The 903,205-nt window shown below is 63.1% G+C and carries 867 protein-coding genes, 14 tRNA genes, 10 pseudogenes and 1 riboswitch (2 of these 892 running past the window's edge); of the genes and pseudogenes, 493 read left to right on the top strand and 398 right to left on the bottom strand.

Going from position 1 to position 903,205, the window contains the following annotated elements:
- The 3 genes in view from SLT36_RS20085 to SLT36_RS20075 are tightly spaced (at most 4 nt apart) and all read left to right on the top strand, a layout consistent with a single transcriptional unit that may run on beyond the window.
- On the top strand, positions 1-848 hold the 3' portion of the coding sequence (locus SLT36_RS20085; RefSeq protein WP_432284103.1) for a M16 family metallopeptidase. It extends 526 nt beyond the left edge of the window; only the last 848 of its 1,374 coding nucleotides appear in the window; its start codon lies off the left edge, out of view; its stop codon occupies positions 846-848.
- Between the two features lie 4 nt (positions 849-852).
- On the top strand, positions 853-2,223 hold the full coding sequence (locus tag SLT36_RS20080; protein ID WP_432284102.1) for a M16 family metallopeptidase: 1,371 nt from the start codon (positions 853-855) through the stop codon (positions 2,221-2,223).
- The gene (locus tag SLT36_RS20075) at positions 2,220-3,041 is read left to right on the top strand and encodes a patatin-like phospholipase family protein (protein WP_432284101.1); all 822 of its coding nucleotides are present in this window, start codon (positions 2,220-2,222) and stop codon (positions 3,039-3,041) included. The genes SLT36_RS20080 and SLT36_RS20075 overlap by 4 nt, the downstream gene beginning before the upstream one ends.
- A 23-nt stretch (positions 3,042-3,064) precedes the next feature.
- Here SLT36_RS20075 and SLT36_RS20070 read toward each other — a convergent pair whose 3' ends face one another.
- Positions 3,065-4,495: an MATE family efflux transporter gene (locus tag SLT36_RS20070; protein ID WP_067963352.1), complete on the bottom strand. Its 1,431-nt coding sequence runs from the start codon at positions 4,493-4,495 to the stop codon at positions 3,065-3,067.
- A 145-nt stretch (positions 4,496-4,640) separates the two neighbouring features.
- Between SLT36_RS20070 and SLT36_RS20065 the strand changes: the two genes are divergently transcribed.
- The 6 genes from SLT36_RS20065 (at position 4,641) to lpxK (ending at position 10,257) form a co-directional block, all read left to right on the top strand.
- A complete protein-coding gene (locus tag SLT36_RS20065) occupies positions 4,641-5,984 on the top strand; it encodes a TldD/PmbA family protein (protein WP_432284100.1) in 1,344 nt (447 codons plus the stop codon).
- Positions 5,971-6,777 (top strand): 3'(2'),5'-bisphosphate nucleotidase CysQ, encoded by an 807-nt coding sequence (locus SLT36_RS20060; RefSeq protein ID WP_432284099.1) that lies wholly within the window; start codon positions 5,971-5,973, stop codon positions 6,775-6,777. Before SLT36_RS20065 ends, SLT36_RS20060 begins: the two co-directional genes overlap by 14 nt.
- A 78-nt stretch (positions 6,778-6,855) precedes the next feature.
- Positions 6,856-7,107 (top strand): DUF4170 domain-containing protein, encoded by a 252-nt coding sequence (locus tag SLT36_RS20055; protein WP_067963345.1) that lies wholly within the window; start codon positions 6,856-6,858, stop codon positions 7,105-7,107.
- The gene (locus SLT36_RS20050) at positions 7,107-7,916 is read left to right on the top strand and encodes a lysophospholipid acyltransferase family protein (RefSeq protein WP_067963341.1); all 810 of its coding nucleotides are present in this window, start codon (positions 7,107-7,109) and stop codon (positions 7,914-7,916) included. The genes SLT36_RS20055 and SLT36_RS20050 overlap by 1 nt, the downstream gene beginning before the upstream one ends.
- On the top strand, positions 7,913-9,229 hold the full coding sequence (gene waaA, locus SLT36_RS20045) for a lipid IV(A) 3-deoxy-D-manno-octulosonic acid transferase (RefSeq protein WP_432284098.1): 1,317 nt from the start codon (positions 7,913-7,915) through the stop codon (positions 9,227-9,229). The genes SLT36_RS20050 and waaA overlap by 4 nt, the downstream gene beginning before the upstream one ends.
- Positions 9,230-9,231: 2 nt before the next feature.
- Positions 9,232-10,257 (top strand): tetraacyldisaccharide 4'-kinase, encoded by a 1,026-nt coding sequence (lpxK, locus tag SLT36_RS20040; RefSeq protein WP_432288409.1) that lies wholly within the window; start codon positions 9,232-9,234, stop codon positions 10,255-10,257.
- A gap of 6 nt (positions 10,258-10,263) precedes the next feature.
- On the opposite strand, the gene SLT36_RS20035 is transcribed toward lpxK, so the two are convergent.
- Both SLT36_RS20035 and SLT36_RS20030 read right to left on the bottom strand, forming a co-directional pair.
- Positions 10,264-10,497 carry a DUF2093 domain-containing protein gene (locus SLT36_RS20035; RefSeq protein WP_432284097.1) on the bottom strand — a complete coding sequence of 78 codons (234 nt, stop codon included), beginning with the start codon at positions 10,495-10,497 and terminating at the stop codon, positions 10,264-10,266.
- A 172-nt stretch (positions 10,498-10,669) separates the two neighbouring features.
- Positions 10,670-11,575, bottom strand: coding sequence for a LysR substrate-binding domain-containing protein (locus SLT36_RS20030; protein WP_432284096.1), 906 nt, complete (start codon positions 11,573-11,575; stop codon positions 10,670-10,672).
- Positions 11,576-11,687: 112 nt separating this feature from the next.
- On the opposite strand from SLT36_RS20030, the gene SLT36_RS20025 reads away from it, so the two are divergent.
- Complete coding sequence (locus tag SLT36_RS20025) at positions 11,688-12,587, top strand: DMT family transporter (protein WP_432284095.1); 900 nt, start codon at positions 11,688-11,690, stop codon at positions 12,585-12,587.
- Between the two features lie 246 nt (positions 12,588-12,833).
- Here the strand turns inward: SLT36_RS20025 and mutL are convergent, their stop codons facing one another.
- On the bottom strand, positions 12,834-14,678 hold the full coding sequence (gene mutL, locus SLT36_RS20020; protein ID WP_432284094.1) for a DNA mismatch repair endonuclease MutL: 1,845 nt from the start codon (positions 14,676-14,678) through the stop codon (positions 12,834-12,836).
- 268 nt (positions 14,679-14,946) lie between these two features.
- A complete protein-coding gene (locus tag SLT36_RS20015; RefSeq protein ID WP_432284093.1) occupies positions 14,947-15,849 on the bottom strand; it encodes a LysR substrate-binding domain-containing protein in 903 nt (300 codons plus the stop codon).
- Positions 15,850-15,940: 91 nt separating this feature from the next.
- On the opposite strand from SLT36_RS20015, the gene SLT36_RS20010 reads away from it, so the two are divergent.
- Positions 15,941-17,506, top strand: a complete 1,566-nt coding sequence (locus tag SLT36_RS20010; RefSeq protein ID WP_432284092.1) for a trimethylamine methyltransferase family protein — start codon at positions 15,941-15,943, stop codon at positions 17,504-17,506.
- A gap of 4 nt (positions 17,507-17,510) precedes the next feature.
- Here SLT36_RS20010 and SLT36_RS20005 read toward each other — a convergent pair whose 3' ends face one another.
- Complete coding sequence (locus SLT36_RS20005; protein ID WP_432284091.1) at positions 17,511-18,452, bottom strand: hypothetical protein; 942 nt, start codon at positions 18,450-18,452, stop codon at positions 17,511-17,513.
- 124 nt (positions 18,453-18,576) lie between these two features.
- Between SLT36_RS20005 and SLT36_RS20000 the strand changes: the two genes are divergently transcribed.
- Positions 18,577-18,981, top strand: coding sequence for a nuclear transport factor 2 family protein (locus SLT36_RS20000; protein WP_432284090.1), 405 nt, complete (start codon positions 18,577-18,579; stop codon positions 18,979-18,981).
- Positions 18,978-19,460 carry a hypothetical protein gene (locus SLT36_RS19995; protein ID WP_432284089.1) on the top strand — a complete coding sequence of 161 codons (483 nt, stop codon included), beginning with the start codon at positions 18,978-18,980 and terminating at the stop codon, positions 19,458-19,460. Before SLT36_RS20000 ends, SLT36_RS19995 begins: the two co-directional genes overlap by 4 nt.
- A gap of 23 nt (positions 19,461-19,483) precedes the next feature.
- On the opposite strand, the gene queF is transcribed toward SLT36_RS19995, so the two are convergent.
- Complete coding sequence (queF, locus tag SLT36_RS19990) at positions 19,484-19,945, bottom strand: preQ(1) synthase (protein ID WP_432284088.1); 462 nt, start codon at positions 19,943-19,945, stop codon at positions 19,484-19,486.
- A 113-nt stretch (positions 19,946-20,058) separates the two neighbouring features.
- Between queF and SLT36_RS19985 the strand changes: the two genes are divergently transcribed.
- Complete coding sequence (locus SLT36_RS19985) at positions 20,059-22,101, top strand: FAD-dependent oxidoreductase (protein WP_432284087.1); 2,043 nt, start codon at positions 20,059-20,061, stop codon at positions 22,099-22,101.
- Here the strand turns inward: SLT36_RS19985 and SLT36_RS19980 are convergent.
- Entirely contained in the window at positions 22,091-22,984 is an 894-nt protein-coding gene (locus tag SLT36_RS19980; RefSeq protein ID WP_432284086.1) for a LysR family transcriptional regulator, read from the bottom strand. The genes SLT36_RS19985 and SLT36_RS19980 overlap by 11 nt on opposite strands.
- A 119-nt stretch (positions 22,985-23,103) precedes the next feature.
- Between SLT36_RS19980 and SLT36_RS19975 the strand changes: the two genes are divergently transcribed.
- Both SLT36_RS19975 and SLT36_RS19970 read left to right on the top strand, forming a co-directional pair.
- The gene (locus SLT36_RS19975) at positions 23,104-24,306 is read left to right on the top strand and encodes an acyl-CoA dehydrogenase (protein WP_432284085.1); all 1,203 of its coding nucleotides are present in this window, start codon (positions 23,104-23,106) and stop codon (positions 24,304-24,306) included.
- A gap of 320 nt (positions 24,307-24,626) precedes the next feature.
- Positions 24,627-25,100, top strand: coding sequence for a cupin domain-containing protein (locus SLT36_RS19970; protein WP_432284084.1), 474 nt, complete (start codon positions 24,627-24,629; stop codon positions 25,098-25,100).
- Positions 25,101-25,151: 51 nt separating this feature from the next.
- Here the strand turns inward: SLT36_RS19970 and SLT36_RS19965 are convergent, their stop codons facing one another.
- Positions 25,152-26,267 carry a mandelate racemase/muconate lactonizing enzyme family protein gene (locus tag SLT36_RS19965; RefSeq protein ID WP_432284083.1) on the bottom strand — a complete coding sequence of 372 codons (1,116 nt, stop codon included), beginning with the start codon at positions 26,265-26,267 and terminating at the stop codon, positions 25,152-25,154.
- Between the two features lie 261 nt (positions 26,268-26,528).
- Here SLT36_RS19965 and SLT36_RS19960 point away from each other — a divergent pair, with 261 nt between their 5' ends.
- The 7 genes from SLT36_RS19960 to SLT36_RS19930 all read left to right on the top strand — a co-directional run bounded on the left by SLT36_RS19960 (position 26,529) and on the right by SLT36_RS19930 (position 32,475).
- Entirely contained in the window at positions 26,529-27,008 is a 480-nt protein-coding gene (locus SLT36_RS19960; RefSeq protein ID WP_432284082.1) for a cupin domain-containing protein, read from the top strand.
- Positions 27,009-27,277: 269 nt separating this feature from the next.
- Positions 27,278-28,465 carry a glycine C-acetyltransferase gene (locus tag SLT36_RS19955; RefSeq protein ID WP_432284081.1) on the top strand — a complete coding sequence of 396 codons (1,188 nt, stop codon included), beginning with the start codon at positions 27,278-27,280 and terminating at the stop codon, positions 28,463-28,465.
- 55 nt (positions 28,466-28,520) lie between these two features.
- Positions 28,521-29,555, top strand: coding sequence for an L-threonine 3-dehydrogenase (gene tdh / locus SLT36_RS19950; RefSeq protein WP_310325000.1), 1,035 nt, complete (start codon positions 28,521-28,523; stop codon positions 29,553-29,555).
- A gap of 177 nt (positions 29,556-29,732) precedes the next feature.
- The gene (locus SLT36_RS19945) at positions 29,733-30,185 is read left to right on the top strand and encodes an HPP family protein (RefSeq protein ID WP_432284080.1); all 453 of its coding nucleotides are present in this window, start codon (positions 29,733-29,735) and stop codon (positions 30,183-30,185) included.
- 112 nt (positions 30,186-30,297) lie between these two features.
- Positions 30,298-31,167 (top strand): MBL fold metallo-hydrolase, encoded by an 870-nt coding sequence (locus SLT36_RS19940; RefSeq protein WP_432284079.1) that lies wholly within the window; start codon positions 30,298-30,300, stop codon positions 31,165-31,167.
- Between the two features lie 14 nt (positions 31,168-31,181).
- On the top strand, positions 31,182-31,925 hold the full coding sequence (locus SLT36_RS19935) for a fumarylacetoacetate hydrolase family protein (RefSeq protein ID WP_432284078.1): 744 nt from the start codon (positions 31,182-31,184) through the stop codon (positions 31,923-31,925).
- A 13-nt stretch (positions 31,926-31,938) separates the two neighbouring features.
- Complete coding sequence (locus SLT36_RS19930; protein WP_432284077.1) at positions 31,939-32,475, top strand: DinB family protein; 537 nt, start codon at positions 31,939-31,941, stop codon at positions 32,473-32,475.
- Between the two features lie 106 nt (positions 32,476-32,581).
- Here SLT36_RS19930 and SLT36_RS19925 read toward each other — a convergent pair whose 3' ends face one another.
- The 7 genes from SLT36_RS19925 to aztA form a co-directional block, all read right to left on the bottom strand.
- Positions 32,582-32,812, bottom strand: a complete 231-nt coding sequence (locus SLT36_RS19925) for a type II toxin-antitoxin system Phd/YefM family antitoxin (protein ID WP_432284076.1) — start codon at positions 32,810-32,812, stop codon at positions 32,582-32,584.
- A 94-nt stretch (positions 32,813-32,906) separates the two neighbouring features.
- Complete coding sequence (locus tag SLT36_RS19920) at positions 32,907-33,245, bottom strand: TIGR01244 family sulfur transferase (protein ID WP_432284075.1); 339 nt, start codon at positions 33,243-33,245, stop codon at positions 32,907-32,909.
- A 93-nt stretch (positions 33,246-33,338) separates the two neighbouring features.
- Positions 33,339-34,559 carry a zinc metallochaperone GTPase ZigA gene (zigA, locus tag SLT36_RS19915; RefSeq protein WP_432284074.1) on the bottom strand — a complete coding sequence of 407 codons (1,221 nt, stop codon included), beginning with the start codon at positions 34,557-34,559 and terminating at the stop codon, positions 33,339-33,341.
- Positions 34,560-34,704: 145 nt separating this feature from the next.
- Positions 34,705-35,895 (bottom strand): zinc metallochaperone AztD, encoded by a 1,191-nt coding sequence (aztD, locus tag SLT36_RS19910; protein WP_432284073.1) that lies wholly within the window; start codon positions 35,893-35,895, stop codon positions 34,705-34,707.
- Positions 35,896-36,031: 136 nt separating this feature from the next.
- Entirely contained in the window at positions 36,032-36,967 is a 936-nt protein-coding gene (aztC, locus tag SLT36_RS19905; RefSeq protein ID WP_432284072.1) for a zinc ABC transporter substrate-binding protein AztC, read from the bottom strand.
- Between the two features lie 23 nt (positions 36,968-36,990).
- Positions 36,991-37,857, bottom strand: coding sequence for a zinc ABC transporter permease AztB (aztB, locus tag SLT36_RS19900; RefSeq protein WP_154385512.1), 867 nt, complete (start codon positions 37,855-37,857; stop codon positions 36,991-36,993).
- An 8-nt stretch (positions 37,858-37,865) separates the two neighbouring features.
- A complete protein-coding gene (gene aztA, locus SLT36_RS19895) occupies positions 37,866-38,741 on the bottom strand; it encodes a zinc ABC transporter ATP-binding protein AztA (protein ID WP_432288407.1) in 876 nt (291 codons plus the stop codon).
- Between the two features lie 193 nt (positions 38,742-38,934).
- Here aztA and SLT36_RS19890 point away from each other — a divergent pair, with 193 nt between their 5' ends.
- Entirely contained in the window at positions 38,935-39,279 is a 345-nt protein-coding gene (locus SLT36_RS19890) for a RidA family protein (protein ID WP_115732556.1), read from the top strand.
- 90 nt (positions 39,280-39,369) lie between these two features.
- Here the strand turns inward: SLT36_RS19890 and SLT36_RS19885 are convergent, their stop codons facing one another.
- The 3 genes from SLT36_RS19885 to SLT36_RS19875 all read right to left on the bottom strand — a co-directional run bounded on the left by SLT36_RS19885 (position 39,370) and on the right by SLT36_RS19875 (position 41,975).
- Entirely contained in the window at positions 39,370-39,705 is a 336-nt protein-coding gene (locus SLT36_RS19885) for a hypothetical protein (RefSeq protein WP_432284071.1), read from the bottom strand.
- Between the two features lie 137 nt (positions 39,706-39,842).
- Positions 39,843-40,586 (bottom strand): histidine utilization repressor, encoded by a 744-nt coding sequence (gene hutC / locus SLT36_RS19880; RefSeq protein WP_182573719.1) that lies wholly within the window; start codon positions 40,584-40,586, stop codon positions 39,843-39,845.
- A gap of 36 nt (positions 40,587-40,622) precedes the next feature.
- Positions 40,623-41,975: a formimidoylglutamate deiminase gene (locus SLT36_RS19875; RefSeq protein ID WP_432284070.1), complete on the bottom strand. Its 1,353-nt coding sequence runs from the start codon at positions 41,973-41,975 to the stop codon at positions 40,623-40,625.
- Between the two features lie 91 nt (positions 41,976-42,066).
- On the opposite strand from SLT36_RS19875, the gene hutI reads away from it, so the two are divergent.
- The 11 genes from hutI to SLT36_RS19820 all read left to right on the top strand — a co-directional run bounded on the left by hutI (position 42,067) and on the right by SLT36_RS19820 (position 62,930).
- Entirely contained in the window at positions 42,067-43,299 is a 1,233-nt protein-coding gene (gene hutI, locus SLT36_RS19870; RefSeq protein ID WP_432284069.1) for an imidazolonepropionase, read from the top strand.
- The gene (gene hutH / locus SLT36_RS19865; protein WP_432284068.1) at positions 43,296-44,840 is read left to right on the top strand and encodes a histidine ammonia-lyase; all 1,545 of its coding nucleotides are present in this window, start codon (positions 43,296-43,298) and stop codon (positions 44,838-44,840) included. Before hutI ends, hutH begins: the two co-directional genes overlap by 4 nt.
- Entirely contained in the window at positions 44,837-45,664 is an 828-nt protein-coding gene (gene hutG / locus SLT36_RS19860; RefSeq protein ID WP_432284067.1) for an N-formylglutamate deformylase, read from the top strand. Before hutH ends, hutG begins: the two co-directional genes overlap by 4 nt.
- Positions 45,665-45,677: 13 nt before the next feature.
- Positions 45,678-47,351, top strand: a complete 1,674-nt coding sequence (gene hutU, locus SLT36_RS19855; protein ID WP_432284066.1) for a urocanate hydratase — start codon at positions 45,678-45,680, stop codon at positions 47,349-47,351.
- A 72-nt stretch (positions 47,352-47,423) separates the two neighbouring features.
- Complete coding sequence (locus SLT36_RS19850; RefSeq protein ID WP_432284065.1) at positions 47,424-48,749, top strand: YjiH family protein; 1,326 nt, start codon at positions 47,424-47,426, stop codon at positions 48,747-48,749.
- Entirely contained in the window at positions 48,749-49,318 is a 570-nt protein-coding gene (locus tag SLT36_RS19845) for a HutD/Ves family protein (RefSeq protein ID WP_432284064.1), read from the top strand. The genes SLT36_RS19850 and SLT36_RS19845 overlap by 1 nt, the downstream gene beginning before the upstream one ends.
- Before the next feature lie 115 nt (positions 49,319-49,433).
- Positions 49,434-50,006, top strand: coding sequence for an NADPH-dependent FMN reductase (locus SLT36_RS19840; protein ID WP_067963236.1), 573 nt, complete (start codon positions 49,434-49,436; stop codon positions 50,004-50,006).
- Between the two features lie 350 nt (positions 50,007-50,356).
- Positions 50,357-58,948 carry a GH36-type glycosyl hydrolase domain-containing protein gene (locus SLT36_RS19835; RefSeq protein ID WP_432284063.1) on the top strand — a complete coding sequence of 2,864 codons (8,592 nt, stop codon included), beginning with the start codon at positions 50,357-50,359 and terminating at the stop codon, positions 58,946-58,948.
- Positions 58,949-59,191: 243 nt separating this feature from the next.
- Positions 59,192-60,958, top strand: coding sequence for a glucan ABC transporter ATP-binding protein/ permease (locus SLT36_RS19830; RefSeq protein ID WP_432284062.1), 1,767 nt, complete (start codon positions 59,192-59,194; stop codon positions 60,956-60,958).
- Positions 60,959-61,066: 108 nt separating this feature from the next.
- Positions 61,067-61,831 carry a heme ABC transporter permease gene (locus SLT36_RS19825; RefSeq protein ID WP_432284061.1) on the top strand — a complete coding sequence of 255 codons (765 nt, stop codon included), beginning with the start codon at positions 61,067-61,069 and terminating at the stop codon, positions 61,829-61,831.
- Between the two features lie 22 nt (positions 61,832-61,853).
- The gene (locus SLT36_RS19820) at positions 61,854-62,930 is read left to right on the top strand and encodes an NAD(P)H-dependent flavin oxidoreductase (protein ID WP_432284060.1); all 1,077 of its coding nucleotides are present in this window, start codon (positions 61,854-61,856) and stop codon (positions 62,928-62,930) included.
- Between the two features lie 221 nt (positions 62,931-63,151).
- On the opposite strand, the gene glpK is transcribed toward SLT36_RS19820, so the two are convergent.
- The 15 genes from glpK to SLT36_RS19745 all read right to left on the bottom strand — a co-directional run bounded on the left by glpK (position 63,152) and on the right by SLT36_RS19745 (position 80,537).
- A complete protein-coding gene (gene glpK / locus SLT36_RS19815; protein ID WP_432284059.1) occupies positions 63,152-64,645 on the bottom strand; it encodes a glycerol kinase GlpK in 1,494 nt (497 codons plus the stop codon).
- 91 nt (positions 64,646-64,736) lie between these two features.
- Positions 64,737-66,461: an extracellular solute-binding protein gene (locus SLT36_RS19810; protein ID WP_432284058.1), complete on the bottom strand. Its 1,725-nt coding sequence runs from the start codon at positions 66,459-66,461 to the stop codon at positions 64,737-64,739.
- A 74-nt stretch (positions 66,462-66,535) separates the two neighbouring features.
- Complete coding sequence (locus SLT36_RS19805; RefSeq protein WP_067963213.1) at positions 66,536-66,817, bottom strand: DUF2160 domain-containing protein; 282 nt, start codon at positions 66,815-66,817, stop codon at positions 66,536-66,538.
- A 13-nt stretch (positions 66,818-66,830) separates the two neighbouring features.
- The gene (locus SLT36_RS19800) at positions 66,831-67,718 is read right to left on the bottom strand and encodes a carbohydrate ABC transporter permease (RefSeq protein ID WP_432288405.1); all 888 of its coding nucleotides are present in this window, start codon (positions 67,716-67,718) and stop codon (positions 66,831-66,833) included.
- 49 nt (positions 67,719-67,767) lie between these two features.
- The gene (locus SLT36_RS19795; RefSeq protein ID WP_432284057.1) at positions 67,768-68,634 is read right to left on the bottom strand and encodes a carbohydrate ABC transporter permease; all 867 of its coding nucleotides are present in this window, start codon (positions 68,632-68,634) and stop codon (positions 67,768-67,770) included.
- Between the two features lie 3 nt (positions 68,635-68,637).
- Entirely contained in the window at positions 68,638-69,705 is a 1,068-nt protein-coding gene (locus SLT36_RS19790; protein ID WP_432284056.1) for an ABC transporter ATP-binding protein, read from the bottom strand.
- A 9-nt stretch (positions 69,706-69,714) separates the two neighbouring features.
- Positions 69,715-70,797: an ABC transporter ATP-binding protein gene (locus SLT36_RS19785; RefSeq protein WP_432284055.1), complete on the bottom strand. Its 1,083-nt coding sequence runs from the start codon at positions 70,795-70,797 to the stop codon at positions 69,715-69,717.
- A gap of 37 nt (positions 70,798-70,834) precedes the next feature.
- A complete protein-coding gene (gene glpD / locus SLT36_RS19780; RefSeq protein ID WP_432284054.1) occupies positions 70,835-72,364 on the bottom strand; it encodes a glycerol-3-phosphate dehydrogenase in 1,530 nt (509 codons plus the stop codon).
- Between the two features lie 406 nt (positions 72,365-72,770).
- Complete coding sequence (locus tag SLT36_RS19775; protein ID WP_432284053.1) at positions 72,771-74,063, bottom strand: NCS2 family permease; 1,293 nt, start codon at positions 74,061-74,063, stop codon at positions 72,771-72,773.
- Positions 74,064-74,367: 304 nt separating this feature from the next.
- Positions 74,368-75,465 carry an ABC transporter ATP-binding protein gene (locus tag SLT36_RS19770; protein ID WP_432284052.1) on the bottom strand — a complete coding sequence of 366 codons (1,098 nt, stop codon included), beginning with the start codon at positions 75,463-75,465 and terminating at the stop codon, positions 74,368-74,370.
- Positions 75,462-76,391, bottom strand: coding sequence for a PfkB family carbohydrate kinase (locus SLT36_RS19765; RefSeq protein ID WP_432284051.1), 930 nt, complete (start codon positions 76,389-76,391; stop codon positions 75,462-75,464). The genes SLT36_RS19770 and SLT36_RS19765 overlap by 4 nt, the downstream gene beginning before the upstream one ends.
- Positions 76,392-77,408, bottom strand: coding sequence for an SIS domain-containing protein (locus SLT36_RS19760; protein WP_432284050.1), 1,017 nt, complete (start codon positions 77,406-77,408; stop codon positions 76,392-76,394).
- Between the two features lie 5 nt (positions 77,409-77,413).
- Positions 77,414-78,259: a carbohydrate ABC transporter permease gene (locus tag SLT36_RS19755; protein ID WP_432284049.1), complete on the bottom strand. Its 846-nt coding sequence runs from the start codon at positions 78,257-78,259 to the stop codon at positions 77,414-77,416.
- Complete coding sequence (locus tag SLT36_RS19750; RefSeq protein ID WP_432284048.1) at positions 78,259-79,143, bottom strand: carbohydrate ABC transporter permease; 885 nt, start codon at positions 79,141-79,143, stop codon at positions 78,259-78,261. Before SLT36_RS19750 ends, SLT36_RS19755 begins: the two co-directional genes overlap by 1 nt.
- Positions 79,144-79,301: 158 nt before the next feature.
- Entirely contained in the window at positions 79,302-80,537 is a 1,236-nt protein-coding gene (locus SLT36_RS19745; RefSeq protein ID WP_432284047.1) for an extracellular solute-binding protein, read from the bottom strand.
- A 238-nt stretch (positions 80,538-80,775) separates the two neighbouring features.
- Between SLT36_RS19745 and SLT36_RS19740 the strand changes: the two genes are divergently transcribed.
- From SLT36_RS19740 to SLT36_RS19730, 3 genes are all read left to right on the top strand, one after another.
- A complete protein-coding gene (locus SLT36_RS19740) occupies positions 80,776-81,990 on the top strand; it encodes an ROK family transcriptional regulator (protein WP_432284046.1) in 1,215 nt (404 codons plus the stop codon).
- A gap of 279 nt (positions 81,991-82,269) precedes the next feature.
- On the top strand, positions 82,270-83,622 hold the full coding sequence (locus tag SLT36_RS19735) for an 8-oxoguanine deaminase (protein ID WP_432284045.1): 1,353 nt from the start codon (positions 82,270-82,272) through the stop codon (positions 83,620-83,622).
- 66 nt (positions 83,623-83,688) lie between these two features.
- Positions 83,689-85,023 carry a uracil-xanthine permease family protein gene (locus tag SLT36_RS19730; RefSeq protein ID WP_432284044.1) on the top strand — a complete coding sequence of 445 codons (1,335 nt, stop codon included), beginning with the start codon at positions 83,689-83,691 and terminating at the stop codon, positions 85,021-85,023.
- A gap of 56 nt (positions 85,024-85,079) precedes the next feature.
- On the opposite strand, the gene SLT36_RS19725 is transcribed toward SLT36_RS19730, so the two are convergent.
- The 3 genes from SLT36_RS19725 to gabT are packed head-to-tail and all read right to left on the bottom strand — an operon-like array spanning position 85,080 to position 89,081.
- Entirely contained in the window at positions 85,080-86,327 is a 1,248-nt protein-coding gene (locus SLT36_RS19725; protein WP_432284043.1) for a Zn-dependent hydrolase, read from the bottom strand.
- 1 nt (position 86,328) lies between these two features.
- Complete coding sequence (locus tag SLT36_RS19720) at positions 86,329-87,786, bottom strand: NAD-dependent succinate-semialdehyde dehydrogenase (RefSeq protein WP_432284042.1); 1,458 nt, start codon at positions 87,784-87,786, stop codon at positions 86,329-86,331.
- Between the two features lie 8 nt (positions 87,787-87,794).
- Complete coding sequence (gabT, locus tag SLT36_RS19715) at positions 87,795-89,081, bottom strand: 4-aminobutyrate--2-oxoglutarate transaminase (RefSeq protein WP_432284041.1); 1,287 nt, start codon at positions 89,079-89,081, stop codon at positions 87,795-87,797.
- Between the two features lie 171 nt (positions 89,082-89,252).
- On the opposite strand from gabT, the gene SLT36_RS19710 reads away from it, so the two are divergent.
- The 5 genes from SLT36_RS19710 (at position 89,253) to aguB (ending at position 96,064) form a co-directional block, all read left to right on the top strand.
- Complete coding sequence (locus SLT36_RS19710) at positions 89,253-90,149, top strand: LysR substrate-binding domain-containing protein (RefSeq protein WP_432284040.1); 897 nt, start codon at positions 89,253-89,255, stop codon at positions 90,147-90,149.
- A 138-nt stretch (positions 90,150-90,287) separates the two neighbouring features.
- A complete protein-coding gene (locus SLT36_RS19705; RefSeq protein ID WP_432284039.1) occupies positions 90,288-91,979 on the top strand; it encodes an amidohydrolase in 1,692 nt (563 codons plus the stop codon).
- Positions 91,980-92,097: 118 nt separating this feature from the next.
- On the top strand, positions 92,098-93,600 hold the full coding sequence (locus SLT36_RS19700; protein ID WP_432284038.1) for an aldehyde dehydrogenase family protein: 1,503 nt from the start codon (positions 92,098-92,100) through the stop codon (positions 93,598-93,600).
- 208 nt (positions 93,601-93,808) lie between these two features.
- Positions 93,809-95,167, top strand: a complete 1,359-nt coding sequence (locus SLT36_RS19695; RefSeq protein WP_432284037.1) for an aminotransferase — start codon at positions 93,809-93,811, stop codon at positions 95,165-95,167.
- 15 nt (positions 95,168-95,182) lie between these two features.
- A complete protein-coding gene (aguB, locus tag SLT36_RS19690; protein ID WP_432284036.1) occupies positions 95,183-96,064 on the top strand; it encodes an N-carbamoylputrescine amidase in 882 nt (293 codons plus the stop codon).
- A 255-nt stretch (positions 96,065-96,319) separates the two neighbouring features.
- Here aguB and SLT36_RS19685 read toward each other — a convergent pair whose 3' ends face one another.
- The 3 genes from SLT36_RS19685 to SLT36_RS19675 are packed head-to-tail and all read right to left on the bottom strand — an operon-like array spanning position 96,320 to position 99,939.
- Positions 96,320-97,255 (bottom strand): ABC transporter permease, encoded by a 936-nt coding sequence (locus SLT36_RS19685; protein ID WP_432284035.1) that lies wholly within the window; start codon positions 97,253-97,255, stop codon positions 96,320-96,322.
- Positions 97,252-98,259 (bottom strand): ABC transporter permease, encoded by a 1,008-nt coding sequence (locus tag SLT36_RS19680; protein WP_432284034.1) that lies wholly within the window; start codon positions 98,257-98,259, stop codon positions 97,252-97,254. Before SLT36_RS19680 ends, SLT36_RS19685 begins: the two co-directional genes overlap by 4 nt.
- A 15-nt stretch (positions 98,260-98,274) precedes the next feature.
- Entirely contained in the window at positions 98,275-99,939 is a 1,665-nt protein-coding gene (locus SLT36_RS19675; protein WP_432284033.1) for an ABC transporter substrate-binding protein, read from the bottom strand.
- 211 nt (positions 99,940-100,150) lie between these two features.
- Between SLT36_RS19675 and SLT36_RS19670 the strand changes: the two genes are divergently transcribed.
- Entirely contained in the window at positions 100,151-101,140 is a 990-nt protein-coding gene (locus SLT36_RS19670; protein ID WP_432284032.1) for an ABC transporter ATP-binding protein, read from the top strand.
- Positions 101,137-102,195 carry an ABC transporter ATP-binding protein gene (locus tag SLT36_RS19665; protein ID WP_432284031.1) on the top strand — a complete coding sequence of 353 codons (1,059 nt, stop codon included), beginning with the start codon at positions 101,137-101,139 and terminating at the stop codon, positions 102,193-102,195. The genes SLT36_RS19670 and SLT36_RS19665 overlap by 4 nt, the downstream gene beginning before the upstream one ends.
- Here SLT36_RS19665 and SLT36_RS19660 read toward each other — a convergent pair.
- Positions 102,156-103,112, bottom strand: a complete 957-nt coding sequence (locus SLT36_RS19660) for a LysR substrate-binding domain-containing protein (protein ID WP_432284030.1) — start codon at positions 103,110-103,112, stop codon at positions 102,156-102,158. The two genes, SLT36_RS19665 and SLT36_RS19660, sit on opposite strands and share 40 nt — an antisense overlap.
- Positions 103,113-103,282: 170 nt before the next feature.
- Between SLT36_RS19660 and SLT36_RS19655 the strand changes: the two genes are divergently transcribed.
- Genes SLT36_RS19655 through SLT36_RS19645 form a run of 3 tightly spaced genes read left to right on the top strand, consistent with a single transcriptional unit; the run spans position 103,283 to position 106,249 of the window.
- The gene (locus SLT36_RS19655) at positions 103,283-104,263 is read left to right on the top strand and encodes an agmatine deiminase family protein (RefSeq protein ID WP_432284029.1); all 981 of its coding nucleotides are present in this window, start codon (positions 103,283-103,285) and stop codon (positions 104,261-104,263) included.
- Positions 104,260-105,321 carry an agmatine deiminase family protein gene (locus SLT36_RS19650; RefSeq protein ID WP_432284028.1) on the top strand — a complete coding sequence of 354 codons (1,062 nt, stop codon included), beginning with the start codon at positions 104,260-104,262 and terminating at the stop codon, positions 105,319-105,321. Before SLT36_RS19655 ends, SLT36_RS19650 begins: the two co-directional genes overlap by 4 nt.
- Before the next feature lie 7 nt (positions 105,322-105,328).
- A complete protein-coding gene (locus SLT36_RS19645) occupies positions 105,329-106,249 on the top strand; it encodes a helix-turn-helix transcriptional regulator (protein ID WP_432284027.1) in 921 nt (306 codons plus the stop codon).
- A 117-nt stretch (positions 106,250-106,366) separates the two neighbouring features.
- Here SLT36_RS19645 and SLT36_RS19640 read toward each other — a convergent pair whose 3' ends face one another.
- From SLT36_RS19640 to SLT36_RS19620, 5 genes are read right to left on the bottom strand one after another with little or no spacing between them, the layout of a single operon-like run.
- Positions 106,367-107,152, bottom strand: a complete 786-nt coding sequence (locus SLT36_RS19640) for an ABC transporter permease (RefSeq protein WP_432284026.1) — start codon at positions 107,150-107,152, stop codon at positions 106,367-106,369.
- A gap of 14 nt (positions 107,153-107,166) precedes the next feature.
- Positions 107,167-108,018, bottom strand: a complete 852-nt coding sequence (locus SLT36_RS19635) for an ABC transporter permease (RefSeq protein ID WP_432284025.1) — start codon at positions 108,016-108,018, stop codon at positions 107,167-107,169.
- The gene (locus SLT36_RS19630; protein ID WP_432284024.1) at positions 108,015-109,124 is read right to left on the bottom strand and encodes an ABC transporter substrate-binding protein; all 1,110 of its coding nucleotides are present in this window, start codon (positions 109,122-109,124) and stop codon (positions 108,015-108,017) included. The genes SLT36_RS19635 and SLT36_RS19630 overlap by 4 nt, the downstream gene beginning before the upstream one ends.
- A gap of 29 nt (positions 109,125-109,153) precedes the next feature.
- Complete coding sequence (locus SLT36_RS19625; RefSeq protein WP_432284023.1) at positions 109,154-110,221, bottom strand: ABC transporter ATP-binding protein; 1,068 nt, start codon at positions 110,219-110,221, stop codon at positions 109,154-109,156.
- A gap of 8 nt (positions 110,222-110,229) precedes the next feature.
- Complete coding sequence (locus SLT36_RS19620; protein ID WP_432284022.1) at positions 110,230-111,234, bottom strand: dimethylarginine dimethylaminohydrolase family protein; 1,005 nt, start codon at positions 111,232-111,234, stop codon at positions 110,230-110,232.
- A gap of 187 nt (positions 111,235-111,421) precedes the next feature.
- Here SLT36_RS19620 and SLT36_RS19615 point away from each other — a divergent pair, with 187 nt between their 5' ends.
- From SLT36_RS19615 to SLT36_RS19605, 3 genes are all read left to right on the top strand, one after another.
- Positions 111,422-112,330, top strand: a complete 909-nt coding sequence (locus SLT36_RS19615) for a LysR substrate-binding domain-containing protein (protein WP_432284021.1) — start codon at positions 111,422-111,424, stop codon at positions 112,328-112,330.
- A gap of 143 nt (positions 112,331-112,473) precedes the next feature.
- Positions 112,474-113,922 (top strand): agmatine deiminase family protein, encoded by a 1,449-nt coding sequence (locus tag SLT36_RS19610; RefSeq protein WP_432284020.1) that lies wholly within the window; start codon positions 112,474-112,476, stop codon positions 113,920-113,922.
- 149 nt (positions 113,923-114,071) lie between these two features.
- Entirely contained in the window at positions 114,072-114,785 is a 714-nt protein-coding gene (locus SLT36_RS19605; RefSeq protein WP_432284019.1) for a TorF family putative porin, read from the top strand.
- Between the two features lie 5 nt (positions 114,786-114,790).
- On the opposite strand, the gene SLT36_RS19600 is transcribed toward SLT36_RS19605, so the two are convergent.
- The 6 genes from SLT36_RS19600 to SLT36_RS19575 all read right to left on the bottom strand — a co-directional run bounded on the left by SLT36_RS19600 (position 114,791) and on the right by SLT36_RS19575 (position 121,030).
- Complete coding sequence (locus SLT36_RS19600) at positions 114,791-115,243, bottom strand: hypothetical protein (RefSeq protein ID WP_432284018.1); 453 nt, start codon at positions 115,241-115,243, stop codon at positions 114,791-114,793.
- 176 nt (positions 115,244-115,419) lie between these two features.
- Complete coding sequence (locus SLT36_RS19595) at positions 115,420-117,654, bottom strand: sulfatase-like hydrolase/transferase (RefSeq protein ID WP_432284017.1); 2,235 nt, start codon at positions 117,652-117,654, stop codon at positions 115,420-115,422.
- Positions 117,655-117,718: 64 nt separating this feature from the next.
- Entirely contained in the window at positions 117,719-118,477 is a 759-nt protein-coding gene (locus tag SLT36_RS19590; protein WP_286297171.1) for an ABC transporter permease, read from the bottom strand.
- Positions 118,477-119,259: an ABC transporter ATP-binding protein gene (locus SLT36_RS19585; RefSeq protein WP_432284016.1), complete on the bottom strand. Its 783-nt coding sequence runs from the start codon at positions 119,257-119,259 to the stop codon at positions 118,477-118,479. Before SLT36_RS19585 ends, SLT36_RS19590 begins: the two co-directional genes overlap by 1 nt.
- A gap of 53 nt (positions 119,260-119,312) precedes the next feature.
- Positions 119,313-120,284, bottom strand: a complete 972-nt coding sequence (locus tag SLT36_RS19580; RefSeq protein WP_432284015.1) for an ABC transporter substrate-binding protein — start codon at positions 120,282-120,284, stop codon at positions 119,313-119,315.
- Complete coding sequence (locus SLT36_RS19575) at positions 120,281-121,030, bottom strand: GntR family transcriptional regulator (protein ID WP_432284014.1); 750 nt, start codon at positions 121,028-121,030, stop codon at positions 120,281-120,283. The genes SLT36_RS19580 and SLT36_RS19575 overlap by 4 nt, the downstream gene beginning before the upstream one ends.
- 186 nt (positions 121,031-121,216) lie before the next feature.
- Between SLT36_RS19575 and SLT36_RS19570 the strand changes: the two genes are divergently transcribed.
- From SLT36_RS19570 to SLT36_RS19550, 5 genes are all read left to right on the top strand, one after another.
- Entirely contained in the window at positions 121,217-122,029 is an 813-nt protein-coding gene (locus SLT36_RS19570; RefSeq protein WP_432284013.1) for a formylglycine-generating enzyme family protein, read from the top strand.
- A 138-nt stretch (positions 122,030-122,167) separates the two neighbouring features.
- A complete protein-coding gene (locus SLT36_RS19565) occupies positions 122,168-123,172 on the top strand; it encodes an ABC transporter substrate-binding protein (RefSeq protein ID WP_432284012.1) in 1,005 nt (334 codons plus the stop codon).
- Positions 123,169-124,017: an ABC transporter ATP-binding protein gene (locus SLT36_RS19560; protein WP_432284011.1), complete on the top strand. Its 849-nt coding sequence runs from the start codon at positions 123,169-123,171 to the stop codon at positions 124,015-124,017. The genes SLT36_RS19565 and SLT36_RS19560 overlap by 4 nt, the downstream gene beginning before the upstream one ends.
- A gap of 3 nt (positions 124,018-124,020) precedes the next feature.
- A complete protein-coding gene (locus tag SLT36_RS19555; protein ID WP_432284010.1) occupies positions 124,021-124,845 on the top strand; it encodes an ABC transporter permease in 825 nt (274 codons plus the stop codon).
- Positions 124,846-124,953: 108 nt separating this feature from the next.
- Positions 124,954-127,185: an arylsulfatase gene (locus SLT36_RS19550; RefSeq protein ID WP_432284009.1), complete on the top strand. Its 2,232-nt coding sequence runs from the start codon at positions 124,954-124,956 to the stop codon at positions 127,183-127,185.
- 80 nt (positions 127,186-127,265) lie between these two features.
- Here SLT36_RS19550 and SLT36_RS19545 read toward each other — a convergent pair whose 3' ends face one another.
- Positions 127,266-128,210, bottom strand: a complete 945-nt coding sequence (locus SLT36_RS19545; protein WP_432284008.1) for a LysR family transcriptional regulator — start codon at positions 128,208-128,210, stop codon at positions 127,266-127,268.
- A gap of 237 nt (positions 128,211-128,447) precedes the next feature.
- On the opposite strand from SLT36_RS19545, the gene SLT36_RS19540 reads away from it, so the two are divergent.
- From SLT36_RS19540 to SLT36_RS19530, 3 genes are read left to right on the top strand one after another with little or no spacing between them, the layout of a single operon-like run.
- Positions 128,448-129,278, top strand: coding sequence for a formylglycine-generating enzyme family protein (locus SLT36_RS19540; RefSeq protein WP_432284007.1), 831 nt, complete (start codon positions 128,448-128,450; stop codon positions 129,276-129,278).
- Between the two features lie 15 nt (positions 129,279-129,293).
- Entirely contained in the window at positions 129,294-131,513 is a 2,220-nt protein-coding gene (locus SLT36_RS19535) for an arylsulfatase (protein WP_432284006.1), read from the top strand.
- A gap of 1 nt (position 131,514) precedes the next feature.
- Positions 131,515-132,486, top strand: coding sequence for a nucleoside hydrolase (locus tag SLT36_RS19530; protein WP_432284005.1), 972 nt, complete (start codon positions 131,515-131,517; stop codon positions 132,484-132,486).
- Positions 132,487-132,546: 60 nt separating this feature from the next.
- On the opposite strand, the gene SLT36_RS19525 is transcribed toward SLT36_RS19530, so the two are convergent.
- Entirely contained in the window at positions 132,547-133,263 is a 717-nt protein-coding gene (locus SLT36_RS19525) for a DeoR/GlpR family DNA-binding transcription regulator (protein ID WP_432288404.1), read from the bottom strand.
- Positions 133,264-133,562: 299 nt separating this feature from the next.
- On the opposite strand from SLT36_RS19525, the gene deoC reads away from it, so the two are divergent.
- The 6 genes and pseudogenes from deoC to SLT36_RS19495 all read left to right on the top strand — a co-directional run bounded on the left by deoC (position 133,563) and on the right by SLT36_RS19495 (position 138,861).
- On the top strand, positions 133,563-134,552 hold the full coding sequence (deoC, locus tag SLT36_RS19520; protein WP_432288402.1) for a deoxyribose-phosphate aldolase: 990 nt from the start codon (positions 133,563-133,565) through the stop codon (positions 134,550-134,552).
- Positions 134,553-135,001: 449 nt separating this feature from the next.
- Entirely contained in the window at positions 135,002-135,385 is a 384-nt protein-coding gene (locus tag SLT36_RS19515; protein ID WP_432284004.1) for an aldehyde dehydrogenase family protein, read from the top strand.
- A pseudogene (locus SLT36_RS19510) lies at positions 135,370-136,420 on the top strand (aldehyde dehydrogenase family protein). Before SLT36_RS19515 ends, SLT36_RS19510 begins: the two are co-directional and overlap by 16 nt.
- A complete protein-coding gene (locus SLT36_RS19505) occupies positions 136,339-137,181 on the top strand; it encodes an aldehyde dehydrogenase family protein (RefSeq protein WP_432284003.1) in 843 nt (280 codons plus the stop codon). The pseudogene SLT36_RS19510 and the gene SLT36_RS19505 overlap by 82 nt, the downstream one beginning before the upstream one ends.
- Before the next feature lie 111 nt (positions 137,182-137,292).
- Positions 137,293-137,860 (top strand): annotated as a pseudogene (locus SLT36_RS19500) (nucleoside 2-deoxyribosyltransferase).
- Positions 137,861-137,998: 138 nt separating this feature from the next.
- Positions 137,999-138,861, top strand: a pseudogene (locus SLT36_RS19495) (ribokinase).
- 152 nt (positions 138,862-139,013) lie between these two features.
- Here the strand turns inward: SLT36_RS19495 and SLT36_RS19490 are convergent.
- The 3 genes and pseudogenes from SLT36_RS19490 to SLT36_RS19480 all read right to left on the bottom strand — a co-directional run.
- A pseudogene (locus SLT36_RS19490) lies at positions 139,014-139,403 on the bottom strand (TIGR02186 family protein); the annotation flags it as partial.
- Positions 139,351-139,719: a TIGR02186 family protein gene (locus tag SLT36_RS19485; RefSeq protein WP_432288400.1), complete on the bottom strand. Its 369-nt coding sequence runs from the start codon at positions 139,717-139,719 to the stop codon at positions 139,351-139,353. The gene SLT36_RS19485 and the pseudogene SLT36_RS19490, both read right to left, overlap by 53 nt.
- 22 nt (positions 139,720-139,741) lie before the next feature.
- Positions 139,742-140,651, bottom strand: a pseudogene (locus SLT36_RS19480) (sulfite exporter TauE/SafE family protein); the annotation flags it as partial.
- A gap of 552 nt (positions 140,652-141,203) precedes the next feature.
- Between SLT36_RS19480 and recQ the strand changes: the two are divergent.
- The gene (gene recQ, locus SLT36_RS19475; protein WP_432284002.1) at positions 141,204-143,003 is read left to right on the top strand and encodes a DNA helicase RecQ; all 1,800 of its coding nucleotides are present in this window, start codon (positions 141,204-141,206) and stop codon (positions 143,001-143,003) included.
- 60 nt (positions 143,004-143,063) lie between these two features.
- Here recQ and SLT36_RS19470 read toward each other — a convergent pair whose 3' ends face one another.
- Genes SLT36_RS19470 through SLT36_RS19460 form a run of 3 tightly spaced genes read right to left on the bottom strand, consistent with a single transcriptional unit; the run spans position 143,064 to position 144,240 of the window.
- Entirely contained in the window at positions 143,064-143,552 is a 489-nt protein-coding gene (locus SLT36_RS19470) for an SRPBCC family protein (protein ID WP_432288399.1), read from the bottom strand.
- A complete protein-coding gene (locus SLT36_RS19465) occupies positions 143,552-143,881 on the bottom strand; it encodes an ArsR/SmtB family transcription factor (RefSeq protein ID WP_432284001.1) in 330 nt (109 codons plus the stop codon). The genes SLT36_RS19470 and SLT36_RS19465 overlap by 1 nt, the downstream gene beginning before the upstream one ends.
- Positions 143,882-143,886: 5 nt before the next feature.
- On the bottom strand, positions 143,887-144,240 hold the full coding sequence (locus tag SLT36_RS19460; RefSeq protein ID WP_432284000.1) for a hypothetical protein: 354 nt from the start codon (positions 144,238-144,240) through the stop codon (positions 143,887-143,889).
- Between the two features lie 73 nt (positions 144,241-144,313).
- Here SLT36_RS19460 and SLT36_RS19455 point away from each other — a divergent pair, with 73 nt between their 5' ends.
- Positions 144,314-144,463, top strand: a complete 150-nt coding sequence (locus SLT36_RS19455) for a hypothetical protein (protein WP_432283999.1) — start codon at positions 144,314-144,316, stop codon at positions 144,461-144,463.
- Positions 144,464-144,571: 108 nt separating this feature from the next.
- On the opposite strand, the gene SLT36_RS19450 is transcribed toward SLT36_RS19455, so the two are convergent.
- Together SLT36_RS19450 and SLT36_RS19445 are read right to left on the bottom strand one after the other, a co-directional pair.
- On the bottom strand, positions 144,572-144,892 hold the full coding sequence (locus tag SLT36_RS19450; protein ID WP_432283998.1) for a hypothetical protein: 321 nt from the start codon (positions 144,890-144,892) through the stop codon (positions 144,572-144,574).
- A 203-nt stretch (positions 144,893-145,095) separates the two neighbouring features.
- On the bottom strand, positions 145,096-146,298 hold the full coding sequence (locus SLT36_RS19445) for a succinylglutamate desuccinylase/aspartoacylase family protein (protein WP_432283997.1): 1,203 nt from the start codon (positions 146,296-146,298) through the stop codon (positions 145,096-145,098).
- Positions 146,299-146,524: 226 nt separating this feature from the next.
- On the opposite strand from SLT36_RS19445, the gene SLT36_RS19440 reads away from it, so the two are divergent.
- From SLT36_RS19440 to SLT36_RS19430, 3 genes are all read left to right on the top strand, one after another.
- Complete coding sequence (locus SLT36_RS19440; protein WP_432283996.1) at positions 146,525-147,520, top strand: helix-turn-helix domain-containing protein; 996 nt, start codon at positions 146,525-146,527, stop codon at positions 147,518-147,520.
- 173 nt (positions 147,521-147,693) lie between these two features.
- The gene (locus SLT36_RS19435; RefSeq protein ID WP_432283995.1) at positions 147,694-148,848 is read left to right on the top strand and encodes a helix-turn-helix domain-containing protein; all 1,155 of its coding nucleotides are present in this window, start codon (positions 147,694-147,696) and stop codon (positions 148,846-148,848) included.
- Positions 148,849-148,887: 39 nt separating this feature from the next.
- Positions 148,888-149,151 (top strand): hypothetical protein, encoded by a 264-nt coding sequence (locus SLT36_RS19430; RefSeq protein ID WP_432283994.1) that lies wholly within the window; start codon positions 148,888-148,890, stop codon positions 149,149-149,151.
- A gap of 48 nt (positions 149,152-149,199) precedes the next feature.
- Here SLT36_RS19430 and SLT36_RS19425 read toward each other — a convergent pair whose 3' ends face one another.
- The gene (locus SLT36_RS19425; protein ID WP_432283993.1) at positions 149,200-149,514 is read right to left on the bottom strand and encodes a hypothetical protein; all 315 of its coding nucleotides are present in this window, start codon (positions 149,512-149,514) and stop codon (positions 149,200-149,202) included.
- 197 nt (positions 149,515-149,711) lie between these two features.
- Positions 149,712-150,857, bottom strand: a complete 1,146-nt coding sequence (locus tag SLT36_RS19420; protein WP_432283992.1) for an alpha/beta hydrolase — start codon at positions 150,855-150,857, stop codon at positions 149,712-149,714.
- Between the two features lie 214 nt (positions 150,858-151,071).
- Between SLT36_RS19420 and SLT36_RS19415 the strand changes: the two genes are divergently transcribed.
- The 7 genes from SLT36_RS19415 to SLT36_RS19385 all read left to right on the top strand — a co-directional run bounded on the left by SLT36_RS19415 (position 151,072) and on the right by SLT36_RS19385 (position 159,111).
- A complete protein-coding gene (locus tag SLT36_RS19415) occupies positions 151,072-152,502 on the top strand; it encodes a basic amino acid/polyamine antiporter (RefSeq protein ID WP_432283991.1) in 1,431 nt (476 codons plus the stop codon).
- Positions 152,503-152,819: 317 nt separating this feature from the next.
- The gene (locus SLT36_RS19410; RefSeq protein WP_432283990.1) at positions 152,820-154,253 is read left to right on the top strand and encodes a basic amino acid/polyamine antiporter; all 1,434 of its coding nucleotides are present in this window, start codon (positions 152,820-152,822) and stop codon (positions 154,251-154,253) included.
- A 19-nt stretch (positions 154,254-154,272) separates the two neighbouring features.
- Positions 154,273-155,517 (top strand): arginine deiminase, encoded by a 1,245-nt coding sequence (locus tag SLT36_RS19405; RefSeq protein ID WP_432283989.1) that lies wholly within the window; start codon positions 154,273-154,275, stop codon positions 155,515-155,517.
- Between the two features lie 167 nt (positions 155,518-155,684).
- The gene (locus tag SLT36_RS19400; RefSeq protein ID WP_432283988.1) at positions 155,685-156,188 is read left to right on the top strand and encodes a DUF1269 domain-containing protein; all 504 of its coding nucleotides are present in this window, start codon (positions 155,685-155,687) and stop codon (positions 156,186-156,188) included.
- 110 nt (positions 156,189-156,298) lie between these two features.
- On the top strand, positions 156,299-156,664 hold the full coding sequence (locus SLT36_RS19395; RefSeq protein ID WP_432283987.1) for a Kazal-type serine protease inhibitor domain-containing protein: 366 nt from the start codon (positions 156,299-156,301) through the stop codon (positions 156,662-156,664).
- Positions 156,665-156,734: 70 nt separating this feature from the next.
- Complete coding sequence (locus tag SLT36_RS19390) at positions 156,735-157,760, top strand: AI-2E family transporter (RefSeq protein ID WP_432283986.1); 1,026 nt, start codon at positions 156,735-156,737, stop codon at positions 157,758-157,760.
- Positions 157,761-158,010: 250 nt separating this feature from the next.
- The gene (locus SLT36_RS19385; RefSeq protein WP_432283985.1) at positions 158,011-159,111 is read left to right on the top strand and encodes a helix-turn-helix domain-containing protein; all 1,101 of its coding nucleotides are present in this window, start codon (positions 158,011-158,013) and stop codon (positions 159,109-159,111) included.
- A gap of 79 nt (positions 159,112-159,190) precedes the next feature.
- Here the strand turns inward: SLT36_RS19385 and SLT36_RS19380 are convergent, their stop codons facing one another.
- Positions 159,191-160,102, bottom strand: a complete 912-nt coding sequence (locus SLT36_RS19380; RefSeq protein WP_432283984.1) for a helix-turn-helix domain-containing protein — start codon at positions 160,100-160,102, stop codon at positions 159,191-159,193.
- Between the two features lie 212 nt (positions 160,103-160,314).
- Between SLT36_RS19380 and SLT36_RS19375 the strand changes: the two genes are divergently transcribed.
- The 7 genes from SLT36_RS19375 to SLT36_RS19345 all read left to right on the top strand — a co-directional run bounded on the left by SLT36_RS19375 (position 160,315) and on the right by SLT36_RS19345 (position 168,400).
- Positions 160,315-161,370: an aromatic ring-hydroxylating oxygenase subunit alpha gene (locus tag SLT36_RS19375; RefSeq protein ID WP_432283983.1), complete on the top strand. Its 1,056-nt coding sequence runs from the start codon at positions 160,315-160,317 to the stop codon at positions 161,368-161,370.
- 147 nt (positions 161,371-161,517) lie between these two features.
- Positions 161,518-162,513 (top strand): PDR/VanB family oxidoreductase, encoded by a 996-nt coding sequence (locus tag SLT36_RS19370; RefSeq protein WP_432283982.1) that lies wholly within the window; start codon positions 161,518-161,520, stop codon positions 162,511-162,513.
- 97 nt (positions 162,514-162,610) lie between these two features.
- Complete coding sequence (gene add, locus SLT36_RS19365; protein WP_432283981.1) at positions 162,611-163,657, top strand: adenosine deaminase; 1,047 nt, start codon at positions 162,611-162,613, stop codon at positions 163,655-163,657.
- Between the two features lie 185 nt (positions 163,658-163,842).
- Complete coding sequence (locus SLT36_RS19360; RefSeq protein WP_432283980.1) at positions 163,843-164,793, top strand: BMP family lipoprotein; 951 nt, start codon at positions 163,843-163,845, stop codon at positions 164,791-164,793.
- Between the two features lie 75 nt (positions 164,794-164,868).
- Positions 164,869-166,404 carry an ABC transporter ATP-binding protein gene (locus SLT36_RS19355; protein ID WP_432283979.1) on the top strand — a complete coding sequence of 512 codons (1,536 nt, stop codon included), beginning with the start codon at positions 164,869-164,871 and terminating at the stop codon, positions 166,402-166,404.
- Positions 166,401-167,471, top strand: a complete 1,071-nt coding sequence (locus SLT36_RS19350; RefSeq protein WP_432283978.1) for an ABC transporter permease — start codon at positions 166,401-166,403, stop codon at positions 167,469-167,471. Before SLT36_RS19355 ends, SLT36_RS19350 begins: the two co-directional genes overlap by 4 nt.
- Entirely contained in the window at positions 167,468-168,400 is a 933-nt protein-coding gene (locus SLT36_RS19345; RefSeq protein ID WP_432283977.1) for an ABC transporter permease, read from the top strand. Before SLT36_RS19350 ends, SLT36_RS19345 begins: the two co-directional genes overlap by 4 nt.
- A 270-nt stretch (positions 168,401-168,670) precedes the next feature.
- Here the strand turns inward: SLT36_RS19345 and SLT36_RS19340 are convergent, their stop codons facing one another.
- Positions 168,671-169,471: a hypothetical protein gene (locus tag SLT36_RS19340; RefSeq protein WP_432283976.1), complete on the bottom strand. Its 801-nt coding sequence runs from the start codon at positions 169,469-169,471 to the stop codon at positions 168,671-168,673.
- Between the two features lie 140 nt (positions 169,472-169,611).
- Here SLT36_RS19340 and SLT36_RS19335 point away from each other — a divergent pair, with 140 nt between their 5' ends.
- The 6 genes from SLT36_RS19335 to SLT36_RS19310 are packed head-to-tail and all read left to right on the top strand — an operon-like array spanning position 169,612 to position 175,590.
- Positions 169,612-170,247, top strand: a complete 636-nt coding sequence (locus SLT36_RS19335) for a DUF4129 domain-containing protein (RefSeq protein ID WP_432283975.1) — start codon at positions 169,612-169,614, stop codon at positions 170,245-170,247.
- Positions 170,244-171,452: a DUF4350 domain-containing protein gene (locus SLT36_RS19330; protein ID WP_432283974.1), complete on the top strand. Its 1,209-nt coding sequence runs from the start codon at positions 170,244-170,246 to the stop codon at positions 171,450-171,452. The genes SLT36_RS19335 and SLT36_RS19330 overlap by 4 nt, the downstream gene beginning before the upstream one ends.
- Positions 171,442-172,395 (top strand): AAA family ATPase, encoded by a 954-nt coding sequence (locus tag SLT36_RS19325; protein WP_432283973.1) that lies wholly within the window; start codon positions 171,442-171,444, stop codon positions 172,393-172,395. Before SLT36_RS19330 ends, SLT36_RS19325 begins: the two co-directional genes overlap by 11 nt.
- A complete protein-coding gene (locus tag SLT36_RS19320) occupies positions 172,392-173,705 on the top strand; it encodes a DUF58 domain-containing protein (RefSeq protein ID WP_432283971.1) in 1,314 nt (437 codons plus the stop codon). Before SLT36_RS19325 ends, SLT36_RS19320 begins: the two co-directional genes overlap by 4 nt.
- Positions 173,702-174,721 (top strand): stage II sporulation protein M, encoded by a 1,020-nt coding sequence (locus SLT36_RS19315; protein ID WP_432283970.1) that lies wholly within the window; start codon positions 173,702-173,704, stop codon positions 174,719-174,721. The genes SLT36_RS19320 and SLT36_RS19315 overlap by 4 nt, the downstream gene beginning before the upstream one ends.
- Positions 174,721-175,590 (top strand): RDD family protein, encoded by an 870-nt coding sequence (locus SLT36_RS19310; RefSeq protein WP_432283969.1) that lies wholly within the window; start codon positions 174,721-174,723, stop codon positions 175,588-175,590. The genes SLT36_RS19315 and SLT36_RS19310 overlap by 1 nt, the downstream gene beginning before the upstream one ends.
- A gap of 134 nt (positions 175,591-175,724) precedes the next feature.
- Here the strand turns inward: SLT36_RS19310 and SLT36_RS19305 are convergent, their stop codons facing one another.
- A complete protein-coding gene (locus tag SLT36_RS19305) occupies positions 175,725-176,558 on the bottom strand; it encodes a helix-turn-helix domain-containing protein (protein ID WP_432283968.1) in 834 nt (277 codons plus the stop codon).
- A gap of 162 nt (positions 176,559-176,720) precedes the next feature.
- On the opposite strand from SLT36_RS19305, the gene SLT36_RS19300 reads away from it, so the two are divergent.
- Positions 176,721-177,950: an aminomethyltransferase family protein gene (locus tag SLT36_RS19300; RefSeq protein ID WP_432283967.1), complete on the top strand. Its 1,230-nt coding sequence runs from the start codon at positions 176,721-176,723 to the stop codon at positions 177,948-177,950.
- A 34-nt stretch (positions 177,951-177,984) separates the two neighbouring features.
- On the top strand, positions 177,985-179,037 hold the full coding sequence (locus tag SLT36_RS19295) for a GlxA family transcriptional regulator (RefSeq protein ID WP_432283966.1): 1,053 nt from the start codon (positions 177,985-177,987) through the stop codon (positions 179,035-179,037).
- Between the two features lie 235 nt (positions 179,038-179,272).
- Here SLT36_RS19295 and SLT36_RS19290 read toward each other — a convergent pair whose 3' ends face one another.
- From SLT36_RS19290 to SLT36_RS19260, 7 genes are all read right to left on the bottom strand, one after another.
- The gene (locus SLT36_RS19290) at positions 179,273-180,880 is read right to left on the bottom strand and encodes a GMC family oxidoreductase (protein WP_432283965.1); all 1,608 of its coding nucleotides are present in this window, start codon (positions 180,878-180,880) and stop codon (positions 179,273-179,275) included.
- Positions 180,877-181,365 carry a hypothetical protein gene (locus SLT36_RS19285; RefSeq protein WP_432283964.1) on the bottom strand — a complete coding sequence of 163 codons (489 nt, stop codon included), beginning with the start codon at positions 181,363-181,365 and terminating at the stop codon, positions 180,877-180,879. The genes SLT36_RS19290 and SLT36_RS19285 overlap by 4 nt, the downstream gene beginning before the upstream one ends.
- 118 nt (positions 181,366-181,483) lie before the next feature.
- Complete coding sequence (locus tag SLT36_RS19280) at positions 181,484-183,085, bottom strand: GMC family oxidoreductase (RefSeq protein WP_432283963.1); 1,602 nt, start codon at positions 183,083-183,085, stop codon at positions 181,484-181,486.
- A 13-nt stretch (positions 183,086-183,098) separates the two neighbouring features.
- Positions 183,099-183,848, bottom strand: a complete 750-nt coding sequence (gene cnbZ / locus SLT36_RS19275) for a 2-amino-5-chloromuconate deaminase CnbZ (RefSeq protein WP_432283962.1) — start codon at positions 183,846-183,848, stop codon at positions 183,099-183,101.
- 124 nt (positions 183,849-183,972) lie between these two features.
- Positions 183,973-184,836 (bottom strand): fumarylacetoacetate hydrolase family protein, encoded by an 864-nt coding sequence (locus SLT36_RS19270; RefSeq protein ID WP_432283961.1) that lies wholly within the window; start codon positions 184,834-184,836, stop codon positions 183,973-183,975.
- A gap of 127 nt (positions 184,837-184,963) precedes the next feature.
- The gene (locus tag SLT36_RS19265) at positions 184,964-186,412 is read right to left on the bottom strand and encodes an aldehyde dehydrogenase family protein (RefSeq protein WP_432283960.1); all 1,449 of its coding nucleotides are present in this window, start codon (positions 186,410-186,412) and stop codon (positions 184,964-184,966) included.
- Between the two features lie 16 nt (positions 186,413-186,428).
- Positions 186,429-187,589, bottom strand: coding sequence for an amidohydrolase family protein (locus SLT36_RS19260; RefSeq protein WP_432283959.1), 1,161 nt, complete (start codon positions 187,587-187,589; stop codon positions 186,429-186,431).
- 186 nt (positions 187,590-187,775) lie between these two features.
- Between SLT36_RS19260 and SLT36_RS19255 the strand changes: the two genes are divergently transcribed.
- The 11 genes from SLT36_RS19255 (at position 187,776) to SLT36_RS19205 (ending at position 199,692) form a co-directional block, all read left to right on the top strand.
- Complete coding sequence (locus tag SLT36_RS19255; protein WP_432283958.1) at positions 187,776-189,020, top strand: ABC transporter substrate-binding protein; 1,245 nt, start codon at positions 187,776-187,778, stop codon at positions 189,018-189,020.
- A gap of 46 nt (positions 189,021-189,066) precedes the next feature.
- A complete protein-coding gene (locus SLT36_RS19250) occupies positions 189,067-190,053 on the top strand; it encodes a carbohydrate ABC transporter permease (RefSeq protein WP_432283957.1) in 987 nt (328 codons plus the stop codon).
- Positions 190,046-190,873 carry a carbohydrate ABC transporter permease gene (locus tag SLT36_RS19245; protein ID WP_432283956.1) on the top strand — a complete coding sequence of 276 codons (828 nt, stop codon included), beginning with the start codon at positions 190,046-190,048 and terminating at the stop codon, positions 190,871-190,873. Before SLT36_RS19250 ends, SLT36_RS19245 begins: the two co-directional genes overlap by 8 nt.
- 10 nt (positions 190,874-190,883) lie before the next feature.
- A complete protein-coding gene (locus SLT36_RS19240; RefSeq protein ID WP_432283955.1) occupies positions 190,884-191,963 on the top strand; it encodes an ABC transporter ATP-binding protein in 1,080 nt (359 codons plus the stop codon).
- 74 nt (positions 191,964-192,037) lie between these two features.
- A complete protein-coding gene (locus SLT36_RS19235) occupies positions 192,038-192,646 on the top strand; it encodes a TetR/AcrR family transcriptional regulator (protein ID WP_432283954.1) in 609 nt (202 codons plus the stop codon).
- Positions 192,643-193,740 carry a D-TA family PLP-dependent enzyme gene (locus SLT36_RS19230; protein WP_432283953.1) on the top strand — a complete coding sequence of 366 codons (1,098 nt, stop codon included), beginning with the start codon at positions 192,643-192,645 and terminating at the stop codon, positions 193,738-193,740. Before SLT36_RS19235 ends, SLT36_RS19230 begins: the two co-directional genes overlap by 4 nt.
- Before the next feature lie 412 nt (positions 193,741-194,152).
- Positions 194,153-195,166: an ABC transporter substrate-binding protein gene (locus SLT36_RS19225; protein WP_432283952.1), complete on the top strand. Its 1,014-nt coding sequence runs from the start codon at positions 194,153-194,155 to the stop codon at positions 195,164-195,166.
- Between the two features lie 69 nt (positions 195,167-195,235).
- On the top strand, positions 195,236-196,906 hold the full coding sequence (locus SLT36_RS19220; protein ID WP_432283951.1) for an ABC transporter permease: 1,671 nt from the start codon (positions 195,236-195,238) through the stop codon (positions 196,904-196,906).
- A 6-nt stretch (positions 196,907-196,912) separates the two neighbouring features.
- Positions 196,913-198,001 (top strand): ABC transporter ATP-binding protein, encoded by a 1,089-nt coding sequence (locus SLT36_RS19215; protein ID WP_432283950.1) that lies wholly within the window; start codon positions 196,913-196,915, stop codon positions 197,999-198,001.
- Positions 197,952-198,848 (top strand): inositol monophosphatase family protein, encoded by an 897-nt coding sequence (locus tag SLT36_RS19210; RefSeq protein WP_432283949.1) that lies wholly within the window; start codon positions 197,952-197,954, stop codon positions 198,846-198,848. Before SLT36_RS19215 ends, SLT36_RS19210 begins: the two co-directional genes overlap by 50 nt.
- 52 nt (positions 198,849-198,900) lie before the next feature.
- Positions 198,901-199,692 carry a MurR/RpiR family transcriptional regulator gene (locus tag SLT36_RS19205; protein ID WP_432283948.1) on the top strand — a complete coding sequence of 264 codons (792 nt, stop codon included), beginning with the start codon at positions 198,901-198,903 and terminating at the stop codon, positions 199,690-199,692.
- A 208-nt stretch (positions 199,693-199,900) separates the two neighbouring features.
- On the opposite strand, the gene SLT36_RS19200 is transcribed toward SLT36_RS19205, so the two are convergent.
- Together SLT36_RS19200 and SLT36_RS19195 are read right to left on the bottom strand one after the other, a co-directional pair.
- Positions 199,901-199,974 (bottom strand) — tRNA-Gln (locus SLT36_RS19200).
- A gap of 111 nt (positions 199,975-200,085) precedes the next feature.
- Positions 200,086-201,030: a lysylphosphatidylglycerol synthase transmembrane domain-containing protein gene (locus SLT36_RS19195; RefSeq protein ID WP_432283947.1), complete on the bottom strand. Its 945-nt coding sequence runs from the start codon at positions 201,028-201,030 to the stop codon at positions 200,086-200,088.
- Positions 201,031-201,266: 236 nt separating this feature from the next.
- Here SLT36_RS19195 and SLT36_RS19190 point away from each other — a divergent pair, with 236 nt between their 5' ends.
- The gene (locus SLT36_RS19190) at positions 201,267-202,682 is read left to right on the top strand and encodes a Ppx/GppA family phosphatase (RefSeq protein WP_432283946.1); all 1,416 of its coding nucleotides are present in this window, start codon (positions 201,267-201,269) and stop codon (positions 202,680-202,682) included.
- Positions 202,679-203,401 (top strand): RlmE family RNA methyltransferase, encoded by a 723-nt coding sequence (locus SLT36_RS19185; protein ID WP_154385590.1) that lies wholly within the window; start codon positions 202,679-202,681, stop codon positions 203,399-203,401. The genes SLT36_RS19190 and SLT36_RS19185 overlap by 4 nt, the downstream gene beginning before the upstream one ends.
- On the opposite strand, the gene SLT36_RS19180 is transcribed toward SLT36_RS19185, so the two are convergent.
- On the bottom strand, positions 203,396-204,805 hold the full coding sequence (locus SLT36_RS19180) for an MFS transporter (RefSeq protein WP_432283945.1): 1,410 nt from the start codon (positions 204,803-204,805) through the stop codon (positions 203,396-203,398). The two genes, SLT36_RS19185 and SLT36_RS19180, sit on opposite strands and share 6 nt — an antisense overlap.
- Positions 204,806-205,207: 402 nt before the next feature.
- Between SLT36_RS19180 and guaB the strand changes: the two genes are divergently transcribed.
- Positions 205,208-206,710, top strand: a complete 1,503-nt coding sequence (gene guaB / locus SLT36_RS19175) for an IMP dehydrogenase (protein ID WP_432283944.1) — start codon at positions 205,208-205,210, stop codon at positions 206,708-206,710.
- Between the two features lie 4 nt (positions 206,711-206,714).
- Positions 206,715-207,299 carry a hypothetical protein gene (locus tag SLT36_RS19170; protein WP_432283943.1) on the top strand — a complete coding sequence of 195 codons (585 nt, stop codon included), beginning with the start codon at positions 206,715-206,717 and terminating at the stop codon, positions 207,297-207,299.
- Here the strand turns inward: SLT36_RS19170 and SLT36_RS19165 are convergent.
- Positions 207,296-208,432, bottom strand: a complete 1,137-nt coding sequence (locus SLT36_RS19165) for a hypothetical protein (RefSeq protein ID WP_432283942.1) — start codon at positions 208,430-208,432, stop codon at positions 207,296-207,298. The genes SLT36_RS19170 and SLT36_RS19165 overlap by 4 nt on opposite strands.
- Before the next feature lie 128 nt (positions 208,433-208,560).
- Here SLT36_RS19165 and SLT36_RS19160 point away from each other — a divergent pair, with 128 nt between their 5' ends.
- Positions 208,561-208,980 carry an MAPEG family protein gene (locus SLT36_RS19160; protein ID WP_432283941.1) on the top strand — a complete coding sequence of 140 codons (420 nt, stop codon included), beginning with the start codon at positions 208,561-208,563 and terminating at the stop codon, positions 208,978-208,980.
- 18 nt (positions 208,981-208,998) lie between these two features.
- On the opposite strand, the gene rnd is transcribed toward SLT36_RS19160, so the two are convergent.
- Positions 208,999-210,156, bottom strand: a complete 1,158-nt coding sequence (rnd, locus tag SLT36_RS19155; RefSeq protein WP_432283940.1) for a ribonuclease D — start codon at positions 210,154-210,156, stop codon at positions 208,999-209,001.
- 84 nt (positions 210,157-210,240) lie between these two features.
- Complete coding sequence (locus SLT36_RS19150; RefSeq protein WP_067963033.1) at positions 210,241-211,485, bottom strand: MFS transporter; 1,245 nt, start codon at positions 211,483-211,485, stop codon at positions 210,241-210,243.
- Positions 211,486-211,678: 193 nt separating this feature from the next.
- Here SLT36_RS19150 and SLT36_RS19145 point away from each other — a divergent pair, with 193 nt between their 5' ends.
- A complete protein-coding gene (locus SLT36_RS19145; protein WP_192317030.1) occupies positions 211,679-212,095 on the top strand; it encodes a GNAT family N-acetyltransferase in 417 nt (138 codons plus the stop codon).
- Between the two features lie 138 nt (positions 212,096-212,233).
- The gene (gene aspS / locus SLT36_RS19140; protein ID WP_432283939.1) at positions 212,234-214,024 is read left to right on the top strand and encodes an aspartate--tRNA ligase; all 1,791 of its coding nucleotides are present in this window, start codon (positions 212,234-212,236) and stop codon (positions 214,022-214,024) included.
- A gap of 212 nt (positions 214,025-214,236) precedes the next feature.
- On the opposite strand, the gene SLT36_RS19135 is transcribed toward aspS, so the two are convergent.
- Positions 214,237-215,430, bottom strand: coding sequence for a hypothetical protein (locus tag SLT36_RS19135; protein ID WP_067966715.1), 1,194 nt, complete (start codon positions 215,428-215,430; stop codon positions 214,237-214,239).
- 262 nt (positions 215,431-215,692) lie between these two features.
- Between SLT36_RS19135 and parC the strand changes: the two genes are divergently transcribed.
- Positions 215,693-217,999, top strand: coding sequence for a DNA topoisomerase IV subunit A (gene parC, locus SLT36_RS19130; RefSeq protein WP_182575601.1), 2,307 nt, complete (start codon positions 215,693-215,695; stop codon positions 217,997-217,999).
- A 276-nt stretch (positions 218,000-218,275) separates the two neighbouring features.
- On the top strand, positions 218,276-219,436 hold the full coding sequence (locus SLT36_RS19125) for an AI-2E family transporter (protein ID WP_432288397.1): 1,161 nt from the start codon (positions 218,276-218,278) through the stop codon (positions 219,434-219,436).
- A 43-nt stretch (positions 219,437-219,479) separates the two neighbouring features.
- Here SLT36_RS19125 and SLT36_RS19120 read toward each other — a convergent pair whose 3' ends face one another.
- From SLT36_RS19120 to hemB, 4 genes are all read right to left on the bottom strand, one after another.
- A complete protein-coding gene (locus SLT36_RS19120; RefSeq protein WP_432283938.1) occupies positions 219,480-220,376 on the bottom strand; it encodes a DMT family transporter in 897 nt (298 codons plus the stop codon).
- Positions 220,377-220,428: 52 nt separating this feature from the next.
- Positions 220,429-221,184 (bottom strand): arginyltransferase, encoded by a 756-nt coding sequence (locus SLT36_RS19115; RefSeq protein ID WP_067963014.1) that lies wholly within the window; start codon positions 221,182-221,184, stop codon positions 220,429-220,431.
- Between the two features lie 140 nt (positions 221,185-221,324).
- Positions 221,325-221,795, bottom strand: a complete 471-nt coding sequence (locus SLT36_RS19110) for an RDD family protein (RefSeq protein ID WP_432283937.1) — start codon at positions 221,793-221,795, stop codon at positions 221,325-221,327.
- Between the two features lie 116 nt (positions 221,796-221,911).
- Entirely contained in the window at positions 221,912-222,943 is a 1,032-nt protein-coding gene (gene hemB / locus SLT36_RS19105) for a porphobilinogen synthase (protein WP_432283936.1), read from the bottom strand.
- Positions 222,944-223,086: 143 nt separating this feature from the next.
- On the opposite strand from hemB, the gene SLT36_RS19100 reads away from it, so the two are divergent.
- The 16 genes from SLT36_RS19100 to SLT36_RS19025 all read left to right on the top strand — a co-directional run bounded on the left by SLT36_RS19100 (position 223,087) and on the right by SLT36_RS19025 (position 238,074).
- Positions 223,087-224,124, top strand: a complete 1,038-nt coding sequence (locus tag SLT36_RS19100; protein WP_432288395.1) for an enoyl-CoA hydratase/isomerase family protein — start codon at positions 223,087-223,089, stop codon at positions 224,122-224,124.
- Between the two features lie 26 nt (positions 224,125-224,150).
- A complete protein-coding gene (locus tag SLT36_RS19095) occupies positions 224,151-224,543 on the top strand; it encodes a DUF6163 family protein (protein ID WP_432288393.1) in 393 nt (130 codons plus the stop codon).
- Positions 224,544-224,851: 308 nt separating this feature from the next.
- A complete protein-coding gene (ldtR, locus tag SLT36_RS19090) occupies positions 224,852-225,367 on the top strand; it encodes a transcriptional regulator LdtR (RefSeq protein WP_154385581.1) in 516 nt (171 codons plus the stop codon).
- A 410-nt stretch (positions 225,368-225,777) separates the two neighbouring features.
- Positions 225,778-227,031: a L,D-transpeptidase family protein gene (locus SLT36_RS19085; RefSeq protein WP_432283935.1), complete on the top strand. Its 1,254-nt coding sequence runs from the start codon at positions 225,778-225,780 to the stop codon at positions 227,029-227,031.
- Positions 227,032-227,220: 189 nt separating this feature from the next.
- Positions 227,221-228,522, top strand: a complete 1,302-nt coding sequence (gene glyA / locus SLT36_RS19080; protein WP_432283934.1) for a serine hydroxymethyltransferase — start codon at positions 227,221-227,223, stop codon at positions 228,520-228,522.
- 125 nt (positions 228,523-228,647) lie between these two features.
- The gene (gene nrdR, locus SLT36_RS19075; protein WP_067962991.1) at positions 228,648-229,112 is read left to right on the top strand and encodes a transcriptional regulator NrdR; all 465 of its coding nucleotides are present in this window, start codon (positions 228,648-228,650) and stop codon (positions 229,110-229,112) included.
- Positions 229,113-229,163: 51 nt separating this feature from the next.
- Positions 229,164-230,240, top strand: a complete 1,077-nt coding sequence (gene ribD / locus SLT36_RS19070; RefSeq protein ID WP_269441410.1) for a bifunctional diaminohydroxyphosphoribosylaminopyrimidine deaminase/5-amino-6-(5-phosphoribosylamino)uracil reductase RibD — start codon at positions 229,164-229,166, stop codon at positions 230,238-230,240.
- Positions 230,240-230,857: a riboflavin synthase gene (locus tag SLT36_RS19065; protein ID WP_067962983.1), complete on the top strand. Its 618-nt coding sequence runs from the start codon at positions 230,240-230,242 to the stop codon at positions 230,855-230,857. Before ribD ends, SLT36_RS19065 begins: the two co-directional genes overlap by 1 nt.
- A 127-nt stretch (positions 230,858-230,984) precedes the next feature.
- Positions 230,985-231,449 carry a 6,7-dimethyl-8-ribityllumazine synthase gene (ribH, locus tag SLT36_RS19060; protein ID WP_432283933.1) on the top strand — a complete coding sequence of 155 codons (465 nt, stop codon included), beginning with the start codon at positions 230,985-230,987 and terminating at the stop codon, positions 231,447-231,449.
- An 89-nt stretch (positions 231,450-231,538) separates the two neighbouring features.
- Positions 231,539-231,946 carry a transcription antitermination factor NusB gene (gene nusB / locus SLT36_RS19055; protein WP_331461944.1) on the top strand — a complete coding sequence of 136 codons (408 nt, stop codon included), beginning with the start codon at positions 231,539-231,541 and terminating at the stop codon, positions 231,944-231,946.
- Positions 231,943-233,145, top strand: coding sequence for an MFS transporter (locus SLT36_RS19050; protein WP_432283932.1), 1,203 nt, complete (start codon positions 231,943-231,945; stop codon positions 233,143-233,145). Before nusB ends, SLT36_RS19050 begins: the two co-directional genes overlap by 4 nt.
- Before the next feature lie 239 nt (positions 233,146-233,384).
- Entirely contained in the window at positions 233,385-233,723 is a 339-nt protein-coding gene (locus SLT36_RS19045) for a hypothetical protein (protein ID WP_432283931.1), read from the top strand.
- A gap of 433 nt (positions 233,724-234,156) precedes the next feature.
- Entirely contained in the window at positions 234,157-235,065 is a 909-nt protein-coding gene (gene osmF / locus SLT36_RS19040; protein WP_432283930.1) for a glycine betaine ABC transporter substrate-binding protein OsmF, read from the top strand.
- Positions 235,066-235,181: 116 nt separating this feature from the next.
- On the top strand, positions 235,182-236,396 hold the full coding sequence (locus tag SLT36_RS19035) for an ABC transporter permease (RefSeq protein WP_432288391.1): 1,215 nt from the start codon (positions 235,182-235,184) through the stop codon (positions 236,394-236,396).
- Entirely contained in the window at positions 236,393-237,331 is a 939-nt protein-coding gene (locus SLT36_RS19030) for an ABC transporter ATP-binding protein (RefSeq protein ID WP_067962971.1), read from the top strand. The genes SLT36_RS19035 and SLT36_RS19030 overlap by 4 nt, the downstream gene beginning before the upstream one ends.
- Positions 237,328-238,074 carry an ABC transporter permease gene (locus SLT36_RS19025; RefSeq protein WP_432283928.1) on the top strand — a complete coding sequence of 249 codons (747 nt, stop codon included), beginning with the start codon at positions 237,328-237,330 and terminating at the stop codon, positions 238,072-238,074. Before SLT36_RS19030 ends, SLT36_RS19025 begins: the two co-directional genes overlap by 4 nt.
- A gap of 5 nt (positions 238,075-238,079) precedes the next feature.
- On the opposite strand, the gene SLT36_RS19020 is transcribed toward SLT36_RS19025, so the two are convergent.
- Positions 238,080-238,391, bottom strand: a complete 312-nt coding sequence (locus SLT36_RS19020; RefSeq protein WP_432283927.1) for a hypothetical protein — start codon at positions 238,389-238,391, stop codon at positions 238,080-238,082.
- Here SLT36_RS19020 and SLT36_RS19015 point away from each other — a divergent pair.
- Entirely contained in the window at positions 238,390-238,884 is a 495-nt protein-coding gene (locus SLT36_RS19015; RefSeq protein ID WP_067962961.1) for a DUF2165 family protein, read from the top strand. The two genes, SLT36_RS19020 and SLT36_RS19015, sit on opposite strands and share 2 nt — an antisense overlap.
- 278 nt (positions 238,885-239,162) lie before the next feature.
- On the top strand, positions 239,163-241,310 hold the full coding sequence (locus tag SLT36_RS19010) for a sodium-translocating pyrophosphatase (protein WP_067962958.1): 2,148 nt from the start codon (positions 239,163-239,165) through the stop codon (positions 241,308-241,310).
- A gap of 159 nt (positions 241,311-241,469) precedes the next feature.
- Here the strand turns inward: SLT36_RS19010 and SLT36_RS19005 are convergent, their stop codons facing one another.
- Entirely contained in the window at positions 241,470-242,003 is a 534-nt protein-coding gene (locus SLT36_RS19005; RefSeq protein WP_286298035.1) for an outer membrane protein assembly factor BamE, read from the bottom strand.
- Between the two features lie 113 nt (positions 242,004-242,116).
- Between SLT36_RS19005 and SLT36_RS19000 the strand changes: the two genes are divergently transcribed.
- The 7 genes from SLT36_RS19000 (at position 242,117) to SLT36_RS18970 (ending at position 246,679) form a co-directional block, all read left to right on the top strand.
- Positions 242,117-242,659: a ubiquinol-cytochrome C chaperone family protein gene (locus tag SLT36_RS19000; protein ID WP_432283926.1), complete on the top strand. Its 543-nt coding sequence runs from the start codon at positions 242,117-242,119 to the stop codon at positions 242,657-242,659.
- Between the two features lie 13 nt (positions 242,660-242,672).
- Positions 242,673-243,227 (top strand): YceD family protein, encoded by a 555-nt coding sequence (locus SLT36_RS18995; RefSeq protein ID WP_067962952.1) that lies wholly within the window; start codon positions 242,673-242,675, stop codon positions 243,225-243,227.
- A 105-nt stretch (positions 243,228-243,332) separates the two neighbouring features.
- Positions 243,333-244,400: a phosphate acyltransferase PlsX gene (plsX, locus tag SLT36_RS18990; RefSeq protein ID WP_432283925.1), complete on the top strand. Its 1,068-nt coding sequence runs from the start codon at positions 243,333-243,335 to the stop codon at positions 244,398-244,400.
- 12 nt (positions 244,401-244,412) lie between these two features.
- Positions 244,413-245,384 carry a beta-ketoacyl-ACP synthase III gene (locus tag SLT36_RS18985; protein WP_182575608.1) on the top strand — a complete coding sequence of 324 codons (972 nt, stop codon included), beginning with the start codon at positions 244,413-244,415 and terminating at the stop codon, positions 245,382-245,384.
- Positions 245,385-245,512: 128 nt separating this feature from the next.
- Positions 245,513-245,836 (top strand): integration host factor subunit alpha, encoded by a 324-nt coding sequence (locus SLT36_RS18980; protein ID WP_067962942.1) that lies wholly within the window; start codon positions 245,513-245,515, stop codon positions 245,834-245,836.
- A gap of 117 nt (positions 245,837-245,953) precedes the next feature.
- On the top strand, positions 245,954-246,493 hold the full coding sequence (locus SLT36_RS18975; protein ID WP_067966704.1) for a MerR family transcriptional regulator: 540 nt from the start codon (positions 245,954-245,956) through the stop codon (positions 246,491-246,493).
- A 109-nt stretch (positions 246,494-246,602) separates the two neighbouring features.
- Positions 246,603-246,679: transfer RNA gene (locus SLT36_RS18970), tRNA-Pro, on the top strand.
- 184 nt (positions 246,680-246,863) lie between these two features.
- On the opposite strand, the gene SLT36_RS18965 is transcribed toward SLT36_RS18970, so the two are convergent.
- From SLT36_RS18965 to SLT36_RS18920, 10 genes are all read right to left on the bottom strand, one after another.
- Entirely contained in the window at positions 246,864-247,295 is a 432-nt protein-coding gene (locus SLT36_RS18965; protein ID WP_432283924.1) for an HD domain-containing protein, read from the bottom strand.
- 45 nt (positions 247,296-247,340) lie between these two features.
- Positions 247,341-247,529 carry a hypothetical protein gene (locus SLT36_RS18960; protein WP_432283923.1) on the bottom strand — a complete coding sequence of 63 codons (189 nt, stop codon included), beginning with the start codon at positions 247,527-247,529 and terminating at the stop codon, positions 247,341-247,343.
- Positions 247,530-247,568: 39 nt separating this feature from the next.
- Positions 247,569-247,820 (bottom strand): hypothetical protein, encoded by a 252-nt coding sequence (locus SLT36_RS18955; protein ID WP_310326756.1) that lies wholly within the window; start codon positions 247,818-247,820, stop codon positions 247,569-247,571.
- Positions 247,821-248,118: 298 nt separating this feature from the next.
- Complete coding sequence (locus tag SLT36_RS18950; protein ID WP_432283922.1) at positions 248,119-248,370, bottom strand: DUF1344 domain-containing protein; 252 nt, start codon at positions 248,368-248,370, stop codon at positions 248,119-248,121.
- A gap of 314 nt (positions 248,371-248,684) precedes the next feature.
- Positions 248,685-248,921 carry a DUF1344 domain-containing protein gene (locus SLT36_RS18945; protein ID WP_067962929.1) on the bottom strand — a complete coding sequence of 79 codons (237 nt, stop codon included), beginning with the start codon at positions 248,919-248,921 and terminating at the stop codon, positions 248,685-248,687.
- A gap of 475 nt (positions 248,922-249,396) precedes the next feature.
- Positions 249,397-249,633 (bottom strand): DUF1344 domain-containing protein, encoded by a 237-nt coding sequence (locus SLT36_RS18940; RefSeq protein WP_067962926.1) that lies wholly within the window; start codon positions 249,631-249,633, stop codon positions 249,397-249,399.
- Between the two features lie 233 nt (positions 249,634-249,866).
- Positions 249,867-251,105, bottom strand: a complete 1,239-nt coding sequence (locus SLT36_RS18935; RefSeq protein ID WP_432283921.1) for an O-antigen ligase family protein — start codon at positions 251,103-251,105, stop codon at positions 249,867-249,869.
- A complete protein-coding gene (locus tag SLT36_RS18930) occupies positions 251,102-252,637 on the bottom strand; it encodes an undecaprenyl-phosphate glucose phosphotransferase (RefSeq protein ID WP_432283920.1) in 1,536 nt (511 codons plus the stop codon). Before SLT36_RS18930 ends, SLT36_RS18935 begins: the two co-directional genes overlap by 4 nt.
- A 97-nt stretch (positions 252,638-252,734) precedes the next feature.
- Entirely contained in the window at positions 252,735-253,886 is a 1,152-nt protein-coding gene (locus tag SLT36_RS18925; protein ID WP_432283919.1) for a glycosyltransferase family 4 protein, read from the bottom strand.
- A gap of 6 nt (positions 253,887-253,892) precedes the next feature.
- The gene (locus tag SLT36_RS18920; protein WP_432283918.1) at positions 253,893-254,459 is read right to left on the bottom strand and encodes a polysaccharide biosynthesis/export family protein; all 567 of its coding nucleotides are present in this window, start codon (positions 254,457-254,459) and stop codon (positions 253,893-253,895) included.
- A 217-nt stretch (positions 254,460-254,676) separates the two neighbouring features.
- Between SLT36_RS18920 and SLT36_RS18915 the strand changes: the two genes are divergently transcribed.
- The gene (locus SLT36_RS18915) at positions 254,677-256,893 is read left to right on the top strand and encodes a GumC family protein (RefSeq protein ID WP_432283917.1); all 2,217 of its coding nucleotides are present in this window, start codon (positions 254,677-254,679) and stop codon (positions 256,891-256,893) included.
- Between the two features lies 1 nt (position 256,894).
- On the opposite strand, the gene SLT36_RS18910 is transcribed toward SLT36_RS18915, so the two are convergent.
- On the bottom strand, positions 256,895-258,103 hold the full coding sequence (locus SLT36_RS18910) for a GNAT family N-acetyltransferase (protein WP_432283916.1): 1,209 nt from the start codon (positions 258,101-258,103) through the stop codon (positions 256,895-256,897).
- 90 nt (positions 258,104-258,193) lie between these two features.
- Here SLT36_RS18910 and SLT36_RS18905 point away from each other — a divergent pair, with 90 nt between their 5' ends.
- The gene (locus SLT36_RS18905; protein WP_432283915.1) at positions 258,194-259,243 is read left to right on the top strand and encodes a polysaccharide deacetylase family protein; all 1,050 of its coding nucleotides are present in this window, start codon (positions 258,194-258,196) and stop codon (positions 259,241-259,243) included.
- A gap of 2 nt (positions 259,244-259,245) precedes the next feature.
- Here the strand turns inward: SLT36_RS18905 and SLT36_RS18900 are convergent, their stop codons facing one another.
- Complete coding sequence (locus SLT36_RS18900) at positions 259,246-259,464, bottom strand: DUF2842 domain-containing protein (protein WP_432283914.1); 219 nt, start codon at positions 259,462-259,464, stop codon at positions 259,246-259,248.
- Positions 259,465-259,648: 184 nt separating this feature from the next.
- Here SLT36_RS18900 and SLT36_RS18895 point away from each other — a divergent pair, with 184 nt between their 5' ends.
- Positions 259,649-260,743 (top strand): COX15/CtaA family protein, encoded by a 1,095-nt coding sequence (locus SLT36_RS18895; protein ID WP_432283913.1) that lies wholly within the window; start codon positions 259,649-259,651, stop codon positions 260,741-260,743.
- Here the strand turns inward: SLT36_RS18895 and SLT36_RS18890 are convergent.
- The 3 genes from SLT36_RS18890 to speB all read right to left on the bottom strand — a co-directional run bounded on the left by SLT36_RS18890 (position 260,733) and on the right by speB (position 263,570).
- Entirely contained in the window at positions 260,733-261,587 is an 855-nt protein-coding gene (locus SLT36_RS18890) for an aminoglycoside phosphotransferase family protein (RefSeq protein WP_432283912.1), read from the bottom strand. The genes SLT36_RS18895 and SLT36_RS18890 overlap by 11 nt on opposite strands.
- 2 nt (positions 261,588-261,589) lie before the next feature.
- Positions 261,590-262,528: an N-acetyl-gamma-glutamyl-phosphate reductase gene (argC, locus tag SLT36_RS18885; RefSeq protein WP_432283911.1), complete on the bottom strand. Its 939-nt coding sequence runs from the start codon at positions 262,526-262,528 to the stop codon at positions 261,590-261,592.
- Positions 262,529-262,613: 85 nt separating this feature from the next.
- The gene (speB, locus tag SLT36_RS18880; protein ID WP_432283910.1) at positions 262,614-263,570 is read right to left on the bottom strand and encodes an agmatinase; all 957 of its coding nucleotides are present in this window, start codon (positions 263,568-263,570) and stop codon (positions 262,614-262,616) included.
- A 189-nt stretch (positions 263,571-263,759) separates the two neighbouring features.
- Here speB and SLT36_RS18875 point away from each other — a divergent pair, with 189 nt between their 5' ends.
- Positions 263,760-264,833: a glycerophosphodiester phosphodiesterase family protein gene (locus SLT36_RS18875; protein ID WP_432283909.1), complete on the top strand. Its 1,074-nt coding sequence runs from the start codon at positions 263,760-263,762 to the stop codon at positions 264,831-264,833.
- A 413-nt stretch (positions 264,834-265,246) separates the two neighbouring features.
- Here SLT36_RS18875 and rpsI read toward each other — a convergent pair whose 3' ends face one another.
- The 3 genes from rpsI to SLT36_RS18860 form a co-directional block, all read right to left on the bottom strand.
- A complete protein-coding gene (gene rpsI, locus SLT36_RS18870) occupies positions 265,247-265,723 on the bottom strand; it encodes a 30S ribosomal protein S9 (RefSeq protein WP_067962883.1) in 477 nt (158 codons plus the stop codon).
- Positions 265,724-265,725: 2 nt separating this feature from the next.
- Positions 265,726-266,190, bottom strand: a complete 465-nt coding sequence (gene rplM, locus SLT36_RS18865; RefSeq protein WP_067962880.1) for a 50S ribosomal protein L13 — start codon at positions 266,188-266,190, stop codon at positions 265,726-265,728.
- A 220-nt stretch (positions 266,191-266,410) separates the two neighbouring features.
- Positions 266,411-266,869 (bottom strand): PaaI family thioesterase, encoded by a 459-nt coding sequence (locus tag SLT36_RS18860; protein WP_432283908.1) that lies wholly within the window; start codon positions 266,867-266,869, stop codon positions 266,411-266,413.
- A gap of 181 nt (positions 266,870-267,050) precedes the next feature.
- On the opposite strand from SLT36_RS18860, the gene SLT36_RS18855 reads away from it, so the two are divergent.
- The 6 genes from SLT36_RS18855 to SLT36_RS18830 all read left to right on the top strand — a co-directional run bounded on the left by SLT36_RS18855 (position 267,051) and on the right by SLT36_RS18830 (position 271,978).
- Entirely contained in the window at positions 267,051-267,872 is an 822-nt protein-coding gene (locus SLT36_RS18855; protein WP_432283907.1) for an enoyl-CoA hydratase, read from the top strand.
- A gap of 2 nt (positions 267,873-267,874) precedes the next feature.
- Complete coding sequence (locus SLT36_RS18850) at positions 267,875-268,297, top strand: VOC family protein (RefSeq protein WP_432283906.1); 423 nt, start codon at positions 267,875-267,877, stop codon at positions 268,295-268,297.
- A 71-nt stretch (positions 268,298-268,368) separates the two neighbouring features.
- Entirely contained in the window at positions 268,369-268,890 is a 522-nt protein-coding gene (locus tag SLT36_RS18845; RefSeq protein ID WP_432283905.1) for a CoA-binding protein, read from the top strand.
- Positions 268,891-269,035: 145 nt separating this feature from the next.
- A complete protein-coding gene (locus SLT36_RS18840) occupies positions 269,036-270,319 on the top strand; it encodes an O-acetylhomoserine aminocarboxypropyltransferase (RefSeq protein ID WP_067962865.1) in 1,284 nt (427 codons plus the stop codon).
- A gap of 80 nt (positions 270,320-270,399) precedes the next feature.
- Positions 270,400-270,744, top strand: a complete 345-nt coding sequence (locus SLT36_RS18835; RefSeq protein WP_432283904.1) for a cupin domain-containing protein — start codon at positions 270,400-270,402, stop codon at positions 270,742-270,744.
- Between the two features lie 79 nt (positions 270,745-270,823).
- On the top strand, positions 270,824-271,978 hold the full coding sequence (locus SLT36_RS18830) for a hypothetical protein (RefSeq protein ID WP_432283903.1): 1,155 nt from the start codon (positions 270,824-270,826) through the stop codon (positions 271,976-271,978).
- A 37-nt stretch (positions 271,979-272,015) separates the two neighbouring features.
- Here the strand turns inward: SLT36_RS18830 and SLT36_RS18825 are convergent, their stop codons facing one another.
- Together SLT36_RS18825 and SLT36_RS18820 are read right to left on the bottom strand one after the other, a co-directional pair.
- A complete protein-coding gene (locus tag SLT36_RS18825; RefSeq protein WP_432283902.1) occupies positions 272,016-272,663 on the bottom strand; it encodes a CatB-related O-acetyltransferase in 648 nt (215 codons plus the stop codon).
- 29 nt (positions 272,664-272,692) lie between these two features.
- Positions 272,693-273,295: a class I SAM-dependent methyltransferase gene (locus SLT36_RS18820; protein ID WP_432283901.1), complete on the bottom strand. Its 603-nt coding sequence runs from the start codon at positions 273,293-273,295 to the stop codon at positions 272,693-272,695.
- 296 nt (positions 273,296-273,591) lie between these two features.
- Between SLT36_RS18820 and SLT36_RS18815 the strand changes: the two genes are divergently transcribed.
- The 4 genes from SLT36_RS18815 to SLT36_RS18800 all read left to right on the top strand — a co-directional run bounded on the left by SLT36_RS18815 (position 273,592) and on the right by SLT36_RS18800 (position 278,992).
- Complete coding sequence (locus tag SLT36_RS18815) at positions 273,592-274,224, top strand: ATP-dependent Clp protease proteolytic subunit (RefSeq protein ID WP_067962859.1); 633 nt, start codon at positions 273,592-273,594, stop codon at positions 274,222-274,224.
- Between the two features lie 300 nt (positions 274,225-274,524).
- Positions 274,525-275,799: an ATP-dependent Clp protease ATP-binding subunit ClpX gene (gene clpX / locus SLT36_RS18810; protein ID WP_067966693.1), complete on the top strand. Its 1,275-nt coding sequence runs from the start codon at positions 274,525-274,527 to the stop codon at positions 275,797-275,799.
- A gap of 322 nt (positions 275,800-276,121) precedes the next feature.
- Complete coding sequence (gene lon, locus SLT36_RS18805) at positions 276,122-278,536, top strand: endopeptidase La (protein WP_067962855.1); 2,415 nt, start codon at positions 276,122-276,124, stop codon at positions 278,534-278,536.
- A 183-nt stretch (positions 278,537-278,719) separates the two neighbouring features.
- Positions 278,720-278,992, top strand: a complete 273-nt coding sequence (locus SLT36_RS18800; RefSeq protein WP_018427423.1) for an HU family DNA-binding protein — start codon at positions 278,720-278,722, stop codon at positions 278,990-278,992.
- A gap of 91 nt (positions 278,993-279,083) precedes the next feature.
- Here the strand turns inward: SLT36_RS18800 and SLT36_RS18795 are convergent, their stop codons facing one another.
- The 4 genes from SLT36_RS18795 to SLT36_RS18780 form a co-directional block, all read right to left on the bottom strand.
- Positions 279,084-279,503, bottom strand: coding sequence for a DUF6636 domain-containing protein (locus SLT36_RS18795; protein ID WP_432283900.1), 420 nt, complete (start codon positions 279,501-279,503; stop codon positions 279,084-279,086).
- Positions 279,504-279,653: 150 nt separating this feature from the next.
- A complete protein-coding gene (locus tag SLT36_RS18790; RefSeq protein WP_432283899.1) occupies positions 279,654-280,748 on the bottom strand; it encodes a M24 family metallopeptidase in 1,095 nt (364 codons plus the stop codon).
- Between the two features lie 91 nt (positions 280,749-280,839).
- Positions 280,840-282,432, bottom strand: a complete 1,593-nt coding sequence (locus SLT36_RS18785) for an ABC transporter substrate-binding protein (protein WP_432283898.1) — start codon at positions 282,430-282,432, stop codon at positions 280,840-280,842.
- The gene (locus SLT36_RS18780) at positions 282,432-283,085 is read right to left on the bottom strand and encodes a helix-turn-helix domain-containing protein (protein WP_067962845.1); all 654 of its coding nucleotides are present in this window, start codon (positions 283,083-283,085) and stop codon (positions 282,432-282,434) included. The genes SLT36_RS18785 and SLT36_RS18780 overlap by 1 nt, the downstream gene beginning before the upstream one ends.
- 227 nt (positions 283,086-283,312) lie before the next feature.
- On the opposite strand from SLT36_RS18780, the gene SLT36_RS18775 reads away from it, so the two are divergent.
- The 5 genes from SLT36_RS18775 to SLT36_RS18755 are packed head-to-tail and all read left to right on the top strand — an operon-like array spanning position 283,313 to position 287,298.
- The gene (locus SLT36_RS18775) at positions 283,313-284,305 is read left to right on the top strand and encodes an ABC transporter permease (protein WP_432288389.1); all 993 of its coding nucleotides are present in this window, start codon (positions 283,313-283,315) and stop codon (positions 284,303-284,305) included.
- Positions 284,305-285,210 carry an ABC transporter permease gene (locus SLT36_RS18770; RefSeq protein ID WP_432283897.1) on the top strand — a complete coding sequence of 302 codons (906 nt, stop codon included), beginning with the start codon at positions 284,305-284,307 and terminating at the stop codon, positions 285,208-285,210. The genes SLT36_RS18775 and SLT36_RS18770 overlap by 1 nt, the downstream gene beginning before the upstream one ends.
- Positions 285,207-286,037, top strand: coding sequence for an ABC transporter ATP-binding protein (locus tag SLT36_RS18765; RefSeq protein ID WP_263007358.1), 831 nt, complete (start codon positions 285,207-285,209; stop codon positions 286,035-286,037). Before SLT36_RS18770 ends, SLT36_RS18765 begins: the two co-directional genes overlap by 4 nt.
- Positions 286,034-286,777, top strand: coding sequence for an ABC transporter ATP-binding protein (locus tag SLT36_RS18760; protein WP_067962836.1), 744 nt, complete (start codon positions 286,034-286,036; stop codon positions 286,775-286,777). The genes SLT36_RS18765 and SLT36_RS18760 overlap by 4 nt, the downstream gene beginning before the upstream one ends.
- Before the next feature lie 14 nt (positions 286,778-286,791).
- Positions 286,792-287,298 (top strand): GAF domain-containing protein, encoded by a 507-nt coding sequence (locus SLT36_RS18755; RefSeq protein ID WP_432283896.1) that lies wholly within the window; start codon positions 286,792-286,794, stop codon positions 287,296-287,298.
- A 135-nt stretch (positions 287,299-287,433) separates the two neighbouring features.
- Here SLT36_RS18755 and panD read toward each other — a convergent pair whose 3' ends face one another.
- The 12 genes from panD to SLT36_RS18695 form a co-directional block, all read right to left on the bottom strand.
- Positions 287,434-287,886: an aspartate 1-decarboxylase gene (gene panD, locus SLT36_RS18750; protein WP_067962830.1), complete on the bottom strand. Its 453-nt coding sequence runs from the start codon at positions 287,884-287,886 to the stop codon at positions 287,434-287,436.
- Positions 287,887-287,918: 32 nt separating this feature from the next.
- Positions 287,919-288,902: a beta-ketoacyl-ACP synthase III gene (locus tag SLT36_RS18745; RefSeq protein ID WP_432283895.1), complete on the bottom strand. Its 984-nt coding sequence runs from the start codon at positions 288,900-288,902 to the stop codon at positions 287,919-287,921.
- On the bottom strand, positions 288,899-290,161 hold the full coding sequence (locus SLT36_RS18740; protein ID WP_432283894.1) for an adenosylmethionine--8-amino-7-oxononanoate transaminase: 1,263 nt from the start codon (positions 290,159-290,161) through the stop codon (positions 288,899-288,901). The genes SLT36_RS18745 and SLT36_RS18740 overlap by 4 nt, the downstream gene beginning before the upstream one ends.
- Positions 290,158-290,811, bottom strand: coding sequence for a dethiobiotin synthase (bioD, locus tag SLT36_RS18735; RefSeq protein WP_432283893.1), 654 nt, complete (start codon positions 290,809-290,811; stop codon positions 290,158-290,160). The genes SLT36_RS18740 and bioD overlap by 4 nt, the downstream gene beginning before the upstream one ends.
- Positions 290,808-291,944 carry an 8-amino-7-oxononanoate synthase gene (locus SLT36_RS18730; RefSeq protein WP_432283892.1) on the bottom strand — a complete coding sequence of 379 codons (1,137 nt, stop codon included), beginning with the start codon at positions 291,942-291,944 and terminating at the stop codon, positions 290,808-290,810. Before SLT36_RS18730 ends, bioD begins: the two co-directional genes overlap by 4 nt.
- On the bottom strand, positions 291,941-292,939 hold the full coding sequence (gene bioB / locus SLT36_RS18725) for a biotin synthase BioB (RefSeq protein WP_432283891.1): 999 nt from the start codon (positions 292,937-292,939) through the stop codon (positions 291,941-291,943). Before bioB ends, SLT36_RS18730 begins: the two co-directional genes overlap by 4 nt.
- A gap of 62 nt (positions 292,940-293,001) precedes the next feature.
- Positions 293,002-293,853 carry a carboxylating nicotinate-nucleotide diphosphorylase gene (gene nadC, locus SLT36_RS18720; protein ID WP_432283890.1) on the bottom strand — a complete coding sequence of 284 codons (852 nt, stop codon included), beginning with the start codon at positions 293,851-293,853 and terminating at the stop codon, positions 293,002-293,004.
- A gap of 2 nt (positions 293,854-293,855) precedes the next feature.
- Positions 293,856-295,394 carry an L-aspartate oxidase gene (locus SLT36_RS18715; protein ID WP_432283889.1) on the bottom strand — a complete coding sequence of 513 codons (1,539 nt, stop codon included), beginning with the start codon at positions 295,392-295,394 and terminating at the stop codon, positions 293,856-293,858.
- On the bottom strand, positions 295,391-296,365 hold the full coding sequence (gene nadA / locus SLT36_RS18710; protein ID WP_432283888.1) for a quinolinate synthase NadA: 975 nt from the start codon (positions 296,363-296,365) through the stop codon (positions 295,391-295,393). The genes SLT36_RS18715 and nadA overlap by 4 nt, the downstream gene beginning before the upstream one ends.
- A gap of 82 nt (positions 296,366-296,447) precedes the next feature.
- Positions 296,448-297,392 (bottom strand): NUDIX hydrolase, encoded by a 945-nt coding sequence (locus SLT36_RS18705; protein WP_432283887.1) that lies wholly within the window; start codon positions 297,390-297,392, stop codon positions 296,448-296,450.
- 426 nt (positions 297,393-297,818) lie between these two features.
- A complete protein-coding gene (locus SLT36_RS18700; RefSeq protein WP_432283886.1) occupies positions 297,819-298,991 on the bottom strand; it encodes an ABC transporter substrate-binding protein in 1,173 nt (390 codons plus the stop codon).
- A gap of 297 nt (positions 298,992-299,288) precedes the next feature.
- Positions 299,289-300,224, bottom strand: a complete 936-nt coding sequence (locus SLT36_RS18695) for a LysR family transcriptional regulator (RefSeq protein ID WP_067962799.1) — start codon at positions 300,222-300,224, stop codon at positions 299,289-299,291.
- 226 nt (positions 300,225-300,450) lie between these two features.
- Here SLT36_RS18695 and SLT36_RS18690 point away from each other — a divergent pair, with 226 nt between their 5' ends.
- The 3 genes from SLT36_RS18690 to SLT36_RS18680 are packed head-to-tail and all read left to right on the top strand — an operon-like array spanning position 300,451 to position 303,325.
- A complete protein-coding gene (locus SLT36_RS18690) occupies positions 300,451-301,608 on the top strand; it encodes an FAD-dependent oxidoreductase (protein ID WP_432283885.1) in 1,158 nt (385 codons plus the stop codon).
- 46 nt (positions 301,609-301,654) lie between these two features.
- Positions 301,655-302,443 carry an alpha/beta fold hydrolase gene (locus tag SLT36_RS18685; RefSeq protein ID WP_432283884.1) on the top strand — a complete coding sequence of 263 codons (789 nt, stop codon included), beginning with the start codon at positions 301,655-301,657 and terminating at the stop codon, positions 302,441-302,443.
- 12 nt (positions 302,444-302,455) lie between these two features.
- A complete protein-coding gene (locus SLT36_RS18680; protein WP_432283883.1) occupies positions 302,456-303,325 on the top strand; it encodes an alpha/beta hydrolase in 870 nt (289 codons plus the stop codon).
- A 3-nt stretch (positions 303,326-303,328) separates the two neighbouring features.
- Here the strand turns inward: SLT36_RS18680 and SLT36_RS18675 are convergent, their stop codons facing one another.
- On the bottom strand, positions 303,329-304,240 hold the full coding sequence (locus SLT36_RS18675) for a LysR family transcriptional regulator (protein WP_432283882.1): 912 nt from the start codon (positions 304,238-304,240) through the stop codon (positions 303,329-303,331).
- A gap of 186 nt (positions 304,241-304,426) precedes the next feature.
- Between SLT36_RS18675 and SLT36_RS18670 the strand changes: the two genes are divergently transcribed.
- From SLT36_RS18670 to SLT36_RS18615, 12 genes are all read left to right on the top strand, one after another.
- Positions 304,427-305,860, top strand: coding sequence for an NAD-dependent succinate-semialdehyde dehydrogenase (locus SLT36_RS18670; protein WP_432283881.1), 1,434 nt, complete (start codon positions 304,427-304,429; stop codon positions 305,858-305,860).
- Between the two features lie 38 nt (positions 305,861-305,898).
- Entirely contained in the window at positions 305,899-306,858 is a 960-nt protein-coding gene (locus tag SLT36_RS18665; RefSeq protein ID WP_432283880.1) for a dihydrodipicolinate synthase family protein, read from the top strand.
- Between the two features lie 45 nt (positions 306,859-306,903).
- Positions 306,904-307,449 carry a 3-hydroxyanthranilate 3,4-dioxygenase gene (locus tag SLT36_RS18660; RefSeq protein WP_067962779.1) on the top strand — a complete coding sequence of 182 codons (546 nt, stop codon included), beginning with the start codon at positions 306,904-306,906 and terminating at the stop codon, positions 307,447-307,449.
- 61 nt (positions 307,450-307,510) lie between these two features.
- The gene (locus SLT36_RS18655) at positions 307,511-308,680 is read left to right on the top strand and encodes an ABC transporter substrate-binding protein (protein ID WP_432283879.1); all 1,170 of its coding nucleotides are present in this window, start codon (positions 307,511-307,513) and stop codon (positions 308,678-308,680) included.
- A gap of 13 nt (positions 308,681-308,693) precedes the next feature.
- A complete protein-coding gene (locus tag SLT36_RS18650; RefSeq protein ID WP_432283878.1) occupies positions 308,694-309,668 on the top strand; it encodes an MBL fold metallo-hydrolase in 975 nt (324 codons plus the stop codon).
- Between the two features lie 27 nt (positions 309,669-309,695).
- Positions 309,696-310,859: an ABC transporter substrate-binding protein gene (locus SLT36_RS18645; protein ID WP_432283877.1), complete on the top strand. Its 1,164-nt coding sequence runs from the start codon at positions 309,696-309,698 to the stop codon at positions 310,857-310,859.
- Positions 310,860-310,937: 78 nt separating this feature from the next.
- Positions 310,938-311,852 carry a branched-chain amino acid ABC transporter permease gene (locus SLT36_RS18640; RefSeq protein WP_067962766.1) on the top strand — a complete coding sequence of 305 codons (915 nt, stop codon included), beginning with the start codon at positions 310,938-310,940 and terminating at the stop codon, positions 311,850-311,852.
- 19 nt (positions 311,853-311,871) lie between these two features.
- Positions 311,872-312,870 carry a branched-chain amino acid ABC transporter permease gene (locus tag SLT36_RS18635; RefSeq protein ID WP_432283876.1) on the top strand — a complete coding sequence of 333 codons (999 nt, stop codon included), beginning with the start codon at positions 311,872-311,874 and terminating at the stop codon, positions 312,868-312,870.
- Positions 312,867-313,622: an ABC transporter ATP-binding protein gene (locus SLT36_RS18630; protein WP_154385548.1), complete on the top strand. Its 756-nt coding sequence runs from the start codon at positions 312,867-312,869 to the stop codon at positions 313,620-313,622. The genes SLT36_RS18635 and SLT36_RS18630 overlap by 4 nt, the downstream gene beginning before the upstream one ends.
- On the top strand, positions 313,616-314,317 hold the full coding sequence (locus SLT36_RS18625; RefSeq protein WP_432283875.1) for an ABC transporter ATP-binding protein: 702 nt from the start codon (positions 313,616-313,618) through the stop codon (positions 314,315-314,317). The genes SLT36_RS18630 and SLT36_RS18625 overlap by 7 nt, the downstream gene beginning before the upstream one ends.
- Positions 314,304-315,125 (top strand): aspartate dehydrogenase, encoded by an 822-nt coding sequence (locus SLT36_RS18620; RefSeq protein ID WP_432283874.1) that lies wholly within the window; start codon positions 314,304-314,306, stop codon positions 315,123-315,125. Before SLT36_RS18625 ends, SLT36_RS18620 begins: the two co-directional genes overlap by 14 nt.
- A 376-nt stretch (positions 315,126-315,501) precedes the next feature.
- A complete protein-coding gene (locus SLT36_RS18615; RefSeq protein ID WP_432283873.1) occupies positions 315,502-316,365 on the top strand; it encodes a DUF4118 domain-containing protein in 864 nt (287 codons plus the stop codon).
- Positions 316,366-316,412: 47 nt separating this feature from the next.
- Here the strand turns inward: SLT36_RS18615 and SLT36_RS18610 are convergent, their stop codons facing one another.
- From SLT36_RS18610 to SLT36_RS18555, 12 genes are all read right to left on the bottom strand, one after another.
- A complete protein-coding gene (locus tag SLT36_RS18610; protein ID WP_432283872.1) occupies positions 316,413-317,477 on the bottom strand; it encodes a peptidase C39 family protein in 1,065 nt (354 codons plus the stop codon).
- A 1-nt stretch (position 317,478) separates the two neighbouring features.
- A complete protein-coding gene (locus SLT36_RS18605; RefSeq protein WP_432283871.1) occupies positions 317,479-318,474 on the bottom strand; it encodes a succinylglutamate desuccinylase/aspartoacylase family protein in 996 nt (331 codons plus the stop codon).
- Between the two features lie 2 nt (positions 318,475-318,476).
- Positions 318,477-319,577 carry an ABC transporter ATP-binding protein gene (locus tag SLT36_RS18600; RefSeq protein ID WP_432283870.1) on the bottom strand — a complete coding sequence of 367 codons (1,101 nt, stop codon included), beginning with the start codon at positions 319,575-319,577 and terminating at the stop codon, positions 318,477-318,479.
- Positions 319,574-320,572, bottom strand: a complete 999-nt coding sequence (locus SLT36_RS18595) for an ABC transporter ATP-binding protein (RefSeq protein ID WP_432283869.1) — start codon at positions 320,570-320,572, stop codon at positions 319,574-319,576. Before SLT36_RS18595 ends, SLT36_RS18600 begins: the two co-directional genes overlap by 4 nt.
- Entirely contained in the window at positions 320,569-321,447 is an 879-nt protein-coding gene (locus SLT36_RS18590) for an ABC transporter permease (protein ID WP_432283868.1), read from the bottom strand. The genes SLT36_RS18595 and SLT36_RS18590 overlap by 4 nt, the downstream gene beginning before the upstream one ends.
- Positions 321,444-322,391, bottom strand: a complete 948-nt coding sequence (locus tag SLT36_RS18585; protein ID WP_432283867.1) for an ABC transporter permease — start codon at positions 322,389-322,391, stop codon at positions 321,444-321,446. The genes SLT36_RS18590 and SLT36_RS18585 overlap by 4 nt, the downstream gene beginning before the upstream one ends.
- Positions 322,392-322,503: 112 nt before the next feature.
- On the bottom strand, positions 322,504-324,063 hold the full coding sequence (locus SLT36_RS18580; protein WP_432283865.1) for an ABC transporter substrate-binding protein: 1,560 nt from the start codon (positions 324,061-324,063) through the stop codon (positions 322,504-322,506).
- Positions 324,064-324,270: 207 nt separating this feature from the next.
- Complete coding sequence (gcvA, locus tag SLT36_RS18575; protein ID WP_432283864.1) at positions 324,271-325,233, bottom strand: transcriptional regulator GcvA; 963 nt, start codon at positions 325,231-325,233, stop codon at positions 324,271-324,273.
- 550 nt (positions 325,234-325,783) lie between these two features.
- Complete coding sequence (locus SLT36_RS18570; protein WP_432283863.1) at positions 325,784-326,662, bottom strand: peptidoglycan DD-metalloendopeptidase family protein; 879 nt, start codon at positions 326,660-326,662, stop codon at positions 325,784-325,786.
- 145 nt (positions 326,663-326,807) lie between these two features.
- The gene (locus tag SLT36_RS18565; RefSeq protein WP_432283862.1) at positions 326,808-327,785 is read right to left on the bottom strand and encodes an alpha/beta fold hydrolase; all 978 of its coding nucleotides are present in this window, start codon (positions 327,783-327,785) and stop codon (positions 326,808-326,810) included.
- Between the two features lie 245 nt (positions 327,786-328,030).
- A complete protein-coding gene (locus SLT36_RS18560; protein WP_432283861.1) occupies positions 328,031-328,402 on the bottom strand; it encodes a hypothetical protein in 372 nt (123 codons plus the stop codon).
- 151 nt (positions 328,403-328,553) lie between these two features.
- Positions 328,554-328,629: transfer RNA gene (locus SLT36_RS18555), tRNA-Val, on the bottom strand.
- Between the two features lie 213 nt (positions 328,630-328,842).
- On the opposite strand from SLT36_RS18555, the gene SLT36_RS18550 reads away from it, so the two are divergent.
- Positions 328,843-328,919 (top strand) — tRNA-Asp (locus SLT36_RS18550).
- Positions 328,920-329,271: 352 nt separating this feature from the next.
- On the opposite strand, the gene SLT36_RS18545 is transcribed toward SLT36_RS18550, so the two are convergent.
- Complete coding sequence (locus SLT36_RS18545) at positions 329,272-330,567, bottom strand: M23 family metallopeptidase (RefSeq protein WP_432283860.1); 1,296 nt, start codon at positions 330,565-330,567, stop codon at positions 329,272-329,274.
- On the opposite strand from SLT36_RS18545, the gene SLT36_RS18540 reads away from it, so the two are divergent.
- Positions 330,481-331,008, top strand: coding sequence for a hypothetical protein (locus SLT36_RS18540; RefSeq protein WP_432288532.1), 528 nt, complete (start codon positions 330,481-330,483; stop codon positions 331,006-331,008). The genes SLT36_RS18545 and SLT36_RS18540 overlap by 87 nt on opposite strands.
- On the opposite strand, the gene bcp is transcribed toward SLT36_RS18540, so the two are convergent.
- Complete coding sequence (gene bcp / locus SLT36_RS18535) at positions 330,964-331,431, bottom strand: thioredoxin-dependent thiol peroxidase (protein WP_067962714.1); 468 nt, start codon at positions 331,429-331,431, stop codon at positions 330,964-330,966. The genes SLT36_RS18540 and bcp overlap by 45 nt on opposite strands.
- 103 nt (positions 331,432-331,534) lie before the next feature.
- Between bcp and SLT36_RS18530 the strand changes: the two genes are divergently transcribed.
- Positions 331,535-334,939, top strand: coding sequence for a DUF3971 domain-containing protein (locus SLT36_RS18530; protein WP_432283859.1), 3,405 nt, complete (start codon positions 331,535-331,537; stop codon positions 334,937-334,939).
- Positions 334,940-335,013: 74 nt separating this feature from the next.
- Here the strand turns inward: SLT36_RS18530 and tyrS are convergent, their stop codons facing one another.
- Positions 335,014-336,267, bottom strand: coding sequence for a tyrosine--tRNA ligase (tyrS, locus tag SLT36_RS18525; protein ID WP_432283858.1), 1,254 nt, complete (start codon positions 336,265-336,267; stop codon positions 335,014-335,016).
- Between the two features lie 158 nt (positions 336,268-336,425).
- Between tyrS and SLT36_RS18520 the strand changes: the two genes are divergently transcribed.
- Both SLT36_RS18520 and SLT36_RS18515 read left to right on the top strand, forming a co-directional pair.
- Positions 336,426-336,956 carry a GNAT family N-acetyltransferase gene (locus SLT36_RS18520; protein ID WP_432283857.1) on the top strand — a complete coding sequence of 177 codons (531 nt, stop codon included), beginning with the start codon at positions 336,426-336,428 and terminating at the stop codon, positions 336,954-336,956.
- Between the two features lie 114 nt (positions 336,957-337,070).
- On the top strand, positions 337,071-338,429 hold the full coding sequence (locus tag SLT36_RS18515) for an esterase-like activity of phytase family protein (protein WP_432283855.1): 1,359 nt from the start codon (positions 337,071-337,073) through the stop codon (positions 338,427-338,429).
- A gap of 39 nt (positions 338,430-338,468) precedes the next feature.
- Here SLT36_RS18515 and SLT36_RS18510 read toward each other — a convergent pair whose 3' ends face one another.
- Genes SLT36_RS18510 through SLT36_RS18495 form a run of 4 tightly spaced genes read right to left on the bottom strand, consistent with a single transcriptional unit; the run spans position 338,469 to position 340,730 of the window.
- Positions 338,469-338,927, bottom strand: coding sequence for a GNAT family N-acetyltransferase (locus SLT36_RS18510; protein WP_432283854.1), 459 nt, complete (start codon positions 338,925-338,927; stop codon positions 338,469-338,471).
- A 3-nt stretch (positions 338,928-338,930) separates the two neighbouring features.
- Entirely contained in the window at positions 338,931-339,368 is a 438-nt protein-coding gene (locus tag SLT36_RS18505) for an acetyltransferase (protein WP_067966674.1), read from the bottom strand.
- A gap of 22 nt (positions 339,369-339,390) precedes the next feature.
- Complete coding sequence (locus SLT36_RS18500; protein ID WP_067962699.1) at positions 339,391-340,041, bottom strand: FMN-binding negative transcriptional regulator; 651 nt, start codon at positions 340,039-340,041, stop codon at positions 339,391-339,393.
- 14 nt (positions 340,042-340,055) lie between these two features.
- A complete protein-coding gene (locus SLT36_RS18495; RefSeq protein ID WP_067962698.1) occupies positions 340,056-340,730 on the bottom strand; it encodes an alpha/beta hydrolase in 675 nt (224 codons plus the stop codon).
- A gap of 218 nt (positions 340,731-340,948) precedes the next feature.
- Here SLT36_RS18495 and SLT36_RS18490 point away from each other — a divergent pair, with 218 nt between their 5' ends.
- The 9 genes from SLT36_RS18490 (at position 340,949) to SLT36_RS18450 (ending at position 348,634) form a co-directional block, all read left to right on the top strand.
- Positions 340,949-342,112, top strand: coding sequence for a cysteine desulfurase family protein (locus SLT36_RS18490; RefSeq protein ID WP_432283853.1), 1,164 nt, complete (start codon positions 340,949-340,951; stop codon positions 342,110-342,112).
- A 170-nt stretch (positions 342,113-342,282) separates the two neighbouring features.
- Positions 342,283-343,812: a Fe-S cluster assembly protein SufB gene (sufB, locus tag SLT36_RS18485; RefSeq protein ID WP_432283852.1), complete on the top strand. Its 1,530-nt coding sequence runs from the start codon at positions 342,283-342,285 to the stop codon at positions 343,810-343,812.
- On the top strand, positions 343,812-343,973 hold the full coding sequence (locus SLT36_RS18480; RefSeq protein WP_154385534.1) for a hypothetical protein: 162 nt from the start codon (positions 343,812-343,814) through the stop codon (positions 343,971-343,973). The genes sufB and SLT36_RS18480 overlap by 1 nt, the downstream gene beginning before the upstream one ends.
- 74 nt (positions 343,974-344,047) lie before the next feature.
- On the top strand, positions 344,048-344,803 hold the full coding sequence (sufC, locus tag SLT36_RS18475; RefSeq protein WP_432283851.1) for a Fe-S cluster assembly ATPase SufC: 756 nt from the start codon (positions 344,048-344,050) through the stop codon (positions 344,801-344,803).
- A 10-nt stretch (positions 344,804-344,813) separates the two neighbouring features.
- Positions 344,814-346,079 (top strand): Fe-S cluster assembly protein SufD, encoded by a 1,266-nt coding sequence (gene sufD, locus SLT36_RS18470; RefSeq protein ID WP_432283850.1) that lies wholly within the window; start codon positions 344,814-344,816, stop codon positions 346,077-346,079.
- 67 nt (positions 346,080-346,146) lie between these two features.
- Positions 346,147-347,388 (top strand): cysteine desulfurase, encoded by a 1,242-nt coding sequence (locus SLT36_RS18465; protein ID WP_432283849.1) that lies wholly within the window; start codon positions 346,147-346,149, stop codon positions 347,386-347,388.
- A 5-nt stretch (positions 347,389-347,393) separates the two neighbouring features.
- The gene (locus tag SLT36_RS18460) at positions 347,394-347,792 is read left to right on the top strand and encodes an SUF system Fe-S cluster assembly protein (protein WP_432288387.1); all 399 of its coding nucleotides are present in this window, start codon (positions 347,394-347,396) and stop codon (positions 347,790-347,792) included.
- A gap of 101 nt (positions 347,793-347,893) precedes the next feature.
- Positions 347,894-348,274: a Fe-S cluster assembly scaffold SufA gene (gene sufA, locus SLT36_RS18455; RefSeq protein ID WP_067962685.1), complete on the top strand. Its 381-nt coding sequence runs from the start codon at positions 347,894-347,896 to the stop codon at positions 348,272-348,274.
- 45 nt (positions 348,275-348,319) lie between these two features.
- Complete coding sequence (locus SLT36_RS18450) at positions 348,320-348,634, top strand: TfoX/Sxy family protein (RefSeq protein ID WP_154385529.1); 315 nt, start codon at positions 348,320-348,322, stop codon at positions 348,632-348,634.
- A gap of 2 nt (positions 348,635-348,636) precedes the next feature.
- Here the strand turns inward: SLT36_RS18450 and SLT36_RS18445 are convergent, their stop codons facing one another.
- The 3 genes from SLT36_RS18445 to SLT36_RS18435 form a co-directional block, all read right to left on the bottom strand.
- Positions 348,637-348,936, bottom strand: coding sequence for a hypothetical protein (locus SLT36_RS18445; RefSeq protein WP_154385528.1), 300 nt, complete (start codon positions 348,934-348,936; stop codon positions 348,637-348,639).
- 214 nt (positions 348,937-349,150) lie between these two features.
- Positions 349,151-350,077: a pseudouridine-5'-phosphate glycosidase gene (locus SLT36_RS18440; protein WP_263007338.1), complete on the bottom strand. Its 927-nt coding sequence runs from the start codon at positions 350,075-350,077 to the stop codon at positions 349,151-349,153.
- A gap of 20 nt (positions 350,078-350,097) precedes the next feature.
- Positions 350,098-351,036: a carbohydrate kinase family protein gene (locus SLT36_RS18435; protein ID WP_432283848.1), complete on the bottom strand. Its 939-nt coding sequence runs from the start codon at positions 351,034-351,036 to the stop codon at positions 350,098-350,100.
- Between the two features lie 276 nt (positions 351,037-351,312).
- Between SLT36_RS18435 and recA the strand changes: the two genes are divergently transcribed.
- A complete protein-coding gene (gene recA / locus SLT36_RS18430; RefSeq protein WP_067962672.1) occupies positions 351,313-352,401 on the top strand; it encodes a recombinase RecA in 1,089 nt (362 codons plus the stop codon).
- A 248-nt stretch (positions 352,402-352,649) separates the two neighbouring features.
- A complete protein-coding gene (alaS, locus tag SLT36_RS18425) occupies positions 352,650-355,310 on the top strand; it encodes an alanine--tRNA ligase (RefSeq protein WP_432283847.1) in 2,661 nt (886 codons plus the stop codon).
- 93 nt (positions 355,311-355,403) lie between these two features.
- Here the strand turns inward: alaS and SLT36_RS18420 are convergent, their stop codons facing one another.
- Entirely contained in the window at positions 355,404-355,802 is a 399-nt protein-coding gene (locus tag SLT36_RS18420; protein ID WP_432283846.1) for a VOC family protein, read from the bottom strand.
- A gap of 191 nt (positions 355,803-355,993) precedes the next feature.
- Between SLT36_RS18420 and SLT36_RS18415 the strand changes: the two genes are divergently transcribed.
- Positions 355,994-356,842 carry an AraC family transcriptional regulator gene (locus SLT36_RS18415; RefSeq protein WP_432283845.1) on the top strand — a complete coding sequence of 283 codons (849 nt, stop codon included), beginning with the start codon at positions 355,994-355,996 and terminating at the stop codon, positions 356,840-356,842.
- Between the two features lie 28 nt (positions 356,843-356,870).
- On the opposite strand, the gene SLT36_RS18410 is transcribed toward SLT36_RS18415, so the two are convergent.
- The 3 genes from SLT36_RS18410 to SLT36_RS18400 form a co-directional block, all read right to left on the bottom strand.
- On the bottom strand, positions 356,871-357,653 hold the full coding sequence (locus SLT36_RS18410; protein ID WP_432283844.1) for a hypothetical protein: 783 nt from the start codon (positions 357,651-357,653) through the stop codon (positions 356,871-356,873).
- A 26-nt stretch (positions 357,654-357,679) separates the two neighbouring features.
- Positions 357,680-358,891, bottom strand: a complete 1,212-nt coding sequence (locus tag SLT36_RS18405) for an NADP-dependent isocitrate dehydrogenase (RefSeq protein WP_067962660.1) — start codon at positions 358,889-358,891, stop codon at positions 357,680-357,682.
- 178 nt (positions 358,892-359,069) lie between these two features.
- Positions 359,070-359,414, bottom strand: coding sequence for a TfoX/Sxy family protein (locus SLT36_RS18400; RefSeq protein ID WP_432283843.1), 345 nt, complete (start codon positions 359,412-359,414; stop codon positions 359,070-359,072).
- Between the two features lie 99 nt (positions 359,415-359,513).
- Between SLT36_RS18400 and SLT36_RS18395 the strand changes: the two genes are divergently transcribed.
- The 3 genes from SLT36_RS18395 to SLT36_RS18385 all read left to right on the top strand — a co-directional run bounded on the left by SLT36_RS18395 (position 359,514) and on the right by SLT36_RS18385 (position 361,428).
- Positions 359,514-360,374, top strand: coding sequence for an RNA methyltransferase (locus SLT36_RS18395; RefSeq protein WP_432283842.1), 861 nt, complete (start codon positions 359,514-359,516; stop codon positions 360,372-360,374).
- The gene (gene murI / locus SLT36_RS18390; protein ID WP_432283841.1) at positions 360,367-361,161 is read left to right on the top strand and encodes a glutamate racemase; all 795 of its coding nucleotides are present in this window, start codon (positions 360,367-360,369) and stop codon (positions 361,159-361,161) included. The genes SLT36_RS18395 and murI overlap by 8 nt, the downstream gene beginning before the upstream one ends.
- Positions 361,162-361,239: 78 nt before the next feature.
- A complete protein-coding gene (locus tag SLT36_RS18385) occupies positions 361,240-361,428 on the top strand; it encodes a DUF3008 family protein (RefSeq protein ID WP_432283840.1) in 189 nt (62 codons plus the stop codon).
- Between the two features lie 41 nt (positions 361,429-361,469).
- Here SLT36_RS18385 and SLT36_RS18380 read toward each other — a convergent pair whose 3' ends face one another.
- Entirely contained in the window at positions 361,470-362,105 is a 636-nt protein-coding gene (locus tag SLT36_RS18380; RefSeq protein ID WP_154385523.1) for an NAD(P)-dependent oxidoreductase, read from the bottom strand.
- A gap of 147 nt (positions 362,106-362,252) precedes the next feature.
- Between SLT36_RS18380 and SLT36_RS18375 the strand changes: the two genes are divergently transcribed.
- The 3 genes from SLT36_RS18375 to rpsD all read left to right on the top strand — a co-directional run bounded on the left by SLT36_RS18375 (position 362,253) and on the right by rpsD (position 364,285).
- Positions 362,253-362,663, top strand: coding sequence for a winged helix-turn-helix transcriptional regulator (locus tag SLT36_RS18375; protein ID WP_432283839.1), 411 nt, complete (start codon positions 362,253-362,255; stop codon positions 362,661-362,663).
- Between the two features lie 74 nt (positions 362,664-362,737).
- On the top strand, positions 362,738-363,445 hold the full coding sequence (locus SLT36_RS18370; RefSeq protein ID WP_432283838.1) for a 2OG-Fe(II) oxygenase: 708 nt from the start codon (positions 362,738-362,740) through the stop codon (positions 363,443-363,445).
- Positions 363,446-363,667: 222 nt separating this feature from the next.
- Positions 363,668-364,285: a 30S ribosomal protein S4 gene (rpsD, locus tag SLT36_RS18365; RefSeq protein ID WP_115732354.1), complete on the top strand. Its 618-nt coding sequence runs from the start codon at positions 363,668-363,670 to the stop codon at positions 364,283-364,285.
- A 162-nt stretch (positions 364,286-364,447) separates the two neighbouring features.
- Here rpsD and SLT36_RS18360 read toward each other — a convergent pair whose 3' ends face one another.
- Positions 364,448-365,818, bottom strand: coding sequence for an IS1182 family transposase (locus SLT36_RS18360; protein ID WP_432283660.1), 1,371 nt, complete (start codon positions 365,816-365,818; stop codon positions 364,448-364,450).
- Positions 365,819-365,996: 178 nt separating this feature from the next.
- Between SLT36_RS18360 and ttcA the strand changes: the two genes are divergently transcribed.
- Complete coding sequence (gene ttcA, locus SLT36_RS18355) at positions 365,997-366,845, top strand: tRNA 2-thiocytidine(32) synthetase TtcA (protein WP_432283837.1); 849 nt, start codon at positions 365,997-365,999, stop codon at positions 366,843-366,845.
- Between the two features lie 88 nt (positions 366,846-366,933).
- On the opposite strand, the gene SLT36_RS18350 is transcribed toward ttcA, so the two are convergent.
- The 8 genes from SLT36_RS18350 to SLT36_RS18315 form a co-directional block, all read right to left on the bottom strand.
- The gene (locus SLT36_RS18350; protein WP_432283836.1) at positions 366,934-368,199 is read right to left on the bottom strand and encodes a multidrug effflux MFS transporter; all 1,266 of its coding nucleotides are present in this window, start codon (positions 368,197-368,199) and stop codon (positions 366,934-366,936) included.
- 93 nt (positions 368,200-368,292) lie between these two features.
- The gene (grxD, locus tag SLT36_RS18345) at positions 368,293-368,628 is read right to left on the bottom strand and encodes a Grx4 family monothiol glutaredoxin (RefSeq protein WP_067962632.1); all 336 of its coding nucleotides are present in this window, start codon (positions 368,626-368,628) and stop codon (positions 368,293-368,295) included.
- A 164-nt stretch (positions 368,629-368,792) separates the two neighbouring features.
- On the bottom strand, positions 368,793-369,017 hold the full coding sequence (locus tag SLT36_RS18340; protein WP_432283835.1) for a hypothetical protein: 225 nt from the start codon (positions 369,015-369,017) through the stop codon (positions 368,793-368,795).
- Between the two features lie 77 nt (positions 369,018-369,094).
- On the bottom strand, positions 369,095-369,823 hold the full coding sequence (locus SLT36_RS18335; RefSeq protein ID WP_432283834.1) for a class I SAM-dependent DNA methyltransferase: 729 nt from the start codon (positions 369,821-369,823) through the stop codon (positions 369,095-369,097).
- A gap of 44 nt (positions 369,824-369,867) precedes the next feature.
- A complete protein-coding gene (locus SLT36_RS18330; protein WP_432283833.1) occupies positions 369,868-370,323 on the bottom strand; it encodes a hypothetical protein in 456 nt (151 codons plus the stop codon).
- A gap of 40 nt (positions 370,324-370,363) precedes the next feature.
- Positions 370,364-370,597 (bottom strand): BolA family protein, encoded by a 234-nt coding sequence (locus tag SLT36_RS18325; protein WP_263007320.1) that lies wholly within the window; start codon positions 370,595-370,597, stop codon positions 370,364-370,366.
- Between the two features lie 14 nt (positions 370,598-370,611).
- On the bottom strand, positions 370,612-372,837 hold the full coding sequence (gene purL, locus SLT36_RS18320) for a phosphoribosylformylglycinamidine synthase subunit PurL (protein WP_432283832.1): 2,226 nt from the start codon (positions 372,835-372,837) through the stop codon (positions 370,612-370,614).
- A 131-nt stretch (positions 372,838-372,968) separates the two neighbouring features.
- Positions 372,969-374,384 carry a PLP-dependent aminotransferase family protein gene (locus SLT36_RS18315; RefSeq protein WP_432283831.1) on the bottom strand — a complete coding sequence of 472 codons (1,416 nt, stop codon included), beginning with the start codon at positions 374,382-374,384 and terminating at the stop codon, positions 372,969-372,971.
- 83 nt (positions 374,385-374,467) lie between these two features.
- Between SLT36_RS18315 and SLT36_RS18310 the strand changes: the two genes are divergently transcribed.
- Positions 374,468-374,683, top strand: a complete 216-nt coding sequence (locus SLT36_RS18310; RefSeq protein WP_432283830.1) for a DUF1127 domain-containing protein — start codon at positions 374,468-374,470, stop codon at positions 374,681-374,683.
- A gap of 220 nt (positions 374,684-374,903) precedes the next feature.
- On the opposite strand, the gene SLT36_RS18305 is transcribed toward SLT36_RS18310, so the two are convergent.
- From SLT36_RS18305 to purC, 4 genes are all read right to left on the bottom strand, one after another.
- On the bottom strand, positions 374,904-375,311 hold the full coding sequence (locus tag SLT36_RS18305) for a hypothetical protein (protein WP_432283829.1): 408 nt from the start codon (positions 375,309-375,311) through the stop codon (positions 374,904-374,906).
- A 44-nt stretch (positions 375,312-375,355) separates the two neighbouring features.
- Positions 375,356-376,030: a phosphoribosylformylglycinamidine synthase subunit PurQ gene (gene purQ, locus SLT36_RS18300; RefSeq protein ID WP_432283828.1), complete on the bottom strand. Its 675-nt coding sequence runs from the start codon at positions 376,028-376,030 to the stop codon at positions 375,356-375,358.
- A 1-nt stretch (position 376,031) separates the two neighbouring features.
- Entirely contained in the window at positions 376,032-376,274 is a 243-nt protein-coding gene (purS, locus tag SLT36_RS18295) for a phosphoribosylformylglycinamidine synthase subunit PurS (protein WP_067966646.1), read from the bottom strand.
- Positions 376,275-376,345: 71 nt separating this feature from the next.
- Complete coding sequence (gene purC, locus SLT36_RS18290; RefSeq protein ID WP_115732345.1) at positions 376,346-377,113, bottom strand: phosphoribosylaminoimidazolesuccinocarboxamide synthase; 768 nt, start codon at positions 377,111-377,113, stop codon at positions 376,346-376,348.
- Between the two features lie 286 nt (positions 377,114-377,399).
- Here purC and SLT36_RS18285 point away from each other — a divergent pair, with 286 nt between their 5' ends.
- Positions 377,400-377,720 carry a DUF1476 domain-containing protein gene (locus SLT36_RS18285; RefSeq protein ID WP_067962605.1) on the top strand — a complete coding sequence of 107 codons (321 nt, stop codon included), beginning with the start codon at positions 377,400-377,402 and terminating at the stop codon, positions 377,718-377,720.
- 129 nt (positions 377,721-377,849) lie between these two features.
- Complete coding sequence (locus SLT36_RS18280; protein WP_432283827.1) at positions 377,850-378,620, top strand: HpcH/HpaI aldolase family protein; 771 nt, start codon at positions 377,850-377,852, stop codon at positions 378,618-378,620.
- Here the strand turns inward: SLT36_RS18280 and SLT36_RS18275 are convergent.
- Positions 378,617-379,171 (bottom strand): RBBP9/YdeN family alpha/beta hydrolase, encoded by a 555-nt coding sequence (locus SLT36_RS18275; RefSeq protein WP_432283826.1) that lies wholly within the window; start codon positions 379,169-379,171, stop codon positions 378,617-378,619. The two genes, SLT36_RS18280 and SLT36_RS18275, sit on opposite strands and share 4 nt — an antisense overlap.
- Before the next feature lie 46 nt (positions 379,172-379,217).
- Positions 379,218-379,745 (bottom strand): GNAT family N-acetyltransferase, encoded by a 528-nt coding sequence (locus SLT36_RS18270; RefSeq protein WP_432283825.1) that lies wholly within the window; start codon positions 379,743-379,745, stop codon positions 379,218-379,220.
- 188 nt (positions 379,746-379,933) lie between these two features.
- Between SLT36_RS18270 and SLT36_RS18265 the strand changes: the two genes are divergently transcribed.
- Positions 379,934-380,836 carry a VOC family protein gene (locus SLT36_RS18265; protein WP_432283824.1) on the top strand — a complete coding sequence of 301 codons (903 nt, stop codon included), beginning with the start codon at positions 379,934-379,936 and terminating at the stop codon, positions 380,834-380,836.
- A 99-nt stretch (positions 380,837-380,935) separates the two neighbouring features.
- Positions 380,936-381,226: a putative quinol monooxygenase gene (locus tag SLT36_RS18260; RefSeq protein ID WP_192315868.1), complete on the top strand. Its 291-nt coding sequence runs from the start codon at positions 380,936-380,938 to the stop codon at positions 381,224-381,226.
- A 27-nt stretch (positions 381,227-381,253) separates the two neighbouring features.
- On the opposite strand, the gene SLT36_RS18255 is transcribed toward SLT36_RS18260, so the two are convergent.
- The 6 genes from SLT36_RS18255 to SLT36_RS18230 form a co-directional block, all read right to left on the bottom strand.
- The gene (locus SLT36_RS18255; RefSeq protein ID WP_432283823.1) at positions 381,254-381,979 is read right to left on the bottom strand and encodes a metallophosphoesterase family protein; all 726 of its coding nucleotides are present in this window, start codon (positions 381,977-381,979) and stop codon (positions 381,254-381,256) included.
- An 8-nt stretch (positions 381,980-381,987) separates the two neighbouring features.
- Entirely contained in the window at positions 381,988-383,289 is a 1,302-nt protein-coding gene (gene purB / locus SLT36_RS18250) for an adenylosuccinate lyase (RefSeq protein ID WP_432283822.1), read from the bottom strand.
- A 60-nt stretch (positions 383,290-383,349) separates the two neighbouring features.
- Entirely contained in the window at positions 383,350-383,844 is a 495-nt protein-coding gene (locus tag SLT36_RS18245; protein ID WP_432283821.1) for a hypothetical protein, read from the bottom strand.
- 47 nt (positions 383,845-383,891) lie between these two features.
- On the bottom strand, positions 383,892-384,614 hold the full coding sequence (locus SLT36_RS18240; RefSeq protein WP_432283820.1) for a DUF2259 domain-containing protein: 723 nt from the start codon (positions 384,612-384,614) through the stop codon (positions 383,892-383,894).
- Positions 384,615-384,689: 75 nt separating this feature from the next.
- Positions 384,690-385,712 (bottom strand): P1 family peptidase, encoded by a 1,023-nt coding sequence (locus tag SLT36_RS18235; RefSeq protein ID WP_432283819.1) that lies wholly within the window; start codon positions 385,710-385,712, stop codon positions 384,690-384,692.
- On the bottom strand, positions 385,712-386,785 hold the full coding sequence (locus SLT36_RS18230; protein WP_432283818.1) for a branched-chain amino acid ABC transporter substrate-binding protein: 1,074 nt from the start codon (positions 386,783-386,785) through the stop codon (positions 385,712-385,714). Before SLT36_RS18230 ends, SLT36_RS18235 begins: the two co-directional genes overlap by 1 nt.
- Positions 386,786-386,938: 153 nt before the next feature.
- On the opposite strand from SLT36_RS18230, the gene SLT36_RS18225 reads away from it, so the two are divergent.
- The 7 genes from SLT36_RS18225 (at position 386,939) to SLT36_RS18195 (ending at position 393,487) form a co-directional block, all read left to right on the top strand.
- Positions 386,939-387,433, top strand: coding sequence for a flavin reductase family protein (locus tag SLT36_RS18225; RefSeq protein WP_067966410.1), 495 nt, complete (start codon positions 386,939-386,941; stop codon positions 387,431-387,433).
- Between the two features lie 20 nt (positions 387,434-387,453).
- Entirely contained in the window at positions 387,454-388,380 is a 927-nt protein-coding gene (locus tag SLT36_RS18220; RefSeq protein ID WP_432283817.1) for an AAA family ATPase, read from the top strand.
- 10 nt (positions 388,381-388,390) lie between these two features.
- Positions 388,391-389,626 carry a vWA domain-containing protein gene (locus SLT36_RS18215; RefSeq protein ID WP_432283816.1) on the top strand — a complete coding sequence of 412 codons (1,236 nt, stop codon included), beginning with the start codon at positions 388,391-388,393 and terminating at the stop codon, positions 389,624-389,626.
- 20 nt (positions 389,627-389,646) lie between these two features.
- Complete coding sequence (locus tag SLT36_RS18210) at positions 389,647-389,982, top strand: XdhC family protein (RefSeq protein WP_432283815.1); 336 nt, start codon at positions 389,647-389,649, stop codon at positions 389,980-389,982.
- A gap of 3 nt (positions 389,983-389,985) precedes the next feature.
- Complete coding sequence (locus SLT36_RS18205) at positions 389,986-390,696, top strand: XdhC family protein (RefSeq protein ID WP_432283814.1); 711 nt, start codon at positions 389,986-389,988, stop codon at positions 390,694-390,696.
- On the top strand, positions 390,693-392,303 hold the full coding sequence (locus SLT36_RS18200) for an NTP transferase domain-containing protein (RefSeq protein WP_432283813.1): 1,611 nt from the start codon (positions 390,693-390,695) through the stop codon (positions 392,301-392,303). The genes SLT36_RS18205 and SLT36_RS18200 overlap by 4 nt, the downstream gene beginning before the upstream one ends.
- A 326-nt stretch (positions 392,304-392,629) precedes the next feature.
- Positions 392,630-393,487, top strand: a complete 858-nt coding sequence (locus SLT36_RS18195; protein WP_432288386.1) for an alpha/beta hydrolase family protein — start codon at positions 392,630-392,632, stop codon at positions 393,485-393,487.
- Between the two features lies 1 nt (position 393,488).
- On the opposite strand, the gene SLT36_RS18190 is transcribed toward SLT36_RS18195, so the two are convergent.
- Together SLT36_RS18190 and SLT36_RS18185 are read right to left on the bottom strand one after the other, a co-directional pair.
- The gene (locus SLT36_RS18190) at positions 393,489-394,529 is read right to left on the bottom strand and encodes a DUF1176 domain-containing protein (protein WP_432283812.1); all 1,041 of its coding nucleotides are present in this window, start codon (positions 394,527-394,529) and stop codon (positions 393,489-393,491) included.
- Between the two features lie 66 nt (positions 394,530-394,595).
- On the bottom strand, positions 394,596-394,766 hold the full coding sequence (locus SLT36_RS18185) for a hypothetical protein (RefSeq protein WP_154383983.1): 171 nt from the start codon (positions 394,764-394,766) through the stop codon (positions 394,596-394,598).
- Positions 394,767-395,100: 334 nt separating this feature from the next.
- Here SLT36_RS18185 and SLT36_RS18180 point away from each other — a divergent pair, with 334 nt between their 5' ends.
- The 7 genes from SLT36_RS18180 (at position 395,101) to SLT36_RS18150 (ending at position 399,590) form a co-directional block, all read left to right on the top strand.
- The gene (locus SLT36_RS18180; protein WP_432283811.1) at positions 395,101-395,607 is read left to right on the top strand and encodes a hypothetical protein; all 507 of its coding nucleotides are present in this window, start codon (positions 395,101-395,103) and stop codon (positions 395,605-395,607) included.
- Positions 395,608-395,708: 101 nt separating this feature from the next.
- A complete protein-coding gene (locus tag SLT36_RS18175; RefSeq protein WP_115732322.1) occupies positions 395,709-395,957 on the top strand; it encodes a ParB N-terminal domain-containing protein in 249 nt (82 codons plus the stop codon).
- Between the two features lie 86 nt (positions 395,958-396,043).
- Entirely contained in the window at positions 396,044-396,511 is a 468-nt protein-coding gene (locus SLT36_RS18170; RefSeq protein ID WP_432283810.1) for an SRPBCC family protein, read from the top strand.
- A 442-nt stretch (positions 396,512-396,953) separates the two neighbouring features.
- Positions 396,954-397,886, top strand: a complete 933-nt coding sequence (locus SLT36_RS18165) for an alpha/beta fold hydrolase (RefSeq protein ID WP_432283809.1) — start codon at positions 396,954-396,956, stop codon at positions 397,884-397,886.
- A gap of 242 nt (positions 397,887-398,128) precedes the next feature.
- Positions 398,129-398,593 (top strand): aminoacyl-tRNA deacylase, encoded by a 465-nt coding sequence (locus tag SLT36_RS18160; RefSeq protein ID WP_432283808.1) that lies wholly within the window; start codon positions 398,129-398,131, stop codon positions 398,591-398,593.
- A 247-nt stretch (positions 398,594-398,840) separates the two neighbouring features.
- Complete coding sequence (locus SLT36_RS18155) at positions 398,841-399,068, top strand: hypothetical protein (protein ID WP_067961344.1); 228 nt, start codon at positions 398,841-398,843, stop codon at positions 399,066-399,068.
- A 123-nt stretch (positions 399,069-399,191) separates the two neighbouring features.
- A complete protein-coding gene (locus tag SLT36_RS18150) occupies positions 399,192-399,590 on the top strand; it encodes a GFA family protein (RefSeq protein WP_432283807.1) in 399 nt (132 codons plus the stop codon).
- A gap of 16 nt (positions 399,591-399,606) precedes the next feature.
- Here the strand turns inward: SLT36_RS18150 and SLT36_RS18145 are convergent, their stop codons facing one another.
- Positions 399,607-400,374 (bottom strand): DeoR/GlpR family DNA-binding transcription regulator, encoded by a 768-nt coding sequence (locus SLT36_RS18145; protein WP_432283806.1) that lies wholly within the window; start codon positions 400,372-400,374, stop codon positions 399,607-399,609.
- A 263-nt stretch (positions 400,375-400,637) separates the two neighbouring features.
- On the opposite strand from SLT36_RS18145, the gene SLT36_RS18140 reads away from it, so the two are divergent.
- Positions 400,638-403,937, top strand: a complete 3,300-nt coding sequence (locus SLT36_RS18140; protein WP_432283804.1) for an autotransporter domain-containing protein — start codon at positions 400,638-400,640, stop codon at positions 403,935-403,937.
- A 109-nt stretch (positions 403,938-404,046) separates the two neighbouring features.
- Here SLT36_RS18140 and SLT36_RS18135 read toward each other — a convergent pair whose 3' ends face one another.
- Positions 404,047-404,337 (bottom strand): hypothetical protein, encoded by a 291-nt coding sequence (locus tag SLT36_RS18135; protein WP_432283803.1) that lies wholly within the window; start codon positions 404,335-404,337, stop codon positions 404,047-404,049.
- Positions 404,338-404,914: 577 nt separating this feature from the next.
- Here SLT36_RS18135 and SLT36_RS18130 point away from each other — a divergent pair.
- Positions 404,915-405,400, top strand: a complete 486-nt coding sequence (locus SLT36_RS18130; protein WP_432283801.1) for a GNAT family N-acetyltransferase — start codon at positions 404,915-404,917, stop codon at positions 405,398-405,400.
- Positions 405,401-405,604: 204 nt separating this feature from the next.
- Here the strand turns inward: SLT36_RS18130 and SLT36_RS18125 are convergent, their stop codons facing one another.
- The 5 genes from SLT36_RS18125 to SLT36_RS18105 all read right to left on the bottom strand — a co-directional run bounded on the left by SLT36_RS18125 (position 405,605) and on the right by SLT36_RS18105 (position 409,504).
- Entirely contained in the window at positions 405,605-405,733 is a 129-nt protein-coding gene (locus SLT36_RS18125) for a hypothetical protein (RefSeq protein WP_432283799.1), read from the bottom strand.
- A gap of 58 nt (positions 405,734-405,791) precedes the next feature.
- Positions 405,792-406,685 carry a LysR family transcriptional regulator gene (locus SLT36_RS18120; protein WP_432283798.1) on the bottom strand — a complete coding sequence of 298 codons (894 nt, stop codon included), beginning with the start codon at positions 406,683-406,685 and terminating at the stop codon, positions 405,792-405,794.
- An 18-nt stretch (positions 406,686-406,703) separates the two neighbouring features.
- On the bottom strand, positions 406,704-407,774 hold the full coding sequence (locus SLT36_RS18115) for a YeiH family protein (protein ID WP_432283797.1): 1,071 nt from the start codon (positions 407,772-407,774) through the stop codon (positions 406,704-406,706).
- A 136-nt stretch (positions 407,775-407,910) separates the two neighbouring features.
- Positions 407,911-408,633, bottom strand: a complete 723-nt coding sequence (locus SLT36_RS18110; RefSeq protein WP_432283796.1) for an SGNH/GDSL hydrolase family protein — start codon at positions 408,631-408,633, stop codon at positions 407,911-407,913.
- A gap of 130 nt (positions 408,634-408,763) precedes the next feature.
- The gene (locus SLT36_RS18105; protein WP_432283795.1) at positions 408,764-409,504 is read right to left on the bottom strand and encodes a hypothetical protein; all 741 of its coding nucleotides are present in this window, start codon (positions 409,502-409,504) and stop codon (positions 408,764-408,766) included.
- A 235-nt stretch (positions 409,505-409,739) separates the two neighbouring features.
- Here SLT36_RS18105 and SLT36_RS18100 point away from each other — a divergent pair, with 235 nt between their 5' ends.
- Positions 409,740-410,633, top strand: coding sequence for a DMT family transporter (locus SLT36_RS18100; protein WP_432283793.1), 894 nt, complete (start codon positions 409,740-409,742; stop codon positions 410,631-410,633).
- 102 nt (positions 410,634-410,735) lie between these two features.
- Positions 410,736-411,203 (top strand): DUF1801 domain-containing protein, encoded by a 468-nt coding sequence (locus SLT36_RS18095; protein WP_432283791.1) that lies wholly within the window; start codon positions 410,736-410,738, stop codon positions 411,201-411,203.
- Positions 411,204-411,221: 18 nt separating this feature from the next.
- Here SLT36_RS18095 and SLT36_RS18090 read toward each other — a convergent pair whose 3' ends face one another.
- Together SLT36_RS18090 and SLT36_RS18085 are read right to left on the bottom strand one after the other, a co-directional pair.
- Positions 411,222-412,646, bottom strand: coding sequence for a coniferyl aldehyde dehydrogenase (locus SLT36_RS18090; protein WP_432283789.1), 1,425 nt, complete (start codon positions 412,644-412,646; stop codon positions 411,222-411,224).
- Positions 412,633-413,325 (bottom strand): lysoplasmalogenase, encoded by a 693-nt coding sequence (locus tag SLT36_RS18085; protein ID WP_432283787.1) that lies wholly within the window; start codon positions 413,323-413,325, stop codon positions 412,633-412,635. The genes SLT36_RS18090 and SLT36_RS18085 overlap by 14 nt, the downstream gene beginning before the upstream one ends.
- A 243-nt stretch (positions 413,326-413,568) precedes the next feature.
- Between SLT36_RS18085 and minC the strand changes: the two genes are divergently transcribed.
- The 4 genes from minC to SLT36_RS18065 all read left to right on the top strand — a co-directional run bounded on the left by minC (position 413,569) and on the right by SLT36_RS18065 (position 416,368).
- The gene (gene minC, locus SLT36_RS18080; RefSeq protein ID WP_067961361.1) at positions 413,569-414,273 is read left to right on the top strand and encodes a septum site-determining protein MinC; all 705 of its coding nucleotides are present in this window, start codon (positions 413,569-413,571) and stop codon (positions 414,271-414,273) included.
- Between the two features lie 17 nt (positions 414,274-414,290).
- Positions 414,291-415,106, top strand: coding sequence for a septum site-determining protein MinD (gene minD / locus SLT36_RS18075; protein WP_067961362.1), 816 nt, complete (start codon positions 414,291-414,293; stop codon positions 415,104-415,106).
- Positions 415,103-415,372, top strand: a complete 270-nt coding sequence (gene minE, locus SLT36_RS18070; protein ID WP_067961364.1) for a cell division topological specificity factor MinE — start codon at positions 415,103-415,105, stop codon at positions 415,370-415,372. Before minD ends, minE begins: the two co-directional genes overlap by 4 nt.
- A gap of 240 nt (positions 415,373-415,612) precedes the next feature.
- Positions 415,613-416,368 carry a DUF1868 domain-containing protein gene (locus SLT36_RS18065; protein WP_432283786.1) on the top strand — a complete coding sequence of 252 codons (756 nt, stop codon included), beginning with the start codon at positions 415,613-415,615 and terminating at the stop codon, positions 416,366-416,368.
- A gap of 66 nt (positions 416,369-416,434) precedes the next feature.
- Here the strand turns inward: SLT36_RS18065 and SLT36_RS18060 are convergent, their stop codons facing one another.
- The 3 genes from SLT36_RS18060 to SLT36_RS18050 all read right to left on the bottom strand — a co-directional run bounded on the left by SLT36_RS18060 (position 416,435) and on the right by SLT36_RS18050 (position 418,310).
- Positions 416,435-417,280 carry a lysophospholipase gene (locus SLT36_RS18060; RefSeq protein WP_432283785.1) on the bottom strand — a complete coding sequence of 282 codons (846 nt, stop codon included), beginning with the start codon at positions 417,278-417,280 and terminating at the stop codon, positions 416,435-416,437.
- A 124-nt stretch (positions 417,281-417,404) separates the two neighbouring features.
- The gene (locus tag SLT36_RS18055) at positions 417,405-417,803 is read right to left on the bottom strand and encodes a VOC family protein (RefSeq protein ID WP_432283784.1); all 399 of its coding nucleotides are present in this window, start codon (positions 417,801-417,803) and stop codon (positions 417,405-417,407) included.
- 75 nt (positions 417,804-417,878) lie between these two features.
- A complete protein-coding gene (locus SLT36_RS18050; protein ID WP_432283783.1) occupies positions 417,879-418,310 on the bottom strand; it encodes a hypothetical protein in 432 nt (143 codons plus the stop codon).
- 304 nt (positions 418,311-418,614) lie between these two features.
- Between SLT36_RS18050 and SLT36_RS18045 the strand changes: the two genes are divergently transcribed.
- Positions 418,615-419,055, top strand: a complete 441-nt coding sequence (locus SLT36_RS18045) for a hypothetical protein (RefSeq protein WP_432283782.1) — start codon at positions 418,615-418,617, stop codon at positions 419,053-419,055.
- A 25-nt stretch (positions 419,056-419,080) separates the two neighbouring features.
- Here the strand turns inward: SLT36_RS18045 and SLT36_RS18040 are convergent, their stop codons facing one another.
- Complete coding sequence (locus SLT36_RS18040; protein WP_432283781.1) at positions 419,081-420,121, bottom strand: aspartyl/asparaginyl beta-hydroxylase domain-containing protein; 1,041 nt, start codon at positions 420,119-420,121, stop codon at positions 419,081-419,083.
- A gap of 135 nt (positions 420,122-420,256) precedes the next feature.
- On the opposite strand from SLT36_RS18040, the gene SLT36_RS18035 reads away from it, so the two are divergent.
- From SLT36_RS18035 to SLT36_RS17980, 12 genes are all read left to right on the top strand, one after another.
- A complete protein-coding gene (locus SLT36_RS18035; protein WP_432283780.1) occupies positions 420,257-421,003 on the top strand; it encodes a substrate-binding domain-containing protein in 747 nt (248 codons plus the stop codon).
- 646 nt (positions 421,004-421,649) lie between these two features.
- A complete protein-coding gene (locus SLT36_RS18030) occupies positions 421,650-422,111 on the top strand; it encodes an acyl-CoA thioesterase (protein WP_432288384.1) in 462 nt (153 codons plus the stop codon).
- A gap of 187 nt (positions 422,112-422,298) precedes the next feature.
- Complete coding sequence (locus tag SLT36_RS18025; protein WP_432283779.1) at positions 422,299-422,646, top strand: RidA family protein; 348 nt, start codon at positions 422,299-422,301, stop codon at positions 422,644-422,646.
- A 694-nt stretch (positions 422,647-423,340) separates the two neighbouring features.
- A complete protein-coding gene (locus SLT36_RS18020) occupies positions 423,341-424,162 on the top strand; it encodes a universal stress protein (protein ID WP_432283778.1) in 822 nt (273 codons plus the stop codon).
- A 20-nt stretch (positions 424,163-424,182) separates the two neighbouring features.
- A complete protein-coding gene (locus tag SLT36_RS18015; protein ID WP_432283777.1) occupies positions 424,183-424,689 on the top strand; it encodes a hypothetical protein in 507 nt (168 codons plus the stop codon).
- 161 nt (positions 424,690-424,850) lie between these two features.
- A complete protein-coding gene (locus tag SLT36_RS18010) occupies positions 424,851-425,381 on the top strand; it encodes an Hsp20/alpha crystallin family protein (RefSeq protein ID WP_432283776.1) in 531 nt (176 codons plus the stop codon).
- A 254-nt stretch (positions 425,382-425,635) separates the two neighbouring features.
- Positions 425,636-426,061, top strand: coding sequence for a DUF2267 domain-containing protein (locus SLT36_RS18005; RefSeq protein WP_432283775.1), 426 nt, complete (start codon positions 425,636-425,638; stop codon positions 426,059-426,061).
- 5 nt (positions 426,062-426,066) lie between these two features.
- A complete protein-coding gene (locus tag SLT36_RS18000) occupies positions 426,067-426,729 on the top strand; it encodes a phosphoribosyltransferase (RefSeq protein ID WP_432283774.1) in 663 nt (220 codons plus the stop codon).
- A 145-nt stretch (positions 426,730-426,874) separates the two neighbouring features.
- Positions 426,875-427,711, top strand: coding sequence for a universal stress protein (locus tag SLT36_RS17995; protein WP_432283773.1), 837 nt, complete (start codon positions 426,875-426,877; stop codon positions 427,709-427,711).
- Positions 427,712-427,722: 11 nt separating this feature from the next.
- Complete coding sequence (locus SLT36_RS17990; protein ID WP_432283772.1) at positions 427,723-428,472, top strand: SDR family NAD(P)-dependent oxidoreductase; 750 nt, start codon at positions 427,723-427,725, stop codon at positions 428,470-428,472.
- A gap of 66 nt (positions 428,473-428,538) precedes the next feature.
- Positions 428,539-429,474: a carbamate kinase gene (locus tag SLT36_RS17985; protein ID WP_432283771.1), complete on the top strand. Its 936-nt coding sequence runs from the start codon at positions 428,539-428,541 to the stop codon at positions 429,472-429,474.
- Positions 429,475-429,497: 23 nt separating this feature from the next.
- Positions 429,498-429,959 carry a pyridoxamine 5'-phosphate oxidase family protein gene (locus SLT36_RS17980; RefSeq protein WP_432283770.1) on the top strand — a complete coding sequence of 154 codons (462 nt, stop codon included), beginning with the start codon at positions 429,498-429,500 and terminating at the stop codon, positions 429,957-429,959.
- 61 nt (positions 429,960-430,020) lie between these two features.
- Here the strand turns inward: SLT36_RS17980 and SLT36_RS17975 are convergent, their stop codons facing one another.
- Positions 430,021-430,857: a universal stress protein gene (locus tag SLT36_RS17975; RefSeq protein ID WP_432283769.1), complete on the bottom strand. Its 837-nt coding sequence runs from the start codon at positions 430,855-430,857 to the stop codon at positions 430,021-430,023.
- 163 nt (positions 430,858-431,020) lie between these two features.
- Here SLT36_RS17975 and SLT36_RS17970 point away from each other — a divergent pair, with 163 nt between their 5' ends.
- The gene (locus SLT36_RS17970; RefSeq protein ID WP_432283768.1) at positions 431,021-431,422 is read left to right on the top strand and encodes a c-type cytochrome; all 402 of its coding nucleotides are present in this window, start codon (positions 431,021-431,023) and stop codon (positions 431,420-431,422) included.
- A gap of 51 nt (positions 431,423-431,473) precedes the next feature.
- On the top strand, positions 431,474-433,009 hold the full coding sequence (locus SLT36_RS17965; protein ID WP_432283767.1) for an AAA family ATPase: 1,536 nt from the start codon (positions 431,474-431,476) through the stop codon (positions 433,007-433,009).
- Positions 433,010-433,013: 4 nt separating this feature from the next.
- On the opposite strand, the gene SLT36_RS17960 is transcribed toward SLT36_RS17965, so the two are convergent.
- Positions 433,014-435,740 (bottom strand): GNAT family N-acetyltransferase, encoded by a 2,727-nt coding sequence (locus SLT36_RS17960; protein ID WP_432283766.1) that lies wholly within the window; start codon positions 435,738-435,740, stop codon positions 433,014-433,016.
- 128 nt (positions 435,741-435,868) lie between these two features.
- Between SLT36_RS17960 and SLT36_RS17955 the strand changes: the two genes are divergently transcribed.
- On the top strand, positions 435,869-436,213 hold the full coding sequence (locus tag SLT36_RS17955; RefSeq protein WP_432283765.1) for a hypothetical protein: 345 nt from the start codon (positions 435,869-435,871) through the stop codon (positions 436,211-436,213).
- A gap of 49 nt (positions 436,214-436,262) precedes the next feature.
- Positions 436,263-437,885 (top strand): chaperonin GroEL, encoded by a 1,623-nt coding sequence (gene groL / locus SLT36_RS17950; RefSeq protein ID WP_432283764.1) that lies wholly within the window; start codon positions 436,263-436,265, stop codon positions 437,883-437,885.
- Between the two features lie 130 nt (positions 437,886-438,015).
- Here groL and SLT36_RS17945 read toward each other — a convergent pair whose 3' ends face one another.
- The 5 genes from SLT36_RS17945 to arcD form a co-directional block, all read right to left on the bottom strand.
- Positions 438,016-438,825, bottom strand: a complete 810-nt coding sequence (locus SLT36_RS17945; RefSeq protein WP_432283763.1) for a universal stress protein — start codon at positions 438,823-438,825, stop codon at positions 438,016-438,018.
- A gap of 71 nt (positions 438,826-438,896) precedes the next feature.
- A complete protein-coding gene (gene arcC, locus SLT36_RS17940; protein ID WP_432283762.1) occupies positions 438,897-439,841 on the bottom strand; it encodes a carbamate kinase in 945 nt (314 codons plus the stop codon).
- 1 nt (position 439,842) lies between these two features.
- On the bottom strand, positions 439,843-440,844 hold the full coding sequence (gene argF / locus SLT36_RS17935) for an ornithine carbamoyltransferase (RefSeq protein ID WP_432283761.1): 1,002 nt from the start codon (positions 440,842-440,844) through the stop codon (positions 439,843-439,845).
- Positions 440,845-440,856: 12 nt separating this feature from the next.
- Positions 440,857-442,074, bottom strand: coding sequence for an arginine deiminase (locus tag SLT36_RS17930; protein WP_432283760.1), 1,218 nt, complete (start codon positions 442,072-442,074; stop codon positions 440,857-440,859).
- A gap of 20 nt (positions 442,075-442,094) precedes the next feature.
- A complete protein-coding gene (gene arcD / locus SLT36_RS17925) occupies positions 442,095-443,564 on the bottom strand; it encodes an arginine-ornithine antiporter (RefSeq protein WP_432283759.1) in 1,470 nt (489 codons plus the stop codon).
- Positions 443,565-443,866: 302 nt separating this feature from the next.
- On the opposite strand from arcD, the gene SLT36_RS17920 reads away from it, so the two are divergent.
- The 6 genes from SLT36_RS17920 to SLT36_RS17895 all read left to right on the top strand — a co-directional run bounded on the left by SLT36_RS17920 (position 443,867) and on the right by SLT36_RS17895 (position 450,761).
- Positions 443,867-445,735, top strand: coding sequence for a heavy metal translocating P-type ATPase (locus tag SLT36_RS17920; RefSeq protein ID WP_432283758.1), 1,869 nt, complete (start codon positions 443,867-443,869; stop codon positions 445,733-445,735).
- Positions 445,736-445,761: 26 nt separating this feature from the next.
- On the top strand, positions 445,762-446,178 hold the full coding sequence (locus SLT36_RS17915) for an MgtC/SapB family protein (RefSeq protein WP_432283757.1): 417 nt from the start codon (positions 445,762-445,764) through the stop codon (positions 446,176-446,178).
- Entirely contained in the window at positions 446,085-447,032 is a 948-nt protein-coding gene (locus SLT36_RS17910; RefSeq protein ID WP_432283756.1) for an MgtC/SapB family protein, read from the top strand. Before SLT36_RS17915 ends, SLT36_RS17910 begins: the two co-directional genes overlap by 94 nt.
- Before the next feature lie 61 nt (positions 447,033-447,093).
- Positions 447,094-447,480, top strand: a complete 387-nt coding sequence (locus SLT36_RS17905; RefSeq protein ID WP_432283755.1) for a hypothetical protein — start codon at positions 447,094-447,096, stop codon at positions 447,478-447,480.
- 75 nt (positions 447,481-447,555) lie between these two features.
- On the top strand, positions 447,556-450,159 hold the full coding sequence (gene mgtA, locus SLT36_RS17900) for a magnesium-translocating P-type ATPase (protein WP_432283754.1): 2,604 nt from the start codon (positions 447,556-447,558) through the stop codon (positions 450,157-450,159).
- Positions 450,160-450,173: 14 nt separating this feature from the next.
- Positions 450,174-450,761: an NAD(P)H-dependent oxidoreductase gene (locus SLT36_RS17895; protein ID WP_432283753.1), complete on the top strand. Its 588-nt coding sequence runs from the start codon at positions 450,174-450,176 to the stop codon at positions 450,759-450,761.
- Between the two features lie 115 nt (positions 450,762-450,876).
- Here SLT36_RS17895 and SLT36_RS17890 read toward each other — a convergent pair whose 3' ends face one another.
- From SLT36_RS17890 to SLT36_RS17880, 3 genes are all read right to left on the bottom strand, one after another.
- Positions 450,877-451,089, bottom strand: a complete 213-nt coding sequence (locus SLT36_RS17890; RefSeq protein ID WP_432283752.1) for a hypothetical protein — start codon at positions 451,087-451,089, stop codon at positions 450,877-450,879.
- A gap of 572 nt (positions 451,090-451,661) precedes the next feature.
- Positions 451,662-452,645 (bottom strand): zinc-dependent alcohol dehydrogenase family protein, encoded by a 984-nt coding sequence (locus SLT36_RS17885; protein WP_432283751.1) that lies wholly within the window; start codon positions 452,643-452,645, stop codon positions 451,662-451,664.
- A 23-nt stretch (positions 452,646-452,668) separates the two neighbouring features.
- Complete coding sequence (locus SLT36_RS17880) at positions 452,669-453,316, bottom strand: BON domain-containing protein (protein WP_432283750.1); 648 nt, start codon at positions 453,314-453,316, stop codon at positions 452,669-452,671.
- Between the two features lie 207 nt (positions 453,317-453,523).
- On the opposite strand from SLT36_RS17880, the gene SLT36_RS17875 reads away from it, so the two are divergent.
- From SLT36_RS17875 to SLT36_RS17865, 3 genes are all read left to right on the top strand, one after another.
- Complete coding sequence (locus SLT36_RS17875; RefSeq protein ID WP_432283749.1) at positions 453,524-455,032, top strand: PAS domain S-box protein; 1,509 nt, start codon at positions 453,524-453,526, stop codon at positions 455,030-455,032.
- Complete coding sequence (fixJ, locus tag SLT36_RS17870) at positions 455,019-455,642, top strand: response regulator FixJ (protein WP_432283748.1); 624 nt, start codon at positions 455,019-455,021, stop codon at positions 455,640-455,642. Before SLT36_RS17875 ends, fixJ begins: the two co-directional genes overlap by 14 nt.
- 198 nt (positions 455,643-455,840) lie before the next feature.
- Positions 455,841-456,401, top strand: a complete 561-nt coding sequence (locus SLT36_RS17865; RefSeq protein ID WP_083948563.1) for a helix-turn-helix domain-containing protein — start codon at positions 455,841-455,843, stop codon at positions 456,399-456,401.
- Between the two features lie 20 nt (positions 456,402-456,421).
- Here the strand turns inward: SLT36_RS17865 and SLT36_RS17860 are convergent, their stop codons facing one another.
- Positions 456,422-456,913 (bottom strand): NUDIX domain-containing protein, encoded by a 492-nt coding sequence (locus SLT36_RS17860; RefSeq protein WP_432283747.1) that lies wholly within the window; start codon positions 456,911-456,913, stop codon positions 456,422-456,424.
- A gap of 147 nt (positions 456,914-457,060) precedes the next feature.
- On the opposite strand from SLT36_RS17860, the gene SLT36_RS17855 reads away from it, so the two are divergent.
- Entirely contained in the window at positions 457,061-458,653 is a 1,593-nt protein-coding gene (locus SLT36_RS17855; RefSeq protein ID WP_432283746.1) for an MBL fold metallo-hydrolase, read from the top strand.
- A gap of 323 nt (positions 458,654-458,976) precedes the next feature.
- Here the strand turns inward: SLT36_RS17855 and SLT36_RS17850 are convergent, their stop codons facing one another.
- The 7 genes from SLT36_RS17850 to SLT36_RS17820 all read right to left on the bottom strand — a co-directional run bounded on the left by SLT36_RS17850 (position 458,977) and on the right by SLT36_RS17820 (position 464,431).
- Positions 458,977-460,761 carry a SulP family inorganic anion transporter gene (locus tag SLT36_RS17850; RefSeq protein WP_432283744.1) on the bottom strand — a complete coding sequence of 595 codons (1,785 nt, stop codon included), beginning with the start codon at positions 460,759-460,761 and terminating at the stop codon, positions 458,977-458,979.
- An 80-nt stretch (positions 460,762-460,841) separates the two neighbouring features.
- Positions 460,842-461,174, bottom strand: coding sequence for a TIGR01244 family sulfur transferase (locus SLT36_RS17845; RefSeq protein WP_432283743.1), 333 nt, complete (start codon positions 461,172-461,174; stop codon positions 460,842-460,844).
- 28 nt (positions 461,175-461,202) lie between these two features.
- On the bottom strand, positions 461,203-462,066 hold the full coding sequence (locus SLT36_RS17840) for an MBL fold metallo-hydrolase (protein WP_432288382.1): 864 nt from the start codon (positions 462,064-462,066) through the stop codon (positions 461,203-461,205).
- Positions 462,067-462,105: 39 nt separating this feature from the next.
- Positions 462,106-462,555 carry a DUF6691 family protein gene (locus SLT36_RS17835; protein ID WP_432283742.1) on the bottom strand — a complete coding sequence of 150 codons (450 nt, stop codon included), beginning with the start codon at positions 462,553-462,555 and terminating at the stop codon, positions 462,106-462,108.
- A gap of 3 nt (positions 462,556-462,558) precedes the next feature.
- Positions 462,559-463,008 carry a YeeE/YedE family protein gene (locus SLT36_RS17830; protein WP_263006846.1) on the bottom strand — a complete coding sequence of 150 codons (450 nt, stop codon included), beginning with the start codon at positions 463,006-463,008 and terminating at the stop codon, positions 462,559-462,561.
- Positions 462,996-463,208 carry a YgaP family membrane protein gene (locus tag SLT36_RS17825; protein WP_192315966.1) on the bottom strand — a complete coding sequence of 71 codons (213 nt, stop codon included), beginning with the start codon at positions 463,206-463,208 and terminating at the stop codon, positions 462,996-462,998. The genes SLT36_RS17830 and SLT36_RS17825 overlap by 13 nt, the downstream gene beginning before the upstream one ends.
- Positions 463,209-463,651: 443 nt before the next feature.
- A complete protein-coding gene (locus tag SLT36_RS17820) occupies positions 463,652-464,431 on the bottom strand; it encodes a Crp/Fnr family transcriptional regulator (protein ID WP_432283741.1) in 780 nt (259 codons plus the stop codon).
- 134 nt (positions 464,432-464,565) lie between these two features.
- Between SLT36_RS17820 and SLT36_RS17815 the strand changes: the two genes are divergently transcribed.
- The 9 genes from SLT36_RS17815 (at position 464,566) to SLT36_RS17775 (ending at position 474,298) form a co-directional block, all read left to right on the top strand.
- The gene (locus SLT36_RS17815) at positions 464,566-465,126 is read left to right on the top strand and encodes a Spy/CpxP family protein refolding chaperone (RefSeq protein WP_432283740.1); all 561 of its coding nucleotides are present in this window, start codon (positions 464,566-464,568) and stop codon (positions 465,124-465,126) included.
- A 35-nt stretch (positions 465,127-465,161) separates the two neighbouring features.
- Positions 465,162-465,863 (top strand): response regulator, encoded by a 702-nt coding sequence (locus SLT36_RS17810; RefSeq protein WP_432283739.1) that lies wholly within the window; start codon positions 465,162-465,164, stop codon positions 465,861-465,863.
- A 17-nt stretch (positions 465,864-465,880) separates the two neighbouring features.
- Complete coding sequence (locus SLT36_RS17805) at positions 465,881-467,152, top strand: sensor histidine kinase (RefSeq protein WP_432283738.1); 1,272 nt, start codon at positions 465,881-465,883, stop codon at positions 467,150-467,152.
- Positions 467,153-467,456: 304 nt separating this feature from the next.
- Complete coding sequence (locus SLT36_RS17800) at positions 467,457-468,764, top strand: NAD(P)/FAD-dependent oxidoreductase (protein ID WP_432283737.1); 1,308 nt, start codon at positions 467,457-467,459, stop codon at positions 468,762-468,764.
- 96 nt (positions 468,765-468,860) lie between these two features.
- On the top strand, positions 468,861-469,061 hold the full coding sequence (locus SLT36_RS17795) for a YgaP family membrane protein (protein WP_432283736.1): 201 nt from the start codon (positions 468,861-468,863) through the stop codon (positions 469,059-469,061).
- Between the two features lie 11 nt (positions 469,062-469,072).
- On the top strand, positions 469,073-470,035 hold the full coding sequence (locus SLT36_RS17790; protein ID WP_432283735.1) for an efflux RND transporter periplasmic adaptor subunit: 963 nt from the start codon (positions 469,073-469,075) through the stop codon (positions 470,033-470,035).
- A complete protein-coding gene (locus tag SLT36_RS17785) occupies positions 470,032-473,226 on the top strand; it encodes an efflux RND transporter permease subunit (RefSeq protein ID WP_432283734.1) in 3,195 nt (1,064 codons plus the stop codon). Before SLT36_RS17790 ends, SLT36_RS17785 begins: the two co-directional genes overlap by 4 nt.
- A 74-nt stretch (positions 473,227-473,300) precedes the next feature.
- Positions 473,301-473,690 carry a hypothetical protein gene (locus SLT36_RS17780; protein WP_432283733.1) on the top strand — a complete coding sequence of 130 codons (390 nt, stop codon included), beginning with the start codon at positions 473,301-473,303 and terminating at the stop codon, positions 473,688-473,690.
- Positions 473,687-474,298, top strand: a complete 612-nt coding sequence (locus SLT36_RS17775; RefSeq protein WP_432283732.1) for a DedA family protein — start codon at positions 473,687-473,689, stop codon at positions 474,296-474,298. Before SLT36_RS17780 ends, SLT36_RS17775 begins: the two co-directional genes overlap by 4 nt.
- A gap of 151 nt (positions 474,299-474,449) precedes the next feature.
- Here SLT36_RS17775 and SLT36_RS17770 read toward each other — a convergent pair whose 3' ends face one another.
- The 7 genes from SLT36_RS17770 to SLT36_RS17740 all read right to left on the bottom strand — a co-directional run bounded on the left by SLT36_RS17770 (position 474,450) and on the right by SLT36_RS17740 (position 481,867).
- Positions 474,450-474,659, bottom strand: a complete 210-nt coding sequence (locus SLT36_RS17770; protein ID WP_432283731.1) for a hypothetical protein — start codon at positions 474,657-474,659, stop codon at positions 474,450-474,452.
- Positions 474,660-474,796: 137 nt separating this feature from the next.
- The gene (locus SLT36_RS17765; RefSeq protein WP_432283730.1) at positions 474,797-475,954 is read right to left on the bottom strand and encodes an acetate/propionate family kinase; all 1,158 of its coding nucleotides are present in this window, start codon (positions 475,952-475,954) and stop codon (positions 474,797-474,799) included.
- A 15-nt stretch (positions 475,955-475,969) separates the two neighbouring features.
- On the bottom strand, positions 475,970-478,363 hold the full coding sequence (locus SLT36_RS17760; RefSeq protein WP_432283729.1) for a phosphoketolase family protein: 2,394 nt from the start codon (positions 478,361-478,363) through the stop codon (positions 475,970-475,972).
- Positions 478,364-478,523: 160 nt separating this feature from the next.
- Positions 478,524-478,874 carry a diacylglycerol kinase gene (locus tag SLT36_RS17755; RefSeq protein ID WP_432283728.1) on the bottom strand — a complete coding sequence of 117 codons (351 nt, stop codon included), beginning with the start codon at positions 478,872-478,874 and terminating at the stop codon, positions 478,524-478,526.
- A 57-nt stretch (positions 478,875-478,931) separates the two neighbouring features.
- Positions 478,932-479,618 (bottom strand): ABC transporter ATP-binding protein, encoded by a 687-nt coding sequence (locus tag SLT36_RS17750; protein ID WP_432283727.1) that lies wholly within the window; start codon positions 479,616-479,618, stop codon positions 478,932-478,934.
- Positions 479,615-480,856, bottom strand: coding sequence for an ABC transporter permease (locus SLT36_RS17745; RefSeq protein WP_432283726.1), 1,242 nt, complete (start codon positions 480,854-480,856; stop codon positions 479,615-479,617). The genes SLT36_RS17750 and SLT36_RS17745 overlap by 4 nt, the downstream gene beginning before the upstream one ends.
- A gap of 3 nt (positions 480,857-480,859) precedes the next feature.
- The gene (locus SLT36_RS17740) at positions 480,860-481,867 is read right to left on the bottom strand and encodes an efflux RND transporter periplasmic adaptor subunit (protein WP_432283725.1); all 1,008 of its coding nucleotides are present in this window, start codon (positions 481,865-481,867) and stop codon (positions 480,860-480,862) included.
- A gap of 180 nt (positions 481,868-482,047) precedes the next feature.
- On the opposite strand from SLT36_RS17740, the gene SLT36_RS17735 reads away from it, so the two are divergent.
- Entirely contained in the window at positions 482,048-482,512 is a 465-nt protein-coding gene (locus SLT36_RS17735; protein ID WP_432283724.1) for a host attachment protein, read from the top strand.
- A 122-nt stretch (positions 482,513-482,634) separates the two neighbouring features.
- Complete coding sequence (gene bla, locus SLT36_RS17730; protein ID WP_432283723.1) at positions 482,635-483,597, top strand: subclass B3 metallo-beta-lactamase; 963 nt, start codon at positions 482,635-482,637, stop codon at positions 483,595-483,597.
- A 15-nt stretch (positions 483,598-483,612) separates the two neighbouring features.
- Here the strand turns inward: bla and SLT36_RS17725 are convergent, their stop codons facing one another.
- Together SLT36_RS17725 and SLT36_RS17720 are read right to left on the bottom strand one after the other, a co-directional pair.
- Positions 483,613-484,152, bottom strand: a complete 540-nt coding sequence (locus tag SLT36_RS17725; RefSeq protein WP_432283722.1) for a cytochrome b/b6 domain-containing protein — start codon at positions 484,150-484,152, stop codon at positions 483,613-483,615.
- Positions 484,153-484,155: 3 nt separating this feature from the next.
- On the bottom strand, positions 484,156-484,434 hold the full coding sequence (locus tag SLT36_RS17720; RefSeq protein ID WP_432283721.1) for a PepSY domain-containing protein: 279 nt from the start codon (positions 484,432-484,434) through the stop codon (positions 484,156-484,158).
- A 155-nt stretch (positions 484,435-484,589) separates the two neighbouring features.
- Between SLT36_RS17720 and SLT36_RS17715 the strand changes: the two genes are divergently transcribed.
- Positions 484,590-485,249, top strand: a complete 660-nt coding sequence (locus SLT36_RS17715) for a response regulator transcription factor (RefSeq protein ID WP_432283720.1) — start codon at positions 484,590-484,592, stop codon at positions 485,247-485,249.
- Positions 485,246-486,565, top strand: coding sequence for a sensor histidine kinase (locus SLT36_RS17710; protein ID WP_432283719.1), 1,320 nt, complete (start codon positions 485,246-485,248; stop codon positions 486,563-486,565). The genes SLT36_RS17715 and SLT36_RS17710 overlap by 4 nt, the downstream gene beginning before the upstream one ends.
- Positions 486,566-487,023: 458 nt before the next feature.
- Here SLT36_RS17710 and SLT36_RS17705 read toward each other — a convergent pair.
- The 6 genes and pseudogenes from SLT36_RS17705 to SLT36_RS17680 all read right to left on the bottom strand — a co-directional run bounded on the left by SLT36_RS17705 (position 487,024) and on the right by SLT36_RS17680 (position 496,051).
- Positions 487,024-488,411: pseudogene (locus tag SLT36_RS17705) on the bottom strand (IS1182 family transposase).
- A gap of 188 nt (positions 488,412-488,599) precedes the next feature.
- Positions 488,600-492,379, bottom strand: coding sequence for a vitamin B12-dependent ribonucleotide reductase (locus SLT36_RS17700; protein WP_432283718.1), 3,780 nt, complete (start codon positions 492,377-492,379; stop codon positions 488,600-488,602).
- Positions 492,380-493,009: 630 nt separating this feature from the next.
- Positions 493,010-493,501, bottom strand: coding sequence for an NUDIX hydrolase (locus SLT36_RS17695; protein WP_432283717.1), 492 nt, complete (start codon positions 493,499-493,501; stop codon positions 493,010-493,012).
- Positions 493,502-493,745: 244 nt separating this feature from the next.
- Complete coding sequence (gene gpt, locus SLT36_RS17690) at positions 493,746-494,243, bottom strand: xanthine phosphoribosyltransferase (RefSeq protein ID WP_055970685.1); 498 nt, start codon at positions 494,241-494,243, stop codon at positions 493,746-493,748.
- A gap of 117 nt (positions 494,244-494,360) precedes the next feature.
- On the bottom strand, positions 494,361-495,200 hold the full coding sequence (locus SLT36_RS17685) for a universal stress protein (RefSeq protein WP_432283716.1): 840 nt from the start codon (positions 495,198-495,200) through the stop codon (positions 494,361-494,363).
- Positions 495,201-495,292: 92 nt separating this feature from the next.
- Positions 495,293-496,051, bottom strand: a complete 759-nt coding sequence (locus SLT36_RS17680) for a competence/damage-inducible protein A (RefSeq protein ID WP_432283715.1) — start codon at positions 496,049-496,051, stop codon at positions 495,293-495,295.
- 181 nt (positions 496,052-496,232) lie between these two features.
- Here SLT36_RS17680 and wrbA point away from each other — a divergent pair, with 181 nt between their 5' ends.
- On the top strand, positions 496,233-496,862 hold the full coding sequence (wrbA, locus tag SLT36_RS17675) for an NAD(P)H:quinone oxidoreductase type IV (protein ID WP_067961485.1): 630 nt from the start codon (positions 496,233-496,235) through the stop codon (positions 496,860-496,862).
- 153 nt (positions 496,863-497,015) lie between these two features.
- On the top strand, positions 497,016-497,999 hold the full coding sequence (locus SLT36_RS17670; RefSeq protein ID WP_432283714.1) for an alpha/beta fold hydrolase: 984 nt from the start codon (positions 497,016-497,018) through the stop codon (positions 497,997-497,999).
- Here the strand turns inward: SLT36_RS17670 and SLT36_RS17665 are convergent.
- From SLT36_RS17665 to SLT36_RS17620, 10 genes are all read right to left on the bottom strand, one after another.
- Positions 497,993-498,349, bottom strand: coding sequence for an SH3 domain-containing protein (locus SLT36_RS17665; protein ID WP_432283713.1), 357 nt, complete (start codon positions 498,347-498,349; stop codon positions 497,993-497,995). The genes SLT36_RS17670 and SLT36_RS17665 overlap by 7 nt on opposite strands.
- A 91-nt stretch (positions 498,350-498,440) precedes the next feature.
- Entirely contained in the window at positions 498,441-498,680 is a 240-nt protein-coding gene (locus SLT36_RS17660; RefSeq protein WP_182574111.1) for a DUF2188 domain-containing protein, read from the bottom strand.
- A 634-nt stretch (positions 498,681-499,314) separates the two neighbouring features.
- Positions 499,315-499,399 (bottom strand) — tRNA-Leu (locus SLT36_RS17655).
- Between the two features lie 198 nt (positions 499,400-499,597).
- Positions 499,598-499,810 (bottom strand): hypothetical protein, encoded by a 213-nt coding sequence (locus tag SLT36_RS17650; RefSeq protein ID WP_432283712.1) that lies wholly within the window; start codon positions 499,808-499,810, stop codon positions 499,598-499,600.
- A 183-nt stretch (positions 499,811-499,993) separates the two neighbouring features.
- Complete coding sequence (locus SLT36_RS17645; protein ID WP_432283711.1) at positions 499,994-500,845, bottom strand: alpha/beta fold hydrolase; 852 nt, start codon at positions 500,843-500,845, stop codon at positions 499,994-499,996.
- 105 nt (positions 500,846-500,950) lie between these two features.
- Positions 500,951-502,462, bottom strand: coding sequence for a tripartite tricarboxylate transporter permease (locus SLT36_RS17640; RefSeq protein WP_432283710.1), 1,512 nt, complete (start codon positions 502,460-502,462; stop codon positions 500,951-500,953).
- An 11-nt stretch (positions 502,463-502,473) separates the two neighbouring features.
- Positions 502,474-502,935: a tripartite tricarboxylate transporter TctB family protein gene (locus tag SLT36_RS17635; RefSeq protein ID WP_432283709.1), complete on the bottom strand. Its 462-nt coding sequence runs from the start codon at positions 502,933-502,935 to the stop codon at positions 502,474-502,476.
- Positions 502,936-503,155: 220 nt separating this feature from the next.
- Positions 503,156-504,133: a tripartite tricarboxylate transporter substrate-binding protein gene (locus SLT36_RS17630; RefSeq protein ID WP_192316006.1), complete on the bottom strand. Its 978-nt coding sequence runs from the start codon at positions 504,131-504,133 to the stop codon at positions 503,156-503,158.
- Positions 504,134-504,345: 212 nt separating this feature from the next.
- Complete coding sequence (locus SLT36_RS17625) at positions 504,346-505,701, bottom strand: sigma-54-dependent transcriptional regulator (RefSeq protein ID WP_432283708.1); 1,356 nt, start codon at positions 505,699-505,701, stop codon at positions 504,346-504,348.
- The gene (locus SLT36_RS17620; RefSeq protein WP_432283707.1) at positions 505,698-507,539 is read right to left on the bottom strand and encodes a sensor histidine kinase; all 1,842 of its coding nucleotides are present in this window, start codon (positions 507,537-507,539) and stop codon (positions 505,698-505,700) included. The genes SLT36_RS17625 and SLT36_RS17620 overlap by 4 nt, the downstream gene beginning before the upstream one ends.
- A 122-nt stretch (positions 507,540-507,661) precedes the next feature.
- Between SLT36_RS17620 and ade the strand changes: the two genes are divergently transcribed.
- On the top strand, positions 507,662-509,473 hold the full coding sequence (gene ade / locus SLT36_RS17615) for an adenine deaminase (protein WP_432283706.1): 1,812 nt from the start codon (positions 507,662-507,664) through the stop codon (positions 509,471-509,473).
- 60 nt (positions 509,474-509,533) lie between these two features.
- Here ade and SLT36_RS17610 read toward each other — a convergent pair whose 3' ends face one another.
- From SLT36_RS17610 to SLT36_RS17595, 4 genes are all read right to left on the bottom strand, one after another.
- Positions 509,534-510,130, bottom strand: coding sequence for an imm11 family protein (locus SLT36_RS17610; RefSeq protein ID WP_432283705.1), 597 nt, complete (start codon positions 510,128-510,130; stop codon positions 509,534-509,536).
- A gap of 81 nt (positions 510,131-510,211) precedes the next feature.
- Positions 510,212-510,808: an imm11 family protein gene (locus SLT36_RS17605; RefSeq protein ID WP_432283704.1), complete on the bottom strand. Its 597-nt coding sequence runs from the start codon at positions 510,806-510,808 to the stop codon at positions 510,212-510,214.
- A 149-nt stretch (positions 510,809-510,957) separates the two neighbouring features.
- Positions 510,958-512,073, bottom strand: a complete 1,116-nt coding sequence (locus SLT36_RS17600) for an alpha/beta hydrolase (protein ID WP_432283703.1) — start codon at positions 512,071-512,073, stop codon at positions 510,958-510,960.
- Positions 512,074-512,217: 144 nt separating this feature from the next.
- A complete protein-coding gene (locus SLT36_RS17595) occupies positions 512,218-513,675 on the bottom strand; it encodes a TrkH family potassium uptake protein (RefSeq protein ID WP_432283702.1) in 1,458 nt (485 codons plus the stop codon).
- A gap of 153 nt (positions 513,676-513,828) precedes the next feature.
- On the opposite strand from SLT36_RS17595, the gene ilvA reads away from it, so the two are divergent.
- Both ilvA and SLT36_RS17585 read left to right on the top strand, forming a co-directional pair.
- Positions 513,829-515,085 carry a threonine ammonia-lyase IlvA gene (gene ilvA, locus SLT36_RS17590; RefSeq protein WP_432283701.1) on the top strand — a complete coding sequence of 419 codons (1,257 nt, stop codon included), beginning with the start codon at positions 513,829-513,831 and terminating at the stop codon, positions 515,083-515,085.
- Complete coding sequence (locus SLT36_RS17585) at positions 515,082-515,621, top strand: DUF1697 domain-containing protein (protein WP_432283700.1); 540 nt, start codon at positions 515,082-515,084, stop codon at positions 515,619-515,621. The genes ilvA and SLT36_RS17585 overlap by 4 nt, the downstream gene beginning before the upstream one ends.
- A gap of 54 nt (positions 515,622-515,675) precedes the next feature.
- Here the strand turns inward: SLT36_RS17585 and gloA are convergent, their stop codons facing one another.
- Positions 515,676-516,116 (bottom strand): lactoylglutathione lyase, encoded by a 441-nt coding sequence (gene gloA, locus SLT36_RS17580; RefSeq protein WP_067961516.1) that lies wholly within the window; start codon positions 516,114-516,116, stop codon positions 515,676-515,678.
- Between the two features lie 219 nt (positions 516,117-516,335).
- Between gloA and SLT36_RS17575 the strand changes: the two genes are divergently transcribed.
- The 3 genes from SLT36_RS17575 (at position 516,336) to SLT36_RS17565 (ending at position 518,410) form a co-directional block, all read left to right on the top strand.
- Positions 516,336-516,932: a cold-shock protein gene (locus SLT36_RS17575; protein ID WP_067961518.1), complete on the top strand. Its 597-nt coding sequence runs from the start codon at positions 516,336-516,338 to the stop codon at positions 516,930-516,932.
- 147 nt (positions 516,933-517,079) lie between these two features.
- Entirely contained in the window at positions 517,080-517,598 is a 519-nt protein-coding gene (locus SLT36_RS17570) for a DUF192 domain-containing protein (RefSeq protein WP_432283699.1), read from the top strand.
- Positions 517,599-517,633: 35 nt separating this feature from the next.
- Positions 517,634-518,410 carry an alpha/beta fold hydrolase gene (locus SLT36_RS17565; RefSeq protein ID WP_432283698.1) on the top strand — a complete coding sequence of 259 codons (777 nt, stop codon included), beginning with the start codon at positions 517,634-517,636 and terminating at the stop codon, positions 518,408-518,410.
- Between the two features lie 3 nt (positions 518,411-518,413).
- On the opposite strand, the gene SLT36_RS17560 is transcribed toward SLT36_RS17565, so the two are convergent.
- On the bottom strand, positions 518,414-519,004 hold the full coding sequence (locus tag SLT36_RS17560; RefSeq protein ID WP_432283697.1) for an HD domain-containing protein: 591 nt from the start codon (positions 519,002-519,004) through the stop codon (positions 518,414-518,416).
- A gap of 1 nt (position 519,005) precedes the next feature.
- Complete coding sequence (locus SLT36_RS17555; RefSeq protein ID WP_286290383.1) at positions 519,006-519,788, bottom strand: enoyl-CoA hydratase-related protein; 783 nt, start codon at positions 519,786-519,788, stop codon at positions 519,006-519,008.
- Between the two features lie 130 nt (positions 519,789-519,918).
- Here SLT36_RS17555 and cysE point away from each other — a divergent pair, with 130 nt between their 5' ends.
- Positions 519,919-520,767: a serine O-acetyltransferase gene (gene cysE / locus SLT36_RS17550; protein WP_067961524.1), complete on the top strand. Its 849-nt coding sequence runs from the start codon at positions 519,919-519,921 to the stop codon at positions 520,765-520,767.
- Between the two features lie 127 nt (positions 520,768-520,894).
- Complete coding sequence (locus tag SLT36_RS17545) at positions 520,895-521,098, top strand: DUF3126 family protein (protein ID WP_067961526.1); 204 nt, start codon at positions 520,895-520,897, stop codon at positions 521,096-521,098.
- Positions 521,099-521,143: 45 nt separating this feature from the next.
- Here the strand turns inward: SLT36_RS17545 and SLT36_RS17540 are convergent, their stop codons facing one another.
- The gene (locus tag SLT36_RS17540; protein WP_432283696.1) at positions 521,144-521,869 is read right to left on the bottom strand and encodes a hypothetical protein; all 726 of its coding nucleotides are present in this window, start codon (positions 521,867-521,869) and stop codon (positions 521,144-521,146) included.
- Positions 521,870-522,077: 208 nt separating this feature from the next.
- Here SLT36_RS17540 and SLT36_RS17535 point away from each other — a divergent pair, with 208 nt between their 5' ends.
- The gene (locus SLT36_RS17535) at positions 522,078-522,611 is read left to right on the top strand and encodes a gamma carbonic anhydrase family protein (RefSeq protein ID WP_067961529.1); all 534 of its coding nucleotides are present in this window, start codon (positions 522,078-522,080) and stop codon (positions 522,609-522,611) included.
- A 376-nt stretch (positions 522,612-522,987) separates the two neighbouring features.
- Here the strand turns inward: SLT36_RS17535 and SLT36_RS17530 are convergent, their stop codons facing one another.
- The 3 genes from SLT36_RS17530 to SLT36_RS17520 all read right to left on the bottom strand — a co-directional run bounded on the left by SLT36_RS17530 (position 522,988) and on the right by SLT36_RS17520 (position 525,666).
- Positions 522,988-523,593, bottom strand: coding sequence for a transglutaminase-like cysteine peptidase (locus tag SLT36_RS17530; RefSeq protein ID WP_432283695.1), 606 nt, complete (start codon positions 523,591-523,593; stop codon positions 522,988-522,990).
- 699 nt (positions 523,594-524,292) lie between these two features.
- Positions 524,293-524,910: a PilZ domain-containing protein gene (locus SLT36_RS17525; RefSeq protein ID WP_432283694.1), complete on the bottom strand. Its 618-nt coding sequence runs from the start codon at positions 524,908-524,910 to the stop codon at positions 524,293-524,295.
- A gap of 117 nt (positions 524,911-525,027) precedes the next feature.
- The gene (locus tag SLT36_RS17520; protein WP_192316024.1) at positions 525,028-525,666 is read right to left on the bottom strand and encodes a PAS domain-containing protein; all 639 of its coding nucleotides are present in this window, start codon (positions 525,664-525,666) and stop codon (positions 525,028-525,030) included.
- 381 nt (positions 525,667-526,047) lie between these two features.
- Here SLT36_RS17520 and SLT36_RS17515 point away from each other — a divergent pair, with 381 nt between their 5' ends.
- Together SLT36_RS17515 and SLT36_RS17510 are read left to right on the top strand one after the other, a co-directional pair.
- Positions 526,048-526,779 carry a rhomboid family intramembrane serine protease gene (locus SLT36_RS17515; RefSeq protein ID WP_432283693.1) on the top strand — a complete coding sequence of 244 codons (732 nt, stop codon included), beginning with the start codon at positions 526,048-526,050 and terminating at the stop codon, positions 526,777-526,779.
- 102 nt (positions 526,780-526,881) lie between these two features.
- The gene (locus tag SLT36_RS17510; RefSeq protein WP_067961538.1) at positions 526,882-527,313 is read left to right on the top strand and encodes a CBS domain-containing protein; all 432 of its coding nucleotides are present in this window, start codon (positions 526,882-526,884) and stop codon (positions 527,311-527,313) included.
- A 60-nt stretch (positions 527,314-527,373) separates the two neighbouring features.
- Here SLT36_RS17510 and SLT36_RS17505 read toward each other — a convergent pair whose 3' ends face one another.
- On the bottom strand, positions 527,374-527,631 hold the full coding sequence (locus SLT36_RS17505) for a YjhX family toxin (protein ID WP_067961539.1): 258 nt from the start codon (positions 527,629-527,631) through the stop codon (positions 527,374-527,376).
- 371 nt (positions 527,632-528,002) lie between these two features.
- Between SLT36_RS17505 and SLT36_RS17500 the strand changes: the two genes are divergently transcribed.
- From SLT36_RS17500 to SLT36_RS17480, 5 genes are all read left to right on the top strand, one after another.
- A complete protein-coding gene (locus SLT36_RS17500; protein WP_432283692.1) occupies positions 528,003-528,854 on the top strand; it encodes a MipA/OmpV family protein in 852 nt (283 codons plus the stop codon).
- 78 nt (positions 528,855-528,932) lie between these two features.
- Positions 528,933-529,673 carry a response regulator gene (locus SLT36_RS17495; protein ID WP_432283691.1) on the top strand — a complete coding sequence of 247 codons (741 nt, stop codon included), beginning with the start codon at positions 528,933-528,935 and terminating at the stop codon, positions 529,671-529,673.
- Positions 529,670-531,013 (top strand): sensor histidine kinase, encoded by a 1,344-nt coding sequence (locus tag SLT36_RS17490; protein ID WP_432283690.1) that lies wholly within the window; start codon positions 529,670-529,672, stop codon positions 531,011-531,013. Before SLT36_RS17495 ends, SLT36_RS17490 begins: the two co-directional genes overlap by 4 nt.
- A gap of 144 nt (positions 531,014-531,157) precedes the next feature.
- Positions 531,158-532,660 (top strand): Asp-tRNA(Asn)/Glu-tRNA(Gln) amidotransferase subunit GatB, encoded by a 1,503-nt coding sequence (gene gatB, locus SLT36_RS17485; protein WP_067966460.1) that lies wholly within the window; start codon positions 531,158-531,160, stop codon positions 532,658-532,660.
- Between the two features lie 2 nt (positions 532,661-532,662).
- The gene (locus SLT36_RS17480) at positions 532,663-533,154 is read left to right on the top strand and encodes a GNAT family N-acetyltransferase (protein WP_432283689.1); all 492 of its coding nucleotides are present in this window, start codon (positions 532,663-532,665) and stop codon (positions 533,152-533,154) included.
- 12 nt (positions 533,155-533,166) lie between these two features.
- On the opposite strand, the gene panC is transcribed toward SLT36_RS17480, so the two are convergent.
- From panC to SLT36_RS17465, 3 genes are all read right to left on the bottom strand, one after another.
- Positions 533,167-534,012: a pantoate--beta-alanine ligase gene (gene panC / locus SLT36_RS17475; RefSeq protein ID WP_432283688.1), complete on the bottom strand. Its 846-nt coding sequence runs from the start codon at positions 534,010-534,012 to the stop codon at positions 533,167-533,169.
- The gene (gene panB / locus SLT36_RS17470) at positions 534,009-534,845 is read right to left on the bottom strand and encodes a 3-methyl-2-oxobutanoate hydroxymethyltransferase (RefSeq protein WP_432283687.1); all 837 of its coding nucleotides are present in this window, start codon (positions 534,843-534,845) and stop codon (positions 534,009-534,011) included. Before panB ends, panC begins: the two co-directional genes overlap by 4 nt.
- A 134-nt stretch (positions 534,846-534,979) precedes the next feature.
- Positions 534,980-535,462: a hypothetical protein gene (locus SLT36_RS17465; RefSeq protein WP_432283686.1), complete on the bottom strand. Its 483-nt coding sequence runs from the start codon at positions 535,460-535,462 to the stop codon at positions 534,980-534,982.
- A gap of 157 nt (positions 535,463-535,619) precedes the next feature.
- Between SLT36_RS17465 and SLT36_RS17460 the strand changes: the two genes are divergently transcribed.
- The 3 genes from SLT36_RS17460 to SLT36_RS17450 all read left to right on the top strand — a co-directional run bounded on the left by SLT36_RS17460 (position 535,620) and on the right by SLT36_RS17450 (position 537,209).
- Positions 535,620-536,018, top strand: coding sequence for an NADH:ubiquinone oxidoreductase subunit NDUFA12 (locus SLT36_RS17460; RefSeq protein WP_432283685.1), 399 nt, complete (start codon positions 535,620-535,622; stop codon positions 536,016-536,018).
- Positions 536,019-536,333: 315 nt separating this feature from the next.
- Complete coding sequence (locus SLT36_RS17455; RefSeq protein WP_154384240.1) at positions 536,334-536,765, top strand: DUF2155 domain-containing protein; 432 nt, start codon at positions 536,334-536,336, stop codon at positions 536,763-536,765.
- 69 nt (positions 536,766-536,834) lie between these two features.
- A complete protein-coding gene (locus SLT36_RS17450) occupies positions 536,835-537,209 on the top strand; it encodes a hypothetical protein (protein ID WP_432283684.1) in 375 nt (124 codons plus the stop codon).
- 7 nt (positions 537,210-537,216) lie between these two features.
- Here SLT36_RS17450 and aat read toward each other — a convergent pair whose 3' ends face one another.
- From aat to SLT36_RS17420, 6 genes are all read right to left on the bottom strand, one after another.
- Complete coding sequence (gene aat / locus SLT36_RS17445) at positions 537,217-537,834, bottom strand: leucyl/phenylalanyl-tRNA--protein transferase (protein WP_432283683.1); 618 nt, start codon at positions 537,832-537,834, stop codon at positions 537,217-537,219.
- Positions 537,835-537,846: 12 nt separating this feature from the next.
- A complete protein-coding gene (accC, locus tag SLT36_RS17440; protein ID WP_055970741.1) occupies positions 537,847-539,190 on the bottom strand; it encodes an acetyl-CoA carboxylase biotin carboxylase subunit in 1,344 nt (447 codons plus the stop codon).
- 18 nt (positions 539,191-539,208) lie between these two features.
- On the bottom strand, positions 539,209-539,676 hold the full coding sequence (gene accB, locus SLT36_RS17435) for an acetyl-CoA carboxylase biotin carboxyl carrier protein (RefSeq protein WP_432283682.1): 468 nt from the start codon (positions 539,674-539,676) through the stop codon (positions 539,209-539,211).
- A gap of 29 nt (positions 539,677-539,705) precedes the next feature.
- Positions 539,706-540,140 (bottom strand): type II 3-dehydroquinate dehydratase, encoded by a 435-nt coding sequence (gene aroQ, locus SLT36_RS17430; protein WP_432283681.1) that lies wholly within the window; start codon positions 540,138-540,140, stop codon positions 539,706-539,708.
- 131 nt (positions 540,141-540,271) lie between these two features.
- Positions 540,272-541,066 carry a DsbA family protein gene (locus SLT36_RS17425; RefSeq protein ID WP_432283680.1) on the bottom strand — a complete coding sequence of 265 codons (795 nt, stop codon included), beginning with the start codon at positions 541,064-541,066 and terminating at the stop codon, positions 540,272-540,274.
- Positions 541,067-541,222: 156 nt separating this feature from the next.
- Positions 541,223-542,623, bottom strand: a complete 1,401-nt coding sequence (locus SLT36_RS17420; protein WP_067961565.1) for a M48 family metalloprotease — start codon at positions 542,621-542,623, stop codon at positions 541,223-541,225.
- Between the two features lie 136 nt (positions 542,624-542,759).
- On the opposite strand from SLT36_RS17420, the gene SLT36_RS17415 reads away from it, so the two are divergent.
- The gene (locus SLT36_RS17415) at positions 542,760-543,908 is read left to right on the top strand and encodes a pyridoxal phosphate-dependent aminotransferase (RefSeq protein WP_432283679.1); all 1,149 of its coding nucleotides are present in this window, start codon (positions 542,760-542,762) and stop codon (positions 543,906-543,908) included.
- A gap of 128 nt (positions 543,909-544,036) precedes the next feature.
- Here SLT36_RS17415 and SLT36_RS17410 read toward each other — a convergent pair whose 3' ends face one another.
- The 5 genes from SLT36_RS17410 to SLT36_RS17390 form a co-directional block, all read right to left on the bottom strand.
- On the bottom strand, positions 544,037-545,713 hold the full coding sequence (locus SLT36_RS17410) for a S8 family serine peptidase (RefSeq protein ID WP_432283678.1): 1,677 nt from the start codon (positions 545,711-545,713) through the stop codon (positions 544,037-544,039).
- A 9-nt stretch (positions 545,714-545,722) separates the two neighbouring features.
- A complete protein-coding gene (locus SLT36_RS17405; protein ID WP_432283677.1) occupies positions 545,723-546,694 on the bottom strand; it encodes a phospholipid phosphatase in 972 nt (323 codons plus the stop codon).
- A gap of 48 nt (positions 546,695-546,742) precedes the next feature.
- Positions 546,743-548,530, bottom strand: a complete 1,788-nt coding sequence (locus SLT36_RS17400; protein ID WP_432283676.1) for an SARP family transcriptional regulator — start codon at positions 548,528-548,530, stop codon at positions 546,743-546,745.
- Between the two features lie 386 nt (positions 548,531-548,916).
- Positions 548,917-549,111, bottom strand: coding sequence for a hypothetical protein (locus SLT36_RS17395; protein WP_432283675.1), 195 nt, complete (start codon positions 549,109-549,111; stop codon positions 548,917-548,919).
- A 35-nt stretch (positions 549,112-549,146) separates the two neighbouring features.
- Positions 549,147-549,371 (bottom strand): hypothetical protein, encoded by a 225-nt coding sequence (locus tag SLT36_RS17390; protein WP_432283674.1) that lies wholly within the window; start codon positions 549,369-549,371, stop codon positions 549,147-549,149.
- Between SLT36_RS17390 and SLT36_RS17385 the strand changes: the two genes are divergently transcribed.
- Positions 549,370-550,302: a glutaminase gene (locus SLT36_RS17385; protein ID WP_182574098.1), complete on the top strand. Its 933-nt coding sequence runs from the start codon at positions 549,370-549,372 to the stop codon at positions 550,300-550,302. The two genes, SLT36_RS17390 and SLT36_RS17385, sit on opposite strands and share 2 nt — an antisense overlap.
- Positions 550,303-550,341: 39 nt before the next feature.
- Here the strand turns inward: SLT36_RS17385 and SLT36_RS17380 are convergent, their stop codons facing one another.
- From SLT36_RS17380 to SLT36_RS17365, 4 genes are all read right to left on the bottom strand, one after another.
- Positions 550,342-550,935 carry a hypothetical protein gene (locus SLT36_RS17380; RefSeq protein ID WP_432283673.1) on the bottom strand — a complete coding sequence of 198 codons (594 nt, stop codon included), beginning with the start codon at positions 550,933-550,935 and terminating at the stop codon, positions 550,342-550,344.
- A 167-nt stretch (positions 550,936-551,102) separates the two neighbouring features.
- Positions 551,103-551,855 (bottom strand): hypothetical protein, encoded by a 753-nt coding sequence (locus tag SLT36_RS17375; RefSeq protein WP_432283672.1) that lies wholly within the window; start codon positions 551,853-551,855, stop codon positions 551,103-551,105.
- Between the two features lie 5 nt (positions 551,856-551,860).
- Complete coding sequence (locus SLT36_RS17370) at positions 551,861-552,898, bottom strand: hypothetical protein (RefSeq protein ID WP_432283671.1); 1,038 nt, start codon at positions 552,896-552,898, stop codon at positions 551,861-551,863.
- A gap of 300 nt (positions 552,899-553,198) precedes the next feature.
- Positions 553,199-553,273, bottom strand: a tRNA-Asn gene (locus SLT36_RS17365).
- Positions 553,274-553,475: 202 nt separating this feature from the next.
- Here SLT36_RS17365 and SLT36_RS17360 point away from each other — a divergent pair.
- The 9 genes from SLT36_RS17360 (at position 553,476) to SLT36_RS17320 (ending at position 563,412) form a co-directional block, all read left to right on the top strand.
- On the top strand, positions 553,476-553,739 hold the full coding sequence (locus tag SLT36_RS17360; RefSeq protein ID WP_067961585.1) for a hypothetical protein: 264 nt from the start codon (positions 553,476-553,478) through the stop codon (positions 553,737-553,739).
- A 264-nt stretch (positions 553,740-554,003) separates the two neighbouring features.
- Positions 554,004-554,077 (top strand) — tRNA-Cys (locus SLT36_RS17355).
- Between the two features lie 80 nt (positions 554,078-554,157).
- On the top strand, positions 554,158-554,832 hold the full coding sequence (locus tag SLT36_RS17350) for a protein-L-isoaspartate O-methyltransferase family protein (protein ID WP_432288380.1): 675 nt from the start codon (positions 554,158-554,160) through the stop codon (positions 554,830-554,832).
- Positions 554,833-554,999: 167 nt separating this feature from the next.
- On the top strand, positions 555,000-556,379 hold the full coding sequence (locus tag SLT36_RS17345) for a TolC family outer membrane protein (RefSeq protein WP_432283670.1): 1,380 nt from the start codon (positions 555,000-555,002) through the stop codon (positions 556,377-556,379).
- Between the two features lie 228 nt (positions 556,380-556,607).
- Complete coding sequence (locus SLT36_RS17340) at positions 556,608-557,396, top strand: DUF2497 domain-containing protein (protein ID WP_432283669.1); 789 nt, start codon at positions 556,608-556,610, stop codon at positions 557,394-557,396.
- A 139-nt stretch (positions 557,397-557,535) separates the two neighbouring features.
- Positions 557,536-560,319, top strand: coding sequence for a valine--tRNA ligase (locus SLT36_RS17335; RefSeq protein WP_432283668.1), 2,784 nt, complete (start codon positions 557,536-557,538; stop codon positions 560,317-560,319).
- Positions 560,320-560,686: 367 nt separating this feature from the next.
- Positions 560,687-561,880 (top strand): outer membrane protein transport protein, encoded by a 1,194-nt coding sequence (locus SLT36_RS17330; protein ID WP_432283667.1) that lies wholly within the window; start codon positions 560,687-560,689, stop codon positions 561,878-561,880.
- A 295-nt stretch (positions 561,881-562,175) separates the two neighbouring features.
- Positions 562,176-562,607: a hypothetical protein gene (locus SLT36_RS17325; protein ID WP_432283666.1), complete on the top strand. Its 432-nt coding sequence runs from the start codon at positions 562,176-562,178 to the stop codon at positions 562,605-562,607.
- Positions 562,594-563,412 carry a tetratricopeptide repeat protein gene (locus SLT36_RS17320; protein ID WP_067961595.1) on the top strand — a complete coding sequence of 273 codons (819 nt, stop codon included), beginning with the start codon at positions 562,594-562,596 and terminating at the stop codon, positions 563,410-563,412. The genes SLT36_RS17325 and SLT36_RS17320 overlap by 14 nt, the downstream gene beginning before the upstream one ends.
- Positions 563,413-563,538: 126 nt before the next feature.
- Here the strand turns inward: SLT36_RS17320 and xth are convergent, their stop codons facing one another.
- Entirely contained in the window at positions 563,539-564,330 is a 792-nt protein-coding gene (gene xth / locus SLT36_RS17315; RefSeq protein WP_432288378.1) for an exodeoxyribonuclease III, read from the bottom strand.
- A gap of 5 nt (positions 564,331-564,335) precedes the next feature.
- The gene (locus SLT36_RS17310; RefSeq protein WP_157097079.1) at positions 564,336-564,476 is read right to left on the bottom strand and encodes a hypothetical protein; all 141 of its coding nucleotides are present in this window, start codon (positions 564,474-564,476) and stop codon (positions 564,336-564,338) included.
- Here SLT36_RS17310 and SLT36_RS17305 point away from each other — a divergent pair.
- Complete coding sequence (locus SLT36_RS17305) at positions 564,469-565,953, top strand: nucleobase:cation symporter-2 family protein (protein WP_067961599.1); 1,485 nt, start codon at positions 564,469-564,471, stop codon at positions 565,951-565,953. The two genes, SLT36_RS17310 and SLT36_RS17305, sit on opposite strands and share 8 nt — an antisense overlap.
- A gap of 51 nt (positions 565,954-566,004) precedes the next feature.
- Here the strand turns inward: SLT36_RS17305 and SLT36_RS17300 are convergent, their stop codons facing one another.
- The 3 genes from SLT36_RS17300 to erpA form a co-directional block, all read right to left on the bottom strand.
- Entirely contained in the window at positions 566,005-566,490 is a 486-nt protein-coding gene (locus tag SLT36_RS17300) for a GNAT family N-acetyltransferase (RefSeq protein ID WP_192316197.1), read from the bottom strand.
- A gap of 87 nt (positions 566,491-566,577) precedes the next feature.
- On the bottom strand, positions 566,578-566,955 hold the full coding sequence (locus tag SLT36_RS17295; protein WP_432283665.1) for a VOC family protein: 378 nt from the start codon (positions 566,953-566,955) through the stop codon (positions 566,578-566,580).
- Between the two features lie 2 nt (positions 566,956-566,957).
- Positions 566,958-567,305, bottom strand: coding sequence for an iron-sulfur cluster insertion protein ErpA (gene erpA / locus SLT36_RS17290; protein ID WP_432283664.1), 348 nt, complete (start codon positions 567,303-567,305; stop codon positions 566,958-566,960).
- A 71-nt stretch (positions 567,306-567,376) separates the two neighbouring features.
- Here erpA and SLT36_RS17285 point away from each other — a divergent pair, with 71 nt between their 5' ends.
- The 3 genes from SLT36_RS17285 to SLT36_RS17275 all read left to right on the top strand — a co-directional run bounded on the left by SLT36_RS17285 (position 567,377) and on the right by SLT36_RS17275 (position 573,779).
- Complete coding sequence (locus SLT36_RS17285) at positions 567,377-568,597, top strand: deoxyguanosinetriphosphate triphosphohydrolase (RefSeq protein WP_432283663.1); 1,221 nt, start codon at positions 567,377-567,379, stop codon at positions 568,595-568,597.
- A gap of 72 nt (positions 568,598-568,669) precedes the next feature.
- On the top strand, positions 568,670-570,427 hold the full coding sequence (argS, locus tag SLT36_RS17280; RefSeq protein WP_432283662.1) for an arginine--tRNA ligase: 1,758 nt from the start codon (positions 568,670-568,672) through the stop codon (positions 570,425-570,427).
- A 106-nt stretch (positions 570,428-570,533) separates the two neighbouring features.
- The gene (locus SLT36_RS17275) at positions 570,534-573,779 is read left to right on the top strand and encodes an SPOR domain-containing protein (RefSeq protein ID WP_432283661.1); all 3,246 of its coding nucleotides are present in this window, start codon (positions 570,534-570,536) and stop codon (positions 573,777-573,779) included.
- Between the two features lie 162 nt (positions 573,780-573,941).
- Here the strand turns inward: SLT36_RS17275 and SLT36_RS17270 are convergent, their stop codons facing one another.
- Positions 573,942-575,312, bottom strand: coding sequence for an IS1182 family transposase (locus SLT36_RS17270; RefSeq protein WP_432283660.1), 1,371 nt, complete (start codon positions 575,310-575,312; stop codon positions 573,942-573,944).
- Between the two features lie 141 nt (positions 575,313-575,453).
- Here SLT36_RS17270 and SLT36_RS17265 point away from each other — a divergent pair, with 141 nt between their 5' ends.
- From SLT36_RS17265 to SLT36_RS17215, 11 genes are all read left to right on the top strand, one after another.
- Complete coding sequence (locus SLT36_RS17265) at positions 575,454-575,639, top strand: hypothetical protein (protein ID WP_067961615.1); 186 nt, start codon at positions 575,454-575,456, stop codon at positions 575,637-575,639.
- Between the two features lie 65 nt (positions 575,640-575,704).
- Complete coding sequence (locus SLT36_RS17260) at positions 575,705-576,505, top strand: segregation and condensation protein A (RefSeq protein WP_067961616.1); 801 nt, start codon at positions 575,705-575,707, stop codon at positions 576,503-576,505.
- Positions 576,502-577,236, top strand: coding sequence for an SMC-Scp complex subunit ScpB (scpB, locus tag SLT36_RS17255; protein WP_432283659.1), 735 nt, complete (start codon positions 576,502-576,504; stop codon positions 577,234-577,236). Before SLT36_RS17260 ends, scpB begins: the two co-directional genes overlap by 4 nt.
- 39 nt (positions 577,237-577,275) lie before the next feature.
- Complete coding sequence (locus tag SLT36_RS17250) at positions 577,276-578,379, top strand: ABC transporter ATP-binding protein (protein ID WP_432283658.1); 1,104 nt, start codon at positions 577,276-577,278, stop codon at positions 578,377-578,379.
- A 35-nt stretch (positions 578,380-578,414) separates the two neighbouring features.
- Positions 578,415-578,633, top strand: coding sequence for a twin-arginine translocase TatA/TatE family subunit (locus tag SLT36_RS17245; protein ID WP_115732237.1), 219 nt, complete (start codon positions 578,415-578,417; stop codon positions 578,631-578,633).
- A 32-nt stretch (positions 578,634-578,665) separates the two neighbouring features.
- Positions 578,666-579,370: a Sec-independent protein translocase protein TatB gene (tatB, locus tag SLT36_RS17240; RefSeq protein ID WP_432283657.1), complete on the top strand. Its 705-nt coding sequence runs from the start codon at positions 578,666-578,668 to the stop codon at positions 579,368-579,370.
- The gene (gene tatC / locus SLT36_RS17235) at positions 579,367-580,257 is read left to right on the top strand and encodes a twin-arginine translocase subunit TatC (protein ID WP_067961623.1); all 891 of its coding nucleotides are present in this window, start codon (positions 579,367-579,369) and stop codon (positions 580,255-580,257) included. Before tatB ends, tatC begins: the two co-directional genes overlap by 4 nt.
- 55 nt (positions 580,258-580,312) lie before the next feature.
- Positions 580,313-581,617, top strand: coding sequence for a serine--tRNA ligase (gene serS / locus SLT36_RS17230; RefSeq protein ID WP_432283656.1), 1,305 nt, complete (start codon positions 580,313-580,315; stop codon positions 581,615-581,617).
- A gap of 1 nt (position 581,618) precedes the next feature.
- Positions 581,619-582,377, top strand: a complete 759-nt coding sequence (surE, locus tag SLT36_RS17225) for a 5'/3'-nucleotidase SurE (protein ID WP_432283655.1) — start codon at positions 581,619-581,621, stop codon at positions 582,375-582,377.
- Positions 582,374-583,027, top strand: coding sequence for a protein-L-isoaspartate(D-aspartate) O-methyltransferase (locus tag SLT36_RS17220; RefSeq protein WP_154384054.1), 654 nt, complete (start codon positions 582,374-582,376; stop codon positions 583,025-583,027). Before surE ends, SLT36_RS17220 begins: the two co-directional genes overlap by 4 nt.
- A 178-nt stretch (positions 583,028-583,205) precedes the next feature.
- The gene (locus SLT36_RS17215) at positions 583,206-584,507 is read left to right on the top strand and encodes a peptidoglycan DD-metalloendopeptidase family protein (RefSeq protein ID WP_432283654.1); all 1,302 of its coding nucleotides are present in this window, start codon (positions 583,206-583,208) and stop codon (positions 584,505-584,507) included.
- A 136-nt stretch (positions 584,508-584,643) separates the two neighbouring features.
- Here SLT36_RS17215 and SLT36_RS17210 read toward each other — a convergent pair whose 3' ends face one another.
- On the bottom strand, positions 584,644-585,516 hold the full coding sequence (locus SLT36_RS17210; protein ID WP_154384056.1) for an ATP-binding protein: 873 nt from the start codon (positions 585,514-585,516) through the stop codon (positions 584,644-584,646).
- A gap of 181 nt (positions 585,517-585,697) precedes the next feature.
- Here SLT36_RS17210 and yajC point away from each other — a divergent pair, with 181 nt between their 5' ends.
- The 6 genes from yajC to SLT36_RS17180 all read left to right on the top strand — a co-directional run bounded on the left by yajC (position 585,698) and on the right by SLT36_RS17180 (position 591,340).
- Positions 585,698-586,039 (top strand): preprotein translocase subunit YajC, encoded by a 342-nt coding sequence (yajC, locus tag SLT36_RS17205; protein WP_067961635.1) that lies wholly within the window; start codon positions 585,698-585,700, stop codon positions 586,037-586,039.
- Positions 586,040-586,089: 50 nt separating this feature from the next.
- On the top strand, positions 586,090-588,645 hold the full coding sequence (gene secDF, locus SLT36_RS17200; RefSeq protein ID WP_067961636.1) for a protein translocase subunit SecDF: 2,556 nt from the start codon (positions 586,090-586,092) through the stop codon (positions 588,643-588,645).
- A gap of 3 nt (positions 588,646-588,648) precedes the next feature.
- Entirely contained in the window at positions 588,649-589,035 is a 387-nt protein-coding gene (locus SLT36_RS17195; protein ID WP_067961638.1) for an Mth938-like domain-containing protein, read from the top strand.
- Between the two features lie 34 nt (positions 589,036-589,069).
- Positions 589,070-589,870, top strand: a complete 801-nt coding sequence (locus SLT36_RS17190) for a phytoene/squalene synthase family protein (RefSeq protein ID WP_067966476.1) — start codon at positions 589,070-589,072, stop codon at positions 589,868-589,870.
- An 82-nt stretch (positions 589,871-589,952) separates the two neighbouring features.
- Positions 589,953-590,390, top strand: coding sequence for a hypothetical protein (locus SLT36_RS17185; RefSeq protein ID WP_067961640.1), 438 nt, complete (start codon positions 589,953-589,955; stop codon positions 590,388-590,390).
- Positions 590,390-591,340 (top strand): sterol desaturase family protein, encoded by a 951-nt coding sequence (locus tag SLT36_RS17180; RefSeq protein ID WP_192316220.1) that lies wholly within the window; start codon positions 590,390-590,392, stop codon positions 591,338-591,340. The genes SLT36_RS17185 and SLT36_RS17180 overlap by 1 nt, the downstream gene beginning before the upstream one ends.
- Positions 591,341-591,357: 17 nt before the next feature.
- Here SLT36_RS17180 and SLT36_RS17175 read toward each other — a convergent pair whose 3' ends face one another.
- Together SLT36_RS17175 and trmFO are read right to left on the bottom strand one after the other, a co-directional pair.
- Positions 591,358-591,876, bottom strand: a complete 519-nt coding sequence (locus tag SLT36_RS17175; protein ID WP_192316222.1) for a GNAT family N-acetyltransferase — start codon at positions 591,874-591,876, stop codon at positions 591,358-591,360.
- A gap of 10 nt (positions 591,877-591,886) precedes the next feature.
- The gene (trmFO, locus tag SLT36_RS17170) at positions 591,887-593,296 is read right to left on the bottom strand and encodes a methylenetetrahydrofolate--tRNA-(uracil(54)-C(5))-methyltransferase (FADH(2)-oxidizing) TrmFO (protein ID WP_154384060.1); all 1,410 of its coding nucleotides are present in this window, start codon (positions 593,294-593,296) and stop codon (positions 591,887-591,889) included.
- Between the two features lie 90 nt (positions 593,297-593,386).
- On the opposite strand from trmFO, the gene SLT36_RS17165 reads away from it, so the two are divergent.
- Positions 593,387-593,983 carry a hypothetical protein gene (locus SLT36_RS17165; RefSeq protein ID WP_432283653.1) on the top strand — a complete coding sequence of 199 codons (597 nt, stop codon included), beginning with the start codon at positions 593,387-593,389 and terminating at the stop codon, positions 593,981-593,983.
- Between the two features lie 570 nt (positions 593,984-594,553).
- Here the strand turns inward: SLT36_RS17165 and SLT36_RS17160 are convergent.
- Positions 594,554-594,694, bottom strand: a complete 141-nt coding sequence (locus SLT36_RS17160) for a DUF1127 domain-containing protein (protein WP_018427695.1) — start codon at positions 594,692-594,694, stop codon at positions 594,554-594,556.
- A gap of 50 nt (positions 594,695-594,744) precedes the next feature.
- Complete coding sequence (locus SLT36_RS17155; RefSeq protein ID WP_082496386.1) at positions 594,745-594,885, bottom strand: DUF1127 domain-containing protein; 141 nt, start codon at positions 594,883-594,885, stop codon at positions 594,745-594,747.
- A 223-nt stretch (positions 594,886-595,108) separates the two neighbouring features.
- On the opposite strand from SLT36_RS17155, the gene SLT36_RS17150 reads away from it, so the two are divergent.
- Together SLT36_RS17150 and SLT36_RS17145 are read left to right on the top strand one after the other, a co-directional pair.
- Positions 595,109-596,212 (top strand): DUF2157 domain-containing protein, encoded by a 1,104-nt coding sequence (locus SLT36_RS17150; RefSeq protein WP_432283652.1) that lies wholly within the window; start codon positions 595,109-595,111, stop codon positions 596,210-596,212.
- On the top strand, positions 596,209-596,820 hold the full coding sequence (locus SLT36_RS17145) for a GDYXXLXY domain-containing protein (protein WP_432283651.1): 612 nt from the start codon (positions 596,209-596,211) through the stop codon (positions 596,818-596,820). The genes SLT36_RS17150 and SLT36_RS17145 overlap by 4 nt, the downstream gene beginning before the upstream one ends.
- A gap of 30 nt (positions 596,821-596,850) precedes the next feature.
- Here SLT36_RS17145 and SLT36_RS17140 read toward each other — a convergent pair whose 3' ends face one another.
- From SLT36_RS17140 to SLT36_RS17130, 3 genes are all read right to left on the bottom strand, one after another.
- Entirely contained in the window at positions 596,851-598,422 is a 1,572-nt protein-coding gene (locus SLT36_RS17140; protein ID WP_432283650.1) for a glycosyltransferase, read from the bottom strand.
- 93 nt (positions 598,423-598,515) lie between these two features.
- Complete coding sequence (locus SLT36_RS17135; protein WP_432283649.1) at positions 598,516-599,760, bottom strand: glycosyltransferase family 4 protein; 1,245 nt, start codon at positions 599,758-599,760, stop codon at positions 598,516-598,518.
- A gap of 51 nt (positions 599,761-599,811) precedes the next feature.
- Positions 599,812-599,896: transfer RNA gene (locus SLT36_RS17130), tRNA-Leu, on the bottom strand.
- A gap of 342 nt (positions 599,897-600,238) precedes the next feature.
- Here SLT36_RS17130 and tig point away from each other — a divergent pair.
- Positions 600,239-601,699, top strand: coding sequence for a trigger factor (tig, locus tag SLT36_RS17125; protein ID WP_432288377.1), 1,461 nt, complete (start codon positions 600,239-600,241; stop codon positions 601,697-601,699).
- Positions 601,700-601,805: 106 nt separating this feature from the next.
- Here the strand turns inward: tig and radC are convergent, their stop codons facing one another.
- From radC to SLT36_RS17100, 5 genes are all read right to left on the bottom strand, one after another.
- Positions 601,806-602,558: a RadC family protein gene (gene radC, locus SLT36_RS17120; RefSeq protein ID WP_432283648.1), complete on the bottom strand. Its 753-nt coding sequence runs from the start codon at positions 602,556-602,558 to the stop codon at positions 601,806-601,808.
- Positions 602,559-602,680: 122 nt separating this feature from the next.
- The gene (map, locus tag SLT36_RS17115; protein ID WP_067961656.1) at positions 602,681-603,508 is read right to left on the bottom strand and encodes a type I methionyl aminopeptidase; all 828 of its coding nucleotides are present in this window, start codon (positions 603,506-603,508) and stop codon (positions 602,681-602,683) included.
- A 140-nt stretch (positions 603,509-603,648) separates the two neighbouring features.
- Entirely contained in the window at positions 603,649-604,314 is a 666-nt protein-coding gene (locus SLT36_RS17110) for an SH3 domain-containing protein (protein ID WP_432283647.1), read from the bottom strand.
- A 108-nt stretch (positions 604,315-604,422) separates the two neighbouring features.
- Entirely contained in the window at positions 604,423-604,644 is a 222-nt protein-coding gene (locus SLT36_RS17105; RefSeq protein ID WP_067961661.1) for an alkylphosphonate utilization protein, read from the bottom strand.
- A gap of 459 nt (positions 604,645-605,103) precedes the next feature.
- Entirely contained in the window at positions 605,104-606,135 is a 1,032-nt protein-coding gene (locus SLT36_RS17100) for a LacI family DNA-binding transcriptional regulator (protein WP_192316241.1), read from the bottom strand.
- 275 nt (positions 606,136-606,410) lie between these two features.
- On the opposite strand from SLT36_RS17100, the gene SLT36_RS17095 reads away from it, so the two are divergent.
- From SLT36_RS17095 to SLT36_RS17015, 17 genes are all read left to right on the top strand, one after another.
- Positions 606,411-607,745: an ABC transporter substrate-binding protein gene (locus SLT36_RS17095; protein ID WP_432283646.1), complete on the top strand. Its 1,335-nt coding sequence runs from the start codon at positions 606,411-606,413 to the stop codon at positions 607,743-607,745.
- Between the two features lie 105 nt (positions 607,746-607,850).
- Entirely contained in the window at positions 607,851-608,798 is a 948-nt protein-coding gene (locus SLT36_RS17090; RefSeq protein WP_067961667.1) for a carbohydrate ABC transporter permease, read from the top strand.
- Complete coding sequence (locus SLT36_RS17085; protein ID WP_067961669.1) at positions 608,795-609,736, top strand: carbohydrate ABC transporter permease; 942 nt, start codon at positions 608,795-608,797, stop codon at positions 609,734-609,736. Before SLT36_RS17090 ends, SLT36_RS17085 begins: the two co-directional genes overlap by 4 nt.
- Entirely contained in the window at positions 609,733-609,921 is a 189-nt protein-coding gene (locus tag SLT36_RS17080; protein ID WP_263006987.1) for a hypothetical protein, read from the top strand. Before SLT36_RS17085 ends, SLT36_RS17080 begins: the two co-directional genes overlap by 4 nt.
- A 3-nt stretch (positions 609,922-609,924) precedes the next feature.
- Positions 609,925-611,022 (top strand): ABC transporter ATP-binding protein, encoded by a 1,098-nt coding sequence (locus tag SLT36_RS17075; protein ID WP_432283645.1) that lies wholly within the window; start codon positions 609,925-609,927, stop codon positions 611,020-611,022.
- Positions 611,015-612,010 carry an ABC transporter ATP-binding protein gene (locus tag SLT36_RS17070; protein WP_432283644.1) on the top strand — a complete coding sequence of 332 codons (996 nt, stop codon included), beginning with the start codon at positions 611,015-611,017 and terminating at the stop codon, positions 612,008-612,010. Before SLT36_RS17075 ends, SLT36_RS17070 begins: the two co-directional genes overlap by 8 nt.
- An 11-nt stretch (positions 612,011-612,021) precedes the next feature.
- Entirely contained in the window at positions 612,022-613,641 is a 1,620-nt protein-coding gene (locus SLT36_RS17065) for a dihydroxyacetone kinase subunit DhaK (RefSeq protein ID WP_432283643.1), read from the top strand.
- A gap of 172 nt (positions 613,642-613,813) precedes the next feature.
- Positions 613,814-614,710: a helix-turn-helix transcriptional regulator gene (locus SLT36_RS17060; protein WP_432283642.1), complete on the top strand. Its 897-nt coding sequence runs from the start codon at positions 613,814-613,816 to the stop codon at positions 614,708-614,710.
- A gap of 218 nt (positions 614,711-614,928) precedes the next feature.
- A complete protein-coding gene (locus SLT36_RS17055) occupies positions 614,929-615,438 on the top strand; it encodes a GlcG/HbpS family heme-binding protein (RefSeq protein WP_432283641.1) in 510 nt (169 codons plus the stop codon).
- A gap of 10 nt (positions 615,439-615,448) precedes the next feature.
- Positions 615,449-616,498 carry an alpha/beta fold hydrolase gene (locus tag SLT36_RS17050; RefSeq protein ID WP_432283640.1) on the top strand — a complete coding sequence of 350 codons (1,050 nt, stop codon included), beginning with the start codon at positions 615,449-615,451 and terminating at the stop codon, positions 616,496-616,498.
- Between the two features lie 81 nt (positions 616,499-616,579).
- A complete protein-coding gene (locus tag SLT36_RS17045; protein ID WP_432283639.1) occupies positions 616,580-617,377 on the top strand; it encodes an ABC transporter ATP-binding protein in 798 nt (265 codons plus the stop codon).
- Positions 617,378-617,379: 2 nt separating this feature from the next.
- Positions 617,380-618,213, top strand: a complete 834-nt coding sequence (locus tag SLT36_RS17040; RefSeq protein ID WP_432283638.1) for an ABC transporter permease — start codon at positions 617,380-617,382, stop codon at positions 618,211-618,213.
- A 70-nt stretch (positions 618,214-618,283) separates the two neighbouring features.
- Positions 618,284-619,447: an ABC transporter substrate-binding protein gene (locus SLT36_RS17035; protein ID WP_432283637.1), complete on the top strand. Its 1,164-nt coding sequence runs from the start codon at positions 618,284-618,286 to the stop codon at positions 619,445-619,447.
- A gap of 640 nt (positions 619,448-620,087) precedes the next feature.
- Positions 620,088-620,990 carry an MEDS domain-containing protein gene (locus SLT36_RS17030; protein WP_432283636.1) on the top strand — a complete coding sequence of 301 codons (903 nt, stop codon included), beginning with the start codon at positions 620,088-620,090 and terminating at the stop codon, positions 620,988-620,990.
- Positions 620,991-621,011: 21 nt separating this feature from the next.
- Positions 621,012-621,311, top strand: a complete 300-nt coding sequence (locus SLT36_RS17025) for a DUF982 domain-containing protein (RefSeq protein ID WP_432288375.1) — start codon at positions 621,012-621,014, stop codon at positions 621,309-621,311.
- A 56-nt stretch (positions 621,312-621,367) separates the two neighbouring features.
- Positions 621,368-621,787: a hypothetical protein gene (locus tag SLT36_RS17020; RefSeq protein WP_432283635.1), complete on the top strand. Its 420-nt coding sequence runs from the start codon at positions 621,368-621,370 to the stop codon at positions 621,785-621,787.
- Positions 621,788-622,056: 269 nt separating this feature from the next.
- Positions 622,057-622,542, top strand: a complete 486-nt coding sequence (locus SLT36_RS17015) for a hypothetical protein (RefSeq protein ID WP_432283634.1) — start codon at positions 622,057-622,059, stop codon at positions 622,540-622,542.
- Positions 622,543-622,558: 16 nt separating this feature from the next.
- Here SLT36_RS17015 and SLT36_RS17010 read toward each other — a convergent pair.
- The 3 genes from SLT36_RS17010 to SLT36_RS17000 all read right to left on the bottom strand — a co-directional run bounded on the left by SLT36_RS17010 (position 622,559) and on the right by SLT36_RS17000 (position 625,953).
- Positions 622,559-622,633, bottom strand: a tRNA-Glu gene (locus SLT36_RS17010).
- Between the two features lie 79 nt (positions 622,634-622,712).
- Positions 622,713-623,852: a YcbK family protein gene (locus tag SLT36_RS17005; RefSeq protein ID WP_432283633.1), complete on the bottom strand. Its 1,140-nt coding sequence runs from the start codon at positions 623,850-623,852 to the stop codon at positions 622,713-622,715.
- A gap of 271 nt (positions 623,853-624,123) precedes the next feature.
- On the bottom strand, positions 624,124-625,953 hold the full coding sequence (locus SLT36_RS17000) for a PHA/PHB synthase family protein (protein ID WP_432283632.1): 1,830 nt from the start codon (positions 625,951-625,953) through the stop codon (positions 624,124-624,126).
- Between the two features lie 144 nt (positions 625,954-626,097).
- On the opposite strand from SLT36_RS17000, the gene SLT36_RS16995 reads away from it, so the two are divergent.
- From SLT36_RS16995 to recJ, 5 genes are all read left to right on the top strand, one after another.
- A complete protein-coding gene (locus tag SLT36_RS16995; protein ID WP_246670701.1) occupies positions 626,098-626,442 on the top strand; it encodes a hypothetical protein in 345 nt (114 codons plus the stop codon).
- A 48-nt stretch (positions 626,443-626,490) separates the two neighbouring features.
- Complete coding sequence (locus SLT36_RS16990) at positions 626,491-627,708, top strand: LL-diaminopimelate aminotransferase (RefSeq protein ID WP_067961704.1); 1,218 nt, start codon at positions 626,491-626,493, stop codon at positions 627,706-627,708.
- A 52-nt stretch (positions 627,709-627,760) separates the two neighbouring features.
- Positions 627,761-629,077 carry a homoserine dehydrogenase gene (locus tag SLT36_RS16985; protein ID WP_432283631.1) on the top strand — a complete coding sequence of 439 codons (1,317 nt, stop codon included), beginning with the start codon at positions 627,761-627,763 and terminating at the stop codon, positions 629,075-629,077.
- A 192-nt stretch (positions 629,078-629,269) separates the two neighbouring features.
- The gene (gene glpX / locus SLT36_RS16980; protein ID WP_432283630.1) at positions 629,270-630,244 is read left to right on the top strand and encodes a class II fructose-bisphosphatase; all 975 of its coding nucleotides are present in this window, start codon (positions 629,270-629,272) and stop codon (positions 630,242-630,244) included.
- A 56-nt stretch (positions 630,245-630,300) separates the two neighbouring features.
- Positions 630,301-632,091, top strand: coding sequence for a single-stranded-DNA-specific exonuclease RecJ (gene recJ, locus SLT36_RS16975; protein WP_432283629.1), 1,791 nt, complete (start codon positions 630,301-630,303; stop codon positions 632,089-632,091).
- A 13-nt stretch (positions 632,092-632,104) separates the two neighbouring features.
- Here the strand turns inward: recJ and SLT36_RS16970 are convergent, their stop codons facing one another.
- The 3 genes from SLT36_RS16970 to folE form a co-directional block, all read right to left on the bottom strand.
- Positions 632,105-633,070, bottom strand: coding sequence for a patatin family protein (locus SLT36_RS16970; RefSeq protein ID WP_154384154.1), 966 nt, complete (start codon positions 633,068-633,070; stop codon positions 632,105-632,107).
- A gap of 84 nt (positions 633,071-633,154) precedes the next feature.
- A complete protein-coding gene (gene hisI, locus SLT36_RS16965) occupies positions 633,155-633,610 on the bottom strand; it encodes a phosphoribosyl-AMP cyclohydrolase (RefSeq protein WP_432283628.1) in 456 nt (151 codons plus the stop codon).
- Positions 633,611-633,647: 37 nt separating this feature from the next.
- Positions 633,648-634,289, bottom strand: a complete 642-nt coding sequence (folE, locus tag SLT36_RS16960; RefSeq protein ID WP_214385730.1) for a GTP cyclohydrolase I FolE — start codon at positions 634,287-634,289, stop codon at positions 633,648-633,650.
- Between the two features lie 235 nt (positions 634,290-634,524).
- On the opposite strand from folE, the gene SLT36_RS16955 reads away from it, so the two are divergent.
- The gene (locus SLT36_RS16955; RefSeq protein ID WP_432283627.1) at positions 634,525-634,953 is read left to right on the top strand and encodes an iron-sulfur cluster assembly scaffold protein; all 429 of its coding nucleotides are present in this window, start codon (positions 634,525-634,527) and stop codon (positions 634,951-634,953) included.
- On the opposite strand, the gene SLT36_RS16950 is transcribed toward SLT36_RS16955, so the two are convergent.
- Positions 634,950-635,876, bottom strand: a complete 927-nt coding sequence (locus SLT36_RS16950) for a LysR substrate-binding domain-containing protein (protein WP_432283626.1) — start codon at positions 635,874-635,876, stop codon at positions 634,950-634,952. The two genes, SLT36_RS16955 and SLT36_RS16950, sit on opposite strands and share 4 nt — an antisense overlap.
- Before the next feature lie 94 nt (positions 635,877-635,970).
- Here SLT36_RS16950 and SLT36_RS16945 point away from each other — a divergent pair, with 94 nt between their 5' ends.
- The 4 genes from SLT36_RS16945 to thrS all read left to right on the top strand — a co-directional run bounded on the left by SLT36_RS16945 (position 635,971) and on the right by thrS (position 639,717).
- Positions 635,971-636,135, top strand: coding sequence for a hypothetical protein (locus SLT36_RS16945; RefSeq protein WP_157097083.1), 165 nt, complete (start codon positions 635,971-635,973; stop codon positions 636,133-636,135).
- 95 nt (positions 636,136-636,230) lie between these two features.
- Positions 636,231-636,593: a membrane protein insertion efficiency factor YidD gene (gene yidD, locus SLT36_RS16940; RefSeq protein WP_432283625.1), complete on the top strand. Its 363-nt coding sequence runs from the start codon at positions 636,231-636,233 to the stop codon at positions 636,591-636,593.
- A gap of 147 nt (positions 636,594-636,740) precedes the next feature.
- Positions 636,741-637,586 carry a class D beta-lactamase gene (gene blaOXA, locus SLT36_RS16935; protein WP_432283624.1) on the top strand — a complete coding sequence of 282 codons (846 nt, stop codon included), beginning with the start codon at positions 636,741-636,743 and terminating at the stop codon, positions 637,584-637,586.
- Positions 637,587-637,740: 154 nt separating this feature from the next.
- Positions 637,741-639,717 carry a threonine--tRNA ligase gene (thrS, locus tag SLT36_RS16930; protein WP_432283623.1) on the top strand — a complete coding sequence of 659 codons (1,977 nt, stop codon included), beginning with the start codon at positions 637,741-637,743 and terminating at the stop codon, positions 639,715-639,717.
- A 95-nt stretch (positions 639,718-639,812) separates the two neighbouring features.
- On the opposite strand, the gene SLT36_RS16925 is transcribed toward thrS, so the two are convergent.
- Positions 639,813-640,781 carry a hypothetical protein gene (locus SLT36_RS16925; RefSeq protein WP_432283622.1) on the bottom strand — a complete coding sequence of 323 codons (969 nt, stop codon included), beginning with the start codon at positions 640,779-640,781 and terminating at the stop codon, positions 639,813-639,815.
- A gap of 139 nt (positions 640,782-640,920) precedes the next feature.
- Between SLT36_RS16925 and SLT36_RS16920 the strand changes: the two genes are divergently transcribed.
- Both SLT36_RS16920 and SLT36_RS16915 read left to right on the top strand, forming a co-directional pair.
- Entirely contained in the window at positions 640,921-641,505 is a 585-nt protein-coding gene (locus SLT36_RS16920) for a nitroreductase family protein (RefSeq protein ID WP_432283621.1), read from the top strand.
- A gap of 5 nt (positions 641,506-641,510) precedes the next feature.
- The gene (locus tag SLT36_RS16915; RefSeq protein ID WP_432283620.1) at positions 641,511-642,116 is read left to right on the top strand and encodes a flavin reductase family protein; all 606 of its coding nucleotides are present in this window, start codon (positions 641,511-641,513) and stop codon (positions 642,114-642,116) included.
- 3 nt (positions 642,117-642,119) lie between these two features.
- Here SLT36_RS16915 and SLT36_RS16910 read toward each other — a convergent pair whose 3' ends face one another.
- Both SLT36_RS16910 and SLT36_RS16905 read right to left on the bottom strand, forming a co-directional pair.
- Entirely contained in the window at positions 642,120-643,001 is an 882-nt protein-coding gene (locus SLT36_RS16910; RefSeq protein ID WP_432283619.1) for an HpcH/HpaI aldolase/citrate lyase family protein, read from the bottom strand.
- Positions 643,001-643,456 (bottom strand): MaoC family dehydratase, encoded by a 456-nt coding sequence (locus SLT36_RS16905; protein WP_067961733.1) that lies wholly within the window; start codon positions 643,454-643,456, stop codon positions 643,001-643,003. The genes SLT36_RS16910 and SLT36_RS16905 overlap by 1 nt, the downstream gene beginning before the upstream one ends.
- Positions 643,457-643,603: 147 nt before the next feature.
- Between SLT36_RS16905 and SLT36_RS16900 the strand changes: the two genes are divergently transcribed.
- On the top strand, positions 643,604-644,725 hold the full coding sequence (locus SLT36_RS16900; protein ID WP_432283618.1) for a DUF2336 domain-containing protein: 1,122 nt from the start codon (positions 643,604-643,606) through the stop codon (positions 644,723-644,725).
- Between the two features lie 31 nt (positions 644,726-644,756).
- On the opposite strand, the gene parE is transcribed toward SLT36_RS16900, so the two are convergent.
- Positions 644,757-646,817, bottom strand: a complete 2,061-nt coding sequence (gene parE, locus SLT36_RS16895; RefSeq protein ID WP_432288374.1) for a DNA topoisomerase IV subunit B — start codon at positions 646,815-646,817, stop codon at positions 644,757-644,759.
- Positions 646,818-647,074: 257 nt separating this feature from the next.
- On the opposite strand from parE, the gene SLT36_RS16890 reads away from it, so the two are divergent.
- Positions 647,075-648,250: a diguanylate cyclase gene (locus SLT36_RS16890; protein WP_432283617.1), complete on the top strand. Its 1,176-nt coding sequence runs from the start codon at positions 647,075-647,077 to the stop codon at positions 648,248-648,250.
- A 108-nt stretch (positions 648,251-648,358) separates the two neighbouring features.
- Here the strand turns inward: SLT36_RS16890 and gcvP are convergent, their stop codons facing one another.
- From gcvP to SLT36_RS16850, 8 genes are all read right to left on the bottom strand, one after another.
- A complete protein-coding gene (gcvP, locus tag SLT36_RS16885) occupies positions 648,359-651,169 on the bottom strand; it encodes an aminomethyl-transferring glycine dehydrogenase (RefSeq protein WP_432283616.1) in 2,811 nt (936 codons plus the stop codon).
- Positions 651,170-651,183: 14 nt separating this feature from the next.
- On the bottom strand, positions 651,184-651,552 hold the full coding sequence (gene gcvH, locus SLT36_RS16880) for a glycine cleavage system protein GcvH (RefSeq protein WP_018427756.1): 369 nt from the start codon (positions 651,550-651,552) through the stop codon (positions 651,184-651,186).
- 5 nt (positions 651,553-651,557) lie between these two features.
- On the bottom strand, positions 651,558-652,658 hold the full coding sequence (gcvT, locus tag SLT36_RS16875) for a glycine cleavage system aminomethyltransferase GcvT (RefSeq protein ID WP_432283615.1): 1,101 nt from the start codon (positions 652,656-652,658) through the stop codon (positions 651,558-651,560).
- 149 nt (positions 652,659-652,807) lie between these two features.
- Positions 652,808-652,894, bottom strand: a riboswitch (glycine riboswitch).
- 71 nt (positions 652,895-652,965) lie between these two features.
- Complete coding sequence (locus SLT36_RS16870; RefSeq protein WP_432283614.1) at positions 652,966-653,394, bottom strand: helix-turn-helix domain-containing protein; 429 nt, start codon at positions 653,392-653,394, stop codon at positions 652,966-652,968.
- A 159-nt stretch (positions 653,395-653,553) separates the two neighbouring features.
- Positions 653,554-654,345 (bottom strand): molybdopterin-binding protein, encoded by a 792-nt coding sequence (locus SLT36_RS16865; protein WP_432283613.1) that lies wholly within the window; start codon positions 654,343-654,345, stop codon positions 653,554-653,556.
- A 1-nt stretch (position 654,346) separates the two neighbouring features.
- The gene (locus SLT36_RS16860) at positions 654,347-655,204 is read right to left on the bottom strand and encodes a cytochrome b/b6 domain-containing protein (protein WP_432288373.1); all 858 of its coding nucleotides are present in this window, start codon (positions 655,202-655,204) and stop codon (positions 654,347-654,349) included.
- 135 nt (positions 655,205-655,339) lie between these two features.
- Positions 655,340-655,996, bottom strand: a complete 657-nt coding sequence (locus SLT36_RS16855) for a DUF1345 domain-containing protein (protein ID WP_432283612.1) — start codon at positions 655,994-655,996, stop codon at positions 655,340-655,342.
- Entirely contained in the window at positions 655,993-656,466 is a 474-nt protein-coding gene (locus SLT36_RS16850; RefSeq protein ID WP_432283611.1) for a YaiI/YqxD family protein, read from the bottom strand. Before SLT36_RS16850 ends, SLT36_RS16855 begins: the two co-directional genes overlap by 4 nt.
- Positions 656,467-656,531: 65 nt before the next feature.
- Here SLT36_RS16850 and SLT36_RS16845 point away from each other — a divergent pair, with 65 nt between their 5' ends.
- Positions 656,532-656,876, top strand: a complete 345-nt coding sequence (locus tag SLT36_RS16845; RefSeq protein ID WP_432283610.1) for a cupin domain-containing protein — start codon at positions 656,532-656,534, stop codon at positions 656,874-656,876.
- 6 nt (positions 656,877-656,882) lie between these two features.
- On the opposite strand, the gene SLT36_RS16840 is transcribed toward SLT36_RS16845, so the two are convergent.
- Entirely contained in the window at positions 656,883-657,356 is a 474-nt protein-coding gene (locus tag SLT36_RS16840) for a GNAT family N-acetyltransferase (protein ID WP_432283609.1), read from the bottom strand.
- Positions 657,356-658,483 carry an S-(hydroxymethyl)glutathione dehydrogenase/class III alcohol dehydrogenase gene (locus SLT36_RS16835; RefSeq protein WP_432283608.1) on the bottom strand — a complete coding sequence of 376 codons (1,128 nt, stop codon included), beginning with the start codon at positions 658,481-658,483 and terminating at the stop codon, positions 657,356-657,358. The genes SLT36_RS16840 and SLT36_RS16835 overlap by 1 nt, the downstream gene beginning before the upstream one ends.
- Positions 658,484-658,785: 302 nt before the next feature.
- On the opposite strand from SLT36_RS16835, the gene dnaE reads away from it, so the two are divergent.
- Both dnaE and SLT36_RS16825 read left to right on the top strand, forming a co-directional pair.
- Complete coding sequence (gene dnaE, locus SLT36_RS16830) at positions 658,786-662,235, top strand: DNA polymerase III subunit alpha (RefSeq protein WP_432283607.1); 3,450 nt, start codon at positions 658,786-658,788, stop codon at positions 662,233-662,235.
- Positions 662,236-662,430: 195 nt separating this feature from the next.
- Positions 662,431-663,379, top strand: a protein-coding gene (locus SLT36_RS16825) for an IS630 family transposase (RefSeq protein WP_432283321.1) whose coding sequence is annotated in 2 segments (ribosomal slippage) — positions 662,431-662,766 and positions 662,768-663,379 — 948 coding nt in all. Because the reading frame shifts where the segments join, the coding sequence is not laid out codon by codon here.
- On the opposite strand, the gene SLT36_RS16820 is transcribed toward SLT36_RS16825, so the two are convergent.
- Together SLT36_RS16820 and SLT36_RS16815 are read right to left on the bottom strand one after the other, a co-directional pair.
- A complete protein-coding gene (locus SLT36_RS16820; protein ID WP_432283606.1) occupies positions 663,369-664,598 on the bottom strand; it encodes an RNA polymerase sigma factor in 1,230 nt (409 codons plus the stop codon). The two genes, SLT36_RS16825 and SLT36_RS16820, sit on opposite strands and share 11 nt — an antisense overlap.
- 33 nt (positions 664,599-664,631) lie before the next feature.
- A complete protein-coding gene (locus SLT36_RS16815; protein ID WP_432283605.1) occupies positions 664,632-665,045 on the bottom strand; it encodes a YciI family protein in 414 nt (137 codons plus the stop codon).
- A gap of 182 nt (positions 665,046-665,227) precedes the next feature.
- Here SLT36_RS16815 and SLT36_RS16810 point away from each other — a divergent pair, with 182 nt between their 5' ends.
- The 4 genes from SLT36_RS16810 (at position 665,228) to SLT36_RS16795 (ending at position 668,363) form a co-directional block, all read left to right on the top strand.
- Positions 665,228-666,238 carry a methyltransferase gene (locus SLT36_RS16810; protein WP_432283604.1) on the top strand — a complete coding sequence of 337 codons (1,011 nt, stop codon included), beginning with the start codon at positions 665,228-665,230 and terminating at the stop codon, positions 666,236-666,238.
- A gap of 104 nt (positions 666,239-666,342) precedes the next feature.
- Entirely contained in the window at positions 666,343-667,296 is a 954-nt protein-coding gene (locus tag SLT36_RS16805; RefSeq protein WP_432288371.1) for a glycine betaine ABC transporter substrate-binding protein, read from the top strand.
- An 85-nt stretch (positions 667,297-667,381) separates the two neighbouring features.
- A complete protein-coding gene (locus SLT36_RS16800; protein ID WP_432288370.1) occupies positions 667,382-668,008 on the top strand; it encodes a L,D-transpeptidase in 627 nt (208 codons plus the stop codon).
- 133 nt (positions 668,009-668,141) lie between these two features.
- Positions 668,142-668,363, top strand: coding sequence for a hypothetical protein (locus SLT36_RS16795; RefSeq protein ID WP_432283603.1), 222 nt, complete (start codon positions 668,142-668,144; stop codon positions 668,361-668,363).
- A gap of 93 nt (positions 668,364-668,456) precedes the next feature.
- Here the strand turns inward: SLT36_RS16795 and SLT36_RS16790 are convergent, their stop codons facing one another.
- The gene (locus SLT36_RS16790; protein WP_432283602.1) at positions 668,457-669,785 is read right to left on the bottom strand and encodes a DNA polymerase IV; all 1,329 of its coding nucleotides are present in this window, start codon (positions 669,783-669,785) and stop codon (positions 668,457-668,459) included.
- 67 nt (positions 669,786-669,852) lie between these two features.
- Between SLT36_RS16790 and SLT36_RS16785 the strand changes: the two genes are divergently transcribed.
- Positions 669,853-670,428: a GNAT family N-acetyltransferase gene (locus SLT36_RS16785; RefSeq protein ID WP_432283601.1), complete on the top strand. Its 576-nt coding sequence runs from the start codon at positions 669,853-669,855 to the stop codon at positions 670,426-670,428.
- A gap of 23 nt (positions 670,429-670,451) precedes the next feature.
- Here the strand turns inward: SLT36_RS16785 and SLT36_RS16780 are convergent, their stop codons facing one another.
- Together SLT36_RS16780 and SLT36_RS16775 are read right to left on the bottom strand one after the other, a co-directional pair.
- Positions 670,452-670,997, bottom strand: coding sequence for a DUF924 family protein (locus tag SLT36_RS16780; RefSeq protein ID WP_432283600.1), 546 nt, complete (start codon positions 670,995-670,997; stop codon positions 670,452-670,454).
- 66 nt (positions 670,998-671,063) lie between these two features.
- Positions 671,064-672,911, bottom strand: a complete 1,848-nt coding sequence (locus tag SLT36_RS16775; RefSeq protein ID WP_432283599.1) for a monovalent cation:proton antiporter-2 (CPA2) family protein — start codon at positions 672,909-672,911, stop codon at positions 671,064-671,066.
- A gap of 264 nt (positions 672,912-673,175) precedes the next feature.
- Here SLT36_RS16775 and SLT36_RS16770 point away from each other — a divergent pair, with 264 nt between their 5' ends.
- Positions 673,176-673,442: a hypothetical protein gene (locus SLT36_RS16770; RefSeq protein ID WP_432283598.1), complete on the top strand. Its 267-nt coding sequence runs from the start codon at positions 673,176-673,178 to the stop codon at positions 673,440-673,442.
- A 68-nt stretch (positions 673,443-673,510) separates the two neighbouring features.
- Here SLT36_RS16770 and SLT36_RS16765 read toward each other — a convergent pair whose 3' ends face one another.
- From SLT36_RS16765 to SLT36_RS16750, 4 genes are all read right to left on the bottom strand, one after another.
- On the bottom strand, positions 673,511-674,023 hold the full coding sequence (locus SLT36_RS16765; RefSeq protein WP_245432134.1) for a hypothetical protein: 513 nt from the start codon (positions 674,021-674,023) through the stop codon (positions 673,511-673,513).
- A gap of 114 nt (positions 674,024-674,137) precedes the next feature.
- Entirely contained in the window at positions 674,138-675,217 is a 1,080-nt protein-coding gene (locus SLT36_RS16760; protein WP_432283597.1) for a YcjF family protein, read from the bottom strand.
- Positions 675,214-676,686 carry a YcjX family protein gene (locus SLT36_RS16755; RefSeq protein WP_432283596.1) on the bottom strand — a complete coding sequence of 491 codons (1,473 nt, stop codon included), beginning with the start codon at positions 676,684-676,686 and terminating at the stop codon, positions 675,214-675,216. Before SLT36_RS16755 ends, SLT36_RS16760 begins: the two co-directional genes overlap by 4 nt.
- Before the next feature lie 84 nt (positions 676,687-676,770).
- A complete protein-coding gene (locus SLT36_RS16750; protein WP_432283595.1) occupies positions 676,771-677,274 on the bottom strand; it encodes a SixA phosphatase family protein in 504 nt (167 codons plus the stop codon).
- A gap of 244 nt (positions 677,275-677,518) precedes the next feature.
- Here SLT36_RS16750 and dksA point away from each other — a divergent pair, with 244 nt between their 5' ends.
- Positions 677,519-677,935, top strand: a complete 417-nt coding sequence (gene dksA / locus SLT36_RS16745; RefSeq protein WP_067961780.1) for an RNA polymerase-binding protein DksA — start codon at positions 677,519-677,521, stop codon at positions 677,933-677,935.
- A 76-nt stretch (positions 677,936-678,011) separates the two neighbouring features.
- On the opposite strand, the gene SLT36_RS16740 is transcribed toward dksA, so the two are convergent.
- Entirely contained in the window at positions 678,012-678,749 is a 738-nt protein-coding gene (locus tag SLT36_RS16740; protein ID WP_432283594.1) for a hypothetical protein, read from the bottom strand.
- A 207-nt stretch (positions 678,750-678,956) separates the two neighbouring features.
- Between SLT36_RS16740 and cckA the strand changes: the two genes are divergently transcribed.
- The 5 genes from cckA to SLT36_RS16715 all read left to right on the top strand — a co-directional run bounded on the left by cckA (position 678,957) and on the right by SLT36_RS16715 (position 685,823).
- A complete protein-coding gene (gene cckA, locus SLT36_RS16735; RefSeq protein WP_432283593.1) occupies positions 678,957-681,551 on the top strand; it encodes a cell cycle histidine kinase CckA in 2,595 nt (864 codons plus the stop codon).
- Between the two features lie 101 nt (positions 681,552-681,652).
- A complete protein-coding gene (gene deoD, locus SLT36_RS16730; RefSeq protein ID WP_432283592.1) occupies positions 681,653-682,399 on the top strand; it encodes a purine-nucleoside phosphorylase in 747 nt (248 codons plus the stop codon).
- 212 nt (positions 682,400-682,611) lie between these two features.
- Positions 682,612-682,764, top strand: coding sequence for a hypothetical protein (locus tag SLT36_RS16725; protein ID WP_432283591.1), 153 nt, complete (start codon positions 682,612-682,614; stop codon positions 682,762-682,764).
- A 336-nt stretch (positions 682,765-683,100) separates the two neighbouring features.
- Complete coding sequence (locus SLT36_RS16720; protein ID WP_067961789.1) at positions 683,101-684,489, top strand: DEAD/DEAH box helicase; 1,389 nt, start codon at positions 683,101-683,103, stop codon at positions 684,487-684,489.
- Between the two features lie 104 nt (positions 684,490-684,593).
- Positions 684,594-685,823 carry an MFS transporter gene (locus SLT36_RS16715; protein WP_432283590.1) on the top strand — a complete coding sequence of 410 codons (1,230 nt, stop codon included), beginning with the start codon at positions 684,594-684,596 and terminating at the stop codon, positions 685,821-685,823.
- Here the strand turns inward: SLT36_RS16715 and SLT36_RS16710 are convergent.
- On the bottom strand, positions 685,796-686,617 hold the full coding sequence (locus tag SLT36_RS16710; RefSeq protein ID WP_432283589.1) for an SDR family NAD(P)-dependent oxidoreductase: 822 nt from the start codon (positions 686,615-686,617) through the stop codon (positions 685,796-685,798). The two genes, SLT36_RS16715 and SLT36_RS16710, sit on opposite strands and share 28 nt — an antisense overlap.
- A 217-nt stretch (positions 686,618-686,834) precedes the next feature.
- Here SLT36_RS16710 and SLT36_RS16705 point away from each other — a divergent pair, with 217 nt between their 5' ends.
- The 7 genes from SLT36_RS16705 (at position 686,835) to SLT36_RS16675 (ending at position 692,218) form a co-directional block, all read left to right on the top strand.
- Entirely contained in the window at positions 686,835-687,866 is a 1,032-nt protein-coding gene (locus tag SLT36_RS16705) for a cysteine synthase A (RefSeq protein ID WP_432283588.1), read from the top strand.
- Positions 687,866-688,609: an alanyl-tRNA editing protein gene (locus SLT36_RS16700; RefSeq protein WP_432283587.1), complete on the top strand. Its 744-nt coding sequence runs from the start codon at positions 687,866-687,868 to the stop codon at positions 688,607-688,609. The genes SLT36_RS16705 and SLT36_RS16700 overlap by 1 nt, the downstream gene beginning before the upstream one ends.
- Before the next feature lie 16 nt (positions 688,610-688,625).
- The gene (gene sseA, locus SLT36_RS16695; protein ID WP_432283586.1) at positions 688,626-689,477 is read left to right on the top strand and encodes a 3-mercaptopyruvate sulfurtransferase; all 852 of its coding nucleotides are present in this window, start codon (positions 688,626-688,628) and stop codon (positions 689,475-689,477) included.
- A gap of 2 nt (positions 689,478-689,479) precedes the next feature.
- Complete coding sequence (locus SLT36_RS16690; protein WP_432288368.1) at positions 689,480-690,043, top strand: GNAT family N-acetyltransferase; 564 nt, start codon at positions 689,480-689,482, stop codon at positions 690,041-690,043.
- A 111-nt stretch (positions 690,044-690,154) separates the two neighbouring features.
- Complete coding sequence (locus tag SLT36_RS16685) at positions 690,155-690,712, top strand: OmpA family protein (RefSeq protein ID WP_067961803.1); 558 nt, start codon at positions 690,155-690,157, stop codon at positions 690,710-690,712.
- Positions 690,713-690,812: 100 nt separating this feature from the next.
- Entirely contained in the window at positions 690,813-691,634 is an 822-nt protein-coding gene (dapB, locus tag SLT36_RS16680; protein WP_432283585.1) for a 4-hydroxy-tetrahydrodipicolinate reductase, read from the top strand.
- A gap of 83 nt (positions 691,635-691,717) precedes the next feature.
- Positions 691,718-692,218 carry a DUF1203 domain-containing protein gene (locus tag SLT36_RS16675; RefSeq protein ID WP_432283584.1) on the top strand — a complete coding sequence of 167 codons (501 nt, stop codon included), beginning with the start codon at positions 691,718-691,720 and terminating at the stop codon, positions 692,216-692,218.
- Positions 692,219-692,284: 66 nt separating this feature from the next.
- On the opposite strand, the gene SLT36_RS16670 is transcribed toward SLT36_RS16675, so the two are convergent.
- Together SLT36_RS16670 and ald are read right to left on the bottom strand one after the other, a co-directional pair.
- Positions 692,285-693,598, bottom strand: coding sequence for an outer membrane protein (locus SLT36_RS16670; RefSeq protein WP_432283583.1), 1,314 nt, complete (start codon positions 693,596-693,598; stop codon positions 692,285-692,287).
- Between the two features lie 442 nt (positions 693,599-694,040).
- Positions 694,041-695,156: an alanine dehydrogenase gene (gene ald, locus SLT36_RS16665; RefSeq protein ID WP_432283582.1), complete on the bottom strand. Its 1,116-nt coding sequence runs from the start codon at positions 695,154-695,156 to the stop codon at positions 694,041-694,043.
- Positions 695,157-695,310: 154 nt separating this feature from the next.
- Here ald and SLT36_RS16660 point away from each other — a divergent pair, with 154 nt between their 5' ends.
- Positions 695,311-695,784 carry an Lrp/AsnC family transcriptional regulator gene (locus SLT36_RS16660; protein WP_192316323.1) on the top strand — a complete coding sequence of 158 codons (474 nt, stop codon included), beginning with the start codon at positions 695,311-695,313 and terminating at the stop codon, positions 695,782-695,784.
- Between the two features lie 171 nt (positions 695,785-695,955).
- Positions 695,956-697,932: a bifunctional 2',3'-cyclic-nucleotide 2'-phosphodiesterase/3'-nucleotidase gene (locus tag SLT36_RS16655; protein ID WP_432283581.1), complete on the top strand. Its 1,977-nt coding sequence runs from the start codon at positions 695,956-695,958 to the stop codon at positions 697,930-697,932.
- Positions 697,933-698,000: 68 nt separating this feature from the next.
- Here the strand turns inward: SLT36_RS16655 and SLT36_RS16650 are convergent, their stop codons facing one another.
- Together SLT36_RS16650 and SLT36_RS16645 are read right to left on the bottom strand one after the other, a co-directional pair.
- Entirely contained in the window at positions 698,001-698,981 is a 981-nt protein-coding gene (locus SLT36_RS16650; RefSeq protein WP_432283580.1) for a glycerophosphodiester phosphodiesterase family protein, read from the bottom strand.
- 257 nt (positions 698,982-699,238) lie between these two features.
- On the bottom strand, positions 699,239-700,495 hold the full coding sequence (locus SLT36_RS16645) for a class I SAM-dependent methyltransferase (RefSeq protein ID WP_432283579.1): 1,257 nt from the start codon (positions 700,493-700,495) through the stop codon (positions 699,239-699,241).
- Between the two features lie 602 nt (positions 700,496-701,097).
- Between SLT36_RS16645 and SLT36_RS16640 the strand changes: the two genes are divergently transcribed.
- Positions 701,098-701,385, top strand: coding sequence for a Dabb family protein (locus SLT36_RS16640; RefSeq protein WP_432283578.1), 288 nt, complete (start codon positions 701,098-701,100; stop codon positions 701,383-701,385).
- Positions 701,386-701,446: 61 nt separating this feature from the next.
- Here SLT36_RS16640 and SLT36_RS16635 read toward each other — a convergent pair whose 3' ends face one another.
- Both SLT36_RS16635 and SLT36_RS16630 read right to left on the bottom strand, forming a co-directional pair.
- Positions 701,447-701,908, bottom strand: coding sequence for a MucR family transcriptional regulator (locus SLT36_RS16635; protein WP_432283577.1), 462 nt, complete (start codon positions 701,906-701,908; stop codon positions 701,447-701,449).
- A 165-nt stretch (positions 701,909-702,073) separates the two neighbouring features.
- Positions 702,074-704,956 carry an Rne/Rng family ribonuclease gene (locus SLT36_RS16630; protein WP_432283576.1) on the bottom strand — a complete coding sequence of 961 codons (2,883 nt, stop codon included), beginning with the start codon at positions 704,954-704,956 and terminating at the stop codon, positions 702,074-702,076.
- A 649-nt stretch (positions 704,957-705,605) separates the two neighbouring features.
- Between SLT36_RS16630 and SLT36_RS16625 the strand changes: the two genes are divergently transcribed.
- The 7 genes from SLT36_RS16625 (at position 705,606) to SLT36_RS16595 (ending at position 713,276) form a co-directional block, all read left to right on the top strand.
- A complete protein-coding gene (locus tag SLT36_RS16625; protein WP_432283575.1) occupies positions 705,606-706,871 on the top strand; it encodes an N-acetylmuramoyl-L-alanine amidase in 1,266 nt (421 codons plus the stop codon).
- Between the two features lie 217 nt (positions 706,872-707,088).
- Positions 707,089-709,539 (top strand): penicillin-binding protein 1A, encoded by a 2,451-nt coding sequence (locus SLT36_RS16620; RefSeq protein WP_432283574.1) that lies wholly within the window; start codon positions 707,089-707,091, stop codon positions 709,537-709,539.
- Positions 709,540-709,803: 264 nt separating this feature from the next.
- Positions 709,804-710,274, top strand: coding sequence for a VOC family protein (locus SLT36_RS16615; RefSeq protein ID WP_432283573.1), 471 nt, complete (start codon positions 709,804-709,806; stop codon positions 710,272-710,274).
- Positions 710,275-710,417: 143 nt separating this feature from the next.
- A protein-coding gene (gene prfB / locus SLT36_RS16610) for a peptide chain release factor 2 (protein ID WP_432283572.1) occupies positions 710,418-711,549 on the top strand; the annotation gives its coding sequence in 2 pieces (ribosomal slippage) (positions 710,418-710,483 and positions 710,485-711,549; 1,131 coding nt in all).
- A 133-nt stretch (positions 711,550-711,682) separates the two neighbouring features.
- Positions 711,683-712,018: a hypothetical protein gene (locus SLT36_RS16605; RefSeq protein ID WP_432283571.1), complete on the top strand. Its 336-nt coding sequence runs from the start codon at positions 711,683-711,685 to the stop codon at positions 712,016-712,018.
- 103 nt (positions 712,019-712,121) lie between these two features.
- Positions 712,122-712,490, top strand: a complete 369-nt coding sequence (locus SLT36_RS16600) for a GFA family protein (RefSeq protein ID WP_192316330.1) — start codon at positions 712,122-712,124, stop codon at positions 712,488-712,490.
- A gap of 138 nt (positions 712,491-712,628) precedes the next feature.
- On the top strand, positions 712,629-713,276 hold the full coding sequence (locus SLT36_RS16595) for an OmpA family protein (RefSeq protein WP_067961829.1): 648 nt from the start codon (positions 712,629-712,631) through the stop codon (positions 713,274-713,276).
- Positions 713,277-713,452: 176 nt separating this feature from the next.
- On the opposite strand, the gene SLT36_RS16590 is transcribed toward SLT36_RS16595, so the two are convergent.
- The 3 genes from SLT36_RS16590 to SLT36_RS16580 all read right to left on the bottom strand — a co-directional run bounded on the left by SLT36_RS16590 (position 713,453) and on the right by SLT36_RS16580 (position 716,465).
- Entirely contained in the window at positions 713,453-714,994 is a 1,542-nt protein-coding gene (locus tag SLT36_RS16590) for a DEAD/DEAH box helicase (RefSeq protein ID WP_067961831.1), read from the bottom strand.
- Positions 714,995-715,161: 167 nt separating this feature from the next.
- The gene (locus SLT36_RS16585; RefSeq protein ID WP_432283570.1) at positions 715,162-715,935 is read right to left on the bottom strand and encodes an NAD kinase; all 774 of its coding nucleotides are present in this window, start codon (positions 715,933-715,935) and stop codon (positions 715,162-715,164) included.
- 113 nt (positions 715,936-716,048) lie between these two features.
- Positions 716,049-716,465, bottom strand: a complete 417-nt coding sequence (locus SLT36_RS16580) for a hypothetical protein (RefSeq protein ID WP_067961833.1) — start codon at positions 716,463-716,465, stop codon at positions 716,049-716,051.
- Positions 716,466-716,702: 237 nt separating this feature from the next.
- On the opposite strand from SLT36_RS16580, the gene SLT36_RS16575 reads away from it, so the two are divergent.
- Positions 716,703-717,443 carry a GGDEF domain-containing protein gene (locus SLT36_RS16575; protein ID WP_432283569.1) on the top strand — a complete coding sequence of 247 codons (741 nt, stop codon included), beginning with the start codon at positions 716,703-716,705 and terminating at the stop codon, positions 717,441-717,443.
- 23 nt (positions 717,444-717,466) lie between these two features.
- Here the strand turns inward: SLT36_RS16575 and SLT36_RS16570 are convergent, their stop codons facing one another.
- A complete protein-coding gene (locus SLT36_RS16570; protein ID WP_165915959.1) occupies positions 717,467-717,634 on the bottom strand; it encodes a hypothetical protein in 168 nt (55 codons plus the stop codon).
- A gap of 161 nt (positions 717,635-717,795) precedes the next feature.
- Here SLT36_RS16570 and SLT36_RS16565 point away from each other — a divergent pair.
- Positions 717,796-717,871, top strand: a tRNA-Thr gene (locus tag SLT36_RS16565).
- Positions 717,872-717,878: 7 nt separating this feature from the next.
- On the opposite strand, the gene SLT36_RS16560 is transcribed toward SLT36_RS16565, so the two are convergent.
- Complete coding sequence (locus SLT36_RS16560; RefSeq protein WP_432283568.1) at positions 717,879-718,373, bottom strand: YbaK/EbsC family protein; 495 nt, start codon at positions 718,371-718,373, stop codon at positions 717,879-717,881.
- A 205-nt stretch (positions 718,374-718,578) separates the two neighbouring features.
- On the opposite strand from SLT36_RS16560, the gene SLT36_RS16555 reads away from it, so the two are divergent.
- Positions 718,579-718,902 carry a BA14K family protein gene (locus SLT36_RS16555; protein ID WP_432283567.1) on the top strand — a complete coding sequence of 108 codons (324 nt, stop codon included), beginning with the start codon at positions 718,579-718,581 and terminating at the stop codon, positions 718,900-718,902.
- Positions 718,903-718,956: 54 nt separating this feature from the next.
- On the opposite strand, the gene bhcR is transcribed toward SLT36_RS16555, so the two are convergent.
- Positions 718,957-719,793 carry an HTH-type transcriptional regulator BhcR gene (gene bhcR, locus SLT36_RS16550; RefSeq protein ID WP_432283566.1) on the bottom strand — a complete coding sequence of 279 codons (837 nt, stop codon included), beginning with the start codon at positions 719,791-719,793 and terminating at the stop codon, positions 718,957-718,959.
- Between the two features lie 193 nt (positions 719,794-719,986).
- On the opposite strand from bhcR, the gene gcl reads away from it, so the two are divergent.
- Genes gcl through SLT36_RS16535 form a run of 3 tightly spaced genes read left to right on the top strand, consistent with a single transcriptional unit; the run spans position 719,987 to position 723,535 of the window.
- Positions 719,987-721,768, top strand: a complete 1,782-nt coding sequence (gene gcl / locus SLT36_RS16545; protein WP_432283565.1) for a glyoxylate carboligase — start codon at positions 719,987-719,989, stop codon at positions 721,766-721,768.
- Between the two features lie 18 nt (positions 721,769-721,786).
- Positions 721,787-722,584: a 2-oxo-tetronate isomerase gene (gene otnI / locus SLT36_RS16540; protein WP_432283564.1), complete on the top strand. Its 798-nt coding sequence runs from the start codon at positions 721,787-721,789 to the stop codon at positions 722,582-722,584.
- Between the two features lie 33 nt (positions 722,585-722,617).
- On the top strand, positions 722,618-723,535 hold the full coding sequence (locus tag SLT36_RS16535; protein WP_432283563.1) for a 2-hydroxy-3-oxopropionate reductase: 918 nt from the start codon (positions 722,618-722,620) through the stop codon (positions 723,533-723,535).
- A gap of 109 nt (positions 723,536-723,644) precedes the next feature.
- Here the strand turns inward: SLT36_RS16535 and SLT36_RS16530 are convergent, their stop codons facing one another.
- Together SLT36_RS16530 and rlmB are read right to left on the bottom strand one after the other, a co-directional pair.
- Positions 723,645-723,983 carry a hypothetical protein gene (locus tag SLT36_RS16530; RefSeq protein ID WP_432283562.1) on the bottom strand — a complete coding sequence of 113 codons (339 nt, stop codon included), beginning with the start codon at positions 723,981-723,983 and terminating at the stop codon, positions 723,645-723,647.
- Between the two features lie 423 nt (positions 723,984-724,406).
- The gene (rlmB, locus tag SLT36_RS16525; RefSeq protein ID WP_432283561.1) at positions 724,407-725,264 is read right to left on the bottom strand and encodes a 23S rRNA (guanosine(2251)-2'-O)-methyltransferase RlmB; all 858 of its coding nucleotides are present in this window, start codon (positions 725,262-725,264) and stop codon (positions 724,407-724,409) included.
- 198 nt (positions 725,265-725,462) lie between these two features.
- Here rlmB and SLT36_RS16520 point away from each other — a divergent pair.
- From SLT36_RS16520 to SLT36_RS16490, 7 genes are all read left to right on the top strand, one after another.
- Positions 725,463-725,547: transfer RNA gene (locus SLT36_RS16520), tRNA-Tyr, on the top strand.
- Positions 725,548-725,668: 121 nt separating this feature from the next.
- A tRNA-Gly gene (locus SLT36_RS16515) sits at positions 725,669-725,742 on the top strand.
- Between the two features lie 195 nt (positions 725,743-725,937).
- Positions 725,938-727,113, top strand: a complete 1,176-nt coding sequence (gene tuf, locus SLT36_RS16510) for an elongation factor Tu (protein ID WP_067961853.1) — start codon at positions 725,938-725,940, stop codon at positions 727,111-727,113.
- 123 nt (positions 727,114-727,236) lie between these two features.
- Positions 727,237-728,838 (top strand): hypothetical protein, encoded by a 1,602-nt coding sequence (locus tag SLT36_RS16505; RefSeq protein WP_432283560.1) that lies wholly within the window; start codon positions 727,237-727,239, stop codon positions 728,836-728,838.
- Positions 728,839-728,924: 86 nt separating this feature from the next.
- A complete protein-coding gene (locus SLT36_RS16500; RefSeq protein WP_432283559.1) occupies positions 728,925-729,404 on the top strand; it encodes a group II truncated hemoglobin in 480 nt (159 codons plus the stop codon).
- A gap of 89 nt (positions 729,405-729,493) precedes the next feature.
- Complete coding sequence (locus tag SLT36_RS16495) at positions 729,494-730,003, top strand: metal-dependent hydrolase (protein ID WP_432283558.1); 510 nt, start codon at positions 729,494-729,496, stop codon at positions 730,001-730,003.
- Between the two features lie 152 nt (positions 730,004-730,155).
- A tRNA-Trp gene (locus SLT36_RS16490) sits at positions 730,156-730,231 on the top strand.
- A 21-nt stretch (positions 730,232-730,252) separates the two neighbouring features.
- Here the strand turns inward: SLT36_RS16490 and SLT36_RS16485 are convergent.
- A complete protein-coding gene (locus tag SLT36_RS16485; protein WP_432283557.1) occupies positions 730,253-730,465 on the bottom strand; it encodes a hypothetical protein in 213 nt (70 codons plus the stop codon).
- A gap of 69 nt (positions 730,466-730,534) precedes the next feature.
- On the opposite strand from SLT36_RS16485, the gene secE reads away from it, so the two are divergent.
- The 10 genes from secE to SLT36_RS16435 all read left to right on the top strand — a co-directional run bounded on the left by secE (position 730,535) and on the right by SLT36_RS16435 (position 745,471).
- Complete coding sequence (gene secE, locus SLT36_RS16480) at positions 730,535-730,735, top strand: preprotein translocase subunit SecE (protein WP_067966516.1); 201 nt, start codon at positions 730,535-730,537, stop codon at positions 730,733-730,735.
- Between the two features lie 26 nt (positions 730,736-730,761).
- Complete coding sequence (nusG, locus tag SLT36_RS16475; protein WP_067961861.1) at positions 730,762-731,289, top strand: transcription termination/antitermination protein NusG; 528 nt, start codon at positions 730,762-730,764, stop codon at positions 731,287-731,289.
- A gap of 155 nt (positions 731,290-731,444) precedes the next feature.
- Complete coding sequence (gene rplK, locus SLT36_RS16470) at positions 731,445-731,873, top strand: 50S ribosomal protein L11 (protein ID WP_067961864.1); 429 nt, start codon at positions 731,445-731,447, stop codon at positions 731,871-731,873.
- A gap of 4 nt (positions 731,874-731,877) precedes the next feature.
- On the top strand, positions 731,878-732,576 hold the full coding sequence (rplA, locus tag SLT36_RS16465) for a 50S ribosomal protein L1 (RefSeq protein WP_115732112.1): 699 nt from the start codon (positions 731,878-731,880) through the stop codon (positions 732,574-732,576).
- A gap of 388 nt (positions 732,577-732,964) precedes the next feature.
- Positions 732,965-733,483 (top strand): 50S ribosomal protein L10, encoded by a 519-nt coding sequence (rplJ, locus tag SLT36_RS16460; RefSeq protein WP_067961867.1) that lies wholly within the window; start codon positions 732,965-732,967, stop codon positions 733,481-733,483.
- Between the two features lie 54 nt (positions 733,484-733,537).
- Positions 733,538-733,912, top strand: a complete 375-nt coding sequence (gene rplL / locus SLT36_RS16455) for a 50S ribosomal protein L7/L12 (protein WP_067961869.1) — start codon at positions 733,538-733,540, stop codon at positions 733,910-733,912.
- Between the two features lie 205 nt (positions 733,913-734,117).
- Positions 734,118-738,251: a DNA-directed RNA polymerase subunit beta gene (rpoB, locus tag SLT36_RS16450; protein ID WP_432283556.1), complete on the top strand. Its 4,134-nt coding sequence runs from the start codon at positions 734,118-734,120 to the stop codon at positions 738,249-738,251.
- A gap of 178 nt (positions 738,252-738,429) precedes the next feature.
- Positions 738,430-742,626: a DNA-directed RNA polymerase subunit beta' gene (gene rpoC / locus SLT36_RS16445; RefSeq protein WP_067966519.1), complete on the top strand. Its 4,197-nt coding sequence runs from the start codon at positions 738,430-738,432 to the stop codon at positions 742,624-742,626.
- Between the two features lie 135 nt (positions 742,627-742,761).
- The gene (locus SLT36_RS16440) at positions 742,762-743,856 is read left to right on the top strand and encodes an esterase-like activity of phytase family protein (protein WP_432283555.1); all 1,095 of its coding nucleotides are present in this window, start codon (positions 742,762-742,764) and stop codon (positions 743,854-743,856) included.
- A gap of 199 nt (positions 743,857-744,055) precedes the next feature.
- Positions 744,056-745,471, top strand: coding sequence for an APC family permease (locus tag SLT36_RS16435; RefSeq protein ID WP_432283554.1), 1,416 nt, complete (start codon positions 744,056-744,058; stop codon positions 745,469-745,471).
- Between the two features lie 25 nt (positions 745,472-745,496).
- Here SLT36_RS16435 and SLT36_RS16430 read toward each other — a convergent pair whose 3' ends face one another.
- Positions 745,497-745,778, bottom strand: coding sequence for a transcriptional regulator (locus tag SLT36_RS16430; protein ID WP_115732109.1), 282 nt, complete (start codon positions 745,776-745,778; stop codon positions 745,497-745,499).
- 474 nt (positions 745,779-746,252) lie between these two features.
- On the opposite strand from SLT36_RS16430, the gene rpsL reads away from it, so the two are divergent.
- From rpsL to SLT36_RS16250, 36 genes are all read left to right on the top strand, one after another.
- On the top strand, positions 746,253-746,624 hold the full coding sequence (gene rpsL, locus SLT36_RS16425) for a 30S ribosomal protein S12 (RefSeq protein ID WP_008837709.1): 372 nt from the start codon (positions 746,253-746,255) through the stop codon (positions 746,622-746,624).
- Between the two features lie 76 nt (positions 746,625-746,700).
- Complete coding sequence (gene rpsG, locus SLT36_RS16420; RefSeq protein ID WP_067961877.1) at positions 746,701-747,171, top strand: 30S ribosomal protein S7; 471 nt, start codon at positions 746,701-746,703, stop codon at positions 747,169-747,171.
- Between the two features lie 32 nt (positions 747,172-747,203).
- Positions 747,204-749,294 carry an elongation factor G gene (fusA, locus tag SLT36_RS16415; protein WP_432283553.1) on the top strand — a complete coding sequence of 697 codons (2,091 nt, stop codon included), beginning with the start codon at positions 747,204-747,206 and terminating at the stop codon, positions 749,292-749,294.
- 67 nt (positions 749,295-749,361) lie between these two features.
- Positions 749,362-750,537 (top strand): elongation factor Tu, encoded by a 1,176-nt coding sequence (gene tuf, locus SLT36_RS16410; RefSeq protein WP_067961853.1) that lies wholly within the window; start codon positions 749,362-749,364, stop codon positions 750,535-750,537.
- A 64-nt stretch (positions 750,538-750,601) separates the two neighbouring features.
- Positions 750,602-750,910: a 30S ribosomal protein S10 gene (rpsJ, locus tag SLT36_RS16405; RefSeq protein ID WP_006205468.1), complete on the top strand. Its 309-nt coding sequence runs from the start codon at positions 750,602-750,604 to the stop codon at positions 750,908-750,910.
- 58 nt (positions 750,911-750,968) lie between these two features.
- Positions 750,969-751,679 (top strand): 50S ribosomal protein L3, encoded by a 711-nt coding sequence (rplC, locus tag SLT36_RS16400; protein WP_432283552.1) that lies wholly within the window; start codon positions 750,969-750,971, stop codon positions 751,677-751,679.
- Positions 751,679-752,299: a 50S ribosomal protein L4 gene (gene rplD, locus SLT36_RS16395; RefSeq protein ID WP_055976408.1), complete on the top strand. Its 621-nt coding sequence runs from the start codon at positions 751,679-751,681 to the stop codon at positions 752,297-752,299. Before rplC ends, rplD begins: the two co-directional genes overlap by 1 nt.
- Positions 752,296-752,589, top strand: coding sequence for a 50S ribosomal protein L23 (locus SLT36_RS16390; protein ID WP_067961884.1), 294 nt, complete (start codon positions 752,296-752,298; stop codon positions 752,587-752,589). The genes rplD and SLT36_RS16390 overlap by 4 nt, the downstream gene beginning before the upstream one ends.
- A gap of 22 nt (positions 752,590-752,611) precedes the next feature.
- On the top strand, positions 752,612-753,445 hold the full coding sequence (rplB, locus tag SLT36_RS16385; protein WP_055976411.1) for a 50S ribosomal protein L2: 834 nt from the start codon (positions 752,612-752,614) through the stop codon (positions 753,443-753,445).
- A gap of 15 nt (positions 753,446-753,460) precedes the next feature.
- Positions 753,461-753,739 carry a 30S ribosomal protein S19 gene (rpsS, locus tag SLT36_RS16380; RefSeq protein WP_055976414.1) on the top strand — a complete coding sequence of 93 codons (279 nt, stop codon included), beginning with the start codon at positions 753,461-753,463 and terminating at the stop codon, positions 753,737-753,739.
- A gap of 1 nt (position 753,740) precedes the next feature.
- On the top strand, positions 753,741-754,130 hold the full coding sequence (rplV, locus tag SLT36_RS16375; protein WP_055976417.1) for a 50S ribosomal protein L22: 390 nt from the start codon (positions 753,741-753,743) through the stop codon (positions 754,128-754,130).
- Complete coding sequence (gene rpsC, locus SLT36_RS16370) at positions 754,130-754,849, top strand: 30S ribosomal protein S3 (RefSeq protein ID WP_067961888.1); 720 nt, start codon at positions 754,130-754,132, stop codon at positions 754,847-754,849. The genes rplV and rpsC overlap by 1 nt, the downstream gene beginning before the upstream one ends.
- Positions 754,850-754,876: 27 nt before the next feature.
- A complete protein-coding gene (rplP, locus tag SLT36_RS16365; RefSeq protein WP_055976423.1) occupies positions 754,877-755,290 on the top strand; it encodes a 50S ribosomal protein L16 in 414 nt (137 codons plus the stop codon).
- A gap of 13 nt (positions 755,291-755,303) precedes the next feature.
- Positions 755,304-755,504 (top strand): 50S ribosomal protein L29, encoded by a 201-nt coding sequence (gene rpmC / locus SLT36_RS16360; RefSeq protein WP_018427849.1) that lies wholly within the window; start codon positions 755,304-755,306, stop codon positions 755,502-755,504.
- 11 nt (positions 755,505-755,515) lie between these two features.
- Complete coding sequence (gene rpsQ, locus SLT36_RS16355; RefSeq protein WP_115732103.1) at positions 755,516-755,755, top strand: 30S ribosomal protein S17; 240 nt, start codon at positions 755,516-755,518, stop codon at positions 755,753-755,755.
- A gap of 68 nt (positions 755,756-755,823) precedes the next feature.
- On the top strand, positions 755,824-756,192 hold the full coding sequence (gene rplN, locus SLT36_RS16350) for a 50S ribosomal protein L14 (protein WP_006205457.1): 369 nt from the start codon (positions 755,824-755,826) through the stop codon (positions 756,190-756,192).
- A gap of 12 nt (positions 756,193-756,204) precedes the next feature.
- Positions 756,205-756,519 (top strand): 50S ribosomal protein L24, encoded by a 315-nt coding sequence (gene rplX / locus SLT36_RS16345; RefSeq protein ID WP_115732102.1) that lies wholly within the window; start codon positions 756,205-756,207, stop codon positions 756,517-756,519.
- Positions 756,512-757,069: a 50S ribosomal protein L5 gene (rplE, locus tag SLT36_RS16340; protein WP_115732101.1), complete on the top strand. Its 558-nt coding sequence runs from the start codon at positions 756,512-756,514 to the stop codon at positions 757,067-757,069. Before rplX ends, rplE begins: the two co-directional genes overlap by 8 nt.
- Before the next feature lie 27 nt (positions 757,070-757,096).
- On the top strand, positions 757,097-757,402 hold the full coding sequence (gene rpsN / locus SLT36_RS16335; RefSeq protein WP_067961894.1) for a 30S ribosomal protein S14: 306 nt from the start codon (positions 757,097-757,099) through the stop codon (positions 757,400-757,402).
- 12 nt (positions 757,403-757,414) lie between these two features.
- Positions 757,415-757,813, top strand: a complete 399-nt coding sequence (rpsH, locus tag SLT36_RS16330; protein ID WP_067961896.1) for a 30S ribosomal protein S8 — start codon at positions 757,415-757,417, stop codon at positions 757,811-757,813.
- Between the two features lie 35 nt (positions 757,814-757,848).
- Positions 757,849-758,382: a 50S ribosomal protein L6 gene (rplF, locus tag SLT36_RS16325; protein WP_432283551.1), complete on the top strand. Its 534-nt coding sequence runs from the start codon at positions 757,849-757,851 to the stop codon at positions 758,380-758,382.
- An 87-nt stretch (positions 758,383-758,469) separates the two neighbouring features.
- A complete protein-coding gene (rplR, locus tag SLT36_RS16320) occupies positions 758,470-758,829 on the top strand; it encodes a 50S ribosomal protein L18 (RefSeq protein WP_432283550.1) in 360 nt (119 codons plus the stop codon).
- A gap of 128 nt (positions 758,830-758,957) precedes the next feature.
- Positions 758,958-759,527, top strand: coding sequence for a 30S ribosomal protein S5 (gene rpsE, locus SLT36_RS16315; RefSeq protein ID WP_067961902.1), 570 nt, complete (start codon positions 758,958-758,960; stop codon positions 759,525-759,527).
- 28 nt (positions 759,528-759,555) lie between these two features.
- Positions 759,556-759,753, top strand: coding sequence for a 50S ribosomal protein L30 (gene rpmD / locus SLT36_RS16310; RefSeq protein WP_067961904.1), 198 nt, complete (start codon positions 759,556-759,558; stop codon positions 759,751-759,753).
- Positions 759,754-759,774: 21 nt separating this feature from the next.
- Complete coding sequence (rplO, locus tag SLT36_RS16305; protein ID WP_115732099.1) at positions 759,775-760,248, top strand: 50S ribosomal protein L15; 474 nt, start codon at positions 759,775-759,777, stop codon at positions 760,246-760,248.
- Between the two features lie 133 nt (positions 760,249-760,381).
- Complete coding sequence (gene secY / locus SLT36_RS16300) at positions 760,382-761,722, top strand: preprotein translocase subunit SecY (protein WP_432283549.1); 1,341 nt, start codon at positions 760,382-760,384, stop codon at positions 761,720-761,722.
- Positions 761,719-762,309, top strand: a complete 591-nt coding sequence (locus SLT36_RS16295; protein ID WP_432283548.1) for an adenylate kinase — start codon at positions 761,719-761,721, stop codon at positions 762,307-762,309. The genes secY and SLT36_RS16295 overlap by 4 nt, the downstream gene beginning before the upstream one ends.
- A gap of 187 nt (positions 762,310-762,496) precedes the next feature.
- Positions 762,497-762,865, top strand: a complete 369-nt coding sequence (gene rpsM, locus SLT36_RS16290) for a 30S ribosomal protein S13 (protein ID WP_055976458.1) — start codon at positions 762,497-762,499, stop codon at positions 762,863-762,865.
- A 131-nt stretch (positions 762,866-762,996) separates the two neighbouring features.
- On the top strand, positions 762,997-763,386 hold the full coding sequence (gene rpsK, locus SLT36_RS16285) for a 30S ribosomal protein S11 (RefSeq protein WP_055976460.1): 390 nt from the start codon (positions 762,997-762,999) through the stop codon (positions 763,384-763,386).
- Positions 763,387-763,480: 94 nt separating this feature from the next.
- Positions 763,481-764,491: a DNA-directed RNA polymerase subunit alpha gene (locus SLT36_RS16280; protein ID WP_055976463.1), complete on the top strand. Its 1,011-nt coding sequence runs from the start codon at positions 763,481-763,483 to the stop codon at positions 764,489-764,491.
- 109 nt (positions 764,492-764,600) lie between these two features.
- A complete protein-coding gene (gene rplQ / locus SLT36_RS16275; protein WP_067961913.1) occupies positions 764,601-765,029 on the top strand; it encodes a 50S ribosomal protein L17 in 429 nt (142 codons plus the stop codon).
- A 195-nt stretch (positions 765,030-765,224) separates the two neighbouring features.
- Positions 765,225-766,706 carry a DegQ family serine endoprotease gene (locus SLT36_RS16270; RefSeq protein WP_432283547.1) on the top strand — a complete coding sequence of 494 codons (1,482 nt, stop codon included), beginning with the start codon at positions 765,225-765,227 and terminating at the stop codon, positions 766,704-766,706.
- Between the two features lie 60 nt (positions 766,707-766,766).
- Entirely contained in the window at positions 766,767-768,077 is a 1,311-nt protein-coding gene (locus SLT36_RS16265) for a replication-associated recombination protein A (protein WP_432283546.1), read from the top strand.
- 258 nt (positions 768,078-768,335) lie between these two features.
- Positions 768,336-768,662, top strand: coding sequence for an ArsR/SmtB family transcription factor (locus SLT36_RS16260; RefSeq protein ID WP_432288366.1), 327 nt, complete (start codon positions 768,336-768,338; stop codon positions 768,660-768,662).
- A complete protein-coding gene (locus SLT36_RS16255; RefSeq protein WP_432283545.1) occupies positions 768,659-769,087 on the top strand; it encodes a YeeE/YedE family protein in 429 nt (142 codons plus the stop codon). The genes SLT36_RS16260 and SLT36_RS16255 overlap by 4 nt, the downstream gene beginning before the upstream one ends.
- 2 nt (positions 769,088-769,089) lie before the next feature.
- Positions 769,090-769,518, top strand: a complete 429-nt coding sequence (locus SLT36_RS16250; protein ID WP_432283544.1) for a DUF6691 family protein — start codon at positions 769,090-769,092, stop codon at positions 769,516-769,518.
- Positions 769,519-769,584: 66 nt separating this feature from the next.
- Here SLT36_RS16250 and SLT36_RS16245 read toward each other — a convergent pair whose 3' ends face one another.
- The 13 genes and pseudogenes from SLT36_RS16245 to SLT36_RS16185 all read right to left on the bottom strand — a co-directional run bounded on the left by SLT36_RS16245 (position 769,585) and on the right by SLT36_RS16185 (position 782,075).
- Entirely contained in the window at positions 769,585-770,205 is a 621-nt protein-coding gene (locus SLT36_RS16245; protein WP_432283543.1) for a class I SAM-dependent methyltransferase, read from the bottom strand.
- An 89-nt stretch (positions 770,206-770,294) separates the two neighbouring features.
- A pseudogene (locus SLT36_RS16240) lies at positions 770,295-770,540 on the bottom strand (helix-turn-helix domain-containing protein); the annotation flags it as partial.
- Positions 770,541-770,802: 262 nt separating this feature from the next.
- Positions 770,803-771,618 (bottom strand): MBL fold metallo-hydrolase, encoded by an 816-nt coding sequence (locus SLT36_RS16235; RefSeq protein ID WP_432283542.1) that lies wholly within the window; start codon positions 771,616-771,618, stop codon positions 770,803-770,805.
- 4 nt (positions 771,619-771,622) lie between these two features.
- The gene (locus SLT36_RS16230) at positions 771,623-772,405 is read right to left on the bottom strand and encodes a TatD family hydrolase (RefSeq protein WP_432283541.1); all 783 of its coding nucleotides are present in this window, start codon (positions 772,403-772,405) and stop codon (positions 771,623-771,625) included.
- Between the two features lie 11 nt (positions 772,406-772,416).
- Positions 772,417-773,958, bottom strand: a complete 1,542-nt coding sequence (gene metG / locus SLT36_RS16225) for a methionine--tRNA ligase (RefSeq protein WP_432283540.1) — start codon at positions 773,956-773,958, stop codon at positions 772,417-772,419.
- An 86-nt stretch (positions 773,959-774,044) separates the two neighbouring features.
- Positions 774,045-775,100 (bottom strand): DNA polymerase III subunit delta', encoded by a 1,056-nt coding sequence (locus SLT36_RS16220; RefSeq protein ID WP_432288365.1) that lies wholly within the window; start codon positions 775,098-775,100, stop codon positions 774,045-774,047.
- Entirely contained in the window at positions 775,097-775,768 is a 672-nt protein-coding gene (gene tmk, locus SLT36_RS16215; RefSeq protein WP_432288363.1) for a dTMP kinase, read from the bottom strand. Before tmk ends, SLT36_RS16220 begins: the two co-directional genes overlap by 4 nt.
- A 114-nt stretch (positions 775,769-775,882) precedes the next feature.
- Positions 775,883-777,016, bottom strand: coding sequence for a D-alanyl-D-alanine carboxypeptidase family protein (locus SLT36_RS16210; RefSeq protein ID WP_432288362.1), 1,134 nt, complete (start codon positions 777,014-777,016; stop codon positions 775,883-775,885).
- 150 nt (positions 777,017-777,166) lie between these two features.
- Positions 777,167-778,465, bottom strand: coding sequence for a septal ring lytic transglycosylase RlpA family protein (locus SLT36_RS16205; protein ID WP_432283538.1), 1,299 nt, complete (start codon positions 778,463-778,465; stop codon positions 777,167-777,169).
- Between the two features lie 318 nt (positions 778,466-778,783).
- Positions 778,784-780,160: a sensor histidine kinase gene (locus tag SLT36_RS16200; RefSeq protein ID WP_432283537.1), complete on the bottom strand. Its 1,377-nt coding sequence runs from the start codon at positions 780,158-780,160 to the stop codon at positions 778,784-778,786.
- Positions 780,147-780,824, bottom strand: coding sequence for a winged helix-turn-helix domain-containing protein (locus tag SLT36_RS16195; protein WP_432283536.1), 678 nt, complete (start codon positions 780,822-780,824; stop codon positions 780,147-780,149). Before SLT36_RS16195 ends, SLT36_RS16200 begins: the two co-directional genes overlap by 14 nt.
- A 77-nt stretch (positions 780,825-780,901) precedes the next feature.
- Entirely contained in the window at positions 780,902-781,759 is an 858-nt protein-coding gene (locus SLT36_RS16190; RefSeq protein ID WP_432283535.1) for a COG4705 family protein, read from the bottom strand.
- Between the two features lie 52 nt (positions 781,760-781,811).
- On the bottom strand, positions 781,812-782,075 hold the full coding sequence (locus SLT36_RS16185; protein ID WP_432283534.1) for a hypothetical protein: 264 nt from the start codon (positions 782,073-782,075) through the stop codon (positions 781,812-781,814).
- Positions 782,076-782,452: 377 nt separating this feature from the next.
- Here SLT36_RS16185 and SLT36_RS16180 point away from each other — a divergent pair.
- Positions 782,453-782,542: transfer RNA gene (locus SLT36_RS16180), tRNA-Ser, on the top strand.
- A 43-nt stretch (positions 782,543-782,585) separates the two neighbouring features.
- Here SLT36_RS16180 and SLT36_RS16175 read toward each other — a convergent pair.
- The 3 genes and pseudogenes from SLT36_RS16175 to SLT36_RS16165 all read right to left on the bottom strand — a co-directional run.
- Positions 782,586-783,443, bottom strand: a pseudogene (locus tag SLT36_RS16175) (integrase core domain-containing protein); the annotation flags it as partial.
- 364 nt (positions 783,444-783,807) lie between these two features.
- Positions 783,808-784,290 (bottom strand): SRPBCC family protein, encoded by a 483-nt coding sequence (locus tag SLT36_RS16170; RefSeq protein ID WP_432283533.1) that lies wholly within the window; start codon positions 784,288-784,290, stop codon positions 783,808-783,810.
- Positions 784,283-784,615, bottom strand: a complete 333-nt coding sequence (locus tag SLT36_RS16165; protein WP_246790377.1) for an ArsR/SmtB family transcription factor — start codon at positions 784,613-784,615, stop codon at positions 784,283-784,285. The genes SLT36_RS16170 and SLT36_RS16165 overlap by 8 nt, the downstream gene beginning before the upstream one ends.
- A 371-nt stretch (positions 784,616-784,986) precedes the next feature.
- Between SLT36_RS16165 and SLT36_RS16160 the strand changes: the two genes are divergently transcribed.
- Both SLT36_RS16160 and SLT36_RS16155 read left to right on the top strand, forming a co-directional pair.
- Positions 784,987-785,778: a GGDEF domain-containing protein gene (locus SLT36_RS16160; protein WP_432283532.1), complete on the top strand. Its 792-nt coding sequence runs from the start codon at positions 784,987-784,989 to the stop codon at positions 785,776-785,778.
- A 224-nt stretch (positions 785,779-786,002) separates the two neighbouring features.
- Positions 786,003-786,281, top strand: a complete 279-nt coding sequence (locus SLT36_RS16155) for a DUF2218 domain-containing protein (protein WP_432283531.1) — start codon at positions 786,003-786,005, stop codon at positions 786,279-786,281.
- A 46-nt stretch (positions 786,282-786,327) separates the two neighbouring features.
- Here the strand turns inward: SLT36_RS16155 and SLT36_RS16150 are convergent, their stop codons facing one another.
- The 7 genes from SLT36_RS16150 to SLT36_RS16120 all read right to left on the bottom strand — a co-directional run bounded on the left by SLT36_RS16150 (position 786,328) and on the right by SLT36_RS16120 (position 793,456).
- Positions 786,328-787,098 (bottom strand): exodeoxyribonuclease III, encoded by a 771-nt coding sequence (locus SLT36_RS16150; protein ID WP_432283530.1) that lies wholly within the window; start codon positions 787,096-787,098, stop codon positions 786,328-786,330.
- 4 nt (positions 787,099-787,102) lie between these two features.
- Positions 787,103-787,741: an alpha/beta hydrolase family protein gene (locus tag SLT36_RS16145; protein ID WP_432283529.1), complete on the bottom strand. Its 639-nt coding sequence runs from the start codon at positions 787,739-787,741 to the stop codon at positions 787,103-787,105.
- Positions 787,742-788,830 (bottom strand): tetratricopeptide repeat protein, encoded by a 1,089-nt coding sequence (locus tag SLT36_RS16140; protein ID WP_432283528.1) that lies wholly within the window; start codon positions 788,828-788,830, stop codon positions 787,742-787,744.
- The gene (locus SLT36_RS16135; RefSeq protein ID WP_432283527.1) at positions 788,827-789,696 is read right to left on the bottom strand and encodes a Ku protein; all 870 of its coding nucleotides are present in this window, start codon (positions 789,694-789,696) and stop codon (positions 788,827-788,829) included. Before SLT36_RS16135 ends, SLT36_RS16140 begins: the two co-directional genes overlap by 4 nt.
- A gap of 40 nt (positions 789,697-789,736) precedes the next feature.
- Positions 789,737-792,196 carry a DNA ligase D gene (ligD, locus tag SLT36_RS16130; protein WP_432283526.1) on the bottom strand — a complete coding sequence of 820 codons (2,460 nt, stop codon included), beginning with the start codon at positions 792,194-792,196 and terminating at the stop codon, positions 789,737-789,739.
- Between the two features lie 6 nt (positions 792,197-792,202).
- Complete coding sequence (locus tag SLT36_RS16125) at positions 792,203-792,439, bottom strand: hypothetical protein (protein WP_432283525.1); 237 nt, start codon at positions 792,437-792,439, stop codon at positions 792,203-792,205.
- 105 nt (positions 792,440-792,544) lie between these two features.
- The gene (locus SLT36_RS16120; protein ID WP_263007113.1) at positions 792,545-793,456 is read right to left on the bottom strand and encodes a LysR family transcriptional regulator; all 912 of its coding nucleotides are present in this window, start codon (positions 793,454-793,456) and stop codon (positions 792,545-792,547) included.
- A 199-nt stretch (positions 793,457-793,655) separates the two neighbouring features.
- On the opposite strand from SLT36_RS16120, the gene SLT36_RS16115 reads away from it, so the two are divergent.
- From SLT36_RS16115 to SLT36_RS16085, 7 genes are all read left to right on the top strand, one after another.
- On the top strand, positions 793,656-794,630 hold the full coding sequence (locus SLT36_RS16115) for an ABC transporter permease (RefSeq protein ID WP_432283524.1): 975 nt from the start codon (positions 793,656-793,658) through the stop codon (positions 794,628-794,630).
- Positions 794,627-795,532: an ABC transporter permease gene (locus SLT36_RS16110; protein WP_115732049.1), complete on the top strand. Its 906-nt coding sequence runs from the start codon at positions 794,627-794,629 to the stop codon at positions 795,530-795,532. The genes SLT36_RS16115 and SLT36_RS16110 overlap by 4 nt, the downstream gene beginning before the upstream one ends.
- A 1-nt stretch (position 795,533) precedes the next feature.
- Complete coding sequence (locus SLT36_RS16105) at positions 795,534-796,499, top strand: ABC transporter ATP-binding protein (RefSeq protein WP_432283523.1); 966 nt, start codon at positions 795,534-795,536, stop codon at positions 796,497-796,499.
- A complete protein-coding gene (locus SLT36_RS16100) occupies positions 796,496-797,533 on the top strand; it encodes an ABC transporter ATP-binding protein (RefSeq protein ID WP_432283522.1) in 1,038 nt (345 codons plus the stop codon). Before SLT36_RS16105 ends, SLT36_RS16100 begins: the two co-directional genes overlap by 4 nt.
- 20 nt (positions 797,534-797,553) lie before the next feature.
- Complete coding sequence (locus SLT36_RS16095) at positions 797,554-799,128, top strand: ABC transporter substrate-binding protein (RefSeq protein ID WP_432283521.1); 1,575 nt, start codon at positions 797,554-797,556, stop codon at positions 799,126-799,128.
- Between the two features lie 7 nt (positions 799,129-799,135).
- Positions 799,136-801,073 (top strand): CocE/NonD family hydrolase, encoded by a 1,938-nt coding sequence (locus SLT36_RS16090; RefSeq protein ID WP_432283520.1) that lies wholly within the window; start codon positions 799,136-799,138, stop codon positions 801,071-801,073.
- A 273-nt stretch (positions 801,074-801,346) separates the two neighbouring features.
- Positions 801,347-802,015, top strand: coding sequence for a DUF2161 domain-containing phosphodiesterase (locus tag SLT36_RS16085; RefSeq protein ID WP_432283519.1), 669 nt, complete (start codon positions 801,347-801,349; stop codon positions 802,013-802,015).
- Positions 802,016-802,022: 7 nt separating this feature from the next.
- Here the strand turns inward: SLT36_RS16085 and SLT36_RS16080 are convergent, their stop codons facing one another.
- Positions 802,023-804,059: a protein kinase domain-containing protein gene (locus SLT36_RS16080; RefSeq protein WP_432283518.1), complete on the bottom strand. Its 2,037-nt coding sequence runs from the start codon at positions 804,057-804,059 to the stop codon at positions 802,023-802,025.
- A 274-nt stretch (positions 804,060-804,333) separates the two neighbouring features.
- On the opposite strand from SLT36_RS16080, the gene SLT36_RS16075 reads away from it, so the two are divergent.
- Both SLT36_RS16075 and SLT36_RS16070 read left to right on the top strand, forming a co-directional pair.
- A complete protein-coding gene (locus tag SLT36_RS16075) occupies positions 804,334-807,114 on the top strand; it encodes a caspase family protein (RefSeq protein WP_432283517.1) in 2,781 nt (926 codons plus the stop codon).
- Positions 807,115-807,134: 20 nt separating this feature from the next.
- Complete coding sequence (locus SLT36_RS16070; protein ID WP_432283516.1) at positions 807,135-807,398, top strand: hypothetical protein; 264 nt, start codon at positions 807,135-807,137, stop codon at positions 807,396-807,398.
- A gap of 23 nt (positions 807,399-807,421) precedes the next feature.
- Here SLT36_RS16070 and tssH read toward each other — a convergent pair whose 3' ends face one another.
- Complete coding sequence (gene tssH / locus SLT36_RS16065) at positions 807,422-810,217, bottom strand: type VI secretion system ATPase TssH (RefSeq protein ID WP_432288360.1); 2,796 nt, start codon at positions 810,215-810,217, stop codon at positions 807,422-807,424.
- A 270-nt stretch (positions 810,218-810,487) separates the two neighbouring features.
- On the opposite strand from tssH, the gene tssA reads away from it, so the two are divergent.
- The 17 genes and pseudogenes from tssA (at position 810,488) to SLT36_RS15980 (ending at position 830,792) form a co-directional block, all read left to right on the top strand.
- Positions 810,488-811,654 carry a type VI secretion system protein TssA gene (gene tssA / locus SLT36_RS16060; RefSeq protein ID WP_432283515.1) on the top strand — a complete coding sequence of 389 codons (1,167 nt, stop codon included), beginning with the start codon at positions 810,488-810,490 and terminating at the stop codon, positions 811,652-811,654.
- Between the two features lie 6 nt (positions 811,655-811,660).
- Positions 811,661-812,200: a type VI secretion system contractile sheath small subunit gene (gene tssB, locus SLT36_RS16055; RefSeq protein ID WP_115732040.1), complete on the top strand. Its 540-nt coding sequence runs from the start codon at positions 811,661-811,663 to the stop codon at positions 812,198-812,200.
- A 4-nt stretch (positions 812,201-812,204) separates the two neighbouring features.
- Positions 812,205-813,707, top strand: a complete 1,503-nt coding sequence (tssC, locus tag SLT36_RS16050; protein WP_432283514.1) for a type VI secretion system contractile sheath large subunit — start codon at positions 812,205-812,207, stop codon at positions 813,705-813,707.
- Positions 813,708-813,731: 24 nt separating this feature from the next.
- Positions 813,732-814,211: a type VI secretion system tube protein Hcp gene (locus SLT36_RS16045; RefSeq protein WP_067962033.1), complete on the top strand. Its 480-nt coding sequence runs from the start codon at positions 813,732-813,734 to the stop codon at positions 814,209-814,211.
- A 1-nt stretch (position 814,212) separates the two neighbouring features.
- Positions 814,213-814,958, top strand: a pseudogene (tssE, locus tag SLT36_RS16040) (type VI secretion system baseplate subunit TssE).
- Between the two features lies 1 nt (position 814,959).
- On the top strand, positions 814,960-816,834 hold the full coding sequence (gene tssF, locus SLT36_RS16035; protein ID WP_432283513.1) for a type VI secretion system baseplate subunit TssF: 1,875 nt from the start codon (positions 814,960-814,962) through the stop codon (positions 816,832-816,834).
- The gene (gene tssG / locus SLT36_RS16030; RefSeq protein WP_432283512.1) at positions 816,798-817,862 is read left to right on the top strand and encodes a type VI secretion system baseplate subunit TssG; all 1,065 of its coding nucleotides are present in this window, start codon (positions 816,798-816,800) and stop codon (positions 817,860-817,862) included. The genes tssF and tssG overlap by 37 nt, the downstream gene beginning before the upstream one ends.
- Complete coding sequence (gene tagH, locus SLT36_RS16025; RefSeq protein ID WP_432283511.1) at positions 817,859-819,412, top strand: type VI secretion system-associated FHA domain protein TagH; 1,554 nt, start codon at positions 817,859-817,861, stop codon at positions 819,410-819,412. Before tssG ends, tagH (SLT36_RS16025) begins: the two co-directional genes overlap by 4 nt.
- A gap of 3 nt (positions 819,413-819,415) precedes the next feature.
- Positions 819,416-819,868 (top strand): type VI secretion system lipoprotein TssJ, encoded by a 453-nt coding sequence (gene tssJ, locus SLT36_RS16020; RefSeq protein WP_067962042.1) that lies wholly within the window; start codon positions 819,416-819,418, stop codon positions 819,866-819,868.
- 40 nt (positions 819,869-819,908) lie between these two features.
- The gene (gene tssK / locus SLT36_RS16015) at positions 819,909-821,243 is read left to right on the top strand and encodes a type VI secretion system baseplate subunit TssK (RefSeq protein WP_067962044.1); all 1,335 of its coding nucleotides are present in this window, start codon (positions 819,909-819,911) and stop codon (positions 821,241-821,243) included.
- A gap of 4 nt (positions 821,244-821,247) precedes the next feature.
- Positions 821,248-822,567 carry a type IVB secretion system protein IcmH/DotU gene (icmH, locus tag SLT36_RS16010; protein WP_432283510.1) on the top strand — a complete coding sequence of 440 codons (1,320 nt, stop codon included), beginning with the start codon at positions 821,248-821,250 and terminating at the stop codon, positions 822,565-822,567.
- Between the two features lie 3 nt (positions 822,568-822,570).
- Entirely contained in the window at positions 822,571-826,110 is a 3,540-nt protein-coding gene (gene tssM / locus SLT36_RS16005; protein ID WP_432283509.1) for a type VI secretion system membrane subunit TssM, read from the top strand.
- A complete protein-coding gene (tagF, locus tag SLT36_RS16000) occupies positions 826,092-826,634 on the top strand; it encodes a type VI secretion system-associated protein TagF (RefSeq protein ID WP_432283508.1) in 543 nt (180 codons plus the stop codon). The genes tssM (SLT36_RS16005) and tagF overlap by 19 nt, the downstream gene beginning before the upstream one ends.
- Positions 826,634-827,731, top strand: coding sequence for a DUF2169 family type VI secretion system accessory protein (locus tag SLT36_RS15995; protein ID WP_432283507.1), 1,098 nt, complete (start codon positions 826,634-826,636; stop codon positions 827,729-827,731). The genes tagF and SLT36_RS15995 overlap by 1 nt, the downstream gene beginning before the upstream one ends.
- Positions 827,728-828,753, top strand: a complete 1,026-nt coding sequence (locus SLT36_RS15990; RefSeq protein WP_432283506.1) for a 3-oxoacyl-ACP synthase — start codon at positions 827,728-827,730, stop codon at positions 828,751-828,753. Before SLT36_RS15995 ends, SLT36_RS15990 begins: the two co-directional genes overlap by 4 nt.
- A complete protein-coding gene (locus SLT36_RS15985; RefSeq protein WP_432283505.1) occupies positions 828,750-829,832 on the top strand; it encodes a PAAR-like domain-containing protein in 1,083 nt (360 codons plus the stop codon). Before SLT36_RS15990 ends, SLT36_RS15985 begins: the two co-directional genes overlap by 4 nt.
- Before the next feature lie 39 nt (positions 829,833-829,871).
- Positions 829,872-830,792: a hypothetical protein gene (locus SLT36_RS15980; RefSeq protein WP_432283504.1), complete on the top strand. Its 921-nt coding sequence runs from the start codon at positions 829,872-829,874 to the stop codon at positions 830,790-830,792.
- A gap of 30 nt (positions 830,793-830,822) precedes the next feature.
- Here the strand turns inward: SLT36_RS15980 and SLT36_RS15975 are convergent, their stop codons facing one another.
- Genes SLT36_RS15975 through tssI form a run of 3 tightly spaced genes read right to left on the bottom strand, consistent with a single transcriptional unit; the run spans position 830,823 to position 833,919 of the window.
- Positions 830,823-831,158 carry a hypothetical protein gene (locus SLT36_RS15975; RefSeq protein ID WP_154386515.1) on the bottom strand — a complete coding sequence of 112 codons (336 nt, stop codon included), beginning with the start codon at positions 831,156-831,158 and terminating at the stop codon, positions 830,823-830,825.
- Entirely contained in the window at positions 831,158-831,583 is a 426-nt protein-coding gene (locus SLT36_RS15970) for a DUF6484 domain-containing protein (protein ID WP_067962059.1), read from the bottom strand. The genes SLT36_RS15975 and SLT36_RS15970 overlap by 1 nt, the downstream gene beginning before the upstream one ends.
- Before the next feature lie 11 nt (positions 831,584-831,594).
- Positions 831,595-833,919 carry a type VI secretion system tip protein TssI/VgrG gene (tssI, locus tag SLT36_RS15965; RefSeq protein WP_432283503.1) on the bottom strand — a complete coding sequence of 775 codons (2,325 nt, stop codon included), beginning with the start codon at positions 833,917-833,919 and terminating at the stop codon, positions 831,595-831,597.
- Positions 833,920-834,121: 202 nt separating this feature from the next.
- Here tssI and tagH (SLT36_RS15960) point away from each other — a divergent pair, with 202 nt between their 5' ends.
- From tagH (SLT36_RS15960) to SLT36_RS15905, 12 genes are all read left to right on the top strand, one after another.
- Positions 834,122-835,216: a type VI secretion system-associated FHA domain protein TagH gene (gene tagH / locus SLT36_RS15960; RefSeq protein ID WP_432283502.1), complete on the top strand. Its 1,095-nt coding sequence runs from the start codon at positions 834,122-834,124 to the stop codon at positions 835,214-835,216.
- A 171-nt stretch (positions 835,217-835,387) separates the two neighbouring features.
- Positions 835,388-836,929, top strand: coding sequence for a type VI secretion system protein TssL, long form (gene tssL / locus SLT36_RS15955; protein WP_432283501.1), 1,542 nt, complete (start codon positions 835,388-835,390; stop codon positions 836,927-836,929).
- A 31-nt stretch (positions 836,930-836,960) separates the two neighbouring features.
- Complete coding sequence (gene tssM, locus SLT36_RS15950; RefSeq protein ID WP_432283500.1) at positions 836,961-840,473, top strand: type VI secretion system membrane subunit TssM; 3,513 nt, start codon at positions 836,961-836,963, stop codon at positions 840,471-840,473.
- A gap of 129 nt (positions 840,474-840,602) precedes the next feature.
- On the top strand, positions 840,603-841,370 hold the full coding sequence (locus SLT36_RS15945) for a PP2C family protein-serine/threonine phosphatase (RefSeq protein ID WP_432283499.1): 768 nt from the start codon (positions 840,603-840,605) through the stop codon (positions 841,368-841,370).
- Positions 841,371-841,425: 55 nt separating this feature from the next.
- On the top strand, positions 841,426-841,827 hold the full coding sequence (locus SLT36_RS15940) for a DUF1036 domain-containing protein (protein WP_432288358.1): 402 nt from the start codon (positions 841,426-841,428) through the stop codon (positions 841,825-841,827).
- On the top strand, positions 841,824-844,217 hold the full coding sequence (locus SLT36_RS15935; RefSeq protein WP_432283498.1) for a peptidoglycan DD-metalloendopeptidase family protein: 2,394 nt from the start codon (positions 841,824-841,826) through the stop codon (positions 844,215-844,217). Before SLT36_RS15940 ends, SLT36_RS15935 begins: the two co-directional genes overlap by 4 nt.
- A gap of 137 nt (positions 844,218-844,354) precedes the next feature.
- Positions 844,355-844,693 (top strand): hypothetical protein, encoded by a 339-nt coding sequence (locus SLT36_RS15930; RefSeq protein WP_432283497.1) that lies wholly within the window; start codon positions 844,355-844,357, stop codon positions 844,691-844,693.
- A 195-nt stretch (positions 844,694-844,888) separates the two neighbouring features.
- Positions 844,889-845,584: a TerC family protein gene (locus SLT36_RS15925; protein WP_432283496.1), complete on the top strand. Its 696-nt coding sequence runs from the start codon at positions 844,889-844,891 to the stop codon at positions 845,582-845,584.
- Between the two features lie 199 nt (positions 845,585-845,783).
- Positions 845,784-847,100, top strand: a complete 1,317-nt coding sequence (gene rimO, locus SLT36_RS15920; RefSeq protein WP_432283495.1) for a 30S ribosomal protein S12 methylthiotransferase RimO — start codon at positions 845,784-845,786, stop codon at positions 847,098-847,100.
- 166 nt (positions 847,101-847,266) lie between these two features.
- Complete coding sequence (locus SLT36_RS15915; protein ID WP_432283494.1) at positions 847,267-848,517, top strand: multidrug effflux MFS transporter; 1,251 nt, start codon at positions 847,267-847,269, stop codon at positions 848,515-848,517.
- Between the two features lie 176 nt (positions 848,518-848,693).
- Positions 848,694-849,863, top strand: coding sequence for an ABC transporter substrate-binding protein (locus SLT36_RS15910; RefSeq protein WP_432283493.1), 1,170 nt, complete (start codon positions 848,694-848,696; stop codon positions 849,861-849,863).
- Between the two features lie 406 nt (positions 849,864-850,269).
- Positions 850,270-851,337, top strand: a complete 1,068-nt coding sequence (locus SLT36_RS15905; RefSeq protein ID WP_432283492.1) for a helix-turn-helix transcriptional regulator — start codon at positions 850,270-850,272, stop codon at positions 851,335-851,337.
- A gap of 139 nt (positions 851,338-851,476) precedes the next feature.
- On the opposite strand, the gene SLT36_RS15900 is transcribed toward SLT36_RS15905, so the two are convergent.
- From SLT36_RS15900 to SLT36_RS15855, 10 genes are all read right to left on the bottom strand, one after another.
- The gene (locus SLT36_RS15900; RefSeq protein WP_432283491.1) at positions 851,477-852,616 is read right to left on the bottom strand and encodes an NADH:flavin oxidoreductase; all 1,140 of its coding nucleotides are present in this window, start codon (positions 852,614-852,616) and stop codon (positions 851,477-851,479) included.
- Entirely contained in the window at positions 852,588-853,223 is a 636-nt protein-coding gene (locus tag SLT36_RS15895; RefSeq protein WP_432283490.1) for a nuclear transport factor 2 family protein, read from the bottom strand. Before SLT36_RS15895 ends, SLT36_RS15900 begins: the two co-directional genes overlap by 29 nt.
- Positions 853,224-853,255: 32 nt before the next feature.
- On the bottom strand, positions 853,256-853,714 hold the full coding sequence (locus SLT36_RS15890) for a MaoC family dehydratase (RefSeq protein ID WP_432283489.1): 459 nt from the start codon (positions 853,712-853,714) through the stop codon (positions 853,256-853,258).
- Positions 853,715-853,716: 2 nt separating this feature from the next.
- Entirely contained in the window at positions 853,717-854,517 is an 801-nt protein-coding gene (locus SLT36_RS15885; RefSeq protein WP_432283488.1) for an SDR family oxidoreductase, read from the bottom strand.
- Between the two features lie 20 nt (positions 854,518-854,537).
- The gene (locus SLT36_RS15880) at positions 854,538-855,296 is read right to left on the bottom strand and encodes an enoyl-CoA hydratase family protein (protein ID WP_432283487.1); all 759 of its coding nucleotides are present in this window, start codon (positions 855,294-855,296) and stop codon (positions 854,538-854,540) included.
- A 14-nt stretch (positions 855,297-855,310) separates the two neighbouring features.
- Entirely contained in the window at positions 855,311-856,378 is a 1,068-nt protein-coding gene (locus SLT36_RS15875) for an NAD(P)H-dependent flavin oxidoreductase (protein ID WP_432283486.1), read from the bottom strand.
- 130 nt (positions 856,379-856,508) lie between these two features.
- Positions 856,509-857,273 (bottom strand): SDR family NAD(P)-dependent oxidoreductase, encoded by a 765-nt coding sequence (locus SLT36_RS15870; protein ID WP_432283485.1) that lies wholly within the window; start codon positions 857,271-857,273, stop codon positions 856,509-856,511.
- Between the two features lie 46 nt (positions 857,274-857,319).
- The gene (locus SLT36_RS15865) at positions 857,320-857,853 is read right to left on the bottom strand and encodes a nuclear transport factor 2 family protein (RefSeq protein ID WP_432283484.1); all 534 of its coding nucleotides are present in this window, start codon (positions 857,851-857,853) and stop codon (positions 857,320-857,322) included.
- A gap of 38 nt (positions 857,854-857,891) precedes the next feature.
- A complete protein-coding gene (locus SLT36_RS15860; protein ID WP_432283483.1) occupies positions 857,892-859,067 on the bottom strand; it encodes an acyl-CoA dehydrogenase family protein in 1,176 nt (391 codons plus the stop codon).
- Positions 859,064-860,200, bottom strand: coding sequence for an acyl-CoA dehydrogenase family protein (locus SLT36_RS15855; RefSeq protein WP_432283482.1), 1,137 nt, complete (start codon positions 860,198-860,200; stop codon positions 859,064-859,066). The genes SLT36_RS15860 and SLT36_RS15855 overlap by 4 nt, the downstream gene beginning before the upstream one ends.
- Before the next feature lie 187 nt (positions 860,201-860,387).
- Between SLT36_RS15855 and SLT36_RS15850 the strand changes: the two genes are divergently transcribed.
- Positions 860,388-861,155, top strand: a complete 768-nt coding sequence (locus tag SLT36_RS15850) for an SDR family NAD(P)-dependent oxidoreductase (protein ID WP_432283481.1) — start codon at positions 860,388-860,390, stop codon at positions 861,153-861,155.
- 46 nt (positions 861,156-861,201) lie between these two features.
- Here the strand turns inward: SLT36_RS15850 and SLT36_RS15845 are convergent, their stop codons facing one another.
- Both SLT36_RS15845 and SLT36_RS15840 read right to left on the bottom strand, forming a co-directional pair.
- Positions 861,202-862,062 (bottom strand): SDR family NAD(P)-dependent oxidoreductase, encoded by an 861-nt coding sequence (locus tag SLT36_RS15845; RefSeq protein WP_432283480.1) that lies wholly within the window; start codon positions 862,060-862,062, stop codon positions 861,202-861,204.
- A 37-nt stretch (positions 862,063-862,099) separates the two neighbouring features.
- Positions 862,100-862,513, bottom strand: coding sequence for a nuclear transport factor 2 family protein (locus SLT36_RS15840; RefSeq protein WP_432283479.1), 414 nt, complete (start codon positions 862,511-862,513; stop codon positions 862,100-862,102).
- A 127-nt stretch (positions 862,514-862,640) separates the two neighbouring features.
- On the opposite strand from SLT36_RS15840, the gene SLT36_RS15835 reads away from it, so the two are divergent.
- The 5 genes from SLT36_RS15835 to SLT36_RS15815 all read left to right on the top strand — a co-directional run bounded on the left by SLT36_RS15835 (position 862,641) and on the right by SLT36_RS15815 (position 865,917).
- Entirely contained in the window at positions 862,641-863,129 is a 489-nt protein-coding gene (locus SLT36_RS15835; protein WP_432283478.1) for a nuclear transport factor 2 family protein, read from the top strand.
- A gap of 112 nt (positions 863,130-863,241) precedes the next feature.
- Positions 863,242-864,120: an SDR family NAD(P)-dependent oxidoreductase gene (locus SLT36_RS15830; RefSeq protein ID WP_432283477.1), complete on the top strand. Its 879-nt coding sequence runs from the start codon at positions 863,242-863,244 to the stop codon at positions 864,118-864,120.
- A gap of 5 nt (positions 864,121-864,125) precedes the next feature.
- Entirely contained in the window at positions 864,126-865,007 is an 882-nt protein-coding gene (locus tag SLT36_RS15825) for an SDR family NAD(P)-dependent oxidoreductase (RefSeq protein WP_432288357.1), read from the top strand.
- Positions 865,004-865,165, top strand: a complete 162-nt coding sequence (locus SLT36_RS15820; protein ID WP_432283476.1) for a hypothetical protein — start codon at positions 865,004-865,006, stop codon at positions 865,163-865,165. Before SLT36_RS15825 ends, SLT36_RS15820 begins: the two co-directional genes overlap by 4 nt.
- Positions 865,166-865,179: 14 nt before the next feature.
- The gene (locus tag SLT36_RS15815; protein WP_432283475.1) at positions 865,180-865,917 is read left to right on the top strand and encodes a TetR/AcrR family transcriptional regulator; all 738 of its coding nucleotides are present in this window, start codon (positions 865,180-865,182) and stop codon (positions 865,915-865,917) included.
- A gap of 52 nt (positions 865,918-865,969) precedes the next feature.
- Here the strand turns inward: SLT36_RS15815 and SLT36_RS15810 are convergent, their stop codons facing one another.
- From SLT36_RS15810 to SLT36_RS15770, 9 genes are all read right to left on the bottom strand, one after another.
- Positions 865,970-866,569 (bottom strand): VOC family protein, encoded by a 600-nt coding sequence (locus tag SLT36_RS15810; protein ID WP_432283474.1) that lies wholly within the window; start codon positions 866,567-866,569, stop codon positions 865,970-865,972.
- A 70-nt stretch (positions 866,570-866,639) separates the two neighbouring features.
- Positions 866,640-867,845 carry an acetyl-CoA C-acyltransferase gene (locus SLT36_RS15805; RefSeq protein ID WP_067962115.1) on the bottom strand — a complete coding sequence of 402 codons (1,206 nt, stop codon included), beginning with the start codon at positions 867,843-867,845 and terminating at the stop codon, positions 866,640-866,642.
- Positions 867,846-868,077: 232 nt separating this feature from the next.
- The gene (locus tag SLT36_RS15800; protein WP_432283473.1) at positions 868,078-868,848 is read right to left on the bottom strand and encodes an SDR family NAD(P)-dependent oxidoreductase; all 771 of its coding nucleotides are present in this window, start codon (positions 868,846-868,848) and stop codon (positions 868,078-868,080) included.
- Between the two features lie 12 nt (positions 868,849-868,860).
- Complete coding sequence (locus tag SLT36_RS15795) at positions 868,861-869,931, bottom strand: phosphotransferase family protein (RefSeq protein ID WP_432283472.1); 1,071 nt, start codon at positions 869,929-869,931, stop codon at positions 868,861-868,863.
- A gap of 14 nt (positions 869,932-869,945) precedes the next feature.
- The gene (locus SLT36_RS15790; protein ID WP_432283471.1) at positions 869,946-871,148 is read right to left on the bottom strand and encodes an acyl-CoA dehydrogenase family protein; all 1,203 of its coding nucleotides are present in this window, start codon (positions 871,146-871,148) and stop codon (positions 869,946-869,948) included.
- 62 nt (positions 871,149-871,210) lie between these two features.
- Positions 871,211-872,011 (bottom strand): CoA-transferase subunit beta, encoded by an 801-nt coding sequence (locus tag SLT36_RS15785; protein WP_432283470.1) that lies wholly within the window; start codon positions 872,009-872,011, stop codon positions 871,211-871,213.
- A gap of 11 nt (positions 872,012-872,022) precedes the next feature.
- Entirely contained in the window at positions 872,023-872,889 is an 867-nt protein-coding gene (locus tag SLT36_RS15780) for a CoA transferase subunit A (protein WP_432283469.1), read from the bottom strand.
- Between the two features lie 61 nt (positions 872,890-872,950).
- Positions 872,951-875,044, bottom strand: coding sequence for a 3-hydroxyacyl-CoA dehydrogenase NAD-binding domain-containing protein (locus tag SLT36_RS15775; RefSeq protein ID WP_432283468.1), 2,094 nt, complete (start codon positions 875,042-875,044; stop codon positions 872,951-872,953).
- Complete coding sequence (locus SLT36_RS15770) at positions 875,041-876,051, bottom strand: NADPH:quinone oxidoreductase family protein (protein ID WP_432283467.1); 1,011 nt, start codon at positions 876,049-876,051, stop codon at positions 875,041-875,043. The genes SLT36_RS15775 and SLT36_RS15770 overlap by 4 nt, the downstream gene beginning before the upstream one ends.
- Positions 876,052-876,277: 226 nt before the next feature.
- Here SLT36_RS15770 and SLT36_RS15765 point away from each other — a divergent pair, with 226 nt between their 5' ends.
- Complete coding sequence (locus SLT36_RS15765) at positions 876,278-877,033, top strand: SDR family NAD(P)-dependent oxidoreductase (protein WP_432283466.1); 756 nt, start codon at positions 876,278-876,280, stop codon at positions 877,031-877,033.
- Positions 877,034-877,136: 103 nt separating this feature from the next.
- On the top strand, positions 877,137-878,675 hold the full coding sequence (locus SLT36_RS15760) for a class I adenylate-forming enzyme family protein (RefSeq protein WP_432283465.1): 1,539 nt from the start codon (positions 877,137-877,139) through the stop codon (positions 878,673-878,675).
- A gap of 77 nt (positions 878,676-878,752) precedes the next feature.
- On the opposite strand, the gene SLT36_RS15755 is transcribed toward SLT36_RS15760, so the two are convergent.
- The 8 genes and pseudogenes from SLT36_RS15755 to SLT36_RS15720 form a co-directional block, all read right to left on the bottom strand.
- Entirely contained in the window at positions 878,753-879,538 is a 786-nt protein-coding gene (locus tag SLT36_RS15755) for an SDR family NAD(P)-dependent oxidoreductase (protein ID WP_432283464.1), read from the bottom strand.
- Positions 879,535-880,290 (bottom strand): SDR family NAD(P)-dependent oxidoreductase, encoded by a 756-nt coding sequence (locus SLT36_RS15750; protein WP_432283463.1) that lies wholly within the window; start codon positions 880,288-880,290, stop codon positions 879,535-879,537. The genes SLT36_RS15755 and SLT36_RS15750 overlap by 4 nt, the downstream gene beginning before the upstream one ends.
- Complete coding sequence (locus SLT36_RS15745; protein ID WP_432288356.1) at positions 880,287-881,189, bottom strand: branched-chain amino acid ABC transporter permease; 903 nt, start codon at positions 881,187-881,189, stop codon at positions 880,287-880,289. The genes SLT36_RS15750 and SLT36_RS15745 overlap by 4 nt, the downstream gene beginning before the upstream one ends.
- Before the next feature lie 132 nt (positions 881,190-881,321).
- A pseudogene (locus tag SLT36_RS15740) lies at positions 881,322-882,230 on the bottom strand (branched-chain amino acid ABC transporter permease); the annotation flags it as partial.
- A 5-nt stretch (positions 882,231-882,235) separates the two neighbouring features.
- Positions 882,236-882,949 carry an ABC transporter ATP-binding protein gene (locus tag SLT36_RS15735; protein WP_432283462.1) on the bottom strand — a complete coding sequence of 238 codons (714 nt, stop codon included), beginning with the start codon at positions 882,947-882,949 and terminating at the stop codon, positions 882,236-882,238.
- On the bottom strand, positions 882,942-883,709 hold the full coding sequence (locus tag SLT36_RS15730; protein ID WP_432283461.1) for an ABC transporter ATP-binding protein: 768 nt from the start codon (positions 883,707-883,709) through the stop codon (positions 882,942-882,944). The genes SLT36_RS15735 and SLT36_RS15730 overlap by 8 nt, the downstream gene beginning before the upstream one ends.
- A 45-nt stretch (positions 883,710-883,754) precedes the next feature.
- Positions 883,755-884,039, bottom strand: a complete 285-nt coding sequence (locus SLT36_RS15725) for a DUF1330 domain-containing protein (protein ID WP_432283460.1) — start codon at positions 884,037-884,039, stop codon at positions 883,755-883,757.
- 60 nt (positions 884,040-884,099) lie between these two features.
- Positions 884,100-885,296 (bottom strand): ABC transporter substrate-binding protein, encoded by a 1,197-nt coding sequence (locus SLT36_RS15720; RefSeq protein ID WP_432283459.1) that lies wholly within the window; start codon positions 885,294-885,296, stop codon positions 884,100-884,102.
- Between the two features lie 242 nt (positions 885,297-885,538).
- Here SLT36_RS15720 and SLT36_RS15715 point away from each other — a divergent pair, with 242 nt between their 5' ends.
- The gene (locus SLT36_RS15715) at positions 885,539-887,143 is read left to right on the top strand and encodes a GMC family oxidoreductase (RefSeq protein WP_432283458.1); all 1,605 of its coding nucleotides are present in this window, start codon (positions 885,539-885,541) and stop codon (positions 887,141-887,143) included.
- A gap of 4 nt (positions 887,144-887,147) precedes the next feature.
- On the opposite strand, the gene SLT36_RS15710 is transcribed toward SLT36_RS15715, so the two are convergent.
- The 3 genes from SLT36_RS15710 to SLT36_RS15700 are packed head-to-tail and all read right to left on the bottom strand — an operon-like array spanning position 887,148 to position 889,894.
- A complete protein-coding gene (locus SLT36_RS15710; RefSeq protein WP_432283457.1) occupies positions 887,148-887,603 on the bottom strand; it encodes a nuclear transport factor 2 family protein in 456 nt (151 codons plus the stop codon).
- A 1-nt stretch (position 887,604) separates the two neighbouring features.
- Positions 887,605-888,705, bottom strand: a complete 1,101-nt coding sequence (locus SLT36_RS15705) for an alpha/beta hydrolase (RefSeq protein WP_432283456.1) — start codon at positions 888,703-888,705, stop codon at positions 887,605-887,607.
- Entirely contained in the window at positions 888,686-889,894 is a 1,209-nt protein-coding gene (locus SLT36_RS15700) for an ABC transporter substrate-binding protein (RefSeq protein WP_432283455.1), read from the bottom strand. The genes SLT36_RS15705 and SLT36_RS15700 overlap by 20 nt, the downstream gene beginning before the upstream one ends.
- 222 nt (positions 889,895-890,116) lie before the next feature.
- On the opposite strand from SLT36_RS15700, the gene SLT36_RS15695 reads away from it, so the two are divergent.
- A complete protein-coding gene (locus SLT36_RS15695) occupies positions 890,117-891,265 on the top strand; it encodes an LLM class flavin-dependent oxidoreductase (protein WP_432283454.1) in 1,149 nt (382 codons plus the stop codon).
- A 110-nt stretch (positions 891,266-891,375) separates the two neighbouring features.
- On the opposite strand, the gene SLT36_RS15690 is transcribed toward SLT36_RS15695, so the two are convergent.
- From SLT36_RS15690 to SLT36_RS15680, 3 genes are all read right to left on the bottom strand, one after another.
- Positions 891,376-891,873 carry a flavin reductase family protein gene (locus SLT36_RS15690; protein WP_432283453.1) on the bottom strand — a complete coding sequence of 166 codons (498 nt, stop codon included), beginning with the start codon at positions 891,871-891,873 and terminating at the stop codon, positions 891,376-891,378.
- Positions 891,874-891,974: 101 nt separating this feature from the next.
- Positions 891,975-893,108, bottom strand: a complete 1,134-nt coding sequence (locus tag SLT36_RS15685) for a helix-turn-helix transcriptional regulator (protein ID WP_432283452.1) — start codon at positions 893,106-893,108, stop codon at positions 891,975-891,977.
- Between the two features lie 2 nt (positions 893,109-893,110).
- Positions 893,111-893,914, bottom strand: coding sequence for an SDR family oxidoreductase (locus tag SLT36_RS15680; RefSeq protein WP_432283451.1), 804 nt, complete (start codon positions 893,912-893,914; stop codon positions 893,111-893,113).
- A gap of 195 nt (positions 893,915-894,109) precedes the next feature.
- Here SLT36_RS15680 and SLT36_RS15675 point away from each other — a divergent pair, with 195 nt between their 5' ends.
- On the top strand, positions 894,110-895,696 hold the full coding sequence (locus SLT36_RS15675) for a FadD3 family acyl-CoA ligase (RefSeq protein WP_432283450.1): 1,587 nt from the start codon (positions 894,110-894,112) through the stop codon (positions 895,694-895,696).
- A gap of 189 nt (positions 895,697-895,885) precedes the next feature.
- On the opposite strand, the gene SLT36_RS15670 is transcribed toward SLT36_RS15675, so the two are convergent.
- From SLT36_RS15670 to SLT36_RS15635, 8 genes are all read right to left on the bottom strand, one after another.
- Positions 895,886-896,791 (bottom strand): SDR family oxidoreductase, encoded by a 906-nt coding sequence (locus SLT36_RS15670; RefSeq protein WP_432283449.1) that lies wholly within the window; start codon positions 896,789-896,791, stop codon positions 895,886-895,888.
- Between the two features lie 11 nt (positions 896,792-896,802).
- Positions 896,803-897,405, bottom strand: coding sequence for a gamma carbonic anhydrase family protein (locus SLT36_RS15665; RefSeq protein WP_432283448.1), 603 nt, complete (start codon positions 897,403-897,405; stop codon positions 896,803-896,805).
- Positions 897,406-897,407: 2 nt separating this feature from the next.
- Positions 897,408-898,559, bottom strand: coding sequence for an acetyl-CoA C-acetyltransferase (locus SLT36_RS15660; RefSeq protein WP_432283447.1), 1,152 nt, complete (start codon positions 898,557-898,559; stop codon positions 897,408-897,410).
- A gap of 1 nt (position 898,560) precedes the next feature.
- A complete protein-coding gene (locus tag SLT36_RS15655; RefSeq protein ID WP_432283446.1) occupies positions 898,561-899,616 on the bottom strand; it encodes an acyl-CoA dehydrogenase family protein in 1,056 nt (351 codons plus the stop codon).
- A 14-nt stretch (positions 899,617-899,630) separates the two neighbouring features.
- Complete coding sequence (locus SLT36_RS15650; protein WP_432283445.1) at positions 899,631-900,794, bottom strand: acyl-CoA dehydrogenase family protein; 1,164 nt, start codon at positions 900,792-900,794, stop codon at positions 899,631-899,633.
- 31 nt (positions 900,795-900,825) lie between these two features.
- A complete protein-coding gene (locus tag SLT36_RS15645; protein WP_432283444.1) occupies positions 900,826-901,722 on the bottom strand; it encodes an enoyl-CoA hydratase in 897 nt (298 codons plus the stop codon).
- A gap of 130 nt (positions 901,723-901,852) precedes the next feature.
- A complete protein-coding gene (locus tag SLT36_RS15640; RefSeq protein ID WP_432283443.1) occupies positions 901,853-902,797 on the bottom strand; it encodes an aldo/keto reductase in 945 nt (314 codons plus the stop codon).
- 55 nt (positions 902,798-902,852) lie between these two features.
- On the bottom strand, positions 902,853-903,205 hold the final stretch of the coding sequence (locus SLT36_RS15635) for a GMC family oxidoreductase (RefSeq protein WP_432283442.1). 1,261 nt of this gene lie beyond the right edge of the window; only the last 353 of its 1,614 coding nucleotides appear in the window; the start codon falls outside the window, past its right edge — the gene reads right to left on this strand; it ends in the stop codon at positions 902,853-902,855.

Raw genomic sequence — 903,205 nt, 5'->3', positions numbered from 1 at the left:
AGGAAGTCGAAGCGACGCTGTACCAGAACCAGCCTTACCGCATTCCAGTCATCGGCTGGATGCATGAGATCGAAAAGCTCAACCGCGTCGATGCGACGGCCTTCTACGACCAGTATTACGCCCCCAACAACGCGATCCTGATCGTTGCCGGCGACGTCGAGCCTGAGACGGTCAAGGCGCTGGCCGAAAAGACCTATGGCAAGGTGGCGCGCGGCCCCGAGCTTCCGCCGCGCATCCGCCCGGTCGAGCCGGAGCAGAACACCAAGCGCACCGTCGAACTCACCGACGAGCGTGTCAGCGTGCCGAGTTTCTCCAAGGCCTGGGTGGTGCCGTCCTACCAGACGGCCGAGCCGGGCGAAGCCGAAGCGCTCGATCTTCTGTCGGAGATCCTCGGCGGCGGCAGCCGCAGCCGGCTCTACCAGGGGCTGGTGGTGAAGGACGGCATTGCCTCCTCCGCCGGCGCCTTCTTCGAAGGCACGATGGTCGACGACACCAGCTTCACCGTCTATGGCGCGCCGCGTGGCGAAGCCGGCCTGCAGCAGGTGGAAGCCGCCGTCGACGTCGAGATCCGTCGCATCATCAAGGATGGCGTGACATCGGACGAGCTCGAAAAGGCCAAGGACCGCTTCGTCCGCTCGATGATCTTTGCCCGCGACAACCAGGCCAGCATGGCCAACATCTATGGCAGCACGCTGGCGACCGGGGGCACGGTTGCCGACATCGAACAGTGGCCGGACCGGATACGCACTGTCACCACCGACCAGATCAAGGCGGTTGCCACCAAGTACCTCAATCCCGACCATTCGGTTGCCGGCTATCTGCTGCCGGCTAAATCAGTCGAGAAGTGATCTGATGACCAGGCTCATGGCAATGCGTTTCAAGGCCCCCACTTTCTCGACGAAGCGTGCATCAGCGGCGACGCTGATGCTGGCGCTGGTTTTCCTGGTCCTCCCCGCCATGGTGGCGCGCGCCGAGGTCCGCATCCAGGAGGTCAAGTCCGACAAGGGCATCACCGCCTGGTTGGTCGAGGACTATTCGGTGCCGATCATCGCGATAAAATTCCTGTTCGATGGCGGCAGCACGCAGGACCCTGTCGGCAAGGAAGGCCTCGCCAACCTGATGACCGGGCTTTTCGACGAAGGCGCCGGCGATCTCGACAGCGACGCCTTTCAGATCAAGCTCGACGAGGCCGGCGCCGAAATGGGCTTCAACGAAGGCAATGACGCCGTCGGCGGCGGCATGCGCATGCTGGCCGATCGCCAGGACGATGCGTTCGAACTGCTCAAGCTTGCGGTCGAGAAGCCGCGCTTCGACCAGGCGCCGCTCGACCGCATTCGCTCGCAGATCGTCAACGGCATCGTTGCCAATGCGCGTGATCCCGAAACCCAGGCAGCCCGCAAATGGGCCGAGGCGATCTACGGCACGCATCCTTATGCGCGGCCCGACATGGGCACCGAGGCATCGCTGGCCACGATCACCGCCGATGACCTGCGCGCCTTCCACAAGGCCAATTTCGCCCGCGAGAACATCCATGTCGCCGTCGTCGGCACGATCGATGCCGAAACGCTGAAGAAACGGCTCGACCAGGTGTTCGGCGCGTTGCCGGACAAAGCCGAATTGCGGCCGGTCGAACGCGTCGAGCCCAGGCTCGGCCAGACCATGCATATCGAGTATCCGCTGCCGCAGACCTCGCTGCAGCTGGTCTATCCCGGCGTGCCGCGCGAAGCACCCGATTTCCTCGCGGCAGCGCTGATGGAGCACATTATGGGCGGCGGCACATTCTCGTCGCGGCTGTTCGACGAGGTGCGCGAAAAGCGCGGGCTGGCCTACAGCGTCAGCTCCGCGCTGATCAACCAGGAGCATTCGTCGTCGCTGATCATCGGCACGGCGACACGGTCGGACCGGGCAGCCGAGACGCTCGGCGTCATCCGCGAGGTGATCCGCAAGATGGCGGAGGAGGGCCCCACCGAGGCCGAACTCGACGCGGCCAAGAAATACATGCTCGGCGCCTATGCCATCAACAATCTCGATTCCTCGGGCGCAATCGCCGGCACGCTTGTCGACCTGCAGACCGACAAGCTCGGCATCGACTACATGCAGCGGCGCATCGAGCTGATCAACGCCGTCAAGCTCGACGACGTCAAGGCGGCGGCACGCAAGCTGTTGTCGGTCGAACCGGCGATCATGATCCTCGGTCCGAAATTCGGAGAGAGCAAGGGATGAGCGCCACCTTCGCACTGGCGCTCGGCGGCGGTGGGGCGCGTGGCCTCGCTCATATCCATGTCATCGAGGCGCTCGACGAGCTCGGCATCAGGCCGGTGGCGATCGCTGGTTCCTCCATAGGTGCTGTGATGGGCGCCGGCATGGCCGCCGGCCTGACCGGCAAGGAAATCCACGAGCACTCCCGCGCCGTGCTCGGCCGGCCGGCGGAGGTTGCAAGCCGCATGTGGCGGGCCCGGCCGGGCACGCTGTCGGAGATGGTCGAGACCGGTATCCGGGTCACCCAGTTCAATGTCGAGCGCATCCTCAAATCGTTCCTGCCCGAGGGCGTGCCGGATACCTTCGAGGAGCTGAAGCTGCCCTTGAAGGTGACGGCAACCGACTATTACGGCCATTGCCTGAAGGTGTTCGAGGAGGGCGAGTTGTTTTCGGCGCTCGCCGCATCGGCGGCGATCCCGGCGGTGTTCAAGCCGGTGACGCGCGGCAACATCCTCTATATCGACGGCGGCATCTACAATCCGGTGCCGTTCGACCTGCTCGAGGGCCTGGCCGACCATGTCATTGCCATCGACGTCGTCGGCGCGCCGTTCGAGAACGGACGCAAGCCGCCCAATTCGATCGACCTGATGTTTGGCGCCAGCCAGTTGATGATGCAGTCGATCATCGCCAACAAGCTCGGCCAGAACCCGCCCGACATCTTCCTGAGGCCGCCGGTGTCGCGCTTCAAGGCGCTCGACTTCCTCAAGATCGACCAGGTCATGGCCGAGACGGCGGCGATCAAGGACGAGCTCAAGCACGCCCTTGACGAGATCCTGCGCTAGGCCCGGCGGGCGGCTTTCTCCAGCTATTGCAGCGTCGAAGCCTTGCCGGTGGAGAAGGGGGACTGTGCCGCCGGCGGCAGCGCCGGCACCGGCTCGTCCTGGTGTTGCGGTTCGCGCGCGATCGCGTTGACGACGCGGAAGCAGACGAACATCGAGACGACACCGAACACCACAGCGCCCAGGCCCCAGCCGGCGATGACGCCGATGGCGCCCCAGTAATGCGCGCCGATCCAGACGAAGGGGATGACGCCGAGCGTCGAGCGGCCCCAGTTGAATACGGTCGAATAGGTCGGATAGCCCAGATTGTTGAAGGCAGCGCTCGACACGAAGATCGCGCCGTTGAACAGGAAGCTGCCGGCGGCGAAATGGCAGAAGAACACGATCAGTTCGCGGGCGATGCCGTCGGCGCCGAAGGCGCTGGCGATCGGGTTGGCGAAGATCGCCAGCAGCCCCCACACAGCCAGCACATAGACGATGGTGAACAGCAGGCTGTCGCGCATCGTCGTGGTCAGGCGCTCGAACTTGCGGGCGCCGTAGTTCTGCCCGAGGATCGGCCCGACGGCACCCGACAGCGCGAAGATGACGCCGAAGGCGACCGGCACCAGACGGCCGATGATCGCCCAGCCGGCCACTGCCTGGTCGCCGAAGGCAGCCATTTCGATGGTGACATAGGCGTTGCCGACAGGGGTCGCGACCTGGGTCAGCATGGCCGGCACGCCGATGGCGAAGAAGGGCCTGACGGCCTCGCGCAAGCCGCTCAGATCCGGGAGCTTGATCAGCCGATGCACGACATGGGCGCCGTGCAGGCCGATGGCCAGCATGACGAAACGTGTCAGCACCGTCGAGATGGCGGCGCCGTCGAGGCCGAGGTCGAAGCCGAAGATCAGGATCGGGTCGAGAATGGCCGCGGCGATGCCGCTGCCGAGCGTCACATACATTGCCCGTCGCGCATCGCCGACGCCGCGCAATATGCCTGTCGTGCACATGCCGAGCGCCATGACAGGGAAGGACGGCAGCACGATCTGCAGGAACCGGGTCGACAGGTCGAGCGTCGCACCGGTGGCGCCGAGCAGGGCGAGCAGGGGCCGCAGGAACGGCAAGGCAGCGAGCGTCATCACAAGCGTGGCGACGCCCATGAACACCATCGAGGCGCCGCCCATGGAGCGGGCCTCCTCGCGCTGGCCGCGGCCGAGGCAGCGCGCCACCAGCGCGCCGCAGGCGATGGTGAAGCCGATCGAGATCGACAGCGTGAAGAACAAAAGCGTCGAGGCAAAGCCGATGGCCGCCGCCAGCTCCTCGATGCCGAGCAGGGAAATGTAGAACAGGTTGAGCGCGTCGACGATGAAGATGGCGATCAGCCCGACCGAGCCGGTGCCGGTCATGACCACGACATGGCGCATGGTCGAACCGGTGGTGAATTTTGCCGGTGCCGCCGCCGGAGCCTGTGTGGACATGCGATTTCCCTGGAAATTTCGGCGGCGAAGCACCGCATCAGGGTGGTTTGACCATGCACCCGCCCATTGCACAAGCGGGTTGGGGACAATAGATGGGGTGGTACGGGCCGCGTCCAACGGGCGGCAAGCAATCGGAACATGCCAAATGAACGATACCAACGACGCCGCGAAACTGGCCGACCGGGTGGCGAGCCTCGTCGAGGCGGCAAAGAAGGCCGGCGCTGACGCCGCCGACGCGGTTGCGGTACGCGGCCGCTCGACAAGCGTTTCGGTGCGCCTCGGCAAGGTCGAGGCGACAGAGGCCTCGGAGAGCGAGGACATGTCGCTCAGAGTGTTCGTCGGCCAGCGTGTCGCCAGCGTTTCGGCGACCGCCGCCTCCGACCCCAGGGTTCTGGCCGAGCGCGCCGTGGCGATGGCCAGGGTATCGCCGGAGGATCCCTATCAGGGCCTGGCCGATGCCGCCTTGCTGGCGCAAACGCCGCGCGACCTCGACCTGTTCGACGACACCATCGTCTCGGCCGAACGCCTGAAGGAAGACGCGCTCGCCGCCGAAGAGGCAGCGCTCGCCGTCAAGGGCGTGACCAACTCGTCCGGCGCCGGTGCTGCCGCCGGTCTTGGCGGGCTGGTGCTCGCCACCTCGCACGGCTTCGTCGGCCATTATGTCGGCTCACGCTTCTCGCGCTCGGCCAGCGTCATTGCCGGCGAGGGCACGGCGATGGAGCGCGACTATGATTATTCCTCGCGCATCCACTTTGCCGATCTCGATGCATCAGTCGATATCGGCCGCAGTGCCGGCGAACGCGCGGTCAAGCGGCTCAACGCCCGCAAGGCGGCGACCGGACCCGTCGACGTCGTCTTCGATCCGCGCGTCGCGCGCGGCATCGCCGGCCATCTCGCCGGCGCCATCAACGGCGCCTCTGTCGCCCGCAAGACCAGTTTCTTGCGCGACATGATGGGCAAGCAGGTGGCTTCCGCCGCCATCACCGCCATCGACGAGCCGTTGAAGCGGCGCGGCCAGGCGTCGCGTCCGTTCGACGGCGAGGGCATCGAAGGTGCGACGCTCAAGATGGTCGACAAGGGCGTGCTCAACCACTGGTTCCTGTCGACATCGGCGGCGCGCGAACTCGGCCTCGTCACCAATGGCCGTGGCGCGCGCGGCGGCTCGTCGGTGTCGCCATCCTCGACCAATTTCAGCATCGAGCCGGGCGAGCGCTCGCCCGAGGACATCATCCGCTCGCTCAAGCGTGGCTTCTATGTCACCGAGGTGTTCGGCCAGGGCGTCGACATGGTGACGGGCGAATACAGCCGCGGCGCTTCCGGCTTCTGGATCGAGAATGGCGAGATCACCTGGGCAGTGTCGGAGGTGACGATCGCCTCCAACCTCAAGGACATGTTCCTGCGCATGGTGCCGGCAAGCGACCTCGACCGCAATTTCGGCACTGCCGCGCCGACGCTTCTGATCGAAGGCATGACCCTTGCAGGCGACTGACAACATCGACAATTCCGACCTGAAGGCCGAACTCGACCTGCTGCGTGCTGCTGCCACCGAGGCCGGGCGGATCGCCATGGGCTTTTTCCGGCAGAGCCCGGAAGTCTGGTTCAAGGGCGGCAATTCGCCGGTCAGCGAGGCCGATTACGCCGCCGACCACTATCTGCGCGAAACCCTGACCGCGGCACGGCCCGGCTATGGCTGGCTGTCGGAGGAAACCGCCGACAATCCCGACCGGCTCGGCGCGCGCCGCACCTTCGTCGTCGACCCGATCGACGGCACGCGCGGCTTCGTCGAGGGGCGCACGGCATGGTGCGTCAGCGTTGCCGTCGTCGAGGCCGGCCGCTCGCTCGCCGGCGTGCTCGAATGCCCGGCGCGGCAAGAGACCTTTTGGGCGGTCAAGGGCGGTGGCGCCTTTCTCAACGGCCAGCCCCTGAAGGTGCGCGAACCGGGCGAACGCATGCGTATTGCCGGTCCCAAGCCGATGATCGACAAGATGCCTGTGGACTGGCAGGGCAGGCTCGATCGCGAGACCTACATTCCTTCGCTGGCCTATCGCGTGGCGATGATCGCCAACGGGGTGCTCGATGCGACTTTCGTCAAGCCCAATGCCCATGATTGGGACATCGCCGCTGCCGAGCTGATCCTGACCGAGGCGGGTGGCAAGCTGCTCGACCGGCATGGCAGCCGGCTCGCCTTTGCCGGCAGTGACATCGTTCACGGCGCGCTGATGGCCGGCAGCGGCACGCTGCTCGATGTCATGGCCGGGGTGCTTGCCAGCCACGACGGTTGATGATTTTACCGACTGTTCCAAAACGGCGCGCTTTGGTCTAGATCAGGCGAGCCCTGAGATGATGAATCAAGGAAACAGATGTCCGAAGAAAACGGAAAAAAGCAGCTCCTGCATCTGGTGTTCGGCGGCGAGTTGACCAAGCTCGGCGGAACCGAGTTCCGCGACCTCGATGCGCTCGACATGGTTGGCATCTATCCCGACTACAAGTCGGCCGAGCTGGCCTGGAAGGCAAAGGCGCAGGCAAGCGTCGACAACGCCCACATGCGCTACTTCGTCGTCCACCTGCATCGGCTGCTGGAGCCCGACACGAAGGCTGCCGGTCAGAACTGATGGAGCAACCCCGCATGGCGTCGCCGGCCGTGAGGCCCGCGGCGAAGAAGAAGCGCGTCAAGCAGCCGGCGTCGAAGACGTTCTGGCGCCGCATCCGCGAGCCGCTTGCCAAGTCGCGCTTTGCCAAGGGTGCGGTGGCGAGCCTGTTTGCCGGGGCGATGCGCTTCATCAAGCTGACCAACCCGATGGTCAAGGGCTCCTATGCGCTGGCCGGCGGCAGCCATGCCGACAGCGAGCCGCTGATCGTCGGCCTGTGGCACGGCCAGCATCTATTGGCGCCGGCGCTCTATCCGAGCCAACGCGGCCTGGTGGCGATGGTGTCGCGCAGCGCCGATGCCGAGCTCAATGCGCTTGTCATCAACAAGTTCGGCATCGAGGCCGTGCGCGGCTCGGGCGGCCGCGAAACCAGGCGCAAGCACGAAAAAGGTGGCGCCGTGGCGCTGATCGCCCTGAAAAAGGCGCTCGATGCCGGCAAGAACGTCTGCATGATCGCTGACATTCCGCATGGCACGCCGCGCGACGCCGGCATGGGCATCATCCTCCTGGCCCGGCTGTCCGGGCGCCCGATCGCACCCGCAGCGATTGCCACCAGCCGCCGCAAGGTGCTGGAAGGCAGCTGGGACAAGACCACGATCAATTTGCCGTTCGGTCGCTGCGCCATCTTCGTCGCGCCGCTGATCGAGGTTCCGGCCGACGCCGACGATGCCGAGATGGAGCGCAAGCGCCAGGAACTGACCGCCGCGATCGACCATGCCACCGAGCAGGCCTACCGCCTGGTCGATGGTGGCAAAGGGAGCGGTGGCAAATGAGCGAACGCTGGGCTCGCGCCTTCCTCAGAGCCTATCGTTACGCAGGTGCCGCTGCCTATCCGATGGTCGGCACCTATGTCGCCTGGCGCGCCTCCAAGGGCAAGGAAGACCGCAACCGCCGGCGCGAGCGCTATGGCGTGCCGAGCCGGGAGCGGCCTGACGGGCCGCTGATCTGGTTCCATGCCGCGAGTGTCGGCGAGACGATCGCGGTCGTGCCGTTGATCGAATCCATCCTGGGCTATGGCATCAACATCGTGCTCACCACCGGCACGGTCACCTCGGCGCAGGTCGCCGAGGAACGGCTGGGCGGCCGCATCATCCATCAATATGTGCCGCTTGACCTCAAGCCGGCGGTCAGCCGCTTCCTCGATCACTGGCACCCGGATCTGGCAATCATTGCCGAATCCGAAATCTGGCCGATGACCATCCTCGAACTCGGCGCCCGCCGCGTGCCGCAGATCCTGGTCAATGGCCGCCTGTCCGACCGCTCGTTCAAGTCGTGGAAGAAGCGCGCCTACATCGCCGAGGCGCTGTTCGAAAACATGGCCCATGTGGTGGCGCAGTCGGAGGTCGACGGCGAGCGTTTCCGCGCGCTCGGCGCACGCCCGGTCACCGTCTCGGGCAACCTCAAGGTCGATACCGCGCCGCCGCCGGCCGACGAATCCGCGCTCTACGCCATCCAGCGCCAGATCGGCCGCCGCCCGACCTGGGCTGCGGTGTCGACCCATGACGGCGAAGAGGTGATGGCTGCCGAAGTGCACGCCATGCTGCGCAGCCGCCATCGCAGCCTGTTGACCATCATCGTGCCGCGCCATCCCGACCGCGCCGCGGCCCTGGTGACGGAACTGACCGCCCTGGGCCTGAACGTCGCTCGCCGCAGCAGCGGCGACCGCATCACCCCTGACACCGACATCCTGCTCGGCGACACCATCGGTGAGATGGGACTTTACCTGCGCCTGACCGAGATCGCCTTTGTCGGCCGGTCGATGACCGCACAAGGCGGGCAGAACCCGCTCGAGCCGGCGATGCTAGACACTGCCGTTCTTGCCGGGCGCAACGTGCAGAACTTCCGCGACACCTACCAGCGCCTGATCGACAAGGGCGGGGCCAAGATCGTGCGCGACCGCGACATGCTCGCCGGTGCCGTCAACTTCCTGCTCGGCAACGAGATCGCCCGCCACGACATGATGTTGGCCGGGGCGGCCACCGTCGAGGAAATGCGCGGTGCGCTCGCCCGCACGCTGAAGGCGCTCGAACCCTTCATCCACCCGCTGATCGTGCAGTCGCGCCTCAAGGGCGCGGGCGGGAGGTAGCTCTGGCCAGCGAAGCGCCTCCTTTCTGGTGGGAAAAGCCGGACTGGCGCGCTTACGCGCTCTATCCGGTGTCGGCGCTGTACGCCCTGGTGGCGGGTCGGCGCATGAAGGCGGCGAAGCGCGAAAAGATCGACGCACCGGTGCTGTGCGTCGGCAATTTCACCGTCGGCGGCACCGGCAAGACGCCTGTTGCCATAGCACTTGCCAGGCAGGCCAAACGCATGCAGCTGGTGCCCGGTTTCCTGTCGCGTGGCCATGGCGGCAGTTTTTCCGAACCGCACATCGTCGATCCCCATCATGACAGCGCCAAGCATGTCGGCGACGAGCCGCTGCTTCTGGCCGAACATGCGCTGGTCGCGGTGTCGGCCAACCGGGCCGCCGGCGCGCGCATGCTGATCGAGCGCGGCTGCAATTTCCTGATCATGGATGACGGCTTCCAGAGCGCGCGCATCCACATCGACTATGCGCTGATCGTCGTCGACGCCCGTTATGGCCTCGGTAATGGCCACGTCATCCCCGGCGGGCCGATGCGGGCGCGGCTGATCGACCAGCTCCGCTTCGCCGACGCCGTGCTCAAGATGGGCGAGGGCGAGCGCGCCGATGCTGTGGTGCGCCGGGCGGCGCGTGCCGGCAAGCCGGTCTTTTCAGCTGTGGCGCGCCCACGCGGCAAGAGGGCATTTGCCGGCCGTCGTTTCCTGGCTTTTGCCGGCATCGGCCATCCGGAAAAGTTCTTCGCCACGCTGGCCAAGGCAGGGGCGACGGTGGTGCTGGCGCATCCCTTCGCCGACCATCATTTCTATCTGCCCGACGAACTCGAGGATCTTGTCACTGCCGCGCGCGTCGGCGAGCTCGAGCTAGTCACCACGTCCAAGGATGCCGCCAGGTTGCGCCATGGCGCGGCGTCGCCGGAATTTCTCGAGAACCTGAATGTGCTGGAGATCGACGCCGTCTTCGACGTCGAGAACGCGCCCGAGCGCATCATCGGCGAGACGCTGGAAGCGTGGCGGCGCCGGAAAATATCAGGCTGACGGGCGTTACGTGCGCTTGCGCAGGTCCGGGTTCATGTCGATTTCACGCGACAGCGACACCGCGGCATCGCGGTAAGGTTCCTGGCGCGCGACGCTCCAGTATTTGAGCTCGTCCAGCGGGATGGATTCCCCCGTCACCGCGCAGCGCACGAAGGAACCGGGGCTCGTCACCTGGAAATCGCCGTCGAGATAGCGGATGCGGGCTTCGCGTGCGCCGGGGCCTTCGAAACGGTTCATCATGGGCTTTCGCTCAATCTCCCTGTGCCGGCTGCCGGTCGCCGGCGGCATCGCCTGCCGAAATCTACAGTTTCTTGACCCGGTAAAGAAGGGGGGCCGTCAAGGCAGTCGCCCGTCAAGAACGGCGGCCCGTGCCTTGCCCGGCTTTTACGGTCACAGAACGTCCTGGGTCAAGCTACCTGTCCTCGGCGAGGAAACGTTCGACCGTCTCCAGCGTCAGCCCGGCATGGTGGCCGATGCGCCGCGCCAACTCGGCCGCAGCATGTCGCGGCCGTCCCGCAGGGCGATCGAGCCAGTAGGACACAGGGTTCAGCGCGCGGTGTTCGTCGACCATGACGAGATGGCCCGCCTTGAGCTGGTTTTCGGTCAGCGGCGGCCGCGCCAAAGCGATGCCGAGGCCGTGGCTCGCCGCCGACAGCACCAGATTGTAGTCCTCGAAGCGCCGGTCCTGCGGTCGCGGACGATAGTCGAGGCCGTGCGTGCTGAACCAGGACCGCCAGCTCGACGCGTCGGAATCGTGGATCAGCGGAAAGTCCAGCAGCCTTGCGGCGTCGCCCTTGCCGATGCGGGCCGCAAGCGCGGGTGCTGCGATGGGAAAGCAGTGCTCCTCGAACAATTGCGTCGAGATCCGCCCCGGGATCTTGCCGCGGCCGCAGCGGATGGAGAGATCGATGCCTTCGTCGGCGAGGTCGGCCTGGCGGATGTCGACGTCGAGCACGACGCGCAGCTTCGGCTCGCCCGCTTCGAGCGCGGACAGGCGCGGCATCAGCCACAGCCCGGCAATCGACGGGATCGAGGTCAGCCGCACGACAGCGGCGCCGCGCGGCTCGACCCAGCGGTCGGTGGTGTCTGATATCAGCGAGAACGCCTCATTGGCGCGCAGATGCAGGCGCTGGCCTTCGAGCGTCAGCGTCACGCCGCGCGCCCCGCGCTCGAACAGGCGGAGGCCGAGCCAGTCCTCCAGCTTGGCAACCTGCCGGCTGATCGCGCCATGGGTCATGTTGAGCTTTTCGGCCGCCGCCGAGAAGCTGCCGCTGCGCGCCGCCGCCTGGAAGGCGCGCAAGGTTTCGAGCGGGAGCATCTGTTCTGAGCTGTGATCCATGCTCACAGCTGAGCCTCGATTTATTCGTTTGTCAATCAGCTCGGTGTCGGCGACATCTTGGCGTGTAGACCCAGACTGACGAGGCCCAGCCATGACCGCCCAGACCACCATCCAGACCGGCAATCCGACACAGCGGGCTTCCGCCGTCACCGTGCTTGCGGTGATCGTGACGATCGTCGGCTGGGCCTCGTCCTTTCCGGCCATCCGCGCCGGGCTTGATGCCATCGATCCGATCGAACTCGGCGCGTTGCGCTTCGCCATCGCGGCCGTGCCGTCGGCGATCTACCTGATGATCCTGCGCCCGGCCTTGCCGGCGCTGAACGAGCTTTGGCGTTTTGCCTTTGGCGGCGCGGTCTTCATCGCGCTCTACACGGTGCTGCTCAACTATGGCGAGACGACGGTTTCGGCGGGGGCGGCGAGCTTCATCATCAACGTCAATCCGATCATCACCGCCGTGCTGGCGATGATCCTGCTCGGCGAGCGTTTTCCGGTGCTTGCCTGGATCGGCACCTTCCTGTCCTTTGCCGGCATCGGCATCATCGCGCTCGGCGAAGGGCAGGGGCTGACCTTCAACACCGGCGCCTTGCTGATCCTCGGCTCGGCCTTCTGCACCTCGCTCAGCAGCATCGTCCAGAAGCGCCTGTATATCAGCCACCGGCCGCTGACGGTCTCGGCCTGGAACATGATCCTCGGCGCGCTGTTCCTGGCGCCGGCGCTGCCCAACGGCCTTGCCCAGATGTCGGTCGCCGCATCGGAACCCTTCTGGTCGGTCATCTATCTCGGCATCGTGCCCAGCCTGATCGCCTATGGCAGCTGGTCGGTGGCGCTGTCGCGCCTGCCGGCGTCGCGTGCCTCCAACTTCATGTATTGCGTGCCGCCGGTGGCGGTGGCGATCGGCTATTTCTGGCTCGGCGAGACCCCCGGCCTGTTCGGCGTCCTGGGCGGCGCGCTGGCGCTGGCCGGCGTCGTGCTGGTCAATCTCAAGCGCTGAGGCGGGCGGGCTGCAGCGACTGCCGTCATGGCGCCAGGTGGCAGCACCTGGCGCCATCAATCTGTGAAATGGTCTTCCCCAGGAGTTACGCAAAAACAAGGAGATGGCGAGTTTCCTTGATTCAGGCACAAGTGCTGCGCTCCGGCGCAATTCCAGCAAGGCTGTGCAGCGCTTTTCCGTCCGCGATTGCATAGAAACAAGGAGATAGAGCGGTTTCGCGATTCAGGATGAAAAGCGCGCAACGCCCTAGCGGCGGCCGAACAGCTTCTCGATGTCGGCGAGCTTGAGCTCGATATAGGTCGGGCGGCCGTGGTTGCAGGTGCCCGATCCCGGCGTCGCCTCCATCTGGCGCAGCAGCGCGTTCATTTCCTCAGGCCTGAGACGGCGCCCCGAGCGCACCGAGCCGTGGCAGGCCATGGTGGCGGCGATCGCATGCAGCCGCTCCTTCAGCGTGTCGGCGGTGTCGCTGTCGGCGATCTCGTCGGCAAGGTCGCGCACCAGCTGCGTGACGTCGGTTTCGCCAAGCATGGCAGGGGTTTCGCGCACCGCCACGGCACCAGGGCCGAAACGTTCGACGCCGAGGCCGAAGCGGGCCAGGGTTTCCGAATGCAGCGCCAGCCGTTCGGCGTCTTCTTCGGGCAAATCGACGATTTCGGGCAGCAGCAGCATCTGCGAGGGGATCGGCCGCGCATGCAGCGCGTTCTTCAGCGCCTCATAGACAAGCCGCTCATGGGCGGCGTGCTGGTCGACGATGACGAGCGAGTCGCTGGTCTGGGCAACGATGTAGTTTTCATGCACCTGCGCCCGGGCAGCCCCCAGTTCGGTGCGCAGCAGCGCTTCGACGACCTCAGCCTGGCCGGCGCGGGCATCGGCACTATCAAGCGGCCCGGCGTCGAAGCTCGTCTGTGCCGGCTCGGCAAAGCCCGCATCGAGCGGCCGGAACGGCGAGCGCTGCGGTTCGTAATTGGCCGAGGTGGCGGCACGGAAGTCCGGGTTGTAGGCGCGATGGCCGTTGGCCGGGCCGGGGTGGCCGTAGCTTGTCGGTCCCGGCCGAAACGCCCCCATCATCGCCTGCGTGCCTGTTGTCGCCGGCCGGATACCGGCATTGGCCAGCGCCTGGCGGATGGCGCCGACGATCAGGCCACGCACCAGGCCGGGATCGCGGAAGCGCACGTCGGCCTTGGCCGGATGCACGTTGACGTCGACGATGGCCGGGTCGAGCGTCAGGAACAGCACCGTCACCGCATGGCGGTCGCGCGGCAGAACGTCGGCATAAGCGCCGCGGATCGCCGAGGCGATCAGCTTGTCGCGCACCGGCCGGCCGTTGACATAGGCATATTGCTGCAGCGCATTGCCCCTGGTGTAGGACGGGATCGAGACATGGCCTTCGAGCCGCACGCTCTCGCGCGCGGCGTCGATGGCGATCGAATTGTCGGGGAAGTCATTGCCCATCACCTGGGCGATGCGGGTTAGCCTGCCTTCGACCTCGTCCGAGGTCGCCGACAATTCCAGCGTCGAGCGGTCGGTGCCCGACAGGGTGAAACGCACGGCCGGGAAAGCGATGGCGATGCGCTTGACGGTGTCGGCGATGGCGGTCGCCTCGGCGCGCTCGGTCTTCATGAATTTGAGCCGGGCAGGCGTGGCGTAAAACAGATCGCGCACCTCGACGGTGGTGCCGCGGTTGCTCGGCGCCGGGCGCACGCCCGACACCCGGCCGCCCTCGACAGTGATCTCGGCGCCGCTGTCGGCTGATCTGGTGCGCGAGCGGATGGCAAGCTTCGACACCGAGCCGATCGACGGCAAGGCCTCGCCGCGGAAGCCGAGCGAGCGGATGTCGAGGATGTCGTCACCGAGCTTGGAGGTGCAGTGGCGCGAGATCGCCAGCGCCAGCTCGTCCTCGGGCATGCCCGAACCGTCGTCGACGACGCGGATCAGATTGAGCCCGCCGCCAGCGGTGGCCACCTCGATGCGGCCGGCACCGGCGTCGAGCGCGTTCTCGACAAGCTCCTTGACGACGCTGGCCGGCCGCTCCACGACCTCGCCGGCGGCGATCTGGTTGATCATCGTTTCGGAAAGCTGGCGAATGGGCATGGCGGGACTATAGCGGGATTCGGTTGGGCGGCGACAGGGAGATTGCGCGGGGCAAGGGCATCCACAGCGGATTGGTGACACCGGCATTTTACAGGGGAGGCAGCGCTGCCCATCATTCCCTGCCGGGACCTTCTCCCCGTGAACGGGGAGACGCAGGCTGGCCGCAGCCTTGTCGCTCTTCCTTCTCCCCGTTGACGGAAGAAGGTGCCCGAGGGGCGGATGAGGGGCGGCGCAACGATGCAGACTGGGGACACAGCCGCTGTCCGCCTCACGCCTGCGCCGCCAGCCAGTCGCGCACCTTTTCAGCGCTTTCGCTCAGCACGCGATTCCTGGGCCAGGCGACATGGAACCCCTTGTTTGTCGTCATGACGTGGTCGGACAGCCGGACCAAAAGCCCCGCCGCGATCAGCCTGTCGGTGAGGTGACGCCAGCCGAGCGCGATGCCCTGGCCTTCCATCACAGCCTGGATGACCAGCACATAGTCGTTGATGACCAGCCCGCGCTTGGCAACCGCACCGTTCAGGCCGGCCGACTGGAACCATTCGTTCCAGGTTGCAGCAGGGCGATAGGGCTCTTCGAGGTGGATCAGATGGTGCAGGGTCATCTCGGCCGGTGTCCTTGGCGTGCCGGCGCGCGCGAGATAGGCCGGCCCGGCGACCGGATAGACCTCTTCGTCGGCGATCTGCAAGAGCTCGTAGTCGGGCCAGTCGGCGGCGTCGCCGCCGCGAATGCCGAGCGGAATGCCCTCGGCGACGAGGTCGAGGTCGCGGTCGGCGGTCTGGATGCGCAGGTCGATGCCGGGCAGGTCGTCGCGGAATTTCTGCAGCCGCGGCATCATCCAGAACGAGGCAAAGGCTGTTGAGGCCGACAGCGTCACATGCATGCCGCCGGCCCGTGCCCTGAGCTCTTCCGCCGACTTGCGGATATGCGACAGGCCGAGCGTGACGTCGGCATGAAAACGCTCGCCGGCCTCGGTCAAAAGCACCTGGCGGTGGCGGCGCTGGAACAGCTTGGCACTGAGCTGATCCTCCAGTCCGCGGATGGCGTAGGACACCGCGGCCTGGGTCATGCCGAGCTCGCGCCCGGCGGCGGTGAAGCTCGCCAGCCGCCCGGCGGCTTCGAAGACGATCAGGCTACCGGCCGAGGGCAACAGATGGCGCAGGCTTTGCATAATCCAAGCTTATGCAAGTGATGAGGATTTTCAAGCGTCACAGCATCGGATCCAAAGGCTAGCTTCATGCTGGAACGATTTGGAGCCTGACATGAGCGTCGCCACCGCCGAAGCCCCGAGCGAGCCTGCCAAGCGCCGCGAGCGCGGCGGCCGCAACGCCCGACGCGAGCAGCGCTCGCATGGCCCCGAGGCACATGGCCGGCCCTATATCGTCAGGAACATCCCGACCTACGACATCCTGTCGGAAGAAAACCTGGTCCGCATCGAACAGACTGCCGACAGGATCCTCGCCGAGATCGGCATCGAGTTCCGCGACGATCCTGTGTCGCTGGATCACTGGAGACGGGCAGGGGCCAAGGTCGAGGGCGTGCTGGTCAAGTTCGAGCCCGGCCTGCTGCGCGAGGTGCTGAAGACCGCGCCGGCAAGCTTTACCCAGCACGCGCGCAACCCAGAACGTTCGGTCGAGATCGGCGGCAAAAGCGTGGTGTTTTCGCCGGCCTATGGCTCGCCCTTCGTCATGGATCTCGACAAGGGCCGTCGCTACGGCACCATCGAGGATTTCCGCAATTTCGTGAAGCTGGCGCAGTCCTCGCCCTGGCTGCACCATTCCGGCGGCACCATCTGCGAGCCGGTCGACGTGCCGGTGAACAAGCGCCATCTCGACATGGTCTACAGCCACATCCGCTATTCCGACCGCGCCTTCATGGGCTCGGTGACCTCGGAAAGCCGTGCCGAAGATTCCATCGACATGGCGCGCATCGTCTTCGGCGAGGACTTCGCCGACCGGAACTGCGTCATCCTGGGCAATGTCAACGTCAACTCGCCGCTGGTCTGGGACGCCACCATGACCACGGCTTTGCGCGCCTATGCCCGCGCCAACCAGGCGGCTGTCATCGTGCCCTTCATCCTCGGTGGCGCCATGGGGCCGGTGACCAATGCCGGCGCGATTGCCCAGTCGCTGGCCGAGACCATGGCCGGCTGTGCCCTGACCCAGCTCGAACGGCCCGGCGCGCCCGTCATCTTCGGCAATTTCCTGTCGTCCATGTCGCTGCGCTCGGGCTCGCCGACCTTCGGCACGCCGGAGCCGGCGATCGGCTCGATGGTCATCGGACAACTGGCCCGGCGGCTCAACCTGCCGCTGCGCTGCTCCGGCAATTTCACCACCTCCAAGCTGCCCGACGCCCACGCCATGAACGAAGGCACCATGTCGATGCTGGCGGCGGTGCATTGCGGCGCCAACTTCATCCTGCATTCGGCCGGTTTCCTCGACGGGCTGCTGTCGATGTCCTACGAGAAATTCGTCATGGACGCCGATTTCTGCGGCGCGCTGCACACCTATCTCGACGGCGTGAAGATCGACGACAACCAGCTGGCGCTCGACGCCTTCCGCGAGGTCGGCCCCGGCAACCATTTCTTCGGCTGCGCCCACACCATGGCCAATTACGAGACGGCATTCTGGGATTCGGCCATCGCCGACAACGAGCCTTACGAGAAATGGGAGGCGGCAGGCTCGGCCGACGCGGCTGTCCGCGCCAACCGGCGCTGGAAGACGATGCTCGCCGAATATGAGGCGCCGCCTCTCGATGAAGCCATCGACGAGGCACTCAAAGACTTCATGACGCGCAGGAAGGCGTCGATGGAAGATGCCTGGTATTGATGCTCTATCGATCAGCCAACATGCGCTCCAATGCCAATTCCTCCTCGTGCTCGACTACCAGAGCAAAGGTGTTGGTCGGCCGGAGCGGCATCGGGTCGAAGACCAGTTGCTCGGGCCTTGCGGTCAGCCGGATGCGATTTGAGCCGGCGGCCTGTTCGACAAACGTATCAAAATGCGTGAAGTTGGCCGTGGCGATCTCCAGGACGGGTTCCTGGCTCGCTTCCAGTGTCCGCTTGAAGTCGACGATGCTGCCGGTGCTGGCGAAATACTCGGACAGTCGACGAAACAGCTTGGGCATCATCACATGAGTGTCGGTCAGGTCTGTGATCGTGGCGATCTCGAAGCCTTCGTTAGTGACGTCATTGCCATAGAGGCCGCGTCTGTCGGCACGTGCGCTTGTGACTGCCGCAGTCAGCTCGTCGCGCAGATCGCTGAACAGTCCCCAGTAATAGGTCGCATAGGCCAGGCCTTCGAGCAGGACCCGATGGTTGTAACTGCCGCGGAGATAGGGCGCTTCCAGTCGAAACGACGTGCCATCCGCTGCCGGAGGGTCGCCGAGATAGACAAATGCGACCGGCCGTCCGTTCTTCTCGACCGATCTCGACAGGATGAAGCCACGCGTCCCGTCACTGGCGCTGGCCACCGTCGTTCGCGACGCGTTCCAGACGACATTGGTTATGCCAAGATACTGCAGCAACAGGTCGGTGGCTTGCGTCGCAAACGCCAAGGGCTGGTGAAGCGTACCGCCATTCGCGGGACTGAAATGGGTCTCGAGGGAATCGATGCCTTCAAAGCGAAGCTGGGTATGCCCGCGGGCATTCACCCGAGGTTCGGCGCCGTCGAGGTCAAAGAGCTTTGCAACGTCATCGGCAGCAAAGCGTATCGAATCTCCGTCGGGAGAATAGCCGACTACATGAAACGTTCCAGTGATGATCTGAAAAGGCACGGTAACACCCCGCCGTTAGATTGGAATGCTGAACACGCAATACATTACGCGCCATGATTGCGGGCGCGCAATGGAGTGGCTCATCGGAGGTAGCCTTGATATCGGCGAAATGTGGATGGCACTGATGTCAAACGACAGCACCCTCGCGGCCTTCGATCCCGTCGCCGCGCTGAAGCGCTACCACGCGGCAATCGACGTGCTCGACTTCGCCGCCGTCGAAGCCTGTTTCGCGCCTGACGCCTGTTATGTCTCCGATGGTGTCGGTGACGCCGTCGTCGGCCGCGACGCGATCATGGCGGCGTTTCGCGGCTATTTCGCCTGTTATGGCGACCAGGTCTCCAAGGACGAGCAGGTGGCGGCATTGTCGCCATGCTCCGCCTGGTCGCGCTGGCGGCTGGAGGCGACGCATGCCGTGTCAGGCGTCCGTCTTGTCAGGTCGGGCGAGGAGACGGTGACGTTCGACGCCGACGGCAGGATCATGCGCGTCGAGGTGAAGGATGACGCTGGCGCGCAAGGCAGCGGCCGATGATGCGTGTTATTGAGGGCCATCACGCCAACGCCGAGGCCGCCATGAAAGTCGCTTTTGCAACTGCCATCCTGCCCTTGCTGGTCACGCCTGCCATGGCCGGCACCGCCGTCGAGGCGATCAGGCCGTTCTACGACCATGTCGGGCTCGAACTCGACCCGGCCGAGCGCGGACGTTTCGTCGATCCGGCCAAGGCGGTGCTCGACGCCCGCGACCAGCTCGAGAAATCGGAGCAAGGCGATTGCCTCGATACCAACATGCCGCTCGACAGCACGGCCTATGACAAGGCGGAACTCGACAGGAGCCTGAAGATCATCGGCTCGGAAACAGGCGACACCGCGATCGTGGTCGCGGCGTTTACGGCGGCGGGCGAGCCGCATCGCATGCAGTGGAAGCTGAAGAAGGTCGACGGCGAATGGAAGGTCGCCGATCTGCTGTCGGTGACCAATGAATGGGCGCTCAGCCAGTATCAATGCCAGTGAGCGCCGCTATCCCTTCGATGCGTTCAGCCGCGGCCGCGATAGGGCGCAACACCCGTGTCGGGCAGCCACACGCCTTCCGGCGGCCTGCCGGTCTGCCAGAACACGTCGATCGGGATGCCGCCGCGCGGATACCAGTAGCCGGCGATGCGCAGCCACAAGGGTTTTGTCGCGGCAACGACGCGGCGGCCGATCATCACGGTGCAATCCTCGTGGAAGGCGCCGTGGTTGCGGAACGAGACCATGAACAGTTTCAGCGACTTGGATTCGACCAGCAGCCGGTCCGGGGCATAGTCGATGACGATGTGGGCGAAGTCGGGCTGGCCGGTGACAGGGCACAGCGAGGTGAACTCCGGGCAGGTGAAGCGCACGATGGCGGGCGGACCGCCGAGGCGGTCGTAAGGCACGGTTTCGAGCACGGCGGTCTCGGGCGAGGCCGGCGTCTGCACATGGGTGCCAAGCTGGGTGAGGCTGTCGGTGATGGTCATTGGGCGGCTCTTCTGGATGGGCCTGGCTCAATGCCCGAAAGGCGGCATGCGCCAGACTGCACGGGCCAGATTTTCACGTGGCGTGTATTAGCGCCAGACAATGCGGGAAGGCAATGACCAGCAACGATCCGCTTCTCCAGCCCTACCAGCTCCGGCATCTCACCCTCAAGAACCGCATCATGTCGACGAGCCATGAGCCGGCCTATTCCGAGGACGGCATGCCGAGGGAACGCTACCGGCTCTACCATGCCGAAAAGGCCAAAGGCGGCATGGCGCTGACCATGACGGCGGGCTCGGCCATCGTCTCGCGCGACAGCCCGGCCGCCTTCGGCAACCTGCACGCTTATGACGACGCCATCGTGCCCTGGATGGCCGAGCTGGCGGATGCCTGTCACGAACATGACTGCAAGGTGATGATCCAGCTCACCCATCTCGGCCGCCGCACCGCCTGGAACAAGGCCGACTGGCTGCCGGTGCTGAGTGCCTCGCCGGTGCGCGAGGCCGCCCACCGCACCTTCCCCAAGACCGCCGAGGACTGGGACCTCGACCGCATCGTCGGCGACTATGCCTCGGCTGCCCAGCGCATGCAGGCAGCCGGCCTCGACGGCATCGAGTTCGAGGCCTATGGCCATCTGCTTGACGGCTTCTGGTCGCCGGCGACGAACCATCGCGACGATGTCTATGGCGGCTCGCTCGACAACCGCCTGCGCTTCACCTGGCGGGTGATCGATGCGGTGCGCGCCGCCGTCGGCCCGGATTTCCTCGTCGGCATCCGCATGGTCGCCGACGAGGATTTTGACAAGGGCCTGTCCAAGGCGGAAGGCGTCGAGATCGCCCAGAGGCTGGCCTCGTCGGGAAAGTTCGATTTCCTCAACATCATCCGCGGCCATATCGACACCGATGCCGCGCTGACCGGCGTCATCCCGATCCACGGCATGGCGGCCTCGCCGCATCTCGATTTCGCCGGCGAGGTCAGGGCGGCAACGAAGTTTCCGGTTTTCCACGCCGCACGCATCGCCGACGTCGCCACCGCCCGCCATGCCATTGCATCAGGCAAGCTCGACATGGTCGGCATGACACGCGCCCACATTGCCGACCCGCACATCGCCGCCAAGGTGATGGCCGGCGAAGAGCACCGCATCAGGCCCTGCGTCGGCGCCACCTATTGCCTCGACCGCATCTATGAGGGCGGCGGCGCGCTCTGCATCCACAATGCCGCCACCGGCCGCGAGGCGACGATCCCGCATGTCATTGCCCGCACCGACGGACCTGTGCGGAATGTCGTGGTGGTCGGCGCCGGTGCTGCCGGGCTGGAGGCGGCACGGGTGCTGGCCGAGCGCGGCCACAAGGTGACCGTTCTGGAGGCGGCGAGCCAGGCCGGCGGCCAGATCCGGCTTGCCGCCCAGAACCCGCGCCGGCGCGAGCTGATCGGCATCGTCGACTGGCGCCTGGCCGAACTGGAGCTCGGCGTCGAGATCCGCTACGACATCTGGGCCGGCTTGGACGACGTGCTGGCGCTCGACCCGGACGCCGTGGTGATCGCCACCGGCGGCCTGCCGCAGAACCCGCCGCTCGACGGCGGTGACGAGCTGGTGACCTCGAGCTGGGACATCATCGCCGGCAGCGTCAAGCCGTCCGAAAACGTGCTGCTTTATGACGACAATGGCGGCCACCAGGGCATGACCGCGGCAGAACTGATCGGCAAGGCCGGCAGCAGGCTCGAGCTTCTGACGCCGGAGCGTTTCTTTGCCCCCGAGATCGGCGGCATGAACCACGTGCCCTATATGGAGGCGTTTCACCGCCATGGCGTGAAGATCACCATCAACACACGGCTCAAGCAGGTGCGGCGCGACGGCAACCAGCTGGTGGCAACGCTTGTTTCGGATTTCACCAGGGACTGGAGCGAGGAGCGCCGCGTCGACCAGGTGGTGGTCGAGCATGGCACGCTGCCGCTCGACGAGCTCTATCTCGAGCTCAAGCCTTTGTCGAAGAATTCAGGCGCCATCGACTACACCAGCCTGATCCATGGCGGCGACATCTTCCCTGACAACAATCCGGATGGCCGTTTCCTCTTGCTGCGCGTCGGCGATGCGGTCCAGGCGCGCAACATCCACGCCGCCATCTATGACGGCATCCGCTTCGGCCTCAGGATCTGACGGTCTCCGCCGTCAGCCAGCGCACGAATTCGCGCAGGCCCGGCCGGTCCTCGCTGCCGGGGCGGAAGGCGAGCCGGTAGGGCGCTTCGCCGGCGATGCGGTTGGGCGAGGCCATGACCAGCCGGCCGGTGCCGAGTTCGCGTTCGGCCAGCACCTCAGGCACCAGCGCCACGCCGAGGCCGGCAACCGCCGCCTCGACCACCATCGAGAACTGCTCGAAGCGATGGCCGCGCAAGGTGGTGCGCGGGTCGATGCCGGCGGCCTGGAACCATTGCAGCCACAGCGTCGGCCGCGTCGACTGTTGCAAAAGCGGCAGCGCGGCGAGTTCGGCGTCGTCGAGTGCTGCGCGGCCGTCGAGCAGGGCAGGCGAGGCGACCACCACCAGGACCTCGTCGAACAGCCTGACGATGCCTGCCTGTCCCGCCCCGGCCGGACCGCGCTGGATCGCGGCATCGAAAGCTTCGGTTTCGAAGTCGACGGTTTCCAGCCGCACCGCGAGGTCGATGGCGACATGCGGGTGGGCGGCGTGGAAGCCGGCGAGCCTGGGGATCAGCCAGCGGTCGGCCAATGTCGGCAGCACCGCGATGCTGAGCACGTCGGACTGGCCGCCGAAAGCCATGGTGCGCACCGCCGCCTCATGCAGGCTGTCGAGGATGGCCTCGGCATCGCGGGCAAAGCGCCGGCCGGCATCCGACAAGGCCAGCCGCTGCCTGACACGGTGGAACAGCGCCACGCCGAGCCGGTCCTCCAACTGCCCGATCGAGCGGCTGACCGAGCTCTGCGTCAGGCCGAGCTGATCGGCGGCGCGAATTGTCGTGCCGAGCCCGGCGCAGGCGCGAAACGCCTCAAGCTCTGCAATCGTTGGGACATAGCTGCGGCGCATCGCCTGGCCTTTGACCGAGTTGATCGAATTTACGCATAAACTATGCGAGATTACTTGTTAGCGAAATGTGCCGAAGCGGTCTAGGATGTCTGGGAAATCACCTATTTTCCGGAGGAACCATGAGCGCATCCACACCGGCCGGCGGCGGCAGCTTTGTCTGGGCCGACCCGTTCCTGATCGAAGACCAACTGACTGAGGACGAGCGCATGGTGCGCGACGGCGCCGCGGCCTTTGCCGCCGACAAGCTCGCGCCGCGCATCGAGGAGGCCTATCTCGACGAGAAGACCGATCCGGCGATTTTCCGCGAAATGGGCGAGGCCGGCCTGCTCGGCATCACCGTTCCCGAGGAATATGGCGGTCTTGGCGCCGGCTACGTCACCTATGGTCTTGTCGCCCGCGAGGTCGAGCGCGTCGATTCCGGCTATCGCTCGATGATGTCGGTGCAGTCGTCGCTGGTGATGTACCCGATCTATGCCTATGGCTCCGAGGAGCAGCGCAGGAAGTACCTGCCCAAGCTCGCCTCGGGCGAGTGGATCGGCTGCTTCGGCCTGACCGAGCCGGATGCGGGTTCCGACCCGGGCGGCATGAAGACCCGCGCCGAGAAGACCGCCAATGGCTACAGGATCTCCGGTTCGAAGATGTGGATCTCGAACGCGCCGATCGCCGACGTCTTTGTCGTCTGGGCCAAATCCTCGGCCCATGACAACCAGATCCGCGGCTTCGTGCTCGAAAAGGGCATGAAGGGTCTGTCGGCGCCGAAGATCGGCGGCAAGCTGTCGCTGCGCGCCTCGATAACCGGCGAGATAGTCATGGAAGGCGTCGAAGTCGGCGAAGACGCGCTGCTGCCCAACGTCTCGGGCCTCAAGGGTCCGTTCGGCTGCCTCAACCGCGCCCGCTACGGCATCTCCTGGGGCGTTCTGGGCGCTGCCGAGGATTGCTGGCACCGTGCCCGGCAATACGGCCTCGACCGCAAGCAGTTCAACAAGCCGCTCGCCGGCACCCAGCTCTACCAGAAGAAGCTGGCCGACATGCAGACCGAGATCGCGCTCGGCCTGCAGGCGTCCTTGCGCGTCGGCCGTCTGATGGACGAGCATAAATTCGCGCCCGAGATGATCTCGATCGTCAAGCGCAACAATTGCGGCAAGGCCCTCGATATCGCCCGTATCGCCCGCGACATGCATGGCGGCAACGGCATCCAGATCGGCTACCACGTCATGCGCCATGCGCAGAACCTGGAGACGGTCAACACCTATGAAGGCACGCATGACGTGCATGCGCTGATCCTGGGCCGCGCCCAGACCGGCCTGCAGGCGTTCTTCTAGAGCGTCTTGCGCAATTCCGGACGGAAAACCGCTTCGCAGTTTTCCTGGAATTGCTCCGGGCGTCAGCCGCAACCCGAAATCGCTGAAACGGCCGCGAAGCAAGCGCTTCGCGGCCGCTTTTGTTTGGCGCCGCAAACTGCCCGCTTATGCAGAATGGCTTTCGCTTTCAGGTTTAGGAAGTGCGAATATATTTCGACTTACACGCGAATTGTTTCATTGGCTTGAAACACTGGCGGCGGCTGCCGACCTCAAACGGTTACATCGCGTCGATAACTCCGGACCTCGGCGGCAGTTTCGCCGGGGTGCGGGGAGAACAATCTGTGAGCGATCAGACCAGGGCTGAAAACGCCAACCAGATCTTGTGGTTCGGCGACAACCTGATGACCATCCGCGTGCCGGCCGGCGCCGGCGACGACCAGATCAGTGTCATCGAATGCCGCATGCCGCAGGGCGAAACGACGCCGTTGCACATCACGCTCAGCGGCGACGAAGTCATTCACATGCTCGAAGGCACGATGCAGTTCTTCGTCGCCGGCAAGGACTTCCCTGCCCATGTCGGCCAGACGGTGATGGCGCCCAAGGGGCTGCCGCACGATTTCAGGATCGAATCGACTGACGCCGCGACATGCCTGATCGTCACCCAGAGTGGCGCCTTCGAGCAGATGGTGCGCCAGATGAGCCTGCCGGTGCGGGCGGACGTCCTGCCGTCGAGGGGCGAGCGGGACGCAACCAGGCGCTTCTTCGACAGCTCAGTGCAACGCAACATCGAGGTCGTCGGCGCTCCGCTACCATAGCGCCGACATCAGGCTGGACGGGTGCGGGGGCGTGTCCGTCCAGCCATCTCTTCAAAGGCTGCAGACAAACAGCGGTTCGCCGAACAGGTCAGGCTCGACGTCGAGGCCGAGGCCCGGCCCGCCGGGCAAAGCCATCATGCCGCGTGAAATGGCAAATTCGCCGCTTGCATTGGCCACCGTCACCCAGTTGTGGAAGTCGACCGTGTGCTGCCTGAGATGCTCGGGCGTCGACAACAGCAGGCCCGAATAGGCCGCCGTGTCGATCTGGGCGCCGCCGGTGTCCTCGATCGTGACCTTCAGGTTTTTGGAAATGGCGATGTCGCGCAAAAGTTTTGCGGGCGTGAGCCCGCCCACCCGCGCGAGCTTGATGGTGATGCCGTCGACGAGCCCGTCTGATATCGCGCGGATGAGCACGTCGGCGCCGTCGATGGTCTCATCCAGCACCAGCGGTCGGTCGGTGGCGCGGCGGATGGCGAGGTTTTCCTCATAACTCGCGCAAGGCTGCTCCAGCGTGTAGTCGAGATTTCGTGTCGCCATCAGGAAGCGCCGCGTCTCCGCCGTACCCCAGCTGGCATTGGCGTCGCAGAACAGCACCGTGTCGGTGGGCACCGCTGCCCGCACCGCTTCGAGCCTCGCAATGTCCTCGTTGACGTCGAGGCCGACCTTGACCTGCAGCCGGCGATAACCCTCGGCGATGTATTTTGTCGCCCTTATGGCCATCGCCTCGGGCGCCTGCTGGGCAATCGAGCGGTAGAGCGCAAGCTGCTCGCCCGCGGCGCCGCCTGAGAGCGCAGCCAGCGACAGGCCTGAACGTTTGCCGGCGAGGTCCCAGAGCGCCATGTCGATGGCCGACCTGGCGTAAGGATGGCCCTTGAGCAGAAGCTCCATGCGCCGGTAAAGCGCCTCGATGCCGGATGCCGCACAGCCGAGCAGCTGCGGCGCCAGCTCCTTCATCGCCTCGCGGGCGCCAGCGGCAAAGGCCGGGTCGTAGAAGCTGCCGAGCGGCGCCATCTCGCCATAGCCGCTCGCGCCATCACGGCTGGTGATCTCGACGATTGTCGAATCGAAGCCTTCGGCACTTCGACCGCCGGAGCAGCGATAGGTGCCGTCGCGAAACGGCTGCCATTGCCTGTAGATGCGGATGCCTGAAATGGTCGCGTCGGCCATGTTGTCCCCTGGGCGAAGCCTGATCGTGGCCAAGGATAAACCGGGCAGTCGGCCGCCGGGGCGAAGGAAACGGCGCTTGGCCGCGTCGTTTTCCTGACAGGTCGGGCTCTCCAGTGCAGGGTTCTTTTGCTTTCGTATGAGGCGCGAATTGTTTCAGCTTTCGGATACAGCGTTCGGTTTCGCTGAATTCGAACGGATACGGTCGCCGCTTAGATCGGGGCACCGCGGATTTTCAGACCGCGCTGCTCGAAAGGATGAGAAATGACCATGTATGCGAAGACCGACAGTGACGGCGAGTTGTTGTGGTTCGCCGGCTCTCTGGCAACCATCAAGCTATCGGGTGAGGCGGGAGCCGACACCATCAGCGTCATCGAACATCTGATGCCCTATGGCTCGTCGCCGCCGCTGCACATCCATGTCAACGAAGACGAGGTGTTCCATATCCTCGACGGCGTGATGCGCTTCAATGTCGGCGGCAAGGAGCTCGTGGGTCGCGCCGGCCAGACCATGATGGCGCCGAAGGGTGTTCCGCACAGCTACCGCGTCGAATCCGCCGACGGTGCCCGTTGCCTGACCGTCACCACGCGCGGCGACTTCGAGCGCCTGGTGCGGGAGATCGGCGTGCCCACCGACAAGCCGGAGTTGCCGCCTCAGGTCGCGCCGACGCCTGAGGCCATCGCGGCGCTGACCGAGGCCTGCGCCCGCAACGGCATCGACATCATCGGCGCGCCCTTGTCCTGACCAGTCCTGAAGGGCCTGCCGTCCTGGTCGGCCCTTCTCCTGGTGCCCGTTCGGCCGGCCGCCCGGTCGGCCCTTCTTCTCGTGGCCGTTCGGCCGGCCGCCCGGTCGGCCTTTCTTCTCGTGTTACGTGCCCGTTGCAAGGTGGCCCGCTATGGCCGCATCCTGTGCCAGGGATGATCGACCTCTCGGGTCGTATTTCCTGTAGTATCGGCCCTGTAATATCGGCCAAGTCTTGCCGCATATCAGGCCAACGAACGGGACGTGACGCGATGACAAGTGCTTTCCTCTCCCATCTCCAGACGGAACTGTCCGGCCTCAAAACCGCCGGGCTCTACAAGTCCGAGCGCGTCATCACCTCGACGCAGGGTGCCGAGATCGAGGTCGGCGGCGAAAAGGTGCTGAACTTCTGCGCCAACAACTATCTCGGCCTCGCCGACAGCCATGAACTGCGCGACGCCGCCAAGTCAGCCCTCGACCGTTATGGCTACGGCATGGCCTCGGTGCGCTTCATCTGCGGCACCCAGGAAGAGCACAAGCAACTGGAGGCAAAACTCTCCGGCTTCCTCGGCATGGAGGACACCATCCTCTATTCCTCCTGCTTCGACGCCAATGCCGGCCTGTTCGAGACACTGCTCGGCGAAGAGGACGCGATCATCTCGGATGCCCTCAACCATGCCTCGATCATCGACGGCGTCAGGTTGTCCAAGGCCAGGCGTTTTCGCTACGCCAACAACGACATGGCTGCACTGGAGGACGAGCTGAAGAAGGCCGAAGGCAGCCGCTTCAAGCTGATCGCCACCGACGGTGTGTTCTCCATGGACGGCATCATCGCCAATCTCAAGGGCGTCTGCGATCTCGCCGACAGATATGGCGCGATGGTGATGGTCGACGACAGCCATGCCGTCGGCTTCGTCGGCAGGAACGGCCGCGGCACCCCGGAGCATTGCGGCGTCGAGGGCAGGGTCGACATCATCACCGGCACGCTCGGCAAGGCGCTGGGCGGCGCCTCCGGCGGCTACACCTCGGGCAGACGCGAGGTCGTCGACTGGCTGCGCCAGCGCTCGCGGCCCTATCTGTTCTCCAACACGCTTGCCCCTTCCATAGCAGGCGCCTCGATCAGGGTGCTCGAGCTGATCGCCGAAGGCGCGGACCTGCGCCAAAAACTCTATGCCAATGCCGAGCGTTTGCGCGCCGGCATGGGCAAGCTCGGCTTCAAGCTTGCCGGCGCCGACCACCCGATCATCCCGGTCATGCTCGGAGATGCCACGGTGGCCCAGGAGATGGCGGCGCGCATGCTGAAGCGCGGCATCTATGTCATCGGCTTTTCGTTCCCGGTGGTGCCCAAGGGGCAGGCGCGCATTCGCACGCAGATGTCGGCGGCTCATTCTTCAGCCGACATCGATCGCGCGATCGCGGCCTTCGCCGAGGTCGGGCGCGAACTCGAGGTGATCTGGTAGCACTGCCGGGATTGCGAAAAGCGATTCCGGATCAAGCGATTCCGAGGACAAGACAATGTCGAACATGATGCGCGCACTGGTGAAGGCGAAGGCTGAACCGGGGATCTGGATGGAAGAGGTGCCGGTGCCGGAGGTCGGCCCCAACGACGTTCTGATCAAGGTCAGGAAGTCGGCGATCTGCGGCACCGACGTCCATATCTACAATTGGGACCAGTGGGCGCAGAAGACAGTGCCGGTGCCGATGGTGACGGGACACGAATTCGTCGGCACCGTCGCCGATTTCGGCGCCGGGGTGAAGGACTACAAGGTCGGCCAGCGTGTCTCCGGCGAAGGCCACATCGTCTGCGGCCATTGCCGCAACTGCCGGGCAGGAAGGGGACATCTCTGCCGCAACACGCTCGGCGTCGGCGTCAACCGGCCGGGTTCCTTCGCCGAATATGTCGCCATCCCCCAGCACAATGTCGTGCCGATCCCCGACGACGTCTCCGACGAGATCGCCGCGATCTTCGACCCGCTCGGCAATGCGGTGCACACCGCGCTGTCGTTCGACCTCGTCGGCGAGGACGTGCTGGTGACCGGCGCCGGGCCGATCGGCATCATGGGCGCGCTGGTCGCCCAATGTGTCGGCGCCCGCAAGGTCGTCATCACCGACATCAACCCGACCCGGCTGGCGCTCGCCCGCAAGATGGGCATCCATCACGTCGTCGACGCCTCGAAAGAGAAGCTGCGCGACGTGATGCGCGAGGAAGGCATGACCGAGGGTTTTGACATAGGCCTCGAAATGTCGGGCTCGGCGGTTGCCTTCCGCGACATGATCGACACCATGAACAATGGCGGCAAGATCGCCATTCTCGGCATTGCCCCGACCGGTTTCGAGATCGACTGGAACAAGGTCATCTTCAAGATGCTGCATCTCAAGGGCATCTATGGCCGCGAGATGTTCGAGACCTGGTACAAGATGATCGCGCTGGTGCAGGGGCCGCTCGACGTCAGCGGCCTGATCACCCACCGCATCGGCATCGACGACTATCAGGCCGGATTCGACGCCATGCGCAGCGGCAATTCCGGCAAGGTCGTGATGGATTGGTAGGGGGATTGGCAGGGCGTTTCCATGGAAAGTTTTTTCACTGTGAGGTGAAAAATTCGAACAAAGCGCCGTTGCCAGCCGAAGCCCTGATTTGCTATTGAAGCGGGCCCTTTCGGCCTGGAACCAACGATGCGCCGTCACATACGCACCCTTACTGCCCGGCATGAGCCGAAAGGACAGATGCTCTCGCACGTCAAGTCGGGATCGGGCGCCATTGTCGGCCTGGCGGCTGTCGGAGGGCTTGCCTCTGTCACCGGCCTGCCGATGCTGGTCGCGCCGCTGGGTGCTACGGCTGTGCTGCTGTTCGGCCAGCCGGCCAGCCCGCTGGCGCAGCCGATCAACATCTTCGCCGGTTATTTCATAGCCACGCTGGTCGGTGTCGCCGCCGCCATGGCTTTCCCCGGTCTGTGGGCAGTGTCGGCGGTGGCGGTCGGCGTTTCGATCGCGCTGATGCTGATGTTCCGCGTCACCCATCCGCCGGCAGGTGCCATCCCGCTGGTGGCGACAGCCACGCCCTATCAGGGCAGCACATTGTTCATCGTCGTGCTGCTGAGCTGCATCAGCCTGCTTGTGCTGGCGCTTGTCCATCACTGGATCCCGCCGCGCGCCCAATATCCGCGCCGCGTCGATTGACGCTTTGACCTTGCCTCGGTTGCTGCCGCCGCTCTAGCTTGGGTGGCGGCATGAAGAGGTTTGACATGACATGTGAGTCGCAGATCGCAGCTGTTCGCTCGGGCAGGGGCGCATGAGCGGCCGTCTCGTCCTGCTCGGCACCAAGGGCGGGCCGGCGATCAGGCCGGGCGGCCCATGGCCGACATCGACGCTGCTCGAACTCGGCGGCCGCACTGTTGTCGTCGATTGCGGGCTCGGCGTGACGCGCGGCGTGACCGATGCCGGGCTCAGCCTCAAGGCGCTCGACCTCGTTTTCATCACCCATCTCCATTCCGACCACGTGCTCGAGCTCGGGCCGCTGCTGCACACCGCCTGGACGGCAGGGCTTGCCACACCGGTCACACTTTTCGGTCCGGTCGGATTGAATCGATACTGGCAGAGTTTCGTGCAAGCGCTTGAATTCGACATCGAAATCCGCATCGTCGACGAAGGCCGCCCGGATCTGCGCGAGATGGTCGAGGTCGTCGAGTTCGGCGAAGGTGAGGTGCTTAGCGACGGCGATCTGTCGGTCACCGCCCTGCGTGTCGACCATCCGCCCGTCACCGAGTGTTTCGCCCTGCGCTTCGAGCATCAGGGCACTTCGATCGTCTTTTCGGCCGACACGGCTTTTTTCCCGCCTTTGGCGGATTTTGCCCGTGGCGCCGATATCCTGCTGCATGAGGCGATGCTGGAGGAAGGTGTCGAGCGGCTGGTGGCGCGCACCGGCAACGGCGCGCGGTTGCGCGAACATCTGATGGCAAGCCACAGCCTGGCCGGCGAGGCGGGCACCATTGCGGCGCGTGCCGGCGTCGGTCGCCTTGTGCTCAATCACCTCATTCCGGCCGACGATCCCGACATCGGCGAGGCCGACTGGGTCGAAGCTGTCAGGAAAACATGGAATGGTCCCTTGACGATTGGCCGCGACGGGCTTGTTGTGACTGACAAGGGCGAAGACGCCCCCTAACCGGGAGGACGTGCATGAAACTGGCGACGCTGAAGAACGGTTCGCGTGACGGGAAACTGGTCATCGTCTCGCGCGACCTGACGCGATACACCGACGCCTCGTTCCTGGCACCCAACCTGCAGGCGGCGCTCGACGACTGGCGCCGCATCTCCCCGCATCTCGCGGCTTTGGCCGGCTCGCTCGAAATCGGCGCGGTGCCGTCGTCGCGCTTCCACGAGCATGACGCCCATTCGCCCTTGCCGCGCGCCTACCAGCGGCTCGGCGGCAGCGACGCCTTTGCCGGCCCGCGCGATCCGATCGAACTGCCCGGCAAGATCCGCGATGCAAAAATCGAAGCCGCGGTCGCTGTCATCGTGTCGGACGTTGCCATGGCGGCGACCGAAGAGGCGGCGAAGGAGGCGGTGGCGCTGATCGTGCTCTCCACCGACACGATCCTCGATGGCGGCCAGGCCGGCACTTCGGCGCTGTCGCCTGTCGCGGTCACCCCTGATGAGCTGGGCGGCGGCTGGGACGGGGCCGTGCACCTGCCGCTGATTGCCGGGGCCCGCAACGTCACCTCCGTCTGGACCAGCTTTCCCAAGCTGATTGCGGACGCCGCCGCAACCCGCGCGCTCGGCACCGGGGCCATCGTCAGGGGCGCTGTCGAAACGCTGTCGGTGTCGCTCGGCGACACGCTGCGCGTCGAGATGAAAGACAAGGCCGGCCACTCGATCTTCGGTGCCATCGAACGCCAGGTCGGCAGGTTCGAGCCGGCCTGAGACCGCTGCCCGGATGGAGTTGACCAGCCATTTCAGCCGCATGGCGCGGAACAGTCTGTGGTCCAACGACCGCATTTACCGCGCCGTGCTGGCCTTGCAGCCGGGTGAGTTCGAGGCCGAACGGACGAGCTTTTTCCCTTCGCTCAAGGAGACGCTGAACCACATCCTCGAAGTCGACCTGTTCTATCTCGACATGATCGAGGAGGGCGGCGAGGGCCAGAAACTGTTCGACCGCTTCGTCGCCTTCGACACGGCGCAGGCCCTTGGCGCGGCGCAGGCCGACTTCGACCGGCGGCTGGTCGCCTGCTGCGATGGTCTTAAGGCCGCTGATCTCGACAGGCGGGTGTCGACCGATCGCGGCGAGGCCGGCCAGATCCCCGAGCGCATCGGCGACCTCTTGGCGCATCTGTTCATCCACCAGACCCATCATCGCGGCCAGGTCCATGCGATGCTGTCGGGTAGTTCGGTGGATCCGCCGCAGCTCGACGAGTTCTTCCTCGACTATGATCTCCGCTTCAGGGGAGAAGAGGTCGCGCGGTTGGGGATTTAGACCAGCGCCACGTCGTAGAGTGAGAATGCCGGGACTTCCAAATGACCGGGCGAGAACCCCTGATCGCCGCTCAAGCAGGACATGGGTATCTTGAACAGCCGTGGACTCACTTGATGTAATCGTCCCATTCCGGGCCGAGCCCATCAAAATCGTCCGAAATCCAGATTTTTCCCTTCAGCGCACCAATCCGGCTCGCGTGTGTGGTGTCGGCTTTGGGCGGAGCGGCGATCGTCGCCACCGCCTTGCCGTGGCGCGTGACGATGATTTCCTCGCCGGCTTCCGCCCGCCTGATCAGTTCGGAGAGCTTGGCCTTGGCTTCTGCAGCCGAAACCTTCATGGCTCATCCTTGCGAGCACAATTTTGGCCTTACAACCGCAATTTAGGTCACAACAGGACTTCACGCAAACACATCAGCCCGGTCGCGGTGCCGGTCAGCTCTTGCTCTGCTGGATCGCCATATAGAGATTGGTGCAGCGTGTGCCCGAACGGCAATAGGCGAAAACAGGACCGTCCATCTCGTCGAGCGCGTCGGCCATGTCGGCAACATTGTCGCCGGTCATGGCGCCGCTGATGACCGGGATGTAGCGGAAGGCGAGGCCGGCGGCTTCGACGGCGGCCTTGACGCTGTCGGCGGAGGGCTGGCCGGGCTGCTCGTCGTCGGGCCGGTTGCAGATGACACTCTTGAAGCCGGCGGCCTTGATGGCCGCAACTTCATCAGGGGTGATCTGGCCTGAAACCGAGTAGTCGTCGGTGATCTGACGGTATTCCATCTTGGTCCTCACAGTTTGCTGGCCGCCGCGGCGGCGCGTCGGCGCCAGTCTTGCCACTGCTGGCGCCGCGGGGCAACTGCTGTTGGGCTTGCGTCAGGCGGCCGGGCGCTGCCAGGACGGGAAGGGATCGGCGAGATCGCGCCATTTGCCTGGGGTAAATGACGAGGCGTCGACAAGACAGTGGTCGAGCTCGGCGCGGATTTGCTGCTCGTTCATCGGATCGCAGCCGATGAAGACGATCTCCTGGCGGCGGTCGCCCCAGACCGGGTCGAGATAGGGCTTCATCGCCTCATGCCATTCGGGATGGCAGGGCCATTGCCCGCGCGGCACTGCCGACCACCACAGGCCGCGCTTGCCGGTGCGCACCAGGGCGCCGGCCTGGCTGATCTCGCCGACGAAATCGGACCGCGTGGCGAGCCAGAAAAAGCCCTTGGCGCGGATCGCTCCCGGCCATTGCCGGTTGATGAAGCCGTGCAGTTTCTGAGGGTCGAACGGCCGCCGCGCGCGATAGACGAAGGAGCGGATGCCATATTCCTCGGTTTCGGGGACGTGATCGCCAAAACCGTTCAGCTCCTTGAACCACAAGGGATGCTGTTCGGCCTTGTCGAAATCGAACAGGCCGGTGCCGAGGACGGTGTCCGTCGGCACGCGGCCGAAATCGGTCTCGACCAGCCGGGCATCCGGGTTGAGCGCGACGACGATCTTGCGCGCCGCGTCGCGGTCGGCGGCACTGGCAGTCGAGGCCTTGTTGAGCACGACGACATCGGCAAATTCGATCTGCTCGACGAGCAGGTCGACCAGAGCGCGCTCGTCGCCTGTGCCGGCCTGTTCGCCGCGATCCCTCAGGAAGTCGGACGACGCATAGTCCTTGAGCAGATTGGCGGCGTCGACGACCGTCACCATGGTGTCGAGGCGGGCGACGTCGGACAGGCTTTGGCCGTTCTCGTCGCGGAACTGGAAGGTCGAGGCGACGGGCAGGGGCTCGGAAATGCCTGTCGATTCGATCAGCAGGTAGTCGAAGCGGTTCTGCCCGGCGAGCGCGCGGACCTCCGTGAGCAGATCGTCGCGCAAGGTGCAGCAGATGCAGCCATTGGTCATTTCGACAAGCTGCTCGTGGGTGCGCGAAAGCTCGGCGCCGCCGTCACGGACCAGTGCCGCATCGATGTTGACCTCGCTCATATCGTTGACGATGACGGCGACGCGCAGGCCATCGCGGTTGTTGAGGATGTGGTTGAGAAGCGTGGTCTTTCCTGCACCGAGGAAACCGGAGAGCACTGTCACGGGCAGTCGTGCCGGCTTGTTTGCGACGGGCATTTTTTCTCCCTTCAATGTGGGCTGGTCCGGCGACCGATGCCACCGGTTATGATGTGGGGAATGGTCCGGCAGCGTGCACTGCCGGACCGGCGCCGAAGGTCAAGGTGTCAGGGCGTCTTTTGCGGTCCTGACGAACCCATGGCGCTCAGTGCGTTTCGCCGGAGCCGCCGACGGCAACGAGGTTGAAGGGCTTGCCTTCGAGCGCGATGTCGTCGGCTTGCTTGAAGCTCTCGGCATCGACGACATGCAGCACGCTCTTGAGCGGATCGGAGACGACGATGCGGCTGCCGGCAACCGCGATGCGCGGGCGCGGGTCGCTCCAGTGGCCGTCCATGGAGTAGGGTTCGGTCAGCTTCAGCGAGGCGTCGATCTTGCCCGCGACCACGTCGATGCGGTGCAACTGGCCGTCCTCGGTGAAGACATAGGCGAATTTCGCCCGCACCGGATCGACGGTGAAATGCACCCGGCGCGTCGGCAGCTCGATCAGCCGGAAGGCGTCTTCCGACTTCGGGTCGATCAGCACGACAGCACTTGGGCCATAATTGCCGAGGAAATATTGCAGGCCGCGGCCGCCGACCAAAGTCGTCGATTTGCCCGCGGGCAGGGCCTTGTCATAAGGCAAAAGCTCGATCTTGCCGTCGCCTGAGGTGACAAGAAGCCCTTCGGCGCAGGCAATGGCCACCAGGTTGCCCGAGGATGCTTCGCCATGCAGGTCGGGGCAGGCATGGATATCGCCGACGGTCGCACCGGCGCGATCGACGACACGAATGCCTATTGGCAGCTCGTCGGGTTTGTCCGTGTTGGGCTCCGATATCAGCACGTCGTCGCCAAGGGCGATCGCCACGCCATGGTGGGGAGCGTCGGCCACCACCTCGCGGATGGCCGGCTTGCCGTCCAGAATGTCAGCCTCGCGGGTGACGCGCGCCTTGCCTTCGCCGTCGAAGAACAGGGCGATGTCGCCGTCATGATCGACGAAATGCGACGGCTTCTTGCCCTCGAAGGCGACGTCGAGCAGCCTGGGTGCCTCGACCTTGATGTCGCCGTGGTCGCCATGGTCGCCGAAGGCGATGCCGCTCGACAGCACCGAGATCACGTCGCCCTTGCCTTGCACGGCAAAGATGCTGCGGCCGCTGTCTGAGCGGTAGAGGCTGGTTGGCGCCTTGACGTCGAAGGTTTCGATCGTCTTGCCGGTTTCCATGTCGAGGGCATGGACGACTGAGGCTGCATGGTCGGAGACGAACAGCCGCCATGCCGTCTTTTCCTCTGAAGAGGCGGGGGCGGTGGCGAGGCCGATCAGCATGGCAATTGTCGATGCCGTGGCGAGCAGGTGTTTCATGATGTCCTCATAAATGTTATTACATAACAGATTGTGCCGGGAAAAAAGGCGAGGTTTTGCGCCCCGCCTTCACCAGGCCGGTCGGGTCGTGCGGCAACCCGATCGCGCGGGCCGCCGGTGCTTCGGACGGGCGGGCTTAGCTGCCGAGGATGGCGCCCTTGATGGTGGCGATGTTGGACTTCATCATCTCGATATAGGTCGCGGCAGGGCCGTCGGCCTTGGACAGGGCATCGGAGTAGAGCGTGCCGCCGACCTTGACCCCGGTTTCGGCTGAGATCTGCTCGACAAGGCGCGGATTGGTGATGTTTTCGACAAAGATCGCCGACGCCTTGTCGCCGCGCACCTGCGAGATCAGGGCCGCCACGTCGGCGGCGGAGGCTTCGGCCTCGGTCGAAATGCCCTCGGGGGCCAGGAAGGTCAGGCCATAGGCGTTTTCGAAATAGCCGAAGGCGTCATGCGAGGTGATGACGGTGCGCTTCGCCTCGGGGATCGATGCCACCGCTTCCTTGACCTCGGTCTCGGCCGCGGTGAGTCTGGCCGTATAGGCGTCGGCGTTGCTCTTGTAGGCATTGCAGCCGGCGGCATCCGCCGCGCAGAAGGCGTCGGCAATGTTCTTCACATAGATCTTCGCATTGGCGATCGACTGGAAGGCATGCGGGTCGAGGTCGCCGTGATGGTGGTCATCGCCGCCGGCTTCGGCAGCGTGCTCATGCTCTTCCTTCATCTTGATCGGCTCGACACCCTTGGTCAGCTCGACGACGACAGCCTTGGTGGCGCTGGCCTCGACAAGCCGCTGCAGGAAGCCCTCGAACTGCAGGCCGTTGACCAGCACGACGTCGGCCTTGGACATCTTCACCGCATCGGCGGGCGAGGGTTCATAGACATGGGCGTCGCCGTCGGGGCCGACGAGTGTGGTCAGCTCGATGCGGTCGCCGCCGACATTTTCGGCGAAATCGCCGATGATCGAGAAGCTCGCCACCACTTTCAGCGGTTCGGCTGCGGCCGAAATCGTGGTCAGCGAAGTTAATGTTATAACGCTCATAAGCGAGGCGAAGCCAATTGTTCTGAGCATGTGTCTCTCCATGTTGAAGCGGATCAGGCGGTGCGGTGGCGGTGGCGGCGCAGCTTGGTGTTGAAGACGCCGCGTGTGCCGAAAAGGATGGAGGCGAGATAGATCGCGCCTGAAGACAGGATGATCGCCGGGCCCGAGGGCAGGGAGGCGTGGTAGGAGACCAGCAGGCCGGCGATGCAGGAGATGGCGCCGAAGCCGAAGGCGAGCGCACACATCGGCTCGACGCGCGCCGTCCAGAAGCGTGCCGCGGCAGCCGGAAGCATCATCAGGCCGACTGAAAGCAGCGTGCCGAGCGCCTGGAAGCCGCCGACGAGATTGAGCACGACGAGGCCGAGGAAGATGAAATGGACAGGCGTGCCGAGCCGGCTGACCGAGCGCAGGAACAGCGGATCGAGGCATTCGGCGACGAGTGCGCGCCAGAAGATGGCGAGCGTCAGCAGCGTCAGGCCCGATATCAGCGCGATCAGCGTCAGCGCGTCGTCATTGAGCGCCAGCACGGTGCCGAACAGCACATGCATCAGGTCGACGCTCGAGCCGCGCAGCGACACGATCAGCACGCCGAGCGCCAGCGAGATCAGGTAGAAGGCGGCCATCGAGGCGTCTTCGCGCTGCACGGTGAAGCGTGACACAGCACCTGCGCCGAGCGCCACGATGACGCCGGCGATCAGCCCGCCAATGGTCATCGGCACGATCTGCAGGCCATAAAGCAGGAAGCCGGCGGCAGCACCGGGCAGGATGGCGTGCGCCATGGCGTCGCCGGTCAGGCTCATGCGCCGCAGCATCAGGAAGACGCCGACCGGGCAGGCGCCCAGTGCCAGCATCAGCGAGCCGGCCAGCGCGCGCTGCATGAAGCCGAATTCGACGAAAGGAGCGATCAGGAACTCATACATGGCGAAGGTCACGCTGCCCGGGGGCCGGATTCATGGTCGGGATGATCATGGACCTCGCCATGATCGTGATGGTGATGCCCGTCATGTCCCTTTGTGTGGGAATGCGCGTGGTCATGTCCATGAGCGTGGGAATGCGCATGGCCGTGCCCGTCGTCCGGCTCGCACCAGGGCGCATCGTCATGCCAGGCCTCGTCGAAACGGCGCGCCTTGAGCAGGTTTTCCGGGCGCAGCACCTCGCGCGTTTCGCCCCAGGCGACCGGCCGGCGGGCCAGAAGCAGCGTGTGCGGGAAATGTGCGCGCACCAGTTCAAGGTCGTGGGCGACGACAAGCACCGTGCGGCTTTCGCCATGCCAGCGCTGGATCAGCTGGATCAGGTCGCCGACGGTCTTGGCGTCGACCGCGTTGAACGGCTCGTCGAGCAGGATCAGATCGGCATCCTGCACCAGCACGCGGGCAAACAGGGCGCGCTGCAGCTGGCCGCCCGACAGCGTGTCGATGGCGCGCTTTTCGAAACCTTCGAGGCCGACCGCCATCAGCGCCTTGGAGACGGCATCGCGGTCTTCCCTGGAATAGCGGCCAAGCAGGCCGCGCCTCGGCCACAGACCGAGCGAGACGAGGTCGACGACGCGGGCCGGGAAGCTGCGGTCGAGTTCGGACTGCTGCGGCAGATAGGCGACGCGTTTGCCCGGCGTGACGGTGCAGATGCCGGCCATCGGCTTCAGCACGCCGACGATGCCCTTCATCAAAGTGGATTTGCCCGAGCCATTGGCCCCGATCACGGCGGTCAGCGACCCCGAGCTGATCGAGCCTGTGAGATGGTGCACGGCCGGATGGCTGTTGTAGCCAAGCGTCAGGTCCTTGAATGTCAGGCAGGCGTCGGTCATCGGCTTCATGCTTTGTCGCAGCGAACTGGTCCTTGGATATGTGATGTTATTACATTAGTCAACGAGGTCGGGCGACAAAGCGGTGGATCGGTGCGGCAAAGCCGCTGGCCCACGCAATTCGACCACTGCGGCCTTGCCCGGGGAGGTGGCAAAATCTAAGAAGGCGCCACCCCTAACGGAAGGAGACCCACCCATGAGCGTTCGTCGTATCGATGTCGGCCCCCGCATGAGCCAGATCGTCATCCACAACAACACCGTTTACCTGGCTGGCCAGGTCGGCGCCCCGGGCGAAAGCGTTGCCGCGCAGACCAAGGCCATCCTGGCCGAGATCGACGCGCTGCTCGCCAAGGCCGGCACCGACAAGACCAAGATCCTGCAGGCGATCATCTGGCTCGACGACATGTCGACCTTCGCCGAGATGAACTCGGTCTGGGACGGCTGGGTGCCGCAGGGCAACACGCCGGCGCGCGCCACCGGCGAAGCCAAGCTGGCCGGCCCTGAATACAAGGTCGAGATCATCATCACCGCCGCTGCCTAAGCGACGGCTCTCGGCCCGAGACAAAAAGAACGCCGCGCGTCCCAGGGATGCGCGGCGTTTCTGTTTCCGGAGCTTGTCGGCGTGGGCAAACTAACGGTGTCTGGCAAACAGGTCCCGCTGGGCCTGGCTGACGGAGCCATCGTCCCAATCGATTTCACGCTTCGACGGCGGCATATGGGGGCGTCGATGCTGATTGTCGTAGAACAGGGTGCCATGGATGCCGAGGGCGTCACGCTTCAGGATGGGACGGCCCCAAATCTGCGCCAGGACCGAGTTTGCAGCCTTCTTGCCAAGCCGCTTGATCAGGTCTTCGACCAACTCCATGTCGCGATCGGCCGGGAAGATGGCGGCAAACTCCTCCTCCGTTGCCTGGAACAGGCTGAAGGTGGCGTTCGCAGCGCCGTCGATGATCTGGATGTTTTTCATGGGGCGCAATTTGACACTCGACATGCACGGCGACGATCGAAGCTGATTGGCGTGGGATGAAAGCCTCTATTCAAGACCGCTTGGGCGGGCAGGACTGAGCTGCCTGTTGCCGCCGCCGGATGCTCGCTCAAAATCGCCTAGCCGTCGGACGGCGTGAAGCGCGCCACCACCGCATGCGCGTTGGCCGGATAGGTGAAGCGCACATGGGTGACCGGGCGCTCCGCGCTCCAGGTCCGTCTTTCGATGATCAGGCAGGGCGCGCCGCTGGCGAGGCCAAGGTCGGCGGCCGTCTCGCCATCGGCGGAGGCGGCGCGAATGACATGTTCGGCAGCACTCCATGGCACCTGTCCGATCAGCCACGGCCCGGGCGCCGATTTGCGAAACTCCTGATCGGCGGCTTCGGGCACTGCGGCGAGGCTGATCAGCCGGTCTTCGACGCAGAATGGCCGCACCCCGGCATAATGCAGGCACTGCAAGGCCAGGACCTGGCCTGCAGTCGACGGGCTGGGGCCGAGCCTGTCGCGGTCGACTGTCGTGGCGCGCCGCTTGGTCTGGGCCATCAGCTCGTAGCGATAGGGCAGGCCGAGCGCTTCGACCTCGACGCGGATGTCGTGGATTTCGAGCACCGCCGCCTGCGATTGCGGCCGGCGCACGAAGCTGCCGGAGCGGCGCCGCCTTTCGATCAGCCCGGCCTTGGCGAGCTGCGACAGCGCCTTGTTCACGGTCATGCGCGAGCAGCCATATTGCTCGGTCAGCTCGTGTTCGAACGGAATGCGGTAGCCGGGCTCCCATTCGCCCGAAACGATGCGGTCCCTGATGTCGTTGAGGATGCGCTGGTAGAGCGATGTCGATGCATCGCCGCCAACCGTCTCTTCAACCATCTCCGCTATCGAATCGGACACCCCAGTCTCCCTTTGTTACGCCGCCGTCAGCTCCATCATCACGTTACGAAACCTGGCCGCAATAGCATCCCTGCGGAAATGTGCGCCATCAGTCACGACTTTGCGGCCATTTGCCCAGACACAGTCGACTTTTCCGCCTGCGGCGAAGATCCAGGCATCGAGAATGGCGTCGTCCGACTTGCCGGCAAGCGTCGGGTGGGTGGGGTTGAGCGAGACGAAATCGGCGGCAGCGCCGGCGCCAAGTCCCGCCGTGCCCGCGCCGAGCGCCTGGGCGCCGCCGCCAAGTGCCGCATCGAACAAGGCGCGGCCGGTCGACTGGCCTGAGGTGGCAAGCACATTGCGGGCGCGATGGGCGAGGCGCTGCGAATATTCGAGCATCCTGAGTTCGCCACCGACGCCGATCTCGACATTCGAGTCCGAGCCGACGCCGTATTTGCCGCCATGTTCGACAAACAGCGGTGCGGCAAAGACGCCGTCGCCGAGATTGGCCTCGGTGATCGGGCACAGGCCGGCGACCGCGCCCGACCGCGCCATGGCGATCGTCTCGGCTTCGGTCATGTGGGTGGCGTGGATCAGGCACCAGCGCCTGTCGACATCGGCATGGCTGAGCAGCCATTCCACCGGCCGGGCGCCCGACCAGGCGACGCAGTCCTCGACTTCCTTGACCTGTTCGGCGATGTGGATGTGAACAGGGCCTGACGTCAGCGCGGTGACGATGGCCAGTTCATCAGGGGTTGCGGCGCGCAGGCTGTGCGGCGCAAGGCCGAGCACCGCACCGTCGATGCCCTTCAGCGCTTCGCCGCACCTCTCAAAAAGCCTGGCGAAGCGATTCGTATCGTTGATGAATCGGCGCTGGCCGTCATTGGCGCGCGCGCCTCCGAAACCCGAATGGGCGTAGAACACCGGCAGCAAGGTCAGCCCGATGCCGGTATCGACAGAGGCCGCCGCGATGCGTTCGGCCATCTCGGCGATGTTGGCATAGGGGCTGCCGTCGCGGTCGTGATGGAGATAGTGGAACTCGCCGACGCGGGAAAAACCGGCCTCCAGCATTTCGACATAGAGCTGGGCTGCGACCGCCTCGACCTGCTCTGGGGTCATCGACAGTGCGAAGCGGTACATCACCTCCCGCCAGGACCAGAAGCTGTCCGACGACGGCCCGCGGATTTCGGCGAGGCCGGCCATGCCGCGCTGGAAGGCATGGCTGTGCAGATTGGGCATGCCGGGCAGGACAATGGCGTGGCGCTCGTCGCCGGGATGAGCGGCCGCGCCTGTTTCCACCGTCGCGATGCGACCGCCGGCCAATGTCATCCGCACGTTGCGTTGCCAGCCGTCGGCCAGCAGCGCCTGTTCCGCAAAGATCGTCGCCACCAGAATCTCCTCACCTTTCATGTGCACGATAGCACTTGCATCGCCTTTCTAATATGTATATACATAATCGCAGTTGGAGGAAACGAAAAAGATGATGGCTGGCAACCAATCAGCGACATCGGCAACAATCTGGCGCAATGCGCGGCTGGCGACGCTGGCCGAAGCTGCCGCCGGCCTTGGCATTGTCGAAAACGGCGCGATTGCCGCCCGTGACGGCCGCATCGTCTTTGCCGGCCCGGAAGCCGACATGCCCCAGGCTCTGCGCGACGGTGCCGACCTCGTCGACTGCGAGGGGCGCTGGATCACGCCGGGCCTGATCGACTGCCACACCCATCTCGTCCATGCCGGCAACCGCGCCAACGAGTTCGAGATGCGGCTGGCGGGTGCGACCTATGAAGAGGTGGCGCGGGCAGGGGGCGGCATCGTCTCTTCGGTCAAGGCGCTGCGCGCTGCGAGCCAGGCCGATCTGGTGGCCCAGACCTTGCCGCGCCTCGATGCGCTGGTTTCAGAAGGTGTCACCACCGTCGAAGTCAAGTCGGGCTACGGTCTCGACCTCGACAACGAAGCCAAGTCGCTGCGCGCCGCAAGACAACTGGCCGAACTGCGGCCGGTGACCGTGCGCACCACGTTTCTCGGGGCGCACGCGCTGCCGCCGGAAGCAGGTGGCGACAAGGACGCCTATATCGACCTCGTTGCCGGCCCGATGCTCGACAGGATCGCGGCCGAAGGTCTTGCCGACGCCGTCGACGGCTTCTGCGAGGGCATCGCATTCTCGACCGCGCAGATGACGCGTGTCTTCGACGCCGCGCGCGCCAAGGGCCTGCCGGTCAAGCTCCATGCCGACCAGCTGTCCAATCTCGGCGGTGCGGCCCTTGCCGCACATTATGGTGCGCTGTCGGCCGACCATCTCGAATACACCGATGACACCGGTGCCGCCGCAATGGCTGCGGCAGGCACGGTCGCCGTCATCCTGCCCGGCGCCTTCTATTTCATCCGCGAGACCAAAAAGCCGCCGGTCGAGCTGTTCCGCCGCCACGGCGTCAGGATGGCGGTTGCCACCGACAACAATCCCGGGACGTCGCCGCTGACCTCGCTGCTTCTGACCATGAACATGGCAGCGACCCTGTTTGCCATGACGGTCGAGGAATGCCTCGCCGGCACCACCCGCGAGGCCGCCCGCGCGCTCGGGCTGCTCACCGAGACCGGCACGCTCGAACCAGGAAAATGGGCCGATCTCGCCATCTGGGATATCGAAAGCCCGGCCGAACTTGTCTATCGCATGGGGTTCAACCCGCTCCATGCCCGTATCTGGAGGGGAAAATGACCACGCTTGTATTGAACCCCGGCAATGCCACGCTTGCCGACTGGCGCGCCATTTATCGCGGTGCCGTTCCCGAACTCGATCCGGCCTGCCGCCCGGGGATTAAGGCCAGCGCGGAGACGGTGGCGCGGATCGTCGCCAAGGGCGAGCCGGTCTATGGCATCAACACCGGTTTCGGCAAGCTCGCCAGCGTCCGCATCCCGGCCAACGACCTCGAAACGCTCCAGCGCAACATCGTGCTCAGCCATGCCGCCGGCGTCGGCGAGGCGATGCCGGTTGCCGTGACCCGCCTGATGATGGCGCTCAAGCTTGCCAGCCTGGCGCAGGGCGCTTCCGGCGTGCGCGAACAGACCATCGACCTGTTGCAGCAGATGCTCGCCAAGGGCGTCATCCCGGTCGTTCCGGCGCAAGGGTCGGTCGGCGCCTCGGGCGACCTGGCGCCTTTGTCGCACATGACCGCAACGATGATCGGCGTCGGCGACTGCCACACCCCGCATGGCATCGTGCCGGCCAAGGTCGCTTTCGTCACCCACGAACTCGAGCCGATCACCCTGGGCGCCAAGGAAGGCCTGGCGCTGCTCAACGGCACCCAGTTCTCGACCGCTTATGCGCTGGCCGCATTGTTTGAGGCGGAAAACCTCTATCATTCGGCGCTGGTGACCGGCGCGCTGTCGACCGATGCCGCCAAGGGCTCGGATGCGCCGTTCGACCCGCGCATCCATATCCTGCGCAAGCATCGCGGCCAGATCGAAACCGCCGACACCCTGCGCAATCTGATGGCCGGCAGCGCCATTCGCGAAAGCCACCGCGTCGGCGACGAGCGTGTGCAGGACCCATATTGCCTGCGCTGCCAGCCGCAGGTCATGGGTGCTGCCCTGACCTTGCTGCGCCAGGCCGCCGACACGCTCGGCACCGAGGCCAACGGCGTCACCGACAATCCGCTGATCTTCACCGAGGACGACACCGCGCTGTCAGGCGGCAATTTCCACGCCGAGCCGGTGGCATTTGCCGCCGACATGATCGCCCTTGCGGTCTGCGAGATCGGCTCGCTGTCGGAACGCCGCATCGCCATGCTGGTCGACCCGGCCCTTTCCGGCATGCCGGCGTTTCTGACGCCGAAGCCGGGCCTCAACTCCGGCTTCATGATCCCGCAGGTCACCGCCGCCGCCCTGGTCTCCGAGAACAAGCAGAAGGCCTATCCTGCCAGCGTCGATTCGATCCCGACCTCGGCCAACCAGGAAGACCACGTCTCGATGGCCGCCCATGGCGCCCGCCGGCTGCTCGGCATGATCGAAAACGCCAATGGCGTTCTCGGCATCGAACTGCTTGCCGCGGCCCAGGGCTGCGACTTCCATGCGCCGCTGGCGTCGAGTGGAGCGCTCGAAGCCGTGCGCAAGCTCGTCCGTGCGCAGGTTCCGCATCTCGATGACGACCGCCACTTCCACCCCGACATGGAAAAGGCCATAGCACTTGTCCGCACCGGAGCGATCGTTGAGGCAATTGCCGGCATCGGCCTGCCCGAGATTTCGGGTGGCGCGAGATGAGCGGCACGCCCTGGCTGACGGTCCAGCGCGGCGACGCCCCGCTGCTCGTCAGCATCCCCCACACCGGCATAGACCTTGCCGGGCTCGACGATCTGTTCGTGTCGCGCTGGCTGGCGCGGCGCGACACCGACTGGTGGATCGAGCAGCTTTATGATTTTGCCGCCGGCCTCGGTGCAACGGTGGTGCGCACCACGGTGTCGCGCTCGATCATCGACGTCAATCGCGACCCCTCCGGCACCTCGCTCTATCCCGGCCAGGCGACGACCGAACTCTGCCCGACCACGACCTTCGACGGCGAGGCCCTCTACAACGAAGGGCAGGAGCCCGACGAGGCCGAAGTCGCAAGGCGCCGCGCCACCTATTACGATCCTTATCACGCAGCACTTGAAGGCGAGATCGTCCGCCTCAGGGCCCTGCATCCCGAGGTCGTGCTCTATGACTGCCATTCGATCCGCTCGGTCATCCCCAGGCTGTTCGACGGCAAGCTGCCGCTGTTCAACCTCGGCACCAATTCCGGCAAGAGTGCCGATCCCGCCTTGCAGGAACAGGTCGCATCCCTGATGGCAGCCAGCGGCAGACCCTGGGTGGTCAATGGCCGCTTCAAGGGCGGCTGGATCACCCGCCGGCACGGCCAGCCGGAGCAGGGCGTCCATGCCTTGCAGATGGAACTGTCCTGCCGCGGCTACATGCTCGAGCCGACAGGCAAGGTCGAACCGGCCAACTGGCCGAGCCGCTACGATCCCGAATTCGCCGCGCCGATGCGCGCGACGCTCACCAAGATCCTTGAAACCGCGCTCGCCTGGGCGGGCAGCCGACACTCCTAGGGAGGTTTTCGTAATGACCCAACATTCCCGCATCGACAATGCTCGCGTCATCCGCGCCGCCAAAGGCACCGAGCTCACCGCCAAGAGCTGGCTGACCGAAGCGCCGCTGCGCATGCTGATGAACAATCTCGACCCGATCGTCGCGGAAAAGCCGGGCGAGCTCGTCGTCTATGGCGGCATCGGCCGTGCTGCCCGCGACTGGGACAGCTATGACCGCATCGTCGCTGCCCTGCGCAAGCTTGAAGGCGACGAGACGCTGCTGATCCAGTCGGGCAAGCCGGTCGGCGTGTTCCGCACCCACAAGGATGCGCCGCGCGTGCTGCTCGCCAACTCCAACCTGGTGCCGCACTGGGCCAACTGGGACCACTTCAACGCCCTCGATAAGAAGGGCCTGATGATGTACGGCCAGATGACCGCGGGATCGTGGATCTATATCGGCAGCCAGGGCATCGTTCAGGGCACCTACGAGACCTTCGTCGAGATGGGCCGCCAGCATTTCGGCGGCGACCTCGCCGGCCGCTGGATCCTGACCGCCGGCCTCGGCGGCATGGGCGGCGCCCAGCCGCTGGCCGCGACCATGGCCGGTGCCGCCTGCCTCGCCATCGAGTGCCAGGCGAGCCGCATCGAGATGCGCCTCAAGACCGGTTATGTCGACTTCCAGGCCAAGGATCTCGACGATGCGCTCGCCATCATCGACAGGGCCTGCAAGGACAAGAAGGCGATTTCGGTCGCCCTTCTCGGCAATGCCGCCGAAATCCTGCCCGAACTGGTCAAGCGCGGCGTCAAGCCGGATGCTGTGACCGACCAGACCTCGGCGCATGACCCCGTCAACGGCTACCTGCCGATCGGCTGGACCGTTGCCGAATGGGAAGAAAAGCGCGAGCGCGACCCCAAGGCGGTCGAAAAGGCGGCGCGTGCCTCGATGGCGGTGCACGTCAGGGCGATGCTCGACTTCCACAAGATGGGCATCCCGACCGTCGATTACGGCAACAACATCCGCCAGGTCGCCAAGGAAGAGGGCGTCGAGAACGCCTTCGACTTCCCGGGCTTCGTGCCTGCCTACATCAGGCCGCTGTTCTGCCGCGGCATCGGACCGTTCCGCTGGGCAGCCCTTTCGGGTGATCCCGAGGACATCTACAAGACCGACGCCAAGGTCAAGGAACTCACCCCCGGCAACACCCACCTGCACAACTGGCTCGACATGGCGGCCAAGCGCATCCACTTCCAGGGCGTGCCGGCGCGCATCTGCTGGGTCGGCCTCGGCGATCGCCACCGTCTCGGCCTCGCCTTCAACGAGATGGTCGCCAAGGGTGAGCTCAAGGCGCCCGTCGTCATCGGCCGCGACCACCTCGACTCCGGCTCGGTCGCGTCACCGAACCGTGAGACCGAGGCGATGAAGGACGGTTCGGACGCCGTCTCCGACTGGCCGCTGCTGAACGCGCTGCTCAACACCGCCTCGGGCGCCACCTGGGTGTCGCTGCACCATGGCGGCGGCGTCGGCATGGGCTTCTCGCAGCATTCGGGCGTGGTCATCTGCGCCGACGGCACCGAGGATGCCGCCCGCCGTCTCGAGCGCGTGTTGTGGAACGACCCGGCGACCGGCGTCATGCGCCATGCCGATGCCGGCTACGACATCGCGCTCGACTGCGCCAGGGAGAAGGGCCTCAACCTGCCCGGGATCCTTTGAAACGGATCGACCTTGCGAGGCGGCACCCGGTGCCGCCTCGCATCTTGTTGACTTACTGGGAGGAGGACCCTCATGACCGATATCACCAGCCATGAAGGCGGATCGCGGGCCGGCGCCGGCCTGAAACTTGTACTTTTTAGCCTCATTGGCATAATCTTCTTTTTCGTACCGGTCACGATCGGCACAAAATCCACCATCCTCCTTGATCATGCCGCGACCGCGCTGGCGGTCCAGTTGCGCCCCGTGGCGGTTGCCTTCGTCTGTCTGCTGATCGCCTATGGCGCCATCGGCCCGTTCGTTCGCGGTTCCTGGAACAGGAACGTCACCGAAGCAATCTTTTCGGCCCTGCGTGTTCTCGGGCTCGGGCTCTCGGTCATGTATCTCACCGGGGTCGGGCCGGAGACTTTCTTTGCCCCCGACATGTTGCCCTTCCTGTTCGACAAGCTGGTGCTCTCGGTCGGGCTGATCGTGCCGATCGGCGCTTTGGCGCTCGCTTTCCTCGTCGGCTACGGCCTGCTGGAGTTCACCGGTGTGCTTGTGCAGCCGGTCATGCGGCCGGTCTGGCGGACGCCGGGCTGGTCGGCCATCGATGCGGTTGCGTCCTTTGTCGGCAGCTATTCGCTGGCGCTGCTGATCACCGACCGGGTCTTCAAGGAAGGCAAATACACCGTCCGCGAGGCGGTGATCATCGCCACCGGCTTCTCGACCGTTTCGGCAACCTTCATGATCATCGTCGCCAAGACCCTCGGCCTGATGGGCAACTGGAACCTCTACTTCTGGACCACCTTCGTCGTGACGTTCGTCGTTTCGGCAATCACCGCCCGGATCTGGCCGATCTCCGGCAAGGATCATCCCGCCAACCGCGACCAGCCGCTTGCGGCCGGAAAGTCCCGCATCCAGACGGCGATCGATGTCGGCCTCGACCAGGCCCAGGCGGCTCCGCCGCTGCATTCGCTGCTGCGCGACACCTTCATCGACGGCCTGCGCATGGCATCGATCATCCTTCCCAGCATCATGGCGGTCGGGCTTCTCGGCCTGTTGGCGGCCAAATACACGCCGATCTTCGACATACTGGGTCTGGCGCTGTATCCATTCACCTGGCTGGCGCAGTTTAACGATCCGATGATGGCCGCAAAGTCACTGGCTTCCGGTCTGGCGGAAATGTTCCTGCCGGCGATCCTGCTGAAAGAAGCCGATCTCGGGCTGAGGTTCGTTGCCGCGGTCGTGTCGGTCAGCCAGGTGCTGTTTTTGTCGGCATCGATCCCGTGCGTGCTGGCGACGTCCATCCCTCTGTCCTTCCGGGACCTGATCATCATCTGGTATATCCGCACCGCTCTCAGCATTCTGGTCACCGCTCCGATCGCCTGGCTGGCGATCAGCATGGGCTGGCTGGCGTAATGGCAGCGCGCATCATCCGTCACGCCGACTGCCGCCCGATGCCGTGGAAGAACGGCGGCGGCGTGACGACCGAAATCCTGGCCTGGCCGCCCGCGGCCGGGCTCGACACCTTCGACTGGCGTATCTCCATGGCGCAGGTCGCCGGCGGCGGCCCGTTTTCGGTCTTTGCCAACATCGACCGGACGTTGACCGTTCTGTCGGGCACGATGCAGCTTGCCGCGGGCGATGCCGCACCGGTGGCGTTGTCTCCGCAGTCGCAGCCTTACGCTTTCCCAGGCGATGTCGGCACCGAGGCCGTGCTCATCGACGGGCCGGTGCTCGACTTCAACGTCATGACCCGGCGCGGCCGTGTCAGCCATGCTGTCGAGCGGCTGGAATTTTCGGACCCGGGCGACATCGCGCTGGGGCAGGGCATCAGCCTGGTCTTCGTCGCCTCCGGGTCGGCGCGCATCGGCGGCGAGTTGGTGGCGGCATTCGACACGCTCTATTCTGATGACGGGCCGGCCGCGTTGACGGTCGCGCCGGCCGAACCTCTGTCGCTTCTCAAGGTCTCCATTCGCCTGACATAACAGGGCAATCTCCAAAATCGTCGTGACATCGGCGCGGAACTGGCAAACACTCCCCTTTGGGGACGGGTAGGTCAGGCCGGCGATCCAGATCGCGCGGCGCAGTGGAGTATGTGCCATGGACACCTACAAGGTCGGCTATTTCGTCGGCAGCCTTGCCACAGCTTCGATCAACCGCAAGCTCGCCAAGGCGCTGGTCCGGCTCGCGCCCAAGCACCTCGAAATGGAAGAGATCCCGTTTCGCGACCTGCCGCTCTACAGCTATGACTACGACGCCGACTTTCCGCCGCCGGCGCGCGCCTTCAAGAAGGCACTGGCCGGCGTCGATGCCGTGCTGTTTGTCACGCCCGAATACAACCGCTCGATCCCCGGCGGCCTCAAGAACGCCATCGACTGGGCGAGCCGGCCTTACGGCACCAATTCCTTCACCCGCAAACCGTCTGCCGTCATCGGCACCTCGCCCGGCGCGATCGGCACCGCTGTCGCCCAGCAAAGCCTGCGCAGCGTGCTGAGTTTCTGCAACTCGCCGCAGATGAACGCGCCCGAAGCCTACATCCAGTTCAAGCCAGGACTGATCACCGACGAGGGCGAGGTGACCAATGAAGGCACCGCCGAATTCCTCAAGAACTACATGGCCGAATTCCATGCCTTCGTGGTCAGGGTCTACACCGTGTTGCCCCGCGGCGGCTGAGTGGCGGCTGAGCGGTTCGAAGCCCGTTTGGCCACCGTGGCGGCCTGAAATTCGGCTGAACAAATGCCGGTGTTGCGAAGGTTGACGTGCAGCGCCTGAAATATGGCAAAGATTCATCATGCGAACACGAAAAAGCCCCAATCCTTGCGTTCCGCTCGCGGCCCTGCACTGCTATGAGGCGCGGAGGGAGATTGGCGGCGCCGACGCCATATTTTCACTCAATCCAGGTGCAAGAGCGCTCAATCGACCTGTTGGTTGCATGCAACCAATTCTTGTTTGAAACGGTTTATGTGGCAGGTCCGCGACGCCGGCAGGCGCTGCGGACTTTCTGTCAAACGGAAATGCTGTAGATGAATATTCAGACCGACCCGCGCCGGATCAAAGACGTAGTGCCGAGTTTTCCGGCCGTGGCCGAACAGCCCATCAGGGCGACGGTGCTGCATGAGGACCGGCTGCGCGCGACGGGCGAAAGCATGGCCCGCAAGGAGCTGCGCTCCTATTTCGGTCTCGAAGCCTTCGACTTCCACGCCCGCATCCGCGAGAGCGCCAAGAAGATCCTCCATGTCTATCGCGACACCAATGCTGCGCAGGGCAGGGGCGAGCCGATCACCCCGGCGGCGCAATGGCTGCTCGACAACAACTATCTCGTCGAAGAGACCATCTATCAGGTCAAGCGCGACCTGCCCAAGCGCTTCTACCGCGAATTGCCGACGATCGATCTCGGCAACGGCCAGTCGGTACCGCGGGCGCTGGCCATCGCCTGGGTCTATGTCGCCCATTCCGACAGCACCGTTTCGGCGCATATGTTCAAGGCGATCGTCGAGGGTTACCAGTCGGTCGAGCCGCTGCACATCGGCGAGCTGTGGGCGCTGCCGTCGCTGCTGCGTTTCGTTCTGGTCGAGAATCTGCGCCGCATCGCCGTCCGCGTGAACCGCGCCCGCGAAATGCGCGCAATCGCCAACGACGTCGCCGACCGCCTGCAGAGTGTGCAGGAGCAGGACGACGGCCTTGCCCTGCTCAGGGCCTATGCTGCCCACGCCCGCGACACGACCTTTGCGACGCAGCTGCTCTATCGCTTGCGCGACGGTTCGCAGAACGCCGGCAAGGCGTTGATCTGGCTTGAGAACGAGCTCGAGAAGTCGGGCAGCGACGCCGAAGAGATCATCATCGGCGAGCACCACACGCTGTCTTCCGGCAACGTCACGACCGGCAACATCATTCGTGGCCTGCGCCTGATCAATGACCAGGACTGGACGGTCTGGTTCGAGGATGTCAGCCGCGTCGACACGCTATTGCGCGAGCGCACCAATTTTGCCGAGCTCGATTTCGCCTCGCGCGACCAGTATCGCACCGCAATCGAGGAACTGGCGCGTCACTCCAAGCTGTCGGAGTTCCAGGTCGCCGAACAGGCGACCGATTTTGCAAGCAAGGAAGTCGCCGAACAGGCGACCGACTTCGCGCTGAAGGAAGCGCCTGCTTCATCAGAGGATTCTTCGGGTCTGCAGAAGGAACGCTCCGACGTCGGATTCTTCCTCGTCGGCCCGCGCCGGCAGGAGCTGGAACAGTCGATCGGTTATCGTCCGACCATCGGGCGCATCGCCAACCGCGCCTTCCGCAAGACCAACTGGCTCGGCATCGCCCTTCCGGTCTTTGCCCTGACCGTGCTGCTGCTGTTCCTTGCCGGCAACGCGCTCGCGGCACTTGGCCTGCCGACGGCGGCGGTCGTTGTCATGCTGGTGCTGTTTTCGGTTCCGGCCAGCGAGGGCGCGCTCGCCTTCTTCAACACCATCGTGCTGAAGTTCCTCGAGCCGACCCGCCTCATCGGTTACGAATTCAAGGACGGCGTTCCGGCCGAAGCCCGGACATTGGTCGTGGTGCCGTCTCTCATCGGCTCGCGCGACGATGTCGAGGAGAACATCCGCAACATCGAGGTCCATCACCTCGCCAACATGTCGGGCGAGATCCATTTCGCCGTGCTCTCCGATTGGCCCGACAGCCAGGCCGAGATATCGGCCGGCGACCGCGAGATCTATGATTACGCCCGTCGCGAGATCGCCAGGCTCAACCAGCGTTATCCCAGCGAGGGTGCCGCGCGTTTCTACCTGCTGCACCGCCGCCGCCTGTTCAACCCGTCGCAGGGCTGCTGGATGGGCTGGGAGCGCAAGCGTGGCAAGCTGCACGAGCTGAACCTTTTGCTGCGCGGCGACGGCGACACCACTTTCCTGCCGACCGACACGGCGTTGCCTGACAACATCGTCCACGTCATGACGCTCGACGCCGACACGCGCATGACGCGCGGCGTGGTCACCAAGCTGGTCGGCAAGATGTGCCACCCGCTCAACCGGCCGGAGTTCGACGCAGAGAAGCGCCTGGTGACCTCAGGCTATGCCATCCTGCAGCCACGCGTCACGCCGTCGCTGACGACGGGCGACGAAGCCTCGTTCTTCCAGCGCGTGTTTTCGGCCCATCGCGGCCTCGACCCTTACGTCTTTGCCGTGTCCGATCTTTACCAGGACGTCTTCGGCGAAGGCACCTTCACCGGCAAGGGCCTCTACCATGTCGACGCGATGGAAGCCGCGCTCAAGGGGCGCATCGCCGAAAACACCATCCTTTCCCACGACCTGCTCGAAGGCGCGCTTGCCCGCTCGGCGCTGGTCACCGACGTCGAGGTGGTCGAGGACTATCCGACCCGCTACTCGGTCGACGCTTCGCGCCAGCATCGCTGGGCGCGTGGCGACTGGCAGCTGCTCGGCTACATCTTCGACCCGAAGTCGGGCGTGCCGGCGCTGTCGCGCTGGAAGATGGTCGACAATCTCAGGCGTTCGCTGACGCCGATCTTCTGGGTCATGGCGGCGATTGCCGGCTGGACACTGCTGCCCTTCACCCAGGCCGCGCAATGGCAGGCGCTGCTGATCCTCAGCCTGTTCATGGCGCCGACATTCGACATCATCGACGCCATCCTGCCCAAGAACCGCGAAGCGACCCCGCGCGGCCATTTCAGCGCGCTCGGCCGCGACCTTGCCTTCGGCACCGCGATGGTGGCGCTCAAGGTCGTCTTGATGGCGCATCTGGCCTGGATGATGGGCGATGCGATCATCCGCACGCTCTATCGCCTGTTCGTCAGCCGCGAGAACCTTCTGGAATGGCGCACCGCCTCGCAGGCGCACAAGTCCGGCGGCAACGACCTCGCAGCCTATTACCGCATGATGTATGGCGCGGTGATCATCGCTGCTGTCGGCCTGGTCCTGCCTGTGATGACGGATTCGACCGGCGCCTTCGTTGCCTTCGCCTTCGCCATCTTCTGGGCCGGTTCGCCGGCTTTTGCCTGGCTGATCAGCCGCTCGGCCGAAACCGAAGACCGGCTGCATGTCGCGCCCTGGGACGTCCACACCCTGCGCACCGTGGCACGCCGCACCTGGCACTATTTCGAGACCTTCGTCACGGCGGAGCAGAACTTCCTGCCGCCTGACAATTTCCAGGAAAACCCGACCGGCGTGATTGCCACGCGCACCTCGCCGACCAATATCGGCGTCTACCTCCTGTCGGTCGTCTCGGCCCGCGACTTCGGCTGGATCAGCCTGGCGGACGCCGTATCGCGCATCGACGCCACCGTCTCGACCATCGAAAAGATGGAGCGCTTCCGGGGCCATCTCTACAATTGGTACGACACGACAAACCTCAGGCCGCTCTATCCGCTCTATGTCTCGAGTGTCGACAGCGGCAATCTCGCCGGCCATCTCGTGGCGGTCGCCGCCGCCTGTTCGGAATGGGCGGAAGCCCCCTCGGTCCATCTCCAGGGCGATTTCGAGGGTATTCTCGACATCGTTTCGATCATCGAGGAGAGCGTCGCCGACCTGCCTGACGACCGCCGCCAGCTGAGGCCGCTGCGCCAGCGCCTCATCGACCGCATCGACGGCATGCGCCGGGCCGTGGAAACCATCAAGTCGCAGCCGGAAATGGCCTCGATCCGCACCATCAACCTGGCCGTCTTGTCGGGCGAAATCCGCAAGCTGGCCGGCGCGATCCACACCGAGGCGGCTTCGACCAAGAGCGACGTGCTTGCCGACTGGGCGAGGACGCTGGAAGTCACCTGCGAGGCGCATGTGCATGACGCGCACAGCGACGACCAGGCAGTCGCGGCGCTGCGCAGCAAGCTGATGGAGCTGCGCGAACGCACCCGCAAATTCGCCTTCGAGATGAATTTCTCGTTCCTGATGCGCAACGAGCGCAAGCTTCTGTCGATCGGCTACCGCGTCGAGGAGCACCAACTCGACGAAAGCTGCTACGACCTGCTTGCCTCCGAGGCGCGCCTGACCAGCCTGTTCGGCATCGCCAAGGGCGACATCTCGACCGAGCATTGGTTCCGCCTCGGCCGCCCGATCGTCGAGATCGGCTTCCAGGGCGCACTGATGTCGTGGTCGGGCTCGATGTTCGAGTATCTGATGCCGCCGCTGGTGATGAAGGAGCCGCAGGGCGGCATCCTCAACCAGACCAACAAGCTGATCGTCCACCGGCAGATCCAGTATGGCCGCTCGAAGGGCATTCCGTGGGGCATCTCGGAGGCCGCCTATAACGGCCGCGACCGCGAACTGACTTACCAGTACACCAATTTCGGCGTGCCGGGGCTTGGCCTCAAGCGCGGCCTTGGCCAGAACACCGTCATCGCACCTTATGCAACGGTGCTGGCAGCCCAGTTCCTGCCGAGCGAGGCGACGGCCAATCTCAGGCGCCTGCGCAAGCTCGGCGCGCTTGGCCGCTACGGTTATTACGACGCCGTCGACTACACGCCGCAGCGTGTGCCCGAAGGCACCGACCATGCGGTTGTCTACAACTACATGGCCCATCACCAGGGCATGTCGATCGTGGCGATTGCCAATGCGATCTTCGAAGGCCGCATGCGCGACCGCTTCCACAGCGATCCGGTGATCGAGGCAGCGGAGCTGCTGCTGCAGGAGAAGGCACCGCGCGACATTCCCGTCGCCACCGTCCGCACCGAGGTGGCCGAGCACACCAAGGACGAGACCGCCGATCACAGCGCCGATACGCGCCTGGTGCTCAATCCGATGCGCGCCCTGCGGTCGACCAACCTGATGTCGAATGGCCGCTATTCGGTCATGGTCACGGCAACCGGCTCGGGCTACAGCCGCTGGAACGACATGGCGATCACGCGCTGGCAGCCGGATCCGACCGAGGATCGGCTTGGCACCTATCTGTTCCTGCGCGACACCGAAACCGGCGACTGGTGGTCGGCGACATCGGAGCCGAAGCGCGCCACCGGCGAGCAGACCCAGACCCTGTTCTGCGACGACAAGGCGAGCTTCATCAAGACTGTCGGCACGCTACGCAGCGAGGTCGAATGCATCGTCGTCTCCGAAGGCAATGGCGAGGCCCGCAAGGTCACCATCTGGAACGACGCTGCCGTCGACCGCCACATCGAGGTGACGTCGTTTGCCGAGCTGGTGCTGGCGCCCGAGGCCAATGACAACGCCCATCCGGCGTTCTCCAAGATGTTCGTCGAGACCGAGATCACCCACAATGGCAGCGCCATCCTGGCGACGCGGCGCACCCGCGCCGCCAACGAGCCTTCCGTCGTCGCGGCGCATTTCGTCACCGACCAGTCCGGCTTCGTACGCGACACCGAGGCCGAGACCGACCGCCGCGCCTTCATCGGCCGTGGCCGCACCATATCAGATCCGGCGGCCTTCGATCCGGGTGCCAAGCTTTCGGGCAGCGCCGGCTTCACGCTCGATCCGGTGGCGGCCCTGCGCCGCCGCGTCCGCGTGCCGGCCAACAAGAAGGTCACGCTGACCTATTGGACCATCGTCGGCTCGACCCGCGAAGAGGTCGAAGAGACTGTCGCCAAGCTCGACCACCCCGAAGGCTTCCAGCGCCAGGCCATGCTGTCCTGGACCCGGTCGCAGGTGCAGACGCGCCATCTCGGCCTCAACCTGGCTGATGCCGCAAACGTCCAGAAGCTGGCCCGCTTCCTGATCTATCCCGATCCGTTCCTGCGCCTGTCGGCGGATGCCATCGCCTCCGGCCTCGGCCGGCAGTCGGCGCTGTGGCCGATGGCGATCTCGGGCGATTTCCCGATCCTGGCGATCCGGATCGGCGACGTCGCCGATATCGAGATCGTCGCCCAGGCGCTGCGCTTCCAGGAATATATGCGCGCCCGCGGCCTCGTCGCCGATCTCGTCATCGTCAACGAGCAGGCCTCGTCCTATGTCCAGGACCTGCAGCAGGCGATCGAGCATCTGTGCGAGAACAGCCGCCTGCGCGGCAAGGAACTCGGACCACGCCAGCACATCTTCGCGGTTCGCCGCGACCTGATGGACGAAGGCTCCTACCGCACGCTTCTCGCCGTCGCGCGTGTCTGCCTGCACACCCGCAACGGCACGATCTTCGACCAGATCGAGCGTGCCGAGGCGGCAGCGCTTGCCGCCCGCGATGCCCTTGCAGCCGCTCAGGCGACCGATCGGCCGGAGACCTCCGCGCTGCAGACGTCGCCGTCGCGCAGCGCCCGCAAGAGCGGCGGCGACGGCCTGTCCTACTGGAACGGTTTCGGCGGCTTCGACGCCAACGGTCGCGACTATGTCGTGCGCCTCAATGGGGCACGTTCGACGCCGCAGCCCTGGATCAACGTCATCGCCAATGGCGGCTTCGGCTTCCACGCTTCGGCTGAAGGTGCTGCCTTCACCTGGAGCCGTAACAGCCGCGATTACCAGCTGACGCCATGGTCGAACGATCCCGTCACCAACCGTCCGGGCGAGGCGATCTACATCTTCGATCGCGCCAGCGGCAGGACCTATTCGCCGATTGCCGCTGTGGCGCGTGACGCGGGCGCAAGCTACGAAGCCCGCCACGGCCAGGGTTTTTCGACATTCCGCTCCAAGCGCGGCACTTTGGCCACCGAACTGACGCATCTCGTCGATCCGAACGATCCGGTTCGCATTTCGCGGCTGAAGATCGAAAATTCGGGCGCGGTGCCGGCCAAGCTCAAGGTCTACGCTTACGCCGAGTGGGTGCTGGGCAACAGTCGGGCGAGGACTGCGCCCAACATCGTGCCGTCGCTCGACGAGGCGACGGGCGCGCTGTTCGCCCGCAACAGCTACGGCCTCGATTTTGGCGAGCGTGTCGCCTTCATGACGATGGACGGCAAGGCCAATGCGGTCACCGCCGACCGCAATGAGTTCATCGGCATGGGCGGCACCGTCGAGGCGCCGCGCGCCGTGACGCTGGGTGCCGAACTGAGCGGACGCGTCGAGGCGGGTGTCGATCCCTGTGCTGCGATCTCGAGGGATGTCGAAGTGCCCGCAGGCGGCTCGATTTCCCTGCTCTGGCTGCTCGGCGATGCCGGCTCGGAGGAGGAAGCGAGCGCGCTGGTGAGCCGTCATCTCAAGGTCGATTTCGACAAGAGGCTGGCGGAAAACGAGGCCAACTGGCGTTCGTTCCTCGGCACCATAGAGGTCGAGACGCCCGACAAGGCCCTCGACGCCATGGTCAACAACTGGCTGCCATACCAGAGCCTGGCCTGCCGCATCCGTGCACGCTCGGCCTTCTACCAGGCCAGCGGCGCCTTCGGCTTCCGCGACCAGCTGCAGGACACGCTGGCGCTCCTGATGCACGACGCAAGCCTTGCCCGTGCGCAGATCCTGAACGCCGCCGGCCGGCAGTTTGCCGAAGGCGACGTCCAGCATTGGTGGCTGCCGCGCACCGGCGCCGGCGTGCGCACCATGATCTCCGACGACGTCGTCTGGCTGGCGAGTGCCACCGCGCGCTATGTCACGGTGACCGGCGACGCGGCGATCCTCAACGAGCAACTGCCCTTCATCGAAGGCCAGCCGCTCAATCCGGGCGAACATGACGCGTTCTTCACGCCGGAGCAGTCCAAGAAGAAGGCCTCGCTCTACGAGCACTGTGCCCGCGCGCTCGACCTCGCCATCAAGCGGACGGCTAAGAACGGCCTGCCGCTGATCCTCGGCGGCGACTGGAACGACGGCATGAGCCGCGTCGGCGAGGAGGGCAAGGGCGACAGCGTCTGGCTCGGCTGGTTCCTGCTGCGGACGCTGGGCGAGTTCGCCCCGCTCGCCAAGGCCGAAGGCGATTCAAAACGCGCCAACGCCTGGGACAAGCACGCCACCTCGCTCAAGCGGGCGCTGGAGAATGCGGCCTGGGATGGTGAGTGGTATCGCCGTGGCAGCTTCGACGACGGCACGCCGCTCGGCTCCCGCAACTCCGACGAATGCAAGATCGACTCGATCGCGCAGTCGTGGAGCGTCATTTCGGGTGAGGGCGATCCGGCACGTTCGCGCACGGCGATGGCACAGGCGACCAAAATGCTGGTCGACGACGAGCTCAAGCTGATCAAGCTGTTCACTCCGCCATTCTCCGAAACCGACAAGGAGCCGGGCTACATCAAGTCCTATCCGCCTGGCGTGCGCGAAAATGGCGGCCAGTACACCCATGCCGCGACCTGGTTTGTCATTGCCTTGGCGGAAATGGGGCAGGTCGACGAGGCCTATCGCTGCTTCTCGATGCTCAACCCGGTCAACCATGCGCTCGACGAGGCCGCCGCCGAGACCTACAGGGTCGAACCCTATGTGGTGGCAGCCGACGTCTATGCCGACGCCTCCAAGGCCGGCCGCGGTGGCTGGACCTGGTACACAGGTTCGGCAGGCTGGCTCTATCGCGCGGCGGTCGAAAGCATCCTCGGCATCAGCCAGCGTGGCAACAGACTGGTCGTGGCACCGGCCATTCCCAAGCATTGGGAAGGGTATTCGGCGACGCTCCGTCTGGGTGGTGCCGTCTACAGGTTGCGTGTTGTGAGGGACAAAGCCGCTAAAGCTGCGAAAGCAGAGGTCGATGGCGTGAAGGGCAAGGACGCGTCTTTTGCCATGCGCGACAGCGGCGAAGTCGACGTTGTGATCCGCATCCCGGCCTAGCCGGGATGCCCCTGCGTCAACTTGGTTGCCGGCTTTGTCATCATTTTGCCGCAACGATGCCTTTTTTCGTTAAATCTCAATTCCTTATCGGATCACAGCAGATTACCGGTCGTAGCCATGTGTTGTTCGATTTTTTTGAACTGAGCGGCTATCTGCGCATTGTCTTGCGGACCCATGACCGCTATTTGTCGGCTATGGTGCAGTGCACAATAAAGGGACGAACGGGACTCAAGGGGTACCAAAGTGTCGTTGCTTGAAGTTTATTGGAGAGCCCTCCGCTATCTTGCCGCCGACGGCAAGAAGGTCGGGCTGATTTGCGCAGCCAACGTCGTGTTGGCAATCGTGACCATTGCTGAACCGATCCTGTTCGGGCGTATCATCGATGCAATCGCTGGAAAGACGGAAGTCGTTCCGACAATGGCGCTGTGGGCGAGCTTCGGCGCGTTCAACATCGTCGCCTTCGTTCTGGTCGCGCGCGGCGCCGACCGCCTGGCGCATGCGCGCCGCGGCGAGGTGCTGTGCCAGTCGTTCGAACGCGTCATCACCATGCCGCTTTCCTGGCACCAGCAGCGCGGCACGTCGCATTCGCTGCACACCTTGCTGCGCGCGGTCGAAGCGCTGTTCAGCCTGTGGCTCGAATTCATGCGCACCCATCTGTCGACGGCGGTGGCGCTGGCGCTGCTGATCCCGACTGCTTTTTCGCTCGACGTCCGTATGTCGCTGGTGCTGATCGTGCTTGGCGCGCTTTATCTCGCCATCGGCCGGCTCGTCATGCGCAAGACCAAGGAAGGCCAGGCCTCCGTCGAGCGCCACTATCACAAGGTTTTCTCCCACGTCTCGGACTCGGTCAGCAACGTCGCCGTGCTGCAGAGCTACAACCGTGTCGGCCAGGAAACGGAATCGCTGCGTGCCTATGTCAAGGCTCTGATCACCACGCAGAACCCGGTGCTCGACTGGTGGGCGCTGGCATCCGCCATGCACCGGCTGGCTTCGACGATCTCGATGATGGTCGTGCTTCTGATCGGCGCCTATCTGGTCAGCAAGGGCCAGTTGCGCATCGGCGACATCGTTGCCTTCACCGGTTTCGCCGCCCTGCTGATCAGCCGCCTCGACCAGGTTTCGAACTTCGCCAACCAGATCTTCGACGCTCGTTCGAAGCTCGAGGAGTTCTATCGTCTCGAGGATGCCGCCGGCGAGAACCGCGAGCCGGAAGGCCTGCGTGAACTCGAAAACGTCACCGGCCACGTCCGTTTCGAAAACGTCAGCTTCGAGTTCCCCAATTCGGGGCAAGGCGTCACCGACGTCTCCTTCGAAGTGCGCGCCGGCCAGACCATCGCCATCGTCGGCCCGACCGGTGCCGGCAAGACGACACTGATCAACCTGCTGCAGCGTGTGCATACACCGCAGAACGGCCGCATCCTGATCGACGGCATCGACACCCGCACCGTCACCAAGAAGTCGCTGCGCCACTCGATTGCCACCGTCTTCCAGGACGCCGGCCTGCTCAACCGCTCGATCGAGGACAATATCCGCGTCGGCCGCGCCGGCGCGAGCTACGAGGAAGTGCATGCAGCCGCGACTGCCGCTGCGGCGCAGGATTTCATCCTGTCCAAGAGCGAAGGCTACGACACCAATGTCGGCGAGCGTGGCGGCCAGCTGTCCGGTGGCGAGCGCCAGCGTATCGCCCTTGCCCGCGCCATCCTCAAGAGCGCGCCGATCCTGGTGCTCGACGAGGCGACAAGCGCGCTCGACGTCGAGACCGAAAACCGGGTCAAGGACGCCATCGACACGCTGCGCGACGGTCGTACGACCTTCATCATCGCGCATCGCCTCAGCACTGTCCGCGACGCCGACCTTGTGGTGTTCATGGATCACGGCCATGTCGTCGAGATGGGCGGCTTCAACGAGCTGTCGACCCGCAATGGCCGCTTCGCCGCCCTGCTGCGCGCCGGCGGCCTGCTCAATGACGAGGAAGTCCGCCGCGTCACCCATGTCGAGGCCGCGGCCTAGTCCGTCATCGCATACGGATCCGGACGGGGCGCCTTGGCGCCCCGTTTGCGTTTGCCCGCGACGCTGGTACCGATTGCGAAGACAAGCGCCCAAGGCTATTTAGCGTCCATGACACAGACGACCTCGCAGGCTTGGCGTTTCAGCGACCTGGCCAATCCGACCCGCTTCATCTCGCTGGTCGACAAGATCGTGCCCTGGCTTGGCGGCGCCTCAGTATTGGTGCTGGCGATCGGGCTCTATCTCGGCTTTGCCGCACCTGCCGATTTCCAGCAGGGCATCACCGTCCGCATCATGTATATCCACGTGCCTTTCGCCTGGCTCGCCATGATGTGTTATTCGGTCATGGCCATTTCGGCGCTGGGAACGCTGGTCTGGCGTCATCCGCTCGCCGATGTCGCGCTCAAGTCGGCCGCACCGGTCGGCGCCGTGTTCACCGCGCTGGCTCTGCTTACCGGCTCGATCTGGGGCAAGCCGATGTGGGGCACCTGGTGGGTGTGGGACGCCCGGCTGACCTCGGTCTTTGTGCTGTTTTTGATGTATCTCGGCATCATCGCGCTGACCCGCGCGCTCGACGACCCCGCGCGTTCGGCGCGTGCTGCCGCCGTCATCACGCTTGTCGGCTTCATCAACATTCCGATCATCAAGTTTTCGGTCGAATGGTGGAACACCTTGCACCAGCCGGCCTCGGTGTTCCGCATGGACGGCCCGACCATCGATCCGAGCATGCTCTGGCCCCTCATGACCATGGCGCTTGGCTTTACCCTTCTGTTCTTCACTCTGCATCTAATGGCGATGCGCACCGAGATCTGGCGCCGTCGTGTCACAGCCATGCGCCAGATTGCCGCTCGGAGGGCCGAGCGCCAGCAGGCCTGACGGCTCGAACAAGGAAGACATCATGTGGCCCGATCGTCGAATTCTTGATCTCCTGGGCCTCGAGCTTCCTATCTTCCAGGCGCCGATGGCCGGGCCCGTCGATTCCGAGATGGTGATCGCGGTCTCGGAGGCCGGCGGCCTCGGCGGGCTGCCTTGCGCGCTGATGACGCCCGAAAAGACGCGGACCGAACTCGGCATCATCCGGCAGCGCACCTCGAAGCCGATCAACGTCAATTTCTTCTGCCACAAACAGCCCGAAGACGATCTTGCCCGCGAGGCGGCGTGGAAACAGCGGCTCGCGCCTTATTATCTCGAACTCGGCCTCGACCCCAATGCGCCTGCGCCGCGTTCGGCGCGTGCGCCTTTCGACGAGACCTTCTGCGACATCGTCGAGGAGTTCCGGCCGGAGGTGGTGAGTTTCCATTTCGGCCTGCCTGATGCCGCCTTGCTCGATCGCGTCAAGGCGACGGGCGCCAAGGTGCTGTCGTCGGCGACGACGGTCGACGAGGCGGTGTGGCTCGAGGCGAGGGGCTGCGATGCGATCATCGCGCAAGGTGCCGAGGCCGGCGGTCATCGCGGCATCTTCCTGACCGACGACGTCGCCAACCAGCCCGGCACCTTCGCTCTGGTGCCGCAGGTGGTCGATGCGGTCAAGCTGCCCGTCATCGCCACCGGCGGCATATCAGACGCACGCGGCATCGTTGCCGCCTTTGCCCTTGGCGCTTCGGCGGTGCAGGTCGGCACCGCCTATCTGTTCTGCCCCGAGGCCAAGGTGGCAGCACCGCACAAGGCCGCACTCAAAGCGGCCAAGGACGACCATACCGCGCTGACCAATCTGTTCACCGGCCGGCCGGCGCGCGGCATCGTCAACCGTATCATGCGCGAGGTCGGTCCACTGTCTGAAGACGCGCCGGCATTCCCGCTGGCAGGCGGGGCATTGGCACCGCTGCGAGCGGCGTCGGAACCCAAGGGCTCGGGCGATTTCATGTCCTTGTGGTCGGGACAGGCGGCCCGGCTTGGCCGCGACATGCCGGCTGCCGATCTCACGCGCGCCCTTGCCGCGGAAACACAGGCTCTGCTGTCGCGCTTCGGCCGCTAGCGCAATTCCAGGAAAAGTGTGCAGCGGTTTTCCGTCCGGAATGCGCAAAAACAAAGAAAATAGAGAGATTCCACTTTTCGAAGAAAAGTGGAATCTCTCTAGCCTATGGCTTGATCCCTTGATGTGGTCGCCGGTTTTCGCAAAATATCATGCGAGAACAAGAAGATAGAGCCTCATTCCGATTCATCTGATGAGAATGGGCTCTGGTCGAGGGAAGCCGCCTATTTCGGTGTCAGCGTCCGCCGCACGGCGTCGTGCCAGCCTTTCAGCTTGGCCTTGCGCAGGGCCGGTTCCATGACCGGCTTGAACTGGCGGTCGAGCGCCCAGGCCTTGGAAAACTGTTTGGCCTTCGGCCAGACGCCGGCGCGCGATCCCGCCAGCCAGGCAGCACCGAGTGCCGTGGTCTCGAGCACCGTCGGCCGGTCGACCGGCGCGTCCAGGATGTCGGCCAGGCGCTGCATCGTCCAGTCGGAGGCGACCATGCCGCCGTCGACGCGCAGCACGGTCTTGCCGTTGCCGCCCTTCCAGTCCTTCTTCATCGCGTCGAGCAGGTCGCGGGTCTGATAGGCGACGGATTCAAGCGCTGCGCGGGCAAATTCCGCCGGCCCGGTGTTGCGGGTCAGGCCAAAGATCGCGCCGCGCGCCTCGGCATCCCAATGCGGCGCGCCGAGCCCGACAAAGGCCGGCACGAGATAGACGTCCTGGCTGTCGTCGGCGTCGGCCGCCAGCTTGCCACTTTGCTCGGCCTTGCCGATCACCTTGATGCCGTCGCGCAGCCACTGCACGGCGGCACCGGCGACGAAGATCGAGCCTTCCAGCGCATAGGTCGTCTTGCCCTCCAGGCGATAGGCGATCGTCGTCAACAGCCGGTTCTTCGAGCGCACAATGTCGCTGCCGGTGTTGAGGATGGCAAAACAACCGGTGCCATAGGTCGATTTCATCATGCCTGGTTCGAAACAGGCCTGGCCGATGGTCGCCGCCTGCTGGTCGCCGGCAACGCCGAGGATCGGGATTTCGGCGCCGAACAGCGATTTTTCGGTCACGCCGAAATCGGCGGCGCAATCCTTGACCTCGGGCAGCATGACGGCGGGGATTTTCAGGATGTCGAGCAGCTCGGCGTCCCAGTCGTTCTTCGCGATGTTGTAGACCAGCGTGCGCGAGGCATTGGTGGCGTCGGTCGCATGCAGCTTGCCGCCGGTCAGGCGCCAGATCAGGAAGCTATCGATGGTGCCGGCAAGCAGCTCGCCGCGTTCGGCCTGCTTGCGCGCGCCCTTCACCTTGTCGAGCAGCCAGGCGATCTTGGTACCGGAGAAATAGGGATCGAGCAGAAGCCCGGTCTTGCCAGTGAATTTGGGCTCCAGCCCCTGCTTCTTCAGCCTGGCACAGAGCGGCGCGGTGCGGCGGTCCTGCCAGACGATGGCGTTGTGGATCGGCTTGCCTGTCGCTCTGTCCCAGATGACGACGGTTTCGCGCTGGTTGGTGATGCCGATGGCCGCAATGTCGGCGGCGGTCGCGCCGGCCTTCTTCAGCGCCGCCCTGCAGGTTGTGACGACACTGTCCCAGATTTCCTCGGGGTCATGCTCGACCCAGCCGGAGGCAGGGAAATGCTGGGTGAATTCCTTCTGGCCGACACCGACGGGTTTCATCGTTTTGTCGAACACGATGGCCCGGCTCGACGTGGTGCCTTGGTCGATCGCCAGAATGAAGCCGCTCATCTTCCCCTCCGCAGTCACGTGCATGAAGAGGGGAGACGGCGCTGCGCCGTCTCCCCGGATAGTTGGCCGAGCGGATGATCCGCCCGAACGCTTACTTGCTCCAGCTCTTCACCAGCTCATCGTAGTTGATGGTGACAGGCTTTTCCTTCTCGTTTTCGATCTTCAGCTGCGGCGCGAGATTGCCTGCCTTGACCGCTTCGGCATTCCAGTAGGCGAGATCGTGCTCTTCCGCCATCTTCGGGCCGATGTCGCCCTGGATGCCGGCGCGTTCGAGGCGTTCGAGCACCTTTTCCTGCTCGGCGCACAGCGAGTCCATGGCTTCCTGGGCCGTCTTGGCGCCCGAAGAAGCGTCACCGATCGCCTGCCACCACAGCTGAGCCAGCTTCGGATAGTCAGGCACGTTGGTGCCCGTCGGCGACCACTGAACGCGGGCCGGCGAACGGTAGAACTCGATCAGGCCACCGAGCTGCGGGGCACGGTCGGTGAAGCTCTTGTGGTCGAGCGTCGACTGGCGGATGAAGGTCAGGCCGACATGGCTCTTCTTCACGTCGACGGTCTTCGAGGTCACGAACTGCGCATAAAGCCATGCGGCCTTGGCGCGATCGTCCGGCGTCGACTTCAGGATCGTCCACGAACCGACGTCCTGGTAGCCAAGCTTCATGCCGTCCTTCCAGTAGACGCCATGCGGCGAGGGCGCCATGCGCCATTTCGGCGTGCCGTCCTCGTTCATGACAGGCAGGCCGGGCTTGACCATGTCGGCGGTGAAGGCTGTGTACCAGAAGATCTGCTGGGCAATCGCACCCTGGGCCGGCACCGGGCCGGATTCGGAGAAGGTCATGCCCTGGGCTTCCGGCGGCGCGTAGGCCTTCAGCCAGTCGAGATACTTGACGATCGAATAGACCGAGGCCGGTCCGTTGGTGTCGCCGCCGCGCGCGACGCAGGAGCCGACGGGCTGCGACTTGTCGTTGACCTTGATGCCCCATTCATCGACCGGCAGGCCGTTGGGCAGGCCCTTGTCGCCGTTGCCGGCCATCGACAGCCAGGCGTCGGTGAAGCGCCAGCCGAGCGAGGGGTCCTTCTTGCCATAGTCCATGTGGCCATAGACCTTCTGGCCGTTGACGTCGCGGCCGGTGAAGAACTCGGCGATGTCCTCGTAAGCCGACCAGTTGACCGGAACGCCGAGGTCGTAGCCGTATTTCGCCTTGAAGTCGGCCTTGTTCTTCTCGTCGTTGAACCAGTCGTAGCGGAACCAGTAGAGGTTGGCGAACTGCTGGTCGGGCAGCTGGTAGAGCTTGCCGTCGGGAGCTGTCGTGAACTTCGTGCCGATGAAGTCGGCGATGTCGAGGTTGGGGTTGGTGACGTCCTTGCCCTCATTGGCCATCCAGTCGGTCAGGCTGCGGGCCTGCAGATAGCGCCAGTGGGTGCCGATCAGGTCGGAATCGTTGACATAGGCGTCATAGATGTTTTCGCCCGACTGCATCTGCGTCTGCAGCTTTTCGATGACGTCGCCTTCACCGATCAGGTCATGTGTGATCTTGATGCCGGTGATGTCGCTGAACGCCTTGGCGAGCGTCTTCGATTCATATTCGTGCGTGGTGATGGTTTCCGAGACGACCTTGATCTCCATGCCGGCGAAAGGCTTCGCGGCATCGACGAACCACTGCATTTCGGCTTCCTGGCCGGCGCGGTCGAGCGCCGATTGATCCTTGATCTCGGTATCGAGGAAGGCTTTCGCCTCGTCCATGCCGGCAAAGGCATTGCTTGATCCCAAGAGCAGGGCGATCACGCTTGTAGATGCTAGAATATGGCGTCGCATTAATTTCCTCCCAAACAAGGTTGCATTGCCATTTGGCGCCGCCGCGGGCTTGCGGCGGCCCAACATTTCCCCCTCTAGACGAAGCGGAATACGCCGATCGCGTAGACCACTGCGAGAGCGAGAGCCCACCACAGGTTGGGCCCGATCAGGCCCAGCCATGCGAGATGAATGAAGGCGCTGCCGAGCAGCGAAACGAAAAGCCTGTCGCCCCGGGTCGTTTCGAAGCGGAGGATGCCGACGCGCGGATTGCCGCCGGGCGAGAAATATTCCCACACCCCCATGCCCACGAGCATCAGGAAGATGGTGATGAAGAACGCCGCTGTCGGCAGCGTCCAGGCCATCCATGAAAGGTCCATCACAAACGCTCCCTCAGACGCGGCCCAGGGCAAAGCCCTTGGCGATGTAGTTGCGGACGAACCAGATGACGAGCGCGCCCGGGATGATGGTCAGGACACCGGCCGCGGCGAGCACGCCCCAGTCCATGCCCGAGGCCGAGACGGTGCGTGTCATGATGGCGGCGATCGGCTTGGCGTCGGTGGTGGTCAGGGTGCGGGCGATCAAGAGTTCGACCCACGAGAACATGAAACAGAAGAAGGCGGCGACCCCGATGCCGCTGGCGATCAGCGGAACGAAGATCTTCACGAAAAAGCGCGGGAACGAGTAGCCGTCGATATAGGCGGTCTCGTCGATCTCCTTCGGTACGCCCGACATGAAGCCTTCGAGAATCCACACTGCCAGCGGCACGTTGAACAGGCAGTGCGCCAGCGCAACCGCGATATGGGTGTCGATCAGGCCGAAGGCCGAATAGAGCTGGAAGAAGGGCAGGGCGAACACCGCCGGCGGCGCCATGCGGTTGGTCAGAAGCCAGAAGAACAGGTGCTTGTCGCCGAGGAAGCGGTAGCGCGAAAAGGCGTAGGCCGCAGGCAGGGCGACGGCGATCGAGATCACCGTGTTCATCACCACATAGATGATCGAGTTGATGTAGCCCTTGTACCAGGACGGATCGGTGAAGATCACGCCGTAGTTGCGCAAAGTCGGGCTCTGCGGCCAAAGCGAAAAGGTGCCCAGGATTTCCTGGTTCGACTTGAAGCTCATATTGATGAGCCAATAGATCGGCAGCATCAGGAAGATGATGTAGAGCGTCGGTACCACCCACCAGAAGCGCGATTCCTCGCCGCGCCGCCGCATCCTGCGCGCCAGCGCCTCGTCTGGAGCGCTGCTATGGACAACGCCCGTCGTGGTCACGGCATCACGCATCATCTTGTCCTTGTCGGCGTCCGCGACAGCTTGGCTTGTCCCCGCCATCTCACTTCTCCACGTCGTAATTTGTCATGACGGTGTAGAAGACCCATGACAGCAGCAGCACGATCAGGAAGTAGATGATCGACATCGCCGCCGCCGGGCCGAGGTCGAACTGGCCGACAGCCATCTTGACCAGATCGATCGACAGGAACGTCGTCGAGTTGCCGGGGCCGCCGCCGGTGACGACGAAGGGCTCGGTGTAGATCATGAAACTGTCCATGAAGCGCAGCAGCACCGCGATCAAAAGCACGCGCTGCATCTTCGGCAACTGGATGTAGCGGAACACCGCCCAGCGCGAGGCGCCGTCGATCTTGGCCGCCTGGTAGAAGGCGTCGGGGATCGACACCAGGCCGGCATAGCAGAGCAGCACGACGAGGCTTGTCCAGTGCCAGACATCCATGACGATGACCGTCACCCAGGCGTCGAACGGGTCGTTGACATAGTTGTAGTCGAAGCCGAGCGCATGCAGCGTGTAGCCGAGCAGGCCGATGTCGATGCGGCCGAAGACCTGCCAGATGGTGCCGACGACGTTCCACGGAATGAGCAAAGGCAGCGCCATCAGCACCAGGCAGACCGGCACGCCCCAGCCCTTTCGCGGCATGTTGAGGGCGATGAAGATACCGAGCGGGATCTGGATCGCCAGGATGATCGCCGAGAAGACCAGGTTGCGACCCATCGCCGCCCAGAAGCGGTCGGAATGCAGCATCTCCTCGAACCATTCGGCGCCGGCCCAGAAGAACTGGTTGCCGCCGAACGTGTCCTGTACCGAATAGTTGACGACGGTCATCAGCGGGATGACCGCCGAGAAGGCCACCAGCACCAGCACCGGCAGCACCATGAACCAGGCCTTGTTGTTCCAGGTCTTTTCCACGGGTTACGCTCCCATCTCGACGCGCCAGGACTTGTCGTAGAGGTTGATGCCGGCAGGATCGAAAGTGACGTGCGGATCGGCCGGCACGTGATCGTCCTCGCCGAGGATCGCCGCGATCTCGCGGCCCTCGAGGCTGGCGCGCACCACCTTGTGGCGGCCGATATCCTCGACCTTGCGTATGGTGACGGGCATGCCCTTGGCGCCGAGCCTGACATATTCGGGCCGGATGCCGAGTTCGATGCTTGCGCCTTCGGCCTTGGGCGTGCCGGGCAGCTCGATCACCTGGCCGCCGAGCCTGGCGCGCCGGCCTTCGACCGCCACCGGCATGACGTTCATACCGGGCGAGCCGATGAAATAGCCGACGAAGGTGTGCTTGGGACGCTCGAACAGCTCGGCCGGCGTGCCGATCTGGACGATCTCGCCGTCATACATCACCACCACCTTCTCGGCGAAGGTCAACGCCTCGGTCTGGTCGTGGGTGACATAGATCATGGTGTAGCCGAAGCGGCGGTGAAGCTGCTTGAGCTGCGAGCGCAGCACCCATTTCATATGCGGGTCGATGACGGTCAGCGGCTCGTCGAACAGGATCGCATTGACGTCGGAGCGGACGAGGCCGCGGCCGAGCGAGATCTTCTGCTTCTGGTCGGCGGTGAGCCCGCGCGCCTTGCGTTTGGCCCAGCTGGCGAGGTCGATCATGTCGAGCGTCTCGCGCACCTTGCGGTCGACATCGGCTTCTCCGACGCCGCGGTTGCGCAGCGGGAAGGCGAGATTGTCGTAGACCGTCATGGTGTCGTAGATGACCGGGAACTGGAACACCTGGGCGATGTTGCGCTCCTGGGTGGACAGCCGGGTCACGTCTTTGCCGTCGAACAGAAGCTGGCCGTGCGAGGCATGCAGCAGGCCGGAAATGATGTTGAGCAGCGTGGTCTTGCCGCAGCCGGACGGCCCGAGCAGGGCATAGGCGCCGCCGTCCTCGAAGCCGTAATGGACTTCGCGCAGCGCATAGTCCTTGTCGGACTTCGGGTTGGCGCCATAGGCGTGGCGGATGTGGTTCAGGTCGATGCGTGCCATCTTCCCCTCCTATGCGGCGCGTGACGAGGGTGCGCCGGCGGCGCGACCGGTGGCATCGAAGACCATGACGTGGCGCGGATCGATGAACACCTCGATGGTCTCGTCCGGCTCGAACTGGCGGATGCCATGGGTCAGCATCACCCAGCGCGCGTCGGCGTAGTTGAGGTGGACAAAGCTCTCCGAGCCGGTGATCTCTGTCACCGACACCTTGGCCTTGACGCCGACGGCATCGGTCGTGCGCTTCTCAAAAGAAAGATGGTGGGGCTGGAAGCCGATCGTATAGCTGGCGTCGGCAATGCCGGCGAGGTCGCCTGGCACCGGGAGGTCCACCCCACCATCAAGCTGGAAATTGCGGCCGCTCTTCTTCAACACGATGGTGTTGAGCGGCGGGTCGGCGAAGGTCCGCGCCGTGATCAGGTCGTCCGGCTTGCGGAACACCTCGATCGTCTGGCCGAACTGGGTGATGCGGCCTTCCGACAGCGTGGCCACATTGCCGCCGAGCAGAAGCGCTTCATGCGGCTCGGTCGTGGCATAGACGAAGATCGCGCCAGTTTCGGCGAAGATCCTAGGCAGTTCGGCACGCAATTCCTCGCGCAATTTGTAGTCGAGATTGGCCAGCGGCTCGTCGAGCAGCACAAGCCGGGCATTCTTGACGATGGCGCGGGCAAGTGCGGTGCGCTGCTGCTGGCCGCCCGACAGGTTGAGCGGGGTGCGGTCGAGATAGGGTGTCAGCTTGAGCAGGTCGGCGGCGCGCTTGACCTCCTGTTCGATCCTGGCCTTGTCGGCGCCGGCGACACGCAGCGGCGAGGCGATGTTCTCGTAGACCGTCATCGCCGGGTAGTTGATGAACTGCTGGTAGACCATGGCGATGTTGCGCTTCTGCACCGGCACGCCGGTGACGTCGACACCGTCGAACCAGACCGAGCCCGCGGTCGGCTTGTCGAGCCCGGCCATCAGCCGCATCAGGCTGGTCTTGCCCGACAGCGTCGGCCCCAGCAGCACATTCAGGCTGCCGTGCTGAAGCGCCAGCGAGACGTCGCGGATATGATCCGTGCCGGCCACCGTCTTGGTTACGTTGCGCAGTTCGAGCATAAATCCTCCTCCCAGAGGCAGACGCAGGCGGGCAGGCCTATTCTGCCGCGGCGTTGTGCACGCCTGGGCTCATTCCTTGCAGAAATTCATCGAGTGCCGCGGCCTGCTCCTTGCTGAGCTTCAGGCCCCGCTTGGTGCGCCGCCACAACACGTCCTCGCCGCTCACCGCCCATTCATGGGCGACGAGATAGCGGACCTCGGCCTCGTAGAGATCGGCGCCGAAATTGCGCCCGAGATCGGCTTCCGACTTCGCCAGGCCGAGCAGCGTCCTGGCGCGGGTGCCGTAGAGCCTTGTCAGGCGGCGGGCGAGGCGCATGTCGAGGAAGGGGTAGGCGGCCTTGAGCTTGACCACTTCGGCGTCGAAGCCGGTCGCCTCGAACTCGCCGCCCGGCAGGGCGGCGGTTGCCGTCCAGGCCTTGCCCTTCTTGCCCAGCTGCTTCTCGATGATCTCGAGCATGGATTCGGCAAGACGGCGATAGGTTGTGATCTTGCCGCCGAAGATGTTGACGATCGGCGCGCGGCCTTCGCCGCCATCTGATTTCAGCACATAGTCGCGTGTCGCTTCCTGGGCCTTGCTGGCGCCGTCGTCATAGAGCGGGCGGACGCCGGAATAGGTCCAGACGATATGTTCGGGTTTCACCGGCTCGGCGAAATATTCGCTTGCCGCCTCGCAGAGATAGGTGATCTCGGCCTGGCTGATCCTGGCGGTGTGGGGATCGCCTTGATAATCCTGGTCGGTGGTGCCGATCAGGGTGAAGTCTTCCTCGTAAGGAATGGCGAAAATGATGCGCCCGTCCTTGTTCTGGAAGAAATAGGCGCGCGGATCGTCGAACTTCTTCGCCACCACGATGTGGCTGCCCTGGACGAGCCGCACATTGTGGACGTTGTTCTGGCCGACGGTTTCGGTCAGCACATGGTCGATCCAGGGGCCAGCGGCATTGACGATGAGCCGCGCCTTGACCTCTTCGACCTGGCCGCTGCGCAGGTCCTCGACGCGGATGTTCCAATGGCCGTTGTCGCGGCGCGCGCTCGTCACCTTGGCCCGGGTGCGGATGACAGCACCCCTGTCGGCGGCGTCGCGGGCGTTGAGCACGACAAGCCGCGCATCGTTGACCCAGCCGTCGGAATATTCGAAGGCGCGCGCAAACATCGGCTTCAGCGGCTTGCCGGCGACGTCGCTGTGCATGTCGAGCGTGCGTGTCGGCGGCAACAGCTTGCGGCCGCCAATATGGTCGTAGAGGAACAGGCCGAGCCGGATCAGCCATGCCGGGCGCAGGCCCTTGGCATAGGGCAACACGAAGCGCATCGGCCAGATGATGTGCGGCGCGTTCTTCCACAGCACCTCGCGTTCCATCAGCGCTTCGCGAACCAGGCGGAACTCGTAATGTTCGAGATAGCGCAGCCCGCCATGGATCAGCTTGGTCGAATAGGACGAGGTGCCGGAGGCGAGATCGTTCATTTCGGCAAGGTAGACGGAGTAGCCGCGGCCGACCGCGTCGCGGGCGATTCCGCAGCCATTGATGCCGCCGCCGATAACGAAGATGTCGTGGATTTCGGGTCTGCTCACGCCTTCGCCGCCTTTTCGCACTGCAGCAATTTAAGCACCATTCGAAGCTCGATTTGGATTATTTCGAACTGAAAATGAATGTCAAACGAAATATAGCGCTGATCGCAGGCTGACATGCTGACGTTGTGTCAGGGGCAGGGGCTTGGCGTGTATCCGCCAGTTTAGACGGCTAAAAGCCTATAAATGGGCGGAATCTTCTGTTTTTTGCCAGGCGAAACACTGTTGCCCTTGGGCAATGCAGGACAATTCCCGGTTGTGATCTTCGTTTTCAGCCTTCATTGACCAAAACGAAAGTGGAATTTCCGGTGCATGTCGCGGCGGCAGGCGGCGTCTGTGCAGCCGGCTGTGGACAACAAAAAGCCGGGGCCGCGTCGGCGGCCCCGGCTGCAGATGGGGTTCGGGAAAGTCAGTGGGGGAAGAAGGCGAAGCGGATGACGAACAGGATCGCCACCAGCCAGGTCGCGGCATGGACTTCACCGGGACGGCCGGTGAGCAGCTTGAGCGCGGCGTAGCTGATGAAGCCGAAGGCCAGGCCGTTGGCGATCGAGTAGGTGAAGGGCATCATCAGCGCCGTCAGCGCCGCCGGTGCTGCCTCGGTGATGTCGGCCCATTCGACCTCGACCAGTTCGCGCATCATCAGACAGGCGACATAGAGCAGGGCAGGTGCGGTTGCATAGGCAGGCACCGAGCCGGCCAGCGGCGAGAAGAACAGCGCGGCGAGGAAGAGCACGCCGATGACCAAAGCGGTCAGGCCGGTGCGGCCGCCGGCCTGCACGCCCGAGGCGCTTTCGACATAGGCCGTCGTGCTCGAGGTGCCGAGCAGGGAGCCCGCGACGATGGCCGTGCTGTCGGCCAGAAGGGCGCGGCCGAGGCGGTTGGGCTTGCCCGGCTCGATCAGCCCGGCGCGCTTGGCGACGCCGATCAGCGTGCCGGTGGCGTCGAAGACCTCGACCAGCACGAACACCAGGATGACATGGACCAGGCCGGCATGCAGGGCGCCGACGACGTCGAGCTGCAGGAAGGTCGGCAGGATCGACGGCGGCATTGAGACGATGCCGTTGAACTGGCTGACGCCGAGCGCCATCGAGGCGATGGTGATCACCAGGATGCCGATCAGGATCGCGCCGCGCACCTTGAGCGCGTCGAGGGCCGCGATGATGAAGAAGCCGGCGATGGCAAGCAGCGTCCCGGTCTGGCTGACGTCGCCCAGCGTCACCAGCGTTGCCGGGCTGGCCACGACGATACCCGAGCTTTTCAGCGCGATGATGCCGAGGAACAGGCCGATACCGGCGGCAATGGCGCTGCGCATCGAGTGCGGGATACCGGCGATCAGCCAGCTGCGCACGCCGCTGACGGTCAGGATCAGGAAGATCACGCCTGAAATGAACACCGCGCCCAGCGCCTGCTGCCAGGAAAAGCCCATGGCGCCGACGACGGTAAAGGCGAAGAAGGCGTTCAGGCCCATGCCCGGCGCCATGCCGATCGGCCATTTCGCCACCAGGCCCATGATCAGCGAGCCGATCGCCGCGGCAAGGCAGGTGGCAACGAACACGGCGTTGCGGTCCATGCCCGTCGACGACAGGATCTCCGGGTTGACGAAGATGATGTAGGCCATGGTCAGGAAGGTCGTGACACCGGCGATCACTTCGGTCCGGACCGATGTCCCTTGTTCCTTCAGGTTGAAATACTTCTCAAGCACTCTTTGCTTCCTCCCAGACGGTTAGGGGGCAGCCTGGTCCTGGCGCAGGCTTACCGACGCACCCATGCTTTCCCCGCATGACCGCCGGCGTTTTCCTGCCGAACTCCTGCTGCCCTCTCGTGCCGACCCAGGACGCGTCTTTGCGTCTCCACCCCGGACCGGCTTCCGCCAACAAATGGCGCAAGGCATGATTGCCTGCGCAAACGTGGCCTAAATTCTGCCTGATGCAGCCATCGCACAAGTGGCGGTTGCTTTAAGCAGTTTCGCGTTTTTGTTGATGAATCCGATCCGTTCGGACGATGCCTCAGGCGAGCAGAGCCTGGCCGGTTGCCGGGTCGAACAGGTGCAGCGCGTCGTCGTCGACGGCAAATGCCGCGACGTCACCCTGGCCGACCCTGGCTTTTGGCGCAAGACATGCGGTGAGCTTTTGCTGGCCGATGCGGGCAGTGGCGACAAGCTCGGGTCCGGTCAGTTCGACCACTTCGATCCGCACCGGCAGCACATGGCCACCGGCCTGATTGCCAGCCTGGTCAAGTGACGCCAGCCTCAGCGCCTCCGGCCTAATGCCGAGCGCAAGCCGCGCCTTGTCGCCTATGAGCGTCCTGAAGCGGTCGGGCAGGGGCAAGCGAATGTCGGACCCGACGATTCGTAGTGCGCCATTGTCGACCTCGACATCGATTATGTTCATCGGCGGGGCGCCGACGAAGCCGGCGACATAAAGCGTGGCGGGCTGGTTGTAGATCTCTTCCGGCGTGCCGAGCTGTTCGATGCGCCCGTCCTTCATCACCGCGATGCGTGTCGCCAGCGTCATCGCCTCGATCTGATCGTGGGTGACATAGACGACGGTCGTCTTCAGCATCTGGTGCAGACGCTTGAGTTCGGTACGCATTTCGAGCCTGAGCTTGGCGTCGAGATTGGACAGGGGCTCGTCGAACAGGAACACCTGGGGTTTGCGCACCAATGCCCTGCCGATGGCGACGCGCTGGCGCTGTCCGCCGGAGAGCTGGCTCGGCTTGCGGTCGAGCAAGGGCTCGATCTGCAGCAGGCGCGACGCCTCCGCGACGGCCTTCTCACGTTCGGCAAGCGGCACCTTGCGCATCTCCAGGCCGAAGCCGATGTTCCGGCGCACGCTGAGATTGGGGTAGAGCGCATAGGACTGGAACACCATGGCGATGTCGCGGTCCTTGGGATGGACGCCGAGGATGGACCTGCCGGCGATGCGGATGTCGCCGCTGGTGGCTTCGGCAAGTCCGGCGATGATGTTGAGCAGCGTCGATTTCCCGCAACCCGACGAGCCGAGCAGGACGAGGAACTCGCCGCTCTGCAGCGCGATGTCGATGCCTTTCAGCGTCTCGACCGCGCCATAGCTCTTGCGGATGTTTTCGATGTCGAGCGCACTCATGCAAATTCGTCCCTGATCTCGGGCAACCCGCCATAGAGGCGGGGCAAGGTGGAAACGGCACGCGAGGCGACCTGCACGCCCGCGGTGAGGCAGGCAGCCAGCGGCCGGTCGCCGGCCAGCGCCGCCAGGAAAGCGGCGTTGAAGACGTCGCCGGCGCCGATCGTGTCGATGACCGTGACGACGGGTGCTGTCACCGACACCAGTTCGCCGCCGGGGCCGATGGCGACGGCGCCGTCCGGCCCGCATTTGACGACCAGGATCGCGCCTTCGGGCATGCTGCGCCACAAGGCGACTGCGGCTTCGGCCGGACTGTCGAGGCTTGCAAGCGTCGTTGCCTCGACTTCGTTCAGCAACGCACAGTCGCAATGCGCAAGCCATGTCCGCGTCAAGGCGCAGTTGTGCTCGGTCCAGCCGTCGGGTGGCCAGCCGGTGTCGAGCACGACCGAGATGCCATGGCCATGCGCCCAGTCGAAGAAGGCGTCGTAGTCGCGCGTAAGCTCGGTGGTCAGGAACGCACCACAGAGCAGGGCGTAGCCGCCGGAAAGCTGCGCGCCGTCGAGCACCGACAACACATCGGCCAGGCTGAAGCGGGGCAGGTGGCCATGGGTGGTGAAGAAGGTGCGTTCGCCGTCGGGATGGGTGATGCCGACCGAAAGCGTCGTGCGCTCGGCAGCGACCGGCCATCTGGCGGCCCGATCGCCGAAGGCGTCGCGCAGCCACAGGCCGAACTGGTCGTTGCCGACATTGGCTGCGATCTCGAAGTCGACGCCGAGCGCATCCCAGGCAAGCGCGCTGTTGCCCGCCTGACCGCCGACCCGCAACTCGTCATGGTCGACGATGATCTCCGTTCCTGCCCTCGGCCAGGGTGCTGTCGGCCCCAGGATGAGGTCGACATTGACGTTGCCGATGACAGCAAGTGGCCGCATTCATTCGCTCCGCGTGATCTTGGTCGAGCGCACCGGCGTGCCGGCGTCGTCGACACGGGCATCGGCAAAGGCGATCATCAGCCGCTGCGCCGTCGGCAGCATGGCAAAAATGGCGTCCATGCCGGTTGCCGGCTTGAAGCCAAGCGTGGTTGCCCCCGCTACCGGCGCCTCATCAGAGGAATCGAAGATGACGACGGCAGCACCGGTCTCGACTGCCGACACCGCCATGGCGGTGACAAGAGGTGCCGTCGGGTCCTTGCCGCGGAACAGCACGACCCCGATGTTGGGCCCGAGCATCTCCATCGGCCCATGCCGCAGCTGTCCGCCCTCGAGCGAAAAGCACGGCTGCCGCGACAGTTCGGTCAGGCCAAGCGCCAGCGCCTCGGCGACGCCCTGCAGGCGCCGGCCCGAGGTGACGACGGTGTCGACATCGGCCAAAGCCTTGAGCGCGGGACCGACATCGACGACCTCGGGCAGTTGCAGGGCGACAAGCGCCCCGCCCGGATGTTCGCCAAGCGCGGCGAGAATGGCGAGATGAAGCGAAAGCGTCACCGTCAGGCTGCGGGTCGCGGCAAAGGCGAGCTCGGTGCCGCCGACGCCGACCAGCGAAGGCGCTGTCCGGGCGAGGAACGAGCCGGCCTCCAGCGTCAGCCCGAAAGTCTCGCTGTTGCCGCCCGTCTCGGTGAACCAGCGCAGCACCTCGGCACTTTCGCCCGACTGCGACGTCATGATCACCGTGCGGTCATCGAGTGAAAGCCCCTGGCCGAGCTGCTCCGACAGCGGCAGGGCAATGGCGTCGATGCCGAGCGCGCGATAGAGCGGCTCGACCGCCCGGCCGACGGCGTGCGAGCCGCCCATGCCGAGCAGCAGCAGCCTGCCGGTCCTTTCGAGCGAGGCGGCGACCCGGGCCGCCATTCCGGCGTTTTCGGCGAAGGACGCCAGCGCGTCGCCATTCTGCCGCGCCATTTCGCGGTCGATGGCCAAGAGGCCGGCGGGTCTGGGCTTCGGTGAGGTCATGGTCATCATCCTTTCACGCCGCCGCTGGTCAGGCCCGAAATCAGGGCACGCTGCATGACGAGCCCGATCAGCACCGGCGGCAGGGCAGCCAGCACGCCTGCGGTGGCAATCAGACCGTAATCCGAGACGCGGCCTCCGGCGAGGTCGGCGATGGCGACCGTCAGTGTCTTGGCGCGCAGGTCGGAGGTAAACAGAAGCGCATAGAAGAACTCGTCCCAGGCCAAGAGCAGCGCAAACAGGGCCGACGTCGCGACAACGGGTGCTGCCAGCGGCAAGGTGATGATGCGCAGCGTCTGGAACAGGCTGGCGCCGTCGATCATCGCGGCTGCTTCGATCTCGCGCGGGATGGCGTCGAAGCCCGATTTCATCAGCCAGGTGGTGAAGGGGGCGAGGATGGTGAGATAGACCAGCGCCAGGCCGAAAATGTTGTTGAGCATGCCGAAATAGGCCAGGCCCATATAGAGCGGCACGGCGAGCGCCACCGGCGGCAGCATGTAGGTGGCGATCACCACCGACAGCGACCAGCCGACCTGAGGCGTGCGCGACACCGCCCAGCCGGCCGGGATGGCAAGGGCTATCGCCGCAATCGTCGCCATGCCGGCGATCCTCAGGCTGTTCCAGAGGGAGGCTGTGAAGGCAGCGCCCGCGCTGTTTTCGATTGTCGAAAGCAGCAAGGCGTAGCGGGAAAAGTCGACCTGTTGCGGCCACCAGTGCAACGGCTTGGCCGACAGGTCGGCCGCCGGCGAGATGCTCATGACGAACAGCCACAGCACCGGTGCCAGGATGACGACCGCCAGAAGCAGCGCTGCGGCATGGATGAAGATGGTGAAAGCCAGGCTCCTGCGTTCCATCAGCTCGCACTCCCCGCGGCTTTCCTGACAAGGGCCGCATAGGCGACGGCCAGCACGGTGACCAGCAAGGTGACGATCAGCGCCAGCGACGCGCCCGAGCCGGCGCGCTGGAACGAAAACGCCTCCTGATAGACCAGGATCGACAACGTTCTGGTCGAATTGGCCGGCCCGCCGCGCGTCATCACCCAGATGATGTCGAACACCTTGAAGGCCTCGATGGTGCGCAGCACCAGCGCCACCAGAAGCGGGCCGACGAGATAGGGCAGGATGACGAAGCGGAAGCGCGCGAGGGGCCCGGCGCCGTCGACCATCGATGCCGCGGTGATGTCGCGCGGCACGGTCTGCAAGGCTGCAAGCGCAATGAGGGCGACGAGCGGAAAGTTCTTCCAGCAGTCGGCGACGATCAGCGCCGCGAGCGCGGTGTTGGGCTCGCCGAGCCAGGAGCGGTAGGCGTCGAGCAGGCCTGCCTGGGTCAGTGCCGCGTTCAATGCGCCATATTCGGGATTGTAGATCAGCCGCCACAGCGTGGCGTTGACCACGGTCGGCAGCGCCCAGGGCAGGATCATCAGCGCGCGCAGCACGGTGCGGCCGTAAAACTGCTGGTTCAAGAGCAGGGCGGCGAGCACGCCGAGCACCATCTCCGCCGCCACCGAGACGACCGCGAACCACGTCGTGGTCACGAGCGTGCGCTGGAAGTTCGCGCCGGACAGCATCTTCACGTAGTTGTCGAGGCCGACGAAGCTGCCCTCGGTGCCGACGAGCCTGGCGTCGGTGAAGGACAGGCGGATCGTGTCGACGAGGGGCCAGCCGATGACTGATATCATGACCACGAGCAGCGGCAGCATCAGCAGCCATGCCCGGGTCGTCATCCATGAGCCCGACATGAGGCGACTCTTTTCAGTTGGAACGAAAGGGCCGGGCGACCGGCGCCGTCCGGAAATCACTTGAAGCCAAAGGACCGGGCCGCCGGAGCGGCCCAGAAGTTACTTGAACCGAAAGGGCCGGGCGGCCGGAGCCGCCCGGAAGTTTGGGGCAGTAAAGCTTAGAGACCGCTGTTTTCGGCAGCGCCCCTGAGCGCGTCTTCGGGCTTTGCCTGGCCGAGCAGCGATTCCTGGATCGCCTGCTGCAGCGCCGTCGACAGCTCCTGGTATTTCGGCGTCGTCGGCCGAGGATACATCGCAGCCAGGCCGAGCTTGGCAGCGGCGATCAGTTCTTCCTGGCCCTTGGTCACTTCAGGATCGTCATAGGACGAGGCCCAGATCGGCAGAGACAGCTTTGCATACTGGTTCTGGGTTTGCTGCGAGGTCATGAAGGTGATGAACTTCCAGGCTTCCTCGGGATGCTTGCTGGCGGTGGTGATGCCGAGGCCCATCGAGCCGTTGACCGCCGAGACCTCGCTCTTGCCCGCAACGCCCGGCGCCGGCACGACGCCGACCTTGCCCGCGACCTTGCTGTCCTTGGGGTCGTTGGCCATGTTGTACATGTAGGTCCAGTTGAGCGCGAAGGCGGCTTCGCCGTTCTGGAACACCTTGCGCACATCCTCTTCGAGGAACTCCTTGGAGTTCGGGTTCGTCAGGCCCGAGCTGTAGCTCGTCACCATGTAGTTCAGCGCATCGAGCCCGCCGCCGCTCTGGAAGGCCGGCTTGCCATCCTTGATGAAGTCGCCGCCATAGGCACTGACCAAAGTGGTGTAGTCGCAGATCGCCGCCTCCGCCTGCGACCAGCTCCACGAGATCGGCGTTGCCAACAGGCCCTTGTCCTTGATGATCTTGGCCTGCTCGGCCAGTTCGTCCCAGGTCTTGGGCGGGTTCTTGATGCCGGCCTTTTCCAGGATTTCCTTGTTGTAGAACAGGTATTTGGTGTCGAGAATCCAGGGCATGCCGTAAGACTTGCCGTCATAGTTGACGGTGGTCCAGGCACCAGGAAGCACACCCTTCTTCATCTCCTCGGTGATGCGCGCGGAGACGTCGACGAGCACGTTGTTGGAGGCATATTCGGCCGGCCAGATGACGTCGAACAGCACCACGTCGTAGCCGCCCGACCCCTGGGCCAGCACTGTCTTGTCGTGCAGGCCCTCGTAAGGCACGAATTCGAGATTGACCTTGATGTCGGGATTGGCCTTGGAGAAGGCCTCGGTCATCGCCCGCACGTCGGCCTCGCTATAGGCGGCCTGGGCCATGAACAGCGCGTTGATCGAGGTTTCGGCAAAGGCATGAGGCATGAAGGCGCCACTGATGAAAGCCGCGCCGAGCAATGTCCTGCTAATCGATTTCAACATTTGATCCTCCATTTTTGACTTATGCAAATCCGTCCGGCGGCGCGCTTCACGCTGCCGTCTCGCCTGGGAAAGCACGGGGCCTTTGCCTCGCGATCTGTCGCAAGCGGCTGTCCTGATCGAAAAGTGCGGCGGCTCCAGCCGCCTTTGGTTCCCTGGAACTCTCGCGGTTCCTCATTAAGTCAACTGACTTGACTTATTAGTTCTGCAATTATCTATTGGAGTCAAGAGGGGAAAACAGTTGAGCGACATCAACCCGATCCGCGCCACCAGCGGCACCAACCAGGAGGGCACCAGCGCCCACAATCGCCGTGTCATGATGGACGCGTTGCGGCTCAACGGAGCGCTGTCGCGGGCCGACCTGGCGCGGGCGACGCAGCTGACCAAGCAGGCCGTGTCCAACATCGTCGAGGAGCTGGAACGCGACGGTTTCGTCGTCTCGCTCGACGCGGTGAGAAAGGGCAGGGGCCAGCCCTCGACGCCTTACCGTCTGGTGCCCGAAGGCGCCTTTGCCATCGGCCTGCAGATCGACCGCCACCTGACCCGCGCCGTCGCCGTCGACCTTGTCGGCACGGTTCTGGTGCGCGCCGAGGCCAAGCTGCCGCCCGACGATCCGCATGGCGGCGTAAAAATCATTCTCGGCGTGGTCGAGAGCATCAGGCGCGACCTCGCCGCGATCTCGGCGCTATCCGAAAAGCGCATCGTCGGCCTGGGTGTCGCCATGCCCGGCCCGTTCGGGCTGGAGGAGTTCGGCGACAACAAGTGGATGATGCCGGCCTGGCAGAAATATCCGCTGCTGGAGACGCTGGCCGCCGGCACCGGCCTCGACGTCAGCCTGCAGAACGACTCCGCCGCCTGCGCCATCGCCGAGCGCATGGTGGGGGCCGCGCATGGGCTCGATCACGCCGTCTGCCTCTATGTCGGCTACGGCATCGGCGCCGGCCTGATCCTCAATGGCGAGCTCTACCGGGGCGGCAACGGCAATGCCGGCGAAATCGGCATGGCGCTGCTGTCGCCGCGCGGCAGCGATGGTGCGGTGCTCGAGCACCGGGCCTCGCTGGCCTCGCTCTACCAGCAGCTGGAGCTCGACCCGTCCGAAACCGGCCTCTACGACCATGTCGCGGCGCTGGCCCTGGCCGAAGACCCGGCGCTGATCGCCTGGGTCAGGGACGCGGCCATGGATCTGCGCTGGAGCGTCCAGCTCATCGAAACGCTTTTCGACCCGGAGACCGTGATCCTGACCAGCGGTGCGCCCGAGGTGCTGGCGCGGCTGATCCTCGAAGCGATGCTGCCGCTGCCGCTGTCGATCGCCAATCGCCCAGGGCGGACCTTGCCGCGCCTGCAGCTCGGCATCACCGACCCCTGGTCGATCGCCCTGGGTGCTGCCGCCGAGCCGATCGGCCGCGCCTTCGACCCACGCTTTTCGGCGATCCTGAAGACGCGCTCGGGGGCGTAGGGGTTTGTGCGTCAGTTCCTGATGTGAAAATAATTTGACAGGAAGGCAAATCTGAGTTTGCATCGGCATGCCTGATGATGCGAACGCGCGAGCTTTCGCTCAGGTGGGGAGAGATGCCGCGACAAGGCCGATCTCCCGCAGAGCATGATCAGAGCAGCCCGCTCAACCTACCAGTCGATGACGATCCGGAACTCGCAATTCCAGGGACAGGGCTCATAGCGCGACGAAGCTGACAACCAGCTGCGTCGGAGTGAATGAGAACCGACCTGGAGAAGCTGCATGTCCGTAGACCTGCTCGTCCGTGACGCATATGTGTATGTCGATCGCGGCTGGGAAATCGCCGACGGCTGGATCGCCGTCAAAGACAAGAGAGTTCATTCCGTAGGCAAGGCCGGCGACGAGCCGGTCGCCGCAAGGACCATCTCGGCGCATGGCCGGCTGGTCACGCCGGGACTGATCAACGCCCACCACCACATGTACCAGAACCTGACGCGGTCCTACGCGCCGGTGACCAATGGGTCGCTGTTCGAGTGGCTGACCGGGCTCTACCCGATATGGGCCGGACTGACCGAGGACTCGGTCTATGCCTCCACCTATGTCGCGATGACCGAGCTTTTGATGGGTGGCTGCACCACCTCGATGGACCACATGTATGTCCATCCCAGGCCCAGGCTGATCGATGCCCAGATCCGCGCCAGCACCGATATCGGCTTCCGTTTCTACGCGACACGCGGGTCGATGACGCGTTCGGTCGAGCATGGCGGCCTGCCGCCGGCCTCGGTGGTGCAGCGCGAGGACGACATCCTCGAAGACAGCGTCCGGCTGGTGGAGCGCTACCACGATGCCGGGCCGGGCGCGATGACGCGGGTGGCGCTCGCGCCGTGCTCGCTGTTTTCAGTGACCGAGCGGATCATGTCGGAATCGGCTGGGTTGGCCGACAAATACGATCTCCGGCTGCACACCCACCTCGCCGAGGATCCCGAGGAGGACAGATATTGCGCCGAGGTCTATGGCTGTACGCCGACCGAATATTTCGAGCGTGTCGGCTGGGCCAGCAAGCGCTCCTGGGTCGCACATTTCATCTATCCGACCGATGCCGAGATCGGACGCCTCGCACATGCCGGCGTCTGTGCCACCCAGTGCCCCTGTTCGAACATGCTGATCGGCGGCGGCTCGGCCGACGCCATGGGGCTGCGCGCCCGCGGCATGCGCGTCGGCCTTGGCTGCGATGGCTCGGCTTCGACCGACCATGCGTCGATGTGGCTGGAGGCGCGCACGGCGCTGTTGCTCGGACGCTATCGCAACGGCCCCCATTCGATGTCGGCGCGCGATGCACTCGACATTGCGACGCGCGGTGGTGCTGCCTGTCTCGGCTGGGAGGATGAGATCGGCCATCTCAGGCCGGGCGCCTGTGCCGACCTTGTCGTCTGGAGCATGTCGGATGTGGCGCTTGCCGGCGCCCATAGCGATCCGGTCGAAGCCTGGCTGCGTTGCGGCCCTGCCGTTGCCGGCACCACCGTCGTCGCCGGCAAGGTGCTTGTCGAGGACTGCCGTCCGGTCATGGCCGAACTCGGCGACGTGCTGCGCGAGCATGCCCGCCATTCGCGCCGCATGCAGTGCCTCGAGGCCTGACCGTCACCAGCTCATTTTCACCTGATGCCGCCGAGGCGGCTCATACTTCTGGGAGGAGGTATATCAATGACTGATCATGTTCATGCCCATATGGGCGAGCTTGAAGCTGTCGACGGCGTGGTCGGGGATGTCGAGGAGGTCATCCCCACCAGGCGTCGTTTCGCATTGGGACTGCAGCAGGCGCTCGTGTCGAACGCCTGGCTCGATCCCATCTTCATCGCTTCGGTGGCCGGGTTCTCCGCCACGCTGGCGACAAATCTGGTGACCGCCACCTTCCTTGCCGCAGGCGTGGTGACAGTCATACAGAGCACCAGGCTGGTCCGCCTGCCGGTGGTGCAGGGGCCGTCCTCGGCCTTTTCGCCATTGGCCATCGGCTATTACAAGGCCGGGACGATTTCCGCGGCAAGCCTCGGCCTGATCATCGGCGCGGCACTCGTCTTCCTTGCCGCCGTCTGCGGCCAGTTCGCCAGGCTCAGGCGGCTGCTGTCGCCGGCCGTCTCCGGAACGATCATCACCCTTGTGGGCGTCGCACTGGCGGGTTTCACCTTCATGGAGTTCTTCGGCGGCATCGGCTCGCCAAGCTTTGCCACGGGATCGAGCCTGTTCCTGGCCTGTGTGACGACGGCGGTGGTACTGGTCAGCGCCGCGTTCGGCGGCAGCTTGCGCATGTTCGGCTTCCTGACGGCGCTGATCGTTGGCGACGTGCTGGCCCTTGGCCTCGGGCTGCTCGACTTCTCCGCCGTCGGCCAGGCGCCCTGGCTGGCCTTCCCGAAACTGCTGCCCTATGGCGCGCTGAGCTTCGATCCGGCGATCACCATCACCATGTGCATCGTCTTCGTCGTTGCCGTCGTCGAGGCGATGGGCATGTATGAGGCGACGGCGCGGCTGACAGGCACAGAACTCGACGATCGCCGCGTCAATGCCGGCATTGCAGGCGAAGCCGGCGGTTCGATGCTGGCTGCCCTGATCGGTGGTTTCGGCACCACCGCATACGCCCAGAATCTCGGCGTCATCAGGCTGACCGGCGTTGCCAGCCGCCATGTCGTTCGCGTCGCCGGCTTCATCTTCATCGCTTTGGCATTCCTGCCCAAGGTCGCAGCGGTGCTGGTGGCGACGCCGGCGGCGGTTGTCGGCGGGCTGTTCCTGCCGGCGGCGGCAACCGTGGTCATGACCGGCATCCAGATGGCGAGCCAGGACCGGGGTTCACCTGTCAAGAACATGGTGGCCCCGCTCGGCCTGATGGCGGGCTTGGGCATTCCTGCGCTGGCCGGGGCCCTGTCGGGCGGGCTGCCTGAGATACTGGGCGAGATGCTGACGCATTCGATCGTCGTCGGCGCGGTGACTGTCATCGTCGCCGAGATCGTCCTGGTGCGCCTTCCCGAGCTCCTGCGCGCGCGCTGAAGCCGGAGCGCGACCGGGCAGACCCCCTCGGGACGCGTTCGGACGCGTCCCGGGCGCTACAGGTGGGTGTCCAGCCTGAGCACGGCATTGAGCAGCGTCTGGGCGCCTGCCTGACACTGCTCCCTGGTCGACGATTCCGCTTCATTGTGGCTGAGGCCGTCGCGGCAGGGGATGAAGATCATCGCTGTCGGTGCGACACGGGCGATGTAGGCGGAGTCGTGACCGGCGCCGGAGTGCAGCCTCAGGCTGCTGTAGCCGGCGGCCGCGGCACCCGAGGCAACGGCGTCGATGCAGCTGACGTCGAACTTGACGGCCGGGCTGCGCCAGATCTCGGTCAGGCTGCAGGTCAGGCGTTCGTCGAAACAGGCGTGGATCTTCTGCCGCAGCGTCGCCTCCATGGCATCGAGCTCGTCGTCCTCGGGGTGGCGCAGGTCGACGGTCATGGAGATCTGGCCGGGAATGACGTTGCGCGAATTCGGATGGACTTCGAGGCAGCCGACCGTGCCCATGCTCGACGCATGTGATCTGGCGATGCGCTCGACCAAAAGCACGATCTCGGCCGCCATCACCAGCGCGTCGAGGCGTGCATCCATCGGCGTCGAGCCGGCATGGGCCTCGACGCCCGTTATGACGAGGTCGTACCAGCGCATGCTCTGCACGCCTTCGACGATGCCGATGTCCTTGCCCCGCCGCTCCAGCACAGGGCCTTGTTCGATGTGCAGTTCGAGCATTGCCGCCATTCTGATCGACCCTGCCTGCGCCTTGCCGCGGTAGCCGATCGCATCGAGCGCGTCGCCGAAACTTGTGCCGTCGGTGGCCTGACGGGCGTCGGCATAGGCGCGGTCGAAGACCCCGGCATGCACGCCCGAGCCGAGCATCGCCGGGCTGAAGCGCGAGCCTTCCTCGTTGGTCCAGTTGACCAGCATCAGCGGATGCCGTGTCTCGTAGCCGCTTGCATCAAGGCAACGCAGGATTTCGAGGCCGGCCAGCACGCCGAGGATACCGTCGAATTTGCCGCCGGTCGGCTGGGTGTCGAGGTGACTGCCGATGGCGATAGGTTCGAGCGTAGGCTCGGTGCCGGGGCGGGTGAAGAACATGTTGCCGACCTCGTCGATATCAGTCCGGCAGCCAAGCGCCTCGCATTGGCGAACCAGCCAGTCGCGGACGGCGCGATCTTCTTCGGTCAGTGTCAGCCTTTTGATGCCGCCCTTGGGCGTGCCGCCGAAACAGGCCGTCTCCATCAGCGACTGCCACAGGCGGTCGCCGTCGACGCTGAGGTTCGGCATGGTCACAACGCTGTCCATGTCAGGCCTCCGCGCCGATGCCGCCGATGCAGGCATATTTGAGTTCGGTGAATTCGAGGATGCCGTGATGCGAGCCCTCGCGCGAATTGCCGCTTTCCTTGACGCCGCCGAAGGGTGCCAGTTCCGTCGAGATCAGCCCGGTGTTGATGCCGACCATGCCGAATTCGAGCCGCTCCATCATGCGGAACACCCGCGCCGAATCCCTGGTGAAGACATAGGCGGCGAGGCCGGTCTCGGTGGCGTTCGCGGCCGAAAGCACCTCGGCCTCGGTCTCGAAGCGAAACACCGGCGCCAGCGGGCCGAAGGTTTCGTCCTCAGCCAAAAGCATGTCGGAGGCAGCGCCGGTGATGACTGTCGGCTCGAAGAAGGTGCCGCCAAGCGCGTGGCGCCTGCCGCCGACAGCGATCTCAGCGCCCTTGGCGACGGCGTCGGCGATATGCGCCTCGACCTTGGCGACCGCACGTTCCGAGATCAGCGGACCCTGGACGACGCCGTCGTCGAAGCCGCATCCGATGCGCAGCTGTTTCACCCGCTCGGTCAGCCTGGCGACGAAGACGTCATGGACGGCAGACTGGACGTAGATGCGGTTGGTGCAGACGCAGGTCTGGCCGGAATTCCGGAATTTCGAGGCCATCGCCCCGTCGACGGCCGCATCGACATCGGCGTCGTCGAAGACGATGAAGGGGGCATTGCCGCCAAGCTCGAGCGCGACGCGTTTGACCGTGCCGGCCGCCTGCCGCATCAAAAGCTTGCCTGTCGGCGTCGAGCCGGTGAAGCCGACGAGCCGGACGGCGGGATGCGAGGTCAGCACGCCGCCGATGGCGACCGCATCGCCTGTCACGACGTTGAAGCTGCCGGCGGGGAAGCCGGCGCGGCGGGCCAGTTCGGCCAGGGCAAGGGCGGTCAGCGGCGTTTCCGGCGCCGGCTTGACCACGACGGTGCAGCCCGCCGCAAGCGCTGGGGCGACCTTGCGGGTGATCATCGCGGCCGGAAAATTCCACGGCGTGATCGCAGCGATCACGCCGAGCGGCTGGCGCTGCACCAGGATACGCGCATCGGCGCGGTGCGACGGCAGGATCTCGCCGGCGATGCGCTTGGCCTCCTCGGCATAGAATTCGACATAGGACGCGGCATAGTCGATCTCGCCGAGCGCCTCGGCCAGCGGCTTGCCCTGTTCGCTGGTCAGGATGGTCGCAAGATCGGTGCGTGCGGCCACGATCATTTCGAACCAGCGGCGCAGGATTGTCGAACGCTCCTTGGCCGTTCTGGCTGCCCAGGGCCTGAATGCCCTGGACGCGGCCTCGACAGCATGGGTGGCCGCATCCGCGCCAAGATTGGGGACGTGGGCGATGGTGGCGCCGGAGGCCGGATCGGTGACGGGGGTGTCACCGGACCCGACATAATCGCCGTCGATGAAGGCCTGCGTCTTAAGCAGGCCCTTGTCTTCGAGAGTGCGCATGACGGCTCCTAGGCGTTGGCGGAGACGAGGGCGCGTTCGAGGAGGTCCAGCCCCTCCTTGAGCTGCGCATCGGAAATGGTCAGCGGGCAGAGCAGGCGGATGGTGTTGCCGAAGACGCCGCATGACAAAAGCACCAGCCCGTGGCCGAGCGCTGCCTGCACGACCTTCTTCGTCGTCTCGGCATCCGGCGTATTGGTGCCGCGCTGTGTCACGATGTCGAAGGCGACCATCGCGCCGGGGCCGCGGATCGACGCCATCGGCACGGCGTCGTTGCGCTGCGACATCCGCTCCAGTGCAGCGTGCATCGTCGCGCCGATCTCATTGGCGCGGGCGACAAGGCCTTCGTCCTCGATGACGTCGAGAACCGCAAGTGCGGCGGCGCAGGCGATCGGGCTGCCGGCATAGGTGCCGCCCAGCCCGCCCGGTTCGACAGCATCCATGAGCGCTGCACGCCCGATGACACCCGACAGCGGGAAGCCGCCGCCGAGCGCCTTGGCGACCGTGATGATGTCGGGTTCGATGCCGGAATGTTCGATGCCGAACATCTTTCCGGTGCGCGCAAATCCCGTCTGCACCTCGTCGGCGATCAGCACGATGCCGTGCGTGTCGCAAATCTTGCGGAGTTCCGCCAGAAGCTCGGTCGGGGCCGGCCAGAAGCCGCCTTCGCCCTGGACCGGTTCGACGATGATCGCAGCCACGTCGGATGGCGCGATGTCGGTGCGGAACAGAAGCTGCAGCGCGCGTACGGAATCCGCGACGTCGACATCGAGTGGCGTTGCCGGGAACGGGACGTGATAGACGCCGGCCGGCGAAATGCCGAACTTCTGCTTGTAGGGCGCAACCTTGCCGGTCAGCGCCATGGTCATCGCCGTGCGGCCGTGAAAACTGCCGGCAAAGGCGATGATGCCGGGACGCCCGGTCGCCGCCTTGGCGATCTTGACGGCGTTTTCGACAGCTTCGGCGCCGGTCGAAAACAGAAGGGATTTTGCCTCGCCGGAGAACGGCGCCAGCGCGTTCAGGCGCTCGCACAGCGCGACATAGGGTTCGTAGGGCACGACCTGGAATGCGGTGTGGGTGTAGGCGTCGAGCTGCTCCTTTGCGGCGGCGATCACCCTGGGATGACGGTGGCCGGTGTTGAGCACCGCGATGCCGGCGGCGAAATCGATGTAGCGGCGGCCCTCCATATCCCAGATCTCGGCGCCTTCCGCCTTGCCGGCAAAGACGGGAAAGGCCGTGGCGACGCCGCGCGCGACTGCCGCGGTACGACGGGCCTGCAAGGTGGTGTTGTTTGTCATGGGGTCGATGCTCCGCACAATTTTCGCCGGCAACCTAGCGACAGTTCTTTGCAAGCAGTGCGCGATTGATTTAGATGCTGTGGTGCTTCCTGTGCACCACTCGATTTCGAAAGACAGCCAGTGGCTACCGAACTCCGCAGACGCCGCCCCACCGAACGGAGCGAGCAGCTCATGCCGCCATTGCAGATGGTCCGTGCCTTCGAGGCGGCGGGTCGCATGGGCTCGATGCGGAAGGCAGCTGACGACCTCGGTGTCAGCCACTCGGTGGTCAGCCGCCATGTCAGGAATCTCGAATTCTGGATGGCGGTCAAACTTGTCACTTCCAGCCCGCGCGGGCTTCGCCTCACCCGCGAGGGTGAAATCTTCCATGCCGCCGTTTCAACGGCTTTCGAGCTCATCGCGACGACGACCGAGGAGCTTCGCCCGCCGTCGCATCGGCGCAGCCTGCGGCTGTGGTGCATGCCCGGCCTCGCCACGCGCTGGCTCGGGCCGAGGCTGCCGCAGATTCAGCAGATGCTGGGAGAGACCGAGATCGTGCTGCGCGCGATCGACCGCTTGCCTGACTTTTCCGTCGGCGAAGCGGAAGTGATGGTCGGCTATGGAAAGCCGCAGGACATGCCGATGGGAGCGAGTGAACTCGTAAGCCCCCGCATGTTTCCAGTCGTCAGCCGGGATTGGCTTGCGGCGACGGGTCCGGTCGAGCGCGTCGACGAGCTGGCACGCGCACCGCTGATCCACGAAGAAAACCGCCAGCAATGGGCCGACTGGTTTCGCGCCGCCGGCGTCCATCACGATGCCTTGCGCGGTCCGCGCCTGTGGGACGCGAGCCTTGGCTTCGAAGCCGCGCTCGCCGGCCAGGGCGTGGCGCTGGCGACACGCCTGATCGCCGGCGACGAAATGGCTAGGGGACGTCTGGTCGAGCTGTTCGACACCGACATCCGATTGGGCGCCTATTTTTTCATCGCCGCACCGTCCCGCCGCAAGGACAGGGCGATCCGCAAGCTGCATGACTGGCTTTTGGACGAATTGACACGCTCGGAGGCTGCCGCAGCGTCTTCAGGCAGCTAGTGCCTGAAAGGGCATTGCTGTCTTTCAACAGCCTGAAACCATACCCCCAAAGAGGGACTCCGCAGCGCCGAGATCCCTGGCAATGGACGGCGCTTCCTTTGGTGCCTAACGTTGGGCACCCAGTATGGAGAAGAGCAGATGACATACAGGTCCATGAAGACTGCGGTCGCGGCGCTCCTTGCCGGGGGCATGGTCGCGGTGCCGGCGGCACTGGCGGAGCCGATGGTCCTGACCAATGCCAAGGTTCACACCGTGAACCCGAACGCGCCGTCGGCCGAGGCCGTCGCCATCGACGACAACGGCGTCATCCTGGCGGTCGGGTCCGAAGAGGAGGCGATGGCCGCCGCGGGCAAGAATGCCGATGTCGTCGACCTCCAGGGCATGATGTTGCTGCCCGGCTTCCAGGATGCCCACATGCATCTGATCGAAGCCGGCGTGAACGAGATCCTGTGCGAGTTCGAGCCGTTCGACAAGCTCGACGGCACGCTCGCCACGGTCGAGGACTGCATCAAGTCGAGCAAGACCGAATGGGTGCTTGGCTCGGGCGTCAGCATGACCAATCTGCTCGACCAGAGCGACAATCCGATTGCCCTGCTGGACGAGATCTCGCCTGACCGGCCGGTGCTGATCCTCGACGACATCGGCCATGGCGCCTGGGCCAATTCGGCGGCGATGCGTGCCGCAGGTTACGACACGATGGCCAAGGATCCGCCCGGCGGCATCATCCTGCGCGATAAGAAGACAGGCAAGCCGAACGGAGTGGTGCTGGAGAATGCCCAGCAGAAGCTGCGCAACCTGGCCTTCCCCGACACGCCTGAAAATGTCGAATTCGCTTATGAAAGCCTGTTGCCGACGCTGGAAACGGTGGCCGAGAACGGCATCACTTCGGTCAGCGATGCCGGCGGTTTCTGGCCGCAGGGCCACATCAAGGTCTGGCAGAAGGCGGTCGCCAACGACACGCTGACGGTGCGTGCGTCGAATGCGCTCTACGTCTATCCCGATCTGCCTTTCGACGAGCAGATGGCTTCGCTGAAGCAGCTCTATTCCAACGATCCCACCAGCCTGCTGCGCTTCAACCAGGCCAAGATCTATGTCGACGGCATCCTCGAGCAGCGCACCGGCGCGGTGCTCCAGCCCTATCTTAAGGGCGCCGGCATCGACCATGGTTATGACAGCGGTTTCCTCTATTTCGACGTCGACACGCTGGACCGCTATTCCAGCGAGCTGTCGAAGGCGGGGTTCCAACTGCACTACCATGTCACCGGCGATCGTGGCGCGCGCCTGGCGCTCGATGCCATCGAGCAGTCCGATCCCAAGCCCGGCCCGCACCGCCTGACCCACCTCTATCTGCTCGACAAGGCGGATTTCCCCCGCTTCAAGCAACTCGGCGTGGTGGCCGATTTCCAGCTCGCGCCGAGTTCGCTCGACCCCGCCTACAACACGTTCATCCGCCAGTTCATCGGCGACCGCGCCGACCACATGATGCCGGCGGGCACGCTGGCAAAGATGGGCGCTGACGTGGTGATGAGCAGCGATTTCGATGCCGACGAGCTGTCGCCGCTGGTCAAGATCCAGGCGGCGGTGGCGCGCAAGGCAGACGGCGCGCCCGACGTCGCCACCGCCATCGAATGGATGACCATCAATCCGGCGCGGCTGCTGCACCAGGACAAGACCACCGGCTCGATCGAGGTCGGCAAATCAGCCGATCTCGTCGTCGTCGACCGCGACATCACAGAGATCCCGGTCAAGCAGATCGGCAAGGCCAAGGTGGTGGCGACGCTTTTGCAAGGCGAGGCGGTCTACGATCCGGACAAGATGTTCGACGAATAATCCTACCCCGGAGCGGATGGCGACGACGCGTCCGCTCCGGATACCATCTTTGGGGGACTTTGCCGCGACAGCGTCGGCGGCTTCTGTGGCCGCGAACAATTTCGCGAGGTTTCCCCCGATGTCCACCGCCACAACAGCCCATTGGCACGCCATAGCCGAAACCCTGGTCCCCGAGACACGGCTTTTGATCGATGGCAGGTTTTGCAATGCTGTCGGCGCCGGGCGGCTTGCCTCCTTCAACCCGACATCAGGCAGGCCCGTGGCCGAGCTCGCCTGCGGCACATCGGAAGATATCGAGCTGGCGGCCGACATCGCCGAGCGCCGCTTCCGCCAGGGCGTCTGGTCGCGCATGGCGCTGCGCGATCGCATGGCGGTGATGCTGCGCCTTGCCGATCTGGTTGAAGTCAATGCCGCCACCTTCGCCGCGCTCGACACGCTTGAGATGGGCAAGCCGATCAGCGAGATGCTGTCGATCGACGTGCCCGGCAGCGTGCTCGCCATCCGCTACCTCGCCGAATGCATCGACAAGATCGGCGGCAGCTGTCCGACCACCAACTCGGATGCGCTGCATTACATGCTGCGCCAGCCGCTCGGCGTCGTCGGCTGCATCACGCCGTGGAACTATCCGCTGATGATGGCCGCCTGGAAGGTCGCGCCGGCGCTGGCGGCCGGCAACAGCGTCGTGCTCAAGCCGGCGGAAGACGCCTCGCTGAGCGCCATCCTGCTCGGCAAGCTGTTTCTCGAGGCCGGCGGCCCCGACGGCGTCTTCAACGTCGTGCCGGGCAGGGGCGATGTCGCCGGCAAGGCGCTGGCCCTGTCCGACAAGGTGCACAAGATCGCCTTCACCGGCTCAACCGGCGTCGGCCGGCTGATGTACAGATATTCCGCAGATTCCAACCTCAAGAAGGTTTCGGCCGAGCTCGGCGGCAAGTCGCCCCAGATCATTCTCGACGATGCGGCCGACCTGCAGAAGGTGGCCGACTGGGTGGTCGGCGGCATCTATGGCAACCAGGGCGAGGTCTGCAGCGCCGGCTCGCGCATCCTGGTCGGCGGCAAGCGTCACGACGAATTCGTCGAGCTCTTTGCGCAGACGGCGAGGACGAAATTCCGACCCGGCGATCCGCTCGATCCGGCAACGACGATGGGGCCGCTGGTCAACCGGGCGCATCAGAAGAAAGTGCTCGGTTTCATCGACATAGCTGCGGAAGAGGGCGCGACGCGGGCGCTCGGCGGCGAGGCGCATCTGGAGCGGCCCGACGGCTGCTTCGTCTCGCCGACGCTGTTCACCGGCGTTCGCCCCGAGATGAGCATTGCCAGCCAGGAAATCTTCGGCCCGGTTGCGGCGGTCATCCGCCACGACGGGCTGGCCAATGCGGTGGCGATCGCCAACGACACGCCCTACGGCCTGGCCGCCGGCATCTGGACCAACGACCTCAACAGCGCGCACGCGATCGCCCGCGACCTGGAATGCGGCATGGTTTGGGTCAACGGCTACATGAACGGCGACATGAGCCAGCCCTGGGGCGGCTGGAAAGCCTCGGGGCAGGGCCGGGACAAGGCGATCGAGGCGCTGCTCGAGAACACACAAATGAAGTCCGTCTGGGTCACGTTGAACAGCTAGCTCAACAGGTGGTCGCAGGCGGCGCATCCGGCCCCCGCCTGCGGCGTGTCGGCCGGTAACCCTTAAAGGTGATTTGCGAGCGGGCCTGGTTCCGACAAGGTCGAGCTGGACCGGGCCTGGGCCGACCCGTCGAAGGGGGTGGCAAAGTCCCCCTGTGCCGTCGTCCCGGCACGGACACTCTGACTTTTGTTCAACCAAGGTATCGCAGATGACCATTCTCGAAAGTGCCAGCGCCTGGGCAATGGACCGCGCACATGTGCTCCATCCCTACACCGATTTCTCGACCTTCGCCGAAGAGGGCAGCCAGATCATCGAAAAGGCCAGTGGCATGTATGTCACTGACAGCGATGGCCGCCGCATCCTCGACGGCATCGCCGGGCTCTGGTGCGTCAACATCGGCCATGGGCGCGAGGAAATGGCCGAGGCGATCGCCCGCCAGGTCATAGACATGGACTATTACAACCCGTTCGGCCATTCGTCGAACGTGCCGGCGGCAAAGCTGGCGCACTGGCTGGCCACGAATTCTCCCGGCAATCTCAGCCACGTCTATTACAGCTGCGGCGGCTCGACCGCCAACGACGCCGCCATCCGCCTGGTGCACTACTACTTCTCGATGAAGGGGCAGCACCGGAAGAAGAAGATCATCTCGCGGGTCAACGGCTATCACGGCGCGACCTATGTCGCGGCCAGCCTGACCGGCATCCACGGCACCAAGATCGGCTTCGACCGCATCGGCGAGGACTTCATCCACCACGTCTCTGCCGCCGACCTCTATTCCAGGCCGCGCGACATGAGCGAGGCGGATTATTGCGATTTCCTCGTCAACGAGTTCGAGAACCGCATCCTGCAGCTCGGCCCCGATACTGTCGCGGCCTTCATCGCCGAGCCGATCATGGGCGCCGGCGGCGTGCTGGTCGCCCCCGATGGCTACCACCGGCGCATCTACGAGGTCTGCAAGCGCTACGGCATGCTCTACATCGCCGACGAGGTGGTGACCGCCTTTGGCCGCCTCGGCGAATGGTTTGCGTCCGAAAAACTGTTCGGCTACGCGCCCGACATCCTCGTCTGCGCCAAGGGCATCACCTCGGGCTACATCCCGCTGGGCGCGACGCTGATCTCGTCCGAGATTTACGAGGTGATCAGCCGCCCGCAATGCGAGGGCGGCCTGTTTTCGATGGGATTGACCTATTTCGGCCACCCGGTCGCCTGTGCCGCGGCACTGAAGAACATCGAGATCATGGAGCGCGAGAACCTGCTTGCCAACGCCCGCAGCGCCGGCGCCCATCTGCAGGCGGCTGCCGCATCGCTGATCAACCTGCCTGTCGTCGGCGACGTCAGGGGCAGTCATCTGATGCTGGGCATCGAACTGGTCGCCGACAAGGGCACCAGGGCGCCGCTGCCGAAGGCGGTGGAGATCGCCCGGTCGTGCCTGGAGCGCGGTGTCATGGTCCGGCCGATCGGCAACAAGATCGTCGTCTCGCCGCCCATCACCATCGACAAGGACCAGTGCGACACGATCGTCTCGGCGATCAACGACAGCATCCTCGAATTCGCATCCGGCCGCTGAGCCAGGGAGGGCACAATGCGGAAACTCACAGTGGCTGCGACGCAGATGGCGTGCAGCTGGGATATTGGCGACAACATCGCGAAAGCGGAGGTGCTGGTGCGCCAGGCTGCGCGCGACGGCGCCCAGATCATTCTGCTGCAGGAGCTGTTCCAGACGCCCTATTTCTGCCTGGAGCAGAAGTTCACCCACTACAACCTGGCCCGGACCCTTGAGGAGGACCGTGCCATCCAGCATTTTCGCCGCGTCGCAGTCGAGCTCGAAGTGGTGCTGCCGATCTCCTATTTCGAGAAGGCGGGCACTGCCAACTACAACTCGCTGGCGATCATCGACGCCGACGGCTCGATCCTGACCAACTACCGCAAGACCCACATTCCCCAGGCGCCGGGTTATGAGGAGAAGTTCTACTTCTCTCCCGGCGACACGGGGTTCCAGGTCGTCCAGACCCGCTATGCCCGCCTCGGCTGCGGCATCTGCTGGGACCAGTGGTTCCCGGAGACGGCGCGGTCGCTGTCGTTGCTCGGCGCCGAGGTGCTGATGTTCCCGACCGCGATCGGCGCCGAAAAGGCCAATCCGGCGCTCGATTCCGCCGGCCACTGGCGCCGCACCATGCAGGGCCACGCGGCGGCGAACATCATTCCCGTCATCGCTTCCAACCGCGTCGGCACCGAGACCGACGGCGCCACCAGCTCGACCTTCTACGGCACGTCTTTTGCCGCCGACCACACCGGCGCCATTGTTGCCGACGCCAACCGCACTGACGAGACCTTCCTCGTCGCCGCGTTCGATCTCGACGAGATCGAGGCCTACCGCCAGGCCTGGGGCATCTATCGCGACCGCCGCCCCGAAATGTACGGCGCGCTGCGCACCCTGGATGGCCGCACCACCATCGCCGGCTGAGTACCCCCCGTCCTCCCAAGGACGAACGGCGTGGCCGCCCTGCGGTCACGCCGTTTTCTTTTTTGCGCGGGACTTTGGCGAAGGACGGTGTTCGCCGGGTCCGGCCGGCTGCGATGTGCGGCGCGGATGCGTGGCAGTTGGGATCTGCCGCAGGGACAAACGTCAGACATGGACCAGACGAGGGTCCGCCAAGGGCAACAAAAAACCGGGCCGCTTGCGGCCCGGTCTCGATAAGCTCTGGCGGGACGAATGATGCTAGACGCCGGTCTCGCCCGCGCCGAGTGAAGGATCGAGATAATCGCGCAGACTGTCGCCGAGCAGGTTGAAGCCGACGGCGACCAGGGCGATCGCTGCCCCGGGAAACACCCCGAGCCACCAGGCGCGCGGCTGTTGCGCCAGGGAATCGAAGATCATCGCCCCCCATTCCGGTGCCGGCGGCTGGGCGCCCAGGCCGAGGAAGGACAGGCCTGACGAGGCCAGCATGACAAAGCCGACATCGCTGGTCAGCTGCACCAGCACCAGCGGCCAGACCATCGGCAAGAGCGTGACGAAAATGAGATAGGTCCGGCTGGCACCGAGCGCGCGGGCTGCGGAGACGAATTCCTGCTCCTTCAGCGACAGTACCCGGCTGCGGATGATGCGCGCATACCAGGGCCAGAACACAGCGGCCAGCGCTGTCATCGTCGGCCCCATGCCGCCGCCGAAGGTAGCGGCGATGGCAGCCGCCAGGATGAGGGCGGGGAAGGCCAGGAACAGGTCGGTCACCCGCATCAGAATCTCGTCGACAAGGCCGCCGAAGAAGCCGGCGACGAGGCCGACCGTGGTCCCGATGACAGCGGCAACCGCCAGCACCACCACCGAGATCGACATGGTGATCCAGGCGCCGCCGACGATGCGGGCGAGCGTGTCGCGGCCGATCTTGTCGGTGCCCATCCAGTGGTCGAAGGACGGCGCCTTCAGCGACGCCGCGATGTTCATCTTGAGCGGACTGTAGCTGGTCAGGGTGAAACCGAACACATGGGCGGCAAACGACGCCAGCGACATCGCCACCACGAAGCCGACGATGACGACGGCGATCGTGCTCTGCGGCGAGGACTGGGCAAAAGTGACGATGCCGCGAAGCGCTGATACCACGACGCGGAAACGCCCGGAGGTGAAGGCAGGCTGCTCGGTGCTGGTCATCACTGTCATTTCAGTTCCACCCGGGGATCGAGGAACGCGTAGCTGAGGTCGACGATCAGGTTGATGAGGATGTAGGCCGCCGACACCACAAGCGTGATCGCCATGATCGCGTTGTAGTCGGAGCCGGCGATAGCGTCGGCGGTGTAGCGGCCGAGCCCGGGCAGGTTGAAGATCAGCTCGACCAGCACCGCCCCCGAAATCATCAGGCCCATATTGAGCCCGAACACGGTGACGATCGGCAGCAGGCTGTTGGCGAGTGCGTGGCGCAGATAGACCTTGAACGGTGGGATGCCTTTGGCCCTGGCGGTGCGGATGTAGTCGGCCGACAGCACTTCCAGCATCGTCGTCCGCACGACGCGGATGATGATGGCGGTCGAGGGAATGGCGAGCACGAAGACCGGCAGGATCATGTGATGCAGCGCGTCGGCAAACAGGTCCGGCCGACCGGCCAGCAGGCTGTCCAGACTGAGGAAACCCGTGACTTGCGGCGGCATGGCGACGCCCGTCGACAGCCGTCCGCCGAAGGGCAGGATGCCGAGCACGGAAAAGAACAGCAGCTGGCAGATCAGTCCGGTCCAGAAGTCCGGCACCGACAGGCCGAACACCGAGACGGCACGCACCGAGGCGTCGGCCTTGCCTCCTGATCTGACCGCGGCAACGATCCCGAGCGCCACACCGCAGGCAAGGCTGAGCAGTGACGCCAGGATCACCAGCTCGACCGTCGCCGGAAAGAAGGTCAGGATGTCGGTCGAGATCGGCCGCCGCGTGATGATCGACTTGCCGAAGTCACCTTCTGCAATACCGGAGACGTAGTTGGTGAACTGCTGGATCAACGGCAGGTCGAGCCCGAGCTGGGCCCGGACCGCGGCCACGGCCTCCGGGCCGGCGCGGGCGCCGGCGACGAGACGCGCCGGATCGCCCGGCAGGATGCGGGCCAGCGCGAAGGTCATCACCAGCACACCGGTGAGCAGGACGGCGGTCGAAATGAAACGTCTGATAGCGAAACGCAGCATCGGCTCGCCTCCGCGTCAGGCGGAGCGCGAGAGGTTGTACATGTCGAGCGTGGCGACATAGATCGGGTTGTTGACCATGCCCAGGATGTCGCGACGGGCGATGAACTGGGTCCGCTCCTGCTGGATCGGCAGCCATGCCGGGTCGTCCGATGTCAGGATTTCGGCCAGTTTCCTGACCTTGGCGGCCTGCTCGCCGTCGATGATCTTCTGCCTGAGTTCGCCGATCAGCTTGGTCGCCTCGGCATTGGAATAGCGGCCGGCATTGCCGTTGGCGGCCTTGGTTTCGCCGCTGAACAGGCTCCAGGCGTAGCTGTAGGGGTGGTTCACGTTCGGCCACCAGGAAAAATAGAACAGGTCGGCGCGCTGGTCCGCCGGGGCGTCGCCGAAGAAATCGTCGAGGAAGGCGCTGAACGACTTTTCCTGGAGATTGAGCGTGATGCCGAGCTCGCCCAGCCAGCCCTGCAGCAACTGGCATTCAGTGTCGCCGAAGCCGGCATAATAGGTGATCGTCAGCTCGCTGCCGGCAGGGAAATTCGCCTCTTCCAAAAGCGCCTTCGCCTTTTCCAGGTCGAACGGACGGAGATAGGCGGTGTCGTCGAGACCCTGCATCTGCATCGGGAAGACCGAGCGCGGCTTGTCGGCGGTGCCGAGCACCACGTCGCGCAGATAGGCATCGTGATCGAAGGCGTGGCAGATCGCCTGGCGGATGCGCTTGTCGGCCAGCTTGCCGTCGGTCGCAAAGACCACATATTGCAGGGTTGCAGTCAACGTATCGCTGACCACGAAGCGCGGATCGTTCTTCAGGTCGACGATGTCCTGCGGCTCCATGCGGAGCGCGATGTCGGCTTCGCCGGCTTCGAGCAACTGCCGGCGCGTCGCCGAGACGGGGATGGTCTTGGTGATGATCCGTTCGAAATGCGGATGGTCCCAGCCGCCATGGAAGTCTTCCGACCTGACATAGGTGATGTCCTGGCCCGGATTGAACGCTTCGACCCGGTAGGGGCCCGAGCCGACCGGATGCGATTGCAGGAACTCGGTTCCGACGTCCTCGGGGCCTTTCGAGTTCTTCTCGGCAGCCGTCGGGCTGGCGATCCAGAAGCCATATTGCGACGACACTTCGACATCGAAGAAGGGCCGCGCTTCGGTGAATTTGAATTCGAGCGTGCGGGCGTCCCTGGCTGTCAGCTGCGTGTCGGGATCGGCGATCTGCCAGGCGACGCCGAGGCCGCTCGGATGCTTGATCGTGCGGGTGATCGCTGCCTTGACCGCTGCCGCGTCGCAGGCGGTGCCGTCATGGAACTTGACGTTCTCGGCGAGTTCGAACGTCCAGGTCATCTTGTCCTCGGAAGAGGTGACCGCGCTTGCCAGCGAGCCCTTGACCTTGCTGGTCTCCGCGCCGTCGAGCACGGTCAGCGTTTCGTAGACCGGCCTGAGGCCATAGGCCCATTCGACATTGGTGGCGGGGTCGAGATTTTCCACCGTCGCATCGACGACGACGACGAGGCTCCTGGGATCGCGATTGCCGATCGGCAGCTCGGGTGCGCCAGCCAGCGATATCGGCACGCGGCCGATCGTGGCCAGGCCGAACGCCGCTGCGCCAGCCAGGAAGTGGCGCCTGGGCAGCCGGAATTGCAGATCGTGGTTGGACGCGCCGCCCCGCTTGATGCCGTCGTCGGTCATGTCTTTGGCTCCCATTGTTCTTGATGATGCGTCGGCTTGCGGACGCTGTTTGTTCCCCTCGCATCTTTTTTGCATGGCGGTTCCCTGTCGATACCCCGAAAGGGGCACTACGCGGGCCTGCCCAACTGTACGAACGTTCGTCCGGTCGAAGCCTGGATGCGGTCGGCAGCGGTCTTTGAACTGCTTGAACAGATGGTGAGGTGGACGTCTCTTGGCCCTGCTCGAAGTGCAATATCTTTCAGTCAGCCTGGGTGGCTCGAGCAGCGGGGCGACGATCGTCGAAGACCTCAGCCTGTCGCTCGAAAAAGGCCATTCGATCGGCATCGTCGGCGAAAGCGGCTCCGGCAAGAGCACGGCCGCCCTGTCGATCATGGGTCTGCTGCGCCACAGCAGGCAGATCAGGACATCGGGCGACGTTCTGTTTCAGGGCCGCAATCTGCTGGAAATGGGCGGCAGCGAACTGCGCTCGGTCCAGGGCTCCAGCATCGCGATGATCTTCCAGGACCCCTCCAGCAGCCTCAATCCGGTGATCCCGGTTGGCGACCAGATCGCCGAATGTATTCGCACCCACAGCCGGCTGTCGGCCAAGCAGGTGCAGGCTGAGGTCATCGACGCCTTGCGCCGGGTCGGCATGCCCGATCCGCCTGTCACCATGCGGCGCTATCCGCATCAGCTGAGCGGCGGCCAGCGCCAGCGCATCCTGATCGCCATGGCGATCGCGCTTCGGCCGCAGCTGATCATCGCCGACGAGCCGACGACGGCGCTCGACCTGACCATCCAGGCGCAGATCCTCAGGCTGTTGAAACGGCTGACGGCGGAAATGGGCACGTCTCTGCTTCTCATCACCCATGATTTCGGCGTCGTTTCGGAGATGACCGAAAAGCTGATCGTGCTCTATGCCGGCCGCATTGTCGAAGCCGGCGAGACCAGGCATGTGCTGCGGCAGCCTGCGCATCCCTACACCAGGGCGCTGTTGAAGGCGCACCCGTCGCTGGACGACAAGGTCGCCGATCTCGAACCGATCCCAGGCTCTCCGCCCAGCATCAGGCAGCGGCCGAGCGGCTGCGCGTTCAGGCTTCGCTGTCCACAAGCAAGCGAGATCTGCGCAGCCGCGAAACCGGCATTGACCGCCCTTGATGACGGCGACCACCGGGCTGCGTGCCACAAGCTTGGCTACGACAAGGGAAGGGGCCCGTCATGAACAACGCCGCTGTCGCCGCTGCGTCCACCGCCGCTGCACCGCTGCTCGAGGTCGAGCGGCTCTGTGTCGAGTTCAGAAGCTCCGCCCCGCAGAAACTGTTCGGCAAGCCGACGACCTTCCGTGCCCTCGACGGCATCGACCTGACCTTGCGCCGGGGCGAGACATTGGGGCTGATCGGCGAGTCGGGCAGCGGCAAGTCGACGCTTGGCCGCGCCATCATGGGCCTGACGCGCAGCTCTTCCGGCACCATCCGCTTTCAAGGCGACGACATCGCCCAGCTGTCGCCGAAGGCGCGAAAACCCTATCTGCGCAACCTGCAGATGGTCTTCCAGGATCCCTATTCGTCATTGCATCCGCGCCAGACCATCGCACGCTCGCTGGAGGAGCCGCTGCGCATCCAGGGCACCGTCGACAAGGCGAAGCGTAGGGAGCGGGTCGTCGATCTGCTGCACAGGGTAGGCCTGCAGCGTTCCCATGCCGAGCTCTATCCGCTCAACCTCAGCGGCGGCCAGCGCCAGCGCGTCGCCATCGCGCGCGCCATTGCCAACGATCCGGAGCTGATCATCGCCGACGAGCCGGTCAGCGCGCTCGACGTCTCGATCCAGGCCCAGATCCTCAACCTGCTGCGTGACCTGCAGCGGGAGAGCGGCATGACGATGCTGTTCATCTCGCACGACCTGTCGGTGGTGCGGCATCTCTGCGACCGCATCGCCGTGATGTATCTCGGCCGGGTCGTCGAGGTCGGCCCGACGGAAGAGGTCATCACGCGTCCGAAACACCCTTACACCGCAGCGTTGCTTTCGGCCGCGCCGCGTGTCCACCGCAACGAGGACGAGGCGTCGCCGACCAGGTGCATCCAGCTCGAAGGCGATATTCCGAGCCACGCGCGCATGCCGACAGGATGCGCCTTCCACACCCGCTGCTGGCTCTACAACCAGCTCGGCAAGCCCGCGACTTGCCGCGAAGAAGCGCCGACCCTGGCTTCGGACGTCGACGGGCACCAGGTGCGTTGTGCCTATTCCGAACGTGTCTCGGATGGTGTTTCCACGGCCTGACCTGCCGAAGAATCCCGGTCTGCCTCGCGCACCAGCCAGTCCCACAGCGCCGTAATCTCGGGACGGCGCAAATGGCGTGGATGGGCGACCAGCATGAAGGGTTTGGCAGCGGCCATGCCGCGGTCGCCGACCAGCACCAGTTCGCCTCTGGCCAGGCGCTCGCGGGCGAAGCTGAGGCTGCCGAGGCAGACGCCGAAACCGCGCGCGGCGGCGTCCAGCATCAGACCGGAATCCGAAAAATTCAGGCCCTTGACCAGATCGCTGCGGTCCAGCCCGCCGGCAAGGAACCATTTCTGCCAGTCGCCTTCGCTTTCGCCGTGCAGCATCGGCCATTCGAGCAAGGTGGTTGCGTCGACGACTGAAGGCATTTGCTGGCGCAGCGACGGCGAACACATCGGCCACACCGTATCGGTGAACAGCGCAACCGAGACCATGCCCTCCCAGTTTCCACGCCCCCGCGCCACCATGATGTCGATCTCGGCCTCGGCAAGGTTCATGTCGCGCTCGGTGGTGAACAGCCATGGCTCCATGTCGGGGTGATCGGCTTTCAGCTTCGCCAGGCGCGGCATGTACCAGCCGGCGGCAAAGGCCGGCGGCATGGCCAGCACGATCGATCCGGGCTTGGTGTAGAATCCGAGCCTGCGCACGCCGAGGCGCAAGGTCTCGAGCGCATTGGCCACCGTCGTCTGGAAGTCACGTCCGGCATCGGTCAGCTCGACACGCCGGTTGAGGCGCTTGAACAGCGGCTGTCCGAGATGCTCCTCCAGCGCCCGCACCTGATGGCTGATCGCCGACTGGGTCATGTTCAGCTCGTCCGCCGCCAGCGAGAAACTCTCCAGCCGGGCAGCCGCCTCGAAGCCCGCCAATGCCGCCATCGGGGGCAGGTTTCGGTACGGGTTCACATGAAGATTGCTCATCTAAAACCTGAAGGATTCGCGTTTGTGGTCGCCACATCGGCAGATTACCTATGATCCTATCTCATTTGGTTGGAACTGCGAGCTCCATCGATGAGGAGAATTCATTAAATCAGGGGTAGATAATGCGAGTTGCAGACAACGTGGTTACACCGAAGCAGTCCGGATTTCGGATGCCCGCGGAGTGGGAGCGTCACGAACGCACATGGATGATGTGGCCGACGCGCGTTGGCTTCTGGGACGACATCGCCGCCACCAAGCGCGACTATGTCGCTGTCGCCCATGCCATCAGGGAGTTCGAACCGGTAACCGTGGCTGTTCGGCCTGAGGATGCTGCCGAGGCCCGTTCCATGCTTGGCCGCGACATCAGCCTTGCTGTCACGCCGATCGACGATTCCTGGGCCCGCGACGCAGGTCCGTGCTTCCTCGTGAACGATCAAGGCAAGCGCGCCGGCGTGAACTTCAGGTTCAACGCCTGGGGTGGCAAGTATCACCCGCACGACAATGACGACGCCTTCGCAGCCTTCGCCATCCAGCAGGCCGACGCCAAGATCTTCACGTCGAAGCTGGTCGCCGAAGGCGGCGGCGTCACGGTCGACGGTGAAGGCACCATCATCACCACCGAAAGCTGCTTTCCGAACCTGAACCGCAATCCCGCCATGACGCGCGGGGAAATCGAACGCGAGCTCAAGGAAATGTTGGGCGGCGACAAGGTGATCTGGCTTCCGGGCAACGTCGAGGAAACCGAAACGGACGGCCATGTCGACGGCATTGCGGTGTTTGTCGCGCCAGGGGTCGTGCTGATCGAGGGTGCTGAAGATCCGGCATCGCCGTGGCGGGACATCAATCTGGCGAACATCGCGGCACTCGAAGGCCAGACCGATGCCAAGGGGCGGCGGATCAAGATCGTCACCGTTCCCGAGGCTCTCGAGGCCGTATCGATCGGCGATCGTTTCTGCAGGTCCTATGTCAATTCCTACCTGGTGAATGGCGGCGTGATCATGCCGCACTATGGCGTCCGCAGCGACGACATCGTGCGCGAGACGTTCGAGGCGCTGTTTCCTGACCGTCGGGTGCGTCAGGTGTCGATCAACAACATCGCGGTTGGCGGTGGTGGCATCCACTGCATCACCCAGCAGGAGCCCGCAGCATGAACGCGACCACCGACCTCAACGCCTTGTTCGCCATGGGCAAGACCCCTGGCGAACTCGGCTTCGTCATGCCGATAGAAACCAGCACGCATGCCTGCTGCTGGATGGCCTGGCCGCATGACGATCATCCCGATGCGTGGGGCCGCACCGTCAGCGCGGTGCAGCGGGCCTTCGTCCGTGTCGCCACCGCAATCAGCCGCTTCGAACCGGTTCGGGTGGTTGCCCATCCGGAAGTCGCGGCCGATGCCCGCAGGGCTCTGCCTGCCAACATCGATGTCGTCGGCATCCCGCAGGACGACATCTGGTTTCGCGATACCGGCCCGTTGTTCGTGAAGAACAGCGACAACCAGCTTGTTGCCTCCAATCTTGTCTTCAACAACTGGGGCGGCAAGTTCCATGACAACGAGGCCGTCGATGACGCCGGCGTCGGCGCAGCACTTGCCCGTCATCTTTCCGTTCCGCTCTATGCCTCGCCGTTGTGTGGCGAGGGCGGTGGCATCCATGTCGACGGCGATGGCACGGCGATCACCACCGAGACCTGCCTGCTCAACGCCAACCGCAACGCCGGCATGTCGCGGAAGGATGTCGAAAATGAGCTTTTCCATGCGCTCGGCGTGCGCAAGGTGATCTGGTTGCCCGGTGATGACGGCGAGTGGATCACCGACGGCCACATCGACGGCATGATGACGATCTGCGCGCCTGGCAAGGTGATCTTCGAGAACAATCCGGATTCTTCGAATCCGCGCCATGAGGTGTGCCAGGAAAACCTGCGTGCTTTGCGTGCCCAGACTGATGCCAAGGGCAGGGCGTTCGATATCGGGCTGATCGAAGAGGCCCATATGGTCGAGGCCGCGAACGATCACACGGCGCTGTCATACGTCAACGCCTACATCGCCAATGGCGGGGTCGTCATGCCGGGCTTCAACACGCCCACTGACGACGCGGCCAGGCACATCTTCGAGCGGGGCTTTCCCGGTCGTGAGATCGTCCAGGTGGAGATCCTCGACATCTGCCCCGCGGGCGGCGGGATCCATTGCATCACCCAGCAACAGCCTGCATAGAGGGAGCATGCCGATCGACCTCAAGCCGACGCCTGAAACGCATGGAGCCGTGCACGGGCAAGCTCGTGACGAGGCATTGCCGGGGCTGATCGACGACAAGGTCATCGCCGCGATCGCCGAAGCGATCGCGGCTGTCGGCACGGCGGACTTTCCCCGGGCGATCGCCGCCCTGTGCCTGAAGGCCTCGCATTTCGACAGCGCCTTCATCTGCGCCTTCTTCACCGGCGACAAGCCGCTGCCGCTCTATAGTGACCTGAGCGACGAGCAGGACCGGCGGATCATCGTCCCTTATGTCGGCTCGGCCTACCTGCTCGATCCGTTCTACGATCTTTTCAAGCAGAATGTCGGCGACCGCGTCGTCGGGTTGAACGAGTGTTCACCCGACGATTTCCGCTCGTCGGATTATTATCGAATGTTCTACGCCGATACCGATCTCAACGACGAGATGGGGGTGTTCGTCAGGCTCGGCACCGACGCCAGCATCCTGATGTCGCTTGGCGTGCGCGACGACCGACTCGACCTGTCCCAGCGGTCGAAGTCGACGTTGGAGGCGCTGCTCGGCGTGATTGCCAATCTTTGCCGGCAGCATTGGCCTCGGCTGGCCCCGAGCCCGCAAGCCGGTTCCAGTCGACGCGACAACCATCTCGAAAAGGCCTTCGAGATGTTCGCCACCTCGATGCTCAGCAACCGCGAAAGCGAGATCGTGCGGCTGATCCTGAAAGGCCATTCGAGCAAGTCGATGGCCCGGGTGCTCGGCAACAGCCCGGAGACCGTCAAGGTCCACCGCAAGCGCATCTATGCCAAGATGGGCATCACCTCGCAGGGCGAGCTGTTCTCCATCTTCCTGCGCGCGCTGTCCTGCATGCCGCCGGAGGGGCAGGACGATCCGCTATCCTATCTCGAGGATTTTGCGCCCGCGCCGAGATAGGGCGGGCTAGCGTAGCTGGAACGTTTCCGCTTTTCTTCGAATCGCGGAAACCTCTCATCTTCTTGTTTCTGCGCAATTCCGGACGGAAAACCGCGGCACACTTGTCCCGGAATTGCTCTAGCTCGGTGTCGAATAGCGGTGCCGCACAAGCGCGCGGACGATGATCACTGCTGCCGTGATGACCACCATGACGACCGAGATCGAGGCCACGACCGGGTCGACGTCGAGACGCAGATTGTCCCAGATGCGCTTGGGCAAGGTGACGACCTCGATGCCGCTGGTGAACAGGGTCACCGTGCTCTCTTCCCAGGACAGGATGAAGGTCAGGAACCACGCCGACAGCATGCCGCCCCGGAGGTTCGGCAGCACCACCAGGAAGATGGTCTGCAAGGTCGAGGCGCCGAGATTGCGGGCGGCCAGCTCGAGGTTGCGGTCGAGCCTGGCAAAGGCGCTCAGCATGGCGACGACGGCAAAGGGCAAGGTCATGATGGCGTGGCCGATGACGAGGCCTGTCATCGTGTCGAGCAGCCTGAGCTTGGCGAGCAGGAAGTAGAGGATGATCGCCGAGGTCACCGGCGGCACCACCATCGGCAGCAGCGCGAAGCCGACGAGAACCGCGGCACCGCGCGGCCGGCGGAACCACAGCCCCAGCCCGAACATCGTGGCGAGCACGGTGGCAAGCAGGCTGGCGGCAAGTGCTATGGACAGGCTGGTGCCGATGCTGGACAGCCAGACGCCGTCCTCGAACAGCGCGCGGTAGTGGCGCAGCGACAAGCCGCCGTCGGGCATCGACAGGAAACGCTTGGGGGTGAAGGAAACGGGAATGACCGCAATGAGCGGCAAGAGCAAAAAGGCTGCCGCGAGATAGGCGACTGCGCCGCCGAGTTTCGAACGTCCGAACATGATCTCTTCCCCCCTCAGTCGACGAAGCTGCGAACGCCGAGCAGGCGGTAGGCGACGGCCACCACGGCGCCGATCAGGGCAAGCAGGACCACGCTCATCGCAGCGCCCAGGCCCCAGTTGGTCATCTGGAACATCTGCACGAACACCGCTTCGGCAACCATCACCACGCGGCCGCCGCCGAGGATCGCCGGGGTGACGAAGAAGCCGACTGAAAACACCAGCACCATGACGAAGGCTGCAAAGACGCCGGGCAAAGACAGCGGCAGGAAGATCCTGGCGAACACGGTGGCCGGGCTTGCGCCGAGGCCGTGCGCGGCGAGCAGGATGCGCCGGTCGATCTTGCGCATCACGGTTGCCATCGGGAACACCGAGAACGGCACCATGAAATGCACCATGCCGACGATGACGGCGAATTCGTTGCGGCCGGTGCCGAGCGGCTCCGAGATCAGATGTGTCGCCATCAGCAAGCCGTTGGCGAGGCCGTTGTCGCGCAGGATCACCAGCCAGCCGAAGGCACGCACCAGCACCGAGATCCAGAACGGGATGAAGATGCAGATTTCGAGGATCGTCTGCCTGAGCCGCGAGCCCATGACCCAGTAGTAGCTGAGGCAATAGCCGACCAGCACCGTGACGACGGTGGACACAAGCGAGATGCGTAGCGTGCGCAGGAACACGCTCGATATGTCGCCGCCTTCGACGATCCTGGCGTAGTTACCCAGCCCCGGTTCGGGCTGGGTAACGCTCCATCCGGCGACGCCGAGCAGCGGGATGACGTAGAACCCCAACAGCAGCACCGGCAGCGCCCACATCAGGATCAGGGTGATCGGGTTGGCACCTGCCGTGCCGACTGTCCGGGGCGTTGTCATCCCGCCACCATCGCCAGGTAACGCTCCAGCGCCTTGTCGGAGTTGGCGGCATACCATTCGGAGTCCATCGCCACCTGCAGCGCGCGGTTCTCCGGCGAGCTGCAGTCGAGCCGCTTGAACTTGTCGCTTACCAATGCATGGGCTGCCGGGTTGGCCGGTCCGCTGCCGAGCGCCTCGAGCAGGGCGACCTGCCGCGCCGGATCCTGGCAATAGGCGATGAACTGCATCGCCGCTTCCTTGCCGGCCGGGTTGCCCTTGATGACCGTCCAGCCCGACGCCGCCATGACGCCCTGGGCGTAGGTCCAGGAGACGTCGCCGCCGGTGTCCGTTTCGACCAGATTGGCGCGGGTGTGCCACAGGATCCCCATCGAGGCCTCGCCGTCGCGCATCAGCTGCTGGCTTTCGGCGCCCGAGTCCCAATAGCTGACGATGTGCGGCTTGAGTTCCTCGAGCTTCTTGAAGGCGCGGTCCATGTCGAGCGGATAGAGCTTGTCGGCCGGCACGCCGTCGGCCATCAGTGCCGCTTCCAGGCTGCCCGACATCCATTTGAACATGGTGCGCTTGCCCGGATATTTCTTCACGTCCCAGAAATCGGCCCAGCTCTTCGGCGGATCGCCGGCGAATTTCTTGGCGTCGTAGGCGATGACGTAACTGAAGAAGTAGTTGGCCGGGCTGAACTCGAAGGCAAAGCCGCCTTCGATCTTGGCCTTGTCGACGACGGCATAGTCGACCTGTTCGATCATGCCTTTCTGGCCGAGCGCCTTGGTCGAGCCGGGATCGGCATCACAGACGTCCCAGCGTATGGCGCCGCTTTCGTACTGCGCCCGCATGGCGCCCTTGGTCGGGCCCGAGCCGTCGATCTTGACCGCCTTGCCGGCGCTGTCGCCGAAACCGTCGGCAAAGGCCGACTTGAAGGCCGGCACGGCGTCGCCGCCCCAGTTCGCCACCACCAGCTCACCTTCGGCCGCTCTCAGCCCAGGCGCACCCATGGCCGAGTAGGCGCCGAGCGCCACCAGGCCGGTCAGGAAGGTGCGGCGGTCGATTGCGCCTTCAGCCATCTTGTCCTTGAGGACCAGCAGGCAGTCCCGTTTGAAATGATTGTCCATGTCTCCACCCATTTGTTGTTATCGGTTGATCAGTTCTCAGGAATGATGCGGCCGCGCATGCGCGGCCAGGTGACCCAGAGGGTCTCGCCATGCTCCATGTCAGAGGCTTGCCCGGCGTGGCGGATGGCGGTCAGTTCGGTGCCATTGGCCGCGACTAGCTTCAGCAGCGTGTTGCCGCCCTGGTAGACCTTTTCGCGGACGAAAGCCTCGACGCCGTTTTCGCCCGCGTCGGGGCCAATTTTCCTGACATCGACGAATTCCGGCCGCACCGAGAGCAGGGGGCTTGCGCCCCCGTCCGGCGCCGGCGCGATGATCTTTTGGCCGCAGAAGTCACCGACGACAAAACCGTCGAGCTGGCGGGGATTGTCGAGCTCGAAGATGTTGATCGAGCCCAGAAACTCGGCGGTGAATCTGTCGCGCGGCGCAGCATAGAGCTGTTCGGGCGTATCGACCTGGACAATGCCGCCATTGTTGAAGATGGCGATGCGGTCGGACAGGGCGAGCGCCTCATTCTGGTCGTGCGTGACGAAGACGAATGTCGTTCCGGTCTTGCGGTGCACCTCCTTGAGTTCGAACTGCAATTGCTCGCGCATGTTCTTGTCGAGTGCCGACAGCGGCTCGTCGAGCAGCAGCAGTTCGGGCTTGAACACCAGCGCCCGGGCGAGCGCCACGCGCTGCTGCTGTCCGCCCGACAGGGCCTGCGGCCGCTTGGCCTGATGGTTGGTCAGCCCGACGAGCTCGATCATTTCGGCAACGCGGGCGTCGCGCTCGCGTTTCGCCACACCCCTGATCTTCAAGGGGAAGGCGATGTTGTCAGCCACGCTCATATGCGGGAACAGGGCATAACCCTGGAACACCATGCCGAAGTTTCGCCGGTCGGCCGAAACGCCTGTTATGTCGGCGCCATCCTTGGTCACGGTTCCGGCGGTGGGTGTCTCGAAGCCGGCCAGGACCATCAGCAGCGTCGTCTTGCCCGACCCCGAAGGGCCGAGAAAGGTCAGGAATTCGCCGCGGCGGATGTCCAGGTCGACGCCCTTCAGCGCGTGGAACGCGCCGAAGGTCTTCTGGACGCCGACCATCTCGATGTGACTGGTCATTGGATCTCTCAATCCACACGGTCCCGGATCAGCGGGCAGGTGGAACAATGGATGCCGCCCCCATTGAGCTGCACCTTGCCGTAGTCGATCTCGATGATGTCGACACCGTGGCCTTCGAGTGCTGCCCGCGTCCTGTCCGACAGGCCGCGCGGCATGATCACGCGCCCGGGGCTGACTGCCAGTCCGTTGACCACCCAGCTGTTGTCGTCCTGGTTGATCTCGACGGTCCGGATGTCGAGCTGCTTCAGCCGTTCGAGGAAGGTGAAGGGCAGGCCGCGCGCCGACACCAGTGCGAGATGGGTATCGACCATCAGGAAATGGCCGTCGATATGGATGTCGTAGCCGCAGAGGTCGACGACGATCAGCTCGACACCCTGGTGGCGCAGCACCTCGGTGATCTGGTCGATGCCCTGGTCGTTGACGCGGATGCTGCGGCCGATGACGGCGGTGCTGCTGTTGAGCCAGGCGAAGCTGCCGCCCTCGGCCATCGACGTTCCGGTCAGCGTGCGCAGGATCGGCATGCCGGCCTTCGCCAGCGTGCGGGTGATCGGCAGCTCCTCGCCATGGCGCATCCGGGGCGCCAGGCGGGTGACGATGGCGCCGCCCTTCACCGCAAAGGAGGAGTCTCGGGTGTAGACCGACTTGAATCTGCCGTTGTCGACGCCTTCGACATAGATCACCTCGGCGCCCTCGGCACGCAGCGCGTCGGCCAGCCCGTCATGCTGGGCCTGCAGTTCCGACAGCTCGGGAATGCGGTCGCTCTGCCAGTACCAGCCCTTGTCGACGTCGCCATAGGTGCCGATGGCGTCGATGCGCTTGGAGCGGTCGATGATGCCGAACTCGTCGCCGGGGCGATGCATCAGCACGGCGCGGATCTGGCCGACGTCATTGTCGCAACCCCAGTTGCGCCCCCACAGCGCGGTCAGCCGGTCAGCCGACTCGAACGCCGGTTCCGGCTCGGAGCCGAACAGCTTGATGGTGTCCGAATAGTGGGTCTTGTTCTTCTGTTCCAACGTCTCTGGTCCTCTCCCAAAGTCCCGGTGGGACGCGCGTCATCAGACGCCGCCACCTGCCGCAGGAACGTCTGCCGCCTTCATTCCGGGAACATGAGCGGATCGTAGTATTTGACTTTTTCTCCGACAAACGAAAAGAATTGCAGCTGAAACGGAGAAAAACTCACATGCCAATCTGCGTGTCCGCATGAGCGATCTGCCGCCGCTCAACGCCCTGCGCGCCTTCGAGGCAGCCGGCCGCAACCTCAGCATCTCGCGCGCGGCGGACGAGCTGTTCGTCACCCATGGCGCCGTCAGCAAGCAGCTGAAATCGCTCGAACAGCAGCTCGGCCTGGAACTGTTCGACCGCAAGCGCGGCAACCTCTCGCTGACCTCGGAAGGTCAGGCGCTGCTCGACCAGTTGTCGAAGGCGTTCGACAATCTGTCGCTGGCGGTGCGCAACGTGCGTCGCGGCGAGATCGTCGGTCGCGTCAAGGTGATCTGCATGCCGGCCTTCGCCACCTACTGGCTGATCCCGAAGCTGTCGCGCTTCGTCAACCGTTATGCCGACGTCACGCTGACGATCACCCCGCCGACCGACGACGACCCGTTCCGCGACCCGAGCGTCGATGTCGCCATCATGTTTGGCCGGCCAAGATGGCCGCATCTCGATGTCCGCCTGCTGAAGCAGATGGAGCTTTTTCCGGTCTGCAGCCCTGTCCTGTTGAGCGGCGAACACAAGATCCGCCGCTCGTCGGACCTGCTTCGCCACGTCCTGCTCGACGACCCTGAACAAACACACTGGATCGAGTGGTTCGCGCTGATCGGCAACGCCAGCGCCAAGGGTGCGCGGCGGCTCTGTTTCACCGACTTCAACCACAACCTGGCGGCCGCGCGCGCCGGCCTCGGGATCACGCTCGGTGACAATCTGACCACCGCCGAGGACCTTGCCAACGGCACGTTGGTCAGGCCGCTGAAGGAGGCGTTACGCCCGCAAAACAATGCCTACTACATCCTCGCCCCGGCCGGCGGGGTGATGTCCAAGCCGGCCCAGGCCTTTCTCGAGTGGCTGACCGCGGAAACGACGCGGACCGAGATGCCGTCCACGACGGCCTGACGGCCCCAAACCCCTGGCAGTTCGAGTGTAACCCCAAGGAGTTATTGCGGCGTCCAGGTGAATCCGGTCTCTTCGCGGGGTGATTTGGGTCCGGGCGAGACAACAATAAGAAGACGCCGGACCGCTCCGTGGGGATCGATGTGATGATGACTTCGAGGCGCGGCCTGTTCGGCTGGACGATTGCTGCCGTGGTGATGTCGCGTGGCGGCGTTTCAAACTGGACAGCTGAAGCTGTTGCCCAGTCGAATGACGCAAGCTGTGGCCGGCCCATGCCTGCCGCGGCCCACGGCGGCTTGCTGATGCCGGCGGAATGGGCACCGCACAGCGCGACATGGATGGCTTATGGCGCGACCCCCGGCGCCTGGGGCGAGGATATGGTCACGCCCTTTGGCCGCGACCTGACCAACAGCAGGATCGTTGCCCGCCAGGATCTGATGCGCCTGGCGGCGAACCTGTCGCGCTTCGAGCAGGTCTTCATGCTGGTGAACACGCCTGAGGATGAAGCCGAGGCCAAGGGCTTTCTCACCGATGTCATCGCCCGGAAGTCGCCGAAGGACCAGATCGGCGACACCCTGGACAATTCGGGCCGTATCTACATCGGCAAGCACCGCAAGCCGGCGGACCTGCCTGAGATCGGAAAATTCCCGATCACCTTCCTTCAGGCCGGCATCAACGATCTCTGGACGCGCGACATGGCACCGGTGTTCGCCAGGGACGGTGCAGGCAAGCTTCATGGCGTCGACCTCAATTTTAACGGCTGGGGGCAGTGGCCGATCAGGACCGGTCTCTGCAACTGGGCGAAGGACCCGATGAAGACCGAAAACGGCGTCATGGATCAGCCGATCGATCGCGACGTCACGGTCGCGGCCTTCATCAACAAGCACATTTCCGTTCCCACCGCCGCGACCTGGCTGACGATGGAAGGCGGCGGGCTTGAAGTGAACGGTTCGGGTCTCGCCGTCGCCACCGAAAGCTGCATCGTCAACGACAACCGCAATCCGGGGAAAAGCAAGGCGGAGATCGAAGCCGAGTTGCTTCGTGTCTTCGGCGTCGAGAAGGTGATCTGGATGCCCGGAATGAAGGGTGTCGAGCTCACCGACTGGCACGTCGATTTCACCGCCAAGTTCGTCTCGCAGACGGAGATGGTCTACGCCTTCGACGAGAATTTCGAACCGAAGGACAAGCGCAACGAAAAGGCCCTTCACGCTGCCGTGGCCGAGATCAACGCGTTGCCTGCGGACCTCAAGTCCAAATATCTGGGCAAGCCCGACGCGATGCTGACGCTGCATGCCTTGCCGTTGCCGAGGATCGAGAAGGTTTATGCATCCTTCGGCAAACGTGACGCCGAGCTCAAGATCACCGAGCGGACGCTGGACGAATTCACCTACACCACCGCTCCCGGCTATGTCGGCTTCACCCATGCGAACGGCGCCATCATCCTGGGCCAGTTCGGCGACAGCGAGCACGACCTGCTTGCGTTCGAGACCTTGCAGGCATTGAACCCGGATCAGATCGTGATCCAGATTTCAACCGATGGCCTCGCCAGTGGCGGCGGCACCATACACTGCGCGACACAGCAGCAGCCCGCCTGATCGGGCAGCCGCAGAACGTCATCAGCACTGAATTGCCGGGACGCCTTGAGCGCCAGCGCGTTCGTGCGCCTGCACAGCCCGCGAACTCTCATGACGATGAAAGCCCGGCGGACGAAACAGAAGTAAAAACAAGAGGGGACATTCGTACGATGAGACTATTCACCTTGCTGTCCGTCGCCGGCATTGCCTGCGCGACGACTGCCCATGCCGCCGATCAGATGGCAAATGCAGCGCCTGTCGCGGCGGCGGAGACATCTCCGTTCGATCTCGCCTTCGGCGTCGCCTTCGTTTCCAACTACATTTCGCAAGGCGCGACGCTGACTGAGAACAAGCCGGCAGTACAGGCCTACATCGAGGCGTCCTACGACATGTTCTATGCCGGCACCTGGGTGTCGAACATCAGGGCCGAGGATGTGAAGGATGCCGAGATAGACCTCTATGCCGGCATCAGGCCGTCATTCGGGGCCCTGTCGCTCGATTTCGGCTATGTCCATTATTACTATCCGAAGGACCCGAACAATTATGGCGAGCTCTACGCCAAGGGAAGCTACGCCCTGACGGAGCAGTTCAGCGCCGGCGCTGCCTATTATCACGACGTCTTTGTCGATACAGACTGGCTCGACCTGACCGCGTCGGTGAGCGGACTTCCCTGGGAGACCAGCCTTTCCGGCAAGGTCGGCACCGACTTCGGCAGCCAGGGTTTTGACACCGACAAGGTCGCCTGGGATCTGGGGTTGTCGCGTACTTTCGCCGAGGTGGTCACTGTCGACGTCCGCTACCACGATTCGAACTATGACCCCGGCCGGGTGGTGGCCAAGCTGTCCTTCGACACCAGCTGGTCGGCGCTACAGGGCGGTCAGTAGCCGGATCACTCCGCAGCGCAGCTCTGGACCTTGGCGCATTGCGATTGCAGCGTTGCGGCAATCTCGGCCACGCCCAGCGTATATCTGCCCTTGCTTTCGCGCGAGCAGATGAATTCGAGGTGGTCCTCGAAATAGGTGGTCATCGGACCCTTCCATGCCGGGTCGGATTCGATCATCTGCTCGGCGGTGTAGAACAGATAGTCGACGTAGGCCTCGTAGGCGACGCGCTGGTTTTCATCCGTCATCGCGCAATAGTGGCCGGCGGCGAGCTCCGGCTTCTGCACCGTCAGGTTCAGGAACTCGCGATAGATCTCGCGCGCGGTCTGGTCGCGCTGGATGAGGTCGGCGGAACTGATCTGCAGCGGAATGACGATCAGTGCAACGAGCGCGGCAAGCGCAGTCGCGATCGCCCCCACCGCCTGCACCTTGTCCGTGTTTCTTCCCAGCCAGTTCCACACAGAGCGCCCCTTTCACCACGTCGCAGAAGCGAGCGACTGCTCATCGATGCCATACATCCACGGCTCATGTCACCAGCGTTCGACCCATGCGCGGGAACGAACGGCGACAGGCGAACTCGATCTGGCCGGTCAAAGGAGCAATGGACGTCCTTCGACCGGTCTGGGCGACATGCTGGTCAATCCACGTCGAGGCTCACCGGGGCGACCTCGCGGTCATCTGCGATGGCGTAGTCGATGCGCAGGATGCGGCCCGAAAAATCCGGATTGCTCTGCCTGTCCGGATCGACCGGTTCGGCATTGCTGCGTCCGAACATCAGTGGCGACAATGACAGCCTGAGCAGCGTGCGCTCGAACACATGTTCGCCGGCCGGCTCGCCGTCGATCGTCAGGCTGCCGCGTCCCTTGAGCGTGCCGGTCTTTTCGAAGTCGAACACGACAGCCGTCTTGCCGAGCGGAAGCTCCCGGTCCGAGACGAGGCGGGTGACCTCGAAGCCGGCATAGTTGTAGGTGTAGACCAGCCGGTTCGCGATGATGTCGAGCGCGTAGCCACCATGGCAGCTGCCGAAGCAGACAAGCGCGCCGCCCTGGTTTTTGTCCGTGCGCTCGATCTCGATCGATATGCGGTGCGAGACGTCCTGCGTCATCGGCGCCGCTTCCGCGGGGATAGAGGAGATCGGCGGGAAGTAGCTGCATTCGTTGCGCCAGCGCGGCGCGCCGGGCCTGTAGGGTGGCTTGAACAGCACGTCGCTGTCGTCGAGCGGCATGACGCCGTAGCGGCCGGCTTCCGCCCACCAGCGTTCCTTCATCTCGGCGAGCTTTTCCGGCTTTTCCCCGGAGAGGTCGCGCAGCTCGGAAAAATCCTCGTCGAGATGGTAGAGTTCCCAGCGTTCGCTGTCGAAATCGTCGCCGGCCTTGTGTTGCGTCACCGCTTTCCAGCCGCGATGCCAGATGCTGCGATGGCCGTACATCTCGAAATACTGCGACTGCTTGGCGGTGGCCGCATCGGGCGCGTCGAAGGAATAGGCAAAGCTCTCGCCGTGGATCGGCATCTGCGCCACGCCGTTGATGCTCTCGGGCGCGGTGACGCCGCAAAGCTGCATGATTGTCGGGGTGATGTCGGTGACATGGGTGAACTGGCTGCGCACCTCGCCCTTGTCCGATATGCCTGATGGCCAGGAGAAAATCATCGGATCACGCACGCCGCCGCCATGGGTGAAGCTCTTGTAGAGCTTGAGCGGCGTGTTCGACGCCTGCGCCCAGCCCCAGGGATAGTTGCCCGAGCTGCGCGCCGTGCCGATCTCGGCCAGGCGCTCGCGTGACACGGCATAGTCCTCAGGCAGGCGGTTGAACCAGCGCAGCACGTTTGTCGTGCCGTCGGGATCGCAATCCGTGGAGGCGCCATTGTCCGAAATCAGCACGATGATGGTGTTGTCGCGAATGCCGGTGCGGTCGAGGAAGTCGAGCAGCCTGCCGAAGGCGGCGTCGGTGTGGCCCAGAAGCGCGGCATAGGCCTCCTGCATATGCTCCGACACCTCGCGCTCTTCGGGAGAAAGCTCGGCCCAGGCGCGCACGCCGGGATTCGGTGGCGGCAGTTCGGTGCTTTCCGGCACGAGGCCCATCGCCTTCTGCCTGGCCAGCCTCAAAACGCGTTCTTCGTCCCAGCCATGGCCGAAGCGGCCGCGATATTTGGCCAGCGTCGATGCGGGCGCCTGGTGCGGGAAATGTCCGGCACCGTAGCAGAGATAGAGGAAGAACGGCTTGTCGGGCCAGATCGCCATCTTGTCGGCGATGTAGCGCACGGCGCGGTCCGACAGGTCGTCGGACAGATGGTAGCCCTGTTCAGGCGTCGCCGGTGGCGGAACCTGCTGGTTGTCCTGGCAGAGTTCGGGATGGAACTGGTCGGTGCTGCCGTTCATGAAACCATAGAAGCGCTCGAAGCCGCGGCCGAGCGGCCACTGGTCGAAGGGGCCGGCGGCATTGGCGTTTTCTGTCGGTGCAAGGTGCCATTTGCCGACCGCATAGGTGGCATAACCCTGCAGCTTGAGCATTTCGGCGAGCGTGCCGGCGCGATGGCTGATCGCGCCGCGGCCGGAGGGCCAGCCCATATCGGCATTGGCCAGATAGCGCATGCCGACCGAGTGGTGGTTACGTCCGGTCAGCAGGCAGGCGCGTGTCGGGGAACACAGTGTGGTGGTGTGGAAATTGCTGTAGCGCAGGCCGTTATCGGCGAGGGAATCGAAGTTCGGCGTGTCGATGGACGAGCCGAAACAGCCGAGGTCGGAGTAGCCGACGTCGTCGAGAACGACATAGATGACGTTCGGCTTGCCGGCAGGGCCGCTGGGGATGTCGGCATAGTCGCGCTCGGATTCGTGGTGCGTGCGGCCGATATGGCCGCGAAATTCGGAAGTCATGCTCTGTCCCGATCTTGTGAGATGGTCGCCGGGCCGCAACAGGAGGGCGGCCCGGCCGATTGGATCAATAGCCGGTGACGCCGCGCAGATAACGCTTGAGCAGCGTCCGCCCGAGCAGCCGCCACAGCCGGTCGGTGGCAAAGCCGAGAAGGCCGAGCGCGATGATCGCCGCGAACATCCAGTCGACCTGGAAGTAGAGGCGCGAGGTCCAGATGATGTAGCCGAGCCCGGCATCGGCGGCGAGCATTTCGGCGGCCGCGATGACCAGGAAGGACGAGGCGAGCGCCAGCCGCATGCCGACATAGATCGAGGGCAGGGAGGCCGGGATCATCACCTTGAAGAACACCTGCCGCTCATTGGCGCCGAGGCAGCGGGCGGCGTTCAGCTTGTCCTGCGAGATCGAGGACACGCCGCTGGCCGTGTTGACCATCACGATGAAGGCCGTCGCATAGGCGATCAGGATGATCTTCGACATCTCGCCGACGCCGAACCAGATGATGAACAAGGTCACCAGCGCAATGGCCGGAACGAAGCGGAAGAAGTGGATGAACGGGTCGACCAGGTGACGCGCCACCGGCGAGACGCCGACGGCGAGGCCGATCGGAATGGCAATGGCGCTGCCGAGAAACCAGCCCGAGAGAATGCGCATCATCGACACGAGGATGGACTGGGTGAGGGTGCCCTCGGCCAGCATCTGTCCGGCGCCGTTGAGGACGGCGAGCGGGGCGGGCAGGAACATCGGGTCGACCAGCCAGGTCGAGGCCATCTGCCAGAAGATCACGACGATAGCGACGCTGAGCGCCGACCAGGCGTAGGATGGCATCAGTTTTGCTCCCATTGCGAAGCCGCCTCCCTTTCGATGTCGCCCTCGATCGCCTTGACCGCATCCGCGAAACGGCTGTCGAGGTCGTCGCGCGGATAGGGCAGGTCGATGTCGTAGATGCGGCTGATGTTGGCGCGCGGGCCTCGGCTCATCACGGCGACACGCTGGCCCAGCAGCACGGCCTCGCGAATGTCGTGGGTGACATAGACCATGGTGCAGCCGGTCTCGCGCCAGATCCGCGTCAGCTCCTTCTGCAGCACGCGGCGTGTCAGCGCGTCGAGTGCTGCAAACGGTTCGTCGAACAGGATCAGCTCAGGTTGGGCGGCCAGCGTGCGGGCGATCTGCACACGCTGCTTCATGCCGCCGGACAGCTCATGCGGAAATTTCTGCTCGTGGCCGCGCAGGCCGACGAGGTCGACATAGCGCTGCGCCATTTCAAGGCATTCGGCGCGCGGCTTGCCCGCGACGCTGGGGCCGAAGCCGATATTTTCGGCGACCGTCAGCCACTGGAACAGCGGCTCCTCGATCGACTGGAACACCATGCCGCGCCGCCGGTCGGGGCCGGCGATCGTCTCGCCATTGGCGAGCACGCGGCCTTCAGTCTGCTTTTCGGTGCCGGCAACAATCTTGAGCAAGGTCGACTTGCCCGAGCCGCTGGGGCCGACGAGCACGAAGAATTCGCCTTGCGCGACCGAAACGGAGAGGTCGGCCAGGATCAGCTCGCTGCCCGCCTTCTGGCCGGGATAGGCCATGCCGACCTTGTCGAAGACGACCGCAGGCATGGCAGCTCCGGGCGTGGCCGCGCTTGTTTGAGTGTTTGTCATCGCAGGTCCGCTCAGTTGCTCAGCTTGACCAGGTCGGGGGCGGCTTCGCCAAGGAATTTCGGGTTGACGCCGGTTTCGAAGCTGACCGGCTGGGCTTTCGTCCTGGCCAGGAAGTCGGCGACTTCCTTGAATCCGGCGCGCTCATAGTCGGTCAGCGCCAAGGCGAATTCGTTGTAGTTGAGCAGGTCTCGCACCGTGTCGCGCGGGGCACGCGTGTTCTTGGCGATCAGGGCTGCCGCCTCGTCCTTGTTGGTCGCGATGAACTGGCTTGCCGCGTTGAGCGCGCGCAGCGTCGCAACGGTCAGCTCCGGGTGCTTTTCGGTGAACTCGGTCTGCGCGGCAATGTAGGCGCTGCTGTTGCGCTTGGCTGCGGCATCGTCGGTCAGCACATAGTGTTCGCCGCCGGCGGTCGATTTATCGGTGCCGTCGGCCCAGGTGAAAGCGGCGTCGATGCGGCCGGAGCGGAGCGAAGCGACGATCTCGAGCAGGCTGGTGAAGCCGACGATCTCGACCTTGTCCTCGGCTATGCCGTTCTCCTCGAGATATTTCATCGTGATCAGGTGCTGGGCTGTGCCGGTGGCAATGCCGATCTTCTTGCCGACAAGGTCCTTGGCGTCCTTGATGTCGTTGCCGACCACCAGCTTGTGGAAGCCGGGCTTCGAATGGAAGATGCCGGCAAGCACGGTCAGCTTGCCGCCCTGGATGCGCGAGACGATCGGGAAATCGAGCCCGACAGCCATATCGGCGCGGCCGATCAGCAGCGCATCGATCGCCTCGACGCCGGTGGCGAAGGTGGTGATCTGAGCGTCGATGCCTTCCTTTTCGAAGAAACCTTTTTCCTTGGCGACCCAGATCTGCGAGCCGGTGGTGTAGGCGTCGACACCGAAGCGCACAGGCTCCAGGGTCTGCGCCCCGGCCATCCCGGCCGAGAAGAGCATGAGGCTCGATGCGAGACTCAGGACAATTTTGGTGAGGCGGGTCATTTCGGTTCGTCCTCCGGCGAAAGGGCTGAACTGCCCTGAAAATGAACGGGTGAGAGCGCCATCATCTGATGGCTGGCGAGAAGCTGCGGTACCATCCAGGAGCGCGAGGCCAACGGCACGCTGCCATTGCCCGAATGCACGAGCGCCGTGCTCCACAAAAGCGCGTCGCCTTCGCTGACTTCGAGCAATTGGGCGACGTCTGATGTGGCGTTGATCGCCGAGGTGCGAGTCGACAGCGATGCGCCATCGATGACGGTGAACGGAGCGATGGCGGCGAGCGCGTCGTGTTCCGTGCTCTCGTTGAAGGCGCCTGGTGGCACGCTGCGCGCGAGAAAATGGTCGACGAGAATGCAGGGCTGACCGTTGGCGAGAAACAGCCAGCGCAAACGATGGACTGGCTTCTCGGACGTCAGGCCCAGGATGACGGAGATCTCCTTCGGCGCGATGACCTGGTCGCGCTGGATCTCGCGGAAAGATGCCTTCATTCCGGCATTTTCGATCAGGTTCCAGAAGCCGGCGGAGCCGGTCAAGGCGTTGAGGATCGGCGGGTTGGCGATGAAGGTGCCGACGCCGTGCTTGTTCTTGAGCAGGCCCTTGGCCATCAGGTCGGCATAGGCTTCGCGCAGCGAATTGCGGCTGAGGCCGAGTATCCGGGAAATGTCGATTTCCGCCGGCAAGCGGTCGCCGGCAACCAGCTTTTGCTGGCGAATATACTGCAGGACACGTTCGGTGGCAGTTCCCGACATCGCTCTCTCCTCCAAGAGGTAGGACGTCCTACCTTTACGCAGGATCATGAAAGAGTCAAACTCGGTCGATCCATTTTTCGACAGGAAGGCGCCATGTCGTGTTGTTCTCCGGGCCGATCCCTAGGTGATCATGTTGCCGAGCCACCTGCAGCGACTGCGCCGCTCGATGCCGGCAGCCGGCCTGACATGGCGTTGATACCGGCTGGGCGCTGGCTTCTCGGCGAGGATCGCTCGATCGCCAATGCTGACGACGGCGAAGGTCCGGTGCGCCCAGTCGAACTTCCGGCGTTCCTGCTCGACAAGACTGCGGTGTCCAATCAGGCCTTCGCGGCCTTTGTCGGTGCCACTGGTCACGTGACGGAGGCCGAACGCCTGGGCTGGTCGTTCGTCTTCATGGCCCAGATCCATCCTGACGCGGTGATCGCAACCGACGCCGACGCCAGCGCGCCGGACTGGTGGGCGCCGGTTCGCGGCGCCTGCTGGCATCAGCCCGATGGCACAGGTTCCAGCTGGCGTGACCGGCGCGACCATCCGGTCGTCCATGTCTCATGGAACGACGCCGTTGCCTTCGCAAACTTCGCCGGCAAGCGACTGCCCACCGAAGCCGAATGGGAAGCCGCAGCGCGCGGTGGGCTTGAACGGGCGATCTATGCCTGGGGCGACGAGCTCAATCCCGGCGGCCGCCACATGTGCAACATCTGGCAAGGGCGCTTTCCGCTCAGCAACAGCGCCGAAGACGGCTACCTCGCGACAGCGCCGGCGCGCAGCTTTCCGCCCAATGGCTTCGGCCTCTACAACATGCTCGGCAATGTCTGGGAATGGACCGCTTCGCCCTGGTCGGGCGAGCCGACCGGAATGATGGCCATGCGCGGCGGCTCCTATCTGTGCCACGCCAGCTACTGCAACCGATACCGCGTTGCGGCACGGACCGGCAACCACCACGGCGCGACCTCGAGCCATCTCGGTTTTCGCTGCGCCGGCGACCTTGTCGGGCAGTGATCGACCATGCCTGATCCGAATGGAGATCCATAACCACATGGAATGAGTTCGCCGAAGCATGTTATGGTGTGGAGCCGCGGAACGCGGTCTATCCTCGCAGAAACTAGGTCGTTGGGTTTGTCTGATTGGAGGATATAGATGATCAGCCGACGTTCACTTCTGGCAGCTGCCAGCATCATCTCGCTCGCCTCGCTGGGGCTTGGAGGCGTGGTTCCCGCTTATGCCCAGCAGAAGCAGGTCAAACTGCAACTCGCCTGGCTCTACAATGGCGCCGCCGCCGGCGAAATCGTCGCCTTGAAGAAGGGGTTCTTCGCTGAAAAGGGCCTCGACGTCGAGATCCTTCCCGGTGGCCCGAACTCCAACACGGTGCAGGAGACGCTCTCCGGAGTGGCGCAGATCGCCACCGCCTATGCGCCCGAGATCATGTATGCCGCAAACCAGGGGCTGCCGATCAAGACCTTCGGCGCGGCCTTCCAGAAAGCGCCGCTGACTTTCTATTCGCTCGGCGAATCCAACATCAAGTCGGTGGCCGACTGGAAGGGCAAGCGCATCGGCGCGAGCCAGGGCGCGACCGCGCAGATCAAGGTCGTGCTCGACCATAACGGAATGAAGCTCGACGACATCACCTTCATCCAGGCCCAGATCCCCGGCCTGCTCCAGGGGCAGGTCGACGTCGTCGCCTCCTGGCCGACCAACGTCGCCCAGAACGTGCCGATCGTGCAGAATCCGGGCGGCTACAACACCCAGAGCATCTGGGACAACGGGCTGCAGTTCCAGTCCAACTACTACATCGCCCGCACCGACCTGATCGGCTCCGACAGCGACATGCTGGTGAAGTTCCTCGAGGCCTGCGACAAGGGCTGGGCCTATGCCGCCGACCATCCCGAAGAGGCCATCGACATGGTTGCCTCGATGTCGAGCGCGATCGACAAGGACAAGGAGCTCGCCTCGCTCAAGGTCATCGTGTCGGACTTCATCTACACCGACGAAACCCGCGAGCACGGCTTTGCCAACATCAGCAAGGACCGCTGGAATGCGACGCTGCAGACCTACGCCAGGATCGGCGAGATCAAGTCCGAACTGACGGCGGACGACGTCTTCGACGGAAGCATCCTTGCGGCAGCACAGAGGACGAAGCGGTGAACATGATGGCGACAATCGCTGCTTCCGGGGCCGCCCGTTCCGGCGACGCCCACTCTGGCGATAGCGGTATCTCCCCGGCACGCAACGCCATCGAGATCGACAATGTCGCCGTGACCTTCGGCGGCAGTTCGCGGGCGGTGCGGGCCATCGACAATGTCTCGCTGACCGTTCGCGAGGGCGAGTTCGTCTCGCTGATCGGGCACTCCGGCTGCGGCAAGTCCACCTTGCTGCGCACCATCGCCGACATCATCGCGCCGACGGAAGGCAAGGTCGCCATCTTCGGCGGGACGCCGGCGGCTGCGCGTGCCTCGCGCACGTTCTCCATGGTGTTCCAGCAATCGGTGCTGATGCCCTGGGCCAAGGTGATCGACAATGTCCGCCTGCCGTTCGAGGTGGGCGGGGCCAACCCGAAGGCCGGCAACTTCATGGACCCGCATGAGGCGCTGAAGCTTGTCGAGCTGGAAGGCTTCGAGGATGCCTTGCCGTCGGAGCTGTCCGGCGGCATGCGCCAGCGCGTCTCGATCGCCCGCGCCCTCGTCACCCGGCCGAAGGTCCTGCTCATGGACGAGCCTTTCGGCGCGCTCGACGAGCTGGTGCGCGACACGCTGAATGTCGAGCTGCTGCGGATCTGGAAGCAGAGCGGGATGACCATCGTCTTCGTCACCCATTCGCTGCATGAGGCGGTTTTCCTGTCGCAGCGTGTGGTGGTGATGAGCCGACGTCCATCGCGGATCGGCGGAATTCTCGAAATCGACCTGCCGGAAGAGCGCGACCTTGCCCTGAAGGACGCCCCTGAACTGGGCCGCCACGTCGCCAGGCTGCGCGACATGCTGGGAGCTGGATAAGCCATGAGCGTTGACCGTTCCATCGAAACCGCCACCCCGTTGCCGCGCATCTGGAGCATCCTCCCAGGCCCCGACGTGATGCGAGCGCTCGGCATGGCCGTGCTCGGGCTCTCCCTGACGCTGATCCTGTGGCAGCTCATAGTCACGCTGTTCGGCGTGCCGTCCTATCTGGTGCCCGCGCCGACCGATGTCGCCGGCGCGCTGTCGCGTGACATGCCGCTGCTTATCGAAGCAGCCGTTCCGACAATCACCGAAGCCTTTCTCGGCTTTCTCCTCGGCAACACCATAGCCCTTCTGGTGGCGGTGTCCTTCGTCTACAACAAGGTCGTCGAGGAGATGTTCTATCCCGTCGCGATCCTGGTCAAGACGATCCCGATCGTCGCAATTGCGCCGGTGCTCAAGATCATCCTCGGCAACGGCATCGAGCCGAAGATCGTGATTGCAGCACTGATCTGCTTCTTCCCGACGCTGGTCAATTCGGTCCGCGGCTTCCGCGCCGTCAATCCGCAGTTGCTCGAACTGATGCATGTCCTGTCGGCGTCGAAGACCGAAGTGTTCCTCAGGATCCGCATCTACAGCGCGCTGCCCTACATCTTCTCGGCGCTCAAGATTTCGGTGACGATGTGTGTGCTCGGCGCGATCGTCGGCGAGTGGATCGGCGCCAACCAGGGCATCGGTTATCTCCTGCTGCAAAGCATGTTCGACTTCAACGCGCCGCGGCTGTTTGCGACCATCCTGACGGCGTCTGTCATCGCCATCACCGGCTTTGCCATCGTCTCGATGCTCGAGAAATGGGTCATCCGCTGGGATCCCGGCGCCGCGATGTAATCTTCAAGGACCCGGCCTGCCCTGGGGCAGGCCGGGTTGCGATCGATGCGGCATGGTCTGATAACGCGATGCGGCATCTCCGGTTTGTCCGAATTCCGAGGCGCCCCAATGTCCAACGACCACAATCCAGGCCGTATCGGCCGCACCTTTCACGAGTCGGACAGCTGGTTTGAAGCCAGGCCCATGCCGGCGTCCGGCAGCCCCAACGTCATCTATGTCATTCTCGACGATGTCGGTTTCGCCGACCTGGGCTGCTTCGGTTCGGAGATCCGTACGCCCAATTTCGACCGGCTTGCCCAACAGGGGCTGCGCTACAGCAATTTCCACACCACCACCATGTGCTCGCCGACGCGTGCCAGCCTGCTGACCGGGCGTAACCATCATGCCGTCGGCATGCGCTGCCTGGCCAATTTCGATTTCGGCTACCGCAACGGCCGCGGCTCGATCTCGCATCGGGCAGCGACGGTCGCCGAAATGCTCGGAAGCGCCGGCTACGCCAATTTTGCCGTCGGCAAGTGGCACGTCGCGCAGACCGACGAAATCACCGCCGTCGGACCGTTCGACCAATGGCCGCTCGGCCGCGGCTTTCATCGCTTCTACGGTTTCATGAATGGCAGCACCGACCAGTATTATCCCGAGCTGGTCGAGGACAATCACCCTGTCGCCCAGCCGAAGTCGCCCGAAGACGGATATCACCTGACTGCCGACCTGGTGGACAAGGCGATGGCGATGCTCGGCGCCCATGTCTCGCTCGCCCCTGATAAGCCGTTCTTCCTCAACCTCGCTTTCTCGGCCGGGCATTTTCCCCATCAGGTGCCCAGGGCCTATATGGATCGCTACGACGGCGTCTGGGACTGCGGCTGGGACGTTGTCAGGCAAAGGCGGCTCGAACGGCAGAAGGCGATGGGCCTGGTGCCTGAAAATACCGAATTGCCGCCCGACGCCCCTGGCGTCGAGAACTGGGACCTGCTTTCGGCCGACCGGAAGCGCGTCGCCGTCAGGCTGCAGCAGGCCTATGCCGGCTTCCTCGAATACACCGACGAGCAACTGGGCCGGCTGCTCGATTTCCTCGAGACGACGGGCAGGCTTGATAACACGCTGATCGTCGTCATCTCCGACAATGGCGCATCGATCGATTGCGGACCAGAGGGCACGACCAACGTGCTCAGGCGCTTCAACCAGATTCCGGAATCCTTCGAACGCAATCTGGCAGAGATCGACGAGATCGGCGGCCCCAGGAGCAACAGCAACTACCCCTGGGGCTGGGCCCAGGCCAGCAACACGCCGCTGCGCCTGTTCAAATCCTTCACCCATGGCGGCGGCGTGCGCGACCCGATGATCGTGTCATGGCCCCGGCGCATCGCCGACAAGGGCGCCATTCGCCATCAGTTCCACCACGTCGTCGACATCACGCCCACCGTGCTCGAGGTCTGCGGCGTCACCGCCCCCGAAATCTACCGAGGTGTCGGCCAGATGCCGGTGCACGGCACCAGCTTTGCCTACACCTTCGATGCGCCCGACGCGGAGACGCGCAAGGACGTGCAATATTTCGAGATGTTCGGCCACCGCGGCATCTGGCACAAGGGCTGGAAGGCCGTCACCAAGCACCGGCGCGGCGACGATTTCGAGCTCGACGACTGGGAGCTCTACAAGCTCGACGAGGATTTCAACGAAACCCGCGATCTGGCGAGCGAGAACCCGGCCAAGCTGCGCGAGATGACGGAACGCTGGTGGGCGGAAGCCGGCCGCTACGACGTCATGCCGCTCGACGACCGCGAGGTCCGTTTCCGCGCCAAGGCGAAGCCTGATTCCATCCGTTCGCGCAGCCGCTACGTCTTTTATCCGCAGCTCGAATCGATCCCGTCGTCAGCGGCACCCCTGACCCAGGACACCTCGCACCGGATCACCGCCGAAGTGACAATCGATCCGCAGTCCGAAGGCACGCTGGTCAGCTACGGCAACAATGGCAGCGGTTATGTGCTCTATCTCAAGGATGGCAGGCTGAACTACAGCTACAACCATGTCGGCGAGATCACCCGCCTGGTGTCGGCGCCGCTGACTGAATTCGGCTCCGTTTCCCTCGGCTTCGAATACCGCAAGACCGGCCTTCTCAAAGGCGTCGGCAGCCTTGTCATGAACGGCCAGGCGCAAGCCGGCGAGCGTGAGCACCAGACGCTGCTGCGCATTGCGCTGGCGCCGATGTTCATCGGCCGCAGCGGCTTGCCGCCTGTCTGCGACGGCATCGACGGCGAATTCCGCTTCACCGGCATATTGCACCGGCTGGTGATCGAACTCGGCGATGACCGCGAGATCGTGCCGCCAAGCGGCGAAATCGACTGACGCTCTGTCTTCTTGTTTTTGCGTAATTGTCCAGGGGAAGCCGCTGCGCGGTTTTTCCTGGGATTGCTCCTGGGCGCTGCCTAGTCGGCGGCGTTCTGCGGGCTGCGCAGGCCTCTGTTTTCGAACACCTCGACCATCGCCTTCATCAGTCCGCTATGGGCGGGCAGCCGGTCCATGCCCTGGCGGAAGACGAAGCCCAGATCGTACTGGAAGATCTCCTTGTCGGTCTTGAGCACCTTCAGGCCTTGTCCGATCGGGCTGCCGGCCACCATCGTCGATTCGAAGAACAGATAGTCGCCAGAGCGCGCCAGCTCGGCGCAGGTGAAGAGCGAGCTGGTCTCGAGCAAATAGCGGGCAGGGGGCGCTCCCCGTTCCTTCAACCAGTCGGACAGCATCTTCAGCACGTCCCGGTTCAGGTTGAACGAGACGAACGGGTATTTGACCAGTTCCATCGGGTCGACCGGGCCCTCCACCTTGGCGAGCGGGTGATGTTCGGCGCACATGATGCCGATCTGTGCCTTGGCGACCCGGCGCGAGGTGAAGCCGGGCAGCCGGCTCTTGGCAATGACAGCACCGGCAAAGATGTCGACCCGCCCAAGCCGCAGATCCTCGATCAGCTGGTCGACCGGTCCTGTCTGCACCGACAGCCGATGCCTGGGAAAACGCCGGTGAAAGCGTGACGCCGCCGGCGGCAGGATTGTCGACGACCAGACCGGGCCGGCCGCGACCCTGATCGTGGCGTCCTGCTCGGACAGGAGATTGCGGATCTCCTGCACCGCATGCTCGTATTCGAGCCCGATGATCTGCGCCCTGTTGAAGAAGGCCTGCCCGGTCGGCGTCAGGTCGGCGCCGCTGGAATGGCGTTCGAACAGGCGCGTGCCGAGCATCTCCTCCAGCCGCTTGACATTCTTGGAGAGCGCCGGCTGCGAGATGCGTAAGCGCTTGGCCGCCTTCGATATTCCCTTGTCTTCGGCGACGGTGACGAAGTGCTTGAGCAGCGTCAGATTGGGGACTTCGAACGACATGCCGGGTGCCTGCCTCATAACCTATTGGAATTACCTTCAAGCCTAAATGTATTGGCCCCTGATGGAGCTTTGTCAAATAATCCTGTTATCGCCCGGAGCTGAAGTCACCAGCTGAAGCTCCTGCTATCACCAGGAAACGCCGCGATGTCGTGTTGTTCACCCGTCCGGGTAAGCGAGCCGCAACTGGCCCCTTCACACGAGGCCAGGCCAGCCGCTCGCAAGGCTGATCTCTCCGCCATGTCGGCTGTCCCCGCCGGCGTCTGGCGCATCGGCCATGATGGTCCCGAGGCCTATGCCGAGGATCGCGAGGGGCCCCGGCGGATGGTCGCCAGCCCCGGCTTCCTGATCGACAGGACGGCAGTGACCAACAGCGCCTTCGCCCGTTTCGTGGCTGCGACCAACTATGTCACCGAGGCGGAGCGGATCGGCTGGTCCTTCGTCTTCTACGCCCAGCTTCATCCCCACGCCGAAAAGGATGTGCTTGATCTCGACACCGGCTCGCCGGAATGGTGGCTGCCGGTGCGCGGCGCAAATTGGTCGAGGCCCGACGGCGCCGGCACCGACTGGCGCGACCGCGACGACCATCCGGTCGTGCATATCTCCTGGAACGATGCCACGGCCTATGCCGCCTGGAGCGGCAAGCGGCTGCCGAGCGAGAGCGAATGGGAGATCGCCGCCAGGGGCGGGCTCGAAGACAGGATCTATCCCTGGGGCAACGAGCTGCTGGAGCAGGGCAGGCACCGCTGCAACATCTGGCAGGGGCGTTTCCCCCGGGAGAATACGGCCGAGGACGGCTTCCTCTCGACCGCGCCTGCCGATGCCTTCGAGCCGAATGGCTACGGCCTGTTCAACATGGTCGGCAATGTCTGGGAATGGACGTCGGACAGCTGGTCGCAGAGCCAGCCTCAGCTGAAAGCGATGCGCGGCGGCTCCTATCTCTGCCACCGCAGCCACTGCAATCGTTATCGCGTCTCGGCGCGCACCTCCAACGCCGTCGATGCCGCCTCGAGCCACCTTGGCTTTCGATGCACGGCCGACATGCCGGCGCCATCAGCCGGCTCTTTCTGATTTCGAGGAACTGCAATGAAACATGACAAGTTTCCGGGCCGTGTCGGCCGCACCGTCGCCGAGTCGACGCCCTGGTGGCCGACGAGCCGCAACCACAAGCAGCAGAAACCCAACATCGTGGTTGTCGTGCTTGACGACACCGGCTGGGCCGATTTCGGCTGCTTCGGCTCGGAGATCAACACGCCGACAATCGACAGGCTGGCGGCGCGCGGGCTGCGCTACACCAATTTCCACGTCACGCCGCTCTGCTCGCCGACGCGCACCTGCCTGCTGACCGGACGCAACCATCACGCCGTCGGCATGCGCTTTCTGTCCGACACCGACACCGGCTTCCCCAATTCGCGCGGCTCAATCGACCGCGACGTGGCGCTATTGCCGGCCATGCTGCGCGAGCAGGGCTATGGCAGCTATCTCGTCGGCAAGTGGCACCTGACCCCGTCGCATGAGATCTCGCCGGCCGGACCCTATCACAACTGGCCGCTCGGCCGCGGCTTCGACCGGTTCTATGGCTTCCTTCCCGGCTGCACCGACCAGATGACGCCCGAGCTGTGCGAGGACAACCACCAGGTCGATCGCGAATTTCCCCAGGATTACCACCTCACCGAGGATCTGGTCGACCGGGCGATTTCTTATGTCCGCGACCACACTGTCTTCCGCGACGAGGAGCCGTTTTTCCTGCAACTGGCCTTCGGCGCCACCCATGCGCCGTTCCAGGCGCCGCGTCGCTTCATCGAACCTTATGTCGATGTCTTCGCCAAGGGCTGGGACGCGACGCGGGAAGACCGCTTGCTGCGCCAGAAGGCGCTTGGCATCGCGCCTGAAGAGACCGAACTTGCGCCGCGCAACGAGGAGGTTTCGGCCTGGAACACGCTCTCCGACGATCAGAAACTGCTCTACACCCATCTTCAGGCGGCCTATGCCGGCTTCCTCGAGCACACCGACCTGCATCTCGGTCGGCTTGTCGACGAGCTTGAACGGCTTGGCGAGCTCGACAACACACTGATCATCGTGCTTTCCGACAATGGCGCCAGCCGTGAAGGCGGCAAGGATGGTGCCGTCGACACCAACGCACCCTATAGCGGCCTGCCGCAGAGCGTCGACGAACAGCTCAAGCGCCTCGACCATATCGGCACACGCCACGGCGGCGCCCATTATCCGCAGGGCTGGGCGATGGCCGGTAACACGCCGTTCCGCCGCTACAAACAGCATGTCGATCTCGGCGGCGTGCGCTCGCCCATGGTGGTGTCGTGGCCCGGCGGCATCGCCGCGACAGGCGAGGTCAGGACGCAGTTCTCCCATGTCATCGACCTCGCGCCGACAATCATGTCGCTGGCGGGTCTCGACCATCCGTTGCCCTGTGACGGCCGCAGCATCGCATCGACCTTTGATGCTGCCGATGCACCGGCGCCGCGGGCCACGCAATATTGGGAAAATCTCGGTCATCGCGCGATCTGGCATGAAGGCTGGCGGGCGGTCACCGAGCATCGCCAGGGCGACGCCTATGAAGACGACAGCTGGCGGCTCTACGACACCGAGGGCGATTTTTCGGAATCGCAGGATTGCGCCGGGCAGGAGCCCGACCTGCTCAAGGAAATGATCGGCCGCTGGTGGCAGGAAGCCGAGGCCAACAACGTGCTGCCGCTTGATGACCGTACGCTGGTGCAATTGCTGCGCGCCCGGCCGCCCATCGGGCTGATGTCACGCGACAGGCTGGTCTTCCGCCCGGGCCAGAGCCATGTGCCGATCAGCAGCATGATCGCGGGTTCGGAACGATCCATGGTCGTCACTGCATCGTTTCGCGACCGCGCCGCCGGCGAAGATGGCGTGCTGGTCTCGAGTGGCGACGCGCAAGGCGGCTACGTGCTTTATGTCATGGACGGGCGGCTCACCTTCGAACATGTGCAGCTCGGCCACCGTGTCGTCTGTGTCGCCGATGCCGTCCTGCCCACGGGAACCTGCGAGGCCGGATTTGCTCTCCACAACCGAAACGGCCATTCTGCCGAAATCGTCTTGCTGCACGGCCGCCGGAGGGTAGGGGCGGCACGTATTCCGGTGACCGCCGCACATCTGTCGTTCTGGGGCATCGATGTCGGCACGGATGCGGCAGACAGGGTCTCCAGCGCCTATCCCGCCGACTTCGCCTACCGGGGGCGGTCGTTTGAGACCTTGACCATAGACTTCCTCGACCAGCCGCTGATCGAGGACGTCGCAGAAGCAATGGAAAGCACCGAGTGATATGGCACAAGTCGAAGTTCTGATCGATGTCGATACCGGCGTCGATGACGCGCTGGCGCTGTCATTTGCGGCACTCCACCCTGATATCAACCTGCGGGCGGTGACCTGCGTTGCCGGCAACGCCTCGCTCGACAATGTCTATCGCAACACCCGTGCCGTCCTTGCCGTCGCCGGTGCAGGAAACGTTCCGGTCGCCCGCGGCGCTTCGCGTCCGCTGATCGCCGCCCCGCGCGACGCCGCCCATGTCCACGGCCATAACGGTCTCGCCGGGCTGGAGCTCGATGTCCACGAAGGCGGCAGCGACCTCCATGCCGTCGAGCTCATGCGCCAACAGATTTTGGCCAGCCCGACGCCGCCGACGCTGATTGCGCTGGCACCGCTGACCAATGTCGCGCTTCTGGTGCGCATGTATCCCGAAGTGGCGGCCCGGCTTGCGCGGATCGTCTTCATGGGCGGCAGCGCCAGCGTCGGCAATGCCACGCCGGTCGCCGAATTCAACAGCTGGGCCGATCCGGAAGCGACGGCGATCGTCGTCGACAGCGGCATTCCGACTGTCATGTACGGGCTCGATGTCTTCTACAGCGCGGCCGTGTCGGAAGACGACGTGGCGGCACTCGAAAGGTCGAGCCGGCCGGTGGCGCAGTTGTGCGCCAAGCTGTTCCGGCACATGGCGGTCAAGGATTCCGACCAGAAGCGCATTCCTGCCGGTACCATCGCAGCCCTGGGTGATGCCGGCACGGTCTGCGCCGTTGTCGACCCCGCCGGCCTGACGACGCACAGGTTTCCGGTCAGCGTCTGCACGGACGGATCGCGGTCGCGCGGCCAGACGATCGTCGACCGTCGTTCCCATCGCGGCGAATCCGAGCTGAACGGCGCGAGCCTGGGGCAGCCTGTCGATGTCGCGCTGGCGGTCGATGGCGCCCGTTATGCCCAATTGTTCCGGCGGACGATCCTGGGCTCGCCGGGAGGTTGACGCCGAGATGGCTGGAGCAGTCTCCGTGTCGGCGCAATGGCCGGCGCCGGCCCGGCGATCTCATGACATGGCGCGCTCTGAGATCTCATCCTCACTGCGTTCTGTGACAACAGCGTCGAAGCTGCTGCTTTCGGCGAACAGGACGGAGCGCAGTCTGCCCATCTTGCTCGTGTCGATGACGAGGATATTGCGGCTGGCCGTGACCATGACCTTTCGCTTTATCTCGGCCTCGTGGAAATGTGCGCAGGTCGCGCCTCGCGCCCAGTCGAAACCGGCGGCCGACAACAAGGCCACGTTGATGCCGAGCGATGCGATGGTGGCCAGTGCCTCCGGGCCGAAGAAGGTGGCGGAAGCGGGATAATAGACGCCGCCGAGCATGACGAGCGTCACATTCGGTTTGTGTGCCAGCCGCTCGGCAACATTGAGCGCGTAACAGACAACGGTAAGCGGCATGTCGTTGGGGATGAGGTCGACCAATTCGATGAGCGTCGTGCCGCAGTCGATGAAGATTGTCTCTTCGGCCTTGACGTAACGCAGGGCGGCTTCACAGGCGCGTCGTTTGGCATCGCGCTGCTGATCGGCAGCCATATCAAGAGTGTAGGAGTTCTCCGGTTCGAACATGCCGCGCGGAACGACATAACCGCCGAGATAGCCCAGTTGGTCCGGATTCTGCTGGATGTCGCGACGCACTGTCATTTCGGAGACGTCAAGGAGTTTCGCGACGGCGCTGATGTGCAGCGCCCGGCCTTGTGCCAGCTCTGCCTGGAGGCGCTCCATGCGCTGCGCTTTTGCTGAGCCGGCTTTCGCCACTGGATACTCCCATCGTTGAATGTCAGAGACGTAACAAGTTGGTCCAGGCAGTACAAGTTTGCAGGATATTGTCGGGTTTTTTGTGAGAATTATAACACTTTTATGTTGACATTATCACAGGTATAATGCCCTTTTCAGTCTCGGCGGCTCCATGATCGTGCTCTCGATCGAAGCACAAACATCGTGGTGGCCGCTTGTCCGGTAGCGCTTTGATGGATCTTGTCGTGGGATTGGCAATGGAAATGAATGAGGGCAGCGGCGCGATCATGCGCGTGGTGCGTGCTGCGTCAGATGCCGATGTCGGCCTGCCGCGCAATCCCGGCATGGCGCTGGATCTTGGTTTTCTGGAATCGATGCGCAGCGTCAACCGCTCGGCGCTGGAGCGCAGGGTCGGCACGCTGACCAAACGGCGCTCGATCAAGGCCGACAACCAGGCGGCCTGGTTGCTCAGGTCGGTCTCGCTGATGGACCTGACGACGCTCAATTCCAACGACACCGACGAGCGCGTGCGCCGGCTCTGCGCCAAGGCGCTGAACCCGCTGCGCCGCGACCTGACCGAGGCGCTGGGACTGGGTGAGACGGTGATCCGGCCGGCTGCGGTCTGCGTCTATCATCCGTTCGTCGCCACTGCCGTGGAAGTGGTGAAGGGCTCGGGCATCCATGTCGCTGCGGTGTCGACGGCCTTTCCGCATGGCCTGGCACCCCTGTCGACACGTCTCGCCGAGATCGAGGCGTCGGTATCAGACGGTGCCGACGAGATCGACGTCGTCATTCCGCGCGGACTGGTATTCGGCGCCAGGTGGCAGGAGCTCTATGACGAGATCAGGCAGATGCGTGCTGCCTGCGGCGAGGCGCATCTGAAGGTCATCCTGGGCACCGGCGATCTGGCGACTTTGCGCAATGTCACGCTGGCCTCGATGGTGGCGATGATGGCGGGTGCCGACTTCATCAAAACCTCGACCGGCAAGGAAAGCGTCAATGCGACGCTGCCCGTCGGCCTCGCCATGGTCAGGGCCATCCGCGCCTATCACGAGCAGACCGGTTATCTCATCGGCTTCAAGCCGGCCGGCGGCATCTCGACGGCCAAAGTCTCGCTCGACTGGCTGGTGCTGATGAAGGAAGAGCTCGGCCGGCCCTGGCTCGAACCGGAGCTGTTCCGCTTCGGCGCCTCGAGCCTGTTGACCGACATCGAACGCCAGCTCGAACACCACGTCAGCGGCCGCTACTCGGCCAACCACCGCCACGCCATGGCGTGAGGCGATGGGCGCGAAAGCAACAACGGTGGCGCTTCGCACACACCCCCTCTGGCCTGCCGGCCATCTCCCCGCAAGGGGGAGATTGGCAGCTCCCGCCGCAGTTCATTTCCTCCAGCCTCGATGATTGGCGGCGACGTCAATGGAGGCTGATCTCCCCCTTAAGGGGGAGATGGCCGCCCCTTTGACAGACATGGGCCAGAGGGGGTGTGACGGGCAGTGAGTGCCGAACCCCATTCAAGCCCCGCAAAGTCCGGAGCCTCTCATGAACATTCTCGAACGATACCACGCCATGGATTATGCCCCAGCCCCGAGGCCCGCAGCGAAGCCGATGCCTGGCTTGCGGCCCGCGATTTCTCCAAGGCGCTGTTCATCGCAGGCGACTGGCGCGCCGGCATTGACGGCAAGAGCTTCGACACGTCGATCCCTCTGATGGCAAGCTTCTGGCCAAAGTGTCGGACGCCTCTGCCGCCGACATCGAGGCGGCCGTTGCCTCAGCCCGCAAGGCATTGCCCAAATGGAGCGCTGCCTCGGGTTACGAGCGGGCCAAGGTGCTTTATGCCATCGGCCGCGCCATGCAGCGCCACCAGCGCCTGTTTGCGGTGCTGGAAAGCCTCGACAATGGCAAGCCGATCCGCGAAAGCCGCGACATCGACGTGCCGCTGGCGATCCGCCACTTCATCCACCATGCCGGCTGGGCCCAGTCGCTGGACAAGGAATTCCCCGGCCGCAAGCCGGCCGGTGTCGTCGGCCAGATCATCCGTGGAACTTCCGCTGCTGATGCTGGCCTGGAAGATCGCACCCCCGCTCTTGCCACCGGCTGCACCGTTGCCTGAAGCCGGCCGAGTTCACGCCGCTGACGGCCATTCTCTTCGCCGAGATCTGCGAACGATCAGGTGTGCCCAAGGGCGTGGTCAACATCGTCCAGGGCGGACCCGAGGCAGGGGTGGCGATCGTCAACCATCCCGGCATCGACAAGATCGCGTTTACCGGCTCGTCGGAGGTCGGCAAGATCATCCGCAAGGCAACGGCGGGCAGTGGCAAAAAGCTGTCGCTGGAACTCGGCGGCAAGTCGGCTTTCATTGTCTTCGAAGACGCCGATCTCGACAGCGCCGTCGAAGGGCTTGTCGACGGCATCTGGTTCAACCAGGCCAGGTCTGCTGTGCCGGCTCGCGGCTTCTGGTGCAGGAGAGCGTAGCCGAAGCCTTCATCGCCAAGGTCAAGACACGGATGAGCCGCCTGCGGGTCGGTTCTCCGCTCGACAAGAACACCGACATCGGCCCGCTGGTCGACAAGACCCAGCTCGACCGGGTCAGGCGCCTTGTCGAGGAAGGTGCAAGACAGGGTGCCGTCTGCTGGCAGCCCGACCAGGACATGCCATCATCAGGCTACTACCACCTGCCGACGCTGGCGACGGTGTTGCGCCCGCCAACATCCTCGCCCAGGAAGAGGTGTTCGGTCCGGTGCTCGCCACCATGAGCTTCCGCAACACCGAAGAGGCGGTCGAGCTTGCCAACAACACCCGTTATGGCCTTGCCGCCTCGGTGTGGAGCGAGAACGTCAATCTGGCGCTGCATGTCGCCCCGCAGCTCAAGGCCGGCGTGGTCTGGATCAACGGCACCAACATGTTCGATGCTGCCTGCGGCTTCGGTGGCTACCGCGAGAGTGGCTTTGGCCGCGAGGGCGGGCGCGAGGGGCTGGAGGAATATCTGGCGCCGAGCGAGCCGCATGGCCCTGTCATCAAACAGGCGGCAGCACCGAAACAGACGGCCCGTGAATGGCGAAAGCTATGGCATCGACGCGCACCGCAAAGCTGTTCATCGCAGGCAAGCAGGTGCGCCCCGACGGCAACTATTCGCTGCCGGTTCTGACCTCCAAGGGCAAAAACTCGCGGCGAGGTCGGCTTGGGCAGCCGCAAGGACATCCGCGACGCTGTGACAGCGGCGCGCGCCTGCAAGGCCTGCCGGAGGCGACCGCCTACAACAGGGCCCAGGTGCTCTATTACCTCGCCGAGAACCTGTCGGGCCGTACGGAAGAGTTTGCTGCCCGCATCGCCGAACTGACCGGTGCCGGCCACAAGGCTGCCAAGGCAGAAGTCGAGGCCTCGATCGAGCGGCTGTTCTATTATGCCGGCATGACCGACAAGTTCGAGGGCAGGGTGCACCAGCCGCCGGCGCGCACCGTCACGCTTGCCCTGCATGAACCTGTCGGCGTCATCGGCATCGTGCCCCTGACGATTCACGCGCTGCGGGCTGATCTCGCTGCTCGCCCCGCCCTTGCCATGGGCAACACCACCGTCGTGGTGCCGTCCTCCACCGCCCCGCTCGTGGCAACCGACCTCTACCAGGTGCTCGAGTACTCAGACGTCCCTGCCGGTGCGATCAACATCGTCACCGGGCATACGGCGGAGCTTGCGGCGGTGCTTGCCAAACATGATGACGTCGACGGCCTCTGGGTCGTCGCCGAGGCCGAGATCTGCGCCAAAGCGGAGGCTGAATCTGTCGGCAATCTCAAGCGCGTCTGGACCGGCCGGCCGCAGCCTCGACTGGCCGACAGCCCAGGGCGAAGCCTTCCTCCGCCGTGCCGTCGAGGTCAAGAACGTCTGGGTCCCATACGGCGACTAGGGGAATAGGGGAATAGGGGAATAGGGGAATAGGGGAATAGGGTTCTCGCCTTCCCTTACTCCCTTACTCCCTTACGCCCTGCCTTGCGCAAATCACGTCCAGTCCGAGAGCACGCCTTCATGAAAATCTATCTTGCCGGCCCCGAAGTCTTCCTGCCCAATGCGCGCGAGGTGCTTGATCGCAAGATCGAATTGACCAGGCGCTACGGCTTCGTTCCGGTCTCTCCGGCGATCTCGAAGTGCCGGCGACCGATACCAAAAGGGCGAAAGGGCTTGCCATCAGCTCGATCAACGAACGCCTGATGATGAGCGCCGACATGATCATCGCCAATCTGACGCCATTCCGTGGCATCGCGGCGGATATCGGTACGGCATTCGAACTCGGCTTCATGTGCGCCGCGGCTGCCCCGCCTATGCGTTTTCCAACACGGTTGACGATCACTATGCTCGGTAGCTGTGCTCTATGAGGGGCGCATCGAGGCCGACGCGCAGGGCAGGCCGCGGGGGCCGGATGGACTGGCCGTCGAAGATTTCGAGATGATCGATCGACAATCTCATGCTCGACGGCGGCATCGAGGCGCGTGGCGGTGCGATCGTCACATGCGAGGTTGCGGCCGAGGCGCTGTACACCGACCATCAGGCCTTCGAGCAATGCCTGCGGCTGGCTGCGGCCAGGTTCCCGCGCTGATTTTCGTGTTCGGAATGGGAGACAATGTGATGGATCGTGCCGATATCGTCGTGTGCTTGGAACCTTTGTCGCCGACCTGGCCTTCAAGGCCGAGCGGCTGCGGTTGTCGGCGAGACACTGCTTGGCCAGGGTTTTGCCATGGGTCCCGGCGGCAAGGGCTCCAACCAGGTGATCGCAGCTGCACGCGCTGGCGCGCGGTCCGCAATGATCACCCGTGTCGGGCAGGATTCCTTCGGTGACATGGCCAGGCAGACCTGGTCGCAAGATGGGGTTGATACCTCGCATGTGCTGATCGACGAGGCCGCTCCGACGGGGCGGCGTTCATCTTCGTCTCCTCGAGGACGGGCGACAACGCCATCATCATCGAGAGTGGTGCTGCGGCCAATCTGAGCCCCGCCGACGTCCGCGCCGCGGAAGGGCTGATCAGCGGCGCCAGGGTCTTCGTCACCCAGTTCGAGCAGCCCATCGAAACGGCCATCGAAGGGCTTCGCCTGGCACGCGGCCATGGCGTCACCACCATCCTCAACCCGGCGCCGGCGCTGCCGGTCGACGACGCCATCTACGTCAATTGTGATTTCGTCACCCCCAACGAAACCGAGGCCGCGACTTTGACCGGGATCGACACGGCAACGGACGAGGGCGCCCTGCAGGCGGCAGCCAGCCTGGTCAGGCGTGGAGCCCGCAATGCGCTCATCACACTGGGTGCCAAGGGCGCGCTGCTGCATGGCGAGGCCGGCACGCATTTCGTCCCGGCTTTCAAGGTAACCAAGGTCGTCGACACGACGGGGGCGGGAGACGCGTTCAACGGCGGCTTCGCCGTTGCGATTGCCGAAGGCCGCAGCCCGGTCGATGCCGTCCGCTTCGGTGCGGCGGTGGCCGCCCTTTCTGTGCAGAAGCCGGCACCGCACCGTCCATGCCGACGCGTGCGGACATCGATGCCTTCATCCGCGCCAACGGCTAGAGAATTTCGCCAAGGAAGTCGCGCAAGAATAAGAAGATAGCGCGATTTCTTGATTCGAGAAAAAGCGCTGGCGCCCTGGGGCGATAACGCCTCGGGCGCGCTCGACATGCGCCCATCAATCCTTCCTGAGACGACGATCCTGCCGAGCCAGCCGGTGAGCATGGCCAGCCCGATGGCGAAGAGGCCGTAGCCGAAGCCGTGGTCGGTGGCGAAGCGAAAGATGGTCTGCTCGAAGCCCGACTTGACGATGGCCAGCTGGGCCGAGGTTTCCTTGATGAAGATGCCGTTGCGAAACAGGAAGGCACGCGCCTTGTGGGTGCCGACCGGCACGTTGGGGCAAGGTGCAGCGTGGCGCGGAACAGGCTCTGCGACAGGATGCACGCCGCCGATATTGTCGGAGTAGAGCCCGGTCGCCAGCTTGCGCTCGCGCAGCGCCTCGGTGAACTCCTGGATGGTCAGCGGGCTGTCGCGCTTGTCCTCGGGCTCCATGTAGATGTTGTTGGCGCCCAGTGAGAGCTGGCGGTAGTTGTTAGGATCGGTGATGTCCTGCGGCTGGCGGGTGGTCGCCACCGAATAGGACATCGGCACGTTGACGAAGGTTTCCGACTGGTGTGTTGATCCACATGCCGAGCACGCGGCTCTTGCGCCGCACCACCACCGGCCGCGCCGGACCCTCGAGCACGACATAGACGTCGTAGCGGCCCTGGCGGTTGATCAGCGGGTCGGCGTTTTCGAGCGCCCCGAAGATGGTGAGGTCGGCACCGGCGAAGTCGGCGGTGATGGCGACGCGGTCGGTCGAGAGCCCGATCTGGATGCTTTCGGGATGCGCCGGCTCCTGCGCGCGGGCCGGAAGGGCTGCCGCCAGCATCAGGGCTGCGAGATATGCCGCGACCCGCATCACACAGAAGCCCGCTCACGCCGGTCAGCGAATAGAGGTTCTGCGGCTTGACGAACAGGTCGAAGCCGAGGCGCAAGGCAACCGCCAGCACCAGCAGTGCCAAGAGCGCGCGCAGCTGTTCGCCGCGCAGCTTCTGGCCGGCCTTGGCGCCATACTGGGCACCGGCGACGCCGCCGACCATCAGGACCAGCGCCAGGATGATGTCGACGGTCTGGTTGGTCGAGGAGTGCACCAGGGTGGTGAAGGCCGAGACGACGACGATCTGGAACAGCGAGGTGCCGACGACGACATTGGTCGGCACCTTGAGCAGGTAGATCAGCGCCGGCACCATGATGAAGCCCGCCGCCGACGCCCATGATGGCGGAGAGGAAGCCGATGCCGGCGCCGATGCCGAGCACCGGGATGACCGAGACGAACAGCTTCGAGGTGCGGAAGCGCATCTTGAAGGGCAGCGCGTGGATCCAGTTGTGCTGGCCCGACTTCTTCAGGGCCGGCGGCACGCCGCCCTTGGTCAGGCGCAGCGCATTGACGCTTTCGATCAGCATCAGCCCGCCGACGGTGCCCAGGAAGACGACGTAGAGCAGCGAGATGAACAGGTCGAGCTGGCCGATGGCGCGCAGCAGCGCAAAGACGAAGCCGCCGGCCGCCGAGCCGGCGATACCGCCGATCAAAAGCACCGTGCCGAGCTTGAAGTCGAGCGTGCCGCGCTTGAGATGGGCGAGCGCGCCGGAGAAGGACGAGGCGATGACCTGGTTGGCGCCGGTGGCGACAGCGATGGCGGGCGGGATGTTTGTAGAAGATCAGAAGCGGCGGCGTGATCAGGAGCCGCCGCCGACCCCGAACATACCAGACAGGAAGCCGACCGCCGCACCCATCGCCAGGAGCACGAACACATTGACCGACATCTCAGCAATCGGGAGATAAATGCCCACCCGCGATACTTCTCATGAAATGGCTGCTGGGGGTTCGGCTGGAAGCCCGCTATTCAAGGCTGCTAGGCCTGTTCGGCTTGTCGCGGACCACCTCGAAGCGGCATGTCGGCGGACATTGCCTTGCTCAGCGTGGCGGGGCCGGGGCCGCGCATATAGTGCCGTTCCGGGTGATACCGTTCGCGCATGCATGCGCCGAGCAATTCGGCGAAGATCCTCTTCAGGACGATCAGTTTGTGAAGCGATGGCATCGGACTTTGTCGATCAGTTTGGGTCGATCAGTTTGGGGCGATCAGTTAGGTCGATCGGTTGGGAGTGGGGACACGCTATCAGCATCGAGGGCGCATCACGCATAGCGACTGGGACTAACGGTATTCCAGGAAGGAATGGGAGCTGGGAGAAAAAGCCGGTGCCTGGGGTGGCGGCTTGCCCTGGGGTACAGATGGGCAGGTTGAGGACACCACCAACAGGCTGACCGACAAAAAGGCGCAGCGATGATCGTCAGGGCGGCGAAGCTGCTATGAACGAGGTCAAGATGATTCTCCGTGCTGCCCGATGACCGCCACCGCTCTCGACATCCTCAAGACCGTCTACGGCTATGATGCGTTCAGGGGACCGCAGGCGCGGATCGTCGAGCATGTCATTGCAGGCAACAATGCCTTCGTGCTGATGCCGACGGGCGGCGGCAAGTCGCTCTGCTACCAGATCCCGGCGATCGTCCGTCCCGGCATGGGGCTCGTCGTCTCGCCGCTGCTGGCGCTGATGGCCGATCAGGTGACAGCGCTCAGGCAGGCAGGGGTGCGGGCGGCCGGGCTGAACTCCGACCTGTCGCCCGACGACCGCCGCGCGTTGTGGCGGGATATCCGTTCCGGTGCGCTCGACCTGCTCTATGTCTCGCCTGAAACCTTGCTGCGGCCCGATGTGCTGGAGCTGCTGGAGAGCGTGAAGCTGTCGCTGATCGCCATCGACGAGGCGCACTGCCTGTCGCAGTGGGGGCACGACTTCCGTCCGTCCTATCGCCAGCTCGACGCGCTGGTGGGGCGCTTTGCCGGGGTGCCGCGCATGGCGCTGACGGCGACCGCCGACGAGCCGACGCGCGCGGAAATCCTGTCGCATCTCGACATCGACGCGGATGACGCCTTCATCGCCGGTTTCGACCGGCCCAACATCCGCTACGCCATCGAGGAAAAGGACAATCCGCGCGCCCAGCTCAAGGAGTTCCTCAAGCGCTACGAGGGCGAGAGCGGCATCGTCTATTGCCTGTCGAAACGCCGGACCGAAGAAACCGCCGCCTGGCTCAAGGGCCTCGGCTATGATGCGCTGGCCTATCACGCCGGCATGGACAAGGCGGCGCGCGAGGCCAACCAGATGCGCTTCCAGCATGGCGAGGCGGTGATCATGGTCGCCACCGTCGCCTTCGGCATGGGCATCGACAAGCCGGATGTGCGCTTCGTCGCCCATATCGACCTGCCCGGCAGCATCGAGGCCTATTATCAGGAGACCGGTCGCGCCGGCCGCGACGGCCTGCCGTCCGACACGCTGATGCTCTATGGCTATGACGATATCGCGCTGCGCAGCCGCTTCATCGAGGAGTCTGATGCACCCGACCAGCGCAAGCGCATGGAGCGGCAGAAGCTCGATGCGCTTTTGGGCCTGGCCGAGACGGCAAGCTGCCGGCGGCAGGTTTTGCTGTCTTATTTCGGCGACGAGTGCGAACCGTGCGGCAATTGCGATACCTGTGCTGAGCCGCCGAAATTGTTCGACGGCGCCATTTCGGCGCAAAAGGCGCTGTCATGCATCTACCGCACCGGCGAGCGTTTCGGACAGGCCTATGTCGTCGACGTGCTTCTGGGCGTCGACAACGAGCGCATCGCCCAGTTCGGCCATGACAGGATTTCCACCTTCGGCATCGGCACCGAACATGACAACCGCACCTGGCGGGCGATCCTGCGCCAGCTGATTGCGCTGCGCCTCGTCGACGTCGACCTTTCCGGCCATGGCGGCCTTTCGATTGCGCCCGCCGGCCGCGAATTCCTGCGCGACAAGCCAACGCTGATGCTGCGCGTGCCGGCGCCGGCGCGCGCCAGGCGCGGCAAGGTCGCGCGCAGCGCGGCCCAGGCTGCCGTCAGCGATGCTGACCAGGACCTGTTCCAGGCGCTCAGGCGGAAACGTACCGAGATCGCGCGGGCCCAGAACGTGCCGCCCTATGTCATCTTCCACGACAAGACGTTGATCGAGCTGGCCGCAGCCAGGCCGGCGTCACGCGCTGATATGGCAAATGTGCCCGGTGTCGGCGAAGCCAAGCTCGACCGCTATGGCCCCGCCTTTCTCGAGGTGATCGCAGCACACGAATGACGAGGCGGGGCTCATCCCCGCATCGACCGTCGTCGATAGATGTACCGCGGCGCCAAAAGCCTAGCGGTCCAGCCAGGCGGCGAGGCCGTCCAGCGTCTGCAGCCCGTATTCGACCGCGCCGAAGCCGATGACCTCCTGACGCCGCTTGGCGCTGGGGTGGAGCTGGCGCATGGTCAGCACCGTCTTGCCGTCGCTCTGCTCATCGAAGGTCACGGTGACGCGGAAACGGTCGGGATCCTCTGAAGCGGGCGTACCGTAATCCATCACGATGCGCTCGTTCGGCACGATCTCCAGAAAACGCATCAGGTTGGGGAATCGCTGCTGCTTGCCTTCGAAGACGCCGACCATGTCGAAGTGCCAGACCCCGCCCTCGCGAATATCGGCTTTGTGGCTCTCGATGGCGAGGCCGGCCGGCCCGTACCATTGGGCCAGCGCCTTGGGATCCATCCAAGCAGCAAAGACCTTGTCGCGCGGGTGGTTGAGCAGCTTGACCAGCACGACTTCGCGGTCGAGCGACCAGGTTTCAAACAGCTTTTCCATGTTCTTCATCATCCTTCCGTCTTGTCCAGATAAGTTTCCAGCCGATCCAGGCGCTCGGCCCAGCGCCGGCGCTCTGCTTCCATCCAGTCCGCCGCCTCGTCGAAGCGTGCCGGCACCAGCCGACACCAGCGGCTGCGCCCGCGCTTCTCGCTGACGATCAGCCCGCACTCTTCCAGCACCTTGAGATGCTGGGCGAAGGAGGGCAGGGCCATGTCGAAGGGCTCGGCCAGCACGCTGACCGCTACTTCGCCTGCAGCCAGCCGCGACACCACCGCGCGGCGGGTCGGGTCGCTGAGCGCGTGAAAGGCGAGATCGAGTGGCGTAGAATGGTAAGGCATATACCTTAGTAAATCCGATCGTGGCCTGTTGTCAAGAACACTAAGGCAATTACCTTTGTATTCTCGCGCTGTTCGACCCGGACGACCAAAGCGAGGATTCCGCCCGCGACCGCTTCGCGATCGCCAGCCTCGTCGTCGGGCTGCATGGCGACGACAGGGTGACGAAGCACTATCTCGACAAGTTCGACCAGGAAAAGCCGCTGGCGAGCGCAGTTGCGCATGAGGTGCGGCAGGGCAAGGCCAGCGGTCCCTACGGTGCCTATCCCCAGGGGCCGCTGACGCGGAAAACTGTGACCGGCCCGTCCTACCGCGTCGCCGAGGCGCAGCGAAGATGTCCAGAAACTGCTCGACGAGGGCATCTACACGGATATCGATCCGGCCTGGAACGCCATCTTCGACGCCTCCGCCGCCCTGACCAAGACGCCCCACGGCTTGACCGAAAGCCATATCGACGAGCTGCGCCGGGCCGGCCTGGACGACGTCGCCATTGTCGACGTAATCAATGGTGCGGCCTTCTTCAACTGGGCCATTGGCCTGATGCTGTCACTTGGTGAGCCGACCCCGCCGGCGGCAGCGGCGTGAAATCCTGAACGATGGCGGTTGCTGCCAATCGACGACCGCCATCGATCTTTGAGTTCGGCTGCAGGCGCCAACCATTGCTGGATCCCGGCCTCCCTTGCGCCGAGACGCTCAACCGCCTGTGCAGGCGGATGGCACGGCTCGGCCAACGCCCCATGACAGGCGTCCCTGTATGATGGTCAGCGTCTGCCGACCGTTCGAGTAGGTCGTTCCGTCCTGTCCCAAGGCGGGCAGATCGATCGCGGCCGCGCCGTTGACCGACACCGAGGCACGGTCGCCGAGGAGGCGCACGGCAAGGCGCGTGCCGTCCTCGCAGCTATAGTCGCTGACTGGATAGGGATCGCCTCCACCGATCGCCGCGCCTGACGCAGCATGCCCGAGATTTGTCAGCGTCAGGACGCCTATTGCCGCGATCGCCAGTTCTCTCCACATGATGGTCCTCCATGTCTGACCAGCGCAGGCGAAGTGCCTGCACGAAAGGGAAAATTCCTCAAACCGCGCGATGTCCCAGGTCGCCTTCGCCCATTCGGCCGGGCCAGATGTGCCGGCCATTGCTGTTGATGGTGTTGCCCGGTCGAGTCGTGTCGAGGGGCAGGCCGCAATGCCCGCCGACAGGACGTCGCTCGCTGAGAAGACTATTCGGGATAAATTTCAACACCCTCCTGCGGTGTCTTGTTGAACAGAATGAACAGGAGAGGGTTGCCGGGCTCGGACATTGCATCGCTGCGCTGTCCCGATACCTCCCCGGCCACGCCGGCTGTGTACTCGGCCACCACTTCGCCGAAGCTGTCGCGCTGGATGGCCACCTTTTGTCCGGGTACGACCTTGTCGTTGAGTTTGACCATGTGCTCGACGATGCCACCTGCGGTGGCCAGAACCGGGAAACCGCTATTGCCGACAAAGACAGTCATGCCTTCGGCGGTGCGGCCCATCGGCCCGTCCAAGATCCCGTAATGCTTGAGGACGTTCATTGTCCCTTCGACAAACAATGCGATCATGTCGCGATCCAGGACGCGGGCAGCGCCGATCTCCGGTGCAATCGCCGGGATTCCCGCATCGATGAACGCATTGTGCAAGACGGTGGGATAGGCTGATTTCGGCATGTTGAGGATCTGGCTGACAGGGTAGAGATCCAGCATTGCCTTGACCTCGGGCCTGTCGATCTCGCCGATGTTGAATGCGGTGACCTCGAACCCGGTCGTTCCGGTGTGAAAATCGATCGCTGCGTCGGCGTTCGGCCGCAGCAGCCTGTTGAACAGCAGCCCTGCATGGCGAGTTGCGGCGGTGAGACCGTTCTCATTTCCGGGCCATTCCCGGTTCATGTCGATCAGATCGAGACCTCTGCCCTGGTTCGGCCACCGGCGTTGCATGCTTTCCAGGGCCGGGCGGGATATATCGGTGACCGCCGTCACGGTGCCGGACATCTTCGCCGGATCGAGCTGGTTCATCACCGTATGGACGGTGTGTATGGAACTCATCTCGTCGCCATGCACGCCGCTGGTCAGGACCACACGCTTGCCTGGCTTGGCCCCCTTGGCCACTGTCACCGAGACGTGCCAGTGCTGCCCGGTGGGCGCCTGCACACCCTGAAAATACAGCCGGTGCGTCTGTCCGGCCTCCAGCTCGTTCACGTCGAGCGACGTGACGACCTTCTTTCCGTCGATGACGTCGCCCGTGTAGGCGGTCGCCTGGGTTCCACTCGTTGCCGCAGTTGCCGGCGTCGAGGCCGCTTGCAGCTGCGTCGATCCGGCCACCAGGGCTGCGGCAGCACCGATGGTGGCGGCCGACGCAATCATGAAGCCGCGCCGGTCGAGCTGTTCTCCATTTTCATTCGCCATGGCTATGGTTCCTTGCAAGACGATCGGCCGAGATGGCCGGCCAGATCAGTCGAATCCGATCAGGAACAACAGTCCATCGGGCACTTCATCGAGTACAGCCCGGCAGAAAAGAAATGGACACGGCGCCCAGGATTGGGATGGTATGCAAAGCGGTGCTGGGCCGGACCGAGCGAAGCAAGCGCGTCCGGATCCTTCGAGACCGGTCAATGCTGCCCAGGGGGTGGAGATGCTGGAGGCGCCCAATTGGTACGCACGAAAGTACAATTCCGTCCTGGCCCGCACCCGCGAGACGGATCCTGATGCGGAATTCGATATCCGCCAGACCGGCCGCGAGTTCCATGCATCACGCCTGACGACGATCGACTACGGGGACGCATACGTCCTCGACCTGCGCGACAAGGGCGGCATCTCGATGTCTGGCGCGATCAAGGACGACGCGCTGACGGCCGTGTTCCTGTGGGGCGAAGGTACCCTCTTCAACGGGCAACAGAGCGACGTACCGCGATTGCGGGTCGTCGGTCCGGGAACCGAATTCAAACTGGAGATGCCGGGCAGCTATCGCCTGATGCGGATCGGTCTGCGCGGCGCCTCCCTTGACGCGCTGCATGCGGCATCCGGTCCCGGTCAGGATCGGCGCAACTGGCTCATGCCTGGCGTGCACGAGAGCGGAATTGTCTCGAGAGCCGAGCTGGAGCTTCAACGGATGGTGTTGCGCACCGCCGCCTTCGCCGAAGCCGCCGCGCGGCGTGGCTGCGATCTGGGCGCCAGCTTGGGGGTTGCAGCCAGTGAGGCGGGCGCCGCGCTCGCGCGAACCCTGTTTCAGACGGAGGGACCTCCCGACCGCAGGCTCGGAACCGGCGAGAAACGCAACATCGTCGATGCCACTCTCGCCATTCTCGAGGCGAACCCGCACGGCCCGGTTTCAGTCGGTGCCGTCTGCGACGTGCTCGGCGTCAGCGAGCGAACGTTGGAGCGCGCCTTTCAAGAATGCCTCGCCGTCAGTCCTCGCGCCTTTGAGCGGGAAAGGCGATTGCGGGCAGCGCACGGTCTCATCCTGACGGAGGGAGATCGCCTCTCGGTCACCGATATCGCCATGCGCTTCGGCTTTTGGCATCTGGGTCGCTTCGCCGGGGCCTATTCCTCGCTTTTCGGGTGTTCGCCCAGCGCGACCCGGCGGTTTGTCTGGGGAGGTCTGCCGACATTGTTGAGCCATCCAGCGTGACGCTGCATGGCACGCGACCCGTGCACAGATTGAGCGGTAGCGCCGCGTGTCCGCCTGCCATCATGTTCCTGGATGTTCCATCAACCGTCGTGTCGGAAAGTGGATAGAAATTCGCCAGCCGCAAGGAGACTTTGGCCCGGAAAGGCTTCCTGTCGAAGAATGGAAGGACAGCAATGGACGCCAGGGTTCATGCGGCCGATAGATTGCAATCGATGCGGGGCGATGCCTCCCTCCAACCCGTCATAGACGTCGACACCTCCTCGGTTCCGCTCGCTCGGCAATTCGACTTGTTTCGAAGCTGGAATGAAGGGGTCTGTGAATTCGAGTCCGTCCAGGAGACGTTCCAATCCTTTCCTGCGCGCCAGACGGCGTGGGATCTCGGAACGATGGCAGCACTACGGCTCGGCTTGCCGGGTGAAGGCAGCCGCTATCGCTGGCGTCACCTGAAACGAGCCAAGGTCGACAATTGGTATGTGTTCCTGCCGTTGTCGAGGGATCGTAACGGCGGTGAAAAACGGCGGGCTGCAAAGCCGGTCATGCAGTCCCTGGCCGAACCTTTCGAGTATGTCGGAGAAGACGACGGCTGCGTCGCCCTCATCATGCCCAGCAGCCTCCCGTTCATCGGATCGTCCAACGTTGCGATACGTGACGAGGCAAGCGTGCTCCTGGCCGATTTCATGCTTCTTCTGGATCGTTCCCTGCCCAGTCTCAGGGCCACGGACGTTCCACATATCGTTGCGGCGACGACAAACCTGCTTGCCGCCTGCCTGACTCTGTCGCGTGATCATATCGCCGGTGCTCAGCAGGCGATCGATTCAGTGATCGCCGAACGCGCCTCCAGGATCATCGAGCGGAAGTTGGCCGATCCCGACCTGACGCCTCAAAAGCTCTGTCGGGAACTCGGTGTTGCGCGTTCGGGCCTTTACCGGATTTTCGAGCCTGTCGGCGGCATTTCCAATTTTATCCGCCGCAGACGCCTGCTCAGGACATGCGACATTCTCGCCGATCGTTCGGACGGACGGCCAATCTCGACAATCGCCCATGAATGGGGGTTTTTGGACCCATCGGCATACAGCCGGATGTTTCGCAAAGAATTCGGCATGACGCCCAAGGAGGCGCGGGCGGAAGGTTGGTGCGGCAGGCAACCTGCGCCCCTGCAGCACGGCAGCCTGTCGGGGGATGGGAAAAATGCGCTGGGCAATCTACTGCTGAGGAACTGCTTTGCGTCCGGATCCGGCAGGCCTCTCGCCGTCTCGACTGGTGACTGGCCGGGGCCGGCGCGCCTACCGACGAATGCGTCGCACATCCGTCACGCGTCCGGTGCGTGAACTCAGCGCCAGTTCAAATCGGCTGTTGCCGCGCCGGGCGTGATAGATGAAGAACCGACCGCGACAATCCACGCGCCGGACATCACGGAAACCGCGGTTCTGAAGCAGCCTTTGGCCCTGGCTGCAGGTGATTGCCCTGCCGTGATTGAGACTGGACCCGACCGTGATGTTGATATCCAGAGCCTGAGCCGGAACGGGCGCCGCGAGGGGCGCACCAAGGGCAATGGCAAGACAAAAGGCAAAGAGTTCTCGTTTCATGGGCTGTCCTCGCGCGTGAAACTTGCTGGCTGTCAGTTCAGGTGATGGCGATCGTGTTCCGCCACGCCTGATTGTCCGGATTCCTGTGTCCGATCACCGGCGGCAGGGGGCGAGATAGGTAATCGGTCGACCGTCTCTGTCGAAGACAGGGCGTCCGCGACTATCCAGTCGCTGGAATCTGCATTCGCCAGGAGCAGTTCCCGCTCCGATCATGGCGCCGGCGACACCGCCGATGGCAGCACCCGCCAGGGTCGAGCCGGTGTTGCGGCCGATCGCCTGCCCGACCAGGGCGCCGCCGGCTGCGCCTATTGCACCGCCACTGACAGCGCGCTCCTGTGGCGTGTTACAGCCGCTGACGGCAATCGCCATTGTCGAAAGCGCTGCGACGATAGCCAGGTTTCGTATCATGCCGATCTCCTTCGACCGCGAATTCCCGCCGACTGCCCTCTCACTGAGTTCTAGTCGGTATGGCTCGTGAAACAACCTGACAGGGGTCCCATATCTGTGCTCTGCGTCCATATTTGCGCCGCGGGATGGCAGATGAAGCATGCCGGCGTCTGCGGTGCCGGCCATGGACGATCGAGCGGCAATGACTGCGGCCTGGATTATCGCTGGCTCGCCGCCAATGCCGTGCCAAGGATGCGGCTGGGCAGATAAATCACCAGGGCCGCAGCACCTTCGATGGCCGAGCCGCCATCGGCCAGCATGGTTTCGCCTGCGCTGGCGTCGCCATTTTCAATGAACTGGCGCAGCATGCCGCTTTGGCCGGCGAATGCGATGAGCGCCGGCGAGCTGGCGAAGATGTTGTGTGAGCCGCCATCGACGTCGGAGGCGTCGAGCACCGTGATGTGCTTTTGCTGCAGCAGGGCGATGTCGGAGCCGCTGCCGACCCTCGGGTGACCGCCGGCGATGCGCCTGGAAATGTTGAGCGCCCGGTCGCGGCGCGACACCACGATGGCGAATGGCATCGGCAGGTTGCCGATATCGCGGACCTGGCTCTGGAAGGCGTCGGTGTCGATGTCGGGCGCCGCCAGTACCACGCCGCCGAGGCGCTTGAGGGCGTGGCTGCGGCCGGTCTGCGCCAGCTCCCTCAGCGCCTCCATGACGACATAGGCGCCCATCGAATGGCCGACGAGGATCACGCGGTTGGCCTTGGTCTGGGCCGCGATCTCGATCGTCTCCGCCAGTCCGCCGCGACCGACAACGGTGCTGTCGCGGTCGTAGACATAAAGCGGCAGGGCGCCACCCGATGGCCAGGCATAATGCAGCGTGACCGCGCGCACATTGTAGTCATGGGCGAGCTGTGCGGCGCGGAAGACGCTGTCGGCGAAGTTGTTGTTGTAGCCATGCACGAAGATGAAGATCTCGCGCTGCCGCTGTGGACGCTGGGCGAGGGCGGTGTCGAGTTGGGCAACGAATTGCTTGCGGCCGGCGATCTGCTGGTAGCTTCGCGCCACGAAATGCCTGGCGGGATCGGGCATTCGTCCGGTTTTCTCGACTTCGCCGGGAATATGGTTCCGGGGAATGTCTATGTCGAAGCGAGCGAAGTTGAGTGTCTGCGAGCGCTCGGCCGAAAAGGGCAGGGACAGGTTGTCGGACCGCGCCCGCGTGGTGGCGACATAGACGGGCACCGACGCCGCCGATCCTGCTTGTTCGGTCGCCGCGCCGAGACCGAGCACGGCACGGGGGCCGCCGCAACCGGCGAGCTGCAATGCGATGAACAGACCCAACAACAGACGCTTCGCCGACATGCTCTGATCCAGCAGGCTTACGCGCAATCAGAAGCAGCAAATCCGCTTCGCGACAACGGGCGAGACGAGCCGGGGCCGATGATCGGGACGTCAGGCCTAGTGATGGGATTTCAGGCCAATCACAGGGCCGCCGGGCCCGCGTTAGATTGTCTGCATGGCGGAAGAGACGTTTTGGGGCTGCCGCCGGCCAAGGCAATTGTTGACACGCGATGCGATGAACTCAGCCACGCAGCAGAAATTCTCGGTCTGGACCCTTATGGCGATGGTCGTCGGCTCGATGGTCGGCGCCGGCATCTTCTCGCTGCCGCAGGCCTTCGGTCGCGCGACCGGACCGTTTGGTGCCATGATCGCCTGGGCCATCGCCGGCATCGGAATGCTGATGCTGGCCTTCGTGTTCCAGACGTTGTCGCGGCGCAGGCCGGACCTTGATGCCGGCATCTACGCCTATGCCAAGGCCGGTTTTGGCAACTATCTCGGCTTCCTGTCCGCGCTCGGCTACTGGTCGGCGGCGCTGCTCGGCAACGTCTCCTACTTCGTGCTGATCAAGTCGACGCTCGGCCTGTTTTTCCCGGTGTTCGGCGATGGCAACACAATGACGGCCATTGTCATCTCCTCGATGCTGCTCTGGGTCGTGCATTCGCTGATCTTGCGTGGTGTCAGGGAGGCGGCTGCGATCAACACCATCGTCACCTTCGCCAAGATCATCCCGATCTTCCTGTTCATCGTCTTCGTCATCTATGGCTTCAGCGCCGACATCTTCACAGCCAATTTCTGGGGCGGCGAGGAGGTGAGCCTCCGCGGCGTGGCCGGCCAGGTGCGCGGAACCATGCTGGTGACGGTGTTCGTGTTCGTCGGCATCGAGGGGGCGAGCGTCTACTCGCGCTACGCCAGAAATCGCCGTGATGTCGGCGTGGCAACGCTGCTCGGTTTCCTCGGCGTGCTCTGCCTGCTCGTGCTGGTGACGATGCTGTCCTACGGCGTCATGCTGCGCCCCGATCTGGCGGCGTTGCGCAACCCGTCCATGGCCGGCGTGCTCGAGGCGGTGGTCGGGCCGTGGGGCGCAAAGTTCGTCGCCGTCGGCCTGCTGATCTCGGTTGCCGGCGCGTATCTGTCCTGGGTACTCTTGGCGGCTGAAATCCTGTTCACTGCGGCCCGCCACGAAACAATGCCGCGCTTTCTCGCCCACGAGAACAAGACCGGCGTGCCGTCGAATGCATTGTGGCTCACCAATGCCGTCGTCCAGGCCTTCCTGATCCTGACGCTGTTTGCGCAATATGCCTTCAGGCTGGCGCTCGAGCTGACCAGCTCGATGATCCTGATCCCATATTTCCTTGTCGCGGCCTATGGCTTCAAGCTCGCCTGGACCGGTGAAAGCTACGAAAGCGACGCCGCGGCCCGGCGTGGCGAGTTCGCAATCGCCGCGATCGCGCTGGTCTACACGGCCTTTCTGATCTATGCGGCCGGCGCCACGCACCTGCTTCTCTCGGCCGCCCTCTATGGTCCCGGCACGATCCTGTTCTTCATGGCGCGCATGGAGCAGGGACGGCGGGTGTTCACGCCGGCTGAGACGGCGATGTTCGCCGTCGCTGCGATCGGTGCGGCAGCCGCGATCTACGCCATCGTTGCCGGCATCATCACCGTCTAGACGGCGTTCGCTTGCCTGTTCCAAGCCTGATGCGTCGGCACGTCGATCCGCGTCCAGGGACAAGTCCTGTCGCGGCAGGTTGCAGCGCCATCTCAGCCAGGACGGCATCGGATCAGACCATCTGCTTGTTCTCGTACGATCTTTCCGGATGCGCGGTTCCGTCCCGCGCCCCGCTGCGCCGCACAACTTTGGGACGTGAAGCATAGACATGGGATTCCCTGCTGATCACAGCTCCGCCTCCACGATCCTATACTTCTCCGAGGACTGTTTTCGCAGCCCACCGCGAACCTGGGTTCGCAGACCAGGAGAGGGGAACCATGGCTTCAGGCGAAAATCAGAAGCTGTCGCTGTTTGCACTCACGTCCATGGTCGTGGGCTCGATGGTCGGCGCGGGCATCTTCAATCTGCCCGGTCGCTTCGGTGCTGCGACGGGGCCATTCGGTGCCATCATCGCCTGGGCCATCGCGGCAACGGGCATGTATATGCTGGCACGCGTGTTCCAGGCCCTGGCCGAGAAGAAGCCGGACATCGATTCCGGTGTCTTCGCCTATGCCAAGGCAGGCTTCGGCAACTACATGGGTTTCCTGTCGGCCTTCGGCTACTGGCTCGGCAGTTGCCTGGGCAATGTCTTCTACTGGGTTCTGATCGGCTCGACCTTGGGTCGCTTCTTTCCCGGCATCTTCGGCGACGGCAGCAGCGCCAGTGCAATCATCGTGTCGCTGATCGGCATCTGGGCCTTCCATTTCATGATCCTGCGCGGGGTCGAGCAGGCCGCATTCATCAACACAGTCGTCACCATCGCCAAGATCGTCCCGATCCTGGTCTTCATTCTCATGATGGTTTTCGCCTTCAACTACACGCAGTTCTCCGAGAACTTCTTCGGCGGCGCCGACATGCCGGCCAAGCCGCTGATCGCCCAGGTGCGCGACACCATGCTGATCACGGTCTTCGTTTTTCTCGGCATCGAGGGGGCGAGCGTCTATTCGCGCTTCGCCAAGGAACGCTCGGACGTCGGCAGGGCAACGATCCTCGGTTTCGTCGGCGTCACCGGCCTGATGGTGGCTGTCACCTTGCTGCCCTACGCGGCGATGCCGCAATCGGCGATCGCAGCCGTCCAGCAGCCGTCGATGGCGAGCGTGCTCGAGGCCGTCGTCGGTCATTGGGGTGCCGTCTTCATCTCCATCGGCGTCCTGGTGTCGGTGCTGGGCGCTTACCTCGCCTGGTCGCTGATCTGTGCGGAGGTGCTGTTTGCCGCCGCCAGGTCCAATGACATGCCAAAGCTCTTCGCCATCCAGAACGGCAACCGGGTGCCGGGCAATGCGCTGTGGCTGACGAACATCGTCGTCTCGCTGTTTGTCATCTCCACCTACTGGTCGCGCGACGCCTTCAACTTCATGCTCGACATGACGAGCGTCACGGCGCTGCTGCCCTATCTCCTGGTTGCCGGCTACGGCATCCTGATTGCGCGCAGCGGGGAAGGCTACGAGACATCCCAGGGCGATCGTGGGCGAGACCAGGTCATCGCCTGGATCGCGGCGATCTATACGGTCATCATGTTCATCGCTGCCGGGCTGAAATACGTGCTGCTCGTCGCGGTCCTCTTCGTCCCCGGCACGATCCTCTACGTCTGGGCACGCCGCGAACAGAAACTGCAGCTGTTCACGTCCCCCGAACTCATCGTGTTCGCCGTCACCCTGATTGCCGGATTGGTCGGGCTCTACGGTCTGCTGACCGGCACCATCACACATTGAACGGAAAGGCAGTCACGTCATGACAAACAACACTCCTCTCGGCGTTCATTCCGAAGTCGGCCAGCTTCGCAAGGTCATGGTGTGCGCCCCCGGCCGGGCGCACCAGCGCCTGACGCCTTCCAACTGCGACGATCTCCTCTTCGACGACGTGCTGTGGGTCGACAACGCCAAGCGCGACCATTTCGACTTCATGACCAAGATGCGCGACCGCGGCGTCGAGGTTGTCGAGATGCACAACCTGCTCGCCGAGACCGTTGCCAATCCCGAAGCCAAGAAGTGGATTCTCGATCATCAGGTCGTGCCGAACCAGATCGGCCTTGGCCTGCTCGACGAAGTCCGCTCCTATCTCGAGGGGTTGTCCAACCGCGAACTCGCCGAAACCCTGATCGGCGGATTGTCGACCTACGAGTTTCCCGAGGCCGTCGGTGGTGAACAGCTGGCGCTGATCCGCGACGCCGCCGGCGTCAACGAATATCTTTTGCCGCCATTGCCCAACACGCTCTACACCCGTGACACCACCTGCTGGATCTATGGCGGGGTGACACTGAATGCGCTGTTCTGGCCGGCGCGCCACGAGGAGACGATCCTTGCCACCGCAATCTACAAGTTCCACTCCGACTTTGCCGGCAAGGTCGATGTCTGGTGGGGCGACCCGACCAAGGACTGGGGACTTGCCACCTTCGAGGGCGGCGATGTCATGCCGATCGGCAAAGGCAACGTACTTATCGGCATGAGCGAACGCACCTCGCGCCAGGCGATCAGCCAGGTTGCTTCAGCGCTGTTCGAGAAGGGGGTGGCCGAGCGTGTCATCGTGGCGGCCATGCCCAAGCTGCGTGCAGCCATGCATCTCGACACGGTCTTCACCTTCGCCGACCGCGACTGCGTGCTGCTCTACCCCGACATCGTCAACGGCATCGACGCCTTCTCCTACAGGCCAGATGGCAAGGGTGGCGTCGAACTGCACAAGGACAAGGGCACCTTCGTCGAGACGGTGCGCGACACGCTGGGCCTCAAGAAGATGCGCGTCGTCGAGACCGGCGGCAACGACTACATGCGCGAGCGCACCCAGTGGGACAGCGGCGCCAATCTCGTCTGCGCGTCGCCCGGCGTCGTCTTTGCCTACGACCGCAACACCTACACCAACACGCTGCTGCGCAAGGAAGGCATCGAGGTCATCACCATCACCGGCGCCGAGCTTGGCCGCGGCCGCGGCGGCGGTCACTGCATGACCTGCCCGATCATCCGCGACGCGGTCGACTACTGATCGTCGCTTCGGCCGATCAAGCCTTGACCCGAGGTCGAGGCGCTCGAAATGAAAGCGAATGCAGGCGATCGGGCACATCGCCACCCGGTCTTGCACCAGCCACCCGGTCTCGCAACAGCCACCCGGTTTTGTACCAGCCACCCGGTTCTGTACCAGAAGGAGTTACCATGTCTGATCTCATCGTCATCGTCTATCCGACCGAAGCCAAGGCCGAAGAAGTGCGGGAACGCCTTTTCGAGCTGCAGAAACAGTATCTCATCACCCTCAACGACGCGGTCATCGCAACCAAGAGCGATGCCGGCAAGATCAAGCTGAACCAGCTGGTCAACACGACCGCCGCCGGCGTAGTGTCCGGCAGCTTCTGGGGGCTTCTGGTCGGCGTCCTGTTCCTCAATCCCTTGCTCGGTGTCGCCGTGGGGGCCGCATCGGGCGCGCTCGGTGGCGCACTCAGCGATTTCGGCATCAACGATGCCTTCATGAAGGATCTGTCGGGTAGCCTTCAGCCCGGCAATGGCGCGCTGTTCGTGCTCGTCAAGGAGATGACGGCCGACAAGGTGCTCAAGGAGATCGCGGGCTTCGGCGGCGTGGTCCTCAAGACGTCGCTCGATGAAACCAAGGAACAGGCCTTGCGCGATGCGCTGCAGAAGGCCTCGGCGACGCCGGCCGCGTGATCGGCCTGATCTGATCTGCAGCGGGCCGCATGTCGGCCCCTGCATCCATCGCTGCCCGGTCGGGCGGAGCAGCGGCCTGAAAATGCCCGGCATCGTGGGGAGTTGGCATCATGATCCGTCTGCTTGCAAAGCCTGGCGCACTGCTGCTCTTGGTCTTGTCCGCGCTTGTCGCCTGCGTTCCCCAGTCGCCGGGACCGGGCTCCTCGCGCCCGCAGGCCTGCACCTTCGAATACGCGCCCGTCTGCGGACAGCGCGGCGACACCAGCCGCACCTTCTCCAATTCCTGCATGGCCCGCGCCGACGGCTTCCGTGTAATCCACAGCGGCCAGTGCCGCAGGCCAGAGCAGCCGACCGTCTGTCCGGCGATCTACCTGCCGGTCTGCGCCGTCAGCGGTGCGCGCTGGCGCACCTTCTCCAACAGTTGCCTGGCGCGTGCCGACAATTTCCGGGTCGTGCACCAGGGGCGCTGCCGTTGACGATGGCCTGCCGAAGTGGTCCGATCGGGCCAGGTGAAGTCATGGGCGGCAGGCGCGGGGCAACGGTGGCATGAACGCATATCTGGCCACCGGCATCCTGGTGCTGGCACTGCTGCGGATCGGGGATTCGATCTTCGTTCCGCTTGCGGTATCGCTGTTCCTCATTGCGCTGGTCTGGCCGATCCAGGCGGCGCTCCAGCGTTTCCTGCCGAAGCTGCTGGCGCTTTTCGTCACCCTCGGCATCACGATTTCGGTCGTGCTTGCCGTCGGCTCCTCGGTCGTCTGGGGTTTCGGCCGGCTCGGCCAATGGCTGTTCGTCAATGCCGGGCGCTTCCAGGCGATCTATGTCGACTGGACACAATGGCTGGAGGAGCGCGGCGTGGCCGTCGCAGGGCCGCTGGCCGATCGTTTCGACGTCAACTGGCTCGTCGGCTTCACCCAGGGCATAGCCGGACGCCTCAACAGCTTTGCCGGACTGGCACTGCTGGTTTTCGTCCTCGTCATGCTTGGTCTGCTCGAGGTCGAGGACTTCAACCGGCGGCTCGCATCCCCGGCCGCTCAGCCCTATGGCGCGCGCATCCAAGCTGCCAATCGCGAGATCGGCATCAAGCTGCGTCGCTTCATGGCGGTGCGCAGCTTCGCCAGCGTACTGACGGGGCTCGTGGTCTGGGCGTTCGCGCTGGTGGCCGGGCTCGAACTTGCCGCGGCATGGGGTGCCATCGCCTTTGCGCTCAACTACATTCCGTTCCTCGGCCCGTTCTTCGCCACCATGTTCCCGACGATGTTTGCCATTGCCCAGTTCGAGTCCTGGCAGATGGCCGTCGTCGTGTTCGTCAGCCTCAATCTGATCCAGTTCATCATCGGCAGTTACATCGAGCCGATCCTCACCGGCGCTTCGCTGGCAATCTCGCCCTTCGCGGTCATCTTCGCCATCTTCTTCTGGAGTTTCATGTGGGGCATTTCGGGCGCGTTCATCGGCGTGCCTATCCTGATCGCCTTCACCGTCTACTGCGACCAGGCGCCGTCGTCGCGCTGGATTGCTGCACTTCTGGCCTCGGGCAAGGTGGAGGGGCAGCCGGCGCGAGGCGGCAACTGACACGCTGCATTCTGTCCCGGAGGTCCGATGCCGCCAGGTGGGGCCTGCCAAGTCTTACGGGCGCAGGCTCCACAATTAACCGTCGCCTTGCGACTTCATTGTACGAATTCCTTGCATGCGGTACTTTTGCACGACCGCAAAGGATCATGACTCCCGGTGACTTGGAGCTGCTGGAGTTGCGGCGGGTCTCTGGCCTATGACAACTGAAGACTACCGGGACGCGCATGTCGCATCCCACAGAGGGGTAGGCATGGTTGCAGCAGGTAGACGCCTTGTACCCGAAGGCCCGGACGGCCTTCTTGCGTCGCAAGGCCAGCAAGACGGACCAATTCCGCATTTCGAGTTCTCGACGGACGAACTGTCTCAGGCCGATCAGTTCGACGCCTGGCGTCACAACTTCGCGCCAATGCTCGATCTCACGCCGGTGGCCGACAGGTCCGAGCCAATGGTCGGCCGGCAGGTGATCTGGGATCTCGGCTGCCTGGCCTTCACCTCCATCAGCACGGAGGCACTGCATTTCGCCAGCTTGCCGGGCCGCGTGCGCCGAGATGCGCTCGACCACTGGATGATGACCTTGATCCTGGACGGCGAGGCGAGCACCGTTGCAGGCGAAAGGTCCTTCGAAGGCGGTGCCGGCGAAGTGCAGCTCCACCCCCTGGGGCAGTCCTTCGACGGCCATGTCACCGATAGCCACATGCTGATGCTGCTGATCCCAAGGGATTTCTTCCAGGAGCAAGCCGGCGCCCTGAGCCTGGCGGAGTTCTCGACGCTCGGCGGCGGCATGGGCTTGCTGCTGGCCGATTACATCATCGGGCTCGCCAGACGGTTGCCGACGCTGACGGTCGCTGACCTTCCCGGGATCGCTGCGGCAACGCGCGCCATGATCCTTGCCTGCATCTCGCCGTCGCCCGACCACCTCGACGAGGCGAAGGCACCGATATCGATCATGCTGCTGGAGCGGGCACGCCAATACATCAATGCCAACCTGTACAACCCGAACCTCGACAACGACATGCTCTGCCGCGCGCTCGGCATTTCGCGCACGCGGCTTTATCGCCTGTTCGAGCCGAGTGGCGGTGTGATGCGCTACATTCTCCATCGCCGTCTCCTCGATGCCCATTCAAAGCTTGCCGATCCAACCGAGACCCGGCGCATCTTCGAGATAGCCGAGCAGCGCGGCTTCAATGACGGAGCAGAATTCAGCCGGGCCTTCCGGCGCGAATTCGGCTACAGCCCGAGCGACGTCAGGTCGCGGGGGATGGGGGCGATACCGGCCAGGCCGCTGGCGGATCTGGCTGCGCTGGAGCCGGTCGAACGCCTCGGCCATCTTCTCCGGCGCTTGCAGAGCTAGGTCGCAGGTTTGCATCTGCCGCCGGTCAGAAAGGGTGGCGCGTCGGCACGACAGTCGATCTTGTCCGCCGTACAGCCGTCTAGACTGTGCTGGAAGGGCCTTCGCCCGTCGTCGGTGATGCCTCTAACGGCAGCACTGTCGTGTCGGAAAGCTCCATGCCATAGGCGGTGTCGGCGGCGCCCTCGGCAACGTCGCTCGCCATGCGGTAACCCTTGTTTTCGCGCACCTGGCGCGGCGACAGCCCGAACTGCTCCGATATCTGGCGCGAGAAGTGGAACGGGTTCTTGTAACCGCACTGATAGGCGATGTCGGATATCGGCAGGGCTGTCTGCAGCAGCAGGAAATGGCCGCGCGAGGCTCTGATTTGCCAGAGGTAGCGGACCGGCGTGACGCCGAAATGCTTGCGGAACGACGACACCAGATGCTGCGGCGTGACACCGACGAGCGCCGCGAGACGGTCGACCGTAATTTCCTTGTCGTAGTTCTCGTCGATGTAGAAACGGGCGCGCAGAACAGAACGCGGCGTCAGCCGCTCCTGTTCGGACATCTGCGCTTCATGGAAGTAGGCGAGGAAAATCGACTCTCCCAGCGCGTTGCGCAACTGGTTGAGATTGGAGCTGGAGCCTGCGCCAAGCTCCACGCCAAGGCGCTGGATGCTCTCGATGCGCTGCGGCAGGGGAATCTGCGTCGGCAATGAGCGCAACCGCGAGACAAGCGCCTCGCTGAAGTCTCCGGCATAACCCTCGCACCAGCTCACCCTGGTGTGCCGTCCCTCGCTATATTCCATGGAAATGCTTCGGGCATTGCGGAAGAAGCCGCAACTCCTTGCGCTCAATACCGTCTCCTCGTCGTCGCAGACGATCCTTGCCTTGCCTTCATGGATGATCAGCAAGGTCATGTAGCGGTCTTTCAGCGGCCCATAGAAGCCGCCTGCCGGATATATTGCTTCACCGAAGGCGAAGCCCCGGCCATTGTCGATGAATGCACGCATAGCCAAGGCCTCGCTTGCCGCGTCATGCGTTTTCCTAACACGGCTGAAGGCTTCGGCAAACATCAGAAGAATGCGATCTTAACTGCAGATATGCATTCGGCCGGTGCAGGCATTCCGTAAAAACACGGGCTGCGAAATACTCCGGCTATCAACGGGCGAGCCGGTCACGCCGCCTGGACATGCCAGCAAGACGCATCCTCTGGAGGAAAAACGTGTTTCTGCCAGCCGACCATTCCAAGACGAGAGACGACCTGCCGCGAGGCTGCACATTCGCCGCCAGCGACTGGCACATACTGGCCTCGTTCTGGCATCCGATTGCCTTCGTTCACGACATCGCCGACAAGCCGGTGCGCGCCAAGCTGCTCGACGTCGACCTTGTGATCTACAAGACGTCGGCCGGCATCACTGTGGCCCGCGACCTGTGTCCGCACCGCGGCACCCGCATCAGCGCCGGCTGGATGGCCGACGACCAGATTGTCTGTCCGATGCACGGGCTGCATTTCGGCCATGACGGCGCCTGCTCCAAGATCCCGTCGATCGCCAATTCCGAAGGGCGCATTCCTCCCAAGCTGCGCCTCGAAACCTACGCATCCGTCGAGCGCTACGGCATCATCTGGACGTGCCTGAAGGGCGAGGCGATCTGGCAGTTGCCGGATTGGGAGGGCATCTCCAACCCCGCCCTGCGCAAGGTTTATGTGCCTGAAGGCACTTGGTATGCGGCGGCAAGCCGGCATGTCGAGAACTTCAACGACGTTGCCCATTTCCCCTGGGTGCACACCCAGAGCTTTGGCGGCAGCACGGCCGATCCGATCCCGCCCTACGATGTCGAGCAGACGCCGTATGGCCTGCGTTTCGAATTGCCCTACCATGAAGGCTTCAACCGCTTCGACGATGGCGTTGTGGGTGACGAGCGCGATGTGGTCTACACTTACGAGCTGACCTACCCGTTCTCGACGTTGATCAAGATCGATCCGCAGGGGTCCGACTACGTGGTCTACTTTGCCGACACCGTCTGCCCGGTCTCGGCGCGCGAGACGCGCATCTTCCAGATGATGACCGACACCTCGGGCAATCCTGATACCGACTACTGGGTCAAGGATGCGCTGCTGATCAACGACGAGGACAAGCCCATGGTCGAGGAACAGCATCCAGAGGAACTGCCGCTCGATCTCACCGAGGAGATCCACGTGCCGTCGGATCGCATGTCGCTCGAGTACCGCCGTGGCTTGGTCCGTAAATTTGGCCTCGGTGCGCCGATCGCGAGTTGATCAGATAGCCTCATCGCAACTGCAGATATCAGGAAAGACGATGCTGAGCCGCTTTGAAACCTGCTTCCATCAAAAGGCCGTGCGACGCGCCCGGCCGGGACAGGATGACGGCCGGACAGCCCGGCACTGGAGGAGGGCGTCTTGACCATGGCGTTTTCGACGAACCGGCTCATGCCCGCGACCGCGGCAGCTGATAACAGGCTGCGGTTGCAGGTCGCACGCAAGTGGACCTCTGCCGAAGGCATCGTTGCACTCGACCTCACGGCACATGATGGCGCGCCGCTGCCGGCGTTTACGGCGGGATCCCACATCGACCTGTTCCTGCCCGGCGGCTTCACGCGTCAATACTCGCTCCGCAACGATCCGCGCGAGCGCCACCGTTATGCGATCGGCGTTCTGCGCGAGCCTGGCGGCCGCGGCGGATCGGCCTGTGTCCACGACAGGCTGGATATTGGCGATGCGGTGGAGACGAGCAGACCGCGCAACGCCTTCGAACTTGATGAGGCCGCACCGTTTTCGCTGCTGCTGGCCGGCGGCATCGGGGTCACGCCGATCCTGGCCATGGCCCACCGGCTTTCTGCGCTCGGGCGGGATTTCGAGTTTCATTACTGTGCCCGCAACGCGGACCGGTTGGCCTTTCGCGACGAGATCGAGGCCTCGCCTTTTGCCGGCAAGGTCAGGTTCCATCTCGATGACGGCCCCGAGGTGCAGCGGCTGAGCCTGGACAGGTTGCTGGCCTATCGGCCCGAAGGCGCGCATCTTTATGCCTGCGGTCCATCGGGTTTTCTCGATGCCGTGATGTCGAAGGCCAAGACGGGCTGGCCGGCGGATGCGGTGCATCGCGAATATTTCGCCAATTCCGCGCCCAAGCCGCAGGCCGACCAGCCGTTCAGGATCACGCTGGCGAGCACCGGCTGCAGCTTCGATGTTGCTCCGGGACGGAGCATCGTCGAGGTGCTGGCCGAGAACGGTATCGACATTGCGGTGTCGTGCGAACAGGGCATTTGCGGCACCTGCGTGACGCGGGTGGTGTCGGGCGAGCCCGACCATCGCGATCTCGTTCTGACCGACAGGCAGCGTGCCGACCACATGACCCTGTGCTGCTCGCGCGCCTTGAGCGCCGAGCTGATCCTCGATCTCTAAGCCGGAAGGATGTTGTCGATGCGGCACTGAAAGTCGACCAGGCAGCGAAGCGCGAGGGCTGCTGGCCCGAGAAGGAAAAGCCACCAAAGGGAAAATGATGCAGCTGGAACAATTCGTGCGTAACCTGCCCAAGGCAGAGCTTCATTTGCATCTGGCCGGTGCGGTCAACGCCCGGACCTTCCTCAAGCTGGCGCGCAAGAACAATGTCGCGCTGCCTGACTTCGACGAGGTCGAGGACCTCTATCGCTATGACAATCTTGTCGATTTCCTCGACGTCTACGATCTCGTCGCGCGCTCCGTGGTCGACGCCGACGATTTCCACCTGATCGCCTATGAGGCGCTGGAACATGTCGCCAAGGCCGGCGGCCGCTACACCGAATTCTTCTTCAGCCCGCAGGTGCATCAGGATGCCGGCATCAGCTACCAGACCATGTTTTCCGGTATCCTCCAGGCCATGGACGACGCCGAGCGCGACTTTGGCCTGGTGTCGCGGCTCATTCCCGCGATCAATCGCGAGCTGAGCCTCGATCGCAGCTTCGAGTTCCTTGACCTGGTCCTGCCCTTCCGCTCCGACAAGGTCATCGGCATCGGCCTCGATTATGACGAGGAGCCGTTCCCGCCGGCGCCGTTCAAGCCGGTCTACGACAAGGCGAAGAAGGCGGGCATGCGGCTCACTGCCCATGCCGGCGAGGGCGGTCCGGCGGCCAATGTTCGCGACGCGCTCGACCTGCTCGGCGTCGAACGCATCGACCATGGCTACCGCGTCATGGAAGATCCCGATCTCGTCGCGCGCTGCATCGCCGAGGACATCGCCTTCACCGTCTGCCCGAGTTCGACGGAAATCCTCACCCATTGGCGTGACCTTGCCGCCGCCGACCACCCGATCCGCACCATGCTCGATGCCGGTCTCAAGCTGGTGGTCGACACCGACGATCCGCCCATGCTGCAGACCGACCTGGCCAAGGAATACAGGCTGCTCGCCGAAAAGATGTCTCTCGATCGGGCGACCCTTGCCGGGCTGGCGCTGAATTCGCTCGATGCGGCCTGGCTCGACGACAGCACCAAGCGCGATTGGCGCGCCGAGTGGACCAGGGATATCGACTTGTTGATGGCCGAACCGGAGGAGGCGCACGTCACCAATTGAGACCAGGCCGGCTCGAGGAGGAGGCGGCCCAAGAGCAACAAGAGCAGACAAAGACAGACGGGATAGAACCCGGACAATGACACCAGAGGGAAAGGTACGATCCTATGTTCAAACATCTCGCCAGAAGGCTGGCTGTCTTGGCGCTGCTTGCCATATCAGCCTTGACAGGCAGTCCTGAACGATCAATGGCAGCCGACCCCGACAAGCTCAACATCGCCGTCATCCTGTCGGCCGGCATCGAGAGCGCCTGGGACGGCACCTTGATCGAGGCGCTTGAACGCGCAAAAGCGGCCATGCCGCACGGGCTCGACATCACCTGGAAATATACCGATCCGCTGTGGGGCGACGATGCCGGCGATGCCATGCGGCTTTTTGCCGAAAGCGGCGAATATGACGTCATCTGGGCCCACAGCACCTATTCCGACCAGGTCAAGAAGCTGCGCGAGGAGTTTCCCGACATCCTCTTCGTCGTCGTCGGCTCGGGCAATGAAGGGCTCGGCGGCAACCAGTACTGGGTCTACAAGCGTGTCCACGAACCGGCCTATATGCTTGGATATGCCGCAGGGAAACTCACCAAGTCGAACAGGCTGGGTGCAGTCGGAACCTTCCCGGCGGATGACGTCAATGACGAGATCAACGCCTTCTTCGCTGGAGCCAAGGCGGCAAACCCAGCCGTCGAGCGCACCGTCGCCTTCATAGAATCCTGGTACGACCCGGCCAAGGCAGGCGAATACACCAAGGCGCAGATCGCCACAGGCGCCGACCTGATCTTCCAGCTCACCGGCAATTTCAAGCCGTGCGAGGAAGCCAAAATCCTGTGCTTCGGCAATTTCCAGGACCAGAAATCGTTCTCGCCGTCGACCGTACTGTCGAGTGCGGTGGCGCAGTGGGATCCCGATGTCAGCTGGATCGTCGACGAATGGTGGGCGCACAAGGCGGAGGGAAAGCCTTATCAGGGCAACACCGACAAGCACTGGTTCCCAATGAAGGATGGCGGCTCGGCCGTGGTGCCCAATGCCGAGCTGCAAGGCAACGTGCCTGCCGCCGTCCAGACGGAGCTCGACGCGCTCAAGGCCAAGATCATGGCCGGCAGCTTCGAGGTGCCGGTCGATGTCTCCGATCCGAAAGCTAAGTAGTTCATATTGAAAGCCCGGCCGCGACGGGCGTCCCGCCTGCCGCGGCCTTCGCTCACTCGAAATTGGGTGCCTCCCATGTCCACTGCCTTGCGTGTCGAAGGCCTGACCAAGCGGTTCGCCGGGGTCACCGCCAACGACGATGTCGACTTCGACCTGCGCCGCGGCGAGATCCATTGCCTGTTCGGCGAGAATGGTGCCGGCAAGTCGACGCTTTCGTCCTGCATCTTCGGCTTCTACCGGCCCGACAAGGGCGAGATCCTGCTGCGCGACCAGCCCGTGCAGATTGCCTCGCCGATGGACGCCATCCGTCACGGCATCGGCATGGTGCACCAGCATTTCGTGCTCGTTCCCGAATTCACCGTGCTCGAAAACATCATCGTCGGCACGCAGCGCTCGGGCTGGCGGCTGAATGCCGTCGAGGCGCGCCAGAAGCTGAGGGGCATCTGCGACGGCTACGGCATCGATCTCGACCTCGACGCCTATGTCTGGGAGCTGCCTGTCGGGCGCCAGCAATGGGTCGAGATCCTCAAGGCGCTTTACCTCGATGCGCAGATCCTGATCCTCGACGAACCCACGGCGGTGCTGACGCCGGGCGAGTCGAAGGTGCTGTTCGACATCGTCCGCAAGATGTGCGCCCGCGGCATGTCGATCATCCTGATCACCCACAAGCTGGTCGAGGTGATGCAGTCGGACCGGGTGACGGTGCTGCGCAAGGGCAGGGTGGTGGCGACGCTCGACACGCCCGCGACCACGCCCGACGAACTGGCCAGGCTGATGGTCGGCCGCGACGTCTCCTTCACGATCACCAAGCCCGAACTGGCTCCCGGCGAAACCATCCTCGCCGTTGAGGGCCTGTCGGCGCGCGGCTTCTGGGGCGATGCGGTGCTCAAGGACGTTTCGTTTTCGGTCGCACGGCACGAGATTCTCGGCATTGCCGGTGTCGCCGGCAATGGCCAGAAGGAACTGTTCGAGGTGCTCTGCGGTGTGCGCAGGCCCGCTGCCGGTTCGATCATCTTCAAGGGCGAAGAGGTTGCCGGCATGTCGCCGCGGGCGATGATGGACCGCGGCGTCGGGCACATTCCCGACGACCGGTTCCGCGAGGGACTGGTCCCAGAGTTCAGCGTCGCCGAAAATGTCGTCCTTGGTTGGCAGCGCAGCCCGAAATACTGCAACGGCCCGTTGATGGATCGCGAAGCGATCACCGGCCTGGCCCGCGAGATGATTGGCGAATACCAGATCGCCACGCGCGACGAACATGTTGCGGCCGGCAAGCTGTCGGGCGGCAACGCCCAGAAGATCATCATCGCCCGCGAGTTCCTGCATGCCTCGGGCCTGGTGCTCGCCAACCAGCCGACGCGCGGCCTCGATGTCGGCGTCATCGAATATGTGCAGACGCAACTCTTGAAGAAACGCGCCGAGGGCTTTGCCATCGTGCTCGCCTCCGAAGAGCTCAGCGATCTGTTCAGCCTCGCCGACCGCATCGCCGTGATGTTCAAGGGCGAGATCATGGGTATCGTCGACCCCAGGACGGTCACGGTCGCCGAAGTCGGCGTCATGATGGCCGGCCGCCGTGGGGAAATCGCGGCCAGCAAGGAAAGGGTTTCGGCATGATCGTCTTCGAACGCAGGATGGAGGCGAATGCGCTCTGGACGCTTTTGTCCTTCCTCATGGCCATTGTCGCCGGCCTGGCTGTATCGGCCGTCCTGATCGCCTCGACGGGCGCCAATGTGGCCGAGGTCTTCGGCGCCTTGCTGCAAGGCTCGGTCGGCTCGCCCAAGGCGCTGGCAACGACGCTGGTCAAGGCCGCGCCCCTGATCCTGACCGGACTGGCGACGGTTATCGCCTTCCGCGCCCAGATATGGAGCATCGGCCAGGAAGGGCAGGTCTTCGCCGGGGCCATGGGCGGCTATCTCGGCGCGCAATTGCTTGCCGGCCTGCCGCCGCTGCTGTTTTTCCCCGGCGTGCTTGCCTTCGGCATGGCGGCCGGCATGGGGCTCGGCTGGATCGCGGCGGTGCTGCGCAACCGCTTTGCCGTCAACGAGATCATCTCGACGGTCATGCTCAATTATCTCGTCGTCTACCTGTTGTCATGGCTGCTGCAGGGCGGCCCCTGGGGCGAGACGGGCGGCACCATTGCCTACCACCAGTCGCCGATGCTGCCGGATACGGCCTTCCTGCCGGCGCTTTTCGGCAGCAGCCGACTGCATGCCGGGGTGCTGCTACCTTTCCTCGCTGCCGCCATCTGCGCGCTGGTCATGTCGCGCACGCCTTTGGGCTATGAGATCCGCGGCCTGGGCTACAATCCCGAGGCCTTGCGCCACAAGGGCGTCGACATCGCACGCACGGTGAGCGTGATCATGATGGCGAGTGCAGCACTTGCCGCCCTTGCCGGCGCCATCGAGCTGTTTGGCGTCTCTCACCGTCTGCGCGCCGACAATCTGATTGGCCTTGGCTACGCCGGCATCATCGTCGGCATGATCGGTGGCCTGAGTCCGATCGGCACCGTCTTTGCCGGGTTGTTCTTCGGCGGCCTGGCGAGTGGTGCGGTCTATATGCGGGTGCTTGGTGACGTGCCGGCCTCGCTGGTGCCGGCCATGCAAGGCATCACCTTGTTCTTCTTCCTCTGCGCCGGCGTGCTGGCGCGTTATCGCATCGTCATGAAGGTTGCCGTCCAATGAGCCAGTTGTTCCAGGAAGCGATCATCATCAGCATCCTCGCCTCGACCATCCGCATCATGACGCCTTTGCTGTTTTCGGCGATGGGCGAACTGATCACCCAGCGTGCCGGCATCTGGAACATGGGCGTCGAGGGCACGATGCTGACAGGCGCCTTTGCCGCCTATCTGGTGGCCACGCTGACCGGTTCGTTATGGCTGGCGGTACTTGCGGCAATCGTTGCCGGCGCCTTGATGGGCATCGTCATCGCCTTCATGACCGCAACCCTGCGCGTCGACCATTTCATCGCCGGCCTCGGCCTCAACCTGCTTGCCGGTGGGCTCACGCTCTACTGGTTCCAGAGCTATATCCAGGGCCGGGCGCAGCCGATCTTTTCGGGCTTTCAGGACGTCGACATCCCGCTGCTGTCCGACATTCCCGTCATCGGCCCGGTGCTGTTTTCGCAGCGAGCTCTGACCTATGTCGCCTTGCTGGTCGTGCCGGTCGTCTGGTTCCTGCTCTATCGCAGCCGCTACGGCCTCGAATTGCGCTGCCTGGGCGAAAATCCCAAGGCCCTCGACGTCAAGGGCCTCAGCGTCTCTGTCCGGCAATATGCTGCGGTCATGCTGGGAAGTGCGATGACCGGGCTGGGCGGCGGCTTCCTCATGCTCGGCTTTTCCGACCGCTTCCTGGCCGATTTCACCGCCGGCCGTGGCTGGATCGTCATCGTAGCACTCATCGCCGGCAACTGGCGGCCGAAGGGCGTTCTGATCGCGGTGACGGCCTTTGCTTTCCTGGAGTCGCTCGCGACCCACCTGCAGGTGGTCGGCGCCCAGGTTCCGCACCAGTTGCTGCTTGCGCTGCCCTATCTCGCCTCGATCGGCCTCTTGATGGGCCTGCGCTTCCGCTCGGGCCAGCCGGCGAGGCTCGGCATTCCCTATGCCAGGGAGTAGTCGCCGGCGCATGGCTCACAGAGCCGCATCATTCGGCGCCTGTTGACGCCTCGATCGGGCTCTCTCCTCGGGATCGGCAGCGTCTGGCGAACGCACCCCGCTGTGCTGCCCGGCTTCTCCTGGCTCTGCCTGTCGGCGATGACCGAGCCCGCGCGCCGTGCTGGTCTGCGCGGGTGAGGGCGTCGAAAACCTTCACTCCCGCGCTGGCCAAACGCTAGCCCAAGTGATGTCGCCAAGGGCGACATCACTGAACGGAAGAACTGCCGTGCCTTACGCGAAAATCTCCGCAAGTTCCTTCACGTCGGTACCTTCCTTGACGTAGCGCAGCTCGACATAGCTGACGGCCACGGCGATCGAAATGATGCCCGAGAGAACGGCCGACAGCATGGCCGCCACCCCGGTGGCGACGACGGTTCCGAGCATGGGCACGATCGCCAGGGACAGAAGCCCCAGCACCAATTGCAGGACCCACAACGCCACGAACACGATGACCAGCAAGCCGAGAATGCGCCAACGATTTCCCGCGGTCAGCTCGGAACTGCGCTTCATGCTCGCGAGCACACCAAGTTGCTCTTGTACCAGCACGGGGACCGCGACAGACCACCGGACCAACAGGTAGATTCCCGGAATGAGCAGCAGCATGGAGGCGAAGCCGACGCCCAGATACACCAGGACCGACAGGCCGATGATCGGAACGATCATCGTGACTGCACGGCTGAGCGCGTCGGCGAAAGTCGCCTGTTGCCCGTTCAGGTCCTGGATTGTCGCCCGGACCAGCGCCGCCTGCAGGATCGACGCCAGCACCATGTACACGACGAAGAAAAAGACTCCGGTGAGAACGTAGGTTCCATTGAATTCAGGCGGTGCGACGGCAGCCCCTGATTCGGCGGAGGCAATTGCGGCCTCGACCCGCGACCCGATAAAATACTGATAGAGGAATGTTGGTACACCGGAAAAGATCGCGCCGAGCCCGATGCACAAACCAAGGTTTCTGCCAAGCACGTTGAACGTATCGCCGAACACCCTGCCGATGCGAAACGTCGCCGGCCGGTCGTAACTTACTGTGGTCATGTTGCCCTCTCTCCTTGCGCGGTGTGTCCCCCGCACAGCATTTTCAAGTACAGGTTGCCAATCTCCCAACGTTTCGTCCAGCGTCGCTTGCATTTTTCAGACGCTGTTGTCAGTGATTGTCACGGAACGGCGGGGTGTGAATGGAAGGCAGCGATGCAGCGCTGGACGAGGTCGCGAATGGGCTGGCGGAAGCGCACCGCCGGTTGCTGACCGACGATTCGATCCAGTTCGATCTGCCGGCCTACCAACAGCCGAAGCCTCCCGAGTGGCTGATGCCGCTGACCGATGCGCTGCGATGGCTGGCACCCTACACGATCTATATCTTCTGGACGTTCGTCATTGCGGGTGCGCTGTTCATACTTGTATCGGTGTTCCTCGAGCTCAAGGGCGTCGCCTGGCGTTTTCCCTGGCGGAAGAAGCCCGAAGCCGCCGAGCCGGAGGACAGCTGGCGGCCGGACGCTGCTGCGGCGCGCTCCTTGCTGTCGGAGGCAGACGCGCTCGCCGGGCGTGGCCAGTACGATGAGGCGGTGCACCTGTTGCTGCGCCGCAGTGTCGAGGACATTTCCGACCGCATGCCCTATTTTCTGCGCCCGTCGCTGACAGCGCGCGACATCGCAGGCGCCACGCTGCTGCCGGACATGGCCCGAGCCGCCTTCGCCGAGATTGCCCGCATCGTCGAAGCCGCGCTGTTCGCCAGACGGCCGGTCGGTGCAGAAGGCTGGCACAAGGCCCGCGAGGCCTATGCGCGCTTCGCCTTCAAGGAGGCCTGGGCATGACCAGGCAAGTTCAACTCGTTATGACCGAACAGCCGTTCAACCGGCGCACGGTGTTCTGGGGCGTCCTGGCCAGCCTGCTCGCTGCTGCCGGCTTCGTGCTTCTGTCGACCTATGCGCCTGACTTCCGCATCGGCCAGAACGGCGGGGCCTCGGCACTGTCGAAAAGCGGTACCGGTTTCGCCGGTCTGGTCGAGCTCATGACACTGCTCGGCGATGAACCGGAAACAGCGCGCAGCCTCGATGATCTCGATGCGGACGGGCTGGCCGTCGTCACCATCAACGCGCAAAGCGATCCCGACGCGCTGAAGGAAATCCTCGCTGCGCGAAGCGGGCTCGCGACGCTGTTTGTCCTGCCCAAATGGCGGACGGTTCCCTATCCGGCGCATGAAGGCTGGCAGATCCAGACAGGCAGGCTGTCACCCCACGAGGTCGACCAGTGGCTCGTCCACTTCGCGGAAGTGAAGATCGGCCGCGACAAGGTCAAGGACGAGCGTCTCAAGGTTCGCGACGGCGCCTTCGTCGCTCCGGTGCCGCCCGACCTGCAATGGGCCGCCTCCGAAAATGCAGCGATCTCGGCCGGCGGTGATCGCGCCGTGCTGATCGAAGCGAAGGACGAGCCGTTCTTTGTGCTCACCGATCCCGACATGCTCAACAATTCCGCGCTGAAGGACCCTGCGCGCGCAGCCGCGGCGATCGGCCTGATCGAGATGCTGAGGCCCAATGGCGACCCGGTGCTGTTCGATCTCACCTTGCACGGCGCCAACCGCAAGCACGACCTGATGAAGCTTTTGCTGGAGCCGCCATTCCTGGCGCTGACGTTGTCGATCCTCGCAGCCGCAGCCCTCGCTGTGGCGCATGGGCTCGGACGTTTCGGACCGGCAGAGGCAGACACGCGTGCCATTCCCTTCGGCAAGCGGGCGCTGGTCGAGACCACCGCGCGGCTGATGCGCCGCGCCGGCCGGCTCGACCGCCTGGGGCCGCGCTACGCCGGGCTCATCCGCCGGCGCGCCGCCACGCTGCTTGGCGCTCCGCATGGCCTGCGCGACGAGGCGCTGGACGACTGGATCGCCGGCCGCGACAGGGATGGCAGGGATGGTTATGCGTCGCTGTCGGATGCGGTACGCAAGTCCGGCAGCGAGGCCGAACTGATGTTGTCCGCGCGCCGGCTGCACAAATGGATCGCAAGGAGGTTCCGTGAACGTTGATGATGTGAAGGCGGCCGCCGGCCGCATCAGGGCCGAGGTCGGCAAGGCGATAACAGGGCAGGCCGACACGGTCGACCTGATGCTGACGGCGCTGTTTGCGGGCGGTCACATTCTGCTGGAAGGCCCGCCCGGAACCGCCAAGACCATGATCGCTCGCTGTTTCGCCCAGGCGCTCGGTGTCACCTATGGCCGCATCCAGTTCACCCCGGACTTGATGCCCGGCGACATCGTCGGCTCCAACATCTACAATTTCCAGACCGGCCAGTTCACACTGACGCACGGACCTATCTTCTGCGACCTGCTTCTCGCCGACGAGATCAACCGCACGCCGCCGAAAACCCAGGCCGCCCTGCTTGAAGCGATGCAGGAAAATGCCGTGACCTTCGACGGCACCACCCATTCGCTCGGCAGCAATTTCATGGTTGTCGCCACCCAGAACCCGATCGAGCACCAGGGCGTCTATCCACTGCCCGAGGCGCAGCTCGACCGTTTCCTGTTCAAACACAAGGTGTCCTATCCGAGTGCCGACGAAGAGCGCGCAATCATCGTTCATCACGGCGGCGCTGCCACGCGCAAGATCGAGGATTTCGCGATCGAGGCCCAGCTCGACGGCGACGCACTTCAGGCGGCGCTGGCGACGGTGAGCTCGGTGACGCTGGTCGACGAGGTGGTCGACTACATCGCCCGCCTGGTTCGCGCCACGCGTGCCAGCGCAGAGCTGGAAGTCGGTGCCAGCCCGCGCGCCGGCGTCATGCTGGCGCGGGCCGCCCGCGCCCGCGCAGCACTCGACGGCCGCAGCTACGTCATCCCTGACGACGTGAAGGCGCTGGCCCTGCCGACACTTCGCCATCGCGTCGTCCTGTCGCCGGCCGCACAGATCGACGGGCGCGAGGTCGAGCAGATCGTCACAGGCCTCGTCGACGGCACGGAGGCACCGCGTTGATCTACCCGACGGGCCGTTGCGTCTGGGCGGCCGTCATTGGCGTCGTCCCGGCCTTCCTGGTGGCACTGGCCCTGCCGTCGGTCTGGTATCTTGGCCTGCTGTGGGTCTGCATCCTGCTGGGGTTTCTGGCTGTCGACGCCTCGGCCGGTCCCGGCCGGGCGTCTCTGACCGCCAAGCTCCGGTCTGTTCCCCAGGTCGGCATCGGCGGCCAGTTCCCTGTCTTCGTCAGCGCTTACTTCGCCGGCAAGTGGCCGAGCCGCATCGAAGCACGGCTGGCTCATGACGAGCGCATCGTCCCGCTCGGCGAGGCGGGTGGTGCGCTGTATCCGACGCCCGAAGGCGGTGGGCTGGAACTGCGCTTTCGCGCCGTACGGCGCGGCATGGCGGGCCTCGACCTGTTGTGGCTGCGCTGGCCGGGACCGTTCGGGCTTACCTGGAAACAGGTGGTCCTGCCGATGGACAACAAGGTCGCGGTCCTGCCCAATGTCGCGGGCGTGCGTGACGACGCCATCACGCTTTTGCAGCGCGACGCGCTGGTCGACGGCAAGGAACAGCGGCGTTCCGGCCAGGGACGAGAATTTGAATCGTTGAAAGACTACCAGCCCGGCATGGGGCGGCGCATGATCGACTGGAAGCGCAGCGCCCGCCACGGCAGGCTGGTCGCACGTGAGTTCCGGATCGAGCAGAACAGCAACATCGTGCTCGCCATCGATTCCGGCCGGCTGATGTGTGAGCCGATCGACGGTGTCGCCAAGCTCGACCGCGCCGTCACCGCAGCACTTCTCACCGCCTTCGTCGCGCTGAAGGGCGGCGACATGGTCGGCCTGTTCAGCTTCGACGCCCGCCCGCGCGTCATCGGCAGTGCGGTGCGCGGCATGGCCGGTTTTGCAATGGTGCAGAAACGCGCCGCCGAGATCGACTATTCCAATGAGGAGACCAATTTTACCCTCGCGCTGACAACGCTGTCCGCCCAGCTCGACCGGCGCTCTCTGGTCGTCATTTTCACGGACTTCGTCGACCCGATCAGCGCCAAGCTGATGCTGCGAACCGTCGGCCGTATCGCTGAGCGGCATCTCGTGCTCTTCATGCTGATGAAAGACGAGGAACTGGAGACGCTGTCGGACACCGAACCAGCAAAGGGTGAGGACGTCGCGCGTTCGGTCATTGCCGGCGACCTGTTGCGCGAGCGTGATCTTGTCATTGCACGGTTGCGGCGGCTGGGCGCGCATGTGCTGGAGGCCGACCACCGCCGTCTCGGGCCCGAACTGGTGCAGCACTTTCTCGACCTCAAGCGGGAGAGCCTGCTGTGATCGCCCCGGACTCCTCGGAGGGGATCCGCCAGTCGCTCGCCGGGTTCCGCTCGGAGCGTGAGCACGACTGGAAGGCGTTCGAGGATCTGATCGCACGTGCCGAAAAGCGCTCGCCCAAAACTCTTACCGACGACGAATTGCTGTCCTTGCCGGTGCTTTACCGTTCCACCCTCTCGTCACTGTCGGTGGCCCGCGCCACCTCTCTCGACAGCGCGCTGATCGCCTATCTCGAGGCGCTTTGCCTCAGAGGGTACTTCTACCTCTACGGCGCGCGGCGGGGCCTGATCGAGCGCATCGCCGACTTCTTCGTCCATGATTGGCCCGACGCCATCCGTTCTCTCTGGCGCGAAACACTCGTATCCGTGGCGCTGATGCTGGTCGGCTTCGTCGCCGGCTTTCGGCTCGTGGCCGCCGACAAGACCTGGTACGACGCCATCATCCCTGGCGGCCTCGCCGCTGGAAGAGGCCCTGATGCAACAGCCGAGTGGCTGCGACAAGGGCTCTACGATGGCGGCGACGGTTATCTCTCCACTTTCGCCGCCTATCTCTTCACCCACAATGTCGAGGTGTCGATCCTCGCCTTCGCGCTGGGCTTCGCGCTCGCCGTGCCCACGGTCCTGCTCATCTTGATGAATGGCTGCATCCTCGGCGCGATGTTCTACGTCTTCTGGTCGAAAGGCCTGGGCTACGAATTCGGCGCCTGGCTATCGATACATGGCAGCACCGAACTCTTCGCCATATGCATCGCCGGCGCTGCCGGCATGCGCATCGGCACCCGCATCGTCTTTCCCGGCGCGTTGTCGCGCGTAAAGGCGGCCGCGACGGCCGGCCGTGTCGCGGCCAGCGCGATGGTCGGCGTCGCCATCATGCTGCTGGCTGCCGGCCTGCTCGAAGGTTTCGGCCGTCAGCTCATTACAGCTGATGGCCTGCGCTATCTCATCGGCGCCGTCTTCCTGGCTCTGTGGGGCGCCTATTTCTATCTGGTCCAGGCCGAAACCGGGCATGGGAAGTCCTGATGGCGCGGCGCGAAAGACGGCGGCATGTCGACAACAGGCGTTCACTGGTCACGCCGGAAGGCGTCGACCTCGGCGTCACGCTCGCCGACGCAGGCACACGCGCCGGCGCCTTCCTGCTCGACGCGGTCTTCATCATGTTGGCCGGTATCCTCATCACCATCATCGCAGTGTTCGGCCTGGGTGGGCTCGGCCTCGACAGAGCAGAGCCGATCGCCGTCGTCTGGATCGTGCTCGTCTTCTTCCTGCGCAACGCCTATTTCCTGGCCTTCGAGGCCGGTCGCGGCGCACGCACGCCCGGCAAGCGCATCATGGGCGTGCGGGTTGCCTCCCGCGACGGCTCGGGGTTGGCCATCGACCAGGTGATTGCGCGCAACCTGATGCGCGAGATCGAGGTTTTCCTGCCGTTATCGATGCTTTTGGCGCGCGCCGGCACCGGCGTTGCAGACACGATGACCACGGTGTTCGGTCTGGTCTGGGCACTGATCTTCGCGCTGTTCCCGCTGTTCAATCGCGACCGCATGCGCATCGGCGACCTACTCGCCGGCACCTGGGTGGTCGAGGCGCCGAAGCGGGCCCTGGCCGAGGATCTGGCCCAGAGGTCAGGTTCAAAAGAGGATGATTTCCAGTTCACGACAGCTCAACTGGACGCCTACGGCATCGCCGAGCTTCACAAGCTGGAGGAAGTCCTGCGCGGCGGCAACCAGGCGGCACAAAATACCGTTGCCAAGGCGATCATGGACAAGACCGGTTTTCAGCATCGCAATGTCAGGGCAAAGCCCTTCCTCACGGCTTATTACAGGCAATTGCGGGCACATCTCGAGCGCAAGCTGCTCCTGGGCAAGCGCCAGGTCGACAAACACGACACATGAAGCAATGCGCTGCCCAGGGTCGCGCAAAGCGGTTCAAACGGCTGGGCGCGACAGTCCTGGGCCCCGCCGAAAACGACCCAGCTGTCGGCTTGGACTTGCTCATCAGCGAGGCGGAGAGTTTTGCTCCGGCGATCTCAGAACGCGGTATTGCCGGGGTTTTCCAGCGCGTCGCTCGGCGGGCGATAGCCCTTGTTGGCGCGGATCTCGGTCGGCGTCATCGCGAAATTCTGCCTGATGTGGCGCGAGAAATGAAACGGGTTCTTGTAGCCGCATTGATAGGCGATCTCGGAAACCGACAGGCCGCTTTGCAGCAGCAGGCCCCGGCCGCGATTGGCCCGGATCTGCCAGAGATAGCGCATCGGCGTGACGCCAAGGTGCTTGCGGAACGATGAGATCAGCTGTTGCGGCGACAGGTTGGCGATGGCCGCAAGCGCGCTGACAGTGATGTCCTTGTCCATGTTTTCATCCATGTGCCGTTTCACCCTGAGGACGTGCCTGGGAACGAAGCGGTCGCGTTCGATGAGCCGCGCTTCATGGAAGAAGGCGGTGTAGAGCGCGTAACCAACGGCATTGCGCACGTCGTTGAGGCCGGTGCTCGAGGAAAAACCGAGATCGACCCCGATGCGCAGCAATGCGGCCAGCCTTTCGGTCAGTGCAACCACGGGCGAAACGCCGGCGAGCGGCGAGGGCCCGCTTGCCCAGATCTTGCCGGGCACGCCTTCGCACCATCCCACCCGGTGCAGGACGTCACGCTCCATCTCGATCAGAAACAGCCGGTCATTCCTGAAGAAGCCTGCCTGGCCGCCACTGAGCGTCGTCTTCTCGTCGTCGCAGGTGACCCTGATCAAGCCCTCATGGACGAAGATCAGGCTGACATACTGCTTCGACAACGGCCCGTAGACGCCGCCGCGGGAATAGGTCACCTCGCCAAAGGCGAAGCCGTGCTCGACGTCGACGATGGAGTCCATGGCACCACACCCTTTGTCTCATGCAGGTAAGCAGAATATGGCCGCTGCTGGATAAGTTCCATCCCGGCTTTCATCAGGGATATGCATTGCCGTTGGCGCGGTATTCTCTCCAGGCCCCGCTGGCTGCACAGTCAAGACACTCACGTCAGGAGGAGAAAGACAGTGCAGGACAAGGCTGAACTGGCAGGCAACGGCACACCGTTCCATGCCGCGACGAGTGCCGAGATGCGGACCACCTGGTGGTATCAGTGGGACAAATACATCGTCCCCGACGTCTATACGAGCATGCCGCGGGAGCTTCAGGCGATCCGCAACGCGGTAGCCATGATCGACATGTCGCCGCTGCCCAAGATGGAGCTCCGTGGCCCCGACGCGCATCGCCTCGTCGACCGGCTGATGACCCGCGACATGACGCGGCTCGCGGTCGACCACGTGATGTATGCGCCATGGTGCAACCGCGACGGGCTTCTGGTCGGCGACGGCCTGGTTTTCCGCCTCGCGGACGACTGGTTCATCGTCTCGGGTGAAACAAGCCACGCATGGTTTGCCAGTCAGGCCGGCGGCCTGCAGGTTATGATCCGCAACGCCTCCGACGACTACGGCATCCTCTCTTTGCAGGGGCCGCGCGCCTTCGACCTGATGCAGGCGGCGACCGGCCGCGACTGGTCCGGTCTCAGATTTTCGCAGATCGGACGCGCTGTCATTGCCGGCCATGACATTCTTGTTGCCCGGCAAGGCTTCACCGGCGAACTCGGCTTCGAGCTCTGGGTGCCGAGGGCAGCGGGGGCTGCGGTGTGGCGGGAGCTGCAGGCTGTCGGCCAGCCATTTGGCGTCTTGCCGGCCGGCGAATATGCTGTCGACGTCGCCCGCATCGAGGCCGGCCTGATCCTGGTCTCGGCCGATTATAACGGCGCAGGTCCCGATCCCCGCACCGCGCGCGTCGACGTCACAGACGAATTGAACATCACGCCGATCGAGGCCGGCCTCGGGCGGCTGATCGATTTCGGCAGCGATTTTGTCGGCAAGCAGGCGCTGGAGGCGGCGGCCGCATCGGACGGGGCGGGGCGGCGTTTTGTCGGCCTGCAATATGATGCCAGCGAGATCGTGACCACGGCGGCCGAAAAGAGCGCCTGTGGCACCGCTCTGTCCCGGGCCTACTGGGGCTCCATGCCAGTTTTCCACGCCGGCGAGCCGGTGGGGCGCGCCTCGAGCCTGGCCTTCAGCCCGACGCTGAAGCGGGCCATCAGCTTCGGTTTCCTGCCCGCCGGGCTGTCTTCGCCGGGCACAAGGATCGACGTCGAACTGAAGGACGACGACGGCGCCGGCATCGGGCTGGTCTCGGCCATCGTCGTGTCCTTGCCATTCATCGAAATTCGTCGGTCGAAGAGCTGACAACGGCACACCGAGATCCCGGGAGGAGAGGCACGTGAACATAGCGCACAGGCCCGTGTCGTTTGATCCGGACGACCGGCCTCTTGCCGGCCGGCCTCTCTCCTCCGGCGCATCCACGGCATCGGATGCGGTCGTGTCGAGCTTCCACATCCTGCTGCTGCCGGGTTTCTCCCAACTCTGCCTGGCATCGATGATCGAGCCGCTCAGGCTCGCCAATTCACTGTCGGGCAAGCGCCTGTTCTGCTGGCAGCTGGCGAGCCTCGACGGCCATCCGGTCGCCAGCGCCAGCGACATGTCGTTGGCGGTATCGGGCAACGTCTATGCGCAGGAGGGGACGATCACCGCATGCGGGCGCAGCGCCGTGCTGGTCTGCGCCGGCGAGGGCGTCGAGCATCACGGCACCAGCGATCTGCGCAATTTCCTGCGCCGCATCCACCGCGCCGCCGTGCCGATCTATGCCTTGGGCACCGCGACCTGGCTGCTCGCCGCTGCCAAGCTGCTCGACGGCGCTCGCTGCACCATCCATTGGGGCAAGATGGCGGCGTTGTACGAGACCTTCCATGGCCTTGCCATCGACGATGCGCTGTTCGTCCGCGATGGCGCAATCGTCACCTGTGCCGGCGAGTTCGCTGCCTTCGACCTTGCCATGGAGCTGGTGGGACAGCACTGCGACGTCGAGCTGGTGCGCGACATCTGCCAGCGTCTTGCAGCAGATCGCTGGCGCGACGGGGCAAGTGCCCAGTCGATGCTGCCCGGATTGCGCTTCGGCAGCGCCGGCAAGAAGCTGTCGCGCATCCTGCAGCTGATGCAGACAAACATCGAGGATCCACTGTCACTTCAGGACATCGCCCGAGAGGTTTCGTTGTCGCGACGCCAGATCGAACGTCTGTTCTTGCGGCATTTGTCGACCACGCCACGCCAGCATTATCTCACGCTCAAGCTCCGCCGCGCCCGGCAGCTCATCGAAATGACCGAAATGTCGGTAACCGCCATCGCCATCGCCTGCGGCTTCACCTCCGCCTCCCATTTCTCCAAAAGCTTCAAGGACCATTTTGGCGTCCTGCCGAGCGTGCTGCGCGCACGGTGAGGTTTGTGGGGCAGGGCGAGGGCGGCGCGCTGGGCGTGGGGCAGGGCAGCCAGGCCTTTGATCTTGCTAGGAAATTCGTCTTGCCAAGGCGCCACAATTTGTGTATCACTTGAGTGCCCAGATTTGCGGGCGACGCCAAAGACGTGGTTGGAGAGGCAAAGTTTGCCTGAGGCTAAAGCGCGCCGGCACGTCAGGACTGCGCCGGCGCGGTGTCGGCGCGAATTGCCCTGGAATTTCACGCTTTGGACAATGAAGCGAAGTTGTCGCGGACATAGGCAGCGGTTCGTAGTGCCAGCGCTGAGATAGTCGGGGTCGGGTTCACGGTTCCGCCCGTTGTCAGGACACTTCCGTCAACTATGAAAAGATTGGGCACCTCCCAACTTTGGGCCCAGCCGTTCACCACAGAGTTTTCCGGGTCCTTGCCCATCCGGCAAGTGCCCAGCATGTGCCACGCAGGTGTTCGGTATACACCATCCTCGTCACGGTAGTCCTGGAGGCGGTATTCGACGGCGCCACATGCCTGTGCAAGGTCTTTCAGCCGGTCAAGCATGTAGTTCATCATACGCTTGTCGTTTTCACCTGGAGCATACCGCACCTTTGCCCCAGGCATTCCGTCTGAATCTGTTCGGACGGTGTCAAGCGTCACGCGGTTCTCTGGATTGGGAAGATCATCGCCAATGGCAAACACGCCGATCGAGTGGCCGAAATGGTTTTCGAACCATTGATGATGGCCGGCGCCCCAAGGCGCGCGGGCCGAGGAGAACCATCCGGCCGCCAACTCGCCCGCGGATGGGGTGGAGCTTACACAGTTGAGATTGAAGCCATTCACGAAACCGCGCGATATGTCGGTTTCCGCAAACTCGCGAGAGATAAGAGAGGCGGCAAAGCCGATATGGCCGTCGACGGGGCCGTTGACCCACATTTCGGAGGCGACAAGCGTGTGGTGCAGCAGGTTGCGGCCGACCTGGTCGTTGCCATTGGCCAGGTTGTCGGAGGCCAATAGAAGTCGAGGCGTCCCTATGCCGTTCGCTGCGAGGATGACAATTCGTGCCTTCTGAAACAAGACCTGTCCAGTCTTGCGATCGACATACTGCACGCCGGTGGCGCGGCCATCGGGACCTTTCTCGACCTTGAGAACGCGGGCGTGGGTTCGCAATTCGCACCCGGCGCGGATCGCCTTGGGCCATATCGATGTCGCAAACTCATTCATCGAACCGCGAGGACAGCCGTTGCATACGCCGCAGTTGTTGCAGCCGGGGCGGCCGTCATAGTCTTCGGAGATGACCGAGGCCTCCACCGGCCACCAGTGCCAGTCGAGTTCGTCAAAGCCTGCCGAGAGCCGCCGCGCCACCTCAGACACAGGCAATGGCCGTGTCGGGCAGCTCTCGCGTGGCGGCATTGCCCTGTCGCCTGCCAGTCCCGAGACGCCTATGATCTTGTCGGCAAGTTCATAATAAGGCGAGATGTCGTCATAGGAGATAGGCCAGTCGGGCTGCAATCCGTGCTCGGTGCCCTTGCGAAAGTCCGACGGACGATACCGGGGCCATAGGCCGCCATAAACATTGGTGGACCCTCCCACGGCATTCCACATCAGGATCTGTGACGAGTCGGAATCGACAGGAAAATCATCAGGATGTTCGCGCCTGTTGACGTCAGGGTTCCAGCCGGTGCGTCTTTGCCAGGACCAATCCGCGAGGTGATGTGGCCGGTCGGCATCATTCACCCACGAGCCTTGTTCGAGGCACACCACATCCAGTCCAGCCTGCGCGAGCACCAGCGCTGCCAGAGACCCGGTCGCCCCGGCGCCGACAATCAGGATGTCACAAATACGCTGCCCGCTCATCGTTCCAGCCCCCACTTTGTGGTCTTCACTGTGTCGAGGTCGAGCGACGAAAGGTCGAGCGGCATAACCTCTTCGGTCCGCAAGTAGGACCCACGACCGTGGCGCGGCGTATCGCGTTCGAGGTCAAAGACAGGCATGGCATAACCGCCTTCATGGGAAGATGCGGAGTAGGGGCGTCCACTGGCCCCGATCGCCTCGATAACGGCTGGCATCTCGTAATAGGCGAGCACAGTCGCAGTGCAGATTTGTTCGAACAGAGCCGGTTGCGTCTCGGAAAATCTTTGCACAATCGCCGTACGGTCGGTCGAGGCTGTGCCGGGAAAACCGTCCGGGCTGCGATCGAGCGACGTGGAAAGCTGCTCAAGGATGGGCGATGGCCGCCCGCCAAACAAGCGCAGCACGACCACATCGTGCACCCCTACCTCTGAGGCTGACGGCCATCGCGTGTCGCCCGGAATAAGTTCATCAACCAAGTGCTTGAGCATGTTTTCCTCGACATAGGGGTGAAGTAGCTACGGTCGTTTCAAGATGGACGATGCGTTGCCGTCCCCAGGTGCATGCGGCTGTTGTTCCTTCAGCGCCGCGATCAGCAGGCGAAAGCGCTCACATGATTAGTTGGGCTGCCTTTTCGGCGATCATGACGGCGGCGGCATGGGTGTTGCCTGAGACGATTGTCGGCATGATCGAGCAATCGGCGATGCGCAGCCCGTTGATGCCGCGAACGCGCAATTGTGGATCGACCACAGCCATGTCGTCATTGCCCATGCGCGCCGTACCAACCGGGTGGAATATGGTCGTGGCGATGTCGCCTGCGGCGCGCGCGAGGTCCTCGGGCGCCTGGATATGGACCCCAGGCTTGAACTCCTCGGGACGGAACGAGCTCATGCGCTGTGTTTCCATCAGCCGCCGCGCGATGGTTATCGACGAGGCTGCGACCTCGCGGTCGCTGTCGGTGGAAAGGTAGTTGGGCGCGATTTCCGGATGATCATCTGCCCTGGCCGAGACGATGCGCACATGACCACGCGATTCCGGCCTGAGATTGCAAACCGAAACGGTGATTGCCGGAAAGTCATGCAGTGGCTGGCCGAAGGTGTCGAGTGACAGCGGCTGGACGTGGAATTCGATGTTCGGTGTCTCAAAACGCGCGTTGGACTTCATGAAGATGCCGAGTTGGCTCGGGGCCATGGACATCGGCCCGGAGCGCTTGAGTGCGTATTCGAGCGCGATCATCGCTTTTCCGGCCAGACTTGCCTGGCGCTCGTTGAGCGTGTCCGCGCCCGAAATCTTGAACGCCGTCCTGATCTGCAGGTGGTCCTGCAGGTTCTCGCCGATGCCGGGCAAGTTGTGCACCACCTCTATGCCGTGACGCTGGAGAAGTGGGGCTGGCCCGACGCCCGACAGTTGCAGCAGCTGTGGCGTGCCGATCGCACCGGCGCAAAGTATCAGTTCGCCCTGCACCTTGACGTGGACAGGCTTGCCGCCGACGCGCAGGTCGATCCCTGACACCCTGCGGCCGGAGAAGACGATGCGCTCGGCCTGCGCATGGGTAAGTATCGTGAGGTTCTTACGATGCCGCACCGGCCTGATGAAGGCGCGCACGGCATTGAAACGGAAGCCGGATTTCTGGTTCACCTCGAAGTAGGACGAGCCGAAATTGTCGCCGGTATTGAAATCGTCGACCTGGGGCACGCCGAGTTCTTCCGCCGCTTCGCGCACCGCGTCGAGGATCGGCCAGCTCAGGCGCTGGCGTTCCACCCTGAGTTCGCCGTTCTGCCCGTGAAACGGGCCGGCAAGGCCGTGGTGGTCTTCCGATTTCTGAAACAGCGGCAGCACGTCGTCCCAGCCCCAGCCGGGATTGCCGAGCTGTCGCCAGTGGTCGTAGTCGGCGGCCTGGCCACGCATGTAGATCATCCCGTTGATCGACGAGCAGCCGCCCATCACCTTGCCGCGCGGATAGGCCAGCGAGCGGCCGTTCAGCCCTGGTTCCGACACCGTCCGATAGCCCCAGTCGGTGCGCGGGTTGCCCATGCAATAGAGGTAGCCAACCGGGATGTGGATCCAGTGATAATTGTCCGAACCGCCGGCCTCGAGCAGCAGCACACGCTTGCCCGGATCGGCGCTCAGCCGGTTTGCAAGAGTGCAACCGGCCGAGCCAGCCCCGACGATGACATAGTCGTAGCTGCCGATGTCAGTACGCATGGTCATCCGGCGGACGCTTTCAGACGACATGTTCCGCGGCAACGCCCCGGAGATCCATCTCGTATTCGAGATCCACGACGGGCGGGTTGTTGTAGTGCCAGGTCAGGCCGGCGCGGGCAGCGCCACGCTTGACGATTTCGTCGGCCAGGAAGGGGTACAGATTGTGCACGGTGTAGACCTGGACTGCGGTGGCGTTTTCCCAGCCGAAGCCCAGCGTGCTGGCGCGACGCTCCATCTCCTCCAGCACGAATTGCGCCTTGGTGCGCAAGCCTTCGGGGGACAGATCGCCACGGCTGACGATATGGTCGCGATAGGCGGCATGGCCCTCGGGAACTTCGGCGGAACCTGAAATGACGAAGGACGGGGTGGCGTCGGTGGTCGGCACCGTGAACGAGAATGCATAGATCGACGGCACCTGTGGCGGCGCGATCTGCGGACAGACATTGCTGCGCGCAACGGGATTGTTACCTGTCTCAAGCAGGCCCCACGCCTTCAGCGTCTGCGTGTAGCGGCTGTTGAAGGCGACAAATCCCTCTTCGGAAAAGGGCGCCGGCGAGCGCAGCTCGCATGCGGCGAATGCTGCAAGCGGCCGGCCCGCAGCAGTGATGATCTTTTCGATCTGCGCAAATCCCTCCGCCAGCGGCAGGGGGTGGGCAAAGCGCACCCGCTCGAGGCGAAACCCCGGCAGTGCGGACACGCCGCCCGAATATTGCGAGACGCCCTTGATGAACCGGTAGCCGCCAGACGCAAACTCAATCACTTCGCCCATAAGGTCTCTCCTGGAAATGAACTGCCAGGATGGCCTTGTCGCCACCTGGACTGGGATAAACGAACGTGCCCCTCGCCAAGCGCCACCCGAGCCGCCATGGCAGCGGTGCTGACGCGTATTGCCGCTAGGCGCTTGGCATGATTTCTCGCGCAATCTGGTTGCGCAGCAGGCCGACACTTTCGATGTCGACCTCGACCAGATCGCCGGCCTTCATGAAGAGCGGCGGAACGCGCGCGAAGCCGACACCGCCTGGCGTGCCGGTCACGATCACATCGCCGGCGGCGAGTGGGGTAATGCGTGAGATATAGGCAATCAGCTGAGCGACGGAGTGGATCATCTGACTGGTGCGCGCCGCCTGGACGGTTTCGCCGTTCAAGCGGCAGCTGATCGCAAGGTCCTGCGGATCCGGGATCTCGTCCGATGTGACCAGGAACGGCCCGAATGCGCCCGTTGCCGGGAAGTTCTTGCCCGGCAAGAACTGTGACGTGTGGACCTGCCAATCACGAACCGAACCATCGTTGTAGCAGGAGTAGCCGGCGACATGATCCAGCGCGGTGTCCGCCTGGATGTTGCGGCCGCTTTTGCCGATGACGACGGCGAGCTCCGCCTCGAAGTCGAACTGGGTGGAAACCGACGGCATCAGCATCGGCTCGCCATGGGCGCATTGGGAGTCGGCGAAGCGGGCAAACAACGTCGGATGCTGCGTCGGCGCATGGCGCGTTTCGACCATGTGGTCATGATAGTTCAGCCCGACACAGATGATCTTTCCCGGGTTGGGGATCGGTGCTTGCAGTTCAATGCCGGCGAGCGGTAGCTCGGAGCTGCGGCGGACAGCCTGTCTGCAGATGTCGAGGAAGTCATCTGCGGCGAGAAGACTTGCAAGCGTTGGAAAGCGGTCGCCAAGGACGCTGCCGATATCGATGACGCGGTCGTCGACCACGACGCCATATCCGGCCTGGCCATTGTGGAGATAGCTACAAAGTCGCATCGTTCCTCACTGCGATTGGCTGTGCTTGGGCCCGGGACTCGGGTTCCCGTTCACGGCGGACGCAATGTCGGCCGTGTTGGATTGTCGGTATTGCGAACCGGATGGACGGCGTCCGCCCGGCCTGTTTTCAGCTGATGTCGAACGTGATCGTCTTGACGTCGGTGACTTCGCGCAGCGTGTGCTTGCCGCCGAGCCGGCCGAGGCCACTGGCCTTGCCCGAGGCGCCGCCGAACGGCAGGTGCAGCTCCCAGTAACAGCTCGCGCTGTTGATATTGACGAGGCCCGAACGCAGCTTCTCGCCGAAAGAAAAGGCGCGGCTGAGATCGCGAGTGAACACACTGGCGGCAAGCCCGTGCGATGACGCATTGGCCGTGTCGAGCAGGTCGGCGTCGTCAGCGCAGACCACAAGAGGCGCTACGGGCCCAAAGGTCTCGGATGTGTTGAGCAGCGCATTTCGGTCGACGCGTCCCATGACCGTTGGCTGGTACAACAGGCCCGCTCCCTTTTTTCCGCCGGTGAGCAGGTCTGCGCCGCGGGACAATCCCTCCGCCACATGTTGTTCGATCTTGGTCAGCACCTGGGCATTGTTCAGCGGCCCCATGGTCGTGTCGGCGAGCAGGGGATCACCGAGGCGGATCGTCTCCGCGATGCCTGCGATGCGGGCGGCAAGCGCGTCGTGGTTCTTTTCGGTGACGAGGATTCGCCCGGTGGCGGCGCAGACCTGGCCGGCATTGAAGAAGCAGCCGAAGGCCGCTGCCTGTGCCGCGCGATCGAGGTCTGCGTCATCGAGCACGACGACGGGTCCGTTGCCGCCGAGTTCCAGCAGCATCGGCTTGCCGGCGCCACGCTTGGCGATGGCGTTTCCAGTCTGCGGGCTGCCGGTAAAGCCGATCCCATGCGTGCCGGGGTTCGAGACGATTTCGTCGCCGACAACCGCGCCTGGGCCCATGACAAGGTTTACCGCGCCATCCGGAAGGCCAGCTTCGGCGATGCATTCCATCAGCTTGACGGCACAAAGCGACGTCGTCGGGGCAGGCACCCACACCACCGCATTGCCCGACGCAAGGCAGGGCGCGAGGTACTCGACCGGAATGTTGATCGGGAAATTCCAGGGCGTCACGATCGCGTAGACGCCACGTGCCTGGCGGAAGCTGATGGCCCGCTTGCCGGGTGTCTCGACCGGGATGAATTCGCCTTCGAGCCATTTGATCAGCTCGCCAGCCTCCCTGAAGCCGGTGGCGGCGGCGTCGATCTCGCCATAGGCCTCCGAGACCAGCGGCTTGCCCTGTTCGCGTGCAAGCGTCAGCGCCAGTTCATCGCGGCGCTTGTCAATCACATCGGCGACACGGTTGCAGAGGCGCGACCGATCCCACGCCGACATGTCCGATAGCGCTTTGTAGCCGGCTTCCGCCGCCTTGATCGCATCTTGGGCATCGCTGCGGTCACCCTCGGCAAGGGTTGCCAGGAGTTTGCCGTCGAAAGGGGACCGGGCTTCGAATGTCTTGCCGCTATGAGAGGGCATCCACTTGCCCGCTATGAAATGCTGCGCCTGAACCACGCTGTGTTCCATCGTCATTGTTCCGCTCGGGCTCTTACTGGGGTTGCATTGGGTGGCTGGCGCCCGCCGGGTCGATCTGGCGACCCTTCACGATGAGGCGGTCGCACACCAATCTTCTGGAAACGTCGAGACCTTCGCCGGCCGCGTCCCTGAAGGTCCAGGGTTCGTCCCGCCATTTCAGAACGGCGACATTGGCTTCGTCGCCGACGGCGATACGGCCGAGATCTGGACGGCGGATCACTTTCGCAGGATTGGCGCTGCCGGCAGCCAGAGCCGTCGTCTGGTCAACGCCAAGCGCAATCATCTTGTTGATCGTCGTCAGGAGGTCGTAGGCGGGGCCGTTGACCGAAAGCGAATGGATGTCCGAGCTGATCAGGTCGGGCACGAAGCCTTCGCCCAGCATCTCGCGGCAGACACGAAAAGAAAAGCCGCCCATGCCGTGACCGATATCGAAATGCACGCCGTTCTCGCGTGCCCGCCATACCGACTCGCGGACATGGCCGTTTTCGGTCGCGGCATTCGGATCCGGCCGGCAGCAATGCGTGATGATGTCACCGGGACGCAGTCGCTGCAGGACCTGCTCGATGGAGGGAGGGTCAAGGTCGACGTGGCACATGACGGGCAGCTTCAGGCGCTCGGCCACCTCAAGCGCGACCTCAAGGGCGGCGCCACCGTTTTCACCGGACGCTTTCCGGCCGGCCCGCACCTTGATGCCGACGATTTGCTCCGGGTAGGTCTGCGCGGCTTCGATACAGCTTTCGGCATCGACGAGGCGCATGTCGCAGCATTCACCGACCATCACGCGCTTGGAGAAGCCGAAAATCCCCGGAAACGAGACGTTGAGGAAGGCAAAGGCATGGAAAGGCAGGGGCTCGAAGATGAAGGTTTTCAGGCCTTCGAAGTTTCCTGCTCCAGCCGAACCGGCGTCAACAAAGGTTCCGGTGGCGGATCGATGCGCAACCAGTTCGGGCCGCACGCCCAGGGAAGTGGCGCCCCAATAGATATGCGTATGGATGTCGGTCAGCGCCGGCAAAACGATCATGTCTCGCGCATCGACGACATCATCGCCCTGGCGCGACAATCCTGTGCCGATGGCGGTTATGCGGCCGTCGGCGATGGCAACATCGGCAATTGCAGCTGGCGCGTCGCCGAAGGCCAGGACATGGCCGCCTTGAAGAATTGTCCGTTGTGCCATTGGCGAGCTCGTCTCCGGTAATGGCCCGCGAAGCACCTGATGTTGGCTCGGGCCGTGCAAGATGGACTGGTAGTCTGCACACCAAAAAATCACATACTGACTGGTCAGTCAATATTGACAATGACACAATTTTTAGTCCAGATGGCTGCGTCATTCGACATCTGCAGCACCATTTGGGAGGTACTTATGGGCAAGAAGTTTTTGGCCGCATTGATTGTCAGTACGGCTACTGCGGCAGCATTGCTGCACTCCGGCAGCGCTTGGGCCAAGGATACGGTTCGGGTCCGGGTTGCGGAATACAGCACAAAGACCGGCCCGTTTTTCCAGGGGCTGGCAGAAAAGTTCAATGCTGCGAACCCTGACATCGAGGTTCAGGTCGAGCACCTGCCATGGCCGGAAATGCAGCAGCAGCTGGTGAGCGACATTTCAGCTGGAACCGCGCCTGATATCTCGCATATGGCGACGCGCTGGATGGCGGGATTCGCCAAGGATGGCGCGCTTGCCCCGATCGAAGGGCTGATGTCGCCCGGCTTCGCCGACAGCTTCGTGCCCACTTATCTCGATCTTCAGAAGCAGGGCGACCATACGTGGGGACTGCCGATCGCGGCATCGGCACGCGGCCTGTTCTACAACAAGAAGCTGTTCGAACAGGCGGGAATCGTCAATCCGCCGGCGACCTGGGATGAGGCGTTCGAGGCAGCCAAGAAGATCGACGCCCTGGGCGACGGCGTCTACGGCATCGGCGTCCAGGGCCGGGATCTGGATACCGAAGGCTATTGGTTCTACAGCCTCTGGACCCACGGCGGCAGCATTTTGGGGGCGGACGGCAAGAGCGGGTTCGCCTCGCCTGAAGCTGTGACGGCGACCAACAACTATCTGCGCATGATCAAGGCTGATGTCACCCAGCCGGGCGTTACCGGCTCCAGCCGCGAAGATCTGCAGAACCTCTTCGCTGCTGGAAAGATGGGCATGGTGCTGTCTGGCCCCTGGTTCAATGCGCAGCTCGCCGAGCAGGGCAAGGGTGTCGAATACGGTATCAGCCGGATCCCGGTCGCCACGACCGAGGCGACCTATGGCGTCACCGACACCATCGCCGTGCTTGAATCCTCGAAGGTGAAGCCGCAGGCGATGAAGTTCCTCGAATTTATCTTCAACAAGGAAAACAGGCTTGAGTTCGGTAAGCTCGAAGGTTTCGTGCCGGTGCTGAAGGCGGAATCGACCGAGCCGTTCTTCACCGAGAACCCGAAGATGTCGGTGTTCCTGGAAATGGGGCCGACGGCAAAGTTCGCACCGCTGTTCCCGCGCTGGGAAGAGATGGCGGATGGCCTCAAGACCGAACTGTCGCGAATCTACTCCGGCGAAGTTTCGGCGGAGGAGGGCCTCAAGCAGGCAGCCGCGAAGATGGACGCGATTCTTGCCGAAGAAGAATAAGTCCTGAAATCGTCGCCTCCGCGCGATCCCGTTCCAATCTGGTGGCGTGAAGACCACGCCACCACTCTTCCTCAAAGGTAAAGCGTGTATGCCGGGAATTGAAAATGCCGCTCCCAGGCTGGCCGTAGGCACGGGCCGGTTGAGCAAGGCGGGGCTACCGGGGCCGGCCTTTGCGCTGTTCCTGATTGCGCCTTGTCTGCTGCTTTCGGTCGCCGTGATCGGCTATCCGATATTCGACGTGATCCGCATGTCGCTGTTTGACGTGAGCCGTACCGGTGTTGTCCGCGATTTTTCTGGCCTCGCCAATTTTGCCAAGGCGTTCGCCGACCCGGTTTTTCTGCAGGCCGCACGCCAGACAGTGATCTGGACGGTTTGCGTGGTCGGCGGAACACTGGTGGTTTCAGTGCCGATTGCCTTGATCCTCAATGAGGATTTCTACGGCCGGACAATCGCCCGGACGATCGTGCTTTTGCCATGGGCGATCTCGCTTGCGATGACGGCGGTGGTCTGGCGCTATGTGGTGAACGGTGATTTCGGCACGCTCAACATGACGCTGGCAGCACTTGGTCTGCCATTCGAGAATTATCCATGGCTGGCCGATGCCAGGATGGCGTTCCTCATCGAGATACTGGTCGGTATCCTGGTGTCTGTACCATTCACCGTGACGATCCTTCTCGGGGGACTGACGTCCATCCCGGAGTCCCTGTACGAGGCGTCCGCCATAGATGGAGCAGCACCCGCCAGGAGCTTCTATTACATCACGCTGCCGTTGCTGTGGCCGTTCATGCAGATCGCGCTGGTGCTCAACGTCATCTATGTTTTCAACTCTTTCCCGATCATCTGGATCATGACCAATGGCGGCCCCGCCAACCGGACCGACATTCTGATCACCTACGTCTACAAACAGGCTTTTGCGTTCGGCAAGCTGGGCAACGCAGCAGCTGGCTCGATGGTCATGTTTGCAATCCTTTTGGTCTTTGCCCTCGTCTATCTGTTTCTGACAAAGTCGCAGGGAGCGCGCAACGATGACTAAGGCGAAGAAAAGCCTCCTGTGCTGGGCGCTTCTGTCGCCCTTCCTCCTTGTCGTTCTGTTTCCCTACGCAACGATGCTGTCGACGTCGTTGAAGCAGAAGGACGAGATATTCACCTTCAATCGGACCTGGCTGCCGCGTGAGCTCTATCTCGGCAATTTTGCCGAACTCCTCTTCGAGAAGGGATTTGGACGGGCGCTGGCAAATTCGCTGGCGATCAGCATCGGGGCGACAGTTTTGTCGCTCGCCGTGGCCATACCTGCCGCCTACGCGCTCACCCGGATGAGGGTGCCTGCCAAAGGCGCCCTAACCAACTACCTGCTCATCACCCAGATGATCTCACCGATCGTCTTGATTGTTGGCCTGTTTCGAATGTTTGCCTATTTCGGCCTGGTCAACGGCCTGCTGTCGGTCATCATCGCGCACAGTGCCTTCTTCATGGCCTTTGCCGTGTGGATGCTGCAAAGCTATTTCGCGACAATTCCAAAGGATCTCGAAGAGGCGGCCTGGATTGACGGCGCCGGCCGCTTCAGTGCCTTCGTTCGCGTCTTCTTGCCGTTATGCCTTCCCGGGATCGTCGTCACGGCCATCTTCACCTTCGTCAATTCCTGGAACGAATACGCGATGTCGCTGACGCTGTTGCGCCATGTCAGCCAGCAGACTGCACCCGTTCAGATCGCCTTCCTGACAGGCACACTCTACCAAATTGAATGGCATCTCATCATGGCCGCGACGCTGCTTGCGTCGGTGCCAGTCGCAATCGTCTTTGCATCCATCCAGCGCTATCTCATCGGGGGAATGGCGCTTGGTGGGGTCAAGTAGGAGGAGCTGAGTGGCTTCGATCAATCTCACCAATATTCGCAAGCAATATGGCGCGGTCACCATCATCGACGATGTCAGTATCGCCATCGAGGATCGCGAATTCGTCGTCCTAGTTGGTCCGTCCGGCTGCGGCAAGTCCACGCTTTTGCGCATGATCGCCGGCCTGGAAACGATTTCGGGAGGCACAATCGCCATTGACGGCGAGGTCGTTAACGACGTCGGTCCGCAGAAACGCGATCTCGCGATGGTGTTTCAGACCTATGCGCTCTATCCGCATATGACGACAGCCCAGAACATCGGCTTTCCGCTGAAGCTGCGCGGTTCTTCCAAAGATGACATCGGTCGTGCTGTCGCCGACGTTGCCAACACGCTGCATCTCGATGCGCTTCTCGACCGGCAGCCGCGCGCCCTGTCGGGCGGGCAGCGCCAACGCGTGGCGATGGGCAGGGCGATGGTGCGAGAGCCCAGGGCTTTCCTGTTCGACGAACCGTTGAGCAATCTCGACGCGAAACTCAGGCACCACATGCGCATCGAGCTCCGCCAATTGCACAAGTCCTTGGGCGCCACCTCGATCTATGTCACGCACGACCAGATCGAGGCGATGACCATGGCCGACCGGATTGTCGTGATGAACCGTGGCAAGGTCGAGCAGGTCGGCACGCCGCTGGAACTCTTCGACAAGCCAGCCAACGTCTTCGTCGCCGGATTCCTTGGGTCTCCGACGATCAACTTTGGCAATGCGACGTTGGCAGAGACAGACGGATCGGCCACGCTCGAGTTTCATGATGGTTCTCGTCCGATCAAGATTGCCAACGTGCCGCCGTCGGCCCACAAGGAAGTTGTGGCCGGAGTGCGACCGCAACACCTTGAGGTTGTCTCGCCTGATGGGGCAGGTCTCACTGGGACGGTCGACATTGTCGAGCACACCGGGTGCGAAACGAATGTCGTTCTCTCAGTCGGCTCCGAGACGTGGACGGTCCAGTCCCGGACCCGTCAGCATCTCAAGCAAGGAGAGCGTGTCGGGCTCACCTTCGAGCCGGCCAATCTTCATCTCTTCGCAGCTGAAACGAAGGAGCGTATCCGGTGGTAGCAAAGACAAAACGCGACTCCGAAAGCGAACCAAAGCCGGCTGGCAAAAAGCGAGACCCCGAGCGTACCAGGCTCGTGATCATCGAAGCGGCGCGTGAGGAGTTCGCTGAAAACGGCTACGACGGCGCGCGCACCGACCGCATCGCCATCCGCACCGGCATGAGCAAAGGCGTGCTCTATCACTACTTCAACTCGAAGGATGATCTGTTCGTCGCCGTTCTGGAGGACATCTATCAGGAGCTGCGCTCGCAGAATGAAGCTCTGGTACTTTCAGATTTCGAGCCGGAGGCCGGCATTCGCGAGCTCATCGCGCATACCTACAAATACTTCGTCAAACATCCCGAGTTCATCGTGCTGGTGAACTCGGAAAACCTGATGAAATCCCAACACCTGGAAAAGTCGCAGTCGGTCCGAAGCATGTTTGCGCCGCTGTCGCGGCGCCTTGGCGAACTGATTGGCCGCGGCCAGGAGCAGGGGATATTCCGGGCGAATGTCGACGTGGTCGAGCTCTATATCTCGATCGTCGGCCTCGGCTACTTCTTCTTGTCCAATCGTTGGACTCTGAGCGTTGTCTTCAATCGCGACCTGTTGGCAGAGGGCGCGGAAGAGCGACGGCTCGCGCATATGACCGAGCTCATTCTCGACTATCTGCGCAACGTCAAACCCAAGGATGGCCCGAAATGATCGACAAATCCTCGGAGCTGCCGCCCGCCGGTCCCTTGCGCTGGCGCGATGTCGTTGAAACACCGGCGGTGCTGATCGACCTCGATATCGTCGAGCGCAACATCAGGCGCTGCCAGGATCAGTGCGATCGCCTCGGCGTGGCGATCAGGCCCCATATCAAGACCCACAAATTGCCGCTGCTCGCCCGCGCGCAACTGGCGGCGGGGGCGATTGGCATCACCGCGCAGAAGATTGGTGAAGCCGAAGTGATGGCCGATGCCGGCATCGACGACATCCTGATCACCTACAACATCGTCGGAGACCACAAGCTCGCGCGGCTTCGCCGTCTCGCGGACAGGTGCCGCCTGACCGTGGTCGCCGACAGCGCTGCTGTCGTTGACGGTCTTGCCCGCACCTTCGCAAGCGCGAAGGATGAGATCGGCGTCCTGGTGGAATGCGACACCGGAATGAACAGATGCGGTGTCCTGACGCCGGAGGAGGCGCTCGCACTTGCCCGGCAGGTCGCGAGCTCGGCAGGCCTGCGCTTCGCCGGCCTCATGACCTATCCGGCTCCCGGTCATGGCAACGCGGCCTGCGAATGGCTTGATAATGCCGCAAGCCTGATCCGTTCTGCGGGCATCGACACGCATACCCTATCCAGCGGAGGCACGCCTGATCTCTACGCGATGCAACATCATCCAAGCCTGACCGAATACAGGCCGGGCAGCTACATCTACAACGACCGCTCACTCGTCACCGCCGGCGCCTGCACCGTGGAGGATTGCGCGTTGACGGTTCTGACGACCGTGATCAGCTCGCCCGCTCATGGTCGCGCCATCGTGGACGCCGGAACAAAAGTGCTGACCTCAGACCTTTTCGGCATGAGTGGTTACGGCATGGTGCTGGAGCGCCCCGATAGCACGGTCATCTCACTCAACGAGGAGCATGGACGGATCGAATACACCAGCGAGCTGCCGCCTGCGGTAGGGGATCTTCTGCGCATCGTTCCAAACCACGCCTGCGTCGTCAGCAACATGGTCGACTCAGTGCATCTCATCAGGGGCGAGCACTACGTCCAGGCCGAGCCCGTTGCCGCAAGAGGGCGGATCACCTGATGTCGATTGCTGGGTAAACGCGAGATCCTAAGTGGACTCGGTTGCCCGCAAATCTGGAAAAACAAAAAGCAGGTTTGTCGCCACAATGGGAGGTCACGAGGCCTCGCGATCCCTGCATGGGACTGCGTCCCGCCACTGCTTCGCCCCGGTGCTGAGTATCGACGAGGCCTTCGATCATCCGCACAACCAGGCGCGTGGCATCTATCGGCGAACCGCCTCCGGCGCGATCGAAACATCTGCCGCGCCGCGCTTTTCAGCGCTGTCCTCCGAGGGGGAGCTGCATCGGCGGCGCTCCCGAGGCCCGGGGTGTCCAAAACGATCTTTGTAGTAAAAATTCAGGCATGTTGACTGTTTGTAGTTTTTATTCATATCGTCATGTGCTCCTTATGGAGAACCTAGGTGAGGGGAAAACATGACCAAGGCTCGTTCCATTCTTTTGTCCGCCGTTGCCGCATTGGCGTTCTCGACGGCTGCTACCTACGCGCAAGATCTGACCGCCTATTGCCCGATGTCCGAGGACGACTGCGCCTCGGTTCTCAAGGCGTTTGAGGCCGATTCCGGAATTTCATCAAATTTCGTCCGCATGGGTGCGGGTGAAGTGCTGGCGCGCGTGCGTGCCGAAGCTGCAAACCCACAGGCTGGCCTCTGGCTTGCGGGCACTGCCGACCTCTTCATTCAGGGCGCGGCCGAGGGCCTGCTCGAAGCGCACGCTTCGGCCAGCATCGACAAGGTTGATGCCAAGTTCCGCAGCAAAGACAACAGCTGGACGCCAATGGCCGTTTCGCCGATCGCGTTCTTCTACAACCCGAAATATCTGACCCAGCTTGGCGCCGAACCACCGACCAGTTGGGAGGACTTCGCCAAGCCGGTCTTCAAGGGCGCCGTCGTTCTGACACACCCGGCTTCGTCGGGCACCGCTTCGGTGGTCCTGGCCACCATGGTGCAGATCTATGGTGAAGACAAAGCCTTTGAAATCCTCAAGGCCACCGATCCAAACGTGCTGCAGTATTCGCGTTCGGCTGGCTCGCTCACCCAGATGGTAGCCTCGGGCGAAGTGGCGATCTCGCAAGCCTTCACCCACGGTCTCGAAGCAGCTCTCAAGCAGGGTTTTCCGATCGAAGTGTCGTTCCCGAAAGAGGGCACCGGTTATGAGTTGAACTCGGCGGCGGTTATCGCCAAGGCCCCGGAAGCCCAGCGTGAAGCTGCCAAGAAGTTCCTCGACTGGGTTCTGACCGACGCTGGGCAGAAGGCACTTGGTGCAACCCATCGTGAATCGGTGATTCCGGGTTTCAAAAATCCGGACCTTCAAATCAAGACGTCGGACATCAAGCTGATCGACTATGATTCCAAGTGGGCCGGCGAAAACCGTGGCCGCCTGCTCGAACGTTATGAGGCTGACGTGCGCGCCGCCTCGGCCGCGAAGTAAAGCGTGCTGTGCACCTTGGGAAGGAGCCCAGGCGCCTTCCCACCTTTCCCCATTTGTTGAGAGGCAAGCATGGCTGAGGCTGTTGCGCGGCAACCGCTTTTTGCGGGCGCCAAAAAGTTACTGGCCGACCCCTGGCTGTTTGGCATCTTCGTCCTGCTGACGATTTCGGTGCTGATCTTCGCCATCTTGCCCATTTTGAGCGTCCTGCGCATGGCTGTATCGGGCGCAGATGGCGATGTGCTCGGCACAATTGCCGAACGCCTGACCTCGCCGCTCATCTTGCGGGCGTTCGCCAACACCCTGCTTCTGGGGGCCACTTCGGCCCTGGTGGCCACTGTGGTCGGATTTATCCTGGCCTTTGCGATGACCCGCACCAGCATGTGGGGCAAGCGCGGGGTGCATCTGATTGCGCTGCTGCCGGTGATCTCGCCGCCCTTCGTCATCGCACTGGCAATGATCCTGCTGTTTGGACGTTCGGGCCTGGTCACCAGGGAGCTGCTGGGCATACCCAACAGCAACATCTACGGATTCCACAGCCTGGTGTTCATCCAGGCACTGGCATTCACGCCGATCGCCTACCTCAACATCCGCGGTATGCTGGAGGCAATGGACAGCGCGCTTGAAGATGCGGCCGCCATGCTGCGCGCATCGCAATGGACCATTTTCCGCCGCATCACGCTGCCGCTTTCGATGCCGGCGATCCTGAGCTCGATGCTGCTGGTGTTTGTAAAATCCATTGAGGATTTCGGCAACCCGCTGGTTATCGGCGGGAATTTCAACACCCTGGCGATCGAGGCCTATTCCCAGCTGATCGGCTATTTCAATCTTCAAGCCGGCGCCTTGCTGGCGAGCGTCCTGCTCGTGCCGTCCCTGATGGCCTTCATGGTCCATCGCTATTGGGTCAGCAAGCGCAGCTACGTGACCGTCACCGGCAAGCCAGCGACCCAGGCCATCCGCATCGTCCATCCTGCCATTGTCTGGCCCCTGGCGATGGTGTGCTACGCGCTCGTTGGCATCATCATCCTGCTTTACGGCACCGTAATATGGGTCAGCTTTACCAGGATCCCTGGAATCGACTGGACGCTGACGTTCGAGCACTACGAGAAGATCTTTGCCACCGGCCTGCAGCCGCTTTGGAATTCACTGACGCTCGCAGCCATTGCGACCCCTGTCGTCACCATCGGTGGCGTGTTGATCGCTTATCTTTTGGCGCGCCGCAATTTTCCGGGCAGCTTCATCCTGCGCTTTGGCACGCTGCTGGCCTTTGCGGCACCAGGCACCATCATCGGCATCGGCTACGTGACGGTGTTCAACACCGCACCGCTGCTTTTGACAGGGACCGCGTTCATCATCGTTGCGGCCATGGTGGTCAAAACGCTCCAGGTCGGCATTGAGGCCGGTACCAACCAGATCCGCCAGGTCGATCCAGCAATCGAGGAAGCAGCTTCAGTACTTGGCGCCTCGAACGCAAGGGTGTTCACGCGGGTGACACTGCCGCTGCTCAAGCCAGCGCTGTTTGCGGCAATGTCTTATGCCTTCACGCGTTCGCTCACCACACTGAGCGCGATCATCTTCCTCGTCTCGGCCAATTGGACGCTTATCACCGTAACCATCCTGAACCAGGTGGAAACGCTGAGAATGGGCCTCGCCGCCGCCTACAGCGTCATCCTCATAACAATCGTTCTGACCGTATTGGCGGTCATGCAGCTGCTCCTCGGACGCAGCCACAACAAGAGGTAATCCGCCATGTCTCGCGTCGCGCTCAAAGGCATCAACAAGATCTATCCCGGACGGGGCGGCCGGCCGGACGCCCATGCGGTCAAGGACCTGGACCTGGTCATCGAAGACGGCAGCCTGGTGACGCTGCTGGGCCCATCTGGCTGCGGCAAGACCACGACCCTGCGCATGCTGGCAGGCTTTGAAATTCCCACCACCGGGCAGATTCTGATCGATGATCGCGACATCACCACCACGCCGGTCAACAAGCGCGGCATCGGCATGGTGTTCCAGTCCTATGCGCTGTTTCCGCATATGTCGGTGCGCGAGAACGTGGCCTTCGGGCTCAAGGTGCTGGCGCTGTCATCGGCCGAAGTCGAGCGTAAGGTTGATGACATCCTCAAGGTCATGGATCTGTCCAAACTTGCCGAGCGTCAGCCCTCCCAGCTATCGGGGGGCCAGCAGCAGCGGGTGGCGCTTGCTCGCACTGTGGTGACTGAACCACGCGTGCTGCTGTTTGACGAACCGCTCTCCAACCTTGATGCGCAACTGCGCGAGCGCATGCGCGACGAGTTGCGCCTGCTCCAGCAACGGCTCGGCATCACCAGTCTCTATGTGACCCACGATCAGAATGAGGCCATGGCCATATCAGATCGCGTGGTGGTGATGCGCGACGGGATCATCGAACAGGATGACGCGCCCAATAACATCTACGCCCGCCCAACCACGGCATTCGTTGCCGATTTCATGGGCAAGGCCAACATCATCAAGGTGCGTGCCGAGCGTGTGGCCGCCGACCACATCGTGGCCCAGATTGGTGGCGGCAGCGTTGAGCTCCCCACCAACGGGCTCGAACTGAAAGAGGGCGATCTGATCGACTACGTCATCCGCCCCGAGCAGATGCTGATATCAGGCGATGGTCCGGTGTCATCGGTGATCGAGCGCGTCGTTTATCAAGGCGCCTACACCGAATACCAGGTGAGCATCGATGGCCAGGCCTGCACGGTGGTCGATTACCGTCACCATATGCACGATGCGCGTCCAGTGGGCGCGAGGCTGCCGATCGATCTTGCCTCATCAGTTCCTTGGCCACTTGCGCCCGCGGAGGCGGGAGCCTGACATGACTGCATCTACCGACACATTCATCGCCCAGGTCGCTGAAGCAGCCGCTCGCGAGGCTGGTGCGCTCATCCGCACATCCTTCCTTGAGGCAGCCCGGGGCGCGGTCCTTGGCGTCGAGGAAAAGCATGGCTATGCCGATATCGTCACGATCACGGACAAGCAGTCAGAGCGACTGATCTGGCGCGTTATTCGTGCGCATGTGCCGGACTCGCGCATCCTCGGCGAGGAGAGCGGCTGGCAAGGTGAGGGCGAGGTGGTCTGGTATGTCGATCCTATCGACGGCACCAGCAACTTTGCCTCGGGGCTGCCGTTCTTTTGCGTCTCCATCGCCGCGTTTGGCGCCGATGGCACACCGATAGTCGGCGTCGTTTATGACCCGATGCAGGACGAAATGTTCACCACGCATTCGGGCCAGCTGCTGCTCAATGGCGTAGCGGTAACGCCGGCAGTCCGAGCCCGAAGCGACAGGGACGCCGAACTGCTGACCAACCTGCCGCGCGAGGGCAGCCGCCCGACCGCGGTGGAGCTCGAGCGCTTCGGCGATCTCGTGATGAACTTCAGGGCGGTGCGCCGGCTAGGCTCAGCTGCGCTGCAGCTTGCCTATGTCGCAATCGGGCGCGCTGCCATAAACTACGACGAGGGATGCCACCCATGGGATATCGCCGCGGGCCTGCAATTGGTCGCAGCTTCGGGCGGGCAGCTATTGTGCTGGTCAAAGGAGGATAACCATCTGATCGCCGATCCACTGGCGCGGCTTGAGACGGTGAACAAGTTCGTCGTCACCACACCTGAATACGATCTGAGAAACTCGGCAGTTCTGACCGGGTGGGCTTCGGTTTCTTGACCCGTGGCGCGAAGTGCAGCATGCCATTTCAGGCGGCGGGCAGGGGATGATCATGCTGGGGCAGATACGAGCATCGCTTAACGACATGACGCCGGCCGAACGGCGTGCGGCGGAGACGATCCTGGGCAATCCCCAGGCTACAATCGGCTGGTCACTGGCAGACGCTGCTCGGTTTTCCGGCGTCAGCGAACCTTCGATCATTCGCTTCTGCAGGCGCCTGGGTTTCGACGGCTATTCGGATTTTCGCCTCAAGTTCGCCCAGGCCGTGGCGCTGATCAGACAGGATGATCAAGCTCTTGCCGAGGCTGCCGACGATCCGGTCAAGGCCAGTATTCTGGACAATTGCAATCGAGCTATCGCCGCGATCAATGACCTCGCCCTTGATATCGACAGCGCCGCGGTCGCCAGGGCGGTCGACATTCTGCTCAAATCGCGCCGTGTCGACATCTACGGCCATGGCGGCTCGGGTTTTCTGGCGGGAGAAGGGCAACACAGGCTTGCCCATCTCGGTATCGCAAGTGTCGCCTATTCCGACCCGGCGCTGCAGATGTTCTCGGCACTTGCGCTGGCGCCGGGCGACACGATTATCGCGCTGTCTTTTTCGGGCGTGACCACCCACCTGATGCCGAACCTGGAAATCGCCCGCAATGCCGGTGCGAAGATCATTTCACTGACCCCGACAGGGTCACCCATCGCCAGGATGGCGGACGTCAACATCGCCATCAACGCCTATCGCCAGAAAAAGGGCGCAGGTTTCCTGCCGAGCGAGCGCGTATCGATGTATGTCATGTTCGACGCCCTGATCGGGCTGATCAGTGCCCAAAAAGGATCAGCCGCAACCTGAGAGGTCTTCACCCGGCGATCTTCCGATGACCACGGGGCGCCTTTCGACCTTGGGCATCACGGTTGCTTCTCCAACGGACTGGCGGCCAGGAATGCCGGACAGCAGTCAAGACAGCCGTTGTTGGCGACATGGTGTTGGGCATGTGAAACGATCACCTGACGAAAGGCGATGGCCTCCGCGAATCTCAAAGCTTCTGGCAAAGCGAATTTGGCTGGGGAACCTGGATTCGAACCAGGACTAACGGAGTCAGAGTCCGTGGGTCTACCGTTAACCTATTCCCCAGCAAGGCCGATCTGGTGTCGGCCGCGACGCTGTTGTTCAACGCCGCCGGTGCGCGCCTTTTAGCCGCCGCCGGGAAATAGTCAACCCCACAGGCGGCGGCAATTTCGCATTTCAGCTCTTGTCCGTGTTGCCGCTGCGTCCGAACTGCGAATGCTCGAACCCAAGCACGGCGACGATGCCGAGGATGAGCGGAATGATGAGATAAAACAGGCGGAAAACCAAAAGCGCGGCAAGCACTGTCGCCGGATCCATTTCCGGCAGGCCGGTGAGGAACACCACTTCGAGCACGCCGAGGCCGCCCGGCGCATGTGATGCCTGCGCCACCGCAAACGAGATCAGGAAGATGCCGAGCACGATCAGATAGCCGGGATTGTTCTCGGTGGGCAGGGCGAAATAGATGATCGCAGCGGCTGCCAGGATCTCCAGCGGGCCGATGATCAGCTGGCGCGCGACGATGGGCAGGGACGGGTAATAGAGGCGGAAGTTGCGGATGGCGAGCGGCTTGAGATGCAGCCAGCTGCCGAAGACGTAAGCCGCGACGGCGGTAAGCATGGCGATGCCAAGCGCGATCCACCAGCCCTCATGCCTGCCTTCGGTGTAGCGGTCGAGCAGGCCGGGCTCGAGCAGAATCACCACGGCACCGACAAAGACGCTCGACAGCACGAAGGTGAACCAGCAGATGCCGACGAGCACGCCGACGTCCTGGCCGGTCAGGCCCTTGGTGGCGTAGGCGCGATAGCGGATGACGGCGCCCGAAAACACCGAGCCGCCTATGTTGTGCGACAAGGCATAGGTGGTGAAGGAGCAGACGGTGACGAAGAACCACGACACGCGTTTGCGCAGGTGCAGAAGGGCGATGTGGTCGTAGCCGGCAAGCGCGGCATAGGCGACGACGGAGCTCAGTGCCGACAGGATCCAGCCATGCGGCGGGATGGCGGCAAGCCCGCTCCAGACATCGTCGAGGGAGATTTCACGCCACTCATTGTAGAGCAGCCAGGCAGAAACGGCGACGGCGCCGAGCCCGATGACGGGCCAGATTAAGTCCTTGATTCTCATGCGGCTGCGCTTGCCCACTCCTTTCGGTCTGGCGTTTCGATACCTCGTATTGTGGCTATGCGTCCGCTCGCACGACCGGGTGGGGTTCCAGCTTTGCCCCATCGAAGCCGGCTATTCAACCCGAGCGGCGGTTTTCTGTGCGCAAGCCCGGCGCGTCCGGCATGCCGGGCGGCAAATTACGACGCGGGCGGCCTTGGTGATCGGCGCGCACGCTGATAGTGTGGCCGCAACACAAGATGAGTTGCGCGTGCAGCGTCCGAAAGGTTCGCGCGGCGCCAGAAGGAAGTTGCAAGGTGAAGGACCGCGAGCCCGGCGCTGACGCGTCGGATGCGGGTGTCTCCGGGGATGGGCCGTCGCGTCACAGCGCCGGCCGATCTCAAAAGGGCCGTCAGGCCGCCGCACGACCGGTCAACGGTCACGGCCAAGGGGACGCTGCGCAACACAAGACAAAGACCCGGAAAAGGCGCAAGCGCCGGCGCGGACGCAAGGTTTTTGCACGCGATGGCGCACAACCCGTTGCCGGCGGCGGACAGGCTGAAACAGCCATCCCGCCGGCCGCACTCAAGCCGAACATGCCGCCGGCAAAACCTGGTCCCGCACCCAGGCCGGATCAGGCCGAGCTGGCACATCGCGTGCCGACGGCCGAGCTGCCGGTCTTTGCCGCGCTCGACCTCGGCACCAACAATTGCCGCCTGCTGGTCGCCGTACCAGGCAGGCCCGGCCAGTTCCGTGTCATCGATGCCTTCTCGCGCATCGTCAGGCTGGGCGAGGGGCTGTCGGCATCGGGCCGTCTCGGCCAGCCGGCGATGGACCGCGCGGTCGAGGCGCTCAAGGTCTGCAGCGACAAGCTGCGCAACCGCAAGATCCGGAAGGCGCGGCTGATCGCCACCGAAGCCTGCCGTACGGCTGCCAACGGGGCGGAGTTCATCGACCGCGTCGAACGCGAAGCGGGCCTCAAGCTCGAGATCATCGACCGCCAGACCGAGGCGCGGCTTGCCGTTTCCGGCTGCGGCTCGCTGGTCGAGCGCGACACCGACGGGGTCGTCCTGTTCGACATTGGCGGCGGCTCGTCCGAGATCGCGCTGATCGACGTCTCGCGCCATCGTTCGCCGCGCCTGGCGAATCATATCGTCTCGTGGACCTCGCTGCCGGTCGGCGTCGTCTCGCTCGCCGAGCGATTCGGCGGCCGCACGGTGACGCGCGAGATCTTTGCCGCCATGGTCGAAGATGTCGCGACGCGGCTGCGCGCCTTCGACGGGCGCGACCGCCTGAGCCACATCGTCTCCAGCCCGAAATTCCACCTCTTGGGAACGTCTGGAACGGTGACCACGCTGGCCGGCGTGCATCTCGAACTCGACCGCTACGACCGTCGCCGCGTCGACGGGCTGTGGATGGACGGCTCAAGCGTCGACCGCATGGTCGAAAAAGTGCTCGGCTGGGATTTCCAGCAGCGCGTCGCCAATCCCTGCATCGGTGCCGACCGGGCCGACCTGGTGCTCGCCGGCTGCGCCATTCTCGAGGCGATCCGCGCGGTGTGGCCGTCGGAAAGGCTGCGTGTCGCCGACAGGGGCTTGCGCGAAGGCATATTGAGCGAATTGATGGCCGATGACGGCGTGTGGCGCCGCAACTGGCGAAACGGACAAATGAGATGACCAAGAAGCCGACAAAGCCGGAGGTGGCGGCGGGCGCGACACGCGTGATGCGCACCAAGATCAAGAAGAAGCGCGGCCTCAAGGAATCGTCGCGCCGCTGGCTCGAGCGCCACATGAACGATCCTTATGTCCAGCGCTCCAAGGCCGACGGCTATCGCTCGCGCGCGGCCTACAAGCTGATCGAGATCGACGACAAGCATCATCTGCTCAAGCCCGGCATGAAGATCATCGATCTCGGTGCCGCCCCCGGCGGCTGGTGCCAGGTGGCGGCGGCCCGCACCGGCTCGACCGCCGAGAACCCGCATGTCGTCGGTATCGACTATCTCGAAATGGATGCCGTGCCCGGTGCGCCCGTGCTGCTGATGGATTTTCTGGACGACGCCGCGCCGCAGCGGCTTTCGGAAACGCTGGGCGGCGCCCCAGACGTCGTGCTCTCCGACATGGCGGCGCCGACGACAGGCCACCGCCGCACCGACCACATCCGCACCATGCATCTGTGCGAGGTCGCCGCCGATTTTGCCATTTCGGTGCTCAAGCCGGGTGGCCACTTCCTGGCCAAGACCTTCCAGGGCGGCACCGAGGCCGAGCTCTTGAACCTGCTCAAGCAGAATTTCCGCAGCGTCCATCACGTCAAGCCGCCGGCCTCGCGCGACGAATCGGCCGAGCTCTATCTGCTTGCCAAGGACTTCAAGGGCAGGGCTGCCCCCGATCCGTCATAGCTGTTGCGGCTCTTCGGCTATGGGCCTCTGCCCGCCATGACCTGAAATAGCCTTGCCGGCGTCGGGCGCCAGCCGCGCGAACAAAAGCATCGGCAGGGCCGAGATGACGGCGATGACCAGAAAGGCGAAGGTGAAGCCTGCGCCGCCGATGGCCTGGCCTGTGAACACGCTCCACAATTCCAGCGCGCCGCCGCCGACGGCAACGCCGAGCGCCACCGTGATCTGCTGGGCGGCCGCCGAAATCGCCGTTGCCTGGCCGCTCTGCGCCGGTTCGATGTCGGCGAACACCAGCGCGTTGGACGAGGTGAAGAACATCGAGCGCAGGAAGCCGGCCAAAAACAGCACCGACAGGATCACCAGGTAAGGCGTCTCGGCCGTGAAAAAGCCGTTGGCGGCGATCAGGCAAGCCGAGCCGCCCGCCGCCACGAGAAGCACGGTGCGGAAGCCGACAGTGCGCAGGATGCGCGGCGCCACGAACTTCATCGACAGCGCGCCCGCAGCGGTGGCGAAGGTGATCATGCCGGACTGAAACGGCGTCAGCCCGAAGCCGAGCTGGAACAGGAGCGGCAAAAGGAAGGGTGTCGCGCCGACGCCGATGCGGAACAGCGATCCGCCCGCAATGGCCGTCCTGAACACCGGGTTGGAAAACAGCTTGAGCTGCAGCAGCGGGTAATCCCTGCCCCTGGCGTGCCTGACATAGAGCAGGGCGCTGATCACGCCGATGCCGATGGTCACCACGCCAACGACCGGCGGCAGGGCCGGCAGGCTGACGACCGACAGGCCGAAGACGATGCCCGAGGCGGCGATGGCCGACAGGAAGAAGCCTGTGACATCGAGCGGGCGTGTCGGCTCGGGCGGGATTTCGGGCAGGAAGCGCCCGGACAGCCAGATGCCGATCGCGCCGATCGGGATGTTGATCAGGAAAATCCAGTGCCAGGCAAAGAAAGTGGTGATGAATCCGCCGACCGGCGGGCCGATCAGCGGGCCGATGAGGGCAGGGATGGTCAGCGTCGCCATGGCCGACACCAGCCCGCTCTTTTCCGTGGTCCGCACCAGCACCAGGCGCGCCACCGGCGTCATCATCGATCCGCCCATGCCCTGCAGGAAGCGCGCCAGCACGAACTCGCCTAGGGAACCAGAGACGGCGCAGGCTACCGAGCCCAGCATGAACACGCCGATCGCAACGCGGAAGACCAGCTTGGCGCCGAACCGGTCGGCCATCCAGGCGCTGATCGGGATGAAGATGGCGAGCGAGACGAGATAGGCCGTCAGCGCCAGCTTGAGCGCGATCGGGCTCGTGCCGATGTCGGTGGCGATCGCCGGCAGCGACGTGGCAATGACGGTCGAATCCATGTTTTCCATGAACAGGGCGACGGCAAGGATCAGCGGGGTGGTTCTGTTCACGCGGGGCAAGTCCGGGGGGCAGGAAGTCAGACGCAAGGCGGTCGCTGGTTCAACCGCAATCGAGCGTTATCACGGATGCCTTGATATGTCCGTAGCCAGCACGCTTTGCATTTCAGGGCCAGCTACTCGAGGCGCCGACCTGGCGGGCATAATGCAATATCGCGGCGATGCGTTCCGGGGATGGCGGATGTGTCGACAGGAAGTCGGTTTCATCCCTGTCGCCATATTTGTCGTGCAGGGCACGAGCCGGCCGATCTGCGCGGCGTGCAATTGGCCGTCATCATGCGCTTTTCATCGCTGCGAAGACGTGGTACCAGCCACCGCCAATCCTGAAAGGGAAAAGACGAGTCGACGCTGCATACCAATGGTTCCAGCGTCCCTTCATGCATTCCGAGGTTGGCCATGGCAAAAATCATCGAATCCTCCACCGGCGCTCTGGCGCTGACCTTTGACGACGTGCTGCTGCAGCCCGGCCATTCCGAGGTCATGCCCGGCGAGACCGACATCAGCACGCGCATTGCCGGCGACATCGACCTCAACGTGCCGATCATTTCGGCGGCCATGGACACGGTGACCGAGGCGCGCCTGGCGATTGCCATGGCCCAGGCCGGCGGCATCGGCGTCATCCACCGCAACTTCACCCCGGCCGAACAGGCCGAGCAGGTCCGCCAGGTCAAGAAGTTCGAATCCGGCATGGTGGTCAATCCTGTCACCATCGGCCCCGATGCCACGCTGGCCGACGCGCTCGCCTTGATGCGCGCCAACGGCATTTCGGGCATCCCGGTCGTCGAGAATGGCGGCACCGGCGGTCACCAGACCGGCCGTCTTGTCGGCATCCTGACCAACCGCGACGTCCGTTTCGCCTCCGACCCTTCGCAGAAGGTCTATGAGCTGATGACCCGCGAGAACCTGATCACCGTCAAGGAGACGGTCGAGCAGGACGAGGCCAAGCGCCTGCTGCACCAGCACCGCATCGAAAAGCTGCTCGTCGTCGACAAGCACGGCAATTGTGTCGGCCTCATCACCGTCAAAGACATGGAGAAGTCGCAGCTCAACCCGCACGCCTCCAAGGATGCGCAGGGACGCCTCAGGGCGGCAGCGGCCACCAGCGTCGGCGATGACGGCTACGAGCGTGCCGAACGCCTGATCGACGCCGGTGTCGACCTTCTGGTCATCGACACGGCGCATGGCCATTCGCAGCGCGTGCTCGACGCCGTTGCCCGCGCCAAGAAGATCTCCAACTCCGTCCGCATCATGGCCGGCAACGTCGCCACCGCAGACGGCGCCCAGGCGTTGATCGACGCCGGCGCCGACGCCGTCAAGGTCGGCATCGGACCGGGCTCGATCTGCACCACGCGCATCGTCGCCGGTGTCGGCGTGCCGCAGCTCTCGGCGATCATGTCGGCGGTCCAGGTCGCGCACCGCTCGGGCATCACGGTCATTGCCGACGGCGGCATCAAATATTCGGGCGATCTGGCCAAGGCGCTTGCCGCCGGCGCCGGCGCTGCGATGATCGGCTCGCTGCTTGCCGGCACCGAGGAAAGCCCCGGCGAGGTCTATCTGCACCAGGGCCGCTCGTTCAAGGCCTATCGCGGCATGGGATCGGTGGGCGCCATGGCGCGCGGCTCGGCCGACCGCTACTTCCAGGCCGAGGTGCGCGACACGCTCAAGCTGGTGCCTGAGGGCATCGAGGGCCAGGTGCCCTACAAGGGCCCGGTCGGTGGTGTGCTGCACCAGCTCGCCGGCGGCCTCAAGGCCGCCATGGGTTATGTCGGCGGCCGCACCCTGGCCGACTTCCGCGAGCGCGCCACCTTCGTGCGCATTTCCAATGCCGGCCTGCGCGAGAGCCACGCTCACGACGTGACCATCACCCGCGAAAGCCCGAACTATCCGGGCGGCATGTGATTTGATGGTGCTGCGGCTGCGGCGCCACGCGGCCGCATTATGTGTCGCCACGGCGGCGGTCTTCGCCGTCATGACGATGCTGGAGTTCCTCTATTTCCGCAGCCTGAGCGGCGGCCTGCCGTCGCTCGACCTGCGTTTCCTGGGCTTCTCGGAAAGCGAGGGTTTTGCCTGGATCGCGGCCATGGGGCGGCCGGGCGCCGAGATCATGCTGGTCTGGCACTACCTGACCTTCGACCTGGTCTTCCCGGCACTGCTGTCGGCGACTTTGGTCAGCCTGATGCTGAAATCGGGCGAGCGTCTCAAGCGTTTTTCGAGCTTGTCCGAGACCATGCGCTCGGTCACGGCTTTGACCCTGGTGCTGCCCTACATGATATCAGACTACGCCCAGAACCTGGTCGTGGCGCGTATCCTGTCCGACCCGATATCAGCCGGTTCCCGGTCGATGTCACTGGCCTCAGCCTTGATCGTGACCAAGTTCGCGCTTCTGGCGGTGCCGATCGCCGTCATCGCAGCCTTTGTCCTGGCGGGGCTGAGAAACAGCTCGCCAAATGGCAAAGCAGCCGTCCGCGATCCCAAGCGGTCGGCCTAGAGCCTTATCGAAACCTCGGGTTTCTTGTCGTCGTCGGCCGCGTTGGTCTCAATGAACTCAAGATAGTGCGCAAGCACGCCACGCAGCGTGTCGGATTTCGTTTCCGGCTTGCTCACTTCCTGTGCTGCGACCTTGAGCGTCTCTGCCGCACCCTCTGCTATAGTGATCTTGCCCAGGTTGATTTCCGAATTTGTTTCCGGAGCAGCAACCGCAGCCAACCCAGTCAGCGCCTGGATGGCTGCGGCGGCAATCGCCTGCCCATCGGCGCCCCTCGCATCGCTGTCATTTGCATCGACGTCGCGCAGCGCTTCTTTCAGCGCCTTCTCGACCTTTTCGGGAATGGCCGCCGCCTCGTCGATCTTCTCATTGGCTTGGGCCGCCTTGATGGCCTTCTGGTCCTCGGCAATTGTCTCTTCGTCGACGACGTCGATCGAGGATTTGTTGCGCTGCGCAGCGACTGTGTCTTCGACCGACTTGGGCCCTTCCGTGGCGGCTTCCATCCGCTGCGACGCCTTGCTGCCGGCCTGGCCGGCAAGCCCTTCCGATATCGAATCATAGACCCGTTTGGCGGCATCGCTTTCAGGCTCGATAAACGCATCGAGCAGGTCGGTCACGCTCATGCCGTCAAGACGAAAACCGACAGTGTCTTCCAGAAGCTTCCTGAGGTCCTGGTCGGCGTTCAAATATTCGCTCTTGAAGGTTTCCCGGATCAGCTTGGCGACCGCGCGAAAGCTGACGCCGTTCTCGCCAGGCTTCGGGATCGCGAAATCCTCGGCGGAGCCCACCGCCACAGGCTTCTGCAGCGCCTCGTCGCGCCACTTGTTGCCGGCCTCGACACGCTTTGGATCGCCGTCGCGCCCTTCGCTGAGCTTGTCGTTGAGATAGTCGACCGTTTTCTCGACCAGCGCGAACATGGCTTCAACAGGCGTGACGCTGAGGCCGAAATAATATTCGTTGATCGCCTGCATGTCCTTTGGCGGCGTAGGTGCTGCCTGCGCCATGCCACCGAGCAGCTTCACGCCACCATTGGCGGCCTGTGCTTCCTCGCGCATGGCACGTTCGCGGGCATAGGTCCCTGCCTGGATGACCGAAAGGGCTGGCTGAAAGCGATTGGCGGTTGCGGGAAGCATCATGTTTGGCCGATCATGGGACTGTGCTTTTCGTCCCTAGTCTCGTCCGCGCCAGTAAATTCTCCATTAATCAAGATGAAGTGTTGTGGCGGATGTTCTTGTGATTATTTGCTTTTATTGAGGGGATGCCTATGAACCAGGCTGTGATTTTCTGGCCCATGCTTGCCCAGGTCCTGCTGGTCTACATCGTCTATGCCGTACTTTCGGCCAGGCGCAGGAATGCCGTCCGCTCCGGCGAAGCGCGGATCAATCAGTTCAAGACGCGGTCCACCGAACCTGAGTCCAGCGTCACCGCCGCCAACAACATCATCAACCAGTTCGAACTGCCGGTGCTGTTCTACGCCGCCTGCCTGTCGCTCTATGTGACGTCGGGCGTTTCATATGTGGCGCTGGTGCTCGCCTGGCTGTTCGTGGCGTCGCGCTATGCGCATGCCTGGTTCCACCTGACCGCCAACAGGGTCAAGTATCGCAGCAGGGCCTTCATTCTTGGCGCGCTGCTTCTGGCGCTGATCTGGATCTGGTTTGCGCTGCACCTTGCCGGCGCGGTCTGACCGCGCCGAACAGGCCGTTCAGCTGTTGATCTCGAACACCGAGATCCGGCGCTTGTCGAAGCGGATGGCCAGTTCGCCGCGCACCAGCTTCAGCGCTGCCTCGCCGAACACCGAACGGCGCCAGCCCTGCAGGGCAGGGACATCGGCAGCTTCGCCTTCTGCGGCGATACGGTCGATATCGTCGCCCGAAGCGAGCACCTTGGGGGCGACGCCTTCCTTCTCCGAGACGAGCCGCAGCAGGACCTTGAGCAGCTCGGAGGCGGCACTGGAGCCCTCCGGCGGCTGGAATGTCTTGGGCAGCTTGGGCATCTGGTCGCGCGGAATTTCGAGCGCCGCGTTGACGACGGTGAGCAGCGCCGTCGCCGACGACGAACGTTCCCAGCCCTTGGGCGTGGTGCGCAGTCGGGCAAGTGCGGTGGCATCGCGTGGCGCCTGCTGGGCGACTTCGTAGATCGCGTCGTCCTTGAGCACGCGGCCACGCGGCACGTTGCGCTCGCGCGCCTCGCGCTCACGCCAGGCAGCCACTGCCTGCACGATGGCCAGTTCCTGCGGCTTGCGCAGCCGCATCTTCAGCCGCTTCCAGGCGTCCTCGGGATGCGGGTCGTAGGTCTCGCGTGAGGTCAGGACCTCCATCTCTTCATTGAGCCAGTGGGCGCGATTCTCGCGCTCGAGCTCGGTGACGAGATGCTTGTAGACGTCGATCAGGTGGGTGACGTCGGCCAGCGCGTAGTCGAGCTGCTTTTCCGACAGCGGGCGGTGGCGCCAGTCGGTGAAGCGCGATGACTTGTCGATGCGTCCGCCGGTGATCTTCTGCACGATCTGCTCGTAGGAGACGCTGTCGCCGAAGCCGCAGACCATGGCCGCGACCTGGGTGTCGAACACCGGGTGCGGGATCAGTGCGCCGAGATGGAAGATGATTTCGATGTCCTGCCGGGCGGCATGGAAAACCTTGGTCACCGCCTCATTGGCCATCAGCCGGAAGAACGGCTTGAGGTCGAGGTCGGGCGCCAGGGGATCGACCAGTGCGGAAACGCCGGGCGCTGCCATCTGGATCAGGCACAGCTCGGGCCAGAAAGTGGTTTCGCGAATGAACTCGGTGTCTACCGTGACGAAGTTGGACTTTTCGAGAGCGGCTATGACGGTTTCGAGTTCGTCCTGGGTCGTTATTACATGCATAATATTGCTTTTATCAGAACGCGTTGTCTTTCCATTTCAGCCGAGCGCCCTTTCGTCAAGCACTTGCACGTCCGATCACGGAGTCTAGCCCTCATCGCTGCCGTTTGCAGCGCTGTTTCGGCCTGCAAGCCGGGCAAAGATCGGGGACGTCCTCAACAGGGCGATGAAGCGTCCGCGGTGGCCGGCCGGCACCGGCGAGCGCGAGCCCATGCGGTAGATGATGACGGCGACGAACACGACATAGACGGCTGCACTGAAGCTGAACAGCGAATGCGGGCCGAACTTTTCCATCACCAGTGAGGCGACGAAGGGTCCCGCGATGGCACCGACGGAATAGAACAGCATCAATGCCGCGTTGATCAGCACGAATTCGCCTTTTTCGGCGCGGTCGTTGGCATGAGCTGCCGACAGCGAATAGAGCGGCATGGCGAACGATCCGAAGATGAAGACGAAGACGAAGTTGGCCAGCGGCGAGTTGCCGGCGAGGAAGACCAGCATCAGCGCGGAGGCCATGGCGCCGGCAGTGGTGACGAGCAGCACCTTGCGACGGTCCCACAGGTCGGACATGTAGCCGAGCGGGTACTGGACCAGCGCACCGCCGATGATGCCGACACTGACGAAGGTGACGACGTCGGTCACCGACAGGCCGATCTGCTCGGCATAGATCGGGCTCAGCGTGCGGAAGGCGCTGTTGGTGACGCCGACGAAGATGCAGCCGATGCTGCCGAGTGGCGAAATCTGCCAGGCGCGTTTGAGGTCGAGCTTGACGTCTTCGGGCGGTGTCGGATTGGAGCGGTCGCCCAGCGAGACCGGCACCAAGGACAGTGTGATCATGATCGACATGATGGCGAAGATGGTGAAGCCGCCGGCGCCGAAGACCGGGATCATGAACTGCGCGCCGGTCACCGAGCCGATGTCGATGATGCGGTAGATCGCCAGGATGCGGGCGCGGTCGTGGTTGGAGACGCCTGAATTGAGCCAGCTTTCCATGACCGTGAACAGTCCGGCGAAGCAGAAGCCGGTGGCAAAGCGGATCACCGACCACATGACCGGGTCGATGACGAGAACCAAAGTCAGCGTTGCCGAGGCGGCGATGGCGGCGAGTGCCGCGAAAGCCCGGACGTGGCCGACGGCCTTCATGATGCGTGAGATGAACAGGCAGCCGAGCAGGAACCCGACGAAATAGCACGTCCCCATCAGGCCGATGGTCGAGGCAGTAAACCCCTCCTGTGCGCCGCGCAGCGCAATCAAGGTGCTTTGCAGGCCGTTGCCGCCCAACAGGATGCCGGCGGTGATCAGGAGCGGGATGAGGGGGCGTATGGAGGACATCAGGCAACGCAGTACAAAAGCTGAGGTGGCTACAGTTTGCCCGATCGGTCAATGCCGGACAGCCACTGGTGCGACATATTCCGTCGACTGCGCCAACGTCGCTGCCGCGGCAGCGTCTAGCGTGCGCGCGCGGCCCGGTTCATCCCTGACAAGTGGACCGCTGGCTGGATTGTGAGGGGCAGACGAGGCCGCGATGACGACATTGACAGTGAGCACCAGCATCGACGAGGAAACCGCCCGCTTCATCGGCGAGGGGCTGAACGCCTATAATTTCGACACCGCCGGTCCGCACAACGACCAGGATCTCTGGATCGTCGCCCATGGCAAGGATGGCTCGGTCGCCGGCGGCCTCAAAGGGTCGTCCGAATACACCTGGCTGTTCGTCGAATGGCTGTGGATCAGCAGCGCCCATCGCGGCGAGGGCCTTGGCCAGCGGCTGATTGCCCGGGCCGAGGAGGTGGCACGGCAGCGCGGCTGCATCGGTGTTCACCTCGATTCGTATACGTTCCAGGCGCCGGAGTTCTACAAGCGATTGGGATATGAAGAGTTCGGCCGCATCGACGATTACCCGGCCGGACATTCCAGGGTTTGGCTGAAGAAGCGGTTTTGACCCTGCGCCTGAGCGGTCTTGAAACCGCTTTACCTTGACAAAACCGGGCACCCATGCGCTTTTCGCGCCAAATTTTAGGCCCGGGCGCAGCTGTCGCCCCGGCGTGACGTCCAAACAGCCTGAACCGGAAAATTTGCCATGCATCGTTACCGCAGCCACACCTGCGCTCAATTGAGGAAATCCGACGTCGGCGCCGCCGTTCGCCTGTCCGGCTGGGTGCATCGCGTGCGAGATCACGGCGGCCTGCTGTTCATCGACCTGCGCGACCATTACGGCCTGACCCAGATCGTCGCCGATCCCGATTCGCCCGCCTTCAAGGCCGCCGAGACAGTGCGCGGCGAGTGGGTCATCCGCGTCGACGGCGAGGTCAAGGCGCGCCTGGCGGAAGCCGTCAACGGCAACCTGCCGACCGGCGAGATCGAAGTCTTTGCCCAGGAAATCGAGGTTCTGTCGGCCTCCAAGGAATTGCCGCTGCCGGTGTTCGGCGAGCCGGAGTATCCAGAGGACATTCGCCTCAAATATCGCTTCCTCGATCTGCGCCGCGAAACGCTGCACAAGAACATCGTCGCGCGCACCAAGATCATCGCCGAAATGCGCAACCGCATGACCGGCGAGGGTTTCACTGAATATTCGACGCCGATCCTGACGGCCTCGTCGCCGGAAGGCGCGCGCGACTTCCTGGTGCCGTCGCGTATCCATCCCGGCAAGTTCTTCGCGCTGCCGCAGGCGCCGCAGCAGTACAAGCAGCTGCTGATGGTCGCCGGCTTCGACCGCTACTTCCAGATCGCGCCCTGTTTCCGCGACGAAGACCCGCGTGCCGACCGCCTGCCGGGCGAATTCTACCAGCTCGACCTCGAAATGAGCTTCGTGACCCAGGAAGACGTCTGGAACACGATGGAGCCGGTGATGCGCGGCGTGTTCGAGAAGTTTGCCGACGGCAAGCCGGTCACTCAACAGTTCCGCCGCATTCCTTATGACACCGCGCTGCGCACCTACGGCACCGATAAGCCCGACCTGCGCAACCCGATCGAGATCCAGGAAGTCACCAGCCATTTCGACGGCTCTGGCTTCAAGGTGTTCGCCGGCATGATCGCCTCGAACCCGAAGGTCGAGGTCTGGGCGATCCCGGCCAAGACAGGCGGCAGCCGCGCCTTCTGCGACCGCATGAACTCGTGGGCGCAGGGCGAGGGCCAGCCGGGTCTCGGCTACATCTTCTGGCGCAAGGAAGGCGACAAGCTCGAAGGCGCCGGCCCGATCGCCAAGAACATCGGCGAGGAGCGCACCGAAGCCATCCGCCAGCAGCTTGGCCTGTCCGACGGCGATGCTGCCTTCTTCGTCGCCGGCGATCCCAAGAAGTTCGTCTCGTTTGCTGGTGCTGCCCGCACCCGCGCCGGCGAGGAGCTGAACCTCGTCGACCGCGACCGCTTCGAGCTGTGCTGGATCATCGACTTTCCGTTCTACGAATGGCTGGAAGAAGAAAAGAAGATCGATTTCGCCCACAACCCGTTCTCGATGCCGCAGGGCGGCCTGGATGCGCTGAACAACCAGGATCCGCTGACCATCAAGGCCTACCAGTACGACATGGTCTGCAACGGCTTCGAAATTGCCTCCGGTTCGATCCGCAACCAGCTGCCCGAGCTGATGGTCAAGGCGTTCGAGCTGACCGGCAAGACGCGCGAGGAGGTCGAGGAGCAGTTCGGCGGCCTCTACCGCGCCTTCCAGTACGGCGCCCCGCCGCATGGCGGCATGGCTGCCGGCGTCGACCGCGTCATCATGCTGCTCGTCGGCGCCAAGAACCTGCGTGAAGTGACGCTGTTCCCGATGAACCAGCAGGCGCAGGATCTGTTGATGAACGCGCCGTCGGAAGCCACCCCGCAGCAACTGCGCGAGCTGTCGCTGCGTGTCGCGGTGGCCAAGAAAGAGGCTTAGGCGATCCGCGCAAGCGGCTCTTTTGACTCAACAAACAAGCCCGGCATCGCTGCCGGGCTTTTTCGTTTCCGGCTGTGGCGACCGGGCCAGTGCTGATTTGCTGCGGCAACCAAGAAAGAGGCTCAGGCGATCTCCGCAAGCGACGCTTTCGGCTCAACAAAAAAGCCCGGCATCGCTGCCGGGCTTTTGCGTTTCCGATGTCGCGGCCAGGATCAGTCCTGGTTTGCTGTCACCGTCAGGCCGAGCGTCTTGGGCAGGTCCTTGGGGTTCGACATGCCGCTGGCGGCGAGCAGGGCGAACGGGACCGGCGAGGCCGGCTTGGCGGCGATCTCGATCGACTTGGGCGCGTCGAGATAGGCGGTGACGGCAGCCGTCACCTGGGTCGACAGCTCCGGATTGTTCAGTTCCATCATCAGGAACGGCACGATCGCCTTGGCCTGGTTGGCAATGTCCTTGGCCGTCATGTTCTGCTGCTTGGCGACGTATTCGAGAACCTTGTTGGTCACCGAATCGTCGTCGAAGCGCACGGTTGCGCCATTGAAGGTCAGCTGCTGCATCAGGCCGAGCATGGCCATGCCCTGGGCCGAGTTGTCGGCGCCTTCCGGCTGGGCGGCCATCTTCTTCTGCAGTTCCTGCACCGACTTCAGGAATTCCACGGTGTAGCCGCCGAGGTCGAAGGTCATGCCGAGCGTGCCGGCATTGTCGACGGTGATGTCATAGCTCGACAGCGCCATGCGGCCGTCTGTCGGCTGCCAGGTGCCTTCCATCTGGAAGTCGCCCGAGATGTTCTGGTAGCCGAGCGCCTCGATCGCAGCCTTCGACTGCGGGTCTTCCACCAGGGTCAGGTCGGCGGTGAACTTTTCGGCCGAACCGGTGAACTCCATGGCGTTGCCGTCGGCCGGAGGTGTCACCTCAGCCGCGAAATTGGTCATCTGGAAGGCCTGCTTGTCGCCGACCTTGACGCTGACAGTGTCGAGATTGGCGGTCTCATACATCAGGAACGAGGCCAGGATGTCGGTCGAGTCGGTGGCCGGCAGCGTGACGTTGCCGAGCGTCAGCGGGCTGACCTCGACCTTGGTCGGGCCTTCGTTGAGGCTGTAGGGCTCGGTGGTGATCGTTTCGATCTTGAAACCGCGATTCTCCTCGGTGATGCCGCTGAGCGTGAGCTTGCCGATCGACAGCGGCTTGCCTTCGCCGTCCATGGCGATGGTCGCACCTTCGATGACCGCTTCGGACGCGTCGCCGGTGACGCTGCTCCAGCCAAGCGTCAGGCTCTGGCCGGCCAGCACCGACTTGAGCCGCTCGGCGACAGCGGTGGCATCCTGGGCCATCGCTGCATTGAGCGGAAGCGAGAACAGGAAGGTCGTGAGTGCGAGCTTGCGGAATGCAGAGCGGTGTTGCGTCATCATAGATCCCTGAGACTTTGAAATGATTCAGCCTTACGTCAGCCACGAACTGGACCGGAAGAAGGCGACGTAACGACAATGGCCGCAATTCGATCCAAAAGGCAATCACCGCAGTGCAACACGCGCAAAAATGGTGAATGACCCCCTGATCGCGCGATTGCTACTTTAGCGAGCGGGCAGATTTGTCGCACTCCGACGCCGACAGCTCTTGCATTTGGCGATAAGGCTTGTCGCGAATCGCCCGTTCCGCTAGTCCCAAGCCATGGGAAAAGGGCTTGTGCCGCCCGGAAACGGTGGCGGCGACAATATTGAACCGGTCGATCTGAAGAAGGCGCTCGAAGAGCGCTATCTTGCCTATGCGCTGTCGACCATCATGCACCGGGCACTGCCTGACGTTCGCGACGGACTGAAACCGGTCCATCGCCGCATCATGCACGCCATGCGGCTGCTCAGGCTCAACCCCGACCAGGGATTCGCCAAATGCGCCCGCATCGTCGGCGAGGTCATGGGCAAGTTCCACCCGCATGGCGACCAGTCGATATATGACGCCTTGGTTCGCCTGGCGCAGGACTTTTCCGTCCGCTATCCGCTCATCGACGGACAGGGCAATTTCGGCAACATCGACGGCGATAGTGCTGCCGCGATGCGCTATACCGAAGCACGCATGACCGATGTGTCGGTGTCGCTGCTCGAAGGCATCACCGAGGACGCCGTCGACTATCGGCTTACCTATAACGAAGAAGACGAAGAACCCGTCGTCCTGCCGGGCGCGTTTCCGAATCTTCTCGCAAACGGCTCGTCCGGCATCGCCGTCGGCATGGCGACGTCGATCCCGCCGCACAACGCAGCCGAGCTGTGCAGTGCCGCCCTTCACCTGATCGACAATCCCGATGCCTCGGTCACTGACCTGATGACCTCGCCGGGCGAGTGGGAGCGTATCAAGGACGATGCCGAGCTGCGTTTCGCCTGCAAGGTGCGTGGGCCCGATTTCCCCACCGGCGGCAGCATCGACGACGACTGGGCGGCGATCGTCAACGCCTATGAGACCGGCCGCGGCGGCTTCCGCGTGCGTGCCATGTGGAAACAGGAAGACCAGGGCAGGGGCACCTGGAACCTTGTCGTCACCGAAATCCCCTACGGCGTCCAGAAGGCGCGTCTGATCGAGAAGATCGCCGAGCTTTTGATCGCCCGCAAATTGCCGCTGCTCGAAGACATCCGCGACGAGTCGGCGGAAGACATCCGTGTCGTCCTGGTGCCCAAGAGCCGCACCGTCGATCCGGGCCTGCTGATGGAATCGCTCTACAAGCTCACCGAGCTCGAAAGCCGCTTCCCGCTCAACATGAACGTGCTGTCGCGCGGCAAGGTGCCGAACGTGCTGTCGCTGAAGAGCGTGCTGCGCGAATGGCTCGACCACAGGCGCGAGGTGCTCGTCCGCCGCTCGAAGTTCCGCCTCGGCGAGATCGAAAAGCGCCTCGAAATTCTCGGCGGCTATCTGATCGCCTACCTCAACATCGACGAGGTGATCCGCATCATCCGCGAGGAGGATGAGCCGAAGCGCACGATGATGGCGCGCTGGGACCTGACCGACAATCAGGCCGAAGCCATCCTCAACATGCGCCTCAGGGCGCTGCGCAAGCTCGAGGAATTCGAGATCCGCAAGGAGCATGACGCGCTCAGCACTGAGAAGAAGCAGATCGAGGCGCTCTTGGCGTCCGACGCCAAGCAGTGGGCGACGATCAAGTGGGAAGTGAGCGAGGTCCGCAAGCATTACGGTCCAGAGACCGAGCTGGGTAAGCGCCGTACCGTTTTTGCTGAAGCGCCGGACCATGACCTGACCGACATTCACCACGCCATGATCGAGAAGGAGCCGGTGACGGTCGTCGTCTCCGAAAAGGGCTGGCTGCGCGCGATGAAGGGGCATCTGGCCGACTATTCCCAGCTCACCTTCAAGGAGGGCGACAGTCTCAAGCTGGCGTTCCCGGCCCAGACCACCGACAAGATCCTGGTCTTCACCACGGGCGGCAAGTTCTACACCATCGGCGCCGACCGTCTGCCGGGCGGGCGCGGCCATGGCGAGCCGATCCGCATCATCGTCGACATGGACAACGACCAGGACATCGTCACCGCCTTCGTCCACGAGCCCAAGCGCAAGCTCCTGCTGGTCAGCCATGAAGGCAACGGCTTCACCGTGCCCGAGGAAGAGGTCATCGCCAACACCCGCAAGGGCAAGCAGGTGATGAACGTCAAGGCGCCCGACGAAGCCAAGCGCTGCATCCCGCTGACTGGCGATCATCTCGCCATCGTCGGCGAGAACCGCAAGATGCTGGTGTTCCCGCTCGAGCAGATCCCCGAGATGACGCGCGGCAAGGGCGTCCGGCTGCAGAAATACAAGGACGGCGGCGTGCTCGACGTAAAGACCTTCACGATGGAGGCCGGCCTGAGCTGGCTGGATTCGGCGGAGCGCACCTTCACCCGGTCGCGCGAGGAACTGCTCGAGTGGATCGGCACCCGCGCCACCGCCGGACGCATGGTCCCCAAGGGCTTTCCGCGCACCGGCCGCTTCGGCTAGCGCAAGTCCCGGGAAAGTCGTGCCGCGGGGTTTCCGGGAATTGCGCAAGGACAAGAAATCCCGAATGAGGGCCGGAATGAGGGAATGAACGCGTGCGGTGCGGCAAAGTTTTCGTGCGCGGCACCGCATTAGCCTCTATGATCTCCCCACCGGCGCTGAACCGCGCGCCGGGCATCAATCGGGTCCACTTCAGGGCCGAGGAGATCCAGGCTCTTGAACGTGACCAATCCCCGTAAGCCGGAGCGAGAGCAGAGGCTGTTCGGCCCGGCCCAGCCGATGCGTGCCGCCTTGGTGCCGCCGCTTTCGGCGGCGCGCTGGCTGCTCGTGCTGATCGTCGCTGCGGGCATCTATTTCTTCCATGGCTTCCTGGTGCCGGTGCTGGCAGCACTGGTCATTGCCTTCGCCAGCTGGCCGCTCTACCGCAGGCTGCTCGTCGCCGTCGACGGCAACAGGACCATTGGCGCCACGCTTGCGTTGCTGTTCATCATCGCCTTCCTCGTCGTGCCGATCTCCTTTGCCGCGACTTACGCCGTCAACGAAATCCGCGACTGGGTCGGCTGGGCTGTCGAAACCAATCGCCACGGCGCGACGACGCCGCACTGGATCAACAACCTGCCTGTTGTCGGCGAGTGGCTGAATGAACAATGGACGCGTTATGTTGGGCACCCCGGCGCCATCGGCGAACTGGCGCAACTGCTCAGCGGCGCCAATATCGGCAGCATCTATCGCGGCGTGCTTGCTGCCGGCGGCAGCGCCTTCGGCATCCTCTTGACGCTGCTGTTCATGCTGATCGCTTTGTTCTTCACCTATCGCGACGGCGAACACTTCGTCGGCCAGCTCGACCGGCTCGGCGAGCGCATCCTGCCGATGCGCTGGGAGCGCATTTCGCGCGTCGTGCCCAAGACCATCAGCGCCACCGTCACCGGCATGACGCTGATTGCCATCGGCGAGGGTGTGGTGCTGGGCCTTGCCTATTGGGTGGCCGGCGTGCCGTCGCCGGTGACGCTCGGCGTGCTCACCGGCTTCATGGCGCTGATCCCCGGCGGTGCGCCTTTGTCGTTCACGCTCGTCTCGGTCTATCTGGTTGCCAGCGGCTCGCCGATTGCCGGTGTCGCGCTGTTTGCCTGGGGCTCGATCGAGCTGTTCATCGTCGACAAGACGCTGCGCCCCAAGCTTGTCGGCGGGCCGATCAAGCTGCCGTTCCTGCCCACCTTTTTCGGCCTCATCGGCGGCGTCAAGACGATGGGCTTTCTCGGGCTGTTCATCGGCCCGGTGCTGATGGCGCTGCTTGTCGCGATATGGCGCGAATGGCTGCGCGAGGTCGAGCTGACCGACGAGGCGGCGATGCTGGCTGCAGCCAATGCCTTGCCGGAGAGCGACACGCCGCGCAGCATCGAGGCGATCCGCAACGACGTGCCGACCAAGCAGGCCGGCTAGGGGCGGGCAGTTCTTGCGGTCCCGGTGTTGAAGGGCCGACTGGCTACGCCAGCTGTCGTGCCAGGTTTGCCCGGCGCCTGCGCCCCTCGGACAATTGCCAGGCCGAGTGGGCGATCAGCGTGACGATCAGGATCGCCCCGCCGATCAGGCTGTTGCGGGTCGGCACCTCGGCGAAGATCATCCACACCCAGATCGGCGCCATGACCGTCTCGAGCAGGTAGAACATCGCCACCTCCGGCCCGGAAATGTATTTCGGGCCGTTGGCGAGGCAGAAGAACGAGATCGGCATGATCACCGCGCCGTTGAAGATGATCCACCACGGTGCATCGACCCTGAAGCCGGTTTTGGATACCATATAGGCCGCCACCAGCCCCGGCAGCAGCACGCCGACAAGCGCTGTAAAACCCATGTCCTTGCCGCTGGAGCGGGAGATGGTGATGGCCGAGGCGATGCAGAAGGCCGAACACACCGCCATCAGGTCGCCGAAAAGGTGGCCGGTGCCGATCGAGCTGCCGACGATGATCGACACCCCGCCGACCATCGCCAGCATGGCCAGCAGCGTTGCCGGCCGCGGCTTTTCCCGCAGGAAGATCCACGACAGCACGGCGGCAAATACCGTGTTGAAGGCGAGGATGAACACCAGATTGGCGGTCGAGGTGTTGTAGACGGCGGTGATGAAGGTAATCGAGCCGATGCCGTAGAGGCCGGCGACGAGGAGGCCGGCGCGGCCCGGGATGAGCTGCGGCGCCTTCGGGCTCAGCGCGCGCCAGACCAGCCAGATGATGATGGCGGCGATGAAGGTCGTGCCGCTGCGCATCAGCAGGATCGACCAGTTGTTGCCGTCGGCGAGCTTGATCAGCGGGATGTCGACGGTCAGCGCCAGTCCGCCGATGCCGGTCAGCAGCAGTCCCTTGGAGTGGTTCGATTGGGTGTCCGCCACTGATTTCCCCTGCCAGTTGGTCGACGGCAGCGTGGAAACGGGCCGGACGTGCTCAGATGTCGCCTTCGAAGCGCTCCCAGCCCTTCATGCCGAGATGCTCTTGAGGTGTGAAGCGTACCTTATAGTTCATCTTGCGCGAACCGTTGACCCAGTAGCCCAGATAGACGTGGGGCAGGCCCATGGCGCGCGCGCGGGCAATATGATCGAGGATCATGAAGGTGCCAAGCGAGCGTTCGTCCATTTCCGGATTGTAGTAGGAATAGACCATCGACAGGCCGTCCGACATCTGGTCGGTCAGCGCCACTGCCATCAGCTCGCCCTGGCCCTGGCCGGTGATGAAGGTATCGGGGCCGCGGCGGCGATATTCGATCACCTTGGTGGTGACATGGGTGTCCTCGACCATCATGGCATAGTCGAGCACCGTCATGTCGGACATGCCGCCCCTGCGGTGGCGGGCATCGAGATAGGAACGGAACAGCGAATATTGCTCGGTCGAGGGCTCGGCGTCGTGCATCGCACCGACGAGGTCGGAGTTGCGCTCGATCACCCGGCGCATGTTGCGCGTGGCCTTGAATTCCTGGGCCAGGATGCGGACCGAGACGCAGGCGCGGCAGGTCTCGCAGGCCGGGCGATAGGCGATGTTCTGCGAACGGCGGAAGCCGCCTTGCGTCAGCAGGTCGTTCATCTCGGGGGCCTTGTCACCGACGAGATGGGTAAAGACCTTCCGCTCGAATTGACCCTCGAGATAGGGGCAGGGTGACGGCGCCGTCAGGAAGAACTGAGGGGAATGGGTCGGATGCTGCGTCATCGAGCGTCAGGAAGACTCCCAATCAATGTTCCCTAGCTTGGCGCTGCCGGCGAAAAATTCAACATGAATGTGAAGGCAGGCCCAATCTTTGCCTTCACATTTTGGCGCAAGTGCCCGTTTTGACTCGCCGAATGGCAATTTTAGCTGTCGCTGCGGCTGACCACCGTGCCGAGCAGCAGGTCATGCAGCGTGCGCTTGCGGTCGGAAAACAGCGAAACCAGGAGCACCAGCGGCGTCAAAACGACATTGCCGGCCCAGAACAGCACCGAGTGAACCACCGCCAGGAGGCCGTCGATCGGCCTGCCATCGAGGCGGTCGAGCCGGATGCCCATCATGCGCATGCCTGTGGTGGCCTGGTTCGAGCCGCCGAGCGTCATCCAGATGTAGATGAGGGCCACAGCCGGAAACAGGATGCCGAACAGCGCCCAGCCGAGGCCGAGCGTCAGCACGCCAAGAAAGAAGATGACGATGGCAAAGGGGATCATCAGGAGACCGACGATCAGATAGTCGACTAGGAACGCCAGGATACGGCGGGTGCGCACGCCGTCATAGGCGCGGCTGTCGTCGAGCCTGCTGTTGATGATTTCACCGTCCAGAACGCGTGCGGTCATGACTTCCTCTATCGGCGGACGAGATTGCCCGCGCCGGAAAACAAATGGGAATTGCCGCGCCGGATTCAAGAATCCCGGCGCGCGTGGGCAGAAATCCTGTCGGGGAAGCTCTGGCCTCAGCCCTTCAGCATCTCGGCCACTTCGGGCGCGAAATAGGTTAGGATGCCGTCGCAGCCGGCGCGCTTGAAGGCGAGCAGGCTTTCGAGCATCGCCTTTTCGCCGTCGATCCAGCCATTGGCGCTGGCTGCCTTGATCATCGAATATTCGCCCGACACCTGATAGGCGAAGGTCGGCACGCGGAACTCGTCCTTCAGCCGGCGGATGATGTCGAGATAAGGCAGGCCGGGTTTGACCATCAGCATGTCGGCGCCCTCGGCGAGGTCCTGCTCGGCCTCGCGCACCGCTTCGTCCGAATTGGCGTGGTCGATGTAATAGGTCTTCTTGTCGCCCTTGAGCAGGCCCTGCGTGCCGATCGCCTCGCGATAGGGGCCATAGAAGGCCGACGCGAACTTGGTCGCATAAGACATGATCGCGACATCATGGAAGCCGTTGTCGTCGAGCGCGTCGCGGATGGCGCCGATGCGGCCGTCCATCATGTCGGAAGGGGCGATGATGTCGGAGCCGGCCGCGGCCTGCAGCACGGCGGCAGCTGCCACCTGGGCGACAGTTTCGTCATTGACGATGATGCCGTCGCGCAGGATGCCGTCATGGCCGTGGCTGGTGAAAGGGTCGAGCGCGACGTCGGTGATGATGCCGATCTCCGGCACCGCTGCCTTGATGGCGCGGGTGGCGCGGTTGATGATGTTGTCGGGCTCCAATATGTGCGCGCCTGTCTGGTCGCGCAGCCCCATCTCGACATTGGGGAAGGTGGCGAGTGCCGGAATGCCGAGCTTTGCCGCGCGCTCCGCTTCCTTGACGGCGAGATCGACCGACATGCGATAGACACCGGGCATGGCCGGGATGGGTTCCTTGCGATTCTCACCGTCGATGATGAAGATCGGCCAGATCAGATCGTCGACCGTCAGGCGGTTTTCCTGGACGAGCCGGCGCGACCAGTCGGCCTTGCGCATGCGGCGCAGGCGGCGGCTGCCGGTGATCTCGTCGACGCTGCGGGCGCCCGCTGGCTTGGCTGGGGTGAACTTGTTCATCGGCATTCTCCGGCAATTGTGCAGTTTTTAGCATGCCGGTTTGCCCAAGACCAAGATGCAGGATGTGACCTGCGGCATTGACGCACCCATGCGCTGCCCATTAGCTCTGCACACTCAGCCTGATGTGAGGGATTCCAGTGGACATGGACTTTGGCGGCGACGACGAAATCCGCTTCGAGCGCTCCGGAGCCGCCGGCATCGTCACCCTGACGCGGCCGCAGGCGCTCAACGCGCTGACCCACAAGATGGTCCTGGCGCTGTCGCGCGCGCTCACCGCCTGGCAGGTCGACCCCAACGTGGCCATCGTCGTGGTCAAGGCCGAGGGCAGGGCATTCTGCGCTGGCGGCGACATATTGCACGTCTACCACGCCGGCCTCGCCGGCAATCCGCCGGTCGACTTTTTTGCCGATGAATACCGGCTCAACACCCAGATCCAGAGCTATCCCAAGCCTTACATCTCCTTCATTGACGGCATCGTCATGGGCGGCGGCGTCGGCATCTCCTGTCACGGCTCGCATCGGGTGATGACCGAGAATGCGCAATTCGCCATGCCCGAGGTCGGCATCGGCTTCTTCCCCGATGTGGGCGGCAGCCATATTTTGCCCGACCTCGGCGGCCATTTCGGCATGTATCTGGCGCTGACCGGCAACAGGATCCGCTATGGCGACGCGTTGTGGTCGGGGCTGGCGACGCACACGACCTCGGCCGACGGCCAGATCGGGCTCTTGGAGCGGCTATGCGAGACCGGCGACACGGAAGCGATGCTGCGCAACTTCTTCCGGCCGGCCAAGCGCGAGACCGAGCGCGAGACGCTGGAAGCGATTGCCCGGCATTTCTCCGCGCCCACGCTGTCCGACGTCATCGCCAGCCTGGAGACGGATTCGAGCGAGTTCGCCAAAAAGACGCTCGCCACCATCCTGCAGCGTTCGCCCACCAGCCTGTCGGTTGCCTTCCGGCAGGTCAGGGCCGGCCTGACCATGTCGATGAAGGACTGCATGCGGATGGAGTTCCGCATCCTCAACCGCATGCTAGCCGGCCGCGACTTCTATGAAGGCATCCGCGCCGTGCTCATCGACAAGGGCTCGACGCCGCAATGGCAACCGGCCCGGCTCGAGGATGTCGACCCGCTCGATATCGACCGTTATTTCGAAACGCTCGGCGACCGGGAACTTGCCCTGTGACCGACAGTGCAAGCCGCCTGCGCGAGATGCATCCGTCGGCGATAGAAAGCGCCTTCGCCCTGTTCCTGCGTGTGGTGGCCGGCTACTGCCTGCTGTTCGGCATGCTCTACTGGGTGCGCCTGATCGGTCTCTATGACGGCCCGCTCTGGCGTTTCGACCTGATGCCGATCCACTGGCAGGTCGCGGCGGTGACGCTGTCGGTGTTTTTCCCCTTTGCCGCCATCGGCCTGTGGATGCTGTCATCCTGGGGGCCGGTCATCTGGTTCATCTGCGCTGCGACCGAAGTCGTGATGTATGCCGGTTTCCCCGAACTGTTCGGCAACAGGCCGCTGATCGTCGTCTCCCACGTCGCGGTGGCATTGATCTACGCGGCCTTCCGCGTTGTCCTGCACCTGAAAAGGCGCCGCGCCGCGCATTAGGGCGTTTCCGCTTTCCTTCGGATGCTCTCCGTCTTTTGTTTTGCGCAATTCCGGACGATGCGCCGCTGCACGGCTTTCCTGGAATTGCTCTAGCCAACGCTTTCAGTGCGTTGGCCGACACTCCGTAAAATACAAGGTTAATTATTCTTACTCGAAGTGGGTTTCGTTAACCCTCTTTCGAAACCTGTCCTCGGTAAGCCCTTGTTAAGCCTGACGTTTAAGTCGAATTTTATGGGTATTCGATAAGTTCGCGATCAAGGTGACATCAAACAAAAAAGTCACCAGGCGAAAACAGAGAGGCAAAGACAATGATCAATTCGCGTCAGGCGGCCAAGCCCGCCATGGTTTCCGAGGACCGTAACGAAGCGATCCGTTCGCTTTACATGGAATCCCTGCAGCTTGTTGAAAGACTTCATCGTCGTCTTCTTGACGTTATCAAGGATGAGTTCGATCGCAACGGCCGCAGCGACATCAATGCGATCCAGGCTCTGCTGCTCTTCAACATCGGCAATGCGGAACTGACCGCCGGCGAATTGCGCTCACGCGGCTACTATCTCGGCTCGAACGTCTCCTACAATCTCAAGAAGCTTGTCGAGCTCGGCTTCATCAATCACCAGCGCTCGCGCATCGACCGTCGCTCGGTCCGTGTCAGCCTGACGCCGAAGGGGCAGGACGTGGCCGAGGTCGTTGCCGGCCTCTATGACCGCCATGTCGGTTCGATCGAGCATGTCGGCGGCATCAATACCGACGAATTCAAGCAGATGAACCGCGCCCTGCAGCGCCTCGACCGCTTCTGGAACGACACCATCGCTTACCGCATGTAAATGGGCAGGGAAGGGGAACAGGGCAGTAAGGCAGCAGGGCAGCAGGTCGACGTGACCCCAGCCACGCTTCACTTCTGACTGCCCTTCTGCCTTACTGCCCTGTTCCCATCTGCCAAAGGAACGACCTCCAGTCGCAGGGCCGGTTGCAGAAATGCACCGGTCCTTCCTTTTTTAGCGCGCCGACATTCGATGGAAGGCGCGCCAGCCATGTTGCCGCCATATTCGAATGACTATCGGGAAGCTGTGATGTGCCAGATCTGCCTGTTCGGCCGTCAGCAGCCCGTGCGATGAAGTCGCGTTTCACGTGTCGGTGATGCCGGGTTATGGTTGGCTAATTGTTAAGCATGGCCGTCATATCGTCGCGGGAAGTTTCCTGCCGGTTGAGTTGCGCGAATATGTCTGGAACGTCCATGAAAACGAACCGTCGTTTCTTTCTCTCCGGTGCCGGCGCGATCGCCATGGCAGCCTTGTCGGGTGCGGCCAGCGCCCAGGATGTGATCGGCGAAGTTCTCGGCTCGTCGCGCCGCGGCAACTGGGACGACCAGTTCGATGCCCGCGTCAGCCAGGGCGCCAAGGTCGAAAGCACCCTGCCGGTCTTCACCGCGCAGACCGCCGCCTACACCCAGCAGGCGATTGCCCAGTATCAGAACATCGTCGCCCAGGGCGGCTGGCCGGTCGTTCCGGCGACCAAGAAGCTCCGCCTCGGCGTCGAGGATCCCGATGTCCAGGTGTTGCGCAAGCGCCTGATGATTTCGGGCGACCTGTCGCCGCGCGCCGGCCTTTCCGATTCGTTCGACACCTATGTCGATGCCGCCCTGAAGCGCTTCCAGGCACGCCACGGTCTGCCGGACGATGGCGTCATGGGCCAGTACACCTATGCGGCGATGAACATCAGCGCCCAGATCCGCCTCGGCCAGCTCGAGACCAATCTCGGCCGCATCCAGGCCCAGGCCGGCACGCTCGGCCAGCGCTATGTCAACGTCAACATTCCGGCCGCGCAAGTCGAAGCCGTCGAAAACGACCGCGTCGTGCTGCGCCACACCGCAATCGTCGGCAAGGTCGACCGCCAGTCGCCGATCGTCAATTCGAAGATCAACGAGATCGTCGTCAATCCGTACTGGAACGCACCGGTATCGATCGTCCGCAAGGACATTATCCCGCTGATGCGCAAGAACCCGAACTATCTGACCGACAACAAGATCCGCCTGTTTGCGCCCGACGGCAGCGAAGTCGATCCGATGAATGTCGACTGGTCGACGGAAGAGGCGGCGAAGTACCGCTTCCGCCAGGATCCGGGCGCCAACAACGCCATGGCGTCGGTGAAGATCAACTTCCCGAGCCCGGATGGCGTCTACATGCACGATACGCCGCAGCAGAGCCTGTTCGGCAAGCTGATGCGCTTCGATTCCTCGGGCTGCGTCCGCGTCCAGAACGTGCGCGACCTCGTCACCTGGATTCTGCGCGACACGCCGGGCTGGAGCCGCTCGCATTTCGAGCAGGCCATCAAGTCGGGCGAAAACACACCGGTCCCCGTCACCAACCCGGTGCCGGTCTATTTCACCTATGTCTCGGCTTGGTCGACCGGCGATGGTGTCGTGCAGTTCCGCGACGACATCTATGGCCGCGACGGCGTCGACGAGTTGCAGATCACCTCGGCTCTCTGATCGAGCCGCAGCGAGCAGTCAAAAGGCCGCCTCTCGGGGCGGCTTTTTTCATTCTCAGGCCCTTTGGTCCAAATGCGACCACGAAATTTCGCACCGCACGTGGCGACGCTGGGGCAAGTATGTTAATGGCCGCCGAACTTCCCCGATGCCCCTCCGGACCAGTCCCCGGACCAGCAAGGATCAGAACCGATGGCCGCTTCGAAACACCTCGAAACCTTCTTTGGAACGCCGCTCGAGGAGGCTGATCCCGAGATCTTCGGCTCGATCCGCAACGAGCTCGGTCGCCAGCGCCACGAGATCGAGCTGATCGCCTCGGAAAACATTGTTTCCCGCGCCGTGCTCGAGGCCCAGGGCTCGATCATGACCAACAAATATGCCGAGGGTTATCCCGGCAAGCGCTATTATGGCGGCTGCCAGTTCGTCGACGTCGCCGAAGAGCTCGCCATCGAGCGCGCCAAGAAGCTGTTCGACTGCAAGTTCGCCAACGTCCAGCCGAACTCCGGCAGCCAGATGAACCAGGCGGTGTTCCTGGCGCTGCTGCAGCCGGGCGACACCTTCATGGGCCTCGACCTGAATTCGGGCGGTCACCTGACCCACGGCTCGCCGGTCAACATGTCCGGCAAGTGGTTCAAGGTCGTCTCCTATGGCGTGCGCAAGGACGACAACCTGCTCGACATGGACGAGGTCGCGCGCCTTGCCCGCGAGAACAAGCCGAAGCTGATCCTCGCCGGCGGCACCGCCTATTCCCGCATCTGGGACTGGAAGCGCTTCCGCGAGATCGCGGATGAAGTCGGCGCCTATCTGATGGTCGACATGGCCCACATCGCCGGTCTCGTTGCCGGTGGCGTGCATCCGTCGCCGCTGCCGCATGCCCATGTCGTCACCACCACCACGCACAAGTCGCTGCGCGGCCCGCGCGGCGGCATGATCCTGACCAATGACGAGGACATCGCCAAGAAGATGAACTCGGCCGTGTTCCCCGGCCTGCAGGGCGGCCCGCTGATGCATGTCATCGCCGCCAAGGCGGTCGCTTTCGGCGAAGCGCTGAAGCCCGAGTTCAAGACCTATGCCGCCAATGTCGTCGCCAATGCCAAGACGCTGGCCGCAAGCCTCAAGGACACCGGCCTCGACATCGTTTCGGGCGGCACCGACAACCATCTGATGCTCGTCGACCTTCGCCCCAAGAACGCCACCGGCAAGCGTGCCGAGGCAGCTTTGGGCCGCGCCAACATCACCTGCAACAAGAACGGCATTCCCTTCGACCCGGAAAAGCCCTTCGTCACCTCGGGCGTGCGTCTCGGCACCCCGGCAGGCACCACGCGTGGCTTCGGCGAAGCCGAGTTCCGCGAGATCGGCCAGCTGATCACCGAAGTGCTCGACGGTCTCAAGGTCGCCAATTCGGACGAGGGCAACGCTGCCGTCGAGGCGGCGGTCAAGCAGAAGGTCGTCAGCCTGACCGAACGTTTCCCACTCTATCCCTATCTCGGCTGATCCGGGGCCATAAAGGCCTTCACATTTCGAAGCCCCGTGCCGGTCATCCCGGCATGGGGCTTCTGCTTTTCCGGAGGATGCATTAAGCCTTTTCCGGTCGGGGATTCGAATGACAAGGCTGAACGATGCGCTGCCCATATTGCCAGTCTGAAGACACGCAGGTGAAGGACTCGCGTCCGGCCGAGGATGGTGCCGCGATCCGTCGCCGGCGCATCTGCCCGGTCTGCGGCGGCCGCTTCACCACCTTCGAGCGGGTCCAGCTGCGCGACCTCGTCGTGCTCAAGAAGACCGGCCGCAAGGTGCCGTTCGACCGCGACAAGCTGGCCCGCTCGGTCGAGATCGCGGTGCGCAAGCGCAATGTCGATCCCGAGCGCATCGAGCGCGCCGTGACCGGCATCGTCCGCCAGCTCGAAAGCTCCGGCGAAACCGAGATTCCGTCGGGCGAGATCGGTCGCCTGGTGATGGAGGCGCTGAAGACGCTCGACGACGTCGCTTATGTCAGGTTCGCATCCGTCTACCGCAATTTCCGCGAGGCCAAGGACTTCCATGAGGTGCTGGGCGAACTGAAGGGCGACGAGGAAGCCAGCTGAACGATGGTCGATATCAGTGCATCCGGGCAGGACAGGACAGACCGCCGTTTCATGGCAGCCGCAATCAGGCTGTCGCGCAAGCATCTCGGACTGACATCGACAAATCCGGCGGTCGGCACGCTCATCGTCCGTGATGACGGCAATGGGCCCGTCATCGTCGGCCGCGGCGTCACCGCCATTGGCGGGCGGCCGCATGCGGAAGCCGAAGCACTCGCCGAGGCGGGTGAGCTGGCGCGCGGCGCCACCGCCTATGTCACGCTCGAGCCCTGTGCCCATCACGGGCGCACCCCGCCTTGCGCCAACGCGCTTGTCAACGCGGGCATTACCCGTGTCGTCGGCGCCGCCAGCGACCCCGACCCGCGTGTTTCCGGCAAGGGCTACGCTATCCTTCGCTCAGCCGGCATCGAGGTCAAAGAGGGCGTTCTGGCCCGCGAGGCCGCCGACCAGCTCGCCGGTTACATGAATCGTTCGATGAGAAAGCGCCCGGAAGTGATTCTGAAGCTTGCGCTTTCCGCCGATGGCATGATCGGCCGCCGCGGCGAGGGGCAGATCGGCATCACCGGCGAGATCGCCCGCCGCCAGGTCCATGTCATGCGCGCCGAATGCGAAGCCATCCTGATCGGCATCGGCACCGCCATCGCAGACGACCCCGAGCTCACAGTGCGCCTGCCCGGGCTGCGCAGCCGTTCGCCGGCCCGCATCGTGCTCGACCGGCTCATCCGGCTGCCCGCGACTTCGAAACTGGCGCGCTCGGCCTCCGACGTTCCGGTCATCGTCGCCGCCTGTTCCGAGAGCCACGCCGCCAACAGGGCGGAGCTGGAACGCGCGGGGGTGAAGTTCCTGGCCACCGAGACCTATGATGGCCGCGTCGCCCTTCCGGAGCTGCTCGAGGATCTCGGCAACCAGGGCATGTCGCGCATCATCGTCGAAGGCGGCGCCGACACCGCGCGCGCCTTCCTCGACGAGGGGCTGGTCGACCGTATCGCACTGTTCTACGGCCCCGAGGCCATCGGCGCCGACGGTATTGCGGCCCCCATTGGCCGCGACCATATACCGGCAGAGTTCACGCTCGTGCGCGAGGCGCGCTACGGCGAGGACAGCTTCGCCGAATGGATAAGGGAAATCTGATGTTTACCGGGATCGTCACCGACGTGGCCACAGTCGCGTCCGCAGCCCAGCTCGACCAGGGCGTGCGCCTGCGCATCGACACCGCCTATGATCCGAAGACCATCGACATCGGTGCCTCGATTGCCTGCTCCGGCGTCTGCCTGACCGTGGTCGCGCTGCCGGAGGCAACCTCAAACGCCCGCTGGTTCGAGGTCGAGGCCTGGGAAGAGGCGCTGCGACTGACCACGGCGAGCGACTGGAAGGCCGGCAGCAGGATCAATCTCGAGCGGGCGCTGAAGATCGGCGACGAGCTCGGCGGCCACATCGTCTCGGGCCATGTCGACGGCATGGCCGAGATCATCGCCCGCGAGGATGAGGGCGAGGCGGTGCGCTTCCGTCTCGAGGCGCCGCGCGAGCTGGCCAGGTTCATCGCGCCCAAGGGCTCGGTTGCGCTCGACGGCACGTCGCTGACCGTCAACAAGGTCGAGGCCACCCGCTTCGACGTGCTGCTGATCCATCATTCGTTGCAGGTGACGACCTGGGGCGAGCGCAAGGTCGGCGATCGGGTCAATCTCGAGATCGACACCATGGCGCGTTATGCCGCGCGCCTGGCCGAGGCGGCAAGGGAAGGGCTCTGACGCCGGGCGCTGACGCCGGACACTGGCGCCGCTCGCTGGACAGCGGTTTCCTGCCACAGGCCTTAACACTTCGCTTGCGAACTCATCCGGTTCGGCCTAAGTCAGCCGCTCCTGCCGGAGATTTTACATGGCCAACGACAAGAAACTGAAGCTCCTCATCGTCGAGGCGCGCTTCTACGACGACCTTTCGGACGCGCTGCTGGACGGCGCCAAGGCCGCACTCGATGCCGCCGGCGCAGGCTATGACGTGATCACGGTTCCCGGCGCCCTTGAGATTCCGGCCGTGATCTCGTTCGCGCTCGACGCGGCCGACGACGAAGGCACCCATTATGACGGTTATGTCGCCCTCGGCACCGTCATCCGCGGCGAGACCTATCATTTCGACATCGTCGCCAACGAATCCTGCCGCGCCATCATGGATCTGTCGGTCGGCGAGTCGATTGCCATCGGCAACGGCATTCTGACGGTCGAAAACGACGAACAGGCCTGGGCGCGTGCCCGCCGCACCGAAGGCGACAAGGGTGGCTTTGCCGCGCGCGCGGCCCTGACTATGATCGCCGTGCGCGAAAAACTCGGAGCAGCCCGCTCGTGACGTCTTCCGAAGATAACGGCCAGCCGCCTGTCCGCCACGCCAACAAGCGCGGCGCTGCCCGTCTGGCCGCCGTCCAGGCGCTCTACCAGATGGACGTGGCCGGCAGCGGCCTGCTCGAAATCACCGCCGAATACGAGGCGTTCCGCCTCGGAAAGGAAGTCGACGGCGCGCTCTACCGCGAGGCCGACGCCCAGTGGTTCCGCGCCATCCTTGCCGGCGTCGTCGAAAATCAGAAGGTCGTCGATCCTGTCATCCGCCAGTCGCTGACCGAGGACTGGCCGCTGTCGCGTCTCGACTCGACGCTGCGCGCCATCCTGCGCGCCGGCGTCTACGAATTGATGAAGCGCCAGGACGTGCCGGTGGCGGTGATCGTGTCGGAATATGTCGACATCGCCAAGGCATTCTACATCGAAGACGAGCCCAAGCTCGTCAACGCCGTACTGGATCGTGTCTCGCGCAAGCTGCGCGGCGAAGGCAAGGGCAAGGACGCATTATGACCGCTGGCGAACGCGAAGCGCGGCGAACTGCCTATATTCTCGCCGCATCGCAAGCCATCATCGGTTCCGCCGCCCCGATCTCCTTCGCCATCGGCGGTCTCGCCGGCTACTATCTGCTCGACGCCGACAAGTCGCTGGCGACCCTTCCCATCACCGGCTTCAGCCTGGGTCTGGCGATCGGCGCCTTGCCGGCGGCGGCCATCATCCGCAGGATCGGCCAGCGCAGCGGCTTCATGTTCGGCACCGCCGTCACCGCCATCGGCGGCGCGGTCGCCACGCTCGCGCTGTTCCGTGCCGAGTTCTGGCTCTTCGTCTTCGGCCTCGTGCTGCTTGGCGCCGGCGGTGCCTTCGTCCAGCAATTCCGCTTCGCCGCCGCCGACAATGCGCCGCCCCAGTTCAAGGCCAATGCGATCTCCTTCGTGCTCGCCGGCGGCATCATCACCGCCATCATCGGGCCGCAGATCGTCATCTTCACGCGCGAGCTGTTCGCGCCTGTGATGTTTGCCGGCTCCTTCGCCTCGATCATCGGCCTGGCCGCCGTCGGCGCCATCATCCTGTCCTTCCTCAGGGTCAAGGAACCGCTTCACGATCACCAGGCGGCTTCGGAGGCCGGCGCGCGGCCGCTGAAGGAGATCGTCACCGAACCACGTTTCGCCGCTGCACTCACCTGCGCCGTCGGCAGCTACACGCTGATGAGCTTCGTCATGACCGGCGCGCCCTTGGCCATGGTCGGCTGCGGTTTCTCGCCTGACGAGGCGACGCTGGGCATTTCCTGGCACGTCATGGCGATGTTCGGTCCCAGCTTCTTCACTGGCCGCGTCATCCAGCGCTTCGGCGCCGAGCGTGTCGTTGCCTTTGGCCTTTTGCTGCTGATCGCCTGCGCCATCGTCGCCCTGTCGGGCATCGCATTGTGGCAGTTCTGGACGGCGCTGATCCTGCTCGGTCTCGGCTGGAATTTCGGTTTCATCGGTGCAACGGCCATCGTCTCGACGGCCTATCGCCCGTCCGAGAAGAGCAAGGTCCAGGGTTTCCACGACTTCGTCCTGTTCGGCGCCGTTGCCTTCGCCTCGCTGATGTCGGGCGCGGTCTACAACGCCTATGGCTGGGACACGCTCAACTGGATCGTCTTCCCGGTCAGCGCCATCTGTCTCGTGGCGCTGGCCACGCTGTCCCTGGCGCAGCGCCGGCAGCCCACCTGAACCTTGCGCTGGGGAAGCTGGAGCCGTTGGTCAGGGTGGAGGGAGCATCTCGCCGTCTCCCGTGATCGCATCAATCGGCTTTGCACGGCTTCAGAGCCGGTCACCAGCTCCGTGTAAGTAGTTGCTACGATGCTCTCCATGAACTTATGAAGCCCGCAGTCTTCATAAGGGTGTCCTGAACCGTTCTTGCACTGAACTTCGTCTTGGAGTTCAGTGCTAAGAAACGGCAGGGGAACGAGATGGTTTTCAGAATAATGGCTGGTGCAGCTATCCTGCTCACCTTCGTCAGCGGCGCGAGCGCTGCAACGTTCGCCAGTTGGAAAGAGAAGAACCAGACGGTACGTGAGGTCTACGTTTCCGGGCTTGGCGAGGGCATGAGTTGGGCGAATGTTTCAGCCAACAGTGACTTGGGTAAGTCTCTCTACTGCCTGCCTCCCCGACTCGGTCTGTCAGGCAGGAACTACATTTCAATCCTTGAAGACTATGCGGAGCGGTACAAATCTGCAGGATCCTACGATCAGGAGGTAGCACTTCTTCTGCTGTCCGCTCTACAGGAGATGTTTCCTTGCAAAGATTGACACCGAGATTGCCAATCTGGGGGTTCACGACCACGAACGTGATGCGAGCCCCAGGTCACACGACTTGCTAGCTGCCGGTTCAGTTGCTCAAACCCGCCAATGCGAGTCCCTGGCACCGAATGACAAATGCGGCAGCAACCCCAGATCGCGTCTTCGATGGTCGATCGTGCGACCGGTAATCTCCTCCAGAACAGCGTCCAGACCGACGACATGTCCGCAGCCCTGAGGAGGCGCTATGGCCGATCAGCTTTACGGCATCCTGGAAGGCTGCTCCTGACAAGACGCTGTCGGGAGGAAGCCCTCCCGATTTTCTTTGATATTCAAAAAATTATTGCGCTGCCCCTGCGCATTGTGAAACCGTATGCCCCGACGGAAGCTGGGTCGCCATGCTCATATGCGGCCACCGAAATCCTGAAGTGAGAAGGGGCTTTTCATGTACAAGAAATCCATCGCGGCTGCGGCCATCGCGCTCGGCCTCGCCACGGGTGCCGCGAGCGCCCAGGTGGTGGTGTCTTCCAAGATCGACACCGAAGGCGGCGTGCTCGGCAACATCATCAAGGCAGTGCTCGACGCCAACAACATCGCCACCACCGACCGCATCCAGCTCGGGGCGACGCCCGTCGTGCGCAAGGCGATCACCGCAGGCGAGATCGACATCTATCCCGAATACACCGGCAATGCCGGCTTCTTCTTCGAAAAGGCCGACGATCCGCTGTGGAAGGATGCCGCCAAGGGGTTCGAGACCGCCAAGAAGCTCGACTATGACGCCAACAAGATCGTCTGGCTGTCGCCGGCGCCCGCCAACAACACCTGGGCGATCGCGCTGCGCAAGGACGTGGCCGAGGCCAACAAGCTCGCCACGCTCAGCGACTTCGGCAAATATGTCTCCGGCGGCGGCACGGTCGTGCTGGCCGCGTCGTCGGAATTCGTCAATTCGGCAGCAGCCCTCCCGGCCTTCCAGACCACCTATGGCTTCACCCTCAAGCCCGAACAGCTGATCACGCTCTCCGGCGGTGATACTGCCGCCACCATCGGTGCGGCCGCCAACCAGACCAACGGCGCCAATGCCGCCATGGTCTATGGCACCGACGGCGGCATCGCGCCCTCCGGCCTCGTCGTCCTCGACGACGACAAGGGTGTGCAGCCGGTCTACCAGCCGGCGCCGATCATCCGCGAGGCCGTGCTGAAGGAGCATCCGGAGATCGAAACTTTGCTCAAGCCGGTGTTCGAGAAGCTCGATCTGGTCACGCTGCAGGAGCTCAACGGCCGCGTCCAGGTCGGCGGTGAGCCGGCCAAGGCCGTCGCCGAAGATTTCCTGAAGAAGAACGGCTTTCTGAAGTAAGCTCTTCCGGCGCGTGCTCGCTTACAGCGCCGCGCGTCCTTTTCGGACGCACGGCACTGTAAGACAGGAACTCCGTGAATGATCCCATGCGACAATCGCCATCGATTGTCGGGGTCATGCATCGGGGTGCGCGCCAGGGGAACCGGGGACGCATCGCAGTCGTGAGCATCAGGTTCGACAAGCTTGGCGTGGTGATCGCCTTGATCGCCTGTTATGGCGCCTTCTCGGCGCCATTTGCCATTTTCCGCGCCAACCGCATCGTCGCTGGCGAGCCGCGTTCGATCATCGAGGCCCTGCCGCAGCCGCTCGGCGCGGTTCTGCTTGCCGTTCTGGTTGCCGCCGGCCTCATTGCCCTGTTCAGGACGCCCCTGGTGGCACGGCTAGGCGCCGCCGCCGTGGCGCTTGCGTCGCTCGCATTGCTCATCGGCGTCGCCGGCAGCCACCTGACCCCTGAAGGCAATACCTTTGCCCGGATATCGCCGGCCTCCGGCTACTGGCTGCTGATCTTTGCCTTCACGCTTCTGCTCGCCGATGTCCTGACCCGGCTGCAACTGTCGCCGGTCGGGCGCGTCGTCGTGCTCGGCATCGCCGCCGCGGCAATCTGGCTTCTGCTCGCCTCGGGGCAATGGGACAGTCTGTCGATCCTCAAGGAATACGCCAATCGCGCCGACAGTTTCTGGAACGAGGCGCGGCGTCATGTCGAACTGGCCCTCGGCTCGCTGCTTGCCGCCACCCTTGTCGGTCTGCCGCTCGGCATCCTGTGTCACCGTGTCCAGGCGCTGCGGGACGGCGTGCTCAACGTGCTCAACATCATACAGACCATTCCGTCGATTGCGCTGTTCGGCATCCTGATCGCGCCGCTCGGCTGGGTCGCCGCCAATGTTCCCGGCGCCTCTGCGCTCGGCATTCGCGGCATAGGTGCTGCACCGGCCTTCGTCGCGCTGTTTCTCTATTCGCTGCTGCCGGTGGTCGCCAACACCGTCGTCGGTCTTGCCGGCGTGCCGCGTGCAGCCAATGACGCGGCGCGCGGCATGGGCATGACGGGCTGGCAGCGGCTGAGCAGCGTCGAGTTCCCGCTCGCCTTTCCCGTCATCCTGACCGGCATCCGAATCGTGCTGGTCCAGAACATCGGCCTTGCCACCATCGCCGCGCTGATCGGCGGCGGCGGTTTCGGGGTCTTCGTTTTCCAGGGCGTCGGCCAGACGGCGATGGATCTCGTCCTGCTCGGCGCCGTGCCGACGGTGGCGCTGGCCTTTGCCGCCGCCATCATTCTCGACGCAGTGGTCGAAACCGTCGCGACCCGCAAATCCACCGAAGTGGCTGCCGCATGATCGAAATCGACCACATCACCAAGCGCTACGGCGAGACCACTGTCGTCGACGACGTCTCGATGGTCATTGAGCCGCGCACGGTCACCGTGATCGTCGGCACCTCGGGTTCGGGCAAGACGACGCTGTTGCGCATGATCAACCGCCTGGTCGAGCCGAGCTCCGGCACGATCAGGCTCGACGGCATCGACAACCGCTCGGTGCCGGGCCATGAGCTTCGCCGCAGCATCGGCTACGCCATCCAGGGCAATGGTCTGTTTCCGCACCGCACCGTGGCACAGAACATCGCCACCGTTCCCGCGCTGCTCGGCTGGGACGCTCAGCGCATCAAGGCGCGGGTCGACGAGCTGCTGGCCTTGCTGCAGCTCGATCCCGCAGCCTTTGGCCCGCGTTATCCGCATGAGTTGTCGGGTGGCCAGCAGCAGCGTGTCGGCGTCGCCCGCGCGCTCGCCGCCGAGCCCAACGTGCTTCTGATGGACGAACCTTTCGGCGCGCTCGACCCGATCATCCGCACCAAGGCGCAGGAAGACCTGCTGGCGATCCAGAAGCGCTTCGGCACCACCATCATCCTCGTCACCCACGACATGGAGGAGGCGGTTCACCTCGGCGACCGCATCGCCGTCATGGATGCCGGCAAGCTCGTCCAGTATGCGACACCGGCCGAGATCCTGGCCAATCCCGCCAGCGATTTCGTCGAGACGCTGATCGGCGCCTCCGACCGTCCGTTCAAGCTTCTGTCGCTCGGCACCGTCGGTGATGCCGTCGAGCCGGGACCGGCGGCGGGCGAGGGCATCCGTGCCGGGGCAAGCCAACGCGATGCGCTCGCCGAGCTGTTGTGGTCGGGACGGCCCGCCATGCCGGTGACGGGCGAAAATGGTGCTGCCCTTGGCCGCGTGACGGTCGAAGGCCTTGTGAAACGTGCCGCGAGGCCGCAATGAAGGCCTGGCTTCCGCTGCTGCTGCGCCTGTGCCTGCTGGCGGTGCTGGTGGCGTTCCTGAGCAATCCGCTGTGGTTCGAGCCGCTGCTCAGGCCGCTGACCCAGAATGGCGCACCGGCGGTCTACAACCAGGGCAGCCTGCTGTCGCTGGCGCTGCTGCACCTGCGCACCGTCGCCATCGCCACCGCTGCGGCGATCGTCGTTGCGGTTGCACTCGCCATCCTTGTCACCCGGCCAATCGGCGCCGAATTCCTGCCATTGTCGCGCAGCCTGGTGAATATCGGCCAGACCTTTCCGCCGGTCGCGGTGCTGGCGCTTGCCGTTCCCGCCGTCGGCTTCGGCGAGAAGCCGACGCTGATTGCGCTGTTCCTCTACGGCCTGCTGCCGATTTTCGAAAACACGCTGACCGGCCTCACCACCACGCCGCCCAACATCGTCGAGGCGGCCCGCGGCGCCGGCATGACCGGCTGGCAGCGCCTCACCAAGGTCGAGCTGCCGCTTTGCCTGCCGGTCATGCTCGCCGGCATCCGGCTGTCGGTTGTCATCAGTCTCGCCACCGCCACCATCGGCTCGACCGTTGCCGCAAAGACCCTCGGCGAGGTCATCATCGCCGGGCTGCAATCCAACAATCTGGCCTTCGTCCTGCAGGGCGGGCTGATCGTCGCGGCCCTTGCCGTTCTGATCTATGACGCGCTTTCGGCGCTGGAGCGCATGGCGGCGCGGCGCATGGGGCAGGTGGCCTGAGCGGCCTACCGGCCACGCGCCGGATAGTCGAGCGTGATCTCGAGCCGGTTGCCCGCTGCATCAAGGATCCAGCGGCGGCGCAGCACGGCAAAGTCGTGACTGGCGCCGTTTGCCGACACCGTCACCACGTCGCCCGTCTGGCACTGTGGCGAAAGCGCAAGCGTGCCGAGCACACCCTCCAACCCCGCCTTGCCGGCATGGATCCGCGCCGAGCCGGTCAGCGTCACCTCGATCGTCTCGGCAGTTGCGCCGCCGCCGAGACTCGGTGATTGATCTGGCTGATGCCCCGGTCTGCCATTTGAAGGAGTTTTTGCCATGGTTTGGCGTCTCTCTAAGATCGTGATGTGTCTTTGTCTTGCAGCTTTCGCCTTTCTGGTGGCGTTCGGCAATATCACCGACTACGGCTCCAACTTCGCCTTCGTCCAGCACGTGCTGAGCATGGACACCACTTTCCCGGGCAACGCGCTGATGTATCGCTCGATCACCAGTCCGACATTGTGGACCGTCGGCTACTGGTTGATCATCTTCGGCGAGGCGCTGACCTGCGTGCTGTTCCTGATCGCCGCGCTGCAACTCTGGCAGGCACGCAAAGGTTCGGGCCGGCAGTTCGATGACGCCAAGGGCTTCGTCGTCATCGGCGCCACCATGGGTTTCCTGGTCTGGTTCCTGGGCTTCATGGTCGTTGGCGGCGAATGGTTCGCCATGTGGCAGTCAAGCACATGGAACGGCCAGGACGCCGCCTTCAAATTCTACATGACCATGCTGGCGGTGCTGATCTTCGTCAATCAGCCGGATCGTGATCTGGCCTGATGCTCCGAAAATCGGAATCGATTTGCGGAAAGCATGATGCGCAGAGCTGATGAGTTGGCGCGTTGTTTGTGCGTCTATCCGGACGCACGGCGCTCCAAAGCTCTGTTGTCGGCAATAACGGGGCGGCGAAAGCCGAGAAACACCTTTTCGATATCTTGACGTGCGCTGCCCTGTTTCGGATTGTTCGCCAGGGGCCGGAAACCAATGAGAGGCTGCCGGTCTCGTTCACTAGCCCGGGGAGGGGAATTCCGGGCACAATCAGGGAAGAGAAATTGGCAATGACAATGCTTTACGTCGTCATCGCCTGCGGCCTGCTATCTGTCCTGTACGCCATCTGGGCGACTCAGTCGGTGCTTGCATCCGACCAGGGCAATGCGCGCATGCAGGAAATCTCCGCCGCCATCCGAGAAGGTGCGCAGGCATATCTGGCGCGCCAATACACCACCATCGCCATCGTCGGCGTCGTTGTGTTCCTGCTCGCATGGTGGCTGCTTTCCGCGACCGCGGCGATCGGCTTTTTGATTGGTGCAGTGCTTTCAGGTGCTGCCGGCTTCATCGGCATGCATGTTTCGGTCCGGGCCAATGTGCGCACTGCGCAGGCCGCCTCCAACAGCCTCGCCGCCGGCCTCGACATCGCCTTCAAGTCGGGCGCCATCACCGGAATGCTGGTGGCCGGCCTCGCTCTGCTTGGCGTCTCCGTCTACTACCTCGTTCTGACCGGCCCGATGGGCCATGCGCCTGCCGACCGCGTCGTCATCGATTCGCTGGTGGCGCTCGGTTTCGGCGCTTCCCTGATCTCGATCTTCGCCCGTCTCGGTGGCGGCATCTTCACCAAGGGTGCCGATGTCGGCGGCGATCTCGTCGGCAAGGTGGAAGCCGGCATCCCCGAGGATGATCCGCGCAACCCGGCCACCATCGCCGACAACGTCGGCGACAATGTCGGCGACTGCGCCGGCATGGCCGCCGATCTGTTCGAAACCTATGCCGTGACCGTCGTCGCCACCATGGTGCTCGGCGCCATCTTCTTCGGCGGAACCGAGGTTCTCTCCAACGTGATGCTCTACCCGCTCGCCATCTGCGGCGCCTGCATCATCACCTCGATCGTCGGCACGTTCTTCGTCAAGCTCGGCTCCAACGGCTCGATCATGGGCGCGCTCTACAAGGGGCTGATCGTCACTGGCCTTCTCTCGATCGTCGGCCTGGGGGCGGCGACCTCGCTGACTGTCGGCTGGGGTGAAATCGGCACCGGGGGTGGTGTCGTGATCACTGGTCAGAACCTGTTCATCTGCGGCCTGATCGGCCTGGTGGTGACGGGGCTGATCGTCGTCATCACCGAATACTACACCGGTACCAACAAGCGCCCGGTCAATTCGATCGCCCAGGCGTCGGTCACCGGTCACGGCACCAACGTGATCCAGGGCCTGGCCGTATCGCTCGAATCGACGGCGCTGCCGGCCATCGTCATCGTCGGCGGCATCATCGCCACCTTCCAGCTTGCCGGCCTGTTCGGCACGGCCATTGCCGTCACCACCATGCTCGGCCTTGCCGGCATGATCGTGGCGCTCGATGCCTTCGGCCCGGTCACCGACAATGCCGGCGGCATTGCCGAAATGGCCGGCCTGCCCAAGGAAGTGCGTCATTCGACCGACGCGCTTGATGCGGTCGGCAACACCACCAAGGCCGTTACCAAGGGCTACGCCATCGGCTCGGCCGGTCTCGGCGCTCTGGTGCTGTTTGCCGCCTACAGCTACGACCTGCAGTACTTTGCCGCCAACAGCGCGCAGTTCCCGTATTTCGCCGACATCGGCACGGTGTCGTTCGATCTGTCCAACCCTTACGTCGTCGCCGGCCTGATCTTCGGCGGCCTCATTCCTTATCTGTTCGGCGGCATCGCAATGACCGCCGTCGGCCGTGCCGCAGGCTCGATCGTCGAGGAGGTGCGCAAGCAGTTCCGCGAGGATCCGGGCATTATGAAGGGCACCTCGAAGCCCAACTACGCCCGCGCCGTCGACCTTCTGACCAAGGCGGCGATCAAGGAAATGATCATTCCGTCGCTGCTGCCGGTGTTGGCGCCGCTCGTCGTCTATTTCGGCGTGCTGCTGATCTCGGGCTCCAAGGCCTCGGCCTTTGCCGCCCTGGGTGCGTCGCTGCTCGGCGTCATCGTCAACGGCCTGTTCGTTGCGATTTCGATGACTTCAGGCGGCGGTGCCTGGGACAACGCCAAAAAGTCGTTCGAGGACGGCTTCACCGACAAGGACGGCGTCAAGCACCTGAAGGGCTCCGAGGCCCACAAGGCCTCGGTGACAGGCGATACCGTCGGCGATCCCTACAAGGACACTGCCGGCCCGGCAGTGAACCCGGCGATCAAGATCACCAACATCGTCGCCCTTCTGCTGCTCGCCGTGCTCGCGCATAGCGGCGGCTGATCCTGCCGAACTGCTTGCCTCTCCGAGGCAGAACCAGGGACCCCGTCCGCAGCCTCTGCGGGCGGGGTTTTTCGTAGGCCTTGTCCAGCCCAAAGAAAAACCCGCGGAATTGCTTCCGCGGGTTCTGTTGCCTGAGATTTCTGAACCTCAGTGGGCGGATCAGCTGCCGCCGAAGATGCTGCTGGCAGCACTCGACCCCATCTTGCCGGCGCCCGAAAGCAGCTGGCCGAGGAAGTTCTGGTCCTTGCCGCCGGTCGGCGTCGTGCGCGAGATGAAGTCGAACACCTTGCCTTCCTGCAGGCCGTAATTGGCGATGTTCGAGACGCGGCCGTCGGCGCCGAAATAGACGGCCAGCACGCGCTGTTCGATCAGCTTCGGCTTGGCGAAGGCGACGGCGCGCCGGCGCGTCTGCGAGATGTAGTAGAACACCTCATTGTCGAAGGTCGCCGTCGTCGACGGCGTGCCGAGAGCGAGCAGCACCTGCTCGCGGCTCGAGCCCACCGGCACGGAGTCGATCGACTGCTGGTCGATGACATAGCCCTGGGTCAGCGTCTCGCTGGGGGTCAGGTCACCGAACGTCTTCGAGGTGTTGCATGCCGACAGCGCGGCAGCGGCCACGATCAGCGACACGGCGCCAGCCGGACGCAACGAAAATGGCATCTTGAATTTCAGCGAGTGCAACAACAACTCCATCCTGTCGTGCCAGAGCCCCTGCTTGCGCGAAGCCGCAAAACCGGTAAACCAGCTTGCGCGCCGATGCAACAAGGCCACTAAGCGAAACGGGTCCCCGGGAGACCGCCCTCAAAATGTTCCAGCGTCTGTTTGGCCGTGAACGCCAAGCCAATCGCGCCATCACCGAGGCGCTCTATACACGAATCGTGGCAGCCGCGCGGCAGGAACCTTTTTATTCCGCATGGAATGTTCCCGACACGCCGCTCGGCCGTTTCGAGATGCTTTCGCTGCACATGTTCCTGTTTCAGCATCGTTTGCGCGGCGAGCCGGGGGCTGCGGCCGACATCGCCCAGCGCCTGATCGACGAGTTCTTCCTCGATGTCGACCATTCGCTGCGCGAGCTCGGCATCAGCGACGTCGGCGTGCCCAAGCGCATGAAGAAGCTGGCCAAGATGTTCTACGGCCGCACCGAATCCTACAAGAACGCGCTCGAAGGCGACGATCATCCGGCGCTTGCCGCAGCACTTTTGCGCAATGTCCGCCCCGAGGTGAAGGAGTGGCCGGAAGCCGCAGCACTCGCCGAATATGTCTTTGCGGCGAATCGCGCTCTTGCCGAGCAGCCGTCGGAAGACATATGTGCCGGCAAATTGTCATATCCGGCGCCGCAGGCAGCCTGAAGGAGGCCACCCCATGATGCCTGACGAGACCCAGAGTCCGGTTTCCTTCAAGGTCAATGTCGCCCGGCTGCCGCAGAAGGGCATGGCTGTAACAGTCGATGCCGATGCCGCCCAGCGTGCCGCATTGGCCGAGGTGCATGGCCTGACGTCGGTCGAACGCTACAAGGCGGACCTGCTCGTCACCAAGTGGAAGCGCAATGGCGTCAAGGTCCGAGGTCGGGTCCAGGCAGCGATCACCCAGGCCTGCGTCGTCACGCTTGAGCCTGTCGAGGCGGTGATCGACGAGGATGTCGAGGGCGTTTTCCTGCCCGAGGACTCCAAGCTTGCCAGGCAGGGCTTCAACGCGGCCGGCGAAATCCTGCTCGACGCCGAGGGCCCCGACGCGCCCGAAACCTTCACCGGCGACACCATCGACGCGGGCGCGCTGGCCGAGGAGTTCTTCGGCCTCGCCATCGACCCTTATCCGCGCAAGACCGGCGTCGCGGTCGCCAGTACTGACGATGACGATGTCGAGCCAGTCGAGAGCGAATTCCAGAAAAAGCTCCGCCTAATATCCAAGAAGCTTTGAAAACGCCCGCCGTTTCGCGTAATCCCGGTTGTGCGGTTATCCAAAACCGTTACTTTCGCCGGACTTTTGCGTGCCCAGCTACGCCAACAGTGAGATGACCGACGCGTGATCAAGATTTCCATTGATGCCATGGGTGGCGATCACGGCCCTTCCGTGATCATTCCTGCCCTGGCCAAGGTCGCCATCAGGCGCACCGATATTCGCTTCATCATCTATGGCCGCGAAGAAGTGGTCCGTCCCGAGCTGGCCAAGTATCCCAAGCTTGCTGCCGTCAACGAGTTCGTGCATTGCGAGGTCGCCGTGCGCATGGACGACAAGCCGAGCCAGGCGCTGCGCCAGGGGCGCTGGAAGTCGTCGATGTGGAAGGCGATCGAAGCGGTCAAGTCGGGCACGTCGGACGCCTGCGTCTCCGCCGGCAACACCGGCGCGCTGATGGCGATGTCGAAATTCTGCCTGCGCACCATGGCGACGATCGACCGCCCCGCCATCGCCGCCCTGTGGCCGACGGCGCGCGGCGAGAGCGTCGTGCTCGACGTCGGCGCCACCATCGGCGCGGATGCGCACCAGCTCACCGATTTCGCCATTCTGGGCACCGGCATGGCTCGCGCCCTGTTCGGCATCGATCGGCCGACTGTCGGCCTGCTCAATGTCGGCGTCGAAGAGATCAAGGGCCAGGAAGAGGTCAAGGAAGCCGGGCGCATGCTGCGCGAGGCCAACATGGCCTCGATGAACTACCAGGGTTTCGTCGAAGGCGACGACATCGGCAAGGGCACCACCGACGTGGTCGTCACCGAGGGCTTTTCCGGCAACATCGCGCTCAAGACCGCCGAAGGCACGGCACGCCAGATCGCCGGCTATCTGCGCGAAGCGATGAGCCGCACGCTGATGGCCAAGATCGGCTATCTCTTTGCCAAGGGCGCTTTCGACCGGCTGCGCGAGAAGATGGACGTGCGTCGCGCCAATGGCGGCGTCTTCCTCGGCCTCAACGGTATCGTGGTGAAAAGCCATGGCGGCGCTGACGCCGACGGCTTCGCTGCTGCCATCGAAATGGCCTATGATATGGTCCGGAACCGGCTGCTCGACCGTATCGAAGCCGACCTCGACCTGTTTCATGCACGCAACCCGCATGCTGCAATGGGTCGCCCCGCGGCCGCGGTCGAAGATCAGGAATAGGATTTTTTCAACGTGATCAGATCAGTTGTGCGCGGCATTGGTTCGGCGCTGCCCCGCCGCATCATGAAGAACGCCGATTTCGAAGGCATGGTCGAGACCTCGGACGAGTGGATCGCCCAGCGCACCGGCATCCGCCAGCGCCACATCGCCGCCGACGACGAGACGACTGCCTCGCTCGGTGAGGCTGCGGCCCGCGCAGCGCTCGACAATGCCGGCCTGACGCCTGACGATATCGACCTGATCGTGCTCGCCACCTCGACGCCGAACAACACCTTTCCCGCAACCGCCGTCGAGATCCAGAACCGGCTCGGCATGCGCCATGGCTTCGCCTTCGACATGCAGGCCGTGTGCAGTGGATTCGTCTACGCCGTCACCACCGCCGACCTCTACATCAAGGGCGGCCTTGCCAGGCGCGTTCTGGTGATCGGCTCGGAGACGTTTTCGCGCATTCTCGACTGGACCGACCGCTCGACCTGCGTGCTGTTTGGCGACGGCGCCGGAGCGCTGGTGCTGGAAGCTGAAGAAAGTGCGGGCACCATCGCCGACCGCGGCGTGCTCGCCGCCAGCCTGCGCTCCGACGGAACGCACAAGGACAAGCTTTATGTCGATGGCGGTCCGTCGACCACCGGCACCGTCGGCCATCTCAAGATGGAAGGCCGCGAGGTCTTCAAGCATGCGGTGGGCATGATCACCGACGTGATCGAGGATGTTTTCGCCCAGACCGGTGTATCAGCCGACACACTGGACTGGTTCGTGCCGCACCAGGCCAACAAGCGCATCATCGATGCCTCGGCCAAGAAGCTCGGCATTGCCGAGGAAAAGGCCGTCGTGACGGTGCATCTGCACGGCAACACGTCGGCCGCCTCGGTGCCGCTGGCGCTTTCGGCTGCCGTTGCCGACGGACGCATCAAGAAGGGCGACCTTGTCATGCTCGAGGCGATGGGCGGCGGTTTCACCTGGGGCGCCGTGCTCGTGAGGTGGTGAGCGCGCAGGCTCAGGCCTCCGCGCGGTGTCTTGAAAAGGTCATCGGATCGGTCCTTGACCTTGACGGATCAATTACTTAACCTCCGGCGCGTTGCTGGATTTCAGATATTGAGGATGGGGCCCGTCGCATGGGGGGAAAGACACTGACACGTGCCGACCTCGCTGAATCCGTCTATCGGAAAGTCGGCCTGTCGCGCACGGAATCGGCGCAGCTGGTCGAAACCGTTCTCGACGAAATCTGCGAAGCAATCGTGCGTGGCGAGACGGTGAAATTGTCGTCTTTCGCCACCTTCCACGTTCGCGACAAGAACGAACGTGTCGGCCGCAACCCCAAGACGGGTGAAGAAGTGCCGATCCTGCCGCGCCGGGTGATGACCTTCAAGGCATCCAACGTGCTCAAGAGCCGTATCCTGCGGGCTCACCAGAACGGCAAGTCCAAGGCCTCGAAGTAGGCAGCCAGCTCCCGATAATCTGGTTGATAGCCTGGTGCGTGATTCGCACCGGGCTTGAATGTTGTTGCCCAAAGCGCTGAAATGGATCACGAATCGTTTTTTGCGAAAGTGGCGACCATGGACAAGAGCCCCGACGCCTTCCGCACCATCAGCGAAGTTGCCGAAGACCTTGATCTGCCGCAGCATGTGCTGCGCTTCTGGGAAACCCGTTTCACCCAGATCAAGCCGATGAAGCGCGGCGGCGGCCGGCGCTATTACCGGCCGCAGGATGTCGAGCTGATCAAGGGCATCCGCCATATGCTCTACGAGCAGGGCTACACCATCAAGGGCGTGCAGAAGCTTTTGCGCGACAATGGCAACCAGTTCCTGGTCGCCATCGGCAGCGGCGACATGAAGGCCGTCGAGGCAATCGCCCAGCGCAAGCAGGCCGAGGCGCCGCTGACGCCGGCAGCGCAGCCGCGCGGCCCCGATGAGGAGATGCTGGTCGGTGAGGCACGCGCCAAGCCGAGCCGCCGCTTCTTCGGCCTGGGCAAGGGCGACGACGAGGGGCCGGTGGCAGCCGATTCCGGCAAGCTGTCGCGCGACAACCGCGCCTTGCTGCAGGAGGCGCTGTTCGATCTGCTCGAATGCAAGCGCCTGCTCGACCAGGTTCGCTGAGGCCGGTCAGGCCGACGAAAATATTCTGCTCGCGAATGAAGAAGTTGGCGGGAAAGCCGACGAATTGGGTTGACCGAAGCGGTCATATCAAGATACATCGCGACCGGTCCGGAGTGTAGCGCAGCCCGGTAGCGCACTTGACTGGGGGTCAAGGGGTCGTCGGTTCGAATCCGGCCACTCCGACCATTAGAACAAAGACTTAACCGCCATCCCCCAGGTTGCGGTTTGCCGATTTCCCCAAGGTTTACATTTACCGTCTCGCTTCGATCTTTTCGGCGTCGATAATGGTTGTCCGAGCCGTGCTGTCAGGCGCAGGGCCGTTGCTGCGGATGCTGTTGCCGTCGACTGCGGTGGTGCAGGTGGTCGTCGATCAGGATTGGCTCTCGGCGTCTGTCGGCATTTGAAGTGCTTCGCGGTAGCGATCCAGATGTTGCTGTCCAAGCCCGGCGGCCCGCACGCGTTCGGGGTTGGTGTTGTCAAGGATGTCGGCGATCTTGACGCGTCGCGCTATCTCGTTGGCGCGCGCCCGCTTGATGAAATCGACATAGGGTTCATCATCCCGGCGTGTGAGCGCGTCGACTGCACGGACAACCGCAGCATCGACCCCCTTGCTCCGCAGCTCGTCCAAAGTGACTTCGGTGTCTTCGACGACGTCATGCAGGACGGCGGCCATTCGGTCTTCGTCGCTGTTGACCGCAAGCATCACCCGGAGCGGATGCAGGATATAGGGCTGCCTCGCCTTGTCGACCTGGCCGTGATGCGCGTTTGCCGCGACAAGGATCGCAGTAGTCAGGTCGCTCATGGCTTCTCCCGCGTCATATGCCGGCACGTCCGTCCCTTGACCGTATCAGAGGCGTTTCATCTTTTCAGCAGGCCTCGATAAGCCGCTGTCGTCGGTTCCGGCCACGTCTTCTCCCGCGATATCATCTGTTTCGAGCGGTTCGCCGGCCGGTGCAAGGCCGTGGTCTTCGGCTTGTCGGCTGCGGTCCCGCGCTTGGCCAAACGAAGAACGCCACGGACGCTGGGTGGCGTCCATGGCGTTGTCTCAGGTCAAAGCCGATGCCGGCGCTGGAGGCTAGCTTGCCGAACCCACCATCACGGCTTCGATCTTGGCGCCGTTGTCATGCTGGTCGATGGCCACCCGCTTGCCGGGAGCCAGCTGCGGCGGGATCGCGACGTCGCGCGGAATGGTGAAGCTCTCGCCATTGGTGAGCGTGATGACGCGGACCGCCGGGTTGAACTTGGCAACGGTGCCATCGACCTCGGTGGCAAGGGCTGCGCCCGACATGAGGGCGAGGGCGGAGGCGGCAAGGATGAGCTTTCTCATTGTACTTCTCCTGTTGCTCGATGACCAAAGCTTGGATCCGGGAGGGGGGACGCCAATTGCTTTGTGCACAGAAGAAACGGCCTGCCGTTGGTTTGGTTCGGTAAACAACTAACACGAATAGCTCACGCGCTTTTGTCGCTGTCATGGTGTCGCACCGGCTTGAATTTCCGACCGCCCGAGAACTTTCGGGCAGAGGTCGGCCGCGGCCGGCCCGGGTGCGGCAGGCGGACCGGGTGCAACAAAAAGCCATGGGCGCGGCGTGCGCCCATGGCTTCACTGTCGTCTTGCCGCGGCGGGCTTACATCATGTCTGGGCCGGCCAGCACGTTGCGGATCTGGTCGCCTTCGTCGTTGAAGAGGATCGAGATCTTTTCGCCGACCTTGACCGAGGGCAGGGCGACATCGCGCGGGATGGTGTAGCTGTCGCCGCCCTGCAGCGTGATGACGCGGGTGTCGGCGTTGAAGCGGGTGACGACGCCGCTGGCGTCGGAGGCGAGAGCCGAACCGGAGAAGAGTGCGAATGCGGCGGCAGCCAAGATGAGCTTGTTCATGATCGTTCTCCTGATGGGGTTGTGCGAGGTGCTGCTTTTGCTGCGGGGCACCTTGCTGATACCGTCAACTACGATCAGCTGGCCGTGCTTGTTACGCGCTGACAGGTAAACTCGAGACACGTTTCGATCACGCGAACGTGCCGCGGGATCGGTGAAACTCCGATGGCGAACGGCCGTTCGCGCGATTGTTTTCGCCTGCGGATCCCGTGTCAGGCACGTCTTGAAACGCAAAAAGCCATGGGTGGGAGGACCCATGGCTTTTTGCTGAAGTGGCCGGCTTGTGGGGCAAGTCAGGCCGTCAAGGCTGTTCCGCCTTAGCGGAGAACGGCATTGACCTTGTCGCCTTCGTCGTTGAGCTGGATCGATACCTTTTCGCCAGCCTGGATCGCCGGGATGGCGACGTCGCGCGGGACGGTGTAGCTCTGGCCGCTCTCGAGTGTAATGACGCGCGCCTGCTCGTTGAACTGAGAAACAACGCCGTTTGCGGAGGAAGCAAATGCGGCACCTGACATCATTGCGACAGCCGAAGCGGCGAGGATGATCTTCTTCATTGTTTTAGTCCTTTCAATGTTCGGTAGCGGATCGACGGTTCGTTGTTTTGTCGTTTCGCTTACCACTGATAGATAGGCACCTAACTTTCCGATTTCCATAGCTGGAGCGGTCACTCTGAGTCACAAAGCAGTCACGCCGAGTTGAGCCGGCAAACCGGTGTCGGACCGTTCACAAATCGGCGCAGTTGTGCGCAACGGCCCTGGCGCAACAGCGAGTCTGGTTGCGCCGTTGTGCGGATGGCTGTGGTCGCAGCCAGGCCCTGCGTGTCCGGATTGTCGTGCGTGTCGTGGATTGCGGAGGCTTGCGGAGCGAAACTGTGCGTCCGTGTTTGCTGTACTGGGCAAGGTAGCGGTCGATGGGGCGGATCTGCGCTTCGTGCCGCGGGCCAGGCGTCGCAAACGAAAAAAGCCACGGGTGGGAGGGCCCGTGGCTTTTTCGGTGGTATCGGCAGTTCAGGGATATCGCGGTTTCCGCTTAGCGGAGGACGCCCTGTACCTTGTCGCCTTCGTCGTTGAGCTGGATCGAAACCTTCTCGCCGGTCTGGATCGACGGGATAGCAACGTCACGCGGAACCGAGTAGCTCTGGCCGCTTTCGAGCGTAATGACGCGAACGGCCGGGTCGAACTTGGCAACAACACCTTCTGCGGACGAAGCAAATGCTGCACCAGACATCAGAGCGATTGCCGAAGCGGCGAGGATGATCTTTTTCATGGGGGTAGTCCTTTCATTTTTCGGTAGCGGATCGGCATTTGTTGTTGTGCCGTCTCGCTGACCACTGTGAGATAGGCGCCTACCTTTCCGATTGCCATAGGCTGATCGGTCACTCTGATTCACAAAGCGGTCACGCTGAGTTGAGCCGGCAAAGCGGTGCCGGACCGTTCACAAAACGCGAATCTTGTGTGCAACGGCGACCGTCGCCGGCGAGTCAGAAACCGGGCGAGGCTTCAGTAGGCGGACGAGGTCTGGGCACGCTGGTGGCGGGCTTCGAGCGCGATCGAGCCCCAGATCAGGCCGAGCAGCAGGTAGAAGTGGCGCCAATGGTCGGTGTCGATGACGGTGCCGAGCGCGATATGGCCGAGGAACACGACATAGGCCGACAGCAGATAGGGCTGCCAGGGCCGGTTGCGCAGCAGGATGCGGAATCCGGCGGCGACGGTCCACACGATCAGCAGGAGGTAGCTGGCAAAGCCGAGCCAGCCATAGTCCATCAACGTCTTCAGCCAGATGTTGTGCGTGTCCTCGCCATAGATCTGGCCGAACACCAGCGCCCCGATGCCGAGAGGTTTCTCGGTCGCCAGAAGGAAGCCGATGGCATAGCGGGCGAAGCGGCCGAGGCGCGCGCCGTCATAATCCTGGACCAGTTGGGCGCGTGTGGTGAACAGCTCGGCGATGCTGGGGATCTGCAGCACGATCAAAAGCGCAACTGTCAGCAGCGCGATCGCCGCGATGCTCATCACCACGATCCGCAGCCGGAACCTGCCGCTGTCGCTTTGCAGGAACAGGAAGCCGGTGAGCAGGATGGCCGAGGCGCCGAACAGCCCCCAGGCGCCGCGCGAGAACGACAGGAAGATGCCGCCGGTGACGATGAGCAGCGGCACCGCATAGATCGCCATCTTGAGCGGATTGCCTGTCAGCACCCGGTAGAGCAGGTAGATGCCGGGCAGGGTGAGGAAGGGGCCGAAGACGTTCGGGTCCTGGAAGGCGCCGGCGGCGCGGCCATATTTGGTGAACATCTCCGCCCCGGGCACGGCGCCGAAATAGCCGAGCATGCCGAGCACCGAGGTGAACACTGCCGACGCCACCCAGGACAGGAAGATCACCCTGAACAGCCTCGGATCGGCTTCAGTGACCGCGGCGAAGAAGATGGCGGTGAAGCCGAGGAACAGCGACACGGCGAGATAGAGCGGCGTGTTCATCAGCTCCGCCATCTGCGTCATCGCAATCATGCCGCCGATGTTGAAGGTCACGATCAGCACCAGCAACGGGGTGATGGCACGCGAAATGCGCAGGCCGAACAGCGACCACACCGCGATCAGCCCGGCCATGTAGAGTTCGTAAGGCGCCGGCTCGCGGATGACGAAGCCCGACAGCAATACGCCCAGCGCAATGGCGCCGGTGGCGATGAGCCCGATCAGCTTGGCGTTGATCGCGGCCCGCGGCAGATCATAGCTGATCGCGCTCAATAGGCGTTTTCCGTGTCGAGCAGGCGGATCGGCGTCAGGAACAGGATCTTGATGTCGAACCAGAGCGACCAGTTCTCGATGTAGTAGAGGTCGAACTCGGTGCGCTTGCGGATCTTCTCGTCGGTGTCCATCTCGCCGCGCCAGCCATTGATCTGGGCCCAGCCGGTGACGCCGGGCTTGACCTTGTGGCGGGCGAAGTAGCCGTCGACCACTTCATTGTAGAGCAGGTTGTGCGACTGCGCCGCAATCGCATGCGGGCGCGGGCCGACCAGGGACAGGCTGCCGAACAGCGAATTGAAGAACTGTGGCAGCTCGTCGATCGAGGTCTTGCGGATGATGCGGCCGACGCGGGTGACGCGCGGGTCGTTCTTGGTCACCGTCTTTTTCGCCGAGGGGTCGGACAGCTCGGTGAACATCGAGCGGAACTTGTAGACCTCGATCACCTCGTTGTTGAAGCCGTGGCGCTTCTGCTTGAACAGCACCGGGCCCTTGCTGTCGAGCTTGATGGCGATCGCGGTTGCCAGCATGACGGGCGAAAAGACGACGATGCCGAACAGGCTGAAGATGATGTCGAAGGCCCGCTTGGCGACCGAATCCCAGTCGTTGATCGGCTTGTCGAAAATGTCGAGCATCGGCACCGCGCCGATATAGGAATAGGAGCGCGGCCGGAACTGCAGCTGGTTGGAATGCGCCGACAGGCGGATGTCGACGGGCAGCACCCAGAGCTTCTTGAGCAGCTGCAGAACCCGGGTTTCGGCCGTCAGCGGCAGCGACACGATCAGCATGTCGATGCGCGCGATGCGGGCGAATTCCAACAGTTCCGAGACGGTGCCGAGCTTGGGATAGCCGGCGACGATCGGCGGTGAACGCCGGTCGTCGCGGTCGTCGAAGATGCCGCAAATGCGGATGTCGTTGTAGGGGTGCTGCTCGATCGAGCGGATCAGCACTTCGGCTGCCTTGCCGCCGCCGACGATGACTGCCCGCCGCTCCATGCGGCCGTTGCGGGCCCAGCGCCGGATGACCCGTGCCATGATCAGGCGTTGGACGACGAGCAGCGCCAGCCCGATGACGAACCAGCTGCCGAACAGCAGGCGCGAAAACTCCGCCGAAACCTTCATGAAGAAGGCAGTGACCGCCATCAGGGCGAAGGTGGTGGCCCAGCACAGCGCCATCCGTCCCAGTGAGACGCCCGCCCGCATCAGCGACTGCAGCTGGTAGCAGTCCATGATCTCGAAAAGGACGATCGCGGCCAGCGAGGCGGCGAGGATGACCAGCGGATATTGCCAGCTCAGATGGCCGAGGAATCCGACATGATAGGCATAGAGTGCCAAGCCCGTGACGAAAAGCATGCCGAATTCGGTCAGGCGCAGGATGCCGCTGAGCATGACCGGGGACATCGTGTCGCGACGGTACTGCGCTGCCACCTCTTGCGCGACATTGCTCAGCTTGGGCTTGTCGGTCGATTTGCCGTCGCCGTCAGCCGCCTTCACGGCTTCCGGGGTGAAGCGGCGCTTTGGGTCGAAGTTGTTCATCGTCGTCGATCTGTTGGCCGGTCGCCCGTTTGCCAGATTGACATATCAAAGATGAGCTAAGAAACCCTTGAACAACAAAATTGTCTTGTAGCGTATTTCAGGCGCGTTTTTTCGGCAGTGCGGAGAAGTAGGCTTTCTCGACTTCGCGGGCCATCACGTCGACGCCGAAACGGGCCTTGAGCTCGGCGGTGTCGGGCATCGCGGCGGCATAGGCAGCAGGCGACCGGAAGGCCTCGATCATCTTCAGGCCGATTTCGCCAGCGTCCGGATTGACCAGCGCCGGCGACCGGGCTCCGAGAATCTCCGGAATGCCGCCGACCGATGTGGCCACGATCGGCTTTGCGGCGGCAAGCGTCTCCAGCACGATGTAGGGCATCGCCTCGGCGCGCGACGGCACGACGACGAAGCGGGCAAGCGCAAACGCCTGGCGCGCCGGCATCGGCGCAAGGAAGCGGATCTTGCCGTCGAGCTCGAGCCTTTCGACCTGCGCGTGGTAGCGCGGCAGATCCTCGCCGTCGCCGACCATGACAGCGGTGACGTCCTTGTCGAGTTCCTGCCTTGCCGCCTTCACCGCGTCGATGAACATGTCGGGACCCTTCAGGTCGCGCATCATGCCGATATAGAGAAAGTCGGCGGCATCGGGCTGAGCTGCCACCGGTTCGAATTCCGCGGCGCTGAGGCCGTTATAGACCAGGCTGTTGGGCACGCGCGGCTCACCGACCTTGCGGATGAAGGTGCGGCGTTCGTAGTCGGAGACGAACAGCAGATGATCGGTGAAACGCTCCATCAGGCGTTCGAGCCCGAAGAACAGCTTTCCGGTCATCGTCCTTTCGTCATAGTGCAGAGTGCCGCCATGCGGCGAATAGAGGCGGGCCACGCAATACCTTGAAACCCGCAACAGTGAGCCGAACGCACGCGCATAGGCACCACCCTTGGCGCCATGCCCGTGCAGCACGTCCGGCCGCAATTCCTTGATGATCTTGTAGGTGCGCCAGCCCGCCGCGATGTCGCCTGGCCCGATATGACGCTGCATCGACGTGCGCCTGATGCCGAGCGCCAGCATCGGCCGGATCGCCTCGAACAGGTGCTCCTCATGCTCGCCGCCGGTGGTCGAGTCGCAGATGATGCCGACCTGGTGGCCGGCGGCCACCTGGGCTTCGGTCAGATCACGCACATGCCTGAAGATGCCGCCGACCGGCGACCTGAAGCAATGGACGATCCTGAGCTGGCGGGGCGGGGTCTGCTGCACGGCGGCTTAGAACAGCCGCTCGCGCACGTAGATCGTGTCGCCGGGCAGAAGCGGGTCCGTGGTCAGCACGCGGCCGGTCATCACCTTGCCGTTGATGTCGCGGGTGATGTCGACATTGCCCTGGTTGGCGCGGGCGCTGTAGCCGCCGGCCATGGCCACGGCCTTCTGGACGGTCAGGCCGGGAACATAGGAGTATTGGCCGGCCGCACCCACTTCGCCCATGACGAAGATCGGCCGGTAGCGATCGACCTCGACCGAAACGTCAGGATCGCGCAGATAGCCCTGGCGCAGCTTGGCGGCCAGCGCCTTTTCGACCTCCTGCGCAGTATAGCCGCGCGCCGGCACGCCGCCGACGAGCGGGAAGGAGATGTAGCCCGACTGGTCGACGCTGTAGGTGTTGGTCAGGCCTTCCTGCTCGAAGACGGTGACGCGAATGCGGTCGCCGGCGCCGAGACGGTAGGGCTGGTCGAGAACTTCATGAAAGGCGGCAGGCGCGGGGCGATAGCTCGAGCAGCCGCTGACGACCAGCATGGCTGCGAGAAGCGCATGGCAAATGGGAAGGGAGCTTTTCATTTCTGCAGACACACCTTCGACGGCTTGCCGCCATGCCGCGGAATATTGGGCAGCGGAATATTGGTTCGCGCCAGTTATCGACTTGTTAGGGTTAATGCCCGGTAAAGGGCGCGGCCCATCTTGCATGGCCTGGGTTGTAGATGAGGCTGCGCTGTTAACGCATGGGTTACCATGTTTGTTTACCGTGCAGTCTGCTCAGCCTCGGAGTAGGAACTGCATGTCTGGCGTCCAATCCACTGCCGGTGATGTCGATGTCGATCTGCGTCAGCTCTTCGCCAGTCTTGCGAGGAACTGGCTGCGCCTGCTGCTGTTTTCTGTTGCCGTCACTGCTCTTGCCTTCGTGCTGACGTCGCTGGCGACGCCGAAATACCGCGCCGAGACCCGGCTTCTGATCGAAACGCGCGAGTCCGTCTTCACCAGGCCCGACGGCAGCGGCGACAACGAACGTCCGATCCTCGACGAGGAGGGGGTGACGAGCCAGGTCGAGGTCATCGGTTCGACCGACATCCTCAAGCAGGTTGCCAGGAAGCTCGACCTCGCCAGCCTGCCGGAGTTCGACGCCGCTTCGGAGATGTCGACGATATCGCGCCTGCTGGTGATTGCCGGGCTGAAGAGCGATCCCAGCGAGCTGCCGCCCGAAGAGCGTGTGCTCAAGGCATTCCGAGAACAGCTGACCGTCTATCGCGTCGAAAAATCGCGCGTCATCGTCATCCAGTTCTCCTCGGCCGATCCCAAGCTTGCGGCGGCGGTGCCCAATGCGATCGCAGACGCCTATCTCGAATTCCAGCGCGGTTCGAAACTCGAGTCGAGCACCGAGGCGACCGATTGGCTGAAGCCCGAGATCGCCGACCTCAACAAGCGCGTCAAGGATGCCGAGGCCAAGGTCGCCAGCTTCCGCTCGCAATCCGACCTGCTCGTCGGGCAGAACAATTCCGCACTTGCCACCCAGCAGCTGTCCGAACTTTCGAGCGAGCTGTCGCGTGTCCGTGCCGGCCGTTCGGCCGCCGAGGCCACGGCGCAGAGCGTGCGCCAGGCCTTGAAGGGCGGCGGGTCGATCGACGCCATCCCGGAGGTGCTGTCGTCAGGCCTGATCCAGCGCCTGCGCGAGCGCCAGATTCAGCTGCGCGCCGATATCGCCGATCTTTCGACCTCGCTTTTGCCCAATCATCCGCGCATACGGGCGCTGAATTCCCAGCTTTCGGACCTCGACGCGCAGATCCGCTCGCAGGCTGAAAAGGTGCTTGTCGGACTGGTCAACGAGGCCAGCAGCGCCGACCTGCGCGAAAAGCAGCTTGTCGCCGACCTCAACCGGCTGAAGGTCGAGTCGGCCCGCGTCTCCGAGGAGGAGGTCGAACTGCGCGCCTTGGAGCGTGAGGCCGCAGCCCAGCGCGCGCTGCTCGAATCCTATCTCACCCGCTATCGCGAAGCCGCATCGCGTCAGGACCGCAACTATCTGCCGGTCGACGCGCGCGTGTTTTCGACAGCGATCGTTCCGTCCGAATCCTACTTTCCCAAGGTCGTCCCGATCGTCGGCGCCGCCTTCGTCGGTTCGCTGCTGCTGATGGCTATATTCACCCTGCTGCAGGAGTTGTTCTCCGGTCGCGCCATGCGCCCCGCCGCCGGCGCCCGCGTTACACCTGTGACGGTGGCGATGCCGGCGCGCCACGCCGCCGAGCTGCCGGAAGATGACGCGCCCCGGGCCTGGGTTGAAGCAGAAGAGCCGGCGGTTCCAGCTCCGCTTGCCGACGTCGACGGCGCGCTGCAGGAGATGGTCGATACGCAGGACGATCTTGCCGTCGCCGATGAGCCCGCCGCGGAACCCATGCAAGCGCCGACCCATGGCGGCATCAGCATCGAGACGGCGGCGGAAAGGCTGATTGCCGGGGGTGCCGCGCGTGCCATCTTCGTTTCACCCGAGGGCGACGATGCGGCAGCGACAGCGGTACTGGTTGCCCGCGAAGTCGCCGATTCCGGCCTGCGTGTGCTGCTGCTCGATTTGACCGCTTCGGGTGCCGCAGCAGGGCCGATGCTCGATGGTGGCCGTTATCCCGGTATCACCAACCTGCTCGCCTCCGAAGCCCAGTTCACCGATGTCATCCGCGCCGACCATTATTCCGATTGCGATGTCATGCCGGTCGGCACAGCCGATCCGGCGCGCGCCATGCGTGCCGCCGATCGACTGCCGATCATCATGGACTCGCTGACGACCGCCTATGACCTCGTCGTCGTCGAATGCGGCCCGGCCGACGCCGGCGAGATCACGCGGCTTGTCGGCGACGGCACCGAGGTGCTGGTCAGCTTCCTCCACCATGACGACGAGATTGCCTATGTCGCCGACGGCCTGCGTGCCGGTGGTTACGAGGACGTCATTCTCGTCACTCCGGTCGGCCATTACCTGCCGACGACGCCGGAGCCGACCCGGACAGCTGCCTGAGCTAATCTTCTTCGGGGGGCGCCGCCGCTGCCGGCTTGCCGCGCACGCCTGAACGCAAGCGTTTGATCAGCGCCCACAGCCTGTCGTTGTTCTTGACAACGCTTTTGGCGCGCGACAGCGACCTCAGGCCAAGCGAATAGACGCGGCCCTTGGCCGTCAGCGGCGCCAGCACATCGGCATGCTGGATCTCGAGGTCGCACCACTGCCGCTTGTAAGGCTCGTCGCCGACGCTGAAATCGTAGACACCGAAGCCCTGGCCGCAGGCTTCCGATATGTTGTCGAAGAACAGGTATTCGCCTGGGCTGGCATGGGCCAGTTCGTCGTCTGAAATGGCGCCGAACTCGCAGATCAGTCGATTTCCGGCACGGCTCGAGCCGGTCACCGCGCGATACTTGCCGCCGACTTCGAGCCCGTGCAGGACGAAGGATGGATGTTCGCTTGACAGCGCGTCGACGAACAGCTTGCGGAAGAATGTGCGTACGTTGGTCTCGGCAAACACGTCGGTGATGCCCATCGCGCCAAAGCGCTGCTCTTTCATGGCGAAGAACGCGTCGAGCATGGCATTGGCCTCGACGGTCGTCGTTGCCATCGTGCGCCGTGCGCCGCCGAAAGCTTCGTATTTTCGCTCCTGGCTGCGATGCCGCTTGCGCTTCTTCTTGCCGCTGGTTCGCGTCAGCACGCGCTCGAAGCCGCCGTCGAGATCGACGGCAAGGGCGACATTCGGGCTCGGCGCCGACGGCAGCCTCAGCAATGGATTGGGCAGGCCATCGAGGTCGCTGAACAGGCGGTCGAAGGCAACGAGATCGATATCCGGCCGGGCCGTGCCGATTGCGCGGACGAGGACCCCGATGTCGTCGATGCTGGCCGCCGCAAGCCAGTTCCTGTCGGCAGCCGGAAAGTTGCCGTTGGCATGTTTGCCGCCCAAAAACCTGGCAATGCGAAACGGCCCTTCGCGGACGACTTCAAGGGCAAGCGACATGACCGGCCGGCCATTGGCGCTCAAAGTGGCCAGGATGGCGTCGGGTTTGTAGGTCTCGATCCAGGCGGCAACCCATTCCGGGCTCTGGGCCGGCGCATGGATGTTGGTGAACTTGCCGTAGGCGCTCAACGCATCGCACGAAGCCGCCAGCACAACTGCCGTCGTCGCGTTGCCGGTGGCGGCAGCATGACGGAGCAAGGCATTGTCGCTGGGGGCAGTAGCGTCAACCATACTTCAATCCTTGCCGGCTATTGGTCGGCATATATGGAGCATTCCTCGGTATGCTCGACGCCACCGAGCCTAGGCGCCAAAGGTGAAGGAATGATCGACATAGCCAGAAAGCTGGCTTTCCTGCTGATCGGATATGGTGGGCTTGGCGCTCTGGCCAAGCCGCTGGTGGGCGGCGTCGGCGTTATCCTCATGCTGCACCGGGTCAGTGCGTTGCTCGACCGGCCCGACGGCCCCAATCGTCACCTGACCATAACGCCCGGCTTTCTCGACGTGCTTATCGGCGAGATGAAGCGGCTCGGTTATGCCTTCGTCTCGATGGATGAGGTTGTCGGCCGCCTGAACTCCGGCCGCAGGACGGGGCCCTTCGCAGCGCTCACTGCCGACGACGCCTATCGCGACAATCTCCTCGAGGCCTTGCCGGTTCTCGAGAGCCATGGCGCGCCCATCACCATCTATGTCGCGCCGGGGCTCACCTCGGGAGCTGCCGACCTGTGGTGGGAGGTTCTCGACGACATCGTCGAAGCCGGCAAGCCGGTGACGGCCACGGTCATGGGCGAACAACGCACATTCGAATGCGCCACGCCGCGTGACCGCAAAGGCGCTTTCCTTGAACTGTCCGACTGGCTGACGTCGGAAGTGTCGGAAGAAGATCAGCGACAGGTGCTGCGCGGCCTGGCCGAGCAGGTTGGCGTCGACGCCTCGGCGCCAAACCGCGACCTGTTGATGAATTGGACCGAGATCAGGCGAGCCGCCAGCCACAAGCTGGTCACGATCGGGGCCCACACGGTCCATCACTGCAATCTCAAGCGCCTCGAAGCCGGCAAGGCGCTGCGCGAGATGCACCGCTCGCGCAGTCTGATCGAGGCCGAATTGGGCGAGGCACCGCAGCATTTCGCCTATCCTTACGGCTACGCGGCGGCGGCTGGCATGCGCGAGACCCATCTGGCGCGCGAGGCCGGCTTCGTGTCGGCGGTCACGACCCGGCACGGCGTTCTTGTACCCGGCCATGCCGCGCATATGCATGCTTTGCCGCGGATTTCGGTCAACGGCCGCTACCAGGATCTCGCATCGATGCGCGCCATGCTGTCGGGCGCGACGACATTGATCACCAATGGCGGTCGCAAGCTCGTGACTGTGTAGGTTCAGTGACCGGCGGTCTTGGATGGCTTGACCATCCATTTGATGATCAGCATCGCAGGCAGGATCCAGAGCAGGCCGCTGAGGAAGAAGAACAGCAGGTGGGTGACAGGGCCTGATTGCGACAGCTGGGCAACAGCCACCATGGTCGCGATCAGCGCGTAGACGATGACCAGCAGCACCAGCAGCACGGTTCCGATCAGCTTCTTGACGCGCACGGGCATTTCTTCATCCTCTGTCCAGGCTTCGCATAGTCGCTCTGGCCAGCCGGTGCAACCGGGTAGGGTGGCCGGCGCGACTGCGTGTCGCGTGGGCCGAACTTGCCAGCGGGGCCATCATGGTCCACCAGTCCCGCGGTTTCGATGAGCCGGGAACGATTGCCGGGAAAGATTGCCGGGAAAGATTGCAATGTCAGCCATGACCAACACCGCCGCACCGCTTGCCGAGCGCAACAGGGAGCTGCGCAACCGCACGCTGGTTCGCGGCTGGCTTTATCTCGTGCTGCTGGTGCTGTTTGCGCTTGTCATGGTCGGCGGCGCCACCCGCATGACCGGCTCCGGTCTCTCCATCACCGAATGGAAGCCGATCCACGGCGTCATTCCGCCGCTCAACCAGGCCGAATGGCAGGAGGAGTTCGAGAAGTATCAGCAGATCCCGCAATATGAGCAGATCAACAAGGGCATGACCGTTGACGAGTTCAAGGGCATTTTCTGGTGGGAATGGGCCCATCGCCTGCTCGCCCGCGGCGTCGGCTTCCTCGTTGCCATTCCGCTCGCCTTCTTCTGGATCTCGGGCCGCCTCGAGCGGCGGCTGAAACCGCGCCTCGTCGGCCTGCTGGCGCTCGGCGGGTTCCAGGGGTTCATCGGCTGGTGGATGGTCGCCTCGGGGCTGTCGGAGCGTGTCTCGGTCAGCCAGTACCGGCTGGCGATCCATCTCACCTTCGCCTGCATCATCGTCGCCGCTGTCGCCTACATCGCGCGCGGCCTTGCGACCTATTCGGAGGCGCCGGCGGACCGGCGCATCCAGCGCTTCGCGGGCATCATGGTGCTGCTGGTGATGTTCCAGATCTATCTCGGCGCCCTGGTTGCCGGCCTGCATGCCGGCCTTTCCTACAACACCTGGCCGCTGATGGACGGCGCCATCATCCCCGGCGACCTTTTGGTCATCGAGCCCGTCTGGCGCAACTTCTTCGAAAGCCCGAAGACCGTGCAGTTCGTCCACCGCATGTTCGCCTATACGGTGCTGGTCGCGGCGTTCTGGCATGCGTTCACGACAATGACGCAGGCGCCGCGCACGACCCATTCCCGCCGGGCCTGGGTGCTGGCCCTGCTGATCGTTGCGCAGGCGGCAATCGGCGTCGGCACCTTGCTGATGCAGGCGCATATGCACTGGGCGTTGCTGCATCAGGGTTTTGCGCTGATCGTGCTGATCTTTGCCACGGCGCATTGGCGCGCGACCAAGGGGGCATATCCCCTTGAAAACGACGTCGCGGTCAGAAGCTAGCGCGAACAGCTCTGACGGCTGCGACGACGGCGAGTTCGCTCGCCTCGTCCTCGTCGTTCTTGTCCTCGGCGTGCCAGGACGACGACAGGCAGCCCCAGGCGATGGCGTGATCCAGGATCGTGTCGGGACGCTGCCCCAGAGTTTTGGCGAAGACCTCGGCCATGTAGGCGATGCGCTGAGGATCGACGCAGAGGTCGTCGTGCCGGTCAAGCGGGTTGTAGAAGAAGTTCGCCGCGTCGAAACCCGGATCGCCAAGGATGCCCTTGGGGTCGATGACCAGCCAGCCGCGCTCGCCGAAAAGGATGTTGTCGTGATGCAGGTCGCCATGCAGCACGCGCAGCTCGTGCGGATCGGACAGCAGCCGCTCGGCAATGACTGATGCGTCCCGGTAGGGGCTTGCAAGCCCGGCGTCGCGATCGAGTTCGGCCTTCTTGAACAGGCTGTCGAAGCGCTGCCGCAGCGGCTGCAGATCGGCAGGAGGCGGGACGTCGGACGGCGAAAACAGCTGCGCCATCACCTCGTTGGCGATGTCGGTGGCGTGGCGGTCGCCGTGTTCGTTGAGTTCATCGACGAGCAATCGCTCGCCGGCATATTCGAGCAGCATGTCGTGCCCCTCGAAGCCGAGCAGGCGCACGGCGCCGACGCCGTCACGCCAGCTGAGATAATGTGCGCCGCGCAATTCGTCGGCGACATCGTCGAACGGCTTGAGCGCCTTGACCACGGCCGGTTTGCCGTCGGCCAGCCGCACCTTCCAGATGCGGCTGGAAAACGTCTCGGCAATCAGCTGGGGATCGCTTACATTCCACTCATCTGGCCAACGACCTGGAATAGCAGCCTGATCCATCTTCAGTGACTGAGCCCGAGCATCAGGTCCATGTTCTGGACGGCAGCACCGGAAGCGCCCTTGCCGAGATTGTCGAGCAGCGCCACCAGATTGACCTGGCCCTGGCCTTCGGTGCCGAAGACGTAGAGCTTCATCCGGTCGGTGTCGGCAAGCTCGGTCGGGGCAAGCCGGTCGAGCTTGGCGCTGACCTCAAGCGGCACGACCTCGACGATGTCCTGTCCGGCATAGTGCGCGGCAAGCGTCGCGTGGATGTCGGTGATCGAGGCCGAGCCATTGAGGTCGGCGAGGTGCAGCGGAACCTGGACGATCATGCCCTGGGCAAAGCGGCCGACCGAGGGCGCAAAGATCGGGCGGCGCTCGAGCAGGCCATGCTGCTTCATCTCGGCAACGTGTTTGTGCATCAGCGGCAGGCCGTAGAGGAAGTGCGGCGAAGCTATGTGGTCGGGGCGCGAGGCGTCCTCCATCTGGCCGATCATCTGCTTGCCGCCGCCGGTGTAGCCGGAAACGGCGTTGACGCTGACTGGGTAGTCGGCCGGCAGGGTGCCGGCCGCGACCAGCGGACGGATCAGCGAGATCGCGCCGGTGGGATAGCAGCCCGGGTTGGCGACGAGCCGTGCATCGGCGATGCGCTTGCGCTGGGCAGCGTCCATCTCGGCAAAGCCATAGGCCCAGTCGGGGTGGACGCGATGCGCCGTCGACGTATCGATGATGCGGGTCGAGTTGTTGCCTTCGAGAATGCGGACGGCCTCCTTCGAGGCATCGTCGGGCAGGCACAGGATGGCGACATCCGCCTCGTGCAGGCGCTCGGCCCTGAGATCGACGTTGCGGCGTTCGGCTTCCGGGATCGACAGCACGGCGAGGTCGTCGCGGGCGGCGAGGCGCGTGCGGATCTGGAGGCCCGTGGTGCCGTGTTCGCCGTCGATGAAGATTTTCGGTTTCATTGTCTGCCGTCCGTCGAAAAATTTGTTATTTCAGGTGGTTATGGCCAAATTCGGACTCTCGTCCGCAAGCCGTTGATTCAATGCCTCAGGCCTTGTCGCGCGCCTTCTTCTCGGCCAACAGGCCGAGATAATGCATGGCGACCGTCGAGCCGGCGATTGCCGTAATATCGGCATGGTCATAGGCCGGTGCAACCTCGACGATGTCGGCGCCGACGATGTCGATCTGGGTCATCTGGCGCAGCACCGACAGGATCTTGGCCGAGGACGGGCCGCCGGCCACCGGCGTGCCGGTCCCGGGCGCAAAGGCCGGGTCGAGGCAGTCGATGTCGAAGGTGACATAGGTCTTCTTGCCGCCGGTGCGTTCGGCGATCGCATAGGCGATGTCGGCGGCGCGCATCTCCTCGACCTCGTGGCCGTAGAGGATCTTGATGCCGCAATCGTCGGGCGCGTGCGTACGGATACCGATCTGGATCGAGCGATCGGGGTCGATGATGCCGTCCTTGACGGCGCGCGCCACGAACGATCCGTGATCGATGCGCTTGCCGTCGTCAGGCCAGGTGTCCTGGTGGGCATCGAACTGCACCAGCGCCATCGGGCCGTGGATCGCCGCATGCGCCTTCAGCACCGGCCAGGTGACGAAATGGTCGCCGCCGAGCGTCAAAAGGAAGGCGCCCGATTTCAGGATCTTGGCTGCTTCGCGCTCGATTGTAACAGGGGTCTTCTGGTGGTTGCCGCTGTCGAGCAGGCAGTCGCCATAGTCGATGACGGCGAGGTCGTCGAACAGGTCGCGGTTGAACGGATATTGCGGGTCGCAGTCGAAGATCGCCGAGGCGCGACGGATCGCCTGCGGGCCGAAGCGCGCGCCCGGCCGGTTGGTGACGGCGGCGTCGAAGGGGATGCCCCAGACCACCGCCTCGGCGCCGGCGACGTTCTTCGAATATTTGCGGCGCATGAAGGACAATGCCCCTGCATAGGTCGGATCACCCGAGCGACCCTTGGGGCCGCGTGCGGTAAAGGCGTGATCGATCGACGAAGAGGGCATGGGCAGTCTCCTAATTCGGTCTTTCGGAATTTCGAGGCGCAAGAACTACAGAAGCCTGAACCAACATGCCAGCCCCATGGCGAATTGCGTGTGACAGCTGCATTCATCGCCCTGTCATCTGTCTTTCACGCCCATGTCATCGCCGCCTTTTAGGTCGCTCCAGGCATATCAAGCCATGGAGCGATTCCCATGCGGACAGTTCTGGCAGGCGCGGTCTCGGTCTTGCTGACCCTCTCTATGGCGACGTCTGGCCATGCCGGTTCTCGTTCCGAAGAGATCCTCGCGCGCTTCGAAAATGCCAATCAGTGGCGTGACCATGTGATGGTCGTGGCGCACAGGGCAGGCGGCCTGCAGGACGGCAAGCGGCGCTTTGCCGAAAACTCCATCGCCGCCCTGCGCGATGCGATCTCTCTCGGCGCCGAGATGGTCGAGATCGACATCCGCCGCTCCGCCGACGGCGAACTGATCGTCATGCATGACAGCTGGCTCGACCGCACCACTGACTGCACGGGCGAGGTCGTAACCCGCAGCATGGATGAGCTCCGGACATGCCGGCTCGTCGTCGAGGGCACCGGCACTGTCACCGCCGAAACAGTGCCGACGCTGCGGGAATATCTGTCGGTCGCCAAGGGCAGGATCCTGGTCAATCTTGACAACAAGCTCGACACCGCCGACCTCGTCGACATGGTTGCGCTGGCGCGCGCCATGGAGATGGAAGAGCAGGTGGTGGTCAAGGCGAACCTGTGGAATGCCGAGCGTGTCGCCACCGTGAAGGCGGTGATGGCGCGGGTCGGGCAAGGCTTCCAGTTCATGCCGATCATGGCTGACGACGCCGTGCGCGACCCCGCTTTCGTCGAGGCATCGGGCAAGGCTTTCGCCGCAAATGCCGTGGAGATGATCGCCTGGCGCGGCGACACCGAAACCATGACCGTATCTGGCGGGCCGCTGTTTTCGGCCAGGGTCAAGGCAGCGGCCATTCGCGGCAACTGGCACATCTGGGTCGACACTCATGCCATCGTCAACAAGCCGGGTGGCTATCTCGCCGGCGGCCGCGGCGACGAACTGGCGGTGGCCGCCGGTTTTCCCAACGAAGTGTTCGGCTTCTGGGCCGAACGCGGCGCGACGATGATCCAGACCGACGAGCCGCGTGCAGCCATCAACTGGCTGGCCGCCAATGGCTATCGTGTGCCTTATGCCGAAGTGGAAAAACCCGTGGCCTCTGTCGCAGGCCAGGCGGGCGCGTCCCAGCCGCCGACCAACTGATGCCGCGGGAAGGGGCTAATACGCTCTTGAGCCCCGAAGCGCCTTGCGCCGGTCCTTGAGCGAATATTTCGAGCCGCCCTCCTTGAGAAGATTCTTGCCCTTTTTCTTGCAGTGGCTGTCGGCTTTGCCGGCGGCCTTTCGCGTCGGCACCCTTTTCGATCGCCTTGTCATAGGCGCGCATCCAGCAACTGTCGAACGAGGTTGCCCGCTTGAGAAACTTGTTCGACGCGGCCTCTGCTGGGCCAGCGGCAAAGGCTATGGCGACTGCCAGTGCGAGCATGCGGACCATGGTGATTTCCACCGGCGGCTTGAAGTTGCGCTTCCAAGCATAAGCCAGGCGGGCCGGAACAGCATGCGGAAAAGAAAAAGGCCGCCCGAAGGCGGCCTTTTCCGAAATCCGGACTGCGAAACGCTTAGCGCTTCGAGAACTGGAACGAACGACGGGCCTTGGCCTTGCCGTACTTCTTACGCTCGACGACACGGCTGTCGCGGGTCAGGAAGCCGCCCTTCTTGAGCACGCCGCGCAGCGTCGGCTCGTAGTAGGTCAGCGCCTTGGAGACGCCGTGACGAACAGCACCAGCCTGGCCCGACAGACCGCCGCCGACGACGGTGGCGATGACGTCGTACTGGCCGACGCGAGCAGCCGCGACGATCGGCTGGTTCAGGATCATCTGCAGCACCGGACGGGCGAAATAGGTCGCGAATTCCTTGCCGTTGACGATGATCTTGCCGGTGCCCGGCTTGATCCAGACGCGAGCAATGGCGTTCTTGCGCTTGCCGGTGGCATAGGCGCGGCCGCTCTTGTCGAGCTTCTGGACGTGGACCGGAGCGGCCGGCTGTGCGGCTGCAGCGACGGTGCCGAGTTCTGCGAGCGAGCTGAGATCAGCCATGATTACGAGGCCTTCTTGTTCTTGGCGTTCAGCGCGCCGACGTCGAGCGTCACAGGCTGCTGGGCGACATGCGGATGATCGGCGCCTGCATAGACGCGGAGATTCTTCATCTGGCGACGACCGAGCGGGCCACGCGGGATCATGCGCTCAACGGCCTTCTCGAGCACGCGCTCAGGGAAACGGCCTTCGAGCAGCTGGCGCGCGGTGCGCTCCTTGATGCCGCCGGGGTGGCCGGTGTGCCAGTAGTACACCTTGTCGGTGAACTTCTTGCCGGTGAACGCGACCTTGTCGGCGTTGATGATGATGACATTGTCACCGTCGTCGACGTGCGGGGTGAAGGTCGGCTTGTTCTTGCCGCGGAGGATGTTGGCGACGATGGTGGCGAGACGGCCGACGACGAGACCTTCGGCGTCGATCAGCACCCACTTCTTCACCACGTCCGCAGGCTTCTGCGAAAAGGTTGTCATGGTTTTATGCTTTCGGTTCGGACCTTCAGGAGAAGGCGTTTCTTGTTGCTTTCATTGGCGTCCGGCCAGGGCCCGCCGCCAATACCAAAACGGCGGCCATTGCGGGCCGCTGCTTTGGATGGGCTTATAGGCGAGGGCTGATGGCTCGTCAAGCGAGCCGAAAAAGGCAGTCGTCTTGTAATACGTAGCAAAAACAAGATGTTATGAGTGTGGTATTATTTTACCACGTCGTTTGGCGCTTCGGCGGGATCGAATAGGTGCCGGTTGCGTGCGCTACCGTCTGCCGGTCCGGGCCGGCGACGATGTCGATGTCGAACACCATCAGGCTCTTGCCGAGCTTCAGAATGCGGCAGTGGCCGTCGATCGGGCCGGCTTCGGCCTTGCGCATGAAGCTGATGTTGAGATTGGTCGTCACCGACAAGGCGTCTGGTCCGGCGTGGCTCAGCACGCAGACATAGCCGCCGATGTCGGCAAGCGTGAACAGCGACGGGCCCGAGACTGTGCCGCCGGGCCGGAGATGGCGTTCGTCGGCGTTGAGGCGCACGGTGCATCCACCCGGGAAAACCTCCGTCACCCGGTAGAAGTCGTAATGTTCGTTGAGCTGAGGGTAGACCTGCTTGAGGAGATCGTTGACCTCGTTCGCCGTCATCGTCGGCGTCAGTCCGTGCTGCTCGGGCATATAGCTCTTTCCATCGACTTTCCCATCATGCGCCCCGGCCCCATTTCTAGGCTTGCCGGATGAACCGTCGAGTTCGCCACGTTCACATGGTTGGGAACCAAGTTTGTGTGCAAACGTATATGGCTGAGGCTCGACTTTGGCGATTCGTCTTTCGCCGCACTGAACTCGCTCAGGGGACACCATGGCAGAAATCGTCGCCATCAAACGTAGCACACCGGAAGGTCCGGTTTGGGCCAGTCTGGACAAGGGCGTGCTGCGTCTGGTGCTCTCCAATCCGCCGGCTAACGTGCTCTCGGTCGCGACAATGGCAGCACTTCAGGCCCAGCTGGATGGCGCCATGGACGACAAGGCGATCCGGGTCATCGTCATCGCCGCCGAGGGCGGCGTGTTTTCAGCCGGCCATGACCTCAAGGAACTGACGGCGCACCGAAGCGATGCCGATCGCGGCCGCGCCTTCTTCGAGCTCACAATGTCGCGCTGCTCGGCGCTGATGCAGTCGATCGTGCGCCACCCCAAGCCTGTCATCGCCGAGGTCGACGGCCTCGCCACCGCGGCCGGCCTGCAACTCGTCGCCAGTTGCGATCTCGCCATTGCCTCCGATCAGTCCACCTTCTGCACGCCCGGCGTCAATATCGGCCTGTTCTGCTCGACGCCGATGGTCGCGCTCTCGCGCAATGTCTCGCGCAAGCAGGCGATGGAGATGCTTTTGACCGGTGAGACCATCGACGCCACGACAGCGCGCGACTTCGGTCTGGTCAACCGTGTCGTGCCGCGTGAATACCTGAATCACATTGTTGGCAAATATACGCAAACCATTGTTTCGAAATCGCCTTTGACGCTGAAGATCGGCAAGGAGGCGTTCTACGCCCAGGCCGAGATGAGCCTTGCCGAGGCCTATGATCATGCAGCCAGGGTGATGGTCGACAACATGCTGGCAAAGGATGCCGAGGAGGGGATTGGCGCATTCATCGACAAGCGCCAGGCCGACTGGACAGGAGAATAGGTTTGGAACAACGCCTTTCGCTTGTAACACTTGGAGTGGACGATCTCGGCCGTGCCGTGCGCTTCTATGAAGCAATGGGGCTCAGGCGGAACCAGTCGATCACCGAGGGTGTCGCCTTCTTCCAGATGGGGGGCATCGTGCTCGGTCTCTGGAGCCGCGACCAGCTGGCTGCCGACGCCGGCGTTCCCAGTGGCAAGGGCGGTTTCTCCGGTGTGTCGATTGCCTACAACACGCGCTCCGAGGCGGAGGTCGACGAGATCCTGGCGACGGCCGAAAGGGCAGGCGGCCGCATCGTCAAGCCGGCGCAGCGCGCCTTCTGGGGCGGCTGGTACGGCTATTTCGCCGATACCGAAGGCCATTTGTGGGAAGTGGCCCACAATCCCGATTTCCCGATCGCAGAGGATGGCTCGATCTCGCTGCCGTGACGTGTGTTTGCACACGCTTTCGAAAGCCGGTATCCAGTGCCGTCGAACAAGGCGGCCATGAACAACGACAGATGAACCACGACAGCTACGACAACGCCTACATCGCCGGCATTCTGAATGCGGTGAAGACGATCGCCGTCGTCGGCGCGTCGGCCAATGACGTCAGGCCGAGCTACTTCGTCACCAAATATCTGATCGACAAGGGCTACGAGGTCTTTCCGGTCAATCCAGGACATGCCGGCAAGGACATCCTTGGCCGCATGACATATGCCAGCCTTGCCGACATCCCCGCGCCGATCGACATGGTCGATGTTTTCAGGGCATCGCCTGCCGTGCCAGGCATCGTCGACGATGTGCTCAAGCTCGATCCGCTGCCGAAGGTGGTCTGGATGCAACTGACCGTTCGCCATGACGAGGCCGCCGCGCGCGCCGAGGCCGCGGGCATCAAGGTCGTCATGAACCGCTGCCCCAAGATCGAATATGCGCGGCTTGCCGGCGAAATCGGCTGGAACGGCGTCAATTCCGGCGTGCTCTCCTCGAAGCGCCCTGTCATGCGCGAGGGTTTCCAGAGTTTCGGCATCCGCGCAAAATAATCCGGCATTCGTGCGGGTTTTTGCAATGCCGCGCAAATAATCTCTGCCTGCCGCGGCAGATGTGAAATTTTCGTCTTTGCTTTCCGCCGCGGCCTTGGCCAAAGATGCCAGCTGATTTGACGAACCTATTCTTTGGAGGAAAAAGATGTCCCAGCGCGCCCCTGGTTTCAACACGCTTGCCGTCCACGCCGGCGCCAAGCCCGATCCGGCAACCGGCGCCCGCGCCACGCCGATCTACCAGACGACGTCCTATGTCTTCGACGATGCCGACCACGCAGCCTCGCTGTTCGGGCTCAAGGCGTTCGGCAACATCTACACCCGCATCATGAACCCGACCCAGGCCGTGCTCGAGGAGCGCATCGCAGCGCTTGAAGGCGGTACGGCGGCGCTTGCCACCGCCTCCGGCCACGCCGCCCAGCTTTTGGTGTTCCACAATCTGATGCGCCCGGGCGACAATTTCGTCGCCGCGACCCGCCTCTATGGCGGCTCGATCAACCAGTTCGGCCATGCCTTCAAGAATTTCGGCTGGGAAGCGCGCTGGGCCGACACCAACGATATCTCGAGCTTCGACAAGCAGATCGACGGCAAGACCAAGGCGATCTTCATCGAGAGCCTGGCCAATCCCGGCGGCACCTTCGTCGACATCGAGAAGATCGCCGACATTGCCCGCAAGCACGGCCTGCCGCTGATCGTCGACAACACGCTGGCAAGCCCATACCTCATCCGCCCGATCGAGCATGGCGCCGACATCGTCGTCCATTCGCTGACCAAGTTCATCGGCGGCCATGGCAACTCGATCGGCGGCGTCATCGTCGACGGCGGCACCTTCGACTGGTCGAAGTCGGGCAAGTATCCGATGCTGTCGGAACCGCGGCCCGAATATGGCGGCGTCGTGCTGCACGAGACCTTTGGCAACTTCGCCTTCGCCATTGCCGCCCGCGTGCTCGGCCTGCGCGACCTCGGCCCCGCCATTTCGCCGTTCAACTCGTTCCTGATCCTCACCGGCCTGGAGACCCTGCCGCTGCGCATGCAGCGCCATTGCGACAATGCGCTGACCGTCGCCGGCTGGCTGTCCGACCACCCCAAGGTGGAATGGGTGGCCTATCCCGGCCTCAAGAGCGACAAGAACCATGCGTTGATGAAGAAGTATTCGCCCAATGGCGCCGGTGCGGTCTTCACCTTCGGCCTCAAGGGCGGCTACGAAGCGGGCGTCAAGTTCGTCGAAGGCCTGGAGCTGTTCTCGCACCTCGCCAATATCGGCGACACCAAGTCGCTGGTCATCCATCCCGCCTCGACCACCCATCGCCAGCTCTCCGACGAGCAGAAGATCGCCGCAGGCGCCGGACCCGACGTCGTCCGCCTCTCGGTCGGCATCGAGGATGTCAGCGACATCATCGCCGACCTCGAGCAGGCGCTGGCCAAGGCCTGACCGGCCGTGCAAGACTTGGCTCCGGCAGCGCGTACTGCCGGGGCCTTTTGCCGAGGTCTTTTGCTTTTTGGAGTGCGATCTTGCCGCTGTTTCTGACCATCGACGTCAATGGCATCGAGCCGGAATCAGGCGCGCCGGCAGGCGGCCGGCTGATTTCGGGAGACCCGAAATTCACCACCTGGAATGCCGAGGAGGCCGATGGCGGGCTCTATGCCGGCATCTGGCAGTCGACGCCGGGCAAATGGCGCATCGAATATGACGAATGGGAGTTCTGCCACATCCTGTCTGGCGTCTCCGTCATCTCGGAGGAGGGCGGCGAGGCCCGCACGGTGCGGGCCGGCGACAGCTTCGTCCTCAGGCCCGGCTTCAGGGGAAGCTGGGAAGTGCTTGAAACGACTCGCAAGGAATATGTGATCCGGCTGTAGCAGTGGACATGATGTCGATCGCATTGCCATGACTTTGCAGAGGCGCTGCATTTACTGCGGGAGAGCGCTGGCGGACGAAATGTTTCGTTCGATCGAGCACGTGTGGCCCAAGAGTATAGGTGTCGATCGCCCACCAGAGATTTTCGTCAGCAAAAGTGTTTGTGATCCGTGCAACCACCTCTGCGGACTGTTCGTTGATGGGCCATTTTCTAAAAGCTGGTTTATCACCAACGAAAAGCTGAATAGTGACTTCTGCTTTTTGGACCCCGAGAAACCTACCGCTACCAGTCTTGCGTACATGGGCCAGCTAAAGGACTTTCCAGTCGAGCCCGGTTGGGTTTGCGATAATTGGTCCGGGCCAAGTGGGGAGCACATCTACCATCTGCGCCCTGCCAGCGAACCTATTTGGGACACATACGTTGGTGGGAATCCAAAAAGGCAGAAGAAAAAATCAGAAGCGGGGCGCGCCTACATTCATCTAACCGCTGATGATGATTTTTGGCTATTTGTGGGAATTTCTTCATTTCACAAGCATTTCACGCGATCCAGACGTTTCTGCTTAACTTCAGTCGACAGTGATTTTGATGGAGCCGATGTAATTTTTCCTCCGCCTGATATGGATGACCCGATAGTGCGGAAAGACGTTGAATATATCAGAGGAAAATCAAGTGTAAACATAGTATCATCTCAAATTGATCTTGGATTTGCCGATCGATTCTTGTGTAAATTGGCTCTTGGGTTAGGTTCCAATATCATTGGTGAAGAGTTTGTATTGTCTGAATATGCCGCCATCTTAAGGGCTGGCCTGCGCGAGGCGTCCTATGAGAAGAGACGTGCGTTGGGGGTGCAAGGAACCGCCTATGACCTAGGCGCTAAGCTGTGGGTACAAGAGGCATGGGGCTACTCTGGAGGCTGGACAATCTATGTTTCTACTGTCGGCGGTGATTTGTCAGTATCGATTGCTCACCCCAGTGGGCATATTTCTGCCGTTCGAGTATCGAAAAATATAGAAATTCGAGAAGATCTGCTGCGCAGGTACAATGAGGGCGAGATTTATGTCGCCGTCCCCTCGGTAGGCAAATTTATTGGGCCGTATTCCCTGGGTGCGTACTTAAGCCATCGCCACGGCGGAAGTCCGATTGCTGAACTCAGTCGCATCGATCAGTTGAAGATGCCGTTCGGGGCTCTGCCGTCCCGGAGGCGACCGAGTAAAGACGGGCTGGGAAGTGCTTGAAACGACTCGCAAGGAATATGTGATCCGGCTCTGAGCGTCAGCTTCGCCCCGCATCGAATTTTTCCGACGCCGATGTCAGCGCGTCGATCTCGTTGGCGCATAGCAGCGGCTTCAGCGCCTCGAACTTCTCCGCGGGCCATTCGTAGACCTTCAGCGCCAGCAATTTGTCGACAACGGCCTGCGCAAAACGCGTCTTGATCGGCACGGCCGGATTTCCGGCAACGATCGTGTAGGGCGCCACGTCCTTGGTCACGATCGCGCCCGAGGCGATGATGGCGCCTTCACCGACGGTCACGCCCGGCATGATCATGGCGCGCATGCCGATCCAGGCGCCATCGCCGATGATCGTGTCGCCCTTGCCGGCATAGGCATCCAGAATGAACTCCGGGAACGGATAGAGACTGAACCAATCGGTGCGGTGCGTGTGGTTACCGCCCAGCAGGATCACCGCTTCTGCGCCGATGCAGACATAGTCGCCGATGCGGAGCTGGTCGATCGGCCAGGCCGGCTGCCATGCCTTGAGGCTGTGGGCGTCGCCATAGAGATAACGTACCACGCTGTCCTCGAACGATCCCGACCAGGCATCGCTGTAGTAGCTGTGCGTGCCGCGAACATGGATGTTCGGGTTCCTCACCGTCTCATGCAGCAGTTCCACCCTGGACCAGTGCTTGGTATCGTTTGTCATTGCTTGCGATCTCGCGCCACCCCAGCCGCTCAGGCTTTGGTGGCGAATACATGAAGCCAGTCTGTTGGCTGGCCGTCGTAGCCGCTGCCTCTGCGGCTGGTGATTTCGATTTGCCCGTTCCAGCCGCGGACGCCATATGCGCCTACCAGCCATTCCCGCGAAGGGTAATTGTAGTACCTTCCGAAGCGGTCGCGCCCTTCGGTCTCGCCAGCCTTGAAGCTTGCATAAAACACCCCTCCGCGGACCAGCGCCCTTTGAACACGGGCAATGATTGCCGGAAGATGTTCGCGCGGCACATGCAGCAGGCAGGCATTGGCCCACACGCCGTCATAAGCGTCGATTTCTTCGATGTCTTCAAACAGAAGGACCTTGACGGCCCGGCCAAGCCGCCTTGCGGCCGCCGCGGCGATTGCCTCGGTGCCGTCTGACGGCGTTACGTCGAAGCCTTCGGCAAGCATGGCCTCGCTGTCTTGTCCCGCCCCGCATCCGAGTTCCAGCACGCGGCCACCGGCGGGCAAGCGGGCCATGAAGTCGTGGAGACGGTGCCTGCTCGCCGGCTGGCCCCTTGCCGTGTAGGTTTCTGCCTCGTTCGAGTAGAACCGGATCGTTTCCTGGTCTTTGGCTTCCCTCACGATCGCTCCGATAGCTGGTGTCCGCAAAACAGGCCATCAAGATCGTCATCAAGGCCGGATATCCGCTCAACCGACAGCCGAGCGTCATTTGAGAGGAGCCACTACCGCAGCAGGCATGGAAAGTTCCAGTGCCGAGCATTGAGCCAGCTGTCGCAGTGAAAGTTAGCGATAGCTGAAATCATGCGTGTTCACCGGCCTTGCGCAATGGTGAGGCGGCATCCTATTTACAGGGCAAAGCCTCTGAACCGATTCTGCCCGTCCGGCGCCGGAATCCCCTCACGATAAAGGGACAGTCGATGAAGAACCCCGTCGAAACATATATGAACCTCGTTCCGATGGTGGTCGAGCAGACTAATCGCGGCGAGCGCGCCTACGATATCTTCTCGCGCCTGCTCAAGGAGCGCATCATCTTCATCACCGGTCCGGTCGAGGACGGCATGGCGACGCTTGTCTGCGCCCAGTTGCTGTTCCTCGAGGCCGAGAACCCGAAGAAAGAGATCAACCTCTACATCAACTCGCCGGGCGGCGTGGTGACCTCGGGAATGGCGATCTACGACACCATGCAGTTCATCAAGCCGGCGGTATCGACGCTGTGCATCGGCCAGGCCGCCTCGATGGGCTCGTTGCTGCTCTGCGCCGGCCACAAGGACATGCGCTTCGCAACCCCGAACGCCCGCATCATGGTGCACCAGCCCTCCGGCGGTTTCTCCGGCCAGGCTTCGGACATCGAACGCCACGCCCAGGACATCATCAAGCTCAAGCGTCGCCTCAACGAGGTCTACGTCAAGCACACCGGCAAGGACTATGACACCATTGAACGGACGCTCGACCGCGACCATTTCATGACTGCCGACGAGGCGCGTGACTTCGGTTTGATCGATAAGGTCATCGAAAGCCGCGACGTCGCTGAGGGTGCCACGGCTTCGTGATTGGACGCTGCGACCTGCCTGCAGGGCCACATCTCGCATTTTTGAGGTGCCCTGCGGCATTTCGGACACATTTTGCTGTTCCCTCGATGGAAGCGTCGGCCTACGTTAAGGTGGCGTTGAGCTTCGACGGCTTAGCGTTGTTCAAGGGTGCCGCGACTCGTTGCAGCGACTTCTGGAATGTGAGTGTACGGAAATCGTTGCGGCGGCCAGGGAATGGCGGTGGCGGCGTCCGTCGTTAGATTGCATATGCGCCCCGGAGCCAGACCTTCGGCCGGGCGGCAGTGAAAGGACTTGGACAAGATGAGCAAGGTCAGCAACGGCGGCGGCGACTCCAAGAACACGCTCTATTGCTCGTTCTGCGGCAAGAGCCAGCATGAGGTACGCAAACTCATCGCCGGCCCGACCGTCTTCATCTGCGACGAATGCGTCGAACTGTGCATGGACATCATCCGCGAGGAGAACAAGACCTCGATGGTGAAGTCGCGCGAGGGCGTGCCGACACCGCAGGAAATCCTCAAGGTTCTGGACGACTACGTCATTGGCCAGCCCCACGCCAAGCGCGTGCTGTCGGTGGCCGTCCACAATCACTACAAGCGTCTCGCGCACGCTTCGAAGAGCAACGACGTCGAATTGGCGAAGTCCAACATCCTGCTGATCGGCCCGACCGGCTGCGGCAAGACGCTGCTCGCCCAGACGCTCGCCCGCATCATCGACGTGCCGTTCACCATGGCGGATGCGACGACGCTGACCGAAGCCGGTTATGTCGGTGAGGACGTCGAGAACATCATTCTCAAGCTGCTGCAGTCGGCCGACTACAATGTCGAGCGCGCCCAGCGCGGCATCGTCTACATCGACGAAATCGACAAGATCAGCCGCAAGTCGGACAACCCCTCGATCACCCGCGACGTCTCGGGCGAGGGCGTCCAGCAGGCACTGCTGAAGATCATGGAAGGCACAGTCGCTTCCGTGCCGCCCCAGGGTGGCCGCAAGCATCCGCAGCAGGAGTTCCTGCAGGTCGACACCGCCAACATCCTGTTCATCTGCGGCGGCGCCTTCGCCGGCCTCGACCGCATCATCTCGGATCGCGGCCGCAAGACATCGATCGGCTTCGGCGCCAATGTCGCTTCGCCTGAGGACCGCCGCACCGGCGACCTGTTCCGCCAGGTTGAACCAGAGGATCTGCTGAAGTTCGGCCTGATCCCCGAATTCGTCGGCCGTTTGCCCGTGCTGGCGACGCTCGAGGACCTCGACGAGCCGGCGCTGATCCAGATCCTGACCGAGCCGAAGAACGCCCTGGTCAAGCAGTACCAGCGCCTGTTCGAGATGGAAAATGTCGACCTGACGTTCCACGAGAACGCACTCTCGGCGATCGCCAAGCGCGCCATCGAACGCAAGACCGGCGCCCGCGGCCTGCGTTCGATCATGGAAGCGATCCTGCTCGACACCATGTTCGAGCTTCCGGCGCTGGAAGGCGTCCAGGAGGTGGTGATCTCGGAAGAGGTGGTGACCGGCAGCGCAAGGCCGCTCTACATCTACTCCGAGCAGAAGGAAAAGAAGGGCAGCGTCAGCGCCTGAGGCTTGGCGCCCCAAGGCTTGGCGACCCAAGGCTTGGCGAATTGCCTGCCGCATGATGCGGCGATACGAACTACCGCTCCAGCGAACGGCGCCCCAGCGGCGCCGTTCCGCATTTTGGGACTTCAGGGAAACGTGTGCCAAACCTGTTGGGGATTGGCCTTGATGTTTACCCGGCGAAGCTCCAACTAACGGAGAAGAGGCGATGGGTGGGTTTTCGTGCTGTAATGCCGCGCGGTAATCGGCGGTAGGCGGAACCGTCCATGGTCGTTAATATGAGATTCGCGGTTGGCGCTCGCGCGGCTGCGAAATGAAAGGTTGGACAATGGCCAAAATATCCCGCTCTTCCAGCGAAGGTACCTTCGCAGTCCTGCCGTTGCGCGACATCGTCGTGTTCCCGCACATGATCGTCCCGCTGTTCGTGGGCCGTGAAAAGTCGATCAAGGCCCTGGAAGAGGTGATGGGTCAGGAAAAGCAGATCCTGCTTGCGACCCAGATGAATGCCGCCGACGACGATCCCGAGCCCGATGCGATCTATGACATCGGCACGCTCGCCAATGTGCTGCAGCTGCTCAAGCTGCCGGACGGCACCGTCAAGGTGCTGGTCGAAGGCACGACGCGCGCCAAGATTCAGTCCTTCACCGACAAGTCCGACTTTCACGAGGCCCACGCTCTCATCCTGAGCGAGCCCGAGGAGGAAGAGGTCGAGGTCGAGGCGCTGGCGCGTTCGGTGGTTTCCGACTTCGAAAACTACGTCAAGCTGAACAAGAAGATTTCGCCCGAAGTGGTCGGCGCTGCCAGCCAGATCGAGGACTATTCCAAGCTCGCCGACACGGTGGCATCGCATCTTGCGATCAAGATCACCGAGAAGCAGGAGATGCTCGGCACGCTGTCCGTCAAGGAGCGGCTCGAGAAGGCGATGGGCTTCATGGAAGCCGAAATCTCCGTCCTGCAGGTGGAAAAGCGCATCCGCAGCCGCGTCAAGCGGCAGATGGAGAAGACCCAGCGCGAGTACTATCTCAACGAGCAGATGAAGGCGATCCAGAAGGAGCTCGGCGAGGGCGAGGACGGCCGCGACGAGGCTGCCGAGATCGAGGCGCGCATCAAGAAGACCAAGCTGACGAAGGAGGCCCGCGAAAAGGCGGATGCCGAGCTCAAGAAGCTGCGGTCGATGTCGCCGATGTCGGCCGAAGCCACCGTCGTGCGCAACTATCTCGACTGGATCCTGTCGATCCCGTGGGGCAAGAACTCCAAGGTCAAGCAGGACCTGCACTTTGCCCAGGAGGTGCTCGACACCGACCACTACGGCCTCGACAAGGTCAAGGACCGCATCGTCGAGTATCTCGCCGTGCAGAGCCGCCAGAAGAAGCTGAAGGGGCCGATCCTGTGCCTCGTCGGTCCTCCCGGCGTCGGCAAGACCTCGCTTGGCAAGTCGATCGCCAAGGCGACCGGCCGTGAGTTCGTGCGCATGGCGCTCGGCGGCGTGCGTGACGAGGCCGAGATCCGCGGTCACCGCCGCACCTATATCGGCTCGATGCCCGGCAAGGTCATCCAGTCGATGAAGAAGGCGAAGAAGTCCAACCCGCTCTTCCTGCTCGACGAGATCGACAAGATGGGCCAGGACTTCCGCGGCGATCCGTCGTCGGCGCTGCTCGAGGTGCTCGATCCGGAACAGAACGCAACGTTCATGGACCACTATCTCGAGGTCGAATACGACCTGTCGAGCGTGATGTTCGTGACGACGGCGAACACGCTGAACATCCCTGCGCCCTTGATGGACCGCATGGAGATCATCCGTATCGCCGGTTACACCGAGGACGAGAAGGTCGAGATCGCCAAGCGGCACCTGATGCCGAAGGTCGTCCGCGACCACGCGCTCCAGCCCAAGGAGTTCTCGGTTTCGGAAGATGCGATCCGTGCGGTGATTCAGCTCTACACCCGTGAAGCCGGCGTGCGCAGCCTCGAGCGCGAGCTGATGAAGCTCGGGCGCAAGGCCGTCACCGAGATCATCAAGACCAAGAAGAAGTCGGTGAAGGTCACCGCTGCCAATCTGGACGATTATCTCGGCGTGCAGCGCTATCGCTTCGGCCAGGTCGAAGGCGAGGATCAGGTCGGCGTGGTCACGGGGCTTGCCTGGACCGAGGTCGGCGGCGAACTGCTGACGATCGAAGGCGTGATGATGCCCGGCAAGGGCAAGATGACGGTCACCGGCAACCTGCGCGACGTCATGAAGGAGTCGATCTCGGCTGCGGCATCCTATGTCCGTAGCCGTGCCCTCGACTTCGGCGTCGAGCCGCCGCTGTTCGACAAGCGCGACATCCACGTGCACCTGCCCGAGGGCGCCACGCCTAAGGACGGTCCGTCCGCAGGTGCCGCCATGGCCACTGCGATCGTTTCGATCCTGACCGGCATTCCTGTCAGGGCCGACGTCGCGATGACCGGCGAGATCACGCTGCGCGGCCGCATCCTGCCGATCGGCGGGCTGAAGGAGAAGCTGCTTGCAGCCCTGCGCGGCGGCATCAAGAAGGTGCTGATCCCGGAAGACAACGCCAAGGATCTGGCGGAGATTCCGGAAAACGTGAAGAGCGGCATGGAGATCATCCCGGTTTCGCGGGTTGGCGAAGTGTTGCGTCACGCACTCGTCAGGATGCCGGAGCCGATCGAGTGGACCGAACCGGTCGATGTTCCCGCGGCCAAGTCGGATGCCGGCGAGGATGCCGGCAAGGGTTTCGCTCATTAGTTGTATCTAAAGTCGCCGTCAAAACAAAAAGCCGGGCTCGCGCCCGGCTTTTTCATGTGAAAAAACCCCGGAATTCCGGGCTTTTTGCCCCTTTTCGACTTGGTTGTGCCCGAAGTTTTTCCTAAAGTCCGTGTCCTACCGGCTGAGTCTAATGTCCCGGTTTTCTCATGGAAGGGAATTTGAATGAACAAGAACGAACTAGTGTCCGCCGTCGCCGAAGCTTCCAAGCTTTCCAAGGGCGATGCGCAGTCCGCAGTTGATGCGGTGTTCTCCGTCATCACCGGCGAACTGAAGAATGGCGGCGATGTCCGGCTTGTCGGTTTCGGAAATTTCACCGTGTCAAAACGCGCGGAGTCGACCGGCCGCAACCCGCAGACCGGCGCAGAAGTGAAGATCCCGGCTCGCACCGTGCCGAAGTTCTCGGCCGGCAAGGGCCTCAAGGACGCGGTCAACTGATCGCTTTCCAGCCAAGATACTGATCGAAAAGCCGGGCTTGCCCGGCTTTTCTTTTGCCTGAAGCCAGGCGCGCAGCGGGTGGTCTCGCGCTTCAGTAGACCTGGGTTTTCGACCGGCTGATGAAGAAGCCATGGCCGTCATTGCGGCTGCAGCGCAGCCCGGATCTGTCCGACGTGCAGCTGAACGGGCCCTTCCTCCAACTGTTGCCATAGTCGAGCGTGTGCGAGCCGTCGCAGCATCCGCTGTCGCCAACATTCTGATAGCGCTTGGCTTTTCCCGACTTGCCGAGGATGAACCTGACATAGGTCGGCTCGATGCGATCGCAGCCGAGCTCCGGCCCGCCATCTTCGGGTTCGTAGACGTCCGAGCCGCCTGCCGGCGTGTACTGGCAGCCGACATTGCCCGAGGGCATGTTGAAATAGACGAGGCCACCGTCGGCCGGGAAGCTCTGTTCCGCAGCCGTTGCATCGATCGAGATCAGGGCGATCACCGCCAGCAGCACAGAACGCATGGCCCCTCCAGCGCAACTCCAAGGTCCCAAGGCGCAAGATTGCACCGGAACGCGGCAGGTCGACAATGGGGCGTTGATGGGGTGGCTCGGGTTCAACGAAAAAGGGCCGCTGCGGCGGCCCTTTGCGAGTTCGGCTGTATTGGCAAGCGCTCAGGCCTTGACCATGAATGCCTCGCGCGGCAGGTCCGACAGCACCTCGGCGCGGTTGCCGCGGAGGATGACGATCTCTTCCAGGCGCAGTCCGAAGCGGCCCTGCAGATAGATGCCGGGCTCGATCGAGAACACGTTGCCCTCCTGCAGGATCGTTTCCGACGTGCCGGTGATATAGGGCTGCTCGTGAATGTCGATGCCCAGGCCGTGGCCGGTGCGGTGCAGGAAGTTCGGGCCGTAGCCGGCGGCGGTGATGACGTCGCGGGCGGCCTTGTCGACCTCCTTGGCGGCAACGCCGGGCTTTGCGGCGGCGATTGCTGCCTGCACGGCACGTTCAAGCACGCCGTGCACTTCGTCAAAACCTTCCGGCTTGTCGCCGAACACGCCGACGCGGGTCATGTCGGAGGGATAACCGTCCTTGCGGCCGCCGATATCGATCAGCACGGCCTCGTTCGCCTTGAGCTTGCGGTCGCCGGTGTGATGGTGCGGGAAGGCGCCGTTCTCGCCGAAGCAGACGCTGACGAATTCTCCGGTCGCACCATTGGCTGCGTAGAAGTCACGGATGGCCTTGCCGACTTCGAGTTCGGTCACGCCTTCCCTGAGCGCGGCGAAGCCTGCCTTCATGGCACCGTCGTTGAGCACTGCGTTCATCTTGAGCAGTGCGTATTCGGCCTCGTCCTTCTTGCCGCGCAGGAAGCTCACCGTGTCGTTCAGGAAGCTGCGCGCAGAACCGGGCAGGGCATCGAGCGCAAGCAGCGCGAAATCGGCGCGCATGGTCTCGTCGAGGGCGACCGAGACGGTGCCGCCCCCAACGCCGCAATCGGCGAGAAGCTGCACCAGGGCCGCCTGCGGACCATCGGCATCGGCCCAGGGATAGAAGGGCAATTTGGTGAAGGGGCGCTGGCTGTCGGCATTCAGCGCCGGCATCAGGAAGCCGGCATGCGTCTGCGACACGATCAAAAGCACCGGGCGTTCGTCGCCATGCGGCGACATGCCGGCGAGCCAGACAAGGTGCGAGGAGGGACCAACGACCACCAGGTCGGTTCCCGTCTCAGCCATGCGCTCGCGCAGCCGCGCCATCCGCTCTTCGTACATCGTCTCTGCCTTCTTCGGATTTGGGGAGGGGTAATGTGAGGTGAGGGCGATGGGACCGCCCGCAGTGGGCGGTCCCTGCCAGGCCGGCTCGTCAGTTCTTCTTGACGAGGCGGTAATAGACGAAGTCGGAGGTGGCGCCGTTGACGTAGCCTTCGACGTTCTTGGCGCGCGCCACCTGGGTCGCGGCCTGGAACATGATGATGATCGGCGACTTCTCCTGCACCTTCTTCTGCAGGTCGACATACATTGCGCTGCGCTTGGCCGGATCGGCCTCGGCGAGGGCTGCCTTGGTCTCGTTGTTCAGCTCTTCCGGAACCGCCCAGCTGTTACGCCAGGTGGTGGTCGACTGGTAGTTTCCGTCGGAGTTGTCGGTGTTGTAGGCAAAAGCCTTGGCGTTGGAGTGCGGGTCCATGAAATCGGGGCCCCAGTACAGCAGCATCGCCTCATGCGTGCGGGCGCGGTACTTGGTGATCACCTGCGAGCCGGTGCCCGGCACGATGTCGAAGTTGATGCCGGCTTCGGCGAAGCTTGCCTGCAGCGACTGCGCCATGTCGGTGAACGGCGTCGAATTGATGACGTCGAGCGTCACCTTGATCGGCGTCTTGATGCCGGCGTCAGCCAGGATCTGCTTGGCCTTGGCCGGATCGTAGCTGTAGGGCGTCTCGTCGAGCGAACCCGGGAAGCCCTTCGGCCAGAAGGCCTGGTGCGTCTGCATCTGGCCCTTCAGGAACGTGTCGGTCATGCCCTTGTAGTTGACCAGGTAGCGCGCGGCGTCCCAGACGGCCGGCGGTGTCAGCGATTCGGTCTTCTGGTTGAACGACAGGAAGTGCACGGCCGCCTGCGGATAGGTCTCGGTGGTTACCTTGTCGCTGCCGGCAAGCGTTGCGATCTGGTCCGAAGTCAGGTTCTTGGCCATGTCGACATCGCCCGACGTCAGCAGCAGCTGCTGGGTCGCGGCTTCGGCGACGTGGCGGATGATGACGCCCTTGATGGCTGGCGCGCCGTTGAAATAGTCGGGGTTGGCGGTCAGGTTGATCAGCTCGCCGGGGCGGAACGCCTTCAGCACGAACGGGCCGGTGCCGGCCGAGTTCGACTTCAGCCAGGCATTGCCCATGTCGCCATTGGCCTCGTTGGCCTGCAGCGTCACCGCGTCGACGATCGAACCCGGACGGGCGGCCAGCACGTTGAGCACGAAGGCCGAAGCGAAGTCGCCGGCATATTTGATGACGACCTTGTTGCCGTCGGCCTTGACCATCGAATCGAAATTCTCGGGCGTCCAGCCGAGCTGGGTCAGGATGAAGGCCGGTGCCTTGTTCAGCACGATGACGCGCTTGAACGAATAGACCACGTCCTCGGCGCGCAGCGGGTTGCCCGAGGTGAACTTGACGCCGTCGCGCAGCGTGAATGTGATGGTCTTGTTGGCGTCGTCGACGGCCCATTCCTTGGCGAGGCCGGCGGCCAGCGTCTTGGTGTCGGCGGCGTCGTACTGGACGAGGCGGTCATAGGTCTGGGAGACATATTCGCCCGACGAGAACTCGTAGGCCTCGGCCGGGTCGATGCTGACGATGTCATCGATGTTCTGTGCCACCACGAGCACGCCTGCGGGCGTGGCTGCAAGGCTGATGGCGGGCGTCATCGGCATCGCCAGCGCCGCGGCGAGCAGCGCGGCTTTGAACCGTTTCATCATTTTCTCTCCTTTTTGGTTCCCGTTGTCTTCTCTTCGGCCCGTGAACCGCGCAGGGCCGGATGCTCCGTGCGCGACCTGAACATCGGCAAGGTGCCGGTCCACAGCATGCGCGCGAACTGTTGGGTGTCGTTCGACCAGGAATGCGGACGATTGCCGCGGAAATGCAGGCTGTCGCCGGCCGAAAGCACCATCTCTTCGTCCTCGAGGCGCTGGGTGATCGAGCCTTCGAGGATGAACAGGATTTCCTCGCCTTCATGGCTGACCGTCTCGGAGCGGTAACCCGGCGGGACATTGAGGACGAAGGACGAGAGCACGTTGCCGGTGAAGTCGGCGGCGATGCGCTCATAGACGATCGACGAGCCGTCGACCGAGAATCGGTTGCGCTCGGCCGCGCGGGTCAATCCGTCCTCGGCGCTGGGCGTGGCGATGAAATAATCCACACCCACGTCGAGGCTGCGGGCGATCTGGGCGAGGGTGCCGAGCGAGGGGGTGGCATGATCGCGTTCGACCTGGCTGAGGTAACCGACCGAAATGCCTGCGGCGTCACACAATTCCTGCAATGTCATCGACAGCTGGCGGCGGCGGGCACGGATCAGCGCGCCAACCTTGGGCTGGCTCGACGGCGTGTTTTTGCTGGCCTCCGAGGACACGCTTTTTTGCTCCCATCAAAATTTTTTTGATCTAACCAAAATTTTTTGTATAGTCCAAGCAGAATTTTGCTCGACAAAAAACATCCGTGCCGCATCCGCGACGCGGCCAATGTGGTAGGAACAAAGACCGCGTGGCATCAGAAACCTCTACCGCCGCTAAGGCGCTTCCAACAGGGCCTGGCGGCTCGTCGCCCAATGCGCGGCACGCCTGGAAAACGGTGAAGGGCCTGCTCGGCGTCATCGTCGCCGTTGCCTTCACCTTCCTCGGCCTCCTTGCCATCACCTTCTTCATCGGCCGCGTCGTGCCGATCGACCCGGTTCTCGCCGTCGTCGGCGACCGCGCCCCGCGCGCCGTCTACGAGGCTGTGCGCATCGAGATGGGGCTGGACAAGCCGCTGATCGTCCAGTTCTTCCACTATGTCGGCAATGTGCTGACGGGTGACCTCGGCATGTCGGTGTCGACGGGCCGACCGGTCGCCGAGGATCTGGCCCGCGTCTTCCCGGCAACGCTGGAGATGGCGACGATCGGCATCATCATCGGCGTGCTGATGGGCGTGCCGATGGGCGTTTATGCCGCCAGCCGCCAGGGCAGCCTGCTCGACCAGGTCATCCGTGTCGTCGGCCTGCTCGGCTATTCGGTGCCGGCGTTCTGGCTCGGCCTCGTTGGTCTCGCGCTGTTCTATGCCAAGCTGCAATGGGTCGGCGGTCCCGGCCGCATCGACATCTTCTACGATGGCCTCGTCGAGCCGCTCACCGGCCTGCTTCTGATCGACAGCCTCATTGCCGGCGACACCGAGATCTTCGTCAACGCGCTGACCCATATCGCGCTGCCGGCTGCGGTGCTCGGCTTCTTCAGCCTTGCCTACATCGCCCGTATGACGCGCTCCTTCATGCTCGACCAACTGGCGCAGGAATATGTCACCACCGCCCGCGTCAAGGGCGTGTCGGAGAGGCTGGTGCTGTGGCGCCATGCCTTTCGGCCGATCCTCGTGCCGCTGATTACCGTCATCGGCCTGTCCTATGCCGGCCTGCTCGAGGGCTCGGTCATGATCGAGACCGTGTTCTCCTGGCCGGGCATCGGCAACTACCTGACGACAGCGCTGCTCAATGCCGACATGAACGCCGTTCTGGGCGCAACGCTGGTCATCGGCGCCGTCTTCATCGGCATCAACAAGATTTCGGACGTGCTCTACCGCGTCCTCGACCCGAGGGCACGCTGATGACTACTGGACGTGACTGGCTTCTCGACGATTCGCCGTCCTCGCGCCTGCAGGCCCGGCTTGGCCGCAGCTACCGGCTGAGCCGCGCGCTGGCGCGCAACCCGCTCGCCATGGTCGGCGCGGTCATCGTGCTGACGCTGATCCTGGTGGCGCTGTTCGCGCCCTGGATCGCCACCCATTCGCCGGTTGGCCAGGATCTCGCCATGCGGCTCAAGCCGCCGAGCTGGGACAACTGGATGGGCACCGACGAGCTTGGCCGCGACATCTGGAGCCGTGTCGTCTACGGCGCGCGCATCACGCTGATGATCGTGGCGCTGGTGGCAGTCCTTGCCGCGCCCGTCGGGTTGATCATCGGCGCCGTCGCCGGCTATTTCGGCGGCTGGGTCGATCGCATCCTGATGGGCATCACCGACATCTTCCTGTCGATGCCCAAGCTGATCCTGGCACTGGCATTCGTGGCAGCGCTCGGGCCCGGCATCCAGAACGCCATCATCGCCATCGCCATTGCGACCTGGCCCGGCTATGCCCGCATCGCCCGCGCCGAAACCCTGACCATCCGCAATTCGGAGTTCGTTGCGGCGGTCGAGCTGCAGGGCGCTTCGTCGTTCCGCGTCATCGTCAACCACATCCTGCCGCTGTGCACCTCCTCGATGATCATCCGCGTCACGCTCGACATGGCCGGTATCATCCTGACCGCCGCCGGCCTCGGCTTCATCGGCCTCGGCGCCCAGCCGCCGCTGCCGGAATGGGGCGCGATGATCTCGCGCGGCCGCTCCTTCATCCTCGACCAATGGTGGGTGGCGACGATGCCCGGCTTTGCCATCGTCATCGTCAGCCTCGGCTTCTGTTTCCTCGGCGACGGCCTGCGCGATGTGCTCGACCCCAAGCATGGAGATCGGCAATGAACGCGCTGCTTGAAATCCGCAACCTGAAGGTCACGTTCCCGACGGCGCGTGGTCCTGTCGACGTGGTCAAGGGCCTGTCGCTGACGCTTGGGCGCGAGCGCCTCGGCATCGTCGGCGAGAGCGGTTCCGGAAAGTCGATGACCGGCCGCTCGATCCTGCGCCTGATCCGCTCGCCCGGCCGGGTCACTGCAGATGAGATGACCTTCAACGGCACCGACCTCCTGTCGCTGTCGGAAAAGCAGATGCGCTCGATCCGCGGCGCGCGCATTTCGATGGTGATGCAGGACCCGAAATTCTCGCTCAACCCGGTCATGACAATCGGCGACCAGATCGCCGAAGCATTGCTGACCCACCAGAAGCTGGCGCGCAGCGACATCCGCAGCCGCACGCTAGCCATGCTCGAAGCGGTGCGCATCAACGATCCGGAGCGGGTACTCGGGCTCTACCCGCACGAGGTCTCGGGCGGCATGGGCCAGCGCGTCATGATCGCGATGATGCTCATCCCGGAGCCCGATCTTCTGATTGCCGACGAGCCGACCTCGGCGCTCGACGTCTCGGTCCAGGCCCAGGTGCTCGAAATCATCGACGACCTGGTCAAGCGCAAGGGCATGGGGCTGATCCTGATCAGCCACGACCTCGACCTCGTCTCGGCCTATTGCGACCGCATCCTGGTGATGCGCAGCGGCGAGGTGGTCGAGGAGTGCGATGCCGGCGAACTCAGGAACGCCAGGCATCCCTACACGCAGGGCCTGCTCGCCTCGATCCCGCGCCTCGACGAAAGCCGCGACGAGCTTCCTGTCCTCGAACGTACTGGGGCTTCGACATGACGGCGCTGGCCATCGACAATCTCGACATCTCCTATGGCGATTCGAAGGTCACCCATGGCATCGGCTTCGAAGTCGCCGAGGGCGAGAGCTTTGCGCTTGTCGGCGAGAGCGGCTCGGGCAAGACCACCGTGCTCAAGGCCATTGCCGGCATGGCCAAAAGCTGGACCGGCTCGATCTCGGTCTTCGGCGAGCCGCGCACCCATGGCATCGACCGTGCTTTTGCCAGGCAATGCCAGATGGTGTTCCAGGACCCCTATGGTTCGCTGCATCCGCGCAAGACTGTCGATGCGACGCTGAGCGAGCCGCTGACCATCCACGGCATCGGCAACAGCGGCGAGCGCGTTGACGAGGTGATGCAGTCGGTCGGCCTCGACCGCCGCTTCCGCTTCCGTTTTCCGCATCAGCTCTCGGGCGGCCAGCGCCAGCGCGTAGCGATTGCCCGTGCGCTGATCCTCAAGCCCAGAATGCTGTTGCTCGACGAGCCGACCTCGGCGCTCGACGTTTCGGTACAGGCGGAAATCCTCAATTTGCTCAAGCGCCTGCGCCGCGAGCAGGGGCTGACCTATCTGATGGTCACGCACAATCTGCCCGTCGTGTCGTTCCTGTGCGACCGCCTTGCCGTGATGCGCCATGGCCGGGTCGTCGAGGTGGCTGATGTCGACCAGCTCAAGCGCGGCGAGCTCGTCGATCCCTATTCGCGCGAACTGACCAGGTTCAGCGCGTCTCTTCCCAAGACTTGAAATAGAGGTACATCATGACAGAGACCAATTTCGCCGAGGCGCTGGCCGCCTTCGATGCCGCCATTGCGACCACATCAGAGGTCGAGGGCGTGTGGGCGGCGCTGCAGGCTCTGGCCGACGTGATCGTCGGCGCCAAGCTGTTCACCGTGATGAAGCTCGACTGGGCGACCGAAGTTTCGGGCCGCACCTACACCAGCCATCCCGATGCCTATCCCGTTTCGGGCACCAAGCCGATCAACCGGACCCACTGGTTCGAGACGATCCACGTCCAGCGTAAGCCCTTCGTCGCCAACACCATCAAGGACATTGCCGACGTCTTCCCTGATCACGAGCTGATCTGGTCGCTCGGCTGCGGTTCGGTGCTCAACTGGCCGGTCTTTGTCGGCGACGTCATGCTGGGCACCGTCAACATGCTGCATGAGGAGCATTATTACACGCCGGCGCGCGTCGAGGCCGCCAGGCAGCTGTCGCTGGCCGCCAAGGCTGCCTTCCTCGCCGTCGAGCATCTCGAACGCCGCTAGAACCAGATTGATGCCGGGCCGTCTGTCGGCCCGGCTCCAAGGCATGATCCCGAAGAGCGGGACCGGTTTTCGGAAAAGATCATGCGACGGCAAGAAGACAGAGCCCCGTTCCGGTTCATCGGAATGGAACAGGCTCTAATGACTGCTGACCAGTGCCGGGATCGGAAGCCTGGCACTGGCTTCGTCAAGGATCGAGAAGCTGTAGCGGCCGGCCTGGTCGCGCTCGACCGAATAGGTCAGCCGGTCGGCGATGCGGTTGTCCTTGTCGAAGGTCAGGACGCGCGGCTTGAGCGCGGTGATCTCGCTTTCGTTCAGATAGACGGAATTGCAGATGATGACCTGGTCGCCGGCCTGGCAGGTGCGGGCGGCAGCGCCATTAAGGATGCAGCAGCGTGAGCCGCGCTCGCCGAGGATGACATAGGTCGAGATTCGCGCGCCGGAGCTCTTGTTCCAGATCTCGACGAACTCCATCGGCAGAATGCCGGCTTCTTCGCAATGGTCGGGGTCGAGCGTGATCGAGCCGTGATAATTGAGGTTGGCTTCGGTGACATGGATGCCGTGCAGCTTGCCGGCGACGATCTTGCGCATTGTTCCTCCCTGATACGCCAGCCGGCGCGACGCTACATTCCAACCACCAACGCACCGCCGGTCATGCCGGCGCCTGCCGCAGAGAGCAAAAGCGTCTCGCCCGGCCGGAACGGCATTGTCCGATGCGCCAGCGCCAGCGACAGCGGGATCGTCGCCGCCGACGAATTGCCGTAGTCGGCGATCGTCTTGACGATCCTGTGGTCGGCGATGCCGAGCGACTTGCCCACCGCATTGAAGATGCGGGCATTGGCCTGGTGCGGCACGAAGCGGCTGACGGCTGATGTCTCCAGGCCTGCCGCAGCAAGCGCCTCCGTGGAGCAACGGCTCATCATCTCGACCGCCTTGGCGAACACCGCGCGTCCATCTGCGATGGTCATGCGCGTTTCTGTGATGTCGAGTTCGTCCGAGAAGGGCCGGTTGCTGCCGCCGGCCGGTATCTGGATCAGGCCGTAGCCGCCGCCATCGGCGGAAACGGACGCACCCAGAATGCCGTGGCCTGCGTCGTCGGAAGGCGTCAGCACGACCGCTCCGGCGGCGTCCGCAAACAGCACGCTACTTGCGCGCTCGGCCGGATTGATGCGGCGGCTCAGAATATTGGCGGCGATGACGACCGCCGGCTTGTTGTGCAGCCGCACGAAACCGTCGGCGAAGGTCAGCGCATAGATGAAACCGGCGCAGGCGCCGGCGAGGTCGATGCCGCCCGACCTGGCGAGGCCAAGCTTATGCGCCACCAGAGGTGCGCTCGGCGGCAAAAGGTGGTCGGGCGTCGAGGTGGCGAGCAAAAGCAGGCCGACATCCTCGCGCGCGATTTCCGCCTGCTGCAGCGCCATCTCCCCGGCATGTGCCGCGAGGTCGGACAACGTGTCCTCAGGCTCGGCCCAGTAGCGCGAGCGGATGCCGGTGCGGCCTTCGATCCAGCCGGCGTCGAGGCCGAGGCTCGCCTCGATCTCGACGTTCTCGACCTTGCGGCCCGGCACATGGTGGCCGAAGCCCGATATGCGCGCGGTCCGGCTCATCCGCTCTTCGCCAGCTCGGCGGCCTCGTCGACGGCGTCATAGAGCCGGTCGAGCTCAGCGGAGGTGACGCAATAGGGCGGCAGTACGTAGATGACGTTGCCGAGCGGCCGGACCAGGAGGCCGCGCTCGAGGAAGAATGCGCGCAGCTTCGGCCCGACTTCGGCGAGATAACCCGCCTTGCCGACACGCAGGTCGACGGCGGCGATGGTGCCGGCCGTGCGCACATTCTCGAAGCGTGGGTCATCGCGGAAGCGCGCGACTTTCTCCGCCTGCAGGCGTGACAATGCTGCCACGCGCTCGGTCACCGGTTCATCGCGCCAAATCGAGACGTTAGCCAGCGCTGCGGCGCAGGCTATGGGGTTGGCGGTGTAGGAGCTGGAGTGGAAAAAAGTCTTGGAGCGATCGGTGGAGAAATGCGCCCGAAAGATCGCATCGGTGGCCAATGTCGCTGCCAGCGGCACCGAGCCGCCGGTCAGGCCCTTCGAGGTGCAGAGAATGTCGGGCGAGATGCCAGCCTGTTCGCAGGCGAACATGGTGCCGGTGCGGCCCCAACCGGTCATCACCTCGTCGGCGATGAACAGCGTGCCGGACTTTTCGGCGATGCGCTTGAGCTCCGTCAGCACCCGGGCCGGATAGATCAGCATGCCGCCGGCGCCGAGCACCAAGGGTTCGACGATGACGGCAGCAGCCTTGCCGTCGCGGGTCAATGCCTCGAAGCGGTCGAGCGTCTCCTGTTCGCGGCCGGCTGCGGGGAAGGGGATGGTGTCGACCTCGAACAGCAGCGGGTCGTAGGCGGCGTTGAACACGCCGCGTTCGCCGACGCTCATCGTGCCGATGGTGTCGCCATGATAGCTGTGCTCCATCACGACGAGGCGCGAGCGCGGAGAACCATTGTTGCGGTGGAAACCGAGCGCCATCTTCAGCGCCACCTCGACGCTGGTCGAACCGCTGTCGGAGAAAAACGCCCAGTCGAGGCCTGACGGCGCCATCTCGACAAGTGCCGAGGCCAATCTTTCCGCTGGCTCGTGGGTCAGGCCGGCGAAGATGAGCTGATCGAGTGTTTCGGTGGCATTTCGGATCGCCTCGACGATTTTCGGATGGCGGTGGCCATGGGTGATGACCCACCAGGAGGAGATCGCGTCGAGGATGCGCTTGCCGTCTGTCGTTTCGACATAGGCGCCCTCGGTGCGCGCGATGACGGGCGGCACGGGCTCGGTGGCGTGCTGGGTGAAGGGATGCCAGACGGCGGAACGGCTCATGGCTTTGCCTGCAAGAACTGGGCCTCCAGGAAGTCGGCCGCGTTGAAGCTCGTCCGCATGGCCTCGGCGAGCGTTTCGGGCGTCGGCGGGTCGAGCCGGGGCAGGCGGCCAAGCACACGCACATTGCCCATCTCGGCGATGGTGCGCTGGGTATCTGCCATCTCGTCGCCGACGAAGGCGACGCCCAGCAGCGGCACCGAGCGGGCGCGCAACGCCTCGATGGACAAAAGCGTGTGGTTGATGGTGCCAAGGCCGGTGCGGGCGCAGAGCACCACCGGTGCCGCCCAGCGCGCGAAGACGTCGATGTAGAGCGTGCGCCGGTTGACCGGCACCATCAGCCCGCCGGCGCCTTCAACGACCAGTGGCCGTGCGCTGGCGGGCAGGGCGAGCGCGTCAGTGTCGATCTCGACGCCGTCGAGTTCGGCAGCGCGGTGCGGCGACAGCGGCTCCTTCAATCGCCACGCTTCGGGCAGCACCCGTTCAGGCGCAAGGCCGGCGAGGCGGGTCACGATCTCGCTGTCGGTCTCTTCCTCGATGCCCGACTGCACCGGCTTCCAGTAGACGCCGTCGAGCAAAGCGGTCAGGCCCGCGGCGAACACGGTCTTGCCGATGCCGGTGTCGGTGCCGGTGACCACGATCCTGGCCGTCATTGCGAGCATTCCTCCTGAAGGGCTGCAAACAGCGAGGAAACATCGTCCTCGCCGATATTGAGCGTCAGCGAGATTCTCAGCCGCGCCGTGCCCTCGGGCACTGTCGGCGGGCGTATGCCGCGGACGTCGAAGCCCCGCGCCTGCAGCGCTTCGGCAAGCTGCATGGCGCGCGCATTGTCGCCGATGACGATGGGCAGGATCTGCGATCCGCTCGGCGCAAAGCCAAGCGTCTCCGCCTTGTCGCTGGCGAGCTTCACCAGCCTGGCCAGTCGCTCGCGCCGCTCTGGTTCGTCGGCGATGATGTCGAGTGCCGTGGCAGACGCCACCGCCATCAGCGGCGAGGGCGCCGTGGCATAGATGAAGGGCCGGCAGCGGTTGACGAGATAGTCGCACAAAACCGCCGAGGCCGTGACCAGGGCGCCCGATGCGCCCAGCGCCTTGCCGCAGGTGTGCAGCACGACGACATTGTCGCGGCCTTCGAGATGGTGCGCCAGCCCGCGCCCCTCGGGGCCGTAGACGCCCGTCGCATGCGCCTCGTCGACGAAGAGGAAGGCCTCGTGCCGGTCGGCGACTTCGGCGAGGTCATCGAGCGGGGCAAAATCGCCATCCATCGAGTAGAGGCTTTCGGTGACGATCCAGGCACGTCCGGTGCCGCCGCCCCTGCGCCAGCTCCGGATGGCGTCGTCCACAGCATTGGCGTCATTGTGCTTTGCTTCCACCACCTCGGCGCGGCCGGCGCGCGCGCCTTCATGGGCGCTGGCATGGATCAGCTCGTCGAGCACGATCAGATCGCCTTTTTGCGGCAAGGTGGTGAGCACGGCGAAATTGGCGACATAACCGCCGCCGAAGAACAGCGCCCGTTCGGCCCCGAAGAAGCTCGCGGCCTTCTCTTCCAGTGCCTCGTGTTCGGGGTCGTTGCCGCGCAACAGCCGTGAGCCGGTGGCGCCGACCGATGTACCGTTGGCGAGGGCAGTGGCAACCGCATCGGCCATGCGCTTGCTGCCGGCCAGCCCGAGATAGTCGTTGGAAGCGAAATCGAGCCCGACACGGCCGCTCAGCACACGCAGCCGACTCTTGCGGGCCAGCCCGCGCAGGCTGGCCTCGTAGCGGTCGAGCAAAGCCCGCCCTGTCACCCCGCGTCGAGCTCCATCGGCTGGATGCCGAGACGACGGAACAGCGCCGTGTCCTTGTCTTCGCCGGGGTTTTCGGCGGTCAAAAGCGTGTCGCCGACGAAGATCGAGTTGGCACCGGCAAAGAAACACAGCGCCTGCATCTCGTCGCTCATCGCCGTGCGGCCGGCCGACAGGCGCACATGCGACTTCGGCATCATGATGCGGGCAAGTGCGATGGTGCGGACGAATTCGATCGGTTCGATCGGATCGGCTTCGCCGAGCGGCGTGCCCTCGATCGGGATCAGCATGTTGATCGGCACCGAGTCGGGATGCTCGGGCAGGTTGGCGAGCGTCAACAGCATGTCGACGCGGTCGGCCTTCTCTTCGCCCATGCCGACGATGCCGCCGCAGCAGACCTTGATGCCGCTGTCGCGGACATTGGCCAGCGTATCCAGCCGGTCGGCGAAGGTACGGGTGGTGATGATCTCGTTGTAGTAGCGCTCGGAGGTGTCGATGTTGTGGTTGTAATAGTCGAGTCCGGCCTGCTTCAGGCGCTGCGCCTGGCCGAGATCGAGCATGCCGAGCGTCATGCAGGTCTCCATGCCGAGTTCCTTGACGCCCTCGATCATGGCGACGACGGCGTCCATGTCGCGCTCCTTGGGGCTGCGCCAGGCTGCACCCATGCAATAGCGCGTGGCGCCGGCGTCCTTGACCTTCTTCGCCTCGGCCAGAACACGCTGCACCTCCATCAGCTTGGAGGCCTTGAGGCCGGATTCATGCCGCGACGACTGGCTGCAATAGCCGCAATCCTCGGGGCAGCCGCCTGTCTTGATCGACAGCAGGCGCGACATCTGCACCCGGTTGGGGTCGAAATTCTCGCGGTGGACGGTCTGTGCCCGAAACAGCAGGTCGTTGAAGGGCGAATCGTAGATCGCCTGGGCTTCCGCGCGGCTCCACTGCGGACGCGCGGCATTGATCTCGGTTGCGGCTGCGTTCAGGTGCAAATCGGCGTTCATGCGCTCTCCATTGCCAAGACGTGTCCTTGCCATCCCCATCCGGGGCGGGACCTTTGCCCCGGTCAGGGGGCCGTGTCCAGTCCTATATCGAGGATCGGTGCGCTGTGGGTCAGCCAACCGACGGAAATCAGGTCGACACCGCTGGCGGCGATGGCGGGGGCGGTGGCGAGGTTGACCCGGCCCGAGGCTTCGGTGATCGCCCGTCCGGCGACCATTTTGACGGCCGTGGTCAAGGTATCAGGGGACATGTTGTCGAGCAGGACGGCGTCGACACCGAGTTTCAGCACGTCGTCCAGCTGTTCCAGCGTGTCGACCTCGACCTCGATCTTCACCAGATGGCCGACATTGGCCCGGGCGCGCTCGATGGCCGGGCGAACACCGCCCGAAATGGCGATGTGATTGTCCTTGATCAGCACCGCGTCGTCGAGGCCGAAGCGATGGTTGGAGCCGCCGCCGCAGCGCACGGCGTATTTCTCCAGTGCGCGCAGGCCGGGCGTGGTTTTCCGGGTGCAGACGATGCGCGCTCTGTGGCCGGCAACCGCATCGACGATGCCTGCCGTGGCGGTGGCGATGCCGCTGAGATGGGACAGGAAGTTCAGCGCCACGCGTTCGCCGGTCAGCAAGCCACGCGCAGGCCCGCTGAGTGTGGCGATGACGTCGCCCGGAACCAGGCGGCTGCCGTCGGGTTTCTCGACCGTCATCTCGATTGCGGGCTCGATCAGGCTGAAGGCAAGCGCTGCCAGGTCGAGACCAGCCACGACGCCCTGCTGGCGCGAGGCGAGCACGACTGACGCCCGGTGCTCGGCCGGCACGATGGCATCTGTGGTGATGTCGCCGGCGCGGCCGAGGTCTTCCAGCAGAGCGGCGCGCACCAGCGGCTCGAGCATGATCCGGGGCAGGGGTGTGAGGTGCATCGTCAGGCGCTCCGGGCAATGGGCAAGAAATCGAGCGAGGCCGCGGCCTGCTGTGCCGCGTCGAGCGTGATGCGCGATCGGCGCGCCGCGGCGCTGCGCAGGGGGAAGTCGCTGCGGCTATGGGCGCCACGGCTTTCCTCGCGGCCGAGCGCCGAGACGGCCATCATCAGCGCCACGGCGGCGGGATCGGCTGCCGGCGAATTGCCGCTGGCAATCGGCAGCAGTGCCGCAACTGCCTCGCGCAGGCTTTCGCCGTCGCGCAAGACGCCCAGCGAGGACGAGACGATGTCGCATGCAAAAGCCGGATCGGGGCGTACAGGCACCGGCGGCAAGGCGTTTGCCACATGGTGCGTATCGGCGGAGGCAGCGACGCTGCGTGCCACCCAGCCGGCCATGACGACGGCTTCGGTCAGCGAGTTGCTGGCCAGCCGGTTGGCGCCATGCAGCCCGGATGAGGCGACCTCGCCGCAGGCCCACAGGCCAGGCACGGTGCTGCGGCCTCCGCGATCCACCGCCACGCCGCCCATGTGATAATGCGCGGCGGGACGCACCGGGATCGGCTCGCGCGCGGGGTCGATCCCGGCGTCGTTGCAGTAGCCCGCAATCGTCGGAAAGCGGTCGGCAAAACCTGCGCCGAGGCAGGCCCGGGCGTCGAGAAACACCCGGTGGCCGCGGGCGAGATGGCGATGGACGCCGCGCGCAACCGCATCGCGCGTGGCAAGCTCGGCGCCCGGCAGCTCGGCGAGGAAGCGTCGTCCGGTTTCGTCGACCAGTACAGCGCCTTCGCCGCGCACCGCCTCGCTGATCAGCCGCATCGGCCGCAGCACGCCGTCGAGCGCTGTCGGGTGGAACTGGACGAATTCGAGGTCGGCAAATGCTGCGCCTGCGCGCGCTGCGAGCGCCAGGCCCTGGCCGAAGCAGCCGAGCGGGTTCGTCGTGTCGCGAAACAATGCGCCGACCCCGCCCGTGGCGAGCACGACGCGGCCGGTGGCAAGCGCCATGCTGCCGGTGCCGCCGGCGGCGAGAACGCCTGCGATGACACCGTTTTCGACGAGCAGCCGGCGCGCCGCGAAGCCTTCGACGACTGATATCGACGCGGTGTTGCGGACAGCGGCCACAAGCGCGCGCATCAGTTCGCGTCCGGTCGCCGCCCCTGCCGCGTGCACGATGCGCCTGCGCGCATGGGCGGCTTCGAGACCGAGCTGCAGGGTGCCGCCGGCATCGCGGTCGAAGGCGACGCCCAGCGCCGCGAGCTTCTCGATGGCCCGTGGTGCCGCCTCGACGATGCTGCGGACGATTGCCTCGTCGCACAGGCCGTCGCCGGCAGCCAGCGTGTCGGCGAGATGCAGTTCCGACGAGTCGTCGTCGCCCATCGCCGCGGCGAGCCCGCCTTGCGCGATCGCGCTCGAGGCGTCGCTGCCCAGTGGCGCGGCGGAGAGCAGCACGACCGGCTCCGGCGCCAGCTCGAGCGCCGTCATCAGGCCGGCGAGCCCGCCGCCGACGATGACGGGACGGCCGGCCAGGCGTGCGACGTCGGTCATACCGCGAGCATCCGTTCGACGGCGAGGCGCGCGCGCTCGGCGACGGCCGGGTCGATGGTCACGGCGTGTTGGTTGCGTTCGAGGGCGGAGCGGATATTGCCGAGCGTGATCAGCTTCATGTGCGGGCACAGATTGCACGGCCGGATGAACTCGACGTCGGGATGGTCGACGGCGACGTTGTCGCTCATCGAGCATTCCGTCACCAGGACGACGCGGGCCGGCTTCTCGCGGCCGACATAGTCGGACATCGCGGCCGTCGAGCCGGCGAAATCGGCTTCGGCAACGACCTCGGGCGGGCATTCCGGGTGGGCCAGCACGGTGACGCCGGGATGGGCGGCGCGCATCTCGCGGATGTCTTCGGGCGTGAAGCGCTCATGCACCTCGCAATGGCCTTTCCAGGCAATGATCTCGACGTCGGTCTGGGCGGCGATGTTCTGCGCCAGATATTCGTCGGGCAGCATCAGCACGCGCGGTACGCCGAGCGATTCCACCACCGCCTTGGCATTGCCCGAAGTGCAGCAGATGTCCGATTCCGCCTTCACCGCGGCTGACGTGTTGACATAGGTGACGACTGGCACGCCGGGATAACGCTGGCGCAGCAGGCGGATGTCCTCGGGCGTGATCGAATCGGCCAGTGAGCAGCCGGCGCCCATGTCGGGGATCAGCACCGTCTTGGACGGGTTCAGCAGCTTGGCGGTCTCGGCCATGAAATGCACGCCGGCGAGCACGATGACGTCGGCCTCGACCTCCATCGTCTTGCGCGCAAGCGCCAGGCTGTCGCCGACGATGTCGGCGACACAATGGAAAATTTCCGGTGTCTGGTAGTTGTGCGCCAGGATGACGGCGTTGCGCTCGCGTTTGAGGCGCAGGATGGCGTCGATGTCATCGGAAAAGATCGGCCACTCGATGGCGGGAATGACGCGCTGGACGCGGTCATAGAGCGAGGCGGCGGAAGGGGTCATGCCAGACATCGTTGCTCCTATTATGCTCGAACTGAGTATAATTGGGGCATATGCTTAGCATGAGCATAAGCTCTGTCAAGCCGCGAATTGGCTATTTCGTGCCGGCGACCAGACGTTCGTCGAGCACGGCGTGGCGGAAGCGGAACAGTTTCGCCGGGCGTCCGCCGGTGTCAGCGCTCATTTCGCCGGTTTCCTCGACGAGGTCCTGCTGCTCGATGAGACGGCGGAAATTCTGCTTGTGCACGGTCACGCCGGCCAGAGCTTCGACCGCGCGCTGCAATTGCAGCAGGGTGAAGGCCGGCGGCATCAGTTCGAACACGACAGGGCGATATTTGATCTTGGTCCGCAGGCGGCCGATGCCGGTGGCCAGGATTCGCCTGTGGTCGCCGGTCATGGTCCGGCCCGGCACGGCAGGGGCATTCGTGTCGCCTTTCGCGCGCACCGCCTCTTCGACCAGTCCCGCCTCGAAAAGCAGCTCGTAGCGCTGCAGCACCAGCTCTTCGTTCCAGTGACGGTCGTCGAAGCCGAAGGCGCCGGCGGCGCGGCGCAGCCGGTTCTGCCGCTTGTCCTGTTGCTCGGCAGCATCAGCCCACTGACGCAGGCGCGGCACGATGATGTCGTCGATAATTTCGGGCGCGCCCGTACGATGGTCCTCCCAGGGGAAGAATTCGTACCAGTTGCGCCAGCTGCCCGGCGGCGTGCGGTGCGAGGGCTCTTCGCGCGTCAGGCCGAGATAGCTGATCGAAATCACCCGACGGGTGGCTTCCTCGATGCTGCGGTCGCGGTCGGCGAAGGTGTAGAGCTGCTCGATGTATCCAAGCGGGTGGCCGGTCTGCTGCTCCACCCAATCGCGCAGACCTGATTGCAGCGAACGGTGACCAAGCGCGAACGGGCCGGAGGGCAGGGTGGTGCCTTCCTTGACGGTGAGCACGACAGGGTTTCCGTTGGGTGCAGCGACAAGCACCGCAATCAGATCCGCGCTGATCGCGCGACGCTCCGCTGCACCATCCTTGTCTGCCCCTGATGTCTTCAGCATCTTGCCCTTCGTCGATTTCCGGCTGCAATCGGAAAGCCAGATGGACCAAAGGTCAACACCCAATCGCCCGCCGCCGACCTTCAGCACATCAAGTGTTTGATGGTTATTGGCCTGCAAAGCCAAGAAAATCCACATGCCGAAGGGGATTACCGCGTGACGATGGGTAAAGCTGTCTCGCCGGGCTGACAAGAAGCTGACGCGTGTGTGGGGAAATGCTGAACAGCCCCGAAAGCAGCATCGATACCAAGGACATCGCTTTGCTTGACCGAGAGGTCTTCTACGTCGGCAGCCACGCTACAACTGCCTGAAGCCAGTCGCTCATCGAAGAGCCTGGGCACTGCTGCCGGGGCTGCAGGCCCCGTCGCGCATCCTGGGCGAGTGCGCGTCCCGGGACCACCCGCCCGGGACGCGTGTCTCCTTTGTCGATCAGTCCGTCGGCATCTTGCAGTCGGCAGCATAGCTGTCGCTGTGCGCCGTCAGCACCTTGGCCTCGGTCTTGAGCACCATTTTGCCGTCAGCGCCCTTTTCCGCCTTGAGCGAATACCAGTCCTGCACCGGGTGCTGGTTGGGGCCGAACTTGAACGAACCGCGGACCGACGGGATTTCAGACGTCAGCAGCGCCTTGCGGAAGGCCGGCAGGTCATCGACATCAGACTTTTCCAGGCCGGTGCCGATCAGAAGTGCCGCGTCATAGCCCTGGGCGGCGTAGTAGGTGATCGGACGGTCGCCGAACTTGGCCTTCCAGGCCGCGACGAAGTCCTTGTTCACAGTATTGTCGAAGTCGTCGTTCCAGTGGCTGGTGACCTTGACGCCGAGGGCAGCGTCGCCGACGGCACCGACGATGACCTGGTCGAGGGACGCCGGATGGACGACCATCGGGATGTCCTTGAGCAGGCCGGCCTGCTGGTACTGGCGCATGAAGGCGATGCCGAGGCCGCCCGGCTCGAACTCATAGACGACGTCGGGCTTGGCGGCGCGGATCTGCGCCATCTCGGCGGCGAAGTCGGTCTGGTCGAGGCCGGTGTAGGTCTCGCCGACGACCTCGCCCTTGTAGAAGCGCTTGAAGGCGCCCATCGTTTCCTTGCCGGCCTGGTAGTTCGGCGCGATCAGGAAGGCCTTCTTGTAACCGAGCGATTGGGCAAGGGCGCCGGCGCTTTCGCCCTGGCTGTCGTCCTGCCACGAGCTGACGAAATAGTTCGGGTGGCATTCCTTGCCGGCGAAGGTGGCCGATGCGGTGTTGGCGCTGACATAGATCGCGTCGCTGTCGAGAATGTCGGGCAGGGCGGCGAAGGCGACGTTGGCGAACACCATGCCGGTGAACAGCTTGATGCCCTGCTCGGACAGCATCTTGTCGGCGATCTGCTTGGCATTGCCCGGCTTCAGGCTGTCGTCCTCGACCACCAGTTCGACCGCTTTGCCGCCGAGCTGGCCCTTGTTGGCATCGATGGCGAGCTGGAAGCCGTCGCGGATGTCCTGGCCGAGATAGCCGGCGGGACCCGAAAGCGTCGTGATCATGCCGATCTTGAGCGGGTCCTCGGCATAGGCCGCACTGACCGACAATGCCAGGACGGCGGCCGACAAGATTCCCTTGAAATGCATCAGATTATTCCTCTTCCCCAAAATTCCCCACCCCTGGACAAGCCTCCGCAGCTCTCGATCGCGGAGTGTGCTGGCCGCAGCAGTGGGCGCTTCAAAGGGAGGGGCAGCAGGGCAGGCGGACGCTGCCCGTGGCCGGAGCATCAGCTCGCTGGTCGTCGTCGGGCAGAAACCGCAGGCAACAGCTGCTCCTCCGCAGTGTTGTCCAATCGCCCAAGCTTGGCCCAACCAGCATTCCGGTAAATGGAAAACTCGTCATCCAGTCATGACGTCTGGGAATATCAATCGTGTTGCGATTACTTATACGTCATGGCGCGCCAGGTCGGCGGCGGTGCGGCGCAGCGTCTCCACCAGCACTTCGGCCGCCGGCGACAGCCGGGCATTGGTCCGGGTGGTGATGCCCATCGGCATGGCCGTGGCGCGCAAGGTCACCGGCAGGATGACGATGGCGCCGGCGGCGGCCTCGCGGCGCGCCACCTGGGCGGGGAACACGCCGAGATAGTCGGCATCGATCAAAAGCGCCCGATTGGTCAGAAGCGAAACGGAATCCACCGCATGCGACGGCGGCTCGAGGCCTTCCTCGCGAAAGGCGATGTCGATCTGGCGGCGCAGGCTGGTTTCCTGCGGCGGCAGGATCCACTCCCAGCCGATCAGGTCGGCGAGGCTGAGCGCGCTGCGCTCGGCCAGCGGATGGCCGCGGCGCGCGACGACACAGGCAATGTCGTCCATCAGCGTCTCCTGCACGACATTCAGCCGGTCGCGCTGCTCGGACAGGCGCCCGACCACCATGTCGAGCTCGCCGGCGCGCAAGGCCGGGATCAGCACGTCGTTGGTGCCCTCGACGATCTTGACCACCAGCTTGGGCCGCTCCTTGCGCAGCCGGGCGATGGCCGTCGGCAGCAATTCGGCCGAGGCCGACAGCAAGGTGCCGATGGCGACGCGGCCGCCGGTGCCGTCGCGCAGGTCGGCGAGATGCTCTTCGGCATGCGCCAGCTGGGTGATGACGAGGCGCGCGTGCTCGGCCAGCGTGTCGCCGAACATCGTCGGCACGACACCGCGATTGGTGCGGTCGAACAGCCTCGCCTTGGTCAGCGCCTCGATTTCCTGCAGCGCCTTGGTCACCGCCGACTGCGTCATGTTCAGCCGCTTGGCGGCGCGCACCAGATTGCCCTCTTCGACGATCGCCACGACCATGCGCAAATGGCGGATGGTGAGACGGCTGGTGACGAGTTTCATCGGAGCCTCTTTCAAGTCGTTATGTCAGATTGATATTCCAAATCCTCATAGGAATTTCCAGAGAATTCACTTGTCTGAATGTCCAATCGCTGGAAACTTGGCTGGAGGAGGCGTTGGCGGCGCAAGGCGTTGCCAGCGCGCGGAGGCATTTTCGGCCTGAGGCGCCCCATTGCGGCCAGGCCCCAGACGTCGGCAGGATCTGTCGCACGGGGAGGACAATCCAGACATGACCGACAAAACCGGAACCAGGCGCCATGCGGAGATCGCAGGCGCTGGAATTGGCGGGCTCACCACGGCCGCCGCACTCGCCCAGCGCGGCTGGTCGGTGACGGTGCACGAGCGCGCGCCGAACCTGCGCACCTTCGGCGCCGGCATCTACATCTGGAGCAACGGCCTGCGCGTGTTGAAGGCCATCGGCGCTTATGACCAGGCCGTCGTCGGCGCCCATGTCGGCCCGCAGTTCCACACCCGTGACCATGACAACACGACGATGGAGGAAATCCCCATCAACGGCCAGGGCGACGCCAGGCTGATCACCATCCTGCGCGAGCAGCTCATCAATTCACTGGTCGATACCTGCCGCCGCAGTGGCGTCGAGATACTGACCAGTTCGGAAGCGGTCGGCGCGACGCCGGAGGGCGAATTGCTGCTCGCCGACGGTTCCAGGCGCAAGGCCGACCTCGTCGTCGGCGCCGACGGCATCAACTCGAAGCTGCGCGACTCGCTCGACCTGATGATGTACCGCAAGCATCTCGGCTATGGCGCCATCCGCATGCTGATTGGCCGCGACGACGCCGACGTGCCGGCAGAGGACCGCGACCGCTACATCGAATATTTCACCGGCACCCGCCGCATCCTCTACACGCCGGCCAGCGCCACCGATCTCTATGTCGCGCTGTGCTGCGCCGCCGACGATGCGGCAGCGCTCAAGGTTCCGGCCGACCGCGCGTTGTGGACCCAATCCTTCCCGCATCTCGCCCATCTGGTCTCGCGCTTCGGCGATGCCGGCCGCTGGGACGCCTTCGAGGTGGTCAAGCTCAAGAAGTGGAGCAAGGGCCGCACGGCGATCCTGGGTGACGCAGCGCATGCCATGCCGCCATATCTCGGCCAGGGCGGCGGTTGCGCCCTGATGAACGGCCTTGGGCTTGCCGCCGCCGTGGCCGATGCGCCCGACATCGAGCAGGCGCTGGCTGCCTGGGAACAGCGCGAACGCCCGATCACCGAACATACGCAAGACACCGCCGAGCGGCTCGGCGACATGAATTTCTGGCCCGACGAATTGCGCTCCGAGGTGATGAAGATCACCGGCAAGAGCCGCGAGCTCGGCGCCGAGCGCATGAAGACGGCGCGTTATCAGCCGACCGCCACCGAGCCGCTCGCCTGACCAGCAAACATCGGGTGCTGTGCGCCCCAGACTTCGGAGACTTCAGATGAAATCCATCCAGATCGGCGCCAACACGCTGTCCTACGACGAGGCAGGCGAGGGCGAGGTGCTCTTGTTGCTGTCGGGCTGGTGCCAGGACCACCGCCTGTTCAAGACGCTGGCGCCTGAGCTTGCCAGGACCCATCGCGTCATCCGCCTGGACTGGCGTGGCCATGGCGAGCATCGCGAGCATGACGGCGACTTCACCGTCGACGACCAGGCGTCCGATGTCGTTGCCTTCCTCGACAAGATGAACATCGACAGGCTGGTGCCGGTGTCGACCTCGCATGGCGGCTGGGCCAACATCGAGGTGACCGATCGTCTTGATGTGGCGCGCATCCCGCGTACCGTCGTCATCGACTGGATCCAGACCACGCCGAACGAAGACTTCTTCCGTATGATCGACCACATCCAGGATCGCACCAACTGGGAAAACGGCCGCGGCGATTTCTTCAACTACTGGATCGGCGACACCGAGAACCAGGACATCGTCAATCACGTCAACAACGAGATGGCCAAATACAGCTTCGAAATGTGGGCGCGATCCGGCCGCGAGATCGGCAAGGCCTACCGCAAATGGGGCAACCCGATGCAGCGCATGGCAGCATTGAAGCAAAAGCGCCCGATCACCCACATCTATTCGCAGCCCTTCGAGCCGGAATATTCTGAGGCGCAGCTCGATTTCGCCGCCGGCAACGACTGGTACAAGCCCAACAAGCTGCCCGGGAAAACGCACTTCCCGACGCTCGAGCAGCCCAAGGTGGTGGCCGACACCATCCGTGCCTTCGTCGCCTGACAGGAGCTGTGCATGAGCGTGCTTGCCGAAGAAGCCAACTGGCCGCGTGACGTCCTCGACCGCGACTATGGCGCGCGGGCGTCCGTGACGCCCGAGGTCTTCGAGGCGGCAATGCGTGACTACCGAAGCCGTTCCGAGAAGATGCGGGACCATGCCGCGCATCTCGATGTCGTCTATGACGAAGAGAGCGGCCAGACGATCGACATCTACGGCACCTCAGGCGAGGCGCGGCCGGTGTTCGTGTTCATCCATGGCGGCTACTGGCGCATGCTCTCCAAGCACGATTCCGCCTTCATGGCTGATATGCTGGCGAAGAACGGCATCGCCACCGCCGTGGTCGACTACCGGCTGGCACCGGAGGCGTCGCTCGACGAGATCGTGCGCGAGGTCAGGGCGGCGATCAGCTTCCTGTGGAAGAACGGCCGTGCGTTCGGCATCGATCCCGCGCGCATCCATGTCGGCGGCAGCTCGGCCGGCGGGCACCTGACCGGAGCTGTGCTCTCGGGCGGCTGGCATGACGAGGCAGGTGTGCCGGAGAACGTCATCAAGGGAGCGCTGCCGATCAGCGGCCTGTTCCAGCTCGCGCCGATCTCGAGATCCTTCGTGCAGGACTGGATCAAGCTGGACGACGCGGCGGTGAAGCGGCTGAGCCCCGCCGCCAACCTGCCCAGGGTCGGCTGCCCGATCATTGTTGCCTATGCCGATGGCGAGCCCGACGGCTTCCGGCGGCAATCGACCGCATACCACCAGATGTGGCGCGAGGCTGGTTTTGCCTCCGAGCTGATGGAAGTCCCTGGCCGCAATCATTTCGATGTGCTGCTCGACCTTGCCTCGGAGGACACGGTCCTGTCGCAGGCCTTGCTCCGCCTGATCAAGGGCTGAGCCTTAGCTGGTGTCGCGCGGCGTCAATTGCTGCGCGTAGCGTCGCACGACACTGGCAAAGGCCGAAACGGCAGGCGAGACCGAGCGCCCGGTGGCGTGGATCAGCGACACCTCGCGCGAGATGGTCGGCTCGGCCAAGGGCTTGCCGGCGACCTTCCTGAACCGCGCCGCCGCCAGCGCATAGGTGGGCAGAACGGCGATGCCGAGGCCGGCCTCGACAAGCGCGATGGCCGTCGTCACCTGCGTCACCTCGAAGGCCGGCTTGAACGGCATCTGCGCCATTTCGAAGCCGACCTCCACCAAGAGCCGGATGCCGCTGTCGCGCGTCAGCGTGATCAGCGGCTGGTCCGCCAGGGCCGCCCATCTGACCGTCTCCGCGCCATAGAACGGACTGCGGTGGTCGCAGAACAGCATCAGGCTGTCACGCACCAAAGACAGCCTTTCTATGCCGTCCTCGGCCGGCGAAAAGGTGCCGAGGCCGCAATCGGCCTGGCCGCTGCGCACGCTGTCGACGATCTGCTCGGTGCCGACGTCGGCAAGTTGCACCGAGATGCCGGGATAACTCTTCTGGAACTCGGCGATCGCCTGCGGCAGCACCACGGAGGCGAGCAGCGGCGGCGCGGCGACGCGCAGACGTCCGCGCCGGCGTTCGGCCAGCATGTGCACGCCTTCCACCGCATGCTCCAGTTCCTCGATCACCTTGGTTGCCGAGTTCTGGAACTCGCGGCCGGCATCGGTCAGCTCGACCCGACGGGTGGTGCGGTCGAACAGGCGCACCGACAGTTCCGCCTCGAGATCGCGGATTGCCTGCGACAGCGCCGGCTGCGCCGTGCCCAGCCGCTTCGAGGCGCGTGAAAAGCTGCCGAGCTCGGCGACCGCCAGGAACTGCTGGATCTGCTTGATGGTGATCTTCACTGATGTCTCCGCGCACGGCTCCGGCGGCCGGCCTCTCGCGTCGCAAACTTATACAGAAAACAGTCTTAATTTATCAGATAAATCCATCTTGTCGATATAATGGTTTCCGTCGATGTTGGCACCAAGACGCACGGGCCGCTGCCCGGAACCGTCGAATTGATGCCAATTGCGAAGCCGAGGCGCCCGATGTCCAACTACCCCGATCTCCAGCTTTACATCGGCGGCGCCTGGCGGCGGACGGCGGAAACGCTGCCTGTCATCAACCCGGCTGACGAGAGCGTGATCGGCGCTGTTCCCGTCGCATCCACCGGAGATCTCGACGCTGCGCTCGAAGCCGCCGAGCGCGGTTTTGCCGTCTGGCGCAAGACCTCGCCCGCCCGCCGTGCCGAGGTGCTGCGCAAGGCGGCTGCACTTCTGCGCGAGCGCATCGACGAGGTTGCCACCGACATCACCCGCGAGCACGGCAAGCCGTTCCAGCAGGCGCGCCTCGAAGTCATTCGCGGCGCCGAGTTCTTCGAATGGGATGCCGGCGAAGCGCAGCGCACCTATGGTCGCGTTATCCCGAGCGAACCGGGCATCCGCTACATCGTCCATCACCAGCCGATCGGCACGGTGGCGGCGTTCTCGCCATGGAATTTCCCGATGAGCCAGCCGGCGCGCAAGATCGCCGGCGCCCTGGCCGCCGGCTGCTCGATCATCATCAAGGCCGCCGAGGAGACCCCGGCAGGCTGCCTGCACATCGCACGCGCCTTCCATGATGCTGGCCTGCCGGCCGGCGTGCTCAACCTCGTCTTCGGCATTCCGGCGCAGATTTCCGAATATCTCATCCCGCAGGAGCAGGTGCGCCTGATCGCCTTCACCGGCTCGACCGCCGTCGGCAGGACGCTGACCGGCCTTGCGTCCCGTTATGTCAAGCCGACGCTGATGGAGCTCGGCGGCCACGCCCCTGTCATCGTCTGCGACGACGCCGATCCGGTGAAGGCCGGCATTGCCTCGGCCATCCGAAAGGTGCGCAATTCCGGCCAGGTCTGCACCTCGCCGACGCGTTTCTTCGTCCATGAGAGCGTCTACAAGCCCTTTACCGAGGCCTTCATCGAGCGCGCCCGCGCCGTCAAGGTCGGCAACGGACTGGAAGAGGGTGTCGAAATGGGCCCGGTGGCCAACCATCGCCGCGTCGAGGCGATGGAAATGCTGGTCGCCGACGCCGTCTCGAAGGGCGCCAAGCTTCTGCTCGGCGGCGAGCGGCCGCGCAACAGCGGTTATTTCTATCCGCCGACGGTACTCGCCGATCTGCCCGGCGATGCCCGCGTCATGCGCGAGGAGCCGTTCGGCCCGCTGGCGGTGATCAATCCCGTCTCCTCGCTCGAAGAGGCGATAGAGAAGGCCAATGGCGTGCCTTTCGGCCTCGCCGCTTATGCCTTCACCAACTCGGCCGCCAATGTCGACCAGATCACCGACGACCTGGAAGCCGGCAACGTCTCGATCAACACGCTGGAGGCCTCGGTCGCCGAGACGCCGTTCGGCGGCGTCAAGGAAAGCGGTTTCGGTCGCGAAGGCGGTGTCGAGGGCATCCTGCACTACATGGTGGCCAAGAACGTCTCGCACCGCATGGCAATCTAGCCGAAGCCTGCAATCGCCTCGTAAAGGTTCGCAATCCGATGAAATACGACAAGAAGACCGCCAAGGCCCATTCGAGGGCGACGATGAAGGGCATCTGGGCCGCCGCGCTGATGCCGTTCAAGGATGACCTCTCCATCGACGAGGACGGTTTCCGCAGCAATGTCGATCACTGGATCGGCGACCTCGGCATTGACGGCTTCTTCATTGCCGGCAAGCAGGGCGAGTTCTTCTCGATGTCGCTCGACGAGCGCAAGCGTTGCTTCGACCTCGCCGTCGATGCCTGCGCCGGCCGCGCCCAGACCATCATGTCCTGCTCCGACCAGAACATGGACGTCGTCATCGACCTCGCCAAGCACGCCCAGAAATGCGGCGCCGACTACATCGTCGTGCACGCGCCGATCCTGCATTTCTTCAAGGAGCAGGACGAGACGCTGCTCAACTACTATCGCACCATCGCCGACAAGGTGGACATCGGCATAGCCCTCTGGAGCCATCCGGACAGCGGCTATCTGATGAGCCCCGAACTGTGCAACAAGCTCGCCGACATCGAGAACGTGGTCGCCATAAAGTATTCGGTGCCGCGGCCGATGTATTCCGAACTGACCCGGCTTGCCGGCGACCGCATCCTCGTCAGCACCGCCTCAGAGGAGGAGTGGCTGGACAACATCCTCGAGCTCAACTGGCAGCTCTATCTCTGCTCATCGCCGCCTTATCTGATCCAGACCAAGCACGACAAGCGCATGCGCGAATACACCGACCTTGCCTTGTCAGGCAAAGCCGAGGAAGCACGCCGCATCAGCGCCAGCCTCGATCCGGTGCGTTCGGCGCTCAAGAACACGCGCCCGGCCGAAAAGCCGCATTCGCACCAGAAGTACTGGCAGGAGCTTCTGGGGCAGGCAGGTGGACGCGTGCGCCCGCCGCTGCTCGAACTGACCGAGGACGAAAAGCGCGCCACCCGCGCCGCCTTCGAGGCATGTGGGCTGAAGACTTCAGCCTGACCGATCAATCCGACGCTCGCGCGCCGACCCAAAGGAGGAACGACAATGACCAGACGCCTTTCGGCCTTCAGCTTCTCGAAGTGGATCGACGAGCACGCCCACCTGCTCAAGCCGCCGGTCGGCAACCAGCAGATCTGGGAAGACGCCGACCTGATGGTGACTGTCGTCGGCGGCCCCAACAAGCGAACCGACTATCACGACGATCCGGTCGAGGAGTTCTTCTACCAGCTCAAGGGCGACATGATGCTCAAGGTGGTGGACAACGGCAATTTCTACGACGTGCCGATCCGCGAGGGCGAGATTTTCCTGCTGCCGCCGCATGTGCGCCACTCACCGCAGCGTCCGCAGGAAGGCTCCATCGGCCTGGTCGTCGAGCCCAAGCGCAATGACGGCCTGCTCGACGCCTTCGAATGGTACTGCTTCGAGTGCAACGGGCTGGTCAAGCGCGTCGAGGTCACGCTGAAGAGCATCGTCCGCGACCTGCCGCCGATCTATCAGGCGTTCTACGCCGACGAGAAGGCGCGCACCTGCCCGCAATGCGGCGCGCTGCATCCGGGCAAGACCCCGCCGGAAGGCTGGGTGAAGCTCTAATCCGATCGCATTGTCACAACGGTTCGCCCAGGAGTGGGCCGCTCCAGCTCAGGATCCAGGCATGAAACTGAAGTCTTCGCTCATGGCCTTCGCGGCTGCGTCGCTTTTTGCCCCGGGGGCACTTGCACAAGACCCGGTCAAGATCGGTATGATCACGACCCTTTCCGGACCGGCTGGCTATCTCGGCCAGGACGTGCGCGACGGTTTTCAGCTGGCGATCGACATGGAAGGCGGCAAGCTTGGTGGTGTGCCAGTCACCGTGCTTGTGGAGGACGACGGCCTCAAGCCAGGCAATGGCCGGCAGATCGCCGACAAGTTTCTGAACGACGAGGGCGTGAAGCTGTTCACCGGCATCGTCTTCTCGAACGTGGCTGGTGCGACGGTACCCGAGATCGTGGACGCTGATGCGATCTTCGTCAGCCCCAATGCGGGCCCGTCCGAATTCGCCGGCAGGGGATGCCACCCCAACTACTTCGTTCTCTCGTGGCTGACCGACACGATGCAGGGCAGTGCAGGCCAGAATGCCACCGATCTCGGCTACACCAAGGCCTTCGTGCTGGCACCCAACTATCAGGCCGGCAAGGACGCCATCGCTGGCTTCAAGCGCTACTTCAAGGGCGAGATTTCGGGTGAGATCTATACGCGTCTCGACCAGACTGACTTTGCCGCCGAGATGGCGCAGATCAAGGCGGCTAATCCGGACGTTGTGTTCCAGTTCCAGCCTGGCGGCCTGGGTATCGCCTTCCTGCGTCAATACCAGCAGTCGGGTTTGCTCGGTGCCGTGCCCATGGTCATTGCCGAGCCGTCGATGGACCACGCCATCCTCAAGGCCGTGGGCGAGGCGGCTGCAGGTTTGAACGTATCGGGTTCATGGAACACCGACTTGGACAACGAGACCAATCGCGAGTTCGTCGCCAAGTTCGCAGACACCTACAAGCGCACGCCGACCATGTATGCGGCGCAGGGCTATGATACGGCGCTCGCCATCGCCTCGGCGCTCAAGCAGACGGAAGGCGATGTCGAGGACATCGAGGCCTTCCGTGCGGCGCTGCTCAAGACCGAGTTCAAGACTACGCGCGGCAGCTTCAGCTTCGGCAAGAACCAGCATCCGGTTCAGGACTGGTACGCCATGCAGGTGGTCAAGGACGCCGCCGGCGAGATGACTCTCAAGACCCGCAAGAAGCTGCTGAGCGCGCATGGCGATCCGTTCGCCGGCGAATGCGACCTTTGAGGCGGCATACGGCATGAAGGTCACGCGTCAGCGCATAAGTGAACTCGGCATCGAACTGGAACAGCTTCACGCTGGTCCAGTCACGGTGACCTGCATTCCCGACATGGCCAATGTCGCCTGGCCGGCAAAGGCGATCTTTGCGGGGCTTTCCCGCGAGGATCTGGAAGCCGCTGCCAGGCGCTCGCCCGCAGGCACTGTCGATCCCGCGGGTGAGACGGTGGCGCTCAGCTTCAACTGCTACGTCATCGAGACGTCTGACTATGTCGCGCTGATCGACGGCGGCATCGGCGATGGCAAGGAGCGGCCGCACCGGCCGGCCTGGCATCGCCGCGAAACCCAGTTCCTCCAGACCTTGTCTGCGCTCGGCATTTCGCCCGAGCGGGTCGACATCGTCATCAACACGCATCTGCACGCCGACCATGTCGGCTGGAACACGAGGCGGGAAGGCGAAACCTGGCGGCCGACCTTTCCCAATGCGCGCTATGTCGTCGCTGAAACCGAACTAACCCACTGGACCAAGGTCCATGAGGCCTCGGTCGACGGCAATACGCTGCATGGTGCCTTCGCGGATAGCGTGTTGCCCATCATCCGGTCGGTCGGCTTCGAGGCGGTGGCTTCGGACGCCGAGGTGGCGGCAGGCCTGCGGCTGAAGCCGGCGCCGGGACATTCGCCCGGCATGGTGGTGGTCGCGCTCGACACTGAAGAGTGCGAGGTGCTGTTCCTGGCCGACGCCGTGCATCATCCGTTGCAGCTCGGCGACGACGGCATCGTCTGCAACTTCTGCGAGGATCCGGTCGAGGCGCGGACGACGCGGATCGGCCTGCTCACTGAGGCCGCCGCCAACGCGACCGTGCTTGCGCCCTACCACTTTCCCGCCCCTGTCTTCGGCCGGCTCAAGGCAGAGGCGGCTTCGTTCCGGTTCGTGCCTCTCGACATCGAGGCAACCGACCGGCTTGCGACCGACCTGGCAATCAACAATGCGCGCTGAAATGCGCCGATCAGAGGAGAACTGAGGATGAATGTGAGGACAACACTTCTTGCCGCATCGATCGCAGCCTTTGCGACGTTTCCGGCAATGGCTGCCGATCCCGTCAAGATCGGCATGATCACCACGCTGTCAGGCCCTGCCGGTTATCTCGGCCAGGACATCCGCGACGGCTTCATGCTGGCGCTGGAGGAGGGCAAGCTTGGTGGCGTGCCGGTCGAGCTGGTTGTCGAGGATGACGGCCTGAAGCCCGGCCAGGGCAAGCAGATCGCCGAGCGCTTCATGGGCGAGCAAGGCATCAAGCTGTTCACCGGCATCGTCTTCTCCAATGTCGCCGGCGCCACCGTTCCCGACATCGTCGACAACGACGCCTTTTATGTCAGCCCCAACGCCGCGCCGTCGAACATGGCCGGCAAGGAGTGCAACCCGAACTATTTCGTCGTCTCCTGGCAGAACGACAGCCTGCATGAGAGCGCCGGCCAGAACGCCACCAATCTCGGCTACAAGAAGGCCTTCGTGCTGGCCCCTAACTACCAGGCCGGCAAGGATGCCATCGCCGGCTTCAAGCGCTACTTCAAGGGCGAGATCGCAGGCGAAATCTACACCCGCCTCGACCAGACCGATTTCGCCGCTGAACTTGCCCAGGTCCGCGCCGCCAAGCCGGACGTGGTGTTCCAGTTCCACCCCGGCGGCCTCGGCATCACCTTCCTGCGCCAGTACGAGCAGTCGGGCCTGATGAAGGAGATCCCGATGGTCGTGGCCGAGCCGTCGATGGATGGCGTCACGCTCGCAGCGGTCGGCGATGCCGCCATCGGCCTCAACGTGACCAGCCACTGGAACTCGGACTTCGACAACGCCGCCAACAAGAAGTTCATGGATGCCTGGAACAAGGCCTACAACCGTCCCGTCACCTATTACGCCTCGCAAGGCTACGATGCGGCCCTGGCTTACGCCTCGGCGCTGAAGGCCACCGGCGGCAGCCTCGACGATGCCGACGCCTTCCGCGACGCCCTGCGCAAGGCCGACTTCGAATCCGTGCGCGGCAAGTTCGCCTTCGGCCCCAACCAGCATCCGGTGCAGAACTGGTACGCGCTGAAGGTCGAGAAGGGCGACGACGGCAAGCCGATGCTGAAGACCGTCGGCGAGGTCCTCAAGGACCATGGCGACGCCTACGCTGCCGAGTGCAAGATGTAACCTCTATCGGCTCGCGACGGTGGGCGGCAGCGGTGCCGTCCGCCAGTTTCCCCGTTTTTCCAATCGAAGCGACAGGCGATGACGCTCTTCCTCGAACAAATGCTGAATGGCGTGCAATTCGGCGTCATGCTTTTCCTGCTGGCAGCCGGCCTGACGCTGATCTTCGGCATCATGGGCGTCATCAATCTGGCGCATGGCTCGATCTACATGATCGGCGCCTATGCCGGCACATGGGCGGCCGCAGAGACCGGCTCATTCTGGCTCGGCATTCCGGCAGCGCTTGCGGCCGCAGCCGTCACCGGTGCCGCGATCGAATTCCTCGTCGTGCGCAGGCTTTACCAGCGCGACCATCTCGACCAGGTGCTGGCGACCTTCGGCCTGATCCTGATCTTCAACCAGACCATCACCATCCTGTTCGGGCGCCAGCCGCTGTTCGTGTCGATGCCCGAAATGCTCGGCGGGTCGGTCGAGCTTCTGCCCGGGCTGGTCTATCCGGTCTATCGCCTGGCGATCATCGCCGTCGGCCTGCTGGTGGCGCTCGGGCTCTATCTGCTGATCAACAAGACCCGCATCGGCATGCTGGTCCGCGCCGGCTCGACCAATCGCGAGATGGTGCGCGCGCTCGGCGTCGACATCCGTCTGCTCTACACGCTGGTCTTCGGCCTTGGCGCGCTCCTGGCCGGTCTCGCCGGCTTCATGGCCGGTCCGATCCTCGCCGTCCAGGTCGGCATGGGTGAGCAGATCCTGATCACCACCTTCGTCGTCGTCGTCATCGGCGGTGTCGGCTCGATCCGCGGCGCTTTTTTCGCCAGCCTCATCCTCGGCGTCGTCGACACCGGCCTGCGCGCCTATCTGCCGGGCCTTTTGCGCCAGGTGATGGTCGGACCGGAAGCCGATGCGCTCGGCGCCGGCATCTCGTCGATGGGCATCTATCTCTTGATGGCGATCGTCCTCCTCATCAGGCCGAAGGGCCTGTTCATCCGAAATTCCTGAACCAGGCGCCGACATGCCCATGGAAAAGACACTAAAGCGACCCGCCTTGCTCGCCGGCGTGCTGATCGCGCTGATCGCACTGCCCGCGGTCGCCGACGCAACCGGCTATGCCGCGCTGACGTCGCTCGCAACCCGCGTGCTGATCTACGGCATTGCCGCCGCCAGCCTCAATTTCGTGCTCGGCTATGGCGGCATGGTCAGCTTCGGCCACGCCGCGTTCTTCGGCATCGGCGGCTATGTCGTCGGCATCCTCTACCAGCATTATTCGCTGGGCGAGCCGCTGTTCGGCTTCATCCCGGGCACCAACCAGCTGTTGATCACCATTCCGGTCGCGCTGGTGATATCAGGCCTGATGGCAGCGCTCATCGGCGCACTTTCTCTGCGCACCGGCGGCGTGCAGTTCATCATGATCACGCTTGCCTTCGCCCAGATGCTGTTCTTCCTGTTCGTCTCGCTGAAAACCTATGGCGGCGACGACGGCCTGATCATCCGCCGGGCCAACGAACTGCCGGGCCTCAACATGCGCGACAAGCAGACCGTCTATTATGTCTGCCTGGCGATCACAGTGGTGTTCTTCTTCGTCCTGTGGCGCATCGTCAATTCGCGCTTCGGCAATGTCATCGTCGGCCTGCGCCAGAGTGAAAAGCGCATGGCTGCGATCGGCCTGCCGGCCTACCGCTACAAGCTGATGGCCTTCGTCATCTCGGGTATGGGCTGCGGCCTGGCCGGCGCGCTGATGGCCAATTTCCTGCGTTATGCCAGCCCCGACATGATCCACTGGACCAAGTCGGGCGAACTGATGGTGATGGTCATCCTCGGCGGCGTCGGCACGCTGTTCGGCCCGCTGCTCGGCGCTGCCGTGTTCATCGTGCTCGAATCGATCCTCGCCTCATGGACGGAGAACTGGCAGCTTGGCCTCGGCCTGATCCTGTTGTTCGTCGTGCTCTACACCCAGGGCGGCGTCCAAGAGCTCGGCAAGAGGCTGCTGGGCAACAGGCTTTTCGGGAGGCGCGCATGACTCCGGTCCTCAACGTCCAGGGCATGGTCAAGCGTTTCGGCGGCCTGCTTGCCACCGATCACGTCGACCTGACCGTCAAGCCGGGCGAGATCCACGCCCTGATCGGCCCCAATGGCGCCGGCAAGACGACGCTGATCTCGCAGTTGATGGGCGAGCTCAGGCAGAACGAGGGCACGATCGAGCTCGACGGCGTGCCGATCACCACGCTGCCGACTGCCAGGCGCGTGTCGATGGGCCTGGCGCGCACCTTCCAGATCACCTGCCTGCTGCCCGACTACACCGTGCTCGACAATGTCGCCATTGCCGTCCAGGTGCGGCAGGGCCACAGCTTCCGCTTCTGGGGCAACGTCCGCCACGAGCACCAGCTCGGTGAAAGCGCCCGCGGCTTCCTCGATGCTGCCGGTCTTGGCGACCGGGCCGGCGAACTGGTCGCCAACCTGTCGCATGGCGAGCAAAAGCAGCTCGAGCTTGCCGTTGCGCTGGCCACAAAGCCGCGCCTGTTGCTGCTCGACGAGCCGATGGCAGGCCTTGGCCATGTCGAGAGCCAGCAGATGATCGAGATGCTGCGCGGTCTCAGGAGCCAGGTCTCGATGCTGCTCGTCGAGCATGACATGGAGGCGGTGTTCGCGCTGGCCGACCGCATCTCGGTGCTGGTCTATGGCCGCATCATCGCCACCGGCACCGTCGACGAAATCAGGGACAATCCCGAGGTACGCACAGCCTATCTGGGCGAGGGAGACGAGTTATGCTGAGCGTCGCCGGACTGCAGTCGGCCTATGGCCGCAGCCAGGTGCTTTTCGACGTCGCGCTCGAGATCGGCGATGGCGAGGTGGTGACGCTGCTCGGCCGCAACGGCATGGGCAAGACCACCACCGTCAAGTCGATCATGGGGCTGCTCAAGCCGCTGTCGGGCGAAGTGCGATTCACCGGTCGCGACGTCTGCGGCGCCACGCCCGAGACGGTCGCCCGGCTCGGCGTCGGCCTGGTGCCCGAGGGGCGGCAGACCTTCTCGACACTGACGGTCCGTGAAAACCTCGTTGCCACCGCCGCCAACCGCCTCGGTCGCAGGGACCCGTGGACACTGGAGCGCGTCTATGCGCTGTTTCCAAGGCTGAAGGAGCGCGCCGGGCAGGCTGCAGGCACGCTGTCCGGCGGCGAGCAGCAGATGCTCGTCGTCGGCCGCGCGTTGATGACCAATCCGAAGCTGCTCATCCTCGACGAGGCGACCGAGGGCCTGGCGCCCGTCATCCGCGCCGAGATCTGGGCCTGCATCGAGGCGCTGAAAGGCGAGGGGCAGTCGATCCTGTTGATCGACAAGAACCTCAACGTGCTGAAGCGCCTGGCCGACCGCCACTATATCCTCGAAAAGGGCCGCACCGTCTGGTCCGGCACCGGCGAGGACCTGACCAACAATGCCGAGCTGGTGCAGAGCTATGTCGGTCTCTGAGTCTCGCCGGTTGCGGCTCTGCTTCGTCGGTTGGGGGGCGATTGCGTCGCGGGTGGGCGAGCTGCTCGCCGAGCGGCAGCCGGCGGGCGTGGAGATCGTGGCGGTTGCCGTGCGCGATCCCCAGCGCCAGCGCACCGCGCTGCCGCTGGGCGCGCGCCTGATCGGCGGGCCGGACGAGCTCGCCGGGCTCGACGTCGACATGGTCATCGAAGTGGCCGGCCGCCCGGCGGTCGCCATCTGGGGCGAGGCGGCCTTGCGCCATGCGGCAAGTTTCGTCGTGTCCTCGGCAAGCGCATTCACCGACGACGCGCTGCTGGGCCTTCTCCTGGCTGTCGCCGAGGAAACGGGCAGCCGCATCGTCGTGCCCTCGGGCGCGCTCGGCGACCTTGGTGCGCTCGCCGCCGCCTCGATGCTGCCGCTGGACGAGGTCCGGCACACGATCGTCAAGCCGCCACTTGCCTGGAAGGGCACGCGGGCCGCCGAGATGATCGACCTGGACAGGCTGGCAAGGCGCACCGAGTTCTTCGCCGGCACGGCGCGACAGGCTGCGGAGGCATTTCCGCAGAATGCAAACGTCGCCGTCATCTCGGCCCTGTCGGGCATCGGCCTGGACCGCACGCGTGTCGTGCTGGTCGCCGATCCCTCGGCTGCGCGCAACATCCACGAGATCAGTGCCGCCGGCGCCTTCGGTAAGCTCGATCTGAGACTGGAGAACGAGCCGCTGAGGACCAATCCGAAGTCCTCCGAGATGACCGCGCTCAGCCTTGTGCGCCTGATCGAAAACGCGGTTGCGCCGTTGGTGCGCTGAGCGGTCCCTATCGTCCTGGACGACACACAGCCCGACCAAACGACAATCGCTGCGCGAGAGATGCGACGTTGTTGCTCTTGCGGCCAGGCTTGCCACAGCAATACGCCATATGCGGATATTGAGAAGCATCCCTTGGGCTTTCGTCGGATGGCCAGTTCCGACCCGAGCGCGGCTCCGAGCTTTGTTTCTTTATGAAGATTCTATTTTTCGGGGCTCGGCCCGGCATGGACCTTTTATGGCCATCTGACCAACTATTGCATCAGGGCAGCGCGCTATGATGTGTACCGCCGGTGGCCGCGGCGGCAGGCCTGTTGGCCGCCATTCGGTCAACCAGTTGTAGCGCGGCGCGGCATGTTGTTGGACAGGAGTTGGGCCAATGGGCGGTGCCAGTTCGAAGTCGCATCTGGAGATCACACGGATGCCACCTGCCGATCCGCGATCGAGCCCGGCAAATTCTCCTGTCGTGGTGGGCTACCTTGCAGCGCTGGTGATGACGGCCGCTGCGACGGTCCTGGCTGTCAGTGTCGATCTAGGGGTAACGATCCCGAACCTCTCCCTCATCTTTGTCGTGCCCGTGGTCATCGCAGGCGCCAGCTTCGGCCTGGGTCCCTCGCTCTGCTCGGCCATACTCGGCGCGCTCGCCTACAATTTCTTCCTGACCGAGCCACGCTATTCACTCGCTGTCAGCGACCCGGCGAACGTCTGGGCGATCGCACTGCTTTTCGTCGTCGGACTTGTCGTGAGTAGCGTTGCCTTCACCTCAGGCCGGAGGGCCACCGACGCGGCAAGCTTGAGAAGGCAGACGACCGTCCTGCAAGGCTTCAGCCGCGACATCGTGGCGGCCGACAAGCCGGAGGCAATCGTCTCGCTGACTTCCGAAGCGCTTGCGGGGGTCTTCGAGGTTCCTGCCGTGGTGATGCTTGTCACGGACGATGCGGTTTCCGTGAAGCAAATTGTCGGGGCCGTCGAGCTTCAGGATACCGAATTAGGGGCAGCACTTCAGTCGTTGGCGGCGCAGACTGCCGCGCGCGCCGGGGTCTACCCGGCTGTCACTTCACGCTTTGACTTCTGGCCCGTGGTAACGGCGAGAGGCCAAAGTGCGGTCATTGGGCTTGCCTTCGACCCTGCCGAGCGTCCTTCGAAACCGGAAATGTTGGTCGACATCGTTCGGGTTGTTCTGGAGCTGGCACTTGACCGCCAGCTTTCCCCAGCTGGCGGCAACGCCCGGTCTGCAGGCTGACGTCTCGATACGCGTGGGTCGCCTGTCGAGGGGCTGTCAGAGCCGCATCAAGTTGCCGGCCCGATGATCAGGGCCGCGCGATAGGCCGGTTCGCCATACCAGGCCATGCGATCGAAGATGGCATGGCGGATCGGCAGATCGACGACATCGGCGGCATTTTCGAGCGCATCGACCTCGAACCATGGGTCGTTGACGAGGAAATGCTCCTCGCTCACCGCATGGGCGACAACCCAATGTGGGGCAGTGCGGCCGTGGGTCTCGCGTTGGTCTATCAGGACCACAGCGATCGAACCTGACGCGACGGTGTCTCGTAGCTCTCCGATGGTGAAGGCGCGCAGCTCGACCTTAATGCCAGCATCGAGTACGCGGGTCTTGAAGTCGGCCTGGACGAACTTCATCAGCTCGCGCTTGGCTTCGGTGTTGCCGCGATCGATGAGGATCGCCTCGGATGTGCTCATGAACACCTTCACCGCGTAACCGCGCGATGTTGCCGAAAGCGCCAGGCCGTAAGGATCGCAGCCGCCAGGGCCGTCCATCGACACCACCGTCGTCGCCTCGCGCCACATCGCCAGCTCCAGAAGGCGGTCCATGCCGGACGAAGGATCGAGGCCGGCAAATGCCATCATCAGCGAGGCAGAGCCGCAGGTGAACCCGGTTGTCTGGGTGTAAATCGGCGTCCTGGAGCTCGCCATTGGCCCGTCGTTCCGCAGCCGGCGCTCCGAATATGTAGCACCGGGTCGCGCCGCAGCGATGCCGGCAAGCCCTCTCAAGCTTGTGGGGATGTCATCTTCCCCCGAGGCCGCGGCGATGCGCCAGGTCAGGATATCGCTGTCGAGGGACAACTGCTCCAGCGCCGATACCAATTCGCTGCCGACGGCGTTGTGGTCGGTGTCATCGGAATCGACCCAGAAATGGGATAGCCGCAGCATCGTTGCCGTGCGCCGCCGGCGCCCGATCAACAAACCGACGATTGCATCGGCCCGGCGCGCAATGAAGACGATGCGGCCGCGCGCGGACTGGATTGCCGCAAGGTGCTCCGCCGTGGCAGCCGGCAGCCCTTGCGGTGCTTCGTGGCCGTCGGGAAGTTGCGTGACGTTGATGGGCTCGGCCATGTTAGATCCTTGGTGTTGCAAGATGGGCCAGGCAGTCGCCGCGCACGACCAGTGACGGGTGCCGCTGGCACACGACGATGCCGGAGATCTCGAAATGCTGCGGTGTAGCTGGGCGCGCCGGATCGTCCACCGCATGGACCATACCGCAGAGGGCGCCTGCCTCGATGCGGTCGCCGAGATCGGTCATGGGTTCGAACACGCCGTCCTCGGTCGCGTAGACATAATAGTCGCGGCCAAGCACCTCGAACTCGATGGCCGGAGATGTGGGCTCGGCGAATGTCTGCTCGACCATGCCGAAATGGGCGAGCAGGCGCTGGATACCGTTTTCGATCAGCGCCAGGCCCTGCCGCGACACCGTCCCGCCACCGCCGAACTCGCCGCCAAGCGAGATGATGCCCTGGCGATTTGACTCCGAGGTCGAGAGCCGAGGATCAGGGCTGTAACCCCAGACCTGCAGATGAGGAGCGCCGAAGGCCCGCGCCGCTGCCAAAGCGCGATTGTCTAGGTCTGGATCGCCGCTGCGGCGGGTGGAAACGAACGGCAGATAGTTCAGCGACGAGCCGCCGGCATGGAAATCCTGATAGAAATCGGCGAGAGGCAGCAGCACGGAGCTGACATAATCGGCGATGGCTGCTGTCGGTCCGCCCAGGGGATCGCCCGGATAGGCGCGGTTGAGATTGCCGCCGTCGAGCGGGGACACACGGCTGCCGGCAAGGGCCGCCGGCGCATTGAGCATCGGCAGGACGATCAGCCGTCCGTTGATCGAGGCAGGATCGATGCTCTGCAACAGCTTGGTCAGCGCGATCTGGCCTTCATATTCGTCGCCATGGGTGCCGGCGGTGAGCAGCATCGTTGGCCCCTTGCCGCCCGCAACGACCCCGACCGGGATGGTGATCGTGCCATAGGCAGAGCGATGAACCGAGTGTGGGAAATGCAGATTGCCGATCTGCTTGCCCGATCGTTCATAGTCCAGCCGTGTCCAGATTTGCGTCGACATCTTCAGTTGTTGCTCATGCGGGAGTTGGAATTGGCCGCCGCCTGGCGGTAGAGCGCCAGCAGCCGGGTTGTTTTCGGCGCGTGTCGTGCGCCGGGTGCGTTTGCCTGAAAGGCGGGAATTTCCTGCCAGCGGTGGCAAGCCACCAGCCGCCCATCACCGCCAGGAGAAAGGGCCGGGATGTCCCGTCGGCAGCGCTCGATCGCAAACGGACACCTTGGGTGGAAGCGACACCCCGAAGGTGGATCGAGCGGACTTGGCATGTCGCCGGCCAGCGCAACGCTGGCCTGGCGGGCGCCCGGCCGCGGCACTGGTGCTGCGGCGAGAAGCGCTCTGGTGTAGGGATGCGACGGCTGGTCGAAGATCGCCGCCTTCGGCCCGATCTCGACGATATTGCCGAGATACATCACCGCAACGCGATGGCTGATGTGGCGCACGACCGACAGGCCGTGGGAAATGAACAGATAGCTCAGGCCCAGCCGATCCTGAAGGCTCTGCAGCAGGTTGACGATCTGCGCCTGAACCGAGACGTCGAGCGCGGAGACGGGCTCGTCGCAGACGATCAGCCTGGGTTCGACGGCCAGCGCGCGGGCAATGCCGATGCGCTGGCGCTGCCCGCCCGAGAATTCATGCGGATAGCGCCCGGCATGCCGCTTTGCCAGGCCAACGAGGCCGAGAAGTTCGGCGACCCTGTCAGTGGCGCTATCGCGGTCGGCCAGTCCATGCAGCAGCGCAGGCTCGGCGATCAGCTCGCCGACGGTCATGCGTGGGTTGAGCGAGCCATAGGGATCCTGGAAGATCAACTGGATATGCCGGCGCATGGCGCGCTGTTCGCTGGCGCTCTGTCCGGACAGGTCCTGGCCCTCGAACAGGATGCGGCCCGAGCTCGGCGCGGCCAGGCCGACCAGCATGCGTCCGGCGGTCGACTTGCCGCAGCCGCTTTCGCCGACCAACGACAGGGTTTCGCCCGGGGCGATGCCGAAGCTGAGGTCGTTGACCGCGCTCAGCGTCCGCTTCTGCCATGGCCAGGCGCCAGCGACGCTGAACGTCTTGCTCAGCCCTTCGACTTTCAGAAGTGGGGCAGATGCATTGTTGGGTGACGTCATTGTTGTCCTCCCCGGGTCAAGGTTTCCAGGAGAGGCGCGCGCCAGCAGGCCGACAGATGACCCGGCCTGATGGTCTCGAGCGGCGGCGCCTCCATCGCGCAACGCTTGATGGCGAAGGGGCAGCGTGGCTGAAACCGGCAACCGGCGGGTAGCGCCAGCGGATCCGGCATGCTGCCTTCGATCGGCGTCAGCGTATCGCTGTCGCCGTCGATCGAGGGCATCGAGCTGAGCAGCCCGACCGTGTAGGGGTGCTCCGGGCCATCGAAGAGATCGGCGACCGGCGCGATCTCGACGATGCGGCCGGCATACATGACAGCGACACGGTCAGCCATCTCTGCAACCACGCCGAGATCATGGGTGATCAGGATGATGGCTGCACCGCTGTTCGCCTTGAGCTCGCGCATCAGGTCGAGAATCTGGGCCTGCACGGTGACGTCGAGCGCAGTCGTCGGTTCGTCGGCGATCAGCAATTCCGGACGGCAGGCCAGCGCCATGGCGATCATCGCGCGCTGGCGCATGCCGCCGCTGAGCTCGTGCGGATAACTCTTCATCCGGGCCTTGGGCGAGGGGATGCCGGTCAGTTCCAACACCTCGACCGCCCTGTTGCGCGCTGCCGCCTTGCCGACCGGCTCGTGCAACTGGATCGCCTCGACGATCTGGTCGCCGATCGTCTGCACCGGATTGAGTGAAGTGTTGGGCTCCTGGAAGATCATGCCGATGCGGCCGCCGCGAATGTCTCGCATTGCGTGCGCCGGCTTGGTCAGCAGGTCATCGCCACGAAACAGGATCTCGCCCGATATCATCGCGCTCGGGACCAGCCGCAGCAGCGAAAGCGACATGACACTCTTGCCCGAGCCGGACTCGCCGACAATCGCCAGCGTTTCGCCGGCACGGACGCTGAAATCGACGTCGTCGACGGCAGCCACCGTGCCGCCCGTGGTATGGAAGCCGACCCGCAAGCCGCGGACCTCGATCAGGGGTATGTCTGGGGTCATCGCTGCAGCTTCGGGTCGGTGAGGTCGCGGAACGCATCCCCCAGCAGGTTGCAGGAAAGCACGATCATGAAGATCAGCAGGCTGGCTGCGGTCGAGACATGCGGTGCCAGGAAGATGAAGCTGCGGCCTTCGGCGGCGATGCTGCCGAGCTCCGCCGTTGGTGGCTGCAGTCCAAGGCCGAGGAAGCCAAGGGCTGCCGCCAGCAGGATCGTCTCGCCGAATTGCAGCGAGCAGTAGACGACGATAGGCGCGGCGCAGTTGCGCAACAGGTAACGCCGGATCAGGGCGCTGTCGGAAAGGCCGATCACGCGGCCGGCATCCATGTATTCGGCCTGCATCACCGAGGCGGCGGTGGCACGGGCAACGCGGGCGATGGGCGGCGCCGCAGACAGGCCGAGCGCAATCACCAGGCTGTCCATGCCAACGCCCAGCATGGCTGCCAGGGCCAGGCCAAACAGGATCGACGGAAACGACAAAAGGATGTCGACCAGCCGCATCAACGGCCCCTCGAGCCGGCGGTAGAAGGCGGCGGCCAGGCCGATGCTGGTGCCGATCAGGCTGCCGACGACGATGCTGGCAAAGCCAAGCGCCAGAGTTGTCCGTGCGCCGTAGAGCAGGCGGGTCAAAAGATCCCGCCCTTGCGTATCAGTGCCCAGGAGATGGTCGCCACCCGGCGGGCGGAGCCGCATCCTGAGATTGGTGTCGTAGGGATCGAACGGCGCCAGCACGGGTGCCAGAAGGGCTGCAACGACGATCAGCACCAGAAAGATCAGGGCGATCAGCGCCAGGGGATCGCGGGCGAGGCGCCGGAGCAGATGCGGTCGCGAAGCGCCGGCGGTGTCTGCCGTTTGAACGGCGGTTGTGTCAGTGCTCATCGGACCTTGCTCCGGATGCGGGGATCGAGCAGGCCGTAGAGCGCATCAACGACGAAGTTGACCACGATGAAACCGCAGGCCAGCACAAGGATGCAACCCTGGGCCATCGGAAAGTCGCTGGAGACGATGGAGCCGACCGCCAGCCGGCCAATGCCGGGCCAGCCGAAGATGGTTTCGGCAATGACCGCGCCACCGAGCAGCGAGCCGATCTGCAGGCCGATCAGCGTCACGACAGGTATCAGCGCCGTGCGCAGCGCATGTCGTGTGACGACGCGGAACTCAGACGCCCCCTTGGCGCGGGCGGTGCGGATGAAGTCGGCACCCAGCACCTCGACAACCGCGGTTCGGGTCATCCGCGCCACCGGCCCGATGAAGATCAGCCCCAGCGTCAGTGCCGGCAGTGCGACATGGTGCAATCCGTCGAGCGTCCACAGCGGCCCGCCCCGGCCTTGCAGCGGAAACAGCTGCCAGCGGAACGCGGCGAACTGCAACAGAAGAAGCCCGACCCAGAAAGCAGGGACGGAAACGCCTGCCACCGACAGCGCGGTGACGGCACGGTCGAAGACCTGCCCACGGCGCATGGCGGCAAGCGTGCCAAGCAGGATGCCAAGCGGGACCGCCCAGATCAGACTTGCCACCATCAGTTCGATGGTCGGCCCAAGCGCCGTCATAAGCTCTCCGGCGACCGGCGCGTTGTTGATGATCGACCGGCCGAGATCGCCTTGCAGGACGCGCAGCAGATAGAACCAGAATTGCATCATGATCGGGGCGTCGAGGCCGAGCTGGCGCCGGATGTCTTCGATTTCGGCAGCGGTACCCGACGGTCCGGCGATGATGGTGGCGGGGTCTGTCGGAATGACCTGAAGCATCAGGAAACCGACAAGAAGCACACCGAGCAGCACAGGTATCGAGGTCAACAAGCGCCAAAGGAGCTGTCGCGTCACGTTGTCTTCTCCCAAGCGGGCATCATTTCAAGATTTCGGGGCTGGCCCGAATCCTGGCGTTCGAGCGTTCCACCGCACCGGCAGTCATGCCGGGAGCGGTGGACCGTCGCCGTCATTTTGCCAGCTTGAGGTCCAGCCCGTTGTATAGGGGCGCACCGCTGATGCCATGCGGCTTGAACGGCGCAACGCGCGACCCAGCCACCACGACCAGCTTCTCGTTGACCAGAGGCTTCCACAACACGGCGTCGTGGATGATCGCTCCCGCTTCGGCGAAGGCGGCAAAGCGCGCTTCCACTGAGGTCGCGCGGTTGCCGGCGTCGATCAGTTGATCGGTCTTGGGATCGTTCCAGTTCATCCGGTTGGGCGTCGGCATGTTCGACGACAGGAAGTACAGGTTCATGGCGTCGCCCGCGCTCAGATACGGATAGCTCATCTGATACAGGTCGAAATCCTGGGTCTTCAGCTTGCCCCATACGATGGTCGGATCGTAGAGCTCGACCTTCAGATCGACGCCGATCTTGCGCAGATCACCCTGGATGGTCTCGGCCATCTGCTTGTCTGAATCGCCGGTGAAACCATAGAAGATCAACGACAGAGGCTTGCCGTCCTTCATGCGGACGCCGCCGTCCCTGGAGACCCAGCCTGCCTCGTCGAGCAGCGCTTTGGCCTTTTCGGGATCATAGCCGAATGCGTCCAGCTTCATGTCAGGATTGAAGTCGCGCGCGGCCTCGGAATAGTAGGACTTGGCCGCGTCGGCCTCGCCGAAGAAGATCGCGTCGGCGATGGCGCTCTGGTCGATTGCCAGGCTTAGCGCTTCGCGGACGCGTTTGTCGCCCAGATCGGGGCGCGTGATCTTCATGCCGACATAGTGCGTGCGGAAGCCCGCTTCGGGACGCAGCAACTGGATCGAAGGCGTCGCCTGCAACTGGGAAAGAGCCCAGGCGGGCACCGCGAAGGACACGTCGCCTTCGCCGGTCTGCAGGGCGGCGGCAAGAGTTGCCTCTTCCGGCACGATCTTCCAGACGATTTTCGCGACCTCCGCCGGTCCGGGATTCGTCATGAAGGACGGCCCCCAGCGATAGCCATCGTGACGGGTCAGGACCGTCTGGGTGCGCGGGGTCCACGACTGGAAGCAGAACGCGCCGGTGCCGTTGAAGGCGGCGACGCCGAAATCATCCTTCAGTGCGGTTGCCTGATCCGGATCGATGATGATGAAGTTGAACTGCGTCATCTGGTACAGCAGTTCCGAATAGGGCTCCTTCAGCCTGTACTCGACGGTGTAGTCGTCGAGCGCCTTGACGCTTTCGACCTTGCCGGCCTTCCATTTGCTGACGCCGGGAAAATCCGGATTGAGCCAGCGATCCATCGTGCCGACCACTGCCTTGGCGGTGAAAGGCTTGGCATCGCAGAAGCTCACGTCGCGGCGCAGGTGGAAAGTGTAGGTGAGGCCATCGGCGCTGACCTCCCAACGCTCGGCCAGGCCGGGGCGGAGGGTTTTCAGATCGCGGTCGAGCGTCACCAGCGTTTCGCCAACCATGTAGAGGATTTCGGCCGCGGCGAGCGCGGTGGAGCGCTGCGGGTCGTAACGGTCTGCATCGCTGATGCGCAGGACCACTGCGGTATCAGGCTCCTGCGCCATGGCAGCCGTCGTTGCCAATGCCAGTGAAAGCATGCATCCAGCCGCTCGTTTTCCAATCATTCCCATTAACTCACTCCCCTTTGTCTTTGGACGCCGTTCCGGCAAAGCTTCGGCCTGCGTCAAGCCGCCTCCCTGGAAGGAACGGCCTGGCGTCAAAACCGAGATCGAAAATTTCCGGCGTCGTGATTGGAAGAGTAGAGTGGCCAGCGACGGTCGTTCAAACGATAAGATCGCGTCAATTCATTCCTCTACGGAATGAACTGTCGTTTCGAGCTGACGTGGCGTGTGGTCACCGACGGTTCGTGGTCGTTTGGACGCAGCCACCTCGTCCAAGAGCCACTGCCGGAAGGCCTGTACCGCCGGCAAATGGCTCTTCCGTTCCGGACAGACGAGGAAATAGGCTTCCGGGCTCTTCATCGGCCGGCCGAACGGCGCGACCAGCGTGCCGTCGGCCAGTTCGACCTCGATCATGAACTTTGGGACGATCGCCATGCCCATGCCGCTGATGGTCGCCTGGATGATCATCTCGAACTGTTCGAAGCGGACGCCGTGGAAGGGATTGACCGTGGTGTCATCGGCTCTTTGCAGCCAGTCTTTCCAGGCGCGTGGCCGGGCCCGATGATGCAGCAGGGCGACCCGTCCGAGATCGGTAACGCTGTTCACCGGACCGTCCGGCGCCATCAGCGAGGGTGCGCAGACTGGAATGACTTCTTCTTCCATCAAACGGTCGGACAAGCCGCCGGGCCATGGCTTTTCGCCGAAATAGATGGCGACGTCGATGTTTTCCTCGACCAGGTCGAACGGCCATGTTCGTGCGGTCAGGTTGAGCGCGATCCTGGGATGGCGTGCCCGGAAGCCGCCGATGCGGGAGGCGAGCCAGCGCGAGCCGAAGGTCGGCAGCGTGGCGATGTTGAGCATGCCGCCGCCGCCTTGGAAGGCCAGTGCCTCCATCGTCGCCGATTCGAGGATCTCCAGGGCCTCGCGCACCCGGGCGAGATACAGCTGCCCGGCCTCGGTCAAAACGATGCGCTGCCGGATGCGTTCGAACAGGCGCAGGCCGAGGAAGGATTCGAGTGACTGGACCTGCTTGCTGACCGCGCTCTGCGAGAGGTTCAGTTCTTCGGCGGCGCGGGTAAAGCTCGAATGACGCGCCGCCGCCTCAAAGATCGTCAGCGAGGGTAGCGAAGGCAAAACGCGGCGCATGACGATTCCGAACTGGGCACTGCAATGATGGCGGCGACTATGGATTGCTTGTCGCTGCGCCGCAATCGGGCCGGCAAGACGTCGCCGCGTGGTTCAAAGTAGAATTCTTGCAAGGATTGCGGCCGCCGAACCCATGACCGACACCACCATGAATATGGCGGCGGCGGTCTCAATGCCGGACGTTCTTACTCGGTGAGGTACGAACCGTTCAAACGGTTCGCCTTGTGAGAAGACCTGCAGTCGGTCGTACCACAGCAATCCGTGATCAATAGCGCTATGCCACATTCTTCGTTCGCCACCCAATGTCGCCAACGCTTGGAGCGCCAGCTTGCGTGGCACCAATACGTCTCGGCACATAGGGTTTCGAGGTGACCACGGCGGCAAGAAAATCAAAATGTCATAAGGATTTGGCGGCCGGGGTTCGTTGGCGGTCCTCAATCAATGAGACCTATGAGATCCGGCGGCGGTAAGGGGCCGTGGCGCAGATTTACGCGAAGAATTCAGCTGGTTGGCCGAGTGCCTGGGCGACGATTCTTCTGGCTGTTGCCTTCTACCAGACGAGCGTGTTGCGCGCCGGGATGGTGTCGTCGAACGACATCTGGACGCCGGTGCCGGAGCCCGCATCGACGGCGTGGACGTGCAGATGCGGTTCGGTGCTGTTGCCGGAATTTCCGACCTGGCCGATCGGAGCGCCGGCCACGACCCTGTCGCCGGCCGCGACCGCAACGCTGCCCTTGCGCAGATGGGCAAGCTCGACATTGAGATCGCCGCAGGACACCACGACATGGTTGCCGGCGGCATTGTCGCGGTCGGCCACCGGTGGTGCAAGGTCGGGCAGCCCGTCCACCGCGGCAAGGATCGTGCCGTCGCAAGGACTGACCACCGTCTTGCCGAAGACGACATAACGCGCGGGATCGTCCGGCAGCAGCCCCGACGCCCGGAACCCCAGTGCGTTGACGGCGGTGATGTCGAGGGCATGCCGTTGTGCGGCGTGATCGCTGTGATGGTTGAGCACGCCGGTAGCGCCGCCATGCGCGACCACGAAGTGCCCGCCTTCGAGCGGAAAAGTGAAGTCGCGCGGATCGTGCTGGCCGACAACACCGATCATGACATAGGCGAGTGCGGCGCCGAAAACCACCACCGAGGCCAATGCCGGGATATGCCTGCTGGAGATCGGGGAGCCGTCCGCGGGCAGCCAGGGCTTGCGCAGGTGTCGCCAGGCCGAGACCGCAGCCACTGTCGCGAACAGGCCGACCAGCGCGATGCGGCTCCACATCCCGGCAATGTCCCATCGCGCCACGATCACGACCAAGGTCACCAGCACAGCACTTTCAAGCAGCACGAGCAGCCAGCCCAGTCGGCTGGGCTCGTCGAGCCGCCACAATCGCCAGCAGAAGGCGAGCGGCACGGCGAGGGAGACGAAGGACATCACGGCGACGACGGCAAACATCGCCTAGAGATAGGACGCGGGGGCAGCGTTGGGAGGATGAATTGTGGGCGCGCGATCACGGCTATATGCGCGCGATATCTGGTTCCTGGATCGCAGCAGTCATCAGGGCTCTGATGTCGCCTTGCTACAGGGCAGCTGGTGCTCGAGTTTCGGCCAAGAACGCAACCAGCAGATCGCTGACCTCGCGAGGCTTGTCCACTGTCAACGTATGTCCGGCCTGTGCCAGCAGCGAAACTTCGCAGGCTGGAGCATTGGCGCGGATACGCGTCGCCGCTTTGTTGACGTCGTAGAGCGCATCATCTTGCCCCAGCAGGAACAGGGTTCGCGCCGGCAAACGCTGCAGATCCGCTGCTGACAGCCTTGGCGGCGGCGGTGGGCTTTGCCGCTGCGACTGCCAGCGCGTGACGAAATCCTGCATGACCAGCCCAGTCGGTTGCGGCGCGTGCGGCGACGAGATCAGGCGATAAAAGCTGCGAATCCTGGAGTCTATTGGAGCAATGGTCGCCACAACCGCCCTCAGCATGAAGCTCAAACGCAGCGGCTCAATATGGGGCGGCGCGAGCAATGCCAGTCCTGACACGCGTTCGGGGTGTTTGAGCGCAAAATCGGCGGCCAGCCATGAGCCGAGAGACGCACCCGCCAGCGCCGTTTGTCCAAGACCGAGGCCGTCGAGCACTTGCGCCAGCCAGCGGACATGGCCGCCGGATGCATAGCCTGGTCGCGCGCCTGTGCTCCTGCCGACGTCGCCGATAATGTCGAGCGCATAGACGCGGAACGTCGCAGCGAGCACGGCGATGTTGTGATTCCACATCGTCGCATTGCCGCCCCCACCATGCAGCAGCACCAGCGGAGAGGCCGTCGGATTGCCGGAAGCGATGAGATGGGCCTTGCCGAACTCGGTATCGATGAAACGGCTTTTATAAGATACCGGCCATCGCGTCAGCAGCGCATCATAGTCATCAAGAACCCTGTCCCTGGCCGCATCGGACTTGAAGGGCGACTGAACTGGCATCGGAAATTCTCCCAAAGCTTGCGGCGGCAGCCAAAGCTGCTTCATGCTGTCGAGTTGTTCGAGGGTGTAAAACAGCGTCAATTTGCTCATATGGCGCCATCAACATTGCGAGTTCATTGCCGTTCATGCCTTGCCAACTGCCGATGCACACAATGTAGATTGTGAAATGCACCTTTCCGCGGACGAGGCGAATGCGCCCGGCCAGATTCAAGGATCTGCAGCGGCTATTGCGAAAGGCTGATCAATCAGACAGGCAGTCGCTTGGCAGAGAAAGCCGCATTTCGAAGTGACGCGGCCTGCCTTTCCAATGTCGCGTCAACGGCTTTCGCTTCCGGCTATGACGCTGCCTTGCCCAGGGCCTTGCGTGCGTCCTCGACCAGCCAGGCCGGGGCGCTGACGCCGGGCTTTGCGGGCAGGTAGACAAGCTGGATCGGCCCGCCTTCCTCAAGTTCTGCCCATTTGCTGCTGGCCACCGTGGCCGCCCGGCGATGCTCGACCCCGTCGGCTCCGACATAGGTAAAGGCGATCCGCCGCCCCATTGATCCAGCCTTGCCCGCGCCGGTGCGGAATTTCCTGACCACAATGCCTGTCACCGGCAGGCCATGGCGCGCCAACTCGCCAAACTGCATGCCGCGCCACACCAGCGCGCCGACAATGGCAAGCGTGATGATGATCACCGGCAGGAAGGCGTAGAGGAGAAAGCCCATGGCGGCAGTCTAACGCCGAGTTTGGGGGAGGCAACGTCGAGATGCCGATGTCGCCTGGGCTATGCCATGCCGGCAATTGCCGCCTTGTCAGGTCCGGCACTTTGCACATCCAGCCGCGAGGCCAGAAATCATCGCAATATCAGAAGGAAAATGGTGGGCGATGACGGGCTCGAACCGCCGACATCTTCGGTGTAAACGAAGCGCTCTACCAACTGAGCTAATCGCCCCAACCGGGCGGACCAATAAGCGGTTCGCCTGTGATCCGCAAGTTCAAATGCATGCCGTTGCGGCAGGTCGAGGCGTCGGAAAGCCCGGTTTTGTGGACATCGAAAAATAGACGACAAAGTTTGTCGATTATCTCTTCGATGTCGCTTGACACTCCCCATCGAACCCCGTAATTCACCGCCAACGACGCGGCGCCCAGCGCCAACGTCCAGAGCGCGGGTGTAGCTCAGTCGGTTAGAGTGCCGGCCTGTCACGCCGGAGGTCGCGGGTTCGAGCCCCGTCACTCGCGCCAGTTTTTCAAAGGCTTAGCCTTTGCCGACTGATCCTCTAGATTAAGTTTTCCCTGTTGATTAGGTTTTCAATGCCTTCCCTGAAGGTGCCGGGAACCGGGGATCCATCCCAATCTCCACACATATCCGCGCAGCCGCATGTCTTCGATATGCAGCTGCGAATCGCGTCAATGGAATGGTCCATCGCCGGCGATTCGTGCCGGCAGGGGAATCACCCTGTGGGGCTGTTTTTTCGCTCGCGCCTTTTTGCGGAACGATTCTCTGCTTCGGGCAGATTCGCCGAGCACGCGGCACCGGATGCATGAAGCGCGACAGGGGGGGCTGAGCCTGTGGATGACCGGCGGCTGCCTCGGCTCAGAGATATTGGCCGAGCTTCTTGCCGGTCTTGATGAAGCGCAGCGGGTCGACCGCCTCGCCGTCGCGCCGCACTTCGTAGTGCAGATGCGGGCCTGTCGAGCGGCCGCTGCTGCCGACCTCGCCAATTTCGTCGCCAACCGCGATCTTCTGGTCGGGGGCGACGAGGATCTTGCTGAGATGGGCGTAGCGTGTGGTGAAGCCGCCGCCATGGTCGATCTCGACCATGCGGCCGTAGCCGCCGTTCCAGCCCGCCTTGGTGACGATACCTGCGGCCGTGGCGCGCGCGGGCGAGCCGTAGGGGGCGCGGAAGTCCATGCCGGAATGTAGGGCGGGCGTGCCGATCAGCGGGTCGGTGCGGACCCCGAAGGTGCTCGAGATCGAGCGGCCGGCGGCCGGATTGGCCAACGGCAGCTTGCGTGCTTCCGTCTTGAGGCGGTCCAGCGTGTCGAGCGCTGCGTCGAGCTCCTTGACCTTGCTGTCGAAGGCGATTGGGCTGTCGAAGGCCATTGGGTTGTCGATCGGCACCAGCGGGCCACCCACGCCCGTTTTGCCGAGTTCCCCCGATTTTTCCGTGGAGACGGGCAGGCCGGCATTCTCCAGCGCGTCGGTGATCGCACCTGCGGTCTGGTAGGCGTTGTCGGCAAGTGCGCCGATGCGCTTTGCCTGATCGTCCTCGATGCTGCGCAGCGACTTGTTGATGGCGACGAACAATTTGTCGGCCCGGTCGGCCCGGCTTTCGCCATCGGGCTCGGCGGTCCGTGTCGACCAGAACGAGAACGGGCGCACCGCAGCAGTGTCTGCCGCCGCGTAGGCGAGAGGTTGGTCGATCGTGGGCGTGATGTCGGCGCGTTCGTCTGTCTTGCCGGCGGGCGCGGCGTCAGTCACCTCTGAGGCTGCCGCCTTGTCGAGGACCGGGCCAAGCCTGACATTGCGCTGGCTGAGCTGCGATTGTCGTTCGAGCAGTTCGCTGACTTTGGTTTCCATCAATTGCTGGTCGAGCAACTGGCGGCTGGTGATGCGGTCGACCTGGGCGCGCAGGGCCGAGATACGATCTTCGTAAGCGTGCTGCATGCGCGCCTGGCGGGCGGTCGCGGCACCGATCAGGTCGTCGCGCAGCACGAGATAGGACGTGGCCATGAGGTAACCAATGGCGATCGCGGCGAGCGCCGAACCGGCTGCTGCGGCCACCCATGGGCGTATTGTGAAGTGCCGGATCTCGTTGCCGCGTGCAATGATGACGGTATGGGGCTCTTTGCGCCTGCCGAAAACGGCGGCCTGATTTGCTGCTTTCACCGGACCGAACTCTCATCACGAACAGCGACGATCCGATTACACATTATTAGGGTTAACAAAGCTTTGCCCGCATCGGCCCGGCGGCCTGCTTTCCGGATGGGCAAAGACAAGAAAAACCCGCCACAACAAGATATGGCGGGTTCCTGTATGTCCAAGTCATGCGATGAAAATCTTGCGCCGGATTTGATAAGGCGAGACTATACGCGACCGGACTTTATTTTGATATTGTCGACTGGTCCCGATCTAACGCAGGAAAAGCCAGAGCAGGATGATGATGGGGATAGGAATGCCAAGCATCCAGAGGATGACGCTGCGGAACATCTTTCTTCTCCCGTTGATGGTCGTCTGGATGAGAACGTCGGGAGCGGGCATCGGTTCCGCAGCGCGCGATTTTCGCTAGAGCGCCTTCACCGCCTCCAGCACTTCGGCAGCATGGCCTGATACCTTCACCTTGCGCCAGATCCTCGCGATCTTGCCGTCGGCACCGATCAGGAAGGTTGAGCGTTCGACGCCCATATACTTTCGGCCATACATGGATTTTTCGGTCCACACGCCATAGGCCTCGAGCGCCTTTCGCTCTTCGTCGGCAACCAGATCGATGCCAATTTGGTGCTTGGCCTTGAATTTGTCGTGTTTCTTGGCGCTGTCGGGCGAAACGCCGATGACCACCGCTCCAGCCTTTTCGAACTGAGGCTTGAGTTGGGTGAAGTCGATCGCCTGGGCGGTGCAGCCCGAGGTATCGTCCTTGGGATAGAAATAGAGGACAACAGGTTTGCCGCCGAAGTCGGAAAGCGTCAGAATGCCCCCGCCGTCGCGCGGCAGCGTGAATTGCGGGGCGGTTTGGCCTGTCTCGAGTTCAGACATATCGATACCCTTGTTTGAAGTTACGGGGTGAGCCGGCAAGGATGTCAGGTTAAGAATGCCGGACTTGGATTCGTCCACGACCGAAACGACTACGGGACATAGCGTGGATCAGGAAGTGCCCCGGCACGAGAAAATCCGGTTCAGGCGCGATGAGATTACCGATCTCGGCGCCATGCCGTCGGCTGCGGGCCAGGAACCGCCGCGTCCACGTATCTCCGTGCGGCGGCGTGCCGGCCATTGCGTGCTTGCCGCAGTGGCTGTCCTTGGCTCGCTTGTGCTTCTGGCAATCATCGCCATCGAAGCGCTCAGCTACTCCGGTTTCGGCCAGGACAGGCTGCGTGCAGAGGCTGAACATGCCATCGAGGGCCTTGCCGGCGTCGATGTTGACGTCTCGATGGGGCAGGCGCGGCTGACGCTCGATGGCCTCAGGCTGATCGCGGTCGAGGTTCCCGACGTCAGGCTCACCCGCGCGGATGGCTCGCCCATGGCCGAAGCCGGCCTGATGCGCTTCGGCATCCGGCTCGTGCCGTTGCTCACCGGCAATGTCCGCCTCGGCAATGCCAGCATTTCCGATGCAAGGATCGTCGTCGATGCGATGCCGGCCGGCGGCGGTTCGGACTGGAGTTCCATGCTACGCAACGAGCAGGGCCTCGTCGATCCGCAGAAGCTGCTGGACGAGACGTTCCGGGGCATTCGCCGCGGCTTTGACGCGGTCCAGTTCGATGCGATGCGCGAAATCGCGCTCGGCAATGTCGATTTCGTCCTGCCTTCCGGAGGTGAGGTCAAGGTCGTGCGCGTCATCGACGCTTCGCTCGCCAAGACCCGCTCTGGCGAGCTGCGTATCGCTGCCAATTTCGACGTCGATGGCCGCGATGTCGAATTGGCCGCCGCGGCCCGGCGCGACAGCGCCGCCAATCGGGTCGCAGCCCTCGATGCGACAGTGTCGATGAGCGACCCCTTCGCCGGCAAGGCCGACATTCCGGCAGCCAAGGCAAGCCGCATCGGCTCTGCCGAACTGACGATCACCGGACAGGAGGGCATCGACGGCGACGGTTCCGAACTGATCGCCAAAGGTTCGATCGGCAAATCCACATTGGATCTGCACGAACGCGGCCAGGTTGTCGGCGACGTCACCGTCGACCTTCGCCTTGCCGGCGGCGAAAACAAGCTCGACATCCGCAAGCTGCTGGTCTCGACCGGCCGCTCGACATTCGATTTCACCGGCGGCTTCGGCCCGCGCCCGGCGACCGGCAATGCTTCCGACAATCCAGCCTATCGCTTCGAGCTGATCAGCCGCGACTCGCGCCTGGCGCCTGATGAATCGCCCGAGCCGGCGCTCAATTTCCTGGCGCGGATCGCCGGCACCTACGACGTGGTCACCAACACGCTCGCCGCCGAGCAGATCGGCCTGAAATCAGGACCGGGCGGCGAGGCGCTCGGCAAGGCGTCGGTGCAGTTCGTCGACGGCAAGGCTCCCGGCATCTTTTTCGCCTTCACCATCCATGACATGTCGGTCGCGCATGTGAAGCAGCTGTGGCCGTGGTTCTCGGCCCGCAATGCCCGGCTCTGGGTGCTGCACAATCTCTATGGCGGCCGTGTCGTCGACGGCAACGTGCAGTTCGACGTCAGGCCCGACCGTCTCGGCAACGGCGTGCCGCTCAACGCCCAGGAAGTGTTCGGTCGTTTCGAGATCGACGGCTCGCGCTTCGACGTCGCCGGCCGCATTCCGCCCATTCGCGATGCCAGGGGCATCGTCGAATTCCACGGCAACGACGTCGACGTGTCCTTGTCCCAGGGCACCGTCTTCATGCCCAGCGGCCGCACTGTCGCCGCCAGCAACGGCACGCTGAAGGTCGTCAAGGCCAATGTCATGCCGGTCATCGGCTCGCTCGATATCGATGTCGATGGCAGCGCCGATGCAATAGCGGAACTCGCTTCCTATGAGCCGATCAATGCCATGCGCCACGTCGGCATCGTGCCGGAGGAGCTGACGGGCGACGTCACCGGCAACGTCAAGGCCGACATTCCGCTCACCAGCGGCATCGACACCGACAAGCTCGATTGGAAGGTGGCGCTCGATTATGACGGCCTGGCTGTGGCCAAGGAGTTCGACGGCCAGAAGCTGTCCGAGGCCGACGGCAACATCACCGTCACACCAGACAAGGCCGTCATCGTTGCCAAGGGCAAGCTCAATGGCGTTCCGGCGGAACTCGACCTTGTCGAGCCGCTGCGCGACAATGGTATCGACAAGCAACGCAACGTCCAGTTCGTGCTCGACGACAAGGCACGCAACGCCCTTGTTCCCGGCCTGTCCGACATGCTCTCGGGAACCATCAAGGTCGATGTCGAACAGCCCGAACCCGGCAAGCGCCACATCGTGGCCGACCTGACCGCAGCCAGGCTCGATCTGCCCTGGGTCGGCTGGAGCAAGGGGCCGGGCATATCAGCCGAAGTGTCGTTCACCATGACGTCGGATGGCGACAGGTCGACACTGTCCGACTTCAACCTCGACGGAAAGACATTCACCATCACGGGCGACGTCGCGCTCGCCAATGGCAGCCTGTCTTCGGCGCGCTTCAACAAGGTGCAGCTCAACCGCGGCGACGACGTCGCGGTCAACATCAAGCGCTCGGGCAAGGGTTTTGCAGTCCAGGTCAAGGGCAACTCGCTCGATGCGCGCGCGCTGATCAAGCAGTTCATGTCCGACGTCGATAGTGCGACCAAGTCAGCCGGTTCAAATTCCATTTCGGTCACGGCCAATGTCGACACGCTGGTCGGCTTCAGCGGCGAGAAGCTTTCGGGCGTTACGCTCGAGTATTCGGGCTCCGGCTCGAAGGTCGGCGGGCTCAAGGTCGACGCGACAGCCAGTTCCGGTGGCCAGATCACCGTCAGCAACGTGCTTCAGGGCGGTGGCCGCCGCCTCGACGTGCGATCTGCTGACGCCGGCGCCATCCTGCGCTTCCTTGACGTCTATGCCCGCATGCAGGGCGGTTCGCTGGCGCTCGCGCTGGAATCCTCGGGCGACGGGCCACTCAAGGGCCAGGTCGATGTGCGCGAATTCGTCGTCGTCGATGAACCGAGGCTGGCCTCGATCGTCTCCAGCAAGCCGGCCGGCGACAATCGCAGCCTTAACCAGGCGATGCGTAAGGACATCGACGTCTCCAAGGTGAGGTTCGAACGCGGTTTCGCCCAGATCGACAAGCGTTCGAAGTACCTGGCATTGGACAAAGGCGTCTTGCGCGGGCCGCTGATCGGCACGACGTTCCAGGGCACGCTCTACGACCAGCAGGGCCAGATGAACATGACCGGCACCTTCATGCCGGCCTATGGCCTCAACCGCATCTTCGGCGAGCTGCCGCTTGTCGGTGTCATTTTGGGCAACGGACGCGACGGCGGCCTGATTGGCGTCACCTACAAACTCTCGGGCGATGCCAATGCGCCCAAGCTGCATGTCAATCCGCTGTCGGCGATCGCGCCCGGCATCTTCCGGTCGATCTTCGAATACTGACCGCCAGGGGACGCCCGATATGAAAATCACCGGCGATGCCGGCCATTTTTGTTATTCCGAGTGCAGCGTTCCCGTCAGGCCGGGCGCACCAGAATGTGCTTCTTCTTGCCGAGCGACAGCTTGACCACGCCTTCCGGCGTCAGGTCGGCTGAAGTCACCGCACGGCGCTCGTCATTGACCGACTGGTCGTTGATGCGCACGGCGCCGCCCTGGACGTGACGGCGTGCTTCGCCGTTCGACGCGGCAAGTCCGGCGCGAACGACAAGCGACAGCAGCCCGATGCCGGCCTTTAGCTCGTCGCCTGGCACCTCGACGGTCGGCAGCGTGTCGGCAAGCGCGCCTTCCTCGAAGGTCTTGCGCGCCGTCTCGGCCGACTGTTCGGCTGCCGCGCGGCCGTGCAGCATCGCGGTCACCTCGGTCGCCAGCACCTTCTTGGCGTCGTTGATCTCCGAGCCGCCAAGGGCTGCCAGGCGCGCGATCTCGTCGAGCGGCATCGCCGTGTAGAGCTTCAGGAAGCGCTCGACATCGGCATCCTCGGTGTTGCGCCAGTACTGCCAGAAATCATAAGGCGACAGCATGTCGGCGTTGAGCCAGACGGCTCCGTTCATCGACTTGCCCATCTTGGCGCCGGAAGAGGTCGTCAAAAGCGGCGAGGTCAGCGCGTAGAGCTGCGGCGTGCCGAGGCGGTGGCCCAGGTCGATGCCGTTGACGATGTTGCCCCACTGGTCGGAGCCGCCCATCTGCAGGCGCAGGCCGTAGCGCTTGTTGAGTTCGACGAAGTCGTAAGCCTGCAGGATCATGTAGTTGAATTCGAGGAACGACAGCGACTGCTCGCGGTCGAGGCGCTGCTTGACGGAATCAAAGCTCAGCATGCGGTTGACCGAGAAATGCTGGCCGACGTCGCGCAGGAATTCGAGATAGTTGAGTGGCAACAGCCACTCGGCGTTGTTGACCATCAGCGCATCGCGCGGCCCGTCGCCGAAGGTCAGGTAGTTCGAAAACACCTGCTTGATGCCGTCGATGTTGGACTGGATCATCTCGGGCGTCATCAGCTTGCGCGCCTCGTCCTTGAAGGACGGGTCGCCGACCATGCCGGTTCCGCCGCCCATCAGCGGCACGGGGCGATGCCCTGTCTTCTGCATCCAGTACAGCATCATGATCTGGATCAGGCCGCCGGCATGCAGGCTCGACGCCGTCGGATCGAAGCCGATATAGGCCGACACGGTTTCCTTGCGGAACAGATCGTCGAGGCCGGCGTCATCCGAGGTCTGGTGGATGAAGCCGCGCTCGGAAAGGGTGCGCAGGAAATCGGACTTGAAGGCGGACATGGTTCTCTCTCGGCGGACGATTGGTACGGCAGATCCGGCTTTGGATCGGCGACGCCAGCGCTTTAGCATCTGAAGTGCCAGAATCACAAGGATTGCCAACCGTCAGCGGCGTCCCTTGTGGTGCCGGACACGACTGCGGCGCATGGATGGACGCCAACATGACGGATGAAACGGTTCTCGAGACACCGCGGCTGTTGCTCCGGACATGGCGCGACACCGACCTGGACGATCTCGTCTGGCTGCATTCGCAGGTACGGGCGTCGCGCTATCTGTCGATCACCGGCCAGCCCTGGACACGCGACGAGGCTGCCGGCCGCATGACGGGCTGGGCCGAGGAATACCGGCTGCACGGCATCACCAAACTCAAGCTGCAGCGGCGCGAGGACGCGCGCTTCGTCGGTCGCGCCGGTTTCTCGATGTTCGCCGCCACCGGCCAGTTCGAACTCGGTTATGCCATTGCCCCGCAATTCTGGGGCAATGGCTACGCCACCGAGATAGCCGCAGCCCTGGCCAACTTCTTCTTCGACCGCAGGATAGGCGATCACTTCATCGCCTTTGCCCATGTCGACAACGCGGCGTCGCTGAACGTGCTGGAAAAGATCGGCATGCGCTTCCAGCACACCGGACCGATGAACGGGCTTGAGGCCCACGTCTACACCATGAGCAGCACCGACCGGCGGAAGCGCTAGGCGGTCCTGCCGCCAGGTGTCAGGGGACTTCATCAAAGTTTCACCGAGGCGTCACCTGCCCGACATGGCCCGGACCTAGCTGGAGGGCGTTCCTTCAACCAATCGGGGTCCAACATGCGACGCTCTCTCTATCTGGCTGCGGCTGTTCTCGCGCTCACCACCGCCTCCGCATTCGCGGAGGAGACGGAATTCAAGGCAACGCTCGTCGGTCACGCGATCCTGCCGGCGAACACGATCATCGCTGCACCCGAAAACGCGCCGGAGCACCTGCGCAGCTCGGGCAAGTTCACCACGCCCGACCGCAAGCGCGCCGAAGGCCTCGGCACTGTGCCGGGCAAGGACGGCGTGCGCCCGACCGGCTTGTCGCTGCCTTTCGACGGCCAGCCCGTCCAGGGCTTCTCCGGCATCAAGGCCGTCGGCGACGGCACGTTCTGGTCGCTGTCGGACAACGGCTTCGGCAACAAGCTGAACTCCACCGACGCTGCCCTGATGCTGCACCACATGTCGTTCGATTGGGACAAGGGCACGATGAACCGCATCAAGACCCTGTTCCTGACCGATCCCGACCGCAAGGCGCCGTTCCCGATCGTGCTCGAAGGCTCCGACACCCGCTTCCTCACCGGCGGTGATTTCGACGTCGAATCGATCCAGCCCGTAATTGATGGCTTCTGGGTCGGCGAGGAGTTCGGCCCGTATCTGCTGAAGTTCGATCTCGACGGCAAGCTGACCGACGTCATCGACACCGTTGCCGAAGGCGAGCCCGTCCGTTCGCCCGACCATCCGACGCTGACCCTGCCGGGCAATCCGGTCGCCAAAAATCCGGTCTTCAACCTCAAGCGTTCGGGTGGTTATGAAGGCCTTGCCATGTCCAAGGATGGCTCCAGGCTCTTCGGCATGCTCGAAGGGCCGCGCTACATGGCCGACGGCGAAGTCGAGAAGGTCGACGGCAAGACGGCGCTGCGCGTCATCGAGTTCGATGCCGCCAAGAAGGAATGGACCGGCCGTAGCTGGCTCTATCCGCTGGCCGACGGCGGCGAGGCGATCGGCGATTTCAACATGATCAGCGCCACCGAAGCGCTCGTCATCGAGCGCGACAACGGCGCCGGCACCGCCGACAAGGCCTGCGCAGACGCCAACGCCCCTAAGCCCGACTGCTTCGCCCGCGCGGCCAAGGTCAAGCGCATCTACAAGATCGAGATGACTGACGACAATGTCGGCAAGGCCGTGCGCAAGGTCGGATACATCGATCTCATGAAGATTGCCGACCCCGACAACAAGAAGCGCCAGGGCGGCGGCGAGGGCTTCTATGATATGCCCTTCGTCACCATCGAGAATGTCGATCTCGTCGACGAGAGCCACATAGTCGTCGGCAACGACAACAACCTGCCGTTCTCGGCCGGCCGCGCGCTCGACAAGGCTGACGACAACGAATTCGTCCTGCTTGAAGTCGGCGACTTCCTGAAGGCCAAGTAAGGCGCAACTTCCGGGCCGCCTTGGCGGCCCGGATTCATTTTATGAGATTCCGACGCCAAGTGGCTTTCGGTACAACAGGAATCCGCCGTCCGGCTTCTCGGCCTGACGGACAAAGCCGCAGCTTTCGACGCAGGCTATGGAGGCGAGATTGTCGTTTTCGATTTGGCCGTCGATATGGGTGTAACGGCCGCTGACATGCGCGACCAGGGCCGCCAGCACACGTTTGCCAAGCCCTTGGCCGCGTTGCCTGGGGTCGAGCACGATCAGCAGGCTGATGCCGCCGTCGTCCTGCTCGTCATATTGCAACACGGCAAGCGGAGTGTCGCTCGCAGCATATGTGGCCACGACCAGTTGGGCCGGACTTGCCGGATCCGTGACATAGGCGAACCAGTCCGTGCCGGGAAAGTCGACGCGCCGTGCCACCTCGGCATCGTCGAACCACGCCGCGTAAGCTGCTAGCTCGTCGCTGCGAAACGGCCGGAAGCTGATCCCATTCATGCCTCAGGACGCCTGCGCCAGGTGCAGCAGAGGAAATGGCTTTCCCTGGCCGTCGCGTTCGGAGCGCCCGACCTGCCTGAAGCCGCATTTCAGATAGAAGGCGACGCCACCCGGGTTCTGCTCGTTGACGTCGACCGCAAGCGGCCCCTTCAGCCGGCCGACATGCTCGATCAGCGCCTTGCCGATGCCTTTGCCATGCTGGCTGGTGCTGACGAACAGCATTTCGACCTTTGGGCCGTCCAGGCCGATGAAGCCGACGGGCTTGCCATCGCTGTCCTCCGCCACCAGCACCTCGACGGCGGGCAGATAGTCGTCGCGGACGAGCGGACGGAAGAACTGAATGTCGTCTTCGCCGAGGAAGTGATGTGTGGCACGCACGGCATCCTCCCAGATGGCGACGAGCACGGCATTGTCGGCCGCGACGCGGGGACGGATGTTCATGAGAGGCTCCAGGTCGAAAGGGCTATTCGCCCGCGAGCCCGCCATACTGGCGGACCAGTTGCGCCATGCCGCCGGCCGGCTTCTGCTCGGCCTCTATGCCTTCAGCGACGCCGATGCGGTCGCCGACGGGCCGGTTCTGGCTGACCTTCCATTTGCCGTCGATGGCGGTGATGTCGATTTCGAGCCCGATGATGCCCTTCAGTTGGGCTGCGATGTAGGCATCAGGCGCGTCGGAGACCTGCCAGGGCTCGGTCCGCCCGGCTTCCTGGCTGGCGGTGAGCGCGGCGATCTGCCCGGCAAGCCAGTCCTTGTCGTCGATGACACGCGCCATGCCGCGCACCTGCACGGTCGCATAGTTCCAGGTCGGAACGACCTTGCCGGTTTCGCGCTTGGTTTCGTACCAGGATGGGGTGACGTATGCGTCCTCGCCCTGGAACACCACCAGCACTGGCATGTCAGGCGTTTCAGCCAGCAACTGCCATTGCGGGTTGGCGCGGGCGAGATGCGCTCGCAGCCGTCCATTCGGGCCGATGTCGGCGTCGAGCAGAAATGGCAGCGGATTTGCCACCGGGCCTTCCGATCCGTTGCAGATCAGAAGGCCGAGCGGATGGTTGCGGATCAGCGCATGCAAAACGTCCAGCCTGGTCTCGCGAAACAGCGGCGGCTGGTACATGCGCGGAACTCCTCTTAGCGCAGGCGCTTCGGACGCGGGTCCGAAAGCTCGCCGGCGAGACGGCGGTCGAGATACTCGGCGCACTCGTCGATCACCAGCTCCGGGTCGTTGCCGAAGAAGTGGTTGGCGCCGGGGAGCGTCTTCTGGGTGATGGTGATGCCCTTCTGCGTGTGCAGCTTGTCGACCAGGCCCTGCACGTCCTTCGGCGGCGCCACCTTGTCGGCGTCGCCATGGATGATCAGGCCCGACGACGGGCAGGGTGCCAGGAACGAGAAATCATAGGTGTTGGGCTGCGGCGCCACCGAGATGAAACCTTCGATCTCCGGGCGGCGCATCAGAAGCTGCATGCCGATCCAGGCGCCGAAGGAATAGCCGGCGACCCAGCAGCTCTTCGAGTCAGGATGCAGCGACTGCACCCAATCGAGCGCGGCAGCCGCATCCGACAGTTCGCCGGTGCCGTGATCGAATTCGCCCTGGCTGCGGCCGATGCCGCGGAAGTTGAAGCGCAGCGTGGTGAAATCGCGCTTCTGAAACATGTAGAAGAGGTCGTACACGATCTTGTTGTTCATCGTGCCGCCAAACTGCGGGTGCGGATGCAGTATGATGGCGATCGGCGCGTTCTTTTCCTTGGACGGCTGATAACGACCTTCCAGGCGACCCGCCGGACCGGTAAAAATGACCTCTGGCATAAACTACTCCACTTGACGCAAGGCCGATGAAACAATCCTGTGCCCAGCCTTGACGCGAGGGACGCGTCTTCTTAGAAGCTAGTTTAGAACTGTTCAAAACTGGGTGGCGAAACCGCCCATTTGGCAAAGCGGGTAGATAGGACGGCTGGCCTTGGAATTTCAAGGAAATTGCGCGTCCTCCCATCCGAACATGATTTGACAGGGCAAAAACCAGGAAAATGGCCGGACCGCGCGCCTATCTCGACTACAATGCCAGTGCGCCGCTGTTGCCCGCAGCGCGTGTGGCCGTGGTCGCGGCGCTCGAAGTCGGGGCCAACCCGTCGTCGGTTCACAGCGAGGGCAGGGCCGCCCGCAAGATCATCGAGGATGCCAGGCGCGATGTCGCCGCCCTCGTTGGCGCCAGGCCTGAACATGTCGTCTTTACATCCGGTGCCACCGAAGCCGCGACAACGCTTTTGTCGCCTGACTGGCGCATGGGGCGCGGCGCAGTGCGCATGTCGCGTCTCTACGTCACCGACGCCGATCATCCTTGCCTGCTGAATGGCGGCCGTTTCCCGGCGGAGCGGCTCACGCGACTTGGCGTGGATGGCAACGGCATCGTCGACCTCGTTGGCTTGGAAGCCGCACTCGCCGCCCACGACAAGTCGGAAGGCCTGCCGCTGGTGGCGATCCACGCCGCCAACAACGAGACCGGCGTCATCCAGCCCATCCGCGCCATTGCTGAACTGGTGAAGGTGGCTGGCGGGGTGCTGGTGCTCGACGCCGTCCAGGCTGCGGGCCGCATTCCTCTCGACATGTCAGAGGGTTATGCCGACTACCTGATTCTTTCCTCGCACAAGATCGGCGGCCCCAAGGGTGCGGGCGCGATCGTCGCCCAAGCCGACCTGATGATGCCGGCACCTCTTGTGACGGGCGGCGGCCAGGAAAAGGGCCATCGCGGCGGCACCGAGAACCTGCCAGCGATATCTGGATTTGGCGCTGCCGCGCGTACCGCTCTGGACGGGCTGGCCGGGATCGGCGAGGTCCGGGCCATGCGCGATCGCCTCGAAGAGACGGTTCTGCGGCTTGTTTCCGATGCGGAAATCTTCGGAAAGGCAGTCGAACGGCTTGCCAATACGACATTCTTCGCTATTCCGGGCGTCAAGGCTGAGACGGCACAGATCGCCTTCGATCTCGCAGGCGTTGCGCTCTCGGCAGGTTCCGCGTGCTCGTCGGGCAAGGTCGGCCCCAGCCATGTGCTGAAGGCGATGGGCTTTGCCGACAATCTGGGTGCGCTGCGCGTGTCGATTGGCCGGCAGACGTCCGAGGCGGACGTGGAGAAATTCGAAACGGCCCTGGCGGCGCTTCTTTCGCGCCGCACGGACCGTACCAAGGCCGCCTGATCGGCGGAAATTTGGCCCAACGGCCAGTGAACGGGTGTGTCAGGGACGCCAAAGGCATCCTTCCGGGTGAATTCCCGGCAAAAACACACTATATGGAACTTACGCCGCTCCAGCGGTGCCATAGTTTGAAAACTGTCGGGCCTTGACCCCGGCGTGGATGGAGAACGCTTATGCCTGCTGTGCAGGAAACGATCGAGCAGGTCCGCAAGATCGACGTCGACCAATACAAATACGGCTTCGAATCGTTCATCGAGATGGACAAGGCCCCCAAGGGCCTGAGCGAAGACATTGTCCGCTTCATCTCGGCCAAGAAGGGCGAACCGGAATGGATGCTCGAATGGCGCCTCGGTGCCTATCGCCGCTGGCTGACGCTTGAAGAGCCGAACTGGGCGCGCGTCGACTATCCCAAGATCGACTTCCAGGACATCTACTTCTATGCCGCTCCCAAGAGCACGCCCGGACCGACCTCGCTGGACGAAGTCGATCCCGAGATTCTGAAGGTCTACGAAAAGCTCGGCATTCCGCTCCGCGAGCAGGAAATCCTCGCCGGCGTTCAGAAGCAAGCGGCCCCGGTCGACGGACTGGCCGATGAAGAGGCTGCCGACAACGTCTACAAATCGGGCCGCGTCGCCGTCGACGCCGTGTTCGATTCGGTGTCCGTCGTCACCACCTTCAAGGACGAGCTGGCCAAGGCCGGCGTCATCTTCTGCTCGATCTCGGAAGCCATCCGCGAGCACCCGGAACTGGTGAAGAAGTATCTCGGTTCGGTCGTTCCGACCTCCGACAACTATTATGCGACGCTGAATTCGGCCGTCTTTACCGACGGTTCGTTCGTCTTCGTGCCCAAGGGCGTGCGTTGCCCGATGGAGCTGTCGACCTATTTCCGCATCAACGAGAAGAACACCGGCCAGTTCGAGCGCACGCTGATCATTGCCGAGGAAGGGGCTTATGTCTCCTATCTCGAGGGCTGTACCGCACCCCAGCGCGACGAGAACCAGCTTCACGCCGCCGTGGTCGAACTGGTTGCGCTCGACGATGCCGAGATCAAATATTCGACCGTGCAGAACTGGTACCCGGGCGACGCCCAGGGCAAGGGCGGCATCTACAACTTCGTCACCAAGCGCGGCGACTGCCGTGGCGACCGTTCGAAGATCTCGTGGACCCAGGTCGAAACCGGTTCGGCCATCACCTGGAAGTACCCGTCCTGCATCCTGCGCGGCGATGACTCCCGCGGCGAGTTCTATTCGATCGCGGTGTCGAACGGCTACCAGCAGGTCGACAGCGGCACCAAGATGATTCATCTCGGCAAGAACACGTCGAGCCGCATCATCTCCAAGGGCATTGCCGCCGGTTTCTCGCAGAATACCTATCGCGGCCAGGTTTCGGCCCACCGCAAGGCGACCAACGCGCGCAACTTCACCCAGTGCGACAGCTTGCTGATCGGCAATCAGTGCGGCGCGCATACCGTGCCCTATATCGAGGCGAAGAACTCGTCGGCGCAGTTCGAGCACGAAGCGACCACCTCGAAGATTTCCGACGACCAGAAGTTCTACGTCATGCAGCGCGGCATTCCCGAGGAGGAGGCCATCGCGCTGATCGTCAACGGCTTCGTCAAGGAAGTCATCCAGGAACTGCCGATGGAATTCGCCGTCGAGGCGCAGAAGCTCATCGGCATCAGCCTGGAAGGAAGCGTCGGCTGATGGATCCGGTGTCGACGGTCTTCTACGCAGTTGTTTGCGGCGGGCTCGCCGCAATGGCACCGTCGTTCCAGTCGCGCGCCGCGCGGCTGGTCGTAGGCACCGTCACCGGCATCATCGCTGCAACTCTCTTGCCGTTGCTGCGGCGCGCATTCGGAATCTGACCGGCGCGCCGGCAACGTCTTTGACAGGAATTGCGCCGCCCGCCCGGCGCCTGAAGTGAAGAAAGCTGAACGAAATGCTTGAGATCAAGAACCTGCATGCCCGTATCGCCGACAGCGGCATCGAGATCATCCGCGGCCTGAACCTGACGGTGAAGGCAGGCGAAGTCGCAGCCATCATGGGCCCCAACGGCTCGGGCAAGTCGACACTGTCCTACATCCTCGCCGGCCGCGAGGACTATGAGGTGACCGAGGGCGAGATCCTCTACAACGGCGAGTCGATCCTCGAGATGGACCCGGCCGAGCGCGCCGCCAAGGGCATCTTCCTGGCCTTCCAGTATCCGATGGAGATACCGGGCGTTGCCACGATGGAGTTCCTCAAGGTGGCGATGAACGCGCAGCGCAAGGCGCGTGGCGAAGAGCCGCTCAAGATCCCGGATTTTCTCAAGCGCGTGAAGGAAGCCGCTGCCTCGCTCGACATGGACATCAACATGCTCAAGCGTCCGGTCAATGTCGGCTTCTCCGGCGGTGAGAAGAAGCGCGCCGAGATCCTGCAGATGAAGTTGCTCGAGCCGCAGCTCTGCGTGCTCGACGAGACCGACTCCGGGCTCGACATCGATGCGCTGAAGATCGTCTCCGACGGCGTCAACGCACTGCGTTCGCCCGACCGCGCGGTCGTCGTCATAACCCACTACCAGCGCCTGCTCGACCACATCGTTCCCGACACCGTCCATGTCCTCTACAAGGGCCAGGTCATCAAGTCGGGCGACAAGTCGCTGGCGCTCGAACTCGAAGAGAACGGCTACGCCGGGATCATCGAAGAGGCGGCTTGAGGTGTCGACCATGAACATGCGTGCTGAAATCCAGCGCACCCCCGCGGAGGCGGCTCTTGTCGACGCCTTCGGCGAGCGGCTGTCGCTGCTTCCCGGCGATGGCGCCATCATGGTCAAGCGCGACGATGCCATCGAGCAGGTCAAGGCCGGCCTGCCGACGCGTCGCGTCGAATCCTGGCACTACACCGACCTGCGCCGCCTTCTGGCGACCGTTCCCGCCTTCGACGCCAGCGCCAAGGCCAAGTCGGTCGCCCCGCTGATCGAAGGTTCGACCGTGCTGTCGCTTGCCAATGGCGTGTCGCAGGCGGTGTCGAGCATCGAGGGCATTACCCTCCAGCGTCTTGCCGACAAGCTCACCGACGGCAGCTATGCCGCAGCGCTCGTCACCTACGGTGCCGATGACGCCATCGGCGCCATCAACACCGCCTTTGTCGCCGACGGCTATTTCGTCGACATCGAAGCAGGCGTCCAACTGGACAAGCCGGTCGAACTGCAGAACCTCCAGGCCGGCGGCCAGAGCCATGTGCGCCTGCCGGTGCGCGTCGGCGCGGGCGCCAAGGCGACCATCGTCGAGCGCCAGACGGGCGAGGGCGCTGGCCTCGTCAGCTCCGTCAGCCAGCTTCTGGTCGGCGACGATGCCGAGGTGCTGTGGCTGATCGTCCAGGACCAGCCGGAGACGGCGACCCATCTCGCCCAGTTCAAGGCCGAACTCGGTAAGAACGCCAGGCTGACCCTCTTCGTGATGAATGCCGGCGGCAAGCTCGTCCGCCAGGAGGTCATCGTCAAGGCGTCAGGTGAAGGCGCCGACTTCAAGCTGCGCGGCGTCAATCTGCTCGCCGGCGACAGCCATGTCGACGTCACCATGGTGCTCGACCACGCCGTGCCGCACACCTCCTCGACCGAAGTGGTGCGCAACGTCGTCACCGGCCGCGCCAAGGGCGTCTTCCAGGGCCGTATCAACGTGCACCAGATCGCCCAGAAGACCGATGCCCGCATGGCCTGCAACACGCTGTTGCTGTCCGACGACGGCGAGTTTTCGACCAAGCCGGAGCTGGAGATCTTCGCCGACGACGTCGCCTGCGGTCATGGCGCCACCGTCACCGAGATCGACCACAACCATCTGTTCTACCTGATGGCGCGCGGCATCGACGAGAAGTCGGCCCGGGGCCTCCTGATCCGCGCCTTCCTGGCCGAGGTCATCGAGGAACTCGAGGACGAAAGCGTCGTCGATCCGCTGGAAGAGCTGCTGAGCAACTGGTTTGCGACGCATGGCTGAGGCCTGATCCTTCTCCCCTTGCCAGGGGAGAAGGTCCGGCACAGTCGATGACGGCAAAGGCATGAAGATGGACAACAAAGTCGAAGCCAGCACCTATGACGTCGAGGCCATCCGCCGCGACTTCCCGATCCTGTCGCGTGAAGTCTATGGCAAGCCGCTCGTCTATCTCGACAATGGCGCCTCGGCCCAGAAGCCGCAGGTCGTCATCGACGCCATCACCCACGCCTATTCCAACGAATACGCCAACGTCCATCGCGGCCTGCATTTCCTCTCCAATGCCGCGACCGACGCTTATGAGAAGGCGCGCGAGAGCGTGCGCCGCTTCCTCAACGCGCCCAATGTCGACCAGATCGTCTTCACCTCCAACGCCACCTCGGCGATCAACACCGTCGCCTACGGCTACGGCATGCCGAACCTCGGTGAGGGCAACGAGATCGTGCTGTCGATCATGGAGCACCACTCCAACATCGTGCCGTGGCATTTCATCAGGGAGCGCCAGGGCGCGAAACTCGTCTGGGTGCCGGTCGACGACCTCGGCGCCTTCCATGTCGAGGAATTCGAGAAGCGCCTGACCGACCGGACCAAGCTGGTTGCGATCACCCATATGTCGAATGCGCTCGGCACGGTGACGCCGATCAAGGAGATCTGCCGCATCGCGCATGCGCGCGGCATCCCGGTTCTTGTCGACGGCAGCCAGAGTGCCGTTCATATGCCGATCGACGTGCAGGATCTCGACTGCGACTTCTTCGTCATGACCGGCCACAAGCTTTACGGCCCCTCTGGCATTGGCGTGCTCTACGGCAAGCGCGAGCTGCTCGAGCGCATGCGCCCGTTCCATGGCGGCGGCGAAATGATCGTCGAAGTCACCGAAGACATCGTCACCTATAACGAGCCGCCGCACCGTTTCGAGGCCGGCACGCCGCCGATCGTCCAGGCGATCGGCCTGGGTGCCGCGCTCGACTACATCGACGGCATCGGCCGCGAGCGCATCGCAGCACACGAGGCGATGCTGCGCGATTACGCCCATGAGCGGCTGCGCTCGATCAACTCGCTGCGCATCTTCGGCGATGCACCCGGCAAGGGCGCCATCGTCTCGTTCGAGCTGCAGGGCATCCACGCCCACGACGTGTCGATGGTCATCGACCGCCAGGGTGTCGCCGTGCGCGCCGGCACCCACTGCGCCCAGCCGCTGTTGAAACGCTTCGGCGTCACCTCCACATGCAGGGCATCCTTTGGCATGTACAACACCAAGGCCGAGATCGACGTCCTGGCCGAGGCGCTTGAAAAAGCACGGAAATTCTTCGGATGAGCACCATGGAAGACGTTATCGCAGCGACCACCGACGAGACCGCTCCCGAAACCGGCGGCAACGGCGTCATGTCGGCCTCGGCCATTCCGGCGGACGAACTGGCGCGGCTGACCGACGACATCGTCTCGGCGCTGAAGACGGTCTACGATCCGGAAATTCCGGCCGACATCTACGAGCTCGGCCTCGTCTACAAGATCGACATCGAGGACGACCGCACCGTCAAGATCGACATGACGCTGACCGCTCCGGGCTGCCCGGTGGCAGGCGAAATGCCCGGCTGGGTGCAGAACGCCGTCGGCGCCGTCGAGGGTGTGTCGGGCGTCGAGGTCAGCATGACCTTCGACCCGCCATGGACGCCCGACCGCATGTCGGAAGAGGCCCAGGTGGCGGTTGGGTGGTATTGAGCACAGGCGGTGGTGCTTGCGCCGACATGCAATCTTCACCATCTTAGCGCTGTAATGAAACATTCCCCGGGCCTTTAACCCGGCGGTGAATGGAGACTGGAATGGGACGCTTCGCCGTCATCTCAATGACTGACAGGGCCGCCGACCGCGTGCGCGAGATCATGGCCACCCGTGAGAATGCCAAGGGCATCCGCCTCGGCATCAAGAAGGGCGGCTGCGCCGGCATGGAATATACGGTCGACCTGGTGACCGAGCCGAACCCCAAGGACGACCACATCGAGCGCGACGGCGCCCATGTCTATGTCGCTCCGGAAGCGGCATTGTTCCTGTTCGGCACCCAGATGGACTTCGAGGTGACCACCCTGCGCACCGGCTTTACCTTCAACAATCCGAACCAGAGCTCGGCCTGCGGCTGCGGTGAGTCGGTCGAGCTGAAGCCCGCCGACCTCAAGGCGCTCGCCGAAGCGCGCGCGCAGGCCTGAATCGCAGGGGCTGAATCAGAGGCATCAGCCCGAAAGGCATCGGAAATGAGCGACGAAGCCATCCGCGAGACCTTCTCCGGCCTTGGCGATGTCACCATCCGCAAGATGTTCGGCGGCAAGGGCATCTATCACGACGGCCTGATCGTCGGCGTCGAGGTGCGCGGCGAAATCCTGCTCAAGGCTGATGCGGTGAGCGCGCCCGATTTCGAGGCGGCGGGGGCAACGCGCTGGACCGATGCCGGCGGGCGGCCGGTCAACATGCCCTACTGGACAATCCCCGAAAGCGCCGTCGACGACCCTGATGAAATGACCGTGTGGGCGCGCAAGGCGTTCGAGGCGGCACTGCGCAGCAAGAAATAACCTCACATCTCGCCAGGCGGCACGAAGAAGCAGTTCTCGTGCTCTTCGGTCGGATGCAGGCAGATGTGATAGTTGCCGTCGCCCGAGGGGATTTCCGAGCCATAGGGGACGAAATAGCGGTTGTGGTGCGTCACCTTGCGGTGATCGCCGGGCTCAAGCACGATCGACCAGCCGCCGCCATTCTCCTTGACTGACTTCTCGGGAATGGCCTGGCACTCGCCATGTTCGATGTCGCCATGGCAGCAGGCCGGCGGATAGTTCCAGCCTGAAGCCGCCCGATGCGCCGAAGCTGGGGCGGTCATGACAGACAATGCCAGCAACGCAAACGCTACGGCAGCGCAGCAGCGCGCGAATGCCTGCATGCTGAGAAGTCGGCAACGCCCGCCACTGTCGGACATCACGCAAACCCCGATGATGCCGCCGGGCAATCCCGGACGGCAGGCTGGCCGCGCCGCAGCTTAAGCCTGCTTGTCCGGAATGTATATTATACAGCGCTAATATTGATGTGAATGCAGTTCACGCCTTGGCCAGCGCGATCGCCACCTTGGCCGCCAGCCGCGCATTGTTCTCGACCAGGGCGATGTTGGTTTTCAAGCTGGCGCCGTTGGTCAGTTCGAGAATCTTGGCCAGCAGGAACGGCGTCACCGCCTTGCCCGAGATGTTTTGCGCCTCGGCCGCCTTCTGGGCCGCTTCGATGTAGCCGGCCATCGTTTCAGTCGGGATCTCGTCGCTCTCCGGCACCGGGTTGGCGACCAAAAGGCCGCCGTCGAGGCCGAGTGCTGCGCGCGTCGCATGCAGGCGGGCGATCTTGTCAGCTGTGTCGAGGCGCAGCGGCGCCGCATAGGGCGACTTGCGCGACCAGAAGGCCGGCACGATGTCGGAGCCGTAGGCAACGACAGGCACGCCGCGCGTCTCCAGCACTTCCAACGTCTTTTCGATGTCGAGGATCGCCTTGGCGCCGGCCGAGACCACGATGACAGGCGTGCGCGCCAGCTCGTCGAGGTCGGCCGAGATGTCAAAGCTCTTCTCGGCGCCCTTGTGCACGCCGCCGATGCCGCCGGTCGCGAACACCTTGATGCCGGCGAGATGGGCCGCGATCATCGTCGCTGCCACGGTCGTGCCGCCGGTGCGGCCTTCGGCAACCGCATAGGCGATGTCGGCGCGCGACAGCTTCATCGCGCCGCCGGTCATCGCCAGCGATTCGCGCTCGCCGTCCGACAGGCCGATCTTGATGCGGCCGCCGATGACGGCGATCGTTGCGGGCACCGCACCTTCGTCCGAGATGATCTTCTCGACATTGGCCGCCATAGCCGAATTGTCGGGATAGGGCATGCCGTGGGTGATGATGGTGCTTTCGAGCGCGACAACCGGCTTGCCCGCGGCAAGAGCTGCGGCGACGGGCGCGTGGATGTCGATGAAGGGGCGGGCGGTTTCAGGCGTCATGTTGGTCTCCTTGGTCCGCGTCATGCCATTTCCCGGGCTTGCGGCACAAGGGCCAGCGCCGCGTCAAAGTCTGCCTGGGCAAGATCGGGCACCGCCGAGGCACTTTCTATGGCCAGGACGGCTGCAGCAATGCCCTCGCGCAGCGCCCGCTCCAGCGGCAGGCCGCGCAGCAGCGCCACCGTCGCTGCCCCCGCCAGCGCGTCGCCGGCGCCGGTCACGTCGACGATCCAGCGTGGGGCAGGCGGTGTGATCTCGATCAGGCCGGCGGCGTCATAGGCAAAGACCGAGCTGCCGCCTGCCGTGACGACGCCGCGCATGAGCCCCGTGGCGCGCAGGCCGCGGGCGAAGGCGTCGGGCGTGGAATCGGCAGCGACATCAGCCAGCACCGCCGCCTCGCGCCGGTTCATGTAGAGGCAGGAGAGCTTGCCGAGGATCGGCGCCAGCCGCACCGCCTTGGCTGGCGAAATCGCAATGGCGAACAGCGGCTTGTCGGCAATCTCGCCGAGCTTGGCCAGCGCTGCTTCTGGCAGGTTGGCGTCGCACAGCACGGCATCCGTGCCGGCGATCGCCTCTCGCGTCTTGGCGCGCCTGAGCTGCTTGGCGAAGGCAAGTTCGTAGAGGCTCATGTCTGCCAGTGCCGCGACCACGTCGCCGTCGCGGTCGAGCAGGGCGGTGTAGCTCGGCGTCGCCCGGTCGAGGAAGATGGCCGACAGGTCCTCGATGCCGTTGGCCGCGATCTCCGACGCTACGGCGTCGCCGGCCGCGTCGCCGCCGCGCAGCGACATCAAGGCCCCGGTCGCCCCGCGACGCACAGCACCCCGCAGCGCATTGAAAGCGCCGCCGCCAACCTCCTCGCTCATCGAGCCGGGGATCGAGGCTCCCGCCACGAACGGTGCCGTCATGCGGCCGCGCCGGTCGACATGGGCGCCTCCGATGGCAAGGATCTTGGGTGATGTCATGATGCAGGTGTCCGGCAAAGGTTTCGGGCGTGGAACTTAGTGTCTGGCGAGGCGGGCGGCAACCGAATCGCGACGCGGGCGCATTTTCACGGCGGCGTGTCGCGCCATATGCGACATTGCATCACGTGCAGCTCTAAAACAAAAAAAGAACACGCATGCGATTAAGAAGAAATATCAGTATGTTGACTGCTCTTGCCAAATGAGAACAAAACAGATACAAAATTATATCGGTACCGGATCTGCCGGCCTTCATTGACGACCACGGGGTGATGTATCATGGCTCAGAATTCATTGCGGCTTGTAGAGGATAATTCGGTGGACAAATCCAAGGCTCTGGACGCGGCGCTGTCGCAGATCGAACGCGCCTTCGGCAAGGGCTCGATCATGCGCCTGGGCGCCAATGAGCAGGTTGTCGAGATCGGAACGGTCTCCACCGGCTCACTCGGCCTCGACATCGCTCTTGGCGTCGGCGGCCTGCCGCGCGGACGCATCATCGAAATCTACGGGCCGGAAAGCTCGGGCAAGACGACGCTCGCTTTGCACACCGTGGCCGAAGCCCAGAAGAAGGGCGGCATCTGCGCCTTCGTCGACGCCGAACACGCGCTCGACCCGGTCTATGCCCGCAAGCTCGGCGTCGATCTCGAGAACCTGCTGATCTCGCAGCCCGACACAGGCGAGCAGGCGCTGGAGATCTGCGATACGCTGGTGCGTTCCGGCGCCATCGACGTGCTGGTCGTCGACTCGGTTGCAGCGCTGACGCCGCGCGCCGAAATCGAGGGCGAGATGGGCGAGTCGCTGCCCGGCCTGCAGGCCCGCCTGATGAGCCAGGCGCTGCGCAAGCTGACGGCCTCAATCTCGCGCTCCAACACCATGGTCATCTTCATCAACCAGATCCGCATGAAGATCGGCGTCATGTATGGCTCGCCGGAGACCACCACCGGCGGCAATGCGCTCAAGTTCTACGCTTCGGTCCGCCTCGATATCCGCCGCATCGGCTCGGTCAAGGACCGCGACGAGGTCGTCGGCAACCAGACCCGCGTCAAGGTGGTCAAGAACAAGCTGGCGCCGCCCTTCAAGCAGGTCGAGTTCGACATCATGTATGGCGAAGGCGTGTCCAAGACCGGCGAGCTCGTCGATCTCGGCGTCAAGGCCGGCGTGGTCGAGAAGTCGGGCGCCTGGTTCTCCTACAATTCGCAGCGGCTCGGCCAGGGACGCGAGAACGCCAAGCTGTTCCTGCGCAACAATCCCGACGCGGCGCGTGAGATCGAACAGCTGCTCAGGCAGAATGCCGGACTGATCGCCGAGAAGTTCCTCGAGAACGGCTCGCGCGAGGAAGACGACGGCGACGAAGCTGGCGCGATGTAGGCACATTCGGGGCCAGTCCGGCGAACGCTGGACCAGACCCAAGACAGACGATCTGAGCGACCGCCGGCCATTGTGCCGGCGGTTTGCGTTTGTGAAGACAGCTTCGCTGATCGGGCGGCGGAATTGCGGGCTATTGCCGGTCCGGTGTTTCTGGACAGGGTTAAGGTGGGCGGCTAAAAGGCCAGTTCCAATTTCCGCCTGCAAAGGGCGGGGTGCATCTGTCCAGGGCGGCGATCAAAGGCGGCAATATGAGTGGCGTGAACGAGATCAGGTCGACATTTCTCGACTACTTCAAGAAGAACGGACACGAGGTCGTGGCCTCCAGTCCGCTCGTCCCGCGCAATGACCCGACCTTGATGTTCACCAATGCCGGCATGGTGCAGTTCAAGAATGTCTTCACCGGGCTCGAGACGCGCTCCTATTCGCGCGCCGCAACCGCGCAGAAGAGCGTGCGCGCCGGCGGCAAGCACAACGACCTCGACAATGTCGGCTACACCGCCCGCCATCTCACCTTCTTCGAGATGCTCGGCAATTTCTCCTTTGGCGATTACTTCAAGGAGCAGGCGATCGAACTCGCCTGGAACCTGATCATCAAGGAATACGGGCTCAAGAAGGACAAGCTGCTCGTCACCGTCTATCACACCGACGACGAAGCGGCCGACCACTGGAAGAAGATCGCCGGCTTCACCGACGACCGCATCATTCGCATCGCCACCTCGGACAATTTCTGGGCGATGGGCGATACCGGCCCGTGCGGCCCGTGCTCGGAAATCTTCATCGACCGCGGCGAGCACATCTGGGGCGGCCCTCCCGGCAGCCCCGAGGAGGATGGCGACCGCTTCCTCGAATTCTGGAACCTCGTCTTCATGCAATATGAGCAGGTGACGAAGGAAGAGCGCATCTCGCTGCCGCGCCCGTCCATCGACACCGGCATGGGCCTCGAGCGCATGGCCTCGATCCTGCAGGGCGTCGAGACCGTGTTCGAGACCGACCTGTTCCGCACCTTGATCGATGCCGCGTCCTCGGCGATTGGCCGTGGCCCGGATGAAAGCAATGTCGCCTCCTACCGCGTCATGGCCGATCACCTGCGTTCGTCCTGCTTCCTCGTCGCCGATGGCGTGCTGCCCTCGAATGAGGGCCGTGGCTATGTGCTGCGCCGCATCATGCGCCGCGCCATGCGTCATGCGCAGCTTCTCGGCGCGCAGGAGCCGATGATGTGGAAACTGGTGCCCGCACTCATCCGCGAGATGGGGCAGGCCTATCCCGAGCTCGTCCGTGGCGAAGCACTCATCACCGAGACGCTCAAGCTCGAAGAGACCCGCTTCCGCAAGACGCTCGCCCGCGGCCTGGGCCTGCTGGCAGATGCGACCGAGACGCTGGGCTCGGGCGACATGCTCGACGGCGAAACCGCCTTCAAGCTTTACGACACCTACGGCTTCCCGCTCGACCTGACGCAGGACGCATTGCGCCAGCGCAGCATTTCGGTCGATCTCGCCGGCTTTACCGACGCCATGGAGCGGCAGAAGGCCGAGGCGCGCGCCAACTGGGCGGGCTCCGGCGAGGCTGCGACCGAGGTCGTCTGGTTCTCCGTCCGCGAAAAGGCCGGCGCCACCGAATTCCTCGGCTATGAGACCGAGCAGGCCGAAGGCGTGATCCTGTCGCTGCTCAAGGACGGCGCCGTTGTCGATGCCGTTGACGAGGGCGACACCGTCGCCATCGTCGTCAACCAGACGCCGTTCTACGGCGAGTCGGGCGGCCAGATGGGCGACACCGGCACCATTTCAGGCGAAGGCTTCGCCGTCGAGGTGACCGACACCCAGAAGAAGGCTGACGGCCTGTTCGTTCATTACGGCAAGGTTACCAAGGGCAAGCTCAAGACGGGCGCTGCCGTCGAGCTCAAGGTCGACCACAACAGGCGGACGCGTTTGCGGTCGAACCACTCGGCAACCCACCTGATCCACGAGGCGCTGCGCGAGGTGCTCGGCACCCATGTCGCGCAAAAGGGCTCGCTGGTTGCGCCTGAGCGCCTGCGCTTCGACATCTCGCACAACAAGCCGATCTCGGCCGAGGAGCTCGAGGAAGTCGAGCGCATGTCGAACGAGATCGTGGTCCAGAACAGCCCCGTCACCACGCGCCTGATGAGCGTCGACGATGCCATTGCCGAGGGCGCTATGGCGCTGTTCGGCGAAAAATATGGCGACGAGGTTCGGGTCGTCTCGATGGGCACCGGCCTGCATGGTGCCAAGGCCAACCGTCCCTATTCGGTCGAGCTGTGCGGCGGCACCCATGTCCGCTCCACCGGCGACATCGGCCTGGTGCGCATCGTCTCCGACAGCGCCGTCGCTGCCGGCGTGCGTCGCATCGAGGCGCTGACCGGCGAGGCGGCGCGCCGTCACCTCGACGAGCAGGACCGCCGCCTGAAGACGGTCGCAGCAGCACTGAAGGTGTCGCCAGCCGACGTGCTGTCGCGTGTCGAAGCCTTGGTCGATGAACGCAAGAAGCTTGAACGCGAGCTGACCGAAGCGCGCAAGCGGCTCGCCATGGGTGGCGGCCAGGGCGGTTCCGCCGATGCGGTGCGCGAGATATCTGGCGTGAAGTATCTCGGCAAGGTTGTGTCAGGCGTCGACCCCAAGGACCTCAAGGGCTTGGCCGACGAAAGCAAGGCCGGCCTCGGTTCGGGCGTGGTGACGCTGATCGGCGTGTCGGAAGATGGCAAGGCCAGCGCTGTCGTGGCTGTCACGGCCGATCTCGTCGACCGCCTCAGTGCCGTCGACCTGGTTCGCGTCGCATCCGCGGCCCTTGGCGGCAAGGGCGGCGGCGGCCGTCCGGACATGGCCCAGGCCGGTGGCCCCGACGCCACCAAGGCCGACGAGGCTGTCGAGGCTGTCGCCCAGGCAATGGCCGGCTGATCCTGGATCAGGCTTAGGAATCGACAGGGCGGGAGCTTCGGCACCCGCCCTTTTCATTTGGACGTCTCGACGTCCCGGCCGATGGCCGGCGGATCAGTCTTCAAAGGCAGCGACAAATTCGACCTTGATCCGGTCGGGATCCTCGATGAACAGTGCGTAATAGTCACTGCCGCCATTGGCGAAGGGATAACGCTCGTCATAGAGGCAGGGAATGCCGTTGTCCCGGCACACCTGCCTGAGTCTGTCGACGGTCGTCCTGTCTTCCACGCGAAAGGCCAGATGATTGAGACCAACGCCGGACCGGTGATAGGGCCGATGGGCGTGCTTCTCGGCCACCTGCATGAAGGTCAGATAGGCATGGTTGCCGTGGGCGAGCGTGAAGCCATCGTTCCAGCGCCCGGTTTCCTCATAGCCGATCTGCGCGAGAAGAGACGCCCAGAAGGCATGCGATCTCTCCAGGTTCGACACATAGATTTCGACGTGATGCAGCATCGGCTGGCCCCTGATCGCTGTTTGCCTGCAATCTCAAGCTGTATCGCTTCCAGTCCTCATCCGCTATCCCACTGGTCTGGGGGCGTGGATTGTCATGCGGCAGGGGTGCGGGACCTCCGGTTTGAACTCAGCAGGATTTGTCAAATCAGGCTATGTTTCTGTCCGGCCGATCGATTTGCAAAGGGTTTGGCATGAACGGTGAAACGGCATGGGCAGTCTATGAAACCCGCCTGAGAAGGGTTTCGGCTCACATCCACGCGCATCTCGACGAGGAGCTGGATATGGACTGCCTGGCCGACATCGCCTGCATGTCGAGCTACCACTGGCACAGGATCTACCGCGCCATCTACGGTGAAACGGCTGCCGCCACGGTCAAGCGCCTCAGGCTACACCGCGCCGCCGGCGACATCGTGGGGACGGATCTGACTGTCCTGGAGATTGCGAAACGGTCCGGCTATCCCAACGTCCAGTCGTTCAACCGCATCTTCAAGGCCGTCTACGGCATGCCGCCGGCGCGCTACCGGAGGGAGGGAAGCCACAAGCTCTTCGAAACCCACAGAGGAAAGGCTTCCCACATGTTCGACGTTCAGATCCGCACCATATCCGACACCAGCCTCGTCGGCGTTCCCCATCAGGGCTCCTACATGCAGATCGGCAAGGCCTTCGAGCAGCTGTTCGGCACGCTCTACGCCCGCGGCCAGGCGCGGCCCGACATGCGCATGATCGGTATCTATCTCGACGACCCCGATCTCGTTGCCGAAGACAGACTGCGCTCGGTCGCCTGCGTCAGCGCCGATGCGTCAGCACCTGCCGCCGCACCGCTCGAGCGCCGCGCCATCCAGGGCGGCGAATACGCCGTGCTGCGCCACAAGGGGCCGTATGCCGAGATGCACATGGCCTACAAATGGCTCTATGCCGAATGGCTGCCGAAATCGGGTCGCCAACTGCGCGACGCGCGGATGTTCGAGGAATACCTCAACAACCCGCGCGACGTGGCGCCAGCCGAACTCCTGACCGACATCCACCTGCCGCTGGCCTGAGTTGGGGCGCAGGGAAATCCGGTGGTCGTCAGATAAACTCGCGGCCACCGGTATATTGACGGCGAAGCCGCCGGATCACCCACTTGTGGAGCGGCTGGTTCCGCCGGCGATGGAGAAAGACTGTCTCGCCGAATGGCTGTTCGCCTGGCTCGTTCTGCCATGGACCAAACTGCGACGGATCGGGGAACAGCGCTGCGTTGTGTCTCTTCGCAAGGATCGTCAGCACCGACTGGTCATGTCGATGGTCGACGAAGCCAGGCAGGTTCGGAAGCCCGTGTATGTTCGGGGCATCAGTGAGACATGCCTCGCTTGTCATGGCTTCGGACACGCGTGACACAAACTGCCTTGCTTCCGGCCCAGCCCGGTAAAGCTGAATGCCGCCTACGAGTTGCGGCAGCGACCAGAACTCATCGGTGTCGGCGTTCAGCTCGACAAAGCAATCGCGCTTTGTCCATGTCGACTGCAGCATCGCGCTGCCCATCTGGAAGAGACAAACAGGGTGTTTTTCAGCCAGCGCGATGAGCGGCGCGGGGTCGGCGATGAATGTCATGGCGATGTCGGTGTAGAGAACCAGCGTGCCATCTGGCACGCGGTTCAAGACATCCATGATGACGAATGGCTTCCAGAGCCAATAGCCCGCACCGCGTCGCGCGCTCATGATGGCTGGGTAACGTTGCGCCAAATCGCGCGACACCGGATGCTCCGGTGTGTAGACGATGGTCTCAAGGCCGAACCGGCGAGTCGTCTTCGTTAGAAGTTTGCTGGCCTGCGAATAGTTCGCAGTCGCAAACGTCACATGTACGGCATGCACTGGGTTCGGCCTCGTATTGTTGCAGATCAGCCCATGGCCTTCTGCAGGTTCTCGTCAATCTTGTCGAGGAAACCGGTGGTCGACAGCCAGGGCTGGTCGGGGCCGATCAGCAGCGACAGGTCTTTGGTCATGAAGCCGCTTTCAACCGTCTGGATGCAGACGCGTTCCAGCGTCTCGGAGAAACGCTTCAGATCGGCGTTGTCGTCGAGCTTGGCGCGGTGCGCGAGACCACGGGTCCAGGCGAAGATCGAGGCGATCGAATTGGTCGAGGTTTCCTCGCCCTTCTGGTGCTGACGGTAGTGGCGGGTGACGGTGCCGTGGGCAGCTTCAGCTTCCACCGTCTTGCCATCCGGGGTCATCAGTACCGAAGTCATCAGGCCGAGCGAGCCAAAACCCTGGGCCACGGTGTCGGATTGCACGTCGCCGTCATAGTTCTTGCACGCCCAGACATAACCGCCCGACCACTTCAGGCTCGAAGCCACCATGTCGTCGATGAGGCGATGTTCGTACCAGAGCTTGCGCGCCTTGAACTCGGCCTCGAATTCCTTCTCGTAGACCTCCTGGAAGATGTCCTTGAAGCGGCCGTCATAGGCCTTGAGAATGGTGTTCTTGGTCGACAGATAGACCGGATAGTTGCGCAGCAGGCCGTAGTTCAGCGAGGCGCGGGCGAATTCACGGATCGACTCGTCGAGGTTGTACATGGCCATCGCCACGCCGGCGCCCGGGGCGTCGAACACGTCGTGCTCGATCACCTGGCCGTCGTCGCCGACGAACTTGATCGACAGCTTGCCCTTGCCCGGGAACTTGAAGTCGGTTGCCTTGTACTGGTCGCCGAAGGCATGACGGCCGACGATGATCGGCTTGGTCCAGCCCGGAACCAGGCGCGGCACGTTCTTCATGATGATCGGCTCGCGGAAGATCGTGCCGCCGAGGATGTTGCGGATCGTGCCGTTGGGCGACTTCCACATCTTCTTGAGCTTGAACTCCTCGACGCGCTGCTCGTCAGGGGTGATGGTGGCGCACTTCACGCCGACGCCGTGCTTGTTGATGGCGTTGGCAGCGTCGATGGTCACCTGGTCGTTGGTGGCGTCGCGGTGTTCGATGCCGAGGTCGTAATATTCGAGGTCGATGTCGAGATAGGGGTGGATCAGCTTGTCCTTGATGAACTGCCAGATGATGCGGGTCATCTCGTCGCCGTCGAGTTCGACGACGGGCTTGGCCACCTTGATCTTCGCCATAGGAAATTGCCTCTTTTTGCCTGGAACCAGCCGGTTCCGGAGGTTCACGATTGGGAGTGCGGCCCCTATACCAAAGCGAATCGGACGGCGCAAATGATTGCGATTGCGACCTTCGGCCTGTTTGCTGACATTGTATGAAATGCTTGGCTGCGACGTTGGCCGTCGCTGGTGCCGCAGGTCATTTCCGCTTGGCTGAGCCCGTCTTCGGCGGCATCGGCCCGACGAAGCGCGACGCCATGGCGATCCAGCTCTCGATCGCCCGGTCGTCGAGCTTATCAGGCGCCACCATGATGAAGCCTTTCATCTCGCGGCCGGTGAAGTCCATTCGCCTGGCGCTCGGCAAGGCGAGAGCCGCGGGCTCCTGTTCCTCACCGACGCGCACCAGCAAGGCGCCGTCCTTCAGCGTGCCGACCATCATGTTGCCGTTGAGCGTGAAGCAGGTGCCGCCGAACATACGGATTTCGCCGACATTGGGATCGTCGCCGACAACGGCCCGGATCTGCTCCGCGAGATCGTCCGCCATGGCTCGCCCTTACCGGAACTTCATTTTCGCGCGCGAATATGTCAGGGACGCGCAAAAGGCGCAATTCTCGGTTCAATCGCAACAATGTCAGAAAACTCCATGCCAACAGCGGCCCCCGTGATCATCCTCGTCGAGCCGCAGCTCGGCGAGAACATCGGCATGGTGGCGCGCGCCATGGCCAATTTCAGTCTCGGCGAACTGCGCCTGGTCAATCCACGCGACGGCTGGCCGAACGAGAAGGCGCGCTCCGCTGCCAGCAACGCCGATCACGTCATCGACGCCGTCGTGGTCTTCCCCGACCTCGCATCGGCGGTTGCCGACCTCAACTTCGTCTTCGCCACCACCGCGCGCGAGCGTGACGGCTTCAAGGAAGTGCGCGGTCCCGTCGAGGCCGGCCGCATGCTGCGCAGCCGCGCCGCGTCAGGTCTTCGCACCGGCATACTGTTCGGGCGCGAGCGTTTCGGCCTCTACAACGAGGAAGTGAGCCTGGCCGACGAGATCGTCACCTTCCCGGTCGATCCCAGATTTGCCTCGCTCAACATCGCCCAGGCGGTGCTGTTGATGTCCTATGAGTGGATGAAATCAGGTCTGGAAGACGAGACCCAGACCAATTTCTCTGGCCCTGACATGAAGCCGGCGACCAAGGACGAGCTGCACGGCCTGTTCAATCACCTCGAATCCGCCCTCGAGGCGCGCGGCTATTTCCGCCCGGCGACCAAGAAGCCGAAGATGGTCGACAATCTGCGCTCGGTGCTGACCCGGGCCGGCTTCTTCTCCCCCGAGCTCAAGGTGCTGCGCGGCGTCGTTGCCTCGCTCGACTATTTCTCGCCCAAGGAGCCGCGCGGCAAGGGGTATCCCGAGCGCAAGGCCAAGGTTGACCTCGCCGCCCATTCGGGTGGCGCCGGAAGCGACGAGGACGACACGCCGCCGGTCGGCGGCAGAGGGCTCGACAATGACTGACCGCCCGATCCTGATGTTCGATTCCGGCATTGGCGGGCTGACCGTGCTGCGCGAGGCGCGTGTGCTGATGCCCGACCGCCGCTTCGTCTATGTCGCCGATGATGCGGCATTTCCTTATGGCAACTGGGAGGAGCCGGCGCTCAAGCAGCGCATCCTTGGCCTGTTCGACGAATTGCTCGAGCGCTTCAAGCCCGAGCTGTCGGTCATTCCCTGCAATACCGCCTCGACGCTGGTCATCGAGGCGATCCGCGAGCGTTTTCCCGACCACCCATTCGTCGGCACAGTGCCGGCCATCAAGCCGGCGGCCGAGCGCACCTGTTCGGGCCTCGTTTCGGTGCTGGCCACGCCGGGCACGGTGAAGCGCCAGTACACGCGCGACCTCATTACCCAATGGGCGTCGAAGTGCCATGTCCGCCTCGTCGGCAGCCACAGGCTGGCAGCCTTGGCCGAGACCTACATGCGCGAGGGTTTCGTCGATGAACAGGAGGTAGCAGAGGAAATCGCCCCGTGCTTCGTCGAACAGGACGGCCGCCGCACCGATATCGTCGTGCTTGCCTGCACGCATTATCCTTTCCTGGTCAACCGCATGCGCAAGACAGCGCCCTGGCCGGTCGACTGGATCGATCCGGCCGAGGCGATCGCGCGCCGCGCGCTGTCCTTGCTCGACGGTTCACGCGAGTGGCGCGACGATACGGGCCGCGACATCGCCGTCTTCACGTCCAAGCGCACCGATTTCGCGACGCGCCGGCTGATGCAGGGCTTTGGACTGACAGTCGAAGGAACATGACGGTCCGGCAGGCGTTTCCCAAAGCCGAGAGGTCCAAAGGCCCAGAGGTCCAAAGGCCCAGAGGTAAGGAGAAACGCAATGCCAGCCGTGTCCAAAGCCCAGCAGAAAGCCGCTGGAGCAGCCCTTGCCGCCAAGCGCGGCGAGATCAAGAAGAGCGAACTCGTCGGCGCATCGAAGGAAATGTATGAATCGATGACCGAAAAGGAACTCGAGGAGTTCGCCGAGACCAGCCACAAGGGTTTGCCGGAGCACAAGACAAAGCACTGAGGTCCGGCTAACCCGTCGGGCACTGAGCCTCGGCGAGCCGGTCAGTAGCCGACGGTGAAGCGCTTGCCCGTATGCTCAGGCGTTTCAGCCTCGTTGACGATGGCGACGGCCAGGTCTTCCACCGAGATGTGGCTTTCGCCATTGGCATCGAACACCGGCTGGTCGCCACCTGTGCGGAATTTTGCGGTGCGTGCGCCCGGGGCCATCATGATTGCCGGCGACAGGAACGACCATTCCAGACCGGTCTCGCCGCGCAGGGCCGCAAGGGCGTCGCGCGCAGCGCGTGCACCGTCCTTGTAGGCTTCGGGGAAGTGCGGGCCGTCGACGAGCTGTTTGCCGTCGATTTCGAGGCTGCCAGCGCCACCGACGACGATGACGCGCTTGCCGGCGGCCTTTGCGGCTGCGACGATCGCCTTCGAGCCGGCGAGATGCTTGGCGTAGATCTCCGGATCGCCCCAGCCGCCATTGAAGGCGGAGACGACGACGTCGCTGCCCGAGATCGCGGCCTTCAGCGCGTCGATGTCGTTGACGTCGGCTTTGACAGCGGTGACGCCGTCGAGGGCGGCGACCTTGGACGGAGTGCGCACGATGGCCGTGACCTCGTGGTCACGCGAAGCGGCTTCCTTGAGCACCGCGTTGCCGACGAAGCCGGATGCGCCGATGAGAGCGAGTTTCATGATCTTCTCCTTGTTCGCCTGCTTTGCCATTTCAGGCGAATGCAGGTATGATCTGTAATCAGGTTACCAACGATAACTATATAGATCGAACCGAAGGGGGCGAAAAGAACGCATGATTTCGTGCCCAGGTTACGTCAGAGGAACCACATGAACGCCCCGACAAAACCCGCAATCGTGGTGCCGCTGCTTCACACCACCCCCGGCTTCGAAACCGACGGCCGCAGCACATGCCCGATCCGCGAGGTACTCGACCGTGTCGGCGACACTTGGAGCATCCTCGTCATCATCAATCTCCAGGAGCAGCCGGTGCGCTTCAATGCGCTCAAGCGCGCGATCGAAGGTATCTCGCAGCGCATGCTGACGGTCACCTTGCGTTCGCTGGAGCGTGACGGGCTGGTCACCCGGACGGTGCGGCCGACAACCCCGCCGGAGGTCGAATACGGGCTGACCGGGCTCGGCCAGTCGCTTGCCGTGCCGATCGCGTCGCTCGGCGGCTGGGCCGCGAGCAATCGTGACCGCATGCGCCAGGCGCGGGAGGCGTTCGATCTCGGTGCCTGAGCCTCGCAGGAATCGGAATGCGGCGCCCGGATTGAGCGCATAGCGTCGGCCTCCAACAGCAACGGAGCGCCGCCATGAAGCCAAACCCTATCGTTTCGCGCCTGGACTGGACGCGAATCCTCAGTGAGCTCGACGAGTTTGGTGTCGCGCCGACCGGTCCGCTGCTCGACAACGAGACCTGCCAGGCCTTGCGCGCGCTGTATGACCGCGACGCGCAGTTCCGCAGCCGCGTCGTCATGCAGCGTCATGGTTTCGGGGCGGGAGAGTACAAATACTTCGCCAACCCGCTTCCTGAAGTGATCTCAGGCCTTCGCCACGGCTTCTATGAGCGCCTCGCTCCCTTCGCCAATGGCTGGAACGAGCGCATGGGGCTCGTCAGGCGCTATCCCCCGGAATTCGACGCCTTCCTTGCCGAATGCCACGCCGACGGTCAGACAAGGCCGACGCCGCTTCTCCTGAAATACGGCGCCGGTGACTACAATTGCCTGCATCAGGACGTTTATGGCGAGCACCTGTTTCCGGTCCAGCTGGTGATTCTGCTCTCCGACCCGCAATCCGAATTCGTGGGCGGCGAATTGGTCATGACCGAGCAGCGGCCACGCATGCAGTCGCGCGCCGAGGTGGTGCCCCTCGGCATCGGCCATGGCGCGCTGTTTGCCGTCAACGATCGGCCCAAGGCTGGTTCGCGCGGCGACTATCGGGTAAAGATGCGCCACGGCGTCAGCCGCATCCGCTCCGGCGAGCGCTTCACGCTCGGCATCATCTTCCACGATGCGAAGTGAGCCGGCTGCCTTGGAAGCGTTGACATTGCAGCCGGTTTCGCCTAGTTAGCCGCCAACGCCGGGCCGAAACGCCCGGTGTTTCATTTGACGTGTCCCGTGGACCTTTTCCGCAATGCGTGCGTGGAAGATCCTGTCAGGCTCCGAAAACGGGGGCCAGAGGAGGGCGCGTTTTCCTCGCCTGGAACGTGAAGTTCCGGGTGCAACGTTTTGAAGGGAAATGCGATGAGCAAGCGCGAATCCGCTAAGTACAAAATCGATCGCCGTCTTGGCGAGAACATCTGGGGCCGTCCGAAGTCCCCGGTCAACAAGCGTGAATACGGCCCCGGCCAGCACGGCCAGCGCCGCAAGGGCAAGCTCTCGGACTTCGGTCTGCAGCTGCGCGCCAAGCAGAAGCTGAAGGGTCACTACGGCGACGTTTCGGAAAAGCAGTTCCGCAAGACCTATGAAGAGGCAAACCGCCGCAAGGGCGACACCTCCGAGAACCTGATCGGCCTGCTCGAGTCGCGTCTGGATGCGGTCGTCTACCGCGCCAAGTTCGTGCCGACCATTTTCGCGGCCCGCCAGTTCGTCAACCACGGCCACGTCAACGTCAACGGCAAGCGCACCAACATCTCGTCCTACCGCTGCAAGGCTGGCGACGTGATCGAAGTCCGCGAGAAGTCGAAGCAGCTGGTCATCGTTCTCGAGGCGGTTGGCCTCGCCGAGCGTGACGTTCCTGACTACATCGAAGTCGATCACAACAAGATGGTCGCGACCTTCGCTCGCGTTCCCGGCCTGTCGGACGTTCCGTACGCAGTCCAGATGGAACCGAACCTCGTCGTCGAATTCTATTCGCGCTAATCCTTCGGATCGCATCGAATTTCAAAGGGCGGCCGGCAACGGCCGCTCAGACTGCTGACGAACCCCGTCGAATTTCGGCGGGGTTTTGTTTTGTGGGTTGATTGAGCTTTTGGCTTGATTTCGGGGAGCAGATGCCAGGGCCGTTGCGAGCCCGCTTTGGCCTCATGCGAGGCTTGGTTTTGGCTTTGGCCAGAGGCTGATTGCGATCTTTTTCATGTTTTGGGCGGCGGCTGCGATCAGGCACTGGCAGGCGACGCGTGTTCGCCCTCGGAAGCGTGCATAGCGATGGCCGAAGAGCTGCTTGGCATCGGCGAAGGATCGCTCGACCGTCTCCTTGCGGCGTCGATAGATCGCCTTGCCCCATGCGGTTAAGCGGTTGGCATCGACCCGCTCGCGGACATCCTGCCAGACATGGCGCGTGATGGTGCGCTCGGCCTTGGCGTTTGATGTGCAAGACGCCAGCAGCGGACAGTTGCGGCAGATCGTCGGGTCGCTCTTGTAGTGGCGATAACCGCCGCGATCGGTGGTGGCGTAAGTGAGCAACTGGCCCTGCGGGCAACGATAGCCGTCAAGGTCCGGCTCATGGACGAAAGCGCCCTTCCTCATCTTGCCAGGCTTTGGCCGGGGCGGGTTGCGATAGCCGACGACACCCTGGATGTTCCTGTCCTCCAGGCCCTTGGCGATGCCTGGCGTGGCATAGCCGGCATCCAGCCCCGCCGCCGTGACGTCGAAGCCGAAACGCTCCACCTGGCGGTCGAGCCGGTCGAGATAGACGATCGAGTCATGCACGTTGGCCGGCGTGGCAAACGTGTCGGTGATGATGCCGAAGCCGCCATCCACCGTGCGGTGATCGAGATAAAAGAAGCCCTTCGGCTTGCCCTCGCGCACCATATAGCCTGCCTCAGGATCGGTGCGCGAGACCTTCGTCTCTTTCACCGCAGGCTGCCGCTCCTGCTCCTTCAGCGCCTTCTGGCCGTGCAGCGCCCGTTCGGCATCGATCGCCCGGTCGAGTTCGCCCCAGTAGTCGGCACGCGACTTGGCGACCATGGCAAGGTCGTACTTGCCCTTGTTGGCATTGGCCTTCAGGTGCGTGCTGTCGGTGTAGAGCACCGTGCCGTCGACCAAGCCTGCCCCGATCGCCTGCTCGACAATGCGGTCGAAGATCGCCTGCGCGATCGTCTCGTCCTGGTAGCGCCGGCGGCGGTTCTGCGACAATGTCGAGGCGTCGAACACCTTGTCCGTCAGCTTCAGCCGCAGGAACCACCGGTAGGCGACATTGACCTCGATCTCTCGCACCAATTGCCGCTCCGAGCGCACCCCGAACAGGTAGCCGATGAACAGCGCCTTGAACATCAAGGTCGGATCGAGTGGCGGGCGACCATTGTCGGCGCAGTAAAGCGGCGCTGTCAGATCGTGGATGAACGAGAAATCGATAACACCATCGATCTTGCGCAGAAGGTGATCAACTGGAACCAGTTGATCAAGCGTGACGATCTCAAGTGCGGTTTGTTCAGGGCCAGCTCGCTTCAACATCACACACTGAATCACAAACCCCCAACTCTCGCCAGGGGTTTGTCAGCAGTCTGGGCGGCCGGCAACGGCCGCTCTTTTCGTTTGGGGCGCATGTCTTGCGCGCCGCCTGAATTTGCGGAATACCGCTGGCGGCAGCGCTGTCCCGTATCTGCGCGCCGTGGATTGAAGGACCAGACCGATGGGCATTCACGAACAGGACGCGCTGGCCGAGCCTGCGGAGGGTGCATTCCCGCTCTATCGCGATGCCCCGTCCTCGGTCGAGTTCAACAAGCTGCGCAAGCGACTGCTGCGCCAGACGCGCCAGGCGATCGAAGACTACGCCATGGCCAAATCAGGCGAGCGCTGGCTGGTGGCGCTATCGGGCGGCAAGGATTCCTATGGCCTGCTCGCGGTCCTGATGGATCTCAAATGGCGCGGCCTGCTGCCGGTCGATCTGCTCGCCTGCAATCTCGACCAGGGCCAGCCGAACTTCCCCAAGAACGTGCTGCCCGATTATCTCAAGGCCAATGGCATCGCCCATCGCATCGAATATCGCGACACCTATTCGGTCGTTACCGAGAAACTGCCGGAGGGCAGCACCTATTGTTCACTGTGCTCGCGGCTCAGGCGAGGGCACCTCTACCGCATCGCGCGTGAGGAGGGCTGTTCCTCGCTGGTGCTCGGCCACCATCGCGAGGACATTCTCGAGACCTTCTTCATGAACCTGTTCCATGGCGGACGCCTCGCCGCCATGCCGCCCAAGCTGCTCAATGACGAGGGCGACGTCATGGTTCTGAGACCTCTGGCCTTCTGCGCGGAGGCTGACATGGCCAAATTCGCCGAGGGCATGAAGTTTCCGATCATCCCTTGCGACCTCTGCGGCAGCCAGGAAGGCCTGCAGCGCAACGCCATGAAGGCGATGTTGGACGACATCGAAAAGCGCATGCCGGGCCGCAAGGATACCATGCTGCGGGCGCTGTCCAACACCCGTCCGTCGCATCTCCTCGATCGCAAGCTGTTCGATTTCACCAGCCTGATGGCTGGCTGAGGTCGACAGGGTCACCAAAACGAACAGCCCGAAAACCTTGAGGTTTTCGGGCTGTTTCTATTTCAGAGGCTGTGCGTCGTCGACGCTGTCAGTGGACCTCGGCAACTGCCGGCTTCGGATCATGCTGGCCGCGGAACAGCCTGCCCTTCTCGGCAATCAGCACCATCACCAGGCCAATCGAGGCGACGCCGCAGAAACCGATCGCCAGCGGCACCGTCGTGCCATCGAAGGATTGGCCGATGGCCGCACCGATCATGCCACCGCCCAAGGTCTGCATGAAACCCTGCACCGAGGATGCCGTGCCGGCGATATGGCCGAGCGGCTCCATCGAGATCGAGTTGAAGTTGGAGCCGATCCAGCCGAACTGGAACATCGCCAGAGCAAACAGCACGATGAAGGCTGGAAACGGCACCGGCCCGGTCAGCGACCAGACGAGCCAGATCGCACTCACCAGCAGGAAGCCGATCAGGGCGCCGTGCGACAGCTTGCGCATGCCGAATTTGACGACGAGACGCGAGTTGAGGAACGACGACACCGACATCATGCCGGCAATGGCCGCAAACACCGCCGGGAACCACACGCCGAGCCCGTAGAGGCCGACATAGACCTGCTGCGCCGAGTTGATGAAGCCGAACAGCGCGCCGAAGATGGTCATCGAGGCCAGCGTGTACCACAGCGACATGCGCGTGGTGAGCACTGTGCGGAAGCCCCGGCCGATCGACATCACCGACAGCGGTCGCCGGTCCTCCGGATGCATCGTTTCAGGCAGGCGGATCGCCGCCCAAAGCGTGATCGCAAGCGCCGACACCGCCATGACGATGAAAATCATGTGCCATTCCGAAAACAGCATGACGATCTGCCCCATGGCGGGCGCCACCACCGGCACGACCATGAACACCATGAAGATCAGCGACATGATCTCGGCCATCTGCCGCCCGCCGAAGCGATCGCGCACCACCGATACCGCAATGACGCGCGTCGACGCAGCACCTATGCCCTGGACGAAGCGCAGCAGAAGCAGCGTTTCGAAGCTTGGCGCGAATGCCGCCGCGAAGGCCGCAAGCACATAGATGCCGAGGCCGAACAGCAGCGGCTTGCGCCGGCCGAACTGGTCGGAGATCGGGCCATAGGCCAGCAGCGCCAGTGCGAGGCCGGCGAAATAGGCGGTAATCACATATTGCCGGTGGTTCTCGCTCTCGACGTTGAGGGCAGCACCGATCTGCTGAAGCGCCGGCAGCATGATGTCGACGGCAAGCGCGTTGACGGCCATCAATGCGGCGGCCAGCGCGATGAATTCCCAACGCGGAATCGGGAATGCGTCCTGACGGACGCTGGGAGCGACTTTCTGTTCCATTCGGAATCCAATTCAAACGGAAATGCGCCGGGCAAGCCGGCGCATTTGCCACAAACGGGACCCCGGAACAGGCCGGAGCCGGTAATTCTTAGGTCAGGCGGCGCCCTTGACGCTCACGCCCTTCTCTTCCAGGAACGACTGCAGTTCGCCGGCCTGGAACATCTCGCGGATGATGTCGCAACCGCCGACGAACTCACCCTTGACGTAGAGCTGGGGGATGGTCGGCCAGTTGGAATAGTCCTTGATGCCCTGGCGAAGCTCGTTCGAGGTCAGGACGTTGACGCCCTTGTAGTCGACACCGAGGTAGTCGAGGATCTGGACGACCTGGCCGGAAAAGCCGCACTGCGGAAAGCCGGGCGTGCCCTTCATGAAAACCACGACATCCTGGCTCTTCACTTCGCTATCGATGTATTCGTTGATTCCGCTCATGGCGCACCTAAACCTCAGATCTGGCCGGCGGACCGGCAATGTTCGTTAGACTGCTAGCATCTGCCACTATGTGGTTGCAACAGTCGAGCATTCCAAGCGTCGGGTCGACCCGAAATCCGGAAATGTGACCTTTTTGCCGTGCAGCACCTGCGTTGTGGTGCCAGTCAGCTGCTGCGGCGTGCCTTCGAGCGCGAGCGGACCGTGCGCTTGCGGCTGGTCTGCTTCTTGGCTGGCCTCAAAAGCTTCTCGATCTGGCGCAGCGTGGCCGAACTCGTCGACGTCGTCCGCTTGCGGCGGCGGGTGCGCTTCGAGGTGCTCGACGGCTTCTTCAGAATGTCCTTCAGCACGCCGTCGACGACGCCTTGGACCAGGTCGTTGATCAATGACATCAGCGCGTGCCCCTGTTCTGTGGAATGTCCCGGATAAAAGATCGGGCGATCGATGTCGAGGGCCTCGGCCTTCTGGCCTACTTGATCGCCCGCACGCAGATGAACCCAGGCGAATGGCTGAGCTCAGCAAAGTGTTCGTGGTCGACGGCGGCCATCTCGGCCACCGGCAGCGGTTCGACAAAACGGTCGAGACGCCAGCCGGCATCGCTCAGGCCGTTCAAAATGTCCTGCAGCGGGCGACGGTAGGATTCGACGTAAGGCCTGGGCTCGCCAAAGCCGCCCCAATGCAGGCCCCAACGGTTTGTCGTGAAATAGTCGGCGCCGCCGCGTGCGCGCGGATCGCCCCAGTCACGCATCGGGTGCCCCATCGAGAACACCAGCCGGCCTCCGCCGCGCGTAATGCGATGAAACTCGGCGAAGACAGGCTTGAGGTCTTCGACATAGTCGAGCGCCAGCGAACACAGGATCGCGTCGGTGCTGCCGCTTGCCAGCCAATCCAGGGGCCTGGCCAGATCGCCTTGGTGGAACGCGACGTCGAGACCGGCGCAGCGCTTGCGCGCCAGTTCAAGCATTTCGGTCGTGATGTCGAAGCCGCGGACCCGGGCGCCGCCGCGCGCCAGCTTTTCCGAGCAGATGCCGGAGCCGCAGCCGGCATCGACCACGTCCAGCCCGGCGACATCGCCGAGCAGGGCAAGCGACGCCGGCCGCTCATAGAGTGCATTGTGGGGCTTGGTGGGAGCTGCCGCGTCGTAGCGGTCGGCAAAGGTGGCGTAGGCGCGGCGCGCGATCGGTTCGTTTTCAGACATGTAACTTGCCTGTGTAAGGGGCAGCCTGATCGAGACACAGCCTCTCAGCCGCACCCAGGCAATGGAGAGAGTTTCAGCAGCTCTTCCAGGGAGACACTGTTCAGGACTGACGCCGGAATTCTGGTGCTGTCGACATGGACGACAAAGCCCAGACGATCGACGACGACATAACCACACTCCTTGTCGCCCGCAGCCGATTTTCCGTCGAACTCGACCGCTACAAGACGACCTTCAGGCTGCTCGTAGGTGACAGTCCTGGTGAAACGTCTTTGCTGGACAGGATCGCTCGTCGCTGATGAAGCAAGCCAGGAATCGTAGCCGATGACCGCTTGGCTGCGCTTGGCAAAGTGCAGGTAGGCGCCGGCGAAGTCGCCGCGGTCGAACTTGGCGAAAAACTGCCGCGCCGCGGCAATAGCTTCATAGTCGGTTGAAGATTGGGTCCTGCCGGCCCCGGTCAGGGCGATAACTGCGCAGGCAGCGAGCGCCAGCAGGCGCGACATTCTCCGGGGCAGTCCCTGAGAAGCCGCGCCTGACATCAGGCTATTCCGGAATGCTGGTCTGCAGGGCGAGTGCGTGCAGCACGCCGCCCATGTTGCCCTTCAACGCGTCGTAGACCATCTGGTGCTGCTGCACGCGGGTCTTGCCGCGGAAGCTCTCCGAGACGACCTCGGCGGCGTAGTGGTCGCCATCGCCGGCGAGATCGCGGATGGTCACCCGGGCATCCGGAATGCCTTCCTTGATCATGCGCTCGATGTCGTGTGCGTCCATTGCCATTTTGTCGTTCCCGCTCAGTTGTCCATGAAGCGAGGGAACCAGGATTCGTGAGCCGAGGTCAACTCGTCGACGCTCACCGCCCGTGCCTCGCCCAGCTTCAGTTCCTTGCCGCCGGTCGTTCCGATCCACGGAGCGTGGATGCCGAGCGCCTTGGCGTCGTCCCACAATTCCTGCATCTCGGCCGACTGCGGGTCAAGCTTGACGGTGACCAGGTAACGGCCCTGGTCCTCGCCGAAGAACACCGGGATCGGGTTGGTGCCGCTGAGGCCCGGAACAGTCGCCCCGATGTTCGATGCCATCGCCATTTCGGCGAGAGCCACGGCGAGGCCGCCGTCCGACAGATCGTGCACGGCAGTGGCCGTGCCGCTGCGGATCAGCTTGCGCACGAAGTCGCCGACCTTCTTTTCGTGCTCGAGGTCGACAGCCGGCGGCGGGCCGTCGGTGCGGCCATGCACGTCGCGCATGTAGATCGACTGGGCGAGGTGGCTGCCCCACTGGGCCGGGCCGCCGACCAGCAGGATCACTTCGCCCTCCTTGGCAAAGCAGGCCTTGGCCATCTTCGACCAGTCGTCGATCAGGCCGACGCCGCCGATTGTCGGCGTGGGCAGGATGCCCTGGCCGTTGGTCTCGTTGTAGAGCGAGACGTTGCCCGAGACGATCGGGAAGCCGAGTGCGCGGCAGGCGTCGCCGATGCCGGTCACGGCACGCACGAACTGGCCCATGATCTCGGGGCGCTCGGGATTGCCGAAATTGAGGTTGTCGGTGGCGGCGAGCGGCACAGCGCCGGTCGCGGTCAGGTTGCGCCAGCACTCGGCGACCGCCTGCTTGCCACCCTCATAGGGATCGGCCTCGCAATAGCGCGGCGTCACGTCGGACGAAAACGCCAGTGCCTTGGTGGCGTGGCCTTCGACACGGACGACGCCGGCGTCGCCGCCGGGGCGCTGCAGCGTGTTGCCCTGGATCATCGTGTCATACTGCTCGTAGACCCAGCGGCGCGACGACAGGTCGGGGCCGCCGAGCATCTTGAGCAGCGCGTCGGCGACATCGGCCTGCGGCACGTCGTCGGCAGCCAGCGCCGCCCGCTTGGCGGGCTCGACCCAGGGACGATCATATTCGGGCGCCTCGTCGCCGAGTTCCTTGATCGGCAGGTTGGCGACTTCAACCCCCTGATGGATGACGCGGAAACGCAAATCGTCAGTGGTCTTGCCGACGATGGCGAAATCGAGGCCCCATTTGACGAAGATCGCCTCGGCTTCCTTCTCCTTCTCGGGACGCAGCACCATGAGCATGCGCTCCTGGCTTTCCGACAGCATCATCTCGTAGGCGCTCATGCGCTCTTCGCGCACCGGCACCCGGTCGAGGTCGAGCTCGATGCCGAGGTCACCCTTGGCGCCCATCTCGACGGCCGAGCAGGTCAGGCCGGCGGCACCCATGTCCTGGATGGCGATGACGGCGCCTGAAGCCATCAGCTCGAGGCAGGCCTCCAGCAGGCATTTTTCGGTGAACGGATCGCCGACCTGAACGGTCGGGCGCTTCTCGTCGATCTTGTCGTCGAACTCGGCCGAGGCCATGGTCGCGCCGCCGACGCCGTCACGACCGGTCTTGGCGCCGAGATAGACGACCGGTAGGCCGACGCCCTTGGCCTGCGACAGGAATATGCCGTCGGTCCTGGCGAGGCCGGCGGCAAAGGCGTTGACCAGGATGTTGCCATTGTAGCGGGCATCGAAATTGACTTCGCCGCCGACGGTCGGCACGCCGAAGGCGTTGCCATAGCCGCCGACGCCGGCAACCACGCCCGACACCAGGTGGCGGGTCTTGGGGTGGTCGGGCGCACCGAAGCGCAGGGCGTTCATCGAGGCAACCGGGCGGGCGCCCATGGTGAAGACGTCACGCAGGATGCCGCCGACACCGGTCGCAGCCCCCTGATAGGGCTCGATGTAGGAGGGGTGGTTGTGGCTCTCCATCTTGAAGACCACGCAGTCGCCGTCGCCGATGTCGACGACGCCGGCGTTCTCGCCGGGGCCCTGGATGACGACGTCACCCTTGGTCGGCAGCGTGCGCAGCCACTTCTTCGACGACTTGTAGGAGCAGTGCTCGTTCCACATCGCCGAGAAGATGCCGAGTTCGGTAAAGCTCGGCTCGCGCCCGACAAGGTCGAGGATGCGCTGGTATTCGTCCGGCTTGAGCCCGTGCGCGGCGATGAGTTCGCCGGTGATCTTCACGTCATTCTGAATGGTCATCGTAGATCGCAGAATCCGTTGGGGAGCGTTGGTGGCTCCATAGCGCATGATTGCCCCGGGATATACCGCCAATGGCCAGAAAGTCACCCTTTATGGCACGGAAACGGCCATCCGCCCGTGATCTCAGGGTTTCAGCCGAAGCTGTCGTAGCCGGCGTCACCCTCGTCGAGCAGGCGGCGCAGCTTGATCAGCCCGCCTTCGACCTCGCTGCGCGTGCGCGGTGCCGAAATGCCGATCCGGACGCGGTGGAAAACCTGGTCGGAGCGCCCGGCCTTGAACTCGTCCTCGTCGTCGACCAACACGCCCTGGCCATAGGCGGCATTCTTGAGTGTCCCGGAATTCCAGGGCTCCGGCAGGGCCAGCCAGACGAAGGGGATGTTGGCGGCGATGTTGAAGTCGCTGCCGGCGAGGGTCTTGCGAACGATGTCGAGACGCGCATTGATCTCGGCGATAGAGCGGGCGCGAATGGCCGCAGCCTCGCCTGATAGCACCAGTTGCGCGCACAGTTCAGCCAGCAGGAACGGCATGCCGCCGGTGACCATCTTGTGGGCGACGCGGATGCTGTGCCGGAAATGCGCCGGGCAGGACAACCAGCCGCCGCGTACGCCGGCGGCAACCGATTTCGACAGGCCGCCGACCACGAAGACCCGCTCGGGGGCGAATTCGGCCAGCAGCGGCGTGCGGTCGTCGGTCAGGGCGCCATACAGATCGTCCTCGATCAGCAGGACGTTGTATTTGCGCGCGACGTCGGCAATCGCGGCGCGCCGCTCGGCCGGCATGGTCGCGCCGGTCGGATTCTGCCCCGTCGGCATCAGGAAGGCGACCTTGGGATGCTTCTGCGCGCAGACGGCTTCGAAATCGTCGGGGTCGACGCCATGGGCGTCTGACCGGACGAGCGCCATGCGCCGCCCGATCAGTCCGGCGCTGCGCGCCACCTGCGTATAGGTGAGGTGCTCGAACACGATGAAGTCGCCCGGCTGCGTCACCGCCGCGATGATCGAGACGATTGCCGCATGCGCGCCGAGCGTCGGCACGATCGTGTCGGGCGAGGGGGCGAAGCCGTTGCGTCCCAGCCAGACGCTGCCGGCCCTGAACCAGTGCTCGGGGAAGTTCCGGGCGTAACTCGCGACGTCGTCGGGAAAGTCGCGGCAGATCGCCGAGGTGATTGTCTCGATTGCACTGTTCTGCCCGACATTGGGCGCAGCCGTGCTGTCAAAATGCAGCTTGCCCGTCGGTGCTTCCACCGACCGCGATCCCTCGTGGGGCAGGGGAGCAGGCTCGATGATGGAAGGCTGGATACCATTGCGCTCCAACACATAGGTGCCGCGGCCGACTTCGCCGCTCACCAGTCCGCGTTCGCGCAGCAGCGCGTAGGCGCGGCCGACAGTGCCGATGGTAACGCCGATGTCGTAGGCCAGGTCACGCTGCGGCGGCAGCTTGGCACCGGAGGCGAGTATGCCGTTGTCGATATCGTTCTCGATCCGCTCGGCCAGCCTGAGATAGAGCGGGCCGGAGCCGGATGTAAGGTCGGGAAGCCAAATTGTCATGGTGACAATTCCTAAATTGCTATCGTCACTGAGTCAATTCATAGCATTGATCGTCAAAAATAGACACAATGCGGATAATTGAGATGAGTACAATCGATGCAATTGGCGGAGTTGCCACGGCTGCATCTCCGCACCGGAAGCGCGGCGCCCTTCGTAGCTTCGTGCGGTGGCTGGCGTTTTGCCTGGAGCGGCGGCGCACCAGGCTGGCGCTGCTGGAACTGACCGACGACCAGCTCGCCGATATCGGAATTTCGCGCTGCGACGCTTATCGCGAAGGGCTACGCCCCTTCTACGACTAGAGCGCGGACGCATAAGTGGGCGCTCTCGATTCCTGAGTTTTCGCGTCGGACTTTTCGAAAGCCGGGTTCGGCTTTCGGGCCGATGCGGCCCACTCCCATGGTCGCGAGCCGTCACGACCCACTGACGGTTCGGTTTAGGTGGAGGCGCGCCCCTGGTGCCTCCACCTCTTTTGCCCCCAGGCGGGCACGAGAGGCGGGCAATTGACGATTTGCCGGTCCGTCAGGCGGCCGAGCCGCAGGACGCGTCGCCGCTGCGCCAGCGATTGATGTCAGATGTGATCCGGCTGCCGAGCGCTTCGCTCATCAGCGGGCCGAACACCTGGACCTGACTGGAACTGCCCTGTGCCTGCACGACCAGCAGCGGGCGCGCGCCATACTGCTTGGCCGGCACGAGCAGGAACCGCGGCGTGCCGCCGAAATTGTTCAGCTCATTGGCCATCTGGTACTTCTTGAAGGCCGGATCCTTGCTGGCGAACCAGCATTTGTGCGCAGCGATCGCCACCTGCTCCATCGAACGCAGCGAAGCGCTCTTGCCGGATGACGAGGGCGGCGGTGTCTTCGGGCCAGAATTGCAGGCGGCGAGACCGATGACCGCGGCCGTTGCCGCCAGAATCCGCAGAGACTTCATGCGCCGATACCAGCCTTTTCAGAGAGTGAGGGGAGGAGGTTCGCTCAGGCTGCCTTGGGCAGCCCGAGTGCGCTCTCGAACAACGCGCGGCCATCGTCGCCGCCATGCGCTGCCTCGATCAGGTTTTCCGGGTGCGGCATCAGTCCGAGCACGTTGCCCTTGTCATTGATGATGCCGGCAATGTCGTTGAGCGAGCCGTTCGGGTTGGTGCCCTCGGCGTAGCGGACCACGACCTGGCCTTCGCCCTCGATGCGCGCCAGCGTCTCTGGATCGGCAAAATAGTTGCCGTCGTGATGCGCCACCGGGCAGCGGATGATCTGGCCGGCCGCGTAGTTGCGCGTAAAGGCGGTGTTGGCGTTGGCGATCTCGAGCTTCACTTCGCGGCAGACGAACTTCAGCGAAGCGTTGCGCATCAGGGCGCCCGGCAGCAGGCCCGCCTCGACCAGGATCTGGAAGCCGTTGCAGACGCCGACGACCTGCACGCCCTTGGCGGCCTTCTCGGCCACGGCGCGCATCACCGGCATGCGGGCCGCGATCGCGCCGCAACGCAGATAGTCGCCGAAGGAGAAGCCGCCGGGAATGGCGATCAGGTCGACATCGGGGATTTCCGTGTCGGTCTGCCAGACGGTGACGGGCGCGGTGCCCGAAATCTTGGTCAGCGCCGCGATCATGTCGCGGTCGCGGTTCAGGCCGGGGAGGAGAACGACTGCTGATTTCACGTCAGGCAATCTCCACTGCGTAATTCTCGATCACCGTGTTCGCCAGAAGCTTCTCGCACATGGCGTTGAGGTCGGCTTCCGCCTTGGCCTTGTCGGCGCCGTCGATTTCGACGTCGAAGACCTTGCCCTGGCGCACCGAACCGACGCCGCCGAAGCCGAGGCCGTCGAGCGCATGTTCGATAGCCTTGCCTTGGGGGTCGAGCACGCCGTTCTTGAGGGTGACGGTGACGCGGGCCTTGATCACGGGCATTTCACTCCGGAGCAGAAATGGAAAACAGTCGGGCGCGAAGTTACTCGCGCCCGTGCTTGGATTTGTCAGTGCTTGACGAGGACCGGCCCGGTCGGACGGGGCGTCTCGTTCTCGTTCATGATGCCGAGACGGCGCGCCACTTCCTGGTAGGCTTCGACCAGCCCGCCCATGTCGCGGCGGAAACGGTCCTTGTCGAGCTTGTCCTGGGTGGCGACGTCCCACAGGCGGCAGCTGTCCGGCGAAATCTCGTCGGCAACCACGATGCGCATCATGTCGCCCTCGAACAGGCGGCCGCATTCGATCTTGAAGTCGACCAGTTGGATGCCGACGCCCATGAACAGGCCGGAGAGGAAGTCGTTGACGCGGATGGCCAGCGCCATGATGTCGTCGATTTCCTGCGGGCTCGCCCAGCCGAAGGCCGTGACGTGCTCTTCGGAGACCATCGGGTCGTCGAGCGCGTCGGCCTTGTAGTAGAATTCGATGATCGAGCGCGGCAGAACGGTGCCTTCCTCGATGCCGAGGCGCTTGGCCAACGAGCCGGCGGCGACGTTGCGGACAACGACCTCGAGCGGGATGATCTCGACTTCCTTGATCAGCTGCTCGCGCATGTTGAGGCGGCGGATGAAGTGGGTCGGAATGCCCATGCGGTTCAGGTGGTTGAAGATGTGCTCGGAAATGCGGTTGTTGAGCACGCCCTTGCCGTCGACGACCTCATGCTTCTTCTTGTTGAAGGCGGTGGCGTCGTCCTTGAAGAACTGGATCAGGGTGCCCGGCTCGGGGCCTTCATAAAGGATCTTGGCCTTGCCTTCGTAGATGCGGCGGCGATTCTTCATTTGAATGATTCTCTGGTTGGAAGGGTGGACGGCAAGTTACCGGTCCCTTTCTCACGCCGCAAAGCCGCGGCGGCTGTGGGTTTCAAGGCCGGTCTCTATCTTAATCGGGCCAATTGCTCAATCATCATTTCCCGCCAATCAACGCCTTTTGCTGCGGAAATGCCGCACCGCACAGGCAAACAGCTCAAAAGAGACGTATTGACCGGGCGGCGGGCTTTTGGTTTGAGGAAGTCGATATCATATGCACCGGAAGTCGAATCGATTTCCCACTCCCTGGAGGATTGCCATGAGCAACATGAAGGACCGCGAAGAAGGTTTTGAGCGCAAGTTCGTCTTCGACGAAGAGCTGCGCTTCAAGGCAAATGCGCGGCGCAACAAGGCGCTCGGCCTCTGGGCTGCCGAAAAGCTTGGCAAGTCGGGTGCCGACGCCGAGGCCTACGCCAAGGAAGTCGTGGTTTCCGACATCGAGGAAGCCGGCGACCATGACGTCTTCCGCAAGATCCGCGCTGATTTCGACGCCGCCGGCGTCGACCAGTCCGATCATCAGATCCGCCGCACCATGGACGAGCTGATGGCGCAGGCGATCGACCAGATCAAGAATACCTGATCCAGCCCCATTGCTGTATAGCGGCTGGTTTCGGCTGCCTGGACCAACGAACCGCCCGAATTCCGGGCGGTTTTTGTTTGCGCCGACGCCAGCTTCCGGTTGAAATGGCTACGCCTGAGGGAGAGAAAAATGTCGCTTGCCGAGAGACTGCACGCCAACGAGACCATCATCACCGCCTGGTCCGGCGTGCCGGATGCGCTGACGGTTGAAATCCTTGCCGGGCAGGGCTTCGATGCCGTCACCCTCGACATGCAGCATGGCGGCCACAATGAAGACAGCGTGCTGCGCTCGATCGCGCCCGTGCTGCGGGCCGGCAAGCATTCGCTCGTCCGCGTCCCGGTTGGCCGCTTCGACATGGCGAGCCGCGCACTCGACTTCGGCGCCGAGGCAGTCATCGCGCCGATGGTCAATTCGGTCGAGGATGCCAGGCGCTTTGCCGCCGCGATGAAATATCCGCCGCTCGGCGAACGCTCCTGGGGGCCGACCTTCGCGGCACCCCGTCACGGCAGCAAGGATTCGGTCAAGTGGCTGAAGGAAAGCAACGCCCGTACCGTCTCCTTCGCCATGGTCGAGACCCACGCGGCGGTTGCCGTGCTCGACGGCATCCTGGATACGCCTGGCATCGACGGCATTTTCCTTGGGCCTGGCGATTTCTCCATCGCCTGGACCAAGGGCGAGACGATCAATTCGACGCTCGAGGCGATGATGGAAACGGTCGCCGATGTCGGCAGGCGGACCCGTGCTGCCGGCAAGCATGCCGGCATCTACGTCACTGATCCAAAGATCGCGGGGCGTTTCATCGACATGGGCTACCAGCTGCTGGCAACAGGCTCCGAGCACCAACTGATCGCAGCCGGTGCAGCGGGCTTGCTGGCCGATCTCAGGAACTCTCTGGGCTAACCTTCCAGCCGCGACAGGAACTGCGCGAACACCATCGATCCCTCCGGCCACGGCCCGTGGCCGGAATCGGCATTGATGTGGCCTGAATCGCCGGCATCTATGAACAGCGAGCCCCAGGCCGCGGCGATATCCTCGGCGACGTCGAGCGCGCAATACGGGTCGTTGCGGCTGGCGACCACCACTGACGGAAACGGCAGCGGATCACGCGGGTAGGGGCCGAAGGTCATCAGGTGCTTCGGCTTGAGGGCCGGGTTGGACACATCGGGCGGGGCCACGAAGAAGCCGCCGGCCACGAATTTCTTGAAGCCTGGAATGGCGTGGATGACCGTCGGAATGCCGAGCGAGTGGGCAACAAGCACCACTGGCCGCTCGGCCGCGTTCACTGCCTTGATGACCTTGTCCGTCCAGTCCTCGCGGACGGGCTTCGACCACTCGTCCTGCTCGACACGGCGCGCGGTCGACAGCTTTTCTTCCCAGCGGCTCTGCCAGTGGGCGGCCCCCGAATTGGTGTATCCGGGCACGATGATGATATCGGCGTCTTTTACCTTCATGTCGCGGATGTAGCGATCCGATCTTGCTGGTGCAAGGCGGTGCCGCTCACAGCTCCATGTGCACGATCTCGATCGGGTCACCACCGACGCCGTGGGAGAAATAGCCGCGCTCGACCGCGCGGAAGCCGTGGCGGCGATAGAAGCCCTCGGCATTGACTGTCGATTCTACCCGGATCGGTCCTTCGTGGTCCTGTCGAGCATTCCGGATGCCGATTTCGAGCAGCATTTTGCCGAGGCCTGAACCTACCGCATCGGCAACAAGGAATAGCCGCGTCACCTCGCCTGGCTCGGAATCGACGAAGCCGACGATCCTGTCGCCTCGCTCGGCAACGACCATCAGCCCTTTGGCTATAAGGGCTTCGTAAGTGTCCGGCGTCCGATCGCCCATCCATCCGGCAATCTGTTCGGCGGAATAGTGCTCCTTCGCCAGCTCACGCACGGAATGTCGCGTCACGTCAAACACCGCTCGTCCGTCCCCGCTCCGTGCCGGCCTGAGCGTTGTTGTATGTTCATCGTCGTTCATGACGTGCACCACGATCGCATTTATGAGCCGGACAGGTAGCTGGCCGGACATGGGATTGTCTCCGGTGTTTGCCGACTGGCACAACGGAACTTTTGCCGACGATCCAGAACCGGTCGCGCAATTTTAGATTGATATCGAATCGTTGAACGACGTGTTCGGTCTTTGCTCACTTGTGTGAACGATGCGCGCGGACGATCTATGGCTGGAGAAAAACAGCCGTGTTGGCCGGAGAGTGGATTTTGGAACTGACACGACGCAAACTGGTTGGCAGCGCGGCACTTCTCGCATTGGGTGCGGGAGTGCGGGCAGGCCACACGGAGCCCAGGATGAGCAACATTCCCTTTGCCGCGACGACCCCGATCAGCGTTTCGCGCGTCGGCCTCAAGGCCCGCGATGCCAATGCGCTGGCCAATTTCTATCGCGACGTCGTCGGCCTGCAGGAACTCAAGCGCGATGGCGAGACGATCACGCTTGGCGCCGGCAGCCGCGCGCTGCTCGACATCGAGGCCGACAAGGCAGCGAAGCCAGACGATCCGCGTAGCGCCGGCCTGTTCCACACCGCATTCCTTTTGCCAAGCCGGGCCGATCTCGGCCGCTGGATCAAGCATGCCATCGACAGGCGCATTCCGGTCGACGGCGCCTCCGACCATCTGGTCAGCGAGGCGCTCTATCTCACCGACCCGGAAGGCAACGGCATCGAGATTTATTCCGACCGCGCGCATGATGGCTGGAAGTGGAATGGCGCGCAGGTCGAGATGGCGACCAGGCAGCTCGACATCGGCTCGATCGTATCAGAGGTGCCCGACGGCGACGCCGGCTGGCAGGGCGCGCCCGAGAACAGCATCGTCGGCCATGTCCACCTGCGCGTCGGTGATCCCGCTGCGGCGGCCCGCTGGTGGCACAGCCAGTTCGGCTTCGACACGGTTGCGGAATACGGCAACAGCGCTGTCTTCCTGTCCTCGGGCGGCTATCATCACCATATCGGCGCCAATTCCTGGCAGAGCCCGGGTGCCGGCAGGCGCGACGCCTCGCTGACAGGCCTTGCCTGGGTCGAGATGCGCTCGGCCGACGCCAAGGCCGCTTCGACCTACGAGGACCCCTGGGGCACGGTCATCCGCGCCGTGCCTGGCCAGCCGGGCTGACTTTCCTCCTGACAGCAACTGGCCGGAGCCTGTGCTAAGCCATTGGCCGAACCGCCAGACCGGCGGTTCGGCCAATGAACATGCAGGACCGGGACAAATATGCTGAAAGTCATCGCTCAGGATTTCATCAGACCTGAGTTCGTCGAGATCGTGCGGCCGCTCTATGCCGAACTGGTGGAGAAGACGCGGCAGGAGCCGCTCTGCCTGTCCTATGACCTGTTCGTCGACCAGAAGGATCCGGGGCATTTCGTCTTCATCGAGTTGTGGCCCGATCGCGCGGCGCTCGATATCCATTGCGCGACCGAGCATTTCAGGCGGTTGGTGCCGCTGATCAACAGGCACCAGCGCCTGGATCCCACCTTCATCCTGATGGACGCCTTCGCTGCATAGGTCAGGGGTCGGTCTGGCGTCTGCGCCTCAGGTCCGCTTTCCCGCATAACCTGTCAGCAGGCCATGGCGCCAGCTGGCGAAACCGGACGCTTCGGCGCGCTGCGCTGCTTCGCTCCAGTCGTAGGCGACGACATGGTGGGCAAAGCTCCACGCGCCTTTCTCTAGGGTGGCGATGGCAAAGCGCGCATGCGGGCTGCCCGTCACCGTGAGGCCGGGGAAGGCCTGGACGCCGACGCTGCCCGGATTGAGAATTGTCTGGCCGGAAATCCGGGCGACGCGCGGCGTATGTGTGTGGCCGCACAGGACCAACCCGGCATCGACTTTGCCGAGCTTCTGCTTGATCTGGCTTTCATTGGACGGAAAGAAATGGTCGCCACCGTCTTCCTCGAGCAGGAAAACCTCGTCGTCCTCAGGGCTGCCATGGCAAAGCAGGATGTCGGGCGGCAGGCGCAAGGTGGGCAGCAGCGCCGAAACCCACCGCAACGATGCCGCGGACAGGCACTGATGGGTGAAGCCGTCGACCTTTTCCAGATCGGGCACCGACATATCAGCCAGTGCCCGGTCGTGGTTGCCGCGCACAGTCGGCCAGTTCTCGGCGATCAGATATTGCGCGGTTTCCTCGGGCCACAGCGGTCCCGAGAGACAGTCCCCCAGATTGACCGTCAGGTCGGGGGAACTGTCCTTGAGGCGCGCATGGACGGCTTCCAGCGCGCGGAGGTTTCCGTGGATGTCAGAGACGACAGCCAGGCGCATGCAGATCCTTATCCAAAAACGCGGCTGAAGATCGTGTCGACGTGCTTGGTGTGATAGCCGAGGTCGAACTTTTCACGGATTTCCGCTTCCGGCAAGGCAGCGGTCACTTCCTTGTCAGCGAGCAGTTCCTCGAGGAAATCCTTGCCTTCTTCCCACACCTTCATGGCGTTGCGCTGAACAAGGCGGTAGGCGTCCTCACGGGAAACGCCGGCCTGGGTAAGGGCCAGGAGCACGCGCTGCGAGTGAACCAGGCCGCGGAACTTGTTCATGTTCTTCAGCATGTTGTCGGGATAGACGACGAGCTTGTCGATAACGTTGGTCAGGCGCGCCAGCGCGAAGTCGAGGGTGACGGTGGCATCCGGGCCGATCATGCGTTCGACCGACGAGTGCGAGATGTCGCGCTCGTGCCAGAGCGCCACGTTCTCCATTGCCGGCGCGGCATAGGAGCGGACCATGCGGGCGAGGCCGGTCAGGTTCTCGGTCAAGACAGGGTTGCGCTTGTGCGGCATTGCCGACGAGCCCTTCTGGCCCGGCGAGAAATACTCTTCTGCTTCCAGCACCTCGGTGCGCTGCAGATGGCGGATTTCGGTGGCCAGGCGCTCGATCGACGAGGCGATGACGCCCAGCGTGGCAAAGAACATGGCGTGGCGATCACGCGGGATGACCTGCGTCGACACCGGCTCCGGCTTCAGGCCGAGCTTGGCGGCGACATGCTCCTCGACGCGCGGATCGATGTTGGCGAAGGTGCCGACCGCGCCCGAGATGGCGCAGGTGGCGATGTCCTCGCGGGCATGCACCAGGCGCTCGCGGCAGCGGGTGAACTCGGCGAAGGCCAGCGCCAGCTTGACGCCGAAGGTTGTCGGCTCGGCATGGATGCCATGGCTGCGGCCGATGGTGACGGTATCCTTGTGCTCGAAGGCGCGGCGCTTGAGAGCGGCCAGAAGCGCATCGAGGTCGGCGAGCAGGATGTCGGTGGCGCGCACCAGCTGCACGCTGAGGCAGGTGTCAAGCACGTCGGACGAGGTCATGCCCTGGTGGATGAAACGCGAATCCGGGCCGACGAATTCGGCGAGATGCGTCAGGAAGGCGATAACGTCATGCTTGGTGACGCGTTCGATCTCGTCGATGCGCTCGACGTCGAAGGTGGCGGCACCGCCCTTTTCCCAGATCGTCTTCGCGGCTTCTTTGGGGATGACGCCGATTTCGGCCAACGCGTCACAGGCATGGGCCTCGATCTCGAACCAGATCCGGAACCGGGTTTCGGGAGACCAGATGGCGACCATCTCGGGCCGGGAATAGCGAGGGATCATGGCGGGGCTCGTCCAGCTGTGGTTTCGTTGCGGCTCCCCTAACAGAGGTGGGCGCAATGCTCAACGCGAACGACTGGCAAACCACATGGCAGCAGCGAAAAGGGCGACGAATCCGCCGGGAAAATAGAGGCGCAGTCCCAGAACGGCGAATTGATAGAGCGCGACGAGCCCGGTGAAGACAACCTGGAACGCCCAGGTGAGGGTGAAGGGCGCGGCATGCCACTCTGCATAATAGCTCCGGTACTGCAGCGCATAGAGCAGGGCGGTCAGGCCGATCGTCACCACCCCGAACGACACGAATGCCGCCGCGAAAGCGGTCTCGCGGCCGCGGTGGCATGACACGAGGCGCGCCAACGTCCAGCCGATGGGGAAGGCGATCGCGCCGCCGAGCGCGAACAGCAGCACGACCGCACGGACGCGCACAGGCGTTTCCCAATGGTCGAGCAGAAGCGTCAGGAAGGCGCTGGCGCCCATCGCAAAGCCCCACAGGGCTGCGCCGAGAATGGCAACCCGCAGCGACGGCAGCGCCTGGCCCAGTCTGTGGCGTATGCGCATCGGCCCTCGGCTCTTGCTGCGGGACGGGCCCGCGACAACCGTATCGCTCACATCTGCCCCGTCACGGCGATCCAGCGGTGGTCCGGGCCCTCGAAGCCATGACGGATGACGGTCACCAGCACGGCATAGGCGGGCGTTCCGCCATCGCCGAAGAAGGTCTGCACACCGCCGATGCGGTATCCGGTCGGGCAACCACGGCTCTGCGGCAGGTCCTTGTCTTCCTGCAGCACCTCTGCCTTGCCGTCTTCATCGATGCGGACCAGCTTGAAGCCCTTGACCGGGCCGATGCCGGCGCAGCGCTCGATCTCGCCGAAGGAAATCTCCGCGAGCTTGAATTCGAGCTGCTTGTCGATGGGCGGAAACACCGGGCGCGGATTGACCGTCATGTTGAACGGGTCGGCACTCGTTTCGGTCACGGCGTTGAAACCGGCGAGGCGGCCGCGATTGGCGGCCAGCTCCCCCTCCTTGACGATTGTGTCACCGCGCTTGCGCGCTTCGGCGCGCGCTGCGTCGAGGCCCACACTCTCGTCTTCCATCTGAACGCGCACCGGCGTGCCGGGCAGGAACTTGTCCGACGTGGTGTCGATATAGAAGCGATTGGCATAGGCAAAGCCCGAGCCGTCCTGGATGCCATATTCTTCGAAGGCAAAGACCTTGCCGTCGGCGCTGAAGCCGAGCACGTTGAGTTCGGCGGCGTCGCCCGCCCGTGCCACCTGCGAGGCGGCGCACAGCGACAGTGCGGCGAGGCAAAGAAGCTTCATCACGTTCATGGCAGAGGCCCCCTTTGCAGTTGATTCAGCTTTTCAAACGATGGCCCTAACATACAGACAACAAACAGTTTTGGCTCATCCTTTGCGCGTCGTCCACACCTGCATGATGTCGCCACGCGTCGCGGTCGCAGCGTGCACGCCCCGGGCGATCGCGCGCGCCATCGTCGATGCGGCGGCAGCGTAGAAGTCGACGACCTCGGCCTGGCCGACCTCGATGCCGCTTGCGCCGGTTGCGAGCGCGAACACCAGGTCACCGTCGAAAGGCGTGTGCACCGGCCAGATCGCGCGGGTGAAGCCGTCATGCGCCGAGATCGCCAGCCGCTTCGCCGCTGCCTTGGTCAGCACCGCGTCTGTGGCGATGACGGCAATCGTGGTGTTGGCGGCCGCACTGTTGTCTTCCTCGTATTTCTTGAACACGCGCGAAGCGTCTGCAGGCAGTGGTGATGGGAATCCCAGTCCGCCGAACTCGCCGTCCAGCTCGAACGGCGCCGCCCAGAAATGCCTGGAGCGGCCGACTGTCACCGACCCCGTCGCGTTGACGGCGACAAGGGCGCCGACTGTCACACCGTTGGGCAGAACCGTCGAAGCCGAGCCCAGCCCGCCCTTGAGGCCGGCGGTCAGCGCGCCGGTACCGGCACCTGCCGTGCCCAGCGCGAATTCGCGCGCCGCTGCCTGCACCGCCTCGTAGCCAAGCTCGCGATAGGGCGGATAGCGGCCCCAGTCCTTGTCGCCGCCATTCAGCATATCGAACAGGATCGCCGCCGGCACGATGGGGATCACCTGCTCGCGCATGGCAAAGCCGATGCCCTTTTCGCGCAGCGCTGCCTGCACGCCCGAGGCGGCATCCAGACCGAAGGCCGAGCCACCCGAGAGTGCTACCGCGTTGATCGTCTCGACGGTGTTGTGCGCTTCGAGCAGGTCGGTCTCTCGCGTTCCCGGCGCACCACCCAGCACCTGGCAGGCTGCGGTAGCAGGCGTGTCGCAGATCACCACCGTCACGCCCGATTTCAGCGTTTCATTGCAGGCGTTGCCGACGCGCAGTCCCGCGACGTCGGTGATCAGGTTCAGTGGTCCGGCTTCTAAAGTTGCTGGCGGCATTACTGGATCTCTGCAGGCAGGTAATTGGTTCCGTCGAAACGAAACAGCCGGAACGGGCTTTCCACAAGGTCGCCTTTGGCGTCGAAGCGGATTTTGCCGATGGCGCTGTCGAAGTCATGGCCCGCCAGCATGTCCGCGAGAGGCTTTCCCGTTGACGCGGCGAGCCGCGCCGCAGCGCCGGCAACCTCTACCGCTGCGTAGCCGGGCAAAGTGTAGCCGTCGGTCATCGTCTTGGCCGCTTCGAACGCCGAACGCACCTCCGGCTTGGCGACATCCGACCATTCAGGCGGTGCGATCATCAACGTGCCCGTTGCGGGCGGCACGGTGCGGTCGGCGACGCGCAAAGTCTCGCCGCCGGCGAAAATGATGTCGGCACCGAGCGAAGCTGCGTCGCGGCCCATCACGGCGATGTCCTCGCCGTCGCCGCCGACGAAGACATGCGTGGCGCCCGCCTTGCGCAGTCGGCCGATCAGCGCGACCTGGTTGTCGAGCTGAGGTCTGTAGGTGTCGAAGAACACCGGCTTCAGCCCGGCCTGTTCGGCGCTGGCGCGGAAACTTTCGGCCAGCTCGCGGCCATAGATCGTGCCGTCGTCGATGATCGCAAACAGCTCGTCGTTCCACAGCCGCGTCAGGATCGAGGCTGCCGCATTGCGCTCACCGTCGCCGCGCGGCCCCAGCCGGAACAGCGGCCAGGCGGTCTTGTCGCGCAGGTCGGTCAGGCTGTCGGTGCGCACGCCGACCGAAATGACAGGAATGTTGGCGGCCTTGAGCACGGGCAGGGCGGCCTCGACCGCCTCGGTGCAGAGAAAGCCTGCGGCAATCGCAACCTTGGCGTCGATGAACACCTGCGCTGCCTTGGCGCCGCCTTCGGCCGTGCAGCCGTCGTCGGCGATCACCAGAACAGCGTCGCTGCGCGTCGCGGCAAGCTCGGCACCTGATTTGACCTGCTCGCCGAGGATCGCTGACGGACCCGACAGCGGTGTTGCAAGCCCGAGCTTCACCGGCTCGGCATGGGCGGCAAGCGTCGCCAGCGACGCGCAAAGCAGGGTGGTGATGGCCGTTGCGGCTCGCATTCGCTCCGAAAAATCCTCTGCAAGGCCAAGTTTAGGCTGACAACCTGACCTACTGCCTGGCCCGGCCAAGCGCAACGTGCTTGTGCCATCTCAGCTTGTGACCCGGTCGATGCGGCCATATATAGCGGGTATGTCTCGTTGCAGGAAAATCCGGTGTTGAAGAAGTTTGAAGTCGGGCCGCAGGCCTACCGGGACGCGATGAGCCATTTTGCCGGCGCGGTGCATCTGGTGACCACCGACGGTCCGGCGGGAAAACGTGGCACCACAGTCATCGCTGCCTGCTCGGTGTCAGACAACCCGCCGATGGTGCTTGTCTGCGTCAACCGCGAGAACCCCAACAACGACCTGTTCGTCAAGAACGGCAACTTTGCCCTCAACACGCTGGCCGCCAGGCACGAGCCACTGGCCGTGGCTTTCTCCGGTGTCACAGGCCTCGCGCCTGAACAGCGCTTCGCCCTTGGCGAGTGGGAGGTGCTGGCATCAGGCGCGCCGGCCCTCATCGGCGCCGTCGCCGTGTTCGACTGCGAGCTCGTCGACGCCAAGGAACTGGCCACCCATCGTGTCATGTTTGGCAAGGTGACAGGCCTGCGCATCGGCGATAACCTTCGCCCGCTGATCTATCATGGCCGCAGTTACCACGTGCTGTAGGCCGCCTCTCCGGAAACGCCATGACCGACACGCCTCGTCCAGTTCCCCAGACAATCGACGAGACGCTTAAGATGCTCGCCGGCGCGGACTACGTCGCCGACAGGGCGCTTGCGACGGTACTTTTCTTATCCCTGCGGATGAACCGGCCTTTGTTCCTCGAAGGCGAGGCCGGCGTCGGCAAGACCGAGATCGCAAAGGTTCTGGCCAGCGCGCTCGGACGCCGCCTGATCCGGCTGCAATGCTACGAAGGCCTCGACGTTTCCTCTGCCGTCTATGAGTGGAACTATGCGGCGCAGATGATCGAGATTCGCATGGAGGAGGCTGTCGGCAAGGTCGACCGCTCCGACATGGAAAGGAACGTCTTCTCGGAAAAATACCTGATCCGGCGTCCGGTGCTGGACGCGTTGACCGGCAAGGCGGGTGCTGCCCCTGTCTTCCTCATCGACGAACTCGACCGAACCGACGAGGCCTTTGAGGCTTTCCTGCTCGAAATCCTCTCCGACTACCAGGTCACCGTTCCAGAACTCGGCACGATCAGGGCGGAAGAACCGCCGATCGTCATCATCACCACCAACCGCACCCGTGAGATCCACGACGCGCTGAAGCGCCGCTGCCTCTATCACTGGGTCGACTATCCCAATGCAGAGCGCGAGCTCGAAATCGTCAGCCGCAAGGTTCCGCAGGCCAACCGGCGGCTATCAGCCGAGGTCGTCCGCTTCATCCAGAAACTGCGCGAGATCGAGCTATTCAAGGTGCCCGGCGTCGCCGAAACCATCGACTGGGCGTCAGCGCTGACGGAGCTCGACAAGATAGCACTCGATCCCGAGACGATTTCGGACACCATCGGCGTGCTGCTCAAATATCAGGACGACATCGCGCGCATCGAGCAAGGCGAGGGCCGCCGCATCCTCAACGAGGTGAAGGCGGAGCTGGCTGCGGCGGAGTAGGTGCGGTGACATGACGCCCAGCAGTGCTACATCAGACGGTCGCATCGCCGACAACATCGTCTATTTCGCCCGCGCGCTGCGCAAGGCCGGCATGCGTGTCGGCCCGGCTTCGGTGATGGATGCGATCGAGGCGGTGCTGGCCGCGGGCATCGGCTCGCGCGACGATTTCTACTGGACGCTGCATGCCGTGCTGGTCAGCCGCCACGAGGATCACGCCACCTTCGACGAAGCCTTCCGGCTGTTCTGGAAGTCGCGCGAGCTGATCGAAAAGATGCTGGCGATGTTTTCGCCCATAGCACCCGACCGCCGCGAGAAGCAGAAGCCGCGCGCCGCCGAAAACCGCGTCAGCCAGGCGATGTTCGAAGGCCACCACAACAGCCAGCCGCCGCGCGAAATCCCCGAGATCGAGGTCGACGCCCGTTTTACCGTGTCGGGCAACGAGATGCTGCGCGGCAAGGACTTTGCCCAGATGACAGCAAGCGAGATGTCAGACGCCCGGCGCGAGATCACAGCGCTCAGGCTGCCCTTCGACACCGTGCGCACGCGTCGTTTCAAGCCGGACCCGCATGGCGGCACTGTCGATCCGCGCGCTATGATGCGGGCGGCAGCCCGCACCGGCGGCCAGCTGATCCTGCCGAAATTCCGCTCCGTGCGCGAGGTGCATCCGCCTCTGGTCGTGCTTGCCGACATCTCAGGCTCGATGAGCCAGTACACCCGCATCTTCCTGCATTTCCTGCACGCGCTGACCGAAAAGCGCCGGCGCGTGCACACTTTCGTCTTCGGCACCAGGTTGACCAACCTGACCCGGCAGATGCGTCACCGAGATCCCGACGCGGCCCTTGCCGACTGCTCCGCCGCGGTCAAGGACTGGTCCGGCGGCACCCGCATCGGCGACACGTTGGGCGAGTTCAACCGTTTGTGGTCGCGCCGGGTGCTCGGGCAGGGCGCCGTGGTGCTTTTGATCACCGACGGGCTCGAGCGTGACGATGTGGCAGGGCTCTCCGAGGAAATGGAGCGGCTCAAGAAATCCTGCCGCCGACTGATCTGGCTCAACCCGTTGCTGCGCTTCGAGGGGTTCGAAGCGCGCGCGCGCGGCGTTCGTGCCATGCTGCCTTATGTCGACGAGTTCCGCCCGGTGCACAATCTCAACGCGCTTGGCGATCTCTGCGCTTCGCTCGGCGCGCCGGCGTCGCGCGACACCGACCCCAGATTGTGGATGATCGACGGCCTGCGCCGGGCGGCGTAAGGTCGCAAAGGGAGGTTTCCATGCCAAGCAAGTTTCTCGATGAGGCCCGCGACCCGCTGATCATCGCAGAAGGCTGGATGAAGGATGGCAAGGACGTCGCCATCGCCACCGTGGTCGAAACCTGGGGCTCGGCGCCGCGCCCTGTCGGCAGCCATCTGGTCATCGATGCCGACGGCACCTTCCATGGCTCGGTCTCGGGCGGCTGCGTCGAGGGGGCGGTGATATCAGAGGCCCTCGACGTCATCGGCAGCGGCAAGCCGAAGATGCTGGAGTTCGGCGTCGCCGACGAAACGGCATGGCAGGTCGGCCTGTCCTGTGGCGGGAAGATCAGGGTCTATGTCGAGCGGTTGGGCTGAGCGATGGATCCCTATGTCCTGAAAACCCTGAATGCCGAGCGCCGCGCGCGCCGCGCTGCCATCCTCGTCACCGACACGGGCGACGGCCGCGACCGCGTCGTCAAGGAGGGCGACGCCGTTGCAGGCGAGCTCGGCCAGGCGATTGCCAAGGCGTTTCGAACCGGCCTGTCGAGCCTCGTCGAGGCCGAAGGCCGCAATTTCTTCCTCAATGTGCACCTGCCGCAGCCCAGGCTGGTGGTGATCGGCGCCGTCCATATCAGCCAGGCACTTGCGCCGATGGCCAAGATCGCCGGTTTTCGGCTGGAGGTCATCGACCCGCGCACGGCCTTCACCAGCGATGAGCGTTTCCCCGACGTCGTCCACAAGGCCGAGTGGCCCGAGGATGCGCTGAAGCACTGTCCGCTCGATCGTTATGCCGCACTTGCCGCCATCACCCACGATCCCAAGATCGACGACTGGCCGCTCAAGGCAGCACTCGATGCCGAGTGTTTTTATGTCGGTGCGCTGGGCAGCCGCAAGACGCATGGCCGGCGCGTCGAGCGCCTCATGGCAATGGGCGTGACGCCGGAGCAGATCGACCGCATCAACGCGCCGATCGGGCTCGACATCGGTGCCGCCAACCCTGCCGAGATCGCGGTTGCCATTCTCGCGCAGGTCATTTCGGCGTTCCGTGCGCGCGGCCTCGGCGCCAAGGCAAAAAGCGAGGCGGCGTGAGATTTGGCGCAATCCCCGTCGACCAGGCCAAGGGCGCTGTGCTTGCGCATTCCACCAGCGCCGGTGACCTCCGCTACCGCAAGGGCCATGTGCTTGCCGCCGAAGACGTGGCCATCCTCGCAGCCTCGGGGCTGAGCGAGATCGTCGTCGCCGTGCTGGAGCCGGGCGATCTCGGCGAAGACCAGGCGGCTGGGGCGATCGCGGCCAGCATGCGGCACCGCCATATCGAGGTGAAGCCGGCGGCGACCGGCCGGGTCAATCTGCATGCGCGTGAAGCCGGCGTGTTCACCGTCGATGCCGGCCTGATCGACGCCATCAACGCCATAGACCCCTCGATAACGGTTGCCACTCTGGCCCAGCATGCCACGGTCGAAAAAGACCAGATGGTCGCGACGGTGAAGATCATCCCCTTTGCCGTGTCAGGCGATCTGGTGCGGCAGGCGACCGAACTGTGCGCCAAAGGCGAGATCTTCGCCGTCAATGCCTTCGCGGCGAAGCGCGTCGGCGTCATTCAGACCATGCTGCCCAGCGTCAAGCAGAGCGTGCTCGACAAGACCGCGCGCCTGACCCAGCAGCGGCTGGCGCGCTCGGGCAGCCGCCTCGTCGCCGAGCGGCGCACGGCGCATGAGGCAGGTGCGGTGGCCGAGGCTACCAGGCAGCTTGCCCGCGACAACGACCTCGTCGTCATTTTCGGCGCTTCGGCGCTGGCCGATTTCGACGATGTCATCCCGGCCGCCATCCGCGCCGCCGGCGGCACCGTCGTCCGTTCCGGCATGCCGGTCGATCCCGGTAACCTTCTTGTGCTTGGCCATATCGGCAAGACCGCCGTTCTCGGTGCGCCGGGTTGCGCGCGCAGCCCCAAGGAAAACGGCTTCGACTGGGTGCTCGACCGGCTGATGGCAGGGCTCGACGTCTCCGCGGCCGACATTGCCGGCATGGGCGTCGGCGGCCTGCTGATGGAAATTGCGACGCGGCCGCAGCCACGCGATCTCACCGCCATTCCGCCGGTCCCGAAAGTGCATGCCGTGCTGCTCGCAGCCGGTCGTTCCAGCCGCATGGGCGGGCCCAACAAGCTTTTGGCGCTGTTCCAGGGCAAGCCGCTTGTGCGCCGAACCGCCGAACGGGTGCTTGCGTCGAAGGCCGTAAGCACTGTCGTTGTGTCAGGCCATCAGGCGGGCCGCATCCGTGATGCGCTCGCCGGGCTCGACATTCCCGCGACCCACAATGCCGACTTTGCCTCAGGCCTCGCCAGTTCGCTCAAGGCGGGCATTTCGGCGCTTCCCGAGGATGCAGCCGGTGCGCTGATCGTTCTCGGCGACATGCCCGAGGTGCTGCCGGCCGACCTCGACCGGCTGATCGAGGCCTTCGAGCGGGCAGGCGGCCGTGCGGTCGTCCGCGCCACCCATGACGGCAAACGTGGCAATCCGGTGATCCTGCCGCGCGCCCTGTTTGCAGCCGTTGCCCATCTCGAAGGCGACACCGGCGCCCGGCATCTGATCGAGAGCGAAAGCGTCGATGTCGTCGACATCGAGATCGGTGCCGGCGCTGCCGTCGACGTCGACACGCCCGAGGCGCTGGCAGGAGCGGGCGGGGTGCTGCAGGATTGACAAAGACCCCATTGCCTAGCCAACCCTAGGTCATGTCGCTCGATTCAACGTTGCATTCCTTCGCGCCCCCCTCTGTCCTGCCGGCTTGGCGCTTCGCGCGTTCGTCGTTCGAAAAGCCAAGCAGTTGGCTTTTTGTCGCCTGCGGCGACCACTCCTCACCCCCCACAAGGGGGGAGATCAGCAGCTGCGCGGCCAGTTCACGCCCTGCTTCGTCGCAGGTCGGTCGATGCGTCGATGCCAGCCAATCTCCCCCCTTGCGAGGGAGATGGCCGGCAGGCCAGAGGGGGGCAACGTCGAGCGCTTGGCTGCGGCTTAGCTTGCGCCGCTTGGTCTTGCCGTTCGTGCTTGCCGCATTTGTAGCATTTCCCGCCCATGCCCAAACCCTCGCCCCCTACAAGGACGAGCTCTTCGCCTATCCGGCCATCCTCTCGTCCGAGGGCGAGGCCTACCGCGTCGTCGACTACAAGGAGTTGCGCGACATCAACGAGCGCGACGAAGTGCCGGAGCGCCGGGCCCAGGGCAAATACGTCTCGACGGGTGTCCGTAAGGTCCAGCAGGACCTGGTTTTGAAGACCGATGCCGGCGATGTCAGACACTTCGCAGTCGGCAAAACCGAGGGCGCCGCGGTCATTGTGCTCTATCTCCACGGCCAGGGTGGCAGCCGCAAGCAGGGTGTCGACGACTTCACCTTCGGCGGCAACTTCAACCGCATCAAGAACCTGATGGCCGCCAATGGCGGGCTCTATCTGTCGCCCGACTTTTCCGATTTCGGCGACAAGGGCGTTGCAGAGGTGGCGGCGCTTATCGACCATTACGCGGCGCAGTCACCTGGCGCCAGGATCGTCGTCGCCTGCGGCTCGATGGGCGGCCAGCTCTGCTGGGGCCTGGCGAGGGATGCCAAGGCTGCCACCAAGCTCAGCGGCCTGATGCTGCTCGGCTCGCTCTGGGACGACGCCTTTCTCAAATCCGCGGCCTTCAAGGCCAGGGTACCGGTGTTCTTCGGTCAGGGCAGCAAGGACCCAGTCTTCCCGATCGACAAGCAGGAGGCGTTCTTCCGCTCGATCCTCGCCAAGAGCAAGGCCTATCCCGCGCGTTTCGTCCGCTTCGAGACCGGCACCCACGGCACGCCGATCCGCATGACAGACTGGCGCGAGACGCTCAACTGGATGCTGGCCGCGCGATAGCTCAAGGTCCCGAATTGTAGTCGAGCACAGTCTCGGAGTTTATCTCGCCGTCATAGGACGCGTCGACGTCGTATTTGACCAGCGCAAACGCGCCGTCGCGGAACAGCCAGGTGCCGTCGGATGAGGCATCGCCGACGCCGCGCCATTTGGCGTGCGAAGTGATCGTCATCGTCTTCTCGTCGAAGGACGAGTTGACCAGCGTGTTTTCAGAGCGGTAGCCGATGACGTTGACGCTCTCGAGTTTGCCGTCGGGATTGTCGCCCTCGTAGTGGATGTCGAGCTCGGGGGCGGCGAAATGCTGCTCGTTCAGCCCGTCGGCCTCGTTCCAGAGATAATAGACATGGGTCTCGTTATAGGCGCCCATCTGGCAGAAGAAGCGGAACAGCCGGGCTTCGCTGGCCGGCGCGTCGGCGGCGTCCGATTTGTTGTGGTAGGAAATCTTGTAGCTCTGGATCGCCTCGTCACCTTCGCGGGCAACGTCGCACTGGGCCTTGTGGCTTGCAGCGAATGTCTTGGTGGCAAGGTCGAGCACGGCGTCGATCTCTGTGGGCGGGGCATCGCCACACTGCTTGGGCAGCGCTTCGCTCAGATTGCCTTCGGCTGGCTTGAGTGCACCTTTCTCGAGCTGGATCGGGGTGAAGGGCGGCTCCTGGATCGAGCCGTTGACCTGCCGGGCGGTGTAGCAGCCGGCGAAAACCTTCTCGGTGCCGTCCTTGTCTATGGCGCGAATGGCGACCGGGATGCTGTAGAAGATCGAGCCGGCAGCGCCGTCCGAACTGACCGCGCCTGTCTCGATCTCGACGCGCTCGGTTTTCTCATATCCCTTGGCGAATTCGGCAAAGTCCTTGGCGGGCTTGGCCTCGCCGAAATAGTCCCAGGCACGGGCATATTCCTTGCGGCTGACCGCATTGTAGAGCGAGCGCACCACGGCGGCCGCATCGGATCGGTCATCGAGATAGGGCAGATCGGCGGCCAGCGCCTGGAACGACCAGAGGCTGGTCAAGGCGGCGGTCAATGCTGCCCGTGTCGAAAAAGTCCTCATCGCGAATCTCCTGCCTGCCGCAATGATGCATCATCGATTGCGGCAGCGCAGTGACGCGCAGGACCATCATGCCTGGCGCGTCGACATTTCGCGCGCGATACGGGGAAAATCTGCCGGCTTGATGCCGATGTCGGCGCGGTCGGCCGAGTTCATCGCGTTCAGCAAGGCAAGCGCCGCACGATAGCGGACCTGTTCCTTGGGGCGAGGGCGGGCGAACAATTCGGTATAGAAACCCATCTCTCAGGCTCCGGTTTGTCCTCCCACGGCGACATATAGGTGATTCCGGCGTGATTGTGCAGTGCAGCATCGACATGGCTGCCATGCAGTGCATAGAAAAAATCTTTCACGACCGGTGTAACAAATCAGGTCTCGGTTGCGTAACTGAATAGCCGGCACTGCTGGCTTTCCTCGCCGCAAGGCGACTTCGGGCCGCATATTACCCCCCATGCGGCCCGATTTTTGTGCCGACATTTCTAAGAAGCCACTGGCGTCACGAAACGATTTTTAACCGAGCCTGATTATGGTTCCGGCAAATATTGCGTATCATGCCGTTTCGTGCGGAGGGCCTTGCATGGGCACCGAGACCAATCGCGACTTCGCTTCGTTGCTCGACGACCTGTTCGTCGCGACCGAGCCCGGCGAGATTTCGCCCGCGCCGACAATCCCGTTCGACTATCTCGCCGTTGCCGAGGAACTGCATTCCGGCCGCATCCGCGTTTCGGGCGAGACCGCGGCCGCCGGCTATCGTGAGGCGGGCGAGGCGCTCGAGGACGAATTCGTTTCCCTGCTCGACATGGTCAGGGCCAGGGCTGTGGCCGACGCCGTCGAAGCCGCGGCGGGTCCTCTGGAGCCCCCGGCGCCCGAACCGCCGTCGATCGACCCCGACGCGATCGCCGCCGAGCTTGGGCTGGCCGAGGCCAAGCCGGCCGATCTCGCCAGGCTGCGCCGTATCTTTGCGCTCGCCAACCACCCCGACCGCGTGGCGCCGCATCTGCGCCAGCGCGCCATGGTGCGCATGCAACTCGCCAACATGATGATCGACGACGCCAAGCGCCGCGCCGCCAAGAAAAAGAGCTGACGCCGCCTTCAGCCTGATGCCGGACCGGCCAGTGCCCCGCTTGGCCGATGCAGCGAGACGTCCTATCTGTGAGACGCTGCATCGCACTGCCGGGAGGCCCTATGCTCAGAGTCCAGAAGATACCGCTCGACGACATCTACGTGCCCGCGGCGCGCAAGAAAACGTTGCATCCCGAAACGGTGCGGCATCTCGCCGAAGACATCGTCGAGAACGGCATGAAGACGCCGATCCAGGTGCGGCACGACGGCAAGCGCTACGTGCTGGTCGAAGGGTTGCACCGGCTGGAGGCGGCGCGCTGGCTCGGTGAGACCAGCATCGATTCCTATCTCGTCCAGGCGCGGAAGCATTAGACCAGCTTTTTTTCGACGGGCTGTCGGATCGAGCGCGGCTGGCTCGTCCTAGGTCCGAAAGCTGATTTCAACGAGGAGACTGCCAGATGACTTCTGCCAATGACCGCGAACTGGTTCTGACCCGCATCATCGATGCGCCGCGCGAGAAGCTGTATCGCTGCTGGACCGACGCGGAACTTTTGCCGAAGTGGTTCGCGCCGCTGCCCTGGACGACGGCCAGCGCCAAGCTCGACGTGCGCGCCGGCGGCACCAGCGCGATCACCATGCGCAGCCCCGAAGGCGTCGATTATCCGAGCTCGGGTGTCTATCTCGAAGTCGTGCCGAACGAGAAGCTGGTCTTCACCGACGCCTTCACCGAGGCCTGGCAGCCATCGGAAAAGCCGTTCATGGCGGCGACCGTGACCTTCGAGGACATTGGCGGCGGCAAGACCCGCTACACCGCCACCGCCCGTCACTGGAGCGTCGAGGACCGCGAAACTCACGAAAAGATGGGCTTTCACGAGGGCTGGGGCCAGTGCGCCGACCAGATGGAAGCGCTGGCAAAGACGCTCTGAGGGGCTTGCCTGCTTGCGAAGAGGCCAGGTTCGGCGGACCTGGCCTCTTTCGATTCATGGGGGGCGGCGGCCTCGTGAGGATGGTCTGACGTTGCCCTACGAAGCCAACCTTCGGCGTCCTGATCCTTCGCACCCCCCTCTGGCCTGCCGGCCATCTCCCCCACAGGGGTGGAGATTAGTCTCGTCGCCAGCGGCACCTATCCTGCGGCGTCGGATGGGATCGGCCTTGCTGCGTTGGCGATTGGGCGAGGCGACGACGAGACTAATCTCCCTCCTTGTGGGGGAGATGCCCGGCAGGGCAGATGGGGGGAGGATCGCGGCGCGGCAAGTCACTGCAAAAGTTCTTCCTCCCGTGGAAAATTTCTCCCACGTTGTCGGCAGTCGGCCATACCGTTCGTCCTAGAGGCAGGAGCGACGAGGCTCTGGCAGAGAGGACGAGGACATGAACAAGCGCAGTTTCATCACCATGCTGGCGGCGGCGGCATTTGCAGTTGTGACGGGAGGAGCGGCGATGGCCGAGACGGCGAAAGCCACGGATGCCAGCGTCAAGGCAGGTCATGCCGAGATCAACGGTGTAAACTACTATTACGAAATCCACGGCGAGGGCGAGCCGCTGCTCCTGTTGCATGGCGGGCTGGGTTCGGTCGACATGTTCGGGCCGGTGCTGCCGGCGCTGTCGAAGAACCGGCAGGTGATTGCGGTGGACCTCTACGGACATGGCCGCACCGCGCTGACCGATCGCAAGATGAGCATGATCGACATGGGCGACGACATGGCCGGGCTGGTCAAGAAGCTCGGCTACGACAAGGTCGACGCGCTTGGCTATTCCTTCGGCTCCGGCGTCGCCTTCCGTCTGGCCGTGCAGCATCCCGAGACGGTGCGCCGGCTGGCGCTGGTGTCGGCGGCCTATGCCCAGGACGGCTTCTATCCCGAAATGCTGCCGATGCAGGCTCAGGTCGGCGCCGGCATGGCCGAGATGATGAAGCAGACGCCGATGTACCAGACCTATGCGGCGGTGGCGCCCAAGGTCGAGGATTTCCCGAAACTGCTCGACCAGATGGGCGAGTTCATGCGCCAGCCCTATGACTGGGCCGAGGACGTCAAGACGCTGAAGATGCCGGTCATGCTGGTTTATGGCGATAGTGACATGTACCGGCCCGAGCACATCGTGAAGTTCTACCAACTGCTCGGCGGCGGGCTGAAGGATGCCGGTTGGATGCGCGAGAACATGTCTAGGAACCGGCTGGCGATCATTCCCAACCGCACCCACTACGACGTGTTCTTCGCACCGGAACTGGCGACGACCGTACTGCCCTTCCTCAATGGCGAGACCAAGGTGAAGACCTGGGACGAGCAGGTCAAGGAATCGCAGTAGCGCAATGGCCGGGCGCCTGCCGGAAATCGGCGGCGCCCGGCCAATTTCCTTGCCGGACCACGGCTTCGAATGGTATCGTTCGGGCACGCTGAGAATGCCCCTTGCAGGGTGTCGGAGATGCGGCCAGCAAACTGATCGAAAATGAGCTGGCGATGATGCGGCCCAACTTGCCGCGCGGCAGTCGATGCCGCCTTCTACATGCAGGCCGCAGTGACGCGATGATGCCACGAAAGGAAGTGGTCATGGCTATCTCATTGACGATGCAGGAATATCTGGAAGACAACCACATCCGCTACGATGCCGCCAAGCATTCGCGCACCGGCTGCTCGATGATGACGGCGCAAGCGAGCCATGTGCCCGGCAGTGCGCTGGCCAAAGGCGTGGTGCTGAAATGGGAGGACGGGTATGTGCTGGCCGTGCTGCCGGCGACCCGCCATGTCGATCTTGCCCGGATGCGCGAGATCATCGGCGACAAGGTGAGGCTGGCGACCGAAGAAGAGGCGAGTTCGCTGTTTCCCGACTGCGACGAAGGTGCGGTGCCGATCCTCGGCGTGCCCTACAGGGTGGCCTGTGTGGTCGACGAGCAACTGCGCCGCGGCAGCGACGTCTATTTCGAGGGCGGCGACCACCGCACCCTCGTGCATGTCACCGGGGACGAGTTTTCGCGGCTGATGTATGGCATGCCGCAGGCCCGCATCAGCTGGTGAAAAGTTGAGCCCGGCGTGAAGGGGCGGGGCGCGCCTTTACGCAAGTCATTGAATGACGATGCCTATTGCCGCTTGGGGTGTTGACCGGGGCGGCAGGCCGGACGCCCTCAGGGGCTGTTCGGTCGACAGCGAGAGGTTTTTTCGCCGTTCGGGAAAATACCTGCTTCGTGTCACCGATCCGCCATTCGGCGGTCATGGTTCGGGGCTATGTTGAGCAATGTCGAAATGGTCACGAATGGAGGCGACTATGGACGACCAGCATGAACTGACACTCGAAGACCTGCTGCAGGATCCGATCATCCTGAAAGTCATGGAACGCGACGGCTATTGCCCCGACGACATCCGCCTTCTGGCGCGGCATGCCACTTCGGGCGCCCAGGTCTGGGAAAGCGTATCCTCGCGGGCCAGCGCCCGCCGGCAGAGCCGCTTGGCTTTCCGCACGGCCAATGCGTCGTGCACGTCGCTTTGCGCGTAAAGCCGCAACCTGCGATGTGACTGCCGCCTGAGGCAGTCACCCCACCTTTTTCATCGACAATCGACAGCACTGCACCTTATGCCTGATGCCGCAACAGCGGTATCTCAGGTGAGGGGATTTGACATGGCGCAACGATATGAAGGCGGCTGCATGTGCGGAGCCGTGCGCTACGCCGTGGACGCCGAGCCGCTGAACGAACGCGTCTGTCATTGCCGCAGCTGCCAGAAGGCGGTGGGGGCCGCTTTCAATGCGCGATTGATGTTCCGCACCGAGCAGGTGACGATGAGCGGGCCGGTGAAAACGGCATTTTCGTCAGCTGGGGTCAAACGCGGCTTCTGCGCCGAATGCGGCACGACCGTGCTGTCGGGGCGCGAATCCGCCGGCGTGCTGGCCGTAACGTCGGGTTCGCTCGACGATCCCGACCTGTTTCGCCCGTCCATGCATATCTGGGTGTCGTCGAAGCAGCCCTGGCTCAAGCTCGACGACGACCTGCCGCAGTTCGCCGAGGCAGCGCCGGCATAGTCTTGTTGCGCGCGATCTAGACGCAGATCTCGACGCCGCTGTCGCGCAGTCGGGCGAGCAGGCGCTCTTCCGGCAGCGTGTCGGTGACGAGCGTGTGGATGTCATGGAGCGAGCCGAGGCGGACCAGGGCGCGGCGGCCGAATTTCGAGCTGTCGACGGCCATGATGGTGCGCGCGGACTGGCCCATGGCGGCGGAAACGGCCGCGACTTCGGCATGATCGTCGTCACCGATGTCGCCGTCATGGTCGACGCCGCTGACCGAAATGATGGCGACGTCGAACTTGAAGCGCCTGATATATTCCGACGTTTCCTCGCGGAAGACGCCACCGTCGACCTGGCGGACGAAACCGCCTGGCACGGCGATGGCGAAATTGGTGCTTTCGCTCAGCGTCGTTGCGACGCGCAGCGAGTAGGTGACGACGCGCAGGTCGCGTCGCTTGACCAGCGCGCGCGCCACCGCCTCGCAGGTGGTGCCGGTGTCGATGAAGACAGCAGCACCATCGGGCACAAGCTCGGCGGTCAGGCTGCCGATGCGCTCCTTGGCGGCGGCGTTTTCGACGCGGCGTTGGCGCAGCACCGCGGGATCGACGGGTGCTGAAATCGTCGCCCCGCCATGCAGGCGCCGCACCTTGCCGCCCTGTTCCAACGCCATGATGTCGCGACGCGCGGTCTGCGTGGTCACCCCGTAAAGCGTGGTGATCTCTTCGATCGAGACATAGTGGTTTGTCTCGAGATAGCCGAGCAACTGGGCCTGACGGGCCGATTTCTTGTTGTCCGTGTCCATGCCAAGTCTGTCGTTTAGGGGCATTGCGGTTCGGTCTCCACAATCCTTGCTAGCAAATTAGCTCGGCGGTTTCACCCGTCTGCCGGGGCACCGCGCGGTTCATCTCTGAAATCGTATTCATTTCCAGAAATGTTGTAAAAGTGACATCTGAGATCATTAATGTCCGTTTTCGTACTTTTCAGTGACCGCAACATGTCATTCGCACGCTGGCCCTGGCGGTTTTGTGACAATGCGCGGTCGCATCGCAAAAACGGAGTGACGCGATGACGACGATCCACAACGGCGCGGCGAAGCAGCCGGCCGCCACCAACGGCCAGCATCAGGGACGGTTGCGCGCGTTTGCCGCGGCCCTTTTGTGCGGCACGACATTGGCCATGTCGGCGATGGCAGCGCAGGCGGCGGAGGATTCGATCCGGATCCTGACGCTCAACACCTGGCTCGACCGTTTCAAGCCCAACCCTGCGGTTGCGGCCGACTTCTTCATCAAGGGCAGTTACGATGTCCTGACCTTCCAGGAGTTCCGCGCCAACAGCACCTATGCCCGCGATCTGCCTGGCCTGATGCAGGCTGCCGGCCTCGGCACATACGCCACGCGCCAGGACAGCGACGTCGGCGTCTTCTCGCGTCTGCCGGGCACGTTCGGCGCCTTCACCTCGGGTGCGACAGCGACCTACACCAAGGTCGACGGCACGGCGAAGCGGCCGCAGACGATCGTCGGCACCACCCACCTCAACTACTACGACGAGCCGACCAACCGCATCAGCCAGGCCAAGGCGCTCAACAACTGGGCGAAGGCGCAGACCGGGCCGGTGATCCTGACCGGCGACTTCAACGCCGGCGACGTGTCCGAGCGCGGCCTGCACTCGATCAGCCAGCAGGAGCGGCTGCTCAGGATCTACACCAAGAACCCGACCAATGCGTTTTATCTCAGCCTGCTCAGGCAATATGCCAAGGACCAGGCTCAGCTCGACGCCTTCATCGCCCAGTGGAAGGGTAAGCCCGGATCGCAGATCGATGCTGCCACTGTCCCGTCCGGCCTGTTCGCCGACGAGATGTATCCGGTGGCCGGCAACCTGCCGCAGACGATGAACATCCTGAAGAAGCAGTACCAGCTGCTGCAGCTGGCCTCCGAGCGCGAGCAGTTTTCGCCGCACGCGCTGAATGACGGCTCGGTGACCTGGCCGTCCCATGGCGAGGACGCGACCAACACCTGGGGCAGCTGGCACCGGGTCAAGATCGACCATTTCCTGGCCTCGCGCCCCTTCGGCAAATGGTGGACGATCAAGGACGATCCGGCCGATCCCTATCTCGGCGTTGTCACCGATGTCAGCTACGTGACCAATCCGGATGGTTCGAAGACGCCGCTGTCGGACCACGAGCCGGTGGCGCACAATCTGCGTTGGGTCGGGCCACAGCTCGAGACCTATGACGACAACGGCACCGCCAGGACGCGGCTGGTGTGGGGCAAGGATGCCTCGACCTTCGGCGAGAAAGGCAAGGAGTTCTTCCTCAGTCGCAACAATATGCGTGACGACGTCTATCTCGGCCAGATCTCCGACGACAACGGCATGCCGATCCTGACCGGCCTGACCGAGGCCGAAAAGAAGACGCTGCTCGACTGCAGGAGTACGGATGCCCGCTTCCAGCAGGCGATCCGCGACTATTGCATTGACGACCACGGCTTCATCGGCGAGACGAGGGTCGCCGATGGCGGCACTGTCATCGTCGAGGAGGATGCGGCCCTCGGCGGCGAACAGGCAAATCTCAGGCTCGATGGTGGCAGCTTGAGGGTTGCCGGCACCGACATGCATGTGCTTGGCCGCAGCGTCGTGCTGGAGGCGGGTGGCGGCTCGCTCGACATCGCCGCTGCAGGCAATGTCGTTGGCATCAACAAGGCGATTTCGGGCACAGGCAACCTGACCAAGCTCGGGCTTGGCACGCTGATGCTCGACGGCAGCCACAGCTACACCGGCGAGACCATCGTCAAGGCGGGCGCGCTTTCGGTGCAGGGCTCGATCGCATCGTCGAAGCTGGTAACGATCGGCGCCGGCGGCATGCTGGGTGGCATCGGCACGCTCGGTAACACGGTGGTTGCCTCGGGCGGCACGCTTTCGCCCGGCAATTCGAACGGCACCATCAAGGTTTCAGGCGACATCACCTTCGAAGCGGGCTCCAAATTCGAGGTCGAGGCCAACGACAAGGGTGAGAGCGACAGGGTCGCGGCAACGGGCAAGGCGATCCTCAAGGGCGGCTCAGTGTTGACGCTTGCCAGCGGCAACAATTACGCGCCGCAGACCCACTACCAGATCGTCACCGCCGATGGTGGCGTCACCGGCGCGTTCGCGGATGTTGCCGCCAACCTCGCCTTCCTTGACCCAACGCTCTCCTACGGCACCAACGACGTGACGCTGATGCTGAACCGCAACGACATCACATTTGCCGATGTCGGCACGACGCCGAACCAGAAGGCTGCGGCTGCGGCCCTCGAAAGCACCGGCTTCGACAATGCTGCCTATGCCGCCGTCGTCAATCTCGACAAGGCCGCAGCACAGCAGGCCTTCGGCCAGCTGTCGGGCGAGCTGCATGCGTCGGCACAAGGGGCGGTGATGCAGGACGGCGGCGTGCTGCTCGATGCCGCCACCAGCCGCATCGACCAGGCGTTCGGCGACGCGGGCGCGGCCGGCATGCCTGTTATGGCCTATGGCGAAGGCGGGCTGGAGCTGGCACCCACCGACACCGACCGCTTCGCACTGTGGAGCCGCGCTTTCGGTTCGTGGGGCAGCACTGATGGCAATGGCCACACCACAGGCTTCGACCGCAGCTCAGGCGGCCTTGTCGGCGGCGCTGATGCGATGGTCGGCGACAGCTGGCGGGTCGGCGTGGTGGCCGGCTACAGCCGTTCGTCCTTCGACGCGGCAAACGGGTCTGGCAGCGGCCGCAGCGACAACTACCATATCGGCGTCACTGCCGGCACGCGGGTTGGCGCCTTCGGCCTGACGACGGGCGCGACCTACAGCTGGCACCGCTTCGACACCGCGCGCCAGGTGGCATTCGTCGGCTTCTCTGACGCGCTGACGGCCAAGTATGACGGCGGCACGGCGCAGCTGTTCGGCGAGGCGAGCTACAAGGTCGATGCGGGGCGCTTCGCCGTCGAAGGCTTTTCCAGCCTGTCCTACGTCAACTTGCGCACCGACGCCTTCACCGAGACGGGCGGGGCTGCCGCACTGTCGAGCCAGGCAACGAGCAACGACGTGACCTTCACGACGATTGGCGTGCGCGGTTCCACCGATGTCGTGCTCGGCGCTGTCGAAGCCACCGTGCGCGGCACGCTGGGCTGGCGCCATGCATTCGGTGACGTCACGCCGGTGTCGTCGGTTGCCTTCGCCGGCTCCGACGGTTTCGAGGTGGCGGGCACGCCGATCGCCAGGGATGCGGCTGTCCTGGGCGCCGGCATCGACTTCGGCATCGCGCCGAAGGCCAAGCTCGGCATCAGCTACACTGGCCAGCTGAGCAACGGCGCCTCCGATCACGGAATCGACGCCAAGCTGGCAGTCAGCTTCTAAGCGCTGTTGCCAGCTCCGCCTTGCTGAACCGGACGTGGCTTTTCCTCTCCGGTGCCGACGAAACAGGATCGATGCCAAGCTGGCAGTCAGCTTCCACGAACTGCGACCTCTATCCAGCCGGCACCTGTGTGCCGGCTGGACGAGGAAAAAAGCCCCTGGCGTCGAAAAAGGCATCCGCGGCCATGGGGCCGTGGCCGCGGATGCCTGACTTACCGGCTTGGTGACCCTGCAGGATGCGATCGACTGACGCCCAGGCGACATAGCGCGGCTGGGTCCAGCCTTCAGCCGGTTCAAGTGCCTCGACGGCGTGGATGTCGTCGATGCGCACCCAGGCATGGATGACACGCCCATCGCCGAGGCAAAGGCCGACATGACCCCAGTTGATCGTGATGTCGAACAACTCGTCGGTCGTGTCGAAGAAGACGAAGGCACCGCGCGGCGGCTCAACCGACGGGGTGCCGGTTACGCCATAGTCGTTCGCCGATTCCTTTGCGGAACGGCCGCCGAAGATTTCGATGGCGTTGCTCTCCTACGCGTCCTCGACGAAGGCGAGGCAGCGGAGCAGTAGTCCTCGTTGCCGAGCTGCGCGATGGCCCAGATGATGGCGCTATCGATGTATTTTTCTGTGGTTGTTTTCACGGAGCAGAAATCCTGTCGGGAGGGTGGGTGTACCGACTTCGATCGTGATTGTTGCGATGCGCGCCATTCGACCCTCCATGTCAGGATAATAAATTAGTGATGTCAGGGTTTATGTCCGAAATGTAGTCGAAGTGTCCGAGGCAACACGATGCAGCCGACCGAGGTTGAGCCCATATTGTTGTTTGGTGATATTTGGTAATACATAAATTTTACTGAAAGTTGCTTGACGGGTCGTGGATCCGAAATTATGTGCGCTGCGGGCAACAGCCCGATCCGTTGGCGGACGACACGAACCGCGCCGGCTTTGCCGGGTCATATATCCCAGCATGGAAACTGCCATGAACGATCAGATCAATTCGGCCTCCGAAATCTCGTTGCGCCGTATCACCTGCCAGACCGTCTCCGACATCTGCGATCTCAGCGAGACGTTGAGCGAGGCCCAGCGCAACAAGGTCGCCGACAACGCCATGTCGATCGCCGAGGCGCATTTTTCCGAGAACGCCTGGTTCCGCGCCGTCTATGCCGACGAGGTGCCGGTGGGCTTCGTCATGCTGCATATAGGCTCCGACTATGACGTCATCGACTGCCCCGGCGCCTTTCTGTGGCGCTTCATGATCGCGGGACCATTCCAGCGCATGGGCTTTGGCGAAAAGGCGATCGCGCTCGTCGCCCGCGAAATGAAGGCGAGGGGATTTGCCGAACTCTTCACCAGCTACGGCCTGGGCGAGGCGAGTCCGGAAGGCTTCTACAAGCGCCTCGGATTCGTCACGACCGGCGAGACCTATGACGACGAGATCGAGGCCGTGCTGACCTTTTCGACCTGAACAGGCGAGCGGGCCGACCGTCTAGCGGCGGCCCGCATGGTCCAGCTCCGCCAATTCTTGCAGCGGGCGTTCAAGCCTGTCCATCCGGCTGGCGATGGGCCACGTTCCGTCGAGGACGATGTCTGCCGTACCGGTGAGTTCCCTGTCATCGAACAGCTCATGACCGTCATCGGCGTAGAACCTGAGCGATGCCAGCCCAGATAGTCATCGGGATGACGAGATGCCGTCGATGTCGTCCCAGAGATGACAGCTGTGAAAGCGCTCGGCCAGGGCGCGCGTGAGCGTGGTTTTTCCGGCTCCGGAAATTCCCGAAATGGCGATGATCATCGGCATGCGAGGCATCTGGCAGAGGACGATGACGCCAGCCTTGCGCACGTGAAGCCGACATCGATCAGCCGTGGCTGGCGTCACCCCGGACCAGCGCCAGGAATTCGCGCGCGGCGCGCGTGGCATAACGCTCCTTGTGGCGCAGTACGAAGAAGCTGCGCCTGGGCAGCGCGAAGTCGACGGCGACAAGCGTGCCGGCCTTGAGCGAGGCGTGCGCCACGAGGCGCGACATGATGGCGACGCCGGCACCGGCTTCCACCGCCGCACGCACGGCCTCGTTCGAGGGCAGCTCGAGCGCGATGTCGAGGCTGTCGGTCTCGACGCCGCGCAGCGCCCGTATCGCTTCGAAATGGGCGCGCGTGCCCGAACCTTGTTCACGCACGATCCAGCGCTGCGACTTCAGGTCCTCGGGAGAGGACGGCGGCGTGACTGTCCAGGGATGATCGGCGACGGCGACCAGCATCAGCTCGTCCTCGGCGACCGCTTCAATGGCGAGGGCCGGATCGTTGACCTCGCCTTCGACAAAGCCGAGATCGGCCGAACCGTCATGGATCTGAGCTGCGACCGTCTCGGTGTTGCCGATGGTGATGCCGAGCGCGATGCCGGGAAAGCGCTGTTGGAAACGATGAGCGACCGATGGCAGCCAATAATTGGCGACAGTCTGGCTGCCGGCAAGCTTGAGCGAGCCGCGCTTCAGGCCGGCGAGATCGGCCAGCACCACCTCGGCGGAGCCGGCGCGGGCCAGCACGGCACGCGCCTCGGACAGGAAGATGCGGCCGGCGTCGGTGAGCACGATGCGGCGGCCGACGCGGTCGAACAGCTTCGTCTGGTAACGCGCCTCCAGCGCCGACACCGCGGCACTGGTCGCCGATTGCGTCAGGTTCAGTGCCTGGGCGGCCCGAGTGACATGTTCGCGTTCGGCAACCGCAACGAAGATCCTGAGCTGTTCGAGGGTCACGGCTTTCCTTTCGGTCTCTCAGCCCAGAAGTTTGACCAGCAATAGAGAGAAAGTCGCGATGAAAAGGAACGCGGCCAGGCCAAGAAAGAGTGGACGAAGTCCCTTGGCCCTGAGCTTGCGGATGTCGGTCTCGAGGCCCATGGCGGCAAGCGCCATGGTGAGCAGGAAGGTGGTGAGTGCGACGATCCATGTCTTCGCATCCGCCGGAATGTCGACGAGGCTATTGACGCCAACCATGGCTATGAAGCCGAGCACGAACCACGGCATCGGGGCAGTTGTGCCGCCTTGGGTCGCCCTGGACGATCTCGCGCGCTGGCGGGCGGCAAGGCTGAGCGTGATCACGACAGGCGCCAGCATCATGACACGGGTGAGCTTGGCGACGGTGCCGAACTCGCCGGCCTGCTGGCCGTCCTGGAAGGCGGCTGCCACGACCTGGGCGATCTCATGGATCGAGGCGCCCGCCCACAGCCCGTAGGCGTGGGGGCCAAGCTGGAGCAAACCGGGTAGCAGCGGATAGGCAAACATTGCGATCGAGCCGAAGACGGTGACGCAGGCAACCGCATAGGCGACATCCTCGTCCGATGCCTTGGTCACCGTGTTGGTGGCGATGACGGCGGACGCGCCGCAGATCGAGGTGCCGGCGGCGATCAGCTCGGCAAGCTTTTGCTCGACGCCGATCAGCCGACCGAGCCACACGGTGAAGGTGAAGGTGGCAACAAGCGTGGCAGCGATGATGGCCACACCAGTGATGCCGACTTCGGCGACCTGGCTTGCTGTCAGCTGCAGGCCAAGCAGGATGATGGCGAAACGCAGCACCTTGCGCATCGAAAAGGCCACACCTGGTTTGGCCTGGACCGGGGTGCCGGCAAGATTGTGAAAGGCGATGCCCAACACGATCGCAATGATCATCGGGCTGAAACTGCCGAGGCCGGGCAAATGCCGCAGCGCAAAGGCAAGGGCAGCGATGCCCGCCGCAAGCAGCAGCCCGGGCAGCAGTCTGGCCCAGCCTAGGTGGCCGGGCGCTGGGAGACGCGCTGCTGGAGCGTGGGTGGCGGGGAGTGAGGTTTCGGTTCGGGCGAGGGCATTCATGGGCTTGGACCTGTCAATTTTCAGGTGCAAGCTATGCGCCGGCTTTCCATCAATCCAACGCGTAATTTCGCTTGAATCGTTCGGGTGAGGCGAATGGTTGAGCGGATGGTGAAGTGTTGATCAACTGCCGGGGCGTCTAGCTTTGGGCAGCGCGTGTCTTGACCAAGATTGCCTTGAAGCCGGACCGGACAGCCCGACGAAACCGCTTCCAGGGTGATTGATAGGGAGCCTGCGCCAACGGATGTGGCGGCCAGGGCGGTTCGCGGAAGCTGAAGTCGCCCGGCAGCGCAGCGCGCAGCGCGGCCAGAACTGGTTCGGAGTGACGCGCGTCGATATGCACGTTGTCATCGGAGAACGCTGCGGCGATCGAGCCGTCCGGCAGGGCGTAGCCTGCCCGGAAGTCGACGAACGGCACGTCCATGGCTGCCATGCGGGCGTTCATCCGGTCACGGATCGCCTTCACGTCGACGCGGCATTCTTCGTCGCTGCCATACCATTGCGGCTCCAGAAACGCCGGATTGAACGGCACGATGCATGACAGGGCGACGATCGCCGGGCACCTGGCGCGAAAGCGCAGCAGCGCCTGTTCGAAGCGGTCGAGCAGGAGATCGGTCTCTTCCGACGTCGGACGGGTGTTGGCACGGGCAAGGCGTGGAATGTGCGTTCTGCTGTCGATCTCCCCGAAGGACAGGATGAGCACGTCGCCTGCCTTGGGGCGGCAGTTCTTGGGAACCAGAGAGGCGATGCCATCCCTGGCTGCCCTGTGCATGGTGATAGGGCCACGCCAGTAGATCTTCGCGTCGGCTACTCCTGCAAAACTGAACAGCGAATGGCTGTCCCCCAGCGTCATCAAGGTCATTTGCCGTCCACGCCTTCGACAAGGGGGACACGGCATGACGTATGCGCTTGCGAAACAGTTGGGCTCGTGCTGGCGCAGGTCTTCGTGGGGCAGGGCCTTGGAGCCCAGCATGGCGCGCAAATCGACATGTTCAGCCGGATACCAGCTCGTCGACGTCCTGGTGGACGCGGTATCCCAGGAGCTTTGTCGATGCCTTGGCCGGGCGCCCCGCAATATAGGCGAGGACGGTCAGCAGCGCCTGGTCCTGGCGATGATTGCTGCGGTCGGAACCGCGGGGTGCGATGCAGTCCTCGATCAGGGACAGGTTCGCCCATCGCTCGAGCAGGTCGGCGGCCATGGGGTTGCGGGTGTCGAAGGCGATGCATGCGCCGTTCAGGTTTGCGGCGTCCGCTTTCCAGCCGGTAGGCAGGCCGAGATAATGGAGCATGCCTGGATGCGTCCAGGCGCCAAGCGTTCCAGAGGAACTGGCGCTGTAGTAGCCGAACCTTGCGGTCTCCCGGCGCAACTGGAGCAGCGGCGCCTCGATGACGTTGCCGGCATCCATCCAGCAGACGACGCCGGGCCTTTCCTGGGCAACTGTGCGCAAGATCTGGGGCTTCCACGCATATTGGCCGGCCGATCTGCGGATATCGAGGAAAGCCGGGTAGGCGGCGAAATCGAACCGCATGAGCTTGCCACCGAGTCCCATGACCGAGGCGCACTGGTCGGACGTCAGGCCGAGGTCGTAGACGACGACGGAAGTCGCCGGTTCGTGCCTGCGCGCGCTGGCCAGCAGATTGAGCAGCGAGCGGGCGTGGCTGCTGTCGCTGGCAGTAACCAAAGTCATGCCGGGGGCATATTTGTTGTATATGTTGAAGAGCTTATTTAGCATCCGCGCAACAAGCCTTTCCGAACGTCAGTAGAGCCTGAACGGCCTGCTTGATTCTCGGTCGCTTACATAGATTGGACTTCTGCATTACGCCAGTCTGTCCGATTGGGCACGATGCGGGTTTCAAACTGCATTTTCCGAAGGGCGCGCTGCACGCTGGCGGGGCGGCCCGCATTTCGCGCCATCTCCGCCTCTGCTATCTCTCGGCCCTCCGTTCCTCATTCATGCCGAGTCGCCGATGCCTGTTTATGAGATTGCAGCACTGGGTGCCGCGACATGCTGGGCCGTCACCGGGCTGATCTCGGCCGGGCCTGCCGGCCATCTCGGCGCACCGGCGTTCAACCGGCTGCGCCAACTCTTCGTCACCGGGCTATTGGCGGTCTACGTGCTGGCGACCGGCAGCTGGCGCGAACTCGATGCCGACGTTGCCGGGCCGCTGATCCTGTCGGGCCTGATCGGTATCTTCGCCGGTGACACGCTTTTGTTTGCCGCGCTGAACCGGCTCGGCCCGCGCCGCTCCGGCATATTGTTTGCGCTCAATGCGCCGATTGCTGCCGTGCTTGGCTGGATGGTGCTGGGCGAGGACCTTTCCGCCAAGGCCGCCGCCGGCATCGGGCTGACCGTCGCCGGCGTGCTGCTGGCGATCCTGTTCGGCAAGCGCCGCGACCAGCTGCATGCCTGGGAGACGGTGAAGGGGCCGCTGTGGATCGGCGTGGCGCTCGGACTCGGGGCCGCGACCGGCCAGGCGATCGGCTCGATCATCGCTCGGCCCGTCATGGCGACAGGTATCGACCCGTTCCTCGCTTCGATGCTGCGTGTCGGCATTGCCGCCTTCTGCCTGACGGTGCTGTTGCAACTGCCGATCCCGGCGGTGAAGCCGAAGGGGCCGCTGACCTGGAAAGTGGCGGCGCTGACGGCGCTGACTGGCGTCATCGCGCTGGCCATCGGCATGACGCTGCTTTTGTTTGCGCTGTCCGGCGGCAAGGTCGGCATCGTCTCGACCCTGTCTGCCACGTCGCCCGTGATCATCCTGCCGATGCTGTGGGCCAAGACGGGCGAACGCCCGGCCGGCGGCGCCTGGGCAGGGGCGGCGCTGGTGGTGGCGGGCATGGCGCTGCTGTTCATGAAGTGAGGGCGGCCGACGGCAAATGAGGCCCGCACCCTGCGCCTGAAATTCAGCAGGATTTGTCAATCCGGATGATGCGATCGTGCCGGGCGGAGCAAGGATCAGCTGATGATGCACCAGGCCGACATGAAGAAGCGCCGACTGGCTGATATGCACGGCGTGGCTGCGCCCAATGCCGCGATACCAGAGGCCGTGGCGGCGGCGTTTGCAGCATTCCCCACGCCGGTGCGGGCGCGATTGCTCGAGATACGCGGGCTGATCCTGTCGACGGCGGCCGAAACGCCGGGCGTCGGGCCATTGACCGAAACGCTGAAATGGGGCGAGCCGGCTTATCTGACAGAAGCCAGCGGCAGCGGCTCCACCATACGGCTCGGCTGGCCGAGGCCCGGCGGCCAGACCTGCGCGGTGTATTTCAACTGTCAAACGACGCTGGTGGAGAGTGTTCGCGCCCATTTTGGCGAAACCTTCACCTATCAGGGCAACAGGGCGCTCCTGCTCGACGTCGATAAACCGTTGCCGGCCCCATTGGCGATCTGCCTGGCGATGGCGCTGACCTACCACCGGCGGCAGCGCTGACGTGGCGGCACATCTCAATCAGTGCAGTTTCGTCACCAGCCGCACCAACCAGTCGGTCAGGCCCTTGTAGGGCGGGCGGATCAGGTCACTGGCCGAGGGCTCATATTTGCGCAACACCGGCATCGCCTTGGAGAAGGTGAGGAAACCCTCGCGGCCGTGATAGTGGCCCATGCCGGAGGCGCCGACGCCGCCGAAGGGCAGGTTGGCGCAGGCGAACTGGTAGAGCGTGTCGTTGACACAAACGCCGCCGGCGACGATGCGCGACAGCATGGTTTCGATCTCGGCCTTGTCGTCGCCGAAGCAATAGAGCGCCAGCGGGCGGTCTCGCTCCACGACATAGGCGATGGCATCGTCCAGCGAAGCATAGCCGACGACGGGCAGGATCGGCCCAAAGATCTCGTCGCGCATGACGGCGCTGTCGGAGGCGGGGTCGAGCACGGCGGTCGGCACGAGCAGGCGCTCGCGGCCGGCGGGCAATGTGGCGATGTCGAGCAGTGGGACCCGCTCGTGGCCGCGTACGGCTGCGTCGTCGAGCAGGCCGCTCAGGCGGGTGAACTGGCCGTCATTGACGATCGAGGTGTAGTCGTCGAAACCTTGCCTGGCGTTGTAGCGGGCACTGACTTCCTGCTTGACCAGGCGGACGAGCTCGTCGCGCTTCTGCCGCGGCACCAGAACATAGTCGGGCGCGATGCAGGTCTGGCCGGCGTTGAAGAATTTGCCGGTGGCGATGCGCCGGGCCGTGCGTTCGAGATTGGCCGACGGCGCGACGATGGCGGGCGACTTGCCGCCGAGTTCGAGTGTCACCGGCGTCAGGTTGCGGGCGGCTGCGGCCATCACCTTGCGGCCGACAGCCGTCGAGCCGGTGAAGAACAAATGGTCGAAGGGCAGTTCGGAAAAGGCCGCCGACAGCTCAGTGCCGCCTTGCGCCACCGCCACCCGCGCGGGCGGAAAGACTTCTGCCAGCAGCGACTGCAGGAAGGCGGCGGTGCGCGGCGTGTGTTCGGACGGCTTGAGGAAGACGTGGTTGCCGGCGGCGATGGCCGCGACAAGCGGTGCCAAAGCCAGGTTCACCGGATAGTTCCATGGCGCGATGATGCCGACGACGCCAAGCGGCACGTGGCGGATCTCGGCACTGGCGGGCAGCAGCTTCCAGCCGGCCGAACGACGCTCGGGCTTCATCCACGATTTCAGCATGCGTTGCGTGTGCTTGATTTCAGACAAGACGACGCTGCCTTCGCCGAGCAGGCTTTCATGGCGGGAGCGGTGGCCGAAATCGGCGCTGATTGCCGCGACCATCTCGTCGAGGCGCTGGCCGAAAGTGCGCTGCAGGCGCTTGAGGTCGTCGACGCGCTGGGCATAGGACGGCCGCATCTCGAGCCAGGCGGCGCGCAGCGTGTCGAAGGTTGCCCTGAGGTCGGGCTGGCTGTCGTTAGGCTTCAGCATCGTTTTCCGTCGAACGGGCGAAGAGATACTGCGCTGCATAATAGGTGCCGAGCACCCAGATGGCATTGTAGGGAATGTTCCAGCGGAAGCGGCCATAAGCAAGCACTGTGTCGCTGACCATGAAGAACAGGCCGCCGAGGGCTGCAAGGCGTGCCGCTTTCTGCGCGGGCGTGCCGGCAAGCTGGCGGTCGCGCGACAGCGCCTGGGCGGCCATGGTGGCAAGCACCAGCGCGTAGATCGCAACCGGAATGCGCATGGGCGAGGGCAAATACGACCACAGCCCGGCGAAGACGGCGGCGGCCAAGACGGCGAACAGCGCGAAGATGCCGATATTGCCTGCAAATTTCGAATCGCGGGTCAGCGCCCAGATATAGGCGCAGTGGGTGAGCAGGAAGCAGACGAGGCCGGCAAGGAAATAGTCTCCCGGCAGCATCAGGAAAAAGTCACCCACCGCGGCAAAGCCGAGGCCAATGGCGATCGGCAGGCCATAGGTTCGCGAATCCATGCCGCGCAGCACGGCGATCAGCAAAAGCAGCGTCGCCGTCGGCTTGGTGAGGTAATGCAGCCAGCGCCAGGGCGAGCTGGCATCGGGCGCGATCAGGCTGCCCAGAATGGCCAGCACCGCGCAGATGGCGAAGAGCCCGTAGATCGTTGCGTTGCTGCGTGTCGCCGTGCCCATGCCGCGCGCCCCCTCGTGCTGCCGATGTCAGGATAAGCCAATGTTTTCGGCGGTTTGTCCAGTTACCCTTACGTAAAGTGCGGGAACGACAGGTGCCAATGTTTGGGGGCGGGTCACGGGGCCGTTGCGCAAATGCGATACGCGCGGAGCATAACGCGCTGTAAGGCGAATTGCAGTTTACGTTTCGTTCACCATCGCCTACACCCCGACCTCCCAGAAGCCCGCCAGTGATTTGCGCCCCCGATGCAGAACAAATCCATCCGCTTTCGCGCCCGTTCGTTTGTTGCCTTCGCGCTTGTGCCCGAGGCGCCGCTGGACCAGTGGCTGCAGGATCTCGACCGCTGGATCGAGAATTCTCCCGGCTTTTTCAAGGGTCGGCCGGTGGTGCTGGACCTCAATGCGCTGAAGCCGCTGGCCGACGAAATCGGCGCCCTGGTGGCCCTGATCGCCGAGCGCGGAATCAGGACCTATGCGATCGAGGCCGATTATATCGATTCGCTTGGCGACGAGCTGCCACCGAAACTGGCCGGCGCCAGGAAGACGATGGTCGAGGAAGAACAGGTCGACGCCGAAGCGCTGGCGAAGGCCGAGGAGGCCGCCAAGGCGCCGCTGTCACCGTCCAACACGCTGATCGTCGAGCAGCCGGTGCGTTCCGGCCAGTCGATCGTCCATCCGCATGGCGACGTGATCGTGATGGGCTCGGCAAGCTTCGGTTCCGAGATCCTCGCCGGCGGCTCGATCCACGTTTATGGCACGCTGCGCGGCCGCGCCTTTGCCGGCGCCTGGGGCGACCGCAGCGCCCGCATCTTCTGCCGCCGCAACGAGGCCGAGCTTTTGGCCGTCGACGGCTGGTACCGCACCGCCGAGGACATGGAGCCGTCGATGCATGGCAAGGCGATCCAGGTCCATCTGGAAGACAACGCCATCCAGGTCGCGCCCCTCAATTGACAAACGGAGACAACAAAATGGGCAAGGTAGTGGTCGTCACATCTGGCAAGGGCGGGGTCGGCAAGACGACCTCGACGGCTGCCCTCGGTGCCGTGCTCGCCCAGTCCGGCAAGAAGGTGGTGCTGATCGACTTCGACGTCGGCCTGCGCAATCTCGACCTGGTGATGGGCGCCGAGCGCCGCGTCGTCTTCGACCTGGTCAATGTCACGCAGGGCCAGGCCAAGCTGGCGCAGGCGCTGATCCGCGACAAGCGCGTCGAATCGCTGTTCCTGCTGCCGGCTTCGCAGACGCGCGACAAGGACGCGCTGACCGAGGAGGGTGTCGCCGGTGTCATCAACGCGCTCCGGGACAAGTTCGACTACGTGCTGTGCGACAGCCCGGCCGGCATCGAGCGCGGCGCCCAGCTTGCCATGCGCTTCGCCGACGAGGCCGTCATCGTCACCAACCCGGAAGTCAGCTCCGTCCGCGATTCCGACCGCATCATCGGACTGCTCGATTCCAAGACGCTGAAGGCCGAGAAGGGTGAGCGCGTCACCAAGCACGTGCTGGTAACCCGCTACGACGCCGGCCGCGCGGCCCGCGGTGAGATGCTGTCGATCGACGACGTGCTGGAAATCCTGTCGGTGCCGCTGCTCGGCATCATTCCGGAAAGCCAGGGCGTGTTGCGCGCCTCCAATGTCGGCTCGCCGGTGACGCTGAACGAGCCGACCAATGCCGCTGCGCGCGCCTATGCCGACGCTGCCAAGCGCCTTGAGGGCGAGGACGTACCGATGGTCACGCCGGTCGAGAAGAAAGGTCTCCTTAACCGTCTTCTGGGAAGGAGAGTGGCATGAAACTGCTCGACTTCTTCAAGCGTGGCGGCAGTGCACCGGTGGCGCGCGAGCGTCTGCAGGTGCTGCTCGCCTATGAACGCAACAACCGCAACCAGCCCGATCTCGTCGCAGTGCTGCGCGAGGAGATCATCGCGGTCATCGCCAAGCACGTCCAGGTCAACCAGGACGACGTCAAGATCACCATGGATCGCGGCGCCACCACCTCGACACTGGAAATCGACATCCATATCCCCAACGCCGGCATCAAGGCCGCGGCGGCGATCTGAGCGTAGACCCAGGCTGGCTGGGCGATCCGTTGAGAGGCCGCCGGTGTGCAGGATGTCGTGCCTGCCACGCCGGCGATGGCCTGAGAGGTCGTGGCGGCAGCACCCGCATCGACGATCCCGATGGTGCGGGCAGCTTCAGGCTGCGGCTTCGTGAACTCGCAACCCCGTATCTCGTGGTTGTCATGCGGCGGTCGCTGAGGGGCGTTAGGGCAGGCGGACCTCGAACGATGGACCGCAACGATGCCCGCAGATGCTCTCTCTCCCGACCTGCTCGCTTATTCCAGTGGACACAACACGACCCAGCCGCCGCATCTCGGCACGCGCTATCTACGCGCTGGTGGCTTCCTGCCTGAGCCCGGCAACACCATCGTCTGCCATGTCTCGAAGGGCTCGCCGACGCTGGAAGGTCTGGTCGAGGCTCGCGAGAAATTCCTCGCCATGCCCGAGGCGAGGCACTTCGTCTTCACTCCCATCACCAGCCTGCACATGACGCTGTTCCAGGGCGTCATCGAGTACCGTCGCAAGCCGGGATTCTGGCCGGATGGCGTGGCGCTCGACGCGTCGATCGAGGAGTTGACCGAGATTATGGCCGGGCGGCTGGAGACGCTGCCGGTCTTGGAGCCGTTCCAGGTCGAGGTGACACATGCGCGGCCCTCCGGCCTTCTGGTTGACGGTGCCCGGGAACGCGACCGCAGGGCAATGCGCCAATGGCGCGACGTGCTCGCCGACCTGCTCGGCTACCGCCATCCCGATCATGACGACTACCCGTTCCACATCACCTTCGCCTACGCCATCGACTGGCTCGACGACGACGCCTTGCCGCGCTGGCAGGAGATGCTGGGCGAAGTGGCCGGCGACATCAGGCGCAAGATGCCGATCCTCGAACTCGACCCGCCGGCGTTCTGCTCGTTCGAGGACATGAACCACTTCTGCGAGTTGCTGGTGCTTGGCGGCCTTGGGCGGAAATTGCGGAGGTGGGAGGCACTCGGCAGCTGAATGAATGGATCGCGGCGAGCGTCGCGATCCCGGTGACGACCTGTCCGCCGCCCAGCGCTGGGGCGCCTAAAGGCGCGTGTCGATCCAACTGGTTATGTCGGCAATGGTGTCTTCCTTGCCGATGTCGTTGAGCAGATCGTGATAATGGCCCTCATAGAGCTTCAGCGTCTTGTCCCGGGAGCCGGCGGTTTCGAAGAAGTATTCGCTGCCATGGCAGACGGTGGCCTTGTCGGAGGTGCCGTGCATGATCAGCACCGGCAGGGTGATCATGGGGAACTCCTCACGCAGCCTTTCGTCGGCGCGGACGAGCGCTGCGACGGTCAGCGCCGGCTGAACCTCATGGGCGATCAGCGGGTCGCTGTTGAGAGCTGCCACCGCATCCGGATCGCGGGAAAAATCCTCGTTCTTGAGCTTAAGCACCGGCAGGCGCGGGGCGACGTGGCTGAGCCCCTTGATCGCAGCGAGCGCGAATCCGGGCGCCGGCACCTGGAAGGCAAAACTCTCGCAGATGAAGCCGGCAAGCTCCGACTGGTTTTCGAGCGTGTAAGTGGCCGAGACCACGCCGCCGGCGCTGTGGCCGAGCAGGAACAGCGGTAGGCCGGGATATCGCGACTTGGCAATCCGGATCGCGCCGGCGACATCGCTGACATAGTCGTCGACCGTTTCGACGAAGAAGCGTTCGCCGTCCGATTTGCCGCGTCCGCGCAGGTCGAGCGCGAAGACGGCAAAGCCGTGCTTCACGAGCTGCTCCGCCGCCCAGCCATACTGCCCGCCATGGGAATTGACGCCATGGCAGATGACGACGACGGCGCGCGCCTTGCCTTCCGGTCGCCGCGACCTGAGGAAGATGTTCAGCCCGCCGGCGCTCTGGAATGTCTCTTCGGTCGTATCAGCTCCCCAAGCCTGCATCATGACTACCCCCGCAGTTGATGAAAAGAACCTCCCATCGAGGCCAAGGGACTGTGAGCGCTTTTGCTCAAGCGCGCAAGCATGGGTTGTGCAGGCGCCTGTCGGGAGAAGCCGCGACCTCGTGCGCCTAGCGCCCGGCCGGTTGGAACAGCTCGACGAGATTGCCCGAGGGGTCGACGAGCAGGATCTGCGCGCCGCCGGGGCCCTTGATCATGTCGTTGCGGAACTGCGCGCCCTCGGCCTGCAGTCGCGCCACCTCCGCCGCAAGATCGTCGACGATCAGGTGGATGCGGTTCCAGCCGCCGGCGCGCGGCTGGGCACCATCGGACATCGGCCGTGCCGCCGAGCTGGTCGGGCCGCTGAGCAACAGGCGCAGCGACCCGCGCGAGACGTCGGCAAAGGCCGGCGCATAGTTGGTAAGCACCTCGAAGCCGAGATGGCGCGTGTACCACTCGATCGAGACCTCGACGTCGTCGACGAGGTAGCGGACATTGACCATTTCAGAGGGGACCATGTCAGATGGCATCGGTTGCTCCCGGGATTGGGGGCGCAGTCGCCGCAGCAGTCTGCTACGACGACGCGTCCTTGCCAAGGCGGTGGTCTAGGCGGGCGGGAGTTCGAACAGCAGGGCGCCGTGCTGTCGGCCGCGTTCGACATAGCCGATGATGCGGAACCAGCGCGCGACCTCGGGGCGATCGAGCCAGCCGCGCGAGTGGATCGGCACGTTGCCGGCAAGTTGCTGGATACGGCGGATGTGACGCTTGCAGAACCGGACCGTGGGAGCGGCGAAGAATTCGTCCTGGGCGGCGAAGAGTGTTTCGGCCGCGTCCGAATGCTCGTGCCAGGCGATGATCGCCACCGGGCGGTCACCTTCGACAAGCGCGTGGGCGCGTCCTTCCTTGAGGTTCATCATCAGGTTGTCGTAGGCGCTCTTGGCGTCCTTGCCGGCGGCGGCATACTCGTCGGACATCCGTTTGGACAGGTCGTGGAAGACCACCTCGAGGTCGCCGACGGTCGCTGTTCTTGCGCGCATATCTCCTCCTTCGCACCCCTGGAGGCAGTTTGCCCTAGGGAAGAACGATGTCCAGTGAAGAATTTTTGGCTGTTCCGGTCGCGAGGAAAAGATATTCCAGCAACACTGCGCGTAATTTCGTGCAGCAGATTTGGTGCAGACAGCGAGTTGTTTTGCCGAGTAACAGCTGAAAGCGATGGCTTGTTCCGTCTGGGCATGGTCTGTTCATTCCAGTCCAAGACGTGGCCTTTCCTCGGGCGTAGATGCAAGAGGCTGGCGGCAGGGGCCGCCGCTGCGCCGGCCGTTGCCGGTCGAGGGGCGGGGCATGGGCAGAATCGCATTGTCAGGTCATCGGGCATGGATCGGCAGTGGCGCGCTGGCGCTCTGCTTCGCGATCTCGGCCTGCTCGACGACCACTGAATCGAACTTCGAAGGCCCTGACTATTCCGACGACACGCGCAAGCTGGAAAAGCAGATGATGGCGGACGCGTCTGCGCTGGGAACGGCGCAAGGCGTCGCGGGGGTAGCCGCCTCGATGCTGCCAATGGGTGCCGGCAGCCTTGTCACCACGACGGCGGGCAGGGCTGCCCGCGACGCGATGATCATCCGCCACGACAAGCTGATGCGCGAGCAGATCGAGCGCGACAACGCCGAATTCTACAAGCGCTACGGCATTACGGAGGCGGATGCCGGCCCTGTCGTCGCAAACCGGAGCCCGGGCGAGCGCAAGCGTTGCGTCAGGAGAGGCGGGGTGCGGCGGTGCTGAGATTGCGGTCTTTTCGCAGCCTCCCTCAAACCCTGCATCGGCAATTCTGAAAAGCCATCCCCGACCGGCCGTGTTCCGAAACCAGGGATGGTTCTACGATACGGCCTTCAACCAGGCGGCCAAGCAATTGAGCCACGCCCGTTGCCAAGCCCACAAGCAGCAGGACCAGCAGGACATTCACCGACCGCTTGATGGTGTAATACATCGGGCGATTGGTCGCCTTCAGTGCCTTGATGCGCGCCAGCAGGGGAGAGAGCCGGGCAAAGGCCCTGTTGGCCAGGCCACGATGATCCTCCGGCGTGTTGGGCACGACCGAGGCGCGGGTTATGCCCTGGTAGAAGAAGTTAAACAGCGCCCCGATCGGGTTCAACGGGCGCCTGACGTCGCACATCAGGATGAGGCGGTCGGAGTCGGTGTCGTTGCGGACATAATGCAGGTAGGTCTCGTCGAACATCAGCACCTCGCCGTCGCGCCAGCTCTGATCGCGGCCATCGACATTGATGAAGCAGTCGTCCGAATTGGGTGTCGCCAGGCCAAGATGATAGCGCAGGGAGACCGCGAGGGGATCGGCATGCCGGGAGAGTATTGAGCGCGCCGGCAGGAGGGCGAACATGGCGCCATGCACCGCCGGCACCTGCTGCAATATCTCCGTCGTCCGGGGACAGAGCCGTCGCGCGGAATGGTGGGTGTAACCGTACCAGTTGAGGTAGAAGCGGCTCCAGCCATATTTGAAGAAGGTCCGAAAGCCGACATCGTAGGAGCCAGCGGTGCCCGGACGCTTGGTCGCGTCAAAATAGCCCTGGCGCACCAGCTCCAGCCCTTCGTCGCGGATCGTCTGCCAGTTCTGGCGCAGCAGGCCGACTTCAGGGAATTCGGCCGGGTCGAGGATGGCCTTCGATCCACGCCGCAACGTGGTCATGTAGAGCACGCAATTGAGGGGCGTGAAGATCGGCCAACCCTTGCGGATGTACTCGGTCAGGCTGTTGTAGCGAGCCTCACCCCTGAAACGGTAGACATAGACGATGCTTATGGCGGCGAGCGCCAGAATGAACGCGGAAACCAGCATGAGTTCTCCTTGGAAAACCTTCCGCGCGACTGATTACGGATGACGCATTGCAGCAGCATTACGTGACGGTGCCAGGCTACAGCTCGCCACCGATCGGCATTGCTGCCGGCAGATCGGATCGTTGGGTCGGGCAAATTGGCTGGCATTCCTTGGCTGGCCGAAATCCGGTCGAGCGGGAAGATCACCAAGGCCGCAGATCTCGCCGGAGTGTCATACCGCCATGCCTGGAACCTGATCGAGAAATGGTCGGCCTTTTCGACACCCCAGACCTCGCTTGCCTCGCTCGCCCATGACGGCTGCGACCTCGCCGGTATGCACCTGCCGCAAGGCGAATTGCGCAAGCGGACGATCGCTGCCAGCAAGGGCTGGCTGAATGCCGGCACGCACAGGGTCATCGGTTTCGTCACCCGCGAGATGGGGCTGATGGTGGCACCGGGCAATCCGCTCGGCATCACCACGCTCGAGCGGCTGCTCGACCCACAGATCCGCTTCGTAAACCGCGATCCCGATTCGGGCACACGCATGCTGTTGACTCAATTGCTCGCCCAGCATCGCATCGACCCGCAGCACATCAACGGTTTCGAGCATGCCGAATTCACCCATGCGGCGGTTGCCGCCTATGTTGCCTCCGGCATGGCCGACGTCGCTTTCGGCGTCGAGGCCGCGGCGCGCCAGTTCGGCCTCGATTTCGTGCGCCTTGTGACCGAGGACTATTTCTTCGTCAGCCGCAAGGAGATCCTTGAGCTCGAAGCGGTCAGGCGTGTGCTGTCGGTGATGCGCAGCCAGGAGTTCCATGCCGCAATCGCCCAGCTTCCCGGCTACCAGGTCAATGACGCCGGCTCGATCAGGACGGTACGCGAGGTGTTCAGGACGATGGAGTAAGCTGCGCCAGCAGTGCGGATCTGTGCTTCCCGCAATGTCACTGCAGGAATCCTATAGTCTCCGAGGCTCTTCGCTGTCGCTTCGGGCGTTCGTCGCTCGAAAGGCCAAGCAATTGGCTTTTGGTCCACTTCCCGGACCGCTCCTCGCCGCTGCGCTCCTGCGTCGCGTTGGCATGACGACGAGATAGGTGCGCCCAACCTTCAAAGCAGAACGTGGCGGTGGCGGCCAGCAATAGCAAGAGCGGCCCGCTTGGAGTTACCAAGTCGGGCCGTCTGCATTGCGCGGTGGGCGTTGGGGTGGGGCAGCCGACGCAATACTCACACCTAGGATTTACGGCACCGCGTCGGCGCACTACCCCACCTTCCCACGCTCGAATCTACGCCCGTCGGAGGTGCGCCGACAATTAGCTCATTGGATGGGTTGATGTAGCTTGTTCGTCTTATGGAGCCGCTGACGTCGAGGCTCGATCTTGAACGTATGCGCATCCGGTCGGCCTGGGCGCTGCCTGCCCTGATGACCGTTCCAGCCCGTCCTGCGAGACGATCCGTGCCGCAGCCGGTGTTCGATCCGTCTCAAATATGGTCGAATGCGGCTGCAATCACCGGGGAGATCAGAGGTGGAAGACAGGGACACGCGCCGGCTCGAGATGGTCGTGCTGATGACGCCCGAAATGGCGAATTTCAGCGGTAAGGTGCATGGCGGGGCCTTGCTCAATCTGCTCGACCGCGTCGCCTTCTCATGCGCCTCGCGCTATTCCAACAAATATGCCGTCACGCTCTCGGTCGACCAGGTGGTGTTCCGGGAGCCGATCAATGTCGGCGAGCTTGTCACGTTCCGGGCATCGGTCAATTTTGCCGGCCGCACCTCGATGGAAATCGGCATCCACGTCGAAGCCGAAAACATCCGTTCCGGCACCCGCCGTCACACCAATTCCTGCTACTTCACCATGGTGGCAGTGGACGAAGACGGCCGCCCGACCGGGATCCCGCCTTTTGTGCCGTCGACCGACATCGACCGCAGACGCCACCGCGCCGCTGAACTGCGCCGCGAACTGAGGCGGGAGTTCGAGGGGCGCTTTCGGGCCGCAGCGAATGCGGGCGAAGAGTAGCGGCCTGTATGTTGGATGGTGCAGCCACTCGCCACCCGCCGAATACTCTCGGCTGTGACGAATGGCGTCTCAGCTGCCGGCAGATCGCTGCCGATGAACGTCCCTTGCTCTCTGGTGGCCTATCAAACATAGGCTGTCGTCAGTTGGATTCCCACGTGCCGTGGATCCCGCGAAAAAGGATGATCCGATGCTTGAAAGAATAAACCCCGATATCAGGTGGAGTGACGCTGTCGTCGTCGGCAACCTGATTTTCGTCGCCGGTCACACCGCCGAGAAGACGCGAGGCCAATCGGTGCGCCTACAGACGGAAGAGGTCCTTCAGTTGCTCGACGAGACGCTGGCGCAGGCCGGGGTGACGAAAAAGAACCTCGCCATGGTGCAGATCTATCTGGCCGACATGTCGAACTTCGACCAGATGAACGAGGCCTGGGACCAATGGGTCATTCCCGGCGAGGCGCCGGCGCGAGCTACGGTCGAATCCAGGCTCGCATATCCCGATCTCGGCGTTGAGATCACGGCGGTAGCTGCGCGGTAGGGCAGGTGGGGAATGCTGCCGGGCGCCGCCTCTCGTCAAGATACCAGCGGTCCGTCGCGTCGCGATGGATTTCAACGAAGACTCCGAAATCTTCCAGGTTCGACGCGGCCGCCATCGCTCCTAAATGTTGGAAGCTTCACGGAGAAACCTGACGCACCATTCCTTTATCCAGGCGACGGTGCGCAGTTCTTCCTCGGAGAGATCACTCAGATCTGAACTGTCATGTCGAACCCGTAGGATCGACAGCGTTTTCGAGTAATGTCCTTCATCAAAGCGCAGGCGCTTTGACCGCAAGAGCGCGTTGATGTCCTTATCGGTCTTGGAAATGTTGTAGTTTTCCGGGACCAGATCGCCTGAGATGGGCTGCCCCGGGAGCAGCCTGACGCACAATGCCAAACCCGAAGCTCCCTATGAGGTCCCAGACTTGAAAGAGACCATCGACCGACGGTAGCCGGGCGGGATAACCCAGATTTTGCAGATGGCGCGGCTGGCGAAGGATCAAATGCCCAATCATTTGGGATTTGGCAATCGGCCGACCGCAACATCCGCCTGTCAGTGATATGGGCGGGTGCAACTGATGAGCGAAGGAAATCTATCGAAGGCGGATTTGGTTGTCGGGTAAGGCTCCGCCTTGACGCACGTCAAAGCGGACCAACGCCAACATGTCATGGTTTGCTCGGAGTGGAGCAACTCAATGAGCTACAACACGATCCTCCTGCAACTCGATATCGACCGTCCTGTCCGGTCTAGGGTAGCCTATGCAAAAGCCGCGGCTCTGATGTTTGACGCAGATTTGATAGGCTTCTGCGCGGCCGAGCCGAGATATGTCATGCCGACAGGTGACAGCGACCTCGCAATTGCAGAAGCGATGCAGCGCCAAGTCGACGAAATTGAGGACCGCCTCGCAAAGGTAAGGCAGGAATTTTTCCAACTGGCAGGTGACGACAAACGTGTCTCCTGGCGTGGTGAAATCGGCAATCCCAACCAACTGCTAGCACTGCACTCGCGCGCGGCAGACTTGATCGTCGCAGGATCTGGGCCTCTATCGGCGGTCGACTCCAACCGAACTGTGGACCATGGAACTCTGCTGCTTTCCGCAGGGCGCCCAGTGCTGCTGGCGCCTGCCGATTTCAAGCCCGTCATCGCTGAGGCTGTCTTGATCGCGTGGAAGGATACGCGCGAGGCCCGGCGTGCAGTCGCAGATGCGATGCCTTTCCTTACAGCTGCGTCGCGGGTGCGCGTCGTGGCTCTCGGAGGCGCCGACGGCACAGCGAGACAAGGCATCGATGATGTCGTCAGCTTTCTCGCTCGACATGGTGTTAGGGCAACCGCAGAGTCCATTGATGTCGGCGGAGCAGATGAGGCCGAAGCCTTAATCCAGATTGCCGATGAATATGGCGCTGATCTGCTTGTCTCCGGTGCCTACGGTCATAGCCGGATCCGAGAATGGGCGTTTGGCGGTGTCACTCGTGCCCTGCTTAGAAGTCCAGCGATAAATCGGCTGATGTCAAACTGACGGTGATCCAGGGTGCAGCAATGCCCAACCTTGAACTGGTTTCCATGTTGCCGAGCCCATATGCGTATGTCTCGCGAAGTGGCACCCTCGAACAACTCGGCGACCTGCTGGCTGTAAGCTTTGAGAAGCTCTACGGGGCGCTATCGTCGACCATGGTCGTTCCGGCAGGCCCACGTCTGGTTCGCTATCGCAAGATCGACGAGAATGAGGTTCTTTTCGACGCAGGCTTCCCGATACGCGAGGATCAATTCAGAATCTTGCGTGGGTCCGGCTTAGGGCTTGGCGCAACGGCGGCCGGAGAAGCAGTCAGGGCTCAACAAGTTGGTTCCAGAGAGCCATTGACCGACACCTACAGGGCTGTGCTTGCGGAAATTCACGCGCGCGGGCTCACCGCGACTGGCGACATGTGGGAATCCTATCCAGGCAGGTCGACAAGCGAGACTGTGACCGAACTGCTCTGGCCCCTTCGCGATGTGCCTGACTTCGTCTTCACGCCCAATGTGCCGTCATGGTCACCGCCAGTTTGACATACGTCAATGTGGTCGAGGGTGCTCGGCGTAACATTCAGGAACATCGTCTCAAGGAAGAGCTGGGAGAGCGCCTCTCCAACCTGCGTGGCCATCTGTGCACGCGGCGGCACAGCTGCCCAAACGAGGCGATAGGTCAACGTTCAAGAAGGATCAATTCCATGGCTGATACATCGACCAAACTTCCCGCAACGGCCGAGAAGGAAAATGTACCGCAGGCTCGCGGCGGAGGATGGACTTCGTTTGAGTCCTTGCGCCGAGAGGTCGATCGTCTCTTCGATGATTTCCATCCATTTGGTTGGCGCGGCGCTATTCCAAGGTTGCCGGAGCTACGCACTCCCTTTGCAGGCAATTGGCCATTGGCTCCTGCGATGGATCTGGTCGAAAAGGACGGGGAGTACGAAATCACGGCCGAACTCCCTGGGACCGACGAGAAGGACATCGATATCAAGGTCACCAACCACGTGCTGACGATCAAGGGTGAAAAATCCGAGGAAAAGGAAGAGAAGAAGAAAGACTATTTCCTGTCAGAGCGCCGTTACGGTTCATTCCAGCGGTCCGTTCAGATTCCCGAGGGGGTCGATGCCGACAAGATCGAAGCCACCTTCTCGAAGGGCATCTTGACTGTCAGGCTGCCGAAGACTGCGGAAGCCCAGAAGCCTGAAAAGACGATCACGGTGAAGGCCGCATAGGGCCAACCATAATGCTGAGTGTTGGCGCGTTCATGGCGCCGACACTCATGCCAGGAGGTCTCCGATGAGCCGGCGACGTGAAACTTCGCATGGGACTGAACCCTGAAGCTGGCGTCGGCGCCCTGAGGCACCTGGGGCTTTCTGACAACGAGATCGCCAGATACTTCGCAACGATGTGAGGGGAGTTGGCCGAGGCTGATCTCCCAAATCAACAAAAGTCGAGACACTCCGGAAAAGGACATGGGGTCGACCTCATGGGACACGCATCAAAGCCCAACTTCTCGCACTCCGCCCAGCAAGCTCAGCAATGGGTGAATGAACTGGCTGCCGATCTCGGCTGGCCGGAAAACCTCTCTCATCGTTTGATGAGGGCAGTGCTTCAGGCGTTGCGCGACTGGCTGTCGCCAGAGGAGGCCGCGGATTTTTCTTCGCAGCTACCTGAGATGATCCGAGGAATCTATTTCGAAGGCTGGGATCCAGCGAAGTCGCCCGCCGTGGAGCGTGACAAACGTGACTTTGTGCTCCGAATCTCGAAGGCCTTGAACGAACAGCCCGAGGTCGACATCGAGGAAGGTATTGCAGCCGTATTCAGGCTCCTCGATCGGCATCTTTCCCATGGTGAAATCGTCCAGGTGAAGAATTCGATGCGCAAGTCGCTTCGACACCTTTGGCCGGAATGACGGCAATGTTCCGAGATAGGCAAGAGGCGGGCGAAAGGCTGGGGCTTGAATTGCTTGGCGCCAAGCTGGCCAATCCCGTTGTTCTGGCGCTTCCCCGTGGTGGCATCCCAGTGGCCGCAGCCGTCGCTAATGCGCTCGATGCTCCTCTCGACGTGCTCATTGTCCGCAAAGTCGGCGCGCCGGGGAACGCGGAATTGGCTGTCGCTGCTATCGTCGATGGCACGCCTCCGGATGTGGTCGTGAACCGCGAAATCGTCGAAGCGTATTCCCTGGGAGACGAGGAACTTGCTGCGCTGGTGAACGCAGAGCGCCCGGAACTGGAGCGGCGCAGCAGGCTCTTTGGAGGGGTCACCCGCTCCCATTCACTGGCTGGCAGAACTGCGGTCCTGGTCGACGACGGTGCCGCCACAGGGGCGACCCTGAAAGTCGCCTTGCGAGCGGTCAAACGGCGGGGGCCGACACGTACCGTCGTGGCACTCCCTGTCGCACCGTCCGACGCGCTTGACGTTCTCCGACAGGAGGCCGACCAAGTCTTCTGCTTGAGTGCGCCAGGCCGCTTTCGCGCCCTGAGCTACCACTATCGCAGTTTCCCTCAGCTGACGGACGAGGACGCGATCAATGCGCTTCGGGCAGCCAACGAAGAGCGAAAGCTTCGTCATCCTCGATAAGTCAATTCCCGTGTCTTCTCTCGGGCAGTGGCAGCGCGATCCGCAAATGTTTGCTCTACGTCAAGGCGAAGATCTCCCGGAACGGTCATTCTGACCATGTTCAGGTCGATGTGGCGTCCTGAAACGTTGCTCAAGGAGACGCAGGATGAAAACCCAGATTTTTCTGCCACTCGCGACATATCCTGATCCAAACTCGGATGCCGTCGCCGTCAATGCCGTCGCTGTCGCGCAACAGCTGCATGCCGACCTGCACGCTCTCGCGATTGATGCCGACATCCCTCACGTTTCGAGCCCATTGTCACGCATTCTGATCGATGTCCCGGCCCGTATCCGCGAGGCCGAGGCAGTCAGCCGCAAAGCCGGCGATCACCTTCTCGCGAAAGTGGTCGAAGAAGGATCGCGACAGGGCGTTGCCGTCACCACTGCTTCCGAGGCTGTCCTTCTCGCGCTTCAGGGTGAAAGTGCGGCAACCCACGCTAGGTACTATGACCTTGCCGTTGTCGGATGGGAGCCGAACAACCAGGCCTCCAGAATGATTGCGGAAGGGGTCATTTTCGACTCCGGCCGGCCAACCATCCTGCTGCCCGACTCGGCCAGCGCAGCCAAGATCGAGCACATTGCGATCGCATGGGACGGCAGCCGCGTGGCAGCTCGCGCCGTGGCCGATGCATTACCACTCCTGACGCAAGCCTCCAGAATCCATGTTCTCACGATAGTCGACGAAAAGCCGCTGAAGGCAGCCGACATCGGCGAAAAGCTGGTCGCTTCATTGAGAAAGCGTGGGCTCAACGCGGATGCCGCAGACATCAAATCCGAAGACTGCCCGATCGCAATCACCTTGCAGGAACGGGCAATCGAGCTGGGTACGGATCTCCTGGTGATGGGGGGATACGGCCATTCCAGGGTTCGTGACTTCGTGCTTGGAGGTGCGACGGAAGGCGTGCTGACAGACCTGCGTCTGCCGATACTGATGTCGCATTGAGGAACGCGACCATGGAGTTCTCGAGTAAAGTCGCGCTTGTCACCGGAGCTGGATCGGGCATAGGCGAGGCTGTGGCTCGCGAGCTTGCCGCGGGCGGTGCCAAGGTTGTTGTGGCAGACATCGACATCCACTCAGCTGCACGCGTGGCAGAAGCCATCGTGGCCGAAAATGGCGAAGCCCACGCCTGTCAGGTCGACGTTGCCGATCCACGATCAGTTGAACAGATGGTCCGGTTCGCCGTGGAGACGTTCGGAGGCCTTCACCTTGCGGTCAACAATGCGGGCATAGGCGGCGTGGAAACCGAAACCGCCGACTATCCGATCGACAATTGGCTAAGCGTGATGGAAGTGAATCTCGATGGTGTTTTCTACTGCATCAAGTTCCAGCTTCCGGCCATGCTGAAGTCCGGCGGAGGAGCGATCGTAAATATGTCTTCCATCCTGGGGTCGGTGGGTTGGAGCAAGGCTTGCGCATATGTTGCTGCAAAGCACGCTCTGGTTGGATTGACGAAAGCGGTAGCCATTGAATATGCAGCGAAGAATGTTCGTGTAAACGCCGTCGGCCCAGCGTTTGTCGACACCCCACTCCTCAAGAAGAACCTGGACGATGAGACGATCGGACAGCTGGCGGCCCTTCACCCGTTGAACCGCCTCGGATCTGCGTGTGAGGTCGCGGCGCTGACCTGCTTCCTCTTGTCCGAAAGAGCAAGCTTCATAACGGGCAGCTATCATCTGATCGACGGAGGTTACACGTCGCGCTAGTCGCCCTCACGGCATCGCGAACATCCCCGATTGCCAGCGGCGAACACCAAACTGCGGAGGCACGGCATGAGACTGGTAATTTCCCTTGGCGGGAATGCCCTCTTGCGCAAAGGGCAGGCGATCACGGCCGAGAACCAGCGCGAAAACGCAGCGTTGGCAGCTATGTGGCTTGCGCCTGTGCTGCGGGAGCATGAGGTCGTGATCGCTCACGGCAGCGGCCCACAGTTGGCGATGCTCGCATTGCAGTCGTTTTCCTACAGGGTCGCCGAACCTACACGTCTTGATCTGCTTTGTGCTCAAGCTGGGGGCGAGACAGGTTATCTTCTCGCTCGAGAGTTGCGGAACGTACTGGGGGCCGGCCGACACGTGGTCGCTCAAGTGGCGCAGGTGCTGGTCAATCCCGATGATGAGGCCTTTGGGAAGCCAACCAAGCCCATCGGACCTTTCTACGAACGGACCTATGCCCACCAATTGCGGCAGCTGCGCAGTTGGCAATTTGCCGATTTCGACGGCGAGTATCGGCGCATTGTCCCAGTTCCCCGCCTGCTGGAAACTATCGACATTGGTGCAGCCGAATTGATGCTCGGATCTGGCAGGGCAGTCGTCATGTGCGGCCCCGTACCCGTCGCTGCGGGCTCTGGTGGTGAGTTGCTCGGGACGGAGGCCCTGCCGGACAAAGACGAATTCGCTTCGCTCCTGGCACAAGAATTGGATGCCGACGGATTGCTGTTTCTGACGGACGTGCTGTCGGTTGCCACGGACTTCGGCAAACCGGAACAGCGGCAAATCAGGCAAGCCACTCCCGCGTCGTTGAGAACGCTGGCCTTCGATCCGTCTTCGATGGGGCCTAAAGTGAAGGCCGCATGCGACTTCGTCGAGGCATCGCACAAATGGGCTGCCATCGGATCGATTTCGAATGTGGAACATGTCCTGTCAGGAGAGACCGGGACACGTGTTGTGACAACCATGGCTGGCGGCGCAGTCGACTTCTGGCCGCGCTGATTCAACCTTACGGAGGTGAGGTTATGTGGGTTCGTTCTTTGTCTACGCTCGATTGCAGCAAGATTCTGGCTCGCAGCCATTTCGGCCACCTGGGTTGTTCCAAGGACGGACGGCCATATGTTGTGCCGTTCTACTTCTGTTATTCCGACAACAGGCTCTATGCCTTCTCGATGCCTGGGAAGAAGATCGACTTCATGCGAGCCAATCCCTGCGTTTGCGTGCTGGTCGACGAAAGGGGAAGTGGCCGAGAGTGGCGCAGCGTGCTGGTCGATGGCCGTTTCGAGGAGCTGAAAGGCGACACGCCGCAGAACAAGATCGATCAGGAGCATGCCTGGAACCTGCTCAGCAAACATGTGAACTGGTGGGAGCCAGGCGGTCTGAAACCCGATCAGCGTCCCATTGCCGAGCATTCATCCCACCTTTTCTTCCGGATTTACGTCGAACAAGTATCGGGCCGGGAGGCTGTCGAGGGGGAGCAATCTTGAAGGGCAGTGGAATCTGATGCGCGAGGTCGGTTCGATCTCTCACCGACCTCGCAGCTTAAGTTCAGCGTGCCATCAATACCGGGATTGAAACGTCTTCCAGGATCGATTTGGTAACGCCGCCGAAGATCTTCTCACGCAGGCGGGAGTGGCCGTATGCGCCCATCACGATCAGTTCAGCGGACATGTCCGAGGCATGCCGCTTCAGCACATCGGCGACTTTTTGCCCTGAACTCGGCAACCTGTCGACAGTAACCTTTGCGCCGTGGCGGGCCAGATAGGTCGCAACATCCGCCCCGGGTTCGTCGCCCTGACGGCCTTCACCCTCAAGCGGATCGACGAGGACCAGATGTACGTCGTCTGCTGCCTTCAGGATGTCGATAGCCTCCCGAACTGCCCGCGAGGCTTCAATGCGCGAATCCCATGCAACCATCACCTTTCTGGGCCGCAGCGTCGGCTTGCTGCCCTCGGACGACAACAGCATTGGCTTGCCCGACGAGAAGAGCGCACCCTCAATCGTCTTGTCCCTGAGCGTTCCTCCTGACAGCAGATCCGGACCGACGAAGGTCAGATCAGCATATCGCGCGCGCCGTCCGATGATCTCGTCGGCCCAGGCCATTTCAGGATAGGCGTTGGTAACATCCGCGGAAATCGCAGCGCCGGCAAGTACTCGCGTGACCTCGGCTGTCCTCGTATCAAGCCGCTCGAGATCGGCGCGCCGCTCTTCCATCCAGGCATCGGACATCGGCGCCGCGTAGTCGCCGATGGGCGGGGGTGCCGCGAGCGTCACGGCAAGCACGGAAAGATGAGCGTCCACCTCCGCGCACAAGGAGGCGGCCAACTTGATGTCGTTGTCGCCGCGGTGGGTGCCCGTAACCGTTAGAATTGTCTTGAAGGCCATGGCTTGAATCCTCAGTCAATTGAAACCAGGTCTTCTGATACCGCCCAGGATCGGAACATTCCTTGCTCTACGTCAATTCTTGAAAGCGCATGTGATTTGATCCGTATCAAGGTTTCGCATGACCGGGACATTAGGCTCCAACCCGATGGGCTGAGGTCGCCATATGAAACGCTTGATCACAGTCGCTGTATTGATTTCAGGCAGCTCAATTTCTCTTCATGCTCAAGAGATGAGCTACGGGGAAACTGAGTTTCTAAATTCATGCGCGCCCTGCCATGGAAGTGGCGGGCGGGGCGATGGTCCTTTGGCTGCGGAATTACGAAGCGCGCCGACTGATCTGACGCGACTTGCCGAAAAGAACGGTGAAGAGTTTCCGTATCGGCGTGTGATGGCAACAATTGACGGCCGCTATGTTGTTCCAGGCCATGGCGAGCGCGACATGCCAGTCTGGGGGCAGCAATTCCTTCTAAGCGACAAACGTCTTTATGGTCCGGATGACGGACCCGTCGTGACGCAGGAGAGAATTCACGAGCTGGCAACGTTCATCGAGAGCCTGCAGAGGTGAAAACGGAAGCGTTGCTTCCTGAGGCCACAGGACGGATCGAGGGCATGGATAATGATCACCGATAATCAGGTCGCAGCAGTCGATTTCTTGATGGATGCCACCAGCCATGGTGATCCGCGGCCCGTGGAAATGATTGAGACGCACATTTCCCGCGTTTTCCTTGCAGGAGATCGCGCGTTCAAGATGAAGCGGGCGGTGCAGCTTCCGTACGTGGACTTCTCATCGGCCGATCGCAGGCTCGCTGTTTGTCAGCTGGAGGTGGAACGCAACTCAAAGACGGCACCGGAGCTTTATCTCGGGGTGAGACGGTTGACGCGAAGACCTGACGGCGGCCTGGAGTTTGATGGAACGGGAGATCTCATTGACGCTGTGGTCGAGATGCGTCGTTTCGATCAATCTGCCTTGCTCGACAAGATGGCAGTGGCAGATGAATTGACACCGCAACTGATGACCGGCGTTGCCCATACGATCATTAGATTCCATCGTGATGCGCCTGTGTCCCATGGCTGCGGAGGTACTGCCAATCTTCAGCGCGTGCTCGACATCAATCTTGCAGGGTTTGGCACGAGCCATGTGTTCTCCAGATCCGAGGTCGAGGAGTTCGATGGCCTCTTCCGGACAGCCCTACAACGGCAGGCGGGCCTGCTAGACAGTCGGGAACGACATGGAAAGGTGCGTCGATGCCATGGCGACCTTCACTTGCGCAACATCTGCCTCTTCCAGGGCAAGCCACGTCTGTTCGACTGCATCGAGTTCAACGACGACATCTCTACCGTCGATGTCCTCTACGACCTTGCGTTTTTGTTGATGGACCTTTGGCATCGGGGGCTGCCCGAGTTTTCCAACCTGGTTACGAACCGCTATCTCGATGAAGCAGACGATGAGGACGGTTTCGTGCTCCTGCCGCTGCTAATGGCAATCCGTGCCGCTGTACGCGCGCACGTCACTGCCACGCAGGCCGAAGAAGGCGGGCCCCAAAAGACGCGACTTGCAGCGGATGCACGATCGTACTTCAAGCTCGCGCGTCAGCTTCTGGCCGCTTGCCCGCCCCGTCTCGTGGCGATCGGTGGCCTTAGCGGCTCCGGCAAGACGACGGTCGCGGAAGCGCTTGCAGCGCATATTGGAGCTCCGCCAGGCGCACGCATCGTCGAAAGTGATCGCATTCGGAAAATCCTTCATGGTGTGGCACCCGAAACCCGGCTGCCTGAAAGGGCCTATGCTCCCGAAGTTTCCGAGCGCGTTTATGCGGAGATGGCCTGGCGTGCAGGACTTATCCTGTCGCAGGGGGCGTCGGTGGTGGCAGATGCCGTTTTCGAGCGTCAGAAAGACAGGAACAGAATGGAACTCTGCGCTACAGAACGGGGGGTGCCGTTTGCGGGATTTTGGTTGGAGGCCGATGCCAACCTGCTTTGGTCGCGGGTGAGCGAGCGAAGTGGGGGCGTGTCAGATGCGACGGTGGACGTGCTGTCGCGTCAGCTTCGCAGGTCGGTTGCCGATGTCGGCTGGCAAAGACTGAATGCCGCCCAGACACCTGCCGGCGTTGTCTCAGATATTCTGGTCGCCACGGATCGCGGGGTTTCCTGCTGAACTGTCAGTCGTTGGCTTCAGCATTCGCGCGAGGTTTCAGCCGCAGCGATGCCCGGCAGAGGCCGGGGTCATCGACGTCATGCTGGATCATAAATCCCAGGACGCGGCACATCGACAGCATCTTGCGGTTCTCGGCAAGCATCATGCCTTCGATCTTGGAGATTCCGTCCTCACGGGCATAGTCGATAAGTTGGTTGAGCAATCCCCAGCCGATGCCCTGGCCCTGCAGATCCGTTCGGACGAGCAGCGCATATTCTGCGACGACATGATCCGGGTCGCATGAGAGGCGACCGATGCCGGCAAGCTCGTCACCACCACGCGCAATGACTACGAAGGCTATCTCGCGGTCGTAGTCGAGCTGGGTCATCCGCTTTAGCATCTGGTCTGGAAAATGCTTGCGAGGACTGAGAAATCGTAGCCGCATGTCTTCCTGCGTGACCTTAGCCAGGAATGCCGGATAGAGAGCGACATCTGTCGGCTTGATCGGCCGGATGATGTATCGCTGCCCTTTGACCTCGATGTCTCGCTCCCACTTTGATGGATATGGACGAATGACGAGATCGGCATTGGGTGCGGGGTCCTCGATCAAGGCTGGATCGAACTGGACGCGGGCATCCAGGGCAGTCGCTCCCTCGCGGTCCGCCAGCAGCGGATTGATGTCCAGTGACTTGATGCAGCGGAAATCGACGATCAGTCGCGAGACGCTGTCCAAGGCGGCCAATATGGCGGCTCGATTGGCTGGTTCGCGATCACGATATCCGGCCAACAATCGGCCTGCCCGCGTATTGTCGATGAGATCTCCGGCCAATACGTCGTCGAGCGGAGGCAAAGACACTGCCGTGTCGTCAAGCAATTCAACGGCAACGCCGCCGCTTCCGAACATAATCACAGGCCCGAAAATCGGGTCTTGATGGATGCCTACGAGCAGTTCGTATCCGCTCCGTCTGCTAATCATGGGCTGGACAGTGAAACCGTCCACCGACGCATCAGGCGCAGAGTGCTGTATGCGAAGGCAGATGGCCTCGGCGGCATCCCGCGCAGCTTCAGCAGAACCCAGGTCGAGAGCCACCCCGCCAACGTCTGATTTGTGAGAGATGTCCCTGGACACAAGCTTGACGACGACCTTGTCGGCACTCAGGAGCATAGCTGCCGCAGCCTTCTCGACATCTGCGGGTGACTTTGCGACTACGGTCTTTGGCGTTGCAATGCCATATGCCGCGATCACCTCCTTCGCTTCGGCCTCCGTCAACATTTGCCGTCCATCAGCCGCAGCCGCCCGGAAGATTGCTGTCGCGTGGGAGCGGTCAGCCATGTGAGCGCTCCCGGACTCCGGCGGCACTCGCATCAATGCGGCCTGGGCTCGCGACCACTCGTTGAGATATGATGCTGCCTGAGCTGCCTCAGCCGGAGTCTCGAAACTCGGGACCCCGGCGTTCTGCAAAAGGTGCCGCCCCTGTCGTGCCGTGCTTTCTCCAAGCCAGCAGGTGATCAACGGCTTTCCGTCTATCTTTCCGCTTCGGGCGATTGAAGAAACGGCCAATGCCGCATCGGTCGAAGAGGCGAGGCCAGTCGGACAATTGAGAACCATCAGGGCATCGGTTCCGGGGTCGGCTGCCACGGCTTGAATGACTTCGGTATATCGATGTGGCGATGCGTCACCGATGATGTCTACCGGGTTTCCTTTCGACCAGGTCGACGGCAGGCAGGCGTTCAGGCGTTCGATCGTCGCGGGAGAGAACGCAGCGAGTTCACAACGGCGATCAAGCAACTCGTCGACCGCGAGGACTCCGGCACCGCCGCCATTGGTTACGATGCCCAGGCGGGTTTGTTGAAGCGGCCCCAGAAGAGCTAGCATCTCTGCCGCATCGAACAGCTCAATGAGGCCTCCGACGCGAAGAATTCCCGCCCGGGTGAAAGCAGCGCTGACCGCGCGGTCACCCCCGGCAAGTGCTCCAGTGTGTGTCATCGCCGCCTTCGCAGCCTGATCATGTCGGCCTGATTTTATCGCGACCACCGGTTTGAGCCGAGCTGCCGCCCGTGCAGCCGACATGAATTTCCGCGGATGGGGGATAGTTTCCAGGTACATCAGGATCGCATGCGTGGAGGGGTCACTGGCGAGCAGGTCGAGGTAGTCGCCAACATCAACATCGGCCATGTCGCCCATGGACACGATGTGGGAAAAGCCGACATTGTTGTCGAGTGACCAGTCTACCAGCGCTGTCACGATCGCCCCGGACTGGGAAAGCAGCGCGATGCCGCCCGTGGAGGCATTGCAATGCGAAAAGCTGGCGTTGAGTTTCAGCTTGGGCGTGAGCAAGCCAAGCGTATTGGGCCCCACTATTCGAAACAGATTGGGCTTTGCGGCCTCGAGCATTGCCTGCTTGAGGCCGTTTTCCATCGTCAGGCCGGCAGTGATTACGACAGCCGCCTTGCTGCCTATGTTGCCGAGATCCCGGACAATGCCTGGAACCGTTTCGGCAGGGGTAACGATCACGCTGAGATCGGGTGCCTCGGGAAGTTCTTTGGCGGTTCGATAGCAAGGTCTGCCCGCGATCTCACGATGCTTTGGATTGACTGGCCAGATCGGTCCTTCGAACCCTCCCTGGACAATGTTTTCTATGACCACCGCGCCTACCGAGCCGGGCCGGGTCGATGCGCCGAATATGGCGATCGATCTGGGATGCAGAACGAATTCCAGGTTGCGGATGGTCAAAGCGACTTCCTCCTCCATGGACCAGTACGGCTCCGCGTTGCAGGACGCATTGCCCTAGATCAATTCCCGATGTCGCCGTCCAGATTGACATGCATCAAGGCTCGTCGGGTCAACCCGTGCTTCATTTGTGAAAAAGGAGGAACCAAATGAACATGCAGCTCACCAAGCTCATGCTGGGTGCGGCAGTCGCGATTGTTGCCCTGACCAGCGAAGTCCCAGGGACTCTGGCCCAGATGCGTGGCCCGTTGATGTTCCAAGGTCATCAAATGATGTCCGCGGATGAGATGGCCACGATGATGGACCGGATGCGTAGCGCGAAGTCCGACGAGGAATGCGACGCTATCCGGGCTGAGCACCACGAGGCCATGCAGAAACGCGCAGCGGAACTGGGGATCACCCTGCCAAAAGATTCCGAATGGGAACACATGCCATCCGGATGCGGCACTGGGATGATGGGTGGCAATGCCCAGAAATCGCCGACGACCAAGTGAAGCATCCTGACGGATCCGGCAATCTCCAGACCTTCAAAAGGATCACGCAATGGCTCACAAACAAGTGTTGTTCCGTTCGGAGGCTCGCGAGAAGATATTGCGAGGCGCTGCCCAGCTCGCCGACGCGGTTCGAGTTACACTCGGACCGCGTTCGAAGTCGGTTCTGATCGAGGCAAAATGGGGTCCGCCAATAGTCTGCAATGATGGCGTTACGATCGCCAAAGAGTTCGACCTCAGGGATCCGGAGGAAAATCTCGGAGCCCGGATGCTCAGGCAGGCAGCCGAAAAAACGGGCGAGATGGTGGGTGACGGAACCAGCACTTCGACCATTCTTGCTCAAGCGATGCTCGCTGATGGCGTTCGAAACGTCGTGGCAGGTGCCAGCGCCATCGATATCAAGCGAGGTCTCGATCGCGCTGCGAAAAGAGCGATCGAAGCATTGAAGGCAGCTTCCAAACCGGTTCAGACCCGATGGGAAAGGGAACAGGTCGCTGCGATCTCGGCGCACAATGATGCCGGGATTGGCGAACTGATTGGAGCGGCCATGGAGAAAGTCGGCGATGACGGTGTCATCACCGTTGAAGAGGCAAAGACGACGGAGACAGTTCTCGACGTGGTCGAGGGCATGCAGTTCGACCGTGGTTACCTTTCACCATATTTCGCGACTGATACGGAGAAGATGGAGGCGGTCCTTGAGGACGCGCTTGTAATGGTCGTGGACCGCAAGATCGGTACGCTGAACGATCTGGTTAAGCTTCTCGAGGCCGTGGCCAAGTCCGGCGCGCCTCTTCTGATCGTGGCCGAGGAGGTTGAGGGAGATGCTCTTGCGACGCTCATCGTCAACCACATCCGCGGGACACTGAAGAGCTGTGCCGTCAAGGCGCCAGGTTTCGGCGACAGGCGTAAGGCAATGCTTGAGGATATCGCAGTTCTGACGGGAGGACAGCTCATCTCGGAGCAGTTGGGTATCAAGCTTGAAAATGTCTCGGTCGAGCAACTCGGCCGTGCCCGCCGCGTCGTGTGCGACAAGGAAAACACGACAATCGTAGGCGGCGGCGGAAAGCGCAAGGTAATTGATGCCAGGATCGAGCAGATTCGCCGGGAGATAGAGAACACCACCAGCGATTATGATCGCGAAAAGCTGCAGGAGCGGCTCGCAAAGCTCACTGGGGGCGTTGCGGTAATCAAGGTGGGGGCTCCCACCGAGTCCGAGATGAAGTCACGAAAAGAGGCCTTGGACGACGCAATCAGCGCCACCAAGGCAGCTATCGCAGAGGGCATCGTTCCCGGTGGCGGGCTTGCACTTCTGCGCTGTACGACGGCTGTCGAGGAGGAAGAGAAGCTCGTTGACGGCGATGAGCGTACGGGAGTGCAGATCTTGAAACGGGCGCTCGAAATTCCGGTGCGCCAGATAGCGGAGAATTCCGCAGTCGATGGTGGTGTCGTCGTTGCGAGAATGCTGGAAGGGAAAGACAATTTCGGCTTTGACGCTGGTCGCAAGCAGTATGTCGATCTCGTCGAGGCGGGTATCATCGATCCGACCAAGGTCGTGCGCATTGCGTTGGAAAATGCAGTTTCGGTAGCTAGCACGTTGCTGCTGACCGAAGCCACGATGACGGAGATTCCCGAAGAAAAGGGAGTTCGACCGACCGACACGAACATGTCGATGTAGTCGGTGCGCTGACTAATGTTCAGCTGTCAGCGGACGCTCAATAACTGCCGACGAAACTCTTCAACGAAGAAGGACCGAAAGCCGCTCTTCTTGGGCTTTCGATCCTCGCAGCCAGTTGGGCGAAATGCTCTCAACTTGACAAGAACCGATTGAGCCGGGCCTCATCGAGCAATGCGCGCGTGACCCCACCAAACGCCCACTCTCTCAATCGGCTGTGCCCGTACGCGCCCGACACCACGAGGTCAGCACCGCTACGGTCGATGAAATTGAACAACATGAGATATTCATCGGGGCTTTCGATCAATCTTGGCGTGGCTTTGATGCCATGTTCCGCCAGGAAAGCGACTACATTGTTTAGGCCATCTCGAATGACTTGATCTGCCTCAGCCGTCACGGTCACCACCGTCACTTCTTTGGCCGCGACAAGCATAGGCAGTGCGTCGGCTACGGCGCGTCGGGCTTCGCGTGTGTCCTTCCATGCCACAACGATGCGCTCGGCACCAAACTGCTCCACCTTGTCGCGCACGACCAAAACCGGACGGCCCGCACGAAGAACGACACTCGCGGGACTGGCGTGCCTATAGGAATCCCCGGTAGCCGCGCCCTCTGAAGCCGCCATGACGATGAGGTCCGCTGACTGGGCTGCCTGGACGACTGCATAGGTGGGGCTGGTCAGGCTCTGCCGCCATTCGGTCCGCACCGATCCCGTGGTCAACCGCTCAAACTCTGCCCGCACTTTCGTGAAGCGCTTCTCGACGTTGTCCCGCATCTGTTGCCATGCTTCCGCTGTCATGACCCCAGCCATAGGCAGCGGTGCGTCGGCCCCACAGAGACCAATTAGTCTTGCGTCGTGGGATCTCGCGATATCGATTGCCACCGTCACAATCGGAATGACCGGTCCGTCGATATCGATGTTCACAAGGACGGATTTGTAGCTCATTTCTGCGCCTCGAAATCAGGATTCAACTCGATCCACAATGGCGCAAGCAGGGGTGAACGCCTTGACGCGGATCAATTGCCAATCCCTGTCGAAGATGGATTGTGCGCCACGTCATGCGCGTGAATCCGGGTGCCCCTGGTTCCGGCCACGATGGCCGAAGCGTCTTCGAGACGTCCGATTGCGCCAGGCCGACCTGTTGCATGCGCGAACTCGATGGCCGCGGCCATTTTCGGACGCATCGAGCCAGGAGCGAAGTCATCCAGCGAGAGCTCGGAAACACTGACCTGATCGAGGGGGCGAGCGCGTGGCGTCCCCCAATTTTCGTAGGCAGCATCTACGTCCGTCAGCATGAGCAAGAAGTCCGCATCAAGCTGTCGCGCCAGCAGGGAAGATGCCAAATCCTTATCGATGACTGCTTCGATCCCGGCTAGGCTTCCGTCGCTCAGCTCGACTACCGGAATGCCTCCCCCGCCGGCGCAGATAACGGTCACGCCGCCCTCGGTCAGGAAGCTGATCACCTGGACTTCCAGGATTTCAAGCGGTTTCGGCGAGGCAACGACACGCCGCCACTTCTCGCCGTCAGGCGCGATGTGCCAGCCCCGTTCGGCAGCCAGCTTTGTCGCCATCACCTTATCATACATTGGTCCGATCGGTTTCGTCGGCTTGCTGAAGGCAGGGTCGTGCGGATTGACTTTGACCTGGGTGAGAAGGGTGGCGAAATGCCGATCTCTCATGACGTTGCCAAGTTCCTGTTGAAGAACATAGCCGATCATTCCTGCACTTTCTGCGTCGAGCACGTCCAGTGGAAATGGCTCGCTCGAAGACGCGGCCGCCTGCAGGGCAAGCAGCCCGACCTGCGGACCGTTTCCATGAGTGATCACTAGGGCATGGCCCTGGCTCACGAGGTCGGCGAGTGACCGGGCAGCTCTTCTGATGTTGGCGCGCTGGTTTTCTGCCGTCATCGGTTCGCCTCGCTTCAATAGGGCGTTGCCTCCAAGCGCCACAACGATACGCATTTCAGCTGCCGATCGTTGCCAAGAGGATGGCTTTGATCGAATGCATGCGGTTCTCCGCCTGATCGAACACGATCGAAGCCTCGGACTCGAAAACGGCATTCTCGACCTCCATGCAGTCAATGCCGTATTCGCGTTCGATATGCGCCCCGACCGCCGTCTCGGTATCGTGGAACGCTGGCAGACAATGCATGAACTTGGTGTGAGGGTTTCCTGTCGCAGCCATCAGATCGCGGGTGACCCGAAAGGGTGTCAGCAACTTGATCCGCTCGCCCCAGCCGCCTTCGTCCTCACCCAAAGAAAGCCAAACGTCGGTGTAGATGAAGTCAGCTCCCTTGACGCAGGCCTGGACGTCGTCGTCGATCCTGAACTGGCCGCCTCTTCGTTCGGCCAGCTCTTTTACGTGGGCGCAGAATTTATCGTCGGGCCACAGCTCTCGGGGAGACGCGATCCGGATATCCATACCAAGCTTGCTTGCACCTATCGCCAGCGACTGGGCAACATTATCTCTGCCTTCTCCGACGAATGCGATCGTCATGTCCGAGAGATGCTTGTGGGTGAATTCCCGGATCGTCATGAAATCGGCGAGGATTTGGGTTGGATGCGCTTCGTCAGTGAGTCCGTTGTAGACTGGGACCCCCGCATAGGCCGCCAACAACTCGACCTGGTGCTGACTATAGCCCCTGTATTCGATGGCATCGTACATGCGGCCCAGCACCCGTGCGGTGTCCTTCATCGATTCCTTGTGACCGATATGGCTTCCTGACGGCCCAATGTAGGTAACGTGCGCGCCCTGGTCATAGGCCGCGACCTCGAAGCCCGATCGGGTGCGGGTCGAATCTTTCTCAAAGATCAGGGCGATGTTCTTGCGTGTCAGCCGCGGCTTTTCGGTTCCCGCTTGCTTGGCGGCCTTCAGATCTGCGGCAAGCCGAAGCAGATATCGAATTTCCTCGCCGGAGAAATCATCAAGCGTCAGGACGTTACGCCCATGCAAATTTACGGGCATGGTGATCTCCTCTCAATTCGGATCTCGAGATATCGGGCAGGTCATGCAATGGCCTCCACCGCGGCCGCGGCTCAACTCGCTGCCTTCGATCGTTATGACCTCGATGCCTGCGCGCCGTAGCTGCGTGTTGGTGTAGACGTTGCGGTCGTAACCGATGACGACACCCGGCTCGATCGCAACGACGTTGTTGCCGTCATCCCATTGCTCTCGCTCGGCTTCGGGTGCGTCACCGCCAGTTTCAACGATGCGCAGGGTTTTCAGATTGAGCGCCTCTGTGACCACTTCCGTGAAGGGCCTGCGCTCCTCGACAACATCGACGGAATTGATGCCTTCACCTGGGCGCAGCGAAAAAGTCTGAAGCCGCCCGACCACGGCCGGGAACATTGTCGCGAGGTCGCGGTCGCACAAGGTAAAGACAGTATCGAGATGCATAAAGGACCGATCGCGCGGCATAAGCGCCGCGATCACCTGGGTAGCTTCTCCCGCCGAAAAGAGGTTTCGCGCGAGGCCGCCCACGGCTTGTGGAGTTGTTCGTTCGCCCATTCCGACAAGGACCACGCCATTGCCGATAGGCATGACATCGCCGCCCTCCAGACTCACATTTAGACCGGGCTTTTCAGGCGCAACAAAGGCCACGCCGGCGGCTCGAAAACGCTGATGGAAACGATAGACCGCTTCGACATTGACTGCCTCCGGCTTGCGCGCTGGCCAATACATCGGATTCACTGACACGGACCGATAGATCCAGCAGGAGCTGTCGCGAGTGAAAAGTTGGTTGGGCAGCGGAGGTAGTACAAAGTCTTCTGCAAGCAGTGTCTTGCCCGTCAGGCCAGTGGGGTCGAACGGCAGTTCGGCGCGAATTATTCCGCCCACAAGAAGTGATGAAAGCTGCTCTGCGGGCATGGGGTCGAGCCAGCCACGAAGCTCGCTGACCATGTCATGGCCAACCACCGAAGCGTCGACCCTGCGGTCGAGCAGCCAGTCGCGAGCTTCAGGGATTGCCATAGTCTCGGCCAACAGCTCACCGAACAGGTGCACGGTCACGCCGCGCTCGCGGAGCGAATCCACGAAAATGTCGTGCTCCTGACGTGCGCGCCGGACCCATAGCACGTCATCGAACAAAAGCGCCTTGCAGTTCCCTGGTGTGAGGCGGCGGAGGCTGAGGTCAGGGCGATGCACGATGACTTCGCGCAACCGACCGGTTTCGGAATGAACGCCGAGTTCGGCCATGGCTGATCCTTTCGGAATTGTCAGAGCGCGCTCACCGCACCCGTCCACATCTGGTACGCCGCATAGATGGCGACCCCGACCAACACGGCAGCGATCGCAGCTTCCGCAGGTCGAAAGATCCGTTGGCTGTTTTCCCGACGTGCCCAGACGTAAAAGACGATCCCTGGGGCGTAGAGAACGGCGCACATGAACAGGTACGAAAGCCCGGCGGCATAGACGAGCCACAGCCCGTAAGCCGTGGCCAACAGCCCCATAAGCATAGGCGCATTACGGTTTTCGCCGGCACCATAGCTGTCGCCTTGTATCGCCAGCTTTGCTGCGTATGCACCGGAGAAGATATAGGGGACAAGGATAGCCGTCGAAGCGATGAAGAACAAAGCTTGGTAGGTGCTCTGCGCAAACAGCGTAATGATGAGGAAGGCTTGTACCAGAATGTTGGTCACGAAGAGCGATACGGACGGAACGCCACGGTCGTTTTCATGACCGAAGAAGGCCGGCATGGTGCCGTCTTTACCCGCGATATGCGGCACCTCAGCTGCGAGCAACGTCCAGCTCAGGAATGCGCCGACCACTGAAACAACCAATGCCAGATTGATAAGTATGGCACCCCACGGACCGACCACGGCCTCTAGAACGCCTGCCATCGAGGGGTTCTTCAGTGCAGCCAGTTGCGGCTGACTGATGATGCCGAGCGACAACAGGGACACCAGTGCGTAGAGGGCAAGGCAGGCTAGGAAGCCAAAGACGGTGGCCTTGGCAATGTCCCTGCGCTTCTCGGCGCGAGCCGAGAAGACACTGGCGCCTTCGATGCCGATGAATACCCACAACGTCACCAGCATCGTGCTCTTCACCTGGTTCATGATTGAACCGAGGCTGGTATTCCCAAGCCCAGTGAAGTCGGCATTGAATACGTCCACCTTGAATGCCACGACGACGATGCCGATGAACAGGACGATGGGAGCGATCTTGGCTGCCGTCACGATCAGGTTGACGAGTGCAGCTTGCCGAACGCCAGCCATGATGAGGAAATGGATTGCCCACAGCAGGGCTGATGCGCCTACTACGGCCTGCCATGTGTTTCCATCGCCGAAGGCAGGAAAGAAGTAGGAAAGTGCACTGAATACGATCACAGCGTATGAAACATTGCCGACCCAGGCGCTGATCCAATAGCCCCAGGCGCTGTTAAAGCCGACGAACGGTCCGAACCCTGCTTTTGCATAGGCATATGGCCCGGCATCAAGTTCTGGCTTGCGGGTCGCAAGAGACTGATAGACGAACACCAATGCCAGCATGCCGATGGCGGTAATGGCCCAGCCAATCACAATGGCGAGAGGACCTGCGCCAGCGGCCATGTTTTGCGGCAGGCTGAACACCCCGGATCCGACCATCGAACCGATGACAAGGGCCGTCAATGGGCCCAGGCGCAGCTTGGTCCCGTCTGCTGTCGCGGCGGCGGAGTTAGGTGCGGAAGAGATGTCTGTGGCAGCCATGGTGCGTCTCCCAAAGTGCAGACCAATTGCTGGCAGAGTGCGCTGCAATTGGCCGTTCGGCTTTGACGCGCGTCAAATCGCTGGAGAGCAGTGTTTTGGTTTGAGGTCGGAGCGAGCGCGGGTTCAAATTGACGTGGATCAAGGCGCTTGCGCAACGCTCCGATAGTCAAACCAAAGGTAGCGTCCTCTCGGACGATCTTGTCGCAATGTGACTCGAACGTAGGCTGGACGCGGCTGCCGTCTGAAGTCGGGATGCCGACGGCAGACTCGTACCTGTTGTCGTGCAAAGCGATCGAGGGAACATGCCCGTCAACGAACCCTTGCTCAGAAAGATCTTACTGGCTATCGCCGTTTCAGGGCTCGCCGCTGGGTTTGCGACACATTTTCAGCTCGGCATGGAAAATCTGGCTGACAGCATTTGGGCCTTCGCAAGCGCCCCGGTGATCGCCGCCCTCGCACTCTCCATTGTCCAAGATCTGTGGGCTGGTCGTTTTGGTGTCGATGTCATTGCTCTTGTGTCAATGAGTGCGGCGCTTTGGCTCGGTGAGGATTTGGCCGCAATAGTTGTCGCGATCATGTACATGGGGGGCAATGTCCTTGAGGACTATGCTCGTGGTCGTGCCCAAAGTGACCTGAAGGCCTTGACTGACCGGTCACCGAGGATTGCTCATCGCCGCCGCGGCGAGGTCCTCGAGAGCATTTCAATCGAGAGCGTCTCGGTTGGAGATGAATTGATGGTTCGGGCCGGCGAGGTGCTGCCCGTCGACGGCGTGCTGCTTGATGATGACACCAGGATCGACGAGTCCGCCATCACCGGGGAGCCTTTCTTAAAGGCATGCAAGCAGGGAGATGCAGTCCGCAGCGGCACAGTGAACGCAGGAGAAATGTTTCACATGCGCGCCACTGCCGTCGCAGCGGAAAGCACCTATGCCGGCATCGTCAGAATGGTCGAGGCGGCTCAGACTGCCAAAGCGCCATTCATCCGCATGGCCGACCGATTTGCGTTGGTGTTGTTGCCCCTCACGCTGATCGTGGCAGCTGCTGCGTGGCATGTTTCAGGTGACCCGTTGCGAGCACTCGCCGTCCTGGTCGTGGCAACACCGTGTCCGCTCATTCTCGCGGCGCCGATCGCTTTCATAGCCGGAGTCTCCCGCGCGGCACGTCAGGGTGTTCTGATGAAGGGCAGCACGGCGCTGGAAGCCCTCGCAAAAGTAAGGACTGCCATCTTCGACAAGACAGGCACACTCACCCATGGCGGCGCTCAACTGATCGAGATGCAAAGTGCCCCGGGAAGAGACGAAGATGAACTTCTAAGTTTGTTGGGTTCCCTAGAACAGGCATCTCACCACGTTCTCGCCTCCGCGATCGTTGCCCTCGCTAGAAACAGGGGGCTCAGCCTGACGCGCCCTGATAGCGTTTGTGAGCATAGAGGGTCGGGGTTGATCGGAACCATTTCAGGAACCAGGGTCTCCGCTGGTTCCCGGTCCCTAATCTTGGCGGCTTCAGCGCCCCCGGCTTGGGCGGAACGGGTGGTGTCCCGATATCAGGGCCATCCGGTTCTTGTTGTGTACATGGCCGTCGAGGGCCGCCTTGCGGCGGTCTTGGTTCTTGGCGACGGCCTTCGGGCGGATGCTGTTTCGGCCGTGACCCGGCTTCGGAATGCCGGCGTGAGGCGCAGCATAATGCTGACAGGCGATGATGCAGATGCCGCCAATCGGATAGCGGCCACTCTCCCGCTGGACCTTGTCGTTGCGGACGCATCACCCGCTGACAAGGTGGCTGTTGTGAATGCCGAGAGCAGCAAGGCAGCTACGATGATGGTCGGCGACGGCATCAACGATGCTCCAGCACTAGCGATGGCCACAGTGGGTGTTGCGATGGGTGCTCGCGGAGCAACAGCCTCGTCCGAGGCTGCAGATGTGGTCGTCCTGACAGACAGCTTAGGGGCTGTGGCGACGGCGGTTGAAATCGCGAGCCGGACTACCATGATCGCAAGACAAAGCATCGTGGCTGGCATCGGGCTATCTGCATTGGCGATGATCGCCGCGGCCTTTGGCTTTCTTTCGCCTGTCTCTGGGGCGCTTCTTCAGGAGGCGATAGACGTAGCGGTCATCCTCAATGCTTTGCGGGCACTCGGCGACCATGGGAAACGCAAAATGGGATACCAATGACAAGCCGCTTCGATGGCAGGTGACCAATGGATGGTGCAATAGCACGTCTCGGACTTGCGCTGGCGATCGGGCTCCTGGTTGGCCTCGAACGTGGGTGGCAAGAACGGAACGCGCCTGATCGAAGCCGCACTGCAGGCATTCGGACATTCGGGATTTCTGGGCTTCTTGGTGGTGTTATCGCTGCCCTCAGCCAAGCCGTACAAGCGCCGGCAGTGCTGGTCGCGGGCTTCCTTGGATTTGCCGCCGTTCTGTCTTGGTACAAAGCGCGGGAGGCGGCACATGACGAGGACTTCAGTGTCACCGGGGTCGTGGCGGGCCTGGGGGTTTTCTCACTGGGGCATTGGCTGTCGTGGGCGACTACCGTGCCGCGGCAGCTGGTGGCGGCGTTTTGGCTGCGACCCTGGCAAGCCGGGAGGTTCTGCACGGGCTGCTTCGGCGACTGACTTGGATCGAGTTGCGCTCGGCACTTGTGCTAGCCGTCATGACTACAGTCGTGCTGCCACTGTTGCCCGACAAGGCGGTTGACCCATGGGGAGGTTTCAATCCTCGCGAGGTTTGGGTCTTCACCATTCTAATCGCCGGGATCTCGTACGCGGGCTATGTCGCCGTACGCATTCTCGGAGCCAGGCGTGGTTTGGTCGTCAGTTCCGTGACAGGCGCTGTCGTTTCATCGACGGCGGTCACCATAGCCTTGGCTCGCTCCGCCAGGACTTCGGGAGGCGTGCTAACATTGGTTGGAGCAGCGTGTCTTGCAGCAGCCGTCTCCATCATTCGAGTGGTCGTCGTGGTCCTTGTCCTGGAGCCGGCCGTGGCCGGGCTCGTTGCAACATCAGCCCTCGCTGCCGCTGTCGGGTTCGGCTGCGTGGGTGGCTTCTTCTTGTCAGCCTACGGTGATCAGAAGGTCGATAGCGATCTGGTGCGCAATCCGTTCGAACTCTACCCATTGCTTGCGTTTGCAGTCCTCTTTTCAATTGCGTCGGTAGCAAGTGCATGGATGGCAGGCTTGATTGGAAGCAGAGGGGTGCTTGCGGTCTCGACGCTTTCCGGCCTCTTCGATGTCGACGTTGCCGTACTGAGCGCTCTTCGCCTCGTGGCGGGGCCGACTTCCACTCAGACTGCTGCTTGGGCTGTGCTGGTAGCACTTGCGGCGAATGCGTTGGGGCGCATAGGAATGGCTGCGATTGCCGGACCTGTTCGTTTTGCCGGAGGCATGCTTCTGGCGACGCTCATAGCCATGGCGCTAGGCGCGGCTGTCTTTTTCCTTACGGGTGCCATGTCCTGGTCGTCGTCAATTTGACGCGGATCAATGCCGTCCCGCGGGATCGAGCGCTATGTCAGGGCAAATAGAGGATTGCGCTATGACCTCGTTGGCAGATTTGACACCTGGCTTTCGGAACGTGCGGCTGCTTCTGGCCCGCGAAAAGGGACATCCCATCGGGGATCGAGAGGTCGGATACGATTTGCTTGTCCCGCTCGATGCTGAAGGTCGGCTTGATGCTGCCGACTGGAAGACACACCAGGCGTTCTGCCGCGTCCGAAAGTTCGGCGACGGGAGCGAAGACCGCATTGGATTGCTGAGGCGAAAGCCGGGCGGGCAGTGGTATTTCGACTATTCTGAAGGCGACCGCGACGATGAGATCGGCTTTCGCCTGAACGACGAACGTTTCACTGTCGGCGAATACGTCTCGATCGGACGACAACAAGCCATGCATACCTACCAGGTCGCCAGGGTCGAGCGGCCGTGACATCTCAGTTGGCCGTCCCGCTGTTGTGCTAGCGGTCCCCTCTGACATCTGGAGTACCCTCGAAGGGGCGAGCCGATGAAGCCGCAGCGTGATCCCTATTGGTCGATACCGCTGGTGGAGGTCATGACCGCGTTGGGCACGAACCCAGGCGGTTTGACCACCGCGCAAGCGAACCAAAGTCGTGCGCTTCACGGAATCAACGCCATTCAAGGCCGCTCGGGGGGAGAAGCGCTCCGTCTGGTGCTTCGGCAAGTCCGCAGCCCTTTGGTGCTCATACTCATGTTTGCCGCGGCAGTGTCGTCTCTGATGGGAGAGGCGCAAGAAGCGATTATCATCTGCCTGATACTGTTGGCGAGTTGTGGCCTGGGCTTCACGCAAGAATACGGCGCGTCCAAGGCCGCATTGGCCCTGAAGCGTCAATTGCTTCGAAGAGTCAGGACCTTGCGCGATGGTATCGAGACCGACGTTGCCGTAGATGAGGTCGTCCCCGGCGATCTTCTCAAGTTATCCGCTGGGGACATGATTGCTGCCGACGGCCTCATCGTCGATGCCCGAGACTTCAACGTCAGTGAGGCGGTCCTGACTGGTGAATCCTTTCCCGTCCTGAAAACCATGGGAGTGGTCGGGGCAGAAACGCCACTGGGGCAACGGACGAATTCTGTCTTCACAGGGACATCCGTCCGCAGCGGCACGGCCACCGTACTCGCCGTCGCAACAGGAAGCGCCACAGAGTTCGCAGCCATCGCCGATGCAGTCGAGAGGCGGGTGGAGGAAAGCGGCTTTGCCAAGGGGATCCGGCGATTCGGATACCTCATGACCGAGGTGATGCTGGCGATTGTGATCGTCGTATTTGTGGTCAACCTGTTGCTCCACAGACCGTTGGCAGAATCGCTGCTCTTTTCTCTTGCACTGGCGGTCGGCCTTACCCCGGAACTGTTGCCTGCAATCATCAGCGTGACGCTCGCTCGTGGGGCCGCGGTCATGGCCAAGAATGGCGTGATCGTCCGACGGCTCGAGGCAATTGAGAACCTGGGCAGCATGGATGTCCTGTGTACCGACAAGACGGGGACATTAACCGAAGGAGCCATTCGGCTTGACCGATGGGTAGATTCGCGTGGGCGGCCATCCGATCAACTGCTTGCTTGGGCGAAACTGAACGCGTCGCTCCAGACTGGGATCAAGAATCCACTCGACGAAGCGATCGTCGATGCCGGCACTCAGGAGCAGCAGCCCTTGGACGGGCAAGAGTTCAAGCTCGACGAGATTCCCTACGACTTCGCCCGCAAGCGCCTGTCCGTTATCGTCCGCAGAGCCGAAGGCGGCTCGCTGATGATCTGCAAGGGTGCGGTCCGGACGATGCTGGATGTGTGCGGGACTGAGACAGACGGACACACGGCTGAAAAACTCTCCGATCAGCGTCGGGCCGATATCGATGAACAGGTTCGGTCGTGGAGCGAACAGGGCTTTCGCGTTATTGCCCTGGCTGTCCGTCAGTTTCTGAAGACTGAAGGTTTCACCCGCGGCGATGAAATGGATCTCACGCTCGCGGGCTTTCTACTATTCTTCGACCCTCCAAAGGAGAGCTCGGCTGACGCACTGAAGGAACTCGCCAATCGCGGCGTGTCCGTTCGAATGATCAGTGGCGATGACCGACACGTTGCCAAACATCTTGCCAAGGCTATAGGCCTAGCCCCCGACGCGATATTGACCGGCGGCGAACTGGTTCACATGACGAAGGAAGCCTTGTTCGCGCGTGTCGAAGACATCGACATTTTTGCCGAGATCGACCCCAACCAGAAGGAACGGATCGTCGAAGCATTCAAGAGACGAGGCCGGATTGTCGGCTACCTCGGGGATGGCATCAACGACGCGCCGGCACTCCACCAGGCCGATGTCGGCATCTCGGTGGATCAAGCCGTCGACGTGGCGCGCGAGGCGGCCGATATCATTCTGCTCGAACGGGACCTTGGGGTTCTCATGTTGGGGATCGACGACGGTCGAAAGACCTTTGCCAACACAATGAAGTACATCGCCATCACGACAAGCGCGAACTTCGGCAACATGATCAGCATGGCCATTGCGTCGCTTTTCCTGCCTTTTCTCCCCCTCTTGGCGAAGCAGATTCTGCTAAACAACTTTCTTTCCGATCTCCCGTCTTTGGCGATCGCAACCGACAATGTCGACATAGATGAAACCAGGCGGCCGAGGAGATGGGACATCTCCTTCATTCGCCGCTTCATGATCCGTTTCGGTTTGGTCAGTTCCCTGTTCGACGCGGCAACGTTCGCCTTCCTATTGTTTGTGGTTCACGCCGACGCTTCGGTGTTTCAGACCGGTTGGTTCACTGAATCGTTACTCACCGAACTTGCCATCGTTCTGGTCATTCGGACCCACAAGCCTGCTTGGGCAAGCCGTCCCAGTCGGATGCTTGTCTCGCTTACGATCCTCGTCGGCGCCGTTGCGGTTAGTCTGTCCTATTCACCCGTGGCCGCCTGGTTTGGGTTCGTGCCTCTACCTTTTACAACCATGGGCGGACTGCTCTACATCACCCTTGCATATGTGATGGCGACGGAGTGGTTGAAGGTCCGGTTCTTCGCGACTTCTGGCATTTCTAACACTGGCCTGCACAGTCCAACGAGGCGTGCCCTTGTTGGCGGATTGGCGAGCAGGTCGCAGTGAACGGAGTTGTCTCGATGGCTCGACGTATCCTCATCGTAATTGGTCACCCGGATCCTTCTCCCGATCGGTTTTGTCGCGTGCTTGCGAAAGCGTATGCTGCCGCGGCGGAGAGCGCGGGCCATCAGATCCGTCAGATCGATCTGGCGATCACAGACTTCCCGCTGTTGAGGACCGCCGAAGAGTTCGAGCACGGTACTGTCCCTGAACCATTGCGAGCGGCTACCGACGCGATCGTCTGGGCTGAACACTTGGTGTTCGTATTCCCGTTGTGGCTTGGCACCATGCCTGCGCTGCTCAAAGGATTCCTCGAACAGACGATGCGGCCAGGAGTGGCCTTCCAGTACCCGGAAAACAAGGGAATGCTGACAAAATCTCTTCTGCGGGGCCGATCCGCCCGGATCGTGGTGACCATGGGAATGCCGTCGATCTTCTATCGGCTATGGTTCCTCAACCACGGGATCGCCGGCATGCGCCGAGGGATCCTGAATTTCGTGGGGATCAAGCCAGTATATGAAACCTTGCTCGGGCCTGTGGGGGGAAGTCTGGAGCGGCGGAAGAAATGGATCCGGAAGATCGAAAGCCTTGGGATAGGCGCTCGATGAACTCCGCTAGGGGCCAGCCAAGTCCTCGGATGTTTCTTGGCCTGTGAGTAGACCGTCGGGATGGCCAATCTACGTCGTGCCAGTTCGGTAAAGCTGATCGTCACTCGTGGGTGCCTTATATTTCCACGTCGTGACGTTTGTGGCGACGTATCAGATTTATGACCTTCCCCCTCACTTCCTTCCTCGCGTCCTCTTTGACAAATTCCATGAGGTCGTCGACCATTTCAACGATCTTCTCATGGTCTTTTGCGTGGGGGTCCGTCAAGTAATGCCCATGCCGATACAGATTGTCCGAAAGCCTCTTGTTGATCTTGTCGAAGATGCTCATCAGTGGGTTTCCTATCCGGGAAGACATGTCGCGCATCAAGTTGCGGTCCCAAATGCTAAGGCGGTGCAAGTATCCAGGGCATGCTCGGGTGGTGGCTGATCACCGCACGTCCTGCACTTTGGCAAGCGGAGCCTCCGCGACGTAGATGAGGCCGCCGGGATTGACGATCCATTCACCCGCACGCAGGCGTAGTCCATCGAGGCATCTGTGGACATCGCGCGGGACGAGGCTATCGTAACGATAGCGCATTCCCCAAGCGTCGATGACTGTCTCATAGATTGGCCCGTCGGCTAGGTATCCGACCACTGGTCCTTCTGATCTAGTGTTGGCGAGCACGAAGTACTCGTTCGGTATCGTCCGGTGCCAGACCGGTAGGAGGAGACGAGTGCGGGCTCCAGACATGCTGGCCGCCTTGTTCGCCAGAGAATGTGGAAGGTCAGGCATCAAGCTGGAGCGCTCCTCATATGATTCGAGATGCCTTTCCCCATCACTTCATAAATGCCGCATGCCGACGGGCGTTCGAGCCTGTGATCGGCGGTTGTGGGGTCAAACCAATGCCGGGCAGAAATTGGCTAAGGCTTTAGGACTGCAGCCCCACTGAGCTTTCCCGACCTAAGGTCGTCTAGTGCGGTGTTGGCTTCTTGGAGCGGATAGGCGGTGGTGCGGGTATGAATTTTCGCCTGCTCAGCGATTGAAAAGAACTCCTGGCCATCCCCACGCGTCAGGTTCGCCACCGAAACGAGTTCGCGCTCCCCCCATAAGACTTTGTACTCCATGGCCGGGATGTCACTCATGTGTATGCCGCCACAAATAACTCGCCCGCCTTTGCGAACCAGAGTGAGCGCCCTGGGCACAAGTGTACCAACCGGTGCAAAGATGATCGCCGCGTCAAGTTCTGCCGGAGGCTGATCTCCCGAACTGCCCGCCCACGCGCAGCCAAGCTGGCGGGCCAAGCCCTGGGCGGTCACGTCTCCCGGTTTGGTGAAAGCAAAGACTTCCCGTTTTTGCCAGACCGCAACCTGGGCGATGATATGAGCGGCCGCGCCGAAACCAAAGATCCCGAGACGCTTAGCGTCTCCCGCCTTTTTCAGGCATCGCCACCCGATAAGCCCAGCACATAACAGAGGGGCCAGCGCCACCGGATCGGCAAGGGGGTCGAGCTCGAAGGCATAGTCGATGCCAACCAAGACATGGGTCGCGAAACCGCCGTCCAGTGTGTAGCCTGTGAACTCAGCTGCATCGCACAGGTTCTCGCGACCCGTGCTGCAATAGAGACAGGTGCCGCACGTTCGAGCCAGCCAAGGCACGCCGAATCGACGGCCGAGCATTGAACTGTCGACATCCGATCCGACCAGGTCAGCAATGCCGACAATCTCGTGCCCCGGGATCAACGGCAGCTTCGGATTTGGCAGGTCTCCGTCGATAACATGGAGATCGGTTCGGCATACGGCGCAGGCTTCGACACGCAGTCGGATCTGCCTGGGCCCGGGGAAAGGATCCGTCCTCTCAACAAGCCGAAGCTGTTGGCCCACATGCTCCAGCAGCATTGCCTTCATTGCAGCAGTCCCTCAATATGCCTTCAACTCACCGAAACTCGGTCGTCGACCTGGGTCACTCCGGGGATGGACCAAGCTGCGCGTTTGGCGGCGATGCGCTCTGACCATGTCCGAACGTGGCCCTCCAGCCGGGCAGTTTCATCGACTACCGAACCCTGGATTGCTTGAGCTTCGACTTCGGCGCTGCGTATCAAGGCCGACTTGATCTTCTTGCTGACATCGGCTGATTTCAGGTGCGGCTTGATTTCAATATTGTTGGAGATGCCAACCACGCCAGCCAGCCGATATATGGCATCGGTTGCGGCGGACTTCTGGTACTGCCAAATGACGCTACCAGTAATCGTCACCCAGCCACGTTGCACCGTGATCTGAACAGCGTTGTCCGGAATCGTCGTATTCCATGCCAGGGTGTTTAGAGCCCGCCTGACGATCTCGTCATCGGCGGTGGCATTGGCTCCGAAGGGCCGGACCTCGATTTCTTGAGCAATCCCCTTGACCCCCTTCACCCGTCGCGTCGCTGCTTCTGTCGCGGCCTTTTGAGCATAGGTCGAGACGTGTCCAGTCAAGGTGACAACACCGTGATCGACTGCCACGCCGATGTGGGCAGCATCGATGCTGGGCTCGAAATCGAGTGCGTCCAGGACATCCTGCTTGAGAGCGTCGTCAGACATGCTTCGAACTCCGTCGGCAGCAGAAGCGTCCAGTCTCTCGCAGAAAGCCAGGGCTGCATTGACCTGTGTCAAACGGATTGCGCCCGCGGCCCCACTCTCTCAGCCTGCACGCGATCCCGATAGCACTGCAAGATCTATGGATGTACAAGGGTGGAATGCTGACCCGCATTTAGGCGGCGTTAGGTCAGGGAACATCAGGAAGCGGGTATGGCAGCAGACGCCATCTCTAAGTTCCGCAAGGTAACGTTTCCCTTTGTTTACAAAAGGGGAAAAGCATACCTTTTTGCCTGTTCAGTCGTGGCATTCGCATTCTTGGCACGTATTCTCCTCCATGGCTTTCTGGCTGACAGCGCCACTTTCATACTCTTCGTCCCGGCAATTCTCATGGCGGCGATGATGGGCGGCGCGGGCCCCGGGTTGGTTTCCGTCGTCCTGTCCGTTATTGCCGCTTTCTACATTGGCGGGCTCAAGCTGGAGGGCAACACTGGTGTCGGTCCACTGCTGGTTTTCGCCCTCGTAGGTTTCGCGCTGGCGGCAATGGGTGAACTGTTGCATCGGGCCTGGACCGTTAATGAGGAAACGAAGCACAGGCTCGTTGAGCGCGAGGCCCATCTCAAGTCGATACTGGACACTGTCCTCGACGCTTCGGTTGTCATCGAAAGAGATGGAACCATCGTTTCCTTCAACACGGCAGCAGTCAGGCAGTTCGGCTACCTGGAAGAGGAAGTCAGGGGCAAAAATGTTAGAATCCTCATGCCGGAGCCGTATCGAAGCGGTCACGATGGTTTCATCCGCAGGTACCTGACCACTGGCGAGAAGCGCATCATTGGGGTCGACCGGGTGGTGGTCGGCCGCAGAAAGGATGGCTCCACGTTTCCGATGACGCTAGCGGTGGGCGAGATGAAGTCCGGCGACAAAATCTATTTCACCGGGTTCATCCGAGATTTGACCGAGCGAGAGGAATCCGCAGCACGCCTCCAGGAGATCCAAGGCGAACTTGCCAGGCTTTCCCGCCTCAACGAGCTGGGCGAAATGGCTTCCACGCTTGCGCACGAACTCAATCAGCCGCTGTCGACAATTGCAAACTACACGCAAGGGTCAATCCGCATGCTGCGCGAACGCCCAGAGCAAGCGGCTTCCCAGCTTCCAGAGGCGTTGCAAGAGATTGCGACGCAATCGCTACGAGCGGGAGAGATCATTCGCCATCTGCGCGAATTCGTGATGCGCGGGGAGACCGAGAAAGCGCCCGAGGACATTCATAGGCTTGTCGAAGAGGCAGGCGCTCTGGCCCTGATGGGGTCAAGAGAGCGAGGCGTTCGCTCAGTCTTTGATTTCGGGCCCGGAGCAGGGATGGTGATGGTTGACAGAGTGCAGATCCAGCAGGTGCTGACAAATCTCATGCGCAACGGCATTGAAGCCATGCGCGATAGCGACACACGGCTGCTCACCGTGCGGACAGCTTCTGGGAACCCCGGGGAAGTGGCCGTCGAAGTTTCCGACACTGGGCCTGGCATCCCCGATGAAATCGCTGCACGCCTTTTCCAGCCCTTCGTCACCACCAAGGCAAGCGGCATGGGCATTGGCCTCTCCATTGCCAAACGCATCGTTGAGGCCCACGGTGGCGAGCTGAGCATGCGGATGAACGCCCATGGCGGGGTTACTTTCCGCTTCACCTTGCCTGCTTTTGGACAGGAGACGATCGATGGACAAGGGTGAGAGCGTCGTCCACATCGTCGACGACGAGGAACCGGTCAGAAGGTCTCTGGCATTCCTGCTTACCATGTCCGGATACACTGTGCGCCAGCACGAGTCTGCCTTGGCGTTCCTGTCTGCGGCACCAACCATCCGCAATGGCTGCCTGGTGACGGACCTTCGCATGCCTGACGTAGATGGGATCGAATTGCTTCAGCGGCTCCGCCAGCTATCCAGCGCCATTCCCGCGATCGTCATCACGGGACATGGCGACGTTCCACTTGCCGTAGAAGCCATGAAAGCAGGAGCTTTCGATTTCATCGAAAAGCCGTTCAAGGACGATGTCCTGATCTCGGCCGTAGACCGGGCCATCGCCAGCCTCGGAAGGCAGGCCGTTCACGAGGACATATCTGCCATTCGTTCACGCGTGGCGCTGTTGAGCGAACGCGAGCGCGAGGTCTTCGCCGCCGTTGTTGCGGGCCTCCCCAACAAAACGATCGCCTACGATCTCGATATCAGTCCTCGAACCGTCGAGGTTCACCGGGCAAGCGTGATGTCCAAAATGGAAGCGCGAAGCCTTCCCGAACTGGTGAGAATGGCCATCGATGCGGGACTTGGTGCCAGGCAGCATTAACAGCCCCCAAACCATCACGTGACTACGTATTGTCCCCTAGTGACATAACCGAATTTCTCCGCAGCGGCTTATGCGCGATGAATCTCCCGGTTACCGCGGGAGAGAGCAATGCATTCTCAGGGCAAGGTCGACAATACCACGGGGTCCAATTGGGACGCGCTGTTAGGCCAGATGCCTCTTCCGGCATTCGGAGTTCCAATGCCCGCGTCATTCCATCCGGCTGGCTCCGAGATTTTCTCCCCAGGCAGCGACGCGAACTGCTTCTATGTGGTGAAGTTCGGTTGCGTCAGGGTCTATAGGCTGCTGGCTGATGGCCGCAGGCAAATCTCTGCATTTCACCTGCCCGGCGAAGTGTTCGGATTTGAGGCAGATAGTCGCCATCATTTCTTCGCCGAGGCGGTCGGTGCCACCTCGACGCTTTCCATGAGAGTGTCGGCAACCGCTGATTTGTCGGCAACGCTGCTGCCTCTGGCGTTGCGCGGCCTGGTGCGCGCCCAGGAGCATCTCCTCGTTCTCGGCCGTCAGAATGCCCCTGAGCGAGTTGCCGCCTTTTTGCTGGACATGTTCGAGCGTCAGGGTGGGCTCGAGCGCTTTGAACTGCCGATGTCACGGACAGACATTGCCGATTATCTAGGCCTGTCGCTTGAAACCGTGTCACGTGTCTTCACCCGACTGCGCGGACAAGGCATCATGCGGCTGGTGTCCTTGAGAACGGTTGAAATCGTTAAAATGCAGGCGCTATCGGTTATGTGCGAATAGATGGCTGGGCATTGTCCCAGTCACTGGCCCGAGCATCTTTCCGCAGAGGCTGCGCTCGCAATTGCCTGGCGAAGTAAATCCAACAATGGTCGCTGTCCGGCGACGAGCTTGTTGCTCGCGTCGGCCAACGAGAACCACTCAATTCGGTCCACCTCCGGGAAGAGCTTGTCTTGGCCGCTGTGGGGCGGCCACTCCATGGCAAACAGGTTGCTTCTGAAATCGGTCATATCGATGTCGGCTTCCACGGCAAAGGCGGTGACCAGCTTCCCACTATGCTGGCGGACGGTTCCGAGCGGAATGAGCTTGGCCGTCACTTCGATGCCTGTCTCTTCCTGGAACTCTCGCCTGGCCGCTGCCTCCGATTCCTCGTCGTCGGCATGCTCGCCTTTGGGCATGGACCAGGCGCCAAGATCGCGTTTGCTCCAGAACGGCCCGCCCGGATGGGCAAGCAGGACCTCCACGAACCCTTGCGTTCGCCTGAACGCTAGTATGCCTGCGCTCTTCCTTGCCATGACAAGCCTGCACCCCGCTTCCGGATGGGTTCAAAATAGCAGGCCGAAAATTGACCCCAGTCAAGGATCGCAAAATGAAACTCTGGCAAACTTGTGTTTAGGTTGGCGGACCATGCCAAAACGGGAACCTTCGCGGAGCGTCAAGAAATGGTGCCACGTCTACGTTTCCATGGCGCTGCCCATGCGGTGACTGGCTCTTGCTATGAGCTTGAAGTCGGGGACCAGAGGATTCTGATCGACTGTGGTCTCTTCCAAGGATCGAAATCTGAACGGGAGCTCAATTACGGAGACTTTCCATTCGATCCGCGCAGGATTGACGCGGTCGTGCTGACCCATGCCCACATCGATCACAGTGGGTTGCTTCCCAAGCTGATGAAGCATGGGTTCTCCGGCCCCATACATGCCACCCGAGCCACGATCGATCTCTGCTCGGTCATGCTGCCTGATTGCGCTCACATCCAGGAAATGGAAGTTGAGCACCTCAATCGCCGCAACGCCCAACGGGGTCGTATGGCGGTAGCCGCCATATACACGGCGGAAGACGCGGCAAAGTGCATGACGCTCTTCCATGCCAGGCAATATAGAGAATGGTTCGAAGTCGTAGCTGGTGTGCGGGTCAGGTTCTGGAACGCCGGGCATCTGTTGGGGTCCGCTTCAGTCGAAATTGAGATCAATTTTTCGGACAAGCCGCTCAGACTATTGTTTTCCGGAGATGTCGGTCCGGCCCACAAACTTCTGCAGCCGGATCCGGAAGCGCCGACGGATGTCGACTATCTGATTTGCGAATCGACCTACGGAGACCGGGAGCGAGGAGAAATCACCCCGCAGCGACGTAGGTCCCTGCTCTTGCAAGAAGTGCAAGGCGCGCTCGCCGCAAGCGGTCCGCTTATCATCCCATCGTTTGCCGTCGAACGAACGCAGGAGTTGCTTGTCGACCTGTTCTGGTTGATGCGCGAAGGGCAGATTCCCAAGGCTGATGTCTTCGTGGATTCGCCGCTAGCCACTCGCGCCAGCACAATCTTCGAGCGACATGCCGACGAAATCCAGGAAGGCGATGTGCTCAGGCAGGCTCTCAGTTCTCGCGAAATTCGCTTCACGGAAACGGTTGAGCAAAGCAAGGCGATCAATCGCCTTAGCGGGTTCTACGTCGTGATCGCAGCAAGCGGCATGTGCGATGCAGGTCGCATCCGACACCATCTGAAGGCGAATCTGTGGCGGAGGAACGCAACGGTGATGCTTGCCGGATTTCAGGCCCAGGGAACGCTAGGACGCATTCTCCTCGACGGGGCCGAACGGGTACGAATTCAGGGAGAGGAGTTTCAAGTCAAGGCTCGGATCAGACTGCTCGACCTGTATTCGGGCCACGCCGATGCCAGCGAGCTCGAGGATTGGGTAAGGGCGCGACTGCCTATCCATGAAGGGGTATTCCTGACCCATGGCGAAGAAACTGGCCTGTCCGGACTGAAGGCACGCTTGGCGGCATTCATCTCTCCGGAACGTATCATTGCACCGCAACTCGACGAAGCCTTCGATCTCGGTAGGGGCGGCGCGCAAAGGGTTGATTTCAACGAACCGAAGCGTCTGTTGCCGGGCAAGGTCGCCCGCCTTGATTGGCACAACGAGTTATCGGAATTGCTGCTCGATGTAAGCCAGGCCGTCAGTCAGCAGGCGGACGAACGCGGACGGTCTGCTGTCATTCGTCGGTTGCGCCGAGCCCTCATCACTGAGGGCCGACCTTGAGCTATGCCGAACAGTTCTCTCGGCATGCCGCCCAGGAGCGGAGCGAGAAAGCCGCGAATAACCTTCACGCAGGGATACCGTCGAGCTTATCGGGGAGCTTGCGGACCTTGTCCGGCATGGTGGTTCCTTTCTGTGTGAGATTGGCCGCTCAGGCCCGATAGCAGAACGTGTCCAGGATGCTGCCGGCGCCAACCATCGACGCGCCAAGCGCTTTTCTGCGTATTGTATCGAACATAGTGACCAACTTTGAGATGGTTCCGCACGTGGCGGGAGTCAATTCGACGATGGGGGACATCGGTCAAGGCGAGAGGTGATGTCACGGCTTACCCCGGATCTGACCTTGAACAGGTGCTCGCGGCATGACTTGGGTTGTCCGGGTGGTTAAGGCCCTGTTTGGGGGCAAGGGTCTGCATCGCGTCGTATTGCGACAGAAACACCTGCCCCGTCAGCGCATCGAGGAAATGGGATTTTTTCAACCGGTCCATCACCGGGCCTTTCACTTCCGACAGGTGCATCTTCACTTCCATCATCCTCAGGCGATGGTTGATCGCCTCCAGGCTTTCCAGTGCGCTGAGATCGATCTCGTTGATGGCAGAGCACATCACCACCACGTTTCTGATCGGGCAATCGGAGGCGACGCGATCGGCGACGTAATCCTCGAGAAAACGAGCGTTGGCGAAGTAGAGGCTCTCGTCGATGCGGATGGTGAGAAGGGTAGGGTCGGTGAGGACGGTGTGGCGTCGGATATTGCGGAAATGCTGGGTGCCTGGAACTAGGCCAACCTCTGCAATATGTGGACGCGAGGATCTGTAGAGATGTAGTGCGATGGATAGCACCACTCCCGTTGATACGCCGGTCTCTACGCCCATCGCGAGCGTCAGAGCGATGGTCGAGGCCACGGCGACGAAATCTGCCTTCGAGTAGGTCCAACTGCGCTTCAAGATCGAGAAATCGACCAACGAAAGCACCGCCACGATGATCGTCGCGGCCAAGGCGGCCGTGGGGAGGAAGTATATCAGCGGGGTTAGCGCTATGGCCGCGACGGCCAACCCTATTGCGGTAAAGGCGCCGGCGGCAGGGGTCTCGGCCCCTGCATCAAAATTTACCACCGATCGAGCGAAGCCACCCGTCACCGGGTATCCTCCCGTGAAAGCCGCCCCGATGTTGGCGGCGCCCAGTCCGATCAGTTCCTGGTCGGGGTCTATCCGCTGTCGTTTCTTGGCGGCGAGCGTCTGCGCGACCGAGACGGATTCCACGAACCCGATGACCGAAATCAACAATGCGGGAAGCAGCAGAAGCCCGATCAGATTGGTGGAAAATGAGGGCAGCGTTAGCGGCGGCAGGCCCTGTGGCACGTCACCAACGATTTGCACTCCCTTTGCATCCAGTTCGAGGCCCCAGACTGCGACCGTCGTCACGGCCACGGCAAGCACAGGACCGGCCTTGGTCACCATATCCGCCAGGCGCGGGCCAAGGCCGAGTTGGCGCAGCGTCGGTTTCAAACCCTTGCGGACCCAGAACAGAAACCCGGTGGCACCGATCCCGATCACCAGGGTGATCCAGTTGGTTGCAATGAGGTTGTCGGCCAGTGATACGACCATTGCAGGCAGAGTGTCGCCACCTGCTCTTACGCCCAGAATATGTTTGATCTGGCTGGTCGCAATGAGGATGCCGGATGCTGTGATAAAGCCCGCGATGACGGGATGTGACAGGAAGTTGGCGAGAAATCCCAGCTTAAAGAGCCCCATCGCGAGCAGGATTACTCCAGACAATCCTGCAAGGGTGAGGGCGGCCACGGCATAGCCCATGGTCCCCTGTTCGACGATGTTGCCGATGGCAGCGGCCGTCATCAGTGACACCACCGCCACTGGTCCCACGGCCAACGCCCTGCTGGTACCGAAGATCGCGTAAAGGATGACAGGCGCGATCGAGGCATAGAGCCCGGCTTCCGGCGGCAATCCCGCCAGAAGCGCATAGGCCAGCGACTGAGGGATCAGCATGATCGTCACGATTACCGCCGCCAGCAAGTCGCCCGTCAGGGCGTGACGATCATAGGTCCGGCCCCATTGCAGGATCGGAAGATAGCGGGCGAGCGATATGGCAGACATGGGACGAGACTTTTCTGGGTTCTTCATGGTCCAAGAGAGGCGGCTTCAATGCGTCTGCAGAAAGGGGCAGACTGCCGGGTTCATCCCTGGATCGCGGCAAAGAGGCTCTGCGCCCGGGCGCCCGTACGGCAATAGGCCAGAACCTTGCCTTGAGCTGTGGTCACGGCGGTGTCGAAAGCGACAACGTCAACCCTGGTTGCTTGACCTGGCGTGACCGGAATGTGGAACGCTTCAAGCCCTGCGACCTGGGCGGCGGCTTTGATCTCGGCAAAGCTTGGCTGGCCTGCATCCTCGTGATCGGGGCGGTTGCAGATCACTGTTGTAAAGCCCGCGGCCTTCAGGTCGGCGAGTTGCACAGGCGCAATCTGCGGGCTGACCGCGAAATCCGGCGTGATGTGTTTGATGTCCTGCATTTTCTTGTCCTTGAATGGAGGTCAGAGGTCAAAGCGCGTTGATGGGTACTTTGAGCATTGGCCGGCCGTCCTTGTCGGTCGGCACCTCGCCTGCGCGCATGTTCACCTGGAGCGACGGGATGATGAGTTTTGGCATCGCCAGCGTTGCGTCGCGTTCGGTGCGCAAATTCACGAACTGCTCCTTGGTGGCCCCTTTGCCGACATGGATGTTGTGTTCTTTTTCCGCGGCCACCGTGGTTTGCCACTGGATGTCGCGGCCATTGGGACCGTAGTCGTGGCACATGAACAGGCGCATCTCGTTTGGCAAAGCCAGCACCTTCTGGATGCTGTCGTAAAGTGTGGCGGCATCGCCGCCGGGGAAATCGGCGCGCGCCGATCCGCCATCGGGCATGAACAGTGTATCTCCCACGAAAGCCGCGTCACCCATGACATGAACCATGCAGGCCGGCGTATGGCCGGGGGTGTAGATTGCCACCGCCTCCATGTTGCCGATCTTGTAGGTGTCGCCATCCTCGAATAGGGCGTCGAACTGGCTGCCGTCGCGCTGGAACTCGGTGCCTTCGTTGAAAATCTTGCCGAACGTGTCCTGAACGACCATGATCTTGTCGCCGATGCCAATCTTGCCGCCGAGAGCGCTCTGAATGTAGGGCGCGGCGGAAAGGTGGTCGGCATGCACATGGGTCTCGATGATCCACTCCAGCTTCAGGCCGTGCTTGCGGATATGGTCGATGATGGCGTCGGCATGGTCATAGGTGATCCGGCCCGCCGCATAGTCGATGTCCATGACGGAATCGATCACGGCACAGGCGTTCGAGGACGGGTCTTTCACCACATAGCTGATGGTATTGGTTGCCGGGTCGAAGAATGCCTCGACCTGTGGTTTGACGGACATGTTGACCGGATAATCTGTCACGGCAGTCTCCTTTCTGGTTCAGGTTTCGCGGCGCAGCACGCGGGCTGCGCGCGCACCGCTCAGGGCCATTAGGCCCTTGGCGCCAAAGATGCCGGCGATCAGCGCCGCCACGAAGGCGACGACCTCGATCTGGCCAGTTCCCAAGGCGGGGAGCGCGGCCCCCGGGCAGAACCCGGCGATGCCCCAGCCCACGCCGAACACGGCCGAGCCGGCGAGCAGATGGGCATCGATACGCAGATTGTCGGGCAAGTGGAATTTCGCGTCGATGATCGGCGAGGTCCTGCGCAAGACAATGCGATAACCAAGGAAGGCGATGACAACCGCCCCTCCCATGACGAAGATGAGGCTTGGGTCCCAGGTGCCTGTCACATCGAAGAAGTTGAGCACCTTGGCTGGGTTGGCCATGCCCGAAACCGAAATGCCCACGCCAAAGACAAGGCCGATGAGATAGGAAGTCAGAAGTCGCATGTCTCAGGCCCCCAGAACATGACGAATGACATAGACGGTCACCCCGGTGGTCAGCATGAAGGTCAATGTTGCCGCAATGGACCGGCGCGACAGGCGCGCCACCCCGCAAACCCCGTGTCCCGAGGTGCAGCCGGATCCGTAGGTCACGCCGATCCCGACCAGCACGCCGCCCACCAGAAGCATAGGCATGGACACGGTTACCTCGACTGCGGGCATCTGCCCGGTCACAGCCAGCGTAACAAGCGGCCCGCTGATCATCCCGGCCAGCAATGCAAGCCGCCAACCGGTATCTGGATGCGCGGACGGCGTCAGAACACCTGCCAGGACGCCGGTGGCTCCCATGATCCGGCCAAGGGTCAGCATCAGCAGCACCGAGGCCAGCCCGATCAGAATGCCGCCTGAGAGGGATTGCCACGGGGTGAAAAGGGTTTCGATGGTGGTCAGTTCCGGCACGTCGTGGCCCCCAGCACCGCGTAGAGTGGGCAGAAGCGGAACATGGCAGTCGCCAGCATCACAATGCCCACGACCACAGCGCCATATTCTAGTGCAACGCTGTCAAAGACGTCCCAACTGCTGAACAACGCCGCAGCGATCAGCCCCACGCCGAGGACAAGACGAAGAGCCCGGTCTATGGTTCCTACATTGGCAATCATTGTCCTGATCTCCTGTTGAATACGGGACCTGTCTATGCCCTTTCGATCCGCCGTTCAGTGACGATGTCACCAAGCGGAGGTGAATGGCGGGACTTGCAGGCTGACGGGGCGGCGAAAGGGGCGATACCAAGGCTGCGCTTGCCTGTCTCCGCTGTGCCGGTATCAAGTTCCTGGTAATCTTGGCGGAGCATTGGTCGCGGCTTGGCGCGGTGGTCGGCTCGCGGGCCTTGCCGGGCGATCAGATTGGGTGCGAACTCGGGCGTGGGAGGGCCCGGCTGGCGCCCGCGCGGGTACTGCTTCCAAGTCGTCCGGAGGCCATTTTGACCGCTCAGGCAGCCCGTGTTCTTCACCGGTGGGCGCCTAGCCTTCTCTGGCCTTTGTGAATTCTAGCGTTGGAGCCCTGAGCATCAGCGATAGCTACTGTTCACCAGAAACCATGAGATCTATCCCGCATCCAGGGCGGCTAGTCTTTCTAACCCGGCAATATCCACCAGATCGATCGTCCCGCGCGACTGCCGAATCCATCCCCGTCGCTGAAACTCGCCTAACTGGCGCGAGACAACCTCGCGCGCGGTGCCCAGTTCGGCTGCCATCTGCTGATGCGTGGCTTTGATCTGTCTTGCGCCACGTTCCAGATCGATCAGCTTCTGCGCAAGCCGGATATCGACGCGCTGGAACGCGATGTCTTCGATGACCTGAAACAGATCGGTGATCCTTTTGGAATAGGCGGTGAATATGAAACTGCGGAAAGCGACCGACTGGGAGACCAGGTCATCGAAGACCGCGCGCGGGATGGCCACGGCGCGCACGTCGGTTTCGGCGATGCCCTCGGCGGAATAGTCTTCGTGGGCCAACAGGCAGGCGGTCGTCAGCACGCAGCTTTGTCCAGCCTCGACCCGATAAAGAACGATCTCGCGGCCACCTTCCGATACCTGCTGCACCCGCACCCTGCCTTCCAGCAGCAGAAGCAGGTTCTCGGGTGACTTGCCAGGACCGAAGATCACAGTGCCTTGCGGGACCGCAATTATGGCGCTCTTTCGGGTCAGCGCGTCGCGTACGGCCGGCTCAATACGGGACAAGCCCGGAAACTGCTTGATCCAATCAGTCAAAACGATCGCACTCCCATTATTGCGGTATTCCGCAGGGCAGACTGAAACCCGCTCACCGGATGCAGCGACATACATCTGCCAGTCGCCATCGCTCACCGCCTTGAGCCAAGTCAAAGAGCGTCCTTGGAAACCTGGTCGACAGGGAGGCACCTTCACATTTCTTCACACTTCCCCGTCACTCGAGAAACGTTGACCCTCCAGTCTGGCGTTATCGCGGCAGCAAGTGCCGCCTAACCAAGGAAACGATCATGAACACCGACAAGCAGGATATGCAGGCCCCATTGGCTCCGAACACCGCAACTGGGTCGCGTAGCTGGGGACGGCGCATCGTTATCGGCGGCCTTGCTGCCGCAGCAGTCGCTGGCATCGGACTTGCCGTGGCCAACAGTGGCGAGTTCGCAGATGGGCACGGAATGCTGCATTTTGGCAAGGGACACCAGATGATGGATGCTTCGATGGGCCGCGGTGGCTTCTCGGAGCGCCGGATGGAGCATATGATGGAAGATATCGATGCCACACCGGAACAGTCGAAGAAGCTGAAGGAGCTCTTCGGTTCTGCCCGAGATGAGATCGCTCCGATGCTCGACGACTTCAGGGACACGCGCAACGCCGCTGCCGACATTCTGGGCGCGCCGACCATCGATCGATCTGCGATCGAAAAGTTGCGCAGTGAGCGCGTTGCCGCGATCGATGCCGCCTCGCGGAAAATGACGGCCACTCTTGTCGATGCAGCGGAAATCCTGACGCCAGAACAAAGGGCAAAGATGCTGGAGCATTTCAAGGCGCGCGGAGATCACGGCCGGTGGTAGGATTTCAACTGCAAGGTTGAAATCCGGAGAGTCCCATGGCGGAACAGGTGCTGATCATCGATGACGACACACGCCTGTCCGCCATGATTGCGGACTATCTCTCGGGAAATGGCTACGCTGTACACACCGCTGCAACCGGGCATGCCGGCCTCGCCGATGTGCAACGGCGTTCGCCAGACGCGGTAATTCTCGACGTCATGCTGCCCGATCTGGACGGCTTCGAGGCCTGCCGCCGCATACGAGCTGTATCTGACGTGGCCATACTTATGCTCACGGCGAAAGGGGACGAGACGGACCGGATTATCGGGCTGGAGTTGGGCGCGGACGACTACTTGCCAAAGCCGTTTAATCCGCGCGAACTGCTTGCGCGACTCAAGGCTATCCTACGGCGGCGCCGTGGCGGCGATCTGGCCGCATCGCGCATCATTCGGTCCGGGCGGCTAGAGATAGATCCCGGTTCTCGTTCAGTCCGTATCGATGGCCGCGATTGCCCAATGACCAGTTATCAATTCGATCTTCTCGTTACATTGGCGGAGAATGCCGGACGGGTGCTTTCGCGCGAGCAACTGATGGACCTTGTCAAAGGCGAAGAGCTCGAAGCGTTCGATCGCTCGATCGATGTGCATATTTCTCGGATCAGGGCGGCAATCGAGGATGATCCCAAACACCCGCGTCGCATCGTTACCGTGCGTGGCGCCGGCTATGTTTTCGCTCGCTTTCAGGACGATCAGAAATAAGTCGGGGCGAAATTCTGGTGCGCAACAGCCTTTTCCTCAAGATCTACCTTACGCTGCTGGCGAGCTTGGCAGTAGTCGCAATCGCGAGTGCGTTTTTTGTCCGGCTGGGGCAGGACGAGCTGGACCGGGGATGGGGCGGCCGGCGTGACAAATTCTTCGCCACAATGCTGCCGGTGACCGACGATCCGGCTATGCTCAAGACCACGCTTGACAGGCTTGCGGACGCTTTCGCTGCCGATCTGGCGCTCTACAACCCACATGACCAATTGATTGCCAGTGCCGGAGAGCCGTTCAAACTCGACGCGCCCGGCTCGCGTCAGGCACACGATGGCAAACGGCCGTTTGTAATTCGATTGGTGGATGGTCGTTCGATACAGGCACGCATGCCATTGGGGCCGGGTGGACGAAACCCACTTGGCTATCTCGCAGTCATCGCCGGTGTTATTGGCCTTGCAGCCTATCCTGTGGTTCGTCATCTGACGCGGCGGTTGGAGCGTCTGCGCCGTGGCGTGGAAATCTGGGGAACTGGTGAGCTTGGAACCCGGGTTGCGGCGAGTGGCAGCGATGAAGTCGCAGCGGTCGCGCGGAGTTTCAACATTGCGGCCGATCGCATCGAACGTCTGGTCGACGCGCATCGATCCCTGCTCGCCAATGCCAGCCATGAACTGCGTTCGCCGTTGGCAAGGCTTCGCATGGCCATAGACCTCTACGAGCGTTCGGCCAATCAGGCAACGAAGCGAGAGATCGTGCAAAGCCTGTCGGAACTCGACGGTCTGGTCGAGGAAATTCTGTTGGCCAGCCGGCTCGACCATGTCCAAAAACTGGATCATGTGGAAGCCGTCGACATGCTTGCACTTGCAGCCGAGGAAGGTGCGCGCAACGATGTTACGGTCACTGGATCGACCGCCATAATCTCGGGCGATGCGCGGTTGCTGAGACGCCTGGTTCGCAATCTGATGCAGAATGCATTGTGCCATGGGGCTCCACCGGTGGTCGCCGAGGTCGAGACCGATGGGGCAATGGTGCGCCTGTGCGTCAAAGACCACGGCGAGGGCATTGCAGACGGCGAGGACACACGCGTTTTCGAACAGTTCTACCGTCCGACGGGACGAAGCGAGAGCAAGGGCGGCTGGGGGCTTGGACTATCCTTGGTCCGCCAGATCGCTACTCACCACCGAGGGTCGGTCCGCTATGAAAGGGTGCCGGAGGGTGGGGCATGTTTCATCGTGGAATTCCCTGCGTCGAGTTTGGCGCAGCCAATCGCAAGACCAACGCCGACGAGCGGTTGATCCGTCCTGTCAGCCCCGATCTTCCAGTGCTTGGCGCATCAACCGGGATGTCTTTACCGCGCTTGTGTGCGTCGAAATAGGTGCGGTCCCGTGTCCGTAAGACACGCTCACTCATTGCGTTTTCCAGGATGCGTCGACTGGCAAGACGGCGTTCGCTGCTGGCAGGGGCACTTGTCGCGGTATCACTCGGTCGCTTGACAAGGATCAATGTCGAACGGGTGAGGAGGCCGTATGTCACAAGCGTTCGGCGGCGCTGAAACAACGCTTTGTAGCGTGCGCGAGGACATCACATCGGGAGGAATGCATGGCGCATGTTGTCGTCCTCGGTGCCGGGCTTGGCGGCACGATCATGGCCTATGAGCTTCGCAAAGGTCTTGGGAAAGAACACAAGGTTTCGGTTGTTTCCAATGGAGACCGCTATTCGTTCGTGCCTTCCAACCCTTGGGTTGCGGTCGGCTTGCGCGATAGGGAATCGATCGAAGTCGACCTTGCACCGGTGTTTGCACGCCATGACATCGCGCTGCATCCACAAGGCGCCAAGCGCCTGAAACCGGAAGAGCGTCGCATCGAACTCAACGACGGATCTTCTGTTACCTTTGACTATCTGGTGATTGCCACGGGTCCCGAACTGGCTTTCGATGAGATCGACGGGCTTGGACCTGACCACAACTCGCAGTCCATCTGTCACATCGACCATGCCCTAAAGACAAAGAAGGCGTTCGATGCGTTGGTCGACAATCCAGGCCCAGTGGTCATCGGCGCTGTGCAGGGCGCTTCGTGCTTCGGTCCCGCCTACGAATTTGCATTCATCCTCGAAAAGGCGCTACGCAAGGCCAAGGTTCGTGATCGGGTGCCGATGACCTTCGTCACCTCGGAGCCGTATATTGGTCATCTTGGCCTGGACGGTGTCGGCGACACCAAGGGGCTTCTCGAAAGCGAGTTGCGCCAGCATCACATCAAGTGGATCTGCAATGCCAAGGTTGACCGCGTCGAGCCGGGCAAGATGTCCGTCTCGGAAATCGCCGACGACGGATCCTTGAAGAAGGCACACGAACTCCCGCAAGTCTTTTCAATGATGCTTCCGGCGTTTCGCGGTGTTGCGGCCGTATTTGGCATCGAAGGACTAACCAATGCTCGCGGTTTCATTGTCGTCGACAAGCATCAGCGCAGCACCGCCTACCCGGATATTTTCGCAATCGGTGTGTGCGTTGCCATTGCGCCTCTTGGAAAGACCCCGGTCCCCATCGGCGTTCCAAAAACAGGCTTTATGATCGAATCCATGGCCACTGCTGCAGCCCGGAACATTGGCCGCCTGGTTACGGGCGCCGAGCCGGATGCTGAAGCAACATGGAACGCGGTTTGCTTGGCCGACCTGGGCGATTCCGGCGTCGCTTTCGTCGCCCAGCCGCAGATCCCGCCGCGCAATGTCAATTGGTCGTCCTCCGGCAAATGGGTTCATACAGCGAAGGTCGGCTTCGAGAGGTATTTCCTGCACAAGGTCCGGACAGGCAAGGCCGAGCCGTTCTACGAGCGTCTCGCCTTGCAGGTGATGGGCGTCGACAAGCTGAAGGAAATCAAGATCGATGACGGCGCGGCTACGCCGCATGTCTGAGTGCTTGATGCTTTGCCGCGCAGGACATGCGGCGGCGCGTCCCGGCGTCGTATCCAATAGTTACGCAGGCCTTCCCAAGACAGATGGAGATTACCAATGACGCTTGACCGTTCCGTTCTCGCATTTGCCGGCATCATGGTGCTGCTTTCGGTGGTGCTGACGGTTTGGGTTTCGCCCTTGTTCGTTTGGCTCACGGTCTTTGTTGGCCTGAATCTTGTGCAATCCGCGTTCACTGGATTCTGCCCGGCAGCGGCCGTCTTCAAGGTGCTCGGCGTCAAGCCGGGCCGCGCCTTTTAAGGTTCGCCGAAATGCGAACCTTGCCACTGTTCGCCGGGCTGCTCGCGTGTGGCCCGGCATTGGCTGGAACCGTGACACTCGCTCCCACCCCGGTGATCGAGTGGAAGGCGGTCTATGGTCGGGTCGAGGCACGCGATACGATTCCTGCGCGTGCCCGCATTGGTGGGGTAATCGTCGAGCTCAATGTGAGCGAGGGCGACAATATCGAGGCCGGGCAGAAGATCGCTACCGTGCGCGATGACAAGATCGCTTTTCAGATCGCCGCGATCGACGCGCAAATTCGCGCGCTTGAGGCGCAGCTTGTCTCGGCAAGATCCGAGTTGGCCCGCGGCCAGACCCTGGTCGAAAGGGGCGTGATGACCGCGCAGCGTCTCGACCAGCTTCGGACCGATGCGGATGTTACACAAAACCAACTGGCTGCAAGCGAGGCGCAACGATCGGTCATCGTTCAGCAAGGCGCTGAGGGAGAAGTATTCGCGCCCGGTGCTGGCCGCGTGCTCACCGTGCCGGTGACGCGGGGCGCCGTCATCATGGCCGGCGAAGTGGTGGCCACGATAGGCGGTGGCGGCGTCTTCCTGCGCCTGGCGATGCCTGAACGCCATGCTCCGCTGCTGAAAGAGGGGGCCTCGATCCGTATCAATGCGAACGGCGCGGACTCGACCGGCCGTCTCGCAAAAATTTACCCACAGATCGAGAATGGCCGCGTTCTCGCCGACGTCGAGGTCGAAAAGCTGGAAACGGCTTTTATCGGTGCCCGTGTGCTCGTCGAGGTTCCGGTTGGCGAGCGCTCAGTGCTGCTCGTACCGGTCGCATCCGTTGAAGCCCGGTCGGGCATCGATTTTGTCCGTGTCATGGTTGGTGGCGTCGAGATTGATCGGGCGCTTGTGCTGGGCGAGCGGATCGCAGGTTCTGACGGGGACTATGTCGAGGTCCTGACTGGACTCTCCGCCGGCGATGTCGTGATCACGCCATGAAGCTCCCGACGAGTATTGGTATTGCCGGGGGCTTGACGCGAGCTTTCATCGCCTCGCCACTGACGCCGCTGTTCCTGGTCGCTGCCTTCGCGTTCGGACTCATCGCTCTGTTGACATTGCCACGTGAGGAAGAGCCGCAGATTTCGGTTCCGATGGTTGATATCCTTGTTCGCGCTGACGGCCTGAAGGCCGATGATGCCGTCAAGCTGGTCACCGAACCGTTGGAAATGATCGTCAAAGGAATAGATGGCGTGGAGCACGTCTATTCGCAAACTGACGACGATCAAGTGATGGTAACCGCACGCTTCATCGTCGGAACTTCATCCGACGCCGCGGTGTTGCGTGTCCATGACAAGGTCCGCGCGAACTTGGACCGCATTCCGTTCGGCGTCCCCGAACCGCGCATCGTCGGCCGCGGCATTGACGATGTTGCGATCGTCACGCTGACGCTTTCGCCCAACCCAAACATGGCCGATCGCATAACGGCGAACGATCTGACGCGCATCGCACGCCAATTGCGCACCGAGATTGCCAAGATCGACAATGTCGGCCTGACTTATCTCGTCGGCGAAACGGCAGAGATCATACGGGTGGCGCCGCGTCCCGAAAAGCTCGCACTCTATGGCGTCACGCTGCAGCAGCTTGCCGCGAAGGTTTCCGGAGCCAACAAGGCTTTTCCTACTGGAGGGGCCAGGGATGATGGTGAGCAGATCGCCGTCATTGCCGGCGAGACGCTGAGTTCACCGAACCAGATCGGCAACCTGTTGGTGACGACGCGTGACAACCGTCCAGTCTATGTCCGTGACGTGGCCGACGTTGCCTTCGCAACCGACACGGGGGAAATTCTGGTATCGACGGTCTCACGATCGAAAAATGGAGTTTCGCGCGTTCCTTCGGTCACGCTGGCCATTGCCAAACGTGCGGGTTCGAATGCGGTGACAGTTGCGGAATCGATCCTGCACCGGGTCGAAATGCTCAAGGGAAGCCTCATTTCGGGCGAGGTGTCGGTCGAAGTCACACGCAATTATGGCGAGACCGCCAACGAAAAGGCGAACGAGCTTCTTTATCATCTCGGGCTCGCCACGGTCTCGATCATCCTTCTTGTCTGGCTGGCCATCGGGTGGCGTGAAGCCGTGGTCGTCGCGGTAGTTATTCCCGTTACGATCCTGCTTACCCTCTTCGCTTCGTGGTGGATGGGCTATACGCTCAACCGCATATCGCTTTTTGCCCTCATCTTCTCGATCGGCATTCTCGTCGACGACGCAATCGTCGTCATCGAAAACATCGCGCGCCACTGGGGCATGGGCGACGGCCGCGAACGCAAGGATGCTGCAATTGAGGCGGTTGCGGAGGTCGGCAATCCGACCATCGTTGCGACACTTACCGTCGTCGCTGCGCTTCTGCCGATGCTTTTCGTTTCGGGGATGATGGGACCCTATATGAGCCCGATTCCTGCAAATGCGTCGGCAGCGATGATCTTTTCGTTCTTCGTCGCTGTCACGGTAACACCTTGGTTGATGCTCAGGATTGCCGGTAGGGCAACCCCGATCAGTCACCATCAAGGGCATGGCGGCGTGTTCGGCCGCACCTATGCCGCCGTGGCAGGCCCGATCCTGTCGTCGAAAATCGCAAGCTGGTCGTTTCTGCTCGCAGTCGGCATTCTTACCCTCGGTTCCCTTGCGTTGTTTTACACTAGGGATGTGACCGTCAAGCTGCTTCCCTTCGACAACAAGTCAGAGCTATCGGTCACGATCGACCTGCCCGAGGGCTCCTCCGTCGAAGCCACCGACGGCGTTGCGCAGGAGGTTGCGCGCATAGTTCTGGCTCTGGAGGAGGTGATGTCGGTCCAGACGCATGCCGGGGCTGCGGCACCTTTCAATTTCAACGGCCTGGTGCGCCATTCCTTCTATCGGACGGAGCCGCAACAGGGCGATGTCGCCATAAACCTTCTGCCCAAAGCGGAGCGCATCCGCTCCAGCCATCAGATCGCGCTCGAGATTCGAGAGCGCATCAAGGCCGTGTCCATGCCGTCGGGCACCAGCCTAAAGGTCGTCGAGCCACCGCCTGGGCCACCCGTCATGGCAACGCTTCTGGCAGAAGTCTACGGACCCGATGGCGAGACCCGGCGAAAAGTCGCGGAGAAGGTCGAGATGGCCTTTCGGTCGGTTCCATTCATCGTCGACATCGACAATTCCTATGGGCAGCCCGCGCGTCGGCTGCGTATGCGGATTTCAACCGACGACGCCGAGTTCTTCCATGTCGAAGAGAGCGACGTCTTCGACACGATCGCGATCCTCAACGGCGGCACGACGGTCGGCTATTCCCATCGCGGAGGCGGCCGGCAACCAATCCCCATCCGCGTCGAGCGGCCGAAGGGCGATAGGGTTGTCGACGAGCAGTTCTTGGCGACGCCCCTTCCAGCCAACGTACTGCCGGGTGATCGCGGTGTTGTCGAACTCGGCGACGTTGTGCGGGTTGCCGAAGAACGTGCGTCGTTTCCGGTATTCAGGCACAATGGCCGCGCTGCCGAAATGGTAACGGCTGAACTCGCCGGAACGTTCGAAGCCCCCCTTTACGGCATGCTTGCGGTGCGGGAGGCCATCGATGCGCAGGACTGGACGGGGCTGCCGAAGCCCGTCATCTCGCTGCATGGCCAACCGCAGGATGAGGGTTCCTCGACGCTCCTTTGGGATGGCGAATGGGAGGTTACCTGGGTGACCTTCCGCGACATGGGTGCAGCATTTTTGGTCGCGCTGCTTGCCATATACATTTTGGTCGTTGCGCAGTTCGGCTCCTTCAAGCTGCCGCTTGTGATCCTGACACCGATACCGCTGACCTTCATCGGCATACTGGGTGGCCATTGGCTGCTTTCCGCGCCGTTCTCGGCGCCCTCTATGATCGGGTTCATCGCGCTCGCCGGCATCATCGTGCGTAACTCAATCTTGCTTGTCGATTTTATCCGTCATGCCAACACCGGCGAACTGCCTCTGACCAAGATACTGATTGAAGCTGGTTCAATTCGTTTCAAACCGATCCTCCTCACCGCGCTCGCGGCCATGATTGGCGCGGCGGTAATTCTGTCGGATCCGATCTTCCAAGGGCTCGCCATCTCTCTGCTGTTCGGTCTCGCTTCGTCGACATTGCTCACGGTGCTCGTCATCCCGGCGATCTACAGGGTGCTGAGGACGTAGGTGAGAAATGAACAAATGACCCTGGCAAGTCCCGCTGAAAGAACTCCAACAGACATGTAGGGTCGGGGAGGGTAATGCGCATCCGCTCGAACAAGATACCGGGCCGCCTGGCAAATCTGATCCTGCTGGCTGCCTTCGTCACCGCACTTGTTGCCAGTGGGTTCTTCGCGATTCGCCTGACGGTCCATACGCTCTATTGGTCATCGCACCGCGACGAGCCGATCGAACCATGGATGACAGTGGGCTATGTGGCCCACTCCTACAATCTGGAGCCGAAAGCGCTGTTCAGTGCGCTTGATCTCCCGACAGGTGTTTCGGACAGGCGGACCCTTGGCGACATAGCATCGGCCAAGGGCGTTTCGTTTGAGGCGCTCAAATCCACTATCGAAGCGAGCATAGGCAGGAGCCGGCAGCAATCGAACGGCGGTCCGTCCGATGGAATTGAGCGGCAGCTAGTCCCATGAGCGATGCGGCGATGGCTTTTCTCGCGGACTATGGTGCCTTCGCGTTGTTCGGCATCCTTGCTCTCGGTAGCCTCGGCGTACCGCTTCCTTCGTCGCTCGTCCTGCTCGTGGCCGGTTCGCTGGTGGCGCGCGACCAGTTGGATTTGGTCTCCATCTTCGCGTGGGGGATTGCCGGCGCTGTCTTGGGTGATCAGGCGGGCTACCTGATTGGCCGCCTGGGAAGCGAGGGGCTGGCCGAAAGGCTAGCCGAGCGGCTGCATATGTCCGACACCCTTGGTCATGCGCGGACGGCAACTGTCCGATGGGGTGCCATCAGCGTCTTCCTTAGCAGGTGGCTGCTTAGCCCGCTCGGTCCGGGAGTCAACATTGTCGCCGGTATGATGGCCTATTCTTGGTCACGCTTTACCGTCTGGGGTGTCTTCGGCGAAGCTGTCTGGGTGTTCCAATATGTTGGGTTGGGAATACTTTTCAGTCGCAGCATTCTGGCTGTTGCCGACATCCTCGGCGATTTGACCTGGTTCCTTGTGTTTGCCGTAGTTGCCGGTTTGCTTGGCATGAAGATTCTATATGAAAGGCGGATTGTCTCGGCTTCGTTGCAGTCGCATTAGGCTCTTGGCGAGGTTATCCTCGCCGGCCGGAGCCTGTCGGATTACCGGTGGCCCCCAACGGTCTGCTGTCATTCGTCGGTTGCGCCGAGCCCTGACATCCGAACGATCGTGAGGCATCGAGCGAGACGGTCTGGAACGCTCGGCTGCGGGACTAGTTGGTTGGTCGAACTGACAGCCAGATCTTGGGCAGATGCTCCGGCCTGGCCATCGCAAGTCCGAGGGCCAGCGCCTCTTGCAGGTCAGTTGTGTATTTCGCGCTTCCTTCGAAGCCACCGAAATAATTGACCCGGATGACGCTGCCTCGCTTGCTGATTGCTACGCCCACGGCACGCAGGCGTTCCTGCACTTCGCGATACTTCATCGGCTGTCCCCGCCCGAATGTCCCGGAGCCGCAGCAGCGGTTCGCTTCAATCCTAGAAACGCATCAACGGCAACGCTTTGACTTGGGTCAACAGAGTGGGAAGCCAAATGATCCGCAGGGTTGCGCCGGGTGCCTTGTCAGGACTGAAACTTGGACATCTGTCTGGCAATGGACAGTTCCTCGTTCGTGGCTATCACACGAACCTCCACCTTGCTGTCGGGATGGCTGATCACGTCGCCGTCGCGCGATGGATCGAGTTTGACCCCCAACCACTGGAGTCGCCGGCAAATCGCCTGCCGTATTTCTGTTGCGTGCTCGCCGACTCCTCCAGTGAAGACCAGAAGCTCGATGCCTTCGATCGAACTGGCAAGAGCCGCAATGGCCCGTGATATGCTGAACACGAACAAGTCGATGGCCTCGGTCGCCCGTGGATCGCTGCTGGAAAGCAGGGCGCGCATGTCGCCTGATATGCCCGACACGCCGAGCAGTCCTGATCGACGATATAGCAGGTCCTCGACCTCGGTGGCTGCCAACCCTTTCTCCTTTTGTAGGTAGAGCAGGATGCCAGGGTCGATCGAACCGGAGCGAGTGGCCATCATTACCCCGTCCAGTGCGGTGAAGCCCATGGTCGTGTCCCGGCTCATCCCGTCGACCATCGCGCAAAGACTGCAGCCGCTGCCCAGATGGGCAACAATAGTCCTCTGCTGCAAAAGCCGAGGTGAGATCTCGCCCAGATGGTGGGAAACATATTCATAGGACAAGCCGTGAAAGCCGTAACGACGCACGCCATCGCTTTCAAACTGACGGGGAAGCGCATATCGGCTGGCTGGTGGCCGCATCGAGGAATGGAAAGCCGTGTCGAAACAGCCAATCTGCACGAGGCCCGGCTGTAGCTCAGCCAACGCCCTGACGGGGGCGAGGCTCGCGGGCTGGTGCAACGGGGCGATGGGGGTGAGTTCGTCAAGCGCGGCGATAACGTCTGTCGACAGGCGAATTGGTGTCACAAAGCGGCTTCCGCCATGAACTATGCGGTGGCCGACCAGCTCTAGCGGCCGGCCGTCCAAGAACGGCTGGAGAAACTCGATAAGTTCCTCCAGCAACAACACCGTTGAGCTCGTGGCAACAGGTCGGCCGTCGGCGAGAATTTGGCCCGACGAGTGCTTTGCCGAAAAACGGGGAGATCCGCCGATGCCATCGAACACGCCGCGTAACAACTGCTCCGGGCCAGTGGGCGTTTGACTGAACAGCCCGAATTTCAAGCTGGAAGATCCTGCGTTCAGTGCCAGGAGAGCCATGTGGTTCTTCCTTTCTCAGCCCCGCCATGACCAGTTGCGCACCTCGGGCATGTCTTCTCCATGATCTCGGACGTAATGCCAGTGTTGTGAGAGACAGTTCTCGAAATAGGCCCGGGCTTCTGCAGCCTTGGGCCCAAGGTTGCGCACGCGGTCGATAGCTTCGATGGCGAGATGATAGCGGTCCATCTTGTTGAGCACGGTCATGTCGAAAGGCGTAGTGGTGGTACCTTCTTCCTGGAAGCCGCGAACGTGAATGTTCTCGTGGTTGTTACGGCGATAGGTCAACCGGTGGATCAGATAAGGGTAGCCGTGATAGGCGAATACCACCGGTCGGTCCGCAGTGAACAATGCGTCAAAAGCTGCGTCGGTCAGGCCGTGGGGATGCTGGCTGATCGACTGCAGCGTCATGAGATCCACGACGTTGACCACACGAATCTTCAGGTCTGGCAGGGCTTCCCGCAGCAGGCCCACCGCGGCAAGTGTCTCTAGCGTGGGTACATCGCCGGCGCAGGCCATCACAACATCGGGGCCGCTGTCGTCTTCGGAGCCGGCCCAATGCCAGATGCCTGCTCCAGCTTGGCAGTGGGCGATCGCGTCGTCCATGTTCAGCCATTGTTGCTGGGGCTGCTTTCCAGCCACGATCACATTGATCCGGTTAAAAGTGCGCAGGCAATGGTCAGTCACCCAAAGCAGGGTGTTGGCATCGGGAGGCAAATAGATGCGGACTATGTCTGACTTCTTGTTGGCCACGAGGTCAACGAAGCCCGGATCCTGATGGCTGAAGCCGTTATGATCCTGCCGCCAGACGTGCGAGGTCAGAAGATAGTTGAGCGAAGCGATCGGTTGCCGCCAAGGCAATTCTCGTGAAACCTTTAGCCATTTGGCATGCTGGTTGAACATCGAGTCAACAATGTGAATGAAGGCTTCGTAGCAGGAGTACAGCCCATGCCGCCCTGTCAGTAGATAGCCCTCCAGCCAGCCTTGGCAGAGATTCTCGCTCAAAACCTCCATGACACGCCCATCGCGGGCAAGGTGCTCGTCATAAGGCTCGATGTCGGCCATCCACACCCGGTCGGTGGATGCGAACACTGGATCAAGCCGATTGGAAGCAGTCTCGTCGGGCCCCATGATGCGGAAGTTCCGAGCCTCGGCGTTCAGCTCGACGATTTCCTTGAGCATCCGTCCCATTGTCCGCGTCGCTTCCCCGTTGACGGATCCGGGTGATGGCACATCGATCGCAAATGACCTGAAGTCGGGCATGACAAGGTCGCGCTTGAGGCCACCGCCGTTGGCGTGCGGGTTGGCTCCCATCCTTCTGATACCCTCGGGAGCCAATGCCGCCAGCTCCGCGCGCAGCCTTCCCCTGTCGTCGAACAGATCGTCGGGGTCATAGCTCCGCATCCATTGTTCCAGGATATGAAGATGCTCCTCGTTCTGGCGTGGATCAGTGATCGGGACTTGATGAGATCGCCAGAACCCTTCTGTCTTCTTGCCGTCTATCTCTTTGGGACCAGTCCAGCCCTTGGGACTGCGCAATACGATCATCGGCCAGCGGGGCCGTTCGGCGCGACCCTCCCGCCTTGCTGCCGTCTGGATCGCCTCGATGCGATCACATGCAGTGTCGAGCGCCATGGCCATCTTGCCATGCATTTCGACGGGGTCCTCACCCTCGACGAAGATGGGTTCGTGCCCGTAACCTGTCAGAAGGTCATGCAGTTCGGACTTGTCGATGCGGGCAAGCACCGTGGGGTTGGCGATCTTGTAGCCATTGAGGTGCAGGATCGGCAGGACGGCGCCGTCATGGACAGGGCTCAAGAACTTGTTCGAGTGCCATGAGGCTGCAAGCGTGCCAGTCTCAGCTTCGCCGTCGCCTATCACGCAGGCTACGACTAGATCGGGATTGTCGAAGGCAGCCCCATATGCATGAACCAGTGCATAGCCCAGCTCTCCGCCCTCGTGGATGGAGCCGGGAGTTTCAGGCGCAGCGTGGCTGGGGATGCCGCCGGGGAAGGAAAACTGCCGGAAGAGCGCGCGCATGCCGTCGGTGTCGCGGCCGATCTCGGGGTAAATCTCGGAATAGCTGCCCTCGAGATATGTATTGGCCACCATTCCCGGTCCGCCATGGCCTGGCCCGCAGACATAGATCATGTCGAGGTCGCGGTTCCTGATGAGGCGGTTCAGATGTGCGTAGATGAAGTTGAGTCCGGGTGTGGTACCCCAGTGGCCAAGCAGGCGTGGCTTGATGTGCTCGGGCTTCAGCGGTTCCCGCAGCAGAGGGTTGTCCAGCAGATAAATCTGCCCAACCGACAGATAGTTCGCCGCCTGCCAATACCGATGGAGCAGATGGAGTTCTTCGGAATCGACGAATGCGTCGTCGATTTCGGCGAGTGACTTCTTGGCGCTCTGCATTCCGCGTTCCTTTCCACGGTGGAAATGTCTTCGGGAGCGTAGTCAATGTGACTCAGCATGCGTTGAGCCATGTCAATTGTATATCGAGTTGGAGTGCACTTTTCCGGTTGGGAGAGGGGGGGACTGCGTGACCGCCTGCTATGGGCCACGTCTGGATGACTTAGCTGTGTGCCGCCAAGAACAGCAAACCGACCGTCAGCGCGCCAAGGCATACGAGCAACACGCCGGCAGCCGCCATGTCCTTAACAACGCGAATCTCCGGGTCCAATTCTGGATGCAGATGATCGACGAGGGCCTCAAGAGCCGAATTGAACAGTTCCGCGGCCAGCACAACGGTAATCGCCAGCCCAATGACGGCCAGCCAGATACCAGAAATGCCGAGCAGGGCAGCGCCTAAGACAACGATCAGGCCAATCAGCGCTTGAGTGCGGAAACTGCGCTCACGTCGCCAGCCGTCTTGCAGTCCCTGAATGGCAAAACCGAAACGATGGAGAAATGCCTTGTTCTTCATTGTCGTGTCCTCGGAGGCAATCGTCCCGGGGCGGGCGCATCGCCACTATAAGCCAAGCTAGCCTGGGACCACTTCAGCGATCTTGCCGTCGACAAGGTGGATGCGGCGATCCATGCGGGCTGCCATTTCGAGGTCGTGCGTAACCGCCACGATCGACTTGCCGCGTTCACGCACGAGGTGCTGGAGTATCTCGAAAACTTGTTCGGAGCTCTTGCTATCCAGGCTTCCCGTGGGTTCATCGGCAAGGATGATCGGCGGGTCGTTTGCGAGCGATCGCGCCACGGCGACCCGTTGTCGCTGGCCGCCCGACAGTTGGTCAGGCCGTTTGTCGAGATGCTCGGCAAGCCCCAGGGATATGAGCAACTCGCTGGCCCGCTCGCGTATCTGGCTTCGTTCGAGGCGGCGCAGCTTGCGCATTGGAATCTCCACGTTCTCTCGCGCGGTGAACTCTGGCAGGAGAAAATGGAACTGGAAGACGAAACCCATCATCGAAAGCCGTGTACGGGAGCGCTCCTTCTCGTCCATGGGTCCGGTGTCGCGGCCGCCGATCTTCAAAGTGCCACTGGTGGGGCTGTCGAGAAGCCCGAGCAGGTACAGCAAAGAAGACTTGCCGGACCCAGACGGTCCAGTAACGGCTACGAATTCCTTTTCGCCAATGCTCAGCGTGATATCTTTGACGAGGGTTACCGGAACCGTCTCCGGCAATATCCGCGTCAGTCTTTCAGTCTCGATCAGCGGGCTCATGATGCGCCCCGGATAATGTCGACAGGATTGAGACGGGCCGCACGGCGGGCGGGCAAGTATCCAGCGACCGCTGCAGATCCCATTGCGAAAGCTGAAGCGCTCAAATAGTGCAGAATGCTCCAAGTGATTGGCAGCCGGGTCATTTCCTGACCGGTCGCGGCGATTTCGAAGCGTACCTGTGATAGGGCGTAGGTCATTGCAAAGCCGAGCAGCCAACCGAACGCGGAGCCCGCAGCGCCGATTGCCAGGCCTTCCATCAGGAACATGCGACGCATGTCGGCTTCGGGGAAGCCGAGCGACTTCATGATGGCAATGTCACGCGCCTTCTCGTGCGTGATGGTGGAGATGATGTTGTAGATGCCGAATCCGGCGACCAGCATGATCGCGCCTACCACTGTGTACATGATGACGTTACGGACAACGAGGGCCTCGAGGATGGATTCGTTCGCTTCCTGCCAAGCTACAGCCTTGTAGCCAAGTTCGGTCTCAGCCCGGTGCGCCACCGCAGGTGCGCTGTCCGGATTGTCGAGCTTGATTCTTATCTCGTTGATAGCGTTCGGGCGCCCTGACAGGATCTGAGCATTCTTGAGGAGAACGTAGGCCTCGCCTTCGTCACGAGCCGTTGTCCCGGTATGGAACAGGCCCACAATTCTGAACGCGCGGGTAAGCCCGTCTGAGGAAACGGCCGTTATCGTGTCTCCAAAGCTGGCACCTAGCCGGGAAGCCATGGTGTCTCCGATCACCACGTTGTTGCCGCCCGCCGCGAGCGCGGCGAAGCTGCCTTCAACGAACTCCTGGATGATCGGCGAAACAGCGGATTCTCGCGCCGGATCGATCCCGATGACCGCCGCGCCAGCTTCTCGATTGGAATAGCGGATAACACCTTGCGTCTTCAGGCTGGTCGAGAAGCGACCGGGAACCCAGCTGTCGAGCCAGGCTGCTGCAGCCGTCGGATTGATGATCCCACGCCGATCATCACGGGGCCTCAGCCCGGAAATGGCGACAGCGGCAAAAACTTCCTCCGCAGGCTGCCGGTGGGCAGTGCGCATTTCGTCGGTGATGGCAACGTGAGGCATGGTGTCGATGAGCTGCCTGACGAAATCGTCTTGCCCACCCTGCATCAATGCGGCCATGGCAATGGAGAAGCCCACGCCAACAGCAACACCCAGGATGGCCACAACTGTCTGTCGCCCGCGTCCGGCGATATGGGTGACCGCAATGTCGAGAATGAGGGGCATGATCTACTCCTCTGGGCCGGAGATGATCACACGGCTACCGTCGGCGAGGTCGGCAGGATAGGGAGTGACGACGAGGGCCTTTTCGTCGAGGCCAGACAGAACCTGGGTGCTGCCCGTGCCGCGGATGCCGATACGAATATCGCGCCGTCGCGACCTGCCGTCCTCGACTACGAAGACATGGTTCTGGTCAACCGCAGCAGAGGGAATGAGCAGGGCATTCTTCGAGACTTGGACGACGATGTTGATGTCTGTCGACATCCCGATGCGCAGAGGAGTTTCATCTGGCAGCCGAAAACGGACGCGATAGGTCTTCGTCGCCGGATCTCCTTTTGGCGTAATGCTTTCGACTTGAGCCTCGAGGTTTTGCTTCGGAAAGGCATCGGCTCTAAGAAGGGCGCGTTGACCAACTTCGACGCGGGGAATGTCCTCTTCGTTGACATCTGCGACCACGAGCAGTGGCTTTGGCTCCCCGACCCAAAACAAAACCGTACCTAGCTCGGCGACCTCGCCCACTTCACCATCTTGCCTGAGAACGATCCCCGGACTGGGCGCTCGCAGAACATAAGTCTCGAGCCGGGCTTTCCGCCCAGCGACCAGGGCTTCAACTTGCAGAAGCTCGCTTTGAGAGCGATCGAGCGCTTGTCGGCTGGCCGCGTTTCGTTCGGCAAGTACGGACAATCGCCGAAAATCCTCTTGGGCCAGCGAGCGTCGTGCCTCAAGTTCGGCCAGTGCCGCGCGCTCTTCGCTATCATCCAGACGAGCCAGAACGTCGCCTTGCGCAACCCGTGATCCTTCGCAGTTGCATTGTTCGACGATACGTTCACGAACAACTGGAGCAACCTTTGCCCACGTCCTGGGCTCGACTGAACCGCTTGCATAGACGATACCGGCCGCTTCACCGCGTGAGGTGGCCACGACCGACACGTTGGGGGGATGCCAAAAATACCAGGCGGCAGCTCCAGCTAACGTGCCAAAGGTAACGAAGCCGAAGATAGTTCCTGCCAGCCGCACGGCTTTTGCTCCTGCAACTTCCCGTTTCGATAACGCACCGGAGAGTCCCTGGTCCCGGTCTATCCGTTGTCAGAAAAGCGGGGTTATTCCATGCGTGCCTTGATCCCGGTCAAAGCTTGTTGGCTCGACCCGCCTTAGTGTTTTGCGGGACCTCGGGATTCAGTCCGAAAGGGATGAGCCATGAAATCGAAGAAGACATGGATTTTGGTGGCTGATGGTGCTCGGGCACGCATCATCCAGCAGATTGACGGCGACAACAAGGAAGACCAAGGTTTGCCCGAAGAATTGGTTTTCGAGCTGGCTCACAAACAAATGCGCGAGATCATGTCAGACAAACCTGGGCGTAGCTTCTCCTCCCTAGGGCGACGGCGGTCGGCAATGGATTACGCGTCCAATCCGGAGCGGGAGCAGGAGGTTCAGTTCGCACGGATGCTCATGGACGAATTGGAGGGGCATTATGCCGATCACGAATTCGACCATCTTGTGCTTGTGGCTGAGCGGCGCATGCTTGGCGCTCTGCGTCGGAGCCTACCTCGAGGGCTTCTGCCTGCGTTGGTGAAAGAGGTGGCAAAAGACCTGACGAAGCTGCCAAAACTCCAGCTTATGGAGGCCGTGAGCAAGCTTCATAGCAACCGCGTCGGTTGAGATCCGCACCTGTCACGACGGAAGGCTGTTCGAGGTCACGTCGGTTCAGGTCGGCAGAGACGGTAGTTCCAACTGAGGACATCATATCTAGAATATCATAGTCGAAAACGGGAGTGGGCTCCATGAAAATAAGCTTCGTCTCATCGACAATCATTCTTTGGCATTTGCTAGCCCCAATCGCTGCAGTGGCGGAGGAGGTGAAGCTTCCCACAAAGGAACAGTTGGCCAGCGACAATAAGATGTTCCTAACGTTGGCGACGAAAGCCCTTCACTGGCGAGAGCCGCAAGAGCCTTTTCACATCGCTGGTCAACTTTACTTCGTTGGAACCAAGGGGTTGTCGTCGTTTCTGTTCAAGACCACCGATGGATTAATTCTGCTCAACACGGGTGACCCAACCTCAGGTCCTACGATCGAGGCTTCAATTCGAAAGCTCGGCTTCGATCCGAGAGACGTCAAAGTCATGATCAACGGTCATGGACATTCCGACCACGCAGGCGGATTTGCCTATTTGAAGAGGCTCTCCAAAGCACAGCTTGCCATCATGGAAGGCGACGTGGCCATGATTCAGGATGGCGGAAAGAGCGATTTCCACTATGGCCATGACTGGCAAATCATGGGGCAGGATCCGGTTCAGGTTGATCGGATTTTGAGGGATGGCGACCGGGTTACTCTCGGCGACGTTACTCTCACAGCTTACAGCACGCCCGGACATACCCGTGGTTCAACCACTTGGGTCACCCAACTTGTCGAGGGCGGGAAGGCCTATTCCGTTGTCTTCCCGGACGGTGCTGGTTTCAACCCAGGCTATAAGCTGTCCGGAGAAAAGGCCGACTACCCTGGAATTGGCCAAGACTATCGGAAAACCCATCATTTTCTTGAAATGCTGAAGCCAGATATGTGGTTTGGGTTCCACACAGAGTACTTCGATATGGAGGGGAAATTTTCCCGAATGACTGAAGAAGGGCCATCGGTTTGGGTCGACCCTGAAGGTTACAGGCAGTTTGTCGCGTCGAAGAAGCGCGCATTTGAAGATGAAGTTGACCTCGAAATGGGGGCTAAACCTAAAAAGGAGCCGGACCTATAAGCTGGTTACGGATACTTAGGTAACATCATCGAGACCTGCTGCCGCCTTGCGACCGGTCATCATCGCGCGCACTAGGTTCTCGCGATGGCGCAGACTGGAGAACACGACACCTGCAACATGGAGGCCGACAAGAGCCAACATTAGGTTGGCAAGGAATTCATGGGTTTTCTCCACCCATTCGACTCCCCAAAACATATCAGTCGTCTGTAACCACCCGGTGCCAGCGAGAGTTCCCATGGTTGCGAGAAGTCCGATAATCATCAAGGCTCCAAGCGGATTGTGTCCGACGTACCGAGCTTCTCGGCCCCCTGCAACGTCGCGAGCATAGTCCAGTGTTAGACCTGGGCCGCGAACGAATTGAGAGAATCTGGCGTAGCGTGTCCCAACGACTCCCCATACCAGCCGAAACGCTATTATCGTCCCGGCCAGATACCCGGCGAATTCGTGCATATCTTTGAGTTCGTCGGCAGTGAGCCACGCCACCGCGAAGCTGGCCACTAGACCCCAATGGAAGACCCTGACGAACGGATCCCAGACTTTCACGGTGGCGCGCATCGGTCAGCCCTCGCTGTCTTCGCTGGTGCCGCCCATGCGTTCGAACGTCTTCGGGTTGAAGTAGGCTTCAACCTTCTTTCCGCCTGCATCAATGGCATAGGCTTCGTAGCAGCCGTCTTCGGTCTTGATGGACCGAACCTGCCATCCGTCTGATTTTAGCTTGGCCTCGAGAGCTTCCCGCGGCTGCCACTCAGCAACCGGAACGTCACATTTGTTTCCAGCAAACGCAGGTGCGGCCGCCAGGGCACCCAACATCACGGCAGGTATCAGAACGATCTTCATTTCAAAGCTCCTTCGGTTGATCCGACGGCCGCTTTGTGAAGCGTTAGCCTGACAACAGCCTGAACGAGACCGCCAACTTGGTCAGACATTGCTTTCAGGTGGATGTCAGGTCTTCATCATAGGCGTGGTCACCACAAAGGGCCTGAAAGATCGACATGCGCATACTCTTGGTCGAAGACGACGACGCGATCGGCGGAGCTGTGAAGGATCACGTCAACGCAGCTGGGCATGCTGTGGATTGGGCGAGGTCGGTGACTGAGGCGAAAGAATATTCGGCGGTCGCTTCGTATGGCCTCGTGCTACTCGATCTGCTTCTGCCTGACGGAAGTGGGCTGACCTTTCTTGAGGGACTTCGCGATCACGGGAATAGGGTTCCTGTCATCATACTGACCGCACGCGATCAGATATCGGATCGCATTTCTGGGCTGAACGCTGGGGCAGACGATTATCTTGTGAAGCCATTCCATCTGGACGAGTTGTCCGCGCGCATACATGCGGTAGCTCGACGCTATGGCAGCAACGATCAGCCAAGGGTTGAAGTCGGTCCGTGGAAAATAGCCATTGCGGAACGAACCATTACCGACGGGGAGCGATGCATTGACCTCACGGGTCGCGAATGGGCGGTCCTTGAAAGACTGCTTCATCGCCAGGGAGCAGTCGTATCGAAGCCTCAAATCGAAGATGCGCTCTATGAGCTGGGAGCGGAGGTGGAGAGCAATACAGTCGAGGTCTACGTCAGCCGGCTGCGGAAAAAACTTGGCGGCGAGCTCGTAGCCACCGTGAGGGGGGTAGGCTACAGGATCGCAACCGCATGAGCAGCCCAGACAGCATGACCCGTCAACTCATGCGATGGCTCATCGTGGTGGCAGTGCTGTTCTGGCTGGCAGCTGCGGCTGTTGCCGCCTTCGTCATGCATCACGAATATCAGGAGGTCTTTGACAGTTCCCTGCAGGAAATGACCCAGCGACTAGTGCCGCTCGTCGTGGATGATCTCTACCGGAGAGGCGCTGCATCCGCGCCTCGGCGCATGGACGAGCTAATACAGGAACACAAAGAGCACTTAATCTACCAAGTGCGCGATGCGAGCGGACAAGTGCTGCTGCATTCGCATGATGCGCCCCAGGATGCATTCGACATTCCGTTGAAGTCCGGTTTTTACCAGACAGCGACACATCGCGTTTACACGGAGGCGGCACTCAGCGGCACCCTTTTCGTTCAGGTGGCAGACCCGCTCGATCATCGTACGGAAGCGATGACCGAAAGTGCGCTCTCGCTCGTCCTTCCTGTTCTGCCGCTAGCGCCCCTGAGCCTGATCGTAATCTGGCTGGTGGTGCGACGGTCATTGAAGCCAATCAGCACCCTGAAGCGGGAGATCGGTTCTCGTGACGGTGCAAACCTCTCGTCGATCAACATCGAGAACCTGCCGAAGGAATTGGCGACGATCGCTGGATCGGTAAACCATCTCCTTAGCCGCCTTAGCCATGCCTTAAAGGCTGAGAGAGAATTTACAGCAAACGCGGCTCACGAGCTGCGCACACCTGTTGCTGGGGCCCTTGCGCAAGCTCAGCGACTGAGCCTGGAGCTGCCGATCGGAAAAGCACAGGGCCGTGCCCGAGACATCGAGCAGTCGCTCGCGAGGCTCGCCCGATTGACGGAAAAGCTTCTTCAGCTTGCCAGAGCGGAGGCCGGAATCGGAACGACCCGGGAGCCATCGGATCTGGCAGCCATCGTTCGTTTAGTGGTTGCTGAGTTCGAGCGCAGCCCGGCGTACTCGAAACGGATCCAACTCGAAATGGACCCGTCTGCTCGGTGGATCAGAAACGTGGATGTCGATGCCTTCGGCATCGTTTTGCGGAATTTGATTGAGAACGCGCTGGTCCATGGGGCTACAGACGGCACAGTGACAATATCTCATCGGAACCAAGATACGATTGCCATCTCCAACTCTGGCGAAACAGTGCCTCCCGAGCAGCTTGAAAAGCTGACGGCCCGATTCAAACGGGGGGCGGGCGAACCGCGGGGACAGGACTGGGGCTATCTATTGCGGCGACTTTGGCAAAACAGATGGGTGCGCAGTTGCGCCTGCAATCGCCTGCAAGCGAAAGACATGACGGCTTCGAGGCGCTTTTGACGGTTTAGGCCTCTGGCCAGCTTGGGTTTGTCGGTCGCCAATAGTGACGTTTGTGCCGTGTCCCGACATATGGTCCTTTTCCAGACCAGTGACTAGTTGGCAAGGAATTGCCTGCCCAATTCCCTACACGGGACCAACTGGCAATGTTGCGGTAGACGAAGGAGATCAGGTAGAGCGTCAGACAGCATGTGACAGCTGGACCAAGCGAGCGAATGCCGATCACAGAGGCAATCACACATGTACCGTTCCGTGGGCGCGCGGTGCCCGCGAGATTTTGCCTTCACGCCCTTAACCAGGGACAGAGAGCCAGAAAGCGAAAGCCCGGACATCTATATGTCCGGGCTCAGACTGCTGACGAACCCCGTCGAATTTCGGCGGGTTTTGTTTTGTGGGTTGATTGAGCTTTTGGCTTGATTTCGGGGAGCAGATGCCAGGGCCGTTGCGAGCCCGCTTTGGCCTCATGCGAGGCTTGGTTTGGGCTTTGGCCAGAGGCTGATTGCGATCTTTTTCATGTTTTGGGCGGCGGCGGCTGCGATCAGGCACTGGCAGGCGACGCGTGTTCGCCCTCGGAAGCGTGCATAGCGATGGCCGAAGAGCTGCTTGGCATCGGCGAAGGATCGCTCGACCGTCTCCTTGCGGCGTCGATAGATCGCCTTGCCCCATGCGGTTAAGCGGTTGGCATCGACCCGCTCGCGGACATCCTGCCAGACATGGCGCGTGATGGTGCGCTCGGCCTTGGCGTTTGATGTGCAAGACGCCAGCAGCGGACAGTTGCGGCAGATCGTCGGGTCGCTCTTGTAGTGGCGATAACCGCCGCGATCTGTGGTGGCGTAAGTGAGCAACTGCCCTGCGGGCAACGATAGCCGTCAAGGTCCGGCTCATGGACGAAAGCGCCCTTCCTCATCTTGCCAGGCTTTGGCCGGGGCGGGTTGCGATAGCCGACGACACCCTGGATGTTCCTGTCCTCCAGGCCCTTGGCGATGCCTGGCGTGGCATAGCCGGCATCCAGCCCCGCCGCCGTGACGTCGAAGCCGAAACGCTCCACCTGGCGGTCGAGCCGGTCGAGATAGACGATCGAGTCATGCACGTTGGCCGGCGTGGCAAACGTGTCGGTGATGATGCCCAAGCCGCCATCCACCGTGCGGTGATCGAGATAAAAGAAGCCCTTCGGCTTGCCCTCGCGCACCATATAGCCTGCCTCAGGATCGGTGCGCGAGACCTTCGTCTCTTTCACCGCAGGCTGCCGCTCCTGCTCCTTCAGCGCCTTCTGGCCGTGCAGCGCCCGTTCGGCATCGATCGCCCGGTCGAGTTCGCCCCAGTAGTCGCACGCGACTTGGCGACCATGGCAAGGTCGTACTTGCCCTTGTTGGCATTGGCCTTCAGGTGCGTGCTGTCGGTGTAGAGCACCGTGCCGTCGACCAAGCCTGCCCCGATCGCCTGCTCGACAATGCGGTCGAAGATCGCCTGCGCGATCGTCTCGTCCTGGTAGCGCCGGCGGCGGTTCTGCGACAATGTCGAGGCGTCGAACACCTTGTCCGTCAGCTTCAGCCGCAGGAACCACCGGTAGGCGACATTGACCTCGATCTCTCGCACCAATTGCCGCTCCGAGCGCACCCCGAACAGGTAGCCGATGAACAGCGCCTTGAACATCAAGGTCGGATCGAGTGGCGGGCGACCCGAGTGGCGGGCGACCATTGTCGGCGCAGTAAAGCGGCGCTGTCAGATCGTGGATGAACGAGAAATCGATAACACCATCGATCTTGCGCAGAAGGTGATCAACTGGAACCAGTTGATCAAGCGTGACGATCTCAAGTGCGGTTTGTTCAGGGCCAGCTCGCTTCAACATCACACACTGAATCACAAACCCCCAACTCTCGCCAGGGGTTTGTCAGCAGTCTGAGCCCGGACATCTATATGTCCGGGCTTTTCCCTCATCGATCTAGGCGAGCCAACTTCTTGTGTCGGATGAGCCATCTATCTTGACGCTGAGCAAGATACGGTGACGCGTCAGGGCAGGCCAACTGCTGGCCAGCCTCAGCTGCACCCTGATGTCGCGCCGCAGGTGTCGCACTTTTCGCAGGTGCCGTTGCGGACCATGGTGAAGTTCTGGCACTCGGAGCAGGAGTTGCCGGTGTAGCCCTGCAGCATCGACTTGGCGCGGCGGTCGGCAGCAACTTTCTTGGCGTCGGAGGCTTCCTGGGCGGCGGCGTCGGTGAACAGCGACGTCGTCACCGTTTCCTCCGTCTCCTCAACGGTGATTTCTTCGGTCAGCTCCTTGGCGCGCTCCTCGTAGTCGCGCTTGTAGGCGGTCGATTCTTCCGCCGAGATAGCCGCCTTTGGCGCCAGCGACAGCACGTTGGAGCCGGAGAAGGCGGTCACCGGTGTGGCGCGCGCCGGGGCGGCGGTGGCCGAACCCTTCGGGTCGTTGCCGGCGCCGGCGGAGACCACCTTGAGTGGCGAGGCACCGCGGGTCAGGCCCTTGGAGAAGGGCAGGGCCTTGCCTTCGGTGATGCCCTTGCCAAGTGCGGTCTTGTCGAAGTCTGACTGGTCGACATGGGCGAGGTCGTGGCGGCCGAGGTAGCTGACGGCGAGCTCGCGGAAGACGTAGTCGAGGATAGAGGTGGCGTTCTTGATGGCATCGTTGCCGATGACCATGCCGGCCGGCTCGAACTTGGTAAAGGTGAAGGCTTCGACATATTCGTCGAGCGGCACGCCGTACTGCAGGCCGAGCGAGATCGCGATGGCGAAGTTGTTCATCATCGCACGGAAGGCAGCGCCTTCCTTGTGCATGTCGATGAAGATTTCGCCCAAGCGGCCGTCGTCGAACTCGCCGGTGCGCAGATAGACCTTGTGGCCGCCGACGACGGCCTTCTGGGTGTAGCCCTTGCGGCGGTTCGGCAGCTTCTCGCGGTCGCGGTAGAGGCGTTCGATGACGCGCTCGACGATCTTTTCGGTGACCTGTACCGCCTTGGCAGCGGCAGGTGCTGCGATCAGCGCCTCGACGACCTCGTCTTCATCCTCGTCCTCGTCAGCGATCAGCGAGGCATTCAGCGGCTGCGACAGCTTCGAGCCGTCGCGGTAGAGCGCGTTGGCCTTCAGCGCCAGCTTCCATGACAGCATGTAGGCGCTCTTGCAGTCCTCGACCGTCGCCTCGTTGGGCATGTTGATGGTCTTGGAGATGGCGCCCGAGATGAAGGGCTGGGCTGCCGCCATCATGCGGATGTGGCTGTCGACCGAGAGATAACGCTTGCCGATCTTGCCGCAGGGGTTGGCGCAGTCGAACACGGCAAGGTGCTCGTCCTTGAGGAAGGGCGCGCCTTCGAGCGTCATCGCACCGCAGACATGGATGTTGGCGGCTTCGATGTCGCGCTTGGAGAAGCCGAGCGCCGGCAGCATCTCGAACGAGAAGTCGTTGAGCTGGGCTTCGGTCAGGCCGAGCACATCCTTGCAGAAGTCCTCGCCGAGCGTCCACTTGTTGAAGACGAACTTGATGTCGAAGGCGCTCTTCAGCGCGGCGTTCAGTGCTTCGATCTTCGCGTCGGAAAAACCCTTGGCCTTCAGCGAGCCGGGGTTGATGCCGGGCGCCTGGTTGAGGTTGCCGTGGCCGACGGCATAAGCCTCGATCTCGGCGATCTGCGCTTCGCTGTAGCCGAGCGTACGCAGCGCCTCGGGTACTGCACGGTTGATGATCTTGAAGTAGCCGCCGCCGGCGAGCTTCTTGAACTTGACCAGTGCGAAGTCAGGTTCGATGCCTGTCGTGTCACAATCCATGACAAGGCCGATCGTGCCGGTCGGCGCGATAACGGTTGCCTGGGCGTTGCGGTAGCCGTGCTTTTCGCCAAGCTCGATGGCGAGGTCCCAGGCAGCGCGGGCGTGGCTGACCAGCTCCTGCTGCTTGACGTCGCTTGCCACCAGCGGAACCGGATTGACCGACAGCTTCTCGTAGCCGTCCTTGTCGCCGTAGGCGGCGCGGCGGTGGTTGCGCATGACACGCAGCATGTTGTCGGCGTTGCGATCGTAATCGGCAAAGGCGCCGAGTTCGGAGGCCATCTCGGCCGAGGTGGCATAGGCAATGCCGGTCATGATCGCGGTCAGCGCTGCGCCGATGGCGCGGCCTTCGTCGCTGTCATACGGAATGCCCGAGGTCATCAGCAGGCCGCCGATATTGGCATAGCCCAGACCAAGCGTGCGGTACTCGTAGGACAGCTTGGCGATTTCCTTGGACGGGAACTGCGCCATCATGACCGAGATTTCGAGCACCATGGTCCACAGCCGCACGGTGTGCTCGTAGGCGGCGATGTCGATGCTGCCGTCGGCGTTGCGGTAGGGCAAAAGGTTGATCGACGCCAGGTTGCAGGCGGTATCGTCGAGGAACATGTATTCCGAGCACGGATTGGAGCCGCGGATCGGGCCGGCAGCCGGGCTGGTGTGCCAGTCGTTCATCGTGGTGTTGAAGTGCAGGCCGGGATCGGCCGAAGCCCAGGCGGCGTAGCCGATCTTTTCCCACAGGTCGCGCGCCTTGAGCGTCTTCATCACCTTGCCGTCCTTGCGGGCGGTCAGGTGCCAGTCGCCATCGGTTTCCACGGCGCGCAGGAAGTCGTCCTTGAGCGAGACCGAGTTGTTGGAGTTCTGGCCCGAAACGGTGAGGTAGGCTTCCGAATCCCAGTCGGTGTCGTAGGTCTTGAACTCGATCGAGGTGTAGCCCTGCCTGGCGAACTGGATGACGCGGTAGATGTAGTTTTCCGGCACCGCGTTCTTCTTGGCGGCCTTGATCTCGCGCTTGAGCGCGGTGTTGATCGTCGGATCGAAGCAATCGTCATCCTGGCCTTCGCAGTTGACGCAGGCAGCCATGATCTTGGCGAGGTGCTGCTTGACGATCTTGGAGCCGGTGACGAGTGCTGCGACCTTCTGCTCTTCCTTCACCTTCCAGTCGATATAGGCCTCGATGTCGGGGTGGTCGGCGTCGACGACGACCATCTTGGCGGCGCGGCGGGTGGTGCCGCCTGACTTGATGGCGCCGGCGGCACGATCGCCGATCTTGAGGAAGCTCATCAGGCCCGACGAACGGCCGCCACCGGACAGCTTTTCGCCTTCGCCGCGCAGCATCGAGAAGTTGGAGCCGGTGCCCGAGCCATATTTGAACAGCCGTGCCTCACGCACCCACAGGTCCATGATGCCGCCCTCGTTGACGAGGTCGTCCTGCACTCCCTGGATGAAGCAGGCATGCGGCTGCGGATGTTCGTAGGACGACTTCGACTTGGTCAGCTTGCCGGTGAAGGGGTCGACATAGAAATGGCCCTGGCCGGGACCGTCGATGCCATAGGCCCAGTGCAGGCCGGTGTTGAACCACTGCGGCGAGTTTGGCGCGACGCGCTGGGTGGCGAGCATGTAGGCCAGTTCGTCGTTGAAGGCGCGGGCGTCGCCTTCGGACTTGAAATAGCCACCCTTCCAGCCCCAGTAAGTCCAGGTGCCGGCGAGGCGGTCAAAGACCTGACGGGCGTCGGTCTCGGAGCCATAGCGTTCGTTCTCGGGCAGCTTTTCCAGTTCGGCTTCGTCGGGAACCGAGCGCCACAGGAACGAGGGGACGTCGTTCTCCTCGACCTTCTTCAGCCGGGCGGGCACGCCGGCCTTGCGGAAATATTTCTGCGCCAGGATGTCGGCAGCGACCTGGCTGAACTGCGCCGGCACGTCGATATTGTCGAGGCGGAACACCACCGAACCGTCGGGGTTCTTGATCTCGGATAGGGCCTTGCGGAACTCGATCGCCGCATAGGCCGATTGTCCATCCTTGGTGAAACGCCGCTCGATGCGCATCGGTCGATTTCCTTTTGTCTATATATAGCGTCTTTCGCGGGAGATTTCCCGTTGCTGATGCGAAAGACGCAAGCCCGTGTGATCCGGCTGCCTGGACAGCCGGTTGCCTTTTCCCGGACTAGCCGCCGCCTGACTGGAGAATCTCCTTGCGGAGACTGCTTTCCTCAAGCCTGCGGCCCGCACCGGGCCCGTCGAACTGAAACTTTGATTGCGACTCCCTCATGGAGGGACAACTCACACTATCTAGCGTTCAGGCTGCCTGCAAACACTAAATATAGTGTTAACAGAAGATTTCCGCCAGTCCCCAATTTTTACCCGCAACCTCTTGGACACCCCGGAACCGCACGCAGAAACGCCCCGCCGGGGCGGGTGCAAATGCGAGCGGGAACTCACTAAATCTGGAGAAAAGGACCGGCCTCAGAACTTTCCGGTCACGCGCTCAACAAGCGCGCTTGAGTCATAAAAAGCGACTCGGCCGTTAACGTCAAGAAGTCGTTTATGCAGAATTTGTGACCCCAACATCTTGTGTGTCACTTGTGTGGATAACGGGGAGAACCAGCCGCGTGAACGAAGCCGGCGAAAGGGCGGTCAGGGCGGGCCGCGAACCCACTGCGCGGGCGCAAGCCCGTTTCAGGCGGCGTATTTTCCGTGCGCGGCACCGAAGGACGAGATCAGCCGGCAAAGATCGGGTTCGTTGACCATGCGCGCGGCTTCGTTTGGCGAGACCCACTTGCGCGTGCGCTGGCGTCGCTCCTTCCACTTCTCGGCGACCTTGCGCACCTCGAGCGGATAGACGAGCACCTCGCAGGCGACCTGCTCGCCGTTGGAAAGCTCCTTGAGATAGAAATAGCGGCCGGCTTCGTCGGTATCGACCGAGCCGCTGAGGCCGGCTTCCTCGCTCGCCTCGCGCGCGGCGGTCTCGCACAGTCGTTCCGACGGTTCCGGCCAGCCCTTGGGCAGCACCCAGCGGCCGGTGTCGCGGCTGGTGATGAGCATGATCTCGATGCCGGTTGCGGTGCGGTGCCAGGGCAGGGCGGCGACTTGCAGCCTGCAGGGCGTCGCGCCGAACAGGCGTCGGATCCGCTCGAGGAGGTGATTGTGGTAGCTTGGCTTCATAAGCATCGGCAGTCCCACCCAGCCAGAAGACTCATATGCCGCTTAACGAATTGTACGGTTAATCCTCCGTAACAAAAGTAAATAGATTGATAATGAAGGCGCCCGGCACGCATCGGCCCGAAAATCGAAATCGATTTTCGGAAACACGATGCGAACCCTGGATGGTCAGAGCATCCTTTGCGCGCCCGAACAGGAGGCGCGGCGCTCTAATGGCCGGGCCGCTCGAGACTTCGGAGACGGGCGTCGTGGCTCAGCCCATGTGGTCTTCGGCGATCGGCTTCTGGTAGGTGAAGCCGAGATCCCAAGGGAAATAGATCCAGGTGTCCTGCGACACCTCGGTCACGAAGGTGTCGACCAGCGGCCGGCCCTTGGGCTTGGCGTAGACGGTAGCGAAATGCGCCTTGGGCATCATCGCGCGCACGATCGCCGCGGTCTTGCCAGTGTCGGTCAGGTCGTCGACGATCAGCACGTTCTCGCCTTCGCCTTCGAGCAGCGAGGGCGTGATCTCCTTCAGCACCTGCAGCTGACCCTGCGAGGTGTAGTCGTGATAGGAGGCGATGCAGATCGTCTCGATCAGGCGGATGCCGAGTTCGCGCGAGATGATGGCCGCGGGCACTAGGCCGCCGCGAGTGATGCAGACGATCGCCTTCCACTGCGGGTTGACGCCGGCGAGGCGCCAGGCGAGCGCACGCGCGTCGCGATGGAACTGGTCCCAGGATACGGGAAAGGCTTTTTCGGGAAGGGACATGTGACGCGCACTCCGGCTCGGCGCGCCATATGGCGCGGAAATAGGGGAATGCAGGCGGAATTAGCCGGAAAGCCCCGTCCTTGGCAAGGGCGGGGCGGCAGGAGTTGTGCGGTAATCTTACCGCGACAGCAGGATAGCCGTGTCGCCGGCCTGCAGGACGTTGCGGGTGACGCCGCCGAACAGGAATTCGCGGATCCAGGAATGGCTGTAGGCGCCCATCACCAGGAGGTCGGCGCCGGTTTCGACAACCTTGTTGTGGATGACGGCATCGACCGTGTGGCCGCGCGATTCCTGAACACTGACCGACACTTTGGCGCCATGGCGGGCAAAGGCGGAGGCGATCTCCGCACCTGCCGCGTCCATGCTCTGGGCTGCTGTTTCGGCCGGATCGATGACCAGGATTTCGATGGCATCGGCCTCGATGACGAAGGGCAAGGCATCGAAGGCGGCGCGGGTGGCTTCGCGGCTGCCGTTCCAGGCGATCAGAATGCGGCGGAATGTCGAGATCAGCGGCGCGGCATGCGGCACGACAAGCACCGGCCGGCCGGCCTCGTAGATCAAAGAGTCTATATCGGCGGCAACAGAGTCCTTCGCATCCGGAGATGCCTGGGCGACGATGACGATGTCGGCGCAACGTGCGCTTTCGACCCCCGACAGCGCGCTGTCGCCGGAAAAGCTCTCGAAGCTGCGCCATTCGAACGACACGCCCGACGTCTCGATGCGCGACAGGAATGCCTTCTGCACCTTTTCGGCGCGCTCCTTGCACAGGTCGGCATTGGCCTGGATGAATTCGGTGTCGGGAAATCCGACAGCCGTCGTGTAGGGCATGGCCAGCGCCTCGGCGTGGACGCCGATCAGGTGGCTTTCGTGCCGGTCGGCAAACGGGATCGCCACGTCGAGAACGCGGCTGACGTCGCGTTCGCTCTGGATGATGGCAACGATTGTCTTGAACGGCATGGAACCCTCCTTTGTGCGCAGAAATCTGCTCAGCAAAGAAACACTATCATGCGGCTACTTGTTCCCATGTGACCTGGATCAAGTGTTTGAGATCAAGTCGTTGTGGCTTGTTTGGCAGCAGCTGCGATGTCGGCGAGCATGGCCTCGATGGCGATACGGGCGGCGTCCATGGCTTGCTCGGAGCGGGAGCGCACGACGAGTTCGGTCCAGAAGCTGCCGTCGAGATATTTCGGGTAGGAGCCGATAATGGTGTCGGGATGCGCCTTCTGGATCTCGCCGAGCGGGCCGCCGATGGTGCCTTCGCCATAGGGACACTGCACCGTCGTCGACAGCAGCTTGGCGCCGGTTCTGAGGGTGGGCATGACATTGTCGAGCATCGCCTGGAAAATCGACGGCACGCCGGCCATGACGTGGACGTTGCCGATGCGGAAGCCGGGCGCCACCGAGACCGGGTTTTCGATCAGTTCGGCGCCGCGCGGCGTGCGCGCCATGCGCTTGCGCGCCTCGGAGAATTCGAGGCCGCGCGAGGCGTAGTTGGCTTCGAGCATGGCATAGGCGCGCGGCTCGTATTCGCACGGCACGCCGAATGCCTTGGAGATCGAGTCGGCGGTGATATCGTCATGCGTCGGGCCGATGCCGCCCGTGGTGAAGACGTAGTCGTAGCGGGCGCGCACGGCATTGACCGCAGCGACGATCTCGTCCTCGTCGTCTGCTACAACGCGCACTTCCCTGAGGTCGATGCCGGCGGCCGTCATCATGTCGGCGAGGTGGCCGATATTCTTGTCCTTGGTGCGCCCGGACAGGATCTCGTCGCCGATGACGACCATTGCTGCGGTGACGATGTCGGCCATGTCGAATGCTCCGTTCAAAGGCAACAGTGAGATACAGCCGAGAGCACAAGCGGGCAATGGTCGCTGTTTGGTGAACGATGCGTCACGTATAGGCACGCTTTCATTGAACGCGCATTGGATTACATCTCTCCCAGACGCCGACCCAAGACGGCGCAACGAGATTTTCCCGCTGGAGTTTGAAATGGCTAAGATTCTTGTTCTCTACTATTCGAGCTGGGGCCACATGGAGCAGATGGCCAAGGCCGCTGCCGAAGGCGCCCGTGCTGCCGGTGCAGACGTGACCATCAAGCGTGTTCCCGAGCTGGTTCCCGAGGCTGTCGCCAAGGCCGCCTACTACAAGCTCGACCAGGAAGCCCCGATCGCCGATCCGCTCGAACTGGCCGACTATGACGGCATCATCATCGGCACCGCCACCCGCTACGGCACAATGGCCTCGCAGATGAAGAACTTCCTCGACCAGACCGGCCCGCTCTGGGCCAAGGGCGCGCTGCTCGACAAGGTCGGCTCGGTCATGGTGTCGACCGCGACCCAGCATGGCGGCGCCGAACTGGCGCTCATCAACGCCCAGATCCACCTGCAGCACCACGGCATGGTGATCGTTCCGCTGTCCTATGCCTACCAGGGCCAGATGGGCAACGACGTCGTCCGCGGCGGCGCACCTTACGGCATGACCACCACCTCGGACGGCGACGGTTCGCGCCAGCCTTCGGCACAGGAACTCGAAGGCGCCCACTTCCAGGGCAAGCGCGTGGCCGAGATCGCCATCCGCCTGCATGGCAAGGGCTCGAACGCCGTCAAGGAAGTTGCATAACAGGGACGTTGCTTAGCAACGAACTTGCTTAACAGCTTCGGATCGTTATGATTTTTGTGAACGGGCGGCCGCTGGGCCGCCCGTTTTGCATTGGTGGGTTTGAGCCCGCGCTCCTGGGCGGCTAGACTGCCGGCATTGCTTCCAGGAGGTTCGATGGCGACGACGATTCTCGGCTGGGTGGCCAGCATCGCCTTCCTAGCCATTGCCCTTGTCGGCGGCTATTTCGTGCTGGCGACACGCAGGATCTCGGCGCAGGCCGAACGCGCCGTGCCGGCCAGCGGCAAGTTCCTGCAACTGGGCCGCCACAACATTCATTATGCCGATGAAGGGCAGGGCCGGCCGATCCTGTTCATCCACGGCCTCGGTGCGCAACTGCACCATTTCCGCCATCCGCTGTTTCCCGAACTCGCCGAATTCAGATGCATCGCACTCGATCGGCCGGGCTCGGGCTATTCCATCCGGCCGACCGGCTTTTCCGGCAGCCTGGTCGAGCAGGCCGAACTGGTCGCGCGCTTCATCGAAAAACTTGGGCTGGAGCGGCCGCTTGTCGTGGGCCATTCGCTCGGCGGTGCGGTCGCCCTCACGCTGGCGCAAAACCATCCGCAGGCGCTGTCGGGGCTCGTGCTGCTGTCGCCGCTGACACATCTGGAGGACGAGCTGCGGCCGGAATTCCGCGCGCTCTACATCAAGTCGCCGCTGAAGCGCCGGCTGGTGGCGGAGACGATTGCCATACCGACGAGCCTGAAATACGCGCCGCAGACCTTGGCCTTCCTGTTTTCGCCGCAGGCGGCACCGAAGGATTATGGCACGTCAGGCGGCGGTTTTGCCGGGCTGCGGCCGAGCCATTTCTACGCGTCCTCAGCCGACATGGTGGCGATCGAGCTTAATCTCGGCGCCATCGAGGCGCGTTATGGCGAGCTCGACCTGCCGGTCGCGGTGATGTTCGGCACCGCCGACCGTGTGCTCGACTACCGGCTGCACGGTGAACCCCTGATCGGCAGGATCAAGGGCATGGATCTCGACCTGGTCGAAGGCCTCGGCCACATGCCGCAATTCGTCGAGCCGCAACGGGTGGCGGCGATGATCCGGCGCATTGCTGCCAGGGCATTCGCCTCGGAACGGGCCGAGGGTCAGTAGCCGCAGGAATTGCTCATCCATTTGCGGTGGGCCCAGCCTTCAAAACCGTCGCCGCCGACGAAGTACCAGCTGCCGCGCCTGTCGGTGATCTCGACAGTGTCGCCGTTGAACAGCTGGTGGACCATGGGCGCCGAGGCGCTCGCGCCGGCGCGCACGGCAAGGAAGCCGGTGCCGCGGGCCAGACTGTAGGTACGCGACAGGCCGTGAACGGTGCCTTCGCAATATTGCGCCTGCGCCGGTGTCGCGACGCCGATGGATAGCGTTGCCGCAACGGTGGCAAGCACTGCGGCCGAGAGCGCCGCCTTGGTTGAAAATGCTGGTTTGCCTGCAAATACTGACATGAGCGACATGGTTCGGCCTCCGCTGGGCAACCGGCGTCTCGCCGGATGCCGGTGAGTGTCGCTGACATGGCAAAAGGTTCAGGCAGTTCGTTGCAAACGGCTAGTCGGAGACTTCGGTGTCCGGCCTGTCGTCGCCCTTGGCGAGTTCGTCGTGCCAGCGGCCCTCCGCATCCTCGTACTGGATGCCGTCGGTCGAGCCGGCGACGCGCTGTTCGGCTGCCGCAGTCTCGGCGGCCTGCAGGGCGTGATTGTGGGTGGGGAAGGTCTCGGAAAAGGTGTCGCCGACCTTATAGGCCCAGCCACCATCGTGCTGGACGATCTCATAGACGAGCTTGGCCATGGGTTTCCTCGTTGGGTGGCATGTCGTTGTGCATCAGCGCCTCGAGCGGCCGTGCTGCCGCGAGTGTCCGCGCGCCAGTGAGGAGAGCCTCACGACCGTCCCGGCCTATCCGGTGGGCATGGCAAATACGGTGAGCGGTAGGCGACCCAGTGCCAGGCGCAACGGTGCTTGCTGTCAGGCGACAACCGACGGTCGTCTGGCGCGGAGGCGCAACAGATGCACGGCGCGCAATGGATTCATATGCGACCATGCCCGCTCAAACGTTGCCGGGCGCAAATGGTTGCATGCCGTCAAACGGCGTTTTGGACGGTGCTTTCTGGTCCGGTTCAGAGAGGGACGATGGAAAACACGACCCAGGCGCCGCAAACGGCGGCGGCAAGTCCAAGGCAGGCGCTACGGTGTTTTTCCCAGAAGTATGGCGCACGTTCCCAATTGTAGTGCATGTACTCGGCTCCCCACTCACAACGCCCCCACGCGGTGAAGTTGTATTTCACTCTGAAACAATCCGCAATTTTCCGGTGTGGTTGTGAGGTGAGGAAAGAATGTGAGCGTGGTAATTATGTCACGCTAATATGTGGGCGGATATGCCTCGCGATCGAGGCTCGATTCGCGTGCTCTGGGCAATGGAGCCGTTTGGTGCGGACGGCGGGGATCGAACCCGCATAGCCGAGGCTGAGAGATTTTAAGTCTCTTGCGTCTACCAGTTTCGCCACGTCCGCTTGGCTCGCATTTCAACTGCGCAGGCGATTCCGTCAACTGGCCTTGTGCCGCCACCGGACCGTGACGGGCAATTGGTGCCCTGAATGGGGGCTGCCGTGCCATCCAGCTTGGGTCTGGATCGCGTCCCGCCGCGTGGGAACGATCAACTCCAGCAGGTGCTTGCCATATGCGTCCGGTGTCCCGGGAAGCGCTTGTGGCTACTCCGTTCCGTTGAAATCGAGCAGTGGGGACACCACCGCTGCAGCATCCTTTTTCACCGACTTGCGGGGCGTCTTTCTGGCCGGCTTCTTGCCCGCCTCCTTCGTTGCGACATTTGCCGCTTCCTGCGGTACTGCGGCCGGCAAGGCCGCCTTTGCAGGCGTGGGTTTTGCTGCGGCAGGGGCCGCCTTTTCTGTGAACTTGATTGCCATGCTGTCCGCCATTTCATCGCGCCGCGAGTCAGCGGCCTTGGCCCTCCATACACGATTTGTTCCGCTTGGGGGCAATGAAGGGCATGGTCGATGCGACGAACGGCGGCGAGCCGGCGCAGCGGCCGATGGCGATCGCTTGTTGCGGTCGCCTGCAAAGGCAGAACGGGCGCTGCGGTTGAAAGTCTACTTCCGGTCGATGAACTCCAGCACCGATCTGTTGTACTCGTCCGGTGCCTGCAGCATGGCGAAGTGGCTGGCGTTGGGCAGGATGATCAGCTCGGCGCCGGGAATGATCGAGGCCATGTATTCGGTGTGCTTGCGCGTCACCGCCTCGTCATGGTCGCCGAGAACGATGGCCGTCGGCGCCGTTATCGTCGCCAGCTGTTCCTTGGTCCAGTTCGGCTGCGTCTTCCACATCTCGCTGATCTGGCCGACGAAGGCGTCGTATTCGGTCGGCGTCTTGGACATCCTGGCATAGTCCCTGCCGGAGCGCTCGATATAGGCGCCGAAGGTCTTGTTGGTCTCGACACCGGGATCGACACCATCGGTGGTGACGTTGGCAGCATGTGCGTAGAGCCGCGTCAGGCGCTCCGGGTGCTTCATGGCGATGTCGATACCAATGATGCCGCCGTCGCTCCACCCGACGATCGCGGTCTTGTCGATCTTGAGATGGTCGAGCAGCGCAAGATAATCTGAGGCCATCAACTCATAGCCGAAGGGCTCGGTGGTGCGTGTCGAGCGGCCATGGCCGCGGCTGTCGGCGACGATCACCTTGTGGGTCTTGGAGAGCTCGGCCACCTGGCTTGCCCAGATGTCGGCATGGCCGAGGCCGCCATGGATCAAGAGCACCGGGTCGCCCGAGCCGTACACGGCATAATACATGTCGATGCCGTTGACCTTGGCATAGCCGGTTTCGGTGGGGGCCGGCATGGCGGCCGGGTCCGGCAAGGTCAGCCAGCGCTCTTCAGCACCCTCTGCAGCAATGGAAAACAGTGAAACAAAAGCAACAACAACGGCAGTCCAGAAAGAACGCATGCCCGCCTCCGCCCATCTTGTGCGGCAAGTGACTGCCAATGCGCTGGAAAAGTCAACGGGCGGAAGATCCGCCCGTTGGTTTTGCTGCAAGTTGCTGGTTTTTGATCAGCCTTCTTCCTCGACGAAGACCTCGTCGCGCTTCTTGCGAACTGCCGGCAGCAGCACGACGATCAGCACGCCCGCGGCTATCGCCAGCAGCAGGGCGCTGATCGGGCGGGTAACGAAGGTCGTCGGGTCGCCGCGCGACAGGATCATGGCTCGGCGCAGGTTTTCCTCGAGCAGCGGTCCGAGCACGAAGCCGAGCAGCAGCGGCGCCGGCTCGCAGCGCAGCTTGACCAGCACGTAGCCGATGAAGCCGAAGAAGGCGACGGCATAGAGGTCGAAGACGTTGGAGTTGACGCTGTAGACGCCGATGGCACAGAACGCCATGATGATCGGGAACAGCACGTAGTAGGGCACCGTCAAAAGCTTCACCCACAGGCCGATCAGCGGCAGGTTGAGGATGATCAGCATCAGATTGCCGATCCACATCGAGGCGATGATGCCCCAGAACAGCGCCGGCTGCTCGGTAGCCACGTTGGGGCCGGGCACGATGCCCTGGATGATCATCGCACCGATCATCAGCGCCATGACGGGGTTGGCCGGGATGCCGAGCGTCAGCATCGGGATGAACGAGGTCTGGGCACCGGCATTGTTGGCCGATTCCGGACCGGCGACGCCGGCGACCGCACCCTTGCCGAACTCTGCCGGGTTCTTGGAGACGCGCTTCTCCACCGTGTAGGAGGCAAACGCCGCAAGGATCGCGCCGCCGCCGGGCAGGATGCCGAGTGCGGAGCCGATTGCCGTGCCGCGCAGGATGGGTGCTGCCATCGCCTTGAAGTCCTCGCGTGTCGGCATCAGGCCTGACACCTTGGCCATCAGCACTTCGCGGGTCTTTTCGCTTTCGAGGTTGCGCAGGATCTCGGCGATTCCGAAAACGCCGACGGCGACCGCGACGAAGTTGAGCCCGTCGGCATATTCGCGGATGCCCAGCGTGAAGCGTGGCGTTCCGGTGTAGATGTCGGTGCCGACGAGGCCGAGCAGCAGGCCGAGAACGACCATCGCCAGTGCCTTGACGATCGAGCCATGGGCAAGGGCGATGGATGAGACCAGGCCGACGACCATCAGCGAGAAGTATTCGGCGGCACCGAACTGCAGCGCGATCGCCGTCAGTGGCGGCGCGAAGATGGCAACCAGGAAGGTCGACACCGTGCCGGCGAAGAACGAGCCGATGGCGGCGATCGCCAGAGCCGCGCCTGCACGTCCTTTTCGTGCCATCTGGTAGCCGTCGATCGCGGTGACGGCGGACGAGGATTCGCCCGGCATGTTGATCAGGATAGCCGTGGTCGAGCCGCCATACTGCGCGCCGTAATAGATGCCGGCGAGCATGATCAGCGAGGAGACTGGGTCGCCGATCTGGAAGGTGATCGGCAACAGCATGGCGATCGTTGCGGTGGCGCCGATGCCGGGCAGCACGCCGATGAGCGTGCCGAGCAGCACGCCGATCAGGCAGAAGCCGAGATTGTAGAGCGTCGAGGCGGTCGAGAAGCCAAGCGCGAGATTGTCGAAGAGTTCCATCTCATCCCCCCTCAGAACGGCAGCCAGGGGCCGAAGCGCTGGAATGGCAGGCCGAGTGCGTAGCTGAACACGACGACCGAAAACAGAGTCACGCCGGCGGCGAGCAAGACAGCAGCCAGCGGCTTCATCCGGGTCGAGGCGAAGGCAGCGATCAGGCAGGTGATGAAGATCGACGGCACGAAGCCGAGGCCGCGCACGGTGAGGCCGAAGAATACCGGCGCAGGCAGGATGAAGGCCAAGCCGCGCCAGGCGATCGGGCCGATCGGCTCGCCGGCGATGCGGGTGGCCTGGACGATGACGATGCCCCCGAGCAGGATCAGTACCAGAGCAAGCACGAGCGGGAAGTAACCCGGTCCCATGCGGAAGGTGGTGCCGAGGTCGAGGCCGAGCGCCTGGATGGCGAAGAAGGCGCCGGTTGCGACGAAGATCGCGCCGCAGGCTCCATTGGTTGGGTCGATGGCGAGGTTTTTCATGCGAGGCCTCTGCTGGCGCCTGACGTTCTGTGGCTGCCTTGTTCTGTTCCCCGTCCGCCTGCCTTGGCCTGGTCACGCCGGAGGGCGACAAGGGAGCATCGAACGCGCGCATGATCGCGCGGCGTCGGCAATTGGCAAGGGGGTGCAGCGAATGGGCTTCTCCGTCGGGAGAAGGGGCAGCCGGAGAAGGGCCGCGCCGGAGCGCGGCCCGGGTCGTGGCTTAGTCGGCGAACTGGCCGGCAGCCTCGATGATCGGCTTCCAGCGCGCGATTTCGCCTTCGAGCTTGGCCTTCAGTGCTGCCGGGGTCGCGTCCGCCTCTGACGACGGGATGGTGCCGAGCTCGGCGAAGCGGGCAACGACGTTGGGGTCCTTGAGGGCCACCTGCAGCGACTTCGACAGGCGTTCGGTCACCTCGGCAGGTGTGCCCTTGGGTGCGTAGACGCCGTGCCAGATGCCGACTTCCATGCCCTCAAGACCGCCTTCTTTGGTGGTCGGCACGTCCTTCAGCACGTCGAGGCGGGCAGGCGAGGTGACGGCATAGGCCTTGATCGTGCCGGCCTGGATCTGCTTGGTGGTGTTGGTGGTCTGGTCGCACATGATGTCGACCTGGCCGCCGAGCAGATCGGTCATGGCAGGGCCGGTACCCTTGTAGGGTACGGTGACCAGTGGCGTGCCGATGGCGCTCATGAACAGCATGCCGCACAGATGGGATGCTGCACCGATGCCGGCGTTGGCGACGGTGACGGTGTCCTTGTTGGCCTTGGCGTATTCGACGAGACCCTTGAGGTCGGTCGGCGCGAGGTCCTTCTTGGCGACGATGGTCATCGGCACTTCGGTGACCAGGCCGACATACTCGAAGGCGTTCAGCGTGTCATAGGCGAGCTTGCGGTACAGCGTTGCACTGGTGGCCATGCCGATGTGGTGCAGCAGCAGCGTGTAGCCATCCGGATCGGCGGAGGCGACGCGGCCGGCGCCGAGCGTGCCGCCGGCACCGCCGACGTTTTCGACGATGACCTGCTGGCCGAGGTCCTTGGACATCGATTCAGCGACGAGACGGGTGACGGTGTCGGTCGGGCCGCCGGCGGCGAAGGGCACGACGACGGTGATGGTGCGTTCGGGATAGCCCGCGGCATTGGCAGCAAGCGGGAAAATGGCAACGGCGGCTGCCGTCGCCAGCGAGGCGATAAGTTTCTTCACAGAATCCTCCCAGATATCGGAACTCGACCTCCGCCTTGACCACAGCTCCTCCGGGGCCGGCGTTGGATGGCCGATTGGGCGGCAGCCGGAGCCGTTCCGCAATGTCACGCGACCACGGTTGACGCCTAAAATGCCGTGTCGACGTCGATGATGGGTGGAAAAGGTAACATCGGCCTTTCCCGGTGTGTGGAATTCCACACACCAAGCGGCCGCTACTGCTCGGAGGCATCCGCCATGCCGACCTGATTCTTGTCGAGACCGTAGCGCTGCATCTTCTCGTAGAGCGTCTTGCGCGAGATGCCGAGCTGCTCGTAGACCGGCTTGAGGCTGCCGCCATGAGCGACGAGGGCGGCCTGGATGACGTTCTTCTCGAAGCTGGCGACGCGCTCGGCCAGGCGCTCGTCGCTGTCGCTGGAGCCCTCTTCGGTGGACTGCAGCCCGAGGCCGAGCACGAAACGGTCAGCGGCGTTGCGCAATTCGCGCACATTGCCGGGCCAGTCGCGCCGGGCGATGTCGGCGACGATGCGGGGCGGCACCTCCATCGCATCGCGGCGGTAGCGCCCGGTTGCTTCGCGCACCAGCTGCAGGAAAAGCAGCGGCACGTCCTCGCGGCGCGCCGTGAGCGCGGGCATGCGCAAGGTCACGACGTTGAGCCGGTAGAGCAGGTCGGCGCGGAAGCGTCCGGCAGCAACCTCGGCGTCGAGGTCGGCCTTGCTGGTGGCGATGAAGCGCACGTCGAGCGGTATCGGCTCGTTGGAGCCGAGGCGAAAGATGATGCGGTCCTGGATGACGCGCAACAGCTTGGCCTGCAGGTCTGCCGGCATCGAGCCGATCTCGTCGAGAAGCACCGTGCCGCCACGGGCATGCTCGAACTTTCCGTAGCGTGGGCGCAGCGCGCCGGGGAAGGCGCCGGCCTCGTGACCGAACAGCTCGCTCTCGATCAGGGTTTCGGGCAGGGCGGCACAATTGATGGCGACGAAGGGTTTGGTGGCGCGGCTGCTGATGTCGTGCAGCGCACGCGCCGCCACTTCCTTGCCGGTGCCGGTGTCGCCGATGATCAGCGCGTCGGCATCGGTTCCGGCAATGGCGCGCAGCTTGTAGCGCAACTCGACCATGATGTTGCTGCGCCCGGGCAGGCGGGCCTCGAGGTCGTCGTTCTTGCCGGCTGCGGCGCGCAGCTCCCGGTTCTCGAGTACGAGCTTGCGCCGGTCGATGGCGCGCGCCGCCATTTCGGCAATGTGCTGGGAGGTGAAGGGTTTCTCGATGAAGTCGTAGGCGCCCTCGCGCATGGCGCGCACGGCAAGCTGGACGTCGCCATGGCCGGTGACCAGGATGACGGGAATGTCGGCGTCGACCTCGTGGATGCGTCCCATCAGCGTCATGCCGTCCATTCCAGGCATGCGGATGTCCGAGACGACGACGCCGTTGAAGCCCTGGGTGATGAAGTCGAGGGCGCGCTCGCCGCTGGGGCTGTCCTGGACGGCGAGGCCGGCGAGGTCGAGCGACTGCGCGGTCGATCGGCGCAGCTCGTCCTCGTCGTCGACCAGAAGCACGACCGGCGGCTTCATTCCGCGGCCTCGCGCATGGCGGAGCGCATCGCATCGAGCTCGATCGTGAACAAGGCCCCGCCCTCAGCATGATTCATGACACCAAGACTCCCACCGAAGTCTTTGACGATATTGTATGAAATCGACAGCCCGAGGCCAAGGCCCTTGCCCACGCCCTTGGTCGAGAAGAACGGGTCGAAGATGCGTTCGGCGATGGCCTTGGGCACGCCGGGTCCATGGTCGCGTACAGTGATGGTGACCTTGCCGGCCTTGCGCCTGGCCATCAGTTCGATGCGGCGGTCGGGCAGGCCTTCGACGGCGTCGGCGGCATTGGTGACGATGTTGACCAGTACCTGCTGCAGGCGCACCGACCCTGCCTTGACTGTCAACGGGCTCGGCCCGAGGTCGACGGACAGTGTCGCATCCGCTGCCTTGAGCCGCCAGCCGACGATTTCCTGGGTGTCGTGGACGACCTCCTGCAGCGACACCGGGCCGAGCTTCTGGTTCGGCTTGCGGGCGAAATTGCGCAGATGCCTGCTGATCGAGGCCATGCGGTCGGTGAGGCTCGAAATACGCGAAACGTTGTCGCGGGCCTCGGCGACGCGCTCGCGGTCGATCAGGATCGCGGCATTGTCGGCATAGGTCTTCACCGCAGCCAACGGCTGGTTGAATTCGTGCGACAGTGCCGCCGACATCTGGCCGAGGGCCGCGAGCTTGCCTGCCTGGATGAGGTCGGCCTGGGTCTGACGCAACTGTTGCTCGGTGGCGCGGCGCTCGGCGACCTCCGTTTCCAGCCGTGTGTTGACCAGTGCCAGGTCGGCTGTGCGCTCATCGACGCGGCGTTCGAGCTCCTGTTGCGCCGACTGCTGCATCTGCATGCGTTCGGCGAGCCGAGCACGGCGCTGCAGGACGATGGCACCGGCGAGTGCCGCTAGGCCGAGCGCCAGCAGGGCAAGCACGACAGCCGTCAGCGACTGGGCGCGCGCGGAACCCGTGTCGGCCAGCACATGCACCGTCCAGCCAGCCTCGGGCATCTCCTCTGCAACCTCAAGGAACTCGCGGGTGTTGCCGCGTTCGCTTATCGCCAGCAATTCGCGGCCGTCGGCCATGAAGCGCGACACGGGCAGGTTGCGCAGGATCGCATCGGAATAGCGACGCGAGGCGGTGGTGCGCGCCAGCATCTCTGAAGTCAGCGGCTTCATGCTCGAATAGAGCCAGAGCGGGCGGCTGCTCATGAAGATGATGCCTTCGGGGTCTGTAACCGTCAGCTCGAAGTCTCCGCCGCGCCAGGAGGCCTCGATCTCCTCGATATGGACCTTGAGCACGACGACGCCAGCGACGCGCTCGCCGAGTATTACCGGCGCCGAGAAGTAGTAGCCGCGCATATTGGACATGACACCGAGCGCAAAGAAGCGGCCGATGCCGCCGCGGATGGCATCCTGGTAGTAGGGGCGGTAGGAATAGTTCTCGCCGACGAAGGTGGTGGGCAGGTCGTAATTGCTGGCCGAGATCGTGTCGCCGCCCGGCTTGATCAGATAGATGTCGGACGATTCGAGCAGACCGTTGATCGACTTGAGGTAGCGGTTGGCCACGTCGCGCAGCGCCTGGTCGTCGGGCGAGGCGAGCAGCAGCTGGATGTCGTCATTGTCGGCGATCAGCTGCGGCAGCGACTTGTAGCGGCTGATCTGGCCGGTGAGAGCCGAGACGGCAAGCCGGAGCGTCGTCTGTCCACGCGCCTCGGCTTCGTCCATGTAGGCGCGCGTGGCGAGCCGGCCGCCCAGCACCACGATCGCAAGCGCCAGCGCTGCCAGGGCAAGCCCCGGCCACAACAAGCGGCGACCGTTAAGAAAATGCTGCATGACGCGGCCCGAACCGTTTCTGCCGCCAAGTATAGCGGGGCGGTGATGCCGCACAACCAAGGCTCTGTTTTCCGTCGCGGCTTTCGCTACAGTCGTTGCGAAAGAACACAGGATTCCTTGCAATGCCCAACACGACCGCCTTCGCCAAGCCGCGCCCCTGGACCGAGACCGCACCTGAGCTGGTCGACGTCGCGATGGGCCGCAAGCCAGCCGACCTCGTCATCCGCAACGGCCGCTGGGTGAACGTGCATTCGGGCGAGATCATTGCGGGTACCGACCTGGCAATAGTTGCCGGGCGCTTCGCCTATTGCGGGCCGAACGCCAGCCACGCCATCGGCCAGGGCACCAAGGTCGTCGATGCCGGCGGGCGCTATCTCGTGCCCGGCCTGTGCGACGCGCATATGCATGTCGAGAGCGGCATGGTGACCGTTACTGAATTCTCCCGCGCGGTCATCCCGCATGGCACCACCTCGATGTTCATCGACCCGCACGAGATCGCCAATGTGCTCGGCCTCAAAGGCGTCAGGCTGATGCATGACGAGGCGCTCGCCATGCCGATCAACGTCCATGTGCAGATGCCGTCCTGCGTGCCGTCGGCGCCGGGGCTGGAAAATGCCGGTGCGGTGCTGACCGTCGAGGACGTTGCCGAGGCGATGACCTGGGAGAACATCATCGGCCTCGGCGAAGTGATGAATTTTCCCGGCGTCGCCGCCAACAATCCGGTCATGTCAGGCGAAATTGCCGAGACCGTGAAGGCCGGCAAGACCGTTGGCGGCCACTATGCCTCGCCCGACCTCGGCCTGCCGTTCCACGGCTATGTCGCCGGCGGGCCAGAGGACGACCATGAGGGCACCCGCGCCGAGGACGCGATCGCACGCGTCCGTCAGGGCATGAAGGCGATGCTCCGTCTCGGCTCTGCATGGTACGACGTTGCCAGGCAGATCAAGGCGGTGACCGAGATGGGCATCGACCCGCGCAACTTCATCCTCTGCACGGACGACAGCCATTCCGGCACGCTCGTTCATGACGGGCACATGGACCGCGTCGTTCGCCACGCCATCCAGCAGGGCCTGACGCCGGTGACGGCGATACAGATGGCGACGATCAACACCGCCCAGCATTTCCGCCTCGAGCGCGAGATCGGTTCGATCGCGCCGGGCAGGCTGGCCGACGTGCTGATCGTTTCGGATCTGGCCGAGATGAAGATCGACGAGGTCTATGCCCGCGGCGTACGTGTCGCCAAGGCCGGCAAGCTCGACATCGACATTCCGGCCTATGCCTATCCCACTGAGGCCAAGAACACGGTCAAGCTTGGCAAGCAGCTCGGCGCGCTCGATTTCGACATCAAGGCGCCGGAAGGCGCCAATGAGGTCCGCGTGCGCGTCATCGGCGTCATCGAGAACCAGGCGCCGACGCGTGCGCTGGAGGCCGACCTGCCGGTCGAGGACGGGCTTGTCGGCATGGACCGCCGCAACGACGTCTGCCAGATCGCGCTCGTCGAGCGCCATCGGTCCACCGGGCAGGTGACCAACGCCTTCGTCTCGGGCTTCGGCTACATGAAGGACTGCGCGCTGGCGTCGACTGTCGCCCATGACAGCCACCACATGATCGTCGTCGGCACCAACAAGGCCGACATGGCGCTTGCCGCCAACCGGCTCGGGCAGGTCGGCGGCGGCGTGGTGCTGTTCTCCCAGGGCAAGGAGCTGGCGTTGGTCGAGATGCCGATCGCCGGCCTGATGTCGGACGAGCGCGCCGAGATCGTCGCCGCCAAAGCCGACAAGCTTGTGCAGGCGATGCGCGACATGGGCTGCAGCCTCAACAACGCCTACATGCAGCACTCGCTGCTGGCGCTGGTGGTGATCCCCGAACTGCGTATCTCTGATGTCGGCCTGGTCGACGTCAGGACGTTTGAGAAGGTCGACCTGTTTCTCTGACAGGAGCACAAGGTGAAGAGCAAGGGGGACCTGAAATCCAGGCCTTTGCTCGCCTTTCAGTCAGTCCGTCTCCGGAAAATGCTGATAATGCGCGCCGGTGATGCCGGCGGCATCCAGGGCGGCTTTCAGCGCCTCGCTGATTGCCGGCGTCGGCATCACGATGAACTTGTCGATCCAGACATGATGGTTGCCGATCTGTGACCGGTTGAAGACAAGTTCATTCTTGCTGCCGTCCAGGAACCAGACATTGCGAAACTCGAATGTCGTTTTCGCGCGATCGACGGTGTCGAGGCGATTGCAGGGAACGAACCAGAAGCGGTCCGCGGCATGACTGCCATCATTCCATACATACTCGATGGGAAAGAACTGATGGACACCAGGTTCGAGACTTTCGATGACGTCCTTGACCTTCGCGCTCACAGTCAAGACGAAGGCGTCGTAGATATCCGGAATCGGCCGCTTTGGTCCTGTGAGCTCGATTGTCGTAGGAATGTATGTCGCCTCGACCGGCCGCCCATAATACGAGTACCCGGGTCGAATTCGAATGCCGACATCCCGACTGAGATCAGCAGCTTGTATCTTGCTGACGTCGCCATCCAATGCGCGGTAAACGTAGCTGTAGACTTCTTTGTTCTCGTGACTGAGAAAATAGACCATGCAACACTCTTGCCTGTCGGCCGGCTCCCGAGTCTTGGAGATACCGTTCGCCGACGTTTTGCGACATCATGGAACTGGTATTCAGTCCGTCTCCGGAAAGGGCTGATAATGCGCGCCGGTGACGCCAGCAGCTTCCAGTGAGGCTTTCAACACCTCGCTGATTGCCGGCGTCGGCATCACGATGAACTTGTCGATCCAGACATGATGGGCGCCGATCTGCGATCGATTGAAGACAAGTTCTTTCTTGCTGCCATCCAGGAACCAGACGTTGCGAAACTCGAACGTCGTCTTGGCGCGATCGACCGTGTCCAGGCGATTGCAGGGAACGAACCAGAATCGTTCGGCGGCATGATTGCCATCTTCCCATACAAGCTCGATGGGAAAGAACTGATGGGCATCAGGTTCGAAACGTTCGATGACGTGCTTGACCTTCGCGCTGACAAGCAAAGCGTAGGCGTTGTAGAGATCCGGAATCTGCCGCTTGGGCCCTGAGAGTTCGATTGTGGTGGGGAGATACGTCGCCTCGATCGGTCGGCCACAATACACGTAGTTGGGCCGAATTCGGACGCCGACATCCCGCGTCGGATCAACGGGTCGTATCTTGTTAACGTCGCCATCCAAGGCCTGGGAAGTATAGGCGTAAAGCTCGTCGTTCTTGTGGCTGAGGAAGTAGACCATACCAACCCCGAAATTCGATTTTCCGCCACTATCGAAATATTTCAGAGGTATTTTCAATCGGATAAACGAGGGCAGTAAGATTTCGCGGAACGAAATAAAAAAAGGGGCGCTTGGCGGCCCCTTTTTTCTTGTTCGCATAACTGTCGAATCTACTGAAGCCCGCCGCCGAGCATGTTGATGCGGTCGGTGACCTCGCGGTCGCTGGCAAAGCCGTCGTCGGCGCGCAGGCGCTGACCGAGCAGCTTCACCATCTGCGGGTTGTCGGCGAATTTGGTGTGGTTGAAGCTGTCCGCGCCCTTGGCATCCGACAGGTCGACGACGATAACGCCGTATTCGGCGAGGTCGGCGGCGTTCTTGTAATCGCCGAGGCGCGGCTTGGAGCCGGCCAGGATGCCCGACAGCTTGAGTGCGCGGTCGTCGCCCGAGGTCATCAGGAAGAACGGCTTGGTCGGCTTGCCGTAGCGGCGCATCTGCGCCTTGAACACGTCGACGTCGATGTCGGGCGAGGCGAGAACCACGTCGCCGAGCTTGCCGCCAAGGTCACGGTCGCCGGTGAGTGCCAGCTGGCGCAGCGCTTCCATGGTCACCCAGGTGCCCATCGAATGCGCGACGATGTCGATGCGGCGCGCACCCGACTGGGCGAGCATGCGCAAAGTCACCTCGAGCTGGTCACGTGCGGCCGCAGCACTTTCCCTGTCATAGACATAGTCGGTCGTGCTGCCGCCGGACGCCCAGGAAAACAATACCGGCGTGCCGGTATAGCCCGAGTCATGCGCGATCTGGGTAGCGCGATAGACACCGGCGTCGAAGGATGTGTTGTAGCCGTGCACGAACAGCATGGCGCGGCCGCCACGCGCGGCGATGTCGGCACTCAGCGCCTTGGAGAACTCGGGCTGCGTCTGGTAGCCGACCGCGTTGGTGGCGGTGAAGAATTTGGTCGGATCCGGGTCCTTGCGGCCGCGCAGCTCGATCTGGCCGGTCTTGTGGACCTTGGGAACGGTCACGTCGACGCGGGCGAAGTTCAGCGTCGCCGAACGGTCGCGGTCGAAGACCTCCTTGTTGTCGGCGGCATACTGGCGCGTCGAGGCGACGAAGATCGCATGGTTGCCGGCGATCTCCTGGACCGGGACATTGACCACGGCACCCGTCAAAAGCGCGCCGGACGGCTGCCCGACGCAACCGGACAACAGGAGGGCGGCGATGACAAGGCAGTATTTCGACGGCGACACTTTGGCGATCTCTCTGACGGGCAGTGCATTCAGCATGCCTTCCTCCCGACCGGCTGATAGTGGCGGAAGTAAGTCGGGTCCAGCCGAAAGTAACAGCTTCGGCGGAAGTCGGTGGAGGAGTGTTGCCGGATTGCCGAAATTGTGGCGGAAACAAGGGCTTCCGCACCAGAGTTCACAGAGTTAGCGACCCCAGAAAGTTGGCGTGAAGATCACCAGAACGGCCAGGATCTCGAGACGGCCGAGCAGCATCGCCGCCGAGCAGATCCACTTGGCGGCATCGGGCAGCGAGGCGAAGTTGCCGACCGGACCGATGATCGGGCCGAGGCCGGGGCCGACATTGGTGAGGGCGGTAAGCACGCCCGTCATCGACGTCACGAGATCGAGGCCGGTGGCTGCCATCAGGATCGTCCCGATGCCCCAGATGACGAAGAAGGACGCGATGAACAGGACCACCGCGCTTTGCATTTCAGGTGGCACGGAGCGGTCGCCATAGCGCACCGGCGTCACCGTATTGGGATAGATCAGGCGGCGCAGGCCGTTGGCCAGAAGTTCGAACAGGATCAGGAAACGGTAGGCCTTGATACCGCCGGTGGTGGAGCCGGAGCAGCCGCCGAGAAAGGTGGCGACGAAAATGCAGGCGACGGCAAACGGCCCCCAGAGCGTGTAGTCGTCGGAAGCGAATCCGGTCGTCGAGATGATCGACATGAAGTTGAAGGCGGTGTGGCTGAGGGTCATGAAGAACGGCATGCCGGTGCGGACGCTGAGATAGACCGCGACCGCCACCGCAAAGACGACGCAATAGCCGGCAAAGATCCGGATCTGCGGGTCGCGCAGCGCGTCGAGCCGGCCGCGAACGGCAAACAGGATCATGATCGAAAACGGCAGCGAGCCGATGAACATGAAGGTGGTTCCGATCCACAGGATCGCAGGCTCGCCAGCATAACGCATGAAGGACGTGTCGCTGGTCGACATGCCGCCCGTGGCAAGCGTTGCCATGGCGTGATTGACTGCATCGAAGCCAGTCATACCTGCGGCAGCGTAGGCGAAAGCGCAGGTGACGACGAGCGTGGTGTAGATGCCGATCAGGCTGACCGTGAAGGTCTGGAACCGCTCGAAGGGGCGGTCTTCAATGTCGGAGGATTCGATCTTGAAGTAGGAAACGCCGCCGATATTGAGGAACGGCAGCAGGAACAGGCCGAGCGCAATGACGCCGAGGCCGCCCATGTAGTTGAGCAGCGAGCGCCAGATCAGAACGCCTGGAGGCGCGGTGTCGAGCCCGCTGATGACGGTCGAGCCTGTCGTGGTAATGCCCGAGACCGATTCAAAAAAGGCGTCTGTGACGCTGAGCTGCAGTGACGACGTCATGAACGGCACGGCCCCGGCGATCGCCAGCGTGAGCCAGAGGAAATTGACCAGCAGGAAACCGAAGCGGGTGTTGGCGGGAGGCGTGCGCCCCTGTGTCGCCAGCGCGATCGCCAGCGACAGGCCGCCCATGAACAAGGCGGTGAAGGCGAAGGAGCGCCAGTCGTCATTGCCGTAATAGAGGTCGACGGCCGCCGGAAGGAGCATTGCAACGGACAGGTAGATGGCAAAGACGGCTGCGATGTGGATCGCGGCGCGGACGGCAATTCTGTTCACCGAGACGTATCCCCAAATGTATCGCGGCGAGCCAATCTGTCGGCCTGGACCTGGCGGCGGGAGCCGGACAGTGGCTTCACGGCGCCGAATATGCAATAGCGCGGGGACGCGGGCCACAGCATTTGCCCGGTCGATTTCAGGAGTGCCTTAGCCATGACCAGTTTTGCCGAAAGGGTTTCGCTGGCAGCCGGGGCGGTGAGGCAGCTGTTTCCCGAGACACCGCTGCAGGAGAACGACTATCTCTCGCGCAAGACTGGCGCGCGCGTGCTGTTGAAGCGCGAAGACCTGACCCCGGTGCGATCCTACAAGATTCGCGGCGCGTTGAACTTCTTCCGCAAGACGCTCGCCGCCGGCAACGAGGCGGAGCTGTTCGTCTGTGCGTCGGCCGGCAATCACGCCCAGGGTTTTGCCTTCGTCTGCCGGCATTTCGGCAAGAGGGGCGTGGTGTTCATGCCCGTGACGACGCCGCAGCAGAAGATCGACAAGACGCGGCTTTTCGGCGGCGAGTTCGTCGAGATCAAGCTTGTCGGCGACTTCTTCGACGACTGCTATCGCGCTGCCCTGGAGTTCTGCGAAAGCTCGGGCGGCCACATGGTGCCGCCTTTCGACCACAAGGATATCATCGAGGGCCAGGCGACGGTCGCACTCGAGATCGCGGCCCAGATGCCAAACGGGCGTGCGCCCGACATGGTGCTGCTGCCGGTCGGCGGCGGCGGATTGTCCGCCGGGGTGACGCGATATTTCGCCGAGATCGGCGCCAATCCACGGTTCGTCTTCTGCGAGCCGGCGGGTGCGCCCAGCCTGCGCGACAGCCTCGCTACCGGCAAACGGGTCAAGCTCGCCAAGGTCGACAATTTCGTCGACGGTGCTGCCGTCGGCGAGCTCGGTCGCGAGCCGCTGCGCCTGCTGAAGGATTTTCCGGCCGACAGCGTCCATCTGGTTCCGGAGAACCGCCTCTGCGCCACGATGATCGAGATGCTCAATATCGAGGGCGTGGTGCTGGAGCCGGCGGGCGCCTTGGCGATCGACACGCTCAAGGACTTTTCCAAGAAAGAGCTCAAGGGCAAGACCGTGGTGGCCGTGGTTTCGGGCGGCAATTTCGACTTCGAGCGGCTGCCTGACGTCAAGGAGCGTGCGCTGCGCTTTGAAGGACTGAAGAAGTACTTCATCATCCGCTTTCCCCAGCGCCCCGGCGCGCTGCGTGATTTCCTCGAACTCATGGGCCCGGACGACGACATCACGCGTTTCGAATATCTCAAGAAGTCGGCACGCAATTTCGGCTCGGTGCTGATCGGCATCGAAACCAAGGACCGGCGCAACTTCGACCTGCTCAAGGCGCGTTTCGATGTCGAGGGCGTGCAGTACCAGGACATCACCGACAACGAGACGCTGGGCGGCTTCATCATATGAGTGTGTTCGTCGCGCTGTTTTCCGGCATCAATGTCGGCGGCAATCGCATCGTCAGGATGGCTGAACTCAGGACATTCTTCGAAGAGCTCGGCTTTGCCGACGTCGCGACCTACATCCAGAGCGGCAACGTGGTGTTCGGAGCCGAGGATTCCGACGCCGGTCCACTGACCGAACGCATCGAGGCGGCGTTCGACAAGCGCTGGGGCTTTCGCTCGCGGATCATGGTGCGCGACCTCGGCTGGCTCGAGGCGCTGGTGGCAAGAAATCCTTATCCCGAAGTGGCAGATGATCCGACCAGGCTGCATGCGAGCGCGCTGGAGCGTGAGCCGACCGCCGAAGAGATCGCGCGGCTGGCGGAGCGCTGCACCGGTCCTGAAAGCTTCGCGGTCAAGGGCGACGTCCTCTACCTTCACGCCCCCGATGGTCTCGGCAAGTCAAAGTTCGCCGAGGTGCTGCCGCGCACCTTGAAGGTGCCGGGCACGATGCGCAACTGGCGCACCGTGCTGACCTTGCTCGACATGGCCCGGAAGGCCTGAGCCGCCCCGGCGTGTCCTGCTGTCGAAACCGATCCCGGTTTCGGGCTGGCGCTGTTACCAGCTGCCGATATTGGGCATCGACAGCCAGGGTTCCGCCGGTGTCTGGCGCTCACCCTTCTGCAGCAGTTCGATCGAGATGCCGTCGGGCGACTTGATGAAGGCCATGTTGCCGTCGCGCGGCGGGCGATTGATGGTGACACCCTTGTTCATCAGGTCCTGGCAGGTGGCGTAGATGTCGTCGACCTCATAAGCGAGGTGGCCGAAATTGCGGCCGCCCTGATAGTCTTCCGTGTCCCAGTTGAAAGTCAGTTCGAGCAGCGGCGTCTGGCGCTCGCTGCCGGCGCCGACGTCTTCGTCGGCGGCGAGGAAGATCAGCGTGTAGCGACCCTTTTCGTTGGTGGAGCGACGGATCTCCTTCATGCCGAACTTGTTGCAGTAGAAGTCCAGTGAGGCGTCGACGTCTTTGACGCGGACCATGGTGTGCAGATAGCGCATCGCTGTTCCTTGGGTTGGGGTTCGGCGCGATACATAGGGCGCGGCCCGCACGCTCGGCAACCATGGCAGTGCGTTTTCTGCGGAACTGGCGCGAAGCTTGTGGCTATCCGGGGGGCAAGTCGAAAAATGGCCGGACGGCCCTTGCGTAAGACCAAAACGGAAGTGTTAATCTTATCTCAAGAATCAGTAATGGCGTTTGCAAGGAAAGGGGGCGTTCTGATGGGGGAAAAGGCCTCTCTCGTGGTGCAGAACGGCACTGGCCGTGACGCTTTCGAGCTCGACGACAGCCACGACGGTGTCGGTCTGGTCGAGCTTTCGGGCGCCATCAAATGGTTTGACGTGGCCAAGGGCTACGGCTTCATTCTTCCCGACAATGGAATTGGCAGCGACGTGCTGCTGCATGTCACCTGCCTGCGCCGCGACGGCTTCCAGACAGCGCTTGAAGGCGCCCGCGTCGTTTGCCTCGTCAAGCAGGGCGACCGCGGTCTGCAGGCCTTCCGCGTGCTCTCCATCGACAATTCGACTGCGGTGCACCCTGCGGAAATGCAGGAGCAGCGCACCCATGTCTCGGTCACGCCCGAAAGCGGGCTCGAGCGCGCGCTGGTCAAGTGGTTCAACCGAACCAAGGGTTTTGGCTTCCTGACGCGCGGCGAAGGCACCGAGGACATTTTCGTCCACATGGAAACGCTGCGCCGCTTCGGCGTAACCGAGCTTCGTCCGGGGCAGGTGGTGCTGGTTCGTTTCGGCAAGGGCGACAAAGGCCTTATGGCTGCCGAAATTCACCCCGATCTAGGGACCTTGCCGGTTTCGCACTAGGTTTCAGGTGAAGCCGGCCTGCAAATGGCGGCTTTCTGCGCTTCCGGCGCTCACTGACCTGAATGTCAGCTCTGCTCCGGTTCTCGAAATCCACCATTTTCGGATCGGCCTGACCAGAAACGCGAACGCGCCCCGAAGATGGATTTGATGATCACACGTAAATCGCTGCTGGCCGGAGCCCTCGGCGCTGCATTGTTTGCGGCGCCGGCTTTCGTCGTTTCGTTGGTTGCCACCGGGGCCAGCATTGCCCAGGAGGCGATGAAGCTGCCGGTCGATGCCGAGCCACTGATCGCTGCCACCGCCAAGGGCGACGTGCCGTTCCGTATCGAGATTGCCGACGAGCCGGGTGAACGCTCGATGGGACTGATGTTCCGCAAGGACCTTGCCGACGACCAGGGCATGCTGTTTGTGTTCGAGCAGACCCAGCCGGTCGGCTTCTGGATGAAGAACACGCCATTGCCGCTCGACCTGGTCTTTGTCGGTCCCGACGGCAAGGTGCTCGACGTCCTGCCGGGCACGCCGTTTTCGGAAGCGGTCATCGCACCCGACGAGCCGGCGCGCTTCGTGCTCGAACTCAACGCCGGTACGGCAGCCAGGTCAGGCATTGCCGACGGCGTCAGGCTCAGGCATCGCGCAATCACGGCTGCCGCCGGCAATCCGGGCTGACGCCAGACCTGGGCCAAAGACCATTCGGAGCAACGATGGCTAGCGATCATTTTTCCCATGAAGGTTTCAACCTGGCGTTTCTCGACCTGTCGCCGGCGGGCGCCGGCAGCGGCGAGCCGGTGCTGATGATCCATGGCTTTGCCTCCAGCCACTTCGTGAACTGGGTGTCGCCGGGCTGGTTCAAGACGCTGACCGAAGCCGGATACCGCGCCATCGCCTTCGACCATCGCGGCCATGGCGGCTCGACCAAGAGTTACAACGAGGCCGACTACACGCCGCGCAAGATGGCCAGCGACGCGGTGGCCTTACTCGACCATCTCGGCATCGAGCGGGCCCATGTCATGGGCTATTCGATGGGCGCGCGCGTGTCGGCGTTCATGGCGCTGGAGGCGCCCGACCGGGTGGCGACGCTGGTGTTCGGCGGGCTCGGCATCGGCATGGTCGACGGTGTCGGCGACTGGGACCCGATCGCCGCCGCACTGCTGGCTGAGGACCCTGCTACGATCACACAGCCGCGGGCCAGGATGTTCCGCGCCTTCGCCGACCAGACGCGCAGCGACAAAAAGGCACTCGCCGCCTGCATTTCGACCTCACGCGAACTGGTGACCGACAACGACATCAGGCGGATCATGCAGCCGACCTTGGTCGCCGTCGGCACCAAGGACGATATCGCCGGCTCTCCCGAGGAACTGGCACGCCTGATGCCGCATGGCGAAAGCTTCGATATCGAAGGCCGCGACCACATGTTGGCCGTCGGCGACAGGACGTTCAAGAAGCGCGTTCTGGAGTTTTATGCCGAGCACCCGCTCTGAGCGTCAGCCGCCCAGTTTTGTCAGCGAGCGCTCCATGTTGGCTCGTGCTTCGGCTTCGAACCGCGTCACGAAGATGTCGGTATGGAAAATACGAGGCCGCGCCAGGAAATTGCGCAGCACCGCACCGCGACCGGCGCACCAGTCGGTGTCGCTGACCCAGCCATATTCGCGCCTGACGGCGTCTTCATAGGCGTCGAAGATGTCAGCCGGGGCACCGAGGATCGACAGGTCCATGTCGAGCAAAAGGGCTGCGTCGACCTTGGCTGCCGCATCTTCGAAGGCAGGCACCTCATGGCTGGCGGTGGCCTCGATCATCCTGACGATGCCGGCGAGGCGAGCGGCGTCGACCCGCCCATTGAGCCTGTCGGCGGCCAGCGCTGCACTTTGCGCCTCATTGTCCTTGGCGCGGCTGTCATAGATCGCATCATGGAACCAGATCGCCGCCTCGACCGCCTCGGCATCGGCGAACTGGGCGCGGTACTCCGTCAACAGCCCCAGCAAAGCCTCGATGTGGCGGATGCCGTGGTAATGGCGGTGGTCGGCTTGATAGAGGGCGGTCAGTTCCGCCTTGGTGGCGTCGTCGATCAAAGACATGTCACCGCCCCTTGAACACGGGTGTGCGCCGGCCGGCAAAGGCGGCACGGCCCTCGGCATAGTCGTCGCTGAGAAAGGTGGCGTCGCCGGCGGCCCGGGCAAGGGCTGTGTCGCCGGCGTCACGACTCAACACCGCGCGGATGGCAGCCTTGGAGGCGCGCACCGACAGGGGCGCATTCTCGGCAATTGTCCTGCTGATCTCGCCGACGCGGGCATCGAAACGCTCGGGTTCAACGGTTTCGAGCAGGAACCCTGCAGAGAGGGCTGCCTGCGCATCGATGCGGCCGGCGGTGTAGGTGAGATATCTCGCCATCTGCGGCCCGGCGGCCCAGACGATGTCGCCCATCGCGTCCTGCGGGTAGGCGAGGCCAAGGCGTGCCGCGGGCACGGCAAACAGGGCGTCCGGCGTGGCGATGCGCAGGTCGCAGGCCGCCGCCAGGCCGAAGCCGCCGCCGAAGCAGATGCCGCGGATCGCCGCGATGACGGGAATGGCGCTGTTGCGCAGGGCGGCGAAGGCCGCTGAATTGGTCGCCTCATAGGCGCGTGCACTGTCGGCATCGCCGCGCAGTGTATCGAATTCGGAGATGTCGGCGCCGGCGGAAAAGTCCTGGCCCGCGCCGCTGAGGACGATGACACGGATGTCAGGATTGGACGACAACAGGAGGACATGACGGGCCAGGTCGACCCACATCGCCTGGGTGACGGCGTTCTTGCGCGACGGGCGGTTGATGACGATCGTGGCAACGCCACCGGCCGTTGTGACCAGCAAGGGTTCAGTTTCCATGGCGCCTTGAATATCCGCGAACCAAATCCACTTGATCGAGCACTAAGGAAAATTGAGTTCAATCGTGCTAACATCTGGCTTATATGTCCCGCGCGGGAATGCACAAGCCGGCAGTGAACGGAGACCGTCGATGAACACCATATCCGCAGCGCGCCCAAGCTCGGTGAAGCCGGTCGATCCGATCTGGCGATCGGTGCGCGACGAAGCGACCGATGCGGTTGCGGGCGACCCGCTGCTGGCGGCATTTCTTTATGCCACGATCCTGAACCAGGACACGCTCGAGGAAGCGGTGATCCACCGTCTGGCCGAGCGCCTGGCGCATCAGGATCTCGGCGCCGACCTGATCCGCCAGACCTTCTATGCAATGCTGGAAGATCGGCCGGAGTGGAGCGACACGGTACGCACCGACATCCAGGCCTATTACGATCGCGATCCCGCCTGCGACCGCTATTTGATGCCCGTGCTCTACTTCAAGGGCTTCCACGCCATCCAGACGCATCGCCTGGCGCATTGGCTGTGGAACCGCGGCCGCAAGGATTTCGCGCTCTATCTGCAGAGCCGCTCGTCCTCGGTCTTCCAGACCGACATCAACCCGGCCGCGCGTATGGGCAAGGGCATCTTCATCGATCATGCCACCGGTCTCGTCGTCGGTGAAACCGCCGTCGTCGAGGACGACGTCTCGATCCTGCATGGCGTGACTCTGGGCGGCACCGGCAAGGCCGGTGGCGACCGCCACCCAAAGATTCGCTACGGCGTGCTGATCGGCGCCGGCGCCAAGATCCTCGGCAACATCGAGGTCGGCCATTGCTCCAAGATCGCCGCCGGTTCGGTGGTGCTGTCGCCGGTGCCGCACAACAAGACGGTGGCAGGTGTTCCGGCGCGCGTCGTCGGCGAAACCGGCTGCGACCGACCGTCGAGCCAGATGGACCAGCTGCTGCCGTCGCAGACCATGGATCACGTCGTCAGCTTCGATATCTGAGATTGCGTGCCGGCGCCCGTGGCGGGCGCTGGCACGATTTGCGCGGGGGTAAGCCAAGCCTTGCCTTTACAGCGCCATGGTTGGCGTGTCAGAAGCGCGTCTCTTAACGACAAGCCGGAGAAGCCAGTTGAAGCCGGAAGAAATCCGAAAACTCGACGCCTATTTCAAGCGCCAGTTCCAGAACCCCAACCTTCAGGTCAAGGCACGTCCGCGCAAGGACGACTCGGCTGAGGTCTATATCGGCGACGAATTCCTCGGCATCGTTTTCAAGGACGAGGACGACGGCGACTACAATTTCTCGATGGCGATCCTCGACGTCGATCTGGGCTGACCAATTGCTCGGCCCCTGCGCCGCGCGGCGACGTTCGCGCGGCAGCTACTTCACGTGCAGCATGGCATTCGCCTTGGCGATCACCGCCCGGTCCAGCGCACGCCACTCTCCCAGAAGCTCCCTCGGAAATCTGTAGGTCAGGCTCAGATCCTTGCCGACGAAGACGTCGCGCTCGCAAGGCGCGAGCGATTCCTCAGCCTCCGTGCCGCTGAGGCAGCGAGCGACGAAGGGTGGTTCGCCATTGCGCGCGGCAACTGCAAGCACCTCGTTGAGATAGCCTGAGTTCTCGGTGAAGCCGTACAGCGTCATGCCTTCGGGGCCCGGTACGCCCGGCTTGACGGTCAGTTCGCTGTAGATTGGCGCGAGCCGGCCGCTCATGTCGCGGGTCATCATGCGCGGTTCGAGGCTGAGAAAGACGATGCGCTTGTGGCCGTCGAGATTGTTGAATGCCGGCCGTGCCGCCTCGCTGTAGCCGTCCATTTCGGGCCAGCGCAGATAGAGATCGAGGCGCCCGGCAATGCCGTCGCGGCGGGCCTTCTCGAAGCGGATCATGTTGGCGGGGGCTGAAATGACGTCGTTGCCGATGACGATTTCGCGCGGTGCGACCTTATCTGTGTAGCCGGCCATGGCGATGGTCTGGCCGAACCAGCGGCCGCTCAGACTGATCGCCACCGAAAGTATGGCGAGCACGGCAAAGCCGTAGAAGACCTTCATCATCAGCGCCGAATCGACGACGTCGAAACCGGAATTGTCGGCCGTCTCTTGCTTCATCTGATGTCTCCAGAGCAGCCACGGCTGGCATTTGCCTTCGCGTCATGCGCCTTGCCGGGTCGGTAACCCCAGCTCCCGTCCGTTCGGGAGCCCGATATCTGTTCGACATTGCGTGCGCATGGTTAATGGCGCGTTAAGGCCGTGTTGCGCGCTTGCCTTGCGGCGATGCGCTCCATAGGTTGCGCGCGCCAAAGAAAAGGAATTGACGATGCCGCTTTACGCAATCGACGGGGTCGAGCCGCAGTTCGAGGACCGCGCCACCAGCTGGATCGCGCCCGATGCGGCGGTGGTTGGCGATGTCAGGATCGGGCGCGACGTCGGCATCTGGTTCGGCACGGCCATCCGCGGCGACCGCGAGCCGATCACCATCGGAGCCCGCAGCAATGTCCAGGAACATACGGTAATGCACACCGATCCGGGCTTTCCGCTCACAATCGGCGAGGGCTGCACCATCGGCCACAGGGCTATCCTGCATGGCTGCACGGTCGGCGACAATTCGCTGATCGGCATGGGCGCGATCGTGCTCAATGGCGCCAGGATCGGCAGGAACTGCCTTGTCGGTGCCGGTGCACTGGTGACAGAAGGCAAGGAATTTCCCGACAATTCGCTGATTGTCGGCTCCCCCGCCAAGGTGATCCGCACACTCGATGACGCAGCCGCCGACCGGCTGCGCAAGTCCGCGGACGATTACGTCGCCAACCAGCGCCGGTTTTCCGGCGGGCTGAAGAAGCGCGAGGACTAGGCGAGACGGGCGACTCGCGAAGGCTGCGCCGCGCGGCGCTGCGATGCCAGGCTTCTGAACATAGCCGCTGCGTTTCGGCATTTTCGCAGCCAGGGAAACTCATCCCCGCGGCCGCGGGCTTGTCTTGAGCCTGACCACCTTGCCCGGCGGCATTTCGTTTGCACCCTGGCTTGCCTGAAAAGGCGGAGCCGGCCCGGGGATGGGCCGGCTCCTAGACCCGGTCGTTGGGGACGGGGAGGGTGGGGACGCGACCGGGTTTTCTCACCAGCGCATGCCCCCGAAAACCGGGGCCGATTTTCGGAAAGCCATGCACCGATTCAAAGGGTTGCGGCTGCCTTGGCGCGCCTCTCATGGGGCGCGCCCGGGGCTGCAGCGCTTAGCGAACCGACGCCACCGCGTCGGCGCGGCCGTCGTTGATCGCAATCCAGACGCCCGAATTCCGCTCCGACTGGCGCTTGAGATAGGTGTATTCGGTCTCGTTCCAGGCCAGGACCCGCGTGTCGAGGTTGTCGAGGATGTATTCGCCGAGGCTGGTTCGCACCGTCAGGACTGCATGGCCGTCGCCATTGGGCTGGCGCACGACGGTGATCAGCAGATTGCCGGCGGGGACGCCCAGCTCCATCAGCTTGCGGCGCTTTTCCAGAACATAGTCCTCGCAGTCGCCGGCTCCGTTGTCGGGATAGGACCAGACTTCTTCCTGGCCCCACATTTCCATGTCGGTGCGCGGCGCGACGTCGGTGTTGATCTTGTCGTTGATGGCGATCATCGCCTTCCACAGGCTGCGGGTCAGCTCGACCGGCTTGCTGCTTGCGGTCTTTTCATTGCACTCGATCGGCGAGCGCTTGCACAGCTCATAGTGCCCGACCGGCTGGGTGGTGCGGCCGTTGGTCTGCATGACTGCCGGTGTCGCCATGGCGGCGCTGACGGCGCCTGCCTGAATTGTCGTGGCCAGAAGCAGAAGCCATCCCCGACGCATGTTCATTTTGTTGTCTCCCCGTTTGAGGTGACAATGACAGGTCCGGATTTATTTGACGCAAAACTGCGAAGTAGATGTTGAGTAAAAACAAAAGAGAAATTGCGCAAACAAAGAATAGAATAATAATAAAACTTGCGGCAAATTTGATTACATTTTTATCGAATTTGGCATGACGAGGCTGCGTGCCGCAGGGATCGGGCAATCAGTTCCGAGTGGCACGACCTGTTTCGCGGGCTTGGGTGGTAAGCCCGGTTTGTCCGGAGCTGCCTCTCCGCTTCGTCATCCCAGAGGCTTGCCCCGAGGATCCTTGCCGTCAGGATGAGGAATGTGGGGCGGGTGGAAGAGCAGGCGTTTTGAACCGTTGGCGTCTCCGCGTCGCTGCGCTCCTGCTCCGCCCTAGGATGACGAAGGGCGAGTGGTCGCGGGGTTGAATGGTGTTGGACTGCAGAGTGCGTCTCCGGTCGTCTTCCTGAGAGGCTTGACCCGAGGATTCATGCCGTGATGGTGAGGAGTGTGACGCAGGGAGGTGACGCCGGAGAGGCAGTCGCGGGCTTATCTGTGCTGGAATGAAACAGCAGTCGAGCCGCTGCCGTTGTTCTGGAACGCTACGGCTTGTGCGCTTTCGGATGTGCCTGGGTCAAAATGCAAGCAGCCTGACCTTCGGTGGAAGGTCAGGCTGTTCCTTTTTATGAAAACTGGGCGCAGTCAGGTGCGCGGGCGGTTGAACTCGGTGTCGAGCGATTCCGGGCGCTGGATGACGGCGAATTCGATGGCGACGCCGTCTTCGAAGTGGCGGACGATCTGGCCCCGCATGGTGCCGAGCGTGACCTGGACGCCGATTGCCGGCTTGACCTCGATCTCGATGGCAGCACCTGAGAGCGACAGGTCGATGATGCGGCAGGGATATTGCCGGCCATCCATGAGCTGCAGCGCACTGATCGGATTGCGCGGGGCGACGCGCTCGTGGCGGCGGTCTTCCGGCAGGTCGAGTTCGTGCTTGTTGGCAAGCCAGGTCAACTGGGCCGCCAGCTTGTCCTTCTTGCGCTCGGAGGCGATGACGGTCATGGCGAATCCGTCCGAGAGCGTGCGGGTGATGACGCCCTCGACGCGGCCGATATGGTCGATATAGGCAATGACTTTTTCGCCTGCGGCGCCTGAGCGGTCGCTGCGGAAGGCGACGTTGCCGGGCGACATGTCGACGACCTGGCCGGCATGCTCGGTTCGATCCTCGAGCATGAAGCGACCATAGATCTTCACGCGGACGCGCTGGAAGTTGCGTCGTTCCGCCCGTGACGGCGCGTAGTCAATCGCCGCTGGCCTCATGTTACCCTCATATCTGCAAACTCCCGCCGAACCGCATCGGGGAGCTATTGGGCGAAACTAGCGCCAAAGAGGTTAACAAAACGCCTAGCAGCGGGCCTCTGGGGTGGCCCGCTTGCGCTATTCTTCGCGTCCACCTTCGAGAACGAACAGGTGGCGTATCCGGCGCGCGCCATCGAGCGGGCTCGGCTCGCCGGAAAGGGCGCTATCGCTCGGTGCGAGCGACGGCACGGTGACCGCCGGACGGTTCTTGAGGAACATCGGTTCCAGGTCCGGATCGACGACGCGCACGCTTTCGATGGAGGCGTCAGTGAGCGGATCGGAGCCGAGCCAGAACGGCCGGTCAACGCTCGACAGGACGCCCAGGCTGCGCGGGTTTTCGACGCCGCCATCGAGCGGCAGCAGAAGCATTTCGAAGCTCGTGGCGCGCAGGCTGGAGGTGAAGCCTTCGAAGTTGATCACCACCACGGACTTCTGCTGGAACACACCATAGGCAAGGCGTGCCATCAGCCTTTGGTCCTTCTGACGCCACAGCGAGGGGAACGAAAAGCCCTTGAGCTCGCGGCCGAAGGTGGCGCACAGCCGGGTGCCGGCGAGGCGGAAGACCGCTTCGCCGCGGGTGTCGCGCTCGAGGATGAAAGTGTCTGCAAGCAGGGCCTTGATCTCGGCCGGCTCGACTTCCGTACGTTTAGGTGCGGGTCGGCCGTCGCGAAGGCGGTTCCAATATTGGAACAGTGCCAGCGATCCTTTCTGTTTCATATTGCTCCGCTCCGAGCGTTTCTGTGCCTGATGTGCCATCTCTGGACAGAATCGCTTCATTCTTGAGGACTACATGAGGCGCGGAGCAGGACGCGTGCCAGTCCTGGTAATAGTTGTTAACGGGTCGGGATCGTTAAGGTTAACAAAGGGTTTACGTTGCTGTACCCAGGCTTACGTGGCACGTTCAATTCACTCCATGAAGTGGCCGCGCAGGCGCGGTCGGCAGCACTTCAGTCAAGAGTAACTTTTTGGGGACGGGCAGGGGGGCTCGACCAGCCGTCCAGGGGCAACCTTGGGCGGCTTCTTTTTTGCGATTTCGGCCTGCCTGCACTAGATGGAACGAGGCTGGCGCACGCCGGACCACAAACGGATCGGAAGTGCATGAGCGAACCAGCAAGACAGAACGTCGCGCCTGAGATCATCGAGGCCGCGCCGCAGCGCCGCGAACCGGTGTTCAACCTGCCCGCCATCGTCATTGCGATCATCGGCGCCTGCGTGGCGATCCATCTGATCCGTGTCTATATCCTCAGCTCCGACCAGGATTTTGCCCTGGTGGTACGGGCAGCTTTCATTCCGATCCGCTATTCGGGCCAATACGATCTCGAAATCTGGGCTTTCACCAGCCCGCTGACCTATGCTTTCCTGCATGGTGGCTTCGCCCATCTGGCCCTCAACATGGTGTGGTTGGCTGCGTTCGGCTCGCCGCTTGCCAACCGTCTCGGAAATGCGCGTTTCTCGGCGTTCTTCGCCGTCACGACGCTTGCGGCGGTGGCGCTGCACTATGTGCTGCATTCGACCGATGCCTCGCCGCTCGTCGGCGCCTCGGGCGCGATTTCAGGCATGATGGGGGCTGCCGCGCGTTTCAGCTTCCAGGTCGACCGTTCGCAGGGCAAGCCGGCTTTTGCAGGCGCGCCGGTGCCGATCCGCGATGTCTTCCGCTCACGGACGGCAATGACCTTCCTGGGCGTGTGGATGGTCATCAACCTGGTCACCGGGATCGTCGGTTTCACCCCTGGCGTCGACAATCAGATCGCTTGGGAAGCCCATATAGGCGGCTTCCTGGCGGGCTTTCTGGGCATCAGGTTTTTCGACCGCAGGCGCGAGTTTGCCTGAGCGCGTTTTACTTGAAATGCGACCCAATGCAGCGCACGATGCAGTTGGCCCGGTGGGCCGGCATGGAGTGTTTTGACTGATCGACAGCAGCAGGAGGCCACGATGACTGTGAAGGCAATTCTCGAGAAGAAGGGCCACGACGTTTTTACCATTGGGCCCAATGTACAGCTGTCGGAAGCGGTTCGCATTCTTGCCGAACACCGTATCGGTGCCCTGGTCGTGACCAATGGCGACCGCAAGATCGTCGGCATCCTGTCCGAGCGCGACGTCGTCCGTATCATCGGCAAGGAAGGTGGCGCCGCCCTTGAAAAGGCGGTGCGCGACGTGATGACCCCCAAGGTCAAGATCTGCAACGAGAACCATACGGTCAACCAGGTCATGGAGATCATGACGGTCGGCCGATTCCGTCACCTGCCTGTCGAGCGCGACGGTTATCTCTACGGCATCGTGTCGATCGGCGACGTGGTCAAGCGCCGCATCGAAGATGTCGAGCGGGAGGCAGAGGAAATCAAGGCCTACATCGCCACCGCCTGAGCGTACGAGCACGCAGGGCTTGCGCCGGCCAGGATTGATCCCGGCCGGCGATGCCGTCTTTTACCTGTTGTCGAGTTCGGAGCGGACGAGTTCCAGTCCGCGCCGGGTGATGCGATAGGGGCCGCCATCGGAAGAAGAAACAGCCTTCTTTCGCTTCAGTTTCCTGAAAAGGTCGAGATCGAAGCCCGGATAGCGCCAGCCATCGCGGGTGAGGCAGATGGCTGCCTCGATCTTGCTCTTGTCGTTCTTCTCGATTTCGATACGTCCGCCCTGGGCGAGCAGGTGGAGGATGCGCTGTTCCGTGCGCGAGATGTCCATTTTGATGAGTCCTGGAAAACCTGGCCGATGAGCCAAAGAAAAATGCCGCCGCCGCGAGAACTCACGGCACGGGGTTTCAGGTTTTCATGCCCCGCCTTCAGGAGAAGGCTGGGGCCTCAGCAGGACTCAGACGAATAGAACATCCACACTCCATAGGGATGGCCAGGATATAGCAACGAAGCAGGCGAAATGCCAGCCCACCGACCCGCGCGGTCGGGTTGCTGGCTGGCGGATCTTTTGCCGATGCCGGCATCGCTGCAACAAAACTTAACATTACTTCATACCGGCACGGGTTCCGAACTGGGATGACTGGTCGCGTCGGGCGCAACGCCCGGTGGGGCGGGGCGCCCATCTCAGGCTTTGGAGTGCGCATGTCCGCAAAGATAGATACTGCACCGGTTGCTTTCCGCCTGTCGCTGGCGGTCATGGTCATCGGGATTCTCGCCCCGGATACGGGTTGGGCAGCAGATCGCGCCACAGCCAATGACGAACTGCAGGCCTCACCCAATCCGTCGCGTTTCGGGCGTGTCGGCGAAAAGCTCGGCGAATGGCAGGTGGTGGTTGGCGCCGGCGCGATGATTGCACCCGAATATGAGGGTTCCGACGAGTTCAAGCTTAGGCCGCTGCCATTCGTGTCGGCGACATTCTTCGATACTGTGACCGTCGACCCGACAGGCGCGACAATGGCCGTATTCGAGCAAGGCGGCCTCGAGTTCAGCGCCCGCCTCGGCTACGAACTGGGACGGCAGGAAGACGATTCCCATCATCTCAAGGGCCTGGGCGATATCGATTTCGGCGCCACGGTCGGCGCGAATGCCACATTCGAGCTTGGGCCTGTCGAGCTGTTTGCCACCGTCGACAAGACGATCGGAGGTAGCGAAGGCCTTGTCGGCAGGCTGGGCATCGAGGCCACGCAGCCGGTTTCCGAAGGGCTCATCCTGGGCGCATCCGCGTCGGCGGTGTTCGCCGACGAGAACCACATGCAGGCCTATTTCGGGGTCAGCGCCGATCAGTCCGCACGCTCCGGTCTCGCCCGCTACGATGCCGGCGCCGGCCTGAAGCGCGCCGACTTCTCGCTATCTGCAACCTATAGTATCAACAAGAACTGGCTGGTGCGCGGCGAAGCACAGCTTGGGGTTCTGCTTGGGGATGCGGCGGACAGTCCGGTCGTCTTGGAAAAGCTGCAACCTTCGGCAATGCTGCTTGTCGGCTACAAATTCTGACCCAACATCTCAATCAAGCGGGATTCTTACATGTCCAATCCTGGGTTCCGTTCTGGTTTTGCTGCCCGGGACAACGAGATGGACTTCGCCGTCGATCGCATCCGGGCACCCAACGGATCCCGCATCCTGATCGTCGAAGACGACTTCGAGATCGCCGGCATGCTGAGCGAGACGCTGGTCGAGAACGGCATGGCAGTCGCCATCGCCGCCAGCGGCAGCGAGATGGATGTCCTGCTGCGCAATGGAAGGTTCGATCTCATCGTGCTCGACATCATGCTACCCGGCGAGGACGGCCTCAGCATTTGCAAGCGGCTTCGGCTGGAGACGACGGTCCCCATTCTGATGCTGACTGCGCTTGGGGAGGAGATCGACCGGGTCGTTGGCCTCGAAATAGGCGCCGATGATTATGTGACCAAGCCTTTCGGTGCGCGCGAGCTGACGGCGCGCATCAGGGCACTGCTGCGGCGTACGGCCTATCCGCAACAGCAGCGCATACGTGCCAAGCTCCTGCGCTTCAACGGCTGGCAGATCGACCTGATCCGCCGGCAACTGCACGACCCCAGCAATGCGCGGGTGGCAACGACGACGCATGAATTCGACCTGCTGGTTGCCTTCTGCCGCAATGCCGGGCGCGTGCTGTCACGCGAACAGCTGCTTGGCGTGACCCATGCCGGGCTTGCCGGGCCGATCGAACGCAGCGTCGACGTTCATGTCAGCCGCCTGCGCCAGAAGATCGAAACGGACGCGCGCGACCCGGTGCTGCTCAAGACGGTGCGCCTCGGCGGCTACCTGTTCACGGCAACCGTGGAAGAGGCATGAAAGCGCTGCTTCGCCGCCTCGTCCCGCAATCGCTGCGCGGCCAGCTGATGGCGATCATCCTGGTCGCGATGTTTGTCGTCATCGTCATCGGCTCGGCCTTCGAGCGGATCACCAATTCCGGCTACGTGCCCGACATGGAGATTGTGGCCGAACGCGCCGGCGTGGTTGCCGCCTTGCTGCGTAAGGCGCCGGCGGAAGAGCGTGCGGTGATTCTCAAGGCTGCTGGCGATGCCGGGCTGGATTTCCGCCTGCTGAGCCAGGAGCAGATCGCCGGCACGTCCTCGCCGCAGCAGCGCACGACGATGGGGCGGGTCATCAACACGCTGTTTCCACCCGACAGGGAGCCGCCGCTCGGCGGACGCTGGTTGACGATGGCCGACCAGACAGCGCTTGTTTTCACACTCGATCACGACACGGCTGCGGCACTGTTCGGCGCGCCTGACACGTTGCTGACGTCGCAGTTCGTCAGTCCTGCCACCTACTACCTGTTGGCGCTGGTCGTGTTGTTTATGTTGTTCTCGTTCTTCGCCGTGTGGGCGGTGACCGACCCGTTGAAGCGGATTTCAGCGGCTGTTGCTTCGACCGAGATCGACAATGGAGGCGAGCTGTTCGCCGAGCGCGGCTCGATCGAGATGGTCGGCCTGGCGCGCGCGCTGAACACCATGCGGGCGCGCATACGCGCCATGATCGACAACCGCACCCGCATGCTGCGCAGCGTCAGCCACGATTTGCGCACGCCACTGACCCGGCTGCGACTGCGGGCCGAGCGCATGGACGACCGCGTGCTGCGCGGCGCCCTGCTGTCCGACATCGGCCATATCGAGGGACTGATCGACGAGACGCTGACCTATCTGCGCAACGACGTGTCGTCAGAGGAGCTGCAGCGCGCCGACATCGCCAGCGTGGTGCAGACGGTCTGCTCCGAGTTCACCGACGTCGGGTTCTCGGTTTCCTACGCCGGTCCCGACAGGCTGCCCGGCTGGTGCAAGCCCAACGCCCTGGCCCGCGCCATCACAAATCTCTGCGACAACAGCGTCAAGTTCGCGCCCAATGTCGAGGTGGTGCTGACCGCCACCGACGACGCGGTGCTGATCGAGGTCAGCGACAACGGCCCCGGAATCCCGGAAACGGTGCGGGCGCGTGTCTTCGAACCCTTCTACAAGGTCGACGCCTCACGCGGCGCGAACGCCAGGCGCGGCTTCGGCCTCGGCTTGTCGATCGTCGCCGACATCGTGCACGGCCATGGCGGCAGGATAGCGCTCGACGACAACAGGCCGACCGGGCTTGTGGTCAAGGTCGACCTGCCGAGAGGCCTTGTCGCCGCCGAAGCGATGTCCTGAAGCGAGACGAGAACGCAAGCCGCAGCCTTGCCGCGCAGGCAGCGCTTGCCTCCATTGGCTGTTTGCACTAGCGAAGGCGCACACTAAACTATGCGTTTCGCACTTCTCGATCCGCATCTTCTCGATCCAATGACGCAGGCCGCCATGTCCCTCATCGATACCCGCACGCCCGACGCCAAGCGCTTCATTTCCGGTGCCACCGGTGACTGGGAAGTCATCATCGGCCTGGAAGTGCATGCCCAGGTCACTTCGGAAGCCAAGCTGTTCTCCGGTGCGTCGACCGCGTTCGGCGCCGAGCCCAACGCCAATGTCAGCCTGGTCGACGCGGCAATGCCCGGCATGCTGCCCGTCATCAACGAGGAATGCGTCAAGCAGGCGATCCGCACCGGCCTCGGCCTCAAGGCGCAGATCAACCTGAAGTCGGTGTTCGACCGCAAGAACTACTTCTATCCCGATCTGCCGCAGGGCTATCAGATCTCGCAGTTCAAGCAGCCGATCGTCGGCGAGGGCAAGATCACCATCTCCGTCGGCCCTGACCGCAAGGGCGAGTTCGAGGACATCGAGATCGGCATTGAGCGGCTGCATCTCGAACAGGACGCCGGCAAGTCGATCCACGACCAGCATCCGACAATGTCTTACGTCGACCTTAACCGTTCGGGCGTGGCGCTGATGGAGATCGTCTCCAAGCCGGACATGCGCTCGTCGGACGAGGCCAAGGCCTATGTCACCAAGCTGCGCACCATCGTGCGTTATCTCGGCACCTGCGACGGCAACATGGACGAGGGCTCGATGCGCGCCGACGTCAACGTTTCGGTGCGTCGCCCGGGTGGCGAGTTCGGTACGCGCTGCGAGATCAAGAACGTCAACTCGATCCGTTTCGTCGGCCAGGCCATCGAATATGAGGCACGTCGCCAGATCGCCATTCTCGAGGATGGCGGCAAGATCGACCAGGAAACACGCCTGTTCGACCCGAACAAGGGCGAGACGCGTTCGATGCGCTCGAAGGAAGAGGCGCACGACTACCGCTATTTCCCCGATCCGGACCTTCTGCCGCTGGAATTCGACCAGGCCTATGTCGACGCGCTGGCCAAGGACCTCGTCGAGCTGCCCGACGACAAGAAGGATCGCCTGGTCACCTCGCTCGGCCTGTCGGTCTATGACGCCTCGATTCTGGTTTCGGAAAAGTCGATCGCCGACTATTTCGAGAAGGTGGCAAGCGGCCGCGACGGCAAGGCTGCCGCCAACTGGGTCATCAACGATCTGCTCGGCGCGCTCAACAAGGCCGGCAAGGATATCGAAAACGCACCTGTTTCTCCGGATCAGCTCGGTGCCATCATCGACCTGATCAAGGAAGGCACGATCTCCGGCAAGATCGCCAAGGACCTGTTCGAGATCGTCTGGAACGAGGGCGGCGACCCCAAGGAGCTGGTCGAGAGCCGCGGCATGAAGCAGGTGACCGACACCGGCGCTATCGAAAAGGCCGTCGACGACGTCATCGCCGCCAACCCCGACAAGGCCGACCAGGCCCGCGCCAAGCCGACAATGGCCGGCTGGTTCGTCGGCCAGGTGATGAAGGCGACCGGCGGCAAGGCCAATCCGCAGGCGGTCAACGACCTGGTCAAGGCCAAGCTCGGCATCGAGGAATAGAGATGTTCGTACGCACGGCGAGCGAGCGCGACCTTGAGACGATCAAGGCGCTGCTCGCCGATACGTGGCACGCGACCTACGACGCCATCTATGGCGTCGAGCGGGTCGATGAAATCACGGCAGAGTGGCATTCGCTGGCGTCGCTCAAGGCGCGGCTGACGCGGCCGAGTTCCGAGTTTCTGGTCGCCGACGACGGCAAGACCATCGCCGGCATGGCCTTCGCCGCGGCATCCGGTGACGCCAAGACAGTCATGCTGCACCAACTTTATGTGCTGCCGCGCCACCAGCGGGCCGGCGTCGGCCGGCTGCTGCTCGACGAGATCGAACAGTGCTTTCCCGAGGCGCGCATGTTGCGGCTCGAAGTGGAAGAGGCAAATGCAGGCGCCATTGCCTTCTACGAAGCAAATGGTTTCGCCCATGCCGGTGCGACTGCCAATTGCGGCGCCGACCAGTCCGGCATTCCGGCGCTGATCTTCGAGAAGAAGCTGGGCTGAGACAGGCTGGACTTAGCTGGCCGAAATCTCGACATTGTCGATGAGACGCGTCTTGCCGAGGCGGGCCGCAACCAGCACCCGACCGTCCGTGTCGCGTTGCCATGGCGCGAGCGTCTCGCTCTGGCGTGCGGCGACATAGTCGACGGTATCGAATCCGGCTTCCAGCACGTCCTGCCGCGCGGCGGTCATCGTCACCGCCTCGTCGGCACCGCCTTCAAGGGCGGAGGCTGCCTTGAGCAGGATCTTGTTCAATTGGCGCGCGATCTCGAGTTCCTGGGCGCTGAGATAGGCGTTGCGCGACGACATGGCGAGGCCTTCGCTGTCGCGGATCGTCGGCGAGCCCACGATCTCCAGCGGCAGGTTCAGGTCCTGCACAAGCTTCTTCACCACGCAGAGCTGCTGGTAGTCCTTCTCGCCGAACACGGCGAGGTCGGGTTCCGACTGGATGAACAGCTTGCCGACGACGGTGGCGACGCCGTCGAAGAAAGCCGGCCGGAAATCGGTCTCGAGCCCGGCCGATGGGCCGCCGACCGAGATCGAGGTGGCAAAGCCTTGCGGGTAGACCTCCTCGACACCGGGCGTGAAGGCGAGGTGGACGCCCGCCTTTTCCAGCCGGTCGAGGTCGAGCGCCAGCTGGCGCGGATATTTGTCGAGGTCTTCGGTCGGCGCGAACTGGCGCGGATTGACGAAGATCGAGACGACGCAGCGGTCGGCGCGCTCAAGGGCGGCACGCATCAGCGAGACATGGCCGTCATGCAGCGCGCCCATTGTCGGCACCAGCGCGACCTTCAGTCCTTCGGCACGCCATGCCCGCACCTGGGCGCGGAGGGCGGCGATGGTTTCGACGACAATGGTCATGCCTTGTCCTTGTTCAGCGAAAACAGGTGCTCGGGGCCGGGGAAGGCGCGGCTACGGACGTCGCGAGCGTAGGACGCGGCGGCGTCAGCGACGACATCGCGCAAATGCGCGTATTCCTTGACGAATTTGGGCACCCGGTCGACGGTCAGGCCAATGGCGTCGTCGATGACCAGCACTTGGCCGTCGCATGCGGGGCTGGCGCCGATGCCGACGGTGGGAATAGTTATGCGCCGGGTGATCTCGGCCGCAACCGGCTCGACGGTGCCTTCGATGACGACCGAAAAGGCGCCCGCCGCCTCGACCGCCCTGGCATCGGCATAAAGCGCCTCGGCATTGGCCTCGGAGCGGCCCTTGATCTTGTAGCCGCCTTCCTTTTCGACCGACTGCGGCAACAGCCCGATATGGCCCATGACGGGAATGCCTGATGCGACGATGGCTGCGATCTGCGCAGCAATTGCCACGCCGCCTTCGAGCTTGACCGCATCGCAGCCGGTTTCGCGCATGATGCGGCCGGCGGAAGTGACAGCGTTTTCGACGCTGTCCTCGTAGCTGCCGGCGGGCATGTCGACGACGACGCAGGCGCGGGACGAGCCGCGCATCACCGCCTGGCCGTGGGCGACCATCATGTCCATCGTCGCGCCCAGCGTGTTGGGATGGCCATGCAGCACCATCGCAACGCTGTCACCGACGAGCAGCAGATCGACATGCGGGTCGAGCAGCCGGGCGATCGGATAGGTGTAAGCGGTGAGACAGACGATGGGCTCCTTGCCCTTGCGGGCCAGCAGAGCGGCGGGCGTGATGCGGCCGGCAGCCGCAGGCGCGTCGGAAGCCATGTCTTTTCCTCCCTCGACGTTTCCGGCCAAGGCCGGTCCGTGAGCCCTGTCAGGGCGAGAGTCCTTTAAGGACCGGCTAATTACTTTGCAAGTGCGAGATGAAAACGTGAGCAACTGCGAAATGGCATCGTCCATCAGGACGAGCGCGGCTCGACCTCTTCCTGCGCAAGGCGCCTGATGTAGACGGCGAACTCGGGGTCTTCGCCTGGCAGGAGCTGGGGCAGGGCGTTGCGAAAATCCTCGCGCCGGCACCATTCGCGCATGAAATCCTCCCAGGATGCCCAGCGGCGGCGCTTGCGCTCGGACATGCCGGGTTCGTAGGCGACGAGATAGGCACGTTCGAACAGGGAGATCAGGATGGCGAACATGGCGAGCAGCCGGTCCTTTTGTTCGGCCGTCAGGTCCTTCGTTGCGGTCTGCGATTGCAGGTAGAGGTCGGAATGGTCGAGCGACAGCGTCAGGAAGTTCGTGTAGCCGTCGGAGAGCATCTGGTAGATCTCCTCCTCCTCGTTGACCCGCGCCTTGCGCTGTTCGAAGACGAAGATGAAGATCGCCAGCGGCAGGCCGAAGATCGTCACCAGCATGCTCAGCATTTCGAGGATCTGCATGAAGGGCATGGATTGCGTCCATTCTGCTGCTCACCGTGAACAGTAGGTGTTGATGGATCGTCTGCCAATCGTCGCAGGCGGCAAGTTGCAGCTTCTAAACTCTTGCCTTCGCGCCGGCGTGACGCCATAAGCAAGAGACTTTCGACGCGCCTGCCGCGAGGATCCGATGAAGAAATTCCTTGTCCAGTTTTTCACCTGGTGGAACGGCCAGACCCTTGGCACGCGCTTCCACACCTGGCGCAAAGGCACCAAGGTGGGCCAGGACGAATTCGGCAACGTCTACTATGAAGGCGGCAAGGATTCCGAAGGCCGCACGCGCCGCTGGGTGATCTACAACGGCTATGCCGAAGCCTCGATGATTCCGCCCGGCTGGCACGGCTGGATGCACCATCGCGTCGACGTGTCGCCGCCGAGCGACAACTACATTCCGCGTGACTGGCAGAAGCCGCATCAGCCGAACCTCACCGGCACCGGTGGCGCCTACCGCCCGAAGGGTTCGGTGCTGGGCAATACGCATCGCCCGCAGGTCACCGGCGACTACGACGCCTGGACGCCCGGCGCTTAAGACAGACAGCTTAACGGCGCGGACATTTGTCGCCACAATTGGCGGCTAACTCCTTGCCCATTGGCGTCAGGCGATTAGCTTGGCGCGTGGGAATCAGCGAGTGGGACACACTCCGGGCGCAACGGCGGTAACGACTGAATGATTTTTCCTGGCCGGATTCCGTCGAGCGGACGATCGAAGGCGAAAGCCCTGCTTGTGGCGGCAACGCTGTGCGCAGGGCTTGGCCAGGCAACGGCCCAGGACAGCATCGAGCGGTTGCCGCTCGATCAGCAGGTCGAGCAAGGTGACGATCTGCCTGCCATCGATGTCCCACCCTTGCCGGGTGAGGGGCAGCCTGCTCCCGATCAGGCCCAGCCTGCTCCTGCAGAGACACAGGCTGCACCCAAGGTCGCGGCCCCGCCGCAGCGGATCAAGAACGCGGTTGCCGAGTTTGCCGGCATCGACAAGATCACCGGCCGCATCATCACCTTCGACGTCTATGTCGACGAGACCGTGCAGTTCGGCGCGCTGCAGGTGACGCCGCGCGTCTGCTATTCCAGGCCCGAGAACGAAGAGCCGAAGACCGATTCCTTCGTCGAGGTCGACGAGATCACCCTCGACCGCAAGATCAGGCGCATCTTCACCGGCTGGATGTTTGCCGAAAGCCCGGGCCTCAACGCCGTCGAGCACGCCGTCTATGACGTCTGGCTGAAGGCCTGCAAGCAGAAGTCGGACGTTCCGGCTCCGGAAGCCGCCAAGACCAACTGAGCCTTTTTCGGAACCGCTTGGGGTCCCTGACGTTTGGCGTCGTGAGCAACGCCAGCGGAGGATCGTGCCGTGACCGTCAACCGTGACGAACTGCTTGAGCTCGAACGGGAATTCTGGACCGGAAACCAGGAGTTTTTTGCCGAAAACGCCGACAGGGAGTGCCTTGTCGCTTTTCCCGAGATGGCGGGCGTGATGAGCAATGCCGAGCTTGCCGCCACCGCGACCAAGCCGCGCCGCTGGCGCAATCTCGAGATGAAGGTGCAAGGAATCGTCGAACCGGGCAGCGACATCGTCATGCTGACATACGAGGCCAAGGCAATCCGTGACGATGGCGAGCCGTACCAGGCGCTGGTCAGCACGGGCTACGTCCATCGCCTGCAGGGCTGGAAGATGATGTTCCACGCCCAGACACCAATAGCGCAAGCGGCTCAGACGAAGAGCTAGCTTGCCCTCAGGGCATGAAGGTGGCTTCGCCGAGGAGCGCCTTGGCGAGCAGCTTCTCGTATTTGTCGCGTGGCACGTCGACCGCACCGAAGCGCTTCAGGTGATCGGTTGTGAACTGCGTGTCGAGCAGCAGGAAGCCGCGTTCCCTGAGCCGCTGCACCAGGTGGACGAGGCACACCTTGGACGCATCTGTCTCGCGCGAGAACATGCTTTCGCCGAAGAAGGCGCGGCCCAGGGAGACACCGTAGAGACCGCCGACCAGCTCGCCGTCGCGCCACGCCTCGACGGAGTGGGCGTTGCCGATCCGGTGAAGGTGGGTGTAGGCCTCGCGGATCGGCGCGTTGATCCATGTCGACAACCGCCCGGCGCGACGTTCGGCGCAGGCGTCGATGATGCTTTCGAAGTCGCTGTCGAAGCGGATCTCGAAATGGCCTTGCCGGATCGTCTTGGCGAGGCTGTGCGGCACATGGAAGCCGTCGAAGGGGATGATGCCGCGTGTCTCGGGCCGGACCCAGAACACTTCCGGATCCGACGCGCTCTCTGCCATGGGAAAGACGCCCGACGCATAGGCCTTCAGAAGAAGGTCCGTGGGTATGCCGTAGCCAGGCGCATAAGGTCGGGTCATGCGACCCTCATTCTACTCGCCTTTCGCGAGATGTTTTTCCAACCAGTGGATGTCGTAGTCGCCATTTGCGATGTCGGGGTTACCGACAAGCTCGCGGAACAGCGGCAACGTCGTCTTGATACCATCTACCACGAATTCATCGAGCGCGCGCCGGAGACGCATCATGCATTCGACGCGGTTGCGGCCGTGCACGATCAGCTTGCCGATCAGGCTGTCGTAGTATGGCGGGATCCGGTAGCCGGAATAGACGCCTGAATCGACACGGATGCCGAGGCCGCCCGGCGTGTGGAAATGCGTAATCGTGCCGGGCGAGGGCACGAAGGTGCGTGGATCCTCGGCGTTGATGCGGCACTCGATGGCATGGCCGTGGAAGCGGATGTCGTTCTGGGTGACCGACAGGCCGCCGCCCGAGGCGACGCGAATCTGCTCGTGCACGAGGTCGATGCCGGTGATCGCTTCGGTGATCGTGTGCTCGACCTGAAGGCGGGTGTTCATCTCGATGAAGTAGAACTCGCCGTTCTCGTAGAGGAACTCGATCGTGCCGGCGCCGGAATAGCCGAGATTGGCCACCGCGTTGGCGCAGATGTCGCCAATGCGCGAGCGCTCTTCGCTGTTGAGGGCGGGCGAATTGGCCTCTTCCCAGACCTTTTGATGGCGGCGCTGCAAAGAACAATCGCGTTCGCCGAGATGTACGCCCTTGCCGGCGCCGTCGCCGAAGATCTGCACTTCGATGTGGCGCGGCTTCTGCAGGTACTTTTCGATGTAGACGGCGTCGTCGCCGAAGGCAGCACCGGCTTCCGAGCGCGCCGTGGCGAGCGCGATTTCGAGGTCGGCCTCGGTCAGCGCCACTTTCATGCCGCGGCCACCGCCGCCGGCAGATGCCTTGATGATGACGGGATAGCCGATCTCGGCAGCGACGCGCTTGGCTTCTTTCTCGTCGCTGACGGCACCTTCCGAGCCGGGCACGACCGGGATGCCTAGACGCTTTGCGGTGCGCTTGGCTTCGATCTTGTCGCCCATGATGCGGATGTGGTCGCCCGAGGGACCGATGAAGGTGATGTTGTGCGCAGCCAGGATGTCGGCGAACTTGGCGTTCTCCGACAGGAAGCCATAGCCCGGATGCACGGCGTCGGCGCCTGTTATCTCGCAGGCCGCGACGATCTGATGGATGTTTAGATAGCTGTCGCGCGACGGCGGCGGTCCGATGCAGACGCTTTCGTCGGCGAGGCGCACATGCATGGCGTCGGCGTCGGCGGTGGAGTGCACGGCAACCGTCTGGATGCCGAGCTCCTTGGCCGCGCGCAGCACTCTGAGGGCGATTTCGCCGCGATTGGCGATCAGGATTTTCTGAAACATTGCGCGCAGCCTTCCGGCTTACTCGACGACGACGAGCGGCATGCCGTATTCGACAGGCTGCGCGTCTTCGATGAGGATCGCCTTGACCGTGCCGGAGCGCGGCGACGGAATCTGGTTCATCGTCTTCATCGCTTCGATGATCAGCAGCGTCTGGCCTTCCTTGACCACCGAACCGATCTCGATGAACGGCTTGGCATCCGGCGACGGCGCGAGATAGGCGGTGCCGACCATCGGCGAGGGCACTGCGTTCTTCGAGGTGTCGACGGCAGCAGCGGGGGCAGCGGCGGCTGCGGCAACCGGTGCGGCTGCGACCGGGAGAGGTGCCGGCGCGGCATAGGCCTGGAGGGCAGCTGCTGCCTGGCGCGACACGCGCACCTTGAGATCGCCGAGTTCGACTTCGATCTCGGTCAGGTTGGTATCGTTCAGGATCCCTGCGAGATCGCGGACCAGCTGCTGATCAACACCATCGGTCTTCTTCGTCGCCATGTTCTAGCCTTTTCTCTTCCTGTTTCCGGTCAGAGCCGGGCGGCCAGCGCCTGCAGCGCCAGCGTGTATCCGAGCGGTCCGAAGCCGCAGATCATGCCCACGGCCACCGGTGCCACCATCGATTTGTGACGGAACGGCTCGCGGGCGTGGATGTTGGAAAGGTGCACCTCGGCGACCGGCAAGGGCGAGACGGCACGAATGGCGTCCTGCAGCGCGATCGAGGTGTGGGTGTAGGCGCCTGCATTGAGCACGATGCCGACGGCTTTTTCGCCGGCCTCGTGGATCCAGTCGACCAGGACGCCCTCGTGGTTCGATTGGCGGAATTCGATCGCAAGGCCGAGCGAGGCGGCTGCCGCCTGGCAGTCGGCTTCGATCTCGGCCAGGGTCTTGCCGCCATAAATCCCGGGCTCGCGTTTGCCCAGCATGTTAAGGTTCGGACCGTTGAGGACGTAAACCGTTTTCAAATTAAAGACCCTTCCACCCGCCAGATCCTCTCTGGCGCGGCGGACCCTCTATAATCGGCATAAGCCGTCGCGGAAAGAGCGCAAGCGACTTCTTGCGCTGTCCACAACGGCTCGCGCTGAACAAGGCTTGCTCAGCAGGTGGAATTTGCCTGGCAGGCGGCTGCCGCGGCGATCTTTTCAGCCAGCACATCCTGGCCGAGTGCGCCGAAGACGACCTCGTTGCCGACGACATAGGACGGCGTGCCGCTGATCTGCAGCTTGTTGGCGAGATCGTAGGTGCGGTTGAAGGCGTCGCCGATTTCGGGGTCCTTCATGGCCTCGCGCAGCTTGGCCTCGTCGGCGCCGAGCTCGAGCGCCAGCTTGATGGCGCTGTCCTCGCCGGCGCGGCCTTCGCCGCCGAGCAGCTTGTCGTGGAACTCGCCGTACTTCTCGGGCACCAACTTGCGGAAGGCCATCGACACGACATGGGCCTTCTGAGAGTCCGGGCCGAGGATCGGGAACTCCTTGAGCACGAAGCGCAGGTCGGGGTTGGTCTTGACCAGCGCGTTCATGTCGGCCTGGGCGCGTTTGCAGTAGCCGCAATTGTAGTCGTAGAACTCGACGATGGTGATCTTGCCGTCGGGATTGCCGACGATGCCGTCGAACTTCGAGTTGAAGATTTCGTCCTTGCTCTCCTTGATCACGCTCAGGCTGGCGATGCGCTGCTCTTCCTTCTGCTTGGCTTCGAGAGCGCCCTGCATTTCGAGCAGCAGTTCAGGGTTGTTGAGCAGGTAGTCGCGCACGATCGTCTCGACCTGCTTCTTGTCGAGGGTCGTGGTAGCCGCTGTTTCCGCATGTGCGGCATTTGGCGAACCGGCGAGGCCGAAGGCCAGCATGGCGAGGGCGACGGCGATGCCGGTCGTGCCGAGAAGAAGTGCTTTTTTCATGGTCCCTTGGTCTCCAGCCGTTTCGGCTTATGCATGCCTCCGAAAATCTGAAACGATTTTTGGGAAGGGTCATGCATCAGGTTTAAAGTTTTGCAGCGTCCTTTGCGCGTCCGGATGACGCGCGGCGCTGTGTGTCGCTGTCCGCCGAAAGAAAGTTCACTTCTTTTTCTTGCTCGGCGCTTTGTAGTTGATGATGTCCTGCGCGCGGACCCAGCCCGGCGAGCCTGGCTTGAGCTTCTGCTGGGCTCGCATCGCAAAGATTTTCGCGTCCTGATAGGCGCCGCTGTAGTAGTGACCGTCGGCGGTGGCAAGGTCGGCGTCGGCGACGTCGCCGAGCATGCCGTAGGCCTGGGCGAGGTAGCGATAGCCCGAGGCGTTCTCGCGGTCGCGGTCGAGGCCCTTGCGGATTTCGACGACAGCCTTCTTCAGCGCGTCGGGCGTGCCCATGGCGAGATAGGTCTGGCCGAGTTGGATCGGCAGGATACCTGATTTCGCCGTGTCGAGCCGGACAGCGTTGGTATAGGCCTCGGCCGCGGCCGCGGGCTTGTTCGACTTCATCAGGATGTCGCCGCGCAGCTCGTGGAAATAGGCGTTTTTCGGCTGCGATTTGATCAGCGCATCTGTTTTGCTCAGCGCCGAACGCAGGTCGCCGAACAGATAGGTCGACTGGGCGTCGCCATAGCGCGAGGCGAGACCGTCGGTGCCGCGCAGCAGTCGTGAAGTGGCGGCCTGACCCTGGGTATACGCGGCGATCTTGACGCGCATCATGTCGTGCCGCTGCTGCAGCGCCTCCGAATCCTTTTTGTCGAAATAGGGGCTTTCGCGCGCCAGCGTCTCGAGATTGGCGATACGCTCCCGCGGCATCGGGTGGCTGACCTGGTAGGGGTCGACCCGCGCACCCGACAGCGACAGCGCGTTCTGGAAGCGCTGGAAGGTCTTCAGCATGCCCTGCGCCGACTGGCCGGTGGCATTGAGATAGGTGATCGCCGAGCGGTCGGCGGTGACTTCCTCCGTGCGCTGGTAGCCGAGCAGGCTGCGCCGTGCCATTTCTGAACCGCCGGCGACGACGCCGGCGCCTGCGGCACCAAGGCCCTTTGCGTCACTCGCTGCACCTGCGACCATGGCACCGGCGCCAAGCAGGGCGGCGACGATCGCCATCGTCTGGGCACGCGCCAACTGGTCGCGCAGGCGCTCCTGGTGGCCGCCGGCGATGTGGCCGGCTTCATGGGCGATGACGCCGATGATCTCGTTCGGCGTCTCGGCCGTCATAAGTGCGCCGGTGTTGATGAACATGCGCCGGCCGGCAACGAAGGCGTTGAAGGCCGGGTCGTTGACGAGCACGATGTTGATGTTCGAATTGGCAAGCCCAGCCGCCTTGAGAATCGGCCGGGCATAGTCGCGCACCAGGGCCTCGATCTCGGCGTCGCGGACGATCGGAACACCCTGTGCATGGGCAGTTCCCATTGTGCCGAGAGCAAGCCCGGCCGACAGCGCAAGCGCGGTGACTGCGCGCGTTGATCTTGCGACGAAACGCGAAAGACTTGTGATGCTCTGCATAGCGGGAAACACTCGTAAACGAGCCGTCGGGCTGTGAAAAGGCTGGTTCAAAAAACTCATCAACTTGTGATCCCCATATCAATCAGGCATTTGTGCGGCACATTGCCTGGCGGGCGACAGTAGAAAGTGAACGAAAATGGCGGTTGCGATTTCACGGCGCGGCGAAGTCGAGCCCTTCCATGCGATGGACATCCTGGCCGAGGCCAACAGGCTCAGGGCGTTGGGCGCGCCGGTCATTTCGATGGCTGTCGGCCAACCTTCCGATCCGGCGCCTCAGCGGGTGCGTGACGCCGCGGCAGCCGCGCTCAAGCTCGGCCGTATCGGCTATACCGACGCGCTCGGGCTTGCCGATCTGCGCAAGGCGATCTCGGCACATTATGCCGAGCATTACCGCATCGATGTGCCGGTTTCGCGAATCGCCGTCACCACCGGCTCGTCCGCCGCCTTCAATCTCGCATTCCTGGCAATGTTCGACGCCGGCGACCGGGTGGCGATCGCGGCGCCCGGCTATCCTGCCTATCGCAACATCATGGGCGCTCTCGGGCTCGACGTGGTCGAGATCGAGCTGGAGGGCGCTGCCTACCTTCATGCCGAGCACCTGCGCACAGCACATGCGCAGAAGCCGCTGAAAGGTGTGCTGTTTGCCAGCCCCGCCAACCCGACCGGTGCCGTCGTGCCGGCCGGCGACCTCAAGGCGCTTGTCGATACCGCGCGCGAACTCGGGATCGCGGTGATTTCGGACGAAATCTACCATAGGCTCTCCTATGGCGCGCCAGATGTGACCGCACTCACCTATGACAGTGACGTCACCGTCATCAACTCGTTCTCCAAATATTACTGCATGACCGGTTGGCGCATCGGCTGGATGGTGCTGCCGGACCGGCTGGTGCGGCCAGTCGAGCGCATCGCGCAATCGCTTTACATTTCGGCGCCTGAGCTGTCGCAAGTGGCGGCCATCGAGGCGTTCAACGTCACCGACGAACTCGAAGTGATCAAGGCGCGCTACGCCTGGAACCGCGAACTGCTGGCCAAAAGACTGCCGGAACTGGGCTTCAGCTTCGCCGCACCCATGGACGGTGCGTTCTACGCCTTCTGCGACGTCTCGCGGCTGACCAATGACAGCATGGAATTCGCCAGCCGCATGCTGGCCGAAGCGCATGTCGCGGCCACGCCGGGCCGGGATTTTGACCCGCTCGCAGGGCACCGTTTCATGCGGTTTTCCTATGCGGGCAGCCATGACGACATGATCGAGTCGATGGATCGCCTGGAGCGCTGGCTGCGTTGAAAGCGCAACCGCCCCGTCGGCCGTACCGACGGGGCGGACAGGGGCAAAGGGGAGGATGGGCTTTGCCGCCTGAGCGCCGGAATGCCCATGCCCCCCAGCATGCATTCCGACATGCGTGACGCGATCGGTCAGGGCGCGAGTATTGCCGCGACCGCCTTGCCGGCATCGAGCAGGCCAGCGCCGAAGAAATACGTCTTGCCCTTCGCCGGTTCGTTGTCGGCGTTCATCGGATCCTGCGTCAGCGGGGTCGTGCCCGGCTTGACAGAAGCATTCTGATCGCAGGCGGCAATGAGGTTGGCTTTGGATGCCAGGCCGTCCAGTTTCGCCGCGGCGCCATGCTTTGCCTTGTGGGCACGGGCCGTGAGGGCCGCCACACCGGCGACGAGAGCCGCCGCGCCGGAGGTCCCGCCGAAGGTGGTGTAGTAGCCGCCGCCGATGCCCTGGTTGTCGAGCGGCGGCAGGATCGACGAATAGGGGTCGGAGCCACCGGCATAACCGAAGGTGCCGGGCGGGTCGGTGGTCAGCAGCGAGAAATGGCTGTGCGGAGTGACCTTTCCCTTGCCCGGATGGTAGTAGTGCTGGTCGACCATCGGGTCGGTCCGGTCGACGCGCAACTGGTGCCTGGTATAGATCTCGAAATCGTCCGACGGCGCGACGAGCGTCAGCTTGGCGCCATAGTTGCTGTAGCCGGAGCGGTAGCCATGCGGCGTCACCGCGCCGACGGCGATGATGCCGTTGTTGGCGGCGGCGAGATTGGCCGGGTAGATCAGCTGGCTCTCGCCGTCATTGCCGGCCGCGCAGATCACGGGCACCTTGCGGCTGATGGCAACGATGAGCTTGGCGAGCGTGTTCCAGGCAATCTCGCGGTTGCCGGTCTTGCCGACTGCATGCGGCCTGATCTCGCTTGCCGGCGGCGTCGCCTCCTCAAGACGGGCGAACAGATCGGCACGCTCCCAGTTGGCACGGTCGTCGAGGTCCTGAGAGAGCTCCGGCTTGGCATTCAAAACGCTGCGCACCGGGTCGGGGATGCCGCGCGGCAACAGGATGACGTCGGCGCCATTGGCAAAGGCATAGAGGAAGGCTGCGATGAACTGGTCGGGCTGCTGCTCGAAGCCGGTCCGGATCGAGATCAGCCGCGACAGCGGGTCGACGCCGAAATAAGGCAGCATGTTGCGGTTCGGGTTCGGCACGGCAGTGCCGTCGTCTGATATCAGCACATCGGGCAGGGCGATCGCCGGATTGGGCGCGACCGTTGCCGCCGGTTCGCCGACGACGAGGCCAGCAACAGCGGTGCCGTGGCTGCCAAAGGTCTCGTCACCCTCGATCAGCGTGTGCAGCACGCCTTCCGAAGCTGCGAGCTCGGCGATCAGGCTGCCGAGATAGGCGGTCTCCGGGCCCGTCAGGTTGAGCGTGCCCAGCCCTGCGGTGGAGATGCCGGCGAAGAAGGCGGCTTTGACCTCTGGGTCATAGGGGCTGGCGGCAGGGGCGGCGACATATTTGGCGCCATAGGGGTGGCTCACCAGGTCGATCGACTTCACCGCGTCCAGCCGGCTCTTGAGGTTGGGGTGGCTGCGGCTGACGCCGACGTCGATCAGCGCGACTGTCGCAGGAGCCGTCGCTGCCGGGAACGCCTCTGATATCGTATCCCAGACTGTGCCGTTGATGGTGGGCGAGGAGTAGTCGACCTCGCCACCCGGGGTCAGCGGCCCGAAGGTGGCATCGATAACGCCGAGTGCCGCAAGGTGCCAGAGGTAGTAGTAGGACTGAGGGTGCTGGAAGGAGAACTGTGTGTTGCCGTTTGCCATGATCGCCCCTCAGATCCATTCGCGCTGTGCGGCGAGATAGTTCGCCATGAAGGCGTCACGCAGATATGGCTGGAAGCGCTGCGCCAGCGCCCGGCCGCCATTGGTGTCGCTGGGATAGTGCAGGCCTGCCCATTCGCGGTTTTCCGCGACTTTGCGGGCAATGCGCGACAGCTCCTCCGTCGCCGGGTGCTCCGGCAGGATGGCGTTGAAGGCAAAGGCAATCGAGTGGCACTGGAACGAGTGGTTGCTCGGATAGGCCTGGTGCGCTGGATTGGGCAGCATGAGCCGCAGGCGTGGCTCGACCTGGTTGGGTCGGGTACGGTTGAATTTTGCCTTGTAGATCAGCCCGACATATTCGCAGGCCGTCAGGATCGACTGGAACAGGCCCTCGGTCTGGTCGAAGCCGCTGATGCCGTCGATGCCCAGCGGCTTGGTGAAGTCGGAGACGTCAAGCGTCGCCTCGCGCTCGATGTCCTCCTTGCGACGCGAGCGTTCGCGGTCACGGGCCTGGAGCGAAAGCATGACTGTCGTTTCGAGACGGGTGACGTCGGGGCCGGGCGGCAGCGGAATGTCGAGCTGCTCCCAGGTGAATTTGCGCGCTGCCGTGAACGCATGTGGCGAGGGTGACGTGTGCAGACGCCTGAGCTCGAAGGCCGGGATCAGGCTTGCCTGCGATCCAGTGCCTGAGCCCGATTGAAGAGCGCTGCCCTTGTTCTTGTTCTTGTTTTTGCTCTTGTTTTTATTCTTATTCTTGTTGAGCGAGGCCTTGTTGAGCACGCCGGCGCTCATGACGGCACTGGCGACGCCGGCCGACATCACCATCGCCTCGGCGCCGGAGGCGAGTGTGGTTTCCAACACGATCGGAGGCCGATCCGTGGCCGCGCAAGGCAGCACGTCGTCGCCGGCGATCTTGAAGCGGTACTGATCGAGAAAGTGCGAAAAGCCGCCCTCAGCAGGCGCGGAACTGTCGTTGCCAGACACTGAATTCCCCATTGAATTGATCGAAATGTGCGGTGCTCGGCGCGTCCGTCATGTTTTTTTGACACCGGCCTTGATCAGACCGGAGATCAGATTGGCGCCGCCCTCGGTGCGCATGATTGGATAGCGGGCGTCGATCAGCGAGCTGATCGAGAAATTGGGTTCGACGACGTTCAGCCGGTCGAGCAGCGAGCGGGCGGCGCGGATGTCGCCGAGCTGGGCGTGACTCGCCACGAGATAACGCAGCAGCGAATTGAAATCGGGCCGCTCGCGCAGCGCCTGCTCGCCGGCTTCGATGGCAACGCGATGATTGCCGGCAAGCGTGGCGTTGATCAGCCGCGAGGTGTCGAAATAGTAGCGATAGGGGCTGTAGGCTCCGAGATGGCGCGCCCAGTTGGCGAGGCTGAGCCCTTTGTCCGGCTGGCCGGCATAGGCATGCAGCATCGAATAGAGGTCCCAGCCGAGCACCTGGGTCGGGTTGGCGCGGATGGCGCGCTCGAACAGGCCCGATGCGTAGTCGTACTCGCCGAACAGGAACGAATGCACATGGCCGACGAGCGCCAGGGTGACCGAATTGCTGGAATCGAGTTCCAGCGCCTTGCGGGCGTAATGCTGAGCCTGCTCGATGGCCACGGCAGAATCGGAGAAACGCTGGCCGACCTGGAAGGTCATCAGGAAGGCGAGCCAGGCATAGGCCTGCGACGACGGCCGCTGGGCGATGATGCGCCGGAGCGACGCCTCGGACATGACGAGGTCGTTGCGCGACAGCCGGAACATGGCGTTGACGGCGGCATAGAGGCTCTCGGCCTCGACGGCGTCGTCGGTCTGTTCGGAGCGCGCAATGAAATATTTGCGCAACTCGTCCATCGCCTCGTTGATGAGCTGGTGCGCCGCCGAGGTTTCGCCTGCCTCAATCGCGCGCCGCTCAAGCGTGGCGCCGCCCATCCACAGCAGGCTGCGGTCGGCGGTGCGATGGACACTGACGCTGATATAGGCCTGGTGGGCCGAAAAGCGGTAGCGGACCTGAATCGCCAGCGCCACCGAATCGAACGCCGTTTCCGGTTCCTGCGTCGGCGACAGATCCGGCCGCGACAGGTCGGAGACCGTCAGTTCGCCGCCTTCGAGCAGCGACCGCACCAAGAGTTCGGAAAACATGTCGGGCAGCGATTCTGCCCCGAAGGCATCGCCTGAGATCGCCGGCGGCAGCAGCGCCACCGACCAGCCGGTCCGGCTCCCGGTCAGCGGCAGCGACTTGCGGTTGCCGCCGTCGGAGGAATTCGGTCCCGATTTCTGTCCCTGGGCCGGGATGAGGCCGTTGCTGCGCCTGTCCTTGGGGCTGACGTCGCGCTGGCCGAGCGCATTTTCGAGCCGGCCCTGCCAGACCTGCCGCTCGAGCATCAGCCATTCCTCGAATTCGGGGTCGCCGATGTCGAGGCCTTCGAGCAGCTCCGGCCAGGATTCGAGCTCGACTTCGCTGGGCACGGATTGGCGCGACGGGTCGAGCAACTGCAGCGCGTCGACCGACACACGGTTGAGGTCTAGCGAGATGGTGTGGTTGTCGGAAATGATGATGCTGTCGGCGATCGGGCCGAGCGATTTGCGGACGTCGACGAGGGCCTGTCTCAGGCTGGCTGCGGCCTGCTCCTCGCCACGGTCGCTCCATAGCTTGTCGCGCAGCCAGATACGCGAGCGGGCACCGCGTGGAGCAAGTGCCAGCATGGCCACGAGCGCGCGCGACTTCTGCGCCTTGGGCGTGCACAACGCGCCGGCTGCGTCGGTGACGGCCAGCGCCCCGAACAGGTAGATATTGCAAAGCGTACTGGCGTCTTCACCAGCCATCGTGCGGACCTTCGCTGCAGGTCGTCCATGCCCCTGAAGAGCGTACCACAGGTCGAATCGCCTGTGGTCCTCGCAACTTGCATCGGGAGCATACAACGACATTCCGGCAAGTGCGCGTGCTTGTATGCTTCTGGCACCGGGCAAAACCTGCAGCATTCCAGCGTTCCTCACCACTCTTGCCGGGGCTGATTCCGGCCTGATTTCGGAAGGACGTTAGGGGAGGCGGGGTGATTGCGGCGTGAGTGAAACGTCAAAACAGGCGTGAAATGCAGTTTTGACGGCCCATCAGATGGGGCCCATGTTCGTCACGCGCCAAGCGTTTCGGCAATCGCCTCGGTGACCGCGACGCGCAGATCGTGCGCGGTCGCGTCGCCAGTCGTGAAGGTTCAGCGTCCCGACGGGCCGTTGCTGCGGCGGGGGCCGGCGAGTTCCCTGCCAAGCGCCAACGCTTCCTGCAGGTCGGTTGCATATTTGGCCGTATCTTCGAGCCCGCCGAAATAATTGAGCCGGATGGTTTCACCTCGCTTGCTCATGACCACGCCGATGCTCCGCAGGCTCTCACGCACATCAGAAAAACGCATATCGCAACGTCTCCGTTTGGTGGGTTGAACGAACATTAGAGGTTGCTTGTAACAGTGCCGTGTTGACGCAACGTGAGGGATACGTGAATCGCTGCTACAAAAGTTTCGCTTTCGGCACATCTTTCGACGATTCGGTGGCCGCCAGCCCACAAAGCGTCAGGGTTGCGCCGCTCTGTGATGACCAGGGGATGGGTGGCGTCGCGCACGACTTGATGTAGAACGGCCTGCCGGTTCGAGCCGGTCGAAGCAGGAAGTGTCATGCCCAGCCTCCAGGATACGCTGAACGAGATCGTCGCCGAGATGGCAGCGCAGACGGAGCGCGGCGAGGTTGCCTCCTACATTCCAGAACTGGGCAAGGTCGATCCGGCCAAATTCGCCATCGCAGTGGTCAAGAACGACGGCGAGGTGGCGGCGGCGGGTGACGCCGACGAGCCGTTTTCGATCCAGAGCATATCGAAGGTGTTCACCCTGGCGCTGGCGCTTGGTCGCGTCGGCGACCAGCTGTGGAACCGCGTCGGGCGCGAACCTTCAGGCACGGCCTTCAACTCCATCGTCCAGCTCGAACTCGAACACGGCATTCCGCGGAATCCTTTCATCAATGCCGGCGCCATCGTCGTCTCCGACGTTTTGCTGTCGGGCCACCAGCCGCGCGAGGCGATCGGCGAGGTGCTGAGCTTCATGCGCACCGTGGCCGACGACGATTCTGTCATCATCGACCGCGACGTGGCCAATTCCGAGCGCGCCACCGGCTTCCGCAATTTCGCGCTGGCCAACTATCTCAAAGGGTTCGGCAATCTGAACCACGCGCCCGAGATGACGCTGGGCGTCTATTTCCACCATTGCGCCGTCGCCATGAGCTGCCTGCAACTGGCCAATGCGGGGCGGTTCCTGGCCAATGCCGGGCGCATCGAGGAGACGGGTCACACGATCGTCTCAAGCGAGCGCGCCCGCCGCATCAACGCGCTGATGCTGACCTGCGGCCACTATGACGGTTCGGGCGAGTTCGCCTTCCGCGTCGGCATTCCCGGCAAAAGCGGCGTCGGCGGCGGCATCCTGGCGATAGTGCCTGGTGTGGCATCGATCGCCGTGTGGTCGCCGGGGCTCAATGCGCGCGGCAACTCGATGCTGGGCTCGATCGCGCTGGAACGGCTGACCAAAAGGATGAACTGGTCGATCTTCGCCTCGCGCTGAGGCATTCCGTGCCGGACGATGTCGCAGGCCGGCCCGGGCTCAGGCACCGCCGGCTTTGCGTTGCTCTGCCAGCCAGCTGTCATGCAGCCATTTTTCGCTCTGGCGGCGGCCTTTGAGGTTGGCCCAGACGATGTCGCGCTCGAACACCATCACCTCGCGGTCGGCGCCGACGATCACCCAGAACCAGCGGCCGTCGACAAGATTGCGCATTTTCACCTTCTTGCCCGTCAACGTTGTGCTCTTGCCGTCAGCGCGGATCGCCTCGTCATGCGGAGCAATGAAGCTGACCTCGTGGCGAGGCAGAAGGTCGGCGGCATGGTCGGACAGGAAACGCATGGCGATGTCATGCGCTTCGTCCTGGCTGGGCAGGGCGCCGTCGCGCAGCGCGAGATCCATGCGTACGAACCCCTTGAGCCTGCCGGAGGTGGCGACCACGGTGCTGAAATGCTCGCCGCCCAGGCCGGCATTCCGTTTGTCCGCACGTTCCATGCGGATGAGCACGGCGCCTTCGCCGTCGACCGCGATCTTGCCCTTTTCGACATTGACGTAGCCCGCTGGCACGGGGAGTGCCGCGAGGATGTCATGCGGCGAGGCGATGACGGGCGTTCCGGATGCTGGGCTGGTCGCTGTCATGGTTTCCGCGCTGGTCTGGCAATCAGCACTGCTGCTGGTCGTTCGCGAATCTTTGCGAGGGCGAATGGCCGCGCGGGCGATTGTCCGGCGGCCACGGCATAACGCGGAGAACGGTCGTGTGGGCAGGGCAACGCCGTGCCGGAAGCCGTCCCGGCAGGATCACCCCGTCACTGCAGGATCGCGTAGCGGGCGCCGGCATTGACCTTGATGGCCGAGCTGCCGCGTTGTGGGGTCGAGGCGATTGTCACCGTCATGACGGCGCAATTCTTGTTCTGGGCGCGGATCTTGGCACAGCCCTTGGCAACGGCGTCGTAATACCTCGTCCGTTGTGAAACCCAGCTGTCGGTCATGATCGACTTGTCGTCGCCGTCATTCAGGTTGAGCGGGATTTCGACGTAGTTGAGTTCGGGCGCCTTGGCGACCTCGCCGAATGGCTCGCGCTGGACGAAGGTCAGGCGCATATTGACCTGGTAGAGATCTCCCGTCGGCCGGGCCGAAACCTTGTTGACCGCGCATTTGCTGGCGAAGGCCTTGACGACCAGGTCGCATTCGGCGCGCGCCAGGACGGGCAGGCGAGACGCGAGATACGCCTCGACGTCGTTGGCGTCGAAAGCGTTCTGGTCGCCGCGCCGGATGTCCGTCAGCCGCATATGCATGTTGAGGGAAACAGTGCGCGTCTGCTCGAAGTCGTCGAAGTTGCGCAGCGCCACCAGACCCGGCGCGCCCTCGGGCACGACCTTGACGCCCTGGAAATCCGATGCCCGCCGTTCAGCCGCCTTTTCCTGGCTGTCGCTCACCATGCCCATCGTCTGCATGATGTAGGCTGCGGCGGCGACGTTGAAGATCAGGCTGCCGATGAGCGGCGCGCCGACCAACAGCAGCAGCACGACGACCACGATCTTGAGAAAACTGCCCTGCATGGCCGTCACTGCTTCCGGTTGAGAGTTGTGAGGTCGCCTCCGGCGAGCTGTTGTGCCTTCTTGGTGACGAGCTCGGAATGCTTCGAATCATAGTCGTCGCGGGAGGCGGCAACGAAGGCGTAGTCGGTGCGGGCGAGTTGCACGGTGGCGTCGGTGATGCCGCGGTAAGGCAAGCGCTCTTCGAGTGATGCCGGCAGCGGCCCGACGATGGTGTGGTTCATCTGGTCGATGCCGATGGTGACCTCTTCGCTGGCCTTGCCGAAGCTGGCGCGGAACCAGCTGTCATATCTGTTGTAGATCGCATTGCGGCTGGCGACCGCCTCCTTGGAGATCTGGTCGCCGCCCTTGGCAGCCTCGACGACCCTCCAGAACGGTTGCGGGCGGCGGGATATCGATATCTTGCAATCCTTGGCTGCGTTGCCGGCCAGCACGGTGACCGGCGTGCCGGGCTCGAGATTGACGATGCCGGCGTTGCGCGTGCCGATGATGGCAACGCGCGAGAGGCGGGCATTGGGCGATTTCTGGATGTTCCAGAGCGTGTCGAAGCCGCCGGCAAGCACCAGATAGACCGGCGCCGCCGTTTCGGTGACGACCACATTGACCACCCTCAGCCGATCGCCGGAGCGGTTCGAATTGACGCCTGGGTCCTTTCCGTCATTCTGCCATTGCGAGACATAGGCTTGCGCCCGCTCCAGCACATCCGCCTGCGACAGGGCGAAGACATCGGAAACCTGGTTGGTCTCGTTGGTGTGGATCTGGACGAGCTTGTCGCCGACGGACGGAAGCGGAAACTTGCAGCTTTGGGTCGTCTCGAGCCAGCCGATCTTGGCCGGGCGCTCGCCTTCGACGGGTGCATAGCCCGTGACGGCCGATTTGAGCCAGCTGAGAGAATTGTCCTTGCCGACAATGACGTTCGAATCGACCTGATAGCCGAAGCGGTCCGTTCTCAGGGAATCGGCAGGATTACCTTGCGGTGGCGAATCGCTGTCCGAACATCCGGTCAGCAGCAGCGTTAGAATGCTCAGTGAGAGGAAACGTATCATCCTGCGCCCGACAAATGACCTTAAGATATGGTTGCATATCTAGAGTGGACATATTGCAGGTTGCTTAAGGCTGTATGCGCAATTCGTTGCGATGTCTGATTCCAACGAATCGCTTGAGCGGCGTTGGTGTGAAAGGCCGATCAATACTGACATGGGCACTGCCGGCGGCCGATATCAGGTGATCTGCGCTCAATAGGCGTGACAGGCCTGCAAGGATAGTTTGCGCGGTAAGGCGGACAATAACCGAAGACCCGCCAAGGCGAGGGTGGATCTGAAAACTTCAATGCTTTGAGAATGAAGTGGCTCCCCGGGCCGGATTCGAACCAGCGACCAACCGGTTAACAGCCGGTTGCTCTACCACTGAGCTACCGGGGAACAGCGCTCTGGTGTGAACGAGGCGGCGTATAGCAACGGGAATTCGATTTGCAAAGCGGTAATCGAACCTTTTTGCGAGTTTTTCCCAGACAGCTTTCTGGTAATCACCCCGGGACGGCCTCATATGTCCGCTTTACCAAGCCTTTCGCCGGCTTGGCGCGTCATTCGGGCGCACAGGCTTCACCGAGCAAATGCAGGGATAATGACCAGCGCCAGCCCCCAGCAGCCACCCAGACGCAAGATTTCGATCTTCGGCCGTGAATTCGCCATGCCGCGTTCGCGCGGGGTGCGCATCGGCATCGGCGTCGCCCTCTGCTTCTTTGGCCTGCTGGGCTTCCTGCCGGTGCTTGGCTTCTGGATGATTCCGCTCGGACTTCTGGTCCTGTCGCACGAATTCCATGTCGTCCGCCGCGTACGCCGCAGGCTGATCATCTGGTGGGAGCGGCGCAAGCGGCCAGCGAACTAGCGCAAGCGGCGCCAGGGAATCGCCCGACATCGCCCTTGCACCCCCCGGGCACGTTGCGAAGGCGTTGGCGGAGCCGCGTCTGGAGGGAAAACAAGGGCGTTGCTGCGATTCTTGCTGCTGCGGTGCATGATCGAATCCTTTGCTGAGCCTTTGCTAGGTCCTTTGCCGTGGCTGCAGCCAAAACCCACGGAGAAAGAGTCGTCTCCCGCTTGACGGCGGAATCCTGGCAACCTATTGGAGCGCTGTAGACGCCCGAAGCGGCGAGGCCTCGTGGCGGAGTGGTTACGCAGAGGACTGCAAATCCTTGCACCCCGGTTCGATTCCGGGCGAGGCCTCCAGCTTCCTCGGCAACCGCCGCCGAGGACCCATTCGGGCAGTTATAGTTGCGCATCACGCGCCGAAGGCGGGCCAGTTGAACATGAACGCTGATTTTTCCGAACGTCGCGTGAAGATGGTGGACGGCCAGGTCCGCACCACCGACGTGACCGACGCAGCCATTCTTTCAGCTATGCTGTCCGTGCCGCGCGAAGAATTCGTCGACAGCGGCCATCGCGAGCTTGCCTATATCGACGAAGACATGCGCTACGGCGCGACCGCCGATGCCGATCAGCCGCGCTATCTGATGGAGCCGTCGCCCTTCGCCAAGCTGGCACAGCTGGCAGAAATCGTGCCGAGCGACTTCGTTCTCGATGTCGGTTGCGGCACGGGTTATTCCTCGGCGGTGCTGTCGCGCCTTGCAAGCTCGGTGATCGCGCTCGAAAGCGATGCCACGCTCGCCGCAAAGGCGACCTCGACGCTTTCTTCGCTCGGTTATGACAATGTCGTCGTGGTCACGGCACCTCTGGCTGACGGCTATCCGTCGCAAGCGCCATATGACGTGATCTTCGTCGGCGGCAGCGTCGAGCAGGTCCCCGAGGCACTGCTTGCCCAGCTCAAGGACGGCGGCCGTCTGGTCGTCGTAGAGGGTCGCGGCAACGCCGGCGTCGCCAGCGTCTTCCTCAAGGATGGTGCCGTAGTGACGGCGCGTCGTGCTTTCAATGCGGCAGTTAAGCCACTACCCGGCTTCAATCGCACACACGAATTTGAGTTCTGATCTCCTTTTTCTTGCGGCGGGCAATGCGTCGTGATGATCTAAGGAGCGGACGAGGGTGATTGATTCTGGACTGTGCTAGTCCAGATTGGTCGCTTGTTGTCGGATTCGGCGAGGGGCATTAGTAGCTGTCTTCAGGCAGCTCGCCGCAGAATGAATGAGGGACGCGCGTGTCGTTTTTCCGTAAAAGTGTGTTTGCCGTAGCTTTGGTTTCCGCGACGGCGCTTTCGCCGCTGTCGGCCTCCGCGGAAACGATCCTCGGGGCTTTGGCCAAGGCATATCAGAACAACTCCCAGCTCAATTCGGCCCGCGCCGGGGTGCGTGTCATCGATGAAAGCGTGGCGATCGCCAAGTCGGGCTATCGACCGACGATCAACGGCTCCGCCAGTATCGATTATTCGACGACGCGGCGGGACTCGACGAGCCACCTGACGACCGGCTCGTTCGGCATCGAGATCAAGCAGTCGCTGTTCGACGGTTTCCAGACCAAGAACAACGTTGCTGCTGCCGAGGCGCGTGTGCGCGCCCAGAACCAGAGCTTGCGCAATACCGAGCAGAACATCCTGTTCGATGCGGCGAGCGCCTATATGGATGTGATCCGCGACCGCCAGATCGCGGCGCTCAGGGAACGCAATTTGCAGTTCCTCGGCGAACAGGTTCGCGCTGCCCGTTCGCGTTTCGACGTGGGCGAGGGCACCCGCACCGACGTGGCGCAGGCCGATGCCTCGCGGTCGTCGGCGCTTGCGCTATTGGCCGCTGCCCGCGCCCAGGCACTGGCAAGTGCTGCGACCTATCGCCGACTCGTCGGCGAAGACCCGAAGAACCTGAAGGGGGCAGCGCCGCTGTCCAAGCTTCTGCCCAGGAGCCTCGACAGCGCGGTAGCGCTGGCTGCCGATCAGCATCCGGCGATCCAGGCGACCGAATATCTCGTCGACGCGGCGGGCTTCTCGGTGAAATCGGCCGAAGGCGCGCTGCTGCCGCAGCTGTCGGCATCGGCAGGCATTTCGCAGGTCCATCGCGACAATTCACCGAATAGCATCACCTCGCCGGACGGTTGGACGACCTCGGCCAATATCGGCGCATCGCTCGTTGTGCCGATCTATCAGGGTGGCCGCGCCTCGGCGACCGTGCGTCAATCCAAGGAATCGCTTGGCCAGGCCCGCATCGAAGTCGATGTCAGCCGCGACCAGGTTCGTCAGGCGGTGACGTCCGCCTGGACGCAGTACGCTGCGGCGCGTGAGGCGGTGGCGGCAAACCGTGAAGTGATCTCGGCAGCACAGCTGGCGCTTAATGGCGTTATCGAGGAGCGCAATGTCGGCCAGCGGACAACGCTCGACGTGCTCAACTCGCAGAGGGACGTCATCGACGCCCAGATCAACCTGGCGACCGCCGAGCGCGATGTCGTGGTGGCGAGCTATGCCATCCTGTCGGCCGCCGGCAATCTGTCGGTCGAGCGGCTCAATCTGCAGGTGACCAAGTACAAGCCGGAAGAACACTACAACGCCGTCAAGGACAAGTGGATCGGTCTCCGCACGCCAGACGGTCGCTGAGCTTCAGCGCGCCGGCTATCTGATCAGGCGGGCGTCTGCTCCTATGGAGCAGGCGCCCGTTTTCGTTTTGCCGGCGAGCGGCCGGGACACTGTATTCTGTTGAAATCGCCAGGGGTGTCCGATTGGGGATTCTCTAAGGGGAATCAGTCGGCTACGCTTGGGCTCTGATTCGACGCCCGTTTCGGCGGGCGCATTTTGTATCCTGTCACAAAGGCGGCGGATGTGACGATGGCCCAGGCTAGCAGCGCTCAGCGCGAACCCTCGATGGAAGAGATTCTCGCTTCCATCCGCAGGATCATCGAAGACAACGATACCGGACGCCGTCCGGCAGTTGATTTCGAACAGATGCGGCCGGAGCCCGAAGACGACCGCAGCGACCGCAACATCATCGAAGTCGAGGCATTCCGGGCCGAGTTCCAGGCGCCCAAGGCCGCGCCGGTCGATGTGAAGCCGGCAGAGGCCGCACTGATGGCCGCGAAGCAGGAAGTGCCGCGGCGCGACGAGCCCGCGAAGTGGCCGTCGGCAGAGCCGAAGGTCGCTGCCGCCACCGCAATGCCCATGCGCTCAACCGTCGCCGAGGCGCCAGCGCCCGTCGTCGAGACACCGGCGCCCATCGTGGAGATGCCCGCCGCAACCCGTCCGGCTGCCGCAAGCTGGGCGCCGCAGTCGACGATCGCCGTTGAGCAGATGGAGCGCCTTGCTGGTCCGCGCGAAGCGGAGAAGCAGACACCTCAGGTCGTTGCCCAGACCGTAGTGGCAACGCCGGAGCCTGCCGTAGCCGAAGAGCTGGCCGCGCCGAAGCCTGCGATCATCTCGGAACAGGCGGGTCGCCAGATCTCAGCGGCTTTCGGCGAGCTCAACGACGTGTACGCGGCGCGCAGCCGCAAGTCCTTCGACGACATCGCCACCGAGATGCTGCGGCCGATGCTGCAGGACTGGCTGGACAACAACCTGCCGACGCTGGTCGAGCGGCTGGTACGCGAAGAGATCGAACGCGTGGCACGCGGCGCACAGTGATTTCGGCTCTGCCGACATGAAAGCGCCGCCTTCGGGCGGCGTTTTCGTTTCCGGCTGGTGCTTGCCGCGCTGTTGACTTGGCTGCACCCATCCGATTTACACCGGACCAACAGATCCGGACCAAACGGAACCAATTCCGATGCTTGAGAAGACCTACGACGCCAAAACAGTCGAACCCAGGATTGCCAAGGCCTGGGAAGATGCCGACGCCTTCAAGGCAGGCGCCGGCGCGCCCGAGGGTGCCGACCCGTTCACCATCGTCATCCCGCCGCCCAATGTCACCGGCTCGCTGCATATGGGCCATGCGCTGAACAACACGCTGCAGGACATTCTGGTCCGCTTCGAGCGCATGCGTGGCAAGAACGTGCTGTGGCAGCCCGGCATGGACCATGCCGGCATCGCCACCCAGATGGTGGTCGAGCGCAAGCTGATGGAAAAGCAGATCCATCGCCGCGACCTGACCCGCGAGCAGTTCGTCGACAAGGTCTGGGAGTGGAAGGACGAGTCCGGCGGCATGATCTTCAACCAGCTGAAGCGGCTGGGTGCCTCCTGCGACTGGTCGCGTGAGCGCTTCACCATGGACGAGGGCCTGTCCAAGGCCGTCATCGAGGTGTTTGTGACGCTGCACAAGCAGGGCCTGATCTACAAGGACAAGCGCCTTGTGAACTGGGATCCGAAGCTCCTGACCGCGATTTCCGATCTCGAGGTCGAGCAGCACGAGATCAACGGCAACCTCTGGCACTTCCGCTATCCTGTCGAAGGTGAGGTCTACGATCCGGAGAACCCGGCGACCTACATCACGGTTGCGACCACGCGGCCTGAGACGATGCTCGGCGATACCGCCGTTGCCGTCCATCCCGAAGACGAGCGCTACGCAGCCCTCGTCGGCAGACACGTCGTGTTGCCGATCGTCGGCCGCAGAATCCCCATCGTCGCCGACGAATATTCCGATCCGGAAAAGGGGTCCGGCGCGGTCAAGATCACGCCGGCGCATGACTTCAACGACTTCGAGGTCGGCAAGCGCCACAACCTGCCGCAGATCAACATCCTGACCGTCGAGGCCAACATCAACATCGTCGACAACGACGAGTTCCTCGAAGGCGTCGAGCGCACCGAGATGCGCGACGGCGTCTGGACACAGCTGCATGGCCTCGACCGCTTCGCGGCGCGCAAGCTGATCGTCCAGATCATGGAAGAGGGCGGTTTCCTCGACAAGATCGAGCCCCACAAGCACATGGTGCCGCATGGCGACCGTGGCGGCGTGCCGATAGAGCCGTTCCTGACCGACCAGTGGTATGTCAATGCCGCCGAGATGGCGAAGCCTGCCTTGCGCTCGGTGCGCGAGGGCCGCACCAACTTCGTGCCCAAGAACTGGGAAAAGACCTATTTCGACTGGATGGAGAACATCCAGCCCTGGTGCGTGTCGCGTCAGCTGTGGTGGGGTCACCAGATCCCGGCCTGGTATGGCCCGGACGGCCAGGTCTTCGTCGAGCGCAGCGAGGAAGAAGCCCTCGATGCAGCGATCCAGCACTATCTTGCGCTTGAAGGGCCGTGGAAGGCCTGGGTCGAGGAGCGCCTCGAGAATTTCGAACCGGGCAAGATCCTGACCCGCGATGAGGACGTGCTCGACACCTGGTTCTCGTCGGCGCTGTGGCCATTCTCGACGCTCGGCTGGCCGGACAAGACGCCCGAGCTCGAGACCTATTACCAGACCGACGTGCTGGTGACCGGCTTCGACATCATCTTCTTCTGGGTCGCCCGCATGATGATGATGGGCCTGCATTTCATGGAAGAGGAGCCGTTCCACACGGTCTACGTCCATGCGCTGGTTCGCGACAAGAACGGCCAGAAGATGTCGAAGTCGAAGGGCAACGTCATCGATCCGCTGGAGTTGATCGACGAGTACGGTGCCGATGCGCTGCGCTTCACCCTGGCGATCATGGCCGCGCAGGGCCGCGACGTGAAGCTCGATCCGGCCCGCATTGCCGGCTACCGCAACTTCGGCACCAAGCTGTGGAACGCCACGCGATTTGCCGAGATGAACGGTGTCGCGCGCAATGACGAATTCTGGCTCAACGACGCCAAGCTGACCGTCAACCGCTGGATCCTGACCGAGCTGACCCGCGCGACGCGCGAGGTGACTGCGGCGATCACCACCTACCGCTTCAACGAGGCGGCTGGTGCTGCCTATCGTTTCGTCTGGAACACCTTCTGCGACTGGTACCTCGAACTGCTCAAGCCGATCTTCATGGGCGAGGACGAGGCCGCCAAGACTGAAAGCCAGGCGGTCGCGGCTTTCGTGCTCGACGAGATCTACAAGCTCTTGCATCCGATGATGCCGTTCATGACCGAGGAGCTGTGGGCGCACACCGCCGGCGAGGGCAAGGAGCGCACGTCGCTTCTGTGCCACGCTGCATGGCCGGCCCCTGATTTCGAGGACGTGGGCGCTGCGGCCGAGATCAACTGGCTCGTCGATCTCGTCAGCGGCATCCGCTCGGTTCGGTCCGAAATGAACGTGCCGCCGGCGGCGATCGCGCCGCTGGTCTTCGTCGGTGCCAATACCGAGACGCTGGAGCGCCTGAAGCGCCATCAGTCGGCGATTGCGCGCCTCGCCCGCGTCGGCGAGATCACCCATGAGACGGCAGCCCCGAAGGGGGCGGCCCAGATCGTTGCCGGTGAAGCCACTGCCTGCCTGCCGCTCGGCAGCCTGATCGACCTGTCCGCCGAAGCGGCGCGCCTGCAGAAGGAACTCGCCAAGACCACCGAGGAGATCGCCCGGCTGCACAAGAAGCTGTCAAACGAAAAGTTCGTCGCTTCGGCTCCGGAAGAGATCGTCGCGGCCGAGCGCGAGAAGCTCGAAGACTACCGCCGGACGCAGGAAAAACTCGACACGGCGCTGTCGCGGGTACGCGACGCCGGCTGACGATTCGAAGCTCAAAACCTGCCGCACGATGACGTCGCGGCAGGTTTTGCTTGTGCCGTCAGAAAAGGCATGTCGCTGCGTAAATTGTGGCCAATGTAACTATTTTGCGCCCGATTGTTGCCATAATGTAACAAGCCTCCAAAACAGCCCGATTTCGGGCTGTTTTTGCATTCCGGTTCCGGATTTCCTTGGAAATTCAGGAACGATTGGTGCGGATTTGGCTAAAATTGACGTTTGCGTAAGCGGAAGGTGACCACCCCTGCCGCAACCCCGCCGCAGGGCGGCCATCGTTTGCAAAAAATCAATGTTGCGTGAGCAGGCTGAATTCGTTCAATTCTCGTCACGAGGCATTCGGGAGAGGACCACCATGAACATTTCGCGTCTCAAAGCGCTGCTGGGGGCAACGGCGCTGACGATCGTTGCGGCAGGCGCAGCCCAGGCAGGCGGCTTCGCGCGCGGCACGGCCGATACGGATATCCTGTACGAAGAAGGCAATTTCAACATGCGCGCGGGCGTCACTTATGTGAACCCAACGCGCGAGTATACACGTAACGGCAATCCCGCTCTCGTCGGCACCAGCTATACCGATTCCTACGCCATTCCGTCGGCAGCGGTGAAGTTCAACATCATGAACAACCTGCGTTGCGCCGGAACCATCGTCGAGAACAATGGCGGCTCTGCCCACTATGCGTTCCCGACCGCCAGCGGCAAGATCCTCGAAGAGTTCGATACGACCGAAACCGCGCTTACATGCGGCATGAACTTCGAAGTTGGCAAGGGCCGGTTGTGGCTGCTCGGCGGCGGTTACATGGAGAAGTTCGACTATGATCGCCAGAACTTCTACGGCGCACTCGGCAATGCCACGCTTAACCTAGAGGGCCAGGAATTTGGCTATCGTGTCGGCGTCGCCTACGACATTCCGGAGATCGCTCTCCGAGGCCAGATCATGTACCGTTCAGGCACCGATTATGGTGCCGAGGGCATGCTTCGGGCACCTGCCGCAGTCCTTTGCGCCGCAACGGGTATTCCGGGCTTCTGCTTGGCTCCCCCGACAATGCAAATCCCCGTGCCAGCGCTTGGCATTGGCAGCTTGCCGCAAAGCGTGGATTTGAAGTTCCAGACCGGCGTTGCGCCGGGTTGGCTGGCATTTGGTGCGGTGAAGTGGACCGACTGGACTGCAACGACCACGCTTGACGTCCGCGCGGCGGCAACTGGCACGCAGATCACGTCGGACAAGTACTTCTGGAAGGACGGCTGGACCGTCACCGGTGGTATCGGTCATGCCTTTACCGACCAGATTTCCGGACTTGCCAGCATTACTTGGGATCGCGGTGTCAGCACCGGTTGGGATCTGTCCAGCGATACCTGGACTCTCGGCCTTGGCGCTTCGGCGAAAGACAAACTCGGTGGCGAAATCCGTGGTGGTGTGGGGCTGACTTACATCAGCGCTGCGGCAGAGACGAAGTACGGCCCCAATCCTAACATCACCGACGGCACCGACTCCGCTGTGAAGGCCGGCTATGCGTTCGCCTTCAACCTCGGTTACTCCATCAAGTGGTAACCACCACATTCTGAGCATCCAGAACAAGCCGGGCCTCGTGCCCGGCTTTTTTGTGCGCCATCACCGACCCGCGCGTTTCCGTTTTAGAAACCATGACGCGGCAAGTCGGCAACAGTTGTGACGAATCGGCAACACTTTTTAATCAAGCTATCGGCTAAGGAACATGACGGGGACATTGCCAATTTCCCGCCATAAACCCGGCGCACCTCGAATGGGTCTTCGGACCAGCGCCCGGTTGAGGGGCGTTGGCAATGGAAACCAACAGCAAAGTCGCGATGTCGCGGCAGGAACAGAAATGAACGCCAAGGCGACCTTCATGGCCAAGCTGCCCAGCCGTCGAAAGACGGCCGCATCGGCCTTTGGACGCCGCTTTTCCTGCCGTGCTTCGAGTTTTCGTGCGCCCCGCAGAAGTATTGGCGTCGTCATACACTCCGCGGGCGTGCCGGCGCAGTTGGCCGCCGATCACGATTTCTTGCAAGGCCTTGGCCGTAGTTTGGTCGAAAACAACGCGCATCTTGATGTGATCGATGTCGTGAACCTGGCGCAGACGCCCGCAGAGGCTGGCCTGGCGCGGTCCGACTGCGAAAGCGTGGAGAGGGCGAAAGAGTGGAATCCGGGTCCGGCCGAAAAGCCGGGCGCGATCTGGAATTGTGTCCGAGCCGCAGGGCGAGGCCACGGTCACCCACCGAGGTGGGCGGAAGAAACGTACTGCTATGCGCATATCTGAGTTGGTAAGAGCATCAGCCTTTTCGGCGCTTGTCGCGGTCTCCCTGTTGGGCGCCGCAGGCGAGGCGCTGGCGTTTGACGACAAGGTGTTCGACGACAAGACCGGCGTGAAGCCGGAATCGAACCCGTGGGCTGTGTTCCAGTTCGGCTTCTCCGCCTACAAGAGCGGTCACAAGGACCAGGCCGTCGAGGCCTATCGTTACGCCGCTGAAAACGGCCAGATCGGCGCCACCTGGAAGCTCGCGCGCATGTATGCCGAAGGCGACGGCGTCGCCCAGGATGACTACGAGGCCTTCAAGTTCTTCACCGAGATCGCCGAGCAGGATGTCGAGCCCGGCTCACCTGAGGAGAGTTATGTCTCCGATGCGCTCGTGGCACTCGGTGGCTACATGAAGGAAGGCATCCCGGGAAGCCCGGTCTCGGCCAACCCGGTCGCCGCGCAGGAATATTACATGCGCGCCGCCGCCAACTACCGCAATGCCAATGCCCAGTACGAGATGGGCAAGATGTTCCTCAAGGGCGACGGTGGCGTGAAGGCGTCCGTCAAGCAGGCCGGCCGCTGGCTGCAACTGGCGGCGGAAAAGGGCCATGCCGGCGCGCAGGCGACGCTTGGCAATCTCTTGTTCCAGAGCGGCAAAGTGGTGCGCGGCCTTGCCATGATGACCGCGGCCCTCGAACGCGCCCAGCCCTCCGACCAGCCGTGGATCCGCGGCATGCAGGAAGAGGCATTTGCCCTCGCCGACGAATCCGATCGACGCACCGCGATCTCGCTTGCCGAAGACATCCTGACCAAAGGTAACCAGTAGGCGGCACAGCGGTTGCGGCCGGCTTGCAGCACTTATCGGCGAGACCGTCATTTGCGGTCGCCAACCAGTTTCCCCCAAGATTGTGAATTGCAATAGGTGCGCCAGAGCCGGAGCTCTGGCAGTGCCTCACGCCGCCTGAAGGGTGAGGTCGATCGCCACCGGCACGTGGTCGGACGGCTTTTCCCAGGCGCGCACGTGCTTTTCGATCGAGGCCGAGGTGAATCGGTTGGCGGCTTCCGGCGACAAAAGCAGGTGGTCGATGCGGATGCCGTTGTTCTTCTGCCAGGCGCCGGCCTGATAGTCCCAGAACGTATAGACATCGCGCTGGTCGGTGACCGAGCGCACCGCTTCGGTGAAGCCGAGATTTACCAGCCGGCGGAAAGCCTGCCGCGTCTCGGGCTGGTACAGCGCATCGCCCAGCCACATCTCGATGTTGCGGGCGTCGATGGCTTCGGGAATGACGTTGTAGTCGCCGGCAAGCACGAGCGCCTCTTCCAGCGCCAGCCGCTCCGTCGCCCAGCGCTCCAGCCGCGCCATCCAAGACAGCTTGTAGGGGAACTTCTCGGTGCCGACGGGGTTGCCGTTGGGCAGGTAGAGCGACACCACGCGCAGCACGCCCTTGTCGGTCGAGAACACGCCTTCGATGAAGCGCGCCTGCTCGTCGGCATCATCGCCCGGCAGGCCGCGATTGACCTCGTCGAAGCGCAGCTTGGAGAGAATCGCGACGCCGTTGAAGCCCTTCTGGCCGTGGGTTTCGACATTGTAGCCGAGCGCCTCGATCTCGAAACGCGGAAAGCCTTCGTCGACCGTCTTGATTTCCTGCAGGCAGACAATGTCCGGATCGCTTTCCTTGAGCCAATGCACAAGGTTCTCGATACGGGCGCGGACACCGTTGATGTTCCAGGTGACGATCTTCATGAATTTCACGCGATGATTTCAAACAATTCTTGATAGCCTGCACGGCGGTTCCAGACGATCCTGCACCATCCCTTGGGAGAAGGGAACCGGTCCTCTTCGGCATTCTTCGGACCGGCTGGCAAAAGGGGAACAAATGCCATGTCCAACAGTACTCATCCTGTGGACGAGGTGCTTCCAGCGCCTCGCCTGGCCGCGCTCGGCATCCAGCACGTGCTGGTCATGTATGCCGGCGCTATCGCGGTGCCGCTCATCATCGGACGAGCCCTCAAGCTCGATCCGGAGCAGGTCGCCTTCCTGATCTCCGCTGATCTTTTCGTCTGCGGCCTCGTCACCATCATCCAGTCTTTCGGCGCAACCCAGTGGTTCGGCATCAAGCTGCCGGTCATGATGGGCGTCACCTTCGCCGCCGTCGGCCCGATGGTCGCCATGGCCAACGCCAATCAGGGCCCCGACGGCGCCCGCATGATCTTCGGCGCCATCATCGGCGCCGGCATCGTGGCCTTCCTGATCGCGCCGCTTGTAAGCCGCATGCTCAGGTTTTTTCCGCCTGTTGTCACCGGCACCATCATCGTCGTCATCGGCGCGTCGCTGATGCGCATCGGCATCAACTGGATATTCGGCAACCCGGTCGGTCCGACCGCGCCCCGGCTGGTGGCGCCCGAGCATGCCGAATGGCTGAAGACCGTGACCGAGATGGCGGCTGCCACCGGCTCGACCATCCCGCCGATCCCGGCCAAGCTTGCGCTCGCCGCAACCGCGCCCAACGCCGCCTATGCGCCGCTCGTCAATGTCGGCATCTCGGCGGTCGTGCTGCTGTCGATCCTGGTCATCGCCAAGTTCGGCAAGGGGTTTGTGGCCAACATCGCCGTGCTGCTCGGCATCCTCATCGGCGGCGTGCTCACCGCTTCGCTCGGCATGATGCATTTCGACAAGGTCGCTTCGGCTGAGTGGTTCGAACTGATCACGCCGCTGCGCTTCGGCATGCCGATCTTCGACCCGATCCTGATCATCACGATGGTGCTGGTGATGATCGTCGTGATGATCGAATCGACAGGCATGTTCCTGGCGCTCGGCGACATGACCGGCCGCAAGGTGACCCAGCCGATGTTGTCGGCCGGCCTGCGCACCGATGGTCTTGGCACCATTATCGGCGGCCTGTTCAACACCTTTCCGTACACCTCCTTCTCGCAGAATGTCGGCCTCGTCGGCGTCACCGGCGTCAAGAGCCGCTTTGTCTGCGTTGCCGGCGGCGTGATCCTGCTGATCCTGGGGCTGGTGCCCAAGATGGGCGCGTTGGTCGAGGCGCTGCCCACCGTGGTGCTCGGTGGTGCGGGGCTGGTGATGTTCGGCATGGTGGCGGCGACCGGCATCCGCATCCTGTCCAATGTCGACTTCAAGACCAACCGCAACAACCTGTTCGTGGTCGCGGTCTCCATCGGCTTCGGCATGATCCCGCTCGTCGCCCCTGATTTCAAGATGTGGATGCCGCACGACATCCACCCGCTGATCGAGTCTGGCATTCTCCTGGCGTCGGTTTCGGCAGTGGTGCTGAACGCCTTCTTCAACGGCACCAAGGTCAATGAGGCCGAGATCCGCGAAGCGGCGATGGCTTCGGAAGCTTGATCAAGGACGATTGACAAGAGACGAGGGCCCCTGCGTGGGGCCCTCTGCTTTTCAGGCATCCAGCCGGTGCACGTAGAACTTGGTGTCGATGAACACGACAGGGAAGCTCGCCGGCAGGTCGGATCTGGCGACCTCGGCAAAGCCGTTCTTCTCGTAGAAGCGATGGGCGGCAAGAAACCTGTCGGTCGTGCCGAGATAGACTGCGCGGATGCCGCGTTCGCGGGCCGTCGCAAGCAAGAGGCCCAGCAGTTTCGCAGCGATGCCATGTTCGCGGCCACGCCACTCGGCGGCGACGAACATCTTGCGCAAGGCGGCGAGCCCATCACCGATGTCGACCAGGCCGATCGTCCCGACGATCTTGCCATCTGCCTCGGCGACCCAGAAATCGCCAAGGTCGCGCTGATAGAATTCTGGAATGATCCGGAGGTCCGGCTGGTGGTCGACGGTAACGTCAAAGCCGAATTCGTCTCGCTGGATGGGCAGGATGACGTTCACCACAGCATCGTAGTCACGCGGTTCAAAACGACGGATATGCATGCTGTTCCCTTACGCTCGGAATCGTAGAACGCCCGGGGGCAGCGGCGCATCGCGACGAGATGGAGTGGTTCAGAGCAATGCGCAAGGCTATTTGCGTTCGACCAGCCCGATCGTGTTGCCGGCGGGGTCCTTCAGGAAAGCCATCCACTCGCTCTCGCCAGCAGGGCCGAATTCGCCCGCCGCATCGCGGTGGACGAGCGTGGGTGCCGTGGTGAACGCCACGCCATTGTCGGATGCGATTTCGTAGAAGGCCTCGAGGTCGTCTATGTCGAGATAGACGGTCGCCTGCGGTATGCCTCCGGTGAAAAACAGCCTGATGCCGCCGACGACGATGAAGGCGATGCCGGGTGGGTCGTAGCGAGCGTGGACGGGAAGGCCGAAGACATCGAGCCAGAAGGCGAGCGTCGCGTCGATGTCGCGACCGGCCGCAAGCGCCACCTGACGGAGCGCTTGCGGCCTGCGCATGGCTAGATGGAGAAGCTGGTGCCGCAGCCGCAGCCGGCGACCGCGTTGGGGTTCTTGATCTGGAACGACTGGCCCATCAGGTCATCGACAAAATCGACGATCGAGCCGCCCATATAGACGAGCGACAGGTCGTCGACGAGCAGCGTCGCACCGTCGCGCTCAATGGCGACGTCGTCGTCGTTGCGGCCTTCGACGAGGTCGAACTTGTAGGAAAAGCCCGAGCAGCCGCCGCCTTCGACCGAGATGCGCAACGCGATCTTGCCCGGATCGCCGGCGACGATCTTGGCTATCCGCTTCGCTGCGGCTTCGGTCATGTCGACCTTCATGGCGGTCTTGGCATCAGCGCCCATTGGCGTCACCTTGCTTTCGGTTTCTTATGATAGGTATGAAGCCACCTGGGGCAAGTCAACAGGTGGGGAGTATGGCAGGCGAACGGCAACTTGGCGATATCGGCTTCGGCTACCGGCCGCGCGCGGCCTATGCCTGCGATCCCGCGGCCTCGCGCGGCCGCCTGTTCGACGAGGTTGAAAGCCCGACACGCACGCCGTTCCAGCGCGACCGCGACCGCATCATCCATTCGACGGCCTTTCGTCGCCTCAAGCACAAGACGCAGGTGTTCGTTGCCCATGAAGGCGATCATTTCCGCACCCGGCTGACGCACACGATCGAGGTGGCGCAGATCGCCCGCGCCCTGGCGCGTGCGCTGCGCTGCGACGAGGATCTCGCCGAGGCGATCGCGCTGGTCCACGATTTCGGCCACACGCCGTTCGGCCACACCGGCGAGGACGCGCTGAACGACAAGATGGCGGCCTGGGGTGGCTTTGACCACAACGCCCAGTCGCTGCGCGTGGTGACACGGCTGGAGAGCCGTTACGCCGAGTTCGACGGTCTCAACCTGACCTGGGAGACGCTGGAGGGGCTGGTCAAGCACAACGGCCCGCTGACCGACGCCACCGGCAAGGGGCTGAAGGGGCCCGTGCCGCAGGCGATCCGCGACTATTCCGAGTTGCATGACCTCGAGCTCGACCGCTTTGCCAGCCTGGAGGCGCAGTGTGCCGCTATCGCCGACGACATCGCCTACAACACCCATGACATCGATGACGGGCTCAGGGCAGGGCTGCTGACCCTCGAAATGCTTGACGACGTGCCACTGCCGGCCGCGATCCTGCGCGGCGTGCGCGAGCGTTATCCCGCGCTCGACCCAATGCGCACGGGTCACGAACTGATGCGGCGCCAGATCACCATGTTCGTCGAGGACGTCATCTCCACCGCGACCGCAAGGATCGCGCGGCTCGCGCCGCAAAGCGCCGACGACGTCAGGAAGGCGGGCGAGGTCATGGTGACCTTCTCGGACGAGATGACGGCTTCGGAGAAGGAGCTGAAGGCGTTTCTCTACCGCAACATGTACCGGCACTCCGAGGTGATGCGGGTGCGGGCGAATGCCGACCGCATCGTGCGCGACCTGTTCGACGCCTATTACGCTGATCCCCGCGCCATGCCCGAGGGCTGGCGTGAGGGGCTCGACAGGGCCGAGGATCGCATCAAGGCACGCGCCGTCGCCGATTTCCTGGCCGGCATGACCGACACCTATGCGGTCAAGGAGCACCGACGCTTGTTTGACCATACGCCCGATTTGGTTTAGGCCGGGCGAAATCATCATTCAGTGGAATGTCACGTCAAAAGTGACGTCGAAGCGTCCTACGAAAGCCTAGAAATGAACATTTTCGCCGATTTCAGCGAGCGGATTACCAAAGCCGTCGAAGCGCTTGATTTGACTCCGAAAGAGGGCGGCGCGCTCGACCTGACGCGCATTGCCGTCGAGCCGCCGCGCGATGCGACCCATGGCGATCTGGCGACGAATGCGGCGATGGTGCTGGCCAAGCCGACCGGGCAGAACCCGCGCGCGCTGGCCGAACGCCTTGTGGCGGAGCTGTCCAAGGATGCCGACGTCGCCAAGGCAGAGGTTGCCGGCCCGGGCTTCGTCAATCTCAAGCTCCATGACGGCTTCTGGCAGAAGCACCTGGCTGATCTTTTGTCGCGCGGCTCCGACTATGGCCGCTCGGGCTATGGCAACAGGAAGCGCGTCAACGTCGAATATGTCTCGGCCAACCCGACCGGGCCGATGCATGTCGGCCATTGCCGTGGCGCGGTCGTCGGCGACGCGCTTGCCAACATTCTCGGCTTCGCCGGCTACGACGTGACCAAGGAATATTACATCAACGACGCCGGCGTGCAGATCGACGTGCTCGGTCGCTCGGTGATGCTGCGCTATCGCGAGGCGCTCGGCGACGAGATCGGCGAGATACCGGCCGGGCTCTACCCGGGCGACTACCTCGTGCCGGTCGGCCAGGCGCTGGTCAAGGAATTCGGCCGCGACCTCTTGCAGAAGCCCGAGGACGAGGCACTGGCGCTGATCAAGGAGCGCACCATTGCCGCGATGATGGTGATGATCCGCGAGGATCTGGCGCTTATCAACGTGCGCCACGAGGTGTTCTTCTCCGAGCGCACGCTGCATGCCGACAACGCCAAGGCGATCCGCTCGGCGATCAGCGACTTGACGCTGAAGGGCCACATCTACAAGGGCAAGCTGCCGCCGCCCAAGGGCGAGAAGCCTGACGACTGGGAAGATCGCGAGCAGACCTTGTTCCGCTCGACCGAGGTCGGTGACGACATGGACCGTCCGCTGGTCAAGTCGGACGGTGCCTTCACCTATTTCGCCGCCGACGTCGCCTATCTCAAGGACAAGGTCGACCGCGGCTTCGAGGAACTGGTGTTCGTGCTCGGCGCCGATCATGGCGGATACGTCAAGCGCATGGAAGCGCTGGCGCGCGCTGTCACCGACGGTGCGGTCAAGCTCGACGTGCTGCTGTGCCAACTGGTCAAGCTCTACCGCGACGGCGAGCCGGTCCGGATGGGGAAGCGCACTGGCAATTTTATCACGCTCCGCGATGTGGTCGAGGAGGTCGGCCGTGATGCGATTCGCTTCATGATGCTCTACCGCAAGAGCGACGCGCCGCTCGACTTCGATTTTGCCAAAGTCACCGAGCAGTCCAAGGACAATCCGGTGTTCTACGTGCAGTACGCATCAGCGCGCTGCCACTCGGTGTTCAGGCAGGCAAAGGAGCAGCTCGGCCAAGCAGAGTTCGCGCGCGCCGGCCTGATCGGGGCTGTCGAAAGGCTGACGGACGAAGGCGAAATCGCGCTCGTCAAGAAGCTCGCCGAGTATCCGCGCCTGATCGAACAGGCTGCACAGTCGATGGAGCCGCACAGGCTGGCGTTCTATCTCTACGACCTCGCAAGCACCTTCCACGGACACTGGAATCGTGGCACGGACAACCATGACTTACGGTTTGTTAAGGTTAACGATCCAGAATTGACCTATGCCAGACTCGGGCTGGTGCAGGCTGTTTCGGACGTTTTGACGTCAGGCCTGGCGTTGATCGGAGCGGATGCGCCGACCGAAATGCGCTAGGTTTTCCGGAGCTGAATGTCACCTTTTGCCCACATTGCGCTGGTAAGGGCCAACCTTACGCGACGTTCACTGCGTCCGAAAAAAGTGCGAGAGTTCGGGAAAAAGAATGGCAGACAGAACCCAGCTGAAGATCGCAGACAAGAATGACTTCGCCGACGAAGATCCCTTCGCCGAATTGACGAGGATCATGGGTTTCGACCCGCGCCAGCCGGTGGTGCGCCAGGATGTTGGCGCGCCCGCTGAGCGCATCGAACCGGCTGTCGACGACGACTTCGGCATTGATCTGGAGAAGGAACTGCTCGGCGAGCTGGCCGGCGACGATCTCGTCGCGGCGCCTGAGCACGTTGCCCCCGCGGCATATGTTCAGGCAAACGAACCGGCGTCCTACGCGCCCGTCGAATCGTCGGTTGCTTACGCGCCGACCGAAGAACGCACCCGTGAGCCGGAGTTCGCCTCCGGCGCGTCGTTCGACGATGCCGTTGCCGCGAGCTTCGACGATTTCTCGCTTGAGGACGAGCTGCTTCGTCCCGAAGAGCGGGCTTATGCTGCCGCACCTGCCTATGAGCCGGCGCCTGAAGTCAATTTCGCTCCGGAACCCGTTTTCGCTCCTGAGCCCGCTTTCACGCCCGAACCGTCCTTCACGCCTGAGCCCGATTTTGACGACGCGGTTGCTGCGTCCTTCGAACAGGAATTCTCGATGGAGGACGAACTGCTGGTGGCCGATGAGCCTGCCGAGCAGGTCGCTGCGCCGGTTTCTTATTCGACTTCGACCGAAGTCGATCTCGATGCCGAGTTCGACGTCGCCCTTGCCGATGTCGACATGAATTTCGCGGCCGTCGACGATGACAGCTACGCTGTTGAAGCAGTCGTCGACGATCAGCTGACGCTGGGCGAGTACCAACCGGCCGAGCCGGAAGTCACGTTCTCGCAGGTCGACCTGCTCGAGGAGCCGCAGGCGGTTGCAGCTCCCGTCGCCCAGGCCGAGGACTATGACGAGTTCGAACGCCGCCTGCAGGACGCGCTGCGCGACGAAGAGCCTGCCTATGAGCCTGTTGTGGCTTATGAGGCACCAGCCGTCGAGTCGGTGGTCGAAGCGCCGGTTTACGAGCCCGAGGTCGCCCAGGTCGCGGCTCCGGTGGCCCCAGTTGAAGACACCAGCCTCGAAGACGAGCTGAACGCACTGCTTGGCAATATGAGCAGCCAGGCCAAGGCGCTGTCCGAGCCGACGCCGCTTCGCGTCGTCGAACCGGTTGCTGTTGAGCCCGAGCCGACCTTCGCCAATTCGCTGTGGGCGCCCGAGCAGCCTGCCGAAGAGCCGGCGCAAGCTTTTGACGACACAGACTATGCGCCGTCCTATGACGCGCCGGTTGAAGAGTTCGTGGCCGCCGAGGAAGCGGCTCCCGTCCAGGCCGATGCCGGCTACTCCGAGCCGAGCTACGATCACCAGGCCGACATCGACGTCAGCTTTGATGATGACGCCTTCGACATGGCGCTCGAGCGCAGTGCCGTGGCCGAGGTGGCGGAAGTTGCAGCGCCGGCAGTCGCCGTCGCAGCAGCCGCTGCTGCCGCAGCGCCGATGCGTCCGCTTGCGGCCTCGCGCTACGAACAGGCCCGCAGCTGGGGCCTCGGCACGCCGGTTGCCCCGCGCGCAGCAGCTCCTGTTGTAGCAGCCCAGTCGAGCTACCAGCCGGAAGCAATCCAGCAGCCGGATGCCTATGTGCCGGTCGCGCCGACCTATGAGCCGCAGTCCGAACCCGTTGCCTATGCGCCCGAAGCTTATGCAGCGCAGGCCGAACCAGAGGCCTATGCGCCAGCTGAGCCCGAGGTCGATGATCTGGAAGCCGAGCTTTTCGCCGCCGTTTCGTCCTTTGACGATGCGCCCGATATCGAGACCGTCGATGTGCCGGAAAAAGCTGTCGCGCTCGCCGACGACCTCGACATCCCTGAATTGTCGTTCGAGGATGACGCCCCCCCGGCTCCTGCCTATGACGATCTCGACGGTGAGTTCTCGAACTTGATGAACGAGATGAACGCGCCTGAGGCCACCAAGCCGGCCACGTCGTCGAACTACGCGTCCAACCCCTATGCCGACGGCTTCGATCGCAAGACGCTGCGCGATGGCGATCCGTCGCAGCCGATCGACCTGGCAGGCGCTGCCGCAGCAGGTGCTGCAGCGATGTATGCCGGCCGCCAGCAGGCAGACGACCGCCTGGGTGGCTTCGACCTCGGCGGCATGCAGCAGAGCCAGGCAAATGCGCCGCGCCAGCAGGCCCAGGCCGACGAGTTCGACTACGATCCCGATTTCGACGAGGCGATGGAATCGCTGCCCGGTTCGCCGGCAGCCCGTCCGGCGCGTCGCGGCATGATGATCGCAGCAATCGTCGGCGCGGTTGCCGTCGTCGGTGGCATTGGCGCCTTCGCGCTGTCGTTTGGCGGCGGCGAGGGGGCAGGCGCCCCCGTCATCGTCAAGGCCGACGAGAGCCCGATCAAGATCAAGCCGGAAAATCCGGGCGGCGCAACCGTGCCGAACCAGGACAGCAAGGTCTATGACCGCGTCGCAGGCGGCTCGACCAATGGTGCTCCGGCCCAGGACAAGCTTGTTACCAACGCTGAAGAGCCAGTCGATCTCGCGGCACAGGAAGCCGAGGCGAACATGCCCGAAAACCTGCCGCTCAACGGCGATGACGTCGCCGCTGAACCGACCGCGAAGTCGGAAGAGCGTGTTGCGCAAGCGCCGCAGGCCGATCAGCCCGACGCCAGCACCGAGACGGCTGCTGTTGCTCCGCGCAAGGTCCGCACCATGGTGGTGAGGCCTGATGGCACGCTGGTGCCGCGCGAAGAACCGGCCCCGGCCGTTGTTGCCGCAACCGAGCCGACCGATCCGGCACCGCAGCGCGTTGCCGAGCCGGCAAGCGAAGCCACCGGCACCGTGCCTGCCCAGCCGGCGCTGGCGCCTGTCGTCAAGCCCGCCCAGTCGGCCAACACCCCGTCCACCGCTCCTATCGCGCCGCAGCGCCCGTCCGAGCAGCCGGTCGATGTCGTTGGTGAGGTCAAGCCTGACCAGGTCGCGGCTGTTGCGCCGTCGGCACCGGCGACGGCTGCAGCTTCCGGCGCCTGGGCCATGCAGATCGCCTCGCAGCCGAGCGAAGCCGCCGCGAAGTCGACCTATGCCGATCTCGCCCGCCGCTACGGCAGCGTGCTGAACGGCCGCGAAGTCAGCATCGTCAAGGCCGACATCGCCGGCAAGGGCACGTTCTGGCGCGTTCGCGTACCTGCCGGCACCCGCAACGATGCGGTCAGCCTGTGCGAAAGCTACAAGGCCGCCGGCGGCAACTGCTTCGTTTCGAAGTAAGCGAGCCACACCCAAATCGGAAAACGGCGCAGCTAGGCTGCGCCGTTCAGACTGCTGACGAACCCCGTCGAATTTCGGCGGGGTTTTGTTTTGTGGGTTGATTGAGCTTTTGGATTGATGTCGGGGGGCAGATGCCAAGGCCGTTGCGAGCCCGCTTTGGCCTCATGCGAGGCTTGGTTTTGGCTTTGGCCAGAGGCTGATTGCGATCTTTTTCATGTTTTGGGCGGCGGCTGCGATCAGGCACTGGCAGGCGACGCGTGTTCGCCCTCGGAAGCGTGCATAGCGATGGCCGAAGAGCTGCTTGGCATCGGCGAAGGATCGCTCGACCGTCTCCTTGCGGCGTCGATAGATCGCCTTGCCCCATGCGGTTAAGCGGTTGGCATCGACCCGCTCGCGGACATCCTGCCAGACATGGCGCGTGATGGTGCGCTCGGCCTTGGCGTTTGATGTGCAAGACGCCAGCAGCGGACAGTTGCGGCAGATCGTCGGGTCGCTCTTGTAGTGGCGATAACCGCCGCGATCGGTGGTGGCGTAAGTGAGCAACTGGCCCTGCGGGCAACGATAGCCGTCAAGGTCCGGCTCATGGACGAAAGCGCCCTTCCTCATCTTGCCAGGCTTTGGCCGGGGCGGGTTGCGATAGCCGACGACACCCTGGATGTTCCTGTCCTCCAGGCCCTTGGCGATGCCTGGCGTGGCATAGCCGGCATCCAGCCCCGCCGCCGTGACGTCGAAGCCGAAACGCTCCACCTGGCGGTCGAGCCGGTCGAGATAGACGATCGAGTCATGCACGTTGGCCGGCGTGGCAAACGTGTCGGTGATGATGCCGAAGCCGCCATCCACCGTGCGGTGATCGAGATAAAAGAAGCCCTTCGGCTTGCCCTCGCGCACCATATAGCCTGCCTCAGGATCGGTGCGCGAGACCTTCGTCTCTTTCACCGCAGGCTGCCGCTCCTGCTCCTTCAGCGCCTTCTGGCCGTGCAGCGCCCGTTCGGCATCGATCGCCCGGTCGAGTTCGCCCCAGTAGTCGGCACGCGACTTGGCGACCATGGCAAGGTCGTACTTGCCCTTGTTGGCATTGGCCTTCAGGTGCGTGCTGTCGGTGTAGAGCACCGTGCCGTCGACCAAGCCTGCCCCGATCGCCTGCTCGACAATGCGGTCGAAGATCGCCTGCGCGATCGTCTCGTCCTGGTAGCGCCGGCGGCGGTTCTGCGACAATGTCGAGGCGTCGAACACCTTGTCCGTCAGCTTCAGCCGCAGGAACCACCGGTAGGCGACATTGACCTCGATCTCTCGCACCAATTGCCGCTCCGAGCGCACCCCGAACAGGTAGCCGATGAACAGCGCCTTGAACATCAAGGTCGGATCGAGTGGCGGGCGACCATTGTCGGCGCAGTAAAGCGGCGCTGTCAGATCGTGGATGAACGAGAAATCGATAACACCATCGATCTTGCGCAGAAGGTGATCAACTGGAACCAGTTGGTCAAGCGTGACGATCTCAAGTGCGGTTTGTTCAGGGCCAGCTCGCTTCAACATCACCCACTGAATCACAAACCCCCAACTCTCGCCAGGGGTTTGTCAGCAGTCTGAACGGCGCAGCTAGGCTGCGCCGTTTTCGTTTTGGGGCCATCGGCAGGCACGATTCTATGTCAGGTCAAAAGGCGCTAAGCTCTTGGCATGACCGAATCACCGCCTGACACGTTGGGGACGCGGCTTTCTGGGGATTACCGGGCAAAGACCGCGGCAATCCTTGCGGCGGATGCCGATCTTGTCCTTCATTGCAAAATCGCCGGCAAGTTGCATGCCCGCGCTGAAACCGTGCAGCAGGCGGAATTCGGACACACTTTCGAGGCAGTTGCATAGCCTCTCAAGGAGAAGGCACGGAATTGGCGGAAGCATTGGAAAGCAAGGCGCAAAAGCCAGCACCGATGGACCGTCTGTGGGCGGAGAACGCTGACGACCGCATGACTGACGATCCGTCGCTGGTCGTTGACGTCGCCGGCTTCGAAGGCCCGCTCGATCTTCTGCTGCACCTGGCGCGCAGCCAGCGTGTCGATCTGTCCCGTATTTCCATCCTGGCGCTCGTCGAGCAGTACCTGACCTTCGTCTCGCAGGCGCGGGCCCTGAGGTTGGAGCTCGCCGCCGACTATCTGGTCATGGCGGCCTGGCTCGCCTTCCTCAAGTCGAAGCTTTTGATCCCCAAGTTGCCGGGCGACGAGGGCGAGAGTGGTGAAGAGCTGGCCGCCGTGCTGCAATTCCGCCTGAAGCGCCTGGAAGCGATGCGCGATGCCGCCTCTCGGCTGGTCAATCGCAACCGGCTCGGTCGCGATGTCTTTCAGCGCGGCGCCCCCGAACTGGTCATCATCGACAAACGCAACGAGTACTCGGCCTCGTTGTTCGATCTCTTGAGCGCCTATGCCGGCCAGCGCCAAAGGCAGGCGATTACCAATGTGCAGATCGCCAAGCGCGGTGTCTGGTCGCTGAAGGCAGCACGCGAGATCCTGACCCGCATGGTCGGCGAACTGAAGGACTGGACTGCGCTCGATCATTTCCTGATCCGCTACATGACCAGCCCCGAAGAGCGTGCAACGGCGATCGCCAGCTCGTTTGCCGCCAGCCTGGAAATGGTCCGCGACGGGACCGTCGAAATCCGTCAGCACGAGCCGTTTGCGCCGATCTACCTGCGCGAACGCCAGGCCGCGGCCCCGCAGACCGAAGGTGCGTCATGACCGAAGGATCAAATGTCGTCCCGTTTGCCCTCGACGACGAGGATGGCGAGACCGTGGAGCGCAACCCGGCGGCTAGGCTGCATCTGGCCGAGGCCGTGCGTATGGCCGAAGCGATCGTTTTCGCCAGCGCCGAGCCGGTGAGCGAGCGGCAACTGGTCGCACGGCTGCCGGAAGGCATCGACGTTCCCGCCGCCATGGCCGAGTTGCAGCGCATTTACGAGCGTCGAGGCGTCAATCTGGTCAAGGTTGCCGATTCCTGGGCGTTCCGTACTGCCGGCGACTTGGCCTTCCTGATGAGCCGCGACACCATCCAGCAGAAGAAGCTGTCGCGCGCCGCCCTCGAAGTGCTGTCTGTCATCGCCTATCACCAGCCTGTGACCCGCGCCGAGATCGAGGATATCCGCGGCGTCGAGACCTCGAAGGGAACGCTCGACACCCTGATGGAAACCGAATGGGTGCGCATGCGCGGCCGGCGCAAGACGCCGGGCCGGCCGGTGACCTATGGCACGACCGACAAGTTCCTCGACCATTTCGGCCTGGAGGAGATCCGCGATCTGCCCGGCATGGAAGAGCTGAAGGGGGCAGGGCTGTTGTCGTCGCGCATGCCGCCCGGCTTCTCGGTGCCGTTGCCACCGTCCGATCCTGACCTGCTCACCGACGACGAGGACCCGCTCACCGACATCGACTTGGAAGAGCTCGGCCTGTTGACACCCCGCGCCACAGATGATTGACCCGCGCCGGTGTGGAACCGGCAGCAGGAGGTCGATCCTGTGACGACAAATCAAGCCCAGACGGCAGCGCGTGTCACCGCGGGCGTGACCTTCGCCGCGCGGTTGGCTTTTGAGGACATCCGCCATTCCTTCGTCAATGGCTCCGAGACGCTGCGCGAGGTCAGTCTTGCCGCCGAGCCAGGCGAGGTGTTGTGCCTGCTAGGACCGTCCGGCTCAGGCAAGACGACGCTGCTCCGGATTGCCGCCGGCATCGAGGCGCAGACCTCCGGGCGCGTACTGCTGAACGGCAAGGAAATCGCTGGTCCTCAGGTGTTCCTGCCGCCGGAACGGCGCTCTATCGGCCTGGTGTTCCAGGATTTTGCGCTGTTTCCGCATCTGACCATCCTCGACAACGTCCGCTTCGGGCTGACCGCGCTGTCGCGCGAGGAGGCCAGGAGGGAAGCGCTGATCGCGCTCGCCCGCGTCGGGCTCGAACATTACGCCGACAACTATCCGCATGCATTGTCGGGCGGCGAACAGCAGCGCGTGGCTCTAGCTCGCGCGTTGGCGCCGCGACCGGCGGTCCTGTTGATGGACGAGCCGTTCTCCGGGCTTGATTCGCGCCTCAAGGATTCGGTGCGCGCCGAAACCCTGGCGATCCTGCGCGAAAGCCGGGCGACTGCCATCGTCGTTACCCACGATGCCGAAGAAGCGATGCGCATGGGCGACCGCATCGCGCTTTTGAAGGACGGCAAGCTGGTACAGACGGGCAGGGCGGAGGACCTCTACCTCAAGCCGGCAAACCTGTTCGTCGCCGGCTTCTTCTCCGAGCTCAACGTCTTTCCCGCCAAGGCTGTCGACGGTTATGCGATGACACCGGTGGGCGAGGTCGAAACCGACGCTTCGGAAGGCGCCGACGTGCTCGTGGCTGTGCGCCTGACCGGCATCGACGTCAGCGAGACATCAGGCGAAACCCAGGCCCGCATCATTTCCAGGCGCTATCTCGGCGTCGTCGAATTGCTTGAACTCGCGGTGCCGGGGGCCGAGACGCCGGTGCGGGCGCGCATACGCTGCGGCGCTTTGTCCGCAAAAGCACGTGATATATGGCTGTCGCTTCGGAAAGCGGATGTTCTAGTGTTTGAATCCGGAAGCGAAAGAGCCTAGATCAATCGCAGGGAAACTGTTCAAGAGAGAGTTCAATGGGTTCGTTTTCAATCTGGCACTGGCTGATCGTCCTGGTCGTCGTGCTGCTGCTGTTTGGTCGTGGCAAGATCCCGGAACTGATGGGCGACATGGCCAAGGGCATCAAGAGCTTCAAGAAGGGTATGTCGGACGACGAGGCCGATGACTCCAAGACGGTCGAGCATCGCAACGACGAGACTGTGAACTCGACCAAGGAAAAGGCCAGCAAGAGCTGACCCGCACCTCTTGCTAGCCGGATCGCACCGACATGTTTGAAATCGGCTGGACCGAAATGCTGGTGATTGCGGTCGTCATGATCGTGGTCGTCGGCCCCAAGGATTTGCCCAAGATGCTCCGCACAATGGGGCGGATGACGGCCAAGGCTCGTTCCATGGCGGGCGATTTTCAGCGCCAGTTCAATGAGGCGCTGAAGGAAGCCGAGCTCGACGACGTCAAGAAGTCGGTCGACGAGCTGCGCGGTCTCAACCCCGCGCAGCAGATCAGAAAGCAGCTCAATCCTTTCGAGCAGGCGGCCTCCGATGTGCGTGCCGGCCTCGACGCGGCGATGAAGCCGTCACAGCCGGCGCCGCCGGCTGATCCTGCCGTGGACGCAACGCATCCCGCCGAACCGCTGAAGAACGGCGCAACCGTCATGCCAGGCGTTGCCGGGCCGGACGCAATGCCTGCCACATCACCGGTGTTTCCGGCCGCCGAGGTCAAGGCCACGCCTGTTCCTGCGCCAGCGGTTGCAGCCAAAGCCGAAGAGCCGAAGGCAGCGCCCAAGCCCAAGGCCGCGGCTAAAGCTGTTGCCGCGCCCAAGCCTGCCGCAAAAGCCAAGGCTTCGGTAGCAACGACCAAGGCACCCGTGGCCAAGGCCGCTCCGGCAAAGGCGCCGGTAGCCAAGGCTGCATCGGCCAAGGCTGTTGCGCCCAAAAAGACCACCAAGACGACCAAAGCAGGAAAAGCCTCGTGAGCGCCGAAGACGACGAAATCGAGAAGTCCTCGGCGCCGCTGATCGAACATCTGGTCGAATTGCGCACCCGGCTGATGTGGTCCATCGGCGGTTTCTTCATCGCCTTCCTTGTCTGCTTCTTCTTTGCCAAGCAGCTGTTCAACCTGCTGGTCATCCCGTTCAAATGGGCGACCAACTGGGCCGGGCTCGATCCGCACAAGGTCGAGCTGATCTACACCGCGCCGCAGGAATTCTTCTTCACGCAGATCAAGCTCGCCATGTTCGGCGGCCTGGTGATTGCATTCCCTGTCATTGCCTCGCAGATCTACAAGTTCGTCGCACCCGGCCTCTACAAGAACGAGCGTGCGGCCTTCCTGCCGTTCCTGATCGCTTCGCCGGTGCTTTTCCTGATGGGCGCGTCGCTGGTCTATTTCTTCTTCACGCCGATGGTGATGTGGTTCTTCCTCGCCATGCAGCAGGCCGGCACCGACGACCAGGTGCAGATTTCTCTGCTGCCCAAGGTGTCGGAATATCTCAGCCTGATCATGACGCTGATCTTCTCCTTCGGCCTGGTGTTCCAGCTGCCCGTCGTGACGACACTGATGGCGCGGGTCGGAATGGTCAGTTCGCAAGGGCTGGCCGAGAAGCGCAAATGGGCGATCGTCATCGCTTTCGTCGTTGCGGCAGTGCTCACCCCACCCGATCCGGTAAGCCAGATCGGCCTTGCCCTTCCCACGATCCTTCTTTACGAGATTTCCATCTGGACCGCCCGGATGATCGAAAAGAAGCGCGAACAGGAACGTGTGGCGCGCGAAAAGCAGGATGCGGACGACAGTGCCGCGGCCCCGCAATCGCAAGCAGCATCCACTTCGCTCGAAGGCACAGGCAGCGCCGACAAGGCCGGCTGACAGCCCGATCCGCCGGCGCGGTCGTTCGACAACTGCCGCGACCGGAACCTTTTAAATGCTTGATATCAAATGGATTCGCGAGAACCCTGAAGCTCTGATCGAAGCGCTGATGAAGCGCAGTCAGTCGGCGGATGCGGCAAAGTCGACGGTCGAGGACCTGATCGCCAAGGACGAGGCGCGGCGCGCCCATGTCTCGAAGTTGCAGGAGGCGCAGGAGCGCCGCAACGCCGCCTCGAAAGAGATCGGCAACGCCATGCGCAATGGTGATTCCGCCCTTGCCGAGAAGCTGAAGGCCGAAGTCGCAGAGATCAAGGGTTTCATCCAGGACGGAGAAGGCCGCGAGCGTGAGCTCGACAAGGCGCTCGACGCAGCCCTGGCCGTGATCCCCAACGTGCCGCTCGAAGACGTGCCCGTCGGCAAGGACGAAACCGGCAATGTCGTGCTGCGCACCGTCGGCAAGGTGTTGCCGCGCCCGAACTGGGTGAAGGAGCATTTCGAGATCGGCGAGGCGCTCGGCCTGATGGATTTCGAGCGCGCCGCGAAGCTGTCCGGGGCGCGTTTCACCGTGCTCAAGGGCCAGATGGCCCGGCTCGAACGTGCCCTCGGCCAGTTCATGCTCGACCTGCACACGTCGGAACACGGCTACACCGAAGTGCAGCCGCCGCTTCTGGTGCGTGACGAGGTGCTGTTCGGCACCAACCAGCTGCCCAAGTTCGAGGAAGACCTGTTCTTCGTGCCGCATGGCGAGAGCCGGCTCGGCCTGATCCCGACCGCCGAGGTGCCGCTGACCAATCTGGTGCGCGAGGAAATCCTGGCCAACGAGCAGCTGCCGCTGCGCATGACTGCGTTGACACCGTGCTTCCGTTCGGAAGCAGGCTCTGCCGGTCGCGACACGCGTGGCATGCTGCGCCAGCACCAGTTCTACAAGGTCGAGCTGGTCTCGATCACGGACGCCGACAGTGCGCTGGCCGAACACGACCGCATGACCGAATGCGCTGAAGAGGTGCTGAAGCGCCTCGGCCTGCCGTTCCGCACCATGGTTCTGTGCACCGGTGACATGGGCTTCGGCGCGCGCAAGACACACGACATCGAGGTCTGGCTTCCCGGTCAGAACACCTATCGTGAAATCTCGTCCTGCTCGGTCTGCGGCGACTTCCAGGCGCGCCGCATGGATGCCCGCTACCGTCCGAAGGAAGAGAAGGGCACGCGTTTCGTGCACACGCTCAATGGTTCGGGCGTTGCCGTCGGCCGCGCGCTGATCGCCGTCATCGAGAATTACCAGAACGAGGATGGCAGCGTAACGATTCCTGAAGCGCTGCTGCCTTACATGGGTGGCCTGACCAAGATCGAAGCGAAGTGACATGCGCATTCTGCTGACCAACGACGACGGCATCCACGCCGAAGGCCTGGCTGTCCTGGAGCGGATCGCCAACCAGCTGTCGGACGATGTCTGGGTGGTGGCACCGGAAACCGACCAGTCGGGTTATGCGCATTCGCTGTCGATCTCGGAGCCGCTCAGGCTGCGCAAGATCAGCGACAAGCATTATGCCGTGAACGGCACGCCAACCGACTGCGTCATCATGGGCGCCCGCAAGATCCTGCCCGAGCCGCCGGACCTGATCCTTTCGGGCATCAATTCGGGTCTCAACGTTGCCGATGACGTGACCTATTCGGGCACGGTGGCGGGTGCCATGGAAGGTGCTCTGATCGGCATCCGCTCGATTGCGCTGAGCCAGGCCTATATCTATGAAAACGACGAACGCATCGTGCCTTACGATACGGCCGAGGCACTGGCCCCGGCCTTGCTGCGCAAGCTTATCGCCACGGAACTGCCGATCGGCGTACTGCTCAACGTCAATTTCCCGAATTGCCCGCCCGAAGAGGTCACCGGACCTGTGGTTGCCAGCCAGGGCAAGCTTGCCTACGGCATCTGGGTCGAGGAGCGCCGCGACGGCCGCAGCCTGCCATATTACTGGCTGCGTTTCGGCCGCGATGAGCCGGAGGTGAAGCCGGGCACGGATCTGCACGCCGTGCGCAACAAGCAGATTTCGGTCACGCCGCTCAAGCTCGACATGACGGCGCATGAACTGCGCGATCAATTGGCCAAGGCTATTGCATGAACATGATGCCGGACGACCGTGAGGGCTTCGCCGCCTTTCTTCTTCGCCTGCGCGGGCGCGGCATCGTTCCGAAAAATCTGATCGCCGCCTTCGAGGCAACACCCCGTCGCGACTTCCTCGCTGGCCAGTTCCATTCCATCGCCTGGTCGGACCGCATGCTGCCGATCGAATGTGGCGAGGCGATCGAAGGCGCGGATCTCCAGGCGGCGGTCATATCAGCGCTCAACATCGAACAGGGAAACCGTGTGCTCGAAGTCGGTACGGGTTCCGGCTACACAGCCGCGGTCATGGCTCGGCTTGCCGGCCGGGTCGTCACCGTCGAGCGTTTCAAAACCCTGACCGATCTGGCGCGCCAGCGCTTCGAGATGCTCGGCCTTGGCAATGCGCTGGTCCGCCAGGCCGACGGTTCGAACGGCCTGCCGGGCGAGGGGCCGTTCGACCGCATCGTCGTATGGGCTGCTTTCGACAGCCATCCACGCATGTTCGTCGACCAGCTGTCGAGCGGCGGCACCATGATCGCGCCGATCGGCCCGGAAGAGGGCGAGCAGGTGTTGTGCAAGCTGACCAAGATCGGAAGCCGCTTCGAGCGCGAAGACCTCGGCGTCGTCCGCCTGCAGCCGCTGGCCCGCGGCGTCGCTGCCGTCATCTAAGTCGGCACCACCCACATCGCTGCTATTTGCCCGCCGCCGGGGCCTCCAGCCCACCTCGGAAAGCGTTTTGTCGCGAGCTGGCGAAGCTTTTGATTTATTTGATCCTCTTAACCGGCCAGTAACATTAACGCGCTTTAATCAAGCCTAGTTGGTATCGGGTAAAGCGCGGGTCAGTGCGATGCGTTTCAGTATTTTGAAGGCGAATAAACGCTCTCTGGCGCGCGGCGGCGCCGTTCTGCTGGTTGCCGGCATGGCAGCAGGGTGCAGTTCCGGAGTGTCGCGATTTGGCGGCGGTGGTGTCGATGACATCTTCACTGCATCGACGCCGAACCAGCGTTCGATCATCAACCAGCAGCCGCAGCAGCAGCCATTCCCTGGCGATGCCCAGATGGCGATGCCGGTTGCCTCGGCCAGTGCCGGTTCGGTCAGTCGCGGCAGTCTGCAGCCGGTGTCGTCGCAGCCTCTGCCGGCACCAGTCGCCCAGGCGCCAGCGCTTGCTCCGGCTCCGGTTCGTACCGCCCAGGCTCCGGCTCAAGCCCCGGCATTGGCACCTGCGCTGGACAATAGGTCGACCGGCACGATAGCCCAGCCGCAGACGGCGCAGGACAATACGCTCAAGGTTCCGGGCAAAAATCCGCAGCCGGCCACCTTGCCGAGCAACAAGGTTGCGGTGCTGCCCCAGCAGCCCAAGACCAAGGAAACCGCAACCGCGCAGCTCGGCTCGCCGACCGACAGCAATGCCAAGCCGGCAGGTGCCGGCGGCGGCTACAAGGTCGTCGAAGGCGATACGCTCAACCGTATCGCCAAGAAGCTCGGCGTGTCGACGGCGACACTCAAGGAGGCCAACAGCCTGCAGGACGGCCGCATCAGGATCGGCCAGACGCTGAAGGTGCCGGCTGGTGGCGCGACCTCGACTGTTGCCAAGGCAGCACCCGCCGTCGACCCGGTCGTGACCGCAACCGCTGCGACAGCCGCTCCGAAGCCGGCCGTTGCCGCGGCCAAGCCTGCGGCCGAAGCTCCCGCCGTTGCGGCCTACACGCCGCCGAAGAAGGACAAGCTGGTGCAGCAGGCCGAGGAATCGGCCGAGGCAGCGCCAAATGCCACCGGTATCGACCGCATGCGCTGGCCGGTGCGTGGCCGCGTCGTTTCCAACTACGGCAAGGGCGGCGGCAAGTCGAATGACGGCATCGACATCTCGGTGCCGGAAGGCACGCCGGTGAAGGCTGCCGAAAACGGTGTCGTCATCTATGCCGGCGACGGGCTCAAGGAATTCGGCAACACGGTGCTGGTGCGCCATGAGAACGGCCTCGTCACCGTCTATGGTCATGCAAGCTCGCTCAAGGTCCAGCGCGGCCAGAAGGTCAAACGTGGCGACGAGATCGCGCTGTCAGGCATGAGCGGTTCGACCGATGCCCCGAAGCTGCATTTCGAAGTGCGCAAGAACTCCACGCCGGTCGATCCGAGCGGCTACCTCGAATAGGCACTCGATCCACGCATCGCTTTCCGAAAATCGTAAGGGGTTTTCGGATCGATGCCGGCGCGGGTCGCCTGACCTCCATCAGTCCCGCCATATCAGCCCGTCCCGACCAGGGGCGGGCATTTTTCGTTTGGAGGGTTCAGTCTTTCAGCGGCTGGCCCAGGCGGCCGGCGAGGTCCTGGATGAACTGCCAGGCAACGCGGCCCGAGCGGCTGCCGCGCGTCGTCGCCCACTCCAGCGCCTCGGCGCGCAGGGTCTCCGGATCATTGTCGAAGCCGTGGTAACGGGCATAGCCGTTGACCATCTCGAGATATTCGTCCTGCGAGCATTTGTGGAAGCCGAGCCACAGGCCGAAGCGATCGGAGAGCGAGACCTTTTCCTCGACAGCCTCCGACGGGTTGATCGCCGTCGAGCGCTCATTGTCGATCATGTCGCGCGGCAGGAGATGCCTGCGGTTCGACGTTGCATAGAAGATGACATTGGCGGGCCTGCCCTCGACGCCGCCTTCGAGGGCTGCCTTGAGCGACTTGTACGAGGTGTCGTCATGGTCGAACGACAGGTCGTCGCAGAACAGGATGAAGCGAAAGGGCGCCGCCTTGAGAAGGTTCATCAGCTTGGGCAGGGTGTCGATGTCCTCGCGGTGGATCTCGATCAGCTTGAGCGGCGTCGCCGTCTTGCCCGAGGCGTTGATCGTGGCATGTGCTGCCTTGACCAGCGACGACTTGCCCATGCCGCGCGCACCCCACAAAAGCACGTTGTTGGCAGGCAGGCCGGCGGCGAAGCGCTCGGTGTTGTCGACGAGGATGTCGCGGACGCGGTCGACGCCCTTGATCAGGCCGATGTCGACGCGGTTGACCCGCAATACGGGTTCGAGAAAGCCCGGATCGGCCGCCCAGACATAGCAGTCGGCGGTGGCGATGTCGGTTTCGGGGACGGACGGAGGCGCAAGCCTGGTTACCGCAGCGATCAGAAGATCCAGCTTGGAGTTGAGCGCTTCGATGGTCTTTTCCATGGCCGATCCCGTCAGTCTCTAGACATTACCTGTGCGCGACGCTGTAACACGCTCAAATTGCGCGGAAAAGCGCCACGGCTTGGGCCAAGCGTAGTTGCATTGGTGGCATGAGCGACTATATTCCGCGCACATTTCCGGGGTCCCGATGTGCGGTATCCCGATACTTTCTCAGGAGACATTCATGTTCGTCACGCCGGCATACGCACAGGCCGCCACCGCGGGAGCGCCCGACGTTCTCATCAGCATCTTGCCGTTTGTGCTGATCTTCGTGGTCATGTATTTTCTGATCATCCGCCCGCAGCGCACCCAGTTGAAGAAGCGCGGCGAGATGCTTACGGCGATCCGCCGCGGCGATACGGTCGTCACCGGTGGTGGCTTCGTCGGCAAGGTGAGCAAGGTCATCGACGACCACGAGCTCGAAATCGATCTGGGCAATGGTCTCAAGGTGACGGCGCTGCGTGCGACGATTTCCGACGTTCGGGTCAAGGGCGAGCCGATCGCCAACCAGAACGCCAAGAAGTAATCGTAGGCGGGCGATAAGCACCGCGATCACGCCTTATCGGACGAGGCCAAATGCTCTATTTCTCGCGCTGGAAGACAATCTCGATCTGGGCCGTCGTGCTCCTCGGGGTGCTCTTCACCATCCCGAACATGCTGACCCAGTCTCAGCTCGATTCCCTTCCGGGGTGGTTTCCCAAGCGCGCACTGACGCTTGGCCTCGACCTGCAGGGCGGTTCGCACATCCTGCTGTCCATCGACCGGCAGGACCTGGTCGATGAACGCCTGCAGGCGACCCGCGACGACATTCGCACGCTGCTGCGCGACGCTAAGATCGGCTACACCGGCCTGACCGGCACCGGCACCACGGTGCAGGTGCGCATCAGCGATGTGAACGAGATCGATGCGGCCAAGACGGCGCTCGCGCCGTTGGTTGCGCCGTTGTCGTCGAGCATGTTCGGCACCGGTACGGTGAGCGAGCTGTCGCTCGAGGAGCCCGAGGCCGGGCTTCTGCGCTACACGCTGACCGAAGGCGGCATCGACTACCGCGTCAACAATGCCGTGACCCAGTCGATCGAGGTCATCGGCCGCCGCGTCAACGAGCTCGGCACCACCGAGCCGATCATCCAGCGCGCCGGCGCCGACCGCATCCTGGTCCAGGTTCCGGGCCTTCAGGATCCGACCCGTCTCAAGGAAATCCTCGGCAAGACCGCCAAGCTGACCTTCCAGATGGTCGACCAGTCGATGTCGCCGCAGGAGGCCCTGCAGGGCCGCCCGCCGGCAGGCTCGACGGTCATGTATTCGCAGGACGATCCGCCTGTTCCCTACCTGATCGAAAACCGCGTCATCGTGTCGGGTGAAAACCTGACCGACGCGCAGGCGACCTTCGACCAGCGTACCTCGGAAGCCGTCGTCTCCTTCCGCTTCGACGGCAAGGGCGCATCGCGCTTCGGCCAGGCCACCCAGCAGAATGTCGGCCGCCTGTTTGCCATCATCCTCGACAACCAGGTGATCTCGGCACCGCGCATCAACGAGCCGATCCTCGGCGGTTCGGGTCAGATTTCCGGCAGCTTCACCGCTGAAAGCGCCAATGATCTGGCAGTGCTGCTGCGCGCCGGTGCGCTGCCCGCCGACCTCACCATCGTCGAGGAACGCACCGTCGGTCCGAGCCTTGGCGCCGACTCGATCGCCGCCGGCAAGTTCGCCTCGGTCATCGCAGGCATCCTCGTCGTCGGCTTCATGCTGGTCGCCTATGGCACGCTCGGCATCATCGCCAACATTGCGCTTGCCGCCAACGTGGCGCTCATCATCGCGATCCTGTCCATCCTGGGTGCCACGCTGACCATGCCCGGCATTGCCGGCATCGTGCTGACCGTCGGCATGGCGGTCGACTCCAACGTCATCATCTACGAACGCGTGCGCGAAGAGCGGCAACTCGGCCGATCCCTGGTACAGTCGCTGGACTCGGGTTTTGCCCGCGCGCTGGCGACTATCGTCGACGCCAACTTCACCACCTTCATCGCCGCCCTGATCCTGTTCTATCTCGGTTCGGGGCCGGTTCGCGGCTTCGCTGTCACGCTCGCCATCGGCATCTTGACGACCGTTTTCACCGCCTTCACCCTGACCCGCTGGCTGGTTTCGATCTGGCTGCGCCGCGCCAAGCCCAAGGAACTGCCCAAGGGCCTGGTGCGCTTCGTGCCCGACAACACCAGCTATCCGTTCATGTCTTGGCGGCGCCATGCCTTCACCCTGTCCGCAGCGGCGTCGATCCTGGCGGCCGTGCTGTTCTTCTCGATCGAGATGAATTACGGCATCGACTTCCGCGGCGGCACCAGCATCGAGGTGCAGTCCAAGAGCGGTACCGCTGACTCGGCCGCCGTCCGCGCCAGGCTGAGCGAGCTCAACCTCGGCGACGTTCAGGTGCAGGAGTTCGGCGCCAACAACACGCTGCTGATCCGCGTCGAGGGGCAGAATGCCGGCGACAATGCCGAGCAGAGCGTGGTCGAGAAGGTGCGCGGCGAGCTTTCCGCCGAGTACGATTTCCGGCGCGTCGAATCGGTTGGACCGACGGTGTCGAGCGAACTTGCCTGGTCGGGAACGATCGGCGTGCTCGCCGCCATGCTGGCGATGCTGATCTACATCTGGTTCCGCTTCGAATGGCAGTTCGCGCTCGGTGCGATCATCGCGACTGTGCACGACGTGACGATGATGGTCGGGCTCTATGTCATAACCGGCATCGAGTTCAATCTGACCAGTATCGCGGCCATACTGACGATCGTCGGCTATTCGATCAACGATACCGTCGTCGTGTATGACCGCGTGCGTGAAAACCTGCGCAAGTACAAGAAGATGCCGATCGAGCAACTGCTCGACCTGTCGATGAACCAGACGCTGTCGCGCACCGTGCTGACGGGCGTGACGACGCTGCTGGCCCTGGTTTCGCTCTACCTGTTCGGTGGCGAGGTCATCCAGTCGTTCACGCTGGCGATGATCTTCGGCATCCTGGTCGGCACCTACTCGTCGATCTTCGTCGCTGGTCCGCTGCTGATCCTGTTCAGGCTGCGGCCTGAAGGCGCGGACGACATGGGCAAGCCGGCCGTGCCGGCCGGTGCCCAGCCGACCAAGTCGTAAGCCATGGCGGGAATGATCATCCGCGAGGCGCATTTCCCGGGACGGGCGCCCGTCGACGCTTATGGCGACGGCGGCTTCCGTTTCGCCGACATGTCGCATCGCGGATCGATCCTGTGCCTGCCGTCAGGCATCTATGGCTGGCAGCCGGCCGATGCGCAGGCGCTGCAGCCGTCCGATTTCGACAAGCTGTTCGCCGAGGCCGGGGCTGTGGAGATCCTGCTCGTCGGAATGGGTAAGGAGTTGCGCCGCCTGCCGGAAGCGTTGCGCGCCGCGCTGAAGGCCGCCGGAATCTCGGCCGACCCGATGTCGACGGGGGCAGCGGTGCGCACCTACAACGTGCTGCTTGCCGAAGATCGCGCCGTCGCCGCGGCCTTCATTGCTGTCGACTGACGTGCACGGCGCAACCGACCCGGCGAAAGTTCTGATGGATACGGTGCGCGTTGCCGACCGCGACCGCTATCTTGCCGCGCTCTACGCCCCCGAGGACAAGCGGCCGGCGCTTCTGGCGCTCTATGCGTTCAACGCCGAGATTGCAGCCATCCGCGACCGCGTCAGCGAGCCGATGCCCGGTGAGATCAGGCTGCAATGGTGGCGCGACGTCATTGCCTCGGGCAGTCGGGAAGCCGGCGCCGGACATCCGCTCGCCTCAGCCTTGATGGCGGCGATCGAATCCTATCGTCTGCCTGTCGCGGCTTTCGACAACTACCTCGAAGCCCGTATCTTCGATCTCTACGACGACCCGATGCCGTCGCGAACCGACCTCGAGGGCTATTGCGGCGAGACTGCCTCGGCGCTGATCCAACTGGCTTCGCTGGTGCTCGATGCCGACGGCGCGCCGAAGCATGCGGAGCTTGCGGGCCATGCTGGTTGCGCCCAGGCGATCGCAGGGTTGCTGCGCCTGCTGCCGATGCACCGGGCGCGCGGCCAATGTTATGTGCCACGAGACATCCTTGCTGCGGCCGGCCTGACGCCGGAAGAGTTCGTCGCTGGCATCGACGACCAAAGATCGACTGTCGCCGTCCAGGCGATGATTGCCTTGGCGCGCGAGCATCTCCGTGCCTTCGAACGCGGCGCCAAGGCGCTGCCGCAGTCATTGCGGCCAGCCTTCCTGCCGATTGCGCTGACGCCTGCCTATCTCGACCGCGTCGAGCGCGGCAAAGATGGCATGTCTGTGCTGCGCAAGCATTTCGCCATGGTCGCGACAGCTTCCCGTGGGTGGCGCTAGACTATCGTTGACGTAAACGTCAACGATGCTAGTCTGCCGCTGAAATCGCCTGGAGAGCGGTTTCGGGAGGACATCTGTTATCATGAGCTTGCCAATTCTGGTGGCGATGGTCGTCGTCGGCATATCAGCGGTAGTGGCTGCCGTGCATCTTAGTGGCGGCAGTGCAAAGGCGCAGCTGGCGGGCACGGACCATGCGCTGCAGCGGTTTGCCACCGACTTTCCTGATGTCGCGTCTCGCGCGGTGCTGCTGACCGAGGACGGCGGCACGGCGTTCCTGCAGCTCGACAACGGCTCCGTCGGTATCGTCCGCGGCATCGGTGACAAGTTTCTCACGCGTATCGTGACCGGGGCCGATGTGGCGGCCGTAACTGTCCGCGATGACAGGACCGTAGCGCTGAGCTTGCTCGACTTCACCTGGAAGGGCGGAGACTTCCGCTTCACGGATGCCGAGGCTGCCGGCGCTGTGGTCGCCGCGCTTTCGGGCAGATCAGGCGCAAGCGGCGAAGGGGATAAGGCGTGATGGAGAACTACGATTTTCCCAAGGTCACGGAGCTTGCGATTCCGTTCTTCGTGATCGCGATCCTGATAGAGCTTTGGCTTGTTCGCACAGGCCGGGCGAAGGGCGCTTTCGAAACGCGTGACACGCTGACGAGCCTGATGATGGGCACAGGAAACGTGGTTGCCGGCCTTTTGCTCGGCGTCGTGTCCTACTGGGCTCTGCTCTGGGTCTGGCAATTCAGGGTCTTCGACCTTGGCCTGTCGCTCTGGGTGTTCATCACAGCCTTCCTGCTCGATGACCTGCGCTACTACTGGTACCATCGCATCGCCCACCGCGTGCGCTGGGTCTGGGCCGAGCATGTGAACCACCATTCGAGCCAGCACTACAATCTGTCGACCGCGCTCAGGCAAAGCTGGACCGGCCTGTTCACCGGCATGTTCATCCTGCAGATGCCATTGGTGCTGCTCGGCTTCCACCCGGCGGTTATCGCCTTCGTCTTCGGCTTCAACCTGGTCTGGCAGTTCTGGATCCACACCGAGGCCATCGGCAGGATGTGGGCGTGGTTCGAGTTCATCTTCAACACGCCGTCACATCATCGGGTGCACCACGCCACCAACCCGCGTTACCTTGACGCCAATTTTGCCGGCACGCTGATCATCTGGGATCGCATGTTCGGCACTTTCGTCGAGGAACGGGAAGAGGACCTGCCGCGCTACGGTATCGTCCACAACATCGGCACCTTCAATCCGGTCCGCGTCGCCTTCCATGAATGGATTGGCATGTTCAAGGACGCATTCGCGCCCGGGCTCAGCCTGCGCCAGCGCCTCGGTTACCTGTTCATGCCGCCGGGCTGGAGCCATGACGGCTCGCGCGAGACCTCGGAAAGCCTGAAAGCCGCCTATGTCAGGCGCAATCCCGGCGAAGCGGGCAAGCCGGGGCTGCCTGAAGCGGGGCCGATACCTGGCGAGTGACCTCGCGCGCGTGAGCGCTAGGACGAGACGTACCGCTCGCGCCGCGTGAAGAACAGGAAACGATCAAGCCCGCGGGCGTTGACGTAGGAGCGGACGTCATGGTGCAGGCGCCGGGCGACGCTGGCCGATGACGCATTGTCGGTGGCGACAATCGAGCCGATCAGGGGCTCGGTGGTCCTGGCGAAACCGAAAGCCATGGCGGCGCGGGCGGCTTCGAGCGCGTAGCCGCGTCCGCGCCATTGCGACGCTATGTGATAGCCGATTTCCAGCACGCGGGTGCCGCCGGCATCCTGCCAGGTCGGGCCGCAGTCGCCGATCAGCGCACCACTGGTCTTGTCGATGATTGCCCACAGGCCAAAACCGTCGCGCTGGTAGCGTTCGCGGTTGCGGTCGATCCACTCGATCGCCGCGGCCTCGTTCGTCATCTCCGGATAGAAACGATGGGCATAATCGTCATTGAAGACGGACTGGATCGCGACGGCGTCGCCGCGTTCCATTTCCCTGAGCGTCAGCCGTTGCGTTTCCGCAAGCGCCATGGCCTGATGCCTACTCCGCGGCCTGTGCCGCAGGCGCAAGGCCGAGCCAGGCGCGGCAGTCGACGAGCGCGCGCGCCGTCATCGCCTTCTTCTTGGCAACGGTCTTTTCCTTGCCGCGCAGGCGCTTGCCTTCGACTTTCGGCGCTTCCATGACCGGGAACAGGCCGAAATTGACGTTCATCGGCTGGAACGAGCGCTTGCCAGGCTCGTCGTCCGAGACGATGTGCCCGCCGGTGATGTGGTTGAGCAGCGCACCGAAGGCGGTGGTCACGGGTGGCGTGCTGATCTGTTGTCCTAAGCGCTGGGCGGCGGCGAAGCGGCCGGCCAAAAGCCCGATGGCAGCACTTTCGACATAACCCTCGCAACCGGTGATCTGGCCGGCAAAACGCAGGCCCGGTCGCGACGTGAGCTGCAGCGTCGGGTCGAGCAGGGTCGGCGAGTTGAGATAGGTGTTGCGGTGCAGGCCGCCGAGACGCGCAAATTCGGCGTTTTCCAGCCCCGGAATCATGCGCAGCACATTGACCTGCTCGCCATGCTTCAGCTTGGTCTGAAAACCGACCATGTTGTACAGCGTGCCGAGCGCATTGTCCTGGCGCAGTTGCACAACTGCATAGGCCTTCACAGTCGGGTTGTGCGCATTGGTCAGGCCCATCGGCTTCATCGGCCCGTGGCGCAGGGTCTCGCGACCACGCTCGGCCATCACCTCGATCGGCAGGCAGCCGTCGAAATAGGGCGTGCCTTCCCACTCCTTGAACTCGGTCTTCTGTCCATCGAGCAGCGCCTGGACGAAGGCGTCGTACTGCTCCTTGTCCATCGGGCAGTTGATGTAGTCCTTGCCGGTACCGCCGGGGCCGACTTTGTCGTAGCGCGACTGGAACCAGCAGACATTCATGTCGATGCTGTCGAAATGGATGATCGGCGCAATCGCGTCGAAAAAGGCGAGCGCGTCGGCACCGGTGCTGGCGGCGATCGCCTCGGCCAGCGAAGGTGCGGTGAGCGGGCCGGTTGCGATGATCGTCTGGTCCCAGTCCTCGGGCGGGAGGCCGGTGATTTCCTCGCGCACGATTGATATCAACGGATGCGCTTCGAGCCGTGCGGTGACGGCATTGGAGAAACCGTCGCGGTCGACGGCGAGCGCGCCGCCGGCGGGAACCTGGTTGGCGTCGCCGGCGCTCATGATCAGCGAGCCGGCAAGCCGCATCTCGGCGTGCAGCAGGCCGACGGCGTTGGTTTCGGCGTCATCCGAGCGAAACGAATTGGAACAGACAAGCTCGGCCAGGCCGTCGGTCTTGTGCGCGTCGGTGCCGCGCACGCCGCGCATTTCATGCAGGATCACAGGCACGCCGGCCGAAGCCACCTGCCATGCCGCTTCCGATCCGGCGAGACCGCCGCCGATGATGTGAATGGGTTTTGTGCTCATGGCGCCGGAATAATCCCTTGGCCAGGGGAATGCAACGATTGGGCGGCTTGCGAGTTGCAGCCGGTGCGGGACAATCACTAGGATCATGCCATGACGAGACGTTCGTTTGTTCTGTTTGCCGGCCTCGTTGCCATCATGGCCGGCAGTCCGGTCACTGACCGCGCCGTCGCGGCCCCGGCAACGTCCATCGACATCTGCCATGGCTATGGCTGCGCGTTTCGTTCGCGCCTCGATCTTGGACCCGGTGATGACCGCAAGTTGGCATCGATCATGGCTGCCGGCCGTGCCGCGCCGGAGGCCGAGCGCAAGGCGATCGCCCGGGCAGTCAGCTATTTCGAAAAGCGGGCGCAGCAAGTGACAGGCGTGCGCGATCAGCCACGCTCGGAGTTCGGCGCCTCGAAGATACGCGGACAGATGGATTGCGTCGATGAATCGACCAACACCGATGCATTGCTGCGCTACCTCGCGCGTCGCGGCCTGCTCCGCCACCACAAGGTGGAGGCACGCGATTCCAGGGGCTTCCTGCTCGATGGCCGCTATCCGCACTGGACGGCGGTGATCCGGGGCCCCGACGGCGTCAAATGGGTTGTCGATTCCTGGTATGCGCCGCTGGGTGGCGCGCCCGACATCATCCGGCTCAACGACTGGAAGCAGCGCGGTGTGCTGGAAAGCGGCGCGCTGAACTAGGGCAGCTATCTCCCGAGATCGAAGGCGCGGCGCCAAAACGACAATACCCGCCGGGGGAGGACCGGCGGGTATTGGTTTTGGTGGTCAGCCTCTGGGAGGAGGAGGAAGCTGACCTATTCGCCTTTGCCGGGGAGGAGGTCGGCGCAGGCTGAATTGTGTTCGCCAATCGAAGAGGGCGACGCTCTCTACAGCGCCGCGCGTCCATTTGGACGCGCAAAGAACGCAGTAGCATTTATGGTGGGTGCATGATCCTTTCCGAAAATCGATTTCGATTTTCGGGGTCATGGACCGGGTAACAACACCTGCCGGGGGAGGAGGTCCGGCAGGTGTCGTTATTGGTGGTCAGCTCAATGGGAGGAGAAAGCTGACCTATTCGCCATTGCCGGGGAGGAGGTCGGCGTTGGCTGAATTCTGTTCGCCAATTGAAGAGGGCGAGGCTCTCGGGCTAACGACACCCGCCGGGGGAGGAGGATCCGGCGGGTGTGTTAAAGTGGTCAGCTCAATGGGAGGAGAAAGCTGACCGGATCCATCGGGGTCGGGGAGGAGGTCGACCCGGACGGAAAGCTTGAATTAGATTGCGCGGCGGGCGATCGACTGGATCTCGCCACGATTGATGCCGAGATCGGCAAGCTGGCGGTTCGACAGACGGCCAAGCTCGTTCACCGTCTCGCGATATGCACGCCAGTTGCGGTAAGTGCGGAGCAAGTTCATTTCAGTTCTCTTTTCGGTTCGGACAGGTAGTTTGGGTAGATCGGCTTCGGTTAGATCGCCTTGCGAGCGACGAAATGGATGTCGCTGCGGGTAATGCCGAGGTCGGTCAGTTCACGGTTCGACAGGCGGCTCAGCTCGGAGACAGTGTCACGGTAGCGGCGCCAGTTGCGGTAGTTGCGGATCAGGTTCATCTTCGTTTTCCGTTCGTCTTCTTTTCTCTTCTGTGTACGGGGCGTAGATAGGACGCCCTTGCCTAAAATTGAAGCGCTATGCTCGCATGGCAGCAATGCGTTTTGTGCATTGCAACATTAATGGGCATTAAGGCTTCGGTCATAATTGTGACCGAATCTGAAATTCGCCATGATGACAACGGCTTGGCCCTGGTGTGGGCCGTCGGGCAGGGGGAAGCGACATATGGCGAGCTATGCCACCAAGGTGAAGAACGACATCGGCCGCTGGGTCGACAGCGGGCTCGTCGACCGCGCGACCGGTGACGCGCTGATCCGCGATGTCGAGACCAATGAGCGCAACGGGCTCAATTTCGGTTCGATCCTCGCCATGATGGCGGCTCTGCTGTTTGCGGCAGCGATCCTGATCCTTGTCGCGGCCAACTGGGAAGCGATACCGCGCCCGGCGCGCGTGGCCTCGCTGTTTGCCGTGATCTTCGCGGGTTATGTCGGCGGAGCCATGCTCAAGCAGCGGGACCATGGCGGCTTCGCCGAAGCATTGTGGTTGATCGCTGCCGCGGCCTTTGGCGGTTCGATCGCGCTGATCGGCCAGATGTACCATTTCTCCGGCGACGAGGCGGCGGCGATCGTCACCTGGTCGATAGGCACGGCCATAGCCGCGGCGGCACTGCGCTCGAATGCCCTGACTGTCGCCGCCATCGGCATCGCCGACGCATGGCTGGTGACGAAGGGATTTGAGCTGTTCCGCCGCACCGAGTTTCCGCATCTCTTCATTGTGTTCATGGCCGCATACTGGGCGCTGTCGTTCTGGACGCAGAGCCGCGCTGCGCGGCACCTGATCGCGCTGTCGGTCATTCTCTATGCGGTGCTGCTCGGCTTTCACTACGAGTCGCTGGAGGTCGGGCTGGTGCTTGCGCTGGTCTCGGCAGCGCTTCTCGCCGCTGCAGCGCTGGCACCTGCGGCTTCGGAGCGCATTGCCCAGCTTGGCGGGCGGCTGCCGCTGCACGCGCTGATCGGCTTCCTCTCCGGTATGGGCATGGTCCAGCTCGACCAGATGGATGATGCAGGCTTTGTCATCGCCGCTGCCGTGGCGCTGGCAGTCATCGCGGCCGTGATCGTCTTCCTCGGTCGCGAGAGCCGAGGCTTGCGCTGGATCGCCTATATCGGCTTCGCCTTCGAGTTGGCGATCGTCTACATGGTGACGGTCGGCTCCATGTTGGGCACGGCAGGCTTCTTCTTCGCAGCTGCAATTATCCTCGCCGGCCTCGCTTATGCGATCATCCGCATCGAACGGCGCATGAAATCACAGCCAGCCCAGGGAGCCGCGTGATGACCCGCTACAAGCTCGTTGTTGCCGCCATTGTCGTGGCGCTGGCGCAAATCGGTTTCCTTGGCTGGATGATCGTCGGGCGCGCGGCGATCCTGCGCGACGGCAAGGAAATCCTGCTCAAGGTCGAGCCCGTCGACCCGCGCGACCTGTTGCGCGGCGACTATGTCAGGCTTGGCTACGACATCTCGCGCATTCCTGTCGAAATCGTCGAAAACCTACCACAGGGTGAAGCGACGGCCGTGGAAGGATGGCCGATCGTCGTCCGCTTGAAGAAGGACGCTGATGGGTACTGGCGCGCCAAATCCGCCATGCTCACCACTGACTCGACGCTCGCAAGCCCGGATGAGGTCGATCTTAGCGGCCAGGTCACCAATGCCTGGAGCCTGACGCCGGGTTCGACCATTAGCGTCGACTACGGCATCGAGCGCTTCTATGTGCCGGAGGGCGAAGGGTTGGCCATCGAGGAGGAGATGCGCAAGCGCAACTCCGGCGCGGAGCCCGAATTGCGCAGCTTCGGCATCAAGGTGGCGGTCGGCAGCGACGGCACCGGCCAGATCAAGGCACTGATGGACGGCGACACAATGCTGTTTGAGGAACCGCTCTATTAAGGCATCAAGACAGGGCAAGTCCGCTGGCGTTCACCAGGGGACGTGCAGTACTTCCATTTTAGGCAGCCCGAGCGGCACGACGCCGAGATCATTGGCAAGGGCAGCAAAGCCTTCTGTCTCGAGCAGGAACCTGTAGGGGATCTCGGGAAAGTTGAGGCCGCCGCGATGCAGCGCTGCGTCGACGAGCAGCATCGTGCCACCGACGCCGTCGAGGTTTACGCTGTCGAGATGGCGCAGGTCGCTAAGGTAAAGCCTGGTGTTTTCCTTGGCTGGAGGCTGGTAGAGGCCGCCGCGCAGCGCGCGGTAGTATCGGTAATCCCTTGGCTTTCGGAGAGTGGCAAAGCTGTTCATGTCGAAGCTGCCACCACCCGGCGCCACCGCGCAGTTGGGAACGACGATCCTGCCGCCCGAAGCGATCAGGCGCGATATGGCGTCCGAGGGATAACGCCAGACGTCGATATCGATCCACAGAGCCCAGTCGTCACTGGCATCGAGCCCGTGGCTGATGAGATGATTGCGGACGGCGGCAATGGCCGAGCGGCGCTTGCGTTGAAGGCTGGGCTTCCAGCGCTTCGCTCGTTCCATCTTGATGCCAAGGTCCTTCTTGAGCAGCACGATGTCGCGGTAGTTTCCGTTGAGTGCAGCGGTCGCTTCGGTCAGCCTTTCCCAACTGCCGTCGCTGCTGTCGCCTTCGCAGAACACCAGCTTGATGCACTCCTTGGGGTGGCCGAGCCGGGCGAGCGCTGCGAGGAAGGGTTCAATGTGGTCGGCGGCATCGCGCAATGGCACAAGTATCGCGATGTTGTTGCCCGAGGGCGGTAGGCGGTTGAGGGCAGCCGGGTCGACTGCCGCCTGTGCTGCGGCCAGGTCGAGCTGCTCGCCTTTGGTCAAGGCATGCCGCGCCTGATAGTAGCTTTGCCGCAACCGTGCCAGCAAAGACGGTGGTTTGGGTTTGATCCACCAGGTGCCGGCCCAGTGATGAATGGACAGGGTCGCGGTCGTGGCGGCGTCGGCCGAATTGCCGCTGCTGCCAGCCGGGCTGAAAAGTTCGTTCGGGTGGATCGCAAAGGCCGACTGATCGGGGAAACTCAGCTGCGCCGCCGTCAGAAGGCATGGGCCCGTGGCATCGAGAACGTCCCGCGCATCCTTGACCAAAGGCAGATAGGCAAGCAGGTGGGGCCAGAACGGGTGTCCTTTCGGGCTCGCCATCGTCCCGTTGAAGAGAAGGTGAGGCAGGTTGCGCATGCGCGTCTGCGCATCCGACTGACTTTGGGGTTCCTTGCACAGGACGACGCGGTTCTCGTCCAAAAGCCCGTCGAAGGGCGCCACGCATTCGCAGTCGATGTCGGCATAGACGCCACCGAAATGGTGCAGCAGCATGTAACGCGCAGCGTCCGCACGCTGGACGCCGACCTTGTAGCTGCAGTAGGTCTCAAGATAATCAGGATAGTGTTCGGCGACAAAGTCGAGCAGCATCCTGTCGCTCCACAAGATGTGCCGCCAGCCCGGATTGTGTTTCTCCCAACTCGTCGACCAGCTGAGGAATTTGTCGGGAATTCTGTCCGTCTTCCAGGTCTGGTGAAGAATTTTTGGAATTGTCATGCAAAGCCGATCAACTTCGTCTTTCAGTCATCCTGCATGTCATGGCATTATTAGACAAGGCTTATCAAGCTGATATCGAGAGTTTCTCGGATATCACGCGAGGCTGGATCTGACGGCCGCCGCGATGGCTTTCGGACCGAAGCGTCGCGTGACTGTTTCACGGGCACGGAGCCGCCGCGCCTGAAGCCAGTCGGTGTCCGTGCACAGCGCCGCCGCGCGCGCGGCGAGGTCGTCGTCGGTCTCGGCAAAGTCGACGTCGACACCGTCGACAAGGCCAAGGCCTTCCGCAGCCAGCCGGGTGGCCACGACCGGGAGGCCCCAGGCCATCGCTTCCAGTATTTTCAGCCGCGTGCCGCCGCCGCTGACCAGCGGTACGACGGCAAGATGCGCTCGGCGATAAAGCTCCGCAAGATCGTCTGGATTGGCTATCAGTTCGACATTGGGCAAGGCAGCCACGTCGCCAAGGCTGCGGTGCGGGTTGCGCCCGGCAATGACGAGCCTTGCGCCGCCGAGCGCGGCGTGCAGCCGCGGCAGGATTTGCGTTGCCAACCGCCGCGCCGCTTCGAGATTCGGCGGGTAGTTGAGGTGGCCGATGAACAGCAGCGTCGGCTGGTCCGTGGCCATTGCGGGCTGGTCGGCCAATTGTTCTGGGATGAGATCAAACCGGGGAACGCCATTCGGAACGACATCGGCAAGGGCACGCCCGCCGGACAGGTCGCGTAGTCTGTCGCGATCCTGCTCCGAGCAGACCCAGACCTTGTCCACCATGCGCAGCGACTGCAACTCGATGTCGCGCATGCGCCTGACATGGCGGGCCTTCTTTGAGAACAGCCCTCCCAGCCAGCCGGTTTTCGGCATCATCTGCCTGAAAAGGTCGGACTCTATGTTGTGCATGTCGAGCACGATCGTCGACGCCAGTGGGCGCAGATGCTCGAGGAGAGGAAACAGTGGAATACCCTCGACGATGATGGCATCGGGCTTGAAGTCGCGTGCCGCCGCCAGCAGGCGCGAAAGCGCGACTTGCGGGATGCGCGTGTCGATCGGGGTCCGGCGTTTGGCGAGGCGCGGCGAGGTTGCGGCCTCGGCTGCGTTGGTAAGGGCGAGTGTCGTGATCCTGTCGTCGTCGAGCGTCGTAGGTGCAGCTGGTGCGTGGACCGAGGTCGCCAGCACATCACCCAGCCCCGCAAGCGCCTGGACATTCTGCCAGTTTCGTAGATCCCCACCCGAAACGGGCGGCCACACCGCATCGGAGGCAATGAGCAGGCTGCGTCGCGGTCGGACCGGGCGATTGTTGTCGGCAGTGGAGATGGTAGCTGGGGGATTTGTCGTTGCGTGCACGGCTCGATCACTCGCGATCAGAGGTTTCAGGTCCGCCGGGCAGAGCGTCTATGGTGCGGATGATAGGAGTCGAACCTACACGCCTCTCGGCACTGGAACCTAAATCCAGGGCGTCTACCAGTTCCGCCACATCCGCATGCGACCGCCAATCACATGCCGCCATCATTCTGTCAATCTCGGAGCCGAAATGACCCGGGCCGGGAGAAACCGCGAAGATAGTTGAAAATTGGCCTCGCCTGTGACAAAAGGCCTGTCAAATAGGATGGGACGCAAAGGACCGTCTCTGAAAGATACGATAAGAAGTCGGAAAAACAATAACTTATCGGACTTTCGGAAGATGGCGGAGCCAAACGGGCCGCAATGGCGGGCCAGGATGCCGATTTGCGAACTTGAAGCCACCCCCGGCAAACGAATTCCGGCAGGCTGAACGGCAGGACGCCGTGCAAGCCGCGCCATACGTGAAAACAAAGGTTTGATGATGCAGGTCACCGAAACGCTCAACTCCGGCCTCAAGCGCGAGATCAAGGTCTCGGTTCCTGCCGGCGACATGGAAGCCCGTCTGGAGAAGCGGCTTTCGGCTGCCAAGGACAAGGTCCGCATCAACGGCTTCCGTCCGGGCAAGGTGCCGATGCAGCACATCCGCAAGATGTACGGCAAGTCGTTCATGGCCGAAGTGGTCAACGAGATCCTGACCGACTCGACGCGCACGATCATCGCCGAGCGCGGCGAAAAGGCTGCGATGCAGCCCGACGTCGTGATGACCGAGGACGAGAAGGAAGCCGAGAAGATCCTGGCCGGCGGCGTCGATTTCGAGTTCTCGCTGAGCTATGAAGTCATTCCCGCGATCGAGATCAAGGACTTCACCGACATCAAGGTGTCGCGCCCGGTCTACGACGTTCCGGAAAGCGAGATCGACGAGCAGGTCAACCGCGTTGCCGAATCGGCGCGCTCCTACGAGCCGAAGACCGGCAAGGCCGCCGAAGGCGACCGCGTCACCATCGACTATGTCGGCAAGATCGACGGCGTTGCCTTTGACGGCGGCACGGGCGGCGACCAGCCGCTGGTGCTCGGCTCGAAGGAGTTCATTCCCGGCTTCGAGGACCAGCTGATCGGCGCCAAGGCCGGCGACGAGAAGCTCGTCACCGTGACCTTCCCGGAGAACTACCAGGCCGCGCATCTGGCCGGCAAGGAAGCCACCTTCGACGTCACCGTCAAGGAAGTCGCTGCCCCCGGCAAGCTGGAAGTCAACGACGAGACCGCCAAGAACCTCGGCCTCGAGTCGCTCGAGAAGCTGCGTGACATCGTTCGCGGCCAGATCGAGAACCAGTTCGGTGCCATGACGCGCCAGAAGGTCAAGCGCCAGTTGCTCGACCAGCTCGACGGTGCCTACCAGTTCGAGGCGCCTTCCAAGCTCGTCGAAGCCGAATTCGGCAACATCTGGAGCCAGGTGACCCGCGACCTCGAGATCGCCGGCCGCACCTTTGCCGACGAAGAGACGACGGAAGAAGAAGCCCGTGCCGAATACCAGCGCCTTGCCGAGCGCCGCGTGCGCCTCGGTCTGGTCCTTGCCGAGATCGGCGAGAAGTCCGGCGTGACGGTTTCCGACGAAGAGCTGCAGCGCGGCCTGTTCGACACCGTTCGCCGCTACCCGGCCAACCAGCAGCAGGAAGTGTTCGATTTCTACCGCAACAACCCGTCGGCGCTGGTCAACCTGCGCGCGCCGCTGTTCGAGGAGAAGGTCGTCGATCATCTGCTGTCGCAGATCTCCGTCACCGACAAGAAGGTGACCAAGGAGGAACTGCTCGCCGACGACGAGGACGAGGCTTCGGCAAAGCCGGCCAAGAAGGCTTCGGCCAAGAAGGCTGAGAAGGCCGAGGGCGAAGAGCCCAAGAAGAAGGCCGCTCCGAAGAAGAAGGCCAAGGAAGCCGACGCCGAATAAGGCGACGCTCCTGAGTGAAACAGGAAAGGCCGCTGGAGCAATCCGGCGGCCTTTTTTGATTCGTGCTTCGTCGAAAGCTGTTCCGGCCAATGCCTGCTGCGCACGTCTAGATCAGCAGCAGTCCCTTCATGCTGGCAAAACCCTTCTTGCCGATGATGATGTGGTCGTGCACGGCGATGCCGAGCGGCCTGGCGATGTCGATGATGGTCTTGGTCATGTCGATGTCGGCGCGTGAAGGTGCCGGGTCGCCGGACGGGTGGTTGTGCACGAGGATGATTGCGGTGGCCGACAGCTCAAGCGCGCGCCTGATGACCTCGCGGGGATAGACCGGCGTATGGTCGACGGTGCCCGTTTGTTGCACCTCTTCGGCGATCAGCACGTTTTTCTTGTCGAGGAACAGGATGCGGAACTGCTCGCGCTCTTCGAACGCCATCGCTGCCCGGCAATAATCGAGCACCTGGTTCCACGACGACAACACCTCGCGGCCGCTGATTTCGCCGCGCGCCATGCGCGTGGCCGAGGCGGCGACGATCTTGAGGTCGAGAGCCACTGCCGGCCCGACGCCCTTGACCTCCTGCAGCAGGTTGACTGGTGCGCCCAGCACTTCGGCGAGTGTGCCGAAGCGGGCGAGCAGGGCTTTGGCGACAGGCTTGGTGTCGGCGCGCGGGATCAGCCTGAACAGCAAGAGTTCGAGCAGTTCATAGTCGACGAGGGCGTCGCCGCCGCTTGCCGAGAAACGCGCGCGCAGACGCTCGCGATGGCCGAGATAGTGGGGTTTCTTCGGCTCAGTGTCGCGCTTGGGCTGCGGCAGCGACCGCTCGCCAAAGAAACCGCGCTCGTCGTGATCGTCGCTCGCCATGCCCAGTATGTCGCCCCCGCCGGCGCGATCGCCCGTGCGTTCGAACGAACGCAGCTAGGACGCTCTCCCCATGTCGACACATCGTGCTTTAGCGGGCCGATGCGCTTGCCGGCGAGGTGATCTTATGCGGGCAGGCCCGGCCGGTCGAGCCCTTTGGGCGACAGTGTGAAGATCTCGCAGCCTGTGGCCGTAACGCCGACCGTATGCTCGTACTGGGCCGAAAGCGAGCGGTCGCGGGTGACCGCCGTCCAGCCGTCCGACAACACCTTCACATGCGGCCGGCCGAGATTGATCATCGGCTCGATGGTGAAGATCATGCCCTGGCGCATCTCGACGCCTTCATTGGCATTGCCGTAGTGCAGGATGTTCGGTGCGTCGTGGAACAACGCGCCGACGCCATGGCCGCAGAAATCGCGCACCACCGAGCAGCGCTCAGCTTCGGCATAGGTCTGGATGGCAGCACCGATCGCGCCGGTACGGACACCTGGACGGACAGCCGCGATGCCGCGCATCAGGCATTCGTGGGTGACTTCGAGCAACCGCTCGGCGGCGCGCTTGATGGTGCCGACCGGGTACATCCGGCTCGAATCGCCGTGCCAGCCGTCGAGGATGTAGGTGACGTCGATGTTGACGACGTCGCCGTCCTTGAGCGGTTTGTTGTCGGGGATGCCGTGGCAGACGACATGATTGATCGAGGTGCAGGACGACTTGGTGTAGCCGCGATAGTTCAGCGTCGCCGGCAGCGCGCCGTGATCCATGCCGTATTCGAAGACGAAACGGTCGATGGCGTCGGTTGTAACCCCTGGAGCAACGCGGTCGACCAGCTCATCGAGGCAGCTGGCGGTGAGCTGGCACGCCTTGCGCATGCCTTCAAAAGCCTCGGCGCCGTAAAGGCGGATCTGGCCGGTGTTCCTGAGGGGCGCCGTGGCGGCGTCGAGATAGCTGACCATTGACCTCTACCGGGTAACCTTTTGGGTGCTCGCAGCACCTGCGAGACGAGCCGCAGATTTGGCACCGGATGCGTCCGGTTTCAACCCGCAATGCCGGATCAGGCATGATATCGGCTGTTTCAGAGGCGAATTTAGGCGGCTCAGCCCGGCGTGGCGGTGTTGGCGGCGTGGCCGAGCGTCTGTTTCGGGCGAGGGGCGGCAGGATCCGCCGGTCGCAGCAGGTCGCCATGCACCCAACCCTTGCGTCCTGAGGCCGACACAAGCGTCCATTTGCCGTCACGGGCGAACACCCTGACACTCTCGCCCTGCTTGAGACTTGACGTGACGGGGGCGGAAACGCTTGGGCGCTGGCGCAGATAGACCGCGGTGCTGGTATAGAGCACGTTGAGCGCGGCAGCGCCGGTGCTCGTCGATTTCGGCGGCGGCTCCTTTGCTGTCAATTTCGGCCGCGGCAATGGCGTGGGCGGGCGTGTGATCGAGGCCGTCTCGATGTCGGCGGCAGGCTTGCGCGGCGTCCTTTCCTTGGCCGCAGGCGCCGTGTCTGCCACCTTCTTGGTTGGAACCTCTGCTTTGGGCTTCGGCGCGGCAGCCAGCTTGCGCGGTTCGACATCCACCTTGGGGCGCGCCACGTCAGCTTGTGGCCGTGGCGCGACATTGACCTTCGGCCTGGTGACGGCGACGTCCTTGCGCTCGGCGGTTTCCGCCCTGGACTTGTTGGCTGCCCTGGCCGGGCGATCGTCGAAGCGCGCCTTGCTGGGCAAGTCCTGCGTCATCGCCCAGCCGCCGGCAGCAAGTGCGCCGAGCACCAACCATCTCAACTTGGGAAGGGCGAATCCAGACATGCGCTGAGTCTGGACTTCAGAGCTTAAAACCGCGTTGACGCTGGTCCATCGGCGCGGCGCAGCGTTGGCGGCTCAGGCCTTCTTCACAAACTCGGTTTTCAGCACCAGCCCCTTGACCTGCTTGGTGTTGCATTCGATCTCGCCGTGATTGCCGTTCAAGCGAATGTTCTTGACGAGCGTGCCGCGCTTGATCGTCTCGGAGGTCCCCTTGACCTTAAGGTCCTTGATCAGCGTAACGGAATCGCCCTCATTCAGCTGAGTGCCGTTGCTGTCTTTGACGATGATCTCGGACATGTCTTTTCCTTCCGCTGCAGCTCGATATGTCCGTCTGCAGTAGGTCGTCAAAGCGGTGACGTAAAGGGGGCACGCCTGTTATGGACCAGACGCGGCAGCTTCAGCCGGTTCGCAAGGCGGCTGGCTTTTGAAGTCGCGCGCCATGCAGCCGTATTTGTCGAATGTCTGGCCGCCGGTCCTCGCCGCTTTCGCCATTCCGCAGGCCGACAGGGTCAGGCAGGCGAGCAGGGCGACCGTTATTCTCGTGGCATGCATCGCGCTTCTTCCGGTTTGGCGGTCAGGTGAATCGCAAGTCGCGGCTGGACGGCGTCAAGATATGGCAAAGGCTTTGCCGTCGCCACATGCGCGACTTGCAGTTGAACTGTAAGTGATTGGAGGCACCCGACAGGATTGCGCCTCAGCGCCGGAGATGAGCCGCCTTTACCTTCGACAGTTGGGGTACGCGCTGTGCTCTCCCGGTCAATCGAACTGCAGATTCTCCTTGAGCAGCACTTCGATGCGGATGCGCTCCTGGGAGGCGAGGGGTTCGCGGTGGTCGGAACGGGCGCGCAGGATGCGCAGCGCGCTGCGGACGGCGTGGCCGGGGTCCTGGGCGATGACGGCGTCGATGCGTTCGTCCATCAGCGCCTGCTCGCTGAACGGGGTTCGCTCATGGGCGACGACGGTGAGCGCGCGGGCGCCTTGCGTGTTCCACACCGCCGTCAGCGGGATGCGGGCCTCGGAGCTCAGGACATAGACGGCGACCGTGTCGGGGTTGTGCTCCAAGGTGCGCCGGATGATCAGGTCGGCGCGCTTTTCGTCGCCATATGTCTCCAGCGACGGCAGGCTTTCGAGATGCGGGAACTGGGCGTTGATGATGCTGTCGAAGCCGAGGCGGCGCTGGATGCTGTCGAGGGCCATCATGGTTTCGGCAACGACCATGATCTTGCCCGGACGTTCGCAGAGGAAACGGCCGGTGATCTTGCCGGCGGTGGCGCCAGCGGCAAAATTGTCGACGCCGACATAGTCGGCGCTCTCAAGTCGCTCCTGGCCCGACAGGAACTGCACCACCCGAACACCGCGCTCGACCAGCCGCAGCATCGCGTCGCGCACTTGCGGTGACTCGGGCGCCATGACGGCAACGCCGTCGACCGTGTCGTGGTCAATGGCCGTGAGGTATTTGGCGACATGGTGTGGGTCGCTCATGGCGATCTGCACGGCTTCCACGTCGGTCGAATCGGCGCGGAGTGCCTCCGTCGCTTCGCCGGCGCGGGCGATGAGTTCGGCGAGATACTGGTCACCTGACGTCGGCAGGACGAAGCGGAAGCGGTATGTCTTGTTGCGGGCCAACGCCACGGCGGCGGGGTTGCGCATGAAGCCGATGCGCTCGATCGCCTCGGCCACGCTCCTAGCCGCCTTTGGGCTGACATTCGGTCGCTCATTGAGGACGCGGTCGACGGTCGCGAGGCTGACGCCCGCGGCTTCTGCCAGGTCTCTCGCGGTTGGCCGCATCCTCGACTCTCTTCCCGATCATGTCGTCTCCGGGCGATTTCTCCAACAAAACCAGATGAAAATCAAGTTTTGAGGTGCGTACCTCAAAATTCGCTTGCATTGAGGTGCGCACCTCAACTAAGACTCTCATCGTGGTCGCCGGGAGGACTGAGCGAGCCACGCAGGCGGCGCGGAGGAGACTGGCCCGCCAGGAAGATCGTTTCCGCGTCAGGTGCCCCAAGCGGGCGTTTTCACCTTCCGATGGAGGTCGGAAGGATGGGAGGGAGGTCCCAGCCATGACAATTCGCCATGTGAGATCATTGGCCGCTTTCGGTGCCGTTTTGGCTGCCGGCGTGGCGGGAACAAGTCAGGCCAGCGCAAAGGACCTGACGCTGTGCTGGGCCGCCTGGGACCCGGCCAACGCGCTGGTCGAGCTGAGCAAGGATTTCGAGGCCAAGAGCGGCGTTAAGATGAAGTTCGAGTTCGTGCCGTGGCCGAACTTCGCTGACCGCATGCTCAACGAGCTGAACTCGGGCGGCAAGCTCTGCGACCTGATGATCGGCGACAGCCAGTGGATCGGTGGCGCGGCCGAGAACGGCCAATATGTGAAGCTCAACGATTTCTTCGACAAGGAAGGAATCAAAATGGACGACTTCATTCCGGCGACCGTCGTCGGTTATGCCGAATGGCCGAAGAATTCGCCGAACTACTGGGCGCTGCCGGCCTTCGGCGATGTCGTCGGCTGGAGCTATCGCAAGGACTGGTTCGCGCGGCCCGAGCTGCAGGCCGAGTTCAAGCAGAAATACGGCCGTGACCTCGTCGTGCCAAAGACCTTCGCCGAGCTCAAGGACATCGCCGAGTTCTTCCAGAAGCGCGAGATCGACGGCAAGACTGTCTATGGTGCTGCGATCTACACCGAGCGCGGGTCCGAAGGCATCACCATGGGCGCGATGGACGTGCTCTACAGCTTCGGCTTCGAGTACGAGAACCCCGACAAGCCTTACGAGCTCGATGGGTTCGTCAATTCGGCCAAGGCGGTGCAGGGGCTGGAATTCTACAAGCAGCTCTATGATTGCTGTACGCCTCCCGGCCATTCCGACGCCTACATGTCCGAGGACATTGACGCCTACAAGTCGGGCCAGGTGGCTCTGCACATGAACTTCGCCTTCACCTGGCCCGGCATCAATGCCGATGCCAATGTCGGTGGCGACAAGTCGGGCTATTTCCCGAACCCGGCGGGTCCGGACGGGGTGGCCTTCGCCCAGCTCGGCGGCCAGGGCATCTCGGTGGTCTCGGCTTCGGAGAAGAAGGACGACGCGCTCGCCTACATCAAGTGGTTCGCCCAGCCCGAGGTCCAGCAGAAATGGTGGCAGATGGGCGGCTATTCGGCACTGCGCAAGGTCGTCGAGGACCCGGGCTTCGCCACCAGCCAGCCCTATGCCCAGACCTTCCTCGACTCGATGGCCATCGTGAAGGATTTCTGGGCGGAGCCGGCCTACGCCTCGCTGCTGCAGGCGACGCAGAAGCGCTTCCACGATTATGTCGTTGCCGGCCAGGGCTCCGCCCAGGATGCGCTCGACGGTCTCGCCAAGGACTGGACGCAGATCTTCGACGACGAAGGCAAGTACTGATCGCTGTAAAGCCCTGTCCCGCATCCTCCCAGCGGGCCATGCTACGGTGCGGGGCCGGCGCTTGCCGGCTCCGTCGCCGCACAGTTGATAATCAGGGGAATATCAATGCTGCATTCACCGGTGGATCGCGTCGCCGAAGCGACGCCGCACGCCATTGCCAAGCGTTTCCGGGGTCTGTCTGACCGTTCGCTCGCCTGGCTCTTCGTTGCGCCCTCAATCGTGCTCCTGCTCGCGGTCAACATCTTTCCGCTGATCTGGACGATCCGGCTGAGCTTCACCAATTTCCGCGTCAATCGACCCAATGCCGAGGTCGAGTTCGTCGGCCTGAAGAACTACATCAGCATCCTGTCCGACAAGGACATCTGGCTGACCATGCAGGCAACGGCCCACTTCCTGATCTGGACGCTGGTGCTGCAGGTGCTGATCGGCTTCTCGCTCGCCTATCTGATCAACAAGAAGTTCCGCGGCAATGATCTCTGGACGACGATCATCGTGCTGCCGATGATGCTGAGCCCGGCGGTCGTCGGAAATTTCTGGACCTTCCTCTACCAGCCGCAGATCGGCCTGTTCAATTATGCCATAGGCTTCCTGACGGGTGCCGATCCCTCCAGCTTCTCGATGATCGGCGACGTGGCGCTGGCGCCCTGGGCGATCGTCATCGTCGACACCTGGATGTGGACGCCCTTCGTCATGCTGATCTGCCTGGCGGGGCTGCGTTCCATTCCCGACAGCATCTATGAAGCCGCCGAATGCGACCGCGCCAGCAAATGGCGGCAGTTCTGGACCATCACCATCCCGCTGGTGCTGCCGTTCCTGATGCTCGCCGTTCTGTTCCGCGGCATCGAGAATTTCAAGATGTTCGACCTCGTCGTCCAACTGACTGGCGGCGGCCCGGGTTCGATCACCGAGCTCACCTCGATCAACCTCAAGCGCGAAGCCTTCGAGAAGTGGCGCACCGGTTATGCCTCGGCCTATGCCGTCATCCTTTTCGTGACCGTCTTCGGTCTGGCTTCGATCTACGTCAAAGCCCTGAACAAGGTGAAAGAGCGATGAGCAGCTATTCCATCACCGAGCCGTCGCGCCGGCAGAAGTGGTTCGCCGGGGTACTTGTCGTCCTTTATGCGCTGATCACCATCCTGCCGCTGGTCTGGATCATCGGTACCAGCTTCAAGACCCCGTCGGATGCCATCGCCTATCCGCCCAAAACCTTCTTCACGCCGACGGTTGAAGGCTATGTCAATGTCTTCACCACCCGCACCCGGTTGACCGAGGAACAGTTGCAGGCAGTCGGCGAGCCCCAGACCTGGTACGACAGGCTTGTGCGCAAGGACGGGCTGGTCATCTCGGGACCGTCGCGCTTTGCCGAACGCTTCACCAATTCCGTCATCATCGGCTTCGGCTCGACCGTGCTCTGCATCGTGCTGGGGACAGCAGCCGCCTACGCCTTTTCGCGCTTCAAGGTGCCGCTGAAGGACGACCTTTTGTTCTTCATCCTGTCGACGCGGATGATGCCGCCGATCGCGGTCGCCATCCCGATCTTCCTGATGTTCCGTTCTCTCGGGCTGAGCGACACCCATGCCGGCATGATCCTGCTCTACACGGCGGTCAACCTGTCGCTGTCGGTCTGGCTGCTCAAGGGTTTCATCGACGAGATCCCGGTCGAATATGAGGAGGCGGCGCTGATCGACGGCTACACGCGCTTCCAGGCTTTCTACAAGGTCGTGCTGCCGCAGGCGGCGACCGGTATCGCCTCGACCGCGATCTTCTGCCTGATCTTCGCCTGGAACGAATACGCCTTTGCTGTGCTGCTGACCTCGGGCAATGCCCAGACCGCGCCGCCCTTCATTCCGACCATCATCGGCGTCAGCGGCCAGGATTGGCCGGCGGTCGCCGCGGGCGCGACGCTGTTCCTCGTGCCGGTCATGGTCTTCACCATTCTCCTGCGCAAGCACCTGTTGCGCGGCATCACCTTCGGAGCGGTACGCAAATGACAGGGTTTCTCGACGGATTGCTTCATTTCCGGCGCGGCGCCTGGGAGATGCTGGCCTCGGTGCTGATTGCCGCCGGCGTCGTCATGCTCATGCAGCCATTCGCCCTGGTCCTCTATTCCTGGTCCTTCCTCGTAACCCTGCTGGGCACGGTGATGTTCATCATCGTCAGCCATTTCCCGGAGTAGGCCGTGGCACAGATCAGAATCCAGAATGTGCGCAAGGAGTTCGGCGCCTTCACCGCCGTGCGCTCATCGACCTTCACCATCGAGGACGGCGAGTTCTTCATGCTGCTCGGCCCCTCCGGCTGCGGCAAGACGACGACGCTCAGGATGATGGCGGGCCTCGAGCTGCCGACCTCGGGCGAGATCTTCATCGATGGCGAAGAGGTCGGCATGAAGCCGGCCAGCAAGCGCGACATCGCGTTCGTCTTCCAGATGTTCGCGCTCTACCCGCACATGAACGTGCGCAAGAACATCTCCTATCCGCTGGTCAGCCAGGGCATGAAGCGCGAGGAAGTGAAGACGCGTGTTCAGGAGGTCGCCCGCATCCTCAAGATCGAGAACATCCTCGATCGGCCGGTCGGCGGGCTGTCGGGCGGCGACCGTCAGCGAGTGGCGCTTGGCCGGGCTATCGTGAGGCAGCCAAAAGCCTTTTTCATGGATGAGCCGCTCGGCGCGCTCGATGCCGAATTTCGCGAGCACATGGCTGAGGAACTGCGCGCGCTGCACGACCGCATGGGCGCAACGACGGTCTATGTCACGCATGACCAGCTGGAGGCCATGCAGATGGGCGACAAGATCGTCGTCATGAACCACGGCGTCGTCGAGCAGTTCGGCAAGCCGCAGCAGATCTACGACTGGCCGGCGACCAAGTTCGTCGCCCAGTTCATCGGCTCGCCATCCATGAACTTCCTCGATTTCGAAGGCATGATCGGCATTGGCGGCAAGTCGGTCGATCTCGGCGAGGCGAAGATCGAGGTGCCGGCCGCGCGGGAGGGGCGGGCCGGCAAGCTGACGCTCGGCGTTCGGCCCGAGCACGTCAGGTTCGTCACCGAGTCGGCATACAGGGGGCGGGTCACAGCGATCGAATATCTCGGCACCACCCAGATCGTGACGCTGCGATCGAGCCACGGCGACCTCAAGGCACGTATTCCATCGGACCAGTTGCTTCGCGAGGACGAGTTGGTCGGTCTCGAGTTCGACCCGAGGACACTGTCGGTGTTCGACGCCGAAACCGGCAAGGCCCTGCGGTCGGACGCAAATGACGGAGTGCTGGGACATGGCTGAAGTCGTTCTTGAAAATGTCACCAAGAGCTTTGGCGGCACCGTCGCGCTCGACAATGTGTCGCTGACGATCCCGGACGGTTCGTTCGTCGTGCTGCTTGGTCCGACGGGTGCCGGCAAGACGACGACCTTGCGCATGGTTTCGGGCCTTGACGTGCCGGACAGCGGCGAGGTCCATATCGGCGGGCGGCCGATGAAGGGGCTGTCGCCGGCCGAACGCAACGTGGCGATGGTGTTCCAGCAGTACTCGCTCTATCCGCACCTGACGGTGCGCCAAAACCTCGAGTTCCCTCTGAAGTCGCCGCTGCTCAGGACACCGCAGGACCTTATCGACCGTACAGTAAAGGAGGTCGCCGAGGTCTTGCAGATCGCCCACAAGCTCGACAACAAGGCAACCGCGCTGTCGGGCGGTGAAATGCAGCGTGTCTCTATTGGCCGGGCGCTGGTGCGAAACCCGCAGATTTTCCTGATGGATGAGCCGCTGAGTTCGCTCGACGCCAAGCTGCGTGCCGACCTGCGTATCGAGCTCAAGCGTATCCAGGCCAAGCTGGGGGCGACGCTGCTCTACGTCACCCACGACCAGATCGAGGCGATGACGATGGCGACCCATGTCGGCGTGCTGAACGAGGGCAGGCTGGTGCAGTTCGGCTCGCCGCGCCAGGTTTACGAGCAGCCGGTCAGCGTCTATGCCGCGACCCGGCTCGGCCAGCCGCGCATCAACGTCCTGCCCGCCGATCTCTTTGCCGGTGCGCCTTCGGGCGCCAAAAGCATAGGCCTGCGCCCCGAGCACATCATGCAGGGTGAGGGGCAGGAGGCACTGGTCAAGCGCGTCGAGCATCTCGGCGACCAGACGCGCCTGCACCTCACCCTGAAGCGACACGACCTCGTCACCGTCACCGACGCCCATACGCCGCTCAGGGGCGGCGAAACCATCCGTATCCAACCATCGCGACCGCTTTACTTCGATGCGGCCGGCATGCGTTTAGCTTAGGAGCAGATTCCATGGCGCAATTCATCAACAGGCGCGAAGACGTCGTCACCGAGGCCATCGATGGGGTGCTGGCGCTGTCGGGCGGCGCGCTGACCCGCCTCGACGGCTACCCGCATATCCGCGTCGTGCTGCGCAGCGATTGGGACAGGTCCAAGGTGGCGATCGTCTCAGGCGGCGGTTCCGGTCACGAGCCGGCCCATGTCGGCTTCGTCGGCAAGGGCATGCTGACGGCAGCGGTCTGCGGCGACGTCTTTGCCTCGCCCAGCGTCGACGCGGTGCTCGCCGGCATCCTGGCGGTAACAGGGCCGGCCGGCTGCCTGCTGGTGGTCAAGAACTACACCGGCGATCGGCTGAATTTTGGTCTCGCCGCCGAGCGGGCGCGTGCCTTCGGGCTCAATGTCTCGATGGTGATCGTCGGAGACGACATCGCATTGCCCGATTTGCCGCAATCGCGTGGCGTCGCCGGAACCTTGTTCGTGCACAAGATTGCAGGTGCGCTCGCCGAACGCGGCGGCGACCTGGAAACGGTGACGGCGGCGGCGAAGCACGTCATTGCTGGCACCCGTTCCATAGGCATGTCGCTCGACACCTGCAGCGTACCGGGCTCGCCCAAGGAAGACCGGATCGCCGCAGGGAAAGCCGAGCTCGGCCTCGGCATCCACGGCGAAGCCGGCGTCGAGCAGATCGACTTTGCCGGCGCGCGCGCCTCCGTCGCGACCATGGTCGAGCGGCTGGCGGCCGTGATGGGCGAGGGGCCGCATGTCGCGCTCGTCAACAATCTCGGCGGCACTTCGGTGCTCGAAATGTCGGTGCTTGCTCATGACCTTCTCCAGTCCTCCATAGGCGAGAGGATCACCCATTCCATCGGGCCTTCGCCGCTGATGACCTCGCTCGACATGCAGGGCTTTTCCATCTCGGTCTTTCCGGCCGACACAGCCGAGCTGGAGCTTCTCAAGACGCCTGTCGCGATCCCCGCCTGGCCGGGCGTCTCGCGGGTGCGACCGATCACGGTTGCTCCCATGCCCGACGGCCTGACGCCGATCACGCCGATGCCGTCGAACCATGCGGCGACGCGCGCCTTCGTGATAAACTGCTGCAACGTGCTGATCGCGGCCGAGCAGGATCTCAATGCGCTCGACGCCAAGTCGGGCGATGGCGACACCGGCTCGACGCTGGCGGGCGCCGCCCGTGCCCTGATCAACGCCATCGACCGCCTGCCGCTATCGGATCACACCCAACTGCTCCGTGCCATCGGCCAGGAATTGAGCCAGACGATGGGCGGCTCCTCGGGCGTGCTGCTCGCCATCTTCTTCGCCGCCGCCGGCGACGGCGCCTCGAGCGGCCTGCCGATGCGTGAGGCGCTGCGGGCAGGGCTGGCGCGCATGCAGGAGATCGGCGGCGCGAAGATCGGCGATCGCACAATGGTCGACGCCCTGGCACCCGCCCTCGACGCCCTCGGCGACAGCCTGTCCGCCGCTGCCACGGCCGCCCGCAAGGGTGCCAACTACACTGCCACACTCACCCGCGCCAAAGCCGGTCGCGCCGCCTACATCAACGCCAGGCAGCTCGAGGGCCACATCGATCCCGGCGCGGAGGCTGTGGCACGGCTGTTTGAACATCTGGCAAGCTAAAGAGCGTTGGCTGGTTTGATGGGTTGGCGCGGAGAGGTGTCTGCGCTTGCCGGTCAGGCCATCCAGGATTTGACTCATTGATGGGGCGGCATAGAGTCTGAATGAACGTTGTGTCGCCCTGTCCTTCAGCCGAACTTTTGGCCAGACACAGCGCGTCAGAAGGGAAGGGTTGGTGGACGGGCGAAACCAGGACACGTATCCAGCCTTTGCGGAAGACTTCCGCGGGGGCATCCTTGCCGCGCAGCGACAGCTGCGAAACCGCCTCCTCGATCGCAGCACCATTCGCTATCGCCATGCGCGCGACCTGGCCGCGCATATGCTGCTTCGTCTCGACGATTTGCCGGGGTGCTGGTCGGTCGCCACCAATTGGCTGCGGGCCGAGCTCGGATGCCAGCGGGTCGATACCGGTTTCGGGATGCGTGAGGCGAAGGACTATTTCCCGGGCTTTGCGGAAGCAAAGGACGCGAGCTTTGACGTTCCCTCGTTCGGATGCGGCAAGGCTGTCGACAACCGCGACGTCGCCATGCAGGCGATGTGGCTGGACCCTCGTCCGCTGATCTTTGCCGACATCAGGCAGGACCGCCGCGTCACCATGCGGCTGCGGCAAAGGATGTCCGGGGCGCGGACGAAATCGAAACTCGCCTGGGCGCTTCGCACCGAACGCGGCGGCTACGGCCTGATCTGTGCCGACTGGACCGAACACCTGGTGCCCTGGGAATCCGGTCTCTACGATTGCTTCGAGCAGACCGTGACGGATGTCCTGAGCCCGATCATCGCCGTATCCAAGCAGATTGCCGACCAAGGCTCTCGTGGTGAGGTTGGAAAACCACAGGGATCCCTGGCCGCATATGCGGGCGTTTCGGACACTGCCTCACTTGCGACACTGACGGCGTCCGAACTGGAGATTGCACGGCTGGTTGCGAAGGGGATGAGCTACAAGGAGATCGCGCGGGTTCGCGACCGCTCATTTTCCACGATCGATCATCAGCTCAGGAGCATCCGGCAGAAGACCGGTGCCTCCAGTACAGCGGCTTTGGTCAGCCTGCTTGCCCGGTCTGACTTGTCCTAGCCGGTAGTACTGCCGCACGTGCGGTCGTCCGTTCTCGCGATTCTGCCACCGGACATCGTAAAGTAAGCATTATCAATATGATATGCCGATGAACTGAAGTTTCGTCGAGCCTGGTCGGCATCGCGAATGTTCGCGATAGATGGCCACCAAGCATTCTTCGTAAGCTCCTTCGACGCTGAAGCCCCCAGACAGATGGCTTGGCCGAGGGAGGAGACGAGATGAGCAAACGATTGCTTGTGGCAACGGCGCTGGTGGCATGGCTGCCGACGCTCAGTGCGGCCGAGGGGCTGGCCAAGCCCGTACTTGGTTATGAGGCGGCTGGACGGATGATCGCAGCCTGCTTCGCGGCACAGGCAGCCGCAGGACACGCCAAGGTCAATGTCGTCGTGGTCGACGATGGCGGACGGCTCATTGCCGCCGCGCGACAGGACGGGGCCTGCAAGGCCTGCACCGACATCGCGGAGAACAAGGCAACCACATCCGCGCTCTATGCTGCTCCGACCCGGGCCATGGCTGACCTGTCCTTTGGCCTGAAGCGCGACGGCGTGGGCGCGGGATTGCCGGGTGCGGCTTTTGTCCCGGGCCTTGTCGCCTTTGCCGGTGGTCTGCCCGTCAAGTCAGCCTCTGGTGACGTCATTGGCGGGATCGGTGTCAGCGGCGCCAGTGAAGATCAGGACGAGAGCTGCGCGCAGGTGGGCCTCGACGCTGTCGCGAAAAGCCTCGACTGAGGGCCTCACGATGATCGACAATCCGTATTACGGTCGTGAAACGCAGGGCGAGTTCAAGCTCTACGATCTCGGAAACCTGGTCCTTGAAGATGGTGAAACGCTGCGTGGCGCAAAGCTCGCCTATCGCACCTTCGGTCGCCTCAACGCCGAGAAGTCCAACGCCATCCTGGTGACAACCTGGTTCTCCGGGACGGGCAAGGTGATGGCGGATGTCTATGTCGGCCGCGATCACGCGCTGAACCCCGACGAGTACTTCATCATTGTCGTCGACCAGATCGGCAGCGGGGTGTCGTCGTCGCCGCAGAACTCGCCGGCACCGCAATCCATGGCCAAGTTTCCGAAGCTGCGCATTGGGGACGATGTCAGGGCCCAACACAGGTTCGTGACAGAGCATTTCGGCATCGAACGGCTGGCACTGGTCGTCGGCGGGTCGATGGGCGGGCAGCAGGTCTATGAATGGGCTGTGCGCTATCCCGACATGGTCGTGCGCGCAGCACCGATCGCGGCAACTGCCCGCATCTCGCATCACCAGGCCATCTTCGTCGATGTTTGCGCCGACGCGCTGATGTCCGATCCCGGCTGGAATGGCGGCTGGTACAAGAGCGGCCATGACGTGCGCGACGGTATGGACCGCCTGGCGAGGATCGTGGCAACCCTGGGGTGGTCGCCGCAGTTCTACCAGGAGGAACGCTGGCGGAACGTGCTCGGCATGTCGTCGCCGGACGACTTCATCAACGGGGTGATGAAAGCCTACTTCGAGCCCATGGATCCCAACGTGCTGCTCTGCGAAATGTGGAAGTGGCAGCGGGCCGATGTTTCCCGCCACACGGGCGGAGACCTCCCGACGGCACTGAAACGGATCACCGCCAAAACCTATGTCATGCCGATCAGTCACGACATGTTTTTCCCGCCACATGAATGCGAAGCGGACTGTGCCCTGATCGAGGGTGCGGAACTGAAGCTCATCCACACCCCGGAAGGCCATATGGGCCTCAACGGATTTGAACCCGGCTACATCAGCCAGGTGGATGAGCATTTGAGGGCTCTTCTGAAGAACTGAGACCAACAACAGGGACGCAACTCTTGGTCGGCGCCGGTGGCACTGGGACGGGAGAAGCATGTCCCGGACAGGGAGGATGGGATGGGAGACCATACCCACGAGGCGTTGCGCATAAGCGGCGCAACCAAGACATATGCAGCGCAATCAGGCGTGGTCCACGCGCTGCAGGACGTGGACATGATCGTCGAGGCTGGCGAGTTCATCTCCGTCGTCGGACCATCCGGCTGCGGCAAGACCACCTTGCTTTGGTCCATTGCTGGCCTCCACCAGCTGAGCGGCGGCCGGATCCACCTGGGTGCGGACGAGATCAGGCAGCCGCATCCGAGCATCGGAATGATGTTCCAGGAAGCAAACCTGCTGCCCTGGCGCACCATCGAGCAGAACATCTGTTTGCCGTTCGAATTGCGCCGGATCAGGCCGGACAAGAACAGGGTCGAGACCTTGCTTGATCGTGTTGGCCTCGGCGGCTTCGGCGAGAAGATGCCGCGCGAGCTCTCCGGCGGCATGCAACAGCGTGCCTCGATCGTGCGCGCACTCGCCAGCAACCCTGACGTTCTCCTGATGGACGAGCCCTTCGGCGCGCTCGATGCATTCACGCGCGACGAGATGAACAAGCTTGTCGAGGAGATCTGGATCGAGGCGCGCAAGACCGTGATCCTGATCACCCATTCCATCGCCGAGGCCGTCTTTCTCTCCGACAAGGTCTACGTGATGAGCGCCCGTCCGGGCCGCATCTCCAGGGTCGTCGACGTGCCGTTCGAACGGCCGCGTCCGCTGGAACTCATGGAAACCCGTGAGTTCTTCGACCTCGTCAACGACATCAAATCCGACATCAAGCATCAGGTGTCGCCGGCAAGGCGCACGACCTCCGCGAGGTAACCATGACCGACATGACCCACAATTCAGACTTGCCGACCGGAGGCTCTGGCCTTGCCAGTGCCACGGGAATCGTCAGCGGCATGGGCGGCCAGGGTGCGCGTGAGATCGTTGCGATCCTTGCCGTTGCTGTCCTCGTCATCGGCGGCGGTGAATTCCTGCTGCGCTTCTTCGCTGTCCCCCAGTTCATCCTGCCGGCACCGTCGACCATTGGCGCCGTCTTCGCCTCGCCGGAGATTACGACAATCTCGCAGCATTATGGCTACACGCTGTTCGAGCTGTTTGCCGGTTACGCCATCGGCGCCTCGATCGGGCTGGTGCTTGCAGCCGTCATCACCCAATTCCCTTTCGTCGAGAAGGTGATCACCCCTTACATCCTGCTTCTGGTGACCACGCCGATGCTGGCGCTGGTACCGTTGCTGATCCTGAATTTCGGCTTCGGCTACACGCCGCGTGTCATTGCCGTCGCCCTGGCCTCCGGCCCGATGGTGATGGTCAACTCGGCGACCGGCTTCAGGCGCGTCGATGCCGGCAAGATCGCGCTTGCGCGGTCATATGGCGCCAGCACCTTGCAGATATTCACCAAGATCCGCATCCCCATGGCGATGCCGATGGTCATCGTCGGACTGATGATCGGCGCAATCTTCGGAATGATCACCGCAGTGGGTGCCGAGATGTCGGGAGGCGGGTTCGGCATAGGCAGCCGACTGACGACCTATTCGTCGACGCTGCGCATGCCCGAATTCTTCGCCTGCATCCTGATCCTCGCGGTCACGGGCATCGCGATCTACGCCTTCTTCTTCTGGCTCGGCAAGAAACTCGCCGGCTGGGAGAGCTGATTGGCCGGGCGGGGAATGACCGCGCCCGCCAGCGCCACCTGACAGCGGTCTTCTGTATCGAGGACATGCAATGACAACGACCAACATTTCACGCCGCAGGCTGCTCCAGATGGGAGCGGGCGGCCTGGTGACGAGCACGGTACTCGGAGGCAGCCTGTTCAAGCCGGGCATCGCATTCGCCAAGCCCTACGCCTCGCCATTCAACTGGATCTCGCCGCGCGGAACCATCGAGGTAATGGACGACTACCCCTATTGGGTGGCGAAGGAGATGGGCTATTTCGGCGATCTGGGTGTCGAGACCGCGATGCAGCCGGGCCCGTCGGATGGCACGGCGGTCGTGAAATTCCTCGCTGTGGAACAGGCCGACATCGGCTTCCCGTCGCCGGGCGTGCTGTCTTATGCCGTCAACAGCGGGATGGATCTGGTTTCGGTTTTCGGCAGCGGCAATCTCGACCTCTTCAATTTTGCCTTCCGCAAGGGAGAGGGCGTACAGGATCTGTCCGGGCTCGAGGGCAAGACGGTGCTGCTCGGCTCGGCCGCCTGGCAGTCGATCTGCGATCCGATGTTTGCAGCTGCCGGCGTTGACCCGAAGTCGATCAAATATGTTGAGGCCGGCTGGCCGACCTGGACCACGGCACTCGCGGGCGGGCAGGGGGATGCCTGCCTGGCCTGGGAAGGGCTGCGCGCCGACCTCTCGGCCAAGGGGCTCGACTTCGACTACTGGCTCGGCATGCGCGGCTCGCCGCTGCCGTCCAATTCGCTGGTTGTACGGCGTACCGACATCGAGGACCAGGATCGTCGCCGCTTCCTTGCCCAATATCTCAAGGGCTGGGCCATGGGCAGCGCATTTGCCGACCGCAATCCGCGGGCCGCGGCCGACATCGTCTTCAAGGCGCTGCCGACGACGAAAGCGAACTACGGCCCGCGCTATGGCACGGAGAGCCTCATGCAGATCCATCGCACCTTCAAGGGCGACATGGCGAAGCGGAAAGGTTGGGGCGAGCACGACATCCAGGGCTGGGACAGCTTCTTCAAGATCCTGAAGAAGATCGGCCAGTCGTCGATCGACATCGACACGGAGCGGTTCGTGACCAACGCCTTCATCGCCGATGCGAACAAATTCGACGTCGCGGCGGTGCATGCCGATGCCGACAAATATGCCCTGCCTGAGGATCTGGCCGCGATCGACATGGCCAAGGTCGAGGCCGGCTTCTACGGCAACGTCATCAACTGATCTCGATTGAGCGCCCGGGGCGGTGCTGACCCGTGCCAGGGCCGGCCGCGCCGCCTACACAACGCCAAGCGATTCGAAGTCCACATCGACCCCGGCGTTGATGCGCTCGGCGCCGTCAGCGCGCCAGATCCTCGAGCAGCAGCGCCGCCGCCTCTGCACCATCGGGATGCGGCTATCCGCGTCCCGATTACAATCGCGGGCCTGTGGCCATTCGCTCCCTGCAATGGCCTTGCGGTTGCCCGGATTATCTTGCTGCGCCCATGGGGCCGGATACGCCTTTGCAAAATCCTGGAGATCGCGGCGGCCATCGGGCTTCCTGTCGGCATACGCGAGCCATACGGCTGTCAATCGCAGTTTTGGGGGAGGCTCGTCAGTAATGGCCGAGGAGCCAGCGGGGAACCGTCATCGCCGACGTGCGTTATAACAGTTCGAGCGGTTCCTAGTGAGTGCTATGAACCCGCATCTTACGCACAACAATTAGTTGAAATGGCCTTTATGTGCAACCGCCATTCATGGCCTAGGTGTACGAACGATAAGCGGTCGGCGAACATTGTACTGTTGATATTGTCAGGTTTACGCGTCTGGAAATGGTCGTTTACGTGGGGGTCCCCAATCTCGGCCGGACCCACTGGTGAGCCATATGAAATCTTCTGCTGCGCGCAGGGTTCAAGACGATCTGAAAGACACTGTTGGTCCGGCCCAAGCGCCACGCAATTCCGGCATCAGCTCCATAAGCGAAATCGCTTGGGGCACGCACATATGTGTTTTTTACGAGACAAAGCAGGACCTTCTGGACGCCAATTTCCTGTATCTAAAGGCAGGTTTGGAAGGCAACGAGTTCTGCGTTTGGGCGATCTCTGATCCGATCACGGAGGCGGACGCAAGGAATGCGCTGCGCCGGTCAGTCCCCGACCTTGATGAGCGCCTCGATGCGGGACAAATCGAGTTTATTGCAGGCACGGACTGGTATCTGCGCGGCGGCGAGTTCGATTTGCAGCGGATTACCGGGGGGTGGCACAACAAGCTGCGGCTTGCATTGGCCAAGGGCTACGAGGGGATGCGTGTGAGTGGAAACGCATTCTGGATAGGCACCAACCATTTTCAGGAATTCACGGAGTACGAGCGCGAACTGGACCGATCGCTCGCTGGCCAGAAGATGGTTGTTCTCTGCACGTATTCCCTTTCGGAAAGTCGGATCGTCGACCTGCTTGATGTAGCCCGCGCCCATCAGTTTACCATCGCCAGGAGGTGTGGCGACTGGGAGTTCCTGGAGACTCCTGGACGTAAGTACACCAGGCAAACAAAACAGGAAGTAGCGGAGGTCAATGGCGATATCTGCTCCAAGTCCTTTCCGGGGCACGACACGCTCACATCGAGGGAGCGAAACGTCTTGGGCGAACTCGTGAGGGGTTGCTCCAGCAAGGAAATTGCTCGCCAGCTAGGTATCGTTCCTCGCACCGTTGAGTTCCATCGAGCCAATCTGCTCAAGAAGGTAGGTGCGAGGAGTACAATTGACCTCGTCCGGATTGTCCTCGGGGAATAGCGCATTCCAACTTTGATCATAATGGGAACTGGAGCCTGCGGGCTCCACAGAAGGCGAGGTTGTGAATTGGAGGATGAACCGTTCGATACTCCGGTCTTGGTTCAGCTTGGCGCCGTAGACGAGATACGCTCTGTAGCCTCCACTCAAGAAGCAGCCGAGTGCCTGCTCTTCCGGTGGCCACGAGCAACTGGACCTAATTTCGTCACCGCGACCGAGGCTTGTCTGGCTGTCCTGCAAGGCACCAAAGAGACGTCCGATGCCAGGTCTGCATTCGAGGAGGCTGCAAGAGAAGTTGGCATTCTGATCGTCAGCAAGATGTAGTGAAAAATTCTACTCGTTCGCTCGTGATTGCCTTGTAAATTGTTGGAATGGCTTACATGCATTCAAAAGATGTGAATAAATGCCAAAGTTGGGTGTGGAGAGAAGTCAATTGCGAGGTAGAGTTGCTTTTCCCGGCGCGTGGCGTGCGCGAAATACACGGAGCGAAGTTTCGACTCATACGACTCTCTGAAGGGGGGGCGTCCGTTCGTGTCGGCGGCATGAGGACCATCCCCGATTTCTTCTACCTGAGATTCAATAATGATGAGGGGACCTCTGGCTGCCACATCGTTGGAAGGTCTATCGATACCATCCACTGTGAATTCTTTCGCGAAAAGACTCGAAGCGAGGTCGACCGCATCATAGCTGAGGGAGAGTTCATCTCCGTTCTTGGCTCATTGTCGGGGGACAATGGAGATCAGACGCAGCAAGAAGACTTGCCGTTCGACGTCTTGCAACTTTTTGACAAGCTGTATTAGTCACCATCAGCCGCATTCGGTGAGCATTCGAAGTTCCTGGTCGACTTATGTTGAGCTCCCGCCCAAGTCTCCGACGGATGGCGGCCAGCCTGTGTGTGAGCCTAGCTTGTCTATTATCGCGATGTAGTCGGGACCAGCCGGGGTTCTGAGCAAAAAATTGCTCCTTAGGCGGCGCCACAAGAAGGTGCTGTCAACGTGCCTGCCTATCATTGGTGGCTTGGTCACGATCCAAAAAGGTCCGTGTTAACTTAAGCCTTCGGCCGTCAGGCGTGCTGCTCGCCTTGTTCGTCTTCGCCGCCGCCGGAGACAGCGGCTCGACCGGCCTGCCGATGCGGGAGGCGCTGCGAGCAGAGCTCGCACGGATGCAGGAGATCGGTGGCGCAAAGATCGGCGATCAGGCGATGGTCGATGCCCTTTCCCCCCGTTCTCGTGGCTTTCGACCTAGCCTCGCCGCCGCGGCCTCGGCGGCCCGCAAGGGCGCGAACTTCACCACAACCCGACCCGCGCCAAGGCCGGCCGCGCCGCCTGGCAGATCGAAGGGCACGTCGATCCAGCCACGACGGCTTTGCGCCTCAGCCATGATGAGGCGAGGGCGAGGCCATAGCCGTTCGTGGCTCTGCTTCTCGTTCGGTAGCGGCGCGCAGAGACAGGCGGTCAGTTGGACCTGCCTTGAATACAGACATGTGCAGTCGGGCAATGCCGAGAGCGACACCAAGCGCAACAACTGCAGCCGCTGCATCTTCCGAATACTCTGAAAATATTGAGAAAACCTGGTACGCCCAAGGGGAATCGAACCCCTGTTACCGCCGTGAAAGGGCGGTGTCCTAACCGCTAGACGATGGGCGCGCTCAGGTGAGGCGGTGTATAGTTGGCTTGTTCGCGACAGGCAACCCGTCTTTTTGCTGCGTCGCGAAATTTTTTCGACTTATCCACGGCGACGGCCGCAACGCCAGTTCCAGTCGCGCTCCGGGCCGACGTCGATGTGGACGGAATTGGTGTGGCAATAGGTGCCTACACCGCCGCGGCCAGGCATGGCGCGCAGATACGTCGCCAGTTCCCACTTGCCGACGCCGGGAATCTGGATGTCGGCTGCGGCGCAATACATGTGCTGCGAATTCTTGGCGCCGCGGGCGCGTCGGTTGCGTTCCGGGTTACGATAGCCCGATGTCACGATCATCTTCTTGCCGTAGTGCTGCTCGGCCGCCTTGAGGATGCGCACAAGCGACGGCTTCAGGCAGGCGACATCGACGCTTTCATGCTGCTTGAGCAACCCGTTAGGCGCGAGGCGCGCCATGCCGGCAGCCGATGCAGTCTGGTACAGTTCCGGATCCTCGTCCTCGTGCAGGTCGACGTCGCTGTCGTCGTTGAGGCCGGACTTACGCTTGATTTCGAACAGGTCGGTGGTGCGCACGCCCGGCAGCGCCCAGTTCGAATCGCCGCCCGACGAGCCGCCCAGCGACGCAAGCTCCACCGGCTTGGCTTCAGTTTTTGCCGAGGCCAGCGTGATGATCGGCTTGGCCTTTTCCTCGGGTGCCTTCGGCTTGGTTTCAGACGATTCGTCGCCCATCGCGATCAGCGGCTTTGCCTTCTGTCCGGCGGGCGCAGGTGCTGCCTTGGCAGATGAAGAGCCGAACAGCGAGGCGAACAGCCCCTTCTTCTTGGGCGCCTCGGGCTCGGCTGCCGGACCGTTGGTCAGGATGAAGCCGGTATCCTGCTGCACCGGCGGCTTGGCCGTCTGCGCATCCGCGGTCTGGGTGGCTTCCGCCTTGGGCTGCTCCGCCGCGGCAGCTGTTGTGGGCTGCTGCTGTTCTTCACTGGCAATTGCGACTTCGGCCGCGTTCTCGGCCCCTGGCTTGACCAGTGGAACATAACCGACCTGGTCGGGAAGGGCGGTGTCGCCTGCCGGGCTCATCGTCGCTTGGGCGACTGTAGGGGCGCCGGCGGCGGTCGCGGATTGGGCCGTGGTTGTTTCGGTGGTCGTGGCTGCGCTGGCGGCAGGGTTTGTCAGATCGAAATTCGGCTCACCCGTCGAGGAGCAGGACACGCTCATGAGCGAAACGAGCACGGTCAGCGCAACGCCGCAGCGCCGGTCTGCGAATCGCAGTCGTCCTGACGTCAAACCGGATCCCCTCTCATGCACTGCAGGCCAACGATTACGCTTGGCGATTGAAATCGAACATCTACGCAACCACGCTTCCGCAGAGGAAGCGGCACGCAAACTTGTGGCAATGATCCCCCAGTGAGCGGGCTAGGCGCCAATTAAGGCGAGATCATGATAGGCGCCATGTTTTCGCCCTCTTGGTAAAGGGCGTCAATTCACTGCCTGTGACAGCTGGTTACACGCGCACCTTCACATAGCTGCCGGGGGCATCCTCTAGCACCCGTCCGCTTATGCCAGGCTTGCGCGCCGCAACCCGGGTGTCGTCCTTGGCCTCGATCCAGCGCTGCCAGTGCGGCCACCACGAGCCAGGCGTCTCGGCAGCACCCTTGAGCCATTCGTCGAAATCGCCGACCGGCTTGCCTCCCGACCAAAACTGGTACTTGCCGGCGGCGGGCGGATTGACCACGCCGGCGATATGTCCAGAGCCGCCGACGACATAGTCGACGTCGCCACCGAAATACTGGCAGCCGAGGAAGACCGAGCGGGCAGGGGCGATGTGGTCCTCGCGAGCTGCCAGATTGTAGACCGGTATGGTGACGTCGGCGAGCGAGATGGTTCGACCGGCGAGTTCCATCCGGCCTTGCGAGAGGTTGTTCTCGAGATAGCAGTTGCGCAGGTAGAAGGAGTGGTTGGCTGCCGCCATGCGCGTCGAATCGGCATTCCAGTAGAGCAGATCGAACGGCGTCGGCTCCTTGCCCCGCATGTAGTTGTTGATGACATAGGGCCAGATCAGGTCGCCCGAGCGCAGCATGTTGAAGGCCGTGGCCATCTTGGTGCCGTCGAGATAGCCCTTGTCCTTCATCGCTCCTTCGAGAGCCTTGATCTGATCCTCGTCGACGAACACCTTGAGGTCACCGGCATAGGTGAAATCGACCTGCGTGGTGAAGAAGGTGACCGACTGGATCCGGTGGTCACCTTCCTGTGCCAGCAGCGCCAGGGCTGCCGCCAGCAACGTGCCGCCGACGCAGTAGCCGATGGCGTTGACCTTGGTTTCTCCCGTCGCCTGCTCGACGATGTCGAGCCCATATTGCAGGCCTTCGCGGATATAGGCTTCCCAATCCTTCAGGCCGTGGCGCTGGTCTGGATTGATCCAGGAGATGACGAAGACCGTGTGGCCTTGTTCGACGGCCCACCGGATGAAGGACTTCTGCGGGTTGAGGTCGAGGATGTAGAACTTGTTGATCCATGGCGGGCAGATCAGCAGGGGCCGCTTCAGCACCTTGTCGGTGGTTGGCGTGTACTGGATGATTTCCGCGACGTCGCTGCGGCCGACGACCTTGCCCGGCGTGGTGGCGATGTTCTTGCCGATTTCAAAACCGCTATAGTCGGCCTGCCGGAGCTTGAGATCGCCCTTGCCGGCCGAAATGTCCTCGGCAAACATCTTCATGCCGCGCACGAGGTTCTCGCCATTGCTGGCGACAGTTTCGCGAAACAGCTCCGGATTGGTCAGGATGAAATTGGACGGCGAGATCGCGTTGGCGACCTGCTTGACGTAGAAGCCGGCCTTATGGCGGGTGTGCTCGTCGAGGCCGTCGGCATGATCGACGAGATCGCCGGCCCAGCGCGCGGTCACCAGATAGGCCTGTTTGAGGAAGTCGAAGAAGGCGTTGCGGCCCCATTCGGGATCGAGAAAGCGCTTGTCGCCGCGTTCTGGCTTGACGGCGTCGTCGACCTCGTCGCCGCCGATACGCTGGATCGACTTGCTCCACACGTCGAGATATCCGGAGAACAATCGGGTCTGCGCTTCCAGCGCGCGTTGCGGGTCGGACAGCCAGTATTCGCTGAGCTTGGAGAAGGTCTTGACCATGTCGACCATCGGCTCGGCGACGGTGTCGCGCACCTCGCCCTTCTCGCGCGGTTCGGCCCAGGCCGAAGCTGCCTTGCCGGCCTGCTCGATCATGCGGGCCATGTTGAGTGCAAAACGTTCCGGGTCTTTGACGAGGTATTGCTCGACGGAGGAGGGGGTATCGCTACTCTGCTTGTCCGAATCGTCTACCTTCGCCATGGTTCTTGCAGGTCCTCCCAAAGCGCCCATTGTTGACATAGTATCATGTGACGTCTTACCGGGTCCAACGCGCTCTACCGCGCCTGTCGGGGAAACTTTATGACATATAGTGTTGGTCGGAATGTTTTTTTCTGCTCCCGCGTGATGTTGTCCGCGGGCGTGCTGGCATTGGCCATTGCCGCTGCCGGCTGCACCAGCACGACCAGCGCCGACAGCAGCGCTGCACCGGCAACCGGACGTGGCGCGCAGGATACCGGCACCTACCCCAATCTCAACATTGCGCCTGAGGTGGCCGCCGCCCAGTTCACCGAGGACCAGAAGGCCGCCAAGCTGGCCGAACTCCAGGCTGCCAGACAGCGCCAGGGCGCCAAGGCCGGCGCTGGCGGTGGCAATTCGGCGGCGATGACCACGCTTGCCAGAAAGCACGGCGACGACACGCTGAAGGCCATCGAAGGCAAGTGCGAGACTATCGACCCCGCCTGCAATTGAGTGTATATCGCGCACGCATCGCCGAGCCCCCGTTTACCTGGAACTGACATGGAAGAATTTCACAAGGTCCGCCGCCTTCCGCCCTATGTCTTCGAGCAGGTCAACCGGCTGAAGGCCAGCGCCCGTTCGCGGGGCGCCGACATCATCGATCTTGGCATGGGCAATCCGGACCTGCCGACGCCGACCGCCATCGTCGACAAGCTGTGCGAAGTGGTGCGCGACCCGCGCACCCACCGCTATTCGTCGTCGCGCGGCATTCCCGGCCTGCGCCGCGCCCAGGCCAATTATTATGCCCGCCGCTTTGGCGTGAAGCTCAATCCCGATACCCAGGTCGTTGCGACGCTGGGCTCGAAGGAAGGCTTCGCCAACATGGCGCAGGCGATCACCGCGCCTGGCGACGTGGTGCTGTGCCCCGATCCGACCTACCCGATCCACGCTTTCGGTTTCATCATGTCGGGCGGCGTCATCCGCTCACTCCAGGCCAAGCCGGATGATGGCTTCATTCCGGCGCTCGAGCGCGGCGTCCGCCACTCGATCCCCAAGCCGCTGGCGCTGATCCTCAATTATCCGTCGAACCCGACGGCCTTCGTCGCCTCGCTCGACTTCTACAAGGACGTCGTGGCGTTTGCGAAGAAGCACGACATCATCATCCTGTCGGATCTTGCCTATTCGGAGATTTATTTCGATGGCAATCCGCCGCCCTCGGTGCTGCAGGTGCCGGGCGCGATCGATGTTACCGTCGAGTTCACCTCGATGTCGAAGACGTTTTCGATGCCGGGCTGGCGCATGGGCTTTGCCGTCGGCAACGAGCGTCTGATCGCCGCACTGACCCGCGTGAAGTCTTACCTCGACTATGGCGCGTTTACACCGATCCAGGTGGCGGCAACTGCCGCGCTCAATGGCGACGGTGCCGACATAGCCGAGGTGCGCGAAGTCTATCACAAGCGCCGCGACGTGATGGTCGACTCGTTCACCCGTGCGGGCTGGGAAATCCCGGCGCCGGCGGCGACGATGTTTGCCTGGGCACCGATCCCGGAGCCGTTCAAGCATCTTGGTTCGCTCGAATTCTCCAAGCTGCTGATCGAACATGCGGACGTGGCTGTCGCTCCCGGCGTCGGCTTCGGCGAGCACGGCGACGACTATGTGCGTCTGGCGCTGGTCGAAAACGAGCACCGCATCCGCCAGGCAGCACGAAGCATCAAGCGCTTCCTGCAGACCACAGCGAAACACCCCAACAACGTGGTTCCGCTCGCAGCCCATCGCTGAGCGGCACCGCGCCACATTCCCAGAACGATTGAAATAAAGAGGCGCCGCGACCATGGCTGAAGCATTGCGTGTTGGAATTGCCGGTCTCGGCACGGTCGGTGCTTCGGTGGCGCGTGTGCTGCGCGACAAGGGCGCCGAGCTCACCCGGCAATGCGGTCGCGAAATCGTCGTGACTGCCGTTTCCGCCCGCGACCGCAGCCGCGATCGCGGCGTCGACCTGAGCAGCGCCCAGTGGTTCGACGATCCGATCGAGTTGGCCGAGAAGGCCGACATCGACGTCTTCATTGAATTGATCGGCGGCGACGAAGGTGCTGCGCGCGCCTGTGTGCGTGCCGCGCTCGATGCTGGCCGCCATGTCGTGACCGCCAACAAGGCGCTGCTCGCCAAACATGGCGTGGCGCTGGCCGAGGTCGCCGAGAAGAAGGGTGTGCTGCTCAACTATGAAGCGGCGGTTGCCGGCGGTATCCCGGTCATCAAGACGATGCGCGAGGCGATGGCCGGTAACAGCGTCAATCGTGTGTTCGGCATTCTCAACGGCACCTGCAACTACATACTGACGCGCATGGAAGCCGAAGGCCTGACCTTCGAGGCATGCCTCGCCGACGCGCAGCGCCTGGGCTACGCCGAAGCCGACCCGACCTTCGACATCGAGGGCAACGACACGGCCCACAAACTCGCCATCCTGACCAGCCTGGCATTCGGCTCGAAGATCGCTGCCGACGACATCTATCTTGAAGGCATTTCCAACATTACCCAGGCCGACATTCGCGCCGCGGCTGAGCTCGGCTATCGCATCAAGCTGCTCGGCGTTGCCCAGCGCACCGAAAGCGGCATCGAGCAGCGCGTGCACCCGACAATGGTGCCGACGGCATCCGTCATCGCCCAGGTCCACGGCGTCACCAACGCGGTGGCGATCGAAACCGACATTCTCGGCGAGCTGCTTCTGTCCGGCCCCGGCGCCGGCGGCAATGCGACCGCCTCGGCCGTCGTCGGCGACATCGCCGACATCGCCAAGAGCCGTCCCGGATTCCAGCATGGCCCGGTGTTCGGCCGTCCGGCCAAGGAACTGAAGCCGTACAAAAAGGCGCAGATGCGCAGCCACGCCGGCGGCTACTTCATCCGCCTGACTGTACATGATCGCATCGGCGTCTTCGCAGCGATCGCCAAGCGCATGGCCGACAACGACATTTCGCTGGAATCGATCGTTCAGCACGCCAATGGCACCGAAGGTGGCATCGCCCAGAAGACCGTCATCCTGGTGACCCACGAGACCACGGAAGCTGCCGTGCGCAAGGCCGTCGATGGTGTCACCAAGGACGGTCACCTGACCGACAAGCCGCAGGTCATCCGCATCGAGCGCGCCGGCTGATTGCCGGCGTCGGGCGAGGGGCGCAATTGTGCCCCCGGCCAGGCAGTCAAGCCGCAATTCCCTTTCAATCGATTGATATTGTTTCGCTTTCGATAAAGCGGGCAACAGGTCTTGCCGTTGTCATGCGGGTTTGACAATAAGAGCCGGCCCGGTTTGGGCGCTCCGAACTCATCGACTTCAGGACCCACTATTATGGCGAAAAGCGTTGTAGCCGGCCTCGACCGGATTCTCACCATGGAACTCGTGCGCGTCACCGAGCGGGCCGCCGTGGCTGCAGCCAGGCTGCGCGGACGCGGCGACGAGAAGGCCGCCGACCAGGTTGCGGTCGACGCCATGCGCCAGGAACTGAACCGCCTTGCCATCAACGGCACGGTCGTCATCGGCGAAGGCGAACGCGACGAAGCTCCGATGCTCTACATCGGCGAGGAAGTGGGCTCCGGCGGCCCAGATGTCGACATCGCGCTCGATCCGCTCGAAGGCACCACCATCTGCGCCAAGAACCTGCCCAACGCCCTTGCCGTCATCGCCATTGCCGAAAAGGGCAGCCTGCTGTTTGCGCCCGACGTCTATATGGACAAGATCGCCGTCGGCCCGGGTTATCCTGAGGGCGTCATCGACATCGACGCCTCGCCGGCCGACAACATCGCCAGCGTCGCCAAGGCCAAGGGCGTGCCGGTCGAAGAAATCACCGCCTGCATCCTCGACCGTCCGCGCCATTCCAAACTGATCGAAGCCGTGCGCGAGACCGGTGCTGCCATCCGCCTCATCGGCGACGGCGACGTTGCCGGTGTCATCCACACCACCGACCCCGAGGAAACCGGCATCGACATCTATCTCGGCACCGGTGGTGCGCCCGAGGGCGTGCTGGCTGCTGCAGCGCTGCGCTGCACCGGCGGGCAGATGCTTGGTCGCCTGATGCTCGACACCCCTGAGAAAGTTGCGCGCGCCGCCACCATGGGCATCACCGACCCCAAAAAGATCTACCGCGTCGAGGAGATGGCGCGTGGCGACGTGCTGTTCGCTGCCACCGGTGTCACCGACGGCAACATGCTTGCCGGCGTCAAGTTCGGTCGTGACTCGATCACCACCCACACGATCGTGCTGCGCTCGTCGTCCAAAACCGTGCGTGAGATCAAGGCGCGCCACCAGGATCTGGAAAAATTCTGATTACGCGCCTGTTGCGGTCGCCTATGGTCGATCCGAAGCGGGTGGACCTCAACTGAATGGCGACTGAAAAGCGTAACTTTCTCGGCGTAAGGCGTTCGGCCACCGGTGTTTCCTGGGAACATCGCCTGACCGAACGCCAGGACATGCTGGCGCTCGCCATCGCCCAGGGGCATGGCGTGCCCGACATCGTCGCCCGTGTGCTTGCCGGCCGCGGCGTGCTGCCCGAGGACACCGAGCGTTTCCTCGACCCCACCATCCGCGACCTGTTGCCCGATCCGGCCTCGCTGACCGACATGGACAAGGCGGCATCGCGCCTTGCCGACGTCGTGCTGCGCAGGGAAAAGGTCGCGATCTTCGGCGACTATGACGTCGATGGTGCCTGTTCGTCGGCGCTGGTGAAGCGATTTCTCACCCATTTCGGCATCGAGTCCGAGATCTACATTCCCGACCGCATCTTCGAAGGTTACGGCCCGAACCCGGATGCGATGCGTGAGCTTATCGGGCGCGGCGCGAGCCTGATCGTCACCGTCGACTGTGGTACCAACAGCGCCGCCTCTATCGACGCGGCCAACGAGGCCGGCGCCGATGTCGTGGTGCTCGATCATCACCAGGTCGGCGGCGCGCTGCCGAATGCGGTTGCCGTGGTCAATCCGAACCGCGACGACGATCTCTCCGGCCAAGGCCATCTCTGCGCTGCCGGCGTCACCTTCCTGGCCTTGGTGCAGACGGCAAAGGTGATGCGCGCGCGACTGCCTGACGCGCCGCGCCCCGATCTGCTCAAGCTGCTCGACCTTGTGGCACTTGCGACGGTCGCCGATGTCGTGCCGTTGACCGGCGTGAACAGGGCCTTCGTCGTCAAGGGGCTGCAGGCCATGCGGCAGCAGAACAATGTCGGGCTGACGGCACTCGCCCGCGTCGCGCGTATCGGCGAGCCGCTCAACACCTTCCACCTGTCCTTCCTGCTCGGCCCGCGCATCAATGCCGGCGGGCGCATCGGCGACGCGGCGCTCGGCAGCAAGCTGCTTGCCACCGACGATCCGGTCGAAGCCGGAACCATCGCCGAAACGCTCGACCGCCTGAACCAGGAGCGCCAGGCGATGGAAACGGAGATGCTGGCCGAGGCACGCGCCGAGGCCGATGCCGAAATCGGCGCCGGACCGGGCCCGGCCGTGTTGGTCACCGCGAGCACCACATGGCACCCCGGCATCGTTGGCTTGCTGGCATCGCGTCTCAAGGATCACGCGCGCCGCCCGGCTTTTGCGATTGCCTTCAACCCGAATGGCATTGGCACAGGGTCGGGCCGTTCCGTGTCGGGTTTCGACCTTGGCCGGCTGGTGCGCGAAGCGGTCGAAGCCGGACTGCTGGTCAAAGGTGGCGGGCACGCCATGGCGGCCGGCATCACCGTTGAGCGCGCCAAGCTGGGCGAGTTGCGCGCCTTCTTCGAGCAGCGCGCCGCAGCCGACGTGTTCCGCCTGCAGGATGAGGAAAGCCTGAAGATCGACGGTGCGCTGGCCGCGGAAGGCGCGACGCTGAACCTCGTCGACGCGCTGGAGAAGGCAGGACCGTTCGGGGCAGGGCATGTGCCGCCCGTTTTCGTCCTGCCAAGGCATCGCATCGCCGATGCCAGGCTGGTCGGCACCGCACATATCCGCATCGACCTGCGTTCGGAAAGCGGCGGCAAGGTCCAGGCGATGGCGTTCAGGGCGGCGGAGACGCCACTTGGCGATTTCCTGTTCCGGAACCGCGACCGTGCGATCCACGTCGCCGGTTCGATTTCGGTCAATCATTGGAATGGCAGCCGGACGGCTCAGTTCAGGATCGTCGACGCGTCGCTGGCCGGTCCTTGACCGAGAGCTGCGCTTATCCGAGAACCGCCTGAAGCCTCAGGATCTCTTCCATCTGCGCCTTTGTCGCCTCGTAGCCGAGCCGGATGGCCTCGTCGGCGCGGTGGAATTCGGACAGGCCGATTAGGCCGAGCTTGGGCTGGATCGACAGATCTGGCGGATCGCCGGCAAGCCGCGCGCGGGAAATGCGATCCTGGATGATGTTGAACGCTTCGACCATGACACCCGTGATGCCGAGCCGTGCCTCGCGCTCGCTTTGAGCGGAGTTCTCTCCCGGTGCTGCCGGACGTTCGACCACCAGTTCGCCAGCGCTATGCTTGATTACTGCCGCGCGGCCGAACAGGTCGTAGTGCAGGTTGACCGCAACGACCAAGGGCTGCTCGTTGGCGCGGCAGACCGAAACCGGCACCGGATTGACTAGCGCCCCGTCGACCAGCACGCGGCCGTTGCAGGTGACCGGCTCGAACACGCCGGGCAGGGCGTACGACGCCCGCATCGCCTTGATCAGCGAACCGCTCGACAGCCAGATCTCGTGGCCGGTGCGGATTTCGGTCGCAACGCAGACGAAGGGTTTCGGCAGATCCTCGAAGGTGATGCTGCCCATGTGCTGCTGCATGCGAGAATCGAGCTTCATGCCGCCGAACAGTCCGCTGCCGCCGAGCTTGAAGTCGAACAGGCCGAAGATGCGGCGCTTGGTCAGGCTACGGGCGAATTCCTCGAGCTGGTCGAGCTTTCCGGCGAGATAGCAGCCACCGACGAGGGCACCGATCGAAGTGCCGGCGATCATGTTGATGCGGATGCCGGCTTCATCAAGCGCGCGCAGCACGCCGATATGGGCCCAGCCGCGTGCAGCACCGCCGCCGAGCGCCAGTGAAATGCCGTTCTGTCTTGCTGTTTCGGGAACGTTCGAACTTGTGCCGGAAGAAAAGCCATTGGCTTCCCGGACGTTCTGGCGCGCATAGAATGACGCCCATTCGAGCATGGCACACTCCCTGTTCCCAAATACAGACTACTCCGGACCCGTATTAAAATCGTGAATCTCTGTGTTCTGGAACAGGTAGCCGGTTCACGTTTTCTTGCGGTAGGTCTCGTCGACATCGAACAGCGGATCGCTGCCGTCCGCGCTGAGCGTCGCGACATTGCCTTGTCGTCCCACCGTCCGATAGAAACAAGAACGCCGGCCGGTGTGACAGGTTGCGTCGTGGCCGCTCACTTTTACCTTGAGCCACACCGCGTCCTGGTCGCAGTCGGTGCGAATCTCCTGGACGTGCTGGAAATTGCCCGAGGTTTCGCCCTTCTTCCAAAGCGCGTTGCGCGAGCGCGACCAATAGTGGGCAATGCCGGTCTCGATGGTCAAGGCCAGCGCTTCGGCATTCATGTGCGCGACCATCAAGAGCATGCCGTCGGCGGCGTCGGTCACCACGGCGGTGACCAGGCCGTTGACGTCGAAACGTGGCGAGAACAGCTCGCCCTCTTCGAGGGCGCGCTTGTCGTTGGAAGCTTCGGGAAATTGCAAGGTCATCGCCGGGGTCCTAAGTCGGGGCTCCGGCGAAGCGGGATCAGATCCCGCCGCCGCCGGCTCGCACCATGGTCACGAACCGGACCTGTTCTTCGGGGGTGTCCCGGAAAACGCCGGTGAATGTGGAGGTCAGGGTCGTCGAACCCTGCTTCCGGATGCCGCGCATGGCCATGCACATATGCTCGGCCTCGATCATCACGGCGACGCCGCGCGGATTTAGCACGTCCTGGATGACACCGGCAATCTGCGCCGTCATCGCTTCCTGCGTCTGCAGGCGGTGGGCGAAGATATCGACGACGCGGGCGATCTTGGAGAGACCGACGACCTTGCCATCCGGCAGATAGCCGACATGAGCCTTGCCGATGATCGGCACCATATGGTGCTCGCAATGCGAATGGAACTTGATGTCACGAACGATGACCAGGTCGTCGTAGCCGGCGACTTCCTCGAATGTGCGGCCAAGCTCGTCGGCCGGGCACATGTCGTAGCCATTGAACATTTCACGGAAAGCCTTGGTCACGCGCTTGGGCGTGTCGATCAGGCCTTCGCGCTGTGGATCGTCGCCGGTCCAGCGCAGGAGCACCTTCACAGCGGCTTCGACCTCCGCCTCGGTCGGGCGGTCGGTTGCAGGCCTGTCCATATAGGCTGATTGCGGCATCAGCTTCTTCGCTACGGCATCCATATCAGGCGTCTCCAGTAGTCCCTGTCAGAGCAGGGACGAGTTGAACGGACACAGCCACTTTAGGGACCACCGGAACGAGTGCCGTACCCAAAGCTGCTTATCTTGCTCTAATCCCGATGCCTTTTCAGCTCCTTGTCGGGAGGCGAGCGCCACCATTATATATGGGTGAAGACGACGATTGGAAGATGCGTCAGCGACAAGAGTTGTTCATCACACGCACTCAGAGTGAAAAAAGTTGATCGACGACATTTACAACACGAAAATTCTCGGTTTCGCCGGCAATATCGGCCGGCTCGGCCGGCTCGATCACCCCGACGCGACGGCGACAGCACATTCCAAGCTGTGCGGGTCGACGGTCACGATCGATCTGGCGATGAAGGACGGTATCGTCACCGACTTCGCCCATGAGGTGAAAGCCTGCGCTCTCGGCCAGGCGTCGTCATCGATCATGGCCGAGCATGTCGTCGGCGCCAGCGCCGATGAATTGCGCGCCGTGCGCGAAACGATGCTGCGCATGCTCAAGGAAGGCGGCACGCCGCCGGAGGGCAGATTCGGCGACCTGAAATATCTCGAGCCGGTGCGCGACTATAAGGCGCGGCACGCCTCGACGATGCTGACCTTCGACGCCGTGGTCGACGCCATCGGTCAGATCGAGCGCAGCTAGGCTGACGCCAGGCAGTTGTCGAGAATCTCCAGGCTTTCGGCGAATTCGGCCTTGATCCATTCGGCGAAGCACTGTGCCGGCTCGGATAGCTTGGCCAGGTTCTTCGCCACCAGCCAGTAGCCGCCGCAGACGACGTTGGTCTCGAACGGCTTGACCAGCGTTCCTGCCTGAAGCTCCTCGTAGACCAGCAAAAGGTCGCCAAGGGCGACACCGTGGCCGAGCATCGCCGCCTGTTTCGACAACGCCGCGTCGGCCAGCAACGGCCCGCGCTCCGGGACGGATGCCTCGTCGGCACCCGCCGCCTCGAACCAGCGTGCCCAGCCCTGGCGGTTTTCCTCATGCAACAGCGTGTAGCGGCGCAGGTCCGCAGGGGAGTCCAGTGGCGGGCCGGACGCCAGCAGCGCCGGCGACAGGATTGGCGAATCGACGACCATCCCCAAAAGTTCCGACTCGCTGCGCGGCCACGAGCTGTTGTGGGCGCTGAAGCGCAAGGCGAGCTCGGCCTGGTCGCTGCGGAAATCGATCAGGCGCGGGTCGACATCGAGCGCGATCTCGATGTCGGGGCGCATCTCGCGAAACTTGTTGAGCCGCGGCAGGAGCCAGCTGGCAGCGAGCGCGGGCTCGGCACTGACGCTGACCACTGAAAGGGAAGGCCGTGTCGCCAGTTCGGAAAGCCGGCGGTCGATGTCGTCGAAGCTCTTGACCAGCTGCTGCAGCAGTTTCTGGCCCGGCTCGGTCAGTTCGACACGACGGTGATAGCGCACGAACAGCGGCTGGCGCAGGAAACTTTCCAGCTCGCGGATCTGGCGGCTGATGGCCGCCTGGGTGACAAACAGCTCGTCGGCTGCGCGGCTGAAACTCAGGTGCCGCCCGGCTGCCTCGAAACTTCTCAATGCCGTCAGCGGAAGCCGCCCGCGGTTCATTCGCATAATCTCAAGTTATCCAAGCTGGACGTTATACTCGTTTGAAGAGCACGGCTAGAGGCCGTCTAATCCTCCGACACAAGGAGGCAAAACCATGCCAACGCTCTTCAACGCCTACGCCGAGATGTTCCGCATCGCGACCTTTCAGGCCGACCATGCCATCCAAAGAACGAAGTGCTGCGACGCCGACCGGCTTCAACTCGACGCTCCGCAACGGCGGTGCCCCCACCGCGGGGCGAAGCTTGGCTGGAATGCGTGACACGGCGCCGCAGCGGCGAGGTGGTAGATGCCGAACATTGCGTCTGCATGGCGGAATGGACATCTATAGCGAATAGATTCCGATCGGCGGAGACGATGGACCACGGACATGACCAATCACGCGGCACCGCCGCGCGCGGCCGCAACTGGGCCGGGCCGTGGCGCAAGACGCCCGGCCGGGTGCTCGGCACCTCGTTGGTCCGGCTTTACCAGCTGACGCTCTCGGGCTTTATCGGCAATTCGTGCCGGCACCTGCCGACCTGTTCGGAATATGCGCATGAGGCGATTGCGCGCCACGGCTTGTGGGCCGGCGGCTGGATGGGCCTGTTTCGCGTCCTGCGTTGCGGCCCCTGGGGCACCCATGGCATCGACCGGGTGCCGGAGAGCCTTGCCGCGCCCTATGTTTGGTACGTGCCGTGGCGCTATTGGCTGATTGGTCGACGTCCATCGGGGCATTGAAGTGGATGCAGCGCGCGCCGCATATCAGTTAACGCCGATATTTTCCGGTTTACCCTTTGCTCAGGCTAAGACAGCTCAGTCCAAGTTGAGCCATATTCGAGACAATTGCCGTCCATAGTCCTTTGCCGCCAACCGACAGAGGATGTCATGACAGTGCTTGTTTCGTTTCGTCGATCTTCGATCTTCGCTTTCTTCTCTCTGCTTGCAGTGCCTTTTGCCGCGGCGCAGGCGGCCGCCAATGATGCGGCGCTCAAGCCGGTGTTCGAATGCACGCTGATTGTCGATGCCCAGAACGGCGCGACCTTGCGCCGCGACGGTACCTGTGACCGGCGCGTGAGCGCGGCATCGACGTTCAAGGTGCCATTGGCACTGATGGGCTATGATGCCGGCATCCTCACCGATGCGCATACGCCGCGCTGGGATTACAAACCGGAATTCAACGCCATCAAACGCGACCACAGGCCCGTCGACCCGACGATCTGGGAAAAGGATTCCGTCGTCTGGTACTCCCAGCAGATCACCCGCAAGCTCGGCAACGAGCGCTTTGCCGGCTATGTCCAGAGCTTCAACTACGGCAATGGCGACATCACGGGCAATCCGGGCAAAAAGGATGGCCTGACCCACTCGTGGCTGAGTTCGTCGCTGCAGATTTCGCCAGATGAGCAGGCGGCATTCATCAGGCGTATTCTCGATCGCAAGCTTTCGGTCTCGGCCAAGGCATACGACATGACCGGCCAGATCCTGCCTGCCTTCGACGCCGGCGACTGGAAGGTCCAGGGCAAGACTGGTACCGGCTGGCTGACCAACAAGGCAGGCACCCAAAATCGCACCAGGCCGTTTGGCTGGTTCGTCGGTTGGGCCGAAAAGGACGGCCGGAAGGTCGTCTTTGCCAGGCTGTTCGTCAACGAAGGCAAGAGCCCGGTACTCATGGGACCAAAGGTGCGCGCCGACTTCCTCACCGATCTGCCAGGGTTGATGAAGTCGGCCAACTAGTTCCAGGCTCCTCCGAAATGACGCAGCGGCGCTCGAAGCGCCGCTGTTTGGCTTTACGAGCCAGAAAACTCCCCCTAAAAGACCCCTCGCTGCCGGACGCATCCGGTTTTTTTACCACCCGCGCTCGTTTGCGGGACTGGATAGGAGAAGAGCTTTGTCGAATTCCGTTTCCCTGACATTTCCCGATGGTTCCGTCCGCGACTACGACGCGGCAATGACCGGTGTTGCATTGGCCGAGTCGATCTCGAAGTCGCTGGCCAAGAAGGCGGTGGCCTATGCCGTCGACGGCACCGTGCGCGATCTTTCCGATCCGCTCGGCAAGTCCGGCAAGGTCGAGATCGTGACCCGCGACGACCCGCGCGCGCTCGAGCTGATCCGCCACGACACCGCGCATGTTTTGGCGGAGGCCGTGCAGGAGCTGTGGCCCGGAACCCAGGTCACCATCGGCCCTGTCATCGACAACGGCTTCTATTATGATTTCGCCCGCAACGAGCCTTTCACGCCGGAGGATTTCCCGGCGATCGAAAAGAAGATGCGCGAGATCATCGGCCGCAACAAGCCGTTCACCAAGCAGGTCTGGTCGCGCGACAAGGCCAAGCAGGTGTTCCGCGACAAGGGCGAGGCCTACAAGCTTGAGCTGATCGACGCGATCCCCGAGGACCAGAACCTCAACATCTACGCCCAGGGCGAGTGGTTCGACCTGTGCCGCGGCCCGCACATGGCTTCGACCGGCCAGATCGGCAGCGCCTTCAAGCTGATGAAGGTCGCCGGTGCTTACTGGCGTGGCGACAGCAACAACCCGATGCTGACGCGCATCTATGGCACGGCCTGGGCTGACCAGGCCCAGCTCGACCAGTATCTGCACATGCTGGAAGAGGCGGAGAAGCGCGACCATCGCCGCCTCGGCCGCGAAATGGACCTGTTCCATTTCCAGGAAGAGGGGCCGGGTGTCGTGTTCTGGCATGCCAAGGGCTGGAAGATGTTCCAGAACCTGGTCAGCTACATGCGCCGCCGCCTCGACCAGCAGGGCTACCAGGAAGTCAACGCGCCGCAGGTGCTCGACAAGAGCCTGTGGGAGACCTCGGGCCACTGGGGCTGGTATCGCGACGCGATGTTCAAGGTGACGGTTGCTGGTGACGACACCGACGACGACCGCGTCTTTGCGCTGAAGCCGATGAACTGCCCGGGTCACGTGCAGATCTTCAAGCATGGCCTGAAGTCGTACCGCGACCTGCCGGTGAAGCTCGCCGAATTCGGCAACGTTCACCGGTACGAGCCGTCGGGCGCGCTGCACGGACTGATGCGCGTGCGCGGCTTCACCCAGGACGATGCGCATATCTTCTGCACCGAGGAACAACTCGCCGCCGAGTGCCTGCGCATCAACGATCTGATCCTGTCGACCTATGCCGACTTCGGTTTCAACGAGATTTCGGTGAAGCTGTCGACAAGGCCCGACAAACGCGTCGGCTCCGACGAGGCATGGGATCACGCCGAAGAGATCATGGGCAATGTGCTCAAGACCATCGAGGCGCAGTCCGGCAACCGCATCAAGACGTCGATCAATCCGGGCGAGGGTGCCTTCTACGGCCCCAAGTTCGAATACGTCCTGCGTGATGCGATCGGCCGCGAATGGCAGTGCGGCACGACCCAGGTCGATTTCAACCTGCCCGAACGCTTCGGCGCCTTCTACATCGGCTCGGATTCCGAGAAGAAGCAGCCGGTCATGGTCCACCGCGCCATCTGTGGTTCGATGGAACGTTTCCTCGGCATCCTGATCGAGAACTATTCGGGCCACTTCCCGCTGTGGTTCGCGCCGCAGCAGGTGGTGGTGACGACGATCACCTCGGACGCCGACGACTATGCGCGTTCGGTCGCTGCCAAGCTCAAGGCCGCTGGCCTGTCGGCCGAAGTCGACCTGCGCAACGAAAAGATCAACTACAAGGTCCGCGAGCACTCGCTGGCCAAGGTTCCGGTCATTCTTGTCTGCGGCAAGCGCGAGGCGGAAGAGGCCACCGTCAATGTCCGCCGTCTCGGTTCGCGCGACCAGGTGTCGATGGGCCTCGACGAGGCGATCGCAGCACTTGTCGATGAGGCGATGACGCCGGACAGGCGCCGCGCGCTTACCGCCTGACACAAACAGGCTCACAGCCTGAGACAAACAAGAAGGGCGGCTCGATGCCGCCCTTTTCGGTTCAGAGGTCCGCAAGTCAGACGACTTGCTGAAGCCTAGTCGGCGCCTTCGTTGGGGTCGATGGCGGCGTCTTCCGAGGCGACGACTTCGACGTCCTGGTTGCGGCCGGCAACGACGGTGAAGTCGCGCTGGTAGATGCGGTCGCGGTTCTTGGCGATGATTGTGTAGTCGCCTTCCGACAGCACCATCGAGGCGAAGGCGCCGACAGCCTCGCGCAGCGGGTCGCCTGACTCTGTCAGCACCGACCAGGACGTGTCGGCGATGGCTTCGCCGCCGGCTTCGCGCACCAACTTGAAGGTGACGTCGGCGGCGCGGTGCTCGACGGTTGCCTCGGTCAGCTTGCCGGCTTCGACGCGGATGTCGGAGCGGATGACGGCGTTGACGCTGCCATAGGTCGAGACGACGTGATAGATGCCGGAATTGAGCCGGACTACCGAATTGGGTGCGACGTTGGGGATGATCAGCGCGCGTTCGCCGTCGCTGGTGGAATCGCCTTCGAAGATCGAGAATTTGAGCTTGGCCGGCGGGATGCGGACGCCGCCGGAAAGTACGGCGTCGAGCTTCAGGCCACCGGCGTCGAGCACCAGGCTCTCACGCTTGCCCTGCTTGCCAACGGTGATGCGCTTGGTGGCGCCGGCGCGGCCATAGGAGGCATGGACGAGGTAGCTGCCGGGCGGCAGCTGGAACATGCTGGTGCCGCCCTGGGCCGAGGCGACCAGCGGTAGCTTCCCGTCGGGTCCGGCCTCGGGGCGGAAGACGCGCCAGACCAGGCCGCGGCCGATGTCGCTGCCCTTGTCGGTCAATTGCGCGGTCAGCGTGATTTCGCCGAGCGCACCTGTTGCGAGCGGTTCGTCGCCGCGCGGTGAGGCAAAACTGGAAATGCCGGGAAGGCTCAACCCGTCGATTGCTGCGGCACCGTCCTGCGCGAAAACGGCCGCAGGCTGCACTGCGAACAGTGCGACAGCCAGAATCGGTGCGAAAAGTCGGAAGGATCCCCTCAGCATCCCTTGTTTGAAGCGCAAGGCGGTGGCAATTTCAAGGCTATTCCGGCGCGATGGGTTCTCAACCGCACTGCGCCGATGCCAGAGCAGCCACCATTTACGGACAGGCGCTTCAGCCCAACATCCAAGGAGTGCCCGCGCCGTGACATCGCCGATTATCGACTTCCTGCTGACCCGCAACTCCGCGCCGATCCCCGAACTCCGGGCGCCGGCACCGTCCGACGCCGAGATCGCCACCATTCTGGCGGCCGCAAGCCGCGTGCCCGACCACGGCCGGCTAGAGCCCTGGCGCTTCATCCTCTATCGCGGCGACGTGCGTGTCGAGATCGGCCAGAAGCTGGCTGACTTGGCTGAACGCCGGGAAGGACCGCTGCCGGAAGGCCGACGCAACCAGGAGCTTGCTCGATTCTCGCGCGCGCCGCTGGTCATCGGCGTGGTGTCCAGCCCCAAGGTCCACCCCAAGATCCCCGAATGGGAAATGTTCCTGTCGGGCGGCATGGCGGCGATGAACCTGATTACCGCAGCCAATGCGCTCGGTTACGGCACCAACATGATCACCAACTGGTATTCGGATTGCGAAGAGGGCCGCGCACTGCTTGGCCTTGCGCCGCATGAACGTGTTGTCGGCTTCGTCCATATCGGCTCCTATGATGGAGCCGGACAGGAGCGCCAGCGTCCAGACGTGGCAAAGCTCTATGCTGACTATGCCGGGCCTTGGGAGGGCTAGCACAGGTGTTCTACGAGCCGTCGAAAGGCCACGGACTACCGCATGACCCATTCAAGTCGCTGGTGTCGCCGCGGCCGATCGGCTGGATTTCGTCCGTCGGCAAGGATGGGGCGGTCAATCTCGCGCCCTATTCGTTCTTCAACGCGCTGTCCGGCAAGCCGCCGCTGGTGTGGTTTTCCTCCGAGGGTCAGAAGGACAGCGCCACCTTCGCCAGCGAAACCAGGGAGTTCGTTGCCAATCTCGTCGGGCGCGACCTGGCCGAAAAGATGAACAAGAGTTCGGTCAATGCGCCGCGCGGTGTCAGCGAGTTCGCCTATGCCGGGCTGACCCCGGTGCCTTCGCGGCTGGTGGCGCCGCCACGCGTCGCCGAGGCACCCGCTGCGCTGGAATGCAAGGTCACCGAAATCTTCCGGCCCAAGGGCCTGAACGGCCAGGAAACCGGCGCCATCGTCGTCATCGGCGAGGTCGTCGGCATCCACATCGACGAGGCCTATCTGACCGACGGGATGTTCGACGTCGTCAAGGCCGGCAACGTCTCGCGCCTCGGCTACATGGACTATTCGACGATCGATGCCATCTTCTCGATGCGGCGGCCGCGCTGGGAGGACTGAACCTCAGCCGGCGACGCCGGCAGCACGTGCCCGGGCCAGCAGGCGCTGGGCGAGGCGCAAATGCGGCCGGTCATACATCTTGCCGTTGATGCCGACCACGCCCGGATTGCCTGCCTGCTCGAAGGCGGCGACGATGGAGGCCGCGTGTGCCACCGCATCAATGGTCGGCGTGAACGCCTCGTTGATGATGGCGACCTGGTCCGGATGGATCGCCATCTTGGCGGTGAAGCCGTCACGCTCGGCTTCGAGGCACTCGGCGCGCAGGCCCTCGCCATCCCGGAAGTTGACGAAGACGGTGTCCACAGCGGCAACGTCGGCTGCCGCTGCACCCAGCACCGTCATTGCCCGCGCCAGGCGGAACACGTCGGTGTAGCGGCCGTCACTGTCGCGTGCGACGCGTGCGCCGATGGCCGCCGAAAGGTCTTCCGCCCCCCATGTCAGCCCGGCAAGCCGGGCACTTGCGCCGGCATAGCTGCCGGTCGCCAGCACGCCGGTCGGGGTTTCCGTGATGATCGGGATGATGCGGATGGCGCCGTCCGGCAGGCCGTTTTCCGCCTCATGCACACGCAGCTTGGTAGAGAGATGCTGGACGTCGGCGCCGGAATTCGACTTGGGCAGCATGATGCCGTCTGGCGCGATCGGCACGATCGCCCTGAGGTCGTCGTCGGTGAGTCCGGTCGAAAGGTCATTGACGCGCACATAGATCGACGCGCGGGTGTCGTTGCGCTTGCTGGCGATGAAGTTGGCGGCGACGCCGCGCGCATGCGCCTTGTTGTCAGGTGAGACCGAATCCTCGAGATCGACGATGACGACGTCGGCGCCGGACGAAAAACCGCGTTCGAGCTTCTTTTCGGAATCGCCTGGAACGAACAGCAGCGAGCGCATCAGGCCGCCTTCTTCTTCATCATCATCGCCTGGCGCTGGCATTTGGCAACGAGCGCGCCGTCCTGATTATAGGCGCAATGCAGGAACTCGACGATGCCGCGATCGGTTTTCGATTTCGATTCGCGCACCGAAAGCACCTCCGTCTCGACACGAATCGTGTCGCCGTGAAAGACCGGATGCGGGAAGGTGGTCTCGGTCATGCCGAGATTGCCGATGGTGGTGCCGAGCGTCGTGTCGTGCACTGAAATGCCGATCATCAGCCCGAGCGTGAACAATGAATTGACCAGCGGCTTGCCCCATTCGCTCCTGGCGGCAAAGTCGAAGTCGATGTGCAGCGGCTGGGGGTTGAGCGTCATCGTCGAGAAGAACATGTTGTCGCTCTCGGTGACGGTCTTGGTGAGCTGATGCCGGATCACCTGGCCGACGACGAATTCCTCAAGATACAGTCCAGCCATCGGCAACTCCTCCCGTTGTGCGGATTTGATAGGCGCTGCCTCGCGGCCCGGCAAGGGTTAACGGATATGGTGAACCGTTCGTAAACCTTTTCTTCCTAGGGTCGTCATTGGGTTTGGGCGCTTGCTGCCAGGGGCGAAGAAAAGCGGATGGTCGTTTCGCATTTCCTGAAATGGATAGACACAGCCAAGGTGGGCGAGCGGGCGGCCGCGGCTGCCGCACTTGCTAGCGCCTATGTCAACCGCGAGATGCCGTTCGAGGATCGATGCGCAGCTGAAGCGGCGCTCACGCTGTTGCTCGACGACCCGTCTTCGAAGGTGCGCCAGGCGCTGGCCGAGGCGCTTTCGATGAGCGTTCACGCACCGCTCCAGATCATCGCAGCTCTTGCCGCCGACCAGCCCGACGTTGCGGCGATGGTGCTGGCGCGTTCTCCCTTGCTGACCGATGCCGATCTCATCGACCGCGTCGCATCGGGCTCGAGCGCCATCCAGAAACTCGTTGCCGACCGGCCAGTCGTCTCGATGTCGCTGTCTGCCGCGATTGCCGAAGTCGGCGAAGCTGAGGCCTGTGTCGTGCTGCTGCAGAATTATGGCGCCGACATCGCCTCGCTGAGCTTCCGCCGCATGGCAGAGCGCTTGGGCCATGATGCGCACGTGCGCGAGGCACTTGTCGCCGATCTGCGCCTGCCGTCCGATTGCCGGCACCTGCTCCTGGTCAAGCTCGGCGAGGCCTTGAAGGCCTCGCCCTTCGTCATGGCATTGATGGGCGCCGCGCGCGCCGAAAAGGTGACGCGCGATGCCTGCGTCAAGTCTTCGCTGACGTTGATCGAGGGCACCCGCGCCAACGAACACATGGCGCTTGTCGAACATCTCAGATTGCGCGGCGACCTGACCGCAAGCTTCATCATCCGCATCCTTGCCCATGGCAAGGTCGATTTCTTCGGCGCTGCCCTTGTCGTCCTGACCGGTCGCGACGAACCACGGGTGAGGGCGCTGCTTTCTGCTGGGCAAGACGTCGCGCTGACCGCGCTGTTGCGCTCCGCCGGCCTCGCTGATGCGACACACGCGATCATCCTGCGGGCGCTGAAGATCTGGCGCGAAGTTGCCAATGGCCGTCGTGTCGCCGGTGCCCAGGAGGTCAGTTGGCTGATGCTCAAGGAACTGGGTGGCCAGGCAGCTGAAGGCGAATTGGCCTCTTTGGTGAAGTCGATCCACCTCGAAGCCCTGCGTGAAAACGCCCGCGGCCACGCTCTGGCGATAGCGGCCGCCTGACGGCGGGCCGCTTTCTTCATTCAAATCCGGATCAGATATCCAGCGCGTCCGCTGCGGCGAACTCGGCGCGTTCCTGGATAAAGCGGAAACGCAGCTCCGGCTTGGTGCCCATCAGCGCGTCGACGGCGCTTTTGGTGTCGTCTTCGCTCTCATTGACCTCGACACGCAGCAGCGTGCGCTTCTTCGGGTCCATCGTCGTTTCCTTGAGCTGCGAGGCCATCATCTCGCCGAGGCCCTTGAATCGACCGATCTCGATCTTGCCGCGCCCGGTGAACTCGGTCTTCAGCAACTCCTCCTTGTGGGCGTCGTCGCGGGCATAGGCGACCTTGCCGCCCTGACGGATCGAGTAGAGTGGCGGCACCGCCATGTAGAGGTGCCCACCGCGGACGAGCTCTGGCATCTCCTGGTAGAAGAAGGTGATCAAAAGCGAGGCGATGTGCGCGCCGTCGACGTCGGCGTCGGTCATGATGATGACGCGGTCGTAGCGCAGGTCCTCTTCGCGGTATTTCGAGCGCGTGCCGCAGCCGAGCGCCTGGATCAGGTCGCCGATCAACTGGTTCGATGCCAGCTTGTCGTTGCCGGCGCTGGCAACGTTGAGAATCTTGCCGCGCAGCGGCAGGATCGCCTGCATCGAGCGGTCGCGTGCCTGCTTGGCCGAGCCACCTGCCGAGTCGCCCTCGACGATGAACAGTTCGGCACCTGCTGCCGCATTCTGCGTGCAGTCGGCCAGCTTGCCGGGCAGGCGCAGCTTGCGCACCGCGCTCTTGCGCGACACTTCCTTTTCCTGGCGGCGGCGCACACGCTCGTCGGCGCGGGCGATTACCCAGTCGAGCAGCTTGGAAGCTTCCTGTGGATTGTCGGCGAGCCAGTGATCAAACGGATCGCGGATCGCCGTTTCGACGATGCGCATCGCCTCGACGGTGGCCAGCTTGTCCTTGGTCTGGCCGACGAACTCAGGCTCGCGGATGAACACCGACAGCATGCCGGCAGCGGAGATCATCACGTCTTCGCTGGTGACGATCGAGGCGCGCTTGTTGCCGACCAGATCGGCATAAGCGCGCAGGCCGCGGGTCAGAATATTGCGGAAACCCATCTCATGGGTGCCGCCGTCACCGGTCGGGATGGTGTTGCAATAGGAATTGATGAAGCCGTCGCCGCCGAACCAGGTGACGGCCCATTCGACCGAGCCGTGGCCGCTCTGCTTCTCGCTTTTGCCCGAGAAGATTTCGCGGGTGACCTGCATCTCGTTGCCGAGAGAGGCCTTGAGATAGTCGCCGAGACCGCCAGGGAAATGGAACACGGCCTTGGCCGGCGTTTCATCCTTTTCCTTGATGAGTGCCGGATCGCAGCTCCAGCGGATTTCGACGCCGCCGAACAGATAGGCCTTGGAGCGCGCCATCTTGTAGATGCGGGCCGGCAGGAAATGCGCGCCCTTGCCGAAGATGTCGGGGTCGGGGTGGAAGCGCACCTTGGTGCCGCGCCTGTTTTGGACGTCGCCGAGGCTTTCCAGTCCGCCCTGCGGGACGCCGCGCGAAAAACGCTGACGGAACAGTTTGCGGTTGCGCGCCACCTCGACTTCGAGCTGGTCGGAGAGCGCGTTGACGACGGAGACACCGACACCGTGCAGACCGCCCGAGGTCTCGTAGACCTTGGAGTCGAACTTGCCGCCGGCATGCAGCGTGGTCATGATGACCTCGAGCGCCGACTTGTTCTTGAACTTGGGGTGCGGATCGACCGGGATGCCGCGACCGTTATCGGTGACGGTGAGGAAACCCTCGGCGTCGAGCTCGACCTCGATGAAGGTCGCATGGCCAGCCACCGCCTCGTCCATCGAGTTGTCGATGACTTCGGCAAAGAGATGGTGCAGCGCCTTTTCGTCGGTGCCGCCGATATACATGCCGGGGCGACGGCGGACGGGCTCCAGGCCTTCGAGAACTTCGATGTCGGCAGCACTGTAGCTGTCGCTGGCGTCCTTTGCCGGAGCAGGGCGCTTCGCTGCAGCGGCCGCAGCGACCAGCGGGTCGACCGGACGGGAAACGGGGCGTGCAGGCTGATTGCCGAGATTGCCGAAAAGGTCGCTGTTGTCGTCCATGCTCAATAGGGTTTTTCCGCGCTGCGAATCACTTGTCGAGTTTGCCAGTTTTGCCGGTCCGGCAACAGTTCCTGATCTGTTCGTCCCCCGCCCGTTCGATATGCCCGAATTGGCAGGGCCGGCGCAACCTTTCGTAAACGCTAACCGAAGTCGCAGCAGTTGAACGACGGTGACAGCGCCTGTCTTAGGTTGCGGCTTACCCGGAATGTCCAATAACTGCTGCCCGAACATTCGGACATCAGGAAGGCCGCGCCCCCGTGCTTGACTTCGGTTCCTTGTTGCTCGCCACGGCCCTTTCGGGGGCGTGCCTGAGCGGAACGCTCGTCGCGATCTGGCTGACGGCGCGTCAGTCCCGTTTCGTGCTTACGATGGCGGTGGGGATACTACTTCTCGTCACCCATGTCATCGCCTTTTGGCTCTACGGCCAATATGCCTCGCCATGGCTTGGGCAGGGCATGCTGGCGCTGCTCGTCGCCGGCTTCTTCGTCGTCTTCACCTCCGCCGACCAGTATATCGAGCGTGGCTGGTCGAAACCGGCAGCTCTGCCGGTGGCCGGCATCATCGCCCTGACGGTCGCAGTCACCGCCGCTGGCTTCGACGGCATCGGCTTCGTCATCGCCTATTCGGCCGTGACAGGCATCCTTGTCATGACTGCGACCGCGTTCTGGACGTGCAAGGACGTCGATCGCCGCGTGCTGGCCCCGGTCTCGCTGCTCACCGGCAGCAGCGCCGTCTCCTTTGCACTCTGCGCTTTCGTCATCGTCCAGCACAAGCAGTGGGTGCTGGGCGGTGTGCCGAAAAACTGGGCCGAGGACGTCAACACGGTCGTTGTCGTTGCCTGCATGACCGCGCTCGGCGCGCTTACCATCTCCTTCCATCATCTGCGCACGCAAAGCCGGCTGACCGAGGAAACGCTGACCGATCCGCTGACCGGCCTGATGAACCGGCGAGCTCTGAACTCGCTGCATGGCGACACCCGCTTCGGCCGGAGCATGGCTTTGGCCATGGTCGACCTCGACCACTTCAAGCGCACCAACGATATCTTCGGCCATGCCGTGGGTGACCGGGTGCTGCAACGGTTCGCGGACATCGTACGAAGGCAGTCCCGGGACGGTGTCGAGGTGTTCCGCCTCGGCGGCGAGGAGTTTGCCATCGTCATCGCGGGGAAGAGCGCGCTGGAGGTCTACGACATCCTGCGTAAGATCGGCGCGTCTTTTGGCGCCGAGGTTGTCGGCACCAAGCTCGGCCCGCTCAGGAGCACAGTCAGCGTCGGTGTCTGTTTTGGCGATGACGAGGCCAGAAGCCTGGAGCAGCAGCTTCTCGGCGCCGATGCAGCCCTCTACGCCGCCAAGCGCGCCGGCCGCAACCGCGTTGCAACGGCAGAGACTGCGGACAGCGGTACCTACCGCGAGCCCGAGCTTTTGTTCGCCTGACGGTTTTGGCGACCGGAAATGCGGCCTGCAAGCATTTGAATCAGAAGCATGAATCAAATCGGCGGCGCCCGTGAGGTGCGCCGCCGATGAAAGTGTTTGCTGGTCAGATTACTCGGCGGCGCCGAGATACTCGCTCAGCGGCGGGCAGGCGCAGACCAGGTTGCGGTCGCCGGCGACGTTGTCGATACGCGACACCGGCGGCCAGTACTTGGCGACAGTGTCGGGATCGCCGCCGGGATAGGCCGCTTCGAGGCGCGAGTAGGGATGCTTCCACTCGCCGGCCAGCGTTTCGGTCGCCGTGTGGGGCGCATTGACCAGCGGATTGTCATCCCTAGGCCACTCGCCCTTTTCGACTTTCGCTGCTTCGCTGGCGATCGCAATCATCGCATCGCAGAAACGGTCGATCTCGTGCTTCGGCTCGGACTCGGTCGGCTCGACCATCAGCGTGCCGGCAACCGGCCACGACATGGTCGGTGCATGGAAGCCGTAGTCGATCAGCCGCTTGGCAATGTCTTCGACCGATATGCCGGCCCGCTCCTTGAGCACGCGGGTGTCGAGGATGCACTCATGCGCCACGCGGCCGTTCTTGCCCTTGAACAGCACTGGATAGTGCCCCTCGAGCTTGCTGACGATGTAGTTGGCATTGAGGATCGCCGTTTCCGTCGCGTGCTTGAGGCCCGAAGCGCCCATCATCCGGATGTACATCCAGGTGATCGGCAGGATCGAGGCGCTGCCGAAGGGGGCAGCCGACACCGCATGCGCGCTGCCGATTTCGACATGGCCGGGAAGGAACGGCGCCAGATGCGACTTGACGCCGATCGGGCCGATGCCGGGGCCGCCGCCGCCATGCGGAATGCAGAAGGTCTTGTGCAGGTTCATGTGGCAGACGTCGGCACCGATGTCGGCCGGCCGCGAAAGCGCGACCATCGCGTTCAGGTTGGCACCGTCGAAATAGACCTGGCCGCCATGGGCATGGACGATCTCACAGATGTCGCGTGCGCCTTCCTCGAACACGCCATGCGTCGACGGGTAGGTGAACATCAGCGCAGCCAGCTTGTCGGCGTGCTGCTCGGCCTTCACCTTGAGGTCGGTGACGTCGATGTCGCCGTCTTCGAGGCAGTGCACGACAACCACGTCCATGCCGGCCATCGCCGCACTGGCCGGGTTGGTGCCATGCGCCGAAGACGGGATCAGGCAGATGTTGCGCTGCGTCTCGCCACGCGAATGGTGATAGCGGCGGATCGCCAGAAGACCGGCATATTCACCCTGGCTGCCGGCATTCGGCTGCAGGCTGACGGCGTCGAAGCCGGTGATTTCGCACAGCCATGCTTCGAGGTCGTCGGTCATCGCGCGATAACCGAGCGAATGGCTGGTCGGCGCGAACGGATGCAGGTTGGCGACCGACGGCCAGCTGACCGGCATCATCTCGGCGGCGGCATTGAGCTTCATCGTGCAGGAGCCGAGCGGGATCATGGCGCGGTCGAGCGCCAGGTCCTTGTCGGCCAGCCTGCGCAGGAAGCGCATCATGTCGGTTTCCGATCGGTTCTGGTGGAACACCGGCTGGGTCAGGAACTCCTTGCCGCGCGGCTGGCCCGGCAGCGAACGCTTGGCTTCGGCCACGACCTTTGCGCCAAACAGGGCAGCGATCGCTTCGAGATCGGCAGCTGTCGAGGTCTCGTCGAAGGCGACCGAGACATGGTCGGCGTCGATGACACGCAGCAGGCGGCCGGTCTTCTCGGCCTCGGCGGCAATAGCCTCGACCTTGCCCTTGGCCTCGATGGTGACAGTGTCGAAACGTTTGTCGCCAAGCACCGGCAGGCCGGCGGCTTTCAGGCTCTCGGCAAGACGGCTGGCCAGCGCGTGGACCCGCTCGGCGATCGCCTGCAGGCCGACCGAGCCGTGCCAGATGGCATAAGATGCCGCCATGTTGGCGAGCAGAGCCTGTGCGGTGCAGATGTTCGACGTCGCCTTGTCGCGGCGGATGTGCTGTTCGCGGGTCTGCAGTGCAAGGCGGTAACCGGGGCGCCCCTTGCTGTCGACCGACTGGCCAACGAGGCGGCCCGGCATCAGGCGGGTCAGCTTGTCGGAGACGGCGCAGTAAGCTGCGTGCGGACCGCCAAAGCCCATCGGCACGCCAAAGCGCTGCATCGACCCTGCGGCGATGTCTGCGCCAAGGCTGGCAGGCGTATCGGTGACGGTCAGGCTGAGCGGATCCGAGACGAAGATGACGATGGCGCCGACGGCCTTGGCCTTCTCGATCGCCGCCTTGTGGTCGCCGTAGACGCCGTTGGTGTCGGGCCAGGAAACGATCAGCGCTGCTGTGTTGTCGTCGATGGTCTCGCCGTCGATCTCGGTGCCCAGCGGCTCGGCGCGGGTACGAACGACGTCGAGGACCTGCGGATGCGCTGCACCGGCAATGGCGACGCGGCTGCGCTTGTCGCGGTGATGGCGCAGCGCGATGCCGACAGCTTCGGCAACGGCGGTTGCTTCGTCGAGCAGCGAGGCGGAGGCGACCGGCAGGCCGGTCAGTTCGGCGACCAGCGTCTGGAAGTGGAACAGGAGCTCCAGGCGGCCCTGGCTGATTTCGGCCTGGTAAGGCGTGTAGGCGGTGTACCAGGCCGGGTTCTCGAACAGGTTGCGCTGGATGACCGGAGGCACGTTGACGCCGTGATAGCCGGCACCAATGAAGCTCTTCAGCACCTTGTTGCGGCCCATCTTCTCGCCGAGCTCGGCAAGCGCTTCATGTTCGCTCGCTGGCGCCGGCAGGTTGAGCGCGCGGTCGAGCCGGATCGACTTCGGCACGGCCTGCGAAATCAGCGTTTCCACGGAGGGTACGCCGATGGCGGTGAGCATGGCGCGGGTTTGTTTTGGGCCGGGCCCGATGTGGCGGGCCGAAAAGGGATAGGGTGCGGTGGTCATCTCAGGCGATCCTGTCAACCGATATGGGCTTTGTAGCCCGCTTCATCCATCAGGCCGTCGAGCTGGCCCGCATTGGCGATCTTCATCTTCCACAGCCAGCCGTCGCCTGATGCAGCCGAATTGACGAGCGCCGGGTCGGACGAGAGCGTTGCATTGGCTTCGGTGATATCGCCGTCGATCGGCGCATAGACGTCCGATGCGGCCTTGACCGACTCGACGACCACGGCGACGTCGCCCTTGGCGAGCTTGCGGCCGGCTTCCGGCAGGTCGACGAAGACCAGGTCGCCAAGCTGTTCCTGGGCGTAGTCGGTAATGCCGACGGTAGCGATGTCGCCTTCAACGCGGATCCACTCGTGGTCTTCGGTGAAATAGGTCTTGGTCATGGAAATTATCCTTTGCGGTAGCGATGCTGCGTGAAGGGAAGAGAATGAACGTCGATGGGCACCTTGGTGCCGCGGACGTCGGCGAAGACACGGGTGCCGGCCTTGGCCAGCGACGCGGAGACATAGCCCATGGCGACCGGGAAGCCGGCCGACGGGCCAAAGCCGCCCGAGGTGACGCGGCCGATCAGCTTGCCGTCGGCATCGAACAGCTCGGCGCCGGAGCGCACCGGCTGGCGGCCTTCAGGCTTCAGGCCGACGCGCTTTTCCTTGGCGCCGTCGGCGAGGATCGCGGCAAGTGCCGCGCGGCCGACAAAGCCGCCGTCTGCGCGCAGGTCCTTGGGGATCGCCCACATCAGGCCGGCACTTGCAGGGTCGTTGTCGGGGGTGATGTCGTTGCCATGCAGGCAGAGCCCGGCTTCGAGGCGCAGGCTGTCGCGTGCGGCAAGGCCGATCCACATGGCGCGCTCGTCGGCCAGGAGCTTGGCAAGCAATTCGCGCGCGTCTGCCTCCGGCAGGCCGATCTCGAAACCATCCTCGCCGGTATAGCCGGAGCGGCTCATGAACCAGTTGGCGCGCGGCTCGAAGCCCTGCATGAAGAACAGCGCGTCGGTGGCAATGCCGGCCTTGGCGAGCACTGTGGCCGCCTCGGGGCCCTGGATCGCGATGAAGACGCGGTCGAGCGGCTCGATCGTGGCGTCGAAGTCCTTGGCCAGCGCACGCAGATGCGCTTCGTCGGTCGCTGCGTTGCCGGCGTTGGCCACCACCATGAAACGCTCGTCGCCGAGACGGGTGATGATCAGGTCGTCGATGATGCCGGCGGTCTCGGTCAGGAAGAAGGTGTATTTCGACTGCCTGGTCTCAAGCGCGCGCGCATCGAGCGGGCAGGCGCGGTTGATGAGGTCGGCGGCCCCCGTGCCGGTGACCAGGAACAGCTTCATGTGGGAGATGTCGAACAGGCCGACATGCTCGCGGGTGTGAAGGTGTTCCTTCATCACGCCCGCAGGATAGGTCAGCGGCATGTTCCAGCCGGCAAAGGCGCCGAAGCGCGCACCGGCGCCTGCATGCAGATCTGCAAGGGGGAGTTGGTTGGTGGCTTCGCCTGTCATGTCTTCTCCAGAGTCGCACGTGTCCAGCCGCTTGTGGCAGCCATTCCGTGCCCCTCTGTCTGAAGCCTGAGAGACTCGCGCTCCGGAACTCTGTCGGCAGCGCTTACACCTTCGGCGCGGGATTAAGGTCCCGACTTTCCAGAGTGTCCTTCCTGTTTACGGTTCTTTTGCCTGAGAGATTTCGGGCGATTTCCCCTTCGGCGTCAGCTTTCGCTGCTCTCTCCCGCAAACAGGTGGAGCCCGCAAAGGCTCCAGACGAGTCGTCAATATCCCACCGACGACACTTTGTCACCTGTCCGCGCAGTGCTTATTCACCGGATGGATAGTCCCGACCAATACTTCCGGGTGGTCCGGGTAAGGTCCCGGCACTTTCCAGCTTGCGCAGGTCGCGCTCGAGCTGGCCAATCAGGTTGCCGGACTGGCGGTGCAGTCGTCGCAGCCGTTCCATCTGCAACGAAACCGAGGCGGCGGACAGGTCGTCTTCGCGCGGCGCAGGACCGATGCCGTGGAGGATCCAGGAAATGCTGGTGCCGAGCAGGCCGGCCAGCTTGGCGATGCGATGGGCCCCGGGCTGCGAGCGGTCGCGCTCCCAGGCGTTGACGGTGGAGATCTTGACCCCGAGCCTCCAGGCTAGGTCGCCGGCACTGAGGCCGATGGCTTCGCGCGCTCGCGACAGGCGTCCGCCAATGGTGTCGAGATCGGGTGTCTGCTCATAGATGTTCGTGGTGTCGGACACCAGAAGGGCCTCCTGTCGTGTGTTGGATTTGGGCCGCCGAATGTCTGGGCGGCATGCCGCGAGCATCGGCCAGCGAGCCCGGATGCGCAACCGCAAGATACGAAAAATCGGCCAAGCTATTGAATAAGCGTGACTATAAATGGCGCTTGCGATTGTCCGTCAGATGCCGCCGTACCAGTCGTAGCCACGGTCTTCCCAATAGCCGCCCTTACCAAGGCCCATGGCGCCGAAGCCGTCGACCAGCTCGATCTTGTGGATGTATTTCGGCATCTTGTAGCCGAGCTGTCGTTCGACACGCACCCTAAGCGGCGCGCCGTTTTCGACCGGCAGCGGCATGCCGTTCATGCCATAGGCGAGGATTGTCTGCGGGTGCCGCGCGTCGACCAGATCGATCGAGCCGTAATATTTGACTTCGCCCGAGAGGCTTCGTTCGATGGTGTCGAGGCAGTGAAAGACGACGTAGCGGGCATTGGGCTTGACGGCGGCGGCATCGAGTACGAGCGCCATCGGCACGCCTATCCATTTGGCAATGCAGCTCCAGCCCTCGACGCAGTCATGCCTGGTGATCTGGGTACGCGAGGGCATGTTCATCAGTTGCTGGCGCGTAAGCGATAGCGGCTTTTCGACCAGGCCCGTCACCTCCAGCCGCCAGTCGGCGAAGTCGCCCGACTGAAGGGATTTGTAGACACTGTCGTCGGGTGCAGTGATGCCATTGGGGCGTTGCGGCTGCCGAATATCGGCCTCGGTGAACTCCTGGGCCAGCGACTCGCGGCCGGCGAGCAGCCGCTGGACGCGGTATGTCAGGTCGTTGGCACCTTCGAGGACATTGCGCACGCCGTTGTCGCGATCGGCGAGAAAATCGAAGGCGTCGCAACCGGAGAGTGCAAGCGTCGATGCACCGAGCGTAGCTGTTGTGAGGAAGCGCCGGCGGTTGAGCTGGAACTTGGGCATCTCAGGCGCTCCCTTCGCGACGGTCGCCTTGCGGTGGGTCGGTGCGATACCAGCCGGTGATGATCGAGCGCAGTTCGTTGATCGGTCCCGCCGCCAGGATCATCAGCATGTGGACAACGAAGAAGCCGACGAGCAGCGCCATGGTGACGAAATGGATAGTGCGCGCGGTCTGGCGTCCGCCCAACAGGTCGGCCAAGAACGGCACGGCCGCGTTCATGCTCGGCGACATGGCAAGCCCGGTGACGATCATCAGCGGCAGAAGCACGAACAGCACGCCACCATAGGCCAGCTTCTGCAGCGTGTTGTAATCGCGGCTATGGTGGAACCTCAGCCTGACGTGATCGGTGATGTCCTTGGGCAAGTTGCGCAGATCCTTGACGCTTGGCGCAAGATCGCGATGCAGGTGGCCGTTGAGGGCGCTGGCGACGAGCCAGACGAGCAACGTGCCTGAGAGCACCCAGGCGAAGAAGAAATGCACGACGCGGCCGGTGGCGAGATCCTGACCGGACGGAATCGTCGCCCATGCCGGAAACGCGCGCCCGTTTGGATTGGCGGCTGATCCCGACAGGCCAAGCACACCCGTCGTGTTGAATCTGTTCCCCAGGATCGTCGTGTAACCGACTGGTCCCGTTGGGCTATTTTCAGCGCCGATGACCAGCACGTCGTTGCTGAAAGCAAAGCCTGACTGCTTGCCGATGTAGAGAGCCGGATGGGCGTTGAAGATTTGCAGACCACTCAGCAGCAGGAAAAACAGCGACACTGCCCAGATCCAATGGGTGAGGCGTGTCCAGCGTGTCTGCCGGTAGACGAGCTCGCCGCGGGTGCCTGACGCTTTCGCGTCATTCGCCTGCTGCAGCATGTGCGTCTGGCTTTCCATAGCACCCGATCTCCCGTGGCATCGGCGATTGCGGGGGCGTCATTTTACGCCCTTTCGCAGATGATTACGCTCTGGCGTCGGGAATTGTTTCGCTGCGGCGGTGACTTTGGCGTGAAATCAGCTTGCGAGTGAGACCACCAGGTTGACGGCCGCGGCGACGATGATGGTGTTGAAGAAGAACGACAGGACCGAGTGGATAAGCGCTGCCTGGCGCATGTGCGTCGACGAAATGTTGGTGTCGGCGGTCTGCGCCGTCATGCCGATGACCACGGCGAAGTAGAGAAAATCCCAGCCACAGGGGCGTTCTGTGCCGGGAAAGATCAGGCCGCCGACCGGCTTGCGGCTGCGTGTCGACGCGGCATCGCCCTTGGTGTCACCTTTCCAGTAGAGGCGGGCGTAGTGCAGGGCCGCCATGGCGTGGATGGTCAGCCAGCCGAGCGGCAGCGACAGCAGCGAAAACGCCAGCCAGGAGGGATGCGGTACCTGCTTGGCATTCATCAGCACGAACAGCGAGCCGACGGCGACCACGACGATACCGATGGTCACCAAGAAGATGATCCAGATCGGCTCGTCGGCCTGCTGGGCGCGCCGGCTGAGGAAGTCCGCCGTCAGTCGCGGCATTTCACGCAGGACAAGCAGTATGTAAGTAGCGAAAAACGCATTGGCGGCGATGCTGTAGCTGAGCGGATGCTGGAGCAGCATTGCCACGGCGAGCGCCGCCACCCCGATGCCGGCGCTTGCCAGAAAAATGAAATGACGGCCGAACGGCTTCATTGTGCCTGCACCGACTTCACCGCCCTTCGCGCCATCTGGTCGAGCGCGCCGAGAAAGCGCGAGCGGTCCTGGGCGGAGAAGGAGGCATTGTAGCCCTTGCTTTCACCGGTTTCGCGCAGGTGCTGTTTCAGATCGCGCATGGCGACCGCCATGCCGATGGTCTCCGGCGTGAACGGCTTGCCGGTCGGGCCGAGCACATGGGCGCCAAGCGCCACGGTGCGCGCGGCAAGCGGAATATCTGCTGTGATGACGATGTCATTGGCGCGCGCGTTATCCACGATCCAGTCGTCGGCGGCATCGGCACCCTTTGAGACCACGACGTTGCGGATCATCGGATCGCGCGACGGGCGCAGGCCGCCGTTTGACACGAAGGTCACGACGAGATCCAACCGTTCGGCGACCTTCACCACCTCGTCCTTCACCGGGCAGGCATCAGCGTCGACATAGATGATGGGGGCATTTTCGGTCATTTCAGGCGCTGTTCCGGGAGAGGATATCTTTGGTTATGGTCTGGCACGTCGAACGGAGGCAGACCATGGCACATCTGATCAATCGCGAACAATGGGCCGAAAAACCCGATGCCTGGCACGGCGAGTTCCAGGGCGGCGCCTTCGGGGTGGATGTCTCTGTGGTGTTCTTCTCGTCCGACAAGGTCGGTGGCGGACCAAAGCTTCACACGCATCCTTATCCGGAGGTGTTCATCGTCCGTGTCGGCCGGGCGTTGTTCACCGTCGGCGACGAGACGATCGAAGCGGAGGCCGGGCAGATCCTGGTGGCGCCGGCCAACACGCCGCACAAATTCGCCAATCTCGGGCCTGGACGGCTGGAGACGACCGACCTGCATGTCGCCGGTGCTTTCGACACGACCTGGCTGGAGTAAGCCCCGTCAGGCGCCTGCGCGCGGGACAGGCCTGAGCATGTCGATATGCGGGATGTCGTCCTCGAGATATTCTTTCGACACTGTGTCGAAGCCGAAGGACGCGTAGAATTTCTCGAGATGGCTTTGGGCCGAAAGCGCAATCGGCCGGTCCGGAAAGAGCCTTTCGCAGGCGGCGATGGATTCGGCCATCAGCTTGTCGCCGAGGCGCTTGCCGCGATGATCAGGAGAGACCACCACTCGGCCGATATAGGCCGGATCGTCATGGCCCGATGGGGCGATGATGCGCGTGCTCGCCACCAGTTCCTTGCCGGCAAGCAGCCTGAGATGCAACGCCTCGGGATCCTTGCCGTCCATTTCGGGGAAGGCGCATTTCTGCTCGACGACAAAGACGTCGAGACGCATCTTCAGCATCGCATAGAGGTCGCGCGGCGACAGCTCGTCGAGCGATCTTACGTCGACCTCATATGCGATGCCGCTCATCAGTAGACGACGACGCTTCTGATGCTCTCGCCTGAATGCATCAGGTCGAAGCCCTTGTTGATGTCTTCGAGCTTGAGCGTGTGGGTGATCATCGGGTCGATCTGGATCTTGCCCTCCATGTACCAGTCGACGATCTTCGGCACGTCGGTGCGGCCGCGTGCGCCGCCGAAGGCAGTGCCTTTCCAGCTCCGGCCGGTGACCAGCTGGAACGGTCGTGTCGAGATCTCCTGGCCGGCGCCGGCGACACCGATGACGATCGACTCGCCCCAGCCGCGATGGCTGGCTTCCAGCGCCTGGCGCATCACCTTGACGTTGCCGGTGCAGTCGAAGGTGTAGTCGGCGCCGCCGATCTGGTCGGCACCACGCTTGGTCATGTTGACGAGATAGGGAACGATGTCGCCCTCGACCTCCTTCGGATTGACGAAATGCGTCATGCCGAACTTTTCGCCCCAGGCCTTGCGGTCATTGTTGATGTCGACACCGATGATCATGTCGGCACCGGCAAGCCTGAGGCCCTGCAGCACGTTGAGGCCGATGCCGCCGAGGCCGAAGACGATGGCCGTCGAACCGATCTCGACCTTGGCGGTGTTGATCACCGCGCCGATGCCGGTGGTGACGCCGCAGCCGATGTAGCAGATCTTGTCGAAGGGGGCGTCGGGATTGACCTTGGCGAGCGCGATCTCGGGCAGCACGGTGAAGTTCGAGAATGTCGAGCAGCCCATGTAGTGGAAGATCTTGTCCTTGCCGATCGAGAAGCGCGAGCTGCCGTCAGGCATCAGCCCCTGGCCTTGCGTCGAGCGGATCGCGGTGCAGAGGTTGGTCTTGCGGCTGAGGCAGGACGGGCAGGAGCGGCATTCCGGCGTGTAGAGCGGAATGACATGATCGCCCTTCTTGAGCGAGGTGACACCCTTGCCGACATCGACGACGACACCTGCTCCCTCATGGCCGAGAATGGCCGGGAAGATGCCTTCGGGATCGGCACCCGACAGCGTGAACTCGTCGGTGTGGCAGATGCCGGTCGCCTTGATCTCGACCAGCACCTCGCCCTCGCGCGGACCCTCGAGATCCACCTCCATGATCTCGAGCGGCTTTCCGGCTCCAACGGCAACGGCGGCGCGGGTTTTCATGGCGATCGTCCCTATGTCTACTCAGAGGAAAAATTGTTGTCGGCAAGGTTTCAGGTTTTGCCGCCGCAGGCAACCGGCAAGGCGACACCTGAACGTCGCAGGACGACGGTTGGCATGATACTCCACAAGCGGTTTCCGACGCGACCCCTTGCGGGATGGACATGGTGGCTGGCGTGGCCGAACATATCAGCGGAATTTCCAGGTAAATGGCAGACGATTCGATGTCGAGTGATAGGCTCCCACGCGATCCGCTGAAGCGTGAAGCGCTCATAAGGGCAGAAAAACCAGAGACTTCCGACCGGATGTTCATTCATCTGCGCGTTCACTCTGCCTATTCGCTGCTCGAAGGTGCCCTGAAGCTCGACAAGGTCGTCGGACACGCTGCCAAGGACGAGGCGCCCGCCATCGCGGTTGCCGACACCAACAACCTGTTCGGCGCGCTGGAGTTCGCCCAGAAGGCCACCAAGGATGGTGTGCAGCCTTTGATCGCTTGCCAGGTCGACGTTGACTTTGCAGACGGTGGCGACAGCACCCAACGCGGCCAGGGCTGGAAGCAGGCACTCGATCTATTTCCAGTGGTTCTGATTGCCGCGACCGAGACCGGCTACGCCAACCTCGTCAGGCTGGTCAGCCGGCTCTATCTCGAAACCCCGAACGGCGAACCGGTGCACGCCAAGCTCGATTGGCTCGCCACCGCAGCGGACGGCATTATCTGCCTGACCGGTGGCCCACGCGGACCGGTCGGTGCCGCGATCAAGAGCGGCCACACGGCAATTGCCGAAAGCCGCCTTCTGACCCTGAAGCAGATGTTCGGGGATCGGCTTTACGTCGAACTCGAGCGTCTGGCCGGCTATGACCGCATGATCGAGGCGGCAACGATCGAACTCGCCTACCGGCATTATCTGCCTTTGGTCGCCACCAATGAGGCGTTCTTCGCCAAGCGTGCTGACTTCGAGGCCCATGACGCGCTCATTGCCATCGCCGAGGGTTCGGTCGTCGCCGAAGACAATCGCCGCAGGCTGACGCCGGACAATTTCCTCAAGTCGCAGAAGGAGATGGCAGAGCTTTTTGCCGATCTGCCTGAGGCGATCGACAACACCGTCGAGATCGCCAGGCGCTGTTCCTACTATCCCAAGAACCGCAATCCGATCCTGCCGCGATTCACCGGTGGCGACATCGCCGATGCCGAGGCGGCTGTTGCCGCCGAAGCGGCGGAACTGTCCCGCCAGGCTCGCGAAGGTCTTGCGATGCGCCTGGAAACGCGTGGCCTGTCGACCGGCTACACGCCCGAACAGTACCAGGAACGGCTCGAATATGAGCTTGGCATCATCGAGCGAATGAAATTCCCGGGCTACTTCCTGATCGTTGCCGACTTCATCAAATGGGGCAAGCAACAGGGCATCCCGGTCGGCCCCGGCCGTGGTTCAGGTGCAGGCTCGCTGGTTGCCTATGCGCTGACCATCACCGACGTCGATCCGCTGCGTTTCTCGCTGCTGTTCGAGCGCTTCCTCAACCCCGACCGCGTCTCGATGCCCGACTTCGACATCGACTTCTGCCAGGACCGCCGCGAAGAGGTGATCCGTTATGTGGTCGGCAAGTATGGTCGCGACCAGGTCGGTCAGATCATCACCTTCGGTACGCTGCAGGCGCGCGCCGTGCTGCGCGACGTTGGCCGCGTACTGCAGATGCCCTATGGCCAGGTCGACAAGCTCACCAAGATGGTGCCGCAGAATCCGGCCAATCCGGTGACGCTGGCCCAGGCGATCGAGGGCGAGCCGCGCTTTGCCGAGGAGGCAGAACGCGAACCGATCGTGCAGACGCTGCTCGACATGGCACAGAAGCTCGAGGGCCTCTACCGCCACGCCTCGACGCACGCCGCCGGCATCGTCATCGGTGACCGCCCGTTGTCCGAACTGGTGCCGATGTATCGAGACCCGCGCTCGGACATGCCGGTCACCCAGTTCAACATGAAATATGTCGAGCAGGCCGGACTGGTGAAGTTCGACTTCCTCGGCCTGAAGACGCTGACGGTGCTGCAAAAGGCGGTGCATTTCATCAGCCGCAAGGGCGTCGACATCGACCTCGCGCTGATCCCGCTCGACGATCCGCTGACCTACGCCATGCTGTCGCGCGGCGAGACCGTCGGCATCTTTCAGGTTGAAAGTGCCGGCATGCGCAAGGCGCTGATCGGCATGAAGCCCGACCAGGTCGAGGACATCATCGCGCTGGTGGCACTCTACCGCCCCGGCCCGATGGAGAACATCCCGACCTACAACGCCCGCAAGCATGGTGACGAGGAGATCGCCTCGATCCATCCGATGATCGACTATCTGGTGAAGGAGACGCAAGGCGTCATCGTTTACCAGGAGCAGGTCATGCAGATCGCGCAGGTGCTGTCGGGCTATTCGCTCGGCGAAGCCGATCTGCTGCGCCGCGCCATGGGCAAGAAGATCCGCGCCGAGATGGACAAGCAGCGCGAGCGCTTCGTCACCGGTGCCATGGACAAGAAGGTCAGCAAACCGCAGGCCAACGCCATCTTCGACCTGCTCGCCAAGTTTGCCGACTACGGCTTCAACAAGTCGCACGCCGCAGCCTACGCCATCGTCTCCTACCAGACGGCGTATCTGAAAGCGCACTATCCGGTCGAGTTCCTCGCGGCCTCGATGACCTACGATATGTCCAACACGGACAAGCTGAACGACTTCCGCCAGGATGCGATGCGGCTCGGCATCGACGTCGTGCCGCCATCGGTCATGACCAGCTTCCGCGACTTCGAGGTCGGCGAGAAGAAGATCTTCTACTCGCTCGCCGCGATCAAAGGCGTGGGTGAGGCGGCGGTGCACCACATCGTTGCCAAGCGCCAGGAAAAGCCCTTCGCCAGCCTCGCCGACTTCTGCGAGCGCATCGACCCCAAGCTGGTCGGCAAGCGTGTCTTGGAAAGCCTGATCATGGCCGGCGCGCTCGACTGTTTCGGCCACGAGCGCGCGGCGATGATGGCGGGCATCGAGCGCATGATGGGCCTTGCTTCCCGCGCCCACGAAAATGCCACCCTTGGCCAGTCCGACATCTTCGGCAGTGCTGCCTCAGGGCAGGCGCCGTCGCTGCACCTGCCGGTCGCCGACGCCTGGCTTGCCGCCGATCGGCTGCATCGCGAATTCCAGGTCGTCGGCTTCTACCTCTCGGCGCATCCGCTCGACGAATACAAGGCCGCACTTGAGAAGATGCGCGTCCAGAACTGGGCCGACTTTGCCGCTGCCGTGAAGCGTGGTGCGACTGCAGGGCGTCTGGCCGGTACCGTCACCACCAAGCAGGAACGCAAGACCAAGACCGGCAACAAGATGGGCATCGTCCAGTTCTCGGACGTTTCGGGCCAGTATGAAGCGGTGATGTTCTCGGAGACGCTGGCGCAGTATCGCGACCTGTGTGAACCCGGCAAATCGGTGGTCGTCACCGTTGCCGCCGAGGATCGCCCCGAAGGCGTCAACCTGCGCATCCAGACTGTGCAATCGCTCGAGGACGAAGCGAGCCGGGTGCAGAAGACGCTGCGCATCTTCGTGCGCGACGCAGCACCTCTCAACATGCTGTCCAACCAGCTGACGGTACGCGGCGAAGGCGAGGTCAGCTTCATCGTGCTCAAGGGCGAGGCCGAGGGCGAGATCGAAATCGAGCTACGCGAACGCTACCGCATCACGCCGTCGATCGCTTCGGCGATGCGCGCCGTGCCGGGAGTCGTCGAGGTCGAGCTGGTCTAGCCGGCTAGGTTGTCTACGGCGACGTCACTTCGCCTTGCCGGCCAGCTCGGCCCGACAGGCCTGCGCCCGTTGCACAAGCATGGCCCGCTCGCGCTCGTTTTGGGTTAGAGCGTTTCATTTTTTGAGAGAATCGTAGGATTCCCAAAGATTGGCGTTTGTGATTCAAGATGCTGGCTGGATGGAGGCCAGCATCTGATGACGCGAGCCCTTTCGAACGATCTTCGTGAGCGTGTTGTGGAAGCGGTTTGCGCCGGCGAGAACTGCCGTGCGGTGGCGTCGCGCTTCGGCGTTGCCGTTTCCTCGGTTGTGAAGTGGTCGCAGCGTTACCGTGCCACCGGGTCGGTTGCGCCGGGCAAGATGGGCGGACACCGCAAGCGGATTTTGGAGCCGCATCGTGCCTTCATCGTGGAGCGGATCAACCAGACCTCTGAACTGACGCTGCATCGGCTGAAGGACGAGTTGGCCGCACGCGGGGTGATGGTCTCGCACAATGCGGTCTGGATGTTCTTGAGGCGCGAGGGCCTGAGCTTCAAAAAAAACACTGCTCGCTCTTGAGCAGGGCCGAGCCGATATTGCTCGCAGGCGTCGGCGATGGCGGTCTTGGCAGGCCAGCCTGGATCCGCGGTGCCTGGTCTTCATCGATGAGACCTGGATCAAGACCAATATGGCTCCACTTCGGGGCTGGGGGCCAAGGGGCAAGCGCCTGCGCGGCTTGGCCCCGCACGGCCATTGGCGAACCCTGACCTTCCTGGGGGCATTGCGTTGGGACCGGCTTGCGGCACCTTGTGTCTTTGACGGACCAATCAACGGCCAGTGCTTCCGCGCCTATGTCGAGCAGCAACTCGTTGGCGTGCTGAAACCCGGCGATATCGTCATCATGGACAATCTGGGAAGTCACAAATCGGTCGCCATCAGGCAGATGATCAAGGCCGCTGGCGCCAGGCTTTGGTACCTGCCGCCCTACTCACCCGACCTCAATCCGATCGAGCAGGCCTTCGCCAAGATCAAACACTGGATGCGCCAAGCCCAGAAGCGCACCGTCGAAGAAACGTGGCGGCACGTCGGTCAACTCGTTGCGACCATCGAACCCGGCGAATGCGAGAACTATTTCGCAAACGCCGGATACGCTTCCGTCAAAACGTGAAAGGCTCTAGTGCAGCCGCCCGTTCGAACTCGCCAAGCGCCTCGCCAAGGCGATCGAGCTTCATCAAAAGGTCGGCGCGCACGCTTGGCAGCAGGTGATAGTTGCGCAGCGCCGGCTCGTGCATCAGCTGGTCCGCGAGCTCCAGCCCGGCTGCAGGACCGAATGCCATCGCCAGTGCCATGGCGCGGTTCAGTTCGATCACGGGCGAGGGCGCAAGCGCGGCCAGTGCGGCGTAGAGAGCGGCGATGCGCGACCAGTCGGTCTGTTCGGCCGTGTGCGCCCGGGCGTGGCAGGCCGCGATCGCCGCCTGCAGCGTGTATGGGCCTGGTTTCTGCATGGTTTCGGCCTTGGCGAGTGCCGCAAGGCCGCGATTGATTAGCAGATGATCCCAACGGGATCTGATCTGCTTGAGCAGCAGGATCGGCTTGCCGTCGGCATCAGTGCGGGCCGGCAAGCGCGATGCCTGGATTTCCATCAATGCGACCAGGCCGTGAACTTCAGCGTCATTGGGCGCAAGCAGCGCCAGCATCCGCCCCAGCCGCATCGCCTCCTGACAGAGTTGTGGCCGCATCCAATCGTCGCCGCGGGTGGCGGAATAGCCTTCGTTGAAGACGAGATAGAGCACTTCGAGCACCGAGCTCAGCCGGTCGGTCCGATCCTGGCCGGCAGGCACCTCGAAGGGCCCGCAAGCGTCCGACAGAGTGCGCTTGGCCCTGATGATGCGCTGCGCCATCGCTGCTTCGGAAACCAGGTAGGCGCGGGCGATCTCTTCCGTGGTCAGGCCACCGACCAACCGCAAGGTGAGTGCCGCCCGTGCGTTGGCCGAAAGCACAGGATGGCAGGACACGAACATCAGCCCGAGCATGTCGTCGCCCATCCCGTCCTCTGGCTCGGCCATTGCCTCGACGTCGGCATCGATACCCAGCAGTGCGAGTTTGCCGTTTGCCATCTTGGCACGCCGAAAATGGTCGATGGCCCGGCGCCTGGCCGAAGTGATCAGCCAGGCGCCGGGCTTGTCCGGGATGCCTGAAACGGGCCAGTTGCGTAGTGCCGCGATAAGGGCATCCTGGGCCAACTCTTCCGCAAGGTCGACGCTGCGGGTGAACCGGGCGAGTGCCGCCACGATCCGCGCCCGCTCCATGCGAAACACCGTCTCGATGGCCTTGTGCGTCGCGCGGCTTCTGGCGACGCTGTCATCAGAGACAATGTCGGTCGGCATCGTTGGCTGCGGAGGGCTATGGTTTGCGGCCATCTATGACCTGTCTTGCGCGATGCCCATTTCGCGAAAGCGATCGATGCCTTCGCTGGGCTCGAAATCCTCGAGATCGAACATCTGGCGCACCTCGATCTGGCCGTTCTCGATCTGCGGGTTGGGAAAGCGGTTGGCCCATTCCATCGCTTCCTCGCGCGTCTTCACCTGGATGACCGTGTAGCCGGCGATCAGTTCCTTGGTCTCGGCAAAGGGGCCATCGGTGATGGTCTTCTTGCCGCCAGACCATGTGATGCGCCAACCCTTGGAGCTCGGCTGCAGACCGCTGCCGTCGAGCAGCACACCGGCCTTGGCCAGTTCTCCGTGATAGTCGGCCATGTCTGAGATCATTTCCGCCGGCGGCATGACGCCCGCTTCGGAGTCCTTGCTGGCCTTGATCACGAACATGAAACGCATTGGTTTGCTCCCGCATAATGAGGCCCGACACCATTGTCTGAGCCTAGTCTGCCAACACGACGAGCAGAAGGCAGCAGGATCGACAAAGCCGTTGGCGATTTCTTGCCGCGTGCAAAACTTTGCTTCGTTGCGGCGCTTCATCACTGCTGGTATTTTGCCTCGGCCAGTGAGAGGGCGCCGTCATGGACGAGAAAGCCGCCGCAGCCGACCTCATGCAGATGGTGAATGGGTATCAGGTGTCCCAGGCGATCTGCGTCGCCGCAACACTTGGCATTGCCGATCAACTGGTGAGCGGACCGCGTTCCAGCGACGATCTCGCCGCTGCGACCGGGTCTCACCCGCAGGCGCTCTACCGCCTGTTGCGTGCGCTTGCTTCGGTAGGTGTGCTCCATGAAGGGGCGACCAGGCAGTTTTCCCTGACGATGCTTGGGTCGGGGCTGCGTTCGGATGCCGAGCAATCCGTCGCACCCTGGGCGCGCATGGTTGGCCGAGCCTACTACCGCGCCGCCTGGGGAGAGCTGTTGCACAGCATACGCACCGGCGAGAACGCGTTCGCGCATGCCCATGGCACCGGTGTCTGGCAGTACCGCATCGATCATCCAGAGGAGTCGCTGATCTTCGACCGGGCGATGTCGTCCTTCGTGCCGGCAGTCGCTGCGGCGGCGCTTGCGGCCTACGACTTCGGCCGCTTCGACGTCGTCATGGATGTCGGCGGCGGCCAGGGCGCCTTGCTGGCGGCGATCCTTGCCCGCAATCCGTCGCAGCGCGGCATCCTGTTTGACCAGCCGATGGTGGTCGAGGGCTCCGGTGCCGTTCTCAGTGCGGCGTCGGTCGCCGATCGCTGCGAGGTGGTCGGCGGCGACTTCTTCGCTGCCGTGCCGGAGGGTGCCGATGCGCATGTCATGAAATGGATATTGCACGACTGGGACGACGAGCGCTCTATCACCGTACTGAAAAGCTGCCGGCGGGCAATCCGGCCGGATGGGACGCTGGTCGTGCTGGAGGCGGTCCTCGCGCCGCCCAACGAAGGCCCAGGTGCCAAGTTTGCAGATCTCAACATGCTGGCGGTACCTGGCGGAGAGGAGAGAACAAAGGACCAATTCGCCAGGCTGTACGCCGCGTCCGGCTTCAGGCTGACAAGAGTGATCGAGGCGGGCCCACGTATCAGTGTCGTAGAAGGCGTGCCGGTGTGACGCCTCAGATATTCCGAGCCTGGACCGCAGCACGCGACTTTGCTTGACTTGGCATTGATAAGACTAAATCCTGTTTGCCAGCGGAAACGAGGCTGGTGGTCAAGATGAAGGCCCTGTTGCGAGGTGTCTGCGTTGCGGCTGTGCTGTTAGGAGGTAGCCTCCAGGCACATTCTGCCGATCTCGTTGTGGCCATGCCCAATTGGCCATCCGGTCAGGCATCCGCCAACATCATCAAGGCCGCGCTTGAGAAATCGCTCAAGATCGATGTCGAGGTCGAGGAAATGGGAACCTTGATCGCATTCACCGGCCTGGATTCGGGCAAGGTCGATATTCACCCCGAGGTCTGGCGGCCGAACCTGGACTCGCTGGTGCAGAAATATGTCACCGATCGCGGCACCGTTCACCTGAGCCCGCGCAGCGTTTCGGCGACGCAAGGGTTATGCGTCACCCAAAAGACCTATGACGACTATGGAATCCACGATGTCGCCGACCTGACGGACCCGGTGAAAACCAGGGTGTTCGACACCGATGGCGACGGTAAGGGCGAGATCTGGATCGGTGCCCAGGGCTGGTCGTCGACCGACATCGAGCGAATCCGCGCCAAGAGCTATGGCTACGCGGCAACGATGACGCTGCTCGAAATGCCGGAGGAGGTCGGCATGTCGGCGGTGGACGCTGCAGTGGCGACTGACAAACCGATCGTTTTTTACTGCTACAGTCCGCATCACGTGTTTGAGCTGCATCAGATCAAGCAACTGAGCGAACCGGCTTTCGACAGAGCAAAGTGGAATGTCATCTTGCCGGCGGACGATCCGATGTGGCTTTCGAGGTCCGATGCCCCCGTAGCCTGGCAACCGTCGAGTTTCAGCGTCGCTTATGCAACGTCGCTGTCCAAGCGTTTGCCGCAAGTAGCCAAGTTTCTCGACAACATCGATTTCAGCGCCGACGAAGTGACGGCCATGAGCTACGCGCTCGAGGTCGAAAGACAGGATCCGGCAAAGTTTGCCGAGCAATGGGTGGCGAGCCACGAAGACCGTGTGAACGCTTGGATGAAGTGACGCCCGCCAGGGCCAGAGAGGGGTAGTGCGCATGGCAGGGACGGTGCGTCCACGCAGATGGTTCGGTTGGGTCGCCCTCTTTTTCATGGCAGCGGGGCTCGGAGCAGCACTGGCGCAAGCCGGTCCGACAACGCAGATCTTCGATCCCAAGACCCATAAATGGATCAACTACGATCGCAAGAAGGCGCGCCAGTACTACGCCGCCCACGGTCAGGTGCCAGACGCTTTCCGCCGCCAGATCGTAACGTTCCGCACCGCCGAGAAGCCGGGCACCATCATCATCGATGGTAACCAACACTTCCTCTATCTCGTCTTGCCCGGTCTTAAGGCCGTGCGCTACGGCATCGGGGTCGGTCGTGACGGTTTTGGTTGGGCCGGAATCGTGCGTGTCGGGCGCATGGCCGAATGGCCGACTTGGACGCCGCCGGCCGAAATGGTTGCGCGCGATCCGAACGCTGCCAAATTTGCTGGCGGCATGCCTGGCGGCCCCGACAATCCGCTCGGCGCGCGTGCGCTTTATCTCTACCAGGGCGACCAGGATACGATTTATCGCATCCATGGCACACCGGAGCCGTGGACGATCGGCCTCGACGTGTCGTCCGGCTGCATCCGGATGAACAATGACGACATCGTCGACCTGCATGCCCAGGTTCAGGTCGGCGCTAAGGTCGTGGTGCTGATGCAGGGGGCTGCGCTCTACAAAGGGGTATGAGCGTCGCCGTCTGAGAACGACAAAGGCGTTCAACGAGGGGGACATGATGCGAACAGCTTATCTCTGCGGAACTGGTTTGCTTGTGGGCCTTGCGGTCGCTGGCTGTGCCTCCACCGCGCCTGAACCGCAAGACATGGCAAGGACCACCGTGCAGACGGCGCCCGCCGACCTGCAGCTTACTTGTGCCAGTGCGGTGGCAACGTCCGCTGGCGTCGAAGCCGACAAGGTGCTGCCGGTCGGCTCGTCGCAGCTGGACGCGACCAGGTATCAGGTCGACCTCAATGCATCTGGCCAACGCTATGTTTGCGTTGTCGACACCATGGGCAATGTGACCTCGGTGCAGAAAGCGGCTTGAGAACGAGCCAGTTGCGAAACGGCGGAACTTGGTCCTCCATCGACGACAGACCGGTTTCGCCAGAGGACGCGCGCGCCGGACGAACGCTACGCCTCATTCGTCCAGTGCCTCTGGCGGATGCGCACTGCGACCCTTGCCGAACGTATAACCGGTCTCGACGGCATTCTTGCCAAACTTGCCGCGCAGCACGTCGATGGCGCCTTCGGCCAGCGCCCGCTTACGCGACTGGACGTCGACGAGATCGGGCGGGTCGGCGCGTTCGTCATCGGAGAGGTCGCTGACACCGATGCCGAGCAGGCGGTACTTTGTGCCGTCGGTTTCTTTCGACAAAAGCTGCATGCCGGTCTGGAAGATGCGGTCGGCAAGCCGTGTCGGGTCGGTCAGCTGGCGGTTGCGCGTCCGGAGCTTGAAGTCCTGGGTCTTGAGCTTGAGCACGACGGTGCCGCCGGCAATGTTTGCCTTCTTCAGTCGCGCCGAGACCTTTTCCGACAGCGCCCGCAGCACCGGCACCAGCTCCGCCGACGAGGCGAGATCGGTATCGAAGGTGGTCTCCGCCGAAACGCTCTTGGCTTCCTGGTCGGGCGACACCTGGCGATCGTCCTGGCCGCGCGACAGGTGATAGAGCCGGCTCCCCATCGTGCCGTAGCGCCGCATCAGGTCGCCGCGGTCCATGCGCTGCAACTGGCCGATGCTGCGGATGCCGTCGCTTTCGAGCATCGCGGCAAAGGCTTTTCCGACGCCCCAGATCATCGTCACCGGCTGTGGCGCGAGGAAGGCGAGCGCCTCGGCCTCGCCGATGACGGCAAAGCCGCGCGGCTTGCGCAGGTCGGAAGCGACCTTGGCGAGGAACTTGCAGTAGGACAGGCCGCCGGAGACGGTGATGCCGATCTCCTTCTCGACGGCAACCGCAAAGCGGGCGAGCACAAGTGCCGGCGGCAGGCCATGCAGGCGCTCGGTGCCGTCGAGGTCGAGAAAGGCTTCATCGATCGACAGCGGCTCCACCAGCGGCGTCAGCGCCTGCATCATCGAGCGCACCTCACGCCCGACGCGGACGTATTTTTCCATGTCGGGGCTGATCACGAACGCCTCTGGACAGGCCTCCAGCGCCTTGAACATCGGCATTGCCGAGCGCACGCCATGGATACGGGCGATGTAGCAGGCCGTGGAGACCACGCCGCGCTTGCCGCCGCCGATGATGACCGGCTTGTCCTTGAGCTCGGGATTGTCGCGCTTTTCCACCGCCGCATAGAAGGCATCGCAGTCGATATGGGCGAGGTGCAGCTTGTAAAGCTCGGGATGGCGCAACAGGCGCGGGCTGCCGCAGCCGTGGCAGCGCGGTCCCGACCCACGCTGAAGGGCAAGGCAGTCGCGGCAAAAACCGTGGCTGGGATCGTTGACAGGCATCGCCTTCGCTGCGAACATAAAGAGAACAAGCGCAATTTTATGTCAGCTGCCCCGTCGGGACAAGGCTGCGCTCTGGAGCCATGCCATGACTGATGCCATTTCGCCGCTGACACCGGATCTGTGGCCGCATTTTGAGGATTTGTTTGGCAAGCAGGGCGCCTGCTATGGCTGCTGGTGCACCTATTTCAGGCTGCCGCCGGCGATCAGGCGGGACAGCAACCGCGAGAGCAACAAGGATCACATCAAGACGCGAATCGCGGCCGGTCCGCCGCCGGGCCTGCTGGCATTCTCGGATGGCCAGGCGGTCGGCTGGATGCAGATCGGCCCGCGCGCCGACGTGCCCGAATTCAACAACAAGGGCAGGGGCTCCGCGCCGTTGTCACCAGAGGATGCCGGCGATCCAGCCGTCTGGGCCATTTCATGCTTCTTCATCCGCGGCAAGGCACGCGGCCAGGGTGTGACGCACCGGCTTGTCGACGCCGGTGTCGCATTCGCGCGCCAAGCGGGTGCTCGCGTGCTTGAAGCCTGCCCAATCGACCAATCGAACGGCAAACACCCGGTCAGCCTGTTTGTCGGCTCGACGCGGGTGTTCGAAAAGGCGGGGTTTACGCGCGCGATCGAGCGGAAGCCGGGCCGGCCGCTGATGCGTCTTGAACTCTGAGGCGTGACTACGGCGGAAGCAACTTAGCCTGAAAAGCCGCCGGCTTCGAGAAACGCCAGTTCCTGCTCGGTCGATTCGCGGCCGAGGATGAAGTTGCGGTGCGGGAAGCGGCCAAAACGGGCGACGATGTCGCGATGACCGATAGCGTGCTTGAGGTAGTCGCCGCCAAGCGCCGTCGAGCGTTCGAGCGGGGTGTCGTGATCGGCCAGCGTCTCGGAATGCGAGAACGGCAGATAGAAAAACACCCGGATTGGCGCATCCGTCGCCATGTCGTGGCCGTCGGCCACCGCCCGGCGTGCGAAATGGCGGGCGAGCGGATCGGTGGCATACATGTGGCCGCTGCCACGGAAGCAATTGCGCGGAAACTGGTCGAGCAGGATCAGCAGCGCCAGCGCCCCCTCGGCGTCGTCCGCCCAGTGGTCGCACTGGCGCTTGGCGGCGGCCATGTGCAGGTCGCCGAAGCGGCTGCGGAAGCTGTCGTCGAACATCTCGTCCTTGCGGAACCAGCTTTCCGGCCCGGATTCGCGCCAAAAGGCGACCACTTCGGTTGCACGCTGCCTGTCGATCATCGTCGGTTCCTCTTTGTTTTCATTACGTCATTGCGCGTACGCCCCTGACGCGCGCTGGCAAGTCCATCACTCGCCCGGCACGACCTTCTTGGCGATGGCGTCCGCGGCTTCGTCATTGAGGGCTTTGGCGGCGCGGCGCGGCGGTGTCAGCGGTGTCGGCACAGGCTCGCCGGTGTTGCCTTGCAGGAAATCGCCGCCGGCGTGGATGTCGCCGGCGAACTGCATTTCCAGCCGTGCGGCGTCGCGGCGGCGCACCTCCTCGATCACTTCGGCGACGTCGTCCGGATCTTCGCCGAGCTTTTCGAGCGTGGCGCCACCAAAGACGATGGCCGATTCGAACGTCTCACGCAGTTGATAGTCGACGCCGGCGCGAATGAGTTTCATCGCTGTGCCGCGGTCATAGGCACGCGCCAGAACCGGTACCAGCGGAAACTCCGCTGCGAGGTTTTGGGCGATGCGGACGGCGACATCTTCCTTGTCGACGCAAATCAGCACCGCGCGTGCCCGCCCGGCGCCCGCAGCATGCAGGATATCGAGCCGGGTGCCGTCGCCATAATAGATCTTGAAGCCGAAATCAGCGGCTGCCTGGATCATCTCGACGTCGTTGTCGATGATCGACACGTCGACGCCGCGCAGCAGCAATGGCTGGCTGGCGATCTGTCCGAAGCGACCGAAGCCGATCACCAGCACCGTGCCACTGAGTTCTGCTGCAACATCAACGTCTTCGAGCGATTGTTCGACCTGCGGCGTGAAGCGGCGCAGCACCATGATCGCCAACGGGGTCAGCACCATCGAGATGATGATGATGGCGGTCAGGATCGCATTGGCTTCGCCGTCGATGATGCCGACGGCAAGGGCCGAGGAGTACAGCACGAAGGCGAATTCGCCGCCTTGCGCCATGATGACGGCGCGCTCCAGCGCCTCGCGATGTCCCGACTTCAGGAAGCGTGCAACGGCATAGATGCCGATGCCTTTCATCAGCATGTAGACCACGACGTAGAAGGCGATCATCTGCCAGTTGGCCAGTACCACCGTCAGGTCGAGCGACATGCCGACCGCGATGAAGAACATGCCGAGCAGGATGCCGCGGAAGGGTTCGACATCCGCTTCGAGCTGATGCCGGAAGGTCGATTCGGACAGCAGCACGCCGGCGAGGAACGCGCCCATCGCCATGGACAAGCCGCCGAGCTGCATGGCGAGTGCTGCGCCCAGGACAACAAGCAGGGCAGCTGCAGTCATCACCTCTCGAGCGCGCGAGTCGGCAAGGACGCGGAACAACGGATTGAGCAAATAGCGACCGGCGATGACCAGTCCGGTGATTGACGCGATGCCGATGCCGATATCGGTCAGCCGCCCGGCCCAGCCCGTGCCGGCATCGCTGACGGCGACCGGCGCCAGGAACGCCACCAGCGCCAGCAAGGGCACGATGGCGAGGTCCTCCAGCAGCAGGATCGAAACCATGCGCTGGCCCTTCGGCGTCGACATCTCACCGCGCTCATCGAGCAATTGCATGACGATTGCCGTCGAGGTCAGCACGAAGCCGGCGCCGGCGACAAAGGATTGTGAAACCAGAAAGCCTCCCGCCAGACCGACCAGCGTCAGCAACAGCGCGCAGATGCCGACCTGCAGTGCGCCCAGCCCGAAGATTTCGCGCCGCAGACCCCACAGCCGCGACGGCTGCATTTCGAGGCCGATGATGAACAGGAACATCACCACGCCGAGTTCGGCGACATGCAGGATGGTGGAGGATTCGGTGAAGATGCCGATGCCGAATGGGCCAATGACCACACCGGCGCTGAGGTAGCCGAGGATGGAGCCGAGGCCGAGTCGCTTGAAGATGGGGACGGCCACGACGCCTGCAGCCAGCAGCGCCACCACCGGAACCAGATCGACACCCGCTGTCTCTGCTGCCATGCGTCTTTTCGATCCTTGGCTGTGCGGCTGATACCGCTTGGTGGGAAAGCGCCAAGATAGGTGCTTCGGGCGCTTCAGAACAGCCCGGCTAGCCTATCGAATTGTCCTGCCACAACATTGTCGCCGAATCGGTATGGCATGGCTCTGGCCCCACAACCTGCCATTGCGTGTGACATGGCTTGACGCTAAGGCGGGCTCGGTTTCGACCAGTGTGGGGTTGAACTGCCGCCGGCGTTTGTTGCCGGCTACGAGGAGAGGACTGACATGAGAAATATGCTGTTTGCCGTGCTCGGCGTTGCCGCGCTTGGCCTTTCGGCCTGCTCGAAGGCGCCGGAATGCACCGCCGAGGTTCTGACCAAGAAGGGCCAGGAAGTTGCGACCGCGCTTCAGGAAGCCATCACCAAGGACCCGGCCAAGGCTGCCGAGCTGTCCACGAAGGTGCAGGAAGTTGCGTCCAAGTACACGGGGGCAACGACGTCGGAAGAGGCCTGCAAGGCCTATGACGACCTGCTGACCGCGATCAAGGGCTGATTATTCGACCTGAAAACGGAAAGGGCGGCACCGCGTGTGCCGCCCTTTTTCTTCGTGGGAATGAAGAATCAGTTCTTGGCGATGGCCCCGACGGCAGTTCCGTCGACACGCGACAGCTTCATGCCGATGACAGGCACCAATTGCTTGTCTACACGCACTGAGACGGTGACGTGCATCAGGTTGTCGTCGGGCATGCGTGCCTGCATGACGCCGTTGAGCTGGTTGCGGTTGAGCGACAGGATCACCTTGCGGCCGTCGACAACACTGCCGGAGATGATGTCGAGCCCCTTGCCCTCCGAGCCGTCCAGGAACTTGCCGCGATAGCCGCTGCGGCCCTTCTGTTCGATGGTTGCCGACATCTTCTGCGTGAACACGCCGACGCGGCATCCGCCGTCGAGAGACATGCCGACTTTGCCATCAGGGGTCGAACCGGTGAAGTTGCAGGTGAATTTGGTACCCTTGTATTTGCCGGCGACGATCTCGCCCGGCCCGACCCATTCGCCTTCCACCGTCTTGAAAAACTTCTTGTCGCGCTCGGCGCCCTTGACCGTGTCGGCATGCGCGACGGACGGCAGCGCCATGGCCACGGCAGGCAGGACAGCGGACAACAACAAGCGCTTCATGGGCACACCCGACAGCAGGAAACTGGAACGATTAGCTGGGAGGACCATGACCAAGAATGGTTAATGCTTCGTCTATTTGACCTTTTCGGCGCCCTTGTCCTTTGTCGCGAAGGTGGTCAGCGCAGCCAGGAAATCGCCCATGCCGGGGCGCTTGGCCGCGGCAAAGGGCAGGGGCCGTGCCGTTTCCATCGCGGCGATGCCGATGCGGGCCGTCATCATGCCGTTGACCACGCCTTCGCCGAGCTTGGCCGACACCTTGGCGGCAAGGCCGTGGCCGACAAGCTGCTGGACGAAACTGTCGCCGACGGCAATCGAGCCGGTGACGGCGAGATGGGCAAGGGCCGAACGGGCAAGCCGGAAGAAGCCGAGCGTGCCGGGCCTGCCGCCATAGAGTTCAGACAGGCGCCGGATCAGACGTCCGGCCTCGAACACGACATAGGCGATATCGACCAGCGCACGCGGGCTGACCGCGGTTACCAGAGACACACGCTTGGCGGCGTCGAGGATGAGAATCTTCGCTTGCGCGTCGAGCGGTGTCAGTATCTCGGCTTCGGCGAGCCGCACGAGATCGGCGCCGTCGATCACTTCGCCGCGCAGGTCGGCGAGCGCGCGCCGGCCCGCCGCCGTTTCAGGCTTCGACGACAAAAGGTTCGACAACTCGTCGACGACGTTGCGAGCTGCGGCCGGATCGTTGCGCGCGATGGCGTCAGTCGCCCGGTTGCGCAGGCGCTCGACAGAGGCCAGCCGGAACACTGCCAGAAGCTCGCGGGCGAGGATCACCACAAGCGCCGATGCCGCGATGCCTGCGGCGGCCACCGCCAGCCAGCCGAGCCAGTCGGCGCGCGAGAACAGGTCGCGGATCAGCCTGTCGGTCCAGAGCCCGACGCCGAGCGAGATCAGGATGCCGAAGGCGGTAAGGAAGATCGCGCCGATGCGGGACCTGCGCCTTGGGGCGGTTGCGGGCGGTGGTTCGGCCGCAGCAATGTCCGCCTCGTCGAAGACATCGAACTCGGCTGGCGTCACCACAGCGGCTTCGGCTGCCAGCGCGCGCGGCTTGCGCGGTGCCGCCACCGACGGCGCACGGACGGCTATCTCTTCCGTTACCGGTTCCGGCTCGATGCGAAAGGCCGCGGGTTTTCGGGGAGCGCTCATGCGAGATGGTCTCCGATGAGGAATTGCAGCGCGCGGTCGAGCCGGATGTGCGGCAGCGACAGCGTCACACCTTCGGCCGTGCGCTCCAGCCGGGGCGGACGGAAGCGCACGAAACGGATCGTCGGATCATTCGCATCCTGGCGGTGATTGGTGCCAAAATCCTGGAACACGACATCAGCCTTGTCAGGTAAGTCCCCAGGAAATATGGCAGTTTCACTGTTGCCGTCGAAGCGTTCCTTGCCGATCGTCTCGCCTTCGATCGGGGTCCCGATGATGACGGGCAGTGTCTCACGACCTTGCTTGACGGTACCTTCGCGGGTGGCGCGGACGGCGGCAAGCGCCAGCACGTCGACCTCGGCACCGGAGAGGTTGGCGCGTGCCACGGCGCGGTCGGTGAGCCGACGCACGATCGACTGCAGCCGGTCGTGGCTCTCGTGATGCAGGTGATCCGCCTTGGTCGCTGCAACCAGGATGCGGTCGATGCGTCGCGAAAACAGGTCGGTCAGGATATTGCCCCGGCCCGGCCGGAAGCAGGCGAGGATTTCGGTCACCGCGCGCTCGAGGTCGGCGATGGCGCCGGGGCCGGCGTTCAGTGCCTGCATCGCGTCGATCAGCACGATCTGGCGGTCGAGCCGCGCGATATGTTCGCGGAAGAACGGCTTCACCACATGCGTCTTGTAGGCCTCGTAGCGCCTTTCCATCATCGCGTGCAGCGAGCCGGGCCGCGCCCGCTGGCCGAGGCCGGGAAGTGGGGCGAATGTCAGCGCTGGTGATCCCTCGAGGTCGCCCGGCATCAGGAACCGGCCGGGCGGCAGCGTCGACAGCGCGCGCTCGTCGTCCTTGCAGGCCTTGAGATAGGCGGCAAAACTCTCGAACAGCCGCCGCGCCGTCATCTCGTCGGCATCCGCCTCGGGCTTCACCGTGGCGGCAAGCTCACGCCAGGCTTCCGACAGGTCGGCGCGAACCGGCAGGCGTGCGAGCTCGAACGCCTCCCGGGAGAAATCGTCGTAGCTCTTGCCGAGTAGCGGCAGGTCGAGCAGCCATTCGCCCGGATAGTCGACGAGGTCCACCGACAGTTTTCCAGCTGAAAACATGCGGTTCCAGCCGGAAGCCGACTCGAACTCTACGGTCAGCCTGAGTTCCGAAATCGCGCGGGTCGAATCCGGCCAGATGCGCTGGTCGACGAGGGCCGAAACATGATCCTCATACTGGAAGCGAGGCACGGCGTCGTCAGGCTGTTCTTCGAGGAAAGCGCGTGAAATGCGCCCCGATTTCTGTGCCTCGAACAGCGGCAGCCGGCCGCCATGGATCAGATTGTGGACGAAGGACGTGATGAAAACGGTCTTGCCGGCCCGCGACAGCCCGGTTACTCCGAGCCGCAGAGACGGCGAGAAAAGTCCCGCGGCACGGCCGGAAAACGTGTCGAGCGCAATGCGCGCCTCATCGGTGAAGGTGGTCAGAGACGCCAATCGTCGATCCCCATGCGGTCGCGCCGGATATAGGTGCCGCTGCAGGGATTTGAAATGGCGGCCGGTTTCAAAGATCGGCCGGTTTCAAAGATCGGCAGGCGTCAGAAACGCCTCGAGATAGCCATGGCCGAGTTCGGCGCCGGAAAGCTCGCCTTCGAAGCGGATCACGGCCAGGCCCGAGGTCGGGAAACCGGTCTGCAGCGTATGCAGCGCCGCTTGGTCGCCATCGCCTGAAACAGCCATGGCGAGGTCTTCCATCATCGGGTTGTGGCCGATGACCAGGATCGAGCCGTGCCTGCCATTTTCGCGGATCTTGTCGAAATAGCCCGCGGCGTCGGCGCTGTAGAGGTCGTCGGTGAAGACGACCCGGCCGGTGTCCGCGTGGCCGGCGAGGCCCTCCAGGGTTTCGCGGGCGCGCCGGGCGTTGGAGCAGAGTGTGAGTTCCGGCACATAGCCGTTGGCGCGCATTGCCGTGCCGGTGGCTTCGGCGTCCGCGATGCCGGTGGCGTCGAGCGGCCGGTCGAAATCCCTGACGCCGGGCAGGGCCCAGCCGGCCTTGGCGTGTCGGAGAAGGTAGAGCTTTCCCAAATGTCGCTCCTGGAAGCCCGATCTGACGACGAGCCTGCGCCAACTTGTCATCTCTGGATGTAGCCAAGCGTCAGGCCGCTTGCAACCGGACGATGCCGTTGCGCGTTTCTTGAGGAGAGAGTTGCGCTCTTGCCACGTCCGAATCACGACATTGTGGGCGGCGCAAACTTTTCGATGAATACGCTTGTGTGGGGCTTGGCCCGCGAATATATAGGCGCCAAAACGGGGTTGTCGGGTGAGTCGAATGAACGATACCGTTACTCTTGGCTACGTGCCCTCCGATGAGGAGCCGTTCATGAACGAACGGCAAAAGTCTTACTTCAGAGCTAAGTTGGTTGCCTGGAAGAACGACATCCTCCGCGAAGCTCGCGAAACCCTCGAAATACTTCAGCAGGAAAATGCCAACCATCCGGATCTTGCCGACCGCGCATCGTCCGAGACCGACCGTGCCATTGAACTCAGGGCACGCGACCGGCAACGCAAGTTGATCTCCAAGATCGACTCTGCCCTGCAGAGGATTGACGAGGGTACCTACGGCTATTGCGAGGAGACAGGTGAACCGATTTCGCTGAAGCGACTGGACGCACGTCCGATCGCTACGCTGTCGATTGAGGCTCAGGAGCGTCACGAGCGCCGCGAAAAAGTCTATCGCGACGACTGATCGCGGAATGGCAGAAACGAAAAAGGCGGCTTCGGCCGCCTTTTTTCTTGTCCGCATGCAAGATCGTCGGTCAAGCTTACCGCTTGTGACTTGTAAGTTCGCCAAGCAGCTTGGCCATTTCGTCATCGAGCGATGGATCCACAAGTTTTGCCGGTTTGGCTTGCGGCTTGTCGTCGAGCGACACTTCGAGCTCCTTCATCAGCGTGTCGTCGATGAGGTCGCGCGGCGATGGTGCCGCCACGGGCGCAGGCGCAGGTCGCGCCGGAGCCGAATAGGTTGGCGCAACATAGGTTTTGGGATCCGGGCTGTTCGTGACCAGCGGTGCCGAAGCCAAGGGCATCTTGGGCGGAGCCGGGCGTGACTGGACCGGCGCTGGTGCCTGCTGCTGCTGTTGCGGCCTGGCAGTCGCCGGCGTTGCCGGGCGAGGGGCTGGCTGCTGCGGGCTCTGCTGGGGACGAGACGCCTGGGGCGCTTGTTGCGCACCTTCGGTGCCGGTCAGTGCCGGGCGCCGCGGCGCGGTCATGCGGATATCGGTTTCGACCACCACGTCAGTCGGCCCGCCGATCAGCAGCAGGTGTTCGATGTCGTCGCGGCGCACCAGAACGAGCCGCCGCTGGCTGTCGATGGCGGTCGCGTCCATGACTGCGAGGCGCGTCTTCCTGTTTCTGCCGCCTGCAACGAAGGTGCCGAAAGTCAGGCTGCGGACCAGCTTGACGATGACGAGCACAATGACCAGCAGCACGAGGGCGGCAAAGGTCCACAGCACCGCCGCCGTATATCCAGGTCCTGCTACGCTATCGAGCCATTCAAACATGTCTTACCCCCGTCGCCGCCCCGCGCGACACTAAACCTTAGCTGTCGCGCCCGGCAAGTTGCCATCACGCATTACAGGCACGATTGACGCTAAGCGCATGATCTTGCCCCGGGCTTGCACCGCCTTTTTGTGGCTAGGCCTTTTCCCGGTAAGGAGAATGTGATTCAACCGCACCAATACGAGGGAGCCGGAGAGACTCGCAGGGGCATGGCCAAGGAAACGCGCAACGACTTCTATCCGGTTCCGATCGTGGATCAGGCAGCGCGCCCCGATGCCATCACCCGGCTGATCATCTTTATCGTCGTGCTGACGGCGGCGGCAATCGTCTTCGGCATCTTTCGCGAGCGGCTCGGCGACCCGTTCCTGATGGGCATGCTCGGCGTGCTTGCGATGGTCGGCGTCGGCTACCTCTTCGCGACCGCCATCGGCTTCGTCCAGATCGCACCGCGTTCGCCGGCCGACGGGCTTTCCAAGGCATTTGTCGACTCGATGTCTCAAGGCCTGGTGCTTACCGACGCCAAGGGCCGCGTCGTCTACGCCAACCGTGCTTATGCCGATATGACCGGGGCAACGACCGCCACGGACCTGAAGACTGTCGAGGGCCTGCTGTCGGACGTGCCCGAAGCGTCATCGACGATCTCCCAGCTGGCGTCCGGCCTGCGTGACGGCGAGGCCAACGATGGCGAGTTCCGCCTCGCACAATCCATTCGCCCAGGTGCAGCTCCCGGCGCGCGCTGGTACCGCGTGCGGGCACGCGCTTTCACGGTGCCCAGCCAGCGCCAGCCGCTAAACGCCTGGCAACTGGCCGACATTTCTCCAGAAAGAGCCGAGCAGGAGCGTTTCTTTCTCGATCTGCAGCAGGCCATCGATCACCTCGACCATGCCCCGGCAGGGTTCTTCTCGGCCGACCAGGACGGCCGCATCACCTATGTCAACGCGACGCTGGCCGAATGGCTGGGCATCGACCTGGCAAGCTTCACGCCCGGTGCCGTCACGCTCGACGAGGTCGTCGCCGGTGATGGCATGGCGCTCGTCCGCTCGGTCAAGGCCGATCCGGGAACCACCCGCAACGCCGTCATCGATCTCGATCTTGCGACCATCGCTGGCGAGGCTTTGCCGGTGCGATTCATGCATCGCGTCTCGGCGAGCCGCGAAGGCGTCAATGGGCCGACGCGCACCATCGTGCTCAATCGCACCCAGGGCGAGGACTCTTCCGCACAGTTGCGTGCTTCGGAGGTGCGCTTCACGCGCTTCTTCAATTCGACGCCGATGGCGATCGCCGGCGTTGATCACAATGGCCGCATTCTGCGCACCAACGCACCGTTCCTGTCGCTGTTTTCGTCTGTCGTCGATCGGGATGCCGTCGACCGCAAGGTCCGTCTCGACACCGTCATCCACGATCGCGACCGCGCAGCTTTCGCGGCCGCTCTCGAGAAGGCTCATCAGCGGCAGGCCGACATTGCGCCCATCGACACCGTGATGCCCGACAATGAGGAGCGCCATATGCGCTTCTACGTCAATGCGGTTGCCGACGGATCGGATGCCGAGGGCGCCGAAGAGGCGGCGATCGTCTATGCGGTCGAGACCACCGAGCAGAAAGCGCTCGAAAACCAGATGGCGCAGAGCCAGAAGATGCAGGCGGTGGGACAACTCGCCGGCGGCATTGCGCATGACTTCAACAACGTGCTTACCGCCATCATCATGGCGTCGGACCTGTTGCTGACCAACCATCGTCCGTCGGATCCGTCTTTCCCCGACATCATGAACATCAAGCAGAATGCCAACCGCGCCGCTTCGCTGGTCAGGCAACTGCTGGCGTTCTCGCGCAAGCAGACGCTGCGCCCCGAAGTGCTGAGCCTTACCGACGTGCTCGCCGACTTGCGCACGCTGGTGGCGCGCCTGGTCGGCAACAGCATCAAACTCAAGATCGATCATGGCCGCGATCTGTGGCCGGTCCGCGCCGATATCGGCCAGTTCGAGCAGGTGGTGGTCAACCTCGCCGTCAATGCGCGCGACGCGATGCCCGACGGTGGCGACCTGATGATCCGCACCAAGAACGTGCCTGCCGACGAGTGCAAGGCCTATGGCTATCGTGAGATGGTGCCTGCCGACTATGTCGTGGTCGAGGTCGAGGACACCGGCAGCGGCATCGCGCCCGAGGTTCTGAAAAAGATTTTCGAGCCGTTCTTCACCACCAAGGAAGTCGGCAAGGGCACCGGCCTGGGCCTGTCGATGGTCTACGGCATCATCAAGCAGACCGGCGGTTTCATCTACTGCGATTCCGAGGTCGGCAAGGGAACCGTGTTCCGCATCTTCCTGCCGCGCCATGTCGCCAAGCCGGTCGAGGAGCCAAAGGCGGACGGCGAGATTGCCGTGACTGCGGCCCCGAAACAGCCGGAAGCAGCACAGGCCAATGGCGCCAAGGACCTTTCCGGTTCGGCAACCGTTCTTCTGGTCGAGGACGAGGATGCCGTGCGCATGGGCGGGGTGAGGGCGCTGACGTCGCGCGGCTACACCGTGCATGAGGCGTCGTCGGGCGTCGAGGCGCTCGAGATTTTCGACGAGCTCAAGGGCCAGATCGACATCGTCGTCTCGGACGTTGTGATGCCCGAGATGGACGGGCCGACACTGCTTGGCGAACTGCGCAAGCGTCAGCCCGACATCCGCTTCGTATTTGTATCAGGTTATGCCGAAGACGCCTTTGCCAAGAACCTGCCGGCGGATGCGCAGTTCGGCTTCCTGCCCAAGCCGTTCTCTCTCAAGCAACTGGCGACCGTCGTCAAAGAGGTGCTAGAAGGCTAGGCATCGTGTACAGCCAGTGTCAGTCCTGCCCGACTTTCTATTAGCTTTCCCGTATGTGCTGATCATGCCATCATGCGGGGAAGCGTCGTCGGGGGTGACAGATGCAGACTACGCCGCATAATGAGGCGAAACGAGGCGACTACGCCGAAACCGTTCTGCTGCCGGGCGATCCCCAGCGTACCGAATGGATCGCTGCCACCTTCCTTGAGGATGTCCGCTGCATAAACCGGGTGCGTGGCGCACTCGCCTATACCGGGCGCTATCGCGGCAGTCCAATCAGCCTGCACACGACAGGCATAGGTGCGCCTTCGCTCGCCATCTATGCTCATGAGCTGCTTGAAACCTATGGCGCACGGACACTGATCCGCGTCGGCACCTGCGGCGGCCTTGCCGAGCACGTCAAGCTGCGCAGCCTGGTCATTTCACAATCGTCGAGCAGCGACAGCGCCATCAATCGCCAGCTTTTCGGTGTCTACGATTACGCGCCGAGCGCCGACTTCGAGCTGTTGTGCCGGGCCGCCCGGCGGGCAGTTGAAATGGGCCTCATCCATTATGTCGGCCAGACGGCCTCGAGCGACGTGTTTTATCATCCCGATGTGCTCGGGCGTTTTGCCGGAGTGCGTGCCCATGGCGCGCTGGCGGTCGATATGGAGACAAACGCGCTGTACACGATCGCCGCGCGCTTCAGAGCCAAGGCGCTGTCGATCTGCACGGTTGTCGACAGCCTCGTCAATGGCGAGGATACGGATGCGTCCGAGCGCCAGGAGCTGTTCTCCGACATGGTCCGGCTTGCCCTCGACGTTGCGATCGGCACATCAAGGGTCGAGGCGGAGCCTGATCGTCCCTGAGGTAGCATGGATATGCGGCTGTGCTAACCTGATGATGGCCTTGTGAGTCGGCCGTTTCCCGCGTTTCCGATCGATGAGTGGTTGTCCGGCGGTGCCGGCAAGTTCCGCGCAAGCTGCGGTCCATACCTCTTATCGAGCGTTCTGGTCTGTGTTCGTTGCGTCTGGGCAATCGACAAGGGAACAGCCAGTTGGAACAGTTTGTCGAGGAAAGCATGAAGAGGCGTCTGACCGAGCCGGTCGACATACTCACCGCGGTCAGCATCCTGAAGTCATATGGATATCTGGGAGACGAGCTGGTCATCGCCATTACCCGGATTTTCTACGTCGATCTGGACGCGCTCAACGAAGTTGTCGCCAACGCCTGAGGCCAGGGCCGGCATTACGCTGCCAAGCTGGAATGTTGCGATGCAGCATTGGCGGCTTGCATTTTCCTCCCAAATCATCCATATGCGGCGTCATAGGCGCTTGGGCCGGGCTTACGGCTTTCTCACTAGAGAGACTGGTTGCGTCTGTTTTCACCCTTGCCGGTAACGGCAGGCGGCGGAATAGACCCGCGGCATGAGGCCAGCGGGCACGACAGCGCAGCCGAGCGGACGGTCGTCCGCCGCCTTGTCGTTTCACGAGAGTTTCAGGCCGGCAGGTTGCGCCCTGCCGCCATTGTTGTTTGTGGCGGAATAGCCGTCGCACGAAAGAAGAAGATATTGACGAATGAAAACAATGCGGAGCTGAACGGCTTCGCCAAACTCGGCATTACCGGCGCGCTGCTCAAGGCGACCCAGTTGGCCGGGTTCAACGAGCCGAAGCCGATCCAGATCGAGTCGATCCCGGCGCAGCTGGCCGGCCGCGACATCCTCGGCATCGCCCAGACCGGTTCAGGCAAGACTGCGGCCTTCTCGCTGCCGATCCTGTCCAAGATCATGGCGCTCGGCACCAAGCGTCGACCCAAGACGGCGCGTGCGCTGATCCTTGCGCCGACGCGTGAACTCGCCGTGCAGATCGAAGACACCATCAAGGTGCTCGCCAAGGGCGCGCACGTCTCGACCGCGCTGGTCCTCGGCGGCGTGTCGCGTTTCTCGCAGGTCAAGAAGATCGCGCCGGGCGTCGACGTGCTGATTGCCACGCCGGGCCGCCTGACCGACCTCGTCCGCGAAGGCGACCTCGTTTTGGCCGACACCGAATGGCTTGTCCTCGACGAGGCCGACCGCATGCTCGACATGGGCTTCATCAATGACGTCAAGCGCATCGCCAAGGCGACGTCGCGCAACCGTCAGACAGCCCTGTTTTCGGCAACCATGCCTCAGGAGATCGCCGAACTGGCCCAGGGCCTGCTCAAGGATCCGATCCGCGTCGAGGTTGCCCCGCAGAGCACCACCGCCGCCGAGATCCGCCAGAGCATCATCCTCGCCCGCACCAAGCAGAAGCGCCAGATCCTGGCAAAGATGCTTGCCGACGAGGCCATGACCTCGGTTCTGGTCTTTGCCCGCACCAAGCATGGCGCCGACCGCGTCGTGAAGGATCTGGACCGCGACGGTTTCCCGGCCGCCGTCATCCACGGCAACAAGTCGCAGAACGCACGTCAGGCTGCACTGAACGGTTTCCGCGCCGGCAAGGTTCGCATTCTGGTCGCCACCGATATCGCGGCACGCGGTATCGACGTGCCGGGTATCAGCCACGTCGTGAACTTCGATCTGCCTGATGAAGCCGAAAGCTACGTCCACCGTATCGGTCGTACCGGCCGCAACGGCGCCAATGGCATCGCGGTCACGCTGGTTGATCCTTCGGAAAACTCCAAGCTGCGTCAGGTCGAGCGCATCATCCGCATGAAGCTGACCATCGACGCCGATCACCTCGGCGAACCTGATCCGGTGCGTCCGGCTGGCGAACCGCGCGGCTTCACGCCGGCCAACGACCGCGGCGAGCGCGACGAGCGTCGACCCAGCGGTCAGCGTCCGCGTGGCAACAATGGCGGCAAGCCCAAGGGCGGCCATGGCGGCGGCGACCGCAAGCCTGGCGGCGCTCCGAAGGGTGCTGCGCCCAAGGGCGGCAAGCGCCGCTTCGGTGCGCGCAAGCCGAACACGCGCGCAGCGTGATCTGTGCAGCAGATCGGGCCTGACTGGTCCATTTGCTGCATCGTATGAATAGGTTAGGGCGGTCGGGGCGGTGCTTCGGCCGCCCTTTCGTTTGAGGGGACGGAATGGCCGGAATAGCGACGCTCGCAATCGCTTATGTGCTGTCCCAATTCTATCGCTCCTTCCTGGCGGTGCTCACCCCGGCACTCACCGCCGAGCTCGGTGCCACCAAGGCGCAACTCTCCGTCGCCTCCGGCGCCTTCTTCATCACCTTTGCCCTGGCGCAATTTGTCATCGGGGTGTCGCTCGACCGGTTTGGCCCGCGCCGCACCGCTTCGACACTGCTCTTGCTCGGCGGCGGGGGTGGCGCCTTTGTCTTTGCCTTGGCAACTTCTCCCTGGTTGGTCACGGCGGCCATGGCGCTGATCGGCATCGGTTGCGCGCCGGTGCTCATGTCATCGCTGTTCATATTTGCGCGCACTTTCTCCACTGCCCGCTTTGCCGTGCTCGCCTCGTGGATGGTCGCTTTTGGCACCGCCGGAAACGTCATTGGCGCCGCCCCGCTGGCGCAGGCTGCGGAGGCGTTCGGCTGGCGGCCGGTTATGGCCGGGCTGGGTGTCATTACCATTGCCGCGGCACTTGCCGTGCTGGTCGCCGTGCGTGATCCGAAATCGCCGGAGGGCATGAAAGAGGGCAATATCGGTTTCGGCGGTTATCTCGAACTGCTGCGAATGCGTGTCCTTTGGCCGATCATCCCACTGACCGCGATCAATTATGCGCCGACGACCGGCATCAGGGGGCTCTGGTCCGGTCCCTATCTCGTCGATGTCTACGGCGCCGACGCGCTGCTGATCGGGCAGGTGACGTTCTTCATGGCGCTCGCCATGGTCGCCGGCGCCTTTGTCTATGGCCCGCTCGACACGATGTTCCGCACCCGGAAGTGGGTGGCTATCGTCGGCAACACCATCGGCCTCATGGCGATCCTCTATCTCGCGCTGAACGTCGTCACCGATGTCACCACCGTCACGCTCATCTTCGTGATCATCGGCGTGTCTGGTGGTGCCTACGGCCTGCTGATGGCGCATGCGCGCGCATTCCTGCCGCCGCACCTGATCGGGCGGGGCGTAACGCTGATGAACTTCTTCTCCATCGGAGGCGTGGGACTGATGCAATTCGCGACAGGCGCAGTGGTCACCGCCAAACTGCTGCCGGGTCAGCCGACGGCAGCCTATTCGGCGCTGTTCTGGTTCTATGTGCTGATGTTGGGCGCGGCGATCGTCATCTACCTCTGGGCACGTGACGCAAAGCCCGAGGTCGTGGTCGAGGATCAGTCGAAGCTCGAGCGCCTGAGATAGATCAAGGGCTCCATCTTCCAGCGGGTGGCAACGCGCAGCGCCTTTTCGCGCAACGGTCGCGGCAGCAGGAACAACAGCTTCATTGCCCATGTCAGGCGGCGTGGGAAGGTGACCTCGAAACCGCTCTTGCGTATCGCCTTGCAGATCCGTTCGGCGGCCGCCTCGACCGGCATCATCGCAGGCATGTAATAGGCGCTCTTTTCGGTCAGCGGCGTGTCGATGAAACCGGGGTTCATCACCTGGGTGCGGATGTTCATCTTGTCGAAGTCGAACTTCAGCGCTTCGGCGATGATGTTGACGGCTGCCTTTGTGGCGCCGTAGGCGGCCGTCGTCGGCCAGCCGAAATAACAACTGATCGAGCCCATGAAGACGATATGTCCGCGGCCACGATTGCGCATCCGCTCGATCACCGGAACCAGGCCGTTGATGACGCCGAAGACGTTGACGGCGAAACTCTGGCGGAAGGCTTCCATGCGCAGGTTTTCGCCGGTTACCGGCAGGTAGGACCCGGCATTGAAGATCGCGAGCACGATCGGCCCGGCCTGTGCTTCGATGGCGGCGACGGCGGCAGCCATTCCAGCCTCGTCGGTGACGTCGGAGGGAAAGGCCAGCACCTTTCCGGCCATGCCGCGTGTTTCCTCGATCAGCGTGTCGAGCGGGTCGTTGGCCCGGACGGTGACGGCAACCGTGTAGCCTTGTTTTGCCAACAAGCGGGCCACGTTGCGGCCAATACCGGTGCTGCCGCCGGTAATCCACGCGACCCCGTGTTCCGGGTCGGCCCGGTATGTGCTCACTTCTAACCTCTGGGCAGTAGCTATTGCGTAGCTCTAGCGGGGCGGCATGCATATGGAAAGGCTGTTTTAGGAAGCGCCGTGTTGATGGTGCCTTGGCTGGTCAGGGAGGGAGCTTGCGCGCGTTGACGTCGGGATGCGACTGGTCCAGAGAATTTCATCCCTTGAAAGCGCGGGCTCACATTTCTAGGGTTCTCAGGCGAATTAGGAAGGAATCTTCATGCGCTCGGTGATCGATGCCATCGGCAATACGCCTCTCATCCGGCTCAAGCGGGCCTCGGAGGAAACCGGCTGCGAGATACTCGGCAAGGCCGAGTTCATGAACCCGGGGCAATCGGTCAAGGATCGCGCCGGCCTGTTCATCATCCGCGACGCCGAAAAACGCGGGCTGCTGCGGCCCGGCGGTGTCATCGTCGAAGGCACGGCCGGCAATACCGGCATCGGCTTGACCGTCGTTGCCAAGGCGCTCGGCTACCGCACTGTGATCGTCATTCCCGACACGCAGAGCCAGGAAAAGAAGGATGCGCTTCGCCTGCTCGGTGCCGAGCTGATCGAGGTTCCGGCGGTTCCCTACAAGAACCCGAACAACTACGTGAAGGTCTCCGGCCGCCTGGCCGAGCAACTGGCAAAGTCCGAGCCGAACGGTGCCGTCTGGGCCAACCAGTTTGACAATGTCGCCAATCGGGAAGGCCATATCCGCACCACGGCCGAGGAGATCTGGCAGCAGACCGGCGGCAAGGTTGACGGTTTTGTCTCGGCTGTCGGCACCGGCGGCACGCTTGCCGGCGTGGCGATGGGGCTCAAGGCAAAAAACGCTGCGGTGAAGATCGCCATCGCCGATCCCCTGGGTGCTGCGCTCTACAGCTATTACACCACGGGCGAATTGAAGGCCGACGGCAGCTCGATCACCGAAGGCATCGGCCAGGGCCGCATCACCGCCAATCTCGAAGGTTTTGCGCCCGATTTTTCCTACCAGATCCCTGATGAGGACGCGTTGCCGATCGTCTTCGGTCTGATCCAGGAAGAGGGCATCTGCGTCGGCGGCTCGACCGGCATCAACATCGCCGGCGCCATACGGCTCGCGCGCCAGCTCGGCCCTGGCCACATCATCGTGACGGTGCTTGCCGATTTCGGCACGCGATATCAGTCCAAGCTGTTCAATCCGGATTTCCTGCGCAGCAAGAGCCTGCCGGTGCCTGAATGGATGGAGACCGAACCCAGCATTTCGGTCCCGTTCGAGCAGGTGGCGTGATGGCATTTTCGACCGAGGCGGTGTTTCGCGAGGATTCTTATCTCCGCGAGACCGAGGCCAGTGTCGTCGGGGTCAACGATCGCGGCGGCATTATCCTCGACCGGACGATCTTCTACGCGACCTCGGGCGGCCAGCCCGGCGACACGGGCATCCTGGTGCGCGAGGACGGCAGCCGGATCGCTGTGGCGGCCACGATCACGGGTGAAAGCAAGGACGAGATCATCCATGTGCCCGCTCTGGAACAGGGAGTACCCGAGGTTGGCGAGCGGTTGAGGCTGGCGATCGACTGGCCGAGGCGGCTTCTGTTGATGCGCATGAACGCGGCCTGCCATCTGTTGACGGTGGTCTGTCCGTACCCGATCACCGGAGCGTCGGTCAGCGAGGAGGATTCGCGCGTCGATTTCGACATCCCGGACGCCGGCTTCACGAGGGAAGATGTGACCGCCAGGTTGATGGAGCTCGTCCGCGCCAACCATCCGATCTACACCAGCTGGATTTCCGACGCCGAGCTTGCCGCCAATCCGACGTTGGTGAAGTCCAAGAATGTGCGCCCGCCATCCGGCACCGGCAAGATCAGGCTCGTCTGCATCGGCGACAATGCCTCGGTCGACAGCCAGCCCTGCGGCGGAACCCATGTCGCCAGCACTGCCGAAATCGGCGAGATCCATATCGGCAAGATCGAAAAGAAGGGACGGGAAAACCGCCGCTTCCGCATCCGCTTCGGCGCGATGCCTGCCAATTGAACCTGGAGACGTTGCCATGAGTGACAAGAGCGCCTTCGTCATCGATGCGGACTGGCTGGAAAAGCGGCTAGGTACGCCCGGCCTGTCGATCGTCGACGCTTCCTGGTACATGCCGGCGCAGAAACGCGACCCGCGCGCCGAATATGACGCCGCCCACATCCCGGGTGCGGTGTTCTTCGACCAGGACCTGATCGTCGATCCGGATTCTGCACTGCCGCACACGCTGCCGTCACCCTCGCTGTTTGCACGTTTCGCAGGCTCGATGGGGATTTCGGCGGACGACACGATCGTCATCTATGACGGCCCGGGGGTCCAGACGGCACCCCGGGTCTGGTGGATGTTCCGGATCATGGGCGTATTCCAGGTCTACATTCTCGACGGCGGCTTCGACCGCTGGAAGGCGGCTGGTAGACCGGTGACCGCCGAGCCGACCAAGACCGCGCCTGGCGTGTTTCACGTCGACTATGACGCTTCGAAGGTCGTTTCGCTGGCCGAGATGCGCAAGATCGTCGACACGGGCAGTGCCCAGATCGCCGACGCGCGTTCTGCCGGACGCTTCGAGGGCACCGATCCTGAACCGCGTCCTGGCCTGCGCTCCGGCCACATGCCGGGTGCGCACAGCGTGCCGTCGGTGACGTTGTCGGAGAATGGCGAGCTTCTGCCGCTCGACCGGCTGAAGGCAACGCTCGAGGCGGCGGGGCTCGATCTCACGAAGCCTGTCGTCACCTCCTGCGGTTCGGGCGTTACCGCTGCCGTCATCACGCTTGCGCTGCAGTCGCTCGGGCACGGCGACGTCAGGCTTTACGATGGTTCCTGGACCGAATGGGGCGGCATGTCCAACACGCCTGTCGTGACGGGGAAAGCATGAGCATGGCCGTCGACCGCAGCGAGAACATCGAGGTGACGGTCACCTTTCTGGAAATGCACACGCCACCTGTTTACACGCCGCCGCTGCCGGTCAATCGCCAGATTGCGCTTCTGAGGACGCGTACCATTCCGCTGCACTACTATCGCTATCTCGCCGACCGCGTCGGCCGCAAATGGCATTGGGTCAACAGCCTGAGGCTCAATGACGAAGAACTTGCCGCCGGTCTGCATCGCGAGGACCGCGACATCAGGGTGCTTTATCTCGATGGCGCGCCGGCGGGCTTCATGGACATCAAGCCGCATCTACCCGAAGAGGTTGAACTTGCCTATTTCGGCATGATGGAACACGCCACGGGGCAGGGTATCGGCCGCTGGTTCCTGGGGGCTGCGATCGCAGCGGCGTGGACCTACAGGCCGCACAAGGTGACGGTTCAGACCTGCACCCTCGACCATCCCGCGGCCTTGCCGCTCTACCAGAAGATGGGTTTTTCGCCGGTTGCTCAGAAAACCGAAACGGTTCGCACCATGAGCTTTGCCGAACGTTCAGCAAGCGTGATGCGGCCGTAATGGCGCACAACCGAGCCTGAACCGCTCGTTCATCGCTGCTTCAGCTCGGTTCTGGCATTTTCCATGACATCAGATCCGGCCGTTCGGTCGCAATATGCAAGGAGAATGAGGATGTTGAACCGCCGTACGCTTGCCGCAGCGCTGATCGCTGTGCTTGCCGCGCCTTCGCTCGCTGCCGCGCAGGCGACGACGCCTTCGGCGTCGCAGATCGAGCGCCAGCTTCAGGCCGCACCGACAATGAAGCTCAGGCCCAACCAGCGCGTCACCGTTCGTGAATTCAAGCGCCGGCCCGACCTGCGCCGCATGGCGCCGTCGATCGACATCCAGTCGATCAATTTCGCCTTCGGCTCGGCCGAGGTGCCTTATTCGCAATATGGCAAGGTCGAGAACATCGCCAACGCTCTGGACCGCATCCTGCGCCGCGACCCGGATGCGCGTGTGCTGATCGAAGGCCATACCGATGCCGTCGGCTCGTTTTCGTCGAACCAGGCCTTGTCGGAGCGCCGCGCCGCCTCGCTGAAGCAGACCCTTGTGCGCGAGTTCGGCATCCCTCGCTATGCGCTGGAAACCGTGGGTTATGGCGAGGAGTTCCTGCTGGTGCCGACCCAGAACGAGAACTGGCGCAACCGCCGCGTCACGCTCCGCCGCTACGACGCATTCATCCGCTAGCACTGAGCGCATTTTCAGTTCCAGCAGCCCGGCTTGCGAGAGCCGGGCTTTATTTGCGTCCTCCAATGTAGTATACAGTATACCAAATTGGAGGCAAAAGATGACGATCAGAGTGGTGATGGCCGGTGCCACCGGCTGGGTTGGCAAGGCGCTTGTCCCGGCAATAGAGGGGCAAGGCGACATGCAGCTTGTCGGTGCGGTCGCACGCAGGGCGGCGGGCCACGACGTTGGCGTAGCGACAGGTGGTCAGCCGAGCGGCCAGAGGATCAGTGCCACGCTTGCCGAGGCCCTGGCCGCGCCCTGTGATGTCGTCGTCGACTACACCAAGCCGATTGCCGTGCGCGACCATGCCATGCTCGCCATTTCGCGCGGCTGCCATGTCGTCATCGGCACGTCAGGACTGAGGGCTGCAGATTACCGCGAGATCAACGCGGCGGCCCGCGCCAACAACGTCGGTGTCGTTGCCGCCGGCAACTATTCGATCACCGCGACCCTGATGAAAAGGTTTGCGCTGATGGCGGCGCAATATGTGCCCGACGTCGAAATCATCGATTATGCCAGCGCAAGAAAGGCGGACGCGCCTTCGGGCACCGCGCTCGAGCTGGCCGAGACGCTGTCCGAGATTCGCGGCGCGCCAACGGCTTTGCCGGCTTCCGAAATCTACGGCCATCCGGAAGCGCGTGGCGCCAAGCTGGGCGAGGGCACGGCGGTGCAGGTCCATTCGTTGCGCCTGCCGTCCTATCAGCTGTCCTGCGAAGCGGTTTTCGGTCTGCCTGAGGAGCGGCTGACTATCCGCCACGACGCCGGTACCTCGGCGGTACCCTATGTCGCCGGCACCCTTCTCGCCATTCGCCGGGTGCGCGAATTCACCGGCCTGGTCAGAGTGCTCGACGCCCTGATGGATGAGACGCTTTCTGTTTAGGAAAGGGGCGGTGCAGGAAATCGGGTGGGCGCGCAGTTGCGCCCGCCATAGCTTGCGGCAATCGATCAACGAGGATTGTCGTTATGAGCATCATATTCCAGGGCCTGCCAACAGAGGCGGTAAGGGCACTCCAGCAGGGCGGACCCGACGCCTATGGCATGACACCGGAGCGCAGAATCTCCGACGGCGACGGCGTGCCGTGCCGCCATTGCCTGACCAATGTCGCTGCCGGCGAGGGTTATCTCATTCTTGCCTACAGGCCGTTTCCGGCAGTTCAGCCTTATGCCGAAACCGGGCCGATCTTCCTGCATGCCGAGGAATGCTCGCGCGCGCCAGAAGCGGCAGAATTGCCTGAACTGTTCACCCGAACCAAGGACTACATCCTGCGCGGCTACAGCGCCGACGATCGTATCGTCTATGGCACCGGGGCGGTGACGCCGACGCCCGAAATCCGTGAGCGCGCCGAAATGCTGCTCCAGCGACCCGAGGTGGCCTACGTTCACATGCGCTCGGCAAAGAACAATTGCTACCAGTGCCGGATCGAACTGGATCAAGAAGGCAAATCAAACGGCGCTGCTATCTGACTGAACCGGAAACAAAAAACCCGCCGCATCGCTGCGGCGGGTTGGGGCCGTTTGCCTGAAACGGTCTCAGTTGAACTTGTATTTCGCGCCCACACGGACGGTGTGGAAGGCGGGAACCGTTTCCCACATGCCGCCGCTGTCGTAGTCCTGACCCTCATACTTCGAGTAGCGATACTCGAGGTTGACGGACATGTTGTTGGTGACAGCCGTTTCGAGACCGCCGCCGACCGAGAAGCCGCCGACGCTCCAGTCTCTGCTCTCCGAGAGGCCGCCGAAGCTGACTTCTTCCTTCACATGCTGCCAGCTGTAGCCGCCCAGCACATAGGCAAGCGTCGACTCGTTCAGCTTGGCACCGACACGGGCCAGAATGTCGAAACCATAATCTGCCTTGCCTTCGTACTTGGGGCCGCCAAGAGCCGACATGTCGAACAGCTGCGTGGTCATTCCGGAGTAACGACCGTCGACCATGATGCCGACGACCCAGTTGCCGTTCAGTTCGTGGTCGTAGCCGACGCTCAACTCGCCGAAGGCGCCTTCGCCGCCGATGCCATTGAACGAGGCCGCGCCGCCGCCAAGGTTGATCTCGTCGGTAATGGCGCCTGCGCCGAGCGCGCCGCCGACGTAAAAGCCGGTCCAGCTATATGCGGGTGCTGCGAATGACGTGCCGCCGCCATTCTGACCGCCGAAGCGGTAGTTGCCGCCGACATGGAAGGTGTGGGTGGTCGGCGCGACGTTGAGCAGGCCGATGCCGCCCAGGTCGACGACAGTGTCATTGCCATAGTTGGCATAGCGGTACTCGGACTTGAGGGTCCAGTTGCCGCTGACCACGGTTTCGAGGCCGACGCCGAGCACATAGCCGCTGCGGCTTTCGTCGAACTCGAAAGGCGTGCCGACGATCGCGCCGTCGAGCTTGAACTGCTGCCAGCTGTAACCGCCGAGGACGTAGCCGAGCGTCGTCGGCGTCAGGAGATAGCCGGCGCGTGCGGCGACGTCGAAGCCGTAGGTGTTGTTGAGCGTTGCGTCGGCAAAACCGCCGGCAGCCTCGAGCGAAAGGCCGATATTGCCGAAATGTCCATCGGCAAATGCGCCGAGCAGGAACCGGTCCGACACCATGTAGTCATAGCCGACGGTCACTTCGCCAAAGACACCACCGCCACCGAGGTCGGGCAGGCCCATGGTTTCCGGACCGTTCGGATTTGCAACTTCCAGGCCGTGCTTGACCGCACCTACGCCACCACCGAAGCCGACATAGAGGCCGCTCCAGTTGAAGCCAACCGCTGGCGCTTCCGCAACTGAATCGGCGGCAAGCGCTGCCGAGTTGATCGCAACAGCCGATACGGCGCCAAGCAACAGCGCCTGCAAAGTCTTACCAAATTTCATTATTACTACCCCAACCTTACCCAATGTCGCTTTGCTAGCACGCCCAGGTTGCTTATGGTGCAACTAAAATGTCACACCCACAGGCAATTTAGCTTCCCAGCATGAGCGTCTGGACCACGAAATATCCTCAAGCACCAATGGCTTGGCGGCAAATCCTGCTGTTCTTCAGCGGAATCTGTCGACGTGCCATTTCTGCTGCCCCGATTGGCCGGGAGAAGCATTTCGAAGGTCTTGCCGACGCCCAATGTCGCGACCCCAGGCAGTCATGGCACGCCTGCGTTGCGTTTGATGCAGCTAAGATGTCACGGGCGGGCAAATCCCTGCCGAAGCGCGAACTATTTTTGGTAGTATCTTGCCGAAGCCGACCCGGCGAGGGATCGACAGACAAGAAAATGCCCGCCGCATCGCTGCGGCGGGCACCTGATCGCAACTCCGAAGAGAATCAGGCAGCCAGTGCCGACTTCGCTTCCGTCATCTCGTAGCCGAGCGCTTCGGCCACCGCGCGATTGGTGATCCGGCCGCGATGGACATTGAGGCCGTTACGCAAATGCGGTTCGTCGGCGAGGGCCTTGAGGCCGCGGTCGGCGAGCGCCAGGCCGTAGTGCAGCGTCGCGTTGTTGAGTGCATGCGCCGAGGTGACCGGCACAGCACCCGGCATGTTGGCGACGCAATAGTGGATGATGCCGTCGACTTCGTAGGTCGGGTCGGCATGGGTGGTGGCGTGCGAAGTCTCGAAGCAGCCGCCCTGGTCGATGGCGACATCGACGAGCACCGCACCCTTCTTCATGCCCGACAGCATTTCACGGCTGACCAGCTTGGGCGCCGCAGCGCCGGGGATAAGCACGGCACCGATGATGAGATCTGCCGAGAAGCATTCTTCTTCGAGCGCCTCGACGGTCGAGTAGCGCGTGTGGACGCGGCCGGCGAACAGGTCGTCGAGCTGGCGCAGGCGCGGGATCGAGCGGTCGATGATTGTGACGTCGGCGCCGAGCCCGGCGGCCATGCGTGCCGCATGCAGACCGACGACGCCGCCGCCGATGACCGCGACCTTGCCCGGCAGCACGCCCGGCACGCCGCCGAGCAGCACGCCGCGGCCGCCATGGGCCTTCTGCAGCGCCGTCGCACCTGCCTGGATCGCCAGGCGACCGGCAACCTCGGACATCGGCGCCAGCAGCGGCAGGCCGCCGCGATCGTCGGTCACCGTCTCATAGGCGACGGCAGTCACGCCCGAGGCGACGAGCCCCTTGGTCTGTTCCGGGTCGGGCGCAAGATGCAGGTAGGTATAGAGGATCTGGCCGTCTCGCAGTTGCGCCCATTCCTTGGGCTGCGGCTCCTTGACCTTGACGATCATGTCGGAGCGGGTGAACACCTCCTCGGCGGTCTTGGCGATCTGGGCGCCGGCCGCGCGATAGGCATTGTCGTCGGCGCCGATGCCTGAGCCGGCGCCGGTCTCGACCAGAACCTCGTGGCCGTGGGCGACATATTCGCGAACCGAACCGGGCGTCAGCCCGACACGGTACTCATGATTCTTGATTTCCCTGGGACAACCTACGCGCATCTTCCTGCTCCTCCGCAGCCATTTTGGCCTTCTCTCCCGATGACGAAGTCAATCACGAATCGTTCCGAATATGTTTGCGAAAACGGTTGCGCTACCATGGGTTGTTCGGTAATTTTTGCGCATATCCTCTGTATTATCGAAGGAAATTCGAAGAATGCCGTTGGACAGGATCGATATCGCCATTCTGGACGCGCTGCAGAAGGATGGGCGGATGCCCAATGCGGCATTGGCCGAAAAGATCGGGCTGTCGCAATCGGCCTGCTCGCGCCGGCTCGACAACCTGGAGAAATCGGGCATCATCAGCGGCTACCACGCCCGGCTTTCGAATGTCGCGCTTGGTCACCAGATGACCGTCATCGTGCATATCTCGCTGTCGGGCCAGTTCGAGAAGACGCTTTCGGACTTCGAGGTCGCGGTGAAGCGCTGCCCCAACGTCCTGTCCTGCCATCTCATGTCGGGCGAATACGACTACATCCTGCGCATTGCCGCCCGTGATCTGCCCGACTACGAGCGCATCCACAAGGAATGGCTGTCGGCGATGCCGCACGTCACCAAGATCAATTCGTCCTTCGCCCTGCGCGAGATCGTCGACCGCACCGTGATGGGGATCAGGCCTGACCTGGTCTGACGCAGGAACAAGACAGCCTGCGATCGCCAGCATCGCGCTGGACCAATCCATTCTCTGAGTGATGTCGCGAGGCTGTCATGCGAGTCGGCTGGACTCGCGTGAATTTTGGCGCGAAATTTGATCTTTGGGACGCCGGCTAAATACTGTCAGTTCATTTCCTGGAGAATGAAAATGTCCAACGTGAATCAACCTGTTTCTCGTCGTTCTTTCCTGGCGGGATCGGCTGCGGCGGGTGCACTGGTTATGCTCCATCCATTTTCGGCCCGCGCGCAGGCCAACCAGGCGCATCTGCGTATCATGGAAACCACCGACCTGCATGTCCACGTGTTTCCCTACGACTATTATGCCGACAAGCCGAACGACACGATGGGCGTTGCCCGCACCGCCTCGATCATCGACGCCATCCGCACTGAAGCCACCAACTCGATCCTGGTCGACAATGGCGACTTCCTGCAGGGCAATCCGATGGGCGACTACATGGCCTATCAGCGCGGCATGAAGGATGGCGACGTCCACCCGATCATCAAGGCAATGAACACGCTGGGCTATGATTGCTCGACGCTGGGCAATCACGAGTTCAACTACGGCCTCGACTACATGTTCAAGGTGCTGGCCGGCGCGAACTTCCCCGTCGTCTGCTCCAACCTGACAAAGGGCGCGCTCGCCGCAGACGCGACCAAGGACGAATTGTTCCTCAAGCCTTACGTGATCCTCGACAGGAAAGTGAAGGATGGCTCGGGTGCGGAGCATCCGATCCGCATCGGCCTGATCGGCTTCGTGCCACCCCAAGTGATGACTTGGGATTCGCGCCACCTGCACGGCAAGGCGATGACCCGCGACATCGTCAAGGCTGCCCAAGCCTGGGTGCCCGAGATCCGCGAGCAGGGCGCCGACATCGTCATTGCGCTCTCGCATTCCGGCATGGGCACGCCGCAGGCAGCCGAAAATCTTGAAAACGCCTCCATCCTGCTGGCCGGCGTCGATGGCATCGACGCGATCGTCACCGGTCACAGCCATCTCGACTTTCCCGGGCCGAAATTCGACAAGGTCGAAGGTCTCGACAACGCCAAGGGTACGATCAACGGCAAGCCGGGCGTGATGGGTGGCTTCTGGGGCTCGCATCTTGGCCTGATCGACCTTTTGCTGGAACGCGACGGCAACAGCTGGAAGGTGGTCAGCTCGACCAGCGAGGCGCGTCCGATCTCCAAGCGTGTCGACAAGAAGGTGGTTCCGACGGTCGAGAGCAAGGCCGCGGTCGAGGCTGCCGCGAAGGAGGAGCATGAGGAGACGCTCGCCTATGTGCGCACGCCCGTCGGCAAGACGTCGGCGCCGCTCTATTCCTATTTCGCGCTGGTTGCCGACGATCCTTCGGTCCAGATCGTGAGCCAGGCGCAGATCTGGTACATCAAGGACATGCTCAAGGACACCGAGCACAAGGACCTGCCGGTGCTCTCGGCTGCGGCACCCTTCAAGTCGGGCGGGCGTGGCGGACCGGATTACTACACCGACGTTCCGGCCGGCGCCGTGGCGATCAAGAACGTCGCCGACCTCTATCTCTATCCCAACACGGTGCAGGCGGTTGCGGTGACCGGCGCTCAGGTCAGGGAGTGGCTGGAAATGTCGGCCGGCATCTTCAACAGGATCGAGCCTGGCAAGGCCGACCAGGTGCTGATCAATCCCGATTTTCCGTCCTACAATTTCGACGTCATCGACGGCGTGACTTACAGGATCGACCTGGCGCAGCCGCCGAAATACGACCCGAAGGGGGCCGTCCTGGATGCAAGCTCAAACCGCATCGTCGATCTGATGTTCGAGGGCAAGCCGATCGATCCCGCAGCGAAATTCGTTGTCGCGTCGAACAACTATCGCGCCGGCGGCGGCGGCAACTTCCCCGAGATCAACGCGTCGAAGCTTGTCTTCGAGGCACCCGACACCAACCGCGACGTGATCGTGCGCTACATCGTCGACCAGGGCACGATCAATCCGTCTGCCGACTCCAACTGGTCGTTCGCGCCGGTTGTGGGTGCTTCGGTAATCTTCGAGACCGGCCCCAAGGCCAAGGACCACATATCAGAGGTCAAGGCGGTCAAGATCGAGCCGGCGGGAGAAGGTGCCGAAGGTTTTGCCAAATACCGCATCACGCTCTGAGATTAGGAACCTGATTGGGGAGGGCGGCTGGAGCAATCCGGCCGCCCTTTAGTCTGCGCAAAGGTTGGTCAGTTGCTCCGGCGTTCGAGTGCCGGCATGACCAGCTCGAGTGCGTCGGTCGAAATGCCGCCCGAATAGCCGGCTGGTAGCGTTTCGATGATGGCTGGGTCGTCGATGCCATCGGAGAAGCCGCCGCCGTGATAAGGGCCGAACAGGTAGACGTTGGTGCCGGCACTTTCCATCCGGTCGAGAAAGCGGTCCGGCCAGCCCCACAGCCACGGTGCAAAGTTGATCGGTACGCCAAGCGTCGTGCCGCGGCAGTCTTCCGGCACGTAGCCGCTCCAGCCGAGCCCCGCGTAGCGCAGCAGGCAGCGGGTCAGCGACCTTTTGCTGAGGATCCGCATGTCGGGCAGGGCGGCCTTGACCGCCTGCAACGGCCTGTCGCCACCAACGATGGTCAGGGCGGCCCGACGTTCCCTGGGCAGGGCCGTCAGGAAGGCCGCCAATGCCTCACCCTCCTTGGGGTCGTTGCTTTTGACATTGATGTGGAAGCGCCGATCGGGGAACCGCTCCATCACTTCGTCGAGCGATGGCATCAGGCCGACACCCTGGCCACGAAAGGGATACGTCTTGCCACCGTCGGCGGTGTAGCCATAGCCGACATCGAGCTTCTTGAGATCCGCCATCGAATGGCTGCGCGTCTCGCCGTTGCCTTCGGTGCGGCAATCTATGGTCCAGTCGTGGAAGACCGCGAACTTGCCGTCGGTGGTGGGGTGCACGTCGAGTTCCAGCACGTCGGCGCCACGCGTGAAGGCTGCGTCCATCGACCGTACAGTGTTTTCGAGATAGTCGTGCCGAGGCGGAAGCATGCGTTCGGCAGTGCAGGTGTCGCTGGTCAGCCCGGTACGGTCATATTCCTGCGCCAGCCCGCGATGAGCCAGCACCACGGGCTTACCGGCGGCTCGGTCCGAGAGCAGCGACGTGTTGTTGAGATAGACGGCTCCAGCGCCCGTAACGACCAGGAGCAAGATAATATTGCGCTTGCGCATGCCAGGTTGTCCCTCCGTTGCCCCGACCGAAACAATGATACAGAGGAGCGAGCAGGCATTTTCACGGCGGAAATGCGCGAATTGAAGACTATTTCAAGAATTCATCGGGAGTTGCGGCGCGGGATGTGCCGAGAGCGAAGATTACAAGCACGAAATATGTCGCTGATTCTTGCGCAGGTCAGGCCTAGTCAAATCGAGACGAGGGCTGGAGCGAAGAGCACCGGTCTCCGCCCCTTGTCCTGTTCAGCTTAACGCGCCTAGGCCTTGTAGACCACTTGCCTGACGTCGATATACTCGGCGCGGAAGCCTGCCTCGCAATAATGGAGATAAAACTCCCAGAGCTTCTTGAAGCGATCGTCGAAGCCGAGCGGCACGATGCGCTCCCAGGACGACCAGAAGCGGGTACGCCATTCGACGAGGGTACGGGCATAATCCTGCGGAAAGACGCGCTCGCGCAGATAGTCGAGGCCGTGCTCGGTGCCGAGTGCCTTGAGCAGCGTCGGCGTCGGCAGCATGCCGCCGGGAAAGACGTAGCGCTGGATGAAATCCGGCCGCTTCCGGTACACGGGATAGGCCGCCTCATTGATGGTGATGATCTGCAGGCCCGCCGTGCCGCCCGAGGGCAGGCACTGCTTCATCTTGGCAAAGAAGGCCGGCCAGTATTTTTCGCCGACGGCCTCGAACATCTCGATCGATGCGATGCGGTCGTAGCGGCCGGTCTCGTCGCGATAATCCTGCAGCTTGAGCTCGACCTTGTCGGCAAGCCCGGCATTGTGGATGCGCTTCTGGGCAAAGTCGAACTGCTCGCGGCTGATCGTGAGCCCGGTCACCTTGCAGCCGATCTCGCGCGCCGCAAACTCGGCGAAGCCGCCCCAGCCGCAGCCGATCTCCAGCACATGGTCATTCGGGCCGATACCGGTGTCGCGCGCCAGCGCCCGGTACTTTTCGGTCTGCGCGCCGGCAAGATCATTGGCGCCGGTGGCAAAAAGCCCCGACGAGTATGTCATGCTCGGGTCGAGCCACTGGCTGTAGAAGGCGTTGCCGAGGTCGTAGTGGGCGGAAATGTTCTTCTTCGAGCCGGTGCGGGTGTTGTCGTTCAGCCAATGACGAATGCGCTGGATGGTGGTCAGCAGCCAGTTGGCGCCGCCGGCGACACCTTCCCCGGCTTCGCTGTTGATCACGAACAGCTCGAGGAAGCTGGTGACGTCGGGGCTGTCCCAGTCGCCGTCGATGTAGGATTCCGCGACCCCGATCGTGCCGCCGCTGAAGGCGCGCGATGGCAGCTTCCAATTGTGCAGGACAATCTCCGCCTCGGGTCCGGGCGCCTTGCCGCCGACCAGGATGCTGCGTCCGTCAGGCATCTTCACCTTGAGCGAACCGCGCGGCAGGTGCAGTGCTGCAGACAGCGCCATGCGCACGCGCGCCGGCAAACCTCTGGCAAAGTCCGCGACATTGCCCTCGTGAAGCTTCGTCACGCCCTGATTCGTGAAACCGTCCGAGTTCCGCTGGGCCATCTCGACGTCCCAATGTTGCTGCCCGGTTCGGCGTGTCGGGCGCGTTGCTCCAAGCCAGTGCACCGCTCACTCATCTGATCGGGGACGCGCCGCCGGACGCATCTCCGGTCAGCTCGCGATCGACTTGGCGTGGACCGGCCAAGACTTCCGCGCGCTGCGGTGAATCTGTCGTGATCTTCACCGGCAAAATCTCCAACTTCAAGTGACATCTGGCAAGCGCTGATATGCCAGAGGGGAGCCCTCCGGGATTGCCCTGATGCAATCCCGTGTAGCATCGATTTCCTTTGTTATTAGAGCGCCCTAATGCTCTAAGGTGAGCCGACGGCGCATATCGTTTTCCAGGCTGCTGCGCCGCTCAGGGGAGGACATCAAATTCGCTACGTCATCGCGATCATGTGCGTCGCCTTGTTCCTGATCTGGGACATGCTCTACAACCATGGCGACGCGACCGCCAAAGCCGTGCGCGAAGTGCATCGCATCGTCAGGATGGTCACGGACTGACGGATCTGCTGCCCGATCTCTGCTGCTGCCTTTTGCCCGATTGACGCGGGCCGAAAGCCGACCCAAAAGGCGCCAGCGAAAGCAGCAGAAGGAGTCGCGGCTTGATCCGGCACATCGTGTTTTTCAGTGCGCGGCAGAAACAGGACGTCGAGATGATCCGCGAGGAATTGTCGGCGCTTGGCAACATTCCGCACTCGACGGTCTTCGAAGTGACGGTCAACACCAAGGTCGACTGGTATTCCGACGAGATCGACATCGTCGTCTATGCCGAGTTTGCCGACCAGGCAGCGCTGGACGCGTACAAGGCAGATCCGATCTATGACCGGACGACGCAGCGCGTGCGTCCGATGCGCGAACTGCGTTTTTCGGCGGACGTGGTCGCCGCATAAGAGCCGCGCAACAAAAAACGCGCTCCGGGAAGCCCGAAGCGCGTAACTAAATCTCAGGAAATTATGCCTTTTTGGCGCGGCCGCGTGTCTTGGCAGGTGCTGCCGCTGCCTTCGAGGACGCGGCAGCTGCCTTTCGTCCGAGGCCCAGCGACCTTGCGAGCTGAGAGCGCGCGGCGGCATAGTTCGGCGCGACCATCGGATAATCGGCCGGCAGGCCCCACTTGGCGCGATATTCTTCGGGTGTCAGCCCGAAATGAACCGAGAGATGGCGCTTGAGCGACTTGAACTTCTTTCCGTCCTCTAGGCAGACGATGTAGTCGGGGTGAACCGAGCGCTTCGGGTTCACCGCCGGCTGCTGGGCTTCGACAGGGTCTTCGGCGGGCTGATCGAGCGACAGGATCGAGGCGTTGATGCTGGCGATCAACTCTGGCAGGCCAGTTGCAGGAACCTTGTTGTTCTCTACATAGGCGCTGACGATATGGGCAGTCAGTCCTAGGATGTCGATCTTGCTATCACTCGTCATCGGCCGTCTCTCCGGGCAGTATTAAAAGCAAAATATGAGTCTAACCATTTGCTGAGCCGTATATCGGTGCAAATGGTGTCGGACGGCAAGCAAAATAATCTCACAAATTAAAGACCCCGGCCAGCGAATGCTGGCCGGGGTCTTTAATGTCGGAAAAATCGAAGATTAGAAAAAGCCCTTGCGCTGCCACCAGCCGCCTTTTTTCGGCTTGGCTTCGCCAGCGGCGGCTTCTTCGGTCTCGACGACCGAGGTGACGACAGGCGTCGCAGGCGCGATTGCAGCCGCGGCAGGGGGTTCAGTGCTGGGGGCTTCGGAGACGACCTCATCCTCGGCCGGGGCTGCGGCAGCCTTTCGACGTGGCGCACGCGGCTTTGCCGCCTTCTTTCCGGGCTTCGTTTCCGATTCCGGCGGTGCGGCCTCGGCAACGACTTCGGCAGCGGGCGCTTCAGCGGCTGCTGCTTCGGCCTCAGCCTTCTTGGCCTTTGCCGAGCGGCGCGGCGCCTTCTTCGGCTTGGCTTCGACGACGGTCTCCGGCTCTTCAGCGGCAACCTCGACCGCCGACACTTCCGCCGTCACGACTTCGCTGGCAACGGTTTCCGCAGCGGCGCCTTCGTCGTCGCCTGCGACCTGTTCGCTGCCTTCCGCCGACTGCTCGTCGTCTTCCTTGCGGTTACGCTTACCGCCACGCTTGCCGCGACGGCGCTTCTTGGCGGCGGCATCTTCGGCAGCGGTTGCGTCGACAGCGGCGATTTCACCGGCTTCCTCGGACACAACGGCTTCAGCGGCGACGTCCTCTTCGCCATCTTCGCCATCTTCGGCCTCGTTGGCCTCGCCAGCGACGACGGCACCTTCCTGAGGAGCGCCGGGCTCGCGGTCACGGTCGCGGCCGCCACGGCGACGCCGGCGCTTGCGCCGCTTGCGGTCGTGCTGCTCGCCGCCTTCGGCCGCAGCCGGCTGCGGCGCGCGGGCAGGCTGCGCCTCGACGACGACGGTCTCTTCTTCCTCTTCGACGATCTCGTCTTCGATTTCCTCTGGCTCTTCATAGGCCGGAGCTGCGACGGGCAGGGCGAAGTTTGCCGGCTTCTCGGCAATGGCACCGCGGAAGATCGCGTGGTTCTGCGAACCAACGCTGTCATCGGCCTCGAGCGTGACCGTCACACCGAAGCGGTTTTCGAGATCGACCAGCGTCGAGCGCTTGTGGTTGAGCACGTAGAGCGCGGTCGCAACCGGCGTCTTGACCGTGATGTGGCTGCGCGAGTCCTTGAGCAGGAACTCTTCGATCGCGCGCACGACCTGGAGTGCCACCGACGAGTCCGAACGGACATGACCGGTGCCGCCGCAATGCGGGCAGGGCTTCATCGTCGATTCCAACACGCTGGCGCGGATGCGCTGGCGCGACATCTCCATCAGGCCGAAATGCGAGATGCGGCCGACCTGGATGCGGGCGCGGTCGTTCTTCAGGCAGTCCTTGAGCTTCTTTTCGACCGCACGGTTGTTGCGGTTCTCCTCCATGTCGATGAAGTCGATGACGATCAGGCCGGCGAGATCGCGCAGCCTGAGCTGGCGCGCGACTTCCTCGGCAGCTTCAAGGTTGGTGTGAAGGGCGGTTTCCTCGATCGAGTGCTCCTTGGTGGAGCGCCCGGAGTTGACGTCGATGGCAACCAGCGCTTCGGTCTGGTTGATGATGATGTAGCCGCCCGACTTCAGCGTCACCTGCGGCTGGACCATACGTTCGAGCTGCGATTCGATGCCGCTGCGTACGAAGATCGGCGTGATGTCGCGGTAAGGCTGGACGACCTTGGCATGGCTGGGCATCAGCATGCGCATGAAGTCCTTGGCCTCGCGATAGCCGTCTTCGCCGGCGACCAGAACCTCGTCGATGTCCTTGTTGTAGAGGTCGCGCACCGATCGCTTGATCAGGCTGCCCTCTTCATAGACCAGTGCCGGGGCCGTCGACTGCAGCGTCAGGCTGCGGACGTTCTCCCACAGGCGCATCAGGTACTCGTAGTCGCGCTTGATCTCGGCTTTGGTGCGGCTTTCGCCTGCGGTGCGCAGGATGACGCCCATGCCCTTCGGCACTTCGAGATCGGCAACGACCTCCTTCAGGCGCTTGCGGTCCTGGGCGTTGGTGATCTTGCGCGAAATGCCGCCGCCGCGTGCCGTGTTGGGCATCAGCACCGAATAGCGGCCGGCGAGCGACAGGTAGGTCGTGAGAGCCGCGCCCTTGTTGCCGCGCTCTTCCTTGACCACCTGGACCAGCAGGATCTGGCGGCGCTTGATGACTTCCTGGATCTTGTAGTGACGGCGAACCGGCTTGCGGCGGTTGCGCACCTCTTCGAGTGCGTCTTCGGCGCCGACCGATTCGATCTCGTGATCGTCGTGATGGGTCGAATGCACTTCCTCGATCACGCCGCCGTTTTCGTTTTCGGTAACCGTCGGCTCAGGTGCCCGCTCCGACACGACGTCGGCATCGACCGATGCGGCGATCGACGTCGGCTCGCGCTCTTCGGAACCGCCATCGCCTTCATCGCTGGACGTCTCTGTGGCGTGCTCGTCACCATTGGCGTCCGAAGCATCGCTTGCGGCGATCGAATCGCCATCGTCTTCGGAAGACGCGCTGTCGTCGTCGCCCGAACCCTCCGGCTTGTTCTCGTCGTTGCGGCCACGGTTCTTGCCGCCGCGGCGCCTGCGGCGGCCACGGTTACGATCCTGGCTCTTGCTCTCGTCGCCGTCGCTGTCTTCGTCGTCCTCGTCCTCGGCTTCTTCCGCCTCGGCGCGCAGCAGCGCCTGCCGATCGGCAACCGGGATCTGGTAATAGTCGGGATGGATTTCGCTGAAGGCGAGGAAGCCGTGACGGTTTCCGCCATACTCGACAAAGGCAGCCTGGAGAGACGGCTCAACCCGCGTTACGCGGGCGAGGTAGATGTTTCCTTTGAGCTGCTTCTTGTCCTGTGATTCGAAATCAAATTCTTCAATACGGTTACCGCGAACTACGACAACCCGTGTTTCCTCCGGGTGGGAGGCGTCTATCAGCATCTTGTTGGGCATTATTTGTCCTCCCGGCAGCCGTCAGCTGCGGCCTGCGGGAACTCGTCCGCCGCCGTGGGGTCGCTGAAATGGGGGTGCCGGATGATTTTGCGCCCGCCGGTCGCAGCCAAAACGCCATGGCGGTGCCGCCCGCTGCCGTGATGGCGCGGTTACCTGCGGACCTGTCCATGATTGCGTCTGTGGCCAATGCGTGACCTTGCGGAACCTTGTTTCAAATCTAAGCCCGGGAATCCGGACCAGCTACTTTGCTCTTACAGAGCCGGCGCGGAATGGTGTCCGGGCCGTTTTTCCAACGCAGTCGCTACCCCGCCACGGGCCGCGCCTGCGAATCTCGTCGCGATCACTGAAACTGTCTCTGTTGCGAGCCGGGCCATCGCTCGTCGCGTGGTTCCCTAGCGGAAGGCGCTGGGGGCGCGGGCCCTGGATTGCAGTGATCCAATGTCGCTTTTATGATTTGGCGAGACTGAGCGCAACCCTGATTTCCAATGCCGGCAAAGGCGGATGCGGCGACGTCGGGGGGAGCATTCCGACAAAGACTCGGTTAACCTTCTCTGGTTACCACTCGTTAATCGAGGGGCCGCCTGTTCGGCCTGCGAATGGCAACGGCGTGCAATGACTGCACGCCTGCTTTTGGAGCGGCAAGACTGAGATGGGGCCTGCGGCATTGACTGGCAAGAGCTACCCGTTCGGGGGCACTCAGCCCGGCGGCGCGGTTCGCCGCACCGTGTTCGCGGCTTTGGCGTTGCTCACCATCTTTGCCGGCATCTTTTGCCAGCCGGTAATCGCTGCCGACACGATCAGGACGCTCGACTACAAGATGGCGGGTGACGCGACTCATATGCGCATCGTCATGAATTTCGACAAGGAACCCGAACCGAAGTGGTTCCTGCTGCGTAGCCCGCATCGACTTGTCGTTGATCTTCCTGGTGCGACGCTCGCGATCGACGCCAGGGAGTTGAAGCCGCGCGGTCTCATCAAAAGCGTGCGTTATGGCGCCGCGGGTGAGGGCGCCTCGCGGTTGATCGTGACCTCGAAGGGGCCGTTCAACGTCGAGAAGGTCGACATCCTCAAGAATGAAGACGGATCGGGTTATCGCCTGGTTGCCGACATCGCCGCCGCCTCGGAGCGCGAGTTCGATGCAGCACTTGCCATCCAGGCTGAAACGACAGGTTCGACGACACCCAAGACCGACAGGCTCGGCAAGATCGCGCATCGCGGCGACCGCCCGTTCACCATCGTGCTCGATCCTGGCCACGGCGGCATCGACGGTGGCGCCGAAGGCCTGAACGGCACTGTCGAGAAGACGGTCACGCTCGCCTTTGCCAAGGAGCTGCAGGCCAAGCTCGCCGCCAACACGGCCTACAAGGTCGTCCTGACCCGCGAGGGTGACGAGTTTCTCCGCCTCGACGACCGTGTTCGCATCGCGCGTCAGCAGGAAGCCGACCTGTTCATTTCGATCCATGCCGACACGATCCGGCTCAAGGGTATCCGAGGTGCCACCGTCTACACCGTCTCGGACAAGGCCTCCGACGCCGACGCGCAGGCGCTGGCCGATCGCGAAAACCTCTCCGACCAACTGGCTGGCGTCGATGTCGCCGAAGAAGACCACGCGGTATCCGACATTCTTGTCGATCTGATCCGGCGCGAGACGCATGGCTTTTCGACGCGTTTCGCGCGCTCGCTGGTCGGTGAGCTGTCGCCGACGGTCGGCATGATCAACAACCCGCATCGTTCGGCCGGCTTCCGGGTGCTGAAGGCGCCTGATGTGCCGTCGGTCCTCGTCGAGCTCGGCTATCTCTCCAATCCGCAGGACGAAGAGCAACTGCGCAGCGCCGACTGGCGCGAGAAGGCCGCGACGAGCATTTCCAAGGCGGTGGCAGCCTTTGTTGCCGAGCGCGGCGCAACCGGCGGCTGAGTCGACTTGCCTGGCATGCTTGCTGGCATTGCCGGCAAGCGGCAGAACGGGCATTTCTAGTGTTTTCGGCCAGAATATTTGGCGCTTGCGGGCTGTTGCCGTATTTTGTCCACAACCGCGCGACATGGGTGGCCGATAGCGGATCGGGACAGTACCTGCGGCTTGCGATGATGGCGGGTTGGTTTAGGGAATCCCCGGACCTTGTACTGGAGCGGGCATGATTCGTCTTATCGGCTATTTCTTCGGCATCGGCACGACGCTTGCGCTCGTCGTCGCAGCTGGCGTGGCGATCTATCTCGGCCAGCTGACCAAGGAGCTTCCCGACTACGAGGTGCTCGCCAAATACGAGCCGCCGGTGACGACGCGTGTCCACGCTTCGGACGGCGCGCTGATGGGCGAATTCGCGCGTGAGCGCCGGCTCTACCTGCCGATCCAGGCCGTGCCTGATCGCGTCAAGGCGGCGTTCCTGTCGGCCGAGGACAAGAACTTCTACAATCACCCCGGCATTGACGTGACCGGCCTCGGCCGCGCCGTGCTGACCAACTTCCAGAATTTCGGTTCCGGCCGCCGCCAGGTCGGCGCGTCGACCATCACCCAGCAGGTCGCCAAGAACTTCCTCCTGAGCTCGGACCAGACATACGAGCGCAAGATCAAGGAAATGGTGCTGGCCTTCCGTATCGAGCAGGCCTACTCGAAGGACCGCATCCTCGAACTTTACGTCAACGAGATCTTCTTCGGGCTCGGTGCCTACGGCATCGCGGGTGCCGCGCTGACCTATTTCGACAAGTCGGTCAACGAGCTGACCGTCGCTGAAGCCGCCTATCTCGCCGCGCTGCCGAAGGGCCCTTCGAACTATCACCCGTTCAAATATGCCGACCGTGCCATCGAGCGCCGCAACTGGGTGGTCGACCAGATGGTCGCCAACGGCTACGTGTCGCGCGAAGAAGGCGACAAGGCCAAGGCCTCGCCGCTTGGCGTGACGCCGCGCCGGACCGGCACCTATGTCTTCGCCGGCGAATACTTCACCGAGGAAGTGCGCCGCGAGCTGATCGCGCGCTACGGCCAGGACGCGCTCTATGAAGGCGGCCTGTCTGTCCGCACCACGCTTGATCCGAAACTGCAGGCCATGGCACGCAAGGCCATGCAGTCGGGCCTGGAGAAATATGATCGCCTGCGCGGATATCGCGGCCCGGTCAAGAGCATCGACATATCTGCTGACTGGGGCACGGCGCTCGGCGAGGTCAAGGCGCTGGACGACATTCCGGAATGGCGTCTCGCCGTGGTGCTCGACGCCACGAAGACGGGCCTCGATATCGGCTTGCAGCCCAAGCGCGAGATATCAGGCGCGCTGTCCAAGGAGCGCGAGACGAGCACCGTGTCGAAAGACGACATGAGCTTTGCCATGCGCTACGTCGCCAACGGCAAGCGCGTGAAGGCCAACTCGCCCTCCGAAGTGCTGAAGGCCGGCGACGTCATCTATGTCGAGAAGAACGAAAGCGACAGCTATGCGTTGCGCCAGGTGCCGGAGGTGTCGGGCGGCCTCGTCGCCATGGACCCGCACACCGGCCGCGTGCTCGCCATGGTCGGCGGCTTCTCCTACTCGCAGTCCGAGTTCAACCGCGCAACCCAGGCGATGCGCCAGCCGGGGTCGGCCTTCAAGCCGTTCGTCTACGCGGCCGCACTCGACAACGGCTACACGCCGGCATCGGTGATCATGGACGGCCCGATCACCATCCAGTCTGGCAACACCAGCTGGACGCCGAAGAACTATGACGGCAAGGCCGCCGGTCCCTCGACCTTGCGCGCCGGCATCGAGCGCTCGCGCAACCTGATGACGGTTCGCCTCGCCAACGACATGGGCATGAAGACCGTTGCCGAATATGCCGAGCGTTTCGGCGTCTACGACAAGCTGGCGCCCTATCTGCCGATGGCGCTGGGCGCGGGCGAAACCACCGTCATGCGCATGGTCTCGGCCTATGCCGTGATGGCCAATGGCGGCCGCCAGATCAAGCCGTCGCTGATCGACCGTATCCAGGACCGCTACGGCAAGACCGTGTTCAAGCATGACGAGCGCGGTTGCGAGGGCTGTGTCGCCACCGAATGGGCCAACCAGCCCGAGCCCGAACTGGTCGACAATTCCGAGCAGGTGCTCGATCCGATGACCGCCTACCAGATCACTTCGATGCTGGAAGGTGTAGTTCTGCGTGGCACTGCAACGACCCTGCTGTCGCTCAATCGGCCGATCGCCGGCAAGACCGGAACGACCAACGACGAGAAGGACGCCTGGTTCGTCGGCTATACGCCGAACCTCGTTGTCGGCCTGTATATGGGCTATGACAAGCCGCAGGGGCTCGGCAAGGGCACCACGGGTGGCGGCCTTGCCGCGCCGGTGTTCAAGGATTTCATGACGACGGCACTCGACGGCACGCCCAAGAGCGATTTCGTCGTTCCAGCCGGCATGAAGCTGATCTCGATCGATCGCAAGACCGGCATGCAGGCAGCCGAGGGCGCGCCGGGCACCATCATGGAAGCCTTCAAGCCGGGCACCGGACCTGCCGACAGCTATTGGGTCATCGGCATGGGCGAAGACGGCACCAATGGCTACGGCGAAGCGCTGTCGCCGCAGGCCAGCAAGGCCATCAGCGAAGGCGGCGGCGGCCTCTATTAGCAACGCCGATCGTCCGGCATCAGCTGGAACATCGAAGGGAACCTACAAATGCGCGTGGCTTGGCCGCGCGCATTTTGTTTGTAGCTTCACTTGATAATATCCAAATAGTTATATAGCCTTTTAGTTATCGAATGCTGTTCGGGCCTGACGTCATGCGGGAACACGAACGGTCCGAAGCGATGCCGAACCAGCTCTGTCGAGGTGTCTGACGCGACAGCCGGCCGGAAACGGCGAGACAATTGCAAACTCAGTGAGGAGAAGATGATGCAGAAGATCAGCTCGTTCCTGTGGTTCGACAACCAGGCTGAAGAGGCGGTGACGTTCTACACGTCGGTTTTCCGCAACTCCAAGGTCGGCAAGATGACTCGCTATGGCGAGGCTGGGCCCGGGCCTGCCGGCAGTGTCATGGTGGCCGAGTTCGAGCTCGAAGGACTGCAGTTCACCGCGCTGAACGGCGGTCCGATGTTCAAGTTCACCGAAGCGATTTCGATGAGCATCGACTGCAAGGACCAGGCCGAGGTCGACCATTTCTGGAACAATCTGTCCGAGGGCGGCCAGCCGGGTCAATGTGGCTGGTTGAAGGACAAATTCGGGCTTTCGTGGCAGGTCATCCCCGAGGCATTGCCGCGCCTGCTGGGCGACCCCGACGGCGCCAGGGCTGCCAGGGTCATGCAGGCGATGCTGCAAATGACCAAGATCGACGTCGCCAGGCTTGAAGCGGCCTATGCCGGCTAGGTGATCGACGCAGTCGCATGGCGGATGGGCAGGGCTGAAGGCGCTTGCCCATTTTGCTTTACAGGGGGCGACCTCATCCCTATGTTCCGCGCGGATTCAACAGCCGCCTTCGGGCGCGAAACAAGCAAAAAGAAGCAATCTCCATGCGCGCGGAAACGCAGAACATTGTCGACGAAATTAGGCAGGCGATAACCCTGCTGAGGAGGCATCTTTGACTGGGATCAAGCGCTAAAACGACTTGATTACCTGAACATGCGGGCAGAGGACGGCAACCTCTGGAACGACCCGCAGGAAGCCCAGAAGCTGATGCGCGAGCGCCAGTCGCTCGACGACAACATCAAGGCCATCAAGGGCCTGAGCCAGGCGCTGGACGACAATATCGGCCTGATCGAGATGGGCGAGGAAGAAGGCGACGCTGACATCATCAGCGAAGCGGAAACCGCCATCCGTTCGCTGGCCGGCGAGATCCGGGCGCGCCAGATCGAGTCGCTGCTGTCGGGCGAAGCTGACCAGAACGACACCTATCTCGAAGTGCACGCTGGTGCCGGCGGCACCGAGAGCCAGGACTGGGCCAACATGCTCTTGCGCATGTACACGCGCTGGGCAGAACGTCGCCGGTTCAAGGTCGAGGTACTGGAAGTCCATGACGGCGAAGAGGCCGGCATCAAGTCTGCCACGCTGCTGATCAAGGGCCACAACGCCTATGGCTGGCTGAAGACGGAATCGGGCGTCCACCGCCTGGTCCGCATTTCGCCCTATGACAGCAATGCGCGCCGCCACACTTCGTTCTCGAGCATCTGGGTCTACCCGGTGGTCGACGATTCGATCGAGATCGACGTCTCGGAATCGGATGTGCGCATCGACACCTACCGTTCGTCGGGCGCCGGCGGCCAGCACGTCAACACCACCGACTCGGCGGTGCGCATCACACACATCGCCACCGGCATCGCTGTTGCCTGCCAGGCCGAACGTTCGCAGCACAAGAACAAGGCCAAGGCCTGGGAAATGTTGCGCTCGCGCCTCTATGAGGAAGAGCTGAAGAAGCGCGAAGCTATCGCCAACGCGACGGAATCGGCCAAGACCGACATCGGCTGGGGTCACCAGATCCGCTCCTACGTGCTCCAGCCTTATCAGCTGGTGAAGGATCTGCGCACCGGCGTCGAAAGCACCAGCCCGTCCGACGTCCTCGACGGCGACCTCGACGACTTCATGGAAGCGTCGCTGTCGCAGCGCATCGAAGGCGGGGCAGGGCAGGCGGTTGCCGATCTGGACTAGCCCTTTCCGGCATCACCCGGTCATCGCTAAAGCGTGATGACCGGGTCGCCGGTCGACGGAACATTTCAGGTAGGATTTCGTTAAACGTGCGGGAGCAGGATTCGCTTGGGAGGTAATCTCAGGGGATGACGCTATGCGTCTAGCAAACCTCCGCCTGCGCCGATACAACCTGGTACTGTCCACGCTCGCGCTGAATTCGCTCAGCACGCCGCTCGCTCTATCCCACGACGCGCCAAAAGGCTGGACTTATCCCTTCGCTTGCTGTTCCGGCTACGACTGCCGTGAGGTGCCGAAGCAGGCGATAAGCGAGCGGCCACAAGGCTATGTCATCGAGGGCACTGGCGAGGTGGTGACCTACCAGGATGCACGAATCCACGAATCGCCTGATGGCCAATATCATTGGTGCTCCGTCGCGGGTGCCGATGACAGCAAAACCATCTGCCTGTTCGTGCCGCCGAAGTCCTACTGACAATCCTGACAGCCGTTCTGCTGACACCAGCGTGTCAGCAACGCCTCGCTATGGTGTGCCGTCGCAGGAAAGCGACCCAAAACGACATGCGAGGAATACCAGAATGGTGATCAAGGGCAGCTGCCACTGCAAGGCGACCATGTTTGAGGTAACGGAGGTGCCAGAGACGGTGACCTTCTGCACCTGCACGTTCTGCTCCAAGCGTGGTGCGCTCTGGGCCTATTACGTGCCCGCCCAGTTCAAGCTGACCAGTCCGCCCGAAAACGTCTCGATCTACGCGCGCGATTCGAGTGTGGTGAAGCATGGTTTCTGCGCCATCTGCGGCTGCGGCACCTTTACCGAAACGCCCGACTGGTCGACCGGCGAAGCCGACTTCGACAATCCCAAGGTCAGCGTCAATGCGCGCCTTTTCGATGATTTCGACCTCGATCGGATCGAAGTCGTGGTGCTCGACGGCAAGAACCTCTGGTAGCCGACCAGTCAGGTCCGAGTTTGCCCATTTGCCACTGCTTCCGTTCCGTTTTTCGCCGTATTTCATGCTACAAGGCCGGTGAAGGGCTTTGCGCGGAACGCCCGACGCGTTTCGCGGTACGGAGAGGGACATATCCTTATGAAGAAGACAGTGATTTTCGCGCTGGCTGGCAGCATGCTTGTCGGTGCGTGCACGACCGATCCTTATACCGGTCAGCAGAAGGTTTCGAACGCCGCTGCAGGCGCTGGTATCGGCGCACTCGCCGGCGCCGGCCTTGGTCTGCTCGCCGGCGGCAATGACCGCCGCAACGCGCTGATCGGCGCTGGTGTCGGCGCTCTCGCCGGTGGTCTCGCCGGCGGCTACATGGACCGGCAGGAATCCGAGCTGCGTGCCCAGTTGCAGGGCAGCGGCGTCAGCGTCACCCGCGCCGGCGACCAGATCATCCTGAACATGCCGTCGAACATCACCTTTGCCACCGACCAGGACGCGGTGAAGGCCGGCTTCTACAACACGCTGAACTCGGTGGCGCTGGTGCTCAAGAAGTTCAACCAGACCACCGTCGACGTGTTCGGTCACACTGATTCGACCGGCGGCGACCAGCACAATTTCGACCTGTCACAGCGTCGCGCGTTGTCGGTCGCCAACTACCTTGGTGCCCAGGGCGTCGATTCCAGGCGCTTTGCCGTCACCGGTTTTGGTGCGACTCGCCCGATTGCGTCCAACGCGACTTCGGAAGGCCGCGCGCAAAACCGCCGCGTCGAGATTCAGTTGTCGCCGCTCACCTGAGCTGCAGACCGGAAACTCATGAAAGAACGGCCCCTTGCGGGGCCGTTTTTCATTGAGCGCCGGTGCGAAAAACATGGCGCGCTGACGAAGCCGTCTCGACTGAACGACATCAGGATGGTGTAGCAGCAAAAGAAAATGGCCCCGTTTGGGGCCATTTTGCTGGAGCGTCTTGTCGCTCAGATGTTTGTCGCGATGAGCATGAAGGCTGGCATGTCGTCGCCGAAGCCGACAGTGCGGTCGTCTTCTTCCTCGCGCTGATGGCGGCGATTGCCACGATGATCGTCGCGTCGCGGCCGGTCCTCGTGCTCGCGGTGTTTGCGATCGGCATTGCCGTTCCTGATCGCTTCCTTGCGTTCACGGCGCTCGTTGATGTCGGCAACGACGTTGTCTGCAGGCGCTTCGGCTGCCACGATGGCGGCAGCCTCGACAACCGGTGCCTCGTCACGCGGCCTGCGGTCGCGCTCGCGGCCTGGCTTGTCCTTGCCGCCGGCGCGACGTGGCGCGCCACGGCCGCGGCGCGGAGCCTCGTCGTCGCCTTCGCTGGCAACGACAGTCGACAGGTCACCGTCGTGCCATTCGATCTTGTTGCCGATCAGCTTTTCGATGGCGTCGACATATTTGGTGTCGGAACGCGTCGCGATGGTGAACGACTTGCCCGAGCGTCCGGCGCGACCGGTACGGCCGATGCGGTGGACGTAGTCCTCTGCATGGATCGGCACGTCGTAATTGAAGACGTGGCTGACATCAGGGATGTCGAGGCCGCGCGCGGCAACGTCCGACGCCACGAGAAGGCGCAGTTTGCCGTCGCGGAAATTGGACAGCATGGTCATGCGCGCTCGCTGGTCCATGTCGCCATGCAGCGCGCCGGCATCGAAGTCGTGCTTGACCAGCGAGCGGAACAATTCCGAGACATCGACCTTGCGGTTGCAGAAGATGATCGCGTTCTTGATCTCGTCGCCTTCCGCCTTGATCAGGCGGCGCAGGGTCTCGCGCTTGTCCCAGGGCTTGGGGCCGGATTTGGCAAGGCGCTGGGTGATGTTGACGGCGGTAGAGGCCGCCTTGGCAACCTCGACACGCACCGGCGCATGCAGAAACTGCTCGGTCAGCTTGGTGATCTCAGGAGGCATCGTCGCCGAGAAGAACAGCGTCTGGCGCGTGAACGGGATCAGCTTGCAGATGCGCTCGATGTCGGGGATGAAGCCCATGTCGAGCATGCGGTCGGCCTCGTCGATGACGAGAATCTCGACGCCGGTCAGCAGCAGCTTGCCGCGCTCGAAATGGTCGAGCATGCGGCCGGGCGTGGCGATCAGGACGTCGGCGCCGCGCTCGAGCTTCTTTTCCTGCTCGTCGAACGACACGCCGCCGATCAGCAGCGCGATGTTCAGCCGGTGGTTCTTGCCGTACTTGACGAAGTTCTCCTCGACCTGCGCCGCGAGTTCACGCGTGGGCTCGAGGATCAGAGTGCGTGGCATGCGCGCACGGGCGCGGCCCTTTTCGAGGCGCGTCAGCATCGGCAGCACGAACGAAGCCGTCTTGCCGGTGCCTGTCTGGGCGATGCCGAGAACGTCCTTGCCCTGCAGCGCGTGCGGAATCGCGCCTGCCTGGATCGGCGTGGGCTGGGTGTAGCCCGCGTCGGTGACTGCGGAAAGGACCTTCGGCGAAAGGCCGAGGTCTGCGAAGGTCAACGCTTCTGGAGCGGTCTGAGTGTCTTCGGACAAGTGTGTTGGCTGTCTTTGCTCGTTCAAGGGCGCGGCACGCTGGCCACGACAGGCGCAAACCGCCTGCAATATGCCGCAACGCGATAGGCGTAAGTGCGCGATTTGTCAACTCAAACTGGCACACACGCGGCGATTGCAGCTGAATACTTACAGCTGTGGCCCAATGGTCAGTATTTGAATTGCTCGGCCAGGATGCGTTCGCTCCAGGAATGGCCCGGGTCGAACAGCAGCGTCGCGGTGTGCACAGCGGATTCCCGAACTTCCACTGAAACCACAGACTTGACCTCGGTATGGTCGGCAACTGCGTTCACCGGCCGCTTTTGCTCTTCCAGAATGTCGAAGCGAACAACCGCCGTCTTGGGCAGCAACGCACCGCGCCAGCGCCTGGGTCGGAACGGGCTGACCGGAGTCAGCGCCAGCAGCGGCGCATCGAGCGGCAGGATAGGGCCGTGGGCCGACAGATTGTAGGCAGTGGACCCTGCCGGCGTCGCCACCATGACGCCGTCGCAGATCAACTCGTCCAGCCTGACCTTGCCGTCGACCGAAATGCGTAGCCGGGCTGCCTGGTAGGATTGGCGCAGCAGCGACACCTCGTTGATCGCCAGCGCTTCCCTTGACGTGCCGGTGTCGTCGACGGTCATCATTTCCAGCGGTCGGATGGTTTCGGGCACCGCAGCCGCGAGGCGCTCGGGCAGGGCGCCTTCGCGGTACTCGTTCATCAGGAAGCCGACCGTGCCGCGGTTCATGCCGTAGACACGCTTGCCGGTACTCATCGTCTCGCGCAGCGTCTGGAGCAGAAAACCGTCGCCGCCCAATGCGACGACAATATCTGCCCGTTCATGAGGTATCTGGCCATAGCGCTGGGCGAGCCGCTTGGCCGCGGCATCCGCCTCCGCGGTGCCTGACGATGCGAACGAAAATGTCAGCGACTTGGCGTCCATGTGCTCCCTTGCGGCGGTCCGAACGCCGATGCCGGCCGCCGGCAACGGGGTAGCACGCTGATTTGCCAAAGCAAAGGGAGCCAGCCGGCCTGCGCCAGCCTGGCGCTGGCTGCTCAACCGCCGGCCGAGCGGATGATCGAGCACATGCCGGTGCGGACAACGTCGTTGGTGGTCACCTGGCCCGGCTGGATGTCGAACACGGCGTTGACCAGGGTGCCGCCGCCCTGGCTTCGAGCCACAACACGCAATGTCTGCAGCCGGCCGCTGCCCGAAGTGTCTTGATAGGCGTCGATCGCCCCGAGCTCCTTGTTGACTGTGATGCCGGAGAAGCCCTCGGCGGCGATTGCCTGGGCGAGGCGCTTCAGGGCCTGCGCCTGTTTGACCTTGGGAAACGACTGCGAGCTTTTGAAGGAAACCGCCGTAACCAGCGGAATGCCGCTGACCTTGAAGTTCTTTTCGCATGTCTGTGCCTGAGCTACGGAAACGGTGATCGCCGCCAAGGCAGAGGCGACCAAGACTTGCTTTAGCATTTGCTACTCCACGTACGGGGATTCGATGTCGTTCGGGCCTACATTCCGCCTTCGGCTTCGGGAAGGTCAAGTATCCGCCTCGACAAAGACTGTACTGGAGGCAGGCGTACATTTCCACGGGGCTCACACCACTTACGCATTCCGTCAGCGAGATACGTCCATGGCCGGATCGCAAAGCGTTAAGCTTCGCTCGCTATCCAGCTCTGCATTCGGACCCGGACATGGAAGGGGATCGTCGTGTGGAAGATCACGTTCAGGGCCAGCCTGGTCACCATCGCCGTCATCCTCGTGACCCAGGTCGTTTCGTTTGCGATCCGTCATTTAGCCGGCCAGTCTTTCACGGCGTTTGTCTTTGCTATGAATTCGATCCTGCCGGTGCTGACGGCGTTTCCTGCGGCATTCCTGATCTTCTGGCAGAACGAGAAACTCAGCCATGCGTTTGCCGAACTGTCGCAAGCCCACATGCAGTTGAAGGCAAAAGCAACGCACGACCACATGACCGGGCTGCTGAACCGCGAGGCATTTTTCGAGAAATCGAAACAAGCCAGGCGCAACTGCGATTCCGGCGCGCTGCTTCTGATCGACGCCGACAATTTCAAGAGCATCAACGACACCTTTGGCCACCTCGTCGGCGACGAGGCGATCAAGCTGATCTCGAAGGCGCTACGTTCGGCGATCCGCGAAAACGACCTGGTCGGGCGTGTCGGCGGTGAGGAATTCTGCGCCTTCCTGCCAACCACAAGTCCGGATGAGGCGGCCGCTGTCGCCGAGAGGATCCGCGTCGAGGTCGAGCGGCTTGCATTCTATCCGGTTGAAGGCCGCCCGCATCGCCTGACGGTCAGCATCGGTGCGGTCGTATCCGCTGGGCAGCAACCAACATCGCAGCTCATGCGCCTTGCCGACCGCTGCCTCTATGAGGCCAAGGAACAGGGGCGCAATCGTGTGGTGTTTTCCAGTCCGGTGGTGCCGGTTGTCTGAGGCCGTCTTGCGGGGGCCCAGGGTCAGCCGATGCCGGTGACATAGTGCAGGTAGATGGCGAGCACGATAAAGCCGATGATCGTGGCGATTCCGGTCCAGTCGACCCGCGCCTCTTTCATCTGGCGGAAAAGCTTGAGCAAAAGCAGCCACGCGACAATCACCACGACGGCAATAATCACGAACCTGATCATCCTTCACCTCCAGCGCCGGCGTTCATGCTGCCTGCGATCTGGATATAGTGGGCGCGAGGCTTCAGTTTTAGGGCGCGGGGCCTGTGCGCATCTGGGGATGCCGCGCGGCTCGCCCGAAATTGTCTTTACTGGACCGCAAAATATGCTAACCGGGGCGAATTGCCCTTGTAGCTCAGCTGGTAGAGCAGCGGTTTTGTAAACCGAAGGTCGCGGGTTCGATTCCTGCCGGGGGCACCAGTTCTTCTTACTCAGCAGCTTCCGCATCCGTCCTGGCGACGGCGTCCTGGCAGATGTCGCACCATTCGGCGCCGACGAGCGTTGCCATGCGCTCGACGCCGATTCGCACTGCGGCGTTGGTGGCGCCGGCCGCTGGCACGACTTCGTCATAGGCACGCAGCGATACGTCGCAATAGATCTTGAGCGGTGTTGCCAGGCCGAACGGGCAGACGCCTCCGACGGGATGTCCGGTCAATTCCGCCACCTGCTCGACGTCCAGCATGCGCGGCTTGGCGCCGAAGGCGTCGCGGCATTTGCGGTTGTCGATGCGTGCATCGCCGCGCGCTACGACAAGGACCACCGTCTCGCCGACGCGCATGCAGATGGTCTTGGCAATCTGGGCGGGCTCGACGCCGTGCGCCTCGGCCGCCAGCGTCACGGTTGCCGAGCTTGTCTGTGTCTCGATGACGTCGATGTCAGGGGCGTGTTCGGCGAAGAAGGCTTTCACGGATTGCAGGCTCATGATCGTTCCAGCGCTGGTCATTGCGAATGAGGTGACTTCAGCCGTTGTCACGCCGCTGTCAAGTTAAGGCGATGGCTGACGCGGACCGGCGTTTTGAACTGTCCGCGAAAAAGATTCTCGGGGGTCGTGAACCTTTTGGGTGCTGGCCACGACTGACTGGCATGAGGCGGAGAAACGCCTCCCAGATCAACCGAAGGAGAGCACAATGTCTTTCAAGAGCAAGATTATTTCGGGCCTTATCGCAGCCACCGTCGTCGCAACCGGCCTCATCGGCACCGTCCAGCAGTCGTCTGCCGGTGGCCTGACCCGTGCCGAGGCTGCAGCCCTTGCCGGCGCCGGCGGTTTCATCGCCGGGGCGATCATTGCCGGCGGCCACCGCCCGGCGCCTGGACCCTATTACGACGCCTATTACCCGGTCGACCCTTACGACAGCCACGTCCAGCGCTGCTTCGCGCGCTACCGCAGCTACGATCCGCGCACCGACACCTATGTCGGCTATGACGGCCGCCTGCGCTACTGCCGCCTGTAGTCGGAACCAGATTGCATTGTGGGAGAGGGGCAAACCTTCTCCCACCAGGCGTTTTCAGAGACCCGGCACCGTGCCTTCGGGCGAGCCGCCGATCATCCTGGTCAGTTCTGCTGCGGCGTCGCGGACGATCGGGCCGATTTCGCCGAGACGTTCCGACGTCACGCGCACCGTCGGCCCGGAAACCGAAACGCCGCCAATGGGTTCGCCGAATTCGTTGAACACCGCGGCAGCGATGCAGCGCATGCCGGGATAACGTTCTTCGTCGTCGACAGACCAGCCGCGGCTGCGGATCTTCTCGAGATCGCGGGCAAGCAGCGCCGGTTCAGACAGTGTCCTTTCCGTATAGGCGTCGAGCCCGGCCTTGCGGACGATGGCATTGACCCGCTCGCGGTCGAGATGGGCAAGCACTGCCTTGCCGATGCCCGAGGCATGGAAGGGGCTGCGCGTGCCCGGCCGGAAGAAGGCGCGGATGGCCTGGTGCGTCTCGACCTGGCTGACGAAGACCACGCAATCGTCTTCGGCGACGCCGAGATTGGCGGTTTCCCCGGTCTTTTCCATGAGCTCCTGCATCACCGCGCGTGCGCGGTCGACGAGCTTGCGCCGGCGCAGGAAGGCTGCCCCCATACGATAGGTCTCGACACCGATCGACCACAACTGGCCGTCGCTGTCGAATTCGACCATGCCGTGGTTCTGCAAGGTGGTCAGCATGCGATAGGCGGTCGCGGCGGCAAGGTCGGACGCAGCCGAAATCTCGCTCAGCGACAGGCCGTCACTGTGTGCGACGATGGCGAGGATGCGCAACGCCCGGTCGAGCGACTGCACGGATCCTGCGTCCGGTGCCGGTTGGAATGCGCGGGGCCGTCCGCGCTGTCGTTTTTCCATCGTTGCCATTGCGTCGTTCCAGTTGCTTTTAAAAAACTTTTTCATCCAAATTGGCGAGCGATGCAACGAAAAATGAAAATTGAAGCAAAATCATATGGTAAGAGCCGATTTCAATAAATGAAAAAATATTTTGAAAAAATTGCAAAATGCGGTCGCCGATGACACGATCAGCCAACATCAGTTTTCAGTTGGAGGTAAGACCATGGCCAGGATGCGCGCTGTCGATGCAGCGGTCCTCGTTCTTGAGAAGGAAGGCATCTCGTGTGCCTTTGGTGTGCCGGGTGCGGCCATCAACCCGTTCTATTCAGCGCTGAAGGCGCGCGGTACCGTCCGGCACGTTCTGGCCCGCCACGTCGAGGGCGCCTCGCACATGGCCGAAGGCTATACCCGCACCAAGGCCGGCAACATCGGACTGTGCATCGGTACGTCGGGTCCGGCCGGCACCGACATGATCACCGGCCTGTATTCGGCATCCGCCGACTCGATCCCGATCCTCTGCATCACCGGCCAGGCGCCGCGTGCGCGGCTGAACAAGGAAGACTTCCAGGCCGTCGACATCGCCGCGATCGCCGCCCCGGTCACCAAGTGGGCAGTCACCGTCATGGAGCCGTACCTGGTTCCGATGGCGCTGCAGAAGGCCTTCTATCTCATGCGTTCGGGTCGCCCGGGCCCGGTTCTTGTCGACCTGCCGGTCGACGTCCAGCTCGCCGAGATCGAGTTCGACATCGACGCCTATGAGCCGCTCGCCATCCACAAGCCGGCGATGACGCGGGCCCAGGCCGAGAAGGCGCTGTCGATGCTCAACCAGGCGGAGAAGCCGCTGATCGTTGCCGGCGGCGGTGTCATCAATGCCGATGCCTCGGACCTGCTCATCGAATTCGCCGAAATCACCGGGGTTCCGGTCGTTCCCACCCTGATGGGCTGGGGCTCGATCCCCGACGATCATCGCCTGATGGCCGGCATGTGCGGCCTGCAGACGTCGCACCGCTATGGCAACGCGACAATGCTGGCCTCGGACTTCGTTCTCGGCATCGGCAACCGCTGGGCCAACCGTCACACCGGTTCGGTCGACAAGTACACTGCAGGCCGCAAGTTCATTCACATCGACATCGAGCCGACCCAGATCGGCCGTGTCTTTGCGCCCGATCTCGGCGTGACCTCGGATGCCGGTGCTGCCTTGAAGATCCTTCTCGACGTCGCCACCGAGTGGAAGACGGCAGGCAAGCTGCGTGACTGGTCCGGCTGGGCCAAGGAATGCCAGCAGCGCAAGAAGACGATGAAGCGCAAGACCCATTTCGACCAGGTCCCGCTCAAGCCGCAGCGCATCTATGAGGAGATGAACAGGGCATTCGGCCGCGACACAACCTATGTCACCACCATCGGTCTGTCGCAGATCGCCGGCGCGCAGTTCCTGCACGTCTACAAGCCGCGCAACTGGATCAATTGTGGCCAGGCCGGCCCGCTCGGCTGGACCCTGCCGGCAGCGCTCGGCGTCCGTGCCGCCGATCCGGACCGCGACATCGTCGCCTTGTCGGGCGACTACGATTTCCAGTTCATGATCGAGGAACTGGCCGTCGGCGCCCAGCACAAGCTGCCTTATATCCATGTCGTCGTGAACAACGCCTATCTCGGCCTGATCCGCCAGGCGCAGCGCGGCTTCCAGATGGACTTCGAGGTCAGCCTTGCCTTCGAGAACGTCAACCGCGCGGACGATCCGGAGGCGGGGTATGGTGTCGACCACGTCGCGGTTGCCGAGGCCATGGGCTGCAAGGCGGTCCGCGTGCGCAAGCCGGAAGAGTTCGCCGCAGCCTTCAAGCAGGCCAAGCAGCTCATGAAGGAGCACCAGGTGCCGGTCGTTCTCGAGTTCATCCTCGAACGCGTCACCAACATCTCCATGGGCGTCGAGATCGACAATGTCGTCGAGTTCGAGGAGCTTGCCGAGAGCAACGAAGACGCGCCGACCGCAATCATGCTGCTCGACTGATTTTTCGAGGAAACAACAATGCCTAAGTTTTCAGCCAATTTGTCGATGCTCTTTGGCGAGCATGACTTTCTCGATCGCTTCGACGCCGCAGCGCGCGCCGGCTTCAAGGCCGTCGAATACATCGCGCCTTACGATCATGCACCCGACGTCGTTGCCGCGCGCCTCAAGAAAAATGGCCTGACGCAGGCTCTGTTCAATCTGCCGCCTGGCGACTGGGCGGCAGGCGAGCGCGGCATCGCCGTGCTGCCAGACCGAATCCACGAGTTCCGCCAGGGCGTCGCCAAGGCGATCAGCTATGCGCATGCGCTCGGCTGCGAGCAGGTAAACTGCCTGGCCGGCATCGCGCCTGCCGGCAACGCCCGCGACGTGCTGGAAAATGTCTTCGTCGAAAATCTCGCCTTCGCGGCAGAAAAGCTGAAGACGGCGGGCATCCGCCTGCTGATCGAACCGATCAACACCAGGGACATCCCCGGCTTCTTCCTGAACACCACCAAACAGGCGCTCGGCATCATCGACAGGGTCGGCTCGGACAATCTCTTCCTGCAATACGACATCTACCACATGCAGATCATGGAGGGTGATCTCGCCCGCACCATCGAGGCCAATCTGGCCCGCATTGCGCATGTGCAGCTGGCGGACAATCCCGGACGTCATGAGCCGGGCACGGGCGAGATCAACTACCCGTTCCTCTACGAGCATCTCGACCGCATCGGTTACACCGGCTGGGTCGGCGCCGAATACAAGCCCAAGGCCGGAACGGTCGAAGGCCTGGGCTGGTTTGCTGGATTTGCCGACAAGGGCAGCGCCGCTGCCTGAGCGCGCGGCCACTGGAATGAAAGGAATACGAAAATGGAAAAAATCGGATTTGTCGGCCTGGGCATCATGGGCGCGCCGATGGCAGGTCACCTGCTCGACGCCGGTTATGAAGTCACGGCCAGCGATCATCGTGGCGCGCTGCCGACCGAGCTGGTTGGCAAAGGGTTGAAGGCGGTCAGGGGGCACCAGGCACTGGCCAAGGCTGCCGACATCATTATCCTGATGGTGCCCGATACACCGCAGGTTGCTGACGTGCTGTTCGGTGAAAACAGTGTTGCGTCAGGCCTGTCCAAGGGCAAGCTGGTGATCGACATGAGCTCGATCTCGCCGATCGAGACCAAGGAATTCGCCAAAGAGATCAACGCGCTTGGCTGCGATTATCTCGACGCACCGGTGTCAGGCGGCGAGGTCGGCGCCAAGGCGGCATCGCTGACGATCATGGTCGGCGGTGAGGAGAAGCCGTTTGAGCGCGCCCGTCCGGTGTTCGAGAAGATGGGCAAGAACATCACGCTTGTCGGGCCAAACGGCGTCGGCCAGACCACCAAGGTTGCCAACCAGATCGTTGTGGCTCTCACCATCGAGGCCGTCGCCGAGGCGCTGGTCTTCGCTTCCAAGGCGGGCGCCGACCCGGCAAAAGTTCGACAGGCGCTGATGGGCGGACTGGCTGCCTCGCGCATCCTCGAGGTTCACGGTGACCGCATGGTCAAGCGCACCTTTGCGCCGGGCTTCCGCATCGAACTGCACCAGAAGGACCTCAATCTGGCGCTTCAGGGCGCCAAGGCGCTCGGCGTATCCTTGCCCAACACCTCGATGACGCAGGAGCTGTTCAATTCCTGCGCCGCCAACGGTGGCGCGAAGGAAGACCATTCGGCGCTGGTGCGCGCGCTCGAGCGCATGGCCAATTTCGAAGTCGGCTCGGAGGCGACTGAGACCAAAGGCAAGGCGGCATAGGAGGGAAAGCCACGGCGCAACGTTCCCACGCCGTGATCGTCCCGGCACTGTCGAGGACCGGGCTCCAGCGGCGACGTTGGAGCCTGTTCCGCGTTTCATAGGGACAACGTCACTTGGCGCCTAGAACCGACCATGTCGCGCCGGCATCGCTTGAAACGACGATGGCGCTGGTGCCGGTGACGGCGACCATGCGGTTGGGTGCCTGCGCGTCCAGTGCCAGGTGCAGGATGTATCCGGCAGGGTCGGGGCCTTCGCCCACTGCCTTGAAGTCCGGCGCCGCCTCGGTGGCGCGCAACAGCCCACGCCCCGGCACGTAGGCGTAGATCGCGCCGTCGGAGGCCAATTCCACTGTCGTGACCGGCTGGCCGGCCAGGGCGAACTGTTGCCAGCTCTTGCCATGGAAACTACGGCGTCCGCCAGGTGGAAGGTCAAGGGGGGCAACAGACATAGGTCGCTTGCCGTGGTTATGCCTTGAGTTTCAAAATGCCCGATGCTGATGGCGAGGCTCTCCAGCGCGGGATCAACACACCGTCATTGAATGCATCGCCGAGAAATCCCGGCAGCCAGCGCCCATCAGCTATGCTGCACAGGAGGCGAAAGCGAATTTCGGCTATCGCCTGTCTTTCAGCGCCTCTGTACTGGAAGGCCGCCGACGCGTGTTCTGATCCTGACTCCGAAGGAATGCTCCGAAGTCCGCAGCGTCCACGAGGCCGTAAACCAAGCGCGAGACGCTCTGGGCGGCCACCGGATGATAGCGCATGGTGGCAGGGTCGTAGAACTCGTTCGGGGAAAGGCTCTTGAGCAAGTCGACCGTGCTTGCGGACGCCGCTAGCCAGTCTTCCTTTGTCGAGAACGGTTCGTGCATCGGCAGCTATTCCGCGACAGTGAGGAACTTCCTTGCCGCGTAAAGCGACACAGCCGCCGCATTCGACACGTTGAGCGAGTGGATGGCGCCGGGCATGTCGAGCCGTGCAAGCGCCGTCACGGTTTCGCGCGTCTTCTGGCGCAGCCCCTTGCCCTCGGCGCCGAGCACCAGCGCGACCTTGTCGCCGGCAAATGTCTTTTCGAGTTCCGCGGGGCCTTCCGAATCAAGTCCGATCGTCTGGAAGCCGGCCTCATGCAGCACGCCGAGCGCGTCGGCGAGATTGCGCACCTCTATCATGTCGATGTGCTCGAGCGCGCCGGAGGCCGATTTGGCCAGTACGCCGCTTTCATGTGGACTGTGGCGCTGCGTTGTGATGAGCGCGCCGGCGCCGAATGCTACTGCAGAACGAATGATCGCCCCGACATTATGCGGGTCGGTCACCTGGTCGAGCACCAGAATCAGTGGCGAATCGCCCAGTGCCGACAGCGCCTTGGCCTTTAGCGGCTCGGCCTCGATCAGCACGCCTTGATGCACTGCGTCGGTGCCGGTGATTTTGTCGATATCCTTCGGTTCGACCAGTTCGGTGGCAAAAGGCAGGGTGGCTATGTCGGCAATTTCCAACCGTTCGGCCGCGTTGCGTGTCACCAGCATGCGCCTGATCTTGCGGCGCGGATTGTCGAGTGCCGCGCGCACCGTGTGCAGGCCATAAAGCCGCACCAGGCCGTCAGGAGCGTTCTCGCCCGGAGGCAGCGGACGCTTGGGCCTGAAGGCCGGTGCCCCGCCGCTTTTCTGGTCGCGGAAGGTGCGACGCAGCTTGGCATAGTGGCTGTCTTTGGGTGTTCCGGGCTTTTTCGTATCGTTCATGCGCCTGCTATAGCCGCCACGCCTGGCTTTGGATACGGCCCGTTAGTCGGCGCTTTGAATAATCCGCATGAAAACGCACCATGTCCGGTTGACAGGCCAAAACCTTGTCGCCATAAGCCCACCCAGATTTCGGGGCAGGGCGCTTCGCCACCAACCGGGATCGGAAATGCCTCGTAGCATGGCTCCGGCAAAGCAGTTGGAGGAGTGCCCGAGTGGTTAAAGGGGACGGACTGTAAATCCGTTGACTCAGTCTACGTTGGTTCGAATCCAACCTCCTCCACCACTGCCGGCCCGGACGCCATAAAACGTTGCCTCAAAGGATGGTTCCATCTTTTGGATGCAATGCGCGGCAAGGAATACCAGGGCGTGCTCCGCTCCTGAACAGGCGCGTGACGCTCAGGGGCGCGGGTATAGCTCAATGGTAGAGCAGCAGCCTTCCAAGCTGAATACGCGGGTTCGATTCCCGCTACCCGCTCCAGGCTTTTCGCCGAGGCAAGAAGCCTTTTATTTGCATCCGCTTGTCCCCATATGTGCGTCCAGCACTGAAAGAGCAGCACTGCTTTTGGCCTCGACGTGGTCGTTTGGCCAAAAGGCGCTTGTCTTTTTCGGCCTTTATCGGTAATCGCCCCGCATCCGACCGGAACCAAGGTCCCGATGCTCAAGGAAAGAGACAATGGCAAAAGGTAAATTCGAGCGTAACAAGCCTCATGTGAACATCGGCACGATCGGTCACGTTGACCACGGCAAGACGTCGCTGACTGCTGCGATCACGAAGTATTTCGGCGAGTTCAAGGCCTACGACCAGATCGACGCAGCGCCGGAAGAGAAGGCCCGCGGCATCACGATCTCGACGGCGCACGTCGAGTATGAGACGCCCGCCCGTCACTACGCCCACGTCGACTGCCCCGGCCACGCCGACTACGTCAAGAACATGATCACCGGTGCTGCCCAGATGGACGGCGCGATCCTGGTCGTGTCGGCTGCTGACGGCCCGATGCCGCAGACCCGCGAGCACATCCTGCTCGCCCGTCAGGTCGGCGTTCCCGCCCTGGTGGTGTTCCTGAACAAGGTCGACCTGGTCGACGACGCCGAGCTGCTCGAACTGGTCGAGCTCGAGGTTCGCGAGCTGCTGTCGAAGTACGAATATCCGGGCGACGACATTCCGATGATCAAGGGTTCGGCTGTTGCTGCGCTCAACGATTCGGACAAGAAGATCGGTGAAGACGCGATCCGCGCGCTGATGGAAGCCGTCGACGCCTACATCCCGACGCCGGAGCGTCCGATCGACCGTCCGTTCCTGATGCCGATCGAAGACGTGTTCTCGATCTCGGGCCGCGGCACTGTGGTCACCGGTCGCGTCGAGCGCGGCATCGTCAAGGTTGGCGAAGAAGTCGAGATCGTCGGCATCAAGGCAACCTCGAAGACGACGGTTACCGGCGTTGAAATGTTCCGCAAGCTGCTCGATCAGGGCCAGGCTGGCGACAACATCGGCGCGCTGATCCGTGGCGTTGGCCGTGAAGACGTCGAGCGCGGCCAGGTGCTGTGCAAGCCGGGTTCGGTGAAGCCGCACAAGAAGTTCGTGGCTGAAGCCTACATCCTGACCAAGGAAGAGGGTGGCCGTCACACGCCGTTCTTCACCAACTACCGTCCGCAGTTCTACTTCCGCACGACGGACGTGACCGGTATCGTGTCGCTGCCGGAAGGCACCGAGATGGTCATGCCCGGCGACAACATCACCGTCGACGTCGAGCTGATCGTGCCGATCGCCATGGAAGAGAAGCTCCGCTTCGCTATCCGTGAAGGTGGCCGCACCGTCGGCGCCGGCATCGTCGCTTCGATCAAAGAATAATCGACGTCCTTTCGTCGAATGCATCAAGGGCGGCCTTCGGGCCGCCCTTTTTGTTTGCGCGGCACATTGCACGTCGCCGATCCCGCATTAGTATCTCGGCAAGAAGGCAGGTGGGGATTTGCCATGGGGACAGGAGTGCGCGCGGTTTGGCGGGGAATTCTCCTGCCGCTTGTCTTTGCCGCCGTAACTTCCCTTTTTCTCCCCTGGTCGGCTGAAGCAGCCAAGAGCAAGCCGCCGGAAAATGACGGACCGCCCATGCGCTTTGTCGTCGTGCGCAGCTCTGCTCCGGGATGCGAGCCCTTTTGTCCGGAATGGATCTCGGCCGAGGGCGCGATCACTCCAGCGACACCAGCCGCCTTCAAGAAGTTTCTCAAGAATCTCGGCGACAAAAAACTGCCGGTCATCGTGACCTCGCCAGGCGGTCGGGTCGAGGCAGCCTTGGAACTGGGTCGCATGCTGCGTACCCGCAAGCTCGACATTGGCGTCGGGCTGACACGCTTCGTCGAATGCGCGCCCGATCAGAAGGGCTGCAAGCTCGATCCGGCCAGGAAAGGCATCTACCAGGGCGCTCTATACTCGGCTGGCGCCTATTGCGCCTCCGCCTGCTCGATGATGTTCGCGGGCGGAGTACGCCGCCATGTCGGCCAGTGGGCCTATATGGGGGTGCATCAGGTGACGTCCCATGTCACGCAGCAAAAGATCACCTATCGCGAGACCTACAAGGTCGTGAAAGGCAAGAGGAAGACCGTCAGCCGCAAGGTCGTCCGTCGCAAGACCGTTGGAAGCTACACCACCACCAAGATGGGAAAGGCGTTCAACGCCAGGATGTTGACCTATCTCAAGGAGATGGGGGTCAAGAAGGAGATGTACGAGGTCGGGCAAAGCACTCCCGCCGCCGAGATGCGGCAGCTGGCGCCCGTCGAGATGCTCAATATGAACCTGATAACCAGCCTGGATGCTACCGACGTGCTGGTGAGCATCGAGAACTGCAGGACCGCGGCTCCTGCTGCGAACTGCGTTCTGGCGCCGGGAAAAAAACTTGCGTCCAATTCCTACCCCAAGCCCCTCGTGCCGAACGGACCCGGGATGTGGCTGGCAGTCGTGCGTTCGGTCGGGGCCTGTGAACCTGACTGCCCGGAATGGATTTCCGCCGAAGGGCAGGTCGACGAAACTGCGCCGCAGCGGCTGGAAACTCTGCTCAAGGAACTAGGTGACATAAAGCTCCCATTGATAATTTCCTCAAGCGAGGGCGATCCGATTGCCGCGATGCTGATGGGGCGCGTTGTCCGCGCAAACGGTCTTGATGTGGCCGTTGGGCGCACGTTCTTCGCCGGCTGCAAGCCGAACGGCAAGGGCTGCACCGGCTGGCAAGGTGACGGGCGGCCATATCTGGGCATAGCGGGATCAGGCGGGGCGGAATGTGGCGAGAGTTGCCTTTTGGTGCTGTCGGCAGGAAAGACCCGACTGATTGGCGAGGGAATTCTAGCAGGCTGGGGTCCCAGTCCGGCACTGGATGCTCCAATACGTAACCATTACCTCGTGCAGATGGGGGTTGGACCGAAAGTCGCCGACGCGACACCCGGTTTTGACAAGTTGGATCACGCAGCGCTGGCTCTCCTCCGGGAGGGATACCTGACGACCAGGTCGGGTTCTACGCAACTTCTGATCGACAGCGGCCTTTGCCGGATGTCACCTCGGCCTGTGAACTGCCGCGCGCTGCGTTAGGAGGGGCATGGCAGGAGTTCTTCGTTGCTTACTTCCCGCCGGCGATTCAGCTCCCCATATGCCTCCAACGCAAGTGGAGGAAAATGATGCAAAAAGACGTACCGACATTGTTCGATTGGGCCGGCGGAGCTGCGGCGCTCAACCGGCTGACGGAGGTGTTTTACGACAAGGTCCTCGCGGATCCGGTGCTCGAGCCGGTGTTCCGACACATGTCCGGCGACCATCCCGCGCATGTCGCTGCGTTCATCGGCGAGGTGTTCGGCGGGCCGAAGGATTACAGTGAAAACCATGGCGGCCATCCCGCGATGATCAGCCACCACCTCAATCGCCACCTGACCGAGGAGCAGCGCCGGCGGTGGATTGCGCTGTTGCTCGATGCCGCCGACGAGGTGGAACTGCCCGACGATCCCGAGTTTCGTTCGGCATTCGTCGCCTATCTCGAATGGGGCACGCGACTGGCCAAGCTGAATTCACAAGACGGTGCCGCACCGGCGCTTCACGAGCCTATGCCTCGTTGGGGCTGGGGCGTTCCTGGCGGACCTTACGTGCCAGCAGCCAAATCGTGAGATGAAGCCTGGGCGTGCCCAGGCAATGCCCCGACCCTAAAAACCACCGTAATTTCGCGGAACCTGCCTTGGGACAGGGGACAAATCGCATGCTGATCGCGCATCTGCCGGCCGGTTTCATTCTGGGGACGCTGGCTCGGGACGTCCGGCCTGGTGCCCGTGCGGTTATGCCCGCCGCGCTTTTGGGTAGCATCGCGCCCGACCTCGACATGTTCTACTTCTACCTGGTCGACGGCCAGCAGACGCACCACCACAGCTTCATCACACACTGGCCGCTGTTCTGGGTCGCGCTTGGATGTGTCGTCCTGCCACTGGTCAAGTGGCTGAAGCCACGGTTCGCATCCGCGGCCGTGGTGTTCTTCTTTGCCGCCATGATCCACATGGTGCTCGATTCGATTGCAGCGCCGATGCTGTGGCTGATGCCGTTCAGCGACGTCTCCGTCGAGCTTGTCACCATTCCGGCGCGCTATTCGCACTGGGTGCTGAGCTTTGTCCTGCACTGGACCTTCGCGCTTGAGATCACCATCTGTGCTTGGGCAGCGTTCCTGGCCGTCAAACAGATTCGGCAGCACAAACTGGCGAAAGCCGCGTGCAGCTGAACGCCGGTAGCCATCGGGCGGGAGAGGGCGCTTGTGTTACGCCTGACGAAATCCGCCTGTGAATGTTTCCGACATCACGCATTGCGCTCTTTACAGATGCGGTGGAAATCCCTAGGAAGCCCGTGCTGCGCAGATGGTGCGCGGCGAGATGCACGGGCATAGCTCAGTTGGTAGAGCGGCGGTCTCCAAAACCGCAGGTCGTAGGTTCGAGCCCTGCTGCCCGTGCCAGTCTTGCCAGAATTCGCTAATTCAGGCATAAGGACTGCAATAGCCGGAACGGAACGACTGGATGGTTCCGACGCGGCGTTCAAACGTAAAGCTTGTTCCTGCCACTTGCGTGGAGAGAGAATCGGTTTTATGTAAGCGAAACAGACACGCGGCGCGTGGAGCTGGGGATCCGGCTTTACGCGTCCGAATTGCATGGGCGAAATGTTGCGCTGATTCGGCGTGGATGTCGTCCATGTGATGGCATCTCCCGGTCACGGGATCATCCAGAAGTCCGGTCAACGGACGTTGAGAGCAGAGCGGCACATGGCGAAAACCACGAACCCCTTCACCTTTCTGCAGCAGGTAAGGTCGGAAACGGCGAAGGTGACGTGGCCATCGCGGCGCGAGACGATGATCTCCACGGTCATGGTTCTCGGCTTTGCAATTATTGCGATGATTTTCTTTTTTGCCGCTGACCAGCTGATGGCATTCGCCGTCGAGCAGATCTTGGGCATGGGCCGTTAAGGTCGCGAATACGGAGAATTCCTGAGATGACTGCGCGCTGGTACATCGTCCACGCCTATTCGAACTTCGAAAAGAAGGTCGCCGAGGACATCGAGCACAAGGCCAAGCAGAAGGGCCTGAGCGAGCAGATCGAGCAGATCGTCGTTCCGACCGAGAAGGTTGTCGAGGTTCGCCGCGGCCGCAAGGTTGATGCCGAGCGCAAGTTCTTCCCGGGCTATGTGCTTTTGAAGGCCCATCTGACCGATGCCGTGTTCTCGCTCGTGAAGAACACGCCGAAGGTCACTGGTTTCCTTGGCGATTCGAAGCCCGTGCCGATCACGGAATCCGAGGCCCAGCGCATCCTGAACCAGGTTCAGGAAGGCGTCGAGCGGCCGAAGCCGTCGGTCACCTTCGAGATCGGCGAAGCGGTTCGCGTTTCCGACGGTCCGTTCGCGTCGTTCAACGGTTTCGTCCAGGAAGTGGACGAGGAGCGCGCGCGCCTCAAGGTGGAAGTTTCGATCTTCGGGCGCGCCGTGCCTGTCGATCTCGAATTCGGTCAGGTCGAAAAGGGCTGATCGAAGCGCCTGTCACCGGTTTCGGTGGAAGGCAGTGCCGGGCGCAGGCCTGGCGCAAGCATGGTGGGAGATGAGGCGGCTTAGCCGGTTGTCTTTTTCGCACCACCGAACTGCAACCGCCGGGTCATCCGGCATAAGACGAAAGCAGGAAAGAGATGGCTAAGAAAATAGCGGGCCAGCTCAAGCTCCAGGTTTCCGCGGGTTCGGCGACGCCGTCGCCCCCGATCGGTCCGGCGCTTGGTCAGCGTGGCATCAACATCATGGAGTTCTGCAAGGCGTTCAACGCGCAGACCCAGGAGCTCGAGAAGGGATCGCCGATCCCGGTCGTGATCACCTATTACCAGGACAAGTCGTTCACCTTCGTCATGAAGACGCCGCCGGTGTCCTACTTCCTGAAGAAGGCTGCCAACCTGAAGTCGGGCTCGAAGGAGCCGGGCAAGGTCAAGGCTGGTGAGATCAGCAGCGCCAAGGTGCGTGAGATCGCCGAGACCAAGATGAAGGATCTGAACGCGAACGACATCGAAGCCGCCATCAAGATGGTTGAAGGCTCGGCTCGTTCCATGGGCCTGGAAGTGGTGGGCTGAGATCATGGCTAAGATTGCAAAGCGCGTTTCCAAGTCCCGCGAAGGCATCGATGTGAACAAGGCTTATGGCCTTGGTGAAGCCATCGAGCTTTTGAAGGCTCGCTCGTCGGTCAAGTTCGACGAGACCATCGAAGTCGCCATGAACCTCGGCGTCGACCCGCGCCACGCTGACCAGATGGTCCGCGGCGTGGTCAACCTGCCGAACGGCACGGGCCGTACCGTCCGCGTCGCCGTGTTCGCACGTGATGCCAAGGCTGACGAAGCCCGCGCCGCCGGCGCCGACATCGTTGGTGCGGAAGATCTCGTCGATATCGTCCAGAAGGGCCAGATCGACTTCGACCGCTGCATTGCCACCCCTGATATGATGCCGCTGGTCGGTCGTCTCGGTAAGGTGCTCGGCCCGCGCGGCATGATGCCGAACCCGAAGGTCGGCACCGTCACCACCGACGTCGCAGCGGCCGTCAAGGCTTCGAAGGGCGGCGCCGTCGAGTTCCGCGTCGAGAAGGCCGGCATCATCCACGCCGGCGTCGGCAAGGTCTCGTTCGACGTCAAGGCCCTGGAAGAAAACGTCCGCGCTTTCGCTGACGCGGTCAACAAGGCGAAGCCCGCAGGCGCCAAGGGCGTCTACGTCAAGAAGGTCTCCGTCACCTCGACGATGGGCCCAGGCCTCAAGGTCGACCTCGGCACGCTCGCAGCGTCCTGATGATTTGAAGCGGGATCAGCCGGCAACGGCTGAATCCTGAATAGTATTCCGGGCCTCCGGGCCCGGATTTTCGGAAGCTGGCAACAGCTTTCGAAAATCCTGTCCGAGATTGCAGGCGGTCCAGGCGACCCTTGGTCCTTAATTCGAATGGGCCTGCATGAGACGGGTGAAGACCAGACAACGGAGCCTCGGCTCCAATGAAAGGTTCGAACCGTGTTTGCCTTTTGTCTGCGCATCGCGCCGGGCCGCAAGCCCGTCAGGTGTGGCGAAAGGGGGCAGGATCCTCGAGCGCCGTTCGGGTGATCTGGAATTTCTGGATTGGCCGCCCGGCAAAAGGCAACCCGACCGCTCACCCCGCAAATGGGAGGCGGTCAACTGGAGATAGGCAGTGGACAGAGCGGAAAAACGCGAACTCGTCACGGGCCTGAATGACGCGTTCTCGAACGCAGGTTCAGTGGTCGTGGCCCACTATGCCGGTATCACCGTCGCGCAAATGAACGATCTTCGCGTGAAGATGCGTCAGGCCGGCGGCACCGTCAAAGTCGCGAAGAACCGTCTCGCCAAAATCGCTCTTCAGGGCACGGAATCCGAAAACATCATCGATCTGTTCAAGGGACAGACGCTGGTTGCTTATTCGGAAGATCCGATTGCAGCGCCGAAGGTCGCGTCCGAATTCGCCAAGACCAATGACAAGCTTGTCATCCTTGGTGGTTCGATGGGCACGACCTTGCTCAACGCCGATGGTGTGAAGGCTCTCGCCTCGCTCCCGTCGCTCGACGAGCTGCGTGCAAAGCTGGTTGGCATGATCGCCACCCCGGCTACCCGGATCGCCCAGATCGTCAATGCGCCGGCGGCTTCGGTCGCGCGCGTCATTGGCGCTTATGCCCGGAAGGACGAGGCGGCATGAGGCCGTTCCTCGCTATCATCAACTCACGTTCGAACTGATTGAAGGAATAGAATAATGGCTGATCTCGCAAAGATCGTTGACGACCTGTCGGCCCTGACCGTCCTCGAGGCGGCTGAGCTGTCGAAGCTCCTCGAAGAGAAGTGGGGCGTTTCGGCTGCAGCTCCCGTGGCTGTTGCTGCTGCTGGCGGCGGCGCCGCTGCTGCACCGGTCGAAGAGAAGACCGAGTTCGATGTCATCCTGGCAGCTGCCGGCGACAAGAAGATCGAAGTCATCAAGGAAGTCCGCGCCATCACCGGCCTGGGCCTCAAGGAAGCCAAGGACCTCGTCGAAGGCGCTCCGAAGCCCGTCAAGGAAGGCGTTTCGAAGGCCGACGCCGAGAAGCTCAAGGCTCAGCTGGAAGCAGCTGGCGCCAAGATCGAGCTCAAGTAAGCTCACGGTTTCGGTGGGCGGCGCAGTTGCCGCCCACCGGCTCCCGTGACCCGGGGGATTGTGTGGGGAACCTATTTCCTGATGGCCGCAAGCGGCTTTCAGGAAACGGGTTTTCGCCCGTTTTGGATAGGCCGCCGCCGAGGCGGCGCGCATGCAAGGTGAGCATTAGCGACGCTCACCCCAAGAAAGGCAGCAAGGAGCGACGATGGCCCAGGTCCAGACTTTCAATGGCCGCAGACGCGTACGCAAGTTCTTCGGAAAGATCCCGGAAGTTGCGGAGATGCCGAACCTCATCGAGGTTCAGAAGGCATCCTACGACCAGTTCCTCATGGTGGACGAGCCCAAGGGCGGCCGTCCCGATGAAGGACTGCAGGCCGTTTTCAAGTCGGTCTTCCCGATTTCTGACTTCTCCGGCGCGTCGATGCTGGAATTCGTCAAGTATGAGTTCGAAGCACCGAAGTTCGACGTCGACGAATGTCGTCAGCGCGATCTGACCTTTGCTGCGCCGCTCAAGGTGACGCTGCGCCTCATCGTGTTCGATATTGACGAGGACACCGGCGCGAAGTCGATCAAGGACATCAAGGAGCAGGACGTCTACATGGGCGACATGCCGCTCATGACCTCCAACGGCACCTTCATCGTCAACGGCACCGAGCGCGTCATCGTCTCGCAGATGCACCGTTCGCCGGGCGTGTTTTTCGATCACGACAAGGGCAAGTCGCACTCGTCGGGCAAGCTTTTGTTTGCCGCGCGTGTCATCCCTTATCGCGGTTCGTGGCTCGACATCGAGTTCGACAGCAAGGACATCGTCCACGCCCGTATCGACCGTCGCCGCAAGATCCCGGTGACGTCGCTGCTGATGGCGCTCGGCATGGACGGTGAAGAGATACTGTCGACCTTCTACAACAAGATCACCTACAAGAAGTCGGGCGACCACTGGCGCATTCCGTTCTCGGTAGACCGTTTCCGCGGCCTCAAGGCTGTCGGCGACCTGGTCGACGCCGACACTGGCGAGATCGTTGTCGAAGCCGGCAAGAAGATCACCGCGCGTCAGGCCAAGCAGCTTGCCGAAAAGGGCCTCAAGGCGATCAAGGCGACCGAAGACGATCTCTTCGGCAGCTACCTCGCCGAGGACATCGTCAATTACGCCACCGGTGAGATCTTTCTCGAAGCCGGCGACGAGATCGACGAAAAGACCCTGAAGGTCCTGCTCGCGGCTGGCGAGGAAGAGATCAACATCCTCGACATCGATCACATCAACGTCGGCGGCTACATCCGCAACACGCTGACCGTCGACAAGAACGAAAGCCGCCAGGACGCGCTGTTCGACATCTATCGTGTCATGCGTCCGGGCGAGCCGCCCACGCTCGAAACCGCTGAAGCTATGTTCAACTCGCTGTTCTTCGACAGCGAGCGCTACGACCTGTCGGCAGTCGGCCGCGTCAAGATGAACATGCGCCTTGAGCTCGACGCCGAAGACACCGTCCGTGTCCTGCGCAAGGATGACATCCTTGCCGTGGTCAAGACGCTTGTCGAACTGCGCGACGGCAAGGGCGAAATCGACGACATCGACAACCTCGGCAACCGCCGTGTCCGTTCGGTCGGCGAGCTGATGGAAAATCAGTATCGCGTCGGTCTGCTTCGCATGGAGCGCGCGATCAAGGAACGTATGTCCTCGATCGAAATCGACACGGTCATGCCGCAGGACCTGATCAACGCGAAGCCGGCGGCTGCCGCCGTGCGCGAGTTCTTCGGTTCGTCGCAGCTGTCGCAGTTCATGGATCAGACCAACCCGCTCAGCGAGATCACCCACAAGCGTCGTCTTTCGGCGCTTGGGCCCGGTGGTCTGACCCGCGAGCGTGCTGGCTTCGAAGTCCGCGACGTGCATCCGACCCACTACGGCCGTATCTGCCCGATTGAGACGCCGGAAGGCCCGAATATCGGTCTGATCAACTCGCTGGCTACCTTCGCACGCGTCAACAAGTACGGCTTCATCGAGAGCCCTTACCGCAAGATCGTCGACGGCACGCTGACCAATGAGGTCGTTTATCTCTCGGCGATGGAAGAGGCCAAGCACTTCGTAGCCCAGGCCAACGCCGAGCTCGACAAGGATGGCCACTTCGTCGACGAGTTCGTCATTTGCCGCAACGCCGGCGAAGTGATGATGGCGCCGCGCGAAAACGTCGACCTTATGGACGTTTCGCCGAAGCAGATGGTGTCGGTAGCAGCTGCGCTGATCCCGTTCCTGGAAAACGACGACGCCAACCGCGCTCTGATGGGCTCGAACATGCAGCGTCAGGCCGTGCCGCTGGTGCGCGCCGAGGCTCCGTTCGTCGGTACCGGCATGGAGCCGATCGTTGCCCGTGACTCTGGCGCTGCCATCGGCGCTCGCCGCGGCGGTATCGTCGACCAGGTCGACGCGACCCGTATCGTTATCCGTGCGACCGAAGACCTCGATCCGGGCAAGTCCGGTGTCGACATCTACCGTCTGATGAAGTTCCAGCGTTCGAACCAGAACACCTGCATCAACCAGCGCCCGCTGGTTCGCATGGGTGACCGGGTCAACAAGGGCGACATCATCGCTGACGGTCCGTCGACCGAGCTCGGCGATCTGGCTCTCGGCCGTAACGTGCTCGTCGCGTTCATGCCGTGGAACGGCTACAACTACGAGGACTCGATCCTGCTCTCCGAGCGCATCGTGGCCGACGACGTCTTCACCTCGATCCACATCGAGGAGTTCGAGGTCATGGCGCGCGACACCAAGCTCGGGCCAGAGGAAATCACGCGCGACATTCCGAACGTTTCGGAAGAGGCTCTGAAGAACCTCGACGAAGCCGGTATCGTCTACATCGGTGCGGAAGTTGCACCGGGTGACATCCTGGTCGGCAAGATCACGCCGAAGGGCGAAAGCCCGATGACGCCGGAAGAGAAGCTTCTGCGTGCCATCTTCGGTGAAAAGGCGTCCGACGTCCGTGACACCTCCATGCGCATGCCGCCCGGAACCTTCGGCACCGTCGTCGAAGTGCGCGTCTTCAACCGCCACGGCGTGGAGAAGGACGAACGCGCCATGGCAATCGAGCGCGAGGAAATCGAGCGTCTCGCCAAGGACCGTGACGACGAGCAGGCGATCCTCGATCGCAACGTCTACAGCCGTCTGAGCGACATGCTCATCGGCAAGGACGCGATTGCCGGACCGAAGGGCTTCAAGAAGGGCTCGACCGTCGCCAAGGAGACGCTGGACGACTATCCGCGTTCGCAGTGGTGGCAGTTCGCCGTCGAAGACGAGAAGATGCAGGGTGAGCTTGAAGCTCTGCGCGGCCAGTACGACGACTCCAAGAAGCAGCTCGAGCAGCGCTTCATGGACAAGGTCGAGAAGGTGCAGCGCGGCGACGAGATGCCGCCCGGCGTCATGAAGATGGTCAAGGTCTTCGTTGCGGTGAAGCGCAAGATGCAGCCCGGCGACAAGATGGCCGGCCGTCACGGCAACAAGGGTGTCGTGTCGCGTATCGTTCCGGTCGAGGACATGCCGTTCCTCGAAGACGGCACGCATGCTGATATCGTGCTCAACCCGCTCGGCGTGCCTTCGCGCATGAATGTCGGCCAGATTCTGGAAACGCATCTGGGCTGGGCATGCGCAGGCATGGGCAAGAAGATCGGTGAGCTGATCGAGGCGTACAAGTCTGGTGGCGATATCAAGCCGCTGCGCGAGACGCTCGAGAGCTTCATTCCGGCCAACGACCGCAACGAGCCGGTCCGCGATTACGACGACGAAAGCATCGTTCGCCTCAGCGAGCAGATGAAGCGTGGCGTCTCGATTGCGACCCCGGTGTTCGACGGCGCGCATGAAGCCGACATCAACATCATGTTGGAGCAGGCGGGTCTTCACACCTCTGGCCAGTCGCAGTTGTACGATGGCCGTACGGGTGAGCCGTTCGACCGCAAGGTGACCATGGGCTACATCTACATGCTCAAACTTCACCACCTAGTCGACGACAAGATCCACGCCCGTTCGATCGGACCGTACTCGCTCGTGACCCAGCAGCCGCTGGGCGGCAAGGCGCAGTTCGGTGGCCAGCGCTTCGGCGAAATGGAGGTCTGGGCGCTCGAGGCTTACGGCGCCGCCTACACGCTGCAGGAAATGCTGACCGTGAAGTCGGACGACGTGGCCGGCCGTACCAAGGTCTACGAGGCGATCGTGCGCGGCGACGACACGTTCGAAGCGGGCATCCCCGAGAGCTTCAACGTTCTCGTCAAGGAAATGCGTTCGCTGGGCCTCAACGTCGAGCTTGAGAACACCAAGGTCGACGAAAACCATCGGCTGCCGAACGCCGCCGAGTAAGCACCAAAGGCGCGCCGCGGGATTTGTCCGCGGCGTCGCCGCCTGAGCGCGATCCCCATGGTTGGGTACTGATCGCGTTCATCGATGAGAATTCTTCGGCGATGGCCGAAAGCTGGCGGGCGCTCTGGCCCGCACACGATGAAAAGGGGCTTTCGTGGGCCCCGAAAAGGAGAACGGCATGAACCAAGAGGTCATGAATCTCTTCAACCCCCAGGCGCCTGCGCAGGTGTTCGATTCCATCCGGATTTCGCTCGCCAGCCCTGAGAAGATTCTGTCCTGGTCGTTCGGCGAAATCAAAAAGCCGGAGACGATCAACTACCGCACCTTCAAGCCGGAGCGTGACGGGCTGTTCTGCGCCCGCATCTTTGGCCCGATCAAGGACTACGAGTGCCTGTGCGGCAAGTACAAGCGCATGAAGTACAAGGGCGTCATCTGCGAAAAGTGCGGCGTGGAAGTCACCCTGTCGCGCGTTCGCCGCGAGCGCATGGGCCACATCGAGCTCGCAGCCCCCGTCGCCCACATCTGGTTCCTGAAGTCGCTGCCGAGCCGCATCGGCACGCTGCTCGACATGACGCTCAAGGATATCGAGCGCGTCCTGTATTTCGAGAACTACATCGTCACCGAGCCGGGCCTGACCGCACTCAAGGAGCACCAACTCCTCGGCGAGGAAGAGTACCAGATCGCCGTCGACGAGTATGGCGAGGACAGCTTCACCGCCATGATCGGCGCTGAAGCCATTCACGACCTGCTCGCCTCGATGGATCTCGAGAAGATCGCCGGCGATCTGCGTTCGGAACTGGCGACGACGACGTCGGAACTGAAGCAGAAGAAGTATCTCAAGCGCCTCAAGGTGGTTGAGAACTTCATGGAGTCGGGCAACCGTCCCGAGTGGATGATCATGAAGGTCGTGCCGGTGATCCCACCGGACCTGCGTCCGCTGGTGCCGCTGGATGGCGGCCGATTCGCGACGTCCGACCTGAACGATCTCTATCGCCGCGTCATCAACCGTAACAACCGCTTGAAGCGCCTGATCGAGCTCCGCGCGCCGGGGATCATCATCCGCAACGAGAAGCGCATGCTGCAGGAGGCCGTCGACGCTCTGTTCGACAACGGCCGCCGTGGCCGCGTCATCACCGGCGCCAACAAGCGTCCGCTGAAGTCGCTGTCCGACATGCTCAAGGGCAAGCAGGGCCGCTTCCGTCAGAACCTGCTCGGCAAGCGCGTCGACTATTCCGGCCGTTCGGTCATCGTGACCGGTCCGGAGCTCAAGCTGCACCAGTGCGGCCTGCCGAAGAAGATGGCGCTCGAGCTGTTCAAGCCGTTCATCTACGCTCGTCTCGACGCCAAGGGTTACTCCTCGACCGTCAAGCAGGCCAAGAAGCTGGTCGAGAAGGAAAAGCCTGAGGTTTGGGATATCCTCGACGAGGTCATCCGCGAGCATCCGGTTCTGCTCAACCGCGCACCGACGCTGCACCGCCTGGGCATCCAGGCCTTCGAACCCACGCTGATCGAAGGCAAGGCGATCCAGCTGCACCCGCTCGTCTGCACGGCCTTCAACGCCGACTTCGACGGCGACCAGATGGCTGTCCACGTTCCACTGTCGCTCGAGGCTCAGCTCGAAGCACGCGTGCTGATGATGTCGACCAACAACATCCTGCACCCGGCTTCCGGCGCGCCGATCATCGTGCCGTCGCAGGACATGGTTCTCGGTCTCTACTACCTCTCGATCGTCAACCAGAACGAGCCGGGCGAGGGCATGGTGTTTGCCGACATGGGCGAACTCCAGCACGCGCTTGAGACCAAGGCTGTCACGCTGCACGCCAAGATCAAGGGCCGCTTCCGCACGGTCGACGCCGAAGGCAACGTCGTGTCCAAGATCCACGACACGACCCCTGGCCGCATGATCATCGGCGAACTGCTGCCGAAGAACGTCAACGTGCCGTACGACACCGCGAACCAGGAGATGACCAAGAAGAACATCTCCAAGATGATCGACACCGTCTACCGCCACTGCGGTCAGAAAGAGACGGTCATCTTCTGCGATCGCATCATGGCTCTCGGCTTCGCTCATGCTTGCCGCGCCGGCATTTCGTTCGGCAAGGACGACATGCTGATCCCGGATACCAAGGAGAAGCTGGTCGCCGACACCGAGGCTTTGGCCAAGGAATACGAGCAGCAGTACAATGACGGCCTGATCACCCAGGGCGAGAAGTACAACAAGGTCGTCGACGCCTGGGCCAAGTGCTCGGAAAAGGTCGCCGACGAAATGATGGCCCGCATCAAGGCTGTGGAGTTCGAGGACAGCGGTCGTCAGAAGCCGATGAACTCGATCTACATGATGTCGCACTCCGGTGCGCGTGGTTCGCCCACCCAGATGCGCCAGCTCGCCGGTATGCGCGGCCTGATGGCCAAACCGTCGGGTGAAATCATCGAGACGCCGATCATTTCCAACTTCAAGGAAGGTCTGACGGTTCTCGAGTACTTCAACTCGACCCACGGCGCCCGCAAGGGTCTCGCGGATACCGCTCTGAAGACGGCTAACTCCGGCTACCTGACCCGTCGTCTCGTCGACGTGGCGCAGGACTGCATCGTCAACTCGGTTGATTGCGGCACCGACAAGGGCCTCACCATGCAGCCGATCGTCGATGCCGGCCAGGTTGTCGCTTCGCTCGGCCTGCGCATTCTCGGCCGCACCGCGCTCGACGACATCAACCACCCGGTCACTGGCGATCTGCTGGTCAAGGGCGGCACGCTCATGGACGAGCGTGACATCGAGGTCATCGAGAAGGCTGGCGTCCAGTCGGTTCGCATCCGTTCGGCCCTGACCTGCGAAGTCAAGGTCGGTGTCTGCGCGGTCTGCTACGGTCGCGACCTGGCACGCGGTACCCCTGTCAACCAGGGCGAAGCTGTCGGTGTCATCGCCGCTCAGTCGATCGGCGAGCCGGGCACGCAGCTCACCATGCGTACCTTCCACATGGGCGGTACCGCGCAGGTGGTGGACAGCTCGTTCCTTGAAGCCTCGTATGAGGGCAAGGTCGAGATCCGCAACCGCAACGTGGTTCGCAACTCCGACGGCAACCTCGTCGTGATGGGCCGCAACATGGCGATCCTGATCCTCGACGAGACCGGCAAGGAGCGCGCCACCCACCGCGTCACTTATGGTTCGCGTATCTTCGTGGACGATGGCGACAAGGTGAAGCGCGGCCAGCGTATCGCCGAGTGGGATCCCTACACCCGTCCGATCCTCACCGAAATCGAAGGCCGTGTGGCGTTCGAGGATCTGGTCGACGGCATTTCCGTCCAGGAAACGGCCGACGAGTCGACCGGCATCACCAAGCGTGAGGTCATCGACTGGCGCTCGACCCCGCGCGGCAACGACCTGAAGCCGGCGATCGTGGTTCAGGACTCCAAGGGCAAGGTTGGCAAGCTGTCGAAGGGCGGCGATGCCCGCTTCCTGCTCTCGGTCGAGGCCATTCTCTCGGTCGAGCCGGGTGCACAGGTTCGCCCTGGCGACGTTCTGGCGCGTATCCCGATGGAAAGCGCGAAGACCAAGGACATCACCGGCGGTCTGCCGCGTGTTGCCGAGCTCTTCGAAGCCCGTCGTCCAAAGGATCACGCCATCATCGCCGAGATCGATGGTACGGTCCGCTTCGGTCGCGACTATAAGAACAAGCGCCGCATCATCATCGAGCCGCATGACTCGACGCTTGAGCCGGTCGAATACCTGATCCCGAAGGGCAAGCCGTTCCATCTCCAGGACGGCGACGCCATCGAAAAGGGCGACTACATCCTCGACGGCAACCCGGCGCCGCACGACATCCTGGCCATCAAGGGCGTGGAAGCTCTCGCTTCCTACCTCGTCAATGAAATCCAGGAAGTCTACCGACTGCAGGGCGTGTCGATCAACGACAAGCACATCGAGGTCATTGTCCGGCAGATGCTGCAGAAGGTCGAGATCACCGCACAGGGCGACTCGATCTATATCCCGGGCGATCACGTCGATGTCATCGAGTTCGACGAGATCAACGAGCGCCTGATCGAGGAAGGCAAGAAGCCTGCCGAAGGTCAGCCGGTTCTGCTCGGTATCACCAAGGCATCGCTGCAGACGCCGTCCTTCATCTCGGCCGCTTCCTTCCAGGAAACGACCCGCGTACTCACCGAAGCAGCTGTCGCCGGCAAGACTGACATGCTGCAGGGCCTGAAGGAAAACGTCATCGTCGGCCGCCTGATCCCGGCCGGCACGGGCGGCATGATGAGCCAGATCCGGCGCATCGCCACCTCGCGCGACGAGCTGATCCTCGATGAGCGCCGCAAGCTCTCGGGTGCGGAAGTGGCCGAGCCGATCCTGACCGACATGGTCAACGCCGCTCAGTAAGAGTGTCGTCGCAAAGAACTGGAAAAGGGGGCCTCGGCCCCCTTTTTTCATTTCGGTGACAACAGGGCTTCATGCCGCTGTCAAATGTCGCCGCTAATCATGCTGCTTCAACGCACATGCCAGGTGGCCGTCATCATGAAAACCGTCTTTTCCGCCCTCGCTGCCCTATTGGCGTCGGCTGCCTTGCCAGCCCAGGCCGAGGAGACCACGCCATTCAAGGCGTCGTTGCTCGGCCAGGTCGTGCTGCCGACCGGACTGAAGATCGCGGGCACCGAGTTCGGCGGGATTTCCGGTCTCGACTACGACGCTGCGAGCGGGCTGTTCTACGCCATTTCTGACGACCGCTCTGAGCGCGCGCCGGCGCGGCTCTACACGCTGAAGCTTGCCATTGACGGCAAGGGCGTTCACGGCATCGACATCGTGTCGAGCGCGGAGCTACGCAACGCCGAAGGTGCCGCCTTCGCCAAGAAGGACGTCGACCCCGAGGCGATCCGCTTCGACGCGGCGGCCAACCGTATCTTCTGGTCGAGCGAGGGTGATGCCGCCGGCCGACCCGCAATCTATGAGGCAAAACCCGACGGCACCCATGTCAGGAGCTTTGCCATTCCCGAAGCCTATCTGCCCGATGCCGACAGGACGCGGGGTGTTCGCGGCAACCTGGCTTTCGAAAGCCTTGCCATTTCGCCCGACGGCAAGACCCTTTGGGCGGGGACCGAAAACGCATTGGCACAGGATGGCGAAAAGGCAACGCTGGAAGCCGGCAGCCCGTCGCGCATCATCGGCTTCGACATCGCCAGCGGCGCTGTGTCATCCGAGTATGTCTACGACAACGGGCCGATCTTCACCAAGGCGACCCAAGACCCGTATTACAATGACAATGGCCTGTCCGAATTCATGTTTTTCGCACCAGGCGAGCTGTTGACGATCGAACGCTCCTTCGCACTCGGCATCGGCAACGAGATCAAATTCTACCTGGCGAGTTTCTCTGGCGCGACTGACGTGAAGGGGGCGGCCTCGATCAAGGGCGTCGCGGCGACCGCGATGCCCAAGCGCAAGGTTCTTAAGCTGGGTGAGGGTGACTTTGGTCTCGACATCGACAATATCGAGTCGGTGACATGGGGACCGGAGGTCGACGGCCAGCGCACTTTGGTCATTGCCTCCGACAACAACTTCAACCCGGAGCAGTTCACCCAGTTTGTCGTGCTCAAACTGGATGCCGCGACGAACTGATCCGAGCGCTGCAGATCGTTTGGTGAAAGGGCCGCCGGCGCAATCTGGCGGCTTTTCCCGAGATCTCGCAGGGATGGCACCGGTCGGCGAGCTGTCAGCCGCATCTGCGTCTGTTCTAACGTATTGGCGGCGTTTGACATCCCGAGGTTGCGAAAATAGCCTCCTCCTTGAAGTGCATCAGCCCTGAAAGGAGTGCCCGATGACCGATGTCCCCTCCAATGCGAAAGGACAGGCGGTCGAGCCGAGCCTCCATCGCGTCATGGGCCCGTGGCTTCTGTTGCTGTTCATCGTCGGCGACATATTGGGCACCGGCATCTATGCGCTGACCGGGCAGGTGGCTAAGCAGGTTGGCGGCGTGGTCTGGCTGCCGTTTCTGATTGCCTTCGTCGTCGCGGTCATCACTGCCTTCAGCTATCTCGAACTGGTCACAAAATACCCGAAGGCGGCCGGTGCCGCTCTCTACGCCCACAAGGCATTCGGCATCCATTTCATCACCTTCATCGTCGCTTTCGCCGTCATGTGCTCGGGCATCACCTCGGCGTCGACGGCCTCGCGCGCCTTCGCTGCCAACATGTCTGGCGCTTTCGATCTCGGCCTGTCCGGCACCTATGGCATCACGCTCATCGGTCTGGCATTCATGGCGATCGTCGCAGCCGTGAATTTCCGCGGCGTCGGCGAAAGTGTCAAAGCCAATGTCGTGCTGACCTGCGTCGAGTTCACCGGCCTGATGATCATCATCGTCATCGGCCTCTGGGCGATCGGCGCCGGTGAGGGTGACGTCTCCCGTATCACTCAGTTCCACTCGGCGCCCGACCGCAGCGCCTTCTGGTCGGTGATCGCGGCGACGACGCTCGCTTTCTTCGCCATGGTCGGCTTCGAGGACTCGGTCAACATGGCCGAGGAGTGCAAGGATCCGACACGCATCTTCCCGAAGGTGCTGCTGACCGGTTTGCTGATCACCGGCGTGATCTACGTGCTCGTGTCGATCTCGGCGATCACGCTCGTGCCGCCGGAACAACTGGGCGAGGGCGAGACGCCGCTGCTCAAGGTCATCCAGGCCGGCGCGCCGAACTTCCCGGTCGAAATCTTCGGCTTCATCACCATGTTTGCCGTCGCCAACAGCGCCTTGATCAACATGCTGATGGCCAGCCGTCTGGTCTATGGCATGAGCCGCGAACACGTCTTGCCGGAAGTGCTAGGCAAGGTTCACGCCTCGCGTCGCACGCCCTACATCGCGATCGGCTTCACCACCTTGCTCGCCTTCGCGCTGATCACATTCGTCGGCGAGGTGCCGGCGCTGGGCGGCACAACCGCACTGCTGCTGCTATGCGTCTTCACGGTGGTCAACATCGCGGTGCTGGTGCTGCGCAAGGACAGGGTTGGGCACGATCACTTCCGGACCCCGACGCTGTTGCCGATCCTGGGAGCCGTGGCTTGCGCTTTCTTCGCCGGCCCCTGGACTGGGCGCGATCCCGTTCAATACAAGATCGCCGGTATCCTGATCGGCATTGGTGTCGTGTTGTGGTTCGTCACCGTGCTGGTCAATCGCGCCACTGGCCAAAAGCCTGCCGAACCTGAAATGGCCGACATCGGCGGGGCAGGGCCGGTCAACTGACCTCTCTATATATACATGCGCTGACTCAGAACGGCTCGTTGAAGGTGACGATCGAGACTTCGCCTTCGAGGGCTCCCTGATAGGCGGAGATGTGCGGCTCGTCGTCAGGTTCGCCCTGCATGTCGCCGATCTGATCGAGTTCTGCTTCGGCGTAACCCTCCTTGGCCAGCGCGTCCAGCGCCGAGCGCACGGCGCTGTCGTCGTCGGGCGCCACCAGCATGATGTGGACGCCTTCAGGCTTGCCGCCCTTCTTGCGCCAGACCCGACCGGTGATGATCGTCACGGGCCGTTCGTCGTTGTCGTTCATGGTGATTCCCTGGATCCGGATTCGTTTGCGGGGGATTCGCCCCGGTTTCCCCGATTTTCGCACGAAGGCGCGGTGCAAAACAGGACAAACAGCCTTATAAACTGACTTACAGCCCATGTTGCAGCGCAATATAGTTGCCGCAAGCCCGCCAACCCGCCCGAAGCCCCGGTTTCGTTAAGGTTTTTGGGGGGATGGGCTTGACGGTTCGCGGTCATGCGAGTAGATACCGCGTCGTCTGAGCCGATGTGAGGTTGGCTTTTCCGAAGCGACGTGCTTTGGAGTTCACCTCAAACAGGGTTCGTTTTTTACGAGCGAGAAGACATTTCCGGCGTGCATGAAGCGGATTCGCTTCCTCTGCCTTTGTTCGGGCAAGACCGTAGATCGCGGTTTGTGGCCCGAATTCGCGTATGGATTTCGCGCTTGAAGCCGCCCCGAACGGGCTTAAGACACGGAATTGAGAGACAAGAGGGTTTAATGCCTACCGTCAACCAGCTGATCCGCAAGCCGCGCATTGCGCCGGTGAAGCGCAACAAGGTTCCGGCCATGCAGGCCAACCCGCAGAAGCGTGGCGTCTGCACGCGCGTCTATACGACGACGCCGAAGAAGCCGAACTCCGCTCTGCGTAAGGTCGCGAAGATTCGCCTGACCAACGGCTTTGAAGTGATCGGCTACATCCCCGGCGAAGGCCATAACCTTCAGGAGCACTCCGTGGTCATGATCCGCGGCGGTCGCGTGAAAGACCTTCCGGGCGTTCGCTATCACATCATCCGCGGCGTGCTCGACACGCAGGGCGTGAAGAACCGCAAGCAGCGCCGTTCGAAGTACGGTGCAAAGCGTCCGAAGTAATTCGGCTTCTGCAATTAGGCGCTGCGCGAGGTTCTCCGCGTCATATAGCGCCAGTCAAGTTTGAGAGACAAAAGCTATGTCCCGTCGTCACAGTGCAGATAAGCGCGAAATCAACCCGGATCCCAAGTTCGGCGATCTCGTCGTCACCAAGTTCATGAACGCCGTCATGTATGACGGCAAGAAGTCGATCGCCGAAACGATCGTCTACGGTGCGCTTGACCAGGTTCAGGCCAAGACCAAGCAGGAGCCGGTCACTGTCTTCCATCAGGCGCTCGACAATGTCGCGCCGCACGTGGAAGTGCGTTCGCGTCGCGTCGGCGGCGCCACCTACCAGGTTCCGGTCGATGTGCGCCCCGAGCGCCGTCAGGCACTCGCCATTCGCTGGCTGATCACTGCCGCCCGCAACCGCAACGAGACCACCATGGTCGACCGCCTCTCGGGCGAGCTGATGGACGCGGCGAACAACCGCGGCACCGCCGTCAAGAAGCGTGAAGACACCCACAAGATGGCGGAAGCCAACCGCGCCTTCGCGCACTACCGCTGGTAATAGCGCGTCCGAACGACTGAGAGGCACCTCCCATGGCCCGCGAATACAAGATCGAAGACTACCGCAATTTCGGTATCATGGCGCATATCGACGCCGGCAAGACCACGACCACCGAGCGCATCCTTTATTACACGGGCAAGTCGCACAAGATCGGCGAAGTCCATGACGGCGCTGCCACCATGGACTGGATGGAGCAGGAGCAGGAGCGCGGCATCACCATCACGTCCGCTGCCACCACGACCTTCTGGAAGGGCCGTGACGGCAAGCAGCGCCGCTTCAACATCATCGACACCCCCGGCCACGTCGACTTCACCATCGAAGTCGAGCGTTCGCTGCGCGTTCTCGACGGCGCCATTGCGCTGCTCGATGCCAACGCCGGTGTCGAGCCGCAGACCGAGACCGTGTGGCGCCAGGCGGACAAGTACCACGTCCCGCGCATGATCTTCTGCAACAAGATGGACAAGATCGGCGCCGACTTCTATCGCTCGTACGAGATGATCAAGTCGCGCCTCGGTGCGACCGCCGTTGCCGTTCAGCTGCCGATCGGCGCCGAGTCGGAGTTCAAGGGCGTCGTCGACCTGATCGAGATGAATGCGCTCGTCTGGCGCGACGAGAGCCTGGGCGCTGCCTGGGACGTCGTCGAGATCCCGGAAGACCTCAAGGCCAAGGCTGAAGAGTTCCGCGAGAAGATGATCGAGACCGCCGTCGAAATGGACGAGACGGCTCTCGAGAACTACCTCGAAGGCAAGATGCCGACCAACGACGAACTGCGCGCGCTGATCCGCAAGGGCACCATCGCCGTCAAGTTCTTCCCGATGTTCTGCGGTTCGGCCTTCAAGAACAAGGGCGTGCAGCCGCTGCTCGACGGCGTCGTAGACTTCCTGCCGTCCCCGCTCGACGTCCCGGCCATCAAGGGCATCGATGCCAAGACCGAAGCCGAGATCGAGCGTCACGCCGACGACAGCGAGCCGCTGTCGATGCTGGCCTTCAAGATCATGAACGATCCGTTCGTCGGTTCGCTGACCTTCTGCCGCATCTACTCGGGCAAGGTGGTCAAGGGCGCTTCGCTCGAAAACACCGTCAAGGGCAAGAAGGAGCGTCTCGGCCGTATGCTGCAGATGCATTCGAACTCGCGTTCGGACATCGAAGAAGCATATGCCGGCGACATCGTCGCTCTGGCCGGCCTCAAGGAAACGACCACCGGCGACACGCTCTGCGATCCGCTGCACCAGGTCATCCTCGAGCGCATGGAATTCCCCGAGCCGGTCATCCAGATCGCGATCGAACCGAAGACCAAGGGCGACCAGGAAAAGATGGGCCTCGCGCTCAACCGCCTGGCTGCTGAAGATCCGTCGTTCCGCGTCAAGTCGGACGAGGAGTCGGGCCAGACCATCATCGCCGGCATGGGTGAGCTGCACCTCGACATCATCGTCGACCGCATGCGTCGCGAGTTCAAGGTCGAGGCGAACGTCGGCGCTCCGCAGGTTGCGTATCGTGAGACGATCACCCGCACCCACGAGCAGGACTACACCCACAAGAAGCAGTCGGGTGGTACCGGTCAGTTCGCTCGCGTCAAGCTGGTGTTCGAGCCGAACCCCGAGGGCGAAGATTTCGTCTTCGAATCGAAGATCGTCGGCGGTGCTGTTCCGAAGGAATACATCCCGGGCGTCGACAAGGGCCTCCGCAGCGTCCTGTCGTCTGGTCCGTTCGCTGGCTTCCCGATGATCGGCGTCAAGGCGACGCTCATCGACGGTGCCTACCACGATGTCGACTCGTCGGTTCTCGCCTTCGAAATCGCCGGCCGCGCCTGCCTTCGCGAAGCAGCTCCGAAGCTGGGCGTCCAGCTGCTTGAGCCGATCATGAAGGTCGAAGTCGTCACGCCGGAAGACTATGTCGGCAACGTCATCGGCGACTTGAACAGCCGTCGTGGCCAGATCCAGGGCCAGGAAAGCCGTGGTATCGCCGTCGTCGTCAATGCGATGGTGCCGCTGGCCAACATGTTCAAGTACGTGGACAGCTTGCGTTCGATGTCGCAGGGCCGCGCCCAGTACACGATGCAGTTCGACCACTACGAGCCGGTCCCGACCGCGGTCGCTCAGGAAGTTCAAAAGAAATACGCGTAATTCCAAAGAATTGCAGCGTTTTATTAATTCAACGCCCTTACTGGGCTAGCAAGAATGGAGACCTCACATGGCAAAAGGTAAATTCGAGCGTAATAAGCCTCATGTGAACATCGGCACGATTGGTCACGTTGACCACGGCAAGACGTCGCTGACTGCTGCGATCACGAAGTATTTCGGCGAGTTCAAGGCCTACGACCAGATCGACGCAGCGCCGGAAGAGAAGGCCCGCGGCATCACGATCTCGACGGCGCACGTCGAGTATGAGACGCCCGCCCGTCACTACGCCCACGTCGACTGCCCCGGCCACGCCGACTACGTCAAGAACATGATCACCGGTGCTGCCCAGATGGACGGCGCGATCCTGGTCGTGTCGGCTGCTGACGGCCCGATGCCGCAGACCCGCGAGCACATCCTGCTCGCCCGTCAGGTCGGCGTTCCCGCCCTGGTGGTGTTCCTGAACAAGGTCGACCTGGTCGACGACGCCGAGCTGCTCGAACTGGTCGAGCTCGAGGTTCGCGAGCTGCTGTCGAAGTACGAATATCCGGGCGACGACATTCCGATGATCAAGGGTTCGGCTGTTGCTGCGCTCAACGATTCGGACAAGAAGATCGGTGAAGACGCGATCCGCGCGCTGATGGAAGCCGTCGACGCCTACATCCCGACGCCGGAGCGTCCGATCGACCGTCCGTTCCTGATGCCGATCGAAGACGTGTTCTCGATCTCGGGCCGCGGCACTGTGGTCACCGGTCGCGTCGAGCGCGGCATCGTCAAGGTTGGCGAAGAAGTCGAGATCGTCGGCATCAAGGCAACCTCGAAGACGACGGTTACCGGCGTTGAAATGTTCCGCAAGCTGCTCGATCAGGGCCAGGCTGGCGACAACATCGGCGCGCTGATCCGTGGCGTTGGCCGTGAAGACGTCGAGCGCGGCCAGGTGCTGTGCAAGCCGGGTTCGGTGAAGCCGCACAAGAAGTTCGTGGCTGAAGCCTACATCCTGACCAAGGAAGAGGGTGGCCGTCACACGCCGTTCTTCACCAACTACCGTCCGCAGTTCTACTTCCGCACGACGGACGTGACCGGTATCGTGTCGCTGCCGGAAGGCACCGAGATGGTCATGCCCGGCGACAACATCACCGTCGACGTCGAGCTGATCGTGCCGATCGCCATGGAAGAGAAGCTCCGCTTCGCTATCCGTGAAGGTGGCCGCACCGTCGGCGCCGGCATCGTCGCTTCGATCAAAGAATAATCCGAATTAACGATCTGTCGCGGGCGGGAATACGCCCGCGCCGCGCCAGAACAAGGAAGTGACCATGAACGGACAGAATATCCGCATCCGCCTCAAGGCGTTTGACCACCGGGTTCTCGACGCTTCGACGCGTGAGATCGTGTCGACCGCGAAGCGCACCGGCGCCAATGTTCGCGGCCCGATCCCGCTGCCGACGCGGATCGAGAAGTTCACGGTGAACCGCTCGCCGCACGTCGACAAGAAGAGCCGCGAGCAGTTCGAAATGCGCACGCACAAGCGTCTGCTGGACATCGTCGACCCGACCCCGCAGACCGTCGATGCTCTGATGAAGCTCGACCTCGCGGCAGGTGTGGACGTCGAAATCAAGCTCTAAGAGCTAACATGAGCCGCGCGAACAGATCCAAACGGCTCCTCTGAAGGAAAACGAACCGATGCGTTCAGGTGTAATTGCACAGAAGGTGGGAATGACCCGCGTCTATAATGACGCTGGCGAACACGTTCCCGTCACCGTTCTCCGCATGGAGAACTGCCAGGTCGTGGCACAGCTGACCAAAGAGAAGAATGGCTACACTGCCGTTCAGCTCGGCGTTGGCCTGGCCAAGGTCAAGAATACGACGAAGGCGTTGCGCGGTCACTTCGCTGCCGCTTCCGTCGAGCCGAAGTCGAAGGTTGCCGAGTTCCGCGTCTCCGCAGACAACATGCTGGACGTTGGCGCCGAGATCACCGTCGAGCATTTCGTCGTTGGCCAGAAGGTCGACGTGACGGGCACGACGATCGGTAAGGGCTTCCAGGGCGTTATCAAGCGCCACCACTTCGGCGGCGGCCGTGCCACCCACGGCAACTCGCTGTCGCACCGCGTTCACGGTTCGACCGGTCAGCGCCAGGACCCGGGCAAGGTGTTCAAGGGCAAGAAGATGGCCGGCCACATGGGCGACGTTCGCGTCACCACCCAGAACGTGGAGATCGTCTCGACCGACACCGATCGCGGTCTCATCCTGATCCGCGGCGCGGTTCCGGGTTCTAAGGGTGCATGGATCCTGGTTCGCGACGCCGCAAAGGTTGCGCTTCCTGAGAACGCGCCGAAGCCGGCTGCGATCCGCGCTGCCAGCAACAAGGCTCCGGCCAACGAGGGAGCGGAATAATGGACCTCAAGATTACAACCCTCGCAGGCAAAGATGCCGGCAAGGTTGAGCTCTCGGAAGAGATCTTCGGCCTCGACCCGCGCGAAGACGTTCTCCAGCGCGTCGTGCGCTGGCAGCTCGCCAAGAAGCAGCAGGGCACGCACAAGGCCAAGGGCCGCGCGGAAATCGCGCGCACCGGCGCCAAGATGTACAAGCAGAAGGGTACGGGCCGCGCTCGTCACCATTCGGCACGCGCTCCGCAGTTCCGCGGCGGCGGCAAGGCCCACGGCCCGGTCGTTCGCAGCCACGAGCATGACCTTCCCAAGAAGGTCCGCGCTCTCGGCCTGAAGCACGCCCTGTCGGCCAAGGCCAAGGCATCGAACCTGATCATCGTCGATGAGCTGACGCTCGCCGAGGGCAAGACTAAGGCGCTGATCGCGAACTTCGCGACGCTGGGCCTGACCAATGCCCTGGTGATCGGTGGTGCTGAGCTTGACCTCAACTTCAAGCGCGCAGCGACCAACATCCCGAACATCGATGTCCTGCCGATCCAGGGCATCAACGTTTACGACATTCTGCGCCGCGGCACGCTGGTCCTTTCGAAGGCCGCCGTCGAGGCTCTCGAGGAGCGCTTCAAATGACGGATCTCCGCCACTATGACGTGATCGTCTCGCCGGCGATCACTGAAAAGTCGACCATGGCTTCGGAAAACAACCAGGTCGTCTTCAATGTCGCCAAGAAGGCGAGCAAGCCTGAGATCAAGGCTGCCGTCGAAGCGCTGTTCGGCGTGAAGGTGACTGCTGTGAACACCCTGGTCCGCAAGGGCAAGGTGAAGCGCTTCCGCGGCACGATCGGCCGCCAGAGCGACGTCAAGAAGGCGGTAGTGACGCTGGCCGATGGCCAGTCGATCGACGTCGCGACGGGTCTCTGAGCTGGGCTGAGAGGACAGGACAATGGCACTTAAGAAATTCAAGCCAGTAACGCCGAGCACGCGCCAGCTGGTCATCGTCGACCGCTCGGGTCTGCACAAGGGCAAGCCCGTCAAGGGTCTGACCGAAGGCCTGACCAAGTCGGGCGGTCGTAACAACTACGGCCGCATCACGGCTCGCTTCATCGGCGGCGGTCACAAGCGTTCGTACCGTATCATCGACTTCAAGCGTCGCAAGTTCGACGTCGTCGGCACGGTCGAGCGTCTCGAGTACGATCCGAACCGCACCGCCTTCATCGCACTGATCAAGTACGACGATGGTGAGCTGAGCTACATCATTGCTCCGCAGCGTCTGCAGGCCGGCGACAAGATCATCGCTGGTGAGCAGGTCGACGTGAAGCCGGGCAACGCAATGCCGCTCGCTTCGATGCCGGTCGGCACGATCGTCCACAACATCGAGCTGAAGCCCGGCAAGGGCGGCCAGGTCGCTCGTTCGGCTGGTGCTTACGCCCAGCTCGTCGGCCGCGACCAGGGCATGGCGATCCTTCGCCTCAACTCGGGTGAACAGCGCGTCGTCAGCGGTCTCTGCATCGCCACCGTCGGCGCCGTGTCCAACCCGGACCACGGCAATATCAACGACGGCAAGGCCGGTCGTACGGTCTGGCGTGGCAAGCGCCCGCACAACCGCGGCGTGACCATGAACCCGGTCGACCATCCGCACGGCGGTGGTGAAGGCCGCACCTCGGGCGGACGCCATCCGGTGACCCCGTGGGGCAAGCCCACCAAGGGCAAGAAGACGCGGTCCAACAAGGCGACCGACAAGTTCATCCTGCGCTCGCGCCATCAGCGCAAGAGCTAAGAAGAGGTAACGCCAGTGACTCGTTCAGTCTGGAAAGGCCCGTTCATTGACGGCTATCTGCTCAAGAAGGCAGAGAAGGTTCGTGAAGGCGGTCGCAATGAGGTGATCAAGATGTGGAGCCGTCGCTCCACCGTCCTGCCGCAGTTCGTCGGCCTCACCTTCGGTGTCTACAACGGCCAGAAGCACGTCCCGGTCTCGGTGAACGAGGACATGGTCGGCCACAAGTTCGGTGAGTTCGCTCCCACCAGGACCTACTACGGTCACGGCGCGGACAAGAAGGCAAAGAGGAAGTAACATGGGCAAGGCCAAAGCTCCGCGCAGGCTTGCTGACAACGAGGCACGTGCGGTCCTCCGCACGATCCGGGTCAGCCCGCAGAAGCTCAACCTCGTTGCCGCGCTTATCCGCGGCAAGAAGGTAGCGACCGCGCTTTCGGATCTGGAATTTTCGCGCAAGCGCATCGCCGGAACGGTTAAGAAGACCCTCGAATCGGCTATCGCCAACGCGGAAAACAATCACGACCTCGATGTCGATGCACTGGTGGTGGCGGAAGCCTTTGTCGGTAAGTCGATCGTCATGAAGCGTTTCCACGCTCGTGGCCGTGGTCGCGCCAGCCGCATTGAGAAGCCGTTTTCGCACCTCACGATCGTCGTTCGTGAAGTCGAAGAGAAAGGGGAGGCCGCATAATGGGCCAGAAAATCAATCCAATTGGTCTCCGCCTCGGCATCAACCGCACCTGGGACTCGCGTTGGTACGCAAACACCGGTGAGTACGGCCAGCTGCTCCACGAAGACATCAAGATCCGCAAGTATCTTGAAGCCGAGTTGAAGCAGGCCGCGATCTCCAAGGTCGTGATCGAACGTCCGCACAAGAAGTGCCGTGTGACCATTCACGCAGCACGTCCGGGCCTGATCATTGGCAAGAAGGGCGCCGACATCGAAAAGCTTCGCAAGAAGCTGATGGAGATGACGAAGTCCGAGACGCACCTCAACATCGTCGAGGTTCGTAAGCCGGAGACCGACGCTACGCTGGTCGCACAGTCGATCGCACAGCAGCTCGAGCGCCGCATTGCCTTCCGTCGCGCCATGAAGCGCGCGGTGCAGTCGGCCATGCGTCTCGGCGCAGAGGGCATCCGCATCAACTGCTCGGGCCGTCTCGGCGGCGCTGAAATCGCTCGTATGGAGTGGTACCGCGAAGGTCGCGTTCCGCTGCACACCCTGCGCGCTGACGTCGACTACGGCACTGCCGAGGCAAAGACCGCCTATGGCATCTGCGGCGTCAAGGTCTGGGTGTTCAAGGGCGAGATCCTTGAGCACGATCCGATGGCTTCCGAGCGTCGCGCAACCGAAGGCGAGCATTCGCATGCTGGCGAGCGCCCTGAGCGCCGCCGTCGCGAAAACGCCTGACACGCATAGGAATTTGGAGTTAGAACGATGCTGCAGCCAAAGCGCACAAAGTTCCGTAAGCAGTTCAAGGGCCGCATCCACGGTACCGCGAAGGGTGGCACCAACCTGGATTTCGGCGGCTTCGGACTGAAGGCGCTTGAGCCGAACCGCGTCACCGCGCGTGAGATCGAGGCGGCCCGCCGCGCGATCACCCGCGAAATGAAACGTCAGGGCCGCGTCTGGATCCGTATTTTCCCGGACGTTCCCGTCACGTCGAAGCCGACCGAAGTCCGCATGGGTAAGGGCAAGGGCGCCGTCGACTACTGGGCATGCCGCATCAAGCCAGGTCGCGTGATGTTCGAGATCGATGGTGTCTCCGAGGAAGTGGCGCGTGAAGCGCTGCGTCTCGGCGCCGCCAAGCTCTCGGTCAGGACGCGCTTCGTTCAGCGCATCGCAGAATAAGGAAGGGCTGATCATGAAAGCCTCGGACATCAGGACGAAGACCCAGGACCAGCTCACCGACGAGCTCGCCAGCCTCAAGAAGGAGCAGTTCAACCTGCGCTTCCAGAAGGCGACCGGTCAGCTGGAAAAGACGGCGCGCGTGAAACAGGTTCGTAAGGACATCGCGCGTATCAAGACCATCGCCGCCGAAAAATCGGCCGGCAAGAAGGCTTAAGGACGAAAACCATGCCAAAGCGCATCCTGCAGGGTACGGTCGTCAGCGACAAGAACGAGAAGACGGTCGTCGTCAAGGTCGAGCGTCGCTTCACGCACCCGGTGATGAAGAAGACCGTGCGTATGTCGAAGAACTACAAGGCGCACGACGAAAACAACGCCCACAAGGTAGGCGATCAGGTTGCTATCCAGGAATCGAAGCCGATTTCCAAGGATAAGCGCTGGGTCGTCATTACCCCGGACCAGGCGTAACAACGAATTTTGGACAAGCCGGGGAGGGCGGTAGCCCATCCCGTTAGAGAAGAAGAAGGCGGCCAGTCATGATTCAGATGCAAACAAACCTCGACGTCGCGGATAATTCCGGCGCCCGTCGTGTCATGTGCATCAAGGTGCTGGGCGGCTCGAAGCGGAAGTATGCTTCTGTAGGCGACATCATCGTGGTGTCGATCAAGGAAGCCATTCCGCGCGGCCGCGTAAAGAAGGGTGACGTGATGAAGGCGGTCGTGGTTCGCACGGCCAAGGACATCCGTCGTCCGGACGGCAGCGTGATCCGTTTCGACAAGAACGCGGCCGTTCTTGTCGATAACAAGAAAGAACCTATCGGCACGCGTATCTTCGGGCCGGTTCCGCGCGAACTCCGCGCCAAGAACCATATGAAGATCATCTCGCTCGCGCCCGAAGTGCTGTAAGGAGCCGGAACAATGCAGAAGATCCGTAAAGGCGACAAGGTTGTCGTTCTGGCCGGCAAGGACAAGGGCCGCACCGGCGAGGTGCTGTCTGTCCAGCCGAAGGAAGACAAGGCACTTGTCCGCGGCGTGAACATGATCCGCCGCCACCAGAAGCAGTCCCAGACCCAAGAGGGCGGGATCATTACCAAGGAAGCGCCGATCCACCTGTCGAACCTCGCGCTCGCCGACCCCAAGGATGGCAAGCCGACCCGCGTCGGTTTCCAGGTCCAGAAGGACGGCACGAAGGTGCGTGTCGCCAAGCGCTCGGGAGAAGTCATCAATGGCTAAGGCAACCAACGAGCCGCGTCTGAAGAAGGTCTACAACGAGACCATCCGCCAGGCGATGCAGGAACAGTTCAAGTACGACAACGTCATGCAGATCCCACGCATCGACAAGATCGTGCTCAACATGGGTGTTGGCGAAGCCACTGCGGACTCCAAGAAGCCCGCCGTTGCCGCTGAAGACCTGGCGATGATTGCCGGCCAGAAGCCGGTCATCACCCGCGCCCGCAAGTCGATCGCCGGCTTCAAGGTGCGTGAGCAGATGCCGATCGGCGCCAAGGTGACGCTCCGCCAGGAGCGCATGTACGAGTTTCTGGACCGTCTCGTGAACATCGCACTGCCGCGCGTTCGCGACTTTCGCGGTCTGAACCCGAAAAGCTTTGACGGCCGCGGAAATTACGCTATGGGCCTCAAGGAGCATATCGTGTTCCCCGAGATCAACTACGACAAGGTTGATCAGATGTGGGGTATGGACATCATCGTTTGCACGACCGCCAAGACGGACGAAGAAGCCCGGGCTCTGCTCAAGGCCTTCAACTTCCCCTTCCGGCAGTAACGGCAGCGAGAAAAGGAAAAATCTGAAATGGCAAAGACCAGCTCAGTCGAGAAGAACAATCGGCGCCGCAAGCTTGTGGACCAGTACGCTGCCAAGCGTAAGGCCCTCAAGGACGTCGTCATGGATCAGGCCAAGCCGATCGAGGAACGCTTCCGCGCGCAGCTCAAGCTCGCCGCGCTGCCGCGCAACTCGGCAAAGATCCGTATTCGTAATCGCTGCGAAGTGACCGGCCGCCCGCGCGCCTACTATCGCAAGCTTAAGATGTCGCGTATCGCGCTTCGCGACCTGGGCTCGATCGGGGCGATCCCCGGTCTGGTCAAGTCGAGCTGGTAAGGAGCATTTGACATGTCTTTGAGTGATCCTCTCGGCGATATGCTGACCCGCATCCGCAACGCCTATGGCCGCAAGAAGTCGACCGTGTCGACGCCGGCGTCCAGGCTGCGCGCCCGTGTTCTCGACGTGCTGAAGGCGGAAGGCTACATCCGCGACTACAGCCAGACCGACTTCGAAAACGGCAAGTCCGAGATCGAAATCGAGCTGAAGTACTTCGACGGCCAGCCGGTTATCCGCGAAATTGCCCGCGTCTCCAAGCCGGGCCGCCGCGTCTACGTCTCGTCCAAGTCGATTCCGCCTGTTGCCAATGGCCTCGGCATCTCGATCCTTTCGACCCCGAAGGGCGTGATGGCCGACCACGAAGCGCGCGAACAGAACGTCGGCGGGGAAATCCTCTGCCAGATCTTCTGATCTGCCTAGGCTGAAACAAGAAAGGCACGAGGACTATGTCTCGTATTGGCAAGAAACCCGTTCAGCTTCCGCAGGGTGTTACCGCTTCCGTCGACGGCCAGACCGTCACGGCCAAGGGCCCCAAGGGCGAGCTGAAGTTCGTGGTCAACACCGAAGTTCTGGTCACGATGGAAAACGGCGAAATCGCTGTTCAGCCGCGCGACCAGTCGAAGGACGCGCGCTCCAAGTGGGGCATGTCGCGGACGCAGATCGTCAACATCCTGACGGGTGTTAAGGACGGCTTCGAAAAGAAGCTCGAGATCACCGGCGTCGGTTACCGTGCAGCGCTCCAGGGCAAGAACCTGCAGCTGGCACTTGGCTTCTCGCATGACGTCGTCTATCAGACGCCGGAAGGCATCACCATCACGGTGCCGAAGCCGACCGAAATCGTGGTCAACGGCATCAACAAGCAGCAGGTCGGCCAGGTCGCTGCCGAGATCCGCGAATACCGCGGTCCCGAGCCTTACAAGGGCAAGGGCGTGCGCTATGCAGGCGAGAAGATCGTCCGCAAAGAAGGCAAGAAGAAGTAACAACAACGCCGCGGTGCGCGGTCGCGGGAAGCAATTGGGCTTACCGCAGATGGCCGCGCCCGTTTCAGAAGGCAAGGAACTGCTACTATGGCTTCGAAAGAATCCACCCTGCGCCGTTCGGCGCGTATCCGCCGCCAGATCAAGAAGGTCGCCAACGGCCGTCCGCGCCTGTCGGTTCACCGCACGTCGAAGAACATCTACGTCCAGGTCATCGACGACGCCAACGGCCGTACGCTCGCTGCCGCTTCGACCCTCGAGAAGGATCTCAAGGGCTCGCTGAAGACCGGCGCCGACACTGCTGCCGCGACCGCGGTTGGCAAGCTGATCGCCGAGCGTGCTTCGAAGGCTGGCGTCAAGGACGTCGTTTTCGATCGAGGCGCCTACATCTATCACGGCCGCATCAAGGCACTTGCCGAAGCTGCGCGTGAAGGTGGTCTCAACTTCTGATGCAGTTTACGGCGTAGCGCGCGGCGCTGCGCCGCATCACTGGCCAGTTGCAATAAATCCGGCGACGCTATAGACGCCGGATTTGGTTTTTAACCCCCGTGCTTCCGGAAAAAAATAAGGATAGGAATATGGCACAAGAACGTAGGGAAGGTGGTCGCGACCGTAGCCGTGACCGCGAAGAGCGCGACAGCGAGTTCGTCGATAAGCTCGTCCACATCAACCGCGTTGCCAAGGTCGTCAAGGGCGGCCGGCGTTTTGGTTTTGCAGCACTCGTCGTTGTCGGCGACCAGAAGGGCCGCGTTGGCTTTGGTCACGGCAAGGCGCGCGAAGTGCCGGAAGCGATCCGCAAGGCAACTGAATCGGCCAAGCGCGACATGATTTTCGTGCCGCTCCGCTCGGGCCGCACGCTGCACCACGATGTTGAAGGCCGTTGGGGCGCTGGTCGCGTTCTGCTGCGCTCTGCCAAGCAGGGTACCGGCATCATCGCCGGCGGTCCCATGCGCGCTGTCTTCGAGACGCTCGGCATGCACGACGTCGTCGCCAAGTCGATGGGTTCTTCGAACCCGTACAACATGGTTCGTGCGACCTTCGATGCGCTGAAGAGCCAGATGCATCCGAAGGATGTGGCTGCACAGCGCGGCATCAAGTACTCGACGCTTCAGGCCCGCCGCGGCACCGCCGTTGCGGCTGAAGAATAGTCGCTCGAGCTGACCAGGGACAATGACCATGGCCAAGAAAGCAACCAAGACCATCACCGTCGAGCAGATCGGTAGCCCGATCCGTCGTCCGAAGGAGCAGCGTGCAACGCTGGTCGGCCTCGGCCTCAACAAGATGCATCGCAAGCGCACGCTGGAAGATACTCCTTCGGTGCGTGGCATGATCGCAGCTGTCCAGCACCTCGTCCGCGTTGTGGACGAGGCGTAAGCCGAGCGCAGGAGATAGAAGATGAAACTCAACGATCTGCGTGACAACGCCGGCGCGACCCACTCCAAGAAGCGTCTTGGCCGTGGCATCGGTTCCGGCTCCGGCAAGACCGGCGGCCGCGGCGTGAAGGGCCAGAAGGCTCGTTCGGGCGTCGCGATCAATGGCTTCGAGGGCGGCCAGATGCCGCTCTATCGTCGCCTGCCGAAGCGCGGCTTCACCAACATTTTCGCGAAGAGCTACAACACCGTTTCGCTGGCCCGCATCCAGGTCGCGATCGATGCCAAGAAGCTCGACGCGAAAGAGACCGTGACGGCGGAAGCCCTCGTCAAGGCCGGCGTGATTCGCCGCGTCAAGGACGGCGTCCGTATCCTCGGCGACGGCGAACTCAAGGCCAAGGTGGCCTTCGATGTCGCCGGCGCTTCCAAGCCGGCGATCGAGAAGATCGAAAAGGCTGGAGGATCGGTGAAGCTGCCTGAAGTGGCAGCCGCCGAGTAAAAGGCTTTGCAAAGTAAGCGGCGGTAGAGATACCGCCGCTTGCATGTTTGCCTCCCGGAGCCTATCTCGTGGCTTCGGTGACACGCGCCGCGCCCATCGCGGCATTTCGGCGTGACCAAGCGGAGTACCCTGAATGGCATCGGCTGCTGAACAACTAGCATCCAATCTGAATTTCGCAGCCTTCGCCAAGGCCGAAGACCTCAAGAAGCGTATCTGGTTCACGCTTGGCGCGCTGCTTGTCTACCGCCTCGGTACCTACATCCCGCTTCCGGGAATCAATCCCGACGCCTTCGCGCAGGCTTTTACCCAGCAGAGCCGCGGCGTCCTCGGCATCTTCAATATGTTCGCCGGCGGTGCCGTGCAGCGCATGGCGATCTTCGCCCTGGGCATCATGCCCTACATCTCCGCCTCCATCATCATGCAGCTCATGACGTCGGTCGTGCCGTCGCTTGAAGCGCTGAAGAAGGAAGGCGAGCAGGGCCGCAAGATCATCAACCAGTACACCCGCTACGGCACCGTGCTGCTGGCAGTCGTCCAGGCCTACGGCATTTCCGCCGGCCTTGAGGGCGGCAACGGCATCGTCACCGATCCGGGCATGTTCTTCCGTGCCTCGACGGTCATCACGCTTGTCGGCGGCACGATGTTCCTGATGTGGCTCGGTGAGCAGATCACCGCGCGCGGCATCGGCAACGGCATTTCACTGATCATCTTCGCCGGTATCGTTGCAGGCCTCCCGAGCGCCATCAGCGGCACGCTGGAACTCGGTCGCACCGGTGCGCTGTCGACCGGCCTGATTCTCGCGATCATCGTTCTGGCGATCGTCGTCATTGCCTTGATCGTCTTCTTCGAACGTGCCCAGCGTCGCCTTTTGATCCAGTATCCGAAGCGCCAGGTCGGCAATCGGATGTTCCAGGGCGATACGTCGCACCTGCCGCTGAAGCTGAACACCGCAGGCGTCATTCCTCCGATCTTCGCCTCGTCGCTGCTGCTGTTGCCGGCGACCGTCGCGGGCTTCTCGAACACCGCCACGCTGCCCGGCTGGGTGAGCACCGTCATGGCCGCTCTCGGCCATGGTCAGCCGCTCTACATGCTGCTCTACGCCGCGATGATCGTGTTCTTTGCCTTCTTCTACACGGCGATCGTCTTCAATCCGAAGGATACGGCCGACCAGCTGAAGAAGCATTCGGGCTTCATTCCCGGCTATCGCCCCGGCGAGCGCACGGCGGAATATATCGACTACGTGCTGACCCGCGTCACCGTCATCGGCGCTGCCTACCTGGTCGTCATCTGCTTGATGCCCGAGTTCCTGATTTCGGCAACCGGCGTTCCGTTCTACCTTGGTGGTACTTCGCTTCTGATCGTGGTCAATGTAACCCTTGATACCGTGGCGCAGATTCAGGGTCACCTGATCGCCCACCAGTACGAGGGGCTGATCAAGAAGTCGAAGCTCCGTGGAGGTAAGAGGGGAAGATGAAGCTTATTTTGCTGGGACCGCCCGGGGCGGGGAAGGGCACTCAGGCGCAGAGGCTGGTCGAAAAGCACGGTATCCCGCAGCTTTCTACCGGTGACATGTTGCGGGCGGCAGTGAAGGCCGAAACGGAAGTTGGCAAGCGCGCCAAAGCCGTCATGGACGCGGGCGAGCTGGTTTCCGACGAGATCGTCAATGCGATCGTGGCCGAGCGCATTGACCAGGACGACTGCGCCAAGGGCTTTATCCTCGACGGTTATCCGCGCACGCTGGCGCAGGCAGATGCAGTCGCAGACATGCTGGCCGAACGCGGCCTGCATCTCGACGTGGTGATCGAGCTCGTCGTCGACGACAAGGCACTTGTTGGCCGTATCCTGAAGCGCGCCGAAGAAGCACAGGCTGCTGGCCAACCGGTTCGCAAGGACGACAATGCCGAGGTGTTCGAAGAACGCTTGCGCGAGTACTACAAGAAGACGGCGCCGTTGATCGGCTACTATTACGCCAACGACCTGCTCAAGCAGGTCGACGGCATGGCCGAAATGGACGACGTGACTGCGCAGATTGAAGCTGTCATCGCTGCTGTCACGCACTAAAAGCAGCGGAGCGCTTGACTGACGGGCCGTACTGGCGTATGGCGGCCCGTCTTCCATTCAGGCATGATGTTGTTTGCCCGTTAGGGTGCATAGTCATATTGATACGGAAAACCCGCATGGGCCGGCCTCCACCGGACGCGGGGCAACTTGAAGCGCCGGCACAGTCCGGCCCAAATGGAGTGAGAAAATGGCTCGTATAGCCGGCGTTAACATCCCGACCAACAAGCGCGTTGTGATTGCGCTTCAGTACATTCACGGCATTGGCAAGAAGTTCGCCCAGGAGATCGTCGAGAAGGTCGGCATCCCGGCTGAGCGCCGCGTCAACCAGCTGACCGATGCTGAAGTCCTGTCGATCCGCGAGACCATCGACCGCGACTACCAGGTCGAAGGCGATCTGCGCCGCGAAGTTTCGATCAACATCAAGCGCCTGATGGACCTCGGCTGCTACCGCGGCCTGCGTCACCGCCGTTCACTTCCGGTCCGCGGCCAGCGCACGCATACCAATGCGCGCACCCGCAAGGGCCCGGCCAAGGCAATTGCCGGCAAGAAGAAGTAATTTCGTTCCCGGTGGGTTTCGGCCCGCCGGTTTCGCCTTTTATGGGCGGGTGTTCGGCCTGACACCTTAAAAAGCAGGCTGGTGTAGCCGCTGGTATTACGGCGGTGAAGAGATCAACTGAAAGGACTACCATGGCTAAGGAAGCCGCTCGCGTTCGTCGTCGCGAACGCAAGAACATCTCGTCGGGCGTCGCCCACGTGAATTCGACCTTCAACAACACCATGATCACCATCTCCGATGCGCAGGGCAACACGATTGCCTGGTCGTCGGCCGGTGCACAGGGTTTCAAGGGTTCGCGCAAGTCGACCCCGTTCGCTGCCCAGATGGCTGCCGAAGACTGCGCCAAGAAGGCCCAGGAACATGGCATGCGTATGCTTGAGGTCGAAGTCTGCGGTCCGGGTTCGGGTCGTGAATCGGCGCTGCGTGCGCTCCAGGCTGCGGGTTTCACCATCACGTCGATCCGCGACGTGACGCCGATCCCGCACAACGGCTGCCGCCCGCGCAAGAAGCGTCGCGTCTAATATTTCACCCCGTGCGAGCGCCTTGGGCGCTCGTTACGGTTTCCAGGTCGCCCGCCACGATTGGATGGTGGCGGGGCAACGGAAGGAAGCGAATATGATCCAGAAAAACTGGCAGGAACTGATCAAGCCAAACAAGATCGAGTTCTCGTCCAAGAAGAAGACGCTGACCACGCTCGTCGCCGAGCCGCTTGAGCGTGGCTTCGGCCTGACGCTGGGCAACGCGCTCCGTCGCGTGCTGTTGTCGTCGCTTCGCGGCGCTGCCGTCACAGCCGTCCAGATCGACGGCGTGCTGCATGAGTTCTCGTCCATCGGCGGCGTTCGCGAGGACGTTACCGATATCGTGCTCAACATCAAGGAAATCGCCATCCGCATGGAAGGCGACGGCCCGAAGCGCATGGTCGTTCGCAAGCAGGGCCCCGGTGCCGTTCTCGCCGGCGACATCCAGACGGTCGGCGACGTCGAGATCCTGAACCCCGACCACGTCATCTGCACGCTCGACGAGGGCGCGGAGATTCGTATGGAGTTCACCGTCGACACCGGCAAGGGCTACGTCCCGGCTGAACGCAACCGCGCAGAAGATGCTCCGATCGGCCTCATCCCGGTCGACAGCCTCTACTCGCCGGTCAAGAAGGTTTCGTACAAGGTCGAGAACACCCGCGAGGGCCAGGTTCTGGACTATGACAAGCTGACCATGACCATCGAGACCGACGGTTCGATCACCGGTGAGGACGCGGTGGCTTTCGCTGCTCGCATCCTGCAGGACCAGCTCGCTCTGTTCGTCAACTTCGACGAGCCGCAGAAGGAAGTTGCAGCCGAGGCCGTTACCGAGCTTGCCTTCAACCCGGCGCTGCTCAAGAAGGTCGACGAACTGGAGCTTTCGGTCCGTTCGGCCAACTGCCTGAAGAACGACAACATCGTTTACATCGGCGACCTGATCCAGAAGACGGAAGCAGAAATGCTGCGTACTCCGAATTTCGGCCGCAAGTCGCTCAACGAGATCAAAGAAGTTCTGGCCGCGATGGGCCTGCACCTCGGTATGGAAGTGCAGGACTGGCCGCCGGAAAACATCGAAGACCTCGCCAAGCGATACGAAGACCAGTACTAAGACGACTTAGTCGAGCAAGGTTCCCAGGACCGGATATTCCGGTCCGACGGCCTTGCGGAAAACCATCAGAGGCCGTGGCCTCTTGAACAATTGAAGAAGGAAAAGAGCCATGCGCCACGGTTTCAAAGGCCGTCGCTTCGCCCGCAGCGTAAGCCACCGCAAGTCCATGTTCGCCAACCTCTCGGTCTCGCTGATCGAGCACGAGCAGATCGTGACCACGCTCGAAAAGGCGAAGGACCTGCGTCCGATCGTCGAGAAGCTGGTGACGCTCGGCAAGCGCGGCGACCTGCATGCCCGCCGCCAGGTGATCGCCCAGATCGGCAACGAGAACGTCGTGAAGCGTCTGTTCGACGTCGTCGCGCCGCGTTACGCCACCCGCAATGGCGGCTATCTGCGCATCATGAAGGCTGGCTTCCGCCGCGGTGACAACGCCGCCATGGCAGTCATCGAGTTCGTCGATCGCGACACCTCCGCCAAGGGCGCCGGCGACCGCGTTCGCCTCGAAGCCGAAGCTGCCAACGAAGCTGAAGCTGCATAAGCAGCCCGCATCGTTGTTTTGAACCGAAGGGGCCCTCGTGGCCCCTTTTGTTTTGGGCGACCGCCAGAAAGGCTGCAGCGGTTGTTCCGTATCCCGCGCCAACTATGCGGAAATAAGCGCTTTCGCGCGCATACAGCCTTTCAATTTGCACAATCGTCGCGACAATGGCGCCGACCAGACGTTGGAGGATTCGCAATGCGTGCGAAACGTTATTTGCTGCTTGCGCTGTGTGCCTGGATGGCCGTTGCAGGTGGTGTATCGGCCCAGGAGGCCACCAAGCCCGCCGAGGATCCCGGCCTGTCGGATGTGCTGACGGACCTTTTGAACGGCGGCAAGGATGGCACGGCCACGCCCGGCCCCGACCGTCGCGTGCCCTTCGGCCGCGAGGAGATGCAGCTTTCCTTCGCGCCGCTGGTCAAGGATACGTCTGCCGCGGTGGTCAACGTCTATGCTTCCAAGCAGGTGAAGGCACGCTCGCCCTTTGAGGGCGATCCATTCTTCGAACAATTCTTCGGCCGTGGCGCGCCGCGCAATCGCTCCTCGCTCGGTTCCGGCGTACTGGTCGATGCGAGCGGCATCGTCGTCACCAACAATCACGTCGTCCAGGACGCCGACCAGGTGAAGGTCGCACTGTCGGATGGCCGTGAATTCACCTCAAAAGTTCTGCTCAAGGACGACTCGCTCGACCTTGCCGTGCTGAAGATCGATTCCGACAAGCCGTTTCCGACGATCGCCATCGGCGATTCCGACGCGCTACAGGTTGGCGATCTCGTTCTTGCCATCGGCAATCCCTTCGGCGTTGGCCAGACCACGACCAGCGGCATCGTCTCGGCACTGGCCCGCACCCATATCGGCGTCTCCGATTCCGGCTTCTTCATCCAGACCGACGCCGCCATCAATCCGGGCAATTCCGGTGGCGCGCTCATCAATATGGGCGGCCAGTTGATCGGCATCAACACGGCGATCTTCAGCCGCAGCGGCGGCTCGATCGGCATCGGCTTTGCCATTCCCTCCAATATGGTGCGCGCCTTCACCGAGGCGGCCAAGGGTGGCGCGGAGTTCTTCGAACGGCCGTTCATTGGTGCCTCGTTCGAGCCGGTGACGCCACAGATCGCAGAATCGCTCGGCATGGACCATCCTGCCGGCGCGCTGATTTCGTCCGTCGACGAAAACGGTCCGGCGGCACGCGCCGGCCTCAAGCCCGGCGATGTCGTTCTGTCGTTCAACGGAGCCGCCATCGAGCATATGGAAGCGCTCGACTATCGCCTGGCGACCCAGCCGATCGGCGGCAAGGCGACGCTGTCGGTGCTGACCAAGGGCGAGGAAAAGGCCGTTGAAGTGGCGCTCGAGCGCGCGCCAGAAGGCGCCAGCACGAACGAGGTGTTGCTGGGCGGCCGCAGCCCGTTTGCCGGCGCCAAGGTCGCCGTGCTGTCGCCGCGCCTGGCTCAGCGCCTGCGCGTTGCGACCGACACCAAAGGCGTCGTGATTGTCGGCGTTGACGGCGGCTCGGCTGCCGCCGGTTTCGGCTTCCAGGCCGGCGACATCGTGCGCGAGCTCAACGGTGAAACGATCGACACCGCAGAGAAGCTCAAGCTGCTTTCCGAAGAGGATACACGCTGGTGGCGCTTCACCGTCGAGCGCGACGGCCGCATCATGCGGCAAATGCTGCGCTACTGAGCGTTTGACCATGCTCGAAGTGGACGTGGCACATAACTGGATCGTGGGGAGGGCCACCGCATGAGCTCTCTTTTCGACGAGGTCGTGCCGCGGCCGCTTGCCGAGACATTGCGTCCGCAAAGCCTCAGCGAGGTCATCGGTCAGGACCATATCCTCGGTCCTGACGGTCCGATCGGCCGCATGGTCAAGTCGAAAAAGGCATCGTCCTTCATCCTCTGGGGCCCGCCAGGCGTCGGCAAGACGACGATTGCCCGGCTGGTCGCCAAGGAAATCGGCCTCGATTTTGTTCAGCTCTCGGCGGTTCTCTCTGGTGTCGCCGACCTCAGGAAGGTCGTGGACGCTGCCAGGCAGCTGCGCAGCGGGGCAGGGCGCCAGACGGTGGTGTTCGTTGATGAGCTCCACCGCTTCAACAGAACCACCCAGGACGCGCTGCTGCCGCATGTCGAGGACGGCACCATCGTGCTGATCGGTGCGACAACGGAGAACCCGAGCTTCAGCCTTGTTGCGGCTCTGCTGTCGCGTGCCAAGGTCTACACGCTCAAGCGTTTCGAGAAGCCTGACCTTGCCATCCTGGCCGAGCGGGCCGAGGCGCATGCCGGCAGGAAGCTGCCGCTGGACGCTGACGCGCGTGATACACTTTTGACCATGGCGGATGGCGATGGGCGCTACCTGATCGGGCTCTGCGAGGAGCTGCTCGCGCTGCCTTCAGGCGTGGTGCTCGATGTCGGCGGCCTTGCCGAGACGGTGCAGAAGCGTGCTCCGGTCTACGACAAGGGGCAGGAAGAGCACTACAACATGCTCAGCTGCTTCCATAAAAGCCTGCGCGGCAGCGACGTACAGGCGTCGCTCTACTGGGCAGCGCGCATGGTTGTCGGCGGCGAATCTCCGGCGACGATTTTCCGTCGCCTGGCTTGCGCCGCATCCGAAGACGTCGGCATGGCCGACCCGCAGGCGATGCCGCAGGTCATCGCTGCCTGGACGGCGTTCGAGCGGGTAGGGTGGCCGGAAGGGCGTCTGTTCATGGCCCAGGCGATCACCTATGTGGCGACCGCACCCAAGTCGAACGCGTCCTATACGGGTTTCAACCAGGCGATTGCCATGGCCCAGCAGACCGGTTCTCTGGCGCCACCAAAGCACATCCTCAACGCCCCGACCAAGCTGATGAAGGAACTCGGCTACCACGAGGGCTACAAATACGACCACGATTATCCCGACGCGTTTTCGGGCCAGGAATTCATGCCGGATGAGCTTGCCGGCGCCAACCGTCCGGAATTCTACGCGCCCAACGAACGCGGCTTCGAACGCGACATCAAAAAACGCCTCGAGTTCTGGGCACGCAACAAGGCCAACCGCAGCCACTCCGACGACTAGTCGCCGGCGATGTCGTCCGTTGCACATTTGCCCGGACGCGAGCTCGGCCTCTGACCAATTTCTGCCGTTTGCCAATCCGCGCGCTTCGTTTCGCGCCTTAACATATGCAGAATATTGATTGCAAAAAAATGCAACTATGCATACGTAACTTAGGAAAGCGAACCAATGCGGGCGCCGTCAAACGGCGCGCTAGTGCGATCCGGACATGCGCACACCCAAACCGAGGTCGATGCCGTGAATCCCGAAGCCGACAAGGCGATGTCTGAACTGCTTGAACGGGCAGGGGAGGCTTCAGAATTTCTGAAGAAGCTCGCCAATCCCAATCGCCTGATGATCGTTTGTGCCCTCGTCGACGGCGAGCGTTCGGTGCGCGATCTCGAAGACCGCCTCGGTATCCGACAACCGGGCCTGTCGCAACAGCTCGCCGAGCTGCGCGACGCCGGATTGATTGCCGGCCGCAAGGAATCGAAGTCAGTCTTCTATCGTCTGGCTGACGAGCGCGTCGCGGAAATGGTTGCGCTGCTCTACCGCATGTTCTGTGGGCCGGCGACCGCGCCAATCTCGAACGAAAAGCAGGAACAATGACTGAATTTACCCCCATCGCGTCGACAACTGGCGGCATCCTGATCGGCCTGGCGGCCATGCTGCTGATAGCCTGGGAAGGGCGCATCGCGGGCATCAGCGGCATCGCCAGCCGCCTTTTGCCGCCCTATGCCGACGGTGCCTTCCCGTCGCGCCTCGGCTTCGTTCTCGGCGTGGTCGCCGCACCCCTGATCTATCTGATGGCATCCGGAAACGAGGTGCTCCAGACCGTTTCATCGAACCTTTCGCTGATGGCCATCGCCGGTCTGCTGGTCGGTTTTGGTTCGGTCTATGGCAGCGGCTGCACCAGTGGACACGGTGTCTGCGGCCTGTCGCGGCTGTCCATGCGGTCGCTGCTTGCCACCGTCACCTTCATGACCACGGCCTTCGTCACGGTTTTCATCGTCCGGCACGTCTTAGGAGACTGACCATGTCGTTTCTTGTCAATCTCGCGCTTGGCCTGCTGTTCGGCATAGGCCTCGTTGTTTCAGGCATGTCCGACCCGGCCAAGGTGTTGAATTTCCTTGACGTGACTGGCACCTGGGATCTGTCGCTGGCCTTCGTCATGGGTGGCGCCGTCATCACCGCATTCGTCGGCTACCGCCTTGTATTCAAACGCTCAAAGCCATTGGCCGCTGCCGCGTTCCAGCTTCCGGCCAAGACGGAGATCGACCGGCCGCTTCTGCTGGGCTCGGCCATTTTCGGCATCGGCTGGGGACTTGGCGGCTTTTGCCCGGGGCCAGCACTGACGGCAACCACGCTCGGAGCTGCCGGCACATATGCCTTCCTGCCAATGATGTTTGTCGGCATGTGGCTGGCCAGGGCGTTTGCATCCGGGCGTGTCGCGGCACCGGTATGACCTGTTGCTGTGCCGCCGCGACCTTGCGGCGATCCAGTAACGACTAATATACGGGCAGGGTGGTCGTCAGCCCCGTTTGCGGAACGTGCTGAACTGGAACAGCTGCACGCTGTCCCATGGCGTCCTGTGGTCGTGACGGCGCGTGTCGACGAGCTCGTAGCCGTCGCCCAGCAATGTGCCGATACTGGCGGCATCGTGCCTGACGATCGGCAGTCCGCTGCATTTCTCAGGACCGTCGGGTGCGAAAGTGCCGATGATCGCATGGCCGCCCGGCTTCAGCGCGCGCCTCAACGCGGCGGCGTAGGCTGCCTGATCTGAGGCGTCGGTGAGGAAGTGGAACGCGGCGCGGTCGTGCCAGAGGTCGTAGCCGCGGTCTGGCTGCCAGGCCGTCACGTCACTGCGGATCCAGGTAGCGCGATCTGCGTCCGGCCCGAGACGCAGGCGGTCGGCATCGAGAGCAGCCTGCGAGAGGTCGAGTACGGTAATCTTGTCAAAGCCTCGGCCGATCAATGCGTCGACAAGATGCGAGGCGCCGCCGCCGATATCAATGACTGCTGACGCCGGCACCGTTCCGGTAAGCTCGATCAGCGTCAGCGACGGCTCAGGCGTCTGCTGATACCAGCTCACAGCATCCTCGGCCTTGGTGCCGTAGATGGTTTCCCAATGGGAGGCGCGATCATCGCTCACAGCACGGCTCCAGTCTTCTGACGTGTCCAGCTCGATTGGCCTCAAGGGGACATGGATTGGCATCGATTTGCAATGTGAGTTCTGGGCGAATGTCGAACAAGCTTGCGATATCGGCTGCGACGTTCCTGGGCCTGGCCATGTGCCGCGACACAGAAGTAGCCGGTCAGATCCGGCATCTCTGCATCTTCGAATCTGTTGCGGCGCAATTCCCGAAAAATCGTCGAGCGATGGCGACCGAGCTTTTCGGCGATCGCCTCTACGCTGGCGCCCGCTCGACGCCAGCGCTCAATCTTGCGGCGCTCATCCAAATCGATCTGAGAGTAGGTGCGTCTCATCTGCGGTTCCTTGCGTGCGATAACCCATTGGTATCGCTGCAAAGTCGCACTTCAAGGTAGAACCCACCCCAAGGGTACCAGTATGTCGCATAAGATAGATTATGGAACAAGTATGTCTTACAGAAGCGCCGATTAGCTGGGTTTTGCCGTTCCGGTCGTCTCTGCAAGCTTGGCTGACGATCGGCTTGGACGCATTCGCCGTCAATAATGCGCGTTATTGGCCGGCTGCGATGCCACTCAGCCGCGTCAAACAGTCAGCTTATCACTCTGTCGGAAACGGCATTTCGATCGTCATGCCGTCATAGGCCGGTTCGACATGTGCCGGCGTGGCGTCCATGACGGCGGCGTAGTCCAGCGGCACGTGCATATGGGTCAGCACGGCCTTGCTTGGTTTGAGCTTCTCGATCCACTCCAACGCCTCCGAGAGCGACAGATGGCTGACATGCGGCCTATGCTGCAAGGCGTCAACGACGAGCAGTTCCAGGCCCATCATCAATGTGACAGTCGCATCGGGGAAGTCACTGACGTCGGAACAATAGGCCAGAGGCCCGACACGGAAGCCGAGCGAGATGATGTCGCCATGCACCTGCGGCAGCGGCAGAAAGGTGAGGGCACCCCCCTCTCCCGTTATGTCGAATGGTTGGTCGTGTGCGATGACATGCGGCCGCACGATCGGTGGGTACGAGCTGCCCGGCGGCGTTTCGATGCAATAGCCAAATGCCTGTTTCAGCCTGTCGAGCGTGAAAACGTCGGCCCAGATATCAACCAGGCTGCCACGCTCGAGCACATAGCCCCTGAGATCGTCGATGCCGTGGATATGGTCGGCATGCGGGTGCGTGTAGACCGCGCCGTCGATGTGGCGAACGCCTGCGGCCAGCATCTGGGCGCGGAAATCCGGCCCCGTGTCGATGACGACGCGCGTGACGCCGGTGTCGGAAATGCGCTCGACCATGGCCGCCGCGCGGGTGCGCCTGTTCTTTGGATTGGCCGGGTCGCAGGCGCCCCAATCGCCGGTGATGCGCGGCGTCCCTGGCGACGAGCCGCAACCCAGAATGGTAAGGCGCAGCACGTCGGCCATGGCGTCAGGCTGGCCTCGGCATCTTGGTGAACAGCCGGAAGAAGTTGGCTGTGGTGATGTCGGCGACTTCCGCTGCGCTGACACCGATGGTTTCGGCCAGCACTGCAGCCGTCTGCGCCACGAAGGCAGGCTCGTTGCGTTTGCCGCGATGCGGCGGCGGCGCAAGGTATGGCGCATCGGTTTCGACCAGCAGCCGGTCGCGCGGCACGTCCTTGGCGATTTCGCGCAGCTCGGCCGAGTTCTTGAACGTCAGGATGCCGGAGAACGAGACATAGCCGCCAAGCTCGACGCCGATGCGCGCCAGCTCGGCCCCTGACGAGAAGCAGTGCAGGATGAAGGGGAAGGCACCCTTCCCTGTTTCCTCCTTGAGGATATGAGCCATGTCGTCATCGGCGTTACGGGCGTGGATGACCAGCGGCAATTCGGTTTCCCGGGATGCCGCGATGTGCACGCGAAGCCCTTGGGCCTGGGCGTCGCGTGGCGACTTGTCGTAGAAATAATCGAGGCCGGCCTCGCCGATCGCCACAACTTTCGGGTGCTGTGCCAGCCGGACCAGATCTGCGGTCGTCACGTCGAGTTCTTCCGCAGCGTTGTGCGGATGGGTGCCGACAGAGCAAAAAACCTCGCCGAATTCTTCAGCGATCGCAAGTATTTGCTCGAAGCGCTTCACGCGCGTCGAGATCGTGACCATGCGCTCGACGCCCGCCGCCTTGGCGCGCGCGATGATACCGGCGCGCTCCTCGGCGAAATCGGGAAAGTCGAGATGGCAATGACTGTCGACCAACATTTCTGCCGGCCTCAGCTTTCCGCTGCCTGTTCGACATAGCGCGGGAACACGGGCTGCGGTGCCGGCAGTACCGCACCCGAGACCAGCGCATGCGCGGCGTCGACATGGACGAAGTCCCGGTCGGTGACAGCAAGCAGGTCGAGCAGCTTGGCTGCCGAGGCCGGGATGAACGGCTGGCACATGATTCCGACGCGGCGGATCACCTCGGCCGTGGTCCACAGCACCGTTTCCATGCGCGCCGGGTCCGTCTTCTTCAGTGCCCAGGGCTCCTGTGCCGCGAAGTAGCGGTTGGCCTCGGCAACGACGGCGAAGATCGCGGCGAGGGCGTGGTGGATACCCTGCTCCGCCATCGCCTTTCGCGCCGTCGCCAGCGCCGCCACGGCCTGGTCGAGGATCGCCTTGTCGGCTTCAGCCAATTCGCCGCGCTGCGGCACCACGCCATTGCAGTTCTTGGCGATCATCGACAGCGAGCGCTGCGCAAGATTGCCGAGGTCGTTGGCGAGATCCGCATTGGTGCGGTTGACGATTGCCTCGTGGCTGTAGCTGCCGTCCTGGCCGAACGGAACCTCACGCAGCAGGAAGTAGCGTACCTGGTCGAGGCCATAATGCTCGACCATGGTGAACGGATCGACGACGTTACCGAGCGACTTCGACATCTTCTCGCCGCGGTTGAACAGGAAGCCGTGGCCGAACACCCTCTTCGGCAACTCGATGCCGGCGGACATCAGGAAAGCGGGCCAGTAGACGGCATGGAAGCGGACGATGTCCTTGCCGATGATATGAACGGCAGGCCAGTAAGTCCATTTCTCGGCGCTGGTGTCCGGATAGCCGAGCGCCGTGATGTAGTTGGTCAGCGCGTCGACCCAGACATACATCACGTGCTTGTCGTCGCCGGGCACCGGCACGCCCCAGTCGAATGTCGTGCGCGAAATCGACAGGTCCTTCAGGCCCGAACGGACGAAGCTCGCAACTTCGTTGCGGCGCTCGTTGGGACCGATGAAGTCGGGCTGGTTGTCATAGAGCGCCAGCAGCTTGTCCTGATAAGCCGACAGGCGGAAGAAGTAGCTCTCCTCCTCGACCCATTCAACCGGCGTGCCCTGCGGGCCATAGCGCACATTGTCGGGACGGACTTCGGTCTCTTCCTCGCCGTAATAGGCTTCGTCGCGCACCGAATACCAGCCGGCATAGCTGCTCTTGTAGATGTCGCCCTTGTCAGCCATCGCCTTCCAGATTGCCTGGGAGGCAGCATAGTGACGCTCTTCGGTGGTGCGAATGAAATCGTCGTTCGACGCATTCAGAAGTGTTGCCATCTTCTTGAATTCGTTCGAATTGCGGTCTGCCAGTTCACGCGCAGTGATGCCTTCGCGGTTGGCCGTCTGCAGCATCTTGATGCCGTGCTCGTCGGTGCCGGTGAGGAAGAAGACATCCTTGCCGTCATGGCGCTGGAAGCGGGCAAGAGCGTCGGTTGCGATCAGCTCGTAGGCGTGGCCGATATGCGGCTTGCCGTTGGGATAGGAGATCGCGGTCGTGATGTAGAATTTTTCGCGGGACATGGGTGGGCCGTCATGAATGTCGGATTGAAAGGGTCGCGGTCAGATAACGCATCGGCATGGCGTTTGCCATCCGGCTCGGACGAGCGTCACATTCGCAATGCGGCATTCAAGCGGTCGATCATGGCCAGGACGTGTTGTTTCTTGTCGAGATTGTAGGTCTCGGTCTCGGATATCGCGTTTTGCGCGTCGTGCCAAGCATCGGACAAGGCGTTGGCCCGTGAAAGGTCGGAGTTGTAGGCAGCTTGCGTCGCCGTATCCGACAGCAGGTCGAGCGCGCGGCGATTGAAGACGTCGAACTGGATGGCGCTGTCCCTGCCCGCCACCGCATCGGCGAGCTTGTGCGCGGCGCCGATGTCGTTGCGTCCGGACCGCACGATCCTGTCAAGCGCTTCGGCGATCTCCAGCCCGCCATACTGGGTGAGCAGGATGGCAGCGCGCACGCTGCCCCCTGCCCGCTGCACCAGTGCCGCGCGCGCCTCCGGCTCGTCAGGCGCCGGCTGATCGGTGCCAGCAAGGGCTGCCAGCAGCGCATTGTCGTCGAGCGGGGTCAGGCGGATGGTCTGGCAGCGCGAACGGATCGTCGGCAGCAGGCTGCCGGGCGCATGGACGATCAGGACGAACAGTGTACGCGCCGGCGGCTCTTCAAGGTTTTTGAGCAGCGCATTGGCGGCATTGGTGTTCATGTCGTCGGCCGGATCGACGATGACGACACGGTAGGCGCCATCATGCGAGGTCATCGACAGGAAACGCGACACTTTTCGGATCTCGTCGACTGTCACGACCGACTTGAAACCCTTGGTCTTGTCGTTCTGCGGCCGCGTCAGGTGCAGCACCGAAGGATGCGCGCCGGTGGCAACCTGGCGGAACAGTCCCGACTTCGGGTCTGGATGCGCCAGCTCTTCCGGCGCACTGCGATAGTCGGAATGACGCAGCAGATGATTGGCGAGGTGAAAGGCCAGTGTCGCCTTGCCGATACCTACCGGGCCGGCGAGGATAAGGGCATGCGGCAGCTTGCCCGAGCGATAGGCCGCGGTCAGCATCGCGGCCGCCTGTTCATGGCCGAACAGGCGCGGGTTTTCAGCCGGCTCGGCAATGCCGTCGAGCGTGTCGTGTTGTTCGGGGGCGATGCGTTCGAACATCAGGCGTCGGCCCTGGCCCGGCTGCCGGCAGTAGCGCGCGCCTCGAGGGCGGCGAAGACGGCGTCGGTTATCTGGTGCTCGACCTGTTCCTGATCCCTCGATGCGTCGATAAGGATGCATCGCTCAGGTTCGTTCTCGGCAATCGCCAGATAGGCCTCGCGCCGGCGCTGGTGGATCTCGACGGTCTCCTTCTCGAAACGGTCGGCCACATCCTGTCCGCGCCTGGCAGTGGCGCGCCGAAGGCCTTCGGTCGGGTCGAGATCGAGGATCAGCGTCATGTCGGGCATCATGCCATTGATTGCCACGCGCTCGACAGCCGCCATGAAGTCGGGATCGAGGTCGCCTGTAACCCCTTGGTAGACACGCGACGAATCGAGAAAGCGGTCGCACAGCACGATGGCACCACGCTCGACGGCCGGTCGGATCACCTGCTCGACATGGTCGGAGCGCGCGGCAGCAAACAGCAGCGCTTCCATTTCCGGTCCGAATGGCTCGGCGGCACCCGACAGCAGCACATGGCGCACCGCTTCGGCTCCGGGCGAGCCGCCGGGCTCACGCGTAACCAGAATGTCATAGCGCTTGTCGCGAAGCTTGCTGGCCAGGCGTTCGATCTGGGTCGACTTGCCTGCGCCCTCGCCGCCTTCGAATGTGATGAAGAAGCCGCGCGCCAAACCAATGCCTTTCTGTCCGCTGCACCGCACGTCATGCCGCACGAACGGCCTCACGGCATTTCTTAATGTAGGTGCCGAAGCTCTAGCGTCGAGAGCCGCAAAGGTCCACCCGAACTATCTGAGCCAGCCGACGGCGAGTTCCTTGACCGCGTCGAGCGCGCGGCTCTGCAGTGAACCGACCTCGACCGCTTCGGCGGCGTAAAGCGGCGTTTCCTGGCTCAGCGTGTCACCGATCCAGACTTTCAACGAGCCGATCGGCGTTCCCTGTGCAATCGGAGCCGCCACCGGGCCATCATAGACGATGCGGGCGACGAGCCGCTCGCGATTGGTGATCGGCAGGAACAGCGAGATCGGCTTCTGCGCCACCAGGGCGACATGCGACTTGGTGCCGCCAAACACCTGCGCTTCGCCGACTGTCTCGTTGGCGGCAAAGATCTCCGACTTCTCGAAGGATCGCATGCCCCAGTCGAGCAGCTTGCGTGCTTCTTCCGAGCGCTCGCGGTCGCTGGCAAGGCCGGCCATGGCGGCAAACAGCCGCCTGCCCTCTCGGTTGACCGAGCCGACGATGGCAAAACCCTCGCCTTCGGTGAATCCGGCCGCCATGCCGTCGGCGCCGATGTCCATGGTGATCAGCGGATTGCGGTTGCGCTGCAGGATCTTGTTCCAGTTGAACTCCGGTAGGCCGTAATAGCGGTAGAACTCGGGATATGTGCGCCAGATATGCAGGCCGAGCGTGGCAAGCTCGCGCACTGACGTGGTCTGGCCGGGCGCCGGCAGGCCCGTAGAGTTGACGAATGTCGACTTCTGAAGCCCGATCTCGCGGGCGCGTTCGGTCATCTGCAGGGCGAAATTGGCTTCCGAGCCGGCCATGCCTTCGGCAAGCACGATGCAACCGTCATTGGCGAGTTGTACAGTAACGCCCTGGATCAGGTCCTCGATGCGGATCTGCGACTTGACCGCGGCAAACATCGTCGAGGCGCGCGATGCGGCGCCACCGGTGCGCCAGGCGTTTTCGCTCACTGCAAAAGTATCGTCGAGCTTGTAGCGGCCCGACTTGATGGCGTTGAACACCACCTCCATTGTCATCAGCTTGGCCAGCGAGGCCGGAGCCATCGGCTTGTCGGGATCCTTCGAAAACAGCACGGTGCCGGTTTCGGCATCGATCATGTAGGCCTGGGTGGCCTTCGTTTCGAACAGCTGAGCCTCAGCCTGTCCTGTGAAGGCAAGCGCTGCAAGCAAGCCGATCATCAAGCTGAGCGGCGCGGATAGTCTGAAATTCATGAGAGATACTGCCCCGTTCGGCCCCGTTCCGGTCGAGCGTCGTGAACCTATCAGTCTTCGATCGATGGGATCAACCGTGGCGGGACAGATAGCCACAGCTCCGCAGGCGCGAATGCCTTAATCGTGAACCGCAAACGCGTCGGGTGCGCCATGCGACCAGGCCGCCTTCAGCATGGCGTCGAGCGAGGTCTTGCCATCGGGATAGAGGTCGACCGAATACCAGGTCTTGCCCTCGAAGTCGGACTGCTCGACCTTGGCGCGGCCGTAGGCGGACAATGCCTTGGCGACGCGCTGGGCTTCGGCGTTGTCTTCGAAGGTGCCGGCTGCGACATAAGCTTCCAGATTCTGCTGGGCGCGCGGTCCCGGATTGAGGCGCTTCCAGGAATCGACGATGTCGCTCGACGTCATCGATTTTCCGGCCAGGGCGTTGAAGGCCCTGGCGGCAGCGCCTTCGCTTTCGCTGGCGTAGCCCATGGTGGCGAGCGCAACCCGGGTTTGCGGCACCATCATACCATCGGGACGTTCAGGCGCGATCGGCCCGAAATCCGGCAGCACGACGTCGACGATGCCCTGCCCTTGCGCTGCCATGACAGGCTGTTCGAACTGGACCGCCTGGGCGGCAAGCGTGTTGGCTGGCGCGCTGGCCTGCTGGATCATTGCAGGCGCTGCTTTGGTGGTCATCGTGCCCGGGAAGGCTGCCGCCTGGCCGACGCCGACGCTCGGCGTCGGACCGTTCATGGCAATCATCACGCCAGCCGGCAAGCCGTCATTGATCGGATCGGCCATGCCCTTGCCCGGGCGGTAGGACGCCAGCAGATACTGGTCGTCGCGGCCGTCGAGCGGTGCCCGACCGACATATTCGACTTTCACATTGGCCGTGCCGCTGTGGGCATAGTCGAGCATCTCGGCGGCGCGCTTGGAGAGGTCGATGACACGGTCGTTCGAATAAGGTCCACGATCGTTGATGCGCACGATCACCGATGAGCCGTTCTTGGTGTTGGTGACGCGCGCATAGCTCGGCAGCGGCATGGTCGGATGCGCCGCGGTCAGATGCGTCATGTCGTAGATTTCGCCATTGGCGGTCAGTCGGCCGTGGAAGGCGTCGCCGTACCATGAGGCTGGGCCCATCGCGGCGTAATTCTTGTCTTCCTTTGGGTAGTACCACTTGCCGCGCACCTTGTAGGGCTTGCCGGTCTGGTCGCGGCCGCCGCCGCGCGGCAGGTTCGACATTGCTGTCGTCACGCGCGGGCTTGCCTTCACGCCATATTCGGACTCGGCGAAATATTCCTTGGAGCGCTTCTTGCCGGCGACTGTGGTCGGCTTCTGGGAGGCGCAGCCGGCAATGAAAACTGCCGTTGCTGCGAGAATGCTGACCGTGGCTACGCGCCCAAAACGCGTCCGCGTCGAGTTCTGCATTGTCGTGAAGTCCCCTGCCAGTCTACTCCGGCGCCGCCAAAGGCGCAGCGCCGTTACGCTTAAGTGGAGTCAGCTCGCGCACGTATCCCCAGTCCCCTATGTGCGCAGGTAATGCTTGCCAGCCTATTAATCGACTGTGGTCCAAAACGGGCGAGATTGCGGCGCAATTACGGCGCATGCCCTCGGGCAATTTGACCTCAACCAAGTTCGCCGCAACAGAACAGATGCGGCGGCGCAGCGCAAGAAAACTATTGTTTTCAGTCCAGTATGGCAAAATCCAAAACAAGAGGATAATCCACGTCGACGACTGAAATGGCCTCACTGAGTGTTTGTGTTCCCGATGGCAGGAAAACTGGCGACCACCTTCACGCCGGGCTTGTTGTCTTCCAGCGTTATCGACGCCCCGTGCAGGTCGGCTATTGCGCGCGCCAGGCTCAGCCCAAGCCCGGTGCCCGAGGTGGTACGGCTCTTATCGAGCCGGTAAAGTCTGCGGAAGACGTTTTCCCGTTCGCTTGAAGGAATGCCCGGCCCGTCGTCGCCTACCTCCGCGATGAGGCATCCGCCAGTTTGTGCCAGCGAAACAGCAATGCGGGTGCCCATGGGGCAATGCCGGATGGCGTTTTCGACCAGGTTGGCAAACATCTGGATCAGCAACTCCCGGTCACCGATGACGAAACAGTCGCCGCCGGCGGCGGCAGAGACCGTCAGCGTCTTGCTGTCGTCCTCTGCGACATCGGCATAGATCTCGCCGATCGACGATACCACGCCGGCGAGATCGACCTCGGCGAAACGCGCCTTGCGCGCACCGGCTTCGATCTGGGCGATGCGTAGCAAGGCCTCGAACGTTTCATTGATCTGATGCCCTTCGGCGCGCGCCTCGGCAACGTCGCCCGATGCCGGCTCGCCGCGCTCGATTTTTTCCGCTGCCGTTTCGAGTACCATCTGTAGCCGGTTGAGCGGTGTCTTGAGGTCATGGGCGATGTCGGTGCTGACCTGCCTCATGCCCTCGACGAGAGCCGCCAGGCGCTCCAGCGCAGTGTTGACCTGCCTCGATACGGCGTCGATGTCGTCGCCATTGCCGATAAGCGGAATGCGCGAGCTGAGCTTGCCGTTGGAAACGTCGTCCATCGTATCGGCGATACTGTCGAGGCGCCTGCGGATGCGGGTCGCCAGGAACGCGCTGAGCGCGAAGGCCGTCAAGATGACGATGGCAAGCGCCCACCCCATGCTCTTCAGCGCGATCGACGCCAAGCGATCGGTCTCGGCGAGGCTGAGCCCGACCGACAGCCAGTTGTCACCGACCTTTCCCGAAACGACGCGGTAGTTGCCCTCGCCGCTGAGCCCTGCCTCTTCCGCCGACAGGATAGAAAGTCCGCTTTCGACTGGCGGCCTGGCAAAGTTGCCGGCAAGGCGCTTGCCCTCGGGGTCGAGCAGGACGAAGATCCGGTCCTGGCCGTTGCTCAAGCGGGCATAATTGTCGACCGCGCCGACAATGTCCTCGAGATCGCCGTCGGCGTTGGTTGCAGCAACAACTTCCCAGATTTCCCGCGCCGAATTGTCGAGCCCCCGCGAAAGCTCGGCCCGCATCAGCTGGTAGGTTATCAGGCCCATGGCCAGGAATGCGCAGACGAACAGCGTGCCGAACCCAAGCGCCAGACGAAAAGGCGTGCTGCGAAACAGGCTAGAGCGCAGCATGCAAGGTGTAGCCCGTATTGCGCACCGTGTGCAGCAGCGGCACGTCGAAGGGGCGGTCGATCTTGGCGCGAAGCCGGCTCATATGCGTTTCGACGACACTGGTCCTGGGGTCGAAATGCAGGTCCCAGACGCGTTCGAGCAGCATGGTACGGGTCAGCACGCGGCCTTCGTTGCGCATCAGGATCTCGAGCAGCTTGAACTCTCGCGGCTGCAGCTCGATCGGCTGCCCTCGCCGAGCCACCCGTCGCTTGACCACGTCGAGTTCGAGGTCGGCCACGGTCAGTATGGTCTTCTGGTCCTGCACTGGCGGCCGGCGCGAAAGGGCGTTGACCCGCGCCAGCAGCTCCGAAAAGGCAAAGGGCTTGACCAGATAGTCGTCGCCGCCTGCTTCGAGGCCCTCGACGCGATCGTCGACACCTGAGACCGAGGTGAGGAACAGCACCGGTATCTTCACATTGGCGGCGCGTAGCGCCTTGACCAGGGAAAGGCCGTCGAGACTGGGGATCATCCGGTCGACGACCAGCACGTCATAGGCGTTCCGCATCGCCTGGAACAGAGCGTCCTGGCCGTCCATGATGACGTCGCAGATATGCCCTGCCTCGGAAAACCCCTTCGCTGTGTAGTCGGCGGTCTTCCTGTCGTCCTCAACGACAAGTATGCGCATGCTGCCTGCCCGCTCCCCGTCGCCCCGCCGTCGCCCCGACAGGGCCGGCAATCAAGGCTTATGATACCACTTCGTGGTCATTCCGTGGAGGGCGCCGTGGAGGCGGGCCGACGGTATGTGGCAAATTGCCGGCCACCGTCATCAGGATGCGATCTCAGCGGACATCTACGCCGCTCCTGCTTGCCCTGGGTCCGCGTCGTCATGAACGGGATCAGCGCTGCGATGCCGGCGAGGAAGATGAAGCTGGTCAAGGTTGTGCCGAAAGCCAGTCCGCCATGCTCTGTCGGCTGCGCAAACAGGTCGCCGAACGACGCTCCCAGCGGCCTGGTCAGGATGTAGACCAGCCAGAAGGCAAGGATGCTGTTCAGACTGAACGCATAGTAGGCGCATGTGATTGCAGCAATGATCACCCCGAAGATGACGCCGGCCTCCAGGTAGCCGAATCCCAACCCTTCAGCCGTCAAGTCGCCGGCGGCAGTCCCGAGTGCGAAAGTAAACAGGACGGCGAGCCAATAGAAGGTTTCTCGCCTGGTCGTTACGATCGTGTGGATCGACAGCGTCCTTTCCGATGCGTACCAGAGGGCGAAGGTGGCGGCCAGCACGACACTGAAGAACAGCGTCGTCGCCTCCAGGCTAACGCCGAAATTGTCGACGAGATTGTCGGTCACCAGTGTGCCCACGACGCTGATCAGCACGACGCTCACCCAGTAGATCCAGTGCACGTATTTGACCTGTGCGAACTGCAGGGCAAGGGCTGCGATCAGCAAGCCACTCAGGATCCACGAGGTCGTCGCCAATCCCAGGTCGAGGTCGAGGTTCATATAGTCGGCGGCGGTTTCGCCTACGGTCACCGCAAGCAGCTTTATCAGCCAGAAGTTGAACGTGACCGCGGGGACCTTGTTTTGCATCTGCGCACGGTTGGTCGCCGTCGTCATGACGTTGTTCCTCGTTGCAGGGACGCTAGGAAAGAGGCCGAAATGGCCGGCGCTAACCGCCGAGCACCTTCAATGCCTTTTCGAAGAACGCGTCGGCGCCGGCGTCATCGTCGGCCTTGCAGCGTTCGAGGCCCTTGCCCTTGAGGTCAGCCGCCTTGGCCCTGCCAGCATCATCGGCCTTCGTCGTCTGCATAGCCGCGTTGACGTCGCTCAGCATCTTTTCGCATGGCACTGCATCGGCGGCCTGGGCAAAGGAAGAAATCGACGCCAGCGTCGGCAACAGTGCGAGTGCGGTGACAACAAGGGTTTTCGTCATATCCATCATCCCGTTGGAAGCCGGCAAGGCCGGCAATTTGACCTGTCGCGCTATCAGCCGTCCGCAGTCGACGCTGGCCTGGAGATGTCTACGGGGCTGATGTCTAATGGTCCTGTCTGGGTACATACGGTTTCGTAAGAAAGCTCTTGCCGGGTTTACGGCTCGGCATTGTTACAGGCTTGCCAAAGCCCGGAGCCTCCACTTGCCGCCCAATGACGATGTTGGGTGTTTCTCATCCAGTTTGAGCTTGGTGGCGTTGACGGCGCGCCAAGGAAAGTTATAAACGCGGCACTCGTGACCAGATGGTTGCAAGCCCTGCGCCCCAGCCGATCCGACCGTGTCGGACTAGGCGAATAGCACAGCGGCTGCAATGGTTTGGAGAGATGGCCGAGTGGTTTAAGGCAACGGTCTTGAAAACCGTCGAGGGCGCAAGTTCTCCGTGGGTTCGAATCCCACTCTCTCCGCCATGCAGGCGGTGTACAGCCCGAAGACATAGGTAACAGTTTGCACCTAAGACATGGGTGACAACCTCGTGCCGAACGGGTTGTCGATGGTCTGCAGGGTCCTCTGTTCGAGGTCGATATAGCCAAGATCATAGTGCATGAAGGAGACGAGCCAAATGGCGTCGTCGACTTCAGTGATTCCGAGCCTCTGGCCGGCGAGCACGGTCGGGATATTGATCTTCTTACGGTGCATGCAGATGCGGCCACAGGCGGTGACGAGGATGTCGCGGTCATGGAAGGGGTAATGCAGGTCTGGCAGCCCCTCATAGGCTCTTGAAGAGGGCTTATAGAGTTCGTCCGGCACCTTCATGCCGATCGCTTGGTGCGGTCGTTCGGCATTGAATTCGCTGACGAATGCATCGAACCTGGCCTGCTGCTGTAGAATGTTCATGCCCGGCGGCCGGGTCGTCTCCTGCTTGAGGGTCCGGTGCATACGCTCATGCCTGCCGTTCTGCTGCGGGTTGCCGGGTTTGATGCGCTCGATGTCGATGCCCAGCCGCAGCCAGAAGACCGAGAGCCTGGACAGATTGTAGAGCCCGTTGGGAGAGGCAAAGGGCAGCCCGTTGTCGCTTCTGATCGCCGCCGGCAGGCCGCGCTGCTTGAACAACCTCACGAAGGCTTCGACGACGGGCACCTCCCGCGTTGATTCGAGGGCTTCGCACAGAAGGATCATGCGCGAGGCCTGGTTGGTCACCGTCAAAGGGTAACAGTACTGGCGATTGCCGAGCCTGAACTCGCCCTTGAAATCGACACACCACAGATCGTTGGGGCAGCATGCCGCCGACAGCGGCATGCCCTCGGCCTTGCAGCGCCGCCTCTGACCGGCGCGCGTGACAAGGCCGTGGCGGTCGAGCACGGCATGGACCAGCCGCGCAACAAAACGAAGACCATCACCGAACTCTCCTTCCACGGCATCAACACCTCCGGCCAAAAGCCAAAAGTGTTACCCATGTGTCCGGTACGAAACGTCACCTATGTCTCGGGTCGCTCATGTCTCACGCCGGTTTGCTTCGCTGACGGCTCCGATGGGGCGCACTGGCCGCGCGATGCCCGCTCGGGCTTGCGAACCCCGCGGGTTCGAAATGTCTTCGCGACGCTAGGCCGTTAACGGTAAGTGCGCGAGATACCCCCTATTCATAGAGGATAGCTGCACGAGGTCGTGCGGGCTTGATCCGGGCAGGCATCGCAGGATTGTGACCCGTTGCGGGGCGCCTCGCAATGCATACCGCCTACTGGACGCTGCTCTGGTCGCCGTTTGCTTCCGCCCCGAAATACAAGTCGATCTGGCGCAGCATGAAGGCCCAGCCAGCCGCTGTCTGCTTCGCCCATTCGGCCCAGCGCTCGTCCATACTGTGCACGATGGTCGCTCGGCATCCGTTGTCGAGCGGTTCGATTGTCAGGGTGACGAGGGAGTTGTTCTCCTGTTCTTCCTCCTCCGAGGTGAACCAGGTGAAGACAAGCTTCCGGGGGCGATCGATTTCGAGGTAGTAGCCCCAATGGACTGCCTCGCCGTCTTCCCGCATATCTGAAAAGGTGAACTTGCCGCCGACTCGCGCGTCGATCTCGACCCTACGAATATCGAATGAGGGCATTCCCGGAACAGGTTGCGCCGCCCAGGACCGCATTTTTACCGGATCAAGCCATGCATCGAATACGCGCTCGGCCGACGCCTTGAACTCATGGCGCGTCTTCGCTTCAATGGTTCTAGACACGCTTCTTCTCCTTGCGAGGTGGTATCTCACTCGCCGCATCTTCGGCCGTCAAAAGATCGTCGATGGCTTGAAGCCGGCTCGCCCAGAAGGCTTGCTGAGCCGCGATCCATTGTTGAACCTCAGAGAGCGGCTCGGGGCGGAAGCGAAGTATGTGCTCACGCCCGGACACATTCCGCTCGATGAGCCTCGCTCGCTCCAAGAGACGGATGTGCTTGCTCACCGAATTCAGCGAGATTGAAAACTCGGCGGCAACGTCGGTGACGCGGGATTCTGAGGCCCCCAATCGCTGCAATATGCGCCGCCGAACAGGATCGGCGAGTGCCATTAGCGTCCTGTCCAGGTAAGCCGATGGTCCTTCGTAGCGCATAATTCATCCTTTTAGGTGAATTATGCGGACGCTGTCCCGCTTGTCAAGCGCGCGGAGCGCCTAACCAAGCGGCGCTCGTGCCGAGTGGAGGAACGTAGTTCTCTGCTTCATCGGCTACGGTCCGCCACGGGTCTTATCCGAAACATCGCTATTGTTAGGCTAGATGACAGCAAGGCACGCCGGTCAGTTTGCGAAGTGGTCCTTAACCCTCCCTTAGCCATAACACTTCGTAACTGTGGCCTCTCGGTCAAAGTGCCCCCTCGCCGCGCGTATTACGTAGATATGGCGGTAAGGTTTAAATCCTTGGAAAGACTTTCGGCTGGGTACGCATGCTAGACAGACTGAATGCGATAACACAGCGCCGGTGGGGCCAGGTCGCGCTGCTGACCTTGGCTGGTGCGCTTTTGTTCGTAATCGTCGGACTGGGCTTCCGTGTCCTTGTCTTTGCCGGTGTGGATGCTGAACTTCTCTGGCGTGACGCGGTCAACGCTTTTGTCTTGCCACTGCTCTTCATCACCCCCCTGCTTGTGCTGCTGGGCCTGAGCCTGACCGAAAACGCTTCGCTGAAGCAGAAATACGCCCAGGAGCTGGCACATGACAGCCTGACGTCATGCCTCACCGGCCCGCTGTTCACCGCGGCAATCGACGTCATTGCAACGAGCTCTGCGACGGGGCGGCGGCCGGGCGCGCTGCTGGTGATCGACATGGATCATCTCAGACGCCTCAACGAGCAGATCGGCTATGCCGCTGGCAACCAGGCGCTCAGCGCGATCGCCGCAATCATCCGTGCTTCGGTGCGAAGCGGCGATCTTGTCGGGCGCATCGGCGGTGACGAATTCTCCGTCTACCTGCCCGGAGCGACCAAGGCGAATGCCGAGAAAGTTGCCGAGCGTATCCGCAATGCGGTTGCAGAGGCGAGTTTCGAACCCGTTGCCGGCGGTTTGACCTGGCCCTTGACCGTGAGCGTCGGCGCCGTGCTGTTTGAAACCGACGCGACCGCCGACGAGCTGCTGCTCACTGCCGATCGCCAGATGCAGGCGGCGAAGGAGAAGGGACGCAACCGCATCGAATACGCCCACCTCCGGCAAGGCTCCTCGCCTTCCCGCCCTTCGCTCCACTGAAGCGGTACGGTCTCTCATAAGGCGACCGCCAGCCCTTCGGAACAGGCGCTGGCTCTAAACATCAACTCGTTCTGCCGGATTTCCCTTCGTTCTGCGACAGTGCAAGGCGTATCGCGCAGAGCCACCTTGCCATACACAGCGCCCCGGCCTCGCATTTTTGACGAAATCGCGAGACTACATCCGCCCTGTCGGCGCCCAGGGTGACAATCATTCCGAGGACAATCATGCCCAGATCAACTGCATCAGTCGCCACAGAACACGCCAGCCGCTATTTGCAGCAGCTCTGCAAGCACTGGAGCCACAAGTTTTCAGTCGACTTTTCACCTGCTGAAGGCCGCATCGACCTTGGCGAAGGACGTGTTGTCGACCTGCGCGCCGACGACCATACGCTGACGGTCAATGTCAAGGCCGAAGACCTGCCCCGCATGGAACAGGTCGTTGTCGACCATATCGTGCGCTTCGCCTTCCGCGAGGAACTGAAATTCGAGTGGCGTCCGGCTTGAGCGATCGAGCAATCCATCCACCAGTCATGAGGTAGCCGCAAGCCGGCTACTTCGTGCTGATCCAAACCGGGGCATGGTCGCTCGCGTCTACGCGGCCGCGTATGTCGCGATCGACGCCAGTCCCAGTCAGCCGCTTGGCCATCTTGTTGCTGAGCAGCAGATGATCGAGCCGCAGGCCGGCGTCGCGCGGCCAACGGTTTCGCCTGTAGTCCCAGAAGGTGTAGACCACCTCGGAGGGAAAGGTCTTGCGAATGGCATCGGTCCAGCCCTGATCGAGCAGTTGCCTGAAGGCGGTACGGCTCTCGGGCTGGACGAGAGCGTTGTCGTCGTAAGATTTGGTTGCGTAGACGTCGCGGGGCTCGGGCGCGACGTTGAAGTCGCCCGCAAGCACCGCCGGAACATCGGCGGCCAGCAGCGTTGCCGCATGGGCGTTGAGCCTGCTGTGCCAGGCCAGCTTGTAATCGAATTTGGGCCCCGGTTGTGGATTGCCGTTCGGCGCATAGAGCGAAGCGATCAACACGCCGTTCACCGCAGCCTCGATGTAGCGGGCCTGGCGGTCGTCGGGGTCGCCGGGCAGCTCCCAGCGTGTCACGACCGGCTCGGCATCGCGGGCAAGGATCGCCACGCCGTTCCATGTCGACTGTCCCAGCCAGACCGCGCCATAACCCGCCGCCTCGATGGCCGAACGCGGCAGCTGTGTGTCCGCCGCCTTCAGCTCCTGCAGGCACACCACATCGGGTTTTGCTTCCTTCAACCAAGCCAGCAGGTTTTCGAGCCTGCGGTTGACGTTGTTGACGTTGAAGGTGGCGATCTTCATTCGGTCAGGTCAGCCGGGCTGACCAGGCAGCAACCGCATTTTCCAGCGTTTTCAGATGGTCGGCGGCGGAAAAGCCGGAAATGCTCTTGCGCGGCTTGAGATCGTGGTCGCCATCCTCGAGCCAAAGCAACTCGATGCGGTCAGACAGCTCATAGCCGGGAACTTCCTCGGCCGTGCCGAACTCGTCGCGTGTGCCCTGAACGATCAGCGTCGGCGTCTTCAGTGCCGCAAGATGTTTGGTGCGCAACTGCGCCGGTTTGGCCGGAGGGTGGAACGGATAGCCAAGGCACAGGAGCCCGACGATCTTGCCCGACGCAAACAATTCGTCGGCGACCATGCTGGCGACACGCCCGCCCATCGACTTGCCGCCGATGACAAGCGGTCCCTTGGCGGCAAGTTGGTCAACGGCTGCCTTGTATTCGGGGTTCAGCGTTTCCGCCCTTGGCGGTGGCTTTCGTGCGCCGTCGCTCCGCCGCGCCGCCATGTAGCCAAATTCGAAGCGCGCCACGCGAATGCCGACCTTGGCAAGCGCATTCGCCGCAGCCGTCATCGACGCCGAGTCCATCGGCGCGCCCGCGCCATGGGCCAGAAGCACGGTGACATCAGCATCCTCCGGCCCATCGAAAAGAAAAGTCACCGCCATCTAGCTTGCCGTTCGTTCCCTGAGATGCAGATCGGCATACTGGATGCCCTTGGCGGCGGTCTTCGCCCATTCAGACGTTCCGTCGAGTTCGAGATAGAGCGACCACCAGCGCCTGGCTTCGGCCAGGTCGCCGGCCTCATATTCGAGGTTGGCGAGGTTGAACATCGCATCGGCATAGGTCGGATCGAGCGCCACCGCCTTCTTGAGATGGCGTCGTGCGGTATGCACCTTGCCTTCGGCGGCAAACAGCCCGCCGAGGTTGAACCAGGCTTCGACAAATCTCGGGTCGAGCTTGATCGCCTTGAGATAGGTCTGCATCGCTTCCTGATTGTTGCCGGCCGCGCGCAGGCAGTTGGCCCGGTTGAATGCCGCGACGCTGTCGCCCGGATCGGCGGCAAGGCAGCGCGCATAGAGTGCCGCGGCCTCGGCATAGGCGCCGCCCTCCTCCGCCTCTTCGGCCAGCACGAACATCTCCTCGAGCTCGGCGTCACCGCTTCGTCCCAGCGGCAGCAGCCGCTGGCCGTCCAGCTCGGCGAGATCAGCGCCAAGACGGGCGTAGATCGCGTCCTTGCCGTCGGCATGCAGCGACAGCGCGCTCAGCGATGCCACCGCACCCGAGCGTTGGACCGACCTGGCTATCGCGCTCCAGGTCGCGCCGCCGGCCAAAAGCCCGGCATATTTCCTCGCCAGGATCAGGTCGCGAAACGCATAGGGTTCGCTGTCGCTTTCGAAGGCGTCGAACAGCGACAGCAAGTCGAAGGCCCGTGGCGCGATGCGTGACTGCTCGACCAGCGATTGCCGAGGCATTTCGGCTCCCTCGACCCGGTCCAGCAGGTCGAGTGCCCGGAGAAATCCGTTCTCGCTGAGCACCGGACGGCCGGCGGTCCAGGCCGCATCAATCCGCGCTTCCAACTGCTCTTCATCGAGCTTGCCGAGCAAGCTTCTGCCGATAACGACATCGGTCGTACGCCGCGTCACGCCATGCTGCAGTTCGCCGCCCTGGCGGGCGACCTCGCGCACGGCGAGCCGCCTGGGAAAGGCGGCAAGCGCACCGACCAGGCCAAAAATCCTGCCCGTAATTGCCGTCACTTCTTGCCTTTCGCCGTCTTGCCGCCGCCAGCGGCCGCAACCGCCGGCTTCTCTGCCGCCGGTTCGGCCTTGGTTTTGCTCTTGGCCGGCGGCTTGGCCTGGCCGAGACTGGCCTTCAGCGCATCCATCAGGTTGATGACGTTGCCACGCTCAGGCGCGGCCGCAATGATCGGCTTGTGCCCTTTCAGCTTCTCCTTGATCATCTTCATCAAGGCGATTTCGTAGCGGTCCTCGTAATTCTTCGGATCGAACGTCGTATGCTTCTGCTTGATCAGCGCTTCGGCCAGTTCGAGCATTTCCGGCTCGGGCTTTCCGGCCGGGATGTTGCCGAAATACTCCGCCGTGCCACGCACTTCGCTGGGATTGCGCAAGGTGCAGACGAACATGCCGTTTTCGCGCGCACCGATGGTCACCACGCGCTCGCGGCTCGACAGGACGAGGCGGGCGATGGCAAGCTTGCCCGACTTGCGCAGCGCTTCACGCAACACGGCAAACGTTTCCTCGGCCATCGCGCCATCGGGGGCGAGGTAATAGGGTGCGTCCTGATAGATGACGTCGACCGCCCCCTCGTCGACGAAGGCCTCGATGTTCATCGTGTGATTGGATTCGATCTTGACGCTGTCGATGTCGGCTTCGTCGATCACGACATACTTCTTGTCTTCGTATTCGTAGCCTTTGACGAGGTCGGAGCGTTCGACGAGACCGAGTTCCGGATCGACGGGCTTCATGTTGATGCGGTTGTGCGTGTCCTTGTGCAGCTGATTGAAGCTGATGCGCTCGCTCGTGCTGGTCGCCGGGTACAGCCGCACCGGGCAACTGACCAGACTGAGTTTCAGATACCCCTTCCAACTTGCCCTTGGTGCCATGCTTGTCTCCTACGCGACACAACTCAAGACATACTCGTGGTCAAGACTTACTCTTAGCAGTGACCTCGACCGGCAAGTCCTTGGCATGATCTGATATCTCTGCCCAAGGATCGCCCGACCTGGCCACAAGTCCGGGAAGCGAAGAATAGTTCAAATCCGCTGGAGCGTCGATGGACTCGAGATCGGCCCAGCTCAATGGGGTCGACGCCGGCATGTTGGTGCGGGCGCGAAGACTGTAGGGTGCAGCAGCGGTCGCGCTGCGCGCGTTGCGGTGGAAGTCGATGAAGATGCGCTTCTTGCGGTTGTCCTTGCCCATCACGGTGGTGAAAGTGTCGGGCGCGGTCCTGGCGATCCGCGACGAGATTTCGCTGCTTGCCTGATGGAACTGCTTCCAGCCGAGCTTGCCTGTCGTCGGCACGACGACGTGGATGCCGCTGCCGCCCGAGGTCTTCACGAACGGCACCAGCCCCATCTTCGTCAACTCATCGCGGACATGCACGGCCGCCTCGACGACCTCGCGCCAGCCGATCCCCTCGCCCGGATCGAGGTCGAAGACGACCCGGTCTGGCTTATCCAGGCGTTTGCGCAACGCACCCCAGACATGAAATTCGACGACGCCGAACTGCGCCAGCGCGAGATAACCCTTGGCGTCCTCGACCGAAATGTAGGTTTTTGTCTCGTCCTCGGAGTTCCTGGTCTCGAACCGCGCGATGGTTGCCGGCATGCCGGTGAAGGCGTGGCGCTGGAAGAAACAGTCCTTGTGCTGGCCGGTCGGGCACCTGAACAGCGACACTGGTCGCCCCATGATGTGCGGCAGCATGAAATCGCCGACGGCGGCATAATAGACAGCGATGTCGAGCTTGGTAGGCCCGGATTTACCCAGCATCCGGCGCTCAGGATTGGTGATGGTGACGGCGGCAAGGTCGGCATCGGTGATCAGCCGCTTGCGCGGTGCCTGGGGCGCCTCCGACAGCTCGGCCTCGCGCAACCCCTTGAACACGGCGTGACGCAACGCATTGTCGGTGGTGCGATTGGCAAAATGGATATGGGCGCTGAGCACCGGCCGCACTGGAATGACCTCTTTGGGCGCGCCATCGAGCTTTGCCGCACCCTCGCGCAGGCCTTCCAGCCGATGCAGCAATGACTGCAACGTCTCAGCGTCGAAGCCGGTTCCAACCTTGCCACGGTACTGCAGCTCGCCGTCCACCCATTCGCCGAGCGCAAGTGCCGCGAGGCCCTCTGCGGCTTGGGATGTGGTGTAGCCGGCGATGTAGAACTCGCCCTTGTCCAGCGCCTTGGTCTTGGACCAGCTGTGCGAGCGCCCGGAGGTGTAGTGCGCCGAGCTGCGCTTCGACACCACGCCCTCGAGCCCCAGTTCGGTCGCCTGGTCGTACAGCGCCTGGCCGTCACCCTCGACATGTTCGCTCAGTTGCAGAGCTGACTGCGCGTGGACATGTCCGGCAAGCAGCATCTCCAGCATGGCCTTGCGCTTGCCGAGTTCTGCGCCCCTCAGGTCCCAGCCGTTGAGATGCAGAAGATCAAAGGCGTAGAACACCAGCAGCTCATCGTGTCCGCTGGCCAGCGCATCCTGCAAGGCGGCAAACCGGCTGATGCCTTTTTCATCCAGAACGACGATTTCGCCGTCGATGACGGCGTCGACACATGGCAGGTCGCGAAATGCCGCCGCGAGCTTGCCATAACGTTTCGTCCAGTCGATGCCGCTGCGGGTGATCAGCTTGGCCGCGCCGCCTTCGAGATGCACCATGGTCCGATAGCCGTCGAACTTGATCTCGTGCAGCCATCCCTTGCCCGATGGCGGCTTGGGTGCCGCGGTAGCCAATTGCGGCTCGATCCGTGCCGGCATTGCCGCCCGCACCGCTCCCGCAAGTTTGCCGGGCTTGAGGTCGCCGGGTTGCGACGGCGGCTTTTTCGGCGCTGTCACCAGTTCCTCGATGCGCCGCCCCGACTTCACGCTTTCGGGGCGGGTTTCGAGGATGTCGGTCGTCTCATCGGCCGCTGGGTCGTGTTCCTTGAACAGCAGCCAGTTGCGCTTGTCCTCGCCCGGCCTCGGCTTCAGCCGCGCCAGCATCCAGCCGCCCTTGAGCTTTTCGCCCCAGAGCCGGAACTTGAACGCGCCTTTGTCGAGCGACGCCCGGGCGTCCTCCATCGGCGCCCAGACGCCGCCGTCCCAGACGATCATCGGCCCGCCGCCATATTCGCCTTCGGGGATCAGGCCTTCGAAATCGATGTAGTCGAGCGGATGGTCCTCGGTCTCGACGGCAAGCCTCTTGTCGGCCGGATTGAGCGACGGCCCGCGCGGCACCGCCCAGCTCTTGAGCACGCCGTCGAGTTCGAGGCGCAGATCGTAGTGGTCGGCGGTGGCATGGTGCTTATGCACGACGAAGCGGTTGCCCTCGCCCGCCTGTTCGACGCCGCGCGGCTCGCGCGTCTTGGTGAAATCGCGCTTTTGCCGGTAGGTGCGAAGCTTTTCCGCTGCCATTCCGGCCTAGCGCGCCGCGTCTTCAGGTGCGGGCTCCAGTTCAAGCTCCCTGGGCGTCGCACCTGTCATCAGCCTGTCGAGCAAAGCGTCGCTGACATCATAATACTGGCCCGCGACGAGCACCCGCGACACGGTCTGGCCGTCGCCGCGAAACAGCCTGGAACTGACGAATACCTTGTGGCGGCCGAGCGCGTCGGAGACGGCCCTGCGCTTCCTGATCTGGTTGGCAACCGGTGTACGCATACGCCCAAGGCTCCTGAACCAATGGCGCCGACTATCTCCCAAAGTCGATCCTTGATCAATGCAGGCGTTGTTGGTCCATCACGAGGCATGTTGTTATGGCCCAGCTCAGATCGGCTTGGTCAGCACGCCGTCACCGACAAGTCGCTCTTTCAACATGGCGATGAACATCAACATCGGCCTGGAAAGTGGCGCTTCGCGCAGCGTGGCGATACCGTAGTCGCTCCACAGCGGCGGCGCGAATGGCCGCATGACAACGCGTTCGGACTTCAGCAGGCTGCCGATCAGCGCCGGGATGATCGAAACGCCTATGCCCTCGGCGACCAGAGCGACGCTTGCCTCCACCGAATGCGCTTCGACCCGGCAACGGACCGCACCCTGGGCACGCCGCAGCCGCTCTTCGATGTCTTCGCGGCTCGATCTCAGTCGCCCGAGCAGCACCAGATCGGAGCCTGCAAGATCGTCGGCGCTGATGGTCTCGCGCGCTGCCAGCGGATGACCGGCTGGCAAAACACATAGCTGCCCGCTCGACACCAGCGGCATCGTCACCAGGCCACGATCTTCGGTCGGCAACCGGACAAAGCCGAAATCGACGCTGCGGCCCATGACCGCGCGTTCGATCATATCGTAGGGGCCGGCCACCAGCTCGATACTGACCTGATCCTGCGTTGCCAGAAAGTCGGCGACCAGCTTCGGCAACAGCGTCGTCGTCAGCGAGTGCGGAAACCCCATCTTGATCAGCGTCCGGCCCGAGCGCCCGGCGCTGAGTTCGTCGGTCCGGCGCTTCAGCCGTGCCAAGACGTCCGAGAGTTCGCCGACCTCCTGGAGCAGTGCGGTTGCCTCAGGCTTTGGAACCAGCCTGCCCTTCTCACGACGAAACAGCTCAAAACCGATCTCTTCCTCCAGGCTCGTGAGCTGGCGGCTGATTGCCGACTGTGACAAGGCGAGCACGCCCGATGCGCCGATCGTCGAACCGGTCTGCATCACCGCGCGAAACACGTCCAACTGCTTCAGGTTCATTCAGCTTTCAGTTCCCCACGCTGCTGCACGGCCCTTTTCGCATCGAGTAATGCACAAAACTCATAAGATTGCGCGCCTGCCGCCCTCGCTGTTACGTCGCACGACAACAGGCAGTCGGCAACCGGCGCCGGGAGGAGAGCATTCACGTGATGACCGGGCGCAGCCCATTCAGGCAAGTCATGCAAGGAGCGCAACCGCGATGACGATTTTCATCATCCGCCGCTTCAGCCAGAGCCTGTTTGTCGTATTCCTGACGTCGCTTCTGGTTTTTGTCGGCGTCTACGCCATCGGCAATCCAGTCGACATCCTGATCCCCGCCGACGCCAGCTTCGCCGAGCGCGAGGCGGCGATCCGCGCGCTCGGGCTCGACCGCTCGCTGGTCGCGCAATACGGCACCTTCCTCGTCAACGCGCTGCACGGGGATTTCGGCCGCTCCTTCGTCTTCAACCAGCCGGCCATCAGCCTCATCTTTCAGCGGCTGCCGGCCACACTCGAACTCGCTTTCGTCGCACTCGCCATCGCGCTCGTGCTCGGCATTCCCCTCGGCCTGATCGCAGGGCTCAAGCCGCGTTCGGTGACGGACGAAACCATCATGACCGGCTCGATTCTCGGTTTCAGCCTGCCAAATTTCTGGCAGGGCATGATGCTGATCATGATTTTTTCGGTCTGGCTCGGTTGGCTGCCGTCATCCGGGCGCGGCGAAACCGGAGAGATCTTCGGCGTCACGACATCCCTGGCTACCTGGGACGGGCTCGCTCATCTAATCTTGCCGGCGACCAACCTCGCCTTGTTCCAGCTGTCGCTTGTCATCCGGCTGACCCGCACCGGCGTGCGCGAAACGATGCCACTCGACTTCATCAAGTTCGCCCGTGCCAAGGGTCTGTCCGAACGCCGTATCATTTCCGTCCATGTGATGAAGAACATCCTGATCCCGATCGTCACCGTGGTCGGCATGGAATTCGGTTCGCTGATCGCCTTCGCGGTGGTGACCGAGACCATCTTCGCGTGGCCCGGCATCGGCAAGCTCCTGATCGATTCCATCACCGTGCTCGACCGTCCCGTGGTCGTTGCCTACCTGCTGGTTGTCGTCACCATGTTCATCTTCATCAATCTTGCCGTCGACATCGTCTATTCGATGCTCGATCCGCGCATCCGGCTGAGTGAAACGCAATGACAGCGCTCACCCACCGTTTCCAAGAAAGCCAGTCGTTCTGGGCGCGCTCGCTGCGCGGCATTCTCGGCAGCCCCAAGGCGACGATCGCGCTCGCGATCTGCCTGATCCTGATCGCCACGGCCATTTTCGGCCCCTCGCTGGTACCGCAGAACCCGTATGATCTCGCAGCGATCGATTTCTTCGACGCGCGCCTGCCACCGATGTCCAACAGCATGTCGGGCACGACCTATTGGCTCGGAACCGACGGCCAGGGCCGCGACATGTTCTCGGCGATGGTCTACGGCCTGCGGACGTCGATGGGCGTCGGCCTGTTCTCCGGAGTCATCGCTCTTGCGGTCGGCACGGCACTTGGCCTCACCGCAGCCTATTATGGCGGCCGCATCGACACGCTGATCATGCGCCTTGTCGACCTGATGCTCGGCTTCCCCACCATCCTGGTGGCATTGATGCTGTTGGCGTTGCTTGGCCAGGGCGTGTGGAAGGTGGTGCTGGCATTGGTCATCGTACAGTGGGCGCAGTTTGCCCGCGCGGTGCGTGCAGCAGCGCTGATCGAGCGCGGCAAGGAATATGTCGAGGCCGCCGCATCGCTGGGGCTTTCCAAGCCGCGCATCCTGTTCGGCCACATGCTGCCCAACTGCCTGCCGCCGATCATCGTCATCGGAACGCTTCAGGTGGCCAACGCCATTTCAGCCGAGGCAACGCTGTCCTTCCTTGGCATCGGGCTGCCGATCACCGAGCCGTCGCTCGGCCTGTTGATCGCCAATGGTTACCAGACGCTGTTGTCGGGCCAATACTGGATATCGGTCTATCCCGGCCTCCTGCTGCTGGCGCTGGTCTTCAGCATCAACATCGTCGGCGACCGTCTCCGTGAAGTGCTCAACCCCCGACTTTCGGAGCGATAAGATGACGCTGAAGGTCGAAAATCTCTGCACCTATTTCTTCACCCGAGCCGGCGTGGCCAAGGCGGTGGACGGCGTGTCGTTCGAGGTTGGCCGGGGCGAAATCCTCGGCCTGGTCGGCGAGTCCGGTTCCGGCAAATCGATCACCGGCTTTTCAGTTCTGGGCCTTGTCGATCCGCCGGGACGGATCGCCGGCGGCAGGATCCTGTTTCACGGCGAAGACCTTGTCGGCCGCTCGCAGGGCGAGATGCGGACACTCAGGGGCAAGAAGATCGCCATGATCTTCCAGGACCCGATGATGACGCTCAACCCGGTGTTGTCGATCGAGACCCAGATGGTCGAGACGGTGCGCGCCCATGACCGCGTCTCCAAGGCCGAGGCGCGAACTCGCGCCGTCGAAGCGCTCGGTCTGGTCGGCATCCCCTCTCCCGACGAACGGCTTGCCGCCTATCCGCATCAGTTTTCCGGCGGCATGCGCCAGCGTGTCGCCATCGCCATAGCACTGCTACACCGACCGGAGCTCATCATCGCCGATGAGCCGACGACAGCGCTCGACGTCACCATCCAGTCGCAGATCCTGGCGGTAATCCAGGGACTGAGCCGCGACTTCGGCATGTCGCTGATCTGGATCAGCCATGATCTTGGCGTCGTCGCCGGCCTCGCCCACCGGATAGCGGTGATGTATGCCGGCAGGATCGTCGAGACCGGCGAAACCGACACCGTGCTCGACAATCCGGTCCATCCCTACACGATCGGCCTGATGCGTTCGGTTCCAGCCAATCTCGAACGGGGCGAACCGCTGACGCCCATTCCCGGCATGGCGCCGCCACCGCTTGGGCGACCTGCGGGCTGTCCATTCCGCCTGCGCTGCTTTGCGGCCACAGCAGCCTGCAATACCGAACCAGAAGAAGCCACAGCCGATGGGCACCGCTGGCGCTGCTTCCACCCGCAGATCGCGAGGGCAGCATGACGCCTCTTGTCGAAGCCACATCGATTTCTCGACGTTTCACGCGCGGGCTCGATTACGCCGAACGCCTGGCGCGCTTTCTTGGCGCCAATATAGAGGAGCGCGTCGTTCATGCCGTCGACGGCGTCTCGCTAGCGATCAACCCCGGCGAAGTCGTCGGGCTCGTCGGCGAGTCCGGCTGCGGCAAATCCACGCTCGGTCGCATTATGGCTGGCATCCTGCCCCAGTCCGATGGCGTGATGAACTGGCAGGGCAAGGATATGTCGGCGCTGCCGCGTGCCGAGGCAAAGGCTGCGCGGCTTGCCTCGCAGATGATCTTCCAGGACCCGATGTCTTCGCTCAATCCGCGCAAGACGATACGCGACATCATCGGCGAAGCGCCAATCGCCCATGGCATGGTGGCGCGGCGTGATGCCGCCGAAATGGTGACCGCGCTGATGCAGCGTGTCGGTCTCGACCCGTCCTATCTCAACCGTTACCCGCATCAGTTCTCTGGTGGCCAGCGCCAGCGCATCGGCATCGCGCGTGCCCTGGCGGTGAATCCACGCTTCATCATCTGCGATGAATCGGTGTCGGCGCTCGACGTCTCGATCCAGGCGCAGATCCTCAATCTGTTCATGGAGCTCAGGCAGGAACTCGGTCTGACCTACCTGTTCATCAGCCATGACCTTGGCGTGGTCAAGCATATCTCCGACCGCGTTGCGATCATGTATCTCGGCCGCATCGTCGAAAGCGCTCCGGCGGACGCCTTCTTCGCCGCGCCCAATCATCCCTACACGATCGCACTCCTTTCCGAAGTGCCGACGATCAAGCAGCGCAAGCGCCAGTTCAATCCGGTGAAAGGCGAGATTCCCTCGCCGCTTCATCCGCCTTCGGGCTGCCATTTCCATCCGCGCTGCCCGCACGCCTTCGACCGTTGCCGCATCGAGCGGCCGATCTTGCGTGAGATCGCGGCGGGCCACGTCAGCGCCTGCCACCTCAACGAGCTGCCGGGCAAAGCGGCCTCGCCTGCCATTCCGACAACCGCAATTGCATGAACAGAAAAGGGAACACGACCATGCAGATCATCCGTTCGTCTTTCGCAGCTTTGCTTTTGGCCAGCAGCTTTTCCATGGCGGCATCTGCCGCCGACCTTACAGTGGGCATTTCCGCCGAGCCTTCGGCGATCGACCCGCAATTCTCGCGCACCGGCAACAACCAGAATGCCGCCCAGCATATTTTCGGGCGGCTGGTCGAGCAGGACGAAAACCTTCAGATCAAGCCGAACCTGGCCGAATCCTGGAAGAATACCGATCCGCTTACCTGGGAAGTGAAGCTGCGTCAGGGCGTCAAGTTCCACGACGGCTCACCGCTGAGCGCTGAGGACGTCGTCTATTCGCTCGAACGCGTGTCGACGATCGAAAACAGCCCGGCACCGTTCACTGCCAATGTCGGCTCCATCGCAAAGATGGAGATCGTCGATCCGACCACCATCCGCTTCACCACCAAGAAGCCGACGCCGCAATTCATGGAACTGGCCGGCATGGTCTACATCGTTTCCAGGAAGGCCTCCGAAGGCAAAGGCATCGCGGATTTCAACAGTGGCGCTGCGACCATCGGCACCGGCCCCTACAAATTCGTCGAATGGGTGCCGGGCGACCGCCTTGTGCTTCAGCGCAACGACGATTTCTGGGGCGACAAGCCGGAATTCGAAAAGGTCACTTTCCGCACGATCTCCAACAACGCCGCCCGCGTGGCGGCGCTTCGTTCCGGCGCTGTCGATCTGATCGACGCCGTGCCGCCGGCGGATGTCGCAACGCTGAAGAGCGTCGAGGGCATCGCACTGCATTCCACGCCCTCGGCACGGATCGTCTATCTGGCACTCGACAGCGCACGCGACGAGAGCCCGTTCGTCACCGACAAGGCGGGCGCCAAGCTGGCGCCGAGCCCGCTGAAGGATGTTCGCGTGCGCCAGGCGATGTCGAAGATGGTCGATCGCCAGCTTCTGATCGACCGCATCCTGTCGGGTGCAGGTGCCGCCGCCGGCCAGCTCGTGCCTGAAGGCATCGGCGGCCACTCGGCCAATCTCAAGCCGGAAGCGATCGATCTCGCCGGCGCCAAGGCTTTGCTTGCCGAGGCGGGTTATCCCGACGGTTTCGGCATCACAGTGCATTCGTCCAACGACCGTTTTGCCGGCGACGCCGATGTCGGCCAGGCACTGGGCCAGCTGTTTGCGCGTGGTGGACTCAAGGTCAACGGCGTCGTCACCCAGCCCTACAGCGTCTATGTCGCGGCAGCCGGCAAGCAGGAATTCTCGGCCTTCGTTTTCTCCTTCGGCACAACCACCCCGTCTGCGGCGCCCGGCATGACCAACGTGCTGATGACGTTCGACAAGGAAGCTGGCACCGGCTCCTTCAATCGGGCGCGTTATTCCAATCCCGCCTACGATGCCAAGATGAAGGAGGCGCTGGCCGAATTCGACGTCGACAAGCGCAACGCGCTGTTGGCCGAAGCTGCCGAGGTCGCCTTCGGCGACGTCGCCATCATGCCGCTCTACTGGCCGGTGGTCACCTGGGCGAGCCGGGACAGCATCGCCTTCACCCCTTCCAAGGGCGAAGATACGCTCGCCACCTTTGCCCACACGACGAAGTAAGGCAGTCATGAAAGCAGCAGCCGAAACGATGGGCGTCGCGTCCTTGCCCGCGCTCGAACCGGTGAGCCCCGGCGTCGTGGTCCACCGCGATGTGATGGTGGCGATGCGCGACGGTGTCCGGCTCGCGGCCGACATCTATCGTCCGGCAAATGACGGCAGGGTGTTGGAAGACGCCCTGCCCGTCATCCTGGAACGTACCGCCTACGGCAAGGATGAGCGCTCGCGCTCGGAAATCGAACTCGGCATGGCAAGGCCGATGACGCGGGCCGAAGTCGCAAGCCACTTCGTCCGCCACGGCTATGTCGTGATCTATCAGGATTGCCGCGGCCGACATGGTTCGGAAGGCGCGTTCACCAAGTACCTCGCCGAAGGTCCTGACGGTTACGACACGCTTGCCTGGATCGTCGAGCAACCCTGGTCGAATGGCAAGATCGGCACGATGGGGCTGTCATATGCCGCGCACACCCAGATGGCGCTGGCCTGCCTGAACCCGCCCGGCCTTGCCGCGATGGTCATGGACTCCGGCGGGTTCTCCAACGCCTTTACCTGCGGCATTCGCCAGGGCGGCGCGTTTGAATTGAAGCAGGCAACCTGGGCGTACAACAATGCCCGCGAGAGCACCGCGGCCAAACACGACCCCAACCTGCTGCGCGCACTGGAAGCGGAGGATGTCAGAAGCTGGTTCAACGCCATGCCTTGGTCCGAGCGGCGCTCACCGGTGCGTTGGGTCCCCGAATACGAGGACTATCTGCTCGAACAGTGGCGTCACGGCACCTTCGACGACTACTGGAAGCAGCCCGGCATCTATGCTGCCGAAAGCTACGATACTTTCCCGAAGGTGCCGGTCGCGCTGCTGTCGAGCTGGTACGATGCCTATGTGAAAACCACCTTCGAGAATTACGAAGGACTGGCGCGTGACCGGGATCGTCCGATGGCGCTCATCATGGGCCCCAATCTGCACGGCAACCGCAACGCCACCTTCGCCGGCGATGTCGAGTTCGGTGCGACCGCCCCCTTGGGCGGCAATGTCAGCGAAAGCTGGCTGGAGTTTCGCCGCCGCTGGTTCGACCGCTGGATGAAGGACGCAGACAATGGCGTCGACGGAGAGCCCCGCGCGCGCCTGTTCGTCATGGGCGGTGGGTCGGGCCGCAAGACTCCGCAAGGCCGCCTCGACCATGGTGGGCGCTGGATCGCCGCACCCGATTGGCCGGTACCGACCTCCGAGGAAACGGTGCTGCACCTCCACGAGGACGGCCGCCTGTCGACCGAGGCCCCTGCCAGGACGGCAGCTCCATTCGTCTACGACTTCGATCCGAAGCACCCCGTGCCGACCATCGGCGGCGCGCTGACCAGCGGCCAACCGGTGTTCGAGGGCGGCGGCTTCGATCAGCGCGAGCAGGCGCGGTTCTTCGGCTGTGACAACACCAATCTGCCGCTTTCGGCTCGGCTGGACGTTCTCTCCTTCGAAACCGAGCCATTTGCCGAAGACATTGCCGTCGTCGGTCCGGTGACCGTTGAGCTTTTTGCTTCCACTGACGGCCCCGATACCGACTTCACCGCAAAGCTGATCGACGTTTATCCACCGAGCGAGGACTATCCCACCGGCTTCGCCATGATCCTGACGGACGGCATATTCCGCTGCCGATACCGCGATGGCTTCGATGCGCCGAAACCCTGCGTCCCGGGCGAGGTGATGAGCATCACCATCGAACCCTTTGCCACGGCCAATCTGTTCAACAAGGGCCATCGGCTTCGGCTCGACATATCCTCGAGCAATTTTCCCAAGTTCGACGTCAATCCCAACACCGGCGCACCGGAAGGCCGCGGCCGCGCCAAGCGTGTCGCCCGCAACATGATCTATTGCGACCAGGAACGCGCCTCCCGCATCAGGTTGAGGACACTCTCGGCGGCTGCATTGCAGGATATCGCCCGGATTTCGGACTAGCGTTTCCGCATTTCTTCGGATCGCGGAAACTCTCCATCATGTTGTTTCTGCGCAATTCCGGACAGAAAAACGCTGCACACTTTTCCTGGAATTGCTCCAGGCCCTGTCCTGGCAAATTGACCGCCAACCGGGTCGAATGTCCCGATGCCGGATGTCACCGCTCGACTATGGCGGTGGCATCGGCATGATGTCCTGAATGATTCGACGCAGACTTGGCCAGCGCCAGCGACGAGGCACAGCCTTGGCCCAGCGTTAATGCGATGAGAAAACCTGTTGCTCGAGACGGCACTCTACAGCCCGGTGAAACGCTTCCTCGAAGGCCTCGGCTTCGAGGTCAAGGGCGAGATCGGCGGCTGCGACCTGCTGGCGCTGAGCAGCGATGCGCCGCCCATCGTCGTCGTCTGCGAACTGAAGCTGCAGTTCAATCTCGAGCTCATCCTGCAAGGTGTCGATCGTGCTGCCGCCGCCGACGAGATCTGGCTTGCCGCCCGCATGTCGCCGCGCGGCAAGGGTCGTGAGGGCGACAAACGCTTCCGCAATCTCTGCCGTCGCCTGGGTTTCGGCCTGCTCGGCATATTCGACGACGAACGGGTCGAAGTCCTGCTCAGCCCGGAGGCACCGGCGCCGCGCCGCGATACGAAACGGCGCTCACGCCTCGTATCAGAACATCGCCGGAGGCAGGGAGACCCAGTCGTCGGCGGTGGCTCGCGCGCGCCTGTTATGACCGCCTATCGCCAGGACGCGCTGAAATGCGCCGTGGCCCTGGTCGACGGCCCCAGGCGGCCGCGCGACCTGAGCCAGTCAGTGTCGCGCGCGCCAAAAATCCTGCAGGACAATGTTTATGGCTGGTTCGTCCGCGTTGATCGCGGCATCTACGAACTGACGGATACGGGTCGTGAAGCGCTGCAGCGCTGGCCTCAGCAGCCGCCCGCCGTGATCTGAACGAAACTCAACGGTCGAACAGGAAATAGGCAAAGGCGATGCCGGCGGCGTTCGGCTGTGCTTCGATCTCCGTGCGGATTTTCGGGAACAGGTCTGATGCGAGCTCGGGGTCCTTGATGTCGGCAGCCTTGATGCCGCTGTCGCTCGCCAGCGCCACGATCAGATGCGGTTCGGGCGCCGTGGCCTCCTGGTCGTTGAGCGGGAACAGCTTCATGCTGAAGCTCGCCGCGTCGGGCCCGGATTTCTTGAGCAGGCTGGCGAAGTTGTAGACGACGCCGTCCTTGCCGATCAGCAGCAGGTTGACGTCGCGGCTGCCGGTCCGGCTCAGCGTGCCTTGCAGCGAGTCCCCGACCTTGAGGTTGTCCTTGTTCAACTGCAGGGTCGGGCCATGGCCGGTGTCCGGATGCACCGCCTCGAGGAAATCGGCGACCGGGCACTGCTCGCGCTCGATCATGCGCGGATTGACCTTGGGTCCCTTGCCGAAGGCCGATGCAAAGTCACGGCTCAGCTTGTCGAAGGGTGCTTTCGAGGTCGCGAGCCCCTCGACCTCGGGGCTGGGCGCCGATGCGTTGGCCACCGAAGCATAGAAGCAGGGACCGCCGTCGAAGGCCTTGAACCAGTCGGCAGCGCTGACGACTGCCTTTGGTGGAGCCGGCAGCGCCACTGGCTCGACCGGTTCGGCCGGTTTCGGCTTGGCGATGTCAGTCGGTGCCGGTGCCGGTGCCTTGGCCTCGGTCTCGGGTGCAGGCTCGGGCAAAGGCTTTGCCGGAACCTGCACCGTCTCCTTGGGTACGGGCGGCGCCGGCGTGAGTTTGCCGCCAGCAGCTTCCTGCCCCGATGTGACATCCGTTTCTCCCGGCAGGAGCCCGTCCATCAACCCGGAGAAATAGGCGCCGGCACCCAGGGCGGCCACGGCGGCCAGCAAGACTGTACCTACCAGCGCACCGCGTCGCGACTTGGTTGCGCTCGCGGCGGGTGCAGGTTTGGGGGCTGCTCTTTGCCGTGGGTCGGGCATTGGCCTGCCCGTCGTACCGGCGGTGCGCCATGGTGCGTCGCGCGGCAGCACCGCCTCGGGTGGCAATGACTTCTGCCCGCTCGATGCCGATCCCGGCGGCCGCCAGGCCTCGGCGGGCTTGCGCTGCTCCTGGTCGTGCATGCCAGGCAACGTCAAGGGCGGCGACGTCGCCCCGCTCGTCTCGCGCAGCCATTCGACGATCGCCGCAGCACTTTCCGGACGATCCCTCGGATCAGGCTGCAGCATGGACTGCAGCAGCGGCAGAAGGTCGGGGTCGATGCCGGTGAGGTCCGGTACCGTGCGGCGTTTCTCGATCACCTCGACCGGTGATCCGCCCATGTCGAGCTGCTTGCCGCGCAAGGCGGCTGCCAGCACCAGGCCGAGGCTGTAGATGTCGGACTGGTCGGTAATTTCACCGCCATACAGCCCGAGCTGCTCGGGCGATACAAAACTGTATTTGCCGGCGAAGCTGCCGCCGAGCAGCGTGCCGCCGCCGACATTGGCCGACCGCGCAATGCCGAAATCGATGATCTTGGTCTTCTCGACCTTGCCGCCGGGCAGGACGATGTTGTCGGGCGACAGATCACGGTGGATGACACCTGCCTCATGCGCCACCGACAGGCCGGAGGCCACGCGAGCCAGCATCTTGCGCGCCTCGCGCGTGTCGAGCGGGCCGTTTCGGATGCGCTCGCCGAGGGACTGGCCGTCGACGAACTCCATGGCGAGATAGGGCCGGCCGATGGTCGGATCGATGGTGAAGACGTGATAGCGCACGATGGCGTCGTTGGAGAGGTGATTGAGGATCGACGCCTCCTTGCGGAACAGCGCCAGAATGCCCTGGTCGCGCGCGAATTCGCGCAGCACGACCTTGATCGCCACCGGGTCGCCGGTCTGGATGTTGTGGCCGCGATAGACCTCGCCCATGCCGCCGGTGGCGATGTGCTCGTCGATCTCATAGATGCCGTTGAGCTGCACGCCCTGATGAACACCGGTATCGGGCGCGATACGTGTCTTGTCCTCCGGCGTCATGACCTGGTTCCATCCATGCGTGAGCGCCGTTCGGCCATTGCTTCACACCTGCGATTTTTCGATCACTGGGCTGACAATAACACGGATTTTCGCGATGGGGACTTTTGCTCGCGAGGCCTTTGCGCGCGCCGGGCAATAGGCCGTTTGATCTATGTCGACTGCGTTGACACCGATCCGCCTGAGGAGGATGCTTGAACACTAACAAATGCAAGCCGTGCCAAGCCTGTAAAGACTGCATGTCCGAAAGGAGCAGTTCATGGTATGCGAAGGCTGCTTGCCTGCTCGCAATGCTGGCATTCTCGCGCGCCTGAGCGGCGCTGTCGCCGCCTGCGGTCTTATCCTGCTCCTGGCCCTGAGCACAGCCTTGGCGGCTGACGGCGTGTCAGGCCGGCGCGCTGCACTTGTCATCGGCAACAGCGCCTACCAGCACTTGGCCCAGTTGCCCAATGCCGACAACGACGCCGATCGCATTCGCGAGGTGCTCGAGCGCGCCAATTTCGAGGTTACGCTCGGCAAGGACCTCGACAAGAAGGGCCTCGAGGAAACCATTCTCGGCTTCCTCCGCACGCTCAACGACGGCGACGTCGCGCTGTTCTACTACAGCGGCCATGCGGTGCAGGTCGGCGGCCACAATTTCATGATCCCGGTCGACGCCACACTGGCGACGTCCTACGATCTTGAGGTCCAGGCCTACAACATGTCGAGCCTGCTCGAATATATGCGCGAAACGTCCTCGCTGCAGATCGCCATCCTCGACGCCTGCCGGGACAATCCGTTCGCCAACAATTCCTATTATGTCGGCCAGGCCAAGGTCGCGGTGGAAGGCAAGAAGGGCCTGGCTTCGGTCGCGCCCCAGGACGGCACGCTGATCGTCTATTCAACCGCGCCCGACCGTGTTGCGCTTGACGGCAATGACGGACTTAGCCCGTTCACCGGCACTTTCGCTGAATATGCGTTGAAGCCGAATGTCGAGGTCAGGAAGCTGCTCAGCGACATCCGCGCCGAGGTGATCAAGCGTACCGACGGGCGCCAGACGCCTTGGGATGCGTCGAGCCTTACTTCATCTTTCTTCTTCGTAACCCGTCAGAACCTGTTGATAATAGAGGATATGCGTGAGGTGCGCGTTCCTCCGGCCACCAAGGAGGTGGCGCTGCGCATCTCGCCGCCGATCACCAGCGGCAATGCCGAACTGACGATCAATTTCACCAAGCTGCCCGACCAGGGCACGCTCTGGCTCGGCGACCAGCAACTCAGCCTCGACAGCAAGATTGCAGCCGATCGTATCGAAGAGGTCATGTTCAAGCCGGCATCGGCCGACATGACCGCCGACGAGGTGCGCTACACCGTGACCACCGACGGCGGACGAAGCGCCAGCGGCATCGTCCGCGTCGTCGTCGATAACAAGGCTGTCGCCGAGGCACAGGTCAAGCCGGCGCTCAACATCCAGCAAGGCGACGAGCCGAAGCCGGCAGCGCCCGAACAGGCAAAGCCGATCCTCGTCGCCATGGCCTCAGACATCGGCACCGGCTTCGCCGCCATGCCCGAAGAGGTGGTGCGCTCGACGAGTGCCGCACCCACGGGCTGGCTGCGCCTGGAAAAGCGCGATCCGGAGACGCAAGTTGCAGTCGACGGCAAGATCGTCTCCGAAGGCGACCTGATCAAGGCCGAGGACATCACCAAACTGCGCATCCGCCCGTCGCTCAAACTCGTCGCCGCCGAGGACGAGGCAACGCCGGTGACCGAGACGGTGGCGATGAACACCAGCAGCGGCGCCGGCAATGTCGACACAAGCACCGACAGCATGGAGGTCAAGCCGATCCCCCTGCCCGCCGACAAGACGCCGGCCAAGGAGCCGGTGCGCACGGTGGTGCTGATGCCGGCCGCGAAAACCGCGGCGCCCGCCCCGATCACCATCAATGTCGCCGTCTCGGTCAACGAATGCGACACGCTCGCCGCCGAACCGCTCGACTTGCAGGCGGTTGCCGACGGCAAGCTGCCCAACGACATCGACGTGCCCAAGGCAATGGCCGCCTGCAAGGCAGCCGTCGACCAACATCCCGAGATCGCCCGGTTCAAATATCAGTACGCCCGTACGCTCTATGCCCAGGGCGATTTCAAGGACGCGTTGAGCGAACTCAATGCCGCAAGCGACGCAGGCCACGTCCGCGCCAGCTATCTGCTCGGCAGGCTTTATCAGTTTGGTGCGGCGGTCGAGCGCGACAACCAACGGGCCGTCCAGCTGTACGAAAAAGCTGCTCAGCGCGGCGATCCGTATGCCCAATATGTGCTGGGTCGTGCATTGATCGATGGCCGCGGCACGACGGCAGACGTAGACAAAGGCATGGCACTGCTAGCCAGTTCTGCGGAGTCGGGCCACACCTATGCAATGAACCAGCTTGGTTGGGAGTATCATCTCGGCGAGCATGTCAAAAAGGATGACGCTCGTGCATTGAGCTTCTTCATGGAATCGGCCGGGCGCAACGACATCTATGGCATGGTCAACCTTGGCATCCTTTATCGCGATGGTGCTGGAGTTGAAAAGAACACAGTTCGCGCCGCCGAGTTGTTCGAGCAGGCGCGAGCAAGCGGTCATCCCTATGCTGGTCGCCTTCTTGGCCGGATGGCAGTGAAGGCTAACACTGCTGACCCGGCTACTCTCGCGACTTGGTACAGGGAGAGTGCCGAACGTGGAGATGGCTGGGGGGCCGTATTTACAGCAGAACTTCTGAGAGAGAACCCGTCGCTGCAGAAGGACGACGGCGAGGTGGTTCGGCTCTTTGCACTTGCCGCCTCTTATGGCGACCCAACTGCAGCCGAGGAGGCCAAGGCGGCTTTAAGCAAATTTGGAAGCCGCGATGTCGGCAAGCAAGTTCAGATGGCGCTTGCCCGCATGGGACAAGACGTTGGCGATATAGATGGCGTGCTCGGCTCCAAGAGCCGTGACGCCGCAGCAGCAGTCTTGAGTGGCGATGTTCCTCGCGAGCCTCGACAACTTCTTATCGAGCTTCTCCGTAAGGAGTGGCTCGATTCAAGGCCGCGCCTTGACATGCTGTGACCACAACAGGGAGACCCGACATGCAATCGCATACCATCAGTCTTCTTTTGGCGACCGTGCTTCTGCCGCTTGGTGGTTGCGGTTCCATGATGAAAGTCGAAGAACAGGCTGCGGTTGTTCAACCCGTACAACCCGTGCAGGTCAAGAAGGCGGCTCCCGCGAAGAAAGTGGCTGTCGCCGCTCCTATTCAGCCAAAGGTCATAAAGAAGCCGATAGTTCCCGCAACTCCGAGCAGCGAGCGAAGCGAAAAAAGTGAAAGCGGCGGCGGCTGGGATGGTGGATAAGCCCCAAATTGTATAAAACTCGTCTATCCGAACTCGTAGCTGAACCCCTCACCTGACGCGCCGACTGTCACGCGCGTCAGCTTTTGCCCATCGAGCGAACGGTTGAGCACGCCGCGGCTGAGTTCCGGCAAAAGCGTGTTGGTCAGGATCGCGTCGATCATGCGGCCGCCGGATTCGATCTCGGTGCAGCGCGCCTTGATCAGTTCCATCACGCCATCGCCGATCACCAGTTCCGCGCCGTGGCTGACCTGCAGCCGCCGCGCGATCTTGCCGAACTGATGGCGGGTGATCGCCTCGATCATCTCGCCCGACAGCGGATAATAGGGGATCGTCACGACGCGGCCGATGAAGGCTGCCGGGAACACCTTGAGCAGGGGCGCGCGCAAGGCGGCGTCGAGGTTTTCGACATTCTCGCGCAGCTCGCCGCCCTTGGTCTTGGTCATGATGACCTCGGAGCCGACATTGGAGGTGAGCAGGATCAGCGTGTTCTTGAAGTCGATCCGCCGGCCCTCGCTGTCGTCCATCATGCCCTTGTCGAAGACCTGGAAGAAAATCTCGTGCACGTCGGGATGCGCCTTCTCGACCTCGTCGAGCAGGATCACCGAATAGGGCCGGCGCCTGACGGCCTCGGTCAGGATGCCACCCTTGCCGTATCCAACATATCCAGGGGGCGCGCCCTTCAGCGTCGACACAGTATGCGCTTCCTGGAACTCCGACATGTTGATCGAGATCAGGTTCTGCTCGCCGCCATAAAGCGTCTCGGCCAGCGCCAGCGCCGTCTCGGTCTTGCCGACGCCCGAGGGGCCGCAGAGCAGGAACACGCCAACCGGCTTTTCCGGCGCGCCGAGCCCGGCGCGGCTGGTCTGGACGCGTTTGGCGATCATTTCCATTGCATGGTCCTGGCCGACGACGCGCTCGGACAAGGTCTGCGCCAGCCGCAGCGCCTTTTCGGTCTGGCTGGTCAGCATCCGTCCCGTCGGAATGCCGGTCCAGTCCTGCACCACCGCCGCCACCGCGTTGCGGTCGACGGAGAGCAGGATCAACGGCGTTTCGCCCTGCGCCTCGGCCAGCACCGCCATCAGCTGCTTGAGCCGCACAAGGTCGGCCCCGGGGTCGGAGACTGCCTCTGTTTGCTGAGCGGTTTCGACCTGCTCAACCTGGGGCATGCTGTCAGCAGCGACATCCTGATCGACAGCAGCATCGTCATTGGCTGCGATCGGTTCCTCGGCTGCCTCTTCCGACGCCTGCACCTCCGCGACAACGGGATCGAGCGCCACGCCCTGCCCGCGCAGCCTGGCGCGCAGGTCGAGAATTTCGGCGACGGCCGCCTTCTCCTTGTCCCAGCGTTCCTGTGCCGCTGCCAGTGCGGCGTCCGTCTCGACCAGCCCGGCCTCGACGCGTGCCTTGCGCTCGTCCACTTCGATGCCGATCGCCGCCTCGCGGCCGATGATGCCTTGCTCGACCTCGAGCGCCTGCCTGCGGCGCATCAGGTCCTCGACCTCGCCTGGCCGAGAGTGCTGGGAGATGGCGACGCGGGCACAAGCCGTGTCGAGCAGGCTGACCGCCTTGTCGGGCAGTTGCCGCGCCGGGATGTAGCGATGCGACAGCTTGACCGCCGTTTCGATCGCCTCGTCGAGGATCTGCACCTCATGGTGCTTTTCCAGCACGCCGGCAACGCCGCGCAACATCAGGATCGCGGCGGCCTCGTCTGGTTCCTCGATCTTGACCACCTGAAAACGCCGGGTCAGCGCCGGATCCTTCTCGATATGCTGCTTGTATTCGGCCCAGGTGGTGGCGGCGATGGTGCGCAATTCGCCGCGCGCCAGCGCCGGCTTCAGCAGGTTGGCGGCGTCCCCGGTGCCGGCAGCACCGCCGGCGCCGATCAGCGTATGTGCCTCGTCGATGAACAGGATCACGGGCGTTTCGGAGGACTGCACCTCGTCGATGACGGCCTTCAGCCGCTTCTCGAACTCGCCCTTGACGCTTGCGCCGGCCTGCATCAGGCCGACATCGAGCATGCGCAGGCTGACCCCCTGCAGCATCGGCGGCACGTCGCCCTCGGCGATGCGCAGCGCAAAACCCTCGACCACGGCTGTCTTGCCGACGCCGGCCTCGCCGGTCAGGATCGGGTTGTTCTGGCGGCGGCGCATCAATATGTCGACGATCTGCCGAATCTCAGGATCGCGGCCGACGACAGCGTCGATCTTGCCGTCACGTGCCCGCTGGGTCAGGTCGGTGGCGTATTTCGCCAATGCCGACTCCCCACCAGGTGACAGACGACGCGGCGCTTCGTCCGAAGTCGGGGCGGCACTGGTCGCTGAGCCTTCGAGCGAACCATCGACGACATCGGCAAAGCGCGCGATCACGCCGTCGGCGTCGATCTTGTCGAATTCGGTGCTGATCTTCGATACCAGCCCTTCCAGCACCGGCACCTTCAGGCAGGCCAGGATCACATGGGCGCTGCGCACCTCCTCGGAGCCGAACTCCAGCGTCGCCAGGTTCCAGGCCTCCTGGATGGCGTGAAAGATGTGGTCGGAGAACTCTTCGATCGATGTCGCGCCATAAGGCAGTTTGTCGACCGCGCGTGTCATGTCGCCGGCGACGCGTGCCGCATCGACACCGGCGTCAGCCAGGATCATCTGCACGTCAGAGCGATCCGAAAGAACAAGTTGCTCAATGAAATGAACAAGTTCCACGTAAGGGTTGCCACGCAGCTTTGCTGCGTCGGCCGCCGCCTTGAAGGCGCGCAAGCAGGTGGGATTGAGCTTGCCGACCAGTTCCTTGCGCTTGAAGCCCTGGGACGACCTGCGCTGCTGCATGCCCTTCTGTTCCATGGAATTTCTCCAATGGCCGGACTGCGTTCACTGCAATTTGCCACACAAACCGCGACTTTACAAAGCCGGCCCACGAGCGGGCGCGGACGGTATCCGCGCACCCGCCAGCGAACGACTATAACAATTCGCGCGGCCGTGGTGACTAACGCTTAAGGGCTAGACGCGTCCAACTTTGAGCGGCGCCTGAACTGTGCTAAAACTGAAATCGAGTGGAATACCGGCTACTTCCGACCTGAGTATGGCGTGGGGGGGTGCGTGGTTGATCTTGCTCTTTGGCTCAACCCTTTGAACGGTGAAAACCCGTCGGGGGAAGATTTGCGCAATGATCCGCGCTTCCATGACCTCGAGCGCCTCGCCGTCCCGCAATCCGATGTCGTCCATGACGAGCGCAACCGGCCCTCGGCCGAAGTCAGCATTCCCGTCGACTGGGATGACGTCCTCGAAAAAGCCGACGAATTGCGCACCCATGGCAGAGACCTGCGCCTGCTGACGCTGGTCACCCGCGCCTTGGCCAATTCCCGCGGACTGGCCGGCCTTGCCGAAGGGCTGATGCTGATCGCGCGGACCTTCGACGCGCATTGGGACACGATGCACCCCGCTTTGCGGCCCAACGCGCCACCGCGCGATGCAGCACTGCGCCGCGTCAACGCCGTCCTCGACCTGCAGAACGGCCAGGAGCCTGGTCTGCTCCACGACCTCCGGAAGATGGTGTTCTTCACGCCGCGCGGCTTCGGCCCGGTTACCGGCCGCGAGCTCGAGCAGGGTGCGCTCGACGATCGTGTCATGCTGCAGGAAGCGGCACAGGGGCTGAATGCCGCCGAACGTGCGGCCCTGTCGACCAAGCACGAGCAACTGCTGACCCGCCTGCGCAGTGCGTGTGCGGCCCAGGCCGATCAGGCTGCTGCGGCGATGGAGCAACTCGTTGCCGACGCCCGTGCGGCAGGCGCAGCACTGGCAGCGCTCGACGGCGCGCTCAACAAGCGTTTGGAAAGCACCGGACCAACTGTCCCTGACCTCAAGAAGTTTCTTGACAGGATGCTGACCACGATCGAGCGCGGGGCGGCCGCGAAACCGGCGCCCGGCGCCGCCGCACCGCCCGAGATGTCTGCCTCGGCGCCTACAGCCGCGCAGCCCAACGGCCACGCGCCCGAGCCGGTGGCCAACCATGCGGGACCGACCATGGCCCTCCCCGAACGCCTGACGTCGCGCGACGACGTCGTCAAATGCCTCGATCTCGTCGTCGCCTTCTACGACCGTACCGAACCATCGAGCCCGATCCCGCACCTCGCCCGGCGCGTGCGCCGCATGGTGCACATGGATTTCGTCGAGCTGATGGAAGATCTCGCCCCCTCGGGGCTCAAGGAATTCCGGCTCCTCGCCGGCGTAACTGACAAGAAGACGCCTCAGAAGGATGAAAGGTAGCCAAGCATGCCAGCCGAAAGCAAAGCAAAGGTCATCGAGCGAAATCGCGCGCCGCGCGTGCAGATCGCCTATGACGTCGAGACCTACGGCAGCCCGACGACGATTGAACTGCCTTTCGTGATGGGCGTGATGGCCGATCTCGCCGGCTCGTCACAGACCAAGGAGGCGCAGAAGACGGTGCTCGACCGTACCTTCGTCGAGACCGATGCCAACAGGTTCCCGCGTTTCATGGAAGCGCTTGGCCCAAGGGTCAAGGCGCGGGTGAAGAACACCTTGCCCCAGGCCGAGGGTGCCGAGCAGGAGGAAGAGCTGGCAATCGACCTGACCTTCTCCAAGATGGGCGACTTCGCTCCCGACAAGATCGCCGAGCAGGTTCCGCAGCTCGCCGAAATCCTCAAGATGCGCCGTCAGCTGGAAGAGCTGCTTGGCTTCATGGACGGCCGTGCCGATGCTGAAAAGCGCATCGCCCAATTGCTGAACAACGAGCCTCTGCTGGGCCAGATCGCCAGCCAGGCGCTCTCGGACAGTGACAAGGTCGAGGAGTAGAGCCATGGCCGAGCAGCAAAAGAGCCCAACGGTCGCCGAGGCCGAGGCCATCGACCTCGGTGAGTTCAGCGACCTTCTGGAAAAGGACTTCAAGGTCAAGAAGGACGACAGCGAGAAGCTGCAGCAGCTCGTCCGCAATCTGGCGCTCGCCGCCCAGTCGCGCTCCGAGACGACCACCATCTCGTCGAATGCGATCAAGTCGATCAAGTCGCTGATCGCTGGCATCGACAAGATGCTGACGGTCCAGCTCAACGAGATCCTGCACGCACCCGAAGTGCGCGAGATGGAAGGCACCTGGCGCGGCCTCTGGTATCTCGTCAACAACACCGAGACCGACCAGAAGCTGAAGATCCGGGTGATGAACATCTCCAAGGAGCAGCTGGCCGACACGCTGGAAGACTATGAAGGCCAGATGTGGGACCAGAGCCCGGTCTTCAAGAAGGTCTACACCGACGAATATTCGATGTTCGGCGGCGAGCCGTTCGGCTGCCTGATCGGCGCCTATGAGTTTTCCAACCACCCGCGCGATGTCGGCCTGTTGCGCAACCTCTCCGGCGTCTGCGCCTCGGCGCATACGCCGTTCATCGCTGCCGCCTCGCCGCGTCTGTTCCGCATGGACAGCTGGCAGGAACTGCCCAATCCGCAGGACCTGCAGCAGATCGTCTCCAATCCGGCCTACGCCTCGTGGCAATCGTTGCGCGAGAGCGAGGACGCCCGCTACATCGGCCTTGCCATGCCGCGCGTCCTGGCCAGGTTGCCCTACGGCGCCGACACCGTGCCGGTGAAGGGTTTTGCGTTCGAGGAAGAGGTCCAGGGCGACCACCACAAATATGTCTGGATGAACGCCGCCTTCCCGATGGGCGTCAACATCAACCGCAGCCACAAGCTGTTCGGCTGGGGCACGCAGATCCGCGGCGTCGAGAATGGCGGTACGGTGATCAACCTGCCGGTGCACAGCTTCCCGACCGACGACGGCTCGATCGCGATGAAGTGCCCGACCGAAGTCGCCATCGACGACCGCCGCGAGGCGGAACTCGCCAAGCTCGGCCTGATGCCGATCCTGCATCGCAAGAACACCGATCTTGCCGCCTTCATCGGCGCCCATTCGCTGCAGGACGACGAAACCCGTGCGGGGCGGCTCGTCGACCCCGACGCCCAGTCCAACGAGCGCCTCAGCGCCAACCTGCCCTATCTGTTCCCGGTGTCGCGTTTTGCCCACTATCTCAAGGCGATTGCGCGCGACAAGGTCGGCTCGTTCAAGGAACGCGCCGACATGCAGATATGGCTGACCGAGTGGATCAACCGCTACGTGCTCGCCAATCCGGCCTTCGCCGACGACAAGGCCCGCGCCAAACGCCCACTGGCCGCGGCCGAGGTCCAGGTCGACAGCGTCGAAGGGCGTCCCGGCTACTACAACGCGCGCTTCTACCTTCGCCCGCACTACCAACTGGAAGGAATCAACGCTTCGCTTCGGCTCGTGTCGGAGCTGCCTTCGGTCAAGTCCTGAACTGTCCAGTAACGGAGAGAGACAATGGCATCGGATGACGATCTGAGAAAAGCTACCAAGATCGACGGCTTCCTGAAGGTTCCCGACATCAAGGGTCCGAGCACCCGCGATGGTCATGACGAAGAGATCGAGATATTCAACGTCGCCTTCAACATGGTGGCCCCATTCGATCCCAATTCGCTTTCCCGCAAGGGCCGCGTCGCGCTGGGCACGGTGAGTTGTTCCAAGGATGTCGACATGTCGTCGCCATACCTCGCCAAGGCCTGCCACGAGAACAAGCAGTTCGACGAAGTGGTGGTTTCCTGCCGCCGCACGATCGATGGCGAGACGAGCGACTACTTCGTCATCACCATGAAGGAAGCATCCGTCGTTTCTTATGGCTTCGGTGCCAGCACGACCAACAGCGACACGCTCGAGGACTTCGTGCAGTTCGCCTACAAGACGATCGAGCTGGTCTACGACACCGACCATACGCAAGAGATGAGCGTTGCAACCGGCTTGTGACGTGCCGCATAGACGCCCTGGTGCTGCATGATGAAGGCCAGTGGAGTTCAGCAAGCAAGGCGAGAGGCGTCACAGCCATCGCTATGGGACCGGCTGGTGAACGACCTGCCTGGACTAAGCTCTGAAATCGAGGCCCTGCAGCGGGCATTGAACAATGAACTTGGCAGCGAGCGTGTCGAAGCGCTCGCCACCGGCAGCGCGCGCGTGATCGATTCCGATCTCGATCTCACGCCCGACCACAAGCAGCGTCTGCACCGGCTGGTCTTCCTCAACCGTAACCGCGTCGAGCTCGAAAACCGAGGCATCGTGGTGTCGGCGCGCGTGCTGCGCGAGGCGGTTCGCCGCGACATCGAGGCGCTGTTCAACACCGAGCGTTTCGATGCCACCCCGTTGCTGTCCGACGTCGAGGATGAGCAGGCCGCCGAAAGTCGCCTGAAACTCGACGACTTCCCGGAGGTGCGGCGCAGCGTGGTCAACTACGGCGTACCTTCATTCTCCGGCCGCTCGTCCCGCGACTTCGACAAGGACGCGTTGGCCCGTGAAATCAAGACGGTCCTGGCCAATTTCGAGCCGCGCCTCAAGGAGAGCGCGACCAAGGTCACGGTCACCCTCAACGACAAGAGCATGGGCATCAAGATCGAAATCGACGGGGTGCTGATCATGACGCCGACGCCGGAACGGCTCCGGCTGCGGACCACGATCAACCTCGACAACGGCTTGGCGCGGACCGAATACGGCGAGGCATAGAATGGATCGGATCTTCCTGGAGTATTACGAGGAGGAGCTGACCCACATCCGCACGCTTGCAGCGGAATTCGCCGACATGCACCCGGCGGTCGCACGCAACCTCTCGCTCGACACCGCGCCCTGCCCCGACCCTTATGTCGAGCGCCTGCTCGACGGCGTCGCCTTCCTCGCCGCACGCACCCGGCTCAAGGTCGATGCCGAACGCTCGAGGTTCGCGCGCAGCGTCCTCGAAGTGCTTTATCCCGACCTGCTGACGCAGGCACCCGCGGTGACCATGGCGGTGCTGAAGCCGGGCCAGCAGGTTCAGACGATGAACATGGGCCACGTCGTCAAGCGCAGCACCCGGCTTGTCGCCAACCTGCAGCCCAACCTTTCGACGCGCTCCACCTTCACGACCGCCCAGGACGTCACCTTGTGGCCGATCGAGATTGCGTCGGTCGGCTACTATCAGGATCGCAGCGCGCTCGCCGCAGCCGGCATCTCGCCGATCAGCGGTGTTGTGTGCGAGGCGGCGCTGCGCATCACCATCGCCAGATCCGGCAAGGGCAAGCTCAACGAACTGGCGCTCGATCGGCTCGACCTGCATTTTGCCGGGCGCACCAAGGCGCCGCTGCTGTTCGACACGATCTTTGGCGTCTGCACGGCAATTGGCGCCCGCCCCAACGGCAAGTCAGGCAAGCTCACGGTGCTGCCCCAGCCCGAGATGATCGGCATCAACGACAGCGAAGCCCTGATGCCGCGCACGCGTCCGACCTTCGAAGGCTACCGGCTGCTGCGCGAATATTTCATGATGCCGGAGCGCTTCCATTATGTCCGCGTGCAGGGTCTGCTGCCGGTCCTGCGCAGCTCCGAAGCGGGGCTCGAAATCTTCTTCCTGTTGCGGCGGGCCGCACCTGAACTCGCCGACCTCGCGCCAGCCGACTTCGAGCTTTTCGCCACGCCGGTGATCAATCTGTTCGAGCGCGAATGCAACGTCATCGAGCTCGATGCCCGCAAGACCCGGCAGGTGCTTTATGCCGACCGGACCCGGCCGCGGGATTTCGAAATCTTCCGCGTCACCCATGTCGAGGATGCCGACGCCCAGGGCCCCGACGCCGAGATCCCGGCACTATTCAGTCTGGGTCAGAACCGGGGCAGCGGCTGGGTCTATTCGATCGAGCGCCGTCCACGCCGTGCCACCGAAGACGAGCGGCGCGAGGGCATGACACGCACCTCCTACACCGGCGACGACGTTTTCCTGGCGATCTCCCGTCCGGCAGGCATCCCGGCCGGGCGGCCGCTCAAACGCATCGAGATCACCGCTCTCTGCACCAATCGCGACCTGCCGATCCTCGACGACAATCCGACGCTGACGCTGGAGAGCGGCGACCCGGTTGAGGCGGTCCGCCTGCTTGGTGCATTGCGTGCGCCGCAGCCCTCCATACCGGCGGCGCTGCCTGCCGGGGCCGACGCGGAATCCCGGGCCGACGATCTCGCCTGGCGACTGGTGGCGCAACTCGCACTCAACTTCCTCAGCCTTGCCAAGGAAGGGCGTGGCGTCGATCCGCTGCACGCAACGCTCGACCTCTATGCCGATCGCGGCGACCCAGGGCTGGCGCGCCATGTCCGCTCGATCGTCCGCATCGATTCCCAGCCGGTGATCGAGCGCCTGGCGATACCGGGGCCGATGTGTTTCGGCCGCGGCATCGAGATCCTGCTCCACATCGACCAGTCGGTCCTGTCAGGCCAAAGCTCGCTGCTGCTTTCAGCTCTTCTGGCGCGGCTGTTCGCCCGCCACGCCGGTATCAACGGCTTCGTGCGCACCCGCACGCGGCTGCTCCAGAAGCAGGAGGACGTGCCATGGCCGATGACGCCCGGCAACCGCTTCCTGATCTAGCGGCTGCCGACACGCTGTCCGAGGGCTATGACTTCTTCGAGCTGTTGCGCCAGCTTGAAAACCGGGACGGCCGCCTGTTCGGTCACTCCGGCCGGCCGGACCGTGAGCCTGCACGCCTCGGCCAGCATGTGCGTCTGGGCTTTGCGACCCAGGACGTCGTCAATTTTTCGCCCGCCACCGACAAGGGTGCCGCGCGGGTCACCGTCGCCAATCTTGGCCTGCTTGGCCCCGAAGGTCCGCTGCCGCTGCATGTCACGCGGTGGGTACTCGACCGCATGTCGCAGCGCTGGTTTGCCGGTGCGGATGCCCATCAGACCAGCGACACAACCTTCGTCGAGTTCGTCAATATTCTGCAGCACCGCATGATCGCCCTGTTCTACCGCGCCTGGGCGGACGCGCATCCCGGCGTGCAGGTCGAGCGTGCCGTCGGCGGGCGTATCCGCGCGATGCTGGAGGCCATGGCCGGCATCGGGCTGCCTGAAACCGGCAATGCCCAGGATCCGGATGTCGACGCAGTCAAGCTACGGCAGGCGGCTGCACTTGCCGGACAGGTCGACGGCCCCGAGCGGCTGACCCTGTTCGTCGCCGAAGTGTTCAATGTGAAGGTCCAGCTCAAGGAGTTCGTGGCGTCATGGCTGGACGTTCCAGCCGCGCTGCAGACGAGGCTCGGCATGGCCAGCGCCTCCCTGGGAAGAAGTGCGACCATCGGGCCGCGCAGCTTCAGCCGCCAGAACCGCGTCGAGCTGCGCCTCGGCCCGCTCGATTTGAACACCTACGCATCCTTCCTTCCCGGCAGCCGGCGACTGGCTGTCCTCAAGCGCGCCATAAGCGACCTCCTCGGCGAATTGCTCGACGTCGACCTCAGGCTTGTGCTGGCCAGCGACGAGGTGCCGCCGGCCCGCATCGGGGCGGCGCAGCTCGGCCGAACGGCGTGGCTTGCGCCCCCTGCCGAAAGGGGCGATGCTGAGGATATGCGCCTGCGGACGATCGTCGGCTGGCGGCCCGAAATGGCGGGAGTCGGGGCATGAGCTTGCTCCTCACGCTTGAGCAGGGACCGCGCGCACAGGCAGTGCGCCAGACCCGGCTGGATCAGGGTGAACTCGTGATCGGTCGCAGTCCCGATGCGGACTGGCAGATCGACGACCCCGACATGTTCGTCTCGCGCGCCCACTGCAAGATCACATCAGGACAGGACGGCTACGTCGTCGTCGACACGTCGAGCAGCGGCCTGTTCATCGATGACGCCGGCAGCGCCCTTGGCTCGGGCAACTCGGCGCAACTGCGCCATGGCATGCGGCTCCGTCTTGGCGACTATGTCGTGTCGGTGGAGTTGCAGCCAACGGAAGCCCACCTGCAGCATTTCAAGCCAACACCGTCCAGGACATCGGTGCCGCAACCCGCGCCTGCCGCATCTCGCGCCCCGGTCGGTCTCGGCGGCGACGATTTCTTCTCGATCAAGACGGACGAGGAGCCTCAGCGTCCCCGCCCCGCCGATCTGCCCAACCCGTTCGAGCATCCCGAGCCCGGCGCGTTCCGCGCCTATGAGCGCGCCGGCGGCTCCGAGCGCAATTCGCCTGCCTTCGACGATCCGTTCAGCCTCGATCCGGTGGCGACACCCGTTGTGAACGGCCATGCCGACGACAGCCAGAACGGCACGGCCGCCTTTGCCGATCCTTTCGGCCTCGCGTCGGCCGAGACGCCGAAGTCAAAGGCGGGACCGGTCGTGACACAATCGCCGTCATTCGATGACGGTTTCGACCTTCCGCCTATGACGCCGCTTCCGCCGGCGGTCGATGCAAACCCGCGCGAAACCGCTCTCGCTCCGCCCCCAGTGCCGGCTCCGGCACAGCCGGCATCGGTGGCGCCCTGGGACGCGCCTGCCCGCCGAGCTGACACACCGCCCCCGCCGCCGATGTCCCTGCGTGCGCGGGAGAAGGCCGCGGCAAATGCGGTGGCAGCACCTGCAGCCGCGCCCATCCCCGCGCCAACGCCTACGCCCGCACCATCCGACAGCGCGCTGCGCGCCGCCTTCCTGCGCGGCATGGGCCTTGGCGAAAACGCCTCTTCCAACCGCGACCCGCTGGCCGAGATGGAAAAATTCGGCCGTGAGTATCGCCTGATGCTCGAAGGCCTGATGCAGCTGTTGCGCAAGCGCGCCGAGGAAAAGGGCAACGCTCGCATCGAGCAGACAATCGTCGGCTCCTCGGAGGTCAATCCGCTCAAGTTCCTGCCCACGGTCGACGATGCGCTGGCAACCATCCTGGCCGAGCGCAGTCCGGGTTTTCTCGCCGGAGAGCCGGCCATATCGGATGCGATCCGCGACCTCGCCCATCACCATGTTCGCGCCTGGCGCGGCCTGCAGGGCGCGTTGCGCCACATGATCGACCGCTTCGATCCCGTCGCGCTCGAAGAGGAGCTGAAGTCGAGCTCGTCGATCGAGAAACTGCTCGCCGGCGGCCGCAGCGCCAAGCTTTGGGACCTCTACAAGAAACGCCATCGTGAGATCGCCGTGAGCGCCGAGACGCGCTTCATGGGCGAAATAGGAGCCGACTTCCGCAACGCATATGAAGAGGAGTGACGCATGATCGACCGGCGCGACTTCATTATTGCTCTCGGCGCTACAGGACTGGTGGCCGCCTGCCAAAGCGGGCCACCGAAACCGTCCACCGTCACCGTCAATGTGAGCGGTCAAGCCGGCATGAACCCCGGGCCTGACGGCGGCGACAGGCCGGTGACGGTTCTGGTCATGCGATTGAAGAGCACGGGCAAGTTCAACTCGGCCGACTATTTCGCCCTGCAGGGCGACGCCGGCTCGGCACTTGCCGGCGATCTCATCGGCTCCGACCAGCTTTCGGTCGGCCCGGGTGCGGCGGCATCGAAGACGATCACCGTCGAGCCGGAGGCGACCGCGCTCGGCTTCGTCGCGCTTGTTCGCGAACCAACCGGTCGCACCTGGCGGACGACGAAGTCGGTTTCACCGGGTTCGACGGTGACTATCACCGTGACGCTCGGCAGCGGAGGCATTTCGGCCTGACCGGGCCATATCAGGAGTTGTCGATGCAGAGAGTTGCCGCATGACCGACGCAAACAGGGTGCTCTGGTCCGAAGGGCTTTTCCTTCGGACCCAGCACTTCCAGCAACAGGACCGCTTCTTCGAGGCGACGGTGCGCGGCGCGCTGCAGGCCGGGCAACTTCACACCTATGGCTTCCGCACGCTCACCCTCGACCCGGCCCAGCTGGAAGCCGGACAGGTCGCCGTGCTTTCGGCGCGCGGCATCTTTCCCGACGGCACGCCCTTCGCCATTCCCGACACCATGGACGCGCCAAAGCCGCTCGCCATCACCGCCGACATGGGCGGCGGTCCGGTGTTGATCGCGGTACCATTGGAACCGCCCGGTGGCGTCGGCTTCGATCCGGCGCATGCCGAGACCAGCGGTGCGCGCTACCGCGGCCGCATCGTCACCGTTCGCGATGCCGTGCAAGGCGGATCGGATCCCGAGGAGATCGAGATCGCCCGGCCGCAGGCCTTGTTGCTTGCTCCGGGAAAATCGGTCGGCGGCTACACGGCATTGCCGATTACCGAAATCACCGGCCTGCGCGCCGATGGCGGTGTTGCCGTCGACGCCAACTTCCTGCCGCCGACGCTCGCCACAGGTGCGGTCCATTGGTACGCCCAGCTTCTGCAGGAGGTCATCACCGGGCTCGACCAGATCGCCGAGGCGCATGCCAAGATGGTGCTTGGCGGCCCCGGCCGCAGCGTCGAAGATCTGCTGATGCTCAACCTTGCCAATGCGGCGCGACCACGGCTGGCGCATATGCTGGCGCAGGACATCTTCCATCCGGCCGAACTCTATCTCGAACTTGCCGGCCTCGCCGGATCGATGGCGACCTACGGCTCGAATTCGCGCCGTCTCGCCGAACTGCCAGTTTATGACCACATGGCCCCAGGTCCTGCCTATTCGGCGCTCGCCGACACCTTGCGTTCGCTGATCCTCAGCCTGCGTTATGTCGAGCCGAAATCGCGGGCGCTGCCGGTCATGCGCCACTCCACCAATGTCTGGAAGGTGCGCATCGACAACCCCAAGCTGCTCGTTGCCAGCCGCATCGTCATCCGCGTCGGCTCCGAGCTTTCCGAGGACGCGCTGCGCAAGATCTTCGTCAACCAGGCGACGGTGGGGGCCGCCAGCGAATTCGAAGGCCTGTGGAAGTCGCGCCTGCCGGGCATACCGCTGAAGCCGCTGCATTCGCAGCCGCGTGAAATCCCCTATGACGGCGACCGCCTTTGCCTTGAACTCGATCAGAGAAGCGAGCACTGGGCCTCCCTCCTCGACGCACCCGGATTCGTCATCGGCGTTTCCGGCGTATTGCCGAGCGAGCCGCAGGTCGACTGCTATTCGGTGAACAGGTGACGCGATGAGCCAGGACGATCCTTTCGGCTTGTCGGAGGATCGTGAGCGTACCCGGATACGCATGGTGGGTACGCCGCAGCCGCGCATGCCGATGCCGTTTTCGTCTGCGCCGCTGAAGCGCTCGCGCACCCATCCGAACACATTGGTCAATGCATTTTCCGCCTTGCTGGAATTCGCGCCCGAACTCGAAAACGCATTGCCGCCCGAGAATCCCGAGCACCTGCGCACCCGCCTGCAGGAAGAACTGGTGCGCGGTCGCGACGCCGCCGTTGCCGCCGGATCGTCGGTCGAACGGGCCGATCAGGCTGCGTGGGCGGTGGCCGCGCTGCTTGATGACCTCGCGTTGAACACGCCGTGGGGCGGCTCGAGCGCCTGGCCTCGGCAACCGCTGGTTGTCATGCTGCGCGGCGACGTCGATGCAGGTGCCCAGTTCTTCTCGCGCCTGGAGGAGCTCGAGCGCCACCCAAACCGCGATAGGGAAATGCTGGAGCTGCAGTATCATTGCATGGCGCTGGGCTTCCGCGGCAAATACCGGGTGCCCGGACGCTCGGGCGACCGGTCGCTGAATGCCGTGCGTGTCGCCGCCGCCCGCTTCCTGCGCGACGCCGATGCCGAAGACGCGCCGCTGTCGCCCAACTGGCGCGGCGTCGTTGCCGCCGACGAGGCGCCGCGCTTCACCGTGCCGATCTGGGTGATGGGCGTCATCGCTGCCGTGCTCGCCACCGCGATCTACATCGCATTCTCGCTGGGGCTGAGCAACCAGGCCGTCCAGCTCTCGGCCCTTGTGCGTGCGCTTCCACCGGCCGACCGCGCCGAGGTGTTGCGCGCCACACCCAAGGCGGAAGCACCGCCGGTCGAAACCGTCGACTTCGCGCTGTTGCCCGAGTTCGCCGCCGCCACGCCCGAAGGCCTGCGTCCGGCGCTCAAGGGCGCCGAAAGCGTGTCGCTTGCCCGTCTCGTCATCCAGGCCTCCAACCCCGAGTTGTTCCAGTCGTCGCGAGCTGAACTCACCGACGGCTTCCAGCCGCTCATCGAAGCAATCGCCAAGGTGATCGTCGAGAATCAGGAGCTGATCGGCAACGTCACCATCGTCGGCCATACCGACGGCATCCCGCTGCAAAGAACCAACCCGCTGTCCACCAACCAGCGCCTGTCGGAGGCCCGCGCCGCGACAATTGCCGACATGCTCGTCCAGAACGGCGTGCCGCGCGAGCGCGTGCGCTCCGAGGGGCGCGCCGCCACCGACCCCGTTGCCGACGACGCCACGCGCGAAGGCAGGGCGCTCAATCGCCGCGTCGAAGTGCTGGTCGAAAAGAGGTTGTGACAGATGTTCATCCTGCGCTTCCTCTGGTCGGTACTGACATCGCGGTGGCTCTGGACGCTGATCGGCCTGACGCTGCTTTCCCTGATCATCTGGATCTTCGGCCCCATCGTTGCGGTCGGCCAGAGCACGCCGTTTGCGTCCGAAACCGTACGCATGGCGCTGATCGCAGGCCTGGTCATCCTGTGGCTGATCTGGCTGATTTTGGCGCAGCGCCGCGCCATCCGAGCCAATCGCATGTTCGTCGCCGAGATTGCCGCCCCGCCGGTCGAAAAGCCGCTGACGGCGGGCGAACAGAGCGTTGCCGCGGTCGGCGCCAAGTTCCAGGGGCTGATGGACGAGATGAAGCGGCGCAAGCTCGGCGGCCGCAAGTTGCTGCGCGACATGCCGTGGTATGTCATCGTCGGACCGCCGGCCACCGGCAAGACCACGGCTTTGCGCCAGTCCGGGCTGAATTTCCCGATCGATCTCACCGACGACATCCAGGGTGTCGGCGGCACCCGCAACTGCGACTGGTTCTTCGCCGAACACGCGGTGCTGATCGACACCGCCGGCCGCTACGTCCAGCAGGAGAGCCAGCCAGATGTCGATGCCGTGGAATGGCTGGGCTTTCTCGACCTGTTGAAGAAGCATCGCGGCCGGCGCGCCCTGAACGGTGTCATCGTCGCGCTGTCGATCGATGCGTTCTCGGAGGGCGATGAAGCCATCAAGGCGCATGGCCGCAAGATCCGCCGCCGCCTCGCCGAGCTGAACGAACGTCTCGAAATCCGGCTCCCGGTCTATCTGATGCTGACCAAGGCGGACCTCATCAAAGGCTTCGAGCCCTTCTTCGGCGGACTGTCGACTTCAGCCCGCGAGCAGGTCTGGGGTACGACATTCGCGCCTGATGCACGTGTCGACGGCAAGATGGTCGCAAGCGAGATCTCGCTTCTGGCGACCGAGCTCGAGCGGCGCCTCGTCCCCCGCCTTGAGGACGAAGACAGCCTCGCCGCACGCGCCGAAATCTTCAGGTTCCCGGCCCAGGTCGAAAGCCTGTCCGAACCGATCCGCCTGCTCGTCGAACAGATTTTCGGCGAAAGCCGCTACGAAGACAGCGCCTGGTTGCGCGGCGTATATCTGACTTCGGCCACACAGGAAGGCGCGCCCATCGACCGGCTGACCGCTGCACTCTCTTCCTCGTTCGGTCTGCCGCCGCGCCGTGCCATGTCGTCGCCGCGTGTCGAAAAGCGCAGTTTTTTCCTCAAGAACCTGCTCACCGAAGTGATCTTCAAGGAAGCCGGGCTGGGCATGTTCGATCCCCTGGCGCAACGCCGCCGGACCTGGATCTGGCGCGGTGCCGCCGCAGCCTGCGGAGCAACTGTCCTGCTTGCCGGAGCGCTGTTCGGACTGTCCTATTACGACAACCGCAATGCCATCGCGGCCCAAGCCGGCCAGTTGGAGGCACTGCAGGCGCCGCTTGCACCATTCGCAGCGGCTCCAGCCCCTGTCGACGCGCCCGACATCGATGTGGCACTGGCTGCGATGGACGAGGTCACCAATGCGCGAACGCCACCACCCAGCGGTTTTCGTGACCTGGTCGGCCCGACGGCCTCTCCGGAGCTGCTGCGGGCCCAGGCCGACAGCTACAACCACGCTTTGCGCAACATCCTCGAACCCCGCATGGTCGCCCTGCTCGAAACGACGATGTGGCGCCAGGTCCGCGATCCGGAATTCATGCTGGGGGCGCTCAAGACCTATCGCATGATGACCGGCCTCTCCCAGATGGACGCGGATTTCGCCCAGAGCTGGTGGGTCAACGACCTGCCTGAATTCGCGCCCGTCGCGCCCTTCCCGACGCCCAACGCAGAAGAGCACCAGCTTGCCGCCATCCGCCGCATGACGATCGACGCGAGCTATGTCGCGCCCGATCCGGCGCTGGTCGCCGAGGCCTTGAAAAGCGTCTGCACCATTTCGCTGCCAGCACGCGCCTACAAGCAACTGCTGGCCGATCCCGCCGTCTCCGAACTGAAGGAGTGGATCCCGGCGAATTTCGCCGGCCCGAACGGCTCCAAGGTCTTTGCCCGCCGCTCCGACAAAACATTGCGTGTCGGCCTGCCCGGCGCATTCACCTATGCCGGCTTCCACGACGTCATCCTCGATCGGCTGGAGGATGTCGCCGCTCAGGCGGCACTCGACCGCGCCGTCTTTGCCGGCGGCTGCGAGGAGAATTCCGAGACCTCGGTGTCGGCGCTGTCGGAAGACATCCTGAAGCTCTACTACGAGGATTTCATCGCCCAGTGGGACAGCCTGCTGCGCGACATAAGGCTGGCACCGCTGACCGACCTCAACGTCGCCAGCGAGAATTTGAAGGACCTGTCGAGCGCCGATTCCGCGCTCAAGCGCCTGGTCACGGCAGTCGTTCACGAGACCGATCTCATCCGCTCGGACGAGGAGCCGGCCGGCGACAACAAGGCCGCATCGAAAGGCGCCTCCAAGCTGTTGGGCAAGCTCGGCAAGGTCGGCAAACTGGCCAAAGCCGGCGCCAAGCTGTTGCCGCGTGCCGGGTCGGCAGCAGAAGTCGACATGACCGGCACGCTCGTCGCCGAGCATTTCAAGCCGCTGAAAGGTGCGGTCGCCGAAGTCGACGGCCAGCCCCCCATGCTCGATGCCGCGGTCGTCGCCTTGACGGCACTATCCAACGTGCTGCAGACAGTCACCGCCAATCCCGACCCGCAGGATGCCATCAAGAAGCAGGGCGGGCTCGCGGAACTCACCGGGGCCGTCGCCCGCCAGGCGCAGATTCTGCCCGATCCGATCGACGACTGGCTCGGCGGCATCGCCGGCGACACCAGCGGCCTGACCGAAAAGGCCGTCACCTCCGAGCTCAATGCCATCTGGCGCGCCGACATCCTGCCGTTCTGCCAGGCAGCCTTGACCAACCGATATCCGTTCAGCCCGGAAAGTGCCGTTGACGTCAACGTCCGCGATTTCGCCCGCCTGTTCGGCCCAGGCGGACTGATCGACGCTTTCACCAACGACCACCTGATCAGCTATGTCGACACGGCCAAACAACCATGGACCTGGCGTGCCGACATGGGTCTGGATTCGTCTGCCCTTGCCGCCTTCGAGCAGGCGCGCCGTATTCGCGACGACCTTTTCCCGGGCGGCACCGGCCCCCTGATGAGCTTCACGCTCGAGCCCAAGGATCTGTCGCCGACAGTCACGCGGGTGACGCTCAACCTCGATGGCCAAAGCCTCGTCTACTACAACAACGCCACCCGCCCTCAGCCGATGACCTGGCCGGGCAAGGACGGCACCGGCACCATCTCGTTGGCCTTCCAGCCCATCGATGGGTCGCCTGAAGTCATCGTCAACGAAACCGGGAGCTGGGCCTGGCTGCGGCTGCTCACCAAGGGTCGCTTCACGGCGACATCGCTGTCCGACGTCTACAACCTGCGCCTCGGCGCCAAGAGTTTTTACGCCGACTTCGAGCTCAAGGCGGCAAGTGTCGAGAACCCCTACAACCTGCAGATGTTCAAGAGGTTCACGTGCCCGCAGAACATCTAGCCACCGGCTTCTACGGCAAGATTCCGGCGACCGGAGACTTCGTCGGCCGCGGGCTTCCCGGCGACTTCGTGCGCGCATGGGACCGTTGGGTGGCAAGCCACCTCGCGCCATTGCAGAGTTCGGGCGCCTGGCCAGAGGACGTGGCACTGCGTTTTCTGCTCGGCCCTGATGCCAATGGCCCGATGGCCGGCATCGTCGTAACGAGCAACGATCGCGCCGGCCGCCGTTTTCCGCTGACCGTCGCAGCCCCCCTCTCCGCCGCCAAATCGGGAGTGGCTGACATGGCGGCGAAATGGTTCGACGACATTGAGATGGCGGCCGACGCGGCGCGCTATGGTTATGTCAGCGCAGACGAATTCGCCGCCAGCCTTGCCGAGCTGCCGTTTCCGATCGCCGACATGACGGGAGAGCCTGTGCTCAGCATGGTCTTGTGGGCCGGCCCATGGGTGCCGGTGGACGTCGATCCGGCGGCCCCACAAGCGGTCCTCGACCGGCTGCTCACCGCGAGCTGGGAGACCAGCTGATGCAGATCTGGAACCAGACCGGCTACGTCCATCAATTCACCGTAGCCATGGACAAGGCTGGCCACGACTACATCGTCGTCGTGGTCAAGGGCACGTTCGACCTTCCCGACGCACCGGGCGGATTGGTGCGCAAGTCGGCCGAGCAGGCGCCGCTGGTCTTTGCCGACACGCAGACGGGCGAGCCCGGCTATTCCGCCACGCTGTGGGAAACCGATTTTGCCTTCTGCAAGCCGCGCTGCGACGTGATTGCCAATGGCTGCGCCTATGCGCCCGGCGGCCGGCCGGCGGAACGTGTGCCGGTCGGCATCAAGGTCGGCAACTGGTCGAAACTGTTCGAGGTGGTCGGCCATCGCGAATGGCGCGCCATCGGCCCGGTCTTCACCGCGACCGCACCGCAGCCCTTCCTGAAACTGCCGATCAGCTATGACGTCGCCTGGGGTGGCGTCGACAAGCTGGATCCCGAGGACAAGATGCCTGGCGTCTACGGCGCCAATCCGGTCGGCACCGGCTGGTCGCGCACCAGGAACCAGCACCTCGTTCCGGGCCTGCGGCTGCCAAACACCCAGAAGGTCGGTGAGGAAGTCCGCTCGCCCTTCGGCGACTACACGCCGATGAGCTTCGGACCGATGGGCCGCGGCTGGCCCGGCCGCATCGAACATGGCGGTACCTACGATGACAACTGGACGAAAAACATCTTTCCCTTCCTGCCGTCTGACTTCGACGAGCGCTATTTCCAGATGGCTCCGCCCGACCAGCAGATCGATCATCCCAAGGGTGGTGAAGAGGTACAGCTGGTGAACCTGACGCCGGAAGGTCGGGTGAGCTTCCGGCTGCCGACAACCGGGCTTGAGATGACCCTGTTCAAGGATGGCGCCAAGAATTTCGAGGGTGAGCTGTACCCCGACACTATCCTGTTCGACCCCGAGAACCGCCGCTACCACCTGGTCTGGCGGGTTGCGCAGCGGATCGAGCGCACAATTCTGGATTTTACCGAATGCTGGGTAGGTCCCCCCACCGAATCCATGCTGAGGGCGCGGGCAGCCGGCCGCACCTTCGTCCGTGCCGATGGGGTAGCACCTGAGGAGGAAGAGGCATGACCGCCGGCGTCGCCATCATTTCGGTCGGGATGGCCACAGCCGTCGGGCTCGATGCGCCTTCAGCATGCGCGGCTATGCGCGCGCGTCTGGACGGCTTCCAAGAGACGCGTTTCCTCGGCTCGCCGGAGGGGTGGCTGACCGGCGCGCCCGTCCCGCTGCCGCGCAACTGGATCGGCGAGAAGCGCATGGCGCATCTGGCAGCAGGCGCCATCACCGAGGCGTTCGACCGCGCCCCTGAAGCGCGTGGCCAGACAGCACTTATCCTCTGCCTTCCCGAGGAGAACCGCCCTGGCCGGCCGGTGCGCGACAATTCCGGCCTGCTCCGGCGGATCGGCGAAATCGTCAAGGTCGAACCTCACAGCCGCTCCCGCACCGTGGCGCATGGGCGCCCTGCCGGGCACGTGGCATTCGATCATGCCCGCAGGCTGCTGGCATCCGGCGACGTGCCCTATGTGATGATCGCTGGCGTCGACAGCTATCTGACCGCGCCGACGATTGCCCATTACCTCAAGGGACGCCGCCTGCTGACCGCCGACAACTCGAACGGCTTCATTCCGGGAGAGGCAGCGGCGGCGGTGTTGTGCACCCGGCCGAATGGCGGAAGCTTCCAGCTATTCGGCCTTGGCCTGTCGCGCGAAACAGCCTCGATCTACAACAAGGACGATCTGCCGTTGCGAGCCGATGGCATGACAGCGGCCTATCATGCGGCTTTTGGCGAAACCGGCATCGAGATGAACCGGCTGGGCTACCGCATCTCGGACCTCATCGGCGAACAATACTGGTTCAAGCAGACCGCACTCGCTTCGATCCGGCTGCTGCGCGGCCGACACGAATTCCAGGATTTGTGGTCGCCTGCGGAATCGCTTGGCAACATCGGTGCCGCAGCCGTTCCCGTGATGGTGGGCATGGCCTGGACCGCGGCGGCAAAAGGTTACGCGGCCGGCAATCCGGTGCTCATCGAAGCGTCGTCGGATGACGGCGCGTGTGGCGCTGCAGTCTTTGTATCGAGGAGAGCCGCATGACCGTCTATGCCAACGGTCTGGAGATCGCCTGCAAGGCGCAGGCCAACAAGATCATCGCCGCCTTCCCCTATGTCTGCTTCACGCCGCCGCAAACGCCCGCGACGCCCCCCGGCGTACCGATCCCCTATCCCACCTTCAGCATGGACGACGACACCGACAGCGGCACCAGCACGGTCAAGATCGGGGGCAAGACGATCACGCAGAAGAACAAGTCCTACTATACGAAATGTTCGGGCAACGAAGCCGGCTGCGCGCCGAAGAAGAACATCATCACCTCTGTCAACACGGGCAAGGAATACGCCCACGCCTGGTCCGGCAACGTGAAGATGGACGGCGAACCGATCAACCGCTTCTCCGACATCGGTTCCAACGACCACGCCTCGCCGACCGCCGGCGGGCCGCCGATGCCGAATATCTCCACGGCGACGGTGGCGACCTTCAACTGCAGCATGCTGGAGATCAAGCCTTACAACAAGCTGACGTGTCCGGAGGGATATGAGAAGGAGCACACCACGGAGGTACGTTTCTTCACCGCCAAGGGCGTACGCGACCTGACGCTGGACTGCTGTCAGGCCTATGATGAAAGCAAGGCCCCCTGCATCTGCATGAAGGCGAAGTGGGTTCCGGGCGAAGCTGCCAAGGCAAAGAAGGCCGGCGCCACCGGCAAAGTCATCGGCAAGGGGTCGAAGACGCCTCACAACCTCAAGACCCAGGAAGCGGCCAAGTGGATCAAGCTCAACCAGGAGGGCAAGCTCGGCGATTTCAACGAGAAATGCGCCAGGGCAACGGTCGACAACATGGATGACCCGAAAATTCCTGACGAAGTGAAGGATGCTGCTGCGGAGTGCCTCAGGAAAGCGAACCAGGACTATCAGAAAAAGAGCATGGGCAAGGACGCGCAGGAGGTGAAGGACACGAAGCGCTGTGTCGACACCTGCCCGAAGGCAATTGACCAGGGCCGACTTGCCGGAGTTGCCAAGAAGCGATTGAAGAAGGAGGCCGTGAGCCTCGGAAAGGACCCGAAGAAAGTCGTCGTCAGGGCGTCCGACGTCGCCAAGTCCAAGAAGGACTGCCCTTGAATGATCTCTGCCTAGCCAACCGCCAGGGAGGCGTTAGCCATGATCGGTAAGCTGAAGATGGACAAGGAAGAGCTGGAAGACTTCGTCGAAGATGAGGACACCTCGATCGAATGCCTTCAGGTCGCACCGATGGGCAATGGCAAGGTGGCCATTCTGTTCCTGCTCGCGGATTCCGACTACGACACCACGGTGTCGGTCATTTTTGTGGTCGACGACTTCAATCCAAAGACCGCGAAGGGCGTCCTGTTCACGTCAGAATGGCTGACGTCGCTGTCGGCGTCGCCCTCAGGCGAACTGTTTGCGCTTGAGGCAACGATCTGGATCTGGCGCTACGGCGGCAAGCAATGGACCCGCGATCAGGTCGGCACGGAGAGCTTTCGCCAGGTCTGGGCCGCCGACCCGGGTGGCGCCATGATGGTCGGCTCTTCAGGCGGCGCCGTCAGGCTGGTCGGAGACGACTGGCGTCCGATCACGCCGATCACCCAGGCTGAATACATGGATATTCACGGTGACGCGAAGCATGGCATCTGGGTCTGCGGAAAATCAGGATCGGTGCACAAGCTCGCGGGCTCGACGTGGCAGCCGCTGGAACTGCATCGCCAGGAATCGTTCTACGGCATCGACGTTGCCGCGGACGGCACCATCCGGGTCGCCGGCGAAGACGGAACGTGCCTGCGCATCGTCAACGAGGAAGCGGTCGAGCTAGAACCGGCTGATACCACCACCCATCTTGCCGTGCGCACCTACAACGGCAAGGCCTACTGGGGCGACGAGGGCGGCATCGGCGTGGAGAAAGGCAACGCCATCGTGCCCCTTGAGGTGGAAACGGGGACCGCGTCGGATATTCGCACCGACGGCGACTATCTCTATGTCGCGGGCACCGACAGTGCCTGGCGCTTTGATGGCAAGAAATGGAAGACGCTGTCACTCGAATACGACGACGGCTTCAAGCTCACCTGATTGTAGGCCGGGCGCGCTTGCCCACGCAGATCAGCCACCGTTGACGCTGAGATAGGCCCGGACCTTTTCCAGGTCGAGCTCAGCTATGCGCTGCGGCGCTCCTTCCATGAGCATCCTAAGCACGAAGAGCTCACCGACCTCAGGATATTCGGCGTAGACTTCCTGGGCGATCTCGCGTCCGGCATCTCCTGCAACGCGCAGGCCGTCGAGATGAGCATCCAGCCGCTCGACCAGCCGCGCAAGACGCTCCTCGTCCATGTCGGGGTTCTCATCCGGATGGAGCAGGTGATGGTCGTAAACGGTCCACAGAAATGCCGCCATTTCCGCATGCTGCCGCACGATCTCGCGCAGGACGATCTTCGGCATCAGTTTAGGTTTACAGAGCCGCCACGGATGCGGTTGGCCGCGCTGGCATGGCTGGTGACGTATGTGCCGCGAATGGTGATATGCCCATCCTTCTCCATGATGATTGTGGCCTTGCCGCAGCGCAGTTCGAGACGTTCCCCGGCCACGATCTTGACCTGCTCGCCGTCTCGAACGACCTGCGGCGTCTGTGCCTTGCGCACTGGCTCGACGATGCGCCCGACGATCAGCGGCCGGCCGGGGTCGCCGCCCTCGAACAGCAGCGCCACCTCTGCTCCGACCATGTCGGCGCTGAGTTCGGCCAGGCTGCGCGCGGCAAGCGCAGTGTCCCTGGGATTGCCGGGAAACACGACGAGCGGTGCAGCACCGTCGAAGCCGAGAAAGACCCCGATGACTACACCCTCGATCCGTTTGATGGTTCTGGTCATCCCCTGCGCCCTCAGTTCTGCTTGATCTCCGAGCCCTTCATGACGATGTCGCTGGAAGCCTTGATGTTGATCTTGCCCGATCCCTTGATGCTGATGTCCTTGCCCTCGATGGTGATCGTACCATCCTTCTTCATGGAGATGCTGGCTGAGCCGCATTTCAACGCAATGGCGTCGCCGGCTTCGATCAGGAATGTCTTGCCGACATTCATCGTCCCGTCTTCACCGATCTGAACCATGCTCGCCTTGGCGATCCGCAACTCGTAGGCGCCGCCTACCTTGGTCCCGTCGTCGGTGGCGATTTCGGTTCGCCTTCCCTTGCCGATCTTCGATTTCTGGTTGCCGGCAATGTTGAACGTCTGGTCGGCGCCAATCGTCACCTCCTGGTTCGATGCGATGTTCCAGCTGTCATCGGCACCGATCTGGTGGGTCTGGGCGGCACCCACTGTGACCGCGCGCGTCGACCCGATCGTGTTGGTCTGCGCCGATCCGACCGTACGCGTCTCGGTCGCACCCACCGTGTCCACCCGTGCAGCGCCGACCGTGATCGCCTGGGCGATGGCCACCGTCTGCGCGTGGTTGGCGCCGATCGTCTCGGTCGAGTTGGAGCCGATGCTGATGGTCTCGTTGGAGCCGACGGTCAACGAGCGGTTCTTGCCCACCGTTTCCGTATCGTTGGATCCGATGTCGGTCTTCTGGTCGACGCCGACCTTCACGGTCTTGTTGTTGCCGACGTCCTCGTCGAGGTCGTGGCCGACGGAATGCTTGGCGTCGTGGTCAATGCGGTCTGACTGGTCGTGCTGCACCAGCTTGGTGCGGTCATTCTTGATCAGCAGGTTATGGTCCTTCTGGGCCTGGAAATTGACCAGTTCGGAGCCTGCCTTGTCTTCGAACATCAGTTCGTTGTAGCCGCCGCCTCCCTTCGACGAGTTCGACTTCCAGCCCGACTGCGTGGCGTTGCCGGGCAAGCCGTAGGGCGGCATCTGAGCGGCGTTGTAGACGCGGCCGGTGATGATCGGCTGGTCCGGATCACCCTCGATGAAATCGACAATCACCTCCTGGCCGATGCGCGGGATCTGGATGAAGCCCCAGCCGCTGCCGGCCCAGGTCTGCGACACCCGCACGAAACACGAACTGTCCTGATCCTTCTTTCCCATGCGGTCCCAATAGAACTGCACCTTCACCCGGGCATACTCGTCGGTGAATATCTCCTCGCCGGACGGGCCGACGACACGCGCCGTCTGCGGCCCGCGCATGATCGGACGCGGCGTGATCCGCGGCGGGCGGTATGGCAGACTAGTCGGCGCGACGCCGAGGACCACGGTGAAACTCTCTCCCTCAGTGTCGATGCCGCTGCGATAGCTGGGATCGAATATGCGGTATTCGACGCTGACGACGAGATATTCCTGGTTCTGGTCGTCGCGCGGAAAGCCGTCCAGCTTGAAGGTGCAGCCGGAAAACAGCCCGCGCACGGTGCCGGCAGCGGCGATGCGCTGGTGTACCGCCTGCAGCTCCTCGCGGCGGATGCCGGCGATCTTGTCGCCACGGCCGACATCCAGATGGGCGCCGGGCTGGCGATAGTTTTCCCCCGATGCCAGCTTGTGGCCGAATGCCTGGTCGGACTTGGCCATCAGGCTGGCATCCGGCTTCTTGAAATCGTAGTCGGTATGGGTGTAGGCGCCGGGCCTGACCGAGCTGCCGGGGATCCACTCGGTGATGTACTCGACGTCGCGGCGCGCGCCCTGCCCTTCGAAATGATACGGCACCTTCTCGTAGCCCGGTGCCGGCTTGAGCTTGTTCATCGCGTCGGCAAGGATCAGCGTGTGCTCGCCGTCGCCATGCTCGAAGAAATACATGATGCCTTCGTGCTCGAGCAGGCGCTGAACGAAATCCAGGTCGCTTTCGTCATACTGGACGCAATAGTCGCGCGGCGGATAGGAGCCTTGCAGCCGTTTCTCGAACTTCGCCGAGCCATATTTCGAGAAGATCTTTTCGACGATCTCAACGACGCTCATGTTCTGGAAGATGCGGCAGTCCGTGGCCGTGCCGAGAAACCACAGCCACGGCCGGACGACCGCTTCATAATAAACTTGCCGGTCCTCCATGCGGGTCAGGCGGAAATCCGACACCAAGCCGCTGAACCAGCGTTTCGGGTCGGACTCGCCTTCGACCGAAACGCCGCCGCCCAGCATCTTCAACGGGTCGATATCAGGGTCGCTGCTGACAAAGCCGACGGTGTAGGCGAAACAGCGGCTGATCTCGTCGCGACCGGCCAGATGGGTGAATGTCAACGTGTCGCCGAGCGGTGTCCGGACCACAGTCGCGCGATCGTTAGCCATGGCGTCGTGCCTCTCCGCGGGGACGGCCGGACATCTGAGTTGAGCTTAGCACAAGTTTTTCAACCGGCCAAAGCCGGCGCGGCACAAGCGCCGAACCGTGCGCGCCCAAATGCCCCTGTGCTGCGGTCGCAGCAAACTGCTAGAATAAAATAAGGAATTTGGACGAGGCTGCCGGAAACAGAGGTTTGGCGGGCGAATTCGGATGCTCATCACTTTGACCATCGAGAATGTCGACAGGCTGCCCACAGGCGGACCGCTGTTCTACAGTTCGAATGGTCGCAGCTTCACCATCGGGCGCGAAAATCGCGACTTGAACCTGCCCGACCCCAACCTGTTCATCTCCGGCCTGCATTGCGAGGTGCGTTACGACAGGGGCACGTTCTGGCTCTATGACGTCTCGCGCAACGGCACATTTATCAACGGCTCGAGCCAACGCGTCACCGACCCGCATCCGCTCGGCCATGGCGATCAGCTTTCAATTGGCAGCTACATCGTCTCGGTCGCGCTTGAGGACGACCGCATATCGGGCAACGACTGGGGCAATCCGATCCCGGCCCGCCAAGCCGCTGATATCGGGCAGCCGCCACCGCAACTGGCGGATCCCTTCTTCGGCGGCGTGAACAACGGCCAGTCGGCGGCGGGTGTCGTTGCGCGTCAGCCAGTCCAGCATGCTCGCGCGCCGCAGCCCGTGCCCGCGCAACCGGCGCCTCCCCCGCCGCAAAGACCGGAGGCGACCGAACTGCTCCGGCTCATCGCTGCGGGCGCCGGCGTTTCTCCTGACGTGTTCCTGCAGCGCGACCCGAAAGATGTAGCCGCCGAAGTGGGCGCGGTGCTGCGCGCGGTCGTCGACGAGCTTGCCTTGCTGCTCAAGGCGCGCGCTGCCGCCAAGGCGCTCGCCAAGAGCAGCCAGCGCACCATGATCGGCGGTGTCGACAACAACCCGCTGAAGTTCATTCCGCGCTCGGAAGAAATCCTCGAGATCATGTTTGCCCAGCGCCGCTCGGGCTATCTCGACGCCCGGCACAGCGTCGAGGAGGCATTCCGCGATCTCAAGACGCATGAGCTCGCGACCTATGCGGCAATGCAGGCGGCCTTGTCGCGGCTGCTTTCGGAATTGTCACCCGATGCCATCGAGCGAAAGCTGCCCGCCTCTGCCTTCGTCTCCAAGAAGGGCCGGGCCTGGGACATGTTCGTAGCGACATGGGAAGCCAAGGAGGCCGCGCATGAAAATGGCATGCTCGACGTCTTTCTCGCCTATTTCAGCGAGGCCTACGCCAAGTCGGCGAACAAGAAGTAACGTTGCTGGACGCAGCTGATCCCTCGGTCGGCCCCGCCGTTTCGGCGGGCGGTTCAGCCCCGGTTCCCATCGGCATTTCCATGCATTACGATGCGTTGTTGGCACGTGACCGGAGGCATCCGCGGCATTGTCAGGGCATGGCAGCCGTCGCGCGAAAGCGGGTAATCGGCGATGAGTTCGAAGGACGATCCTTCCGGCTCCGACGGCAGAACCGTCATTCGCGGATCGCCGCGCCGCGCGCCGCGTCCGGACCAGCCCTCGCCACCGCAGCCGGCGTCCGATCCGACCATCATCTACACCGGCGGCCCTGAACAGCAGGCGCCAACTTCGGGCACGGTGATCTATCAGGCCAGTCCCTTCGGCGACGTTCCTGGCGACGCGCCCCGCAACAGCCACAAGCAGCGTAAGCAGGCAGCAACGGCAGCAGGCACGTCGCTGGAGGCCCTGTTCGATGCGGCAGAACGTGTCCAGGTTTCCGGCGCCAACCCGCTGATATCAGCGGCAACGCCGCTTCTCATCTTGTTTGGCCATCTCAGGACGGTGACGGTCGAAACCGACGTGTCCGTATTGGCCCAACACGTCGCCGAATGCATCGAAGAATTCGAATGGAAAGCCGCCGAAGCCGGCGTGAACCAAGACGACGCGCATGTCGCGAAATATGCCCTTTGCGAGACAGCCGACGACATCATCGCCAACCTGCCGGGCATCGGCTCCGACAGCTGGGCACAGCACGGCATGCTGTCGCGCTTCTACGGGATCGATGCGTCAGGAAACGGCTTCTTCGAAGCACTGAACTCGGTGCTGGCCGATCCGGTGGAGCGTGGCGACCTGCTCGAACTGATGCATGCCTGCATGTCGCTCGGCTTCGCCGGACAATATCGTGGCGTCGCCGGCGGCAATCAGAGCCTTGAGCTCGTGCGCCAGGACCTGTACGCCGCGCTGCGCTATTTCCGGCCGCTCACCGACGACGGTATTTCTCCGCACTGGCAGGGCCTCGCGGCCACCGTGGGCCGACGCCCCTACAGGCTACCGCTCTGGGCGATGGCCGCCCTCGCCCTCGCCTTCGTCACCGCCGCCTTTTTCTGGATGCGCGGCGACGTCACCAGAGAGGGCGACGCGCTCGCCGCGACATTGCTTGCGCTCACACCATCGAAGCCGGTCGCCATCGAACGCAGCGACTTCGCCCCGCCGGCCGAGCAGGCAGCGCCGGACGAGCCGGCTTCGCCGGTAGAGGATGCCAAACCGGCAGCAACAGCCCCGACCATGGCGCAGATTTACCGCATCCGCGCTGCCCTCACCCAGGACATCGGCGCCGGCGCATTGACCGTCGCCTCCAAGGGCGAGTTCATCATCGTCGAGCTCAACAACGAGCTACTGTTCGAGCCGGGCAAGGCCGAGACCAAGCCTGAATTCACGCCCGTGGCGGCGCGCATTGCCGCTGCACTCGCAGGCGAACCGGGACCGATCAGAATCGTCGGCCACACCGACAATGTGAAGCCGCGCCAGTCCAGTGCCTACAAGTCGAACTACGATCTATCCGTTGCCCGGGCGGAGGCTGTGGCAAAGGCAGTTGTTCAGGGGATCGGCGATGCCTCGCGGATAGCTGTCGAAGGCAAGGGCGAGGACGTGCCGATCGCCGACAACGCAACCGCCGACGGCCGCGCCTTGAACCGCCGTGTCGACGTCATGATCCGGCGCGAGGACGCACCATGAGCGCGCCCCGCCGCACGCTGTGGGGGTCGTGATGACGTGGCTGCTCAGAACTTTGAGCGTCATGGCACTGGCCGGCCTTGCCGCAGCCGTGTGGTTTGCCGGCCCGCTGATCGTCCTGGTCGGCAGCCGGCCGCTTGAATCTACTGGCGCGCGCGTCGCCATCATCGCCCTCATCCTGGCATTGGCTGCAGGCATCGCCCTGTTCCGCTTCTGGTTTGCCCGCCGTGCTCAAAAGGCGCTCGCAGCCGCCATCGCCAGCGAGAGTGCCTATGACGGCGACAGCCAATTGCTCGAAACGGGCATGACCAAGGCCATCGCGGCGCTCAAGCGCGCCAGCGGCAGGCGCAATTTCCTCTACGAGGTGCCCTGGTACCTGATCATCGGCCCGCCCGGCGCCGGCAAGACCACGGCGTTGGTCAATTCGGGCCTCACGTTTCCGATCACCGTGTCCGGCACGGCCCAGCCGGTGCCCGGCGTCGGCGGAACCCGGAACTGCGACTGGTGGTTCACCGATGAAGCGGTGCTGATCGACACCGCCGGCCGCTACACCAGCCAGGATTCCGACACCGAAAGCGACCGCAAAGGATGGCTCGCCTTCCTGTCGCTGCTCAGGAAACACCGCGCCAGGCAGCCGATCAATGGCGTAATTGTCGCCATCAGCCTAGCCGATGTGATGTCTTCAAGCGACCAGGAGCTCGACGCCCACGCCGTCGTCATCCGCAATCGCCTGCAGGAAATCCACGAGACGCTGAACATCGGCTTTCCCGTCTATATGCTGTTCACCAAGGCCGACCTGATCGCCGGCTTCATGGAGAGTTTCGGCACTCTGGACGAAACCGGCCGGCGCATGGTGTGGGGTACGACATTCCAGGGCGCCGACCGCAAGGCGAACATGGTCATCGAGGTTCCGGCTGAGTTCGATGCGCTCGTTCGCCGCCTGTCCGAGGACGTACCCGACCGTATGCAGGGCGAGCAGGATCCGGTCGCGCGCATCGCTATCTTCAGCTTCGCCGCGCAGTTTGCTTTGCTTAAGCAACGCTGTGCGACCTTTCTCGGCCGTGTCTTCGAACCGACGAAGAGGCAGGCAAGCGCCATCCTGCGCGGCTTCTACTTCTCCTCCGGCACGCAGGAAGGCACGCCGATCGACCGGGTACTCGGCGCCATCGGCCGTGGTTTCGGCAACGGATCCCAGGCACAGCTGTCCGGGACCGGCAAGAGCTTCTTCCTGCACGACCTTTTGGCCAATGTCATCTTTGCTGAGGCCGGCTGGGTCTCCTACGACGATGCCGCCGACCGGCGCGCCAGATTTGCCCGCTTCGCCGGAATCGGCGCCATCAGCTTGATCGCCGCTGCCGCCCTAGGCGTTCTGGCGGTCAGTTATGCCGCAAACAAGGCGCTGATCGCGGCCACCAGCCAGGCTGCGGAAAGCTACACGTCGTCCGCCGCCGCACTGCTGCAGGCGGAAACCGTATCCGACGTCGACCTTGAGAATGTCATCGATGCGCTGGAGAGCATCAGCGGCCTGCCGACCGGCTACGAGCATCGCGACCAGCCGACTCCGGCGCGCGAAACGCTCGGGCTCGGCCAGCGCGCGCGGTTGTTATCGGCATCGGAGACGACCTACCGGCTGGCGCTGGAGCGGATGCTTCGCCCTCGCCTGTTGCTGCACCTTGAACGCACAATCCAAGCGAAGATGAGCGATCCTGCGGCTCTCTACGAAACTCTCAAGATTTACCTGATGCTGGCAGGCAAAGCGCCGAAGGTCGATGACGAACAGATCGTCTCGTGGATGAAGAAGGACTGGGAGCAGAACCGCTATCCCGGTCCGCAAAATCGCGAAGGCCGTCTCATCCTGGAAAAGCACCTGAGGGCGATGCTGACGCTCGACGATGAGTTCGATCCGGCATTCGAGCTCAATCGCCCCGTGGTCGAGTCGGCACAGCGCGCGCTGGGCCGCATGACGGTCGCCGATCAGGCTTCCGCCTTGATCGCCGCGGCGCTGACCGCGGCCACGCTCGACGACTTCGCCGTCACCATGAAGGGCGGCCGGGAAACGAAGCTGGTGTTCGAGACCGTCGATGGCAGCGACCTGTCTGCGCTGCGTGTTCCCGGCCTCTATACCTATGCCGGCTTCAACGATTTCTACCTGACACAGCTTTCCGGAATCGCCCAGAAACTCATAGACGAGCAATGGGTCGTCGGCGCCGGCGGCGAGCAAGGCGGCGTCGAGCAGGAACTGTTGCGGCTCGGCCCAGAGTTGCTCGACCGCTACAGCAGCGACTTTTCAGTCGTATGGAACGGTGTTCTCGACAAGCTCAAATTCCGGCCGATGGCGGCGGACAAGCCGGAATATCTCGCGCTTTCCGCCGCCGGCTCGCCCAGCTCGCCGCTGGCGCAGTTGTTCGAGGCGATTGCCCGCGAGACGGCGCTGACACGTGGCTCAAGGCCGACTGCCGACGCCGATGCGCGCGCCGATGGCCTCTCCCGCATCGGCATCGAGTTGCCGGGCCGCAAATCCGCCAGTCGCGCCGGTGCGGCATTCGCCAATGCGCCGACCATGGTGCCCGGCGCCAACATCGAGGCGCAATTCCGGCCGGTCCAGCTTCTTGTCGATGGCCGTCCCGGCCAGCGCCCGATCGATGCCCTGATCCAGAATTTCCATGCCGTCTATCAGAGCCTGACGATCTCGGCCGCCGCCCCGTCGCAGGCAGGTCGCGTCAATGCCAATCTTCAGCTGCAGATATCCAATCTCCGCGCCAACGCCTCGCGCCTGCCCAAGACACTGTCGCGCATGGTCCACGCTGCTGCCGACGATTTCGAGGGCGACGTCGCCGAGACCTCCGTGGCGCAACTCAACCAGTCGCTGCAGGAGACCGTCAGCGGCCCCTGCGAGGAAGTTATCGCCAACCGCTATCCCTTCGGCACCGGCGCCAGCCAGGATGTGCCGATCGGCGATTTCGCCCGGCTTTTCGCGCCCGGCGGCATCATCGACAGGTTTTTCGCACAAAACTTGGCCTCTTTCGCAGACATGTCGGGGACCGAATGGCAATGGAAGCAGGAGTCGCGCCTGGGCCGTGGGCTCTCCAGGTCGACGCTGAAGCAGTTCCAGCTGGCCGCCGAAATCCGCGACGCGTTCTTTCCGCTTGGCGGGTCCACGCCTGCAGTCAACATCACTTTCACGCCGTTTTCGCTGCATGGCGACGCCGACATGGCCTTGCTCGACGTCAACGGACAGGTCGTCCAGAGCTATCAGAACGGCAGCAGCCCGGGCATCGTCACATGGCCCGGCAGTGCCTCCGCCGGGTCGGCCAATCTCAGCCTTACCCCGGAGCTTCCCGGGCGCGAATCCGCCATCAGGTTCGAAGGGCCGTGGGCCTTGAAGCGCCTGCTCGACGCAGGCACCTCGACAGTCAATGGCGACAAACTGCAACTGCGCTACGTCATCGGCGGCCGCGATGTCGCCTACACCGTCCAGATCAACCCGCCGGGCAATCCCTTTTCGCTGACCGCACTCTCCGGTTTTACCTGTCCGAAGGGGCTTTGAAACGGTGTGCAGGCACAGTCAGTCCGGCACGTGTTAATTTCTGTACTCTAACGCACGGGCCTGTGGCAGACTGAAAGGTGCGCGCGTCAATACGCAACGCAGAGGGGCGCCCGAGAGCGCTTGAGGCCATTGAACGATGTCGTCCTCCCCTTCGAAAGCTATGGCGTCAGCCACAAGGGCTGCGTCCGTCAGGTCAATGAAGACAGCTACCTGATCGAGCCCCGCAGCGGCCTGTGGGTCGTCGCCGACGGCATGGGCGGCCACGATGCCGGCGAGGTCGCCTCCGCCAGCATCGTCGAACACTTGTCGACGATCGGCATTCCTGAATCGGCGCCGGATCTGCGCGCACGCTTCGTCGACAGGCTGAGGCTGGCCCATTCCGACATCCGAGAGATATCGGATTCGCGTGGCGCGACGATGGGTTCGACGGTTGCAGCACTGCTTGCCATGGACGGCAAGTTCGCCTGCCTGTGGCTCGGCGACAGCCGCGTCTACCTGGTGCGTGACGGTTCGATCTCCCAGGTCTCGCACGATCACACCGAGGTTCAGGAGTTGCTTGATCGCGGTGCGATCACCGCCGAGGAGGCGCAGACCTGGCCGCGCCGCAATGTCATCACCCGCGCCATAGGCGTCAGCGACGACATCGACGTCGACTTCCGCCAGGGCGATCTCTTGCCCGGCGACGTCTTCATACTCGGTACCGACGGCCTGACCGCCCATGTTGCCGACGAGGAGATCGAGGCCGCGGTGGTTTCGACGACACCGCAGGCGGCTTGCGAAGATCTGCTGGCAAAGGTCCTCGAGCGCGGCGGAACGGACAACGTCACCATTGTGCTGGTGCGGATTCGGGGCGAGACCGACGGTGCAGCTTCTCAAGCTTTGGCGGGAGGCCGATAGCGGCCGGCAAGACGATGCGGGCGGGATCGGGCACCGAACCGGTGCACGCGGAGCCATCTTTGCCCTGCGGACATTGCTGTCATTGCTTTGCGCCCCCAGTCTGGCTCGCGCGGAGTTTACCGTCTGTAACCAGACGCTCGACGTCGTCAATCTCGCCGTCGGCCAGGAAGTCGAAGCCGCATTCCAGACCGATGGCTGGTGGACGATCGGCGCCAATCAGTGCGTCAACGTCATCCGCGAAGAGCTGACCAACCGCTTCATCTACATCTACGCGACCGACGTCTTCGGCAATGCCATCCTCAGCGGCTCGACCGACATGTGCGTCGAGCGCAAGCGTTTCACCGTGCGTGGCATCGACGAATGCTGGCAGCGTGGCCACATCGCCGCCCGCTTCTACGAAGTCGACACGCTGGAACAGTCGCGCTGGACCTTCTTCCTGACCGGGTCTTCGCCATGACGCATGGCATTGACGCGAGCTTCAAGCAGCAAAAGCAGCAGCGTATGGCCAGGCGCTCGCGCGAACGGCAGCTCAAGGCCATGATCATTGCCGGCATACTGGCCCTCGCCGGTATCGTCGCTGCCGCCGTCTATTTCGGCGCGGACTACTGGCCATCGGGCGAATATGAGGGCGACCTGCAGCCGACCGAGGAAAGCGACATCGTGCCGGCCGACGCCGCTGTCTACGTCCCGGCCATCGTCGACCTCGCCGGCGACCCGATGTGGATCAACCTCGCGCATGAAGCAGGCACAGAGACCAAGCGACGCCAGCTTTCCCGCCCGGCCGATCTTATCGAAGACGGCATCTCGCCAAGCATCGAATACCTCTCCGACACGATGCTGAGCTCCAGCGAACGCTTCATGACCGCCATCCCGTCGACGCAGGACGACTTTGCCTTCTTTCAGGCGCAGCGCGCTGTCGCCGAGCCTCAGCCAGGGCAGCAAACCAACATCCAGCCAACGACGCCGATCGCAACCGACCTCGACGAAGCCGAGGGCGACGACACGTCCGATGTTGGCGCGGGCTGGGGCGAAACCATCGACCAGGGCGAAGCCGCCCTGCCCGCCTTCGAAAAAACCGCCGTCGAAAACAACACCAGCGTCGCGACCGTGACCCCGGAGCCCGAGCGGTTCGAGGCGACCGAAGACGTTTTCATCAAGATCCTCACCAGCCGCTCGCTCGAAAGCGTTGCGCTCGAGGCGCATTTTTCCACCGACGAAGCCAAGCTGGTCAGCGACGCGCTCAAGGCGGTCTTCAAGCTGGAGACCCTCGAGCCCGGCTATGTCGTCGCCCTGCGCGGCTTCCGGCCGCGCCGCGGCGCGCCGGCAATGGCGTTGATGCAGGTTTCGGTCTACGCCATGAACAGGTTCATCGGCACGCTTGCCCGCAATTCGGCTGGCCAGTTCGTCGAAGGCGTGGACCCGTGGGTGCGCGACGACCTGTTCAACTATTCAGGCGCACCGCAAGCCGGCGCCCAGAAGCGCCAATACCGGCTGCTCGACGCGATCTATTCGACCGCTGCCCGCAACAACGTACCCACCGGCGTGCTGGGCGAGGCCATCATGTACCTGTCGCGCGGCCAGGACCTGAACGCCTTTGCCACCGAGGACCAACGCCTGGTCCTGCTCTATTCGGAGACGGCGCGCGGCAAGGATGGCGTCGCCGGCCGCGTGCTCTATGTCGGCGTCCACGGTACCGACAAGAAGCTCGAATGTTTCGTCTTCCAGCAGACTGACGGCCAGTTCTCCTGTGTCGGCGGCGACGACCAGGTTCGATCGCTGGCGACGACGAACGGCATGTTCACGCCGGTCAACGGCGTCATGACCTCGACCTTCGGACCGCGTAAGCATCCGATCCTGAAGACTGTCCGAATCCACAAGGGCGTCGACTGGGCGGCCCCCATCGGCACGCCGATCGCCGCCGCTTTTGACGGCCAGGTCGTGTTCGAGGGCGACGGCAAGGGCTATGGCAACCTCATCCGGATCTCGCATGCCAGCAACCGTGAGACCCGCTATGCCCACATGCAGCGTTTCGCCGATGGCATCAGCGTCGGAACCACGGTCAAGGCCGGCGACATCATCGGCTATATTGGCACCACCGGCCTGTCGACCGGCCCGCATCTGCATTTCGAGCTCTACCAGGACGGCCAGGCCATCGATCCGCTCGGCACTGTCACCGTTGCCGTGGCAACGACCACGACACCAACCACGACCACAACCACGACCACTGTCGCCACCACCTCCTCGGACGATCAGGCCATCGAGATCCTGACCAACCGCATCATCCATGTCGAAAGCGGCGGCAGCGCGCGTGCCAAGAACCCGCTGTCGTCAGCGACGGGCCTGGGGCAGTTCATCAGCAGCACCTGGATCAGGATGATGAACACCTACAGGCCCGATCTCGCGCGTTCGCTCTCGACGGCCGAACTGCTCGAATTGCGCTTCGATCCGACCATCTCGCGCGAAATGGTGCGCAACCTGGCTCGCGAGGGCGAAGCCTATCTCAAGCAGCGCGGCCACCAGATCACCGCCGGACGGCTCTATCTCTGCCACTTCCTCGGCATGGAAGGCGCCCACCAGATCCTGTCTGCCTCCGGCGATGCCATGATCGCCGACGTCCTGGGCGCCGTCGTGATCAAGGCCAATCCCTTCCTCACCGGCAAGAACGCCACCTATGTCGTTGCCTGGGCAGAGAAAAAGATGACCGGACGTGCTCCTGCAGCAACCTCGCTCCCCAGTTCAACCCCGACGTCGCCGCCACCACAGGTGGTCAGGCAGACATCGCCGGAATTCGAGAGATACAAACAGGCAATCGCAACAACCTTGAGCTCGGTTGCAAACACGCTTTGAGCACACAACCCCTCAGGTTCGGACCGAGCGGTCTTGCACGGCAGGCGTCGATCTGTCCTGGACGAATTTTCTCATTTATCCCAACTGCTTGCACTCAGGGACTTTATCGACGCCTTCGGCCGCGATATAGCATTCGCATGAGTTTCGGTTCGACATTGACGCTTGCGCTGACCCTGGGTTTCTCCGCCACGCTGCTTGGCGGCTGCAGTCGCTCGTCCGATGGCACCGTCGTCATTCCGAAACCGGTGGACTCCAGACGCTTCTGGCAGGACGACGACGCCAGGCGCGCCGCGGCCGAGCGCCAGCAGGCTGCCGCCTTTCCAACCGGGCCTGATATCCGTTTCGCCACCGAGCAGCCCGGCCCTCGTCCGGTGACACGTGCGCCAAGCCGGGTGGCTAGCACAGGCAATTCCAAGCCGATATCCTGCCGCGCCGTAAGCGGCCCAACGGGTCGCGTCCGATACGTCTGCGATTGACCGCTGGAGCGGCCGGTCGAGCTCCAAATACGAACGCCCAACCGCGTTTATCACCAGGTTTCGTCAGCTTCACGTCAGGGAACGCGCCGATTTAAGCCGTTTCGAATAAACGCGTTGCTTGTCTGTTGACGCACGCGCGTCGGGCGTTATAGCCCACATCAAGACATTGGAACTGAACGGAGAGGGTCCCGTCCGATGGAGATATTCACTGCTGCAGGCTTCACAGCCCTTCTGCAGGTCATAGCTATCGACCTCGTGCTTGCCGGCGACAACGCAATCGTCATCGGCCTTGCCGCGGCGGGACTTCCGGCCGATCAGCGCAAGAAGGCCATCCTCGTCGGCATCGCCGCGGCGACCGTTCTTCGTATCGGTTTCGCGCTGATCACCCAGTGGCTTCTGGCCATCGGGCCGATGCTGCTCATCGCCGGTGGCCTGCTGCTGCTGTGGGTGTGCTGGAAGATGTGGCGCGAACTCAGCGTCAGCCACGAGCAGGAGCATGAAGCCACCGAGGCCCTGTCCGACGCGGATTACGACAAGGACGGCAAGATCGCCGCCAAGGGCCCGCGCAAGACCTTCGCCCAGGCCGCCTGGCAGATCGTCATCGCCGACGTCTCCATGTCGCTCGACAACGTGCTCGCCGTTGCCGGTGCCGCCATGGATCATCCCACGGTGCTGATCATCGGTCTGGCGCTGTCGATCGCGCTGATGGGCTTTGCCGCCTCCTTCGTCGCGCGCCTGCTGCATCGTTACCGCTGGATCGCCTATATCGGCCTTTTGATCATCCTCTACGTCGCGGTGAAGATGCTGCTCGACGGCGCAGTCGATCAGTTCCCGGAACAGTTTGGGTTCCTCAGCGAGTGGTTTGGCGGCCACAGCACGCCGGCCCACTGAGCCGCAGCAACAGACCAAAAAGGGCCGGAGTTTTTCCGGCCCTTTTTGCATGTGGCGTTCCGCCGGTTTGCTTGGGCCCCGATCTGTGCTATTGCGCCGCCCGAATTGAGCTCTTTTCAGAGCCGACAGATCGACACATCAACAGATTTCCGGGCCGGACCTCATGGGTTACCGGCCCGCGTCCATTGGAAACCTGCCTATGTCAGCAGCACCCCGCGTCAGCTTCGTCAGCCTCGGATGCCCGAAGGCGCTCGTCGATTCCGAACGCATCCTCACCCAACTCCGTGCCGAAGGTTATGAGATCGCCCGCAAGCACGATGGCGCCGACCTGGTCGTGGTCAACACCTGCGGCTTCCTCGATTCCGCCCGCACCGAGTCGCTGGACGCCATCGGCACGGCGATGAAGGAGAACGGCAAGGTCATCGTCACCGGCTGCATGGGCGCCACGCCCGAACTGATCCGCGAGAAGCACCCCAACGTCTTCGCCATCACCGGCCCACAGGCCTATGAAAGCGTCATGGCCGCCGTGCACGAGGCTGCTCCGCCGGCGCACGACCCGTTCACCGACCTCGTGCCGCCTCAGGGCGTCAAGCTGACCCCGCGCCATTACGCCTATCTGAAGATTTCCGAGGGCTGCAATAACCGCTGCACGTTCTGCATCATCCCCGACCTGCGTGGCGACCTTGTCTCGCGCCCTGCCGCCGACGTGCTGCGCGAAGCCGAAAAGCTGGCCAATGCCGGCGTCAAGGAACTGCTCGTCATCTCCCAGGATACCAGCGCCTACGGCATCGACGTGAAATATGCGACCAGCGTCTGGAAGGAGCGCGAGGTCCGCGCCAAGTTCCTCGACCTGTCGCAGGAACTGGGCGAGCTCGGCATCTGGGTGCGCATGCATTATGTCTATCCGTACCCGCATGTCGCCGACGTCATCCCGCTGATGGCCGAGGACAAAATCCTTCCTTATCTCGACATCCCCTTCCAGCACGCCTCCCCGCAGGTTCTGAAGAACATGCGCCGTCCGGCCCATGGCGAAAAGGCGCTCGAGCGCATCCGCGGCTGGCGTGACGTCTGCTCTGACCTCGCCATCCGCTCGACCTTCATCGTCGGCTTCCCCGGTGAAACAGAGGAAGACTTCGAGATGCTGCTCGACTGGATCGACGAGGCCAAGATCGACCGCGCCGGCTGCTTCAAATACGAACCGGTCAAGGGCGCGCGTTCCAACGACCTCGGCCTCGAACAGATCCCCGAGGAGGTCAAGGAAGCCCGTTGGCATCGCTTCATGCAGCGCCAGCAGAAGATTTCGGCCGCCGCACAGGCACGGAAGGTCGGCAAGCGCCTGCCCGTCATCATCGACGAGGCCAACGGCACGTCGGCCAAGGGCCGCACCAAGTACGACGCGCCCGAGATCGACGGTTCGGTCCATATCCAGTCGCGCCGTCCGCTGCGCGTCGGCGACATCGTCACCGTCAAGGTCGATCGCTCCGATCCATACGATCTCTACGGCACCGCTGTCTGACACTCCAGGGGCCGCAACATGCGGCCCCTTTCTTATGGCCGACACGCAGCCGAATTAGCCCCGCGCTAGTCCGTATGACGGATGATCTTTCGCGGCACCGGTTCGATCTGGTGACAGGCACTCTGCCGCTCAGGCGCCTGCCATCCATCGAGCCGGGGCCAGCATCATGACATCAGACCGAGAAGACCAGCAGCCCGGCCTCATGAGCGAGCGGCGCGTGACCATCGTCGGTGCGGTGCTGGCCGGTCTCGGTCCCGCCTCGCTGTCGCTGTTCACGCCGGCCATGCCCGAAATCGTTCATGCCTTCGGCACCACCGAAGAGGCGGTGAAGATGACGCTCGGGCTGTATTTCGCCGGCTTCGCCCTCACCCAGCTGGTGTGTGGTCCTCTCTCCGACGGATATGGCCGCAAGCCGGTGACGCTGGCCTTTCTCGGCATCTACCTTCTCGGCAGCCTAGGCGCGCTGGTCGCGCCCTCCATCGACGTGCTGATCCTGTCGCGGCTGTTGCAGGGCGCGGGCGCGGCCGTCGGGCTGTCGCTGTCGCGCGCGATCGTGCGCGACCTCTTTGCCCACGAGCAATCGGCGCGCATCCTCAACCTCATCACGCTGATCCTGGCGCTGGCGCCGGCCATCGCGCCGACAGTCGGCGGTCTGGTGATGGAAGTCGCCGGCTGGCATGCCATCTTCTCGATCATGTTCCTGATGGGCGTGGCGTCGTTGCTGACGGTCCGCTTCGCGCTGGTCGAAACCGTCGAGCGCGACCCGAGCCGGGTGCGGCTGGGCGCCGTCATGAAGACCTATCGCAATTTGCTCGGCAGCGGCTATTTCCTGTTCTCCAGCCTCGTCATCGCCGGCACGCTGGGCGCCTACTACACGCAGGCAACGGTGTTGCCCTTCATCCTGATGGACCGGCTCGGCCTGACGCCGGCGCAGTTCGGCCTCGCGATGCTGTTCCAGTCGGCCAGCTTCATCTCGGGTTCGTTGTTCATGCGCAGCTTCATCCCGCGCTATGGCGCCTATCGCATGGTGCCTGTCGGCCTGGCGATCAGCAGCCTGGGCGCAGCCGCGATGGCAGTCTTTCTGGGGTTCTATGAGCCGACATTCCTGTCGGTCACACTGCCCATGGCGATGTTCGTCTTCGGCAACTCTTTCGTCATGCCGGCCATGTCGGCGGCAACGGTCGCTGCCTTCCCCGACAATGCCGGTGCCGCCGCTTCGTTGAGCGGGTTCCTGCAGATGGGCAGCGGTCTCTTGGGCACGGTCGTCGCAGGTATTCTCGGCGACGCCATGCTGGGCATTTCGGTCGTCGTGCCCTTGATGGCACTGGGCGCCGTGCTTGCCTGGCTGGCCTGGCGCAAGCTGCCGGAACCTGCTCTGGCGCGTGCCGTCGTCAGCAGGAAGACCACGACGCACTGAACCTTGCGCCATTTGTTAGCTCACGCTAACGAATTCGTCTGCTCCGCACCCTCCATCGTCCAAGCGGACGATGTTCCGGACACATGGCCGTGACTGTTTGTCGGTCGAAGTAAGCGGAGGAGAAACGCATGAACTTCCAATGGAATAGTTCCATTACGCGTCGCACTGCCATCGGAATGGCTTCGGTAGCAGTCCTTGCCTTGTCTGCGGGCATTTCGCAGGCACAGGAGGTCGTCAAGATCGGCGGCATCATGTCGATGACCGGCGGTGGCGCTTCGATCGGCAAGACCGCTGAAGTGGGCTGGAAGCTGGCCATCGAGGACATCAATGCCGCCGGCGGCATTCTCGGCAAGAAGGCCGAGCTGGTGCTCGGCGACACCATGACCGATCCGACCCATGCGGTGGCCGAAGTGCGCCGCCTGATCGAGAACGAAAAGGTAGAGGCGCTCGTCGGCCCGGCAACCAGCCAGGAAACCATCCCTGTCGTTCCGGTTGCGAGCGAGAAGAAGATCGCCCAGGTTTCTTCTGCTGCCTCGACTCAGCTGACGCCCGAAGCTGGTCCGTTCCACTTCTCGGGCTCGGTCACTGGTCTCAACCAGATGAAGCCGAACATCGACTTCGCCATCGACGTTCTGAAGCTCAAGAAGCTGGCGCTGATTTCGGACAATGGCGGCATGTCCAAGGCTGCCGTGGTCGAGATCGTCGACTACCTCAAGTCGAAGGGCGTCGAGCCGACCGCAGTGCAGGAATTCGCCTTCCGCACCGAAGACATGACCCCGCAGCTGTTCCAGATGCGCAGCTCGGGCGCCGAAGCGATCCTTCTGATCAACTCGATCGGCGACGACTCGCGCAAGCTGCTCGAAAACCGCGCCGACATCGGCTGGGACGTGCCGGTTCTGGCCAACCAGACGATGACCAACTACGCCGTCGGCAACGTTGCAGTGGTCGGCGAAGACGCCTTCAAGGACGTCTACAGCGTGCAGTTCGTCGGCATGACCTATTGCCCGAGCGACCCGGTCGGCGAAAACGCCTTCGCCAAGTTCGCCAAGCGCGCAAAGGAACAGGTCGCCGACGTCGACCGCATGGGCGGTGCCTCGGCGCTGATCCCGTACTACATCCAGCCGATCGTGCTGGCGGCTGCCATCAACGGTTCGGGCAAGACCGACGGCGAGTCGATCGCTGCCTGGCTGCAGGCCAATGCCCCTTCCGTCCAGATGCTCACCGGCCCGATCCAGGCGAGCGACAAGAGCCACTTCCTGCCGGCGCCCGAGTCGATCAAGGTGGTCAAGAACCCCTACAAGCCGCGCGAAGACGGTCTGGTCGAGCGCGCCGACTGCGGCGCCTGATTTCCTTCTTCATCTGCTGAACGCGCGGGCCAGGTCGCAAGATCCGGCCCGTTTCGTTTGCACTCTGCCCAAGACTTGTCCACCACTGACACCATGTCAAAAATTCTACGCAATGCATTTCGAATTTGACGACGTGTCAATTTAATGACATAACTGTCGATATTAATCATTTCGCATTCGGGAGGAAGCGCGATGACCGGTTCGAGCCTACGCAGCATGACAACTGGATCGTCGTCCGTCCGGCATCTTGCCCGACGAGGTTTCCTCCCGCCGTCCTGATCGGCTGACGCCGGGCCGATACCAGGCCCTCGCCAATACAATCGAACTCATGACCTCCTGGCATGCACCGCGCAGCCGGGAACCGGTCCCGCACGCCCCCGTGCGGCGGATTTTGGGAGCTCCTGCCATGACTTTTCACGCCAGATCGATCGTCGAATTCGGCCATTTCCTCAACCGTGTCTCTGACAGCCTGATGAACGGCAAGCCGCTGCGCACCCCGCTCGAGCTGATCCGCGAGCAGTTCGACGCCTATGCCGCGGTGCTGGTGATCGAGGACCGCCTGCGCACCGGCGAGACCTACTACGCCTTTACCGAGATCGACGAGATGATGACCGACACGGCAGGCGCGGCCCTCACTCGCCCGGCGCAGCTCGCTTATCTCTCCGAACGCTGCCAGCCGATGTCGGCCACCTATGTGCCTACCGACGACACCGCCCGCTACACGCTGTGGGTTTTCCGCGACCGGTCGGACGCCAAATTCGACGATGAGGCAGCCTCGGTCGGCGAAATCCTTGTTTCGCAGCTGGCACGTGGCGTCGAGACGTCCTGGCGCATGGGCGCCACCGAGGTCGAGCGCCGTCTCTACTCCGACGTCATGGACAAGCTCTACGTCGGTGTCGTCATCCTCGACCATTCCGGCAAGATCGTCCGCGCCTCAGACGCGGCGACGCGCCTGCTCGAAGCCCGCGACGGCCTGCAGATCCAGGGCAACAAGCTGCGCGCCACCTCGGCCAAGGAAGACCGCGACTTTCAGACTGCGGTCAAGGCGGCCTTGCAGATGGCAGCCGACGACGCCGGCACGACTTCGCGGGGCCTGTCGCTGACCAAGCAGTCAGGCTCGCGCAATCTCGGCGTCATCGTCCGCCCGATCCGCGGCAGCAAGGATAACGCTGCCGCTGCCAACTCGGCGGTCGCTGTCTACATCCGCGATCCTGAAGCGAACCCGGAGGTCGAGGGCGAGCTCGTGCGCCAGCTGTTCGATCTGACGCCTGCGGAAGCCGCGGTCGCCCGCCGACTGACCGCCGGCTTGTCGCTCGAAGATGCCGCCACCTCGCTCGACATCTCCCGCAACACTGCACGTGCCCATCTGCGCTCGATCTTCTCCAAGAGCGGCATCACGCGCCAGACGGAACTGGTCCGGCTGGTGCTGAACAGCGCCGTCATCCTCGGCCACGGGCCGCGCCAGGCGGCCTGACAGGACATCCTCCCAACTCCCTGTCGACCCAAACTGAAAGCGCCGGCGGACAAAGTCCCCGGTGCTTCTTTTTCTTCTGAGCAGATAGAAAGCTTGTCCCCTCGACAAGAAAGGCGCCGCGGAACGGCGCCTTTCCTTGTCAGAACAGCGATTTCAGCTGTTCCTTGGCGTAGCCCACCCCTTCGTGGGCACGGCCTTGCCGGACTTTAAGCGCCCAGGCCGGATCGGCCAGTAGCGCCCGCCCGACAGCGAGGATGTCGAACTCGTTGCGTGCAAGCGGCTTCTCGATCACGTCGAGCGAAGCCGCCTCCGCCGCATTGAGCCCCGGCCGGTCGAGGCCGACGCCGCCGACGGCGATGACCGGCAAGCCGGTGATCTTCTTCGTCCAGCCGGCGAGCGTCACGTCACCCTCTGCCGCAAAACCCGGCTCCCATATGCGGCGTGTCGAGCAGTGCATGATGCTCACACCCGCGTCGACCAGCGGCTCCAGCACCTCGGCCAGTTCGCCTGGCGTTTCGCCAAGCACGGCCTTGTAGTCCTGCTGCTTCCATTGCGAATAGCGGAAAGAGATCGGGAAATCGGGGCCGACCCTGCCGCGCATCGCCTCGATCACTTCCACCGCGAAGCGTGTGCGCTCGCGCCGGTTGCCGCCATAGCGGTCGGTTCGGCGGTTGGACGTCGCCCAGAAAAACTCGTCGATCAGATAGCCATGCGCGCCGTGGATCTCGACGCCGTCGAAGCCAAGCCGCTGTGCGGCTTCCGCCGCATCGGCATAGGACTCGATCACCTCGAGGATTTCAGTCTCGGTCATCGCCCTGGTGGCTTCCGGATGGCCGGTGAACGCGTTGGTGTTCTCCGATGGACCGACGCCCGGAACACCCGGCTGCGGCGCCATGGCCGAGTTGCGGAAGCTGCCGGTGTGCCAGAGTTGAGGGAATATCTTGCCACCGGCGGCATGCACTGCAGTGCGCACTTCGGCCCAGCCGGCCAGTGCCGCTTCGCCGGCGAAAAAAGGCACGCCCTCATAGCTCGGCGCCGTGGGGTGGCCGATATAGGTCGCCTCGGTGATGATGAGGCCGACCTGGTTCAGCGCCCTTCGCGAGTAGTAGGCGGACACCTTCTCATGTGGCACGCCGTCGGCGCAGAAATAGCGCGACATCGGCGCCATCGCGATGCGATTGGCAAGCTCCAGGGGGCCGATCTTGATCGGCTGGAACAGCTTGTCAGCGATCAGCCCATCCGAAGTCTTCTCAGCGCACACGGTTACCACGGATTTCATTGCCTCTTCGCATGGTTTCAATGAAGGTTTCGAGTGGCACCGGTTCCGGCAGGGCCTCATCAGGGCCCGAACGCGACCAGAACTCTTTCCATGACGGAAACAGCTCATGGAACGAGCCTTCATAGGGCTCGCGGCCCGGCCAGCGCATCTTGCGCGAGCCGACCGGCGGCTTGTTGAGGTCGGTGGCATACCAGTAAAGCGGCTGGCGGCGGCGGAAGAACCAGCGGCCGTCGATGCGCTCATAGCGGTCGTAATACATCATCTGCATGATGACCCACTCGGCGCCGCATTCGTGCTCGTTCTTGGAATAGACGACGCCCACTGCATTGTCCGCGTCGACGAACTCGATAATGGTCGAGCCGACATGATGCGAGGTGCCGTCGAACTGCTTGCGCATCGTCTCGTCGAGCCAGTCGCGCAGGGCCGCCCTGCCCGACTTGCCGCCGCCGACCTTGACATCGGGCGCAAACAGCGAGGCCATCGCGTTCATGTCGCGCATGTCGAGCGCCAGCGAATATTTGGAAATCAGCTGGCGAATCTCGTCGCGCGACTCGAGCCTGTCCAGTCGCGCCAGGATCTCCGCCTGCGCGTCACCAGTCTTGTCCATTGTCACCTCCGGTGGCCGAAGCGCCGTGCGCCTCAGAAGTAGTAGCGGCCGACCATGTCGGCGACGCAGGCCGGCTTGGCCGAGCCTTCGATCTCGATGGTCACCCGCACCGTCGTCTGCACGGCATTGCCAGGCAGAAACTCGGCGTTGACCAGTTCGCCCGTCGCCCGCACCTTGGAATTGACCGGCACCGGCGCCGGAAAGCGCAGCCGGTCGCAGCCATAGTTGATGCCCATCTTCATGCCCTCCGCCTTGAACAGGTCGGGCAAGAAGCCGTTGATCAGCGAAAACGTCAGGCAGCCATGCGCAACCGTTCCGCCGAACGGGCCGTCCTTGGCGCGCACCGGATCGACATGGATCCACTGGTGGTCACCGGACGCCTCGGCGAACATGTCGATGCGCGCCTGGTCGATGGTGAGCCAATCGGTAGATCCGAGGTTCTGGCCGATGGCATCCACTGCCTCGTTGGGCGAGGAGAAGACGAGGCCCATGATCAGGCCCTCTGGCTGGAGACGGAGACGATCTCGCCGACCATGTAGCCGGCATAGTCACTGGCAAGGAACATCATGACATTGGCGATTTCCCACACTTCCGCCGCGCGGCCAAAGGCTTCGAGGCTGGTCAGCGCGTCAAGCTGTTCCTGTGGCGCCGACTTCTTGAGGAAGTCGTGCATGGCAATCGACGGAGACACGGCATTGATGCGGATGCCGTATTCGGCTGCTTCCACCGCCGAGCAGCGGGTGAAGGCCATGACTCCGGCCTTGGCCGCGGCATAGTGCGACTGGCCTTTCTGAGCGCGCCAACCGAGCACGGAGGCGTTGTTGACGATGGCACCCTTGCCGCGCGGCTGCATCTTCTTGAGTGCGGCGCGTGTCATGCGCATCGTACCGGTCAGGGTGACGTCGAGCACCAGGTTCCATTCGGCGTCGGACATTTCCACTACGGGCTTGAGGCCACCGAGACCGGCGTTGTTGATCAGCACGTCGATGCCGCCGAGCTTGTCTTCAGCCGTATCGACGAGCGACTGCACCTGCTCCTCGTCGGTGACGTTGCAGAGCTGACTGTAGATCTCGACGGTCGGCGAGAGTTCGCGCAGCTTGTCGGCCGCTTCCGCCAGGCGCCGTTCGTGGACGTCGGAGATCATGATGGCGCGGCAACCTTCCTCGATCGACTTGCGGGCTGCAGCGAAGCCGATGCCGACGCCGGCAGCCGCGGTAATGAGCACCGAACGGCCCTTGAGCAGGCCATGGCCTTCGACATAGGGCGGGGCGGGAAGGATCTTGGTGGCGGTCATGTCCGGGCGTCCTGATCTGGTTACTTCTTGAAGTCGGCGTCGCGTTTGCCGACGAAGGCGTCACGCGCCTCCTGCGATTCCTGGGTGAGATAGGCTTGGGCCGTGAACCCCTGCTCCCAGCGGTATTTCTTCTCGAGATCGCCATCCTCGATGCCGTTCAGCGCCTCTTTGGCGAGACGGATCATGATCGCGCTCTTGGCGGCGATGGTCTTGGCGAGCTTGAGGGCGGCATCTCGCAGCTCCTCGCGCGGCACCACCTTCTCGACCGCGCCGAGACGATAGGCTTCCGCAGCGTCGATCGGCTCGCCGGTGAAATACATCTGGCGCACCTTCTGCACCGGAAACAGGCGCTGCAGATGCGCGCCGGCGCCGAGCGCGCCGCGGTCGACCTCTGGCACGCCGAAGGTCGCGTCAGGCGAGCACAGGACGATGTCGGCCGAGCCGCAAATGCCGATGCCGCCGCCGAGGATGTAGCCATGGGCAGCCACGATCACCGGCTTCAGGCCGCGATGGATGGCGCGGAAGGTTTCCCAGTTGCCGGCATTCACTTCGGGAATGCGCTCCGGGTGCTTCTGAAGTTCCTTGATGTCGACGCCGGCGCAAAAGCCCCGCCCCTCGGCACGGATGACGATTACGCGGACATCGGCATTGGCGTTGAGCGCGTCGATCTCCTGCGAAAGCCTGCGCCAGCCGATACTGTCGAGCGCATTCACCGGCGCGTTCTCGATCACCAGTTCGGCAATGCCGTCCTCGATTTTGATCCAGAATTGGTCGCTCATCGAATTCTCTCCAATCAATTGGCGGCGACGAGCGCCGAGATGGCCTTCAGCCGCGCTTCCGCCTCGCTGACGATGCGGGCGATCAGCTCTTCGCAGCTTTCGAGCCTGTCGATCATGGCAGCGGCCTGGCCGGAAGGCAGCAGGCCGGTTTCTGTGTTGCCCTCGACCACGCCGCGTTGCACCAGCGTCGGCAGGTTCGGCGCCATCACGGTCTGGGCGAAGCTGTTCTCGCCGCTCGACAGCACCTTGAGGCCGAGCTTGGCCATGGCGATCGGGCCAAGCCCGCTCTCCTTGCCCCACTGGCGTGCGTACTTCATGCTCATGGCGAGGCGCGCCGGCAGGCTCATGTTTTCGAGGCGCCTGATCTCGGCGTTCTCGATGAAGCGCTGCGGCAGACCGTCGACGGCAGTGGTCGTGCGGATGAGTGTCGGGTCCTTGGTCGCGAGATAGCGATCCAGCGCCGAGCGCGGCACCGGCGATTCCTTGGTCATCAGGAAGCGCGTGCCCATGGCGATTCCGGCGGCGCCATAGCCGAGAGCTGCAGCAAGGCCGCGCCCGTCGAAGAAGCCGCCGGCGGCAACCACCGGAACGTTCACGGCGTCGAGCACCTGGGGCAAAAGGATGGTCGTCGGCACAGCACCGGTATGGCCACCCCCCTCTCCGCCCTGGACGGTGATGATGTCGGCGCCAAGTTCGACCGCCTTGACCGCGTGCTTGACCGCGCCAACCGTCGGCATGCAGACGACGCCTGCATCCTTCAGCCGCTTGATCGTCTTGGCGTCAGGCCCGCGGCCGTAGCTGACGGCCCGCACCTTGTGCTTGATGACCACCGAGATGACTTCCTCGGCATTGGGCTGGAACATATGGAAATTGACGCCGAACGGACGGTCGGTCTTCGACTTGATCGCGAGAATCTGGTTCTCGACATCGCCCGGCTCGGTGGTGGCACCTGCGAAGAAACCGAAGCCACCGGCATTGCAGGTCGCGGCGGTGAGGTTTGCATCGGCCACCCAGCCCATGGCTGTCTGCACCACCGGATAGCGGCTGCCTAGGCGTTCGCACAAGACGGTATGCAGGCTCATGGGCATTCTCTCTCGCTGGAAGTTCCGGCGACCGCCCATCGGCCAATGGCAGAAGGGCGATCGCACTGTCTCGTTTCAAATGATGCGCCGCACAAAGCGGAACATCGTCTGAATGAACTAACGAAAACGATCAGTAGAAGACGCGTCCGCCGTTGACCATCAAGGTCTGGCCGGTGATGAAGCGCGACTTTTCGCTCGACAGGAAAATCACAGCATTTGCAATGTCTTCCGGCTCGCTCAGTTCACCGAGCGGAATGGCGTTCTTGGCCCGCTCATAGGCATCCTTGGGGATGCGCTGCATGGCGCGCGTATTGGTCGGGCCCGGGCAGACAGCATTGACGTTGACCTTGAACGGCCCGAGTTCGCGGGCGAGCGCGCGGGTGAAGCCGAGCACGCCGGCCTTGGCCGAAGCGTAATCGACGGTACCGATGTCGCCGTTCATCGCCGAGTCCGACGAGATCGACACGATCTTGCCCGAGCGTCGCTCGCGCATGTCCTCGACCACCTGGCGTGTGCAGGTCAGCGTCGTCATCAGCGACACGCCGATCACGAACTGCAGCGTCTCGGGTTTGGCCTGCCAGAACTCGGAGTAGTTTTCCCGCGCGGTCTGGCCGATGTTGTTGAGCAGCATGTCGACCGGGCCGAGGTCGCGCTTGATGCGGACAAAGCTCTCGGCGACGACCTCCTGATCCATCATGTCGCCGACCAGGGGCAGCGCTTTGACCTTATGGGCGCGCACCAGTTCGGCGGTTTCGGCCAGTGCTTCGGCCTCGCGGTCGAGGATCGCGACATCGGCACCTTCCTGGGCATAGGCGATTGCCGCGGCGCGGCCGATGCCGTTGCCGGCACCGGTCACCACGGCAATCTTGCCGGCGAATTGTCTCTGGTCATTCATGCTTTCGCTCCCTCAGGAAGTCCTGGTCTGTGAACTGGTTTGGATGTCAGCCGTGACGGCCGAAAAGCGTCAGGGCCCGGTAGGACAGGTCGTCGGGTCCCGGCTGGCCAGGCGGACTGCCGGCAGCGAAATCCTTGTATGCATCGGCGTCAACGACGCGCCTGGTCGACCAGTCGAGCGTGATCGAGCGTCCGAGGAAGCGCCACTCGCCAACATCCCTCCGGTAGCGGTCGAGGCTGCGGCTGCCTGTGATCACTTCATGAGCGTCGGGGCCGTGGGTGCGGTGATAGTTGATCTTGTAGACCTCGCCCTCGGCGCGGTCGCCATCGACCTCGAAGCTGGTGTTCACCACGTAATGCGCGGTCGCGGCATAGTTCGACAGCGCCTTCTCGACGAAGGCCATATAGTCGTCCGGCCCGCCCACGAACATGTCGCCATGCTCCTCGTAGGCTTCGTCGTGATAGAGGCTGCGCAACAGCTTGAAGTCGCGCCGGTCGACGGCGCGCGAATAGGCCGTCACCAGTCGCCGCAGCGCCTCGCGCGCAGCGATCTCCTGAAGATCTGCCTCCCTGATGCCCATGCCAAATTTCCTCCCTGGCCCAGGTGCGTCCTTGCCTGTTACAGCTTGCCGCGCGGCTCCCTGGGCATGCCGAGCCCTTGCTCGGCAATGATGTTGAGCTGGATTTCGTTGGTGCCGCCGTAGATCGTGTCGGCGCGAGCAAAAAGGAACATCTGCTGCAGGCGTTCGCGGCGCGGATCGTCTGAAACGACGTTGGCATCCATCTTCAGCACGTCCATGGCGAGCCGGCCAAGGTCGCGGTGCCAGTTCGACCACTGGTACTTGTAGGTCAGAGCCTCGCGCCGCGTTTCCGGCGACTGGTCGTCACTCAGTACGCGCATGGCCAGGTAACGCATGGCGCGCAGGCCGGTCCAGGCATAGGCGACGCGTTGGCGGATGGCGGGCGAGCGGTCGGAGCCATTCTCCTTTGATATCTCGACGATCAGGTCGAGTTCCTGCTGGAAGCTCATCTGCTGGCCGAGCGTCGAGATGCCCCGCTCGAAACCGAGCAGCGCCATCGCGATCTTCCAGCCGTCGCCGGGTTGTCCCAGAACATCATCAGCCTTGGCACGCGCGCCATCGAAGAACACCGAATTGAACTCGGCGCCGCCACCGATCTGCTTGATCGGATGGATTTCGACGCCCGGCTGGGCGAGCGGCATCAGCAGAAAGATCAGGCCATTGCGGCCGACAGACCCCTCCTCGCAGCGTGCCACGACAAAGATCCAGTCGGACAGATGCGCCAGCGAGGTCCACACCTTCTGGCCGGACACGACCCAATCGCCTGTTACAGGGTCGAGCCTGGCGCGGGTCTTGATGTTGCCGAAATCCGAACCGGCGCTCGGCTCGGAATAGCCCTGGGCCCAGAACTCTGTGCCGCTCCGGATGCCTGGCAGAAAGCGCTTTTTCTGCTCCTCCGTGCCAAAAGCGATCAGCGTCGGCCCCATCAGGCCCTCGCCGATATGGCCTATCCGGCCGGGACCGCCGGCGCGGCTGTACTCTTCCTGGAACGCAACCTGTTCGGCGACGGACAGTCCCCGGCCGCCGTATTCGGCAGGCCAGCCCGGGCAGGTCCAGCGGCCGGCGGCGAGTTCGCGCTCCCATTCCTTGCGCAGTTCCGGCAGGACGTCGCCCTCGCCCGAACCGCCGCGATATTTCAGCTCGGCAAACTTGCCGCTGAGATGGCTTGCCATCCAGTCGCGCACCTCAGTGCGGAAGGCGTTCAGGTCGCTCATTTCACACCTCCGTCACCGAAGACAGATGCGGCAATGCGGTCGAGTTGCGCCTCACGCGCGCCAAGCAGCGCGGCATTCGCCTGCGCCCGCTTGAAATAGAGATGAGGGTCGTATTCCCAGGTGAAGCCGACGCCGCCATGCAGCTGGATCGCCTCCTCGGCGGCTCGGAACTGCAGGTCGGAGGCGAGCACGCGCGCCCCAGCGATCTCCAGCGCGCTTTCTGCTGCGTCGGAAATGCCCAGACCTTGAGCGGCTCCGAAGATCAGCGACCGCGTCTCGGCAATTTCGACCACCAGCTTGGCGCAACGGTGCTTGATCGCCTGGTACGAGGCAATGGTGCGGCCGAACTGAACACGCTCGGCGATGTAGGCGAGCGTCACCTCGTGCGCGCCTTGCGCCGCGCCCAACTGTTCGGCGGCAAGTCCGAGATTGGCAAAGGCCAGCGCTTGCTGGAACTGATCGGCGCTGACGCCCCCGTCGTCGATGCGGCTCTCAGTGGAAACCTCGAGCGCCACATCAAGCGCAGCGATTGGACGCGTTCCGTCGAGCACCTTGAGCGGAATGACGGTCTGGCCCGCGTCGTGTGACAGCGCAAACACGGCCGTTGATCCATCTTCAAGCTGCGCCGGCACCAGCACGACATCGGTGACCTCAAGGTCGATGACCTGCGCGACCTTGCCGTCCAGCCTGTAGCCACCGTCGGTCCTGACAGCTTTGACCGCAACCGTCGCCGCCGGATCGGCCACTGAAAGATCGGCATAGGCGACGGTCACGGCCATTTCGCCCGCGGCTATGGCGCCAAGATACTTCGCCTTGGCGGGCTCGCTTCCGGCCGACTGCAGAAGTGGTGCCGCCAGGCACACCGTCGACCAGAATGGCACGCAGGCAAGGCGTGCACCTGTGAGTTCCATCAGGATTGCCACCTCGGTGGCGCCCAGCCCCAGTCCGCCGAATTCTTCCGGGACAGCCATCGCGCACCAGCCGAGTTCACGCGAAATGCTGGTCCACAGACCGGCATCATGGCTCGCGCCGGTGTCGACGATCAGCCGGATCGCCTCGGAGGAAGACTGTTCACGCAGGAAGCGCTGGGCTTCCTCGCGGATCATCTGCTGGTCTGGTGTGAATTCGAGCATGCGGTCCTGTCGGGCACGGATTGGAGCGGCGCCGCTGCGCCTGAAGTGGCAAAGCGCTTCATGCCGGATGCCACCGGCCAGCGCCAGCAACATCGTCCAAATGTGGGATGCTGGTGCTTGGCCCGCCCTAGTCTACTCGCCTGAGACGGCCGGCGCGAAGCGGTCGCGTTTTGCACTGGAGGAGACTATGGCGCTCAAGCGTTTCGACAACAAGGTGGTGCTGATCACCGGCGCCGCATCCGGCATCGGCCGCGCGACCGCCCTCCGCCTGGGCTCCGAGGGGGCAATACTGATCCTCGCCGACCGCAATGTCGAAGGCGCAAGACAGGTCTGCGCCACCGCGGCCGCGCAATACGGTGTCCGCGCCGACGCCATCGCCTATGACGCAGCCGACAGCGCCTCGGCGCGCCGGATGGTCGATGACGCGCTGGCGCTGCACGGCCGCCTCGATTGTCTCATCAACAATGCCGGCATCTACCGCCGCGAGCATTTCGCCAACCAGACCGGCGAAGACTGGTCGCTGGTGTTCGGCATCAACCTCGAAAGCGTTTTCCACATCGTGCATCAGGCGCTGCCGGCACTCGTCGCCTCGCGCGGCAATGTCGTGTCGACGGCGTCCACCGCCGGCCTGCAAGGCATCGCCTATGCCGCAGCCTATGCCGCATCCAAGGCCGGCATCATCGCCATGACGAAGTCCCTGGCGACGGAATATGCCCCCAAGGGCGTGCGCTTCAACGCTATCTGCCCCGGCCGCGTCCGTACCGAGATCGGCACCGGACTGCAGCCGATCGAGGACCAGAACCCCGACATCATGGTCAAGCCGCCCAAGCTCGCCGGCAAGGAAAGCGGTGAACCGGAGGATATCGCCAGCGCCTTCGCTTATCTCGCCTCTGACGAGGCCTGCTTCGTCACCGGTGCCGTGCTGGTGATTGACGGCGCCCAGACTGTCGGCTGAGCGTGTAGGTTAGAGCGCCGGCCTGTCATACCGGCGCTTTCCGCCCTTAGCTTTTGTGGGCATGCCCGGTGATCACCGGCCTGTTGGTCCACGTGCCGTCGGCAGTCTGGCGCCATCCGCCGGCGGCAAGCGCGCCGCCGTCGAGGTTGATGGTCGTACCGGTGATCCAGCTCGACAGCGGCGATGCCAGGAACAGTGCGGCGCCCGCCGTATCGTCAGGCTGTCCATAGCGTCCCAGCGGCATCCAGCGCTTGACCATGTGCTGGTGCTCTTCCGGGATCCATTTCAGGATCTGGATCTGCTCGGTCTCGGTCGTCTCCGGCGCGATCGCGTTGACCCTGATATTCTCAGGCGCGAGTTCGAGCGCCAGGCTCTTGGTGAAGCCGGTGATCGCGGTCTTGAATGCGCTGTAGACGGCAAAGTTGGGAATGCCGCGGAAGGCCTCGATGGTCGAGATGTTGATGATGCTGGCGCTCTCACCCCGGCGCAGCAGTGGCAGTGCGGCATGCGTCATCAGGAAGATGTGCTCGAGGTTGACACCGTAGAGCGCGTTCCACTCCTCGCGCGTCGACTCGGCGAACGGCTTATGGACGCCGAGGAAGTCACCGACATTGTTGACAAGTACGTCGAGCCGGCCGAAGCCGTCCCTGACCCGTGCGATCACCTTGTCAACGGCAGCCGCGTCAGTGACATCTGCGCAGAGGACGATGTTGCAGACGCCGGCGGCATCGAGTTCGGCCCGCACCTTGTCGGCGCGACCCTGGTCCTTCTCGGCGACGACCACGATGGCTCCGCAGCGGCCGAAGGCCAGCGCGATGGCGCGTCCAATTCCGGCGCCGGCGCCGCTGATCAGGGCGACCTTGCCGAGAAGGGAGTTGGCCATGCCGGCGAGTGAGGTGTCTGTCATGTCGGTCTCTTCATTTCAAATGGAGTGGCGGCTTTCTTCAGCCGGCGCGAAAAGTCATGTCGGTGCGCCGGTGCGCGAACTTCCAGCCATCAGTGGTGCGGACGAAGCGGTCGAAATAGCGCCCGACCACGCGCGGCAGTGTCGCCTTCGGATCGTCGCGGCTGGTGCCGTGATAGGTGAAGGTCGCAACGCCGCTCGCATTGTCTTGATCGATCACATCGATGACGATGTTATGCGCCATGTGGATCGTGGTGTCGGTCTGCGCCTTGGCGTCAAGATAGGCGCTCATTTCGGCATGGCCCTTTAGCGGCCCCTTCCAGGTTTCCCACAGGCCATCGGGCGCCCACAGCGCGACCAGTTCCTCATGCCTGTAGTCGTCGACAAGCACGCAATAACGCTGCACCAGCTTGGCGCATTCGTGTTCGGCGGCAATCCGGTCTGCAAGGTTCATTCCACCCTCCCCCTGATGTCGGGCCACCGTCGCGTTGGATTAGGGCTCCTTCATCCTCCAAATGAACGATGGCTGATGCGGTGAGTGAGGCCGCAATGAACCGACAACGGCAACGGAGGACGGGAAAATGTCGGATATCGAAGCAAGGATTGCCGCGCTTGAAGCGCGGATCGCAGGATTGGAAGACCAGCTTGCCATCTACCAACTGATCGCCACCTATGGCCCGTCGGTCGACAGCCGAACCGGCAGCACGACCGCCACGCTCTGGACCGAGAACGGCGCCTATGATTTCGGCGGGGAACCGCTTGTCGGCGCAGAAAAGGTCGGATCGCTGGTCAACATCGAACCGCATATCCACTACGTCGCCGATGGTTGCGCCCACGTGCTGAGCATGCCCCACGTCACCGTCAACGGAGACACGGCCGTGGCCACCGGCTACTCTCGTGTGTACCTCAGCCAGGGCGACCACTGGCGTGTCGAACGCGCCAGTGCCAATCGCTGGGAACTCGTCCGCACGTCAGAAGGTTGGCGTGTCCAGAATCGCATCAACCGTCTGCTCAATGGCCAGTCCGAAGCGCGCGACCTTTTGTCGAGGGGCGTGAAAGGCGACGTCTGACCGAGTTGAGGCAGTCAGCAGGCCTAAGAAGGCACCCTGCGCTGGCATCGTCCGAACGTGGGATGCCCGCCTGAGCTTATCCGTTCAGGGTGGCCGGCTGGGAGGACACGAAATGAATACACTCCAGGGCAAGTCGGTGGTCGTCACCGGTGCCGGATCCGGGCTGGGCGCCGCCTATGCGCGCCATGTCGCAAGCCTTGGCGCTGCGGTCGTCGTCAACGACATCAACGCCGAGGCCGCGCAATCGACAGTCGAATCGATCGTGGCATCTGGCGGCAAGGCCGTCGCGCATGCGGGCGATATCTCCTCCTGGAACTATGCACAGTCGCTTGTCGACGCCTGTATCGACGCTTTCGGCGCCATCACCGGCATCGTCAACAATGCTGGCATCCTCAGGATCGGCAAGATTCTCGATCTCACCGAGACGGACATGCGCCGCATGGTCGAAATCAATCTCATCGGCACCGCGGCCTGCGCCAGCCACGCAGCACGTCGCATGCTTGCCGCCGGCAGGGGCGGCTCGATCATCAATGTCGCCTCTGGCTCGCAGGCCGGTGACGTCGCCCTCGGCGGCTATGGCGCCACCAAGGGCGGGGTGGCATCCCTTACCTACAGCTGGGCCATGGAACTGCGTGGCACCGGCGTGCGTGTCAACGCGCTGTCGCCTCTGGCGGAAACCGCAATGGCCGCCCAGAACAAGGCGCTGATGGCCGAGCAGGCAGCGAGCCGCGAGGTGCACTACGCCGCCCTGCCCGACGCCGACGTCAATGCGCCGGTCGTCAGCTTCCTGCTTTCCGACGCCGCCGAGAAGATCAACGGTCAGGTCGTCCGCATCGCCGGCAAGCAGTTGTCCTTCGTCACCCATCCGCTGATCGCCGATCCGGTTCTGGAAGGCGACTGGAGCTACGCGGCGGTTGCCGAGGCTTTCGCCGGGGCTCTGGCGGGCAACCAGCAGCCGCTTGGTCTCGGCTACCAGAGGAAACCCAATTGAGCGGCATGCAACACAGGCCGGTCGCCGTCGTCACCGGCGCCAGCAGGGGCCTTGGCCGCGGCATCGCCATTGCCCTCGGCGAAGCGGGCTTCACCGTCTATTGCACCGGCCGCAGCGACCGCAAGGCCATCGGCCCATGGGGCGGTACCGTCCGCGACACTGCCGAGGCGATCGATCAGGCCGGCGGCAAGGGCATCGTCGCCATTTGCGATCACCTTGATGACGGCCAGACCGAGGCCCTGTTCGAGCGCGTGAAGGCAGAACAAGGGCGCCTGGACCTGCTCGTCAACAATGCCTTCGCCATGCCTGATTGGGCCGTACCGGACGGCAATTTCTGGGAGCGCCCACTGTCGCTCTGGCGCGACATGATCGATGTCGGGCTGCGATCGAGCTATGCGGCAAGCCACTTCGCCGCCCCGATCATGGTCCGCCAGCACTCCGGCCTGATCGCCAACACCTCCGGCCCCGGCGGTAAGATCTACCGTCACAGCCTGCCCTACGGCGTCGGCAAGGCCGGCCAGGACAAGCTGGCCCACGACATGGCGCACGAATTGCGCCCCTTCGACGTCGCAGCGATTTCACTGTGGCCGGGCCTGATCGGCACCGAGCGCACGCTTGCCGGCATCGCCGCAGGTGGGGTCGTCGGTGAGACTGCCGGCAACATGCCGCATATCGAGACGCCGTTCTTCATCGGCCGTGTTCTGGCGGCGATCCATGCCGCCGGCGACGCCATGACGCTCAGCGGCGGCACCTTCTATTCGACCGAACTGGCGAGCCGCTATGGCGTCATCGATGCCGATGGACGCCTGCCTCAATCGCGCCGCCCGCTGTTCGGTGCTCCGCTCTATCAGCCGATCTCCGGCGAGGCCGGTGAAGCCAGATCATGACGCTGACGCCTGACGACGAAAATCCTGCATCGCGGCAGGCTTACAGAAACGCGAAGCGTATTATATTCGATCTGGCCAGTAGCCTGGGCTTTGGGCGATTCGACCCCCGGTTGTCGAACGCAGCGTCGAACATCCAAAGCGTGGAGTTGCTGATTTGAGCAGGATGGCGCGTATGGCACAGATGGATGGCAGCGCAGGCGCAGAATATCTCGATCGCGACGGCTCGGCCCGCGCGTCGACCAATCCGCGCAAGGAGCTGGTGCGCGAACAGCTGATCGACATCGCCGCGGAGCTGTTCGACAGCAAGGGCTACGTCCAGACCAGCATCAACGACATCGCCCAGGCGCTCGGCCTCGGCCGCTCGGCCGTCTACCACTACTTTCGCAACAAGGAAGAAATGCTGGCAGCACTCGTCGAGTCGGAAGCGCTGACGCCGTCACACCGGCTGCAGGAGCTGATGGCCGAGCCCGGCCTGTCGCCAACCGAGCGACTGCGCCGCGCCATCGTCGACGGCATCGTTCGCCGTCTGTCTTCCGGCTCGCGCTTCATCCTGTTGTCGCGGCTCGAAACCCAGATCCCCGAGGCGCTCGGCCCGCTCTACAACCAGGGCCGTCGCCACATCTATGATTTCTACGTCCGCTGCATCTCCGACGGCATCACGTCAGGCGAGTTCCGCACCGTTGATCCCAAAGTTACCGCCTTCGCGGTGATCGGCATGGCCAACTGGACTTCGCGCTGGTACTCGCCCGCAGGCGCAAAGACACCGCAGGAGATCGGCGAGATCATTGCCGACATGGCTCTGGCCGGCCTGCGTACCCATCACGACCAGCCGCGCGATGCCGAAGCCGTGCGCCAGACCATCTCGGGACTGCGCCAGCAGATCGACGAGTTGGAAAAGCTGGTCAAATAGCAAAGGCCGCCGGTTGTTCCGACGGCCGCGGCTGACAGCAATTTCAGCGAAATCAGTCGAACGTCACGCCGGCATGCTGGATGAAGGCGCTGTAGGTGTCGAAGCGGATGATCGGATTCGTGCCGGTGTAGGCGCGGATATGCTCCAGCACCGCCTGGCGCGATCGGCGCCACATCGGCGGCACGATCTCCAGCATCGGTCCGTAGAGGTCAGGCGAGCGGTAATAGAGGATCGACTGGTCCTGGCCGGCGACGCGGATTTCGTAGTCGCGCTCATAGCCGGCAGCCTCGACGCGAGCCGTCGCCTCGGCATGGTCATGCACCCAGAAACCCAGATGCTGCAGGCCCTCGCGCCCGGCCGCCAGAAAGTCCGTGTAGGGTGACGAGGCGTCGTTGGTCTGTTCGATCAACTCGATCTGCACGTCGCCCATGTAGCCGAAGGCGAGCTTGAGCTCGACTTCGACCGGCTGCCCGCGATGCCAGGTTGTGCTCACGGGCTGGCTGACGCCGCGCTCCATGTAGATGAATGGACCGACGCCGAAAACATCGATCCAGTGGCGCATCGCCTTTTCGATGTCCCGGACGACAAAGCCGAGCTGGGTTGCAGGCCCCAGAATGGGTTTGAGCCCCTGTGCAATTCCGAGATCGGTCATCGTCCCCTCCCAAAGGAGCGCCGTGCGTCCATTGGGACCAAGGACGCTCCTATACCCCTACTCTGTGCGATCAGTTGAAGATTTCAAACAGGCCGGCAGCCCCCATGCCGCCGCCGACGCACATGGTAACGACGCCGTATTTCACGCCGCGGCGCCGGCCCTCGATCAGCACATGGCCGGCCGTGCGCGCGCCGGTCATGCCGAACGGGTGGCCGACGGCGATGGCGCCGCCGTTGACGTTGAGTTTTTCCGGGTCGATGCCGAGCGTGTCGCGGCAGTAGACCGCCTGGCTGGCGAAGGCTTCGTTGAGTTCCCAAAGGCCGATGTCATCGACCTTGAGGCCGTGCTTCTGCAACAGCTTCGGCACCGCGAAGATCGGCCCGATGCCCATTTCCTCTGGCGCGCAGCCGGCGACCGCCATGCCGCGATAGGCGCCCAGCGGCTTGAGGCCGAGTTGTTCGGCGCGCTTTGCCTCCATGACCACCAGAGCGGCAGCACCGTCCGACAGCTGCGACGAATTGCCGGCTGTCACGTACTCGCCCAGCTTGATCACCTCGCCGTCGGCGAAGACCGGCTTCAGCTTGGCCAAACCCTCGAGATTGGTGTCGGCGCGGAAACCTTCATCCTGAGCCAGCGTCACGTCCTGGAAGCTGGTCTCGTTGGTGTCCTTGTTGACCACCATCTTGCGCGAAGCCATCGGCACGATCTCGTCGTCGAAGCGGCCGGCCTGATGGGCGGCAGCCGTACGCAACTGGCTGGCGAGAGAGAACTCGTCCTGGGCCTCGCGGCTGATGCCGTATTTCCTGGCGACGATCTCGGCGGTCTCGATCATTGTCATGTACATATGCGGCCACTGCGAGGTCACGGCCTGCGAGCGCGAGCGATAACTGTTCTTATGCTTGTTCTGCGTCAGGCTGATCGATTCGACGCCGCCGGCAACGATGGTTTCCATGCCGTCGACGATGATCTGCTTGGCCGCGATCGACACTGCCATCAGGCCCGACGAGCACATGCGGTCGATCGACATGCCGGGCACGCTGTCAGGCAGTCCCGCGGCAGCGGCGGTCAGGCGGCCGATATTGTAGCCTTGGGTGCCCTGCTGGGCCGAGCAGCCCATGATGACGTCCTCGACGGCGTCGGGGGCGATGCCGGCACGAATGACGGCCTCGCGCACCGCGTGGCCCGACAGCGCCGGCGCTTCTGTGTCGTTGAAAGCGCCACGGAAGGCCTTGCCGATTGGGGTGCGGGCGACGGAAACGATGACGGCTTCGCGCAAAGGATTGCTCCAGAACAGTTGTTTTCGGCAGGGAACCAGGCAGGCAATGCGCAGAATGTTTTCTGCCGCGAAGCGCCGGGAACCGAAGTTTTCCAACTACTTGCTAGGAGTGACGGGGCGTCCGAACATCGTCTGAAAAGACTAACGCAGGATCCGCGGTGCGCATCGATTGCAAAAGGCCGCCGCGGAAGAGGCAGCGGCACAAGCAACAAGACTGGCACCGCAGACGCGGTCAGACATGGTAACCGCCATCGACATTGATGACCTCGCCCGAGATGAAACCGGCGCGGCTGGATGCCAGGAAGGACACCGCCTCGGCAATGTCGATGGCCTTGCCGTTGCGGCGCAGCGGCGTGTTCATCGCTGCAGCCTGCATGTACTTGTCGTCGATATAGCCAAGCTTGCTGAGTTCGGTGTGCTGGCCGGTTTCGATGATGCCGAGCGCCACGCCGTTGGAGCGGATGCCGTAGCGTCCCTCCTCCTTGGCCACGCCCTTCATCAGGGCATGCACTGCCGATTTCGGCACCACCGAGAGGCCGTCGGCTGCGGCAAAGCGATATTGCGCCGAGCTCTGGCAAGCGACGATGGAACCGCGTGCCTTGCGCAGATGCGGAATGGCATAATGGACCACATTGAAGAAGCCGAAGGCGTCGTGCATCAGGTGCTTGCGCATCTGCTCGGGCTCAATCTTGCTGAGATGGATCAGCGGCACCAGCGGCCCGGCGGCATAGACCACCGTATGGATGCCGCCACTGGCTTCCGCCACACCGTCGATGAAGGCGCGGGTCGCCTCAATATCCTCGATGTTGAGTTTGTGGATGGAGGCTTTGCGCCCCTCGCCGCGAACGGCCTCGGCTGCGGCTTCCGCCTTGGCCTGGTTGCTGTGATAAGTCAGGGCCACGTCGCAGCCGTCGCGCGCCAGCACCCGGCAGATCTCGGCGCCGACGCCGCCGCTGCCGCCGATGACGATGGCCGCTCCTTCGGCCGGATAAAGTCCGCTCATGTCCATCCTCCCTTATGATTTCATCGCCAGTTCGGCGTAGTGCCAGCCGAATTCGGCGACCGGCCGCGCCAGCGCACCGGCTTCGCGGGCGTGCGCGCTCGCCGCATTGCCATCCACCACGCGTTTCATGATGCCCTGGCGGATGCCGGCGACACGGAAGAGGCTGTAGGCGAGATAGGCGTACCAATGCCGGTCGGAAACGCCGTCCTGCCCTGTCGCCTTGAGATAGGCATCGCGGTAGCTGCGCTCGTCCGGAATGCCAAGGCCGGCTATGTCGAGGTCGCCCAGGCCGCGATAGGGCTGGTTTGGCAGGCGCCAGGTCAGCATGTGGTAGGCAAAATCGGCCATCGGCTCGCCCAGCGTCGACAGCTCCCAGTCGACGACAGCCAGCACCCGCGCCTCAGTCGGGTGGAAGATCATGTTGTCGATGCGGAAGTCGCCATGGATCAGCGACGTCCGTGTTTCAGGCGGGATATTGCCGGGTAGCCATTCGATCAGCCCGTCCATCGCTTCGATGGTCTCGGTCTCGGAGGCGCGATATTGCTTGGACCAGCGTGCCACCTGGCGCGCCACATAGTCCCCTGGCTTGCCGAAATCCGCCAGCCCGACCGCCTCGTAATCAGTGGTGTGGAGAGCTGCCGCGACGCGGTTCATCTCGATATAGATGGCCTTGCGCTCCGCAGGCGATTGCTCTGGCAAGGCAGGCGCCCAGAACGAGCGTCCCTCGACGAAATCCATGACGTAGAACATCGCACCAACGATGCTGTCCTCGTCGCAGAGCAGCCGCGCGCCGGCGACAGGCACGTCGCTGTCGCGCAAGGCACTGATGACGCGGAATTCACGGTCGACGGCATGCGCCGAGGGCAACAGCTTGCCGTCGGGCTTCTTTCGAAGAACCAGCTTGCGCTTGCCGTCGAAGGACAACAGCATCGTCGGGTTGGACTGGCCGCCGCGGAAGCGCTCGACCGAGAGCTTGCCCTCGCAGCCGTCGATGTTGGCCTTGAGGTAGGCGTGCAGTCGCGCGACGTCGATCTTGCTGTCGGCGGCGAGCGGCTCGGTGCCGACGAAACGGCTGGCATCCATGGCGCGCCTCCCGCTCAGTCCACGTATTTGGCGAGTTCGATGCGCCCGATCTGGTTGCGGTGTACCTCGTCCGGCCCGTCGGCGAAGCGCAGCTTGCGGGCATGCGCATAATAATTGGCCAGCACGAAGTCCTGCGACACCCCGGCAGCGCCATGCGCCTGGATCGCCCAGTCGATGACCTTGCAGGCCATGTTGGGGGCGGCCACCTTGATCATGCCGATTTCGGCGCGCGCCGCCTTGTTGCCGACGGTGTCCATCATATAGGCGGCCTTCAGCGTCAGCAGGCGAGCCTGGTCGATCAGGATGCGGGACTCGGCGATGCGCTCGAGCGTCACCGACTGTTCGCCGATCGGCCGGCCGAAGGCGACGCGGCTCTTCACCCGCCGGCACATCAGCTCCAGGCAGCGTTCGGCAAGACCGATCAGACGCATGCAGTGATGGATACGTCCCGGTCCGAGGCGGCCTTGCGCGATCTCAAAGCCGCGGCCTTCGCCGAGCAGCATGTTGGTTGCCGGCACCCGCACCTTCTCGAACAGCATGTCCATGTGGCCGTGCGGTGCATCGTCATAACCGAACACGGTCATCGGCCTCAGCACCTTGATGCCTGGCGTGTCCATCGGCACCAGGATCATCGACTGCTGCTGGTGCTTGGCAGCACCCGGATCGGTCTTGCCCATGAAGATCAGCAATTCGCAATGGCGGTCGCCGACGCCAGAGATCCACCATTTGCGGCCGTTGATGACATAGTCGTCACCGTCGCGGACGATCGAGCTCTGGATGTTTGTCGCGTCGCTTGAAGCGACGTCAGGCTCGGTCATGGCGAAGGCCGAGCGGATCGACCCGTCGAGCATGGCAGGCAGCCAGCGCGCCTTCTGCGCCTCGGTGCCATAGCGCTCTATGGTTTCGATGTTGCCGGTGTCAGGTGCCGAGCAGTTGAATATCTGCGACGAGAAATGCACCCGGCCCATGACTTCGCAGAGCGGTGCATATTCGGTGTTGGTCAGGCCCGCGCCATGTGCGGAATCCGGCAGGAACAGGTTCCACAGCTTGGCCGCCTTGGCGTTGGCCTTCAGTTCCTCCAAGACAGGCGGATGGCCCCAGCGGTCGGCTTCGACTTCCTCGTGATAGCGGCGCTCGTTGGGATAGACATGCTCATCCATGAAGGCATTGAGCCGTTCGAGCAGGCTTTTTGTCTTGTCGCTGTATTCGAAGTCCATCTTGCGTCCGCCACTGCCATTCCAGGAAGAGCCGCCGGCAGCGAATGCCGGCGGCGGGTTCGTCAGGCGGCGCGGACGCCGGGAGGATTGCCCTTCAGCACGGTGGCGCGGACATTGTGCGGGTCGAGCCTGGCGATGATAGCCAGCTGTTCCTCGGTCGGCGCCGCGGTGGTGGTCATGCCTTCGGCGCGCAGCAGCGGGAATCCGGTGGCGTCCTGCACCTGCTCGAAGGTCACACCCGGATGCAGCGACAGCACCTGTGCTGCATGATCGGGGCCGTTGAAGTCGAACACGCAGAGGTCGGTGATGACCACGCCGAGCTTGACGTCGGCGGGCTTGGCGCCTTCCGGCCAGTTCTTGGCGTTGTAGCCGACGCTTGCCACCACATCGACCTGACCTTCGACGAAGGTGCGTTTCGAATGGTTCGGCAGGAACATCGAGTTCTTGTGGCAGATCGAATTGCCCGGGAAGCCGCGGACGCCGAGCATGGCGACCTTCGGCTTCTGGAACTCTCCACCCAGTGCGGAGATGTTGCCCTGGCCGTAGCGGTCGACCTGTACCGGCGTCACCATGGCGTGGCGACGGCCGCTCCAGACGCTGTCGAAGACGCGGCTATACGGCATCCAGCCGGAGAATTTCGGCTTGTAGTCGCCGCGCGGTCCGAGCGGGATCGGGTCCTCGACGAGATAGGCCTCGCCATCGGTCATCATGATGCCGGGAGCGCAAGTCAGCTTGGCAAGGCCGGCCGCCAGGCGCGGCAACGGGCCGATGCCGGTGGCGAGAACTTCGCCGTCGCTGGCCCAGGCCTGTGCGCCGACAGCGACGATCAGTTCGGCTAGCGTGAATTCTTTTGCAGTCGTCATGTCGTGTCCGATCAGAAAATGGGGAGCGGCAGGGCGCGGATCTTGGCTTCGCCACCAACGCTCGCGGCGTAGCTGGCCTCGTCGCCCTTCACATATTGGTCGAAATAGCGCTGCCAGCCGCCCTCTTCGCCAGCCGATGCCGCATAGTCCTTGAGATGGCCCATATCCCAGCCATAGGCGTCATGAGCGGCCGTCGGATGTGCGCCGAGCGGTGCCGAAACCACGCCTGTCACCAGGCAGCGTTCGAACAGCTGGCTCTTGGCCTTGTCGGAATATTCATCCCCGATGCGCTCGACCAGCATTTCGGTGGTAACGAACACCTTGTCGGCGGCACGAGCGAACAGGCCATCGAAGAACGGATCCGGGCCGTCGGTCTGGGTGTTGCCCAGCCGGTCGGCGCGGCTCGCATGGATCAGCGCCACGTCGAGTTTGATCGCCGGCATCGCCAACAGCACTTCGCCGTCGTCATAAGGCGACTTCACCGTCTTGAAGTGGGGGTTGTACTTCATGACGTCGGAGCCGAGGCCGACGCGGGTGGCTGCGAACGGCAGGTTATGTCCGGCTGCCTGCAGGCCGAGCAGCAGCAGGCCCTCGTCCAGCTCCGACACCTCGACCGCTCCGGCTTCGCGCGCCTTGCGGAAGTAGGGCTCGATCGGCATCGCATCGAGCGACACGAAGCCGTAGATCAGCTTCTTGACCTTGCCCGCAGCACACAGCATGCCGATTTCCGGCCCGCCATAGGCGACCAGCGTCAGGTCCTTGAGGTCCGAGCGCAGGATCTCGCGCACCAGCGCCATCGGCTTGCGCCGCGGACCCCAGCCGCCGAAGCCGATCGTCATGCCGTCGCGCAGTTGGGCGACGACCGCTTTCAGGTCCATTTCCTTGTTCATAGCATCCTAGTCCGTCTGTTCTTCATTCTGTTTCGGCAGGGATACGGGCTCAGCCGTAGAAGCCCTTGCCCTCGGCAACCAGCCGCTCGATCAGCGCGGCCGGCTTGAAATATTGGTCGCCCACAAGGCCCGCATATTTGTCGAGCGCCGCCTTGACCTTCGGCAGGCCGACCTGATCGGCATAGAACATCGGGCCGCCCAGATAGGTCGGGAACCCGAAGCCGTTGGTCCAGATGACGTCGATGTCGCTCGGTCGCGCCGCCGCACCCTCGTCGAGGATCTTGGCCGCCTCGTTGACCATGGCAAACAGGCAGCGTTCGAGGATTTCCTCGTCGGTGATGGTGCGTGCGGTGAATCCCCGCTCCTTGCGGTGCGCTTCCAGCAGTTCATCGATAGCGAGATCGTGCGAAGCCTTGCGGTTCTCGTCATAGACGTAATAGCCCGCGCCGGACTTCTGGCCGAGGCGGCCAGCGGCCACCAGCCTGTCGACGATATTGCACTGCTGCTCGCGCGGCGACATGCGGGCGACGCGTGCCGCCCGCGCTGCGGCCATGATGTCCATGCCGGCGAGATCGGCCAGCGCGAACGGGCCGATCGGGAAGCCGAAGGCGGTTAGCACGCGGTCGACCTGTTGCGGCGTCGCACCGTCCTCGAGCAGGAATTGAGCCTCGCGCGTACGCTTGGAAAGCATGCGGTTGGCAACGAAACCTTCGGAACGCCCGACCATGACCGGCACTTTGCCGAGGCGCTTGCCCAGCGCCGTGGTGGTCGCCAGGACATCGGAAGCCGTCTTCGCCGCCCGCACGTTCTCGAGCAGCTTCATGACATTGGCCGGATTGAAGAAATGCATGCCGGCGACGCGCGCCGGGTTCTTCGACGAGTTGGCCAGTTCCTCGATGTCGAGGAACGAGGTGTTGGTGGCCACGATGGCGTCGTCGCGCAGTACCGCGTCGAGTCTCGCGAAGACGTCCTTCTTGACCGCCATGTCCTCGGTCACCGCCTCGATCACCAGATCGACGTCTCCGAGCGTGTCGTAAGACGTAGTCGGTGTCAGCAGCGCCATGCGGCGCGCCATCTCATCGGACGTCATCGAGCCGCGCTTGACGCTGCTCTCATAGATCTTGCCGATCGCCTTGACCGCGGACGCCAACCCGTCGTCAGAAAGGCCGATCAAGGTCACCGGAATGCCGATGTTGAGGAAGCAGGCGGCAATGCCGCAGCCCATGGTACCGGGGCCGACTATGGCGACCTTGCTCACGTCCCGCGGCTTCACCTCGGCATCGACGCCGTCGATCTTGAGCGCCTCACGCTCGGCGGCGAAGATGTGGCGCAGTGCCTTGGACTGCGGCGAAACCAGCAGCTCCTTGCAGGTCTTGTATTCGAGCGCAATCGCTTCAGCGACCGGCGTCTCGGTGACCATCTTGATCAGGTCGACCGCAACTAGAGGTGCCTTGAAGCCTTTGTATTTCTTCGCCAATGCCGCGCGGGTTGTCTCCAGAACGGCAGGGTCGAACGCCGGCACCGGCAGGTCGCTGGTACGGCGCAGCATGGCGCCGTCGGCGATCACCTTCCCGGCGAAGGCGACCGCTGCCGCCTTCAGGTCGCCCGGAACGACCTCGTCGACAATTCCCTTTTCCCGGGCATCCCGCGCCGAGATCTGGCCGCCTTCGCTGATCATCTTTAGCGCCTCTTCGACGCCGGCCAGGCGCGGCAGGCGGACGGTGCCGCCCGACCCCGGCAGGATGCCAAGCTTGACTTCGGGCAGGCCCACCTTCGAGCCTTCGAGCGCGATGCGATAGCTGCAGGCCAGCGCCACTTCGAGGCCGCCGCCGAGTGCCGTGCCGTGGATCGCAGCCACGATCGGCTTGGTTGCCGCATCGAGCGTATCGATCACTTCGCCCAGCAGCGGCGCCACCATCGGCTTCTTGAATTCGTGAATGTCGGCGCCGGCGATGAAGGTGCGGCCTTCGCACAGAATGACCATGGCGCGTGCCTCGGCATCGCTTTCGAGCGCCTTCGCTGCCTCTATGAGCCCCGCCCGGACCGAATGCGACAGCGCATTGACGGGCGGGTTGTCGACGGTCGCAACCAGAATGTTGCCTTGCCTGGCGATCGAAACGGTCTGTACGAGCAGCTCGGTCATGCCGGCACTCCTTCCCTGCTATGTCCTGAATTGCCTGTCACCAGTACGACCTTGCCCTTGACGGCGCGTTCCATGACGACGTCGAGGGCTTCGGCGAAGCGGTCGAGCGGATATTCAGCCGAGATATGCGGCCTGAGCGCGCCCTTGGCGAACCAGTCCATCAGCTCGGCAATGTTCTCGGCATTCTTCTCTGGTGCCGAGCGCGCATACGCGCCCCAGAACACGCCGATCAAAGCCGACTGCTTGAGCAGCAGAAGGTTGAGCGCAATCTTGGGAATGTCGCCGGCGGCAAAGCCGATCACCAGCAGCCGGCCGAACAGCGCCAGCCCACGCACAGCCGTCTCCGTCATGGCGCCGCCGACGGGATCGTACACCACGTCGACGCCCTGCCCGTTGGTCAGCTCCTTGAGCCGCTGACGCAGGTCCTCGGTCGAATAGTTGATGGTCTCGTCTGCGCCGTACTTGCGACATAGCTCGAGCTTCTCGTCGCTGGAGGCGGCAGCGATGACACGCGCGCCCATCTGCTTGCCGAGTTCGACAGCGGTCAAGCCGACACCGCCGGCTGCACCCAGGACGAGCAGGGTTTCGCCCGGCTTTATCCGTGCACGATCCTTGAGCGCGTGATGCGAGGTGGCATAGGTGATCAGGAAGCCGGCCGCCTCGACGAAGCTCATCTCGGCGGGGATCGGAAACACCTTCCAGGCGTCGACCGCGACCTGCTCGCCATAACCGCCGATGCCGGCGAAGGCCAGGACGCGCATGCCTGACGTCAGGCGCTCAACGCCCTCACCGACCGAAATGATGACACCAGCGGCTTCGCTGCCCGGCGTGAACGGCAATTCAGGCTTGGTCTGGTACTTGCCCTCGACCATCAGCCCATCGAAGAAGTTGATGCCGCACGCCTCGATGCGGATCACCACCTGGCCCGGCTTTGCCACCGGTTCCGGAACCTCTTCGATGCTGAGTTCCGCCCTTGGGGCGAACTCCCTGCAGATCACTGCCTTCATTTTCCTACGCCGCTTTTTGCTGCCATTTCGGCACTGCCAAATTCTTCAATCGAGGCAAGGAATGGGACAGGGGCAGACCGCTAACATCGTCTGATGGGACTAGTCGCGGGAAAGCGGACATTTCGGCCGCCAAACCGCTGAAATGGCGAACAATCTTAGTCCCTTCGGACGATGTTGCCGACGCCTGCACGCGCAGGTTCGCGGGTACCGTTTCGAGGAGATCATCATGGCCCGTCTGGCAGGCAAAATTGCATTCATATCAGGCGCTACCGGCGGCATTGGCGAGGCCGCCGCCAGGCTGTTTGCAAGCGAAGGCGCAAAGGTGGCGGTCGCCGGCCGCAGCCGCGACAAGGGCGAAGCCATCGCCTCCTCCATCAATATATCGGGAGGCACAGCACTCTATGTCGAAACCGATGTCACCGAGCCGGACAGCGTCGAGGCGGCGTTCAAGCTGGTGATGAACGCCTGGGGTCGGCTCGACGTACTCTACAACAACGCCGGCGGCTCGAGTTCAGCCGACGGCCCGGTGACGGTTGCGCCGTTCGAGGAGTTCTGGCGCTGCATCAAGCTCGACCTGTTCGGCACTTGGGTCTGCTGCCGCAACGCGATTCCCCTGATGCAGCAGTCTGGCGGCGGCTCGATCATCAATTGCTCGTCGATCGTCGGGGCCATGGGCATCCCCAACCGCGACGCCTACTCGGCGGCCAAGGGTGGCGTCATCTCGCTCACCCGCTCGATGGCAGTGGAATTTGCCAAGGACAATATTCGCGTCAACGTGCTGGTGCCGGGCGCGGTCGCCACCGACCGAGTCCTCGGCTTCTTCGAGCGCGAGCCGCATCTCAAGGCACAGTTCGACGCCTATCTGCTCGGCATCGCCGAACCGGTCGATGTCGCCAACGCAGCACTTTATCTAGCCTCGGACGAGTCGCGGAAAATGACCGGTCACCAGTTGCCCATCGACGGCGGCATCCTGATTTCGTGACCGACGTGCCCGGACTGGCTTAGTCTGTGCAGACGATGCCTGCTCATGCGGGCAGGTTCTCTAGTCGCCGCGGAATCCCAATTTCGACTGCAGGAACAAAAGCATGGAAATCCTGAGCCAGGTGCTGGCGCGGAACGCACGGCTGATCGGCGAGCGCAACTTCATCGTCACCGACAAGGAGACGATCACCTATGCGCGCTTTTCCGAGCTGACGGCGCAGCTGGCCAACGTGCTCAAGCAACGCGGCGTGTCCAAGGGCGATCGCGTCGGGCTCTATCTGCCTAGCACGCCGATGATGGCGATCGGCTTCTGGGCCTGTCAGCGCCTCGGCGCGATCCCGGCCCCGCTCAGCGCCATGTTCCGCCACGCCGAGCTGCGCAAGATCGTTGCCCAGACCGGCATGAAGGCGCTCATCGCCGACAGCTCGACCTGGCCCTATTTTTCCGAGATCAGGGCGGAGTTTGGCGACCTCGCCCATTGCCTGGTGGCCTCTGGCGCCGTTAGCGCCGACGACCTCACTTCGTTAATGGCCGCTGCGCCAACTTCATTCGAGGATGTCGCCTGCCACATCGACGACATTTGCGCCCTTTTCTTCACCTCGGGCACCACGGGCGCGCCCAAGGGCGCCGCGCAATCGCAGTTCAACCAGTGCTCGACACTGCGCGACATGATGGTGTCGCACCGCACGCGCTTTGCCGAGGAAGTCTATCTCTGCGCCGTGCCGCTGTTCACAAATTTCGGCCTCACGGTAACGCTCAACCTCTGCCTCTATACCGGCGGCACCATCGTCCTGCACGAACGCTGGGACACCCAGCGTGTGCTTTCCGAAATCGGCGCGTACAAGGCGACCTATTTCGGCGGCACCCCGACCATGTATGTCTACATGGTCAACGAGGTCGACCCGGCCAAGCACGATCTGTCGTCGCTGCGCATCTGCACGACGGGCGGCTCACCGGTGCCGCAGCCGGTCATCCGCCGCTTCGAGGAGCTCTCGGGGGCGCGGGTCACCCAGGTCTACGGCTCGACCGAGACCAGCGGCCAGAACGTGATGGAGCCAACCGCGGGCATCCGCAAGGCAGGCTCAGCCGGCCTGCCTGTCGGCAGCTCGCGTATTTCGATCGTCGACGACGAGGGCAACCCCGTCCCGCAGGGCGAGATCGGCGAGGTGATCATATCAGGGGATTGCGTCTCTCAGGGTTACTGGATGGACGAGAAGGCGACGGCGGAAGCCTTCGGCAATGGCGGCTGGAAGTCGGGCGACCTCGGTTACGTCGACGAAGACGGCTATCTGTTCATCGTCGACCGCAAGAAGGACGTCATCATTGCCGGCGGCCACAATGTCTATCCGCTGGAAATCGAGGCCCTGCTCTACAAGCACCCGGCGGTCGCCATGTGCGCGGTCGTCGGCGCGCCCGACGAAAGCAAGGGCGAAATCCCCGTCGCCGTGATCGTCAAGGCCGAGGGCCAGGACGCGACCGCTGAAGAGCTGATCCGATACTGCCGCGAGAGCCTCGCCGCCTACAAGGCGCCCCGCGCCATTCATTTCATCGACATCATGCCGGTCGAAGCCGCCAAGATCCGCAAACGCGAACTGGTGCTGGCGTTGCGCGAAAACCGCCTGGACGATTTCAGGAACACGTGAACGCGGGACACCAGAATGCAAAAGGCCGCGTCAAATGCGCATCCTTTTGCATTGCAGCTTACACCTGGCCATTGTCCCTAAGCGGACACCACATCACCCGCGCCACCGAATGCGCTCCAGCCGCCATCGACCGGCAGAACCGTGCCTGTGATGTAGGACGCCCAGTCCGACAACAGGAACACGGCGGCTCGCGCCATTTCTTCCGGCAGCGCCAGTCGGCCGAGCGGCGTACGCCGTTCCAGGATCGTCGGGTCGAATGCCTTGCGGTCGAGCAAAGCCTGAACCATCGGCGTGCGCGTATAAGCCGGCGCGATCGCATTGACGCGAATGCCCGAGGGACCCCATTCGCAGGCCAGCGTGTGCGTCAGGTGATTGATCCCGGCCTTAGCCGCGGCATAGGCCGAGCGACGCGGGAAGCCGCCGAGCCCGACGATGGACGACACATTGACGATGGCGCCTTGCTTCTGCCTGAGCATGGGCCGCGACGCCGCACGGCACATCAGATAGGTGCCCTTGAGGTTGACGTCGATCACGCGCTGCCAGCGCTCCACCGACTGCTCGTGAACAGGCACGAGATCGTCGCCGATGCCGGCCGAGTTGAAGACGAGGTCGAGCCCGCCGAGGGCCGCTATCGCCTCCCCGACCATGCGCTCGGCATCCGCTTCGCTTGCGACATCGCCCTGGGTGATGCCGGCCGCAGCAGTGCGCTGCGCCGCCGGATCGAGTTGATCGCGGTTGAGGTCGGCAATGACCACGCGAGCGCCGAGTTCGCCCAGCAATCTTGCAACCGTCTCACCGATGCCGCTGGCGCCGCCTGTCACAAGCACCCGCTTGTCGTCAAACCTGATCGCCGGCGCGCTCATGCGTCCGGATCCCCGCCGTCCTCGGCATCCTGCTTAAAATGGAAGTCCGCCTGCCACTCGTCACTTGGCTGGACATGCAACCTCCAATAGGCAGCGGCGACCAGATCGTGATCGTAAGGCGTTCCGGCCTGCATCGTGCCGTGGATGGCAACCGTCGAGACATGAATACCCGCAGGCGAAAGCTCTTTCTCCAGCGAATGTCCGAGGCTGCGCAGCGCCGCCTTGCCAAGCGAGGTCACGCCCCACTCGATCCACGGCCCGAAGGCGAGCACCCCTCCGGTGAGCAGGATCGTGCCGCGGCCGCGGTCGATCATTCCTGGCGCAACGGCCTGGGCCGCATGCAGTGCACCAGCCACGTTGGTCCTGAAGGCGTCGACGACGTAGTCGACGCTGGCCGCCTCACCATGCGACTTCCAGCCGTCGGCGGTGCCGTATTTCACCTCGCCCAGCCGCGACGGCGTGACGAACCGCGCCGGCTCGATGATGGCGGCATTGTAGATCAGCGCCTCGGCATCGCCATGCCGCTCGCGGATCGCCGCATGGACATGGGCCATCACTTCGGGTTTGCCGGCGTCGCCGACAAATCCGGCAACGTCGAGGCCCTCGGCCCTCAGCTCCTGCTCGTAGCGTGCAATCGCTTCTGCGCGGCGGCCGACAAAGGCAACACGATGTCCTTCGCGCGCGAACTTCTTCACCAAAGCTTGGCCGAGCCCAGGCCCCATGCCAATGACCAGAGTCGACGGCGCGCTCATTGTGCTGCCGTGATTTTGGTGGTGGCCTCGGTGCGGTCGGCCGTCTGCTGGGCCTTGCGCTCGGCGCGGTTCGCCAGGAATTCCTCCAGCGTGCCGATGATGCCCTTGCGCAGGAACAGCACGCAGAGAACGAAGATGATGCCCTGAACCACCACGACCCAGGCACCGAGGGTCGCCAGCTCGCGTTGCAGCGTCACCAGCACCGCCGCACCGACCACCGGTCCAAGCAGCGTGCCGACGCCGCCGATCAGTGTCATCAGCAGCACGTCAGCCGAGGTCATGAAGAAGACGTCGGCCAGCGACGCCAGCTGGAAGATGATCGCCTTGAGGCCGCCTGCTAAGCCCGACAGCATCGCCGAAAGCGTGAACGCGATCAGCTTGAACCGGTCGGTCGAATAGCCGAGCGAAATGGCGCGCGGCTCGTTCTCGCGGATCGACTTCAGCGTCTGGCCGAAAGGCGAGTGGATGATGCGGTAGACGAAGGCGAAGCCGGCCAGGAACACGGCGAGGGTCACGTAGTACATGTTCAGCGTGTTGGAGAGATCGATGACGCCGAACAGCATGCCGCGCGGCACCGACTGGATGCCGTCCTCGCCATGGGTCCATGGCGCCTGCACTGCGTAGAAATAGATGATCTGCGCCAGCGCCAGCGTGATCATGGCGAAGTAGAGCCCCTGCCGGCGGATCGCCAGCCAGCCGAACAACGCGCCGATCGCCGTCGCCACCATGGCGCCCAGAAGGATGCAGAGCTCAGTCGGCAGGCCCCAGGCGGCAGCGGCATGCGCAGTCACATAAGCCGATGCCCCGTAGAAGGCGGCATGGCCGAAGGCGAGGAGACCGACGTAACCGAAGATCAGATTGTAGGCGAGTGCGAACAGTGCCAGCACCAGGATCTTCATGCCCATGACGGGATAGACGAGGAACGGCAACGCCACGCCGCCGACCGTGAAGATCGCGAGCCACAGGCGACCGTTCTCAAGGAAGCTGCCGGAGCGGCCCGACGAGACGTCGGCGACCGAGTGGCTCGTCGTCTCCTTGCCGAACAGGCCAGCCGGGCGGAAAATCAGCACCAGCGCCATGATGATGAAGATCACGGTTGCCGAGGCCTGCGGATAGAACACCTTGGTCAGGCCCTCGATCACGCCGAGCATCAGGCCGGAAACGATGGCGCCGAAGATCGAGCCCATGCCGCCGATGACCACGACAGCGAAGATGGTGATGATCATGCCCTGCCCCATCTGCGGGCTGACCTGGTAGATCGGGGCTGCCATGACGCCGGCGAAACCGGCAAGACCGACACCGAACGCGTAGGTCAGCATCAACAAGCGCGGCACGTTGATGCCGAAAGCACGGACGAGATCGGGATTTTCGGTCGCGGCCCGGAGGTAAGAGCCGAGCTTGGTTCGCTCGACCATGTACCAGGTGCCGAAGCAGACGACGACTGCCGCGGCGATCACCCAGGCGCGGTAGATCGGCAGGAACATGAATCCGAGATTGATGCCGCCTTTCAGAGACTCCGGCACGCCATACATCTGGCCGGCGGCACCGTAATAGACGTTGAAGGCACCCTCGATCGCCATGGCGAGGCCGACGGTCAAAAGCAGGCCGTAGGCATGGTCGAGATCGTAGACGCGGCGGATGAAGATGCGCTCCATCAGCGCGCCGATGACAGCCACCACCAGCGGAACGATGACCAGCGCCCACCAGTAGCCGATCGACGGCAGACCAAGACCCGGGAACAGCTCAGGCAAGCGCATGAGATACCAGGCGCCGAACGCACCCAGCATGTATTGCGCGCCATGGACGAAGTTGCCGATGCGCAACATTCCGAAGATGATCGCCACGCCCAGGCTCATCATGGCGTAGAACGAACCGTTGATGAGACCGACGAGCAGTTGGCCGAAAAGAAGGGTTGGCGGAACGCCAATCAGGTCCATCATGGCCATCACACCCCGAGGTAAGCTTGGATTTTGGCTTCATTGCCGGCGAGTTCGCCACGGCTGAAGCGCTCGACCACCTTGCCGTGGTCGACGACGAAATGCCGGTCGGCGAGCTTGGAAGCGAAGCGGAAGTTCTGCTCGACCAGAAGGATTGTGAAGCCTCTCGCCTTCAGCTTTTCAAGAACGGCAGCGATCTGCTTGACGATGACCGGCGCGAGGCCTTCGGTCGGCTCGTCGAAGATCAAAAGCTTCGCACCGGTTCGCAGAATCCGACCGATGGCCAGCATCTGCTGCTCGCCACCCGACAGCTTGGTACCGGGGCTCTGCCAGCGCGCCTTGAGATTAGGAAACAGCTCGAGAATCTCGTCCACCGTCATGCCGCCCTTGGCAATGACCGGCGGCAGCTCCAGGTTCTCGGCTACCGACAGGCTCGAGAAGATGCCGCGTTCCTCCGGGCAGTAGGCGATACCGCGCCGGGCGACGATCTCAGGCGCCCGCGTCGCAACGTTCTCACCGTGATAGCTGATAACACCGGTCTTCTTGCGCACCAGGCCCATGATACAGCGCAGCGCTGTCGTCTTGCCGGCGCCGTTGCGGCCCAGCAGTGTGACGAGTTCACCCTCGCGGATGTCGAAATTCATGCCGTGGAGCGCCTTGCTCTCGCCGTACCAGGCATGCAGGTCGGCGATGTGGAGCACCACCTGGGAAGTCTCAGTCATCTGCGCCACCGATATAGGCTTCGACAACGCGCGGATCGCGCGACACGGTTTCGTAGTTGCCTTCGGCCAGCACCCGTCCCTGGGCCAGCACGGTGATGGTGTCGGAAAGGGCTGAAACCACCGACAGATTGTGCTCGACCATCAGGACAGTGCGCTCGCTTGCTACCTTGCGGATCAGCTCGGCGATGCGGTCTACGTCCTCGTGGCCCATGCCCGAGGTCGGCTCGTCGAGCAGAAGCATCTCGGGATCCAGCGCCAGCGTCGTGGCAATCTCCAGCGCGCGCTTGCGACCGTAAGGCAGATTGACCGCAACATGGTTGCGATAGGAAAGCATGCCGACAGCGTCGAGCAGTTCATCAATGCGATCGTTGAGCACGCCGAGCGTGCGTTCGCTTTGCCAGAAGCGATAGGAGGTCCCCGTCGGCCGTTGCAGTGCCATGCGCACGTTTTCGCGCACGCTCATGCGCGGAAACACCGCCGAAATCTGGAACGATCGAACAATGCCCTTGCGCGCCACCTCTTCCGGCTTCAACGCGGTGATGTCCTCGCCGTTGTATCGGATCGTACCTTCGCTGGGCTGCAGGAACTTGGTGATCAGGTTGAAGGTCGTCGTCTTGCCGGCGCCGTTGGGGCCGATCAGGGCGTGGATGGTATTGCGCCGGACCTTGAGGTCGACGTCCTTTACGGCGGCGAAGCCATAGAAATACCGGCTCAGCCCGGACGCCTCGATGATGTAGTCGTCCGCAGTGCCTTGCTGCACCTTGTCCTCCACCTACTCTAGGAAAAATGCGGCACAGGGCGCCCGTCATGCGTCGACGAGAATGCCCTTGCCGCGTGATGCCAGCTGCCTGAGCGCCACCACCTTCTGGTAGTCGTCAGAATGGTAGAATTGGCGCGCCGCGTCAGCGCTCGGGAACTCGACCACCGAGATCGTCGCCGGCTGCCAGCCGCCTTCGAGGCTTTCGATTCGATCGCCCGACAAGACGAAACGCCCGCCGCCGGCGGCCATGATCGGCCCGGCGACCTCGCGATAGTGCTGCCAGGCGGCCTCGTCGGTGATTTCGATTTCGAAGATCAGATAGCCGGGCAAGTCGTCACTCCCATCGGGTGGACGCGCCGGACGGCGAGCGTGCCGTCCGGCGCTGTCGGATCAGCCTTTGGGCAGCTTGCAGGTGCTCTTGTCGATCGAGCGGAAGGCGACGTCGGCAGGAACGGTGGTCACGACCTTGAACACGTCCTGCGCATCGGATGCCTCGCCGGGCGCACGCACCTGAAGCAGTTGCATGTCATGCACGAGGCGGCCGTTGGGCAGCAGCGTCGCATTCTTTGCGAACAGGTCGTTGATCTTGCCTTCGCGCAGCTTGGCGAGCACCGCGGTCGGCTCGTCGGTACCAGCGGCCTTGACGGCGTTCAGGTAGTTGGTCGCTGCGGAATAGGCACCGGCCGCAACCCAGCCCGGCGCATTGCCGGTCTTCTTCTGCATCTCTTCCTTGAAATGCTTGGAGGCATCGTCGGTGTTCCAATACCATGCGGCGGCAAACTGGATGCCCTTCAGCGCTTCAAGGCCGATGGCGCGCGCATCCGACTGGTGCAGCACGGTCAGCGCCACGCGCATGCCCTGGTCGATCAGGCCGAACTCCTGGACCTGCTTGAGCGCATTGACCAGTTCAGGACCATTGACGGTCAGCGCCAGAACCTTGGCGCCCGAGGCCTGGGCCTGCAGGATGTAGGACGAGAAGTCGGTGGTGCCGAGCGGCGCCCGCACCGAACCCAGTATCTTGCCGCCTTCTTCCTCGACGGCGGTTTTCACGCCGGCTTCCAGCACCTTGCCGGCTTCATAGTCGGGCGACAGGATGAACCAGGTCTCGCCACCGGCCTTGAGCTGGGCGCTGACCGACGAACGCACCTGCGAATAGGCGTCGTATGCCCAGGCCATGCCGTAGCCGTTGCAGTCGGCTTCGGTCATCTTGTCGGTCATCGGCGAGACAAAGAAGCCGAGTTTCTTCTGTTCGCCCAAAAGGTTGTTGACCGAAAGCGCGATTGCCGAATTGGCGACATCGAACAGCGCGTCGACATTGTCGCGCTCCAGCCATTCGCGGGCGATGGAGAGTGCAATCTCGGGCTTGTTCTGATGATCGGCCGAGACCAGTTCGATCGGCTTGCCCAGCACCTGACCGCCAAAATCGGAGATTGCAAGCTTGACTGCCTCGGTCACCTCGGTGCCGCCGAGTGCGGAGAAGGAAGAGCTCTGGTCGTTGAGCACGCCGAGCTTGACGCTGGCGTCCTGTGCTGCGGCAGTCAGCGCGGTCGACAGCAGCAAAGCTGCCGCGAGAATGGATTTCTTCATGTCATTCCTCCCCAGGAACGTAGGCTTTGGTGCCGGTCTGGATGCGCGCCGGCATTGATGTGCGCGCAAGGCCGCCACGCGGCATGGCGTGACGACTCCTCAAGGAGAAATCACAGGATGCAGGCGAGCCGAACATCGTCCATGCGGACTACCGCATATGTCGGCCTGGGCCTGAACAACGCTTGCCTGGGCTAGTTCGTTTGCAGGATGCGAGCCGACGCGCACGCGCAAGACATCGCGGCATGAGAGAATTCGACACGATCATCGTTGGCGCCGGCTCGGCCGGCTGTGTGGTGGCCAACAGGCTAAGCGAAGACCCCGGACATAGGGTGCTTGTCCTCGAGGCCGGACCATCGGACCTTCATCCCTTGGTCCGGATGCCCCGGGGATGGGTCAAGCTGACCAAGCATCCGAAACGCTCGTGGAACTTTCCTGTCGAGCATGAAGAAGGTCGGCCGGAAGCCGAGACATGGGCGCGCGGCCGCGGGCTTGGCGGATCGAGCTCGATCAACGGAATGCTCTATTGCCGGGGCGCCCCCGAGGACTACGACGGCTGGGCCGACTTCGGCGTCAAGGGCTGGAGCTGGACCGAGATGGCGCCAGTCTTCCGCAAGATCGAGAACCATCAGCTTGGTGGCGATGTCATCAGGGGCGGCAATGGTCCCTTGCAGGTCAGTGTTCGTCCTCTCGCCGACCCGCTCGGCCAGGCGATCATCGATGCAGGTGCTTCGCTCGGCCTCGACCATCTCGACGACCTCAACGGCGCCAGACGCGATGGCGTCGGTACCTACACGCATACGGTCGACCACATGGGGCGGCGCATGAGCGCGGCCCGCGCCTTCCTCCGACCGGCGATGCGGCGCAAGAACCTCGTCGTCCAAACCGGCACGCAGGTTCTGCGCATCCTGTTCGACGGTCGTCGGGCAGTCGGCGTCGAATATCTCGTGGGCGGTCGCCAACGCACCGCCCGGGCGGCAAACGAGGTCATCGTTGCCTGCGGCGCGATCCAGTCACCGCAACTGCTGCAGGTGTCAGGCGTCGGTCGCCATGATGTGCTTTCGGCCGCTGGCGTCCAGACTGTGACCGAATTGCCCGGCGTCGGCCGCAACTTTGCCGAACACCTTGTTGTGGCGCTGCCATATCGTCTTGCCGGAATGCATAGCCACAACCGCAGCTTCAGTGGCCTGAGCCTCGTCGGCGAGGTGCTGCGCTATTATCTCGCCGGCACGGGGCTGATGAGCTTCGGTGCGTCCGAAATGGGCGCGTTCGTCCGCTCCTCGTCAGAGGTCACCTATCCGGATCTGCAGCTATCGCTGTCACCCTACACCTTCGCCCGTGGGCTGCTGCAAGGTCGCCTGAAGCTAGAGGCCGAGCCCGGCATCACCATCATCGGCTATGCCCTGCGGCCGGAAAGCCGCGGCGAGATAACCATCCGCTCGGCCGACATGCGCGACATGCCATCGATCCGGCCGAACTGGCTGGCGACGGAAAACGACCGGCGCACCGCCATTTCGATGATGCGCATCATGCGCGACTTCGTTGCCCAGCCTGCATTGCAGCCCTTCGTGAAGCAGGAGCTTTGGCCTGGCCCAGCAGTGCAATCGGACGACGACATGCTCGCTGCCTTCCGCGCGACCTTCGTGTCGGGGCTACATGCGGTCGGCACTTGCCGGATGGGCAATGACGCCGACGCCGTCGTCGACGAGCGATTGCGCGTCCATGGCGTCGATGGCCTCCGTGTGATCGATGCCTCGGTCATTCCGGCACCAATATCGGGTAACACCAACGGCCCTGTCATGGCGCTGGCCTGGCACGCTGCTGACCTGGCACTTGAGGAAAGGCGCTGAACGCTCAGAAATCGAAGAATTCGCTTCGTGAGCTGCTGAACGCCTTTTCCAATCGATGGACCATGCGCCAGCCCTTTTCGGTCCTGCGATAACGCACGTTATATTGGCCGCAGGCTGTGCGGCTCATCGTGTGGTTCGGTGTTAACCGGCCGATGGCGACGAACTGAAAATGCAGGTGCCCGGTCGCCTCGTCCCCGTCGATGTCGAGCAACGGCAGACCGGGCACATGAACGCCGGAGAATTTCGCCGTGAAATCGAAGCAGAAAGCCGACAATTGCTCCCTGCCCTCAACCTTGAGCGCCGAGCGATCGCCGACAGCCGCGATTTCGAACACGCCGTCCGCTGTGAATACATCGGCCCATGCCTTGCCATTGCCACGGTCCCAGGCGCGCGCATAGCGCGCCTCGAGCGCGATGATGTCGAGCATCGCCTCGGCGCGCACCAACCTTGCCTCCAGCATCTCAGGCATTCCGGGCAAATGCATCGCGCAGCCTGGCGCCACTGTGGTCGATCGCTAGCCGCGCCTTGCCGATCAGTCCAACCATGCTGGCAAAGCCGTGCGAGACACCGTCGTAACGCCTGGCTTGCACATCAACACCGGACTCGGCAAGCGCTGTGCAAAGGGCCTCGACCTCACTGCGCAAGGGATCGAATTCGGCAATGGCGATCGTCGTCTGCGGCAGCCCGGCAAGATCGACGGACCGCAGCAGCGCGACACGGGGATCTGCCAAGCCAGCCGGCTCACCCACATATTGCCGCCAGTACCAGCGCATCATTCCCGCGCTGAGGAATGGAGTCTGCGGGAACGTGTCGTAGCTCGTGCCGGAAGCCGTGGGATCCGAAGCAGGATAGAAAAGCAACAGGTGTCGCAGTTTCAGGCGGACCTCCGATGAGGCATGGAGTGCGGCAGCTGCCGCCAGATTGCCCCCCGCACTATCTCCGGCCAGCGCCAGCCTCCTGCCGTCGCAGCCGAGCGTGATTGCTTTGGCCGCCGCCCACTCCAGAGCCGCCAAAGCATCCTCGTAGGCTGCCGGGAACCTGTGTTCCGGCGCCAGCCGGTAGTCGATCGACAGCACCGCGCAATCGCCCGCCTTGGCCAGCGCCCGGCAGAAATTGTCATGCGTATCCAGCGAGCACAGCACGAAGCCGCCGCCATGCAGGAAGACCAGCAGCGGCAATGCCTTGCCCTGACGGGGCTTGTAGAGTCGCGCCGGGATGTCTCCGGCGCCGCCGGCAACGGTGATGTTCTCGACCGCGGCCATCTCGGTGCGCTCGGTCGGCCATCCCGCCGCGTTCACGGCAACGCGCAACGCCGGGATGTCGACATCGGCGAGGTCGAGCGGCGGCCGCCTGGCGATGACCTCCGCTATCGCGGCAATATCTGCATCGAGCGCCAATTCCATAACCAACCTCCGCGGCATTTCTTCGGCTGGAATGAAAGCCAGCCCCAAGGCTCGCCGCATCGTTCGATCGGGTGAGCCAATGAAAAAGACGCCGCCGGGGACCGGCGACGCCTTTCGCAAGTTGAAACCGTTCTGCTGTTTACTGGGCGCAGTCGGCACGTTCGACGAGACCGTCCTCGCGCAGCTGGTATGGGTTCTTGACGACCTTGAGGCTCTCGACCGACGGCAGGAAGTGGTTGTCGGCGCTGGCCGCCAGTTTGCCCGTCAGCGTTTTGATCTCGCCGGCGTTGGCCTCGATCCAGGCCGCAACCGACTTGCCGTCGGTCTTGCCCGAACCGTTCATGGCGGCAGCCAGGATGAAGGGTTGGATGTAGTAGGGCACCAGCGCCGAGGGTCCGCCCATGCGGTCGAGATCGGCAATATCGGCCTTGGCCTTCTCGGCGAACTTGGCGAACGGCTTCTCGCCGAGCGCATCGCCCGGGCAGAAAGTCATGCCCTCGAACTGCACCGAATAGACGCCCTCGAACGGCTCGGTGCCGATTGTGGCGGCGTTGCCGACGGCGTAGTTGGTCATGGTCAGGCTCGCCAGCACGGGAACGTCCCAGCCGATGTCATAGCGGTTTTCCAGCATCTTGCGGGCGTCGTCGCCGATCGAGTTGATCAGCAGCACCGCTTCGGCCTCGGAGTTTCGCAGCGAAAACAGCTGCGGGGTCATGTCCTCGGTGCGGAAAGCGAATTCCTGGATGGCGACCGGCTCCACGCCCTTGCCCTTCATGTAGTTGACGATGTCGGACACCGCCGCCTTCGACATGCCGCCATTGTCCGAGATCAGCGCCAGCTTGGTCAGCTTCAGCGTATCGAGCGCATAGGCGATGTTGGGGATCATCTGGTTCTCGCCGATCGGCGACGTCGAGAAGTGGTACGGGCCGACCTGCGGGGTCAGCTGCGTCGAGGCGGCGCTCGAAATCTGGGCGATGTAGGCTTCGGTGCCGATCGACATCAGCGGCGTCGTTTCCTGGCTGGTCGCCGGGCCGACCACGGCCGTAACCTTCTCGCTTTCGATGAGGCGGCGCATCTCGCTGACGCCATGCGTCGGGTCGGTCATCGTGTCGGCGAGAACCAGCTCGACCTTCTTGCCGAGAATGCCACCGGCGGCGTTGATGTCGTCGACAGCACGCTTCCAGGCGACCTCGGCATTCTTGCCGATCGAGGCGCCCGCGCCGGTCAGCGACATGATGCCGCCGATCTTGATCGTCTCTTCGGCCCTGGCCGTGCCGGCAGCTGCCAGGGCGGTGAACGACATCAGGGCGGCGACAACGGCGCGCCGGCTCAGAATGCTGGAAGTCATAGTCTGGTCTCCACGGAAATCGATGCCGCCGTTTCGGCCTAACGTGAATGGCAGGCATCGTCCATAAGGACCATTGAATTGAGCCAGCAGCTGCCTCGCCTGGCCCAATGCCATCAGCCGCAAAACGGCCCTCACCCGATCGAACGATGAATTTGGTGATTGCCAGCCGGACACTCCAGCTCATGCCGAAAGGGCAATTGTCTCAAGCGGAGGATCCTGCCAGTGAAATTTTCCATGATCTACGAGGCGCAGATCGCCGAAACCCATCGGGAGGCCGAGCAGCAGGTTTTCCGCGAGATGGTGGAACAGTGCGTGCAGCTCGACAGGAGCGGCTTCGACGGGGTCTGGTGCGTCGAGCACCATGGCCTGACGCAATATTCGCACATGTCGGCACCGGAAACCTTCCTCGCCTTCGTCGCCGGCCAGACGAAGAGGATCGAGATCGGCCATGGCGTCGTCTGCCTGCCGCCGGCGATGAACCATCCCATCAAGGTCGCCGAACGTGTCGCCATGCTCGACATCCTGTCGAATGGCCGCGTCAATTTCGGTGTCGGCAAGGGCGGCAGCCAGCAGGAGGCCGGTGCCTTCGGCTACCAGTTGGCCGAGTTGCAGCCGCTGATCGACGAGAGCATGTATCTGATACCGCGCCTCTTCACCGAAGAAGTGGTCGAGCATGACGGCCAGTACATCAGGTTTCCAGCCCGCCCCGTCCATCCCAAGCCGTTGCAGCAACCGCACCCGCGCATGTACATGGCCTGTACACGCTGGGAGGCGGTGGTGACAGCCGGCTCGCGTGGCCTCGGTGCGCTGGTCATGGGTTTCGGCGGCCCCGACGAGATCAAGACCAAGAGCGATGCCTATCGGAAGGCCTTTGCCGAGCGCAAACCAGAGGACCAGGTCGGATTCCGCCCGACCGAGCACCTCTCCGCCCTGTGCCCGGCCATCGTCCTGCGCGACCGGGACAAAGCCCGCCGCATCGGCTTGCGTGGCCAGCGCTTCTTCGCCGAGGCGCTGTCGCACTGGTACCAGGGCGGTCCCAAGCCTGAGGTCCACGACATGAGCCCGGAAGAGCATCTGGCGGCGCTCGACAAGGTGCGCGAGCACAAGTTCGCCAAGCTCGGCGAAGACAAGATCGCCTACAATCCGCAGGCCTATGGTTATCTCGACGACATCAACGACGCCTATGGAACGCCAGAGGATTGTATCCGCTATGTCGAGCGCCTGTTCGAGGCCGGTGCCGACGAGATCATGTTCCTGTCGCAGATGGGCACCGTGCCGCATGAAGCGATCATGGAGACGATCGAGCTGATTGGCAGCGACGTGATCCCGCATTTCCGAGGCAAGAAGCTGCGCGTCGCTGCCGCCGAATAGGTTACCAGCGGTCGGCACCTCAGGTGCCGGCCGCCTTTCCCGTACCGGAAATGAAAAAGGCCGGCACCACCATGCCGGCCTTTCCGCTGCCTGGTCGATAGGCGTTTGTATCACATTGCCAGATGCGCGCCGACGTAGCGGGCGTCGGCATAGATCAGCGGCTCGATGCTGCCGAAAAGTGCGACGTCGGTAACCCGCCCCACGAACACGCCATGGGTGCCATAATAGAATTCTCCGTCATTGGAGCAGAAGATGTTGGCTTGGGCGTCGCCAAGATAAGGAATGCCCTGGCGCTCGCGCCAGTCACCCTCGGCGAAGCGCGCCTCGCCCTTCACCTGGCCGCCACAACGTTGCGCCAATGCTTCATGATTTCGGGCCAATATATTGACACAGAATGGCAATTTTGCCTGGAATGCGACGAAGATCGAGGCGCTCCGGTTGACGCAGGCGAGCAGTGACGGCGGCTCCATACTCAGGCTGTCGACAGCGGTCGCGGCCATGGCCAGCCGCTGGCCTTGATGGCTCGTGGTCAGGATCACCACCGACTTCGCCAGCCGGCGCATCGCCGCTCGCGTGTCCGCCACCAGCTCATTGACCTCAATGGACATTCCGCGCTCCTCCACGTCCTGCAACGATCGCAGCATCGCGCAGGCAGAGCCTCAAAGCATCGTTCGAACGGGCGAGCCCAGCAATTGCGGTCAATCGGCCGTTAGCTCAGCTCGTCGACCGAGCGCAGCAGCAGCCGCACGAGCTCACTCTGCCTGCTCACCCCGGTCTTGGAAAACACCATGCGCAAATGCGCCTTGGCGGTGTTCTTGGTGATGCCGAGCGCGGCACTGGCATCGTCGAGGTCGAGACCCTGCCCCATCAGCGCCGCCAGCTCAGCTTCTGCCGGCGTCAGGCCAAACAGCCTGACAAGCACCGCAGGCTGCGGCGCAACGTTGCTGCCGGCGTCGGCGATGATGACGAGTGCCGCGCCGCGCAGCGGCGCATGCAGCTTGGCCGAATGCGGTGCCGGCCTGACGACGAGCCCGAGCGCCTCACCGCTGGAACGATGAATCGAAAACGCGCGCGAGCCGGCAAAGGAGGCGTCGCTCGTCTCGGCAATCTCGGCCACCGCCGTGGTGAACGCACCGCTCGGTCCGGCCTCGTCGAGCAGGCGCAGCCTGCCGCGATCGTTCTTTAGCACGTCCTTTTCGGCCAGGATCGCTTCGGCCTGTGGCGTTGCCTGCAGAATGCGGCAGTCACGGTCGACGATGATGGCGCCCACCGCCAACCGCCCCAGCGCACCGGCGAACAGCTCGCGCTCGGCCTCAAGCCCGTTCAGCCTGAGGAATAGCCCCATCGCCTGCGTCAGATGCGGCAACAGCCGTCGGAACGACTCCCGTTCGGCGGTACCGAAATTGTCCCGACCCAGCACACGTGTCGCACGCATCCGCACCCGCGCCCCGGAGGGCTCGACGATATCGGCACCCACGACATGCATCCAGCCCGAGCCGGTCATGAAACTCGTCATGAATTCCGAGCGGGAAAACCCTCCCTCGCCGACAAGCTCGGCAAGCGTCGTCACCTTGCCGAGCGGCAGGTCGATGAACGGGTCTTGCGTGTAGAGGTTGTTGTAGCGCGCGATGCGCTCTTCCGACGCCGCCCCGGAATAGATCGCACCCGGTCGGTCGCGGCGCAGGCGCTCGATGATCAGCGTACTGCTTTCAGCATCAACCGATGCCCGCAACCCCTTGAGAAAACTGTCGAAGGGCTTGGCTTCGCCGATACCGGCATAGAGCAGTTCGACCAGCCGGTCGTGATCGGGCGCGGCACCTGGTACTTCCGCGCGATCGGCCACGGTCAGTTCGCATCCGGCGCGTAGCGCTTGATCAGGTCGAGGAACAGCGGTGTCTCGCCGCCGCCATGCACCTCGAGCTGCGCGCCGGTGACGAAGGTCGCCGTCGGACTGGCGAGGTAGAGGGCGGCGCGGGCGATGTCGTCTCCACGCCCCATGCGCTTCATCGGCACCGAGGCGGCAATCGCCTGCTGTGCCTCGCGTGAGCCATAGGTCTCATCGGCTTTTTCGGTCTCGATGAGGCCGACGATGATGGCGTTGACGCGCACCTTGGGCGCCCATTCCTGCGCAAGGCTGGTGGTCAGGCTGAGCAGGCCGGCCTTGGCTGCGCCGTAGACCGAGGTGCCTGGCGACGGCCGGCGGCCGGACACGCTGGCGATGTTGATGATGTTGCCCCCTTCCGGCAGCCTGGCCATCCAGTGGTAAGCAGCCTGCGACATGTAGACGGGCGCCATCAGGTTGAGATTGACGATGGCGTCGGAGAAGCGCGGCGATACCGTCGCTGCGTCGACATGGGGCGAGCCGCCGGCGTTGTTGACCAGCACGTCGATACGGCCATGCTCCTCGCCGACACGGTCGACCAGCTCCTTGCAGGCCTGGGCCGTGCGCACGTCGCATTGCATGAAGATCGCCCTGTTGCCGTTCGAATGCGGCAGGCTGTCTGGCTCGGTGCGTGCGCAGACGACGACGGTTGCGCCCGCGCCGAGAAAACCCTCGGCGATCGCCCGGCCGATGCCCTTGGTGCCGCCGGTCACGATGACGACCCTGCCCTCGAAGGTCGAGCCAACAGGTTGCGGGGCATTGCTCATGTCATAACTCCAGGCATGGTCCGTCGCGCGCGTCTGTACGCAGTCCTACAGCCTTTATGTCGGTCGCCGTAAGGTTTATTCGTCTCTTCGGACGATGCTGGCCGCCCGCCGACGCCTATGTTCCCGCCAAACTAGCCCGGTGACCGTCCGCGGCCGCCATACCGTCGAACAGGCCCAGTGCCTCCAGGTAGACAGATGATCTCAGAAGACGCCGACTGGAAGTTCACCACCATTCCTGCGCTCTGCGCGCGCGCCGCCGAGCTCTATGGCACACGCACCGCAGTTGAAGACAACGGCGTCGTGCTGAACTTCGTCGAGCTCGACGCTATGCGCAAGCGCGTCGCCAAGGCGATGATCGCAGCCGGTGTCCAGAAGGGTGACCGCATCATGGTCTGGGCGCCCAACACCTGGAAATGGTTCGCCACAGCCCTCGGCCTCGTCACCGCTGGCGCCGTGCTCATTCCCGCCAGCACCCGCTTCAAGGGCGCCGAGATCGCCGAACTGGTCAAGCGCAGCGGTACCTCGGTGCTGTTTTCGGTCGGCGAGTTCTTGGGCACCTACTATCCCGACCAGCTGCGTGCCGAGACGCGCGAGCTGCTGCGCGAAGTGGTCGTCATCGGCGAAGGCAGCAAAGGCGATCGCGACTGGGACAGCTTCGTTGCATCGGGCGACAGCATCAGCGATGCCGAGCTTGCCGCACGCGAGGCCACTGTCGGCCCGGACGATCTCTGCGACATGCTGTTCACCTCGGGTACCACGGGTTATCCCAAGGGCGTCATGTACGGACACCAGCAGTGCCTGCAGGCGATCGATGCCTGGGCGACGCGTGTCGGCATCCGCGAGCATGACCGCATTCTCGTCATCCCGCCATTCTTCCACGCCTTCGGCTATCGCTCCGGCGCCATCGTTTCGCTGATGCGCGGCGCGGTTCTCATGCCGCATCTCACCTATGACGCCGGCGAGATCCTCAAGCGTGTCGCCGAGGAAAAGATCAGCGTCATCCCCGGTCCGCCTGCCATCTTCCAGGGCATGCTCCAGCATCCGGACCTGGCAAAATTCGACACCTCCAGCCTGCGCCTCGGCGTCACCGGCGGCGCGGTCGTGCCGTCGATCCTCATCCGCCGCATGCGCGAGGAACTCGGCTTCGCCGGCGTCGTAAACGGCTATGGCCTGACCGAATGCGGCGGCTACGGCACTATGTGTCTGGCAACCGACTCGGATGAGGTGATTGCCAACACCGCCGGCAAGGCAGCCCCAGGCGTCGAGGTCCGCATCATGGGCGACGACGGCCATTTCCTGCCCGACGGCAAGCCCGGCGAAGTGGTGATCCGCGGCTACATCGTCATGAAGGGCTATTTCAACGATCCCAAGTCGACGGCCAAGACCATCGACCCCGAGGGTTGGCTGCACACCGGTGATATCGGTTACTTCGATACGGATGGCAATTTGCGCATCGAGGACCGTCTCAAGGACATGTACATCACCGGTGGCTTCAACTGCTATCCAGCCGAGATCGAGCGCATCCTGAGCCAGCACCCGGCCATCGGCATCGTTGCCGTCATCGGTGTGGCAGAGGAGCGTCTCGGCGAGGTCGGCAAGGCCTATGTGGTGCTGCGCCCGGGCACCATCGCCACCGAGAAGGACATCATCGACTGGTCGCGCGCCAACATGGCCAACTACAAATGCCCGCGCAGCGTCGAGATCCGTCCATCCCTGCCCACCAGCCCGCAAGGCAAGGTGCTCAAGAACATTCTGCGCGAAGAGGTCCCCCAAGACGCCTGATCGCGCCGACCTGCCCTCCGACGCGGGGTCCGGAGCGGCAGGTGCAGACTTTTCCCCAAGGGCTGGTGCGCAAGCGCCGCCCTTTTTTCTTGTCCGTCGCTGTCACTGCCACCGGGGAAGCGCATTGACCAAAGAAAATGGGCGCCGGTCACCCGACGCCCAACAGAATGCCTCGGCGATGTTGCTCGCCTACGCGCCGTAGACAGCCTTCGGTGCCGGACGTGTCGCAACCAGATCCTTGATCCTGGCGCCGAGTTCGACCGCTTCCCAGCGGCTGCCCTTGTCGAATTCGGGGCCGTCGTTCCAGCCGAGGCAGACGCGGATCTTGCCGCCGATCAGCTCGAAAATCTGGCCGGTCACATCAGCCGACGCCGAGCTGCACAGCCAGGCAACCAGGGGTGCGGTGTTCTCCGGCGCGAAGATGTCGAACTCGCCGTCCTTCGCCTGCATGGCCTCCGCAAAGGCGGTCTCGGTCATGCGCGTGCGGGCGTTCGGCGCCAGACCGTTGGCAGTGATGCCGTAACGGCGAAGCTCGGCTGCCTGCACCAGCGTCAGCGAGGCGATTCCGCCTTTCGCCGTCGCATAGGCGCTCTGGCCGACGCTGCCCTGCAGGCCGGCACCCGACGAGGTGTTGATGATGCGGGCGTCGACCGTCTTGCCGGCCTTCTGCTGGGCGCGCCAATAGTCGACGGCGTGTCGGCTGACGCAGAAATGGCCGCGCAGGTGCACACGCAGCACCGCGTCCCATTCGTCGGGCGTGCACGAAACGAACATCCGGTCACGCACGAAGCCGGCATTGTTGACCACGGCATGCAGGTCGCCAAAGGCATCGAGTGCCGCCTTGACGATACGGCCGCCCGCCTCGAAATCGGTGACGTCGTCATAATTGGCGACCGCCTGGCCGCCCATGGCCCTGATCTCGTCCACCACCTGTTGCGCCGGTGTTTCGGTCGTCGCATCGCCATGAGTGCCGACGCCGAGATCGTTGACCACCACCTTCGCGCCTTCGGCCGCGAGGCCCAGCGCATAGGCGCGACCGAGGCCGCGGCCGGCGCCGGTGACGATCACAACCCTGTTTTCGCAGATCGCTGCCATGTCAGTCCTTCTCACTTTGTCTTGGTCGACAGGCGCACAGCGCGCGCCTTGCCGGTGTTGCGTTTGCGGTCGGGTTCCGCGACGCGGAGCGGTTCGCATTCCACGAAATCGGCAAGCGACCGGTCGGCCAGTCGCTGATACTCACCGTCGCCATTGTTGCGCCAGATGATAGCGGCTTCCGGCATTTCCTTGATCACCTTGGCTGGGTTGCCGGCGATCAGGCTACGTCGAGGCGTCACCACCTCGTTCTTCACCAGGCTGAGCGCTGCCACCAGGCTGTCGTCGCCGATAACGGCGCCGTCGAGCACCACGGCATTCATGCCGATAAGTGCATTCTCGCCCACCGTGCAGCCATGCAGGATGGCGCCGTGGCCTACGGTCGCGCCGCGGCCGACGATGCAGTCCGAGCCCGAGCCGGTGTGCAAGGTGCAATTGTCCTGCACGCTGGCATCGCCGATGACTGTGATGCGGCCGAAATCGCCCCGCAGCGACGCGCCGGGGCCGATGTAGCAGCGCGGCCCGATGGTCACGTCACCGATCAGCACCGCCGTCGGGTGCAGGTAAGCAGTGGGGTCGACCACCGGCACGATGCCTTCAAAGGCATAGCACGGCATGGTCAGAGCCTCTCAATGATGGTCACGTTGGCCTGGCCGCCGCCTTCGCACATGGTCTGCAGCGCATAGCGGCCGTTGCGGCGCTCGAGTTCGTTCAGCATCGTGGTCATGATGCGCGCGCCGGTGGCGCCGAGCGGATGGCCGAGTGCGATCGCGCCGCCATTGACGTTGACCTTGTCCCGTGGAATGCCAAGGTCCTTGATCCAGGCGAGCGGGACCGAGGCAAAGGCCTCGTTGCATTCGAACAGATCGATGTCCTCGACCTTGAGGCCGGTCTTCATAAGCGCATGGCGAGTCGCCGGGATCGGCGCTGTCAACATCCAGACCGGGTCGTCGCCGCGCACGCTGATGTGGTGGATGCGGGCGCGCGGCTTGAGGTTGTGGTCCTTCACCGCCTGTTCCGAGGCGATCAGCAGTGCAGCCGACGCATCGGCGTTCTGGCTGGCGACGCCGGCATGCACGCGACCGCCTTCGACCAGCGTCTTCAGCGTCGCCATCCTGTCGAGCGATGTGTCGCGGCGCGGCGTCTCGTCCAAGGCGAAGTCACCGACCGGCACGATCTCATTGGTGAACCGTCCCGCGTCTATGGCGGCAATGGCGCGCTGGTGGCTCTCCAGCGCAAACTGCTCCATCTCGTCGCGGCTGCACTGCCACTTCTCGGCGATCATTTCCGCCGAGCGGAACTGGCTGACCTCCTGGTCGCCGTAGCGGGCGCGCCAGCCCGGCGAGGTGCTGAACGGATCGGGGAAGCCGAACTGCGGCCCGACCAGCATAGCCGACGCCATCGGGATCATGTTCATGTTCTGCACGCCGCCGGCAATCACCAGCTCCTGCGTACCGCTCATCACCGCCTGCGCGGCGAAATGCACCGCCTGCTGTGCCGAACCACACTGGCGGTCGACGGTTACACCAGGCACATGGTCGGGCAGACCCGCCACCAGCCAGCAGGTGCGGGCGATGTCTCCGGCCTGCGAGCCGATCGTGTCGGTGCAGCCATAGATGACGTCATCGACCGCGTTCGGGTCGATGCCGGTGCGGGCGATCAGCGCCTTGATCGGCTGGGCACCAAGGTCTGCCGAATGCAGGCCGGCGAGCGAGCCCTTCTTGCGGCCGACCGGCGTGCGGACGGCGTCGACGATATAGGCTTCAGGCATATCAGGCCTCTCCGGCAAAGGTGTGTTCGGGTCCGAGCGGGCGCGCAAAGACGCGGGCTGCGACGCGCTCGCGGTGGAAGGCAGTGCCGCCCCACCAACTGGTCAACGCGATGCCACGCTTGAGGAAGAAGTGGACGTCCACCTCCCAGGAATAGCCCATGGCGCCATGCACCTGGATCGAAGTGCGAGCCGCGACATCGGCGGCATCAGTACAGGCAAGCTTAGCCTGCGAGATGCGAGCGCGGCTGTAGAGATCGCCCCGCTCCAGCTGGGCGGCTGCCGCATGCAGCACCGGACGAGCGAACTCGATCTTCACCTGGGCGGTGGCGAGATGATGCTTGACCGCCTGATAGGAGCCGATCGGCTTGCCGAACTGCTGGCGTTCCTTGGCATAGGCGACACCGAGATCGACGCAGCGCTGGGCGAGACCCTGCATCTGAGCGGCTGCAAACAGCGCGCCACGGTCGAGAGCGGCAGCCAGCGGAACAGCGGCCTCACTGGCGCCGGCAACCAGCGTTGCGTCGCTCGGCTCGAACTCCACCGTGAACAGCCGGCGGAACGGATCGACGCTCGGCTGCGCCACGATCCTTACCTTGGCAGTCTCGACCAGATGAACGCCACCGTCGCGCACGACGAGCACCGCCTCCGCCGTGTCGGCATCGGCAACGAACGGATTGGCCGGATGCGCCACCGTGACGGTTACATCGCCGGCGAGCGCACGCTCGAGCAGCGCGGCCGCCCGGGCATTGTCGGAGAAGGCAGCAAGCAACGGCAGCGCCACGCCTGCATTCTCGACCAGCGGCTCCGGCAGCCCGGCGTAGCCGCAGGCCTCGGCGATCTGCACGAAGTCGATGGCCGACAGTCCGAGGCCGCCACTGTCTTCAGCCACCAGGGCACCGCCGAGGCCCATCTCCAAAATCTTGGCCCAGCGGGCCTCGTCGCGGGCAGCGCCCTCGCCCATCAATCGGCGCAGGTCGGCCGGCTGGCAGACGTCAGCGAGCAACTCACGGACGACGTCAGCCGTCATCGTCTGTTCTTCGGAGAAACGGAAATCCATCTTTTCGCCTCCCCTTATGCGCGCGGCAGCCCGAGCATACGCTCGGCGATGATGTTGCGCTGGATCTCGTTCGAGCCGGCATAGATCGGTCCGGCCAGCGAGAAGAAGTAGCCGTCCAGCCAGCGGCCGATGTCGCCCGCCTCGGGCGCCGTACGCAGCAATTCCGCACGGGCGCCCAGGATCGACAATGCCGCCTTGTGCATGGCGATGTCCATTTCCGACCAGAAGATCTTGTTGGTGCTGGCCTCAGCGCCGATATGGCCGCCTGCCGCCAGCCGCGATGCGGTGGCGTAGATCGACAGCGCATAGGCTTCGGCGTCCATCCAGGACTGCAGAACCGCCGTGCGCACCGTCGGTTCGACTTCGTCCTCATGCGCCTTGAACAGCTCGACCAGTTTGCGCGCCGCCACCTGGAAACGCGCCGGGCTGCGCAGCATCAGACCGCGCTCGAAGCCTGCGGTCGCCATGCAGATGTTCCAGCCCTCGCCCTCGCCGCCGAGGCGGTTGAAGGCGGACACGCGGACATCGTCGAGGAAGATTTCGGCAAAGCCGGTCTCGCCGTCGATCTGTGGGATCGCCTGCACCCGCACGCCGGGGGCGTTGAGCGGGAAAAAGATCAGGGACAAGCCCTTATGGCGCTGCGACGCCGGATCGGTGCGGAACAGCCCAAAGGCCCAGTCGGCGAAGACCGCGCGCGACGACCAGATCTTGTGGCCCTTGAGCACATATTCGTCGCCTTCAAGCACCGCGGTCGCGCGCACCGAGGCCAGGTCGGAACCGGCTTGAGGCTCGGACCAGGCTTGCGCCCAGATCTCGTCGCCTGAGGCCATGGAGGTCAGGAAGCGCGCCTTCTGCTCCTCGGTGCCATATTCCATCAGCGTCGGCCCGAGCAGGAAGATGCCGTTCTGGTTGACACGCAGCGGCGCGCCGGCACGGTAATATTCTTCCTCGAAGATCAGCCACTGGATCAGGTCGAGCCCGCGCCCGCCATAGCTTTCCGGCCAAGTCACCATGCCCCAGCGGCCCTCGGCCAGCACGCGCTCCCATGCGCGATGCGCCTCAAAACCCTCGCGGCTGGCATCGAAGGACGGCAGCGGCTTGCTGGGCACATGCTTTTCGAACCAGGAGCGCACTTCCTGGCGGAAGGCCTGCTGCTCGTCGGTGTAATCAAGATCCACGCTTGGAAATTCCCGTTGGTCGGCAGCGGGCTCAGGCCTCGCCGGCCTGCTTCTTGTTGGCGGCGGCCATGCTCTTGGCGTTTTGTCCGCCCAGCGTGTTGCCGGTGGTCAGATCGTTCTGGGCATGGGCGAAATGATGCATGTGATAATGCGCGTCCATGGCGGTGCGCTTTCCGCGCAGGTCCTCGACATGATTGATCGCCTGCTTGGACAGCCAGAGGCCGAGGCGCGGATACTGCGCCAGCTTTTCGGCCATGGCCCGACCGGCGCCTTCCAGTTCGTCGCGGGTCACCACCTTGTTGACCATGCCGAACTGCTCGGCGCGTGACGCCGGCATGCGTTCGCCCATCATCAGGAATTCCTTGGCGACGCGCGGCGGCAGCTCGAAGGCATGTGCGAAATACTCGACGCCTGGAATGCCCATGCGCACCACCGGATCCTGGAAGAAGGCATCGTCGGTGGCGACGATGAAGTCGCAGACCCAGGCAAGCATCAACCCGCCGGCGACGCAGGCGCCCTGCACAAGTGCGATCGTCGGCTTGGGGATGTCGCGCCAACGTCGGCACATGCCGAGATAGACCTCGTGCTCCCTGGTGTAGAGCATTTCGGCAGCCGGCTTGTTGGTGTGGTCGGACCACATCAGGCGACGGTCGAAGGTCTTGTTGACGTCGCGCCCCGGCGTGCCGATGTCGTGGCCGGCAGAAAAATGCTTCCCCGCGCCGCGCAGGATGATGACCTTCACCGTATCGTCGTCGACTGCGCGCTTGAAGGCGTCGTCGAGCGCATAGGTCATCTGTGAGTTCTGGGCGTTGTTGAACGTCGGGCGATTCATCGTCACCCAGGCGATCGGTCCCTCGGTTTCGTAGAGAACCGGCTCGCCCGTCTCATAGGTGATGTCTGCCGTACGCGGCTCAACCAGATCGCTCATATCAAGGGTTTCCGCTGACAATTCAACTTGGTAGCTCCGGGGAAATTACGTTCCCCGCCAAGGGGTGCAATCGTCCAAAGGGACTAAAGCGCCGGCAACTTTGTGCGCCGCACAATCACTTGCCGCACGATCATTTGCAGATCGTGTCGATCTCGGCGAGCTCCGCTGCCGTCAGCTTCCACGAGGCAGCCGCGGCATTGGCCACCACCTGCTCGGGACGGGTGGCACCCGCAATCACGCTGGAAACGATCGGTTGGCAGGCCAGCCAGGAAAACGCCAGATCGAGGATGGTGCGTCCGCGCGCTTCACTGAAACCGATCAGCTTCTCGACCTTGTCGAGATTGGCGTCGGTCAGGCCGGATTTGAAATAGGCCATGTTCATGCGCGTGTCCTCCGGCAGCGCCTGACCCTTGCGATATTTGCCGGTCAGGAGGCCGCTCGCCAGCGGGAAATAGGGCAAAAGCGTCATGCCCGTGCGGTGCATCGCCGGGAACAGCTCGGTCTCGGCCGTGCGCGAGATCAGATTGTATTCGGCCTGGGTGGATTGCAGGCTGTGCAGATTGTGATGGCGCGAAGTCCAGCTGGCATCGACCAGCATCCATGCCGGCAGGTTCGAGCAACCGAGATAGCGGACCTTGCCCTGCTTCACGAGATCGTCGAGCGCCCGCAGCGTCTCCTCGACCGGCGTCTGCGGATCGGGGAAATGGTACTGGTAGAGGTCGATGTAGTCGGTCTTGAGCCGGCGCAGGCTGTCTTCGACAGCATTCATGATATAGCCGCGCGATCCGTTGTAGCGATTGCTCTTCTCGCGGTTGAGCGGCGAGGCGAACTTGGTCGCCAACACTACATCCTTGCGCCGGTCGCCGAGCACCTCGCCCAAAGTGATCTCCGACCCACCATTGACGCCGTAGGAATCCGAGGTGTCGAGGAGCGTGATGCCGGCATCGAGCGCGGCATGCACCACTTTGCGGGCGCCCTCGGTGTCGAGACTCCTGATCATGCCGCCAAAATTGTTGCAGCCGAGACCGACAACCGAAACCTCAAGGCCCGTGCGGCCGAGAACGCGCTTTTCCATCTCTTCTACTCCATCATCTTCGTTCGCTAACTATCTTATTTCGCAGGCAAACAGCCTAGGCAGCCGCCTTGATAATATCGGCCGCCTTCTCCGCGATCATGACTGTCGCGGCATAGGTGTTGCCGTTGACCAGCACCGGCATGATCGACGCGTCGGCGACACGCAGCCTTTCGACACCACGCACCCGCAGTTGCGGATCGACCACCGAGTCTGTGTCCGCACCCATTCGGCAGGTGCCGGCGGCATGGTAGTGCGTCACGGCCGTCGCCAAAATGTCCTCTGCGATGTCGTCGAGCGAACGGATCGGCCGCGCCGGCAACAGTTCCTTGGCGAGCACATTGCGCAAAGCCGGCTGGTTGACGATCGCACGCGTCCGGGCGGCTCCCTCCGTGAGGATCTTGAGATCGC

It is taken from the genome of Aminobacter sp. BA135 (assembly GCF_050859125.1).
Lineage (GTDB): Bacteria > Pseudomonadota > Alphaproteobacteria > Rhizobiales > Rhizobiaceae > Aminobacter > Aminobacter ciceronei.
This window is presented reverse-complemented; position numbering and strand designations above follow the sequence as displayed.

Coding starts and splice junctions, on each gene's coding strand:
- SLT36_RS18130 (WP_432283801.1), top strand. CDS start 404,915: ATGAACGATCAGATCAATTCGGCCTCCGAAATCTCGTTGCGCCGTATC.
- SLT36_RS18125 (WP_432283799.1), bottom strand. CDS start 405,733: ATGCCGATGATCATCGCCATTTCGGGAATTTCCGGAGCCGGAAAAACC.
- tuf (WP_067961853.1), top strand. CDS start 749,362: ATGGCAAAAGGTAAATTCGAGCGTAATAAGCCTCATGTGAACATCGGC.
- SLT36_RS17985 (WP_432283771.1), top strand. CDS start 428,539: ATGAGACTGGTAATTTCCCTTGGCGGGAATGCCCTCTTGCGCAAAGGG.
- SLT36_RS18825 (WP_432283902.1), bottom strand. CDS start 272,663: ATGACAAACGATACCAAGCACTGGTCCAGGGTGGAACTGCTGCATGAG.
- purL (WP_432283832.1), bottom strand. CDS start 372,837: ATGACCATTCAGAATGACGTGAAGATCACCGGCGAACTCATCGCCGCG.
- SLT36_RS16190 (WP_432283535.1), bottom strand. CDS start 781,759: ATGACGACGGCGACCAACCGTGCGCAGATGCAAAACAAGGTCCCCGCG.
- gcvT (WP_432283615.1), bottom strand. CDS start 652,658: ATGACAGGCGAAGCCACCAACCAACTCCCCCTTGCAGATCTGCATGCA.
- SLT36_RS18615 (WP_432283873.1), top strand. CDS start 315,502: ATGGGCGGTGCCAGTTCGAAGTCGCATCTGGAGATCACACGGATGCCA.
- SLT36_RS18405 (WP_067962660.1), bottom strand. CDS start 358,891: ATGGCGAAGATCAAGGTGGCCAAGCCCGTCGTCGAACTCGACGGCGAC.
- SLT36_RS19760 (WP_432284050.1), bottom strand. CDS start 77,408: ATGACCTCACCGAAGCCCAGACCCGCCGGCCTCTTGGCCATCGACCGC.
- SLT36_RS18005 (WP_432283775.1), top strand. CDS start 425,636: ATGGGACACGCATCAAAGCCCAACTTCTCGCACTCCGCCCAGCAAGCT.
- SLT36_RS19265 (WP_432283960.1), bottom strand. CDS start 186,412: ATGACGATGGAACACAGCGTGGTTCAGGCGCAGCATTTCATAGCGGGC.
- hutC (WP_182573719.1), bottom strand. CDS start 40,586: ATGGTTGAAGAGACGGTTGGCGGCGATGCATCGACATCGCTCTACCAG.
- panD (WP_067962830.1), bottom strand. CDS start 287,886: ATGCGCAAGATCGTCGCCGGCAAGCTGCACGGCATCCATGTCACCGAA.
- SLT36_RS18350 (WP_432283836.1), bottom strand. CDS start 368,199: ATGGAACAGAAAGTCGCTCCCAGCGTCCGTCAGGACGCATTCCCGATT.
- speB (WP_432283910.1), bottom strand. CDS start 263,570: ATGCCCTCTTCGTCGATCGATCACGCCTTTACCGCACGCGGCCCCAAG.
- glpX (WP_432283630.1), top strand. CDS start 629,270: ATGGCGAAAAGCGTTGTAGCCGGCCTCGACCGGATTCTCACCATGGAA.
- SLT36_RS19415 (WP_432283991.1), top strand. CDS start 151,072: ATGAACTCAGCCACGCAGCAGAAATTCTCGGTCTGGACCCTTATGGCG.
- SLT36_RS16070 (WP_432283516.1), top strand. CDS start 807,135: ATGCAATCGCATACCATCAGTCTTCTTTTGGCGACCGTGCTTCTGCCG.
- rimO (WP_432283495.1), top strand. CDS start 845,784: ATGTCAGCAGCACCCCGCGTCAGCTTCGTCAGCCTCGGATGCCCGAAG.
- SLT36_RS15745 (WP_432288356.1), bottom strand. CDS start 881,189: ATGAAGATCCTGGTGCTGGCACTGTTCGCACTCGCCTACAATCTGATC.
- SLT36_RS16835 (WP_432283608.1), bottom strand. CDS start 658,483: ATGAAAACCCGCGCCGCCGTTGCCGTTGGAGCCGGAAAGCCGCTCGAG.
- SLT36_RS19610 (WP_432284020.1), top strand. CDS start 112,474: ATGATGACTTCGAGGCGCGGCCTGTTCGGCTGGACGATTGCTGCCGTG.
- SLT36_RS18000 (WP_432283774.1), top strand. CDS start 426,067: ATGTTCCGAGATAGGCAAGAGGCGGGCGAAAGGCTGGGGCTTGAATTG.
- SLT36_RS16970 (WP_154384154.1), bottom strand. CDS start 633,070: ATGCTCGAATGGGCGTCATTCTATGCGCGCCAGAACGTCCGGGAAGCC.
- SLT36_RS19355 (WP_432283979.1), top strand. CDS start 164,869: ATGTCCACTGCCTTGCGTGTCGAAGGCCTGACCAAGCGGTTCGCCGGG.
- rpoB (WP_432283556.1), top strand. CDS start 734,118: ATGGCCCAGGTCCAGACTTTCAATGGCCGCAGACGCGTACGCAAGTTC.
- SLT36_RS15820 (WP_432283476.1), top strand. CDS start 865,004: ATGACGCTGACGCCTGACGACGAAAATCCTGCATCGCGGCAGGCTTAC.
- SLT36_RS19645 (WP_432284027.1), top strand. CDS start 105,329: ATGCCGATCGACCTCAAGCCGACGCCTGAAACGCATGGAGCCGTGCAC.
- purC (WP_115732345.1), bottom strand. CDS start 377,113: ATGAAGAATCGCCGCCGCATCTACGAAGGCAAGGCCAAGATCCTTTAT.
- SLT36_RS15830 (WP_432283477.1), top strand. CDS start 863,242: ATGAATACACTCCAGGGCAAGTCGGTGGTCGTCACCGGTGCCGGATCC.
- SLT36_RS18975 (WP_067966704.1), top strand. CDS start 245,954: ATGGACAAGAGCCCCGACGCCTTCCGCACCATCAGCGAAGTTGCCGAA.
- SLT36_RS19445 (WP_432283997.1), bottom strand. CDS start 146,298: ATGGCGAATGAAAATGGAGAACAGCTCGACCGGCGCGGCTTCATGATT.
- SLT36_RS18500 (WP_067962699.1), bottom strand. CDS start 340,041: ATGTACCAGCCGCCGCTGTTTCGCGAGACCAGGCTGGACGTTTTGCAT.
- SLT36_RS19700 (WP_432284038.1), top strand. CDS start 92,098: ATGTCCACCGCCACAACAGCCCATTGGCACGCCATAGCCGAAACCCTG.
- tuf (WP_067961853.1), top strand. CDS start 725,938: ATGGCAAAAGGTAAATTCGAGCGTAACAAGCCTCATGTGAACATCGGC.
- SLT36_RS15690 (WP_432283453.1), bottom strand. CDS start 891,873: ATGTCCATTGAGGTCAATGAGCTGGTGGCGGACACGCGAGCGGCGATG.
- SLT36_RS17915 (WP_432283757.1), top strand. CDS start 445,762: ATGGATGGTGCAATAGCACGTCTCGGACTTGCGCTGGCGATCGGGCTC.
- SLT36_RS15770 (WP_432283467.1), bottom strand. CDS start 876,051: ATGAAGGCAGTGATCTGCAGGGAGTTCGCCCCAAGGGCGGAACTCAGC.
- SLT36_RS17975 (WP_432283769.1), bottom strand. CDS start 430,857: ATGGCCTTCAAGACAATTCTAACGGTTACGGGCACCCACCGCGGCGAC.
- SLT36_RS18705 (WP_432283887.1), bottom strand. CDS start 297,392: ATGCTGAAGACATCAGGGGCAGACAAGGATGGTGCAGCGGAGCGTCGC.
- mutL (WP_432284094.1), bottom strand. CDS start 14,678: ATGCCCATTCGCCAGCTTTCCGAAACGATGATCAACCAGATCGCCGCC.
- map (WP_067961656.1), bottom strand. CDS start 603,508: ATGGTCAGCTATCTCGACGCCGCCACGGCGCCCCTCAGGAACACCGGC.
- SLT36_RS18260 (WP_192315868.1), top strand. CDS start 380,936: ATGCTGAAAGTCATCGCTCAGGATTTCATCAGACCTGAGTTCGTCGAG.
- SLT36_RS16855 (WP_432283612.1), bottom strand. CDS start 655,996: ATGAAGCCGTTCGGCCGTCATTTCATTTTTCTGGCAAGCGCCGGCATC.
- SLT36_RS15895 (WP_432283490.1), bottom strand. CDS start 853,223: ATGGACAAGACTGGTGACGCGCAGGCGGAGATCCTGGCGCGACTGGAC.
- SLT36_RS19595 (WP_432284017.1), bottom strand. CDS start 117,654: ATGACTTCCGAATTTCGCGGCCATATCGGCCGCACGCACCACGAATCC.
- SLT36_RS17050 (WP_432283640.1), top strand. CDS start 615,449: ATGATCGACAATCCGTATTACGGTCGTGAAACGCAGGGCGAGTTCAAG.
- SLT36_RS19360 (WP_432283980.1), top strand. CDS start 163,843: ATGGCAGCCGACCCCGACAAGCTCAACATCGCCGTCATCCTGTCGGCC.
- SLT36_RS18855 (WP_432283907.1), top strand. CDS start 267,051: ATGGCAGAAATCGTCGCCATCAAACGTAGCACACCGGAAGGTCCGGTT.
- SLT36_RS18600 (WP_432283870.1), bottom strand. CDS start 319,577: ATGACGTCACCCAACAATGCATCTGCCCCACTTCTGAAAGTCGAAGGG.
- SLT36_RS15840 (WP_432283479.1), bottom strand. CDS start 862,513: ATGAACCTTGCAGACCGGATTGCCGCCGAACACGAATGCGCCAAGCTG.
- rpsQ (WP_115732103.1), top strand. CDS start 755,516: ATGCCAAAGCGCATCCTGCAGGGTACGGTCGTCAGCGACAAGAACGAG.
- SLT36_RS19920 (WP_432284075.1), bottom strand. CDS start 33,245: ATGGAATACCGTCAGATCACCGACGACTACTCGGTTTCAGGCCAGATC.
- SLT36_RS19885 (WP_432284071.1), bottom strand. CDS start 39,705: ATGAAAAACATCCAGATCATCGACGGCGCTGCGAACGCCACCTTCAGC.
- hutH (WP_432284068.1), top strand. CDS start 43,296: ATGACCACGCTTGTATTGAACCCCGGCAATGCCACGCTTGCCGACTGG.
- erpA (WP_432283664.1), bottom strand. CDS start 567,305: ATGGGCGCTGATGCCAAGACCGCCATGAAGGTCGACATGACCGAAGCC.
- SLT36_RS18580 (WP_432283865.1), bottom strand. CDS start 324,063: ATGCTTTCACTGGCATTGGCAACGACGGCTGCCATGGCGCAGGAGCCT.
- gatB (WP_067966460.1), top strand. CDS start 531,158: ATGTCCCTCATCGATACCCGCACGCCCGACGCCAAGCGCTTCATTTCC.
- SLT36_RS16850 (WP_432283611.1), bottom strand. CDS start 656,466: ATGACCGAAAATGCCCCCATCATCTATGTCGACGCTGATGCCTGCCCG.
- SLT36_RS17055 (WP_432283641.1), top strand. CDS start 614,929: ATGAGCAAACGATTGCTTGTGGCAACGGCGCTGGTGGCATGGCTGCCG.
- SLT36_RS17680 (WP_432283715.1), bottom strand. CDS start 496,051: ATGGCCGACATCGTCACCGCAGCAATGGTCGTCATCGGCGACGAGATC.
- SLT36_RS17285 (WP_432283663.1), top strand. CDS start 567,377: ATGGCAGGCGAACGGCAACTTGGCGATATCGGCTTCGGCTACCGGCCG.
- SLT36_RS16655 (WP_432283581.1), top strand. CDS start 695,956: ATGTCCAACGTGAATCAACCTGTTTCTCGTCGTTCTTTCCTGGCGGGA.
- SLT36_RS19820 (WP_432284060.1), top strand. CDS start 61,854: ATGTGGCCCGATCGTCGAATTCTTGATCTCCTGGGCCTCGAGCTTCCT.
- rpsG (WP_067961877.1), top strand. CDS start 746,701: ATGTCCCGTCGTCACAGTGCAGATAAGCGCGAAATCAACCCGGATCCC.
- SLT36_RS18010 (WP_432283776.1), top strand. CDS start 424,851: ATGGCTGATACATCGACCAAACTTCCCGCAACGGCCGAGAAGGAAAAT.
- SLT36_RS19825 (WP_432284061.1), top strand. CDS start 61,067: ATGACACAGACGACCTCGCAGGCTTGGCGTTTCAGCGACCTGGCCAAT.
- SLT36_RS17340 (WP_432283669.1), top strand. CDS start 556,608: ATGGCCCAGGCTAGCAGCGCTCAGCGCGAACCCTCGATGGAAGAGATT.
- SLT36_RS17640 (WP_432283710.1), bottom strand. CDS start 502,462: ATGGAACTCTTCGACAATCTCGCGCTTGGCTTCTCGACCGCCTCGACG.
- SLT36_RS16440 (WP_432283555.1), top strand. CDS start 742,762: ATGAAAACCGTCTTTTCCGCCCTCGCTGCCCTATTGGCGTCGGCTGCC.
- arcD (WP_432283759.1), bottom strand. CDS start 443,564: ATGGCTGCCACAGACATCTCTTCCGCACCTAACTCCGCCGCCGCGACA.
- SLT36_RS18460 (WP_432288387.1), top strand. CDS start 347,394: ATGGAAGACGTTATCGCAGCGACCACCGACGAGACCGCTCCCGAAACC.
- bhcR (WP_432283566.1), bottom strand. CDS start 719,793: ATGGCAACGATGGAAAAACGACAGCGCGGACGGCCCCGCGCATTCCAA.
- SLT36_RS15910 (WP_432283493.1), top strand. CDS start 848,694: ATGGCTTCGGTAGCAGTCCTTGCCTTGTCTGCGGGCATTTCGCAGGCA.
- SLT36_RS17490 (WP_432283690.1), top strand. CDS start 529,670: ATGAAAGCGCTGCTTCGCCGCCTCGTCCCGCAATCGCTGCGCGGCCAG.
- SLT36_RS16095 (WP_432283521.1), top strand. CDS start 797,554: ATGCAGATCATCCGTTCGTCTTTCGCAGCTTTGCTTTTGGCCAGCAGC.
- cnbZ (WP_432283962.1), bottom strand. CDS start 183,848: ATGGGCGAAGTGATTGAGTTTGCGTCTGGCGGCTACCGGTTCATCAAG.
- SLT36_RS16485 (WP_432283557.1), bottom strand. CDS start 730,465: ATGGACGACATCCACGCCGAATCAGCGCAACATTTCGCCCATGCAATT.
- SLT36_RS16625 (WP_432283575.1), top strand. CDS start 705,606: ATGGGGCCTGCGGCATTGACTGGCAAGAGCTACCCGTTCGGGGGCACT.
- SLT36_RS16135 (WP_432283527.1), bottom strand. CDS start 789,696: ATGGCACCAAGGGCAAGTTGGAAGGGGTATCTGAAACTCAGTCTGGTC.
- SLT36_RS18465 (WP_432283849.1), top strand. CDS start 346,147: ATGGACAACAAAGTCGAAGCCAGCACCTATGACGTCGAGGCCATCCGC.
- sufB (WP_432283852.1), top strand. CDS start 342,283: ATGCCTGCTGTGCAGGAAACGATCGAGCAGGTCCGCAAGATCGACGTC.
- SLT36_RS16105 (WP_432283523.1), top strand. CDS start 795,534: ATGACGCTGAAGGTCGAAAATCTCTGCACCTATTTCTTCACCCGAGCC.
- SLT36_RS15715 (WP_432283458.1), top strand. CDS start 885,539: ATGAGAGAATTCGACACGATCATCGTTGGCGCCGGCTCGGCCGGCTGT.
- tatB (WP_432283657.1), top strand. CDS start 578,666: ATGTTTGAAATCGGCTGGACCGAAATGCTGGTGATTGCGGTCGTCATG.
- SLT36_RS15810 (WP_432283474.1), bottom strand. CDS start 866,569: ATGACCGATCTCGGAATTGCACAGGGGCTCAAACCCATTCTGGGGCCT.
- SLT36_RS16690 (WP_432288368.1), top strand. CDS start 689,480: ATGGCCGTCGACCGCAGCGAGAACATCGAGGTGACGGTCACCTTTCTG.
- SLT36_RS17895 (WP_432283753.1), top strand. CDS start 450,174: ATGGCTCGACGTATCCTCATCGTAATTGGTCACCCGGATCCTTCTCCC.
- SLT36_RS18635 (WP_432283876.1), top strand. CDS start 311,872: ATGGAAAAGACACTAAAGCGACCCGCCTTGCTCGCCGGCGTGCTGATC.
- SLT36_RS17685 (WP_432283716.1), bottom strand. CDS start 495,200: ATGCCGTTCAAGACAATCGTTGCCATCATCCAGAGCGAACGCGACGTC.
- SLT36_RS18050 (WP_432283783.1), bottom strand. CDS start 418,310: ATGCGCGCAAGAACAGCGACCGTCGGCGACCTCGAGGTGGTCTTCCAC.
- SLT36_RS16995 (WP_246670701.1), top strand. CDS start 626,098: ATGTTGTCCGCGGGCGTGCTGGCATTGGCCATTGCCGCTGCCGGCTGC.
- SLT36_RS17780 (WP_432283733.1), top strand. CDS start 473,301: ATGCGCATCCGCTCGAACAAGATACCGGGCCGCCTGGCAAATCTGATC.
- hutG (WP_432284067.1), top strand. CDS start 44,837: ATGAGCGGCACGCCCTGGCTGACGGTCCAGCGCGGCGACGCCCCGCTG.
- SLT36_RS19410 (WP_432283990.1), top strand. CDS start 152,820: ATGGCTTCAGGCGAAAATCAGAAGCTGTCGCTGTTTGCACTCACGTCC.
- ribD (WP_269441410.1), top strand. CDS start 229,164: ATGGCAGCCGCAATCAGGCTGTCGCGCAAGCATCTCGGACTGACATCG.
- SLT36_RS16195 (WP_432283536.1), bottom strand. CDS start 780,824: ATGCGCATACTTGTCGTTGAGGACGACAGGAAGACCGCCGACTACACA.
- SLT36_RS19370 (WP_432283982.1), top strand. CDS start 161,518: ATGGCGTTTTCGACGAACCGGCTCATGCCCGCGACCGCGGCAGCTGAT.
- SLT36_RS17835 (WP_432283742.1), bottom strand. CDS start 462,555: ATGCGACTTCTGACTTCCTATCTCATCGGCCTTGTCTTTGGCGTGGGC.
- SLT36_RS15765 (WP_432283466.1), top strand. CDS start 876,278: ATGGCCCGTCTGGCAGGCAAAATTGCATTCATATCAGGCGCTACCGGC.
- groL (WP_432283764.1), top strand. CDS start 436,263: ATGGCTCACAAACAAGTGTTGTTCCGTTCGGAGGCTCGCGAGAAGATA.
- SLT36_RS16790 (WP_432283602.1), bottom strand. CDS start 669,785: ATGTTCGCAGCGAAGGCGATGCCTGTCAACGATCCCAGCCACGGTTTT.
- SLT36_RS17025 (WP_432288375.1), top strand. CDS start 621,012: ATGGGAACTGGAGCCTGCGGGCTCCACAGAAGGCGAGGTTGTGAATTG.
- SLT36_RS17465 (WP_432283686.1), bottom strand. CDS start 535,462: ATGCCCTTCATGCAGATCCTCGAAATGCTGAGCATGCTGGTGACGATC.
- hemB (WP_432283936.1), bottom strand. CDS start 222,943: ATGAACAAGTTCACCCCAGCCAAGCCAGCGGGCGCCCGCAGCGTCGAC.
- SLT36_RS19695 (WP_432284037.1), top strand. CDS start 93,809: ATGACCATTCTCGAAAGTGCCAGCGCCTGGGCAATGGACCGCGCACAT.
- SLT36_RS17625 (WP_432283708.1), bottom strand. CDS start 505,701: ATGAAGCCGCCGGTCGTGCTTCTGGTCGACGACGAGGACGAGCTGCGC.
- SLT36_RS19485 (WP_432288400.1), bottom strand. CDS start 139,719: ATGCGGGTCGCGGCATATCTCGCAGCCCTGATGCTGGCGGCAGCCCTT.
- wrbA (WP_067961485.1), top strand. CDS start 496,233: ATGGCTAAGATTCTTGTTCTCTACTATTCGAGCTGGGGCCACATGGAG.
- SLT36_RS15675 (WP_432283450.1), top strand. CDS start 894,110: ATGATCTCAGAAGACGCCGACTGGAAGTTCACCACCATTCCTGCGCTC.
- SLT36_RS15795 (WP_432283472.1), bottom strand. CDS start 869,931: ATGGATGCCAGCCGTTTCGTCGGCACCGAGCCGCTCGCCGCCGACAGC.
- SLT36_RS18650 (WP_432283878.1), top strand. CDS start 308,694: ATGAAGGTCACGCGTCAGCGCATAAGTGAACTCGGCATCGAACTGGAA.
- SLT36_RS17070 (WP_432283644.1), top strand. CDS start 611,015: ATGGCTGAAGTCGTTCTTGAAAATGTCACCAAGAGCTTTGGCGGCACC.
- SLT36_RS18765 (WP_263007358.1), top strand. CDS start 285,207: ATGAACGCGCTGCTTGAAATCCGCAACCTGAAGGTCACGTTCCCGACG.
- SLT36_RS17760 (WP_432283729.1), bottom strand. CDS start 478,363: ATGCAGAGCGCCAAGAAGTCACTCGCCGAAATCGACGACGCATTCGTC.
- SLT36_RS15990 (WP_432283506.1), top strand. CDS start 827,728: ATGACCGCCGGCGTCGCCATCATTTCGGTCGGGATGGCCACAGCCGTC.
- SLT36_RS16045 (WP_067962033.1), top strand. CDS start 813,732: ATGGCATCGGATGACGATCTGAGAAAAGCTACCAAGATCGACGGCTTC.
- tssJ (WP_067962042.1), top strand. CDS start 819,416: ATGATCGACCGGCGCGACTTCATTATTGCTCTCGGCGCTACAGGACTG.
- ilvA (WP_432283701.1), top strand. CDS start 513,829: ATGACCAGTTTTGCCGAAAGGGTTTCGCTGGCAGCCGGGGCGGTGAGG.
- SLT36_RS17665 (WP_432283713.1), bottom strand. CDS start 498,349: ATGTCGCTCATGTCAGTATTTGCAGGCAAACCAGCATTTTCAACCAAG.
- yajC (WP_067961635.1), top strand. CDS start 585,698: ATGTTCGTCACGCCGGCATACGCACAGGCCGCCACCGCGGGAGCGCCC.
- SLT36_RS16560 (WP_432283568.1), bottom strand. CDS start 718,373: ATGAGCCTGCAATCCGTGAAAGCCTTCTTCGCCGAACACGCCCCTGAC.
- accB (WP_432283682.1), bottom strand. CDS start 539,676: ATGGCGACGAAGAAGACCGATGGTGTTGATCAGCAGCTGGTCCGCGAT.
- nadC (WP_432283890.1), bottom strand. CDS start 293,853: ATGCACCTCACACCCCTGCCCCGGATCATGCTCGAGCCGCTGGTGCGC.
- SLT36_RS18100 (WP_432283793.1), top strand. CDS start 409,740: ATGCCTGTTTATGAGATTGCAGCACTGGGTGCCGCGACATGCTGGGCC.
- tssM (WP_432283500.1), top strand. CDS start 836,961: ATGACGTGGCTGCTCAGAACTTTGAGCGTCATGGCACTGGCCGGCCTT.
- SLT36_RS16155 (WP_432283531.1), top strand. CDS start 786,003: ATGCCCAGATCAACTGCATCAGTCGCCACAGAACACGCCAGCCGCTAT.
- SLT36_RS17500 (WP_432283692.1), top strand. CDS start 528,003: ATGTCCGCAAAGATAGATACTGCACCGGTTGCTTTCCGCCTGTCGCTG.
- SLT36_RS18110 (WP_432283796.1), bottom strand. CDS start 408,633: ATGACCTTGATGACGCTGGGGGACAGCCATTCGCTGTTCAGTTTTGCA.
- SLT36_RS18910 (WP_432283916.1), bottom strand. CDS start 258,103: ATGGTTGACGCTACTGCCCCCAGCGACAATGCCTTGCTCCGTCATGCT.
- gabT (WP_432284041.1), bottom strand. CDS start 89,081: ATGACAAACAACACCACCTTGCAGGCCCGTCGTACCGCGGCAGTCGCG.
- SLT36_RS19285 (WP_432283964.1), bottom strand. CDS start 181,365: ATGCTCAAGCACTTGGTTGATGAACTTATTCCGGGCGACACGCGATGG.
- rpsH (WP_067961896.1), top strand. CDS start 757,415: ATGTCTTTGAGTGATCCTCTCGGCGATATGCTGACCCGCATCCGCAAC.
- rplV (WP_055976417.1), top strand. CDS start 753,741: ATGGGCAAGGCCAAAGCTCCGCGCAGGCTTGCTGACAACGAGGCACGT.
- arcC (WP_432283762.1), bottom strand. CDS start 439,841: ATGCGTATCGTTGTGGCGCTTGGAGGCAACGCCCTATTGAAGCGAGGC.
- SLT36_RS18155 (WP_067961344.1), top strand. CDS start 398,841: ATGGACGACCAGCATGAACTGACACTCGAAGACCTGCTGCAGGATCCG.
- SLT36_RS15850 (WP_432283481.1), top strand. CDS start 860,388: ATGGCGCTCAAGCGTTTCGACAACAAGGTGGTGCTGATCACCGGCGCC.
- SLT36_RS16815 (WP_432283605.1), bottom strand. CDS start 665,045: ATGCGTTTCATGTTCGTGATCAAGGCCAGCAAGGACTCCGAAGCGGGC.
- icmH (WP_432283510.1), top strand. CDS start 821,248: ATGAGCCAGGACGATCCTTTCGGCTTGTCGGAGGATCGTGAGCGTACC.
- SLT36_RS18655 (WP_432283879.1), top strand. CDS start 307,511: ATGAAACTGAAGTCTTCGCTCATGGCCTTCGCGGCTGCGTCGCTTTTT.
- SLT36_RS19660 (WP_432284030.1), bottom strand. CDS start 103,112: ATGAGCAATCTTCATGTGAACCCGTACCGAAACCTGCCCCCGATGGCG.
- tssC (WP_432283514.1), top strand. CDS start 812,205: ATGGCCGAGCAGCAAAAGAGCCCAACGGTCGCCGAGGCCGAGGCCATC.
- SLT36_RS19965 (WP_432284083.1), bottom strand. CDS start 26,267: ATGGCCGACGCGACCATTTCAGGCATCCGCATCTACAGGCAATGGCAG.
- SLT36_RS17150 (WP_432283652.1), top strand. CDS start 595,109: ATGGCGAGCTATGCCACCAAGGTGAAGAACGACATCGGCCGCTGGGTC.
- bioB (WP_432283891.1), bottom strand. CDS start 292,939: ATGAACGCCGATTTGCACCTGAACGCAGCCGCAACCGAGATCAATGCC.
- rpsC (WP_067961888.1), top strand. CDS start 754,130: ATGGGCCAGAAAATCAATCCAATTGGTCTCCGCCTCGGCATCAACCGC.
- SLT36_RS16860 (WP_432288373.1), bottom strand. CDS start 655,204: ATGCTGCAGCAGGCGAATGACGCGAAAGCGTCAGGCACCCGCGGCGAG.
- SLT36_RS15875 (WP_432283486.1), bottom strand. CDS start 856,378: ATGAGCCTGCATACCGTCTTGTGCGAACGCCTAGGCAGCCGCTATCCG.
- SLT36_RS17515 (WP_432283693.1), top strand. CDS start 526,048: ATGAGCGAACCAGCAAGACAGAACGTCGCGCCTGAGATCATCGAGGCC.
- SLT36_RS15915 (WP_432283494.1), top strand. CDS start 847,267: ATGACATCAGACCGAGAAGACCAGCAGCCCGGCCTCATGAGCGAGCGG.
- SLT36_RS17670 (WP_432283714.1), top strand. CDS start 497,016: ATGGCGACGACGATTCTCGGCTGGGTGGCCAGCATCGCCTTCCTAGCC.
- SLT36_RS17525 (WP_432283694.1), bottom strand. CDS start 524,910: ATGAGGCCAGCGGCGATTGACTACGCGCCGTCACGGGCGGAACGACGC.
- dksA (WP_067961780.1), top strand. CDS start 677,519: ATGAACGATACCGTTACTCTTGGCTACGTGCCCTCCGATGAGGAGCCG.
- SLT36_RS17410 (WP_432283678.1), bottom strand. CDS start 545,713: ATGGCAAACGGCAACACACAGTTCTCCTTCCAGCACCCTCAGTCCTAC.
- SLT36_RS16845 (WP_432283610.1), top strand. CDS start 656,532: ATGGCACATCTGATCAATCGCGAACAATGGGCCGAAAAACCCGATGCC.
- SLT36_RS17210 (WP_154384056.1), bottom strand. CDS start 585,516: ATGGAAAAGACCATCGAAGCGCTCAACTCCAAGCTGGATCTTCTGATC.
- SLT36_RS19245 (WP_432283956.1), top strand. CDS start 190,046: ATGACTAAGGCGAAGAAAAGCCTCCTGTGCTGGGCGCTTCTGTCGCCC.
- zigA (WP_432284074.1), bottom strand. CDS start 34,559: ATGCCCGTCGCAAACAAGCCGGCACGACTGCCCGTGACAGTGCTCTCC.
- rplA (WP_115732112.1), top strand. CDS start 731,878: ATGGCTAAGATTGCAAAGCGCGTTTCCAAGTCCCGCGAAGGCATCGAT.
- deoD (WP_432283592.1), top strand. CDS start 681,653: ATGCAGACTACGCCGCATAATGAGGCGAAACGAGGCGACTACGCCGAA.
- SLT36_RS16740 (WP_432283594.1), bottom strand. CDS start 678,749: ATGTTTGAATGGCTCGATAGCGTAGCAGGACCTGGATATACGGCGGCG.
- SLT36_RS17220 (WP_154384054.1), top strand. CDS start 582,374: ATGAACATGATGCCGGACGACCGTGAGGGCTTCGCCGCCTTTCTTCTT.
- SLT36_RS17520 (WP_192316024.1), bottom strand. CDS start 525,666: ATGAAACAGAAAGGATCGCTGGCACTGTTCCAATATTGGAACCGCCTT.
- SLT36_RS17855 (WP_432283746.1), top strand. CDS start 457,061: ATGGTGCCACGTCTACGTTTCCATGGCGCTGCCCATGCGGTGACTGGC.
- SLT36_RS19590 (WP_286297171.1), bottom strand. CDS start 118,477: ATGCCATCCTACGCCTGGTCGGCGCTCAGCGTCGCTATCGTCGTGATC.
- SLT36_RS20065 (WP_432284100.1), top strand. CDS start 4,641: ATGAACGATACCAACGACGCCGCGAAACTGGCCGACCGGGTGGCGAGC.
- rpsN (WP_067961894.1), top strand. CDS start 757,097: ATGGCAAAGACCAGCTCAGTCGAGAAGAACAATCGGCGCCGCAAGCTT.
- SLT36_RS18275 (WP_432283826.1), bottom strand. CDS start 379,171: ATGAAGGTAAAAGACGCCGATATCATCATCGTGCCCGGATACACCAAT.
- SLT36_RS17815 (WP_432283740.1), top strand. CDS start 464,566: ATGAACACCGACAAGCAGGATATGCAGGCCCCATTGGCTCCGAACACC.
- SLT36_RS18605 (WP_432283871.1), bottom strand. CDS start 318,474: ATGTCGACGCAAATCTGGACACGGCTGGACTATGAACGATCGGGCAAG.
- SLT36_RS19710 (WP_432284040.1), top strand. CDS start 89,253: ATGCCGCCATTGCAGATGGTCCGTGCCTTCGAGGCGGCGGGTCGCATG.
- dapB (WP_432283585.1), top strand. CDS start 690,813: ATGACGATCAGAGTGGTGATGGCCGGTGCCACCGGCTGGGTTGGCAAG.
- SLT36_RS18760 (WP_067962836.1), top strand. CDS start 286,034: ATGACGGCGCTGGCCATCGACAATCTCGACATCTCCTATGGCGATTCG.
- SLT36_RS16925 (WP_432283622.1), bottom strand. CDS start 640,781: ATGCTGAGGGGATCCTTCCGACTTTTCGCACCGATTCTGGCTGTCGCA.
- SLT36_RS17425 (WP_432283680.1), bottom strand. CDS start 541,066: ATGAAAAAAGCACTTCTTCTCGGCACGACCGGCATCGCCGTCGCCCTC.
- SLT36_RS16685 (WP_067961803.1), top strand. CDS start 690,155: ATGTTGAACCGCCGTACGCTTGCCGCAGCGCTGATCGCTGTGCTTGCC.
- SLT36_RS18065 (WP_432283786.1), top strand. CDS start 415,613: ATGCCCGCAGATGCTCTCTCTCCCGACCTGCTCGCTTATTCCAGTGGA.
- SLT36_RS19735 (WP_432284045.1), top strand. CDS start 82,270: ATGTCCGTAGACCTGCTCGTCCGTGACGCATATGTGTATGTCGATCGC.
- parC (WP_182575601.1), top strand. CDS start 215,693: ATGGGAAAAGGGCTTGTGCCGCCCGGAAACGGTGGCGGCGACAATATT.
- SLT36_RS18170 (WP_432283810.1), top strand. CDS start 396,044: ATGACTTCTGCCAATGACCGCGAACTGGTTCTGACCCGCATCATCGAT.
- SLT36_RS18370 (WP_432283838.1), top strand. CDS start 362,738: ATGAAGCCAAACCCTATCGTTTCGCGCCTGGACTGGACGCGAATCCTC.
- SLT36_RS19145 (WP_192317030.1), top strand. CDS start 211,679: ATGACGACATTGACAGTGAGCACCAGCATCGACGAGGAAACCGCCCGC.
- SLT36_RS19100 (WP_432288395.1), top strand. CDS start 223,087: ATGGACTTTGGCGGCGACGACGAAATCCGCTTCGAGCGCTCCGGAGCC.
- SLT36_RS19025 (WP_432283928.1), top strand. CDS start 237,328: ATGAAGGCCTGGCTTCCGCTGCTGCTGCGCCTGTGCCTGCTGGCGGTG.
- xth (WP_432288378.1), bottom strand. CDS start 564,330: ATGAAGATCGTCACCTGGAACATCAACGGTGTCCGCGCCCGTATCGAG.
- SLT36_RS16145 (WP_432283529.1), bottom strand. CDS start 787,741: ATGGCGGTGACTTTTCTTTTCGATGGGCCGGAGGATGCTGATGTCACC.
- cysE (WP_067961524.1), top strand. CDS start 519,919: ATGAACACCATATCCGCAGCGCGCCCAAGCTCGGTGAAGCCGGTCGAT.
- SLT36_RS19395 (WP_432283987.1), top strand. CDS start 156,299: ATGATCCGTCTGCTTGCAAAGCCTGGCGCACTGCTGCTCTTGGTCTTG.
- SLT36_RS18020 (WP_432283778.1), top strand. CDS start 423,341: ATGAGCTACAACACGATCCTCCTGCAACTCGATATCGACCGTCCTGTC.
- SLT36_RS16500 (WP_432283559.1), top strand. CDS start 728,925: ATGCAAAAAGACGTACCGACATTGTTCGATTGGGCCGGCGGAGCTGCG.
- SLT36_RS15775 (WP_432283468.1), bottom strand. CDS start 875,044: ATGACCGAGCTGCTCGTACAGACCGTTTCGATCGCCAGGCAAGGCAAC.
- SLT36_RS17995 (WP_432283773.1), top strand. CDS start 426,875: ATGAAAACCCAGATTTTTCTGCCACTCGCGACATATCCTGATCCAAAC.
- SLT36_RS15835 (WP_432283478.1), top strand. CDS start 862,641: ATGTCGGATATCGAAGCAAGGATTGCCGCGCTTGAAGCGCGGATCGCA.
- SLT36_RS18955 (WP_310326756.1), bottom strand. CDS start 247,820: ATGAGAAAGCTCATCCTTGCCGCCTCCGCCCTCGCCCTCATGTCGGGC.
- tagH (WP_432283511.1), top strand. CDS start 817,859: ATGAGCTTGCTCCTCACGCTTGAGCAGGGACCGCGCGCACAGGCAGTG.
- SLT36_RS18860 (WP_432283908.1), bottom strand. CDS start 266,869: ATGCCCGAGCAGCACGGACTGACGCCGACGATGACGGCGAACGAGGTC.
- SLT36_RS19585 (WP_432284016.1), bottom strand. CDS start 119,259: ATGCCTGCGGTCGTCTTCGACAAGGTCGGCATGGCCTATCCCGGCCAG.
- SLT36_RS17970 (WP_432283768.1), top strand. CDS start 431,021: ATGAAACGCTTGATCACAGTCGCTGTATTGATTTCAGGCAGCTCAATT.
- SLT36_RS16725 (WP_432283591.1), top strand. CDS start 682,612: ATGAAGAGGCGTCTGACCGAGCCGGTCGACATACTCACCGCGGTCAGC.
- SLT36_RS18745 (WP_432283895.1), bottom strand. CDS start 288,902: ATGAGCCGGACCGCGCGCATATCGGGCTTCGGCCACCATGTGCCGGGC.
- recJ (WP_432283629.1), top strand. CDS start 630,301: ATGGCGACTGAAAAGCGTAACTTTCTCGGCGTAAGGCGTTCGGCCACC.
- sufC (WP_432283851.1), top strand. CDS start 344,048: ATGCTTGAGATCAAGAACCTGCATGCCCGTATCGCCGACAGCGGCATC.
- gcvH (WP_018427756.1), bottom strand. CDS start 651,552: ATGACCAAGACCTATTTCACCGAAGACCACGAGTGGATCCGCGTTGAA.
- SLT36_RS19540 (WP_432284007.1), top strand. CDS start 128,448: ATGTCGGCTGTCCCCGCCGGCGTCTGGCGCATCGGCCATGATGGTCCC.
- SLT36_RS16705 (WP_432283588.1), top strand. CDS start 686,835: ATGCGCTCGGTGATCGATGCCATCGGCAATACGCCTCTCATCCGGCTC.
- SLT36_RS17020 (WP_432283635.1), top strand. CDS start 621,368: ATGCATTCAAAAGATGTGAATAAATGCCAAAGTTGGGTGTGGAGAGAA.
- SLT36_RS19220 (WP_432283951.1), top strand. CDS start 195,236: ATGGCTGAGGCTGTTGCGCGGCAACCGCTTTTTGCGGGCGCCAAAAAG.
- SLT36_RS17480 (WP_432283689.1), top strand. CDS start 532,663: ATGTTCGTACGCACGGCGAGCGAGCGCGACCTTGAGACGATCAAGGCG.
- argS (WP_432283662.1), top strand. CDS start 568,670: ATGAACATTTTCGCCGATTTCAGCGAGCGGATTACCAAAGCCGTCGAA.
- rplR (WP_432283550.1), top strand. CDS start 758,470: ATGGCTTCGAAAGAATCCACCCTGCGCCGTTCGGCGCGTATCCGCCGC.
- SLT36_RS19765 (WP_432284051.1), bottom strand. CDS start 76,391: ATGCGGCCACTTGCTGTCATCGGCAACGTCAATGTCGACCTCATCCTG.
- SLT36_RS18800 (WP_018427423.1), top strand. CDS start 278,720: ATGAACAAGAACGAACTAGTGTCCGCCGTCGCCGAAGCTTCCAAGCTT.
- SLT36_RS18235 (WP_432283819.1), bottom strand. CDS start 385,712: ATGCCGCCAGCAACTTTAGAAGCCGGACCACTGAACCTGATCACCGAC.
- SLT36_RS17605 (WP_432283704.1), bottom strand. CDS start 510,808: ATGGTCTACTTCCTCAGCCACAAGAACGACGAGCTTTACGCCTATACT.
- SLT36_RS16210 (WP_432288362.1), bottom strand. CDS start 777,016: ATGATCGGCTTGCTTGCAGCGCTTGCCTTCACAGGACAGGCTGAGGCT.
- SLT36_RS19890 (WP_115732556.1), top strand. CDS start 38,935: ATGAGCGTTCGTCGTATCGATGTCGGCCCCCGCATGAGCCAGATCGTC.
- SLT36_RS18790 (WP_432283899.1), bottom strand. CDS start 280,748: ATGTACGAAGAGCGGATGGCGCGGCTGCGCGAGCGCATGGCTGAGACG.
- nrdR (WP_067962991.1), top strand. CDS start 228,648: ATGCGCTGCCCATATTGCCAGTCTGAAGACACGCAGGTGAAGGACTCG.
- SLT36_RS19215 (WP_432283950.1), top strand. CDS start 196,913: ATGTCTCGCGTCGCGCTCAAAGGCATCAACAAGATCTATCCCGGACGG.
- SLT36_RS18625 (WP_432283875.1), top strand. CDS start 313,616: ATGCTGAGCGTCGCCGGACTGCAGTCGGCCTATGGCCGCAGCCAGGTG.
- SLT36_RS17965 (WP_432283767.1), top strand. CDS start 431,474: ATGATCACCGATAATCAGGTCGCAGCAGTCGATTTCTTGATGGATGCC.
- SLT36_RS17035 (WP_432283637.1), top strand. CDS start 618,284: ATGACAACGACCAACATTTCACGCCGCAGGCTGCTCCAGATGGGAGCG.
- blaOXA (WP_432283624.1), top strand. CDS start 636,741: ATGACAGTGCTTGTTTCGTTTCGTCGATCTTCGATCTTCGCTTTCTTC.
- SLT36_RS17890 (WP_432283752.1), bottom strand. CDS start 451,089: ATGAGCATCTTCGACAAGATCAACAAGAGGCTTTCGGACAATCTGTAT.
- SLT36_RS15640 (WP_432283443.1), bottom strand. CDS start 902,797: ATGGAAAAGCGCGTTCTCGGCCGCACGGGCCTTGAGGTTTCGGTTGTC.
- SLT36_RS17045 (WP_432283639.1), top strand. CDS start 616,580: ATGGGAGACCATACCCACGAGGCGTTGCGCATAAGCGGCGCAACCAAG.
- aztA (WP_432288407.1), bottom strand. CDS start 38,741: ATGACCGACGCCTGCCTGACATTCAAGGACCTGACGCTTGGCTACAAC.
- argC (WP_432283911.1), bottom strand. CDS start 262,528: ATGAAACCGAAAATCTTCATCGACGGCGAACACGGCACCACGGGCCTC.
- SLT36_RS16255 (WP_432283545.1), top strand. CDS start 768,659: ATGACTGAATTTACCCCCATCGCGTCGACAACTGGCGGCATCCTGATC.
- SLT36_RS16120 (WP_263007113.1), bottom strand. CDS start 793,456: ATGAACCTGAAGCAGTTGGACGTGTTTCGCGCGGTGATGCAGACCGGT.
- secDF (WP_067961636.1), top strand. CDS start 586,090: ATGCTCTATTTCTCGCGCTGGAAGACAATCTCGATCTGGGCCGTCGTG.
- SLT36_RS19930 (WP_432284077.1), top strand. CDS start 31,939: ATGGAGTTGACCAGCCATTTCAGCCGCATGGCGCGGAACAGTCTGTGG.
- rplC (WP_432283552.1), top strand. CDS start 750,969: ATGCGTTCAGGTGTAATTGCACAGAAGGTGGGAATGACCCGCGTCTAT.
- SLT36_RS15760 (WP_432283465.1), top strand. CDS start 877,137: ATGGAAATCCTGAGCCAGGTGCTGGCGCGGAACGCACGGCTGATCGGC.
- SLT36_RS16620 (WP_432283574.1), top strand. CDS start 707,089: ATGATTCGTCTTATCGGCTATTTCTTCGGCATCGGCACGACGCTTGCG.
- SLT36_RS15925 (WP_432283496.1), top strand. CDS start 844,889: ATGGAGATATTCACTGCTGCAGGCTTCACAGCCCTTCTGCAGGTCATA.
- SLT36_RS17380 (WP_432283673.1), bottom strand. CDS start 550,935: ATGACAGCGACCAGCCCAGCATCCGGAACGCCCGTCATCGCCTCGCCG.
- SLT36_RS18040 (WP_432283781.1), bottom strand. CDS start 420,121: ATGCTGGTTTCCGCGTTCATTCTGGCGCTCGCCGCCATAAGCATCGTC.
- SLT36_RS19725 (WP_432284043.1), bottom strand. CDS start 86,327: ATGGACAGCGTTGTGACCATGCCGAACCTCAGCGTCGACGGCGACCGC.
- SLT36_RS17000 (WP_432283632.1), bottom strand. CDS start 625,953: ATGGCGAAGGTAGACGATTCGGACAAGCAGAGTAGCGATACCCCCTCC.
- hutU (WP_432284066.1), top strand. CDS start 45,678: ATGACCCAACATTCCCGCATCGACAATGCTCGCGTCATCCGCGCCGCC.
- SLT36_RS18890 (WP_432283912.1), bottom strand. CDS start 261,587: ATGGATCAGGCTGCTATTCCAGGTCGTTGGCCAGATGAGTGGAATGTA.
- sufA (WP_067962685.1), top strand. CDS start 347,894: ATGGGACGCTTCGCCGTCATCTCAATGACTGACAGGGCCGCCGACCGC.
- SLT36_RS20000 (WP_432284090.1), top strand. CDS start 18,577: ATGTCAAACGACAGCACCCTCGCGGCCTTCGATCCCGTCGCCGCGCTG.
- SLT36_RS20025 (WP_432284095.1), top strand. CDS start 11,688: ATGACCGCCCAGACCACCATCCAGACCGGCAATCCGACACAGCGGGCT.
- gcvA (WP_432283864.1), bottom strand. CDS start 325,233: ATGCGCCGCGTTTTGCCTTCGCTACCCTCGCTGACGATCTTTGAGGCG.
- SLT36_RS19425 (WP_432283993.1), bottom strand. CDS start 149,514: ATGATACGAAACCTGGCTATCGTCGCAGCGCTTTCGACAATGGCGATT.
- SLT36_RS19170 (WP_432283943.1), top strand. CDS start 206,715: ATGGTGCTGCGGCTGCGGCGCCACGCGGCCGCATTATGTGTCGCCACG.
- gcvP (WP_432283616.1), bottom strand. CDS start 651,169: ATGACCACCGCACCCTATCCCTTTTCGGCCCGCCACATCGGGCCCGGC.
- SLT36_RS19805 (WP_067963213.1), bottom strand. CDS start 66,817: ATGGACCTTTCATGGATGGCCTGGACGCTGCCGACAGCGGCGTTCTTC.
- SLT36_RS16100 (WP_432283522.1), top strand. CDS start 796,496: ATGACGCCTCTTGTCGAAGCCACATCGATTTCTCGACGTTTCACGCGC.
- SLT36_RS17530 (WP_432283695.1), bottom strand. CDS start 523,593: ATGAACATGCGTCGGGGATGGCTTCTGCTTCTGGCCACGACAATTCAG.
- SLT36_RS17085 (WP_067961669.1), top strand. CDS start 608,795: ATGAGCAGCTATTCCATCACCGAGCCGTCGCGCCGGCAGAAGTGGTTC.
- SLT36_RS16810 (WP_432283604.1), top strand. CDS start 665,228: ATGGACGAGAAAGCCGCCGCAGCCGACCTCATGCAGATGGTGAATGGG.
- SLT36_RS19850 (WP_432284065.1), top strand. CDS start 47,424: ATGACCGATATCACCAGCCATGAAGGCGGATCGCGGGCCGGCGCCGGC.
- SLT36_RS16805 (WP_432288371.1), top strand. CDS start 666,343: ATGAAGGCCCTGTTGCGAGGTGTCTGCGTTGCGGCTGTGCTGTTAGGA.
- clpX (WP_067966693.1), top strand. CDS start 274,525: ATGAGCAAGGTCAGCAACGGCGGCGGCGACTCCAAGAACACGCTCTAT.
- SLT36_RS16985 (WP_432283631.1), top strand. CDS start 627,761: ATGGCTGAAGCATTGCGTGTTGGAATTGCCGGTCTCGGCACGGTCGGT.
- osmF (WP_432283930.1), top strand. CDS start 234,157: ATGTACAAGAAATCCATCGCGGCTGCGGCCATCGCGCTCGGCCTCGCC.
- SLT36_RS18185 (WP_154383983.1), bottom strand. CDS start 394,766: ATGGGTTTCTATACCGAATTGTTCGCCCGCCCTCGCCCCAAGGAACAG.
- add (WP_432283981.1), top strand. CDS start 162,611: ATGCAGCTGGAACAATTCGTGCGTAACCTGCCCAAGGCAGAGCTTCAT.
- SLT36_RS15700 (WP_432283455.1), bottom strand. CDS start 889,894: ATGACTTCCAGCATTCTGAGCCGGCGCGCCGTTGTCGCCGCCCTGATG.
- SLT36_RS15985 (WP_432283505.1), top strand. CDS start 828,750: ATGACCGTCTATGCCAACGGTCTGGAGATCGCCTGCAAGGCGCAGGCC.
- SLT36_RS18620 (WP_432283874.1), top strand. CDS start 314,304: ATGTCGGTCTCTGAGTCTCGCCGGTTGCGGCTCTGCTTCGTCGGTTGG.
- SLT36_RS18595 (WP_432283869.1), bottom strand. CDS start 320,572: ATGACCCCAGACATACCCCTGATCGAGGTCCGCGGCTTGCGGGTCGGC.
- SLT36_RS19960 (WP_432284082.1), top strand. CDS start 26,529: ATGACCATGTATGCGAAGACCGACAGTGACGGCGAGTTGTTGTGGTTC.
- SLT36_RS15660 (WP_432283447.1), bottom strand. CDS start 898,559: ATGCCTGAAGCCTATATCGTCGACGCCGTCCGCACGCCGGTCGGCCGC.
- SLT36_RS18190 (WP_432283812.1), bottom strand. CDS start 394,529: ATGAGGACTTTTTCGACACGGGCAGCATTGACCGCCGCCTTGACCAGC.
- SLT36_RS17195 (WP_067961638.1), top strand. CDS start 588,649: ATGGCGGGAATGATCATCCGCGAGGCGCATTTCCCGGGACGGGCGCCC.
- SLT36_RS18980 (WP_067962942.1), top strand. CDS start 245,513: ATGGGGGGAAAGACACTGACACGTGCCGACCTCGCTGAATCCGTCTAT.
- SLT36_RS19000 (WP_432283926.1), top strand. CDS start 242,117: ATGTTCCAGCGTCTGTTTGGCCGTGAACGCCAAGCCAATCGCGCCATC.
- SLT36_RS19955 (WP_432284081.1), top strand. CDS start 27,278: ATGACAAGTGCTTTCCTCTCCCATCTCCAGACGGAACTGTCCGGCCTC.
- SLT36_RS19980 (WP_432284086.1), bottom strand. CDS start 22,984: ATGCGCCGCAGCTATGTCCCAACGATTGCAGAGCTTGAGGCGTTTCGC.
- SLT36_RS17905 (WP_432283755.1), top strand. CDS start 447,094: ATGACCTCGTTGGCAGATTTGACACCTGGCTTTCGGAACGTGCGGCTG.
- SLT36_RS19340 (WP_432283976.1), bottom strand. CDS start 169,471: ATGACCACAGTAAGTTACGACCGGCCGGCGACGTTTCGCATCGGCAGG.
- SLT36_RS19330 (WP_432283974.1), top strand. CDS start 170,244: ATGACCAGGCAAGTTCAACTCGTTATGACCGAACAGCCGTTCAACCGG.
- scpB (WP_432283659.1), top strand. CDS start 576,502: ATGACCGAAGGATCAAATGTCGTCCCGTTTGCCCTCGACGACGAGGAT.
- SLT36_RS17825 (WP_192315966.1), bottom strand. CDS start 463,208: ATGATTGCCAATGTAGGAACCATAGACCGGGCTCTTCGTCTTGTCCTC.
- SLT36_RS19755 (WP_432284049.1), bottom strand. CDS start 78,259: ATGGAACGCAGGAGCCTGGCTTTCACCATCTTCATCCATGCCGCAGCG.
- SLT36_RS19450 (WP_432283998.1), bottom strand. CDS start 144,892: ATGTGGAGAGAACTGGCGATCGCGGCAATAGGCGTCCTGACGCTGACA.
- SLT36_RS16185 (WP_432283534.1), bottom strand. CDS start 782,075: ATGACGAAAACCCTTGTTGTCACCGCACTCGCACTGTTGCCGACGCTG.
- SLT36_RS15755 (WP_432283464.1), bottom strand. CDS start 879,538: ATGAGCGCGCCGGCGATCAGGTTTGACGACAAGCGGGTGCTTGTGACA.
- SLT36_RS19335 (WP_432283975.1), top strand. CDS start 169,612: ATGGAAGGCAGCGATGCAGCGCTGGACGAGGTCGCGAATGGGCTGGCG.
- tssL (WP_432283501.1), top strand. CDS start 835,388: ATGAGTTCGAAGGACGATCCTTCCGGCTCCGACGGCAGAACCGTCATT.
- SLT36_RS16905 (WP_067961733.1), bottom strand. CDS start 643,456: ATGGCTGGACTGTATCTTGAGGAATTCGTCGTCGGCCAGGTGATCCGG.
- SLT36_RS17185 (WP_067961640.1), top strand. CDS start 589,953: ATGAGCTTGCCAATTCTGGTGGCGATGGTCGTCGTCGGCATATCAGCG.
- SLT36_RS16250 (WP_432283544.1), top strand. CDS start 769,090: ATGTCGTTTCTTGTCAATCTCGCGCTTGGCCTGCTGTTCGGCATAGGC.
- SLT36_RS18375 (WP_432283839.1), top strand. CDS start 362,253: ATGAACGCCCCGACAAAACCCGCAATCGTGGTGCCGCTGCTTCACACC.
- SLT36_RS19460 (WP_432284000.1), bottom strand. CDS start 144,240: ATGCCCTCGTCGAGCAGTTTCTGGACATCTTCGCTGCGCCTCGGCGAC.
- SLT36_RS18105 (WP_432283795.1), bottom strand. CDS start 409,504: ATGCTAAATAAGCTCTTCAACATATACAACAAATATGCCCCCGGCATG.
- SLT36_RS17540 (WP_432283696.1), bottom strand. CDS start 521,869: ATGAAGCAAGAGACGGCCGACAATTCCGGTTTCGACGTCGTCGATTCG.
- SLT36_RS15655 (WP_432283446.1), bottom strand. CDS start 899,616: ATGGATTTCCGTTTCTCCGAAGAACAGACGATGACGGCTGACGTCGTC.
- SLT36_RS16865 (WP_432283613.1), bottom strand. CDS start 654,345: ATGCCCAAGTTCCAGCTCAACCGCCGGCGCTTCCTCACAACAGCTACG.
- SLT36_RS18815 (WP_067962859.1), top strand. CDS start 273,592: ATGAAGAACCCCGTCGAAACATATATGAACCTCGTTCCGATGGTGGTC.
- SLT36_RS18770 (WP_432283897.1), top strand. CDS start 284,305: ATGACTACTGGACGTGACTGGCTTCTCGACGATTCGCCGTCCTCGCGC.
- SLT36_RS16990 (WP_067961704.1), top strand. CDS start 626,491: ATGGAAGAATTTCACAAGGTCCGCCGCCTTCCGCCCTATGTCTTCGAG.
- SLT36_RS19125 (WP_432288397.1), top strand. CDS start 218,276: ATGCGTGCCGCCTTGGTGCCGCCGCTTTCGGCGGCGCGCTGGCTGCTC.
- SLT36_RS19350 (WP_432283978.1), top strand. CDS start 166,401: ATGATCGTCTTCGAACGCAGGATGGAGGCGAATGCGCTCTGGACGCTT.
- SLT36_RS19045 (WP_432283931.1), top strand. CDS start 233,385: ATGGTTTTCAGAATAATGGCTGGTGCAGCTATCCTGCTCACCTTCGTC.
- SLT36_RS16605 (WP_432283571.1), top strand. CDS start 711,683: ATGCGTCTAGCAAACCTCCGCCTGCGCCGATACAACCTGGTACTGTCC.
- SLT36_RS17560 (WP_432283697.1), bottom strand. CDS start 519,004: ATGTCTTTGATCGACGACGCCACCAAGGCGGAACTGACCGCCCTCTAT.
- tig (WP_432288377.1), top strand. CDS start 600,239: ATGCAGGTCACCGAAACGCTCAACTCCGGCCTCAAGCGCGAGATCAAG.
- panC (WP_432283688.1), bottom strand. CDS start 534,012: ATGACCATTGTCGTCGAAACCATCGCCGCCCTCCGCGCCCAGGTGCGG.
- fixJ (WP_432283748.1), top strand. CDS start 455,019: ATGGACAAGGGTGAGAGCGTCGTCCACATCGTCGACGACGAGGAACCG.
- SLT36_RS18570 (WP_432283863.1), bottom strand. CDS start 326,662: ATGTCCTTCGTCTCCCTCGCCGTGCCGCTCGCCTTCTGCTGGCGATTG.
- SLT36_RS16910 (WP_432283619.1), bottom strand. CDS start 643,001: ATGCGCTCGCTGCTGTTCGTTCCAGGCGATTCCGAAAAGAAGCTCGAA.
- yidD (WP_432283625.1), top strand. CDS start 636,231: ATGGACCACGGACATGACCAATCACGCGGCACCGCCGCGCGCGGCCGC.
- SLT36_RS19730 (WP_432284044.1), top strand. CDS start 83,689: ATGACTGATCATGTTCATGCCCATATGGGCGAGCTTGAAGCTGTCGAC.
- aspS (WP_432283939.1), top strand. CDS start 212,234: ATGCATCGTTACCGCAGCCACACCTGCGCTCAATTGAGGAAATCCGAC.
- SLT36_RS15645 (WP_432283444.1), bottom strand. CDS start 901,722: ATGAGCGATCTGGTTGAGCCGCGTACGGCAGACATCACCTATGAGACG.
- SLT36_RS19545 (WP_432284008.1), bottom strand. CDS start 128,210: ATGTCGTTCGAAGTCCCCAATCTGACGCTGCTCAAGCACTTCGTCACC.
- SLT36_RS19940 (WP_432284079.1), top strand. CDS start 30,298: ATGAGCGGCCGTCTCGTCCTGCTCGGCACCAAGGGCGGGCCGGCGATC.
- SLT36_RS19390 (WP_432283986.1), top strand. CDS start 156,735: ATGAACGCATATCTGGCCACCGGCATCCTGGTGCTGGCACTGCTGCGG.
- SLT36_RS15970 (WP_067962059.1), bottom strand. CDS start 831,583: ATGACCAGAACCATCAAACGGATCGAGGGTGTAGTCATCGGGGTCTTT.
- SLT36_RS18660 (WP_067962779.1), top strand. CDS start 306,904: ATGACCAGACGCCTTTCGGCCTTCAGCTTCTCGAAGTGGATCGACGAG.
- SLT36_RS17385 (WP_182574098.1), top strand. CDS start 549,370: ATGCCCAGCCTCCAGGATACGCTGAACGAGATCGTCGCCGAGATGGCA.
- SLT36_RS18270 (WP_432283825.1), bottom strand. CDS start 379,745: ATGTCCGGCCAGCTACCTGTCCGGCTCATAAATGCGATCGTGGTGCAC.
- deoC (WP_432288402.1), top strand. CDS start 133,563: ATGCGCGTGGTGCGTGCTGCGTCAGATGCCGATGTCGGCCTGCCGCGC.
- SLT36_RS15800 (WP_432283473.1), bottom strand. CDS start 868,848: ATGAGCGGACTTTATCCGGCCGAAGGAGCGGCCATCGTCATCGGCGGC.
- SLT36_RS18280 (WP_432283827.1), top strand. CDS start 377,850: ATGTCGCTTGCCGAGAGACTGCACGCCAACGAGACCATCATCACCGCC.
- SLT36_RS18945 (WP_067962929.1), bottom strand. CDS start 248,921: ATGAAGAAGATCATCCTCGCCGCTTCGGCTGTCGCAATGATGTCAGGT.
- SLT36_RS18560 (WP_432283861.1), bottom strand. CDS start 328,402: ATGGGCTTTCTCCTCTACGCCTTCCTGCCGGTGATCATCATCACGCTT.
- rpmD (WP_067961904.1), top strand. CDS start 759,556: ATGGCCAAGAAAGCAACCAAGACCATCACCGTCGAGCAGATCGGTAGC.
- SLT36_RS18340 (WP_432283835.1), bottom strand. CDS start 369,017: ATGTCATTGATCAACGACCTGGTCCAAGGCGTCGTCGACGGCGTGCTG.
- SLT36_RS17495 (WP_432283691.1), top strand. CDS start 528,933: ATGGACTTCGCCGTCGATCGCATCCGGGCACCCAACGGATCCCGCATC.
- SLT36_RS18685 (WP_432283884.1), top strand. CDS start 301,655: ATGAAATCCATCCAGATCGGCGCCAACACGCTGTCCTACGACGAGGCA.
- ldtR (WP_154385581.1), top strand. CDS start 224,852: ATGATCAATTCGCGTCAGGCGGCCAAGCCCGCCATGGTTTCCGAGGAC.
- SLT36_RS19385 (WP_432283985.1), top strand. CDS start 158,011: ATGGTTGCAGCAGGTAGACGCCTTGTACCCGAAGGCCCGGACGGCCTT.
- SLT36_RS19640 (WP_432284026.1), bottom strand. CDS start 107,152: ATGTTCGGACGTTCGAAACTCGGCGGCGCAGTCGCCTATCTCGCGGCA.
- rpsI (WP_067962883.1), bottom strand. CDS start 265,723: ATGGCTGATCTCAGCTCGCTCGCAGAACTCGGCACCGTCGCTGCAGCC.
- hisI (WP_432283628.1), bottom strand. CDS start 633,610: ATGACCTTGCAATTTCCCGAAGCTTCCAACGACAAGCGCGCCCTCGAA.
- SLT36_RS16670 (WP_432283583.1), bottom strand. CDS start 693,598: ATGAAATTTGGTAAGACTTTGCAGGCGCTGTTGCTTGGCGCCGTATCG.
- SLT36_RS18590 (WP_432283868.1), bottom strand. CDS start 321,447: ATGAGCACTGACACAACCGCCGTTCAAACGGCAGACACCGCCGGCGCT.
- SLT36_RS18115 (WP_432283797.1), bottom strand. CDS start 407,774: ATGAATGCCCTCGCCCGAACCGAAACCTCACTCCCCGCCACCCACGCT.
- SLT36_RS19270 (WP_432283961.1), bottom strand. CDS start 184,836: ATGCGACTTTGTAGCTATCTCCACAATGGCCAGGCCGGATATGGCGTC.
- SLT36_RS16950 (WP_432283626.1), bottom strand. CDS start 635,876: ATGAACCGCGGGCGGCTTCCGCTGACGGCATTGAGAAGTTTCGAGGCA.
- SLT36_RS19190 (WP_432283946.1), top strand. CDS start 201,267: ATGAGTTGCGCGTGCAGCGTCCGAAAGGTTCGCGCGGCGCCAGAAGGA.
- otnI (WP_432283564.1), top strand. CDS start 721,787: ATGCCTAAGTTTTCAGCCAATTTGTCGATGCTCTTTGGCGAGCATGAC.
- SLT36_RS18875 (WP_432283909.1), top strand. CDS start 263,760: ATGCGGACAGTTCTGGCAGGCGCGGTCTCGGTCTTGCTGACCCTCTCT.
- SLT36_RS19110 (WP_432283937.1), bottom strand. CDS start 221,795: ATGACCGCACGCGTTCTGGACGGTGAAATCATCAACAGCAGGCTCGAC.
- SLT36_RS18565 (WP_432283862.1), bottom strand. CDS start 327,785: ATGAGCAAATTGACGCTGTTTTACACCCTCGAACAACTCGACAGCATG.
- SLT36_RS19165 (WP_432283942.1), bottom strand. CDS start 208,432: ATGATGCTTCCCGCAACCGCCAATCGCTTTCAGCCAGCCCTTTCGGTC.
- SLT36_RS19035 (WP_432288391.1), top strand. CDS start 235,182: ATGCATCGGGGTGCGCGCCAGGGGAACCGGGGACGCATCGCAGTCGTG.
- SLT36_RS17980 (WP_432283770.1), top strand. CDS start 429,498: ATGTGGGTTCGTTCTTTGTCTACGCTCGATTGCAGCAAGATTCTGGCT.
- SLT36_RS17090 (WP_067961667.1), top strand. CDS start 607,851: ATGCTGCATTCACCGGTGGATCGCGTCGCCGAAGCGACGCCGCACGCC.
- SLT36_RS17750 (WP_432283727.1), bottom strand. CDS start 479,618: ATGAGCCCGCTGATCGAGACTGAAAGACTGACGCGGATATTGCCGGAG.
- SLT36_RS17695 (WP_432283717.1), bottom strand. CDS start 493,501: ATGCTTATGAAGCCAAGCTACCACAATCACCTCCTCGAGCGGATCCGA.
- SLT36_RS17660 (WP_182574111.1), bottom strand. CDS start 498,680: ATGGCCAAGCTCGTCTATGAGATCGTCCAGCACGATGGTGGCTGGGCC.
- ade (WP_432283706.1), top strand. CDS start 507,662: ATGCCCAACACGACCGCCTTCGCCAAGCCGCGCCCCTGGACCGAGACC.
- SLT36_RS18440 (WP_263007338.1), bottom strand. CDS start 350,077: ATGACGCCTGAAACCGCCCGCCCCTTCATCGACATCCACGCGCCCGTC.
- radC (WP_432283648.1), bottom strand. CDS start 602,558: ATGGCGAGCGACGATCACGACGAGCGCGGTTTCTTTGGCGAGCGGTCG.
- SLT36_RS17700 (WP_432283718.1), bottom strand. CDS start 492,379: ATGCGCATCGAGCGGCGTTTCACCAAGGATGGACAATCGGCCTATGCG.
- SLT36_RS18305 (WP_432283829.1), bottom strand. CDS start 375,311: ATGAAGTCTCTGCGGATTCTGGCGGCAACGGCCGCGGTCATCGGTCTC.
- SLT36_RS18515 (WP_432283855.1), top strand. CDS start 337,071: ATGCGACGCTCTCTCTATCTGGCTGCGGCTGTTCTCGCGCTCACCACC.
- SLT36_RS17370 (WP_432283671.1), bottom strand. CDS start 552,898: ATGATACGTTTCCTCTCACTGAGCATTCTAACGCTGCTGCTGACCGGA.
- SLT36_RS18025 (WP_432283779.1), top strand. CDS start 422,299: ATGCTTGAAAGAATAAACCCCGATATCAGGTGGAGTGACGCTGTCGTC.
- SLT36_RS19840 (WP_067963236.1), top strand. CDS start 49,434: ATGGACACCTACAAGGTCGGCTATTTCGTCGGCAGCCTTGCCACAGCT.
- SLT36_RS19550 (WP_432284009.1), top strand. CDS start 124,954: ATGTCCAACGACCACAATCCAGGCCGTATCGGCCGCACCTTTCACGAG.
- SLT36_RS16495 (WP_432283558.1), top strand. CDS start 729,494: ATGCTGATCGCGCATCTGCCGGCCGGTTTCATTCTGGGGACGCTGGCT.
- alaS (WP_432283847.1), top strand. CDS start 352,650: ATGAGTGGCGTGAACGAGATCAGGTCGACATTTCTCGACTACTTCAAG.
- SLT36_RS17930 (WP_432283760.1), bottom strand. CDS start 442,074: ATGGCCGAACTCGGCGTTCATTCCGAAACCGGTCGGTTGCGCGAAGTC.
- SLT36_RS17880 (WP_432283750.1), bottom strand. CDS start 453,316: ATGTCTGACGACGCTCTCAAGCAGGATGTCCTGGACGCACTCGATTTC.
- SLT36_RS18755 (WP_432283896.1), top strand. CDS start 286,792: ATGACAGAGACCAATTTCGCCGAGGCGCTGGCCGCCTTCGATGCCGCC.
- SLT36_RS19095 (WP_432288393.1), top strand. CDS start 224,151: ATGCATCCGTCGGCGATAGAAAGCGCCTTCGCCCTGTTCCTGCGTGTG.
- SLT36_RS17330 (WP_432283667.1), top strand. CDS start 560,687: ATGAACATTTCGCGTCTCAAAGCGCTGCTGGGGGCAACGGCGCTGACG.
- ligD (WP_432283526.1), bottom strand. CDS start 792,196: ATGGCAGCGGAAAAGCTTCGCACCTACCGGCAAAAGCGCGATTTCACC.
- SLT36_RS19085 (WP_432283935.1), top strand. CDS start 225,778: ATGAAAACGAACCGTCGTTTCTTTCTCTCCGGTGCCGGCGCGATCGCC.
- SLT36_RS15865 (WP_432283484.1), bottom strand. CDS start 857,853: ATGGGCATCAGGGAGGCAGATCTTCAGGAGATCGCTGCGCGCGAGGCG.
- grxD (WP_067962632.1), bottom strand. CDS start 368,628: ATGAGCGGAATCAACGAATACATCGATAGCGAAGTGAAGAGCCAGGAT.
- SLT36_RS18230 (WP_432283818.1), bottom strand. CDS start 386,785: ATGCGAGCCGCAACGGCCATCACCACCCTGCTTTGCGCGTCGCTGGCG.
- SLT36_RS16505 (WP_432283560.1), top strand. CDS start 727,237: ATGGGGACAGGAGTGCGCGCGGTTTGGCGGGGAATTCTCCTGCCGCTT.
- bioD (WP_432283893.1), bottom strand. CDS start 290,811: ATGACGGCCAGGATCGTGGTCACCGGCACCGACACCGGCATCGGCAAG.
- SLT36_RS18395 (WP_432283842.1), top strand. CDS start 359,514: ATGCCAACAGCGGCCCCCGTGATCATCCTCGTCGAGCCGCAGCTCGGC.
- SLT36_RS16595 (WP_067961829.1), top strand. CDS start 712,629: ATGAAGAAGACAGTGATTTTCGCGCTGGCTGGCAGCATGCTTGTCGGT.
- aguB (WP_432284036.1), top strand. CDS start 95,183: ATGCGGAAACTCACAGTGGCTGCGACGCAGATGGCGTGCAGCTGGGAT.
- SLT36_RS18940 (WP_067962926.1), bottom strand. CDS start 249,633: ATGAAAAAGATCATCCTCGCCGCTTCGGCAATCGCTCTGATGTCTGGT.
- mgtA (WP_432283754.1), top strand. CDS start 447,556: ATGAAGCCGCAGCGTGATCCCTATTGGTCGATACCGCTGGTGGAGGTC.
- SLT36_RS18095 (WP_432283791.1), top strand. CDS start 410,736: ATGATGCACCAGGCCGACATGAAGAAGCGCCGACTGGCTGATATGCAC.
- SLT36_RS19680 (WP_432284034.1), bottom strand. CDS start 98,259: ATGCTGCGTTTCGCTATCAGACGTTTCATTTCGACCGCCGTCCTGCTC.
- tyrS (WP_432283858.1), bottom strand. CDS start 336,267: ATGTCCGCCTTCAAGTCCGATTTCCTGCGCACCCTTTCCGAGCGCGGC.
- SLT36_RS18785 (WP_432283898.1), bottom strand. CDS start 282,432: ATGAAACGGTTCAAAGCCGCGCTGCTCGCCGCGGCGCTGGCGATGCCG.
- panB (WP_432283687.1), bottom strand. CDS start 534,845: ATGGCTTCCGACGCGCCTGCGGCTGCCGGCCGCATCACGCCCGCCGCT.
- SLT36_RS17335 (WP_432283668.1), top strand. CDS start 557,536: ATGCTTGAGAAGACCTACGACGCCAAAACAGTCGAACCCAGGATTGCC.
- tssF (WP_432283513.1), top strand. CDS start 814,960: ATGGATCGGATCTTCCTGGAGTATTACGAGGAGGAGCTGACCCACATC.
- SLT36_RS19255 (WP_432283958.1), top strand. CDS start 187,776: ATGGGCAAGAAGTTTTTGGCCGCATTGATTGTCAGTACGGCTACTGCG.
- SLT36_RS19280 (WP_432283963.1), bottom strand. CDS start 183,085: ATGACCATGCGTACTGACATCGGCAGCTACGACTATGTCATCGTCGGG.
- SLT36_RS17565 (WP_432283698.1), top strand. CDS start 517,634: ATGGCTAGCGATCATTTTTCCCATGAAGGTTTCAACCTGGCGTTTCTC.
- SLT36_RS17300 (WP_192316197.1), bottom strand. CDS start 566,490: ATGCATATCCGTCGTTTTGAACCGCGTGACTACGATGCTGTGGTGAAC.
- SLT36_RS19720 (WP_432284042.1), bottom strand. CDS start 87,786: ATGCGCACTCTCGAAGACAAGGGCCTGCTTAAGACGCAGGCCTTCATC.
- SLT36_RS17650 (WP_432283712.1), bottom strand. CDS start 499,810: ATGGCAATCAAGTTCACAGAAAAGGCGGCCCCTGCCGCAGCAAAACCC.
- SLT36_RS17770 (WP_432283731.1), bottom strand. CDS start 474,659: ATGAAGTATCGCGAAGTGCAGGAACGCCTGCGTGCCGTGGGCGTAGCA.
- rlmB (WP_432283561.1), bottom strand. CDS start 725,264: ATGAACGATACGAAAAAGCCCGGAACACCCAAAGACAGCCACTATGCC.
- rplO (WP_115732099.1), top strand. CDS start 759,775: ATGAAACTCAACGATCTGCGTGACAACGCCGGCGCGACCCACTCCAAG.
- SLT36_RS15855 (WP_432283482.1), bottom strand. CDS start 860,200: ATGCTCGAATTCACACCAGACCAGCAGATGATCCGCGAGGAAGCCCAG.
- parE (WP_432288374.1), bottom strand. CDS start 646,817: ATGGACGACAACAGCGACCTTTTCGGCAATCTCGGCAATCAGCCTGCA.
- tdh (WP_310325000.1), top strand. CDS start 28,521: ATGTCGAACATGATGCGCGCACTGGTGAAGGCGAAGGCTGAACCGGGG.
- SLT36_RS19810 (WP_432284058.1), bottom strand. CDS start 66,461: ATGCGACGCCATATTCTAGCATCTACAAGCGTGATCGCCCTGCTCTTG.
- SLT36_RS19435 (WP_432283995.1), top strand. CDS start 147,694: ATGGACGCCAGGGTTCATGCGGCCGATAGATTGCAATCGATGCGGGGC.
- SLT36_RS17265 (WP_067961615.1), top strand. CDS start 575,454: ATGACCGAATCACCGCCTGACACGTTGGGGACGCGGCTTTCTGGGGAT.
- SLT36_RS16200 (WP_432283537.1), bottom strand. CDS start 780,160: ATGCTGCGCTCTAGCCTGTTTCGCAGCACGCCTTTTCGTCTGGCGCTT.
- SLT36_RS15825 (WP_432288357.1), top strand. CDS start 864,126: ATGCAACACAGGCCGGTCGCCGTCGTCACCGGCGCCAGCAGGGGCCTT.
- SLT36_RS16430 (WP_115732109.1), bottom strand. CDS start 745,778: ATGAACGACAACGACGAACGGCCCGTGACGATCATCACCGGTCGGGTC.
- SLT36_RS18145 (WP_432283806.1), bottom strand. CDS start 400,374: ATGGACACGGACAACAAGAAATCGGCCCGTCAGGCCCAGTTGCTCGGC.
- bcp (WP_067962714.1), bottom strand. CDS start 331,431: ATGTCTGAACTCGAGACAGGCCAAACCGCCCCGCAATTCACGCTGCCG.
- SLT36_RS17775 (WP_432283732.1), top strand. CDS start 473,687: ATGAGCGATGCGGCGATGGCTTTTCTCGCGGACTATGGTGCCTTCGCG.
- SLT36_RS19985 (WP_432284087.1), top strand. CDS start 20,059: ATGACCAGCAACGATCCGCTTCTCCAGCCCTACCAGCTCCGGCATCTC.
- SLT36_RS18090 (WP_432283789.1), bottom strand. CDS start 412,646: ATGCTGAAGCCTAACGACAGCCAGCCCGACCTCAGGGCAACCTTCGAC.
- SLT36_RS15870 (WP_432283485.1), bottom strand. CDS start 857,273: ATGAATGACCAGAGACAATTCGCCGGCAAGATTGCCGTGGTGACCGGT.
- SLT36_RS17960 (WP_432283766.1), bottom strand. CDS start 435,740: ATGGAGGAGGAAGTCGCTTTGACCATCCGCAACCTGGAATTCGTTCTG.
- SLT36_RS17260 (WP_067961616.1), top strand. CDS start 575,705: ATGGACCGTCTGTGGGCGGAGAACGCTGACGACCGCATGACTGACGAT.
- hutI (WP_432284069.1), top strand. CDS start 42,067: ATGATGGCTGGCAACCAATCAGCGACATCGGCAACAATCTGGCGCAAT.
- SLT36_RS18380 (WP_154385523.1), bottom strand. CDS start 362,105: ATGAAACTCGCTCTCATCGGCGCATCCGGCTTCGTCGGCAACGCGGTG.
- SLT36_RS16770 (WP_432283598.1), top strand. CDS start 673,176: ATGAGAAATATGCTGTTTGCCGTGCTCGGCGTTGCCGCGCTTGGCCTT.
- SLT36_RS18700 (WP_432283886.1), bottom strand. CDS start 298,991: ATGCATTTCAAGGGAATCTTGTCGGCCGCCGTCCTGGCATTGTCGGTC.
- SLT36_RS17875 (WP_432283749.1), top strand. CDS start 453,524: ATGGCAGCAGACGCCATCTCTAAGTTCCGCAAGGTAACGTTTCCCTTT.
- sseA (WP_432283586.1), top strand. CDS start 688,626: ATGAGTGACAAGAGCGCCTTCGTCATCGATGCGGACTGGCTGGAAAAG.
- SLT36_RS20035 (WP_432284097.1), bottom strand. CDS start 10,497: ATGATGAACCGTTTCGAAGGCCCCGGCGCACGCGAAGCCCGCATCCGC.
- SLT36_RS17190 (WP_067966476.1), top strand. CDS start 589,070: ATGGATACGGTGCGCGTTGCCGACCGCGACCGCTATCTTGCCGCGCTC.
- SLT36_RS16165 (WP_246790377.1), bottom strand. CDS start 784,615: ATGGCACTCGCCGATCCTGTTCGGCGGCGCATATTGCAGCGATTGGGG.
- SLT36_RS19705 (WP_432284039.1), top strand. CDS start 90,288: ATGACATACAGGTCCATGAAGACTGCGGTCGCGGCGCTCCTTGCCGGG.
- SLT36_RS18680 (WP_432283883.1), top strand. CDS start 302,456: ATGAGCGTGCTTGCCGAAGAAGCCAACTGGCCGCGTGACGTCCTCGAC.
- SLT36_RS18740 (WP_432283894.1), bottom strand. CDS start 290,161: ATGAGCCGTTCCGCCGTCTGGCATCCCTTCACCCAGCACGCCACCGAG.
- SLT36_RS19205 (WP_432283948.1), top strand. CDS start 198,901: ATGCTGGGGCAGATACGAGCATCGCTTAACGACATGACGCCGGCCGAA.
- SLT36_RS18920 (WP_432283918.1), bottom strand. CDS start 254,459: ATGAAAAGCTCCCTTCCCATTTGCCATGCGCTTCTCGCAGCCATGCTG.
- SLT36_RS20070 (WP_067963352.1), bottom strand. CDS start 4,495: ATGTCCACACAGGCTCCGGCGGCGGCACCGGCAAAATTCACCACCGGT.
- SLT36_RS18060 (WP_432283785.1), bottom strand. CDS start 417,280: ATGATGCAGGCTTGGGGAGCTGATACGACCGAAGAGACATTCCAGAGC.
- SLT36_RS18055 (WP_432283784.1), bottom strand. CDS start 417,803: ATGCCATCTGACATGGTCCCCTCTGAAATGGTCAATGTCCGCTACCTC.
- SLT36_RS16945 (WP_157097083.1), top strand. CDS start 635,971: ATGCCAACGCTCTTCAACGCCTACGCCGAGATGTTCCGCATCGCGACC.
- SLT36_RS19230 (WP_432283953.1), top strand. CDS start 192,643: ATGATCGACAAATCCTCGGAGCTGCCGCCCGCCGGTCCCTTGCGCTGG.
- SLT36_RS19005 (WP_286298035.1), bottom strand. CDS start 242,003: ATGGAGTTGTTGTTGCACTCGCTGAAATTCAAGATGCCATTTTCGTTG.
- SLT36_RS16645 (WP_432283579.1), bottom strand. CDS start 700,495: ATGGCCCAGCGGAACTCGGACGGTTTCACGAATCAGGGCGTGACGAAG.
- SLT36_RS16585 (WP_432283570.1), bottom strand. CDS start 715,935: ATGGACGCCAAGTCGCTGACATTTTCGTTCGCATCGTCAGGCACCGCG.
- nadA (WP_432283888.1), bottom strand. CDS start 296,365: ATGTCTGGCATGACCCCTTCCGCCGCCTCGCTCTATGACCGCGTCCAG.
- nusG (WP_067961861.1), top strand. CDS start 730,762: ATGACTGCGCGCTGGTACATCGTCCACGCCTATTCGAACTTCGAAAAG.
- aztB (WP_154385512.1), bottom strand. CDS start 37,857: ATGTATGAGTTCCTGATCGCTCCTTTCGTCGAATTCGGCTTCATGCAG.
- SLT36_RS18665 (WP_432283880.1), top strand. CDS start 305,899: ATGAAATACGACAAGAAGACCGCCAAGGCCCATTCGAGGGCGACGATG.
- queF (WP_432284088.1), bottom strand. CDS start 19,945: ATGACCATCACCGACAGCCTCACCCAGCTTGGCACCCATGTGCAGACG.
- SLT36_RS17105 (WP_067961661.1), bottom strand. CDS start 604,644: ATGTCCGAGATCATCGTCAAAGACAGCAACGGCACTCAGCTGAATGAG.
- SLT36_RS18830 (WP_432283903.1), top strand. CDS start 270,824: ATGTTTCGTTCGATCGAGCACGTGTGGCCCAAGAGTATAGGTGTCGAT.
- SLT36_RS20015 (WP_432284093.1), bottom strand. CDS start 15,849: ATGCAAAGCCTGCGCCATCTGTTGCCCTCGGCCGGTAGCCTGATCGTC.
- SLT36_RS16760 (WP_432283597.1), bottom strand. CDS start 675,217: ATGAGCGCTCCCCGAAAACCCGCGGCCTTTCGCATCGAGCCGGAACCG.
- SLT36_RS18895 (WP_432283913.1), top strand. CDS start 259,649: ATGTCAGCCATGACCAACACCGCCGCACCGCTTGCCGAGCGCAACAGG.
- SLT36_RS17800 (WP_432283737.1), top strand. CDS start 467,457: ATGGCGCATGTTGTCGTCCTCGGTGCCGGGCTTGGCGGCACGATCATG.
- SLT36_RS16660 (WP_192316323.1), top strand. CDS start 695,311: ATGCCGTTGGACAGGATCGATATCGCCATTCTGGACGCGCTGCAGAAG.
- ald (WP_432283582.1), bottom strand. CDS start 695,156: ATGCGCGTAGGTTGTCCCAGGGAAATCAAGAATCATGAGTACCGTGTC.
- SLT36_RS19525 (WP_432288404.1), bottom strand. CDS start 133,263: ATGGAGCGCCTCCAGGCAGAGCTGGCACAAGGCCGGGCGCTGCACATC.
- SLT36_RS19685 (WP_432284035.1), bottom strand. CDS start 97,255: ATGACAGTGATGACCAGCACCGAGCAGCCTGCCTTCACCTCCGGGCGT.
- SLT36_RS18905 (WP_432283915.1), top strand. CDS start 258,194: ATGATCGACATAGCCAGAAAGCTGGCTTTCCTGCTGATCGGATATGGT.
- gpt (WP_055970685.1), bottom strand. CDS start 494,243: ATGTCCCTTCCCGAAAAAGCCTTTCCCGTATCCTGGGACCAGTTCCAT.
- minC (WP_067961361.1), top strand. CDS start 413,569: ATGCAGAACAAATCCATCCGCTTTCGCGCCCGTTCGTTTGTTGCCTTC.
- SLT36_RS18520 (WP_432283857.1), top strand. CDS start 336,426: ATGACGGATGAAACGGTTCTCGAGACACCGCGGCTGTTGCTCCGGACA.
- SLT36_RS19800 (WP_432288405.1), bottom strand. CDS start 67,718: ATGCGTGATGCCGTGACCACGACGGGCGTTGTCCATAGCAGCGCTCCA.
- SLT36_RS18950 (WP_432283922.1), bottom strand. CDS start 248,370: ATGAACAAGCTCATCTTGGCTGCCGCCGCATTCGCACTCTTCTCCGGT.
- SLT36_RS17785 (WP_432283734.1), top strand. CDS start 470,032: ATGAAGCTCCCGACGAGTATTGGTATTGCCGGGGGCTTGACGCGAGCT.
- purB (WP_432283822.1), bottom strand. CDS start 383,289: ATGATCCCTCGCTATTCCCGGCCCGAGATGGTCGCCATCTGGTCTCCC.
- SLT36_RS18960 (WP_432283923.1), bottom strand. CDS start 247,529: ATGGACGCCACCCAGCGTCCGTGGCGTTCTTCGTTTGGCCAAGCGCGG.
- rpsM (WP_055976458.1), top strand. CDS start 762,497: ATGGCTCGTATAGCCGGCGTTAACATCCCGACCAACAAGCGCGTTGTG.
- SLT36_RS15890 (WP_432283489.1), bottom strand. CDS start 853,714: ATGGGCCTCGTCTTCTCCTCGCCCAACGAGGCAGTGGATGCCATCGGC.
- SLT36_RS19995 (WP_432284089.1), top strand. CDS start 18,978: ATGATGCGTGTTATTGAGGGCCATCACGCCAACGCCGAGGCCGCCATG.
- SLT36_RS16715 (WP_432283590.1), top strand. CDS start 684,594: ATGGCCGGAATAGCGACGCTCGCAATCGCTTATGTGCTGTCCCAATTC.
- SLT36_RS18965 (WP_432283924.1), bottom strand. CDS start 247,295: ATGAGCGACCTGACTACTGCGATCCTTGTCGCGGCAAACGCGCATCAC.
- gcl (WP_432283565.1), top strand. CDS start 719,987: ATGGCCAGGATGCGCGCTGTCGATGCAGCGGTCCTCGTTCTTGAGAAG.
- SLT36_RS15665 (WP_432283448.1), bottom strand. CDS start 897,405: ATGCCGTGCTATGCCTTTGAAGGCATCGTGCCGGTGGTCGACCCCACT.
- SLT36_RS19020 (WP_432283927.1), bottom strand. CDS start 238,391: ATGGCAAAAACTCCTTCAAATGGCAGACCGGGGCATCAGCCAGATCAA.
- SLT36_RS19065 (WP_067962983.1), top strand. CDS start 230,240: ATGTTTACCGGGATCGTCACCGACGTGGCCACAGTCGCGTCCGCAGCC.
- SLT36_RS17040 (WP_432283638.1), top strand. CDS start 617,380: ATGACCGACATGACCCACAATTCAGACTTGCCGACCGGAGGCTCTGGC.
- cckA (WP_432283593.1), top strand. CDS start 678,957: ATGGCCAAGGAAACGCGCAACGACTTCTATCCGGTTCCGATCGTGGAT.
- minE (WP_067961364.1), top strand. CDS start 415,103: ATGAAACTGCTCGACTTCTTCAAGCGTGGCGGCAGTGCACCGGTGGCG.
- SLT36_RS18140 (WP_432283804.1), top strand. CDS start 400,638: ATGACGACGATCCACAACGGCGCGGCGAAGCAGCCGGCCGCCACCAAC.
- SLT36_RS20075 (WP_432284101.1), top strand. CDS start 2,220: ATGAGCGCCACCTTCGCACTGGCGCTCGGCGGCGGTGGGGCGCGTGGC.
- SLT36_RS17460 (WP_432283685.1), top strand. CDS start 535,620: ATGAAGAAATTCCTTGTCCAGTTTTTCACCTGGTGGAACGGCCAGACC.
- tssH (WP_432288360.1), bottom strand. CDS start 810,217: ATGCAGCAGCGCAGGTCGTCCCAGGGCTTCAAGCGCAAGGAACTGGTC.
- SLT36_RS17810 (WP_432283739.1), top strand. CDS start 465,162: ATGGCGGAACAGGTGCTGATCATCGATGACGACACACGCCTGTCCGCC.
- SLT36_RS16115 (WP_432283524.1), top strand. CDS start 793,656: ATGACGATTTTCATCATCCGCCGCTTCAGCCAGAGCCTGTTTGTCGTA.
- rplP (WP_055976423.1), top strand. CDS start 754,877: ATGCTGCAGCCAAAGCGCACAAAGTTCCGTAAGCAGTTCAAGGGCCGC.
- rnd (WP_432283940.1), bottom strand. CDS start 210,156: ATGCATGTAATAACGACCCAGGACGAACTCGAAACCGTCATAGCCGCT.
- tssI (WP_432283503.1), bottom strand. CDS start 833,919: ATGGCTAACGATCGCGCGACTGTGGTCCGGACACCGCTCGGCGACACG.
- glyA (WP_432283934.1), top strand. CDS start 227,221: ATGGCCGCTTCGAAACACCTCGAAACCTTCTTTGGAACGCCGCTCGAG.
- SLT36_RS17745 (WP_432283726.1), bottom strand. CDS start 480,856: ATGCCCCTCATTCTCGACATTGCGGTCACCCATATCGCCGGACGCGGG.
- SLT36_RS18310 (WP_432283830.1), top strand. CDS start 374,468: ATGAGTACAATCGATGCAATTGGCGGAGTTGCCACGGCTGCATCTCCG.
- SLT36_RS18220 (WP_432283817.1), top strand. CDS start 387,454: ATGACCGACACGCCTCGTCCAGTTCCCCAGACAATCGACGAGACGCTT.
- SLT36_RS19975 (WP_432284085.1), top strand. CDS start 23,104: ATGAGCGCATCCACACCGGCCGGCGGCGGCAGCTTTGTCTGGGCCGAC.
- SLT36_RS17420 (WP_067961565.1), bottom strand. CDS start 542,623: ATGCAGAGCATCACAAGTCTTTCGCGTTTCGTCGCAAGATCAACGCGC.
- SLT36_RS15815 (WP_432283475.1), top strand. CDS start 865,180: ATGGCACAGATGGATGGCAGCGCAGGCGCAGAATATCTCGATCGCGAC.
- SLT36_RS17585 (WP_432283700.1), top strand. CDS start 515,082: ATGAGTGTGTTCGTCGCGCTGTTTTCCGGCATCAATGTCGGCGGCAAT.
- recA (WP_067962672.1), top strand. CDS start 351,313: ATGGCTCAGAATTCATTGCGGCTTGTAGAGGATAATTCGGTGGACAAA.
- SLT36_RS16780 (WP_432283600.1), bottom strand. CDS start 670,997: ATGATCGACAGGCAGCGTGCAACCGAAGTGGTCGCCTTTTGGCGCGAA.
- rpmC (WP_018427849.1), top strand. CDS start 755,304: ATGAAAGCCTCGGACATCAGGACGAAGACCCAGGACCAGCTCACCGAC.
- rplL (WP_067961869.1), top strand. CDS start 733,538: ATGGCTGATCTCGCAAAGATCGTTGACGACCTGTCGGCCCTGACCGTC.
- SLT36_RS19570 (WP_432284013.1), top strand. CDS start 121,217: ATGGCGTTGATACCGGCTGGGCGCTGGCTTCTCGGCGAGGATCGCTCG.
- SLT36_RS19945 (WP_432284080.1), top strand. CDS start 29,733: ATGCTCTCGCACGTCAAGTCGGGATCGGGCGCCATTGTCGGCCTGGCG.
- secE (WP_067966516.1), top strand. CDS start 730,535: ATGGCGAAAACCACGAACCCCTTCACCTTTCTGCAGCAGGTAAGGTCG.
- SLT36_RS15860 (WP_432283483.1), bottom strand. CDS start 859,067: ATGAGCGACCTGAACGCCTTCCGCACTGAGGTGCGCGACTGGATGGCA.
- SLT36_RS18215 (WP_432283816.1), top strand. CDS start 388,391: ATGACGCCCAGCAGTGCTACATCAGACGGTCGCATCGCCGACAACATC.
- SLT36_RS20080 (WP_432284102.1), top strand. CDS start 853: ATGACCAGGCTCATGGCAATGCGTTTCAAGGCCCCCACTTTCTCGACG.
- SLT36_RS18510 (WP_432283854.1), bottom strand. CDS start 338,927: ATGAATGGGATCAGCTTCCGGCCGTTTCGCAGCGACGAGCTAGCAGCT.
- SLT36_RS16555 (WP_432283567.1), top strand. CDS start 718,579: ATGTCTTTCAAGAGCAAGATTATTTCGGGCCTTATCGCAGCCACCGTC.
- SLT36_RS17610 (WP_432283705.1), bottom strand. CDS start 510,130: ATGGTCTATTTTCTCAGTCACGAGAACAAAGAAGTCTACAGCTACGTT.
- SLT36_RS18690 (WP_432283885.1), top strand. CDS start 300,451: ATGACCGACAAAACCGGAACCAGGCGCCATGCGGAGATCGCAGGCGCT.
- SLT36_RS16600 (WP_192316330.1), top strand. CDS start 712,122: ATGGTGATCAAGGGCAGCTGCCACTGCAAGGCGACCATGTTTGAGGTA.
- SLT36_RS16230 (WP_432283541.1), bottom strand. CDS start 772,405: ATGTTGGTCGACAGTCATTGCCATCTCGACTTTCCCGATTTCGCCGAG.
- SLT36_RS17100 (WP_192316241.1), bottom strand. CDS start 606,135: ATGCGGCCAACCGCGAGAGACCTGGCAGAAGCCGCGGGCGTCAGCCTC.
- SLT36_RS18715 (WP_432283889.1), bottom strand. CDS start 295,394: ATGACCGACGTCGCACGCCTGGCCGGCCGTCCCGTCATCGTCGGCGGC.
- aat (WP_432283683.1), bottom strand. CDS start 537,834: ATGACCCGACCTTATGCGCCTGGCTACGGCATACCCACGGACCTTCTT.
- rplB (WP_055976411.1), top strand. CDS start 752,612: ATGGCACTTAAGAAATTCAAGCCAGTAACGCCGAGCACGCGCCAGCTG.
- SLT36_RS18335 (WP_432283834.1), bottom strand. CDS start 369,823: ATGTCTGAAAACGAACCGATCGCGCGCCGCGCCTACGCCACCTTTGCC.
- SLT36_RS16280 (WP_055976463.1), top strand. CDS start 763,481: ATGATCCAGAAAAACTGGCAGGAACTGATCAAGCCAAACAAGATCGAG.
- SLT36_RS18030 (WP_432288384.1), top strand. CDS start 421,650: ATGGTCGTGCTGATGACGCCCGAAATGGCGAATTTCAGCGGTAAGGTG.
- SLT36_RS17175 (WP_192316222.1), bottom strand. CDS start 591,876: ATGGCGCTTGCGGAAACGCAACGGCTGACGCTCAGGGAAATGGAACGC.
- SLT36_RS18645 (WP_432283877.1), top strand. CDS start 309,696: ATGAATGTGAGGACAACACTTCTTGCCGCATCGATCGCAGCCTTTGCG.
- SLT36_RS16265 (WP_432283546.1), top strand. CDS start 766,767: ATGAGCTCTCTTTTCGACGAGGTCGTGCCGCGGCCGCTTGCCGAGACA.
- bla (WP_432283723.1), top strand. CDS start 482,635: ATGAAAATAAGCTTCGTCTCATCGACAATCATTCTTTGGCATTTGCTA.
- SLT36_RS17275 (WP_432283661.1), top strand. CDS start 570,534: ATGGCAGACAGAACCCAGCTGAAGATCGCAGACAAGAATGACTTCGCC.
- SLT36_RS20055 (WP_067963345.1), top strand. CDS start 6,856: ATGTCCGAAGAAAACGGAAAAAAGCAGCTCCTGCATCTGGTGTTCGGC.
- SLT36_RS15885 (WP_432283488.1), bottom strand. CDS start 854,517: ATGACCGCCACCAAGATCCTTCCCGCCCCGCCCTATGTCGAAGGCCAT.
- SLT36_RS18420 (WP_432283846.1), bottom strand. CDS start 355,802: ATGCTGCATCACGTCGAAATCTATGTGTCGAACCTGGAGAGATCGCAT.
- SLT36_RS19440 (WP_432283996.1), top strand. CDS start 146,525: ATGCTGGAGGCGCCCAATTGGTACGCACGAAAGTACAATTCCGTCCTG.
- SLT36_RS17400 (WP_432283676.1), bottom strand. CDS start 548,530: ATGGCTGGTGAAGACGCCAGTACGCTTTGCAATATCTACCTGTTCGGG.
- SLT36_RS19635 (WP_432284025.1), bottom strand. CDS start 108,018: ATGACAACGCCCCGGACAGTCGGCACGGCAGGTGCCAACCCGATCACC.
- SLT36_RS18315 (WP_432283831.1), bottom strand. CDS start 374,384: ATGACAATTTGGCTTCCCGACCTTACATCCGGCTCCGGCCCGCTCTAT.
- SLT36_RS19115 (WP_067963014.1), bottom strand. CDS start 221,184: ATGACGCAGCATCCGACCCATTCCCCTCAGTTCTTCCTGACGGCGCCG.
- SLT36_RS19195 (WP_432283947.1), bottom strand. CDS start 201,030: ATGAGAATCAAGGACTTAATCTGGCCCGTCATCGGGCTCGGCGCCGTC.
- rpsE (WP_067961902.1), top strand. CDS start 758,958: ATGGCACAAGAACGTAGGGAAGGTGGTCGCGACCGTAGCCGTGACCGC.
- SLT36_RS19400 (WP_432283988.1), top strand. CDS start 155,685: ATGTCTGATCTCATCGTCATCGTCTATCCGACCGAAGCCAAGGCCGAA.
- SLT36_RS15735 (WP_432283462.1), bottom strand. CDS start 882,949: ATGACTGAGACTTCCCAGGTGGTGCTCCACATCGCCGACCTGCATGCC.
- SLT36_RS16700 (WP_432283587.1), top strand. CDS start 687,866: ATGGCATTTTCGACCGAGGCGGTGTTTCGCGAGGATTCTTATCTCCGC.
- SLT36_RS18445 (WP_154385528.1), bottom strand. CDS start 348,936: ATGACCGCCCCAGCTTCGGCGCATCGGGCGGCTTCAGGCTGGAACTAT.
- SLT36_RS17955 (WP_432283765.1), top strand. CDS start 435,869: ATGAACATGCAGCTCACCAAGCTCATGCTGGGTGCGGCAGTCGCGATT.
- SLT36_RS15975 (WP_154386515.1), bottom strand. CDS start 831,158: ATGCCGAAGATCGTCCTGCGCGAGATCGTGCGGCAGCATGCGGAAATG.
- SLT36_RS17095 (WP_432283646.1), top strand. CDS start 606,411: ATGACAATTCGCCATGTGAGATCATTGGCCGCTTTCGGTGCCGTTTTG.
- secY (WP_432283549.1), top strand. CDS start 760,382: ATGGCATCGGCTGCTGAACAACTAGCATCCAATCTGAATTTCGCAGCC.
- SLT36_RS17795 (WP_432283736.1), top strand. CDS start 468,861: ATGACGCTTGACCGTTCCGTTCTCGCATTTGCCGGCATCATGGTGCTG.
- SLT36_RS16150 (WP_432283530.1), bottom strand. CDS start 787,098: ATGAAGATCGCCACCTTCAACGTCAACAACGTCAACCGCAGGCTCGAA.
- SLT36_RS15845 (WP_432283480.1), bottom strand. CDS start 862,062: ATGACAGACACCTCACTCGCCGGCATGGCCAACTCCCTTCTCGGCAAG.
- SLT36_RS17505 (WP_067961539.1), bottom strand. CDS start 527,631: ATGGACATCTCGCGCACGGAACAGCGCATCCTCCACCTGCTCGCCCAG.
- SLT36_RS18450 (WP_154385529.1), top strand. CDS start 348,320: ATGAGCGACGAAGCCATCCGCGAGACCTTCTCCGGCCTTGGCGATGTC.
- SLT36_RS17155 (WP_082496386.1), bottom strand. CDS start 594,885: ATGAACCTGATCCGCAACTACCGCAACTGGCGCCGCTACCGTGACACT.
- SLT36_RS17860 (WP_432283747.1), bottom strand. CDS start 456,913: ATGGCAAGGAAGAGCGCAGGCATACTAGCGTTCAGGCGAACGCAAGGG.
- SLT36_RS16435 (WP_432283554.1), top strand. CDS start 744,056: ATGACCGATGTCCCCTCCAATGCGAAAGGACAGGCGGTCGAGCCGAGC.
- rplN (WP_006205457.1), top strand. CDS start 755,824: ATGATTCAGATGCAAACAAACCTCGACGTCGCGGATAATTCCGGCGCC.
- SLT36_RS15935 (WP_432283498.1), top strand. CDS start 841,824: ATGACGCATGGCATTGACGCGAGCTTCAAGCAGCAAAAGCAGCAGCGT.
- guaB (WP_432283944.1), top strand. CDS start 205,208: ATGGCAAAAATCATCGAATCCTCCACCGGCGCTCTGGCGCTGACCTTT.
- SLT36_RS17840 (WP_432288382.1), bottom strand. CDS start 462,066: ATGTCCGTCAAACCACAGGTCGAGGCATTCTTCGACCCGGCAACCAAT.
- SLT36_RS17065 (WP_432283643.1), top strand. CDS start 612,022: ATGGCGCAATTCATCAACAGGCGCGAAGACGTCGTCACCGAGGCCATC.
- SLT36_RS19785 (WP_432284055.1), bottom strand. CDS start 70,797: ATGCTCGAACTGCGCAACGTAACCAAGACGGTGGCCGGCACGGATCAT.
- SLT36_RS16675 (WP_432283584.1), top strand. CDS start 691,718: ATGAGCATCATATTCCAGGGCCTGCCAACAGAGGCGGTAAGGGCACTC.
- SLT36_RS16580 (WP_067961833.1), bottom strand. CDS start 716,465: ATGCTAAAGCAAGTCTTGGTCGCCTCTGCCTTGGCGGCGATCACCGTT.
- rplM (WP_067962880.1), bottom strand. CDS start 266,190: ATGACAACCTTTTCGCAGAAGCCTGCGGACGTGGTGAAGAAGTGGGTG.
- SLT36_RS17720 (WP_432283721.1), bottom strand. CDS start 484,434: ATGAAGATCGTTCTGATACCTGCCGTGATGTTGGGTGCCCTGGCGGCC.
- SLT36_RS18415 (WP_432283845.1), top strand. CDS start 355,994: ATGAACGGTGAAACGGCATGGGCAGTCTATGAAACCCGCCTGAGAAGG.
- SLT36_RS17535 (WP_067961529.1), top strand. CDS start 522,078: ATGCCGCTTTACGCAATCGACGGGGTCGAGCCGCAGTTCGAGGACCGC.
- SLT36_RS17245 (WP_115732237.1), top strand. CDS start 578,415: ATGGGTTCGTTTTCAATCTGGCACTGGCTGATCGTCCTGGTCGTCGTG.
- trmFO (WP_154384060.1), bottom strand. CDS start 593,296: ATGAGCACAAAACCCATTCACATCATCGGCGGCGGTCTCGCCGGATCG.
- accC (WP_055970741.1), bottom strand. CDS start 539,190: ATGTTTCAGAAAATCCTGATCGCCAATCGCGGCGAAATCGCCCTCAGA.
- SLT36_RS19185 (WP_154385590.1), top strand. CDS start 202,679: ATGACCAAGAAGCCGACAAAGCCGGAGGTGGCGGCGGGCGCGACACGC.
- tssM (WP_432283509.1), top strand. CDS start 822,571: ATGTTCATCCTGCGCTTCCTCTGGTCGGTACTGACATCGCGGTGGCTC.
- SLT36_RS15680 (WP_432283451.1), bottom strand. CDS start 893,914: ATGAGCAATGCCCCGCAACCTGTTGGCTCGACCTTCGAGGGCAGGGTC.
- SLT36_RS17140 (WP_432283650.1), bottom strand. CDS start 598,422: ATGACAATTCCAAAAATTCTTCACCAGACCTGGAAGACGGACAGAATT.
- gloA (WP_067961516.1), bottom strand. CDS start 516,116: ATGCGCTATCTGCACACCATGGTCCGCGTCAAAGACGTCGACGCCTCA.
- SLT36_RS18160 (WP_432283808.1), top strand. CDS start 398,129: ATGGCTATCTCATTGACGATGCAGGAATATCTGGAAGACAACCACATC.
- SLT36_RS19380 (WP_432283984.1), bottom strand. CDS start 160,102: ATGCGTGCATTCATCGACAATGGCCGGGGCTTCGCCTTCGGTGAAGCA.
- SLT36_RS19790 (WP_432284056.1), bottom strand. CDS start 69,705: ATGGCACGCATCGACCTGAACCACATCCGCCACGCCTATGGCGCCAAC.
- SLT36_RS17710 (WP_432283719.1), top strand. CDS start 485,246: ATGAGCAGCCCAGACAGCATGACCCGTCAACTCATGCGATGGCTCATC.
- SLT36_RS20010 (WP_432284092.1), top strand. CDS start 15,941: ATGAGCGTCGCCACCGCCGAAGCCCCGAGCGAGCCTGCCAAGCGCCGC.
- SLT36_RS17030 (WP_432283636.1), top strand. CDS start 620,088: ATGAAATCTTCTGCTGCGCGCAGGGTTCAAGACGATCTGAAAGACACT.
- SLT36_RS17845 (WP_432283743.1), bottom strand. CDS start 461,174: ATGCAGGACATCAAACACATCACGCCGGATTTCGCGGTCAGCCCGCAG.
- SLT36_RS18840 (WP_067962865.1), top strand. CDS start 269,036: ATGTCCCAGCGCGCCCCTGGTTTCAACACGCTTGCCGTCCACGCCGGC.
- SLT36_RS16775 (WP_432283599.1), bottom strand. CDS start 672,911: ATGGCAGCAGAGACAGCGGGTGTCGATCTGGTTCCGGTGGTGGCGCTG.
- folE (WP_214385730.1), bottom strand. CDS start 634,289: ATGGATGCCGTAGCGAAGAAGCTGATGCCGCAATCAGCCTATATGGAC.
- SLT36_RS20050 (WP_067963341.1), top strand. CDS start 7,107: ATGGAGCAACCCCGCATGGCGTCGCCGGCCGTGAGGCCCGCGGCGAAG.
- SLT36_RS15995 (WP_432283507.1), top strand. CDS start 826,634: ATGCAGATCTGGAACCAGACCGGCTACGTCCATCAATTCACCGTAGCC.
- SLT36_RS15900 (WP_432283491.1), bottom strand. CDS start 852,616: ATGAAATCCGTGGTAACCGTGTGCGCTGAGAAGACTTCGGATGGGCTG.
- SLT36_RS19555 (WP_432284010.1), top strand. CDS start 124,021: ATGAGCGTTGACCGTTCCATCGAAACCGCCACCCCGTTGCCGCGCATC.
- SLT36_RS15980 (WP_432283504.1), top strand. CDS start 829,872: ATGATCGGTAAGCTGAAGATGGACAAGGAAGAGCTGGAAGACTTCGTC.
- SLT36_RS19345 (WP_432283977.1), top strand. CDS start 167,468: ATGAGCCAGTTGTTCCAGGAAGCGATCATCATCAGCATCCTCGCCTCG.
- SLT36_RS19505 (WP_432284003.1), top strand. CDS start 136,339: ATGGCATCGACGCGCACCGCAAAGCTGTTCATCGCAGGCAAGCAGGTG.
- SLT36_RS17390 (WP_432283674.1), bottom strand. CDS start 549,371: ATGACACTTCCTGCTTCGACCGGCTCGAACCGGCAGGCCGTTCTACAT.
- SLT36_RS17575 (WP_067961518.1), top strand. CDS start 516,336: ATGGGGGAAAAGGCCTCTCTCGTGGTGCAGAACGGCACTGGCCGTGAC.
- SLT36_RS17645 (WP_432283711.1), bottom strand. CDS start 500,845: ATGCGTTCTTTCTGGACTGCCGTTGTTGTTGCTTTTGTTTCACTGTTT.
- SLT36_RS15790 (WP_432283471.1), bottom strand. CDS start 871,148: ATGGACTTCGAATACAGCGACAAGACAAAAAGCCTGCTCGAACGGCTC.
- SLT36_RS18610 (WP_432283872.1), bottom strand. CDS start 317,477: ATGGCCGAGCCCATCAACGTCACGCAACTTCCCGACGGCCACGAAGCA.
- SLT36_RS18995 (WP_067962952.1), top strand. CDS start 242,673: ATGATGCCTGACGAGACCCAGAGTCCGGTTTCCTTCAAGGTCAATGTC.
- SLT36_RS19625 (WP_432284023.1), bottom strand. CDS start 110,221: ATGACCAGTCACATCGAGATGGTCGGCGTCCAGAAGACCTTCGGCGCG.
- SLT36_RS19655 (WP_432284029.1), top strand. CDS start 103,283: ATGCCCGCGGAGTGGGAGCGTCACGAACGCACATGGATGATGTGGCCG.
- SLT36_RS19310 (WP_432283969.1), top strand. CDS start 174,721: ATGGCGCGGCGCGAAAGACGGCGGCATGTCGACAACAGGCGTTCACTG.
- SLT36_RS18285 (WP_067962605.1), top strand. CDS start 377,400: ATGAGCAACATGAAGGACCGCGAAGAAGGTTTTGAGCGCAAGTTCGTC.
- SLT36_RS18915 (WP_432283917.1), top strand. CDS start 254,677: ATGTCTGGCGTCCAATCCACTGCCGGTGATGTCGATGTCGATCTGCGT.
- SLT36_RS16650 (WP_432283580.1), bottom strand. CDS start 698,981: ATGCGCAAGCGCAATATTATCTTGCTCCTGGTCGTTACGGGCGCTGGA.
- SLT36_RS16630 (WP_432283576.1), bottom strand. CDS start 704,956: ATGCCCAACAAGATGCTGATAGACGCCTCCCACCCGGAGGAAACACGG.
- serS (WP_432283656.1), top strand. CDS start 580,313: ATGCTTGATATCAAATGGATTCGCGAGAACCCTGAAGCTCTGATCGAA.
- SLT36_RS19580 (WP_432284015.1), bottom strand. CDS start 120,284: ATGACCCGCCTCACCAAAATTGTCCTGAGTCTCGCATCGAGCCTCATG.
- SLT36_RS18180 (WP_432283811.1), top strand. CDS start 395,101: ATGGGCACCGAGACCAATCGCGACTTCGCTTCGTTGCTCGACGACCTG.
- SLT36_RS19675 (WP_432284033.1), bottom strand. CDS start 99,939: ATGACCGACGACGGCATCAAGCGGGGCGGCGCGTCCAACCACGATCTG.
- aztD (WP_432284073.1), bottom strand. CDS start 35,895: ATGAAACACCTGCTCGCCACGGCATCGACAATTGCCATGCTGATCGGC.
- SLT36_RS16535 (WP_432283563.1), top strand. CDS start 722,618: ATGGAAAAAATCGGATTTGTCGGCCTGGGCATCATGGGCGCGCCGATG.
- SLT36_RS19770 (WP_432284052.1), bottom strand. CDS start 75,465: ATGAGTGCGCTCGACATCGAAAACATCCGCAAGAGCTATGGCGCGGTC.
- ttcA (WP_432283837.1), top strand. CDS start 365,997: ATGGGCATTCACGAACAGGACGCGCTGGCCGAGCCTGCGGAGGGTGCA.
- SLT36_RS19010 (WP_067962958.1), top strand. CDS start 239,163: ATGACAATGCTTTACGTCGTCATCGCCTGCGGCCTGCTATCTGTCCTG.
- SLT36_RS18015 (WP_432283777.1), top strand. CDS start 424,183: ATGCCCAACCTTGAACTGGTTTCCATGTTGCCGAGCCCATATGCGTAT.
- SLT36_RS17990 (WP_432283772.1), top strand. CDS start 427,723: ATGGAGTTCTCGAGTAAAGTCGCGCTTGTCACCGGAGCTGGATCGGGC.
- SLT36_RS17620 (WP_432283707.1), bottom strand. CDS start 507,539: ATGCAGCATTTTCTTAACGGTCGCCGCTTGTTGTGGCCGGGGCTTGCC.
- SLT36_RS16615 (WP_432283573.1), top strand. CDS start 709,804: ATGCAGAAGATCAGCTCGTTCCTGTGGTTCGACAACCAGGCTGAAGAG.
- SLT36_RS17320 (WP_067961595.1), top strand. CDS start 562,594: ATGCGCATATCTGAGTTGGTAAGAGCATCAGCCTTTTCGGCGCTTGTC.
- sufD (WP_432283850.1), top strand. CDS start 344,814: ATGAACATGCGTGCTGAAATCCAGCGCACCCCCGCGGAGGCGGCTCTT.
- SLT36_RS15880 (WP_432283487.1), bottom strand. CDS start 855,296: ATGAGCGACCAATTCTGGATCAAAATCGAGGACGGCATTGCCGAACTG.
- SLT36_RS16785 (WP_432283601.1), top strand. CDS start 669,853: ATGACTGATGCCATTTCGCCGCTGACACCGGATCTGTGGCCGCATTTT.
- SLT36_RS19835 (WP_432284063.1), top strand. CDS start 50,357: ATGAATATTCAGACCGACCCGCGCCGGATCAAAGACGTAGTGCCGAGT.
- SLT36_RS17725 (WP_432283722.1), bottom strand. CDS start 484,152: ATGCGCGCCACCGTGAAAGTCTGGGATCCGTTCGTCAGGGTCTTCCAT.
- SLT36_RS18205 (WP_432283814.1), top strand. CDS start 389,986: ATGGATCCCTATGTCCTGAAAACCCTGAATGCCGAGCGCCGCGCGCGC.
- SLT36_RS18085 (WP_432283787.1), bottom strand. CDS start 413,325: ATGGGCACGGCGACACGCAGCAACGCAACGATCTACGGGCTCTTCGCC.
- SLT36_RS16080 (WP_432283518.1), bottom strand. CDS start 804,059: ATGACGCCGGAGGACAAGACACGTATCGCGCCCGATACCGGTGTTCAT.
- SLT36_RS17510 (WP_067961538.1), top strand. CDS start 526,882: ATGACTGTGAAGGCAATTCTCGAGAAGAAGGGCCACGACGTTTTTACC.
- SLT36_RS19935 (WP_432284078.1), top strand. CDS start 31,182: ATGAAACTGGCGACGCTGAAGAACGGTTCGCGTGACGGGAAACTGGTC.
- SLT36_RS18240 (WP_432283820.1), bottom strand. CDS start 384,614: ATGAACGTGATGAAGCTTCTTTGCCTCGCCGCACTGTCGCTGTGCGCC.
- SLT36_RS18210 (WP_432283815.1), top strand. CDS start 389,647: ATGCCAAGCAAGTTTCTCGATGAGGCCCGCGACCCGCTGATCATCGCA.
- SLT36_RS18245 (WP_432283821.1), bottom strand. CDS start 383,844: ATGCGCATACGCCACAGACTGGGCCAGGCGCTGCCGTCGCTGCGGGTT.
- SLT36_RS18630 (WP_154385548.1), top strand. CDS start 312,867: ATGACTCCGGTCCTCAACGTCCAGGGCATGGTCAAGCGTTTCGGCGGC.
- glpK (WP_432284059.1), bottom strand. CDS start 64,645: ATGAGCGGCTTCATTCTGGCGATCGACCAAGGCACCACGTCGAGCCGG.
- SLT36_RS17635 (WP_432283709.1), bottom strand. CDS start 502,935: ATGAAAAACCTCGCCATCGACCCAACCAATGGAGCCTGCGGCGCGATC.
- SLT36_RS17850 (WP_432283744.1), bottom strand. CDS start 460,761: ATGTCTGCCATATCGCTCGCCCGCTATCTTCCGATCCTGCAATGGGGC.
- SLT36_RS16260 (WP_432288366.1), top strand. CDS start 768,336: ATGTCTGAACTGCTTGAACGGGCAGGGGAGGCTTCAGAATTTCTGAAG.
- SLT36_RS16235 (WP_432283542.1), bottom strand. CDS start 771,618: ATGGCCGACGTGCTGCGCCTTACCATTCTGGGTTGCGGCTCGTCGCCA.
- SLT36_RS19260 (WP_432283959.1), bottom strand. CDS start 187,589: ATGGCACAACGGACAATTCTTCAAGGCGGCCATGTCCTGGCCTTCGGC.
- dnaE (WP_432283607.1), top strand. CDS start 658,786: ATGTTCATTCATCTGCGCGTTCACTCTGCCTATTCGCTGCTCGAAGGT.
- SLT36_RS19650 (WP_432284028.1), top strand. CDS start 104,260: ATGAACGCGACCACCGACCTCAACGCCTTGTTCGCCATGGGCAAGACC.
- SLT36_RS17180 (WP_192316220.1), top strand. CDS start 590,390: ATGGAGAACTACGATTTTCCCAAGGTCACGGAGCTTGCGATTCCGTTC.
- SLT36_RS16125 (WP_432283525.1), bottom strand. CDS start 792,439: ATGCGTACACCGGTTGCCAACCAGATCAGGAAGCGCAGGGCCGTCTCC.
- SLT36_RS18400 (WP_432283843.1), bottom strand. CDS start 359,414: ATGGCGGACGATCTCGCGGAGCAGATCCGGGCCGTTGTCGGCGACGAT.
- nusB (WP_331461944.1), top strand. CDS start 231,539: ATGGACGTGGCCGGCAGCGGCCTGCTCGAAATCACCGCCGAATACGAG.
- rplK (WP_067961864.1), top strand. CDS start 731,445: ATGGCTAAGAAAATAGCGGGCCAGCTCAAGCTCCAGGTTTCCGCGGGT.
- SLT36_RS18435 (WP_432283848.1), bottom strand. CDS start 351,036: ATGACATCACCCAAGATCCTTGCCATCGGAGGCGCCCATGTCGACCGG.
- SLT36_RS17945 (WP_432283763.1), bottom strand. CDS start 438,825: ATGAGCTACAAATCCGTCCTTGTGAACATCGATATCGACGGACCGGTC.
- SLT36_RS18330 (WP_432283833.1), bottom strand. CDS start 370,323: ATGTCGCGCCTGCTGGCGCTCGCTGCCTGCGCAGTTATCGCCCTGACC.
- SLT36_RS17920 (WP_432283758.1), top strand. CDS start 443,867: ATGCCCGTCAACGAACCCTTGCTCAGAAAGATCTTACTGGCTATCGCC.
- SLT36_RS18640 (WP_067962766.1), top strand. CDS start 310,938: ATGACGCTCTTCCTCGAACAAATGCTGAATGGCGTGCAATTCGGCGTC.
- SLT36_RS17215 (WP_432283654.1), top strand. CDS start 583,206: ATGCGTTTCAGTATTTTGAAGGCGAATAAACGCTCTCTGGCGCGCGGC.
- SLT36_RS17270 (WP_432283660.1), bottom strand. CDS start 575,312: ATGTTGAAGCGAGCTGGCCCTGAACAAACCGCACTTGAGATCGTCACG.
- SLT36_RS16800 (WP_432288370.1), top strand. CDS start 667,382: ATGGCAGCGGGGCTCGGAGCAGCACTGGCGCAAGCCGGTCCGACAACG.
- fusA (WP_432283553.1), top strand. CDS start 747,204: ATGGCCCGCGAATACAAGATCGAAGACTACCGCAATTTCGGTATCATG.
- SLT36_RS16090 (WP_432283520.1), top strand. CDS start 799,136: ATGAAAGCAGCAGCCGAAACGATGGGCGTCGCGTCCTTGCCCGCGCTC.
- minD (WP_067961362.1), top strand. CDS start 414,291: ATGGGCAAGGTAGTGGTCGTCACATCTGGCAAGGGCGGGGTCGGCAAG.
- recQ (WP_432284002.1), top strand. CDS start 141,204: ATGACCGCCACCGCTCTCGACATCCTCAAGACCGTCTACGGCTATGAT.
- SLT36_RS16570 (WP_165915959.1), bottom strand. CDS start 717,634: ATGATCAGGTTCGTGATTATTGCCGTCGTGGTGATTGTCGCGTGGCTG.
- tssK (WP_067962044.1), top strand. CDS start 819,909: ATGACCGACGCAAACAGGGTGCTCTGGTCCGAAGGGCTTTTCCTTCGG.
- SLT36_RS18670 (WP_432283881.1), top strand. CDS start 304,427: ATGTCCAACTACCCCGATCTCCAGCTTTACATCGGCGGCGCCTGGCGG.
- lon (WP_067962855.1), top strand. CDS start 276,122: ATGGCCAAAATATCCCGCTCTTCCAGCGAAGGTACCTTCGCAGTCCTG.
- SLT36_RS17600 (WP_432283703.1), bottom strand. CDS start 512,073: ATGCTGAATGCACTGCCCGTCAGAGAGATCGCCAAAGTGTCGCCGTCG.
- SLT36_RS19845 (WP_432284064.1), top strand. CDS start 48,749: ATGGCAGCGCGCATCATCCGTCACGCCGACTGCCGCCCGATGCCGTGG.
- SLT36_RS19575 (WP_432284014.1), bottom strand. CDS start 121,030: ATGTCGGGAACTGCCACCGAACGTGTCCTGCAGTATATTCGCCAGCAA.
- SLT36_RS19630 (WP_432284024.1), bottom strand. CDS start 109,124: ATGGACAATCATTTCAAACGGGACTGCCTGCTGGTCCTCAAGGACAAG.
- rpoC (WP_067966519.1), top strand. CDS start 738,430: ATGAACCAAGAGGTCATGAATCTCTTCAACCCCCAGGCGCCTGCGCAG.
- metG (WP_432283540.1), bottom strand. CDS start 773,958: ATGTCCCGCGAAAAATTCTACATCACGACCGCGATCTCCTATCCCAAC.
- SLT36_RS19605 (WP_432284019.1), top strand. CDS start 114,072: ATGAGACTATTCACCTTGCTGTCCGTCGCCGGCATTGCCTGCGCGACG.
- SLT36_RS15905 (WP_432283492.1), top strand. CDS start 850,270: ATGACTTTTCACGCCAGATCGATCGTCGAATTCGGCCATTTCCTCAAC.
- SLT36_RS17080 (WP_263006987.1), top strand. CDS start 609,733: ATGACAGGGTTTCTCGACGGATTGCTTCATTTCCGGCGCGGCGCCTGG.
- murI (WP_432283841.1), top strand. CDS start 360,367: ATGACTGACCGCCCGATCCTGATGTTCGATTCCGGCATTGGCGGGCTG.
- SLT36_RS19565 (WP_432284012.1), top strand. CDS start 122,168: ATGATCAGCCGACGTTCACTTCTGGCAGCTGCCAGCATCATCTCGCTC.
- SLT36_RS17360 (WP_067961585.1), top strand. CDS start 553,476: ATGACCAGCGCCAGCCCCCAGCAGCCACCCAGACGCAAGATTTCGATC.
- SLT36_RS19290 (WP_432283965.1), bottom strand. CDS start 180,880: ATGAGCGGGCAGCGTATTTGTGACATCCTGATTGTCGGCGCCGGGGCG.
- rplQ (WP_067961913.1), top strand. CDS start 764,601: ATGCGCCACGGTTTCAAAGGCCGTCGCTTCGCCCGCAGCGTAAGCCAC.
- SLT36_RS19050 (WP_432283932.1), top strand. CDS start 231,943: ATGACCGCTGGCGAACGCGAAGCGCGGCGAACTGCCTATATTCTCGCC.
- SLT36_RS17715 (WP_432283720.1), top strand. CDS start 484,590: ATGCGCATACTCTTGGTCGAAGACGACGACGCGATCGGCGGAGCTGTG.
- SLT36_RS19405 (WP_432283989.1), top strand. CDS start 154,273: ATGACAAACAACACTCCTCTCGGCGTTCATTCCGAAGTCGGCCAGCTT.
- tssB (WP_115732040.1), top strand. CDS start 811,661: ATGCCAGCCGAAAGCAAAGCAAAGGTCATCGAGCGAAATCGCGCGCCG.
- SLT36_RS17350 (WP_432288380.1), top strand. CDS start 554,158: ATGAACGCTGATTTTTCCGAACGTCGCGTGAAGATGGTGGACGGCCAG.
- SLT36_RS19925 (WP_432284076.1), bottom strand. CDS start 32,812: ATGAAGGTTTCGGCTGCAGAAGCCAAGGCCAAGCTCTCCGAACTGATC.
- rplE (WP_115732101.1), top strand. CDS start 756,512: ATGGCTAAGGCAACCAACGAGCCGCGTCTGAAGAAGGTCTACAACGAG.
- SLT36_RS16795 (WP_432283603.1), top strand. CDS start 668,142: ATGGCAAGGACCACCGTGCAGACGGCGCCCGCCGACCTGCAGCTTACT.
- SLT36_RS16205 (WP_432283538.1), bottom strand. CDS start 778,465: ATGCAGAACTCGACGCGGACGCGTTTTGGGCGCGTAGCCACGGTCAGC.
- SLT36_RS19750 (WP_432284048.1), bottom strand. CDS start 79,143: ATGTCGGGCTCATGGATGACGACCCGGGCATGGCTGCTGATGCTGCCG.
- SLT36_RS17165 (WP_432283653.1), top strand. CDS start 593,387: ATGACGAGACGTTCGTTTGTTCTGTTTGCCGGCCTCGTTGCCATCATG.
- rplX (WP_115732102.1), top strand. CDS start 756,205: ATGCAGAAGATCCGTAAAGGCGACAAGGTTGTCGTTCTGGCCGGCAAG.
- rpsJ (WP_006205468.1), top strand. CDS start 750,602: ATGAACGGACAGAATATCCGCATCCGCCTCAAGGCGTTTGACCACCGG.
- SLT36_RS19615 (WP_432284021.1), top strand. CDS start 111,422: ATGAGCGATCTGCCGCCGCTCAACGCCCTGCGCGCCTTCGAGGCAGCC.
- SLT36_RS15785 (WP_432283470.1), bottom strand. CDS start 872,011: ATGACGACTGCAAAAGAATTCACGCTAGCCGAACTGATCGTCGCTGTC.
- SLT36_RS18480 (WP_154385534.1), top strand. CDS start 343,812: ATGGATCCGGTGTCGACGGTCTTCTACGCAGTTGTTTGCGGCGGGCTC.
- aztC (WP_432284072.1), bottom strand. CDS start 36,967: ATGCTCAGAACAATTGGCTTCGCCTCGCTTATGAGCGTTATAACATTA.
- SLT36_RS16295 (WP_432283548.1), top strand. CDS start 761,719: ATGAAGCTTATTTTGCTGGGACCGCCCGGGGCGGGGAAGGGCACTCAG.
- rpsL (WP_008837709.1), top strand. CDS start 746,253: ATGCCTACCGTCAACCAGCTGATCCGCAAGCCGCGCATTGCGCCGGTG.
- SLT36_RS19030 (WP_067962971.1), top strand. CDS start 236,393: ATGATCGAAATCGACCACATCACCAAGCGCTACGGCGAGACCACTGTC.
- SLT36_RS17160 (WP_018427695.1), bottom strand. CDS start 594,694: ATGAACTTGCTCCGCACTTACCGCAACTGGCGTGCATATCGCGAGACG.
- SLT36_RS17325 (WP_432283666.1), top strand. CDS start 562,176: ATGAACGCCAAGGCGACCTTCATGGCCAAGCTGCCCAGCCGTCGAAAG.
- SLT36_RS17305 (WP_067961599.1), top strand. CDS start 564,469: ATGTCCAACAGTACTCATCCTGTGGACGAGGTGCTTCCAGCGCCTCGC.
- SLT36_RS18490 (WP_432283853.1), top strand. CDS start 340,949: ATGGCCGGACCGCGCGCCTATCTCGACTACAATGCCAGTGCGCCGCTG.
- SLT36_RS17765 (WP_432283730.1), bottom strand. CDS start 475,954: ATGGCTCTCCTGGCACTGAACGCAGGATCTTCCAGCTTGAAATTCGGG.
- SLT36_RS19160 (WP_432283941.1), top strand. CDS start 208,561: ATGAACCAGGCTGTGATTTTCTGGCCCATGCTTGCCCAGGTCCTGCTG.
- SLT36_RS18175 (WP_115732322.1), top strand. CDS start 395,709: ATGCTCAGAGTCCAGAAGATACCGCTCGACGACATCTACGTGCCCGCG.
- rplF (WP_432283551.1), top strand. CDS start 757,849: ATGTCTCGTATTGGCAAGAAACCCGTTCAGCTTCCGCAGGGTGTTACC.
- SLT36_RS18360 (WP_432283660.1), bottom strand. CDS start 365,818: ATGTTGAAGCGAGCTGGCCCTGAACAAACCGCACTTGAGATCGTCACG.
- SLT36_RS15720 (WP_432283459.1), bottom strand. CDS start 885,296: ATGAAGAAATCCATTCTCGCGGCAGCTTTGCTGCTGTCGACCGCGCTG.
- SLT36_RS19745 (WP_432284047.1), bottom strand. CDS start 80,537: ATGTTGAAATCGATTAGCAGGACATTGCTCGGCGCGGCTTTCATCAGT.
- SLT36_RS18165 (WP_432283809.1), top strand. CDS start 396,954: ATGAACAAGCGCAGTTTCATCACCATGCTGGCGGCGGCGGCATTTGCA.
- ribH (WP_432283933.1), top strand. CDS start 230,985: ATGGCCAACGACAAGAAACTGAAGCTCCTCATCGTCGAGGCGCGCTTC.
- rpsD (WP_115732354.1), top strand. CDS start 363,668: ATGAGCAAGCGCGAATCCGCTAAGTACAAAATCGATCGCCGTCTTGGC.
- SLT36_RS19535 (WP_432284006.1), top strand. CDS start 129,294: ATGAAACATGACAAGTTTCCGGGCCGTGTCGGCCGCACCGTCGCCGAG.
- SLT36_RS19135 (WP_067966715.1), bottom strand. CDS start 215,430: ATGACGCAACACCGCTCTGCATTCCGCAAGCTCGCACTCACGACCTTC.
- SLT36_RS18505 (WP_067966674.1), bottom strand. CDS start 339,368: ATGAACATCCGTCCCCGCGTCGCGGCCGACAATGCCGTGCTCGTCGCC.
- SLT36_RS16390 (WP_067961884.1), top strand. CDS start 752,296: ATGACGGATCTCCGCCACTATGACGTGATCGTCTCGCCGGCGATCACT.
- SLT36_RS19225 (WP_432283952.1), top strand. CDS start 194,153: ATGACCAAGGCTCGTTCCATTCTTTTGTCCGCCGTTGCCGCATTGGCG.
- SLT36_RS19420 (WP_432283992.1), bottom strand. CDS start 150,857: ATGTCGGCGAAGCGTCTGTTGTTGGGTCTGTTCATCGCATTGCAGCTC.
- SLT36_RS16110 (WP_115732049.1), top strand. CDS start 794,627: ATGACAGCGCTCACCCACCGTTTCCAAGAAAGCCAGTCGTTCTGGGCG.
- SLT36_RS18255 (WP_432283823.1), bottom strand. CDS start 381,979: ATGCGCCTGGCTGTCGTCTCTGACATCCACGGAAACCTCCGCGCGCTG.
- SLT36_RS18385 (WP_432283840.1), top strand. CDS start 361,240: ATGCCAGCCGTGTCCAAAGCCCAGCAGAAAGCCGCTGGAGCAGCCCTT.
- SLT36_RS16765 (WP_245432134.1), bottom strand. CDS start 674,023: ATGGCGCTGCCGTCCGTCGCGCATGCCGACACGGTCAAGGGCGCCGAG.
- SLT36_RS15930 (WP_432283497.1), top strand. CDS start 844,355: ATGAGTTTCGGTTCGACATTGACGCTTGCGCTGACCCTGGGTTTCTCC.
- SLT36_RS17555 (WP_286290383.1), bottom strand. CDS start 519,788: ATGGAAACTGAACCCTTGCTGGTCACAACGGCCGGTGGCGTTGCCACG.
- rplD (WP_055976408.1), top strand. CDS start 751,679: ATGGACCTCAAGATTACAACCCTCGCAGGCAAAGATGCCGGCAAGGTT.
- tagH (WP_432283502.1), top strand. CDS start 834,122: ATGCTCATCACTTTGACCATCGAGAATGTCGACAGGCTGCCCACAGGC.
- SLT36_RS17570 (WP_432283699.1), top strand. CDS start 517,080: ATGATCACACGTAAATCGCTGCTGGCCGGAGCCCTCGGCGCTGCATTG.
- SLT36_RS18845 (WP_432283905.1), top strand. CDS start 268,369: ATGAACCACGACAGCTACGACAACGCCTACATCGCCGGCATTCTGAAT.
- SLT36_RS18695 (WP_067962799.1), bottom strand. CDS start 300,224: ATGAAACTCGTCACCAGCCGTCTCACCATCCGCCATTTGCGCATGGTC.
- SLT36_RS17395 (WP_432283675.1), bottom strand. CDS start 549,111: ATGCGTTTTTCTGATGTGCGTGAGAGCCTGCGGAGCATCGGCGTGGTC.
- SLT36_RS18045 (WP_432283782.1), top strand. CDS start 418,615: ATGGGCAGAATCGCATTGTCAGGTCATCGGGCATGGATCGGCAGTGGC.
- SLT36_RS18325 (WP_263007320.1), bottom strand. CDS start 370,597: ATGGCAATGGACGCACACGACATCGAGCGCATGATCAAGGAAGGCATT.
- argF (WP_432283761.1), bottom strand. CDS start 440,844: ATGCCCGTAAATTTGCATGGGCGTAACGTCCTGACGCTTGATGATTTC.
- SLT36_RS18930 (WP_432283920.1), bottom strand. CDS start 252,637: ATGAACAACTTCGACCCAAAGCGCCGCTTCACCCCGGAAGCCGTGAAG.
- SLT36_RS16270 (WP_432283547.1), top strand. CDS start 765,225: ATGCGTGCGAAACGTTATTTGCTGCTTGCGCTGTGTGCCTGGATGGCC.
- SLT36_RS19150 (WP_067963033.1), bottom strand. CDS start 211,485: ATGTCCTCCATACGCCCCCTCATCCCGCTCCTGATCACCGCCGGCATC.
- SLT36_RS19665 (WP_432284031.1), top strand. CDS start 101,137: ATGAACAACGCCGCTGTCGCCGCTGCGTCCACCGCCGCTGCACCGCTG.
- SLT36_RS19530 (WP_432284005.1), top strand. CDS start 131,515: ATGGCACAAGTCGAAGTTCTGATCGATGTCGATACCGGCGTCGATGAC.
- SLT36_RS16530 (WP_432283562.1), bottom strand. CDS start 723,983: ATGTCTGTTGCCCCCCTTGACCTTCCACCTGGCGGACGCCGTAGTTTC.
- SLT36_RS17755 (WP_432283728.1), bottom strand. CDS start 478,874: ATGAAGAACAAGGCATTTCTCCATCGTTTCGGTTTTGCCATTCAGGGA.
- SLT36_RS18495 (WP_067962698.1), bottom strand. CDS start 340,730: ATGCCAGAGGTCATTTTTACCGGTCCGGCGGGTCGCCTGGAAGGTCGT.
- SLT36_RS16900 (WP_432283618.1), top strand. CDS start 643,604: ATGGTCGTTTCGCATTTCCTGAAATGGATAGACACAGCCAAGGTGGGC.
- SLT36_RS17735 (WP_432283724.1), top strand. CDS start 482,048: ATGAAATCGAAGAAGACATGGATTTTGGTGGCTGATGGTGCTCGGGCA.
- tssG (WP_432283512.1), top strand. CDS start 816,798: ATGGCCGATGACGCCCGGCAACCGCTTCCTGATCTAGCGGCTGCCGAC.
- SLT36_RS15780 (WP_432283469.1), bottom strand. CDS start 872,889: ATGGACCTGAAAGCGGTCGTCGCCCAACTGCGCGACGGCATGACGATC.
- SLT36_RS15670 (WP_432283449.1), bottom strand. CDS start 896,791: ATGGCAGCGATCTGCGAAAACAGGGTTGTGATCGTCACCGGCGCCGGC.
- SLT36_RS16820 (WP_432283606.1), bottom strand. CDS start 664,598: ATGCCGACCGACATTGTCTCTGATGACAGCGTCGCCAGAAGCCGCGCG.
- SLT36_RS17415 (WP_432283679.1), top strand. CDS start 542,760: ATGGCGGTTGCGATTTCACGGCGCGGCGAAGTCGAGCCCTTCCATGCG.
- SLT36_RS18795 (WP_432283900.1), bottom strand. CDS start 279,503: ATGCGTTCTGTGCTGCTGGCGGTGATCGCCCTGATCTCGATCGATGCA.
- SLT36_RS16635 (WP_432283577.1), bottom strand. CDS start 701,908: ATGACGAGTGATAGCAAGATCGACATCCTAGGACTGACTGCCCATATC.
- surE (WP_432283655.1), top strand. CDS start 581,619: ATGCGCATTCTGCTGACCAACGACGACGGCATCCACGCCGAAGGCCTG.
- SLT36_RS16160 (WP_432283532.1), top strand. CDS start 784,987: ATGCTAGACAGACTGAATGCGATAACACAGCGCCGGTGGGGCCAGGTC.
- SLT36_RS17885 (WP_432283751.1), bottom strand. CDS start 452,645: ATGAAGGCAATGCTGCTGGAGCATGTGGGCCAACAGCTTCGGCTTGTT.
- SLT36_RS19015 (WP_067962961.1), top strand. CDS start 238,390: ATGGTTTGGCGTCTCTCTAAGATCGTGATGTGTCTTTGTCTTGCAGCT.
- SLT36_RS19305 (WP_432283968.1), bottom strand. CDS start 176,558: ATGGACTCCATCGTCGACGTCGAGCACGGCTTCGCCTTTGGCGAGGTG.
- SLT36_RS15750 (WP_432283463.1), bottom strand. CDS start 880,290: ATGAGCGCGCCGTCGACTCTGGTCATTGGCATGGGGCCTGGGCTCGGC.
- SLT36_RS19465 (WP_432284001.1), bottom strand. CDS start 143,881: ATGCCTTACCATTCTACGCCACTCGATCTCGCCTTTCACGCGCTCAGC.
- SLT36_RS16840 (WP_432283609.1), bottom strand. CDS start 657,356: ATGAGCGGCATCGCATATGAGGTCGACGTAAGATCGCTCGACGAGCTG.
- SLT36_RS17295 (WP_432283665.1), bottom strand. CDS start 566,955: ATGCGCAGGCCGCAAGCGCTCCGTCAGGTGGCGCTTGCGGCCGGTCGC.
- SLT36_RS17375 (WP_432283672.1), bottom strand. CDS start 551,855: ATGCAGGGCAGTTTTCTCAAGATCGTGGTCGTCGTGCTGCTGCTGTTG.
- rpsK (WP_055976460.1), top strand. CDS start 762,997: ATGGCTAAGGAAGCCGCTCGCGTTCGTCGTCGCGAACGCAAGAACATC.
- SLT36_RS17865 (WP_083948563.1), top strand. CDS start 455,841: ATGCCCGCGTCATTCCATCCGGCTGGCTCCGAGATTTTCTCCCCAGGC.
- SLT36_RS18150 (WP_432283807.1), top strand. CDS start 399,192: ATGGCGCAACGATATGAAGGCGGCTGCATGTGCGGAGCCGTGCGCTAC.
- SLT36_RS20030 (WP_432284096.1), bottom strand. CDS start 11,575: ATGCTCCCGCTCGAAACCTTGCGCGCCTTCCAGGCGGCGGCGCGCAGC.
- SLT36_RS18900 (WP_432283914.1), bottom strand. CDS start 259,464: ATGCCCGTGCGCGTCAAGAAGCTGATCGGAACCGTGCTGCTGGTGCTG.
- SLT36_RS17790 (WP_432283735.1), top strand. CDS start 469,073: ATGCGAACCTTGCCACTGTTCGCCGGGCTGCTCGCGTGTGGCCCGGCA.
- SLT36_RS15710 (WP_432283457.1), bottom strand. CDS start 887,603: ATGCTGGAGGCAAGGTTGGTGCGCGCCGAGGCGATGCTCGACATCATC.
- waaA (WP_432284098.1), top strand. CDS start 7,913: ATGAGCGAACGCTGGGCTCGCGCCTTCCTCAGAGCCTATCGTTACGCA.
- SLT36_RS19470 (WP_432288399.1), bottom strand. CDS start 143,552: ATGAAGAACATGGAAAAGCTGTTTGAAACCTGGTCGCTCGACCGCGAA.